Origin of the sequence: Brachyspira hyodysenteriae ATCC 27164, assembly GCF_001676785.2 — a bacterium.
Taxonomy (GTDB): Bacteria; Spirochaetota; Brachyspiria; order Brachyspirales; family Brachyspiraceae; genus Brachyspira; species Brachyspira hyodysenteriae.
The window spans coordinates 57672-980417 of the sequence record NZ_CP015910.2; the positions used below are offsets into that span (position 1 = coordinate 57672).

The following is a 922746-nucleotide window of genomic DNA, read 5'->3' on the forward strand; positions in this document are numbered from 1 at the left end:
AAGATGATGAATTATTAAAATATTTTATAGATGCTTGGAGAGAAAGTCCTGAACTTACAGCTAAATGTATAATGTATTTAAGAGATATAAGAAAAGGTATTGGCGAGAGAGAAGTTTTTAGAAAATATATTAATATTATGATTAAACAAAATCATACTCTCACTGCAATAGAAATTTTAAAAACTATACCAGAGCTTGGAAGATGGGACGATATCATTTATATATGGTATGAGAATAGAGAAAATAAAAATATTTCTAATTTTACAAAAAATATAATATTAGAGCAATTAGAAAAAGATAAAATTTCTAATAATGTTTCTCTTCTTGCTAAATGGCTTCCTAGTGAAAATACTTCATCAAAGAATACAAGAAATATTGCAAGAGAATTAATAAAACTTTTAAATATAAATACTAAAGAATATAGAAAAACTTTATCTGCTTTAAGAAAGAAAATAAAAATAATAGAAAATAATTTAAGAGAAAAAGATTATACATTTAATTATTCTTCAGTTCCTTCGCTTGCTATGAGAAAATATTCAAAAGCATTTATTAGAAATGATGAAGAAAGATACAATAAATTTTTTGAAGATGTAAAGTCAGGAAAAGTTAAATTAAATACAAGCGTCTTAACTCCTTTTGATGTTATAAGAGAGATTTTAGACTGTGCCGAGGAAGATATAGATTCAAGAAAAGAAGAATTCGATTTAACTTGGAAAAATCTTCCAAACATTTTTGGAGATAGTAATTTAAATGCAATAGTAGCATGCGATGTATCTGGAAGTATGGGAATGGCTTTGAATGGGGAACCATTGATATGTTCTGTAGCTTTGGGAATATATATAGCACAGTTAAATAAATCTGCATTTCATAATCATTTTATAGATTTCTGCGGGGATTCTAAAATGCATGATATATCAAATATAAATAATATTGTTGATATAGTTGATTATGTTTTAAGATCATCTGTTGATTACAGTACAAATATAGATTCTGTATTTAAAGCTTTGCTTGATACTGCTATAAAAAATCATGTACCGCATGAAGAACTTCCTAAATATATAATAATAATTTCTGATATGGAATTTAATCAATGCGAATTTCAAAATAAAACTAACTTTGAATATTGGAAAGAAATATTTAATAAAAATAATTATAAGCTTCCTAGAATAATTTTTTGGAATGTAAACTCATTAAGCAGAATAATGCCTGCTTTAAAAAATTATGATGTATTATTTATTTCTGGAAGAAGTCAGAATGCTATAAAAAATATAATCAATATAGACAAATACGATTTAACAAATCAAGATGAAATCTCAATGCTTTTAATACTTGATACTTTAAAAGATTATAATATTGATATAAAGGATTGATATATACTTAAAATTTTTAAGTTTGTCAACTGATAGACTTAATATAAATGTTATCTACTTTTTTGTCGCACACGCTCTGCGGACTTCGTCAAAGTAGCAAAAACACAATTGCTAAAACTTTATATTCTAATAATATGTATTAAATATGTTGTAATACCATAGTTTTAGCTCAAAAATGCAGTTGTTTAGGTATATACTATAAAATTAAATAACGCTTGGGTGGGTGCTAATGAATTCTAATTAAGTGGTAAAGAAATAAAAAATTATATTGCAAATTGAAATTATAAACTTATAGGGTGGGCAAATGTAATTTAAGATTTAAAACTTTTATTACATTCCCTTCCCTTTATTCTTTATTGCTTTATTATAAATTAAAGCATCGCCCAAGCGTTTATTAAATTTAAAATCTGTTTGAACTAAAATGCATTATCCCGAACGTACATTGTACTTTCTGTAAGAAAAAGCATTGCCGTTCGGCAAGCCCATACGGCTAGTAGCCCGCCCAAGTTTTTATAAGATTTTAAAATTCTTTAGCGCACGATTAATAGTTTTATTTTTTATAGCTTTAAAAGTATTGAAAAATAATTTTGTTTTTTTATTTTTCTTACCGTGCGTATTTTAAATTGAGTTTATTACCAATTAAATAAAAACTTATAATCACTTATATTTTTTATTATTAATATAAAGATTAATTTTTAAGGTTTTTATTTATGCAAAATATAGAAAATAAACAATCTAAAATAGAAAAAATTATTGAAGAATATGATAATAAATTGAAAGATAAAAACAGAGAGATAGAAAAATTAAATGATGAATTAAACAGAGTATCTACTAATAATTATAATTCAGGCATTCCAAATGTGATATCAAATAGGGGAGATGAAAGCGATGATTTTTCATTTCCTTATAAATGGGCATTAACTTGTAAGAGAATGGAGAACTCTATTTATCTTGAGCCTATACTTCAGTTTTATAGAGGAGTTTTTAATTCTTTTAATTATTTTGTAGAGAAGCCAAAAGAATGCGAAGATAATGAAAAAGTAAACAATGCATATAACTTTTTTATAAGCCAATTTGAAAGAGCAGGCGGACTTAAAAACTTAATAGTTAATGTTTCTTACAATGCATTAGTTTACGGATTTTGTTTTTTTACTCCTAAATTAGAAGTCTTGCCTGCTAAGGTTTACGGATTTAAAGGAAGACTTGACGGTTTAAAAGGATTTAAATATTATGATCCTTCTTCAATATATAGATTCAATTTTGATGAGTATGACAGCGATGAAATAAAAAGTATAAGCATTATAAAAAGACATAAAGAAATTTTTAATGCTTATTATAATTATGATGAAGCAAGTATTATAGATATAGATTTTGATTTAGCATTAGCAGGATATGCAAGTTACGGAAGTATTGAAGGCGATATTATAGGAAAGCCTTTTTTATACAGTGCATATTCACTTTGGCAGATTTTAGAATCTATGGATAATAGTTTCAACCGTAATTTAAAAAATATAGGTGAGCATAGTTTTAATTTTATAGCGAACACTGAACTTAATGATTCAAAGCGTAAGGAGGCAGAGCGTGAAATAAGAAATTTTATAAATAACGGCGGCGGAATTTTTATTTCCAAATACGGCAAAATAGAAAAAATAGAAAGTATTGATGCTAATGAATGGTATAATTTTAGAGACAGCATGCTTTCCACCTTGTTCAAAAATAAAGGTGTAGATATTAAAGCACTTGGTCTAAACAAAGGGGCTACTAAATCATTAGCGGAACTTACTCAGGATAATGCCCTTCTTATGGCAAGCGATATAGTTTCAGGTATAATCAATTATATAAATAATAGTTTTATTAAAAGATATTTTGATTTGAATTTCAAAAGTTTAAGACTGTCAGGACAATGCGACTATTTCAGGATTTCTCATTCTATAATTAATAAATCAGAATAAGACTGAATATTGAATAAAATTAAAATAAAAGTCTTGGTATTAATTTACTGAGACTTTTTTGTTTTGCCGTAACTTATAATCACTTATATTTTTTGCTATAGGTATAGAGATAATAAATAATCTCTGACTGCTTACAGCATTAAATAAAATAATGATTGGTATTAAACTGCACATATTTTTGGATTTGTATAATAATAAGTATTACCGTGCGGGATGCCAGTACGGCGAGTACTTTTTTGCTATAGATATAGAGATAATTAAAAATCATTTCAATATAATTAATTTTTAAGGAGATAAAATGATTAAAAAGAAATATAAAATTTTAGGTGATAGTTTCAAGCAGTATATACCGCTTTCAAAAAATACTTTTGCTGAAACTAAAACTAATAAAATCACAGAAAAAAATATTGATGAGCTAATCAAATCATTTGAAAAAAAGAGCATAGAAATATTTGTCTATAAAGGGCATAAAGAAGATGAAGAAAGAGATGCTATTGGAAAAGTTGTAAGTTTAGAAAAAGATAATGAGTTTGTCGGACTTTATGCTGTTATAGAATGGTTTGATGACAGCATAACGGAGAAAAAATCTTTTTATCCTTCTATTGAGATGGTTGGAAAAAAATCTTATGAAGATGAAAATTTTATTTACTGGGAAAATTGTGAAATAAAAGCTGTTGCTGCTGTAGAATATCCTGCAAGCCGTAATGTTGATTTGCTTTGTGCTAGTGCAATTATCAGTAATGAAGAAAATATTAATGGGGAGTATATGCAAAAATTAAAAAATGTATTAGAAAAATTAATTAGCGAAGAAAAAGAAATTCAAAAAGAAGCAATAGATGAGTTTGTTTATTTGTTTAGAAATGATGAAGAAATTCAAAATATTATCATTGATATGATAGTGAAGAAATTAAAAGAGGATAATTCAAATGATAAATCAAGTAATGCAGATAAACAAATTTCAAATAATTCAGATAACAGCAATAAAGAATTAAATCTATCAGCTATAACTTATGGAGATTGGTGCAATGAATACGCCGAGAGTCAGAATGCAGTTAGATGTTCTTCAAAATCAGAAAGCTCTACATTTATAAAAGCAAGAAAACTTTTCAAAGCAGGATTAAGCAAAGAAGAAATAATGTCAATAGTAAGAAATGATTTAGTACCTATCGGAGTAGGAGGCGGAGAGAAAATCAACTTATCAGCATTAAGCGAAGAGAACAAATACAGCGAGATAGCAAAACTATTTAAATGATAATTATAAAATTATATTCATTGAAAAACTATTGATATTAACTATACGAATTCATTTTTTGCTTCTTATTTGTAGGCTAGTTTTGTTTACCGTAAATGAAATTTAAAAGCTAATTATGAAGTAAATTTATTATAAATAGTATTTGTTCAACTTTTTTCCGCCGCACACTACAAGTGGGCTTCGCCAAAGTTGCAAAAAGTGAAAGTATAAAATTGATAGATTATAAATTTTTTCAAATATAAAAATTATAATAAATTTAACGGAGTTTGAATGGCACAAGGTTCTATAATAAAAGCTGGTATTCATAGCGATGAAGCTAATTTACCAAAAAGAGGATTTCCTGTATCAATAAAAGATGATAATGGGAAAGGAGTTTTTTCACTTTATAGTGAAGGTTCAGTATTTGTAGGAGTTGCTTTGGAAGATGCATTCTCTTATAAAGAATTCGGATTAAAGCCAAATACAATATCAGTATGCTATGAAGGAATAGTGAATGCAGTTGTAGCTGAAAGCGTTATAGCTGGCGATATTGTAACGGCATCAGATAAAGGATTCAAAAAATCATTAGACGGACATGGAGTAGGAATAGTTATAAGAGGCGGAAGTAATTATGCAGAGATACTTTTAAAAAGTTTATAATATTAATTTCTTATAACTTATTAAATATAGTTTTTTATTTTTTATATATCTAAACAACTATATTTTATTAATTTTTTAATGTTCTTTTTCCCGCCGCACGCCATAGGCGGACAGCGTCAAAGAACCAGACGAAGTCCGCCTGCGGCGAAAGTGCAAATATAAAATTAGAATTTATTATATTGAGTATTTTATATTCATAGCTAATTATTATTTTTAATATAAAAATAAGTCTTTTTGTTTCTTGCTGTATGTGGGATGTACCTGCGGCGTGTATAATCAAAATTTAATTTATAAAGGATTCAAATATGAGTATACCTAATTTACAAAATATACAAAATAAACTTTTTCCAATAATCAATAAAGAAATGCCTAGATATATGGGGCAGACTAATTTCGTAAGTAAATATATACCTGAAATTTTTGTTGGTGTTTCTCAAGGAGCTATTGGAGGCGATTTAGATAATACAGCTTTCAATTTAAAAAATATGTATGGAGGTACTTCATTAGGAGATTTAAATATTTTTAATGAGTATCCTAAACATGAGGCAAGAGTTTTTAAAATGGAGCCTGAAGAATATTATATTGGAATAGATATTAACAGAATAGAAGAAATCAATGAGCTTTATGCAAGAGATGAGAAAAAAGCAGGAGAAGAAATTTTAAATTATATTGCACAAAAACTTGTTTCAAGACTTGGGCTTTTAAGAGAAAGAAATTTAGCGGCAAAAGTTACAGATGCAGAACTTTATGGAAGCACAAACACTGTTGATTTAAGTGCCAAACCAATAAGCACTTGGACAGAGGCTGATATTGATAATTTCTTTTCTTCATTTATAGATTTGGCAAAATATTTGAATTATGCTGTAGGTGGAAATTTATTTAATGATAAAATGGAGCTTCAGGATAATGGACAGAAACTTTATATAGTTATTCCAATAGATGTTTATATAAAACTTCAAGGGTTATTTAGATTATTTTCTAATTATATATCAATGATAGGAAATGATGCTAATGGAAAATATAAAGCATTCAGACCAGATATTTTTAATGCAGTAACAAGCGGAATCACTGTTGTAGGAACTGCATTCAGAGTTGCTGATGATCATGAAGTTGATCAAAGGTATCAATTAGAAAATCTTACAGATATATGGACAGGCTCATCAATTTATATGTTTACAACCTCATCTAATATATTAGATATGGCTTCAATAAAAGAGGTAGTATATTTAAATCATGATATAAGAGAGGTTGATATATTAGGCAATAATTTATGGAGAACAAGAACAAAGAGATGCACAGTAGCTTCTAACCCTTACGGCTTCTGTAAAATAGATTTGAGCTTGTCTTAAATTAAGTATATATACCTAAACAACTATATTCTGTTAAAAATAAGTTTTTTTAATTTTTATTCTTGTGGGGACTAGCCCCCACACCCCCACTTCTTTTGCGACCGAAGGGAGTGCCTTTGGTGTGGCACAGGCGAAGCCCGCCTCACGAAGTGTGCCTAGGGCAGGCGAGAAGCAAAAAGACTGCAATAATAAGTCTATTGATTCTACTAATAAATTGATATTGGGGAAAAACTTAATATAAAAAGAGGCAGTATGTCAAAGAAATCTTTATTATTTTTTTTAGAGAATAGTATTACAAATAAAGAAATAAAAGCTAATGATTATGTTGTATCAAGAGTGGGTTATTTCTTTAGAGATGTGCATGAAAGAAGATGCAAAGTTATAGTGGAAAGCGAATTAAATATATCTTTAAGCGATTCGTTTTTGATTATAAGCAAAGAGGAAGCAGAGGAGCTTATAAGAGAGAAGATGAAGCCTAATGATGTAATAAATTATCTTAAAGAAGAAAACAAAAAATTAAAAGAGAAAATAAAAGAGCTTGAGGCTTGATTTATTTTTTATGTGCTGTCTTAAATTATATTTAATTATATTTTGAGGCAGTACATTAAAATTGAAAAGGAATTAATATGCAGGAATATATTTATGAGCCTGATATAGATTATTTTAAAAGCATATTTAAAATGTTCAACTATGATGATATTGATACAGAATTTTTAAAAGATCAGCTAAAAAATTATACTATTCAATTTAGAAGAATGATTTTAAATATGAATTATACAGAACCTACAGAAGAAAACGGACTTCCTTTTATATCTATAAAAAATTATATATGCTATGAGGCAGCGAGACTTTTAACTGTTAATTTTGTTTCAAACAGCGACTTAATAAATTTTATACGTACAGAAAGTTTGCGTTTAAAAGAGATTGCTATAAAAGATTTATCAAGCATTGTAGTTGGAGAAAATAGTTATGACAGTGTTCGTTTGGACGGCGATATAAAGAAGCCTTAATAAATATTGATACTATTTAAAACTTTTAAGCTTGTCAATTTTAATTTTTTTATTATTTGTGGGGACTAGCCCCCACACCCCCACTTCTTTTATTGGTATAAAAGAAGCAAAAGAACTGCATATTTATATTATGTAGTTTTTATATATCCATATTATATTAGTAATTATAAAAAAGGTTATGATATGATACATTTCAAAAATAGTGTTATATATGTTTTGGATAATTTCATGAATTTTATGGCTGATGAATATATAGATTTTTCAGGAAATAAAGTTCAGGGAGAAAATAATTTAAACAGTCTATTAGATGATAAATTGAAAATAGATTGTTTTAGTTTAGGTGCTGTTAAATCTATGAGTAAATCATTTCTTTGGGCTACAATATCCGAAGGCGAAAGCAGAGGGAGTAATTCATATATAGGAGATTCAGCAGGTTTTGCAGATGATATATCTTTAAAAGCTACAGTATATAAAGAGCTTAAAGCAGGTGAATCATTTCTAGCATATACTATGATTCCTTTAGCACTCAATCAGGCTTCGCGTTATTGGATATCAAAGTTAAATGATGAAGGTGAACGCATAGCTTTATCGCCTGTTATTAAATGGGAATCTCCTTCTTTTGACAGTGAAAATAATAAAAGACAATTTAATGATTTTTCATCTATTAGAGGCGTGAGTTTTTCTCTTGATATTAATTTTAGAATTATGACTGGGAGTTATTTAAATGAAGTTCTTTACTAATTTAATTAATAAAGCATTTAATAAAAAAGTTTATGATTATGTTCAAAACAGAGATAAACTTTATAAAATAAAAATTACTTCTTCACCAGAAAATGCTGTTATTACAATGAATGAAGAAGAAAAATATTTCGGTGCTTATAAAAATGGAGAAGTTATAAATTATCAAGTGAGTCTTGAGGGCTATCAAACAAAAAATGGAAGTATAACAGTTGATAATAGAGATGTTTTGGAGAATGTGTTTTTAGAAAGTGTTTGATTTAATATTAATATATTAATTTTTTAAGCACGCGGTGAGCAAAATTTGATATGTAGTTTAAATGTGTATTATAGTTTCATTTATATTTTTATATGAGTTTAACGCGTGTTTATTTAGTTAAATCTTGGGGCGGGTGGGCGGGGGATAATATTTTAAAAAGCGAGTTGGAGCAAGCAAATAAATAAATTTATTTGCACGTCGGCCCCTGTGGTTTGGTTTTGGTTCGATTTTATATATTAATATACATTGAAATAATTAGGCTTATAGCATTTGCGTTTTTTGCAACTTTTTTGTGCGTCAAAAAAGTTGATATAAATAAAAAAATATAATTTAAAAATTATATTTTTATTTGTGAGAGTATAACAATGAGCATTTTTGATTTGAAAGGTAATTTAATGAATGATGAGGACGGCTTAACTGTTGTAAGCGGTTCTAGTTATAAAGTTAGAATAGCAAAAACAAAAAATAGAAATGAAAAAGTAGATTTTACTTCTGATGATGTTAAAGGAAAATATTTAATATATCCTTCATCAGTGGGACTTACTCCTACTACAGAATCAATGAGCAAAGAATATGTAGGTGCTCCTTCTTCAGAAAGTTATGCAGGTGCTACTACTTATGCGGGCGATATTTCTTACGGAGCTTTCCCAAATACAAATGCATATTACGCTAGTTTAATATGGGCTAATGTTCATACAAAAGAAACTACTGGTAATTTACTTTGTATTAACTCTTTTAATAATTTTGCTGTAAGGTTTAATAAATCTTCAGAAGATGAAAGTATTAATATGCTTGAAATTATAATTGAAAATGAAGAAGGTTATAATACTAATTTTATTGATGTATATGATTCAATGAAGCAGAAAGATTTAATTGAATCTATAAATAAAATAAAAGATATGAAATCATTTTTAATAACAGGAAGCGAAGAAGATGAAGTTGATTTTACAAATTTAATAAATGAGTTAAAAGAGTATAACATCGAAAATAATCAAACAGAATATTTACTTAGCTTTAAAAGAGTTGGACTTATAGAAAGCGGTATATTTAATGATGAGGCTAAAAAGAAATATCCAAAATATCAGAGTATAATAGCTCCAAGATTCGGAGAGGCGCAATATTATAATATAGCATTGTATGACAGTTCAAAAAATATGGACGGCAATCAATATATAGGCTGTGAAAGTAAATCTATGAATTTTAATTTTGCTAATAAAGCTATGACAGAAATTAGTTCTTCCTTATGGGCTTTAGATGAAGTAACAATAGATAAAGATTCTATTTTGTATGAGGATAGAGCAGAAGAAAGAGATGTTGTTATGGCTCAGACTTCAAAGTATCCTACAAAACTTTTTATCAATGGCACTGAAGCTACTTCTGTAAGCGATGTTGCTTTATCTTTTGAATGGACTAAGGAAGAAAAGTTTAATATTTCAGCAAAAAGATATGGATTTCCAAATTCTAAATTTACATTGAGTTTTTCAGGCAATGCCGTTTTTAATATTCAGTCAAAAGAACTTTTTTATGATAGAGTTTTAAATGGTAACAGACAATCATTTATAATATCATCAAAAACAAGATTTAAAAATAAAGATTATCCTTTTATATTTGTAAGTACAGATGTTGGAGGAAGTCCTTCTTTTCCAGCAATAGAACCTAAAGAACTTTCAATATCTTTGAATAATTTTAAAGCTATTGAACAATCAAATGATATGAACAGTAATTATTTGATTGCATTTACAGACAGAGAAGATTTATTTTAATTTGTTTTTTTATTAATGAATTATATTTATCTTTTTCTAATGTTGTCATGTTTGATAGGAATGTACTGTTTGAATATTCAAAATTAATTTTATTATGTTTGTATTTATAATTGAAAGTTGGCATAGCCTACCAGCTAAAAAAAATTAAGGAGAATTTAAAAACTCTCTTTGTATTTTTGAACATATAATGATTGAAAATTGGTATATACCTAAACAACTACATTTTGTCAATTTTGAATTATTTATGAATGTAATTTTTATTTATTAATAGCATAAAATATTATTAAGTTTTCTTGAAAATATAAGATAAAAACTATATTTTGACTAAAAATGCAGTTGTTTTGGTTCTTTTATACCAATAAAAGAACTGGGTGGGGGCTAGTCCCCACAAATAACCTAAATTTAAAATTGTATTTTTAAGTTTGTAATTTTTTTACTCAACTTTTTCCCGCCGCATACGCTCTGCGGACTTCGTCAAAGTTGCTGCCGTAGGCACGCTTCGCGAAAGTGCAAGGTATAAAATTAGTACTAAATAATACTAATTTTGTCTTACATCTAATATAAACTATTAGTTTAAGTTAAAATATAGCTTATCAGCGAAAAAAATTAAGGAGAATTTAAATGGAAAAACTTGAATTTAAATGTGTTGATTTTTTTAATAGATATATTATAGAAGAAATTGTTTATAAAGATGATGGAGAGAATATTGTTCCTATTAAAGTATTTAGCCGCTCTACTTTGGGAAATAAATTTAAAAGTGATGATGTTATAAGTATTAATCGTCCTAGCTTCAATGAAAATATTAAATATGTGAGAGAGAAAGAAGAAAAGATTATTGATGATGATATTTTTAAATGGCTTGATGTGAGAATAAATAATAATCTTGCTACAAGTCTTCTTGATGAATGGAGCACAAAAGATATTAATGAATTTGCTCAGGTGATAAAAAGTTTTTTGCTGGAGAGACGAATTATGTAATAAATAATTTTTCTAAGTTTTCTGTAATAGAGCAGACTGAAATTGATAATCTTGTAAATTATGCTTTTAATAATAGAGAAGTTAAATATGATGACTTTTGTTATTTCAATAATGGACTTATAAGTTTGTATACAGCTTCTTTATTTTGGAATAAAATAATACTAGAGGCTTGGTATCAAATAATAAGCGGAAGATTTATTAATTGTGTTTATGATGAAGATGATTATTTGAGGCTTGGACTTAATTATGCAGTATTCAGATTTAAAATTTTAATAGATAAATCAATTCATAATAAATAATTTCTTTTTTTTAATTAATTTCTATTTAATAAAATCATTAATATATTTTGGAGATATCATGATTTCTAGTACTAAAGGAACAATATTAAATTATTTCGGGCTTTCAAATACATATAATCCTTTTAAAGATGAGAATGCTTTGCAGATAGCAGAGAATCTATATTTTGAAATACCGCTTGAGCCATTTGAAAATTCTAATTATGCTGCAGTATCTACAGGACTTTTAACTAATTCACTTTCATTTCTTAATGACTGTATATTTGAAATATATGATAATGATACTAAAATTGCAGATTTGCAAAATGTTATAGGAGAAATTGGAAATGATAAATATATGCCTAAAGAAAATCAAATATTTTGGTTTAATAAAGACGGACTTAGAGGAACTTATTTTTTAAATAGTATTTATGCTGGTAAAAAATTAAAATTAGTAAGTGGACGATATATAACTACTTCTATAACATCTGGTGTATTAAATGATATGTTTGAAAGAACTGTAGGAGTGCCTTCATATATAGAGGAGATTAATAATATGATTTATGATATAAAAAATAATTCTAGCTTTATAATATCAGAAACTATTACAAAATCAGGAATCGGCACTCAAAAATGGGAATTAAATTGGAGGGATGATTTAGAATATTTGCAGGTATCAGGTTATGTAAGCGGAAATATAAAGTCGTTACAATCTCTTTCATCTTTCGGAGTTTATCAAACTATAGATGATAAAGCCCCTTTTATAGGATACTTTGGAAGCTCTAGCAGTTATTATTATTATGGCGGAGAGTTTGAAAAAAAATCCATAAATTATCAGGCAGGGCTTCCTAATTTAAAATGGTTTCCAATACTCAATAATAAACCTATTTTAGGAATAAAAAATAATTCTGAAAATACTGTAACTGCTAAATTATATTTTTTAGTAAGATACAAATAACCCCATTCACTAATTTTCTATTTCTTTTTTCAACATTTATTCTTTTATCTATTATCTATAAGGAAGTATAAAAATGATTCTTAATGAAAATAATATACAAGCTCCGTTTCAATATAAAATAAGTGAAAATACTTTTGAATTATTAAAAAGAAATGGAGAATTAGAACTTAATACTGATAATGTTCAGGTGAAAGTTTTTGAAGGTCAAAGACTTTTTTGTGCTGATATTGGTTATACTGTTGACGGACCTTTAGAAGAAATGGAGTTTTTAATTGATGATATTAAAGTTTATCCTGTTCTTTTGGAAGAGTTAGAAGATTTAAAAAATGCAGAAGTTAAAGATAATGAAATATATTTAATAGAAGAAGATATTAATTTTAAAAGTATAATTTTCTTTCCGTTATCAGATTTTAATAAAAATTTTAAATTTAATATTACAACTTACAGCTCTACTTTTTCATCATTTATGTTTGATGAGATAGCTAAAAAGTTTAACTCATTTGATATAAACATTCCTGTAAAAAATTATTATGAGGATGTAGATTATAAAGTTAATGATATTATAAAATATAATGGTTATCTTTATAGAGTTTTCAAAGACTTTACAAGCGATGATACAGATTATTATTTAATAAATAATTGTAATTTAATAACACCATTCAAAAAATTAGAATTAAATACTGAATATAAAATAAATGATTTAATTGAATATAATAATAATTTCTTTACTGTACAGAGTGATTTTACTTATGAAGAAGCTACTAATTTAAATGATGTATTAAAACCTATTCATGAAATCATAGAATGGAATGATAATATAAAAAAAGTTTATAAAAATCAAATAATATTAAAAGATGATTTTTGTTATTTAGTTTTATCTGCTTCGGAAAATTACACTTTTGATGAATTATTAAAATTTAAAAAAATAGATTATTTAAATAAAGCTTCAAATACTTTTTATGATGATACTAATTCTAGTTTCGGAAATAATACAAATACGGTTCAAAAGGCAATAGAGAAATTAAAATATGATAAACAAGGTAGTCTAAGATCAGGAAATAATATTGATTTAAACGGAAACACTATAAGTGTAATAGGCGGTACTAATAAAGAATATGTAATCAATAATAATTATAATATATATGATTTAATAATATATGACAGTAAATTGTATAAAGTTAATGAAAATTTTGTCGCTGCAGATTGGACTAAAGATAGAAACAAACTTACTTTAATAAGTTCAGGAGGAAGCAGCATAGCAGCAGAGGCTTCTCAAGTAGAATATGATAATAGCAGAACTAATTTACAATATATTTCAGGGTACGATTTTCCAAAGTTTAAAGCTCAAATTCCTAATACTATTAATTTAGTCCTAACAGATATTAATAAAACAAAAGAATATGCAGCAATAATCAAAAAGCATGAAGACGGAAGTTATATTTTAAATTGTCAATTAGATAATATAGATATAGAAGATTCATTACTTTTATTAATTAAAAGTTTGGATAATGATATGAATATATATAGGATTTATTCTGAATTATCACAATTTTTTGAATTTTCTACTTCTTTGAATTTTGAGCATCCATATAATTTAACATCTGATGAAATAAATATATCAGGACTTGATAAAGAAGATTATATATTTGGCATATCTGTAATTGAAAATTTTGTAGGTTTAATTATAGGTTCAAAAAGTTTAATACCTAAATCAAATTATAATTTAACATTAAATATAAAAAATAAAGTACTTAGGAATCAAGATAATAATTTATTTGTTATGGAATATGGTACAGATGAATATGCCAAACCTAAAGTATTAACATTAGAAGAAAATAATGGAGATATTAAACTATCAGGAAGTATGATAGTAAATGTTTTAAAAAATAATTTGGGAGCTGTAGGATATTTATTTTATAGCCCTATAATAGAAAATTATTTTAATTTATCGTCTTCTAAAACAACAAAAGGCATAACTTCAAGTACAGGTAAAGCAGTAAAGTTTATTATAGAAAAAACAAATGAAGAATCAGAATTATATTATATGTTAGTTATCAGCTATGAAGATGACAGTTATATATACCAAGGCGAAGTATTTACATTGAATATAACTCCGGATGAAAATTTTAAGGCAGAGCCAATTTATTCGGCAGTAAATAATGTTCAGCACTTAGGTGAGGCATTAGCTAAAAGGCTTGATAAATTAGACCTCATCGCTGACGGTGAGGAGCATCCTACAGGTACCTATTATTACAATGCTGACGGAGGTAGAAAGCCTATTTATTATAGATATTTGGATTTACGTTCTTATTCAGCTTATACTCAAGATTTTAATACATCATCAAATGAATGGAACATTGATTTAATTTGCAATGATAATATGGGATATGATATCAGAGGAAATGGATCTTATTTTTATCAATTTAATTCTAGGGGGGACTTTGTAAATAATGTAATAAGAGATGCCCATATATATTTTGATTCAAAAACTAAAAGATTTGGATTATATATAGAACAATATTCAGGTACAACACATAGAGCAGGATTATTTAAGATAAAATATACAAGAACAATAGACAGCCTTGAGTATTAATTTCTGATGAATAAAAAATAATTAAAAGGAGGAAAGTGAGCCAACCTAGTAGATACCCTTTGGGTAAGCTGTCCGTTAAACTTGTTTGACGGATTTCTATTAAGCGCAGGTAAATATAGTATACGGCAGGCATAGCTAACAATGAATAAAAAAGAATATGTTTTAATAGATGAAAATAATATCATTGTGGAAATGATAAAAATTGATGATAAAGAAAATATAAAAAAATTAAGTATTTATAAAGAAACATATAGAATAGAAGAAAGAAAAGACTATATGTTTAAAGGACTTAATTTAAACCGTGTAGTTAATGATATTATATTATCAAATAAAGAATCTATTGAAAAAGGATTAATTAAACTAAAAGATAATGAAGTTTTAATTAATGATAACATAGTAACAATAGATAAAACTCAAAAAGTTGTAAATAATGAAATAGTAGAGAAAACAAATGAAGAAAAATTAAATGAAGGACTAATCACTTCTGAAGAATATAACAATATACAAAATGAAAAAAGAGAAAAAGAATATGAAAGTAAAACAGATAAACAAGTAATAGAATTAATGAGAAACTTTTTAAATAAAAATAAAGACAGCTTATCTAATGATGATAAAACAATTCTTGATAGTATAAATACAGAAATAGAAACAATAAAACAGGAATATCCAAAACAAAATCAAGGAGTTTAATAATATGATAAAAAAAGAAAAGCTAGAAAAAATAGGAATAGATGATAAATGGTTAGAGCATTTAAATAAAGCATTTCAAAAATATCATATAACAGATATTAATGAAAAAGCAATGTTCTTGGCACAGACCACACATGAAAGCAATGATTATAAAAGGCTTGAAGAAAGTTTTAGATACACTCCTCAAAGACTTTTTGAAGTATTTAGAAAAAGAGTTGGTACTTTAGAAAACGCTCAAAAATTATGTAATGAAGGAGCTAAGTATATAGCTGATTTTGTTTACGGCGGAAGATTAGGAAATGCCAAAGATGAAGGCTATAAATACAGAGGCAGAGGAATAATTCAGCTTACCGGAAAAAACAATTATAAATATTACGGAGAAAAATTAAATATTGATTTGGTGAATAATCCTCATTTAGCAAAAGAACCTGATACAGCAATAGAAATAGCTTTGCTTTTTTGGAAAGAAAAAGAATGCGGATTATACGCCAAGATTGGAGATGTAAAAACTGTAACTAAACTCATAAACGGCGGATATAACGGACTTGATGACAGGCAGAAAAGATTTGATATTATTCTTAAAATATTACAAGGTTAATAAAATTATTATATGGATTTATATACTTTTATTTCTATGATTCTTGGATTTTTGGCTTTTATTATATTTTTAAAATTTCTTTATTATATATTTGGAAATTTTAAAGATAAAATGAAAGATATTAATATAGAAGCTAAGCATAAAGACGGACATCAATTTAATATTAATTCTAATTTTGATAATAAAATAAAAGAAGTAAAAAAAGAAATTTTAAACAATGATGATATAAACGAAGAAAAACTTCTTAATAATTTAAATATTAAAGTACCTACAGAAAAAGAATTTAATTATCAGGAAGCTATAAGAAAATATCAGGCTGAAATATATAATCTAAAAAATAAATATATCAGTAAAACTATTTATATAGCTTTTTTGTATATAGTACTTAATTGGGAAGTTTATACACGTAAAGTTTTCAGAAAAGTAATTTATAAAAATGGAATAAGTAAATATGAAGGTCATAAATATTCAGAGTATAAGCAAAAATATATTGATAATATAATTTTAGCTTTTAATCAATTATTACAAAGAAGCGAAATAAAAAGTCTTAAAAATAAAGAAATAAAAATAATACTTAATACTAATATGCTTCTATTTAATATGGAGCTTAATAGAATATTTGATGATATTAAAAATAGACATATAGATGCAGAAAATAACAGAAAAGAAATTAATATTTTATCAATAAAAAATAATTATGATAATAGAGAAATTATTGAAAGTGAGCTTGAAAATATTAATGATTTTAATGAGGCTTTAAGAGAGATAGAAGACAGCATATTAAATAAAGATATAAAAGAATTAAAAGAATTTATTTTAGGCAACTTTCTTAATATGCTTAAAAATAATTATAAATAAGGATATTAAATTAATATGAGTATATTTAATTTTACAGATAATCATAATGCCAACAAAAAACTTTCTATATATACCAGCATAATAAGTTTTTTACTTGGATGTATTTGGGTATTTGTTAATTTAATTTGGAGAGGAAGAATAATTACAAAAGAAGAATCTATTGCGGTAGTTATAATTCTTCTTGGGCTTAATGCCGTCAGTTTTGGAAGCGACTTAAGAGGATTTATAAAGCTTTTAAAAAATAAGGATAGTAAAAAAAATGATAATGATTAGTATGTTTTTTGACTTATTTAAATCTAAATTTATTGATTTTTTAAAGTCAAAATATTTTTTATTTTTTATTATATCCGTTTGTATAGCTGTTTATATAATATTTTTAAATATTAAATTAGATAGTAAATATAAAGAAATAGATAAGTTAAATAATGATTTAATAAATTTAAAAGCCACTAATTTATTATTGTATAAGAATATTAATTTTAAACAGAAGCAATTAATGATATTAGATATTTTTACAAATAGTGATAATGCTATACAAAATATTAAAAATAAAAAATTAAGTGATGATAGTATAAATGCTTTAAATACTATTATTAATGATTATAGAGAAACATTAAAATAGGATAATAAAAAATATATGAAATATTTGATTTTTTTATGTTATTTTTTTGTGATAAGCTGTTGCTCAACTAAATATATTACAGTTCCGTTAACAACACCTCCAGATATATATAACCCGGGTATAGTATATACTGAAAAGGATATTATTAACGAATATAAACGCTCTTTAATGAAAATAAGTGAATGGCAAAATTGGTATAATGTTCAAACAAATATAAATTAATTTTACAATTAATTAATAAAATTTTATATTAAAATAATATTTTAGAACAAAATATTGACATATAATTGTTTTTTGTATAAAATATTTGCATCAAAACACATGAGGTAAAATTTTATTATGAAGAATGTAAAATTGCCAAAAGCAAGTACAGTTTTTAAAATGGGTAAATTCGATAGTATAATGTTTAAAATACCACTAATGGTTATAGTAATGATACTTATATTATCGGTAACGATTATAAGTGTTTCAATCAGTTTAGCAACTAAGGAATTAAATAATGTAACAGCATCTGGATTTGAGACTTCTGTTAATGGTTTTTCATCCCTAATAGATAGCATACTATCTTATCAGTCTACACTTATAGAATCTTATGCAAATATTCCTACAATAAAAGAATATGTTTCAAGTCATAGTGAAGAAGTTCAAAATAGAGCTATAAGAACTATGACAGTATTATTTGATAATAATGACTATATAATAGATTTACTTATGCTTGATTTGAATGGAAAAGTAATTGAAAGCTATGACGGAAGCAAAAATTTAACAGGTACAGATATATCTACAAAGTATAATAGATTATGGACATCTTTTATTGCTCAAAATTATAAAACAACATTATCATATAGCATATATAAAGAGGGAAATGATATAATACTTCCAGTTTTGCAAGGTGTTAAAGATGATAATAATACTGTAGTAGGAGCTTTTATAGCTTATGTGAATTGGGGAAAAATAATCGATGAAAGTTTAAAAGATTCAAAGGATCAATTTTCAACAGATAAAACACTTTTTATTATAAACGATTATTCAGAAATAGTTTATCATAATAATAAAGATAGATTATTTTCTAAAGCTACAGATTCTCTTGTAATACCAGAAAATGAAACTTCAGGACTTCTTAGTTATATAAGAGAAGGTGTAGGGATATCAGCATTTTTTAAGAAATTATCTACAACTAGATGGACAATGGTAGAAAGAACAACTGATGATTTATTATATGCACCAGGTAAAAAGATGGTATTAATTGGTATTATAATAGGAGTTATTGGAGTAATAGTATCTGCTTTTGTTACAGTTTTATATATAAATGGCACTATTAAACCTATAAAATTCATAGTAAAAGAAGCACATGATATGGCTGATGGTAATTTCGCATTAAGTGCTAGTATAGAAAATAGAACTGATGAAATAGGCGAATTATCACATTCATTTCAGGTTATGAGAGATAAAATAGTAAGTGTTATAACAGATGTATTAGATGCTTCTACGGAAATAGCAAATGCTGCTACTCAATTATATAAAGGCGGTGAGGATTTAGCCGAAAGAACAGAATATCAGGCATCTAGTTTGGAAGAAACAGCTTCATCTATGGAAGAGATGGCTTCTACAATAAAATCATCAGCTCAGCATTCAGTTGATGGAAATAATGTTATGATAGATTCAAGAAATGCTGTTGAAGAGGGTGCTGTTGTTATAGGAAACACTACTAAAATGATAGAAGATGTTTATGAATCAAGTGCTAAAATAAAAAATATTACAAAAGTTATAGAGGACATTGCTTTTCAAACAAATATATTAGCTTTGAATGCCTCAGTAGAGGCAGCAAGAGCAGGAGATCAAGGAAGAGGTTTTGCTGTAGTAGCAAGCGAGGTAAGAAACTTAGCACAAAACTCACAAGCTTCAGCTAAAGATATAACTTTACTTATAGATGATATATACGAGAAAATAAATAAATCAGCAGAAATGGCAAGACATTCTCAGGAAATATTTAACAATATAGAATCAAAAATAGAAGAAACTTCTAAAATAATGAGCGATATAAGTCATACAGCAGTAGAGCAGGAAGCAGGAGTGGATCAGGTAAATACAGCGGTATCTAAAATGGATAGTATAACTCAGCAGAATGCTGCTTTGGTAGAAGAAGCAACATCAGCATCTAAGTCATTATTAGATCAGGCTAAACATTTAGAGGAGCTTATGTCTTTCTTTAGAGTTAAATAAAATATTATTTTACTAATATTGGAAAGTTTACTGCTGATTATTTTTTCTATAAGTAATTATGGTATTAGCAGCATAAATTTTATTAAAATATTTCATTAAAGGAACTTTTTGTTTTTTTAAACGTCTAACTATGAAATATTTTTAATTTATGCCGTTAATTATCCAAAAATCATTTATATAACTAGAGGTGTTTTTTTATTTATGAAAAGATTTAATAGTATAGCAGTAAAACTTCCATTGATTGTAAATATTATAACTATTATTGTATGCGGTTTTATAATATTGGCATTATTAAATGTATCTGTTAAAGAGATTAATGGATATGTCAATACTAATATAAAAACTTCTGCAAATGGATATGGTAATTTTTTAGATAAAACTATGGAAGAACAAACATTGCTAATGCAAAGTTATTCAAGTATGCCTGTAATAATAGATTATTTAAAAAATTATGTTTGGATGGAAGGTACAGTTTTTATTACTTTACAGAAAGTATTAAATAATAATAAATTTGTAACAAATGCTTATATACTTGCAAATGATTCTACTTTAATATCGTCTTATGATGGAAAGTTAAAAGATTCCAGTATAAAAATATCTGAACAATATCCTGATTTATGGAATGATTTTGTATCAAAAAATTATAAAATTACTATAGCAAATAATATATATAAATCAAATATTAATAATGGATTTGTTCTGCCTATACTTTGTCCTATTTTTGACTATGATAATACTTTTTTAGGTGCTTTTATAGGCTTTATAGATTGGTCTTTAATTATAGAGGACAGCTTAAATAGATTTGGAAATATTTTTTCTAAAGATAATTCAATATTCATTATTAATGATAATAATAAATGTGTATTTCACAATCTTTCTTCAGAATTAGGAAAAAATTTGGATATGGGTATATCCAAAAATGAATCAAGCGGAATTGTTAAATATAATTATTTTAACGAATCTAAACTAGCATTTTATAAAAGAATGGAAATGATGCCTTGGATTCTAGCTAATGGAGTATCTGAAAAAATAATTTATTCAGCACCAAAAAAAATGCTCTTAATAGGAAGTATTATAGGTTTAATCGGAATAATTATATCTGTTTTATTCTCAGTATTTTATATAAGAAAAACTATAAATCCTATAAAATATATAGTTAAAGAAGCTAAAGAAATATCTTCAGGAAATTTTGCTTCATATTCTAATATAAAAGCAAGTAATGATGAAATTGGAGAATTACTTAATTCTTTTTCTGATATGAGATATAAATTTTCTAATATGATAAAAGAAATATTAATGGCATCTAAAGAAATAGCTAGTTCTGCTTCAGAATTATATGCCGGAAGTGAAGATTTGGCAAAAAGAACAGAATATCAGGCCTCTAGTTTGGAAGAAACAGCTTCATCTATGGAAGAGATGGCTTCTACAATAAAATCATCAGCACAGAATTCTGTAGACGGTAATGAGGTAATGATAGCTTCAAGAAATGCTGTAGTAGAAGGCGGAAGTGTTATAGCAGACACTACAAAAATGATAGAAGATGTTTACGATGCCAGTGCTAAAATAAAAAATATTACAAAAGTCATAGAAGATATTGCTTTTCAGACAAATATATTAGCTTTGAATGCTTCAGTAGAGGCAGCAAGAGCAGGGGAGCAGGGCAGAGGTTTTGCTGTAGTAGCAAGCGAGGTAAGAAACTTAGCACAAAACTCACAGACTTCAGCTAAAGATATCACTTTACTTATAGATGATATATACGAGAAAATAAATAAATCAGCAGAAATGGCAAGACATTCACAAGAGATATTCAGCGACATAGAAGCAAAAATAGAAGAAACTTCTAAAATAATGAGAGATATAAGCCACACAGCAGTAGAGCAGGAAGCAGGAGTAGATCAAGTTAATAGTGCAGTATCTAAAATGGATAGTATAACTCAGCAAAATGCTTCTTTGGTAGAGCAGTCTACAGCAGCATCTAAGTCTTTATTAGATCAGGCTAAACATTTAGAAGAATTAATGTCATTTTTTAGAGTTTAACAAAATTTATTAAAATTAATTAAATTTATTTTTTATTTTCTATGATAAAAAACTTTTTTGTACTTATTTATAATAATAAAAACTATATTTTTTTTATTATTGAATTTCAATTGACTTTTTTTATTAAGTAAATTATACTATTAAGATAGTGTTAGAGGTTTATTATTCTTTCAAATAATGTTTTTTATATCAATAATTTTTTATTTTAATAGAGGTCTTTATGAAAAGATTTAATAGTATAACTGTAAAAATTCCTTTAATTGTTAACATAGTTATAGTTGTATTATCTTTTACAATTATATTTTCTTCCATACAAATAGCTAGCAGAGCTATAAACAATGCAACATATTCAGGATTTGAAACTTCTGTTAACGGTTATTCAACTTTGTTGGATACTATACTTGAAGATCAGCTTATTATAATGGATGCATATTCAAGAGTACCTAGTGTAATTGAATATATGGAAACAAGAAATGACTATATAAAAGATAGAGCTATACAAACTATGATTAATTTGTTTGATAATAATGATTATATAGTTACATTAGATTTGATAGGTTTAGACGGAAAAGTTATAGAATCTTATAATGGAGATACAAAGAATTCCGGCTTAGATATGTCAGCAGCATATCCTCAATTATGGAAAGAGTTTGTTGATTCAGGATATGATCATGCTACTAGTGATACTATATATAAATCAGATATAAATAAAGGATTTGTACTTCCTATAGTGCATTCTGTTTATAATTTGGAAAATAAGCTTATAGGAAGTTTTATAGCTTTTGTAGATTGGAGCAGAATAATAGATTCTACTTTAAAAGATACAAGAAATGAATTGTCAGAAGATAAAACGATATTCGTTGTAAATGATTTTGATTTGCAATGTGTATATCATAATATTAATTCTACAATAGGTATTAATGCAAATGAATCGCTTATGCCTCCAGAAGGAAAAACTTCAGGTATATTTTCATATACATTTAATGATGTTACTAGAATAGCATTCTTTAAAAAATTGAACACTCAGCCTTGGTTTATGATGGCAGGTATTACAGAGACTTTGTTATATGCTGAAAGTAAAAAAATAACTATAATTGGAACATTATTAGGAGTAATAGGTATTATCATATCTTCTATAATATCAGGATTCTATATTGGTAAATCTATTAGACCTATAAAAAATATAGTTGATGAAGCTCATCAAATGGCTGATGGAAATTTTGTTTTTCACTCTACATTGACTAATAGGCAGGATGAAATAGGAGAATTATCACAGTCATTTGATACTATGAGAAATAGATTTGTAGAGGTAATTTCTGAGGTACTTAATGCTTCTAAGGAAATAGCAAGTGCTGCTTCAGAACTTCATAAAGGAAGTGAAGATTTAGCTAGCAGAACAGAATATCAGGCCTCTAGTTTGGAAGAGACAGCTTCATCTATGGAAGAGATGGCTTCTACAATAAAATCATCAGCACAGAATTCTGTAGACGGTAATGAGGTAATGATAGCTTCAAGAAATGCTGTAGTAGAAGGCGGAAGTGTTATAGCAGACACTACAAAAATGATAGAAGATGTTTATGATGCTAGTGCTAAAATAAAAAATATTACAAAAGTTATAGAAGATATTGCTTTTCAGACAAATATATTAGCTTTGAATGCTTCAGTAGAGGCAGCAAGAGCAGGGGAGCAGGGCAGAGGTTTTGCTGTAGTAGCAAGCGAGGTAAGAAACTTAGCACAAAACTCACAGACTTCAGCTAAAGATATCACTTTACTTATAGATGATATATACGAGAAAATAAATAAATCAGCAGAAATGGCAAGACATTCACAAGAGATATTCAGCGACATAGAAGCAAAAATAGAAGAAACTTCTAAAATAATGAGTGATATAAGCCATACAGCAGTAGAGCAGGAAGCAGGAGTTGATCAAGTTAATAGTGCAGTATCTAAAATGGATAGTATAACTCAGCAAAATGCTTCTTTGGTAGAGCAGTCTACAGCAGCATCTAAGTCTTTATTAGATCAGGCAAATCATTTGGAAGAACTTATGTCCTTCTTTAAAGTGCAGTAAATATTTATATTATGTGATTTTTAGCCTATAGATTAATTTCTATAGGCTTTTTTATTTTTAAGATTTGCATTCTTTTATAAAAAAATATATATTGTTGAATATAATAAAATTAAAAGAAATAATAAAAATGAAATATAAATTAATACTTCTAATAATACTCTTTATATCTTGTACAAATAATAAAAATGATGCATCTATTGAAAATATTTCAAAAAGGGATGAAATAGAGCCAAATAATTCCATTGAATATTCACAATATATAGACTGCAATACTTTAATCAGTGGAAATATTGATGATTATAATGATATTGATTTTTATCAAATAAATCCTACCAATGGTTTTGTTATGGATTTTTCTATGTCTTTTTATAATTTGGAAGCTAATATTTCTATGGATATTATATCTACTAATAATGATATAATGTTTAGTATTAATTCTGAGGATGTTTCTAATTATAAAGGATTTGTGGAATTAAATGATATTCTGCTCCATGATGAAGTTTATTTTTTGAAATTAAATGCTGACAAAGAATGTAAATATAATTTGAAATTCATATTTAGGGATGATTATATACCATCGAATGAGGCAGAACCTAATAATAATATTTATGAAGCTGATAATATTAATTATCCTAATGAAGTTATTTACGGATATTTTATAAAAAATTATTTTAATATAGATGAATATATTAAACCATATATAAAAGAATCAGGATTAATAGATATAGACTTTTATGAAATAAATAATGATACGGATATAAACACTTCTATAAATATTAAATTAGAATATACAAAAGATATAGATATTATATTATTTGATGGAAATTATAATTATTTAAAACAAGGCATAAATCAATTAAGTACTACTTTTGAATCAAATAAGAAATATTATATAGCATTGGTATGTTATGGGGATAAATATATTATAGATAGATATACTTTGCATTATGAGTTTAATTGATAAATACTATTGACAAAGTAATATTTTTAATATAAAATCATTCTTACTATAAAAAGTAAGAGTAATTTTGGACATCGTTTTTATGAATAATTCTTTTTTGTATAAAAAGTTAAAAAAAAGCTTCTGTTCTTGGGAGTGTTAAATTATCTATATAAAAAAATAGAATAATTTTTATATTTAGCCTCCCTAAATAAGGGGGCTTTTTTATATTTTTAACAATTTCATTTTATTAGATGATTCAAGATTATAAAAGTGTATATATTATTTAGGAGTAAACTTTATGGAACATTATGGTTTGTTAGGTATTATCCCCCCGCTTTTAGCTATTATACTTGCATTAGTTACCAAAGAAGTAATTATTTCTCTTACTCTTGGTATATTATCAGGAACTCTTATAATAGCGCATGGAAATGTATTTACTGCTATTACAATATTTACTGATAAGGTAGCAGAGATGAGCGGAGATGCTTGGAATATAAGAATACTTTTATTCTGCGCTTTACTTGGTGCTTTTGTTAGTATGCTTTCAAAAACTGGTGCTACTAAGGCTTTCGGTTTATGGGCTAGTAAATATTTAAAAACTAAGAAAAGCATACTTATATTTACTTGGTTTTTCGGACTTATCATATTTATAGACGATTATTTTAACAGCTTATCAGTTGGTACTGTTATGCGTCCTGTTTCAGATCAGAATAAAATTTCAAGGGCTAAACTCGCATATATATTAGACTCTACTGCAGCTCCTGTATGTATACTTGCTCCTATATCAACTTGGGTAGTAACTGTTATGAGTTATATAAGAGATTCTCAAGGTTTTGAATCTTTGAATATAAGTGAATTTGTATTTTTTATAAAGATGATACCTTATTCTGTTTACCCGCTTCTTGCTTTATCTTTTGTAGTTCTTATTTCTTTAGTATTTAAAGATTTCGGACCTATGAAAAGAAGTGAAGACAATGCTCAAAATGGAAAACTTTTTGATGAGGAATTATACGGAGCTTGTCCTGGAAATATGGAAACTTCTTCAAACAATAAGGCTAAATGGTATGACATGGTTATAGCTATACTTGTACTTATAATAGTTTGTATAGTGATGTTCCCTGTTACAACATATATGGGTTTAGTTGGAAGCGATGGAATAGAAACTTTCTCTCAAGCTATGTCAAGCATATCATTGAATCAGGCATTCTTAGATACAGATGCTTCTAAAGCTTTATTCTATGGTGCTGTTATTTCTATCATGATAATGTACATATATTACATAGCTAGAAGATTATTGAGTGTACGTTCTGCAGGAAACTCCATTATGGAAGGTGTTAAATCTATGGTTCCTGCATTAGTCGTTTTAGCATTAGCTTGGTCAATAGGAAGTGTTATAAAATCATCTCCTGCAGACGGCGGACTTGGACTTGCTGCTTTCTTATCTGAAGCTGTAAAAGGCGGCGGTTTCCCTCTTTGGATTCTTCCTGCTATAGGTTATTTACTTGGATGTGTTATAGCTTTCTCTACTGGTACAAGCTGGGGTACTTTTGCTATACTTATTCCTATAGTAATACCTATTGCTAATGGTCTTGCTGCTGCTAATGGTTATACTGATAATGCTCTTCTTAATGTTCTTCTTATAAATGTTGGTTCTGTTGTTTCTGGTGCCGTATTTGGAGATCACTGTTCTCCTATATCAGACACTACAATACTTTCTTCTACTGGAAGTAACTGTCCTTTACTTGAGCATGTTGCAACACAGATTCCTTATGCTGGTTTGGTTGCTATATCTGCTTTCATAGGTGTAATAATTGGAGGAATAACTTTAAATCCTATAGCTGCATTATTAACAGGTTTCATAGTAATGTGCGTACTTGCATTACTTGCTCCTAAGTTTTATGATAAAATTTCAAGTTTTAAAAAAGCTAATTAAATAAAAAGATAATTAAATATAAAAAAATCCTTTAATATTATTCATTTAATATTAAAGGATTTTTTATTTTTTTTATTTTATATAAATTCTATAAATTTAATATACGCTTGGGCGGGTGTTAACATTTCTAATTTGATAAAAAAGAAATTTTGTATTTTTATTACTTATTAATTTAAAAAGGAAAAAGGGCGGGCGAATGTAAGTAAAATTTAAAAAATAAATTATTTATTTTTCATTAAATCTAAATGCAATCAAATAAAAAACTATTTCTTATGGTCTTCACAATGTTCTTCTTTATGTTTGATATTATCTCTATATACAGGCTGAAATTCTTCCCTTAAAAGTTTTCTGTTCAAATCTTTGCCTATAAATACTACTTCAAGCTTATCATTTTCATTTGCTCCTGTAACAGCATATCTTTCTCCTACAACATCATATCTAAAATAATTACTACCGCATTTTATAAAACCTTTAGACCTTGCTATGAATCCAAAGCGTCCGTGAATAATATCTTCAAGTAAAGTCATAAATTTATTTTCACTTTCCACACAGCATCCTTTCATACTTATAGAGTCGGGCATTTTTTCATTTTTTGGTTTTTCCAATTCTTTTATAGCATATTTATCATCTAAAAATGAATTTAAAATGTTTTCCCACCATTTTTTATCTTTATTAGAATAATGTTCTTCAAGTATTTCTATATTATCTAATGGTAAATTGTTTCTCATAATCAATGACTTTATTTTTTTTATAAGATCTTCTTTTTCATATTCTTCTTTTGACTCTATTTTAGATATTATTATCTTTGATCCGTTTAAAATTTGATCAGTATAAATATCATCATAGGAATTAATAAAAGAGTCGAATGTATTTCCGTCTATTATAGTTATAGGTTTCAAAAGTACTATTCTTTCATATTCAATTTGTTTTATATTGTTGATAATATTGCTTAGTTTAGCAGCTCCTGTAGGTTCCACTATTAAGTATTCAGGATCAAGAGAATTAGCTATTGTGAGTATAGAAGAAGCAAAATCTTGTTTCATAGTGCAGCATACACATCCTTCTGTAAGTTCCCAGATATTCATGCCTTCATCTTTCAATATATTAGAATCTATATCGACATCGCCATATTCATTTTCCATTACAACAAAATCTCTTTTGGTTTTATTGCCCATTTCTTTTATGAGGGTAGTTTTTCCAGCACCTAAAAATCCTGAAACAATCAATATTTTCATATATTACATTTCTCCATTAATACTGTTATATAATCATTATATAATGCTTTGTATATAAAAGCTAGTAATAATAAATAGGGTACTAATATATAGATTTTTTATATGACGGTATTTTATTTTAAATAAAATGTATAGTTTTTTACTTTTAAAATCATATATATAAAATAAAAAAAGGAGTGTAAATATGAAAGGATATGCTATGTTAAAAATAGGTGAATCAGGTTGGATTGAGAAAGAAAGACCTGCTTGCGGTCCTGCTGATGCTATTGTGAAACCTCTTGCTGTTGCTATATGTACTTCTGATGTACATACATTATGGGAAGGTGCTATAGGTGAAAGACATAATATGATTTTAGGTCATGAAGCTTGTGGTGAGGTTGTAGAAGTTGGAAGTTTAGTAAAAGACTTTAAACCAGGAGATAAAGTTTTAGTTCCTGCCATTACTCCTGATTGGAATAGTGTAGAAGCTCAGGCTGGATATTCTATGCACTCAGGCGGTATGCTTGCCGGATGGAAATTCTCTAACTTTAAAGATGGTGTATTTGGAGAATTCTTCCATGTTAATGATGCTGATGGTAACTTGGCTCTTTTACCTAGCAATATTGATCCTGTAGATGCTTGTATGCTTTCTGATATGGTGCCTACTGGTTTCCATGGTGCTGAGTTAGCTGATGTACAATATGGAGATAGTGTACTTGTTATTGGTATTGGACCTGTCGGTCTTATGGGAGTTGCTGGCGCTGCTTTGAGAGGAGCTTCAAGAATTATTGCTGTTGGTACTAGACCTAATTGTGTTGAAGCTGCTAAAAAATATGGTGCTGAAGAGTTCATTAGCTATAAAAACGGAACTATTGATGAGCAAGTTTTGAAAATGACTAATGGTAAAGGTGTTGATAAAGTTATTATTGCTGGCGGCGGTGTTGAAACTTTTGCTGAAGCAGTTCGTTCTTTAAAACCAGGCGGTAAAATCGGAAATGTTAACTATTTAGGTAAAGGTGATTATATACAAATCCCTAGAGCTGAATGGGGTGTTGGTATGGGGCATAAAGCTATACTTGGCGGACTTATGCCTGGCGGAAGACTAAGAATGGAAAAACTTGGTGCATTAGTAGCTTCTGGAAAATTAAATGTTCATCATTTAGTTTCTCATGTATTTGAGGGTTGGGAAAATCTTGAAAAGGCTTTATTTATGATGAGAGATAAACCTGCTGATTTAATTAAACCTGTAGTAAGAATTGAGAAATAATCGTTCTATATAATAGAAAAACTGGTATGTATTAAAAATATCTGCCAGTTTTTATTTTTATTAATTATTAAGAAAAAAACAGCCATTCAATATTTATATTTTTAATCTATTCAGACGCACGGTGAATGTATTATTAGATATAATTTAAATTTTAATTAATATGCAATCTTATATTTATTATTCTCCTCAGCGTGCGGACGGATATTATAAATTTAAATAAATCTTGGGTGGGTGCTTTAATTTCTAATCAAGTAAAAAAAATAATTAAATCAAAATTTCAAGTTGTAACAATAAATATAAAGGGCGGGCGTATGTAATTAAAATTTTATAAATTAAATTTTACTTCATCTTCGCCTTCATAACAATATCTGCAAACGCATTTATATATATCATCTCCAATTACAACTCTGTCAACATCTTTAACAATTCTCTTTGAATATATACCTTTTCTTCCGCAGTCGCATTTCCCAAAAACTTTTGTATGTATATCAATCAAATCTTCTTCTATCAATGCAGATACACTTTCCCAATAATTTCTTTTATAGTCCATATCAAGAGAAGCTATACAAAAATTAGTTTTAGTGTTTCTTTGAGTGCAGGTTTTTATGAGCTTTATAAAAATAGAAGTATCATTCAAAAAACAAAATTCATCTATTCCTACAATATCATATCTTGCAATATAATTATAAATATTCTCAACATCTTTTCCAATATTATTTTCAATTTCTTCTTCGGTGATTATATCTATTCTTTTATCTAAATAAACATTTTTATCACGGCAGAAATATCCCCTAAAAGAAATTGCTGGATATATGAATAATATTTTTATATTTTTATTTTCAAGTAAAAGATAATCTAAAGTTTTAATTAAATATTTTGATTTTCCTGCGAACATAGGTCCGGTAATTAAATGATTCATAAAAGTCCAATATTTTTAAGTGAATCGTTATATTATATCATTTAAATGTGTATATATCAAACATAAATGCTGTAAAAATGTATATTATAATTGGTTTAATTTTTATGTAGATATGTTATAATACGACAATTAAGTTTAGGAGTTAATTATGACATATTATGATGCAGCTAAAAAAGTTTTAGAGCAAAGCGATGTTCCTATGAAAGTTAATGAAATATGGGAGAAAGCTTGTGAATTAGGTTATGATAAAATTATAGCTGAAACATTAAATGGAAAAATGAGTAAAACTCCTATTGCAAGTTTAGGATCTGTAATTTATGTAGATATTAAATATAATCCTGATACTACAATATTTGTTAAGGTTGGCAGAGGACAATTTTTATTAAAAAGCAAAATAAATAATACCAATCAAAGTTTGATAAATGAAATTAATAATTTAAGCGAAGAAGATGATACAGAAGAGATTACTGAAAATACAATTACAAATAAAAAAATATTAGAAGAAGATTTGCATATACCTCTTACAAAATATTTATACTCAATGAAAATATATTCTAAAACTATAAATGCAAATGCTACTGATGTTAACTTAAAAGGAAAAATGAAATGGGGTACTCCTGATATAGTAGCTGTTACATTCAAAGATTATATTAATAAATCAGTTTTGGAATTATTTAATCATATAAATTTACCAACTACAGAGCTTTATGCTTATGAATTGAAATTAAGACTTACACTTGGAAGTTTAACAGAATATTATTTTCAGGCATTATCAAATTCTGGTTGGGCTAATGAGGCTTGGCTTGTTGCTATGGAAATAGATGAAAACAATTACGATGAATTAATGGAAGAAATTAAAAGATTAAATCAATCTTTCGGAGTAGGTGTAATTAAATTAGATTATGACAATCCTGAAGATTCAGAAATATTGTTTTCAGCTAAAAAAAGAAATTATTTAGATATAGATACTATGCATAAACTTTGCTATAATAGACATTTTCAAGATTTTATTAATGATGTTAATGAAATATTAGAAGCTAAAGATAAATCAAAAAATCATATAATATCAAGTTTGATAAATAGCGGAAGATTTAATAATCCTCATTAACAAAAAATCAAAAGTATTTGCCTATATGAGCGGATTTGGTTTTAAGAACAATATTAAAGCTGAAGATTTTGATTTAACGCCTTATGTTGATTTTGATAATATTTATTTGAATGATTTAAAAGAGTTTCTAATTAATATATTAGAATGATTTATAAAATATTAATTACTTGCATTTTCGCGAAGCGTTCCGACAAAGTCCACCTGTGATGTAGGCAGTAACTTTGGCGAAGCCCGCAGAGCGTGTGTGTCAAAAAAGTTGAATAAATCTTAAAATTATATCTTAAAAAATATATTTTCAATATAAATTAATTTATACTAAAAATTTTAGAGTTTGTCATTTTTTTAGTCAACTTTTTCCCTCCGCAAAAAGTTGCAAAAAGTGCAAGGATAGAATTAGTACTAAATCATACTAAAATTATCTTACATGTAAAATAATTTATTAAATTAAAGCCAAATGTAGCCTTTCTCGAAGCGTATCCAAGCCTGTCGAGGATATAGCTTCTTTGTGGCAACAAAAGAAGTTGGGTGTTACATTACAGGCACGCTTCGCGGTGGGCAAAACCCCAGATATAAAAGCAAAAATGTAAATTTATTTTTGACAAAATATATTTGTTTAGGTATATATAAAAATTATTTAATACTTGAATTCATTTTCTTATATGCTATATTTTAAACATTAATTAAAATAAATGGAAAACAAATTGAATATAAAAACACAAAACAAAAAAATAGAACTGCTCGCACCTGTCGGAGATGAAAGAGGTTTGAAGGCCGCTGTTAATGCTGGAGCTGATGCTGTATATTTCGGTACTAAAAGTTTTAATGCTAGGGTAGGAGCAGCTGAAAACTTCGATGAAAAGGCACTTGAAGAAAATATAAAATTCGCAAAATTAAGAAATGTTAATGTTTATATAACTGTTAATACTTTAGTTTATAATGATGAAATTGATAAAGTGCTTCCATTAATAAAAAGCGTTTCTGATTTAGGAGCTGATGCCATTATAGTTCAGGACTTAGGAATAATTGATATTGTAAGAAATAATTTAAATATTGCTATGCATGCAAGCACACAGATGTCTTGTAATAATTTAGATAGTGTTAAACTACTTAAAAGTATTGGGATTGATAGAGTGGTTCTAGCACGTGAGATGAGTTTAGAGAATATAAAATATATCAGAGATAATACAGATATAGAACTTGAAACTTTTGTGCATGGAGCTTTATGCGTAAGTTTTTCAGGTCAATGTGCTTATTCTTATTTGCATGGAGGAAGAAGTGCAAACCGCGGAGCTTGTGCCCAGCCTTGCAGAATGGAATACGCTGGAGGAAAAACCGATTATCCTTTGAGTACTAAAGATTTAATGACTATTGATATAATTCCAAATTTACTTGAAAGCGGAATAACATCTTTTAAAATTGAAGGACGTGCAAAAAGAAGCGAATACGTTGCAGTTACTACTTCAATATATAGGCATGCTATTGATTTGGCTTTGGAAAATAAAGATATACCTACTGAAAAATACAAAGAAGATTTAATGAAAATTTTTAATAGAGGCGGATTTTCTCAAGGTTATTATTATAATTCAAAAGATATATTTGAAAATTATAAGCCTAGCCATGATGGTGAATATATAGGAGAAGTTACTGCATACAAGAAAAATAAAATATATATAAAAGCAGAAAAAGAATTAAATGTTTATGACGGACTCTCATTTGGAGATAGCGGAAAAGTTGGAATGCAGATTTCTGATTTATATAAAGATAATACGAGAGTAAAAAGAGCAAAAGGAAATTTAAGTTTTTCAGCTGTTTTAAAAAATGTAAATATTGGTGATGAAGTTTATAGAACTACTGATAAATTACAAATGGATGAAGCAGATAAAATAATTGAAAGCGATCATTTTAAACATCTGCTTGATTTAAATTGTATAATTGGATTTAATAATGAAAAAATAAAATTAACAGTCAATAGCAAATATGATGACAGACTAAACAACATAGAATATATAAGCGATTATACAATTCAAGAAGCTAAAACTAAATCAACAACTAAAGAAGATATTTTTAATTCTCTTTCAAAAACTGGAGGCACTATATTTGAATTTGAGAATATTAATATTGAAGAAAAATTTCAAAATCCTTTTATACCTGTTAAAATTTTAAATGAGGCTAGAAGATGCATAATTGAAAAACTTGAAAATATTTTAATGCAGTCCAAAAAAATTAATTATAATAAAGATTGTGAAAAAAATATTAATTATCCAAACACTGATATAAAAGTTTTGATTGCAAATAGCGAAGAAAAAATTAATTTATATTCTGATATTCATTATGACAAAAAAATATTATTTCCAAATGTTTATGATGAAAATATAATTAAGCTTTTTGAGGCTAAAAAAATAGACGGTATACTTTTACCGCATGTTACATTCGATAAAGATATTGAGGTTATAAAAAACATAGTAGAAAAAACAAATGGCATGATAGTAATATGCAATAATTTAGGACATATTGAAGCATTAAAAGGAAAAGCTATATTATGGGCAGGCATTGGGCTTAATGCGATTAATAATTACAGTGTGAATCTTTTATACAAATTAGGAATTGACACTGTTATATCGGCTATAGAAGCGGGTAAAAATTTAAAACATACTTTATCTGTAAAAGAAGGTTTTATACCTGCTATGAGCTTTGCTTTCTGTCCTAAAAGTATGTCAGTAGGATGCAGTAAATGTAAAGAAGAGGATATTATCGATCATAAAGGAAATACTGTAATATTTGATTGTGTGAGAATGCATAACAAAACAAGTTTTATATTAGAAAAAATAAAAAATAAAAATGGAAATATTTATTACAGCATATATTAAATATAATAGTACTAATTTTGATTAAAATTTTTAAAAATAAAAATAGAGATATAAAATTAATTACATCTCTATTTTTTATTTTAAGGTAGTTTTTTAATGAGTATTTATTTATTGTTTTTTATATCATTATATTTTGCTAAAAATTCATCTGCTAAATCTTGAAGTTCTTTTGAATACTGAATATTTAAATTCATAGAATTGCTTATAATATTAGGATCAGAATTCTTTTTAGACATTTCTAAATCCATTTTAGTTTTTTCTAAATAAATTTTTTCTTTTAAGTCATGGAATCTTGATTGATATTCTGTTTTTAATTTCATAACTTCTGCTAATTGTTCCTGTGTAAGTCCTGCTTCATTATAAATAAAATATTCATAATTGCATTTTCCGTTATAATCTTTCCAGTCATATTTTTTTTCTTTGGCATATACTGATATGGATAAAATAACTGTAAATAAAATAATACTAAAAATACGTTTCATAATAAACCTCTCTTTTAATTAAATGTTTTATTTGCTTTATTAGACGAATTATACAAATAAAAGTTCCTAATTATTTATATTTTTTAATAATTTTTATATAAAAATTTTATAATTGTATTTTTTAAATTTCATTTACATACCCACCCTTTAAAATTTATTGCTATATTTTAAATTTTAGTTTTCATTATATTTAAAGCCAAATTAGAAATTAAGGTACCCACCCAGGCTTTGTTTAATTTTAAAATTTTTATTAACGCACGGTAAACTAATTTTTATTTTTTGTTTAAATTATTATTTTTAATTAATCATAATTTTAAAACTTTTCTCTGCGTGCGTTGTGAAAGTAATAAATTTAATTAGATCTTGGGCGGGCAGCTAAAATGACAGATTAACATTAAGAAGAAAAATCATGCTGAAATTTCAAATAGAATTAAAAAGCCTAAAGGGTGGGATCAAAATAAAAGGCTTGATAAATATTTATCAAACCCTTTATTTATAATTTTTATTTGTATAAGAATCTTTTTATTTTTTTAGTAGGATTTTTTATAAACTCTTCTTTTTGAATAGTAAAGCCTGATATCCTTCCAAATTCAGGGAGTAATTTATTAACTTCTATTCTGTTATTTTCTATAAGTTTATTAACATCTTCTTCGCTTAATTTTTCATCTCTTATTCTTTCAGCATCTAAATATAATAAAGCATGAAGTTTATTATCCCTTTGTAAAACTAAAGACTCTAATATATAAGGCATAGCATTTAACTTGCTTTCAATTTCTTCAGGATAAATATTCTGTCCGCTGGCACCAAGCAGCATATTTTTGCTTCTTCCTCTTATAAATATTCTGTTATTTTCGCCAAGAACACCCAAATCCCCTGTTCTAAGCCATCCGTCTTTAGAAAGAACATCTGCAGTAGCTTTATAATTTTTATAATAACCAAGCATAACATTTTCACCCTTAACCATAATCTCACCCACATCACCTTCTTTTTCAGCATCTATTTTTATTTCTAAAGTATCTATTATGCATCCGCAGCTTCTAGGTACATGTTTATCCCAAGGTCCGTAACTAATTAAAGGTCCGCATTCTGTCATTCCATATCCTACCGTGAATTTAAAACCTATATCCATAAGGAATTTTTCTACATCGCTATTTAAAGCACTTCCTCCTATTATAACCTCATGGAAATTGCCTCCGAAAGATTGTGTAAGACTATTCCTTATTTTTGATTTCAATAAAGATGATATTATAGGAAGCTTTAATAAATTAGAAATTAAAGGCTTGCTTATAGTAGGAAGTATTTTTTTAAGATAAATTTTTTCTATGATAAGAGGAACCATCAATATAAGATTTGGTTTTACCTCATCGAATGCCTTAAGTAATATGTTAGGGCTAGGTATAGCATTAAGCATATATATGCATGCTCCTCTTGAAAATGGAAATAAAAAGTCGAATAAGCATCCAAATACATGGGCAAGAGGAAGAAAAGAAAGTATATGATCATTAGGTTTTATAGGCATATTATTAATGGCAAATCTAATATTGGCAGCTAATGAATTATGATTAAGCATAACCCCTTTACTGAATCCTGTAGTTCCTGAAGTGTATATAATAGTAGCTAATGTATCATTTTCAAATATAGTAAGATTGAAATCTTCTTTTTTTATATCTTCTATTTCTATATCGCTGAATATGTTTTCAGTTTTTTTATTACTATCTTTTTTTTCTTCTGTATTTTCTTCTATAATAAATGTATCAAAATTATTTAGATGAAAAGCTTTATTAAGCTGAGATAAAGTTTGAGTATCTATTCCTTTTAAAATATTTGAGTCAGCAAATAAAAATTTTACTCCTGAATCTTTTAATATAGAAGCTATATCTTCTTTTGAAAAATCCACAAGTATAGGAACAACAACAGCACCATAACTAACTATAGATATATACATTAAAGCCCAATTAACGGAATTAGCACCGCATATTGCAATTTTTTCACCTTTATGTATATCGAGCTTTTTAAAACCAATATGTATTTTTAAAATATTTTTAGCCACATCAGAATATTTTAATATATTATTAGTGCCGTAATCAGCAAATGCATTTATATCCCAATTTTCTTTTATTGTATTTTGAATATAGTCGCTTAGTCTTTCTTTAATCATATTTTATCTCCTCCCGTTCAATATGTATTTTTCATATATAAAATATAACAAAATTAGAAAATGTTAGCAACATATCTAAACATAAATACTGCATGGCATACATTAGATATTATTAAAAGCGAATAAAATAAAGGTAAAAATAAAGTATATCTTCTGTTTGCTTCATACATAGCAAGCCTATAAAATACCATTGCTATATTCAAAAGAAGAAAACCTGTTAAATATAATATCGCTCCATATTCACCTACAGCAGTAGATATTTTTGAAATTGCTATAAGCCAAACCCAATTTAATAGAAAATAATATATAGTTTCTGTAGCACCACGCCATCTGTATCCGAATACGCTTCTTAATGTGATGCCTAATGTACATAAACCTGTAATAATACCAAAGAAACTCCATCCCCATCCATTTTGTAATGATATTAGGCATGGAGGAATGTATATACCCCATATCATCATAATAAAAAATGCATGGGATAATATATAAAAAACTTTTTTTGCTTTATTGTTAAAAGGAAAAAAATGATATATCGAATTTATTATATAAAATATTGTTAAAAAACTTGAGTATAGAGAAAATGAAGTAATTTCCCTTGCAGTTTTAGAATTAATTATTAAAAGCACTAAGACAGCTATTGCCGAACTAGCACATATTATGCATATAACAGCACTTATCTTAGAAACAGAATTCTTTACTATATTATTATTCAAATCAGCATTCATAGTGTTTTATATAATAAACCTTATTTATAATAAAGTAAATGGTAATTTATAACTATTTTTCATATTAGAATAATTGTTCAATTTAAAAATTTCATTATAAAAATATAAAATTATACGATATAATAATATTAAGATTATTTTTTGATAAATACAATTAAATATAATAGGTATATAAAATGATATTAAACAGCGAATTAAAACAAAATATTTTAAATAGGTTTAAAAATAAAAAAATAGCAGTTTTACATGGCGGATTAAGCTCTGAGAGAGAAGTTTCACTCAGAAGCGGACAGAATGTCTATAAAGCATTAACAAGCTTCGATGAAATTAAAGATAATTGTATTTTAATAGATGTTAAAGATTCTTATGAACTAGTAAAAAAATTAAAAGAAAATAATATTGAATACTGCTATAATATTTTACATGGCACATCAGGTGAAGATGGAACTGTTCAGGGGCTTTTGGAGAGTCTTAATATTAAATATACAGGTGAAAATATTTTAGTTAGTGCTGTTTGTATGAATAAAGTTTATACAAAAAGAATATGGAAATCATCAAATGTTTCTACTGCAGATTTTATGCTTCTTAAAGATGTTAAAGAAATTAATGATAGCGGTATAAAAGGAAGTGCATTAACTTTTAATTTCCCTCTAATATTAAAGCCTATATCAGATGGTTCAAGCGTCGGAGTTCATTTAATAAAAACAAAGACTGAGTTTGAAAGTGTTGTAAGCTCTATAAAAGATAGTGAAAATTATTTTTTAGAGCCTTATATAAAAGGAAAAGAAATTACTGTTGGGTTAGTAAAACAAGATGATGAAAATATTTATGTCTTTCCAATACTAGGTATAAATTCCAAAAATGAAATATATGATTATGAAGCAAAATATACTCCTGGAAAAACAGAAATGGAAATGCCTGCTAAATTATCAAAAGAAATTGAAAATAAAGTAATAGAAACCTGCAAAAAAGCATATAAAGTTTTAGGATGCAGCGGACTTTCAAGAATAGATGCTATAGTAGGAAATGATAATGAGGTTTATCTTATGGAAGTAAATACTCAAGGCGGTATGACAAATACTTCTGATATACCTGCAATGGCTAAGCATATAAATCTTGATTTTAATGATCTTGTTTTATATATATTAGGGCTTTTAAAATAATTTTTGTAAATATTTATTATTAGTTAAATAAAAAACAGATATGCATGTATTTATTTGTATATCTGTTTTATTATATACCTAAACAACTATCTTTTTGTTTTGATATCTGGGGCTTTGCCCACCGCGAAGCGTACCCGCAGGGTAAGACCCCACTTCTTTTGCGACTGTAGGGAGTGCCTGTGGTATTGCCACAAAGAAGCTTATATCCTCGACAAGCTCGGATACGCTTCGCGAAAGGCTGTATTTTAGTTTAAATTTAATAATTTATATTACATATAAAATAAAATTAGTATGATTTAGTATTAATTTTACACTTGCACTTTCGCCGCAGGCGTACTTCGTATGGTTTTTTTTGCGGCAGTAAAAGAACAATAAAAAAATATACATAAAAACAAAAAATTATAAAATATATTTGTTTAGCTATATATTAATTTTTTATATTTATATTATAGTCATTAAATTTGAATAATCGTTTTTATATCCCATTTGATCTAGCATTACAGAAATTTCACCTCTATGATGAGTACTATGATTTAATGCATGCATTATCAAATGGTATCTAGGCTTTTTTATTACAGCGTTTGGAATAGCCACTTTGCCGGATATATTAAAATCTTCTATACTATTAACTATAGCTATTATAACATCATCTAATTTTTTTCTTATATCTATTAAACTGCTTAAATCTTTATCTATATCTGTATTGAAAGTAAAATCTTCATTTAAATAGTTTAGTATATCTTCATTTTCTATTTTCTTTTTACTTGAATATTTTCTGTATACATTAAAGAAATATATATCGCATTGAATAATATGTATGAATGTTCCGTATACAGATTTAAAATATGCATTTGTTTCTTTTTTTAAATCTTTATCTTTGACTGTTTCTAAAATCTCAGAAAGTTTTTTATTGGCGTTTTTATTGTATAAAGCCATCATATTCATAATTTTTTTTGCTACTTTATCTACAGGTTTTTTATTTATATTATTTTCTATGTCTTTCTTTTTTTTATCTATCTTTTTATTTACTTCTCTTTCAGTATTTTCTTTTTTAGCATTTAAAAGATTAGATTTCATTTCTTTAACTTTTTCTGTGATATTTTTCTTTTCTTCCTGAAGTTTTTTTAACTGATTTGTTTTCAATTCTTTAACATTCTTCTTTAAATCTTTTGTTATTGATGATTTAATTTTTTCTATATCTTTTATTTTTTTATCAAGCTTTTTTGATTCAGTTTCTATTTTTCTTGCAAGTTCTTTAACTTTATTATCTATCATGTAGGTAAATCCTAAGAAATATTTTTATATATTATATTATTTTATTTTGATAATTCAATATTGAATATAATTTTTATTTTATATATTTGCAATATGATTATAATAAGAATTAATCTTTATAATTTTCTTTTTTATCTATATATTTTCTTACTAAAGTTTTTATTCTATCGTATTTAAAACCCTTACGCATTAATGTTTTTATAATATAATCTTCTTTTCTTTCTTTATGCTCATATACTTTATAATATTTTCTTATGGCATCTTTTAATGCTTTATCATCTATTCTGTCGCTTATAGAATTTTGTGCTTTTTCTATCAAGCTTGGCTTTACTTTATTTTTCTTTAAATAATCTATTATATGTCTTTTGCTTTTACCTTTTAGTTTCAAACTATTTATTGCTATTTTTACGAATCTTTTATCATCTATCAAGTCATATTCTTTGCAGTAGTTTACAGCATGCTTAATGAATCTTTTTTTATGTCCTTTTTTTGTGAGCTTTTCTCTGAGCATACCCTCGCTTATAAATCCGCGTTTTAATATAGATACTGCAGATTTTCTTGCAGCAGACTCAAAAGCTCTAAATCTTATATGAGGTATTTCATCATATTCAAGCTCCATTCCCTCATATAAATCTAATTCATAGAGTCCGTTTTTTGGTATAGTGAATACATCTCCGCCCGATACTTTGATATGTATCTTATCGCCTTTTAATTTCATTTTTAAAATAACCATAATAGAAACAGTATAATAAATATAAATAGTTTTTCAAGTGTAATTTAAAATTTTATTTTTTATATGATAAAAGAAAATCTATATCTTCAGAACTCAATATCTGTTTAGGTATTATTATAGCAGACATTTCATCTATATAGAAAAATATGCATTTATTTGTAGAATCTATTTTTTTTATTTCATCTTTATTGAATCCACTTGTTCCTCTGTCTTCTTTAAAAATTACTTTATCATCATATATAGTTAATTCTTTATCTCCGAAAACCTTATCCAATTTACCGCTTCTTACATACTCTTTCACTTTTTTTACTATCTTCTTTTCAAGACGCTTTTTATATGTAACTATTTGAAGAACAGAAAATGCTGAAACTAATAATGCTATTATTATTATTAAAAAAGCATTATCTCTAAAATATATTGCCATAGATACAAATACTACAATATAAAGAGCTATAAGTATTATAATAGTTTTTTTTATTGATGAAGTCATATTTGAATTAATTCTCAAATAATGAAGCTGAAAATCTATAAAATCATCTTCTGTTAATTTGTATTTATATTCTTTTTTCATTATGTTTTGTCCTTTATTATTGCTAGCGATAAACTTATTATTATATATAAAAAATCTCGCTTTAAAATCTCTATCAGCTTTTAGCTGATAGACGCTCGATTTTTTTTATCGCTTTAAAAAACTTATAATAAACTAATATATTTATAATAAAATATTAAATGATAAAGAGTTATGTGTATAAAATAACTTTTTAAATTTAATTATATATAAGTCTTTTATATATGTGCTTTTGCAACTTTTACGAAGTCTACCTCGCTGTGCATGCCTTTGGCAGGTGTGCAACGGGAAAAGTTGATATATTTTATTACTAATATAAGCACTAATAAAAAATAATTTTTATTAGTATAGTATAATTGAATATTTTTTCAAGTATTAGTTTATTTTGTTATTTCCAATTTTTGTTTGCAAGTTTATCTAGATTTATTTTTTTATATTTTTCTCTCAAAGTAATTGAAGGTATCCACCAAGCTATATCAAAAACTTTCTTTTTAATTGATTCAATCTTTTCTAAATAAATATTATAATCATCATAAGTTTTCATTATATATACGCTGTAGGCATAGAATGCATGTTTTTCTCTGTCTATTTCAACATCTAATTTTTTTATTAACTCATGGCATTTTTTATAGAATTCATTTTTATTGGGAGCTTTATAATTATTGAATACAAATAAAAAAGAATTGAAATTATAAAAATTAGATTCTTTTAATAGATTAATATTTTTTTCTTTATAGAAGTTAAATATATTGCTGAATACCGATAAAGCATCTGATGCTGTTCTCTCGTCTTTTTCTATTGAATGAACTGCGGATGATTTTCTTTGAACATAATAATATTTAGCATTATTATTATAATGCATTTTGGGTTTATAAACTAAATATTTATAAAAAAATTCACTGTCTTCAGCTACTATATAATTTTGAAATTTTAAATTGTTATCTGTAATAAATGATTTTTTATATAATTTATTCCAAACAGCTACAAGAGGATATTCAGGAGTATTTTCTTTTTCCGTTGTGCTTACATTAAAATTGCTTTCTCCTTCAAAACATTTATCTTTAAAATCTTTTTTCCATTTTTCTAATCTATTATGATAGTATGGTTTTATATATCCTTTACTTTCATTTACTGTATATATATTGTTAGTAAAAACTATATCCGAATTATATTTTACTGCTGTGCCGTATAAATTCTCTATATAATTACTTTCTATAAAGTCATCAGAATCTATAAATGAAATATATTCTCCATTACTAGAATCAATACCTATATTTCTTGAAAGTCCAACCCCTATATTTTTTTCATTATTTATGAGTTTTATTCTATTATATTTTTTTATATATTCTTTTATTATATTTTCTGAGTTATCAGGAGAGCAGTCATTAATGCATATTATTTCTATATCTTTTAATGTTTGATTAATAATACTTTCCAAACATTTAGGTAAATATTTTTCTACATTGTATATTGGTAAAACTACTGATACTTTAATCATAAATTATAACCTTAAAATTATTAGAACATTATATGGTTTATATTATTCTATAATTATAATAAAAATAACTTTTTAAGTAAAGCAAAAGTAGTTTTATTATTAATTTTTTTAATCAATAGTAGGTTATCATAATATTTTAAAGTTTATGTATATAAATTTTTTACTATTTATGTTATAATTTACTTATATAAGGTATAAAATTTCAGAACATCAATATATTTTTTATACATATATTTTTAATATAAGGATTTTAGACATGATGAAAAACAAAGAAAGACTTTTATGGATATTTCTTTTAATTTTTGTAGTAGCAATTTCTTTTTTCAATTTTAAAAGTCCTTCGCTTGCAATGGCGCAGCAGGGAAATGCTCAGTCTGATAATGATTTTTACTATTACAGCAGATTATTTCAAAAGGTATTTGCAACATTACAGCAGAATTTTGTTGATACTAATAATGTAACAACAAAAAAACTTATGTATGGTGCAATAAAAGGAATGCTTGAGGCAACTGAAGATCCTTTTACTTTCCTTCTTGATGAGGAACTAAATACTGCATTAAATACAGAGATGTCTGGAAAATACGGCGGAGTAGGACTTTCTATTTCAAAGAATGCTGATAAAGGATTAATGGTAGTTTCTCCTATAGAAGATGGTCCTGGTGAGAAAGCTGGTATATTATCAGGCGATATTATAACAGAGATAGACGGTAAAAGTACAAAAGATATGTCTGTTGATAATGCTGCTAATATAATGAGAGGAAAAGAGGGCAGTAAAGTAACTTTAACTATAGTAAGAGAAGGTGTTGCAGAGCCTATTAAGTATCCTCTTACAAGAGCAATCATTGAAATAAAAAGCGTTAAATATAAAATGGTTGATAATAATATAGGTTATATAAGAATAACTACTTTCGGTGATGAAACTGCTAGAGATTTAGAAAATGCTTTGATAGATCTTAAAAAGCAAGGTATGAAAAAACTTATTCTTGATTTAAGAAATAATCCTGGCGGAAGACTTGATACTGCTATAAATATAGTAGAAGAATTCCTTACTGAAGGAAAAATAGTTTATACAAGAGGAAGAAGCAGAAATGAAAATCAGGATTATTATGCTTCTAAGAAAGGAGATGAATGGCTTGAAGGCGATACATTAGTTTTAGTTAATCAATACAGTGCTTCAGCTTCTGAAATACTTTCAGGTGCATTACAAGACAGCGGAAGAGCTAAACTTTTGGGTGAAACTACATTCGGAAAATTCAGTGTTCAGTATGTGCTTCCATTGGATGCTAGAGATAATACTTCTTTCAAATTCACTGTAGCACATTATTATACACCAAATGGAAGAAGACTTCATGGTAAAGGTTTAACTCCTGACTTCGTCGTAGTAGAGCCTAAACTTTCAAGCACAGATATAACAGCTTTAACAGAGCTTAGAAAAGGCGGACAGATTTCTGCTTATGCTAAAAAATACCCTAGTGAAAGTTCAGATGCTACAGCTTTACCTGCTTTCAAAGAAGAGCTTAGAAAACAAAATATAATGGCTAGCGATTATTTACTTGAGCGTTTAATATATAATGAAAGAAACTTAGATAATTATAAAGAGATATATGATCTTCGTTATGATAAACAGTTGAAGGCTGCTATTGAATATTTACAAACAGGTAAAGAGCCTCCTCAAGATAAAGAAGAGCCTAGAGAAAATTGGTCAAATGAAAAAGAAGAAAATTAATAAGTTTTAATTTCTTTAATATAAAAAGGTGATAGTATTATTAATATTATCACCTTTTTTAATTGCATAAATATGCTTTGGCATGTTTTCTAAAGTGTTTTAGTTTATTTATATAAAAAATTGTATATACAAAAAATTTTTAACTTTGTTAACTGATACACTTTATATAGAATTATCAACTTTTTTGACGCACACGCTCTGCGGACTTCGTCAAAGTTGCTGCCACAGGCACGCTTCGCGAAAACGCAAATGCTAGAACTTTATATTAAAAACATTCCTATTAAATATAGGGTATGGCCTATAAAAATGCAGTCTTTCGCGAAGCGTATCCGAGCCTGTCGAGGATATAGGTTCTCGCCGTAGGCGTACTTCGTATGTGCCAATACTTACAGTACTTCCTTCGGTCGCAAAAGAACTGGGGTGCTGCACTCTGTGTACTTCGTAGGTGCAAAGCCCTGCAAATATTTTAAATTAAAAAAATTAGTTTGACAAAATATATTAGTTTAGATATATACCATATATACCTATATTGACATTTTTATTTTGATAATATATATTATTAAACGAGGTTTTATTTTTATGAAAAGTTGTATTATGTCATTAATTGCATATTCAAACACAACATCATAAATAATATTAAAAAATAATAAAGCTAATTACCAAATTAGTAAGTAAGCTCGCATACTTATAAAAATATAAACAATAATGGAGGTGTATAATGAAAAAACTAATTTTAATTCTATCATTTTTATTGAGTATCTTTACTATATCTTGTTCAAATAATAATAATAATATATTAGATGCTATAGTAAATAATGATTTAGAAGGTCTCAAAAAATTAATAAACAAAGAAAATATTAATACTGGAATAACCATAAAGGATGAGGTTTCTATATTAGATAGATCTTATGAGATTAATAAAGAAACTCCCATCATATTAGCTGTACTTAGTAGAAATAAAGATATGATAAGATATCTGCTTGATAATGGTGCTGATCCTTCTATTTATGACGGCAGAGAGAGAAATGCTTTTCTTTGGGCTTGCGGTGCTGGTAATGTTGAAATTATACAGATGTTAGTTGAACATGATCCTAATTTAGTTAATTCAAGAACAGGAAATAATGCTAATGGAATTATTATAGCAGCGGATTTTCGTAATATAGATGTATTTGAATATTTAGTAAAAGATTTAGGTCTTGATGTAAATCACATGGATGATTTAGGAGTAACTGCTCTTCTTTTATCTAGGAAAAAAGAGGCTAAAGAAAAATTAATAGAGCTTGGTGCAGAAAGATAAGAATAATAACAAGCAGCCAGTAACTTTAGTTGCTGGCTTATATTGGTGATGCCGTATGCGATTTTGATGAGGCACCTTTGGTGAGGCATAGCAATATATGAAAGTAGATAATTTTATATATACTGAAAATTTTTAACTTTGTCATTTTTTTATTCAACTTTTTCCCGCCGCAAAAAGTTGCAAAAAATGCAAGTATAAAATTAATACTAAATCATACTAAAATTGTCTTATATGTAAAATAATTTATTACATTTAAGTTCAAATATAGCCTTTTTGCTTCTCGCCGTAGGCGTACTTCGTATGTGGCAACAAAAGAAGTGGGGTGCGGGGCAAAGCCCTGCAAATATTTAAAATTTAAAAAATTATTTTGACAAAAGATAGTTGTTTAGGTATATAGTAATAATAAAATATAATTTATAAAAATTGTGAGCCTCTAGCAAATTTATTTGCTAGAGTTTGATTAGCGAACAATTTTTATTAGTAATAATCTGGAGCGACAAGTACTTTGTGTGCTGTAGGTAATGTCAATTATGGTTTGCATAGTAATAATAAAAAATATAATTTATAAAAATTGTGAGCCTCTAGCAAATTTATTTGCTAGAGTTTGATTAGCGAACAATTTTTATTAGTAATAGTAGGATTCAAATGATAAAAAAATATATTGTGTTAATTATTGTTGGAGTAGTTTTTATGGTAAATGCTTCTTATGGTATATCTCAAGATGAAAAGAATTTTTTGCATGCATGCCGTTATGGTCAAATGTATGTAATTGAAGAATTAATTGATAAAGTTAATATTAATGTTCAAGATGAAGAAGAAGGATATACTCCTTTAATGAATGCTATAAGAGAGAGAGAAATAGAGGCTGTTAAAATTTTATTAGAGCATAATGCAGATGTTACTAAAATAAAAGATAATAGCGGAAGAAATGCATTTTTCTGGGCTGCTGTTTTAGATGAACTTGAAATGTTAAAACTATTTGAAAAATATAATCCTGATTATAATGAGTCAGATAATTATGGTTCTAATGCTTTGTTTTTTACTAGAAAAGTAGAAACAGTTAATTATTTACTTAAAAATGGTGCAGACATAAATAAAAAAAATAAATCTGGAAGAACTCCTTTAATACAGCATTCTTTAGCTTATGAAAATCAAGATCATGTTAAGTTCTTACTTGAAAAAGGTGCAGATATTAATGCTCAGGATAATGAAGGCGTAACAACATTGATGTTTGCCGTTCAAACTGATAAAACAAAAATAATAGATATATGTTTGTCAGAAAAGGCAGACATTAATATAAAAGATAATGAAGGAAAAACAGCTTTATTTCATACAATATCATCTTTTGGTATTTTAGAAAATGTTAAGTCAATGACAGAAAATATGTTTGGAGATTATGCCAGAACAGACTATGTAAAAAATTATATGAATCAAAAGAAAATGGAAGAGACAGATACAGCTATAAGACTTATAAAGTTATTAGTATCTAATGGGGCAGATATTAATGCCCAGGATAATAAAGGAAACACTTTATTAATGTATGCTATAGCACTTCGCAATGAGCCTCTTATAAATGAGATATTAAAATTAAATCCTGATGTGAATATAAAAAATAAAGAAGGTAAAACAGCTAATGATATAGCGAAGGAGTACGGTTATAAAATAGTAAAATAGTGAATGTTTTATAAAATTATAATATTTATGTTTTAATTTATATATAAGGATAAGAAAAAATTAAAACTATATAGAACTAATAAAAAACTTGTGAATGTAGTAAAAAATAAGTTTTTTATATATAATAAAAAATGTAGGCAAGACATACTTACGGGTGGCATAACAACAAAATAAAAAATTACTAGCTTTAGACTAACAAGTTTTTACATTTAATAAATAGGTTTTTAATATGCACTTTCGCGAAAGCGTGCCTGCGGCAGCAACTTTGGCGAAGCCCACCTCGCGAAGCGTGCCTTTGGCAGGTGTGCGGCGGGAAAAAGTTGAAAGAATATAAAATTTATTGATTCTTATAATTTTAATCAGTAGTAAGAATTTAATAATTGTTATTTATAAGCAAGGAGTTATCATGAAGAAAATTATTTTGTTTCTTTTAAGCATTAATTTTTTATGGGCATTTCCGCCTAGTGAAGCCTATTTTTCTGAACTTTTAAGCGATAATGGTAAAGTAACAAAAAATACACTTAAAGTAAAAAAAATTGACGGCGGCAATTATTCTGCTTATTTTGATGGTGAAATTACATTAACAGGAGTTTTGGAAAGAACTGATAATTCTGATGTTGATACTATTTATAGTGCTTTAAGATTTTATCCTGATAATAATATTGATTTGCCTTTTTTATTTAGTCTAGTTAGTGCAGATTCCTATAATATAGATGATTATAAAGAATTTGAAAGATTAGAATTTGGTGTTTTATTAAAAAATATTAAAGTAAAATTACCAGAACCTTTAAATAAAAGATTTTTAGGTGCTGCTGCTGTAAGGGCGGAGGTAACAATAAGAAATTATTCTATTTTTTGTGAAGGTGAAGCAGGAAGAGAGGCTTATGGCGATCTTGTAAATATTAAATTACTTGATGATGTACAAATAGAATATTTTTCTAAAGATAATTCTTCTGACGTTTATTATCATGCTGGAAATTCTTATTATATTAAACTTGAATATAATTCTAAAGATGATTATGTGAATATAAGAGATAAAGCAAATGGAAAAATAATAGGTAAGATTTTGAAAAACGATATGATTAATAATGGAGGGATTTTATTAGCTATTGATGATTATTATGGAAGTGGAGAGAAAGATTGGTGTGAAGTATATTATATGCCTCCAAATGCTAAAGACGGAAAAGATGCAATTTACGGCTTTGTGCATAGTTCACAGATAAAATAATAAAAAATTAAAACTATATAGAACTAATAAAAAACTTGTGAATGTAGTAAAAAATAAGTTTTTAATATATAATAAAAAATGTAGCAAGACACACTTACGGGGGGTATAAAAACAGAATAAAAAATTACAAGATTTTGAAAACTATATATAATAAAAAAGTGAGCCGAGCACAGACGTGATTATTCACTGCTTTAAGGCGACCAACGCTTTGCGTGATGGACGAAGTCCACCTCGCGAAGCGTGCCTTCGGCAAGTGTCGGCAGGTGTAGGCAAGGCACCCCTCAGGTGACATAACAACAGAATAAAAAATTACGAGATTTTGAAAATTATATTAATAAAAAAGTGAGCCGAAGCAGCCAGTAACTTTAGTTGCTGGCTTATATTAGCGACCAAGTAGGCACCTTTGGTGGGCGAGCATAGCAACAATAGGAGTTATTACAATGAAAAAAATTATTTTATTTCTTTTAAGCATTAATTTATTATGGGCATTTCCGCCTAGTGAAGCGTATTTTTCTGAACTTTTAAGCGATAATGGTAAAGTGACAAAAAATACACTTAAAGCCTATAATGTAGAAAGTTATGGTATAGTTTATTTTGATGGAGAGATTACATTAACAGGAGTTCTTGAAAGATCTGATAATTATGATATGGGAAATAATTATACTGCTTTAAGATTTTATCCTGATAATAATGTAGATCTTCCTTTTTTATATGCTTCATCTGAAATGAATTTGAAAAATCAAGGTGCTTCTAAATATGGTGATTCTTGGGATTTTAGCGGCGTTGAATTTGACAGATTGGAATTCGGTGTTTTATTAGAAAATATTGAAGTAAAATTACCAGAACCTTTGAATAAAAGATTTTTAGGTGCTGCTGCTGTAAGAGCTGAAGTTACAATTAGAAATTATCGTTTTTATGGAGAAGGTGAAGCATCTAGAGAGGCTTACGGTGATATTGTAGGTTTTAAGGCTTTAGGTGATGTAGAAACAAAGTATTTTAGTAAATATAATTATAATGTAGGGGAGGTTCATTACAACGAACTTCAATATAATTCTAAAGATGATTATGTGAATATAAGAGATAAAGCAAATGGAAAAATAATAGGTAAGATTTTGAAAAACGATATGCTTTATGATGGGGGAGTTTTATTATCTATCAATGGAGAAGGTATTGATTATATGAATTATGAAAATTTTGAAAAAAAATGGCATGAAGTGTTTTATCTTCCTCCAGAGGCTGAAGACGGAAAAGATGCAATTCATGGCTTTGTGCATGGTTCACAGATAAAAGTTGAAAACATAGGCTATTAAAAGAGCATAGCGATAATAAAAAAGTTAGCCTACCTGCCAAAGTCCACCTATGGTATTGGCAATGCGACATAACAACAAAATAAAAAATTACAAGATTTTGAAAACTATATATAACAAAAAAGTGATCCGAAGCAGCCAGTAACTTTAGTTGCTGGCTTATATTAGCGTAGGCGAACGGGGGATTAAATGAAAAAAATTATTTTATTTCTTTTAAGCATTAATTTTTTATGGGCATTTCCGCCTGATGCGGCATACTTCAATGAACTTTTAAGTGATAATGGTAAAATGACAAAAAATACACTTAAAGTAAAAAAACTTGACGGCACTTATTCTGCTGCTAAAATTTATTTTGATGGTGAGGTTACATTAACAGGGGTACTTGAAAGAGCCGATGATTTTGAGACTAATAATGCTTTAAGATTTTATCCTGATAATAATATTGACTTGCCTTTTTTATTTAGTACAGATGCCCATAATATAGATGATTATAAAGAATTTGAAAGATTAGACTTCGGTATTTTATTAGATGATAAAAATGTAAATTTACCATCTCCTTTGAATAAAGCATTTTTAGGAGTATCAGCTGTAAGGGCAGAGGTAACAATAAGAAACTATTCTTTTTATGGAGAAGGTGAAGCAGGAAGAGAGGCTTATGGAGAGCTTGTAAATTTCAAACTATTGGGAGATATTAAAACAGAGTATTTTGATAAGTATAATTATGAATTTAAAGGAGAAGCTATTTATAGTATTCTTGAATATAATTCTCAAGACAATTATGTGAATATAAGAGATAAAGCAAATGGAAAAATAATAGGAAAGATTTTGAAAAACGATATGATTAATAATGGTGGGCTTTTATTATTAGTTGATATTAACGGCGATTTAAGTGATTGGGAAAAAAACTGGATTGAAGTGTATTACTTACCTCCTGATGATAATGACGGCAAAGGTACGATTCATGGCTTTGTTCATGGTTCGCAGATAAAAACTAGATATAACTAAAAATAGAAAGGCTATACAGGCAATGCTTTGCGTGCTGATGAAGTATGCACAATTTACAGGTGGCATAGCAACAACCAAGTGAGCCGACGAAGTCCACCTCGCGAAGCGTGCCTTTGGCAGGTGTAGGCAAGCATAACAACAATAGGAAACAATATGAATATAGGTGCTGTAAGATCAATTCCTACAATGTTTATTCTAAACTTCTTTACTTTAGGAATATACCATTACTATTGGATTTATTATATTACTTTAGAAGTGAAGAATTTTACCAAAAGAAAAGATATATCTCCTTCATTAGAACTTTTACTTAGTATTATTACCTGCAATCTTTACAGCATATATTGGTATAATAAATACGGAAATATTATTCATAAAGAAATAGCTTTAAAAATTGATGAAAATGATAAAAATGATGTTACTCAAGCAATTATGCTTTCATTTATTATCGTATTATTTGTAGGTATGCCAATTATAGGGGGATTAATATTTGCTTTTGTTATGGGAGTATTGGTAAGCGGTATGGCAGTACTTTATGGAGGAGCTTATAATAGTTTTACTTTGAATCCTGAAGTATTATTAGTATTTTCTGGTACTATATTGGCACTCATTGTTATTGTTATAGTAATTACTGCTATGCTGCTTATTCCTGATATTATTATGCAAAAGAAATTAAACTCTATATGGAAGAAGCTAAAAGAATCTCATTGTAATAAAAATTAATTAAGATAAAGACTAGTATATTAAATAGCGGCAAAGATTGATTATATTTGTAACTATTCTTAATAAATTTTATGTGCTTTTGCAACTTTGACGAAGTCCGGGAAAAGTTGATAAAAAATAAGTTTAAAATTTATTAACATTCCCCACCCTCTATATTTATTGTTTTTATTTGTTATTTTTAATTTTATCTTTTTTATTGTTTAAAAAGAAATTTTAGCACCCGCCCAAGTTTTATTTAACTTTATAATTGCATTCACCGCACGATAAACAAAATTAAAAAATATTATTTTCACTTAAATATAGTTTTTATTATATTTGCTGATTTACTCACCGTGCGTTATCTAATCTCATAATCATCATCTACATTAAAACCTAAATTTATTTCAAAATTTTCTAACTTTTGATTTTTCTTTTCATAGTCAGCTTTAATCTGAGAATATATATTGTATCCTGCACTCATATTTATAAATCTTAAATATATATCATTTTCCTTGCCGTTAAATGCCCCTTCTCTAAAAAGTTCAAAGAGATAATTATTGATTAAATGATATGTATAAAGCTGAGTTTTGTATACGGAACAATTTTTTTGAGATGATTGAAAATTGAAATTAACAATCTCTCCGGAATGAAGCTCATTATAAAATTCATTATCAGCACATATTTCAGGTAAGAATAAAAATAAATCACTTGCGAGACTATAATCCTTTGTAAGCTCTTCTGCTAAATTTCCTAATTTATCATAAGCTTCTTCGGACTCTTTTAAATTTAAAACTATATTTGAATATTCTCTAATAAATTTTAAAATCTCATCATTACTGAATGGATAAGGAGTATATGTTTCATTGTCCTGTACTAAAAAGAAAAACTGCTTGTCTGATGAAAAATCTGTTTCATTCCAAGTTTTAACATATTCATTCATTTTGTCGGCAAGCACTGGTATATTAACATCATTGATTCTAAGCTCTCCTATAGAATAATCATTACCAGCCTTAGCTCCATATATTTTAATGTAGCATATTTTTTGATTTCCTATTCTTTTTAAAATATCATCTTTGAACATGTCCCAATAAATATTAACATTTTTAGGCTTTCCATTATCGCCGCCCATATTAACTAAATTACTTGTATAAACTTTCCATTTATGTTTTTTACCAGCAAATTCAGTTTCTACTTCATCAAGTATTCTGTTTTCATTCATAGCTTTTATGCCTGTCATTATTCCGAATATAAAACTTCCATTTGAAAGCCCTACAGAAGTATTGGCATCTTTTCCTGCACTGGCACAGCATTCAAATATATCTCTATCCCAATCAGGACTGGATATATAATAGTTTATAACGGCACTTTTATCTGTTATAGTATCAGAATAAGCATTTATAAATATATTCCATTTTTTTATTACAATGCTTCCTTCTATTATTTCATTATCTATATCATTTGATAAAATAGATGATACATCCTTTATGATAGAATCAGGATCATCAATATTAACGGAATTAGCTTCATAATGCATACTTCCGCCTTGTATATATTCTTTTAAATTATTATATAAATTGTTGAAGTACTCATATTCTTCATTGCTTATTAAAGATTTGTTCATTTCTAATGTATATAATGCTCTGTCTATATTTAAATTGGCATTGCTCATATCAGATTTTCCTGAATATGCATAAGCAATTTTATAAAACCAAGTATGATGGCTTTTAGTTTCTTCAGATAAGGAATTTAATGTTTCTATAGCTAAATCAAATTCTGCAGTATTATTATAGGCCACTGCAAGCTGACCTTTAATATCATCATTTAATCGTTCTTTAGGTAATGAAAGTATTAATTCAATAATACCTTTATGATTTCCTTCCTCATATAATTTATGAAATTGTAAATCTAATTCTTCATTATTCATGCATAAAATCCTTATTTATTATTTGTAAAATATAATATATTTATAATAATAAAACAATATATTTTTATTTAACTTTTTTATGATTTTAGTATATAATAGAACTTAATATCATTATAAGGAGTTATAAAGATGACAAAAGTTGTTTTAATTCGTCATGGTGAGAGTGTTTGGAACAAAGAAAATCTGTTTACAGGCTGGGCAGATGTTACATTATCAGAAAAAGGAATAGAAGAAGCTAAAGCAGGCGGAGCAGAATTAAAAAAAGCAGGATTTACTTTCGATAAAGCATACACTTCTACACTAACTCGTGCTATCAAAACTTTAAATTTAGTATTAGAAGAAATGGGACTTTTATGGATACCTGTAGACAAATGCTGGCAGTTAAATGAAAGACATTACGGAGCTTTACAGGGATTAAACAAATCACAAACAGCTGAAAAATACGGTGAAGATCAAGTAAAAATTTGGAGAAGAAGTTATGATACTCCTCCTCCAGCATTAGAAAAATCTGATGAGAGATATCCTGGACATGATCCACGCTATAAAAACTTATCAGAAAAAGAACTTCCTCTTACTGAATGTTTAAAAGATACAGTTGCAAGAGTAGTGCCTTTCTGGGAAAATGTTATACTTCCAGATATTAAAGCAGGTAAAAAAATAATCATTGCTGCTCATGGTAACAGCTTAAGAGCTTTAGTAAAATATTTAGATAATATTTCTGATGCTGATATTACTGAGCTTAATATACCTACAGGAATGCCTTTAGTTTATGAGCTTGATGATAATTTCAAAGCAGTTAATAAACAGTATTTAGGAGATCCTGAGGCTGTTAAAAAAGCTATGGAAGCAGTAGCAAATCAAGGTAAGAAAAAATAATAAAAATATATAGTTTTTTATTTAGTAAAAAATAAAAGGAAGTCTTTAAATAATAAAAGACTTCCTTTTTTATTAAATTGTATATTTAGTTTTAATTGTTCTTTTTATTTAGAAAACCAAATATATAAATTATAGGCTCAATAAAAATATCATATAAGAATCGGCTAATATTTGTTACTAAAAATCTTTTAATTAAAAATATAATAATGAATACACTCTTAATAAGTTCAAAGACTGTATCCAATATAACAATAAAAATTTTTTCAAAGTCTGTAAATAAAAATAAACTTACAGCTGATGCTATAAAAATAATTTTAAGCATATTAAATCCTTAAAGTAAGTAGTATTCAGGAATAATACATTTTAATGATGACATTTTTTGTAATTACTTATATAAATTTTCATTATTTAATTCACTTTGTGCAAAGTTTCTTAAATAATTTTGTACGAATTCTAAATCTTCTCTTGTATCTATACCATGAAGGAATTTTTTTGTCTCTAAAACTTTTATTTTCATGCCATTATACAACCATCTTAATTGTTCAAGTTTTTCTATTAGTTCATATCGGCATTCTTCTAATTTTTCTATTTTTAATAGAATATCTTTTCTAAAAGCATAAACACCTATATGTTTATAGTATTCAGCACTTATATTCTGATCGAATCTTTTATGAGGTATTGTAGCTCTTGAAAAATACATTGCATAATTATTTATATCAGTAACAACTTTAACAGCATTCTCATCTTTTATTAAAGGACTATCACCATCTATTTTTGTTTTTAGAGTGGCAATATCAACATTTTCATCATCGAAAGCATCTATTAACGGATTAAGTACAGATTCATCTATTAAAGGTTCATCACCTTGCACATTTATAATAATATCGCTTTCAATTTTTTTAGCAACTTCGATGATTCTTGAAGTTCCTGAAGTATGTTCTGATGAAGTCATTACTGCCTTAGCATTATTTTTTTCGCATATATCCATTATTTCTTTAGAGTCGGTTGCAACAATACAGTCATCTATTTTTTTAGTAGCTTTAACATTATCATAAACTGCTATTATTATAGGTTTTCCTAATAATTCATAAACTAATTTTTTTGGAAATCTAGTAGATTCATATCTGGCTGGTATTATTGCTGTTATTTTAGGCATTTTATTTACTCCAATAATATTTAAATTATTTTATTAATTTTTATTTTGTTCCTAGCATTTCTCTGGATATATCTATTAATTTTCCTTTAAATTCTTCTATTGTTTTTGATTCTAATAATACAACAGGATACATACTCATTCTTGAAATCTTTGTAAATAAAGAAAGAAGTCCTAAATATTTTTCATTACTATTTTTATTAGTTAAAAACATGGTAAGTAAATGAACGGGTTTCTTATCAAGAGCAGAATAGTTTAATCCTTTTTTTGATATAGCAAATATTATATCATTATCTTCAACTTGATTTGTTCTTACATGCGGAAAAGCTACTCCGTATCCCAATCCGCTGCTTATGATATCTTCTTTTTTGTACATAGATTCAATTATTTGAGTTATATTTATTCTAAGTCCATTAGCTTCTGAATATATTAACATTTCACTAATAGCTTCATCTTTATTGTCTGCTTTTAAATCTAAAATAACATAAGAATTATTTATATATTTTTCAACATCATTTAATGAAATCATATAGTTTAACCTTCATTATATATATAATATAATAATTTAATATAAAAAATTAATATTAAATTCCAAAATTATCTTTTAAATATTCTTTCATAGTATATTTTTTTTGTATTAGTTCTAATGTGATATTAAGCGGATATATAGTTTTATGATTTTTGAAACCAATTCCTATAGTTTCATCATCTAAATCTATATCTCTGGACAATTCCCAATGACCATTAAATTTTTTCCTTATAACTTCACCTATATAAGCACTTATAGAAAATATAAAATTTCTATTATCATCTCTTTCCAAGACTAAATTCATTTTTTCTTTAAAAAATTTATCTATTTCAGATAAACTTTCTATAGTGTAATCAGCATGATAGCCTTCACGCATCAAAAAATTGCTTATCCAATCAGATGCCCTTGAAAGTTCGTCTTGGGGTAAAAGATATTTTGGCATAATATAAATCCTCATTATAATATTACATTTTTTTTGTAATATGTCAACTTATAATTTAGTATAAAATTATTATAAATTTGTACTGTTATTTAATAGTTTATAAAACCAAGTATTTTCAGAATTATTTAATGGAAGTGTGTATTTTTCACCATCAATATCTGTGAATATTATTTTATCTTTACTATAATTAATATTCATTTTAGTATTATCAAATTTCAAATCTTTAACATCATTAGTATTTTTTATATCTTCTATATATTTAGCTTCTTCTATGGTTTTTATAATCTGATTTCCGCTTTTATTATTAATAGTACCTGAAATATATGTTAATTTATTGAAACTGTTAGTATCTTCTCTTTTAACCAAAATAAAATTTAAAGTTTCATTTGTTAGTCTGTTTCCTTTAGTATCTTCATCAAACATCAAAATACTTACTTTATCGCTGACATACATATTGCAGCCTGCTAAAAATATTAGTGTAAATAATAAAATCAAACCAATTCTTTTCATAATAGTACACTCCTAAAATATAAAACAGATAAAATTATAAAAAATAATATAAAGTGGTTTTATAATAGTTTCAATATGTATATTTTTTATATGTTCATTTTTTTCACTTGAAATTTATATTTTATGTTATATTATATATACAATTATAATTTATAAGGAGTTTTAATATGTCTTTAATAGATAATATAGTAGCTAGAGAAATATTAGATTCAAGAGGAAACCCTACAGTAGAAGTAGATGTATGGCTTGATAGCGGTGTTATGGGAAGAGCAGCTGTACCATCTGGAGCTTCTACAGGAGAACATGAGGCAGTAGAATTAAGAGACGGAGATAAATCAAGATATTTAGGAAAAGGCGTTCAAAAAGCTGTTGAAAACGTTAATGAAATTATTTGTAATGAACTTATTGATATGGATGCTTTAGATCAAGTTGAAATCGACAGAACTATGATAGAACTTGACGGAACTGAAAATAAAGGAAAATTAGGTGCTAATGCTATACTTGGTGTATCACTTGCTGTAGCAAAAGCAGCTGCTGAAGAATTAGGTATGCCATTATACAGATATATCGGCGGTACTAATGCTAAAACTTTACCAGTACCTATGGCTAATATATTAAACGGCGGTGCTCACTCATCAGCTCCAATAGACTTCCAAGAATATATGGTTATGCCAGTTGGTGCTCCTACTTTCAAAGAAGGTATACGTTATGTAGCTGAAGTATTCCATAACTTAAAAGCTATACTTCATGACAGAGGATTAAGCACTACTGTTGGTGATGAAGGTGGATTCGCTCCAACTCTTAAAGATAATGAAGAACCACTTCAAGTAATTATGCAAGCTATAGAAAAAGCTGGATACAAACCTGGTGATGATATAATGATCGCTATGGACCCTGCTTCAAGCGAATTCTATAACAAAGATAAGAAAAAATATGTATTCCATAAATCTGATAACAGAGAATTAACTCCTGCTGAAATGGTTGATTTCTATGCTGATTTATGCAGCAAATACCCTATTATATCAATAGAAGACGGTGTTGCTGAAGACGATTGGGAAGGTTGGGCTTTACTTACTCAAAAATTAGGTAAAAAAGTTCAATTAGTAGGTGATGACTTGTTCGTTACTAATGTAAAAAGACTTCAAATGGGATTAGACAAAAATGTTGCTAACTCTATTCTTATCAAAGTTAACCAAATCGGTTCTTTAACTGAAACTTTAGATTCTATTGAACTTGCTAAAACTCATAACTATACTGCTGTAGTTTCTCACAGATCTGGTGAAACTGAAGATGCTACTATTGCTGATATAGTTGTAGCTACTAATGCTGGTCAAATCAAAACAGGTTCTGCTTCAAGAAGTGATAGGATTGCAAAATACAATCAATTATTAAGAATCGAAGAAGAATTAGGTAACAGAGCTGTTTACTTAGGTAAAAAAGCATTCTATAATGTTATAAAATAATATAATTAAAATTAACTAATAACTTAGATTTAAATCTATAACTAGAGCTGATAACTGACACAAAGAAGTTATCAGCTTTTTTATGTAATTTATTGCCAAGAATAAAAAAGCGAGTCGGAGCCAGCTAGTAAGTTTGCTCACTAGCTTATTAATGGCGGCACCAAAGGTGGACTTCGTCATGAGCATAGCAATAATAATAATAAATTGATATGCACAAATATTAATTACTTATGAGATTTATATATAATTTATTTGTAAGTATAATAATAAAAAAATATATATATTAGTTTTAATTGTTTGATTCTTCTAACAAAAAGTGAAATTTTTAATAAATTTAATTTTTATCTTTAAAAATATCAAAATATTTATATAATTAAATAGTATATATATTACGATATTAAACATAATTGTCTTTTTTATATTTAAGGAATAATTATGAGCAATAAATACATAGTATGGGAAGATAAGTATAAGGTAGGATATAAAAGAATAGATGATCAGCATTTAGAATTAATAGAAATAATTAATGATTTACATGATTGTATGGATAATAAAGATTCAGAAGATGAATCTCTTAAAGCTGAGTTTAAAAAAGCTTTAAAAAAAACTGTAGATTATGTAGCATACCATTTTTCCTATGAAGAGAAAATAATGCATGCTATTAAATACAATAAAATAATAGAACATTCTTCATATCATAAAGAATTTACGAATACAATTTACAATTATGTTAAATCTTATGAAAATGGCTCTTTAGATGCTATCAATAATCTAGTCCAGTATCTAAAAGATTGGTTTTTAAATCATATTTTAGTTACAGATAAAAAATTTATAAAAGAAGTTAAGGAAGCATTAGAAAAGCTTTCTAAAGAAGAATAAGGAGCTTTATTATGGAAGAAATAGCAGAAGTTATTGTAAAAAAAGGTTGGATTAAATGGGAGGAGAGATTCAAAACTGGTTATAAAAGAATAGATAATCAGCATAAAGAATTGGTAAATATCATAAATGATCTATATGAAACAGGGGTCAAAGGTGATATATCCGATGAAGAGGTTCAAAAATCATTTAAAGAAATTATAAAAAGAACTATAGATTATGCTACTTATCACTTCTCTTATGAAGAAAAGATAATGAATGCTATAAATTATTCTTCGGCTAAAGATCATATTTCTAAACATAGAGCTTTTTCTCTAAAAATAGTAGATGAAGTTGATAGATATGAGAAAGGCGATGATTTAGTAATTAAAGATTTTATTACTTTTTTGAAAGACTGGCTATTAAATCATATAGTGCTTGAGGATAAAAAATTTATATCTGAAGTTAAATCTACATTGAGTAAAATGTATGAGGAAGAAATAAATTAATTATTAATAAATAAAGCCTTATAGTTTAATTATAAGGCTTTATTTGTTTTTTATTTATAAATATTTTTCTATTTCTGCGAAAGCTTTTCCAGCTTTTTCCTGAATATAAATATCAACTATATAATTTGTAAAATTAGAAGGTGCAGGATTAATTTCTATAATTTTAGCACCTGCTTTTTTGGCTATATGAGGAATTTGTGCTGCAGGCATTACTTCTCCTCCAGTGCCTACGATAATAAATAAATCACTTCTCTGTGCATCTTCTATAGAAGAATTGAAATCTATTGCAGGAAGCTGTTCTCCAAAAAATACAAAATCAGGTTTCAAAGTAGCTCCGCATTTCTCACATGAAGGCGGATCCATAGCAAGAATCTCTTTAGTTATTTTATATCTTGTTTTACATTTCATGCATACTGCATATTGAGCTGTTCCATGAAGTTCATATACTATTTTACTTCCGGCTTCCTGATGAAGATTATCAATGTTTTGTGTGATTACACTTCTCATAATCCCCATCTTTTCTAAATTTGCTAGTACTATATGAGCTTTGTTAGGTTTTACATCTGTTATAGGATCATAAAAAACTTTTTTCAAAGATTTCCAAGATTCTTTTTGATGCTTTACAAAATATGAAATTTCAGCGAACTGACTTCCATGTTTTTCCCAAAGCCCATTTTCACCTCTGAAAGGAGGTACACCGCTTTCTACGCTTATGCCCGCACCTGTAAAAGATACAGCATATCTTGATTCTTTTATTGTTTTTGCTATTAATTTGTAGTCTATCATAATGATTTATTATATAATAATAATGAATTTTTTTCCAGCAAAATAAAAAATAAATACTTAAAAATAAAATTATACATTATTAATTGTTTTTAAAAAATAAGAATAATATAAAAAATCTTATTAATGTTCTTTAATTCATATATAATTTCTCATAAAATAAACATTTTATGATAATATTTTTATTGACAGATAACTTTAATATGTTATAATATAACATATTACTGAATAGTAAACTAGAAGAAAAAATTTAAGGATATATATTATGATTAGCAGAACACAAATTATGCGTTTATTAAAATATAAGAATGCTTTAAGACGCATGAAGAGTTTCGGATTTATAAAAGCATATTCCAATAATTTGGGGGATGCAATAGGTATCACTTCAGTTCAGGTAAGAAAAGACTTTTCTTTGTTTAATATCTCTGGAAATAAGAAGGGCGGATACAATATAGATGATTTGTTAGAGCAAATAGATAGTATATTAGGAAAACAAATTTCACATAATATTATATTAGTTGGATACGGTAAAATAGGAAAAGCATTGATTAATTACAGAGGATTTGAAAGCGAATCTATAAAAATAGTTGCAGCATTCGATCATAATCCTGAAAAAATAGATAGAAATGCATCTACACCAATACTTCCTATAGAAGAATTAAAAGATTTTATAATTAATAATAAAATAGAAATAGCAATATTAACTGTTCCTGATTTAGAAGCTCAAAGAATGTTTGATGTTATATGTAATGCTGGCATAAAAGGAGTTTTGAATTTTGCTCCTATAAAACTTTTAGAAAGACCTGATTGTATAATAAATGATGTTAATATAGCTGATGAGATTGAATCTTTATTCTATTTTATAAATGATGTGAAAGATACAAGTTCTTCTTCAAGCAAGAAAAATAAAGAAAAATCTGATAAAAATAATATATAGTAGTTATAAAATAAAAAATAGGGACTGTTATAAAACAGCCCCTATTTTTTTATTACATATATATTATTAATGCATTATTTATTATAAGTTAGACTTGCTCTTGTAAGTAAATCAACAACTTCTGTATTGCCATTTTCCATAGCATACATTAAAGCAGTCTTTTTAAATTTATCTAAAGTATTTAGATGAGCACCTGCATTAATCAAATATTCTGCTGAAACATAATCTCCATTTTCAGCAGCAAACATCAAAGCAGTTCTTCCATCATTGTCAGCAATATTTAAATCAGCTTTATTCATAATAAGAGCATTAACAGCCTCGCTTTTTCCTGAAATAGCTGCCCATATTAAAGCTGTTCTTCCATCTCTCATTTTGAAGTTTATATTAGATTTTCCTATAAGCAATGATGATATTACATCTGTTAAGCCTAATGTAGAAGCTAAGGCAAGAGGTGTAATATTACCATAAGGACCATAAGATGCAACTATATTAGCATCGGCACCTCTTTCTAAAAGAAGTCTTGCTATATCATTATTTCCTCTGGCTATAGCATAGAATAAAGCATTAGCACCATATTCGTTTATATAATTAATATCACTTCCTTTATCTAATAATAATCTTACTATCAAGTCATGGTTATTATAAGAAGCAACCATTAAAGGAGTCATATTATAATTTATACCATCTTCATTTCCGCTTCTATAAGTTCCCATAATTCTTAAATCGGCATTGGCATTAACTATCATTTCTACTATGCTGTAATATCCTTTTCCTGCTGCTTGCAACAGAGCTGTTGTGCCTCCATTTATTTTTATATTAGGATTAGCATTTTTAGCAAGTAGGTAAGAAACTATATCAACATATCCAGCATCAGCAGCATAAGTTAAAGCTGTTTTTCCATGTATGCATGTAAGATTAACATTTGCATTTTGAGATAGAAGAAGAAGTACAATATCCTTATATCCTTTTGAAGCAGCTGTAATTAGAGCATTATGACCTTGATTATCTCCAAAGTCTATAAAAGTTGAAATGGGACCTTGAGATATTAATCTTTTTATGCCGTTTGTATCTCCAGCATTGGCGTATTCCAATAACTGATCTAATCTTCCTGTATTAGGCATTTGTGCAAATAATACAAAAAAAGTATTTAAAAATATTAAAATAAAACTTAAATAACGCATTTTTAATTCTTCCTTATAAGTATAGAATTTTTGCTATTATCAAATTTCGGAATAAGGTATATTAATTTTTAATGGGTTTATGATTTATTTTATATATTATTCATTTTTTAAATAATATTTATAAAGCTCTTTTTTTGTAGAGTATAAGCTTACTCCTTTTATCGGACTTATTTTTAGTGTTATAGTAGCCAATTTAATCTTTCTTGAAGCATTGGTATGTAAATATCTTTCTTTTAAAGCATTGATTATTTCAATACTTATAGATTTTTCATTTATTCCATTATTGTAATATTCATAAACTTCTTTGCTTTCTTCAATATTATATTTAATATCATTAATTATTTTAAAAAAGTTATTTTCTGTAAAACGGCTTGTAAATATTATAAGGTTTAAATATTTATAATTATTTTCATCTGTAATAAGATTCTTAAGTATATTATTATATTCAAGTATTATTAAATCAGTGTCTCTTGCACTATTTTCATTTTTTCTTTTGCATTTTGAAAACACATCTGCTATACCTATTTTATTTTCTTCAAAAAGTTTTTTCTTCTTAGTTTTATTAAAAAGAAAATCATTTGAGTTTTTATAATCTATATCAAAACTATCAGCAATTATTTTCCAAAACTCGCTTCTTTTACTTGAATAATACCAAGCATTATTTTGTTCTTCTTTACTTAATTTTTCAAACTTTTCTATATTAGAATATAATGGAACAGGGAAAGTACCTAATATCAAAATTTTCATTTTATTAGGAAAGAAATTTATATCATCAAATAAATGTTTTTCAATATTCATTTTCTTATTATCCAAATAATTATAGAGCTTATTATTATTACAGCTCCTAAAATGCCAGTAAGTATTCTAACTCCAATCTCACCGAACATTTCATATATGCTTATCATAAAATTTGAGCTATTATTGTTTAAAAGCCAATTCCATTTAAAAATTGCTGCTAGAATAAATAGAAGTCCTATTAATATTGCAAATAAATAGGGAAATCTTTTTATATAATTTATTAAACTCTCCATATATTATAATTATATTATATTTATTTATAAAAGCAAAATTATTTAAATTTTTAAATTTCCATAACGCACGGTAAGTAAAGTTTTATATATAATGATAATCGTAATTAATAAATATACTTAAATATATAATAACATTCTGCGTGCGGTGAATGCATTACAACTTGGGTGGGCAGCCAAAAAATTCTAATTAGATTATAAAGAAATAAAAAATTAAAATTTCAAGATAAATTAAAAAGCTTAGAGGGTGGGGGATGAAAATAAATTTTTAAAACTTAATTACACTTACCCGCCCTTTTAGATTCTGTACTTTTATAAAAATATAAACTTTATTTATTTTTTAAATTTGAATTATAACTTATAGCACCCGCCCAAGCGTTTATTAGATTTAAAAATTTTTTTTCAACGCACATATAGATAATTTTTTTAATATGATGAAATTTGAATGGTATATAAACTTATATTTTTGGTTTTACTCTGCGTGCGTAGTGTATTATTCTTGATTTACAAGCTTTTCTTCACTGCCATTAACTTTTCCGTCTTTATCTACTTTTACAGTGAATATTTTTGAAACACCTTTTTCTTCAGCAGTTATTCCATAATAAGCATCAGCTATAGTGGCAGACACTTCATCATGAGTAATGATTAAGAACTGAGTTTTGTCTGATAGGTTTTTAACCATGTTTTTGTATCTTATAATGTTCGCTCCGTCAAGTGCAGCATCTACCTCATCAAGTATACAGAAAGGACTAGGACGATAAAGGAATATCGCAAATACTAAAGCAAGCCCTGTCATAGTAAGCTCACCGCCTGAATATGATACAATGTTTTCCATTCTCTTTCCAGGAGGCTGAGCAAATATATCAATAGGACTATTCAATAAATCTTCTTCATTTTGTATTTTAAGTCCGGCATTTCCTCCACCGAATAATATTTTAAATGTTTCTGAGAATTTTTTATTTATTTCATTGAATGTTTTTAAGAAATCTTCACCGGCTTTTTTATTGGCATCGGCTATTATTTTTAATATCTCTTCTTTTGATTTTTCCAAATCTTCTTTTTGTTTTGTAAGGAATTCGAATCTGTTTTTAGCTTCCTGATATTCATCAAGCGCCATCTCATTTATATGTCCAAGATTCTTTATTCTTTCATTAATAGTATTGAGTTTATTTTTATAAGACTCTTCATCTATTAAGTTTTGAGTATTCTCTTCAAAGTCTTTTAAGTTAAGAGCATAATTTTCATAGAAATGACTATAAATATCTTTTATTTTATCATTGCTTTGATTTATTCTCTCTCCAACTCTTGTTATATTTTCATTTATCTCATTAAGTCTTTTTACTCTTTTTGCTAAACTAGTTTCGAAATTAGATAATGCCGATTCTGCTTTTTTTATTTCATTTGCTTTATGTCTTGATTCGCTTTCTGTTTTTGATTTTTTCTTTTCTAATTCTTTATAGTTTATAGAGTTTTCTTTATATTCTTCATTAAGTTTTTTATATTCTTCTTCCAATCTATTTATTTTATCATTAAGAGATGCAAATTCATCTTCTATCATCTTCATACTTTTTAATATCATTTCTTTTCTGTCTTCAGATGCTTTTTTATTGGTTTCGTATTTTGCTCTTTCTATTGTTAGGGTGGTGAGATTAGAATTCCCTCTATTAATATTATCAGTGGCTATTTTTATTTCATTATTTATTTCTTCAATTTTTTCTATATTAGTTTTTATAAAATTTTCTAAATCGGCTATTTCTTTGTCTATAGCTTCTTTTTGCATATAAGTACCTTCTTTGTCGAAAAGTAAATCAACAAAAGGGTCTTTTATTTTTGTATACTCTTTAAATATACCTTGCAAAAATAATGCATCTTTTTTTTCTGTATCTAAACTCTCTCCTAAATTCCTAATAAAACTGCATAATGAATTGTAGCTAAGTTCATTTAAATTAGATAATACACCATCTTCTTCGAATTCTTTTATGGTGTTCATCTTTATATTTATAGCATTTAGAAGATTATTAAATCCTATATCAATATCGCTTTCATGCTTTCCTATATTCTGATAAAAGCTGTTGCCCATTACATCTTTTTTCTTTTCATCTATTTCTGTGATTATTTTATTTATAACTTCTAATTGTCTTTCTCTGGCATCTGCAATTTTTAATGTGGCATTTTGATTTTCATTTGTTAAAGTGGATATTTGATCATTTAAGCTTGCTATTTTATTTTGTTCATTTGCAATATTAGTTTCTTCTGCTTCTTGTTCTTTTAAAGATTTTTCTATATTTTCTGCTATGGTTTTTACTTCTTCTTCAAGTTCAGCTATTTGCTTTTTATCTTCTTCTATTCTTTTTAACAGTGAATTTTTTCTATTGATAGTTTCTTCTTTATCTTTACCTGCATTATCAAGCTGATTCTTTAATTGATTAGACATCTTCTCTATATGAGTAAGCTCTGTCATTATAAGAGAAACCTGTTTATCAAGCTCTATAGATAATGTTCTTGTTTCCTCAAATTTTAAAAGTTCCTGCTGTTTTTGTTTATCTAAGTCCTGAAGTTCTTTTTCTAATTCTGATTTTTTATTTGTATGTTCTTCAAGGCTTTTGTTCTGTTCTTCTAAAGTGATTTTTAATTTTTTTACCTGATTAACATTTAAACTTATATTTATTTTTTTCTGTTCATCTTTAAGATTATAATATTTTTCAGTTCTTGCTGCCTGTTCTTTTAAAGATTTATAATGTTTTTCAGCGTTTTTTATTTCTATTTTTACATTATCAAGATTTCTTTCGGACTCTTCTAGTTTTTTAGCAGCTTCTCTTCTTCTTTCAAGATATTTACTGATTCCTGCAGCATTTTCAATAATGCTTCTTCTCTCTTCAGGTTTTTGTTTTGCTATTTCAGAAACAGTACCCTGCTTTATAACAGAATATGCATTTTTACCAAGTCCTGTATCCAAGAACATATCAACTATATCTTTTAATCTTACCTGTTCATCATTGATATAGTATTCTGATAATCCTTTTCTATAGTATTTACGTGTAACTATAACTTCATCAATATCGTATTTTTTTATCCATCTGGATTTATTATCTAAAGTGAGTGCTACCTGTGCCAATGATGATGGTTTTCTAGTATCTGTACCATGGAATATAACACTTTCAAGACCTTTAGCACTATCTATTCTTAATCTGCTTGCGGACTGCTCGCCCATAACCCATAGGAAAGCCTCTACTATATTACTTTTACCTATTCCATTAGGACCAAGCACTACAGTAACGCCTTCATTGAACTCTATATTTGTTTCTATGGCAAATGATTTGAATCCGTGCAAATTAAGATTCTTTATGTACATCTCTTTTCCTGTATTAAATATATATTTATTAATTATACAATTCTATTGAAAAATAATCAATTATTAAATAAATAATATATAAAAACACTGTAAATTTATTTGTTTTTAAATATTATTATCCCTGATAATTTTCGGTATAATTTATGGTAAATATGAAGATTATGATAATTTTGTTATAATAAAAAATTATTTTAAATATTGACATAATAATTAAATATTTTATCATTTTGTGTATAAGAAAAATTTATAAAATATATTTATATTTTGTGAATCTATAAAGGAACATAATATGAGCCAAAAACTATTTAATATTCTATTTACTATATTTTTAGTAGGTATTTTAGTTGTAAGCTGTTCTAATAAAGATAAAACAGGTGTAGATGGAAATTCAGCTGCTAAATATGCAGGTGATTGGTATGAGAAAGGTGATCAAGGCTATATTGATATGATTATGACTATATCTGCTGATGGAAACATTTCATTCCCAACTATAGAAAAACAAGGTCCTACTGATAAAAAAGTAGAAGGAAGCGGAAGTTCATATACTGTTACTTACACATTTCAAACTCATACTAATGCAGTAGTAAAAATAACATTTACAGATGCTGATAATGGCCAAGTTACAATTATAGCAGAAGGTGCTCCAGATTCTAAGACTATTGATATCGTGAAAAGAAAATAAATTATAAATTAATTAAAAATGGCTTGATTATAATTATTAGTCAGGTATTTTATTTTGACTTATTTTAAATCCCACACTTTAGTCTTTAAAAAATTATTTTGTAATTTTTGCTTTGTATTTTCTTTATTTATTTTAATTATATTTTTTAACTGCCCACCCAATAGTTTTTTTAAATTTATTACTTTTACACCGCCACAGAATAAATTTTAACTTTATGATTATTTTAAGCTGTAATTTAAATAATAAATGAAAATTCATTTATTAGATTGGATATTGGAAATTAAATTATTCAAATTTTCCATATTATCAGATACTAATAAAAAATTTCTTTTGTTAATATTGTTTGAAATAATATTTAATAGTTCTTTATTTTCAAAATATTCTATTATAATATTATGATTGTAATACTTCATAAATGTTTTTATTAAATCCAATTTATTATTTATATTTTGAATATTTTCTTTTTGTGATATTTCATTTAATTTAAATATAAAATCCATTTCAGGCATATCTTTTTTATTAGCATTTACTAAATCAATATTTTGAAAATCAGATATATATAAAGTATTTAATATATTATTATTAATCAATATTTTAAATATATTTTCTATAACCGTAAAGAAAATATCAATCTTTCTGCTGAAAAATATTTTTGAAGAAAAACTCTTTTGTTTATACATAAAAATAATATTTATTATATTATCCGATTCAAAGTATGAACTAATATTAATTTCAGCATCATAATTCAATTTTAAATAGATTTTTTCTATATCTGTATTGCTATGTTCTTTAAATATTTTAGAAACTATTTCTTTTTTTGAAAACTCTAATATGTTGTTTAGAAAATCAATGCATTCTAATATTGTATCATTATCAATACTTCCATTATATTTATAATTCTCCATTATAGCACTTATTATTTTGCTTATTGATAATAATTCATAATCATTTATTTTATAGAAATCAAAAAAACGGAAATTATTTATATACCAAATCAAATTTACTAAATTAAAATCTTTTTTTGAAAATATAGTTATAGGTGATATTTTTATTTCTTTTTCTTTTAAATAATAATTTTCTATTTTTAAATTTTCTATATATACGCTTATATTCATAATAATTATTTATTCAATACTGTCAAAATCAATTTTTTCCCTCATATTACGCAGCATTTTTAAAGGTTTTACATTTAAACTTTTAAAAATATTTTCTATATTTTTAAAATCTAATTGCGGCACGAATATTCTTATTTTGCTTATGATATTAGGAGTATTTTTATCATTATTTTCCTTACTTTCCTTCCAGCCAACTATCTCTAAATTAATAAATCTTATTCCATATTCGCCTAATTCAGTTTCAAAATCTATTTTAGAAGAATGTTCGATTAAGTATACTATAGATCTTTTCTTATTAGATATATAATATGGTATAAAAAATCTATAAATGGAAGTGCTTAAAAATATACATATACATCCTATAGTAGATAATACCCATTGTCCTGAACCTATAACTATTCCTATACATGCAGTAACCCATACTATAGCAGCAGTTGTTATACCATGCAGTTTACCTCTGTTTTGTATAATCATTCCTGCACCTAAAAAACCAATTCCGGAAACTATTTGAGCTGATATTCTATTATAATCAGGTACTTTACTTAAAGCGTCTGTTCCTAATTTAATAAGTTCTGCATTCTCCAATATTACAGCACGTGCAAATACATCTTCATAACAAGATAGAAGAGCAGCTCCCATACAAACAATGCTTGTAGTTCTGCTTCCTATAGGTTTTTTATGCTGTTCTCTTTCCCAGCCTATAAATATACCCATAATATATGCTACTAATATTCTTGTTGTTATTTCTAAAATACTAAAGTCCCCTAATGCATGATTAATGTATTCTATAAACATAAAATAATATCCAAATAATAAATATATAATATATATGAACATTAGTATTATCGAAAAAAAACACTAATAATTACAGTTTATATATCTATGTCAGCATATATTTCAGATTCATTTTTTGAATATAATGCTATAGAGTCTTTTGAAACACTTATGATTTCATCTATAAACTTTTTTGTATTATAATAAAGGTCTGAAGAAAAATATTCAATAACCATATCTAAATTCATTCCGCTTATTAAGCAGATATTATCATTTTTTCTATAAAATCTGCTTGCTATATTAAAAGGAGTTCCGCCATATATATCTGTCATTATTAAGATTTGATTATCTTCATATTTTTCTAGTAATGTTTTTAATTGATTTTCTATTTGTGCAAAAGTATTATCTGTATACAAATGTATTACATCATAATCATTATCTGGTAAATCGCCTAAGATCATTTTTGCCGATTCAATAAGTGTGGATGCTAAATTGCCATGACTCATTAATATTAAATTAGGTTTCATAATCAATCCCCCCATTCACATTTTATTGTCTTTATATATAATATAATAATTGTTTTCTATTATTCAATTAAATTTGAAAAAAAAATTTGCTTAATAGAGTAGTTTTGTATATTGATTTTACAATTTAGATAGGGTTGATATTTTGTTATATTTAATTACTGCCCAAATGCTTTTCTATTAATTTATTATATAAGCCATTAGTCATTATTTGTGATAAAGCCTTATTTACTTCATTTAAAAATATATTTTCTTCTTTTCTAAAAGCTATAGCATAATCTTCCTCAGGATATTTTATTTGATCAGCAAGTTTTATACTTTTATCATACATCACAAAATGATCGCAAGTTGCTTTGTCAAATATAGCAGCATCAACATTTCCTACTTTTAATGAAAGTATTATACTGCTTCCTGTATCAAATCTTTCTATATCTATTCCTTCTTTTGCAGAAATCATAGTATCAGCAACAGTACCTTTTATAACACCGACTTTTTTGCCTATCAAATCTTCTTCTGTTTGTATTGATTCATTATCAGTTTTTACCAAAACAGCCTGGCTTGATGTATAATATTTATCAGAGAAGTTAAGATATTGTTTTCTTTCATCTGTTACTGTCATTCCTGCTATAATAGCATCTATTTTTTTGGATTCTAAAGCCGGCATAAGTTCTTCAAAACGCATAGGAATGAAGTTAATATTTGATCCGGATATTTTTGATATTTCATTCATTAAATCATAATCAAATCCGCCTATATTTCCATTTGATAAATAACCGAATGGATAATCATAAACGTATATTCCAACATTTACATATTGATTTGTGGAAATTTCATTTTTAATGGGAGTATTTTCTGAAGTTTTTTTACATGATATTAATAATGATAAAATCATTAAAATAATTAATATGATTTTTTTCATTTTTGTTTCCTATTTGTTTTCTATAAATCAAATATTGTTTAGTTCAAGATTCTGTATAATAAATTAATATGTATACATAAAAAAGTCAAGAGTTTATTTTCATTAAAAACAATAATTATAAATGTTTATCAACTAATTTTTGATATACACCATTAGACATTATAGCATGAAGTCCTCTATTAATTGTTTGAAGCAAAATATCATCATCTTTTCTCACAGCTATTGCATAATCCATTAACTTAAATGATATATTTTCAGCCAATTTTATAGTATTATCAAATTTTACATAGTCTTCGCAAGTAATTGTATCGAGCATAACAGCATCTATTTTATTTACTTTTAATGAAAGTAAAGCACTGCTTGCAACATCAAATCTTTCTACATTAACTCCTTCTACTTCAGATATAATATTGTCTGATATAGTACCCTTTATAACTCCCACAGTTTTTCCTATTAAATCATCATTGACTTTTATTTCATCATTTTCTTTATTTAGTATAATACCTTGTCCGGAGCTGCAATACTTATCGGAGAAATTTACAAGCTGTTTCCTCTCTTCTGTTATGCTCATACCGGCAATAATCAGGTCTATATAATTTGTCTGTAATGCTGGTATTAATTCTGAAAATTGAATCGGTACAAATTCTAGTTTTAAATTTTCTTCATTGGCTATTGAATTTATTATATCATAATCAAAACCATTTATATTATCATTACTTACATAAAGCATTGGATAATCATAAAGATATATTCCTACTCTTAATGTTTTGTTGGAATAAATATTATTTGTGATGCTATCTGTTTCATTAGTATTTTCAGATATATTTGTATTTGAAGAATTATTACAGGCAGTAATAAAGATTAATAATATAAAAATAATAATGTTTTTCATTTGAAAAGTATATTTATTAAGTATTAAATGTTGTAGTTATAAAATAATATTTTATAGAAAAAAGTCAATATTTTTTATATAGAATTGTAAAAAAAATATACATAAAAAATATTTGCAAAAACATAATCACTATATTATAATGTATCATCAATAATAAGAATAATTTTATCAATTTTTAATATAAGGATATATTTTAATAAATGTCATACGCAGAAAAAATCAGGAATTTTTGTATCATAGCACATGTTGACCATGGAAAAAGTACATTAGCTGACAGAATTATAGAACATACGAAAGCAGTATCAAGCAGGGAGATGAAAGCACAAATATTGGATTCTATGGATATAGAAAGAGAGAGAGGAATAACTATAAAGAGTCAGGCCGTTAAATTATCATATCAGGCTAAAGACGGAGAAGTATATACTCTTAATTTAATAGATACACCAGGACACGTTGACTTTAATTATGAAGTTTCACGTTCTCTTGCTGCTTGCGAAGGTGCTATACTTGTAGTTGATGCTGCTCAAGGAGTTGAGGCTCAAACTATTTCTAATTTTTATCTTGCATTTGAAAATAATTTGGAGATTGTACCTGTTATAAATAAAATAGATTTGCCTGCCGCCAATATCGAGCTTTGTAAAGAGCAAATGGAAAAAGAGTTTGGAGTAAATAAAGATGATATAGTTTTGGCAAGTGCAAAAAATGATATAGGTATAGATGAGATACTTGAAGCTGTTGTAAAAATGATACCTGCTCCTAAAGATAATACTAATAAAAAAACAAGAGCTTTGATATTCGATTCTTATTATGATCCTTTCCGCGGTGCCGTTATGATAGTGAGAATATTTGACGGGTCTATAAAGAAAGATGATAAACTTCTTCTAATGGAAACTAAGGCTAAGTATGAAGTTGAAGAATGCGGAACTCTTTTGCTTGGGCTTAAATCTGCTAATGGATTAAAAAGCGGTGAAGTAGGATATATCATTGCCGGCATTAAAAACATATCTGATATAAAAATAGGGGACACTATCACACTTGAAGAAGACCCTTCAGATGAACCTTTGATAGGATATAAAGAAGTTTTACCTATGGTATTTGCGGGTATTTTCCCTGCAGAAGATGAGGATTATACAAACTTACAAAAGGCTTTGGAAAAATTAAAATTGAATGATGCTTCTTTAGTTTATGAGCCTGAGCGTTCTATTGCTTTAGGGTTTGGATACAGATGCGGATTTTTAGGACTTTTGCATTTAGAGATTGTTCAAGAGCGTCTTGAAAGAGAGTTTAATCTTAACCTTGTAATAACTAGTCCTTCTGTAGAAGTAAAATTAAAACTCACAAACGGTGAAGAAAAATTAATTGATAACCCTGCAGATTTTCCTTCTGGGCAGTATATAGAAAAATGTTATGAGCCTTTCATAAATGCTCTTATAATAGTACCAACCGATTATTTAGGAAACATCATTTCTCTTTGTATAGACAGAAGGGGAACACAAACATCATTAACTTATTTAGATGATAAAAGAGCAGAGATAAAATTCGACTTGCCTTTGATAGAAGTTGTTTACGACTTCTATGATAAATTAAAATCTATTTCTAGAGGATATGCTTCATTCGATTATGATTTTTCAGATTTCAGAGAAAGCCAAATAGAAAAAATTGATATACTTGTTCATGGCGAAGTAGTGGATGCATTATCATTTATGTCGCATAGAAGCAATGCTGAAACTAGAGGCAGACAAATCATAGAAAAATTAAAGCATCTTATTCCAAAGCATATGTTCCAGATTCCGTTACAGGCTGCAATAGGCGGACGTATTATAGCGCGTGAAAATATAAGTGCATTAAGAAAGAATGTTACAGCCAAATGTTATGGAGGTGACATCACAAGAAAGAGAAAGCTTCTTGAAAAGCAGAAAGAGGGTAAGAAGAGAATGAAGGCTATTGGTAATGTTGAGATACCTCAGGATGCATTCATAAGCGTACTTAAAACAGATGACAATACCAAATAATTTTATTAGATTTCTTTAACGCACGGTAGATACGCTTTTATTTATTGTTTAGATTATAATTTAAATATCTATTATATTTGAAATTTTACTTAGCGTGCGGTGTGTAGGCAATAAATTTAAAAAAATCTTGGGTGGGCGTTAACATTTGTAATTAAGCAACAAGAGAATAAAAAACAAAAATATCAAATATAAATTATAAAGTATAAAGGGTGGGGTATGTAAATAAGATTTAAAACTTAAATTATATACCCCGCCTTCTTAAATTTAATATCTTAATTTGCAAAAAAGACAAAATAAAAATGATATGATACATTTTTTATTTAAATAAAACTAGAATATTAAAATTATTTTATATGACTTCTGTATTAATTATGTGCTTTTGCAACTTTGACGAAGTCCGGTAAAAGTTGATAAAAATAAGTTCAAAATTTTATTAACATACACCGCCATTTATTTTTTTAAATTACTCTGTATATCTTACATATTAAATTTACCGCGTTATTTTAAATTTAATATATAAATTAACAATAATAAAAAAATTATCCGGTATACTCTTCTATATAGTTACGCATAAGCATTTTTATTGTTTCTTTGTCGGCATCAAGTGAGGCAATATCAAATGCATCAATCATTATTTTGCGTTCCTCAGGTGTTAAGCATTTTACAGGATCTTTTGCTATGAATAATTTTTTATACTGCGAAGGTATTAATGTTTCATCGTCCATTAAAATTTCTTCATAAAGTTTTTCACCTTCTCTGATCCCTGTAAATATTATAGGAATATCTTTCTCTGTTAGTCCGTACATTTTAAGCATGTTTTTAGCTAAGTCTAAAATCTTTACAGGCTTTCCCATATCCAAAGTAAATATTATTCCGTCATTTAAAGTACATGCCTTTATAACTAGTCTTGCAGCTTCTCTTATAGACATAAAGAATCTTACCATTTCAGGGTGAGTTACAGTTAATGGTTTACCTTCTCTAATCTGCTTTTCAAATACAGGTATAACGCTTCCGCTGCTTCCTAAAACATTACCGAATCTTGTTATTTTAAATGCAGTACTGTTTTGTTCATGAGATAAGGACATTATCATTCTTTCGCATATTCTTTTGCTTGCTCCCATTAATGAAGTAGGGCGAACTGCTTTGTCTGTTGATATAAATACAAAATTTTTAATATTATTTTTAATTGCAAGAGTAGCTATATTTTCAGTGGCTAGTATATTATTTTTTATTGCCTCTTCAGGATAAGCTTCCATAAAAGGCAAATGTTTATGAGCGGCTGCATGGAAAATTATATCCGGATTTTCTTCTTTTAATATTTTATCAACTTTAACGTAATCTCTTACATTTGAAATTATATAAGTAAATTTATGTTTGTTTTTTTCGTTTTTTCTGTCATTTATAGACATTATAAGGGAATGAATTGCACTTTCAGAATTATCTAAAGCCATAACTTTTTTTACAGGCAATGTAATCAATTGTCTTACAAGCTCGCTTCCTATAGAGCCTCCTCCTCCTGTAACTAGTATTGTTTTATCCTGATAGTATGCAGATATTTCTTTTTCATCAAATCCAATCTCTTCACGTCCTAGCAAATCTGATGGCTCTATATTTCTAATATCTTTTATAGAGGCATTTCCTTTTATTATTTCAAAGAAGCAAGGAAGTATTTTATATTTTATTCCTGTAGGATATATAATATCTAATATTTCAAGAAGTTCTTTTTGCTTTAATGTTGGTATTGCAATTATGATTTCTTCTATCTCAATATTTTGATTTTTATAAAAATCTATTGTTTTTTCTATATCTTTAACTTTGCCTTTTACATCGATAGAGTGATTTTCAATATTTACTTGTTTCTTATTTTCATCATCATCCAAAAAACAAAGTATATTATATTCGTTATTGTTATCAGAAGTTAATATTTCAGATGCAAGAGTTTCACCTGCATTCCCAGCACCTATTATAACTATATTCTTTTTATTCATTATATATGCAATCCCAAGTATATATATTCATATTAGGTTTATAGTATATATTTTTTTTTTTATTATACAAGTATACAAGATTTGATAATTACTTTTTAATTATATATTTATTTTATTTTTATAAAAAAGTTTGACAAATTAAATGTTTTTTGTAGAATTGTTTTATAATTAGTGCATCTAAAATTAGGATGATATATGCATAAAACAAATAATAATTATAACAGAAACAATAATAAAAATAATACAAATAAAGTGGATGTAAAAAAATTATTTTCTGATATAGGCACGGTAGCCAATGTCTTAGGTAAAATAATAACGACTTCTAAGGTTGTAGTAGATGAATTAAAAAATCAATCTGGTATATTATATGTATTTGATACTAATGCCTTAATGAATGATCCTAATTTAATTACTATACAAAAAAGAAATAGCAGTTATATTGTACCTATTGTTGTTTTAGAAGAATTGGATAAATTAAAATTGGATAAAAATAGATCGCAAAAAGCAAGTAATGCTATAAGAGCTATTAATAAATCAAATGTTCGTATAGAAAAATATAGCGAACATGTTTTACCAAAAGATTTTGATATGAGAAATAATGATAATAAAATACTTGCAACGGCAATGAAATTTTCAAATAAAAATGTTGTTATAGTAACAGAAGATAATAATTTAAAAAATAAAGCAAAGTCTCAAAATATTAGATGTATATCCTTATCAGAGTTTAGGAGATCATAAATATTATAATTAAGAATATATAATTACTCTTCAAACTTTATTATATTTTAATTTTATTAATCTGTAATTTTGTGCATGTCTATAGTAAAAGTTTATAAAAATATAATTTTATTTACATTCCCGCCCTTTATGTTTTCTAATTTCATTTTAAATTATAATTTTATTAATATTTAAAATTTTAATTTGATATTAAAACGCCCGCCCAAGTTTTTATTAGAGTTAACATCTGCTCAACGCACGGTTAATTTTATATTATTAGATAATAAAATTAGAATTATAAATTTATTATAATTATGAATCTGCTCTGCGTGCGGTAATTTATTTTTATTCAACTACTCCAATGTATGGAAGATTTCTGTATTTCTGAGCATAGTCAATTCCATATCCTACAACAAACTCATCTTCAATATCAAAACCATTATAGTCGATTTTAATGTCAACTTTTCTTCTTGAAGGTTTATTTAGAAGAGTGCATATTTTAAGAGAAGCAACATTTCTAGTTTTTAATACTTCGCATATTTTCTCTAAAGTGTATCCTGTATCTATTATATCTTCTACTATAATTACATCTCTTCCTGTAAGAGGGATGTCAACATCTTTAAGTATTTTAATTTCAGAACCTATTTTATTATTACCATAGCTAGATACTATCATAAAATCAATTTCCACAGGTACATTAATATATCTTGATAAATCAGCAATGAATATAAAAGAACCTTTTAAAAGTCCTATTATACATGGTATATTTTCTTTATTTTTAAGATCATTAGAAATTTGTTCTGCTAATTCTTTAACTTTCTTATTTATATCTTCCTCGGATATAAGTACTTTTGATATATGCTCATCTTTTTTCATAAATTATCCCTTAATTTTTTATAGTGATTTTTTTATATATTATCGTATATAAATAATAATTTAATTAAAAATAAAAATATATTTTAAATTATTTGTAATGAATGAATTGATTATATAAATAAGATAAAGTTTATATTATTAAAAAATCCGACAGATAAAATATTTTATCTGTCGGATTTGTACTTTATTAAAAGCTTAAATTATTCTAAATTAATTAGCTTTTTTAGCTTCTATAGCTTTTGCTAACTCTTCAGCTAATAGAGGAAGTACTTTATTAACATCTCCTACTATACCTAAATCAGCAATTCCAAACATTGGAGCATCTTTATCTTTGTTTATAGCAATGATATATTCAGATTCTTCCATACCAGCCATGTGCTGAATAGCACCAGAAATACCGCAAGCGAAGTATATATTAGGTCTTACTGTTTTACCTGTCTGACCAACTTGTCTAGACTGTTCTATGAATCCAGCATCAACAGCAGCTCTTGAACCAGAAACGATAGCACCGATTTTAGAAGCTACAGCCTCAAGATTCTTGAAGTTTTCTTTAGAACCTACACCTCTACCTCCAGATACCAATATCTTAGCTTCTGTAATATCAATTTTCTTAGTAGATTCTTTTACTACATCTAAGATTTTAACTTTCATTTTAGAAGTGTCTATAGTTAAAGGTAATACTTCAACTTTACCTTTTTTTCCTTCTTCTTTAGCTAGCTTTTGCATTACACCAGGTCTTACAGTAGCCATTTGAGGTCTGTGATCAGGACAAACAATAGTAGCCATCAAGTTTCCGCCGAATGCAGGTCTTGTCATTCCGAAAACTTTAGTTTCATCATCTATATCTAATTTTGTACAGTCAGCAGTAAGTCCTGTAGATATTCTTGAAGATACTCTAGGAGCTAAGTCTCTTCCTAAAGTAGTTGCACCTAATAAAACTATTTCAGGTTTTTTAGCATTTATTATTGCAGTTAATGCTTGAGCATAAGCTTCAGTATCGTATTGTTTTAAAAGTTCATTATCAACAACAACTACTTCATCAGCACCATACTCAACTAAAGTTTGAGCTAAACCTTCTATTTTATGTCCTACTAAAGCTGCTGTTACAGATACATTTAATTTAGCAGCAAGTTTTTTTGCTTCACCGATTAATTCTAAACCTACGTTTTGAATTACACCGTCTCTTTGTTCTGCGAATACTAATATTCCTTTGTAATCACTTAAATTCATTATCTATCTCCTTTTTCTAAGGTTCTTTGTTAATTTAATTAAATAACAAATTTTTCTTTTAATTTTTCAATTATGATATTAACAGCTTCTTTTGTATCAACTTCAAATACTTTACCGGCTTGTTTAGCTCCTTTAGTAAATGATTTTTTAACTTTTGTAGGAGAACCAGTAAGACCAATCAAAGAAGGGTCAATTTTTATAGTTTCAGAAGACCAAATTTCAATTTCTTTATCATAAGCTTCAACAATTCCTTTAACTCTCATGTATCTTGGGCTATTAGCTTCTGATAATACTGTTATTAATGCTGGTAATTGAACGTTTAGTAGGTAATATCCATCTTCTATTACTCTTTTTACTGTTAATGATTTATCAGCTTCGTTATATTGAATTTCTTTTGCATAAGAAATTTGAGGTATTTGTAAGTGTTCAGCTGTTTGAGGACCAACTTGAGCAGTATCACCGTCTATAGCTTGTCTTCCTGAAATAATAATATCATATTCTAAAGTTCTTAAAGCAGCTGCTAATGTATTAGAAGTAGCTAATGTATCAGCACCGCCGAATTTTCTATCTGTTATAAGAATAGCTCTGTCTGCTCCCATAGCATAAGCTTCTCTTAATATTGCTTCAGCTTGAGGAGGTCCCATAGTTATTACAGTTACATGAGCACCGTATTTATCTTTTAATTTTAAAGCTTCTTCTAAACCTGCTTTATCATCTGGGTTCATTATACTAGGAACACCATCTCTTATTAATGTACCTTTTACAGGGTCTAGTTTAATTTCTGTTGTATCTGGAACCTGTTTTATACAAACTACTATTTTCATTTCTATTCCTCCATAAATATTTTATTTACTAATTGGCTTATTTTAAAAGGCTGCCTGCTATTACCATTCTTTGAACTTCTGATGTACCTTCATAGATTTCAGTAATCTTAGCATCTCTCATCATTCTTTCAACAGGATATTCTCTTGTATATCCGTATCCACCATGAAGCTGAACGGCTTTAGTTGTTACTTCCATTGCAGTTTCAGAAGCGAATAATTTAGCTCTTGCAGCATCTACTGAATATGGAAGATGGTTGCTTTCTCTCCAAGCAGCTTTATAAACAAGAAGTCTTGCAGCTTCTACTTTTACTTCAAGGTTAGCTAATTGGAATTGAGTGTTTTGGAAATTAGCTATTGTTCTTCCAAATTGTTTTCTTTCTTTTACATAAGCAACAGTTTCATCAAGAGCACCTTGAGCGATACCTAATGCTTGAGAAGCAATTCCTATTCTTCCTCCGTCAAGAGTCATCATAGCAATTTTGAATCCTTTTCCTAATTCTCCTAATAGGTTATCTTTTGGTATTCTTGCATTTTCGAATATTAATTCGCAAGTTGCAGATCCTCTGATTCCCAATTTTTTCTCTTTTTTACCAACAGTAAATCCAGGAGTTGTTGATTCAACTATAAATGCAGAAATTCCTTTTAATCCTTTTGATTTGTCTGTCATAGCAAATATTACATATACATTTGCATATCCTGAATTTGTTATGAATATTTTAGAACCATTAATTACCCATTCATTAGTAGCTTCGTCTAATACAGCTACAGTTTGCTGACCTGCAGCATCTGTACCAGCATTTGGTTCAGTAAGACCGAATGCACCAAGCCATTCGCCGCTAGCCATTTTAGGAACATATTTTTGTTTTTGAGCCTCTGTACCGAATTGTAAAATAGGCCAAGTTCCAAGAGAAGTGTGAGCAGAAAGTATAACACCTGTAGTACCGCAAACTCTTGATAATTCTTCAACAGCCATAGCGTACATTAAGTTGTCTCCGCCAGCTCCGCCGTATTCTTTAGGAATTGGAATACCCATAAGTCCGATTTCAGCCATTTTTTTAACAGTTTCAACAGGAAATCTTTCTTCCTCGTCAAGTTCTGTCGCTAAAGGTTTTACCTCTTTTTCAGCAAATTCTCTAATCATTTGTCTGAAAAGTTGATGTGTTTTAGGCAAATTAAATTCCATTCTAACCCTCCTGATGATTATCTTTGAAAATAAAATTTTTGAATTTTAGTTAATTTATTTTTTTGTTTAAAATATAATATATTTTTTATTAAAAATCAAATCATATAATATGATAAAAATGGTTTTTTGTTTAATTTTAAAACAAAAAATGTATAAAATTAAGCAAATATTGTGTTTTATTATTACTTAATCTTCCTTAATTATAGCAATTTCTTCTATAGATTTGCTTAAAAATGTATTGAGAAAGTTATAATATTTAATTAGTTTTTTATTCTTTTTATATAAATTCAATTCTAAATATTATAAAATAATTAAGCTTTTTATTTCTAATTAGAAATAGTATTTTAATTAAACTTTGAATTGTTTTTGTAATACTTATTTTTTATTGTTGCTATGATAAATATATTTTCTTTTTTAATAAATTAAATAAGCGGCTTAAGTTTGATTTATTTTTAAGTAATAATAAATAGACTATAAATTGCTGATTAAGTTTTTAGAAAATTTATTTTTATGTTTTATATGATTGAATATTCTTATTGTTATACCTCAATTATTGATACTTTCTCAATTAATTAAAAATTTCAGTTACTTTATTTTTAAGCTATAAACAAACGGCCACAATAAATAGCTAATGAATTTTTTATAAAATTATTTTTATGTTTTATATGATTGAATATTGATTATTATCATACCTCAATTACTAATAATTTCTTAATTAATTAAAATTTTAGTTAATTTATTTTTTAGACTATAAACAAACATCCAAAATAAATAACTAATGAATTTTTAGAAAGTTCATCATTGGCAGTAATAATGAATTTTATATTTATTTGTTATTATTTATTCTTTTTGTACTTATTAAGTAAAATTATTACTACTATATTATTTATTATATTCAAAAATTACTTTTATTAAGATATGTTTTTATTAAATAAAATATTTTTCTATATTATAATTTTTTGATATAGGTTTTTTATTATTATAAAAGCATAATAAAAATAGTTCTATATCGGACTTTATAATTATAGTTTTAAAATTTAAAATATTTTTTTAAATTGTTATGTGCATGAATAGTTAGTATTATGTTAGTGCGGGATTTAAATATTTTTAAAAATAATAATAAATTGTGTTTAGTGAATTCTATATTGTTAAATTTTAAAATTATATAGCTATGTTATATAATTTAATAAAATAGTGGAAATAATATGTCAAATTATATTTTTTTATTTTGCTTGATTTTTTTAAAAATATTGATACACTATTAGAATAGTGTTTTTGGAGAAATTTTTTAAAATTCTATAAATCAATTTATAAAAAGTCAAGGAGTTATTATGGCTGAAGAGAAAAAATTAGACTCCCTTCTTGAGCGCATATATCAAGACGGTGTTGAAAAATCCAACAAAAAAGCTGATGAAATAATCTCAAATGCTAAAAGCGAAGCTGACAGAATTATAAAAGAAGCAGAAGCAAAATCAGAAGAAATTATTAAAGAGGCAGAAAGAAAGTCAGAAGAGCTAAAGAAGAATACAATAACAGATGTTCGTATGGCAGGCGAGCAGTCAATCAGTGCTTTAAAACAAAGAATAAAGGATTTAGTAACTGCTAAAGTTTTAGAAGAAGGTTTGAAAGGAGCTTTTGCAGATACTTCTTTCTTGAAAGATTTAATTCTTGAGGTAGTAAAAAAATGGGATATTACTTCAAGCGATGCAGATGTAACAGTATATTTCCCAGAATCAAAAAAAGCAGATATAGATTCATCTTTTGAGAAATCTATAAAAAGTGCTATAAAGAACGCTACTATTAATTTTGATAAAAAATTATCTAATGGTTTCAAAATTGTTCCTGAAGGCGGAAATTATCAGCTGCAGTTTACAGATGAGGATTTCGTAGAGTTTTTCAGTGATTATATTAAAGCAAAAACGGAAGAAGTGATTTTTAGTAAATAAGAGGGGTGAGTATGGGATCATATTATTATCTTATCTCAGGTCTTCCCGAAGTGAAACTTTCTGATGCTAAGGCTAAGTATGATATTAATGAAATTACTCAAAGCATATTATCTAGTTTAAGTGCTAAAGATGCTAAATTTTTTAAGTATCTTGTATATCAAAATGATAATAAAAATTTAGTAAGTGCTATAGCAAAACAAAAGGGATTATTTACTCCTTATATAGAACATATAGAACCATCAATATTCAGTAAAGAAGAAATGCAGAAATATTCAAGCATATCAAATTTGCCATTATATATGAGTAAATTTTTAGAAGACAGTAAGAATGTTGAATGGGAAAATGCAAGACATATAGAAAATACTCTTTTAAATTTGTATTATGAAGAGATGATACAAAGCGGTAATTCATTTATAAAAAATTATGCTTTATTTATGAGAGATATGAAGAATGTTCTTGCTGCTTTAAATGGAAGAGGTTTAGGTTTCAGCAGTGATGAGATAGCTAAAGAGCTTATAGGAGATTATTCTTTAATATCTGCATTGACAAAATCTACAGCTTCAGATTTCGGAGTAGGCAGAGAGATACCATATATTAATACTATTGTAGAGACATTCAATTCATCAGATAAAGCAGATCCATATAATATGGAAAACATAGAATGTTCTTTGGTAAGAGAATTTTTAGATAAATTAACATCTATAAAATCTTTCACAACAGATAATGTTTTTGCTTATTATATAAATCTCACTTATGCTGTTAGTATAAATGGAAGAAACGAAGAGGAAGGTAAAAAACATTTGGAGACGCTAATAGGTTCTTTGAAGGCAAAAGCGTCTGCTATGTAATGTATGTATAATTAATTAGGAGATAGAAATGACTAAAGGTAAAGTAACTGCTATTATATCAAACCTAATTTCAATAGAGGTAGACGGTCCTGTTTCACAAAACGAGATATGTTATGTATCTTGCGGTAATGCGAAACTTATGGCTGAGGTTATTAAAATATCAGGTACTAGTGCTAGTGCTCAGGTATTTGAATCTACTAGGGGTGTAAAATTAGGTGATGCCGTAGAGTTTACTGGTTCAATGTTAGAGATTGAATTAGGACCTGGACTTTTAGGTAAAAACTTTGACGGACTTCAAAATGACCTTGACAAATTACAAGGTGTATTCTTAGAAAGAGGTAAATATAATGATCTTTCTGAAGATAAAGAATCAACTTATGACTTTACTCCGATAGCTAAAGTAGGAGAGGAAGTACAAGCTGGAGATTGGATTGGTGCTGTTAAAGAAGGTTGGATTGACCATAAAATAATGGTTCCTTTCAAATTTGAAGGTAAAGGTGTTGTTGAAAGCGTAGCTTCAGCAGGCACTTATCATTTACAAGATACACTAGCTGTAATCAAATCAGCTAATGGTGAAAAAGTAAATGTAACTATGATACAAACTTGGCCTGTAAAACTTACTATTAAAGCATATAAAGAAAAGCCAAGACCTTTCAAACTATTAGAAACAGGTGTAAGAACTATAGATACATTCAACCCTATTACTGAAGGCGGTACAGGATTTATTCCGGGACCATTCGGAGCAGGTAAAACGGTATTACAGCACGCTTTAGCTACTAACGCAAATGCTGACTTGATTATAATGACAGCTTGCGGTGAGAGAGCTAATGAGGTAGTAGAAATATTTACAGAATTCCCAGAACTTATAGACCCTAGAACAGGAAGAAGTTTGATGGAAAGAACAACAATCATCTGTAACACTTCTAACATGCCTGTTGCTGCCCGTGAAGCTTCAGTTTATGTAGGTATGACTATAGCTGAATATTACAGATCAATGGGACTTAAAGTTCTTCTTCTTGCTGACTCTACTTCTCGTTGGGCACAGGCTTTAAGAGAGATGTCTAACAGACTTGAGGAGTTGCCAGGACCAGACGCATTCCCTATCGACTTGCCAGCTATTATTTCTAGTTTCTATGCTAGAGCAGGTTTCGTATACTTAAATAACGGAGAAACAGGTTCTATTACATTCATAGGTACAGTATCTCCTGCAGGCGGTAACTTGAAAGAGCCTGTAACAGAATCTACTCGTAAAGCTGCTAGATGTTTCTACGCTTTATCACAGAAACGTGCTGATAGTAAGAGATATCCTGCTGTTGATCCATTAGATTCTTATTCTAAATATATTGAATATCCAGAGTTCATAGAATTCTCAGATATTAATATAGAAAAAGGCTGGGCTGATAAAGTAACTAAAGCAAAAGATATTGCTAGAAGAGGACAAGAAGCTAATGACCAAATAAGCATTCTTGGTGATGACGCAGTACCTCTTGAATACCATCAGCGTTTATGGAAAGCAGAACTTATAGACTTCGTTATCTTACAGCAAGACGCTTTCGATAAAGTAGATAAGAACTGTCCTATAGAAAGACAAAAAGAATTATTAAATCAAGTTATGAAAGTTGTAGAAGCTGATTACAGATTTGATGATTACAGCGAAGTAGGTACTTATTTCAAAAGACTTATTAACGCATTCAAACAGATGAACTATTCTGTATATCAGTCTGATGATCACAAAAAATACACAGCTGAGATGGAATCAATATTTGCTGAAAGGAGTATAACACATGCCTAAAGCATTTCAAAAAGTATATACAAAATTAGTACAGATCACTAAAGCAACTGTATCTTTAAGAGCAGAAAATGTTGGTAACGATGAGATGGCTCTAGTAGCCGGCAGACCTGCTCAGGTTGTAAAAATGATTGGAGATATTGTTACACTTCAGGTTTTCCAAGGTACTGAAGGTATACCTACTAACGCTGAAGTTGTATTCTTAGGCAGACCTCCTAGACTTAAAGTAAGCGAACTTCTTGCCGGAAGATTCTTCAATGCTTATGGTGAGCCTATTGACGGAGGTGCAGAAATTGAAGGTAAGGAAGTAGAAATCGGAGGCCCTTCTGTAAACCCTGTTAGAAGAAAACAGCCTTCCGAACTTATCGCTACTGGTATTGCTGGAATCGACCTTAACAATACACTTGTTACAGGACAGAAAATACCATTCTTCGCAGACCCAGACCAGCCTTATAACGCAGTACTTGCACAGGTTGCTTTGAGAGCTGAAGCTGATAAGATCATTCTTGGAGGTATGGGACTTTCTAACGATGACTACTTATCATTCAAAAATACATTCACTGAAGCTGGAGCATTAGATAAAATTATATGTTTCATCAATACTACTGATGACCCTCCAGTAGAAAGACTTTTGATACCTGATATGGCTTGTACAGCTGCTGAATATTTCGCAGTTGAGCATAAGCAGAAAGTTCTTGTTCTTCTTACAGACATGACACTTTATGCAGATGCTTTAGCTATCGTATCTAACAAGATGGACCAAATTCCTTCTAAAGACTCTATGCCAGGTTCTTTATATTCAGACCTTGCTAAAATATATGAGAAAGCAGCTCAGTTCCCAGACGGCGGATCTATTACTATTATTGCTGTTACTACTCTTAACGAAGGTGATATTACTCACGCTGTACCAGACAACACTGGTTACATCACTGAAGGTCAGCTTTACTTAAGACGTGACTCTGATATAGGTAAAACAATCATTGACCCATTCAGAAGTCTTTCACGTTTGAAACAGTTGGTTATAGGTAAGAAAACTAGAGAAGATCACCCTGCTGTAATGAACACTTTAGTTCGTCTTTATTCAGATGCTGCTAATGCTAAAATGAAAAAAGAAAACGGTTTCGACTTAACAGAGTATGATGAAAGATGTTTGAAATATGCTGCTGAATATTCTGAAAGATTATTAGCAATAGACATTAACATCAAAATCGATGAGATGTTGGAAACAGGCTGGGAGTTAATGGGTAAATATTTCAGTAAAGCAGAGGTTGGTATTAAAGACTCTCTAGTAGAACAATTTGGAAAATGGAAAAACTAATTTAAAAAGTAGGTAAAAATATGGCATTAAAGTTTCAATACAATAAAACGGCTCTTCAAAACCTAAGACGCCAGCTTTCTATTCGTGAGAAAGCATTGCCTACTTTGAAAAGTAAAGAGGCAGCTCTTCGTCTTGAGGTAAGAAAGATTACCGCTGAGATTGAATTACTTAAAGAAGAATACCAAAAGTTAGTTAAAGAAAATCAAAACTACAATGGTTTTTGGACTGAGTTTCCTGAAATAGTAAAAATCAAGAAAATCAATTCCGACTTGAAAAATATTGCCGGTGTTAAAGTTAATATACTTTCTAATATAGATTTTGCTATTGAAAATGTCAGCCTCTTTAATATGCCTTCTTGGATAAGACTTGCTATAAGTATGTTTGAACGCCTTATGACTATTCAAGTAAAAATTGAAATGACTGAGGAAAGACTTAATGCTTTGGCTTATGCTAGGAAAAAAACTACTCAGAAAGTTAACCTTTATGAGAAAGTACAAATACCTGAGTATAAAACAGCCATAATCAAGATTAAAAGGTATATGGAAGATGAAGATAATTTAAGTAAATCTTCTCAAAAGATAGTTAAAGAAAGAAACAGAGCTAAGGAGGCATCTTTATGATTAGAAAAATGAAGAAACTCTCTCTCTTTGTCTTTCATGAGGATAGGGAAAAAACTTTAAGCGATTTGGCATCACTTGGACTTGTGCATATTGAAATTGCTAATGGTGTTTCATCTGAAAATATAGAGAATATTTCAAGTAAGAAAAATGATGCTTTAAGAGCTAAAAATATTATTAATAATGCTTTGGCTGATGCTAAAAAGGCTAAAAAAGATGTTTCTAATTTGAAAGCTGATAATTTATCAAAAAAAGCCAGCGAAATTGTAGAAAATGTTATAAGTACTTCTCAGGCTTCTGATAAATTAAAAGCTGAAAGAGATATGCTCAAAAAAGAGTTATCTGTTATAGCTCCTTTCGGAGATTTTAGCTTTGATAAAGTTAATGGCTTAAAAGAAAAAACAGGTTATAACCTTCTATTCTACACAGCAAATGCTAAAGAGTATAATGACTATAATTTCTCTGAAGTTAAGGATATATTTACTTATCCTATTAAAGAGGAAGCTGGAAAAGTTTATTTTGTTGCTTTCAAAAAAGACGGCAGCGAAGAGACTATTCCTTTCGATATAGTTAATATGCCTTCTCATTCTTATAATGAAATAAGTGAGAAAATAGCTAAGCTTGATAAAGAAATAGAAAATAATGATACTGAGATTATAAAAAATCAGGTATTTATAGATGCTATTAATAAAGAAATAGATAATCTTAATATTTCTAATCATTTTGAAGAAGCTAAAGAGAGCTTTGTAGCTAGCGAAGGCACTGAAGGAAAAATCCTTTATGTAGAGGCTTATGTTCCTAAAGATAAAGAAAGCGAAGTGAAGTCTGTACTCGACAGCAAGAAAATAGCTTATATAATGGAAGATCCTTCAAGAGATGATAGAGTTCCTGTTGAGCTTAAAAATAATAAGTATTCAGGTGCTTATGAGCTTATTACAAAATTATTCCAATTACCGAATTATTTCGAGATAGATTTAACTCCTATGATAGCAGTTTTCTATCCATTATTCTTCGCTTATTGTTTCGGTGATTCAGGATATGGTATAGTATTAACTATAGTAGCTTTAATAGGCTTATTTACAGTATTAAAAGGACAATTAAGAGGAGTAGGCATACTTGCTTTAACATTAGGTATATGTACTACTATTATGGGTGTTATAAACGGAGGTAGTTTCTTTGGTGTAAGCATACCTTCAAATACACAAATACCTATATTTGCTACTTTAAGTAAGTATTTAATAATTACAGACTTAAAAGAAAATTGGTTCTTAACTCCATTTAATACAGCATTGCTTATAGGCGTACTTCATATATGTTTTGCTTTATTGGTAGGTGTTATAGACAGAATTAAAACTAGCCCTATAGGCGATATACTTGGTGCTATAGGTAAACTTCTATTCATACCGGGACTTGTTTTATGGTTCTTGGGAGATATGCAGAAAATGGAAGTTATCAAACAATTCAGCACCGTATATTATGCTTTAATAGCTGTTGGTCTGGTATTCTTAGTAATACTTTCTAATGTTGGTAAGAAGCCTGATGTATTAAACTCTATACTTGGAGTTTATTTTGCGGCAACTGGTATAATGGGTGATACACTTTCTTATATACGTTTGTTTGCTTTAGGTGCATCTGGTTCTATATTGGCATTGGTAATAAATCAGATAGGTATGAGTTTCAAAGCTATTCCTGGTGTTGGCGTAGTGATAATGGTTGTATTCCTTGTAGTAGGACATATAGCTATATTCTTACTAAATATACTTGGTGCTTTGGTACACCCTTTGAGATTAACATTTGTAGAATTCTACAATAACGTTGGTTTTGAAGGCGGCGGAAAAGAGTATAAGCCTCTCAAAAAAGCGGCTTAATTAGTTTATATAAAAATAATTAAAAAAGAAAATAATCTAAAAAAGGAGATTTTATTATGGGTTTTACAATGAACACAGCACTTTTATTAGGATATTTAGGTGCAGGATTAATGGTAGGTATGTCTGGTATTGGTAGTGCAGTTGGTACTTCTATTTCTGCTATGACTACAGTTGGTGCTTTAAAGAAAAACAAAGATGCTTTCGGTAGCTGTCTTGTATTGAGCGCTTTACCTGGTACACAAGGTCTTTATGGTTTCGCAGCTTTCTTCATTATGCAGCCTTATCTAACAGCTGACATAAGCATATTCCAAGGTGCTGCTATATTAGGTGCTGGTATTGCTGTTGGTTTAGCTTGTATGGTTTCAGCTATATTCCAAGGTAAAGTTTGTGCTAACGGTGTTGAAGCTATAGGTAATGGTTATGACGTATTCGGTAACACTATCATCGTTGCTGTATTCCCAGAGCTTTACGCTATCGTTTCTTTCGCTACAGCATTCTTAATCAGCGGTGTTTTAGGTGCTTAATTAAGTAATTAATAAAAGTGAATAAATAAGAATCCGTAGGAGTGATAATAACTCTTACGGATTTTTTGTTTTTAATAAAAATAAAAAAAATCATATATAATTATGATATCAATTTTTTATTATCTATTATTTATATAGTTTTATTGTTATAAGGTATATTAATTTTATAAATTATTTATCTTTTTATTTAAAATAAGAGGAGTAAATTATATGAAAAAGTATATTGCAGAACCATTTAGAATTAAGATGGTAGAACCTATAAGAATGATATCTAGGGAAGAAAGAGAGCAAAAAATAAAAGAAGCGAATTATAATGTATTTGCTTTGAAAGCTGAAGATGTTTATATTGATTTATTAACTGATTCAGGTACCGGTGCTATGAGCGATAAGCAATGGTCTGGAATTATGATGGGTGATGAATCATATTCTGGAAGCAGAAGTTATTTTCATCTTATGGATGTTGCTAAATCTATATTCGGATACAAATATTTTCAGCCTGTTCACCAAGGAAGAGCAGCTGAAAAAGTATTGCTTCCTAATATAATTAAAAAAGGTCAGTATTCTATTTCAAATATGCACTTTGATACAACAAGAGGACATGTTGAATTAGCTGGAGGTATAGTTGTAGACTGTGTTTGTAAAGAGGCATTGGATACAGAGAACTATTTTGATTTCAAAGGTAATATGGATGTAGAAAGACTAGAGAAATTAATAAAAGAGTACAAGCCTGAGAATGTAGGTATTATTATAATGACAATTACAAATAATACAGCAGGAGGTCAGCCTGTATCTATACAAAATATAAAAGAAACTTCTGAAATAGCCAAGAAATATAATATTCCTCTTATTATAGATGCTGCCAGATATGCTGAAAACTCTTATTTTGTTAAGAAAAGAGAGAAAGGCTACGAAAATAAATCAATAAGAGAAATAGTAAAAGAGACTTTCCAATATGCTGACGGATTTACTATGAGTGCTAAAAAAGATGCTATAGTTAATATGGGCGGATTAATAGGTATAAAAGATGATGAAGCTTTATATGAAAAAATTAAAATATCTACTATTCCTAATGAGGGATTTGTTTCATACGGCGGATTATCCGGAAGAGATTTAGAAGGTCTTGCTATAGGTTTAGATGAAGGATTGGATGTTGATTATTTGCATTATAGAATAGGACAGATTGAATATTTAGGTGATATATTAAGAGAAGCTAAAGTACCTTTTCAATATCCTGTAGGAGGACATGCTTTATTTGTAGATGCTAAAAAACTTCTTCCTCATATTCCTTATTATGAGTTTCCTGGACAGGCTTTGGCTATAGAATTATACAGAGAAGCAGGAATAAGAGGCTGCGATATAGGTTCTTACATGATAGGAAATGATCCTAAAACAGGAAAGCAAATAGAATCTGAATTGGAATTAACAAGATTAGCTATACCTAGGAGAGTTTATACACAGGCACATATGGATGTTGTAGCTGAGGCTTTGATATCAATAAAGGATAGAGCTTCTTCTATAAGAGGATATAGAATAACTTGGGAGCCTCCTATATTAAGACATTTTACATCCAAATTAGAACCATTATCTTAATAATAGAATAAGTGTGTAGATATGAATAAAGAGAGAGGAAATTTTAGCAGTTCTATAGGTTTTATTATAGCTTGTGTTGGATCAGCTGTTGGTATAGGGAATGTTTGGATGTTTCCTTGGAGAGTAGGGCAATTCGGCGGGGCAATATTTCTTATATTATATTTTTTCTTCGTTATTGCTCTAGGTGTAATAGGTTTAATAGGCGAATTTACATTGGGCAGAATGAATAAAACAGGCCCTATAGGTTCTTTTGAAAATGCTTTAAAAACTAGAAATAAAAATTTCGGAGCTATTATAGGCATCATTCCTATGATTGGGGCTCTTGGTATAGCTATAGGATATTCTGTAGTTGTAGGGTGGATATTAAGATATACTGTAGGTGCTATAGACGGCAGTTTATTTTCATCTTCAGATATTGGTATATATTTTGTATCTATTATAACTGATTTTGGAAGTGTACCTTGGCATATTACAGGAATATTCATTTGCGTTATTATATTAATTGGCGGAGTAAGCAAGGGAATAGAACTAGCTAATATGTTATTAATACCTCTATTCTATATATTGTTTATTATATTATTAGTGAGAGTATTAACTTTACCCAATATAAAAGAAGGAATATATTATTTATTATTTCCTAATTGGAAGATTTTATATAATCCTAAGGCTTGGGCTATGGCGCTTGGTCAGGCATTTTTTTCTATATCTTTAGCCGGAAGCGGAATGGTAGTATACGGATCATATTTAAAAGATGATATAAACATACCAAAGTCTGCAATTCAAACTGCTGTTTTTAGTTCTTTAGGTGCTTTATTATGTGCTTTTGTGGTTATACCTGCTGTATTTGCATTTGGAATAAATCCTAATGCAGGGCCTCCTTTAATATTTATATCTATACCTTTAGTATTTCAAAAAATGCCTTTCGGTTATTTTTTCTCTATACTATTTAATATATCAATATTATTTGCGGCTATTTCATCTTTGATAAATTTGATGGAATGTCCTATTGAGGCATTAGAAAATAGATTGAAATTATCAAGAAAGGTTTCTGTTATTACTATTGGAATAATCATGATAGCTATAGGTATTTTTATAGAAAGAGCTGATAGAGTAGGATCATGGATGGATTTTGTTTCTATGTATATTGTTCCTACAGGAGCTATGCTTTCTGCTGTAATGATTTTCTGGGTTATAGGAATGAAAACTTTCAGAGAAAATGCTGAAAAGGGAATGAATAAACATTTGCCTAAATGGTTTGATTTTATGTCTAAATATGTATTTGTTGGAGTATCTATTTTGATTTTAATATTAAGTATTACATTGGGAGGATTCTAATAAATATATAATTTATTAATAAGAGGGTTAGGTTATTATGCCTAGCCTTTTTTATAATCAAAATTGACAAATAATAATAGTCTGTTAAAATAGCTTAATTAAAAATAATATAATGGAATATGCAATATGGCTGAAAACTATAAGGTAATAGCAAGAAAATACCGTCCTCAAACTTTTGAAGAAGTTATAGGACAGGAACATATCACTAAAACAATATCAAAAAGTATAGCTCAGAAAAAAATAGCTCATGCATATCTTTTTTCTGGTGCTCATGGTGTAGGTAAAACCTCTCTTGCTAGAATTATAGCTAAAGCATTAAACTGTGTTAATGGCCCTACTGATAAGCCTTGCGGAGTTTGTCCTTCTTGTACTCAAATAGAAAATGGTACTCCTCTTGATGTTATAGAAATTGACGGCGCCAGCAATAGAGGTATAGAGAATATAAGAACTATTATAGAAAATGTAAGAATATCTCCGGTTGCTGGAAAATATAAAGTATATATCATAGACGAGGTGCATCAGATAACTAATGAAGCTTTTAATGCACTTCTTAAAACTTTAGAAGAGCCTCCTGCTCATGTAGTTTTCATACTTGCTACTACAGAAGCTGAAAGGGTACTTCCTACTATAAGAAGCCGTTGTCAGCAATATACTTTTAAATCTCTTGGTATAGAAGACTTAGAAAAAATATTAAAAGGCATACTTGATAAAGAAAATATTAAATATGATGAAGAAGCAATTTTCTTAATAGCTAAGCAGGCCAGAGGTTCTGTACGCGACAGTGAAACTATACTTGAGAAAATGATAGCCTACACTACAGATAAAAAGTATATAACTAGTGCAGATGTTAATGCTGTTGTCGGAGGAAATAATTTTTCTTTTGTCAAAGGTTTTTTTGATATTATGATTGAAGGTGATAAAAGAAAATATTTTGAATTTGTAAAGAAATTATTTGAAGAGGCAGTTGATCCGAGAACTTTTATTAACAGCATAATAGAGTATATACGTGTTGTGCTTATGATAAAAAGCGGTATTGATGATATAAAATTATTAGAGATAACTGAAAATGAGAGAGATGATTTAAAGACTTTTGCTAATCATTATAATGATGATGAAATAGAGAGAATACTTGATTATATATTATCTGTTGAAGAGCGTATAAGAAGTGCTTCGAATACTAGAACTATATTTGAAATGCGTATGCTTTTACTTCTTAATACTGATAATTTGATTCGTCCTGTTGATATAATATCTTCAAATATGCAGTCTGTTTCTTCTGTTTCTGTTAATGAAGATTATGGATTTGAAAGTGTAAGCAGCAGCAATAATTCTGCTGTTAATAATTCTTCAGCAGTAAATCAGCCTAAACCTCAATATGATGTTCCTTTGAATCCAAACGATAAGAGAAGAATATTCTATAATAAAATACTTTCATTTATAGAGTCAGAAAGCCCTACTATATACTCTTTATTATCTCAAGGAAACCCTATAGAAAGTAAAGGTGCTGTTTTAATAGTGGCATTACCGGATCATATATATGATATGACTCAGACAGATAAACGCATAAATGATTTAGTGGCAAAAGCTATACCTCATTTCACTAAGAATAAAGATGTGGCTATACAATTTCAGAAGGCAGTTGAAGGAAACATGATAGATAAATTAAAGAGCAAATTGCAGGCTACAGAGGTAGATGAAAGTTCTTTATAATTTTTTATAGAATTATAGTTTTTGTATATAGCTAAATAATTATATGAACAATAGTACAATAAATACACATACTACGGTTTAATATTTTCAAAATATGTATTGAATATAGTGTACAACAAATAATAAAATTAAAAATCTAAATTTTAACTTTGTAATTGTTTATTCAACTTTTTCCCGCCACACTACTTCCTTCGGTCGCAAAAGAACTGTGGATTCGGGGGCTAGCCCCTGAAAATAATAGCAATATAAAAACTAACTTTGTCAAACGATGCACTTTATATAAAATTATCAACTTTTTTGCCGCACAAAAAAGTTGCTATATCCTCGACAAGCTCGGATACGCTTTGCGAAAACGCAATTGCTAGAACTTTATATTTTAAGAATATCTATCAAATATGGTGTAATACCCTAATTTTAGGTTAAAAATGCAGTTTTTTTGGTTCTTTTATACTAATAAAAGAACTTGGGTGCTGCGTAAGCACACAGAGTGGGGGGCAAAGCCCTGCAGATATTTAAAATTAAAAAAATTATTTCTGACAAAGTATATTTGTTTAGGTATATATTGTATAATAACAAGTAATCAGCCGCACTTATAGTTGGCTATCCATAATGATTTACGATACCGTGCGGAAATCCTCTGTGAAGCGTACCCAATGGGTATAGGCGAATAGTTGACAAACTTAGATTTTTTCAGTATAGTATAAAACTTATAAAATTCAAAAGGCTATTAATAAATATGAAAAAGCAACAAAATGAAGAAGCTGTTAGGCTTGTAAAGGTTATATTAGAATCCGGTTTTGCAAGCAGAAGAAACTGCGAGAAGGCTATAATGTCGGGAAGAGTTAGGGTAAATAATCAGGTTATACTCGATCCTGCTTATAGAGTTAAAGAAGATGATTCTGTTTCTATTGACAGAGAATTAATAAAAAGACAGACTAAAAGGTATATGGCATTATACAAACCTATAGGTGTTGTAAGCACTACAAAATATTTACCTGGAAGAAGAATCATCACAGAATTTTTCAAAGGTATTAAAGAAAGGCTTTTTTATGCTGGAAGGCTTGACTCCGAATCAAGAGGTATAATGATAATAACAAATGACGGAGAGTTTGCTAATATCATTACTCATCCTTCATACGAAATTTTAAAAGTTTATGATGTTACTGTTAATGGCAAAATAGATTCTGAAGCTCTTTTGAATGCAAGCAAAGGTATAACAATTAAAAATGTTTCATATTCGCCTTTTAAATTTAAAATTTTATCAAAGGGCAGAATACAAAGTAAAATACGCTTAACTATAAACGAAGGAAAAAACAGAGAGATAAGAAAGATATTCGATCACCTTGGATATAAAGTTATAGATTTGGAGAGAATTTCCGTAGGCTGTGTAAGCAAATACGATGAAGTTTCCGGAACTTTAGAGGCTGGTCATATAAGAGATTTAACTAAAAAAGAGATAGATTTCTTCTTCAAACAAAAAGATAAAAAATTAAAAGATATTGAAAGTATATTTGAAAATATTCCTGATGATATAGATGATATAGAAGATGAAAATTATGAAGATAGTATTTTAAATAGCAGTAACAACGATAAAGAAGAAAAGAAAAAAGTTCATGATAAATCGAAATGGGCTAAGGCTAAGCCAAAGAAAAAAAGATTAGTTACAAAAAAGTCTTCTACATTTAAAGGAAAAATGCAGAAGAAAAGTAGTAAATCTGAATTTTCTGAAAATAGAAAAGATAAAAAACTTACAAGCAAAAAAAATAATAAATCAATTAATAAAAAAAGTACTAGGAAAGCAGATTTTAAATCTAATAAACGCTAGGGTGGGTATGCTTTTTTCTAAATAAGCTTTTAACATAAATAAAATTTTTAATTCAGTGATAGCTTTAAATATAAAAGGGCGGGGTATGTAAATTAAGTTTTAAGATTTAATTACATTTGCCCACCCTTTATATTTTTTAAACTATTTGTGATTTTTGTATTATTTTTTCTTTTAGTTTTTGTCAGTTATTTTTGCTGCCCACCCAGGATTTTTTTAAATTCATGACGTATCCTCCCGCACGCTGAGTTAAGCATATAAGTATATGCTGATTAATAATAACATGGCAACTATATAAAAAATCTAATTCACCGTGCGTGAAGCAGATTAAAAGTCTAATTAAATTTTGGGCGGGTATGCTTTTTTCTAAATAAGCTTTTAACATAAATAAAATTTTTAGTTCAACGATAGCTTTAAACTTAAAAGGGCGGGATTTAAAAGATTGACAATATCTTTAATTTTTTTAAATCATTTATCTCTTTTGGTATTTTTTCTAACTTGTTTGAATCAAGAATAAGTTCTTCTAAATTTTCTAAATTTTTTATTTGCCTGTCTATCTTTTTTATTTTATTGTAGGATATATCAAGGAATTCAATATTATATAATTTGAATATGCCGTCAGGAAGATAAGATATATTACAGCTGCTTATGTCTAGTTCTTTTAAGTTTATAAGCTTTTCTATATATTCATCAATTTTATCAATATAATTATTAGATATATTCAAATATTCAAGCATTGTTAAATAAAATACTTCTTTAGGAAGAATCTTTATATTATTAGCAGATATATCAAGTACTTTAAGTTTTTTTAAGTTTTTTATTTGTTTTGGTATTTTTTCTATATAGTTTAAAGATAAATATAGCTTTTCTATATTTGTAAGTTTAAAAATTTCTATAGGTATTTTTTCAATGTCTAAATTGCTTAAATTTAATTCTTTTAATGAAGTTATTCTTTTTTTAGTCATACTTGAAATATGATATATTTTATTTTTTTTAGCCCATTTAATTAATTTATGAAAATCATTATCCGTCATTATCTTACCTCATAATAATATATTAACATAGAATTATGACAAAAAATGACATTTATATATATTTTTGTATATTTTTTGGCATATTTTTATATATTATCAGAGTATAAGAAATTTGTGAAATAATCAGGATAATCTATTTCAAAGTCTAATAATTCTTTAGTTATAGGATGCATAAACTCGATTTTTTTGGCAACTAGCATAAGCCCTGAATATTTAGAAAAACTTTTAGAATATATTTTATCTCCCGCTACAGGAAAGCCTTTATATGATGAATGCACTCTTATTTGATGGGTTCTGCCTGTTTTAAGATTAATTTCTATAAGAGTATGGGAATTAAATCTTTTTAAAACTTTTATATGAGTAAGAGCTTCTTTACCATCTTCTCTTACAGTCATTTTTTTTCTATATACATGATGCCTTCCTATAGGCAGATTAATCTCTAAATAATTATCTTTTAGTACGCCTACAACAATTGCATGATAAATCTTTTTTATAGTTCTGTTTTTAAATTGTTCCTGAATACTTGATACTATATTAGCATTTTTTCCTATAATCATAAGTCCTGAAGTATCTTTATCAAGTCTATGTATAATTCCAGCTCTCTCTTTATTTCCAACAAAATCAAAATCTTTTATTTTATAAAGAAGTGCATTAACTAAAGTTCCGCTCATTTCAGAAGGAGAACAATGAACACTCATACCTGCAGGCTTATTTATTACAAGTAAATATTTATCTTCGTAAAGTATATCTAAATCAATATTTTCAGGTATTGGATTTGCTGTATCTGTTTTTTCTTTAAAGATGTTTTCTGAATCAATTATTATATTATCATTTAATTTGAGAGAATATGATAATTTTTTTTCTATGCCATTAACAATTATAGAAGTTAAATAATTTTTTACTTGGCTTCTAGTAATATTTAATTTTTCGCTTATAAATGTATCTAATCTTTTTCCTATATCATCTTCTGTTATAATGAATGATTTTTTATTATCAGAATTATTTAAATCAATTTCATCATCTTCGATTTCTTCTGCATCAATTCCGTTTTTATTTTCTAAATTCATAATTAATTATTTTCTGTATTATTGTTAGATTCTATATTTTTCTTTTTATCAAAATCTTCTTTGAAAAAGAATACTCCTATTGCTATAATACATATACCTATTGTTATAGAGGCATCAGCAATATTATAATTATAAGGAAATCTTATAGTTTCATTAAAACCCATGCTTATAAAATCTGTAACATATCCTCTCATAATTCTATCAACTAAATTTCCCATAGCTCCTCCAAGAACCATAGTAAAACCTATCATAGATAATTTTTGTTTTTTTACATTGATAGAAATCATTATAAAGAAAATTATAATCATGGCTATAAATACTATAACTTTTAATAATTCAGGTATTATATGCTGAATTGTTTCAGGAACATTATTCAGAAATCCGAAAGATACTCCGTAATTTCTTGTATATATAAATATTAATATATCTCCTATTACTCTTTTAATTATAGTTTCCTGCAAATATTTATCTATAAAATATTTAGATATTGTATCAGCTATAAAAATTAGCATAGCTGTCAAAAAATATATTTTTTTCTGTTTTATTTCTTCTTTAATTGTATTTAATTTTATCATATTTTATTTCATCTCTAAGTTAATTTATTATATAAGCAGCAGCAAATAATTTAATATGCTTGTACATTTGAAGTTTTATGAAAAATAATAATAATTTATATTCGTAAAAATTACAAGTTTTTTTAATATGTAATAATATGTATTTATATACTTGTATTTACTTTTTTTTATAATTTATGTTATAATTAAAAAAATATAAATTTATAGGAATTAATAATTGTATGGACTTAAAAGATAAGGCCCAAAAAATATTAGATGCCAAAGTTCTTGTTATAGGCGATTTAATGCTTGACAGATTTACTTACGGAGATGTTATAAGAATATCACCTGAAGCACCAGTTCCAATACTTCATGTAAAGAATGAAGAGAGTTATTTAGGAGGTGCTGGAAATGTGGCTAGAAATATATCCGCTTTGATTGGAAATAGTAATAGTGATAATATATTTATGATAGGTGTAATTGGAAAAGATAAATCTGCAGATATCATAATGGAAAATATAAATTATGCTAATATATCATCAAAAGGAATTGTAATAGATGATACAAGATCTACTATAACAAAAACTAGAATAGTTGCTGGAACTCAGCAGATAGTTCGTATAGATGAAGAAGATACAAGTCCATTTTCTTCTAATATAGTAAAGAATATAGAAAAAGCATTTATGGATAATGTAGATAACTATAATGTTGTTATAATAAGTGATTATAATAAGGGAGTAATTACAAAACAATTATCAAAAAAGATAATAGATACCTGCAATAAAAAAAATAAGCCTGTATTAGTTGATCCTGCTATAAAACATTTTTCATTTTATAAGAAAGCTACTCTTATGACTCCTAATTTAAAAGAAGCTGTAGAAGGTGCAGAAAGTAAAGCCCCTTTTTATGAATTTGATGCAAAAGCTATAAAAGTTTTAGGAGAAAATATTATTAAAAAATTAAGTTTATCAAAATTAATGATAACTTTGGGAGCTAATGGAATGGCTCTATTTGATAAAGACATAAAACTTAAAGATAAAAATATTCCTTATATAATACCTACAAAGGCAAAGAGCGTATTTGATGTTTCAGGTGCTGGTGATACTGTTATATCTGTACTTGCTATGTGTTTATCAGTTGGTTTATCATTTAAAGAATCTTCTGAAATTGCTAATGCTGCAGCTGGAGTTGTGGTAGGTAAGAGGGGAACTTCTACTTTAAGTTTGAAAGAATTAATTGATGTACTATAGTGAATTATAAAATAGCTAAGTAATTTTATATATTAAGGTTGAAATATTATAAAGATTATTATGAAGAAAAAAATATTTATATTATTATTTATACTATTGTTTTTTATTTCTTGTTTACCTAGACCTTTAATAGTTCCTGCTAAGGTTGTTACAGAATTATCTCTTGGTGAAGATATAGGAATTTACAGCAATGAATTTGTAGATTTAGACAGCCCTAAAATATACAAAGTAGATAATGAATACTATTTCGGTGAATTTTATAGGGTAAAGAATGATACAGTTTATGCATTAGATTTATATAATTCAAGAATGGTAATAGCTTCAGGAAGTAATGTAAGATATTTTCCATTAGAGTATAAAAATCTTGAAACTTCAAAAATATCTCTTATAGATTCTAATTCTAATATATATATAACAGGATACAATTTAAGATATGTAGGCGATGTTGTAGTTAGTAATGTGATGATGTCTTTACCTTCTGAAAGTCCTTCTACAGAGGGAGATGATGCACCTCAAATAGAAACATATACAGTTAAAGTAACAAATACTAATTATACCAAAGTAGGTTTAGTTTCTTTAAATAAAATATCTCCGGAAGGAAATACACTTTACAGCATAGACACTGTTATAGATAATGAATATGAATCTTTAGTAAAATTATTAACATTGACTAATCATAAATTTGCTATATTAAAAAGAGATAAAGACAGAATACCTTTACTTGATATATATGATATGAACAGCGGTAAAATGGAAAACAGATATTCTCTTAAAGATGTTGAATATATGGATGCAGGTAAAATGTCATACAGAGAAATAGTTGATTGTGTTTATGTACCAGAAAAAGAGGTGCTGGCGATACTTACAATGAATATAGTTGAAGGAAAGCATCAGGAAGATATTATATATACTTCAAAATTAGATGATTTTAAATTAAAAGAATCTTATAAAATACCATGCCGGGATAATTCTTTGGCTGTTGGCATATCTAGTACAGGCAGAGTTACATATACAGGAATGGATAATGGAATGTATTTCTTTATAAAAACTAATCCTTTTCTATCTCAAAACCATTCTAAAGAATATTTAGGTACAGATGGATTTACTAAATTAAGAGGAATACATATGTTTGATGATTCTGTTTATGGATTTATGGTAGAAAATGGAGTTATTAAATTTCATAACTATTAAACAGTTTTTTGAAATGCTATTCTCTCTCCGCCGTTCAATTTTAAAATTATATTTCCGCATTGTTTGAAACCTTCTTTTTTAAGAAAGTTAAGCATAGGTATATTATCTTTGTGAGTATCTATTCTAATATTGCTGCATATATTTAAACAATAATTAAGACAAAATGAAGCAACTCCTTTTCTTCCTCCCATCACAGCTATTCTATGTATAGTACCGTATTCTTTATCATTAAGCCAATTACCATTATATATTTTATCATAATTCTCATCTTCTCCTATAGCAAAAGAAAATGTACCAATTATATCTCCATTGTCCTCTAAGCATACATAACTGCTGTCATTTTTTATATCTGATTCAACATCTTTCTTTCCTGGATATCCGTTAATCCATTGATTAGCATTATTATTTTCTGCCATGAACTTTCTTGCATAATCAAATATTTCCAAAATTTTATCAATATCATTAACTGTAGTTTTTCTTATCTGCATTCCTAAATACTCCGATTATTTATTATTATTTTCTTTTAAATATTCAAAAATAGTTTCTATATCTTTTTTACTAAGATTAATTTTTGAAAATAAATCCGCTCTATTTTCAAAAGTTTTTATAATGCTTCTTTTTCTTCTGTACTCATTAATATTTTTATGATTTCCTGAAAGAAGTATTTCAGGTACTTTCATATTATCTATTTCAGGCGGTCTTGTATACTGTTCATATTCTAAAAGTCCATTGCTATTTTCTTCAAATGTATCGCTTATTACAGACTCTTCATTATTCATAACGCCTTTATATCTTGCAATAGCGTCTAGTAATAAAAGGGCAGGTATCTCTCCTCCGCTTAATACATAATCGCCTATACTCAAAGCCTCATCTGCATATTTCTCTTCAACTCTGTAATCTATTCCCTCATAATGACCTAGTATCATTGTTATATGCTCTTTATCTGCTAACTCTTTTATTTTTTGCTGAGTGAGAGTTTTTCCTGATGGCGAAAAAATAACAGTATATCCTTTTTTATGATTGTCAAAATATTTTTTAAAAATATTATAAGTCATAATCATTCCAGGTCCGCCGCCATAAGGATAATCATCGCATTTTTTATAATTGCCTTCTCCGTATACTCTCATATCTTCAATATTTAAATCTATTTTTTTTTCATTGAGAGCCATTGATATAACACCAAAAGAAGTGGTGCTTTCATAAAATTTTGGAAAAAGTGTAAGAATGTCTATTATCATTTTAGCATTATACTTTATAAAAACTATATATCAAGTGCTTTAAATATAATAAAAACTTTGGATGTAAGTATACTGAAGATTATTATCAGTAAGTCATAAATTTTTTATTGATGATAAATGCCTTATTACTGTTATACTAATTCATACAAGAGTTTTAATCATGAAAATTTTAAAATACATAAATATAGCTATAGGTGAATACGAAAAATTAAAAAAATCAATTTGATTATATCAAGCACCTTTTGCAAATTTCCTAAAAGCCTGAACAGTCTGCACTGAGCCGTACCAGAATAAAATTTTACCTAAAAAATAAACTAAAACTCCAAATGTTTTAAAAAATAAATTCAGTTTAGATGCTGCATATTTTATTATAAGGCTGTAATCAGTAGGTATAAAATATTTTATTAACTCTGGAAATAGATTTTTATAATATAAACGTATTATATTAGCTTTAGTTAAATCAGGAATATAAAAAACAGTAAAACAAATAATGGTTATGAATATAGTCATAAATAAAGCCTTAATCCAATTCTGACCATTATCGCTGTATAGAGAACTTAAATATATTGAGGCTATATCTCCAACAATTTTATATAATTCTTTTATTTTTTTACTAAACGAATATTCTTTATTTTGTATAATGTCTTTTGCTGATTTTATTAAATCATCTTTATGGCATTCGATTTCTTTAGACTTATATTGTAAAGCATCAATTGTGTTATTTACTGCATAAGCCTGCTGTTTAAGAAATAAAGCGCTTTCACGATTAGCGAATTTATTCACTTTGAAGTTAACAGGATTGATTAAACCTCCATTAATAATAGAGCCTTTGAAGTCTGCTTCATTAACTTCTATATTTTGTAAATTAATTTTCCCATCAATATTAATATCAACAAAAGAAAGTTCTTTTATATCATTAGAATTAATTAAAGATAAATACGTACTACTGTTTTTCATTTTTATTTTATTAAAAATAATATAATCTATATTTAAGTTATATAATTCCATATTTTTACATATTGAAGTTTCAAAGAACTTTATACTATTTATAATATTAGTATTACTAATGTACATATCTTCATTTATATCTATATTCTCAAAAATTATTCCATTATTAAATTTACAGCAGTTTATTATAATAATATCATTAAAATTAGAATATGAGCTATAACTTTCATTAAAAAATACTTCGTTATTAAATATAGAATTAGAAAAATTAGTGAATCCGTTAAATACATTATTATCAAATCTAATTTTTTCATTAAAAATTGAATTTATAATTCTGAACATACTAAATTTAGAACTAATACATTTAAAAGAATTATAAAAATGGCAATCTTCAAAATATATATCATTATCAAAAGTAGAAGTTTTTATTATTACTTCATCAAAAAAATGTGAATATACACAATATACTTTTCCTATTTTTGTATCTAACAATTGTACAATGTTATTAAATATAATTTCATGTATTCTTATTGTATTTTTTAATTCTAAATTTGAAAAAGTAATTTTATAATTAATTTCTCTATTATTTAAAAAATCTTTTAATATATTTTCTAAATCAATGTAATCATTAATAATTATTTTTTTATTTATATTTCCTATTAATATTTCAAATTCTTTTTCTTCTTCATCTGTGATAGTTACAATATTATTTTCATTTGGTATTTTACCGTTTCTAATTGCCTGTTGATACAAATCCCATTTAAGCCAATCAATCAGTTCTTCTTCTGTATTATATTCGGTAGGCTGCTCATTAAATTCTTTTAAATCATTAACATTTAAAATAGTCATAAAAAACTCTTAAAAAATTTTCATTGTAAATTTATAAGTTTTAATATTATATAAATTTGCACTTTTGCAAAGCGTATCCGAGTTTATCGAGTATATAAGCAACTTTGACGAAGTCTTGATAAAAGTTGAATAAAAAACTTAAAAATTATAATTCAATTATAAACCAAATATATAAATCAGCAACAATATATAAGATGATTAAAAATTCTAAACAATGGCTAACAGCCCGCATGCTGATATTGGTTAGGCTATATTTTTGAGGCTTGCTAGAAATATAAGACTATCCTTTAATAATGTAATTGTTTTTTGGTTCTTTTTTACAAAAAAGAAATGCCGTTTTTTTGTTTCTTTTTTGGGCAAGCAAAAAAAGAACAATAATTTGCTTTACTTTAATAAAGTAATTGTTATTTGAAAGATTTAATCCCTAAAATATTTTGAATTAGTAAGTAGTAAAAATTTAAACTTGTATAATAGATTGACTTTTAATTAAAATTAATTTAAAATGCTTGAATCTTTAAGGGGGATATAGCTCAGTTTGGGAGAGCATCACAATGGCATTGTGAGGGTCGTGGGTTCGAGCCCCATTATCTCCAATTTTCTTTAATTGTTTGAGTTTATAAAAATCTTTAATTATTAAATATGCTTTTATTTTTAATAGAAAATATAATAATTGTTAAAATAAAAAAGTACAAACATATTAATTTATGCTTGTACTTTTATTTTTTAATTTAAAAAATTAACCTCTTCCTTTTTTAGTGATATTTCCTTCAAAATCTACAACTATTTTTTTTCTGCTTTTGAACTCTATACTATAATTTTTTCTATTTTTTTGTATATTTACAACTTTTTCATCAGGAAATTCTTTTTTAATAGCACTTTGAACTTTATCTTCTACGTATGCGATAGATATTTCTTCTCCGCCTCCGCTTACATTTCTCCATTCTCCATATGAATTAACATATATTTTAAGTCCGCCTTTAAATATTAAAGTATAAGAACCTCCCATTTCAGTGGCCCTAAATAAATAATAATCAGCAAAATATTTGTCGGCAAATGCTATAGCTTCATCTGGTACTTCACTTAAAGCTACAGAACCGCAGTAAGCATATATTGATAGTATAGATAAAGTTAATATTGTATATATTATTTTTTTCATTATAACCCTCCTGAAATTATTAGAGTAGATTATATATTATAAATAAAATACTACAAGTTATTAAAATTTAACGTTTCCAGCAATATAGTATCTTCCGTCTGTAGAGCCTTGGAAACCTATATTAAATTCAGAAGGACCTGCTTTGAATTTACCGAATATAGCATATTCTAAATATAATTTAGCATTTTTATCTTTTATATGCACCATTTCTCTTAAAGCAATGTTTAACATATACCATTCAAAACCCTGCTCCAAACGAACATAATGAGCATCATTTTCCCTCCAAGTATATTCAGCAATAGCATTAAGCCATATAGTTTCATTCATAAAAGGGAATCTTAATGTTGCAGAAGCCTGAACTAATGATTCAAATAAACTTATATGATAATTCTGAGGCTCCATTCTGTTTTCATGTTCGTATAAGAATCTAAATTCAATATTAGGTATATTAAATCTAAATAAAACTGCCTTAGGTATGCTGTGTCTGAAATCTCCCTGAGAATATGCTAACTCATAATGATTTCCGATGAATCCTACTCTTATTCCAGGACCATTTAATACTTGAGGTATATAATAATCCGGAGTATCAATATTTGCAGGATTTAATGTAGTATCATAATAGTGCGGCATAAGCATGAAAGTAGTAGTGTTAATATCGAATGTTGCTCTGCCTCTAGCTGATACTAATATTCTATCAACAAATATAGCCTGTACTCCTCCGTCATAAAGTCCTGCATTTCCTTTTATATACGGATATTCTATATCAGGGTTATGAGTATCAAAATATCCGTATGCTGTTATAAACCCTGTAAATTGTATATAGTTGTTATGAAAAGTTTGTCCTATAGTTGCAAATGTATCTCTCAAGTTAAAAGTATTAGTATGGGCAGCATAAGAAAAGGTAGTAGTTAAATGAAATTCAAGAGGATATTTTTGAAAGAAACTTAAATTTGTATCATTAGGATTTGGAAGTTCTCTTTTATAATCATCTCTGAAATAATCTGGTTTTATATATTGAGGAAGTTCATTGTTTCCTTCTCTTCCTATAAACATATCAAATGCATTTGGAAGCGGAGGCATTATTGCATTTGTGTATTTTTCTTGAGCATTTAATAAACTAGATAGCAGTAAGAATGTGATAGAGGTTATCACTATTTTAATATAGTTTTTCATAGATAATCCTAAAATAAAATTATCAGCTATGATAATTTAAAACATATAAAAAGTAAAGATTTTTTTGTTAATAAATTTCATAGCTGATAAAATTTCAATATTAATCCATTTTAAAGAAAGTCATAATACTTTTTAAGTTTTCAGATTGCTCTAATAATTCTCTAGCATAGTTTGTAGTCTCATCTACTAAAGCAGCATTTTGCTGAGTTATTCCATCTATTTTAGAAACTGCTATATTTACTTGATCAACACCTGTTTGCTGTTCTACTGCTGTAGTACTTATCTCCTGCATTATTTTTGCTGTGCCGTCTATCTTAGATTGTATATCATTAAATATAGCCTGTGATTCTCTTGCAGTTTCAGCAGATTTATTAATCTTTTCGTATATGTTTTCTATAAGTAAAGTTATGTCTTTAGCTGATGACTGTGAGTTTTGTGCTAAGTTTCTAACTTCAGAAGCTACTACAGCAAAACCTCTTCCCTGATCTCCAGCTCTTGCTGCCTCAACAGAAGCATTCAAAGCAAGTATATTAGTTTGGAATGCTATATCTTCTATTGTTTTTGTAATGCTTTTAATTTTCTCGCTTGATTCATAAACTTCTTCTATGTTTCTAGTGGTTTCAGTAATAACACTTGCTCCATTTTCAACAGCCTTTTTGGAAGCTATCATCATATCATTTCCCTCTACAGAGTGATCTGCTGATGATTTAATTGTAGAAGCCATCTCTTCTATGGCAGAAGCAGTTTCTTCAAGACTAGAAGCCTGAGCATCTGTTCTAGCAGATAAATCATCACTTCCCTGAGCTAAACTAGAAGCAGCATTATTAATTTTTTCTGAGGTCTGATTAACTTCATTAATAATTTTTACCATAGCATCTCTCATATTTTTAAATGAATATGCTATATCACCAATTTCATTTCTTTTGAATTTAAACTTTCTAAGTACAAATTGTCCTCTAGACATTTCCTCAGCTTCTTCTACAAGTACTTTCAAAGGACTGATAAGATTTTTGATATATAAGAATCCTATGATAGAACTTAATATTATACCAACAATTCCTATTATAATTCCTATCAATAATATTCTGCTGCTTTGCTGTTCAATGAAGCTTAAAGGCATAGAAAAACCAACTTTCCAAGGCTGATCTTTAAGAGAATTATATAAACATACTTTAGTCATACCATCATTTTGGAATTCTAATTTTCCTTCAGTGTTATTAACTATTGTTTTTATTTCTACAGGAGCTAATTTACCAACTTCGCTTGGTACATTATGCATTACAAGTAAAGTATCTTTGTTAAATACCCATAATCTTATCCAATGTGTAAGTACTTCACCAGCAGTTATTGATATTTCATCTATAACTTTCTGCCAGTCTACTACAATTAATAAACCTCCTAGATAACGATTATCTATTTTTGAATGTACAGGAGCAATTATAGCGGTAATCCATTTACCATCTTTATCTTTATATATAGCATCTGCTAAAGTAGGTTTTCTTACAGGATCATATCTTCTCCATAAATCCGGATATAAATCAGATACTTTTTTACCTACATCAGCATTATTGCCTTCTGAATTATTTATTATAGTTCCATTAATTTCTGTTAAAGATAGGCTTTTAGCATAAGGATTTTTTCCACCAACTAATTTCATAGAATCTATAAGAATAGCTTCATCTTCAGGATTTCTGTATTCCATATAATTTATTACAGAAGAAAAAGAAGCATAAGTGTCTGACAGGATTAACTGATTTTCAATTAATGAATCAAAGAAAGTAGAATATCCTTTTATTGTAGTTGCAAATCCGTCATATGAAGCTTTATCTATTGCTGTTTTAGACATATGTACTAAAGTTGCTATGGAAATAATTAAAAGCAATGCTATAAAAATATTAACTACAATAGGTATTTGTATACTTAAACTATTAATTTTTTTTCTCATGGCTATACATACCTCCTAATAAATATATATCTTACATAGTTTTTTAATCCATTTTAAAGAAAGTCATAATACTTTTTAAGTTTTCAGATTGCTCTAATAATTCTCTAGCATAGTTTGTAGTCTCATCTACTAAAGCAGCATTTTGCTGAGTTATTCCATCTATTTTAGAAACTGCTATATTTACTTGATCAACACCTGTTTGCTGTTCTACTGCTGTAGTACTTATCTCCTGCATTATTTTTGCTGTGCCGTCTATCTTAGATTGTATATCATTAAATATAGCCTGTGATTCTCTTGCAGTTTCAGCAGATTTATTAATCTTTTCGTATATGTTTTCTATAAGTAAAGTTATGTCTTTAGCTGATGACTGTGAGTTTTGTGCTAAGTTTCTAACTTCAGAAGCTACTACAGCAAAACCTCTTCCCTGATCTCCGGCTCTTGCTGCCTCAACAGAAGCATTCAAAGCAAGTATATTAGTTTGGAATGCTATATCTTCTATTGTTTTTGTAATGCTTTTAATTTTCTCGCTTGATTCATAAACTTCTTCTATGTTTCTAGTGGTTTCAGTAATAACACTTGCTCCATTTTCAACAGCCTTTTTGGAAGCTATCATCATATCATTTCCCTCTACAGAATGATCTGCTGATGATTTAATTGTAGAAGCCATCTCTTCTATGGCAGAAGCAGTTTCTTCAAGACTAGAAGCCTGAGCATCTGTTCTAGCAGATAAATCATCACTTCCCTGAGCTAAACTAGAAGCAGCATTATTAATTTTTTCTGAGGTCTGATTAACTTCATTAATAATTTTTACCATAGCATCTCTCATATTTTTAAATGAATATGCTATATCACCAATTTCATTTCTTTTGAATTTAAACTTTCTAAGTACAAATTGTCCTCTAGACATTTCCTCAGCTTCTTCTACAAGTACTTTCAAAGGACTGATAAGATTTTTGATATATAAGAATCCTATGATAGAACTTAATATTATACCAACAATTCCTATTATAATTCCTATCAATAATATTCTGCTGCTTTGCTGTTCAATGAAGCTTAAAGGCATAGAAAAACCAACTTTCCAAGGCTGATCTTTAAGAGAATTATATAAACATACTTTAGTCATACCATCATTTTGGAATTCTAATTTTCCTTCAGTGTTATTAACTATTGTTTTTATTTCTACAGGAGCTAATTTACCAACTTCGCTTGGTACATTATGCATTACAAGTAAAGTATCTTTGTTAAATACCCATAATCTTATCCAATGTGTAAGTACTTCACCAGCAGTTATTGATATTTCGTCTATAACTTTCTGCCAATCTAATATAATCATTATACCGCCAAGATAAGTATTATCAGTTCTAGATTTGACAGGAGCAATTATAGCTGTAATCCATTTACCGTTATTATCTTTGTATATAGAATCTGATAGAGTAGGTTTTTTCACAGCATCGTATCTTCTCCATAAGTCCGGATATAAATCAGATACTTTTTTACCCACATCAGCATTATTGCCTTCTGAATTATTTAATATAGTTCCATTAGCTTCTATCAAAGATAGGCTTTTTACATAAGGGTTTTTTGCTCCCATAATTTTTAATACGGTAAGCATATTGTTTTCAGCTTCAGCATTTCTGTTTCGCATATAATTTATAACGAAAGTAAAAGAAGAATATGTATCTGCTAAAATTAATTGGTTTTCTACTAAAGAATCAAAAAAAGTGGAATATCCTTTTATTGTAGTTGCAAATCCATCATATGAAGCTTTATCTATTGCTGTTTTGGACATATGTACCAAAGTGGATATAGAAACTATCAAAAGAACTGCTATGAAAATATTAACTACAATAGGTATTTGTATACTTAGACTATTAAAGCGCTTTTTCATAATATACCCCAATAATTATATATAAAAATGATTATTTTAAAATACTAGTGATTTATAATATAAAAAACTGTAGGAATACATCAAATATGTTTGATTATTCTTGGATAAACAATTTTTATTATTACTAATGAAAAACCTAGTAACTCTTAACACCACTATATAGTATAATAACTAAAGTATTATATGTCAAATTTTATATTCATAAATATATCGTATAAATGTTTTATATAAAAATATATACATACTACATTAAAATAATGATAATTAATTTGACTTTTATCTTATTTATAGTACAATATATAAACATTGACAGTATATTAATTTTATAAGTAGTATGCTTTTAATGTTTATTCCCAAAATCTCATTTTAATTAAATAAAGGAGAAAAAAATCGTGAAACTCCCAAAAGTCAATGATTTAGGCTTTTTCGAGATTCGTCTCGAAAGTATAGGCGGAATGGGTGCTAATAGTGCTGGTAAAATGCTTGCAGAAGTAGGTGTTTTGACTCAAGGTTTCTATGGTGCTGCATTCTCAAGTTATGGTTCAGAAAAGAAAGGTTCACCAGTTAAATCTTTCGTAAGATTTTCTGATACAGAAGTTAGAGTTAACTCTACAGTAGAAGAGCCTCATGTTGTGGCTGTATTCCATATGAATCTTCTTAAAAACCCTATGACATTAGCTGGTGTTAAAGAAGATGCTATCGTTATTTTTAACACTAATAAAACACCTGATGAAGCAAGAGACTTTGCTAAATTACATGGTGGTAAAGTAGTTTGTGTTGATGCTATTAAAATCGCTAATGATTTAAAACTTCCTTCACAAGCAGCTAACACTATCATTATGGGTGCTATGGTTAATCAGCTTGACTTTATAGATTCTGCTAAATTTGAAGAGCAAATTAGAAAGCAATTCTCTGGTAAAAAACCAGAATTAGTAGAACCTAACGTTGAAGCTTTCAGAAGAGGCGGAAGCGACTCTGTAGTAAAAGATTTCCCTGCAGATGGTAAATATCCATATATACCTTACAAAAAACCAGAACCTGTATATGGTAAAAACAACCAATTAACAGGCGGTTATATCAATGCTGCTGGTAACTCTACTTTGAAAGATTTGCAAGTTACTCGTACAGGTAATATACCAGTATTCAATCCTAAAAACTGTATAGACTGTGCTAACTGTGAAGTTGTTTGTCCAGACCTTTGTATCGTTTGGGAAAGAGGTACTGATAGAAAAGATGCTTCTAAAACAAATGTTATGAATATGATGGGTATTGATTATCAATATTGTAAAGGCTGCTTAAAATGCGTTAGAGCTTGCCCTAAAGGACCTTATGCTCCTAAACAGCTTCCTAAAGAAGAACAAGCTTTAAGAATAGAAGTAGAAGCAGAATGTAATGTTGATGAACTTACATACAGACGTTATAAAAAATAATAAGGAGCGAATAAATGGCTAACAAATATAATCTTGCTGAACAAGAAAACATACTTGAAAGTGGTAATGAATTAGCAGCCATTGCAGCCGCTCAAATCAATTATCACGTTATGGGTTATTACCCAATCACTCCATCTACTCAAATTGCTGAGTACTTGGATGAAATGAAAGCTAATGGAAGACACACTGTTTGCATGATCCCTGGTGACGGTGAACATGGTGCTGCTGGTATCTGTTATGGTGCTACTACTGCTGGCGGTAGAGTATTCAATGCTACTTCTGCTAACGGTCTTCTTTTTGCTATGGAACAATTACCTGTTCAAGCAGGTACTAGATTCCCTATGGTATTAAACGTTGTAAACAGAACTGTTTCTGGTCCATTAGATATTAAATGTGACCAATCTGATATTATGATGGCTCTTAACACTGGTTGGATCATCATTATGGCTCACACTACTCAGATGGTTTATGACTTCAATATCTTTGCTTTAAAAATCGCTGAAAGAGCTAAACTTCCTATCATAGTTTCTTCTGACGGATTCTTTACTTCTCACCAGAAGAAAAAAATACACTTATTCAAAAATGATAAGGATGTACAAGACTTCTTAGGTACTTATACTCCTGAAGTTACTTCAGTTGAACCAGGAAAAAATCCTGTTACAATTGGACCTTACATGAACGAAGATGAGTTAACTGGAAGTAAATTACAGCTTTCTCAAGCTTTAGAAGATTCTAGAGCTATTATCTTAGATGTATTTGAAGAGTTTGCTTCTCTTTCTGGAAGAAAATACTCTCCTATAGAAACTTACAACATGGAAGGTGCTGAAGTTGCTTTAATGCTTTGCGGTTCTGCTTATGAAACTGGCACTTTAGCTGTTGACGAAATGAAAAAAGCTAATCCTAACCTTAAAATAGGTGCATTTGCTATCACTCAAATTCGTCCTTTCCCTGAAAAAGAATTACAAAAATTATTAGCTAATGTTAAAGTTGTAGTAGTAGGTGACAGACAAGATTCATACTCTGGTATGGGCGGTAATATGTCTACTGAAATCAGAGCTGCTTTGAAAAACGATGTAAACAATAAATCTTCTATTGTGAGCAGAGTTTATGGTCTTGGCGGTACTGAATTTACTCTTGAAAAAGCTAAAGAATTATTTGAATTAGGTTTAAAAGAATTAGCTAACCCTGGTTCTGTTGAAAAACATTCTTACTTAGAACAATATATGGGTCATGCTGGTGTTGAAATGAAACCTATACATGAACCTCTTACTTTAGAGAGCCAAAAATCTGGTATTACTGTTACTATGAACGAACAAACTCATAAACTTGAAGTTAAAGTTCCACCTCTTAGAGAATTAACTGGTAAAGCTTATCGTTATGCTCAAGGTCATGGTGCTTGTAACGGTTGCGGTATCTTCTCTGGTATCAATACTTTCATGAAAGGTATCGAAGGTGAGGTTGTTCTTTTAGTACATACTGGTTGTTCTATGGTTGTTACTACTGGTTATCCTTACAGCTCTTATAGAACTACTTATGTTCACAACTTATTCCAAAACGGTGCTGCTACTCTTTCTGGTGTTGTTGAAATGTATCATGAAAGAAAAAGAAGAGGAGAAATTCAAGGACCTGAAGATCCTACTTTCATAATGGTTACTGGTGACGGTGGTCATGACATAGGTATGGGACCTTCTATCGGTGCTGCTATTAGAAATCACAAAATGATTATATTAGAATATGATAATGAAGGATACATGAACACTGGTAACCAATTATCATTCTCTACTCCTATAGGACATAGAACTTCTACTTCTAACGTTGGTAAAGCTGAAGTTGGTAAACAGTTTAACCACAAAGATGTTGCTCAAATCTTCGCTGGTTGTCATATACCTTATGTTGCTACTGGATGTGAATCTTATCCTTTAGATTTGATCAAGAAAGCTGCTAAAGCTCAGTGGTATGCTAATCATCATGGTACTGCTTTTGTTAAACTTCTTATCGCTTGTCCATTGAACTGGAAATCTCCTGATGATATGGGTAAAGATGTTATTAAAGCTGCTGTTGATTGCTGCTTCTTCCCATTATATGAAGTTGAACATGGTATCACTACTATTACTACTATGGTAGCTGATGATAAGAAAATACCTGTTACTGAATGGTTGAAAATGATGGGTAAAACTAAACACCTTCTTAAACATCAAGACTTACTTGACTCTTTCCAAAAAGAAGTTGACAGAAGATGGACTAGAATCAAAGCTATGCATGAAAGTCCTGTTCTATAATAAGTTAATAGCTTAGAAATAGAATATAAATAAAGATAACGGTTGTTAATTAAATATTAGCAGCCGTTATTTTTGTTTTTAAACTTTATTATGAATCCCACCCATTATGCTTATAAATTTAAATTAAAAATTTTAACTTCTTTTTTCTTTATTGCTTAATCTGAAAATATAGCTCCCACCATAGGCTTATTTAAATTTTTTATTTCCACACCGCACGAAGTGTGAAACTATAAATATAAACTAATTTATAAATACAATTTTTACTGTAAAAAATAAATAAGTTAAACGTGCGTTAAATATGTTTTTAAATTTAAATAACACTTGGGCGGGTGCTAACATTTCTAATAAAACAATAAAGTTAATTTAAGTTAAAATGTGTAGATTAAGCAGAAAATTTTAAAGGGTGGGGTTGTAAATAAATTCAAAAATCATGTATTGAATTATTAAATAATTTTGTTAACATATAGGTATTATTTTTAAGGACTATTATATGAAAACTTATGAGAGATTTATAAAATATACATCTTTTAATACTACTTCAAACAGCAGAAATGAGAATCAAACTCCAAGTACAGAAGGACAAAGAGTATTTGCTGAATATTTAGTAAATGAATTAAAAACAATGGGTATTGATAATGCTTATGTCGATGATAAATCTTTTGTATATGCATCAATACCTGCTTCTAAAGGAAAAGAGAATAAACCTAAATTGGGATTCATTGCACATCTAGATACAAATGAAGATGCACCGGGAGAAAATATAAAAACTAATATTATCAAAAATTATGACGGTAAAGATATTGTTTTAAATAAAGAAAAAAATATAGTTTTGAGCAGCAGAGAATTTAATAATTTAAATAAATATATAGGCAATGATTTAATAGTAACAGATGGAACTACTCTTTTAGGTGCTGATGATAAGGCCGGTATTGCAGAAATTATGACTATGGCTGAAATTCTAATGAATGATAAAAGTATAGAACATGGAGAAATAAAAATAGCTTTCACTCCAGATGAAGAAATAGGAGAGGGAATAGAATATTTTGATATTGATAAGTTTAATGCAGATTTTGCTTATACTATAGACGGAGGAGAGATTGGAGAAATAGAGTATGAGAATTTCAATGCTGCCTCTTGTAAGATAACAGTTAATGGTGTCAATGTACATCCAGGATATTCTAAAAATAAAATGAAGAATGCTATTTTATTTGCAATGGAATTTAATTCTATGCTTCCAGCAGAACAAAAACCTCAGTATACAGAAAAGTATGAAGGTTTTTATCATCTATCATATATAGAAGGTACTGAAGAGAAAGCAGAACTTGAATATATTATAAGAGATCATGATTTAGAGAAGTTTAATCAGAAAAAAGAATTAATAAAAGATATTTGTGATTTTCTAAATAAGAAATATGTGGATAATACATTCATTTATAATATTAAAGATAGCTATTTTAATATGAAAGAAAAAATACTTCCTCATATGCATTTGATAGATAATGCTAAAAAAGCTTTTAATGAATGCGGTATAAAAGAAAAAATTGTACCTATTAGAGGAGGTACTGATGGTGCTAGATTATCTTTTAGAGGATTGCCTTGTCCGAATCTATCAGCCGGAGGAGAAAATTTTCATAGCAGATTTGAATACATTCCTGTTCAGTCTTTAGAAAAAATGACAGAGGTTATATTAAAAATAGTAAGCATATATTCTAATTAAATTAAAAAATAATAAAGTGAGCGGGTATGTATTAAGTTTTAAAATTTACTTACATATGCCCGCCCTTTAGGATTTTTAATTTATTCTGTAATTTTTAAATTATTTTTCTTTTTTATTTCAAACAGTTATTTTAGCTGCCCACCCAAGATTTATTTAAATTTTTATGGTATACACCGCACGCAGAATAATGTTTAAAATTTATGCTAATTAAAAATCGAAATTTTATTTATATTAAAAAATAAGCTCACCGTACGTTAAAGAGTCCTGATTATAAGACTATCAATTTTTTCAAAACTATATTATATTAGAACGCATTAAAAATATTAAAAGGAAGTATTTATATGGGACTTTATATTGTAATTAATGTTATAATATTGTTGGCTCTAATTGGACTGCTATATTTTATGCAAAAGAAGCATATGAATTTCACAATTAGAGTATTGTCAGCTTTAGTTTTAGGCTTGGCTTTGGGATTTGTACTTAGAACTGTTTATGCATCAAATATGGAAATAGTAAATCAAAGTATTGTTTGGTATAATGTAGTAGGTAACGGTTATGTAAGACTTCTACAAATGTTAGTCATGCCTTTGATTTTTGTTTCTATTACTATGGCACTTATTAATATAAAAGGCAATAGTAACAATCTAGGTAAAATGACTATGATAATCATCGCTGTACTAATGATAACAACAGCAATATCTGCTTTAGTAGGATTTTTAGCAGCTAAAGGTTTTGGTTTAGATGCTTCAAAACTTCAGTCATTGGTAGGAGATATATCAAAAGGGGCTTCAAATTATGAGGGAAGATTGGAAGAGTTTTCATCAAGACCTGTCCCTCAGCAATTATTAGATATTATACCTACAAATCCATTTGCAGCATTAGCCGGTATGGGAGGATCGCCTACACTTTCAGTTGTATTTTTTGCAGCTTTAGTGGGTTCTTCTGCTTTGGGACTTAGAAAGAAAAAGCCTGAAGTATTTGAATTCTTTCAAAAGATTATGCAGTCTTTACATGATGTTGTTATGAAGATAGTAGCTTTCGTTATGAGATTAACTCCATTCGGTGTATTAGCTCTTATGGCTAAATTCATGGCTACTAGCGATTTGAATGCATTCGCTCAATTAGGTCAATTCCTTTTAGCTTCTTATATATCCATAATAATTATGCTTATAGTTCATAGTATAATACTTATGATATTTGGATATAATCCTATCAAATATTACACTAAAGCATTTACAGTTTTAACATTTGCTTTCTCATCAAGAACAAGTGCAGGTACTTTGCCTTTAACTGTTTCAGCTTTAAAAGATAAAATGGGGATATCTGAAGGAGTTTCAAATTTATCAGCTTCTCTTGCCGTAACTATAGGGCAGAATGGATGTGCTGGTATTTATCCTGCTATGGTAGTTGCTATGATTGCACCTACTTTAGGAATTAATCCTCTTGAACCTGCATTCTTAATAAAAGCTGTTATAATAATTGCTATTGGAAGTTTTGGTATTGCCGGAGTTGGAGGAGGTGCTACAAATGCTGCTTTGATTACACTTTCAGCTTTAGGTTTTCCTGTGGGATTGGTAGCTATACTTTTAGGAATAGAGCCTCTTATTGATATGGGAAGAACTATGCTTAATGTTAATGATGGTATGGTTACTGCTGCTGTTACAGGAAAAATCTGCAAGGAAGTGGATATGGACAAATTCAATTCTAGTGATAATACCGGTTCTAATGAAGCGGAAGCTATGTAATTAATTAAAATATTATAATAAAAGTTTTAGGTATTCCAAACAAATTGGGATACCTATTTTTATATTAAATATCAAAATTCTAATAAACGCATGATGAACAAAATTTAAAAACATAATAAAATTTGAATTATAATATAAATTTATATTTTTAGTTTTGTTATGGTTGCGGTATATTCTCTATAAATTTAAAAAAAACTTGGGTGGGTGGCTAAAATAACATGTTAAAACTAAAAAGAAAAATAATTTAAAAATGACAGAATAAATTAAAAAGTCTAAAGGGTGGGAAAATGTAATTAAGTTTTAAAGCTTTATTTACATACCCCACCCTTTATTCTTTATTGCTGTAATCTGCTATTTTCAATTTATTTATACTTAAAGCTAATGAAGAAATTATAGCACCCGCCCAAGTGCAGATTAGATTTTTAATTTAATACACCGCACGATTTATCTATTTTTATATATAGCAAAATTTGAATACTAAATTAATTTATATTTTTTATTTAGTTTACCGTGCGTAAATTAAAACTCTATATTGTTATTAGCACAAAAATCTACAGCAGTTTTTATATTGTCTTTGGCTAATGAGATGATACATTTCTCTATTAATTTTTTATCATCTTTTTTAGCAAAGCTGTATGCATCAGAAAAATATTTGTAAGCCTCTTCATTAAAAATATTTTTCTTATTGTTCATTTTGTCTAATTGTATATAAATGTACGCTATGCTGTTATGAGCCAGAGCATGTTTACTATTTAGTTTTAAAGCATATCTAAAACATAATAAAGCATTATTATAGTATTTGTAAGCATTGTCATTATCTTTCATTGATAAATAAATATTAGCTAATTTTGTAGTGGTATATCCCATACTATCATAAATTGAAGCATTATTTAAATTATCATTTATCTTTAAAGCTAATCCTTTTTCATAATATAATAAAGCATCATTGAGTAAATCTATAGCTCTTTGAGTACTGCCGTTTTTAAATTCATTGTTAGAATATTTTGTCTTTGAAAAACCTATGCCATTATAAGCATTAGCATATTTAGGATCAATTTCTAAAGCCCTTATATAATCTTCAAAAGCCTCATTATAAAGTTTTAATTCTACTTTGCTTAATCCTCTGTTATAATAAGCATCAATAGAAGATTTATCAGCTTCAATAACTTTAGTGTAGCAGTCTATAGCTTTTTGATGCTCTTTCAAAGAATCATAACATATTCCTATATTAAAATAAGCATCTATTATAGTATTATCAATATCAATTACTTTATAAAAATCTTCTATAGCTTCATTGTATAATTCCATTTCAATTTCTGCTAAAGCCCTGTTATAATATGAATCAGGAGTATTTGGATCAAGTTCAATAACTCTTGCATAATATTTTAAAGCAGTTTCATATTCTTCTAAAGCATCATAAGATAAAGCTAAATGATAATTAGCATATACGCTTTCATTATCCATCTCTATTACTTTCTTGAAATCTTTAATAGCTAAGTCGTAATTACTATTTCTATAATGTATAAGACCTCTTTCATTGTATGCATTAATATAGTTAGGATCTAGTTCTATGGCTTTATTTATATATTGTAAAGCTTCATCTAGCTCATTTAAATATGAATTAGTAAGCCCTCTATAATAATAAAATTCACAGTCTCTATCATACAATGAAATAGCCCTATCAAAATCTTCTATAGCTTCTTTATATAAATGCATCCTGCCTTTTAGTAACGCTCTATTATTATATAAATATGCATCATTTTGTTCTAATTCTATTGCTTTATTATAATCCTCTAATGCCTCATCATACATCTGCATTTCATTTTTTATAAGTCCTCTATTGTTGTATGAATAAGTATCTTCAGGATTTAATTCTATAGCCTTATTATAATCTTTTAAAGCATCTTCATATAGCTGTAAAGATTCTTCAGCTAATGCTCTGTTATAGTATGAATAATATATATCATCATTTATTTCTATTATTTTTGTATAATAATTAATAGATTCTTTATAATTTCCTAACTTGTATTCTAGAAGTCCCATATCATTATATATGCTGATAATATTATCCTCGTCTGCATATTCTAATGCTTTTTTATAATCGTCCATAGCATCTTTATATAATTCTAAACTATTTTTAGTAAGCCCTCTGAAATAATAGGCATTAGAATAATTACCGTCTAATTCAATAGCTTTATCAAAATCTTTAATGGCATCTTCATATAATCCTAAGAAAAATTCTGTTAAAGCTTTGGAATAATATGAATCACTGTCATAATCTCTTAATTCTACAATTTTATTAAAATCGGATAATGCTTCTTCATACATATTAAGATATCTTTTGGAATGTCCTCTGTAATAGTATGCATCATCGATTTCATCATCTAATAATAAAGCTATATCAAAGTTTTTTATGGCTTCCTGATATCTTCCCAAATAAAAATATCCTAATCCTATATAGTATATAGCTTCAGCATCATCTTCATTAAACTCTAATACCTTCTTAAAATCTTTAATACCTTCTTCATATTTTCCTAAATATGATTTAGAATGTCCTCTATTGTAGTATGCATTTGATTTTTCCGGTGATAATTCTATTACCTTATCAAAATCTTTAATAGCTTCCTCATAGTTTTTTAAATTGAAATATGATAGCCCTCTATTATAGTAAGTATCTACTAAAATATTATGAGTATTATTTATATCTTCATCATTTATATTTTTTCCTTCTTCCTCATCTTCATTATCATAAGAATCACTATATATTATAAATTCGCTGTCTGAATATGCGATAATATCTCTATTATATATATCTATCACCTCATCTAAATACTTTATTGCTTTTTCATAATCTTTACTGATAAAGGCATCATTTCCCAAATCAAATAGTCTTTCTATATTCTTTTTATCATCCATATTCATCAATCATTACTCCAATAATAGCTTATCCTTATAATTATATACAAAATTACAATAATTACTATATATAATAGTTAATATTATTCATAATAATAGTTAATACTATTCATTGATTTATTTTAATTTTTATCATAAATTTTGACAAATCAATATTTTTCAATATAATATAATATTGTTCCGGTATTGTACCGAAATGTTTTTTTATTATATTATATTAATAAAGTTTAATATCAATAAAAGGAGGGTATATGGCTAAAGGTAGAGTTACTATTGATAGAGAACAATGTAAAGGATGTTCTAACTGCATATCTGTTTGTCCAACTAAGATACTGTATTTAGATAAAGAAAATATGAATTCTTGGGGGTATTATCCAGCAGCTGTTACTGATATGGAGAAATGTATAGGCTGTGCTAATTGTGCTATGATGTGTCCGGATATATGTATAACAGTTGAAAGGTTAGATAAAGAGGAGGCTAAATAATGGCTAGAACATTAATGAAAGGAAATGAGGCTATGGCTAGTGCGGCTATTGCTGCAGGATGTAAATGTTTTTTTGGGTATCCTATTACACCGCAGAATGAGATACCTGAATTTATGTCTAAAGCTATGTATGAATCAGGCGGTGCATTTGTACAGGCAGAAAGCGAAGTTGCTGCTATTAATATGGTTTATGGGGCAGGCGGTGCTGGAGTTAGAGCTATGACTTCTTCTTCTTCACCTGGTATAGCTTTAAAACAAGAGGGTATATCATATCTTGCCGGTGCTGAAGTACCTGCTGTTATACTTAATGTTATGAGAGGAGGTCCTGGACTTGGAAGTATACAGCCTTCTCAAAGCGATTATAATATGATGACTAAAGGCGGAGGAGATGGGGATTATAATTGTCCTGTTTTAGCACCTGCCAATTTACAGGAAGCAGCAGATATGATAATGGAGGCTTTTGATATAGCTGATCATTACAGAACACCTGTTTATGTTGCTGCTGACGGATATATTGGACAGATGATGGAGCCTGTAGATATAGTGTATAAGCCAAAGTATGAGATAAAAGAAAAAACTTGGGCAGCATGCGGAAAAAGGGGAAAAAGAGAAAATAATAATATAATTAACTCTCTCTATTTAGAGCCTGAATTATTATATGAACATAATATTCATTTGCAGAAAAAATACGATGAAATAAAAGAGAAAGAGGCAAGAGCAGAAAAATATAATACTGATGATGCAGAATTAATATTTGTTTCTTATGGTACTATTTCAAGAGTTGTAAGAGGTGTTGTTGATAAATTTAGAGAGGAAGGTAAAAAAGTAGGTATGATTAGACCTCAAACTTTATGGCCTTTTCCTGTTAAAGCATTTGATAATCCTAATTGCAAAATGTATATAAGTATTGAACTTAGTATGGGGCAGATGGTTGATGATGTAAAACTTGCAGTAGAATGTAAAGTTCCAGTTAAATTCTATGGAAAGGCTGGAGGTTTAGTGCCTACTTCTCATGAGATAATAGATAATGTGAGAACTTTGGCAGGAGGTTTATTATGACAGTATTTGAAAAATCAAAAGGATTAACAGATGCCAGGACACATTATTGTCATGGATGTATGCATGGAACTGCTCAGAGAATAATAGCTGAATGTTTAGAAGAACTTAATGTACTTGACAGAGCTGTTGGAATAGCTTCAGTAGGCTGTTCTGTACTTGCTTATAAATATTTTAATTGCGATATGCAGCAGGCGGCACATGGAAGGGCTCCGGCTGTTGCTACAGGTATAAAAAGAGCTATTCATGACAGTGTAGTATTCACTCTTCAAGGAGACGGAGATTTAGCGGCAATAGGTACTGCTGAGATAGTACATGCAGCTGCAAGAGGTGAAAATATTACAGTAATATTTTTGAATAATGCTATTTACGGAATGACAGGCGGACAGATGGCTCCTACTACTTTGGAGGGACAAAGAACAACTACAACACAAGCTGGAAGAGATTTCCACAGAGCAGGCAAACCTATAAGAGTATGCGAAATGCTTGCCACTTTGGAAGGAGCTACTTTTGTTGAGAGAGTTGCTTTAGACAGTCCTGCAAATATTAGAAAGGCTAAAATGGCAACTAAAAAAGCTTTTGAAAATCAGGTGGCAGGAAAGGGATTCTCTATAGTAGAAATGCTTACAAGCTGTACTACTAACTGGGGAATAGCACCTACTGAATCGCATAAATGGATAAGAGAATATATGATTCCTCATTATCCTTTAGGAAATTTTAGAAATGACGCTTAATAAGGAGGCAGTAATGAGTACAGAAAGAATTATTTTTGCAGGATTCGGCGGACAGGGTGTTATGTCTATGGGACAGATGATAGCCTATGCCGGAATGATAGAAAATAAGCATGTTACTTGGTGTCCTTCTTATGGCCCTGAGATGAGGGGAGGTACTGCTAATTGTTCTGTAGTTGTAAGCGATGAACTTGTAGGTTCTCCTATGATTTCTCATGATGCCAATGCTGCTGTTATTATGAATCTTCCTTCTCTTACCAAATTTGAAAAAGATGTTCTTCCTAATGGAATACTTTTAATAAATTCATCTTTGATAGATAAAAAGGCTTCAAGAGATGATATAAAAGTGGCTTATGTTGAAGCAAATAAAATTGCAGGCGATATAGGCAATCCAAAATCTGCCAATATGGTTATGCTTGGTGCTTTGCTTACACTTCATAATATAGTATCATTTGACAGTGTACAGCAGGCATTTTTGAAGGTATTCGGAGAGCGTAAGAAAGATTTTCTTCCGTCTAATGAAAAGGCCTTAAATGCCGGACGTGATGCAGTTAAGGATTTGGTATCTTAATATAAGAAAATTTTTAATAAATAAAAAAGGCCTTAAATGCCGGACGCGATGCGGTTAAGGATTTAGTGTCTTAATAGAAGAAAGTATTTAATCAATAAAAAAGTTTGAGATAAAAAATTACGAGTGCCTGCTATTTGAAAAATGGCAGGCTCTTTTTACGATTAATTTTTTATTTATAAATAAAAAAGCAGAGATTAATTAATATCAATATTTTAATAATTTAACCAACTAAAAAAGAGTCTCGAGTATTATAAAATATTCAAGACTTTTAATGAAAATTAATTATTGATGTTCATGTAATTTATTATGATAATCAGTATTAAAAATAATTATTATTCTTATTATTCCATAAACAGCTATTACAGCATAATATACAATAAAAAGTATAAACATAGTTTTACTATTAGAAATGATATTATTTATAAAATATATATTAAATTTAGAAAATAAAGTTATAATAATATCTTTTTTAAAAAGAAGAAAAGCAAAATCAAAAGCTGTACCAAATATACAAGCAAATAAAACAATTAGTACAGTTCCAGATATTTTCTTAATTTTTACCATTTTAGGTTTATAATAAGAATTAAATACACCCAACTCTCTCTCATGGTGTTTTTTTTCACTTCTAAAAAAAGGTTTTTTATGATTATAACAATAGTTTAAAAAATCATTACGATAATTATAAAAATTACTGTTTATAAATAGAGCAATGCGTATTAATATAATAATTAATAATAATTTAGCAAATATTATTATCTCAATGCTAGCATAATAAAATTCGGGCATAAAACACTCCTATAAATATTATTTATTATATTAATATTACATCATATACCAATGACAAAAATTGCCATTATTATATTTTATTTAAAAAATTATACTGACTAATAGATATTATTCTTAATTTACTTTTATATATTTATTTGTTATAATTTTATTATGAGAAATATTAACAGAATGAACGATTATTTTGTGCGTTATCTTTTAGGCTCTATTGGTAATGAAGATATACTTGAAAATATAGTAAATTGTGTGCTTATAGATTCAGGTTTTGAAGAAGTACATAATTTAGAAATTATCAATCCTCATAATCTGCCTGAAAATATTAATCTTAAAGAATCAGTACTTGATGTTAAGGCAATTACTAAAGATAATAAAAAAATTATTATAGAAGTGCAATTATCAGGAAATATAGATTTTGTAAAAAGAATATTTTATTATATATCAAAAAATATTGTTAGTGAACTTAATGAAAATGAATCTTATGATATTATTAGTCAAGTTATAAGTATTAATTTTGTGAATTTTAATATGGACTTTAATGATGAAGGTAAAGCTCATAGATGTTTTAAATTAATAGACACTGAAAATCATAATGTATCATTAGATATGATGCAGATGCATATAATAGAAATACCAAGGTTTATAAAAATTTTAAATAATTCAAATATAGATGATATTAAGAAAAATAAAATATTATCTTGGATTGAGTTTTTTACAGTTAAAGATTTATACAAAGTTAAAGATAAATTAAAGGAGGTTAATTATATTATGCCTAAAGTAATAGATAAATATGAAAGATTTATATCTAGTGAGGAAGAAATGGAAGTTTATAATGCCAGAGATGCATTTTTATATGGACAAACCATAATGCTTAAAAGAGAAAGAGAAGAGGGTATAAAAGAGGGAATAAAAGAAGGTATAGAACAAGGTAAAAAGGAGCAGCAAATATCTATAGCTAAAAAATTAAAAAAATCTGGCATAGATATAAAAATAATAAGTGAAAATACAGATTTAAGTATAGAAGAAATAGAAAAACTATAATTATATATATTTTATCTCATTCTTATTTTTATAGTTGTTATTTATATTATGATGAAATAATATAAATATAATAGTTGAAAAAAGTTATAATATTATTATATTATAAGAAGCATTCAATTTTATATAAAAAGGATATATATTATGAAGAAAATTTTACTTATAACAGCAATGTTAATAATAACTATAAGTGCAAATCTTATGGCTAAAAGCGGATTCGGAGTTGATTTAACTGTACCTTTGGGAGCAGGTATTGGTTTTATTTATGAAGACGGTAAAGAAAGTAAAACTTATAAACCTGACGGAGGGTTTGAATTCGGTGTATATTTAAGGCCTAATTATTATTTTGATTTAAGTGTATTATCTTTGGGAATAGCATTAGATTTTGGATATCAAAGAGATGTATTTGCCTATAAATCAGATATTAGTAAAGGTAACTTAACATTTGATAGTTTGGGTGTTGGATTAATGCCTAAAATTGATATATTATTTTTGTCTATAGGTGTTGGAGCAGGTGTAAAATTCCCTCTCGGAGGAAGCAGTTATTCCAAAGAAAATAGCGGCGGAGAACAAAGGAATTCATACTCTTTAAAAGATTTACAAAATCAATATAATAATTTATATATACCATACCTTAAAGCAACTTTAGATTTTCTTTTATTATATAATTTCACTTTAGGTATTTATATGTCTTATGATTTCCCTGTTATGGAATATAAAGAAGTTTCTCCAAAAATAACATTTGGAGGATTTGATATAGGCGGTCAAATAGGTATAAGATTCTAATAATTTTAATTTAAATAATAAAAACCATGCAGAATTTCTGACATGGTTTTTTTATTATTAATCTATAATAGCATAAGCTCTTACAGGAGAACCTTCACTGCCTTTAATTTTTAAAGGTGCAGCACTGAAAAAGAATTTTTTATTGGATACTTTTTCTAAATTTGTAAGATTTTCTACAATACATATATCATGCGAAAATAAAATATTATGTATCAAGTTATTATTTGAGATTGAATCAACTGAAGGAGTATCTATTCCTATAGTTTTTATTTTTAAATTTATCAGCTTATATGCAAAACTTTTACTCAAATATGGAAAGTTTTTATAATAATTTTCTGAATTAATATTCTTATGCCAGAAAGTATTAATAAGAAGTATACTGCATTCTTTTATTATATTGAAATCAAAATTATCATCAAAATTTATTTGATTATCTTTATTAGGTATTATATCTATGCAATATGCATTTCCAATGAAATAATTCAAATCTATACTTGCTGCAGAATCTTTATCATTTATGCAATGAAGAGGCGTATCAATATGAGTTGCAGTATGCACGCACATAGATATATTTGTAATATTAAAGTATTCATAATTTTCAGCTGAAACTTTAACATCAATATCATCAGGATAATGAGGCATATTGTCGTATATTTCAGCTGAAAGATCTATTATCATATTTTTTTACTTTATTTATTATCATGTCTTTTTTTATTACTATTGCTTGTAGTTTTTGAGTTTGCAAGAGAGGCAAATATTACTCTTCCAGCCTCTTTAGGAAGCACATTATCTATTTCTATTTCAACATTTTTTCCTATTAAATGTTTGGCATTATCAACTACTATCATGGTGCCGTCTTCTAAATAACCTAAAGCCTGTTTATCTTTTCCTTCTCTTATCAAATCTATATTGATAGTTTCACCCGGTAAAACTACTACATGAAGAGAATTAGCTAAGTCATTAATATTTAATATATCTACTTCATGTATGGAAGCTACTTTCATTAAATTAAAATCATTTGTTATTACTTTAGCATCCATTTTTTTAGCAAGCTCAATAAGTTTTAAATCCACTTCTTTGATATTAGGAAAATCTATATCAGTTATTGAAAGAAGTATGTTTTTAGAAGATTTCATTTTATTTAATATTTCTAAAGCTCTTCTTCCTCTTATTCTTTTCTGAGGATCTCTTGCATCGCTTAAAAACTGCACTTCTTTTATAACAAATTCAGGAAGTATAAGAAGCCCATCAAAAAATTTCTTTTCAGCAATATCATATATTCTTCCGTCTACTATAACAGAAGTATCTAATATTTTTGCAGTTTTTGTTTTATCCTGCTTTGTAAGCTTAAACATATTTGATATACTTGGTATAAAAGCTATAATAATACCGAAAATTAAATATCCTTCTACGAATAGAATAATTAATTTTTCATTTAATGATAAACTTATTCCTACAGTATTAATTGTACTTATGGTTAAAAGTACAGTGATTAATGTCAAAAAAAATGCTATAAAAAAACCTAATATGATTTTAGAAGTTTTCTTTCTAATAAATAAAAACTCAAATAAAAATACCAATATTGCACTAATTATAAATACTGTTAATGTTTGATAATTAAAATGTTTCAGTATAAAATAATCCACAGCTAGTACTATACAAGATAGTACAAAATACACAACTCTCCACATAATTTCCCCTTAATTTTATATTATATGCATATTATTTTTTTAATGGAATAAACTAATATAAACTAGAGTAGGTGCTATTCTTTATCAGCCTCTTTTTTCTTTTTTTTGCCGTTTTTAGCAGTTTCTTTTTCTTTAACTACTTTTTCTTTTTCTAAAGGCTTAGTTTTGAATTTTTTAGCTGACTTCTCTAAAGCATTTGATACTATATCTTCAATTTCATCTCTGTCTTTTTTTAATGCTATACTAATTTCATTAACTATAAACATATAAGCTTTTTCATATAAACGCTTTTCGCTTGCAGAAAGTTCTTTTAATTTGTTTCTTGTGAATAAGCTTCTTGCAACTTCTATCGTATCTTTAATATCCCCGCTTCTTAGCTTTTCTTCATTTTCTTGGTATCTTATTTTCCAATTATTTTCTATATCATGAGGTTTTGTCTGTAATATATTTAAAAGATTATCAGCTTCTGCTTTAGATATAATCTTTCGTATACGATATTCTTTAACTCTATTTATAGGCACTTTTAATGTAATATTTTCACTTTCGCATTCTAAAACATAACATTCTACTAGATTAGAATTAACTTTATTATCTGATATTCCCACAACTTTGCATATACCGTACATAGGATATACAACATAAGTATTCAATTTGTACATATTAGCCTTTCTTGTTAATAGTTAATGGTTTATTCTAATAAAATATAATAATATACCTCAGTCTATTATATGTTAAATTTATAAAAAATCAAGTATTTTATTACAGTATTGATGTTGTATTTGTATTATTGGTTATAAAGTTAATTGATAATTTAATAAATAAATTTACAAAATTTACAACTACATAGCTTGCTATATTTAAATATATAGTATACTATATATATTGGCAATAATAAAAAGGAGGTACAAACGTATGACAGATAAAAAAATAGAATTATTTGAAAATTATCCAGTACATAAAGCTCTAATTACGCTAGCACTTCCAACAATATTAGGAATGTTAGTAAATGTTTTTTATAATATGGTAGATACTTTTTTCGTAGGACAGACAGGCGATCCTAATCAGGTTGCTGCGGTATCATTATGTATGCCTATATATTTGCTTCTTATGGCTTTCGGTAATATATTCGGTATAGGCGGCGGATCATATATATCAAGGAAATTAGGTGCTAGAGATTATGAATCTGTAAAAAAGATATCAGCATTTGCTTTTTATGCAAGCATTATAGTAGGTTTTATATCTATGGCTGTATATCTTATATTTATGAAAGATATATTAAAGATATCAGGTGCAAGCCAAAATACTTATCAATTTTCTAAAGATTATTTAATAATAGTAGCATTAGGAGCTCCTTTTGTAGTTAATCAGATGGCTATGGGGCAAATTATACGTGCTGAAGGTTCTTCAAAAGAGGCTATGATAGGTATGATGATAGGTACTGTAGTGAATATTGTATTAGATCCTATTATGATACTTTATATGAATATGGGTGTTGCCGGTGCTGCTCTTGCTACAATTATTGGTAATGCTTGTTCTACTGTTTACTACATATACCATATTCTAAGAAAAAAATCTTTCCTATCTATACATTTTAAAGAGTTTTCTTTACAATCAGATATACTTTCAAATGTATTTGCAATAGGAATACCTGTTTCAATTAATAATATACTTATGAGTGCTTCAAACATATTGATAAACAATTTGGCTGCAGGATACAGTGATAATGCAGTAGCAGGACTTGGAGTAGCTCAAAGAATATTTACTCTTGTAGTATTAGTATTTATAGGGCTTTCTCAAGGGCTTCAGCCTTTTGTGGGTTACAACTTCGCTTCTAAAAATTATAAGAGAATGAATGCAGCCATTAAAATATCTTGTGCTGTAAGTGTTGTAATAGGATTTTTACTTTTGGGCTTATCTTTAATATTTGGAAGATTAGCAGTAGCTGTATTTATCAACAATGAAGAAGTAATTGATTATGGTGTAAAATTCTTAGTTGCTAGTTATTCTATAGCTCCTATAATAGGCTTCCAATTTGTATTTATGTCTACATTCCAAGCATTAGGAAAGTCAATTCCTTCTTTGGTGCTTTCTATAAGCAGACAAGGTATAGCATTTGTTCCTACAATACTTATAGGTACAAAATTATTCGGCATAAAAGGCATTATATGGGCTCAGCCTATAGCTGATATAGTTACTGTTATAATGGCTAGTATTATGTACATATATATTTATAAGAAAATGAAAAAGAAATTAACTGAAGAAGAAAATAATAGTGAAAATAATTCTGAACCAGCTTATGCAAATGTATGACATTTCGTAAACTTTTCATAGACCTTAGCCTGCACTTTTATTCTTGGAAGTGCAGGCATTTTTTATTATATATAACATAAATAAATATTTTTGTTTTATAGTTTTTACACAAAATATATTTAATTCTCAATCGTTATTATGAAACTTAGTTTTTAATAATTCTGTATTTGGTGATATATCAAATCCTAAATTTCCTATTTTTATAACTTTATTAAAAAAGAATTCACTAATTTCACTTTGTGGCAAATCGTAGTTACGTCTATATCTTGTTAAATCCCATTTTTCAACAATAGCTCTATTGGCATATCTTTCGCATCCACCTATTATTGAATTAGCAGCATGTTGTTTAGAAACTTTTTTCTCCAAATAAAATTTTGAAGCATTTTTTACACTTTTATCTATGATATTATATATTTGAGAAACAGAAAAATTTTCTAACATTAGCTCAATAATATTATATGTTTTATCTGCTGGATTAAATTCAAAATTTATTTGCTTAATTTGATATATTAAATATTCTATACATTCATTAATTGCTATATCTTTCCATAAATTATATGCATCATTAATATTTTCTAAATTATAATAATCAGGATTTATTATTTTTTTAATAAGATTGTCTAAATTTAAATCATCATTTATATTTAATATATACATAACTTGATCAATATAATATATACTTGGAAATTCTTCACAATCTTTAAATGATGATACGTCAGAAAATGGACTAACAACTAAAGCTTGTATTTTTATTAATTCTCTATACATTCTAAAAGTTAATTTATCATATGGAGATAACTTTATATTAGAACTATTAAGATCTTTTATATATGATAAATCCTCTGATATTAATGCTCTTACAATAGAACCTAAATAAACTTTATTAAAAAAATTTAAATTATTAAAATTTATACTATCTATATTTTCTGTACTATATGTTTTTTTTATAATCTCTCTTTTATAATTTAATATTTTTATTTTTTCTTGTTGACAATAATAGCATTGACAATATTTATCTTCATATTTATGACCACAATTTTGACAAAATAAATCTTGAATATTATAATTATCCCCATACATTTTAGATTTTCTATTATAAATCATATTACTATTACAATGTCTACATTTATATTCAGGAACAACTTTTGCTGGGAAATAAGTATATAATTTGGAAGATTTTATATCTAAATTATATTCTTCTAAAATCTTTTTAACATTATAGCCGCTGTAATATTTTTCTATCAAAATGTCTAATTCTTCTTCATTTAAGTGTGATAAATCTTTATACATTTTATATCTTTATCCTATAATATTAATTCTTTAATTATATAAAATTATACATTTTATAAACTATATTACAATAAAATTTATTTATATACTGAAAATTTTTAAGTTTGTCAATTTTTTATTGTTCTTTTTCCCGCCGCAAAAAGAACCAAAAAGTGCAAGTATAAAATTAGCATTAAATCATACTAATTATGTTTTATAGGTAAGATAAATTACTAAATTTAAGTCAAAATGTAGCCTTTCGCCGAAGGCGAGCTTCGACTGTGGCACGCCAAAGGCGGACAGCGTCCAAAAGAAGTGGGGTGTTGCGTAAGCACGCAGAGCGGTGGGCAAAGCCCCAAATATCAAAATAAAAATACAACTTTATTTTTTCTTGTTACAAAATTAGATTTTCTAGCTGCCCACCCAAGCATTAATTAGATTTAAGATTATCCTCAACGCACGCAGAATGCATTCTTATAATAAATATAATTTGGATTAATAATTAAGCTTATATTTATAAAATCACTTTGCGTGCGATAATAATGCAGCAAATTTAAGCAAAACTTGGGTGGGTGCTGAAATTTCTCATTAAGTTATAAATGTAGTTAATATTTAAATTTAAAAAATCATTATAAATAATGAAGGGTGGGGAATTTAATATAAGTTTTAAAACTTAAATTACATTTGCCCGCCCTTTATATTTAAAGTTTCTATCTGTAATATAAACTTTATTTTCTCTTATTATCAAACTAGATTTTTTAGATGCCCGCCCAAGATTTTTTAAATTTTAAACCATATATACAAAAATTATTAATCATCATAATCTTCATCGTTTAAATCTATAAATATAGTGTATAAAGCACATATATTGTCATTTTCATCATAAGCAAAATATGAAGGATAATAACCATCACCATAACCGCTTGTAAATAATACTATATTAGAATCGCTTTCAGGGACATTCCAATTAAGCCAATCACCATATTCAGATTGATATTTAGGATTATTTTTGGCATTATCCTCTAATAAGTCGGAAAATAAATCATCGTATCTGTTATCGAAATCTCCGCCGCTTTCTTCTTCAAGTTTGTTTTCATATTCAAAATATTTTTTAGCTGCGTCATAATCGCAAAAACAACCCATACCAGCATCTACTGGATATCCGAAAAACTCACCTTCTTCTACTTCAGATAAATCTTCTTCTCCTGTAACGGCAAGTTCATATCTTTTAGGTTCTTTGTCAGAGAAAGAAATTTTAGCTATAGAAATTCTCTCCTCATCTTTTATTATAAGAAGAGAAACTTTATATTTATCAGGTTTTACAGTTTGAATAAATGGAGTTACTTGATCATCATACATATATGCTAAAGGATCACAGGCAATTATTTTACCTGATGATAAATTAACTTCTCCTATATCTAATATATCAAGCTCTGTATCATTAAATTTTTTATCTCTAAAAGGCTTATCCAAATCAAAACCAGGCAAAAGCAAATGTTTTACTTTATTGAATTGTTGTTTGAAATCTTTGTCCATATACTACTCCGAATAGTTATTATATAATAATATACTATAAAAGATAAATAAAGACAAATAAAAAGTTTATTCTAACTTAAAGTAAACAAGTTATTGCTGCAAATTATTAGTGCTATTGGCAATATCTCTTCCCAAATCAGAACTCTGACTGGCCAAGCTTGAGTTTTCCTGTGTGATATTGTTAAGCTCATTCATAGAACTTCCTATTTGTTTCACACTGTCTTCCTCTTCATTAACTGAAGATGCAATATTAACCAATATCTCAAGTACATCATTAGTTGATTTTTCTATTTCAGATAAAATATTCAAAGAGTTTTTAGCAGAATCATTTCCTATATCTATCTTTGATACAGTAGTATCTATAATATTAGTTATATTAACAGCAGCTTCATTAACGTTTTGTGCTAAAGATCTAATTTCAGAAGCAACAACAGCAAAACCTCTTCCTTGATCACCAGCACGTGCAGCTTCAACAGCAGCATTTAAAGCTAATATATTAGTTTGAAAAGCGATATTCTGTATTACTTTACTAATATTAGATATTTCTTTACTAGATTCATAAATTTCACCCATATTATTTGTAATTTCACTTACTGATTGAAAACCTTTATTAGCAGATTGTGTTACTTCATAGCTCATATCCCTAGCTAATTGACAATTTTTAGCAGTAGATGATATAGCAGAAAATAAACTTTCTACAGATGCTGATATTTCTTCTACAACAGCAGCTTCTGAAGAAGTTCTATTAGATAGATTATCTATTCCTGATGATATTTCATTTGAAGCATTATTTATTGCCTGTATATTAAGTTTTAACTGAGAAACTAAATTATTTATAGATGACTGCATATCATTAATTGAATTATTAAGTTGTCCTGCAACACCTGATTTATTTAATTCATTTTCTTCAAATTTATTATTGAAATTACCATCTTTCATTAAAAATATTGTATTGATGGCGTTATTTAGGTTTTTAGATAATGGTATTGCTATTTTAGAAACTAATAATAATTCTAATAATATTAATATAACTATAATTATTAAAAAAGATAACATTATCTTATTAAAATTGTTATAAAATTCTTTAGCACTATTTTTGAATACCAAAAAGAAAGGAGTATCCTGTATTCTTTTTATAAAAAACCATTCATCTTTTACTAAACCTATTTTGTAATCTATAGATGAAAAAGAATCTTTAAACTCTTCAAATATAGGATCATTAAATAAAGTAATATCTTTATTTAAAATATAATCTTTATTATTATGTGTTACATAAGTTCCATCTAAATAAACTAAATAAAAATTATAATCTGAATATTTTTTAGCCTTTAATATTAAATCTTCCATATTATCAAAGTCTATACCCAAAACACCCATAAGATTTGAATTAGTATATACAGCTTTACTAAAAGTAATTGCTATTTTTCCTGATGCAGCATCCACATAAGGTGCACTTATCACTATATCTTTAGTTTTTAATGCATCCTGATACCATCCTCTGCTTACATGATCATAAGTTCTAGGATGTACTACTAGAGTATTAATAAACATACCGCCTTTTGAATAAGAGATAGTTTCTCCGAAATAGATACTTAGATAATTTTTATAAGTATTTTGTACATTTGTTATAAATTTTCCGAAATAATAATAATCGGAAGATATTTCTAGACTTTTGGAAAGTAATAATATATCGTTTTTTATATCATTTAAATAATTTTCAGCTACAATATCAACATTCATAGCTTGAGACATACTGCTATTTAAAAATTGGTTTCTGTATATTGGTTTATAAATAAAATATACAGATATTAATACTATAGTTAAGAAAATTATAAATGGTGCTAGAAACTTAATAATTAAATCATTTTTCATACAATTACTACTCCTTTATTTAAAAGATAGCAATTTATAGTTAATAATTCAAGTAATAATTAAATTTTATTATGATTTAACTATAAAAAATATTGTATTTATTGATTAAATTGCATCCACATTTCTAGTAGCTATTATATCAGATCCTGTAACATTATGAAGTATGATATCTCCTATATGAATTGGTGCTTGAACTTCAATATTTTTTAAAGCCTCCAAACATTCAGGTATTTTTGATTTGTCTATAGGCTCTTTAGTTTTTACAGGAAGCATCTTTAATTTTCCGTTTTTTACTCTTACTATAGAAGTAACCATTCTTACAGGACGTACAACTTCATCTCTTGCATAAGTGTCGCCCCTTTTGCAAGTGTTACCGCTTACACTTAAAACATTACTGCCTTCTAACTCTACAGACAAAGCACATCCCATAGGGCAGCATATACAAGTTAATTCTTTTTTTTCCATAATTAATTACTTCCTTATATATTTTTTATTGTTTTTTATTTTTTACTTATTGAGCTCATTAAATAAACTCAAATCAGCCATCATATTTTTAAGCATTATTTCAATTCTTGGCATATGTTCTGCTATAGTAAAGCCAACAATTTCCTTTTCTTTTGCAATATCATTTATTATTCTTACTGCTTCATTTATCTTCATTCCATTAGGAGAAACTCCGACAGCAGCTATTATTTCATTAGGGTCAAGCACATCCAAATCAAAATGTATCAAAACCTTAGAAGCATTAGATTTTTTTAACCATTCTATTACAACTTCACTTGATGAGGAAGTAGTTTCAGGAGCGAAATGAGTTATGCCGTATTCCTCTTGACGTTTTTTTATTTCATCTCTTTCCCAATCTCTAAGCCCTACAAATAATATTTTATCAGCTGAAATTTTGCTTGGAAGTATAGAGCTTATATATTTATCAACATTACCCATACAGGCACTAACAGCCATAGCATGATATCCGGCATAAGTATTATCTTCAGGCAAAGTAATATCAGGATGAGCATCTATCCAAATTAAAGCAACATCATTATCATATTTCTTATTTAAATATGTGAAAGGCACTACACTAACAGAACATTCGCCTCCGAAAGTTATTATTTTATCAGGATTATTTTTGCTTAAAATATACAATGCATTTTTAGTCTGAGATACTATAAAATCATAATCAATAATACCGTTTTTTATTTCTCTATTTTTTATATCTAAAGAGACAGGAACTTCTAAAGTTTCATGATTATCATTTTTAGGGGCAAGTATGCTTAATAATTTTGCCCCAAGATAATAACCTCTTGAAGAATCTTCAGGCTTTAATTCCTTTATCCAATGAGATATAATTCCTCCCTGCCACTGCGGATAAATTAATCTTATAGTTTTACTCATTAATTAACCCCGATAATCAATTATCTTCTATTTTAAACTCAATATTTTTTAAGCCTTCTTTTGAAAGCATATCTTTATCAAGCTTTACTGTTTCCATTTCACCTGGAGCAAATATCAAATGCTTTTTATGTATTACTCTCTCACCATCAAAATAAACATTCAAAAATTTATTCTGAAATATATTGCCTACTCTAAATCTCACCATTACATGATCATCTACATTATCAACATTAATCATAGAAGGAACGGTATATCTTACTCCATTAGAGCCTTTTAGAGAAATAGAGTTGCTGTCATTTCTTCTTTTGTTTTTAAGAACATAAGAAGCAGCACTCTTTCCTGCAGTTTCAGCTTCCTCAGATACAAAGTCTACTAAATCATGAACATGAAGAACATTGCCGCAAGAGAATACTCCGTCAATATTAGTTTCTAAACTTTCATTAACGAAGGCTCCAGAAGTTATAGGGTTAATTTCAACACCAATCTCTTTTGAAAGCTCATTTTCAGGAATAAGTCCCACAGATAAAAGTAAAGTATCACAGGAATAATATTCTTCAGTACCTTTAATTGGCTTCATATTTTCATCAACTTTAGCTATTGTAACACCTTCAAGCCTGTCTTTTCCTTTAATATCTATTACTGTGTGTCTAAGTTTAAGAGGTATTCCAAAATCGTCCAAACATTGAACTATATTTCTTTTAAGCCCTCCGGAGAAAGGAAGTATTTCAGCTACTACCTTAACTTTAGCACCCTCAAAAGTCATTCTCCTAGCCATAATAAGACCTATATCCCCAGAACCAAGTATTACAACTTCTTTACCAGGCATATATCCTTCAATATTAACTAAATGCTGAGCAGCACCGGCAGAAAATATTCCGGCAGGTCTAAATCCTGGTATATTCAAAGCTCCTCTTGAACGCTCACGGCATCCCATAGCAAGTATTACAGCTTTTGCATTGATTTCAATTAAACCTTCTTCTTTATTTATATAAGTGATTTTTTTAGTTTTGTCATTATTAAGTACAATATCCAAAACCATAGTATTAAGCTTATAATTTATATTTAGATTTATAACTTTTTCTATGAATCTATAAGCATATTCAGGTCCTGTAAGCTCTTCACCAAATCTATGAAGTCCAAAACCATTATGTATGCATTGATTGAGTATGCCTCCAAGTACGGCATCTCTTTCCAACATAAGTAAATTATCTATTCCATTTTCTTTAGCAGAAATGGCAGCGGCAAGTCCGGCAGGTCCTCCGCCTATAACAACAACATCATAAGATTCCATTTTTTACCTCGTTTATTTTTTATCTATAAACTTTATTTTACTTTTATATACTAAAAATTTTATTTTTTGTTAAAAAGCAATTTTTTAAATTTTATATTTGTATGCTTTGCCATTACAAACTATACAGTGTGCAGCAGCCTAGTTATTTTACCTCTGCTATGCATACAGTATCAATGTAGCTTTAGATATTTTCCGTATACAGCGAGAACATTAATACATTCGCATACTCTTTCGATAATAACTGCATTTTTAACCTAAAATAAGCTATTAACTTATATTCAATAATATTATAAAGTTTCCTTGTCATAACCAATAACTATTTCAGAACCTTTACCGCATTTTGTAATAGTTAAAGGAGAAACATCAAGTTCTCTGGCTAAAATTTCTATTATTTTAGGGGAACAGAAACCTCCCTGACATCTTCCAAGCCCTGCTCTTATCCTTCTTTTTACTCCGTCAAGAGATTTAGCTCCTATTGGTCTTTGTATAGCTTCTATTATTTCACCTTCTGTAACCTTTTCACATCTGCAAATTATATGTCCGTATAAAGGATTTTCTTTTATAAGGTCGTTTTTCTCTTCATTAGAAAGGGCATTGAAATGAGTAATGCCTTTTCTTGTTTCTATAAAGTTTTCTTTTTTCTCGAAATTTCCTTTTTTGCTTACTATATCAGCAACCATAAGCCCTATAGCAGGAGAAGAAACAAGTCCAGGAGATTCTATACCGGCACAATCAAAAAATCCTTCGCAGTCTTCAAGTTCTTTAATAATAAATTCATGATTATCTTCATGAGGTCTAAGTCCGCAGAATGAAGTAATAACTTTATTATAAGGTATATTTTTTACTGTCATTTTAGATTTTTCTATAATCTGAGCAAGTCCGTCAGCAGTGGTGTTTAATCCCTCTTTATCTTCTATATCAATTGCAGTAGGCCCAAGCATTATATTGCCATGGGCTGTAGGAGTAACCAAAATACCTTTACCTAATTTTGTAGGAAGAGCAAATATCGTAGAAGTTACAAGATTATCAACTTCTTTGTCTAGTAAAATATAATCTCCTCTTCTAGGAGTGATATGTATTTTATTTTTACTCATCATATTATGGAATTTATCTGCATAAACACCAGCAGCATTTACAATATATTTAGCTTTTATAACTCCATTATTAGTTTCAGCCTCAAAAGTTCCGTCATCAAGTTTTCTTATATTGATAACTTCAGTATAAAATTTAAACTCTACTCCATTAGCATAAGCATTTTCAGCATAAGCAATATTTAATATAAAAGGATCAACTATACCGCCGGTAGGGGCATACAAGGCCGCACATACATTATCATTTAAATTAGGCTCTCTTTTATGAACCTCTTCTCTGTTTAATATTTGAAGTCCTTCAACTCCGTTTTTTATTCCTCTTTCATATATAGCCTGTAAATTAGGCATATCTTCCTCATTAGTGCATACCACCAAAGAACCATTCTGTTTGAAAGGAACATCAAGGTCTTCTGCTATTTTTGGCATCATCTTATTTCCTAAAACATTCAATTTAGCCATAAGAGAACCATTTGCAGCATCAAAACCTGCATGCACTATTCCGCTATTAGATTTGGAAGTACCAGAACAAACATCTTCTCCTCTTTCAACAACGCATATATTAGCTTTGTATCTTGATAATTCTCTAGCTGAGGAAGTACCTGAAACTCCAGCACCTATAATCAATATATCATACATAATATATATTTCCTTTGAATTTTATACAATTTATTTCAAAAATAAGAATATATATGCATATTAATATCTTATAAAAATAAAATATTAATATGCATAAATTTAATGACAAATTATAAAGCCCAGCCTCTTGATCTTTCAACGGCTTTTTTCCAACCCATATATTTTTTATTTCTTTCTTCTTCAGAAAGAGAAGGAGTAAACTCTCTCTCTAATTTCCATCTGTTAGTGATTTCATCTTTATCTTTCCAGAATCCAACAGCAAGCCCAGCTAAATAAGCAGCACCTAAAGCTGTAGTTTCAGTGATTTGAGGACGAAGAACTTTTGTATTAATAATATCAGATTGAAACTGCATTAAGAAATTGTCTCGGCAAGCTCCTCCGTCAACTTTTAATGAAGAAAGCTTAACTCCGCTGTCAGCAACCATAGCATCTATAACATCTTTACTTTGATAAGCAATAGCCTCTTCAGCAGCTCTTATTATATGGCTTCTATTAACTCCTCTAGTAATACCTACTAAACATCCTCTAGCATACATATCCCAATAAGGAGCACCAAGACCAACGAATGCCGGTACTAAATAAACACCATTGGTATCTTTTACCTTTGTAGCGAAATATTCAGTATCTTTAGCATCATGAAGAAGTCTTAGTTCATCTCTTACCCATTGTATAACGGCACCTGCTATAAATACAGAGCCTTCCAAAGCATATTCTATTTTTCCATTATATCCGATAGCTATAGTAGTGATTAGTCCGTTCTTACTTAATATAAAGTTTTCACCTATATTCATAAGAATGAAGCTTCCTGTACCATAAGTATTTTTAGTATCTCCCTTATTGAATCCAGCTTGTCCGAATAAAGCGGATTGCTGGTCTCCTGCTATGCCTGATATAGGAACTTCTTTTCCATTAATATGAGCATATCCGTAAATACAAGAAGAATCTTTTACTTCAGGAAGCATACTCATAGGTATGTCCAATTCTTTTAAAATGGTTTCATCCCATTTAAGTTCTTTAATATTATATATCATAGTCCTTGATGCATTAGTATAATCTGTAACATGCACTTTACCGCCTGTAAGCTTCCATACAAGCCAAGTATCTATTGTACCGAATAATAGTTCGCCTTTATTAGCTTTTTCTCTTGCACCTGGTACATTATCAAGTATCCATTTAATTTTAGTGCCGGAGAAATAAGCATCAACTACCAAACCTGTATTTTCTCTTATATATGTATCAAGACCTTTTTTCTTTAATTCATCGCAAATAGGAGCTGTTCTTCGGCATTGCCAAACTATAGCATTATAAATAGGCTCTCCTGTATTTTTATCCCATACTACAGTAGTTTCTCTTTGGTTAGTAATACCAATAGCAGCTATTTCTTCCGGCTTAACTCCGGCAATCTGTATAGCTTCCTGCAAAACCCCAAATTGAGTAGCCCAAATCTCAGCTGCATTATGTTCTACCCAGCCTTCATGGGGATAAATTTGAGTAAACTCTTTTTGAGCAACTGATACCATATTTTGATCATAATCAAATACTATAGCTCTGCTGCTTGTTGTACCCTGATCTATTGCCACTACATATTTAGCCATAATTAAAACTCCTTTATTAAATTTATTTTTTAATAATTCTATTAAAATTATTTTTTAGCAAATATTCTTCCTACTGTAATATCATAAATAATAGCTCCTAATACTCCGCCTACTATAGGTCCTACTACAGGTACTATCCATATATTGCTTCCATCTGTAAGTCCGTTATTTTTGAATCCTGCAGCAACAGCAAAAAGTCTAGGTCTTAAATCTCTTGCCGGATTTATAGCATAACCATGCATAAAACCGAATGATGTGCCTATGGCAACTATTATAAGACCAACTATTATAGGTCCTAAATTTGCACCTGCAGGAGTATTGTTAGCATCTCCTGTAGCTAATATTAAAAATACCAAAAGAAATGTACCTACTACTTGGTCTATAAATCCGTATAAAAATCCTGGAACTGCTGGGAATGTAGCGAATACTCCTGCTGTATTTTCAAAATTAGGATCAACTTCTATCCATTTTCCATAATAAACAGCAAATACTATAGCAGCCCCTATAAAAAAGCCTATCATTTGAGCTAATATATAATACCAAACTTTAGACCATGAAAATCTTCCTGTTGTAGCTAGGGCAAGTGTAACGGCAGGATTTAAATGAGCACCGCTTATTTTACCTGAAGCATATATACCGAAAGTAACAGCAAGTCCCCAAGCTATATGTATATTTATAGGAGCACCATTATTTCCTATATTAACTGATGCAACTACTCCGCATCCAAATAATGCTATAAACATAGATCCCATTAATTCTGCTAAGAATTCCGATCTTTTATTATACATATCGAACCTCCATAATAATAGTTTTTAATATATGTGTTTTGTATTTGTTAATTGACTCCGCCAACTCTATACTGTTCGCATACAGGGCATCTTTTTGGAGGAGTAGCTTCACTATGAACATAACCGCATTTTCCGCATTGCCATTTATTTATGCTTTCAACATTTCCTCCTAAATATTTTTCAAACATTTTTTTATGTTCTTCTTCTATTTTAGCTACATGCTCAAAAAGTATGGCTATATCATTAAAACCTTCCTCTTTGGCAGTTTTAGCAAAGTTTAAATACATTTCTGTAGCTTCATAATTTTCGCCTGTAATAGCATCTTTTAAATTTTCATCTTTTGAAAAAATTCCATGATATCTTTCAAACCATAATTTTCCATGTTCCTGCTCATTTCTTGATGCCTTTTCATAAGCCAATGCCAAATTTTCCATTCCATCTTCTCTAGCTTTCTCAGCATAGTACATATATTTGCACCTAGCTATAGCCTCTCCAATAAAAGCTGCTTTCAAATTCTCATTTGTTTTTGAATTTTTTAGATCCATGTACTCTCCTTAATAATTTTCTTTTCCTATTAACTAGTATAGATATTTTACTATTTAAAATATATAAAAACATAAAAAAAGAAATTTTTATATTTTATGTATCGGTTATTTAATATTTTAAAATGATAAAGTATCAATATCGTAAAAAATAAAACTTTATATAATTTATTATATATTATCGTTTTTATTATTTATTTTATAAAGGCAAACAATAGAAAGAAAAGCAAGTACAGAAAGTACGGCACCTCCAAATCCTACCCATCTTATACCAAAATTATCAAATATACTGCTTCCTACAAATGATCCTAAAGCTATACCAAAATTGAATGAAAAAGAATTATTTGATGAGGCTAATGTAAGGCATGAAGGATATTCTCTTTCTGTAAAATCTAAAATATTTAACTGAACAGGGGAGTTCATTAGGTACATTAAGAAACCTATGATTAATATTACAATAGAAGAGCTTACAGCATTAAGAAGTGCAAAAGGCAAAACTATCATACATAAAAACTGCATCATAAATACATATCTTAATCTGTATACTCCATTATGCTCTGCTAATTTACCTGAAAGAAGATTACTGAAAAGAACTGTTACTCCAAACACTAGTAATGCTGCACTTACATATTTATTAGGTATATGAATATAATTAAGGAAAATAGGCTTTAAATAAGTATAAAGTACATAGGAAGAGGCCGCTCCGAATAGTATTGTAAATGTACTTAATATAAATCTAGCATCTTTAAATAGTATAAATTGTCCTAATAATTTTACTTTATGAGTAGGCGTATTTTTAGGAAGAGTAATAAACATTAAAATAAGCATGACAGCACTGAAAATAGATATAAATATAAAAGAAGCACGCCATCCGAAATAATAGCTTATGCTTGTTCCTATAGGTACTCCGAATATTGAAGCTATGCTGAATCCTGAATATATCCAGGCTACAACCATAGGTCTTTTATCTTTTGTTGATATATAAGGGCTGAATGATATTGAAACAGATATTAATGCTCCTGAAATTATAGCTATAAACATTCTCACAATAAGTAGGAATGTATAATTTGAGGCTAATGAGCATAAGAAATTTCCTACTATAAATAATATGCCTGCAAATATTATAAAATGAAATCTATTGAATTTTCCGGCAATAGCTGCAGAAAAAGGTGTGCATACTGAATAGGCTAGGGCAAACATAGATACAAGCCCTCCGGCTTTAACTTCTGTAATGTTAAAACCTTCAGCTATCTCTGTTAAAACTCCTATAACTATAAACTCACTTGTACCTAAAGCAAAACTAAGAAGCACTAAAGAAATTATAGCTAATAATCTATTTTCTGAAGTGCTGCTTGAAATAACATTTTCATCATTGTTATTAGACATAAATAAACTCTCAAAAATAATTGCATTAGTTCTATACCTTTTTTGAAAAAAATTCAATTATAATATATGATTTATTCAGCAAATTTTTAACAAAAAATAGGTTATATTTGTTATGAAAAAATCAAACAATAATAATTCATTAAAATATTTAGAATTAGCAAAAGAAAAACAGGAACTTGGCGAATATAAAGAAGCATTGGAATATTATAAAAAATCTATAGAAGAAGATCCTGAAAATATAGAATCTTATTTCGGACTCAATTTAATTAATTCTTATATTGAAATGGAAAATGAATTAAAAAATGATGATAATGATTGTAAAACAAATAAGCATATAGAACTTTTTAATATATTTAATGGTTTTTTAGATAAAAGATAAAAATCATAAATATTTTTTTAATTCTTTATAAATCTCTGAAGCAAATACACTATGTCCATTCTCATTTAAATGAACTCCGTCAAAGAATATATCATAATAATTATTTTCTTTTAAAATCTTATTTACGAATATATTATAAACATCTATGCTTTTTATATTATTTTTAGCAGTGTAATCATTTATAAAATTGACATACTCTTTCAAAATACTTTCAAATTCTTCTATATTGTTAGATTCAAAAAAGGTGAAAACTTCTTTAACAAAAGCAATAGGTGTAAAAGCAATTATATCAATATTATTTTCTAAAGCCTTGTTTATAATATTTATAAAATTATTTTCTATTTCTTCTAAGTATTTGCATGTAAATATATCATTGACTCCGCCCATTAAAATTACAGTATCAGCATTTTCTTTTACGCAGTCCATATCAAAACGAACAAGCATTCCGGAAATCATATCTCCGTTAATACCTTTATTTATAAATTTTATATTTTTATTTTCTTCAGCAAATTTATCATTTAGAATTTTAGTCCAAACCTTATTCCTTCCAACCATATATCCGTAAGTAGTGCTGTCTCCTAAACAAACTATATTCATAAATACTCCTAAAAAATTTTTATTCAGGCTAAAATAACCTCTCCGCCTAATTCTTCTATTGCTTTTTTTACATTATCATCTATTTTATCAGTTATAAATATATCTATATCTTTAAAATCTGCAAATTTTGCTAATTTGTATTTCTCATATTTTGATATATCTGATATTAATATGGATTTTGCCGAGCATTTTATCATAACTTCTTTTACATACGATATAGGAAGAGAACCTATTGAAATACCTCTGTTTATAGAAAAACCTCCTGCAGATAAAAATACTTTATCTGCATTGAGTCCCTCAAGCATTTTTAAAGTGTATTCTCCGCTTACCCAATGAAAACCATTGCTTACAATACCGCCTAAAATAATTATATTAAATCCGTAAGGCTCTAATATATTAACGCAAGTTAAATCATTTGTTATTATTGTTAAATCTTTTTTGCTATGCATTAATTTTGCAAGTTCATGTATAGTAGTTCCTGAATCAAGTATTATAGTATCGCCGTCATCTATTAATTCTAACGCCTTTTTAGCTATTATTTTTTTAGCTTCTAAATTTTCAGTTCTTTTTTCTAAATCTAATTCCTGAGATGATTTTGATTTTGTTATAGCGCCTCCATGGGTTCTTGTTATTTTTCCCAATGTTTCTAAATCTTTTAAATCATTTCTTATAGTAGATATACAAACTTTAAAATATTCGCTTAATTCATTAACAGTTGCCTTTTTGTTATTGTTTATATATTCTATTATTTTTGCTCTTCTTTCTTCAGCAAATAATAAATCATCACCTAAATTAGACATATAATTCCTCTGATATTATTTATTAATTTATTATATATCAAATATTAACAGTTTCAATATCTTTTTTTATTTTTTATTATTGTTTTATACTTTTTATTGGTGATTATTGTTGACTTTTATAGGTTTTACACTATAATATCGCTATCATACAATAATAAATAATAATAATTAATAATAAAGGATAATATTATGAGTAATTTTAATAGTTTAAAAGATACTTTTACTTTAAATAATGGTTATAAAATTCCTTGTATAGGTTTCGGTACTTGGCAGACTCCTGATGGGGAAACTGCAATAAACTCTGTAATAGAAGCTATAAAATCAGGTTACAAACATATTGATACAGCTGCTGTTTATGGAAACGAAAAGAGTATAGGAAAGGCTATTAAAGAAAGCGGCATAAATAGAAATGAACTTTTTGTAACTAGTAAGGTTTGGAATAAAGACAGAGGATATAAAACAACATTAGCTGCTTTTGAAAAAACTCTTAATGATTTACAGCTTGATTATTTGGATTTATATCTTATTCATTGGCCTGCATCAGTAAATAAATTCAATGATTGGGATAATATAAATTTAGAAACTTGGAAAGCTATGACAGAACTTTATAAATCAGGTAAAATAAAATCAATAGGTGTTTCAAACTTTATGCCTCATCATTTGAAATCATTAATGGAAACAGAAATTAAGCCTATGGTTAATCAAATAGAGTTTCACCCTGGTTTTATGCAGGAAGAAACTTTTAAATACTGTAATGATAATAATATATTAGTTGAGGCTTGGAGTCCTCTTGGTACTGGTAAGATGCTTAATAATGAAACATTAAAAAGCATTGCTTCTAAATATAATAAATCTGCAGCTCAGCTTTGTATAAGATGGTGCTTACAAAATAATACTTTACCTTTGCCTAAGTCAGTAACAGCTTCACGTATAAAGGAAAATACAGAAATTTTTGATTTTGTTATAAGCGATGAAGATATGAAAACAATTAATGCTATGGAATATTTCGGAGGTTCAGGACATCATCCGGATAAAGTTAATTTTTAATAAAAAATAGTTTAACTGTATTTTTTATATGCTATTATTTATATTGATAAAATATGATTTAAGATATATAATAATTCAAAAAATTTATTAAGGGGATTTTTAAATGAAATTTTTTATAGATACAGCAAATGTTGATGAAATCAAAAAAGCTAATGATATGGGTGTTATTTGCGGAGTTACTACAAACCCATCTTTGATAGCTAAAGAAGGAAGAGATTTCAAAAAAACTATAGAAGAAATTACTACTATAGTAGATGGTCCTATATCAGGAGAGGTTAAAGCTACTACTGTTAAAGCTGAAGATATGATAGCAGAGGCAAGAGAAATAGCTAAAATACATAAAAATATGGTAGTAAAAATTCCTATGACAGTTGAAGGATTAAAAGCTGTAAAAGTATTATCTAAAGAAGGAATCAAAACTAATGTTACTTTAATATTTTCAGCTAATCAGGCATTACTTGCTGCAAGAGCCGGTGCTACTTATGTTTCTCCTTTCATAGGAAGACTTGATGATATATCAATGGACGGACTTGAGCTTATAAGAACTATATCAGAAATTTTTGCTACTCATGCTATAGAAACTGAAATTATTTCTGCAAGCGTAAGACACCCTATTCATGTTACTGAATGTGCATTAGCAGGTGCAGATATTGCTACAGTACCTTATAGTGTTATAGAACAGATGACTAAACATCCATTAACAGATCAAGGTATAGAAAAATTTAAAAAAGATTATGAGGCTGTTTTTGGTAAATAATTTAATCTAAATATCTTTTGAGTAATAATCTCAATAATCAGTAATTATTTTTATATTAGGCGAAGTATTTTTATTATACTTCGCTTTTATTATATTTTATTCTCCGAAAATGGCATCAACTAAATTCGTTTTATTATCATTTTCTTCATAAATAATATCATCTATACCAAACTGTATTAAACTTGATAAAGCATCAGGAAAATCTAAATAGCTGAATACATTTCCTTTGATATTGCTTCCTTCAAGAGAATCATCAAAATTTAATAATTGATTAAGTGCTATATATCCTCTTCCATTATTAGTTTTAAGCCATTTATCAGTATCAGATTCTTCAGGTACTTTCTGCCAGCTTTTTGGAAAATACACTTTATCATATATAATATAACTAGCATTTACTATTCTCTCTGCCTTATTTTTATGCACATAAAACGGAGTAACTTCAAAATGCTTTTCTAATCTTTTGACTAATTCTTTTTGAGCAAAATTACTTTCGCATAATATTTTTTTTATATTTTTATTAGATAGAAATTTTATTATGCTTTCATCTGTTGTGGAATTAGTATCATTTCTTATAAGTCCTGAATCTATTAAATAAATATCTTCTCCTATCTGCGCATATATTATTGCCGAAGTAAAACAATTATATTCACCGAATGCAGGATCCACTACAGCTTTATGTTCTGAAGAATTAATTTTTTCTTTTATATCGTTTAAATCATCATCATAGAATTTTAATTTTGAATATAAGAAAATTTTTCCTTGTTTATTTTTTATTTTTCCAAGCCAAATATGATCATACATTTTTGGCATAAGTTTTAAAGTAGAAAGTCTTGACTTATTTAATATATCACTAAAATAATAATTGCCGTCATAATTTATAGATGTAATTAAAATATTATTATCTTCATACTCTTTATAATTGTATTTATTATTATTTTTATCTGTATAGAATTGATTTTCTAAATTGAATTTGCTTACTGTTTTATATATGAAATCTGTTTCAAATCTAGGATTAAATGCTATCCATATTTCACTTTTTTCAGCTCTTATTGAAGGCTCTAATATTTCATAACTTCTCTGTGTGAGAGTTTGTGCTTCTTCTATAAAGCATATTCTTACATTATAAATAGATTTAATTTCTTCAATAGAGCATTCTCTTATTCCTAAAAATATAAATTTGCAGTTTGTGATTTTATTAATGATTTCATTTATTTTTATATTAAAAAACTTTTCTAAATTAAGTTCTTTTATAATGCTTATTAAAAGAGGGTAGGTTGAATAACTAATTGATTTTTGAATTTCTCTTGAGCATAATATTACACCGCTTTTTTCAAAACTTTTAGCTATTAATATTCTTGCTATTGATTCGCTTTTTCCTCCTCCGCGTCCTCCGAATGCTATTTTTAATCTCTTTTCAGTATTTGCCCATTTTTCAAAAGGTTTTAATATGTTAAATTTTATATTCATAATTTTTTCTCATAATTTATTTTTATATTTGATTGATATTCATTTGTATAGAAATAATATCCTCATATAAAAAGCAAAAATTATAAGTTTTTATTAATATAGTTATATATATTTTATATTTTGTTTGAAGTATTTAAAAAAATATATACTTCAAATGCATTTTTTATATTCTTTAGTATACTTAGCCATATTTTTCAAGTGAGTATTAAAATTTTATAAAAGGAGGAAAATAATATTGGTAATTTAATACTTGCTTTGATTTATTATTTTTTAATTAAGTAAAATGGAGATAAAAATGAAAAAAATTATTGGCTTTATTGTAATATCAGTATTTATGATGATAGGCTGTTCAACTGTAGCAACTGTTGATAGAATACCTCAAAGTTTGCAGCTTACAGGTGATGATATTGAAGTGGGTGAAGTTTTAACAGCTGAACTTCCTTATGATGCAAAAGATGAAACTTTAAAAGAGCAGTTAATAGCTGAGGCTTTAAAAGATACAAATTATGATTTTATTATCATGCCTAGATATGAAATAGTAAAAACAGGATTTTCTACAAAAATGAAAATAAGAGGAAAAGGTGCTAGGGTAAAATAATCCTTTTGAAGAAATAATTATAAAAAAACCTCATGCTTTTCTAGTATGAGGTTTTATATTGACTTATATATTATTAAAATTTTTTATTATGAAAAATAATGCAAATAATCATATTTAGAAATAATAATATTTATATATTTTTATTATATTTAAAAATATAAAATGAAAGATATAGGATAAAAAATGAATACTTTTTTAAAAACAATTTCTTTAATTTTGATGATGATATTTTTTGTATTTTCTTTATCATGTTCTAATGATGTTACAAAAACAGGAAACGGCATAGATGCAAAATATGCAGGAAAATATTCTGCAGAAGTAAATAGAAAACATAAAAATGGTAATATAGAAAATGGAAGAGCTACATTTACAATTAATAATGACGGCTCTGTAAAAGGTTCAGTAACTTATTATGGAGGCTCAAATCCTGAAGATGTAGAATTATCAAAAGAATATATTGTGAAAATTTCAGATAATAGTTATAGTGCTGAGATAAATTTTATTGGGTTAAAAAAATATAAATTTACATTTAATAATAATATTTTTCATCTTAATATAATTAATGAAGATAATTCTATTACATCTGGTAGATTGATTAAGTCTAATTGATTTTAAAATGTAAATTTATTTAAAATTTTTTGTAAAAAAAATTGACATGTAAAGATAAATGTATTATAATGTAAATACAGTAAATAATAAATTTACAATATATTTACAAAGGATATGTTTATGAGAAAAATGATTTTTAAAGCAATACCTGCCTTGATAATATCTTCAGGTATGTTATTTGCTCAGTATTATGATCCATATAATTACCAGAATAATTATAATTATCAAAATAATCAGAATAATTATAATGCATATCAAAATAACAATGTACCGGCAAATAACTACTACAATAATTACTATCAGGAGTTTATGAGAACTTTATCTCAGGAGGCGAATAATCCTAATAGTATTTATTATAATCCTGGATTTTATGAACAATATAATAATTATAATGCAATGCAAGGAAATCCATATCAAGATACTATGAATGCTATGAATTGGGCTTCTCAAAATTATAATACTCAGCCTTATAACGGCAATAATACAGCACAAAATCCATATCAAAATAATTATTATAATTACAATGGTTATGATAATACAGCGCAAAACTCATATCAAAGCAGTTATGATAATTATAATCAAGGTTATGATAATTATAATAATCAAGGATATAATAATAATGCAAATTATGTAAATCCTTATGAAGAATTAATGAAAATATTGGAAAGAGAATCTCAAAATCCTAATAGTCCTTATTACAGCCCTAATGCAAATCAGAATGGATATAATGGAAATTATGACAATAATACAGCACAGAATAATTATTCAAATCCTTATGATTATAATGCATATAATTATAATGCACAAGATCCATATCAAAATAACTACTACAGCGGATATGATTATAATGCTCAAAATTATACTCAAACAAACAATAACATGTCAGATGATCCTTATAAGATAGCTGCTGAGGCTTTGATAAAAGCTGCAGAAGAATTAACTAGAAAAGCAAATGAAAATAATGCTTATGCACCTGAAGAAAATCAAAATTTGAATAATAATAACAATGCGTCTGCAAATACTCAGAATGCTCCATTATACGTTCAGGATTTTTATACTCCTTTCAAAGTACCTCAAGTAGTTTTGGATACTGCAGCATCAAAATATCCTAATGTTCAGATATTAGATGTAGAAGTAAAAGAGATAGGAACATTCGAAGTGAGAATGGCAAATAATATGAGACTTTATATAGATAGAAACGGAAACTTCCTTAGAGAAATGGCAGATTATTAAACATATTTTTGTTCTTATTGATAAAGAGTCCTAATTATTTAGGGCTCTTTTTTTATTTAGTTTATATAAAAATTCTATAAAAATTAATTTACTTTAAAATAAAATTTTTATATACTATTCTAAAAATAGTAAATAAGGATTTTTTATGTCAGTAAAAATACCATATGATAAAATAGTAAATGAGGATTTTATTGGAAAAGAGGTTAATCCGATTAATCAGCAGGATATTTACAAAATAGCAGAAGAATGTACTAATGAGATTATTAAAGATTTTAAAGATGAAAGTATTAATCTGCTTATAGTAGATCCGCAGAGAGATTTTATAGATATGGATAAAGGAGCTTTGCCTGTAAAGGGAGCTGTTAATGATATAAAAAATATAATAAGATTTATATATGATAATATGGAAAGGCTTTCAAGCATTTATGTTACTTTGGATACTCATAGATATGATTCTATATTTCATTCTATTATGTGGACTGATTTTAATGATAAGCCTGTTGCTCCGTTTACAGAAATAACTTTAGAAAAAATTTTGAATGATGAAATAATACCTGTTTATGATGAGGAAATACAGATTAATTATGTAAAGGCTTTAAAAGAAAAGAATGCTCAGAATTTAATTATATGGACTTATCATTGTATATATGCTACGGACGGTTGGCTTATAGATAAACAGCTAGCTAATATGCTTTTATTTTTTGAAGCTTCAAGAAAAGTTTATATAAATAAAATACTAAAAGGGCAGGATGCTTTCAGTGAGATGTATGGTGTTATAAGACCTGAAGTGCCTACAGAGTATACAAAAAACTATGATACTTCTTGGGTTTATGATATAGCTAATGCTGATAAGATCTATATATGCGGAGAGGCTAAAGATTATTGTGTTTATGAAAGTGTAAAACAGTTTTGCGAAGTATATCATAATGATAAAAGCGTAACAGAAACTATTAATATAATGATGAATTGCAGCAGTGCTATAGGAGACAATAAATTATGCGAACAAAAATACGAAGAACTTTCTAGTAAATACGGTATAAAATTAATAAATATTTAATAATTAAAAAAAATTATATAGCTATTGATTTTTTATTTTATTATGTTATAATTTTAACACTTAAAAGTAAGTTCTTTTCAATTGCGGGCGTCGTATAATGGTTATTACCTTAGACTTCCAATCTAAAGATGACGGTTCGATTCCGTTCGCCCGCTCCATTTATTTAATTTCTATTTCATAACAATTTTCATTAACGCACGGTAAGCAAAATTTATAACATAATCGAATTTATATTTCAAATTAATTTTATATATTTATACCAATTCAGCGTGCGGTGAGAATACAATAAATTTAAAAAAATCTTGGGTGGGTAGCCATAATAACTAAACAAATTAATAAGACAAATGAAATTCAAATACCAGAAAAAACTATAAGCTTAAAGGGTGGGCAAATGTAATTAAATTTTAAAGCTTTGATTACATACCCCGCCCTTTATTCTTCATAACTATATTTTAAATTTTAACATTCATTATCTTTATAACTTATTTAGAAATTATAGCACCCGCCCAAGTGTTAATTAAGTTTAGAATGTATTTAACGCACGGTAAACAGAATTTATATAATACAATAAAATTTGAATTATAGATGAACTTATATTTTAAATTCGTTCTGCGTGCGGAAAGAAATATGCAAATTTAAAAAAACATTAGTTCAGTAATCGGTTTAAAATTAAAATCCCAATCACTATTTACTAGTATTGTAGGTACGTCAACATTATCAAAATAAAATGTTATGCAGTTTTCAGAGTATATACTTATAGATGTTAAACTTATTGATTTTATGAATTCTTCTCTTTCCATATTATGAGGCTTAAATATACTTTCTGCTGCACACTCTTTTAATCTTCTGTCAATATCTTTTTGGCAAGCAAATATTTTTTTGATTATATCAACGCTTTGTTTATTAAACTCTTCGTCAATATTATCAAAGAAGATTAAAATATTATTGTTAATCCAAGCCATCTCTTTCTTAAAAGAGTTTATATCCTTATTAAGTACAAAATCTCCTAATTCTTCATCTTTATAATAAATAATCTCTGAATATTTTTCTAATATAGTATTTAAATCATCATCTTTATAATTACTATCAACTATATCTTCAAGTAAAAAATTAATATAGAAATCATCAGGATCTTTTTCTTTTCTCACCTTTAATCTTACCATACTTTCATCTTTGAGTATTTTTAAATATTCTTCAGGTTCTTTAACTTTTTTATGAATGATAATATGAGTATTTTCTATAATTACATTAGCGGCAATATTTTTTAAAGCTATAGCTGAAACGAATAAAGTATAATATTTATCCCAAGGTATTTTATTATATTTGCAGCATGATCTTTTTAGTACAAATGCCATTTCAAAAATTTCATCATCAAAATCTTTATTAAAATCTTCAATTTCTTTGTCCATTTTTATATCCTGTTAATATTGTAATATGCTAGGATAAAATATCAATAATAAATTTTAAAACTTTTATTAATACCCCACCCTTTATTATTTATAACTATATTTTAAATTTTAATATTCATTATCTTTAAAACTTATTTAGAAATTTCAGTACCCGCCCAAGTGTTGATTAAATTTAGAATTTCTTTAACGCACGGTGAGTAAAATTTATATAATACAATAAAATTTGAATTATATATAAAATTATATTTTAAGCTTTATTTAGCGTGCGGTAAGTAAATAAAAAATTAATTATCCTATTATATAAGGCTCAGCAAAATTAAAATCATAGTCACTATCTATTACTATTACATGTCCAGAAAAAATATCTCCATCATCAAAATAAAATGTTATATTATTTTCGTATATAATAGTTATAGATGTTAAGCTTATTAATTTTATAAACTCTTCTTTATTTATATGAGGTTTGCCATCATCATCGTTCCAGCTGTTGGCATTTTCAAGCATATTTTCTGCTATATAGTCTTTTAGTTTTTTGTCAATATCTTTTTTATTAGCGAATATTTTCTTTATTATATCAACACTTTTTTTATTGACTTCTTCATCAATATTATTAAATGAAACTGATATATCATTATTATCAATCCAAGACATATTTTTTTCAAAACAGTTAATAGATTTATCAAGCTCAAAATCTCCTAATTCTTCATTTTTATAATAAACAGGCTTAGAATATTCTTCTAATATAATATTTAAATCATTATCTTTATAGTTAGTATCAATAATATCTTCAAGCAGGAATCTTATATATAAACCAGATGAATCTTTTTCTTTTCTTACTTTTAATCTTACTATTGTTTTATTTCTGAATATTTGAAAATAATGATTTGTATCTTCAATTTCTTTTACTATAAGCAAATTTTCATTTACTATAATTTCATTGGCAATAATATTTTTATATGCAATTGCAGATACCAATAAAGTATAATATTTTCCTTTTGACTTACCAGCTGATAAATTTTGCTTTTTTAAAACAAATGTTATGTCAAAAATTTCATCATTAAAATTGCTATTAAAGTTTTCAATTTCCTTGCTCATTTTTATATCCTCTATATTTATTATATTTGTGATTTTTGTATTTTTATATATAATTCATTAATTTCTGCTTTATTTATATTCTCATTATGAATTTCTGAATGTATAACTAATGGTATAGTTTTTATATATTTTAAAGTATATTTTAAATATTCTAGTAAATTACTTAAATAATTTTTATAATTTCCTTCATTTATTTCTGATAAATAGTCATATATTAATAATAACGAATTATAATATATATGATAACTTATATCTATTTCTGTTTTAAACATCTCAAAGGATTTGATAACATGTTCTATATTTTCATTGTATATTTCTTTAGCATCCAATAAAGTATTATGAATATGCATATATTTTTGATATTGTACTCCATATCTATAATTTTTTACTTTAAAATATTCATTTTCAATTTCGTTAATATGGTATTCAAAATAATTCTTTACTATATAAGCAATTCTATAGGATTGATTTTGTTTTTTTTATTTCTTCTGCCTGTTCTTCATTTTTTTTATTTAATTTGTTATTAAGCCATATACTATGAATAAATGCTATAAGTGGAATAATAATACTTCCAATTAAAGATAGCATATCAATTACTGATTTGCTTGTAATAATAGATATCGTATTATCATTTAATCCTACATTTGTTATTTCTATAATATTAGTTAAGTAGTTAGTAATGAAGTTTGTTGTATAATTAGTGATTATTATTTGGTTTGTAATCATTATATCCTCATAGCTTTTTATATACAAGTAAAATCTATTCTAAAAATATGTTATACTGAAAATTTTTAACTTTGTCAACTGATGGACTTTATGTAAATTTTATCTACTTTTTTGTCGCACACGCTCTGCGGGCTTCGCCAAAGTAGCAAAAAACGCAACTGCTATAACTTTATATTAAATATATACCTATTAAATATAGGATATAACCTAAATTTATATTAAAAATGCAGTTCTTTTGGTTCTTTTATACCAATAAAAGAACTGGGGTATGGGGCAAAGCCCCATATTAAAAATATAAATATAATTTTATTTTTTAGAAAATATATTTGTTTCAGTATATGCAGTTTATAAAAGTCTTTACTTCATAAAATAAGATTTTACTGTTCCGTATATTGATGAAGTAAATCTTTTGTTAATCTCTAAAGGATTTATATATTCTTCTTCATTGCAGTTTCCGTTTTCATCTAGTCTGTGGAAAGCAATATTTTTAAATGTTACTTTTTCGTTAGCCTCTATTCCAAACCACATATATTCAAAATCTATACGGCATGCAATATTTAATATAGAGTCTTTTAATTCATAATAAGTATAGCTTCCGCCGTCTTCAATATCTCTGCTTCTTTCAAATGACATTTTATTTGCCATTGACATTATTTCGCCTGCTGTTATTTCTTGATCTTCAAAGGAAATGATTTTGTTGTTTTTTATGTGTTCTTCTTTTACTTCTTCAAATAATAAATCAAGCTGATTTATAGGCTGTGATATTTCGTAGTCGCTTAATTGAGTTTTCCATTTTGATAATTTTTCATCGTCTAATTCTATTGGGTGAACTAAAGTAATATTCTTTTTGTTTTTAAGACTGTCTTCAAATATATATTCTTCTTCATCGAAAGTATTGAAAGAACCGTCTTCCATGTATCTGAAACTTTCTATCAAATTGTTTTTTTCATCATAAACACCCCATATAAGTTTTAAAGCAAATATATTCATTATTGGGTTGTCCACAAAAAGCTCAGTAAAAGTTTTATAAGACCATTTTCTTCCGTTTAATAAAACTTTATTTAATCTTGTTATTTGATTGGAAGTTATCATTTTTATATTTTTCTTTATCAAAGTTAATTCTTTTTTAGATGCATCAGCTGTTTCTTTGTCATCTTTGCTGTTTGGTGCAGGAAGTGATTTTAAAACTTTGTCATTTGAATCTGTTACTTCGATAGTGAAATCATTTTTTATTTGAAGTTTAAATACTCTGTCGGCTTCTCCTCCATAATGAAGTTCTCTCATTCCTTTTTTGTCAAAGTCTAAATCTGGAATTATTTTGTCTATTAACTCATCTTCTGAAATCTCTAATGCTTTGGCAGTCTTTTTTAATGCATCTTTAGCAGCATTTTTAACTTGATTATTTTTAATTTTGACGGACATTGTATCAACTAATACCAATGCAAATTTACTTGCATTCAATGCTATAGCATATACTGCATGTGCCGCTAATGCTCCTCTTGCATTCAATGACCATTCTTCAATTTGAGTTTTTAATTTCAATAGTTTATCTTCAGGCTGGAAAATACAATATGGAATAAGTATATTTTTTAATTTTGTATCAGCTTTGTTGTTAAGCCAATTTGTATATATATTATCAAGTGCATTTCTAAATGAATCAATATCGAAAAACTCTGCTATTTTGTTGCAGTCTTTTAATATAGAAGGTTCTTTTAATGCAACGTATTCCATAAACACATACTGAACTATTTTTAAAGGTGCTTTAGTTTTTTTATCTTTTAATAGAATATTAGAAAGTATATTTTCGTCTATATCTTTTATTAAACTTTCATGTCCTTCATTATAGTATTTATTTAAATGTGATTCTATTTCTTCAACGCTTGTAAATTGGAAATCATCATCAAACTTTTGTAAATCCCAATATTTAATTATTTCTTTATAAACTGTTCTTGACGCTTCTTTTCCTTCATTTGCTAATTTTTCTACTTCGCTTCTTACAATGCTTTCATTATTATTGATTACTGATACACAATACTTTTTTATTTCTTTGGATTTTGCTGTATCAAGAACTTTGAAAACAAAATCAAATTTATTATCAATAAGTTCTTTTAATTCATCACTGAAAATACAATTAATAAATGATATAGTACCGCTAATATTTGCTGTTATAGAAGTGATAAATGATTTTTCTTCCATAATAGATTTTGTTTCTTCTGAATTATTTTTTATAAGAGTGATAACATTATCTTTTGAATCTAATAATGATAAGTAAATATCTTTTAATGGTACTTTTTTATCATTAACTAATTTTTCTTTAGCTTCCAAAATATTTCTATTATAGAATATTTCCTGAATAGAAACATAAATTGAAATTTTGCCGTATATTCCATAATGCTTTAATAATTTAGTAGTGATTTCTGATGCTTCATCATTTATACCGTCAAAGGACATTATAGCTGACAAATAATGACTATGATTACTATAAGGTTCTTCTTTTACATATTTAAAGCTTTTAGAAGTTATTTCATCAAAACTTTTAATAGGCTGCATTATTTTTAATAGCTCAACGCACATTGTTTTTAGAGTTTCTACAATAGAATTAGTATCGATATTATATTTGTTATCATCGTTTGCAAGCATAATTGATGAAAGCATAGCATAATCAAGATATAAATTTTCTAATTTTGATTTTGCTATTATCTCATAAAGTCTATAAAATGTTTCTTTATCTTCATCATATAATTTTTTTGCTTCTACTGTTAAATATGAAATAAAAAGAGTGTTATTATTAACTATAGTGTTTAATAAAATATATTCTTTAGGGAAATTGCATAGTTCTAAATATTCAGGTATAAGTTTTTGGGTGTAGTAATAATAGCCTTTATCCTCTGAATATCCTTTGAATAATCTTTTATATAATTTTATAGTTCTTGTCATATCTTTGTATATATTCACAAGAAAATAAATCATATTATTATCTTTATTTAAAATATTCATTAATCTTTTATAAACTTCTTCATCTTTATCAACTATACTAAAAAGTAATGATATAGTTTCTTCATCATTGATTTTTAGAGAATCTATATAATTTAATAATTGTTTGATGAGGCTTTTATCATCATCTCTATTTATGAGGTATACCAAAATAGTTAATAATAAACGAGGTTCTTTATTCAATAATGCTTTATTATCATTTTTTACTTTTTCTAAGTATTTATTAAAGTCTTTAGACACATAGGCTTCTAATTCTGAAAACTTATAAAAATTATTTACTTGTATTTGTATATATTTAGATGCTTCATTGTTGGCTAAAGTTGCTTTAGAATATTTTTTATCATATATAGTTCTTTCAACTATATTATTATAACTTTCTATTAATGCTTTTTCTAAATCTTCACCAGTGGATAATCTTAAAATTAGATAAACATTTTTGCCTTTGTATATATCTTTTATCACAGCTTCAGCATATCTTGACAGAGCTTTTTTATCTTCTTCTTTAGTATTTTCATCAAAATAAAATCTTAGAATGTCTTCAGCATCATAACCATAATAATTTTTTAAAGTAGGGCAGCTTTTTGATCTTCCGTAAAAATAATCAAGGAATGCATTCTTATTGTTTTCATATTGGAATATTCTTTCAAACTTATTCCTTATTTGTTCTTCATTACTGATATTATTCTCCATATATCACCTCGTCAATAGTATTTTTATATAGTATAATTAATTTTCTTTGTTATGTCAACCACTAGCTGTTACCGTAGGTATGCTTCGCAGGCACCTTCCCGCACGGTATAGATTATTCTTATCAAATGTCTTTTATATGTGCGGCTGATTACTTATTATTATACAAAATAAATACTTTATTTACATTTGAAATATATTTTATTAATACAGAATAATATTTTATGTTATAAAAAATAGAATTGATAAAATATAGTTATTTAGGTATATACTAAGAATTTTTAACTTTGTCAAAAAACACAATTTTAAATTTAGGTTATTTGTGGGGACTAGCCCCCACACCCCCACTTCTTTTGGTGACCCAAAGAACCTATATCCTCGATAAACTCGGATACGCTACGCGAAAGACTGCATTTTTTATTAAGATTTAGGGTATTAAGCTACTTTTAATAGATATTTTTTTAATATAAAGCTGTAGCATATGCGTTTTTTGCTACTTTTTTGTGCGGCAAAAAAGTAGATAACATCTATATAAAGTCATCAGTTGACAAACTTAAAAATTTTAATTATATTTTAAATACTAAAAATTATTTCTCAATAAAATGCTTATATCCTAAATCTTTTGACTTTTGAAGATACTTATTACTTTTCTTTTCGCATTCTACTTTTGAATATCCGCTTATATTTTCTTCAAGTTCAGCGTATTCATCGTATACAAGATGTAAATAGTAGTAGGTTTCTCCTATGTTCTTTTTTATTCGGATGTCATTTAGAGCTTTTTCCAAATACTTTCTAGAATTATTTAAATCATTAATTGTTTTATTTTCTTTATATTTTAAATACGAAAATATACCATAATTATTTATCAATTCTAAATTATTAGGATACAATTTTAAACCTTCATTTAAATATTTTTCTGTTTGTACGATGCTTTTTTTAGTTATTTCGTATTTATTCACCAATAATATTGAAATATTAATATATTTATAATATAAATCATTATCATTTATAAAAGCATTATTATAATCTTCTAATGCTTTATTAAAATATTCTTCATCTTTAGTTTCTCTATATTTATATGCATATAAATCAGCCCTTTTATATAAAGCATTAATATGATTGTTATTATTATCAATTCTCAATATTTTATTACAATCCTCTAATGCTTTATTAAAATATTCTTCATCTTTAGTTTCTTTATATCTACTTAAATATAAAAAACTTCTACTATTTAAGGTATAGATATTATTTGGATCATAGTTTAATATTTTATTATAATCTTCTAATGCTTTATTAAAATATTCTTCATCTTTAGTTTCTCTATATTTATAAGAATATACATTACCTCTATTATTTAAAACAGTTATATTTTTTTGTTCTATTTCTAATGCTTCAGTATAAAATTTTATAGCTTCATCATAATTTTTATTAATTTCTTCATTTGATGCTCTTGCAAATAATTCGCTTACTTTAGATTTATCAGCATTTATTTTTGATTGTTTGGTTTGTTCTTCTATTTTCTTTAATGTTAATTCCATTTCTTGAGCTTTTTTATTTAATTCTTCTAGTGTTTTATTTGATTCTAATTTTGTTTCTTTTATAATAAGTTCCGACTGCTTTTGATTGCTTTCCATTATTTTATTATTGGCGTATACGCCTAAAATTGTGAATATTATCATTATTAATGATAAAAATGCAAGCCAGAAAGTTACTGTATTTATTGAAAAGTCTTTACTGTCTTTTAGCGTTTCTCTAAGTAAATCTATATTAGGTTTGAATGCTTCTTCTAATGTATTTTTTATAAACTCTTTATTTTCAAAACTTTCATTTGTAACAGTTTCTCTCAAGAACTCATAATAATTGCTTAATTGTATTTGTGAGTTTAATTCAAATTGTTTTATGCTGTTTTCTATCAATGTTTTACTTTCATCTGTGTATTTAGAATATTTGCATATCAAAACTAATAAAAATATTATACATATAAGAGAATACAATATAAAAGTAGAATGCCTTTTGAAAAAACATTCTTCTTGTTTATTTTCAATATTACTTTTATTATTTTTTGTGTTATTATCATTATTAGTATTTTCTATGGTGTTGTTATTATCAGACATATTTTATCCTATTATATTTTGAATTTATATTAAAAAAATTAAGTATTTCATTTTTTATTGTTCTTTTTCCCGCCGCAAAAAGAACCAAAAAGTGCAAGTAAAAAACACAATAGTAATTTATATTTTATATTGATAACGATTATAAAATATAAATTTAAAAACTATATAAATATTTTTTATTTAGTTTTTAAACAATGATATTATATAGCTAAATTCAAAAATATAAACAATATTTAGTTCATGATTTATTTTGATTCGATTAATTAAACTTTTTTATTTTAAACTTAAACAATAATATTTATAACTATATTGAATTTGATATTTTTTATATTATAATTGAACTATGGAAGTAAGAATATATTTAAATGGCAAAACAAAAAAAATACCTTACATCAGCGAAAAAGATATAAAAAAACTTGTAAAAGAAGAAAATGTTTATATCATTCAAAAAACTAGAAGCGGAAAAAAGAATGAAGATTTTTCTATATCAAAATTAATTTATAAAAATGGAAAGTTTGATAAAATAGAAGAAAAATATATTTCAGAAATTAAACTCAACAGTAATAATATTTATCTTTTTGAAATAGGCTTATTTATAGATATATACAATAATATTTTCAAAGAATTAGAAAACAAAGATTTAGAATATATTGAATTAGTAGAGCTAGTAAATGATAAACAAAAAGTACTGCATAATATAAATTCCGTTAAGGAAGAAGTGAGAAAATATAGAGAATATCATAAAAACGAACTTTTTGAAGGCTATAAACTTTTTAAAAATACAATCTATTATAAATTAGAAATGCTCATCATAGCAGACAATATAAATTATTATTATAAAAATAAATTAGATTTTAAAAAGATAAAAACTATATTATATGGTGCAGATGATGAAGCTGAAATACATTTAGATTATATAAAAGATATTGAAAAGAACAAAAAAACAATAAAAGAATTAGACAAAATCAAAAAAACATTAAAATTACCTCCTGATTCACTTCCAAAAATAAAAAGAGAATCAATTGACACTATAATAAAAATTCTGTTAAGGAAGAAACGAGATTAAATATATACTATCATAAAAATAATATTTTTGAATTCTTGTATTATACAAAAATAGTAAAAGAATCATCTTATTAAGTAGAATAAAATTCAAAAAAAATCATTTTTTTATTAGGTACATCGATGTATCTAATTAGAATATTTTTTATATTTTTCCTATAATTACCCTAGGTGATATTGATGTATATATATTATGATATATACCATATAAAAAATATTGCTATCCTACAGAGGGTATCAAATGATAATTTTTATTTATATGTTAATATGCACCTATAAATTACAGGGGGGAATATATGTGTATATTTATATTGTTAATTATTATGATTGTAAGCTTAACTCCTATATAGAAATCTATTATAAGTCAGCATATTAAATAATATCTTTAAACATTCAATTAACTTTAATTTGAAAAAACACTATAAAAAATATAGGGGGATACTTATGTCTAAAATAAAAAATTATCATTATAAAGGAAATGAAAACTATGATGACAGCAGTATAATATATAAAAAATTTTTTAGAGACGGATATTATGTTATAGATTTGCATTACCTTAAAAAAGAAAAAGCTATTAAGGCTTTGGAAGATACTATATTTAATGATTATTTTTTAAAAAAGATTTCATGCCCATTAGAAATAGTTTACGGCAGAGGGAATAATAGTATCGATGGTTATTGCAGATTAAAAAATTATATAATAGAAAAATTAGATGATTTGAAAAGAGAAAAATTTATAAAGCTTTGGGAGTTTAAAAGATATACAAAATACGGTGCCATTATAGCATATATAAACAATTAATTTTGGAGGTAAATGAATGTCTAAAAGAAATGAAAATAATGAAACTCTTAATAATAAAAGAGATGTTAATAAAAAAGATATTGTTTTCTACATAGCAAACAAAAAATATTTGCTTCCGTTTAGAAACAATATTAATAAAAATAAATTTATGCAGATAGGAGATTTTTATAAAGAATTAATTTCTAAAAAAATATTTAATATAGATTTAAAATTACTAAGAAAATGGGATGAAAAAGAAATATTACCGGCATATAGATTTGCTAAAGGTGCTGTGAGAGTTGATACAAGATACTATATAAAAGAGCATGTTTTAATAGTAAAAGAAATATTAAGATTAAAAGAAATAGGGCTTAATATATCTGATATAGAAAAGGTAATATTTTTTAATTATAATATTAATATGATTCTGCTAAATAAAAATATTAAAAATAAAGAATCTTTTAATAAAATGAAAAATACTATTAATAATATAGATAATATGGAAGCTAAATTGATAATACCTTCTATAAAATCAGTAGATAAAAAAGTTGTTAAGAATATTTTAAATGATAATTCACTATATACTGATGTTTTAAAAAAAGAGGATATTTCATTAATCACTTTTATTTCTATATTAAATAAGGCTTGTATTAATTATAAAAATAAAAAATTTGATAAACTAAATTTTAAATATGATATGATTAATACAATAGAGAATATCAATAAAAATTTATATAAAGGATAAGTTATGACAGATATAAATACTATTGAAAAAGAATTTATAATACCAATTATAAAAAAGTTGAAAGAAGATTTTTTTGAAAATAATAGCGAAGAAATAGATGAAGATTATATAAAGAAATTGATATTTAATTATAAAAATGCTGATTTGGATAAAGATGATATTCCTATATTATCTTTTATATTGATGATGCTTGCTTCTTTCTCTTCTTATGAAGATGATTATTTTGATAAGAAAAAGTTTCATGAGTTTATGGAAGATATAATGAGCAAATTTAATTAAAAAAATTAGGGCAGATATAATATTAATATTTGCCCTTTATAAATTTTTATATATAATAATTATATATGAAAGATAAAATTGATTTAATTAATGATGATGTATGCTATATAATTGAAAATACTCATAAATTTAATATAACTTCAAAATATTTATTTGATGATAATTATATACTGCCTTCATTAAAAACATTATTAAAAAAAATAAATGATAAAGAAAATATAATAATATATCTTATTTCAAAAAATTCAGGAACTATTACGCAAAGAAAAAAAGGAAATTATAAATATATACAAATAAAGTTTTCAGGATATAAATATGAAGAAGCAGATGAATATTTATTTGAAAATGATATATTAAGTTTTCTTACAAATGATAAATTATGCTTTTTTGAAATAGGAGCTTTTTTAGATTTATTCAATTTAATAAAAACATACAATAAAGATACAACATATTCTTTGATAAACAGTATTTTGAAATGCGAGGAAAAATCATATTTTACTAAACTAGATAAAAAATATATAGATGATATTTATAACAAAATAAATGAGGATTATATTAATAATAAAACAGAAGAGCCTTTAATAAAAAAAAGAGAAATGGAAAGGCTTAAAAAAATACTTCAGGAATATTATGACATCAGTAAATCTTCAATACTTCCTTCATACAGATTACAAAAAAATAAAGATGATAAAAATTATAGATATTATACTTTAGAGTCTTTGGTCGTTCTTGATGAGATACTTACTATATATAAAAGAATAAAAGAGGATAAATTTTATTTTATAAGAAATATAAGCTATTTAGATGATACTAATGATATTAAAGAAGAATTATTTAATAAAGATAAAGTTTTAATAAATCTTAAAGAACAACAATTAATAAAAAATCATTTATATATAAAAGATACTTTAGAAATATTTGAAGGTAATGATAAAAAGTTAAAAGACAGAGCAGATAGAGTAAAAAAAGAAAAATTAGATGTTTTTTTTGATATAGATACTGCTTCTAATATGGATAGAGATGAACTTAAAGAATATATAGAAGATTACATATTTATCTTATTTAATAATATAAATAAAATGCTTGAAGAATATAAATATAATGAGAATAATATAAATCTTATAGAAAAGATTATAAATTATGATTTACATTTTTTTTATTTTAAATTTATTCTTGATTATTTGTTTTTATCTGATGATTTTTTTCAAAATGGCAATATAGAATATTACAATAATTTACATGATTTATACAGCTATAAATATTTTTATTTGAAAAAGAATAATATAATTTTATTTGAAAATATATATATTAAATGCATTGAGAATAATATTTATTATTATAATAATAAATATTATCCATATAGATGTTATTTAACTAATGAAACTGAATCTTTATTTAAAAAAGATGTAGATACTGAAATGAAATTAAAATTGGAATCTATATTTAAAAATAATGTCATAAATATAGCAGATGATTTTGAATATTTATATTCTTATTATGATTTTTTAGTTTTTCATTTATATTATAAAATAATAATTTACAATGGTTCAATGTATCGTATAAAGAAAGGAGCCATAAAGGCAATTTATGAAGATCTTATAAAACTTCCAAATAATATGATTATGCCTGATACATTATTATCTGAATTAAGAGAAAATTTTGAAAAAATATTATTAATAACAAATATAATATATTTCTCAAATATAAAAAATGATAATATAAAAAAATTAAGATCTAATATTTTAGAGCTTGATAAAAAAATAGATTATATTGATAATATTATTAACGATTATGAAATAGATGATATAGTTGATTATTTAGAAAAAGATGAATATGCTAATGAAAATAATATTATAGATAAAATACCTTCATATAATGTTGATATGTTTGAGCATAGAAAATATTATGAAGAAAATATATCAGGTATGATGAAGATATATAGTTCATATAGTGAGGATTCCAGCAGACCTGAAAATATATTCACATTATTCTTTAATTATTCTTTATACTTATCAGATGATAATAATTTAATTTATAAAAATATAGAAAAAATATTAAATGATATAAAAAAAGTAAATGAATTATATCATTCTCATTATACAAGAGAGTATTGTACATTTGATATTGATTATTTAAGAGAATTATATTATTCAAATTCCAATTGGCAGTATTATGATGATCCTTCCATTAGATTAAAATATGAAATTAGAGATTTTATATCTTAAAACATTTTTATTATATTTACCCATATATATACCTTATAGTATATATTTAGTTTTTATTTTTGATTTATTCCAAAATAATTAAAAAATTATATTATAAAAACAAATTAATTTATATTGGAAAAATTATTATGCTTTCAGAATATTATATAAAGAATAAGAAATATAAATTAGAAAGTAAGATTAATAAAAAAGAGTTAATTGCTATAGGTGATTTTTTAAAAATTTTAAAATGTGAAAAGATAGAAAATGTAACATTAAAAAATTTAAGAGAATGGGATAATAAAAAATTACTTCAGGCATTTAGAGTAGCACATGGTCCTATAAGAGAAAAAGTAAGATATTATACTAAACAGCATATTAATATTGTAATAGAAATACTTAGATTAAAATCATTGGGTTTTGAGATACCTGATATTAAAAAAGTAATTCTTAATAATACTCCTGAGAATTTAATATTATTAAATAAAGATATAGACTGCAAAAAGAATATTAAAAATATTAAAGATATTATTAGAAATATTAATGATAAAGAATTGTATATTATAAAGCCAATGATAAAAAATGCCAAAAAATATTTTTTAGAGCAGATGAGTATAAAAGAATTAAATTATGATGATATAAAAAATATTTTAATTAAAAATAAATATTTAAATTATGATGTTGGTATTATTATATTTGCTTTGATTTTATTAAGCTCTTTTAACTGCTATGATATAGATAATGATATTTTTGATTCTTATAAATTTTCAAAGTATATTGATGATATAGCAGATAGTATTAATAATAATAAAAAAAGTTATTAATTACCCTAGGTACAATATTAATTATAGTTTGATTATTCATTGTTTAATCATTAAAAAAGTTTATCATTAAAATAATTTTTTATTTATAAATTAAGGAGTTACAAAATGAAAAATGTTATTGGTGTAATAATGATGTTTGTTTTTTCATTATTAATTATAGGATGTTCAACTATAGCAACAGCAGATAATATTCCTCAAAGTCTTCAGCTTAGCGGAAGCGATATTACTGTGGGAGAGGTTTTAACAGCTGAACTTCCTTATGATGCTAAAGATGATACTTTAAAAGAACAGCTTATAGCAGAGGCACTTAAAGATACTAATTATGATTTTTTGATTATGCCTAGATATGAGATTGTTAAGGCAGGATTATCTAAAAAGATGAAGATAAGGGGCAGAGGTGCTAGAGTAAAATAATAATTTAAAAATATTAAAAAGTTAGTTATAAAAATTGTGAATCTCGGGCAAGTTTATTTGAAATAGACTTTGCTGCAGGCATGAATAATTTTTATTATTTAAAAACTGTCTTATTATATTTAAGGCAGTTTTTTATATATGAAATTTTAATATCTCATTTATTAATTTTGAATATTGAATTCAATTCGTTTTATATTATAATATGAACATTAAATTAATGATGAGGTGAAAATGAACATAGAAGAAGCTAGAAAAAAAATAGAACAATTAACAGAAACTATTAATTACCATAATAAACTTTATTATACAGATGATAACCCTGAAATAGAAGACTATGAATATGATAAACTTTTCAGAGAGTTGGAAAATCTTGAAAGAGAGTTTCCAGAATTAAAAAAAGATGACAGCCCTACTAATAAAGTGGGAGGTACTGTATTAGAAAAGTTTGAGAAATTTGAACACCCTATTGCTATGTACTCGCTTTCTAATGTTATGAATGAAGAGGAGTTTTTGGAATTTGATAATAGAATGCAAAAAGAGCTTAATCAAAGTAAGATTAAATATACTGTTGAAAATAAATTTGACGGACTTGCTTTAGAGCTTATTTACGAAAAAGGAAAACTCACAGTAGCAAGCACAAGAGGCGACGGACAGGTTGGTGAGAATGTTACTAATAATGTTAAAATGATGAGCAATGTTCCTAAAAGCATAAAAGAGAAAAAGAAACTTATTGTAAGAGGCGAAGCATTAATAACAAAAAAAGATTTTGAGGCATTAAATAAAGAGAGAGAAGAGCTTGAAGAGATACCTTTTGCAAACGCTAGAAATGCAGCTTCCGGAGGATTAAGACAATTAGACAGTGCTGAAAGTAAAAAGAGAAGATTAAAATTCTTTGCTTATCAGATTGCCAATTATAAAGATTTTGATTTAACTAATGAATATAAATCAATGGAGTTATTGTCAGAATTAGGATTCACAGTTGAAGGCGTTCACCCAAACATTGATGCTAAAAAAGTATTAGAAACTTATTATGATATACAAGAAAAAAGAAGCAAAATGGATTATGAGATTGACGGACTTGTAATAAAAGTTGATGATGTTAAGCATCAGGAGAAATTAGGATTTTTATCAAGAGCTCCAAGATTTGCTGTAGCATTCAAATTCAAGCCTGAAGAAAAAGAAACAGTATTAAAAAATATTGAGGTTCAAGTAGGACGTACCGGAGCATTAACACCTGTTGCTAAATTAGAGCCTGTTCAAGTTGGAGGGGTTACTGTTTCAAATGTTACACTTCATAACCCTAATGAAATTAAATCAAAAGACATAAGAATCGGCGATACTGTTGTTGTTATTCGTTCAGGTGATGTTATACCAAAGATTACAAGAGTAGTATTAGAAAAACGTCCTGCCGACAGTAAGCCTTTCGAGTTCCCTAAAAAATGTCCTGTTTGCGGAGGTGATACTGCAGTAACTGACGGCGATGTAATTGTAAGATGTATTAATGAAGAATGCCCAAGCAAGATAACTAGATACATAGAATATTTTGTTTCAAAACCCGCTATGAATATGGAGAGAATAGGAAAAGAGTGGATTGCAGTATTTACAAAAAGCGGACTTGTTAAAACTCCGGCTGATCTTTACAAGATAACAAGAGATGATTTATTTAAATTTGAAAGAATGGGAGAAAAATTGGCAGGATACATGCTTGAATCTATTGAGAACAGTAAAAACACTACTTTAAAAAGATTTATATATGCATTAGGTATTCGTCAGGTTGGTGAAACTACTGCTGATTTACTAGCTAAATATTTCACGTCAATAGAGAATTTCAAAAAAGCTACTATCGATGATTTACAAAATATTGAAGGTATAGGTGAAATTAGTGCTAAAAGTATTTACGATTTCCTTCATAATGAAAAGACATTAAAATTAATCGATGATTTACTTGCATCAGGAGTTAATCCTGTATTTGAAAAAGTTGTAACAGTGGAATCTCCTCTTACTGGTAAGAATGTTGTAATAACAGGTTCAATAGAAGGTTTTACAAGGAATTCTGCAAAAGAGGCTGCTGAGAGATTAGGTGCAACTGTTCAATCTGCTGTATCCAAAAACACAAACATTTTGATTGTAGGTGAGAAAGCAGGAAGCAAACTTAAAAAAGCTCAGGATTTAGGAGTAGAGATAATGGAAGCTGACGAGTTTATAAAGCTTGCAAATTCATAAAATATATAAATATTAATATTTTTATAAAGTATACTATAAATTGTTTACTAATTTTATAATATATAAGTTTTATAGGGGTAAATATGAAAGAGTATTTTAGAGTAATAAATGAAGATGATTTAAAATGCAATTGTGATATTAGTACAGATGCATATAATTATCATAATTCATTAAATAAATATTATGGATATGATTCTTATTTACAAGAATTTGAACAAATATACAAATTGTATGATCCTAATTTAAAAATAAAATCTAACACTATGTTTGGTGAATTTATTTTAGAAAAAATAAGGAAAGAATATTTCAATGAAAAATTAAGTAGACTTGAATCATGTTTTGTATTTGAAAATAAAAATCAAGCTATGGATTATATTTTTAGTAAACAAAATAGAATTAATTTAATTATTGTGAAAGTTATTCCAAGTGATAATTGTATATTTGATGAATATGATATTTCTATATTGAATGAAAAAGGTCCTAAGTGTCATATTTTAAAAGATTATATAGATTTGGCTAATGATTATTGGAGTATATCAAAACAATATATAAAAGAAAAGGAAATATTTTTTAAAGGTACTTTTAGAATTGAAGAATTTTGATTTATTTTGTAATTAGTAATTTATTTAATTTGTAAATATATTAAAATTTTTGTTTATATAAAATGTTAATATTGTTTAATAAATTTTTATTATATTAATTTTTATTTGGTAATTTTCTTATATAAAAGGGAGAAATTTTTAAAAAATTCCTCCCGCACGGTGTTAATAAAACTCTACTGAATTAATAGAATTAGCTATATTTTCCATTGAGGTATATTCACTATGAGTAGGGAAAGTATAGCTAAGTACTAGATAATTTGAATCTTTTGGTTCGAATATGGTGTAAAATAAAATCGTATCATCTAATTGTATTTTATACTGTATATTCTTTTTTCCATTAACATAGAAATAGTTTTTTAATATATTGTTTTCTCTTTTCATTTTGTTTATATAGTTTATAAGTTTTTCTAAAGAATTATTATCTTCTTTCATATAACCTACTAAACAAGTTGTTTTCGTTTTTTCTTCCCAAAACATACTTTCTATATAATATAAATCTTCAACGTAGCCTGTATTTTTTATTATATAATTTTTATCTTCATCAGATAATTTTATAGAATTATTTAAAGGTATGAGTCTTACTTTTATATCTGGTATATCATATTTATTTTCATATGCTATATCATTGTTTAAATTTAGCTTTTTAAAATTTATATTTCTATCAGAAAATATATCTTTCTCTGAATTATTAACGCATGAAATTAAAAATAATGTTAGTATAAAATATAGTGTTTTCATATTTAAAAAATTATCTATTTTCTTACAGTTACAGTTCTGCTTGTAAATCCGATTATTCCTGTTAATAGATTAATAAAGAAATCACCGGCATTGCTTCTAGTATATATTTCATAATTTTCAGCTCCGCCTGCTAATTTTTCAACATCAACATCATTTATAGGTACAGCTCCCCAAAGTGCATACCATTGTTTTCTTGTCAATGTAACTCCGGTTTGAGGACCTTTTCCAATTAAATGCCTATGCTGAGCACATGATAGAGCAAATATTGAAACAGCTAATAATAAAATTATGAATTTAGTCATAAAAACTCCTTAAATTTGTTGAATTTTTCACATATAGTGAACATTGTTCAGTCTAACATAATAAAGGTATTTGTCAATGAAAAAAGCCAAAATAAAAACATGTATACTAAATTGTTCATTTTGCTTATAAGAAAATATTTTTAATAACAAAATAATATCTTTAAATAAATATAAAAACTTTACAAATGTAATAAAATATAGTGTATTTCTATTTTATTATTTAACTTAAATGAATAATTTTTGTTATAATATTGAAATTTAAATATAAAAAATACAATGAAAGAAAATAAAAAAATATTCTTATTATCATATTTAGTATTTATATCAGCAATAATTTTATTTATTGTTATTTTCTCTATTCTTGGCAATATAGAGAGGGTAGGATATTTATCAAATTTCAATCATATATTGGAAAATAAATATTATTTTACATTGAAATTTGAAAGCAGTATTTTTAAGAATAATAAAATATATAGAGTATATCCAAACACAAATGAAATGCCTGATAATGTTACAAATATAAGATGGAGCGGAAGCTATTATGGAAATTTGGTTTTAGGCGATTCAAACATACAATTAAAAGAAAATGATAAAATAGAAAATATTAAATATACAGTTAAAATACAAAAAAATGTATTTTTATTTTTATTGTTTATTATAATAGTTTTTCCAGCAATTTATTTTTATGTAATACCTAATATATATTATCATCATAAAGCATATATTTTCTTTTTTGTGCTTAATTCTTTTTTATATTTGATAACTTCAAATTTAATAATGCCTTTATTTTCTATGATGAAGCTTGATTTTAATATATATGATTTTTTATATACTTATCTTTTTGTGATGACAGCTTATAATTTGTTTTCATGCTATCCTTTTAATTTAGGAAATATAAAAAATATTAGGATAATATTAACGTCTTTATTTTGTGTAGTTTCAATATTCTCATTTTTTGCTATAGAGTCAATAAGCTTAACTGTACTTAATATGGTAATATTATTTTCTGATATGCCTAATCTTTATTTATCGCTTATTACAGTTCTTCCAATACATTTAAAAATTATTACTATTACAGTGAGCATAATATATTTTTCTTCATTACTAACTTTTGTAATATTATTTATTTTTAATATATATAAAATGTTTATAGAGAGAAGCAGAATATCATCTTTAGTGATGATAGCTTTTATAATATTTACCGCATTTTATTTATTTTTAAAGCCTAAGAATATAGATATATGGAGCATAGACTTTGTAAGAAATGCTAAGAGAAATGGTATAATAAATACACTCAATTATAGAATAAATTATGATAGATTGAACGAAATAAAACCAAGCAAAGAACTAGTATCCGATTCTATAAAATTATTAAAAGAATATGAATCAAAAAGAGATATATCAAAACTTTATTTAAAATCTACGAAAAATATTTTTGATAATATAAAAAAATTGGAAGATGATATGCATTCTATATTGATTGAGGCTTCATCTAAAAACAGTAATTTTGTTTATAATAATGAAAATATAGATTATGAATATATAGAACAATTAAAAAATAATAATTATGATATATATACTAATTTAGAAGCTTCAATTACAAATGATTTGTCAAAAATAAATGAGTTAAAAAAAGGTTTAAAAAGAGATGTATATTTAATATTCTTAGAATCTTTTTATGATTATTCACATTTTAGAAAATTATTTAATAAAGATCCTTTCCCAAAAGAGTATAGGAAATGGGCTGACTCATCAAGAAAAATAGCTCCTAATGTTAATAACGGAAGTTTTTATGCAAGGCTTTCAGGACTTACAGGGTCATCTCCTCTTTATCCAAAAACTCAGTCAGAAAAGATAGAAAATACTTTGCCGGATGTTCTTTCAAAAAATGGATATAATACAATAGCATTGGAAGAAGCATTGAATACTTATAATTTAAAAACTTTCTATCCTTCAATAGGTTTTAAATCTCAGGTGTTCGGATTAGGAACTACAAATATCAATACATATTTAGGCACAAATATTGATAATTTGGAAAGTCCTGTATTTGCTGCAGGTTTTACTATTTTAGGGCATACTGATTCGCATTTATCTAATGATTTAAACTTCGCAGAAAACAATAAAAAGTTTTTGGATAATTTTGAAGGCAATGATAAACTTCATATAATAGAAACCATTGATAATTCTGCAATGACTGCTATAAATATTATAGAGATAAGAGATACCATTTTAAAACATTCTCCTAATGCAATTATAATATTTAAACATGATCATCTTTATCCTTATTTGAAGGCTATAATAGAACGTTCTACTATAGATGAAAAAATAAAAACTAATTTTTTAAATGATTATAAACCTTCGCCTATACTTATTTGGGATGGTACTAATGGAGCATACAAAGTAAATGAAAATTTCACTCCTGAAAATATACCTTTATTTATAGCTGTTAATTTGAATATTGATTATACAAATAGTGTTATATCTCTTTTATACAAAGAAGAAATTGATAATACTATCAGCACTTATAATAGATTTTATTATACTACTAATGATTCTATTATAGATAATAGCGAAGTTTCAAATATGACTATATTTAAATATGAAAATGCTCAAAGAATTTTATCACAGGATATTTTTCAGGGTAAAAAGCATTATTATAATTTGATAAAAGAATTAACTAATAATTAGGATTATTTAATTATAAAACTACTCTTATATTAACTTTATTCTCTTTTATTATTGCTAAGCAATAAACTCGCTAAAATATAGCTGACAACTTCCTTCGTCAGTTATCAGCTGCTCGTTTATTGCTATGAATTAAAATACTATTTATTATTTCAATTATTAATTATCAAATCCAACTCTGATATTAATCTTATTATCTTTTATTATTGCTAAGCAATAAACTCGCTAATGATTAGCTGACAACTAAAGTTATCAGCTGCTCGTTTATTGCTATGAATTAATACTATTTATTATTTCAATTATTAATTATCAAATCCAACTCTGATATTAATCTTATTATCTTCTTCTTGAATATTTCTTTTTAACTCTACTTCCTCCAATTTTTTATTGTTTCTATTTTTTAAAATTTCAAAAAATACTATAATAGCTCTTTCACTTGGGGCATTATATTTATAAATTATTTTTTTATTTTTTGATTCTTTGCCTTCTTTATCAGTTTTTATTTCTCTTATTATTTCTTTGCTGTAATAACCTAATGCTTTTTTAATCAATGCATTTTCTATTTTTATTTTTGCATCTAAAAAATATTCATCTCTTGCTTTTCTTATTTTTTTTACCAAACTTTTTTTATACTTACGGCTTGATTTATTTATGTATTCTTTTAAATCATCATAACTTATATTTAACTTTCTGCTTATTTCTTCAAATGTGGTATTCTCTTTTTTTATAATTTCGTATATTTGTTTTTCTATTTCTTTATTATATTTTTGATTCATAAAATAATATCCTTATAAAAATATGTTATAAAATAATTAAAAAATATAAGAGATTATAAGTATTATGATATTTTGATAATTTAAAAAAAATATTGCTATAAATAATAATTATTATATAATAATAAATATTAATACATTAAAGGGCTATATTATGATTAAAAAAATTGCATTATTACATTTATTTTTATTACTTTTAATATCCTGTAATGCTAATAGTGACGGCACTACATCAGCTTCATCTGCAGCAGCAGAGCCTCCAAGAGAAAGTAAAGGATTAACTAATTTTATAGGTATTTGGCAGGCTAAATTTCCGAATAATGATTGCAATATCACAATAGAAAGTACAGGAAATGTATTATATAATGATTTTCTAGCTTCATCTATAGAAGATTTAGGAAATGACAGATATAAAATGAGTGTATCATCAGATAAAACTTTTTCAGTTACATTGAAGTTTAAGTCCGATACAGAAGGAACAGTTGAAGATGATAATTTAGGAATAGGTACTTTGACAAAATCAAAATAATAAAATATTTATATATGTCTCTTATAAAAGCCCATATATTTTATATATAGGGCTTTTATATTAAATAATTTTTATTCTTCGATTTTATTATTATTTTCATCATTATTATCTTTGCTGTATTCATCATCTTCGTCATCTTCTATCATATTGCTTGATACATAATCTCTATTTAAAAAGAATAATGTTATAATTATTTGAAAGTATGTATTAAATATATAAAGAACTATCATAGCAATAAAATATGATAATAAACCTTCTCTATTTTCTAAAGATACAGGAAAAAGAGTCATAGCGAATACTTTCTGAAATAAAAATATAAATCCTAATATAAATAGTGTTTTAAAAAATTTAGGTTTTACTAAATAATAAGAATATTTTAAAGCATTTATTCCCCAAGTATGTCTTAAAGCACAAATATTTTTAATGAATACAAAAAACACAATGAAGGCAATACCCGGAACTATAAAGAATGTAAGTCCTAAAAATACTAGTATAAAATATATAAAAGTTGTAAATAGTGTAGGAAGTAAAAATTTAAAACTTCTTATAATAGCCCAAGTAGCACTTTTTATATTTCCATAAATCAATCTTTCTACCAATAATGATACAGATATGATAGAAATAGTATCTAAAAATAAAGAAAGAGATATATTTATATAAAATCCTACAGTAACATCATTCTTAAACCAATTTGCTAAATCTTCAATAGTTTTTAATTTTTCAGGATCAAATACGCTTATTGGAAAGTAAATTCCTGTTAATATTAAAGGCAGACAGCATATTAAAGAGAGTATAATAAAATTAATAAAGTTCGCTTTAAATAAAGAAAAAGAAATAGTAAATAAGTCTAAAGTTTCAAAATCCTTTTTCTTCAATTCTTTTCTTAATGAAAACATATATTTCCTTATAAAAATTAAAAATGTACTTTTTATTATCGTATAATTATATATAAATTAAAATTTTAGAATAATTTTAACCTATAGTAATTTAAATTACAAATATATTTTTGAAATAAAGTAAAGTAATATATAAAATCAAATGCCTTTATAGTTCTTTAACTCCTAGTCTTAATCAATTATTATATTTTATTATCTTAAAGGAGCCTCTGATATAAGGACTTTTATATAATCTAATTTATTTTTATCAGTATTTTTTTCATGTAAAATTTTTCTTATATATTCAGCAAGCGATTCATTGTTTTCAACTTTAGAACCTATTATAATTTCTTTTATATAATTAGTGTTTTGATCAAAAAGTTTTAAATAATCTATATAAAGTTTATTATTGATTTTATCTGCTTTTATTTCTTTAGATTTATAATCAGAAGTTACAAGCATTCTTAGTTCCTGTTCTTCAAAAAATGCTTCATGCTTTATTATGTATTTTATATTTTCAAATAAATAATTATATAGTTTATGATTAATCTTTTTTTCTTTAATTTTTCTAGTATATTCAAATATTTTTGAAAATGCATATTTAATCTTATCTTCAATCGTATTATCTTCTTTTAATTTTTTTCTATAATTCTTTATTCCATTTAAATCTATAATATTACTTGAATATTTTAAATCTTCCTTATTGAAAACAAGTTTATTTAATTTTTCATCATAATAAAGCACCCAATATAAATTTCTTTTATTTACATCTTTTTCTTTTTTTATATTTGACTTATATTCAATATTTATGTTACTTACATTTGAATCATAAGATGAAGTATATGAATCAGTAAAATATTCATCATTTTTAATACTTATATTATTTACATTAAAGTCATAATAAGAAAAAGGAGAAGTATATGAATTAGTAAAATATTGATTATTTAAAACTAAACATATACCAGTAGCTTCTTTATTTTCTTTTTTGCCATATAATCTAAACATTGTAAGAGAATCTCTATTTCTTGAATATGATGTTTGCAATGTTACAATTTTTTCATCGCTTCCTATTTTTATATCTATATCATTTTTATTGAAAATACTTTCTAAAATATTTCCTTCCTTAGGATCATTAGCAGTTGATATATTATTTATTCTTATATTCCCTACTTCATCTAAATTTTCATTTTTACACCCTAATAATATTAATAAAATATCTAATGATGTATAATGAGATATTTCTATATTTTTATCATCAGTATCGAAAGATAATATTTTAAGTAAAAAATATTCATATAAAATTAAATATTTAATATTTTTTATAAGTTCATTATCAAATTTTTTGCTCTCTTTAAAATGAAAAATTAAATTACTAATGGGTTCATTTTGCCATAATTCTTTATTTTCATCTATAATTAACAGCTTAAAAAATTTATCAATATCATTATATTTATTAAACTCTTGAAGAATTTTTATTATAGTTATATCAGAAGCATCATTATTATTTTTTGCAAATATTTTAAAGTCATTAATGGCTTGCTTATATTTTTTTAATTTTATTTTTAATATGCCTCTATAATAGTATGCTTTTTCATTTTTAGGATTTAATTTTATAGTCTTATTAAAATCTACTATAGCTTCTTCATATATTTCTAAAATTATTTTTAATACACCTCTAACAAGATATGCATTTTCATCATTTGGATTTAATTCTATTACTTTATTAAAATCTACTATAGCTTTTTTATATCTTGCTAATTTTACTTTTGCAATCCCTCTATTAGAATATGCTTCTTCATTATCTGGATTTAATTCTATAGATTTATTAAAATCTACTATAGCTTTTTCATATCTTGCTAATTTTACTTTTGCAATCCCTCTATTAGAATATGCTTTTTCATAATTTTTATTTAATTTTATGGCTTTATTAAAATCTACTATAGCTTCTTCATATCTTGCCAATTTTATTTTTGCAATCCCTCTATTAAAATATGCTTTTTCATTTTTAGGATTTAATTCTATAGACTTATTAAAATCTACTATAGCTTCTTCGTATCTTGCTAATTTTACTTTTGCAATCCCTCTATTAAAATATGCTTCTTCATTATCTGGATTTAATTCTATAGCTTTATTAAAATCTTCTATATCTTTTCCATATTTTTTTGATTCTATTTTTGCAATTCCTCTATTAAAATATGCTTTTTCATTTTTAGGATTTAATTTTATAGTCTTATTAAAATCTACTATAGCTTCTTCATATCTTGCTAATTTTACTTTTGCAATCCCTCTATTAAAATATGCTTCTTCATTATCTGAATTTAATTCTATGGACTTATTAAAATCTTCTATGGCTTCTTCATATAATTTTAGACTTGATTTTGAAACTCCTCTTGCAAAATATGATTCCCAATTCTTTAGATTTAGTTTTATAGCCTCATTGAAATCTTCTATAGCTTCTTCATATAACTTTAACCCAGTTTTGGTAAGTCCTCTAAAAAAATATGCATCTCTATCCTTTGGGTTTAATTCTATGATCTTATTAAAATCTTCTATGGCTTCTTCATATAATTTTGACTCTATTTTTTCAAGTCCTCTATTAAAATATAAATATTCATCATCATTATATTTTTCTATAGAATCATATGCCAATTGTTCTATTTTATCTTTTAATTCTTCTGTCATAAAATAATCCAAATGTTTTTTATAATTATAAACATCAAACTTATTTTATCAAACAATATAAATATTACTTTTAAAAATTTTTAGTATATACCTAAACAACTATATTTTGTCAAAAATAAAATAATATTTTCTTTTTAATATATGTGTCTGTGCGTGCCGACGAAGTACATCTACGGTGTCGGCAGTCGAGAAGCAAAAAGGCTATATTTTTTACTCAAACTAATAGTTTATATTGCATATAAAACAAAAAATAGTATTATTTAGTACTAATTATATGCTTGCACTTTCGCGAAGCGTATCCGAGTTTATCGAAGATATAAGGTTCTTTGACGAAGTCGCATAGCGTATGAGGCGGGAAAAAGAACAATATAAAAATTGACAAAGTTAAAAATTTTAAGTATATATAATAATATCTTTGTTTATTGCAAATAAAAAGACTAGGCTTTACTGAGAAAACCTAGCCTTAATTAACTAATTATATTTTCAAAAATTATTTAGCATTGATAGCATCTATTATTTCAGCACATTTCATGTACATTCTAGGGATATGGAAAGGTCCTTTATACATATTACCTTTTAAGTCGGTAGAGATTCTTCCATCTCTGTGAAGATATCCGAACCATTCGCCGTATTCTGTATCAATGAATTTTTTAGTATATTCTTTAACCATGTCATGCTTTTCTAGATATTTATCATCTTTAGTGAAATAGTAGCAATATAAAGCAGCAATAGCAGCTTCAGTTTGAGGCCACCAGAATTTCATGTCATGATGATATTCGCTTTTAGGCTTTCCAAGTACATCCATATATTGAATGATTCCGCCGTACTCTTTGTCCCAGCCCCATTCCCACATCCAGTCAAATATTTTAACTCCTAGGGCTTTTAATTTTTCATCATGTCCTCTTTCTATAGCTTCTCTTAATATAAACCAAGATGATTCTATAGCATGACCTGGATTTAATAATCTTCCTTCAAAGTGATCTTGTAAAGTACCGTCAGGATTGCATTGTTCAAGTACTGCTTTTTTATCTTCGTATAGGAAGAGCTGTATGTTCTTAAGAAGATTATCAATATATTTGTTGTAATAATCTTTATTTTCAGGATCAGCCTTTCTTAATTCCTGAACAGTAGCAAGCATTATCATAGGAGGACCGAAAGCTATAGTAGGTCTGTTGCCTGCATCAAATTTTGGTATTAAAAGATTTTCTTTTTGATAGCGGTCTATATTATCAAGTATTTCTCTAGCCTTTTTAACATAGCTTTTATCTCCGCTCGCTCTTGAATATGCAGCCATAGCAACTAAGCAGAATGTTTCTGAAAAGTAATATCTCAATCTTTTTATGATAGGCTTTCCGTCTTCAGTAACTCTGAAATACATTCTTCCGTCGCCTGCTTTATCAAAACAGTATTTTTCTAAGAAGTCTATTCCAGATTTTGCTGCATCAAGATATTCCTGTTTTTTCTCGAAATCAGTATAAAGAGTTGATAATACCCAAGCAAATCTTCCCTGAAACCATACAGATTTATCAGTTTCTATAAGTCCGCCTTTTCTGTCTAAGGCAGTGTAGTATCCGCCATGCTTTTTATCAAGTCCGTTTTTTAGCCAAAATGGAATGATATTGTCTTTTAACATGTGTAGATACTCGTTTTTTACTTCGTTTAAATTACTCATATGAAAATTCCTTAGATTTTATTTAACATAATATAATAATATTAACAGATTGATATCATAAAAGCAATATATAAAAACAATAATAAAAAATATTTTTATTTTATAAAATTTGACTATTTTTTAGATATTATATATAATATGTTAGAATAATCTAACAATAATAAAATAGGAGTAAAATATATATGACAACTTTAGAATTTATAAATATTTCTGATAGTATATATGATCTATGCACTAAATATCCAAAAATTAAAGAAGCATTATTTGATTTGGGGTTTGATAAGATAAAAAATCCAATAATGTTTAATACTGTATCAAAGATTATGACTTTGGAAAAAGCAGCAAAAATGAAAAATATTGATAATAATGAATTAAGAAAAAAATTAAATGAATATGGTTTTGAATTGAATAGTATATCTAATAAAGATGATAGAAATGATATATTGAAATCGCTTATAGTAAAACTTCATTATGGAGAGAATATAGAAAATATAAAGAGAGAGTTTGAAGATAAATTGATTAAAGTATCAGCAGAAGAAGTTCATAATGCTATGCATGAGCTTATAGATAATGGTATGAGTATAGATGAAGCTAAAAGATTTTTCTATATAAGAACGCTTGTTTTAAAAGATGCTATGGATAATAATACAGAAACTAATCATAAGGCCATAGATATTTTTAAAGAAGAAAACAGATTTATAGAAAAATTATTCAATGAAATTAAAAGTTATGATAATATTAATATATTAAAAAAGCTTTATGATAATCTTAATAGGCATTACATCAAAAAGGAAAGTTTATTTATTACAGCTTTAAAAAAATATGGCAATGATGAGCCTTCAAAGGTTATGAGCAGAGTTGATAAAGATATATTAAATGAGTTAAAAGATATTATTGATGATAGTGAAAATAATAAAATTAATTCAGAAAATATAAAGTTATTAAAAGAGCATATTTCAGATATGATATTTAAAGAAGAAAATATATTAATTCCGCTTTGTGTTTCTGTGCTTTCAAAAGAAGATTTTGATAATATAGAAATTAAATATAATTAAAATAAAGAATAATTAATTCTAATTTTATAGATATAAAAAAGAGTAGCTATTATTTTAGCTATTCTTTTTTTATGCATAATAAATATTTAATTGACTATTAATGTATATACTATATAATTTGAAAAGTTGGAGTTTATTATTTATGGAAGAAAAAAGTATTTTATCATTTATAAAGATGGTATCCAATATGCCTCTTGTAAAAATAGATAAGCATAAATATTTAGTTGCAGCATTTGCATCAGAATATCCTTCACTTCTTCAGACTATACTAGAGAAAGGAGCTTATGATGCAGGAGTACCATTAAATATAATAGATACTAAATCAAGAGAAGCTATTAATTATGAAATAGCCAAATCATCAGCTATATCATTTGTTTCAGGACTTCCCGGAGGAATCGTTGGTATAGGGGCAGTTCCGGCAGATACGGCACAGTTTTTTGCTCATGCTTTAAGAATAGTACAGAAACTATGCTATATATACGGACTTCCTAGTTTTACTTTAGGTGATTCTATGACAGATGATGAGGCTTGTCTTGCTGCCGTATATATTGGAGTAATGTTTGAAGATAAGGAAGCTATATTCGCTTTAAATAGTATATGGAAAGCTATAGCTGAAAAGAGTGCAAGAATAGGTTTTAGAGTAAGTTCTGTGATAGGATACGGTATAGTTTCAAGCATATTAAAATCTATAGGTATAAAAATAGGTTCTAAAAGTTTTATGAAATCTGTGTCAAAGGCTGTTCCTCTAATAGGCGGAGCTGTATCTGCAGGTTTTACATATACTAGTTTGAATAAAATGTCTAACAGACTTTATAATAAAATTAAGGAAAGCAAGTATTCAATAAGCTGATATTTTACGGATAATTATATGGCAAATGATAAAAATAACAAAGAAGATTATGTAGAAATAAATGAAGATGATGTTGAAATATTAGGCGAAGACGGAATATATAGAAAGTACGAAGTATATAAAAGATATCAAAATAAAAATAAGATGAAATTAAGATATTGGCTGCCTTTTATTACTGCAGTTATTTATACTTTATCACCTATAGACTTGATTCCGGATAGAATACCAATAGGAAAATTAGATGATATACTTCTTTTGGTTATATCATTTATGTATGGCATAAAAAAGGCTAATTTTTCTTATAATCCAATAATAAATGTAATCATTAGAAATATTATATTATCAATCACTATTACAGGATTTGTTATGATGATTATAATATATATACTTGCTGTATTATTATAATATTACATAAGGAGGAATCTTTTATGAATAGAATATCATCAAGCAATATAACAAAATTAGAGGATAATGAAGTATTTGTATTTGGAAGCAATACTCAAGGAGCACATGGGGGAGGGGCGGCAAGATTTGCTATGAACTTCGGTGCTGTATATGGTCAGGCATTCGGGCTTCAGGGTAAGACATTTGCTATACCTACTGTTGATTATACAAAAAGCGGAAAGATGGCAGTATCAGAAATAAAAAAATATGTTGATAAGTTTTTAGCTTTTACTTTAGAGCATAAGGAGTTAAAATTTTTAGTAACAGAAATAGGATGCGGTATAGCAGGTTTTAAAGTTGAGGAAATGGCAGAGCTTTTCAGAGAGGCTTTAAAAGATGAATATGATAATGTTTATTTGCCTCAAAGATTTTTGGATTATTTAAAAAAGTGAATTTTTATAGAAAAAAAAGCACATTTTTATAATTAATTTGTTTTATTTAATATATAGATAAACATAAGGAATAAAAATGAAAACAAAAATATTTTTATTATTTACTTTTTTGATATTAGCAGTTTCATGTTCTAAAAATAACCCTCTAGACTCTTCAGGAATTACAATTGCCAATTATGAAGGAACATACACAGGAAATGGAAAATATAAACCAGTTGGTTCGGAAGCTAAACCTGAAGAAAATTTGACATTAGTAGTAAGTAAAGATTCAACAGTAGTATTAAAAGTTGCATCTACTTCTAAAAGTTATACTTTCAGAAATTTTACTATGACAGATGATAAAAGTTATAACTCTATGAAAACTGAAGATGGTTTTACATTGATATTCTCTTTGATATTTGATGGTAATGGTAATGTTAATGTTTCTCTTACTATACAAGATAATAAGAGTGGAACATCTGAAATATATTCATCTGATAAATTGACAAAGACGGCTTCTTAATATACAAGAAAAATTTTTTTATTGTAATAACTTCTAAAAAGCCCCTGTTTAAATACAGGAGCTTTTTTTATATTATTATACAATTTTTTAAATATACAAAAAAAATAAAGCCTACAGAATATATTAAATAAATTCCATAGGCTTTAATTTATCAACAATTTTATTTCTTTAAATATTTTATTTCTTAATAATTTTATTTCCGCCTTCTTTGCTATTCATCAATGCTTCTTCTGCTTTAAGCATTCCTTGAGTTTTCTCAATTTTATTAAGATTAGCATTATCAGTTTTTGAAACTTCGCTTTGAGTAGCAGTATTTATTTCAGCTTCAATAGCAGCTCTCATATCACCAAACTCATTATTGATTCCTTCGCCGTTATTCTCATCGCCTGAAGGTCTTATAATCTGAGCCTTATCAATCAAAGAAGATTCAAATACTTTAGCAGCCTCATCTTCGCTTTGGGCTTCTCTCACCTGAGAAACTGCAGCAGCCTCAGAAGCCATTAAATCACCGCTGGAATGTACTATCATAACATCTTCAGGACGAACAGTTATAAGTCCGTTATCAGTTCTAACAGCAAGTGCCACTCCTGTATCATTTTCCATAACCATTTCAACAGGTCCTAAGAATCTGTTTCCAGCCTCGTCCATAACCTCAACACTCTTACCAAGCATAGAATAACCTGTTTGGCTTGAATAGAAAGTTTTCATAGAGTCAAGGTTTTTATTAACCTCTGTCATTTGTTCAACAGATGAGAATTGTGCTAATTGTGCAATCATATCTCTGTTGTCCATTGGAGAAAGAGGGTCCTGATGGCTCATTTGTACTGTAAGGAGTTTCAAGAAAGCATCTTTACCCAAAGAATTTTGTGTAGGGTCTCTCTGGAAGTTATGCTGTAAGTTGAAAGCACCTACTTCCTGTTTTAATATTTTTATCTCTCTATCTGACATTCTTAAAGCATCTGCTGATATCATTTATACACTCCTTCAAAGTTATTTCTTCATAATTTATATTTATGAACCTATTAAATAAGTAAATTCAATTTTCTTTCTGGTACTATATATGCTTTTATATCGGCTTTTACTTCTTCTACATTATTATTATTTTCAGAAGCGAATCTGTTTCCTATAGCTTCTAATTCTTCGCCGAAGCCTCCGTCATTAGGCATATCCTGTCTAAGCATTACATCGAAACCTTCTATATTAATGCCTATTTCGCTTAATGAAGTTATAACAGTATCTAAATTCTTAGTGAAAATATCTTTAACATCTGCATTATCTACAAATATTTTACCTATTAAATTGTCTCCGTCCATGCTGATTTTTAATCTTACTTTACCAAGATATTCAGGATTAAGACTCATTAATACTTCGCTTTTTCCATTATTAACAGCAACTTGAGCTTTCTCTACCAATTTACCCATTAAGTCTTGGAATTTTATCATATTATCAGTAAGGTTTGTGCTGTTATGAGTTTTGGATACATTATTGTTATAATGATTATATCCTTTCAAATTAGCACCTTCTGCAGAATCTTTCATATTTATAATAGTAAGTTCTGCACCTTTATCATCTGATATAGTATTATTTACAGTGCTGTTATTATTTTTCATTTCAGCAGCATCTTTTTTATCTGCATATTTATTTTCTATATTCATATCAATATTAGCATCTGCCATAGCATTATTATCAATCTGCATAGCAGTATCTTCAATACCAATATCATTAATATCTTTTGTTTCTATATTTTTGTCATTATCTTTGATAGAAGCAGCTTTTATTTCTTTAGCTTCTGAATTATCAATATCTTTTACTTCGATATTTTCTTCAGTATTTTCAGCTAAAACTTCTTTTTTATCTTCGCTGCCGTCATTTTCTATCATAGCTTTTAAAGCTTCTAAAGATTCTATTAAATCCTCTAATTCTTTCTTATCTTCTTCGCTTAATTCTTCAGCATTTAAAGATTCTATTTGTTTTTTAATTTTTTCTATTTCTTCAGTATTTTTGGTATTTTCTTTTTTGTCAGCCTTAGCTAAAATATTTTCTTTAGTATCAGCTGTATTAACTTCTTTTGCATCAGTTTTTTTATCATTAGAAGTATTTTGTAAAAGGAGTTTTGCTTTTTCTTTAGTTAATGCCAATTTTTCTTTAGCAGATACATTTTCTTCTTTATTGCCTTCAGCCAATTTCTCTGCTTTTTCTTCTATATTATTATCTTTATTAGATGAAGCATTTAATTCTTCTGATTTGTTCTCAGTTTGTTCTTCGGTACTGCTAATAGATTTTGCCTCTTCAGCATTATCTGAAGTTTCTTCTGTTTTTTTAGCAGTATTTTCACTGGATGAAGAAACATTTTCTTCTATAGTAGTATTTTCTTCAGCATCATATTGATTATAATCATTATAGTAATCATCATAATTATTATAATTATTTTCTGTATAGTTTTCTTCAGTATTCAAATGTCTTTCTATTTTATTAGAAACACTTGAAGGAGTAGAATAATCTGTCTGAGTTTTATTTAACATATTAGCAAAAGAATCATCATAGCTATAATTATTCAAATTATAAGGGCTATTATTAGATGAAACATTAGTATCAACAAAAGATAATAAGTTGCCTAATCCATTTACCATAATTTACTTCCTAATTATTAGTTTTATTACTATATTAATATTCGGAAGTATTCAAATTTCCTTTATAAAAAATAACATAATATTTGAAAAATTATTTTTATGTTTTATAATGATAATATGCTTAATATAAATAGTAAATATTTTAATCTCATAACTAATAAAAATAATGCCCAAATCAAAGACGGCGATGTGGTAAGATATTCTATAATGAGAAAATTGGATAATGATAAGGCATTAATAAATGTTATGGGCAACAAATTAATAGCATTATTTAAAAACGGCATGACAGATAAAGGCTTTGCTTTAGTCTGTAAAAAAAATGGAGAAGTAACTTTAACTATACTTAAAAATGCTGAAAGTTTGAAAGAAGCAAGAGAAAACATACAGAGTAAAAACAATACGAATGTTTTACTTAACATAACTGAGAATAATTCTGAAGTTTCATCGATGCTGTCTCAGAAAGGTATAAAGCCAAGTTATGAAAATATAAGATATTTTGAAACCATACTTAAATACCTTCCGGATTTGGACAGCGATAAAAAAAAGTTCATATTAAATGCAATGTCTAACGGTGTATATTTAACGGTAGAAGAAATAAACTCTTTAGGAAATATTTTTAAACAGTTTAATGATATAATCAACGCCATAAAAAACTCTAACAAAAATACTGAAATAACCGAAATATTACTAATGCTTGCTAATAGTGTTATTCAGGGAGATAATAATGATCCTAATAATTCTATGGCAGAAAATTTAAATAACTATATAAATGCAAATGCTAGTTTTAATATATGGTTTATGCTCTTTGATATGCTTCAGGGTGAATTGTCATCGAATAATTCTAATATGATGATGCTTATGCTGAAAGTTTTATCTGCAAATAGAAAGAACAGGAATTTTCAAGAAACAGTATTTATGATTCCTATACCATTTATTATAGACGGTGAAGTTAAAGATGTATTATTATATATTAATAAAGATGAAAATAATAAGAATAGATTAACATTTGCAATTTATGAAGATGATAAGGATTTATGTAAAATAGATATAACTAAAGATGAATATGATAATAAATATTTGATTACAGTGAAATTGTTTGATAAGAAGTTGTTTAATAAATTAAATAGCATTAGAGAAGATATAGATAAAGAGCTGAGTATTTTTGAAAATATAAAAATAAATTATGAAGGCTAAGTAATGAATAGAAATAATAAGGATATAAAAAATGCTGCTGCTCTACTCTATAATAGAGAGATACATAATGCACCTATAGTGGTATCTAAAGGGAATAATTACTTAGCAAAAAGAATGGTTGATATTGCAAGAAAGCATAAAGTTCCTGTAATTTCTGATGAGGATACGGCTAAACATTTGATGCAGTTAGAAATAGGAGAGGAGATACCTTATTCACTTTATGAAGCTGTGAGTATAATATTAAAATATATATATAAATTAAAGGCAGAATAAATAATGGCAAAATTAACTAAAATAAATATTCAAGATATAAAAACAAAAGCTGAAAAGAAAGATATATACTTGTATAATGATTTTCTTGCATCTACAGGATATATAGATTTAAAAGAAGACGACATGCAGAGGCTTCAGAAATGGGATATTAATGAAGTATTTATTGAAGATAATACTTCTTTAGATATGGAAGTATCTGCTGATTTTGATAAATTTTTAAGGGAATATAAAGTATTTAAAAAAATATACTTGAATGTAATTAAAAAAGTTAGAAATAATTTAGGCGGATACAAAAATAATAATTTAGTTAATTTAAATGAATTAAATGAAATTTTAGATGAAGTATTGGATATAGTTAATAGAAATTTAAGCAGTGTGCTTCAGCTTTTTAATTTAACAGGTTTGCCTAGAGCTGATGAATATTATGTAAGATCTTTAAATGTTTCTTTAATATCTATGATTATCGGACGCGCTATGAAATTCTCCGAAAACAGAGTAAAGAAATTAGGTATAGGTGCTATACTTTATGATATAGGACTTGTAAAAGTTCCGGATAAGATATTGGATAAAATAGGAAAATTTACTCCAGAAGAATATGCTGAGATAAAAAAACATACAGTTTACGGATATAAAATTCTTAAAACTAGCTTCAGATTTGAAGAAGATTTGGCTATGATATCTCTTATGCATCATGAGTATTATAATGGTAAGGGATATCCTAGAGGACTAGCCGGAAATCAGATAAATTTATATTCAAAAATCATTGCTATAGCACATGCTGTTGAAAAGATGCTTAAGCCTATAAGAATGGCATCTTCTAATTCTAAATTAAAAGATAATAAATCTACATTCAGCTTAATGCTTGAAAAGAGTAATGAAAATAAAAAGAAAGATGTATCATTATATGATGCAGTTAAAGAGATTATACATGGTGCTAATACTAAATATGATCCTAATATATCAAAAACTTTCGTAAGTATATTTACTGTATATCCTATAGGTTCTATAGTGTTATTGAATGATAAAAGAAAGGGATTTGTTTTTGCTACTAATCCTAATTTCCCAATTAGACCTATAATAAAGATAGTTTCAAATGAGAATGGAGAATTTATAGATGATGGAGAGACTATCAATTTATTAGAAACTAATCAGCTGTTTATAGCAGGCGTTGATAAAGATAATAATTTCTTAGAGGAGGTAAGAACTAAAATATTAGACGTTGAAGAAGAAAAGTAATATTAAAAAATGGCTAACAAAAAAATTATAGGCAATCTAGGAGAGGATATTGCCTTAGAATATCTCGAAAAACTTGGATATACTTTAATAGAAAGAAATTTCAAAGGTAAAAAAACAAGAGGCGAGATAGATTTAGTAATGACAAAAGGAGTTGTTATTGTGTTTATAGAAGTTAAATATCGAAGACAGGGAAGTTTTGGATATGCAGCTTGCTCAATATCAGATCGCAAAAAGAAGAAGCTATATGAGACAGCTGAGGAATACTTAATTGAAAAAGGATTAAGTTTTAATCAAAAATGTTCCTTTGGGGCAGTTCTAATAGACGATACCCATTATAATCGTGAAATATCATTCATTGAAGATATATTTATTTAGGGGTATCGACATGAAAACAGCAGTAAAAATTAACCCTGAAAAAATAGATCTTTATAAGAAAAAATTAAAAGATGAGAAGTATATAGATAAAGCTATAGAAAGATTGGCTGGACACTTAATAAGTGCAGTAATAGATTGAACAATTAATAAGCGGATTTTGGTGTAATTGTATGAATATAATTGAACGAGGAAAAACTACTCTTTTACTTGAAAGTGAAAATCTTAAAATGTTATCGGATAAATTAGATAGCAATTTTGAAAATGCAGTAAAAGAGTTATTTAATATTAGAGGAAGAGTAATAACTTCCGGAGTAGGAAAGAGCGGACATATAGCAAGAAAGGCTGCTGCTACTTTTGCTTCCACTGGTACTCCGAGTTTTTTTGTAGATCCTAATGAATGTATGCATGGCGATTTTGGTATGATTACTAAAGAAGATTATTGTCTGCTATATTCTAAAGGCGGTGAATCTCGTGAGATTATAGAGCTTGTAAATTGGTTATGCAGACAAAATATACCATACATTGCCATTACAAACGATATTAATTCTACGCTTTCTAAGAATGCTAAGATTACATTACTTACGCATGTTAAAGAAGAAGCTTGTCCTTTAAGATTAGCTCCTACTGTAAGCACTACAGCTTCTTTAGCTTTATCTGATGCTTTAGCTACTGCATTAATGGAATTAAGAGGATTCAGAGCAGAAGATTTTGCAGTATTTCATCCTGGCGGAAGTTTAGGAAGACAGCTTGCAAAAGTAAAATCTATTATGCATACTGAAAATTTGCCTATTATTTTTCCTGATACTTCATTGCAGGATGCTTTATTCAAAATCATAGAATGCAAGCTTGGAATAGCCATTGTTGTTGATGATAAGAACATTTTAAAAGGAATAATAGTAGACGGAGATTTAAAAAGGCTTCTTGTCAAAGACGATGATATAAAAAATATACTTTCTAAAGAAGTTAAATATATTATGAACACTTCTCCTAAAGTCATTTATGAAGATACTCTCATTGGAGAGGCTTTGCATATCATGGAAGGAAAGATCACTAATTTAGTAGTGGTAAACAATAATAATAATCCTATTGGTATAGTACATATACATGATATTTTGAAGATAAAGGCTTTTTAAATTAAAACTTACAAGAAATAAAATTTTAAATATATAATTATTCTTTATTATTATTAAAAATGATAAATGAAAGTTTATTTATCATTTTTAATAAATTTCAAATCTAATTAATACCACTATATACTATCATTAAAAATCTATTATAAAAATATTTGCTTGACTTTTTTTATATATATATTATTGTTAAACGCATATCTAAAAATATTTTTTATACAAATGAAAAAGATTGTTATTTTTATACTATTTAGTTTAATAAGTTTTACTTCCTGTCGTAATTATTCAAATACAAATAACTCAGAAAATATTGTAACTAATGAAATACAAATGAATAATAATTATTCTAATGAAACATTAAGAGTTGGAATATATATTTATGATTATCCTATGCTTCATTTAAGTAATGATAATGTAGGCGGATTTGATTATGATTTAATGAAAAAAATAGCTGATATGTCAGGTTTTAAAATACAATTTATTCCAATGCAGTTTGATGACCTTATTACAGCACTTCGAATAAAGGATATAGATATTATTATAGCTGCTATGAGCATAACAGAAGAAAGAAAAAAACTTGTAAATTTTTCTGACAGCTATCTAACAGCTGGTCAAAGTATTGTAGTAAATAAAGAAAATACAAATATAATAACAACTAATGATTTAATAGGGAAAACTGTAGGAGCTATAAAAAATACTGTTTCTGATCTTACAGCATCAAAAATAGAAGGTATTCATAAAGTAGAGAGATTTGATATTGCAGGCAGTGCTTTTCTTTCTTTAAAAACAGGTAAAATAGATGCTATGGTAGTTGATAAACTTACCTGTATTAACTATCTTCAATATGATAAAGATTTAAAAATAGTCGAAACTATAGAATTCCCAGAAATTGGCTATGGTATAGCTGTAAGAAAAGAGGATAATATTTTACTAAATAAAATTAATAGCGGACTTAAAGAAATAAAGGATAATGGCACTTATCAAAAATTAGTAGATAAGTATTTATGAAATTTTGATTACATTTGCCCACTCTTTAGGCTTTTAGTTAATTCTGATGTTTTTGTATTATTATTGTTATGCTCGTCCACCTGTAAAGGTGCCTACTTGGTATGCCTAAAGGCTTAACTTAATAAATTAAGTTACACGCCTGTGTCCCTGTGGGAAGGGATTCGGCTCGCTTTTTATATTTTAATTATAGTATTTAAAACTATTATTCTTAAAAATTTTAACAGTTATTTTAGCTGACCGCCCAGAATTTTTTTAATTTAAATCTTACTTACCGCACGCATAACAAAACTAAAAATATAGAATTATTTGCAATTACAATTTTTGTTATATTTATAGATTAGCTCACCGTGCGTCAAAGAGATTTTCAATTTAATTAACGTTTGGGCGGGTATGCTTTTTTAATTTAAATGCCAAAATAAATAAATCTGAAATTTCTAATTAAGCTTTAAATTTATAGGGTGGGGTATGTAAATAAAATTTTTATATTAAAAAACTTGTATTTAATAAATCCCTATTTTATAATATGTTGAGGAGATATAAATATGATATTAGAATTGCCTTTAACACTTAAGAAAAATATAGAAAATATTGCCAAAGAAAAAAATATATCAGAAAATAAATTAATAGAAAATGCTATTATAGAATATTTAGAAGATTATTATGATTATAAAATTATTTTAGAAGCAGAAGAAAGATTAAAAAATGGCGAAGAAGTATATTCTATTGATGAAGTAAAAAAAGATTTAAATATAAAATGAAAGTAAGCATTACAAGAACAGCCAAAAAATCATTGGAAAAATTAGATAGAAATATTCAAAAAAGAATATTAGATTTTTTATCTTATTTAGAAACTTTAGAAAACCCTAGAGTAAAAGGCAAATCTTTAAAAGGTGAATTAAAAGAGTATTGGCGTTATAGAGTTGGAGATTATAGAATTTTGAGTAAAATTATTGATAATGAATTGATTATTTTAGTTATAGATATAGGACATAGAAAAGACATTTATGATATTTAAAATTTGATTTAAATTTTTCAATCCAAGATTTTGTTAATTTATAGCCTATCCACCGCACGCATAATAAAACTAAAAATACAGAATTATTTGCAATTTAAATTTTTATTATATTTGTAGATTAGCTCACCGTGCGTTAAAGAGATTTCAAATTTAATTAACACTTGTACAAGAATACTATCTGTATCACCAAGCTGAACGGTAAGATTTTTTCTTCCATAATGGTAAATTTAAAAAATATCTTAGTTTATATCTGGCAATAAAAATTAAATATTAGTTATGCTATAAGTTTTAAATTGATAAACGATCAGCTGATAACTTTAGTTGTCAGATATTTACAAATAAAAAATCGAGTGTCTATCAGCTTTAGCTGATAGAGATTGTAAAACGAGATTTTTTATTAATAATAAAAAGTTTATCGCTAGCAATAATAAGAAATTATTATTTCTTTTTAATTGAAAAAAAAACAATTTTATTATAAAGTATTACGAAATTAGTTTGAAATATATTTTGAAAATAAAAAATGATAGGAGAATAAACAATATGGTAGTAGAGCCAAAAATATTAAATAATATATGTATAACAGCTCATCCATTAGGCTGTGCTAAAGAAGTAGAAAATCAAATTAATTATGTGAAATCACAGCCAAAAGTAAAATCTAATGTTAAAAATGCTCTTATATTGGGAGCTTCAGGCGGATACGGACTTGCAAGCAGAATAGCTATAGCTTATGGACTAGGTGCTAAAACTATGAGCGTATCATTTGAAAAAGGAGCTACAGCAAGAAGAACAGCTACTCCAGGCTGGTATAATAATGAGGCTTTTTCTGCTTTCGCTAAAAAAGACGGAATAGAGGATAAGAATTTAATATTAGATGCTTTTTTAAACGCTTCAAAAGAAGAAGTTATTAAAGAAGCTAAAACATTCTTTAACGGTGAAAAAATAGATTTACTTATATATAGTTTGGCAGCTCCAGTAAGAATGGATGAATCAACAGGAACACTTTACCGTTCATCTTTAAAACCTATAGGAAAAAAATATAATGGTATAGGTGTAGATTTCCTTACAGAGGAGTTATTAGAGGTATCTATCGATCCTGCTAATGAAGACGATATAAAATCTACTGTAAAAGTTATGGGCGGAGAAGATTGGAAATTATGGACAGATGCTTTGCTTAATGCTGATTTATTAGCTGAAAATGCTATTAATGTGGCTTACTCTTATATAGGCCCTGAAATGACAAAAGCAGTGTATAGAGAAGGTACTATTGGAAAAGCTAAAGACCACTTAGAAGCAACAGCTCATGAGTTGGATAAAGAAATGCAGGAGAAAATCAAAGGACATGCCTATGTATCAGTAAACAAGGCGGTAGTAACTAGATCTTCAGCAGTTATCCCTACAGTTCCTCTTTATATAGGTATATTATTTAAAGTAATGAAAAATAAAGGCCTTCATGAGGGCTGTATAGAGCAAATGTACAGACTTTTAAATGAAAAACTTTATAATGGCGGAGAAGTACCAGTTGACAGCGAAAACAGAATAAGATTAGATGACTGGGAATTAAGAGAAGATGTTCAAAAAGAAGTTTTGGATTCTTGGAATAAATTAACAAAAGATAATCTAAAAGAAATAGCTGATTTGGAATTATTCAGAAAAGATTATATGAATATGCATGGCTTTGATGAGGAAGGTATAGATTATAGTCAAGATGTTCAGATATGATGATTGATTATTAAAATAAGAATTAAAGCGAAGTTTTAATATTTTATTAGAGCTTCGCTTTTTTATTTTAAATTAATTGATATTTTAAATTAGTCAATTAATATGGTTTGCATACTTTACATGCTGTATAACCTTTTTGTTTGGCTTCTGACAATGAAATTTTATAGGCTTCTCCTCTTATTGTTCTGCAATTTTGAAGATGGTATTTTTTGCCTGTTTTTGTTATATATACAACATTTTGTGCTATTAAATTAGCTGATATCATTAATATTATTATAAATGTTATTACTTTTTTCATATTTTGCCTCTTTGTATGGTATAATTATAGATAATATGTAAATTATTGCTTTTTATAAACAATTTATATGTGGTTTTTATTGAATTTTTTAAATTATTTTAATTTTTTTAAAATAAGTTCTTGACAAAAAAATAAATAGGTATATAATACAAACCATTCGTTGACTAATTTGGAGTTGTAGCTCAGTTTGGTTAGAGCGCCTGCCTGTCACGCAGGAGGCCGCGGGTTCGAGCCCCGTCAACTCCGCTTTTTATTTTAACATGGAGAGCGATAATGCCTAATATAGCTTCAGCATCTAAAAGATTAAGACAAAATGAAGTTAGAAATCTTTATAATAGAAAAATTAAAAGTTTCTTAAATACTCAAAAAAAGAAAGTAATCAAAGCAGTAGACAGCAATGATAAAAATCTTGCTTCAGAAGAATTCAAAAAATATGCTAGCGCTTTAGATAAAGCTGCTAGAAAATCTGTTATTCATGCTAATAGAGCAGCTGCTAAAAAATCTGATATGATGAAAAAAATTAATGCTATGAATTAATTTTTGTTTATTTATTGAAAGTTAATAAGGCCTATACGTTATAGTATAGGCCTTTTTTATTGTTTTTTCTATATTTTTTTAAAAAAATTTACATTTTTGTAAAAAAAATATAGATTTTTTTATTTCCTAATATAAATTTTTTGTTATTATTATAATATACAGTTCAAGGTTATTAAATAATATGTGCTGTTCTGATATTGTTGTTTATATGATTTTAACTGTATATAAAGGTAAATTATTCCGGATTTTTTGATAATATTATCACAAAAAAATATAATATATGGGGAGGATTTATTATGATGAAATATTTAAATTCTTTAAATAATAATTATAATGATTCTGTTATATTTAATGATGATGATTATAATTCTTTAATCGAAGAGTATAATGATATTATTAAAAATAATACATCTGAACAAGAAAATGATAATCTTTAAACTATTTTAATAATACCGGTTATAAATTATGTAGCCGGTATTTTCCTTTGGGAAAAAGGATATAAAAAATTCTAACTTTATAATTATAAAATACGAAAATAACTACTATGAAATATTTAAAATTAATTTTGATTATATTGATACTTAATATAAATATATATTCTCAAACTATGACAGAAAATTCTCTGCCTTTGAGAGCGAAAAATTTTTTAAATATTAATTTTCCTGGAAATAATATAGAATCAGTTTCATTATATCAAAATGGCGGCGGATATGAAGTTGATATAGACTTCGGATATAAATTCATTTTTTATAATACAGGGCTTTGGAAAAAGATATCTATAATCAATGATGAAACTAAAAACATTGGAATACCTAGAAGCTGCATACATAAATCTATGGTTAATGTTATAGATAATGAGTACCCTCATTCTAAAATAACTGATATAGAGAGAAAGGATAAAAACTTTATTATTAAATTAGACGATAAATATTTAATAGAAATCAGCGGATATGGTATTATAATAAGTCAGGAAAATTTGGATAATACCCAAACTGATGCAACTAATTAAGATATTATTTCCTTAGATTTATTAAATGCTATTATAGATCTTTCTCTATCTCCCATCGCATTATAAGTATTAGCGAGCAATATATAAACTTCTTTATTGTTGTTATCTAATTTAATACATTCTTCTAATATATTTACAGCATTATCATAGAGTCCTGCTGAATAATATGAAAGGCCTAAATAATAATAAGAAGATGAATGCCTATTGTTTATTTCTATAGATTTATTTAAATATGATATAGCATTTATATAATCTTTAGTTTCATATAAAGAAATACCAAGATAATAGTATAATAAATAATCTTTATCATCTATATTTAAAGCATTATTAAAGGCATATACCGCATTATCAAAATCGTTAAGCATAAAAAAACAAAGTCCCATATTAAAATATGCATGATAATTATCTTTTTCTACTTCTATTACTTTTTTTAATATATCTGCAGATTTTTTATATTCATATTTATCTTTATATGAAATAGCTAGCATATAAAGACTTGTATAATCATATTTATTAAGTTCTATAGCTCTTTCAAAAGATTCTATAGCTTCATCTGTTTTTTTCAAATTATATAAAGCTATTCCCAAAGTACGCCAATTAAGATATTCTTTAGGTGCTATCATAAAAGATTTATTCAATACATCCACTGCATCTTCATATCTTCCAACTTCTGCATAGCATTTTCCAAGCCAATTAAGACTTATATAATCATTATTTTCTATTTCATAAGCTTTTTCAAGATGTGTTATGGCATTATGATAATTTTTATCCTTTGTGTATGATATTCCTATAAGTCTCCATATAGAATAATCGCTGCTATTTATAGACAGTGCTTCTTTAAAAAGTTCTATGGCATTTTTATGATTTCCTAATTGTGTATAAAATACTCCGAAATCTACCCTTACTTTATGATTATTAGGTTCTCTATCACATAGTTCTTTATAGTGTGATATCATGTTATTTACTTTATTTTGAAGACTATCATCTGATGAATTTTCCATAATGATTTACTTTCCCAAACAATTATTACTTATATAGTATATCTGCAAGTTTATTTTTTTCAACTTTTAATTTTAATATTTATAAAATGTTGATATATACTTTTTAAAAAATAAAAATATTATTGTAATTTTATAAAAATTTTATTATATTACTTAAATAAACAATAAAAATTGACAAACCTATTATTTTTTAATATACTACATATAGGTATATACAAAAGGAGTTAAAAATGAAAAAAGTTATAATAATAGGAGGAGTTGCTGCTGGAATGAGTGCGGCAGCCAAAGCAAGAAGAATAGATAAAGAAGCTGTAATTACAGTTTATGAAAAGACAGATGTTGTATCTTGGGGAGCATGCGGTATGCCTTATTATGTGGGCGGTTTTTATGAAAGCCCTAATACTATGATAGCAAGAAGTGCTGAGGCTACTATAAAATCAGGAATAGATTTGAAAGTAAAACATGAAGTTTTGAAAATAGATGCTCAAAATAAAAAAGTATTAGTTAAAGATATAGTTAATAATAAAGAGTTTGAAGATAATTATGATTCTCTTCTTATAGCCACAGGAGCAAAATCTATAATTCCTAATATACCAAATATTAATATAGGAAATGTATCAACTTTAAAAGATTTTAGCGACTCTATTAATATGAGAGAGAAAATGAAAGATACTAATATAAAAAATGTTGTGATATTAGGAGCTGGATTTATAGCTATTGAGGCAGCTCATGCTTTGAATCATATAGGAAAGAATGTTACTATTATACAGCGTTCAGACAGAGTATTTGGAAATAAATTTGATAAAGAATTTTCTGATATGGTGATAGAGCATATAAAAGAAAATGTTGACTTACATCTTAATGAAAAAGTACAATCATTAGAAGCTGATAATAACAATAATGTAAAAGCAGTTATTACAGATAAAGGAAAGTATGATGCTGATTATGTTGTTGTTGCTATAGGCGTTACACCTAATAATGATTTGGCTAAGGAAGCTGGCATCAAATTAATGGATAATGGTGCTATATTAGTTGATAGGGAAGGAAAAACAAGCATTGATTCTATATATGCTGCAGGAGATTGTGCGAGCATATATGATAGAGTATTAGATGATCAGACTTATGCGGCACTTGCTACAGGCGCTAATAAATTAGGAAGAATGGTTGCAAGTAATTTGGTAGGAGGGCATGAAAAGTTTATAGGAAGTTTAACTAGTGCTTGTATACTTGCATTTGAACTTGAAGCTGCAAGGACTGGAATAACAGAGGAAGAAGCTAAAAAAAGAAATATCAATTACAAAACTGTTACTGTAAAAGATTTAGATCATACACATTATTATCCTGGTTATCAGGACTTACATATAAAGCTTATATATTTAGCTGACAGCAGAAAGATAATAGGAGGGCAGATATTAGGAAAAAGAGGTGCAGTATTGAGAGCTGATGTTATAGCTGCTTGTATACATGCAGGTCTTACTGTAGATGAATTAGGAATGCTTGATTTATGTTATGCTCCTCCTTTTGCAAGGACTTGGGATTCTTTGAATGTTGCTGGAAATGCAGCTAAATAAACAATATTAATTCTAAACCGTGCTGTTATTAATGCAGCATGGTTTTTTACTTTATTCTAATTCCCACCCTCCATATTTTTTGATTTATTTTATAATTGTTATATTTCTATTCTTTATTTATTTAATTAGAAAATATAATTCCCACCCAAGTTTTTTTATGCGATTATGATGCTATTAACCGCACGCAGAGTAAAGCTATAAATATTAACTAATTTATAATAACATGTTAATTATATAAAATATTTCGTTCACCGTGCGTTGATAGATTTTTTAAATTTAAATAACACTTGGGCGGGCATGCTTTTTCTTTATACGCATTGAATATATGTAAACTAGAAATCTTAGTGGAAACATTGAAACAAAAAGGGCGGGGTATGTAAATAAAATTTTTAATATCCTATTGCAAATAACTCTAATTGTTTATTATATATTATTAAAACTTACAATAGGATATTAAATACGATATTGATGATTATTTTTTTATTTTATGCTTACATACAGGACATATAGCAGGGTTTTTACTTTCAGAATCTGTATATCCGCATATATCACATTGCCAGCTTGGTATATCTGCTTTACTATCCCTAAGTAAACTTTGGAATTGTTTTTTATGTCCGTCTTCAATCCTTGCCACATTCATAAAAGCCATAGCTAATTCATCAAAGCCTTCTTCTTGGGCAGTTTTAGCATAAGAAAGATACATATCTATAGATTCATAATTTTCATTTATTATAGACTCTTTTAAATTTTCTTCTGTAGTAGGTATGCCATGAAAACTTTCAAACCATATTTTAGCATGCTCCTGTTCATTTCTAGCAAATCTTTCATAAGCAGCAGCAACATCTTCTTTTCCTTCCTCACGGGCCTTTTCAGCATAATACATATATCTGCATCTAGCCATAGCCTCACCTATAAAAGCATTTCTCAAATTCACCTCGGTTTTAGATCCTTTTAAATTCATAAGATAAGCTCCTTATTAGTAAAAAATTCTAATAAATAATATATTGAATTCGTAAAAAAATACATAGTTATTAAGCAAAAATGTTATTATTAAATATAACAAATAATAAAAATAAGGATAATAAAAAAAATAAGGAACTTAAAAAATAATTTAAGTTATTGTTTTTAATAGTTTTATTTATTAAAAATGATTTTTTATTATTACTATTAAATGTAAATTAATTTATATTTAATAGTAAGTTTATAATATAGAATTTATGTATTTGGTATAAATTATTTTGCTTTAATATTATTTCAATTGTTTCAGCCACTATTTTTATATTTTTTAATAAATATTAAAAAATATATAATACATAAATATTAATATTAAATAATTGAAATTTAAATATTTTGTGATAAAATATCTAATTATCTACTAAATAATCATAAGGAGCGTTCTATGTATGATAATAAAATATATGAGGATATGTGGAATAGTTTTGGTGGTGAAATATCGTATAACTCAGCAATGGAAATATTAAATATATTATTTAAATACTATAAACCTTCAAGTGTTATAGATATAGGATGTGGCATAGGATCATGGTTAAAAGCATTTTCTGATTTAGGTATAAGAAATTATAAAGGACTCGATGGTATTAATATAGATAAGAGGTTAGTCCCAAAAGAAAATATTCAAATTTGTAATTTTATAGAGCATAAAAATATAGATAATATAAAGTATGATTTGGTAACTTATTTAGAAGTTGCAGAACATATATCCAATGAATATTCTGAAGATTTTATAAATTTACTTATTAGTTATGGAGATATAATACTTTTTTCTGCTGCTATACCTGGTCAGCCTGGTGTAGATCATAATAATTGCCAGCCTTTATTATTTTGGGTTAATATTTTTAATAAAAAAGGATTTGATTGTTTTGATTTTATTAGAAATCAAATTTATTATAATGATAAAGTAGATTATTATTATTCTCAAAATATTTTACTTTTTGTAAAAAGAGAAAAAACTGATATATTTACAAAACAATCTTTAGAAGTAAATAATTCTCCAATATTTTATTATCATAGCAGACTTTTTAATCAAGTTGCAATGGAAAGAGATAAATTAAATTCTAAAATAAATAAAATATCTTGGTGGATACCTATAAGAAAATTGAGAGATAAATTTAGGAGTTTATAATAGTGCTATATATTATTTTTATAGCACTATTATATGATAATTTATAATACATTAGCAGCAAGTTCTGCAAGCTGTGAACGCTCTCCTTTTTCAAGTGTTACAGTACCACTTAAAACTTCTCCTTTTGTACGGTCTATTAAATAAGTAAGACCATTGTTTCTTTCATCCAAATAAGGCGTATCTATCTGATGTATATCTCCAGTGAAAACTATTTTTGTTCCTTCTCCTGCTCTTGTTATAATAGTTTTTATTTCATGAGGAGTAAGGTTCTGTGCCTCATCTACTATAAAATATATTTTGTTCAAACTTCTTCCTCTAATGTAAGCAAGAGGTGAAATTACTATTTTTTCATTTTCAAGCATTTTTTTGATATTCTTACTTTCATCGCTGTCATCAGAATGAATATGCTGTATAACTGAAAGGTTATCAAATAAAGGCTGCATGTAAGGATCTAATTTGCTATTAACATCGCCTGGTAAGAAACCTAAATCTTTATTAGAAAGAGCTACTACAGGACGGGCAAGTAATATTTGTCTGTACTCTCTTCTTTTTGCCAAAGCAGCAGCTAATGCTAAAAGAGTTTTACCTGTTCCTGCTTTACCCATTATAGTAACTAATGGTATGCTATTATCAAGCAGTACATCTAATGCCATAGCCTGTTCTTCATTTCTAGGTTTTATTCCATAAGCATCTATATTGCTATCAACATGAATTATACTATTAGTGTCTTCTTTATATTTTCCTATTACAGCCTCATCATCTTCTTTTACTCTGTAGCAGAAATATGTATTAGGATAAATAGAATGTTCACCTTTAACAGCTATTTCTTTATTTTCACTAAGTTCTTTTATATAGATTTTTGCATTATCTCCTGAAATGCTTTCTATTCCTGTAAATAATGAAGATAATTTTTCTATTTTATCAGTATTATAGTCCTGAGTGTCTATTCCTAAACTTCTAGCCTTCATTCTCATATTAATATCTTTAGTTATAAGAATGACTCTGTGATTTTCGCATTTTATATTATAGGCGCAAGATAGTATTTTATGATCAGGTATATTTCCTGCAAATATTTTTTTGAATTCTTCTCTCTCTTCATTATTAACATCTATAAATACTTTACTTTTATTATCAAGCAAAGCACCTTTTTTGAATATATCTTTAGTTTTTTGAAGTTCCTCATTTTTTTCTACAATAACATCAAGTTCACGTATAAACTCTCTGGCATTGAAATTGATAGTATCACTTCCTTTTTTAAATTTATCAACTTCTTCCAAAACTGTAATAGGTATAACTATATTAGTTTCTTCAAAAGAAAATATTGACTTAAAATCATGAAGTATAACATTTGTATCAAATACGAACACTTTCTTATTAGGTATAAAATTCTCTGTCATCGCAAATCCTTAAAATGATTTTTAGCAAAAATAAATGCTATATAATAAGTATTGTACAAAAGAAAGGAAAAATCAAATTCATTAAACTCGTTTCATATTATAAATATATAATTTTGTTATTAGAGTATATAATATTGTTACTGTACATAACATAATAAAATTATATAAACATTATTATATATAAATAACAATAAAGTCATCTATCAAACTTCAAATATAATAATCATACTTTTTAAGTATAAAACTATATAACACATAAATATTTGATATAATTTATTTTTTCTGTAAAATACAAATAAATTAAAACAAAGGAATAAATCAAATGAATATAGAAGAGTTTATAAAACACTGTAAGGAAGGCAATCCTATATCAAGCGAAGATAAAGAACTTTCACCGCTTTTATATGAATGCTCACAAAATGCGATAAAAGTTACAATGGAAATCAATAATTCTTATCATACTACAGATGAGGTAAGAAAATTATTTGAAAAATTGACAGGTGAAAAAATAGATGAAAGTTTCACATGTTTTCCTCCATTTTATACAGACTTTGGAAGAAATATAAAAATAGGAAAGAATGTATTTTTTAATACAGGCTGTTCATTTCAGGACAGAGGCGGAATCACTATAGGGGACAATGTATTTATTGGTATGAATGTAATTATTTCTACACTTAATCATGGAATAGAGATACAAAACAGAAGTACAACATATCCGTCAAAAGTAACAATAGGCAATAATGTTTGGATAGGTTCCGGTGCCAATATATTGCCAGGTGTTACAATAGGAGATAATTCAATAATAGCTGCTGGTACTTTAGTAAATAAAGATATACCTTCTAATGTTATAGTTGGAGGAGTACCTGCCAAAATAATAAGAAATTTATAATAAAAAAATTAACTACAAATATAATTAATGATAAGGAGATTTCTATGAAAAAAATAATATTATCAGCAACTTTAATACTAACTTTTTTAATATCTTGTAGCAATAGCCAATCACAAAATAATCAATCTAAAGGAGGAGATAATATGGATACAAGAGTTTTTAAGATTTACACAAATATAGAAATGAAAAAAGTAAGATTTAAAAACCGTTACGGCATAGAAATAGCAGGGGATTTATATTTACCAGAAAATTATACTAATCAAAAAAATCCTGCAATAGTTGTATCTGGTCCATTCGGAGCAGTTAAAGAACAAGCTTCAGGATTATATGCTCAGGAAATGGCTACTTATGGTTTTGTTGCTTTAGCATTTGATCCTTCTTTTACTGGTGAAAGCGGCGGAGATGTAAGAAACACTTCTTCACCTGATATATTCACAGAAGATTACAGTGCTGCTGTAGATTATTTGGGATTACTTGATTATGTAGACAGAAACCGCATCGGTGCAATAGGTATTTGCGGACTTTCCGGTATGGCTATCACTGCAGCTGGAACTGACACTAGAATAAAAGCTGTTGCAACTCTTTCAATGTATGATATGTCAAGGGATATGAGTAAAGGACATCAAGACTATTATACACCTGAACAAAGAAGAAAAATAAGAGAATATTTAAGCGAGCAGCGTTGGAAAGATGCTGAAAGCAAAACTTATGCTTTAGGTAATCATGAACCCTATTTTGATGAGAACAATAATTTAATGGCTTCTGCAATGGTTGTACCGGAAGAGCTTCCAGAAAATGCTGATCCTGTATTTGCTGCTTTCTACAACTATTATGCTAAAAGAGCTTATCATCCTAGAGCTATAAACTTTGTTACTTCTTGGACTGCCACAATGCCTGTATCATTTTGGAGCTTTCCTTTAATGGTTAATATTAAAGATGTTTCTCCTACTCCTATACTCTTAATAGCAGGCGACAGAGCACATTCAAGATATTATTCTGAAGATGTTTATAAAGAAGCTTTAGAACCAAAAGAATTAGTAATAGTAGAAGATGCTGATCATGTTGATTTATATGACAATATGGAAAAAATTCCTTTTGATAAATTATCTCAGTTCTTCAAAGATAATTTGAAATAATCTATTATATTTTTTTATTAATGTTTTCTTTAAATCCAAGTGTTATTTTTATAATGCTTGGATTTTTATTTATGGTGATCATCAAATAACGCACGGTAAGCAAAGCCTTAATTATAATATCAATTACAATTACTAATTAATCTAATTTTTATAATTTTACTCATCGTGCGGTATGTTAATAATAAATTTAAATAAAGCTTGGGCGGGCTTTATATTTTCAGTATAAACTATAAAGAAATAAAGATAAAAATAACTAATAAAATTAAAAAGTATAAAGGGCGGGCATATGTAATTAAATTTTAAAACTTATTTTAACTCCCCACCCTCAAGATTTTATAATTTTATTTTGCATTAAAACTTATTTTATATTTTTTATTTTAATTAGAATTTATTAGCACCCACCCAAGTTTTTTGTAAATTTGTTATGCACTTACCGCACGATTAAATATTTTTTTAATTTATAGAAGTTTTATAAAAAGAAAATATATTTATATTATATGATTTGTTTAGCGTGCGTTATGAATCAAATTTTATTATTAAATTCATTTGTGAGCCTATCTAAAAATATTTTGGAAGCCCTTGAAAACTCCTGATTCTTCTTCCAAACTATATTAAGCCCAGATTCTAATTTGGGCTTTAAAGGTATAAAACAAATATTTTCATTATGCATGTTGTCTATTAATTTGTCCAAACTTAAAGCATACCCCATTCCTTCCTTAACCATAATCAATGCATTGTAAAGTAAGTTATATGTAGCTGCTATATTAAGTTTATCAAAACTATCACCAAACCATCTTATAAAATCATTGTCGTTTAATTTATTTTCTATAGCCTGCCTAGACATAATTAAAGGTAAATCTAATAAATCAGTTTTGGTTATATACTTCTTTTTTGCAAGTTCTGAATCTTTTCTCATAATTACACCCCAAGTATCTTTAGCAGGTATTTTTAAATAATCATACTTTGACAAATCTGCCGGATCTATTAATACACCAAAATCTAATAATCCTTTATCAAGTTTTTCTGTGATATCATTAAAATTCCCGCTGTAAATATTGTATCTTATATGAGGATAAACACTTTGCATCTCTTTCATAACAGAAGCAAGCAAACTCATAGCCCAAGTTTCACCCGCACCAATAAAAATATCACCTGCTATAACTTCATCTGTAAAATTAAACTCCGCTCTGGTTTTTTCTATCATATCTATTATTTCTTCGGCTCTCTTTTTTAACAAAATACCTTCAGGAGTGAGAACTATATTATTATGCTTTCTTTCAAATAGTTTATGCCCTATATCTCTTTCAAGTATATTTATCTGTCTTGATAAATTTGGCTGAGTAAGATTAAGATATTTAGCCGCCTTTGTAATATTGCCTTCTCTTACAGTTGTTAAAAAATATTTTAAAGCCCTTATTTCCATATACTCTCCAAAATTGCATAAACTTTTTATATTCTATAATAATGCTATAATAATGTAAACAATTAGTTAATGAATATTAATTTTACTATTATTTGTTATATTTAATTTATATATAAAACTAAAATTGACAATTTGAATTATTTAATTATAATGTAGAAATTATTGGAGTTTTATTATGAAGCAAATATATAAGAATCTATATGTAGGTGATGATAGAGATTGTGCTGAGTTTAAAGGGGCTATAGTTCATGCTTGCCAAAGTTGTTTTGTCAGAGGTGTAAGAGGAAATATAGGAGATAGAAAAGTTTATCAAAGTAATAATGATTTGTATTTGAATTTACTTGATATAAGCAGTTTATCTTTTGAATATGCTTTTCCTATGATAAAGATATCTATGGAGTTTATAGATGAACATATAAATGATATGGGAGTATTGGTGCATTGTAATTTCGGTATGTCAAGATCTCCATCTATAGCACTTCTTTATATGGCAAGAAAAGGATATATAGATAATACTTCTTTTAAAGATGCTTTAAGGGATTTTCATGAAATATACACTTACTATTCGCCTGGAATGGGAATGTATAGATACTTCGATAATTATTGGTACGAAATAATGAGTTTTTAGCATTATAGCTAAATACTTGACAATATAAAATATTTGTATTATACTATTAAATATAAATCTTCGGGGCTAGGTGAAATTCCATACCGGCGGTAAAGTCCGCGAGCCTTTTTGATGTTCCTTATTCAAAAATGGCAGATTTGGTGCGATTCCAAAACCGACAGTTAAAGTCTGGATGGTAGAAGATGAAATTAATGTAAACTACTACATGAAATAATGGCTCTAATTGTTATTTTTAACATTTAGAGTTTTTTTGTTTACAAGTCAAAAAATCCGCCACTTAAAAACCCAAAGATTAATAAAAAATATTTTTTTAAGAGTATTAGCATTATGCACAACAACATGCATGAAAAGTACATGAAAATGGCTATAGAGGAAGCTAAAAAAGGAGAAGGTTTTACAAGTCCTAATCCTTTGGTTGGTGCTGTTATAGTGAAAGACGGAAAAGTTATAGGCATTGGATACCATAAAAAATGCGGTGAAAATCATGCAGAGATTAATGCTTTCTTAGATGCTAAAGAAAAAGGCGAAAATGTTGAAGATGCTGATATATATGTAACTTTAGAGCCTTGTTCTCATTATGGAAAAACTCCTCCTTGTGCTGATGCTATTATAAAAAATAAATTAAAAAGAGTGATTATAGGATGTGTTGATTCTAATCCTAAAGTTGCAGGAAATGGTATAAAAAAATTAAAAGATGCTGGTATTGAAGTTATAGTAAATGTGCTTGAAGAAGAATGCAGAAAATTAAATGAGGTTTTCTTCTATTATATAGCTAATAAAAGACCATTCATTGTTATGAAATACGCTATGACTATTGATGGTAAAATAGCTACTGTAAGCGGTAAATCAAAATGGATAACTTCAGAAAAAACTAGAGAGCATTCTCATAGATTTAGAAATAAATACTCTGCTATAATGGTTGGAATAAATACTGTAATAGAAGATAATCCTACACTTAATTGCAGACTTCCAAATACTAGAAATCCTATAAGAATAATTTTGGATAGTTCATTAAAAATAGATTTGGATTCTAATATTTGTAAAACTGCAAAAGAAATAAAAACGTTTATAGCTACTATTAGCAATGATGGAAAAAAAATAAAAGAACTTGAAAGTTTGGGTATAGAGATAATAAAAATAGAAAATGATAATGGCAAAGTAAGTTTAAAAGATTTGATGAGAATACTTGGAGAAGAAAAAAATATTGACAGTGTGTATGTTGAAGGCGGTGCTGCTTTACATGCTAGTTTATTAAAAGAAAAGCTAGTAAATAAGGCTTTGATTTATATAGCACCAAAAATATTTGGAGGTTTTGAAGCAAAAGGCCCTATAGGAGGCGAAGGGATAGATGATCCTAATGATGCTGTTAAACTTGTTGAAGGCAGCATAACAAAAATAGAAGACGATTTGTTTTTGGAGTATTATTTAAAATATTAATTTATATAATATTTAATTATTGGGGACTAGTCCCCAAACCCCTACTTCTTTTGGTGGCCCAAAGAAGCAAAAGGACTGCATTTATACCATTTTGCATTCAATGACATCAAAAAAAGATTATAATTATAGGATTATACAATAATGTTTACTGGTATAGTTGAAGAAATAGGAACTGTTAAATCTGTACAAAGCAAAGTTATTACAATAGAAGCTAGCAAAATATTTGATGATTTGCATTTGGGTGATAGTGTTGCTGTTAATGGTACTTGTTTAACTGTATCTAGTTTTGATAATAAAATATTTAATGCAGATGTTACTCAAGAAACTTTGAACCGTACTAATTTAGGAAGTTTAAAAAACGGAAGTAAAGTTAATCTTGAAAGAGCTATGACTTTAAGTGGAAGATTCGGCGGTCATATAGTAAGCGGACATATTGACGGCGTGGGAAGCATTAAGTCTATGAAGAAAGATGACAATGCTATAATACTCACTATTGAAGTGCCTAAACACTTAATGAAATATATAGTAGAAAAAGGTTCTGTTGCTGTTGACGGCATAAGTTTAACAGTGGCAAGTTTAACTGATAATACTTTTTCTATAGCAGTTATTCCTCATACATTAAAGAAAACTGTACTTTATTATAAAAAAGAAGGTGATAAGGTTAATATTGAAAATGATGTTATAGGCAAATATGTAGAAAGGCTTTTGACATTTAAAGAAGATAATAATGATAGTAAAAAATCCAATATAACAATGGAATTTTTACTTAAAAATGGTTTTTAATAATTATGCACTTTTTACAGCTTTTTACAGCTAATAAATATTAGGAAAAAGTTGAATAAAAAATAAAAATGGAGCATTAAAAATGGAAAATGTTTACAGCACTATCGATGAAGCTTTAGAGGATTTAAGAAACGGAAAAATTATAGTTGTTTCTGATGATGAAGATAGAGAAAATGAGGGCGATTTAATCTGTGCGGCAGAATTTGCTACTACAGAAAATATCAACTTTATGGCTACTTATGCTAAGGGTTTGATATGTATGCCTATGAGTAAAGAGATTACAAATAGATTAAATTTAAATCAAATGGTTACAAAAAATACTGATAATCATGAAACAGCTTTCACAGTATCTATTGACCATGTTGAAACTACAACAGGAATATCAGCTGTTGAAAGATCTATCACAGCTTTAAAAGTTATTGATGAGAATGCTAAACCTGAAGATTTTAGACGTCCTGGTCATATGTTCCCATTACTTGCAAAAGAAGGCGGAGTATTGGTTAGAATGGGACATACTGAAGCTACTGTTGATTTGATGAGATTAGCAGGTTTAAAAGAATGCGGTTTATGCTGTGAGATTATGAGAGATGACGGCGATATGATGAGAAGAGATGATTTGATTGATTTCGCTAAAAAACATAATCTTAAAATGATCACTGTTTCTGATTTGATTGATTATAGAAAAAAGAATGAAGATTTAATGGAGCTTTACGCTAAGGCTAAAATGCCTACTAAATACGGTGAGTTTGAAATACTTACTTTCGTAAATAAAATCACAAAAGAACATCATGTAGTTTTAACTATGGGAGATATTTCAAGCGGAGAAGATGTACTTTGCAGAGTTCATTCTGAATGTTTAACAGGTGATGCATTAGGCTCTAAAAGATGCGATTGCGGTGAGCAGTATGATTATGCTATGAGAAAAATTGCAGAGGAAGGCAGGGGCATAATGGTTTATATGCGTCAGGAAGGAAGAGGAATAGGACTTGTTAATAAATTAAGAGCCTATGAACTTCAGGACAGCGGACTTGATACAGTTGATGCTAATATAGCTTTGGGTTTCAGAGATGATATGCGTGAATATTATGAGGCTTATCAAATGCTTAAAAATTTGGGAGTAAAAAGCATAAAAATAATGACTAATAACCCAGATAAAATAAAGTATTTGAATAATTACGGCTTAGAGATAAAAGACAGAGTACCTATACAGATAGAAGCTTCAGAGTATGATGCATTTTATCTAAAAACTAAGAAGGAAAGAATGGGCCATATATTAGATTAAATTAAAAAATAAAAAACTTGTGAGTGCCTGACATTTGCAAAATGTCAGGGCTTATCAACGAACAAGTTTTTTATATATAATAAAGCGTATGGGCCATATATTAGATTAAATATAAAAATAAAAAATTACTAGCCTCCGGCAACTGACAAAGGAAGTTGCCAGAGCTTATTGCTATAGACAGAAAGCAAGCTAGTAATTTTTTATGATATAGACTAGCATTTTGACATTTATATTAATTTTATTATAATGTTTGTATTATGGATAATGTAAAATATTTTAATACATTGAATGATTATTTTGTGAGATATCTTTTATCTGATAGAGGAAGTGAAGCAATATTGTTGGATTTTATTAATTCAATAATGCTTGACTCCAATATGAAGACATTTAGAAGTGTTGAAATATTAACTCCATTTAATTATAAAGAAAATTATGAAGATAAAGAAACAATTACAGATGTAAAATGTATAACTCAAAATGGTTCAGTTGTTATAATAGAGATTCAGCTTCAAGGAAATTCAAGGTTTCCAGAGAGAATACTTTATTATTGGGCTTCTAATTACAGCAAACTTTTAAAGCAGGGTGAAAAATATGATGCTCTAACTCCTGTAATTAGTATTAATCTTCTTAATTTTAATTTAGATGATTCAGAAAATATTCATTCTTGTTATATGATTTATGATACAGGTAATCAAAGATTATTAACTGATCATTTACAAATACACATAATTGAAGTAAAAAAATTTAAATACAATTTATTAAAACCTGATTTAAATTGCTGGCTTAAATTTTTTACTATAAAGGAAAGTGATAATAAGGAGGTTATAATGTCAGAATTAGTAAAAGAAAAGCCTATAATGGAAGAAGTACAAAGAAGATATAATAACTTCATTAAAGATAGATTGATGATGAATGAATATGATAAAAGACAAGCATATTTATATGGTAATCAAATAATGCTTGAAGAAGAGCGAAGACTAGGAATTGAAGAAGGTAAAAAAGAACAGCAAATATCTATAGCTAGAAACTTTAAAAAAGCTGGCATAGATATAAAAATAATTAGTGAAAATACAGGTTTGAGTATAGAAGAAATAGAAAACTTGTGAGTATCTGATATTTATAAGAATGTTAGAACTTATGAATAAACAAGTTTTTTATATATATAAAAGAATGGGTCATATATTAGATTGAATTTAAAAATAAAAAATTACGAGCCTCTTGCAACTGACAAAGGAAGTTGCAAGAGCTTATTAGCGAGTAATTTTTTATATATAATAAAAAATATAATTAAGGAATTAATACGATCATGAAAACTTTTGAAGGAAAACTCGTTAGTGAAAAACCAATTAAAATCGGTATAGTGTGTGCTAGATTCAATGAATTCATTGTTTCTAAACTTTTGGGCGGTGCTTTAGATGCTTTATCTCGTCATAATATAAAAGACGATGATATTACTGTAGCTTGGGTACCTGGTGCTTTTGAGATACCTCTTATTGCTTCTAAAATGGCTAAATCTAAAAAGTATGATGCAGTTGTTTGTTTGGGTGCTGTTATAAGAGGCTCTACTACTCATTATGATTATGTTTGTGCTGAAGTATCAAAAGGTATTGCTAATGTTTCTCTTAATTCTGATATACCTGTAATGTTTGGTGTGCTTACTACTGAAAATATTGAACAGGCTATTGAAAGAGCTGGAACTAAAGCAGGAAACAAAGGTTTTGATTCTGCTATGGCTGCTATTGAAATGGTTAACTTAATCAGAGAAATAGAAAAATAAAATATCTATTAATAATATTATTTGTCATTTAGTTTTATTAAAGCATAAAGAGCATGGATATAAAATGTTCTTTATGCTTTTTTAGTTTAAGTAAAAAATATAGTTTTTGATTAAAATAGTTATTTTTATAGTAGTTTTATTTACTACTTATTATAATTAAAAACTTGATAAATATAGTCTAAATTATATAATTGCAATCAAAAATAATTTGTAAATATTATGTCAGAGAATATTCGCTGGAAACAGAGATTTAAGAATTTTGAAAAAGCATTTAATTTACTAAAAAGTGTATTTGAATAAAAAGAAATAAATGAATTATCATTATTAGAGCAGGAAGGTGTTGTTAAAAGATTTGAATATACTTATGAATTAGCTTGGAAAACTTTGAAAGATTATTTAAAATATAATGGAAGTTTAAACAATATAGATATATCCCCAAGAAATATTTTTAAAGAAGGATATTCAGCAAAGATTATTAATAGTCAAGATGATTTTATTGATATGATGCTTAGACGTAATTTACTTTCACATACTTATGATTTTGTGAAGTTTAAAGAGATTATTAAACGAATAGAAAATAATTATTTGAAAATACTTAATGAATTATATAGTTTCTTTTTGGAAAAAATAAATGATTAAAGGATAAATATTAATGCTTGATGAAAAGATAAAAGAAGGTATAAAAAATATATGCAGTTCTTATGAGAATATAGAACATGTTATACTGTTTGGTTCTAGGGCAATGGATAGAGAAAAATATAATTCGGATATAGATTTGGCTGTAATAGGAAAGTTTGATTTACTATTTTGCGAAAGACTAAAAGAAGAATTATCAGAGCTTCCTACTCTTTTAAAATTCGATGTTATTTCTTATAATGATATAGAAAATCAAGAATTAATAAATGATATAAAAAATCATGGAAAAATTATTTATAAAAAATAGTATTAATGATATTTGATGAATAATGTATCATTATAGCAGGAAAATATTTCCTCATTAATATATTCTATAATCAAGTTTATTTATATATACTAAAAATTTTTAAGTTTGTCAAAATTAGTTTTTATATTGCTATTATTTTTGGGGACTAGTCCCCGAACCCCTACTTCTTTTGGTGACCCAAAGAAGCAAAAGGACTGCATTTTTGACACAAATCTTGGTTTTACTTCACATTTAAAACAAAACTTAATAATATTTTATACTATTAATAAATAAAAATTACATTTACCAAAAGTAAAAATTGACAAAGTATAGTTGTTTAGGTATATACTAAGAATTTTTAAGTTTCTCAATTGATCCACTTTATATAAATTTTATCTACTTTTTTGCAGCAACACTCTGCGGACTTCGTCAAAGTTTTTATCCTTCTGATACGCTTCACGAAAGGCTATATTTTAGATTAAATTTAATGTTTTATCTTACATGTAAAACAAAATTAGTATTATTTAGTACTAATTTAATACTTTCAGTTTTTGCAACTTTTTGCTGGGGAAAAGTTGAATAAAAAAATGACAAACTTAAAAATTTTCAGTATATATTAAAAGTATTAATTATATTTTTCAAGAAGCTCAACTATATCTTCATAATTTTCTGATTTTGCCAAATCAAGTGCAGTATAACCATCTTCATCAGTTATAGAAGTATCAGCATTATTTTCTAAAAGTACTTTTGCAGCTTCAAATTGATTAAAACTTGCTGCATACATTAAAGCAGTCATTCCATAATCAGTGGTATAATTAATATCAGCACCATTTTCTAATAACATATTGATTATATTAGTGTTTCCTTTATAAGCGGCATTCATTAAAGGAGTAGGCGATATCTCAATATGTTCATTTTTTATTTCGCATACTGTATTGGCGTCAGCTCCCTTTTCAAGTAAAAATTTTACCATCTCTTCATTATTGAAAGAAGCAGCATAAACTAAAGCATTAATGCCGTCATCATCTTTTGCTTCAATGTCCGCACCTTTTTCAATTAAAAGCTCTGTTATAGCAATATTATGAAGGCTAGCCATAAGAGGAGTAAAGCCTGTAAGTTCAGCAGGTAAATTGACATCAGCTCCTAAATCTATAAGTTTACGAACAAGTTCTTCATCATACATAGCTTCTGTTAATGGAGTAGAATATCCTAAAGTTAAATTAACATCTGCATTATTTTCTAATAAATAATTTATGATATCAGTTTGCTTATATTTTATAGCTTGTATTAAAGGCGTTGACTTAGAATATTCATCTATCTCTAAGTTATAATTAATATCTAAACTTTTTGATTCAATTAATTTTTTGATTGTTTGAAAATCTCCTGATTCTATAAAAGATACAATTTCTTTATCTGTGTATGAATAATATGTTGTTTCTTCTGTTTGATTTGTATTTATTGATGAATTATTTGATTGTTCTGTTTTATTTATATTATTATCTGTACTGTCATCTAAATTTATAGTTACTTTATCTGCATTATTATTGTTTGATTCTTTGCTATCACAAGAAAATATAATTATAGAAAGTAAAAAAATTAATAAATATTTCATAAACAATATATCCTATAGTCAAGTTTTTTATTAGTATATAATAAAAATGTATTTTTTCAAGTTTTATATTAAATCCCTATAGGGTATATTTTTATTAAAATTCAATCATAAAAATTTATTTTAAAACCCCACCCTTTATGTTTATTGTTTTATACTTGAATATTAACTTTATTTGTTTTTCAGTTTATACTTAAAATTTTTAAGTTTGTCAATTTTTATGTTGTTCTTTTTCCAGCCGCACGCTACAGTGGCAATACCATACCTACACTTACAGTGGATTTCGTCAGGTACTCCTTTCAGTCGCAGTACTTCCTTCGGTCGCAAAAGAAGTGGGGTGTTACGAAGTACGCAGAGCGGCACGTCTGTGTGCCATCACAAATAATAAAATTTAAAAAACTAGAATTGACAAAATATATTTGTTTAGGTATATATTAAAAAGTATTAATTATATTTTTCAAGAAGCTTAACTATATCATTATTATATTTCTTATTATCTTTTGATTTTGCCATATCAAGTGCAGTCCTACCATCTTTATCAGTTATAGAAGTATCAGCATTATTTTCTAAAAGTATTTTTACTGCTTCAAATTGATTATAACTTGCTGCATACATTGAATTTGCTGCATACATTAAAGCAGTCATTCCATAATCATTGGTATAATTAATATCAGCACCATTTTCTAATAACACATTTATTATATTAGTGTTTCCGTTATTAGCAGCATGCATTAAAGCAGTATCACCATCTTCATCAGTTATAGAAATATCAGCATTATTTTCTAAAAGTATTTTTGCAGCTTCAAATTGATTAAAACTTGCTGCATACATTAAAGCAGTCATTCCATAATCATTGGTATAATTAATATCAACACCATTTTCTAATAACGTATTTATTATATTAGTGTTTCCTTTATAAGCAGCATAAATTAAAGGAGTCATTTCATCAGTGGTATAATTAATATCAGCACCATTTTCCAATAACATATTTATTATATTAGTGTTTCCGTTATAAACAGCATTCATTAAAGGAGTAGGCGATATATCAATATGTTCATTTTCTATTTCGCATACTGTATTGGCGTCAGCTCCCTTTTCAAGTAAAAATTTTACCATCTCTTCATTTTCATCACTTGAGGCATAAACTAAAGCATTAATGCCATAATCATCTTTAGCTTCAATGTCCGCACCTTTTTCAATTAAAAGCTCTGCTATAGCAATATTATTATGGCTAGCCATAAGAGGAGTAAATCCTGACTGAGCAGGTAAATTGACATCGGCTCCTAAATCTATAAGTTTACGAACAAGTTCTTCATCATACATAGCTTCTGTTAATGGAGTAGAATATCCTAAAGTTAAATTAACATCTGCATTATTTTCTAATAAATAATTTATAATATCAGTTTGCTTATATTCTATAGCTTTTATTAAAGGGGTTGACTTGGAATATTCATCTATCTCTAAGTTATAATTAACATCTAAACTTTTTGATTCAATTAATTTTTTGATTGTTTCCAAATCTCCTGATTCTATAAAAGATACAATTTCTTCATCTGTGTATGAATAATATGTTGTTTCTTCTGTTTCATTTGTATTTATTGATGAATTATTTGATTTATTATCTTTATCATCTGTATTTGATTGTTCTGTTTTATTTATGTTATCTGTACTATCATCTATGTTTATAGTCGATTTATCTGTATTATTATTTTGTTCCTTGGTATTGCAAGAAAATACTAGAATAGAAAGAAAAAAAATTAATAAATATTTCATAATAATATATCCTATAATTAAGTTTTCATTAGTATATTATAAAAATATTTTTTGCAAGTTTTTAATTAAATCCCTGTGGGGTATATTTTTATTAAAATTCAATCTTAAAAATTTATTTTAAATCCCCGCCCTTTATGTTTATTGTTTTATACTTGAATATTAACTTTATTTGTTTTTTAGTTTAAATCAGAAATTAGAGCACCCGCCCAAGTGTTTATTAAATTTAGAATCTCTTTAACGCACGGTAAATCAATTTTATAATATTGTATAATTTGAATTTTAAACAAATCTATATTTTTAGACTCATTCACCGTGCGGTTATGGGGCTATAAGTTTAAATAACACTTTGGGTGGGCAGCTAAAATAACTGTTTAAGTTTTTAAAGAAAAAAAATATAGAAATAGGAGAAAAATATAAAAAGGATAGAGGGTGGGATTTAGAATGAAACTTTATAATAATTTATGTATTTAGGTAATATTTGTAATTATTGCATTATGCTCTTTTTATAGTAAAATACTTTTCATTGTTAAGGATTTTTAATAATGAAAAAAGCGGATAAAATAAATAAAGATAGTATAAAAGATAATAATAATTTTGATGAGTGTTTTAAAGAAAGCATAAAAGATAATGTAATATTCTTTCCTATAAGACACCATTCGCCAGCATGCTCATATCATTTGAAGAAAATTTTTGAGAGTTTTAAGCCTGACGCTGTACTTATAGAAGGTCCAAGCGATTGTAATGATTTGATGAAGTATATGATTGAAGAGGATACTAAAGCACCTTTTTGTATTTATTCAAGCTATGTTGATGGTAATAATGAAAAATACAGATGTTATTATCCTTTTTTGGATTATTCTCCAGAGTTTACCGCTATAAGAGAATCATTAAAAAATAATATTCATTGCAGTTTTATTGATATGAATTATGCCTTTATGATAGAAAATTCCAAAAAAGATTCAGAACCTGAAAAAGAAAATAATAATAATAATAATAATGAAGAAAATTCAGAAGATATAGATAGTAATAAAGAAAATGATAGTGAAGATAAAAAAAAGAAATTAATATCTATTTATGATAATGATGATAATAAATTCAATGTTAATGCTTATACTGTAGAGCTTACAAAAAAGGCAGGACTTAGAACTTTTGCCGAGCTTTGGGAAAGAGATTTCGAGATAAATGGAATACTTAAAGAAAGTAAGGAGTTTATAAAAAGTGTTTATGCATTAGGCTATTATATGCGTTTGATAGAAGATGAGGATTTTGAAACTAGAAACAGAGAATATGTAATGGCTTTGAATGTTAAAGAGGCATTAGAAAAATATAATAGAGTTTTGGTAGTTACAGGAAGTTTTCATACTAAAGGTATAATAGATAAATTAAAAGAAGATGAAAAAGATAATAAAAAATTAAATAAAGAATATAAAAATTTAAAAGAATATATAATTTCAAATACAGCAAACTATTTGATACCATATTCATTTGAAGATGCTGATGCAAGAAAAGGATACAGAGCAGGAATAGAGTTTCCGGCATTTTATAATTTAGTTTATAAAGAGCTTGAAAATTACAGCAGTAAAAATGATACAGATAATATTGGAAATATGTATTTAGATGTTGTTATGTCATTTATAATAAAGGCTTCAAATATAGACAGACATAATCATAATGTAAGCATACCAGATTGTATTAATGCTTATTATATGGCAGTTAATCTTGCAAAATTAAGAGGCAAGCATTCTGCGGGAGTTTATGAACTTATAGATGCTGCTAAAAGTGCATTTGTTAAAGGTGATATATCTTTAGAGAATACAAGCAATCTTGATTTAATGATGAAGCTTCTTTCAGGTATGGCAAATGGTCAGGTATCATCAAAAAGTATAGTTCCTCCTGTTGTTATAGATTTTAGAAATAAATGCAAAGAATATAGAATAAAAACTGATAAAACAGAAGAAAAAGAATCTAAATTAGATATAGTAAAAGATAAAAGTCATTTTGAAAAAAGTAAATTTTTCCATAAGATGAAATTTTTAGATACAGGATTTTGCAAATTAGAAAAAGGTCCTGACTATGTTAATAAAGTAAATAAGAATTTAGCTAGAGAAATTTGGAAATATGAATATAAAACTGCTGTAGAGGCGGCTTTAATAGATAAATCTGTTTATGGTGTAACAATAGAAGAGTTAGCATCAAATTTAATAGTTGAAAGACTTAATGCTCATATAGATGCTAGTGAAGTTTCAAAACTTTTAATAGAAGCTAATGTTATGGGATTATACAGTTTTTTTTATGACAACTATAATAAAATAGAAGAAACTGTACTTAATGATAATAATTTTGTTAGTCTTTGCTATTGTCTTAATAATTTATCATATTTAGCCAATATGGAAGCTATTAATGATAATTTATCAAAAGAGAGAGAATCTTTATTTGATAATTATGATATAATATCTGTTATAGAGGCATTGGCTAAGCAGGTATTTATACTTGCTGTTATAAATATGGATTCTATGAAGAATTTAAATGAAGAGGAAGCATTAAAAAATTCACATTATATAAAAAATCTTTATTCTTTTACATTAGAAAATCCTAATTGGTGCGATATGGATATGTTTAATGATAAGATAGATTTAATGCTTGATAATACATTCGGAAGTTCTCATATATATGCAGTTTGCTTGGCTTTAAAATACAAATCTGGAAGACTGAGTGCTGATGAATTTTCTGCTATAGTATCTTCATTTATGGAATCTTCTGATATAGAAGCCGCATCATATTTTTTGAATGGAATACTTCTTGCTGCCAGAGATATATTATTTATTAATGAAAATATAATCAGCAGTATAGATTCAGCAATAAAAAAATTAGATGATGAAAAATTTATGGAGGTACTTCCTAATTTCAGATATGCCTTTTCAAATTTAAGTCCTATAGAAATAGAACGTTTATCAGCAATCATAGCTGAGAGATATAATATTAATAAAAATAAAATATTAATTGATGTTAATTTATCTATAGAAGAAATTCAATTGGCTTCGCAAATAGATAATGAAGTTTTTGAATTGATAAGAAAAACTTTATGAAAAAATCATAAAATGAACATATAATAATTAAATTTGTAGTATATGTAGAAAATCAATTTTTATTTTATTATTATTTATTTATATTTCTTATTTATTGAGAAAAAATATAAATAAAAGCATTGTAAATATAGTTTACAATATTATAATTTATTTGTTTATAAATTTATAAAGATATCAGGAACTATTTTTAAATTTATTCGTCTAATAAATAGAAAGTTTATATATATTATGCTATATAATAACTTGATATTTTTTATTCTAAGTTTATAATATACAAATTTATAATTATAAAACTTCATAATTATGATAAATTTATATTAGGAGCTGACGGTGAAATTTTATGTTACTCTGGTTTTAACTTTAATATTAAGTCTGTCTTTATACTCTCAAGATACAAATTTAACCGATGATATTACAAATGATGCAAATGTATCAAATGAATCCCCAGAGATAAATAAAATCTCTATAACTTTAGAAGATGCCTTGATGATGGCTTTTGATGCTAGTAAAACATTAAAACAGGCCGAATATGATGTACGTATAGCACAAGTTCAAAAAGATGCTACTTTTTCTGATTTATTTATGCCTTCTTTAAGTGTAAGCGGCGGATTGAATTTGGCAGAATCCAAAGAATATTCTATTAATGAGGTGAATACAGGTATTTATTCTAGTCCAGATACTTGGTCTGCTTCTGCTACTTTATCCAAAACATTATTTACAGGATTTAGAAATTGGAATTCAGATAGAGCAAAAGATGTTAATTTAAAAATGAAAAAAGATACATATTATGATGAAAGACTTAATGTAGATCTTAATACAAAATTAAATTTTTATAATACATTTGTGGCTCAAGAAAATTACAGAGTATATTTACAGCAGCAGCTCAATTACAGTAATAGAATGAGAGAGTCATACATAAAATATAGAAATGGACAAGTTTCAGAATATGAATATTTAAATGCCAAAGTACAATATGAAACTACAAAGCCTCAGGTTATAACTTTAAGCAATCAATATCAAAGTTTGAAACTTACATTTATAAGACAAATAGGACTTACAAATGTTGCTGATGAAGTAGATTTAGTTGGAAATATACTAGATGCCACTAATATAGCATTGCCGGATATGGCTTATGATGATTTGCTTACTATTATAATGAATAATAATATAGAATTAAAAAATATGGCTAGTAATTTAGAAATGTTAGAGTATAATAGAAAAGTAGCAAGAAGTTATTTATGGCCTACTTTATCAGCAAATGCTAATGTAGGAATTACTACAGTAGATAAAATAAAAATGGAGAATGGTACATTTAAGAAAAATAGGGAAGGAGAATTCAACTGGGGAGTTGGTTTTTCTCTCAACTATAGTCTTGATTCACTTTTGCCTTTTTCTTCTACAGCAAAGGGTGCTGAGGAAATTGAGCTTAGCATAAAGCAAATGGAAGTAACTTATGATGAATTAAGAGATACCATAGAAATAAATAGCAGAGATTTAATTTCTACTGCAAGGTCCCAAGCGGTGAATTTACAGTCGCAGGCAGAAAATGCCAGAACAGCAGCTTATGCTTTACAAATGGCACAAAGGCAGTACCGCGGAGGAACAATATCCACACTTGAACTTAATGATGCCGAAATTACATATTTGAATGCCCAGCTTGCATATTTACAGGCTATATATGATTATTTTTCAAGCACTTTACAAATATTAAAGCTTTTAGGTGCTTAAGGAGATTATGATGAGAAGAGTAAGTATTATAATATTATCATTTGTTTTAATTTTATCCGTTTTATCTATTTCATGTAAAAAAGCTGCAGTAGATCTAAAGAAAAAAGAAAATCCTATAAGTGTATTGGTGGCAGCACCTATAAAGCAGCCTTTAGAGGAGTATTTAGATTTATCAGCTGAGATTAAGGCTATAAAAGAGGTAGAGATATCCTCTGATGTACCTGGAAAAATTGCTAATATATTAAAATATGAAGGAAGTTTTGTTAATAAAGGCGATACAATAGCATTAATAGACAGATTCGTAATAGGTGCAAATTATGCCTATGCTCCTGCAAGAACTCCTATTTCTGGATATGTTACAACTACATATATGGCAGTAGGTGCTTCAATAGCTGCTTCTACTCCTATAGCAAATGTTGCTGATATTAGCCAATTGGAAGTGGAAATACAAGTTCCTGAACGTTCTATCGCAGGAATCGAATTAGGACAAAAAGTAATTATAAGAGTTCCTTCAGCACCTAATAAAGAAATAGAAGCTACTATCACTAAAAGAGATTATGCAGTTAATCCTTCAACTCGTACTTTAATGGTAAAAGCTTTGATAGATAATAAAGAAAGACTTCTTTTACCTGGAATGTTTTCTGATGTATCAATACTTTTAAACTCTGCTGATAATGTATTTGTTATACCAAACAGTGCTATGTTCAGCGATGATTTAGGTAAGAATTATATATATGTTGTTAAAGAAGATACTTCAAACAACCCTCCATCAGAAGTAAAAGCGGCAAATTCAACTAATGCTCAATATAGAGCATATACAAGAGAAGTTAATGTATTATTTACTTCTAAAGATAAAGTGGCTTTAAGCGGAGGACTTGAAGAGGGAGAAGAAGTTGTAATGTTCGGACGTGAATTCTTGAAAAACGGATCATTAGTTAATAGAATAGAAAATGACCCTACTATTTTGGAATATATTACGCCTCCTACTGCAGTTGCTTCAGCTGATACTAATATAATAAATAATACTGCTGCAGCAAAACCTGCTACTACAAAACCAGCAGCAAATACAAATACTACTGTAAAAAATAATACAACAACTCAAAAACCAGCTGCTGTAGCAAAACCTACTACTACAAAACCAGCAGCTACTGTAAGAAACAATACTCCTGCTGCTGAAAAACCTAATACAACAACTACAGTAGAAAAACCAAAAGAACCAGAAACAAATACTTCTAATAATGATACTATATACTCAGTTGGAGGTTGATTTTTTCTTATTATGATTATAGTTTAAATTAAATAAGGAGCAATTATGAGAAGTTTTATTGAATTAATAGTAAAAAGACCCGTAGCCGTTTTTATGGGTATAGTTGCTGTTGTTATACTTGGTGCTGTTAGTCTTTCAAGGCTTCCTGTCGACTTTTTGCCTGACATGGAATTGCCTTTTATTAGTATTAGGACAACTTATGATAATGCAGGTCCTGAGGAAGTAGAAAAATCTGTTTCTAGGATTATAGAATCCGCTGTTTCTTCAGTTAATAATATTAAAGAGGTAAGTTCATCTTCAGAAGAGGAAGAATCAAGAGTTTTTATAGAATTTAACTGGGGAAGTGATTTAGCTTCTGCAACAGCTGATATCAGAGAGGCAATAGATAGAATAAGAAAATCTTTGCCTGATGATGCTGAAAGCCCTGCCGTTTATAAGTTCTCTACTGATAATATTCCAGTTATGGAAATATCTTTCTATGGTACAGACAATTTATCCGCTTTATATAATTTAGTTGATAATCAGATATTAACTAGTATAGAGCAGGTCGGCGGTGTTGCTATGGCTGAGATTAGAGGAGGACTTAAAACTCAGATTAAAGTTGATGTTGATATGAACAGACTTCAGGCTTACGGACTTGATATTAACTCTATAGTAAGCACATTAGCTATGGAGAATCAGAATATATCAGGCGGTGAAACTTATGAAGGTGTTTATAAATATACTCTAAGAACTACAGGTGAGTTCAAAACAGTTAATGATATAGGAAATGTTGTTGTGGCATTGAAAACAAACAGCACTCCTATAAGACTTAGAGAATTAGCTACAATTTATGAAGGTTATGATGAAGACGGCGATGTAATGAAAGTAAATGGTACTCCTGCCGTTAACGTTTCTATAAATAAAGAATCCGGAGCAAATACTGTTGCTGTTTCTGATGCTATAAAGAAAAGATTAGATTCTCTTAATTTACCTGAGGGAATAAAATATGAAGTATTATTTAATAGTGCTGATAATGTTAATAATGCCATAAAAGGGGTTCTTGATACTGCTTGGCAGGGAGGTTTATTTGCTGTTATAATACTTATGCTTTATTTATGGAATGTAAGAACTGTACTTATAATAGCTATATCCATTCCTATGTCTATAATCGTTACATTTACTTTGATGTATTTCTTTGGTACTACTTTGAATATTATATCACTTTCAGGACTTGTACTTGGTATTGGTATGATGGTTGATAACTCCATTGTTGTACTTGAAAATATATTCTTCTATAGGAATAATGGTTATGGTAAATATTCATCTGCTATAGACGGTACTTCTACTGTAGCACTTGCTATATCTGCTTCTACTCTTACTACAATAGCAGTATTTTTACCTTTCCTTTTTGTTGAAGGTCAAACTGGACAGATGTTCAGAGACTTATGTATAACAGTTACTGTTTCTATGATAGCTTCTTTAGCTGTTGCTTTGACAGTTGTTCCTATGCTTGGTGCAAGACTTGTAACTACTAAGAAATCTAAATTCTTATCTAGATTTGAGAATTTCTTTGATAAATATTTCCATTCTAAAGTTAATTACATATATGAAAAAATATTAACTTTTTCTGTTCATCATAAAAACAGAGTATTAATTCCTGTTATAACTATAGTATTTGCTGTTATAGTAGTAGGATTAATGCTTATAGGTAAAGAAGGATTCCCTGAATCTGATGAAGGTCAGTTAATGGCAAGTATTACTATGCCTGTAGGTACTAGAAAAGAGCAGACAGGTGCTTTCATTGACAGAATGAGAAAAGATATGCAAGATGTTATAGGAAAGGATTTAAGCAGAATACAATCAAGAGCTAGATCCGGTTCTGATGCTAATAAAGGACAAATAAGAGCAAAACTTATAGATAAATCAGCAGGAAGAACTACTGAAACAGAAGAATATGTTGAGCTTGTAAGAAAAAGATTGGCAAGTTATCCTGCTACTATAAATGTTGACTCTGTAACTAGTATGAAAGGCGGCGGAAATAGCGATTCAAGCGGAATAGATATAGATATAGTTGGTGAAGATTTGGTAAGAGCTAGAGAATTAGCTAACAATGTAATAGCTGCATTACAAGATGTTCCTGGACTTAGAGATGTTCGTTTGAAAAAAAGTGATGCAAGCCCTGAGCTTAATGTTGTAATTAACAGAGATTTAGCTTCAAAAATGGGACTTAATATAAATACTGTTGCTAATTCTATTAAAACAAGTTTCGGCGGTACTACTGCTACAAGAATGACTCCTGATAATTCAGATGTAACTGATATTGATGTTATAGTTAGACTTAATGAAAGAGACAGAATAAATATAGAAGATGTAAAAAGAATGCTTATCCCAACTCCAAGCGGCATGGTTCCTATATCAGCCGTTGCAAGTGTAGATAAAAATTTTGCTCCTACAGAAATAACAAGAAAAAATGACAGCAGAATAACTTCTATCACTGCGGCAGGTTATGGAAGACCTATGAATCAGATAATGAATGATGTACAGGCTGCTATCAATCAAAAAGTTTTTGTACCTTCAGGATTTACTATAGTTTATTCCGGAGATTATGAAGACATGCAGGAAGCATTCGGACAGCTTATACAGGCTTTATTCTTGGCTTTGGTATTAGTTTATGCTATTATGGCAAGTCAGTTTGAATCTTATATAGCTCCTTTTGTTATTGCTCTTGCTATACCATTTGGATTTGCCGGATCTCTTTTCTTACTTCTTATTACAGGTCAGACTTTGAGTGTATATAGCGGTATAGGAGTAATAGTTCTTATAGGTATTGTAGTTAATAATGGTATTGTACTGATAGACTATATGAATCAGCTTATGCATGAGAAAAAAATTAATGGTGATAAAGCAGCTTTGATTGCAGGTCCTAGAAGATTAAGACCGGTTTTAATGACTTCTCTTACTACTATATTGGGTCTTCTTCCTATGGCTTTATCAAGCGGTGAAGGTAATGAGATGTATCAGCCTTTATCATTAGCAGTTCTTGGAGGATTGACAGTTTCTACTATGTTTACTCTTGTTATAGTACCTACTGTTTATGCTGCTATTAGAAATAGAATACCTCTTAAAGATTATGATGCTAAAGATTTGGCTAGTGTTGAAACTGGTACTGGTATAGATGATGCTTTGAGTACTCCTGGTAAATAATAGATAACATAAATAAAATAAGGGGCTTGAGTTAATACTTAAGCCCCTTATTTTTATAATAAAAAAGGATGCATTTCTTTATGCATCCTTTTATTTAAATAAAATTATTTTAAAATCTTATTCCAATCTGAGCACCTAAATCAACACTTGATAATTTAAAGTCATGAGTTTTACTTTCCATAAATGGAATATCATAAGCAACATAAATACCAGCAGTTAAATTAAGAGGTAAAATGAAATCGAGTGTAACTTTTACATAAGGTATAAAAGGCTTATTGAATTCTTTATATATTGTTTTTGTATCATACATGCTAGCTTGACCTATGCTGTCGCTGCTTTCTTTACTATACATAAGTCCTGCTATAGGGAATTTAAATCCTCCGCCTACACCTATTGATATGAAAGCCAAATCTATTCTAGGAAGCAAACCAAGATTAAAACTATCAAAAGAAGCTCCGTATCTTCCTTTTTCTCCTTTTAATCCGAAAGCAAATACATCTTTTTGATAACCTATATCAAGACCTATTCCTAAAGCTATATTACTTATTCCGAAATAATATCCAGGTATAACATGAATACCAAATTCAAAACCAGCATCAGCTTTAGTATATTTAGACGCATCCGTTCCAGTATATGTTCCTAAACTTAAACCGAAAGGAAATAATACATTAACCTCAAATCCTGTTTTTGCCATCAAATTTCCGCTTAATGCAATGATTAATAAGCATGAGATTGTTATTATTTTTTTCATTATTTTCTATCCTTATATTTAATTATATAATAGATAATCGACAATGAGAATAATATATTTATAAATAAAAATACTGTATTTATGTAGTTATCAAAAAAAATGGGAATGCTTTTATATACAAGCATTCCCAAAATATTATTTTATATTAATTAGAATCTTAAACCAATCTCTGCACCCAAATCAAAAGCTGAAAGTTTTGTATGGAAGCTAGGGTTTTTAGTTTCTATTAAAGGTATATCATAAGAGAAATAAGCTCCTACAACTATATTATAAGGTAATAAGAAATCAACAACAGCTTTAACATAAGGTATATAAGGATTTTTGAAATTTTCCCCTATTTTTTTGAAATCATATCCTTGAGAAGTATAACCACCGTCACTTTCTCTAAAATAGCTGCTTCCTGCTAAAGGTATTTTTACTCCTGCACCTACACCTATAGATACAAAAGCAATATCTATTCTAGGTAAAACACCTATCATTAAACTATCAAAAGCTATTCCTCCCTTTGATTTTTCATCAATAACTGCTTTGAAAGCAAATACATCTCTGTTATATCCTAAGTCTAAACCTAATCCAAATGATAAGTATTCAAATCCAAAATAATAAGCAGGCTGAACATGTATACCGAATTCAAATCCAGCATCAGATTTTATATGCTGAGCATCATTTCCGCTGAAACTGCTGAAACTTGCACCAATAGGAATAAGTAATCCTAAACTAAATCCTGTTTTTGCCATAAGTCCGCTGCTTAGACTCATTACCAATATACTTGTTATTATAATTAATTTTTTCATTTATTTTCTCCTAAAATCATTTTTTATATCTATAGTAAATTATAGTTATAAAAAAAATAAACTATATATAGTTTGTTTTTTGTTTATTTATTCTATATGCTATAATGTAATTTGAATTATTTATTATATAGGAATTGTAAGTATAATCTAACTTTTTTCAAGTGTTTTTTATGTATTTTTAATTTTCGACCAAATGGTTAAAATGTACAAAATTAGATATAAAATTAATATTATTTATTAAATAAAACGCTTTAATAATTGTTATTAATTAATTTTTTATTTAATTATTTTTCATCAAAAACAATATCTGTTAATATTTCTATATTGATTTACAGATTATAGATAAAATCAATATATTTTTCTTCTATAAATATATAAATAGCATACTATATAGTTCTTTATCAAATTCACTGCTTTTGGAATTATATTTACAATATAGTTTTATAATGTTATCAGATTATAACTTAAATACAATGTTTAATTTTATTATTTTTCTATACTAATGTAATATTATTTAAGGTATATAAAAATATCTTATCACTTTATTCTGTTTTTATATGTACAGAAAATTAAACTTTCGACTAAATTGTTAAAACATACAAAAGTTATAAAACACCATTGCAATAAATAAAAAATAGTTATATGTTTCTTTAACTAGTCATTTTAATTTTTGTTTAAAATCTAATAATTAGATAAAAAATCTAATAAGGACTTAAAGAAATATGCAAGAAAAAATCAATGAATTAAGAAAAAGAAAAGAAAAAATAGAAGAAGGTGGCGGTAAAGAAAAAAATGAAGAACGCCATAAAAAAGGTAAATTAACAGCAAGAGAGCGTATATTACAGCTTTTAGATGAAGGCACTTTCTGCGAGATAGATGCTTTTATAGAGCATAGATGCAGTGATTTCGGAATGGAAAAAAATAAAGTTGCCGGAGAGGGTGTAGTTACAGGATACGGTAAAATAAACGGCAGACAGGTATGTATATATGCTCAGGACTTTACTGTTATAGGCGGTTCTTTAGGACAGATGCATGCTGCTAAAATTTGTAAGGTACAGGATATGGCTATAAAATTAGGATGTCCTTGTATTGGTATTAATGATTCAGGCGGAGCTAGAATACAAGAGGGTATTGATTCATTAAGAGGTTATGGAGATATATTCTATAGAAATGTTCAGGCTTCAGGAGTTATACCTCAGATATGTGTTATAATGGGACCTTGTGCTGGAGGTGCAGTTTATTCTCCTGCATTGATGGACTTTATATTCATGACTGATAAAAGTTCAAATATGTTTATAACAGGACCTCAGGTAGTAAAAGCTGTAACAGGAGAACAGGTTTCTGCTGAAGAGCTTGGAGGAGCTTTCGTTCATAGTAAAACTTCAGGTGTTGCTTCTTTGATGTTCCCTGATGAAGTTTCAACTTTAGAGGGTGTTAAAAAATTATTATCTTATATACCTCAGAATAATTTGGAAGATGTGCCTTTTGATAACACAGATGATGATCCTAACAGATCTGATGAAGAATTATCATTTATACTTCCAGACAGCCCTAATAAACCTTATGATATAAAAGAGATTATAAAAAGAGTTGTAGATAACGGAGAGTTTTTTGAACTTCAGCCTTTATTTGCTACTAATATAGTTATATGTTTTGCACGCCTTGACGGAAAATCAGTTGGTATAATAGCTAATCAGCCTAATTCTATGGCAGGAGTATTAGATATCAATGCTGCAGATAAAGCTGCAAGATTTATTCGTTTCTGCGACAGCTTTAATATTCCATTGGTTACATTAGTTGATACTGCAGGATATTTACCTGGAGTAGGACAGGAGCATAATGGAGTTATAAGACATGGTGCTAAACTTTTATATGCTTATTCAGAGGCTACTGCACCAAAAATCACTCTTATTATAAGGAAGTCTTATGGAGGAGCTTATATAGCTATGTGTTCTAAGCATTTGGGTGCTGATATGGTTTATGCTTGGCCTTCTGCTGAGATTGCTGTTATGGGACCGGATGGAGCTGCTAATATCATATTCAAAAAAGAAATAGATAATGCTCAGGATCCTAAAAAAGTAAGAGCTGAAAAAATAGAAGAGTATAAAAAAGAATTTGCTAATCCTTACAGAGCTGCTGTCAGAGGTTATGTAGATGATGTAATAGAGCCTGAATATACTAGAAGCTATTTGATCAATGCATTGCATCTTTTAGCAAGCAAGAGAGAAACTAGACTTCCTAGAAAACATGGCAATATACCTCTATAAAATTTAATTTTTAATTAAAAGGAGAATTGAATGGAACATAATGCAGCTATTACCATATTTGGTATAATGTCTGTTTTTATAGTTGCTTTAGTTTTTTATATATTGTCTTTAGTTTTGGGAATGATTTTTAAAACTAGGAATATAAAGAAAGAAGAAGAAATTATAAAAGTAGTAGAGGAAAGTAAAACTAAAGAAGAGGATTTAATAGATGATACTGAACTTGTAGCAGTGATTACAGCTTCAATATCAGCTTATACAGGTATGTCAGGTAATAAATTTATTATTACATCTATTAAAGAATCTAAGACTCCTATATGGGGAATGGTAGACAGAGTAAATAAATTAAAATAATATTTTTTGTGAGAAATAATAAATTAAAAAATTAAGCATCTATTAAATTTATTTGCGGTATTTTTTAATATAAATAATGAAATAAAGAAATTTTTTTGGAGAATAATATTATGACTAAGCAATATAAAATCACAGTTAATGGAAAAACTTATGATGTATCAGTAGAGGAGATAAAATCTGTAGATTCACGTAAAGCGGTATCTACTATAGTTAATACCCCAGTAAATACACCAAAACCAGCAGCAACTGCAGCACCAAAACAAGCAGCAGCTCCTGCAGTTCCAATAGATGAGAATGCTATATCAGTAAAGGCAACTATGCCTGGTACTATATTATCATTTAGTGTAGCAGTAGGAGATAAAGTACAGGAAGGTCAGGTTGTAGCTATATTAGAAGCTATGAAGATGGAAAATGAAATTACTGCTCCTGCATCAGGTGAAGTAAAATCTATACATGTTGAAAAAGGTTCTTCAGTTGTAGAAGGTCAAGTTATATTACAAATTAAGTAATATAAAGGGGTGAATATGAATAAAGCTTTAGGTTTGGATTTTAACAATTTACTTACAGGTTTCTATCCGCCGACTGTAGCCCAAATCATAATGATGCTTTTAGGAGCATATCTTATATATATGTCTATATATTATAAGAAAAAGCCTTTGCTTCTTCTTCCTATGGGAGTTGCTATATTAGCTGCTAATATGCCTCTTCCTAAGATGACAGAAGATGTAGTAAATGGTTTTTTGGGTTTAATGCATAGCGGTGCAGATAGCGGTGTTTATCCTGTATTAGTATTTTTTGCAGTTGGTACTATGATAGATTTGGGACTTGTTCTTGCAGATCCTAAAAATTTCTTTATAGGTGCTAGTTCTCAGATTGGAATACTTATAGTATTTTATATTATGAGTTCTTTAAATTTGGGAGAAGGATTATCTGCTGCTACTGCAATTATAGGTGCTGCTGACGGAGCTTTGGCTATGTATATGACTTCTTTGATTACAGAGCCTAAATATTTTGCTGCTATTGTTATGGCTGCTTATCTTTATATGGAATTCCTTCCTTTGCTTCAGTCAGGGCTTACAAAAGTTTTAACTACTTCAAAAGAAAGAAAAATTCCTATGAATTATTTAAGACAGGTTTCAAGAGGAGAGAAGATTATATTTGCTGTTATTGCTATGGGGCTTTGCGGTATATTTTTAGCAAACTCTTTTCCTCTTATAGCTGCTCTTTTATTCGGAAGTATTTTGAGAGAATCAGATATCATAAAGAATTTCTCAGTTAATTTGCAGAAATCTTTAACAGGAATACTTACAATGCTTATAGGAATAGCAATAGGTTCTTCTGCTTCTGCTGATTATTTTATGACATTAAATACTGTTATAATATTTGCTTTCGGATTAGTATCTTTAATATTAAGTACTACTATAGGTATTATAGCTGCTAAAGTCATCAATATATTATCAGGCGGAAAAGTTAATCCTATAATAGGTTCTGCTGGTTTAAGTGCTTTTCCTATCCCTGCTTGGGGAGCGCATGTTTATGGTCAGGAAAATAGTTCTTCTAACTGTCTTTTACTTCATGCAATGGCAGTTAATATTTCAGGTATAATATCCGGTGCTATAATTATGGGTATACTTCTTACATTCTTCCATTAAGATAATAAATATATTAATGATAACCCTATTTATTAATTTAAATAGGGTTTTTTTATATAAAAATCATTAGTATTATATTTTATGTGTTACACTGTCGAAAATTATAAAATTAATATATAATAATTTTAGTATAAAAAATATTTATGGAAAAAATATGGTAAAAAGATTAACCTTAAAAAATGGAACAAGAGTTGTTTTAGAAAAGATGCCTATGCTGGATACTGTATCTATAGGTTTTATATTTTTAACAGGAAGTGCTAATGAGAAAAAAGAAGAAAATGGATATACTCATTTCATAGAGCATATGCTTTTTAAAGGCACTGACAAAATTAGTGCAAAAGAGCTTATTAGAAATATTGAAGGTGTAGGCGGTATATTTAATGCATTTACTTCAAGACATTTAACTTCTTTTTATATCAATATAATATCTAAATATTTTGACAGAGCTGTTAATGCTTTAGAAAATATCATGCTTCATTCTGCATTCAGAGAAGATGATATAAACAGAGAAAAAAAAGTTATTATCGAAGAGCTTAAAATGTCAAATGATACTCCTGAAGAAATATCAGCTAATCAATTTTTTGCTGCTGCTTATAAAGGTACTTCTATGAGCTTCCCTATAGGAGGAAATATTAACAATATAAAAAAAATAAGCAGAGATAAAATTTATTCTTATTTTAAAGAACATTTTAATTCTAATAATTTAATCATATCAATAGCTGGAAATTTTGATATTGATTATGCTGTTGAAAGATTAGAAAAAATAAAATTAGAAAAAAGAAATAAAACAGTTAATGATGATCTTCCTTTTTATTATAAAACTATAACTAAAGAAAAGCAGGAAATTAATCAGGTTTATTTTTCTCTTGTAACACCTTCATATAATGCATGCGATAATAAAAAAAGATACGCTATGAATATAGTTAATGATATATTCGGAGGAAGTTCCTATTCAAGATTATTTCAGTCAATAAGAGAAAATAAAGGACTTTGTTATAATATATATAGTTATAATTCTAGTTTTATAAACGGCGGTACATTTGAGATACATGGTTCTACTAGTTTGGATAGATATGCAGAAACAATAGAAAGCATATATTGTGAAATAGAAAAATTGGTTAATGAAAGAATATCTGAAGAAGAAATTGAAGAAGCTAAAGAGAGTTATAAAGGTTCTATGGCATTTAGTAAATTTAGTGCAGAATTTATAATGAATAAAAATGCAAGGCATGAATTATATTTATCTAAATATGTTTCATTTAAAGAGCTTTACAATATAATAGATAAAATAGATTTAAAACTTGTTAATGAAGTTATAGACGAAAAATTGATGAATAAAAAATTCTTTTTAACATCTGTAGGAGCAAGCGGTACTAAGGATATAAGCAAGTCTTTAAGCAGTAAACTTAAATTGAATTGATAATAATGTTTGAAATGTATTGAATAATTCTATTGTTATTATATATAATTTTTTGTAAATATTGACTTTTTAAATATATTATGTATAATATGACTTGGAAATAATATGTTTATAAGGTTGTTTTTTAGTGTTTGGTAATTTAACTAAATCTATATCTAATGTATTCTCTAAAATACAAGGAAAAAAAGTCCTAACAGATAAGGATATAACAGATAGTCTATTAACTATAAAAGAAGCACTCTTGTCTGCGGATGTATCTTTAGAAGCTGCTGATAAGTTTCTTGAAGAAGCTACTAACAGAGCTATAGGAAAAGAAAAATTAGAAGGTGTAGAGCCTGCTAATCAATTCGTAGCTGATGTTCATGATACTTTAGTTAATATGATAGGCGAGGGTGAAAGCGGTTTAAAATTAGAGCCTGTTGAAAAAACAACTATAACTTTGCTTTTCGGACTTCAGGGTTCTGGTAAAACTACTACTTCTGCTAAATTGGCTAAATATTATAAAGATAAAAGACGTGTTATGCTTGTTGGACTTGACGTTCACAGACCTGCAGCTATGGAGCAGCTTGCTGTTTTGGCAAGAGAAGTGGGCGTACCTTATCATATAGACACTAAAGAGAAAAAAGCTTATAAAATACTTAAAAAAGCACTTTCAATTGCTAAGAAAGAGCAGTATAATATGATATTAGTGGATACTGCAGGACGTTTAGAGATAGATGAAGAAATGATGCTTGAACTAAGACGTGTTGTAAACTCTGCTAATGTTACAGAAAAATTATTGGTTGTGGATTCTACAGCAGGTCAGAGTGTTTATGATGTTGCTAAAAGTTTCCAGAACAATATTGGAATAAATGGCGTAATACTTACAAAATTTGATTCCGGAGTTAGAGGCGGTGCTGCTTTATCATTAAAATATGCTACAGGTTCATCTGTTAAGTTTGTCGGAGTAGGTGAGCATTTAGATGATATAGATGTATTTGATGCTAAGAGAGTAGCAGGACAAATACTTGGTATGGGTGATATAGTAAAATTGGTAGAAAAAGCCCGTGCCGCTATAAGTGAAAAAGAAGCTCAGGAAATGCTTCAGAAAGTTATAGAAAATAATTTCGACTATAATGATTTCTTGAAGCAGATAGAAGCCACTGCTAAAATGGGCGGACTTAGTAAGATGACATCTATGATTCCTGGTATGGCTAATGTAGATACTGAACTTCTAAGCCGTGAAGAAGAAAAATTTAAAAAGTATAAAGCTATTATACAGTCAATGACTAAAAAAGAAAGATTAGCCCTATTTCCTTTGAATAACTCAAGAAAGATGAGAATATCTAAAGGAAGCGGTCAAAGTGTTTATGATGTAAATCAGCTTATAAAGCAATTTACTATGATGAAAAACATGATGGGCAGTACTAAAAAGATGGATAAGCTCGCAAAGTCCCTAGAGGGTATGGGTATGTCTATAGATGATTTAAACAAATTAATGTAAATAAACTTGGAGGAAAAGAAAGGTGGTAAAATTAAGATTAAAACGTATAGGTCGCAAACATGAGCCTCATTATCGTATTGTAGCTGCAGATGCTCGTTTCCCACGCGATGGTCGTTTTATTGAAGAGCTAGGTTGGTTTAATCCTAAAGCTAAAGATGTATTATATAAGTTGAATGTAGAAGGTTTGAAAAAATGGCTTTCTAACGGTGCACAACCAACTTATGTAGTAAAAAGTATTCTTGTTAAAGAAGGTTTGATGGAAAAAGATAAAGGTGCTCCTATTGAAAGAAAGAAAAAAAGAGCATTGAAAAATCCTGAAAAAAGGCGCAAACATCGTAAACAAGCTAAGCCTGAATCTGCTGAGGAGAAGAGCGAAGCTTAATTTACGTCTTATAATATATAAAGGAGTGTGCTATGACGGAAGAAAAAGAGCTTATTGAGTATTTGGCTAAAAAGTTAGTGGATGAGCCTGAGGGTGTTAGTGTTAAGGTTATTGAAGGTGAAAAGAGTACGATTCTGGAATTGAAAGTAAACCAAAGCGACATAGGTAAAATTATAGGTAAAAGAGGTCGTATTGCTCATGCATTACGTACTATTCTTTTTGCAGCTTCCATGAAAAGTGGTAAACGTGTAATGCTTGAGATTATTGACAATTGATGATTTTTTATGCCAAAATCACAGGGTTACATGGTTTAAAAGGAGAGGTAGAAATGGCTTTTACCGATAAAAGTTATTTCACCTCTCTTCCTGTTTTAAGTAAAAATACACCTGTTATCATTAACAATCAAACATTTACTTTATTAAATGTTAAAAAGAAAAATAAATCTTTTGTATTCCAGTTAAAAGATATCAATACTATAGATCAGGCTGAAAAATTGATAGGTCTGGATATATTTATTGATTCTTCACACTTACCTATATTAGATGATGATACTTTTTATGAGGCTGAATTAATCGGATATAAAATCATAGATACTGATAATAATATTTATGGTGAAATAACAGATGTATATAGCCTTCCTTCCAATTATGTATTTGAAATTAAATTAAAAGAAAACAATAATATAGTTTCAATACCATTCGTTAAGGCATATTTTGGGGATTCTGATAAAATAAATAAAACAATATGCATAATACAGAAACCTATATTTGATGAGGATTAATATTTCTTAATTATTAATTGTTTTAATTACATTTTCTAATAAATTAAATTTTTTACTTTTTTTATATTGTTATAGTTATTAGATTGAATAAAAATCAATGATAAAAAATAAATAAAAGGATGGAAAATGAATAAAATAAAAACAATTATAACAATATTTATTATTTCAGTTGCTTCTTTATTAATTATATCTTGCTCAGAGAAAAATGCTTCTGCATCTGCTGAAGAAGCTAACAATATGGATCATTCAGCTCATACAGCCCATAAAGCTGGTTCTGAGATTGTAGATTTAATGCATCAGCCTATGATGGAGCAGCCTTTTCAAAAAACTGCTAATATAGATGCTGATTTTTTATTTAATATGATTCCTCATCATAAAGGAGCTATATTATCTTCTCAAAAATTATTAGAAACTACTAAAAATGAAAAGTTAATAGAGCTAGCTAATAATATAATAGCTGAACAGGATAAAGAGGTTTTAGAGTTTGATGAATTGATTAAAGAATTGAATACTAAAAACACAGATTACAGCGATGTAGATACTGAAGCTATAGGAAATGATATGCAGCTTATTATGGATAATATGATGGCTGATATGTCTTCTATTGAAATTACAGGTGATAATGATATAGATTTTATTAGAGGTATGATACCTCATCATCAGGCAGCTATTGATGTTTCTAAAAAAATATTAGAATATACTAAAGATGAAAAAATAAAAGAAATAGCAAACAGAATAATAACAGCACAGGAAAAAGAAATAGAAGATATGAATAACATGATTAATTCTATGATCTAATATCTATAAAATATGAGCTGGATTGAAAAAATCCGGCTCTTCTTTTATTTATGAATAATTGACAAATTGATTTATTTTTGTATAATCTATATACTTAAATTATGGTAATGTATTATGGCTAGTAAAAAGGATAAAAAATCAGGCAGCAATACTATTTCTTCTGGTGAGATAGTAAAAAATAAAAAGGCTTTATTCAATTATGAGCTTGTAGAGAAGTTTGAGGCAGGTATTGTTTTGCTTGGTACAGAGGTAAAATCCCTAAGAGAAAGAAGCGTTAATATGTCTGATAGTTATGCCTCTTTTAAAAAGGGGGAGCTTTTTATAGTTAATATGCATATATCCCCTTATCATTTTGGAAATAGAAATAATCATGAACCATTAAGAGAAAGAAAACTTTTAATGAAAAAAAGGGAATTAAGAAGATTATACGGAAAAATCAAAGAACAAGGTCTTACTTTGATACCGGTTAAATTATATTTTTCTAGAGGAAAAGTTAAAGTAGAATTAGCATTGGCTAAAGGTAAGAAACTTCATGATAAAAGAGAAACTTTAAAAAGAAAGACTTTAGACAGAGAAATGGAAAGATATATTAAAAGATAATATATTTATTTCTCATAAGATAAAGCATTTCTTATATAAAATTCTAATTTACTAATATTGTCTGATACTTCTTTTATATTTCTTTTTTTATCTTCATCTGTTTTGTATTTTTTTAGTGAGTCTATAAATTCAATTAATAAATCTTTTATATTATTCATAGAAGTTTTTTCAAATTGTTTTGCCATAACTTCTATTTTTTCTATGGTACTGTAATCTATATTGTTTATGCCGCTGAAAATTATATCGGATAAAAGTATTTCCAAATCTCTTATTAAAGCGAAAATCATATATTACCTGTTATTGTCTTTTATTTTTAATAAATTAAGTCTGTATAAGAAAGGTATATCCTTTTTTACTTTAACAATATAAAGAGCAGAAGCTGCAAATATTCCGATTAAAGCAGTTACTAGAGATAAATTATTCATAACAAAAACAGTTTGATATAAAATTAATATACATATAGGTATATATATCCCGCCTGCTAATGCTGTAAGTATCAAAAATAAGAAGAATACAAATACTGGATTACCCATAACTGCATTATCGAATATATATTCTGTACCCATATGAGTAGAAAATGTTTCAAGATATAAATATATTGTAGAAATGCATGCCAGTATAAAAAATGCTATAGCATATATTTTTTCTCTTTTTACTAAGAATCCTGCTATGAAAAATGCTATAAGTATAACAGAAAAAATATAACTATCTAAAAGCAGAAAACAAGCCACTATTAATAACTCTGTCAATATTATAAATATCATAAGAGCAAAATTCTTTTTGATAGATGCAAAGCCGAAGAATGTATATATTATTATTTTAGATTTACTGTTTCTATATTCTTCATATATATGTTTGAAATAACTTATAAATATTAATGCAATAGATACCAAAAATAGAGATGGAAATAGGGTTGATGTTATTAATATAGAGCTTTTAATATTTACATTATCACCATCTCCTATTATTAATGAAGATATTTTATTTCCTTTTTCTTCTTTTATATTTACATAAGCATATTCTTCATAAGATATATTTGTATTTCCTGTTGAGCCTACATAAAGTATATGCATAAGTACAACGCCATTTCCAGGATTTTTTAAATTTATCTTAGCCTTTGCTATTCCATTTTCATCTGTAGGAACAACATATACATTACTATAGAGATTAACAGATTCATTAGTATTTAATGCTGTTTCTTCACTTTCATCTATTTCTTTTAAAAGTATTTCTTCTTTTTGGTTTTCATCTATTTCAAAGTCAAACATATCAGGATGTAATGATGTGAATCTTACCAATCTATTAACAAGAGGAAATCCTCTTCTTTCAAGCATTATAGATACTTCATTTTGTGTATTTGTCGAATCTGATTCATTAACTTCATTTGATTCATTATATATGATAAAATTATTTTCTTTTTCGTAAGTAAATTTATATTCAGGATCTTTATTTGTTGTATTATCTTGAGCATATACTATATTTAATATTGCAAGAAATATTATAAAATATTTTAGCATTTATAAAAATCTCCTGATTAAAGAAACGAAATTAATGATTGTTATTAATTATCGAACAAATTAATAAAATTAAATAATATAATTTTATATTATTTAACCTTATTAATTCTTTATGATACGAAAAAGTTTTATTAACAATTATATAAACTGCTAAAAAACCCAATTAGTAAAAAAGAACACCATCTTTTTTTAAGATTAGTGTTCTTTATTTTTTATTTGTATAGCTATTAATTATTTTATAAGAGCAACTATCTCTTCATTTTTTACTATTAAGTATTCAGTATCTCCTTCTTTAATTTGAATACCTGCATATTTATCATATATAACTATATCGCCTTTTTTCACTTTTATATCTTCGCTGTCTCCTACTTCTACAACTTCTGCTTTCTGAGTTTTTTCTTTAGCTGTATCTGGAAGAAGTATTCCGCTTGAAGTTTTTTCTTCTTGTTCTAATACTTTTAAAAGAACTCTATCTGCTAATGGTTTAATAGATGGCATATTTTATATCTCCTTAAAATGTATTTATTTCGATAATTTTTTTTAATAATTTTTGCTATATTCTATAATAAAAAAACTTAAAAGTCAATAACTGATTAAATACTAATATTTATTTAGTATTCTATAAGAACATTAACAGGATATTTTTCTATTTCTTTTCTTCCATTTAATTCTTTTAATTCTATTAAAAAAGAAGAACCTACAACTATGCCCTCTAATTTTTCAACCATTTTTATCATAGCTAGAGCTGTTCCGCCTGTAGCTATTAAATCATCTACTATTAAAACTCTTTCTCCTTTTTTAATAGCATCTTCATGCATATATAAAGTATCTGTACCGTACTCTAAAGCATATTCTTCTGAAATAGTTTTGTAAGGTAATTTACCTTTTTTTCTTACTGGTATAAATCCGCAGTTTAGTTTATAAGCTAATGCTGAACCTATTAAAAATCCTCTGCTTTCTGCTCCAACTATATAATCTATTTTTTCACTGCTTATTTGTTCAGCCATTTTATCTATTGCATATTTGAATGCATCTTTATTTTGTAGTAAAGTAGTGATGTCTCTAAAAAGTATGCCTTTTTTAGGATAATCTTGAATATTTCTTATATAGTCTTTTAACTCCATATAACACCTCGTTTTTATTTAAAAAATAGTTATGTAAACCATAACACAGTTTTTGATTATAATACTTTTGTAAAAAAAATCAATAAAAAATACTGCTTTTAATAAACTAATTTTAATATATTATAAAAGAGTAGGAGAATATTATGAATTATTATATTGGTATAGATTTAGGAACTTCATCGGTAAAGGCTTTAATAATGTCGGAAAATGGAAAAATAGCAGCATTATCTCAAAAAGATTATGATTTTGATAAGCCTTATTATGATTTTGCTGAGCAGGATGTTAATGTATGGTGGCAAAGCACTGTATTCACAATAAAAGATTCTTTAAATCAATTAAGGAAAATAGATTCAAATTATAAAATATCAGGATTAAGTTTTTCAGGACAAATGCATGGACTTGTGGCTTTAGATAAAAACGGAAATGTTTTAAGAAAAGCTATATTATGGTGCGATTCAAGAAGCGTTAAAGAGCTTGATTATATAAATAATATAGTAGGTTTAGAAAAAATAATGCAGATAAATCATAGTCCGGAAGCTGTTGGATTTTTACTTCCTTCTTTGCTTTGGATAAAAAATAATGAACCTAATATATATGAAAAGATTTATAAAGTAATTCTTCCTAAAGATTATATAAGATACAAATTAACTGATATAATTGCTTCTGACATAACTGATGCTGCTGCTACAGGAGTTTTTGACAGTGATAATTCTTCTTGGTCTGATTATATAATAGAAAAACTTAATTTAGAAAGAAATATTTTTCCAGATATTTTTTATCCTTATGAGATATCCGGATCTATTACAGAGAAAGCAAGCAAAGAAACAGGTTTAGAAATAGGGGTGAAGGTCTCTTATGGAGGAGCTGATCAAGTTATGCAGGCTATAGGCAACGGCATAATAAATACAAATACTGCCTCTATTACTATAGGAACAGGCGGACAGATTTTAATGCCTATAGATAAGCCTATTTATGATAAAAAGAATATGGCTTCTCATACCTTCAATTTTTTATTTCCTAATACTTGGTATTATTTAGGTGCTGCATTATCTTCCGGTTTAGCATTGAAATGGGCTAAGAATAATTTTGGAAATGAAAATGAAACTTTTAAGAATATAGATTTTAAAGTAAAAGATATAAATCCAGGAAGTAATGGTATAATATTTCTTCCTTATTTAGCTGGTGAGAGAACTCCTCATATGAACAGTGATGCTTCTGCTATGTTTTTGGGATTAACTTTAAATCATGATAGATATCATATTTTAAGAGCTGTTATGGAGGGAGTTGTATATTCTTTAAAATACTGCTTTATGATTTTAACTGATGATTTAAATATGAAATGCAATAGATTAATAGCTTCTGGCGGAGGTTCTTATAGTGATGTATGGCTTCAGATTCAGGCTGATATTTTAAATATAGAAATTTATGTTTCAAGAACTAAGGAGCAGGCTGCATTAGGAGCGGCCATAACTTCTGCTGTTGCTAATAAAGAGTATTCAGGTTATGAAGAGGCTGTAAAAAAAATTGTATCTTATGATGATAGACCTATAGTTCCGATAAATGAGAATGCTAAAGTTTATAATGAATACTATCAGATATTTAGAGAATGTTATAAAAGAAATTTTGAATTGATGAGTAAGTTAAAAAATATAACTTATTAAATTATATTACGCACGCATAGAAGATTATATAAATATAATAAGATTGTACTATAAAATTAATCTCAATTTATAATGAAGTTAATCGTGCGTTGATAAGCACAAAAAATTTAATTAACATTTAGGGCGGGTGTTAGAATAACAGTTAAAAGTAAAAAAGAAAAATAATACAAAAATTACTTATTATTGTAAAAAGCCTAGAGGGCGGGCAATTGTAAATAAAATTCAAAAACTTGATATAAATCTAAAATAATTTTATTAGATTTCAGAATTTATTTATACTTGTCAAAATATTTTACAATATATAAATGTATATGTTTATAATTTTATTATAATAGGAGATGATTTTAATATGAATTTTCAGAGAAAAATACTTTTTATATTAGCATTATTAATATTATTTTCTTTTAATCTTTTTGCTAATTTTAAGTTTGGAATAAGTCCAAGACTTGGAGCTGATATAAATATAGCTAAATCCGAAAATTATAGCAGTGCATTGTTAGATCCAAGATTAGATTTAAATTTTCAAATAGGATACGGATTTAAATTAAATAATATAAATTTATTAAGCGGTATAGATCTTTTATTTGATTTTGGAATTAATGAACATATGGTATCTGTAATTGACAGTGGTACTTCTTTAATTAATAGAGTAACAGCATTTGGAATATATACAGGAGTAGCTTTAAAATTCGATTTAACTAAAAATAATCAAAATCTTCTTGTAGGAATATCTGCCGGAGTGCAGTTTAATCCTTTATTAGGTGTGGATTATAAATCAGTTCCTATATCTCCTTATGTAAGATTATCATTAGAAAGAAAATTCTTTGATACTGAAAAAATAGATTTTATTGCAGGCGTTCATTTGTCTTATGAGAATATGATTTTTAATTCCGATGATATGAATAATATATTTGCCTATAATAGTGTTAATCAATATCATTCTGTAGGTTTGATGTTTAGCTTTGGATTTTTCTTCGAGAATAGATAAAAGTTTTAAACAAGCTTATAACTGATAATTTATTTTATATGTTATTAACTATTTTAATATAAATTTGGCTAAGAATAATGCGTGCTTTTGCAACTTTTACGAAGTCCTGGAAAAGTTGATATAAAAATAAATAATATAATTTTTTAACTATATTTAAAACCCCGCCCTTTATTCCTTTTTATCTAATTTAAAATTTTAACTTTCATTATCTTTATAGCTTATTTAGAAATTTTAGCACCCGCCCAAAATTTTATTAGATTTAAGGAATTATTTAACGCACGATAAACTGAATTTTAATTATGAAGCTGCTTTTAAATATAACTTTAATTATATATAAAAATTCACTTACCGTGCGTCTGGGAAATAAATAAAACTACTCTAAATATGCATTAAAAAATCTATATAAACCTTGAGAATCATATTCTACTCCTTTTAATTTAGGAGATACTAAAAGTGCTTCAGAATAAAAATATATAGGTATTATAGCATTATCTTTCATAAAAACATTCTCTGCCAAATGAAGTGCATGCATTCTTATCTGATTGTTTTTGTTTGTAGAGGCTATATCAATGTAATCATCAAATGCTTTATTTGAATATGAGCCGTAATTGTTTGGAGCATCACTTTTGAAAATATTTAAAAAGTTTATAGGATCATTATAATCGGCATACCATAAATAAACAGCTAAATCAAAATTTCTGTCATACATATTTTGTAAGTATGAAGCCCATTCATGCTTAACTATTCTTACATCGATGTTTAAATTCTCTTTAAGCATGCTCTGAACAGCATCGGCAATATTTATGTCAAACTCCCTTGTAGCTATAAGCAAATCAATTACAGGAAAATTTCTTCCATTTTTGTATCCTGCTTGTGATAATAATTTTTTAGCTTCTTCTATATTTTTCTGATAGTTTGAAGATATTATATATTCTCCAGCTTTAGTTCTGAAATCTCCGTTTATGTCATTAATGCCATAAGGAACTAAACTTCCAGCAGGACGCTCTCCGCATCTTGTGATTGATTTTACTATATAATCTCTGTCAATTGCTAAAGATATGGCTCTTCTTACCTTTTCATTTTTTAAAACTTCTTTGTTCAGATTGAATCTGTAATAATATGATGCAGCCACTGGTACAATATGAACTATTCCTTTTTGCTTTAGGTTTTCAATATCATTTCTAGGAAAAGGCTTTGCAAAATGAATTGAATTATTAAGTACACCAGCAAGCGAAGTATTAGGCTCTTCCATCAAAAGAAAAGTTAATTTGTTTGGCTTTATATTTTCATTGTTCCAATAGTTGGTATTTCTTTCTAGTATTATGCTTTTATCAAAATTCCTTTCAGTCATTTTTAAAGCACCGTTACCAATATATGTTGCAGGCTTTAGAGTCCAATCATCTCCGTATTCATTTATTATATCTTCGCGAACAGGATAAAAAGGAGGATAGGCAGCAAGCTCTAAAAAGTATGCAGTAGGGCTGTTTAATTCCACTTCAAATGTATAATCGTCTATTGCTCTTACTCCAAGCTCTTCTATAGTTTTTTCGCCGCTTATAACTTCTTTGGCATTTTTTATCACTTCAAAATAATAGCTGTACTTATTGGCAGTTTTTGGATCAACGGCTCTCCTCCAAGTATAAACAAAGTCTTGTGCTTTAACTTCTTTACCGTCGCTCCATTTAGCATTGGTTCTCAAATGAAAAGTGTAGATATTGCCTGCTTTATTAATATCCCAGCTTTCAGCAGCTCCGCCTATTATTTTATTGTTGGCATCTTTTTTTGTAAGCCCTTCAAAAGCATGAAGAATATATATCATAGTAAGATTGTCTGTGTTTAAAGTGGGATCCATAGTTAAAGGTTCCGGAGCAAGATTTATAATTATATCATTATTACTCATTTCTTTTTTTGAACAAGATACGAATACAATTAACAGCATTAATAAATTGAAAGTAATTATTTTTTTGAACATTTGTTTTTCCTTTGCATTAATTTTATATTTCTATATTTTTGGTATATTACTATACTAATAAAAAATAATAGGTTTGATAATCATAATTTTTTAATTAATGTATAGCTAACAACTATATTTTGTAAATTTTGATATTTTTGCAGATGTATTATCAACTTTTTGCCGCACACTCTGCTAGCTTTACCTATGTCATACCTGAAGTTATTTCTTTAGGTTGAAAAATAACTGGGGCTGACACTATGTTATAGTACCCACAAATAATATAAATTTAAAATTGTGTTTATTAATTTTTATATTGTTCTTTTTCCCGCCGCATACGCTCTGCAGACTTCGTCAAAGAACCTTATATCCTCGATAAACTCGGATACGCTTCGCGAAAGTGCAAGTATAAAATTAGTACTAAATCATACTAAAATACTCTTGCATGTAAGATAAATTATTAATTTAAGCACACCTTGCCAAATGCACGTAGAGCGAAGGTGGGATTCATCAAATATAGCCTTTCGCCGTAGGCGGGCTGTGCCTGCTTCTCGCCGTAGGCGTACTTCGTATGTGGCAATACCACAGGCACTTCCTTCGGTCGCAAAAGAAGTGGGGGTTGCCGAAGGCACGCACAGCGGGGGCAAAGCCCCATATATAAAAACAAAAATTAAATTTATTTTTGACAAAATATAGTTGTTTAGGTATATACTAAAAATTTTAAGTTTATAAAATAAAGTTTATACTGTAATGAATTTACTATATGCTTTTTTACTCATAAATAATACTTTATTATTATTTATAAAATTAATCATTTCAGTATATCATTTATAGAAGATACACATAAATCAACAGCCTTATCTATTTCATCTTCATTTATAATTAAAGGCGGATTAAAATAAATTACATTTCCCAAAGGTCTTAATAGAAGTCCTCTTTGAAGTGCCTTTTTATATATTTGATAACCCATTCTAAGTTTAGAGTCAAATCCTTCTTTTGTATTTTTATCAGTGACTAATTCCATAGCATTGATAAGCCCTATATTTCTAATCTCTCCTATATTTTTATGATCAAGTAATTTTTCTTTTAATTTATTATTTAAATATTTTGCTCTTACTTGTGCCTTATTTATAATATCATCCTCCCTTAAAACTTTTTGTACAGCCAAAGCAGCAGAACAGCCAAGAGGATTTCCGCTGTAAGTATGACTATGCATGAAAGCTTTTCCTTCATTATAGTCAGCATAAAATGCATCGTATATTTTGTCGGTGGTTATTGTTATTGCCATAGGCATGTATCCGCCTGTTAAGCCTTTTGAAATACACATTATATCTGGGCTTATATTAGCATGATCGCATGCAAACATTTTTCCTGTGCGTCCAAAATTTGTAGCTATCTCATCAACTATAAAAACTACATTGTATTTATCGCAAAGCTCTCTTAATTTTTTCAAGTATAGGGGAGGATATATTCTCATTCCAGCAGAAGCCTGAAGTAAAGGTTCTACTATAACGGCACAAGTTTCTTCTCCGTATTCTTCAAACTTTTTTTCAGCATCTTCAAAACATTCGCATTTGCAAGTTTCTCTGTTTTGGCAGTATTTGCATCTATAACAATCTGGTGCTTCTATATGTATAGTATCCATTAACATAGGCTTGTATATTTTTGCATATAAGTCCAAGCTTCCAACGGATAATGCACCGATAGTTTCACCATGATAACCGTCAGTAAAGCACATAAATTTTATTTTTTTAGTGTTGCCTGTTTGATGCTGATATTGAAAAGCCATTTTTAATGCAGCTTCTACAGATGAAGAACCATTATCAGAAAAATTGAATTTAGTAAGTCCATTAGGAATTATTTTTATAAGCTCTTCGCATAATTTAATAGCTCCTTCATGAGAGAAGTTTGCAAATATTACATGCTCTAATCTGTCAAGCTGTGCTTTGATATTTGCATTTATTTTTTCATTGCAATGCCCAAGTAAATTGCACCACCAAGAACTTACAATATCAATATACTCTTTTCCGTCTTTATCGTATAAATAAATTCCTTTTCCTCTGTCTATAATGATTGGAGGAAGTTCTTCATAATCTTTCATCTGCGAGCAAGGATGCCAAATATATTTTAAATCTTTTTCTTCTAATGTCATAATGAGTCCTTTATTAAGTGGATATATTGAAGTAAAAAATATTATTCTATTCAAATAGAGTTTCTATATTTTTTTCATCTAGTTTTAAAATACCGTCTATAACAATGCCTATAATTTTTACTCCCGTCATCTCCTCTATCATTTTTTTATTATCATCATGCATTTCATTTGCCATTTCAAATCTATTTAATATCACACCATTAACTTTTAGATTTTTACTTCTCATATATTCTATAGTTAGAACAGCAGAATTAATTGTTCCAAGTCCTGCATCTGCTATTATAAGAGAAGGTATATTTAATTCTTTTATGATATCTTCTAAAAATATTTTTTGATTATTATCATAACGAATAGGGCATATTATACCGCCGCTTCCTTCCACTATCATATAATCATGTTTTTTATTTATATTTTCATAAGCATTTTTTATAACCTTTATATCCGGAGGATTCCCCTCAATTTGTGCTGCCAAATGAGGGGAATAGGCATGCTTGTAAGTGTATGACACCATTTCATCATAAGAATCTAATAAATCGGCTTGCTGTTTTACATACCAAGCATCGCTGTCTGTTATGTCAAGACTTCCGCTTAATGCTGCTTTATAGTATCCGATATTCAATCCTTTATCTTTCATATGTTTTGCAATTAATCCTGATACATAAGTTTTACCTATATCAGTACCTGTTGCTGTTATAAAAATAGCCTTAGCCATAAATATTTCCTAATAAATTAATCTTTATTATAAATTAGTCTTCTTTTAACTCTATTTTATATCCTAATTCTTCAACCATTTTTTTATCTGTTTCTATTGAAATGCCTGCAGTTGTGAGCATATCGCCTGTTATAGCTGCATTAGCTCCGGATAAAAAGCATGATTTTCCTTTATCTTTCATAAGTCCTCTTCCGCCTGCAAGTCTTATGAATGCTCTAGGATTAATGAATCTGTATATTGCAACAATTCTTCTCATATCATCTTCAGTAAGAGGTTCAATATTTTCAAAAGGAGTGCTTGCTATAGGATTAAGCATATTAACAGGTATTGACATTATGCCAAGCTCTCTAAGCTCTATTGCCATATCAATCCTGTCTTCCCAAGTTTCGCCCATTCCCATAATACCGCCGCTGCATACCACCATTCCAGCTTTTTGTGCTGCTTTTATAGCATTGATTTTATCATCATAAGTATGAGTAGTGCATACTTTACTAAAGAAATTTCTTGAAGCTTCTAAATTGTTATGAACTCTTTTAAGTTCGGCATTCTTCATTTTGTTGAATCCTTCCTCATCAAGTAAGCCTAGAGATGCACATATATATCCGTCAGTCTCTTTATTAAGTGTTTCTATTGCATCATAAACTTCATCAATCTCTTTTCCATATAAAGCTCTTCCTGATGTTACTATAGAGTATCTTAAAACACCTTTATTAAAATCGCTTTTTCCTTGTTCTAATATTTTTTCTTTATCTAGAATATCATATTCATCGCATTTTGTATCATAATGAGATGACTGTGCACAGAATTTACAGTTTTCTGAGCATTTTCCGCTTTTAGCATTGATTATTGAACACATATCGAATGTATTAGAGCAGAAATATTTTCTTATTCCATTAGCCACAGAGCATAAATCTTCTAATGGTGCTTCTACCAATTTCATGGCTTCTTCTTTTGTTATATCATAACCTTTTATTATTTTCTCTCTTAATTCATCTAATGATATTTCTTTTTTTATAATTAAATCTATATTGCTCATATATTATAACCTCCTATTTATGATACTCTATGATTTACACTCCCTGAAACTATTCTATCAATTTTACCGTCCTGAAATTCCGCTACAAGAGCAAAGGTTTTATCTATATCCAATACTTTTACTATATGCTCTTCATTGTCTATATTAAGCGAAACTTTTCTTCCTATTAAAAAAGAACGTTTTCTGTATTCTTCATAGAATGCCACATTATTAAAATAGTATTCATACATTCTTTCTAATATCTTAGCTATTAAAATATTTCTTATATCTCTGTTATTTTGTATTTTATTTATTGAAACAGCTATATTATTAATTTCTTCAGGAAAACCATTTTTAGGGAAATTAACATTTATACCTATTCCTATAACAGCATAATCCAATTTACCGTCTTCAAAACTGAAAGCTCCTTCTGTAAGTATTCCGCATACTTTTTTATCATTTATAAATACATCATTAACCCATTTAATCTGTGTATTTTCATTTGAAATTTCTTCTATAGATTTTGACACAGCCATAGCGGCAGCAGTAGTGATGAATGAACTATTAAAAATCTTTTTCTCTTTTTTTAGATTGAGTATAATGCTCATATATATGCCTGTACCATAAGGCGAGAAAAAAGATTTTCCGTTTCTTCCGTATCCGCTTGTTTGTTCTTCTGCAATTACTACGGTTCCGCTGTCAGCTCCGTTCATTGCCATGCCTCTTGCTACAATATTTGTAGATTCTACAGTTTTATATATTACAAGGCTGAATTTATCTCTATATTTGGGCATATTATCTTTTATTATTTTTGATGATAACATGTCTGTTTCTTTTGATAGAGCATAGCCTTTATTTGATACAGAAAGAATATCATAACCTTCATTTTTCAAAGATTTTATAACTTTCCAAACGGCAGCCCTGCTTACATTCAAATCATTTGCTAGTTTTTCGCCTGATATGAATAAGCCCTTATTTGATTCTAGTATTGATATTATATTTTCTTTTAAATTTTTTCCCATAATTGAGAATAATAACATAACAATCATAATTGTCAACTTTAAAAATAATTTAAGTTTACAATTTTTATTTAAATTGTATATACTATGAACATTTATTTTTGATTAGGTATCATATCGTATAATTGATATACATACTAGAAAAATTTAATGTATTAATATTGTACATATTTTATAATTTACATAGTCTATATACTGACTTAATTATTAATAGTGTTTTATAAATATACAATACTTTAAAAATAATTGGTATATTTCTTGCATATATAATAGTGTAAGCGATGATGACTCGGTGAGAGTTAAAACAAATGATAGTTAATCGCTGATTAAATTTAGAAATATAAAAGTTTACATAAAAGGAGTTTAATTATGACTAAAAGATTATTTTTCCCAGCTTTACATACTATGTTAGATGATTTTAGAAGTTTTGACGAGGCATTCGGCAATTTATATAACAATGATGAGGTTAGAAAATTATCTCATTACAATATAGAAGAAGATGATAAAAGTTACATTATAGAAATGGATATGCCGGGTGTAAGAAAAGAAGATTTAGAAATAGGTATAAAAGAAAATGTACTTTCTATATATGCTGAAAGAAAGAGAGTTAATAAACAAAAACTTATTGAAGCTCCAGCAGAAAATAGCGAGAACAAAGAAAATGATAATGAAGTGGTTGTTTCTAAATATGAACAAAGCTTTAATATCAGCACAAAAGGAATAGATGTTGAGAACATTGAAGCTAATTTGACAGACGGGGTTTTAAAAATAGTTCTTCCTAAAAAAGAGGAAGTAAAATATGAGAAAAAAATTAATATAGGTTAATTGTTATTAATTAAATGAAGGCTATAAAATATAGAGGTTTATGGAAAATTAAAAATAAGAGATAAGTTAATATAAATTAAGGAGTTTTAATATGTCAAGAAGAATATTTGTACCAACTTTACATTCAATTTTTTCAAATGCTAATAGATGTAATTCAACAGGAAGCTGCGGTCATTATAATGGCTACAATGCTTATAATGATTATCATAATAGAGTATCAAATTACAGAATAGAGGAAGATGATAAAAATTACACTATAGAAATGGATATGCCGGGTGTAAAAAAAGAGGATTTAGAAATAGGAATAAAAGAGAATATACTTTCCATATCTGCTAAAAGGAAAAAAACTTTCAAATCAGAAAATGGAGAGTCAAAAGAGGAAGTTGTTTCAAGCTATGAGCAAAGCTTTAATATCAGCACAAAAGGAATTGATGTTGAAAATATAGCTGCCAATTTGAATAACGGCGTACTTATGGTAACACTTCCAAAGAAAGAAGAGCTTAAATACGAGAAAAAAATAGAAATAAAAGGAGAATAATTAAAGCCTATATGTAAATTCAATTCATAAGATATAATCCATAATAATAGGGACACAGGGTAGATAAAATATCCTGTGTCTTTTTTATTTTTTTTATTAAAAATTTTTATGTAAAACAGTTGGATTTATTTAGTTTTCATTATATCCTCGATAAACTTGGATACGCTTTGCGAAAGACTGCATTTTTAACTTGAATTTTAGGTATTATCACATATTTAATAGATATTGTAATAATATGAGGTTTCAGCATTTGCGTTTTTTGCAACTTTGGCGAAGCCCGCAGAGCGTGAGCGACAAAAAAGTTGATAATATATTTAGAAAATATAGAAATTGACAAAATATAGTTATTTAGGTATATACTATAGATAAAAACTATAAAAGGAATTAAACATGAATAAACCAAAAATAGTAGTGCTTGACGGATTTATATTGAACCCGGGTGATATATCTTGGGGAGAAATAGAAAGCATATCGGATTTAACTGTTTATGATAGAACCGATTATAATAAAGTGTATGAAGCAGCTAAAGATGCTTGGGGAATATTAAACAGTAAAGTTGTTATAGATAGAAAATTAATGCAGTCGCTTCCAAATTTAAAATATATAGGAATGCTTGCTACAGGATATAATGTTGTGGATATTGAAGCTGCCAAAGAATTAGGAATTACTGTTACTAATGTAAGAGGATACGGCCCTCAGTCTGTGGCTCAGCTTGTAATGGCTTTTGTATTATCTCTTTCTTTTAGGATAGTTGAACATAATAATCAGGTTCATAATGGCGATTGGATAAAATGCAAAGATTATTCTTTTAGTTCTTATCCTTTAATGGAGATAGAAAATAAAACTATGGGTATATTTGGATTTGGAGATATAGGAAAAGAAGTTGCAAAAATGTCTGAGGCAATGGGAATGAAAGTTTTAGTTTATTCAAGAAGTAAAAAAGAAAATGTTGAAAATGCTTCTAGTATAGATGAACTTTTTGAGAGATCCGATTTTTTATCTCTTAATGCTCCTTTAAATAAAGAAACAGAAAATATTGTTAATATAGATTTGCTTTCAAAGATGAAGAAAACAGCATTTTTAATTAATACTTCAAGGGGCGGAGTGATAGTTGAAAAAGATTTGGCTTATGCTTTGAATAATGATATTATAGCAGGTGCCGCTTTAGATGTGCTTTCAAAAGAGCCTCCTACAGAAGATAATCCTTTGCTTACTGCTAAGAATTGTTATATAACTCCGCATTTTGCAGGCAATACCTTAGAGGCTAGAACTAGACTTATGCATAAAGTTTATGAGAATATAAAAGCATTTTTGGAAGGAAACCCTATAAATGTTTTAACTAAATAATATTTATTATATATTAAAAATTTTTAAGTTTGTAAATTTTTTGTTGTTCTTTTTCCCGCCGCAAAAAGAACCAAAAAGTGCAAGGATAAAATTAGTACTAAATGATACTAAAATTTTCTAAATGTAAGGTAATTCATTAATTTAAGATAAAATATAGCCTTTAGCGAAGCGTATCCGAGCCTGTCGAGAGGATATAGCTTCTCGCCTGCCGTAGGTACACTTCGTGAGGCGGCAATACTATACCTAAAGGTACTCTTTTCAGTCGCAGTACTTCCTTCGGACGCAAAAGAAGTGTGGGTGTTACGAAGTACGCAGAGCGGTGTGGCTAGTCTCCACAAATAATAAAATAATTTTTTACAAAATATAGTTGTTTAGGTATATATTATGTCTTTTAACTCATTCAAAAACATGTTATTTATTTTATGAGTTGATACTGTAACCCTTAGAAAGTTAGCTAGTATGTTTTCTTTATCATATTTTTTTACGAATATATTTCTTTTTATAAGTTCTTCGTATATATAATCAGATGTTTTATTTACATGTTTTATTAAAAGGAAATTCGCTCTTGAAGGCACTACTATAAAACCTTCTTTGCTTAAGAGTGTATCCAATCTTTCTCTCTCTAAAACTATATCGAATATATTATTATACGAAGTTTTTTCATCTCTCAAAGCGGCAAGCGTTATAGTTTCGGATATTTTATTTATTCCATATTTCTGTCTTAATTTTGACATGTTTTCTATATTTTCTGAATTGGAGATTATAAAGTTAATATTAAGTCCTGATAAAGAATGAGAATGTGCAATGGATCTTATTATAATTAAATTTTTATATTCATTGATTAATTTTATAGCACTTTCTCCTGCAAAGTTTATATATGATTCATCTATGACATATATTCCTTCATAATGTTTTAGAAACTCTTCTATTTCTTTTATATTGATGAACATTCCTGTTTCAGCATTAGGATTGCTTGCTATTATTATAGAATTTTTATTTTTTATATGTTTTTTTAGACAAATATTATAATCTTCTCCAGCTTCAATCACATCATAATGCATTTTATAATAGAGAAAAATTTTAGTATATAAATCTCTGTAAGGCTCTTGAATAAATATTTTGTATTTATCATAAGAGTTGATAATGCAAGCAAAAGCTTCATACATACCATTAACAGAAATTATATTATTATTTTCTACATTAAGATATTTAGACATTTCTTCATCTAATTGCTGAGGGCTATACTCAGGAAAGAATATTAGAGAATCAATATCAAATTTTTCAAGCTCTTTAATAATATTTTTGGACGGCTTGTATGGATTTTCATTTTTGTCTAAAAAAATTTCTTTGTTCATTATTGTTATGCTCGCCTACGCCTAAAGGCTTTACTTAATAAATTAAGTTACACGCCTGTGTACCTTCGGTAATGTCTTCGGCTCGCTTATTTATTGCTATGCTCGCCTACATCTAAAGAATTGATTTAATAAATTAAACCAATTTCTTCAGCTTGCTTTATTACTGCTATGCTCACATACGTATAATAAATTAATTCACATATCCGTGCATTTGTTTTATTATTGCTAATAAAAATTGTGTTTATATAGTTAAACGTATTTTACAATTTTTATGTTTAGCATTCTAATATAAAAAATTATCATTTATAATTATCTTATTATTTTTAAATTAGTTTACACTTTTAAATTTTATATTTAGTTAATGTAATATTTTTATTAAGTAATGTATTATGTTTAAATAAATGGCAAATCTTGTCGATAATTATTTTAGGTTGATTATTCACAATCAACTCAATTTTGTATATTATATCTTAAATTAAGAGGCAGATTTCAATGTCAGTTAAACAGGTTTCCGATCAAGAAATATTATCAATGTATTTAAATTATGAAGCAGTAGAGAAGGGCTTATCTTCAAATACTTTAGAATCATATAAAAGAGATATTGTGATATATCTTGATTTTTTAAGCAGAAATAAAAAATCTATTTTAAAAGCTACAAGAAAAGATATTGAAAAATTTTTAAGCGAAAGAAAGGAGCAAGGTTCAAAATCAAGAACTGTGGCTAGAAACAAAGTAAGTATAGTTAATCTTTATAAGTTTTTAGTAATGGAGAATTATATTTCTAAAAATCCTACAGATAATTTAGAAGTTATAAGATTAAAAAGAGTATTGCCTGAATCTCTTACAGATACAGAGGTAGATGATTTGCTTGCAGTTCATAATGAAAAAACAGATAAGGGATTAAGAGATAAAGCTATATTTGAACTTATGTATTCTTCAGGACTTAGAGTTAGTGAAATTTGTTCTTTAAAAATTGATGATATATTTTTTGAAGGTAAGTATTTAAAGATATGCGGTAAGGGTAAGAGAGAGAGAATAGTACCTATAAATGACAGAGCTTTAGATATTCTGCAAAGATATATTCAGACAAGCAGAGTTATAATGGTGAAGGGTAAAAAGACTTCCGAATTATTTTTAAACTTCAGAGGCGATAAGATTTCAAGAGTAGGTATTTGGAAAATAGTTAAAGAAGCTATGAAGAAAAGTAAAATAGAAAAAAATATTTATCCTCATACTTTAAGGCATAGTTTTGCAACACATCTTATACAGCATGGTGCAGATTTAAGAGCAGTGCAAAGAATGCTCGGACATTCTGATATTACTACAACAGAGATTTATACTCATGTTGATTCTGCTCATCTTAAAAAACAAATAGCAAAACATCCTAAACATTCTAAACATGCTAGACAAAATACTAATATATAATAAAATAAATGAATTGGAACAATAAATGAAAAGAAGCATAATAGCAACAACAATATTATTACTTATATCTATATCATTGGTAGCATTAACTTTCGGTATAGGTGAAAGAATGACAATAGTCAGTTATAATGACAATGATCCTAGTTATCTCTTTGATGAAACAGAAAAGAATCATAGAATAGATATGTATAATCCTGATTCTCTTTCACTTGTTACATCAAAGCCTATATATGATTATGATTTATCAGTAGACTTGGAAGATATATATACGGAAGAAGAAATTAGTGCGGATTCGGATATAGAATATTTGAATCAAAATATGCTTCTTAGCGATGAAGAAATGAGCAGTGAAATGCCTAATCCTAATATACTTCCTGCTATGGTATTCAATGCTAATACTACCGATAAAGCGGCAGATAAACTTAGCGAAGCAGTAGAATTAGCTATAAAAAATTCAAGAAACAGAGAAGCTCCTAGGGTAGCAATAGATTTATCAAAAATATCAGTATTCAGATATGAACCTGTAGTTATTAATGCTTCTGTATATACTGAAGATGTTGTAAAAAATATAAGTATATATGTAAGATCCAAAAGAGATAAAATTGTTAGAATCAATGGAGATGAAAGATATTCTATAAATGTATTCAAAGTTAAAAATGCTGAATATAAAGGAACATATTTACATCCGTTTGGAGGAGATTTAGGAGAATATCAGGCAGTAGTTTTAGTTCAGACTAAAAGTGGTGTTTATGGCTATACTAAAGATTTCACTGTTAAAGGAAGACAATCTCCTGCTGCTAAAGAAACTAAAAAAATAGCTACTTTAGAATATGCAATAGATTTAACAACTAAAAAGATTCCTAGTGTAGAAACAGGCGAACTTACTACTTATGATGCTATATACGACTGGATAAGATATATGAAATGCGATATGTTCTGGGCTATAGGAGGACAGACTACAGGTTGGACTGCAGGAATTACTCCTGAAGAGCCTTGGGCTAAAGCTATGATTAAAAATATAGAAAACCTTGCAGCAAGCAAAGCTAAAGGAAATGTTGAGCTTGGTGCTTATGTTATGAGTTATTTTGCAGCAGGCGGCGGTGCTAGAAAAGGCGGTTATGATGTTTCTATAGGATATAACTCTGCTACTCAAAGTCTTGTAGAAAGCAGACATATATCTTTAGATGATCCTAAAAGAGTTCAGGATATTATAGATATATTAAAAAGATATGATTCTAATCCTAATATATCATATTTAGGTCTTGACTTCATAAGAACAGGTGAAGTTGATGGATATGAGATGGTTGATGAAATGGTAGAACTTACCGGAATTTATGTGCCTGCAAATTGGTCTACTATGAGTAAAGCTGCACGTATGCGCTGGCTTGCTATCAATAGGGGAAGAAAAGAAGTTGGCATGAAATGGAGATGGTTCAGAGCTCATAAAGAAGCTTTAATAATAAAAGCTATAAAAGATTCTGGTATAAGAAAAAAATTATGGGCATTTACTTTGGGTTGGAATCATGGTCAGGAACATGGACAGGATCCTTATATGTTCTTTGATGCTGGTATAGATTATGATGCAGTTATGATATATGAAGCTAGCCGTCCTCAGCATGTAAGTATGCTTGCAGCTTGGCCTCAGTATTTATCCGGCGAATATAATGTATTAGTTGGTAATATGATAGATAATAGACTTCAGGACGGAAGTTTGAGACCGGAACTTGAATATATGAGAAGGGTATATGAATCTGAAGCTAAATTTAATAGAAGCAGCAGAATAAGAGGAATATTCTTCCATGATATATCAAGAATGTTATGGTCTAAATTTAGAGGATCAGGAAACAGTATAAGAGAATGGGCTAATATAAATGCTTCTATCGTTTCAAGAATAGAGGAAAAATATTCTGAAAATCCATTTAATGTTACAGTTAAATTGGATGAGAGAAACAGAACAGGAGTTCTTACTATAGTTAATAGAACTTCTAAAAATCAAAACAATGTAACTATTAAAACTGATTTAGCTCAGGCTTTATCTACTATAGTGCTTGATACTGAAACTGTTGATATAGGTCCTGGTGAAACTATTGAAGTAGGATTTAGATATGCTTATGGAAGAAGCAGATATTCTTCACTTATGTCATTTAGAGTAGCTTCTTCTTCAGGTGAGGAGAATGTTGCAGTTGCTTATACTTTACTTAATTCTCTAAGAGCTAGACCTAAACAGGAAGAAAGTGCTGCTTTAGCTAAAAGTACAGATGATAATAAAAAAGAAGATGAAGAAGTAAAAGATAATTAATTGAAATATAATTATAGTACAATAAATAGGAAGTAATTTTTTTACTTCCTATTTTTTTTATAAAAAACATTATGATAGTTTCATACTAACCTAATAAAAACTTGGGCGGGTATGCTTTTTCTTATTGCAGTAAAAAAATATATGAAGTTATAATACAAATAAAAATAAAAAAACAAAAGGGCGGGGTATGTAAATAAAATTTTTAAATATAAATAATTTTTATTTGCTATTATATAAATTTCTTTTTTAATCTTTTATATAATATCTATATCCTGATTCTTTTATAACATTTTCAAATATTTTATTATCCAGTTGCTTTTTAGATAATATTACAGCTTCCTCATTATCAAAGCTTACTTTTGTATATACATCTTCAATTTTATTAAAATTATTTTCTATTATTTTTGCACAATGTGTACAATTCATTCCTCCAATTTTTATTATTTGTTTATATGGATAATTATTTTTGTTTTTATCCTTTACTTTAACTTTTTCTATAATTTGTGATGATGTGCCTGATGAACAGCAGTTTCCTGATTTAATCTTTTTTATATAGTTTATTACAGTGATTATAGCTATTATAATTATAATTGATACTATTATTATGCTTTCCATACGTATCTCCAAAGTTTGGTAATCGTTATAAAATGTTATGTTATTCTAACAAATATAATATACTTGTCAATAAAATTTTATAAAAAAATGATTCTTATATTTAATTTTAAGTTTTAAATTCCGTATTTATTAACAGTATATAATTTTTTTAAGGAAATTAAAATGAATAGATATATATTATTAATTTCATTTTTCATATTATCATTGAGTTCTTCTTTTTTGTATTCTCAGGATAATACCAATGATAATCCAACTAACGCTTTAAAGAGCAGATTATTTTTTACGGAAAGAGATAAATTAACTTCTAAAATTAATATATACACTTCTTGGAAAGAAACATATAAATATTTAAGAGATAATAGATTTAGATTTTATAAAAGAGCAGGAAGAACTTTGACATTAGAATTTAGATATAAATATCCTAGTCAATTACATGTAAATAGCGGTACTCCTATTATATTTACATTTGATGACGGAAGTACAATACAGTTAACAAATATACAGAAAGTTATATATAACCCTTACTTGATGGGAGATATTAATTATTATGATGTTGAAGTAAGATATAAATTCAATCAGGACAGTGAATTTGAAGGTTTTGCTAATAAGTCTATATCAAATATAAGATTCAATTTTATAAATCAATTTGGTGAAGAGGATTATGAAGATATAGGAATATCAATATTATCTACAAGTAATTGGCAGGAAATATTTAGTGCATTCAAAAATGGTATTGATGCTTTAGAAGAATTACAGGGTACAAATAATAATAATACTAACTATTAATTATAAAATAAAAAGCCAATCATATCAGAATATTTATTATCTCTGAGTGATTGGCTTATTAATATATAAAATTTCTTATATTAATTTGCATGACATTAAGTCTTGCTCTATAGAGTTGCTTAAGAATTCTACGAATACATCATATAATATAGGATCTAATTTTACATGTTTTTCAATGAAATCTTCTCTCATAATATTAAGAGCTTCTTCAGGAGTGAAAGTCTTTCCGCCTCTATACTTTCTTGCTGGGTCTATTAAAGCATCATATACATCTATAATTTCAAGCATTTTAGCAGGGAAATAAGCAAAAGCCTCGCATTCATCTATAGCTTTAGCATCATAAGTCATAATTCTTTGTATTTGGAAATTAGGATATTTTTTTAATTTTAAAGCATGTAAATGTTCATAAGGTCCGTATCCCAATCCGTAATATTCATGGTGTAAAGCCACTGTAAGTATAACTTCAAGCGGATATTCAGAAGTTTGACTTACTAAAGCATAGCTGTTAAATAAGTGTTTTTTTATTCTTTCATAATCTCTTCCGTTTGCTCCTTCAAAATAGTCCAAATCCTTAACTTTTCCTATATCATGAAGTAAAGCACCTACAGAATAAAGATTCATTTCTCTTTCTTCTATTATTTTAATACCTTTGTCAATACAATCTTCAACAGTTGCTAAATTTTTATGCACACCGTCTTTATTAAATATAGCTTCAACTTGTTCATAGAATTTTTTATATTTATTTGTATACGATGTTCTTATCTTATGTACTAAATGTCTTCTGTTTATTAAATTATTATAAAATACCATGAAATTCACATAAGATATAAATACTCTATTTGAATGCGACATTACACCGCCATCAGAATAATTTCTAAGTTCATCGAATACTTTTTGAGTTTCAGTATTTGAAGCGAGCATATCAACTATAGTAGTAACCAAATTAGTTGTAGTTTCTGTTATTTCCTGATTTTCTTCTTTAGCCTGTTCCTGAGTGATTTCTTCTCCTTTGATCTTTTGAATACTTTCAAACATAGTAACTTTAGCTATAAGTCCTACATCATTTCCTACATTTACTATTTGCTGAGCTGTATTTTTATTGATTCCTGTTTCTTTATCTACAGTAATTTCTTTTAATTTTTCATCATAACTTTTTATTGTATTAACTTTTTCCTTATATGTCATTTTAGAGATTTCAGATATTCTTTTACCCATCTCTTTTTCTGACTCTTTAGGTGTTCTAAATACATAAGGAGTAGATTCTTCAGAAGTATTATCAGAATTATTTGTTTGAGTAATTGATCTAAATTCTTCTATAAACATAGAAAAGTTTTTAGGTATATATATTTTTAGGTTGCTATATTTTTCATTATCGATTATTAAACCTAATTGTTCAGTAGGAAATGCTATAAGTTTTTTTTCTTTATCCAGTCTAAACAATGGTATGTTATGAGCAACTAACTGATCTTTTATTGATTTCAGTTCTTTTACAGTTAAAATTTCATATTTTTCTATTAAATCATTCATTATAAAAAATTACCTCAAACAAAAAATTACATAATACCTTCGCGATATATTATATAATATTTTGAAAAAAAAAGAAATATAAAAAATTATTTTTTTATTTTGACGCCTGGACAAGCTCTTTTAAATTTACCGGATATTAAATTTCCATTTTTATCCATATATTCTTTCCAATAAGGGAAAGTAGAGCATTGATTAGGTTTTGAACTATTAATAGTGCATCTGTTATTTTCATCAAGAAATGTACAAGGCATATCATCTGTTACTTTTATATAATAACCATAACCTTCTTCATATTCTAAATATTTATTAATAAAAACTAGAGGAGATATTTCTAAGAATTTAGAAGCTCTTTTTATATCATCATCATTAAAAAATACATATCCTTTTTCTTTGCAGCATATACCGCATCCGGTGCATGAAAATGTCAATATGGAATTTTTATTTGATTTATTAGGTTTTTTCATTTTAATTGGATTTTATTTTAATATAGAATTAGCTTGAGACTTTATTGAATTTGCCAGATTCTCTTTTCCCATTTTTAAATACATTTCAGATACTTTTATATAGTCATTGTATAAAGCTCTCTTTTCTGATTCATTCATATCTTCAATTTTTTTTTTTCCCCCATTAGGGATTTTGATATCTATATTAAATACTATACTATCAGGATTATTATTTATTATATTTTCATTAAGTACAGCTATTGAAGGCCATCTTCTGCTGTCCCCAAGTTCAGCTGTAGCTATTGATGATAATGTATCTGTCCATTTTGTTTTATAAATATCAGTATTATATGATAATGTATTGTTATTTGCCTGTGTATTATTATTAGCAGCAGCATTTGTATTTGCAGTAGGAGGATTAGGTGGAGGTGTTGGAGGAGTAGGGGGTGTTATTTCCGGTTCTTTTGGAGGAGTAGGAGGTGTAGTAACAGTGTTAGTTTGCGGTCTAGTAGTATTAGTTTGAGTATTTACTGCATTGTTAGTCTGCGGTCTAGTAACATTAGTTTGAGTATTTACTGTATTATTAGTTTGTGGTCTAGTAGTGTTAGTTTGAGTATTTACTGCATTGTTAGTTTGTGGTCTAGTAGTATTAGTTTGAGTATTTACTGTATTATTAGTTTGTGGTCTAGTAGTATTAGTTTGAGTATTTACTGCATTGTTAGTTTGTGGTCTAGTAGTGTTAGTTTGAGTATTTACTGCATTATTAGTCTGCGGTCTAGTAGCATTAGTTTGAGTATTTACTGCAGTATTAGTATTTTGTCTGTTAGTATTTATATTATTAGTAACAGATATAACATTGTTTGTTATTAAATTATTAGTATTTAATGTATTGTTGTTTGTTACTTCCTCATAGAAATTATCATCTACTTCATTGTTTTTACCTGAGAAGAATTGAACTCCTAAGAATGATAATCCTAATATTATAATTATAATTCCAACTATAGGTACAATTTTATTAGATTTTTTATTATTATCTATAGAATGATCAGGAGCAACATAAGGTTCAGCAGGTTTCTTTTCAATTTCAGGTAAAGAAGAAGTTTTCAATTCATCTTCTGTTTCTATTATTTTTATTTCTTTATCTTTTAATTCCTGAATTTTTTCATTAATAGTTTCTTTTAATTCCTCTATTTTTGATGAAGAAGAGTAATCTTTATAATTTTCTACTGAAGTATTTTCATCTACTGTAGGAGCATCTTTTATTGCTGTATCCATTTCTTCCTGATCGAATTTAGATCTTTGAATATGTTCATCATCAGTAGGTATAATAACAGGTCTTTTAAATATATCACTTTTACTGTATGTAGCTTTTTCTTCTACTTTTACAGTTTCTTCAATTTTTTCAACCTCTTCAATTTTTGCTTCTGTTTTCTCTTCTTCAATTTCATTAATCTCTTTAGTTTCTTCTGTTACTGTTTCTTTTTCTTCTTCTTTTATCACTTCTTCTGTAGTTTCTATTTCTTCAGTGATTTTATCTTCATTTTCAGATACTGATTCAATATTTTCATCCTGTTTAGTATCATTATTTTCTTCTATTTTTTCATTATTTACAGTTTCTTCAGTTTTTTCTTCTTTATGCTCGAATGTTTCAAAAGAATAAGGAGATGAATTATTATCATGAACTATTGCTGATGATATATTTTCATTATTTTGTTCAGCAGCAGTATCTTCTATTTTATCAATTACTTTTTCAGTTTCTTCAGTTTTTATGCTATGAGCAGCAAATACACTGCTTATAACAGGCTTAGAAGTATTTTTAGTATTATCTATATTCTCATCATCTACATCTACTATAGCTATACGTTTTTTTACACTTACAGGTCTTGATACATTCTTAGATTTTGCTTTTATAGCTTCTTTTAGAAGAGTTATTGACTCTCTTTCTGTTTTATTTTCAGTATTTTCTGTTTTTATTGATTCAAGTTTTCTAACAGGAGTTGAAGTTTTAAGAACAATTTTTCTATCTGCAGTTTTTATTTCAGATGTAGCTTCTTTGATTATATCTTTTAAATCTCTTTTTTCATCATCATTTTTTTTCAGAATTGAAGTTAATGGCTTTGTTTCAGTTTTAGTTTCTTTTATTTCTGCTGTTTTTTCTTCTGTTGTACTTATTTCAGCAACTTTTTTAATAGGCTCTTCTTTCTTTTCAGCTTTTTCAACAGTTTTTTTAGCTGTAGTTTTCTTTACAGGCTCTTCTTTCTTTTCAGCTTTTTTAGCTGTAGTTTTCTTTACAGGCTCTTCTTTCTTTTCAGCTTTTTCAGCAGTTTTTTTGGCTGCAGTTTTCTTTACAGGCTCTTCTTTCTTTTCAGCTTTTTCAGCAGTTTTTTTGGCTGCAGTTTTCTTTACAGGTTCCTCTTTCTTTTCAGCTTTTTCAGCAGTTTTTTTAGCTGCAGTTTTCTTTACAGTCTCTTCTTTTTTGTTAGTTGTTTTTTTTGTTTCTTTAGATTCTTCTTTTTTGTTTGTTGTAGTTTTTTTTGTTGCCATATTTTCACTCTGTTATATTTTGTTTTCTATTTATTAATATATTTTTTATAGTATTCATTGTCTTTTCATCGAATATGTTTTCAGTTATATTTCCTCTTTTTAGAGAATCTATAAGATATTTATTTAAATTTATATCTTTATTTAGATTCTTTTCTTTTGCTATATAAACATAATTACACATAGAAAGAATTATTCTAAGCTGATTTCCATCAGATGAATATTTATCTATTAATTTTTGAGGCTCATCAATACCTAAACAACTTAAATTATAACAAACTTTAAAGAAAAGTTTATTAGTAACTTGTTTAATTTGTGTATCTTTTTTAATTTTTTTATTTACAGTATAGAGTATAGAAAAATCTCTTGCTTCAAAATTACATATAGTAGCATAAAATTTTTCCTGATAAGGCATAAGATAATGATGACTTTTTGCCTTAGATTCTACTCTAGTAATAAATCCTTTTTCTTCTAAAGTATCTAATGATTTAACTATTGTTGCATTTCCTCCTATTCCAGCCTCATTTAATATTTGAGAATGGGTGGTTTTAGCTATTCCAAGTTCATAGTCATAATTAGCAACTAAAGTTCTATATACTTCTTTAGCAGATAAAGGTAATTTTTTCCAAGTATTATTTTCTGTTATAGATTTTGGAATAAAAGAACACATTGATGCTATTGATAAAAATGTATCTTTATCTATTGTCTTTAATTGTGCTTTATTTATTATATCTATAATGTTTTCCAAAATTCTACTCCAGTGTCTATATAATATATCTAAATTAATATAAAATCAAGTTTTAAAAAAATATTTTATTTGTGTATACTTAATAGTTTTTATATAAAATTAGGGCTTTTTTTATCGGCTTTGTTTTTATTAATTTTATTTTTGAGTTTTTTATAAGAAATTTTAAAAATATGAATCAAAAATCATATAATTTTTTAGTTTTTATTATAATTTTTTTTCAAAATAGTCTTAACAGCATCTAAATTTTGATTTTTTTGGATAAATTTTCCAAAAATAGCCATAAAATTCCTAGAATTCCAAGTTTTTTATGCTTTTTTAGCCCTTGTTTTTATTAAAAAAGTCAAAATATATTTTTAGCTAGTCGAAATATGTATTACATGTATTATATATGTTTTATTTTGAAAAAAATACCTAAAAAAACATCAAAAAGCGGTTTATTTAGTATTGTGTTTTTTTAGCTGTATGCTATAATAATAAAACAGTTGATGAGAAACGAAAAACAAAACGAAACATCAGCTAACAAAAATAAAAGTTCTTTGAAATATGGATAGCAGAAGCAATTTAAGAAAAACACAACTGGTGTAAAGAACTTAATAAGTTCTATGACCCAATAGTTACAATTTGTAACATTTCTTTAAGTAAGTAAATCACTATTCAGTAGAATAGTAAAATAAAGAATCATTTCAGATTCACAAAAGTGAGTATGGAGAGTTTGATTCTGGCTCAGAGCGAACGTTGGCGATGCGTCTTAAGCATGCAAGTCGAGCGGGCTTATTCGGGCAACTGGATAAGTTAGCGGCGAACTGGTGAGTAACACGTAGGTAATCTGCCGTAGAGTGGGGGATAACCCATGGAAACATGGACTAATACCGCATATACTCTTGCTACATAAGTAGAGTAGAGGAAAGGAGCAATCCGCTTTACGATGAGCCTGCGGCCTATTAGCCTGTTGGTGGGGTAACGGCCTACCAAAGCTACGATAGGTAGCCGACCTGAGAGGGTGACCGGCCACATTGGGACTGAGATACGGCCCAGACTCCTACGGGAGGCAGCAGCTGAGAATCTTCCACAATGGACGAAAGTCTGATGGAGCGACATCGCGTGAGGGATGAAGGCCTTCGGGTTGTAAACCTCGGAAATTATCGAAGAATGAGTGACAGTAGATAATGTAAGCCTCGGCTAACTATGTGCCAGCAGCCGCGGTAATACGTAGGAGGCAAACGTTGCTCGGATTTACTGGGCGTAAAGGGTGAGTAGGCGGACTTATAAGTCTAAGGTGAAAGACCGAAGCTCAACTTCGGAAACGCCTCGGATACTGTAAGTCTTGGATATTGTAGGGGATGATGGAATTCTCGGTGTAGCGGTGGAATGCGCAGATATCGAGAGGAACACCTATAGCGAAGGCAGTCATCTGGGCATTTATCGACGCTGAATCACGAAAGCTAGGGGAGCAAACAGGCTTAGATACCCTGGTAGTCCTAGCCGTAAACGTTGTACACTAGGTGCTTCTATTTAAATAGGAGTGCCGTAGCTAACGTCTTAAGTGTACCGCCTGAGGAGTATGCCCGCAAGGGTGAAACTCAAAGAAATTGACGGGTCCCCGCACAAGTGGTGGAGCATGTGGTTTAATTCGATGATACGCGAAAAACCTTACCTGGGTTTGAATTGTAAGATGAATGATTTAGAGATAAGTCAGACCGCAAGGACGTTTTACATAGGTGCTGCATGGCTGTCGTCAGCTCGTGTCGTGAGATGTTGGGTTAAGTCCCGCAACGAGCGCAACCCTCACCCTTTGTTGCTACCGAGTAATGTCGGGCACTCTTAGGGGACTGCCTACGTTCAAGTAGGAGGAAGGTGGGGATGATGTCAAGTCCTCATGGCCCTTATGTCCAGGGCTACACACGTGCTACAATGGCAAGTACAAAGAGAAGCAAGACCGCGAGGTGGAGCAAAACTCAAAAAAGTTGCCTCAGTTCGGATTGGAGTCTGAAACTCGACTCCATGAAGTTGGAATCACTAGTAATCGTAGATCAGAACGCTACGGTGAATACGTTCCCGGGGATTGTACACACCGCCCGTCACGCCATCGGAGTTGGTTTTACCTGAAGTCGTTAGCCTAACCGCAAGGGGGGCGGCGCCGAAGGTGGGACTGATGATGAGGGTGAAGTCGTAACAAGGCAGCCGTACCGGAAGGTGTGGCTGGATCACCTCCTTTATTCGGAGATTGTCCGACTTAAATCTTACTGCTATTCATATTTGAAAGAATTTTTCCATATTATATTTTTTATACCTCGTTAAATAAACTAGCCTTTGTGGCTGGTTTTTTTGTGTCTTTTTTGGAAAAATATTTATATTTTTGACTTTTTTGATAATATGTCTATAATAGTTATAGTTGATATTGGAGATTTTTTATGGCTGTGTTGCAAAAAGAAATTGATATGAATATGCAAGAACAAAAAATATACGAGTATAATAGAATATATGTATATAGAGTATTGAAAGAAAATATAATGAAATTGGTACTTAAACCAGGAGAAAAAATAAGCGAATTAAATATAAAAAAAACTTTTAATGTAAGCAGATCTCCAATCAGAGAAGCTATAGTTAGATTAGTAGATGAAGAATTAATTGATGTTTTTCCTCAAAAAGGTACTTATGTTTCTTTATTGGATCCTAGCTTAATAGAAGATTCATTATTTATGAGATCTGCTATAGAAAAAGAAATAATGATTTTATTATGCTCAGAAGATTTTAATTCTGAAAATTTATTAATTTCTTTGGAATATATATTTGAGAAACAGAAAAAAATAGCATCTACTAATTTGAATAGAGATTCTATTATGAAATTTTTAGATCTCAATGAGCAATTCCATAGCGAGATATTCAAAAATATCAATAAAATTAATGTATGGGAAAAAATTTTGAAATTTGGAACCCATTATGTAAGGTTTCATATATTAGAATCTCTATCTAAAACTAATGTTGATTTTGCTATAAAGCAGCATACTGATATTATAAATGCTATAAAAAATAAAGATTATAGTATAGCAATGCAATTAGAAAATAATTTATTATCCAATTATAGATGTAAATTAAAAAAAGTATATGATCTATATCCTCAATATTTTAAATATAAAGTATAATTATATTATTTTTTAATCATTAGTAGTTTCTTCTTTGAATCCTAAAGATAAATCTATTTCCTTACTATAATTGCTGTCATAATACCAATTGTATAGTTTCCAATTATTAGTATCAAATATGTTATTATTTACATGATAATATGTATTAAAATCATAAGTGTTTGATGATTGATTTTCTGGCTTCCAGCTTCTAATTCTTATTATATTAGCACCATTTGTTTTATAATCATTGGTTATTATTTTATTATTAAATATATTTTTTATATCTTTTATATGATTAACTGCCAAATAAGGCATATCGGCTACAGTCATAAAATTAGTATCAATATTTAATTTTCCTCTTTTATTAAAGTCTTTATACATTAATAAAGAATTATATAAAGCTATAAATTTTGTATTAGGCTTTTCAAAGTATTTTGAATTTACTCTGTATCCATGATCAGAAATTATTATTATTTTTGTATTATCATAAACATTATTTTTTTTAAGAAACTCTATTATTTTAACTATATTTTTCATTGAAGCTGCATTTGCATAAAAATGTCTTACGCTGTTGGTATCTTTATATATTTTTAAATCATTTGTATCTATATAATTCAAAGATACTGAAGGCAATAAATCAGGAAGAAAATAATGAGGTTCATGTGTGGTATTGTTATGCATTATATTATAATTATTGCCATTTTCATCTATATTTATTAAATCTTTAATAGAATTTAATAAAGCATAATTTTCTATACTTGTATTCATAATATTATTTTCATTTATAAGCCATTTTCCGCCGCTGTATAATGTTTTTCTTAGCCATACAGGTATTATCCTAAAAAATGAAAATCTTATCAATTTATCATTATCTAAATTAGATGTTATTATATTATTTTCATTTGTATATTTATTTATACTGTAATCGTAAATATAATCTTTATTATAGGCTTTAATATTGCTGTAGCTTTTAAATATGCTTAAATCTCCCTTAAAAGACATATTAGCATAAACAGGATCAAGCATATAAGATTTATAGCCGTATTTTTCTAATGATAAAGGCAATGTTAATAAAGCTTTATTATGAATGTTTGTAAGATTATTATTTTTATTAGTGCTTGTTTCGTATGGGAGATAATCATAACCTCCGTAAATAGATGCTATTGTTATGGTATTATAATTGTATGAAACAGTATTAGGATAGAATGTAAAGCCGTCAAACATATCTTTATATTCTTCATATCTATTAAAAGCATCAAACCAATATGAAGGTATGGCTCTATCCAATATTATAACGAATATATTTTCTCCATTTCTTGAGATATTAAATATCTTTTCTCCATTTTTTAATTTATATGATGTTTTTGTATATGTATCATCATAGCTTAATATCTTATATGTATAGAATATTGATGAGGCAATCAATACGAATATTATTATATAATCAATATTTACTAATATAGAGGATTTGGATTTTTTTATAATTAAATAAATAAAAAGGAAAGAAATTAATATCATTAAAGTATTGATTATTATATCTTTATTAATTATTTTAATTGCACTGTCAAACATAAAATCAGAATTCATATTAGGATAATTACCAGCAAAAATGAATGTGTCTATTATGAATATTATGGACAAAAATATAAATGCTAATGATATATAATTTTTGGTTTTATCTGAAAATATATTATATATAAATAATGGATAAAATAAAAATATTCCAATACTCATAGATATACTGTTTATTATTAAATCTAAATGATTATTGAATTCTGATACTGAATTATTTATTAATGATGTAGGTATAAAAAGCCCTGAAAGTACGGTTATAATCAAACATGATAATATAAGCAGTTTATATCTGTATTTAATGAAATTATTATTTTTAATCAATGATTTTTCTATATAATCAAAGTTTAATGTCAATATTATTACTGCCAAAATAGTTAAAATATTTTTTATATCTGTTTTATTTATAAAAGACATCACAATCAATACTATAAAAGCCAATATAAAGCATAAATTGCATATTTTTAATATTTTATCTTTATTTAATGCTCTATATAACTTATATTCCAAAACAATATTTTTAATTAAAGAAAATAGGCAGTTGATATTCCAATAAAATAATAATCCTGAAGGCGAATTATATAATATGATTAGAAATATTAATGAAGTTATATATAGAGGCATACTTTCTTTTATACTCAATTTTTTACTGTAAACCATTCCTGCAAGTATACTGAATATAGTCATAGTAAATGGAAGTAAATTAATGCCATTTATTAAATTATCAGGCTTTGAAAAATCTTTTATGAAAAATAAATTTCCCTGAGATAAATCGGATAGGCTGTATATGAAATTATATGCCGCAATAAAGAATGGTATTTGTATTAAAAGCCCTAAAACTCCTCTGAAAGCATAAATTATTTTGTATCCGTTAATTCTATGACAGGTTCTTATTAGTAAATATCTTTGATCACCTTTATAAACGGCTTTTATATTATCTATTATGGGCTTCATTTTATTTTGAATATTTCTCTCTTTTTCCTGCCATTTTTCTGCTATATTATAAAGCGGAAGAGATAAAAAATTAATTGATAAACTTAATAAGAATATACTTGTGCTATAAGATAAGTTAAATATATTCTTAAATAGAAAAAATAAAGTTTCTATAATAAATTCTATTGGAAATATAAAAACATCAAAAAATATATCTGCTAATATCATATATATTAATTTAAAATTTAAAAATTAGAGAATTATATAATAACATATATTTTATATTATGAAAGCATATTAACATAATATTAATAATTTTTATAAAACTCTTGTTTTTTTATTAATATTAGTTACTATATAAACAATAAATAAAATTATTTTAGGTTTTAATTTATGAAATTTATACTTTCCAGATTTATGATAGGAAGCATTGTAATATTGATAGGTGCTTATATTCTACTGCAATATGTTTTTCATATTTATATTCCGGCACTTGCATACACTCCGGTATTCACTATAATAGTTGCTATTTTGATAATGGCTTGGGGCTGTGCTATAGTTGTAGGCAGAGGTTTTTATGCATCTAAAATACTTTTGGGTATATTTGTCATAGGTACAGGAATATATGTACTTATAAGGTACTGCTTTAATGTTAATATGCCTTTTATATTATATACTCCTATATTTAGAATGGTTATAGGTATGATAATAATATTTTTGGGTGTTTATATACTATTCGGCATGCATTATGTAAGAGACAGCATACCAAAAAATAAAAAAACTAAATATAGTGTTTATTTTAAAACCGATAGTATAGATTTATCTGAATTGGAGATAGATAGAAACAGAACAATAGATATTAATACAATTTTTTCAGATACTGTAATTTTAATAAGCGATAAAGTACAAGTTCATATAAAAGCTTCAAGTGCTTTCGGATCTGTTTCTCTTCCTACAGGCGACAGTGTGAGTTTTGGAGAAACTAATTTTGTTATGGGTACATCTGACAAAATACTTTATTTAAATGTTAGTTCTGCATTTGCTCAGATTAGAGTACTTTATAAATAAATTTTTATAGGCAGCAAATAACTTATGCATATTATATCAGGAAATAAAAAGGGAAGAAAAATCATAACACCAAAAAGAGATTTCAGACCTACACAGGGTAAGGTTAAAGAGGCTTTTTTTAATATAATTGATATAGAAAATAAAACTTTTTTGGATCTATGTTCCGGAAGCGGTGCTATGGGGTTTGAGGCTTTAAGCAGAAATGCTAAGTTTGCTGCTTTTATTGAAATAGACAGAGAGGCTATAAAAACTATTTTTTCTAATGCTAAAGCTATATTCAATGACAATGAAAATATATATAAAATAAAAAGAGTATCTGCAGAAGATTATGTAAAAAAAACTAATGATAAATTCGATGTTATATATTTAGATCCGCCTTATCATTCAAAAATATATTTTGATGTTATAAATAATATAATAAAAAGAAATATACTTAATGATAATGGAGTTTTAGCCGCAGAGTTTGGGGCAGATTATTATAAGAAATTTTTAGAAAATGAAGAATTAAAAAATATAATATCTGGTATTATGGAATATGATATAAAAACTTACGGCGAAAGCGTTTTGATAATATTTAAGTATATATAAAAAAAGAGATGCTTATTAAAAAGCATCTCTTAATAGTTTTTCATAAACCATTTAGCCGTAAAATATTTTCATAAACCTTATTTATTTTTTCACAAACCTTAATCTATTAATCGTCCCATTGCTGACCCATTAACTGACCATTAGCAGCTACATATATTTCCATCATATTGTTAAGTTTTATTTTGTAATTACCCCATTCTTTTTCAACATCGATCATTCTAGCCTGAGGATAAGTTCTTCTAACAGTATTAGCTACAGCTTGAGGTAAAACGCTCATAGGTACTCCATTATATTCTCCGTCTATATTAAGCCAATTACCATTAGGCATAAAATCTATAGAAGCTCCATTAGACAATTTTACTTCAAATTTGCCGTCATCTCTTTCAACTTTCCATATCTTAGCATTAGGATAAACTCTTCTTATAAAAGTCCTAGCTTTTTGAGGCAATGCTGAAGCTGGTACTACCCAATCAGCAAAAAGACTTGATGTAGAAAGAATAGTCAAAGATATTAATAAAGCAAATAATTTTTTTGTCATAATAAACTCCTTAATTTAATTGTATTTTCTAATAATCTCCTGTAAATTATCTTTACAATTATAAGTATAGCAGAAAAACGTTTTATGTCAATAGAATTTACTATTATTTTACAATTTTTTTACAAAATATTATTAAATCAATATTTTTGTAAAACATATTGTACTTTAGAGTTGTTTGTATAAAATAAAATCTCATTATAGTAAATATTGTTTACTTTTACAATTATTTTTTATGAATGGTTTATAATTAAATACATTTAACTTGAATGATGAGAGATTAGAGCATGAAAAAGAAGATTTATTTTTCTATACCAATAATAGCGGTTGCATTAATAATAGCTATTTCATTTTACAGGAGCAGAGATAAATATATAACAGCTACAGTAGTAATAAGCGATACTATACTTAATATAACTGCAGAAACTTCTGATAAAAATATGGATAAGCTTATAACCAGCATTACAAATGAAATAAATAGAATGGATAATATAGTAAATCCTTATAATACTGCAAGTGAAATAGGAAGAATAAACAGTGAAAGTTTATCTGGAAAAACAGAAATAGAAATTTCAGATGAAATGGCGCATATATTTACTACAGGATTAAGATATTCACAATTAAATCCGTCTTTTGATATAAGCGTAAGACCTTTGATAGAGTTATGGGGATTTGGAGTTAAAGAAAATCAGACTGTACCTTTAAAACAAGATATAGATAATGCTTTGGCTAATATAGATTATTCTGCTGTAAGTATAATTACTAATGATGATAAAAAGATATTAAAATTATCAAAGCCTTTAACATTTGATTTTGGATCTTATGGTAAAGGTTATATAATAGAAAAATTAAAAAATGTATTTGCAGAGTACGGCATAAAAAATTATTTAATAGATTACGGCGGAGATACTTATGCTAATGGAGTCAATAGCAAGGGTAAGCCTTGGGTAATAGCCATAAGAAATCCAAGAAACGATGCTGACGGATATTTGGGACTTTTAGAATCCACAAACTATACTATAGTAACTAGCGGTGATTATGAAAGGTACTTTACTCAGGATGGTACTAATTATCACCATATAATAGATGCTAAAGTGGGATATCCTACTTATAATAGTATATCCGCTACTATTGTTCATACTAATGCAGAAGAGGCTGATGCTTTATCTACGACAGCATTTTTGATGGGTACCAATTTCTTTACAAATGAGGCATTTAAGTATAAAGAGGCTTATATTGTAACCCCTCAAGGTGAATTATTTATAGTAACCAATGATAATTTTTAAATATACACTTTAAATTGCAAAAAATATATATATACTATAGAGCATAATAAATGAATTATGTTTAATTTGATTTTTTATTATAGAGGTTTTATATGGCTTTTTTTGATTTAAGTTTAGAAGAACTTTATAAATATAAAGGAAGCGGTGAAGAGCCTAAGGATTTTGATGAATTTTGGCTTAATACTTTAAATGAAAATTATCATAAAACAGAGGCTGAATATACTTTAATAGATACTTATTTAAAATTATTTGATGTATGGAATGTATCATTTAAAGGATATTCAAAGCATATTATAAACGGCTGGTATATAGCACCTAAATATGCAAGGGAAAATAATGAAAAATTAACTTGTATAATGCATTATCCTGGATACGGCGGAGGAAGAGATTATCCTAATAGTCATTTACTTTTTCCTTCAGCAGGTTACAGTATATTTGTTATGGAGGTAAGAGGACAGGGAGCAGAGGGAGGAAACGGAGCAACAACTCCTGATCCTGTAGGTTCAACTCCTCATGCTGACGGTTTTCTTACTATGGGAATTTTGGATAAAAAAGACTATTTCTATAAAAGAGTTTTTGTAGATGCTGTTAAATCAATCGAAGCTGCAAAGGAGCATCCTCTTACAGGAAGAATTGCTGTAAACGGTACTAGTCAGGGCGGAGGCATAGCACTTGCACTTCTAGGACTTTCAGCACTTAAAAATGAAAAAATTGAGGCTGCTATGATAGATGTGCCTTTCTTATGCGATTATAAAAGGGCATGTACTATTACAGATACCTTGCCTTATAATGAAATAGCTAGATTCTGTAAAACAAATAGAATGCATGAAAATAGAGCATTTGAAACTTTATCATATTTTGATGGAAGCTTTTTTGCTAAGAGGGCTAAAGTTAAGGCTTTATTTTCTGTAGGGCTTATGGATATTTTATGTCCTCCTTCTACTGTTTTTGCTGCTTATAATAATTATTCCGGTGAGAAGTCTATTAATGTTTATACTTTTAATGGACATGAGGGCGGAGATAATGAGCAGAGTGAAAGAAAATTGGAATTTTTGAATTCTTTAAATTTATAGTTTTAAAATATATGGTGTTTTACATATTATACATATATTATCTTCTATTATTTATGTAAATAAAATAGGTTGATAATATTTGTATATATGTTATATTATTATACACAATAATAGGTATTAATGGATATGGTATGAAGATTATATCTGGCAGATTTTTTTCTAAATCTGAACTAAGAAATAGAATATTGAGAGATGTGGTTATTTCTATTTTGTTCTTATTTATAATCGTTTTGGTTTATATGCAAATTAGAAATCCTATACCTATAAAATTTATTTTTAAATCTCTTTTTCAAGATGTTAAAACTTCAATAGTAGAGGAATATTCTAAAATATTTTATCCCACCTACTATTTTTCTATGCAGATGACTCCTATATTTGATATAGTTAATCAGGCTCCGGAAGCTTATAAAATTTTAATAACTAATTTCTTCCCAAAGCATACTTTTATAGAAAAAGCAGCTATGCAGGTTGGTAATAACTATATGTCCATTACTAAAGAAGGCAATGGATATAAAGTCGTCGGGCATATTGTAACAAACAGCAGCAGCAATCTATATTCATCTGTACCATTTGAACAGCTTAGTATTGATTCTTTCTATATAAAAGATGGAAAACCTTATATACATTTAATATATATAGCTAATGAAAATGTGGCTTTTGAATATATTTCTCAATTTAATGTGAATTTCAGTGATGTAGAGCTTAGAGATATTGATAATATGCATGCATACCTTATAACAGGAAATAGTAAAATTACTTTTCCTATATCATATTCTGATACAAATGCTGTGAGAGATAATTTAGATTATAATGTTATAGCTGATATTATGACAGAAGAATTTGACGGAACTAATGAGGATATGATAAAAGTTGCATATAAGGATAATAATTATTGGGGATATAAAGGTACTTTTTCAGTTGCTAATAATAATATACAAATAGGAATAATTATTCCTGAAAAGGATTTAATCAATAAAATACAAATACCTATAATACTATTCTTAGTTGTATTTATAATTGTTACTATAGTGATAATAGTAATGCTTGCTATACATTATATTAGAATGATAGAAGAATTAAAAAGAAATCATATGAATATAACTAAAATAATAGAAGAAGGTGAAAATACTAATGTAGAGTTTAAATCCACATTAAGATATGACAGTAATACAGAAAAAATAAATAAAGCTTTAGAAGAAGTTATTATGAAATCTATTGCGGCATTCAGCAATACAGAAGGCGGAAGACTGTTTATAGGTATTACTAATAACGGAGAAATAATAGGGCTTGAGCATGATTATGGCACTTTAAAACAGCCAAATAGAGATTTTTTTGAACTTCATTTAAGAACACTTATAGAAACTTACTATGGTAATGCATTTTCTGCTGAGGGGATAAGAATTGATTTTGTAGATCATGAGGGTAAAGATATATGTATTGTTTATGTAAGTAAAGGAAGAGAGCCTGTATATACTAAAATAACAAATAAACAGGGTGCTAAAGAAGAAAAATTCTACATAAGAGTTGGAAATTCTTCTAGAGAAATTGCAAATGCTAGCGAAATAATAGCATATGTGAAAAAACATTTTAAATAATTAAAATATTTAAATGTTTGATCAATCTAACTTGACTATTAAACTATATATTATATAATAATTATTACTAATAATAAAAAAGGAGTGTTTATATGTCTGTATATGATAGTGTTATAATAGGCGGAGGTCCTGCCGGTCTTTCTGCTATGCTCTATTTAGGAAGAGCTTTGACAAATTCCATTTTGATAGAAAAAAAGGGTATAGGCGGTCAGATGATGAGTACTGATGCTGTTGAAAATTATTTAGGTTTTCCAGAAGAGATGAGTGCTTTTGAATTAGTAGCCAGAATGCAGCAGCATGCCGAAAAATTCTCTAAAAATGAAATAGTTTATGATGAAGTTATAAAAGTAGAAAATATTAAAGATGAAGTAAAAAAAGTTATCACTGCTGACGGTAATACTTATGAAACAAAAACAATAATACTTGCTATGGGCGGATTTGCTAAAAAATTAGGTACTAAAGGCGAAGAGGCTTTCGGAGGAAAAGGTGTTTCATATTGTGCTACTTGCGACGGAGCTTTCTACAGAAATAAAACTGTTGCTGTAGTTGGAGGCGGAAACAGTGCTTTTGATGAAGCTTACTTCCTTACAAGATTCGTTAATAAAATATATTTGGTTCATAGAAGAAAAGAATTCAGAGCTGAACCTATAAACGTAAAACATTTAACAGATACAGGAAAAGTAGAATATGTACTTGATTCTGTAATAGATGAGATTTGCGGAGACGGTAAGGTTAATAGCATAAAAATAAAAAATGTTGTAGACGGTTCTATACATGATCAGGCTGTAGATGGTGTGTTTGTATTCGTTGGTCAGGAGCCTGCAACTCATTTCTTAAAAGACACCGGCTTGGAATTAAAAGATACAGGACATATAGTTACAGACATGTCTACAATGGAAACTAATATTCCTGGTGTATTTGCCTGCGGAGATTCTATATTAAAGCCTGTTCGTCAGGTTGCTAATGCTGTTGGAGAAGGTGCTGTTGCTGCTATGAGCGTAACTCATTATTTGAATAAAGCTTAATTTTAATTTTGCAATTTTTAATAAAAAAGAGTTTAGCTTTTAATTAAGTTAAGCTCTTTTTTATTTTATTGCTCATTCTTATATCGGAAATTCCTACACATACTAAGAATCTAAGCACATTTTAGGTATCTAAGACATAAAAAAGAAAAAAATTAAAATTTAAAAAAAAAATCAGTAAATAATATTAATTTATTTTTTACTATTACTATATATTAGTTGAATAAAAATATTATTTTTTTGTTTTATAAAAAACTTTGTAAATTATATTAACTTTTTTATTAAAAATTTATATTATTGTGTATAAATATCATTAAAATGTTTACATTAATATTGAAAGAATATTGCAATTGTATTTTTTACTAATTAATTACTTTTTAACAAACATTATTTATTTTTGTTATCTTTTCTATAATAGAAAATTAATTGTATCTAGTGTAAATTTTTAAGGAATATATATGATAAACAAAAAACTATTTAAATTATTTTTATTAATATATCCATTGTCTTTATTTGTATTATCTTGCAATAATAAAAGCACAGCACCTGTTATTAACAATAATGGTGATAATAAAAGTGCTGTTTATAAAACAATAACTAAAGATCAAATTCTAAATGTTTTTAAATCTTTATCAGCATTTGAAGTTGGAGGAGAAACTTGGGATTTTTCTCAAATTACAAATCTGGATGATTTTTATAATATAGATGCTGAAAAATTGTATGATTATCAATATCTTGAAAATGTTGCTAAATTAACATCATCTAAAGCTGGAAGTGCTTCAGTAAATGCATTAATTAAAAAATTAGAAAAAGAAGTAGCTCCAAAGTTAGACGAAATAGGTATATATTTTCCAGAAGATGTTACTACAGTATGGGGGGATCCTAATAGTACACGTCCTTTACGTATAATATTTACTATAAAACCAAAAAGTGGTTATATTCCTGATAAGGAAATAGAGAAATTATTTGATAAAGAGTTATTGATTGTATTTATTACTAAAGCTAAATGGGTATCATAATAAATTAGTATGCTTAGTTAAATAGGTCTCATATAATTTTTATATGGGACCTTTTTATTTATTGTTTATTTAAATTATGATATTTTCTAAATAGATTTATTAATTATATACTTAATTTAAATTAAATCTGTATTGTAAAGCCTCTGTAACATGATCTACTCCTATAATATCTTTGTCATCTAAGTCGGCTATAGTTCTTGATACTTTCAATATTTTATTATAGCTTCTTGCACTCATTGAAAATCTTTCCATAGCCATATTGAGTAAATTTCTGGCTTTATCATCTAATATGCAGAACTTTTCAGTTTCTTTTATACCCATAGATGAATTTGAAAATATTTTAAGTCCATTATCCTTGAATCTTTTTTCCTGTTTTTTTCTAGCTTCAACAACTGTTTTACGCATAGAGGCAGAACTCTCTCCATCGGCTTTTGAAGTCATTTTAGCATATTCAACGGCACGAACTTCTATTGATATGTCTATTCTGTCTAGTATAGGTCCTGAAAGTTTGGCAATATATTTTTTTCTAGCTATATCAGAGCATCTGCATGTATGTTTTTCATCTCCATAATAACCGCAAGGGCAAGGATTCATAGCAGCAATCAAAGTGAAATTAGCAGGAAAAGAAATGCTTCCATTTGCTCTGCTTATAGTTATAGTCTTTTCTTCCATTGGTTCTCTTAATGTTTGAAGTGCTGAACTTTGAAACTCTACAAACTCATCAAGAAATAAAACTCCATTATGTGCTAATGTTATTTCTCCAGCCTTTATATTTCTTCCGCCTCCTACTAAACTTACATAAGAAGAAGTATGATGAGGTATTCTAAAAGGGCGTTTTTTTACTATAGGCATGTTCTTTGATAATAGCCCATAAGAAGAATATATTTTTGTAACTTCCAAAGCTTCTTCGAATGTTAATGGAGGTAGTATTGTAGGTATTCTTTTTGCTATTAAAGTTTTACCGCATCCTGGAGAACCTATCATTATAAAATTATGTCCTCCTGCTGCTGCTATCATTGCCGCACGTTTTGCATATTCCTGTCCTTTAACATCTGAAAAATCTATATTATCATTTTCTTCGCTATTAAAATTGAATTTACCTTCAGATACTATAGGGGCTTTTTTTCCTTCAATGGCATCTATTGCTTCTTTTAAAGTTTTTACAGGATATAGATTAATTCCGTCAATGATATTAGCTTCTTCCATATTATTAAATGGTATTATAGCATTTGTTATACCCAATTCCTTAGCATTCAAAAGCATTGAGAATATTCCTTTTACCTCTCTTACGCTTCCATCCAATGCCAATTCCCCAAGTATAATAGTTTTGTCCATAAAGTCAGAGAAAAATACTTGAGCACTTGATGAAAGTATGCCCAAAGCGAAAGGCAAATCGTACATGCTTCCTGTTTTCTTTAAATCTGCTGGTGCTAAGTTTATAGTTATTCTTTTTGGCGGAAAAAACCTGTCGCTATTATTTATGGCGGCAATTACTCTCTCTTTTGCCTCATTTACTGCCTGATCCGGTAAGCCTACAACATCGAATTTAGGCAGTCCTTCTGATATATTAACTTCTATTACAATAGGTATTCCTTCTATTCCATAAAGAGCTTCTGAATATATTTTTGTATGCATATAAAACTCCATTGTATTAATATTTATATGCATATAGTTAAACAAATTTTTTTTATGATTTAAGCCTGAATTTTATTTATTTTTTAGTAAAACAAATGAGTTTTATAGTAATATTTTTTTAATCTTGATATATTATAATAATTGAAAATTTTGATACAGTATAAAATTATATTATGATTTTATACTGTGTAAAGAAATAAAAATATATTTTTTTAATTTTCTTCTTATTTAATTAATCGAAAAAATTGACAATCCTATTTTTTTGAATATAATATATATTATACTAGTATGATTAGTCGACTAGTATAATTAGTTTTTAAGGATTTTTTTATGGCTACTAAAAAAATATCTGATGATGCTATCATAAATGCCACTATTACAAATAGCGGCGGTATAGTAATCAATATTAATTCTACAGTTAAACATATGTTTTTTAATCATATAAAGAAGGCCGTTGAAGAAGTAGTTAATGAAACAGATATAAAAAATATAGTTATAGATGTAGATGATTATGGTGCTTTGGACTTTTGTATAAGAGCAAGAACTAGAATGGCTATTAGAAGGGCTATAAAGAGTTTGGAGGCAGTAAAATGAATAATAAAAAAAATAATCCTTTTGTTAATTGCAGATCATGGTTATTTGCCCCTGCTAGCAACCCTAAATTATTATATAATGCTGTTGTTTATAAACCAGATGCAATTATATTTGATTTAGAAGATGCTGTTGCTTTAAAAGAGAAAGAAGATGCTAGAGAATTATTAATAGAAGCATTAAAAAGCATTAATTATGGAACAATACCTATTTTTGCCAGAGTAAATTCTATAAAAACTCCGTTTGGATTTGATGATATAAAATATTTAGTTCAGGCAGGACTTAAGCATATACGTCTTCCTATGTGTGATACTCCAGAAGAAATAAAACAAGTAGATGATTTTTTAACAAAAGTGGAATCTGAAAACGGAATACCAAAAGGAACAGTAGTAATAGCAGCAGCATTAGAAACACCTATAGGAGTATATAATGCTTATAATATAGCAACTGCTTCTGACAGAGTAATAGGAATTTCATTGGGTGCTGAAGATTTTACAAGATGTATGGGTATAGAAAGAACAAAAGAAGAAGAAGAATTGGCTTATGCTAGAGGAAAAATAGTAATGGAAGCTCATGCTGCCGGAGTAGCTTGTGTTGATGGTGTTTATACTAAAATAGATGATATGGAAGGTTTTCAAGTACAATGTGAAAGAGCAAGAAGTTTAGGTTTTACAGGAAAAGCATGTATACACCCAGCACAGATACCTTATTTGCATAAAGCATATCTTCCTAAAAAAGAGGATATAGCATATTCTTTAGAAGTTTTAGAAGTTGCTAGTAAAACTGATATTAGTAACGGCGGAGTAATATCATTAAATGGAAAAATGATAGATATTCCTATAATAGAAAAAGCTGAAAAAATTGTGGCATTAGCAAGATCAGCTGGAATGATTAAGTGATATTCTAATTAATAGGAGTTAAAAATGGGTAATAAAATAACTAATTCATTAGGAATAGAATTACCGGAATATATAGAGGGATATGGTAAAGTAAAACCATTTATGGGTGCTTTTTACTATTATAATAAAGAGAATCAGCAAACACAATCAAGAAGAATTAAAAATCATAAACCTAATAATAAGAAATTATGTTCTTCTATAAGAGAAGCCATAGAGAAAAGCGGTTTGAAAGATGGTATGACTATATCATTTCACCATCATTTGAGAAACGGCGACGGAGTAATAATGCTTGTTGTAGAAGAAATATCTAAGATGGGTATAAAAGATATTTCTATATGTACATCATCATTCACTAATGCTCATGAGGGACTAATTGAATATATAAAAAGCGGAGTAATAACTTCTATAGCAACATCAGGATTAAGAGGCGAGATAGGAAAAGCAGTTTCTACAGAAAATATATTAAAAAAACCTGTTGTATTTAGAACTCATGGCGGAAGAGCAAGAGCCATAGAAGCCGGAGAAGTAAAAATAGATGTAGCATTTATAGGAGCACCTGCATGTGATGAAGAAGGTAATATGAATGGAAGTGAAGGAAAAAGTGCTTTCGGTGCTATGGGATATCCTATGATAGATGCTTTATATGCTGATTATGTAGTTGCTATTACTGATAATTTAGTTCAATATCCTTTGCATAGAGTATCAATACCTGAAATATACGTAGATTCAGTTGTAGTTGTAGATTCTTTAGGAGATCCTAATTTGATAGCTACAGGTGCTACTAGAATAACTACAAATCCTACAGAACTTCTTATAGCTGAAAAGGCTGCTGAAATACTTATAGGATGCGAACTTATAAAAAATGGATATTCTTTCCAAGCTGGAGCAGGCGGAGCTTCTTTAGCTGTATGCAGATATTTAAGAGAGTATATGATAGAAAACAATATAAAAGGCTCTTTTGTATCCGGCGGAATAAATGCTTATCTTTTGAATTTATTTAAAGAAGGATTATTTGAAAGTTTATTAGATACTCAGACATTTGACGGATCTATCGCTAATGCTATAGGCGAAGAGAAAGGTTATATAGAAATGTCAGCTTCTATGTATGCTAATCCTAATAATGGAAGCTGTGTTGCTCATAAATTAGATATGATGATGCTTTCTGCTACAGAGATAGATTTGAATTTCAATGTTAACTCTTTGACAGGTTCTCATGGATTGATCATGGGTGCTTTGGGCGGTGCTCCTGATACAGCAGCAGGTGCTAAAGTAACATTAATGACAGTACCTTCTATTAGAAAAAGAATGCCTATTATTACTGATAAAGTAACAAATATAGTAACTCCTGGAGAAAGCGTAGATATATTAGTATCCGATAGAGGAGTATGTGTTAATCCTAATAGAAAAGATTTAATAGATGTTCTTAATAAAAATAATATAGAACATAGAGATATTAGAGATCTATACGAGGAAGTTATATCTATTACAGGAGTTCCTGATAAAATTCAATATACCGATAATATAGTTGGAGTAATTGAATATAGAGATGGAAGTGTAATAGATTTAATTTACCAAGTAAAAAAATAAAATTTTTTAATAAAATATTAAGGAGTTTAATATGAAAACTTTATTCAAAAGTTTACTTGTTATGTCCATTATATTGATAATGGCTTCATGTAAAGGCGGTGATTCAGCTGCTAATTATCCTAGTGGAAACTTGGATTTTGTAGCTCCAGCAGGTGCAGGCGGCGGTTGGGATTTAACTATTAGAACAATAGGAAAAGTTCTTCAAGACACTAAAATAGTAAAAGTTCCTATGCCTGTAAGAAATGCTCCAGGAGCAGGCGGTGCAGTTCATCTTGGTACTTTACAAACTAAAAAAGGTGATGCAAGAACTATAACTGTTTATTCTCCTCCTATCATTTTCTTAAATTTAAATGGTACTACAGAATATAGTTTTAGAGATCTTACACCTTTAGCAAATTTAATAGCTGATTATGCTGCATTTGTTGTTAAAGCTGATTCTCCATACAAAAACATTATGGATGTAATGAATGCTCTTAAAGCTGATCCTAAATCTGTAAAAATAGGCGGTACATCTTCTGCTGGATCTATGGACCATGTTCAGTTCTTAATCATGGCTAGAGCTGCTGGTGTTCCAAATTTAGATCAAATAGATTATATTGCTTTCGATGATGATGGTGCTACACAAGTTTTGGGCGGACATATAGATTTATTCTCTACAAGCTTAGCTGACGTTATGGGTTTGGTTGAAAGCGGTGATTTAAGAGTTTTAGCACAAACTGCTGATAGAAGAATCGGAACAGGAATAAAAGGCGAAATACCTACTTGTATTGAATCTGGAATAAATGAAACTTTCGTTAACTGGAGAGGATTATTCGGAGCTCCTGGAATGCCTGAATATGCAGTTACTTTCTGGAAAGATGCTTTAGCTAAAATGGTTGAAACTCAAGAATGGAAAGATGCTTGCGCTAATTATGACTGGGATCAATATTATCTTAATTCAGAAGATTTCGTAAAATTGTTAGAACAAGCAGAACAAGATTACAAAACAATATTAGAAGATATTGGTATGTTGAAAAAATAAACCTATAAATAATAATATTAAATAAAGCTCAATTAATTTATATTAATTGGGCTTTAAAAAACAAATGAGGAGGGGTTATGACAATAACAGCATTGTCATCAATAATTACTATAGCAGTTGGTATAGCTTATACAATTATGACTTTTCAATTGCCGGATGCCAGTATAGGAAGAGCAGCAGAACCAAAAATTTTTCCTGCAATACTAGGCATAGCTTTTATAATATTAGGTGTTCTTCTATTAATAGATGATACCATAAAAAATTCTAAAAAAGAAAAAAAAGAAACAGTACAGTTTTCTATAGGAAACAATGGTAAGAAAATAGCTATTACAGTAGTTAATGCTGTTCTTTATGCTGTATTATTCAATGTAATAGGATATGTATTCGCTACAATAATATTCCTTGAAATAGAGCTTTTAATATTCGGAGGCCTTAAAGCTTGGAAGGTTTCAACTATAGTTGCTGTATTATTTAGTGTTATAGCTTTTTTAATATTTAATGTATTTTTGGGTATCTACTTGCCTAGATCACCATTCGGTATAATATAATAAAAATGGAGAATGCTAGTTATGGAAAGTTTTAAATTATTAATGGAAGGCTTTGGCGTAGCTATACAGCCTATAAATATATTGTGGGTAACTATCGGAGGTGTTTTAGGTACTGTTATAGGAATGCTTCCAGGACTTGGACCTGCTACAGGAGTTGCTATATTGCTCCCTCTTACATTTACTATGGGACCTGTTGCAGCACTTATAACTATGGGCGGTGTTTATTATGGTGCTATGTATGGCGGATCAAGATCATCTATACTTATAAATACACCTGGAGATGGTGCAGCTGTTGCAGCTACTTTTGACGGTTATCCTATGGCACTTCAAGGAAGAGCTGAACAGGCATTGGCTATATCTGCTATCGCTTCTTTTATAGGCGGTACAATAGCTACTGTAATAATGGCTTTTGTTGCTGTGCCTGTATCTCGTTTCGCTTTGAAATTCGGACCTGCTGAATATTTCATGTTATTCTTATTCGCATTATCTGCTACTGCTTCTATGACTGAAGGTAATGCAATAAAAGGATTTATTTCTATGGTATTCGGACTTATGGTAGCTACTATAGGTACTGACCCTCAGTCAGGTGTTAATAGATTTACTTTTGGAATATTAGAGCTTCAATCCGGAATAGATTTTCTTATCATAATCATTGCTATGTATGCTTTGGGAGAGGTATTAAAGAGCTTCAAAAATATAGAAGAAGGTAAGAAAAAAATGCAGACTAAATTCGGCCGTATATGGATTAGTATGGAAGAATGGAAAAGATGTGTATGGCCTATTATAAGAAGTTCGCCTTTCGGATTTATTATTGGTGCTTTGCCTGGAGCAGGCGGTACTATGGCTGCTTTGATGAGTTATAACAATGAAAAACAATTATCTAAACATCCAGAAGAATTTGGTAATGGTGCTATAGAAGGAGTTGCAGCTCCTGAGGCAGCAAACAATGCGGCTTCTGTTGGTGCTATGATTCCTATGTTAGCATTAGGAGTTCCTGGTTCTGGTACTACTGCTGTTATGATGGGTGCTTTGCTTATGTTAGGATTACAGCCTGGTCCTACATTGTTTACTACTCAAACTACTGTTGTATGGGGACTTATTGCTAGTATGTTCATTGGTAACATAATACTTGCAGTAGTTAATATTCCATTAGCAGGACTTTTGGTAAGAGTCTTAGCTATACCTCCTAAAATATTGTATCCTATAGTATTGGGATTAACTTTTATAGGTACTTATGCTATAAGTTATACTACTCATGATTTCTATGTATTGATAATATTCGGACTTATAGGTTTCTTAATGTCTAAAGCTAAAATTCCTAGCAGTCCTATGGTATTAGCTGTTATAATAGGAAACAGTATGGAACAGTATTTTAGAAGAGCTTACAAAGTTGCTGACGGAGATATGTCTATATTTGTTAAATCTCCAATATGTCTAGTATTATTAATATTGACTATAGCTTCTATACTATACCCTATAATAAAAATCGTTATAGAGAAAAATAAAAAAGCTAAACAAAATTAAATTAATTAATGTCCTTTATATGTTGAGGCTAGGCTTTATATATGAGCCTAGCTTTTTTATTTATATATATTTTTTTAAATTATTATATAATATTATTATTAATATATAAAAAGGAATTATAATGTATCAAGATTTTAATAAAACTAATTTACAGAATTTAGGTAATGGATTAAAAAGAAGAATACTAGCTTATTCAGATAATCTTATGACTGTTTATATGGAATTTAATGAAGGAGCTGTAGCTGAAAGTCATTCTCATAATGAACATGAACAAATTACATATATTATAGATGGTGAGTTTGAATTTATGGTTAATGGAGAGAAATATTTATGTAAGGCTGGAGATAGTCTTCATTTTGCTAAGAATATGGCTCATGGATGTAAATGCATTAAGAAAGGCAAACTTTTAGATACATTCACACCTAAAAGAGAAGATTTTTTAAACAATTAATTTATATGAATATCAATAATGCTTTAATATATTATTCTAAACAATTAGAAAAAATTAATGATGATTATAAAGTGTCTTATATTGAGGCACAAACTATTATAATGCATGCTTTAAATATTAATAAAATAAAATTAATATCAGAAGGTTTGAGAGAGCTTATAGATAGTGATATAAATAAAATAGAGAGATTTATAAATAGACGTATTAATTATGAACCTTTATCTTATATCATAAATAAAAAAGAGTTTTATGGATTAGATTTTTATGTTGATAATAATGTGCTTATACCAAGACCAGAAACAGAAGAGCTTATTGATTTGGTATTAGATTATACAAATGATGAAGATAATATTTTAATATGCGATATTGGTTCTGGAAGCGGAAATATACCTATAACATTAAAAAGATTATTTTTAGATCAGAATAAAAATATTGATATTACAGCGATTGAAATTAGTAATGGAGCTTTTGAAGTTATAAAGAAAAATGCTTTAAATATATTAGGCGATGAAAAAATTATAAATATAATAAATGCTGATGCTTTAACTTTTACGCCTGAAAATAAATTTGATATAATAGTTTCAAATGCTCCTTATGTGCCTTTAAGAGATAAAGATTTACTTCAAAAAGATTTAGAGTTCGAACCTCAAAATGCATTGTATTCAGGTTATGATGGACTTGATTTTTATAAGAGCTTTTTAAGTATAATAGAAAAATATTTAAAAGATGATGGAGCTTTCTTTTTTGAAATAGGTTATGATCAGGGAGAGGCATTAATTAATATATGCAATTCTCTTGATATAAAAAATGTTTCAGTAAAAAAAGATTTAAGCGGCAAAGATAGATTTCTTGTTTGTGAGAATATTAAGAATTGTTAATTTAATTTTAAGGAGAATGATATGCAGTATGTTAAATTTGGAAGCAGAAGAGGGGAGCATGGAGATATTAAACTTTTGGATATATTCTATAAGCATAATATAGTATTTGCTGAAGTGAAGGCTGGGGCAGAGAAAGTAAAAGAAAAGAAATTTTTAAAAGGTACTAGAATAATGATAGCTGATGGTTTAACTGCTGTTGCTATTGCCGAGGCTTTAACTGATTCGGATTCTCTTGATAAGTTTAATATCAAATTTAATAAAAATGAAATTGATAGAGTAAATATTGCAGATTGGGTAATAGCAGCCAAAGTAAAAATATATAAATTAAAAGAAGAGGATTATTTTCCTACAACAATAGGTAAATTTTATCATATAAAAAATAAAGATAAAATAAAATTAATAGATGAATTATTAGAAAAATATTTAAATTAATAAATATATGTTTATTCTTTATTGCCTCTTAATTTATCGAATAAACTTACTATACCAGCTATAATCAGACCGATTATACAAAATATTCCTCACATAAATACTCCTTTATTTGCATGTTTGATTATACCCTAATATAGTATTTAAAGCAATAGTTATAATTCCTTATAAATAATATCAGAAATAAAATTAAAATATTTATTCGTTATAGATTTTATTTTTTCATTAGCATTAATCTGTGCATAACCATTATATTTTTTTATCATTTCTATATCATTATTTGAATCGCCTGCAACTAGTATTTTATCTATATTATTTTTATTATTCTTTTCAATAAACTTATGCACAAAATCCACTCCATTTGCTTTATTAACAGTATTCTTTACTATATCAACTGTTCTAATATTAGCATAAGCTGTTACTTCTTCTTTGAACTTTTCATTAATTGTATTTGCAACAATTTCTGTACTTTCAGCATTAGGAGTCATTTTATTTATTTGTATGATATTTTTTAAATTTTCTATTTCATTTATATTTATTTTTTTATCTACTTTGAAAGGAAGATTATCATTGCCTTCTTTTGATTTTACAGACACTACATAATTATCATTTGCTATTTCTACTGTGCCGCCGAACTTTTCATGCAGAAATCTTATAACCTTATATGATATTTCATCATCTATAGTATCTTTAAATATTATTTCTCTTTTATTATTAAATACCAAAGCTCCGTTATTTGCAATTAGATAATCAAATTCTAAACCATGTTTGTCAATATGTTCAAATATAGAAAATTTATTTCTTCCTGTTGCAATGGTAAATATATTTCCAGCTTCTCTCCATTTTTTTATAGCATCGAAAACACTATCATCAATTTTTTCATGAATATATATAGTCATATCATAATCGCTAAAAAACAATTTCATAATAACTCTCTTAATTTATATTTAATTTTTATTGTTTAAATTTTTTAAATCAACACATTTTCTAATGTTTCAAAACTTTTATTTTTTGCATCAATTTTTACCATAGTACCATGTGCCATAGTAAGTTTTATTTTTCCATGTCCGCATTTTACATTTGTAAGTACAGGTATATTTAAATTGCTTAATCTTTCTATTATAGTTTCTTTAGCAGTTTTAAATCCTGTTTCTTTTTCGCCTTCAACTAAATCGCAGTTTTCAAAATCTCCTACTACAATTCCTTTTATTGATTTTCCTATTTCTTTTGAATTAAATAAAGTGGATATAACTCTGTCAATTTTATAAGGTTTTTCGTCTATTTCTTCTATATATAAGATATAATTTTTATTCAATTTTGGAAAATATTCTGTGCCGAAACTAGACATCATTACAATAAAATTTCCGCCTATAAGTATGCCTTCTGCTTTTCCATTATCTCCACAAGATATACTCTCAAAGTCTGAACCGTCTGGATTTTTATAAATGATTTTTTCTCTGCTATCTAAAACATCGAACATATTATTTAATGATGCTTCATCAAATGATTTTCCTTTTACCATATCTATGCTTGCCATTGGCGCATGAAATGTTATAAGCCCTGTTTTTTCATAAAAAGCCAAATGAAAAGAAGTTATATCGCTGTATCCTGCAAATATTTTAGGGTTATTTTTTATAATATCATAATCTAATTTATCAAGTATCCTAACAGCTCCGTAACCGCCTCTTGAGCATATAATAGCATCAACTTCATCATCTTCAAAGAAATTATTTAAATCTTCCGCCCTTGCTTCATCAGTTCCGCCGTATCCATTATGATTATCAAGCACATGTTTTGATAATTTGACTTTGTATCCTCTATTTTCTAAATATGCTATTCCTTCATCAAGTTTGTCTTTTGGGCATGCACTTGAAGGAGTTATTATTCCTATAGTATTTCCTTTTTCTAATCTTTTTGGCTTTATCATAAAATTAATTATTCTCCTATAATTTTTATCAATACTCTTTTTACTCTTTTTCCGTCATATTCTCCGTAGAAAATCTGCTCCCAAGTTCCGAAATCAAGTTTTCCATCTGTAACAGCCACAACAACTTCTCTTCCCATTAATTGTCTTTTCATATGAGCATCGGCATTATCTTCATATCCGTTATGATGATATTGACTATGAGGTTTTTCAGGAGCTAATTTTTCAAGCCATACTTCAAAATCCTGATGTAGTCCGCTTTCATCATCATTGATAAATACGCTTGCTGTTATATTCATAGCATTGCATAAAACAAGTCCCTCTTTAATACCGCTTTCATTTAGGCATTTTTGAACTTCAGGAGTGATATTTATATAACCTCTCCTTTTAGGGTAATTTATTTCTAAAACTTTTCTATAAGATTTCATTTTATTCTCCTAAAAAATTTTATTATCATAATATAATAAAACTTCAAGCATTACAAGTTTTAATGCATAGTAATATTAATATTTTTTATAATAATATTTTAATTTATTAGTTGCGGGGGGTATTAGAGTTTTAAATTTTATAAAAACTTGGGCGGGAGTTAACAATTCTAATTAAGTTTTATAGACAATTAATATTAAAATTCAAAATAAAGTATTAAAATTAAAAGGCGGGGTATGTAATAAAAGTTTAAAAATTTAATTACATTTGCCCACCCTTTATTTTTAAATTTCTTTATAATATTTGAGTATTATTTTTCTTTTTAATAATATCTGTTATTTTAGCTACCCACCCAAGATTTTTTTAAATTTCTAGCATATTCATCGCCGTGTAACTGAGGTATTATACTTTTTATTGTAGAGTAAAGTATTAATAAAAAGTAATGCTAAATAAAACAATATTATACTAATTCCAACTTTCTAATATTTTTTATATTTATATCATTTTTTGAAAGATAGCTTTTTATATCGCGTACTCTTATAGCTTTTTCATTGCTTTCTAAAAGTGTTATTAGTAAATCTTCGCCTTTCTTTATAGCTAAATAATCGCCTTTTCTCTCCTCGCTTGTTTTTAATTCTTCCTTGTTTGATAATATTTTTAATGCTTCTTTATCATTATTAGTTTCGATTTTGTAAATAGTGTTTTTTGGAAGGGATTGAATATTTTTAGCATTTAAAGGAGTAGATACTGCACTAATTATTTCGATGCCTATATGAGAAAGTAAATTATTTATTTTGTTTTTTAATAATTCTATGTCTATGGTGTCAGTTAAACTTATTTCCATATACTCTGCTTCACTCTCGCATGCAAATGGAGTAGGGGGAGTAAATACTACTTTTTCTAATGGGTGAAAACCTTTGCTTAATGCTATGCTTGCACCTGCTATTTTTAAAGCACAAATCATAACTCTTGATAAATCATGCATTCCTAAAAGTGATGATATTCCTTCTTTTTTGAATTTCATTAATACTTTATAATTTACAGCGAATATATCTCTTTTCTTTAGAGTTTTTAATTCTTCAACCATTTGAGTAAAGTTTGTATTTAAAACTTCTTTTTTGTATTTATGGCAGTATTTTTTATAATCTATACCGCAGTTTTGACAATTTCCTGTAAAGCAGTAATCTGTAAATTTCCCATTTTGAAATCTTTCGTATTCTTTATCAAAAAATTTCTGACTTACAAGAGTATCAATGCATTTCCAAGGCGTATTTATTTTTTTACTTAATAATTCTTTTATAGTGTATCCGCTTTCTTCTACTACTTCTTTCCAAACATCATATTTGAAATATTCTACCCAAGCATCAAATTTTGCACCTTTCTTATATGCTTTATAAATAATGTCTCCTATTTTTTCATCGCCTCTTGATATTATGCCTTCAATTTCTGCCATTCTAGGAGGATGATATTTTATAGCAACTTTAGTGCCTCTGAAATGATCTCTTACCTTTCCTATATAAGTAATTGCCTCTTCATCTGTAAGCTGATTATTATTTTCTAAAGGTGTATGAGGCTTTGGGATAAATACATTTATAGCAGCATTTATTTTTACTTTATTCTTTGATACCTTTATCATTTTTTCAAGAGCTTCTATTATTTCATCAGCTTCTTTGTCTGGATTATCAGTGAATCCTATCATAAAATAAATTTTTACTATCTTCCAGCCCATTTTCTGAACATCGGCAAGTATATTGTATATGGCATCTTCATCCATTTCTTTATTGATTTTTTCTCTTAATTCATGGCTTCCCACTTCTAATGCAAATGTTAATCCTGTTTTTCTAAACTGTGCTATTCTATCTGCAGTGTCTTTATCGAATGAATCTATTCTTAATGAAGGCAGAGAAAGAGAAAATCCTTTATGCTCTCCTAATGTCTGTAAATATTCGATTAATTCTCCAATATGAGGATAGTCATCAGCAGAAAGAGAGAATAAATTTAAAGTATTAGCTCCAGTTGCTTCTAATGATTCCATTGCTATATCAACTATTTTTTCTATAGTGCGGTTTCTTACAGGTCTATAAGTAATACCAGCCAAACAGAATCTGCAGCTATGAGTACAGCCTCTAGCTATTTCAACGGATATTCTATTTTGAATGCCTTCCACAAGTGGTACTAAAGGCTTCTTCACATAAGGCATTTCATTAATATTTTCAACGAATATTCTTTTTACATGTTCTCTTGGATATTTTGGAACATAAGCGTATTCGAGTTTTGAAAGCTCTTTTAAAATATCATCTCTTTTAGCTCCGTTTTTTTTGAGATTATAAATTATATCTACAAAGTTTTTCATCTCAAAATCAAACTCACCAAATAAAAATACATCAATAAAATCAGCCAAAGGGAATGGATTAAATACGCTTGGTCCTCCTGCAGCTATTATAGGTACATCTTCTCCTCTTTCATCTCTATGTATAGGTATTTGGCTTAATTCCAAAACCTGAAGTATATTTGTATATATAAGCTCATACTGCAAAGTAAATCCCAAAACATCGGCGTCTTTTACTCTGCTGAAAGTTTCTAAAGTATAAAGAGGTATATTTTTTTCTCTTAAAAGTTTTTCAAAGTCTTCAGCTACTGCATACACTCTTTCACATGAAGCGTATTCAATAGAGTTAATAACCTCATAAAGTATAGAAAGCCCTAAATTGCTGATTGCTATTTCGTACATATCAGCAAAGCACATAACGAATTTAAAAGGCATATCAGGTTTTATTATAGCATTTATTTCACCGCCTAAATATCTAGTAGGCTTTATTATATCTTCACTTTTAACAAGTTCTAGTATTTCGTTTTTCAAATTTTCGCTCATTATTTTGTATAGTCCCAATTATTGTTTTGAATTATTATATAGCAAAGTTTAGTATAATACAAATTATATTATAAATATATTAGTTTTCTAGTTTTTATTGATTAAACTATATATATATTGTTTTTTTTAATATTAAAATATTTATAATATATAAATAATCTATTAAATGGAGTATATAATGGATTTTATTACTGAAATGGAAAACTTATTGGATAAAAAAGAGCTTGATAAAGTTATTAAAAGATGTAAAGAATTAATAGAATCTAGTTTGAAACATCAATCAGACAATAGTAAATTATTTGATTTAGCTTTAGCATATTATTATTTAGGAAGAGCCCAATCTGATTATGATCAAGCTATAGAATGTTATAATAATTCTGTAAAATATTGCGATGAATTAATAGAATCAGATCCTAATATGGGTAAAGTATATACTATAAGAGGATTAGATAATCATTATTTAGAAAAGTATCAAGAGGCTGTTAAAGATTATGATAAAGCTATAGAACTAAATAGAAATGATTATTATGTAATATATAATAAAACTTTATCTTTAGCTCAGTTAGAAGAGTATCAAAAAAGTATTAATATACTTAAACAAATTGTAGATAAAACAGATGATGAATTAAAAGTTGATATATATAATAATATTGGGCTTTATTTATATTATTTAGAAGATTACAAAGAATCTTTACATTATTTAAATAAATCTATAAACTTAAATAAAAAACATTATTTAGCCTATTTTAATAGAGGAATTACAAAAGCTGCTTTAAGAGAATATAATGAAGCTATAGATGATTTTAATATAGGAATATCAATAAATAGTGAGGATTTTAGAGCTTATTATTATAGGGGAATATTAAAATGTCAAATTAAGAATTATGAAGATGCAATATTAGACTTTGATAAAATGGCTAGTCTATATATAAATATTGGTATGCATAATATTGTAAATATCATTATGGATTTTGTATATAATTTAAATAGTATAGAAAATATTTTTAATAAATTAATATCTTGTGATAATATATGGAAAAATGATAAAATATTCTCTATTTTATATGATAATGATGCAATTAAAAAAAATCCTGAGATGATAAAATATATAAAAACTAATTTACTTTATCAATATTATTTACTTACTATTCTCTCTTTTAATAATACGCTTCTAGAAAAGTATTATGATGATAAAGTTAATATAAATCATTATTTAACATTAAATACATTAATGATATTATTGGATGAAAAGAAATCTGATGCGTTAAATTCAAATAATATGAGAATAACGAATATAATAACAGCAAATGATTCAAAAGAAGGAAAAATATTAGAGGAAATTTTACAAATAAATAATAGATATATAAATATAGAAAACATAGATAATTTAATAACATTTCAAACATCTTTTTCAAGAAATACTGATTCTTTAACTATGTTCAGACTATATGGTAAAGAAAATGATAAGGAATTTACAGGAGCATCAGTGATCATAAAAAAAGATTATTTTAATGATAATAAAATAATGTCAAAATTAATTCCTATGGATATTGTTAATCAAAATCCTGTAAGAAGAAATTTATATTGGATTTTATACTATAATGAAAAAGAAAATATATTAGTTTTTAATCCTACAGATTCTAAATATACAAATGTTGTTATAGATTTAAAAGAAATTGATACCATAGATAATAGTGATTATAAATATTCTAATATAGTCAATATTATAAAAAAAATTTTTAAAAATATTTTTGAAACAGTAGATTTCATAAATAGCAATATAACTGATTGGCAGCTAAAAAATTATATATTTAGTTATTTGTTTGAAAATATAAAATATGTTATTAAACATGAAGCATTTTTTGAAGAACAGGAACTAAGAATATTAATTATATCTGATATTGAATCAAAAAATATACAAATGGATACAAAGATAAGAAAATTATATGTTAACTATCTTAAATTATTTGATGATAAATCGAATTATATAAAAGAAATTATTGTGGGCTCTAAAGTTGAAAATGTAGAATCAATAATAGAATATATTAGAAAATTGTTATCAAGTAAACAAAATAAAGAATTGCATAATATACCTGTAACTTTTTCAAAAGCACCGCTAAGATAATTGAGATATGTTAAATAGTTTATAAATAAAAAAAGATTATACTAAAAATTTTTAAGTTTGTCAATTTTTATATTGTTCTTTTTCCAGCCGCAAAAATAACCAAAAAGTGCAAGGATAAGATTAGTACCAAATAATACTAAAATTGTTTTATATGTAAATAAATTATCACTTTAAGCTCAAATATAGCCCTTCTCCGAAGGCGTACTGTGCCTGCTTCTCGCTGCAGGCGTACTTCGTATGTGGCAACAAAAGAAGTGGGCTACGGGGTAAAGCCCTGCAAATATTTTTAATTAAAAAAATTATTTTTGACAAAATATAGTTGTTTAGGTATATTTTATATAAAAATAAAAGAGGCTCACTAAAAAAGCAAACCTCTTTATATTTTTATTATTTTTATAAATGTTTTATCTAAATAATTGTGTTATATCGTTAATAGTTATGAATATAGCCAAAGTTATTAAGAAAGCAGCACCAACAGCCTGTATCTTAGTTAAAACTTTTCTGTCTATAGGTCTTCTCATTATAAGCTCTATAAATGAAAATACTATCATACCACCGTCTACCACAGGTAAAGGAAGAAGATTCATTAAGAAAAGTATCAAACTTATAGTAGCAGTAAATGAAAGTATAGTTCTAAGTCTGTATTCTATATCAACAGAAATTACCTGAGAAGAAATCTGTATTATTCTTACAGGACCTCCCAAATTTTCACGAACAGATAATTTTCCTGTGAATAAAAGTTTTAATCCATTAAGATATGATATAATATAATTTCCTGTTTCCTTGAAAGCTTCTGGTATAGATTTAGGAAAAGGTATTCCAGCAACTCTTTCAACTCTCATAGGAGTGCTGTCAAATTCTACTCCCAAACTTCCGTAAGTTCCAACTGTTTTTGAAGTTACAGGTCTTGGTATAGCTTCTCTTGTTATCTCTTCTCCATTTCTAAGGACAGTTATATTGATTTTCTGAGAAGCATTATCCATTACTATAGGTCTGAAATCTGCTATATTATTAGCATTCATTCCATTAATAGATATTATTTTATCGCCTGCCATAAGTCCAGCTTCAGAAGCAGCAGAATCAGCTATTACATTTTTTATTATTAGGTCATTTCCAAAGTATAAACCCAATGCTCTCTCTCCGCTTAAAGCCTTTAACATTTCAACAGAAGGTATTATTATATCTAAAGTTTCACCGTTTCTGTTTAATGTGAAAGTAATATTTTCAGCAGCTTTCTGTATTGCTTCATCATTTATTGTTTTTAATATATCATTATCAGATTCTACTTTTCTTCCATTTATAGCAGTGATAGTATCTCCGCTTTGTATGCCGTATTCATAAGCTAATGTTATGCCTGATTTTGAATGCATATATTTTCCATCTTTGAATACTGATACAGTAGGTGAATATAAGTCTATTTTTGAAGGAAGAGAAACCAATACAGCCAAAAGTACAAAAGCGAATAAATAATTAAAGAAAGGACCAGCAAAATAAACTATTATTCTTTTTAGAGGAGACATATTCAAAAAATCTCCTTCTTCTACTTTGCCGTCTTCAGCAATTTCACCTTTAAACTTACAGTATCCTCCGAAAGGTATTGCCGAAAATCTGAAGTCTATTCCTTTAATTTCTTTTTTAAAAAGTATAGGACCGAAACCTATAGAGAAAGCCTCAGCCTTTATTCCAACTGCTAAGCCTGCAAGTAAATGTCCCATCTCATGAACGAATACAAGCACACTTAATAGTATAATAGCACCTATCCAACTCAAATTAAGCCTCCTTAAATTATTTTATAGTTCTTATTGAGAATAATTACTAATAAGTATATATTTAATATAAATTTATTTCAATATTTTTTTATAAATTATTAACATGATACATTATAATTGTAGAATTTACAATATGTTTACATTTAATCTTTTTAAAGATAACAAAACTATTGACAAAATATATTAAATTTGTTAGATTTTTTCTATGATAAGACTTTTTATATTATTTTTATCAATTTTTTGTATATTTATTCTAGGATGCAATCATAAAATATTAAATCCAAATATTGATAATTCAAATAACAAATCAAAAACTATGTATTTTAAGTTTAAAGTATCAGGTAAATTATCTTTGAATAAATTTAAATATGGAAATGAATTTTTTAGAAATAATTTCTCTTGTACCATACCTTTAAAAGATTATGATGAATCTAAAAACAATAATACTGCTTTAATTTCAATAGTTTTATATCCTGATAATAATACATATAAATTTACATTTGACGGTTTTGAAAGTAAATAGTTATAGAAATTGTATCTATTTTATATTTTATTAGTAAATTATATTTGTTAATTTTACAATATTTTTCATTTGATTATATGTAAAAATTACTATATAATACCCTAAACTAATTAATATAAATTTACTTGAATAATATTTTGATGATAGAATATAAATCGTATATTGCAACACAAAATAGAGATTACTTTTTATCTCATAATATGGAATGTATTACTTTAAAAAATTCCTCTATAAAAAAAATTTTGAAAAGCACAAAAAAAGATGATAATTTGATAAATATATTTCTATACGATGATGATAAGAATAAATTATACGGATATTATGAAATAGATGTTAATAACAGAAAACAAATAGATGATAATTATACTAGTATAAATATAAGTGATAACTATAAGAGAAGAAGAGGAATATATTATAAATTAGAGGATAAATATTCAGACTTTTCAATATATGAAATAGATATAAAAACATTTTCAAAATTAAAAGACAGATTAATACTTTTAAATGATAATATATCTCAGACATTTTTTTCATGCTCTATAGATAATAATATTTTTAAGTACCAAGCTATAGAGACATATCCCTCACTTTATGTAGCAGAATATGAAAAGCATTTTGATAATAAGGCATATGAAAGTATATATAAAGAATATCTTCGTTTATTAAAATATTCAAATAGCGAGAATAACAGCATAGACAGGTATATAGAACTTGGAAGCTATTTAATGAATATGCTTATTCCGGAAAAAGATTTCAGAGAACATTTGCTTGACGGATTTAGAATAGTTTATCTTCATCTTGATGATAATACATATACTATTCCTTGGGATATACTTTCTTTTGATGGAAAATTTTTATCAGAAAATATAATTTTTTCATATAGCAATGCTTCTAATATTTTGCATAATAAAAAGTCAGATAATAAAAAATTAAAAATGGCCATTATATCAATACCAAATGATGATATTGTAAATGATAAACAAGAGATTGATTCTATTTTATCATTGCAGAATAATATAAAAAATATAGAAATAGATTTATATAAAAAAGAACATAATTATTTTGAGTTTGTTAAAATATTAGAAAGCTATGATATAGTTCATATTATAACTCATGGATATAAAGACGGAATAAAATTAAGTGAGGATTATATATTAAATTCAGTAACTGCATTACAAAATCCTCCTTCTCTTATTTTTATTAATGCATGCAATATGGAAGAAGTTGACAATAAATTAACAAAATCACTTCTTTCTTCTGGGGTAAGTACTGTTATTTCCGGCATTGGTTCTTTAGCTGATGGTATGTATTTAGATTTTATTTATAGTTTTTATAGTAATTTGCTTCATAAACATGCAAGAATCAATACTGCGCAGGCATATTATTTTGCTTATGTTGAAGTTAAAGAGTTTTATAAAGGGTTTATACGATATAGATTCAATGGAGTTCCTGTATATGTTTAAATTAATTAGATTTATTTATTTATTAGCGGTAATATTAGTAATTACTTCATGTAATGATGAAAATATAACACCTATAAGAACTAGGAAAATAGCTCCTAAAGTTTCAAGTGCTTTTAAATCTCCTGCATATAATTTGAGAATAAAATATATTATACTTCATTATACTGCTTTAAATGATGATTTATCTTTTAAAGTATTAACTGATCCAGGAGTATCTGCTCATTATCTTATTACTACAAGAGAAGATGAACCTATATATAAACTTGTTGATGATAATGACAGAGCTTGGCATGCAGGTATCACTATGTTTGATAATAGACATAGTATGAATGATACTTCTATTGGTATAGAAATAGTAAATTTAGGATTTTTACAAAAAGTTACAAATACTTATGAAGATTTAAGAAGAATGACAAAAAAACAAAGAGAGGAGTTATTTTTTATTCCCTATGATGAATATATAGAATTTGAGGACAGTCAAATAGAGAAGGTAGCATATTTACTTAAAGAGTTAATAGAAAAGTATGGTATAAAACCTTATAATATATTAGGGCATTCGGATATAGCTCCTTACAGAAAAAAAGATCCAGGACCTAAATTTCCATGGAAAAGACTTTATGATGAATATAATTTAGGCATATGGTATGATGAATATGATTACAGCAATTTTTTAAATGATAATGAATATAGAAAAGCAAAGGTAATGGATATAAAAGAAGAGTTTATAAAATACGGATATACAAGCATGCCTACAAACAATGTGTGGGATTTTGATTCAAGAAAGGTTCTTTATGCTTTTCAATGCCACTTCAGACCTGAAAAAATAGATGGAAATATTGATAATGAAACTTATGCTGTTATTAGGGCTTTAAATCTTAAAGTAAAAAAGATTAATGAAATGGAAGAGCGTTCTAAAGCTAATAACTTCCTTACTAATACATTCTTTACTAATATATTTATAAGCAATAATATAATAAGCACAAATTGGAGCTACAATACAAATACTTCATTAAGGAAATAGGATTTTATATATGCTTACTGTTTACATTGCTGCAAGAGATATAGGTAATTATAAAGACAATACTGAAAGATTAAAAGAGGTTTTAATTGAAAGCGATATTGTCTTAGTTGAAAGTTTCAGAGAGGCTACTACACTTTTTAAAGCACTTAATATAAATAAAGATAAAGAATGTTTGATAGAGTTTAGCGAACATACAAAAAAATCAAAAGATATTGATGAAATAATTACAAAGATTATAAATTGCAAAACTGTTACTCTTATAAGCGATTGCGGCACTCCAATATTAGAGGATCCTGGAAGATTATTACTTGAATATTGTTATGCTCATAATATAAAGGTTCGTCCTGTAGCAGGTGTAAGCAGTGTTACGGCCGCTATAATGTGTTTGCCTTTTAATTTCAAAGAATTTTATTATGCTGGGCTTTTACCTCGTGATGACAGAGAACGTGAAAAAAAATTATCATATTTAAAAAGATTAAATGTACCTGTTATAATATTAGACACGCCATACAGATTAGGCAAAGTTCTTAATGCCATTAAAAAAGTTTATTCTAAAGATAAAGAAATAGCTTTATGTTTGGATATTACAACTGAAAGCGAAGAAATCATTATAGATAGAGTATCAGATATATGCAGTGAATATCAGGAAGGCAAAAAAAGAGAATTTGTAATTGTTATAAGCTGATTATAATTTTTAATCGCACGCTGAGTGATGCTAAAAATATAAAATTGATTATTAATTCAAACTAAATTTCTTATCAAGATGCATTCACCGTGCGTTTAGAAAATTTTTAAATTTAATTAACGCTTGGGTGGGCATTCCTTTTTATAATTTAAGCTTTTAATATAAATAAAATTTTTAATTGAAATTAATACTATAAATTTTAAAGGGCGGGGTATGTAAATAAAGCAAAAAAACAAAATTTTATTTTAGATTATTATAAATATTAAATTATAACATCATAAATATTTCTTGTTTCAAGTACTTTTACTCCCACTTCATATTCACGCATATATTTAGCAAGTCTGTATCCGTTAATCAAAATTATTTTTATATCTTTTAATTCTTCTACAACTTTTTTAGCCTGCGGAGTGTAATCTGAAGTTGTTATAAAAATTCCTCTGTTTATGCCATTGACATTTTTAAGCCCATGAGCAAATTTAGTTATTTCTGTATCATTAACTTTATTATTTTCTTTATAGCATTTGCATTGTATGCCTATCATATCAAAACCGAATTTATCCATAGTAAGAGTACCATCAATTCCTCTGTCTCCGCTTCCACCTGTTCTATACTTTTTACCATAACCCATTTTTTCAAGCAGTTCTAAACATATATTTTCAAATTTAGTACCCTTGTCAACATTGTTATCACCCATAGACTGCAAACGATCAAGTATATCTTTCTCTACACTTTCATAATATTCTTCAATGCTCTTTTCTATTTCATTTCTATTTTCATCTTCTTCTAATTCTTTATTATTATTTTCTTCTATATTGTTTTTATCTTTATGCTTAATATTTATTAAATATGGAGTTTTTTCTTTTAATGTTTTGAAATCAAAGTTAGGATTTTCTTCATAGAATTTTTTACCGAAATCAGTTATTTGATATACTCCTCTATCAACATTTTCAATTAATTCTGCTTGTTTTAAAAATGTTAAATTCCAATGTATTTTATCTTTAAATTTTGAATATCCATTCTTACTTGATTTTACATTTTGATAAACTATATTATAATCTTCATCACTTGTATTTGAATACTCTTTTATCTTTTCATATGTTTTACTTCTATGTACTGCTTCATTAACTTCATAAAAAAATTTTAGAACATATTTACAATAATCTTCAGTTACTAAAAGTGCCATTTATAAAACTCCTAAACTTATACAACAAAATAATACTTTAATAATCTCTTTTTTACAATGTTTTTTATTTTATTCTGAAACCCCACCCTTTATATTTTTTAGTTTTAATTAATTATTTTACTTTTATTATATTTATAGCCCTATCAGAATTTTTAGCACCCACCCAAGTTTTATTTAAAGTTACAATCTTTTCAGCGCACGCTGAGTGATTATAAAAATATAAAATTGATTATTAATTCAAATCAAATGTATTAATAAGATTGATTTACCGTGCGTTTAGAAATTTTTAAATTTAATTAACGCTTGGGTGGGGGTGCTTTTTCTAATTTAAGCTTTTAATATAAATAAAATTTTTAATTGAAATTAAAACTATAAATTTAAAAGGGCGGGATTTAAAATATATATGTTTTTTACCAGATTAGATTCAATAAAAAACTTTAATTAGAATTTGTATAACCGGGTATTTCAAATATAAAAGTATTTGTTGAAACAAAATTTAGAAAGCATAAAAAATTGCATTCTTGATATAAAGATGAAAAATAATTTTTAATTTTATTATTGTTTTAATTTGATAATATCAGTTTCGTTTTCTTTTTTGTATTCCTGCTCTTCATCTGAATTATTTATTATAACAAATTGGCATTTTCTGTCTTTATCATTATACTCAGATGAATGAGTAGAGCCATATCCTATATATCTAAGTCTATCTTTATCTATTCCTTTATCTACTAATTTATCAAATATCGCTTTTGCTCTGTTTTCAGATAAATATATATTATAATTTGAGTCCCCTATACTGTCGCTATGTCCTTCTATTATTAGATTAATATCTCGATTATTATTTAAATATTTGCAAATTTCATCTATCCCTTCATTATATTCATTTTTTAATTCATAAGAATCAAAATCAAAAGATATTATATTTGCAGTAAGAAGAATCTCATTATCATCTTTCTGTATAACCTCAGTTTGCTTTATAACTTGAGGTTTTTCTTCTTCTAAAGCATCGTTATTTGTAAGTTCTTCTTTTTTTTCTTCTGCTTTTTTACTTACTTGTGCTTGAGTATTTGTATATTCTTTTTTTTCTTTTATAGGATCTGCTACAGTTGTAATATCATCTTTTTGTATATATGTTTTTGATGCTGTTTTTGTAGACTGACTATTATCATTATAAAGTACAGCATGGAGCTGTTTACTAAAAGCTAATACTACAACATGTTTATCATTAGTAGAACATGAAGCTGCCAAAATTAATACAAAGATTAAAGTAAAAATTTTTTTTATCATAATAACCTTCTTAATAAATTATCTTATGGTAAACCTAGCTCCAAGAAGCACCTCATGAGCATCATGGAATCCAAATCCTAATAAGTATCTGTATCCCAAATCTACGGCAAACCAATCAAGTATATTATACGCTAAACCTGCATTAATTCCAAATGCAAAAGAGCTTCTAGTAATAAGGGCTTTCCCTATAGTATCTGTATAGTTATGATACATTTGATATAATCTATTTCCAAAAGATAGCCCGAAATATATACTCATATTAGGGATTCTATTGTAAAGTGCTCTAGTAGTAAGATTATCTAATTCATTGTTTCTTACAAAAAATATATTTATATCATAATATACGCTTGCCATTATACTTTGTATCCAAGTGTCTTTTTTATTAATTACTCCTTGGAACATATATTCTATGTCAAATCTTAAAGGCACTAATCTAGTTTTTCTGAATAAATCATATCCTACAGCAAAACCGCCGCCTATATAATTATTTTTTTCAAGAAAAGGAAGCTTTCCTAATTCCAATCTATTTGTTTTATTAAGAGCCTCATGTTTGAAATTAATTTTAGGGGCTATATAAACACCTGAGAAAATTGCTGCTGAGAGATTTTTATTTGAAAAGGCAACAATAAAAAATAATAATACAATCACTAATCGTTTCATATAACAACCCTTTTATTTTAAATAAACAAAATTTTTTCTAAGTAAATTATTAGTATTAAAAATACTGTTATTAAATAAACTGCTATTCATGCCTAAACTATTATTTAAATTATAATAGCTGTTAGAATTAATTATTCTTTTTTCTCCTAAATGACTTTGAGGAGGATAAGCAGGCATTTGAACATTCTGTACCGGCATTATAATCATAGTTGATGTTTGGCATGAAGCAAGTGCAATCAATATTAATAATAATAAAGCTATTTTTTTCATAATTATCATTTCCTAAGATCCGGTATTGGGAATCTTGCTGCTATAGCAAATTCATGTGATAAAACACTATCCAAACCATATAATATTCTGTATCCTATATCCAAGTTAAGGAAGCTAGTAACATATATATCTATTCCTACAGCACCTCCTATTGCAAATGTAGGTGCAGGTACAGTTACAGTAGCTTTAACTCTTCCATTTTCTTCAAACCATCTATCATAAGTATTTGCATTTATTTTTGTACCCATTAACAGCCCTAAATATAGAGACATTATTGGCGTTCTGCTATATATTTCTTCAGCTGTAATAGTTCTTAATTCGCTTTTTTTGATATGGTATATATGCATGCTGTAATAAGCTGCAGCTAATATAGAATGCTGAGATTGTTTTACTATATTTGCAGGGTGATAATTTCCAGTCATACCATCTTTAAAAGTATACTCTAATTCTACTCTCAAAGGTATATTTCTTTGGTATCTATAGAAGTCAAATCCTGCAGAAAATCCAGCTCCTAGATAATTATTCATAACTCTCTGATTTTTACTATTTCTGAAACCTGAGTCATTAAAATTATATATAACTTTAGGTGCTAAATAAAATGCATCTATTAGAGGAAACAAAGATGAACTCATAAAGCAAGTTATTATTAATACTAATAAAATTTTTTTCATACTCAAAACCTTACAAAACATTATCAATTATTAAAAAGATATACCTATAGCCAATCTAGGAAGAGGTATTAATCTGATACCTGGTGTGAAAGAATAACCTAGTTCAAGTAAAGATATATCTATAAATGGACGAACTTCCCAATTAGCACCTGTCTGAGAAAATAAATCTATTCTAAATCCCATTTCTCCAGAGATATAAAAGTCATAAACTGTAGTAGTTTTATATCTTGTACTTCCATCATCTCTTAGTTCTTTCCCATTTACTATGAAAGTAGTCATACCAACTTTAGGAAGAAGGAAGAATCCGCTAGGAGTATCATTTTTATTGAAATAAAATCTTACTCCTATAGAAGCAGGTATAGCTATTGTACTTCCATTATAGAATTTACTTATGGCACCAGAACCAATGATATTTCCTGAACCATCTCTTACAGGTTCTGAATAGTTTCCATAATGAGTATCGAAAGCATAAAAACCTAATGTGGCATCTATTGATTGTTTAGGAAGATAAGTATAATTATATGTTAGTCTTATTCCAAACTTACCATCATAGAACTTACCGCTAGCTCCTTCCGGAGTTTTAAATATTAATTCTGTAATAAGCGGCATAGTTCCCATAGAAAATAATGTAGTACCGAAATCTATTCCTAGAGAATGCTTTAAATAATTTTGAGCATTAACTATAGCGCCTGATGTAAAAATTAATACAGATATAAAAATTATAATTTTCTTTATATTCATAATTCAAATCCATTAAAATCTTAAACTAAATCCAATTCTAGGAAATAATGCAAATCTTATATTTGAAAGATATTTTGCCCAATCCGGAAAGCTGCTCCAAGCAGGTATATTAAATGCAGAGAAACCTGCAGTTAAAGAAGTAACACCGCCTGTTACAGTATTGTATACATTCCCAGTCCAAGGTCTCACATAATAACCTATTTCAAGAATTGCTATATCTATAGTAGGTTTAACTCTCCATTCTTTAGTAGGAAATAATTCTATATTCCAACCTAACTCATAAGAAATATATAAAGCAGCATCATGAACAGTATGTTCTGTTTTTATACCTGTAAGTCCATTTTCTGTAGATACAGTGTAGAAGAATGCATCTATTCCAAAACGGAAAGCATTATAAAATTGTCTTTTGGGTCCGTAGAATTTTACTCCAAAAGTAACCGGCATAAATATAAATGAAGCATTGAAAGTTGTATCTTTACCAACAACTCCGGCATAACTTCCCTGACCCAATGCTTCTAATAATTTTCCGGCATTTTCTTTTGTTATAGTCAAATTATAAGTGCTTGAATAAAGTCCGATTCCGCTTTCTAAAGCTATTTGATTATGAACAAATATTGAATATGATATAGCAGGTATATACCAAGCAGAACCTTTTGCATCAGCATAATCAAAATATTTGTTTATATCTCCAAGGTCAAATCCCAATAATCCGCTTAGATTTACACCATTATTTACAACTGTATTAAATAGTAATGGATGAAAAATAGCTCCGCCTGGATTGAGATTAACGCTTATCATTTGTCTTCCTTTTATCCAGCTGTAATCATCGCCTGTTACTTCTGTAGAAAGAGGGAGTCCTTTAGCAAATAAAGAAAAACTATTAAATAGAATAATTAATAATATTAAATATTTTTTCATAATAAAACTCGATTATTATTTTATAGCTTCACCATTAGTAAATTTACCATTTGATTTTTTTAATATGCTTTCAATTTCAGCTCTTTTGTCAGGAGGTAAATTAGTACCAGCCAATATTTTATCGGAATCACTTAAATCTATTTTGTCAGCACCAGAATCTAAAACAGCGCTTATTAAATTTCCAACAACAGCTTCTCCGCCTTCATCATCAAGTACATCAAGTATGGCATCCACTGCTTTTTTTGCATCTTCATCCATTTTTACGACATAAAGTTCATTTCCAGCAGGAGCAGCCATTATATATCCGCCTTTATCATCTTTATATATTCCTCCTATACCTAGTACAGGTTCTTCGAAAGTGTAATTTCCATCATTTTTACTATTAGAAAGAGTAAGATTATTTCCATTTACAGTTGCATTTTGCCAATTTCCGCTTTGCATTTTTGAAAGTATTAAATCTGCGCCTGGTTTAGTTATTTTTACGCCATAATCTTTTGTACATGAAATTATCATTAAAAATGATATAATCGAAATAATAGATAGTGTTTTCATAGCATATTTCCATAAAGTAAATTATTTTTTATAATATTTTTATATTATAAATTAGCAGGTAAAATATTACAATTTGAATTGTTGATTTTTTTTATATTTTTTTACTATTTTCAATATTTTTTAAAAAAATTGAATATTTTTTTTACATTTTCTATATTTTTTGATTGCATAACTATTATCTATTAAGGTGATGAAATTACGTTTTTTTATTATATGATTGGTTCTTTTTTTTAATTAAAATATTTATATTTTTTATTATTTCATGCTTTTTTGTTTTTCTTTTTTATCTATTATAGATCTGCTTGCTAATTCATTTTTTATATCATTAATAGTTATTCCTTTTTCTACCATCAAAACTAAGCTATGATAAAGTAAATCTGATAATTCATATATAGTTTCTTTGCTGCTGTCATTTTTAGCACCTATTATAACTTCTGTGCATTCTTCACCGACTTTTTTTAATATTTTATCTATTCCGCTGTTAAATAAATAAGTTGTATATGATCCTTCTGTTTGATTGATTTTTCTTCCCTCTATAAGCTTATAAAGTTTGTCAATAGAAAAGTCTTTATAATCTTCTTTTGAATACACTTCATTAAAAAAGCAAGATTCACTTCCTGTATGACAAGCAGGACCGTCTTTTATTACTTCTATAACTAAAGCATCATTATCGCAATCAGATTTTATTGATTGTATATGCTGATAATTTCCGGATGTTTCTCCTTTTCTCCATAACTCTTGTCTGCTTCTGCTGTAGAAACAAGTTTTTTCTTCCTTTATGCTTATTTCAAGACTTTCTTTATTCATATATGCTAGAGTTAAAACTTCTTTTGTGTAATAATCTATTACTATGGCAGGTATCAAACCTTTATCATCAAATTTTAATTTTTCTATTTCATTTTGATTTATATTATTCATAAATAATTCCTAAAATATTGTTAGCAGTAATTATGCTATAAATATAGTTTTTTTGCAATATGTTAATTAATAATATTTAATAAGGTTTTACTATTAATTTTGTTAAAAAAATTGTTATATTTAGATATATTCAGTAAGATTGGTATTGAAATATTTCGCTTTTTGTTTTAAAAAAATCATTTTTTATAAAATAAATGTTAAAGTTATAAAAAATATATGAAGTGAAAAACTGATAAAATTGAAGTATTTATTAGCGACTAATAATAAGAAAATATTAATTAAAATTATAAAAAATAGTAAAAAAACTATTAAATACTATTGATTTTTTTGTATAGTTGCTTTATAATGCTCTCACTTTCATAAAAGCGATTAAAGCGTATAGTATGTTTTTCTCACTATTAATTAGGTTTTAATACTATAATTGCTCAGTTGATATATACTGTTTCGTGTTTGAAGTTTTATAAGATAAAAATATTAATGTTGTCATTCATTGAAAAATGGATTGGCTTGTAAAAAAAATAAAGAATTAGAGGTTTTGTATTTTATGCCTACAATTAATCAATTAGTAAGAAAAGGTCGCAAGCGTATAATAAACAAGACAAAATCGCCTGCATTAATGAAATGTCCGCAAAGAGAAGGGGTTTGTACTCGTGTAACAACAACTACACCAAAAAAACCTAACTCAGCTATGCGTAAAATTGCTCGTGTAAGAGTAACTAACGGTATGGAAGTAACAGCTTATATTCCTGGTATAGACCATACACTTCAGGAACACAACCGTGTACTTATAAGAGGCGGTAGGGTTAAAGACTTACCTGGTTGTCGTTATCACATAGTTCGCGGAAGCCGTGAAGCTACAGGTGTAGAAAAGAGAATGAAAGCTAGAAGTAAATATGGTACTAAAAAACCAAAGGCTTAATGGAGTGAAGTAATATGGCTAGAAGAAGAAGAGCACAAACTAGAAAAATAGATGCTGATCCAGTTTATGGAAGCGTTGTTATTAGTAAATTTATAAATAAGCTAATGTATGACGGTAAAAAAAGTAAAGCTGAAAATATATTTTATAAAGCTATGGATTTAGTTAAAGAGAAAACAGGTAAAGACGGTTTAGAGGCTTTTAATGAAGCTATAGAAAATATCAAGCCTCGTGTAGAAGTAAAATCAAGAAGAGTTGGCGGATCTACATATCAGGTTCCTGTTGATGTAAGACCAGACAGACAAAATTCTTTAGCATTCACATGGCTTATAGATGCTTCAAGAAAAAGAGGCGGAAGAAGCATGATTGAACGTTTATCAAATGAAATAGTAGACGCTATAGATGGTAAAGGTCAGGCCGTTGCTAAGAGAGATACAGTTCATAGAATGGCTGAAGGTAACAAAGCATTCGCACACTTTAGGTGGTAGTTTTTAAGGAGAATATTTAAGTGGCACGTCAAATTTCATTAGAAAACACACGTAATATTGGTATTATGGCTCACATTGATGCTGGTAAGACTACTTTAAGTGAGCGTATATTATTCTTTACAGGTAAAACACATAGATTAGGCGAGGTTCATGAAGGTGCAGCTGAAATGGACTGGATGGAACAGGAAAGAGAAAGAGGTATTACAATTACTTCTGCTGCAACAACTTGTTTTTGGAATGGTCATAGAATTAACTTGATAGACACTCCGGGACACGTTGACTTCACTGCTGAGGTAGAAAGATCTTTGAGAGTATTAGACAGTGCAGTTGGTGTTTTCTGTTCAGTTGGAGGTGTACAGCCTCAGAGTGAAACAGTTTGGAGACAAGCAAGTAATTATAAAATTCCTAGAGCTATTTTTGTTAATAAAATGGACAGAATAGGTGCTAATTTCTATGCTGTTTTAGATCAAACTAGAGAAAGATTAAAAGCTAACAGTCACCCAGTAGTTATACCTATAGGTGCAGAAAGTAATTTCGAGGGTGTTGTTGACTTAGTAAATATGAAAGAAATAATTTGGGTTTCTGAAGATGGCATGAAAATGGAAGAGAGAGAAATCAGACCTGAATTAAAAGAAAAAGCAGAAGAATACAGAAATTCTTTATTAGAAGCAATCGTTGAATATGATGATGATGCTATGAATAAGTTCTTTGAAGGTGAGGAAATAGATGTTCCTACTATAAAAAGACTTATAAGAACAGCTACATTAACAGCTGACTTCTTCCCAATGTTCTGCGGTACAGCATTCAAAAACAAAGGTATTCAAGTATTAATAAATGGTGTTGTTGATTATTTACCATCTCCTATAGATAAGCCTGAAGTAGAAGGTACAGATTTAGATGGTAATGTTATAAAAAGAAAAATTGCTGATGATGAGAAATTCAGTGCATTAGCATTCAAAATAATGACAGACCCACACGTTGGAAAAATAGCATTCTTAAGAGTTTATTCTGGAATATTAGAATCTGGTTCTTATGTTCTTAATGCTACAAAAGGTAAAAGAGAGCGTATCGGAAGAATACTTCAGATGCATGCTAATAAAAGAGAAGAAATTGAACAGGTATATGCTGGTGATATAGCAGCAGCAGTAGGACTTAAAGATACTACAACAGGTGATACATTATGTCCTGAAAATGCTCCTATCATCTTAGAATCAATTAACTTCCCAGAGCCAGTAATTAACGTTGCTATAGAGCCTAAAACAAAAGGCGACAGAGATAAAATGTCAGTTGCTTTATCAAGACTTGCTGAAGAAGACCCAACATTCAGAGTTAGCTTTGATGAAGAAACAGGTCAGACAATCATCGCAGGTATGGGTGAGCTTCACTTAGAAATCATCTGTGATAGAATGAAAAGAGAATATAAAGTTGAGGCAAATGTTGGACGTCCTCAAGTATCTTATAGAGAAGGTATCAAGAAAACAGTTGAGGTACAAGGTAAATTCGTACGTCAGTCAGGCGGTAAAGGTCAGTACGGTGATGTATGGCTAAGAATAGGACCTAATGAACCTAATGGCGGATTCAAATTCAATAATGAAATCGTTGGAGGAGCAGTACCAAGAGAATATATACCAGCTGTAGAAAAAGGCTGTGTAGAATCTATGAATACAGGTGTTCTTGCTAACTATCCAATGCTTGATGTTGTAGTATCAGCATTTGACGGTTCATTCCACCCAGTAGACTCATCAGAAATGGCATTTAAGATTGCTGCTTCTATGGGATTCAAAGATGGATGTAAAAAAGCAGATCCTTATTTGTTAGAGCCTATGATGACAGTAGAAGTTGTAACTCCTGAAGATTATATGGGTGATATAATAGGTGACTTGGCTTCAAGAAGAGGACAGGTTCACGGATTTACAGATAAATCTGGTTATAAATCTATCAATGCTACAGTACCTCTTGCAGAGATGTTCGGTTATACAACAAGTATAAGAAACGTATCTCAAGGTAGAGCAAGCTATACAATGCAGTTCTCACATTATGAGGAAGTACCTAAAAACGTAGCAGAAGAGATAATCGGTGCTAGAATGGGTAATAATAAGTAAGTAAGTAACTAATAAAATATTAGTATTAAAATAAAAAATAAATTTCCTAAAGGATAAAATAATTGGAGGATTAAAATGGCTAAAGGAACTTACGAAGGTAATAAAACACACGTAAACGTTGGTACTATTGGACACGTTGACCATGGTAAAACAACATTAACATCAGCAATAACAGCAGTATCATCTGCTATGTTCCCAGCAACAGTACAGAAAGTTGCTTATGACTCAGTAGCAAAAGCTTCTGAAAGTCAAGGTAGAAGAGACCCAACAAAAATATTAACAATCGCAACATCACACGTAGAATACGAATCTGACAACAGACACTACGCACACGTAGACTGTCCAGGTCACGCTGACTACATTAAAAACATGATTACAGGTGCTGCTCAGATGGATGGTGCTATCTTAGTAGTATCAGCAGAAGACGGTGTAATGCCACAAACAAAAGAACACGTACTTCTTTCTAGACAAGTAGGTGTAAACTACATCGTTGTATTCTTAAACAAATGTGATAAATTAGATGACCCAGAAATGGCTGAAATAGTAGAAGCAGAAGTAATAGACGTATTAGACCACTATGGTTTCGATGGTTCTAAAACTCCTATCATCAGAGGTTCTGCAATTAAAGCTATTCAAGCAATTGAAGCAGGAAAAGATCCTAGAACTGATCCAGATTGTAAATGTATATTAGACTTATTAAATGCATTAGATACATATATTCCAGATCCAGTACGTGAAGTAGATAAAGACTTCTTAATGTCAATCGAAGACGTATACTCAATTCCTGGAAGAGGTACAGTTGTTACAGGAAGAATTGAAAGAGGTAAAATTGAGAAAGGTAATGAAGTTGAAATCGTTGGTATCAGACCTACTCAAAAAACAACTTGTACTGGTGTAGAAATGTTCAAGAAAGAAGTTGTTGGTATAGCTGGTTATAACGTTGGATGTCTTTTAAGAGGTATTGAACGTAAAGCAGTAGAAAGAGGACAGGTATTGGCTAAACCAGGTACAATCACACCTCATAAAAAATTCGAAGCTGAAGTTTATATCTTGAAAAAAGAAGAAGGTGGAAGACACAGCGGTTTCGTAAGCGGTTACAGACCACAAATGTACTTCAGAACAACAGACGTAACAGGAGTAATCAATTTACAAGGTGATGCACAAATGATTATGCCTGGTGACAATGCTAACTTAACTATCGAACTTATCACTCCAATCGCTATGGAAGAAAAACAAAGATTCGCTATACGTGAAGGTGGTAAAACAGTAGGTAACGGTGTTGTAACAAAAATATTAGAATAATTTAGAGCGAAAATAAAAGGGTATACCTTTTAATAAAAGATATACCCTTTAATAAATTAAGAGAAAGCGAGTAATTCAAGCTATGAAAGAACAGAAAATACGAGTTAAACTAAAAGCCTTTGATATTGAGCTTATTGATCAATCAGCTCAGTCTATAGTAGCTAGTGTAAAGAAAACAGGTGCTAGAGTATCAGGACCTATACCATTACCTACAAGCATTCGTAAGGTAACAGTAATAAGAAGTCCGCATGTAAACATTAAGTCAAGAGAACAATTTGAGATGCGCATATATAAAAGATTAATAGATATCTTTGATGTAACACCTCAGACAACAGAGTCTCTTAAGAAATTGGCGCTTCCAGCTGGGGTTGATGTTCAGCTTAAATAAGCGTTTAATTAAAAAATATTAAAGATAAAGCTTTACTACGTTTTATCTGTAATAGTTTGAAACATTAAAAAGTAGTAAGTAAAATCATTATAGAGGATTCGCCGATGGTAGGAATAATTGGCAAAAAATTGGGTATGACAACAGTTTTCGATGAGACTGGTAATGCTATAGCAGTAACAGTTGTAGAGGCTGGACCATGCACAGTTATGCAGATAAGAGATAATGAGAAAGATGGCTACAGTGCTATTCAATTAGGCTACGGTGCCGTAAAAGAAAAGCATTTAAAAAAGCCTCAGATAGGTCAATTTAAAAAAGCAAATTTAGAGCCTAAGAAATATTTAAAAGAGTTCAGAATGGACGATGCTAGTTCTTACACAGTAGGTCAAGAGCTTAAAGCAGATATATTTCAAGCAGGCGATTTTATAGATGTTAGTTCTTTGAGTAAAGGTAGAGGTTTTGCCGGCGTAATGAAAAGACATAATTATGACGGCGGTCCTATGAGCCATGGTTCTAACTTTAGAAGAAGAGCAGGTTCTATAGGTTGTAACAGCTACCCTGCAAGAGTATGGAAAGGTAAAGGTATGCCTGGACATATGGGTAATACTTTGACTACTATACAAAACTTAAAAGTAGTTGAAATAAGACCAGATGATAATTTGATTATGATAAAAGGTGCTATACCAGGTGCTATAAACAGCATAGTGAAATTAACATCAGCAGTAAAGAAACGTAATAAGAAGAAAAACTCAATGAATTAATAGAGTGAAATAATAACAGGATGATAAAATGGAAGTAGTAATACTAAATGAAAATGGAGATAGCGTAGGCAATTTAGAGATTGTTGACGAGATATTTAAATCAGAAGTTAACAATAATCTACTTTACGAAGCAATCAAAAATGAATTAGCTAACAGACGTCAGGGAACTCACTCTACAAAAACAAGAGCAGAAGTTTCAGGAGGCGGTAAAAAGCCTTGGAGACAAAAAGGTACAGGAAGAGCTAGAGCAGGTTCTACTAGATCCCCAATTTGGGTAGGCGGTGGTAAAACACATACTCCTAAGCCTAGAGATTATAGCTACAGATTGCCAAAGAAAATGAAACGTAAGGCTCTATTGTCTGTTTTATCTTTAAAATATGGAAGCAATGTTCTTAAAGTTTTTGAGGATTTTACATTTGACGCTCCAAAAACAAAAAGAATGGCTAGTTTTATAAGTAAGGTTAAAGAACCAAATACAAGAAAGGTGGCATTTGTAGTAGGTAAAGATGAATCTTTAGGAGATAATTATAATAAATTATTATTATCTTTAAGAAACATCAAAGATTTAAAGCTTGTAAATGCAGACAGTATGTCTATACATCCTTTATTTTATGCTGATGAGGTATATTTTACTAAAACAGCTTTATCTAAATTAAATGCTAGAATTAAGGGTTAAAAAATATGAGCATGTATTCACTTTTAATTGAGCCTATACTTACAGAAAAAAGTAATATGCTTAGAACTGAGCCTAGAGGAACAGAGAAGCGTTATTATGTATTTAAAGTAAGACAGGACGCTAATAAGACAGAATTAAAGAAAGCGGTTGAGAAAATATTTAATGTACATCCGCTAGATTGTAAGATAATAAATGTTAAGCCTAAGAAGAAAAATCGCAGAATGAGCAGACGCGGATATACACGCAGCTATAAAAAAGCGATAATAGTTCTTGACGGCAAAGAATCAATAGATATAGTAAAATAATGAGGGATACCGATGGCTATTAAGAAATTTAAACCGACAACACCAAGTTTGCGTTATCGTACAGTAGTAGATTTTTCGGATATTACAACAAATGAGCCTTGTAAATCATTAGTATGCGGAAAAAAACGTATAAGCGGACGCGGTTCAAATGGTCGTATAACTATGCGTCGTCGCGGAGGCGGACATAAAAAACTATTTAGATTTGTAGATTTTAGAAGAGATAAACATGATGTAGAAGCTAAAGTAGTTTCTATAGAGTATGATCCTAACAGAACAGCTCGTATAGCTTTACTACACTACACAGATGGCGAGAAAAGATACATAATATGGCCATTGGGACTTAATGTAGGCGATAGAGTAGTAAGCGGTGAAAATGCAAAAGTTAAAATTGGATGCAGTTTACCATTGAAAAAAATTCCATTAGGTACTATAATACATAACATTGAAATAACTCCTGGAAAAGGCGGTCAGCTTGTTAGAGCAGCAGGAGGTGGTGCTCAGATAACAGCTAAATCAGGCGGTTATTGTGTAATAAGACTTCGTTCAGGCGAAGAAAGAAGAATACTAGAAAACTGTTATGCTACTATAGGTCAGATTGGAAATTTAGATCATTTCAATACTACAGACGGTAAAGCTGGAACTACTAGACATAAAGGTAGAAGACCTAAAGTAAGAGGTGTTGTAATGAACCCAGTAGATCACCCACACGGTGGTGGTGAAGGTAAAAGCGGACAGGGTAACCCACATCCGGTTTCACCTACAGGTGTACCTACTAAGGGATACAAAACTAGAAAGAAACACAAGTATTCTGACAGATTAATAATCAAGAGAAGAGGGGGTAAGAAGTAATGTCTCGCTCTATTAAAAAAGGACCTTTTGTAGATAAGAATCTTTTTAAGAAGATACAAGCTGGAGATAATAAGCATCAAATAAAAACTTATAGCCGTGCTTCAACAATTATTCCAGAAATGATAGGTTTTACTATAAATGTTCATAACGGAAAAACATTTGTAGCAGTTTATATACAAGAAAATATGATAGGTCACAAATTAGGCGAATTTGCACCAACAAGAAAATTTATATCTCATGCCGGTGCCGCTAAAGTAGGTAAGAAATAAGGATTTAGACTATGGATTATAAAGTAAAGGTACGTTATTTACGCATTGGCCGCAGAAAAGTAGCAAGACTGCTTCCTTTTGTTAAAGGTGAGTATGTAAACCATGCTATATCTAATCTAGCAACAATGCCTCAGATGTCATCAGTAGTTCTAAGAAAGGCTATTAAGAGCGGAATAGCTAATGCTATATTCCAATCAAGAAATATTAACCCAGATACATTATGGGTAAAAACTGCTTTTGTTGATAAAGCACCTACTCTTAAAAGAATACGTGCAGCAAGCAGAGGCAGTGCTGATCCAATATTAAAAAGACTTTCACATATTACTATAATTTTAAGTGATGATAAAAAACCTGAAAAGAAAAAATTAAAAGCTAAGAGTGCTAAAACAGAAGAAGCACCTAAAGCAGCGGAGGTATAAACTATGGGTCAAAAGGTTAGTCCAATAGGCTTAAGACTCGGAATTAATAAAACTTGGTCTAGTAAATGGTTTGAAGATAGCAGAACTTATGCAGACAGTTTGCACGAAGACTTATCTATCAGACGCTATATAATGAATTATTATTATAAAACATTAAAAGAAGAACAAAAGAAAATAGGCGGAAAAAAAGAGTCTTTTGACCCTGCTATATCTGATATACAAATAGTACGTTTCCCAGATAGAATAAATATTTTCATCTCTACTGCAAGAGCAGGAGTTGTAATAGGTCCTAAAGGACAGAGAGTTGAAACTGTAAAAACAACTGTTCAAAAAATGGTTAAAAAACCAGTTCATTTCTCTATTACAGAAATAAGAGATGCAGAGTTAGATGCTAATTTAGCAGCACAAAGCGTAGCTCGTCAATTAGAAATGCGTGTTGCTTTCAGAAGAGCTATGAAAAGTGTTATAACTCAGGCTATGAAGAAAGGTGCTAAAGGTATAAAAGTTATGTGTTCTGGTCGTTTAGCAGGTGCTGATATTGCTAGAACAGAACAATATAAAAATGGTTCAGTACCATTACATACATTGAGAGCTAATATAGATTATGGCACTGCAGAAGCACTTACTACATTCGGTATTATCGGAATAAAAGTGTGGATCTATAAGGGTGAAATTCTTGATAAGAAAGAACATAAACAAGATGATGCAGGTAAAGTTATCAGTGCCAAAGGAGATAGATAATGTTACAACCATCAAGAATGAAATATCGTAAACATCATAGAGGCAGAATGAAAGGCAAATCTAAGAGAGGAAGTAATTTGACTTTCGGAGATTACGGTCTTATGGCATTAGAGCCTGTATGGCTTACAGATAGACAAATTGAGGCTGCACGTATTGCTATATCAAGACATGTTAAACGTGTAGGTAAAATGTGGATAAAAGTATTTCCTGATAAGCCTTATACTAAAAAACCTGCTGAAACTAGAATGGGTAAAGGTAAAGGTAACGTTGAATATTGGGTAGCTGTAGTTAAGCCTGGAAAAGTAATATTTGAAATAGCAGGTGTTCCAGAAGAATTAGCTCAATCAGCTTTCAGACTAGCTGGTTTCAAGCTCCCTATCAAAACTAAGTTCATTAAGAGGGAGGCTATATAATGGCTAAGAACACTAAAGATTATAAGTCATTAGGTTTAGAAGAGCTTAAAGGTGAACTTCTAAAATTAGAAAAAGAATATCAAGAGCATAGATTTGAAAAAGTAGTTGGTGATGCTAGACAAACTCATCAATTAAAGAAAGCTCGTAAAGATATAGCTAGAGTTAAGACATTTATTCGTCAGCATGAACTTGGCATAAAAAAATAGTGAGGTATTACTGTGGAAAGCAAAGCAAAAAAATATAAAAGAGTACTTGAGGGAATTGTAGTTTCTGATAAAATGGATAAAACTATAGTTGTTAAAGTAGAAAGCAAGCAGAAACACCCGCTTTATGGTAAAACTATTAGTAAAAATAAAAGATATAAAGCTCATGATGAAAAAAATGAATGTCATGAAGGCGATTTAGTAAGAGTGATAGAGTGCAGACCTCTTAGTAAAGATAAAAAATTCAGATTAACAAAAATAATCAAGAAAGCAGAGCGTATAGAAAAAGATTCTATGGACAGCGATGTAGAAAGCGTATTAAAACGTGAAAAACATGCTCCTGAAGCAGCTGTTTCTTCACAGGTTGAAGGAGAGTAATAACTATGATACAAGTACCAAGCACTCTTAATGTAGCTGATAATACAGGCGTTAAAAAGTTAAAATGTATTAAGGTATTAGGCGGAAGCAGACGCAGATATGCTACTTTAGGTGATGTAATTATCTGTTCTGTAACAGATATAATACCTACTTGCTCTATAGAAAAAGGTAAAGTAGTAAAAGCTGTAATAGTAAGAGTAAAAAAAGAAGTTAGACGCCCTGACGGTTCATATATTCGTTTCGACGAGAATGCTGCTGTTATAGTAGATGACAAGAAAGAGCCACGCGGTAAACGTATATTCGGACCTGTAGCTCGTGAACTTAGAGACAGAGGCTTTATGAAGATAGTATCACTTGCACCAGAGGTAATATAATTATGATAAAGAAACAAGATTTAAGTAAGACAAAATACAAAGTAAAAAAAGGCGATACTGTTGAGGTAATAGCTGGAGAGCAAAGCGGAGAACGCGGAGAGGTATTGTCTGTAGATAGAACAAGAGGCAGAGTTTTAGTAAAAAACATCAATATGGTTAAAAAAACTATGCCTAAAAGCCAAGAGAATCAAAAAGGCGGAATAGTTGAGAAAGAAGCTTCAATACATATATCCAATGTAATGGTAGTAAACAAAGCTGGTAAAGCTACTAGAGTTGGAAGAAAAGAAGTAGACGGTAAACTAAAAAGATATGCCAAAAAATCAGGCGAAGTTCTTGATAAGTAAGTAGGAGAAAATAAATTATGTCAGTATTGAAAGATAGGTATGAAAACGAGATTAAACAGTCTCTTCTAAAAGATATGAATTTAAGCTCTACTATGGCTATCCCTAAAATCGAGAAAATAATAATCAATATGGGAGTAACTCAGGCTGTAACAGACAAAAAATATGTTGATTCTGCTGTAGAAGAACTAAGCCAGATAGCAGGACAGAGAGCTGTTGTAACAAGAGCTAAAAAGTCTATAGCTAACTTCAAATTAAGACAAGGTATGCCTATAGGCTGCAGAGTAACTTTAAGAGGCGAAAGAATGTATGACTTCTTAGAGAGATTAATATTCATAGCATTACCAAGAGTAAGAGACTTCCAAGGTATTCCTAGAAGAGGTTTCGATGGTAATGGTAATTACAACTTAGGAATAAAAGAACATACTATATTCCCAGAAATAAGTTTTGATAAAACAGATGCCGTAAAAGGCTTAAATATAACAATAGTAACTACTGCAGATAATGACGATATGGCACGCACTTTATTAGAAAGAGTTGGTTTGCCATTCCGTGCAGCACCTAAAAGTCAGGAGAATAAATAATGGCTAGATTGGCACTTAAAGTTAAAGCTACAAAAAAACAAAAATATAAAACAAGACAATATAATCGTTGCCCAATATGCGGCAGACCTCGTGCTTATATAAGACAGTACAAGATGTGCAGAATATGTTTTAGAGATTTAGCAAATAAAGGTTTGATACCGGGCGTAACTAAGTCTAGTTGGTAATTTAAGGAGAATATGAATGAGTGTACATGATCCAATAGCAGATGCTTTAACTATAATAAGAAATGGTTGTAGAGCAAAAAAAGAGGCTGTTACTATACCTTTTTCTACAAAAATGGAAAATATACTTGCAATTTTAAAGAAAGAAGGGTATATTAATGACTTCAAAAAAGTAGAAGTAAAAGATAAAAATTTCTTCCGCATAGAAATAGATTTGAAATATTATGAGGGAAGTTCAGTAATAGAAGGAATTCAAAGAGTATCAACTCCAGGTTTAAGAGTTTATACATCAGTAGACACTATACCTCAAGTAAAAAATGGTTTCGGTATATCTGTAATATCTACAAGTAAAGGTGTAATGACAGATAAAGAGGCTAGAAAAGAAAAAGTTGGCGGCGAAGTTTTATGCTACGTTTGGTAATAAATTATTAAGAGGGTATTAATAATGAGTAGATTGGCAAATAAACCTATATCGATTCCTCAAGGCGTTGAAGTTAAGATAGACGGACATAAAGTAATCGTAAAAGGTAAAAGAGGGGAGTTGACAAGAGAGTTTTTTGATTATATAATATTCGAACTCGAAAATAATTCTCTTTGGGTTAAACCTCCTAAGATTGAAAGTACTGACGAGAAAGCTATTAAAGAAAATAAAGCTAAGTACTCTGCACAATTAGGTTTAGTATGGAAGCTTATTTCTAATATGATAGAAGGCGTTACTAACGGATATAAAAAAGTTCTTCAATTAGAAGGTACAGGTTATCGTTCTAATGTTCAAGGAGATACTATAACATTGCAATTAGGTTTTTCTAGTGATGTTAAAATGAAAATACCAGCAGGTATTAAAGTAACAGTAGAAAAAGATACTAAAATCATTATTGAAGGCAATGATAAAGAACAAGTAGGCGAGCTTGCTATGAATATCAAAAAGAAAAGACCTGTTGAGCCTTATAAAGGTAAAGGTGTTAGATTTGACGGCGAGCATGTAAAATATAAAGAAAGTAAAAAAGCTGCTAAGTAAGGGGTTTTTTATGGGTTTAAGAGAAAAGATTAAAGCTCAACGCGAAAGAAGAAAAAGAAGTATACGTATAAAGATAGAAGGAAGCTCAGAGCGTCCAAGACTTACAGTTCATAAAAGTCTTAAATATGTATCTGCTCAAATAATAGATGATAGCAAAGGTATCACTTTAGCATCAGCATCTTCTCAAGAAAAAGATTTAAAAAGCGGTAAGAATGTGGATATAGCTAAAGAAATAGGTAAAGTTTTAGCTACTAGAGCAAAAGAGAAAAATATAAGTGAAGTTGTATTTGACAGAAACGGATATATATATCATGGAAAAATAAAATCCCTAGCTGACGGTGCTCGTGAAGCAGGATTGAAATTTTAAGGAGTATTACCTTGGCACACGATATAAATAACAACGAAGAAAAAAGTATGTATGAAGAGCGTCTAATAACTTTAAACAGAGTAGCTAAAGTTATGAAAGGCGGAAGACGTTTTAGATTTGCCGCTTTGATGGTTTTAGGCGATAAAAATGGTCATGTTGGTTTAGGTTACGGTAAAGCAAACGAAGTACCAGATGCTATAAGAAAAGCTATAGAACAAGCTAAGAAAAACATGATAGAAGTAAACTTAAAAGGTGAAACTATACCTCATAATACAGTTGGTGTATTTAGAAGCAGCAGAATAATTATGAAACCAGCTTCTAAAGGTACAGGAGTTATTTCTGGAGGTCCTGCTCGTGCTGTATTAGAATTAGCAGGAGTTAAAAATATTCTTTCTAAATCTTTAGGAAATAACAACTCTATGAACCTAGCTAAAGCTACTTTTGAAGGTTTAAAATCTTTGAAAACAGTTGAGTTTATGGCTAATAAAAGAGGTGTAAGTATAGATCAGATTTATGGGAGGGCAGAATAATGGCTAAAGTTGTAATAACATTAGTAAAATCTCCTATAGGCTATGAGAAATCTCAAAGAGCTACAGTTGTGGCTTTAGGTTTCAAAAAGGGCAAAAGAGTTGTAGAAAAAGAAGCAACTCCTCAAATAAACGGAATGATAAATAAAATATCACATCTTCTTAAAGTAGAGTATAAGTGAGGTTCTTAAAAATGGCACAAGAAAATACAAAAATATTAAGAGCTCCTAAGGGATCTAGTAAAAAACGTCATAGAGTAGGACGCGGACAAGGTTCTGGTTGGGGCTGTACTGCAGGCAGAGGTGATAAAGGTGCTCAGTCTCGTGCCGGTTACAGCAGAAGAGCTGGTTTTGAAGGCGGACAAATGCCTTTACACAGAAGAATTCCAAAAAGCGGATTCACTAATGCAGCTTTCAAAAAATGTGTTAATATTATAAATGTTGGTGATTTAGATTCTATAGGCGGTAATGAAATCACAAGAGAAACTTTACTTCAAATGGGTTTCTTATCATCTAAGAGAGATTATATTAAACTTCTTTCTATGGGTGAAGTAAAAAATGCTGTTACTATAACAGTTGATATGGCTAGCAAAAAAGCTATAGAAAAAATAGAGAAATCTGGCGGTAAAGTTGTAATACATGAACGTAAAAAATATATTAGAAAAAAAGAAGATAAAAAGTCTTAAGGTAGATTATAATGTTTAAATCGTTTGCTAATATATTTAGAGTACAAGAATTAAGAAGCAGAATCTTATTTACTGTTATTGCTATATTAGTTTATAGAATAGGAAGCCATATTCCAACACCTGGTATAGATCCTACAGCTCTTTTAGGTTTCTTGTCCTCATCTCAAGGCGGAGGAGGACTTTTAACTATAATGGATTTATTCTCAGGCGGTGCTTTATTTAGATTTTCTATATTAGCACTTGGTATTATGCCTTATATTTCTGCTTCAATCATAATGCAGCTTCTTGGCGTAGTTATTCCTGCTTTGGAAAGAATGCAAAAAGAAGGTGAGAGCGGTCGTAAAAAGATAAATCAGTATGTTAGATATCTAACTCTTGTTCTTTGTATAGTACAATCTGCAGCTATGGCTAGCTGGATTCAGAGTATAAATGAAGGTGCTATGATATTTATGAATCCTGGTATAGGATTCATACTTCTAGTAGTTGTAACAGCTACTGCTGGTACCATGTTCTTGATGTGGCTAGGTGACCAGATTACAGAACGCGGCCTTGGTAACGGTATATCTGTTATAATTTTTGCCGGAATTGTTGCTCGTATTCCTGCTGGTGTGTATGATGTTATACAAAAGAGAGAAAGTGAATATTTGAATTCTTTAGTAATAGTTCTTTTCTTTATAATTTTCGCAATAGTAATATTCTGTGTAGTTTATGAAGAAAGCGGACAAAGAAGAATTCCTGTTCAGTATGCTAAAAGAGTTGTAGGCAGAAAAGTATTCGGAGCTCAATCAACTCATATACCTTTCAAAATCAACCCATCCGGTGTAATTCCTATAATATTTGCTTCAGCTTTAATGGCAATCCCTGCTCAAATAGCTAGCTTGACTAGAGGAGTTCAATGGAGATGGCTTGATGCATTGCTTAGATTCTTCTCTTATGGAAGTTGGGCATACATAATTCTTTATTGTTTATTAGTTATAATGTTTGCCTATGTTTATACATCAGTACAATTCAACCCTGATGATATAGCAGAGAATCTTAAGAAATCTGGCGGTTTTATACCTGGTTATAGACCTGGTACTCAAACTGCAGAATATTTGAAAACTGTATTAAGCAGAATCACTATAGGCGGTTCAATATTCTTAGCAGCAATAGCAGTATTTCCAGATTTAATGTCTAAGATTCCTATATTTGCTCCTTTCAGAGGTACAAATAATTCGCTTGTTTATTTGATGGGTGGAACATCAGTAATGATTAGTGTAAGTGTTGCTGTTGAGTTATTAAAACAAATAGAGTCTTATTTGCAAATGCATAACTATGACGGCATATTAAAGAAATCTAAGGTGAGAAGGTAATAATATGGCTGAGAGAGAAACTATAGAAGTAGAGGGTACTGTAGTAGAGCCTCTTCCAAATGCTACTTTTAGAGTAGAGTTAGAAAATGGTCATAAAATATTGGCTCATATATCAGGTAAAATGCGTATGAATTTTATCCGCATACTTCCTGGAGATAAAGTAACTATAGAAATGTCTCCCTATGATTTAACAAAGGGTAGAATAATTTATCGTTATAAGTAATAAATTAAATGGAGATTAGTTACAATGAAAGTAAAAAGTTCTATAAAAAAACGTTGTAATGACTGCCAAATAGTGAAGAGAAAAGGCGTCGTTAGAGTTATATGTAAGAAAAACCCAAGACATAAACAAAAACAGAAGTAATTAATTTAAGGAGATAATTAATATGGCACGCTTAATGGGTGTTGAAATAAGAAATAATAAAAGAATAGAAATAGCCCTTACTGATATATATGGTATAGGACGTACTCTTGCTCATGTTATTTGTGATAAAGCTAATATAGATTACTCTATTAAAGCTAAAGATTTAACAGATGCACAAATTACTGCTTTAAGAGATGCTATAGAAGCCACTACTAAAGTAGAAGGTGATTTACGTACAGAGCTTTATAATAATATAAAACGTTTGAAAGATATTCACTCATACCGCGGAATGCGTCATATTAAGAGGCTTCCTGTACATGGTCAGCGCACTCGCACAAACTCTCGTAATGCTAGAGGCGGCGGTGCAAGAAAAGCTATTGCTGGTAAGAAAAAAGCACCAGGTAAAAAATAATTAATGGGGGAGAATAGTGGCTACTCAAAAAGGTAAAAAAACTCTAAAAGATAAAAAAATTAAAAAAGATAGAAAAGTTGAAGCTTTTGGTATAGTACATATAAAGGCTAGCTTTAATAATACAATAGTTACTATAACTGATAGAAATGGCGACACTTTATCATGGGCTAGTGCAGGTTTAGACGGAGATTACAAAAGTAGTAAAAAATCTACACCTTTCGCAGCACAGGTTGCTAGTGAAAAAGCATCTAAAAAAGCTTATGAAATGGGTGTAAGAGAAGTGGAAGTTTATGTAAAAGGTCCTGGAATGGGAAGAGAAAGCTCTATAAGAGCAGTTGAAGCTTCAGGTCTTAAAGTTAAACTTATCAAGGACGTAACTCCAATGCCTCATAATGGCTGCCGTCCTAGAAAAAGAAGAAGAATATAATAGTTAATTAAGAATTGTATTGAAATAGGAGATAAATAATTATGGCAAGATATAGAGATGCTAGTTGCAGATTATGTCGCCGCGAAAAAATGAAACTTATGTTGAAAGGCGATAGATGTCTTACTGCTAAATGTGCTATAACAAAAAAGAGAGATGTACCAGGTCCTGCTAACAGAAAAATGAAACAGTTATCAGAATATGGTATTCAGATGAGAGAAAAACAGAAAGTTAAACGTATTTACGGCGTTTTAGAAAAACAGTTTAGAAATTATTATCATGAGGCTATTCGTGTAGCTGGTGTATCCGGTGAAAACTTACTTAGATTATTAGAGCTTCGTTTGGATAATGTTGTTTACAGACTTGGACTTGCTAAAAGCAGAAATCAAGCTAGACAATTTGTAGCTCATGGTTTTATATCAGTTAATGGTAAAAGAATGACAATTCCTTCTTATTGCGTTAAAGTAGGTGATAAAGTTTCTTTCACTGAAAGAGGTAATGCAGTAGCTGAAGTAAAAACTATAGTGGAAGGTTTAAAAAGTGAGTATGTTCCTGCATGGTTAAGTTTAGATCTTTCTAATAAGACAGGTGAAATTGTAACTTTACCTATAAGAGAGCATATAGAGTATCCTATTAATGAACAGCTCATCATTGAGTATTATTCTAAGTAATGGAACTCTTTTATAAGGGGTATTTTAAGAATGGCATTAAAAGAAATATTAGAATCTATTAGACATCCTCATAGAGTTACTTTTGAAAAGAAGGATTTGACTCCTACTTATGGTAAATTTATAGCTCAGCCTTTCGAGAGAGGATATGCGGTAACAGTTGGTAATGCTTTAAGAAGAGTACTATTATCTTCTATACCTGGTTATGCTATTACTACTATCAAAATAGATGGTGTTAGCAATGAATTTGAAAATGTTCCTGGAATGAAAGAGGACACAATTGTTATGATTATGCATCTTAAAAATGTTGTAGTTTCTCTTCCTAGTCATATGGATACTAAAACTATTCATATGAAAAAAGAAGGTCCATGTGTTATCACTGCTGGTGATTTGGTTGCTGATGATACTGAAGCTCAAGTGCATAATCCTGATTACTATATAGCTACAATCGCTGAGGGATATACTTTTGAGATGGATATTCAAATTGAAGGCGGATACAGTTATGTGCCTGCTGAAATGAATATTGAATTATTAGAAGATATTAATGCTATAGCTATAGATGCTATTTATTCTCCTATTGTAAGCGTAAAATATAATGTTGATCCTATAAGAGTTGGTCAGCGTATAGATTATGGTAAACTTACTCTTGAGATAGAAACTAAGGGTAATATAGCTCCTGATAAGGCTTTGTCCCAAGCTGCTAAAATTTTAAGAGATAATTTAAAGCATTTTATGGATCCTGAAGAGGCTAATGGAGATGATGAAAAAATAGAGGAAACTCCTAAAGATTCTGTGCTTGATTCTCTTAAAGGCAAACATATTGAAGAGGTAGAATTCTCTGTTAGAACTGCTAATTTCTTAATGGCTTCTGATTTGAAAACTTTAGATAAGGTTGCAGTAAAAACTGATGCTGATTTACTAAGATTAATCGGTGCTAATGAAATGATTATCGAAGAAATTAAAGAAAAGCTAGCTGAGTATAATGCTCATCTTGGTATGAGAGGATAAGAGAATAATATAAAAGTTAATAAACTTTCAAGGATAGTAAAATGAGACATAGAGTTACAGTAAAAAAATTTAATAGAACAAGTGCACATAAAAAAGCTATGCTTTCTAATATGCTTACTTCTCTTTTAAAATATGAGAAAATAGAAACTACTAAAGAAAAGGGTAGAGCTATTAAGCAATTAGCTGATAAAATAATATATAGAGCTAAAGTTGATAATGTTCATAATAGAAGAACTGTAGCAAAGTATGTTAAAGATAGAACAGTACTTGCTAAACTTTTTAAAGATATAGCTCCTAGATATGCTGGTAAAAACGGCGGTTATGTAAGAAAAATTTTATCATATAAGAGATTCGGTGACGCTGCTGATATGTGTGTTGTTATGCTTTGCGAATCTGATAGCAGTTCTGCTAAAACTGAAAATAAATAATAAAAAACTAAAAATAAATTAAATCAAGTTTATAAATCTAATATAAGCAAATTAAGATAAATATTATCGTGTAGTTATAGCGAGTATTCGCTATAACTTGTCATGATTATTATTTGTCGGAGGAATTATTATGCCTTTTCCAACTAAAAAACGTGTGAAAGTATCTAATGAAAATGAGGAAATTGAAGTATCACCTGCACAGCCAAAGAAAGTTGTTAGAAAAAAGGTTGTAAAACAGGTTATTGCAGAAACTAATGAAGAAAATACAAATAATTCAGAAATTGTACAGGAAAAAGATGAATTTGATAAAGAAGTAGAAAATAATGATGAAGTAAAAGAAATAAAAAGACCTCATGATATACTTTATATTAGCAAATTAAGTGTTTTAACTTTTGAGGAATTATTAGAATTTGCTGAGTCTTATGGTATAAAGAAAGACACTAGTAATAATATAAGACGTCAGGAACTTATGCATGCTATATTAAAGGCTCAGATTGCTTTAGAAGGAAAAATAGTTGCTGAAGGTACTTTAGAAACTTTGCAAGACGGTTTTGGTTTCTTGCGTTCAAAAAATAGTAATTATTTGGTTGGACCTGATGATATATATATTTCTCCAGCTCAAATAAGACTTTTTGGACTTAGAACCGGGGATCTTATAACAGGAGAGGTTAGACCTCCTAAAGATAATGCCGGAGAAAAATTCTTTGCACTTCTTAGAATAGAAACTGTTAATGGTGAAGAACCTAATAATCTTTATAAAAGACCTCATTTTGATAAATTAACTCCTATTTTCCCTAATGAGCGTATAGATTTGGAGTTCGCTCCTAATAAAATTTCTACTCGTATCATTAATTTAGTTTCTCCTATAGGTAAAGGTCAAAGAGGTTTAATAGTAGCGCCTCCTAAAGCTGGTAAAACTATGATGCTTCAGGAAATTGCTAATGCTATATGTAAAAATTATCCTGATATTAAACTTTTCATTCTTCTTATAGATGAGCGTCCTGAAGAAGTTACTGATATGAAAAGACAAGTACCTGAAGCGGAAGTTATAGCTTCTACTTTTGATGAAACTCCTGATAAACATTGTCAGGTTTCTGAAATGGTATTAGAAAAAGCTAAAAGATTAGTAGAAAATAAACATGATGTTGTTATCATATTAGACTCTATTACAAGACTTTCAAGAGCATACAACTTAGTAGTTCCTGCAAGCGGTAAAGTATTAACCGGTGGTGTTGATTCAAATGCTTTACATAAACCAAAAAGATTCTTCGGTGCTGCTCGTAATATAGAAGAGGGAGGTTCTCTTACTATAATTGCTTCTGCTTTGGTTGATACAGGCAGTAAAATGGATGACTACATTTATGAAGAATTCAAAGGTACTGGTAATATGGAGCTTCATTTAGACAGAAAACTTGCTAATAGAAGACTTTTCCCTGCTATTGATATTGATTCTTCTTCTACTAGAAGAGAGGATTTACTTCTTACTGAAGAAGAGAAAAATAAAATGTGGGCATTAAGAAAGTATATGCAGTCTCAAGGTATAGATGAAGATCAATTAATAGAGACTGTTGTTGATAAAATGAATTCTACTAAAGATAATGCTGAGTTCTTAAAATTATTAAATTCATAATATTTTTAGGATTTTATCAATATGTCAAAAAACTCTGAAGAAGAAGAAAGAAGACTATTTGAATTCTATTTAGAGCATGGATATCTTCCTGATGAGTTTAATAATAAAAAAGAAAATATAAAAAAAGAATTTAAAAAAGATAAAATTCAAAAAGAAAATAATTCTAATAAAGAGAATAAAACTGATTCAAAAGAAGAATTAGCTTATACTAAAGAAGATGAAGAAATGTTTTTAAGTGCAATTGAAAATCTCGATTGCACTAATCATTCTAAGAAGTCTATATATGATAGAAGAGTCAATACTAAATTCAAGCCTAATATAAAAAATGCTGTTCCAAAAGAGAGACTTGATTTACATGGACTTACAAGTGAAAGAGCATTAATAGAGATTAAACATTTTATTTATGAATGCAAAAAAAATAAAATAAGTCCTATATTAATAATACATGGTAAAGGTTTTGGAAGCGAAAATAGAATACCTGTATTAAAAAATCTAGTTGAATATTATTTAGCAACGGAAGGAAAAAATTATATAAAATTTTCTTCTGATGCTCCTATAAATCTTGGAGGAAGCGGCGCTAAAATAATTTATTTAGATATATAATATTTTTCCTTTTTGAATCATTTTGAATCCCACCCTATATGTTTTTTGTTTAATTTATAATATTTAATTAATTTTTCTTTTTAATTTATTTAAAAATTATAACTGCCCACCCAAAATTTAATTATATTTTTTATATTATCACCGCACGTAGAGCAAAGTTATGGATATAGATGTATTAATAATTACAAATTAATTATATATCAAAGTTTAGTTAATCGTGCGTTAAATATATTTTTAAATTAAAAAATAACTTGGGCGGGTTTTTTAATTTCTAATTAAGTAATAAAAAATAATTTAAGTTATAATTTTAAAATAAAATGCAAGAATAAAAAAAAAGGGCGGGGTATGTAAGTGAATTTTAAAACTTTAATATTTATTATATACAATGAGAGAGAATTGTTTTTTGATAGGAAGTATTAATTTTGAATGAGTTTTATGATTTTCATCATATATCTGTAAATGATTATGCGGTTCTAAAGTTTGATTAAATAATCTTAAATCGCATAAAGCAAGTCCGAATCCTGCACTTTCTGTATTGTCCAATTGCTCCATAAAAAATTTTTCTACTAAATTATTTTTATAATACTCTTTAAAAGTTAATCTCTTTGAATCTATTCTTGTTCTGCTAATCATTGTTAGAGGAGCATCATTTATTATTTCAAATTCTATATTGTTTTTATTAAGTCTTACTACTAATGTTATAGTAAGTTTATTATTGCATAATAATAATTTTGAATATTTATTTTCATCAATTTCAATATTATTATCAATATCTTTTATGAGTTTATTTTCTAATTTTATGAATTCTTTTAATTGTTTTATAGTTTCTTCATCTTTTAATATATTAGAATATTCACTCATTATATCATAATCATTAAAATATTCCTCATTTTTTATTTTTTCTATATAATCAGGAAATTTTTCTATCAAAGTATTAATTGTAATAGTATGAAGATATCTAGCCTTTATAGCATTAGAGATAAGTTCCATTATAATATAATGAGCATCATTATTATATTTACTTATATTATATTTTTTTAATATTTCTTCTAGAATAAAATTTATTCTTTGCTTAGAAGAATTATCAAGCCAGGTAATATGAAATTGAATAGGTTCTTTTTTATGATTTTTTATATATTTTTTTATTTCTTCTATATTAGTTTTGGAATCTATCATGAGTTTATAATCTCTTTTGCTATACGATCTAGCACATTTTTTTCACCTAGAGTTTCTCTTACTCTAAGCAAATTATTACTAACTTTCTTATAATATTCTTTATCAGTCAAATATTTTATAATATGACTTGTAATAGCATTTGGATTGCAGTCATTTTGTAAAAGTTCAGGTGCTGCTTCCTCATTAAGAAGTACATTAGGCATACCGACATATTTTATATTTGTGAATATTTTACCAAGGAAAAAAGTTATGAATGATATTTTATAGCATATAACCATAGGCTTACCATAACATGCAGCTAAAAGACTAGCAGTACCGCTAGACATTATTAAGGCATCAGAATAAGAATATACATAATCTTTATCATCACCGCATAATAGAGAATATGAAACATTTTCTAATAAATTTTTATGATCATTTAGAATTTTTTCTATAGGTTCTTTATATTCAGGATATGCTATAGGTATTACAAATCTTATATTTGAAGAAAGCATATCATTAAGTATTTTCATAGATTTTATAAAAACAGGAGCTAATTTTTTTATTTCCTGATTTCTGCTTCCAAATAAAACTCCTACAGTATATTCTTTTTTAGGCATATTCAATTCAGGTATATTTTTATTGTAATCTAAATCAGCGAATGGATGTCCGCTATACATTACATTGCATCCGTACTTTTTATATACTTCATAATCAAATAGAAAAGGAGTAATTATTTTTTTTGCTGAAAGCAGTCTTTTAGCATTCCAAGCTCCCCATATACCCACATGCGGAGGAAAATAATACATATATGGTATATTATTAGCCTTACAGTATTTAGCTAATAGAAGATTTACACCTTGATTATCTACAAGAAGCATAATATCAACTTTATTATTTTTTAAATACTCTTTTAATCTATTAAAAGCACCAAGGTTTTTAAAAGCAACTTTAGGATTAGCACCTTCAAATATTCCTATAGTTGATAAAGTTGACATATCAGATAATATATTTACATTAGCCTTTTGCATTTCAACGCCGCCGAAACCATCTAATATGATATCAGGATTCAGCTCTTTTATTTTTTTTGCTAATAAGGCACCTTGAATGTCGCCAGATACTTCGCCTGTAGCTATAAATATTCTCATAATTTATTTATTTTATACCGTTTTTCTAGGAGTTATTCCTCTTCTAGCTTTGGATATAAACTCTACAACATCTCTAGCTATAGGATTTAATGAATTATCATTTAAATATCTATCTAAAAATTCTTGTTTTGTTTTATTCCAATTATACCACATATCATAAGCTTCTTCAGCCTGAGATATTTGTTCAGATGTAAATCCTGCTCTTCTCATACCGACTAAATTTAGTTTATAAACTATAGCTTCTCCTGCATGAGCTGTTAGAGCAAATGGAAGTATATCTCTTCCTACAGCTGACATACCGCTTATCATAGCATATTGACCTATAGCACAAAATTGATGCACTACACAGTTTCCTGATATAAAAGCACCTTTTTCTACTCTTACATGTCCTGCTACTAAAGCACCATTACATATTATAACATTATCATGTATTTCGCAGTCATGAGCCACATGTCCTGTAGCCATTATATAACAGTTATTTTTTATAATAGTTTTAGCATTTTCTTTAGATGCTCTATGAAGATTAGCAAATTCTCTAATCTCATTTCCATCGCCTATTTCTAAAAAACTTACTGTTTTTCTATCGAAATGTATATCTTGAGGAAGATTTCCTAAAACAGCATGATCATGTATTATATTATTTTTACCTATTGTTGTATATTCCTTAATTACAGAATGTGCTCCTATAGTAGTGTTTTCACCTATACTAACTTCACCTTCTATAATAGCATAAGGACCAATTTCTGCATTATCTGCAATTTTAGCAGAATCAGAAATTATAGCAGTTGGATGTATATTACTTGGCATTTTATTTCCTATTTTTATTATTTTTCAATTTTCATTGCTTCTTTATCTACTAAAAATAAACCTAAATCACCTGAGCAAGCTAATTTATCATTAACTTTTACTTCTCCATGAGTTTTAAGTAAGTTATTGCTGAAAGCTTCAACAGTAACAAACATATCCATAACATCTCCTGGTATTACAGGATTTTTGAATTTAACATTATCTATTTTAGCAAAGAACATAAATTTTTTACCATATTCATCAGGCTTTAAAATTTTTGTATAGCAGTATATACCAGAAGTTTGAGCCAATGCTTCTATCATTAAAACACCAGGCATAATAGGACTTTGCGGGAAATGTCCTGTAAACTGAGGTTCATTAAAAGTTACATTTTTTACAGCATGTATTTTTCCTTCTTCGATACTTTCTACTTTATCTACAAGCAGAAAAGGGTATCTATGAGGCAATAATTCCATTATTTTATTTATATTAATTTTTTCCATTCTAATGAATCCTTAAAAAAGTATATTACATAATTTACAAGTATACCATATAATAGTAAAGTTACAAGCATAAAAATAAGTTTAAAATGTTCGAAATTGATAGCTTTTTACGTGATTAATAAAAAATATTACTAAAATATTGTATATTTTATAGTTTTTTATTGATATAGCTATGTAAATTATGAAAAATATTTATTGGTTTTATATGTAAAAAACAAAAGTAATATAATATTAAAAATAAAGCATGTAATTTTTTAGAAAATTATTTGACTTATTAAAAAATGTTTATATAATATAGATATATCATATCTGCGTATTTAGTCTCGCAGTTTGTTTATTATTTTTTTGATTATGTTTTTAGGCTTTTGCTTTAAAAACATGTTTTTGGAATTAAATATAATTATTTAATTCTGGTTATTTTTTAATTTTTTTAATAAAAAAATAATAATCTAAACTTTAAGGAGGCTAAGTATATCTAATAAAAAATCTTGATTATCTTTTTTAATACTTTTAAAATTTATTATTGTTTATATATATTTAAAATATATACATAGATATTTTACATTATTAGTATAATATTTTTATTAAAAATTAATTTTTTATAGTTTTTTTTAATAATTTATTAATATAATACTTGATATATTTTGTAAATATGCTATTATTATAATTGTAAGATAAAAATATTTAGCTGTTGCTAAAGTTTTTAAGAATATCATTTTTATATGATTGTGTTTCTATTTGAATCTAATAGAAACAGTGTTTGTAATTAAGTTCTCTTAATTATGGTTTTACAGATATTTTTAATAAACTTAAAGGAGCTAAATATGCCTATTAACTTTTTTTCTAACAAAAGTAATCTTAATACTGTTCACTATATAGTGAGTAATCTATTAACTTATGATGATAGTATTTCTCATATAATTAGAGTGAATAAGAATATCAAGAAGTATCATTTTAAAAAATCAAAAAAGAAAATTAATTACCGTTCTGAAAAATTTGGTAATCATATTAAGCTGATTTCTTAATCTATATAAATTATTAAGACACTGACTAAAAAATATAATTTATAAAAATCAATTAAGAATAGGAGTTTAATATGTTTGCAAATATCATTAGTATTTTGATACCTATTATTACAGTAAAAATAATTACTGAAATTATGAAAAAGCGTTAATGTAAAAATAGGAGGGTGCTATCAAATAAGCAGTTAATATCTTTTAGTTATTTAGGTACTGTATTTTAGAATTTTTTAAAATACATATTAGTTTAAGAAATATATTAAAGGAGTATATATGTACAATCAAGATAATAATCATCACGGAAAAAATAATCACCATATAGGTGGAAATCATAAAAATAGAAAAAATAATAAAAACAGGAAGAATAATATAAAAAATAATAATGCGTTTAAAAATGAATATATCAAAGTTGAAAATTTTGATCTAAACACTAATTTAAAAGATGGTATTATAGAAGATAGTGCTGTTCATAAAGATATTTCTAGTAATATGGCTGATTCCATTGGCTTAGGAAGAAGTGTTAAATATCATAATCATCGTAATAATTTAAGTAAAGATGTGAATGATTATCCTGAGGCTTTAAAGAAAGTTTCAGATTCAAGAAAAAATATGAATCCAAAACAACGTATAGGATATATAGATGAAGTTAATTTAACTGAATCATATAATATCAATGCAGCTGAACAATGCAGAGAATATGAAACACATGCAAGATTAACTAAACCAGGAGATCCTGAAGCAGATATTATAGTTAGGGATGGTAATACAGAGACAAAATATCAAGTAAAAGATAATGAAAATCCGGAAGTTGGGGTAGAAGAAATTTCTAAAATAAGATATTCAGGTAAAGACGGCTCAAATAAAAAGATAGTTCCTCAAGAAAATCTTGATAAAGTAAAAGAAATAGCTTCTAAAAAACAAAATACTGATACAAAAGATTATAAACATACAGCAGAAAATACATACGACAGGTTATCAAGTAAAGATGGTAAAGTTAATAGTGAAAGATTAAATAGAAATGAAAGTGAAGAGATTACAAGAAGATTAGAAAATGGAGAAAGGGTAGAAGTAAAAAATAAAGAAGCAAAATTTAGATCTCAGTATTTGAATCAGCTTCCTAAAGCTATGATATGCGGAGGATTATTGTCAGGTGCAAGCGAAGCCATAAGTAAATTTGCCCAATTCATATCAGATGGTGGCAATTGGACTGAAGAGGAGTTTATTGAGGCAGGATATAAAATTCTTACTTCTGGTATTGAAGGCGGAGCAAAAAGCGGATTAGCTGTAACTTTTACTTATCTAGGAAATGAAATAGGTTCATCTTTACTTAAAAGTCCTTATGTCGGCGGAACTTTGGCTATGATGACAATAGATACATTAAAAAGTATGTACAGATTTATTATAGGTGAAATAGACAGTGTTGAGTTAATGGGAGAAGTGTATCAGAATTTTATTTATACAACATCAGCTTCATTAGGTGGATGGGGAGGAAGTACATTAGCTGGAGTTATAGTTTCTAATATGTCTATAAGCGGAGCTTCTGCAGCTGCTGCAGGTGCTTGGGCAAGTATAGTTGGATCTGTTTTAGGAGGATTAGCAGTTGGAATTACAGTATCTTATATTGTATCAAAAGATAGTCAGGCAGGATTAGAAATAGCAAAAAGAGATATAGAGACTGCTTATCAGAATTTTGATAAAGACCGTAATTTATATTCTTTAGTAGATGGAGTAGGTACTCAAAGAGAGTGGGAGTTTAAATTTACAGATTTAATTCCTGGCATAGGCATTTTTGCTCAGATATCAGAATATTCAGCACGTAAATCTGAATTGGATAGAATATCAAATATGCTGGATGGAGAGTATAAAAACATAGATGAAAGAAAAAGAAAAGTATTGGAAAATATACATCAGAAGTATTATGAATTAAAAGAGAATATAGAAGAAACATTCTACAGCAGTATAACTACTATGACTGATGATGATAAAATAAATTTAACAAATCAGTTAATGGATTATTTAAATCAAAAGAGAACTATATATGCATTAAAAGAGAAAAAATATTTTTCTGAAATACAAAAAATAGATGATAGAAATAAAAAATTAGCAGCAGATATACAGAAAGATGAGTTGTTTTTCAATGAAATAGAAAATCTTACTAATATGATTAATGATTCTGATATAGAAAATAAAGAAATGATAATAGATGCTATAGCTTATTTAGTATCTGATGAGTGGCTTAAAAATTTTAAAAGCAATGATGATGATCTTTACAATTTATTGATGGAATACGGATTGTTATAAGGAGTATCATTTATGTTATTAAAGTTCTTTGTTAATAAACTTTGCAGTTATAGTTTAGATAGAAAAAAAGAAAAAGTTAAAAGAAAGATAGATGATCTGAATGCATATATACAACTTTCATCAAAAGAAATTGATAGTACCCAAACAAAATTGAATTCTAAATTATATGAAATAACAGATTTTCTTAATGGAATTGTATATGAGGCAAAAATTACTTTCAAACCAATAGTTCAAAGTGAATTACATGAGGTATCTGATATAATAAAGAAATCTTATGATTTGCTGTTTGTTATAATTGGTTATAATGCCAAAATGAAAATATTTTACTGTAAGAAAAATTATTATATGACAGAAATAAATTTTCTTAAAAAAAGAAAAGGAGAATGTTTTAAAATTATAAAAACATTATCTCTTTCAAAGAAAAAAGATGAAAGGTTAAAATGGTTTAATGAAGCTAATAATACTAATATTAAAACTATAGATGAACTTAGAAGTTTAAGAGAGAGTCATGATAATATTGATTTGTTAATTGATTTATGCGAAAGAGATTTGAAAAACTATAGAGTAATTAAAAAACTTAGAGAATATATAAAAACCGCAGATAAAAAGATTGATAATTTTTATAAAAGAATTGAAAATATTGATATTGAAATAAAGAAATTTAGAGAAAAAGTTTTTCAATATTTAGAAGATTATAATAAATTGTATAGCGATTTTTTAGATATTCTTAATAGAGAATATAATATAGAAGATATATTTCCTAGTTATCTAAATTTATTAGATAGAAAAAATGCAGCAGAAAACATTAAATCATTATTATTAACAGAGGCTAAAAATATTACATATGAAATAAAATCAATTAAAGGAAGTCCTCAATATTATAATAATAAGAATACACTTATTAGTCAGAGGAATAATGCTTGGGATAATTTCAATTCAAGTAATGAGCAATTTCTTAAGTTAAATGAAAAGGTAGAGTATTATAATAAAACTTTTGATAAGCTTTTAAAATCTAGAAGAAAAAGTATATTAGATTTATATCATACCTGCTCTAAAAAAATAGTGAGATGTAAAAAAGGAGGATATTTAATTATTCTCAATAAAGATAATAGAGATTCAAATATATTTATATCAGATTACAGCAATAATAAAGAAGCAATAAACTAAGATAATTAAAATATAAAGGAGATGTTATGGAATATAAAATAAAAGTAAAAAAGAAGTATTTAACAGGCATTAATAGGATAATAATATTTTCTATTATGAATGGTATTAATAATCCAAGAGATTTATTTTGTAATGCTCTTAATATATTCTATAAAGATACAGTTATTAAATATATATTGAAGCTTATGAATGTTCATTTAATTTGTATAAGAGAGGGTGAAAATGGAAAAGGCTTCTATTTAAACAAAGATTTTGACGGAGAATATTGCAATATTAAGTTGGAAAATAATATAGATTTGAACTGCACTGAAATAGAATACATCAAAAATATATTTAGAAATAATTTATCGGATAAAAATATATTGAGAGCACTAGATTTTAAAGATGCAGCAAATAAATTATTAGGAGTACAATAATGAAATTTTTTGAATATTTGAATGAATGGGAAAAATATTTATCTAAATTGTTAGAAAAATATGAGGATAAAAAAGAAGATGGAGATTATACTAAATATTTAAGACAGTTAAAATCAATAGAAAATGTTCGTTCTGGTATTTTTATGTCGGTGAATTTGTTTAATACAATAAAAAATAACTATGATAATACTTTAAATAATATACAGAATAATAAAAAAGTTAGGAATATTTATCCTATTCAGGAAATATATAAAAATAATAATCAAGTATTTAATATCATAGAAAAAGCTGTTAATAGCAGAGAATTATTCTGTTTAATGGGCCCTCCTGGTACAGGTAAAACAACAGCTATTGTGGAAATTATTTTGCAGACTATTAAGAAAAATCCAATAGCAAAAATAGCGATATGTTCTGAAACTCATGTCGCTGTAGATAATGCTATAGAAAGACTTAACTTTGAAATAGAGAATAGAAATATTCATTGTTCTATTATGAGATATGAAGAGTTTAAAAATGAATATGATAATGAAAATTTAAATATACGCTATAAAGATTATATAGATTCTTGGAAAAAAAAATTAGAAAGTGCATATGACGAAAGTTTTAGAAATAAATTATTTAATGAATTTGAAGAGCATATTATAAATAATAAGAAATATCATAAATATATATGTGAAAATTCTAATATTATAGGTATAACTTGTAATCAGATGGCTAGATTTAAATTAGATGAATTAGACGATCCTTATGATTTAATAATTATAGATGAGGTATCAAAAAATACATTGCCTGAGATTTTAATACCTGCTTTATTTGCTAAAAAATTAATATTGGTAGGCGATCCTAATCAGCTTCCTCCTGTATTTTGTAAAGATGAAATAGAGACTATGAGTGAAATAGATACAAATTTACAAAATGAGCTTATTGATAATTCATTAGTTGATAAATTATTTAGAAATGTTGACAAAGATACAATGTTTGGAATGCTTGATACTCAGTATAGAATGGAAGCTAAAATAGGCGATATTGTAAGTAAATGTTTCTATAATGGAGAATTAAAAAACGGCACAGAATATAGCGATGATAAAAGTATATATTGGCTTGATTATGATACAAATAAAAGATTTCCTTATAATTACGGCGGAGAACTATATAATCCTATAGAAGTTGAGTTAATAAATGATAGTATTGAAAATTTGAATATTGATTCAGATACATCTATTGCTATTATAACACCATATAAGAAACAAAAAAGGGAATTAAAAAATGTTATTAATAATAATGAAAAATTAAAATCTTTAAATATAGAAATAGATACAATAGATGCTTTTCAGGGTAAGGAAGCCGATATAGTTTATTTTAGTGTTGTTAGAAATACAGGTTCTACAAGATTTTTTTCTAATATAAAAAGGCTTAATGTGGCAATATCAAGAACAAAAAAAAGATTATATATGGTTGGAATGTCTAAGTATTGTAATAAAGTAGATATATTAAAAAATATTTATTCATCTTCAAAAGTGTTAATATAGATTATATAGTCAATCTAACTATTATATTTATTTTGATAGTTAGATTGACTATAATATAAAGTATTAAACATTAGCCATTTTAAAAATATTATAAACATCTTCCTTATTTAAAGCTCTGAAATGTTTAAACTCTAATTTTCCGTCTTTTATGCATCTTCTTGTTAAATCCTGTAAAACTTCTTCGCTTTGTATTCCAACTCCTAATTCTGTAAAGTTGGTAGGCATATTTATTTGTTTGAAATATTCTATAGTTTTTTCTATTCCTTTAAGTCCTGTATCATCATCTATATTCCAAACATTTTTTGAGTATTGAATGAATCTTTCTTTTTTATCTTTTAAACAATATTTAGCCCAAGGCCCCCACATTACAGAAAGACTTGCTCCATGTGCACAATCGAATTTCGCACTTAATTCATGTCCGAATTTATGAACTATAAAATCAAAAGTAAGTCCTAGTCCTGTTAAAGTATTATGAGATAAACTTCCGCACCACATTAGTTCGCTCATAGCATCATAATTATTTTTATCTTTCATAGCTATTAATCCGTTTTTAAAAATGGTTCTTAAAACAGCTTCAGCAATTGCATCTGTAGTTTGATTATTATCGCCGTTTATAGAATTTTCACTGTCGCCGAAATATCTGTCAAATGTATGCATAAGCATGTCAACTATTCCGCATGCTACTTGATAATAAGGCAATGTAAATGTTAGGCATGGATTCATTATAGCGAATTTAGGTCGGTTAAATTCGGTAGGAAGTCCTCTTTTATCAAGAGTTTCTTCATTAGTAAGTACGGCAGAATTGCTTGTTTCACTTCCTGCTGCCGATATTGTGAGTATGCATCCTATAGGAAGACTTTTTTCTAAGGTTTTTTCTCTTGTCCAAAAATCCCATATATCAGTATCCGGATTAGCTACCCCATGTGCTATAGCTTTTGCAGTGTCAATTGCACTTCCTCCGCCTATTCCAAGTATGAAATCTGATTTAAAATCTATAGCTTTTTTTACTCCTTCTCTAGCATAAGATAGGGTAGGGTTAGCTCTTACTCCTCCGAATAGTTCATATTCTATATTTTCATTTTTTATTATATTTTCTATCTTTTCTAATAATCCGCTTTCTTTTACGCTTTTTGTACCATAAACTATAAATACTCTTTTACCTCCGAAGTTTTTTATTTCTTTTGCTGTATTTTCTTCAGCATTTTTTCCAAATATTACTTTTGTTGGATTATTATATATAAAACTTTGCATATTCTTTTCCTTTATATTATAATATTTTTACTAAAACAGCATTATAATGATTTTATTATTATAATACAATATAAAAAAATATTTATAATTTTAAGTAAAATTTTTTAGATATAAATTTTTTATTGTACTTGATATTTATTTATTATCTAATATACTTATAAGTATTACTTATTTTGAGATTGGAGTATAAAGGTGAAACATATTAGATTTTTGATTATACTATTGACTTTTAGTTATTCTGTATTTGCATTAACTGCTAATGAAACCAATTTATTTAATGCAATTAATGAGCAAAATTCAGATAATGTATTAAATATATTAAATAATTCTACAGATATAGATATAAATGTATTAGATACTGAAGGATATACTCCTTTACATAGAGCAATTTATAATAAAGATTTGAATACAGTTAATGTCCTTTTGGAAAATGAAAATATAGATGTTAATTCTAAATTAGATATGAAAGTAAGTATAGACGGCTGGTATTTAGGCGGTGCAACACCATTAATATTAGCTTCTTATATTGGAGATACTAATATCGTTTCAGTTTTACTTGAGAATAATGCAGATATTAAAGCTAAAGATGATGTTGACGGCAGTATGGCTATACATATGGCTTCTGCTAACGGAAATAATGATGTTGTAATTATGCTTCTTGATAAAGATCCTACTACTATAAATGATGTAGATAATAGAGGAAATACTCCATTACATTGGGCTGCTATGAAAGATAAGCCTGAAACTGTTAAATTATTAATGGAAAATGGAGCAGATATAGAATCTAAAGATGCAGACGGATGGACACCTTTACATTATGCTGCTGCTTTCTCTTCTCTTCAAACAGTACAGACTCTCGTTGATTTAGGTGCTGATAAAATGAGCAAAACTAAAGACGGAAATGAGCCTATATATTATGCTAGAGGTGATGATGTTAAAAATTATTTATCAGGTAATGATAATATAGCAAGAGAAGGTACTCCTGAAGATACTTTGGAAGGAAATGAAACTGTTGTAGCTGATAATAATACAGCAGATGAAAATAATGATGCAGAAAAAACAGCCTCAGAAGAAACAACTGCAGAAAAGACAGTTACTATTACAGATGTTGAGGTGATTGATGATAATACTCAGGATATGTCTGATGAAGAAATTGTTAATACTGATTTAGATGTAAAACAGCTTGAGCTTTTAGTGGCAGTAAAAAATAATGATATAATAGCCTTAAATACTTTAATAAAAGAAGGCGTTAATCCTAATTTTGTAGATGAAAATGGATATACTCCTTTACATTTAGCAGTTATAAATAATAATTTAGATACAGTAGAGGCTTTGCTTAAATATAAAGATATAAATAAAGAAGCAAAACTTCCTTATAAAGCTACTTTAAATAATTGGTACTTAGGCGGTGCTACTCCTTTAATAGTTGCTGCTTATGTAGGTAATGCTGATATAGTTTATACTTTAATAGAGGCAGGCTGTGATATAAGATCTAGAGATGACATAGATGGTGCTATGCCTATACATGTAGCTGCAGCTAATGGAAATGATGATGCTGTTATATTACTTTTAGAAAAAGATAAAACATTAGTAAATGAAGCTGATAAAAATGGAAATGATACTCCATTACATTGGGCTGCTATGAAAGATAAGCCTTCTACAATTAATGTGCTTTTGAAGTATGGTGCTGATACAAAAATACAAAACTCTGACGGAAATACAGCTTTACATTATGCAGCAATGTATGCTTCTTCTGATGTTATAAAAAATATAGTTAATGCTGATAAATCAAGTGTTAATACAGCAAATAATGAAAATATGTATCCTATACATTATGCTGCTTTAGAAAATAATGTTGATGCTTTAGTGGCATTAGTTCAGGACGGAAAAGCTGATGTTAATATAAAAGATTCTAATAATGATACAGCTTTACATTATGCTGCTGCTTATGGTAATATGGACAGTGTTATGTCATTAGTAGAAAAATGCTCTGCTGATAAAACATTAAAAGACGATGATGGATATACAGCTGCTGATTTAGCTCTTGATAATGGTTATGATAATATAGCTAATTATTTAAGAGGTGCTGCTTATATACCTGATAATAATCAAGATAATAGAAGCGGACAGGAATTAATACTTCCTGAATACAATAAAAAACCAAATTTGGATAAAAAATGGTGGTAATTTAATTTTATTATAATTGTGATTAAAAGGCTTGGAATTTTTATTAATTTCAAGCCTTTGTTTTTTATTTATATTAATCTAAAAGTTTTTTATTAATTTAAATTTTCAAGTTCTTTTCTAGCTTCATAGAAATTGTTATTTATTTTTAATGAATTATTGAATGATTCTTTTGCTTTTTCTGTATTTTTTAATTCTTTATATGATTTTCCTATATATAGATATAAATACTCATTTTCATTTATTTTTAGAGCTTCATCTAATATTTCTATGGTTTTATTATAATCTTGAGTAAAATAATATGATATACCTAAAATGTTTGTAGAATTTTCTATATCTATTTGTTTTGACAGATTTTCATTTGCTTTTTTTATAGCCTGCTTGAAATAATCTTTAGACTTATTAAAATCTTTATTCTCTCTATATATTCTTCCAAGAAAATGATAATTTGAAGGATTATCAGCATTTAATTCAATAGATTTTTTAAATATTTTTTCAGCATTAATAAAATCTTTGTTTTCAAAATAAGCACATCCAAGCCAATTATAAATAGAATAATCATTATTGTTTGTTTTATAGCTTTCTTCAGCATTTCTACAGAATTACTATATTCTTTGTTTTCAAAATATACAATTCCTAATAAATAATAATTTGATACATTTTCGATAATATTATATCTTTTTTTATATTTTCAAAATAAGGAATATAAAGTTCTATTTTCAAAGCTCTTTCATCAGATATTTTATATTTAAGTTTTAATTCATTTAATATTTTTCTATCATTTGAATTAATTTTGCCGTTTATATTAGCATCTTTGCAAAAATTAAGATATTCTATCTCATTATTAGTTAAGTTAAGAAAATTATTATTGTTTTTATCATAATTCATACCATAAACCTTAAATAAAATATATAATTGATTATAATAAATTAAAAAATTATTTGCAATAGAAATAAATATATAATACAATATAAGATAATATATTAATTGAGAGGAATGAAGAATATGTTTAAAGGCACTACTATATGTGCAGTATGCAGAGACGGAGTTACAGCAATAGCTGGAGACGGACAGGTTACATTAGGTGAAACTGTAATGAAGCCTAATGCAGTTAAATTAAGAAAATTATACGGTGGTAAAGTGATATCTGGTTTTGCCGGATCAACTGCCGATGCTTTTACATTATTTGAAAAATTTGAAAAAAGACTTCAGGAATTCTCAGGCGATTTGACAAGAGCTGCTGTTGAGCTTGCACGCGAATGGAGAACTGATAAAATGCTTAGAAATTTACAGGCGCTTATTATAGTGGCAAGTAAAGAAAAAATGCTTTTACTTTCCGGTAATGGTGATGTTATAGAAAGTGAGAACAATATATTAGCTATTGGAAGCGGCGGTCAGTATGCCAAGGCAGCTGCAATGGCATTAAGTGAGAATACAGACCTTTCTGCTAAAGAAATAGCTAGAAAATCACTTGAAATAGCTTCTAAAATATGTATATACACTAACAGCAATATTTCTTTGGAGGTAATAGAGTAAATATGTCATTTGATGCGAAATTAGAAAGTGAACTTACGCCTAGAAAAATAGTAGAGGCATTGGATCAGTATATAATAGGACAAACAGAGGCTAAACGTTCTGTTGCTATAGCTTTGAGAAATAGATATAGAAGAAGACATTTACCAGACGAATTGAGAGATGAAGTTGCTCCTAAAAATATAATTCTTATAGGGCCTACAGGGGTTGGTAAAACTGAGATAGCTAGAAGACTTGCTAAATTGGTAAATGCTCCTTTTATCAAGGTTGAGGCTACTAAATATACAGAAGTAGGTTATGTAGGACGTGATGTTGAGAGTATGGTAAGAGATTTAGTTAATGTTGCCATATTTGATCTTAAAACTGCTATGATGAAAGAAGTAGAAAAAGAAGCTACAGAAATAGCTTTGGATAAATTAGCTAAATTACTTCTTCCTTCTGTAAAAAAAGAAAATGATGAAAATATATCTGAAGAAGAGGCAGAAAAGAAGAAAAATGCCAAAGAACAGATAAAAAAACGTATACAAAATGGTGATTTTGATGAAAGTTATGTAGAAATCAAAATATCATCAGGAAATAATAGAATGTTCGGTATAATTCCTGGTATGGGTTTTGAAGAAAGCGATATGATTCAATCCATGGTAGGAAGTATTATGCCTACAAATAAGAAGCATAAACGTTTGAGAGTAAAAGAGGCTAAAAAATATTTAATTAATGAGGCTTCTGAATCTCTTATAGATATGGATAAAATTACTTCTGATGCTTTAAGTCTTACAGAAAATATGGGTATAATATTTTTAGATGAGATAGATAAAATTGCAAGCGGAAATAAAACAGATAGTGCTGATGTTGCCCGTCATGGCGTACAAAGAGATTTACTTCCTATAGTTGAAGGTACTACTGTTAATACAAGATATGGTCCTGTAAAAACAGATCATATATTGTTTATTGCTGCAGGAGCTTTCCATATAAATAAACCTTCTGATTTGATTCCAGAGCTTCAGGGAAGATTTCCTATAAGAGTTGAGTTAAAGGCTTTATCAAAAGATGATTTCAAAGATATACTTGTTAATCCTAAGAATGCTATAACAAAACAGTATCAGGAATTATTAAAAACTGAGGGTGTAACAATAGAATTTGAAGAAGAAGCTTTATCAGCTATAGCAGATATAGCATACAATATAAATACCAATGTAGAAAATATAGGTGCTAGAAGACTTTATACTATTATGGAAAAAGTTTTTGAGGAAATTTCTTTTAGTGCTGATGAACATAAGGGTGAATTTATAAAAATTAATGCCGATAATATAAAAGAGTCTATGAAAGATATCGAAGATAACCGAGATATAAGTAGATATATATTATAGTAGTTTTTTATCTATATGTAGTAGATTTTTTTATTATTTTTTATAAAATAGTAATTATAATCAAATAAAAATGGAGTTTATGATGGATAATAACAATGAACAACAAGAAAGTACTGTATTTATTAAATGGGTGCCTCTATATGAAACAAGGCATAAACTTATAGACAGTCAGCATAAAGAGCTTGTTAATATTGTTAATGAGCTTTATTTAGCAACTGTTGATAATAATGCTAATACTAATGAGGCTTTTATTAAGGCTATAAAAAAATGTATAGATTATACTCAGTATCACTTCAAAACAGAAGAAAAAATAATGGATTTGATTAATTATTCAGATGCTGAAAATCATAAAGCTATGCATAAAAGTTTTTATTTGGAAATAGTTGATCAGATTAGAAAATATGAAGAAGGTCAGCCTTTCGTAGCCAATAAATTTATTAAGTTCTTAAAAGATTGGCTTTTAGAGCATATTGGTTTCCAAGATAAAAAATTCGTAAATGAAATTAAAGAAGCTTTAAAGAAAAAAGAAGGAAATTAATAAAGCATTATTAATATAGTTTGTAAACATCTATGTTTATTATATTTGTTATTATCAGTTTAAAATAGTATTGTATAAAAATAGTAGGATTGTGATAAGTGTCTAAAAGTAATTCATATGTTATTGGTGTAATTATATTAAGTATTATTAGTGCTATACTTCTTTTTTTGGCTTTTCCGCCGCTTAATTTATTCCCAATGTCTTTTGTTGCTTTAGTACCGCTTAATATTATAATATTTAAAGCAGATAAAATTAGATATTATGTCATATCCTCTTCTATATTTGTTTTTGTTTTTTTTGGTATGCTTTTAATGTGGATTGTAGCTTTTATGTTAAGAGAGCTGGGATCCTTAATTTCTTTTTTTACATTATTTACTATATTATTTCTATTAATATTTTTATTTTATTTCCCTGCAATGCTTTTAAGCGGATTTCTTTCTAAAAAAAATCCTGAATTTAGATTTATAATAGTACCTGTTGTATTTACATTTATGGAATATATGCGTAATGTAGGGTTTCTGGGTTTTCCTTGGGGCATTATTGGATATTCTCAGTGGAATTTTTCTATATTCATACAATCAGCAGATATATTTGGTGTATTAGGTATTAGTTTTTTTGTTTATTTTTCTAATTCAATTATTGCCCATTATTTACTATTATATGCTGAGAAAGATAAAATTAAATATAAAAAGCCTTATATTCCAGCAGTAGTTTTTGTATCATCATTTGTTTTAGTTATCATATATGGTGCTATTAAAATGAATCTTGAAGAATCAAGAAGATCTTTTCAGCCTAAAACTAATATAGCTCTCATACAGCATGCATTTGATCCCAATAATCTATGGAATAGTATATATACAGGAGAACCCTTTAGAAAAGGAACAGGAGGTATTCAAGGTTTTGCAGAAAGATTTCTTTTAAAATCAGATAAATTTCAAAATGAAGAGAAGCCTGATGGATCCACACAGAATGGTACTGTTGCTATAAAAAGAATATGTTCTCTTGCAAGGGATGCATCTCTATCAAAGCCGTCTTTAATAGTATATCCTGAAACAGCTGCTATTGAAGGGTATAGTTTTATTGTAAATGATTATAAAGATATTTTTGATACAGGTATACCTGATTATGCATACCCTGGAATATATAACATGTATATTTTTTATGATATGATTAAATATACTCAAACTTATCATTTGCTTGGTACTGTATCCATAAAAGAAAATACTAATGAGAATGCTTATAATCAATATTCATATTATAATAGTATTGAATTTGTTAATGACAGAGGCAATAAGATAGATGAATATTCTAAAATAAAACTTGTACCTGGAGGAGAATCTTATCCTTTTCAGGACAATGAGTTTTTACTTAATACTTTCCCTTTCAAAAATATAATTAATTATATGTATAAACAGTTTGATAGTGCCGGAGCTAATAGATGGGAAAGAGGAAAGAAAATAACAGTATTCAATCATCCTAATGGTTACCGCATTTCCGGAGCAATATGTTATGAAAGTGCTTTCGGTGATTTTATGAGAAAATTTGCTTATGATGGTGCTCAGGCTTTAGCTGTTATAACAGAGGATTCTTGGTCTTATAGTGATGAATCTTTACTTCAGCATTTTTATATGTCAGTATTCAGAGCTATAGAAAATAGAAGAGATCTTGTGCATAATGGAAATTCAGGAGTAACAGGTCATATATCAAGTACCGGAAAAATAATTTCTACTCTTCCTTTTTGGAAACCAGATTATTTGATTGCAAATGTTGCTCTTAATGAAAGAATTACTATATATACTAGATTTGGTGAATGGTTTGTATATCTTTGCCTTATTTCTATTATTGTGTTTTTATTATCAGCTACAACTAAAACATTAGTTGAATTAAAAGAAATTATAAAAAAACGTTTCTTTGCTAAAAAATTAGAAACTGCAGAAGTATCAGCAGCAGTGGTGCCTTCAGCAAAGAAAGTTGATGAATATATTAATAATGATAACAGTAATGATTTGCCTAGTTTAGATGATTTAGATGATCTTATAAATAAAAAAGAGGCTAATACTAATTCTGTTAAAGAAGTTAAAGATAATAGAGAAATTAAAGAAATCAAAGAAAATAGAGAACATTTTAATAAAAAATTAGATGAAAATAAAAAAATAAATATAAAAGATCATGATACTAAAAAGCTTGATGATAATAAAAAGATAGATTTATTTTCTGATAATACTATAAATTATTCTCAAGAGATGTCTGATATTATAAATAATTCAGAGAGTTATAGTATATTTGAAAAAGATAAATATACATCAGAGATATCTTCTTCTTTAAGTAAGATCATAGAAGAAAATGAGGAAAGCCTTAACAATAAAGATATCAAAAAAAATAATAATTTAATAAAAGGGGATTAAGGTATTTTATATGTTGGGAGCTATCAGAGTACTTATAGCTGAAGATTCTAAAGCGACTAGTGCATTATTAAATAATGTATTAGCCAATCATTATAGAATAGAAGTTGTGAGTATTGTGAATAATGGTATAGATGCATATAAATCTATAGTAGCAATAAAACCAGATTTTGTTGTTATGAATATAGATTTACCATTAATGGGCGGTATAGAATTATTAAAATTATTAAAAAAAGAAAATATACAAACTAATATTTTAGTTATGAGTTCTTTGGCACAAAATAAGGATTTATCATCTAGAGCTTTAGATTTAGGTGCTTTGGATATAATATATAAACCTAGAAATATAAATGCTGATTTTATTAGAGATAATATACTTAATATAATATTAGAGACTACAAAAAATAATCCTATAAAATGTGATTTAGCTTTTGATTATAATGCAAGTATTTTAAATAGCTGCAGTATAAAAGAAGAGATTGAAGATGATGAAAAAACATATATGGATAAATTTGATGATAATGTAAGAATAATGCCTTATGATCAAAAACAAGTTGCAACAGCTTTAAGCAAAACTTTTAGAAAAGATTTTAAAGCTCCTATTTTAGTTGCAATAGGTATATCTACAGGAGGACCTAGGGCACTTAGAATAATGCTTCCTAGTTTGCCTAAAGATTTTCCTTTGCCTATACTAATATCTCAGCATATACCAAAAGAATTTTCATCTTCTCTTATATCTAGTTTGCAAGATATTTCTAAAATTAAAATTAAAGAAGCTCAAGTAGATGAGGAAATATTGCCGTCTATTGTATATATCTCTCCAGGCGATAAGAATATGGGTATATATATGGATAGCAAAGGAAAATTAAGAATTAAATTTTATCCGGATCCTGATAAAAAATTTGTTTATACTCCATGCGTGGATTATTTATTTAATACTATTGATGATGTTTTAAAAGATAAGGCTATTGCTATTGTGATGACTGGTATGGGAAATGACGGCACTAGCGGTATGACTAGATTATATAATGATAATAATTTAACTATTGCTCAGGATAAAGCAAGCTGCACAGTATATGGTATGCCTAGAAGCGTTATAGAAAATAAAGTTGTGCATTTGGTATTATCGCTTTATGATATTGCCGAATTTTTGGTACAATATTTGAGAGGTAAACTTAAATGAAAAATATTTTTATTTTAACTATAGTATTGATTGTTTTTGCATCTTCTTGTAAAAAAGAATATGGTGCAGAATATAGTTTATATGAATATGAAAAATATATATCTAAACTTATATCAAATAAAGATACATTAGAGTTTACTTCTAATTTTATTTCAAATGTAGATGAAAATATAATTAATACTTTAAATGAAATGAGTTTGATATATGAACTTACTCCTGTAAATATTATAGAGTCTATAAAAAATAGGGGTGCTTTATATCAAAGAATATTTTCTGATAATGATGATTCTCTTTGTAATTATCTGCCTAAAGATGGGGGATATTATGATGTTAATGTAACATATAGAAAATATAAGGATGTTATGGTGGCTCAAATTGAATATCCTTCTTTTAATAAGATATCTGAGAATACTATTGAAATTGTAGCTATTTATTTAAATGATAAATGGAATTTAATTACTATTAACTTTTTGAATATTTGAAAATAGGATTTTTTAATGAAAAAAATTTTGATTACATTAATTGTGATATTATTTATATTAGTATCATGTTTGGAAGATTTGGATAGTGTAAGAAAGGAGTCTTTATTTGCTTTTTATGATGAGATGAAGACTCAGATATTAAATGATGATATAAATTGGATAGAAAAAAATTCTAATATAGAAAATGTAGAAAACATTAAAAATATTATATTAGATAATACAGATTCTTTAAAGAAATTAATATCTTCTTCAAATAAAGAATATTCAGTTACTATAAATTATACAATAGGGGATAGTGCAAATCCAAGCAAAGGGTATTATATTGTTAGAAATACTGAATTTTCACCTACATATTATTATATAAGACTTGTTAACAATTCAAATAAATGGAAAATAGAATCAATAGATAAACTTCCTTTAAAATAAAATATTTATTTTTTAGTTATTTGCAAAAAATATTAAATATACTAAAATAAAATAATTAAGTTTTATTTTAAGGAAAATATATATGCCTATAATAAAAGCTCCATGCAAAATAAATATTTCTCTTGATATAACATCAAAAAGAAAAGACGGATATCATTTAATAGAATCTTTATTTCATACAGTTAATTTATATGATATTATCACTATCGAAAAATCTGATAAATATAATATTACAACAAGCGGTAAATTCGCATTAGAAGATGATAAAGAAGAGAATATTGTAACAAAAATATTCAAACATTTTCAAAATACCCTGAATCTTAGTAATAATTACAATATACATATAGAAAAAAATATACCTACAGGGGCAGGACTTGGAGGCGGTTCATCTGATGCTGCTAATATTATTAAGTTTTTTTTATCAGAACTAAATATTGATATAAATGATGAATTAATAGAATCTTTTTCTTCATTTGGTGCTGATATTCCTTTTTTTATTAGAGGAGGCTGTGCTTGGGTTTCAGGAATTGGCGAGAAAATACAAAATTATGATTTTACCCTTCCATATAATGTTATTTTAATATATCCAAATATACGTGTTTCTACTAAATTAGCATATTCAAAGTTTACCCCTGATGATTTCAATAAATCTGATTTATTTTATATAAAGAATATGCTTGATAATAAAGATATTGATTTTGATAAAATAGTTTCAAAAACATATAATGTATTTGAGAAGAATGTTTTTAATTTAGAAAAAAGAATAGAAGAGATAAAAAATAAAGCAGAAAGTATAATTAAAAGACATATAACTATGAGCGGTTCTGGTTCTTCGCTTTTTGCCTTATATAATAATGATGATAAAAATATAGAAGATGATTTTAAAAAATTAAAAAATGAATTTAATATTGATATATATAAATTGAGTTTGATTTAATTGTATTTAATGTTTTTTATGTTATAATTTTGATTATTATAAAAATGAAATATTAAAAAATTAAAAGAGAACATTATAAAAAATGCTAAAAAAGATATTTATTATATTATTTATTTATTCTTCTGTATTTTTTGCAGCGGATTTATCATCTTTATCATCAAAACATTCATTATCAGTTTTAGAAACCAGCAGTACAAGATCAAAAGGTATGATGGGGGCAGATTTTTTAATAGGAAATGATTCATCTGCTATATTTAAAAACTCTTCATCTTTAATGGGCGTACTTAGGGATAGTGTTAATTTGAATTATACTGTTACATCCAATCCTCAGAATGATTATATATTCAATGCTTCATATGCTCATATAGGAGGTTCTTATGCTGTAGGAGTTGGTTTTGCGGGTGAAATAAATAAAGTTTATTCTTATGATAGTTTAGGTATTAAAAAAAATGATATATATAATGGACTTTATTTAATCAATGTAGGCGCTGCTTATGCTATTAATGACAGTTCTTTTATAGGCGGAAATATTAAAAGTGTTATAAATAATAGCGGTAAAGATAATAATTTTGGTATGTTTTTTGATATAACATATATGCAGTCTTTATTTACTCCTAATTTTAAACTTGGTGTTGGAGTTAGAAATTTCGGATTTTATGATAATGTATTTGCTAAAACAGATACTGATATAACAGCTTCTGTAGCATACGCTAAAAGTGATGGAAGTTTTGCTGTATCAGGCCAATATACAATATCAGTACCTTCTGTAAGCCATGAATTTTCTGTTGGGCTTGAAGCTATGATTGTAGATTTCAATAAATTAGGACTATTTAAAGAAAAAACAGCATGGTATGATGATTTGCCTGAAAGTATATTAGATGCTCCTGATTTTGTACAAAAAAGACTAGCTCAGAAACTTCCAAGCGGTATTTTAACTAGATTAGGAGTAGGTACTAAGGGTGTTTCTTTAGGTTTATCTGTTTATTTGAATTTATTCAGACTTGATTATGCTATTAGTTTTAATAATTTTAGTAAAGACAATATTTCTCATGATATAGGCATGAGTTTTGTGTTTTAATTTAGGTTTTTTATGGCTATTTGTAAACAAAAAATATCTAATACAGAAAATTGCGATAGAGAAGAATATAAAGATGGTTTATGCATTATACATCATAACAGCAATGATAAACCTGAAGGACTTTTCAGAAGAATAATAAGAGATGATATTTATAGAGGTTTCTATAACTTCTCTTATATGATTAGTTATGACGGATTTAATTTTGACGGATTAAAAATTGAAAAAAATTCTAACATGCTTTTTACCAACTCTTCATTTTATGGTCCTTTTCAAATGAAAAATTTTAATTTGTTTGGCTCTATGGACTTTACAGACAGTAATTTTGAAAGCGGTTTTTTTATTACAATGTCTAATGTATATAAAGAAATTATTATAAAAAACTCTAAAATAAATATAGATTTTGATATGTCATTATCCAATTTGCAGTCTCTTGATGTTGATAATATAACAGCGGACTGTAATTTTTCCATTGCTAATTCTGATATAATTGATAAATTGTCATTTAATCATATACATTTTAAAAATAATTTCAGTATGCTAAATGCAAGTTTGCAGGGAGAGTCTAGTTTTGAAAATATTATTATAGAGGGCGATGCTGATTTTAGGAATATGGTATTTTATAAATCATTAAAATTTGAAAATGTAGAAATAAAGGGTAGGACTATACCTTATGAAATTATTGATAATGAAAAAATAGAATTCGTAAATGTTTTAATAAATGGCAAAGTTATAGATGACAATCAAAAAGAGCGAAAAGAAAAAGAGAAAAAAGAATCTCAGTTAGAAAAAATAAAAGAGGCAAAGGATAAAATGTATAAAGAAACTTTGCTTAATGATAAATATTCTAGAAGAAAATAATTATCAAAGCAGATTTCTTTTATCTTTTAATTCATCTTTTTCCCTTATATCTTTTAATATATCTTTAATTTTTGAATCTTTATTATTCGGATAAATTAAAAGTACGCCGTTAGATTTTACTATAGTTAAATCATCAACTCCGTCTATTGCTATGAAAGTATCTTTATCATCGTTTATTATGATATTACTTTTTGCTTCTTTAGCATATACATTTCCAATTATTACATTATTATCAGCATCTTTATCATGTATTCTTCCAAGTGCAGAAAATGCGCCCAAATCGTCCCAAAAGAATCTGGATTTTATGCATTTAATATTATTCAATTTCTCCATTATACCAAAGTCGAAAGATATTTTATCTATAGTTTTGAATATTTCTTCTTTTTGAGTATCATCTTTTGCTTCTAATGTTTTTATAGTTTTATTGTATGTATCAGGCATTAATTCTTTTATTGAATTAAGAATATTATCTATAGACCATATAAACATTCCGCTGTTCCATAGATAATTACCATCTTCTAAGAATTTACATGCATTTTCATAATTAGGTTTTTCTACGAATCTATCAACATTATATACATCATCTTTAATATTATCTTTTATTTTTATATATCCGTATCCTGTTTCTGCTCTGCTAGGTTTAATTCCTACTACTACAACTTCATTAGTATTTTCACTTACTTCAATGGCGTTTTCAATAGATTTTATAAATAAATCTTCATTTTTTATAATAGGATCAGCTGGAAGTATTGCAATCATTGCATTTCCTATTTTTTCTTTTATATAAGTAGCTCCTAATGCAATAGCTGCTGCTGTATCTCTTCCAATTGGCTCATATATTATATTTTTGAAGGAAGGCATATACTTATTAAATACTTCTTTATATCTTTTTCCTGTTATTATAAAAATATTATCTTCACTAGTAATTTTTAATGCTCTGTCTATTGTTTGTTCTATAAGTGATTTATTTTCTATAATATTTAAAAATTGTTTTGGCTTACTTTCTCTGCTTAGAGGCCATAATCTTTCACCAATTCCTCCTGCCATTATAAGTATGGATTTTTTCATATTGATACCTCTAAATAAAAGTTGTTTTATAGTACCTTATTATATATATAATTAAATAAAAAACAATAATATTGTAAAAAAAGTATTTACATTTCATACATTAAAATAAAAAAAATATATATTTTGTAAAAAATGTAGTTCTTATATAGTATTAATAAATATAAACTCATTAATATTAAATATAATTTAAATATTTTTATTTGACAAAAATTTCATTATGTATTATCTTTATCGTGTAATGGGAGATTTTTTATTTTTCTTTAAATTTTTAAAATTTGAGAGGTTATATGAATAATACTGAAGAGCTAATATACGATGACGATGATATGCTGTCGCCTATAGATGCGGCGAAAATAGTTGGAGTCTCAAGAACTACTGTGAATTATTGGGTAAGACATTATGGATTAAAGGCTGATGTTACACCCGGTAAGAGATACAAAATCCGTTATGCTGATTTAAAAGCTTTTTTGGCTTTCAACAAAAAAGAAAAAAGAATCAAATTAAAAAGAAAACAGTCTAAGTATAAACTTGCCATAATTGAACCTATGGAAGTTACAAGAAAGAATTATCTTGAATGGCTAAAAGATGATTATGATGTTACATGCATATCTAATTTGGCTGCTCCTTTGAAAGAATTAAAAAAGATTTCACCTGATATTATTCTTATGGATATTAATTTATCAGATGATAAAGATTATTTTTATCTTATAGATGAAATCAAGAAGGAAATTTCTTTAAGAACATCATTAATTATTATCATAACAAAGAGATATAATGAAGATGACGTTGTAAATGGGCTTGAAAAAGGTGCTTGCGATTATGTAAAAAAGCCTGTAGGACAAAATGAACTTAAAGCAAGAATTAAAAATGCTATTAGATTTTATGTTGATGTGTAAATAATTTTATTATTAAAGCATATTTATTGGATCTATATCTATTTCTATATAATTTCCTTTGTCTGCTGCAAAACTAGTATTTAGTTTGTTAAAGAAGTTTTTTAGTAAAGAATGAGACGGCGTTTTTATAAGAATATTCCATCTGTAATATTTATTTAATTTACTCATAGCACATGCGGTTGCTCCTAGGATTATTATTTTGTCTGAATCATTATAAGTTTCCATTCGGAGCATATCTGCTATTTTATTTGCATCATTTTCCACTTTTTTTTCATCTATTCCCCTTATCACTAATCTAACAAGTCTTGAAAACGGAGGATAATTTAAAGGTGCTTTTCTATTTTCTATTTCTTTATTATAAAAAGATATGTAATCATGATTTTTAGCACATTCTATACTGTAATTATTAGGTGAATAGGTTTGAATATATACTATTCCTTTTTTATCTCCTCTTCCGCTTCTTCCTGCTACTTGAGTTATTAAATTGAAAGTTCTTTCAGCACTTCTGAAATCAGGTATATGAAGAGACATATCAGCAAATAATACTCCGACTAAAGTAACATTAGGAAAATCAAGTCCTTTAGCTATCATCTGCGTACCAACTAATATATCTATTTCTCCGTCAGAAAATCTTTTAAATATTTTTTCATAGTTTTTTGTTCCTCCAACGGTATCCTGATCCATTCTTTCTACTACAGCATTTGGAAAAAGTATATTTAAATGTTCTTCCACTTTTTCGGTACCGCTTCCTATTCTTTCAAAATGTCCTATTTTACATTCATCGCAAAGCTCATCTAAATATTGAGTATATCCGCAGTAATGACACATAACAACATTTTTCTTTTTATGATAAGTAAGTGATACAGAACAATTAGGGCATTCCAAAACTCTCTGACAATATGAACAGCTAACAACAGGGGCATACCCTTTACGATTAAGAAATAGTATAATTTGCTCTTTTTTTTCCAACTTTTTATTTATTTCTTCAACAAGTTTTTGAGTGATCATAGGAAAAGCATCAGCTCTTTTTTCTTTTTTCAAATCTAATATTTTAACCTCAGGCATATTAACAGAAGCTGCTCTTTTCTTTAGACTTAGAAGTTCTATTTTTCCAATTGAAGCATAGTAGAAACTTTCTATAGAAGGAGTGGCGCTTCCTAATAGTAATGTGGCATTTTCCTGAGATTTCCTATAAAAAGCAACCTGTCTTGCATGATATCTTGGGGTATCTCCTGCCTTATAGCTTGTTTCATGCTCTTCATCTATAACGATTATACCTAAATTGGGAGTAGGGGAGAATATAGCGCTTCTAGCTCCTATAACAATTTTTATCTCATCTTTTTTTATCATCTGCCAATATCTGTATTTAGAATTAGGAGATAATTTGCTATGAAGTACTGCTATTTTTCCTTCAAATCTTTCAGCAAATCTTTTTATAGTTTGAGGTGTTAAAGATATTTCAGGAAGTATGACTATTGCCTGCTTTCCCATATCAACGACTTTCTTTATAGCTTGAAGATATACTTCTGTTTTACCGCTTCCTGTTACGCCATGAAGTAGAAAAGTTTTTGGGTTATTTGAGTCTATACTTTCATTAATTTTTTTAAGTACGGCTTCTTGTTCTTCATTAAGTTTTAAATATGGTTTTTGTTTTGCAGGTATTGGTTTAGCTTTTTTTTCTTTTTTTGCTGGAGTACCTACAGGAAGTGCGGCAAATAATGCCTCTCCGAAAGATGAATGATAATAATTACTCATCCATTTTGCTAATTTGAATTCTTTATCTGAACAAATAGGTTCAAGATCAATTCTAGCTTTGATAGGATATACTTTATAGTTACCGTCTATAGTTTCAACTTCTTCTACAACAATACCCTTATTATTTTTTCCCTTAATAGGAGCTACAACTCTACATCCTACCAAGCTATCATTAATCTCATCTGGTTTTCTGTATGTAAGTATTCTATCTATAGGCAGATTGAAAACAACTTTAACATACATTATTACATTTTTTCGCGACGTTTTTTATCTTCATATTTAGACATGCAGTTTACACATCTTAAAGTATAAGGCAAAGCAGTTAATCTTTCTTCATTGATTTCTTCTTTACAATCAATACACTTACCATAAGTGCCTTCTTCTATTCTTTTAAGCGCATTATTAAGCATATCTAATTTGTCTTTTTCTTTTTGAGAGAAATTCATTAGATTTTGTTTTTCATAAGCTTGAAATGCTATATCAACCATATCACCATGAGAATCATCTTTAAGAGCTTCATAAGTTTCATTTCCGCTTAATAATTCATCTAAAGTCTTTCTCTTTTCTTCTAATAATAAATCTTTAAATTTCTTTAACTTCTTAGCAGTCATTATACAAACCTTTAAGCAATAGTAACCCAATAAAAAGATATCTTAACGTTTTGAGAATTGGAAACGTTTTCTAGCACCAGATCTTCCGTATTTTTTACGTTCAACTACACGAGAATCTCTAGTAAGGAATCCATTTCTTTTTAAAGTAGTTCTGAAATCCTGACTTTCACCCACTAAAGCCTTAGCGATACCATGTCTAACTGCATCAGCCTGAGCAGAAACACCGCCGCCATGAACATTAGCAAATACATCATATTTTCCAAAATTACCTGTTACTTTCAAAGCATCTTCTACTACTTTAAGAAGAGCTGCTCTATTGCAGAAGTATTCAGCATAATTTTTTCCATTTATTAAAATTTTGCCGCTGCCTAAAGTTATACGAACTCTTGCATTAGCTGTTTTTCTTTTACCAGTAAAAATAGTTAATTGTTTAGCTGCCATTTTTATCTCCTAATTATATATTTACTACAGTAGGTTTATTAGCTTCATGCGGATGCTCGCTTCCTGCATATACTTTTAACTTCTTAAGATGAAGTCTTCCTAATGGATTATGAGAAAGCATACCTTTTACAGCTATTTTTACCATTCTTTCAGGATTTTTTTCTAATAATTCGCCGTAGCTTATAGCTTTTATACCGCCTGGATAACCTGTATGTCTATAGTGAATTTTTCCTTTCTTTTTATTTCCTGTTAATACTATGTCTTTAGCATTGATGATGATAACATAATCACCATTGTCTAAGTTGTATGCATAGTCTACTTTATGTTTTCCTTTAAGCATATAAGCTGCTCTGCTTGCTACTCTTCCTAATGACTTACCTTTGGCATCGATTATTAGCCAATTTTGCTTTATATCTTTTTGTGATAAAACGTAAGTACTGTTTTTTGTTTTTAATGTTTTTTTATCCATAACATACACACCTTGATTTAACGTTTTAAAAAAATTTGGTAGTTTTAATCTTAAAAATGTAACGGTGCGTAATTATAACATGAATATATTGTAAAGTCAAATTTAATTTATAAAATTATTCTAGCTATTTGAAAGCTTGTTTTGATGCCTATTAACTTGATTATTCTAACAGATTTATTTATCCCTACTATTTTTACTACATCTATAATATTTTTAGATTTAATAACTTTAGGTATATTCTTTATTCCTATTATTTTTATAATGCCTTTTAATTTTTTTATACCAATTATTTTTACTATTTTTGATATTTTTTTCATAATATTATCTCAATATAATATTTCTATTTCAAAGGCATATTATCTAATAATCTTGTCGATCCGCAGTAGCATGATATAAGTATTATTGAATTTCTTGTTGCTGTTTCTACATTAGCTAAAGTTTCTTTATCTGCTATATAAATATATTCTAATTTCAGCATTTTATGAGATTTTAGATTATTCTTTATTATATCTATTAAATATGATGATTTAGTACCGCCTTTTTTAAACTCTTCTCTTGCCTCTTTTAGAAGTTTATATATTATAGTAGCTTCTTCTTTTTCTCTCTCACTTAATAAACTATTTAAACTGCTTAAAGCTATCATATTCTCATCTCTTACTATAGGAATAGTTTTTAATGCTATATTATAATTTAAATCTTTTATTATTTTTTTTATTATAAACATTTCCTGATAATCATATTCTGTTAAATATACATAAGTAGGTGATATTATATTGAATAGTTTTAATGTTATTGTTATTATTCCTCTATAATATATAGGTCTTGAAATTATATTGAATTTATTATTTTCTATATTTATATGCATAGCATAATCATCAGGTATCATCTCTTCAACAGATGGTAAAAATAGAACATCTGCCTGCAATTCTGACAAAAGTTTTTTATCCTTATCTAAATCCTCTGGATATTTTTCTATATCTTCCACTTTTGTGAATTGAAGAGGATTGAGAAATATACTTACAATTACAATATTACATTCTTTTTTTGCCTTTTTTATTAAAGCGGCATGTCCTTCATGTAAAGCTCCCATAGTAGGTATAAGAGCTATAGTCTTATCCTTATTATCACTAATAAATTTATATGCACTTTTTATATTTTTTAATATAGTTAAAGCCATATATTAATCCATTTTTTTATTCATTTTATCCTGATTTGTGGCAGGCTCATAAAAATATAATGCGAGTATTGTCTGAAGCGGAAACATTATAATAGCTTCAATAAACATACTGAATCGCCTAATAGTAAATATAATATCTTTTTTAAGTGCGAATACATTCACTATATAAAGTATCTTACTAGCAGCAAATGCCAAAAATAATAATATTATTAAAAAATAAGGCAATGTATTTGGTGCCGGTAATATAGTAATATATTTAGGTGTTTCATCATTATTGCAATTAACTATAAAAAGATATATTCCAAATAAGTATATAAAAGCAAATATTCCATCTAATATAATAGAAATAAGTTCAGCATTTTTATGTGAAATTTCAGGATAAAGCAAAGTTCCGCATGATCTGCATTGTTTAGCATATTTATCATTAACTGTTTTGCAAGATTTACATTTAATAGTTTTAGCCATAGTTCTAGAATAGCTCCTTCGTTATTGTCTACATTATCGTAACTATTGATTTAAAAATAATCATATTTATAAATGGTAAAATTGTCAACTATTATAATATTTAAAAATCATTTTGTATTATATTCAATTAAATAATAATAATAAAGCTAATAGAAGTTTTTTATTTTCTATTAGCTTTATTAATTATTTTAAGTACAAGTTATATATTAATGTCCTGCAGTAGTTATAGTAGTAGTAATTTCCTCTGAAGGATTTTTTGTAGGAGGTATTTTTATAAGTCTTAAGTCAAACATAATCATAAACATACAAGGTAAGAATATGAGTGTAAGCAAAGAAGCAAATAAAAGTCCATAAGCTAATGCCATAACTATAGGAATAATGATATCAGCTCTACCGCCTATACCATAAACAGTAGGTAAAAGTCCTACAACTGTAGTAACAGTAGTTAAGAATACCGGACGAAGTCTCTGCTTAGCTCCGTCAACAATAGCCTTAGCAACGCCTCTTTTACCTCCTTCAACACCTTCATCTATGATTTTGTTAATCAAGTCAACAAGTATAATACCATTGTTTACAACAACACCTGCCAAACCGATGATACCTACAACACCCATGAATGATAAAGGCATTTTGTGAATAGCGAATCCTAATAATACACCAATCAAACCGAATGGAATAATTATCATTATCATAATAGGCTGTATGAATCTGTTTAACTGAAGCAATAATACAATGTATACAAATATGAATGCCATAGCAAAACTGAATAATAATTGTTTTATAGCTTTCATAGTTTCTTTAGCTTCACCGCCGAACTCTAATTTTAAGCCTCTGTATTCTTTATTGAAATCTTTAAATCTTTCACTTACTGCTGCCATAACCTGCTGAGAAGTATTTTTTCCATATTCTATACCAGCTGTAATAGTTATTGTTCTTTCTCCATTATAGTGTTTTAATGTTGAAAGACCATTAGCTTTTTCTACTGATGCAATGTTTTTAAGATATATTAATCTTCCTTGAGAGTTAGGTATTAAAAGATCATTTAAATATTTAGCATCATAAGTAAACTGATCATCAAATACTACTCTGAAATCTAATTTATTTTCAAGTTCCTGTATATATGTAGCTTCAGTACCATAATATGCTGTTCTTACTTCATTAGCTACATTTGCTACGCTAACTCCAAGTTCTGCTATTTTATTATAATCAAGCATAACTCTTAATTCTTCTTTACCTATTTTATCATCATCATCAATATCTATAACTCCAGGAACAGTAGCTAAAAATGCCTTGATTTCATCTTTAGCTTTTTTAGCAAGTTCAGTGTCATTTCCTACTATTTTAATATCTACAGGATCACCAGGGTCAACAGAACCTTTAGTATTCATCATAAATATAGGAACTGTCTGTCTTATATCTGTTTTATCTATTTCCTGATTTATTAAAGCAACAAGCTCATCAGCTGTTCTAGTTCTTTCAGCAGCAGGAACTAAATAAACCATAATACCTGCCAAACTTCCTTTTTCTTCAGAAACTATTTCTTGGTCAACCTGCTTACCTACAAGAGAGTATAAAGCAATAAGTTCTTCAGGTTTTACTACTTTAGAAACAGCATCTTCTATTTTAGCAATCTGCTGAGTTGTAACTTCTTTTGTAGTACCTGTAGGCATTTCTATATTGATAACTATAGTATCAGCACTTGTATCGTATATAAGTACGAAGTTTTTGAAACTGTTTTGTGCTAAGAATATAGAAGCTATAAACATAAGTATGAAAAATCCTATAACTATATATCTTACATGTATTAATTTCTCTAATATTGCACCGAAAGGTATTTTCATTTTATCGAATAAAGCATCTTTATCGAAATCAAGAGGATTTTTAAATTTACTTTTCTTTTTAGGTTTATAAGATTTATATTTATCTTCTTTATCCTGCAATTGGTTAGGAAGTATTAATACTGCCTGAAGCATACTAACAACAAGTGTAAATATAACGATTCTTGGGAAAAGGTTTAATATTTTACCCATTATACCGCTGATTGTAAGCATAGGGAAGAATGCAGCAACAGTTGTAAGTGTTGAAGCAAGCATAGGCATTACAACATCGGAAACGGCGAGCCTTGTAGCTTCAAGTCCTTTATATCCTGCCTGTTTAAAGTTGAATATATTTTCAGATACTACGATAGAGTTGTCTACTATCATACCAAGTACCGTAATAATAGCAGCTAATGACATTGTATTGAATGTTATTCCTGCTACCTGCATATATATAAAACATGCAAACATAGTGAGTATCATACCCAAACTTGTGAACATAGCACTTTTGAAATCCAAGAATATAATCAAAGTTATAAAGATGATTATAAATCCTTGAATAAGGTTTGAAGTTACAATACTTAAAAGTGATTTAATAGTTCTTGATTTATCACCCATAACGGATACTTGAATATTATCAGGAACTATATCAGCATTTTCAGCTAAATATTGATTCACTACATCAATAGTTTTAAGAATGTCAGCATTTTCATTTTTTACAACTGACAAAGAATAACCAGCTGCTCTGTTTACTCTCATGTATACAGTTTTATCTTCAAAACCTGATTTAACATTTGCTATATCATTAATTCTTACTCTCTGTCCATTGAATGTAGAACGAATTATAACATTACTTGCTTCCATAGGATCTTGGAATTCACCGTAAGTTACAACAGTTTGTTCCTTTCCGCCTGTTTCTATGTCACCGCCTGTAGCTCTTATGTTTCTTATGCTAAGTGCATTAACAACATCGCTTAAAGCTATATAGTTTTGCTGCATTTTTATAGGATCAACATACACTTTAATTTCAGGGTCTGTTCTTCCATCAACTCTTATTTCAGATACGCCTTCAAGTCTTACAAGTTCATTTTCAAGTCTTTGGCTGAAATCAAATAATTCTCTTTCATCACCTTCCATACCTTCTTTGAAGTGTACAGCTAAAGTGTATATATCCATTTTATTAGGGTTTAAGTCATAAGTTGTAACTTCTTCAACATCTTCTGATAAATCCGGAACATTCTGCATTTGTCTGAATATTTCGTCTTTAACAGGCTGTCTATTTGGTATAGTTTCATCTAGTTTTACTAAAATAATTGCGGCATTTTCAATAATTGTTGTATTATATTCATCTATACCGGATATTCCCTGTAATTCTTCTTCTATAGGTATAACAGCATTTTGTTCTACGTCAAGCGGAGTAGCACCGGGATATACTACAGATATTAACATCATATCCAAATCTGTAGATGGAATTGATTCTTTTCTTAGGTTAAAGTAGTAGTAGCCTCCTACAAATAATATGGCCATTACTATTATATTTACAAGCATCGTTTTTTTGGCAAAAAATACTATAATTCTTTCCATATATTGCTTAATCTCCTCTTTTTTATATGTATTAATGTAAATAAAGATTTTGTTATTAGAGGGGTTAATTTTTTATTAATTAACCCCCTAATAAATATTTTTATCCCTCTAAAATCCTTATTGAAAGTTGCTAATTAAAAAATTATTTATTTTATTCATAATCTATGGCAAGCAAAGCTCTGTAATCAAATATAGTCGTTATAAATTCGTACTGAAGATTCAAAAGCTCTGTCTGAGTAGCTACAAGTTCCAACCTTGATGTAAGTAAATCATCGATTTCTAAACGTCCTTGATCAAGTTTTTGAAGCTGAGTAGCTATTCTTGAATTAATTGCTCTTATCTGCATTTGTTTGCTTGCTATTAAATTTTTGTAAGCATTAAATTTAGAAATATATGTCTGTAATTGAGTATTAAAATCTTTTTCTAATTGATCATATTGAGCTATTATTCCATATAATGAGTTTTCAGCCATTTGATATTGTGCTTTATTTGCTCTGTTTCCTAATGGATAAGAGAACTGCACTCCGGCAAAGAAATCAACATTTGTCATACTGCCGAAAGATTTAAAATATCCTTCAGTATTAGGACTAAGACCATTAAGACTTACACTTCCTACAAAGTCTAAATTAGGTAATGTACCGTTTTTCATAGCATCAAGAGTATATTCAGCTCTTATTTTAGATTGATATGCTATTTGTCCGTTTATACTATCAGCGAAAGGAACTGCCTCCATCTGCATATTGCTTCCTAAATCTAAATAAGCATCCCAAGTAGTATGATCCGGCTTTATATTAGTTACAGGCATAAAGAAACTTACAGTTGCTAAAAGACTATCTAAGTAAACCTGATTCTGTGCATAATAATCACTGTAAACCATAGTTTGTGTTCTTGCGTTCTGATAAGAGTCATTATCTATAAGTCCGTTATTGTATCTGTCTCTCATCTGATTTTCAAATCTTTTAGCAGTTATATACATGTTTCTGTAATAAGCAAGAAGTTTTTCGTACATTATCCATTGATAATAAATTTTCTGATATGAAACAATAACGCTGGCATCATCTAATTTTCTTTGAAGCTTAGCTATAGCAAGAGCATATTCAGCATCTTTTATAGGATATTTATCTAAAGTACCGAAAAAATTTCTTAAAAGAGGCTGAGTTACTTCTAATGTTAATGAAGGCTGATAATTATTAAAATCTACAGACTGACCTCCAGGCATATTTAATTTACCGCCTAAAAAAGAAGTATGAGTTAAATTAACAGACCATTTAGTTCCTGTATAAGGTATTAAAGAACCTAGTCCAATTCCAGCCTGTATTCCTGCGGCATTGACACTTGGGCTAGCTGTAGTACTAGTGTATCCGCTTGATAAACTTCCGTATTTACCTACTGCTCCAAACTGTGCAGATAAATTTACATCTCCTGAACTTTCAGCACTAAGTAAATTCATCTGAGCATTAGTTTCTGTTACAGCATTTATTTTTAGTTCTGGTATTTGATCTCTTATAGTTTCCATATAAGCAGCATAAGTCAAAGTATTTGTTTGACCATATAAAATATTTATAAATACAATAGAACATAAAATTATTTTAACACTTATTTTCATTTACTCTCCTTATCGCATCAAATCATAGAATATTAGCTCTTATTATTTAATTCATTTGATAAAAAATATTAATTTTTAAAGCTGTATTTGTGTATGTTTTTACTTCCAAGCAAAAGCAGCAATGTTTTATATAATGTGTCAATTAAATTATCCAAATTCACATCTAATGTTCTTCCTGCTTCTCCATGGTATATATTTTCTTCATCTCCTTTGTAATAGTATAGCTTTCTGTCTAGGTTATAATATTTATTTAATATTAATTCGTTTCCTATTCCTGATGCTGCCACTATCATCTGCATATAAATGTCTTGAGGATCTATTACCGGATTGAAATATTTTTCATCAATTTTCTTATCTATGAATATTAACAGTTCTGAAAACCAATAATTTAATACAAGGTCTTTATTTATATTATCTTTCAATTTCTGCATTCTTTCTTTACTGTTAAAAAACATAGCCTGCAATTCAAACATTATCTTTCCAAATTCCTTGGCTGTTATAAAGAAAAATTTTCTAAAAGCATCGAATAATTCAAATATAGCTTTTTCAGGTTCATCATAATAATTTTCTATAATATCTCTAGGATTTACTTCAGTTTTATTGCTGTTAATCAATGCTATTACAATTTCATCTATATTTGAATAATATTTGTAAACACCTCCTTGACTTAAACCTGACTCTTTAACAATATCTTTCATTCTTACACTATATGCAGGCTTCTTAAAAAATACACTCATAGCTGCATCTAGTATTATCTTCCTTTTGTTCTCAAAATATTCTTGATTTACTTTAGGCATTGTATTATTTTGGTGTTCACCTCGTACTTGAAAAATTAATATGAAAATAAAAACGATACTAGTGTCATTTTTATTTGTGAAATACATATTATTACAATTATTTTTTATTGTCAATATATTTTGTATAGGAAATTTACGATTTTTATACACAATTTGTTAAACTCAATCAAAAAAACAGCTATATACAACATTTGCTACATAAAATATTTGTAATTAACTATTGTAAATATTTATATTTAGTTTAAAATTAGAACATAAAATGACTTCAATATTTTTTTAATGGAGTTTTATTATCATGGAAGTAAATATCAAAGAGTTAGAGAATAACACTGTAATATTGAAATTGGATGGAGATATTGATGTTTATACCTCATCTGATTTAAAAGATTCTATTTTTTCACAAATAGAACTTGGAGCAAAAAAAATAATAATAGATATGGAAGATGTCTATTATATAGATAGTAGTGGAATAGGGGTATTTATTTCGGCACTTGGTACATTTAAGAAGGTAAATGGTAAAATATGCTTTGTAAAAGTTACAGATCCTGTTAAAAAGGTGTTTGAACTTACTAAAATTAATAGTTTTTTCCCTGTATTTACAACAGAAACTGAAGCTTTGGCTAATTTTTAATTTATTTTGAATTTTTAATATAAATTAAATTTAGATAAAATAAAAAAATAAGCTGCAATAATAGTTGATTTTTTATTTAATAGTTATAAAATTATTACAATTTATAATAAATATTTTTATCATTTTTATGAAATTTGTATACAAGGTAGTAATTGTTTATTATGATTAAAGAATTATTTTTGCTTAGGAAAGTTTTTATATTAACTTTAATATTAAGCTGTGTATTTTCTGTCAATGTTCTTTACGGTGCTGAAACTATTAATGATTATATAATGGAAGAGATAACTGATAATACTTCCCATCCATTCTATACAATTCCTATAAAATTTGGAAAATACATTGATTTTGATTTTAAAATAACAAAACATATAATATTGGTAACTTTAGCGGGTATTTTATCTGTATGCAGTATGAAATATTTAGCTCATAAACTTAAACGTCCTTTAAATAGACCTACATATTTACAAAGTATATTAGAAGGTTTGATAGATTATATGAATAAGGATGTTATCGGTGCTACTTTAGGAGAAGAGGGTAAGAAATATGTACCTTTTTGTCTTACAGTATTTTTATTCGTATTATTTTCAAATATATTAGGACTTATACCGGCATCCATTAAATTTCCTACAGAAGACGGAAATCATTCTTATATAGCAGGAGGACTTGGAGCTAATATAGGATTCACTGCTGCTATAGCTATAGTTGTATTTATAGTTTATATTGTTGCTGGAATAAGAAAAAAAGGCATAATAAAATATTGGACTTCTTTGGTGCCTAAAGGTTTGCCTATACCTTTAATACCTATAATATGGGTATTAGAGTTTATTACATTATTCAACAGAGCTTTTGCTCTTGCGATTCGTTTATTTGCAAACATAACAGGCGGGCATATAATGATGATAGTTATACCGTATTTGATAGTAATGTCTGGTACATTATTAGTTTCCCCATTTGCGGTATTATTCTTAGGATTCATATATGTTCTTGAAATGTTTGTAGCAGTTTTACAGGCTTATATATTCTCATTATTATCAGCAGTTTATATTGGAATTGCTATTAGTGATGAGCATTAATTATAAATAAAATTATCATAAAAGGAGAATAAAAAAATGGAACTTTCTATATTAGGTGCAGCAATTGGAGCAGGACTTGCAGCTATAGGGGTTGGTTTAGGAATAGGTTTTATAGGTTCTAGAGCAGTAGAAGGAATAGCTAGACAGCCTGAAGTATCAGGTAAAATACAAACAGCAATGCTTATAGCAGCAGCATTAATAGAAGGTGTTGGACTTTTTGCTTTGGTTATTTGTATTCTTGCACTGTTCACAAAATAATACAGATAGTAAATAATTGATTTGGAGGTATATGTATGGCACTTTTAAAAATAGATCCTGGTATTATAATCTGGACTTGGATCACATTTTTACTAGTTCTTGCTATATTAGGTGCTTCTACTTGGAAAATAATTTTGAAGGGTTTGAATGCTCGTGCTGACAAGATACAAGAAGATTTGGAAGAGGCTGAGAAAACTAGAGAAAATGCTAAAAAATCTTTGGCAGCATATAGAGAGCAAATTGATAATGCTAAGGTTGAAGCTAGTGCTATTATAGAAAATGCCAGAGTTGAGGCTAATAGGATTAGAGATAAAATTATTAATAATGCTAGAGAGGAAGCAGAACTTAATAAAAACAAAATTATGTCTGAAATAGACAGATCTAAAGAAGAGGCTATGAATAGTGTAAAAAAACAGGCACTTGATATTGCTGTTGTTATGGCAGAAACTATTCTTAAGAGAAACATTAATAAAGAAGATAATCAGGCTTTGATTAATGAATTTATTAATAATGCAAATAAAGAAAACAGTCAGAAATGATGATATTTAAGAATTTTTAGGAAGTAAATTAATCTTATGAAAGAAAGTGATAAGCTGCAAATATTAAAACCTACAGCTAGTGCTATATTTGATATAGCTAGAGAGCTTGGAATGATAAAAGAAATATATAATGAACTTTCAGAATGTTCAAAATTATTTCAGGATATTGATATAAAAAAATATTTTTTTGATAAATCAATTTCTAAAAAAGATAAAAAAGAATTAATAGATAAAAGATTAAAACCAATACTTTCTAAAGAAACTTATGCTTTTGTATCTATATTAACAGAACATGATAGTATAGATGTTCTGCCGGATATTGTTGCTTTGTATAAAGAGATAGCTGATGATTATAGTAATATAGTCAGAGTTCGTATTATTACAGCAAGTACTATTGATGATAAAACAGTAGAAGATATTATTCAAACAGTTAAATGTTTTTCCAGCAATGAAATATCCTATGAAACTATAGTTGATGAAAATATTATAGGCGGAATAATAGTATATATTGGCTCTGTAGTTTATGATTATAGTATAAAAAAACAAATAGATTTATTGCAAAGTAAATTTACCTATGGTAATTAATTAAACATTATAGGAGTTGTATAATATGGATCCTATTGCTGAAAACATTTTAAGTGATCTCAAGAAAGAAGTTCTTAGAGAGGTTACAAGAGAAAAGGCAAGTAGATTTAGCCGTATTGTAAAAAATGAATCTAGTGCCAAAAATTATGCAAAGGCTATGTTTGATATTGCTTCAGATATAGGTAAAATAGAGGTAATTAAAAGCGATTTGAATGTTGTTTATTCATCTTTGCTTGTTGATAATGATATATTTAATTTTTTTAAATCTAGTTTCATAGACGGACATTTAAGAATGCGTATATTAAAAAAAATATATGCAGATAAGATTTTAGAAGAAACATTTAATCTTATTGCTATCTTAGTAGAAAGAGATATGATTAATATTTTATTTGCAATAATAGTAGAGTATGAAAACTTATGCAATGAATATTATAATATAATTGTAGTGAAAATTACAACTGCATCAAATATGACAGATACAGAAGATATGAATAAACTTAAAGATCATATTACGAATATGATATCAGATAAAGACATACATTTTACATTTAATATAGATGAAAATATAATAGGCGGTGTGGTAATAGAGGTAGAAGATGTTGTATATGACTATAGTGTAAGAAGACTGCTTACCGAATTGAAATCTTCTATTTCTGAAAATAATTGATACATTTTATATTTGAGGAATTGCTTATGAATATAAAAGCTAGTGAAATTGCAGCGGTTCTTAAAGAGGAGATTAAGAATTATAAAGCTGATTTTACTCCTAATGAAGTTGGAGTGGTTGTAGAGGTTGGAGATGGTATAGCTAGAATCATTGGGCTTCCACATGTTATGGCTAATGAAATGATACTTTTTGAAAGCGGTGCTGTTGGTCTTGCTTTTAACTTGGAAGAAGAAACTATTGGTGCTATAGTTCTAGGTGATTATTACGGAATTAAAGAAGGAAGTAAAGTAAGCAGGCTTAAAAGAATATTAGAAGTACCTGTAGGAGATGCATTACTTGGAAGAGTTGTTAATCCTTTGGGTGTACCTATAGACGGACATGGTGAGATAACTACTGATAAAAGGAGAGTAATAGAATTTCCTGCACCAGGTATTGCTGACAGACAAGCAGTAAAACAGCCTCTTCAAACAGGTATTAAAGCTATTGACTCTATGACTCCTATAGGAAGAGGTCAAAGACAGCTTATCATCGGCGACAGAGGTACAGGTAAAACTTCCATTGCTCTTGATGCTATAATTAATCAAAAAGGTACAGGTGTTATATGTATTTATGTAGCAATAGGACAGAAGGCTTCTACTGTTGCTGGTGTTGTTGATACATTAAGACAGCATGGAGCATTAGAATACACTATAGTAGTTGCGGCAACTGCAGCTGATTCTGCTCCGCTTCAATACATAGCTCCTTATGCCGGATGTGCTATGGCAGAATATTTTATGTATGAACAGAAAAAAGATACATTGATTATATATGATGACTTAACTAAGCAGGCTAATGCTTACAGACAGATATCATTACTTTTAAGAAGACCTCCTGGAAGGGAAGCTTTTCCTGGTGATGTATTCTACTTGCATTCAAGACTTCTTGAAAGAGCTGCAAAACTTAGTGATGAATTGGGAGGCGGTTCTTTAACAGCTCTTCCTATAATAGAAACTCAGGATAATGAGGTATCTGCTTATATTCCTACTAACGTTATTTCTATTACTGACGGACAGATATATTTGCTTACTAGTTTATTTATGAGCGGTGTTCGTCCGGCAATTGATGTAGGTATATCAGTTTCCCGTGTAGGCGGTAATGCTCAGACTAAAGCTATGAAAAAGGTTGCTGGTACTTTAAGACTTGACCTTGCTTCTTACAGATCTTTAGAGGCATTCTCTCAGCTTGGTATTGGACTTGATAAAGCTACTTTGGCACAATTAGACAGAGGTGCTAAAATGGTTGAATTGTTAAAACAAAAACAATACAGTCCTATACCTTTTGAAGAACAGGTAGTTGTTATATTTGCTGCTACTAAAGGTTTCTTGGATAATATTGAAGTTGATAGAGTTCATGAATTTGAGTGGAGACTTCTTCAATATATGAGAGCTGATAAGCAGAATATACTTGATGATATTAGAGAGAAAAAAGATATAGAAGATATGGACGGACTTTATAAAATCATAGAAGAGTTCAAATCTAAGTTCTAATTTTTATATTATATGATTATATAAATTAGTCTTGGCAATTCTATTGATTTGGGGTTTTTATTATGGCAGAGAAACTTAATGTATTAAAAGCGAGAATTAAAGCTGTATCAAGTACGCATAAAATAACCAAAACTATGGATATGATAGCAAGATCTAGAACAGCTAAAATTCTAACAGTAGAACAAGGTATGCGTCCTTTCACTCAAAAGTTAAACAGGATAGTTGAAGATCTTTCGCATTCTGATATGGATCATGTGCATCCTTTGCTTGCTCCAAAAAAGAAAATAAAAAACATAATACTTTTTGTTGTAACTTCTTCAAGAGGATTATGCGGTTCTTATAATACAAAGATTTTTGATGAGGCTATGGAGAGAATCAGACACCATCATAGACATGGAAGAGAGGTTCAGCTTCATGTACTCGGAAAGAAAGGTGAAGTTTATTTTGAGAAGCAGGGCATACCTATAGCACGTAAATATCCTCGTATAGATGAAGAATCTACTTTTGATGATTGTGCTACTGTAGTTCAGCGTTTCATGCATGAATATGCAGTTGATAATGCTTCTAGGGTAGAGGTTATATATACAAGATATTATACAAGGGTGGTACATATACCTAAAATTAAAAGTTTGATCCCTATGATTCCTGATGAAGAGGATATCGAGGGACATAAAATAAAGAAAAAATTAGATTATGTTATTGAGCCTAATGTAGATGATGTATTAAAAGAGGTTGTACCTATGGCTATTAAAACATATTTCTATTTTATGCTTACAAGTTCTTTTTTGTCTGAGAATGCTGAAAGAGCTATTGCTATGAGAAATGCTACTGACAATGCTGAAAGATTATTAACTGATCTTAAAAATAAAGCTAACAGAGCAAGACAAGAACATATTACTAATGAGCTTCTTGATATTATAGGCGGTTCTGAGGCTATATAATTTATTTTGTATATAAAAAATTAAATACCATTCATTATTTATTTTATGGATGGTATTTTTTTATTTTAAATTTTTTAATTTTTGTACAATAATGAGTAATCAGCCGCACACTTTACAGTGCTTCCTTCGTTCGCGTATAAATGACTATTATAATATTATGATATTGCCACTACGGCTAGTATCTGACAAAGTTAAAAATTTTTAGTATATACTAAAAATTTTATAGTTTGTATTTTTTTAGTCAACTTTTTCCCGACACTTACGCTCTGCGGGCTTCGCCAAAGTTGATGCCAACACCACAGGTGGACTTCGTAGGCATGCTTTGAGAAAGTGCAAGTATAAAATTAGTACTAAATCATACTAAAATCGTCTTACATTTAAAATAATTTATTATATTTAAGTTTAAATATATACTTTCGCGAAGCGTATCCGAGCCTGTCGAGGATATATACCTAAAGATACTTCCTTCGGTCGCAAAAGAAGTGGGTGGCGGCACTCTGTGTACTTCGTAAGGGCAATGCCATGCAGATATTTAAAATTTAAAAAAATAATTTTTGACAAAGTATAGTTGTTTATGTATATATAAAATTATTTATTTTTATAGTATAATACTCGAAATTATTAATTACTATGAGACGGTATATGAAAAAAATGCTATTGATTTCTTTTGTTTTAATGATTACTTTTATTGTTTCCTGCGGTAAAAAAGAAGAGGCTAGTATAAGTAATAATTCTGTGTATGTAAGTAATTTAAATAATATATATCATAAAACCTACACTAATGTTGTAAAGATTCAAGGTAAATTTGTTAATATAAATCCTGCTTTTTATTACGGCAATAGAAAAGAAGGAGAATATAGCGAGGAGTATGATATATTTGAGGCTATAAAAAATCATAGTTTAAAGAGAGTAATGGAATTAATAGAAGATGGTGAAGATATTAATCAAAATGATAGAGACTTCATCATACATAGTGAGCTTATGGATGCTAATTACTTTATAGAAGGTAGTACTCCTTTAATATTTGCGGTATTTTATAGGGATTTGGGTGTAATGAAATATTTACTTGATAATGGTGCTGATCCTTATATTAAAGATGATAGCAGTAAGAATTCTTTTTTATGGGCTTGCGGTGTTGGAAATGTTGATGTAATAAAAATGCTTGTAGAGTTTGATTCTGATTTAGTTGATTCTCAAGATAGATTTGGTTTAAATGGACTTCATATGGCTGCTTGGAATGACAATGTAGAAGTATTTGAATATTTAATTAATGATTTGGGTATGGATATAAACAGCACTGATGAGCACGGAAACGGAGTTTTATATTATGCCACTGAATATGCAACATTAGAGAAGTTAAGAGAGCTAGGAGCTGAAGAGTAATTTTATAAAAATGATGCATTTAGTAGATAGAGTTATTTTCTAGACTTAATTAGCGAACAATTTTTATTAAAAATAAGATAAAAATTGTGAGTATTTCATAAATATATTGAAGATAAATATATAAAAAAATCGAGCGTCTAGCAAATTCATTTGCTAGAGCCTTGAAGCGAGATTTTTTAATTATTAATAAATCAATTTTTATTAGCAACAATATAAAAATTGTGAGCGTCTGGCAAGTTTACTTGACAGACCCGATTAGCGAACAATTTTTATTAGCAACAATAGAAAATAATTCGTTTTTATTGTATAATACTTCAGAAATTATTAATTACTATACGGTGGTGTTTATGAAAAGTATAAAAATCTCAAAAAGTGTATTATTGGTTTCTTTATTATCAATTATTTTAATTGTGTCATGCGGTAAAAAAGAAGAGCCTAGTGTAAGTATAAGTAATAATTCTGTGTATGTAAGTGATCCAAATAATATATATCATAAAACTTATACTAATGTTGTAAAGGTTCAGGGTAAATATGTTAGTATGAACGCTGCTTTTTCTTACGGCAATAGAAAAGAAGGAGAATACAGCGAAGATTATGATATATTTGAGGCTATACAAAATCATAGCTTAAAGAGAGTACAGGAATTAATAGAAGAAGAAGGCGAAGATATAGATCAAACTTATTTTGGAGATAGTTTATATAGTGAATTTATGGATGATAGTTATGCAATAGACGGGGGCACTCCTTTAATATTTGCTGTATTTTATAGAGATTTGGGTATAATGAAATATTTGCTTGATAAAGGTGCTGATCCTTATATTAAAGATGATGATAGTTGGAATGCATTTTTATGGGCTTGCGGCACAGGCAATGTTGATGTAATAAAAATGCTTGTACAGTCAGATTCTTATTTAGTTAATTCTAAAAATATGTATGATGCAAACGGACTTCATATGGCGGCTTTGAATGATAATGTAGAGGTGTTTGAGTATTTAGTTAATGATTTGGGTATTGATATAAACAGTACAGATGAGGACGGAGACGGAGTTTTATATTATGCCAATGAAGATGCAGCATTAGAAAAGTTAAGAGAGCTAGGGGCTGAAGAGTAATTTTATAAAAATAGTGGGTATCTAGTAAATGAATTTGCTAGACTCAATTAGCTCACAATTTTTATCAGTAATAATATAAAAAATTGTGAGCATTATATAAGTATAGTCAAAATAAATTATAAAATAATATAGCGTATATCAATGTACGAAGTGAATTGTTATAGCTTTATTAGCAACAATATAAAATATTTGTTTTTATAGTATAATACTCAAAATTATTAATTAGTATGAGGCGGTATATGAAAAAATTCTTATTTATTTCTTTTGTTTTAATGATTACTTTTATTATTTCTTGCGGTAAAAAAGAAGAGGCTAGTGTAAGTATAAGTAATAATTCTGTGTATGTAAGTGATCCTAATAATATATATCATAAAACCTATACTAATGTTGTAAAGGTTCAGGGTAAATATGTTAGTATGAACTCTGCTTTTTCTTACGGCAATAGAAAAGAAGGAGAATACAGCGAGGATTATGATATATTTGAGGCTATACAAAATCATAGTTTAAAAAGGGTACAGGAATTAGTAGAAGAAGAAGGCGAAGATATAGATCAAACTTATTTGGGAGATAGTTTATATAGTGAATTTATGGATGATAGTTATGCAATAAATGGAGCTACTCCTTTAATATTTGCTATATTTTATAGAGATTTGGGTATAATGAAATATTTGCTTGATAAAGGTGCTGATCCTTATATTAAAGATGATGATGGATGGAATTCTTTTTTATGGGCTTGTGGAACTGGAAATGTTAATGTAATAAAAATGCTTGTAGAGTTTGATTCTGATTTAGTTGATTCTAAAAATATATATCAGGGAAATGGGCTCCATGTAGCTGCTATGTATGATAATGTAGAAGTATTTGAATATTTAGTAAATGATTTAGGTATAGATATAAATAGTACAGATGAGGACGGTGATGGAGTTTTGTATTATGCTGAAAAAGATGAGGCAATAGAAAAGTTAAGAGAGCTAGGAGCTGAAGAATAATTTTATAAAAATAGTGGGGGTCTAGTAAATGAAATTTGCTAGACTCAATTAGCTCACAATTTTTATCAGTAATAATATAAAAAATTGTGAGCATTATATAAGTATAGTCAAAATAAATTATAAAATAATATAGCGTATATCAATGTACGAAGTGAATTGTTATACCTTTATTAGCAACAATATAAAATATTTGTTTTTATAGTATAATTTTAAATTATTATGATTGGGTATATATGAAAAAATTGTTATTAATTTCTTTTGTTTTAATGTTTACTTTACTAATTTCTTGCGGTAAAAAAGAAGAAGATATTATAAGTAATGCTAATAATTTAGATAATAAGATTGATACTAATGTTGTAAAGGTTAAGGGTAAATATGTTAATATGAACTCTGATTTTTCTTACGGCAACAGAGAAGAAGGAGAATACAGCAAAGATTATGATATATTTGAAGCTATAGAAAATCATAGTTTAAAAAGAGTGATTGAATTAATAGAAGAAGGTGAAGATATTAATCAAACTTATAGCGGCGGAAAAAAATATAGTGAGCTTCTTAATAATGATTATTATCTTGATGGAGCTACACCTTTAATGTTTGCTGTGTTTTATAGAGATTTAGGTATAATGAAATATTTGCTTGATAAAGGTGCCGATCCTAATATTATTCAAGATGAATATGGACGAAATGTATTTTTACTTGCTTGCGGTTTTGGAAATGTTGATGTAATAAAAATGATTGTAGATTTTGACTCTGATTTAGTTGATTCTGTATCTAGCCGTGATGAGAATGGACTTGATATGTCTTATTTGTATGGAAATATAGAAGTATTTGAATATTTAGTTAATACATTAGGTTTAACTACTGATATTTTGGATAATGTTGATGAAGAAGATCCATACGAAAATACTGAGGATATAAAAAAATTAAGAGAACTTCTGAATTAGATTATTTTTATATAATATTTTTTTAATTTTATTAATAAAAAATTATAAATAACGCACGGTGAATAGGATTTTATTTATAAATTCATTATATTTTTTATTTTGTATATTTTATAAATAAAATTCTTCGTGCGTTGTATAAGCAATAAATTTAAATAAATCTAGGGTGGGAATTAGAAATAACAGTGTAGAGCTAAAAATAAAAATAATATAAAAATTGCAGATTAAAGTTATGAGTCTAGAGGGTGGGGGAGTGAAAATAGGTTTTAAAACTTAATTACATACCCCACCCTTTATTCTTTATCGCTTCATTAAAAAATTTAACTTTAATTATATTTATAGCCTGCTTAGAAATTTCAGCCCACGCTCAAGATTTTATCAGTTTTATATAGATTATAAATCCTAAAAACTATTTTAAGATATAAATTAAAAAATATATTAATCATATTTTAGTATTTTGTTTATATCATCCATAATTTTTTTTCTTATTTTATCACGTAATTTTTTAAAAGGTAAAATCCAAACAATTTTATCGACTATTTTAGATAAGGCCATTCTAGTTCTGTTAATAGATAATATATCCATATATCTAAAATAATTTTCTTTAAAAAAAGGAGTTAAAGAAAAATATTCCCAAAATTTATAATAATATTCATTTATTTGTTGATTAAAACCATATTTTAATGGCTTACCTGCTCCAGCAAAATATGCAGAAATTATGATTTTATTATCACTAATTCCATAATCCGCTTTTAAATCTAAAAAAGCAGTGCTATCTTTAAATGGATATAAAAGTATATGTTCTTCAGTAAATATTATATTGATATATTTGTTTATACATTCATCAATGTTTTTTTGATAAGATTGTTCTGAAAACATATTTCTTATTTTTTTATATTAAATACTAATACAGCAGCCGCTATATAACTATATTCAGGATCTTTATAACCTATGTCTGATATGTATTTATATAAATTAGGAAATATTTTTTTTAGATTTTTGTAATATAATTGTTGGCAAATTAAGGAATAATTAGATATATCTATATCATATATATAATTAATATTATCCAAAACTATTGAGTCAGCATCTATAAATAATACATAATCTAAATCTTTTAATATAAATGGAATATCTAATTTAATAAAAACACTATAATGCCATAAAGGATGTCCGTTTTTTTTGAATATTTCCTGCCATTTTTTATATTTTTCTATATTATCATAATTTGGCTTATAAAATTTTATTTCAAAATCTTTAATTTCCTTAAGCATTAATAATTTATTTTTGTTTTCTTCTCTTATATTATCTTCAATAATATGAAAATAAAATTTATCATTTTCAGATGAATTTTTTAATATTGATACTATTAATGTAGCAATATATGTTACGAATTTATCATCTGAAATTAAGCATATATTCATTATTTTATTCATTATACTTCCAATTATTTTTTAGTTAAATAAAAAGATTAGACAGATATTTTATATAATTGTGTTGTCTAAATAATTTTATACTAAAAAACATAATAATCTAGAAATAATATTTTATTAATTATATCAACAATATATAAATAATGCAATAAATTCTAAAATAGAGTAGGAGCTTCTTCTACTACTTTGTTATTATATCTGTTGTAAACGCTGTCTTCAGTATTGAGTTCTTCTTTTGTTTTGTATGTGATATTATATTTTTCTTCTAATGATTTTATTTTTTTATATAGCTTTTCTCTGTACTCATCTTTAAGAATGCCGTCAGAATCATAAATATATAGATACTTTTTATAATGTTCAGGAAATACTTGCCTTACGAAGTTGAGATATATTTTTCTGCATTCGCCTCTTAGTTTTAATGCATCAGCAGCACAGTAATCTATTTCGTACTCTTTTACTTTTTTAAAAATATCTTCTATACTGTCTTCTGTTATAAAAGGCATTATAGGCATAGCATGAACGGCAACTATTGCTTTTGTCTTTTTAAACTCTCTAAGCATATTAAATCTTTTCTCTGGGCTTATTACATTAGGTTCTATTAAAGAAGATAACTTTTCATCTAATGTTGTTATAGTTGAAGCTATTCTTACAGGCACTATACTTGAAAGCTCATCTATCAAATCAAAATCTCTTAATATTAAATTGCTTTTTGTGGATATGCACATAGGAGTTTTATATCTTATAAGAAGTTTTAAAACATCTCTCATAAGTTTATAATCTTTTTCAGCCTCCTGATAATTATCAGTAACGCTTCCAAGATTAATAATATCTCTATTCCAATTCCTTGAAGAAAGTTCTTTTTCTAATACTTCGGCAATATTTTTCTTTACGAATATCTCTCCGAAAAAATCTTTTGAGTTAATATATTTATGAGAATAAACAGCAAAACAGTAATAACATTTATGCAAACATCCTCTGTAAATATTTAAATCATAACAGAATCCGTATTCATTATCTATTTTATTTAAAGCCGATTTGCAGTTAATTTCTCTATATTTAAGCATTGATTTTATCTCTTTATCAAATCTGTATTAAAATATTGTGTTTATAATAATACTGTATTTTAATATTTTGTCAACTTATTATTTATTAATAATATATAAATTAAAAATATGCTTATATTAAAATATAACTTTTTTGACAAATTCTGACATTTCAATGATTTATAATAAATGGTAGAATATAATTTAATGTAAATGAAGAGGTGTTTATGATAGAGCTTAAAGGAAAATACAATAAAGACTGCAAAATTTTTACTGATAATATTGATGAAGAATCTTATTCTGTATTGTATAAAATATTAAATGAAAAAGCCAGTGAAGATGTAAGGATAAGAATAATGCCAGATACCCATTTGGGCAAAGGAATAGTTGTTGGTTTTACAATGCCATTAACTGACAGAGTAAATCCTTTTCATATAGGTGTTGATATAGGCTGCGGAATGCTCACTTCAAAATTAAGCGATGAAATAAAAGATATACCATTAGAAAAGATTGATAAAACTATAAAACAAAATATTCCAATGGGACAAAGCACTCATAAAAAAAGTTTTAATACACTTTTTAATTTTAAAGAACTTAATGAATTAATAAGAAATTTTATACTTAATTATAATAAAAAATTTAATACCAAATTCGAAGTTTTTGAAATAGATAATGAGTATATAGAAAAATTATGTCAAAGAGTAGAAATAGATTTAGAAAAATTCCATAACTCTATAGGAACACTCGGCGGAGGAAATCATTTTATAGAAATAGGCAAATCATCAAACAACGATTATTATATAACCATACATTCAGGTTCTAGAAATTTCGGTAATCAGGTTTGCAGATATCATGCCAAAATAGCTAAAAATAGTGAAGACTGTTATTTGCATGATAAAGAAATGTTTGATTATTTAATTGATATGGTAATAGCACAATACTATGCAAAAATAAACAGAGATACTATTTTAAAAATTATAAAAGATTTATTAAACATAGAAATAGAAAATTCTTTTTCATCTGTGCATAATTTTATTGATTTTGAAGATTTTATCATAAGAAAAGGTGCTATAAGAAGTTATGAAAATGAAAAAATGATAATACCTTTTAACATGCGTGATGGTATATTAATATGCGAAGGAAAAAGCAATGAAGATTGGAACTGTTCTGCACCTCATGGAGCTGGAAGGGTTTTATCAAGAGCACAGGCAAAAAATCAGCTGAATATGAGTGAATTTATAGATTCCATGAAAGGAATATATTCAAGCAGTATATGCAAAAATACTTTAGATGAATCTCCTATGGCTTATAAAAATCCTAATGAAATAGAAAAATTAATAGAACCCACAGTTAATATTATAGATAAAATAAAACCTGTTCTTAATATAAAGTCAACTTCAAAATAAAATTATTATATAGTTTTCTAAAATTATTCTATGTTAAAAATACAAATATATTATGAATATTGAAAATTTTATGAGAAAAAGCTTTATAAATGATAAAAAAATCTATTATATAGTAATTAAATATAAAATTAATGTTAAAAAATGTATACAATTATGAAAAAATTTATTATACTTAATACATGATTTGATATTTTATATGTGATATAAGTATACATAATTCTTTATATTAATTTCATATTTATGATATCAAAAAAAAAAATTCTAATAATCTGGAGTTGTTTGTATGAAGGATAAAATTTTCGGTGTACTGCAAAGGGTAGGAAGATCATTCATGCTTCCTATAGCCGTACTTCCTGTAGCAGGTTTATTTTTGGGTATAGGTAGTTCATTAACCAATACTACAATGCTTGAAACCTATAATTTGATAGGTATTCTAGGCCCTGGAACTATTGCTTATGATATATTATCAGTATTAAGTGAGGCAGGAAATATAATATTTGGAAATTTGCCTATTATATTTGCTATGAGTGTAGCTATTGGTATGGCAAAGAAAGAGAAAGAAGTTGCAGCTTTATCAGGAGCTATAGCATTTTTTGTAATGCATGCTTCTATTGGTAAAATGATAACAGTTATGGGCGGAGCTGATAAACTTTTAGCTGGTTCTACTACTAATGTTGTGGGTATACTATCACTTCAAATGGGTGTATTTGGAGGTATTATAGTAGGACTTGGAGTAGCTGCTTTGCATAATAAATATTATACAATAGAGCTTCCTCAGGTATTATCATTCTTCGGCGGTACAAGATTCGTACCTATAATATCTTCTATAGTATTTTTAGTAGTAGGTATATTGATGTATTATGTATGGCCTCCTGTACAGGTTGTAATGAATAAATTAGGTGATTTAATAGCTGGTTCAGGTTATATTGGTACTTTATTCTATGGTATCATAGAAAGAGCATTAATACCTTTCGGACTTCACCACGTATTCTATACACCTCTATGGCAGACTTCTTTGGGCGGTACTATGATGATAGATGGTAATTTAGTAGAAGGTGCTCAGAATATATTCTTTGCTCAATTAGGATCTCCTACTACAACAGCATTCAGTGTTGAAGCTACTAGATTTATGACAGGTAAATTCCCATTCATGATATTCGGATTACCTGGCGCTGCTTTAGCTATGTATAGAACTTCTAGACCAGAGAAAAGACAGGTAGTAGGTGCATTACTTTTCTCAGCAGCATTAACAGCAATGCTTACAGGTATTACTGAGCCTATAGAGTTTACATTCATATTTGTAGCTCCTATATTCTATGCTATTCACTGTGTACTTGCCGGTATATCTTTCATGCTTATGCATATACTTCATGTTACAGTAGGTATGACTTTCTCAGGCGGTTTTATAGACTTGTTATTATTCGGAATAATACAAGGTAATGCTAAAACTAATTGGATATGGATTGTAGTTGTAGGTGCTGCTTATTTCTTCATTTATTATTTCTTATTCTCTACTTTGATTAAAAAATTTGATTGGAAAACTCCAGGAAGAGAACCAGATAGTGAAGAACCAAAATTATACAGAAGAGCAGATGTTGCTGCTGCTAAGGCTGCTGCAAGCGGAGAATCAGTTGATACAAATCCTTTATTCCAATATGAAGAGGCTCCTTTAATAACTGCAGGACTTGGAGGAAAGAAAAATATAAGCGATGTTGACTGCTGTGCTACAAGACTTCGTATAACAGTATTTGATCCTTCTAAAGTTGTTGATGCTACATTAAAAGCAAGCGGTGCTGCAGGTATAATCAAAAAAGGTAATGGTATACAGGTAATATATGGTCCTAAAGTTACTGTAATAAAATCAAGACTTGAAGATTATTTACATGATCCTATAAGTGATCAGGAAGTTCAGGCACCAGCAGATACTCCTAAAGCAGAAGAGAAAAAAGAAGAAAAGAAAGAAGCAGTAAAAACTTCTTCTTCATCTGCAGCATATAAAGTTTATGCTCCTATAAAAGGAAATATAATAAAATTAGAAAGTGTTAAAGATGAAGCATTCTCAAGCGGCGCTATGGGTAAAGGTATAGCTATTGAACCTAAAGAAGGAAAAGTATATGCTCCTTATGATGGTGTAATAGAAACTGCATTCCCTACAAAACATGCTATAGGATTAACTTCTGATGATGGTGTTGAATTACTTATACATGTTGGTATGGATACAGTAAAATTAGGCGGTGCTCATTTCATTTCACATATAGAAGAGGGACAGAAAGTTAAGAAAGGAGATTTATTGTTGGAATTTGATGTTGAAAAAATTAGAGAGGAAGGATATCCTACATTGACTCCTGTAATAGTAACAAATTCTGATGATTATACAGATGTTATTACTATTAATGCAGCTTCTGTTAATGTTGGTGATGATTTGATTGAAGTAAAAAAATAATAAAATAACATTATGAAAATTTCAGGGGGGCTTAATAATAAGCCCCCTTTTTTATGGAAAATTAAATAGTATTGATAAATTGTAAAAAAAAATCGCTTGACAATAAAAAAATAAAAAGTTATACTATTTCAAAGTTTTATTTATTTGGAGAAATTATTTATGGAAAAAAAGAAGTACGTCTTAATGCTCAAATTCTTAATTCCCTTTGCAATATTTATAATAATAGTTGTTATAGGTTTAATGTTATATTTTATTCCTAGATATAAAAAAGAATTTTTATTAGAAATAGAATCTAATATTTATAAGAAAGAATCTTCAGTTTCTTCTTGGCTTAGTTATTTTTATTCAGAAATAGATGTTTTATCTTCATATTGTAAGTATGAAACAGATTATAATCAAATGCTTGATTCTTTTAAAGAATTGGAAAAAATAAAAGATGAAATTAGTAATATACACTTTAGCGGTACAGTAGGATATAAATACGGAGGACTATTAGTTATAGTATATCGAGATAATATAGAAGGATTTGATCAAACTACAAGAGAATGGTATATAGAGGCTGTAAAAAATCCTTCTTCTATTTATTTAAGTGCTCCATATCAAGATGCTGAAACAAAGGAAACAGTTATAACCATATCTAAAGCTATTTTTGAAAATAATCAGCTTAAGGGAGTAGTTGGATTAGATATATCTTTTAGTAAAATATCTAAGGTATTAACTGCTGATAAAGACAATAAATTTTTTATAGCATTAGATGACGGAAGATTTATTACGCATACAGATTCAAATTTATTATTTAATGATCAAAGAAATATTTATACAGAATTGAATGCTCCTAAACTTAATGGTGAAATTTATAATGTTATATTAGGTAAAAAAGAGTGGACAGCTGTTTATACTATACCTAATACTCCTTGGCTTCTTGTTGGAAATGGAAGTTCTGTAAGCCTTGCAAATAAAACACTTACATTATCTATTATAATGGTAATAGTAGCAATAGGTTTTTTAGTGATTCAGTTTATGCTTGTTCTATTAAATGTTAATCCTTTATCTCAAACTTTAGACAGAGCCATAGAAGTTATTAAGAATATGACTAATAAACATTTTAATGCTGTATTTGATGAAAGATTATTAAATAAATCAGATCAGACAGGTGTTTTAGTTAATTCCATTAAGGATATGCAAAAATCTCTTGGAGATTCTATTCATTTCTTTCAAGAATCTCTTAATTTTATCAATCATGAAATAGATGCTGTATCAGATGGAACTGTAAATTTAGCAGATAGAAGTAATACTCAGGCTAGCTCTCTTGAAGAATTATCAAGCCTTATAGAATCATTGTCAACATCTCTTGATGAAACTAATGTGCATTCTGAAGATGCTAGAAATATGAGTGCTAAAGTTGCGGATGCTACAAAGGTAGGTGTTGAATCTTCTTCTGAAATTACCAGCAGTATGAATGAGATATTAGAATCTAGTAAGAAAATATCAGACATGACTAAACTTATACAATCTATTGCTTTTCAAACAAATATATTGGCTTTGAATGCAGCAGTTGAGGCAGCTCGTGCTGGAGAACAAGGTAAAGGTTTTGCTGTTGTAGCTAGTGAGATACGTTCTCTTGCTCAGAATGTAGATGAAACAGCTAAAAACATTACTACTACAATAAATGATGCTTTAACTAAAGTAGAGATAGGAAATAAAGCTGTGGAAAATTCTTCTAAAATACTTTCTGAAATTGAAACTTTGGCTCAAGATATGCTTAATAAATTAACTTCTATATCAGAACGTGCTGTAATAGAAGCAGATAGTATTAATCAGATAAATGTTTCTGTAAGACAGCTTAATTCTATAACAAGTGAAAATAGTACATTGGCTGAATCTAATGCAAACTCTACTAAAGAAGTAAGAGAAAAAATAGAGAATATGGTTGATCGTATTAGTAGTTTTAAATTTTAATTGAATATTATTTCATTTATAAAAAGAAATGGCTTTTAATAGTCATTTCTTTTTTTATATATTTTCAGCACAGAATATATAATGCGGCATATCAATATTATAATAATGTTTTACTATATTATCTATTATCTTCATACCGTTTCTTATTGCAACTTTTTGTGATGATTTATTATTGTCTCTTATTATAGAATATACTCTTTTTTCTTTTAGAACATTAAAAGCATAATTTTTACAGGCAATTGCAGCCTCTGTTGCAAATCCTTTATGCCAGTAATTTTTATTGAATAAGTATCCTATTTCAAGAAGCTCATAGGAATCATATATTTTTTTATCTACTTTTTGTATTGTAAGTCCGCATTGTCCTATAAACTCATTATTTTCTTTTAGTATACAAGCCCATAGGCCAAATCCATAAGTTTTATATCTATTTATTTGATTATTAAACCATTGATTTACTTCATCATCAGAAAAAGCATGCTCATAAGCGTACATAGTTTCTTTATCTTGAAGTATTGATGATAATCCTGCATAATCGAATTTATTATATTCTAATTCTCTTAAAATAAGTCTCTCTGTTTCTAGTATTCTTTTCATAAATTATAAAACTAAATAAAAGTATTTTAGAAAAAATGATATTAAAAATTTATTTTTAATCCCACCCTATATATTTATTGTTCATTTTAGAATTTTTAGCTATCGTTCTTTTATAGTATTTTCTGTAATTATAAATCCCACCCAAAATTTTATTAATGTTATTGTCTTTAAACCGCACGCAGAGCGGCACTATAAATATAAATTAATTAATAATAACATATAAACTATATAATAAATTTTATTCACCGTGCGTTGAATAGATAGAAAATTTAATTTAAGCTTGGGCGGATGTTTATATATTCTTATTTTGTATATAAGAAATAATGAATTAAAACTGCATATAATTTAATAAGGAAAAAGGGCGGGCATATGTAATAGTAATAAAAAAATATAGTTTTTTGTTTTTTAGGTATTGACAAAGTTTTAAAATATGTTAGAATATACTAACAAATGTTAGAAAGCATTGATAAAGTCAACAACTTTGTATCCCTAAATTGATACAATATATTTTATAACCTTCATTTAATTAAACTGTACGCCCCCTAATAATAAATAGGGGGCAATATTTTTTTATTAAATATAAAAAATAAATATAGCAAATTATTTTTTATAGATTATAATATTTTATCAATAAAAAAAATTTTATAGATAAACAAATGGAGGATTAAAATATCATTATGAAAGCTATAACAACTATAGTATTACTTATATTGTCAAATACATTTATGACAATAGCTTGGTATGGACATTTAAAATTCAGTGAAATGAAAGGTTTTGCTAAATTATCACTTCCTTTAATTATATTAATAAGTTGGGGTATTGCTTTATTTGAATATTGTTTTCAAGTTCCAGCAAATAGAATAGGATTCCAAGGAAATGGAGGACCTTTTTCATTAATGCAGCTTAAAGTCATGCAGGAAGTTATTACATTAACTATATTTACTATTTTTACTGTTGTATTTTTCAAAACAGAAACTTTAAGAATAAATCATTTTATAGGTTTTTTATGTTTGATATTAGCAGTATTCTTCATTTTCAAGAAATAGTAATTATCATTATATAAAAAAGATATAATAAAAGGCAATTATATAAAATATAATTGCCTTTATTTTATTGATGATTTTTTATTATCTTAGATCATGTTTTTTTACTCTAGCATCTGCTATATGCTGATTTTCCCATTCTATTTGAATTAGATTCATTCTTTGCATAGATAATTCTCTTTTAACAGCATTTTTAGTAGCAGCATCTAAAGTAGTTAAAGTAGCCATATTTGGTTTTTCTTCAGAAACTAATCTTATAACAGCCACACCATTATCCAATTTTATAACATCGCTTACTTGATTAGTCTGCATGGAGAAAACATGCATATAGAAAGATTCAGTAGTAGAATCAGGTATAATAGCTCCTTCAGCAGTATTTAGTCTTCCCTGATTATAAGAGAAAGGTTGAGCTGGTTTATAATATTTTATAAGTCCATTTCCATTTAATCTTGCTAAATTATTAACATTAGCAACAGCAGCTTTCAATACTTCAGCCTGTTTTGTTTTTTCAGCTTCTAAAAGAGTATTCATATTGGCATTCAAATATTCTCTTCTTAAAACTTCTTTGTTAACATCAGTATATTTTTCAGGTATTCTAATATCATTAACTAATACAATATAATAGTATCCATTTGCATATATAGGCTGTAAAAGGTTGCTTCCCTTAGTATTATTGTTGTTGGCAAAAATTTTATTAGCAAAATCTTCATTAGGCATCTGCATTCTTGTAAGATATCCTAATTTATAATTGTTAGTATCAAAACTTTTTTCCATAGCTGTTTTTTCAAATAAACTTATATCAGCTTTTAAACTTTTATATAAATTATCAGCTACTCCGCCGCTTTGAGTTATTATCCAAGAAATATCAGCCTGAGCAAAATTAGTTTTATTATCTGTAAAATACTTTTCTAAATCAGCATCAGCTACTTGATTAGACTGTACTATTTCAGAAGCATTTATATAAACCATTTCAATATCTCTTTTTGTAAGATTTTTTTTGTATTCTCTTTGCATTTCTAAATCATTTAATTTTACAGAAGTAAATAATTCAGCAGAAACAGTTTGTGCCAATATATCTTCTTTTAAATCTTTTTCTATTTTTACTTTCTCAGACTGAGAAGAATTTTTTATGAATGATTCATAAGCCATTTGATTATAAACACCATTAGTATCTATGAATTGGCTTTTCATAGCTTCTACTACAAAATTATCGCTTACATTTATATTTTTTCTTGCTACATCATTTAACAGCATAGTAGAAACGGCTCTTCTGAATGCCAAATCTTCTATGTAAGTATACATTTCATTATTTATTTGTATTCCTAATTGCTGATAATATCCTTCTATTTGTCTGAAAGCTCTACCATAAGGACTAGTGCTTGTATAATATATAGGTTTTCCATTAACAGAACCTATAGTAGGAGTTTTCTGACTTCCTCTAGTATCAACTACCAAGAAATAAATTATCAAAAGTATTGAAACTGCTGATACTCCTAGCCATTGTAAAGTTTTTATTACTGGGCTTTTCTTTTTAGGTACAAACTTTTTATTAGATGACATTATATATATCCTTAATTCTTTATTAAAAAATTATATTATAATTTAATAATTATATAAGAAGAGTTTAAAAAATTCAAGTTTTTATAAAATTAAATTTTACTATTGATAAGCTCTATATAAAAAGCTGATAACCTTATTATTAAAATAAAATTATCAGCCTATATTTTTATACAAAATTAATAGTTAGGTGCTTTAGAAGTTATTTTTACATCATGTACATGACTTTCAGCCAAACCTTGATTAGTTATTCTTATAAATTCAGCTTTCTCTTGAAGCATTTGTATATCTTTAGCTCCTATATATCCCATACCAGCACGAATACCGCCAACTATTTGATATACCACATCAGCAACATGTCCTTTATATTCAGTAACTCCTTCTATTCCTTCTGGTACGAATTTAGATTTATTAACAACCTCGCTTTGGAAATATCTGTCTTTGCTTCCATGTATCATAGCACCAACAGAACCCATTCCTCTATAAGGCTTGTATTTTTTACCGTCTATTATTATAACATCTCCAGGAGCCTCATAAGTAGATGAGAAAAGTCCTCCAGCCATAACAGCATCAGCTCCTATAGCAAATGCTTTAACTATATCTCCAGAGTACTTTATTCCTCCGTCAGCAATAGCTCCTATATTATATTTTTTAGCAATTTCAGAAGCATCATGTATAGCAGTAAGCTGAGGAACTCCAACACCAGCGATTATTCTAGTTGTACATATAGAACCTGCTCCTATTCCTATTTTTATAGCATCCACTCCAGCATCAATTAATGCCTTAGCACCGTCTGCTGTAGCAATATTGCCTGCTATTACCTCAACTTGTTTGTATTTATCTTTAATTTCTTTTATAGCAGTAAGAACATTTTTTGAATGTCCATGTGCTGTGTCTATTACTATTAAATCTACTTTAGCCTCTATAAGTTTTTCTATTCTTTCATATCTATCTTCAGATATACCTATAGCAGCTGCAGCTATTAAAGAACCATCTTCTGATAAAGTAGCTTTTTCTTTGTCTTCTATATCTTTAAAACTTTTTACTATTTCCACCTCTTTAGCTTGCTGTTCTAAAGGCATGTTTTTATGTATAACACCTAAAGCACCGCATAATGCCATAGCTATAGCCATTTTAGATTCTGTTACTGTGTCCATTGGAGAACTTATTAATGGCGTATTCAATGTTATTTTTTTTGTTAATTTTCTTCTTAAAGTTACATCTTTTGGAAGAATGTCTGACTCTTTTGGTACTAATAATACATCATCAAAGGTTAATGCTTCTTTAATATTAATAGGCATAATTATTTTCCTCTTTATAATTAGATATAGATTTGAGTAATATAGATATTTTGATAAACGATTCTATAGTAAAAATGCTTTAATTGCAATGATTTTTTATTTTTTTAATTAATATTTTCATTAAAAACATTAAAATGTATTAAATGTGTTTTACAATTATTATAGCAATGTAAAATTCATGCAATTTTTTTATTTTTTAAGTAAAATATATTTACAAAATAGAGATAATATATTATACTATAATTGTAAAGAAAGTTTACTAAGTGTGAAGGAGGTAAATTATGACTATGACAATAAAAGATAAGAATTTACTTGATGCATATAAGATTTATTTTAATCATGATAATTTGAATGATTTTTCTAATGTAAAAAGAAATTATATATTATCTTCACTAATCAAAGAAGTAAAAACTATAAATTCCAAAAAAGAGAGTATAACTGATAAAGAAATAGAAACTATTTATGATATATTAATAAAACTTTCCATTATGGCAAGAATAGATTTGATTATGTCTATGAAAAGCATAAAAAATAAGGATACATCATTCATAAGCGGTATAAAACGTTCTAGAGATGTTATAGATTATGCTTTGAAAGTGATTATAAAATTATTGTATAAACTTGATGAACAGCAGATTATTTCATGTTATTCAAATAAGTTCATTGATAATGACAGTATATCACATACTAGCAGAGTATTTATTATTGCTGTAAGATTTATGAAATATTACAATAGCAGTATAAATAATAATGTTGTATCTAATATAAAGAAAAAATTTAAAAATAGATATGCTAAATATTATAAAAATGTATTAAGAAAATTTAATATCAGTAAAAAAATAACAAGATTAGAGCATGTATACAAAAGCGGTTTAAGAGATATTTTATTTAATGAGCTTGTTAATATTGCTATAGCCGCATTTTGGCATGATATATCAAATTTATTTAATAATTATAATAAAGATTATAATACTTCAAAATGCTATTCATATTTAAAGCATTTTATAAGATATAATTATGATATATCATTAACAGTAGGGCTTCATAATGAATATTACGGATATGGAAGCGGAGTATTTTTGAATTATTATAATACTATCATCAATTCAAATACACTTTTTGCTCCTAATTATATTGTAAGTTTTGATTATAATGATACTTTGAGATTAAACAGCGTATCATATTTTCCTTCAAAAGTTCTTGAAATAATAGATTTATTTGATAGAATAACTTATTCCGATAATCCATTAAATGATGAAGATGCTTTGTCATTTATTAGTGATAATTATTTAGAGAAAGAAGTAAAAGTAGATCCTATAATTTTTGATATATTTTCTTCTTTTGTATCTGATAATATGAAATTAATAGCTTAATAATATACCTTGTAAAAGAAAAGAGAGGGAAATAATTTCCCCCTCTTTTTTTATTAAAAAAATATAAATTCTAAAAATTAGAAGTTTTCAACACGTACTTCAAAGAATTTTTTAGCATGTTTACAAACTGGGCAAAGTTCAGGAGCTTCTTCGCTTTCAACGATGAAACCGCAGTTTCTACATTTCCATTGAACTTTAGTAGCTTTTTTGAAAACGCTTCCGCTTTTTACAGCTTCTCTTAATTTAGCATATCTTTCTCTGTGTTCTTTTTCAACATCACCGATTAATTTCATAGAACGAGCTATTTCTTCAAAACCCTCTTCAGTAGCTTCTTTAGCCATTCTTGGGTACATATTTTCGTACTCTTCGTTTTCACCTTCCCAAGCAGCTTGTAAGTTTTGAAGAGTATCACCTATACCGTTAAGATATTTGAAGTGTATTTTAGCATGTTCTCTTTCATTTTCAGCTGTTTCAAGGAAAATAGCAGCGATTTGCTCATAACCTTCATTTCTTGCTACGCTAGCAAAATAAGTATATTTGTTTCTAGCCATAGATTCGCCAGCAAAAGCTTCATTTAAGTTTTTTTCTGTTTTTGTACCTTTTAAATCCTTCATTTTAATTCTCCTAAAAAAATATATAAATAATTAGTTTAAACTATATTATTTAGCAAGTTTAATTCTTTCAGCAACATAGTCCCAATTTACTAAATGATCAACAAAAGTAGTTAAGAAATCAGGTCTTCTGTTCTGATAATCTAAATAATATGCGTGTTCCCAAACATCGCAAGTTAAAACACCATGTACTTTATCAGCAACAGGGTTCATAGCATTAGCATATTTTCTAACTTCTAATTTACCATTGTTAATTACAAGCCAAACCCAGCCAGAACCGAATTGAGTTTTACCGCCAGTAGTGAAAGCTTCTTTGAAAGCATCAAAAGAACCGAAATCTGCTTCGATTTTTGATTTTACTTCAGCAGGTATGGCAACATCTTTTTTAAGCATTTTAAAGAATTCTTCATGGTTATAAACCTGACCTGCATTATTAAATACAGCTTGTTTATCAGCATTGTTATGAGATAAAGTGATTAATTCTTCAATGCTTTTTCCCTGTAATGATGAATCCTTAGATACTAAATCATTAAGAGTTGTTACATAAGTGTTTAAGTGTTTTCCATGATGGAAATCCAATGTGTTAGAAGACATATATGGTGCTAAATCTTCTTTTCCATAAGGTAATTTCATTAGATCAAACATACATTTTACTCCTTCATTTTATTTTAAATAAATAATAAACTATTTTAAATTAATGTCAAGCATTTATTAAATAATAAGAAAGTTTTATTAGTAAAAATTACTATTAATAAATAAAGGCACACCAAAAATGGTATGCCTTTAAATTAGTTTTCTTATTTTTTTAATTAGTTAGCAGCATCAGTAGTTTCTGTTTCTGTAGTAGCTGTTGTGTCAGTAGTAGTTCCTGGAGCTGCTGCTTCGTTTTCATAATCTCTGTAAACAGGCATTTTTTCTCTGCTTAATACTTCGCTTTCAGTTTGACCATAAACAAATCCTAATTCATCATAGTATTTAGCATAAGTAGTTCTAAATCTTTCAGAAGTAGTATATAAAACTTTATGGTATTTAGTTATTAACAATTTATATTTAGCAGTTTTAATATTTTCATCAGCTGTTTTTAAAGTAGTTAAATCCCAAAGATTATTGAACATTTCATTTAAGAAATAAACTTTACTTACATCGCTGTTCTGATTGATAGTAGCTAAATTGTAGTTAACACCTGCTAAATAAGTGTTTAACATAATCAATTTTTGAGCATCATTTTCACCTGATAATTCATTATTTAAAGCATTCATTAAATGGAATCTGCTTTTTGCATAATATCCAGCAGTACCTTTAAATAGATTCAAAATACCAGCATAAAGATTTAATTCATAATCAGCTTGTTTTAATTCATTAGTTTTTCCAAGTATTTCATAAATAGGCTTTATATCATCATAAAGTTTGAAAGATTTATCTAATTCATGAAGAGCTATATCTATATTATTATCATTAGCTAATGGGTTAGCTACTAAATCATAGTAATAAACAGCGTTATAGAACATTTCATTAGTATCAGTGAAATTAACATTAGTATAACGCTCTAATATTTTATTAGCTTTGTAAAGTACTCTAAATAAATAATCTTCTCTCATTTTTGTAAGATTAGTTTGAAGAAGATTGTATTCTTTATCAAGAGCAACATCATCAGTATTTCTTAAATCAGTGAAAGAAGGACCAAAAGATGTTATTTCACCTACAGTGTTAGTTCCTGTAGATTCTTGATTTTCAGTTGTAGTTCCAGCAGTAGTTTCTGTTGTTTCAGTAGCAGTAGTATCTGCTGTAGTTTCATCCTGAGCGTATACTGGGCTTAACGCTAGAATCATTACGCTTAATACAAGAAATAGTTTTTTCATGTATAACTCCTATATGTTTTTATTATAATTGTGTAACCAAGTATAAATGTTGCCTAAAGTTTTATAAAGCAGCATTTTAGGTTGAGTATTTGTATTAATTAGGGTATTGATTGTAGAATCTAATTCATCAATAGTCCATACAATACTTTCATCTGAAATAGAACTAGGAAATATATAATCTCTATTTTCTATTTCAAGATATTTATCTTCTAAAGACTTTTTTAAAATATTAATCATTTCTCTAAAAGCATCAATTATCTCATAGTCTCCGTCACTTAATAATGTGGTAAGTGAGGCTACTTGAGATGGATTGTTATTTAAAGCAGCGTCCATAAAAGATAATAATACTTTGTATATATTATCGCTTGTATTTGATTTTTTGTCAAGTACATATTTTACTGCTTTAGCTACACTTCCATAAGAATTTTCTAGTGCTAGGGCTGCTTTTTCCTCATTTAGTCTTAATCTCTTCATTAATATGGATCTTAAAGTATTTTCTGACAAAGGTGAAAATTTTAGCTCCATCATACGAGATCTTAAAGGTTTCATGCCGTCTTGCACTAATTTATTAGTATCAGAAGTAATTAGAATAAATATATTATTGTCGGAAGGCTCTTCTAAAGTACGTAAAAATATATTAGGAGCCCTCTTATCCATTAATTCTATGCCCTCTATAATAATAATTCTCTTATTTGATATTCTCGGCTTTCTATACGTTAATTCTATAATATTTCTTACCGTATCAAGAGGAATTACTGTATGTATTATGTTATAATATATTTTTTTTAAAGCACTAAAGAAATCTCCTTCTATTGAAATTTTCTTCTTTCCGCCTTTATTTTTGGCTATATTCAAAGCTTCTTTTGATTTATTTCTGAATATTGAATCTATAAACTCAACATTATCTGCATTTAATTCATTTAAAGTGTAGTTTACAGCTAAATAATATGGTTCTATTAGGGCATATCTTGAAGTTTCTTTCTTGCTTCCAAGCATATATTCTTTTGGTTCGCTTGTAGGATAATTATCATAACTATCAAAAAGCATAGATTCTACTTTATACAGTATAGAACGGCATGCAGAATAAAAATTATTAAATAAATGCGGAAGTTTATACTCTAAATATTGATTAAAATAAAGCTCTGCATTTCTAAACCTTTCATCTGTACCTGCTACTATAACATCAGGGTGTTTGTATTGATCTATCATTTTACAGGATTTACATTCATCGCAATAAGTTCCGTTTCCTCTCTCACAGCATATAGCTTTAGCATAATTCAAAGCACTTTCAAATTTTCCAATCCCTTCATCTCCGTAAAAGAGGTATGCATGATGAAGCCTGCCGCTTTTATATATTCCTGACATTATTTTAAGCGGAGTTGTTTGTCCCAATACTTTAGCCAATATTAAACCTCTTGTATATTTTTTTACAGATACATGTATAAAGCATAAATAAAATTATATCAACAATAATTTTTGAGTTTTAAATTATAAGTATAATTATGACGATATTTTAGTGTTAGGTTTTTATTTTATCTATTTATTAAACATAACAATATAATTATAAGGAATATTTAAATGGCTGCAAATGATGATATGACAAAAAAAGATTTAATTGAAAATGATGAGCAATCACTTGATAATAAAATTGTAAATATTTCTGAAAGACTAGATAAGTTGGAAAAAGATATAGAAAATATTTTTTCTGATGATAAGATAACAGATGAAGAAAAGGAAAATATTGTTAAAGAAATTTTACAAAATGAAGAGTTTTTAAAATCTGCAGCAGAAACTATAAATAAAGATAATTCAAAATATGATGAACTTATAAATGAATTAAAAGAACAATTGTCTAATAGTTTTGATGATAAAATAGACGACAAAATAGAAAAAAACAATGCTAATTATAACAGCATAATGTTAGAACAGAATCTTAAAAATTTTAAAGAAATTTCTAGTTTAAGAAAAAATCAGAAAGATTTAGAAAATTCTGTTAATGATAATAATGCAAAATATGATGATATTGTCAATAATGTTAATAGTATCAATGAAAAATTAGATACTTATTCAGAAGAATATAAAAAAGAGATAGATATATTAAATACTAAATTAGAAGAATCAAAAGAAGAGCAAACTAAATTTTTAGAAGAAGAAAAAGAAAATTTAACTAGTCTCAAAGAAGAGCTATCTAATAACATTGAAGAAAAGATTGATGAGAAGATAGAAAAAAATAATGCTAATTATAACAGCATAATGCTAGAACAGAATCTTAAGAATTTTAAAGAGATTTCTAGTTTAAGAAAAAGTCAGAAAGATTTGGAAGATGGCATAAAAGAAAATATTTCTAATATAGTTAATGCTTCTATAAGTGAAAATAATTTAAAATATGATGAAGTTATAAATAATATTAATAATAAATTAGATTCCAATTCAGAAGAATATAAAAAAGAGATAGATATATTAAATACCAAATTAGAAGAATCAAAAGAAGAGAATATTAAATTTTTAGAAGAAGAAAAAGAAAATTTAACTAAGCTTAAAGAAGAGCTATCTAATAACATTGAAGAAAAGATTGATGAGAAGATAGAAAAAAATAATGCTAATTATAACAGCATAATGTTAGAGCAGAATCTTAAAAATTTCAAAGAGATTTCTAATTTAAGAAAAAGTCAGAAAGATTTGGAAGATGGCATAAAAGAAAATATTTCTAATATAGTTAATGCTTCTATAAGTGAAAATAATTTGAAATATGATGAAGCTATAAATAATATCAATAATAAATTAAATACTTATTCAGAAGAATACAAAAAAGAAATATATGACTTAAATGCTAGATTAGAAGAATCAAAAGAAGATAATGTCAAATTTTTTGAAGAAGAAAAAAGCAATTTAAAGAAAAATTATGAAGATATACTAATTGATATAAAAGATATTAATGAACAAATGGAAAGATATAAATCTATATATGATGAAAAACTTTCCACAGCAGAAAATCAATTCAGTACATTAATGTTGGATCAGAATTTAAAAAATTATAATGAGATTGATGCTTTGAAGAAAGATCATTCAGATTTAAAAGATATTGTAGAGAGAATAGATAATACAGTAAGTATAAATAGTCTAAAATATGATGATTTAATAAATGATATTAATAATAAATTGTCAGATAATTCATTGAAATACAGAAGAGAGTTGGAGAAATTCAATACTATATTAGAAGAATCAAAAGAAGAAAATAAAAAAGATATAGATAGTTTAAATACTAAATTAGAAGAAGTAAGAGAAGAGCAGAATAAGTTTTTAGAAGAGGAGAGAGAATCTTTAACTAATCTTAAAGAAGAACTATCTAATAATGTTGATTCAAAAATTGATGAGAAAATAGAAAAAAACAATGCTAATTACAACAGCATAATGCTAGAGCAGAATCTTAAGAATTTTAAAGAGATATCAGATTTAAGAAAAAGTCAGAAAGATTTAGAAGATAGTATAAAAGAGAGTATCTCTAATACAGTTTATGCTTCAGTAAATGAGAATAATACAAAATACGATGAATTAATCAATCAGTTAGAAAGTAAAACAGAAGAAAATAAAAAAGATATAGATAGTCTAAATACTAAATTAGAAGAAGTAAGAGAAGAGCAGAATAAGTTTTTAGAAGAGGAGAGAGAATCTTTAAATAATCTCAAAGAAGAACTATCTAATAATGTTGATTCAAAAATCGATGAGAAAATAGAAAAGAACAATGCTAATTATAACAGCATAATGCTAGAGCAGAATCTCAAGAATTTCAAAGAGCTTTCAGATTTAAGAAAATGTCATAAAGATTTGGAAGAGAGTATAAAAGAAAATATCTCTAATACAGTTTATGCTTCAGTAAATGAGAATAATATAAAATACGATGAATTAATCAATCAGTTAGAAAATAAAACAGAAGAAAATAAAAAAGATATAGACAGCTTAAATTCTAGATTAGAAGGAGTAAGAGAAGAACAGAATAAATTCTTAGAAGAAGAAAAAGAAACTTTAAATAATCTCAAAGAAGAACTATCTAATAATGTTGATTCAAAAATCGATGAGAAAATAGAAAAGAACAATGCTAATTACAACAGCATAATGCTAGAGCAAAATCTTAAGAATTTTAAAGAGATATCAGATTTAAGAAAAAGTCAGAAAGATTTGGAAGAGAGTATAAAAGAAAATATCTCTAATACAGTTTATGCTTCAGTAAATGAGAATAATATAAAATACGATGAATTAATCAATCAGTTAGAAAATAAAACAGAAGAAAATAAAAAAGATATAGACAGCTTAAATTCTAGATTAGAAGGAGTAAGAGAAGAACAGAATAAATTCTTAGAAGAAGAAAAAGAAACTTTAAATAATCTGAAAGAAGAACTATCTAATAACATTGAAGAAAAGATTGATGAGAAAATAGAAAAAAATAATGCTAATTATAACAGCATAATGTTAGAGCAAAATCTCAAGAATTTCAAAGAGCTTTCAGATTTAAGAAAAGGTCAGAAAGATTTGGAAGAGAGTATAAAAGAAAATATCTCTAATACAGTTTATGCTTCAGTAAATGAGAATAATATAAAATACGATGAATTAATCAATCAGTTAGAAAATAAAACAGAAGAAAATAAAAAAGATATAGACAGCTTAAATTCTAGATTAGAAGGAGTAAGAGAGGAACAGAGTAAATTCTTAGAAGAAGAAAAAGAAACTTTAAATAATCTCAAAGAAGAACTATCTAATAATGTTGATTCTAAAATCGATGAGAAAATAGAAAAGAACAATGCTAATTATAACAGCATAATGCTAGAGCAGAATCTCAAGAATTTCAAAGAGCTTTCAGATTTAAGAAAAGGTCATAAAGATTTAGAAGATTCTATCTTATCAAATAATACAAAATATGAAGAAGTAATAAATAATATCAATGGCATCAATGATAAATTAGAAAGTTATTCAGAAGATCATAAAAAAGATATAGACAGCTTAAATACTAGATTAGAAGAAGTAAGAGAGGAACAGAATAAATTCTTAGAAGAAGAAAAAGAGAATTTAAATAATCTCAAAGAAGAGCTATCTAATAACATTGAAGAAAAAATTGATGATAAGATAGAAAAGAACAATGCTAATTATAACAGCATAATGCTAGAGCAAAATCTTAAGAATTTTAAAGAGCTTTCAGATTTAAGAAAAGGTCATAAAGATTTAGAAGATTCTATTTTATCAAATAATACAAAATATGAAGAAGTTCTAAATAATATTAATGGCATCAATGATAAATTAGAAGGTTATTCAGAAGATTATAAAAAAGATATAGACAGTTTAAATACTAGATTAGAAGAAGTAAGAGAGGAACAAAGTAAATTCTTAGAAGAAGAAAAAGAGAATTTAACTAATCTTAAAGAAGAGCTTTCTAATAACATTGAAGAAAAGATTGATGAGAAGATAGAAAAGAACAATGCTAATTACAACAGCATAATGCTAGAGCAGAATCTTAAGAATTTCAAAGAGCTTTCAGATTTAAGAAAAGGTCATAAAGATTTAGAAGATTCTATCTTATCAAACAATACAAAATATGAAGAATTAATCAATCAATTAGAAAATAAAGCAGAAGAAAATAAAAAAGATATAGACAGCTTAAATAACAAATTTGAAGATGCAAGAGTAGAGCAGAATAAATTCCTAGAAGAAGAGAAAGAAAATTTCAATAATCTTAGAGAAGAATTATCTAATATTGTAGATGAGAAAATAGAGAGAAGTAATGCTAGTTATGGCAGTTTAATGGTAGAGCAGAACTTAAAGAATTTTCAAGAGATTTCAGATGTTAAAAAGAGTTGTGAGGATTTAGGAAATTCTATAAATGAAAATAATGCCAAGTATGATGAGTTAATAAAAAATATAGATGATAAATTATCTTCTTATTTAGAAGAAAATAAAAAAGAAATAGACAGCTTAAACACTAGATTAGAAGAAATTAAAGATGAACAAAGTAAATTCTTGGAAGAAGAAAAAGAGAATTTAAATAATCTCAAAGAAGAACTATCTAATAACATTGAAGAAAAGATCGATGAAAAGATAGAAAAGAATAATGCTAATTACAATAGCATAATGCTAGAACAGAATCTCAAGAATTTCAAAGAGCTGTCAGGTTTGAAAAAAGTTCAGAAAGATTTAGAGGATTCTATTTTAAGCAATAATGCAAAATATGATGATTTAATAAGTCAGTTAGAAAGTAAAATAGAAAACTTTAATAATCTTAAAGAAGAGTTATTGCAAAATGATAACAATAATAATATCTTTGATTCAAAAATCGATGAGAAAATAGAAAAGAATAATGCTAATTACAACAGTATAATGTTAGAGCAGAATCTTAAAAATTTCAAAGAGTTGTCAGATTTAAGAAAAGGACATAAAGATTTAGAAAATTCTATTAATGAAAATATTTTGAAATATGATGAATTGATAAGTAAATTAGAAAGCAGAATAGAAAATTTCAATAATCAAGATGAGTCATTACCTCATAATAATAATGATATTGATTCAAAAATCGATGAGAAAATAGAAAAGAACAATGCTAATTACAACAGCATAATGTTAGAGCAGAACCTTAAAAATTTCAAAGAATTATCAGATTTAAGAAAGCATTATAAAGATTTGGAAGATGAAGTTAATAAACTTGCAAATAAAGATTATCAATATAATCCTAATAATTCTGATTTTGAAGAATTTGCTAATTTAATAAATAAAAGATTAGATAATCAGGAATCAAAAACTGATGAGTTTATAAAGGCTGTAAATAATATTTTGAATAAAAATAATATAAGGTACGAACAGTTATTTGATGCAGTAAATAGAAGACCTGAAATTAATAGTGTTACTAATAATTCTGAGCATGTTAGATATGTGAAAAATAAAGAGGAGATATGCAGAGATACTAATGATAGTAGAGTAGCTAAGGATATTAAGAGGTTAGATAAAAAAATAAGCGATGTTACTATATTATCTATTTCTATTTTTGCAATTATAGTTGTGATATTTTTAGCATATCAATTGCTGTAATTTTTTATGAAGATGAATTATATATGGATATGTTTTTAGATAATAAAGCAGATAAATTTGTTTATGAAAAAGAATATTTATCATTGGGATATAAATATATATGCGGCATTGATGAAGTAGGCAGAGGATGTTTATTCGGACCTGTTACAGTTGCTGCTGTTATAATGCCATTAGAACTTTATAATGAAAATGAATTAAAAAAAGAAAATATAGTTGAAGAGATTGATGATTCAAAAAAAATATCTGCTAAAAAAAGAGAAGAGCTTTATGATAAAATTATAGATAAAGCTTTATGCTATAGTATTTATTCTGTTGATTCAAAAACTATAGATGAAATAAATATTTATAATGCTGTAAAACTTGCTATGGTTAATGCTGTTAATAATTTGAATATTAAACCGGATATATTATTAATAGATGCTGTAAAGTTAGATATTAATATAAAGCAATGCTCCATAACTAAAGGCGATGCCAAATCATATAGTATAGGCTGTGCAAGTATAGTTGCTAAAGTATATAGAGATAGAATGATGAATGAACTTCCGGATTTTTATCAAAAATATAAAGTTTCAAAAAATAAAGGATATGGAACTAAAGAGCATATGAAAACTATAGAAATGTATGGACCAAGCGATATGCATAGATATTCTTTTGAGCCTATAAAATCAAATTATAAAAAAACAGAAGATGATTTATTATTATAAAATACTTGTTTTTGATCAATTTTATGATAATATATTCATATGATTAATAGTAATATAAAATTAATAGCAACAGATTTAGACGGTACATTTTTTAATAGCAGCAGTGCTATAAGCGATTATAATAAAGATGTTTTTCAATTTCTTATGAAAAACGGCATAGAAATAATACTTGCTACAGGAAGATCTTTAAGCGGTATGAAAAATTATAAAGATATCATAGCTAATAATAATGATTCTATAATATTCAATGGCGCTGCTATAATAGATAATGACGGAAATTTTATATATGATAAAGTTATAGATTCTGAAATATCAAAATCTATTATAGATATTTACGATAAATATGATGTCTATTTGCATCTTTATAGAAGAAATATGCATATAGCTTCAGAGCCTGATTTTTATTTAAAAAAATACATAGAAAAAGAAAAGGTTAATAATATAGCTATTGGTTTGGAAAACATTGAGAATTTTGAGTTCAATAAAATGGTATTTATAGGCGATAGAGAAGAACTTGAAAGACTTCAGAATGATATAAGAAGTAATTTTAATGTTCATACTTGTTTTTCCCATACAAATTTTTTGGAAGTATTGTCATCTGGTATTAATAAGGGCAGTGCTTTAAAATGGATATGCTCTCAAAAAGGTATAAAGAGAGATGAAGTTATAGCTTTCGGAGATAATTATAATGATATTGAAATGATAGAATATGCCGGTGTGGGAGTTGCTATGGAAAATGCGGAAGAAGAATTAAAAAGAAGGGCTGATTGTATATGTTTGACTAATGATGAGGATGGAGTTGGTAAATTTTTAAAAAGCTATATTGGATTTTAGAGTTAAGTGAATTTTATAATATATTTTTATTCTTGACTATTGACATTTTTTATATTTAATGTTATATTTCTTTTAATGTCTATGCGGGAATAACTCAGTTGGTAGAGTTTCTGCTTGCCATGCAGACTGTCGCGGGTTCGAGTCCCGTTTCCCGCTCATTAATAAACCCCAATAGATGTATTTTTTTCTATTGGGGTTATTTTTTTTATTTTTATTTAAAAAGGTATTGCTAAAATGGATATTAAAGATTTAAATTTTGAAACTTCAACAGATGAAAAAGATTTAGTTACATTAAAAATCACTATTTCCAAAGATGCTTATGATAAAGAATTAGAAAAGCAAATAGAGTATTATAAGCCTAGAGTTAATGTTAAAGGTTTTAGAGTAGGTCATGCTCCTAATAATATTATACTTTCAAGATACAGAGAGGCTTTAGAGGGTGCTACTAATGAAGTTTTGATAGAAGATGCTTGGAATACTTATCATGATGAAAAAAATGTTAAGGCTTTAGGTACTCCTAAACTTCTTAATTTAGATAAGAAAGATGACGGACTTCATCTTGATTATGAATATTATCCTATACCTGAATTTGACTTGCCTGATTTGGCTTCTATAAATGTTGAAAAAAATAAATATATAATTGATGATAATGTTGTAGAGGAAGCTTATAAACTTTCTCTTCAAAGATTTTCTCATTTTGAAGAAAGCGATTTGAAATCTGAACTTGGAGACAGAGTTTTTGTTAAAATAGAATTCGATGATGATGAAAATAAAAAATATGATAAAGAACTTACAGTAGTTGCAAGCGATGATGAAAATGAAAGTATTTTTGCTAAAAATGCTGTAGGCGTAAAAAAAGATGATAAAAAACTTCTTAAAACTTTTGTTGATGGAAGAGAAGCTACTCTAATAATGAATATAGTAAAAGTAGAAAAACCAGATATGAAAGATGATTCTAAAGAAGAAGACAGACAAAAAGTAAAAGAATCATTAAAAGAACATTTAGCAAAAAGAGCAGAAGACAGAGCTAACAGCGAACTTATTAATGATACATTATTCAATAAATTAATAGAATTAGTTAATATTACTCTTCCTAAAGGTTATTTTGAAGAACAACTTGAAATATCTTTAAATGAATTTGACAGATCTATGTCCAGCAGAGGAATGAGTAAAACTGATTTCTTAATTTCTGTTGCTAAAACAGATGATGATATCAAAAAAGAATATGAAGAAAATGTAAGAAAACAAATAACTTTTGATATGATTATGGCTAAGCTTTCAGAAACTTATAAAGATTCTATAACAGTGAATGAGGAAAAAGCCAAAGAATATGCTAATAGAATGTATCAATATCAAAGCTATATGGGACTTTCTAAACTTCCAAAAGAAGAACAGCAGAATATAGTTAATTATATAATGCGTGATGCTCATACTAGAGCAACTTCTGAAGCTATAATGGATTATGTTAAAGAGCATGTAAATGTTTCAGAAAAAGATGCAGGTGAATTTAAACCTGAAGAAAGCGATATATGGGGCGGATATTAATAATAATTAATCGCGGTTAATAGGTAATTAGAGAGGTAATGTATAAATGGAGAAGAATTATATGACTATACCTTATGTAATAGAACAAACAAGCAGAGGAGAACGTTCCTACGATATATATTCCAGACTTTTAAAAGATAGAATTATATTTTTGGGCGGTGAGATTAATGATGATGTTGCTAATGTAGTTATAGCACAGCTTTTATTTTTGGAATCAGCTGATCCTGAAAAAGATATATCTTTATACATAAATAGTCCTGGAGGAGTTGTTACAGCTGCTTTAGGTATGTATGATACTATGCAGTATGTTAAGCCTGATGTTGCTACTTTATGTGTTGGACAGGCTGCTTCAGCAGGCGCTTTACTTCTTGCAGGAGGAGCTAAAGGTAAAAGATTTGCAACTGCTAATTCAAGAATAATGATTCACCAACCTTCAGGCGGTTCTAGAGGTATGGTTACTGATATGGAAATACAATTAAAAGAAACTATTCGTTTGAAAAGCATACTTAATAACATTATGGCTAATCATACAGGTCAGGATATTAAAAAACTTGAAGCTGATATGGACAGAGATTATTTTATGAGTGCTGAAGAAGCTAAAGATTACGGCATCATAGATAAAGTTTTCTCAAGCAGAGAATAATTTTTTTAATCTTAAAATATATAAAAGCTAATAATCTTTTTATTAAGTTTATTAGCTTTTATTTTTAATTTTTTTATTGTAATTTTTTATTGCAATAGTTTTATTATAATATAGAATATGCTAATTAAATTTAAATTATTGTTATTTTTATAAAAAATAATACAGTTGATATTGGAGAGATATGTCTAAAAAGAATAATGATAAGAAAGAAGTTTGTTCTCTTTGCGGAAGAGAATTAAAAGAATTAAGCCGATATATTGAAGGCAATGAAGGATATTTGTGTTCGGATTGTTCTTCCATAGCAAATGACTATTTTAATATGAATATGCAGAAGAAAAAATCTAAAGAAAAAGATTATGATATAAAGATATTGCCTCCAAAACAAATAAAATCTTTACTTGATGAATATGTTGTAGGTCAGGATTATGCCAAAAAGGTATTATCTGTATCTGTTTATAATCATTATAAAAGAATCACTCAGAATGCTGAAGATAAAAATGATGTTGAAATAGAGAAGTCTAATGTACTTTTAATAGGACCTACAGGAAGCGGTAAAACATTATTGGCAAGAACTTTGGCTAAGGCTTTAAATGTACCTTTTGCTATTGCTGATGCTACTACTGTAACAGAGGCTGGTTATGTAGGCGATGATGTTGAGAATATACTTTTAAGACTTATACAGAATGCTGATGGAGATATAAAATTAGCTGAAAAAGGCATAATATATATTGATGAGATAGATAAAATTTCACGTAAAAGCGAATCTCGTTCTATAACAAGAGATGTATCAGGTGAAGGAGTTCAGCAGGCTTTATTAAAAATTGTTGAAGGTACTGTTGCTACTGTTCCTCCTCATGGCGGAAGAAAGCATCCTCATCAAGATAATCTTCATATAGACACTTCTAATATACTTTTTATATGCGGAGGTGCTTTCATTGATATAGAAAAATCTATTGCTGAAAGAACTTCTAAGAAAGGTTTAGGATTTGCTGCTGAAGTTAATTCTATGGATAATCTAAATTATGATGAGATAATGAAAAATATTGCTACTGAGGATTTAGTTAAATACGGGCTTATACCTGAACTTATAGGAAGGCTTCCTGTTATAGCTACTTTAGAAGAGCTTAAAGAAGAAGAGCTTTTGAAAATATTAAAAGAGCCTAAGAATGCTTTGACTAAGCAGTATCAGAAATTATTCTCTTATGATAATATAGAATTAAAAATAGATGATGATGCATTAAAATCAATAGTTAAAAAGACTATGGAAGAGCATACTGGAGCTAGAGGACTTAGAGCTTTATTTGAGAGAGTTATGCTTGATGCTATGTATGATATGCCTAATGAAAGTAAAGAAAAACAAGTGTTTGAGCTTGATAAAAAATATGTTAATGAAAAATTAGGTATTGATGATTAATTTTATCAATATTGAAATTTTATCTTTAATAAAATATAATTCACAAACTAAAAATTAATAAATTTTATTATAGGGGTTTTTAATGTTACCAGTAAATGATTTAAGAAAAGGCGATGCTATAATTTTAGACGGAGAAACTTATTTAGTAGTAGATGCACATTTTCACAGAGCACAGCAAAGAAAGGCAAATGTTAAGACAAAATTAAAAAATATGCTTAAAGGAAATATGATAGAAAAAACTTTTTCTTCTACTGAAAGCGTTGAAGAAGCAGATTTATCATATAAAAAAGCTCAGTACCTTTATGAAGAAGGCGACAGTTATGTATTTATGATATTAGATAACTATGAGCAGGTTCATGTAAGTGCTGATATTTTGGGTGATAGTAAATATTATTTATTAGATAGCTGTGAAGTTGATTTACAATATATCAATGATGAAGTTACAGCCGTTCGTTTCCCTATTCATGTAATATTAGAGGTTACTTATACAGAGCCAGGTTTTAAAGGCGATACTACAGGTTCTACATTAAAACCTGCAAAACTTGAAACAGGTATAGAAGTTAATGTACCTCTATTCATAAATATTGGTGATAAAATAAAAGTTGATACTAGAGATGACAGCTACGTTGAACGCGTAAATAAATAATGTTTTACTTACTATATATTATTTCAGCTTTATTATTATTAATAACTATATTTTTTATAAAAGTTAATTATTTGATATATATTGCAATAGCTTTTTTTATACTTCATATAATATTTACAAAATCTATTTTTATGACTATAAAAAAGCTATTGTATTTAATACCTTATTTTTTAGCTATATTCATAATTCAGGCTTTAAACTCCAGAGGGGAGTATTATAATTTATTTGGATTTTATATTGATAAAGTAGGTGCCGATTTTACAATTATATATTTTATCAGAATAGCTTCTGTACTTTATTTCCTATCAATTTTCTTTATTATCATAAAAAAATTAAAAGTTCCAAATGGGCATATTTTTGATGAGATGATAAGAATAAGTATTTTTATGAAAATAGTGAGAAAATCATTTTTTGCTGAGTTTGCTAAGATAAGAGATAAAAATAAGACTTTTAAAGAAAAACTCAATTTAATAAAAAATCTATTAGAAAATGTTTATAATGATTCTTTTAAACTTTATCCTTATGATATGCTAATCTCTCACTATAGAAATTTAAAAAAATAGATTTATTTTCATTCCCCGCCCTTTATATTTATTAATTTATTTTTTATATGTATTTTATTATTCCTCATTACTTTATTAGATATTTCTGTATCCCACCCAAGCGGAGGATAAATTTTTTGCCTATTCAACGCACGGTAAGCCAATCTAAAAATTTAAATCGATTTATAATACAATTTTTATTATATCATAAATTTTACTAACCGTGCGTTATACTGATAATAAATCTAATAGCATCTAGGGTGGGGCATGCTTTTTCTTATTCAGCCTTATATATGATTATAGATTGTGATTTAAAGTTGATCTTATATCTAATGGGCGGGGTATGTAATTGATTTTAACAAAAAAGGAAACCAGATTAACTGATTTCCTTTTTATTTAATTGAAATTTAAAAATTATTTTTCCAGATATGCATAATCGAATCTATATTTAGCTAAAGGATCAAGTTTATAATCTTTAAGCTGTTTTGAAATCATTAAAGCATTTGCTCTGTAATGTATAGGTATTATAGGCATATCATACATAAGTATTTTTTCAGCATCATGAAGAACTTTCATTCTTTCTTGAGGATTAACTATCTGCTTTGAGCCTTCTACAAGTTTATCATATTCAGGATTATTGTATCCAGGATTACTAGGAGCATAACTTAAATATAATTCAAGCATAGTCATAGGGTCATTATAATCACCTGTCCAACCGCTAAGCACCATTTGATAGCTTAAATCTCTGAAGCTCTGAAGTATAACAGCCCATTCTCTTGGTACTATAACAGCATCAACACCGATGTTCTTCCACATTTGCTGTATAGCTTCAACCATAACAACATTTCCGTCATTTGCTACTAAAACTTCTAAAACAGGATAATTTTCACCGTTAGGATATCCTGCTTCAGCCATCAATTTTTTAGCTTCCTCTATATTTTTTTGATAATCATTGCTTTGTACGCTTATATAGTTTCCTCCTTTAGCTCTGAACTCACCTTCATAATCGCTGATTAAAGGCGGAACAAAAGCACCAGCAGGTTTTTGACCTGATTTATTTATTGAGTCTACTATATAGTTTCTGTCAATAGCAAGAGCTAATGCCCTTCTAACTCTAGAATCTTTTAATGCTTCATTTGTTAAATTCATTTCAAAGAATACAGTACCATAAGCCTGATTCATAACTATTAAACCTTCTTTTTGAAGATTATCAACTTCCTGAGCAGGTACTAAATTAGAGAAATGTATTTGTCCGTTTCTCAAAGCAGCTAATGCAGTATTTTTATCGGCTATCATTGAAACAGTAATTTTTTTAGCAACTATTTTATCTTTATCATAATAGTTTGTGTTAATTTCCATAACTATTCTGTCATCTCTTACCCTTTCAGTCATTCTATAAGCACCATTACCTATATAACTTTCAGGACTAGAAACCCAAGTATCTCCATATTTTTCTATGATATCTTTTCTAACAGGTACAAACATATCAGAAAGTTCTAGGAAATATGCAGTAGGATTTTCTAATGTTATTTCTATGGTGTAATCATCTATCTTTTTTATTCCTAATTCTTCAACATTAACTTCGCCTTTTGATATCTTTAATGCATTTTTCACAGGGGCCATAAGTGAAGCGTAAGGAGCAGCTGTTTTAGGGTCTACAAATCTTCTATAGCTATATACAAAATCATCAGCAGTAACAGGCATACCATCAGACCATTTTGCATTAGTTCTTAGATAGAATGTATAAGTAATTCCATCTTCGCTCATTTTGTAGTTTTCGGCCATACCTCCTACTATTTTTCCATCCTTATCTTTTTTCATAAGACCTTCAAAGAAATGTCTAATATAAACTGTACCGGCACTTGCAGTATTGAGGTGAGGATCTATAGTAGCAACTTCTCCTCCTAAAGATACAACTATAGAATCATCTGTAGTTTTTTCACTACTTGAACATGAAAATATAAAAAATAATAATAGAGTTATTGAAAGTATAATTTTTTTCATTTTATTTACCCTTTTTATAAAGATACTATATTGTAGTATAAAATTATAAAAAGTACAAATTTATATTGATAAAATATGTAATTTATTTATTATTATTCTAAATAGCAATAATTAAATCTATGTCTTCCAAATGGATTTAAAACAAGATCTTTTAGATTAGGAGACACTATAAATGAATCAGATCTATAATATAAAGGTATAATAGGCATTTCATCTAATAGTATAGCTTCAGCCTTTTTCATATTTTCCATTCTTAATCCATTATTTGTGTATATTGTTTTAGCTTCTGTTATTAGATTATCATATTGAGCATTAGAAAATCCTGAATGATTGACTCCTCCGTAGCTAACCATAACATCAAGCATAGTCATAGGATCATGATAATCTCCAGTCCAACCCATTCTTGCAATTTGATATTTCTTTTTTGTAAGAGCAAGTAATGTAACAGGAAATTCTTCTTCAATTAATTCAACATCAATATTTAAATTATCTTTCCACATTGTTTGTATGGCTTTTCCTACTTCATAAAATAAACCAGGAGATACTTTAAGCTCTAAAATAGGATAATTATCCCCATTAGGGAATCCTGCTTCAGCCATTAATTCTTTGGCTTTTATTATATTTTCATTATGTTTATCGATATTTATAAAATTTGATGACTCTTCTCTAAAATAAAATCTTTCCCCTTTTACGGCAGGCGGTACAAATGCTCCTGCCGGTGTTTGAGCTCCTTTAACTACATGTTCTATTAAGTATTTTCTGTCTATAGCTAATGATAAAGCCTGTCTTACCTTTTTGTCATTTAATGCATTATTAGTTATATTCAATTCCAAATAAATTGTTCCTATAGCGTCATTTGCTCTGATATATCCTTGTTCAATAAGATATTCTATTTCACCAGGAGAAGGCTCTAAAGCCGAGAAATGCAATTCATTGTTTCGTATTTTTTCTACCATATCAAAAACATCTGCACTTGGTATAAAAGTAAGTCTTTTTGCTATTATTTCATTTTTATCATAATAGAAAGGGTTTTCTTCAAATACTATTTTTTCATCTTTTATTCTCTCTTTAAGTATATATTGTCCGTTACATACATAAGTCTTTGGTTTTAATGTCCATTTATCACCATATTTTTCTATTATATCTTTTCTTAAAGGCAGGAATACTCCAGAAGATGCCAGAAAATCTAAGAAATACAAAGAAGGTGTCTCTAATACCACTTTTAATGTAGTATCATTGATAGTTTCTACACCTAAATCACTAATATCCATAATACCAAGATTGATATTTTTGGCATTTTTTATTATATCAAGCATATATGAATATGAAGAGTTAAGTTTTTTATCTAAAGCCCTTTTCCAGCTATATTCGAAATCATTTGCTGTTACAGGCTTACCATCAGACCATTTTGCATTAGTTCTTAAATAGAATATATAAGTCATTCCATCTTCAGAAATATCCCATCTTTCAGCCATACCAGGGATAATATTATTATTTTTGTCTATTTTTGTAAGGCCTTCAAAAGCATGTAATATATAAGTACCTACTACCCCTATGGAGTTTAGTGTAGGATCTATAGTTACAGGCTCGCTTCCCATATTAATTATTATATCTCTTTTCGGATCTATTACAGTACTTTTTTTATTACAGGAAATTATTATAAGCAATGTAAAAATAAATAATATTTTTTTTATATTCACAGATGCCTCCTGATAAAATTGTTACAATATAATATTATATTCTATTTTGTATAAAGTCAATATATTGTAAATATTGAACATAATTCTATAATATATAATTATTATTTATTGCTATTTATTATTATAAATATATTTAAAGTTTGATATAGTATAAATTTATTTGTATAATGTCTTTAATAATGTCGTTAATATTTTTTTTAATAAGAATTAGTGATTTATATTTTGTATAATAGTTTAAAATAATGATATAATTTTTGTATATTATTAGTATTTATTACATATTAGTAATATTTATTAAATTGATTATTATTTTTTTATCAAATTTATAGCTAATTTATATTGTATACTAATACCCGGTATAATTATATTAATTAAATGACTTATATTAATATAAATTAGATAATAAATATGAAATTATTATAAAAATTGGAATTTTAATGTATATGAATACATTAAAATAGAGATGATAAACTAAACAAAACAGTATAATTTTAATATTAGTAACTTTATTTTTAATAAAAAGATTTTAATATTTTATATTTTACAATTTAAAACATATATTTTTCACAATAAATATTATTTATTAATGTATCTTTTAGAATAAAAAATTAAATAAAATAAATTTTTTTATAAATAAAATTAAAAAAAATGCTCGCAAATGAAAATTCAATTGACAATTGAATTTAATTTTACTATACTAGAGTTTATTAAAATAACTATTAAAAAATTAATCGGAGGTATTTCATGGATTTCAAAGCCTTATATAAACAAAAATTAACAACTGCAGATGAAGCAGTCAAAGTTATAAAATCTGGTGATTGGATTGACTATGGTTGGGTTACTGCTACAGTAATAGATTTGGATAAAGCTTTAGCAAAAAGATTGCCTGAATTAACAGATCTTAATTTCAGAGGCGGTATATTAATGTGGGAGCCTGAAATTTTTAAGATAGAGAATCCTGAAAAACATATAACTTGGAATTCATGGCATATGTCAGGATTAGAAAGAAAAGCAGTTGATAAAGGTTTTTGTTTCTATGATCCTATTCGTTATTCAGAAATGCCTAGATATTATAGAGAGTTGCCAAGAGGAATAGATGTAGCTATGTTCCAAGTATCAGAAATGGACGAAAACGGCTATTTCAACTTTGGTCCTAATGCTTCACATATGCAGGCTTTAATAGAAAGATCAAAATGCGTAATAGTAGAAGTAAATAAAAATATGCCAAGATGTTTAGGTGCTGCTAATATAGGCGGAGAAGCTGTACATATCAATCAAGTAGATATGATAGTAGAAGGAAGCAACACTCCTATAAAAGAAATGCCAGCAGGCGGTGCTACAGAAGTAGATAAAACAGTAGCTAGACTTATAGTGGAAGAAATACCTAACGGTGCTTGTTTACAATTAGGTATAGGCGGTATGCCTAATGCTGTTGGTTCATTAATAGCAGAATCAGACTTGAAAGATTTAGGTGTTCATACAGAAATGTATGTTGATGCTTTTGTTGATATATCTTTAGCAGGCAAAATTACAGGTTCTAAAAAGAATATAGATAAAGGCAGACAAACTTATGCATTCGGTGCTGGTACTAAGAAATTGTATGATTATATACATAATAACCCTGAATGTTTATCAGCTCCTGTAGATTATACTAATGATGTAAGAGTAATTTCTTCTATAGACAATTTTATGTCAATAAATAATGCTGTAGAAATAGATTTATTCGGACAAGTAAGTGCTGAATCAACAGGATTCAAACATATAAGCGGAGCAGGCGGACAATTAGACTTCGTATTAGGAGCTTATTTATCTAAAGGCGGAAAAAGCTTTATCTGCTTATCTTCAACAGTAACAGGAAAAGACGGACAATTAAAATCAAGAATAGTTCCAAGTTTTGCTAATGGTACTGTAATTACAGATACTAGAGCTAATACTCATTATGTAGTAACAGAATATGGTAAAGTTAACTTAAAAGGTTTAACTACTTGGCAAAGAGCTGAGGCTTTAATCTCTATAGCACACCCTGATTTGAGAGATGGCTTAATAAAAGAGGCAGAAAAAGCAAAAATTTGGAGAAAGAGTAACAAATAAATTTGAATATTGATGATCATTTTTATATACTATTAAATAAATAATATTGTTAAAGGAGAAGCAAATGTTTAAAACAACAGAAAAGCATGAAGAACTTCGTGCCAAAATTAGGGCATGGGCTGAAGAAGTTGTAACTCCAATAGCTCATGAGCACGATCAGACAGGTAAATTCCCAACAGAAGCTGTAAAACAATTAGGTAAAGGCGGATTAGATATAATGGGTTTGCCTTTTGAAACAAAATACGGCGGAGCAGGATTTGATAATATTGCTTATGCTATAGCTGTAGAAGAGCTTTCAAGAGTAGACGGAAGTATGGGTGTAATTTTATCAGCTCATTGTTCTTTAGGTAGTTATCCTATCTACGCTTTCGGTACTGAAGAACAAAAGAAAAAATATTTAGTTCCTCTTGCTGAAGGTAAAAGATTAGGTGCTTTCGGTTTAACAGAACCAGAAGCTGGATCTGATGCTGGCGGTACAGAAACTACTGCTGAATTAAAAGGTGATCACTATATATTGAATGGTGAGAAAATATTCATAACTAACTCTATAGAAGCTGAAAGTTATGTAGTATTCGCTGTTACTACTCCTGGTATCGGAACTAAAGGTATCAGTGCTTTCATAGTTGAAAAAGGTTGGGAAGGTTTTGAATTTGGTGAAAAATACGACAAATTAGGAATTCGTGCTTCTGCTACAGCTCAGTTACTTTTCGATAACGTTAAAGTTCCTAAAGAAAACTTGCTTGGTAAAGAAGGACAAGGATTTAAAATTGCTATGCAGACTCTTGACGGCGGTCGTATTGGTATTGCTGCTCAAGCATTAGGTATCGCTCAAGGTGCTTATGAAGCTGCTGTAGCTTATTCTAAAGAAAGAATACAGTTCGGACGTCCTATCGCTCAGCAACAAGCTATCGCTTTCAAACTTGCTGATATGGCTACTAAATTACGTGCTGCTAGACTTCTTATCTACAGTGCTGCTGCTATGAAAGACAGACATGAACCTTATGGTACTGAATCTGCTATGGCTAAATTATACGCTTCTGAAATAGGTTTGGAAGTTGTAAACCAAGCTCTTCAAATCCATGGCGGTAACGGATATATTAAAGGTGCTTATATAGTAGAAAGAGCTTATCGTGATGCTAAAATTTGTACTATTTATGAAGGTACAAGTGAAATACAAAAAGTTGTTATTTCTGCTGCTATACTTGGTAAAATGCCTAAATCTCCTGTTGCTGCTGCTGGTCCTATGGCTAAAAAAGGTCCTATCACTGGTGAAAGAAGAAATATCATCTTCAAAGAAGGTTCAGCTCAAGATAAAGTTGACGCTTTAGTAGCTGCTCTTAAGAAAGATGGAATTGACTTCTCTGTAGGTATTGACATTAATACACCTATCGTTAATGCTGAAAGAGTTGTTTCTGCTGGTAAAGGTATCGGTGCTAAAGAAAACATGAAACTTGTTGAGGACTTAGCTAAAGCTGCTGGTGCTGCTATAGGTTGTTCTCGCCCTGTTGCTGAAGAATTGAAATACTTACCTATCATCAGATATGTTGGTATGTCAGGTCAGAAATTCAATGGTAACTTATATATAGCTTGCGGTATTTCAGGTGCTAACCAACACTTGAAAGGTATCAAAAACGCTTCTATCATTGTAGCTATCAACGTTAAAGGTTCTGCTAAAATCTTCAAAAATGCTGACTATGGTATAGTTGGAGATGTTAAAGAAATCCTTCCATTACTTACTAAAGCTCTTGATACTGGTGCTAAGAAACCTGCAGAAGTACCATATAAGAAAATGAAAAAGATTACTCCTAAGAAAACAATCGAATTACCTAAAATCTATGTATGTAGCGGTTGTGGTTATGAGTATAATCCATTCATTGGTGATCCAGAATCTGAAATAGCTCCAGGTACAGACTTTACAGCTCTTCCAGAGGAATGGGTATGTCCTGAATGTAGTGAAGAAAAAGCTAACTTCATTAAGGCTTAAGTTATAAATAATTTTAATAATTTTTTTGAGGAGGAAAATAATGCATTGCGTTAGAAAAGTTACTGAAGATTTATATTGGGTTGGAGCGAATGAACATCGCTTGGCTCTATTTGAAAATGTACACCCTTTAACTAAAGGTGTTTCTTATAACTCTTATGTTCTTTTAGATGAAAAAACAGTTCTTTTTGATACAGTTGACTGGGCTGTTTGCAGACAATTCTTAGATAACTTAGAATATGTTTTAAACGGTAAAAAACTTGACTATATGGTTATTAACCACATGGAACCAGACCACGCTGCTTCTATAGATGAAGTTTTAATCAGACACCCTGAAACTAAAGTTATAGCTACTGAAAAAGCTTTCATGTTCATGGATCAGTTTGGATTCACTATTCCTGAAGATAAAAAAGAACAAGTAAAAGAAGGCGATAGCAAAAAATTCGGTAAACACGAAGTTGCTTTCGTAGCTGCTCAAATGGTACACTGGCCAGAAGCTATGGTTACTTTTGATACTACTAATGGAGTATTATTCTCTGCTGACGCTTTCGGTTCTTTCATCGCTTTAGACGGAAGATTATTCAATGACGAAGTTAACTTCGACAGAGATTGGTTAGATGAGGCTAGAAGATATTATACTAACATCGTTGGTAAATATGGCCCTCACGTACAAAACTTGCTCAAAAAAGCTGGCGGAATTATTGACAAAATTAAAATGTTCTGTCCTTTACATGGACCTATTTGGAGAAACAATCTAGGTTATATCCTTGATAAATACAACAAATGGAGTACTTATGAGCCTGAAGAAAAAGGTGTATTAATCGTATATGCTTCTATGTATGGTAATACTGAAAATATGGTTGGCGTTTTAGCTGCTAAATTGGCTGAAAAAGGTGTTACTAATATAGCTATGCATGATGTATCTAGCACTCACGTTTCTTACTTGATCGCTGATACTTTCAAATTAAGCCACGTTGTATTAGCTTCTGTTACTTACAACCTTAATATTTATCCTCCAATGCATAACTATTTAGATGATATGAGAGCTCTTAACGTTCAAAAACGTAAGTTCGCTATCATAGAAAATGGTTCTTGGGCTCCTAAATCTGGTGCTTTAATGCAAGAATTCATTGAAAATAACTTGAAACAATGTGAAATCTTAGATGCACAAGTTTCTGTTTCTTCTTCTATGAAAGCTGCTAACGTTGGTGAAATGGACGCTTTAGTAGACGCTATAGTTGAATCTATTAATAAATAATGATACCATAATTATTTATTAATCTATATAATAAAGACCGATTCAGGTGATAAACTTGAATCGGTTTTTTATTAAACCATTTTTAAATTTTGACGAAGATAAAAATAATATAGATAATATAAATAAGGAAATAATTTTTTATGGTAAGTATTAAAAGACAAAGACAGATTAAGTTATTTTTTATATTATCTATTATATTAATTGTAATAATTTCTTTATTTATTATATTTGGATACTTTCCTTATGGACTTCATAAAAAAGATATGTCCGAAGTGAAAATACCTAAAGATAATATTGCCTATGTAAGCGTTAAAAGTCTTGATAAAAGTATACTTAAATTTTCTGATTCCATATATGCTTATAGAATATCTCATGATGAATCTATGTATGATTTTTCTATTTTACTTAGAAAAGCAGGTGCATTTGCAGACAGATTAAGAACAAATGATAATTTTTTTATTAAAATGGCTTCTAAACCTATGTTGAGAAGAAATTCTGCTTTACTTTTTTGGGGATATAATGGAAATTTAGATAACTCAGAAATATTTTATTTATTTGATATAGGAAGATTAAATTCATTTATATTCAGTTCATTTTTTAATTCTGAAAGTTTGACTATAGATAATATTACTTATGAATTGAAAAAAGTTAACTATAATGGAAATAAAATATATGCTTTAGATAATGGAAGTCCTTATTTCTTTTTTACTTTCTATAAAGGACTTTTGATAATTACTAAAAATTACAATCATGTAAAAAAATTGATTGATTTTTTGAATTCTGATGCAAGCGGTATTGATGAAGTAGAATTACTTAATAATGTTGAAAATAAATATGAGTCAGATATTTCATTCTATATTAACAAACAACTATTTGATTATAATAAATGTGAAGGCTCTTTATTATTCACACCATTACAATATTTTAACAATGCATATACTATATATGGAAATGCAAAAATAAATAATGATAATGGATTAATGGATATTTTTGTTGATTATGAATATGGCGGATCTGAAAGATATTCTCTTTATGGTTTAGAGGGACAAATAGATATACAGAATTATTTACCTAAAGAAAGAACTGTTATGTATTTTGCTTTGAAATCATATTTGGCAGGACTTTATCCTATAATGTACAATGATTTAAAAATGGATCATAATAATAAATTATATTCTGAATTATACAATTTATTTACAAAGATGAATGATGTTTATTCATTTGGAAGTATTATAAATGATTTGTATGGGGAGATGGCTGTAGCATATATAGAATCAAAAAGATCTGAATTGATATATCCTGTGATGATTTTTAATATAGAAAATGATGCTGCTTTGCTTCCTAAATTGGAGGTGGCATTATTAGAAAAATATCCTAATCTTATCAAAAAAGAAAGAAATTATAATAACCGTTATATATATTCTTATGATTTAAATAATGGAAATATGTTCTATTATACTTTTGTAGATAAAGTATATTTTGTAAGTGAGAATGAAAAGGCTATAGAAACAATTATAGACAGCGTTTATGACGGAGAGTCTTTAGATAGTTATATAAAAACTCAAATATCTAAAAATATTAATCCTGATTATGTATTTACAATACAGCTTTCAAAATCTCAGGATATTTTAAGATATTTCAATATACCTTTAAGAACTTGGAGTTATCCTAACAGTATAATAATAGGTTCTACTATTAATTCTAATTATACCCATGTTAATATAGATTTTAAGGCTAATTTTAATAGTGTAAGTAAATAATTTTAATAGTTGTCAAAAATTATAATAGTTGATAAATATCATTATTTGTATATAATTATACTTATTTTTTGGAGTGAAATTTATTTTATGTCAATAATTGATAAACTGTCATTGGTAGAAAAAACTTATGAAGATATAGTGCAGAAACTTAATGATGCTAATATAAAGGATAATAGAGTTATACAGGATTTGATGAAAAAAAAATCAGAAATAGAAGATATTGTAGAAGAATATAAAAAATTAAAAGTAGTATTAAAAGAGATAGAAGAATCTAATGAAATGGTTAATAATCCTGAGACTGATAAAGAACTTAAAGACATGGCGCTATTAGAGATAGAGGATCTTAATCAAAAGAAAGAAGATATAGTAAACGGGCTTAGACTTCTTTTACTTCCTAAAGATAAAAATGACGGAAAGAATATTATAGTTGAGATTAGAGTAGGTACAGGAGGAGATGAATCTGCTTTATTTGTAGGCGATTTATTTAGAATGTATACTCGTTTTATAGAAAGAACTAATTTAAAAATGGAAATAATAGATACTAGTCCTACTGAGCTTGGAGGATATAAAGAGGTTATATTTTCAGTATCCGGTAAAGATGCTTATAGAACATTAAAATTTGAAAGCGGTACTCATCGCGTACAAAGAATACCTGCTACAGAGTCAGGAGGAAGAATACATACATCAGCTTCTACAGTTGCTGTTATGCCTGAAGCTATGGAAAGCGATGTTGTTATAAAAGATGAAGATATAAGAGTGGATATATTCCGTTCGAGCGGACCTGGAGGACAGTCTGTTAATACTACTGATAGTGCTGTTAGAATTACGCATTTGCCTACAGGATTGGTTGTGCAGTGTCAGGATGAAAAGAGTCAGCATAAGAATAAGGCAAAGGCATTAAAAGTTCTTCGTGCTAGGATATATGAGAAAGAAGAGGCTGAAAGAAAGGCTAAGGAAGCTAAGGAAAGAAGAGAACAGATTGGTTCAGGTGATAGAAGTGAGAGAATAAGAACTTATAATTTCCCTCAAAATAGGGTTACAGATCATAGAATAAATGTTACTCTTTATAAATTGGATAGATTTATGGATGGTGAAATTACAGAGATAACTGATGCTTTATTTAAAAAAGAGCAAGAGGATATGCTTGCTTCATATTCTGATTAATACTTTATGAGTTATTTATGAAAGATATAGAAAATATATTAGGCGAAGAAAAAATTATTCATAAATTATATGATGATGATCCTGTTATTAGATATATAAAAAGTTTTGATAATGTTTTATATGCTGATTATTCTTATAGAGGAAATGATAGTTATGAAACTGATGATTCCTTGATTGGGTTATTTGCTTATCATAAAGATGATAAATATTTATTTGGTGAATTTGGATATTTTAAAGAAAATAGAGAAGAATTAAAACTTATTGTAAGCGATTATCCTGAATATATAACTTTGGATAATTATGAACTTACTAATGAAAAATTTAATGATTTAATTAATTTACATAATATTTCTATGAATCAGTTCAGTGCTTTAATGATAGGTAAAAATGAAATAGATGATATAAAATCTAATTCTTTGAAAAAAATAACTTTAGATGAATATATAGAAATTTTTCCGCATAGATATATAAATAACAGAATAAGATTTTCATCAAAATATAAACGATTTGAAAGAATATATATAGATGATATATCAGAAGATTTAATTTATAGATGTTCTTATTGCGGGGCTTCTAATTTATCTAAGTTAATAAATAATGATATTAATAACTTGCATGATATAGATACTTTTTATTATGATGATAACAATATAGAAAAGAGTTTATATATATGTAAAGTATGCGGTTTGATATCAAGAAGTCCTGATAATATTATGGATTATATTTAATTAATTTTATAAGAGGTAAAAGATGAGTTTTTTAATATTAGCTGATAAAACTTTTTCTAATGAGTTTTCTAAAGAATTTGATAATATCTTCAATGATAAAATTAATATTTTGAAAGATAAATTAAACTGTGATGTTAAATATATAGAGAATAATGATCTTGAAATAATAGAAAATTATTTAAATAACATATATAAAGAAAGTGAAAATTATGACAATATAATTTATATACCTGGTAATATGCCTTTATTTAATGAAGATGAAACAGTTAAATTAACTAAGATACATGAGGAAAATATATCATATTTTAGTTATGGTGAAAATTATCCTGCAGGCATAGTACCTTTTATAATAAGAAGAACTGCTTTTGAAAAGTTATTTAATATTATAAAAACAAAAGATATTAAAGTATCTGAAAATGCTATAAATAATATTGTATTCGTTGATCCTAACTTTTTTGAAATAGAAATACTTATATCTGAACATGATATGAGATATTACAGACTTTCACTTTTTGCTGATAGTAAAAGAAATGCTATTTTAATAAAAAAACTTATTAATTATAAAGATTATAATGAAATGGTTAAGGCAATAGAAGAAAATCCAAACATTAGAAGAACATTGCCTTCATTTGTAGAAATAGATATTAATAACAGACAAAATGTATTAAATAAATATTTATTGAAAAATGAAACTATAAAAAATGAAATTTCAAAAGAAGAAAAAAATATTACTTTAGATGAGTTTAAGAGTATATATGATAAGATTTATGATTTTTGCGGTGATTTTCATATGTCTATAGGCAGTTATTATGAACCGCTTTTAAATAAAGATGTTTTTGAGATATTAGAATATGCTACTAGAAATAAAAATGTTAATGTATATTTAGAAACTAATGCATTGCTTCTTGATAGTGATAAGGCTAAAAGATTATTATCTATGCAGTCAGAAAGGAATAATCTTCATGTTATTATACATTTAGATACTGTGGAAGAAGAAGTTTATAATAAGATATATGATAATGGGGATATAAAAACTACTATATCTAATATAGATTATTATTTGCTTAGAGAGCCTAAAAATACTTATTTACAGATAACAAAGCAAAAAGATAATTTTGATTATTTAGCTTCATATTATAAATATTTTGATAAATATAAAATAGATATAATAATGCAGAAATATTATAATTATAGAGGTATTATAGATGATAATAGAGTAGGTGATATGGCTCCTTTAATTAATATAGGATGCTGGCATTTATCTAGGGATTTATTTATAGATAGTTATGGAGATGTTTATATTTGCCGATTCGATATAAACAAAGAAAAGAAAATAGCTTCCATATATGAAGAAAATTTAGAAAATATATGGAAAAGTCTTGAAAATTATTTTATTGATAATGTTTGCAAAAAATTAGATTTTTGTAATAATTGTGATGAATGGTATTTATATAATTTTTGATTATGGAAAATATAATAGTAAAATATTTGGAATTTGTTTTAGCTTGTTATGTAGTTAGATTTTTAGCTACTAGATTCATATCAGAATTTCAATCAGTTAAAAAATTTTATTATAGAAGAGAAATATTGCCAGGGGTTCGTAATTGGAATAATAGAATAAAAATGATGTATTACTTTGAATTTTTTTCTTTTCTTCAAAGTTTATTAATAGCATTGTTTTTTATGATATTTTTTAATTTTGTTCCTTTAAAAGCTCATATAAAATTGTTCATAGGATTTTTAACATACTCATCTTTTATAATAGCAGATAAAGTGAGATTCTCAATACTTCTTACTAATTATCCATATTCACTTTTGATGATGGATACAGGTATATTTTTATTTGTAAGTTTTCTGCAGTTTATTGTAATGGCTTTTATGAATGCTACTTTATAAAAATAAAGGAAGTCAATATGACTTCCTTTTTATCCTTTTATAATAAAGAAATTAATTTTGTTCTATAGTGATGGAAGCACCTATATCCATTGAATGAGTTTTTCCTTTATATGTAACCTTTTCAGATATTATAGAATTATCCATAAATGCATTAGATATATTTACTTCTTCAAATATAATGCTATTTTTTAATATGGAATTTTCTATTTTAGAATTCTTTCCAATATGTACATACGGTCCTATTACAGAATTTTCTATTTTTACATCTTTATCTATGAATACAGGAGGTATTATAGCAGTGTCTTTTATACCCTTGCTTAATATATCATGTTTTATAATAGATTTATTTGTTTCTATCATGGTAGATTTTTCGCCGCAGTCATACCAGCCGTCTAATTTGAATGTTTTGAATACTATTGATTTTTCTATCATATATTCTAAAGCATCTGTAAGCTGATATTCATTTTTAGTTTTTATATCATTTTTTATAATGTAATCTATAGCTTCAAATAATTCTTTAGTATTTACTATATTATACATACCTGTGAGAGCTAAATTACTTATAGGTTCTTTGGGTTTTTCAACTAATTTTGTTATAACACCTTGTTCATTCAATATTGCCACTCCGAATCTGCTTGGATTATCAACTTCACATACTCCAAGCGAATTTTCATTTTTACTTACTATATTTGAAAGATTTAATTTGAATATAGTATCTCCTAATATAATAAATATTTTATCATCATCTTTTATATGCTCTTTTGTAAGCGATATTGCATGAGCTAAACCTTTATACTCTTTTTGCTCTACAAATGTAAGTTTTATATTTGTATATTTATTAGTTAGATATTCAATCATTTGATCTTTTAAATAACCAACTATAAATATAACTTCATCCAAATCCTGTATAGAAGATATTTCAGTCATTATAAAATCTATAATGGTAGAACCTGCTATAGGAAGTATTGGTTTAGGTTTTGTTATAGTATGCGGTCTTAATCTAGTGCCTTCTCCGGCTGCTGGTATAATAACTTTCAATTTTTGATCCTTATAATTATTTAATTAATGGTATTAATAAAGCATTTGATAATTCTTCATTAGATCCATTTAAATATTTTACTATTTCTAAAGCAAAGAATACTGTAGTGGCAGGACCTTTAGAAGTAATAATATTATCATCACAAACAACTAAATCTTTTTCTACATATTCGCCGCCTTTTACATGCACTTCGCAGCTAGGGTAGCAAGTATATTTTCCTTTTATAACACCAGCCTCACCTAATACTATAGGAGAAGCACATATTGCAGATACTAGCTTTTTATTTTCATACATATTTCTAAGTATTTCTAAAACTCTCATATCTGCTTTTAAATTATTCATTCCTCCCATTCCGCCTGGAAGAGCTATAGCATCAAAATCATAATTCATTATTTTTTCTAAAGTTGTGTCTGCTTTCAAAAAAATATTATGAGAACCTTTTACTTCTAAATTATCAGTAAGAGAAGCAGTTACAACTTCTATATCTGCTCTTCTTAAAATATCAATGATAGTTACAGCTTCAATTTCCTCAGCTCCTTCTGCTAAGGGTACTAAAACTTTTTTAGACATATTATAATCTCCTTATTTACCATAATTTCCTATTATTATATAATAGTTTATATTTATAATATTGCAAGTAATTCTTTTTTTATAATTAAAATATTATAATTTTTATATATTATTAAGTTTTTCTATAGCTTTTTCATATCCTAAATCTGCTGACTTTTTTAAATATTTTTTAGATTTAAGAATATACTTTTCTTTTATTTCATTTTCTTTTTCATGTTTTGAAAGTATATTGTATAGTTTGTATAGATCATAATATGCTATATAATCTTCAGGATTGAATTCTAATGTTTCTTTTAAATATTTTATTGCTTTTTTATATTTTTTCTTTTTTCTGTATACCACAGACATTAAATAATAGGCATCAGAATAGGCTTTATTTTTTAAAATAACTTTTTCTAAATCTTCTATAGCCTTATCATAATCTTCCTTATCAATATAAACTTCTGCTCTGTAATAATATGCATCACTATCATGCGGATATATTTCTATAGATTTATTATAGGTATCTATTGCTTTATCATAATCTTTTATATCATAATAAATTCTTGCTAAATTATGATAAGCATCCAAATTATTACTATCTACTTCTATAACTTTAAGCAGATCATCAATAGCTTCATTATATCTTTTATTTTGAATATTATTTAATGCACTATAAAAATACTTGTTTTCCTCACTAATCATATTATATATTATCCTATTATATTAAAAATTATAATATATAAATTATACAAAAAATAATAAGTGAATGCAAATTTATTTTATATAAATTTATATTCACTTATATATAAAGTACATGGCAAAATATAAAAAGTTTTATTAATTTTCTAATTCTTTTATTAATTTACTAGCCTCTTCAAATCTTCTTTTTATTTCGCTCCAGTTTTTTTCTTCCATTAAGTTTCTAGGGCATAACCAAGAACCTCCGCATGCAAATACATTTTTATTTTGAAGATATTCTTTTACATTATCAATACTTACACCACCCAAAGGCATAAATTTTACTCCTGTATGCTGATAAACAGGTGCTATATTTTTTATCCAATTAATGCCGCCGTATAAACCAGCATGGAAGAATTTTATATATTTATGTCCGTAAGCTAAACATTGCTCAAGTTCCGCAGGAGTTGCAGCACCAGGTATATAATGATATTTTTTATTTTTAGCATATTCAAGCATAACAGGCTGAAATCCTGGGCTTATTATTATATTTGTTCCTAAATCAAGTATTCTATCAACTTGTTCAGTACTCAAAACTGTAGCAGCTGCTCTTGGAAGAGTAGGGTAGTCTTTAGCTAATATTTCTAAAGCTTTGTATCCGTATTCTGTTCTTAAAGTTAATTCTATAGAAGGAAGAAATTCTAAACAAAGTTCTGCTATGTTTCTTATTTCTTCTTCATTTTCAACAACTACTACAGGTATTATTTTATTTTGTATATATTTTTCCAACATAATAAACTCCATAAAATATAAAACTATAATTTATAATCTATCATACTTAATTATTAAAGTAAATATTAGAATTATTGAAACATATATTTTCTATTATACTTCCTAAATATTTAATATCATTAGGAACTTCACCTTTATCTGCCCATTCTCCTATAATATTGCATAATATTCTTCTAAAATATTCATGTCTTGAATATGATAAGAAACTTCTTGAATCAGTAAGCATTCCTACAAATAAAGCTAATGATCCAGTATTGGCAAGGATTTTTATCTGCTCTTCCATTCCGTCTCTATTATCACAGAACCACCAAGCAGAACCTAACTGCATTTTTCCTTTTATACTGCCTTCTTGAAAGCATCCCATAAGAGTTGAAAGAGGATAATAATCTTTATGATTAAGACTATAAAAAATAATTTTAGGTAAGCCTCCATCATTATTGGCCGTTTTTAATAAAAATGATAATTTTTCTATGATATTAGAATCTCCCACTGAATCATAACCTGTATCAGCACCTAATTTTTTAAACATTACTTCATTATTATTCCTCATAGCGGAAATATGTATTTGCATAACTAAATTTGATTCTTTATATTTTTTTATTAATTTTATAAGAATATATGTTTTATATTTTTCTATATCTTCAAAATTTAATGATTCTTTGTTCATAGCCTTTTTAAAAATAGCATCAATATTTTTTTCATCGTCTAAATTGAAAGGTACTATAGATAATGAACAATCACTTGAAACACATCCTAAACTTTTAAAATAATCTATTCTATTATATAAAGCTTCAGTTAATGAGTTTATATCTTTTATATTTATTTTGCTTGCATTTTCTAGCTTTTTTATATAATCGCTGAAATCAGGCATTTCTATATTTATAGCTTTATCAGGTCTAAAAGATGGAACTACTTTCGTATAAATTTTACCTATTTGAGCTTTTCCTTCATTTATTAATTTATGATATTCTAAATTGTCTGTAGGATCATCAGTAGTACCTATTGTATGAACTTTAAATTTTTTAAGAATATCTTTTACAGTCATATTTTGTAATTTTTGATTAGCTTTTTCCCATATTGTATCAGCATTATCTTCATTAATCACTTCATGAATATCAAAGTATCTTTGAAGCTCCAAGTGACTCCAATGATAAAGAGGATTTCCTATTAAATTAGGAACTGTTTTTACCCAAGCAATAAACTTATCATAATCGGATGCATCGCCTGTTATAAATTTTTCATCTATACCATTAGCCCTCATCATTCTCCATTTATAGTGATCTCCATAAAGCCAAATCTCTGTTATATTTTTAAATTTTTTATTTTCAGCAATTTCTTTTGGATTTAAATGACAATGATAATCAAATATAGGACATTTGCAAGCATAATTATAAAAAAGTGTTTTTGCTGTTTCATTATATAATAAAAAATCTTTATCCATAAAAGTTTTCATAATATTTCCTCCTATAAAATAAAAGCAATACTTTTATAAAATATTATTATAAAAGTATTGCAAGGAATATATATCTAATTATTTACCCATCTTTTCTATAGCTTCCCATAAGCCTTGTAAATAAACTGCTCCTAATGCTCTGTCATAAAGTCCGTATCCAGGCATAGATACTTCATCCCATATAGCTCTTCCATGATCCGGTCTGAATGGACCTTCAAAACCTATATCATAAAATGCTTTCATAATAGCAAACATATCCATAGATCCGTCGCTTGATAAGTGAGCTGCTTCTTGGAATTTACCTGGTGCTGTATGCTCTAAATTTCTTACATGAGCAAAGAAAATTTTGCCTTTTAAACTTCTTATTATATCAGGTATATCATTTTTAGGATTAGAGCCCAAAGAACCAGCACATAATGTTATGCCGTTACAAGGACTATTAACACTATTAACCATTCTTAATATATTTTCTTTATTGACTATTATTCTAGGAAGTCCGAATACAGGCCAAGCAGGATCATCAGGGTGTATAGCCATTTTTATATTGTATTTTTCACATGTAGGCATTATGGCAGTTAAGAAATATTTTAAATTTTCAAATAACTTTTCATCATCAATACCTTTATACATTTCAAAAAGTTCTTTTAATCTGCTTAATCTTTCAGGCTCCCAACCAGGAAGGACAAAACCATTAGAATTTGAATCAATTTGCTCAAACATTTTCTGAGGATCTATTTTATCTATTATATCCTGATCATAAGATAAAACAGTAGAGCCGTCAGGTCTTACTTTAGCTAAATCGCTTCTAGTCCAATCAAATACAGGCATGAAATTATAACATACTAAATTAATTCCCTCTTTACCTAAAACTTCTAATGTTTTTATGTAATTTTCTATATATTTATCTCTGCTTGGAAGTCCTATTTTTATATCATCATGTATATTTACGCTTTCTATACCATATATTTTTAATCCGGCATCTTCTACTTCTTTTTTTATAGCTTTTACATCTTCTTCTTTCCAAGCATCTCCCACTTTACTATCATATAGAGTTGTTATAACCCCTTTTACTCCTGGTATTTGTCTAATTTGTTTTAGAGTTACAGAATCAAAATTCTTTCCAAACCATCTTAAAGTCATTATCATAATAAAAATTCTCCTTCGTTTTTAATTAATTTATATATTTATTCAGACATTCTTTTACAGCATTTTCACTGCATATCATCTCACTGAAATACCTTTCTATTTTTTCTCCAAGATTTATTTCTTTATCATATAAATCAACAGCGAATATAACTTTATTAGAAAGTATAGGCTTTAAATTATTTCCAATACTCTCTTTATTTTTGAATTGAATATTTTTGATATGTTTTTGTAATTCTTCAAGCATAGGATCAGGGCTTATTTCCATTGTTTTTCCATTATCATCAATACCCATTAAATATCTTAGCCAAGCTGCTATAGTTAAAGGTATTGCTATTAATGAAGAAGTATCAAGTCCATTTTTAATGTATGATTTTAAAGTTTCTCCGTATCTTATAGGAATTTTTTGAGAGGTATCAGTAGCTATTCTTTTTGGTGAATCAGGTATATAAGGATTTACTAAACGCTCTTCAATTACCTCTTTTATAAAATCTCTTGGGTTTAAAATTTTCGGATCAGCAACTACTTTCATGCCCTCATCATATCCTATTTTCTCAACTAATTTTTTTAATATAGGATCCTTCATTTCTTCATAGATAAAATCATAATTGAGTAAGCATCCGAATACTGCTAAAGCTGTATGTAAAGGATTTAAACAGGTTGTAACTTTCATTTTCTCTGATGTTTGAACAGTTATTCTGTCAGTTACATATACTCCTGCTTTTTCAAATTCTGCTCTTCCATTAGGAAATAAATCTTCGATAACTAAATACTCGGGAACTTCAGCATTAACAAAAGCGGCCATATTATTATGTCCTACTTTAAATACTGACATTTCTTCAAGCCCTGTTTCTTCTAATTTTTTTGATATAATTTCAGAAGGTCTAGGAGTGATTTTATCAACCATACTTAAAGGAAAAGCAGTTTTTTTATCATCTTCAAGATATTTTATAAAACCTTCATCAGCAAATCCTTTTTTTATCCATTCTTTAGCTATTTCTATAATAGATGATTTTAATTTATCTCCATTATTTGAACAGTTATCTATACTAAGCATAGCTATAGGATAGGCACCGTTTTTGTATCTTTCTAAAAGCATAGCAGCAGAGATACTCATAATGTTTTTTGATTTTAGGGGTCCATTATTAATATCTTCTTTAACTGTAATGTTGTAATCGCCGTTTAAATCTTTTATAGAGTAACCCTTTTCTGTAATAGTAAAACTTGCTACTTGAAGAGAATTTGATATAAATATTTTTTTTAATTCTTCGTAGCTATTTATAAAATCGGCATGTACTACATCAGTTATACTTCCTATAACTTTTTTATCTATATCTCCGCTGCTTTTAATAGATGCTAGAAGAGTGAGATTATCGAAAGGCTTGTAAACTTTATTAATCATTTCATAATCATCATCTCTTCCGGCAGCATGCGTATCTATGGCTATTATACCAGTATCTATTATATTATCATTCAAGAGAGTATCTGCTATCCTTGCTATAAAACCTCTGAATATATTTCCTGCTCCGAAATGAACCCAAGTTGGTTTTTCAGAAGTATTGTTTCTAATCTGCTTTATATCATATTTAGGTATTTTTATATCAGCATTTTCAAAAAAAGTTTTATTATTTAGATTTTCTATATTTAGCTTCATAATATATCCTATATTGGTATACTAGTATTTTAATAAAATAATATAAATAGTCAAGTAAAATTCTTGTTTATGAATTTTTAGCTTTTATTTCAGCTATAGCTCCCTGTATTTCTTCCATTTTTTCTTTAGTAAGCGGATAGAATCTCATAGCTATAATATTAAGTACCCATCCAATCATAGGAGCAAAGAATACACAGAACATAGTTACCCAAAAAATAGCTGCAGAATATGGAGTGTCAGGAGTAGGCTGAGTTTCTTTAAATCCAATCATGGCTATTAATAAACCAACTATAGTAGTGGCAAAAGATGATATGATTTTATCAACACAGCTAAATAATGTACCCATTAAACCAGGAACATATTTTCCGGATCTGTAAGTTTCATAATCAGCACAGTCAGCAGTCATAGGTATAACTATATTTGTTGAAATTCCAGCAAATCCCTGCATAAGTATCCATAATACAATAAACGCTATAGTAAAGAAATTGAGATTTGTAAAGCTCATAGTTTTAGGATCTCCAAATATAAATAATAATGCTAATAATGCCGCAAAAATTATACATCCTATAGTACCGAATAGAAGTGCCTTTCTCTGTCCTAAACGGCTAGCTACAAATTTCATACCTAATATTATAATAATTATACTTGGTATACTATATATAGCAGATACTTCACCGCTAAGTGCATAGTTTCCGCATATTATACCATAAAGCATAACTAAAACTATAGAGTTAGTTTGTATAGTAACAAAAAGCTTACTTGTAGAAGCGGCAATTACAAGCATTTGTATTGCTCTGTTTTTTCTTATAACAGTCCAATAATCTTTAAATGTAATTAATTGCGGCTTTCCAAGTCCGAAATATTCTGTTCTGTCTTTAGTCCATAATCCTATTACAGCCAATGCTGATAAACAACCTGATACAATTATAGTAAATATTAAGAAAGTATTAAAAAAGTCAGCATTAAAACCGCCGTATTTTGGTATCCATATTTTAGAAACTACAATCTGCATACCGGCAAATAATACAACATTGTAACTTCCGTCAAATATAGTAAAATAAGGTCTTTGTTTAGGATCATTAGTAAGACAAGTTTGTGCTGATTTTGTAACAACGCATTGTAAAGTATATCCTATAATATAAACAGCATAAACTAAAATGAAAAATAATAGCCTCATATTTTGAGGTGCTTTATATACAAATTTGTACATTATTATACAAGATATTATCATTACAATATTTCCTGCTACTATAAAAGGTCTATTTTTTCCGAATCTTCCATTTGTTTTATCAAGTAAATACCCTACAAAAGGATCGGTTATGGCATCCCAAATACGCATAACTGTAAGTAGTGTAGATACTAAAACTACTCCTAATCCTAACATTCCTGTAGCATAGTATGATATAAAAAACATAAAGAACATATATAAATTTGTTGCAGTATTGTTAAATGCAAAGAATGCTATTTGCCATATTTTGGCTCTATGATAAGTATTTGTATTATCCATATTATTATATACCTCCGTTTTGTAAAAAGGGCAGAAAATATTGAAATTTTCTACCCTAATTTTAATAATGATTATTTTTTGGATTTATAATCTAATGGCAATTTAGTCCATCTGTTTCTTATGTAATGAGCAACTGCTTTAGGCTGACGATTTCTTGTGAATATACCTTTTTTATTTCCGTCTACTCTGAATATTCCTTCAGTAGTTTGGAAGTCAGCGAAGTTCCATAATTGTTCTCCAACTATAAAGTCATAGCTATCAAAAACTTTGAAATTCATTTCATAATATTCGCATTGATATTCTTCAGACCACATAACAGAAGGAAGTTTATGAACACCTGCATAAGTATCAGCTCCATATTCAGTGAACATAACTGGTTTATTCATGCTAGAATATAAATTCATTTCTTCTCTGAATTTTTCTTCTGACATATCTATTTCATAACCGCCTAAGAAATACCATCCATAATATCTATTTAATGTAATCACATCGCATAAATGCATACATTTACATTTTCCAGGTGAAGATGCCTGAATAGCAGCAAAAGTTTTAGGCAGATTTTGTTTATCCTGACTTTTAGCAAAATTGAATATATCCTCAAAATATGGAACAGCTTCATCTTTTGAAGTATCAGGCTCATTGAATAAACTCCACATAACAACAGAAGGGTGATTTTTATCTCTTTTGATAAGTTCTTCAACTGCTTTTTTATGTACCTCTTTAGTTTTGTTATGTACTTCATCTAAAGAGAAATAATCAGTTTTTGAAGCACCAGGGTTTAGTACTGAACCTACATCAAACATACCTACAGCAGCAACTTCATCTATTATTACTATCCCTTCCCTGTCAGCAGCCTGCATTATTTCTTCACTATAAGGATAATGAGATGTTCTAAATGAATTTGCTCCAATCCATTTAATGAGTTCAAAATCTCTTTTTATAACAGGAGGGTTGTATCCTCTTCCTGCTATTTCACTGTCTTCATGTTTTCCAAATCCTGTAAAGTAGAAAGGTTTTCCATTAATTAAAAACTTAGTTCCTTCAACTTTAACAGTTCTTATTCCAAAGTCTAAATAGTATTCATCTATAAGTTCATCACCGTTTTTTATGCAGGCTATGAATTTATATAAATAAGAAGCCTTTGGATTCCATAGTTTAGCATTTTTTATAACTATTTTTCCGCTTTTTCCTTCGGCACTTGCAGCTTCATTACCTTCTTCATCAAGTATTTTAATATATACTTTGTTTTCGCCTGTAGTATGTACTTCATAGTTTACAATTCCGTCACTGCCGTTTACATCTGATACTATATCTATATCATGTATATATTCTTTATTTGTAACAGTGATTTTTACAGGTCTGTTTAATCCGGCATAGTTAAAGAAGTCAAAAGAAGGCTTAATATATTTTTTGCCTGAAGGTTTAGTTTCAGTATGTCCGCAAGGTATAGTAGTATTGCTAAGTTCATTATTAACAACTACAACTAATTTATTTTTTTCTCCGAATATGCCTGCTTCATTTACAGGAGCATTGAAAGGCATAAATCCTCCCACATGAGTACATACTTCTTTTCCATTAATATATACAGTAGCTTCATGAGTTGCACAACCGAATCTTATATTAACATCTTTGTCTTTCCATTCTGAAGGCAGATAAAATGATGTTTCATACCATACATCTCCTGCATGCTCTCTTATGTTTTTATCTGTAAAAAGATCATTAAAACTAGATGGTACAGGTATAAATGTAGTGTCTTTAAGTCCGTTAGCATAACCATTTTTTCTGCCTTCATTGTTGGAGTCAATCTTAAATTCCCACATTCCGGATATATCAACAACTCTTCTTGTTTTGCTTTCTCTAGGATATAACATAGAATTAACCATAAAAATAATTTCCTCCGTAATTCTTAATTAAAATATTTATTTAGCATCATTAATCAAAGAATAATTTTGTTAAATCAATACCAACTTTAAGTTCAAATCCCCATCCATTTTTATTAAATTCAGAATGTCCTATTCCAGCAGCAGACATATCTTGCTTGAATATACCGCCGTAGAATAATCTAGGTTCGATAAAGAAAGTCCATTCTTCTAGGAAAAACTGTAAACGAGGATTGAATCTTATCCAATACCAGTCATTAAATGAAGTTTGAGCACCTGATAATATTTTAAATTGTATTTCAGGTCTTAAAGCGAACCAATCATTGAAGCGCATTTGATAAGCTACTCTGAATTCAGTACCGTCATACCAACCTTGATTTAATTTACCTGTATTAGGATCATATTGATTTCCTCTTAAATATATATTCTGCTGAGCCATAAATGTTATAGAATGAGATTTGAATGCTGCAACATCAGGAAGTTTTTTATTCAAATACATTACAAATACAAAATCTCCTGTTGAAGTAAAGCCTAAACTGAAAGTATTAAATAAATACATGTTACCTGTCAATTCGACAGAAGAAAAAGGATTAGAGCTGTTTTTTCCGCTTCTGCTTCCCTCTTTCCAAGTAGGATCATATACGCTTGGATTATCAAATTGTGCTTGAAATATAAATCCAAAACCTAACCATGGAGCACTTTTTAATGTCTGCATATAAGTTAATTTTGTGTCAAAATTTTCCATCATTCTTTTTGCTTTAGGATCTGTTCCCAAACTTGTCAAATCTCCTGAAGCATATTCAATGTAAAAACTTAACATTTTCATTGAACCTGGATACACATTAAAAAACTGATAAGCAGGATTTGTTTGAGTATTTGCTGCTTGCTGAGCAAATAATGCAGTGCTTGCTAATAATGAAATGGCTAAGATATTAGTTAATAATTTTCTCATATATAACTCCTTTACTAACATACTAGTATTTTAGTAAAAATAAAATCCAATGTCAATAAAAAAGATGATTTTTTTGTAAAAAAGTAATATTCGCTGTTTTTTTATTTATTTTTTATTGCTTGAAGTTTATTTATAAATGATGTATCTTTTATAAATATGAGAAGACAAACATATAAATTGTGAACAATTTTTAATAACAATGATAAAAAATAATAATTTGAAGGATCTATTTTTACATTATGCCTAAAGCCAAGAATAATAATGCAGATAATTTAATAATATTAGAAAGAGAAGTTAATGAACCTATAGGTGATTATGCTGTTAGATGTTTGGAATATAATATAATAAATATGACATTGCTTCCTGGCACTTTTATTAGTGAAAAGATAGTAAGTGAGGTATTATCTATAAGCAGAACTCCTATAAGAGAGGCTTTCTCCAGACTTGAGAAGATTAATTTGATGGAAATATACCCTCAGAAAGGTACTAGGGTTTCATTGATAGATACTAGTATAGTTGAAGAAACTAGTTTTATGAGAATGGTTCTTGAAAAAGAAATCATAAAAATGGTTTGCAAAAATCATACAGAAAAAGATTTAAAATTATTGAATAAAAATATAGAACAATATGAGAAAAATATAAATACTAATAAATTTTATGAACTTCTTAAATTAGATAATGATTTTCATGAGTTATTATTTTCAATAGCAGATAAAAAATTAACTTTTAGCTTAATAAGAGATTCTATAAAACATTTTAACAGAGCTAGAATATTTAATATAATGGAAATGGATAGAAATAGAACATTAATAGAACATCAGAATATACTTCTTTTTATAAAGGAAAAAAATATAAAAAAACTTATTCCTCTTATGGAAGTACATTTGACTCATGTAAAAGATGACATGGTGTTTTTGAAAAATAAATTCCCTGAATATTTTAATAAGTAGAGAATTTATCTTTTTACATCTAAACCATTTTCAGATTTCATTAAATTTATTACCTCATCTTTTGTGGTTAAATTCCAATCACCAGGTATACTATGCTTTATACAAAATGAAGCAGTGGCAAATTCTAATATATCCTGATAATTGTCAAATAGCTGTATACCTGAAAGTATTCCGGCAGCAAATGAATCTCCAGTTCCTATTCTGTCAATAATATTTTTTATATAGTATTTTTTTGATTTATATAAATTTTTATTAGTATATAACATACTATATATATTATTATGATTAGAACTTACAGTTTCTCTTTTTGTTGTTATTACCATTTCTAATGAATATTTATCGATTAATTGCTGCATAATATACTTATAATCTTCGTCGTTTATATTTCCGTCTACATCAGCATTACTTTTTATACCTAATATTTTTACAGCATCATATTCATTAGCAAATACTATATCAGAATATTGTACAATTTCAGGCATTACTTCCTCTATAGTTTTGCCGTATTTCCATAATTTTTTTCTATAATTTATATCGCATGACACTTTTACATTTCTTTTTTTTGCTTCTTTTACTGCAAATAGTGTAAGATCAGCAGCAGTCTGACTTATTGCAGGTGTTACTCCGCTTATATGAAAATATGAGGCATCTTTAAACACTTTATCCCAATCAAAATCTTCTATTAAAGCCATAGATATAGAAGAATACTCTCTGTCATAAATAACATTAGAAGTTCTATAGTTATTTCCAGTATCTACAAAGTATATACCTAGTCTTTTTCCTTCCCAAGATATCGCAGATGTATCAACTCTATGACTTAATAATAATTCTTCAACCTTTTTTCCTATGGCATTATTAGGAAGTGCTGTTACATATCTGCTTTTTAATCCGAATATAGAAGCCAAAACGCAAATATTAGCTTCCACACCTCCGAATGTTGCATTGAGTTTTGATGATTGAAATAATCTTTCATTATCTACCGATGAGAGTCTTAACATTATCTCTCCGAAACCTACTATGTATGACATTTTTTATTACCTCTATTATTTATATACTAGTATGTCAATATGATTATAATAATATGATAGTACACTAAATATCAATTGTCAAATAAATATTAAAAAAATTATTTATTATATAAACAAAAAAGGCTAAATATATAAATATTTAACCTTTTATAATTTTGAGAATAAGAAAAATACTATAGATTTTCTTTTAGGATTTTAATGATCTCTTCTTTACTTAGAACTTTACCATATGAAAGAACTTTATCATCTAATAATAGGGCAGGAGTTGACATTACTCCGTAAGAAGCAATTTCAGCCATATCTTCTACATATTTAATAGCTAAATCAAGTTTTGCTTCTTCTATAGCAGCTATTGTATTTTCCTCTAATTTTTTACAATTAGAGCATCCTGTACCTAATATTTTTACTCTTGCTTCTATAGGTGATTCTTTTATAGTTTCCTCTTCAACGAAGGGGGTAATAGAAGGACCTCAGCCGCATCCGCCTTTCCCAAATAATATATCTTTTAATGACATACTTACTCCTTTTTTATCATTTTATTATAATTTTTCTTTTAAAATATTAACTATTTTTTCTCTATCCAAGACCTCTCCATAAGATATAAGTTCATCATTTACAATAAGAGCAGGCAAAGTCATAACTCCGTAATATGACATACTTCCTTTGCTGTCAGTATATTTTATGGATAAATCTAAATTTAGATCTAATATAGCTCTTCTTAAATTATCAAGCATATCAAGAGAATTTTTATCATCATTCCCTAAAAGCAGTATTTTTTCTACTTCTCTTTCTATACCCTCATCCTCTAGAGGGTCAGGCAAACATCCTCAGCCAAATTGTATTTTTTCTATAGCCATAATATACCTCCAAAGTTAGTATATACATATTATAGGTATATATAGAATAATTGCAAATTTAAAAATTAAAAAAATCATACATTTTTTACAATTTATCTTTTAATAGTTCAATTATTTCATCTTTATTCAGTACTTTACCATAAGATAATACATTTTCATCTAATACTAAGCTAGGTGTGGATATAACTCCATAGGCAGCTATTTTTTCTATATCATAGACATGTCCTACTGTTAAATTAACTCCCATATCTTTTAAAGCTTTTAATGTGTTTTCTTCTAATTTTTTACAATTAAGACAGCCTGTACCTAATATTTTTATTCTTGCATTTTCTTCAGATGTATCTGAGCATAATCCGCCGCAGATGCATTTTGATTTTTTATTGTTATTAAAAAACATAATTTACTCCTTTTTATAGTTTTTTATTATTGATATCACCTAAACAACTATATTTTGTCAAAAATAAATTTATATTTTTGTTTTTATATCTGAGGCTTTGTCCACCGCGAAGCGTACCAGTAGGGTAAGCTCCCACTTCTTTTATTGCTACAGGTACAGCCCACCTCACGAAGTGTGCCTATGGAAGGCGAAAAGCTATGTTTTAGCGTAAATTTAATATTTTATATTACATGTAAAACATAATTAGTATTATTTAGTACTCATTTTATACTTGCACTTTTTGCAACTTTTTGCGGCGGGAAAAAGTTGAATAAAAAAATTGACAAACTTAAAAATTTTTAGTATCTACTAAAAATTAAATCATACAAAAAGAAAATAAAAATTATTGAATAAGTATCCAATAATAATTATTCCCAAAGTTACTATAAATACAAAAAACATTAAAAGAGGCATTTTTACTGCTTTTTTTAGCATAATAATAGATGGTAAAGATAAAGCAGTAACAGACATCATAAATGATAAGATAGTACCAAGTCCAGCACCTTTATAAAATAAACTTTCAGCTATAGGTAAAGTTCCGAATATATCAGCATACATTGGAATTCCTACTAAAGATGCTAAAGGCACAGAATACCAATTATTTTTTCCTAATATTGTATCTATCCACTGAGAAGGTATAACATTATGAATAAAAGCACCAATACCTACTCCTATAAAAATATATAAATAAACTTTTTTGATAGTTTGTATAACCTGTTCTTTTGAATATATTAATCTTTCTTTTTTTGTCATAGTTTGTATCGCTATTTCTGTATTATTCATTTTTATATTTTTTATAAAGTCTTCTAAATATTTTTCCATTTTTAGTTTACCTATCAAGGTACCTCCAAGAACTGCAAGTATAAGACCAACTATTACATAAGCAATTGCAATCTTCATACCGAATATACTTGATAAAAGTATCAAAGAAGCTAAATCTACTAATGGAGATGATATTAAAAATGAAAATGCCATTGAAATAGGTATTCCTGCTGAAGTAAAACCTATAAAAAGAGGAATCGATGAACATGAACAAAATGGCGTAACAGTTCCAAGTAAAGCTGCTAATATATTCGCTGATATTCCATTAAATCTGCCCAATATTTTTTTTGTTCTTTCAGGCGGAAAAAATGACTGAATATATGATATACAAAATATAAGAACTGATAACAGTACAAATATTTTGATAACATCATAAATAAAAAATTGTATTATTCCTTTAACTGTTTCTGATAAGGCAAAATTATTTAATATATTTCCTATTAAAGTATTAAGCCATTTCATTGATATTATTTGATCTTGTATAAAGATGAATATTGATTTTATAATTTCCATTTTTTATAACTCCTAATTTATTAAAAAAATTATATTGTTAATTTCTTATTATTAATTTTTGAATTTATTTTTTGTGGCATTTGCTATTTTTACAAGAGTAAGCATTACAGGTACTTCTACCAATACGCCTACAATTGTTGCAAGTGCCGCTCCGGAATTAACTCCGAATAATGATACAGCTACGGCAACAGCAAGCTCAAAGAAATTTGATGCCCCTATCATTCCTGCAGGTGCCGCTACATTATGAGGAAGTTTTAATAAATAGCTTGCAATATATGCTATAAAAAATATTAAAAAGGTTTGTAATATTAAAGGTATAGCTATCAAAATTATATGAATAGGGTTAGATAGTATTACATTTCCTTGAAAGCTGAATAATAATATTAATGTTAATAGCAGTCCTATTATTGTTATATTATCAAATTTATGTATAAAAGTATTATTGAAATATTCTATTCCTTTTTTACTGCATACATAAACTCTTGTAATAATTCCTGCTGTTAATGGTATAAGTACAAATAACACAACAGATAAAAATAATGTATCCCAAGGAACTGTAACATTCGATATTCCTAATAAAAATTTTACTATAGGAACGAATGCTATAAGTATTATTAAATCATTAGTTGCAACCTGCACTACAGTATATGATGGATTTCCATTTGTTAATGCACTCCAAACAAATACCATAGCAGTACATGGAGCAGCTCCTAAAAGTACAGCACCAACTAAATATTCTTTTGCTAAATCTTTTGGTATAAAATTATTGAGTATAGTATAAAAAAAGAAAGAAGCTATAAAAAACATAGTAAAAGGTTTTATAAGCCAATTTACAATCCAAGTAACAAATAAACCTTGAGGATTTTTTGTAATATTTTTTATACTTTGAAAATCAACACTCATCATCATAGGATATATCATAAGCCATATTAATATTGCTATGGGTATAGAAACATTTGCATATTCAAATTTATTTAATGTATTTGGGATTATAGGCAGGAATTTAGATATTAATACTCCTATAATCATGCATATAAATACCCATAAAGTTAAATATTTCTGAAAAAAACTTATAGACTCTTTCTTATTTTCCATTATAAAATACTCCTAAATATTATCTTTAATATTATTTTTTAATCGCATAGAGTTTTTATTTTTTTGTCTTTACTAATTTTTGATGAATAGTAATTCAAAACATTTTTTGCTCTTTCAAAACCTTCTTTGTTTATGCTGTAATAAGTCCATTTGCCTTCTTTTCTTGGTATCACTACTTCAGCATCGCATAATATTTTCATATGATTCGATAATGTAGACTGCACTATTTTTAATTCTTCTAAAAGTTTGCAGGCACATATTTCAGTATCTTTAATCATATCTAATATTTGAAGTCTGTTTTCATCGCAGAACGCTTTGAATATTACTGCTTCTTTTTTATAGTCTTTCATATTAATAGTATCCTTATTAAATTTATATATCGAAGTTTATCGATGCGTTAATATAGCATACATATCGAAAAATATCAATATATTTTTTATCTTTTTTTATATTATTGAAATAATGCTGTATAATGGTATAATATCTTATTACTATATAAAATATGGAGTTTGTTATTATGCAAGTTAAAAATTTTGGAAACGGATATCTTTTATATGAATTAAAAAATGAAAATGATATGATATTAAAACTTACAGATATAGGGGCATCAATAGCTGGTGTATTTTTCAAAGATAAAAACGGTAAAGAAATTCAGGTATCATTTGGAAGTGATGATTATTCATTTTATTTAAATCCTCATGATTATATAGGTGCTTCTGTAGGAAGAATAGCGAACAGAACAATAAATTCAGAATTTACACTTGACGGACAAACATATAAATTAACTAAAAATGATAATGGAAAACATCATTTACATGGCGGTGAAAAAGGAATATCATTTCAGCAGTTTGATTCTAAGTTTTTAGATAATCATTCTGTAGTATTTAGCTATAGTTCAAATGAAGGTGATGAAGGATATCCTGCCAATATGGATATAGATATAACATATTCTTTGACTGATGATAATGAAATAATCATAGAATATTTTGCAGCAGTTAATGCTCCTACACCAATAAATCTTACTAATCATGCTTATTGGAATCTTAATGGGGAAGATACTATATATGATCATGATTTATTTATAGATTCTTCATTTTATTTGCCAGTAACAGATGAATGCGTATCTACAGGAGAGATCTTAAAAACAGAAAACACTCCTTTTGATTTTACTAAAACAAAAAAAATAGGTGCTGATATAGAAAAAGCAAATGGTTATGATAATTGTTTTATATTTAATGAAAAAAATATATTATCCCATACCAATGAAGAAGAAAATAATTTAAATAAATTAAGAGCTTCATGCTATAGTGAAAAAACAGGCATTACTTTAGAGCTTTATACTACAAAACCAGCTATGCATTTCTATTCAGGCAATATGCTTAATAATAGAGAAGTTAGAAATACAGTTTTAAATAAGCATAATGCATTTTGTTTTGAAACAGAGTATTTACCGGGTGCTGTAAACTTCCCGCATTTTCCAAGCATAATATTTGATGCTGACAGAAATTACAGTCATAAAACAATATATAAATTATCACTAAAATAATTATAAAGAATTATAAAAAATATTTTTGGAAGGATATATGGAGAGTAACAATAAAAAATCAATAATAATAGAGCATTATATAGAAAGGGTAAAAGATTTTAATATACCAGAGTATAAAGTGTTAGATTGGGAATCACAGGAAGCTCAGGAGGCAAGATTTTCTGCTTTGCTTAATCATTTTGATATAAGAAAGTCTATTTTGCTAGATGTTGGCTGCGGGCTTGGACATTTAGCTGAGTATATAGATAAACAGAATATTAATACTTACTATATTGGTATCGATATAATGCCTGAGATGATTGAGAGGGCTAAGAGTAAAAACTTTAAAAATATCCATCCTCAATTTATGACTATAGATTTTTTTAAGAATTCTGATACAAAAGATGATTTTGATTATATATATTCTTCCGGTATATTTAATCTTAATCTTGGAAACAATGAAGAGTTTTTAAAAAATGCTGTAAAAGATTTTTTGATTGCTGCTAGAAAAGGTGTATGTTTTAATTTGCTTGATATTTCATGCAAAGAAAAATATGGTGATAAATATTATTACTATAAAAAAGATGAGGTATTTAATATGATTTGTGATATAGTTAAAGATTTGAATTTACAATGCAAAATAAAAATATCTGATGAGTATTTAAGTAATGATTTTTCTGTATTCGTAGATTTTTTGCAGTATTAATAAATATATTTTTCAAAAATATTGCTTATATAATAAAAGCTTGGGCGGGAATGCATTTTCTGATTAAGCATAAAAATAATTGATATTATAATTTTTAATTAAGTAATGAAGAATAAAGGGCGGGGCATGTAATTAAAGTTTTATGTCTTAAATAAAAATAGGAGCATTAAAATGAAAAAAATATTCATTACAATATTTTCATTTCTATTATTTTTTGCAAATACATTATTCTCACAATTTGATGCTAGCATATATGCACCATTATCTTTTACATTAACATTTCCTATGTTGGATACTAAAAATGTTAATGTAAATAATCTTAAAGGAAATGGAAGTTTTTCTGCAGGAGTTATAGGAAATTTCGGACATAAATTTTCAATAAATGATGGTAAATATTCTATAAGTGTTTTAACAGAGATTGGATATTACAGACAAACTTTTTCAGCATCATTTCATTATTCTTCCATAGAGTTTAAAGATACTTTAGCTTTTGATACCTTATTAGTTGGTCTAATGCCTAAATTCAATATAGATTTAAAGGATTTGCTTACATCTATAAGTCCGAATTATAATATTAAAACAGTATTAAGTATAGGTATTGGTTTTGGAATGAAAATACCTTTTGGAGGATATGCAGAGAGTTATATTGACGGTACAGGAGAAAATCAAAAACTTTCTTTCAATGATATAAATAAAAATTTTACTTATCCTATTATACCATATATAAAATTGCAATTAGATGATTATTTTTATTTTAATGAACATGTTGCATTTTTATTTGGATTTAATATAACTTATGACTTTGGTATATTTTATGATATTGATTATATTGACAGTCAGTTAGGAGCTCCGTTATTAAGCAGTTTTATAAATAAGTATGGATTTAGCAGTTTAGAAATTGCTTTAAATTTTGGAATAAAATTTGGAAATTAATTTTAATAAAATAAATTATACAAAGTTTTAATATTTAGTTGTTAATAAGTATGGAGGAAGTTTTATGTTAAAGAAATCATTACTTATTTATATTTTTTTAATTTTCAGTTTTGTTCTATATTCTCAAAATTCACAAGCGGTGAAAAATTCTTTAGAGGCTGTATCTAAGGCTTATGATATGGAGATTAATTCTTCTTTTGCTTATGCTAAATTTTCAGCAGCTTCAAAAAATAAGGCTATAGCTAATTTATTTTTATCTGTTTCTGACTCAAAATCTTGTCATGCTAATATTTTATATAATGCTGCTATTCAAGATAAGATAACAGATACTATTTTAAAAGCTCAGGTAGGAGATCCTAAGGTAGGAACTGACATTGAAAATTTAAAATCAGCTCAATCAATGACTTCTTATGAATATACTAAAATGTATCCTGAATTATTGAAAATAATAAATAAAGAAAATAAAAAAGAAATGGCAAATGAGATTAATAATATAATAAAAGTAGAAAAATCTCATAATGCTTTATTTACTAAATCTATGAATGATTTGCAAAATAATAAACATTTGGCAGATAAATATTATTTATGTGCAATTTGCGGTTATGTTGAGGCTGATTCAGCACCAGATAAATGTCCTATATGCGGCAGTTCTAAAAATATATTTGTAGAATATAAATAATTAATTTTATTATGTATAAAAAATAAAAGGCTGTAAGTATAAAACTTTCAGCCTTTATTTATTATTATACAAAATTATTTTTATTTGTTTATAGTACGAATATCTATTACATATCTGAATTTTACTTTTCCGTCTATAACTTTTCTATAAGCTTCTGATATAGTTTGAGCATCTGCTTTTATTATTTCTACAGTAGGGTAAATATTATTTTCTATAGAATAGTTAAGCATTTCCTGAGTTTCTTTTATGCCTCCTATAAGTGAGCCGAATAATTTTTTACTGCCATGCTGTCCCACCATTGCTATAAGAGTGGGCATTTTGGATGTTCTAGGAAGTCCTAATATACACATAGTACCGCCTCTTTTAAGCATACGCATATACATATTAACATCATAATAAGCTGGAATTGTACTTATTATATAATTAAGAGTGTTATTAACATTTTTTAAATCTTCTGCATTATTAACATTAACATACTTTACAGCTCCCATATTTAAAGCGTCCTGTCTTTTATCTTCTGTTATATCAAATACAGTAACCTCAGCACCTAATTTTACAGCATATTTTACAGCCATAGATCCAAGTCCTCCGAATCCTGCAATACCTATTTTATCGCCTTTTTTTACATTCATAACTTGTATAGGTGAATAAGTTGTAATACCTGCACAAAGAAGCGGAGCAACTTTATCTAGTTCCGCATTATCTGGTATAAGTATTGCAAAATCTTCAGATACTACTATATTATCAGAGTATCCTCCTTGAGTGATTTCATTATTATGGAATCTGTCTCTTGAACCGTAAGTATAAACTGCTCTATTTAAACAGTACTGTTCTAAATTATCTAAACAGCTTTCGCATTGTCCGCAAGAGTTTACCATACAGCCCACACCTGCAAAATCTCCCACTTTGAATTTTGTTACTGCATTTCCAACCTGTACGACTCTGCCTGCTATTTCATGTCCTACAACTAAAGGAGTATTGCTTGATTTTCCTTCAACAACATGTATATCGCTATGGCATATTCCAGCATAAAGTATTTCTATCAAAACATCATTGCTTCCTACAGCATGTCTTGTAAACTCATGATATTTAAAATCCATATTAGCTGAAACTGCTGCAAAGCCTCTAGTTTTTACTCTGCCGTTTGCATTAGTTTGTATATTGATAGGGGCTTTTTTCAATTCCTGATTATACATTGCGTTTGAAGAATTATTTTGATTATTAACTGTAGTATTATTTTGTGCAGTTGTCTGAGCATTAGAAGAGTCATTACATGATACAATATATAATATTGATATAATAGTTATTAATATAGCTTTTTTCATTTTATAATCTCCTTCATAAATTTATATAATTATATTATATCATTGAAGTAAACTCCAGAGTCAAGAAATTTTTTTAAATTTATTCATATATTGAATTTTCTTCTAAATCCCGCCCATTTTATTTTACTATTTTCTTTGTTATTATTATTCTATTATTATTTTTAGTTTTCACTATTAGTATTACGCCCTCTCTAGATTTTTTAGATTTGGAATTTCCCTACCGTATTTAGAATGGTATTATGAATAATCATTGAAATATTATATAAAAATTTTCTAATTATATACTACTAATAATAATGATGTTATAGAAAATATAAAAAAATTGAAGATAAATATATTTTATAATATATTGTTTTTTTTATTGATATTAAATATAATTATTACAGAGGTATCTATTATGGTTTTTAAAGTTATTGTACATCAAGATGAGGATGGTTTTTGGGCAGAAGTTCCATCTATAAAAGGGTGTTTTACTCAAGCTGATACTATGGAAGAATTAGAATTCAATATAAAAGAAGCTATTGAAGGATGTCTTTCAGTTGATATTGAAGAATATAATAAAGATAATATTGTAAAAACTATTGATGTAGTATTATGAAAACCATAAGTGGTAAAAAATTTTGTAAATTATTAGAGAATCATGGTTGGGTTCTTGCTAGAATAAATGGAAGTCATTATATTTATGTAAAATCAGGAAGTGATTTTAGAATATCGATACCAGTACATAAAAATGATGATTTAAAGATAGGGCTTTTGAAAAAATTATTAAAGATTACCAATATATCGGAAGATGAACTATAATAACTTTCTTCTAAATCCCGCCCATTTTGTTTTATTGTTTTCTTTGTAATCATTATTCTATTATTTTTTTAGATTTCACTGTTGCTATAACGCCCGCCCTAGATTTGTTTAGATTTTGAATTTTCACACCGCACGCAGAATGGCATTATAAATATAAATTAGTTTTGAATATTAATTTTTATTATATATAAAATCTGACTAACCGTGCGTTGAATGCATTTTTTATTTAATAATCGTTTGGGTGGGTGCTTTAATTTCTTATTTGACTGTAAAGATAATAAAAATTAGAATTTCAAAATAATGTTGTATAAACAAAAGGGCGGGGTGTGTAATAAAATTTAAAATAATATTATCACTTGAAAAATATATGAATTTGCAATATAATTTTTGACATTAAAAATATGTAAACTAAATTTTAATATTTTAATAAAAATTAATAGTATCTATCAAACAAACTACGGAGTGTTAATCATGGAATATAATTTTACTACCATTGAAAAGAAATGGCAGAAATTCTGGAAAGATAATCAGTCTTTCAAAACAGTATCTAAACCTACAGACAAAAAATACTATGTACTAGAAATGTTTCCATACCCATCTGGAAAAATGCATATGGGGCACGTTTCTAATTATACTATAGCTGACTCTATAGCTAGATACTATAAACTGTTAGGATATGATATTTTACACCCAATGGGTTGGGACGCTTTTGGTATGCCTGCAGAAAATGCTGCTATAGAACATAAAACTCACCCTGCTGAATGGACTTTAAAAAATATTGCTAATATGAAAGATCAGTTAAACTTACTTGGATATTCTTATGATTGGGATAGAGAAGTTACTACTTGTTTGCCTGATTATTATAAATGGGGACAATGGTTCATATTAAAAATGTATGAGAAAGGTCTTTTATATAGAAAAGGTGGAGATGTTAACTGGTGCGATCATTGTAATACAGTACTTGCAAATGAACAGGTTACTCCTGAAGGTACTTGCTGGAGATGCGACGGAGAAGTTACTAAAAAGAAACTTGAACAATGGTATATAAAAGTTACTGATTATGCAGAACAATTAGATGCAGATTTGAAATTATTAGAAGGTTATTGGCCTGATAATGTTATAGCTATGCAGAAAAACTGGATAGGAAGAAGTGTAGGTGCTTATATCAATTTCAATTTAGATGACGGTAAAGCTTTCCCTATATTTACAACTCGTCCAGACACTATTTATGGTGTTACTTATATGGCTATAGCTTGGAACTATGATGGACTTTTAGATATGTGTACCACTGAACAGAAGAGTGCTGTAGAGGAGTTCATTAAAAAGTCTGCTAAAATAGACCAAAAAACAGATTATGAGAAAGAAGGTGTATTCACTGGAAGATATGTAGTTAATCCATTTAATGGCGAGAAAGCTCCTTTATATGCTGCTAATTTCGTTTTAGCTGAGTATGGTAGCGGTGCTGTAATGGCTGTTCCTGCTCATGACCAAAGGGACTTTGAATTTGCTAAAAAATACAATATTCCTGTAAAAGTTGTTATACAAAATGCTGATAATTCTTTAAAAGCTGAAAACATGACAGAGGCTTATACTGAAGACGGTACAGTTGTTAATTCAGATATTTTAAATGGACTTTCTTCAAGAGATGCTATAAAAAGAGCAATAGAGTATGCTACAGAAAAAGGCTTTGGAAAAGAGAAAGTTCAGTATAAACTTAGAGACTGGCTTATATCAAGACAAAGATATTGGGGCAATCCTTTACCATTTGTACATTGTGAGAAATGCGGTGTTGTTCCTGTACCTGAAAGCGAACTTCCTATAACACTTCCTATGGATATAGAGTTTACAGTTGGTGATAACCCTCTTAAAAAATCAGAATCATTCGTTAATACGACTTGTCCTAAATGCGGCGGCAAGGCTAGAAGAGAAACTGATACTATGGATACATTCACATGCAGTTCCTGGTATTATGCTAGATATACAGATGCTCATAACAATCAGATGCCTTTCGATCCTTCAGCTGCAAATGCTTGGCTTGGAGTTGATCAGTATATAGGCGGTATTGAACATGCTTGTATGCATCTTTTATATTCAAGATTCTGGTACAAGTTTATGAGAGATATAGGACTCGTTAAAGGTGATGAGCCTTTCAATAGACTTCTTACTCAAGGTATGGTTTTAGCAAATAGCTATGAATCAAGAGAGTTAAAGAAATTCTATACTCAGGAACAAATGAACAATAAAGAGTATGAGAAAGATGGAATTAAAAAAGAAGACATTATAGTAAAAATGGAAAAGATGTCTAAATCAAAAGCTAATGGTATTGATCCTGCTGAGATTATAGAACTTTTTGGTGCTGATGCTGTTAGAATATTCGTTATGTTTGTTGCTCCTCCTGAAAAAGATAAAGAATGGTCTGATGAAGGTGTTAAAGGTTCTTCAAGATTCTTAAATAGAATTTGGAACTTATTCCTTAAATACAAAGATGAAGAAGCATTCAAAAACGGCAAATCATTTGATTATAATAACCTTTCAAAAGAAGGACAAAAATTATTCAGAAAATACAATAAAACTATTAAGAAAGTTACAATAGATATTAAAGACAGATTCCATTTCAATACTGCAATTGCTGCTTTGATGGAGCTTTTGAATGATATGTCTGTAATAAAATTAGCTAATAATGATGATTATGCTATGTTTAAAGAAGTTATAAGAGGATATTTAATACTTCTTAATCCTATAGCTCCTCATATGACAGAAGAACTTTATCAGATATTAAACTTCGGAAAAATGATACTCGAAGAAAGATGGGTTGAACATGATGAACAGTATTGCAAAGATGATACATTCGAGTTAGTATTCCAAGTTAATGGTAAGATAAGAGACAGAATAGAAGCTGATGTTAATATAAGCGAAGATGATGCAAAAGCTCAGGCATTAGCAAGCGAAAAAGTTAAAGCATTCACAGACGGTAAAAACATTGTTAAAGTTGTTTATGTTAAAGGAAAACTTGTAAATATAGTTGTAAAATAAAACATTATTACTTAAAAAATAAAAAGATTAAAGAGTATGGATTAAAAAAGTCCGTACTCTTTTTTATTTTAATTACATACCCCGCCCTTTATTTTTTATTGTTTAATTTAGGATTTTAATTTTTATTATCTTTATAGCTTTATCATAAATTATAGACCCCACCCAAGTTTTTATTAGATTTAGAATGCATTCAACGCACGGTGAACTAAATTTTTGTGTATAATGAAATTGAATTGATAATTAAGTTTATATTTTTATCTAAATTCTGCGTGCGGTAAGTTGATGAAAATATAAGAATTAATTTCCATTAACAAAATGTTTATCAAAAAAAATTTTCAATGGTATTAAATAATCACTATCTATATTCCAAATTTCATTATTGGTATAATCTCTTTTATCTTCCTTAATTTCTTTTTTATTATCTACTTTTATAGATTCTAAATATGCATATACTTTTGATTTATTTACTGGAATATTTGTGTCATTTAATGCTTCTATACATTTTGTATAATTATCAAAACAATTCATTATTTCTTTTCTTACAGCAATATTAATTAGTATGTTTTCTAAATTACCATTATCTTTATTATTTGGAAATAAAAATATATCTTCATCATGTAAATTATAATTTGTTAAATTGTTTTTTATATTATCAATAGAATTTTGTATATCGTTATCAGCATCAAATATTACAATTAATTTATGATTATCATCAATATATTTTTTTATATGAATTATTTTCTTTTCATTAAAACTGTTACCATTATTTATTTCTATCTTAATATTTTAATTAAAATTATTATAATTATGTTTTATATAATCTTCTAAAAATTTTTTATCAGCTTTACCTTTAACTAATATTAAATATTTTTGATTCATAATTAGTACCTTATATCAGAATCATTTTCGAGTAATTCTTTAATGTTATCCATATCATAATTATATGATTGAAATCCTTCATTTTCTGTATTGACTATATTGATAACATTTACAGTATCTTTTATATCATTAAACTCATCATTAACTATTTCAGATAAAAATTTTAATACTTCATAGCTATGAGTTGTGAAGAACATTTGAATGTCATTATTTTTACTTAGATTTAATATGCTTCTTAATAAATGTTTAATAGTTTTATGATGAAGCCCATTTTCTATTTCATCAACTAAAATAGTATTATATTTATTTGTTATTATAGGTAATATAATAGATAAATATTTTTTTAATCCATCACCCATTAAATTTAATAATACTAATTCATTTATACCATCAATATTTATATATATATCATTTTTTAGCATACTAATTGCTTTTATATCTTTATTGAAAAATGAAATCATTTTTAGTAATTCTTCTTCATTTTTATTTTTTAATATTTCTACTAAATAATTACTTAATGAATGATATTCTACTGTATTAGGTATATAAGCTTCTCTTTTACTATCTATATTTTCAGATTTTCTGCTCATCATAAATATAGTATTATTAATATTAGGTATGGTTATTTTTTTTTCTTCTATGGTATTAGTATCTTCATTAGAAATAATCATATTGTAATTTAACTCAATATTATCATCATTAATCATTTTTTCATCTTTAAATATTGGGCTTATATTTATATTATAGCTTATATTATTATCTTCATTGTAATTCAAATTTATATTGTTATTATAGTCAAAATTATGAAATAGGGTTCTTATTTCTGCTTTATTTTCTGTGAATCTGTTTATAGCTTTTATATTTTCAATTATCTTAATACGAGATTCTGATAAAATAAGCATTAAAGCTTCAAGTACGCTTGTTTTTCCGCAGTTATTTTTGCCAACTAGAAAATTTATTTTTTTTATATTATCTATCTTTAATTTATCAAAGCCTCTGAAATTTTCTATATATAAGTTTTTAATCATAATAAAATCCATTGAATTTAAATTAATCTGAAATTAAATATCGGAGTTTTAGAAAAAAAATAGAGTTTATTAATTTTTACATTTATAAATTATATGCTATAATAAATAATAATATTTTGAGGGGATTGAAGATGTATATACTGCCTGCAATAGATTTAAAAAACGGAGAAGTTGTACGACTTGTAGAAGGTAATTATGATAATAAAACAACTTATTTTAATGATCCTTTAGAAGTTTTGGATTTCTTTATTGAAAGCGGAAGCAGTTATTTGCATGTAGTTGATTTGGATGGTGCAAGCGACGGAGAAACTATTAATTTTAAAACTATAGAAAAAGTAATAAAGAAATGCGATTTATTTGTAGAAGTGGGCGGCGGTATAAGAAATGAAGACACTATAAAAAAGTATTTGGATATAGGTGTAAAAAGAACAATATTAGGAACTGCTGCTGTTGAAAATATTGATTTTACTAATGATATGATTAATAAATATAAAGAGCATATAGCAGTATCTATAGATTCAAGAGATAGAATGATAGCAGTTAAAGGCTGGAAAGAAATTAATAAACAAGATTCTGTAGAGTTTTGTATGAAATTAGATAGTATGGGGATAGATACTATTATATATACAGATATTTCAAAGGATGGTAAACTTTCCGGTACTAATTTAGATATTTATAAAGAGTTAAGAGAAAAAATTTCATGCAATATTATAGCTTCAGGCGGTGTAACTTTTGAAGATGAAATTATAAAATTGAGAGATATGAAAATTAATGGTGCTATAGTTGGAAAAGCTATATATGAAGGTAAAATAGATTTAAAAAAGATAATAGAAATAGCAAAGCAGTAATTTTATGTAGTAATAACAGTATTATATATAATTATTAATTTTTGTGGGGGTATCATAAAAATTGTGAGTGTATAGTAAATTAGCCAAAGTTGGCTTGACATAATTAGCGAACAATTTTTATTATCAATAATTATGGAAAAAATAAATAAAATATTTAATGAATGCAGAACTATAGTTAGTAAAAACTTATCTAAAGAAGAAATAGAAAAAATAGAAAATAATGATAATTTTATCAAAGCTATGAAAGAAGAAAATAATAATAGTTTTGATGTATTTTATAATATGCTTGAAGAGTCTTATTCAAAAGATTTATTTGAAAAAATAGTAAGATACAGGTATATGCTTGCTTTTAATAAAGATGCTTATACTAATTCTAAAGAAAAGATAAAATTGAGTATAAAGTATGGCTCTATTAATATATTTTCATGGGGATTAAAAAGATTTTTATTTGCTTTACAAAAGTACAAATATCCTAAAGAAATAGAAAATTTTTTGCTTTTCTATATATTCGGACTCGAGCAATATAATATAAAAAATATTTTTGAAGTTAATAATGATAGTGTAATATTTGATGTAGGTGCTTGGAAAGGTGATACAGCTTATTTCTTTTCTAAGAAATGTAATGATAATGCCAAAATCTATGCTTTTGAGCCGGATAAAAATGCCTATGAAACATTAAAATTTATGAAAGAAAAATACAAATTAAATAATGTAATATTAAAAAATGTTCTATTTTCTAATAAAAAAGAAACTATTGATTTTGTATCTATGACTCCTGATACTCCTACAGTAAAGATGGATGCTATTACTATAGATGAATTTGTAGAAAATGATAACATAGAAAGAATAGATTACTTGAAAATGGATGTTGAAGGGGCAGAGATGCATATATTTGAAGGTGCTGTAAACACTATTAAAAAATTCCGTCCTTCAATTGCAGTTGCTGTATATCATGGAGGTGAGCTTTTTATGGAAGATTTTTATAAAGTCCCAATATTTATAAAGAAAATAACAGAAAATTATGAATATTATCTAAGAACATTCTCTCCTTGGGGAGGAGAAACAATACTTTTTTGTATACCTAAAAAATAAAATTATGTTATAATTAGAATAGGCTAGTATATAATATTGACTTTTTATAACTATACTTATAAAATGCAACTTTAGGAGATTAAATTTATGGCAAGAAAAGACATGATAAATAGCGTTATAGGAGATGGTTCGTCTTTTAAAGGTACTTTTATTGTAAAAGGTTCTTTTCAAATAGATGGGAAATTTGAAGGAGAATTAAAGATAGACGGACATTTGATCATAGGTCCTAATGGTAAAGTAAAGACAAGTACTATAATAACAGAAAGTATTACAATAGCAGGTACTTTGATTGGTAATATTGATGCTCAGAAAGAAGTTATATTAATAGAAACAGGCAGAGTTTTAGGAAATATTGAAGCACCTAAAATAGATGTTGGAGAAGGTGCTGTTATACAAGGTGAAATGACTATTACAGGCGGACAGAAAAAAGATATTACAAAAGTAGTTCAGGAATCTTTCACTGGTATAAAAATAGAAGATGAGATATCAGATAATAATACTTCTGATAATAGTGCTTCAAGTGAGAATACTTATAATAGTTATAACGCAGATAATAACAATTCAAATAATAGTATTTTTTAATTAAGGTGAATTTATAAATGGCTATAAAAATAAAAACACAAGCTGAAATCAATTTAATGCGTGAAAGCGGACATATATTGGCTAATGTATTTAAAGAAGTTGAAAAAATAGTTCAGCCAGGAATCTCTACTAAAGAAATAGATAAATTTGTTTATGATTATATAAGAAAACATAATGCCAAACCTTCATTTAAAGGCTATGGTAATCCTCCTTTTCCTGGTTCTATATGTTCATCCATAAATAATGAAGTAATACATGGAATACCAAGCAAAAAGAAAATTTTGAAGGATGGTGATATAATAGGTTTAGATATAGGTGTATATTATAAAGGCTATCATTCAGACAGAGCATTCACTTTTAAAGTAGGAAATGTATCAGAAGAAGCTTCAAGATTGGTTGAAGTTACTATGCAGTCATTTTTTAATGGTGTAAAAAAAATAAAAGATGGTGTTCATTTGGGTGATGTTTCTCATGCCATTCAGAAAACTGCTGAAGATGCCGGATATTCTCTTGTAAGAGAGTTTCAAGGTCATGGAGTAGGGGCAAATTTGCATGAAGAACCTGCTGTACCTAATAGGGGAAAAGAGGGGGCAGGTCCTATACTGAAAACTAATATGGTTATAGCTATAGAACCTATGGTTAATATGGGACATCATGCCATTTTAATAGAAGATGATGATTGGACTATCATAACAAGAGACGGTTCATTATCAGCACATTATGAACATACTGTAGCTGTTAAAGAAGACGGCGTTGAGATATTAACTGCTTTAGAAGATGATGAGATAGTAAATAAATATCTTGGTAAATAAATAATTTAGAATAAATGAAACTCTATTTAATATTTGGTTAAATAGAGTTTTTTATTATTTTAATAAAAATAATGATATAAAGAAAGTTACTATATATTTTTATAATGATATATTAAATATGAATACGCTTAAAGATAGTAGATTATATAAAGAAATAAAAAAATAATATAATGTAAAAATTTATTATACCGATACTTTAGACAATAAAACTTTATTTTTGATTTAGCTTATGAAACGTATATTTTTTATATTTAGTATATTCGTATTGACTTGTTTATCAATATATGCTCAGGGACAATCCCTTAATACACCTAATAGAACTGCAGATACCGTTAGGACTATAGAGATTGATACAAATGCCTACAAATCCTTATTCGACGGTAAATTAGAGCCTGCTTGGGTATATATAGGAGAAGCCAAAAGAGCAATAAATAAAGGCGATATTCCTTATGCTCTGTACATAATGAATAAAACTTTAATGTATTATCCTGATAATGCTGATGCTCATTATTTTTTGGGTTTAATATATGAAAAAGAGGCTGGAAATCCTGCAGAACAGGGCGGAGCAGCATCTTATCGTTTAGCTATAGAAGAATATAAAAAAGCTATAAGTTTATCCACTAATCTTACTATACCGGCATATAAATTAGATGCATATTTCAGTCTTTTATATATATACGAGAAATTAATAGATGAAAATAATTATGCTGCTATGGAAAAAGAGATTATTAATATGGCTGAAAATACATATAAAAACTATGAGAAAGGAAGAATCTATTTTAAATTGGCAGAACATTATGGAAACAGAAATAGAGGTACTTCTGCTGTAGATTATTATAGACAAGCTTATATTAATGGATACAGACAAAAATTATCTCTTTTCAGAATGTCTTTAATATATAGAAGAATGCGTAATTATGTAAAAGAAAAAGAAACTTTGATGCTTGCTATTAAATATGATTTCGATAATATTGAACCTAGTAATTTTGATGTTCAAAAAGCTATAGTTAGAAGATTAGAAGCTTTAAAGAATGTTAGAATACCTAAGAAATTAAATTAATTTATATATATTTTTATGTTAAAATAAAGAGCAGTGATATGTTTTAATCACTGCTCTTTATTTTTTATTTAAATTTATTTCTATTTTTTAAATCTTTATTTATTAGAGTACGATATTTCATTGATATAGGTCTATTATTTTATATTAAAATATTTTTATTAGTAGTAATTATTTATAGATTAATTGTGCTTTTTAACAATATTTGTATTTTTTTATTTTTTATAAATAAAAAATAAAAAAAAACTATATTCAAAATTTATTTATTATGTTAAATTATAATTATAAAATGGAGGTAATTTTATGGCTGGATTATTTGATATAATAGGTCCTGTAATGATAGGTCCTTCAAGCTCCCATACAGCTGGTGCTTGCCGTATTGGAAAACTTGCTAAGAAGATTTTAGGTGAAGATGTAAAAGAAGCAAAAATATATCTTCATGGTTCTTTTGCTTTAACTTGGAAAGGTCATGGAACTGATAAAGCTATTTTAGCAGGACTTTTAGGATTTGAAACTGATGATCCTAGACTTAGAGATAGCTACAGTTTTGCTGAGAAGGCTAATCTTAAATATGAGTTCATTCCTACAAAATTGAGAGAAGCATTTCACCCTAATACTGTATATATTGAAGCTAAAGGTGAAACTAATGAGATTGATATACTAGCTTCTTCTATAGGGGGAGGATTAATAGTTTTGGATAAAGTTAATGGCATAGAAGTGCATTATAAAGGAGATTTCCCTACTATTGCTATAGTTAATAGAGATGTTCCAGGTATTATAGCTAAAGTTACTTCTATTATATTTGAAAATGGAATAAATATTGAGAATATGAATGTAACTCCTCAATTTGAAGGTCCAAATAGGGGATATGCTATTATTGTTATTGGTATGACTGATGTTATATCAAAAGATATAGAGGATAAAATAAGAAAAATAGAAAATATAAGAGACTTTGTATTTTTAGATAAGTTATATTAAATATTATATGGAGTATAAAAATATTATGGACATAAAATCTATAGAATCATTAGTGGCTTTAGCTGCTGAAAAAAAAGTGAAAATAAGTGATATAGTAATAGATATAGAAGCTCAATCTCAAAATATAGATAGGCAGACTGTTATTAATAATATGGCTTCTTATTATGATATAATGAAAGAAGCAGTTGAAAATGGGAAGAAAGATAAATTCAATTTTGTAACAGGTTTGCAAAATGAATGCGTTGATATAGTTGAGAAATTTTATAAATCCAAGAAAAGTATATTAGGTGAGACAATAGGCGAGGTTGTAACTGCAGCTATGGCTGTAAGCGGTTATAATGCATGTATGGGTAAAATAATAGCTGCTCCTACTGCCGGAAGCTGCGGAGTAATGCCTGCAGTACTTACTGTATGTGAGAGTAGGGGATATAAAAGAGAAGATATAGTAAAATCAATGTTTACAGCTGCCGGATTAGCTGATATTATAGCACAGATAGCAACATTTGCAGGTGCTGAAGGCGGATGTATGGCTGAATGCGGTTCTGCTGCGGGTATGGCTGCTAGTGCTTGTGCTGAAATTATGGGTGGTACTCCTCAGCAATGTGCTGATGCTTTTGCTCTTACTATATCTGCTATGCTTGGACTTATATGTGATCCTATTGCTGGATTCGTTGAAGTGCCTTGTATGGGTAAAAATGTTATGTCTGCTGTTCATGCTATGGTTTCTGCAGAGATGGCTTGTGCTGGTTTTAGAAGTGTTATACCAGCTGATGAGGTTGTATCTGCTATGAAAGAAGTTGGCGACGGAATGGATGAGAGATTCAAAGAAACTTCTTTAGGAGGACTTGCAAATACTCCTACAGGACGTGCTATAGCAGAGAAATTATTGGGTAAATTAAATAAATAATTAAATCTTATATTATAAAAAGCTTACAAATATTTTTGTAGGCTTTTTTATATATATAATATTAAAAATTTTATTTTCATTCCCAACCCTTTATTACTTATGACTTTATTTTTATTTTTTATTTTCATTATCTTTACAGTTTAATTAGAAATTTTAACGCCCGCCCAAGCTTTGTTTAAATTTAAAATATATATAACGCACGGTGAGCAAAATTTTTAATATAATGAAATTTGAATTAAAAATAAAGCTATATTTTTTAGCTTTATTCTGCGTGCGGTGAATATACTATAATTTTTTAAAAAATTGGGTGGGCAGCAAAAATTACTGTAAAATGCGAAGAAGAAAAATAATATAGAAATACCAGATATGATAGAAAGGCTATAGGGTGGGCATATGTAATTAAGTTATAAAACTAGTATATATAAAAAATAATTTATGATAAAATGAATTTACTATTTTTATGATTTGGTGAAAATATGTTAAATACACAAAGACTTATAATAAGAAAATTTAATATAGATGATGCCGAAGCTTTATTTAGTATATTATCTGATGAAGAAGTTAATAAATATCTTCCATGGTTTCCTTTTAAAAGTTTAGAAGAAACTAAAATATATTTACAAAAATTTTATTTAGATACAAATGATAATCATAATTTTTACAGATATGCAGTATGTTTAAAAGAAGATAATATACCTATAGGTTATGTGCATTTTTTAAATAATAATGATAATAATGATTTTGGGTATGGACTAAAAAAAGAATATTGGAATATTGGAATAATTACAGAGGCTTCAAAAAGAGTTATAGAAGAATTGAAAATAAATAATATAAAATATATAACAGCCACGCATGATATAAATAATATTGCAAGCGGTGAAGTTATGAAAAAAATTGGGATGCATTATCAATACAGTTATGAGGAATTATGGCAGCCTAAAAATATAAAAGTTGTATTTAAAATGTATCAATTAAATTTAGATGATGATAGTAAAAGAGTTTATAAAGGTTATTGGAATAAATATAAAAATCACTTAATATAAAATTATGATAATTGATATAATTAATAATATATGGTAATATATAAATAATAGTTCAATATGTAACTAATTATTGGGGGATATTATGAGATTTATTTTATGTACATTTTTATTATTGATACTATTGTCTTGCTCTCAAAAGTCTGATATTAATGTTGATGAAAATATTCAAAATGATGAAACATCTATGGAAGGCGGAAATATAGTTCAGGATTTATCTATAGAAGATGCTATAGCAGAATATGAAGAAAGCCCTTGTATAGATATAATAAAAAATCTCATTAGTTCAGGCAATATAAATAGCACTTTAACAGAAACTACAAATATAGTAAATACTGAAGATACAGAATATGATCTCAGTGTAACTTTTGACGAGGGTACTACGGCATTAATGATAGCTTCGTATTATGGATATGCTGATTTGGTAAATGCACTTATACAAAGTAATGCTGATGTTAATATGAAAAACAAAAGAAATTATACAGCCCTTTTATATGCTACAGATATATGGTCTAGACAGGGTATTGGAATATATGATAGTAATTTCAATGTTGTTGAGCTTTTAGTAATGGCTAAAGCAGATGTTAATGCTGTTAATAATTATGGATGGAGTCCTTTATTCTTTGCTGCTGATAATTCTAATTCTGATGTGGCTGCATTTTTAGTTGATAATGGCGCTAATATTAATGCTGTGTCTGATGAAGGAATAACACCTCTATTAGTGGCAAATGATGTTGAAACAGTAAAAATATTATCTAAGACAGTTAATATTAATAAACCTAATTTTGCTGGAGTAACACCTTTAATATCTTTTGCTGGAAGAGAAATATCTATAGAGGCTATCAGCATTTTACTTGAGAATGGAGCTGATGTAAATATGGTAGATAAAGATGGTGAAACAGCTCTTTCTTATGCTATTGAAAATGGTAATTTTGATGCAGCTTTAATATTGCTTGAAAACAATGCCAATCCTAATCTTGCTAAGAAGAAAGCTAAAGATTTGGCAAATATAGCAAGAGAATTGGGAGATGAGGAAGTAGCCTCTATATTGGATAAATATTAATAAAAATACTTTGACAAATTATTTTATTTTGATATATTTATTATATTGTAAAAATTTATATATTTATTGGAGTTTTATAATGTTTGATAACAATGTTCATTATATAAGAAAAGAGCTTGAATCTATTTACAAGATTATAGTTGAGAATTTAGGAAAAGAATTACTAAACACTGAAATTAAGCGTTTAGAGTATGAGCCTAAAATGGATAGGATTAATATTAACAATTTTATCTTTATAAGACTTACTTTTGAAAATGAATATGATCACAAAGAACTTTATTACGATATATATATTGAAGATGAAGATGGACATGATGTTGAGAGAGCTTTAATAAGTGTAGAAAAGCCTTTTACTAAAGTTGTTGATAAAATAGATTATTTGGTAAAATTAAATTATCAAGCTAATGAAGATGATGATTGATTTTTTTATTTAAGATTTAAAAATAAAAAGAGAGGCTTAAAAGCCCCTCTTTTTTGTATTTATTATCAGCATTAATTTAATGCTCTAGTTGATAATACAAATTTATCTTCCCTGTATTTTTGAGTATTTCCAGATATTAAATCATTTAATTTTGTTTTTACTCTTTCTATAGTATCTCCGTCAACTATATATAGAGTATCTCTATCAACTAAATAGTAGCCTTCATATTCTGTATCAAAATCATAATCATCTCTTTCAGTATTTTGAACTATACATGCATTTTTATCTTTATTAGCCTGAGCATTAGGAATAACAATATCTGAGATATGTTTTAATGAAGAATATTCATCTCTTCCATCAATTCTTCCATTTTCATATTCTCTTTTTACCATTTCAGAATTTTCATTGAAGAATACAAATTCTTCTTCTGTTTCTAATCTTCCATCATCATAATCTGACTCTGATTGATACCAAGTAGTAGAATATAATCTTTCTAATAAATTATAGTCTCCTCCAGAAGCTAGATTATTTACAGCATTATTAGCAGAAACAGAATAATTTGCTGTTGTAGATTTGCTTACTCCATTCCAGTTAGCCAATGGAGTACCTTCTCTTACTGTTTTGTCATCACTTGGTACATTAGTTGTCAATGGTTTATCTCCTGAGGCAGGACCTGTTGCCTTGTTACCGCATGCTACTGCAAATACGGATAAAATACTTATAATTAATATTATCTTTTTCATATTTTTTTAATCCTTTCAATTTTTGTTTTTAAATATAACAATAATGCAAAATTATTGTAAAAAAAATTTATAAAATTAGGTTATTTTAAAATTTTTTTTATTTTTGTTTATTTTGAGTAAAGAAATATTGTTTTGTTTGTATAAAATGTATAGAAATATCTATTAAATCTATTAAATATATTTAATAGATTTAATATATTTAATAGATTTAATATTATTCATAAATAAATACTATTATATTTTATTATAATTTAATTAATAATGTTTTTGACAAATTTTAATATTGTTCTATAATATAAAAATATTAAATAAAAGTAATTAGGGGATTGATATGCTTCAATATGCTGTTATAGGAGTAGGTACTTTAGGCAAGGCATTAATTAACAGACTTATGACAAAACCTTCTATAGAAGTGTTTGCTATAGATAATGATATAAACGAAATAGAAGCTATAAAAAATAATGTAACTCAAGCTATGCGTTTGGACTCTACTCAAAAAGAGGCATTGGAAGCTATTGAGATTAATAAATTCGATGCTGTTATACTTACAATAGGTGAAGATATGATGACAAGCATATTAACAGCATTACTTTTAAAAGAGCTTAATGTAAAAAATATTATAGCAAGATACTCTAATGAAAAGCATAGAGCCATATTAAGTATGATAGGAATAACACATTTGGTAAGCCCTGAAGAGTCTATGGGGGTGCATATTGCAGAACAGCTTGAAGTAGGTGATACGCTTCTGCTTTATGATCTTACTGAATATCACTCTATAGTAGAATTTCCTGTTCATGGCGGGCTTGCCGGTAAAAATTTAAAAGAACTTGATTTGAGAAAGAAATACAAAATAAATGTTGTTGCCATAAAGAAAGAAACTGTCGGAATATTGGGAGAGAAAAAAGTTATTGTGGATTGTACTCCTGATCCTGATGTGCCTATGGTTGAAGGCGATATACTTATCATTGCAGGTCATGATAAAGATATAGAAAAAATGTATAAGAAAATGGCTGAATAATAAATGAATATTCAAATTGCTAAACTTTTTATAGTTATTGGTATAATATCAATAATCATTGGCATACTATTTTTATTTAATATGAAAATTCCTTTTGGAAAACTTCCTGGCGATATAATGATAAAAAAAGAGAATTTTACTTTTTCATTTCCTTTGGTCAGCTGTATTATAATCAGTGTATTATTATCTTTTATAATGTGGCTGATATCTAGATTTAAATAACAATATATTGTTATGGTATTAAAAAAATATACATTGATTATATAATTATATTTTTTATTAGTAAATCAAAGTTAATTAACTTAATAAGTAATAAATTTTAATTTTCTAATTATTCTTATTGATTTGTACAGCAAACTTAGGTAAAGTAAGCATATAAATAAATGAAATCCCTATACTAATTAAATTAAAAAATGAATAAGGCATGTACTGTAAAGTATGCACTCCAAGTATAGAAGTCATATAAACTCCTGTAACAGTCCAAGGCAGTAAAACCTCTGTAAGAGTTCCACCTTCTTCCATAGTTCTTGAAAGTACGCCTCTATTAACATTGTATTTGTCATATACGGTTTTTAATACATCTCCTAAAGTTAAAAAAGTAAATTGTAAACTGCTTAATGCTGAATTTATAGTGAATGTTGTAAACCAAGTTACAAATATTAAACTTCTGGCACCTCTGACTATTTTTACCAATAATTCTATCAAAGTATTTAAAGTACCTATTAATTGAAGCATAGCTCCGTAAGTAAGAGCAAGTATCAAAAATAATACGCTAGGCATTGTACTTATCATTCCGCCTCTGTTTAATAAAGTATGAAGGTTTTGTGGTATGCTTTCAGGATTAACTGTAGGCGACATAGAAATATTAAAACCTGTTACAAATGATTTCATAGCATTAATAAATCCAAAGTTTTGAAATATTGCTCCTAATATTATTGCAATTAAACTTCCAATGAACATAGTTATTACAGGATTAACACCTTTTACACTTGCAATAAGTACGAATATTGGAGGAATAAGTAAAAATATATTGAAATTGTATATATTTTCTAATGAAGTTAATATCTCGCTTGCCTCTTTTAAATTTAGTATATCCGAATTAATAGGAGATGCATTGAAACCTAATACAGTAAAAACAATAGCTGCTAATATTGCAGATGGTATAGTGTTTACAAGCATAGTTTTTATATGATTTTGTAAAGTAGTTCCAGCACCAAGAGCGGCCAAAACAGTAGTATCCGATATAGGAGAGTTTTTATCGCCAAGATATGCACCGCTTATAACAGCACCGGCAACCAATGGAAGAGGTGTATTTGTAGCCTGTGCTATTCCTATAAAAGCCACACCAGCAGTAGAAGCAGAGCCCCAAGAAGTACCTGTAAATATAGATAGAAAAGATGTTATAACAAAAGCCATTAAAGGTATAAATGAAGGGTGAATTAATTTAATTCCATAGTATATAAGCATAGGTACAGTACCAGAATATACCCAGGAACCAACTACTATACCTATTAATATAAATATTAGAACTCCAAGCCAAGTATCTACTATCTTTTTTATGAAAGCCTCTTCCATATCTTTCCATTTATAACCTGCAAAATATGCTATTATACAGGCAATTAAGGTTCCTATTGTAAGTAAGAATTCTATAGGTACTCCATATTTTACAGTAAATATTAAAACAGTTATAAGTATAAATAATAGAGGAAAAAGCTTCCAAAATGTATTTATTTTTTTTATATTCATGAGTATACTCCATATATTCTAAAAACATTGTAACGATTAATATTACAACAATATATAACATATTTTTATTATGATGTCAATATTTATAAGTAATTTTTATTATTTATAATCAGGAAGAATGTATTTTTTTATAGTATTAATATATTAATAAAATTTATATATAGATTGACTTTTAACAAAAAATATCATAAAATTATAGCAGTTATAAAATCCGTTTTGCAATTTTTATTTGCAAATATTTTTGTATATATAAAAAATAAGAAATTATTTCCGATAATAGAACAACTGTAAATAATATGGAGGCATAATAAATGGCAGAGCAGACAGAGCAACAACCTATTGAAAGTACCGAAAATAGAGTTGACCTCGAAGATAGTACAAACCTTGTTACTTTTAGATTAGGCAGCGGTGAGTATGCTATAGACATCATGCAGGCTAAAGAGATAATCAAAATGGAAAAGATTACTCTCATTCCTAATGCCCCAGATTTCGTTGAAGGCGTAATAAATTTGCGCGGTAATATTATACCTATAATCGACTTAAAAAAGAGATTCAATTTAGAAGAAACAGAAGGCGATAAAAATACTGGTATTATCATAGTAAAAATAGAAGATGTTGATATGGGAATAATCATTGACTCTATTTCTAAGGTAGTATCAATTTCTAATTCTGATATTCAGCCTCCTCCTCCAATGCTTTCAGGTATAGGTCAGAAATATATTAAAGGTGTAGGTAAATTAGAAGATAAATTATTAGTTGTTTTAGACCTAGAAAAACTATTTACTACAGATGAAGAAGAGGAAGAAACTGCTTCTGCTGATAGTTAAAACTAAAAAATTAGATTTAATATTAAAAAGTAGCAGTTATTACTTTGCTTTCGCTTATTATAATATCTAATATTTCATCATTATTATCTTTTGGTATTGAAGGGAGTATTTGATAGTCATAAGCTAAGCCTATTCTCAAGGCATTTTTATTTCTTTTTAATATGTTGTCGTAATATCCTCTTCCAAATCCGAGCCTATTGCATTTCTCATCAAAAGCTAATGCCGGAATAATGAACATAGATATTTCATTTATATTACAGTCTTTACAATGCTCAAATGGTTCACCGCATCCGAATTTTGTGTTTCTGTTAATATCTTTATCATAATCATTAATATATTTTAATTTCATATTATGATTATCTATAAGAAAAGGTACAGATACTTTGATATTATTTTTTAAAGCATAATTTATTATTTCATAAGTAGGGACTTCATTATTAAAATCTACATATACAGATATAGAATGAAATTTATTAATATTTACTATATTTTTAAATTTTTTAAAAATTACAGCACTTTTATCCTTAATGAAGTCAGGATCTAAATTATTTCTAATGAGTTTAAAGGATTCTCTTATTAAATTTTTTGCTTCTTTAATATTATTTTCATTAGGAGAAGTTTTCATCTTTTAATTCTACTAATAATTCCTGTAATAGCTTATCTCTAATAATTTGGTCAATAATTTTTTGTGATGCCATACCTATATCAATAAATTGTACGGCAAAACCTTTAGGTAAATCAGGTTTCTGATTCTCATTATTTATCCAAACCACTTTAGCTTCAGTAAATAATTTGAAATCTTTGAATGATATTGTTAGACCTAACATATCTCCTTTATCAGGAATATTAGTATCAGATGATATATAAGCTCCATTTCCGCTTATAGAAAGGATATTTCTATCTATAGTACCTCTGATTTTATCTTTATATGCTATAATAACATTTAACGGCCAGTTTACTCTTGAATATTGTCTTCTTTTTTTATTTCCATCATCTAATATTTTTGAAACTTCATTTTGTATAGATTGTACTATTACACTTACATCTGTATTTCTATGGAATATTAAAGCATATGGATATGCAGTTTCATCAAAATCGTCTGGTACATCTGTCATAACTAATTTTATTTGCGGATTAATTTTTTTTACTTTTTCTACAAATAAATTAATACTATCTTTTTCATTTTCAGTATATCTTATTATATAAAAATATATATTTAAGTTATTTTCTATGATATAACCTAAAGAAGAACTGGTATCATTAAAAGTGCTTATATCAAATATGTTATTGAAAGCATTTTTGTATTTAGTTAAAATAGATGGATTATTTTCTATAATTACACCTTTTATTTGTTCTTTATCCATTATTCCTTCTCCTGATAAAACTTGCTTATTAAGTATAACATAATTTATTATTTATGCAATATTTTGAATAAAAAAATGGAAGTATCAAGTTATTCATATTTTCTGTTTATATGTTATAATAGTATTAAAAGTTTTAAAGAGAGTAGTTTATGGGAATAAAAGAAAAATCAAAAGAATTATGGGAAAAAATTTCATTAGAAACTACATTTGAAAAATTAACATCTATTATTGATAAATCAAAAGATATATTAAATTTATCTTCATCAAGGCATCTTTCTAGATTTTTAGATAAGATTCAGTTGATGGTTGATATGATAGGAGATTATATTAATGGCAATTATAAGGATATTCCATGGAAAAGTTTATCTGCAATAGCAGGAGCATTAATATATTTGATATTTCCTTTAGATGTTCTTCCTGATTTATTTCCTTTTATTGGATTATTAGATGATGCTTTTATTATAGGATTATGTATAAAATGTTTCTCTACTGATCTAAATCAGTATAAAATTTGGAAATATGGAGAATTAGATGAGGAAGCTGAAGAAGCTGAATATGAAATAGTAGATGATGAAGACGATTATGACGAAGAAACTGAAGAAGATTATAGGGAATAAATTTGCTTAATAACGATTATAGTAAAGATATATTTACTAAAAGTATAAAATATTCAAAAGGTGTAGGTCCTAAATACGCGGAAATACTTGCTAAAAAGGGTATAATTACTTTATATGATTTAATAGCTTTTTTTCCAAGAACTTATGATGACAGAAGAAAAACTTTAAAACTTCATGAAGCATTGGAAAATAAAGATAAAACTTCTGTTGTATATGTAGAAGTTATAGAGGTATCAAGTTTTACTTTTCAATATAAAAACAAGCCGTTAGTTATAGTTACAGATGGTATTGCTATATGCGAAGTGCCTATTTATGGCGGAAGATTGCCTGCTGGAGTATCTAAAGGAGCTAAATTATATTTAACAGGCAAATTTATAAGAAGCGGTAGGGGTAAACTTCAATGCAGAATGACTGAATTTGAAAAACCTTCTTCTAATGCCTTATCCTATGGAAAGATTGTACCTATATATCCGCTTACAGAAGGACTTTCACAAAAAAAGCTTAGAACTTTAATCGTAGATGAGCTTGTAGGCTTTGAAAAGAATATGAAATATGATATCCCAAGCGTCATTAAAAAGAAATATAGACTTAAAAGTTTTGTACCTTCTATTATGGAGATGCATTTTCCTACTTCTTTTGAAGCTTTAGCTGAGGCTAGAGAGAGTTTAATATTTGAAGAGTTTTTAACTTTTCAGTATATACATTTAAGTGAGAGAAGACCTAATATACTTATAAAAGAAGAGAGATATAATTCTGCAAATTTACTAGATAATGTAAAATCAAGTTTATCATTTGAGCTTACTTCGGATCAATTAAATGCTATTGAAGAGATAAAAAATGATTTATTTTCTAATAAGCAGATGTTCAGGTTACTGCAGGGAGATGTTGGGGCAGGAAAGACTATAGTGGCTTTTTTGACAGCGTTAATACCTACTGAATCAGGATTTCAAACTGCATTTTTAGCCCCTACTGAGATATTGGCTTTACAGCATTATAATACTTTCAAAAAACTTATTAAAGCAGCCGGTTTAGAAGATACTATAAAAATAGATATACTCACTTCTTCAGTTAATCAAAACGAAAGAGGATATTTATTAAAAAGATTAAGAGAAGGAAAAAGTCATATATTAGTTGGTACACATTCTATTATTTATGATGAAGTAGTATTTAAAAATCTTTCTTATGCTATAGTAGATGAACAGCAAAGATTTGGGGCAGCTCAAAGAAACAAACTTCTTTCTAAAGGCGAGAATGTTGATTTTTTACTTATGACAGCAACCCCGATTCCTCAGTCTTTAGCATTAACATTATTTGGGGAATTGGATTTATCTATTATAAAGAGTATGCCTAGCAGCAGAAAGGGTGTTCTTACAAAGTATAAAGAGCTTTATGAAAGGGATCATTGCTATAAATTTTTAAAAAGCAGAATAGCTAAAGGTGAGCAGGGTTATGTAGTTTTTCCTCTCATAGAAAATAATGATTCCAGCTTTATCACTCTTTCAAGTGAATTCCAAAGAGCAAAAGAAACTTACTTTTCAGACATTCAAATAGAAGTAATACATGGAAAAATGAAAGATGAAGAGAAAGAATATATAATGAATAGATTTTCTTCAGGTGAAATAAAAGTACTATTTTCTACAACTGTTATAGAAGTTGGTATTGACAATCCTAATGCTACAACAATACTTATAGAAGGTGCAGAACGTTTTGGTTTATCACAGCTTCATCAGCTTAGGGGTAGGGTAGGCAGAGGAGATAAATTAGGCTACTGCTATTTAATACTACATAGTGAGCTTAATGACATCATAAAAGAAAGAATTAACATAATATGCGAAACTACTGACGGATTTAAGATATCAGAAAAAGACTTGGAACTAAGAGGGGCTGGGGAGTTTTTAGGAGATAGGCAAAGCGGAATACCAGATTTCAAACTTGGTAACATCATAAAAGACAAAGAGATAATGCGTAAGGCAAAAGATGAAATGCGTTCTTTATTGAGAGATGAAAATTCAAGAGAGGCTTTTTATAAAGAAAATGAAGCGTTTATATTAAAAGCTAATTATCTAAAATCAAGAATCGTTAAAGATGAATGATTTTTTATATATTTTAGTATTTTTATACAAATAAAAAAATTATACTATAGTAATTTATTTTATAATAAAATGTTTTGTTTCAATGTTGACAAAAACATCATATAATATATGATTATATTAACAGGACCCCCAGCACGTCATTTTATGGCGTGGACCATGGGGGACATTTTTTATTTTTGGTTATTTTATGGATATAAAACGTCCTTATAAATATGAAGAACAGCTTCAAAAATTGAAAGATAGAGGCTGTATTATTAATGATGATAAAAAATGTATATCTATACTTGAATCAGTAAATTATTATCGTTTTAGTGCTTATTTTTTGCCATTCAAACAAAGTAATGATATTTATATTGATGGTACTTCATTTGAAAAAGTTTTTAATATTTATGAGTTTGATAGAAAATTACATACTATATTGTTCAATGTTTTAGAAGAGATAGAAATTTTTATTCGTGCTAAAATAGCATATTATCATGCTCATAAATACGGAGCATTAGGATATTTAGACGAAAAAAATTTTTATAATACAAATTCAAATCAAAAGCATATAAATAAAAAGATAAACTATCATAAAAAATTTATAAATAATTTTAAAAGAGAAATAAAAAATAATCAAAAGGTATTATTTGTTAAACATCATATATCTAAATATAATAGTAATTTTCCAATATGGGTAGCAACAGAAATATTTACTTTTGGTATGTTATCAACTTTTTTTGCCAATTTAAAATTAGAGGATCAGAAAATATTAGCAAAAGATATGTATAACATTACTGCTAAAAAATTAGAAAGTTGGCTTCGTTGTTGTACGGACTTAAGAAATATTTGTGCTCATTATGGGAGACTTTATTATAGAATTTTTTCATCTATTCCAAAAGAAATGAATCATTTAAATAATAATTCAGAAAGGAAATTATGGGGAGCTATTTTAGCAGTTAAGGAATTGTATCCTTTTAAAGATAAATGGGATTATGATATGCTTCCAAATTTTATTAATCTTGTTGATGAATATGAAAATTATATAGATTTTGTTCATATAGGATTTCCAAAAGAATGGAAAGATTATTTAAAAAAGTAGTTATTATATTATGTAATTTTATTTATACACCCCGCCCTTTATATTTTATTGTTTTATTTATAAATTTTTATTTTGATTATATTTATTGTGTCTTTAGAAATTATAGCCCCCCCCCAAGTGCTTATTAAATTTAAAAAAATTGCTCCACGCACGGTTAGCTGAATTTTATATATGATTAAAATTAGAATTATTAATTAAGCTATATTCATAATTTTACTCTGCGTGCGTTAAAGTAATTATAAATTTAAATAAATCTAGGGTGGGTGTTATAATAACAGTAAAATCTAATAAAGAAAATAATATAATAATAATAAATGAGAATTGTAAACTAAAATGGGAGGGGAGTTATAATAAATCTAAAAATATAAAAAAGCCCCATTAAAAAATAATGAGGCTTTTTTGTAATTGTTTTATTAATATAAATTATTCTTTAATAAACTTTTTGAAATTAGCTACTTTATCTTTAGCAACTGCAAGTCTCTTGTCTTTGCTTTCTTTTACGCAAACTTCAAAATAGAATTTGATTTTTGGCTCAGTACCAGAAGGTCTGATAGTAATCTTAGTTTTATCTTCAAGTATGTACTGAAGAACATTAGATTTAGGTAAAGTAATGTCTTTTATTTTTTTACCAGTATTATCATAAACTTCTTTTTTCTCATAATCGCTTATGCTTTCAACTTTTACACCAGAAATTTCTTTAGGTAAATTGTTTCTGTAATAAGTCATTAAATCAGCTATAGCTTTAGCACCATCAGCACCTTTTTTAGTTATGGAAATAGTTTCTTCATAGAAGTATCCATATTTTTCATAAATGCTTTCTAAATAATCAGCTAATGTCATGTTATTATCTTTACAATAAGCAAGTACTTCAGCAAGCATTAAACAAGAACTAACCCCGTCTTTATCGCGTACATTGGAGTTGATACAATATCCGAAACTTTCTTCAAATCCGAATAAATATGTTCCTTCTTTATCTCTTTCTATAACATCAGCAATCCATTTGAATCCTGTAAGAACATCATAAATCTTAACATTATTAGCATCAGCAATAGCTCTTGCAAGTTCAGTAGTAACTATAGTTTTTACTATAAATGGATTTTTAACATTCTTTTTATTTGTAATGAGATAATAAGCCATAATAGAACCGATTTGGTTTCCAGTAAGGTACATATAAGAACCATCTTTAGTAAGCAAAGCACATCCCATTCTGTCGCAGTCAGGGTCAGTACCCATAACAAGTTCAGCACCTATTTCTTTAGCTTTATCAACAGCAATTTTTAATGCCTCAGGGTTTTCTGGGTTAGGTGATTCAACAGTAGGGAAGTTTCCATTAGGCGGCTGAGCCCCTTCCATAGTTGTTAAATTAGTGAATCCTGCCTTTCTTAAAGCCATAGGAACCATTTTATATCCGGAACCATGAATAGGAGTATAAACTATTTTTATATCATGATGTTTTTTTATGATATCAGGATTAACTAAATATCCCATTAAATCATTCATATATTTATCTTCGATATCTTTTCCTATGATAGTAACTTTTGAAGAGTCTCCCATTTTTACTTCTTCAGGTTTTACTTTTAATACTTCATCAATTATATTTTTATCATGAGGAGGAATAACTTGAGCACCATCAGTCCAATAAACTTTATAACCATTATATTCTTTAGGGTTATGGCTTGCAGTAACAACTATACCAGCAATACATCCTAAACTTCTAACTGCATAAGAAAGAAGTGAAATAGGATGAATATCATCATATAAATAAACGCTTATTCCATTTGAAGACAGTATTTCAGCAGCAGCTTTTGAAAATACATCAGAATTATTTCTTGAATCATAACCTATAGCAACTTTGTAATTACTTCCGCCCTGTTTTAATATATAGTTAGCTAAACCTTGAGTAGCAACACCAACAGTATACTTATTCATTCTGTTAGTACCAACTCCCATTATACCTCTAAGTCCGCCAGTACCGAATTCTAAATCTCTGTAGAAGGCATCTATTAATTCTTTTTCATTACCAGCATCTAATAATGCCTTAATCTCTTTTTTGGTTTCTTCATCATAAGAACCATTAAGCCAAGAATCAATTCTAGCTTTTACTTCTTGTTCCATGTATACACCTCTCTCAATATTTATTTTTAATAAATTTTAACAAAAAATTAATAATTTCTTATTGTTGCTGGCAATAAACTCTATTAAAAATAGCTTACAGCTTTATTTATCTGTTATCAGCTTTTTGTTTATTGATTTTAAAAGTTAATAAAATCATCAACATATAATTTTTTATTAGTAAAAATAAGCAATAATAAAAAATAATAATTTTTATATATAAATTATAGTATACAAAAAGTATATAATCAAGTTAAAATATGTTAATTATTTTGGCATAGGGATACCATAATGTATATTGATCCAATCAGCCCCTAAAAATTTTTTCCAGCTGCCGTCTCCAGGGTCTTTTGCTACATTTGGAAGGTATAAATCAGAAGGTTTTACAGTTCCGGAAAATGGCGTGCCTGCTATTGCATTCGGAGAAGTTCCTAAATATTCTATATTTTTTAAAGAATTGCAGTTTTCAAAACTTGTATTATCAATAATTAATAAGAGAGAAGGTAATTGAACACTCACTAAAGATGTACAGCCTTTAAAAAAATTTGCTATTATTTTTTGAGATGATGCAAAATAAACTGTTGTTACAAATAAAGAATTTTCTAATGTGTAAATATAATTACTTTCCATAACAGCTTTAGATAAATCTAATACAATATTAGTTTCATTTTTAAGAGCATTTTTTATATTATCAAAAATTTTAGAATTTGTCCCAATATATCCTTCAACAGCAATAATATTTTTTCCTGTGATATCTCTATTTTTTTGTAAAGCATCTTTAATCTCTTCTTCTGTGGCATTAGCATCAATTATATAAAGATTTTTGTTTGAATTATTATCATAAATTCCATCACTAAATCCATCAAATGGAGATATTATTTTATATTTGCATGAGCACATTATTATCATTAATATTAATAATACAACTATATTTTTCATTTATATATTTTCCTTTTTTAATTAGGCATAGATTTGCCAAAAATGATGCTGCCTTTATTTTTCCAGTCATATCCCAAGAAATTATTCCAGCTTCCGTCATCTGATGCTACATTTGGTAGATATAAATTTTTTGCGGTTAATTGAGCATCAAATATATCTATTCCTACGGATGTTATATCTGAAGATTTATTTCCTGCATATTCTATATTTTTTAAAGCAACGCATCCTGAAAAAACTCTATCTCCCATTCCTGTTATACTAGCATTTAATCTTATAGATTCCAATGATTTACAGTTATAGAATACAGCATCTCCAATTATTTTTGTTTTTGATGGGATATTAATTGTTTTTAATGATGCACAGTCATAGAATGCCTTTGAATTTATACCGTCTATTATAGTTTCAGGAAGCATAATAGTAATTAAACTAGCACAGTCATTAAATATTCCATTATTTATTATTGTCATTTTTGTTTTTGAAATGTCTGCCAAATATAAAGATCTGCAGCTTTTGAATGCCTCTTGTGAAATTTCTGTTATAGAAGCAGGAAAATTAATTGTTTTTAAAACTAAACAACCTGAAAATGCACTTACACCTATAGTTGTTATAGTATTAGGTAATTTGACATGAATTAAATTTTTATTATCAGTAAATGAATTATCTGCTAATTTTGTCATATCTGTTCTGCTTAAATCAAGAGAAACACCTTTAAGATATTTATCTTTTTTAATGATTGTATTGATGGTGCTTATTATATTATTGTTATCTATATTGTCTTTAGTGTCTTTTAAAAAGATTATATAGCAATTATATTCGTTAAAATATTCCTGCATTATTGATTCTATTTTATCTTCTTTATAATCTGATTTTATAAAATATTTTGAGTCTACATTTTCCGGTATATTAGAAACAGGGATATTACTGCTGCCATATGATTCATCTAAAGAAAATGGATCTGTAACTTTATAATTATTGCATGATATTAATAGTATAAGTAATAATAATAATTTTAACTTTATGAACATCCTTATAATTTTTTCCTCATATTTTATCTTTTAATAAACTTCAAATTAATTTTAAGAAGTTTAAATAAGTTAGAGAATTATATATAAAAAAAAATATATAATCAAGTATAAATATGCATTAATTATTTAGGCATAGAAGCGTTGTAATGTATTTTGTTCCATTTAGAACCTAAGAAATTATCCCAGCTTTGATCACCAGGATCTGTTTTTACATTTGGAAGATATAAGTCAGCAGGCTGCAGACCCGTAAAAGGTGTACCATTTATTATGTTTGGAGAAGTCCCTAAATACTCTACATTTTTTAATGAAGTACATCCTGAAAAACTTGTTGGATCTATTGTATCTAAAGTTTTTTGCAATTGTATACTAGTTACAGAAGTACATCCCTTCAAAAAATTACCTACTAATGTTCTAGATGATGGAAGAAGAACTATTGTTAATTCTGTAGAGTTTTCTAAAGTTCCTTTAAAATTACTTTCTAATGTGGCCATTGATAGGTCTAACTCTATATCTGTTTTACCGCTTATTACTTTTTTTATATTATCAAATATTGAAGAAGTTTGATTTATATATCCTTCTACTATTATTAAATTTTTACCGGTTAATTGTTTATTTTTTTCAAGTGAATTTCTTACTTCCTCTTCACTAGAGTTTGCTCCTATAGTGTACAAATTCTGATTATTATTATTTCCGTTATTCCCATTATTATTATACATATTATTTCCATCATCAATATCAATAATAGGGGATACTATTTTATATTTACAAGATATAATTATTAAAGAAATAAGTATAAATAATGCAGTTATCTTTTTCATTGTCAATTTCCTTTATCTAGGCATAGATTTTCCATAATGAATAGTTGTCCAAGCAACACCTAAAAAATTATCCCAGCTTCCATTTTTAGGATCTTCTGCCACATTAGGAAGGTATAAATCGGTTACAGGTGAACCTCTGAATGTATCATTTTCTTTAAGTATTTTTACGGGATCTGTATCAAGATATTCAACATTTTTAAGCATTTTACAATCAGAAAAAACCTTACCTTCTGAAGGATTTAAAAGGCTTGTTATACTATTAGGTAAGCTTATAGCTGTTAATGATGAGCAAAGATTAAAAGCATTATCATTTATGGTAGTTAATCCTTGATTTAATTTTATACTTTTTAATGATTTACAGCTGTAAAATGCTGCTGTGCCTATAGTTTGTAAAGTTGATGGAAAATTAATTGATTCTAATGATGTACAGTAATTGAATGCTCCATCTGCTATTGAAGTTAATCCTTCAGGAAGTATTACTTCTCTTAAAGTAACACAATTTTTAAATGCATTATTAGCTATAGTTTTTACTTTTGATGTTATATTAATAATTTCTAAAGACATACAGTCTTGAAATGCAGCAGATTGTATATCGGTTATAGAGCTTACTAGATTTATATATTTTAATCTTTCGCATGATTGAAATGCTGATGAATTTATAGTTTTTAATGAGTTAGGAAGCTTAACTTCTATTAAATTTTTATTTGCATTAAATGCACTTTGTGCTATTTCTGTTATATCAGTTCTGCTTAAATCAACAGCAGCTCCGTTATGTAAATAAGCAGGTTTATTAACTACTTTATTTATTGTTTCTATTGTTTTATTTTTATCTATATTATCTTTAGTATCATTTAAAAATATTATATATTCTCCAAAATTCTGGAAATATTTATTCATTATTTCTTCTATTTGCTGTTCAGTGTAATCTGCTTTGATGAAATATTGAGCATCTACATATTCAGGTATAATGCTTATGTTATTATTACTATTATTTTGAATGGAGAATGGATCAGTAACTCTATAATTAGAGCAGGAAATAGCTAATAAATATATAATGAAAATATATTTAATATTTCTAATCATAAATAACCTCTATCTAAGTATTATATTCATTTTTTTACAGTATTCAATTTTTATCATAAAAAAATTAATACTTGTAAAATTATTTATAATTTTGGTACTTTGAATCTCAAACCAAATAATACTTCATGATATCCGTCCGCTTTAGTATCCAATAAATATCTGTATCCCAAATCTATAGACATATATGGTAATACATTATAAGCCATTCCTCCGCTGAATCCGAAAACTATCGTACTTTTTGATAGTCTCTTTTGTATTTTATTATTATCAGTATATGTACCTACTAAATAGTCATTTATTCTAGTTCCTATGGATATTCCTAAATATATCGTAAAAGGAGGGTATTTATCCAATAAGGTTTGTTTGTAGCTTTCATCTGTTAATTCTTCTTTGATTAAAAAGAAATTAATATCAAAATATATAGAACCTAATAGGGTATGCATTTTTATATCATTGGTCATACCTATTACACTTCTTCCCATATATTCAAATTCAAATCTTACAGGAGAAGATTTATTTATAGTTGGTATGCTGTATCCTAAAGAAAATCCTCCGCCTAGATAATTAAAATATCCTAGATCACTATCTGTTTTTTTATAGGCATAATTTCCATCATGTGAAAAAATAAATTTAGGAGTAATATATAAACCTTCAGGAATAAATGAAAATAGTTTTTGATTATTAAAAAATAAAAACATAATCATAAATATAATTAAATAATATCTTTTCATCTAATCCGCTCCTAAAAATTAAACCTTAAAGATGCCACTATATCATGATTAGACTGAAGTTCTGTAGTGAAAGTTACTCTATAGCTTAAATCTAAACTAATTAACGGAGTTATATGAAACGCAAAACCGCCTCCAAGTCCGTAAAGAAATTGCACCATATTATAGTAATAACTATAATTAAAAATACCATTCTGTTCAAAAATATTACTAGTTATATATGTATTTAGTCCTGCCCCCATCAAGAATCCGGCATAAACAGACATTAAAGGTCTTTTCCCATTATTAATTCTAGTTCTAATTGAATCAGGATTATCATAATTTACATACCAAAAATAGAAATCATAATAAGCACCAAATAAAAAACTATGTGAATACATTGTTTTTACTCTTGGTATATAAACATTTTCTGAAATAGGATTTCTATATAGATATTCAAATTCAAGTCTTACAGTGCTGTATTTATGAAATATGTCGAAATTGTATCCTATTGAAATACCTCCTCCTACATATAAGTTTTGTATATTTTTTTTATCATCATTTGGTTTTCTTATTCCTGAATCTTCTATCTCCAACAAAAATTTAGGCGATAAATAAACTCCTATATCATATGCTATAAGAGTATTAGTTAGGCAAACTATAAATAAACAGCCAATTGAAAACTTTTTTATTATAAACTTCATAAAATAATTTCCTTAAAATATCAAAAAAGTATTCCAATAGAAAATCTTGGAAGAGGTACTAGTCTTATCAAGCTTTTATATGAAATACCTATATCAATTATTGATATATCTAAAAAAGGACGAATACCGCTATTAACTCCTAATCCTCTCGATAAATCTATTCTAAATCCCATTTCTCCGGATATATAAAAATCCATTATATTGCTATTTCTATTTGTATATGATGATGAATCTTTTTGATATTCTCTGCCATGTGTTATAAACAATGTTGTTCCAACTTTAGGCATTAAGAAAAATCCTGATGCTCTGTCTTTCTTATTAAAATAAAATCTTAAACCTGCAGAAAGTCCGAGTCCATATACATTTCCATTGTATGTGGCTTTTGAATTATCATAATATGTTTTCATATTATAAAAGCCGGCATCTACATTAACATCCATTTTTTCAGTTAGTCTGTATGTATATGTAAGTCCCAATCCGAAAGTACCTTGCAGCTTTAGATTGCTTGGATCATTACTAGGTAAAGCAAGATTAAAAACTGACGGAGCTATAAGCATATAAAAAATTGTAGGTCCGAAATCAACTCCTATAGAATGTCTATGAGAGCTTAGAGCATCATTTATATTTGCTATACTATTATTATTTGCTGTACTGTTATTATAGTTATTATTATTTGCTGTACTGTTATTATAGTTATTATTATTTGCTGTACTGTCATTATAATTATTATTATTTGCATTTTTATTTATAATATTGTTTGAAGGTTCTTGTGCTAGAATATTATTAGCAAGTATAAATAAAAATAAAATTATTAATATATTCTTTTTCATTATTTATACCTCACTAAAACCTTAGACTGAACCCTATTCTAGGGAACAATGAAAATCTTATGGCTGATACATAATTAAGCCATACAGGGAATGAATTCCAACTAGGTATTACTGCCCCTACATCAACCAAACCACTTCCAAAGAAAGTAATGCCTTCTCTTATATCCCCGTAAACCCCAGACATTCCGGATCTTATATAATATCCGATTTCCAGTATTGAAATATCTATATATGGCTTAACAGGCCATTCTTTATGCGGGAATAATTCTATAGTCCATCCTAGTTCATAAGAAAGATACATAGTAGCATCAATCGTATGTCTTTTAGTTTTAAGTCCGCTTATTCCATTTTCTGTTTCTATATCAGACATTAAAGCTTCTATACCAAATCTGAATGTATTAACAACTTCTCTTTTTTTACCGCCATAGAATTTTACTCCTATTGTAACAGGAAAATATATTAATGATGCTTTAAGATATGTATCAGATCCAATCAGACTTCCTATATTATTTCCTATAATATTGCCTGTATTTCCGGAACTAGGAAGTAAAGAACCTGCTAAATCTCCTACTTTATCCTTGGGTATTCCAAGTTGGAATGACATAGCTTGTACGCCGAATCCTATTTCTACACCTATTCTAGGATGCAGCAATAATGTATATGATATGTTTGGAACATACCAGAAGCTTCCCTTTACATCCAAAGCGTTTATAAATTTTGCATTTTCTCCTAAATCAACACCTAATAATCCGCTGAATGTTTCATAATTATCAAATATTGTATTAAGCATAGGTGGAAATAATCCGGCATATCCAGGGCTTAAATTTACGCTTACTATTTGTCTGCCTTTAATCCAGCTATAAGTATTTGTATCCGACTGTGTGGACAGAGCTATTCCATTAGCATATAAATTAATAAATGATATATTAAATACTATAATAGCTGTAAGGATTTTTTTCATAAAATATACCTTAAAAAATTATTGTTATGATTTTGCCGGACCTATTGTGTTAGGATTTCCAAAGTTGCTGCCGTCTAATTTTCCAAACAAATCCTTTAATCTCTTTTTTTCTTCTTCTGATACTCCAGCAGTTGAAGCTATTTTATCTACATCTACTTTACTAGGATCTCCTCCGCTATTTATTATATCTTTCATAACACCAGTAACATTTTCTTCGCCTACTATATTCATAATTTCATCAATAGATTCTTTTGCTTTCTCATCCATTTCTACAGTGTATAAATTATCTCCGCCAGGAACTGCTACTATATATCCTTTATCTCCGCCTTTATATACACCGCCTACACCTAATATTTGATCTTCAAATGTATATTCTTTACCATCTATTGTTAATTTATTTCCATCAACTTTTACTTTGTCCCAATTACCGCTTTGCATTTTACCTAAAAAGAAATCGGGCCCTGGAGATGTTATAGTAAGAGTTGTTTTTTTACATGAGAATGCTGTTATTAAAATGAAAATTATTAATATATATCTATAAAATTTCATTATATGCTCTCCTGAAATAATAATTATATTTAAATTATATAATTTTTATTTATAAAAACAACTAAAAATAAAATGCACTTATATAAACTCGGATACATATACATTAAAATTTAATTTTATAATTGTTCAATATAATGTTAAAATATATAGTATTTATATGTTTGTTTGATTTATATAGAATATTAATTGTGAAAAATACGTATATAAATATTTTTATTATTTGTATTATTAATGCTTGACAGAAAATTTGAATTGAAGTAAAATTCTCAAATACGCATTAAAGAATTAAGGTAAATCTTTCGTCTTATGGATAAAAATACAGAACATATCACTTGTCTAATTAATCATGAAGAAAGTTTTAAAAGGATTATTATAAATAGGAATTACAAAACAAAAAGATACTATATAGATTTTTTTGTTGCAGGATATAAATATAATAATGGAAAAGATGTTATAGATTTATTACTTAAAAATGAGCCTATAAATTTACTTCGTGATATAACAAATCCTTATGACAGATTCGCTATAGCTATTTATGATAGAAGTTTTGATTTCAGATTAGGTTATGTTCCTAGTGTTATTTCACCTTTAATATCATATAAGTTAGAAGATAAAAGAAATAGAGTATATGCAAGAATAAAAAATGTAAAATTAGATGCTACAGATGAGTGTAAAATAGAAATAAGGGTATTTATAGATATAGCTAAGAAAAAGAAAAAAGCTATGTGAGCTATAATATTGCATATAAAAAAATATATGATATTATATATTCATTATGAATAAAGTTTCAGTAAAAACAGAGATTGAATTTCAAAAAGTCAAAGATAATTACATAAAAGAACCATTTAAACACTGTATTTATATACTAACAGGTAAGGAAAGGCTTTTTAAAAAGGCATTTATAGCAGCTATGCATTCAAATATGTTTCCAGATGAAGGAGACAGCGAGATGAATTATAGTGTATTTTATGATAAAAATGATGCTATAGGTTTTACTCCTTTGGAAGTAGCTGATACTCCTCCGTTTGGATCTAAATTAAGATTAATAGTAATTTATAAATATAATAATTTTCAGGAAGATTTTTTAGATTACTGCTCAAATCCTTCAAAAACTTCTATAGTTATACTTGAAACAGAAAATTCTTTGGAAGAAGATCCTATATACAAATATTTTTCCAAAAAGAAAGATATTAATAATATATATTTTATAGATTTTCCGCTTCCAGATGAAAAAGATTTCAGAGGATTAATAAATGCTTATATAATTAAACAAGGTAAAAAAATATCTTCTGAGGCAATAGAATACCTTATTAATAATATAAATTTGGATTATGATTCACTTTATTCTGAACTTGGAAAAATATGCAGCTATAATGATAAAGAATATTTGAATGTTGAAGATATTGCAGATTTTACTTATGTATCAAAAAACAGAAATATATTTGATTTTTTAGATGCTGTTTTTGAAAGAGATAGAAGAAAATCTTTCAGTATAATGCATAGATTAGATCAAGATGCTTCAAGTTCTTTAACTTTGATGATGAATAATTTTATGGCTATTTATTATATGAAAATATTTCCGCCTCAAACTACATTGAGTGAAATAAGCAAATTGACAAAAATACCAGAATTTATATTGAAAAAGAAAAAAACTTCACTTAAATTGTTTTCATTAGAAGAGGTAGTAAACATATTATCCAAAATATCATATTTAAATACTTTAAGTGTTACTACACCTGCAAATATATTCAAAGCACATTTTGAATTATTTTTATTTACAATAACAAGATAAAATTGTAAACATAATTAGGTATAATTCTATTATATAAGCATTTTTATAATATAATATTCTGAAATATTTAAACTAAAAATACATTTTGTATTTAATTTATCAGCATTTATTTTACATAATTATATATTCTAACATAAAAATTAGATAAATAGAACAACTTTTATACTACAATTCATAAATTTGTTCCATATTAATAGAATTTGCTTTGACAAATAACATTTTATTTTGTATAATATATATTAATTAGGAGGAGTTTTTTCTATGTATTTAGTAAACCTTATGGAACAGAAAGTTTCAAAACTAGCCGATTCATACCTAAAAGAAAAAAATATTCCCGTTAATACTAATATGCGTATGGATATAATAGCATATACTCTAAATAGAGTTCAGCCACAATATGTTACAAGTGCCAGAGGAGTTCTTCATAGCTATAATAGGGATCCTATACAGAGCAATACAGAAATATTAAGTATTATAGCAGATGCTTGCGAAATAGTTACTAGAAGAAAGGAAAATACATTGTTGGAGTCAGTTCCTTCTATTGATGAAAGCGGATATTATCTAACTTATCCTAGTATAATGGGTAATATTACTGCTTCTAATAATTTTGAAAAAATAGAAAATGCTTTAGTTTATATATTTTCAGATGGAAAAATATTACAAGGTTATGGAGTTAATTTCCCTAATCCTGCTATAGTATCAAGTAATGTTCCTGGTAAATTTATGTTCTGCTTTATGCCTAAAAGAGTGGATTCTAATTCTGAAGTTGAAGTTAAGCTTGATATAGTGGTAGAATCTGAGAAATTTATGCAGTATGAAAGTGTATTAACTTTTAAGTTGAAACCATCATATTATAATGCAGGAGATATGCCGCTATTTTCTATAGAAGAGGTTAATGATATACTTCTTATAGAGAATCATAATATACCTAGCTGACTATAATGTATTTACCTATGTCAAATATACACCGGTTGAAGATTTGAAGAGAATTTGATGAGAGTAATTAGATTTATAGTATTTGCATGTTTTTTAGTTATTTTTATAGTTATAGCGAACATAATTCATAAGAATATCAATTCTTATGAGGTTGTTAATATAAAAAATCCCTTTACATATTATAACTTGATAGCTTACAGTAATAATGATATTAAATCATTGGCTTCTTTATCGTTTAAAGATTCTTTTGAAAGTTTAGCAGATATGTTTGATGTAGAAAGAGCTTTTGTTGTAAATAATATATTAAAAAAAGATATAAAAATTAGGGAAGATGATGCTGAGTTAATCGTATTTACAGGAAGCAATTCAATATCGCAGATAACTGTAAATAGCTATGATAATGTTGAAAATTTATTTGAAAATGTTTTTGAAAGTTTAACTTCGAATAATATACAATTAGAAAAGCAGTCTTTAGATGATGAAGAAGGAAATATTCTAGCAGAAATTTATACTCATAAAACTGATACGTATAAGTTAATTATAACAAAGACTTATATGTCAAATGCTAGTAATTTATCTATAGATTATGTTAATTTGTCATCTTTATAATGATTTTTTTCTGTATAATTTGTATAAAACATTATTTTTTTCTTGACAAATAATTTACTTGATATAATATTACTAAATAAGATTAATTATTAATTGCTTTAGCAAGGAAATTAGGGTTATGAATAATACAAGAAATACAATACAGAAACAAGTGATTTTAAATGCTGTAAGAGAGCTTCAAAATCATCCTACTTCAGAAGAAGTTTATAATCATATAAAACCAAACTTCCCATCTATAAGTTTGGGCACAGTATATAGAAATCTTAATTTATTGTCAGAAACTAAAGAAATACAGAAATTATCTATAATAGATGATGCTGTACGTTTTGATCATATAACAAATGATCATTATCATTTTCAATGCAGTAAATGTAAAAAATTATTAGATATACCAATGGAATATCAGAAGAAACTAGATGAATTAGTTTCTAAAGAATATGATGTTGAGATATTCAAACATGATATTGTATTCACAGGTATCTGTAAAAATTGTAAAGATTTATAATTTATTTGTGCATATTCTTATCATAAATTTTATAATGATTTTTATTTTTTAATAATAAGTATATTGAAAGTCTTGATTTTAATATTTATATTTTATATACTATTTATATAACATTTTAAATTTAAGGAATAATTATGTCAAAAGGCTATTTAGCTTTAGTGCTGCATGCTCACTTGCCTTATGTGAGACACCCTGAACATGAAAATTTTTTGGAGGAAGAATGGTTATATGAAGCCATCACAGAAACTTATATACCTCTATTAGATGCTTATGATAGAATGGTAAATGATGGAGTAAATTTCAAGATAACTATGAGCGTAACTCCGCCTCTTATGAATATGTTGGCTAATGAATTGCTTCAAAATAGATATGTTAATTATATAGAGAAATTAATAAAATTGTCGGAATTAGAATGTGAAAGAACTTCATTAGATCCTAACTTTCACCATACAGCTGAATTTTACAGAGATAAGTTTAAAAAGATAAGAGATATTTTTGTTTATAAGTATAATAAAAACTTATTGAATGGATTTAGATATTTCTTAGAAAGAGGTAATTTAGAAATAATAACCTGCGGTGCTACTCATGGATTCTTCCCATTTATGCAGGAATATCCTAAGGCAATAGAAGCTCAATTAAAAATGGCTGTAAAAACCCATGAAAGACATTTGGGTAGAAAGCCTACAGGAATATGGCTTGGTGAATGCGGTTTCTTCCCAGGACTTGAAAAACATCTTGCCAATAATGGAATTAAATACTTCTTTGTTGATACTCATGGTATTATGTATGCTGACAAAGTACCTAAATATGGTGTTTATGCTCCTTTATACTGTTCAAGAGAGAGCAGGGTAGCAGCATTCGGAAGAGATATAGAGAGTTCAAGAAGTGTATGGAGTGCCGAAGTAGGTTATCCAGGAGACTTTAGATACAGAGAATTCTATAGAGATATAGGTTATGATTTGCCTTTCGAATATATTAAGGATTTCATACAAAGCAATGGACTTAGAAAGAATACAGGAATAAAATATTATAGAATCACAGGTAAAGACTGTGCTAAAGAACCTTATAATCCTGAATGGGCTATGGAAGCTGCTGGAGATCATGCTGGAAACTTTATGTTCAATAGAGAAAAACAAATTGAATATTTAGATTCTGTTATGGACAGACCTCCTATAGTTGTATCTCCTTATGACGCTGAATTATTCGGACACTGGTGGTATGAAGGTCCTATGTTCATAGAGTTCTTAATGAGAAAGATACACTATGATCAAAATACAATAGAGACTATTACACCTAAAGAATATTTGGAAAGACACCCTGTAAACCAAATATCAATGCCTTCAATGTCAAGCTGGGGTGCTAACGGATATGGAGAAGTATGGCTTAATGGTACTAATGGTTGGATATACAGACACTTACATAAAGCTGCTGAAAGAATGATAGAATTAGCTCATGATTACTATAATGAAACAGGACTTTATGAGAGAGCATTGAATCAGGCAGCCCGTGAATTATTGCTTGCTCAAAGCAGCGACTGGGCTTTCATAATGCATACAGGTACTATGGTTGAATATGCAGTTAATACTACAAAATTATATATAAAGAGATTTACTGATCTTTATTATGCTATTAAAAACAGAGATTTAAACGAAGAATGGCTAAGCAAAATAGAATGGCGCGATGATATATTCCCAGAAATGGATTTCAGAATATACAATTAAATAATTCTGTTTTAGCGGAAATAAGTAAAAATTAAGAGAGTATGTGTATTTTTAATATGCATACTCTTTTTTAATGTTAAAGTTTTATATTTTTTATAAAATATTTAATTAAATTATATTTCTATATTTTTTATGATAATTGATATTAGGTAAATTTTGTTATATAGAGTTGGTTATATTAAAATTATTTAATATGTATAATGATTTATAGGCTTTATTTATTTGAGTCATTTAATTCGTTTTCTAGTATTTTATTCTTGTAGTAAATATAGAATTGTATTGATAAACTGCTTATTATTATTTTATAAGAATAATTATTATATATAAACCCAAAAATATATTATTTATAATGATGCATGAAAAAATTGGAGATGGCGGGACTCGAACCCGCGTCCTACGAAGCGTACCACATTCGTCTACATAGCATATCTTATCTTTAAAGGTTTCGCCTTATAGGTAGAAGACAAGCAGAAAAACTATAAGACTAGCATGAGTGTACGTAATATTAGGCTCATACGGCACCTAATACAAGTTCTATGTGTTTTGGCACCGAAAAAGCAACCCATAGACAAATCACTTAATCAGCGGCAACTTCAATTAAGCTGCAAGTGCGTATTCGTCTGCACTTATTTTTTAGTATGATATTAACGTGCATACACCTAGCACGACTATGCAAAATATGTTCCAACCATCGCAGTCGAAGCCGGAGCATCCCCTTTCAAAGAACAAATATTGTTTTCATAATATCATTTATAATAAAATTGTCAATATTGAAATTTATATTAAATATTGAAACAGTATGTTTTTTATGCATTTCTATCTTGAATTTTTTCTATAAATTCTATATCATATTTTTAAAATGTATATTTGGAACAATTATGAAAAATAGAATTAGACTCATATTAAGTTTTACAATTCCATACATAATTTTTATATCAATAATATCTGTTATTTTACTTTCAATATTTATTCCACTAAACAGAGAGTTTTATTTTAATAAAATATCATTAAATATAGAATTGGCAAAAAGTGATATAGAAAGCCGAGTTGATGATATTGTAAATTCTCTTACCTTTTTGAGCTCTTATGCAGAAATTGGAATCACTACTCCAAATATAGCACAAACTATAACTAATGTGAAAAAATTTGGAAATTATTTTGATGTATTTTACTGCAATACTGTGCCTTATAATAGGGGAGGTATATTTATAAGTTCAAGAATAACATATCCTAGAAATTATGATCAAACTGCAAGGGAATGGTATCAGAATGCTTCAAAAGGTCAGAATGATTTGTATATAACAGCTCCTTATATTGATTTTAATTCTGGAAAATTAGTTATAACATTTATTAATAAAATAATGCGCAATAATAGATTGGCTGGATATTTTGGTATTGATTTTGATAATATGAATACTGTTGTAGGCAATGCTAATAATGATTTTATCGAATCTATAAATGTAGTTACAGAAGACGGACTATATATAACTCATGAAAATGCTGAATATCTTATGAATCCGAATATGCTTATTTTTAATGATAATTTATTTTCATCATATAAAAATAATATGCAAGACTCAGGAATTTATATAAAAGATAAATATTGGTATTCTATAAGAAAAATTGATAATGCTCCTTGGTATATAGCAGCTAAAGGAGATGCTTCATATTATTTTAGTGTAAATAGATATTTAATAATATTTTTAATAGCTTTTGGAATATTGTTTATAATTGGAGAACTTATAATTGTTTCTATATCTTTGATACCTTTATCTGACAGATTAGATGATGTTATAGTGAGTTTAGAGAATATGGCTAATGGAGATTTTACATCAAGAATCAAAGAGCATAAATTGATGGACAGCAGTGCTAGAAAACTTTCTAATGTTATGGAAAAGATGCAGAGAAATATTGGTAAGACTATGTATAAAATAAAGACAGGGGTTGAAGAAGTTAATAAAAATGGAGAGGCAATAGCGAATGTAAGTATTGAGTTATCTAATAAGGCTAATGAACAGAGCGTATCTTTAAATAATTTAATAGGCGCCATAAATGCTATATCTTCTTCTATAGAATATGCTTCTAAAAAAACAGACTCTGCTAAGATGATGAGTGATGAATCTTTTGAGAACACTAAAGTCGGTGTTAAAATGATTGGCGAAATAAAGAATAATATGAATGAGATAACAGAGGCTAGTAATCAAATTGCTAATATTATAGAAACTATACAGGCAATAGCTTCTCAAACAAATATACTTGCTCTTAATGCAGCAGTAGAGGCAGCACGTGCCGGAGATCAGGGAAGGGGATTTGCTGTTGTTGCAAGCGAGGTACGTTCTCTAGCTCAAACTGTAACCAACTCAGCTGATAATATTACTAATATAGTTGAAGGGGCTGTTTCAAAAATAGAACATGGAAGTGAGTTTGTAAGCAAATCATCTGAAGTTCTTAATAGTATAGAATCTTCATCTCTGGAATCTTCAAATTCTTTATCAGAAATATATAAAATGTCTAATGAGAAAAAATCAGGTATAGATAATATTAATAATATAGTAGCTAAAATTAATGATATCACAATAAGTAATGCAAAATTCGCTAATGAAAGTGCCGAGTCTAGTGTTAAGGCTTCTAAAATAGTAAATGAAATAGTAGATGAACTTTCTTTCTTCAAGTTTAAAAGTTCAAATAAGGATTAGAATAATATGAGAAATAATATTAAGCTTCTTTTAAAATTAATAATTCCATATTCTTTATTTATTATAATATCATCTGCTATTATATTTGTTTTATTTATAAGAATATATAAATCTGATTATATAGAACAGATATCAATAAATATCGATAAAATAGGGTATTACATAGAAAGAGATATTGATAATGTTAATTTGGTTTTGAATATACTTGATTCTTATGCGGTAGCTGAGTTAACTCCTTATGAAATCGGATTATCTATGAGTAATGTTTATAATAAAAGACAGGAATTTTTTGATATACTTTATGGAGATACAATACCATTTTCTGAAGGCGGATTATTTTTAAGTGTAACACATCAATATCCTACTAATTATGATCAAACTTCCAGAGTATGGTATAAAGGTGCTTTAACTACTAATGGAATATATATTACAGATCCTTATATAGATTTTAATACAAAAAAACTTCTAATTACTTTTTCAAAGGCTGTTTATACTAATGGTAGACTAAAAGGTGTTATAGGTATAGATTTTTCAAGTGTTAGTAATGTAAGAACAGAAGGAAATATAGATAAAAATAATATATTTTTGATTACATCTGATGGAACTTATATTAAGCATAGCAACCCTGACTATGTTTTGAAAGAAGGTGTTAATATATTTAATACTGATAAATTATTTGAAGGTACTGAAGAGTATGTTAATAATATAGCTTCTCCTATAAAAATAAAAAATAATAATTGGTATTCTATTCGTAAAATACCTAATACAAATTTGGCTTTGGCTGTAAAAGGAAGTTTAGACGATTATAAATCTGTTTTTAATAAAACAATTTTTATATTTTTTGGTATAGTTATATTTTTATTAGTTATGGGAATATTTTTAACAGCTATAGTTCTTCTTCCTCTTTCAAGATATTTGGATATGGCAATTACAGCTATTGATAATATGGCAGAGGGTAATTTTTCATATAGAATAGATAAAGGTATATTATCAAAACATAATAGGGCAGGTGATTTGGCACGTGCTATAGATAAAATGGAAGCTAATATTGGTAAGCTTATATTCAAAATAAAAAAAGCAATAGAGGATATTAATAGCGTAGGAGTAGAAATATCACAATCTAGTGAGAAGCTTCTTGAAAGGGCTTATATACAGGCAGTTAATTTGGAGAAACTTGATGAGGCTTTAAAAAATATAGGAACAGCAATTAATTTATCATCAATTAGTGTTGCTACTTCTAAAGATTCTATGGAAAAGATGGAGAATACAACTCAGACAGGTGTTCAGACTATAAATGAAATAGAAAGTAATATGAATGAAATACAGGCTTCAAGTAAAAAAATATTTGAGATAACAAAGTCCATAGAGTCAATAGCATTGCAGACAAATATATTAGCACTTAATGCCGCAGTAGAAGCAGCAAGAGCAGGAGAGCAGGGCAGAGGCTTTGCTGTTGTTGCAAGCGAAATAAGAAAATTAGCAACTACCGTTTCTCAGGCAACTAAAGATATAACAGTGATAGTTGAAAATGCTGTAACTAAAATAGATAATGGAAGTACTTCAGTTTCAAGAACTTCTATAACATTGGAGCATATAGCAAAAAGTTCAGTTGAAACTTCTTCTATACTTTTGGATATATCCTCTTCTTCAAATGAAGAGATAGAACGTATAAATAATATTAATAATGATATAGGCGTTATTAATGAAATAATGATTAAAAATGAAGAGCTTTCAAAAGATGCTTCTGATGCTAGTGCTAAAACTTCAAAGATGGCCGAAGATATAGTAAAAGAATTATCATTCTTTAAATTTGGTCATGGTAAATAAAATAGAATAAAATTAAGAATAAAAAAATAGTAAAACAATTTTATATATTGTTTTACTATTTTTTATTATGATATTAATATATATAGTTTTTTATTATAAGTGTAGATTTTTTTAACTTTTAGGAAGAAGTTTAACAGGATCTATTGATCTTCCCTGATAAGAAATCTTAAAATATAGTTCGCTTCTATCTATCATACCAGTATCGCCAATGTCTCCTATATAATCTCCTTTCTTTACTATATCTCCAAGTTTAACATTTATCTTAGAAAGATGAGCATAAGAAGTATTATATCCGTTTTTATGTTTAAGTATTATAACAGTACCGAATCCTCTTATATTATCAGCATATTCTACGATTCCGTCATCAGAAGCTACAACTTTGTCTCCTACATCTCCTAATATATTCACACCTCTGTTTGCAAGTTTATCAGAAGCTACTCCATATCCTGAAATTATTATTCCTTTATAAGGCCATATAAAAGAGCTGTCAGGTAATATAGAATCATCATTAAAAGAATAAGGCACCATTTTTGCTGTTTTTACTTTTAGATTGGCGCCGACATATAATTTATATTCATTAGCATTTTTTATATTATTAAGCTGCATTAAATCTCTTAAATCCATTTTATGTTTTTTTGCTATTGAGTATAAACTATCTCCGCTTTGAACTTTATAATTTGATATTACTAAAGTAGTTGTTTTTTTAGGGTTAGCATATACTTTAAGATTATCTCCAACTTTCAAAATATATTTGTCATTTATATTATTTATGGAGTATAATTCTACTAGATCCATTCCTCTTGCTAGAGCTATTCCGCTTAAAGTATCACCGCTTTTTACTTTATAATTTTCCAAAGTTCTGTATGTTGTTGATGTTGAAGAACTTGTTATATTAATATTATCATATATTTTTAAAGTATCTCCTACTTTAAGCACATAATTATTTTTTAGATTATTTAATTGAAGAAGATCTTTCAAAGACATAGAATTTCTTAATGCTATCTCTCCAAGAGTATCTCCGTTTTTTACTCTATATGTTTTTATAGTTTTGCTTTGTGTATTTGAGGCATTTTCTCTTGCATATATTTTTAATTTTTCGCCTGTTCTTAATTTGTATTTTAAAGGATCATCTATATTGTTAATTCTTAGAAAATCATTTACGCTAATATCATTTTGAAAAGCTATTCCGTATAAGGTATCGCCGCTTTTTACAGTATAGTATTCTATTTCTTTTCCTGTATCTTTTTCATTATTTGTGTTTAAATTATTTTCTTTTTTAGATGATTTAACATACATAGTTTTACCTACATATAGTTTATATTTATCAGGATCATCTATATTATTAATCTTTAAAAATTCGCTTGCTGTCATACCATGAGAGAAAGCTATTCCGTATAAAGTATCACCGCTTTGCACTTTATAAGTATCATAATTTTCTGTATTATCACTATTATTTATATTATTTGAAGAAGCATTATTTTCTTTTTGATTATTTGCTACTTTAAGAGTTTGTCCTACTCTAAGATTATATTTATTGGCATCTTTAATATTATTTATAGCTAGAAATTCATTAGCAGTCATTCCATGGGCAAATGCTATACCAAATAAAGTATCCCCGTTTTTTACTTTATAATCTTTGTATGAGTTTCCTTCTTCTCCTTTCAAGCCGAAAACTTTATTATCAGAGTCATATACAAGAGTATAACCTTTATCTTTTACTTTTAAAGTTTCTCCTACTCTAAGATTATATTTATCAGGATCTTTTATATTATTAACTTTTAAAAATTCATTTGCACTCATATCATGAGCGAAAGCTATTCCAAATAAAGTATCGCCGTTTTTTACTTTATAATCTATATAATCAGCCGCAAAATTAAGCGAGGCAAAAGTGCATCCTATAATGGAAGCATATTTAAAAATATTTTTCATAATTATTATTTTCTTAGTTCAATAAAGGCTTTAATTTGCTATTTCAAAAACTTCATCTACAAGAGGATCTGAAGGCGTAACCGTAACAGTTACCTCTTTAACACTTGACATCTGAGGTCCTATCTTGATTTTTTCTACAAACTCATCAATATCATTTTTAGTCTGTAAATATCCAATAACTTCTACAGAACCGTCATAATTATTCCATACCTTTCCGCCGACTTTCATTTCATCGGCCACCTGTTTAGCATAGTATCTGAAGCCTACGCCTTGAACTCTTCCTTTTAATATAATATCTACTTTAAACATACATAGATTATCGGAAATATATTTTATGGAATTTATATCAAGAAATAAAAATTGACAATTTATATAAAGGACTATAAAATATTTAAAATGTATAATATAGAAATTGCTATAAAAAATATTGATTTAAAATTTACTTCAAATGATAAATTATTTTCACCTAAAAATATAGATATAGGTACATTATCTATGATTAATGAAATAAATTTTGAAGATGAAAATAAAATTTTAGATTTAGGCTGCGGATATGGAGTTGTTGGAATATTAGCAGCAAAAATAATAGGTGAGGATAAAGTAGTTATGTGCGATATAGATGCTGAGGCAGTAGAAATATCAAAGCATAATGCTGTTTTAAATAATGTTTCAAATATTAATATTATTCAAAGCGATGGATTAAGAAATATAATTGATAATGATTTTTCTATGATACTTTCAAATCCTCCTTATCATACAGATTTCTCTGTTGCAAAACATTTTATAGAATCAGGATTTTATAAATTGGCATTGAATGGCAAATTTGTTATGGTAACTAAGAGGCTAGATTGGTATAAAAATAAACTATCTTCTGTTTTTGGAGGAGTAAAGGTAAAAGAAATAAATGGGTATTATATTTTTATATCTGAAAAGAGAAATATGATAGACTCAAATAAAATAAAAAAGAAATTAAAAAAAGAAAATAGAGAAATTCTTAAAAGTATGAAATCTAATAAATCTAAAAAAAATTATAAATGACCTATTATAGGAAGCCCTGTTATATAGAAAAATAATACATTTGATAAAAGTCCTATTATAGTACCAAATATTATTCCAAATATAACATCGAAAGGATAATGCAAACCTACATATACTCGGCTGAATGCTATAAGCGATGCTATAGGATAGAAAAGTAAAGCGGAATATAAACTATAACTTCCCATAGAAAATGATACTGAAAAAGCTACCATTGTATGTCCTGAAGGGAATGAATGTTTATCAGGAGGATACATTATAGGTATTTTTTGATGTTTTTTATAAGGTCTTGTTCTGCTGAAGAAGCTTTTTATATACAAGAATAAAAATATACATATGAAAATTCCTGTTACGGCTCTTGAAAAATATAAAGCAGCATAATCTATTCTAAACATATAGAATATTAAATAGATTGTCATCCATATATATCCATCACCCATTCTGCTCATAAATTTCATGAAAGTTTTTACAGGGCCTTTTCTATTGTCTTTAAATATTTTTAAAAATAATTTATTATCTATATTGGACATAAATCTTATCAATGGAAGATTATTTATATAATTTATTCTTTTTTGTTTTCTTCGTTTTTTTAGAATTTTTTTGATTTTTTTTCTAATTTTTTTGCGGTTTTTAGGGTTATTATCATTAATGTTATTTTGTTCGTTTTCCATATAAAGAAGTCCAATTTAATGATTTATAATAAAATACCATAAAATATAAATAAATCAACTGCTATATAGAGAATATTGAAAATATCTGTATATATTAACATTTTAAAATATTTAGTGATTTTTTTAAAGTTTCCGAAAATGGTACAAACATATAAGAAAAATTTAATTTTTAGGATATGAAAAGGTGCTTGTAGGAAATGATGCTTATGAAAAGTTTATAGATTATATAGAAAATATTATAAACTTTAATTTTTTATCACATATACCTGGCTCTGATTATACTATAGAAATGCAAAGGGAATCTATAATCAATATAGTAAAAAGATCAAATACTAATGAATCTTTTTTAGATTATATATCATATACATATACTATATTTGAAAATGATATAATAAAGCAGATATTATCTATATCTTGGGTTAAAGGAAATGGAGAAGAAGATAAAATAATCAATGATGATAAATTTGAACTTGATAATGAAGAATTAGTTAATTATATTTCAATACTTTTAGTTTTAAGAGATATAATGCATACAAGCTATATAGCATCTCTTCCAATATATTATGAATATAAATATGAACAAAAAGAATTTATTGATAAAGCCAGAGAAATGATAGATCATTCTATATCTAATATATCCACTTTGGAGCATATTAATCCTATGTTTATAGCAATAGCAGCTAAAAGCGTTATTCCTTATTCTATAACAAATGATGAGCTTTCTTCTTCATCTAAGCTTATAGCAATACTTTTTAATTTATCGAGAATAATGGCATCATATCCTTATACGGATAAAATTATAGAAAATACTCAGCCTATATTTTCAAGTGCTTTATACAATTTGGTTAATAATGCTTCTTTTTTAGGATTGGATTATAAGATGATTAGAGTCATATATGATAAAGCAAAAACAGGAGAAATAAAGTGGAAAAATTAAGTAAATATAATATTACCTTTATAGTATCTGCTGTATCATCTTTAACTATAATATCGATGTGTGCATATATGATTTTGGATATACCTACATATATTATGAGGGTATTAATGCTTATAGAATTTTTATGTTCTTTTTATTTTGTATGCGTATTTTTTTATAAGTTAAATAGATATTCTAGAACGGAAACTTTTTTTTATTTAATTATATATTTAGTTCCTTTTATATTATCAATATTTGGACTTTTTTATATAACTAACTTTTTTTCTTTGAACAGAGTTTTTTTAAGAGAGAATATTATATCATCTTTTCTTACAAGAGGGTATCATGTTTTATTTATATTCTATATATCTCATATAATATACTTTTTTTATTTATTTAGCATTGAAAATAAAAATACATTTTATTCTTTGATATCTTCGAATTTTGTTATAGTTGTTTCTGTTATAATGGCTGTTATATTTATAGTATTATATGGAATAATAAATTGGGTATTTGATAACAAGATAATAACTTCTTATGAAGATAAAAAAAATGAAATAATATATGAAGCAGGGCTTGCTTTTTCTCAGAATATAAATACTGATGATCTTGAATATGAGGGATTTGCTAAAAGTTATGAGATGGTGCTTTTATATTATGATAATGAATTAAAATACAGATCAGAAGATTGGGATGATTTTGAAAGAAGACATTTGCTTTTTGAAACAGCTATCATGCTTGGAAATGGATTTTTATTTATGGGCAGCGGAAAAGAATTTATTTATCCGTATTATATGTTTATATTGATATATGTTATAGTAAATTCCATTATACTTACATGTTCTATAATGTTTTTTAAATTATTCTTGGATAAAAAATTCAATAACTATGTTAATATTATGATAAAAGGCTTTAAAGAAGACAGCTATATATATGCAATAGATACTGAGAAAATGGATAATACAGAAATAAAAAAATTAGCAGAATTATATAATAAAAAATTACTTACTTATAAATATAGAGAAAGATTTATAAAAATGTTTACTAGATAAAATTGTAATTTTTTATTATAGAAAATCTGTTTTTCATATACATAAATTGTTATAGTTTTCAATTATAATCTATTTATTAATAATTTAAGAGTTATCTAATTTTATTTAAAATCATTTTAAAAATATTAATTTATATAAAAAATATTATGTTTATATATTATTTTTTATATAAATTACATATAATTCACTTTTACTTGAAACTTTTTTTACATTTTATCGTCTAATATGCTATAATATTAATCAGATATTATAAAATACATATTAAGAAAACAGTTTGATTATGAAGACAATAATAGAAACAGTTGTTAAAAGACCAGTAACTATACTTATGGTTATTGTTTCAGTTATTATATTGGGTGCAGTTAGTCTATCAAAACTTTCAATAGATTTTATGCCTAGTATTGAAGTTCCTTATGTAAGCATTTATACAAGATATAAAAATGCAGGTCCTGAAGAGATAGAAAAATCAGTTACAAAAATCATTGAAGGTGCTGTTGCCACAGTAAATAATATAAAAGAAATTACTTCTACATCAAGAGAAAATGCATCAGATGTAACTATAGAATTTAATTGGGGAACAGATTTGAATGATGCATCAGAAGATATAAGAGAGGCATTAGAACAGGTTATAGACTTACTTCCTGATAGTGCTGAAAAACCTATAATAAGAAAATTCAGTACTGATGATATTTCATTAATGGAAGTTGCTGTTTATGGAATAAATGATCAGGCAGCTTTATATAATATAGCAGATAATCAAATTGCTCCTCAAATAAAACAGGCTAAAGGAGTTGCTCAGGCTGAAGTTTTAGGCGGATTAAAAAATGAAATAAAAATAGATGTTAATTTAAATAGATTAAAAGCATATAATATCAATATCAATGAAATAGCTTCTGTGCTTGCAAGAGATAATAATAATTTGGTAGGAGGACAGGCAAATCAGGGCTTTTACAGATATACAATAAGAACAATGGGAGAGATAAAGAGTCTTGATGATATAAAAAATACAATTATCTCTTTAAAAAAAGATAGTGTTGGAAATTCTTCCGTAGTAAAAATACAGGATTTAGCAGAAGTTTATCAAGGTTATGATGATGATATTAATATAATAAAGATTAACGGAGAAAATTCTATATCAATAGCTGTAAGCAAAGAGTCAGGAGCTAATACTGCTGAAGTTTCAAAGAATGTAATAAAGCAATTAGAAGAATATAATTTTCCTCAAGGCGTAAAATATGAAATAATGTTTAATACAGCAGACAGTATAAATGAGTCTATAGCAGGAGTTCTTGATGCTGCTTGGCAGGGCGGACTTTTTGCCATTATAGTTCTTATGATTTATATGTGGAATATAAGAACTGTATCAATAATAGCGATATCAATACCTATTTCTATAATAGTAACTTTTACTCTTATGTATTTTATGAAGGTTACTTTAAATGTAATATCACTTTCAGGACTTGTACTTGGAATAGGTATGATGGTTGATAATTCTATTGTAGTTCTTGAAAATATATTCTATTACAGACATCATGGATATGGAAAATATTCATCAGCTATTAATGGTGCTTACAAAGTATCGCTTGCCATTTCAGCTTCTACTTTCACTACTATAGCTGTATTTCTTCCTTTTTTATATATTGAGGGTATGGTAAGTCAGATTTTCAGAGATTTATGTATTACAGTTACAGTATCAATGATAGCTTCTTTGTTAGTTGCTATTTTAATAGTACCTATGTTCGGAGCAAGACTCATAACAAATAAAAAATTAAAACTTTTTTCAAAATTTGAATCTTTAAGTAATAAATATATTCATGATAATATGAGTAATATTTATAATAAGATTTTAAATTTTTCTATTAGAAGAAAAAAAACTGTACTTATACCTTCTATTATACTAGTATTTTCTGTAATCTTTTTAGGAGCTATGTTTATTGGTAAGGAAGGATTTCCTAAAACTGATGAAGGGCAGTATATGGTGCGTGTAACTATGCCTATAGGTACTAAATATGAACAGACTCAGTCATTTATTGGTTTGATGGAAAATGATATAAGAGAAATAGTTAAAGACGATTTGATAAAGATTCAGTCGAGGATAAGAAAAGGCGATGAGGCAAATAATGCTAATATAAGAATAGAATTAAAATCCAAAAGTAATGGAAGAAAAGGCACTATTGAAGATTATGTTGAGCTTACAAGAGAAAAACTTCAGAGATATCCAGCTAAAATAAATGTTATGGCATTGGGAACAAGATCAGGAAGCGGAACAGGAGAAGCTATAAGAATAGAAATGCTTGGAGATGATGCTGTACAGGCAAAAGAACTTGGAGATAGAATAGTAAGTGTAATATCAAATATAGACGGTATTAGAGGTGCAATGGTTGATATTGATGAATCAAACAGAGAACTTCAAATATATGTTAATAGAGATATTGCTGCTAAAATGGGGCTTAAAGTTAATGATGTAGCAAGAATAATAAATACAAGTTTTGCAGGAAGAACTGCTACTACAATAACTCCTGACAATTCTGATTTTACAGATGTAGATGTTAATGTTCAGCTTGAAAATATTGATAAAGTTACAATAGATGATGTAAAAAAAGTAAGTATACCTGTAAAAGGAGTATTGATACCATTATCATCTATAGCCGATATAGTAAAAAGTTATGGACCAAATAGAATAGAAAGAAAAGACAGAAAGAGATTTACAGTTGTAATTGCTAGTGTTTATGGAAGACCTTTAAACGAAGTTATTGCTGATATAAAATACAATATAGATAATAATGTGTACATACCAAATGGCATATCTGTAAATTACGGCGGAGATTATGAGGATATGAATGAAGCTTTTTCTCAGTTAATACAGGCTTTGGTTTTGGCTTTAGTTTTAGTTTATGCAATAATGGCAAGTCAGTTTGAATCTTTAATAGCTCCTTTTGTAATAGCATTTGCAATACCTTTTGGTTTTGCCGGTTCTTTGATTGCCTTGTTTATAACTAAGACAACACTTAATGCCTATAGTGCCATAGGTTTCATAGTATTAATTGGAATAGTTGTTAATAATGGTATAGTATTGATAGATTATATGAATCAGCTTATGCATGAAAAACATATAAACGGAGATGAATCTGCCTTGCTTGCAGGAAAAAGAAGATTAAGACCTGTACTTATGACAACGCTTACAACTATATTGGGTATATTGCCTATGACTTTAGGTATAGGAAGCGGAAATGAAATGTATAAACCTTTGGCTATAGCATTATTGGGAGGGTTAGTTGTTTCTACTATGTTTACATTAATCATAGTACCTACAATTTATGCTGGTATTAGAAATAAAATACCTCTTAAAGATTATGATAAGAAAGATCAAGAAAGTGCTAATGATTTTGCTTTAAATAATACTGTAAATGCAAAATAATAAATATTTTCAGTAATTAGAGTTCTTTATATGAGTAAGAAAGTTTTAGTTATAGGAAGCATAAATAAAGATTTAGTTGTAACTGCTCCTCGTTTTCCTAAAGAAGGAGAAACAATATTAGGAAATAGTTTTTATACAGGAAATGGAGGAAAAGGAGCAAATCAGGCTTGTGCCATAGGTAAATTAGGCGGTGATGTAAGTATACTTGGTGCTGTAGGAGATGATAGTTTTGCAAAAGATTTATGCAATGCTTTAATATCTAATAATGTTAATACTGATAATTTAATAGTAAAAAATAATGTTTCTACAGGCATTGCGGTTATTACTGTTACTGAGTATGGTGCAAATAATATTATTGTGGCACAAGGAGCTAATGCTTTAATTACAAAAGATGATATAAAAGAAGAATTAATATCTTTATATGATATAATAGTTATACAGCTTGAAATTCCATTAGAAATAGCTGAATATGCTGCATATATTGCTAAAAAACTAGGAAAAACAGTTGTACTCAATCCTTCTCCGGCTGTAAAGCTAAGCAGAGATTTTTTAAGTTATGCTGATATACTTATTCCTAATGAAACAGAGATAGATATTATAGGCGGTATAGATTATGCATTTGAATGCGGAGTTAAAAATATAATACTTACTTTGGGTGCTAATGGATGCGATTTTATAAATAAAGAAGGAAGAAAACATTTTGATGCTTATAAAGTAAATGTTGTTGATACTACTGCAGCAGGAGATAGTTTTTTGGGCGGAGTTGTAAGAATGATAGCTGATAATAAATCTATAGAAGAAGCTATAATTTTTGCTACAAAAGTTTCTAATATAACAGTTACTAGAAAAGGGGCAATAGATTCTATACCAACTTACGATGAAGTTGTATCTAAAAAATGGTGCTAAATCTCTATGTAAACCATATGTAAATAAATTTTATTTAGTATTTTGTATAAGTATTGACATATTGACTTTTTTTAATATACTAAAAATTATATATAGTAAAACTAAAAGAGATTTTATTTATGAAAAAATACTTATTTATAATATCATTTATGCTGTTGGTTATGTTTTCTGAAAAAGAATGTAAGGGACCTGACGGAGACAGTAAGCCTACACCTTTTAGAAAAGAAACAGAAATGATTTATAGTAAAAAATATAATTTAGATACAGAGGGGATTTTTTATAGTATAATATTATTTGCGATAATTACTTTGCCTTCATTATATATTGTAAATAAGAAAATCAATTAAAAACTATTTATAAAAAACTATTCATTCTAAAATTACGGAGAAGATTATGATAAACATAGAAGACTTAGTAGATGTAGAAGATGCTAATATAAATGAAGATGATTGGAAATTATATAAAGTATTTAAACCTATGAAAATTTTCGGTAAAAAATTAGAAAGTTTGTTTGATATAGGTATTCATAAAGCTTGGAAAGTAGAAGATATAATAAATAATTTGAAAGAACATATCATATTATTATCAGATTCAAGAGAACAATTAAAAACTGCTTATGGCGATTTTATGTTCATAGATGTAGATGATAATTGGTATGATAATTTAGAAATATATAAAATACTAATAAAAATAAATGATGACGGCAGTATAGATTCTAAAGTGGACTGCGGTGATGATGAAAATATATTCAGTGTATATTTTAAGAATAATGATATAATAGATATAATGGAATCTAGAATAAGATAAATTATCTCCATATTATCAAAAGAAGCTTATACAGTATAGGTATAAGTACAACAGATAAAGCACCTGCAATACCTATGGCTAATCCTGACATAGCACCTTCGGTTTCACCTAATTCTATTGCCTTACTTGTTCCTACGGCATGTGAAGATGTTCCGATTGATAGCCCTATAGCCAAAGATGATTTTATTTTGCATATCTTACATACAGTAGGGGCAAGAATAGCTCCTGTAACACCGGATATAATAACTGATAAAATAGTTATAGATTTAATTCCGCCCATATTTGCAGTTATATCTACAGCAATAGCAGTTGTAACAGATTTTGTGAGTAGGGAAGGAAATAAAGCATCTGATATACCCATCAATTTGGCAGATATAAATATTCCTATTATTCCTATTGAGCTTCCTATTGCTATGCTTATAAATATTACAGCCAAATTTGCCTTTAATATAGGAAGATTTCTATATATTGGAAGGGCTAAAACAACAGTAGCAGGTCCTACCAAAGCATTTATAAATTTACCGCCGCTTTCATTATAAACACTATATGGAACTTGCATAAAATATAATGAAAAACCAACTAATATTACGCTTGTTACTAATGGAGTCAAAACAGGGAATTTAGTTTTTACATATATAGTATATGATATTATATATGCAATTAGAGTTATAACTATTGGTATAATAGGGTTTTGTATAAATAATTCTTTCATATATTAATCCTTATTGTTGTTATGCTCGACAAGCAAAATAGTTCCGAGTAATTTCATTACTTGGCAGCTTGTCTCGCTTATTATTGCCATCTTCAACATCTTCAAAATTGTTACTTTATCTTCTATTATAAAATACCTTAGATAAATGAGCTTATTAATTGAATATATTATTTTCTAAATTTTGAAAATAATTTTTCAAAAAACTGTGCTGATAATCCTGTAGCTATCATAATAATTACAGCCATAAATATGCATATTATCACAAATGGTATAATTTCAGCTTTTACATATTGATATTCATCTATTATAGCTAAAGTTCCCGGAATGAATAATAATGACATATTTGCTATTAATAATTCGCTTGCTTCATCTATATGACTTTCTTTTACTATTCCTGTTAATAGCAGAAAAAATAAAAGCATCATACCTATTACATTTCCAGGTATAGGAAGTTTTAATGTTTTGCTTAAAATATCTGATATTGAATATATAGAAAATATTACAGCAAATTGTTTAATGAGTTTCATTTTTATTCCATTTTTATAAATATTTTTAAATTTTTGGTATAGATTATATATATTAATTTATTGTTTTTCAATAGAAAAAGTTTACAAAATATAATATATTTATTTATATTTTATATTGACATAAAATATGTTTAGGTATATAATAGCATACCTTGTAAATTATAGGTTATCTGAAATTTGTTTAAGATAAATTTAAGGAGCAAAAAATGGCAGGTGCTAAAGTAAAAACAGAACAAATACATCTTCAATGCACAGAATGCAAAAGAAAGAATTATATAACAACAAAAAATAAACAAAATGTTCCAGAAAAATTGGAATTAAAAAAATATTGCCCTCATGATAAAAAACATACAATTCATAAGGAATTAAAAGTATCAAGATAAATAATTCTATAACAGAATGTTTATAAATTTGGGTCAGTAGTTCAATTGGTAGAGCACCGGTCTCCAAAACCGGGTGTTGCAGGTTCGACTCCTGTCTGACCTGATTGTTTTCTAAATTGTTGTAATATAATTTAAGGTAATATTTATGGCTGATAAAAAGAAAAATAATATAATTGATTCTATCAAAGAGATAAAAAAGGAACTCTTTGAAAGAAGTGTTTGGCCTACTCGTCAAGATGTAATAAATCAGACAGTTGTTGTTATAATATTGCTTATTTTAGCATCAGCTTTTTTGGGGGCTGCTGATTACGTTGTAACATTTTTGACAAGGGCTTTACTTGACGGTTCTATTTTGAGTAGCTTGATATCTTCTAAAATTACATTAGTTTTATTACTTGCTGTAGTTGTTTTGTTTGTAATATATTTTGCTATTCGCTATATGAGAAAAAATAGATATAATAGGTGAAAAACATGTCTGAAGAAATATCTGATATAAAAGATTATAAATGGTATATAGTTCATACTCAGCACGGCTATGAAAATAAAGTTCGTGAACGTATAGAAAAAAGAGCTAAAGAAAATGGTATGACAGATCTTATAGTTGACATATATATACCTTCAGAAACAGTAACTTCTACAAAAAATGGTAAAAAAGTATCAAAAGAGGAATTCTTTTATCCTGGTTATGTTTTAGTGAAAATGGTAATGAATGATGCTACACAATCTATGGTTAGAAGAACTCCAGGTGTTGCAGGCTTTATAGGAAGTCATGCTACAACTAAAGAAGAAGGTAATATTATTCCTACTCCTTTAAGTGAATCAGATGTTGCACGTATATTTGAAAATAGAGAAGATAAGTCTAAAACAGGTATCAATGAAATCATTGGAATGGAATTTGATATAGGTGAAAAGGTTCAGGTAATAGACGGACCTTTCAATGGACTTAATGGTATAATAGAAAATATTAATTCTGATAAAGGTAGAGTAACAGTAAAAATAGAAATATTCGGAAGAAGTACTCCTACAGAATTAGAATTTAGTAAAGTAAAAAAGTTATAATTTAATAAGATATTAAAAAATAAATAAATCAAGAGGTAGTAAAAATGGCTAAAAAAGTGGTTGGTATTGTAAAGGTTCGCATACCAGGCGGAGAGGCAACTCCTGCTCCTCCATTAGGACCTGCATTGGGTCAGAAGCAGATACAAATAGCCGCTTTCGTTAAGGATTTTAATGCTAAAACTTCTAAAATGAAAGGTCAGCTATTGAATACTTACATAACAGTGTATGAAGATAAAACTTATACATTCGTTACTAAAGGAACATCTACTTCTACATTAATTAAAAAGAAATTGGGCATAGAAAAAGGTTCTGGAGAGCCTAACAAAACTAAAGTTGCTACAATCAATCAAAAGCAGCTTGAAGAAATTGCTCAGGAAAAAATGGCTTATATGTCAGCTAATGATATAGAAGCAGCTAAAAAAATAGTTGCGGGTACAGCTCGTGCTATGGGTATTAAAGTAGAATAATAATTAAGAAGCATACCATTTATTAATTGATAATAAATGGGAGTAAACGTTTGAAAGAAAAGGAAGAAAACAATTATGGCTACAAAAGAGAAAAAAATAGGTGGCAAACGTTACGACGCTATAAGAAAGCAAGTAGAGAAATTAAGACTCTATTCCGTAGATGAAGCTATTGAATTAGCTAAGAAAAACGCTACCTGTAAATTTGATGAAACTATTGAGGTAACAATAAACCTTAATATCTTACCTAAACACTCAATAAGAGATACATTATCATTCCCAAATGCTTTCGGTAAAGAAAAAAGAGTAGTAGTATTTGCACAAGGTGAAAAAGCTGATGAGGCAAAAGCTGCTGGTGCTATGGAAGTTGGTTTTGAAGATTTAATTGACAAAGTTAAAGGCGGATATACAGACTTCGATGTTGCTATTGCTACTCCAGATTTGATGAAAGAAGTAGGTAAATTGGGACAAATTCTTGGAAGAAAAGGACTTATGCCTAACCCTAAAACAGGAACAGTTACTCTTGACATAGCTCAGGCAGTAAAAAGTTTCAAAGCTGGAAGAATGGAATACAGAGCTGATAAAAACGGTATTGTAAGAATGGGTATAGGAAAAGCATCAATGGATGTTAATAAGTTAAATGAAAATTTCAAAGTATTCTATGATGAAATTTTAAGAAAAAAACCTACAGATTTAAAAGGTGAATATATTAAAGCAGTAGGTGTAACATCTACAATGGGTGTAGGTATAAAAATAGATCATAAAAGAATCAAAATGTAATTAATTTAGCGATAAACTTATTTTGTTTAAGCGAAGTCATATTTTGTGATCCCATTATATGAATAGTATTATCAAAATAGTTTAATATAATAGAGGTGGTATTTATGCCTAATAAGAAAAACATTGAAACAGTATCATTGCTTAAAGAAACTATGGGAGGATGTGCTGGTTTAGTATTCTTCGATTACAGAGGAGTAACAGTAGCACAGCTTACAGAGTTAAGACGTGAATTAGCAAAGACTTCTTCTTCAATGAAAATATGTAAAAACTCTTTAGTTGATATTGCTTTAAAAGAGTTAGGCAGAGAAGTAAAAGATGAGATGTTCGTTAATCCTACAGCTGTAGTATTTGCTAAGGAAGATGTTCCTAGCGCAGCTAAAGTAATAAGCGAAGCATCTAAGAAAAATGATAAAATAAAAATCAAAGGCGGCTATATGGGTGAAGATTTGCTTAATCCGGCAGATGTTCAAGTAGTAGCTAATATTCCGCCAAGAGAAGTTTTACTTTCTCATCTTGTTACAGCACTCGAGTCTCCTATATCAAGCTTGGCAAACAGCTTGCAAAGCGTTATATCAGAACTTGCTTATGTGCTTGACAGTGTTGAAGAAGAAAAGAAAAAATCAGCTTAATATGCTGACAAATTATTAATTAAAAAACTATTTAACAATTTTAAGGAGATAAACAATGGCTTTAAGTAAAGAAGAAATATTACAAGCAATAGAAGAAATGAAAGTTATAGAGCTTCATGAATTAGTAGAAGCTATTAAAGAAAAATTCAATGTAACAGCAGCTATGCCAGTTGCAGCAGTAGCAGCAGCTCCTGCAGGCGGTGCAGCAGCTCCAGCTGAAGAAGAGAAAAATGAATTCGATATCATTCTTACAGGTTTTGATGCAGCTCAAAAAATTGCTCTTATTAAAGAAGTTAGAGCAGTTAGCGGCTTAGGATTAAAAGAAGCTAAAGATGCTGTTGAAAAAGGCGGAGAAACAATCAAATCAGGCGTTTCTAAAGAAGAAGCTGCAGCTATTAAGAAACAATTAGAAGCTGCTGGTGGTAAAGTTGAAGTTAAATAATTATTTTTGTAAACATATCATTAACATTTAATGATTCGTATATAGGAAGGGTATGAGTCTTTATACCCTTCTTATTAGTGTATTAAGTCAGTAAAACTAAAAGCGTAAAAGCGGAGATCTTTTAATATGGCCAATAATATTCAGATAGATAATAAAGTATATCCGGAAAGAGGGGTAGAGTTCGCAAAAAAATATAGGATGGAAAACGGACGTGTAAACTTTTCACGCACCGCTTCTGTAATAGAACCTCCCGATCTCCTCGCTATACAAAAAGAATCTTATGAAAGCTTCCTTCAAAAGGATGTTCCTGAAAATAAGAGAAAAAATGAGGGATTGCAGGAAGTTTTGACTTCTATATTCCCTATAGTAGCTTCTAATGAAAAGATGCAAATAGAATTTATTTCTTACTCTATAGGTGAGCCTAAAATTACAGAAAAAGAGGCTAGAAGAAGAGATAAAACTTATGCTTATCCTTTTAAAATAAAAGTACAATTAACAGTAAGAGACCCTGAAAGAATCATTGAACAGGAAATATTTGTGGGTGATATACCTGCTATGACAGACAGAGGTACATTCATTGTTAATGGTGCTGAACGTGTTATAGTTTCTCAGATTCATAGATCTCCAGGTGTAGTTTTCAACCGCAGCGACAGAGATGCTATGTTCGTAGCTAAGATAATTCCAGATAGAGGTACTTGGCTTGAATTTGAACTCGATACCAAAAAAGATATAATGTATGTTAGAATAGACAGAAAGAAAAAACTTCCTGTTACTGTATTTTTAAGAGCTATTGGTATCACAACTAATGAAGAAATTTTGAAATTATTTTATGAAGTAGATAATATATCATTAGAAAAACTTTCAGATGAAAATTCTAAAGAGGCTTTAATAGGTAGAAGATCTTATTCTACAGTATATGATACAGAAAACCCTGATGAAATTATATTGAATCCGGGCGAACTTATCAACCCTAACTTAGCTGAAAGACTTTTAATGAGCGGTATTAAAGAAATATCCGTATTAAATATGGAAGCAATAAAAGACAATGTTACCATAATTAATACTTTAGATAAAGATACAACTAAAAACCAAGAAGAGGCTTGTACTAAAATATATAATGTTATAAGACCTGGAGAGCCTGCTTTAATAGAAAACGTTGTAAGAACTTGTAATGATTTAGTATTTGACCCTAAATCCTATGCTTTAGGAGATGTGGGACGTTATAAATTAAACAAAAGATTGAATTTCCCAGAAAGCGAACAGGATAAAGTTTTAAGACATAAAGATATAATAGAAACTATTCGCTTTTTGATTAAAGTATTCATAAACGAAGAACAATTGGATGATATTGACCATTTAGGAAACAGACGCGTAAGAAGTGTAGGTGAATTATTATCTATACAAATAAAAGCCGGCTTCACTAGAATGGAGCGTATAGCTAAAGAAAGAATGCAGATGCAGGATATGGAGGCAGTAACTCCTCAATCTCTTGTAAGCATTAAACTTATACAGGCTGTAATAAAAGAGTTCTTCGGTACAAACCAATTATCTCAGTTCATGGATCAGAACAACCCATTATCAGAGATTACACATAAAAGAAGATTAAATGCCTTAGGTCAGGGAGGTCTTACAAGAGACAGAGCAGGTTTCGAAGTAAGAGACGTACACCATACACACTATGGTAAAATATGTCCTATTGAAACTCCTGAAGGTCCAAACATCGGACTTATAGTATCTCTTGCTACTTATGCTAAAATTAATAAGCATGGTTTCTTAGAGACTCCATATAGAAAGGTTGTTGATGGAAAAGTAACAGATGAAATAGAATATTTGACAGCTCATGATGAGGAAAAATATCATATAGCAGATGCTAATGCTCCTTTGAATGAAGACGGTACTTTCAAAGATAATCTTATTTCAACAAGATTCAGAAGTGAATTCCCATATTCTTCACCAGATCAGGTACAGTATATGGACGTTTCACCTCAGCAGATTGTATCACTTTCAAGCTCATTGATACCATTCTTAGAGCATGACGACGCTAACAGAGCATTGATGGGTTCAAACATGCAGCGTCAAAGTGTACCTCTTTTGTATCCTGAAGCTCCTATAGTTGGTACAGGTGTAGAAGCAAAAATATGTCAGCCTGGTACAGGTATAGCAGTTCATGCAAAAAGAGCAGGTAAAGTTATTAAAGTAGTTCATAATGAAATCGTTATAAAACCTACTAAACAAAACAGTGATGATGATTTAGATGTATATGAATTAGTAAAATATCAGAGAACTAACCAAGATACAAATTATCACCAAAGACCAGTTGTTAATGTTGGCGATGTAGTTAAGGCTGGAGGACTTTTAGCTGACGGACCTGCTACAGATCATGGTGAATTAGCATTAGGAAGAAATGTTCTTGCTGCTTTCATGATTTTTGAAGGATATAACTTCGAGGATGCTATTCTTTTAAGCAGAAGATTAGTTCAGGAAGATGTATTTACTTCCATACACATAGAAGAGTTTTCAGTTGAAGCTCGTGAAACAAAATTAGATAAAGAAAATATTACTAGAGATATACCTAATGTATCAGATGCAGCTTTCAAAAATTTGGATGAAAGAGGTATCGTAAGAATAGGTGCTAAAGTAAAAGCAGGAGATATATTAGTTGGTAAAGTAACTCCTAAAGGTGAAACAGAAATCACTCCTGAATACAGACTTCTTCACTCAATATTCGGTGAGAAGGCTAGAGATGTAAAAGATACTTCTTTAAGAGTTCCTCATGGTAAAGATGGTACTGTTATAGATGTAAGAGTTTACAGCAGAGAAAACGGTGATGAATTAAAGCCTGGCGTAGAAGAAGTTGTAAAAGTATTCCTTGCTAAAAAGCGTATAATACAGGAAGGTGACAAAATGGCAGGTCGTCACGGTAACAAAGGGGTTGTTGCTAGAATCATGCCTATAGAAGATATGCCATTCTTAGAAGATGGTACTCCTGTAGATATATGTCTTAACCCATTGGGTGTACCTTCTCGTATGAACATTGGTCAGGTTATTGAGATGTTGCTTAGTTGGTCTGGTCATAAAATGGGACTTAAATATGCTTGTCCTGTATTTGAAGGTCCTAAGGAAGAGGCTTTAAGAGAAGCATTCGTTGCAAGCGGTATGAATCCTAATGGTAAAGTTAGACTTTATGACGGAAGAACAGGAGAGCCTTTCAAAAATGATGTAGCTGTAGGATATATGTATATGCTTAAGCTTAATCACTTGGTTGAAGACAAAGTACATGCTAGAAGTACAGGTCCTTACTCACTTGTTACTCAGCAGCCTTTGGGAGGTAAATCTCAATTCGGAGGTCAGAGATTAGGAGAGATGGAAGTTTGGGCATTAGAGGCTTATGGAGCTGCTAATATGCTTCAAGAGTTCTTAACTGTTAAATCAGATGATATGACAGGACGTGCTAGAATATATGAATCCATTGTTAAAGGCGATGTTATATCCTCTCCGGGTATACCAGAAAGCTTTAACGTATTAGTTCAAGAGCTTAGAGGTTTGGGTCTTAATATTACTATTCATGATGAAGAAGGCAATCAGCTTCCTTCTACTGAAAAAGAACTTAGACAAAAAACTAAGAAACAAACCAAGATTTTTAAATAATTAGGAGAAGTTTAGGTATATGCAATTTTCAAACTTTGACCAAATAAAAATTAGTATAGCAAGTCCTCAGGTTATGAGAGAATGGAGTTATGGTGAAGTAAAAAAACCTGAAACTATCAACTACAGAACTTTAAGACCTGAAAGAGACGGACTTTTTTGTGAAAAGATATTCGGAACTACTAAAGAATATGAATGTTACTGCGGTAAATTCAAAAGTATTCGTTATAAAGGTGTAGTTTGTGATAAATGTGGTGTTGAAGTTACTCATTTCAAAGTTAGAAGAGAGAGAATGGGGCATATAGAATTAGCTGCTCCTGTTGCTCATATTTGGTATTATAGAAACACTCCTTCAAGAATAGGACTTCTTCTAAATATGAATATAGCTCATTTAAGAAGCGTACTTTATTTTGAAAGATATGTTGTTATTGATGCTGGAGATAGTTCTTATTCTAAAGGCGATCTTTTAACTGAAGATGAATATAATGAAGCTTTAGATAGATATGGTGATAATATAAGAATAGGTATAGGTGCTGAGGGCATAAGAGATATGCTTAAAGACCTTGATATGGACGAAGAAATCAGAAAACTCAGAGAGGAAATGATTAAAAAAGGTGAAAAGAGTGATAGGCGTTTAAGAAAACGTCTTGAAATCTTTGAAGACTTTAAAGCAAGCGGAAATGATCCTACTTGGATGATACTTGATGTAGTTCCTGTTATTCCTCCAGAGTTAAGACCTATGGTTCAGCTTGACGGCGGAAGATTCGCTACTTCAGATTTGAATGATTTATATAGAAGAGTTATAAACAGAAATATTCGTTTAAGAAGATTATTGGTTTTAAGAGCTCCTGATATTATCATAAGAAATGAAAAGAGAATGTTGCAAGAAGCAGTTGATGCTTTATTTGATAACAGCAGAAGAAAGAAAGTAGTTAAAGGACCAGGAAACAGACCTTTAAAATCTCTTTCTGATATGCTTAAAGGTAAGCAAGGTCGTTTCAGACAGAACCTTTTAGGTAAACGTGTTGACTATTCAGGCCGTTCTGTTATCGTTGCAGGTCCTAGACTTAAAATGCATCAATGCGGACTTCCTAAAAAAATGGCTGTAGAATTATTCAAGCCATTCATAATGAAAAAATTAGTTGAAATTAATTCAGCTCATAATATAAAATCTGCTAAAAGATTTGTAGAAGAGGGCAGAGAAGAAGTTTGGGGAGTATTGGAAGATATTGCTAAAGAACATCCAGTTCTATTAAACAGAGCACCGACTCTTCACAGACTTGGTATTCAGGCATTTGAACCTGTACTTGTTGAAGGAAAAGCAATTCAGCTTCACCCATTAGTATGTCACGCTTATAACGCTGACTTTGACGGTGACCAGATGGCTGTACATACTCCGCTTTCTGCTGAGGCTCAGATTGAGGCTTGGACTTTGATGCTTGCTCCTCATAATATATTAAACCCTGCCAACGGTGAACCTATTGTTAACCCTACACAGGATATAGTACTTGGTATCAGCTATCTTACTAAATTAAGAACAGGAAGTAAAGGTGAAGGAAAGATATTCTCATCTCCTAAAGATGCTTTACTTGCTTATGATAATAATTTGGTAGAGCTTGAATCAAGAATTAAAGTTTTAATGAAAAATAAAGACGGAGAGGAAGAATTCGTTGAAACTTCTGTAGGAAGATTAAAATTCAATGAAGTTATTCCTGAAGATTTCAGATATCAAAACAGAGATTTTAACAGTAAAGATTTAGCTAAATTCATTCATGAAGTATATTTAAAACATGGCACAGCTGTAACAGTTAATATGCTTGATGATATTAAAGAACTTGGTTATCAAAGTGCTACAGTATTTGGTTCTACTATTTCTATTGCTGATATACTTATACCTCCGATGAAAAAACAAGAAATCGAGGAAGCTACTAAACAGGTAGAGTTCATTGAAAATCAGTATATGAACGGTATTATCACTACTGAAGAGAAAAAGCAGAAGGTTATGGACCTTTGGACTACAGTTGAAGGTAGAATAACTGAAGCTATGATGGATAATTTAAGACAGGATCAAGACGGATTTAATCCTGTATATATAATGGCTGATTCCGGTGCGAGAGGTTCTAAACAGCAGATAAGACAGCTTGCTAGTATGAGAGGTTTGATGGCTAAGCCTTCAGGTGAGATTATCGAACTTCCTATTATTTCAAACTTTAAAGAAGGTCTTACTGTACAGGAATACTTTATTTCTACTCACGGTGCTAGAAAAGGTCTTGCAGATACAGCATTAAAGACTTCAAGTGCTGGTTATCTTACTAGAAAACTAGTTGATGTTGCTATTGGGGTTGTTGTTTCAGAGCATGACTGCGGTACTGTTAAAGGTATTGCTATAGAGGCTATAAAAAACGGAGATGAAATCAAAAAATCTCTTAAAGAACGTGTTGTTGGTTTCTTTACAAGCGAGCATATATATCATCCTGTTACTAAAGAGCTTATATGTTCTGCTAATACTGAAATTACAGAAGAAATAGGTGATTTAATAGAGAAAGCTGGTATAGAAAAAATCAGCATTAGACATCCTCTTACTTGTGAAAGCAGAATGGGTGTATGTCAGAAATGTTATGGTAGAAGTTTATCTACTAATAACCTTGCTTCTATTGGGGAGGCTGTTGGTGTAGTTGCTGCTCAAAGTATTGGTCAGCCTGGTACACAGCTTACAATGAGAACTTTCCACATCGGTGGTGTTGCTACTCAGATGGTAGAAGAAAATGAAATTAAGGTCAATTATCCTATATATATAGAACAATTCTCTAACTATGTTGTTCAGCCTAATGGTATTAAAATAACAGCTAGAAAAGGTGATTTGGTTATTAGAAGAGTTTTAGATAAATGGGAAAAATCTACTCTAAAAGATATTATAACTGAACATAATACTAAAGTACTTATAGGAGATGTTATAGCTACTCTTAAAGATGGTACAGAAATTAAAGCTACTTATAATGGTACTTTCAAAATCACTGATGATGATAAATATATAATGATTACAGGTGATAAGCATACAATTGTAATTAAAGTTGGAAGTGAATATAAAGTAGATGAACATGTATTCATAGAAGCTAATACAGTTATTGCTAGCTTCGATACTTATAACGAACCTATCATTTCTGAAAAATCCGGTATTGTAAGATATCAGGACATCATACCTGGCAGAACTTTGGTTGAAGAAATAGACGATCAAACAGGTAATAAAACTAATATTATTCAAGAGTTTAAAGATTCTAGCATGCAGCCTAAGATATTGATCGTAGGTGATAATGATACTTTTGAAACTGATATACCTAATGGTGCTCAGCTTATGGTAGAAAATAACCAAAAAGTTGAAGTAGGAGAGGTTATTGCTAAAACTACTCGTATACAGCAGAAAAGTAGGGATATTACAGGAGGTCTTCCAAGAGTACAGGAATTACTTGAGGCTCAGAAACCTAAAGATACTGCTATTATTGCTGGTATTGACGGTGAGGTTGAAATCGGAGGTTCTCATAAGGGTAAAAAAGTAGTTAAAATCAGAAATGAATTTGATGAAACTAAACACTTAGTACCTCATGGTAAAATGTTATTGGTAAGAAACGGAGACCAAGTAAAAACAGGTACTCAGTTATGTGCTGGTAAAATAAACCCTCATGATATATTGGAAACACAAGGGGATTTGGCTTTACAAACTTATTTGCTTGAAGAAATTCAAACAGTATACAATCAGCAGGGTGTAGGTATTAACGATAAGCACTTCGCTCTTATCATAAGACAGATGCTTAGAAGACTTGAGATAACTGATCCAGGCGATACTAAATATATTGTTGGTCAGTATGTTGATAAATATGAGTTTGAAGAAGAAAACAGACGTTATGAAGAGGCTGGCGGTTCTCCTGCAAGCGGTAAGCCTGTACTTTTAGGCTTAACTAAGGCTGCTCTTAATACTGAAAGCTTTATATCTTCTGCTTCATTCCAAGAAACTACTAAAGTATTGACTAATGCTGCTATTAAAGGAAAAGTTGATAAATTGCTTGGATTAAAAGAAAATGTTATTATAGGACACTTAATACCTGCTGGTACTGGTGTTAAATTATATAATAAACTTCATGTTTACAACAAGCAAAGCGGAGACTTGGATAAGAAAGATAATATAGATAATAGTGCTAAAGAAGAAGAAGTTATGCAGATAACTGTATAAATAAATCATTTCAATAAAGGAGGTTTTCATAAGTACTTATGGAAACCTCTTTAATTATATTGATTATCAATTTCTAATTTAAAAAGTCTTAATAATGAATAATTCAAAAATCTAAATAATAAAGTGTAACAAAAAATGATAAGTAAAATTAATAAAATGCCTTTGGCTCTCACTGGTTTAGCACTTGGTGTAGGAGGTATATTTAATGCTTGGACTATATTCACAGGTATTAAATATTTTGCATATATAGGTGCTTTAATCTCATCTATTTTAATATTAACCATTATAACTAAGATATTTTCATCATTCGGAGCTTTTCTTAATGATTTAGAGCATCCTGTTGCAGGAAGCACTATTCCTACTCTTGATATGGCTGTTATGGTAATATCATCTTCAGTAGTTCAATTTGTAAAACCCCTTGGTGTTGCTATGTGGTTTACAGCGATTGCAGTTCATGTGATATTTGCTTTTACTTTTTTAGCTCATAGAATCAATTTGAAAGATTTGCACCATATACTTCCTAGCTGGTTTGTTCCTCCTGTAGGTATAGTTGTAGCTGCCGTTACTGGTACTAATATGGGATTTCCTCAAGTATCTCAAGTGATAGTTTATATAGGCACAGTTCTATATATTATACTATTTCCATTTATATTTTATAGAATAATTTTTCATGATCCTTTGGCTGATGACAGATTTCCTGCATTTGCAGTAATGGGAGCACCTGCTAATCTTTGTTTATGCGGTTATTTAAGTGCATTTACTGATTATAATACTGCTTTACTTAATTTTCTTTTGGCATTGGGTTTATTTACTACATTCAAAGTATATTTATCTCTTATAAGGGCTTTTCAAATAAAATTTATACCTTTATTTGCAGCTTATACTTTCCCTTTGGCGGTTGGTGCTCAAGCATTACTTAAATATGCTAATTATTCAAAAAGTGTTAATGGACAGTATTATTATATATGGAATATTGTTTCTATATTCGAACTTGTAGTTGCAAGTGTGATGATAATTTATGTATTTGTTAATATGATGTTCTTCGTTCACAATAATGTTATAAAAGACAAGAAATAATCTTTTATAATAAATATATTTATATTACTAAAATAAAGTAATATAAATATATTTTTATTCTATGTTAAAACCTTACTTTTACAGAATTGGCATGTGCTTCTAAACTTTCATGCTCTGCAAAATTGATTATATTGTCTTTTACTTTTTCTAATGCATCTTTAGTGTAGTAAGTTATATAAGATTTCTTTATAAAGTCATCTACAGACAAAGGAGAAGCAAATTTAGCTGTTCCGCTTGTAGGTATTACATGGTTTGCTCCTGATAAATAATCGCCTAATGCTTCAGGTGTATAATCTCCTAAGAATATTGAACCTGCATTTTTTATTTTGCTTAATACCGAGAAAGGCTCTTTTATGCTAATCTCTAAATGCTCTGGTGCTATTTCATTATTTATATATATTGCTTCATCTATAGTTTCAGTTATTATTATTCTTCCGTTATTTTCTATAGATTCCATTGCTATGTCTTTACGGCTTAATTTTTCTAATTGTTTGTATAATTCTTCTTTTGTTTTTTCTGCTATTTCTTTGCTTGTTGTTACTAATATGCTTGAAGCTAATTTATCATGTTCAGCCTGTGCAAGCATATCAGAAGCTATATGTATATGATTTGCTGTTTCATCTGCTATTATTAATACTTCGCTAGGGCCTGCCACCATATCAATAGAAACTTCACCGTATACAAGTCTTTTAGCCATAGCAACATATATATTTCCAGGTCCTACTATTTTATATACTTTTGGAATAGACTCTGTACCGTAACTTAAAGCTGCTATTGCCTGAGCACCGCCTGTTTTAAATACTCTGTTTACTCCTGCTATTTTTGCTGCTGCTAATATATTAGCATTTATTTTTCCTTCTTTATTTGGAGGAGATACTAATATTATTTCATTTACTCCGGCTACTTTTGCAGGTATTACATTCATAAGCACTGTTGAAGGATAAACTGCTGTGCCACCAGGTATATAAACTCCAACTTTTTCTATTGGGTTTATAATCTGTCCCATTACTATACCGTCTTCTTCATTTGTTATATAGCTATTTCTTAATTGTTTTTTATGGAATTTTTCTATATTGTTATAGGCTAGCTTTAATGTTTCTTTAAACTTTTCATCAACTCTGTTATATGCTTCTTCAATTTCTTTTTCTGTTACTTCTAAATTGTCTATTTCAGCATTATCAAACATCTTAGCATATTTTTTTAATGCATTATCTCCATTTTGTTTTACATCTTCTAATATGGCCTTTACTTTTTCATTAACATCATCATGACTGAATTGGCTTCTTAATAATATATCATCTAATGATTTGCATTCTTTATAATTAATTACTTTTATCATAAAATTTCCCTTATAAAACTTCTTCTATATTTTTTATTATAGTTTTTATTAAATCATTTTTAAACTTATAGCTTACTTTATTGACTATTAGTCTTGCACTTATATAATCAATGATTTCTTTTATAACTGTGAGATTATTTTCCCTCAATGTGCTTCCTGTTTCTACTATATCAACTATCACATCAGAAAGATTAAGTATAGGAGCCAACTCAATAGAACCATTTAATTTTATTATTTCAACATCTCTGTTAATAGAATTAAAATAATTTTTTGATATATTAACATACTTTGTAGCAACTCTTAATCTTCTTTCAATATCTTCTTTATATCCATTTACAGATGCCATACAAACTCTGCATTTTCCAAATTTCAAATCAAGAAGTTCGTATACATCATGATTATTTTCAAGAAGTATATCTTTTCCTACAATACCTATATCAGCAACCCCTTTCTCAACATATATTCCAACATCAGAAGGTTTTACTATTAGGTATCTTACATTTTTATCTTTGTTTTCAAATACTAATTTTCTATTATCTTCTAATAGTTCTTTATTTTCATAACCTATCTTTTCAAATAGAGTATATACTTTATTTACTAATCTTCCTTTAGGTAATGCTATATTAATCATAATCTGTATTCTTTAATATGTTTTAAATTTTAAAAAACATTATAATATAATAAAAGATTTTTTCAAATAGTAATATTTAAAAAGTTTGAAATATTTGTTTTATATTATTAAAATAAATAATGTGAAACAAGGTATCAATATACTATTTATAAATTTAGATACTGTATAAAGAATTTTGCGTTTATAACTTTTATTAAAGCCTAATAAAGAATAATGTGTAAAAAATACCTAATAAAAATAATATTTGTTGATATTTTCTTGACAATAGGAACATGATTTATATACTTTAAATTAGGAGGGCATTATATGTCAAATAAAAAAATTAAAAAATTACAAAATTCACCGGTTATCTTGACCGAACATAAATTAGACGACGGTACAGTTGTAAAACTTAATCCTACAGTTACAAGAATAGTATTATTTGATAGTGATAAACGCTAATTAATAATTATATATTATTAATTAAATTATTGTTTTCAAATATATATTTTTCTTTGTAGCTATAATCTGTATTGTAGTTATCGCTGTATATATCTGTTCTTACTTTCTTGTGCTCTTTTATAAAACTTTGTACTTTGCTTAATAAAATTTTTTATATTATTGCTAATAAAAATTGCTCATTTATAATCCCTGCCATTTTTACAAATGTCAGGCATTCGCAATTTTTATGAATTAATTAAAACATCATTCTCAAATATATATTTTTCTTTGTAGCTATAATCTGTATTGTAGTTATCACTGTATATATCAGTTCTTACTTTCTTATTCTCTTTTATAAAACTTTGTACTTTGCTTAATAAAATTTTTTCATCGCCGCTTTTGTATAATATTAAGATGTCAAAGTCGTATTCGTTTTTGTCTGTATCGTTTACGTATAATTTATCCATATAAACTGCAAAGCCTATAGCATTCTTTTTGTTTTTTTCATTTTGTGTATGGGCATTAAATTTTGCAAGAAGTTTATCATATCTTCCGCCTGATAATACAGCATCATTATTGCCTTTGATATATCCTTTAAAAATTATTCCGTTATAATAACCAAGTTTGCTTTCTATTGAGAAATCAAGTAAAATTTTATCGAAGTTATTATAATTTTCAAATACAGCTGAGAGGCTTTTTAATTCATCGTATGCTTTTTGCATTTTGTCATTTATTATTATGTTTTCTATTTTTTTCAATATATCTCTATAGTTTCCGCATAGATCTATCAATGATATTATATTGTTTTTATATTTGTCATCTATATTATTAGAGATTAATGTCTTTTCTAAATCATGCTTATTTTTGCTATATATAAAATTAAGTATTTCTAGTTTTTTATCTTCTTCTAGATTAAGTTCATCTATTAAGGCAAACATAAAATCTATACTTGATATTTCTAATATATATTCATCATTTATAGATTTTAAACTATCTACTGCCATACTTATTATTTCTAAATTTGAATATGTGCTTAGAGTACCTATTATTTCTACTCCTACCTGCTGTATTTCTTCATATTCATTTGAAACACTATCTATTTTATAAATATCTTCTATATAATAAATTTTATTAGTGTATTTATTATTATCTTTCAAAACTTTTTTTACTATTGATAATGTAACATCGGGTCTTAATGACTGTAAATTTCCATTTAAATTCATGAATGTTAATATATGTTCTGTTTGAAGGAAATCTTTATAATTGTTATATAAATTATAATCTTCAAATTTACTTAATTTGATTTTTTTATATCCGTATTGTTCATATATTTTTGTTAATTTAGATGCTATATTATTTTCGCTCATAATTTTATTCTTCTTTTTTTAAGTATTTGAATTTTGAATACACATTATAATCTAAAAAATAAAAATTACCATATAAAGTAATTAAAAATAATATTATTTAATCATTAATTTGAAATAACTATAAAAAAAGTATATTATTATTTAGAAATTTAATTGAAGGAGTGTTAATGAAAACTGCAGAAGAATTAATAAAAAAATTAATGAAAAATCAAATGGATTATAATATATTCATAAAATTTAATTCAAAAACAGCTTTGGAAAAAACATCCCTTACTAATTTAATAAGGAAAGCTATAAGCAGCGGATATATAGAAAAAACAGCAGGTAATTTACTTCGCGTAACAAAAGAAGGCAGACAATACATTAATAAGTTGGAAGGTAAAGAGGAAGCTCCAAAGACTGTAAAATCTGTAAGAATAAATGTTGATCCTAAAGATGCTAAATCAGATTCTAAAATTATAGCTAAATCTTATAATATAAAATTAGATTTCAGTGAAGAGCTTTTAAAATTAGCAGAAGAAATCAATAATAAAGCTGATTTTACAAATATAGAAGCTGACAGAGTTGATTTAAGAAATTTAAAAACAATCACTATAGACAGTGAAAGTTCAAAAGATTTGGATGATGCTTTTAGTATAGAAAAGACAGATAATAATTATAAAGTTTATGTTCATATTTCTGATGTAAGTCATTTTATAGAGATTGATTCTCCTTTAGATTTAGAGGCTAGAGCTAGAGGGAATTCCACTTATTTGATTGATAAAGTTTATAATATGTTTCCTGAAGTTCTTTCTAATAATATAATTTCTTTAAATGAAAATGAGGATAGATTTGCTCTTACTTTTATCACTGATATAAATAATGATGGTGAAATATTATCTTCATCTGTTTGTAAAAGTGTTATAAGATCAGACAGAAAATTATCTTATGATTATGCTGAAAAACTTATAAAAAAAGAAGAGTCTGATGAGGATTGGCTTTTAGAATTAATTGATAATGCTTTAAATATAAAAAATGTTTTGTATAAAAAAAGAAAAGAGGGCAGGGGAGTAGAATTTGAGAATCAAGATATTAAAATAGTTCTTAATGATGAAGGCATGCCTATAGAGTTTTATGCTGAAGAGAAAAAAGAATCTATGGCAATAATTGAGGAGTTAATGCTTCTTGCTAATAGTAAAGTAGCTGAAAAATTATCAAGTTATGACGGCGTTATATTCCTTTATCATGGACTTCCTGATGAATATAGATTCAATAATTTCAAAATACTTGCTCATACTAAAGGTTATGAACTTAAAGAAAATCCAGATAAAACTTATGATATAAAAGGATTCATTGATAATGTGAAAGGAAAACAGGAGGAAAATTTGCTTATACCTGTACTTCTTCGTTCAATGACTCCATCATCTTACAGCATAGTAAATAAAAGTCATTTTGGATTAGGACTTGATTATTATACTTATTTTACTTCTCCTATAAGAAGATATGCAGATTTACTTATTCATAGAATAGTTAAAGATACCATTTTATCAAATAATAATTCTATAAATGAAAAATTAAAAAATATATGTAAGGATTCTATTGAAAGTTTATCTCTTCTTGATAAAACTTCAAAAAAGGCTGAAAAATATCTTATTCAGATAAAAGCAGCAAGATACATGAAAGACAGACTTGGAGATGAATATTATGGGGCTGTTAGTTCTATAACTCCAAAGGGTATATATGTTGAGATAGAAGGTTTAGAGATAGAAGGCTTTATTGAGGCTACTTATGTTGGTTCTAATTATAGATTTTATCAGGATATGCAAAGTGTTTATGTTGATAAGGTTAAGGCTTATGAGTTGGGTGATAGAGTAAAAGTTTTGGTTGCAAGTTCTAATGTTGAAAATGGAAAGATATTTTTCTCTTTATAAGAAATAAAATATTTATTAAGATTAATAAAATGATAACTAATTTTTATATAGAGTTAGTTATCATTTTTTATTGAGTTCATTATATCATTCAAACATATTTCTAATTTTTTATCATCTATGAATTTTGAATCTGTTTTTATATCATTTTCTTTTATAATGAAATACCTCATTCCTGCTTTATCTATTAGTATTTCTTTTATCATATCATTATTTTTTATTCTCTCTTTCATATCTTCTGTATGCCCAAAATGTCCTGCTCCGTCATATTCTATCACAGCTATAGGTTCATTTATTTTATTTCCTTTTTTATATGTTATTAGAAAATCGCAGTAAAAATCTCTGAAACTTTTCCATATTTCAGTATCTTCTTCAGCATCTAAGAATGCTTTGAATGATACTTGCTTATAAATATTATAATCTTTAAATATATTTAATATAGAATAAAAAATTTTTGTTTCTTCAATATTCATAATTTTTTTTATTGCTATATTTCCTGTTTCCATATTTGATAATCTTTGCTCTGTTATATCCTGTATTCTTTCTTCTTCTGTTTTTTTATGTCTTTTATAATATTTATTTCTTCTATAGTACCCTTGTTTATAATTGGATTTAGATAATAAAAATAATATTGAAAATAATATCAGTACTAATACAATAATAGTCATATACTTTCCTTTAATTTTGTTTTATTTGATTAGATAAAATGTTATTAATATTATTGAGAAAAGAATTTAGTTTCTCTTCGTCTATTAATCCGGACTTCATTTTTATGTCATAGTCTTTTATTACAAAATATTTAAGTCCTATTTTATTAAAAAGTTTTTCTCTTACATAATCATTATTTTCAACTCTCTTTTTTTGATTTTCAGTATCTCCAAAATGCCCGCCTCCATGATATTCTATAACAGCAACAGGTTCATTTATTTTGCTTCCTCTTTTGTATGTTACTAAAAAATCACAATAAAAATCTCTAAATGTTTTCCAAGTTTCAGTATCTTCTTCTCCTTTTAAAAATGCCCTGAATGATACTTGAGGATTTACATTATAATCATTGAATATTTTTACCATAGAATAAAAGATTTTATTTTCTTCTATATTCATAACTTTTTTTGTTTTTATATTTCCGCTTTCTATATATTTTAATCTTTGATCTGTTATTTTATTAAATATATATTTACTATCATTATTTTCTTTACAGCTAGAATTATTTTGTTTTTTGGATAAAAATATCAAAAATAAAATTATAATTGATAGAAAAGAAACTGCTATTGCTATTTCAACCATATTAAACTCCTATAATTAATTATATGCATATAATAGAGTTATTCAATGATATATAGTTGTTATAATTTGATTAAAATATAATTATAGTTCGTTTTTTAGTATAGATTCGATTTCTTCTTTAGTTAAACTCTTAAATGTACCTTCTTTAAGGTCTTCTAATAAAATTCCGGATATTCTAAGCCTTTTAAGTATTATAACTTCAAAACCTACCTTTTGGCACATTCTTCTGATTTGTCTGTTTTTACCTTCAGTTAATGTTATGTGAAAAGAATTTTTATTAACTCTTTTTACCTTAGCAGGCTTAAGTTTTTGTCCGTCTAAAGAAATTCCGTACTCTAATTTTTGTAAAGCTCCGTCAGGTATATTATCATCAACTTTTACATAATATTCTTTTTCACAGTTTGTATTTTCTCCTATTATTTGTTTTGCAAATACTCCGTCATTAGTAAAAAGTATAAGTCCGCTGCTATCTTTATCTAATCTTCCAACGGGATATATATTATTAAAATCATTTTTTATAAGGTTGTATATAGGTTTTCCTTCATTTTTATTAGATGAAACAACATAACCTCTTGGCTTATTAAGTTTTATATATATTTTATTTTCTTTGTATTGTTCGATACTGCATTCTATTTTATCATTTTCATCTACTTGAGTTGCAGGATTTGTATTTATTATCCCATTAACTTTGACATTCCCATTTTGAATAAGCCTGTCAGCTTCCCTTCTGCTAGCCAAATTTAAAGATGCTATATACTTATTTAATCTCATTTATCAATCTTTTTATATAAAATTTTGCTTACATATTAACATAATATAATTTTTAATCAAATTTTAATAATAATTTCTAAAATTATATAGTTATGATATCGATATAATATATGAGAATTTTATATTTTATAGTTGACAATTTTTGTTGATTATAATATAATTGTGCTAAGTTATTGGATATAATTGCTTAGCTATAAATATTAAGGAGAGTGCGCTATGAAATTCTATAGAAGTACGAGAGATTTTTCTCGCTACCTCATAATCATTTGTCTATTCATAAGCATATGTTCATTTGCTGTTTATGGACAAACTTCTAGTGTTTACATGGAAACTAGATTGCTTTACAACTTTGAAACATTAGACGAATGGCAACCAATATCAAATGCCAGCCGCTTTATGTTTAGAGGTGATAGAACAAATGAAAATGGTGTTGTAATGAAATATCCTAATATGAGATTGTTCGCTACAAAACCATATGGTATGGGTAACCAAAGTTATAATTCAACTAATTCATTATCAGTAAGTGTTTCTTTTTTCAGAAAATCTTATAACTTCTTTGATTTAGTTCCAACAGTACAAAAAATCATACCAGGTAAAGCTCAAACTTTTGATGTTTGGGTATGGGGTGGTAATTATGACTATACTATGGAAATGATATTTGAAGATTATCGTGGTTATACTTATACATTACCTTTAGGATCTATAAGATATATAGGTTGGAGAAATATGAGTACAGCAGTACCATCTTTCATTCCTCAAGAAGAGCCTTATGTTCCTAGAGCTAAAGGTTTAAGATTTATGAATTTCCGTTTCTGGTCATCACCAGAGGAAAGAGCAGATAACTTTGTAGTTTTATTGGACTATTTCCAAACAGTAACAGATACATTCAGAGAAGCTTATGACGGATCTGATATTGAAACTACATTAGGTCAGGAAGTTGGCGGAAGATCTTCTGAACAATATACAGAAGGCGGAGCTAAAGTAGTAGGTGAAGACGGCGGTAACGCTGGAGCTGCTACTACAGAACAGCCACAAGAAGCGCAACAATAATGTATAAGTAAGGAGAAGAATGAATATGAAAAGATTAAGTATCTTGATAACAATGTTAATTCTAACTGTTGCATTCTTGTTGTTTGCCCAAGATGCGGCTCAAACAGGTGAGCAAACTACTCAAAATCAGGGTGAAAATGGTAATAACTTCGTAACTGAAGCTATCACTAACTACTTAATAGATGATTTTGAATTTGCTAATACTTGGCAAGCTTCTATGCCTAGAGATTACGGTGTAGTTAGCATCATTCGTCGTGAAGGCGGTCCAGCTGATGTTGTAGCTGAAGGTGCTGAAAATAATAAATATATTTTAGGTGCTAAAGTAGAGTACTTCAGAACAGGTTATCCTTGGTTCTCTGTTACTCCTCCTAGACCTGTTAAAATACCTGGTTATACTAAAGAACTTAGTGTTTGGGTAGCTGGTCGTAACCATAATAATAGAATGAGTTTCTATGTTTATGATGTAAACGGTAAGCCTCAAGCAGTTGGTAATGAAGCTCTTAACTTTATGGGTTGGAAAAACATTACTGTACAAATTCCTGCTAATATAAGACAAGAAGAATTCAGAGGACAAGTTGAACAAGGTATTAGCTTTATGGGTATACATGTTAAAGTTGATCCTAGAGATTCTTATGGTAAATATTATATATACTTCGATCAATTAATGGCTAAGACTGATATGTACTTAGAAACTTATAGAGAAGAAGATGACCCATTAGATACTTGGTAATAAATAACAAGTTGAAATGAATATTAAAGGTGAGGTATTATTAATAGTACTTCACCTTTTTTTATTATATAATTTATATAAATAACTTGAAATTAATATTAATTTATATTAAACTACTAAAATATACAATTTGAAGAGAGTTATTATGTCTAATATCAATATAAATTTATTGCTTCTTATTGGATTCATATTATTAGCTATATATTCTATAACTACTAGAATAGTAAACAATAGAGCAAATAAAGATAAAAAAGAAAATGATACTAATTATGAAGATAATGATTCAAAAGAATAAAAATTAATAAAGGTACTAATTATAATGACTGAATTAGTTATATACATTATAATAGCTATTATATGGGCTATAGTGAGTTTGATACAAAAAGCAACTAAACAAAATCAAAAATATAAAACTAAACAAAAACAAAAAACTTATTCTAATAGAAAATTTAATAATAATAAAAATGAAGAAGAAATATTTAAAGAATTACAAAAAAATATTAGAAATTTAAAAAATTATAATGAAGAAGTTCTTAGAGAAAATACTAGAGATGAAGATGTATATACTAATTATTATGAAACTTCAAATAATGATAGAGAAATATTAGAGCTTCAAGAAAAATATAATTCTAAAATAGCCGAAATTAATAGTATAAGAGAAGAAAATTATAATAATGCTTTTAATGATACTAAAACATTAAAATCTAGAAATCATGTTAATCATATGCTTTCTTCATTGGATATAAAAAATGCTATAATATACAATGCTATACTTGAGCCTAGAAGAATAAAATATATGAAAATAAAAAACTCAAAATTTAATTAATAAAAAGAGTTGGAATAATGAAATCATTTGAAGAACTTATATCTGTAATACAAACTTTAAGAGGTGAAAATGGATGTGCTTGGGATAAGGTGCAGACTTTTGATAGTTTGATTCCTTGTTTTTTGGAAGAGGCATATGAAGTTGTAGAAGCAATAAATAATAGGGATTATGAAAATATTAAAGAAGAACTTGGGGATGTGCTTTTGCATGTTGTGTTCTTTTCTGAACTTGCCAAAGATGAAAATAAATTTAATATAGATGATGTTTGTAAAAATATTAGTGAAAAACTTATAAGAAGGCATCCTCATGTGTTTGGTAATAGTGATGTAAAAGATGTGCAGGGAATACTTAAGCAATGGGATAAAATAAAAAAAGAAGAAAAGGCTAGTAATAATACAGATGAATTTAAAAGTGTACTTGATGGAATACCTAAATCACTTCCAATTATGGAAAAGTCATATAAATTAATGAAAAAAGCAGCTAGTGTTGGTTTCGAATATGAACATATTGATGATTCTTTATCAAAGATAGAGGAAGAACTTTTAGAAGTTAAAGATGCATATAAAGAGCAGGATAAGGAACATTTGGAAGAAGAGATAGGGGATTTAATTATGACTGTTCTTGATTTTGCCCGTATGAATAAGATTAATCCTGTAAATTCTCTTATTAAAGTTAATGAAAAATTTAGAAAAAGATTTAATTATGTAGAAAAATCGGCATATGAAATGAATAAAAAATTAGAAGATATGTCTTTAGCCGAAATGGATAATCTTTGGAATGAATATAAGAAAAAAGAAAGAGAAAATAAATGAATATATATGATTATACTGTAAAAGATATTAATGGCAGTGATATTTCTCTATCAAAATATAAAAATAAGGTTCTTTTTATAGTTAATACTGCTACAAGATGCGGTTTTACTAAACAATACAAAGATCTGGAAAATATATATAAGATGTATAATAGTAGAGGATTTGAAATATTAGATTTTCCTTGTAATCAATTTTTTAACCAGGCGCCTGAATCAGATGATGAAATAAATAATTTCTGTAAATTAAAATACAATACTACTTTTGATAGATTTAAGAAAATAGATGTTAAAGGTAAAAATATAGAACCTTTATATTCATATCTTATTAATAATAGTAATTACTTATTTAATAAAGATATAAAATGGAATTTTACAAAGTTTTTAATAGATAGAAATGGAAATATAGTAAGGAGATTTTCTAGTTTTTCATCTGGTAATACTATAACTAAATATATAGATAAACTTATATAGTATTTGTTATTTATAATATACTAAATGGGCTTTTTATAAAGTTATTTTAGTAATTTTTTATATATATCTCATTGTCTTTTTATTGCAAGAATTTCAAGTTTATATTATAATATCTGCATATTAAAATTCAGAGGTTTTGATTAATGCCTATTAATGCTAATTTATATAAAAGATCCAAATTATATGATTTACTCTCAAAAATCATTAAAAAGAAAGATGATGAGAATTTTGACTTAGATGATCATATTAATAAATTATTGGAGCTTATATCAAAAAGCACAGAGGAAGAAGTAAATTATGCAGATAATAAAATAAGCTGTCTTCATCTTGCTGTGCAAATAAATAATGCTGATGTAGTTGAGGCTTTAATAGAGAGAGGTGCTAATGTCAATGCTATAAATGAGAGAGGAGTTAGCCCATTGCATACTGCTATTATAAAAAATCAGCCTGAAGAAGTTATAAAAATATTATTAGATAATGGAGCAGATTATAATATAGAAGAAGCCAATTTTTCAGCTGTTGCTCTAGCAGAAATAATGAATGTTCCATATTTGCATTTATTCAAAAAATAAATTTATTCTTAGTTATATTTAAGTATATCCTTATACTATTTTAATTTTTTTGCTATATATTAATTTAAGTATATTGCTGAAGTTGCTATTAATAGTTAAATAAAATATTAATATTTTTGAATAAATATATTATTATTATATGTCAAATATTTTATAGTTATTTCTAACTATATAATTAAAATTATGTGTATAAGCATTTTTAGATTATATATAACTTGATACGATTATATTTTTGATTTCTTTATAATAGTATGTATTATTTTTTATTGATTATTTAGATGTTTGCTGCATTTAGAATTTTTAAATTTTATTAAAGATGGATATAATAAAAATCTATAATATACTGATTTTCATTATATCCCTATTTTTCTTAATTTTTTAACTTACTCTGTCAGTTTTCATCTTATAAACTTTATCTGCTATATTGAGAGTAGAAAGTCTATGAGAAACTAAAACAACAGTTCTGTTTTCACTATTGTCTTTTATTGACTTCAATATAACAGCCTCATTCAAACTATCAAGATTACTTGTAGGCTCATCAAGAAGTATGAAAGGAGCTTTATGAAGAAAACTTCTTGCTATTCCTATTCTTTGTTTTTCTCCGCCTGATAAAGTATCCCCAAGTTCTCCTACATTTGTATTATAACCATCAGGCAAGCTCATAATGAAATCATGTAATGAAGCTTTTTTGCATGCTTCAACAACTTCTTCATGAGTAGCATCTTTATTAGCTATTTTTATATTATTCTCTATAGTATCTTTAAATATAGAAGTTTCCTGAGTTACATAGCTTTCCATATCTCTTAATGTGTCTGTATTAATATCTTTTATATCTGTATTTGATATTTTAATATTTCCTTTTTTAATATCCCAGAAACGCATAAAGAGTTTTAAAAGTGTTGATTTTCCGCTTCCGCTTTTTCCGCTTATACCTATTATTTTATTAGGTTCTATATCTAAATTATAATCGTTTAATATATTCTCGCCTTCATAATCGAAATATACATCTTCACATTCAACACCATTGAAAGAAACATCTTTTTTTCCATCATAAACTTCTTCTACAATAGGTTTTTCAGCAAGTAAATTTAATACTCTCTCTCCGCTTGCCAATGTCATAAATAAATTATTTGATAAATTACTTAATGCTATAACAGGTCCGAAAGAACTTGCCATTGCTATAGTAGGTATTATGATAGAAGCAAAATTTAATTCTTTTGATATCATTATGCTTACAACAAGAATAGCTAATGTAAATAATGATACAACAGAAGTTGTAAGTCCTGATATTATACCTTCATATTTTTTTAATTTTTTATTCAAATCCATTAAATCATCAGTTTTACTTTCTATATTTTTTGTTCTTTTATCACCATATCCAAATTGAAGTATCTCTTTTATACCCCATAAACTATCAAGAAAGTAACTATTTAATTTTCCAAAATTATTTCTATAAGTCATTCCATCATTTTTGCCAAATTTTGATGAAAAATATGGAATTATGAAACCTATAGTGAAATATCCTAAAAAGGCAATAGCACCTAATATGATATTGAAACTGCCTATGAATATTGTCATTATAAGAGAAGTTAATATGCCAATAGCTATAGGGGAAATAGTATGAGCATAAAATACTTCTAATAATTCTATATCGCTTGTAATAAGTGCTATTAAATTACCTTTATCTCTTCCTTCAAGTTTAGCAGGGGATAATTTTCTTAATGCTTTAAAAACTTTATCTCTTATCAAAGCAAGTAATTTAAATGCTATATAGTGATTGCTCAACTGTTCAATATAGTGAAGTATACCTCTTGAAGCTGCAAGCACTAAAACAGTGATAAATATTGTTTTTATTGTAAATAGAGAATCTAAACCTAGATATGTCAATATAGCATATCCTCCTAATATTGTTATTGATATAGCACATAAAAAGCCTAAAACTCCTGATGTAATAGCTAATATCATAACATGCATAAGCGGAGCAATTAACCCAATTAGTTCCGCCATAATTCTTATACCGCTTCTACGCATTGTAAACTCCTATTATTATTTATTTTATCTATAATGAATATTAAATTTAATTAAATGGCTATGCTTAAACTTTCACATTTAGTTATGCTTTCTAAATTGCTTTGTTCATTATAAATTTTTGCATACTCTCCATTTAAGTTCATCAATTTATCATGAGTTCCCTCTTCCATTATGATGCCGTCTTTCAAGAAATATATGTGATCTGAAGGTATACAGTTATAAAGTCTATGAGATATTAATATAACAGTTTTTTCTTTAGCAATATCTCTTATAACCTGCATAATACTTTCCTCACTTTCAACATCAACATTAGAAGTAGCTTCATCAAATATGTATATATCAGCATTAAAAAGTATAGCTCTAGCCAAAGCTAATCTCTGTCTCTGTCCTCCGGATAAATTAGCAGCCTTTTCCATTATTACAGTATTAAGACCGTTTTCAGTTTGAAGAAAATCATAAAGCTCAACTTTCTTTAATGCTTCATTCATTTTATTTTCTGTTATAGTATTTCCAGCCATTTTCAAATTATCATATACAGTTCCTTCAAATAAATAACTGTTATGATCAACAACAACTATCTTTTTGTATAAATCATCTTTATCTATTGTATCAAGCTCTATGTCTCCGATTTTTATAGAACCTTTATAATTTTCATTTTTCAAAGATATGTGTCCTGCTATAGTGCTTTTTCCTGAACCTGAAACACCTACTATAGAAACAAATGATTTTTCTTTTATAGTCATATTAATATTTTTTAATATAGTTTTTTCTTTATTATAAGCAAAACTTACATCTTTAAAAGTAATCTCTTCATTTTCTCTATTTATATTATTTACTCTTTTATCATCTTCTTCCATATCAAGTATTTCAAACATTTTATCGCTTGCTGATATTCCATTCATAGCAATATGGAAGAAAGAACCTAAAAGTCTTAAAGGTATAAAAAACTCTGCAGAAAGCATTATTATAGTAAATGTGCCTGCTAAATTTATATTTCCTTTCATATATTCAAGTACAGATATTATTACTCCCAAAGCAGCTCCGCCGTAAGCTATTATGTCCATTATAGTTGTAGAGTTAAGCTGCATAAAAAGAAGATTCATAGTAGCAACTCTAAATTTTTCTGCTTCTATATTCATCTCTTCATTTTTCTTTTCATCAGCTTTATATATCTTTAAAGTTGTAAGTCCCTGCACATCTTCTAAAAATATTTCTCCTAAATCGCTGTAGCTTCCCCAATATTTTTTTAATATTCTCTTAGCAATTTGTACTATAGCTATGATTGATATAGGTATAAGAGGAACACATATTAAAAGTATAACAGCTGATTTAACGCTTATAGTAGAAAGCACGCAAAAAAGCACTATAGGAGCTATCATACTATAGAAAAACTGTGGAAGATAACGTCCGAAATAAGTTTCTAATTGATCAACTCCTTCCATAGATATCTGTACAATTTCACTTGTAGAGAATTTTTCTTTATATCTGCTTCCAAGTGTGAGAAGTTTTGAGTACATTTTTTCTCTTAAAGTTTGTTTTACTCTTCCTGAAGCATGATATGACATATCAGCCATTAAAATATTAAATCTGAATCTCAATATTACTATAACAAAAATAGCGATAGAAACTTTCAATATATCTTCTTTTACAATATTACCTTGGGAAGCTTTTTGTATAATATCCGCCATAAAAATTACAGCTGTTATATTAAGAACTAAATTTACAAGCTGTATTATTACATGCCAGGCTATATATTTTTTAGCATTCCCCATTAATGATATAAGTCTTTTATTAATCATAAACTTTCCTTTATTTTTTATTTTAATATATTAATAAATGGTTCTTTTTATGATTTCTTTTATCATAGAACCATCATAATCTGCATTAATCATAGAACTGATAATAAATGAGAATACTGTATCTATAAATTTATCAGCAGTAAAATTATCATTAAATGCATCAACTCTTACTTTTTTATCATTCATAAGAGTTTTATATAATCCTTCTTTAATATGCTTTTTTACCATATTCATCATATTGATACCTTTGCTTTTATTTTTCCCAAACATCATAGTAGAATGCATAGAGAAAAAACTAGGATATTTTTTACTTCCTTTCTCCAAGCTTTTATAAATAGTATCAACGATATCTAAAAAGCTGTCTGATTCCAAGCAAACATTTAAAGGGTGGAATATATCCATCCATACACTTCCTATAACTTCTATAGTAAGTTCCTCTTTAGATTTAAAATAATTGTATATTGATCCTACGGCAATATTAGATGCTTCAGCAAGAGAACGCATATTTATTGAGTTAAGCCCTCTTTTTTTTATTAGTTCTCTGCTTACTCTCAATATTTCTTCTTTTGAAGTTACAATATTATTCATGTAATATTTCCCCTTTTATAATATTAAAGATAGTATCTTACCCCCATACTCATTCTTCCGAAACCTGCTGTATTTAATTTTGTGGGGTATCCTAGTTTTGATCCGTCAAATATATCATGAAGTCCTCCACCAAATTCTAGGACTATAGCAACATGTCTGCTTACATTAATATTAAATCCAGCACCGCCTCCTACTTCCCAATATAAAGGCGTTGTAAATAAAAACTTTCCGCTTTTATCTGCTTCAAACGATAAAAATCCGAAACTTACAAAAGCAAAAGCATATCTTGATATACTAATTTCTCCTGTATATACATCGCTTCCTCCGAAAGTTATTTTCTGCATCATACCTAATTGATACATATCCGGATTATCATCATATATTTTAGAACCTATTATTGAGGTATAGCTTTTCATTTCAAAATTATTATATTTAAATAATTTAAATCCAAATTCTATATTAACACTAGTTTTTATAGTATCAGCACTGCTGTAAAGTCCTATAGAAAAAAATCTGTTATCAAGTCCTGATGATAATTTATTCTTTTTATCTTCTTCTGAATAAGCAATATCAAATAAACTTAATGAAATAATATTTATTACAATAATATATTTACATATTTTCATAATTACACCCAAATAATTAATTTTCTTTATCTAATTCAATACTAGTTTCCATATCGTTGTTATTGTATTCTTTTGTAGTTTTTATATATACAAAGAAATATATATATTTTATTAATAGAACCACAACTAATGCTATTCTGGCATGCAAATGATTTATAAATATGAATGCTATTGAAAGCATAATAGTAACAGGTATAAGTATGCTGAGTTTAGATTTTAAAGTCATAGTTTTTGATTTAACAAAACTTTCTAAATGCTTTTTATAAAGATTAGTTGATATAAACCAATCATGGAATTTTTTAGAACCTTTAGCAAAAAAGAAACCGGATAGTAGTAAAAAAGGTGCTGTTGGGAGTATTGGAACTACTACACCAACAATACCTATACCCATAAATAAAAAACCTAAAGATATAAATAATATTCTCATAATTCTACCTTTATACTGAACAATGTTCAGTATTTGAATAAAATAAAAGTCCAATATGTGTTGCCTAAAGCAGTTATATTGAACAATGTTCATTGTAAACTATATTTAAATTTTGTCAATTAAAAAATCATTATTTTTTTATTATTATTATGATTGTTCAGATGAAATAGGGTAGTGAGTAAGATCATTAGTTGGATTTTACTCACTTTTTATTTTTTATGATTATAAAGTTTTTTTCTTAGTATCATTTCTATTTAAAGCTTCTTTTAATAATTCTCCATTAGGGTATATTTCTTTACACATATTAATATATTTCTGATAATTTGCTTGGTCTTTTTGTTTAAAATAATACTGAGATATCCAAACATAAGACAAATATTTTTGATATTTTTCTTTTGCATTTAGTAAGGCATCGTTAAAATATTGAAATGCTTTTTTATCGCTTCCGCCGGCTATTGCAGGAGCATGCATATATCCTACTCCTGTTCCAAGAAGTGCAAAAAAGTTTTTATTATCTTTTTCTAGTATTTTTTTATATATATCTTTGCTTTTAGATCCGAAAGAAATTTTTTCAGAAAGTCCTGAATAATAAACAATATAATTCATAAGTTCAGATACGCTTATCAAATAATCTATATCATTAGATTTTTCATAATCTTTATTTTGATTTATAGCATCTTTTAAGTAGTTATATTTTTCTTTTTCATCAGTCATGGTTTTTGCTTTGATAAGAGAATATATATTTTTATAAGTTTGTGAATTATTATTTTCTATACTTTTAATATTGTAGCTTGATGAATAATAATCATTATAAAAATTATTAATGTCTTTTGAATTATAAGAATATAAAAGGCTTGCTAATATAAGCATAATTATCATAGTTTTCATAGCGGTATCCTAATTTATTTTTAATTGAGCCGTCATTCTAATATCAAAAATAATAAAAAGCAAGAAAATAATAATTTTTGCATAAAAAGTTCATTTTGAAATATTATAATTTTTTAATGCATTAAAATTGAATATAAAATTTATTTCGTATTGTAGTCTGATTATAGTATAGCAATAATAATAAGCTTATTTAAAAGTCTATTATTATTGCTATTTATTAAAAAATTATCTTCTTATATATCTTGAATGCATTTATCCTATAAACTCTATTCTTTCATAGCTAATTTATCAGAGGCTTCATTTTTAGAAATATTTTCTCTGTCAGATATTTCAAATATTTCAAGTATTCTATTGTATATTTTTCTGTTGCACTTTTAGCTGCTTCATAGTTATAAGAAGGGTTTTCCATAGCAACATTTATAACTCCTCCTGTATTTGCAACATAATAAGGAGCATAAACAATGCCTTTTTATTTCAATATTCTTCTATGATTGGATTCTTTAGGAACGTTATTAGCAGATCCTACTATAACTTTACATTTTAATTTTGGTATAGTATCATCATTTATTATAGCACGCAAATATATCTACATCTTGTTAGTATATTGAATTAATATCAACTTATTTTGCTTCATAAAGTTCAATAGCTTTTTTTACTTTATCATTATCAATATCAAATACAAATAAATGACATTATCCTTAGCTAAATAATCGCATAATATCAAACCTACATGTCCGAGTCCTTAAATAGATATTTTTTCCATCATAAATTATCGCTTCTAAAACCTTTTAAGGCACTTTCTTTTATAGCTATATAAACTCCGTAAGCAGTCATAGGAGAAGGATATCCTGATTTGATTCTAAAATTAGTTTCTTTAGCAACATATTCCATTTTTTATGTACTTATGTTTAAATCTTCAGCAGTGATATATTTTCCATTTAAAGATTCTATAAATCTTCCGTAAGATATCCAAAAAAGTTAATTTCATTTAACTTTTTTATTATAAGCAATTATTACAGTTTTTCCTCCTTTTAAATCAATCCCATCACAAGCTGATTTTTAATACATTTCTTTTGCAAGTATTAAAACATCTTATATAGCTTACCTTTCACTATTATAATTACAATTTTTTCAAATATGTATATTTTTTAGGTATTAATTTAGGTAATATTTTTAATATATTTTTTATAAAAAAATATTAATTTAATAAAAAATATGTTAAATATTTTTACTAATTTAATTGATTTTTGTTATATAAATATAGTTTAGTTAGGTTATTTTGTATGAAAAAACAAGATGTAAAAAATAATAAAATAAAAGTATCAAAAGAAGAATTAGAAGCAAAAGAAATTCCTTTACTGTTTAGTGTTGTAAATTTTTCTTCAAATTTACATATTTCTATGTATGTTGATAGTATAGGTATTAAAACATCAGAATCTTCGTATAGGGCTATGATGTATTCTGAAGTAAACAGGAATATTAGTGAAGAGTATCTACTGAATTCTAAAAAATCATCAATAGATTTGACATCGTTGCTAAACGTTGGAAATTATTCGTTATTTCCTATAGGGGCTTCTCTTAGTAATAGGAAACTATTAGAAGATGATGTTCATAAAAAAGGAAATGCTATTAAGCTGCCAAATTATAAAAATCTTAATGCTCCTATAGGTGCTGTAATAAGATCTAGAAGAAGTAGAAGAGATTTTAAAGGTGAAGCATTAACATTAGTAGATTTGTCTACTTTGTTATATTATGGAGACGGTATCTCTGGAGATTTTAGTTTTAATTTTCCTAAAGAAGATTATGGTACTATAACTTTGGGCGATGAGTATATATCTAAAGTCCGTACAGCTCCTTCAGGCGGAGGTCTTTATCCTATATATCTTTATATTGTGGCATTAAATATAAAAGGTATTGAAAAGGGTGTATATAAATATATGCCTTATACTCATTCTCTTGAAAAGATAAAAATATTTAGTGATGAAGATGTAGAAAATTATTGTAAAGATAATGTATTCGGTGGGGGAATAGATTTAAGAAAAACAGCTTTATCTGTTTATTATGTTTATAGCTTGTTTGAGAATACAAGAAAGTATGGGGATATGGCATTGTCTTTTGCTTTGATAGAAACAGGTGAAATAGCACAAAATATACAGCTTGCTGCTGCTGCAAGCGGTATTTCAGCATGCGATATCGGAGGATTTAATAAGTCTCTATCTGAACAATTATTAAATATAGATGGTCAAACTAATCATGTTGTTCACTTGACTTTATTGTCAAAATGATATATATTTAATTTAGGTGAATAAAATGGATAATAAAAATATTAAACTTTATGATAATGTAAGTGTTTTTTTTAATTCTAATGATGAGATTAGATTTAGAAAGGGGATATGGAATTTTGAAGAAGCTACTTTAGGGCTAAATGATTTAAGTGATAATATAAAAGAAGCTTTAATCTTCTTTGCTAAAGAACTTTTTGATGATAAATTAATTTGTTTTGATGATATAGTAAAGAAATTTTCTCTTAATGAGAAAGACAGTAATTTTTTGGATGAAATTATATCTTCTCTTATAGGTAATAGATTTTTAGAGTATGATGATAAAAAAAATAACATGCTTAATACAGTTTATGAGTTTATAGGTGAATACTTTTATGATATACCAGATGAAAGTAAAGTACAGAAAAATAAAATAATGTTTATCACTGATAATGACAGATTAAAAGAGTATGCCAAATTAACTTCAGAAGATTTGTATATGAATGTTGCTATGATGGATTCTGATAATATAAAAGATCTTGAAAAAGCAAATCTTACAGATACAAGTGATGCTATTGAAAATATTGAAAATTATAAAGAACTAAGCAAATTATTTGATGGTATAGCATGTGTTGTTGTAAGTGTAGAGAAACCTAGATTAAATTTGCTTAGAAATATAAATAGACTTCTTCTTGATAAATCAATACCAATAGTTATATCGATATTAGATGGACCGTTTTTAAATATTACTACTATAAAAGGTAAAGAGACTGGTTGTTATGAATGCTTTGAAAATAGGGTGGTAGCTAGAAATGAAAGTTTGTCGGTTTATAATAAATTTGTAAAACAAACTATGGATTTTAAATTAAACAGTAAAAAAACTTATATAACACCTATTTTGCAGACATTTACTTCTCTTGCGTTATACGAGGCATTTTTATTTGCAACTATAGGTAGATGCAAACTTGCAGGACGAGTTATAAATGTTTATATGCCTCTAATAGAAATTCAGATTCAGGATTTACTTAGAGTACCTTTTTGTCCAGCATGCGGTCATATAAGTAAAGCTAAATATGATGAGATGTATACTTCGTCAAGAAAAATAATAGAAAATCTTTCTAGTAAAGTTATAATAAATGGATGATATATGATTAATTACTATCCAAATCATAAAAATATATTAAACAAATTTAATTCTATTTGTGGACACCAAACAGGAATTATGAATTCTCTTATTATAATGCAATCTAATTCTATTATATCTGAGAATATGAATACATGTACTGCAATGCTTCCTGATTATCATAAAATATTATTAGGAGATAATGTTGAGGTTAATTATCACCTTTCAGGTTATGGTATTTATAGAGATGAGGCTATTATAAGGTTATTAGGTGAAGGTGTAGAGAGATATGCATTATTTACTTCAAATTTGTATTTTGAAGAAAAACTAAAATACGCTTCTTATAATCAGTTAAAAAAAGAATACCCTAATAATGTAATACCATTTGAATACATTAAAATATATAGTGATGATGAATGTCAAAAATTAAATAGTATTGGTATTTTAGAAAATATAACAGAGGATGATATATTATCTTGGATACTTCTTCCTTCTTTATTTGACAAAGAGAAAGAATATTATATGCCAGCACAGAATTTCTTTTTATCTCATCCTATTAGAAGAGATAAGGGGGAAAAGGTATTTATAAGCGGATTTTCAAAAGGAAGTGCAAGTCATAAGAATATACCTCTTGCTTTAAAATCAGCTATAACTGAAATAATAGAATGCGATGCATGTATGATAAAATGGTATACAGAAAGTAATGTTAAAGAAGTTATAATTGATGATGATATTCTTAATGACGCTATAAATAGTATTTTGAAAGATATTGATTATAATGTTAGAGTTTTTGATTATACAGTTGATGAAAAGTTAGGATATGTTTTTACCGTTATGCTTGTTAATAAAAGTGAAGAATCTCCTTACATTGTAGTTGGAGCTTCTTCAGGGCTTAATCCTAGAAAAGTAATATATAGAGCTTTTATGGAGGCTTTAGCTATACTTATCTTAAATATTAATGGTCCTTTATCAATGCCATTAGATTATTTGGAGACTGTGTCTCAAAAAAGCTATATTAACCTTGATAGTAATGTTAATTATTGGGGTGATCTTATAGATAAAGAAAAAAAATTGAAATTTATTGATAGTAAAATTAAAGATAAAATTGAATTAAGTAAATATAAAAACCTAGAAGTAGATACCAACTCCGATTTGGAATATTTAATAAAAGGACTTCATAGTATATCAAAGTATGCTGTTTATTTAGATATTACCCCTGTTGAAATATATGATAAGGGTTTACATGTTATTAGGGTGTATGTTCCTGAGCTTATTCAGATGTCTATGCCGGCTTTTCCTTATAATAAGCATCCTAGAATTATTGCAAATGGAGGCGTTTCAAACAATGAATTTCCACACCCTCTACCTTGATAAAATTCTTGTGTTACTTTCTGTTTCTTTTCCAACTTCTTTAACAGGAATATTTATTAAATTACATTTTGATAGAATAAATAGAATTTTTCCAAATACTTTAAGTCATCTAATATTTGTTTTAATAGTATTTTTTACAGGATATGTGGGTTATATAAATTATAATGTTAATGTTTATTTTATTATTTTAGCTTTTATTATGTCTTTTGTATGTATAGGTATAGAAATTTTTGAGGCAATGCTCGTTCATTTTTTTAAATATAAATTTTGGATAAAAAATATAGAAATTCATGAAGTAATTGAAAAAAATAACATACTGTCTGATACGATAATTATATTTCTTGGAGTTTTGTGTGAGGAGATAATTTTTAGGCAGGTATTTTTTAATATTACATATAATTTACTAGGTATTAATATCTATGTTGTGGTTATGCTTTCAGCATTTATATATTCTATTAATCATATATATTTTGGAACTAATGTTGTATTACAAAAATTTATTATAGGAATTATATATTCTTTATTATATGTATATTCATCTTTTTGTATAGTGATACCCACAATTACTCATTTTGCACAGAATTTTATTTTATATATATTGTCATTCAAAAGAAATAAAAGAGAGGCATTAAATTGATATTTTTGAATCTTTTACCATATATAGCCATATCTTTTCTATTAGGAATTATAATTAAATTTTTAAAACACACTAATATAATTAATAATATTTGTTTCAATGTAATGAATTATAGTAAACTTGAATATGATGAAATATATGTTTATGTAAGTACTTATATATATTGGCTGTTCATGATTATTTTTGCTGTTATAATAAGTATTAGGAAAGAACAAAATATTTTATCATATTTAATTATAGATAAAAAATATATAATTTATATTTTTATAAATATTTTTGCTATTATTTCTTCATTTGAATTAATCATTAGTATATTAAGTCTAATTAGTATAGATATAAAAAATAATATATTTAAAAATGTATTATTAATACCTTATATTTCTTCACTTTACTACTTAAAGGGAAATAATAAGTGGACATTAATTATGTTGGAAAGTATAATAAAATCTATATTTTTTAATGGAGTATTATATTTTGCTATAAAAAAAGAATTTAATGAGTATAATATTTTTACAATTATATTTATAATATGTTTATTATCTATATTAGAGGAAATTTTGAGATTAAATAGTATAAAACAATTTTTGATATTGACAATAATTTGTTTTTTTATTATATTTATTAATAGTATAATAATTGAATATACTAAAAGCTTGATACCGTCTGTATTGGCAACTACGTTTTTTAGTATTTATTATATTGGGCATATTGATAATATGCTAGCTAGTTATAATAAACTTAGATATTAATTTTTTATAAAATTAATATAAATTAAATAAAAGGAGTTTCTTATGAAATATTCTTCTAAATTAAGTACAACTTGTTCTTTAAAAAGTCAATCTGTTGTATTGGCTCCAGGCGGTTGCTGCTGTTCTTGTTGTTGTTCTTGCTGTATAAGTGTAACAGTATCTAAATAATTTATTGTTATATCTTAAGTAAGAATAAGTCTGCTATATTATTTTTTTAATATAGCAGGCGATTTTAAAATAAAGTTGGATATTATGGAAATTTTAATTAGTGCTAATAACATAAAAAAAAGTTTTAATAAAAGATTAATATTAAAAAATGTTGATTTTAATATTAATAAGGGTGAAGTTGTAGCAATTGTTGGCCCTAATGGATCTGGTAAAACTACTCTTATAAATATACTACTAGGTATATTAAAACCTGATTGCGGAGAAACAAAAATAAATATAGATAATTATAAAAAACATATAGGTATTCAGCTTCAATCTACTCCATTTTTTGAAGGTTATAGTGTAAGAGATAATATATTAATGTTTTCAGCTCTATATGATATGAAAATTAGTGATGAAGAAATAGAAAACATTACAAAAAAATATGGATTAGATCAAAAAACTCTTGCTATAAAACTTTCAGGTGGAGAGCAGAAGAAACTTGCTATAATGATAGCTACTATGCAAAATCCAAGTTTGCTTATATTTGATGAACCTACAGCAAGTTTAGATCCAAGAGAAAGATATAATGTAAAAAATATGATATTGGAACTTGTGAAAGAGGATAAAACTATACTTTTTACTTCTCATGATTTAGAAGAGGTTGAGGATATAGCCAGTAGAATAGTATTTTTATATAAAGGAGAAATATTAGAAAGCGGAACTAAAGATGAACTTTTAAAGAAATATAATTTTGATAGTTTAGAGAAGGTCTATTTACATATTACTAATTCTTAATTTTGAATTATAATAAAATTATTAAATTTCTTAATTTTTATTTCATTATATAATTTTGATTTTTAATATTATAAATATTAATATATTTATTTAAAATAAGTATGAAATTTAAATTTATAAAATTTCAGTTTTTATTATTACTATAATCTGTGTTTGTTTTATTATAAATAAATTATTAGGTATATAGTCTGTATGTTTAGTATGATAAATCAATATCAATAATAAAGTATGATAATCAAATTAATAATAAGATATATATTTATATAAAAGAGAGAATAATTATGAAAACTATATTTAAACTTACAATGAAAAAAGCTATAAGAGACCCTTTCCTTATATTTTGGTCTATATTCTTTCCTTTAGTTATAGTTATATCAATGGGAATCTTTTTCAAAATGGAAAGTTATACTATTCATATACTTACTGCTATGAGTTGTGTTAGTGTACTTGCTTATTCATTTATGACTACAAGTTTTAATGTTCTTAGTCAGAGAAGAAGAGGGGTTTATAATCTACTTAAAGTAACACCTCTTCCTTTATATAAATATATAATAAGTTTGTCATGTGCTTGGGTGATAATATCTATTATAAGTTGTTTATTTGTATTTTGTGTATGTGCTTTATTTTTTAAATTAGAGTTTTCTTTTGTTTCTATACTTTTATTTTTGCCTGTAATTATATTTGCATCTTTGCTTTATATATTTATAAGTTTCTTTGTTTCTAGTTTGGTAAAAACTAATGAAGTAGCAAGCATATTGTATAATATTATATTAATGGGATCTATGTTTTTGAGTGATGGATATTATTCTTTATACAATGCTCCAAATATAATAAAATTTTTAAGTAAATTAAATATTTTTCAGCATTTTTTGAATGCTTTTAGAGGTGCTTTTTATTTTGATTTTTATGCATATTTTACAGGAATAGCTGTAATTTTAGTATGCTTAGTAGTTGCTTTGATACTTGCTGTTAATACTTTCAGATATGCTGATAAATAATAATGGACTTGTTTTGAAATTACTTTATAAAATTATATCTATAATTTTATTTATATAATAATATTTTATATATTGTATAATCAATGATTTTAATCTAGAAATATAGAGTTTTGTGCTAAGCATCAGATAATTGAGTACATAATATGTTTTATCTTAATACTGAAGTATCTACTAGATAAAAGAACTGAGGTTTATGAGGTACACATAGTACTTGTGTAAATCCACTACAAATTAAAAAACTAATTTTTGATAAATTTAAAATTTTTTTTTTAGTATACTTTATGTAATATATTAATAGTTAAAAAATTACAATAATTTCATATATAACTTTCTCAACTAGTTTTGAAGAGGTATAAATTATTTTTTGGTTATTGAAAAAATCGTATATTTTTTTAGTTATAAAAAATAATTATAATTAGTATAAGCTTAATATTAATGTATAATATATAAAGTTATATAATAAGATATCAGATATACGCTATTGTTTGAATTTTTTAAAAGATAATGATTCTTATAGTTATGAACTTTATAAATTAATTACTGGTAAGAGTTATAGAGAATATGAGATTACTAGCATACTTTATACAGTGCTATAAGAAGATTTGAAGCCAGAACTTAATAGAAAGTTATTATGGTGCTGAAAGTTACTTAGGGATAATAAAATATTATAAGATTACAGAAGAAAAAAATATTTTTGCAGGATAGAAATACGGCTATTCAGTAAAAAATAATAGATAAACTTTTTCATATTCAATATATATTGTATATATAGAATGTTATGAAAAAATATTATGATAGATTATTTTTGTAATGAATAAAAAATAAATACTATAATACTCAAAAATTATATATCATATGAGAGAGGTTATAAATTATTTATATATGAAAAGCAAGAATATATAAATAATTCTAAAGAAGAAGCTTTTGAAAAGGCTCTAGATCTTTCGGAGATGTAGATTCTCTTCTTGAGGAATTATCAAAGGATACAAAAATAATTAATAAATATAGATTATATTTATTTGTTGGTATTATTGATATTGTTATTGTGGTATTTTTTAGTTTATTATTATGCTTTATATCTAAAATAATAAAAATATAGGATTTTTTATTATATAATAATCAATTGATTGTTAGTATATTTTTTATTATTTATTGAATAATTAGTATTTTTTTAGTCATAGTGATACAGTTTATTAATATTTGTAATATATACAGAATAGTAGAATATAGTTATAATGATTATAAAATAAATTTGAAATATTTTATAATAAGTTTTATTATTATATATATCTGTATTTATATTTAATATGTTTTTTTATTCTTCATCATATTCGGTTTGCATTTTTTATTATGAACTTTTTATCTTTGACTGTGTTTTTATTTCATCAATTTTTTAAAAATTATTACAAAAATATTAAAAAGAAATATACTAATACCAAAGAAGTTATTCAGCAATTATATGAAATGAAAGATATTCTAAATTCTAAAGTTCGCATTATGTTAAAAATAGAATAAAATATAAAAAATAATCAGCAAATTTATAGATTGACTTGTAAATATTGATGAAGTTTTTGAGGATATCAGTAAAGATGCAAAAATTGTTCATAATTTATATATAAAAATATTAACATCTTTAATATAATATTTTTCTACAGCTATTTTAGCATTTATTTTTATTTAGTATTATTTATATAGTTATTTACTCTTTTTGGAATTTCTCTGATAATATAAAACCGAAAATAATAAAATATAGTTATGATATATATAAAATTAATTTAAAAAACTCTATTATTGCTGTTATCATTTATTCTGTAATAATGATTATTATGAATATAATCACTGCTAAGTATAATAATTATTTGTGGTTTATTTTGGCTTTCAATGGAATATTAAATTGGACTATTTCTATAATTGCAGATTATAATTTATTTAGAAGTAGAATATCTGAATATAAGCAATAAAAACATTAATATTTTACACAAAGTATATTGACAGACATAATACTTTTGTTATAATATTAAGATAAGATAAATAGCAGGCGTATTGTATTTTATGAAAAAATTGTTATTTGTATTTTTGATATTATCAAGCTTTCTTTTTGCTCAGAATGATTTTGTAAACTCAGGTTTCCATTATAGTTATAATTATTTTGGATTTCCATTTTCTGTAGATTTTGGATATGCATATAAGAAAAATTCACATTTTGTATACATTCCTCGTATTGGTATAAGTTTTGATTATGGTGCGGAATCATCATTTGGAATATTTGCTAATGCTGGAATGGAATATAGATACAGAAGATTTTTTATAGATTTGAATTATAAACAAGGAATAACACCTCCATTTGCTACATTTAATTATAAAGATTTGGAATATTACGGACAATTAAAATTAGGATACTCTTTTGATAATGTTATGATTTTCTATGGTATGAATATAGGTAAAATGGTAGCTTCAGAAAGAGAGGTTTATAGATTAAGTTCTATATTTAAAATTAATCAAAGTATTGGTTTAAGTTCTACATTTGTTGATGATGGAGTTAATAAATTAAAATTCAATGCTGGTGTAGGTGCTAGTATTATACCTAATGAAAAACAGTATTCTTATAATGTTTCAGCCAGTATTCCTTATTCATTCTTTCATTATTGGGGAGAACTTGGAATTATGCCTTATATAGGATACAGTGCTTATTTTGATAAAAGTGAGAAAAAATATTCTATTGGTTTTAAATATTTATACTCTCTTATGATGATGCCTTTATCAAATTTAGAGGCACATGTTAAAAATATGGACTTTCTTACATTTGCTCATTTTGAATATAAATTTTTTATGAGATTTCTTCCTTCTGGTTTTAATGATATATACTTAGTAGCTTTTGGAAATGTAGGTTATGGAAAATATTTTGAGGAGAGTATTGACAAAGGTAATTTGTTATATGTAGTAGGAGGCGGAATAGGATATAATCTTTACGGCACAACACCTTTACAATTAACTTTCGGTGTTGATAATAATAATAGTTTGGTTATGAATTTGATAATTAGCACTATAGTATTTTAATATTTTGGAGTTTATTGTTAATGGTAAGTATTAAAAATAAAATAATATTTTCTTTTATATGCTGTGTACTTTATATTGTATGTTCTTTAGTGCCTTTTTTTATGAATAATTTAAATATTAATGAAAACAATAAGAATTATGTTAGTAATTCTTATTAGAATCGTGCAGTATTTAAGGAGGATTTAATATGATGAGAAAGATTTTGACAGTTTTATTTTTATCTTTTATTTTTAGTTTTTCAGCTTTTTCATACAGCAGAGATTTTAACGAGCTTTATAATCTTTATTATATGGCTAATGCCAATAAAGAAGCTGAGTTAAATCTTGCTATAGAAAAAATGAAGAATGCAAATGTTGGAAAAATAGAAAAGCAAACTTATGATAATCTTATTTTACTAATGGATATATATATGAATCCTAAAAGTAAAAGAGAGGCTTATAAATTATTGAATAATAACATAAAAAAGAATACCCCTCTTTTATCAGAGAAAGATGCAGATTATATGGCTTCTGTTGCTGATGTGATGAGCGGAGCTATTAATTATTCTTCATTTAATGAAGTTATAAAATTTTCAGGAAAAGCAGGGGAGATATATGATAATGCTTTAAAAATTAATGCCAATCATTTTCCATCACTTTTGGGTAAGGCTATACTTACAGCATACAGTCCTGAATTTGTAGGAGGCGGAATAGATAAAGCAATTCCAATATTTAAAAAGGCTGAAATCAATGCCAAAGAGAAATGGGAAAAACATACAGTTTATTTATGGACTTCTCAGGCTTATTTTAAAAATAATGATAAAACCAATTATGATAAGTATATAAAAATGGCAAAAGATATTTTTCCAGAAGGAGTTTTTATAAAGAATGTTATTGATATGAACGCTAAAGGAAAAGGAATGTTTAATTAAATAATAAAATAATAATTAAGATATATTGTACATGTTTATGAAATTAAAAGTTATATATTTTATATAAAAAGCTTTGCTTTTTGCCGCAGGTGTGGTTTTGTATGTATATACTTTGCTAAAAGAAGTGGTGATGGTCAGTTACCATAAATAATAAAAATATAAGAACCACTTTTTTATAAACTTAAGATATATATATTGTTTGAGGATAAGAAAATAAGGATATTAAAATGTTTAGAGTGATTGTTTTGATTTTTATTAACGCTTTCTTTTTATGCGGATTATATGGAGAGATTTCAAGCGAGGCCAATGCTGTATTAAAAGAAATAGATAATAAAAATAATGAATACCATTCAGGAACAAGACTTGTAAGAACTAGCGAAGCTAAAGATATCTTAAATAGAGTTAATAATAGTAATTTAAGCGAAGAAGAGAAAATGCATTTAAGTATAGAATGCTACACTCTTTGGGCTAATGTGTCTATTGCAAGCGGAACTTTTGAAGAAGATTATAAGACTTTGGGTGATATATATAATAACCTAAAAAAAGATAAAGTTTTCAAAAAAGGTTCTTCAGATATTTATGCTGCATTCGCTAATTTTGCAAACTCATTTACTTCACTTGCATTTTTTAATAAAAAATATCCTTATAGTGTAATAGTTGATATGTATACTTATTCACGTTTGGCTTTATTAAAAGATAAAAATAATATAAAGGCAAAACAAGTATACGGAATGTGGCAGATAGCTACTTTGGGTTTTTATAATAATGCTGCTTTTTATTCTGTAATAAGTTCTTTAAATGATACAAGTAATTTGCCAGATTATATGGTTTATAGGGCTTATATTTACAGGTCTATGGCATATATGAAAGTAAATGAAACTGGTAAAGCTTTTAAAGAATTAGATGAAGCTTTAAAAATGTATCCTAAAGGCTTTTACGGATATTTATTAAAAGGTTCTTATGATAAAGGTAAGGACGGATTTTTAAGTGCGGAGGGTGCTGATTTTTAATTATGATAAAATGCAAAAATATTTCAAAAATATATAAAACTAAAGATTATAATATAACAGCAAATAAAAATATAAGTTTGGAAATAAAAGACGGCGAAATTGTATGGGTAGCTGGAGTTTCAGGAGCTGGTAAAAGTACGCTTCTTCATATATTATCAAGTATAGATATTCCTACAGAAGGTTCTGTTTATTGGAATGATAATGAGGTTTCAAAACTAAGTGATAGAGAAAGAAGCAATTTTAGGCTTTCAAATATAGGTCTCATTTTGCAGTCGCTTGAGCTTTTAAAAACTCAGAGTGTATTTGATAATGTTGCATTGCCTCTTAAGTTTTTAAATGAAAGTTATTCTAATATAAATAAAAAAGTTAATGAAATATTAGAAAACTTAAAAATAGATAATTTAAAAAATAAAAAGCCGGAACAGCTTTCAGGAGGACAGAAACAGAGAGTTGCAATTGCAAGAGCATTGGTAAGCGAAGCCCCTTATATATTCGGTGATGAGATTAGTGCTAATTTGGATACTGAAACAAGTAAATTTATTTATGAATATATAAGAAACACTATAAAGAAAAGAAACGGTATAGGATTTTTTATTTCGCATGATGAATTGATAGAAGATTATGCGGACAAAAAATATATTATGAGAGATGGGGGGGTAACATAAAATATGAAATAAAATTTTATTAATAATTATAATTGGGTAGATAAATGAATATAATAAAATTAGCATTCGACAATCTCTGGTATAATAAAACCAGAACTATTTTGAATATGATACTTATTATAGTGTCTTTTGTATCTCTTATGATGATAAGTGGATATAATAACTTCACAAAAGAAGGTATTATTACCAGTATCAATACAAGCGGAGGTTCTGTTGTAATAGCTGATAAATCTTATTGGGATAATAAAAGCGAAAAAATTAATATGCTTAATAACAATGATTTTGAAGCAATTTATAAAAAGCTTGATACTATAAATGAAGTTAATGATTATCAGAAAAAGCTTGACATAAGCGGGCTTATAGGTAATGAAAATAAAAGCAAATTCTTTTCAGGTTATGCCTATGAAAAGCCTTCAAAAATAATGTCATCAGTTTCTTTAAAAGTGGGAACTCCTATATTTGACGATGACATTAGTACAATGGTTTTAGGTAAAGATTTAGGAGAGTTTTTTAATCTTAATTATGATGAAGAGCCTTATTTAAATTTGATGACTGATTTTGGAGACGGTATAAATTTAGGTTCTTTAATGGCTGTTGGTTTAATATCTTTAAATAATAGTGCAGCTGATGAAATTACAATATATAGTCCTCTTAATGCAGTATATGAAGTATTTGGGCTTGAATATGGTAATGCACATAATTTATTAGTATATTTAAAAGATTATAAAAAAGCAGAAGAAATAAAAAATGATCTTAATAAATATTTTAATGAAAACAATTTAAATTATGAGGCTAAAGATTGGAAGGATTTGAATGCATTCTTACTTTCTGTTATTGATATGAATACTAATAATTATTTAATAGCATTATTTATATTAAGTATATTAGTATTTGTTTCAGTTATGCAAATGCTTACAACAAATTTTTTAGAGCGTTTAAATGAATTTGGTACTATGAGAGCTTTGGGTATAAATATAAAAAATGTAACTTTGCTTTTATTTTTGGAAATTATTATAATGGCAGTATTGAGTTCTGTTATTTCAATAATAATTTCTTATGGAGCTTCAGGTATATTGAATGCTTCAAATTTTATAATGAAATTTCCAGGTGCTACAGACGGTTATCCTTTAAGTTTATTACTAACATTTAAAGATACTGTTTTAATATTTGCATGGGTATTATCTGTATCAATATTAGCAGGTATTTATCCAATAATAAAGGTTATAAAAATGCCTATAATAGAGGTGATAAAGTATGTGTAAAAAAACAATAAAAATTTTATTAATAATAAGTGTTTTATCTTTTAATTTGTATAGTCAGGATATATTTAATGATTTTGTAAAAATTTACAATAGAGACGGAAAAAGTTATAAGATGTCCGGAACTTTTACTGATATAAAAGACGGTAAAAAGAAGGTTAATGATTTTGATATGATAGTAGGAAAAGATTATAAATTAATGTATTTAAAAAATAATAATACTCTTTTTCTTGCTAATAATCAGGGATTTTTTGTTCAGTCAAAAGGTCAGATTTCTCCTTTAAAAATTTCTGGAAGTTATATTGTAACGGGTGCTGCAAATATGAATGATTTGATGTCTATTAATTTTATTGATGACTATGAAGTAGAAAAAATTGTCAGTACTGAAGAAATAAATTTAGTAAAGAAAAATAAGAGTGTACCTTATTCCAAAGCTATTTTAAAAAAAATGTCTGGAGGATATACTATAGACTTTTTTGATAATAGCGGAAAGGCTTTGAAAAGAGGAATATATAAGATAAGTAATAATTATTTTAATGACATGGAGTTTTATAATTTGATTATCAATAAAAATATAAGTACTGTATGTCATGTAGAAAAAATAGAATCTTCAAGTTATTCAAGCTCATATTTTAGAAGTGATAATATGAAAATGCTTTTTGGTTTGTTTAAATAATAATAAAAAATAATGAAAGATACTTTGATTAATAGATTAATAGTATATTTAACTTTTTTTATATTTGTTGTATCATCCATAGCATTTGCTGATATATCTCCTAGATTTGGCATAAAGAATAGTTTTAATTATATAGATTTAAAAGAAAATGAATATCTAGGAGATTCAATATTTAGTAATGATACATATATATATTTAGGTTTTGAATATCTTGACAATAATTTTTATTTTTCATTTAAACCTGCAATTAAAATATATACTAAAGATAATACAGAATTTATTTATGATAATGGAAGTATTATAAAACAAAATGATAATAAAGCTTATGCTTCTTTTACATTCGATGAAATACAATTTAATTATATAAATGAGATTTTAGGATTTTATATAGGAAAGAGGAAATTTCATTTCGGAGAAGGTTTTAACAGGCAATATATGTTTGTTGGTGAAAGTGTACTTTATAATGATTATGAGTCTTTATATAATACGGAGCTTAATTTTTATCAAGGAAATATTACTCATTCAATAGGATTCATTACAGACACTAAATCAATAGATTTATTAAAAGAGCCGAACTATTATACTTCTTGGTATTATTTAAAATATTCTTCATCTCATTTGGGATTAATGGGTATAACAAAATACACTTATGATTTACAAAAGAAAAATAATTTAATGCTTGGTTTTGAGACTTCATATATATTCGATATAGGTTTTAAACTTTATGGAAATGTTACTTATAATATTTTAAGCAGTAATGATATAGGAAAGAGTCTTAATGATATAAAAAGTTTATTAGGTATTAATTATACTTTTATTTATAATTATAATTTGATACTTAGTCCTTATGTAGAATATTTTTATGAGGATAGTCATTCATTTTATTCTGTAGGGCTTTATTTATCTTTCCTTAACAATTTATTTAATATAATAACTTATTTCTCTCATTCTCCTGGTTATAAAATGGATTTAGATACCAAACTTCTTATTAATTATAATAATTTTAATTTTACTTTTAATTATTATACTCCTTTCAATAATGATGAAATTTTAGAGCATACATTTGAAATATCATTGGAATATAACTATTAACGCTATATTATTATTAATTATTAATAATATTTTAATTATGAAAAAATTATATTGACATAGTAAAATATATATGTATAATCCTATACCTTAGGAGGGTTATATGAATAATAGTTTTTTAAAATTTTATTTATTTTAATTGCACTAAATTTATTATCTATAAGCTACGGCAATGAATACACATATGCTACGCCTGTAGATTCTAAATGGTATGGTACTTATATTGTGTCAGCAGATGATCAAGAAATAAAATCTGATATGAAAATATTAGTAGATGAACAAGGTATAACTCTAAGTATCATTGTAAATGGAAAGCAAATAGATAGTACAACTATGACAAATGATGTGATAATAAAAGTATCAGATAATATTTATAAAAATAAAACAGTTATTAAAAATGGTCAAGCGGTATATATTGAATTTATATTTACAGATACAGCAGTTACAATGAATAATTATACAGAAGGAGAATTGATAAATTCATTGATTTTAGAAAAACAATAATTGCTATAATAAATGAAAGTTTGATAAAAATAATGATAATATAAAAGTCTAATTTTTAAAGTTTAATAAATGTGAAAACTTTATATTGACATAGTAAAAAATACATTTATAATCCTATACTTTAGGAGGTATGTATGAAAAGTAATATTTTTAAACTTTTATTTATTTTACTGACACTAAGTTTAATATCTTTAAGCTGCAGTATGTTGGATGTAACAGGTTCAGATAATGGTATAGAAAAAGAGTACAGAGGCAATAGATATTCAGGTAATCTTACCGATGATGAAGGGCAATCTTCAAAAGCTGAAATTGTTATAAACAGTGATGGTTCTTTTGATTTGAATTTGAACGGTACAGTAACAATCGAAGCAAAAAATATAATAAATCAAGGTAATGGCAAATATAGTGCTTCACAGGGAACAAGCGGTTTTGAATTGCAGTTCAGCAATACATCATTAGGTGTAATAATAGTATATTATGATAACGGGAAAAAATTATCAGGTACTCTTACAAAAGAATAATAAATAAATTGAATTATAATTAAATTAAAGGGGCTTTAAAAAGCTCCTTTTTATTTGCATTGGAAATTATTTGTGTAAAAAATAATAAAAATATTTTATATCCTATTGACATTATTTTTATTTGTATTATATTGAAATCCATTAAAAAACAATTATGCAATAGCTCGAGTAATGGATATTCTTTGCAGGTGTATCTGTTGACTAAGAAAGGCTTATTATTAATTATAATTAGCTAGAACGAAAAAAACCCTATGCGGGTAAGCGACGAGTAAACTGCGTTTTATACGTTAAGATGTATATACGTAATTTTACGGAGGCTATTGCAAATATACGCATAGGGGGCTTCATTATGAGCGATAATATTATCGTGTCTTTAAAAAATATCAATGTTTCTTATGATGAAAATTCTATACTAGAAAATCTTAATCTTGACATCAAAGATAAAGAATTTTTAACTCTTTTAGGGCCATCAGGCTGTGGTAAAACAACCATACTTAGAACTATAGCAGGTTTCATAAAGCCGGATTCGGGAGAAGTGCTTTTTGACGGAAAAGTTATTAATGATACTCCGGCTTATAAAAGAGAAGTTAATACAGTTTTTCAAAGATATGCATTGTTTCCGCATTTAAATGTTTTTGAAAATATTGCATTCGGACTTAATCTTAAAAAAGTTCCTAAATCAGAAATTAAAGATAGAGTTCATCAAATGCTAAAAATGGTGAACTTAGAAAATTACGGAAACAGAAATATTGCCAGACTTTCAGGCGGTCAGCAGCAGAGAGTAGCAATTGCAAGGGCATTAATTAATAAGCCTAGAGTTTTGCTTCTTGATGAGCCTTTGGGAGCATTGGATTTGAAGCTTAGAAAAGAAATGCAAATAGAGCTTAAAAAAATTCAGCAGTCATTAGAAATTACTTTCGTATATGTTACTCATGATCAGGAAGAAGCATTAACTATGAGTGACACTGTAGCAGTAATGAAAGACGGAGAAATACTTCAGTTAGGCACTCCTGAGGATATATACAATGAACCTAAGAATGCATTTATAGCAGACTTTATAGGTGAGAGTAATATTATAGACGGCATTATGCATGATGATTACGTTGTTGAGTTTGCAGGATATATATTTGACTGTGTGGATAAAGGATTTGAAAAGTTAGAAAAAGTTGATGTTGTAATTCGTCCTGAAGATATAATCGTTGTTCCTCCTGAAAATGCTAATATATCAGGATTGGTGGAATCTGCTATATTTAAAGGCGTACATTTTGAGATGGTACTTGATGCCCATGGTTATAAATGGATAATACATTCTACAGAAAAATGGGAAGCTGGTACTGAAATAGGAATAGATGTTGCCAAAGAAAACATACATATTATGAAAAAAACTGTAGAAGAGGTAATGATATGAAGACAAAAATTCCTGCAATACCTTATTTAATTTGGACATTAGTTTTTGTATTAGTACCGCTTTTTTTAGTTATATATTTTGCTTTTACCAATCAAAGAGGAGATTTCACTCTAAATAACTTTGCAAATGTTACAGCATTTACTCCTGTTATAATTCGTTCTGTAATACTTGCTTTTATTGCTACAGTGATATGTTTGATACTTGCTTATCCTTTGTCATATTATATATCAAGACAGGAAAAAACTGTTCAGAATGCTTTAATAATGCTTGTAATGCTTCCTATGTGGATGAACTTTCTTCTTAGAACTTATGCTTGGATGACTATATTAGAAAATAATGGGCTTATAAATAAGATGTTTCTATTTATGGGGCTTTCACCTGTTAAACTTATAAATACTCAGGCTGCTGTATTAATAGGAATGGTTTATAATTATCTTCCTTTTATGATACTTCCTCTTTATTCTGTTATGACTAAAATACATCAGAGTTTAATAGAAGCCTCTCAGGATTTAGGTGCTAATTCTTTTAATGTATTCAGTAAAATAATATTTCCATTAAGTTTACCTGGAATGGCTGCTGGAGTTACAATGGTATTTGTTGCAGCAGTAAGTACATTCGTAATTTCGCGTATGCTTGGCGGAGGATCTAATATACTTATAGGCGATTTGATAGAGATGCAGTTCTTAGGTATGTCTTATAATCCTAATTTAGGTTCGGCTATAAGTTTGGTTTTAATTGTAATATCTTTATGCGCTATTATGCTTATGCAGCAGATAGATGAAGAAGATGAAGATGTTAAGGGTATGTTTCTATAATTAAAAGAGTATTTTAAGGAATGCCGTTATGATAAAGAAAATACTATCAAGAACCTATATTGCTTTTATATTTCTATTTTTATATGCTCCTATAGCAATACTGATTTTTTTCTCTTTCAATAAAGCGAGAGGAAGAGGAGTATTTACAGGTTTTACATTGCATTGGTATAAAGAATTATTTTCAAATGATTTGATACTCAATTCATTTTTTAATACTATAATAGTGGCAGCAGTTTCCTCTGTATTTGCTACTATACTTGGTACAATGGCAGCTATTGGAATAAATAGTTTCAATAAAAAAATGAAGAATGCTGTTATGGGTATTACCTATGTATCTATAATCAATCCTGAAATAGTAACAGGTATATCTTTAATGCTTTTATTCGTTATAATGAAACTTAAATTTGGATTTACTACTTTGATTTTAGCACATATAACTTTTAATGTACCTTATGTTATATTGAATGTGCTTCCTAAATTAAGACAGCAGGATAATAGTTTATATGAAGCTGCTTTAGATTTGGGATGTACTCCATCAATGGCTTTTTGGAAAGTTGTTATACCAGATATACTTCCAGGAATACTTGCAGGATTTTTAATGGCATTAACATATTCATTAGATGATTTTGTTGTAAGCTATTTTACTACAGGTATTACTTCTCAGACTTTGCCTATTACAATATATTCTATGACTAGAAAAAGAGTAAGTCCTGAAATTAATGCTATATCTACTGTTATATTTATAGTTGTGCTTGTAAGTCTTGTTGTTATGAATTTAAAAGAGATTAAAAAAGAAAAATATTTGATGCAATTAAAAAGAAAAATGAATAAACATTAATTAAAAAAATTATTTGTAAGGAGAAAAATAAAAAATGAAAAAGAAAATTTTTGCGATTTTTATATTAATTGCTATAGCAGCAAATGCACAAACTTTTAATCTTAGCGTATTTGATACTAATTATTATCATAAGTACAAAGGACAAAACTTATCTGTTAATGTTTATAACTGGGGAGAGTATATATCAGATGGTTCAGACGGATCATTAGATGTAAACAAATTATTTGAAGAGCTTACTGGGGTAAAAGTTAATTATTCTACTTTTGCTTCTAATGAAGAGATGTATGTAAAGTTGAAAGTAGGCGGTATTCAGTATGATGTTATTATTCCTTCTGATTATATGATAGAAAGACTTATAAGAGAAAATTTAGTAAGAAAATTAAATTACAATAATATTCCTGCTCATACTAATATAGCTAATAGATTTAAAAATCTTCCATTCGATCCTACAGGAGAATATTCTTTAGCTTATACTTGGGGTGTAACAGGAATAATTTATAATAAAACTTTAGTAAGTGAAAATGCAGATGAAATAGATTGGAAAATACTTTTTGATAAAAAATATCAAGGTCAAATACTTATGTATTATAATCCTAGAGATGCTTTTGGTATAGCTCAGGCATATTTAGGATATTCACTTAATACTACTAATGAATCAGAACTTAGAGAATGCGCTAAACTTTTAAAAACTCAAAAGCCTTTAGTACAGTCTTATGTAATGGATGAAATGTATGATAAGATGGAAGCTGGAGAGGCTGCTATAGGCGTTTATTATGCTGGAGATTCTTTAACTATGATTGATAACAATCCTGATTTAAATTTCGTTATTCCTAAGAAAGGCGCTAATTTATTTGTAGATTCTATATGTATACCTGCTTCTTCAGGTGCTCCTGAGTTAGGAGAGATGTATATAAATTTCTTATCTGAACCGGAAATAGCTTTGGCTAATATAGAGTTCATAAATTATGCTTCTCCAAATGACGGTGCTATTGCTATAATGAGTACTGAAACTAAAAACAACAAAATAATATATCCTGATCAGGAAACTTTGGATAATTGCGAGGTTTATATAACATTACCTGATGAAACTAATATATTAATGGAAGATTTATGGAATGAAATACTTTCTAATGATACTACATATAAAGGTTGGGTAATACCTGTTGCTTTAGGTGTTATAGTTCTTCTTTGTGTTGTTATTATAGTATTAAAAAAGATGAAAAGAAGAGAAAATTAATAATTTATTTTTATATAACCGTTAAAAGCCTAGTATGTTTTTTAGTATACTAGGCTTTTATAGTATATTTATTATAGGAAATTATCTTGAAAAAGAGAATAATATATATATAATTTAAATATAATATTTTTAAGGAGAATACAAATGTTTAAAAGATTATATGCTATTTTGTTATTATCTTTGATTCTTTTATTTTCATATTCCTGTTCTAATTCAGTTTCAAAGAAAACAGGAAATACTGGTAATTTAACTATAATACATATGAATGATACTCATGGAAAAGACGAAGAAGAGAGAGTTATTAATAGTGATGTAAATCCTCCTGAAACTAACTATATGTATGGTGCTGCTAGAAGAGCTTCATATATAAAGCAGGTTAAGGGAGATAACAACAATGTATTAGTTCTTCATGCAGGTGATACTATTACAGGAAGTGTGTATTCTACAGTATTTCAAGGAAGAGATGAAGTTGATATTATGAATATGATTGGTGTTGATGCTGCTGCTGTTGGAAATCACTTTGTAGATTACGGACTTAGTAATTTTACAGAAATAATGAAAGATAGAAAATTTCCTACACTCTCTTTGAATATAAAAAATAAATCAGACAATAGTTATTATGCAACTCCATATATAGTTACAAATGTTAATGGTCTTAATGTAGCAATTATTGGTATAACAACAACAGATTCTGTTTATAGTCCTAAGAACATAGAAGGTTTAATATTTGAAGAAGAAATTAAATCATTAAAAGATTTTATAAAACAAATTCCTCTTAATACTACTAATGATGTTACAATATTATTAAGTCATGTTGGGTATGAAGGAGATAAAAAAATTGCTGAGGCTATTCCTAATACTTTTGATATAATAATAGGAGGACATAGTCATACTGAATTAGAAAAAGCTGAACTTGTTAATGGCACTCCTATAGTACAGGCTGGATCTTACGGACATTATTTAGGACATATTAATTTAAATGTTAATAATGGAGTAGTGGATAAAAATAATTTAGATTATAAATTGGTAGCAATGGATCAGACAATAGAGCAGGATAAAGATATGCTTGCATTTATTGATGAGATGAAAGGTACTGTTGACAGAGAATTTAATGTAAGAATAGGAACTTTGCCTGTAGAATTAGCTCATGATGGAATAAGATCTAATTCTATGGCTATAGGAAATTTTGCTTGTGATTTAGTAAAAGATTCTTATGAAAATGTTGATATTGTAATGATTAATTCTGGAAATTTAAGATCTGTATTAAAAGCTGGTGATATTACTTTAGGAAATATACAGAATGAATTTGCGCCTTTTAACAATGAAGTTATTATAGTTTCATTGAATGGAAAAGATGTACTTGATATGATAAAGCTTTCCGGTGAGAAAAGAGGAAAGGGAGGATTCTTGCAGTATTCTAAAGGTATGGAAGTAAAATATACTGCAAATGGTGAATTAGTATCTGCAAAATTAAATGGAGAGGATATAACTGAAGCTAAAGATTACACTGTAATTTTATCAGATTTTGTATTTGATGGCGGAGATGGATATGTTGATGCAGAAAATAATCCTATAGGAAGAAAAGGAAAAAATGCTGTTTATACAGGAAATGATATAAGAGATGCTTTAATATCAAAGATTAAAGAACTTAATAATATATCCGCTGATTATATTGATGAGAATCCTAGAGTAGTATTTGAATAATAGATTCTCTATTAAAAAATAAATAAGAGTCTGGTTTAATTAAACTAGGCTCTTATTTTTTATATACAATAAAAATATTTACACGCGTAATTAGATTTTAAAATATAAAAAAATACTGTTATTGATTTATAATAAAATAATTTTCATTTTAAACGCGTGCTGAGATAGATAATAAATTTAAAAAAGCTAGGGTGGGGCCTGTTATTTCTGTGTTTGTAAAATAGAAATAAGAAGTGATAATAACTGATTATGATAATAAGGAAAAAGGGTGGGGATTTTTAATAAGATTAAAAATTTATTTTACATCCCCGCCCTTTATATTTTTTATTTTATTATGCGTGCGTAAAATAAAGGCTGACAATGTCAGCCTAAAAATTATTTATGAGTATTATTATTGAAAAACATCATTATAAGCATATATATAAATTTGTTTTAATTCATTTATAATATATAAATTTTATTATAAAAAACAACCTTCCAATTCAGTATTACCAATTAAATGCTTTTCTATTGATGCAGCTATAGAAACAAAAGAATCTCTTATTCCTATATTAACATTTTTTCTCAAATTTTTTCCATAAGCAAGTATAGGTATATATTCTCTTGTATGATCGCTTCCTTTGTATGTAGGATCGCATCCATGATCTGCAGTTATAATAAATAAATCATCATCATTTAAATTTTCTATCATTTCCGGTATATATTTATCAAATTCTTCCAAAGCATTTTTATATCCTTTTGGATCTCTTCTATGTCCATAAAGCATATCAAAATCAACTAAATTCGTAAATATTAATCCTTCATCAATTTCCTTAATAGCCTTAATAGTTTTTTCTATACCATCAAGATTGTTTTTATTAGTTTGTCTATTTTCTGTAATTCCAACTCCTGCGAATATATCGCTTGTTTTTCCTATGCCTACAACCGGAATATTATTATTTTTTAACCTGTCAAGCATAGTTTCACCGCTTGGAGGCACAGAGTAATCATGTCTTCTTTCAGTTCTTTTATAATTACCTTTGCTTCCTATATAAGGACGTGCTATAACTCTTGCTACAGGTGAATATTCATTACATATTTCAAGAGATTTTTTGCATATATTATAAAGTTCATCTATTGGTATTATTTCTTCATGTGCTGCTATTTGAAGTACAGAATCAGCAGAAGTATAAACTATTAAAGAACCATTTTTTAATTGTTCATCTGCATAATCATCTATAACTTCTGTGCCTGAGTAAGGTTTATTGCATACAACTTTTCTTCCTGAAAATTCTTCTATTTTTTTGATAGTAATTTCAGGAAATCCATTAGGGTAAGTGTTAAATGGTTTTTTGGATACAAGTCCAGCTATTTCCCAATGTCCTGTAGATGTATCTTTTGCTTTTGATAATTCCATAGCCTTACCATAATATCCTATAGCATCATTATTCTTAGCAACTCCTTCTATATCTATTATATTTCCAAGTCCTATTTTTTCCATATTAGGAAGACTTATTCCACCATTAGCTTCAGCCAAATGAGCAAGAGTGTTTACGCCTTCATCACCAAAGTCAGAAGCATCGGGTAAAGCACCTACACCGCAGCTATCGACTACTATTAAAACGGCTTTCTTTTTATTCATATTTTTATTATCCTATATTTTGTTTTTATATATAATATAAATATAACCATTTTTTTGGAATTATATAAAATATTATATCTAATAAAAAAAATTATATTTATGTTTTATTAGATAATAGTGAATTATAAAGTATTAAATGTAGTAAAATAATAAAAAATACAAATATTTAAGCATAAAAAAGGGGATAGTATAAAACTATCCCCTTTTTTCTTATTTATAAAATTTATTTATTATTTTTTGCATCCTTTTTTCTTTGCAAGTTCTGGTATAGCATCAGCTAATTCCTGATCAATAACAACTACAACATCATTATGAAGTTTAAGGAAAGTAACAGGACATTTAGTTGTAATTTTATCATTAGTAAGAAGCTCTTTCATAGCAGCAGCTTTTCCTTTTCCTATAGCAGCTATAACTATTTTTTTAGCCTTTAATATTCCGCCCATACCCATACTGAATGCTTCTTTAGGAACATCTTTTTCTGAAGCAAAGAATCTAGCATTAGCTTTAATAGTTTTTTCATCTAGTTTAACGCATAATGCATCAGAATGTAAAGCTTCATCAGGTTCATTAAATGCTATATGTCCGTTCGGTCCTACTCCTAATAATTGTATATCTCTAGGAAGTTTATTTATTTTATCATTAAATTCTTTCAATATTTTTTCTTTTTCTCCTATGCCTTTAGGAACAAAAGTATTCTTTTTATCAATATTAACATGATCAAATAAATTTTTATTCATGAAATATCTGTAGCTTTGCTCATTTTTAGGATCTAATCCCTTATATTCATCTAAATTTACAGATTTAACATTTTTAAAATCTATTTCTTTCTTTTCATAAGCCTTTATCAAATGAGGGTATACAGCCTCAGCAGTACCTCCTGTAGCAAGTCCCAAAACTGCATCCTTTTTTACTTTTAATAAGTTAATAATTTCTGCTGCTGTTTTTTTTCCTACTGCATTGGCATCTTTAGCAATAATTAATTTTAATCCCATAATAATATACTCCTTTTATTTGGATTATCATATTTTTCATAAATCAGCTCTTTATACAAATTATAACATATATGTAATTTATTATCAAATATTATGATGCTATTGATTTTGATAGAAAAAAATATAAAATATTTGCATCAATAAATATTTTAAACATTAAGGAAAAAAATGATGGATAAAAATATAAAGGTAAAAGCTGCAATATTTGATTTTGATGGAACTTTAGTTGACAGTGAAAGTTTATATACTAAGGCATTGATTCATGTATCAAATGAAATGAATATACTTAAAGAGGTTGATTTTAAATCTTTAGCAGGGTATCAGACTAAAGATATAGATAATATTTTGAAAAAAGAAGGATACCATATACCTGATAATTTCTTTAAAGAAGCTGAAGTTTATTTTCATAAAATAATAGAAACAGATTTAGAAACTTTTGACGGTGTTATTGAAACTTTAGAAAGATTGAAAAATATTAATATTGTTATAGCTTCAAACAGCAATATAAATTATGTTACGAGAATGTCTGATAAAAAAGGCATATCAAAATATATAAAAGATTATTCATGTTATAATGGCAAGTTGAAAGCTAAACCTGAACCAGATTTATTTTTAAATGCTTTTGAACTTTTGAAAAAATTGGATAACGATATAAAAAAAGAAGATGTTATAATATTTGAGGATAGTCTTGCCGGTATTATAGGAGCAAAGAAAACAGGAATAACTACAGCAGCAATTACAAATAGTTACAGCAAAGAAATATTATTGGAGAATGGTGCTGATATAGTTTTAAATAGAATAGATGAAATATTTAATTATATAGAAATTATTTGATTATCATAAATAAAAAAGTTAAAATAAAAAAGGGAAGCTGTTATAAATATCAGCCTCCCTTTTATGTTATTATATAATTTACATATCAGCTATAAATTTATACATAGGGAATTTTTTGCATAAAGCAGCTACTTTTTTAGCAACAGCATTAATAACTTTTTCATCAGAGCTATTGCTTAAGACTTCATCTATGTATTGAGTTAATTCCATAACATCTTTTTCTTTTAATCCTCTTGTAGTTATAGCAGGAGTACCTAATCTGATTCCGCTTGTAACCATTGGAGATTCAGTATCATAAGGTATACCATTTTTGTTTATAGTTATATGTGCTTTATCTAAAATAGTTTCAGCAAGCTGACCTGTTATGCCTTTAGATTTTTTTACATCAACTAATATTAAATGTGTATCAGTACCGCCTGAAATTAATTCGTATCCTTTAGCAAGGAACATATTAGCCATAGCTTCAGCATTTTTTACAACTTGTTCCTGATATTTAACGAATTTAGGATCTAAAGCTTCTTTAAAACATACCGCCTTAGCAGCTATAACATGCATTAAAGGACCGCCTTGTATGCCAGGGAATATAGTTTTATCTATTTTTTTAGCTAAATCTTCTTCAGTAGAAATGATATATCCGCCTCTAGGACCTCTCAAAGTTTTATGAGTAGTACCTGTAACGAAATGAGCATGAGGAACAGGGCTAGGGTGAACACCAGCAGCAACAAGTCCTGCAATATGAGCCATATCTACCATTAATAAAGCACCAACTTCATCAGCTATTTCTCTGAATTTTTTGAAGTCAATGAATCTAGGATAAGCACTTCCGCCTGCAACAATCAATTTAGGATTAAGTTTTTTTGCAGTATCTCTAAGCTCATCATAATCAATTTGCATAGTTTCTCTGCTAACATTGTAATGTTGGAAATTATAAATTTTTCCTGAGAAATTAACATTTTTACCATGAGTTAAATGTCCGCCTGAATCAAGAGATAATCCTAAACATGTATCTCCTGGATTAAGAACTGCCATATAAACACCCATATTAGCTTGAGAACCGGAATGCGGCTGTACATTTATAAAAGGAGCTTTGAATAATTTTTTAGCTCTTTCTCTTGCTAAATCTTCTACAACATCAACTTCACTGCATCCGCCGTAGTATCTTTTTGAAGGATAACCTTCAGCATATTTATTTGTAAATATAGAGCCCTGTGCTTCCATAACAGCACGTGAAACTATATTTTCACTAGCTATAAGTTCAAAGCCATTAACTTCTCTCTTATACTCATTTTTCATTGCAGCAAATATTTCTTTATCAGCACTCTTTAATGGAGTTTCTGATACATAATATTTAGGAGCAATTACTTTTTTCTCTGCAGTTTTTGAAGCTTTTTTTACATTAGCAGCTTTCTTAGATGCAGCCTTTTTGTCAACAACTGTTTTCTTAGCAGCTTTAGAAACCTTTTTTGATGAAGATTTTACTGCTGCTTTTTTATTAGATACAGCCATATTTCCTCCAATGAAATTTATTATTTAATCAAATTTTTATTTGAAGTAATGATATATCAATATAGTTTTTTTTTCAATTATTAAAGCAGCATTAATTTGTTTTTTTATTATTTTGAGTTTAAAAAATGAAAAAATTGAATATTTATTTTATTTTAATATATTGATTTTTTTTATTTAAATGTTAGAATATACTAACAAATTTGATAAATCTGCTAACTTATTATAGAGGCATAAATGAAATACATAATTATTTTATTTATAACAGTAACAAATATAATATATTCTTATGAATCTAAAGAAATAAATAGTTTTTATAATGAATATTATTCTTCATCATATAATATCAAATTAGTAGAAAATAATTCTTCCAAGACTTATAAAAATATATATGCATTTATTATATCAAAAAGCATAACTAATGAAAGAGAAAAATATAATTATTTGAAAGAAGCTATAAATGATAATGCTGATTATATAAAATCGGAAGATATTGATTATTTGATAAGCGTATCTGAATTAATGAATTATATAGTTTATTACAGCGGACTTTCTGAAAAAATTTCTTTTGGTTCTAAGATCAAAGAAATATATAAAAAGATTTTAGAGAAAGATGAATCTAATTTTTTCGCTCTTCTTGGCATTGCTGTTGGATATATGCATGCTCCGGCTATAGCAGGCGGAAGCAATGAAAAGCCTTTTGAGTATTTTAATAAAGCATTAAATAATAGTAAAGAAAAATATCAGAAATATTTATCTTATGTTTGGTTATCACAATATTATTTCAAGATTAAAGATAATCAAAATTATAAATATTTCATTGAAATGAGTAAAAAAATATATCCTAATGGAAAATTATTAGAGGAGGCTATAGAGAGAAACAATACTAAAAATAAGCTGTTATAAAAATAGTTTAATAATAGTGATAGGATAAAAAATATATTTGAATTAATAAAAGTACAAAGTTGTTAAAAAAATTATAAACAAAATAAAGGATTATATATGAAACGTTTATATTTTATTTTATCAGCTTTATTAATAACTGCTTATAGTGCATTTAGTTATACTGTTGTAGAAGATTTCAATGATTTTTTAGTTGATGAAAATCAATTAAGAATAAGGCTTGACAGATTCGGAGTATTGGCAGGAACAGAGAATTTAAGATTTATGGTTGGAGTATCAGGAGAAACTGCAGGAGTATTGCTTGATAATTTAGACAGAGGTACTAAAGGAGGAATAAATACATTCAGACCGGCAGCAATAGCAGGATTTGGATATAAAACAGAAAGTTTTGGTATAGGTGTAGGTTATCAGTTTAAATATATATCAGGAAGCTGGCAGTCGCATACTCCTATAATAACAGCAACAGCTTTGAATGATAACTTGAGAATCAATGTACCTGTTACAATAGGAGTAGGAAGCGGAAATGTTAATGACGGAGATATAGCAGTTTCAACAGATACTAGAATAGAATATTATACAGGAAACAATATATTCAGCAGAATAAGAGTTAATCTTAAATATGGTATGTATAGATTAAAAGCTAATGAAAGCAGAAGCGGAGATTTGACAGGAAGCGGAAATATAAATATGGGTACTGTAAGTGGAACTGTAGGCGAGAATGGTAAATATGGATTTCTTAAAGATACTACAGCACATTCTATAGGAATAGATGTAAGAGGTTATTTTATAGCGGCAACAGATCCTGTATTAGTAGAGCCTCAGATAAGAGTATTATATCAAGGTTCTATAGCGGATTTTACAGGTACTTCATATAAAGTAACAACACCCACTGGAACTAAAGAAGGAGGAGCAGGATTCGGACTCTATAATATAGATGCTTCAAATCCTATAGGTGCTTTTTCAATAGGTGATACAGGTTCAATACAATCAGTGCCTTATTATGATTTTACTGCTCATAATATAATGTTTACAGGTGAAGGAGCTTCAATAGAGATAGGAGGTACAGAATATTATCTTACAAAGCCGCAGTTTTTAGGAATATCCGTTCCTGTGGGGTTTACTGCTGAAAGTGAGTTTATTACATTGTATTTGGAGCCTGCTTTATCATTCTCTATGATTACAGGAGGAATTAATTCTTATGCAAGCAGTGCTAAGCCTGTAAGAATACCGCCTTTATTTTATTCGGTTGGATATTTGGTATATGGAGAATTATATATAACTCCTAAACCTAATTTAGAATGGTATTTTGAGGCTCAGATTGGAAGTGCTACAACTATTGATAGTATAGGAGATAGTAAACAGGGAGGTTTAGCTTTCAATGGAAGTACCGGTATCACTTGGAAGTTTTAATTTGCTAAATTATTGATTTATTGATCTTTGGGAAAATAGATTTATTGGGTGTCTTAAAATATAAGATGCCCAATATAAAATTAAAGTTACGGATATGAAAGTTATTGGAAAATTTGAACAAAATAATAGCTTGATGAAAATAAATAGAAAAATATATTATGAAAAAAATATGCTACTTTATATGATTAAATTGTATTGTAAACATAATCATAAAGAGTATCATAAAAATTATAATAAAACATTTGGAAGTAAAAATATTTGCAAAGAATGTGAAGAAGTTTATAATTATGCTTGCGAAAGGACTTCAAAATGCAGATTTATATCTACAAAAACATTTTGCAGCGCATGCTCTTCTCATTGCTATAAAAAAGATATGAGAGAGAAAATAAAAAATATAATGATTTTTTCAGGTAAGAGAATGATTTTTTATAGCCCTGTAATTGCTTTGAAGCATGTTTTTGTAATGTTGGTATGCAATATGAAGAAAAATATTTAAAACTATTAAAGGTGTTATATGAGAATATTATTTATATGTTTAGGTTTTATTTTTGTTGGTATAGGTGCTGTGGGAATAGTTGTGCCTATACTTCCAACAACACCTTTTCTTTTGCTTGCATCTTTCTTTTTTGCTAAAGGCTCTAAAAAATTTCATGATTGGTTTATGTCTACAAAACTATATAAAAAATATCTAGAAAGTTTTGTGAAATCAAGAGCTATGACTTTGAAATCAAAACTTACTATACTGTTGCCTGTAAGTGCTATGCTTATAATTACATTTATTTTTGTGAATAATCTGCATGCTAGAATTGCTCTTGTAATACTTTTTATTGCTAAGTATGTATATTTCTTTACTCAAATAAGAACTATAAAAGAAGGCGAAGAAATAACAGAATTAGAAGAGAGTAATGAATAATAAGTTTTAATTTATATATCAGTAACATTTTTGCATTATTAATATTTCCCTTTGTTTAGTATTGGGAGATACAATGAAAATATTAAGATATATTTTTATCGTAAATATTTTATTTTTTAATTTATTTACTATAGTATATTCAGAGGATAATAAAGAAAATAAAGAAAGTAATGAAAAAAAAGGTTTTAGGTCTGTATTAGATAATAGATTTTTTTCTATAGGATTATTTAGCAGTGCAGATTCTATAAAGACAACTGTCAATATAGAGTTTGGTTTTAAGATAATGAAATATAATAATTTTCAAATAAAAAGCTATACTGCTGTAACAGGTTCAAAAATATATGATGACAGTCCGCAGATGTATCAATTGGGACTTATGCAAAAATTTACTTTCGGCGGAGATGATGAATATAAAGGTGAAATAAGTATATCAAGATATGGATTTGCTTTTTTTAGTTTTGGATTTTTATCTTTTGATCCTGATAAAAGCGGAAAATTTTTATTTGCTTCTCCGTATTATTGGGAGGTTGGGGGAGGAGCAGGTTTTAATATTAATGTGAGTAAACATGTTGGCATAGTATTAGAGTTTGGAGGCGGACTTCATCTTGTTCCTGACGGCAAAGAACTTGGATATCCTGCAAAAATTAATAAAGCCGGATTTGGCAGAATGAGTATAGGCGGAAGGTATTATTTTTAAATTGCTTCTCCTAATTATTATAATTGCCTAGTATAATTATATAATTAAATTTTTTATATAATATATACTAGGCAATTATTTTTTATATGCGATAAAATTATTACCAAGTTTTTTTAATTTCTTTTAGAATAGATTCTGTTAATTTTATAGTATTTACATCATCTTCAATAGATACAAATCTTTTATCTTTTCCCAATATGCAGTTAGCGAAATGTTCATCTTCTAATTTAAGAGGATTATCTCTATGTATAAATACTCTTTCTATTATAGATTCCTGCTTATAATTAATACCAACTGAAGTTTTTATATTACTTTGACTTGCTGCTTGTCTATGTATAGTGATATCCTGAGTAGCATAATCTAATATAAAATATGCTTCTTCTGTACTGATAGCTAAAGTTCTTATTTTTTCCTGAGTTACTCTGCTTGCACTTATTGTTGCTATAGTTGAATCTTCAAATTCTAATAATGCACTTGCTATATCTTCATTTTTTGTTCTGATTCTTTTTCCGCTTGCTGAGAATCTCACTATTGGTTTTTTCACCAAAGAAGTAACTATATCCAAATCATGTATCATTATATCGAATACAACTCCTACATCAGTAATACGAGGAGTAAAAGGAGCTAATCTTCTAGCTTCTATTAAATAAGGTTTTTCTATTATATGATGAAGTTCTTGTACAGCACCGTTAAATCTTTCAACGTGACCAACTTGAAGTATAACATTCTTTTGTTTTACTATTTCTTCTAATTCTAAAGCCTGAGCATAAGTTTCTGTCATTGGTTTTTCTACTAGTACATGCTTTCCTTTTTCTACAGCTTTTTTGGCTATTTCAAAGTGATATATTGTAGGGCTTGCTATTATAACAGCATCGGCATTATCTATAGCTTCATCTACACTATTAAATTTTCTTATATTATATTTTTGAGATATTTCATTAAGATGATTTTCATCAGCATCGTATATACCTGCTAAATTTATATGATTTATTTGACTTACAACATTTAAATGGAATTGACCCATTCTTCCCACACCTATAAGACTTATATTTACTTTATCCATTAATAAAATCCTTTTCTATAAATTAAAAATTAAATGCTTAAATAAATTTTATTTATAATAAATATTTAAAACTTTCTAAAGATTATAATAATAATTTTACAAAATTCAATAATATTTTTTTATTTTATAAAATTTTATATAGTATCAAATATTTTAAAAGTATAGTATATTTGAATTGTATATAAAAATTATTTGATTGGAGTATATATGAAAACAGATATAGAAATAGCTCAAGAGTGCAAATTGGAAAGAATAGAAAAAATAGCAGAGAAATTGAATCTGACTGATGATGATTATGAGGTATACGGAAAATATAAGGCTAAGATAGAATTATCATTATTAAATAAATTAAAAGATAAAAAAGATGGAAAATTAGTTTTAGTAACTGCTATAACTCCTACACCAGCCGGAGAAGGAAAATCTACTGTTACAATAGGACTTACTCAAGGATTAAATAAAATAGGAAAGAATGCTGTTGCTGCTTTAAGAGAACCATCTCTTGGACCTGTATTCGGTATAAAAGGAGGTGCATGCGGAGGAGGTTATTCTCAAATTGTACCTATGGAAGATATTAACCTTCATTTTAATGGAGATTTCCATGCTATAAGCAGTGCCCATAATTTAATATCTGCTTGTATTGATAATCATATTAAACAGGGAAATGAATTAAAAATAGATATTAATAAAATAGTATTCAAAAGAGTTTTGGATATGAATGACAGAGCCTTAAGAGATATAGTTATAGGGCTTGGAGGAAGTGAGAATGGTGTTGTAAGGCAGTCATCATTTCAAATAACTGTATCATCTGAAATTATGGCTATACTTTGTTTATCAAATTCATTAATGGATTTGAAAGAGAAAATAGGAAATGTTACATTTGCCTATGATATTAATGATAATCCTTTAAGAGTAAAAGATTTGAAGATTGAAGGTGCTGCATGTACACTCCTTAAAGATGCTATAAAACCTAATTTAGTTCAAACACTTGAAAATACTCCTGTTATAGTTCATGGAGGTCCTTTTGCTAATATTGCTCATGGATGTAATTCTATACTTGCTACAAAAATGGCTTTGAAATTATCTGACTATACTATTACAGAGGCAGGTTTCGCTGCTGATTTAGGAGCTGAAAAATTCTTAGATATCAAATGCCGTCTTGCTGGTTTAAAGCCTAATTGTATTGTATTGGTTGCTACTATAAGGGCATTAAAACATCATGGAGGAGCCTCTGATATCAATAAAGAAGATTTAGAAGCTTTAACTAAAGGTTTTGAAAATCTAGATAAACATATAGAGAATATGCAGAAATATAATGTACCTGTAGTAGTGGCAATTAATAAATTCGTTTCAGATACTGATAAAGAAATAGAATGCATAACAAAACATTGCGAGAGTAAAGGTATAGATATTTCATTATGCGAAGTTTGGGCTAAAGGCGGAGAAGGGGCAATAGAATTATCTCATAAAGTTTTGAAAGCAGCTTCTGAAGAATCAAATTATAAGCCTTTATATGAGTTGGAAAAAAGTATAAAAGAAAAAATAGAAACTATATGTAAAGAAATATATTCAGCAGGGGAAGTTAAATTTTCTAATAAAGCATTAAAAATGATGAAGAAAATAGAAAATATGGGATTCGGTAATCTTCCTATATGTATATCAAAAACTCAAAAATCAATATCTGATAATCCTGCTTTACTAAATGCTCCTAAAGGCTATACATTAAATATTGATGAAATAAAACTTGCATCAGGAGCCGGATTTATTATTGCTATGGCAGGCGGTATTATAGATATGCCGGGACTTCCTAAAATTCCTGTGGCTTGCAATATTGATATAGATGAAAACGGTAAGATAAAAGGTTTATTTTAAAATAAAATAATTAGAGTATAAAAAAGAGCCATGATTTTCATGGCTCTTTTATTTTTATATTAATTTAATTGTTATTCTGTTGTTGCATCTGGTAAGGCAGTGCCATCTGTAGTTGTATTTCCAGCAGCTGTATTATCTGTAACGGTGTCTCCTGTTGTATCGGCAGCTGTATCATCTGTAACAGTATCACCTGCAGTTGTATCATCAGTTACTGCGGTATCATCAGCGGCAGTAGTATCTTCTGTAACTGTAGTATCATCTGTAGTAGTGTCATCAGTGATAGTAGTATCTTCTACAGGTTCTGGTTCTGGAGGAGGCGGAGGTAATTTAAGATTATCAATATCCTCAACTCTTATATTTAAATCCATTCTTCTAATAACTGTTTTGGCAATCTCTGCTTCAACAGGCTCTCCTAAAGAATCAACTAAAGTTATTTCAGGATCTTCATTTCTGTATTGCTTCATTTCAAGTACATATCCTTCAGCATCTCTTGCCACAGTAGTTTTATTTCTTCCGTCATTTTCTATATCTATAGAAACCCCGTCAGCTCTTACTTCATTAACAGTTGATCTTCCATCAGTGTAAGTTTTCGTAGTGGAAGTACTTCCATCTGCTTCTGTTGTTGTAGTTTCTGTGTTTCCTTGTATATCTTTTACTACTACTATACTTGATCCGTTAGGCTTTATAGTTGTTGTTATACTGCTGGAATCTGCTGCAACTACTTCTGTTACAGTACTTGAATCTCTGTTAAGAGTAGTAGTTTCTTTTGAGCCGTCCTGTCTTATTACTCTTTTTATAGTAGTACCATCAGGCATTTTTATTTCGCTTATAGTATCTTCAGCAACTGTATCAGTTATTACTGTACCGTCTACCTTTTTAGTTACTACTGTAAATGATCCGTCTTCATTATAAGTTTTTGTTATAATGCTTCCGTCATCGGATTTAACATTGTATGAGAATGTACCAGCACCTGCTCCTGTTGAATTTCTTTCCTCAACTCTTCCGTCAGGATAAACTATTTTTAAATTGCTTATTCCATTTGTATCTACTGTTGTAGTTCCTATACTTCCGTCTATGTAATTTGCTACTACTACATAACTTCCGTCAGGATTTTCTGTTTTTACTATAACCGCTCCGTCAACTCTTCTTGTCTCAGTTGTAATATTTCCAGAATTATCCTCAGTTCTTTTTACTTCTGTACCGTCTAAGCTTCTTGTATAGAAGAATGCTCCATTATCATCCTTATAGTTTGTTGTAATAGAACCATCGGATCTTTCTACTACAAATGCTTTGTTGCTGTCTAAAGTTTTTCTATTTATAAAAGAACCATCAGGATATAAAGTGTATTCAAAACTATCCCCAGAAGATGTTTTTGTATTGATAGTTTTTGAATTATCTATCATATATGTTTCTACTCTTTTATCTCCGTTTTCAAATAAAGTTTCTATTTCTCTTTTTCCATAAGGATATATAGTATCTGAAACTTCATAATTGTTTGAATACATCTTTGTCTTTTCTATTTTTCCATTTTCATAAACTATTCTTACTCCGTTAGGATATATAGTTTCTCTTTCATAATCGAAATTAGGGAATATATTTTCTGTTGTTATGCTTCCGTCATTATTTGTATTTATCCTATAATTATTTGTAAAAGGCATAAATCTTATTGATGTATCATTACTTCTTATAAGAGATATAACTCTTTCCAAAGATTCTTTCTGATAGTACTCTCCGCCTACATTAGTTAAAAATATTTCATAAGATATAGCGGCATTAGTTATTTCACCAAGTGCCAAGAAAGTATGTCCCATATTAAGATATGCACTGTAGTATAAAGCCCAAGTATTATATGCATCTACTGAAGCTATATTTGTTTTTATTTCTACCATGTTTCCATTGGTATCCATAACATTAGTCATTATAACTATATTTGTTACAATGAATGGATTTTCCTCTGTTATTACATAAGTAGAACCTGTAACTGTAGAATTTGTATTCATAGTTACAGTATTTGAGTCTCCTACTGCTGCTTCATTAGTTACATTGTCTGGAGGGAGTGAGGTTTCTGAAACAGAAGGATCTACTACCTCTAAATTAAAATTAGGATTTGATTCAAATATTACTGTTGTATTTGTAAATTCATAATTATTTGTATATGTATTTGTTATAACTACATTTGTAAATAGTGGAAGTTTTGTAAATGTGTTATCTAATGTATTTTTTATATTTTCATTTGCAATATTAAGATTATTTATTGCATCAGATATTGCATTAGTATCAGATGATAAATTTGTTGATACGGTATTTGTAGTTATGGCTGGAGTTGATATATTAGTTGATATAAATTCATTTGTTAATGTTTCATTTGATCCTATAGACATATTAGTCATAGATTCATTAGAAGCAGTATTGTCAACTTCAAATATAAATATTGTATTTGTTACTACATTTTGTGAAACCGTATAATTAGTTAATACTTCATGATTTAATTTAGTTGTATATGGTGAATGAAGTCTTTCTATGGATCTGTTATACCAAAGCAAAGCATCTTCATAATTTTTTAATTGATAGTATGAGTTTGCTATATTATTACAATATGAATATGAATCATTGATATCAAATGCTAATTTATAATAATTTATAGCATTTTCATATTGTTTATCTTGGAAATAGCATGCTCCTATATAATAATAAAGCATATCATTTGTTGATAATGGTCTTCTTTTCAAATATAAAAGAAATGCTTCTCTTGCAAAATTATATTTTTTTTGGAAGAAAAGTTTTTCTGCATTATAAAATTCTCTGTCAATATTTCTTTCATCATTTGGAGCAGCATTCTGTGCCAATAACATAGATGATAATGATATGAAAATAGATATTATAATTATTGAAAGAATTTTTTTCATAATGATATGATCCTCTTTATCTTTTAAGGATAATATTTAAAACTATCAATTTTTTATATAGTCAAAATAATGATTAAATAGTGAATAAAGTATATATTCACTGTATCCTCTTACCTTTTTATCTTTATCTAAAACATCATTTAAAAATTCAAAAGTTTGTTCATTTGGATTTTCTACGTAATAAATCCTCTCTTTAGATATGGAATTACTTTCATTTTTTATCATTTTTATGATTGAAAGTTCTTTTAATCTATCTTTTTTATCTTCTCTGCTTGCCTGATATGAGAATAGACGTTTTACTAAGTTTTCAAATACTATTTTATTATACATAACGGCTCTTCTTACATCTGTATCAACACTTCCGTCATAATTATTGATTTCACTATCAAATATTGCTATAGATATTGCAGATTTAATATCAGCAAATACTGCTTTTTCTTCTTTTAATTTAAATTTTTTACTAGACATAATATTAGAAAATATTCACCTTTGTTTAAAATATGAGTCATATTGAATATCGACAAAGTTAAAAATTTAATTAGATTAAAAATTTAATTTAGATAATAGTTATAGTATCAAAATATAGTAAAATAAAAAACCCCTTCCATAAAATAATTATGGAAGGGGGAAATTCTATATTAAATAAAATTATTTGTTTTTAATAGGATCATTAGGGTTGGAAGCAGTTTCTTTAGACAATCCGCGAGCCCATTGACCAGTGATGAATAATTCAACAACAGCCAATATGATCATAACAGCAGCTATAGCAGCTAATACATAACCATCAAAAGTAGCTTTCATAATGTTAGTATAAACAACTAAAGCTAAAGCTGAAAGAGTAACTGCGAACATGAAAGTCAAAGGAATGATATTTTCCCAAGAAGTTCTTTTCTGACGATTTTTTATCCAAGCAGCAACTGCTAATAATGATAAACCAGCTAATAATTGGTTAGCACTTCCGAATATAGGCCAAATTCTAGCATAACCGTAAAGAGTAAATCCTAAAGAGAATAGAACTGTAATACCAGTAGCTATATAAGGATTAGTTAAGAAAGTTTTATGTACTCTTCCGTCAGCACCAGTATATTCACCTAATTCCTGTATTAAGTATCTTCCTATACGAGTAGCACTGTCTAAAGAAGTTAAAGCAAAAGAAGCAAATGCTAAAGTAACGAAAGTTTTACCCATACTTAGAGGAACTCCGAAAGAAGTCATGAAAGTAGCAACACCAGTAGCGAATCTAGCAGCAGGAGTACCTTCACCGTTACCAGCAACAGCTGAAACACTCATTAAAGCTACTATAGCAACTATACCTTCAATAAGCATAGCGCCGTATCCTACTAATTTTGCATCTTTTTCACTGTTAAGCTGTTTAGCACTAGTACCAGAGCTAACAAGAGCATGGAAACCAGATATAGCACCGCAAGCAACAGTAATGAAAAGTATTGGGAATAAATAGTTACCTTCACTAGGCATAAAGCTAGTAAATGCAGGAGTTTGTACAGCAGGTCTCATTATAACCAAACCTACAACACCGCCTACAACCATAGCATAAAGCAAGAATGAAGACAAATAGTCTCTAGGCTGTAACAATATCCAAACAGGCATTAAAGAAGCTAATATTTGTAAATAACTAATATTATTTGCCAATGTACTTTTTCCAAAGTTAAGAATGGGAATTTATCAGAAATGAAAATAATAGCAGCTAATAATACTACTCCCACAATTGTAGAAACAGCAACGCTAGCACCTCTTCTATATACTAAAAATCCAAATAATAAAGCTAAAACGATAAATAACATACTAGCAGTACCTGCAGCAGCAGATTCTCTGTAGTTGTCAACGTTTACTGCAAAAGTACCAGCAGTAATATCTAGGAATGCAGCTACTACTAAACAAATAGTAATAAATGCATAAAGAGTAAACATTATTTTACCTTTTTGGCTAACATTATGTCTTATAACTTCACCAATAGATTTACCTTCATGTCTTAAAGAAGCAACTAATGAACCGTAATCATGTACTCCTCCAAAGAATACACATCCGAATATTATCCATAGATATACTGGGAGCCATCCGAACATAGTAGCAATAATCGGACCAGTGATAGGACCGGCACCGGCTATTGAAGAGAAGTGGTGTCCCAATAGAACTTTGGCATCAGTAGGTACATAGTCTTTACCGTCATTAAGAGTATGAGCAGGTGTTTTTTTGCCAGGGTCGATACCCCATTTCTTTGCTAAATATGAACCATAAGTAATATAGGCTACAAAAAATATGATCATACCTAACAATAGAAGAATGAAAGCATTCATTTTTTATCTCCTTTTTTTTTATTTTTTATAACTTCCTAAAAATCCGAAAGAAGAAGTTTTAATTCTTTCTTACGCATTTTAGGTAGATATACATTTTTATCTGTCATAGACACTATAGCATATTGTGTTTCTGACCATCCATGAAATAATAACTTGTAATTAACCTTATAAAAGAATTTTTTTGTTATTTTTTCCCATTCTTTATCTAAAGGGCTTTCTGTTACTAATATACCTGTTATTAAACTTCTTTTATGAAATTTATTAGGATTTGATAGTATAGGTGTTAATCTAATAAGCATATCTTGGAAATTTTCTATATCTTCTTTCTTTAATTCTTTAATAAATCTCAAAAGCATATGCTCAAATACAGAATAACCTTCATAAACTGTAGATTTAGTTATAAACGACTTGAAAAAATCGTTTCTGTGAAAGGCATAAAGATCAAAATATTCATCTTCTTTTGTAATTTCATACTCTAAATCAAAATGTCTCATGAGCTTTTCTGAAACATTGAATATGTATTTTTTTACATTCTCATTATCGATGTGAAGTTTAGCCATTTTTCCTCTCCATGCTATATATTATATAAAGTTTTTTTTCATTGTCAAGTTACTATACATACTAAATAGTAATTGTTATTATTTAAAAATATTTTTATTGTTTATATAAAACATATTAATCATATAATTATTATATATTGTTTGTCTTTATAATTTTAGTTATATAAGTATTATATTTACTAATATATATATAAAATTATATAATATATTTCTCATTAATTAATAATTTGAAATGCATGATAAAATATCTTTCATTTTATTCATAGCTAATGCTCTATGACTCATAGAATTTTTTTCTTCTAAACTCATTTCAGCATATGTAACATTATATCCGTCAGGCTGAAATATAGGGTCATACCCGAAACCATCAAAACCTCTTGGATTTTCTATTATTTTACCATTAACTCTTCCTTCAACTGCTATATAATAATTATCATCCAATACGCAAACAGCAGAAGTTATAAAATATGCAGTTCTATCTTTTTTATCCTTTAATTCATCTAAAAGCATCTGCATTTTTTCTTTATATCCCAAATTTTCTCCGCCGTATCTAGCTGAATATATTCCTGGTTTTCCTCCAAGAGCATTAACGCATAGTCCTGAATCATCTGCCAAAGATGGTAATTTAGTATGATTATATACTGTTTTTGCTTTTATAAGAGAATTTTCTATGAATGTGCTGCCGTCTTCTATTATTTCACCTATATCTGAAGGCATTGATAATATTTCTTTTATAACAGTTCCTTTAAATAGCGATTCTATTTCTTTTAATTTATGTTTATTTGCTGTTGCTATTACTAATTTTTCAAGCATATTAATTTCCTTTTATATTAAAAAATAGATAAAAATCTTTGCTGTTAGGTATATAATATTCCATAACATTTCCTATTATTGTATAGCCATTTTTAGGAGCATAATTTTCAACTACATTTGTAAATACTTTGCTGTAATTTTCTATATTACATTTAACTTTTATAAATTTACCTCCTTTTATATTCCATTTTGTCCAACCTTCAGGGGCAGAAGAGTTTTCTTTCACTTCTACACCTGCCATATATTTACCTCTTTCTCCCCAAGGAGCAAATGTTTCATTTATATCATTCATAATTCCCCATATACCTGACAAATTATTATTTTCATCAACCTTTACCAAATTTATAATTTCTTTAACATTTTTATTAAATTCCTGCCATAAAGGTAATACCCATTTAGAATGTTTTTCGCTTTCTCCTTCAGCTACTTTTCCTATAACTTCAAAATCTTCTTTTTCTACTATTTCTATATCCATAAAGTTATGTCTCCTAATTAATTGAAAAATATAATAACATATTTTTACATAGTAGTAAATATTATATATATGAATAAGTTTATTAAATCAATATACAAAAATGAGGAAGCCTTTATAATATTAAAAGCTTCCTCATCATTATTTTTTTAATTATTTTAAGCAGCTGCAGTATTCATTTTATTTTTATTTCTTGTTGCTATTTGTACAATAACTAATATTGCTATAATAGCTATTCCTATAATATCAGAATAAAATTCAGGATATATAGATAATAAACCTGCTACAATGAATAATATTCTTTCATAAGGTTTGCATTTTCTAAATACATATCCTTCTAGTCCTGCGGATACTCCAAACATACCTATAAGAGAAGTTATAAGTATAGGTATAACATCGGCAATGGTAGTATTTATCATCAATATATCCGGATTGAATATAAACATATAAGGAATGATAAAAGCACCAATAGAAAGTTTTGTTGCCTCAATACCTGTTTTAAGAGGATCTGATTTAGCAATAGCAGCACCAGCCATAGCAGCCAAAGCAACAGGAGGAGTAACGTCAGCTATAATTCCAAAGTAGAATACAAACATATGAGCAGCTAAAGGTTCATAACCTAAACCTATTATTGCACTTGCAGCTATTGTAGAAGTTATAAGATAATTTGCTGTAGTAGGAACTCCCATACCAAGTATGATAGAACTTATCATTGTTAAGAACAATAATAATAGAGGTATTCCTCCTGATATAGATATTAAACCAGCACCTATTTTTAAACCTAAACCTGTTAAAGTTATAACACCTATAATAACTCCAGCCATAGCACAAGCAACAGCAACACTAATTATATTTCTAGCAGCATTAACGAATACATCTATTAAATCATTAAATCCGAAGCTTACTTTTCTTTTCATTATTATGTCAACTATTGAGTTTACAATAGCAACTAAACCAGCAGCAATTATACCCATTAAACCGGCATAAATAGCAGTTTTTCCAAGTACAAAGAAATATATTATTGTAGCAAGAGGTATAACTAAGTAACCTTTTTTCATCAAAAGTTCTCCTATTTTAGGAAGAGAATCTCTTGATAAACCTTTAAGACCTGTTTTTTTAGCTTCCAAATGCACCATTATGAATATACCTGTAAAGTAAAGTATAGCTGGAATAATAGCAGCTTTAGCAACTTCCATATAAGGAATTCCCAAACTTTCAGCCATTAAGAATGAAGCAGCACCCATTATAGGAGGCATTAACTGTCCTCCTGTAGAAGCTGAAGCCTCAACAGCACCAGCAAATTCAGGTCTGTAACCTAAAGATTTCATCATAGGTATTGTGAAGCTTCCTGTACCTACAGTATTTGAAACTGAACTTCCTGATACTGTACCAAACATAGCACTTGTAAGTACTGCTACTTTAGCAGGACCTCCGTCAAATCCTCCTGCTATAGCATTACATATATCTATAAAAAACTGACCTATTCCTGTTTTATCGAGCAATGCTCCAAAAAATATGAATAAAAATATAAATGTAGCTGAAGCACCTATAGGAGTACCCATTATTCCTTCAGTATTATAAAATAAATGTGATACTAATCTTTGAAGTGAATAACCTCTATGATTCAAAAAACCAGGTGCATAAGCTCCAAATAATGCATATATAATAAAAATTATTGATATTACAAGTATTGGAAGTCCTACTATTCTTCTGCAAGCTTCAAATACAAGGAGTATTCCTATTATTCCTATAATAATATCAGTTGTTGTATATATACCAGCTCTTCTTACTATTGTTTCAAAATTAATTGTAATATAACTCCAAGAACCAGCACCAATTATAGCAAATATTACATCATACCAAGGTAGTTTATCTTTAGGCATGTCTTTTTTCATAGGGAAAAGCAAGTAAGCAAGAAGTATAACAAATGCTAAATGTGTAGCCCTTACAACCTGGGCTGTAATTTTTCCTGAAAGTATTGAATATAATTGAAATAAACAAAATACAACAGATATAACAATTATTAAATATTTTTTCCAATCAGAATATTTTCTATATCTTGATTCACTATCATATTTGCTCATATAACTATCAATTTCTTCAACTGTTGGAATGTGAATATCATTTCTATGTTTCATTGTTCCCCCTTAATATTTTATTATTTATTATATTTATTATAATTGTAAATAATGACACCCTTTTATATTGTATTTTTATATTTACTTGAGGTTCGAATAGAGTATTTAATTTTATTTCTTTTCCGTTTCCGCCAAGTTCTATTCTATGGTCAGCTACAATTCCGACAAATAAATATAAATCTTTTATTTGTTTTTTAATATTATTTATTTCTATATAATCATCTGTAATAATTATGTTTTCATCATTTTGAGGATCCGACATACCTGCTCCATAAGATACAAATCTTGTCTTATCCAATACAATATCATTATTAGTATTTATAATATAATAATCTCTAATTCTTCCCTTATTTACAGAATGGGTATATGAAATTAAAAATTCTTTTTTATTAATATTAAATATGAAATTAACTTTATTATTTTTAACACTATTTAATACAAGTCTTGGAAATAGAGGTATAAATAATAAAGCAATAATTACTACAATGACAGATATACATATAATAACTTTTTTTAACATATATATTTTTTAGAATAATCAATTATTGACGTATTCATTATTATCTTTATACATCGATAATAACGAATACATCTTAAAGTGTATATTTGTAATTATTGTATATTATATCCTAATTCTTTATAATATTTTAAAGCACCTGGATGGAAAGGTACTGATATGCCTTTATAAGCATCATCAATATTTAATTCTTCACCTTTAGCATGAGCAGTTGCTAAATCAGTTTTTTTATCAAATAAAGTTTTTATTAGATTGTAAACAACATCTTCAGGTATATTGTTATTAACTGCGATAGTTGCTTTTACTGCTATTGCTGTAGTATCTGTAGTAACATTATTATATGTATTAGCAGGTATTGTAACTTCTGTATAATATTTATATTTATTTAAGATATCATCTACCTGAACTTTGTCTAAAGATACTAAAACGATATCGCTTGATAAAGATAATTCTTGTAAAGCTGCATTAGGTATTCCTGCAACTATGAAACAAGCATCTAAAGTACCGTTTTGAAGTCCGTCGCTTGATTCTTTAAATGAAAGATTTGATTTGTTTATATCATTAAAAGTCAATCCATAAGCTTCTAATATTTGTTTAGCATTGAATTCTGTACCGCTTCCAGCATCTCCAACTGATACTCTTTTTCCTTTCATATCAGCAATTGTTGTGATGCCGCTTGCTTTTGTAGCTGCTATTTGCACTATTTCTGGATATAATGTAAGAATAGCAGAGAAGTTTGATAATACTTCACCGTCAAATATATCAGTACCGTTATAGGCATAGTCCATAACATCGTTTTGTACGAATGCTAAATCAGCTTCATGTCTGTTAAGAAGTCTTAAGTTTTCAGCAGAAGCTCCTGTTGATTGAGCAGTAACATTCATTCCTTCTATATTAGCATTCCATATACTAGCTATACTTCCGCCGAATGAATAGTATGTACCGCTTGTTCCGCCTGTAGCAAAAATGTAGTTGAGATTGTTGCTTTTTTGGCATCCAATCATTAATATTAATGATAGAATGGCACTAATAGTGATAAAAACATTTCTCATAATAATAATACTCCTTGTAAAATTTACTAATATAATACACTTTATGATATTAAAAGTCAATATTTATTATTCATATCTTTTTCATATATTTGTTAATTATTATATTATAATATATTCAATATTGAATTATCATTTATAACATATTTATAATATGTGTATCATTTTATTTTTTATATTAGTTAAAACTTTTTAGAATATTGTGAAGATTACATATATATGAAATATAATATTAAATCATATTTTATAATCAAAACTCTAATATCAAAACATCATATATAATTATGATTGTATGTTTATTTAAATATGCTTAGTAATTACAAGAATATATTTTTTAATAAATGCAGCAAAAGAATAAAATATAACATGCTATATATTAATAAAAATACAAATCGTAAATCTAAACAATATTATGTTTATTTAATATTTATAAATATAATTTTTTTAATATTTAATTAATAATATTAGTTATTATAACTAAAAGCTTGACAAACAATACTTTTTTTATAGATTTATTAACGAGGTTTTATTTATGATTAATACTATTTTTTCTCGTAGGAATATTATACTAGTTGCAGTATTGTTGTATCTCTGTTTATATAAAAATTTATATTCTCAAAATAATCCTGCTAAACCGACATTTCAAGAATTTATGCAAAAATATTCTCAGTTTGATGAATATATAGAAAATGATATTGATTTTTTATCAAAACTTCCATCAATACAAAGACTTTGGAATAATACATACAAGTATATAGAAAGTCTTGGTTCTAGTAATTGGCTTGCTATAATGAAGGATCCTTCTAAAATATACAGATATACAGATAATAATGATGTTGCTTTTCTTTTGGGAGCTTCAAGTGGTTTGGCATATCTTTATGAAGGCAGTTTTGATAAGATGGATTCCATAATGTCTAAATTAAAAAGAAAAATAAATATAAATGTTACATCTGGAGACAATTATGGTATTATAATCCCTCTGCATTATCCTCTTGGAACTATAGGACTTAGTACATATGTTAATTTTCAATTGCCTGATGAAAAAAATGATGGAATTGGGTATTGGCATGATATGCTTAATGCTATTGATCATATACCAATACCATACATACAATTATCAACACAAATAAATTGCTGGACAGCTCCAATGTCAATAGGTCTTAGATTTGCATTTGCTCCTGGATTTAGAGAATTATACAGACCATTTATAGAGGATATTGAAGTAGATTCAATTGCATACCATGCTGGGTTAGATTTGAAATTTTTTGTTTATAGGGATAAATACTTTTTTGTAGATACTCGTGCGGATTTTAATTTTGACATAGGTGAAATTAATTTAAATATAAAAAATAAAAAATTCTTTTTTGAAGTTCCTATAGAGAATGCAGTTAATAGTGGTGTTTTGTTTAATTCGAGTACATACATGGGTGGTAAATGGACGTCTTTTTCATTAACTCCAAAAATAGTAGGCGGATTTAAATTTAAAGAAAAAGTACCTTATATAGATTATTTTGCTATATATGGTATATTAGGTGTTGATTTAATATATGGTTTTTATCAGGGAGGATATAATATAAACGTAGGAGATATGTATTTAATATCACCAAATAATAAAAATGATCCGAATTATGTTATTAAAACTTCTCATCAAGATCAGGATTCAAGCAGCGGACAATATTTTGCATATGATATAAGGTTGGGATTAAATATTGATATTTTTTATCAGTCATTATCTATTGAATATGCTTTTTTATCAAAAAGTTTTTCGATAATGTTTATGCCTTTTGTGTATAGATTTGCATCTGAGCCGAAAATATAGGAGTATGATTATATGAATAGATATTTAGTAATATTATTGATTATTACATTAACTACCTCATGCAAGATTAAATTTTTGAAACCTGATTTAATAACTAGTGATCCAAATTCACACTATATTACAGGAGATTATATTAATTTATCTAAAGTGCAATTAACTGATCAAATGATGGATGAATATTTAAATAATGGAAATGGATATATGTTATGTTTCAGTGGTACTTTAACAACTCAAAGTATGGATATTATAAAAGATTATATAAGAAAATCTAATAAATACATTTATCTAGATTTAAAAAACTGTACAGGAATTACTTCAATGAGAGATGGTAATTTTGCTAATTTAGAGTATTTAGCAGGAATAAAGCTTCCTCATGATGTAAATAATATGGGAAAGAGAATTTTTGAAAATTGCAGAAATCTTACAAATGTAATGCTTCCTCTTTCTTTGGTTGGAATAGGAGACTATTCTTTTCAAAATACTGATAAATTGAAAGAAATGCATATACCTGATACTATAGCATATATGTATCAATATGCATTTAAAAATTGCAGTTTAGAAATTTTTGTAATGCCTGATAATCTTAAGAGATTAGGAGTTGAAGGTTTGATGGGAGCTAAAGACTTAAAAATAATAGTTGTAAATCAAGTTTTTGAATGGTTTAGAGCTAGATCATTAGTAGATACTCCTAATTTAGAAACTATTATATATTATGGTACTAAACTTAGTACAGTTCAATTTGAGGGTAATTCTGTTTTTTCAGGAAAGCCACAAAAGGAAATAACATTATATTTGCCTAATGTAGAAAGAGGAGAGGAAGATTTTAGCAGATGGGGCGGATATGGTTGGAAAGATGTAAAGTATCAAGGTGAATTTAATATTAATGAATTATTAGGAGATTATAATTTATCTGCTTATAAGTCATTATAAAATACATATAATATAAATGAATTTTAAACAAACAGTATATTTTTTATAAGTAAAATACCGTTTGTTTAAAATTTTATTAATTATATGATTATGATAAAGTAAATATATAAATTATTCTAGAACTTCTATTATATCTTCAATACTGAATTGTCCTTTATAATAAACTTTTTTCCAAGTATATCTAGCCCAATTTGTAGTAGTATATTTTTTTCCTCCTGATATAATTTCTTTATATCCGTCAAAATTTCCCAAATATAATGTCATTTGTTTTTGATCTATTCCTTTCCAAGCATCTCCATTATTAGCACCTGTAAAATCTAATCTTGTACCATAATACACAACATGCTTAAGATTTTTTACACCAGCAAGCATACTAGGATACATAGTTTTAAAATTAGTACCTAAAACTATAGCTTCAAGAGATGTGCAATTATCAAAAGCATTATCTCCTATAGCCTCCATATCAGCTGGAAAATAAACACCTGTAAGATTTTTTACATTCATAAAACTTTCATTAGGCCATTTCTTTCCATTTCCTTCAAAAATAACATTTTCTGCATACAAAAATACATGCTTATCAGGCTGCTTTCTTAGGCATTCTGCTATACTCAATATTGTAGTTTTATCTATAATTCCTCTAATTCCTAATCTGCTTCCTCCGCTTCTATCTATAGCATCGTATATTACAGGGCATTGAAAAGTTCCTCCTCCGCTAGTATATGGTAAATGAATTTGGTATACAAAAAAATTGATTTTATTTGCTTCTTCTAATGCATTATCAGGACTTAAATATTGAATATTACAAGATATAATAAAAATTAAAATAATAGTTATAAGAATAATAAAACTTTTTATTTTCATAAATTAGACTCCTTTATAATTTTGGTTCTCCAGCAAATCTATACACAAATGGTACAAACATAACTGAAAAACTTTTTGAAAATATAGCATATTCAAATGATAAAGATTGGTAAAATATATCAATAGTTGCACCAACTCTTATATCATAACTGAAATAATTATCTTTTATTGATATTTTAGGCATACTTGTATTAAATTCATAAGTTTGATTATTAATATTTTCTGTAACAGTATTTATACCAAATTCAGAATCAGAATCTACAAAACTATATACTAAATCAACTCCAATAAATCCGTATATTGCAAAATAATCTATATATGGAACTTTATCTCTTAATTTTAATCCTCCAACTAATTTTGGAGTTAAAGCAAAACTTATCCATTTACTTTTTATGTCGGCTGATGTTCCAAAGTATGCTCCTGTATATGTGCTGTTTGCGGAATTATGCATCTGAAATACATACCTATCATTCATAAAAGCCATATTGAATTTTCCATAATCAAAATTGAAATCTGCTCTGGCATCAACAAAAAAATATTTATCTCTATAAATATAGAATTTTAAGTCCATACCGCCATGTAATCCGAATGTTTCTATTTTTGTATCTTTAACAAAAAGATTATAAAATTCGCTGTAACCTGGCATAAATGCAAATCTTAATCCTATGGACATAGGAGCTGTCCAGCAATTAATAGAACCAAAAACTTCAATATATGGAAATGGCACTTTATCTATAGAATTTATTAGTCTTGCAAAATCATTATCATAACTTAATGAAGATTTTGTATCTTCAAGCTGAAAATTTAAGTATGCTCCAATACCTACAGTACCTAATGGAAAATGTAAAGGAATTATTAATCCATAATTATCTCCTGAAGCAGCATTAAACTGTATTTTTCTTTTAATTTTCTGTTCTATTGCATATCCAACTGACATATTAAAATTATAAATATCATATAAAAATTCGATACTTGACATCAAAAGTATTGTATTAGGAGATTCAGGATATTTTTCTATTAATTTTGGATTGTTAAGTACATCTTTCCAAAATTGCGGATTTATATCTTCTATAAAGTTTTTGGCATTATTAAAAAAATTTATTATATATTCGTTATTAGAAATATAATCGATATAGCCTTGATTATATTTATTATTCATTTGAAAATATTTGGTTATAAATTGATTATATTCACTATTTATATTTTGTGAAAATACATAAGCACAATGTAAACCAAACAATATACAGATACGTAAAAAATATTTCATAAATAATCCTAATTGCTTTTATTATAGTAAAATTATTTTCTAAAATCAACATTAAAATAATAAAATGAGAATTTTATATAAAAGTATTCATTTTTATTAAAAATAAAAAATATTTTAACGATAAAAATAATAGTATATTAAAAAAAATTAATATTATTATATATATGAAAAAAATTATAATTTTTATATTTATTTTTTGCAGTATAGTAATGTCCTCTCCATTATTTATAGAAGAAACTCCTATAAAAAACTATATAAAAAAGAAAATTTTAGATGAGGCAGAAAAAAAAGGCGATATCAAAACTATAAGAGAATTAACAAATGAAAATACATTAATCATAACAAATGATAAATCAATGACTACTAATAATAGTGTATTAATAATAACTAATGATATAGATTTCTCAAAGTATAGAGATAGAGGATATGATATAACAATGGATGTACTTCCTAGATATTATACTGTGCGGGCAGGGGATACATTATTAAAAATATCATCATATCCGTTTATATATGGCGAAAGAAATTTCTGGCGTATTATATATATTCATAACAAAAATATAATAAATGATACTACTTCTCTTCCAATAGGGTTAAAGCTTTTTATACCAAGCATAAGAGGATAAACAAGATATTGGAATTATGAACCTAAGCTTGAATATGTACCGTTTAAAATAAAGATGGATTTGACTACCAATATGTATAATGACTATCCTTTTATTATTAGAACAAAAGATAATTAATTTATAATAAAAAATAAATAATAAAGGCTTTCATATTTTTATGAAAGCCTTTTAATTTTTATATGTTATTTAGATATTAGCTCCATATAATGAGTTTCATATCGAATTTATAACTTAAATCTTTATGATATGGATACATTCTTATAGCATAACCGCTTTGTCCGCTGTCAGTACATTCTAAAGTTCCTGAGAAAGAATGTCTTCCATTTCCTAAATCAGCTGAATGTTTCATTTCAACTGTAATAGGATCTATGATTTCTTCTTTCATGCTTAACTTACCATGGTAAAGTTCTACTCTTACAGAATCAGGTGCTATATCTCCAAGATTAACTATAGTTTTAACTTCAAATTTACTTCCAACTTTTAAATTTCTTGAAGGCATTTCAGAAATTGTGTTTTCAATAAGAACTTTTGACCATTTAGAAGCTATATCTTGTTTCCAAGCTTTTAATTCTTTAGCTTTAGCAAATTCATTTTCAGTCATATTGAAATATCTTTTGCTTGCATTGTTATAGAATTTGTGGAAATAATCAGCAACCATTCTATTAGTTGAGAATACAGGACAAACAGTCTGCATACTCCATTTCATAGCAGCAACCCATTGTCTAGGTATATTGTCTCTTCCTCTGTCATAGAATAGAGGTATTATTTCATTTTCTAATACATTATAAAGAGCTTTACTTTCAACTTCATCTTGATATTCTAAATCAGTATACTCTTCTCTGTTACCGATAGGCCATCCATTCTGACCATCATAAGCTTCATCCCACCATCCGTCTAATACACTGAAGTTTAAACCTCCGTTTGGTGGAACTTTCATGCCGCTTGTACCGCTTGCTTCTAAAGGTCTTCTAGGGTTATTAAGCCATACATCAACACCTTGAACCATATATCTAGCAACATTGATATCATAGTCTTCTATAAATACTATATGATCTCTAAAATCTTCTCTTCTGCAGATTTCAGCAATATTTCTAATTAATTCTTTACCACCATTATCATGTGGGTGAGCTTTACCAGCAAATATTATTTGTACAGGTCTTTCAGAATTAGTAACGATTTTCTTTAATCTCTCTAAATCTCTGAAAAGCAATGTACCTCTTTTATAAGTAGCAAATCTTCTAGCAAAACCTATTGTTAAAGCTTCAGGAGAAAGTATTTGATCAGCATGTTCTATTTCATTTTTTGTGAATCCTCTGTTTGTTATTTGAGTTTTTAATCTTTCTCTACAGAAGTCAATAAGTCTTTCTTTTCTTCTTTCATGAGTTCTCCAAAGTTCTGCATCAGGTATTTTTTGAACTCTTTCCCAAATATTATATTCTAAAGGCTTAGTTCTCCAACGAGGTCCTAAATATCTGTCTAATAAGTTCTGCATATCAAAAGATATCCAGCTTAAAGTGTGTATACCATTAGTAATAGAATCAATAGGAAGTTCATTAACAGGAACGCCTTTCCAAATATCCTTCCACATAGATCTTGATACATGTCCATGAAGTTCACTAACACCATTATTTTCAGCAGATAAGTTCAAAGCAAGTACTGTCATACAGAAACTTTCTTTTTGATCATCCGGATTAATTCTTCCAAGTCTTATGAATTCATCCATGGTCATATCTATATGTTTAACATAATCAGTGAAATATTTTTGAACCATATCTATAGGGAATATATCATTACCAGCAGGTACAGGAGTGTGAGTTGTAAATATATTAGAGCTAAATACAACTTCTCTTGCAGTATTTTTATCTAAATGATTATTTTCCATTAATTGTCTTATTCTTTCTAGAGAAAGGAAAGCACTGTGTCCTTCATTCATATGATAAATAGTAGGTTTAATTCCTAATTTATCTAATGCTTTAACACCGCCTATACCAAGAAGTATTTCCTGCTGTATTCTAGTTTCTAAGTTACCGCCGTAAAGCTGAGCAGTAATGTCTCTGTCTGCCACACTATTTTCTTCTATATTAGCATCTAAGTAATAAAGTTCTATTCTTCCTACATTAGCTTTCCAGATTTGAGCATAAACTTTTCTTCCAGGCAAATCAACATCAACTTTCATTGTTTCACCGTTTTTATCTAAAACTTTTTCTAAAGCTAAGTTAAAGAAATCATTTTCTATATCATATTCCTGCTGCCAACCATCAGCATTTAAATACTGTCTGAAATAACCTTTTCTATATAAAAGTCCTACAGCTACTAAAGGCAAACCCAAATCGCTTGCAGATTTTAAATGGTCTCCAGATAATATACCAAGACCTCCAGAATAGTTAGGTAAAGATTCATGAAGTCCGTATTCAAAAGAGAAATAAGCTATTTTTTCATTATTAGTTTTTTGATTTTCATTTAAGCTATTATACCAAGTTTCTTGATTCATATAAGTTTTAAACTCATCATAAACCTCAGCCAAATTCATCATAGCTGCATCATCTTGAAGCATAGCATCAAAACGTTCCTGAAGAGATTCTCCTAATACCCTTATAGGGTTATGATCTCTCTTATCCCAATTATCAATATCTATTGTTCTTAATAAAGTTACTGCTTTCTGATTCCAACACCACCAAAAGTTTTTAGTAATTTCTATAAGTGGTTCTAATTCTTTTGGAACCGATGGTGAAACCATATACTTATTTAATTTCATAAAATTACCGCCTTAAAAATTATTTTAGATATACCTCTGCTTATTCTATAATATTTTATAATAAAATCAATGAATTTATTTAATAATTCTTATTATATAGTTAATTATATATATTTTTTATTGACATTTATTGTTTTTTGTGTATAATGTATTACTATGAAAGGTAAGATTATTATTAATTCTATCAGCAATAATTCTTTTTGCTTCTTCTTTAGCTTTTTTGGCGTTTAAGGCGCCAGTATATTCTATTTTTTTCACAACAATAAAAACAAATACATAATAAATTAATTTTTTAATTATTAAGAAAACATAAAAAAGAAAACAACTTAATTAACATAATATTTTAAATTTTAAGGAGATAATTACTATGATTATTGTAATGAAACCAAATGCTAAAGAAGAATATATAAATAATATAACTGAAAGACTTATTAATGCAGGACTCGGTACTAATAAAATAGTAGGTGTTGACTGTACTGTTATAGGTATAGTAGGGGATACTTCAAAAGTTGATAGAGAATTAATGGCTACTTTACCTGGTGTTGCTAGAGTTTTAAAAGTTCAGGAACCTTTCAAAAGAGCAAACAGAGCTTTCAAAAAAGAAGATACTGTTGTTGATGTAAGCGGTGTAAAAATAGGAGCTGGAAAGCCTGTAATAATAGCCGGTCCTTGTTCGGTTGAAAGTGAGGAGCAGGTTATTAATATTGCTAAAAGTGTAAAAGCAGCAGGAGCCTCAATACTTAGAGGAGGAGCTTTCAAGCCTAGAACTTCTCCCTATGCTTTCCAAGGACTTGCTCTTGACGGACTTAAAATATTAAAACTTGCAAAAGAAGAAGTTGGAATTCCTATAGTAAGTGAGATTGTTTCTATAAGACATTTAGAAGATTTTGAAAATACTGTTGATATGATTCAGATTGGTGCAAGAAACATGCAGAACTTCGAGCTTTTAAAAGAAGTAGGAAAATTAAAAAAACCTATACTTTTAAAAAGAGGTTTAGCAAATACTATTGAAGAATGGCTAATGAGTGCTGAATATATTTTGGATAAAGGAAACAGCAATGTAGTATTATGCGAAAGAGGTATAAGAACTTTCGAAACTTATACTAGAAATACTTTCGATGTTTCAGCTATACCTATGATAAAAAGAATGAGTCACTTACCTGTAATAGGAGACCCTTCACATGCAAGCGGTAAATCTTGGATGGCTCTTCCTCTTACTTTAGCTGCTCTTGCTGCTGGTGCTGATGGTATGATTATAGAAGTACATAATGATCCTGAACATGCATTATGCGATGGTGCTCAGTCTATAAAACCAGACACATTTGAAGAGATTATGGGTTCTGTTAATATGATGGCTGAAACTGTAAGCAAAATAAAAGAAAGACATGGCGGTAAGATTTATACCAAAAATTAATTTCATTTAAAATGAATTTTTTAAACTATGTATTTGTTTATAATATTTTTATATAACAAACAAATACATAGTTTTTATTTTTTAAATATTAGATAAATCAATTATAGTGAAATTCATAGATTCTATAACTTTAAGTAAAGCATAAGCTGTATCTAATGAAGTAATACAAGATATATTATTTTCAGCAGAAGCCCTTCTCAATTCTAAACTATCTGAATGGGTTTGGCTATTGCTTTCTATTGTATTTATCACATAATCAACTTTACCTAATCTTATTGTATCTATTATATTCTCTAAGCCTTCTTCATAAATTTTTGATACTTCTTTAACATAAAGTCCTTTTGCTTTTAAAAAATTAGCAGTTCCTTTTGTAGCATATATTCCATATCCTATATTAGAGAATCTTTTTGCCAAATCAAGTATTTCATTTTTATGATTATCCGAAATAGTGAGAAGTATATTTCCTTGTAAAGGTATTCTTAATCCGCTCGCTATTAATGCTTTGTATAATGCCTTTTCAAAATTAATATCAAAACCTAATGCCTCGCCTGTACTTTTCATTTCAGGACCAAGTATTGTATCAACTTTTCTTAATTTAGAGAAAGAAAATACAGGAGCTTTAACAAATACTTTATCAGATTCTTCTTTATATAAATTATTGTATCCCTGTTCTTTTAATGATTTTCCAAGTATGCACATAGTGGCCACATTAGCCATAGGTACATTAGTTATTTTACTTAAAAAAGGTACTGTTCTGCTGCTTCTAGGATTAACCTCAAGTACATAAACGTTATTCTCTTTATCAACTATAAATTGTATATTGTAAAGCCCTATGAAATTAAATCCTATTCCTATTCTTTTAGCATAATCAATTATAGTTTCTTTTACTTTATTTGATATTGTTTGAGTAGGGTAGACACTTATAGAATCTCCTGAGTGAATTCCTGCTCTTTCTATATGCTCCATAATACCCGGAATAAATACATTATTTTCACTGTCGGCAATAGCATCAATTTCTATTTCCTTACCTATAACATATTTATCAATTAATATAGGAGCTTTATTGCTTACTTCTTTTACAGCAGTTTCCATATAAACTTTCAAAGATGCATCATTATCTACTATCTCCATAGCTCTTCCTCCAAGTACATAACTAGGACGAACTAATACAGGATAACCAATATCATTTGCTATTATTAAAGCCTCATCAACAGTTATAGCAGTTTCACCTTTAGGCTGAGGTATATTAAGAGTTTTTAACATCTCTTCAAATTCATGTCTGTCTTCTGCCTTATTAATATTTTCTAAAGAAGTGCCAAGTATATTTACTCCATGCATAACAAGTTTGTCAGCCAAATTTATAGCAGTTTGTCCTCCGAATTGTACTATAACTCCTTTAGGCTTTTCAAGTTCTATTATATGCATAACATCTTCTATAGTTAATGGTTCAAAATAAAGTTTATCTGATATAGAAAAATCTGTTGATACAGTTTCAGGATTATTATTTATTACTATAGCTTCATATCCGGCTTCTCTTATAGTCATTACTGAATGAACTGTGGAATAATCAAACTCTACTCCTTGTCCTATTCTTATAGGGCCTGAGCCTAATACTATTATGCTTTCTTTTCCGCTTTTAAAAGATTCATTTTCTTCTTCATAAGTAGAGTAGAAATAAGGAGTTTCACTTTCAAACTCTCCTGCACAAGTATCAACCATTTTATATACAGGAATTATATTGTTTTCATGTCTTAATTTATATATGTCAATCTCTTCAGTTTCCCAAACTTTAGATATATAACTATCTGAAAATCCTTTTTCTTTGCATTCTCTTAAAATATCTATATCCATTTTATTTTTGGATAATTTTTCTTCTAATGAAATTATATTTTTTATTTTATCTAAGAAGAATTTATCTATATGAGTAATATCTATTATATCATTTATATCTTCTTTACGTCTTATAAGTTCTGCTATAATAAATATTCTCAAATCATCTCTTAATTCTATACGCTCCCATAATTTTTTAGTGGTATACTCTGAAACATCATTATGAATTATATGATCGCATTTTATTTCAAGAGAACGAACAGCTTTTAAAAATGATTCTTCAAAATTTCTTCCTATACTCATAACTTCGCCTGTGGCTTTCATCTGTGTTCCTAATTGTCTATCGGCATTAGGGAATTTATCGAATGGAAGTCTTGGGAATTTTGTAACTATATAATCTATAGAAGGCTCAAAACATGCAAAACTTTTTTTAGTTATAGGATTAAGTATTTCATCTAAAGTCATACCAACTGCTATTTTAGCACTAATTTTTGCAATAGGGTATCCTGTAGCCTTACTTGCCAAAGCACTGGAACGAGATACTCTAGGATTAACTTCTATTATGTAATACTTAAAACTTTTGGGATCCAATGCTAACTGCACATTACAGCCGCCGCATATTTTTAAAGCTCTTATTATTTTAAGACTCACATTTCTAAGCATTTGATTTTCTCTGTCGCTTAAAGTTTGACAAGGAGCAACTACTATACTGTCTCCTGTATGTATTCCAACAGGATCAACATTTTCCATATTACATACAACTATAGCATTGTCATTATTATCACGCATTACTTCATATTCTATTTCTTTATAACCTGCAATACTTTTTTCAACTAAGCATTCATGTACGGGACTTATTTTTAAACCTGTTTCGCATATTTCAATCAATTCTTTTTCATTGCGTGCAAATCCTCCGCCGGTACCTCCAAGAGTATATGCAGGACGAACAACCAAGTGATAACCTATTTTGTTTGCAAACTCAATTGCCTCTTCAACACTATGTACAATAACGCTTTCAGGTACAGGTTCATTTATATCATTCATTAACTTTTTAAAAAGCTCTCTGTCTTCAGCACAATTAATGGCATTCAAATCTGTTCCCAATACTTCAACATTATATTCATCTAGTATTCCGCTTTCAGCAAGCTCAACAACAAGATTTAATCCTGTCTGTCCTCCAAGAGAACCTAATATTGCATCAGGTCTTTCTTTATATATTATTCTTTTAGCAAAATTTAAATTTATAGGTTCTATATATACTTTATCAGCAACAGCAGCATCAGTCATTATTGTGGCAGGATTAGAATTTATAAGTATAACTTCGTATCCTTCTTCTTTTAAAGACTGACAAGCTTGAGTACCTGCATAATCAAATTCAGCAGCTTGTCCTATAATTATAGGCCCTGAACCTATTACTAATATTTTTTTTATATCTGTTCTTTTAGGCATTTTTCTCTCCATAATTGTTATTCATCATATCAGTAAACTTATCAAATAAATACTTGCTGTCCTCTGGTCCAGGATTAGATTCTGGGTGATACTGAACAGAGAATACAGGATATTTTTTATGCTTCACTCCCTCACAGCTTCCATCATTCAAAGATATATGAGTTAAAATTAAATCTGTATTTGCTAAACTTTCTTTTTCAACTGCATAACTGTGATTTTGACTTGTGATGCTTACTTTATTAGTTTCCAAATCTTTAACAGGATGATTTCCGCCTCTATGTCCGAATTTTAATTTAATTGTATCAGCACCGCATGCTAAACTTATAAGCTGATGTCCTAAACATATACCGAACATTGGAACCTTTCCTATTAGCTCTTTTATTGTGTTAATAGATTCTTTAACGTCTTTTGGATTACCAGGACCATTAGAAAGCATTATGCCATCCGGATTCAAACTCATTATAGTTTTAAAATCTGTATCATAAGGAACAACTATTAAATCACAGTTTCTTTTACTTAATTCTCTTATTATTCCTAGTTTCGCCCCAAAGTCTATTAATACAACTTTTTTACCTCTATTTGGTATAGGAAAAGCATTTTTTGTAGAAACTCTTTTAACATGATCATTCATATATGGAGTTTCTTTAAGCATTTTTACTATATCATCTTTATTTTCTATTGTGTCGCTCATTACAGCTTTTAAAGTTCCTACTTCTCTGATTTTTTTGGTTATTGCTCTGGTATCAATATTTTCTATAGCTGGAATATTTTTTAATTTTAAAAATTCATCTATTGTTTCTGCATTCCTAAAGTTATTAGGCTGTTTACATGCCTCTTTTACTATAAGTCCGAATATTGCAGGATCTAAACTTTCAAAATCATCTCTATTTATCCCATAATTTCCTATAAGCGGATAAGTCATAACAGTAATTTGTCCGCAGTAAGATAAATCAGATAAAACTTCTTGATAACCTGTCATAGATGTATTAAATACTAATTCACCTATTTTAAAATTATCTGCACCAAAACCTATGCCTTCATAATGACTGCCGTCTTCAAGTATTAAGTATCGTTTCAAATTTTACCTTCCTATTGCTCTAAATTTTTTTTAGATTTTTATTTAAAATAAAAAAAAGATTGGAAATCAACCGAAAGTCAATTTCCAATCTTTTTAAGATTATCAAAAACTGCATTTTTAGCAGCGTTTTCTTTAATTTAAACTTTTTCCAAATCATAATACTATTTCTTCATTTTTGTTTTTAATAATAACATATAATGATTTATTTTACAATTATTTTTTATAAAGTATATCAATTATTTATAAATTTGCACAGATACTCTTTTAGTTTCCTCATCAAGCCATTTTATAAATGATTCTCTCATTTTTGCTTCACTCAAATAATTTTTTACTCTTGTTCTTATGCTTTCCATATCTTTTTCTATTTCCATTATTTTTACTATATAGAATCCTTTTCCTACCAATTCTCTTACACTGCTTACAGTACCTACTTTATATCCTCTTTTTGCCAAATTAAGTCCTGCATTTATCTGAGCCGGTAAAGATCTTTTTCCAGCATCATAAAGTAAATTGTATCCTAAATCTCCTCCGTTTTTTCTTGTAGCTTCATCTTCACTGTACTGTTTAGCTAATTCTGCAAAATCCTGTCCTCTTGCTGCCATACCTCTTACTTTACTTGCTAATTCCTGTTTTTCTCCTTTTTCTGTAAATGTAGCAGCTTTGAAAAATATCCAAGAAAGTTTTACTAGAGTATCAGCTTCAAATGCGGATTTATCTTTGGTATTATTGTAAAATTCATCTGCTTCTTTATCACTAATCTCTGTATTATTGACTACAAGTCCGTATAAATTTTCCATAGCTATCTGCTTTTTTATAGAATTCTTATATTCTTCATAAGATATACCTTCAGCCATCAATTGTTTAGCAAACTGATCAGCATTCATATTATATTGTTTGGCAATGCTTTCTAATCTTCTCTTTACATCATTTTCTTCTATAACAAAATTATTTTCTTTAAGTTTTAAATACATTACTCTTTCTTCAACTAAATCTTTATAAACCATGTCATCAGTAACTTTCTGTCCTATAGATCTAGCTTGTAATGTTAAAAAAGTTTTTCTGCTTAAAAAATCTTCATAAGTTATAGGCATAGAACCTACTATACCTACTATGCTGTTTACAACATCATTAAATAAAAGATTACTTTGTATAAAAATAAAAGATAATATAAAAACTATTATTTTTTTCATATAAATTCTAATCCTTAATAATTATTGCATGTATATAAACCGTTTAAAAAGGATATCATTAAAATACCTTATATGCAAGTATATTTTTTAATCATTTAAATAGAATGAAAGTATATTTTTAAATGATTTTATATTGTATTTTATATCGTAAATATCTCTTATACTTTTTATTTTTTGTAAAACGTATCTTGGAGTAAATGATAGATTATAAAAGTATTCAATGTATTTAAATATTTGCTCATCATCCATATCTAATTGCATGACACTTTTTCTCATATCATAATCAAACCAATTTTTAGTTTTAATAAGATTATTTTCGTCACAATATTTGAATAATCTAGTTCCTGGATATGGTATAAATAGAGAGATATTCATAGAATTAATATATCCGTTAAGCATTAAATCTTTTACAATATTGAATGTATTTATTATATCTTCTTCTGTTTCCCAAGGATATCCTATTTTTACCATTATATCTATGAATAATCCAGCTTTTTTAGCCAATTTTATAGATTCTATGACATTTTCTATTGTATTGTTAGTAATTCCTAATTTTTCTATTGTTTTAGTATTTCCTGAAGGTAAATTGAAAATAACTGTTTTAAATCCGGATTTTTTCATCATATTATAATCTTGATATTCCAATATTCCAAGATAAATATAACAATCTATATAAACTTTTTTATTAAGTTTTCTCTCTTTCATAGTTTCACAGAATAATGCAAGCCATTCTCCCGTAGGAAAATAAACACTTGTATCTATTATTTCTTTTATACCATATCTTTTATTAAGGTATTCTATTTCATCTATGACATTAATGGGATTTCTAACTCTTATATTATCAAAAAGAACATTAGAAGAATTACTGTTATAATTATTGTATGAAGATCCCCTTGCTGACATTATAAATGTACCAGGTGTTTTTTTGAAATATTCATTTGTTTTGGAATATAGCTTCCAATTAGTGAGATTTCTATCTATAAACGGAAGTCTGTCTAAAGATTCTTCAAGTTCAAATTTTCCTGTATTTTTTATATTTCCATTTGATGTTCTGTAGTATATTCCTTTACTTAATTTATCTCCGTTATTTATGTGATTAACCAAATTTAAAAGCAGAAAGTCATAATCTCCGCCTGTTAATATAAAATCAGTTTTTGATTTTTGCATACTCTCTTCAGGCAAGGCAGTAACATGATCTCCTGCTAAAACTATATATATATTTTCATTTTTTTCTTTTATTGATTCTATAGTATCCCAAATATAATTAATTATAGGAGTTTTTACTTCAAAGAATATTAAATCAGGAGCTATATTATCTATGTCATTAAACCAATCTATAGTTGTAATATTAGATGCTATAGTGTCCAAAAATATAACATTAATACCGTTGTTTTTTAATAAAGTAGCAGCATAAGCAGGCAGTATAGGGTATGAATAAGATGGATTTTTTAACCATTGAAATTGTCTATTTAAAGATATTAATGGATATCCATTATTATATTCAAACGGAGGATATGTTATACAAACTTTTTTTATTTCTTTTTTTTTCATCTTTTCATTATTAAAATATATTATTTAGTTTTTTTAGCTGCTTTTTTCTTTGTAGCTGAAGATTTTTTCTTAATTATTTTATTTTCATATACATATTTTTCTAATTCATACTGATCATCAAATATTACATCATACCATTCTTCATATCTTTCACATTTAGGAGGACTATGTTTTGAACAGATTTCATTTCTATTTTCATAATTTTTACAAAGATAAGTTTTTTTATCCAAATATCTGCATTCGCTTCTTATCATATGATACCAAGTATTTTCATATATAAATATAAATGAATGTCTGAAATGCAAATACCATTTTAATGTATTTAGTTCGCTTTCATTTTTAGGCGGAGCTATCTCCATAACCAAGTCATGACAGCATAATGAATTACAGTCAGCACATAATTTTTCACTTACTTTTTCTTTTCTATTTTTTAATAAACTATCTGAAGGTATAACTTTCAAAATAAAACCGCCTTTTTAGAATATATTTAATTATAATAATAATTAAATTAAATTCAATATTTTAATTATTAAAATAATTTTCCATAAATGTCATAAGTTTTTTCTGAGGCTCCACATAATTTTTTATTTCATCTTCTGTGAGGCATTTAAGCATTTCCATATCTAATTTTTCTAATTCTTTTAATATAGGCTCTGCAAATGTAATACCTTTTTTTGTTAAACTTATTAATCTGTTTCTTTTATCTTTTGGATTAATCTTTTTTTTGATATAACCTTTCTTTTCAAAATTTTCTAATATAGAACATACTGTTTGTTTAGGAACAGATAATTTTTCAGTTATTGTATTTTGAACGCATTCTTTACTATTGTATATTATAAATAAACTGAATAAAGCCAAATCTGTAATGCCGTACTGTTTAGCCCACAAATAATAAAATCTATTAGAAGTATACCAAAAATCATATATGACTTCCATATATTTTTTTATATCTTCATTTTTCATAATTTTATCCCATTCTTTAATATTTCTATTAATATTAAACATAAATTAAAAATAAAACAAGATAGATTTTTATAAAAAAAGAGTTTGAAATTTACATCTCAAACTCTTTCATTATTAATAAAAATTGTTCGCTGATAGTGTCTGCCAAGTAAACTTAGCAGACGCTCACAATTTTTATTTTATTATTAATAAAAATTGTTCGCTGATGGTGTCTGCCAGACGCTATCAATTTTTATTTTTTTATTATCAATAAAAATTGTTTACTGATAGTGTCTGCCAATTTTATATTGATTTTATTTCTATTGTTGCTTCTTTTACTCTTTTATTTTTTACTGTAACTTTTATACTTCCTTTGGATTTATTTGATTTAACCCAGAAAGAATAATAACCGCCTTCAAGTACAGGATTATCATTTCCTATCAATTCTCCAGCTCCCTTTACCTCTATAGTTATAGCCTCATTAATATATGGCAGTCTGTTTCCTATAGCATCTACCGCTTTTACTGTTATTCTTGTTGAATCCCAAGCAGAACCGCCGCTTACAGCATTGATTTCATCATCATCTGCTTTAACTTCCAAACCTTTGAAAGTAGGGTTGTTCAAATAATTTTTTTCTATAGCAGGCTTACCATCTATATATCCTATTAATTTCATATCACCCCAGCCCATATCGCTTACTCCTGGAATATTTACTTCCATTTTTATTATAACAGGAGCATGCTTTAATCCCTGATATTTACCTGTTGCTGGGTATTCTTTTGCCATTAATTCATCTCTATAATAAAGTTCTACATAATCACAATTTGTAGCAACCATTAAAGGAGATATTCCTCCTATAGCTCTTTCTCCTCTGGCATATATAGTTATAGGCTCTAATATTATTTCATTTCTTGTGCTCATTTGAGATGAATATGCAGAAGCTGCTAATTTAGGATTTCTAAACATATCATAGACACCATGATAGCATATTCTGTCACCTGAACCAAAATTATAATGAGTATGATAATCGAAAGCACACCAGCCTGTAGAACCGGAAATATGTTTATCTATAGCAACAGCATTAATTATTTCAAAATGTCTTTTTGTATGTTCCATTAATCTTTCTTCACAGTCCTGCATTTTTGTAGGGAACATATGTCCATTGTATTCTGTTATCATATATGGAACATTTTTATCTAATTTAGTTACGAATTTCTGTGCTCTTAAAGGATCAGCAACACCATCATAATTAAAATCATTCATAGTATATACATCTTCTAAAAGCTCACTTCCCACTAAATATCTTACTCCGCCTGTTTGTCTTGTTTTATCAAGTTCATGGGCTTTTTTATTAGTTTCTTTATAGAAGCTATGATTATCCTGACTTTCATTGATTCTTACACCCCATATTATAATGGAAGCATGATGAAAATCTCTTTCTATCATATCTTTTACATTTTCTATAGAAACACTCTGCCATTTTTTATCGCCTATATGCTGCCATCCTGGAATTTCTTCAAATACCATTAATCCTATTTCATCGCATCTGTCTAAAAAATGTCTTGAAGCAGGGTAGTGTGAAGAACGAACTATATTAAGCCCTAAATCAAATTTTAATATATCAGCATCTTTCTTTTGTATTCTTTCAGGCATAGCATAGCCTACATAAGGGAAGCTTTGATGTCTGTTTAATCCTCTTAATTTTACTCTTTTGTCATTTAAGAAAAATCCGTTTTCTGTGAATTTAGCATCTCTAAATCCTATTTTTATAGAAACACTATCTTCATTAGGTAAAGATACCTCTAGTCTATAAAGTCTTGGATTATCTATATCCCATAATTCTATTCTATCAGAATCTATATGTTCATCTATTTTTATATCAGTAAATAATTCGCCTTTTTTTAATGTTATTTCTTTTTTTATTTCGCATATATGATATTCTCTATTGTACAAGTTAATAGCAATTGTTTCTTTAACACTTTCTTTTTTAGTATTTCTTATTCTTATTTTTCCTGTTATATTTTGATTAGCAAGTCCTGTAAGCATAACATTTTCTATTGATACATCATTAACTATTATAATTTGAACTTCTCTGTATATTCCGCCATAGCATAAATAATCTATTTCATTTCCGAAAGGCGGTATATCTTCTCTTTCAGTGCTATCTAGTTTTACAGCTATAATATTTTCTCCGTCTTTTAATTCATCTGTTATATCATATACAAAAGGTAAATATCCGCCTTTATGCTCTCCAAAACTTTTTTCATTAACAAATACCTCACAAGCGGCCATAGCAGCTTCAAAATTGATTAATACTCTTTTACCTTGTAATTTTGATTTATCATATTTAAAAGTGTTTTGATATCCTGAAACTAGCCAAGTGTCTGATTCACTAAAATAATGAAGAGGTATTTCAGCAACTGTATGAGGCAATGTGATATTTTCCCCATTTAGTTTTTCAATTTTTATATTATCATTCCATTCTTTTGTAAATTTCCAATTTGTATTAAAATTGATTATTTCTCTCATTTTGGTATATACTCCAATGTTTTTTGATATGCAATTTTATATTTAAAAAAATAAAAATCAATGAAAGTTTTTACAAAAATTATTATTTATTGTTTTATATTACTTAATCAAATATTACTATATGAAGTCTTAAATATATTGAAAAAATGAACTCTTATAATGTATTTTTACATATAATTCTTAAAAAAATATATAATATTATTTTAAATAAATAGAGTATTAGTAGAAAAAGAATTCTATATTAGAGATACAATAATATTATAGTATTAGTGTATTTAATAATTGAATATAATTTTGCTATTTATGCATAAGTATCTACATTATTGCCCTTACTTGAAGGACTGGCTATTGCAGCTTTTGTAACACCGCCTGAAACATAAACTCTTTTACATTCAGGGCATATATTAGTAGTTAATGTTACATTTTGGAAAATTACTTCTCCGCCGCTTTTTTCTGCAGATCTCTGATTATTGGCAACATGTTCTTGTTCATGTGATGCCACCATAGAAGGAGCACTTGAAGGATCTATTTTAGTAGGAGTTTTGAAAGATACGCCTATATCATTAGAGCCGTCTTGATATGTTCTTGATGCACAAGTTTTGCATACTCCAACTTCGCTTATAGGAGTTTTCTGGCTTGCTTCCTGAACAATATTATTGATATTATTGTTGTTATTTCTTATATTATTGCTGTTTCTTATATAAGGAGCATTATTACGAATACTTATTTCCATAAATTACACCTCTTAAATATTTAATTCTACCCCTATATGTAAATTATAAACCTATAAAAATAAATATCAATATGTATTATATTTATAATTATTGTTATGTTTACTATTTATGCAAATTTATTTATAATTTAAGTAAATTTTTTATTTTATAAGTATAGTTTTATTATTTCCGATAATAGAAACGGTATTTTATAACTTGGATTTTTATAATGAAAAAAATAATTGCATTATTATTTATAATATTTAATACATCTTTAGTATTTGCACAGAATGATGAATTAATGGAATCTATAAAAAATAATGATATAGATAAAGTTAAAGTATTATTAAGAGACGGCATTAACTTAGATTTATACAATATTAATTATGGTATGAGTCCTTTAATGTATGCGGCTCAGCTTGGCAATGAAGAAATAGTTCAGGAATTATTAGATTTCGGTGCTAAAGATTTTGATTTTGCTTTTTATGTAGCATGTGCTGAAGGTTATTGGAATATAGCAGAAGATATAATGAAGTCCGGAGCTAGTAATTATAATATTGCATTATCTTATGCTGCTATAGGCGGAAAATTAGATATAGTAGAGAAACTTATTGATTTAGGTGCTAAAGATCTTAATCCTGCATTAGTATCTGCATGCGAGGGCAATCATTTAGAGGTTGTAAAATATTTAATAGAGAAAGGTGCTAATGTTAATACTAGAGCATATATAGAAGTATATAGAAATTATAAAGGTGCTGAAAGAAAATCACCATTAACAGCATCAACTAATATTGATATAATAAAAGAATTAGTAAATGCAGGCGCAACAAACTTAAATGAAGCTATACTATATAATGCTGAAACTATATCTACAAATTTTGACGGTTCATATTCTACAGATATATTAAATGAGTATATCAATTTAGGTGCTGATATAAATTCTGTAAGTACAAATGACGGAAAAACACTTCTTATGTATTTGATAGAAAAAAGGCAATTAGATTTTGAATTAATAAAAAAAGTTATAGAGCTTGGTGCTGATGTTAATGCCCGCGACAGAAATGGAAATACTGTTTTAATAAGGGCTGTAATGTATGAATATGAAGCTCCTATTGAAGATAATAATTTAAATAAAAAAGTATACAGAACTATTGGTACTCCTATAAATGTAATAGAAGAACTTTTGAAAGCAGGGGCAAATCCTACAGACAGAAACAGTTATGGAAATACCGCATACAGATTGGCTGCAAGAAAGAAAAGAGATGATATAATAAAACTTTTTGATGAGTATTTAAAAAGATAATTATTTATATAATCTGAAATCCAATATTATAAGAGTTAATAAAGTATAAATAAATTTTTATAATAAGTATTTGATTTATATACTTTAAAAATCTTTTATTTATATTTAATTGAAATAGTACTTAATATCTGTTATTAAATTTGTATCAATATCACCTAAGTAAATATTTTCATCTTTTACTAATTTATGCGATTCTTATTTTATATGAGGTTTATGTTTATATTTATGTATATTGTATTCCTAATTATTAGTCTTATTTTTTATAATATATAAACCTACAATTTTCAATATAGACAATTTTTTACATTTTAAGTATAATATTTTTTATATGATTAATGGAGATAATATGCAGAAAATAACTATTAAAAATTTACATGTTGTGAAAGATTTTGAAATGGAAATTAACAAATTCAATTTGATTATAGGAGAACAATCTTCAGGTAAAAGCACAATAAGTAAAGCCATATTTTTCTTCAAAGAAATAAATACTCATATTAAATTTTACATATTCGCTTATAAAAATAATATACAATCTACTATGAAAGAAATATATAATTATATAATAAAAGATGTTTTTATAACTATCTTTGGAAAATTAGAGAATATAGATGATAATTTATATTTGAAATATATATACAAATCTAATAATTATATAGAAATAACAAAAAAAAATAATAATTTAGATATTAATTACAGTGAAAATATAATAACATTTTTTAATAAATTAGAAATTGATATAAAAAAACTTTTTGAAGAATATTTAAATTTTAATAGTCCGATAAGATTTGAAGATATTTTTGAAAGAGGAATAGGTAGAGAAATAGACTATTTTTTTGAAAATGAGTCAATGACCTATTACATACCTGCTTCAAGAAGTTCTATAGCATTATTAAACAACCAAAGAACCAGACTTGATTATGATACAATAGATTTTATATTTTATCCTTTTATTACACTCGTTGAAAAAATTGAGTTTTTATTTAAAGATGGAGTTCAAAATTTTATAAAGAATATCAATGATGATTATAAAAAAACAATTCTCAATAAAATGAATAAAAAAATAGAAAAATATATTGGCGGAGAATATTTTTACGATGATAAATTTGGGTATATAAAATTAGAAAATAATAAAAAAATACCTGTAGATAAAATATCATCTGGACAGCAAGAAATATTATGGCTTTTAAATGTTTTGCTAGGTATAACATGGCTAAATAAAAAAAATCAATTTGTTATAATAGAAGAACCTGAAGCTCATTTATATCCAAAAATGCAAAAAGAAATTATAGACTTCATTGTTAATTTTATGAATATGACTAATAGCAGTATTTTAATAACAACTCATAGTCCTTATATATTAACAAGTACAAATAATTTGCTTTATGCTGGAAAATTAAAAGAAAACTATAAAAACAATAAAGAGAAAATAGAAAAAATTAATAATATTGTAGGTGAATATGGTGCTATCAATCCTAGTGAAATAAATGCTTTTAAATTATACTTAAATGATTTTAGATATACAAATCTTATTAATGAGGAAAATGAAATTAACTGTGAAGAAATAGACGATGTATCTAATACTATTAATGAAACATATACAAAACTGTTTGATATGGAATTAAATAATGAACAATAATTATGAACTATTAAAAAGAGATGATAGAAAAACTTTATCAGATGCACAAACAAAACTTTATATAAAAGCAGAAAATGATATTTTTATTATAAAAGTTGATAATGGTATATTTAATGACGATGTAAAAAAATGTGATTACTTAGCATATAGAGAAAAAGAAGTTTCTAATTTTATAGAATTAAAAGGTTCAAAAATAGATAAAGCATATATTCAAATTATAGAAACAATCAAAAATATTTCAAACAACGATAAATTAAAACATTTAATAGATATAAAAGAATTAAAAGCTTATATAGTTAGTAAAGAAAAAAATAAAATTCCTAATGGTATAGAAAATAAATCAAAAGAATTGGCAAAAATTTTATATGCTAAATCTAAAATAAGACCAAATAATATGATTGATTTAGTAAAATATGTTCTTGTGGTTTCTGATAATGATAAAAGAAAATCTAGCGGAAATAGAATAATATGTTCATCTAAACATCCTCTAATATTATAATATAACTATTATTTATATAATTTTTATACTCTTATATTTGGTATATCAAATACTTTTCCATTTTCAAAGTTTTTTACTTTTTCTTTTTCTGTAACAGTAATAAAAACTTGTCCTAATGTTTTTATGTATTCAAGTATATTATCTCTTCTTGTATTATCAAGTTCAAGCATAGCATCGTCAATTAATAGAATAGGGGACTTTTTTCTGTATTCTGATAATATTTTTTCGCTTGCCAATTTCATTATAAGCGTAAACATTCTCTTTTCGCCTTGAGATGAGAATTTTTTCGACAATGAATTTTTATAAAAGAATTGATATTCCGCTCTATGTATTCCGAAATATGTTGTATGCATTCTGATTTGTTCCTGCAATGTAGTTTCAAGTTTTTTAATGTATTCATTTTCATTTAAAATATCTTCTATAGTGGACTGATATTTTATAGCATAAGGGTTTTCATCATTAAAAATATTTTTATAAATTTCATTCATCTTTTCTTCTAAAAAAGCAGAATATTTTTTATTTTCATTAGCTATATAAAGAGAAAGTTTTGCTATGTCGCTATTATAAATATATGCTTCATTAGGTTTTGTATTAAGACAAATATTTCTCATTTTAAGAAGCTTATTGTATTTTATCAATGCAATCAAATATTCTGATGATATTGTTGATATTAGCATGTTAAAATAATCGCGTCTTAATTTAGGCTCTGCTATAACCAAATCAGTATCATTAGGAAGAAATATAACATAAAGTATTCTTCCTATTAAATCTTTTCTTGAAGATACTTCTTTTTTATCAATGAATACTTTTTTTATTTTTTTTTGATAGGCTATTTCTATATTAGTATCATAATTAAGTTCATCTTCCCTGAAAACACCTCTCAAAAAATAATTATCATTTCCATTTTTTACAAGCTCTCTGTCTAGTCTAGTTCTAAATGATACGCCGTTTCCAAGCATATATATTGCTTCTAGTATATTAGTTTTACCGCATCCGTTATGTCCGTAGAGAACATTTATTTTATCAGAGAATTCAAATATATTTTCATTATAATTTCTAAAAGAACGTAATGTAAGTTCTTTAAGTATCATTTTATAAGCCTTTAATATTATAGTGAAAAGTATTATATATTAAAATATTAAAAATAGTAGTGCTTTATATTGTTAGTTTTTTAAAAATAAGGCTTGCTAATAATAAATATTAACAAGCCTTGAATGTTTAAAACTTTTTTATTGAAATCAATTATTTAGCATTAGCAAACAAATCTTTTATATCTGTTTTTTCCCAAGTAAACTCTGGAAGCTCTCTTCCGAAGTGACCATAAGCTGTAGTCTTTTCGTAAATAGGTCTTCTTAAATCTAATCTTTTGATTATACCTGCAGGAGTTAAATCAAGCTCTTTAGAAACTATATTAGCTAATACTTCATCATGTACTTTTGCTGTACCGAAAGTATTAACATATACAGATAAAGGCTCAGGAACACCAATTGCATAAGCAAACTGTACTAATGCTCTGTCAGCTATACCAGAAGCAACAATGTTTTTAGCAACGTATCTAGCCATATAACAAGCACTTCTGTCTACTTTTGTAGGATCTTTACCAGAGAAAGCTCCGCCGCCATGTGCACCATGTCCGCCGTAACTGTCTACAATGATTTTTCTTCCTGTTAATCCGCAGTCTCCCATAGGTCCGCCAACTACGAATGAACCTGTTGGGTTAATATAATATTTTGTGTTTGAATCAAGCATATTAGCCGGGCATATTTCGTTAATAACATATTTTTTAATGTCAGCTTCTATCTGCTTATGATCAACACCTGCAGCATGCTGAGTAGAAATAACAACAGCTTCTATTCTTGCAGCTTTACCGTCTTTATATTCAACAGTAACCTGACTTTTTCCGTCTGGTCTTAAATAGTCAACTACTTTGTCTTTTCTTACTTTAGTTAAACGTTCTGCTAATCTATGAGCTAAATGTATAGTTAAAGGCATAAATGTTTCAGTTTCATTTATAGCATAACCGAACATTATACCCTGGTCGCCTGCACCTTCAGAAACATTTGATGATTCAGAATTAAATAATCCTTTTCCCGCACTAACTCCCATATCTATATCTGGAGACTGTTCTGCAATAGACTCCATAACTGCACAAGTATCAGCGTCAAAACCCATATCGCTGCTTGTGTATCCTATTCGCCTTACGGTATCTCTAGCGATTTTTTGATAATCCAATTTAGCTTTTGTAGTGATTTCTCCGGCAATCATGATCATTCCAGTTTTTGCCAAAGTTTCACATGCAACTCTAGAATTAGGATCTTGTTTTAAACATTCGTCTAAGACTGCATCGCTTACAGCATCGCAGATCTTATCAGGATGGCCTTCTGTTACCGACTCAGAAGAGAAATAATAATTCTTTATCTCTGCCATAGTTTTACCTCTTTTTTAAATATAATCGTGTTATTGTATATCTGTTAACATAAATAGTCAAGGAAATATTTGATAATTATTATAATTTAGTATAAATAACTATTAAGATTGCAGTAAATTATTATTGTATATAGAATTATTTTTCGTATTATAATACATATCAAACTATAGTATAGACTATGGTATTATTAAAAACCTTGTTGTAGAAAGTATAATACTCAGACATAAACAAAGAAAAGCTACTATAATAAACGGCTTGTATAATTCATCATATTGTATAAGATCATCATCTAGTATAGGCTTTTTTTCTAATCTGTCTATTGTATTATAAACATTATCCAAAGCAGATGCGTTTTTGGCATTAAAATATTTACCGCCTGTAGTTGCTGCTATATCAATTAAAGATTCTTCATTTAAGGTAAAATCTGCTCTTATTCTTCTCTTACCATAGTTGGGATCATCATAAGTAACCCAAGCATGACTTCCATTAGCATCGCCTATACCTATTGTATATATTTTTATATTGAAATTTGATGCTATTTCGGAAGCTAATTTAGGATCTATTTCTCCTGAATTATTTTCTCCGTCTGTGAGAAGTATTATGATTTTTTCATTATCCTCTTTTACACTTCTAAGCATATCAACAGCTGTTGCAATTCCAAGTCCTATTGATGTAGAGCCTTCTTCATCTATTTCTATTTTTTTTATTTCTTCTTCTAATGAAGTATAGTCAAAAGTGGCAGGAGATAGTACAGAAGCCCTTAATGCAAATGATACTAAACTTATTTTATCAAAATTTCTTTTTTTGATAAAGTCAATCATAGTTTTTTTTGAAGCTTCAAGTCTTGTAGGTATCATGTCTTCAGCCATCATAGAAGGAGAAACATCAACAACAAGAGAAATATAAACACCTTCTCCATTAATATCTGATAAATGTGAAACTTTTGCAGGACGCGATAAGCCTATTATAGAAAAAGCAAGAGCAAAGATAATAAGCATAAATGGTATATCTTTAACATAGTATCTTGATTTCAATACTTTAGACATACTTACCCTTGGGTGCTTTACAGAATAAGAATGATTTTTTCTTGTTTGTATATATAAAAATATTATAATAGGTAAAGTTAACAGCAAGAATAAAAATTTTGGCGATACAAAAGTCATTTACACATTTTCCTAATCATAATTTTAATATTAAAACATAATAAATAAAGCAAAGTAATATTTGCTAAATTATTATACTAAAATACGGATAAAAGTAAAGTAGTATATAACCCCATATAAGTATATTCAATAATAAAAAACTGATAAATACATAATGAGTCAAAATTTACTATAAATATTATTTGTTTTCTAATAATTTATCTATTATAGAAACAGCCTTTTTGAATCTTGACTGATAATCTCCATTTATGGAATGATATTTGATATTTAGATTATGAAGTATATCTTTTATTTTGTTACTGTATTTTATTCTATCATTTTTTATAACTTCGCTTCTGTCACCGTCCTGAACAAAATCAACATCAGGCTCTAAAAATAGTATGGCATCATATTTGTTTATATTTATAATAGCCTTTGCTAATCTTTCATTATCTATAATATTTTCATCTTCTAAGAAATGCATATAAAAGTTTGTAATTATAGCATCAGTATCAATAAATAATATCTTGTTGCTTCTTTCTATTGCTTTTATTTCATTTAATTTATGGGTAAGAAGTATTTCTGTAAAATCTTCTGAAAGCATAAGCAAATCAGTTCCAGACTTTTCGGATAATTCTCTGCCTGCTTCTTCTATATAGTTTGTATTATAATAATTTGCTAAATTAATTGTGAGAGTAGATTTTCCTGTGCTTTCGCTTCCTAATAATAAAACTTTTTTTGTATAATAAGGCTTTACTATATTAGGCAGATAATCCCAATATTTATAAACATTTTCTCTTATTTTTGAAGAGCTTATTTCATTTCTTTCTATAAATATTAATTCTGATTCTTTATAATATCTTGTGTAAAAAGAATCTTTATCTTTATAATCATCTCCGCAAAATACTGCATCGATTTTCTCGCCTATAGCATTTTTTATTTTTATAGAATCTTCTTCCCATAAATCTTCTGTATATTCTTCTTTTGTTTTCGCATTATCTTCTATAAATATAATTTTTACATTTCCAATATGCTTTGTTAATTGATAAAGCCATCGGTATCTTATTTTTTTATCAATTTCATTTCTATTATTACCTATAGCTAAGACAATATAAAGTTTTTTGCATTGATTGGCTGCTTCTATTATGCATCTTACATGCCCAAGATGAAGAGGATTAAAAGAACCTCCGTACATTCCTACATTATACATAAAAACTCCGAATTATTTTTTTATTAGATTCTCTATACCATTTTATAAACATAAACAAGGCATTAACCAAATAAACGCTCCACATAAGAAGAGTTGCTATATTATCTCCTCCGCTTGAGAAATTAATATACCATATAGAAATATTTAGAATGTTTACAAGTATCCACATTATCCATTGTTCAGTACATCTTTTTACACATAGAATCTGAGCAGTTACAGCAAATACTGTACTTGCACTATCAACAAAAGGAAGAGATCCTCCTAATTTTTTTAATATTAGTCCGTAAATAAATATTGATACAAAAGACAAAGCAAATATTATAATTTTATATTTATTATCCAATTTTGTTTTTATAACTTCTTTGCTTTCATTATTTATATTTCTGCTCCATAATACAAAGCCAACTATATTCATAGGTATATAATAGAAGATATTAAGCATAAACTCGCCGTAATATTTAGCATTAAAAGCAATATATGAATAAAGAATAGTATTAATCATTCCAAATATATATGAAGATAATTTTCCTTTACCTGTGAGAATTACACATAATATACCGCTTATTGAAGATATTATACCGATAATATTTTCTTTCCAATATATAGAAAGTGATAATATTATACTGCTTGCAATTATAATCCATACAATTTCTATAGCTTTCCAATTTTGAAGTTCATTTTTTATAAAGTTTTTTATCATAATTATTTTTTATTTAAATAAATTTTTTTATTTATTTTATACTTATAGTATATAAAGTCAATTATTTACACACATATTTAGTAGTAAGCATGAAATTTTAAATGGTTATGTATGTGAATTTTCTTTTTAATTTTCTCTAATTCCCCGCCCATTATATTTGTTAATCTATTTTGTAATTATAACTTTTATTTTCTTTTTTATTTTATATAGATATTACAGCACCCGCCCTAGCTTTTATTAAATTTACGGCTTTACAATTTTATATCTATTTAGTAGATACTAAAAATTTTGAGTTTGACAACAGAGGCACTTTATATATATGTTATCTACTTTTTTGTCGTATACCTCACAGCTGGACTTTGTCAAATGCAGTTCTTTTGGTTCTTTTATACCAATAAAATAACTGGGGGTGTGGCACGTCTGTGTGCTTCGCAGGGCAAAGCCACATATATAAAAATATAACTTTATTTTTTGACAAAGTATATTTGTTTAGGTATAATCTTAAATATTAAAAACTATAAAAGGACATGACTATGCTTAATGATGAATTACAGGAATTAAGAAAAGATATTGATAGAATAGATAAGCAGATAGTAAATTTGATAGATGAAAGAATGAAAGTAAGTTTGAAAGTAGGGGAGACAAAAAAGAAATATAATGCTCCTATATTCGATCCAAAAAGGGAAAAAGAAGTTATAGCAAAAAAAATAGAATTGCTTGAAAATAAAGAATTATCAGGATTAATTACTACTATTTATAATGATATAATGTATACATCAAAACAGCTTCAGAAACATTTGATTGATGAATATAATATTAAAGAAGATAAAAAAGATGATAATGATAATATAAAATATGATGAAAAGATAGTGTATCAGGGCAGAGAGGGCGGAAACGGACATGAAGCTGCTTTAAAATTCTTCGGTGAGAATGCTAAACTTGTAAAGAAAGAACATTTTGATGATGTGCTTGAGAGTATAAGAAGCAGAGAATGTTATTACGGAGTTTTGCCTTTGGAAAATTCTTCTACAGGAATGGTTAATGAAGTTTTGGATATACTTGCAGATTATAACTGTAAAATAGTAGGAGAGGTTTATCTTCCTATAGAATACGGACTTATGTTAAAAAAAGGTACTAGTATAAAAGATATTAAAAAAGTTATATCTCATCATCAGGCTTTGAAGCAATGTTCTAATTTTATAAAAGAAAATAATTTTGAAGAGATAACAGCATCAAATACAGCAGAAGCAGCATTCATAGTTTCTAATGGAAATGATAAAGAATTAGCTTCAATTTCTAATAAGCATGCTTGTAAAATTTATGATTTGGAGATGCTTGAAGAAAATATTGAGAATATTAAAGGAAATACAACTCGTTTTATTATAGTTGCTAATTATGACAATGCTTTAAAAAGCGGTAATAAGATGACTATAAGATTTTTGCTTCCTCATGAAAATGGAAGTTTGGCAGATTCTTTGAATAAATTAAAAAGTTTTAATTTAACTTCTATAGTAAGCCGTCCGCATGTTGAGAGAAAATGGCAGTATTATTTTTATATTGATATGACAGGTGATTTTGAAAAAAGTAAAGAAGAATTTGAAGAGTTCAAAAACAGTGTTGAAAATTTAATTGTTTTAGGTGTGTATAATGAATAATATAAAAAATAATAAGATTATATTTATTGTAGGTTTACCAGGATGCGGAAAAAGTGCATTATCAAAAATGCTTGCCAAAAAATTAAATTATGATTTGTACGATATGGATTCTTTTATAGAAAAAAAAGAGGGTAGGACTATAACAAATATTTTTGCTGATAATGGAGAGGCTTATTTTAGAAATATTGAAAGCGAAGTGCTTGAAGAATTAAGCAATTTAAATAATGCCGTTATATCTACAGGAGGCGGTATAGTTCTTGCTGAAAAAAACAGAAATATTATGAAAGATAAAGGATTAACTATTTTTATAGATAGAAGTCCTGATATTATACTTCAAAATATAGACCCTACAGAAAGACCGCTTCTTGCTAAGGATAAAAATAAATTATTAGAATTATCTAAACAGAGAGATAGTTTATACAGGGAATCAGCACATATTATATTCACTCATAATACTTGGGAAGATAATATTGATAATACTTTTCAAAAATTTTATGAAAGTATTAAGAATTATATTTAAAAATTACTATTGATAAAAACAAAAAGAAGTATTATATTATTTTATTTATATAGCAAATTATATATTATAATAATGTTAGGATTAAAATATGATAGCTGTTTTCGTTAATATGATAGCTGTACTTGTGGGTTCTATTATAGGTTTTGCATTCAAAAATAAATTATCAAAAAGGTATGAAGAGCCTGTTTTTATTGCTGCCGGTATAATATCCCTTACTATTGGTATTACTATGGCTATAACTACAAAGCATATATTAATATTTGCAGTGTCTATTATGCTTGGCGGTGTTACTGGAACATTCTTTAGAGTAGAGGAAAAAATAGAATTATTCGGTGAGTTTTTAAAAAGTAAATTTGCTTTCAAAGAGAATTCTGGTAATTTTGCATTAGGTTTTCTCACTTCTTCAATACTTTTCTGTTCAGGATCAATGTCCATAGTTGGTTCATTTCAGGCAGGTACTCAGGGAATATATGATTTAATATTTACAAAAAGCGTAATAGACGGATTTGTTGCCGTATTTATGTCTACAGTTTATGGTATAGGGGTAGCTTTTTCTATAATAAGTATATTTGTTTATCAAGGAGCTTTGACTATACTTTCATCTTTTTTAGAGCCTTATGTTTCTGAAACTATGCTTAATGAGGTTTCTGCTGTTGGCGGAGCTACTGTTATGATGATAGGGATAAATTTATTGAAATTGGCCAAAATAAAGACAGGAGATTTTCTTCCAGCTTTAATTTATTCTATTTTACTTGTTTTGCTTATACCTTATATTCAATTTTTATGATATAATATATCAATATAATATATAAATGTTAGGAGATATTATCAATGGAAGACATAGTAAAAGAGTATATTGATTATGCTAAGCAAAAATCAAATATTGAAGAGGTAGCAAATAAAAAACTTGTATCTCAAAATGAGAAATTTTTAAAATTAAAAGAGTATGTAAAAGAAAATCATGATAAAGAATTGGATATATGCAGACAAATAGCATCAGAATTTGAAAATATGGATATATTAAAATCATATTATGCTGCAAATTTTGTAGGACATTCACTTCATCATGAGGATATAATAGATGATGAAATAGGCAAAAATATTATTAATTTATTTTTTAGAAATATAGATAATGCCTGCCGTTTCATAGAAAATGCTGCTCAGCTTTATAATGTAGATGAAGATGATCTTACCGATGATGATATAGCCCGCATTAATATAGATATTATGTACAGATTGGATTATAAACCTTTAGAGGCATTTATTGGAATTGATATGATGATACCTCCTGTTATGACAGTTATATGTTCTAATCAGGATTTGAGGAAGTATTTTATTAATTTAGGACTTGAAGATCATATAGAATATTTAGAAACTTATGTTCATGCATTATCTTATGTGCATATTGGTATAGAGGCATGCTATAAAACAAAAATTCTCGTTCTTTCTCCTAAAGTACAGAGAGGTTTTTATATAGAGGCTTCAGATATGAGTAATGGATACTATCTCATAACTTTATTAGAAGCAGAATTATATAAAAAAGGATTATTAAAAAGATACGGCATAGATAATTATGAGTTTAATGAAACTATTTATAATATAGCCGCTGGAAATGAGCATCCTCAGGAATTGATGGAAGCGGAGGCACATCAGCAATACTACACTATGTACGCTCTTCAAAAAGACGGTACTTATAATGTTGAAGATGAGAACGGAGAATTGGATTGCTACAAAATATTATACAGCGATATGTCTCCAGAAGAAATTCCTGACTTGGACGGTACTCATATATTGATTATGGATAGTGAAGGGATGTGGGCAAAACCTGTAAAATGGGATATAAGCTACTTTACAAAGCCTCATCAGAAATTGAAACCTTATGTAAAAATATTAGATGAAATATCAGATGAAGAATATAATACTTGGATAGAAAAAATAAAGAATTCTAATTCATAAAAAATATAGTTATATTATAACTTTTAAAGCTATAAACGATCAGCTGATAATTTAGTTGTCAGCTGATTTTTTATTGTATAAATAAAAATTTATCGTTAGTAATTTTTATTAGCAATAATAAAAAATAAGTATTTTTATTATTGTTGTTTAATGTTTTTATATTTTATCTTATAGAAGTTTTAAATTCAGCTATAAATGTGGAATCTTGATCATCTTTAACTGTTGCTTTAGCATCATAAACACCAGATGGAAGATATTTCCCATTCTTATCAAGTCCTGACCATATACAAGTAGCTGTTTTCTTTGAAGCATCAATAGTTAAATCTTTTGAATCCATTAAATCTCCATTTTGAGAGTATATTTCAACTTTGGCACTTATAATTTCTCCGCTTGCAATAGAAACTTTATAAGTAGTATTCTCCTTAGAAGGACTAAATGGATTTGGAAAATTATAAAACTCAGAAATGTTTGAGCTAGGTTTATTTGGTGAGCATGAAATATAAAGGAAAGCTAAAAGAAGTATTATTAAAACATTTCTTTTAGCTGTCCATATTTTTAATAAATTATTTATCATTAATGTTATCAGTCAGTAGTGAATAATATTCTTCCGCAATGGAAACACATAATAATTTGATTTTGTCTTCTAACTTCATTAACAGTCATTTTAGGTATAGCTACATTACAAGCACTGCATTTGTAATTTTCTATTTTAGCTAGAGCTTCACCTTTATTTTCTTTAATTCTTTTGTAATTTTCTAACACTGCAACATCAATTTTGCTTAGTATAGTATCTTTATATTTTTTGTACTCTTCTAAAACAACATCAGATTTTTGCTGAGAGTGAGTAGAACTATAAAGTTCATAAGCTTTAATTTGTATTTCAGCTCTTTCAAGTTCGATTAAGAATTTGATTTGTTTTTCAGCTTCAAATTTTTCATCTAATTTTTTGAATGATTCTAAAACAGAAGCAAGTTCATCATAGCTTTTAGTAGCCATTACTTTATCAAGTATTTCTTTTTGATTCACTAAGAAGAAAATTTGAGAAAGATTTAAAAGATAATCCTGAGGGTTATCAAGATCGGAAAGTATAGCAAATATTAATTTAACAGGACTTTTTTCATCAGAGTCTGAGTCATAGTTAATTTCATTTTTCAAGAAACCAACAAATATATCTGTTTTTCCATAACCTTGTATTCTTCCATGTGGAACAGCAACTCCGTTTCCAATATTAGTAGTGTATTCATCTTCACGTTTTTTGAATGCATCGAATATAGCATCTGCAGATGCTGAAGCAACCGGTGCAATTTTTTCACTTAAAACTTTGAAAAGCGATTCTTTGTCTTTTGATTCCAAATCTTCAAATACATGTTCTTTTGTGATTTTGTCAATTATTTTGAGCATACAATCTCCTAGTTTTATACATATTCTAATATTATATGATAGTATATAAAAAATATCAACTTTATTTTTATATACTAAGCCCTAATTTTATTCTACGCTGCCAAGCAATGCTTTTCTTTCCTCTATAACCTTATCGGCTAAAGGACCTGTAAGCTCTTGATAGTGAGAATGTTCCATTTCAAAAGTACCTCTTCCTGAAGTTGAAGCTTTCATCTCTATAGAGTATGTAAGCATTTCAGATAGCGGCACTTCAGCTTTAATCATTTGTATTGTATTAGATGCTGCCTCCATACCTAAAATTTTTCCTCTTTTACCTGTGAGTTCATTCATTATAGAACCAGTAAACTCTTCAGGTACATAAACTGTAACTTTCATAACAGGCTCTAATAATACAGGACTTGCATTTTTGAAAGCTTCTTTTGCAGCCATAGAACCTGCTATTCTAAATGATAATTCATTGGAGTCTACATCATGGTATTTACCGTCAAAGAGTCTAACTTTAATATCAACCATAGGATATTTGCCCAAAGGGCCTTGTGCTAAAGCATCTTGTATACCTTTTTCTACTCCCGGTATATACTGTTTAGGTATAGCACCTCCAAATATATCGTTTATAAATTCAAAACCGCCGTCACGCGGAAGAGGTGAAACTTCTAAATGAACTTCTCCAAACTGTCCGCTTCCTCCTGATTGTTTTTTATGTCTATATTGAGCCTGAGCCTGTTTTCTTATTGTTTCTCTATAAGCTACTCTAGGAACACTTTGTTCTATTTCTGCTTTAGTGAGAGATACTACTCTTTCTAATGCTAATTTTACCTGTAAAGCACCCATAGCTTTTATAATAGTTTCTTTAGTTTCAGTATCATACTCTATATTGAATGTTAAATCTTCCTGAGCTATAGTATCAAGCACTTCAAGAGCTTTTATATCATTTTTCAATATTTTAATAGCTGTAAAGTATATAGGCTGAGGTACTTTAAGAGGTAAGAATTGGAATGGAGCAGACGGAACACTTATAGTATCGCCTGTTCTACAATCTGAAAGTTTTGCTAATACTCCTATATCTCCTGCTGTAATAGTATCGCTTTCTATTTGTTTTTTTCCTCTAGCCATATATATATGAGAAACTTTTTCTTTTTTTCCTGTTCTGGAATTGTATATTTCATCTCCGCTTTTTATGCTTCCTGAACGAACTTTAAAGAATGATATTCTTCCAGCATATTGGTCTATAGTAGTTTTAAATACAAATGCTGCAAAAGGATTATTATCACCTAATATAGTTCTTGTTGCAGGTTCATTAGTTAAAAGATCAGTACCGTCTGTAACAGGTACATAAGAAGGAGAAGGCATATATCTGATAATAGTATCAAGTAAAGCTCCCATACCTATATCTCTTATAGATGTACCGAAAAGTATAGGTACTACTTTATATTGAAGTATAGATTTTGTTAAAGCTTCAATATATTCTTCATCTGTAAATTTACCGCCGTCTAAATACCTTTCCATAAGACTATCATCAACTTCGCATACTAATTCTTTTAATCTGTCGCGTGTTGCTCTGTACTCTTCATAATATTCTTCAGGTATTTCTGCCTCTACAATTTTTCCATGCTCATCTCTAAAAAATGCTTTATGATAAATAACATCTATTATACCTTTAAAATCTTTACCATTACCCATAGGTATTTGTATAGGAACTACAGGAGGCTCTTTAAAGTTATTTTCGATTTTCTCTAATAAAGCTTTATGATCAACCATTTCTTTATCTATTTTATTGATAAATACTATTCTAGGTCTTCTAAAATTATTAGCCATCTGCCAATGTTTTTCAGTTTCTATTTGTATACCGAATTCTGCATCTATAACAACGATACAAGATTCAGCTACTCTTAGTGCAGGGTTAATTTCACCGCTGAAATCACCAGACCCAGGAATGTCCAGCAAATTAATTTTATGATCATTCCATTCTATAAAACTTAAAGAAGTTCTTATGGACATTTTTTGCTTGATTTCTTCGTCTGTATAATCACTGACTGTAGTTCCTCTTTCGATTTCACCTTTTTTATCTATAGATTTAGCTCTATAGAGTAAGGCTTCATTCAAACTAGTTTTACCGCTTCCTACATGCCCTAGAAGTGCAACATTACGAATACTTTCTGGGTTATAAATTTTTCCCATAAACATTCCTCCTTTGGTAACAGAAATTGTTTTGATATAATAGATTATTTATTATATTATTTGATTTGTTTCTAAAGAAGCTTAAAGAATAAGCTGATTCATAGAAAACTAAGTAATGCATGATAATTCAAGTATAGTAAAAAAAATATCAAAAATCAAATTTTATATACTATTTTTACTATTAACAATAATGAATAAAATTATTATAAATATTAGTTTATTATGATTTATATATTGAAGATCTATTTATAAAATATTGATATAAATATATTGTTAATATATTATAGCTTGAAATTTATAAATCAAATAAATTTATCAGGAATTAAATTATGGGTACAAATTTGTTAAAGCAAATTAATTTCAGACTTTTTATTGTTCTTATGATACAAGCTTTGATGCCTTCTATCTATTCTACATTTAGAATATATTTACTTGACAGCTATCCGAGTGCAAGCGGTATAAATATTGCATCTCAGCAAATGTGGCTTGGAATTATATACGAAGTATTTGAAGAAGCTATAATAGCACCGCTTTTTTTCTTTTTTGGAAAAATAAAAGATAAAAATTCGGATGAAGAAAAATATATTTTTATTAATAAAGTAAGAAGTTCTATATTAATAATAACTTTTATATATATAGTAATGGCTTTTATTATAAATGTATTTGCCGGTAATTTAGTTACTGTAATGAAGCAGCAGACGGAACTATATTTGCAAACTACTACATATATAAGATTAGAGTCTTTAGCTAATATTGCTGTAGTATTGTTTCATTTGGTGATAATAGTTCATACGGCTTTAGAAAATTATAAATCTATTTTTGTAATAACTACAATAAAAATGTTTTTAACTATTATTTTAGATATACTTTTTGTTTCTCAGTATTCTATATCTTTGAATTTGGGAGTTAATGGTATAGCTTATAATAATATAATATCGAATTTGATTTCTGTAATAATAGCTTTAATACTATTAAATAAAAGCGGATATAATATTTTTGATAAAATAAAACTTCAATTTTTATGGAATAAAAAAGTAAGTTCATTAAATGTAATATCAGGTCTTGAATCATTTTATAGAAATTTGATTTACAGCATAGTACTTGTAAGAATGATTAATATTGTAGGAGAGCAGGGTAATTATTGGGTGGCAAATTCATTCTATTGGGCTTGGCTTTTGATACCTATAAATCAAATAGGAACATTAGTAAGAACAGATTTATCTAAGGATCATAACAGAAGTTTAAAGCCTTATGTGCTTCTTACAACTATATGCGTTCTTATATGGATAGCATTAATACCTACATATAAATATTTTATGAAGTATATAATGAATGCACAGAATCTTGAATCTGTTATGTCATTGATTATGATACTATTTCCTTTTTATATATTCTATGCATATTATAATATCATATCAAATTTATTGTACGCTATAGGACAGATTAAATATATGCTTCTTCAGTCTTTTATAGTTAATACATTTTTCAATATACCATATTTTATTTTGTATTTAAAAGGTGCTTATGAGATTACTCTTTTGAATATAACTTTAAGATTCGGACTTGCTATTTTAATATCTACAGTGATTATATATATAATTTATTTTGCTAAAATAAGAAAGATTCTAAAATTAGAAAAACATAATATTTGAATATAAAAAAATTATTGCATTTACTATTATAAAAATAATAAATGCAGTAATTTGTTATTTTTATTTAGTTTAATTAATTATAAAACTTTTGTATATACCTAAACAATTATATTTTGTCAAAAATTATTTTCTTATTTTTATTATTAGTGGGGACTAGCCCTGCAAAGCACACAGTCGTGCCGCTCTGCGTACTTCGTACCCCCCAAGTTCTTTTGCGACTGAAGGAAGTGCCTGTGGTATTGCCGCATACGAAGTACGCCTGCGGCGAGAAGCAAAAGGGCTATATTTGAGCTTAAATTTAATAAATTATTTTACATGTAATACGATTTTAGTATGATTTAATATTAATTTTATACTTGCTCTTTTTGCAACTTTTTGCGGCGGGAAAAAGTTGAATAAAAAAATTAACAAACTTAAAAAAATTCAGTATATAAAAAATTACTGCATTTATATAGCTTTATAATATGCAGTAATTTATTATTTAATTAATAAATAAAATTAAATAGATGAGTCTTGATTTTTATTGTATAATGTTTTTCCTTCTTTAATAGTTTCAAGTACTTCTATATCTTTTATCTTCATAGGTTCGCAGTTAAGAGGATTATCGCTTAATATTACTAAATCAGCCAATTTACCTTCTTCTATAGTTCCTTTTAAATCTTCTTCTTTATTTTGATAGGCTGCATTAATAGTGATAGCTTTTAATGCCTCATAAGGAGTGACTTTCTGATTATCTCCTAACAATATACCATTTTTTGTTATTCTATTAACGGCACACCAAATAGTTTCAAGCATATCCGGTTTTATTACGGGTGTGTCCTGATGATAAGTAAAAGCTAGATTATTATTCAATGCTGTTTTTGATGCACTTATCTGTGAAGCTCTTTCCATACCTAAATTTTCTATATGTACATCTCCCCAATGATAAACATGTGCTACAAATATTGAAGGTATGATATTTAGATTTGACATTGATGTATATTGTTCATCTCTTATTATTTGGCTATGAACTAAAACTGCTCTGTAATTATTAGTGGTATTTCTTTTATTCATAACATTACTGAAAGCATTTATATACTGATCTGCTGCTGCATCTCCATTACAATGAGCCTGAAGCTGCATTTCATCATCTAATGCTTTTTCTACATATTTTTCTACATCTGCATTACTATATATTCCGTATCCTCTATATCTGGCTGGTCCGCTTACATAAGGCTGTTCCAACCATGCAGTTTTTGCCTGAGGAGATCCGTCTAAAAATATTTTATAGCCGCCTATTTTAAATCTATTGCTGTATTTGCCAACCATGTCTTTATTAGTTTCTACTATAGAATCAGAATTTTTTAAATCTATAAATCCTATAATATCTATTCTGAATCTATTATTCTTTATCATATTATTTACAAGAGGAAATTCTGCAGTTGATAGTAAAGCATCCTGTGCTGTTGTAATGCCGTATCCTAAATAAACATCTTCAGCTTGATTTACGAATCTCATTAAATCTTCATCTGTTAATTCAAAATTAATAGTATTGGCATAATGTAAAAAAGCAGTTTCTTCCATATATCCTGTAGGCTTTCTGCTGTCTGGATATCTCTCTATTACTCCGCCTTCTATATCTGGAGTATTCTCATCGACTCCGAACTCTTCCAATGCTTTTGAATTCATAGCTCCCACATGTCCTGAAGCATGTGTTATAAATATTGGATGAGTGGTAGAAATTTTATCTAAATCATCTCTGTTAGGATTTTTTTTATCGGGAAGTAAGTTATTATCATATCCGAATCCTACAACCCAAGCATCTGGTTTTAATTGATTTACTTCTATATAATTAGTAATTCTTTGAGCCATCTCAAGCAAATTAGTAGAGCCTGTTAAATCTACTGTTGTAAGAGCCTGAGCAAATCTAACCAAATGGCTATGAGAATCTATAAATCCAGGCATTAAAGTTTTTCCTTCTAAATCTACAACTTCAGCATATACATTGTTTAAAATACTTTTTTCATCTTCTTCAGTATAGGCTACTTTCATTATTGTGTTATCTCTTATTTCTATAGCCCTTGCATAAACAGGCTCATCTCCTTTCATAGTAAGTATATTTCCATTATGATAAACTTTTATTTTATGAGTTATTTTGTCATAGCATGAAATTGATAATATAGATAAAATCATTAATAGTATAAAATATAATTTTTTCATTTTAAAGCCTTAAATAAGTTGTGATTAATATTATAACATTAATATAAAAATTAAAAACACTTAATTACCTTATATAATGGAAATTAATTAAAAAATTATGAACTATTTATTATTTAAGTTTTTATTTTTATATTAAAATATTATATTATTAAGAGGAGTTTATAATATGAAAGCATTAATAACAGGTTTTGAGCCTTTTGATAAAGAAGAAATTAATCCTTCTTGGGAGGCAGTTAGTAGTTTACATAACAATATAGATGATATAGAAATAATTAAATTAAAACTTCCTACGGTATTTAAAAAATCTTATGAAAAACTTTTTGATAGTTTAGAAAATATTAAACCTGATATAGTTATATGTGTAGGGCAGGCTGGCGGAAGATACGAAATATCATTGGAAAGAGTGGCTGTCAATATAGATGATGCTGGAATAAAAGATAATGAAGGAAATCAGCCCATTGATGAAATTATATTTAATGACGGAGAGAATGCTTATTTTTCTAGGCTTCCTATAAAAAGAATAAAAGAAGAATTAAATAAAATTTCTATACCTTCAGCTGTTTCAAATACTGCAGGAACTTTTGTATGCAATCATATAATGTATTCTTTGCTATACTACATAAAAAAGAATAATTTAAATATTAAAGGCGGATTTATACATGTGCCTTATATAACAGAACAAATACTTGATAAGCCAAACACTCCATATATGACTAAAGATATGATAGTAAAAGCTCTTGAGGTAATTATTAAAACTAGTTTATATAATTAATATAATAATATTTTCTATATATTTTATAATATTAAAACTATTGATATAATAATCATTATATATATAATCATTATATTAAAAATTTAAATTAGGAAATAATATCAATGAACTATCGTATCTTTATAGAAAAAAAAGAAGGTTTTAATTTAGAGGCTAAAAGATTAGAAAATCAATTAAAAGAAAATTTCAAAATAAAATGTTCTGTAAGACTTTTGAATGTTTATGACATATTTAATATAGAAGAAAGTCAGTTAAATAATTCTATTAAAGTAATATTTTCAGAACCTCCAACTGATAAAATAGTTGAAAAAAAAGATTTTGAAAGTTTAAAACATTTTGCAGTAGAATATTTACCAGGACAATTCGATCAAAGAGCAGATTCAGCATTACAATGTTTGAAGCTTATTTATAATGATATAAAAGATGTAACTATAGTAAGCGGAAAAGTTGTAGTTTTTGACGGTAATATAGATGATGATACTATAGAAAAAATAAAAAAATTCTATATTAACCCTGTAGAAAGCAGAGAAAAAGATTTAAAAAAGCTAGAAATAGAACCTTATCAAAAAGCTGATGATATTAAAGATGTAGATAATTTTATTAACTTAAATATAGATGAACTTCATAAATATAGAGATGCTCTTGATTTGGCAATGACTTATAAAGATATAGAGTTCGTACAAAATTATTTTAAAAATGAAGAGAAAAGAAACCCAACAGAAACAGAAATAAAAGTACTTGATACATATTGGTCAGACCACTGCCGTCATACAACATTCATGACAAAAATCAATGATGTAAAATTAGAAAATGATAAAAGTAATTTTTCAGAAGTGATACTCAATGCTATTAATAGATATTATAGTATGAGAAAAGAGCTTTACGGTGAAGATGTTGATAGTAAAAGAGATATTAATTTAATGGATATGGCAACAGTATCCGCTAAATACATAAAGAAAAAAGGAAAACTTGAAGATTTAGAAATTTCAGATGAGATAAATGCATGTTCTATTTATATAGATGTTGATGCTGTTGATGAAAATGGAAAAAATAAAACAGAAAAATATTTATTGATGTTTAAAAATGAAACTCATAATCACCCTACAGAGATTGAACCTTTCGGAGGTGCTTCTACTTGTTTGGGCGGAGCTATAAGAGACCCTCTTTCTGGAAGAAGCTATGTATATCAGGCAATAAGAGTTACAGGAAGTGCTAATCCATTAGAAAAGCTAGAGGATACTTTGCCAGGTAAACTTCCTCAAAAGAAAATTACTACTACTGCAGCAGCAGGATATTCTTCTTACGGTAACCAAATAGGGCTTACAACTTGTTTAGTTAATGAAGTATATGATGAAGGATATAAGGCAAAAAGACTTGAAGTAGGTGCAGTTGTTGGAGCTGTTCCTGTAAATTATGTACGCAGAGAAAAGCCTAAAGCAGGCGATATAGTTATAGTGCTTGGAGGAAGAACAGGAAGAGACGGATGCGGCGGTGCTACTGGTTCATCAAAAAGCCATACTGATACATCTTTAAGACTTTGCGGTGCTGAAGTACAGAAAGGTAATGCCCCAGAAGAGAGAAAAATTCAAAGATTATTCAGAAATAAAGAAGTTACTAAATTAATAAAAAAATGTAATGACTTCGGTGCAGGCGGTGTTTCTGTTGCTATAGGTGAATTATCTGATGGAATTGACATTAATCTTGATGTGTTGCCTGTTAAATATTTAGGTTTGAATGGTACCGAATTAGCAATATCAGAATCTCAGGAAAGAATGGCTGTTGTTGTTGAAAGTAAGGATGCAGATAATTTTATAAAACTTGCTAATGAAGAGAATATTGAAGCTACAAAAGTTGCAACTATAACAGATACTAACAGACTTGTAATGTATTTGAAAGGCAAAAAGATTGTAGATATAAGCCGTAAGTTTTTAGATACTAACGGAGCTAAACAAGAAACTAATGCCGTTCTTAAAGATATTAATTTTGAAAATAATCCTTTCAGCACAAAAAATGCATGTTCTCTAACTTCTCATTGGTTTAATATGATAGAAGATTTGAATGTAGCTTCTCAAAAGGGACTTATTGAAATGTTCGACTCATCAATAGGAGCAACAACTATATTAATGCCTTTCGGCGGAAAATACCAAATGACTCCAAGCGATGTAAGCATTCAAAAGATACCTATATTCGATAATAATGCCAAAGAAATAAATACTGCTTCTGCTATATCTTGGGGTTATAATCCTTCTATAATGAAATGGTCAGAGTTCCATGGCGGTATATATTCCGTAATAGAATCAATGTCAAAACTTGTTTCTATAGGTGTTGATTACAAAAATATAAGATTATCATTCCAAGAATATTTCGAGAAATTAGGAAATGATGCTAAAAAATGGGGTAAAGTTTATTCTGCATTGCTTGGTACAATATATGCACAAACTGAATTTGATATACCAGCTATAGGCGGTAAAGACTCTATGAGCGGTACTTTCAATAATATATCAGTTCCTTCAACTTTAATATCATTTGCTGTATCAACTGTAAACTCTAAAGATGTAATTTCTCCGGAGTTCAAATCAGCTAATAATTATGTTTACTTAATAAAACATAATATGCTAGAAAATTATATGCCTAATGTTTCTGAAATAAAAGAGAATTTTGACTTTATATATAAAAACATAAAAGACAAAAAAATATTATCAGCATACACTATCAAATTCGGAGGTATTGCTGAAGCTTTAACTAAAATGTCTTTCGGTAACAGAATAGGTGTTGATATAAAAGATGAGCTTTATTTCTTTAATTTGATGCCTGCTTCATTTATAGTAGAAACTAAAGAAGAATTAAATTATAAAAATGCTGTACTCATAGGAAAAACTATTAATGAATACAAAATAAAAGTATGCGGAGAAACTGTAGATTTAGAAGAAGCAGAAAAATCATGGCTTGAAAAATTATCTCCGGTATTCCCTTATAAAACTTATGAGGATATTGAAACTTACCAGCTAGCTGAATATAAAAGAGAGGCACTATTTATATGCAAAAATAAAACAGCTAAACCTAATGTTTTAATAGCTGCATTTTTAGGTACTAACTGTGAATATGATACTCAAAAAGCATTCTCTGATGCAGGAGCTGATACTGATATTTTTGTATTTAGAAATATTAAACCAGAATACATAAAAGAATCTATTGAAGAGATGTCTAAAAAAATAGATAATTCTCAAATATTTATGATTCCAGGAGGATTCAGTGCGGCAGATGAGCCTGACGGTTCTGGAAAGTTTATTTCTGCAATACTTACAAATGAAAAAATAAAAAATTCTATACATAAATTATTAGAACGAGACGGACTTGTTTTGGGTATATGTAATGGATTCCAAGCATTAATAAAATCAGGTTTACTTCCTTATGGAAAAATAGGAAATATTACAGAAAAATCTCCTACTCTTACATTCAATAAAATAGGAAGACATATTTCCCAAATGGTAACAACAAAGGTAGTATCAAATAATTCTCCTTGGCTTTATAATATACCTGTAGGAAGCGAATTAGTTGTACCTGTTTCTCATGGTGAGGGAAGATTCTTTGCTGATGAAGATATAATAAAAGAATTAATCAAAAAAGGACAGATTGCTACTCAGTATGTTAACTTTGAATCAAAACCTACTAATGAGTTCAGATTCAATCCTAATGGTTCTGCTTATGCTATTGAAGGTATAATTTCAGAGGACGGAAAAGTATTAGGTAAGATGGGACATAGCGAAAGATACTCAAATAATTTATACAAAAATATTATAACAAAAGATATTTACAACATTTTTGAAAATGGAGTAAATTATTTCAAATAAAAATATATAAATTTATAAAAAATAAAGCCATAGTCTTAAATAAAAGATTATGGCTTTTATTATTAGTAGTTAAAAGCTGCATGATTTATGGTATTCAATATAAATCAATAAAAAATCAATATATTGAGAATATTAATATTTTTTATTATAATATATAAAGAGAGTAAAAGTTATAAACAATATTCAAGGATAATATAATGAATATTTCAGACATTTCAAAAGATAAAATAAAATTAATAGCTACAGATTTAGACGGTACTTTACTTAATGATAAAAAAGAAATAGGAAGTTATACTATAGAAATACTAAATAAACTTATGAATGATTATAAAATAGAACTTGTATTATCTAGCGGACGGCCTTATGAAGGAGTAAAAAATTATAATAAACTTCTTAAAAATAATAATTATTCAATCATTTTTAATGGAGCTTGTATTGCTGATAGAGAAGGAAAAATTATATATAGAAAAACTATAGAGGAAAATATATCAGAATCTATAATAAAATTATCAGAAAAATATGATGTATGCATACATATTTATGATAATGGTAAATATATAGTATCAAAAGAAGATTTTCCTATAAAATCTTATGTACAAAAAGAGCAGTCTCTTCCTGCTGTTTACGGATTAAATAATATAAAGACTTATATAATTGATAAAATGCTTATTTTAGGACAAAGAGATATTTTAAATAAACTTCAAGCGGAAATAGATTCACAGTTTAATGTTCATTCTTGTTTTTCCGGACCTCTTTCTTTAGAGATAACTGCTAATGGTGCTAATAAGGGAAATGCATTAAAATGGATTTGCAATAATAAGGGGGGAGATATAAAAGATGTTATTGCATTTGGCGATAATTTTAATGATATTGAAATGATTGAATATGCTGGTATTGGCGTTGCCATGGCAAATGCTGAAGAAGAATTAAAGCAAAAAGCTGATTATACTGCTCTTTCAAATGAAGAAGACGGAGTAGGTAAGTTTTTAAGTAATATTTTTTCAATATAATAATATGGTTATTTATATATTATGGAAGAATTAGATTTTATAAAAAAGAAAATAAAAAGTATAAAAGAAGAATTAATAAATATAAGGAGAGATATACATTCTCATCCTGAATTATCAAATGAAGAGTTTAGAACTATGGATATAGTATCTAAATATTTAACATTTCATAATATAAAGCATAGAACAAAAGTTGCAGGTACAGGTATTATAGCAGATATTGAAGGCATTGATAAAAGTTTTACAGTTGCTTTTAGGGCAGATATTGATGCACTTCCTATAGAGGATTTAAAATATTGTGACTATGCTTCTAAAAATAAAGGCATTTGTCATGCATGCGGACATGATGTGCATACTGCTGTTAATATGGGGATAGCAAATATATTTTCAAATAATAATGACAATAAAGAAAAAATTATTCCTCCATGCAATGTACGATTGATATTTCAGCCTGCAGAAGAAACTACAGGCGGTGCTTTGCGTATGATAAAAGATAATGCCTTGGAAAATGTTAATGTTATATACGGTCTTCATGTTGCATCTAATGCTGATATCGGATATATACAGATAAATGATAATATAGTTAATGCAAGCTGCTTAGATTTTATAATAAAAGTTTATGGAAAAAGCAGTCATGGAGCTAATCCTTCAGGCGGAGTGGACGCTATAGTTATTGCTTCAAAAATAATAAATGATTTACAAACTGTAATAAGCAGAAATATAGCTGCAGAGGATAGTGCGGTTATTACTATAGGTACTATTAACGGAGGAACTGCTACAAATATAATATGTGATTATGTTGAAATTACAGGAACCATAAGGGCTTTAAAAGAAAGTATTATGGAGAAAGTAAAATCAAGAATAAAAAAGATTATAAAGTTTGTATCTAATTCTTTTGACGGAGATGCTGAGTTTATAGAAACTGTTTATTTTGCATCTCTTGTAAATTGGAAAGATGCATCAAATATTGTAAGAGAGAATGCTTTAGATTTATTGGGAGAAAATAAAGTATTAGAATTAAATCCTTCTTTGGGTGCTGAAGATTTTTCTTTTTTTATTCAGAATAAACCAGGAGCATTTTTTTATATAGGTGCCAAAAATGAAAAGAAAGGAATAACACATAAAGCACATAATGGATTATTTGATGTAGATGAAAACTGTATAGAAATAGCATTGACTCTTCAGATAATGAATCTATATAAAAGTTATTCAAAAAAAGATTCATTCTATATTGGAAAAGAAAGAAATTAATTAGTATACGTTTTTATAACTGATAGTATTCATATTATATCTTTTATTAAATAAAAAATAATTGTATAAAAAAATATATATTATATAATAATTAGTTAATATTTTAGTTTTTATGGAATTATATATGAAAAATATAAAATTAAAAAATAATAGTTTTTATTTGATTTCTTTATTATTAATAACTTTATTGTATTGTATTATAACTCAATTTTTATTTCCGATGTTTTCAGTAATGAAAATGAATTTCAGCATTATTGATATATTGTATATTTATTTATTTTCAATAATATCGTATATACTATCTGACAAAAATAAATATATTTCTTACTTTTTTATAATAGTTGCTGTATTCTCTTTTTTTGCTATAGAGCCGTTGGGAATTACTATAGAAGCCAAGCCATTATTTTTTACTGATATGCCGGATTTATATCCTTCTCTTATAGAAGTACTTCCGCTATATATGAAAATCATAACAATATCTGCTACGACTTTGTATTTTGGGCTTTTATTTGCTTATGCTTTGTACTTTATATATAGATTGATAAAAATGTATAAAATAAATATTAAAAAAGCTGTTATAATGACTTTGATAGTAGCTGCAGTAACTTATATATCTTTTTTTAGAAATATAAAAATGGATTCTATATATGTTGATTATATTAGTATAGCTAATAAATATGGTATTATTAATACTATAAGCTACAGAATATCTTATGATAAGTTTATGAAGGTAAATGCTGATATAGAAAGTGTTAAAGAGGCTATTAATATACTAAAAGAGGCAGAAAGTAAAAGAGATATATCACATTTAATACTTTCTTATGATACTGATAAAAAAAGAGATGTGTTTTTAATATTTTTAGAATCTTTTTATGATTATGAACATTTTCTGCCTTTATTGGATAAAGATCCTTTTCCTAAAGAATATAGAGAATGGGCAAGTAATTCTTCTAAAGTAGGTCCTAATGACGGATATGGAAGTTTATTTGCTAGAACTTCAGGACTTACAGGAACTTCGCCTATATTTCCTAAAAAGCAAAAAACACCTATATATACAACTTTACCTTATTTGATGAAAGAAAATGGTTATCATACTATAGCTTTAGAGGAATCAGATGTAACATATTACCTTGATGCTTTATTTCCTAATATAGGTATAGATGAAGTTATATTTAATTTGGGACTTACAAATATAAAGAATTATATAAAGACTAATGATTTTGATGAGCCTGTATTTGTAACGGGATTTACATTTATGGGACATGCTGGAAGTCATGTGGAAAATGATTTGGAGGTTTATGAAAATAATAAAAGGTTTATGGAAAAAATAGATAAAAGAGATATACCTGTATTAGTTGAAACTATGGAAAATTCAGCATTATCTGCAAAAGATATAATAGATACAAAAAATGTTATTTTGGAAAAATATCCTGATGCACTTATAATATTTAAACATGATCACTTGTATCCTTATTTAAAAACAATAATACATAATTCAAATATAGATGATTCAATAAAAGAAGATTTCTTTTATTCTTATGATATTTCACCTATATTGATATGGAATGGCACTAATGGATATTATAAATTTGAAGAGAATGGATTTCCTCCTGAAAATATACCTATGTTTATTGCTGCAAATACAAAAGCTAATTATACAAATTCTGTAATATCTTTAATGTATAAGGATAATACAGATGGCATTATAAGATTTTATAATTCTTTTTATACAAATGATAATGGTAAAATAGTTAGAGTAGAAATAGATAGAAATAGTTTATCATATAAGCTTAATAATGCTCAAAGAATATTATCTGAAGATTTATTCAGAGGAAAGAAATATTTTTATAAATGTATAGATAATTAAATTTATTATAAAATAAGGGCTGACAAATAATTGCCATCCCTTATTTTTTATTTTACTTTGTTATTAGTCTAATTTATCTCCTACGATTTTACCATTGTTATCAACATAAACTTCTCTATTATTTCCTAATTTTAATTTATAGCTTAAATACTCTTTACTTATTTCTAGTACAGGAACTTGAGGATATTTACCTTCTACAGTTTTCATTATTGCAGCAGGAATAAAATTTGTAGGTAATGGTTTGTTGTTTCCAGATACATCAGTCCAATCTCCTGCTTTATCAAAATCAATTTCTACACCGCTTGCTAATTCCACTTTGTATGATTGTCTGTCTTGTTCAGCATATACTATTTGATCATTTGCAAAATTAGCTTTTACAAAATCCTGTGCTTTTTTTGGAAGCTGATTAGCCTGTATTGCCATGTCAGCAGCAAAAATACTAGCCGCAGATAACATCATTATAGATGCGATTAAAATAACTTGTTTTAAATGTTTTCTCATAAGATAACTCCTTTTTGTTTTTTGTTATACTTATATGATAATAAATAAAATAGTAATTGTCAAGTTATTTTACAATATTTTTCAAAAAAATTTACTTAAATAGTAAAAAAGTAAATAAAAAGTAAATAATTTTTGCATTTTTTTAGAATTTTTTACAAATAAAAAAGCCGGCATATGAAAATATACCGGCTTTTTAATATATTTTATTATTATCAGTCTAATTTATCACCTGTTATTTGTCCGTTATTAGATACATAAACTTCTCTATTATTTGCTAATTTTAATTTATAGCTATTATATTCTTTGCTTATATCTAGAACTTCAATCTGAGGATATTTAGCTTTTACAGCATTTAATATATTACTAGGTATAAATTGAGTAGGTATAGGTCTGTCATTTCCGGATACATCAGTCCAATTTCCTGTTCTGTCAAAATCAATTTCTATACCGCTTGCTAATTCTACTTTGTATGATTGTCTGTCCTGTTCAGCATAAACTATTTGATCGTTTGGAAAGTTAGTTTTAACAAAATTTTGTGCATTTTGAGGTAATTGATTAGCTTGTATAGGCATATCCTCTGCTGTTAAAATTAAGTTTGAAAGCATCACCAAAGATACTATAGAGATAAATAGTTTTAAATTTTTTTTCATACGTTTCTCCTTTTTATTGGAATACTTTAGTATTAATTAAAACTTATATATTTTTTTTATGTAAAATATTATTATATAAACTATGTTGTTTTTTTTACAATTTTGTTATTAATATTATATTTTAGTAATTTTATATTACTTTTAATTATAAATTTTTATATAAAAAACTATTTATTAAAAATAATTTACAAAAAAAATATTGACTTTTTGTAAAAAAATATTAAATTTTTTTCAGATACAGTAAATAGGAGGAAATATGGCTCATAACATTATAGATGGATATAGAAAAATAGAAGGTAATTATCCAACCTATAGAGAATATTTAATACATTTCTACTGCAAAGATTGTTCTAATTTTTGGGCAGTAGACGATAAAGAAATTAATATATCAGAAGATGATGATATTTCTCAAATCGATGATATAATTGAAGATTCAGTATCACATTGCCCAATATGCGGATCTACAAACATAACAAGGAGCAATAATAATAATTAATAAATAAAAAATTAATATTAGAGAAGATATTTATTATATATCTTCTCTTTTATTTTCTATAAATTCAGCAATTTCTTTACATCCAAGATCTTTGGCTATATTGAGTGCATCTTTATAATCTTCGTTTTTTATTCTTAAATCGGCACCATTTTCTATAAGCATTTGAGTAGCTTTTATATTATTGTTTTTTACAGCTATTATTAAAGCAGTATCTCCTCTCACGTCGATATCATTTATATTGGCGCCATTTTTTATTAGATAATCAATAGTTTCTATAGCTCCGTCTTCAGCTGCATACATTAAAGGAGTCTTATTACTAAAATCTTTCGAATTAATATTGACTCCGGAAGCTATTAATCTCTTAATTTTTGAAAGATCCCCATATAAGCAAGCTATATGTATATTTTCTGAGCTTTCTATTTTGATATTTTTAGTTATTTTTTTCATAATAGGCCATAATATTACTACGGCTACTATTACAACTATGATGATGGTGTTGAAATTCATTTTCTTTTCCAAATTTTATATAAATTTATATACCCATGATATGTTTATAAAACAATATAAAATTATTATAGTAAAAGCTATCATTTTTTTAAATGAATAATTTTTCCTTCTTTATTTTTTGTATCTATAACTATATCCTTTCCTTTTAGCTGCATAGCAGAATCAAATATCACATAAGGTATATTTAATGATTTCAAAAGTATAGCAGCATGGGATACGGCACTTCCATTAATAGAAATTACACCTTTTATGTTCTGGCCTATTTCTGTTACAATAGAAGCATATATATTATCTACCATTAATATTATATTATCTTCATCAGGCATATTTATTTTTATATCTAATAAATATTTTAATACTTGATGTAATATATCTTCTATATCATATTTTCTTTCTTTTATATATCCGTCATCTAAAGAATCAAAGCTTTTAAATATATTTCTCATTACTTTATTGTATGAATAAGCAGCAGAATATTTTTTATTATCTATCAAATCATATACTTCTTTTAAAACATAATCATCAAATAACATTGATATATAAGTTTCAAATATTAGATATTCATTATTCTGGAGATTTTTTTCCTCTATGATACTTTTTTGTTCTAAAAGATCTTTTTTTACATTTTCAATTGCTTCATTAAATTTATCTTTTTCAGCTTTAGTATCTTTTATATATTCTTTTTTTACATTGATACCAAAATACATATAAGTTGCTCTTCCGCTTACACATCCGTCAGAAACTACAACAACATTATCATCTATATTTTTTTGCTGAAGAATTTTCTTTTTAGTTTCAAATTTTCCATTTACTAAATATTCAAATCTTTCCAATACTTGATCAGCATCAGGTCCTTTAGCGTATATTTCCATTACATCTCCATATTCTATATTCAATAATGTTACTTTAGTGATACTATCAGCAGATACAGGAGGCTTATGTTTAGTTTTATTAGAAATATATACTTCACTTTTAGAATTAGCTATTAAATTGATGAACATAAAAACAGGTCTTGCATGAAAACCATTTTCTAATAATATCTTATATTCCCCTTTTACATAATCTTTAAACTCTATATCATCTAATGCTTCATTAGTTATAGTATAATCAACTTTATCCTTAACATAAGATATTTTAGGTGTAAGACTTTCAAGAGATTCATTAATAACTTCATCTATATTTTTACCTAATGAAGATTGTATAGCGGCATTTATACCTCCTTCTATAAAAGGTGCTGAAGTAATTCTAACATTTAAAGCCTTATCTTCATCAAGCATAGATATTGCAAGTTCAGAACTTATTAAAGCACTTCCTAAATCACAAAATATTATAACTCCATCATCTGAATATACTCTTTCTATTGCATTAAAAACATCAACTGCATCTGTACCGATTTCTTTATGATCATCTCCAGATCCTCCGGAGAATGATATTTCTACATTAGTATTAGTTACTTCTTTTATATATTCTGCTGTAATTTTAGCAAGTTTATAACTATGAGAAACAAATATTAAACTAACCACATTAATTCCTTTTAATCTAATTTTTTATAAAATATTTATTAATTCTTTTATCATCATAAATGAAGAAGTAGCCCCAGGATCCTGATGTCCTACACTTCTTTCTCCCAAATAACTAGCTCTTCCTTTCTTAGCAATCATATCTATAGTAGATTTCATTCCATTTTCTGCTGATATTAATACTTTACTTTTAAAATCTTCTATGCTTTCATTATTTTCTTTCATAGCATTTAAAGCTGGAAAGAGAGTATCAAGCATAGTTTTTTCGCCTTCTTTAGATTTTCCTAATGCAGATATAGCATTTATTCCTTTATTAAATATTTCTGTTATATCTTTTAATGTTAATTCTTCTTTATTTGCAGAAACTATACTTGCATTTAGAAAGAAAGTACCATATAAAGGTCCTGAAGCCCCGCCTACATTCTTTATGAGAAGTGTTGCTGTTTGTTTAAATATGGCTGATATTTGAGAATCATTATTTTTTAAATCATCTCTAACAAAACCAAAACCTCTGCTTATATTTATTCCATGATCAGCATCTCCTATATCTGCATCCAATTTAGTAAGATAATCTTTATTTTCATCGTACACGAGAGATAGATTAATAAGCCATTCTTTTATTTTTGCATTATTATACATAAATATCTCCTTTATAAATGATATTATATGCCCCACCTTAGAGCTGCAGTGTATACAGGATAATCCCAAAGTTTTAATATATCATCATTAACTTTCATTAAACTAATAGAAGCACCTGACATATCTATAGAAGTAACATAATTACCTATTAAGTTTCTTACTATTTTTATTCCTTTTTTTTCTGTTATTTTAACAACATCATTATATAATATGTAAAGTTCCATCAAAGGAGTAGCACCCATACCATTAACCATACAAATAAGCTCATCTCCGTTTTTATAAGGTATATCTGAACATATAGCTTCCATCATCATTTCAGCTATTTCAGAAGATGTTTTTATATTTATTCTTTCTCTTCCAGGTTCTCCATGTATTCCTATGCCCATTTCTATTTCATTATCAGATATATCAAATGTAGGTTTTCCAACTGCAGGTACTGTGCATGAAGTTAGAGCCATACCCATAGAGCGTGCATTTTCCTTACAATAGTTAGCATACTCTAAAACTTTATTTATATCATCGCCTCTTTCAGCAGAAGCACCGCATATCTTTTCAAAAAATACAGTTGCTCCTACACCTCTTCTTCCTGTAGTATATAAACTGTCTTTTACAGATACATCATCATCTATTATAATACTTCTTACGTCTATACCTTCAGCTTTACATAAATCTTCTGCCATTTGAAAATTCATAACATCGCCAGTATAGTTTTTTACTAGAAATATAATACCTTTGTCATTATTTATTGATTTTGCTGCTTCTTCCATTTGATCAGGAGTAGGCGAAGTAAATATCTCACCAGGACAAGCAGCATCAAGCATTCCATATCCTACGAATCCAGCATGTAAAGGTTCATGTCCTGAACCTCCTCCAGATATTAATGATACTTTACTATTTTTATTAACTCTTGTTACATATATGGGATCATAATTTATTTTTAAAATATTAGAATATGCTTTTTGCATACCTTGTAATTCTTCTAATATTATGTTATTTACATCATTAATTATTTTTTTCATAGGAATATCCATATTTTTATTTTTTTATATATTATGTTACTTATATATTATAAAACACATACATCTTTTTGCAATAGATAAAATAATTTATTTATAATTAATTTAAAAATTAATGCTTGGCTATTATTTTTTGTATTATATGAAAAATACAGTATTTTTATATATGATTATTTTTTTATAAATTTCTTAAATTTGCTTGCAATTATTGAATAATAATAGTATTATTAGTGGAAGTTAATATATTAAGGGGTTGTATAATGCTCAAGAAAATATTTATCGTAACATTAATGTTTGCATTTTCTTTATCATCTGTTTTTGCTCAAGATACTACTACCACAACTACTACTGATACAGGAACTACAGGCAATAAGCCAAGAGAACAATTAGCTCAAAATTTTGTGGATGCATTGGCTGCTCAAGATGAAAAACTTTTAATATCTGCTATAGAAAGCGGCAGTCCTCAAGTTAAAGCTATGTGTTTCAAAGCTTTAAGTGAAAAAGGTGCTAGTTCTGAAAATTTGTTAGCAGCAATTAACAGATATGTAAGCTATGGTTTGAATGCACCTTCTAGTCAGAATTCTGATTCTATGGTTCGTTATCAGGCTTTACAGGCTGCTAAAGCTGCTAAATCTGAGACTTCTGTAGAATATATATCTCAAATGTTATATTCTGAACAGGAAACTTCTAATATTATAGCTGCTGCTCAGGCATTAGGTGAAATAGGAAGCGTTAAAGGCGTAGCTGCTTTACTTTTCCAATTAAGATTAGCTAAAACTCAAGCTATAGTTTATGAAGTTGCTGTTGCTTTAGGTAAAATAGGCGATCAGGCTGCTTTAAGCGATTTAATAGATTTAGCTCAAAATGATCAGTATTTTATCGTTGTTAGACAAGCTGCTGTTGATGCTATCAAAAACATCAAACCTTCAACAGGCGGTGGAAATAATACTACTACAACTACTACTGACACTGCAGCTCAGTAATATTAGTAAATAAAAACATTAATTTAATTTTGAATAAAAAAAGTCTGTCTAATTTAGGCAGGCTTTTTTATTTATTTAAAATAAATTAAAAAATAATTTATTCCTAGAAATAGTATCTATATTGTTATTTTTTTTATTACTGAAAAAATATTATTTTGCGATAATATAATAATTAACAAATATATTGATAAATTAGAGTTTTGCTGTATAATACAGCATTCTTTTATTGTAATAAATATTAAAGGATTTTTAATGATAAAAGTTGATAATATAGTTAAGTATTATGGAGAACATATAGCATTAAAAGGCGTATCCTACACTATAAATAAAGGTGAAATAGTGGGATTTTTAGGACCGAATGGAGCAGGTAAAAGCACTATGATGCGTATAATTACAGGTTATTTGCCAGCTACAAGCGGATATGTTTATTTAGATGATTATGAGGTTTATGATAATCCTATAGAGATTAAAAAAAGAATAGGATATATGCCTGAAAATGTTTCATTATATACTGAGATGACAGTTATAGATTATCTTAGATTCTGTGCAAAACTTAAAGGCATACCAAGAAAACATATAAAAACTGCATTAGAAAATACTATAGAAATAACAGGACTTACAAAATATAGAAATAGAATAATAGGACATTTATCAAAAGGTTATAAACAGCGTACAGGAATAGCTCAGGCAATAATACATGATCCTGAAGTTTTAATATTAGATGAACCTACAAGCGGTTTGGACCCTAATCAATTAATAGAAGTAAGATCATTGATAAAAAGTTTAGGCGGAACTAGAACTGTTATACTTTCTACGCATATATTAAGCGAGGTTGAAGATACTTGTGAAAGGGCTTTGATTATAGACAGCGGAGAATTAATTGCTGAAGATACTATTGAAGGCTTAAAAATGGCTATGGATAGAGAAATATTAGGCGGTAATATAGAACTTAAAGTGGCTGGAAGATATAATGATGCTCTTTTATGCGTTAGGGAAGTTAATGGTGTTATACAGGCAGAAGCTAATTCTTATGGTGATATTCTTATAGAGTGTGAAAGAGGAAATGATTCAAGGGCGGCAATAGTTAAGCATTTAGTTAATAATAATTTTGATGTTTTAGAGATAAGAGCTAAAGAAAGATCATTGGAAGAAGTATTCATTTACTTTACTGATAAAAAGAAAAATGAAGATTTTGATAAATCTAAATATATCAGAGATGCTGGTGTTTTGAATACTGAAGAAAATAAATAAGAATAACAAAAATAAATAAACAATTAATAAGAGGTTAATATAAATGAGAAATATATATGTTGTATTTTCAAGAGAAATTCAATCTTTTTATGTATCGCCATTATATTATATATTGGGATTTATATATCTGGCTTTGACAGGATACTTTTTTACTATAGAAATTTATTATAGCAGATTGGCTGTTATGGAAAACACTATGTATAATATTGGATTTTTTACAATATTATTCCTTTCTATTCTTTGTATGAAGCTCATAGCAGAGGAAAGAGCTTCAGGAACTTTTGAACTTATAATGACAGCACCAATCACTTCATTACAGTATGTTTTAGGTAAATATTTATCTGTATTGGTTGTATATGCTTCACTTCTAGTTATGACTTTTGTTTATCCTATACTTCTTATGGTATTTGGTAAGCCTGATATAGGAGTAATATTTAGCGGATATTTAGGATTATTCCTTTTAGGTACAGCAATACTTGGATTAGGACTCATTGCAACAAGCATATCTAAGAGTCAGTTAGTAGCTGCTATTTTGGGTGTATCTATGGGAATATTCGCTTATATAATAAATTGGCTTAGTGAAATGTTTACAGGGGCAAGCAAGATATTGAATGCTATTTCTATAACTACATACTTTTCTGATTTTACTAAAGGTATGATAGATATACAGAATGTTATATTCTTTTTAATTTGGGCTGTTGCATGCATATCAATATCTACTATGTTTGTAGAATCTTATAAATGGCAATAATTTTATTAAAAGGGCTTTATCAAAATGTCTGATATAGTTGAGTATGTAAAAAATAACGATTTAGATAATGTGAAAAAATGTTTGGAGTCTGATAACACTTTAGCAGATGCCAGAGACGAAGAGTCTAAATTCACATTGCTTATGATTTGTGCTAAAAAAGGGTATTTTGATATAGCCAAACTTTTAGTAGAGGAAGGGGCAAATTTAAATGCAAGGAGCAGAACAGGAATAACTGCTTTAATGTTTGCCTGTGCTGAAAAGCAAGTAAAAATAGCTGAGTATTTAATAGACAGCGGTGCTGATGTTAATCTGAGGGATAGACCATTATTTTCTGCATTGCTTTATGCAGTACTTACGAAAGAGCATAATATAATAAAAGCATTAGTTGAAGCTGGTGCCGATGTTAATGTTAAAAATTTTAAACTAGTAACTCCTTTAATGTTTGCTGCTGGAATAAACGATATAGAAACAGTGAAATTATTAATAGAGAATGGGGCAGATATAGAGCATAAAAATAAAGATGGAGAGAGAGCCTTAGAATTTGCTATTCGTAAAGAGCAGAAAGAAGCAGCAGATTATTTAAAAACCGTTTCTAAATAATTTAAAAGATATATTTATATTTTTATAAAAAATACAAATAATAGAAATAATTATATTTTCTAATACTAAAGAAAAAGTAAATATTATATTTCCGAGATATACTTGATTATCTTTATCTATAAATGTATTCAAATCTGTTCCATAAGTATTTATATTATATAAAAGAGTAATGAGAAAATAAGTACTAATTAATGTATTAATAGATACAAATGAAATTATATGAATTTTATCCATTAGTTTTTTGTCTATATGAAATAATTTAATCAAAAAAACATTTATTATTTTTATAAAATAATATAAAAGAATAAAGAATAATAAAATTATTAAACTTATGGCGATTAGTATTGGGCTAAACATTATTATTTCAAATATAGCTGTATTCATATTTTTATTATACCATGTATGTGTATTTTGTCAATTATAAAACATTTAACATAATTCTATATAATCCGTTATATATATTTGTAAATTTGTGATGGATTTTATTATGCAAAAGTATTTAATTTTAATATTTATTATATTGAATAGTATTTTATATTCACAATATATAACAGCTAATAAATATGATATTAATAAAGACGAAGATAAAATTTTAATATATTCAGAGAATGGAAATTATGAAGGTGTAAAAAAACTATTAGATAATGGTATTGATGCTAATATATTAGACAGCAATAAAATATCTCCTTTAATGCTTGCTTCATTTAATGGACATTATGATATAGTTTATTTGCTTATAGAAAATAATGCTGATGTAAATATAGTGAATAATTTTGGATATAGTGCTCTAATGGCTGCTGCTGCTGCTGGACATTATGATATTTTTAATATTTTATTAGAAAATGGAGCTAATATAAATCAAGTAAATAATGACGGTAATAATGTATTGATAGAAGCCTGTTTTTCCAAAAGTACAGATATAGTGAAAAAAATATTAAATCTTAATATTAATGTTAATCATAAAAATAATATGGGTTATACAGCATTGATACAGGCTGTTATAAATGGTTATGAAGATGTAGTTAGTATTTTATTAGATAATGATGCTGACATAAATATCATAAGTAATGATGGTAAAAATGCTTTGATGTTTGCGATTATCAGAGAAAATATTGATATGATTGACATTCTGCTTAAATATAATCCTAATATTGATAATGAAGATAGTAATTCAAATACTGCTTTAGATTATGCTTATGATACTGGTAATGAAAAAATTATTAATATGATTAAGGAATATTACGAGAATAATAAGATTTAAAAAAATACGATTAAGTTATCATATTTATTTTTTTTTATGAAATGCAATCCGATAAATAAGCTACTTAATATCGGGATTTTTGCATGGAAGAAGAGCATAATTTTATAAAAAATGAAGTAAATTATGAACCTGAAATAGAAAAATCCTCTTCAAATGGTGTTATGTTAACAATTATATTCCTAATTTTACTTATTGCCGGAATATGTTATTGGATATATAACTCTAATACATATACAAAAAATTATTCATACAAAAATAATATACAGACTAATACACAATTAAGCAATAAAAACGATATTTTAAATAGAAATAATATAAAGAAGAATTTGGATTATCTATTAGAAATAAAATATAAAGAATATATTGCCCCTCATGTTAATAGTTTTAATTCAATTATAGATAGCAGCGGATTATTAAATATAGATACTAGAACTATATCTATTATATTTGCAGGAACTATACTTACTATTATTGCTTCTATGTTTTTATTTAGGGGAAATAATTCTGATGCATTAGAAAGTACAGATTCAGGAATTAATTTTTCCGAAGACAGTAAAAATGATAATGAAGATAAAAAAGAAGAAAATATTAATAAATTAGATACTTCAGGAATTATTAATTCTTTAGATGATGATAAAAAAATTATTGATACTAATAATGACGGAGATAGGCTTGTTTTAAAAAATAACTATTATAAATATAATAAGAATGGGGATAATGTATATTGGAATGTTATAAAGAAAAATAAGAATGATGAAAATTTAAATATAAATGAATTATCTCTTATGGCTTTAAGAGAGGTTGAAAATGGAAATGATGATAATGCCATCAATATATATACAAAAATATTGAGTTTTGATGATGATAATATAGCAGTATTAAAAAGCAGGGCATTACTGTTCAATAAAAAATATGAAGAAACTTCAGAAGATAAATACTTTGATGCTGCTTTAAAAGACTATAATAAAATTATAGATATTAATAGCTTTAATGAATATAGTAATACAGATACTTTTAAAGACAGGGCTGTTCTATATACCAAAAAATATCATTACACTTCCAATGAAAATTATTTTAATTTGGCTTTAAATGATTATAATAGAGTTGTTGATGATAATAATAAAGAAGATTTAAGTACATTGCTTATATATTCAGACCTTTATAATGAAAAATATAAAAATACTAGAGATAAAAAATATTTTAATATGTCTTTAGATAATTATAATAAGGCTCTTAATATAGATGAAAATAATACTTCTATATATATAAACAGAGGATGGCTGTATTTAACAGACTATAAAATTTGTAATGATATAGAAAGTTTAGATAATGCTGAAAAAGATATAAAGCATGGACTTAATTTAGAAAAGGATAATTTTTATCTTTTAAATAACAGCGGTATAACATCTCTTTATAAATATAAATTAGAAAAACAAGTAAAAGATTTGAAAGAATCTGAATATAGTTTTTTGAAGTCTATTAAGAATAATAAATCCAATTCTGTTTTGGCTGAAAGTTATTATTATTTGTCATTGGTTTATGATGAATATTCTAAACTTACAACTATTACGGCAGAAAAGATGAAAGAATATACAGATAAAAGCAAGCATTATTTTGAAGAATCAAGAAAATTAGGATATTCTCCTGAAGTAGTATCTAAATAAAATTTTATTATATTAATTTTTTAATTATAAAATTACAATCCGCTGACTCGGCTGCATATACCTTCCACTATAAGATTATAATCTTTTGTATTTTCTATATTAAGAAGATGTCCGGCATTTTCTGCTATAAATATATCTTTATCAGGTGCATTTATAGTTTTATAGTATTCTTTTACAATTACAGTAGGTACCTGCCAATCATTAGCACCGCATATAAAAAATATAGGTATGCTGAAATTTGTGAATTTACTTGTATCATAGTTTATTAGATAATATATAATATTTTTATTCAGCATTAATGGATTGGAATTAAACATATCTTTAAATGAATATATAGGACTTTGTTTTATTATCTTATTTAATTTATCATTTCCTTCATAATATCCTGCTAATTTATATTTTACTTGTATTTCTCTGAAATTTTTGAATATTTCAAATACATTATTTTTATTTATAATAAAAGGATAATTTTTTAATTTTTCTATCTTTTTTATATATTTTTGATTATTACTTTTTTGCACAATATCATAGCAATAATCGAATCCTGTTTTTTCTCCAATTTTAAAATTTACAACCTGTCCCATACCAATATATGCAGAAACTAAATTAGGAAATTTTTTTATGAATTCAATACCTAAAACACTTCCCCAAGAATGCCCAAGTAAAATAATATATTTTGAATTGTATCTTAATTTAACATAATTAATTGTTTCTTTTAAATCTATAAGCAATTTTTCTATAGTTATATCTATATCTTTGGATTTATTTTTTAACTGAGTTTTTCCTGTTCCTCTCTGATCATAGTATACTAAATTGTAATTTTGAGTTTTTGAATGCATTTTATATAAAAAATACGCTTCGCTTTCTCCAGGACCTCCATGCAGAAATAATAAAGTTGTATTTGATTTTTTAGGATAATGTACAAAATATTGTTCTATACCATTTATATTTATGTATTCTTCAAAAAATATATCCATATTTATTATCTTTATTATACTAAATGTTAATTGATTTTATTATATAAAATAATGGTTATTATTACAATGATAAAAATTACTAATTAATTTACTAATAATACCGTTTGATTAATATTATAATATGTGTTATTATGAAAAATACAATTTAAAAAATTAAGGGTTACAATGAAATTATGTAAAATATTGGCAGTATTGTTTATTTTTTCTTGTGCTGCATTTGGGAAGAGCGGATTAGAGTTGGGTATTTTTGTTCCTTTAGGTTTCAATATAGGAATTCACTATTATGACAAAAAACCTTCAAATTTAAATAATAATCAATCAGCTCAATACAATGAATATGTTACAAATAATACAAGAACTTCACATATAGGGTTTGAAGCAGGTGCTTTATTTCAGGCAGGCTATAGATTAGAATTAAATAAAGAAATTAGTTTTAGTTTTATGGGGGAGCTTGGATACAGCAGAGATACTTTTAATTACAGATTAAAAGATAGTAATATAGATTCTCAGGCACTTAAATTGCAGAATTATCGTTATTACAGTTTTGACAGTATTGTTATTGGTGTTCTGCCTAAAATTAATTATAAAAGATTTTCCTTCGGCATTGGGGCAGGAATGAAAATATTTTTATCTGGTACTATTAATGATTCACATTATAATCAGACATTAGGCTATACAACCGAATCTATAAAAATGATTGATACTAAGAATTATAAAGATTATTTTTCTTCAAATATAATACCATATTTAAAATTAACTCTGGATTATTCAATATATACATCTAATAAATTTGATATAGTTTTGAGTGCATATTTTGATTATGATTTTGCTTTAAAATATAAAGTAAAAGGAGAAAAATATAAAAACATTGATACTCCTATAGAAAATATATCAAGTGTAGATTTAGGTATACAGATAGGTGCTAAGATAAGACCTATGAATTAAATTAAGAATGTTGAAAATTAATAAGTTGAAAATTGATAAAGAGAAAATTATGAAAAAATTATTGAATATATTTATAATAATGTTTTTAAGCTGTGTTACTGTTTTTGCAAAAAGCGGTATTGAGATAGGTATATTTGTTCCATTAGGATTAAGTATTGGAATAAATCAATATAGTTTAACTAATAAAAATCCTACACCTCAGCAAGAAAAAGATTTTGAATCGGCTGTAAAGCAGGCAGATAGAAGATCAGGTGCTGGATTTGATGCGGGTGTTTTGTTTCATATAGGATACAGATTCGATATAAATAGAGATTTTAGCTTCAGTCTTCTTGGAGAATTAGGATATAATCATGATGAATTTTCATTCTATAGAGTGAGCGGAGATAAAAACTATAAAAATAGTTATGTTTACATGTTTGAAAGTATGTCATTTGGAATATATCCCAAACTTAATTGGAAGAAATTTTCATTCGGATTGAATTTTGGAATTAAAGTGCCTTTATACGCCAGAGCTATGTCATCTTATATAAATTATGCTGCTAAGAATATAAGCAGGAATATAGAAAATTATAATGCATTTCAGATAAAAGATATATTTAATGTACCTATTATACCATATCTTAGATTTTCTGTAGATTATGAAGTTTACAGTGATAAAAAATTCGGATTAGTATTGGGAGGTTATATAGGCGGAGATTTCGGTATGTCTTTTAAAAATACTATATTAAATAATCAAAGCATCGCTAAAATAACAAAACAGAGTATATCTAGTTTTGATATAGGTTTCCAAATAGGTGTTAGAATACTTCCTAATAATTAATTATTGATGAGGAGCAGAATATGAAAAAATTATTTTTATTTGGTTTGTTTTTATTGTCTTTATTTGCATTAAGCTGCAGCAATAATGTATTAAAGCCAAGTGACTATAGTAAAGAAGAAATAAATAAAAAATATCCATATTGGCAGGTAGGTGTTGCTAATTTTCAAATAGCTAATAATTTATCATCTTATGCTACAATAACAGTAGAAGAAAAACGTTTTATATTAAGATGTATGGCACTTATTAGAACAGCTTTAAATTCTGATGAATTTCTTCAAGCAGTAAGAGATAAAGGAGCTTTAACAGCGGCTTCAGACTACTCTTATGGAAATTTTAGTATCAAAGCTGGTGCTGCTTATGATCCAGATAAATTAACAGAAGTAGTTCGTACAGTAAAACATAATTTTACTTATGAAAAACTTTCAACAGGCGGAGCAGGTTTGGGTACTGTAGGTGTTTCAAGATATGTAAGATATTGCGGAGGTCAGCCTGCAGATCAAATACCAACAGCAGATTGGGTAGGATTTGAAAATGATAATTGGATAAAATGGTCTGGGTCTGGTAATAGTTTATATGGATATTCAAGTTTTGCAAGCTTAATGTTCCATGAACATATGCATAATATTGGATTTACTCATAACGATGTTAATAAAGATAGTAATGTACCTTACGGACTTCAAGATGTTGTACAAAAATTAATTTATAGAATATTAAATGAAGATTTGAAAGATAAATATGCTAAACAGTTAGATGAGCTTACCGCTTATTATTTTACTGAGTATAAAGATTTATTATTAGAAGATAGCGTTTTTGATCCTAGTAAACAATAATAAAGTTAATAAATTATAATAAAAAAATAAAAGGCTTTGATGATAATATTAATCATTAAAGCCTTTTTTATGTATTATATAAATTATTTCATTGATAGAGTAGCCCAAAAAGTAGGTATATTATATTCATGAAGTATACCGTATCCGTTTGTATCTTCATATATGTCAATTAGTTTGAATCCGGCTTTTAATTGTCCTCTTATCTGTTCTTCTATTGTATGTGAAAATTGAATGCCGTCATTGTTTTTTATAGCATTCTCTAATAGTTTATTATCTTTCAAAGGATTAAAAGGAAGTTTGTATTTTATTTCTTTTTCATTTTCTGAATTTTCATCAAATATAAAATTTATTCCATTATCCAATCCGGACATAAGTATTCCGCCTTTTTTTAAAACTCTAAAGCATTCTTTCCATACATGCATAACATCTTCTATATAGCAATTAGATACAGGATGAAAAATTATATCGAAACTTTCATCGTCAAATGGAAATGTTTTAGACATATCAGATTTTACCAAATTTATATTATAATTTTCTCTTTTAGATACTAATAAATCGCTGTCTATTTGTTTTTGAGAATAATCCATTAAAGTGCATATTGATCCATTAGCAGCAAAAATAGGCATCTGCTGTCCTCCTCCTGAAGCAAGTCCTAAAACTTTTTTATCTTTCAAATCAGGATACCATTCTTTAGGAACAGGTTTTGTTGGGGTGAGTAGCATATTCCATTTACCATTCTTAGCTTCTAAAAAAGTTTCATGCTTTATAGGTTTTCCCCATTCCCAACCTTCATCTATCCATTTATCTATGGTTTTGGAATTGATATCAGTATATTCCATTTATTATCCGTATTTTTATTAACTATTTGAAGGGATAGTTTGTTTATCTTTTTTAGTTGTAAGTTTTTCAAATAAAACTAATATCCAGAATCTTAGATAATCAATATATAAAAATATTCTAAATATATTCTTTTTAGTGTAGAATGATTCATATTTATTTTTATTTAATATTTCCATACTAGGAGCTTTTATTTTTCCGGCAAAACTATCTAATGGTCTTTTGAAAGGAATGAAAAATTTCATGTCTAAATTTTGTTTATTATTATTGAACCAATACAAAGATTTTTTGAATTCCATATACATTAAAAATACATCCGGTTCTATCTTTTTGAATCCTATAAATGCTTTATCTAATTCTTCTTTATCTTTGGTATTTTGATAATTACCAAGCATATAAATACCAGGATATATCTTTTTAATTTTTTCAGATATTGTAAAGAAATACTTTTCTTCATCTCCAAATAAAAACATAGACATCTTTTTCTGCTCTATATAATCGAGTACTTTTGAAAATAAAATAAATTCATTAATATAATTTATTTCTTCTTTATGAATAAATTTATAAGCTTTGGCTATAGATGGATGTGCTGCAATTACTAAAGATGCATTTTTTATTATTTCTTTTAATTTTTTATTGTATCTTATTTTCAGTAATTGATGCACATCCAAAGATATTATGAGTATGTTTTTTCCATATTTGAGGTAGTCAAGTATTTCTTCAAGACTAACTTGGAAACTATCTATTCTTATTCCTAAAATGGATTTATTTTGTATCATAATAAATTATAGCCTTTATTTTTTATTATTATATAGCAAGTGTTCTGCATAATGCCAAGTCTATAGGATCTACTTTAGGCACTTTTTTTACAGCATCAGTTAAAGGAGTATAAGTATATTCGCCTTTCCATATTCCTACAGCAACATTTTTCTTTCCTTCCAATAAAGCTTTAACAGCGATATAACCAAATCTTGCAGCCATCAAACGTTCTCTTGAAGTAGGAGAACCTCCTCTTTGCATGTGTCCTAATATAGTAACACGAGTATCAAAACCTGTTTTACCTTCTATTTGTTTAGCAACTTCCATAGCTCCACCGGATTCATCTCCTTCGGCTACTACTATTATAGAAGATTTTTTACCTCTTTTTTTAGCAATTTGTAATTCTTCTACTATTTTATCCATATCAGTAGTAGTTTCAGGTATTAATATATCCTCAGCACCTGAAGCTATACCTACTTCTAAAGCAATATAACCAGCATGTCTTCCCATAACTTCTACAACAAAACATCTTCCATGGCTTGTAGCTGTATCTCTTAATTTATCTATAGCATCCATTGCCACATTAACAGCAGTATCATAACCTATAGTATAATCTGTACCAAATATATCATTATCTATTGTTCCTGGTATTGCTACTATAGGATATTCAGGGTGATGATTATAGAAATCTAATGCTCCTTTATAAGTTCCGTCTCCGCCTATAACAATTAAAGCATCAATACCATGATATTTCATATTGTCTGCAGCTTTTTTCATACCTTCTTCTGTTTGGAATTCAGGAGATCTTGCTGAGAATAGTATAGTACCGCCATGATTAATGATGCCTCCTACGCTTCCTGCATTCATCTGATATACATCATTATACATAAGACCTTGGTATCCTTCTTTTATGCCCATTACTTCTAAACCATTGGCTATTGCAGTTCTAACAACGCTTCTTATAGCAGGGTTCATTCCAGAAGCATCTCCTCCGCTTGTTAATACCCCAATTCTTTTTATATCAGCCATATTAAAATAACTCCTTTATATTTTGATAATATTATAAAATTATATTATTGGTTTTTTTTTATTATTAATATATAATGTCTATATTATATAATAATAATAAAAGAATTGATATACATAAATATAAAAAAAATATAGCAGAAGTATGGTAGAAAATAAAGAATATACTGAAATTATTAATATAATAGAGAATCAAAGATGGGATAAACTCAAATATTTACTTGCTAGTATGCATGCTGCTGAAATAGTAGATATTATAAGAATATTAGATAGTGATAAAAATAGAAGTATAGTATTCAGGCTTTTATCAAGAGAAATGTCAGCTTATGTGTTCTCTGAATTAGAGCCGGAAGAACAGGAAAAAATTATAATCTCTATAAATGAGAATGAATTAAAAGAGCTTATTCATGAGATGAGCCCTGACGACAGAACATCGCTTTTTGAAGAACTTCCCTCTGACATTACAAAAAAGATTTTTTCTTTGATGGGAGAAAAAGATCTAAATATTACAAGGCAGTTATTAGGATATCCTGAAGATAGTATAGGTCGTATAATGACTCCTGAATATATAGATGTTCTTCCTGATTATACTGTTAAGCAAACTTTAGAATATATTAGAAAATATGGTAAAGATTCTGAAACTTTTGAAGTTATATATGTAGTTCAAAAAGATGATACTTTAATTGGTTATATTTTGTTAAAAGATTTATTATTTGCAAGTCAAGATGATAAAATAGAAGATCTTATGCATACAGATATTATATATTTGTCAGTATATTCAGATCAGGAAGAAGCGGTTAGGGTAGGAAGGAAATACGATTTACTATATATACCTGTAGTTGATTCTAAAAATGCACTTATAGGTATTGTTACAATAGACGATATATTCGATATAGCTGAAGAAGAGGATACAGAGGATTTCCATAAATTGGGTGCTATTAGTATTGATGATGATTTCGACAGCAATATAAAACAGGCTAATCCTATAGTACTTTATAAGAGAAGGATATTTTGGCTTTTTGTTTTGGTATTTGTTAATATTGTATCAGGATATGTTATAGGAATGTTTGAAGAGACTATAAGTAAATATGTTTCTTTGATATTTTTCTTACCATTGCTTATAGACAGTGCAGGAAATGCAGGGGCTCAGTCATCTACTCTCATAATAAGAAGTTTATCTGTGGGCGATGTTAAAAAAAGCGATTGGCTTTTTATGCTTGGGAAAGAAATACTTGTTTCTACCACGCTTGGACTTACTATGAGCCTTGCTGTATCTTTGATTGCTGTTTTTAGGGGAGGATTAATTATAGCATTAGTTGTATCTCTTTCTATGATATTGGTTGTTGTTATAGGTAGTTTGATAGGTTTATGTCTGCCGTTTTTATTTGTTAAGTTTAAAAAAGACCCTACAACAAGCAGTGTGCCTCTTGTTACTTCTATATGTGATATCAGCGGTACTGCTATATATTTACTGCTTGCAACTACAATACTTTCTAACTTTTCTAAATAGTTTTTATAATTAAAATAGTACAATGTTTTAATAATTAATAAAAAAGCATATAGTTATTAATATTTTTTCATTATCAATTAATAAACTATATGCATATTAATCTAAAAAATCATTTCAAGAAAAATCTGTTAATATATTCATATAAAAATATTGCTAATACTATAAAAGGAAGTATATAACTAATATAGAATCTTAATTGACGAGGGAATTTGATGCCTTCTCCTGTATTAGCTTCTTTTAAAAAGTTATCGAATCCCCATCCAAAATCTCTTGTGCAGAAGAATAGAGTTACCAAAGCACCTAAAGGAAGTATATTATTTGATACTATAAAATCTAGTAAATCCATTATAACAGTACCTTCCCCGAGAGGATTTATATTAGATAGTATATTAAATCCTAAAGTTGTTGGCAGACTAAGTATGAATAACATTACAAATAATATAATAGAAGTTTTTTGTCTTGTAATTTTGAATTTATCCATAATAAATGAATATATATTTTCTAATACACCTATTATAGTAGTAAGGGCTGCCATTGCTAGGAATAGGAAGAATAATGCTCCCCATAATCTTCCAAGAGGCATAGAATTAAATATATTAGGTAAAGTAACAAAAGCAAGTCCAGCACCTTCACCAGGATTTACACCAAAAGCAAAACATGCTGGGAAAACTACTAGTCCTGCAAATAAAGCCACCATAGTATCCAATGCTATAATTATTAATGCTTCTCCTGTAAGAGATTGTTTTTTATCTATATAGCTTCCGAATATAGCCATTCCGCCCTGACCTACACTTAAAGAGAAAAATGCCTGTCCAATAGCAGCATAAAATATTCCTATGAATCCTGTAAGTCCGTTTCCAAATAATTTATTTAAATCTGGCACCAAATAGAATTTTAATCCTTCTATAGCTCCTTTTAAAGTTAATGCTCTGATTATAAGAAGCATTAAAAGTGCAAACAATGATATCATCATAAATTTACTTGCTCTTTCTACGCCTTTCTCAAGTCCGAAAGAACATATTATTATACCTATCAATAAACTTATTCCCATCCATAATGTTAATGTAGAAGCACTTCCCAAAACTCCGTTAAAGAAATTACCAACTTCATTTGCATTAAGTCCTTCAAATCTTCCTGAAAGCATAAAGTAAAAGTATGATAAACACCATCCGCATATAGTTGTATAAAACAGCATAAGAAGAACATTACCAAGTATTTGAACATATCCTATTTTATGCCAATTATGTCCTCTCTTTTCGAGTTTTTGAAAAGATGTTGCTATATCATGTCCGCCTGCTCTTCCAACAGCGAATTCCATTACCATAGGAGCTACACCTAATATGATTATTGATATGATATATAATATTACAAAAGCACCTCCGCCGTATTGTCCTGTTATATATGGAAATCTCCAAACATTACCCATACCGACCGCACAGCCGGCAGATACCAGTATAAATCCGAATCTGCTTCCTAGTTTTTCTCTTTTTTTCACGGTATACACTCCAAATGATTATGACAATTTTTATTTAGATTATACTATATATTATAAATTATTAAAACTTATAATCATAAAATTTTATTCACATACCCCGCCCTTTATTTTTTAAGTATAATTTACAATTTATAATTTAAATTATATTTGCTGCTATATTAGAAATTTCAGCGCCCGCCCAAATTGGAATTAGGTTTAAAAAAAATTATTTAACGCACGGTGAGCTTAGCTACAAATATAATTTAAATTGCATTGTTAATTTGTCTATATTTTTTATTTCGTTTAGCGTGCGTTGAGTAGATATTAATTTTAATAAAAACTAGGGTGGGGCACTATATTTTCTTTATAGGCTATAAGGAATAGAAAGTAAAAATTTTATATTAAATCGATAAAGAAAAAGGGTGGGGAGTTAGAGTAAAGTTAATTTTTATTAATTTATTTTGATGAGTATATCTCTTTTATTTTAATTTCATCATAAAAAGAAATTCTGTATGAATAATGCTTCATAACATTTTCTAAAGTATCCAAATCAGGCTTTATATATAATGATACACTTGCAAGCTCCGAAGACCACCAAATTATATACTCTTCAAAAGGTTTTTTATAAAATGAATAATGCTTTACATCTGTTTTTGTTATTTGACCATATTGAAAAGTAAGCTCTTCTTTTATATTGTTAATGTCGGCCATAGTTACAGGATTGTAGAATGAAGGATTATTATATATATCACCTATATGATTGCATATCTCTATTCTATAAAGTTCATTATTGTAGAAATATAAATAATATGCTAATTTTTGAGTATCATTTTTATATATATTAAGAACAGTATTATTTTTTAATTCAAATGATTCAAAAAAATCAGCATATACATTTAGATTATAATTAGTAATTTTATTATCAGCTTCTTCAATGCTCATTCCAAATTTCAAATCTTTATAACCATTTAGGTCAAAAAGCTCAGGCAATTGAGCAAATACTATATTTATGTTGATTAATAAAATTACTATTATATATTTTATATATTTCATTTTTGTTTATTGCTATGAAAAGAATTAATTATATCTAAAGCAGCCTGAGGAGTTTCTGCATATTTTATTAAATTTAAATCTTCAGGATCTATATAATTTTCTTTAATCATATCTTTTTTTATCCATTCTATTAAGTCAGTGTAATAACTAGAATTCATAACTATAAGAGGCATTCTGTCAAGAACTTTTGTCTGTATTAAAGTGAGAGTTTCAAACATTTCATCCATAGTACCGAATCCGCCTGGGAATATTATTACAGCTTTTGCGTATTTTAAGAACATCACTTTTCTAGCAAAGAAATATCTGAATTTTAATTCTTCTTTAACATAAGGATTAGTTTTCTGCTCAAAAGGCAGTTCTATACATAAACCTATAGAACCTGCATTAGCATCGAAAGCACCTCTGTTTCCTGCTTCCATTATACCAGGACCGCCTCCTGTAATTATATCATATTTATTTTCTCCTAATAATTTAGCTGTTTCATAAGCTAATTTATAGTGAGGATGATCTTGGGATGTTCTTGCACTTCCAAATATAGAAACAGCATTTTTGTAGTAGGACATGGTTTCAAATCCTTCTACAAATTCTCCCATTATTCTGAATATACGCCAAGATTCATTAGGCATATCAGAATTCTGTAATTCATAAACTTCTCTTCTCATTAATAAATTTTCCTTATATTTATTTTATTATTACAGCAGTACCATAAGCAATAACTTCTGTAGTACCTTCCATTACAGATGAAGATGAATAATGTATTCCTATTATAGCATTAGCACCTAGTTTTTTAGCTTCTTCTATCATTCTTTTAGTTGCTATTTCTCTAGCTTCATTAATCATCTCTGTATATCCCTCAACTTCACCGCCTACTATATTTTTAAGACCTGCAAGCAAATCTTTTCCTATATGTTTTGCCTGAGCTATATTTCCTTTAACCAAACCCAATAATTCATAATTATATCCATTAGGTAAATAATCAGCTGTAAATAATTTTATATCGTTATCCATTTTTACTCCTCATAAATTATTTCAATACAATAGCAGTACCATAAGCAACAACTTCTACAGTTCCAGGAAGTACAGAAGATGAAGAAAAATTAATTCCTATTATAGCATTAGCATTTAATTTTTTAGCTTCTTCCAACATTCTTTTTGTAGCTATTTCTCTAGCTTCATTAAGCATTTCAGTGTAACTTTCAACTTCACCACCTACTATATTTTTAAGACCTGCAAGTAAATCTTTTCCAACATGCTTAGCTAAAGATACATTTCCTTTAACTAATCCTAACATTTCATAATTATAATTGCTTGGTAAGTAATTAACAGTAAACATTTTAATATCAGCACTCATTTGTGAATCTCCTATATGTATTATAGTATATTATAAAATATTATGTTAATTTCTCGGAAAAGTATAAATATACTTAATGATTTTTTATAATAATGATTATGATTAAAAATTTTTATAATGAAGACTATAAAAAAGGGTTACTGCAGTATAAACTACAATAACCCTTTCTATGTTTTATTATTCATTAATTAATATTTTTATTTCATTATACCCCATTCTTTCCATAATCCAACAGTGTAATTTTCTTCTTTCTGAGAAACATCAGTATTTATGAATTGACTATTAGAAGTAGAATTAAACAAAGATTCTTTACTATAGCCTGAATTGAACAAGAATTCAGTTTGAGAAGGTGCATTGATGAATAGTTCTAATTTTTGATCATCTAATAATATATTAATAAATAATTCTGGATTTTGATTAATAATATTAAATAGCTCAGGGTTATTTTCAAGAACTGTGAACAATTGAGGGTTTTTTTCCATATTATTAAATAATATATTTGCCTCTTTTTCAGATTTAAACAATTGACTATTATTTTCTAAAAAAGAAAATAAATATTCATTTTCATTAACTGTATTAAATGTAATAGGATATCCCTTTTCCTTCAACCAGTCTATCACTGAGTCAGGTATATTATTTTTAGCAACACCGCTTTGAGCATAACAGAATAATGAGAATAATAAAACAAATAAAAATAAGAAAATTATAAACTTTTTCATTGTGATTCCTCCTATATGATAAAAGTTTTAATTATATTTTATAAATATTAAATAAAAAAATCAATATCAAAATATTTTTATATTTATAATATTTTGATAAAAATCCCTTTATTTAAAAAACAAAAATATAATACATTTGTCAAAAAAATAATAAATTATTATATAAATTTTTGTTATTTTTTATGATGATAAACTAATAATTCTATACGATTTACTTTATTTTAAAAAAATAGGATTGCAATTTTGATATTGCAATCCTTACAACCATTTCTAATTTACAAAAAATTGATGTTAATTAGAATAGGAATAGGAATAAAAAAAATAATTTTTTCATAGCAGTTACCTCCTAAATGAAAAATATTTTTTGTTATTTACTAATAAAACATAAATGTTTAAATAATGTTAAAATTTAAAAAATAATAAAATAAAGTTGATAATATAAATTATATTTGCTATTTCATAATCCCCCATTCTTTCCATAATTTAACCATTTCAGGATCATTTGATGAATATATATTTAGATTAGTATATGATATTCCTTTATATCTATATTTTATGAATATTTTATCTGAATTTTTATCTATAAAAGGAAAGAAAAATCCTAATAATTTTGTATTATTTTCTGAAGAATAAGTAGTAGTGCTTATAAATTTATTGCTTTCTTTTTGGGGATAAGAAAATAATGAAAATACTGTAATGAATAAAAATAAGAAAATTATAATTTTTTTCATAATTGCATCTCCTTATTATATAATTCACCTTTTTAAAATAAACAAAAAATATAAATTATAGTAAAACATTAATGTGATATATTATTATTTTTTTTATATATTATATACTATTTATGTTACAAAAAGTAATATATGATAGTTTAAAAGATAATAAAAAACATCCCCCATATTTTTTATAATTTTATATAGGAGATGTATAGAAGAAGTAATTAATTTTATAGTTGTACTTTTTTTATTAGGCTAGTAGAAAGTTCTGGAATATAAATAACATTATTAACTAAATCTATATCAGCAACTCCGCTTAAAGAACCTTCGATTTTTTCTAATTGCTCTTTAGTATTTAAATCAAATACATATATGCATGCATTGTTATTAGCACCATTTTCACCCCAATCAGAAACATATAATTTACCATTAGCTATAGCAATACCATCTAAAGCACCTGCACCTAATCTTGAAGCGGTCCATTTAGTTAATCCTGTACCGTCTGTTTTTAAAGTATAAATATCGCCTCCATTAGCATCGCCTCCGAATGTACTTCCAGCTATATATAATACTCCATTATCTAGTAATATACCATTAGCACCAACTACTTCTGGTACAGATGAAGTTATAGATAATGCTGAATTATTATCAACTTTAACAAAATGAACTGTAGAAGCTCCTGTATCAGTTAGGGCTACAGTTGTTGGATCTATTACTACTGTATCATTTAAGAATTTAGAACCTTCTATAGGGAGTTTAGTTATTATTTTATTTTCTTTTACATTAGCTAAAACTAAATTTCCTGTCATAGAGCTGTCATTTACTTGATCAGGAATAATAATAATATCATCAGTTAAAAAAGAAAAACCTTTAGGACTGTCTAATTGTCCTTCAAAAAGTTTTTGAGGATTAGAACCATCTTCATTAGCAACAATTATGAATCCGTCTGCTGGAGCATTAGGATCTCCCAAATTAGCTATATATAATTTTCCGTTTTTAAATTTAACACTTTCAGGTGCAGCTAATCCTTCAACATTAATACCTACTGCTTCTTTTTTGGTTGGTTCAGCTGCTGCTGTATTATTAGATGCTGGTGCTTTTTCTGCATTATTTGAGCATGATACAGCGAATAAAAAAGCTGATAAAAGTATAGCATTACAAAATTTATTCATTTGTAAGTTCTCCTTATTAGTAAAAATTTTTATTAAGTTTATAGTATTTCAATAATAATATCAATAAAAAATATAAAACAATTGTTACCAAAATGATTACAATTATTTTATGTTATTCTATATATATTTATTGACTATTATAATTTTTTGATTATATTTATAATATTATGAAAATTAATACTAAATTATCAGTTGCTGCTCATATAGTTTTATGTATAGCATTTTTTGAAAATGAAGGCACTACATCTAATTTGCTTGCCAAAAGTGTAAGAACTAATCCTTCTATAATAAGAAAGATTTTATTGAAACTTCAGGATGCAGGAATAGTTGAAACTAATAAAAAGGGAAGTAAACTTATAAAAGATGAAAAAGATATAACGCTTCTTTCTATATATGAAGCTGTTTTCACAGAAGAGGAGAGGGGGCTTTTTAATTTTCATGAACCTAATCATATATGTCCTGTAGGATGTGCAATGTTTGATGTTCTGGGTGAAGAGTTTAATAATGTAAGGCTTGATTTTGAAAAGTCTATGTCTAAAATAACAATTAAACAAATAGCTGATGAAGTGAGAAAAAGAAAAAAGCATCTGGATTTTATGAATAAATAGTTTTTTAGATTATATTAATTTTTTATATTTATAATGCTTATTCTGTTTCCGTCTAATTCTATAATATTTTCTTTTGATAATCTGTTTAATTCTCTTGACAGTGCGCTTCTGTCTGCTGATATAAACTCTGCTAATTTATCTCTATTGAATGGTATAATTATATTTTGAGATTTCTGAATATTTGACATATATTTAAGGTATATTATTATTTTGCTTCTTAAACTTTTCTGGCTGAGTATATCATTTTTAAAAGCTAGGAATTTATTTTTATCAGATATTACTCTTAATAAATTATGCAGAAATATATTTTTGATATTATTATCATTAGCTTTAAATATATTTTCTATATTTATTTTTATTAATTCAGTATTTTCTAATGCAAGAGCCTGAATAGATGATATTTTATTTGTAGAAAAAGCAAATGCTTCTGCAAATATATCACCTTGATTTAATATATTTACAATATTTTTTCTTGTATCATCATATTCTTTTGAAATTTCTACTTTTCCTTTCAATATAATATATATACTTTCTACTATATCTCCGGTATCTATTATTATATTTGATTTTTTAAAAGATTTTTTTTGTATTTTAAAATCATCTAAAATATTAATGATTTCATCTTTACTTATATTGTTAAATACTTCTGATTTTATTAAAATATCTATATAGTCATTCATCATATGTTCAATTAAAATATTAATATTATTGTTAGTTAATGCTAACATTTTTTTATAAAAAATCAATATATTTATTATTTAATTATGATTTTTTATATTATTATAATAATTTTTGCAACTTTAAGTAATAATAAGTAATAAATAAATGATTTTTAGTACGTTTTTTGTATAATTCTAATTTTTTTATTATAAAATTTAATTTATTTTAATATTTTATTGACAACGCAAATTTATTTGACTATACTATAATTGTTCACGTGAACAATATTATTTATAGGAGAACTAAATATGGCTTGGCATTGGTTTGACTGGGTAGTCATCGGACTATATTTCATCGTAATGTTTTTAATTGGTATGTTCTTTGCTAGAAGAACAAAATCTACAGATGATTATTTCAAAGCTGGCGGAAGGGTGCCTGCTTTGGTAACAGCTATGAGTATTTACGCTACAGCTTTATCATCTATTTCATTTATAGCTATACCTGCTTCTGTTTATAATAACAGCTGGCTGCTTGGTATGGCTCCTCTAGGAATTATTTTAATGGTATTATGGGCTGCTTATACTTTTGTACCATTCTTTAGAAGAGTTAATGTTACTACTGCTTATGAATATTTAGGAAGAAGATTTGATAATTCTTTCAGACTTGTCGGCAGTTTGACATTCATACTTTTCCACGTTGTAAGAATGGCAATAGTTATTTATCTTCCTACATTGGCAATACAGCAGGTACTTCCTACTCTTAACCCTGTTTTAATAACAGTTATAGTATCAATATTCTGTGTTGCTTATACATCTATGGGAGGTATAGAAGCAGTATTATGGTCTGATGCTATACAAACAGTTGTACTTCTTTTAGGTGCTTTCTTAGTAATTATAGTAGGTTTCTCATCTGCTCCTGAAGGAATAGGTCAAGGATTCAAACTTTTAGCTGATGACGGAAAAATCATAAGCCCTGATTTCTTCTCATTAGACTTAGCTAAATCTAGTATTTGGGTTATGATAGTTGGAGGATTTGTTAACTCTATTTATTCTTATGTTGGCAGCCAGGATATAGTTCAAAGATATGCTACAAACAAAGATGAAAACGAATCTAAAAAAAGTTTGTTTATGAATGTTCCTTTACTTTGTACTAGTGTAATAATATTCATAGGTATGGGTTCTGCTTTATATATTTACTTCCATTTCAAAACTACATTACCTGAAAATGTTAATGGTAATGCTATACTTCCTTATTTCGTTGTAAATGCTTTACCTGTTGGTATATCTGGACTTGTAATAGCTGCTATATTTGCTGCTGCTCAATCTACAGTATCATCTAGTTTGAACTCTGTTTCTACTTGTATGACTGCTGATATATTAGAATATCTTAAACCTGGAATGGAAGATGCTTCTAAATTAAAATTTGCTAGATTATCAAGCTGGATAGTAGGTATATTCAGTACTTTACTTGCCATTTACTTCATATTTAATGGTCAAGGTGATATGTTCTTATATTTCCAAGCTATAACAGGTCTTTTAGGCGGTCCTATAGCTGCTGTATTCTTGGTAGGTATATTCTTTGATAAAGTTGAAAGTAAAGCTGTATGGGTTGGATTTGCTCTTTCTGTTATAGTAGCATTCTATGTAAGTGATCCTGCTGGTATGCTTACTAAATTTATACCTGGATATGCTAAACCAAAAATCTTTGAGTTTATGATTTCATTCATAATCATAGGTATTGGTGTAGTTGGTTCTTTATTAGCTTCTTTTGCTTTTGGAAAACCATCTGCAGAAAAAATAAAAGGTTTAACTTATTCTACTACTATTAAAAATCAAAAATAATATAAAGTAGAATTATTATAAGGAAATAAAAAATGAAAAAAATTGGTTTAATATTATTATTTATATTTACTATATTTGCTTTAAGCTGTTCAACTAATACTGCATCTTCATCATCAAATGCTAATGTATTAGATTCAAAAGTTGATAAAAAAATAGTTTGGGAAATGGGCGGACATTTACCTGCTCAAACAGGAATGGAAAAAAACATTGGTACTGCCGGAGTTTTATATGGTTCTTTAGGCGGTAAATATATAGTTGTTGGCGGCGGTGCTAATTTCCCTGAAGAGTCTGTACTTAATGGCGGAGCTAAAAAAACTTATTCTGATATTTACATGCTTGAAGATAAAAACGGCGTATTAGAAGTTGTTGAGCATATTAATTGGGAAAATGAGTTGGGATATGGTGCTTCTGTAACTGTTACAAATGGAATATACTATATAGGCGGTTCTTCTAATCCTGAAGCTGATGATGATATATTATTTATTACATTAAAAGATAATAAATTAAATGTTGAAAAAATAGGCGACTTACCTTTCACATTACAAAATGGTGTAGCTGTTTATAAAGATAATAAATTATATGTTATCACTGGTAAACAAGCAGGTAAAGGAAGCAACAAAGTTTGTGAGTATGATTTGACTACTAAAGAAGCTAAAGAATTAGCTCCTGTACCTGGTGAGGCAAGCAGAACTCAGGCTGTTGCTCAGTTATTAAACGGAAACATATATGTATTCAGCGGCGGTGATGCTACTGCTTATACTGATGGTTATAAATATGATTTCGCTAATGATACTTGGGAAAAAGTTGCTGATGTAGCTTTGAATGGTGAAGGAATATCTTTGCTTGGTGCTGTATCTGTTAAACTTAATGAAACAGAAATGCTTGCTATAGGCGGATTTAACAAAGCTGTTTATGATGATGCTGTTTATAATTTAGGAAATCTTAAAGATGCGGCATTAGCTGATTTCAGAGCAAAATATTTTGGTGCTGATCCTTATGAATTTAATTGGAACAGTAACATATTAATTTATAATTGTGAATCTAATACTTGGAAAACAATAGGGGAAGTTCCTTTTGATGCTCCTTGCGGAGAAGGTTTAATATTGATAGGAAACAAAATATATTCTATCAATGGTGAAATCAAACCTGGTATTAGAACTGATAAAATGTATGTTGGTACAATTATGGCTAAATAAAGACACTATCTATTATTAAAAGTTTTCCATAAATAAGGGCTTACTTAATAAAAAGTAAGCTCTTATTTTTTATTATTAATAATCAAAATTTATATTTTAAATCTCGCCCTTTATGCTTTTTATGTTATATGCATATAAAGTTTTTCTATATTTTTTGCTTAATTCATAAAAGCATGCCCGCCCAATTTTTATTATATTTTTTATTTTATTTAACGCACGCTGAACTTCGCTATGAATATAATTAAATTTGAATTATTAATTTATCTTTATTTTTTATTTCTTTTAACGTGCGTTGAGTAGATATCAATTCTAATCAAAACTAGGGTGGGGATAAAAATAACAGATGAAGTTTAAAATAAATATTAGATAAAAACGACATAGTTGATAGAAAACCTAAAGGGTGGGATTATAAGAATAGCCCAATAATTTAATTATGATTCAAAATTATTCCATATCTTTAATAGTTACAACTAATCCAGCAGCTTCAAGTAATGATATAATATATAATTTATCTTTATCTTCTATATCTATAGCCATATTGCATACGCCAAATACAGGTTCAGGAGCAGGGCGAACAACAACTTCTATACCAGCGTCTAGTAAAATTTTTTCAGCCTTAATCAAATCTCTTGGAGTTTGTAAATAACAAAAACTTTTTACCATAATTACTTTCCTAATACATTTATTAAATATTCTAAATCTTCTTTCGTTGTATAAGGTGAAAAAGAAAATCGTAAAGCACCGTTATCATTTTTATAAAAGTTATGGGCTAAAAATGAACAGTGAAAACCATATCGGCATTCTATATTATAATCTTCATATAGCTTATGAGCAAGATTAGACATATTTATACTGCTGTCAATATCTGCTATAGAAAATAAAAATCCTTGAGTATCTTTATTTTTAGACCATATAACTTTATATTTATTCATATCTTCTATTTTTTTTATTGTGTAAATTATATCATCTATATTAATATTCCAATTAGGTCTGTTCTTCAATGCTGCTAAAAGTCCTATTATTCCAACAGTGTTTGGAGTACCAGATTCATATATTTCAGGTATACTATACGGAGTTTCATAGCCATCACCAAAACCGCCTCCAAAATATGCCGGATTTAACTTTTCAGGATTTTTAACATAGAAACCTCCTGTACCTGTAGGGCCAAGAAGTCCCTTATGTCCTGTAAAAGCTATAAAATCTATATTCCATTCATCTGCTTTTATATCATGTATGCCTACAGATTGGGTAGCATCCACAAGTAATGGTATATCTCCTATAGTTTCTTTTATTTTTTTTATAGGCTGTATAACTCCGCTTATATTACTTTCCATATTAATAATAACTAATGATATCTTTTCTTTTTTTATTATTTCAGAAAGCGCTTCTATGTTTACTATTCCTCCATCTAAAGATGGTATTATTTTATACTCTACATTTTTATTTTTACTTAATTTATGTATTGGTCTTACTACGGCATTATGTTCCAAAGCCGATATTAAGATTTTGCAGTTATTTAAATCCAGTCCTATAAGTATATCATTTATTGATCTTGTAGCCCCTGGTGTAAATACTATATTTGAGGCATCTTTTACCCCCAAAAAGTTTTCAGCTAATAAATCTCTGCATTCTTCTATTTTTTGAGTGGTTTCTTTACCTCTTTTAGTATTAACTCTTCCATAAGTTCCGCCTATATTCATTAAAAAATTATACATTTCTTCTGCAACTTCTTTCGGCTTTGGAAAACTAGTAGTGGAGTTATCAAAATAATAATTTTTCATAATACAGTTTTAATTTTTTATGCTCTTATAACGGCAGAAGCATTAGCCATAGCTTCTATAATACCAAGCATATTAGTTTGTTCTTCAACTTTTATTTCATTTAATTCATAAAATTTAACACAAGTACCGCAGAAAAATATTTTTATTCCTGCATCTCTTAATTCTTGTAATAAAGTTTTATAAGGCTCTTCAACACCTAAATAAACTCCTCCATTATAGCAATATAATGCTTCTGGTTTTGGGTTAGCATCTTTTAATGCTCCTAAAAATGCTTTTAATAATAATTCGCCAAGTTCATCATTTCCCTGTCCCATAACCTTTTTATCTATAACAGCTATAACAGGACCTGAAGATTTTTCTTTATTAGTATCATTAGAAGATAAATCTTTATTTTTAATAATCTTGAAATTTTTACCTTCGTTTGTATATGTTATGCCGTTATTTTTTAAAAAGTCTGTAATATTGTGAAATGCCACTTCATCATCTATCAATACTTCTATTTCTTCATTAAGAGCAGCATTTGTTATTGCAGTTTTTGTTAAAATTAATGGTTTTGGGCAAGGTATGCCTCTAGCATCTACTGTTTTCATAATTTTACTTCCTTATAAAAAATTTGTAATAATAGCATATATGATATATTAAAAAAAATTTATTGTCAATTATATGTAATAAAATAAGATTTAATAAAATATGTTAAATGGTTTTTATGCAATAGAGTTATATATAAAATGCACCATGTAATTATCTTGTTCAAATGATAAAAATACATTATGAAATAAAGCAAATATATAATTTATTATAATTGATTTTGAAAATATCTGAGTGTTTTCAGGAGATAAAGTTATAATTATTCCTACTATCAAATAAATTATAGCTGTTGATATAAATAATAATGCTGCTGCTCCAATTATTCTATCCACCCAAGATAGATATATAATTTTTAGTATATCTTTTATACTTTTTTCAACTTTTGAAAGTATTATTCTAATGATAGAGTAGGTGGCTATTAAAGATATCACTTTTAATATAAATGAATGATCAAAATATTTGGACATATGATTATATATTAATGGTGCTATTACAAATGTTATTATTATGGCTATAACAGGGATTATAGTTGATATTAATCCCTTATATAATCCATATATTAAAGCAAAAGCTAATATTGTAATTAATAGTATATCAATATTACTAAACATTTGATGATTTCTTTAATAAAGCTATTATAGGGGCAAATGTAAAGCTGCTTTTCTTTCTATGCGTATTAATAATATTTGATAATGCTTCTATATCGGTATGAGAGAATGAAGAATAGTTTCCTATTTTTTTAGTTATTTCATTAAGATCATCTTTAGATTTTATTACATTATTAAAATTATTAAATATTTTGTATACATCTTGATTCTGATATTCTATTTTAGAATTTAAGTTATTTTGAACCTCAAGCATAGCAGATATATTTTCTTTTATTGATAAAACTATTAAATTTTGATTTACCAATATATTTGACATTACTTCATTATACTGCTCTAAAGATTTAAAGTGGCTCAATTTTTTAGAATCATTATTTATATTATTTTCCATTTCTTCAATAAATTTATCTATAGTATCAGATATTCTATTTATTTCTTTTGCTATTATATTACATCTGTCTTTTATATAAAATGAAGAATTTTCTATCATAACCAATCCTGCAAATATATCAGTAAGCATTTTTTCTATTGATTCTGTTCCTTTAGATATTTCAAAGGATAAAGTACCTATTTCTTTTGCTACTACTGAGAAACTTTTACCATAAAATCCTGCTTTAGATGCTTGAATTCCTGCATTAATGGATAGAAGATTAGTTTTATTAGTTATTGATTTAATATATTCTATTGTATTATATATAGATTCTGTAATGCTGTTTACATCTTTAAATTGATTTGCAGAATCCATTATGGCGTTTAAAAATTTATTAGAAGTTTCTTTAAAACTTTCTTTTATAAGTCTTAATTCATTTTTCAATGACATTATTTGTTCATTAGAGAAATCTGACTCTTTCATATTAGAAATAGTTTGATTTAATACTCTGAAATGTTCCTGCATCTGCGATTTATATTTATCAAAGAATGTAAATATAGTATTGGTATATTTTAATCCGTCTTTTATTATATTTTTTTTGCTATTTTTAGCTTCTATCAATCTGTCATTTGCTTCCAAAATAGAATCTATTTTAGAGCTTATTATATTATATGCATCTTTTGCTTCTTTATCTATTTCAAAAACGAACATAGATGTGTCCATTAAATTTTTGTCTATTATATTTAATTGTTCAGATATCTTATCTATGTTATTTAATGTTTTTAAATTTAGATGCAATTTATTATTTAATACACTTTCTTTCTTTATTGACTCTAAAGCATTTTTAGCGAAAGATGAGAATATAGATATGGATCTGAATGATGATGATATTACTATAGCAAATCCTATTCTATCAAAACCAATATTATCCAAAGTTTTTTCTAAATATAAATATCTTACTATTAATACTAATGCTATAACTATTGATATAATCATAAGTACATTAGTTTTATAATCATAATTCATTATCATATCTGTTAAAGTAGATATAAACATAATTAAAAATACTAATAAAATGATATAATTTTTAAATAGATAAAATAGTCCAACAGCTTTTATATAGTATGAATCTGTATTAGTCTCTGATTCATAATAATTAATTGTAACTGTAATGAATCTTCTAGGATACATTATACTAGCTACTATCAAAGCAATAGATAATATAAGTATTATTACAAATACAGTATTATTTAAATTCATCAAATTTTTATTTTTTGATATAAAACTTTTTGAGTTTATAGGCATTAATACTATTGCTACAAGCAGTATTATATTATTCGCTAAATACAGCACCATAGATAAATTTGGATTAACTTGCTTTGATCCGTAAGTAGATAAAAATATTATAATAAGAGATATAATATTATATATGAATATAAATGATAAAGTAACTGAAATAGTAATATATGTAACTTTTTTTGTTTTTATAGATAATAACAAATATATCATAATAAAAACTGACATTAAAGAAATACCAATTATAGGTGCTAATAATTGTATTACTGTTATATTATATCCATATATTAAATTTGAAAATATATTCATAGCTATTCCTTTTACATAACTTTAGAATATTCATCTACTTTAGTTTCTAAATCATCTGTATATTCTAAGAATTTTTTCATTTCCTCATTAAGTTTATTAGTTATAGATTCCAAATCATCAGATGTAGCTAAAAGCTTATTCATATCCCTCATAAGGTTTTTCACCTCAGAATTTTCTATATATGCTTTTTCTGATATATCAATTACATAATCATTAATTTCCTCTATTCTAGTTTTGATATTTAAAAAATCATTTTCTTCATTAATGATTATATTTGTCATGTTTGATATAGAATTATGCATTTTATCAGTATTTTTTATAATATTCATATTGTAATCATTTTGTTTTTCCATGTTAATATTAAATTTATTGATTCTTTCATAGTGCATAGAAATTTCTGATGATAATTGAGACATATTATTATTAATATTATTACTTGAATATGTATATTTTTTAAATATATCTTCTATTTGAAATAATAAATCCTGCATTCTATTAGTGGCCTGAGATGTTTCACTAACCAATTCAGTAACCTCTTTAGATACTACAGAGAAGTTAGTATACCATTCTCCAGCTTTTGAAGCTTGTATACTAGAATTGATTGCAAGAGTTTTAGTTTTATCAGACATATTTGTCATAAATGATATAATTCTATTTATCTGGAAATTTAATTGTCCGAAAGTTTCAGATTTAGCAAATTCCTTAATAAAATTGCTTTTTTCTATTTCCAATTTATTTTGTAAATCTTCAAACATAGTTACTATATATCTGCTTTGAGCCTGTAAAGCATAAATTTTTTCTACAGAGTCATGTAATTTTAAGTTGGATTCTTCAAGTGTTTTTTTCTGTAATTCTACTGAAGCCTGTAAATTAGGATATGTTTCTATTAATTCATTTATTTTTGTTATATTAATTTTTCCGTCATTTATTTGAAAATTTTCTATAGTGATAAATTCATTAGTATATTCAATTACTTTATTTATATCATTTTTTAAATTATTAATAGTAGAATATGTATTTTCCACTTTACTAACTAAATTATTAACAGATTCAGAGAAATTTTCTTTTAATTCAGATAATTTTTCAGCTGTATTTATAGCTGTATTAATTATTATAGAGTCCTGAGCTTTTATACTCTCTAAATCATAATACTGAGTTGTTTTCTTATATACTGCTGAAATAAATCTGCTTACTGATAAATATATCATTATAATATTAAATATAGCATATACTAAAGTAATTCTACTAAATGTAGAATTATTAAAGATTAAGAAATTACTTGAATATTTTGTATATATTGATATTCCATTAAAATCATCAAAAAATGCTAATGATATTAATCCAATTAATATCAATAAAAGAATATTTTCCTTAAATTTTTTATTTACAGTCATTTCATATATAAATGAACATATAATTACAAAATAGTATATTGTAAATACAAAATCCCTTAATATATATACAGTTCCCAATTCTCCTCTGCTTTTTATACTGTATTTCATAGTTTCATTTAATGAACTTATAGGTTGCTCTGTTGATATGAAAAGCTGAGGGTATAAAAGGGCAATAGCAAATAAAAGTATTAATATAAATATAATAGCTATATATAGTTTATTTAAAATAGAATGGAAATATTCGCTTAAAGTCAGTTTATTTCGTATATACATCATCCATGGTATTATAGTTAAAGATAAAGCTAACTGTTCAAATTTATACATATTAAGTGCTAAATTATTATGAGGACTGTGTAAAGATGTTATTATATTTGCTGCTTCTAATCCTGAAAATAAAAAAGATAAAAAACCTACAAGTAATATAATAGCCTGTGATTCTTCGTATAGCTGAAAATATATGTAAGCATATAATATTATACCAACTATTGATATAATAGTTGCTATAACAGGAATTCCTAATTCTAATGTTATAAGAGAAAAATCGTAATTCATAAATCCTCTGCAATTAATCAAATATAATACTATTATAAGTTAATTTTAATATATTAAAAGTAGAAAAATAAAATTAACAAAAAATAAAATACCGTTTATATAATCGGAATTAGTTTATTAAGTATTTACTTACTTATAAGATTTTTTACTTGTTATTTATTGTCTTACATATAAAACATAATGGTGTTATTCTGTAAGTTTTCTAACCCATCTTTCTTTTTTTAGCATTATAACACCTACTGTAATTTTTGCAAAGTCTGTTAATTTAGCTATGCCAAACATAGCCACAGGTCCTACAGCAGTAAATTTTGCTAATATCAAAGCTAAAGGGGCAAACATAAGTAATGATACAGGCACATCAACAGCAAAACCAAATACAGTATCTCCTCCAGCTCTTGAAACCGCAAACTGAGCATTAATATACGTCCATACAGGCATGTAACATGCTATAAGTATTACTAAATTTCTTGTTATTGCCTGGGCGTCTATAGTAAGTTTTGAAAATATAAAAGGTATTAATAGAGTAGATGACATTTGTACTAGCCCAACTACTAAACCTGCTATAACAGAACCGTTTAATATCCATCTTGCCTTATTTCTAGCATCTTCCAATTCACCTCGTCCAAGAGTACCTCCTACAACTACCATAGTAGATACAAATATTCCCTGAAAAACTAAATAGAATATATTAGCTATAGTGAATCCTGAAGCCATTCCTGCCACAGTTTCAGCTCCGCCTCTGCTATTATATAAAGCTGTCATAAACATTTCGCTTAATCCCCAGCTTATTTCACTCAAAAATATTAAACTTGATTTTTTAAGCATTGAATAAAATACATTTAATTTTACTTTAAGTATTTCTCTAGTTCTTACATAAAATTTTTCTTTATGAAGTTTTATATACACTATAAATAAAATCATTTCTATTATTCTAGCTATTAATGTGGCAATGGCAGCACCTTTTTCTTCAAGTCTAGGGGCTCCGAAATTTCCATATATAAGTATATAATTTCCAAGAGTATTACAGAATGTAGCTATAACAGATATTATAAGAGGAATATGAGGTTTTCCTATCTCTCTGTATGATGTTCCTATAGCACCGGATATTGATATAGGTATAAAAGTAAATGCTATTATACTCATATATTTTGTACTTGATAATAGTATTTCTTCTTGAGATGCATTTCCTCTAGTCATTAATCTCATAAATATTTCAGGATTAACAAGCATTAATATCATATAGGAAATAGAAATTACAAGCGGAAGTATCACTTTAAATCTAAATGCCTGCTGCATGCCTTCTTTATTATCAGCCCCATTATTTTGAGCCATATATATCCCGCCTGCACCATAACATGTATTAAGTATTACCAAATATATAAAGTTTAATTGATTAGATACATTTACAGCAGCCATTTTTATATCTCCTAATTCTGCTACCATAAAGTTATCAATTAAAGATACCATACCCATTATAAGCTGCTGAAGCATTACAGGCACTGCAATTGATATGCATAATTTATAAAAATCAAAATTTCCGAAAAGAGTTTTTTTACCGTTGTTAAATTTCATTGAATTGGTATTCATAGTATAATCTCTTTTAATAAAAGTTGTTATAAAATAAAATTAAAGTATAAATTCGGTCTAATTAATAAAACGAGATGTAATATATAGCTATTTTTATATTTGTCAATATGATTTATATAATTTTTTAATCTTTTTATCAAAATAATTATATGAAATATATTTTACATTATTATTGATTTTTTGCTAATAAATCCTGCATTTCATTATAAAGTCTTATTAAATCATTTGCGGCATCTTTTTTTACTTTCAAATTTTTGAATCCATCAGCAGTTTCTACTCTTATATCAGTTAAAACTTTCATTTCTTTTATAGTGTTTTCAGCATTGATACTGTAGCTTCTATCAACATAGGAAGTATCCATAAAATATATAGAAGTACCATATATTATTTCACTTTCTGTTTTAGGCATAAGAGATGTATAATGAAGAATTAAATATGTTCCATCTTCAAATTTCAATACTATTTTATTTGTGTCTGTTATATTAAATGAGCTGTCTGCTATGTACTGCACTTCTAATATTATATTATTATAACCGCTTACACTTTTTAATCTGAATTTGATAGTTTCTGACCAATAGCTCATGGAAATATAATCTGTTTGATAGAATCTTTCTCCGTAAAAAGAATCTTCTATTAAATGCACTTTGGCGGCACATGATGATAATGTTATAATAAGTGTAAATAACAATAATATTTTTTTCAATATTATCTCCATAAGATAAACATTTTGTTCATATATTATATAACCTATTTATTTTTTGTAAATAAAAGATGAATGTTTATTAATTAGATAATTTATATAATATAGTTGTAAATTATAATTGCTATTTTATATGTTTTATTATATACTTTTACATCAATATTTATTATTGGAAGGGGTTAAATTAATGGAGAATCCTATAAAAAATATTACAGAAACTATAATAGGCGAATGCCGTAATTTTAAACATACTTTAAAAGAAATATTATACGCTATAGTAATAGTGCTTCTTATAAATACATTTTTAATACAGAATTATCAAATTCCTACAGGTTCTATGATACCTGTAATTATGCCTGGAGATAGGCTTTTTGCTAATAGATTTGTATATGGAGTAAAACTTCCATTTACAGACGGACTTTTAGGCTATAGACTTCCAAAGATTAAATCTCCTCAAAGGGGTGATTTAGTTGTATTCAGAGCTCCCCCTTCAGCTTCTTGGCAATGCGAATCTGCTATGCCTTATTATGAGCCTTCACCTTTAGTGCAGATGCTCAAACTTCCTGTTATGATATTTTCTCTTACTCCTTTTACTTGGGATCCTAGATTTTTACTTGCTGATTATATAGGAGAGAAACTTACTGGAGGAACTCATATGGCTCCAGTTCCTTTATTTTTAGGGCTTAAAACTGTGGATTTAGATCCTAGAAAAGAATTTGTAAAACGTGTTATAGCTACTGCCGGAGAAACTGTTGAAATTAGAAATAAAAAAATAATTATAAATGGTAATGAAATAGAAGATAAATGGGGTTATTTCTTTTATGGAAATGATAGGGAGTTTGTTCCTCGTATAGATATATATGGACCTATTTATGTTCCTAAAAAGGGTGATGTTATAATATTTAAAAAGTTAGTTGACAGAGATGACTATTATAATGATTTTAGTTCTTTTGAAGTGTATATTAATGATAAAGTGGTAAGCGATGATATTAAATTATCGTATTGGATGAATATATATGTTCCTAATGCTAAAGACAGACCTGATGAATATATATACAATGTTCCTGAGGATTATTTCTTTGTTATGGGAGATAATAGAGATCAAAGCTGCGATAGTAGAATGTGGGGATTGGTTCCTTACAGACATATAAAAGGTCAGCCTATGATTGCTTGGATACAATCAAAAAGACCTGATGATGTAGAACAGGGCTTCTTCAAATATTTTATAATTAAATAAAAGTAAAGATAAAAATATGTATGATCAAATTTCTAAAGATACTTTAAAAGACTTATTCAAAATTTGGAAGGCTAAAAATATAGAGGATTTAGAAATTAAATCTTCAAATGTTTCAATAGTTTCTTTTAAATTTTATGCTTTATCTAAAGAAGCCAAAGACATAGTTCTTTATGTACTTAAAAATGAAAGTAAAGAATTAAATTCTATAGATATAGCATATTCACTTAAGTATAGTCAAAAGCAAGTACCGGCTTTTTTTGATTATATAAATGAAATAAAAAAATCAGGACTTTTATATTTAAAAATAAAAAGAAGAAGATTAAATTCTCATGATGATACTTTGTATTTTCTGCCTAATGTAAAATCAATAATAGAAAGTATAATCTTAAAAGATGATATTAAAATTCCTTATTATGTAGATGCTTCATATACTGCTAATGCTTATAAAAAATATCTTCATAAAATTATTCATATATATGAAAATGGAAATATTGTAGAATATAATAAAGCAAAAATAGATGATGATGAATTATTCACTTTGTGCAAATCCAATATTCTTTCTGTTTATTTTCACCAAAATGATCTTAGAGTTTATGTAGCTGTAAATAATAAAAATGTTATAGAGAATTTAGAGAAAAGTTTGAAAGATAATATTGAAAGTTCTGTCTTTATATACAATCATTTTAATATATTAAATGATATTGATACTTTTATATATGAATGCGATGTTCAGAGATTATCTACTGATGATATTAATATAAATTTTTTAACTAATAATTTAGATTCTTCTACAATATTGAATATATGCTTAAAATTAGATTTAATTAAATTGGATAATAAAAATTCTATATTATTAGAATATGATAATATAAAAAAATATCTTTCATCTTCTATAGAAGAGAGAATTGAATCTATAACAAAAATTGTTTATAAAAATTATTCTGATTATTATAAGCATATTTTTTCAATTATAGAAAAAGAAAGCATATCAAAATCTGTACTATTTATGAAATTGAAAGAAAAATATAATCTTTCTATAACAGCTGAAACATATAATAATATTATTTATTCTATGTTTATTCTTGGTATTGCTGAAGTATCTTTTTATGAGAATGCTATACTTGCAATTAAAAATATAAATACTTATACAGAAGAAAATAATTTCAGAAGATCATTCATTAATGGAAATTTTGAACTTACATTGATAAATCATTATTTGTTTTCTAATAATTTTATTTATATGTGCAATTTATATTTTGAACTTGATAAGCAGGAAACAGTATATACTTATACTATGACTGAAGAAAGCGTATTAAAAGGAAAAACTATTATAAGCGATGAAGAGTCAGAATATTCTTTTAATAAATTTTTGGTAGTATTAAAAAATATATTATTAGATAATAATGTAGAGATTCCAAAACATATAGAAACTAGTATAAAGCGATGGTATGAAAGAGGAATTATTTCTTATGTATATGATAATGTTACTCTTGTTATAATAAAAGATGCAAATAAATTAGAAGAAATAATTTATGAGGCTAAAAGAAAAGGCATTATTATAACAAAGATTAATGATGAATACGCTATAGTAAAATCTAGTTCTTCAACTAAAAAAAGTCTTACCAAATTTTTAAGACAAAGAAAGATAATAGTAACATTCTAATTTTTTAAAAAAGTGATAAAAAGTTATGATAGATTATTTAAATAAAGAAACCTATAATTTTTATTTACCTGAAAATTTAATAGCTACAACTCCAAATTATGAGAGAGATCATTGTAAGTTAATGATATTAAATAAATCTACAGGAGAAATTGAGCATAAAATTTTTTCTGATATAATTAATTATCTTAATAAAGATGATATTTTGGTATTAAATGACAGTAAGGTAATACCAGCTAGAATATATGCAAAGAAGAATACCGGCGGTAATGTTGAAATATTGCTTCTTAATAAATTCAATGATGATGACAGTACTTGGGAATGTTTAATAAAAGGGAAGAATATAAAAGAAAAAGATATATTGTATTTAGATTATAGCAATTTAGAGAATGTTGGAAATATTGAGGCAGTATTGGAGAAAGATAATATATCAACTAAATTAATAAAATTTTCTAAACCATTAACAAGTGAAATTTTAGATGCTATAGGTAAAGTTCCGCTTCCTCCGTATATTATTCAAAGCAGAAAAAAGAAAGGCGAAGAAGAGTACAATGATAAAGACAAAGAATTTTATCAGAATGTATATGCCAAAAATGAGGGAAGTATTGCATCTCCTACATCTGGACTTCATTTTACTAAAGAGCTTTTAGAGAAAATAAAGTCTATGGGAATTACTGTCTGCTATGTTACATTGCATGTAGGTTTTTCTACTTTTAATCCTTTAAAAGAAGATGATTTACGCAATCATGTTATGCATGAAGAAAAATTTATAATACCTAAAGAAAGTTATGATATTATTATAAATGCCAAAAAAGAGGGTAGGAGAGTTGTATCATGCGGAACTACTGTTGCAAGAGTTTTAGAAAGCGAATACGATAATTATGATTTTAAAAGAATGGAAGGTTCTACTGATATATTTATTTATCCGCCTTATAAGTTTAAATGCGTTGATGCTTTGATTACTAATTTTCACACTCCGCATTCTACATTGCTTGCTATGGTTAGTGCTTTTGCTGGTTATGATAATATAATGAATTCTTATAAGCTAGCTATAGAAAATAATTATAGATTTTTTTCTTACGGCGACGCTATGTTTATGTATTAATAATATTAATTTTTTATTCTTTGATAATAATAAAAATAATAATTAAAAAGCAAAAAATATAATTGTTTATATATACCTAAACAACTATATTTTGTCAAAAATAAATTTTTTTAAATTTAAAATATTTGCAGGGCCTTAGCCCACCGCTCTGAGTGCTTACGCAGCACCCCACTTTTTTTGCAACCGAAGGGAGTGCCTGTGGTATTGCCACAGGCGAAGCCCGCCTTCGGAGAAAGGCTATATTTTAACTTAAATTAATAGTTTATATTATATGTAAAACAAAATTAGTATTATTTAGCACTAATTTTACATTTGCACTTTTTGGTTCTTTTGCGGCGGGAAAAAGAACAATAAAAAAAATTACAAATTAAAAATTTTCATCATAATATTAATTTTTTATAATAATTACGGCAGGCATTTTATATACCCGCCGCATTCATTTGAAAAAGAATTATTAAGGTGTAACTATGTTAAACCAATATTGGAAAGTGTCAAAGTAGGATAAAAACTCATTAAATGCATCTTTGTTGTTAATATTTAAATCATCAGCCTTTTTAGTAAATAATGCTTTCTTAAAATCTGACATATTAATATCTATTGTATAGTCAGTATTTTCATTATTATATTTTTTGTATTTTAATACAGAGTTTTCTATTTTTACAAGATATTTATTATCATCTGTGATATTAAAAAGTACTGATATATTTTTATCTTTTACTTTATCAGGATTTAAAGCAACTGATATATATTCAAACATGTTTTCAGCAGATAATGCATTTATCATATCTAATGATGTAGTTTGAGGAGCTTTCATATTTTGATCTATTTCATTTCTAAGTTCATAAGCACCAGTAAGCAAATAAGCTCTCCAAACTGCAGATTCACTTTGATATCCAAGCTGTTCCATAGCATCAGCACTGAGTTTTCTTGCATTTTCATTATTAGGATTAGCAAATATTACATTATTGAGAACTTCAACAACCCATCTGTAATCGCCTTCATCATAAGATTTTTTAGCCATTTTTATGATATTATCCTCTCCTCCCATAAACTCAACATATCTTTTTGCTGATTCTTCAGGAGGAAGCTTATATAAATTAGCAGGATTTCCGTCCCACCAAGCACCAAAATAAAAATCATAAACAGCTTTTACATCATGATTTACAGAACCATAATAACCTCTATTATAAAATTCTTTTGTCAAACTATCTGGTATTTGTATTTTTTCTGCTATTTCTATTGGCGTGTATCCCATATTAGCATATCTTAAAGTTTGGTCATGAATATATTTATATAAATCTCCATGTTTATTTAGAAAATCATCTATATTGCTTTGTTCCCATATAGGCCAGTGATGAGAACCAAATAATACATCAGTTCTGTCTTTTAAAAACTCTTTTGATTTTTCTATAGCCTTAGTCCATATAAGAGAATCTCTTGTTTTTGCCCCTCTTAATGTTGATAAATTATGAAGTGTATGATTCATTACTTCAGCACTTGATGCTGCTCTGTATTTTGGTATATAAATCATAAACTCTGCTGGAGCTTCAGTATTTTGAGCCATTAAAAATTGAAATTCTATTCCGTCTATTGTGTATGATTCATAGTCTTTAGATATTATTTTATTTGGTCTTATTATTCCTGGAGTTCCAGTTGCTACCAATTTACCAAGTCCTGCATCAACTGTACCTTTTTCATCTTTTGGCAAAAGTCCTCCGTACATATAAGAAGAACGTCTGCTCATAGCATTGCCTGCTAAAAGATTTTCTGATACAGCTTCCTCAAAAAATCCTTCAGGCGCTACAATAGGTATATTATTGTTTTCTATAACTCCTCTTATTCCTCCGAAATGATCAACATGAGAATGTGTAAATATTACTCCTGTTATTGGATCATTTCCTTTATACTTTCTAAATAATTCTATTGCTTTAGATGCTGATTCTTTTGTTGTCAGTACATCTATTACAATCCAGCCTGTATCTCCTCTTACAAAAGTTATATTAGCTAAATCAAAACCTCTTACTTGATATATATCTGGAGTTACTTCAAATAAACCTGATATATTATTTAATTGAGCCTGCCTCCATAGGGAAGGATTAACAGTATCTGGGGCAGGCTGATTCGATATGAAGGGAAAAGATATATTATCATCTGAAGTTTCTATGAAGCCTCTTTTAGCATTTTCAAAATCTGTATTATCATCAAATGGCAAATAGTTTTTTAATTTTTCATTTTCTTTTTTTGTATGTTCTGTTGCTTCTTTTCTTTCGGAATTAAAATTATTAGAAGAACAGGATATTAAAAAAATACAAAGTATTGAAGTTAATATTTTATTCATTAGATGCCTCCTTATCTTTATAGAATTAATTCGACGAATAAATTCAATGAATTAATTCTATAATATAATTGCAATTTGTCAAGTTATTTGTTATAATTCTTTTATGAAAAATATTGAAAAAGTAACAAGAAAAGAACAGGCAGAACAAACAAAGAAAAAAATAGTAGATACCACTATAAATTTATTGAAAGAACATTCATTAAATGAGCTTCAAATTAAAGATATTTGTACTAATGCTGATATATCTATAGGGAATTTTTATCATTATTTTACTAATAAGCAGGAAATAATATTTTATATTTTCAATACTAATGCTGAACTATATAAAGAAAAAATATTATCAAAAGATAAAACTAATTCTTATAAAGATATATTATATGCTTTTAAAGAATTTTCTAAATTGGTTGCAGAGTTAGGCGGAGATTTAATACTTGAAATATTTAATTATAGCATTATGAATAGAAATAATGCTTTATTATCAAAAGATGCTTTTTTTTATAATCATATTTTATCTTTGGTTGATTCATTAAAAAAATTAAATTTGGTTATATATGATGATAGTTCAGAGGCTATAACTAAAAGGCTTATAGTGTTTTTTAGAGGATTTTTTTATGAATGGGCTTTATCGAATAGTAATTTTAATCTTGTGAAAGAAACTGAAAAAGAGATGAAATTATATTTATCTTTATTTATAAAAATAGATGATTAATTTATTATTATTGCTAATAAAAATGGTTTGCTCTAAGGATCTGACAAGCAAACTTGTAAGAGGCTAACAATTTTTATAAATTAGCTTTATATATACCTAAACAATTATATTTTGGCTAAAAATGCAGTCTTTTTGGTTCTCGCCGCAGGCGGGCTTCGCCTGTTCCAATACCACAGGCACTTCCTTCGGTCGCAAAAGAACTGTGTGGGTGGGGGCTAGTCCCCACAAATAACCTCAATTTAAAATTGGCTTTTTGACAAAGTTAAAAATTTTTAGTATACACAGAAATTAAAAATTCCCGCCATGGTTTTTTATTAGTTTTATTATGCTTTTACCGCACGCTATGCGCATTTATATTATAATACGATTCGTTAATTTTAATTTTTTTATATTAATAAAATCTACTTACCGTGCGTTGTGGAAATTATGTATAGAAAAAGAATTTTATTTATCTGTTTTAAATCTCATAAGTAATTTTTGGAAAATCTCTTTCACTTATTAAACCGTCTCTTATTAAAATGGCTCTTAGTACATCTATATCACTGTAAATATCAATCAAAGAATCAGTATTAAATTCATTGATCATTTTTTGAAATCCTAAATTTATAATGCATATAGAATTCTTTATATCTCTTTTTATTTTTTGCTTTTTGCTATTTTCCATATATGCTTCATCTAATTCTATATATCTATTAATAAATTTTTCTATGGTTGGTATGTAATAGTCAATTATAGAGTTATATGTTCTTTTATATGATTTGTTACCGGATGTTTTTTCTAAAATAAAATTAAGTTTAAATACTACATCATTTATAATCAATACTAGATCGGAATCATCTATTTGTGATATTTTAGTTTGAATATTGTTATCAAGGCTATTAGTTTGATTTTTATTATTGTTAGATTCTCTTTTATTATCTGTTTTATTATTTATAGGTTCTTTTTGTTCATTTACTTCTTTTTTATTAGCTTTATTAATTTTCATGTTTTTAATATAACTTTCAAATTTATCTTGCAAAGTATAAAATAAAATTAATAATAAAAATATAAATATAATAATAGAAATAAATTTAAGAGATATCATCCAAAATACAAAGCTGGAAAATGCTAAAAGTGATATAGATATAATAAAATTATTTGAAAATAAATTTTGATATTTTTTCATAATATCTCCATATAAATGTAAAAAATATTTACTTTTATATGATACAATAAAAATGAAAAATATCAATTATTAAATAATTATTTTACTATTTCTTTTATTATTCTATGGAAATTTTTATATTCTATCTTTTCTATTTCATCATCATTGAAACCGGCTTCTTTTAACTTTATTATAATATCATAAGATTTAGATGCATTTTCTAGTCCTTTTATATAAGGAGCATCTTCATCTTCAAAATATTCATTATAGTCAAAACCTATCCCTATATGATCTATTCCTATTTTATCAGCTATATATTTTATATGGTCTATGGCTCTATCTATGTTTTGTTTTTCTTTATTTTCATCAATGAAGCCTTTATAAGAATTAAATCCTATAACTCCATTAACATCTCTTATAGCTTTTAACTGTTCATCTGTAAGATTTCTCATACTTTTGCATAAAGTTCTGGAATTGGAATGAGATGCTATAATAGGTGAGGATGTAATATCTATAACATCAAAGAAAGATTTATCATTTAAGTGAGATACATCAACTATCATGCCTTTATCCTGCATTTTCTTTACAGCTTTTTTTCCTAATTGAGTTAATCCTCTTGAAGAATCTCCTCTCACTCCTGTAGCTAATTTATTTTCTTCATTCCAAGTAAGACTAGCATGTCTTGCTCCATAATCATAATATTCATCTATCAAATCAATATTATCATCTATAGATATAAGCCCTTCAAATCCTATGAATATATATAATTTATTTTCTTTTTGTGCCTTTAGAATATCATCATAGTTTTTTGCTATTAATATGATATCATTAATATATTCAAGTTCTTTATTTATAGAGTTTTGAATTTCTCTTACTCTTTCCAATGCTCTGTCATAATTTTTCGGTTCAGTCCATATAACAAATATAGAACCGCCTATTTTACCTTTTATCATATTATTATAATGATATTTTTTTATAATATTATTTTCGCCTTTAAATGTTTTTACAGTAACATCAGTCCATATATCTGAATGAGCATCAAAAATCATGTTTATTTGCCTCTTAATTATATCGATTAATTTTCGTCATCATTGGTATTTAAATCAGTTATACGCTCATTTTTTTGAAATAGAATAATTTTTTTTATTGCTATATATACAATAAGGCAGGATAATACTTTATCAAGTATATTTGTTAATAATCTCATCATAAAAGATGCCTGGAAGAATCCAAAGCCATTTTCATTTAATAGTTTTATGAAACTATCTATTGTTGTACCTGTAAATCCGTCAGATAAAATTATTGATATAGGAGTTCCTATTAAAGGTGATATTATTCCGATGATAGTTCCGGATATTATAGCTGTTATAATACCAAATTTAAATTTTTTTGCTGCAATACCAATTATTATTCCTATCAATGCATTTACTATTGCAAAATTTAAATGTGAATAGCTTATAAATATTGATATTATGAGATTAGTCAATATACCTACAATAGCACCGTAAATAGGTCCTAGCAGAACAGCCGATAAAATAGTGCCTACAGAATCCAAAAATAGAAATGGTATTTTTAGCATCAATACTATAAATGTTAAAGCAAAATTTATTACTATTCCTATAAAGGCTATTAATATATTGTATTTTAAATCATTATTCATAATATAAACCAAAGTATAATTGACTTGTTTTTAATATACAATGATAAACTTTATTTTTCAATAGTTTTATTTAATATAATTATTTATTTTTATCAATATGGTATGTATTTATGATATTTTTATTAAAGAGTAAATTAAAGTTATTTATAATGATGATTATTTTCTTTGCTTAAAAATGGTATTGATTTTATAGCCATTGTTACTATTATAGAAGATAATATCTTATCTATCATAGAACTTAATACTGTACTCATAGTTATAGATATAATAAGACTTTTTCCGCTATTATAAATAAGCTGAACAAAATTATCTATTGGTTTATTAGTTACTCCTTTGGCGGCAATTATTGCTATAGGAGCTGCTACAATGGCAGAAATTATACCTATTATTATTCCTGATATTATTGAAACTTTCATTTTTGAAAAGTCATGTTTTCTTGCTATTACTCCTGCTGTCAATCCTATAAAAACATTTACCACTGCAAAATGCAAATTAACATAATCTATAGTCATAGAAATAATAAAATTTGTAGCAATACCTACAACCGCACTATATATAGGTCCTAGCAGAACAGCAGTTAATATTGTACCGGCAGAATCCATAAATAAAAATGGTATTTTTAATATTATAACTAAATGTCCCATTATAATATTTGCTAAAATACTAATTATTATTATAGCAATATCATATGTAATTTTTCTTTTCATAAATAATTCCAATATACTCTATTATATTTATTATGATTTTCGTTTTTTAATTTATATATGTGAGTAAAATATTTATTGATTATAAAAACCCCCTAATAAAATAAATTTATTAGGGGGTAAATATTCTTAAACTAATTATATTTTCTATAATTATTTAGCAGTATAAGCAACCATAGTCATCCAAGATAATGGTTTGTTGTAGTGAGGTAGGAAGAAGAAATCTGACAATGCAAATTGATCAACAGTCATACCATTTTGTATAGCAAGAGAGAATGCATGAATAGCTTCAGCATGATTGTGTTTAGAAGCTATTTGAGCACCTAATAAACGTCTGCTGCCTTCTTCATAAATGATTTTTACTAAAACATCTTCATTAGTAGGCATAAATTCTGGTCTTTCAGAATCTTTGAAGAAGTTAGATTTTACTTTTAATCCTTTTTTCTTAGCAGTTTCTTCAGACCAACCAGTAGAAGCCATATTGTATCCAAATACACAAATAGCATTAGAACCTTGAGTACCGCAATATTCAACATGTTTTCCTAAAGCATTATTAGCAGCAACAATACCCATTCTTACAGCATTAGTAGCTAAAGCAATATATTCTTGTTTTTCAGAAGCTCTTGAATATACAGTAGCACAGTCACCTATAGCAAATACATCAGGATCTTTAGTAGTTTTCATAGTAGTATCTACTACAATAGCACCATTAGGTAAAGTTTCTAAATAATCTTTATAAAGTTCATTATTAGGTCTGAAACCAACAGACATAACTACCATATCTACATCATAAGAACCTTTGTCAGTAACAACTTTTTTAACTCTGTCATCACCTTCAAATTTCTTAACAGTTTCACCTAAATGCATTTCTATGCCAGCTTCTTTGATTCTTTTTTCAGCTTCATCAGTGATTTCTTTATCAAAGTAGTTAGCCATAACTCTAGGCATAGCTTCCATTAAGATAACTTCTTTACCATGGTTTTTGAATGCTTCTATAAGTTCAACACCTATGTATCCAGCACCAACTACCATAACTTTTTTAACATCTGGTTTAGCTATTTCATCAATAATTTCTTGTCCTTGCTGATAAAGCTTAGAGAAGAAAATACCTTTTTTAAGTCCGTAAGTAGTTCCTTCTTGTTTTAAGCCTTCGATAGGAGGAGTTACAGGCCAAGAACCAGTAGCAAGAATAAGTTTATCGTAAGTGTCTTCAAACTCTTTTCCTGTTTTTAGTTCTTTTACACATAATTTTTTGTTAGCCCAGTCTATTTTAGTAACATCATGTCCCATATAAACATCGATGCCTTCACCTCTCAAACTTTCAGGACTAGCATAGAATAATCCTTTAGGATCTTTAACTACGCCACCAACCCAAAGTGCGATACCGCAGGCTAAGAAAGATATATTATCATTTCTATCGTAAGTAACTACTTGACAATTAGGATCTGTAGCTTTCAAAGTTTTTGCTGCCCATGTACCAGCATGGTTACAACCTATTACAATAACTTTCATAATAATTTAACCCCTTATTAAAAATAATCTAATATAAAATTGGTGTTTATTATAGTACAAAAAAAATACTTAGTCAAGTTATATTATATGTAACTTAGTAAATTTTAATAGTTTTAGTATGTTTTTTATATAATGATTTCACTAATTATCATGAATTATGATAATTAAAAGCATTAAATGTATATAAATTTTACAAAAAATGTTTATATTATAAAATATTGGCATTTATGTTTATAAAATATAGTTTTAATATTCTTTTATTGCTATATGAATAGCAACATTTATAATAAATATAATGTATTGATATTTATGCTTTTTATGCTATATTATAAAAAAGTTGAAATTTATTATGGATTTAATATTATGACAAATTTTAATGAATATTTTTTAATGGAAGAGAAAGATGTATTACTTTATGTAAAAAATAAATTAAAATATTTTTCTCAGAATGATAATATTACTTGTAAAGAAATAGGCGATGGAAATATTAACTATGTATATAGAATAAGTAATGGTAAAGATTCCATAATACTTAAGCAGGCAGGAGTTCATACTAGAAGCAATTCGTCAGGAAGAATACTTGATATTAACAGAAATGCAAGAGAGGCTGAGGTTTTATCTTTTTACGGCAGCATACTTCCAGATTTGGCTCCTAAAATCATTTCTATAGATAGAGTTATGAATTTATTCGTAATGGAGGATTTGAAATCTTTTCTTGTACTTAGAGATGCTTTGATGAAAGGTCAAATATATCATCATTTACAGGAGCAGATAACAGATTTTTTAGTTGAAACTACATTATCAACAGCCGATTTCTTTATGGATCCATTCACTAAAAAAGAAAATGTTGCAAAGTATACTAATAAAGAACTTTGTAAAATAAGTGAGGAATTAGTATTTAGAGAACCATTTTTTAATGTTCTTAAAGAAAATGTTTTTTCTGAATCATTAAATAAATTTGTTGAAGATAATCTATATAATAATAAACAGCTTCAATTAGAGGCGGCTAAATTAAAGTATGAATTTATGAACAATCCTCAGGCTTTAATACATGGAGATTTGCATACAGGATCTATATTTGTTGATGAAAATTATATTAAAGTTATGGATTGTGAATTTGCCTTTTACGGACCTATAGGCTATGATTTAGGTACTATTATGGCTAATTTCATATTCTCTTATGTTTACCATTTTTATGTTACTAAGGATAGAAATTATACTTCATTCCTTTTCAAGGTAATTGATGATATTTTAAGGCTTTTTAAAAATAAATTTATTACCAAATTTTTGCATGAAAGTAATGATATATCAGTACAAAATGATTATTTCATAGAATATTATTTACTTGAGGTATTAAAAACAGGATTTGGTATATGCGGACTTGAATTGTTAAGAAGAACTACAGGGTGTGCTAGGGTAAAAGAAATAGAGTCTGTTGCTGATGATGATATGAGAAGTAAAATAGAATATACGCTTTTAAATATAGGTATTGAATGTTTATCTTATAGAGACAGGCTTTCTGAAGAAGAAAAGTTTATGAAATTTATAGACAATATAATTGAAAATATTGATTTATAATCATTTAATATATTAATTTTTAAATAATTTAAATTATTATTTGATAAACTATAAAATAAAGTTTTATTATATATTTTTTGGTGAGTTTATATATAACAATAATAAGCAATAATAAATAAATTATTATTTTGGAGTTTTTTATGATTAATAGGGTAGACAAAGAATTGGCTTTTATGCTTCAATTTGAAAATGTAGCTTGGTATGATGATGGATGCGTAAAGATATTAGATAGAAGAGTATACCCTAATAAAGTTCATTTTGTTGAATGTAAAACTCATAAAGAAGTTTCAAAAGCTATATCAGATATGGTAACTCAAAGTGCCGGACCTTATTTAGCAGTCGCTATGGGTATGGCATTGGCTGGATATGAATCAAAGCATTTAGATGGAAATGACAGAATAGATTATTTAACTCATGCTTGTAATACTTTGGCTAATTCAAGACCTACTACAAGCGGTAGAATGATGCTTATAACTAAATCATGCTTGGAAGCTGGTACTGAAGCAATAAAATCCGGTAAAGACCCTATAGAAGCTATGTTTAACAGAGGAATAGATCTGTCTACTAAAAGATATTCAAAAATAAAGAAAATAGCAGAAAATTTAGTATCAATGTATCCTGATAAAGGAACTATACTTACTCAATGTTTTGGCGAATCCATAGTTGGGTTTATGATACAGGAATTCCAAAAAAAGAATAAAGATATAAAAGTTGTATGTGCTGAAACAAGACCTTATTTTCAAGGAGCAAGACTTACAGCAACAGTTGCCTATGATCAAGGAGCTGATGTTACAGTTATTACAGATAATATGGTGGCATATACTATGCAGGAGAAAAAAATAGATGTATTTACTTCTGCTGCTGATTTAATATGCTTAAATGGGGCAGTAGTTAATAAAATTGGAACTTTCCAAATAGCAATAGTAGCAAAATATTTAGGAATACCTTATTTTGTAACAGGAGCACCAGATAAAGGATATCATGGACTTGAAGATGTACATTTTGAATTTAGAGATGAAAAACTTGTTACTGAAGCTATGGGAGTGAAAACTTCTAAGGAAGGTGTAAAAGGCTTTTATCCTGCATTTGATTATACTCCTCCGCATTTAGTTAGTGCAGTTGTAACAGATTTAGGTGTTTATTCACCTTATAATGTATTTAAATATTATGTAGGAAATGATGAAGGAGAATATTAATAATCTTTTAACGGATTTTGTATATTTTCTTTTTTTATATCTATTAAGAAATCCACGAATAATTCGAATAGTATAGGATCTAATTGAGTTTCTTTAACTATATAATTATCATATATTAATTTTATAGCATCTTTTGTGTTCATATCTTTTCTGCTGTAGCTTTTTTGAGGCATTACAGTTGTATCGAATAAATCTATTATTTCTAATACTTTAGCAGGGAAGAATGCTAAACTTTGAAGTGTTTGAATATCATCTGGGACATCTGATATAAGAGATGAAGGATTTAAATTTTTATTTTCATTGAATTGTTTATTTACTATTTCTATTACACCATTTCCATAACCATAATATTCATGATGCATTCCTACAATCAATGATATATTATCATTATAATTTCTGAAAAGTTTTAAAAATTGATATCCTTTAATAGCATGTGAAGTTGATCTTCTAGCATATTCTTTTGATTTATTAATATTTAGATAATCCAATTCTTTTACTTTGACAACATCATGCCAAAATGCTCCTGCGGCAAATGATGCTATATTTTCTAATGATATTTTTTTTAGTCCGTTTTTGAATATATCATTAAATTTAATATTCGTTTTTTCTATTCTATATTTTTCAAATACATTTTCATAGAAGTTTTTGAATTTTTTATTGAAATTGATAATAGTTTTTAAATTTAAATGATTATCTATCTGATCATTATAATAAAGCATGAATTCTATAAATGTTATAAATACTCGGTTTCCATGTCCTATAACATTTCTGCATTCAAAATTATCGAATCCATAAAATAAACTTATATTAGGATATATTTTCTCTACAAGTTTTGTAATTGATAATATTAAATCATTTGCTACTATTTGTGTATCATAATATTCTAAATTGTCAAAATATACCTGATTCATTTTATCTTTTGAGGCATTTACTAAATGGATCAAATTTATTCTTTCTATGAAAGCCAACTGTGTTATTATATCTAATATATATTTTATAGCATCAGCATATAATTGTTCATTATAGTATTGATTTAGTATATCAATATAATTTTTTATAGATATAAATCTTTCTTTAGGCGATTCTTCCAATATGATTTCAAGTATTTTATATTCAAATATTTTAGTATTTTCAGAATCCGGCATGCAGTCTTTGTATACTTTGAGGAATTGATTTATACTATCAATTTGCTTATATTCATTTTTATCATTTTTTTCAATTACTAAATCTATGATAGATTTTGAATTTTTAGTGATATAAAAATTATTGAATATATCACTATTTATACAATCTCTATTAAAAAGAATATCTAATTTATAGTTAGGAATTGACAAATATAAATTATCGTTACTGGTACATATAATTTCCGGAGAATTAAATTTGATAGTATCTAAATTCTCTTTTATAAAATTTAAATCTATTGCAGTATATTTATCTAAATCAATATCCATATTTACCTTTAATATTATACTATGATATATAATGATATACTTTTTTTATTTTTTATCAATAATTTTATATTATTAAATTAAATTTTTTGTTTTTTTAATAGAAAATTTAAAAAATCATATAAAGGTATTGACAAATTTTTTTTATATAGTAGAATATGAAACTCATAGAACTAAAAGTTCATTTGTTAATACTGGGGTGTCGTCAAGCGGTAAGACAATTGGTTTTGGTCCAATTATTCGAGGGTTCGAATCCTTCCACCCCAACTTTTCTCTTATATGGTACTTACATGGGAATAACAGACGAAATATTAATATTAAGCGGTACAGCAAATCCTCAGTTGTCAGAAGATGTTGTTAAGAATCTTGGACTCAAATTGGGTAATATGGAGATACGTAAATTTGCTGATGGCGAGACTTTTGTTCAGATAGAAGAAACAGTTAGAAATAAGGATACTTATGTAATACAGCCTACAGGACGTCCTTCTAGCAGTGAGAGTTGGATGGAACTTTACTGTATTATAGATGCTCTAAAAAGAGCTAGTGCTAAAAGAATTACCGCTGTTATTCCATATTATGGTTATTCTAGACAGGATAGAAAGAATGAACCTAGAGTGCCTATAACTGCTAAATTAGTTGCTAATCTTTTATCAGAAGCCGGAGCACATAGAGTTTTGGCTTTAGATTTGCATGCAGCACAAATACAAGGTTTTTTTGATATTCCTGTAGATCACATGCTTTCAAAAAATGTTTTCTTGGATAAAATAAGAAAAGATCTTGATATGTCTAACTCTATTATAGTTTCTCCAGATATAGGAGGGGTAGGAAGAGCTAGAGCTGTAGCTAAACAATTGAATCTTGATATAGCTATCATAGATAAAAGAAGAGACAGAGCTAATGAATGTGAAGTAATGAATATTATAGGCGATGTTAATGGCAAAGATGCTATTATTATAGACGATATAATAGATACAGGCGGTACTCTTATAAAAAGTATGCAGGCTTTGAAAAAGGCTGGTATGAGAAAAATATATGTATTTATAACTCATGCTGTATGTTCTGGCGATGTTTATGAGAGAATTAATGCCAGTGATATAGAAAAGCTTTATATAACAGATAGTTTGAAAGTTATGAAAGATAGATTAGGCAGTAAAATAGAAGTGCTTTCAGTTGCTCCTGTTATTGCTGATGCTATAAGACATATACATATGGAGCTTTCTATAAGTGTTCTATTTGATAAGTAAAATTAAAGGAAAGAAAAATGAGTGAGAATTATACTATTAAAGCTTTGCAAAGAGATACTAAATTTAAAAGTGTTGGTCGTAAATTGAGAAATGAAGGTTACGCTTTGGCTACTCTTTATGGTAGAGAAAATCAATACTCTATTGCTGTAGAATTAAAAGAATTTGTTAAAGTTTTTTCTTTAGCAGGTCAGCATGATATAATCACTTTAGATATACAAAATGATAAGACAAGAGAAGTGTTGGTTAAAGATTATCAAATAGACGGTATCAAAAGAATTATAAGACATATAGATTTTTATGAAATAGATAGAAATAAAAAAATCAAAACTTATGTTCCTATTCACATTGAAGGTACTCCTGAAGGTGTTCGCTTAGGCGGAGGTACTTTAGAGCAAGTTGAATACGGTTTGAATATCAAAGCTTTCCCAGGTTCTATACCTAGAGAATTGGTTGTTGATGTTAGCGAATTAAAAGTAGGAGATAGTTTACATATTAGCGATATAAAATTCCCAGAAGGTGTTGACCCTGTTGGTGATGCTTCTAAAGCTATTGTTACTGTTGTTACTACTCAAGATGATGATGCTAACAAAGGTGCAGCAGAAGCATAAAATATAGTTCTAGGATTACTACTATATGATGAAATTAGTAATGGGACTAGGCAACCCAGGTGAACAATATAAAAATCATAGACATAATGTCGGATATATGATTTTAGATAGAGTTGCTAAAAAACTTAATGTAGAACTTGACATCAAAAAGAAAAAGACAGTTTTTGGAAAAGGTAAGTCTGGTAAAATGGAGTATTTGCTCCTTAAACCTCAGACTTTCATGAATCTTTCTGGTGAAGCTGCTCTTTATATGGCAAGTTTTATGAAAATCACTGTTGAAAATATTATCGTTATATATGATGATATGGATATACCTATAGGTGAATTTAGAGTTATACCTTCTAAAAATGATGATTCTGAATCTGAAGTTAATGATATAGAAATAGATCATAATGGTATAAAAAGTATAAGAGATTCTTTAAAAAGCTATAACTTTACTAAAATAGGTGTCGGAATAGGGGCATGTCCTGAAGATGAAGAAAAAGCTGATTTTCTTTTGGCTCCTTTTACTAAAGATGAAAGAAAAAAAATAAGAGATATATCTGATAATGTTGTGGATGCTGCATGCATTGCTTTGTTTGAATCCCCTCAGGCTGCTAAAAAGAAATATCCATGATGACTAAATTAATTATTGGACTTGGAAATCCAGGAGATGAGTATAAAAATAATAGACATAATGTAGGTTTTATACTCATAGATAAAATAGCTCAAAATTTTAATATCAATTTTGATAATAATAAAAAGAAATCATTATATGCTAGATCAAAAGAAAAGGATATAGAATATATACTCCTAAAACCTCAAACTTTTATGAATCTTTCAGGAGAATCTGCAATTTTTATATCAAAATTCTTTAATATAAAACCTGAAGATATAATAGTTATATACGATGATATGGATATACCTTTTGGAACTTTTAAAATTAAAAAAGGAGGAAGTTCCGGAGGGCATAATGGAATAAAAAGTCTTATTTCGCATCTTCAAAGCGATGATTTTACAAGAATTAGAATAGGTATAGGCAGACCTAGTGCTGGTAAGAAAGTTAATGACTATGTTCTTTCAAATTTTAGTAAGAAAGAAAGAGAAGAATTGGATACTATAATTGCAAATGATATAATAGATGCTGTGAAGATAGCTTTATTTGAATCTCCTGTAATAGCACAGAATAAATACAATAAAAAAATAAATGATAAAAATTCAAATAAAACTAAAGGTAATAAAAATATGATTAAAATAGTTGCAAAAAATACTGTGAGCAGTGAAAATAAATCTAAATTCATTGAAATAGCTAATGAACTTATAATTAAAAGCAGAAAAGAAAATGGATGCATTTCATATAATTTATATGAAAGTGTAGACGGTAAATATCTTACTTTTATAGAAGAATGGAAAGACGAAAAAGCTATAGAAAACCACAATAATTCAGAACATTTCAAAGCAATAGTTCCTAAATTGGGAGAATTAACTTCTGCTGATATGGATGTAACTTTATACAAAGAAGTAAAATAATATTTTAATTTTTTATTTTATCTTAAATGCTGCAATAGTAAAATCATCATCAGGCGACATATATGAAAGGTAATCATAAAAATCTTTTTCTATGTTGCTTATTATATTTTCTGCCTTACTATTTTTATTATTGAATATAACTTTTTTTAATCTATCTATGCCATAAAAATCATATTTGTTTTTGGATCTTGATGCTTCTGTTACTCCGTCGGTATAAAATATTAATACATCATCTTTTTTTATATTTACTATTTCTTCTTCATAATATGCCTGAGGGAAAAGACCTATTATAGTTCCGCCTTTATTGTATTCTTTTATTTGAGAATTTTCTAATATAAGCATAGGAGTATGGGAAGCATTAGAATATTTTACTACTTTATTTTTTAAATCTATTTCGGCCACTGTCATAGTGAGATAATAGTTTATAGGCAGTATTTTAATTATGTAATTATTAATATCATATATAAAAGAGCTAGGCGATTTGAATGATGCTGCCAAATTTCTAAAAACAGTTTTAAACATAGCAGTTATAATTGCCGCTTCAACTCCATGTCCGCTAATATCTGAAATTATAAAAAGTATTCTGTCATCATCAAGATATATATAATCAAAAAAATCTCCTCCTATTGTTTCAAGAGGTTTATATAATGAGGCAGAATTTATTTTGTTATTATTAGGCATTTTTTTAGGCATCATATTTTCCTGCAGTTTTCTAGCCTTTTTCATATCTTTTTTATATTGTTTTTTTATATTGTCTAAAACATCGTATCTGCCTAATATATAACTATTTTTTTCTTTTAAGTCTTTTATTGCTATTTGATAATCATTTATTATAGTGCTGTTTATTTTTGAAAATCTATATATTTTTCCTTCTGATGATTTTTCTTCTACTTGCTTATAATCTTTGATTAAATATATATTGATTAAATTTTTATATAAAGCAAGTCCTGGAATAAAAAACAGCATAAATAAAATGAGCATAAGTACAAAAGTAAATTTATTTTCATAATATGAAATGCATGCTATATTTAAAAGTAAAAATAGTATGAGAAATACCATAGAAATAAATTTAAAAAATATTAAAACACGTTCATTTTTCATATTAATTGTTTGTTTTGTACGATATAGATTATAACAAAAACATTATAGTTTGCAAATATTTTTTATAAAATAATAAGTATAGATATTGCAAAAATTATACATACTTTATACAATATAGATATATTAGAAATGATTAAAATGTTTTTTAAATACTTTAATTTTACTTTTGTTCTCGAGTGCATAACAGCGCTTAATTATATATTAAAAACGGAGGGGTTATTATGATATTAAAACCAATAAAAAGCGAATTTAATCAGGATTTTCATGATTCTATTTGGAAGGCAAAAAATTATATAAGAGATCATTATGATGAATTGAAAAAACTTCCTAATGGTAAGCATTTGCTAGACAAAGAAATTTGCGAAGGTGCTTTTATCAATGTTACAGAATATGATAATAAAGATAATCCGCCTTGGGAATCACATTTAAAATATGTGGATGTTCAAATAATATTTGAAGGAGCTGAAGATTTTATAATAGCAAATACTTCTACATTGAAGCCTAAAAGTTATGATGAAGCTTCAGACTATCATGATTGGGAAGGAGAGGGAACTGTTCGTTTAACTTTATCACAAGGAGAGATTTTGATACTTCTTCCTTATGATGCTCATAGAGTAGGACTTCCTCCAAAATCAGGAAAAAATCATGTTAAAAAAGCTATAGTTAAAGTTCCTTATAAAGGTTAATCTTTTAATCAATAATCATAAATAAAGACTGATGCTTATTAATAAGTGTCAGTCTTTTTTATATCGTAAATTGATATTGACAATAATTAAAATATATTGTATGCTATATATTAACAATAAGGTAGGGCTTATGTTAGTTCCTTAATATAAGATTTCCGATAAACTTCGATAAAACATTTTTTATAATAAAATACGAAGACTGGCAGCCTATCCAGTAATTTTAATTTCAATAAAAAGGAGAATTATATTCTATGAAAGTTATGGGAATAGTTGCCGGAAGACATAACGGAAACAGTGAAATTTTAGTTAAGCAGGCTTTAACAGCTGTAAAAGATGCAGGAGGAGAGGCAGTATTAATCAATTTGTTTGACTATAATATAAAGCCTTGTTCAGGATGCGAGTCATGTACAATAGGTATGGAAAAAGCTTTTAAAGAAGGAAAAGAATATAAAGGATGCATTTACAAAGAAAAAGATGATATGGATAAAATAGTAAATGTTATGAATCAATGTCAGGGTATAATAGTGGGATGTCCTACTTATGATTTGCTTCCTTCTTCATTATATTTAGCATTTGCTCAGAGGTTTTTAGCTTATGAATTATCGTTTAGAATAAAAATAGGACAAGTTAAAAAAGATCCGCATACAGTTGCAGGACTTATAGGGGTAGGCGGTTCTAAACATGATTGGCAGACTATGAGTTTGGAAGGACTTTCTGCTACTATGTTTACTCAGTCTATTACTGTAGTAGATATGTATTTGGCTGAAAGTGTTGGAAGACCTGGAAATGTTTTGATACATAAGGATTATTTAGATAGAGCATACAAAATGGGTAAAAATATAGTTGAAGCGATTAATACTCCTGTAGAAGATAGAAAATGGCTTGGTGATCCTGATTTAGGTTTATGTCCTAGATGTCATTCTTCTTTAATATATCCAGGCGAAGAACATTGGGACGGAGTAAAATTTAATTTTGAATGTGCTGTATGCGGTGCAGGAGGCGATTTAGTTAAAAATGAAAGCGGAGAATATAAATTCGTACTTGCAGAAAACGGACTTATAAGGGACAGAAATATTAATGAAGCAAGAGCAGTGCATTTACAAGAAATAATGGAGACAAGAGATAATTTTATGTCTAAAAAGTCTGAAATAGAAGAAGAATATAAGAGATTTAGAGAAATGAAATTTGAGACTATAAAATAGCCGTTAATAAAACTTTTTCTATAAATAAAACAGCACTATGATAATAATAATTATTATCATAGTGCTTTGTTTTTTTCTTTATAAATTATTTAGTATATTTTTCATTAGCTTCGTATTTAGTATGTAAGAAGTGATGAGCTCTTTCTCCTAGAGGTTTTCCTAAGAATTCATCATAAAGCTTTTTAAGATTTTCATTTTCATGAGAGCATCTATGTTTTACAGTATTTTTATCTTCATTGTATAAACCATCTGCTCTTTTTGTTCTTATTTCATTAGTAGGTCCATAAGGCTGACCGCCTCCTCCTACACATCCTCCAGGACAAGCCATAACTTCTATAAAGTTATAAGGAGGATTTTCTCCTTTTTCTTTAGCTGCTCTGATTTCCTGCATTACAGGATCAACATTATTAAGTCCGTTTACAACAGCAACTTTTACTTCTTTATCTAATATTTTTATTGTAGCTTTTTTTACTCCTTCAAGCCCTCTTACTTCTTCAAAATCAACATTGTTAAGATTATTTCCTGCTATAATATTATAAGCAGTTCTTAAAGCAGCTTCCATAACACCGCCTGTTGCTCCGAATATAGTACCAGCTCCGGAATATTCTCCTAATATACTGTCTGATTCTTCAGGTTCAATTCCCGCAATATCTATACCATAGTGCTTTATCATTCTAGCAAATTCTCTTGTAGTAAGTACAACATCAACATCTTTGTATCCGCTTGAATACATAGTTTCATTTTTTCTAATTTCATTTTTCTTAGCTGTACAAGGCATAATAGATACATTAAATATATTGAAAGGATCAACATGAGCTTTGTCAGAATAATAAGTTTTAGTCATAGGAGCAAGCATCATATGAGGAGATTTGGAAGTTGATATATTATCTAGTAAATCAGGATAATATTCTTCTGCATATTTTACCCAAGCAGGGCAGCATGATGTAGTCATACAAACTGTACCATTACTCTCTGTAAATCTTTTAACGAATTCATTTGCCTCTTCCATAATAGTTAAATCTGCACCGAAATTAGTGTCGAATATAGCATTGAATCCCATCAAACGCATAGCAGCATAAATCTTACCAGTGATATTCTCTCCAGCTTTAAGTCCGAAATATTCTCCTAAAGCAACTCTCACAGCAGGAGCCATTTGAACTGTAACATAAGTATCAGCATCATCTATAGCATCTTCAACTTCTTTAGTTTGGTCTTTTTCATATATAGCTGCAACTGGGCAGTGAGAAGCACATTGTCCGCAGTCTACACAAGGAGAATCTTTCAATGAAACCGCTCCAGGAGCAAAATAAGTATCAAATCCTCTATTAACAAATCCTAAAGCATGTACTTTCTGCATTTCCTGACAAACAACTACACATCTTCCGCATTTAATACATTTTTCAGGATTAAGTACTATACTTCCAGTAGAGTCATCTCTAGGGTGATTTTGTTTTATATTATCATATTTTGAATTCCTAACACCGAAATCAGCAGCAGCAGTCTGAAGTTCGCATTCTCCATTTCTTATACAGTTTAAACAATCATTAGGGTGTGCTGATAATACTAATTCCAATACCCCTTTTCTTACTGTGTTAATTTCAGAATCATGTGTTATTATATCCATTCCTTCTTCTACAAGCATAGAACATGATCTTACATATTTATTTCCTTGATTAGCCAATTTTACAACGCATATTCCGCATGCTGAAGTAGGCGGTATATCAGGGTGATAGCATAAAGAAGGAATTTTTATACCTAATTTTTTAGCAGCTTTTAAAATTGTAAGTCCTTCTTCAACTTCAATTTGTTTGCCATTTATTTTTATCTTTACCATAATTTTATACTCCTTTTTACTCTATAATCCGTAGCCAATTTTTAATTTTTCTTTGGAACAGGAGGAGTAAATATTCCAGCTTTATACTCTTCCTCAAAATGTTTTAATGTGGACATTACAGGGTTAGCAGCTGTAGAGCCTAAAGCACATAATGAAGCTTTTCTCATAGTTAAAGCAATATCTCTTAGTTTTTGTATATCATCTTCTTTAGCTCTTTTCTTAGTAAATTTTTCTAATATTTTTAGCATCTGCATTCCGCCGACTCTGCAAGGTACGCATTTACCGCAGCTTTCATCAACACAGAATCCAAGATAGAATTTAGCAAAATCAACCATATTGCTGTCTTCATCAATAACTATCATACCTCCCGATCCCATCATAGAACCCAATTTAACTAGATTATCAAAATCTATACGAGTACCAAATAGAGATTCAGGTAATATACCTCCTGAAGGTCCGCCTGTCTGAACTCCTTTTACAAATTTATCATTAGGTATTCCACCTCCAATGTCGAATACTATTTCCCTAATAGTTGTTCCCATAGGTACTTCAACGAGTCCTGATACATTGACATTACCAGTTAAAGCGAATACTTTAGTACCTGTTGAATTTTCTGTACCAATAGAAGCAAACCAATCTCCTCCATTGTTTATGATAGCAGTTACATTTGCAAATGTTTCAACATTATTAATAACTGTAGGTTTTTCAAATAACCCTTTTATTGCTGGGAAAGGAGGTCTAGGTCTAGGAGTTCCTCTATTACCTTCTATAGAAGCTAAAAGTGCAGTTTCTTCACCGCATACAAAAGCCCCAGCTCCCAATCTTATATCTAAATCAAATGAGAAATCACTTCCTAAAATTTTTTCTCCTAATAAACCATAATCATAAGCCTGCTTTAAAGCTATTCTTACCCTTTCAACAGCAAGTCCGTATTCAGCTCTAATATATAAATAACCTTTATTTGCTCCTATGGTATATCCTGCTATAGTCATAGCTTCTATTACAGAATGCGGATCTCCCTCAAGTATACTTCTATCCATATAAGCACCAGGGTCTCCCTCATCAGCATTACATACTATGTATTTTTGATCTGATTTAACTTCTTTTGTGAAGCTCCATTTTTTCCAAGTAGGGAATCCGGCACCTCCGCGTCCTCTAAGTCCGGAAGTATGCATTTCATTAATTACATCATCAGGAGTCATTTCAAATAATACTTTAGATAAAGCTTTATATCCATCGTTTCCTATATATTCATCTATATTTTCAGGATCTATCATACCGCAGTTCTTTAATACTATTCTTCTTTGCTTTTGATAGAAGTTAATTTCTTTAGAGAAGTCTCTATGTTCTCTTTGCTCTTTATATAATATTCTTAGCAATAATTCACCTTTCATTATATGTTTTTCTATTATATCCTGAGCATGTTCAGGTCCTACATGAGTATAAAAAACTCTTCCTGGCATAATTTTTACAACAGGTCCCTGACTGCAGAAACCGAAACAGCCTGTTTTTACAACTAATACTTCATCTGCAATGCCGTTTTTCTCTGCATATTCTCTTAATAATCTTACAATTTCATCACTTTTATTTGACTCGCATGCCGTACCTCCGCATACAAGTATATGATATTTATGAGTTGTAGAGGATTCGGTACCTTTTCTTAGGCCTATCTCTTTGGCTTTATTAATTCTATATTCTTCTAGTTTTTTTCTATCTAATTTTTCTGCCATTTTTATACTCCATTAAGATTTTTTCTCTTCTTCATTATTATTTTTTATAAATTTAGCTATATCATCAATAACTACTCTTCCTGAAACTTCTTCATTAAATGTAATTACAGGAGCCAAACCGCAGCAGCCTATACATCTAACCTCTTCTAACTTATATTTTCTATCAGCTGAATATTTCTGATCACCTTTTAGATTTAATTTTCTTTTAATTTCTTCCACTAACTGTCCGCCGCCTTTTAAATAGCATGCTGTACCCATACAAACTGCTATATTATTTTCAGCAGGCGGTTCTAGTGTGAAATAATTATAAAATGTAAGAATTTCATAAATTCTAGCTAGCGGTATATTTGTTTCTTCTGATACATATTTTGCAACATTTCTAGGAACATAACCGTAATGCTTTTGAATTCCATGACAAATCATAATAAGATTCCCCTCAGCATCTTTCCATTTCGAAACCAACGATTTTATCTCATCAGCAATATCCTCTTGTGTTAATAGAGAAACATCTTCACTCATTATATACCTCCATTTGTACAATAAAATTAAAACCATATGATTTCTAGTATAGGAAAAAATGTGTTTAAATTCAACAATATTATTACATATATATGATTTTTTAATACATATTTATAAAAAATATGTTATATAATACTACTATCGGGTATTTTATTTGTTTATCGTTTTTTTTATTATGTATTTAATATACTTGTTTATTTGTATAAGTATGATAATATATTATTGCTTTGGAACAATAAAAATATGTTTTTTATTACAGTATTTTATTAATTTTGCCTTTTGCCTGAAGCATATTCAAGCATATTAATATCCAAAATTTCTCTATGTGGCTTGAGAAGAGATTTTTCATACTGACATTTCCATTGTACATTTTCAAATATACTTTGTATAGTATCGCCGCTTTTTATAATATCGCCTTTATCAAATATATAAGCTGCTATATTTAAAGCATGTGATATAACATCATTGGCATTCAAGTCATGGAAATGATATTGTATATCTGGTAAACCTATAGCATACATTCCTAAAGTGTCTACTATAATATCATTTGAATCCTGAACATTAAATAGTCTTATATTAACGCCTGAAAGCATAAATCTGAAATCTTTAGGGTAGGTATTATTTAGTATTTGATCAGGCAAAAGAAGTTTACCGCTTTGTTCATTATATACGGCAACACAATTATCAAAAAGCTGTAATGCTGTATAAAGCCAATTATTAAGTAGGGTTGTTCTATCTTTATAATCTAGTCCTGCAGCCAAAAAATCACTAAGCATTATTTCATAATTACAGTTTTTTATAAGTTCTTTAGGTTCTTTTATATCCCACATCTGACTATAATAATAGTCGTTTATAGTGGTATAATCGAATTCCATAGCACTAGGCATCAAAATTTGTGCTGGTACTTCCTTTTCATCTTTATATTTTACTTTTAAATCATTTATTGCTATACTGTAAATGCCATTATCTGATGATATTACTTCTATATCTTCATAATATTTTCTTATTTTCTGTTTAATTAATTCTATATTAGGCAATTCTGGTTTTTCTTCAAATAAAAGTTTATAGAAATATACATGTGAAAAATTGGCTTCATCATGATTTACGCTTTTATGATTAGTATTCGGATTTACTTCTTTTTTATCTTTCATATTTAAAAAACTCCTATAGCTATAAATATTACTATATTTTTTAATAAAAGCAATTTATATTATATAAGTTTTTATTATTTATATTGTTAAATACTAAAAATAAAAAATGATAAAATAATAGCGATAATTTAGAATATATTCTAGTTTATCGCTATAAATAATAAAAAATTATTAATTATTGTTTTATAGGTACTAAATATGTAAAATCAAACTGCAAAGACTGATCATATCTCACTCCTATTTCATTTTTTTCATTTAGGAATAATCCATTAACTAAGGCAATTCCTAATACTATACCATTGTCGAATACAAAGTCTTTCTTTAAGTTAAGTCCGAAATAGAAAGGAACTCTATAAAAAGGATCTCCTTCAACGCTTATAAATTTATGATTTTTATTTATATACCAGCCTGATACAAATATTATAGGCTCTATTTCAAACCAAGTCATAACAGGTATTGTACCTCTTAAGAAAATTCCATGTCCGAATACTCCAGGTTCATTATCTCTGTCAGCGAGATTATATGAAGCCATATAAAGTATTGATAAGTAGTAACTATTAATACCTATAGCTCCTACATAGTTTTCTGTAATTGCCGGAGAACCTTCAACGAATGGATATTCATGTCCTCCATTATGCCAATAGTGTATACCTACATAAGGAGTTGCTATATCATGTGCAAAATCCATAGCATAAGTAACACCTACATCAAATCTTTCTCTATGTTTAGCATTATGCTGTATTTGCCAATTCATATATACTTCTCCCTTTCCTCCTTTAAACCATTCAAAAGAAGCACCGTATTCATAATAACCATGTGTGAAAGGTTCATTATATTTATATTCTTCAGGTCCTTTTGCTATTAATGTATTATCTGGAGTAGATCTTACAACAGGTGTCATATCCATTAAAGGATCTCTTATAGGTGAAGGAAGATTATGCCCGCCTGTCATAGTACCTATTCTTAGAGAAATATATTCATTTGATAATTGTGTTGTAACTACAGGAAATACTCTTATGCCTTGAGGAAATTCAAATGTAAATGGAAAAAATATTGAAGCTCCTACTCTCAAAGTGATAAGATCATTGAATTTTATATCAAAAGCTCCTTCTGTAAAATTTTCAAAGTATGTTAATGTTGTTCTTGTATCCTGCCATAATAAATTTTCACCGTTATATGCATAAGAACTTGAAAATAATCTGAAATCTACTTTTACATCAGCATATACATTTGATATGAATATCATCAAGATAAAACAAAAAGAAAAGAAATGTTTCATAAACTAACCCTTATTTTTAATGAAATATTATATTTAAATGAATTATATAATATGAAAGTTCATTATAACATAGTTAACATAAAATTACAATTATGATAACTATCTTATTGCTTACGCAGAGAAAAATTTGGGGTGGGCGGGCGGCGTTCAGTGTTAATGCTTACGATTAAATATTTTAGTTATTTAGAAAATAAATTACTCTTTACAATAACAAGTTTTATATTATAATTGATTCATTATTTTGATTAATGGGAGCTTTATAATGATTAAAAGAGCATTAATATCTGTATTCTATAAAGACGGAATATTAGACTTTGCCAAGTTTTTAACTTCAAAGAATGTGGAAATAGTTTCTACAGGCGGAACTTATAAATATTTGAAAGAAAATAATATACCGGTTATAGAAGTTTCTGAGGTTACAGGAGCTAAAGAAATGCTTGACGGAAGAGTAAAAACTTTAGATCCAAAAATACATGGAGCAATACTTGCTATAAGAGATAATCCTACTCATATGGAAACTATTAAAGAAAGAGGCATAACTCCTATAGATATGGTGATAGTTAATCTTTATCCTTTCTTTGAAAAAGTACAAGATGATAATTTGAAATTTGAAGAGAAGATAGAGTTTATTGATATAGGCGGACCTACTATGCTTCGTTCTGCTGCCAAGTCTTTCAAAGATGTTGTGGTTATAAGCGATGTTAAAGATTATGATTTAGTAAAAAGCGAAATGGAAAAAGGCGAAGTAAGTTTTGAAACAAAAAAATATTTAGCTTCTAAAGTATTTAATTTAACTTCTGCTTATGATGCCGCAGTTTCAGAGTTTATGTTTAATTCATTAGAAAGTAAAGAAGATAAAAAACTTAATTATTTGAATATGTCTTATGCATTACAGGAAGAATTAAGATACGGAGAAAATCCTCATCAGGGAGCAAGCTATTATGTTTCTACTACAGATAAAGGCTCTATGAAAGATTTTGAACAATTAAATGGAAAAGAACTTTCATTTAATAATATCAGAGATATGGATATAGCTTTAAAAATAGTATTAGAATTTGATGAGTCTAAAAAAGAATATGCTTGTTCTGCTATAAAACACTCTACTCCTTGCGGTGCTGCATTAGGAAGCAGTGTATTAGAGGCTTATAATAGAACTTATGAATGCGATCCTACTTCTATATTCGGAGGAATAGTAGCATTTAACAGTACAGTAGATGAAGCAACTGCAAAAGAACTTATTAAAATATTCTTAGAAATTGTTATTGCTAAAGACTTTACTCCTGAAGCTTTGGAAGTATTAAAAACTAAAAAGAATTTAAGAGTTATAAAATATAAAACTAATACTAATGATAAAATCAATCTTGTTAAAGTTGACGGCGGATTACTTGTTCAAGATGAAGATACTACTTTAATAGAAGATTATAAAGTTGTAACAGAGAAAAAACCTACAGAAGAAGAAATGAAGAATTTAATATTCGGAATTAAGGTTGTAAAATATGCTAAATCAAATGCTATAGTAGTAATAAAAGACTTCATGGCTAAAGGTATAGGAAGCGGACAAACTAACAGAATATGGGCTTGCGAAGATGCTTTAGAGAGAGCAGGTGACGGAGTAGTTATGGCATCCGATGCTTTCTTCCCATTTAGAGATGTAGTGGATGCTTGTGCTAAATACAATATTAAAGCTATAATTCAGCCAGGAGGATCTATGAGAGATCAGGAATCAATAGATGCTTGTAATGAACATGGTATTGCTATGATATTTACTGGAATAAGACATTTTAAACATTAATAAGTAGTTGATTATAATATTCAAAGCGAAGTTAATTAAAATTAACTTCGCTTTTTTATATATAAAATTTTTAATAAAGGGAAAAAGATATTTTACTTAATTATATTTTTAGTAATTTGAATTTATTTTAAATATGATGAAAGCTGAAAATATCCCGCATGAGTAAGATTATTAATATTGGTAAATCCTAATTTATACATACGCATACAAGCCATACCAGAACGGCTTCCGCTTGCACAATAAACTATATACTCTTTGTTTTTATCTAATTTTGACATTTTTTCATCGAATTTAGAATCGTCTAAAGGAATATTTACGCTGCTTTTTATGTATCCGCTTTGCTGAACTTCCATATAGCTTCTTACATCTATTAGACCTACATCTTTATTATTTTTATAAATTGAAACAGCATCATTGATATTTATATTTTTGAATTTACCTTTACTTCTTATATTGAATATAATTTTTCTTACAGCACTTAATATTATAAAAGTTAATATAAGTCCTATTATCAAAGTTAAAGTATTATTCATTTAATGTATACCCCCTGTATGTATAATAATGTTATTTTAACATACAGAGAAGTAAATTTCAATTAATTTATATTAATTTATTTAAAAGTTTTATACATTATGGAAATCGTCTAAATTATAGGCATCATTCCAAAATCTATATTCCCAAACGAATCCTATATCAAAAACGGCTATCATTTTTTCTTTTACAGCATCAGATGCATTATCATATAAATTATCAACTATTTTAATCATATATTCAGTTGCCTTAGAGAATTCTTCATCAGCATAAGTATCAATCCATTTTCTGTATGGATTATTTTCAATTTCTGCATTTGCCTTTATATATTTACCTAATTCATTATATATCCAAAAACAAGGCAATATAGAGGAAGCAGCAGTTTCAAAGGCTTCAGTATGAGCAGTATTAATAAGAAAACTTATATAACCTAAATTTGCAGTTGTAATTTTATTTGTATTTTCAAATTGAAAAGTATCTCTGAAATATTTATGCACAATTTCTTCTTCAACTATATATGAGTTTATAGATGATTTCAAAAATACTAATGCATAATCTACATTGTGTATTTTTGAAGAAATTATAGCTAAAGCTTTAGAATAATATTTTAAATATAAACTGTCTTGTTCTATATAGTATGCAAATTTATTTTTATCTAAACTTCCATCCATAAGCTCTTTATTAAATTTTGTATTAATTATTTTATTGTATAGATCTTCATTTTTTTTCCACACTATTTCTGAAAATTTCATTTTTTTCCTCACATCAATTATAAAGTATTTGTTATAAAATTATAGTATTTTATCATTTAAATATTATTTTTCAAATATCATTCTTCTAAATAAGCATAATTAAATTTATATCTTCCCAAAGGCTCATCAATATAATTTTTTAATTTAGGATTAACTATTAAGAAATCGGTTCTATATATGAAAGGTATAATAGGAACTTCATCAAAAAGTATTGATTCCGCTTCTCTTAAAGCTTCCATTCTTTTTTGAGCATTTGTGGAAGTTGTTGCAAACTCTATCAAAGAATCATATCTGGCATTAGAAAATCCTCCATAATTTATATCGCTGTAGCTAGTCATAATTTGAAGCATTGTAAGAGGATCATTATAATCACCTGTCCAGCTTGTTCTAGCCATTTGGTAATTTCCTGATTCTCTGAAAGGCAAAGTAATTTTTGATTCTTCTGTTCTAACTATTACATCTATATTAAGAGCATTTTTCCACATTTGCTGAATAGCTTCCAAAACTGTAGTATAAAAACCAGATGAAACTTTTACTTCAAGCATAGGGAAATTTTCTCCATTGGGATATCCTGCCTCAGCTAATAATTTTTTTGCTTCTTCTACATTATTACTATAATTGTTTGCTATTATATAATTACTGCTTTCTTCTCTGAATGATTTTTCAAGTCCTTTTACTACAGGCGGAACAAAAGCCTCTGCTGGTATTAATTTACCGTATCCTATATTTGATACTATATAGTTTCTATCTATTGCAAGCGATAATGCTTTTCTTACTCTTTTGTCTGATAATGCTTTATCTCTATTGTTTAAATCCAAATAATAAACTCCTATGATATCGCTTACAGCCATTAAATTTTCTTTTATTAAATTTTCTATCTCTCCAATAGGAGGAGCATTTATAGAAAAATCTACATCTCCTGTTCTAACAGCATTAAGTGATATATATTCATCAGCAATTAAAACAAAATTAATTTTTTTAGCCACTTGATTGGTATAATTCCAATAATTAGTATTTATTTCAAAAGCAAGAAGTTCATCAGGTTTTCTTTCTACCATTTTGTATGCACCATTTCCTATATAAGTTTCAGGCTTCCAAGTCCAATCATCGCCGTATTTTTCTATTATATCTTTTCTTACCGGCATATAAACTCCGCCTGAAGATAATATATCAGTAAAATATAGTGTAGGGGCTTCAAGTTCTATTATTAGTGTATTTTCATCTATAGCATTTACTCCGAGATTTTCTACACTCTGTTTGCCTCTTATTATATCTTTGGCATTTTTTATATATTCCATTAAATAAGAAATAGGGGAGGCTGTTTTCGGATCAACTGCTCTTCTATAGGAATATACAAAATCATCTGCTGTAACTTTTTTACCGTCGCTCCATTTGGCATCATCTCTTAAATGAAATGTGTATGTAAGACTATCATCGCTTATTTCCCATGTATCAGCAACACCTCCTATAATATTTCCGTTTATGTCTTTATTTAGAAGTCCTTCAAATGCATGATTGATATAAATAAATCCATAAGTTTCATCATTCAAAGCAGGATCTATGGTATTAAGTTCATAGCCTAGATTTACAGTGATTTCATCTTTGATGTTTTTTGTTTGTTTTTTACAGGATATAAATAATGCCAATAAAATTATTAGAATAATAAATTTTAGTTTTGAAGTCATAAAAAGCTCCTTATATTAAAATGTTAAAGTGAGATTTTTATAACACCGTTTGTCCTGTTTTATTGAATTGTATTTAAGTCTTGTTTGTTTACTTTATATAAGATAATTTAATAAAACAAGACCAACTTTAGAAAAGGTCTCATTTTATTAAAAGTATTAAAGAAAATAATAAAAGAGATAATTCCCTACGCTGGCATTACCCAAACAGGTTATAAGGGTCGAAGTTTTTATAAAATAAATTATGTAAACTTCCTCTCAGCCTTTTCAAGCTCCCCGATTGTGAGAAATGATATAATATTTTTATTTTTATATCAAGAAGTCAATTATGTAATTTTTAAAAAAATTATATTATTTCAATTATATTGGTATGAAAATTTGAATACTTTTTAATTACAGAATATGTGATGATAAAAATAAGAAAATGGGTATTATTTATTTAATACCCATTTTAATTAATTTGAGAATAAAAATTTATTCATGGTTCATTTTCAATATATCAATAAGCTCATTTATTAAATTTTTTTCACTTATTGCAGTCATTAAATGATCCTGTGCATGTATAAAAAGTAAGTTTATTACAAAACTTTCACCATTAGCTTCTTTTGATATTAAATCAGTTTGGTATTGATGAGACTCTAGTAATAATTTATCAGCTTCCTTCATTTTTTTATCGGATTCTTCAAATTTATTTTCTTTAGCAAGTCTTAAAGCCTCATAAGCTAAACTCTTACTTTCTCCAGCTAATGCTATAATAGGAAATACATTTTCCTCCATAAATGTTTCATAATCTTTTGTCATAAGTAATAAACTCCGTAAAAATTATTCTCTTATAATAAATCTTTTAGCCGGACTTATATAATCTAGCAGAAATAAATATTCATCTTTAATTCTGCCTACTACATTAGTTCTTCCGGTATTTTTTAAATCTTTCAAAGCTATCTGCATTTCTCCGGTATAACTGCCGTATTCTGATGAATCTATTAATATATCTCCTCTTTTTATATCGGAAACAGCATTAAATATTTTGAAATTATGTCCCTTATATTTTGCTCTTGTATCTGAAGATCTTATAACATCAGCAGAAGCATCTAATCTGTTTTGATGAAGCATATCTAATACTATACTCTTTTCTTCTTTAGGAATAGAATCAACTAATTCTACTTTAAAAGTTATTAATCTTTTATCCATATTATATAATGTTTTAAAAGTATTTTCATCTGCATAACAGTTAGCAATGAAAACACAGTCAACACCAAGAGCAAATAATTCCATAGCCTGTGCATCTATAGGCATATCTCTATGTTCTTCCAATGTGCAAATACCATCGCTTACAGGCCAAGGTCCAAAAGTAGCTTCTTTGGCATTAACAAATGCAGATGAACTTATAGAATATTTTTTAAAACGTTTCATGCTGCTTTTAAAAAGTGTTCTGTCTAGTCCTGTATATGCATGAGGATAGAAATTATAACAGCCTATCAAATTATCAGTATTAGGATAATATTTCATTATATTATCAAGATAATCTGTATCATTGCTCATATTTAATTCTATTTTCAAATCATATTCGTTATATGTCATTAAACTTTCTTCATTACCTGTAAACCCTAAATCTAATCTTACGCCCCAAGCTCCCAATTTATGAAAAAAGTCAAGATTTTTATAATCTATATCCAAATGTTTGAATACAGCCGGAGATATATCTAAAGTAGTTTTTATACCTTTTTCTTTAGCATAATTTATTATAGTTGAAAATTCATTTATTATTTCATCTTTAGATCTATCAACTGAAAGCAGACACATAAAACATCTTGTGAATCCGTATTTAGAAGCCAAATCTATATAATATTTATTATCTTCCATTTTTGAGTGAAAGGGGTAAATGGATATTCCTAACTCTTTCATTTATAATATTTCTCCTGTTTTTATGTTATTATTATTTTGCAATCATTTATTCATTTTATTCGTTATCTGGTAAAGTTTTAGCATAAGCATTAATGAAAGGAGTATATATTAAGTATGATAAGAATACCAAACATAAACTCAAAATCATAGCAGGAACACTTAAATTAGTAGATAAGAAAGCTCCTAATGGACCAGGAGTTGTCCAAGGTACTAAAGAAACAATTTTTCCTACGATGCCTATTTTTAAAACTGTATAGGCTATTATAGCATTAATTATTGGCACACCTATGAAAGGTATAAATAGTATAGGGTTCATAACAACAGGAGTACCGAACATAATAGGTTCATTTATATTGAATAATCCAGGTATAACTGAAAGTCTTCCTATAGATTTAAGATGTGCATTTTTACTTAATGCCATAGCTATTGCTAGGCCTAATGTAGCACCTGCTCCTCCTATATATACATAAACATTGAAGAATTCTCCTGCTACTACTTTAGGTAAAGACTCCCCAGCCTGTAAAGCAGCCTGATTCAAAGCTAAATTTGATAATGTTATTGTAGTAATTACAGCATTAACAACATTGGCACCATGTATACCTACAAACCATAATATATGTATAACTAAAAGAAGTATTATAACTGATGGCAAACTATCTGATATTGATAATAAAGGAGAAATTATTTTCATTATCAAGTTAGGTATAAGTATCATCATTTTTTTCTGTATTATTATATTTAATATTTGGAATAATACGCCTACAACAGCTATAGGTATAATTATTTCAAATGATTTTGCTATTGCAGGAGGTACAGAATCAGGAAGTTTTATAGTCATATTTTTGCTTACTAATAATCTGTAAATTTCTATTGATATTATACCGCCTATTATAGCAGAGAATATTCCTTTAGCATCTAAAAATCTAGCATCTAATACATTTATATTGCTTCCAGCTTCTACTAAAAATATACTTGCAAAATCTTCAGCAACAGACAAAGCATTTACTTTAGCAGCTATAAGGAAAAAAGCAAATAGAGATAAGAAACCGCCTGTAACACTGCTTAAATTATAAGAACCAGCCAAAGAATATCCTATACCATAAGCAACGAATACTGATAATATCCCCATACTTACATTGAATATTTGAATAAAATCGCCTGTGAAAGTTTTTGTAAAATTGTCATACCAACCCATATATAAGAAATTGCTTTTATCTGTGAAAGGCAAATTAAATATTAAAAGTACAAAAGAACCTACTATTAAAAAAGGCATAGTATATATAAATGCATCTTTAATAGCATTCAAATATCTGTTATTAGCTAATTTAGCTGCTACTGGTGTTATTTTATTTTCTATGAAATTAATAATTTTATCGTTCATATTTTTTATCCTTAAAATTTTTAATTATTTTGTAAAGTTTTGGCATAAGCATTTATGAAATGTAGTATATATTAAGTATATAAGAATACTAAAAATAAACTCTAAATATTGAATAACTTTCATTCTTCTCTTTTAAACAAAGCTTCTAGATCATGTAAAGCTTATTAAATTATAAGAGCCTGCCAATACCATAAGCGACAAATAATGATAATAATACTATACTTACATTAAGTATATAAGTATAATAGATATATTAATAGATTATAATGTTAAATTCAAAGCAAAGTCTAATATTTTAGCTCCGTCCATTTTTCCATAGTCTTTAAAATCTATAACATCTAAAGGTTTTCCTTTAGCATTAGCTTTTTTAGCTAGTTCATCTTTAAGATATTTAACCTGAGGACCTAATAGAAAAATATCGTAACTATCTGCTAATTCTTCAAATCTGGAAACGCTTGCAGCTTCTATTTCAGCATCTATATTATCCGCTTTAGCTTTATCCTGCATCTTTTTTACTATCATACTGGTAGACATTCCAGCAGAACATAAAAGCAAAATCTTTTTCATTCTTTACTCCTTTTTTCATTTTTTTATTTAAGGATAATATTTTTATAAAATAACTCAAACAATAAAATTGCAGTATTAATATGGTAATTTATTAGCTTTTTCTTTTTATTAAAAAGTATATAATAAAAATAAAAATGATACTACAAAGTTATATTTATGAATGTTAAGTATATAAAAGAAATATTATCATCATTGTCAGCCGATTCATATATAACTGCTGAAGCCTTATCAAAACAATTAAATGTCAGTGAAAAAACAATTAGAACAAAAGTTAGAGAAATCAATTATGAATTGCAGAAACTTAATATAAAAATAGAATCTAAACCAAGATACGGATATAAATTAATATGCGATAATTATGATAATTTTAAATCTATGGATTTTTTATCAAATATTAATAATGATATGGATTATAGAATTAGAATAATTTTTAAATATTTAATAGAAATAAACAGCGAATATATAAAGGCTGATGATATATGTGATTCTTTGGATATATCTAAAACTACATTGACAAATATATTAAAGATTATGGAGTATAATTTAAAATATCATAATCTTAAACTTGAAAGAAGACCTAATTATGGTATTAGATTGATAGGAAATGAATTTGATATAAGAAATTTTATAATATGCAATTATTTAAATGATTTCTTATATGAAAACAATATGAATGAAAAATTAATAGGAATAATTATAAATTTTCTTAATAAATATGAAATAAAATTTTCAGAAATTAATTTAGAAAATTTTATTCAATATATAAATGTATCAATAAGTAGAATAAAAAATAATAACTTTATATGCAGTTATGAAAAAGATATTATTAAAGACATATCTGAAGAGATAAGATTATCAGAAGAATTAATAAAGCAGATACAAAATGAAATTGATATAGAGTTTAATGATACAGAAATTATATTTATAGCCATACATATAGCTTCTAAGAATTTATTTTCTATAAATGAAAATTATAATTCTGTTATACAGGATAAATTTTCAGATATAATTGATAAGATGCTTGATATGGTATATAAAAATTTGAAAATAGATTTGAGAAATAATTTTAATTTGATACTCCTTCTGAATCAGCATATGATACCTTTGGATATAAGAATAAAATATAATATATTTCAAAAAAATCCTATGCTTAATGATATAAAAAATAATTACAGTCTTTCATTTTTATTAGCCTCTGAAAGTGTAGCAATATTAAAGGACTATTATAATAAAGATATATCAGAAGATGAGATAGGGTATTTAGCATTGTTATTTCAAATAGGCTTGGAAGAAACAGTAGAAAGTATAAATAAAATGAATATATTGATAGTATGCGGAAGCGGAAAAACAACTTCAAATCTATTGGTTACAAAGTATAGAAAAGAATTTAATAATTATATAGAAAATATTTATGCAGAAGATTTAATGGGATTAAAGGATTTTGATTTTTCTAAAGTAGATTATGTCTTTTCTACTGTTCCTATCAATGTAAAACTTCCTATTCCAATAGTTTATATAAGTAATTTTTTAAAAAGCGATGATATTATCAATGTTAAAAATACATTTGAATCTTTAAATAGAAATATTATTTTAGAGTACTATAAAGAAGAAATGTTTACAACTTATATAAAGGGCGATACAAAGGAAGAAATCATAAAAAATATATGTTCTGAAATAAAAAAATATAAAAATATACCTGATAATTTTTATGAATTGGTTATGAAAAGGGAACAGTTAGCAGAAACTGATATAGGTAATTTAGTAGCAATACCTCATCCTATAGAGGTTGTTACAAAAGATACATTTGTTTATGTTGCTGTATTGGACAAGCCTATATTATGGCAGAAGAATAATGTTCAGGTGGTATTTTTGATTTCTGTATCAAATAAAAATGATGATTTGAAAAACTTTTATCAATATACTACTAATTTTCTTCTTAATGAAAGCAGCGTTAAAAAATTAATAGAGAATAAAACTTTTGAAAATTTGATTTTTCTTCTTAAAACTAATTCTGAATAAAATGAGGTTCTTATGAGGGAGTTTAAATATATTATTAATAATATAAGTAATATACATGCAAGACCTTTAAGTGAACTTGCAAAAATAGCTAAAGATAGCAATTGCGAAGTATCTGTAAAAAAAGGTGAAAATTTGAAGGATTTAAAAAAGATTATAGGACTTATTCAATTAAAATTGAAGGTTGGAGATGAGGTGAATGTAATTATAAATGGTAATAATGATGACTTAGAGAATACTGCAAAAGATAATATATATAATTTTTTTAAGCTTAATTTCTGATTAAAGCTTCTTTTTATATTATATCAAATTTTAATACTAGCTTTTTTATATAATTCATATTACAATTAACCGTTTCATAAGTTATAAATGTATATTTTATTATGAGTTATGTTAAATGTTATTTAATTCTAGAGATTTTTTGATATTTTTTCCTATAACATTAATTTTATATTGGATATTTCCAAAAAAATTAAGATATATTTGTCTATTTATAGCAAGTTATATATTTTATATGTTTTGGAATCCTAAATATGCATTATTAATGGGTACTTCTACCATTGTAACTTTTTTAAGCGGTATATTAATAGAAAAATTAAAATACAAAAGAATAGTAGTGGCATTTAGTTTTATAATAAATATTGCTATACTTGTATTTTTTAAATATTTTGATTTTCTTCTATTAAATATAAATATGATTTTATCATCATTAAATATACAATTAATAGATAAACCTTTTGATATTATTTTGCCAGTAGGAATATCATTTTATACATTTCAGGCATTAAGCTATACTATAGATGTTTACAGAGGTGAAATAAAGTCAGAAAAGAATATCATTAAATATGCTTTATTTGTATCATTCTTTCCGCAGCTAGTTGCAGGCCCAATAGAACGTTCAAAACATTTGCTAGGTCAAATACAGAATATGGATAAAATAAAAAGATTCGATTATCATAGAATAACAGAAGGACTTATTTTTATGCTTTTCGGTTATTTTCAGAAAATGGTGATAGCAGATAGGGCTTCTATATTAGTAGATACAGTATTTAATAGATATTATATTTATAATTCAACTGAATTAGTGCTTTCAGCAATGCTTTTTGCAGTGCAGATATACTGTGATTTTGCTAGCTACTCGCTTATAGCAATAGGAACGGCAAAAGTTATGGGTATAGATTTAATGGAAAACTTCAATACTCCATATTTTTCAAGAAGCATAAAAGAGTTTTGGGGAAGATGGCATATATCATTGTCTACATGGTTTAGGGATTATCTTTATATACCTTTGGGCGGAAACAGATGCTCAAAGATTAGAAGAAGTTTTAATATACTAGTAACATTTTTAGTAAGCGGACTTTGGCATGGAGCTAATTTTACTTTTATAGCTTGGGGTGCTATTCATGGTGTATGCTATTTAATAGAAGATATTACATCAAAATTTAGAAATAATGTTTTAAATAAATTGGGTGTAAAAGTACAAAGTTTTAGTTTTAAATTTCTTGAAGTTATTATTACATTTATAATAGTAGATTTAGCTTGGATATTTTTCAGAGCAGAAACTATACATGATGCTTTTTATTATATACAAAGAATGTTCACCAAAATAGATTTATGGCGTTTATTTGACGGTTCATTATACAAATTAGGATTAGATAATTTTGAAATGAATATACTTATAATATCTTTGATAGTGCTTTTTTTAGTTGATTTGATAAAATATATAAAGAAAGAAACTATTTATGAATTTTTAAAAAATCAATGTTTGTATTTCAGATGGGCTGTAATATTTTTCTTATTATTCTTCATTATAATATATGGAAAATACGGTGCTGGTTTTGACCCTAAGCAATTTATATATTTCCAATTTTAGGAGTTATAAAAATGATGAATGAAGTTAGAAAAAATTATTACGGCAGTCTTTGTACTGAAATGTATGAGATACTGCATGAAAGAGCATCTGAAGATGAATTAAACTTTTATCTATCTTATGCTGAAAAAGGTAAAAAGATTTTAGAACCTTTATGCGGAAGCGGAAGATTTCTAATTCCATTTATAGAAAGAGGGTTTGACATAACAGGAATAGATATGTCTAATGAAATGCTTAAAAAACTAAAATTAAAATTTCCTGATGCAAAAACAGTTCATACTGATATTATGAAATATGATCCGAAAGAAAAATTTGATTATATATTTATTAGTTCAGGTTCAGTATCATTGTTTACAGATATTAATATTTGCAAACAAATTCTAATAAGAATAAAGAAATGGCTTTTTGAAACGGGTAAATTTGTTTTTGCAGTTGATACAATAAAAAATAGATGTATAGACGATAATGATTATAATATTGCTGTATCTGTTAAAACAAAAGAAAATTTTGAAATAGTACTTAAATCAAAAAATTATTATGAAGAAAAAACTCAAAATCAGTTCTCGCCATCAATTTATGAAATGTATAATAATACAGAATTGATTCAAAGTGAGTTTATGGATTTTCAGACACACCTTTATAAATATGGTGAAATGGAGCAGTATTTAAAAGAAGTTGGATTTACTCAAGTTAAAACTTATTCTTCTTTTGAAAAGGAAATTGCAGTTAATGATGAATGTGATATGTTTTTATTTGAATGCAGTTTTTTATGATGTATAATATGGTTGATTATTTTATAAATAAATATTTTTTGTTTTGTGAAGAAAATTATGAAGCATAAAGGAACGATACAATTAGAAAGCGAAAGATTATTATTAAGAAGATTTAAAATAGAAGATGCAAAAGACATGTATAATAATTGGGCTAGTGATGATGAAGTTACAAAATATTTAATATGGCAGACTCATGACAGTATTGATAAAACAAAACTTATTTTAACTGAATGGACTAATCAATATTGTTACAAGGATTTTTATCAGTGGGCTATTGTATTAAAAGAAAATAATTTTTTAATAGGAAGCATAGCCGTTGTTGATATGAATGATAGTATAGATATGATTAGTATTGGTTACTGCATATCTAAAAAATATTGGCATAAAGGCATTACATCGGAGGCTTTATCGATATTAATAAAATTCTTTTTTGAAGAAGTAGAAGTTAATAGAATAGAAGCCAAACATAATATTAATAATCCAAATTCCGGAAAAGTAATGCTTAAATGCGGATTAAAAAAAGAAGGAGTATTAAGAGGTATTTATAAAGATAATACAGGACTTGCTGATGCGGCAATTTACTCTATATTAAAAAATGAGTATTTTAATTAAAAAAGAGTTAATAAAAAGTTAAATTTTTAGTTTACATAATTTATATAAAAATAATTAGGCTTTTAGAATATGATAAAAAACACAATAAAAATTATTTGCTTTATAGCTATATTTATTACATTGCTCTGGTTTTCAAGCAGAGTTTTAAGATTCAAAAATGATAACGGAATATATCAAGGCGACAGTTTTTATGAACAAAGAACTAACGGCATAGATGTTATGTTTATGGGAAGCAGCCATGTTCATTATAATATTAATCCTGCTATACTTTACAATGAATATGGTATTGCAGCATATAATTTCACTTCAGGAAGCCAGCCTATTTGGAGTACTTATCATTATTTAGTGGAAGTGTTAAAATATCAAAAACCTAAATTAATTGCATTAGAGTCTTATATTGTTGCAGCAAGCAGAACTAATGTTGTAGATTATCAGATTGTTGCAGCTACTTATGCATTGAAATGGTCAAAAAATAGGGTTGAATCTTTAAAAGTTACTGCTGCAGAGAGATTTGATGAGTTTATAAATCCTATGTACAGATATCATAACAGATATAAAGATTTAAAAGATGAAGATTTTCTGCCTTATGCTAATAACTATAATCATTATAAATATTTTAAAGGCTATTCTTTTCATAATAAAACATTCCCAGTACAAAGACCGGATATAGAAAATATTAAAGATACTTTACCTTTGCTTGAAGAGCAGGAAACTTATTATAGAAAAATATTGGAATTAGCAAAGACAAATAATATACCTATTGTTGTAATAGCTTCGCCTTTTCCTATGACTGATGATGAAGCAAGACATTTTAATAGAGTAGGTGAGATTGCAAAAGAATATGATGTTCCTTTTATGAATTTCAATCATTATTATGATGATTATGATTTGGATTTTTGGACAGACTATAATGATGCAGGACATTTAAATTATAAAGGAGTTCAGAAATATACTTCTTTTTTGGGTAAATATTTAAAAGATAATTTTGATTTGCCTGACAGAAGAGGCGATACAAATTATGACACTTGGGAGAAGAATGCTTTATATGAGTATAATAAAGTTTATGATATGAACTTAAGAGATATAGAAAATATTCATGATTATATGACAAAAATAACTAATCTTAATGACTATACTATAGTGATTAATATGCTCGGAGAATACAAAACAAATGATAATGTTGTAAAAGGATTATACTCTAATTTTAATATAACTAATGAAATGTATACTAATAATATTTCTTATGTTATAGATAAAAATAAATTAGTATTTTCTTCAATGGGGGCGACTAATTATCTTTATCATAAAGAGCTTAATAAATATAATGATCTAGTTATTGACAGCGGAAACAGAATAATGATAAGCAGGAGCAATTTAAGAAAAACTACAAATGGAGTTAACATAATAGTATATGACAATATAACTTCCGAAGTTGTTGATTTCTTTGATTTACCTTATACTAATGATTCAATAAGCGAAGTAATAGAAAGAGATTATTGATATTTGAAAAAACTTTAATTTGTGAAATAACAATGATAAAAAATGTATAACATAATAATTATCATTAATATAAAATTTAATTAGTTTTTCTTAATCTTAACTAAGAATTAAAAAAATAATTATCAGGTTGTTTACTTTTTGATAACAATTATTATATTATAAATAATGTTTATATTTTAGTGAGAAAATAATATGAAGAAAAAATATATATTAATATTTATGTCTGTATTGGTATTTATATCATGTTCAGCTGTAACAATGTCGCCTAATAATTCAGAAGTTACTAATGATCCTTCAGAGCCAAATTATCCTGCTTGGAGTGAAATAGAACCGCCTTTGCCTGTTTTAAATGATGAAGCAATTAAATATGGAATAGATATTTCACAAGAAGATAATGTAATAAAAGAGCAAATAAAAATAAAATTAAAAGAATATAAAAAAGAAAAAGGTAAATATAAAGTAATATTTAAAGGAAAACCAAAAGATGATTATTTAGTTTCAGCATCTCTTGCCAAATTAACATTAGAAGTTGCAAAAGAGCTATCAATTAGTGAGGCGACAATAGATATCAGTAATGTTTATTTTAATGAGAGAAAAATAAAATCTAGAATGTTTCGGGGAGGAGTTTATTTAGGTTATTTTAATGTGAATTTTATATTACCTGAAAATATTATAAGGGTTATAGAAGGAAATTCCTTTTCATTTTTAAATAATTATTTGAAAGAGATAACAATACCAGATTCTGTCATTGGTATTGATGCTGCAGCTTTTCAAGTAGATGAGTCAATTGAAAAAATCACATTTAGAGAAACAAGTAAACTTGAATATATAGGAGATTTAGCTTTTTCTTATGCAAAAGTAAAAGAAATATTAATACCTGCATCTGTTACTTATTTAGGAGAAAGCGTATTCGGAGATTATGTAACTACTGTTACTTATTTAGGAACGAAGCCTAATGCTATAAAAAATAATGGAAACGTATTTGATGGTTGCGCTAATCTTAAAACTTTAATAGTACCTAATGCTGAAAATATAGATGACCCTGCTTGGAAAAAATTTTTAGGCGGAAAATTTATTGAAGTAAGAAAATAATAATATTTCATAATAATTGAAATAATTAAAAAAATATATTATTCGTTTTGTCAGTATTATTATTTATATCATGCAGCAATTCTTTTATAAAGATAGTTTATTTTATGCTTTAATTGTTTCTTCAAAAAAGGAGATAACAAGATAGTAAATATTCTATTAAGATTAAATGCTGATATAGATATGAAAGAAAATGAATACGGTTATACTGCTTTAATCGAAGCCTCATCAAAGGTATACATAAAAATAGTTAATATTTTATTATAATATAATGCTGATACAAGTATAGAAGATATATATGGTTTTACTGCATTGTATTATGCTTTAGAATCAGTAAATTCTAATATAATAAATATGCTTGAAAACCGCTAATAAAAAATAAACTCAATATAAAGAGCAATACCCTCTTGTATATTGAGTTTGAAAAGTAAAATAATCAAAAATTAAAGTCTTACTACATCTCTAGTTATTTCTTTTAAGCTGTGAACACCGCACATAGTCATAGCATCTTCAAGTTCAGCACCTAATTGATCAGCATAAGATTTAACTCCTTCTTCTCCGCCGCCATAAGCAGCTATTACAAATGTTCTAGCAATAACAACACCGTCAGCACCCAAAGCAATAGCTTTTAATATATCAGTACCATTTCTAATACCGCCGTCTACTAATATTTTAATTTTGCCTTTAACAGCATCAGCAATTTCAGGCAAAACTTCAGCAGTAGCAGGACATTGATCAAGTACACGTCCTCCATGATTTGATACTATTATTGCATCAGCTCCAGCCTCAACAGCTTTTTTAGCTCCTTTAGCAGTCATTATTCCTTTTATTATGAATGGTCTTTTTGCAATTTCTTTTATTTGTTTTAATTCATCTACAGTTTTGCTTCCTGCTTTTGGAGTAAGATTTTTTAAGAAAGGAAGTCCTGCAGCATCAACGTCCATAGCAACAGCAAAAGCATTTGAATCTGCAACTAATTTCATTTTTTCTTTTATAACATCTATATTCCAAGGCTTAACTGTTGGTACTCCTATGCCGTTTTGTTTTTTTATCATAGTAGTTGCTGCAATCATTACATTAGCATTAACCCCGTCACCTGTGAAAGCTGCAATTCCTGCTTCTGCGCAAGATTTTACTAATATATCATTGTATTCTTCTTCTGTATATTTATTGCCGTAGTGAAGCTGAACTGCACCTACAGGACCAGCAAATATAGGATATTTAAATTTTTTTCCGAATAACTCAAAAGAAGTATCAATATCTTCATTAGAACATATTGTATCCATATTGAGTCTTATTTCTCTCCATTTATCATAATTTCTAATAGCAACATCTCCTATTCCTTTAGCACCAGGTCCAGGCATACAATTTTTACATACTTTTCCATTACATATTGGGCATGCCTTACAGAATCCCATACAGTCTTTTGCAACTTCTATAATTTCTTTATAAGTCATAAAATTCCTCCGATAATAATTAAACTGATAATAATTCAACGCAATAATAATACTAAATATTAAAAATAAAACAAGCAGATTATTAATATACTTTGTTTTTATAAAAATATATTGTTTATGTAATAATTTTTTATATACCTAAACAAATATTTTTTGTCAAAAATAAATTTATATTTTCTTTTTTATATCTGGGCTTTGCCCCATACCCCACTTCTTTTGCGATCGAAGGAAGTGCCTGTGGTATTGCCACAGGCGAAGCCCGCCTGCGGCAGCAACTTTGACGAAGTCCGCAGAGCGTGTGCGGCGGGAAAAAGTTGAATAAAAAAATTGACAAACTTAAAAATTTTCATTATATACCTAAACAACTATAGTTTGTCAAAAATAATTTTTTAAATTTTAAATATATGCAGGGTTTTGCCCCGCACCCCACTTCTTTTGCGACTGAAGGAAGTGCCTGTGGTATTGCCACAAAGAACCTATATCCTCGACAGCCTCGGATACGCTTCGCGAAAGACTGCATTTTGGCTTTAATTTTATGAATTACCTTACATTTAAGATAATTTTAGTATGATTTAGTACTAATTTTATACTTGCACTTTTTGGTTCTTTGACGCTGTCCGCCTGTGGCGTGCGGCGGGAAAAAGAACAACAAAAAAATGACAAAGTTAAAAATTTTTAGTATATACTAGAATTATTATATTACATTTTAAACAAGTATTTGTAAAAAATAACAATAATTAAATTAGTATTCATTATTAATAATTATTTTATATGGTGTTAAATTATTTTTGTATTATAATTATAATTTATGTAAAATTAATAAACTATGATAGGATTTAAAAATGGCAAAAATATCTAATTATCTTCTTAGTAAACATATAGAAAAATGCAAAATATCATTAAAGGCTTTTGAAGAAAGAGAAATTCCAGATTTAAAAGATGATTTTAAAGAAGAAGCAGAAAAAATTCTATACGAGGCGAATAATTTTTTAAATAGCATTGATCCATTCAATTATTCTGATTTTGATGATTTTAACAGCAAGGCAGAAAATTTTAATGATGAATTAAACAGAATACTCGAAACATTTTATATAAAAGAGCCTGATGAACTTTATACTTATAACAGGTTTATTGAGTATTTTCATTATGATGAAACTATGTTTAATGATGAAAATGATGAAATTGATATTAATGATTTAGATACTTTAGATGAATATTTCGATTGCAATACCAATGGAGTTGCTTTAAACAATATGGGATCATATCGATATGCTATAGATAAATATAGTGAAGCTATAGACTTGATTGATTATTATGCATTAGCTTATTATAACAGAGGACTTGCTAGAAATAATTTAGGATTTTTTAAGAAAGCTATAAAGGATTATGACAAAGCTATAGAATTAAGTAAAAATTATAAAGATGCTTATTATAATAGAGGAGTCGCTAAAAATCATGCTGGTTTACATAAAGAGGCTATTGAAGATTATAATAAGGTTATAGAGTTAGACAATAAAAATATAGATGCATATAATAATAGGGGAGTTTCCAAAAATTATTTACAGCTTTTTGATGAGGCTATGAAAGATTTTAATAAGATTTTAGAATTAGAGCCTAATAATTATTGTGCTTATAGCAACAGAGGCAATTCTAAAAATGATTTGGGACTTTATAAAGAGGCTATTGAAGATTATAACAAAGCTATAGAAATTAATCCAAATTATTCAGATGCTTATTATAATAGAGGAAATTCAAAAAAAGAGTTAGGTTTATTTAAAGAAGCTATAGAAGATTATGATAATGCTATAAAATGGAAACCTAATGATATAAATGCTTATATGAGTAGAGGAAATGCTAAATATGATTTAGAATTATATGAAGAAGCTATGAAAGATTATGATAAAATTATAAAATTGGATCATAATTATGTAGATGCTTATTATAACAGGGCAAATGCAAAAAGAGAGTTAGGTTTATATAAGGAATCTATAAAAGATTATGATAAAGCTATATATTTGAATCCTAATTATAGTGATGCATATAATAATAGAGGGCTTTCTAAAAGTGAGTTAGGAATGTATGAAGAAGCCATAAAAGATTATGAAGAATCTATAGATTTATGTGCGGATAATCCAGAAGCCTATTATAATATAGGAAGTGCTAAATATGATTTGGATCTTTTAAAAGACTCAATTAAATATTATGATAAGGCTATAGAATTAAGACCAACTTACAGTGAAGCATATAATAACCGAGGACTTTCTAAAAATGATTTGGGACTTTATAAAGAAGCTATAAAAGATTATGATAAATCTATAGAGTTAAACCCTAATGACAGCAATACTTATAATAATAGAGGGCTTACTAAATATAGTTTAGGCTTGTATAAAGAAGCTATAAAAGACTATACTAAGGCTATAGAATTGACTCCTAATTATACAAATGCTTATGGAAACAGGGGAAGTGCTAAAGATGAATTAGGACAGTATAAAGAAGCTATAAAGGATTATGATAAAGCTATAGAATTAGCACCAAATACGGCTTATTTATATAATGATAGAGGATGGGTTAAGAAAAATGCAGGACTATATAAAGAAGCTTTAAAAGATTATAAAAAAGCTTTAGAATTAGATCCTAATAATGAATATGCAAAGAGCAATATTGAAAGTCTTAAAAAAGAACATGGCTTGAAATAAACTTTATTTTTATTATAAATTAGTTTTATAGGAAATTGTATTATGAATAACAGTATCGAAGAATTATTGAATAAAGCCAAAGACGCATTTGAAAATAAAGAGTATGAAAAGTCTATTGAATATATTGATAAGGTTATATTTTATAATGGTGATTCTTATGATCTTTATCATAATAGAGGATTATCAAAATTAAATTTGCGGCTATATGAAGAAGCTATAAAAGATTTTGAGAGAGCCATTGAATTGGGTGATGATAGCGAAACTGTATATTATGACAGAGGTTTAGCAAAATTATATTTAGGTAATTATGAAGAAGCTATAGAAGATTTTAAAAGAGTTTTAAAAATAAATAATAATGATACTGATTCCCGCGTTAATATAGGGTTATGTTATCTTTATATGAAAAAATATAAAGAAGCTATAAATATTTATGATGAAGTAATAGCAAATTTTCCTGATAATATTAGTTCTTATAATAATAGGGGATTATGTAAGTTTTATTTATCTCAATTTGAAGAAGCTATAAATGATTTTAATAAAGTTATAGAATTAGATAAAAATGATACTTCAAGTTCGGCATATAATACTATTGGTTTATGTAAATACAATTTGAATGAATTTGATGAAGCTTTGAAATGTTATGAGAAGGCCATAGAGATAAATCCTAATTTAATTAGTGCATATAATAATATTGCTTTGATAAAACATTCTGTAGGATTAGATTATGAGGCTTTATCATATTTGAATAAGGCTTTAGAAATAGATCCTAATAATATTGAAACATATTTAAAAATTTATTCTATAAAATTAGAATTAGGTTTAGAGAATGAAGCTAATGAATATTTAAATAAAATTATAGAAATGCACCCTGATGATATTTATGTTTATGATAGAATAGGGAATATAAAAATTGATGCCGGATATATGGAGGAATCTTTAGAATATTTAAAAAAAGCATTAGAAATAAATCCTAATTTTATTGATGCATATTATGATATTGCTTTTGCTTTGCATAAATTAGATTTAAATAATGAGGCTTTGGAATATTTAGAAAAAGCACTTCAAATTTATCCTAATAGTGCAGATACTTATTTTAAAATGTTTTTAGTAAAAAGAGCTTTAAGAGATTATGAAGGAGCTTTATCTTGTTTAAATAAAATACTAGAAATAGATAATACTGATGTTAGTATTTATAATGAAATAGCTTTGATAAAAATAGAATTAGAATTATATGATGAAGCTTTATCATATTTGAATAAGGCTTTAGAAATTGATAATCATAATTCTGAAATATATAATAGTATTGGCTTAGTATATTATTATAAAAAAGATTATGAAGAAGCTATTAGAAATTTTAATAAGGCTATAGAGTTAAATACTTCTATGGCTAGTGCTTATTATAATATTGGTTTGGCATATTATGAAATGCATGATTATGAAAACTCAATTCAATATTATAATAAGGCATTGGAGATAAATCCTCAGTATGCATCTGCCTATATTAATTTAGGACTTATTAAACATAATTTAGGAAACTATAAAGAAGCTATTGACTATTATAAAAAAGCATTAGAAATAAATCCTGATTATAGTTTGGCTTATTATAATATAGCTCTTGCTGAAATGAGTTTAGAAGATTATAAAAATTCTTTGGAAGATTTTAATAAAGCATTAGAATTAGGCTATGATGAAGCAGAGATTTATATTAACATAGGACTTATATATTCAAGACAGGCTGTATATGATAAAGCTATAGAGTATTATAATAAAGTATTAGAAATAAATCCTGATAAACTTAGTGCTTATTATAATATTGCTTTTTGTTTATCTAATATGGATAAATATGAAGAAGCTTTAGAAATATATGATAAAGTTATAAGAATGTATCCCGGTAATTTTGATGTTTATTATGAGAGAGGATACACTAAATACAGAGCCTCGAAGTATGAAGAGGCTGTAAGAGATTTTGATATTATTATAAATGTGAACTCCAAACATTATAATGCTTATTATTATAGAGGCTGTTCAAAAAAATATTTAAAGAATTATGATGAGGCTATAAAGGATTTTGATAAAGCCATAGAATATAATGCGAATAATTCTGATTTTTACAGTGAAAGAGCTTCTTGTTATGATTATTTAAATAAATATAGAGAAAGTATTGAAAATTATGATAAAGCTATTGAATTAAAAGATGATGATTGGTTTTTATATATTTTAAGAGCTAAAGAGAAATTTCTTTTATCAAAGGAAATTAATTCAGAAAATAAAACAAATGCTAAGAAATCGTTTTTTAATAAAATTATATCAAAAATTGCTTCATCAAAAAATTATACGGATTTAGAAAAGTCAGCATTGAATGATTTAGAAAAATCTTATAAGTTAGCTTTAGAAGATGAATTTTATCTTATGGTATTTAAAGATATTATAAAAGATGAATTTACCAATATAGATTTAGCAGCTGAATTTTGTAAGGATAATAATATTACTTTATAAATTATAATATTAGCAGCTGTTTTATTTTTTGTTCTAATTTTGTCAACTACTAGCCGTAGTGGCAACCCGCACGGTATCGTTTATTCTTAATGAATGTCCTTTATACGTGCGGCTGATAACTTATTATTATACAAAATCAATAAATCTATATTACATGTAAAACATATTTTTTAAATATTAGATAATCTTTTATTTTATAAAAAGGTGAAAATTGACAAAATATAGTTGTTTAGGTATATACTATGATATAATTGTATCATATACAAAATTGTAACTTGTATGTTAATAATAAATAGTTATAGGAGTTAAAAATGGCAACAATGACTAATTTTCTATTCAGTCAACATTTAAAAGAATCTAAAAATAAATTAGAAAATTTTCAAAAAGAATTAAATAAATGTGTAGATGAATTTAATGATTTTTTAAATAATATTGATTCAGAAAACTATTCTGATTTTGATGATTTCAATGACAGAGCAAAAACTTTTAATGAAGAATTAAATAAAATAATATCAGATAAACAACATTTTATAGGCAGTTTTACAAATATAGTTGACAATAAGAAAGAAGTTGATATTGATCGTTTAAACAATCTTACTGATTATCATGATTATAATTCTAAAGGTATTTATAAAAGTGCTAATGGAGAATATGCAGAAGCTATAAAATATTATGATGAGGCTATAAAGTTAAACCCTAACATTTCAGATGCTTATTATAACAAAGCTATTGCCAAAACTAAACTTGGACTTTCAAAAGAAGCTATAGAAGAATATGATAAAGCTATAGAGTTAAGAGCTGATTATACATATGCTTATTATAACAGAGGGCTTCTTAAAAGTGATTTAGGACTTTTAGAAGAAGCTATAAAAGATTTTGATAAAGCTTTATCAATAGATCCTAATTTATTTGATGCTTATAATAATAAAGGATTATTAGAAGATGAGTTGGGATTCTCTAAAGAAGCTATAAAAGATTTTAACAAAGCTATAAAATTAAATCCTAATTATGCTCTTGCATATAATAATAGGGGAATTGCCAAAGATAATTTAGGACTTTATGAAGAAGCTATTAAAGATTATGATAAAGCTATAAAATTAAATCCTAATTATGCTCTTGCATATAATAATAGGGGAAATGCTAAAGATAATTTAGGACTTTATGAAGAAGCTATAGAAGATTTTGATAAGGCTATAAAATTACAACCTTATAATACAGATGCTTATAATAACAGAGGTAATACCAAATATAATTTAGAGCTTTATGAAGAAGCTATTAAAGATTATGATAAAGCTATAAAATTAAATTCTAATTATGCTTTTGCATATAATAATAGGGGAAATGCCAAAGATAATTTAGGGCTTTATGAAGAAGCTGTAGAAGATTTTGATAAGGCTATAAAATTAAATCCTGATTATGTAGATGCTTATAATAACAGAGGCGGTACCAAGGAAAATTTAGGATTTTATGAAGAGGCATTAAAAGATTATAAAAAGGCTTTATTAATAGACCCTAATAATGAAACTGCAATAGAAAATATAGAAAATCTTAAAAAGGAACATGGTTTATAATATATTTATTTTTTAATTGCACTTTCGCGAAGCGTGCCTACGGCAGGTGTGCTGTGGGAAAATTTGATAAAAATAAATAAAGACATTAGTTACATGCCCGCCCTCTAAAATTTAAAGTTCTATTTTGAATTTTAAAAATTAATTATATTTATAGCTTAATTAGAATTTTTAACGCCCACCCAAGTTTTAATTAAATTTAGAATTTATTTAACGCACGGTAAATCAAATTTATTATATAAATAAAATTTGAATTATAAATAAATTAATATTTTTAGTTTCATTCTGCGTGCGATGGATAGATCAGAAATTAAAAAAATTAAACTAATTCTATTTTTGTGTTGACAATTTTTTTATATTATGCTATATTCGCAAAAATTAAAAATCCATATCATTATAAGGAGGCGGTGCTATGTTAAACAAAAACTTCTATTCTCGCTCACTACTCAGCTTCAAAAGAATCGTCTACCTGATATGTCACTTCAATTAATATATTTTCTATAATTAAATTCGTACATTAAAAATTATAACCCATTTTTGGTTTTTTGATTTGTTATTTTAACTTTTGTAAATAACAGTATTAGAATAAATTTATTATAAAAAATAATAATTTTTAAATATTAGAATTGAAATATAAAAGCGAGTTGTAGCCAGCTAGTGAGTTTACTCACTAGCTTATTATAGGCGTAGACGAGCATAACAATAATAAAAAATAATAGTTTTTTATTATCGCTTCAAAATTACTAACATAATTTATATATAAACTTATATTAGTAATATTAAAGATAATAAAAAATCGTTTTGAAAAATATTATTTATTGGAGTCGATATCATGAAAAAAATACTAGAAAACAAAAACAAATTAATTTTTTCAGCAGTAAATAATACTGATAAAGTACTAGAAGTATTTAATTCATCATTAGAAGGCATATCAGAAAAAGAAGCAGATAAAAGATTAAAAGAATACGGATTAAATAAAATACCTCATAAAAATAAAAAAACTATTTTTAAAAGAATAGCTGAAGGCTTTATAAATCCATTCACTTTAATATTATTTGCTTTGGCTGTTATTTCCATTTTCACAGATATATTAATACCTTTTTTCAAGAATGAAGAAATTTCTTTTTTGACAGTAATAATCATTTCTACAATGATAACAGTATCAGGGTTAATAAGATTCATTCAGGAATATAAATCAGATAATGCATCAGAAAAACTTCTTAACATGATAAAATCTTCAAGCATAGTTTTGAGAGAAAATATCAAAAAAGAAATAAATAGTGAAAATCTAACAGTAGGCGATATAGTTTTTATCAATGCCGGTAATATAATACCTGCTGATATAAGAATAATAGAATCAAATAATTTGACAGTTTCTCAATCTGTATTAACAGGAGAAAGCGAGCCTTTAGAAAAAAATAATTCTGTATGTAATGAAGAATTAGAATCAGTGACAGATTATTCAAATATTGTTTTTATGGGTTCTAATGTAATAAGCGGAGATGCTAAAGGTATAGTAATAAGTATTGGAAAAGATGCATTTTTAGGCGATATAGCAAATGAACTTTCAAATATAAATGAAATAGATACAAGCTTCACTAAAGGCATAAATTCTGTATCTTGGCTATTAATAAGATTTATGTCCATAATGACTCCTGTTGTATTTTTTATTAATGGATTTACAAAAGGAAATTGGATAGAAGCATTGTTATTTGCTATATCAATTGCAGTTGGTTTGACACCAGAAATGCTACCTATGATTGTAAGTGCATGCTTGGCAAAAGGTGCGGTATCTATGTCAAAACAAAAAACTATAATAAAGAATCTTAACTCCATACAAAGTTTCGGTGCTATGAATATATTATGTACTGACAAAACAGGAACTTTAACTATGGATAAAATTTCATTGAAACATTATTTTGATGTTAATGGAAATGAAAATAAAAATGTTTTAGATTTGGCATATTTAAATAGCTATTTTCAAAACGGTTATAGAAATGTTTTGGACAATGCTATTATTGAATATATAGAACATAATGAAAAAAACTTTAACAATAAAGAATTAGAAAATTACAAAAAAATCAATGAAATTCCTTTTGATTTTATAAGAAGAAGATTAAGCATATTATTAAAAGAAGATAATAATATAAAGATGATAACTAAAGGAGCCTTTGAAGAAATGATTTCAATTTGCTCTTATGTTTATAATGATGAAAAAATATCAAAAATAACAGAATTACAAAAAGAAGAATTAAATAAAAAAATTAATTCTTTAAATGATAAAGGAATGAGAGCTATAGCATTAGCTGTAAAGGATATAAAAATAAATGATGAAAATCAATTAAACGATTTAGAAGAAATTAAAAAATTAGAAAATGAAATGGTATTAGTAGGATATTTAGCATTCTTGGATCCTCCAAAAGAATCATCTTACGAAGCTATAAAAAAATTAAATGAATACGGTGTTGATGTAAAAATACTTACAGGAGATAATGAAAAAACAACTATTAATGTATGTAATAAATTAGGAATAAATATAAACGGCATTTTACTTGGAAATGAAATTGATAAATTAAATGATGATGAATTAAAAATAAAAGCGAAAAAAGCTAATATATTTGCTAAACTTTACCCTCATCAAAAATCAAGAATAGTATCCGTATTAAAAGATGATGATAATACTGTTGGCTTTATGGGAGATGGTATTAATGATGTACTTGCTATGAAAATGGCTGATATATCTATTTCAGTTGACAGTGCTTTTGATATAGCTAAAGAAGCTGCTGATATAATACTATTAGAAAAGGATTTAACTGTATTAGAAAGAGGCATAATAGAAGGAAGAAAAACTTATGCCAACATGATAAAGTATATAAAAATAACTGCTTCATCAAATTTTGGAAATATGTTTTCTGTATTAATGGCTTCTATACTTTTGCCATTCATACCAATGCAAAGCGTGCATTTGATTATATTAAATTTAATATACGATTTAAGCTGCACTTCAATACCTTGGGATAATGTTGATAAAGAATTTTTGAAACTTCCAAGAAAATGGGATGCTTCAAGTATAGGAAATTTTATGTGCTGGATGGGACCTGTAAGTTCTATATTTGATTGGAGTACTTATTTAATAATGTATTTTATTTTCTGTCCATTATTCGTTTCTAATGGAATATTATATAATAAATTAGGCAATTATTACAATGGTGCCGATTTATCTAATATAAAAACAATGTATACTTCTATGTTCCAATCAGGCTGGTTTATAGAATCTATATGCACACAAGTTTTGGTTATATATATGATAAGAACTGCTAAAATTCCTTTTATAGAAAGCAGACCATCAAAACAAGTATTTTTATTAACTTTTTCAAGCATTATAATTTTGTCTATAGTGCCGTTTACAAATTTAGGACATCATTTAGGATTTGTATCATTGCCTAAAACTTATTTTATATTTTTAGTTCCTTGTATATTTGCTTATATACTATTAGTTACATTATTAAAGAAAGTATATATTAGAAAATTCGGTGAATTATTATAATATATTAATAATGAAGCATATACAGATTTATTTTTTATTTCTGTATATGCTCTTACTATTAATATGTAATTTTTCATTATAAATAGTTTAGTTTATAATTTTGATATTAAATTTGGTTTATTTAAAGTTTGACAAAAGTTAATTTTTATTAGATAATATGATGTCAATAAAAATTTGTCAAAAAATTAATTAAAGGTATTGTTTATGTTTTCTTATGTTGTTAAAAGATTATTAGTCTCACTTTTAACCCTTTTTGTTATAGTAACAATAACATTCTTTTTAATGCATACAGTACCGGGCGGGCCTTTTGTAGGTGAAAAACCGCTTAGTAAAGTAGCATTGGAAAACTTAAATAGAAAATACGGACTTGATAAGCCCTTAATAGTTCAGTACGGTAATTATTTAAATAATGCTATTAAAGGAGATTTGGGCACTTCTCTTACTAAAATAGGACAATCAGTTTCCGGTACAATAGTAAGGGCATTCCCTGTATCTTTCAGACTTGGAATATTCAGTATGTTTATTTCAACTACTATAGGAGTTTTATTCGGAATAGTTGCGGCATTAAGGCATGGTAAATTTGTGGATAGAGCTGTAATGGTTGCTGCAACTTTAGGTATAGCAGTGCCTAGTTTTGTTGTTGCTACAGTTTCTATTATTATATTTTCTGTAAAATTAAAACTGCTTCCTGCTTATGGATTTGATTCATTTGCTCAGTATATAATGCCGGGATTTGCTTTATCTTTTAGTTCTCTTAGCTTTATGGCTAGACTTATGAGAAGTTCAATGCTTGATGTTATTCATCAAGATTATATAAAGACAGCCAGAGCAAAAGGTATATCAAGAAGTATAATCATATTTAAGCATGCTTTAAGAAATGCTATTATACCGATAGTTACATATATGGGGCCTTTAGCTGCTGCTATACTTACAGGTTCATTTGTTGTAGAGAAGATATTTAATATACCTGGACTTGGAAGATATTTTGTTGAAAGCATAACACAAAGAGATTATCCTACAATATTAGGTGTTACAATATTCTACGGAGCCTTTTTGATAGCAATGAATTTCTTGGTTGACTTATCTTATGGTATTATAGACCCTAGAATAAAAATACAGGAATAATTTGTATAATTTTTTATAAAGGTGGAAATTAACTAATGGAAAATAGTTTAGATAAATCATTATTTGTAAAGGCAACGGATGAAGAAAAAGCTTCAGCCGAAGTAAAAAGAGAGAGTGTAACATATTGGCAGGATGCATATAGAAGATTTAAAAAAAATAGAGTTGCCTTGATATCTATTATAGTTATTGGTGTTATAGCAATTCTTTCTATTATTATACCTATGGTTTCAGAATATGGATATGCTCAAATAAACAGAGGGGTTGAAAACAGCCTTCCTACATTAGAGCATCCATTCGGTACAGATACTTTGGGCAGAGATTTGCTTGTAAGATGTATGATTGGTGCTAGAATATCTCTTTTAATTGGTATAGTATCAGCTACTTTAGTTGTAATAATAGGTATAGTTTACGGCTCTATATCAGGATACTTCGGAGGACTTGCTGATAGTATTATGATGCGTATAGTTGATATAATAAGTGCTGTACCTACACTTTTAGTAGTTGTATTATTATCAGTTGTTCTTAAAGCTCCTATGGATAAGTTATTTTTACAGAATGAATCATTAAGAGGAATAGGACTTTTAGGGCCTGGACTTTTCAGTATATTTATAGTTATATCTTTGCTTTATTGGACTAATATGGCTAGAATGACTAGAGGGCAGATTTTAGCATTAAAAGGACAGGAATTTGTAACTGCAGCTAGGGCTTTGGGTACTCCTCATAGCAGGATAATTTTTAAACATTTAATACCTAATGCTATGGGAGCAATAATAGTATCAGCTATGGTTCAGATACCTAATGCTATATTCGTTGAGGCATTTTTGAGTTTCTTAGGATTAGGAGTTAGCGCTCCTATGGTTTCTCTTGGATCATTAACTTCAAATGCTGTAAGCGGAGTTTATTCTTATCCTTATCAGCTTCTTTTTCCTGCTGCTTTGATAAGTGTTATAATACTTTGCTTTAATTTGGTTGGTGATGGTTTGAGGGATGCATTAGACCCTAGAATGAAGAATAGATAATATAAATTGTGATATTGATGTATTATTGATATACAATTTTTATTAGCAATAACATTATAAAAATTGAGAGCGTCCGATAAGTTTACTTGTCGGACACTATTGCCGAAGGCATGCATAGCAGGCGAACAATTTTTATTAGCAATAAAGGAAAATTGAGTAATGGAAAATAATCATTTATTAGAAGTTAAAAATTTAAGCGTATCTTTCTTTACACCTCTTGGTGAAGTTAAAGCTGTTAATAATATTTCATATAAATTGGATAAATCAAAAGTATTGGGTATAGTAGGAGAATCAGGAAGCGGTAAAAGTGTATCTGCTTATTCTATTATGGGGCTTATTGAAGAACCTGGAAAGATTATAAATGGAGAGATACTTTTTGAAGGCACTGATTTAATTAAACTTTCAGAACATGAAAGAAAAAAAATAAGAGGTGACTTAATATCAATGATTTTCCAGGACCCTATGACTTGTCTTAATCCTGTATACACTATAGGCGATCAATTAATGGAAGCATTAACTACACATAGAAAAATAAGCAAAACAGATGCTATAGAGAGAATAGTTGAGCTTTTAACTTTGGTTGGTATAAATGAACCTAGAAGAAGAATAAAACAGTATCCTCATGAGCTTTCAGGAGGTATGCGTCAGCGTATAATGATAGCTATGGCATTAGCAGGAGATCCTAAAATACTTATAGCTGATGAGCCTACAACTGCATTAGATGTTACTATACAGGCACAGATACTTGAGCTTATAAAAGATATACAAAAAAAAATACAGATGGCTGTTATACTTATTACACATGACTTTGGTATTGTTGCAGATATGGCAGATGATATTATAGTTATGTACGGAGGAGGTATAGTTGAAAGAGGAACAGTATTTGATATATTTGAACGTCCTAAACATCCTTATACTTTGGGACTTTTGAAATCCCTTCCTCGTATTGATATAAAACAAGATAGGCTTATTCCTATAGAAGGTACTCCTATTGATTTACTTAATATGAAGGCAGGATGTCCTTTCAGTACAAGATGTGAAGAATGTATGAAAGTATGTATTGATAATAAGCCTCCTATAACTGAATTTGAGAAGGGACATTTTTCAGCTTGCTGGCTTCATCAAATACCTAATTAATTAAATAAAAATAGCATTGTATAAAGAGAGTTATTATGACACCTTTAATAGAAATACAAGATTTGAAACAACATTTTAAGATAAAAGGCGGATTCTTCGGAAGAAATATACAAACTGTAAAGGCAGTTGACGGAGTAAGTTTTACTATAAATAAAGGAGAAACTTTTGGGCTTGTAGGAGAGTCTGGAAGCGGTAAAACTACATTAGGAAGAACTTTACTACATTTGTATAAACCTACCAGCGGAAAAATATTCTTTAATGGTGAAGAAGTTAATAAAGAAAATTATAGAAATTATGCTAAAAAAATGCAGATAATTTTCCAAGACCCTTATGCTTCATTAAATCCTCGTATGACAGTTGAAGATATAATAGGCGAGGCATTAGATGTGCATAAACTCTATTCTACTAAAGAAGAAAGAAGAGAAAAAGTAATAAATCTTCTTAAACTTGTAGGGCTTAATGCTGAGCAGGCACAGAGATATCCTCATGAATTTTCAGGCGGACAAAGACAGCGTATAGGTATAGCCAGAGCTTTAGCAGTTAATCCAGAGTTTATAGTATGCGATGAGCCTGTATCTGCATTAGATGTATCCATTCAGGCACAGATTATAAATATGCTTTATGATATGCAGCAAGATATGGGGCTTACATATCTTTTTATTGCTCATGATTTGGCTGTAGTTCGTCAGATATCAAAAAGAATAGCAGTTATGTATTTAGGTAATATTGTTGAGCTTACGGACAGCGAATCATTATATACAAAATCTTTGCATCCTTATACTCAGTCTTTGATTTCAGCAATACCTATATCAGAGCCTTCAGTTGCAAAGACAAAAAAACGTATAATACTTTCAGGTGAAATCCCTTCTCCAATAAATCCTCCTTCAGGATGTAAATTTAGAACTAGATGTCCTAAGGCAGAAGCTATTTGTGCAGAGAAAGCTCCAGAGTTTAGAGAGGTAGAAAGCGGACATTTTTGTGCTTGTCATTTAGTATGATTTTAGGTTGGGGATTATTTTGAAAAAATTAGATAAATATTTTATAATACCAATTATCTTGATATTGTCTTCTATATTTGCTAATTTATTTCTCGATTATTATACTATTCCTAAAAGATTTATAGGTACAGTACAAATAGATCAGCCTACACATTTTTATGACATGAAAAAATGGTATGAAAGCGGTAAAATTCCAACTACTAGTACTAGATTTATAGCTAGTAGAATTATAGATGATGAATTTAATACTCCAAGAGTACCTGGCGGGGCTTATTATATATTTTATACCTTATTCTATAAATTAGCTTCTGAAAGTTTATTAGGAGCTAAAATAATTAATCTTATATTTAATTTGATTATAATATCTATATTTCTATTTTGGTTTTATAAAAGATTTGGATTAACAATTGTATCTTTTATTGCACCATTGATTTTATGTAATGGTTATTTTATTATTTCTATAACAGATTTTTGGAATCCAACTTTATCTTTAATATTTAGTTTTTTATTATTTATATTTTTATTTGAATATATTAACGATGCACAAGAGGATAGTGAAAGAAAGAATATAGTGAAGATTTCAGCAATATTAATTTTTCCAATAATTGCTGTAATGGCTCAGGGACATTTTTTTGTTTTCTTTTCTTTAGTACCTACTATTATTATTTATTTAATTATTAAATATAAACGTACTCTTAAGTATATTAAATTCTTTTCTATAGGTGTATTTTTATCTTTTTTACAATATTTGCCTTATATTATATCTGAATTTCAAAGTAATTTTTCTAATTTGAATATGATTTTTGGAACACGTTCTGGATTTACTAAATTTCCTTTTCCTCAGCTTCAGGCATTATTAATATTTCCTACTAATGAAATGTCTTTTTTTTATGGTTCAAAATTTATTTCTATTGTAAAATTTTGGAATATGTATCCTATTAAATTTATTGGCATATTATTTTTATTTATTAGTATTATTTTTGCTTTAATATGTTTTTTCAGAGCTGTATATTTCTCTTTATCTAAAAAATATATAACTTATTCAAATAATGAAAAAACTATTATTGATATGATGAAAATATTTTTACTTTTTATACCTGTTTCAATAGTAGGTAATATATTTGCAGGACAATTTGCTAAAATACATTATTTATATCAAATGTTTTCTTTATCTTTTATTCCTATAATATTATTTTTTCTGCAAAAAGAAAATAAAATTAAGAATTTTTTATATATACCATTTATTTTAATTTTTATTAATATAATAGTTATGACTTTACAAATAACAACTTATATAAAAAATTATGAATTACATTTTGATTATAATAATGTAAAAACTATAATATCTGCCTTATATAATGATTCTAAAAATAAGGATATCAAAGTAGATTTAATTTATAATCCTAATTATAATTATTTATATAGAGATATTGCTAAAATATATTTTCCAGATATGATTTTCAATCAAGTTGATAATTCTACTAATTTCTATATAATTGTTGATATGGTATCATCATCACAAAAAACAGAAGATAGTATATCAAATTATATGAATTATATTAATACTAATTCTATTTTAATAACTAATAGTTCAAAATTATATCTATATAAATATATTGGTAATGAATCTTTTAGAAAACCTTAGTGTTGTTTTTGGTGTGTAGTTTATGAAAAAAATTTTCATTGTTTTTATTTTTATTTCTATTGTATCAGCAGTATTTATACATATTTATGCATTTAATAAAACGGCTATATATATAGATCCGATATATCATTTATATGACATGAAACAATATTATGAAACAAAGACTATACCCGTTGTGGGAAATAGGCTTATGAATCCTGATTATGTTACAGATAACACTAGTTATGCAAGGATACCTGGAGGCTTTTATTATATACTTTATTTATTTTGCTATACTTTGGGAGGAACATCTATTATAGGAGCAAGAATTATCTATATTATATTTTGTATGATTATACTTGCTTTATTTTTATTTTGGATATATAAGAGATTTTCTTTATATTTATGTGCTGTTTTGTCTGGATTGATACTAACTAATGGGTATGTTATATTTTCTTCAAATGATTTTTGGAATCCGAATATACCTTTAATGCTTTCTTTCATATTGTTTATAATGTTTTCTGAGTATGTATCAAATAATGATGAGAAGATAGTTTTTACATCTGCAATGTTTATTTTTCCTATAGAAGCTTTAATGGCTCAAGGGCATATTGCTGTATTTTTTTCTATTGTTCCTACTACTATTTTTTATCTTATTTTTAGATATAAAAGAACATTAAAATATCTTAAATCACATTTGCTTGGAGTTTTTATAGCTTTTTTAACATATTTACCTTATCTAGTTTCAGAAATTAAAAATGGATTTTTAAATACTAATTTAATGCTTAATATGCAAAGTAGTTCAAGTTTTAAAGGTTTGCCTCAAGTTTATTCAATATTAATTTTTCCTACTAATGAAATGTCAGTTTTATACGGCAGTAATTCTACACCTGTTAATTATTTTTGGTTCAATGAAAATACTTTTTTTATAGGTATGATATTTTTGGCTTTTACTGCTGTTATTTCTTTGGCAGCATTTGTATATGCTATAATATTTTTAATTAAATCAAGAAAAATTAAATTAGAAAATAATACTGCTGTTATCGAAAAAGAAGTATTTATATTTTATTTATTATTTATACCGGCTACATGTTTTACATTTTTTATATCTAAATCACTACCTGGTACATTTAGGTATTTATATGGAGTGTTTGCTTTTTCTTTTATACCAATAATAATATTGTTTAATGAATTATTGAAAGATAAAAAGAAAATATTATTAACTTCTATAATACTTCTTACATTAAATAGCATTAATATGGGATTTCTTCATATGACAAGATATTATAATTTATTTGAAGCTCCATATACAGAGAAAAAATTTAGAAATATATTGACGGCTATATCAAAAGATGCTGAAGGAAATTCTTTTAAGCTAATACTATATGATGATCATTATTTTGATAATATGCAAGTATCTTATTTTCCGAATTTAGAGTGGAATAGAGATGATAATTCAAAATTAACTTATTTTATATATTATGAAATAGATAATATAAGATTAAAAACAACTGGTAAAAATAAACATTATGATGATATATTAAATAATTTGCCTAATGATGCTGAGCTTATTGCTGGTGATGATAAATTAAGAGTTTACAGATATATTGAACAATAATATAGTAATTATTATTTTAATAAATTAAATACTTTTTATTTTAAAATTGCATATATAATTAATTTTTTGTTGACAATACTTTATTATGAAATATAATTCCATAAATAAATAACATACTAAGGTTAGGTACAATGAAAAAGTATATTTTTATAGTTTTTATTATTTCTGTTTTTATATTCTCATGTTCAAACAAGTCTAATATTGAAGATAATGCGGTATATGTGAATTTAGGTGCTGAGCCTAAAACTATAGATCCTGCTTTGAATATAACATTGCAGGGTTCTACATATGTAACTCATTTATTTGAATGTTTAACTACGAAGTATAAAGATATTGCCATTCAGCCTGGAGCAGCAGAGAGCTGGGATATATCTGAAGACGGACTTACATATATTTTTCATTTAAGAACTAATGGTAAATGGTCTGACGGAAAACCTTTAACTGCGCATGATTTTGAATATTCATGGAAGAGAGTAGTTGACCCTGATACTGCAAGTGAACCTAGTTATTTATTTGAACCTATACTTAACTTTTCTAATGTTAATGGCGGATATATGCCTGTTGATGAATTTGGAATAAAGGCTATAGATGATTATACTTTAGAGGTAAAATTAGAATATCCTACAGCTTATTTTTTGGAGCTTGTGAACTTGCCTGTATTTTCACCGGTAAGAAAGGATATGGTAGAAAAAGATCCTGATAATTGGACTAGAAATCCTAAAACTTGTATAGGTAACGGAGCTTTTGCTTTATATGAAAGAAAACCTGATCAAAGTATTACAGTTATAAAAAATACTAATTATTGGGCAGCTGATACTATAGTTGCTGAAAAAATTAAATTTGTTCTTATGGATAATCCTAATTCTGCAGTGGCTGGAGTGAAAGAAGGCTCTTTACATTTTTCAGATCAATTCCCTTATCAGGATATAGATACTTTGAGAGAAGAAGGCTATATTGATACTGCTACTAGAATAGGTACTCAGTATTATGCTTTAAATACTACTAATGAAACTTTAAAAGATAAAAGAGTAAGAAAGGCATTATCTCTTGCAATAGATAGAAACTATATAGTAGAAAATGTTTTGAAATCAGGAAAACCTGCTGGGGCATTAGTTCCTTGGGGGGTTACAGATGTTGAAGGATATTTCAGAGATAATGCTGGTGAATATATAAGCACAAATAAAGAAGATTATAAAAAGAATGTAGAAGAAGCTCAGAGATTAATGGCTGAGGCAGGCTATCCTAATGGAGAAGGTTTCCCTGTATTAGAGTTCTTCCTTACTTTCAGTAATGATATACCTATGTTTGAAGCTGTGCAGAATATGTGGAAAGTTAATCTTGGAATAGATGTTAAACTTACTCAGATGGAATTCGCTCCATTTATTCATGCATTTAGAACAGAAAGAAATTATACTATGGCCGCAGCAAGCTGGACAGGAAGTTATAATGATCCTACTACTTTTTTAGGTATGTTTGTAAGCTATTCATATAAAAATCACTCTCTATTTACTAATAAAGCATTTGATGATGCAATAATTGCAGCTTCAAGAACTATAGATCAGAATATTAGAATGAGAGAATTACATAAGGCTGAAAAAATATTGATAGAAGATGAGGCTGTTATAATACCTATAGCATATTTCGAACCTGCTGTATTAAAAAGTCCGAATTTGAAAGATGTATTTTATATACCTTTTGCTCAGTATAAATTTTCATATTCCTATTTAGAAAAATAAATATTGATTTATGATAAAAATTGTATATCATGTAGTATATGTGGAAATTATATTACTTAGGAATCATTTATTATGGAAGACATTTTTATAGGAAAATTAATTAAAGAATTGCATACTACTTTGGATAATAGATTCAATAGGTTTTTAGATAGACATAAATTAACTTCTTCTCAAATGGATATATTAATGTTTCTTTATCATAATGAAGAGAAAATAATTAATCAAAGAGATATAGAAAATTTTTTGGGTTTAAGTAATCCTACAATAGCAGGTACTTTATATCGTCTTGAAAAAAAGGGATTTATAAAAAGAAAGATAAGCTCTGAAGATAAGAGGTATAAAGAAATATATCTTACTCAAAAAAGCAAGAAATTAAAAGAGATTGTATTTGAAGATATTAGGAGAAATAATGAAACTATGTTTTCTAATATGACAGATGAGGAAAAAGAAACTTTAGTATTCATAATAAAAAAACTTCTTAGCAATATACAAGATAAGGATAATCCTTTTAACTAGTTTTATAGAATTATAAAAAATAAGTTATGATTGGAATAGAAGTTGATAAAAAAGCTAAAAGAATATTATTCAATTATTTCTGGAAAAATGGCTGGATAGATGATAGCAAAATGCATATAAATGAAGAAGATTTTTTATATGCAAAAGAAAAAGGCTTGATGTTTGACTTTTCAAAAGAAATTATTAAATATGATGAGCTTATAAAAAATATATCTAATCTTATAAAAGAAATAGATTTTAATGATACAGTAAAAGCTTTTTTATGCAGTTTATCATCTAGGGCAATTCATTTAAGAAGTTTTGTATCTAGTTATTATTTAGGTCAAAAAATAATTTCTTATGATTTTTCAAAAAATGAAAATATAGAAAATGAATTTTATAAAAAATATAATATCATTGTAGATGATTTTAAGTTAGAACATCAAAATGTTTATAATTTTGAGAAATATAAATGGGGCGGAGTGAGACTTGAACAATTATCTTATATTTATTTTGATTTAAGAGAGTTCAGTAAAATTGATTTTGAGTTTAATCCTACAAAAGAAGATATAAATATTTTTAATGCTATATTAGAAAAGATATATTCTTATAATATAAAAAATGATTCTGCAAACAAAATGCAAAAAGTATTAAAAGATATATTAAAATCCTCAAAATATGAAAGAATTATTCTTTTAGAAATACTTGCATATTTAGATATTTTAGAAGCAAAAGAAGAAAGGGACTACAGAGATACTGAATTATCAGAAAAGTTAATGAATTGGAGAGGCGGAGACTCCTATAGTAAAATTAATGCTCAAAATATATTCGGCAATTATTTACCTATTTAATTTATATACATTATTGGCATTACAAAGCATACAAATACAGAAAATACTAAATATACATATACAAACATTATAGGCTTATTATCTATTACTATATTTAATGTATTATTATCCTCTCTATTTTGAAATGAACTTATAAAAGATTTAATAGTATTTAAAGAAATCAATATTAAATGTATAAAGAATATTATATTCAAAATTATTAATGTTAATTTATTAGGAGTAAGTCCGTAATTTACTATTCTATATATAGTTGCTGTGATAGTGAGTATATCAAAAAGCAATGCAAATATTGGCACTATCAGATACATTGCTTTTATAAATATATTTGATTTATTCTCCATTCTTGTAAACATTAAATTAATTATAGTTAATGATAGAATTATATTATATAATATATATACTAATCTATTATTGTATGGTCTTGATTCATAAGGAAGTATAAGAAACATCATTATAAATATAGTAAATAGGTTAATCACTAAAATGAATCTTGAAATATACATTGATATTATAGATTTAGTATTATTATATATTTTGTATGCTATAAATGGTACGAATCCATACAAAAATATTATAAGACATATAACAATCTTTGCTATTGTAAATCCAATATCTGTTGATGATGAAAATAATGCTGCTATAGAAAATCCAACTATAAAAAGTGCATAAAATAATATAGCCAAAATTGTACTGCTTCCCGTATTAAGTATTAAAAACCATGTAAAAGTATCTCCGAATGAAGTAAAAAAGTCAGATATAGAATCAGTATCTGTTACATTAAATGAATTGTATGAAAGCATCATTATTACAAAAAATATAATATTAAAAAATATAATTCTATTCATTAATATTTGAAAATCTGGAGTATCGGTGGGAGGCATATAAACATAATTAAAAAATATATTAGAAAAACTTGCAATCAAAGATATAAATAAAAATGATAAAAATGTAATTAAAATAAGTTTTTTATTTAAATTATTTAAATGAAAAACTATAGTAAAACAAAATAGATAAAAACTAATAAAGAAATGCATATTTAAAAATATTGGGAGTATATAGTTTTCGTCTATATTTTTTAATGTAATTATATAAATACATGCAGGAATAGTTGATATTGCTGATATTAATATATATTGTAATGTTTTTAAATAATTTTTCTTTTTTATATTATTTTGAGTAGTTAAATTATTATTATTATTCATTTCATAAACTCCGTAATTTGACTAATAATATATATCATAAACAAAAAAAATCAATGTAAATAATACAATGCTTTTTATTGAAAAAACTCTTTTTTTATATTAAACTTAATTAATTATAAAATATTGGGATTTGCAATTATGTATAATGATATAGAAAATTATTTTTATGAGTTTTATAAAAAGTTTGAGAAAGATTCTGTATTAATGGCATTAGATTTTAATATTGATAATATGTTATCAAAAAATTCTAAATTATATACTATAGATAAAAGTTATAAAGTAATAAAAAATGATATAACAAATATTTTGTCAGGGTATTCATTCAATGATAATTTATTAGTTCATAATGGAAAATTGTATAATAAATCGGAAATAAATGATAATAAGGAATATATAAATAAATTGATAGATGAAGCATTCAATAAAAATATATTGTACGGCATACCTTCATATTTTGTAGATAATACTAAAAAAATTAATAAGGCATTATTTTTGGATAGAGATGGAGTATTAATTGAGGATGTTGGATATATAGGAACTACCGACAGAGTAAAAATAAATTCAGATTTTATTGATATAGTTAAATATGCAAAAGATAATGGATATATCACAATAGTAACAACAAATCAGGCAGGAGTATCATATAATTATTATACCAATGAAGATGTAGATAATGTTCATAAATACATATATGATGAATATAAAAATAAAGGTGCAATTGTAGATGATTTTTATTATTGTCCTTATCATATTAAAGGGCATGTTGAGCCTTATAACATAGTTTCTATGCTGAGAAAACCTGAATGCGGGATGCATTTGCTTGCTTCAAAGAAATATAATATAGATTTACTTAATTCTTTTATGATAGGCGATAGAGATACTGATATTGTAAAAATACCTTATCTTCGTACATTATTAGTTGCAACAGATGTTTATGATATAGAGAACAAAGAAAATATAGTAAAAATAGATGATATATACAATATTCTTAGATAAAAATTATTTGTATGAATAAAGTTCGATTGTAGTAAATTTAAATTGTATTAAGCAAATTATAGAACAATTTTATCTTTATTAAATTAATAGTAAATTATCCTCTATTTGAACTAATAATGGCTTACTGCTGTATTTCAGGTATTTCATTATTTTTTAATCTTTCAATAAAGCTTCTTAAATCGTTTTTGCTGCCTTGATTATTATTAACTTTTCCTCTTTCAATGATTCTCTTAGTACCAAGACTTACTATTGTTTGTATATCCAAAATGAAGCTTACAGTACCATCACCCAAAACAGTAGCACCAGCTAAACCTTCAGATTTTGTTATATTATCTTTAAGAGTCTTAATAACTATATCCTGTTCACCTATTAGGTTATTAACAAGAAGTGCCACTTTTTTACCTTCAGAAGAAAGTATAACAGCATAATAAGATTTTATATTGTTGTATCTTGAAGGAAGTCTGAATAATTCTTTTATGCTAAGTACATTGATAACATCATCCCTAACTTTAATAACTTCTATTCCTTCCAATTCCTGAATATCTTTAACATCTATTTTTACAGTTTCCAATATACTGTTAATAGGAACTGCATAATATTCTTTTTCAGCATCAACTATAAGTGCTTGAATAATAGCAACAGTAAGAGGAATTCTTAGGAAGAAAGTAGAACCTTTTCCCCATTCTGTTTCTATACCTACAGTACCATTGATTTTTTCTAAACTTTTCTTAACAACGTCCATACCAACACCCCTTCCGGATACATTGGTAATTTTAGCAGCTGTAGAGAAACCAGGAGCAAATATATATTCAAGCATTTGTCTTTCAGAAAGTTTTGCATCAGCAGATACAAGTCCTTTTTTGACAGCACTTTCAAATATTTTCTGAGGTATCATTCCTTTACCATCATCAGATATTTTAATAATAATCAAGTTACCTTCATGCGAAGCACTTAAAACAACTGTACCTGTTCTAGGTTTTCCTGCTTTTTCTCTTTCATCAGGATGTTCTATACCATGGTCCATAGCATTTCTTATGATGTGAACTAATGGGTCAACTAATACTTCAATAACGGATTTATCTAATTCAGTTTCCTCTCCGTACATTTCCAATTTAACTTCTTTACCCAAATCTCTTGATAAGTCCCTTATAAGACGAGGGAATCTATTGAATGTCTGAGCTATAGGAAGCATCCTAATTTTCATTACAGTTTCCTGTAATTCATTTGTTACCCTTGTAAGAAGCTGATAAGAGTTTCTGAATCTGTCCAATGTATTTTTAAACTCTTCTTCCATTTTTACAAATTCATTTAATTTATTATTGAATCCGTCAATATATGTATTTCTAATTTCTTTAGCTTCTTTTTTCTGCAAATGCTCTTCAAATTTTCTAAGTATCTGAACAATGCTGTCTCTGTAATATCTTTTAACTTCATTGATGCCGGTACCTATAATTTTTTGATATGAAGTAAGGTCATCATCATACTGTATATATGAACTTTTATTTGTTACAAGCTCTCCAACCTGGTTCATCATAGCATCAATTCTATCACTTTCAACCCTTAAGAAAGAGCTTTGTCTTTCTACTTTATGATCTTTACCGCCTTTACCAGCATCAGGTTTTTTAGCAGCACCTGAAGAAGCAGGAGTTGCCTTTTGAGCTTCTTTTTGTTTTTTCTCTTGAAGGAATTTCTCATATTCTTCAAGTATTATTTCTTCTATTGATATTTCTTTAGTAACATCAGGTAAAGTAATAGCATCTATTATAGTTTGATCTTCTTTAATAGCAGCGAGTATATAAGTTACATGTTCATAAAATTCATCACCTTCCAAAGCTTCAAGAGGAGGTATACTTCCCATTATTTCGCCTACATCTTTCAATGCAACGAATACTTGAACCCCGCCTACAGTTCTCATAGGACTCTCAGGATCAAAACTAACATGAACTAACTTAGTTTTTACATTTTCTTCTACATTATCCCTTATTATTCCAAGTAAATCGCTGTCATTTGGAAGAAGTTCATATTTATTAACTTTCTTTTCTGCTTCAGAGGCAGCAGGAGCATTTCCTGATGGAGCAGCTGCAGCAGGAGCATCTCCGGAAGATGGAGCAGGACCTTGTCCTAATTTCATATTTTTGAAATCTTCTAATTTTTTTATTTCTGCTTCTATATCTCCGGAATATTCGCTTTCTTCACTTGCAGTATTAATAAGGTCTTTTAATATATCTATACCTTTTAAAAGCACATCTATGGTAGCATCATCTACTTCAATTTTATTATTTCTTATTAAATCTAATAAGTCCTCAAATCTATGGGCATATTTTTGTGTTTCAACGAGTTCTACAGCACCGGCACTTCCTTTTAAAGTATGAACGGCCCTAAATATTTCCTGTATTGCATCAACATTGTTTCTTTCATTATCCAAAATAAGAATATTTTGTTCAAGTCTATCCAGCATTTCAAATGCTTCTTCAAAGAAATCTTTAAGCAGACTTTTTATATAATCATCCATTTATACGCCCCATAAAATTGAAAATCTTATTATATATTATCGTAAAAACCTAAAAATATCTATAGCAAATAATATTTTGCTTGAAAATATAATAATTTATTATATGATAAAAACAGTTAAATGTCTACTTTTTTATTTTAAAGGAGTGTAAAAATGAAAATATGTATAGTAGGTACAGGTTATGTTGGACTTATTACAGGTGCTTGTTTGGCAGAAATGGGTAATTATGTTATATGTGTTGATAATGATCAAGAAAAATTAAAAAAATTAAAAAATGGTATTACTCCTTTATATGAACCTGGATTGGAAGAACTTATAGTGGCAAATGTTTCTGAGGGAAGATTGGAATTTACAGATGATTTGGATTATGCTGTAAAAAAATCCATAGCATGTTTTATTGCTGTTGGTACTCCTTCAGGCGATGATGGAAGCTGTGATTTGAGCTTCGTACTTTCTGTAGCTAATGATATTGGAAAATCAATGAATGGATATAAGGTTATAGTAGATAAATCAACTGTACCTGTTGGAACTCATAAATTAGTAGAAGATGAAATAAAAAAACATTACAGCGGTGAATTTGATGTGGTTTCTAATCCTGAATTTTTAAAGCAAGGTGCTGCTGTAGATGACTTTTTAAAGCCTGACAGAGTAGTTATAGGTTCAAACTCAGAAAAAGCAATAGATATAATGAGAGATATTTATAATCCTTTTACTAGAACAGGAAATCCTATAATAATAATGGATGTTCGCTCTGCTGAAATGACTAAATATGCTGCTAATGCTTTTCTTGCTACTAAAATATCCTTTGCCAATGAAATAGCTAATATATGTGAAAAAGTTGGTGCTAATGCTGATTTGGTTAGAATTGGTATGTCAAGCGATAAGAGAATAGGAAATCAGTTTTTATTTCATGGTTTAGGATATGGCGGAAGCTGTTTCCCAAAAGATGTGCAGGCTTTAATAAAAACTGCTTCTGATTATGGTATAGATTCTGATTTGCTTAAAGCTACTCATCAAGTTAATGTTAATCAAAGAAAAATTTTTGTTAATAAGATTTTAAAATACTATAATAATGATATTAAAGGTAAAACTTTTGGTTTATGGGGATTAGCATTTAAACCTAGAACTAATGATATGAGAGAAGCTCCTGCCATCACTATAATAAATATGCTTTTAGATTCTGGTGCTAAAATAAGAGCTTATGACCCTAAGGCTTTTGATAATGCCAAGTCTATATTCGGTGATAAAATATATTATGCTGAAAATTCTTATGATGCTTTAAAAGATGCTGATGCTTTGATTTTAGTTACAGAATGGAATGAGTTTAGAAGACCTAGCTTTGATAAAATAAAAGAGTTATTAAAAGAACCTGTTATATTTGACGGCAGAAATCAATATGATAAGAAAAGAATGGCAGAAAGAGGTATTAAATACTTTTCATTAGGTGTTGCTGATAATTAATATATGATATATTTTACATCAGATACTCATTTTTTTTATATGTCTGCAAGCAGGAAAAAATTATTTAATGATTATAATGCTATGCATAACTGTTTGATAAATAAATGGAATGAAAAAATAGGTAAAGAAGATGATGTATATATAGTTGGTGATTTTTCTAATGAGATAGGATATTTAAAAACTACTGAGTTATTAAAATCATTAAATGGAAATAAATATCTTATAAAAGGAAATAATGATAATTTTTTAGATAATAATAAATTTGATAGAAAATTATTTAAGTTTATAAAAGATTATTATATTTTGGATATAAAAAGATATAGTACAATTATAAAAAAAATAGTATTATTTCATTATCCTATATTAGAATGGGAAGGATATTATAATAATACTATGTTAATACATGGACACTGGCATAAAGATAAAAAATATCATAGATTGGCATTTAATGTAGCATGCGATATTCATGATTTTAGCCCATTGTCTATTAATGAAATATTAGAAATGGTGCTTAATGAATAATTACAAAGATATACTATTAAACAGACTTCATACTACTATAAATCATAAAAATGAAATAGAGAATGACTGTATTAAATTTTTAAGTTATGATATTACTATTGAGCCTAAAATAGTGCAGATTGAAAAGAAGAAAAGTATATTATGTACTGTTTATTTTTATGTTAAAGCTCCTCTTTTTGATAATGTTTTTTTTGAATCTTCATCAAGTATAGCTTCAGATGAATATAAGGCTATAGAGCTTTCCTCTGATAACTTTGTATATTGTGCTTTACAAGGCATATTAGATTTTCTTTCAGGTATGCATCATCATGATATAGAAACTTCTATGCTTGGCAATAAAAAGATTTTTACAGTATGCGAAAGTCCTATATTAGGTTTAGGAAATATAGATAATAATATAAGCGATAAAGAAGATTTTTATAATGATTATATTGGATTTGATGAAAAAAACGGATATGCTAGTTTTTTATGGAATTGTATATATAAAGAAGTTCCTTTTATACTTCCAAATAATAGGGTGAGTTTTATAAAGACTTATGCTGCCAAAATGCCTAATGATGATATTATAGTTGAATGTACTATAAATAATATTCAAAATAAAATATTAGAAAACTGTGTTCAAAATGAGATTATTAAATGGGATAATAATGGAGAGTTCTTTTCTATAAAGCAGTTTTTCTTTATACTTCAATCGGATACTACTTATATTAAATATCATTATACAAAAGAAGAGATTGAATATTTTGTTATGGAGTATGTGCTTGAGTTTGAGAAATGTGATTTTGATTATGATGAATTTATAAAAAATATCAAAAACGTAATATCTGATAATAATATAAGAGAGGAGATAATAAATTTCATTCCAGAAATATGTGCTGAATATGCTTTTAAAGATGTTGTTTTTAATGATAGGGTAGATGTTAATATAGGAAATAATCATTATAATATATTGAAAACTCAATTTACAAGTTATAAATATGTTGAAGATTCATTGATAGACGGATTTTCAAATAAAATTTTTAAAAAAGAAACTTTTAACGAATTAGTTCATATAAGCAACTCTTATAATATAATATACGAGTCTATGCAAAATGATAATAATATAAAAATGAATGATATATTTGTTTCTGTAGCTTTTAATTTTACAGATGAATATAAATTTATATAAAAATTATAATATATTATCTATATTGTCTTTTATTGAGTTATTAATAGAGTTTATACTGTCAAAGCAATTTTCTAATCTATAAAATATATATGAATCTGTTTTTATAACATTTCTTTTATTTTCTTCGCTGTTAAAATCATTAATTTCATTTTTGAATAATTTGGCAGTGTTTTCTAAAGTGCTTGAAATATTTTCAACAAATATTAATATATTATGTCTATCTTCCGGTCTATTATATTTTTTCATAAGATTTATTAATTGTTCTGCTTCCACTATAAATTTTCTATTACTTTCTATTAATGAGTCAGTTATAGGAGTACCTTTGTATCTTGTTTGATTTTTTTCATGTATTATAATATTGTTTTTTATCATATAAGCTTTTAATAATATTTCGTATAGATATTGAGATGTAGTTTCATTATTTATAGCTTTTCTCATTTGATTTATTATTATAGTATCTATTTCTATCAGTTCGCTTATTTTATCAACCATTCCCTTATGGCTTTCAGTTCTTATTATAAAATGATCGAATACCCATACAATAGAAAGTGCTATTATTATAAATCCTACTCTTGATGAAGCTGACATCAATTTAGGCATATACGGAAATGATGATATTAATGCTGAGATTGTACCATATATTTTTTTTAAAAAGTCATTAATAGAGGCAAGAGATAATATGAAGCATACTCCTATAGCAGGAATAATCATGTCATAAGGTATATATTTAAAGAAAACTGAAAAAATAAATACACCTATAAAATTTCCTAAAACATTTATTTTTAAATTATGTTTTTGTTCTTCATAAAATGGATATAGCATTATATATGACAATATAGGAAGCCAATAACCTCTTATTGCTATTCCTTCAGGAAGGAAATATCTAACAGTAAATGATATACACATTATGATGCCCATTTTTAGCGAGAATCTGAAATGGCATTTATTTATATTAAATTCTTTTCTTAATCTTATAAATTTTAAATTGAATAATCTTGTTATTTCAAATTCATCTTTCTTATTTTCAAACATATTGGATAATATATTTTTTAATTTCATAATGGTATATACCCATTCATAATTACTTTTTTCATTGCTTAAAGAATAATTGTCATTAAAGTAGTCTATATCATTTATTACATTATTATATTCTTTTTCATGCTTTGATATATCTTTTTTTAATAGATTGGATATTTTTTCTAGTATTTTTGAAAGCTCTATAAAATATTCTGAATCTTGATCTGTAAAATTAGCGATATTCTGATGTTCTTTATCTATTAAAATATTTATTTCTTCCAAAAATAAAACAAGCTGGAAATGATTAATATTTCTATTATTCATAGTATTATGTCTTTTTAATGTGTCTACATATATTGCTGAAGTATATCCGTTAATAATAGGAAATAGATCATCTTTTTTATTTAATGAGCAGGTTTTATTATATAGTGATGATATTTTCTTATTTATAGCCTCTATTCCCTTGCAGGCTAAATTATTAGAAACTTTATGTTTTGTAAGTAATCTATTTAATACTAAAAATATAAATATTATGAGTAAAGCCGTTAATATAGCTTCCATTCTTAAATGTATATCTGATATTGGTATATTATAGGCTTGTAGAAGAACATAAGCAAAACCATATATGAAATAATTTCTAGGTACAAAATCATCTGAAAGCAAGTATACTATAGAGAATGGAACTATAAAATTGAGTGTTATAGTAAAAAATAGATTTTGTTCTGCTATGGTAGCTAAAAATCCTAATAAAAGTATTCTAAAAGCTACAGTAGGAAAATTTTCTATTGTGAAGCTTTGACGCATTAAAGCACATATAAATATAGAAATTACACCTATAGTGGCATTTTCTCTTCCAAATAGGTTAGTAGATAATACCATTATGAAAAGTCCTACTAATACGCTTGGCAGAAAATCTAAGGCTCTTTTTATAAATGCAATCAATATTTCTTTTTGCTTTTGATAAAAATTTTTATTTTTAAAAAACATTGGAATTAATTTGTATTTTTTTATTATATTTATAATACAAGACTATATTACAAATAAAAAATAGTCAATAAAAAATTATATAATTTTTCATTATTGCCGATATTAAAAATGAGATATCATATCTTAATTTTAGGGGGATTAGATTATGCCGCCAGTAATCATAGAACATGAAGAATATCCTTCTGTGGTTGTTATAGAATATAACAGCATATACAGAAATGAATTACAAAATTTTATACATAATATCAAAATCAAAGATAATAAGGAAGAGGTTTTTGTTGAGCCATATTTCAATAAAATTCTTCACACAAATAATACTAATATAGGGCTTTTAACTATAGATGGAAGAATTAACGGATATTATTATATAAATAAAGATTGTGTATTAAAATATATATATATGAATTATCCATATAGAAGAAATGGCTTTGCTAAACTGCTTTTAACTCATGCAATAAAAGCTAATCCAAATATACAGTTTGAGAAGAATGCTAATCAGGCCTATACTAGACTTATAAGTTCTCCTATATTTGAAGATGTACTTAAAGGTAACTCTTCAGGAGCATTCGATAATGGCGGAGGATCAATGGATACATTTGAAGATCTCAGCGGCGGCGGAAGTAAAGAAGGGGAGCTTACTCTATTTTAATTTTGAAAAGATTTTTATATGTAAATATAATATTGATCATATTCTTGATTGTATCCTGTGCTCATAATGCAGTTTCTATATCTGAAGAGCCTATAATAGAAGAAAAGATTAAAGTTTATCATCTTATAAGTATGCATCCTGCTATGAATATAACCATTAGTATAGATGATAATAAAATATACGGTAAATCAGCTATAAATGATTATTGGGCTAATTGCAAAATTGAAGGTGAAGGAATATCAATAGATATGATAAAAACTACTAGAAAAACAGATAATGCTGAAAAAAGAAGAGTAGAAGGCGATTATCTTTCAATACTTCAAACAGCATATTCAATTAAAATAGATGGAAATAAACTTATAATATATACAAGGTTTATAGATGAACCTCTTATCTATGAAGAAATAGAATATTAAAGAAATGAAAATTAAAAAGGCTGTACTTAATAATAATAAGTACAGCCTTTCTTTTTATATATTAGCTGTATATTAAACCAGCAATATATCTTACAAACTCAGCTATTAAAAAGATCATTACTATGAAACCCAAGAATATCCAAGATTTCAAAGTTCTTTTTCTAGTTTCCTTTTTATTAAATTCTCTCCTAAAAGGATCGTTATTATCATATTCCATAATAAAACCCTATCACACTTTTTTCAAATACTTTTGTGTATCAACTGCAACAGCAGCAATTATGATAGCACCCTTAATTATGTATTGCATATATGGTGAAATACCAACGAATGTCATACCATAGTTAATAACTTGGAATATTAATACACCAGATACAATACCTATAATAGAACCGATACCGCCAGAGAAAGAAACTCCTCCTACAACGCAGGCAGCAATAGCATCAAGCTCATAACCATTACCTAAGTTGTTAGTAGCAGAACCAACACGAGCAACTTCTAATGAACCAGCTATACCATATAAAGCACCAGCCATAGTATAAACTATCATAAGAGTAAGAGGAATATTTACACCAGAAACAGCAGCAGCTTCAGGGTTGCCTCCAACAGCAAATATATTTTTACCTAATTTAGTTTTATTCCAAATAACCCACATTATAGCAGTTATTATGATAGCAAATATAATTAGGTATGAAATAGTATAGTTTCCTATTTTTATACCTCCCAAAGCAAGATTACTAAATCTAGGATCAAGTCCTCCAATAGGCTGAGCACCATAAGGAGGTCTATCAAAATAAGTACTAGTTACACCATAAAGTATAAGCTGCATACCTAAAGTGGCAATAAATGGAGTTACATAAAGTTTAGAAATAATGAATCCATTTATAAATCCGAATACCATAAGTATAAGCATAACTAAAAGTATAGGGAGTATAACCGGAAGCATAGGTAAATCAGGATACATTCTAGTAGGGTTAGAAGGAGATTGTAAAAGTGAAGCACTTACAACAGCAGCAAGTCCTACAGCTCTACCAGCACCTAAGTCGTTACCTTGAGTTACAAGAAGTGTTCCAATACCTACAGCTATTATCATACGAGTAGAAGCCTGAGCAAATATATTTAAGAAGTTACTTAATTTGAAGAAACTAGGGTCTTTAATGATAATACCTATAAGTATTACGAGTAATGCTGCAAATATAGCATTGTTTAATATAAATGATTTAATAGTTTTAATGTTTATTTTATTTTTATCCATGATCCTTCCTTTTGATTAAAATTATAAATATTTAGCAGACAATGCCATGATTTCTTCTTGATTAGTATTTTTAGTTTCAACAATACCAGCCACTCTTCCATTACTCATAACCATGATTCTGTCAGTGATACCGAGTAATTCAGGCATTTCAGAACTAACCACTATTACAGCTTTTCCAACAGTAGCTAAATCTATAATAAGTCTGTATATATCATATTTAGCACCAACATCAATACCTCTTGTAGGCTCATCAAGCATCAATATATCAGGTTTACTTAAAAGCCATCTTCCTAATATAACTTTCTGCTGGTTTCCTCCAGATAATGTTTGTATAGCTGTTTTTTCAGAAGGAGTTTTTACCTGCATGCTGTCTATAACCCATTTTGTATCTTCCTGCATCTTTTTATTATCCAAGAATCCAAATTTATTTTTGTAATGGTCTATATTAGCTATAGTAGAATTAAAATTGATAGATAGCATACCGAATATGCCTGTTTGTCTTCTTTCTTCGGTAACCAAAGCGAATCCATTTTTTATAGCTTTTCTTGTAGAAGAATTGTTAACCTCTTGAGCCATTTTAAATACATGACCTGAAGATAAAGTTCTCATACCGAATATACTTTCTAGTACTTCAGTTCTTTTTGCTCCAACAAGTCCTGCAATACCAAATACTTCTCCTTTTCTTACACTAAAGTTAACTTCTTTAAGAGAAGGCTGATAAAATGCAGTAAAATCTTTTATTTCTAAAATATCCTCTCCAGGAACATTTGTTTTTTCAGGGAAACGATTAGTTAAATCTCTTCCTACCATCTGTTTAATAATCATATCAGTAGTTAATTCTTTAGATGGGGTAGTAGCAACATATTTACCGTCTCTCATTATAGTAACTTCATCAGATATTTGAAGTATTTCTTCCATCTTGTGAGATATATAGATCATACCTACGCCTCTGCTTTGAAGTTTTCTAATGATTTTAAATAATTTAGCAACTTCTTTCTCTGTAAGCGAACTTGTAGGCTCATCTAATACCAATATTTTAGAATTATATGAAACTGCTTTTGCTATCTCTACCATTTGCATTTCAGATACAGATAATGTAGATACTTTTGTTCTAGGATCCAGAGGTATTTCTAAATCATCAAAAATTGCCTTAGTATCATCATACATCTTTTTTTCATCAATAATAACGCCGTATTTGGTAGGATATTTTCCAAGCCATATATTATCTTGTATATTTCTTTGTCTAACTTGGTTAAGTTCTTGGTGCACCATAGCTACACCATTATTCAAAGCTTGTTTGGGTGATATAAAGTTTACTTCTTTACCATCTAAGAATATATGTCCTTCATCTTTACGGTATATACCGAACAAACATTTCATCAAAGTAGATTTTCCAGCACCATTTTCACCCATAAGAGCAACTACTTCGCCCTCTCTTACGGTTAGCTGTACATCATCTAATGCTTTAACACCCGGAAAAGACTTTGAAATACCTTTCATTTCAAGAACAATTTTTTTATTATCCATATATTAAAACCTTTATTTTTCAAACTCTGCTAATATAAAATAAATTTAGATATTAGATAATTAACAAATAAGGGATATTAAAAGATTAATATCCCTTTTTCATTAAAAATTAATTATTATTTATAAGCTTCTTCAGCAACGTTTATATTGTCTTTAGTTATAGGTACATAAGGAACGCGAACTGCTTTAACTTCGTCTAAAGTCCAAGTAGTACCATCTAATGGATCTTTTCCAGCAGCAACGTTTAAAGTAATATCAACTAGAGCTTGAGATTGTCCAACTGGGTCATTAAGAACAGAACCTACTACAGTTCCTTTTTTGATTTCATTGATCATATCAGGAATAGCATCAACACCTACTATAGGTATGAATTTAGTAGTATCGCCTTCTTTGTTATATCCTAAAGCTTGTACTGCCTGTAAAGCACCTAAAGCCATAGCGTCATTGTTACAGAAGATATATTCAAGTTTGTCGCCATATTTCTGTATCCAAGCATCAACTATATCTTTAGCTTTTGCAGTGTCCCACATAGCTGTTTGTTCTTCTAATTTTTCTACTTTAAGACCGTTGTTAGTAACGTATAAAGTAACATGGCTAGTTCTAGCTTCAGCATCTGGGTGTCATGGTTCGCCTTTTAATAAAGCGTATTGTATAATTCCGTCACCGTTTTTGTCCCAAGCTGGATTAGCTTTCCAAGTATCTACAACGATTTTACCTTGCATGTCGCCTGATTCTTCAGGAGTAGTTCCTACATACCAAGTTTTGTCATAGCTAGCCATAGCTTCAGCACTAGGCTGTTTATTGAAGAATACTACAGGTATATTTTTAGTTTTAGCTTTATCTATGATAGTTTGAGCAGCTTGAGGGTCTACCAAGTTAATAGCTAATGCTTTTGAATCTTTTTGTATCATAACATCAACTTGGTCATTTTGCTGAGCTTGGTTGTTTTGAGAGTCATTGATTATCAAATTTGCTTTTCCGCTAATTCTAGTTTCAATGTTTCTTCTGTAGAAAGACATAAAGTTATCATCGTAACGGTAAATTGTTACTCCGATAGTTGGACCATCAGTAGTTGTTGTGGATGATGAAGAAGATCCGCCTCCGCAAGATACTACGAAAAGTGAAGACATTATGAATAATGCCGCCATAACAATAAATGACTTTTTCATATTAGAAAACTCCTTAAATTAATTAATATTCTCTTAGTTAATTAGTATATAAATTTATTTTCTTAAATCAAGTAAAATCACTTTTTTTGATTTTTGGATATTTATATAAGACTATTATTTTAATATTTATATGATTTTATGTAAACTTTTTGACTTTTATCTAGAAATTCATCAATTTAATGATTAAAAATTTATTATTTTTTTATTTTTATAATAAAATTATTTTTATTTTTTATCATAAAAAAGGTAAGATATTAAAATTATCAATATCTTACCTTCGTATAAATATTTGTGATTTAAAATTTAAATTATCAATATTTATTTATATGCTTCAGCGGACTCATCTATGTTTTCTAAAGTAATTGCTCTATAAGGAACTCTTACAGCTTTTACATCATCTAATTTGTATTCTGTGCCGTTTAATACATCTTTTCCGCTTGCTACATTAAGAACCATATCAACTATAGCTTTTGCCTGATCTTTAGGGCTTTGTAAAACTGTACCTACTACAGTTCCTTTTTTTATTTCTTCGATAACTTCAGGAATAGCATCAACTCCTACTATAGGTATAAATTTATTGCTGTCTCCTATGTTATATCCCTGTTTTTGTATAGATTTTAATGCTCCTAAGGCCATAGCATCGTTATTAGAGAATATGAACTCTATATCATTTCCGTATTTTTCTATCCAAGAATCAGTAGCTGTTTGAGCTTGAAGTATATCCCAATTTGCTGTCTGTTCATCTAATTGTTCTATATTGATGCCGTTATCTGTTAAAACAGCCTTTATTCTTTCAGTTCTAGCTTCAGCATCTGGGTGTCCTGCTTCTCCTTTTAATAAAACATACTGAATTTTTCCATCTCCATTTTTATCCCAAGCAGGGTTTGATGTCCAAGCCTTAACTACTATATCACCTTGTATATTTCCGGATTCTTCACTCAATGTACCTACATACCATGCTTTATCATAAAGCATCATATCTTCTTTACTAGGTTCTTTATTGAAAAATATTACAGGTATTCCTGTAGGCTTTATTTTATTGATCATAAAGCTAGCTGATGCAGGATCTACCAAATTAATTGCTAATGCATCAACTTCTCTTTGAATAGCTGCATCTACCTGATCATTTTGCTTAACCTGATCATTTTCTGAGTCATTCATTACAAATTTTGCTTTTCCATTTAACATAGTTTCAATATTTCTTCTCATAAATGAAATAAAGTTGTCATCATATCTGTAAATAGTGATTCCAACTTCTATCTCATCATTAGATTTTGAAGAATTGCCGCAGCTAATTAATGATATAAACAATAAAACTGATGAAATAATAACTATTGCTTTATTCATAAAAAACTCCAATTTTTTATATAATAATATCCTAGTTTATTAAAAAAAAATATATAAGTCAAATTAAATTATGAAAAAATATAATTTATTTGTATATTTTTATTGCTGTATCCAAATTATATTTAGTTATAGGTATATATGGTATAACAATATATTTTTCATTATAATAACTAATATGTAAACCATCTAAAGGAGATTTTCCACCTATTATATTACTAGAAACAGAGCATAAAGTTTCAGCCTGTATTTTAGGGTTTTGCATAACAGTAGCAAATATTCCATAATTATTTATTGCTTCTAAGCATTCAGGTATACCATCTATTCCAACTATAGGTACATAATTGAGCATTCTGCTGCTGTTATTATATCCGATTTCTTTTAAAGCATCCAATGCTCCTAATGCAATATAATCGTTATTGCATATAATATATTCTATTTTTTTACCATATTTTAATATTAAACTTTTCATTATCCTTGTTGATTCATCTCTTTTACCCATAGTAGAAATTTCAGCTAATATATCTAATTTGATATTATTAGAAGATATGTATTTTTTCATATACTCAGTTCTTTTTACGGTATCATTATCATTCAAATCGCCTTTTAATATAATACATTGTATTTTACCGTCTTCATTTTTATCCCAATTCATTCTATCTTTCCAGCTTTCTGCTATTATTCTGCCCTGAGCATATCCTGCTTCTTCACTTATTCCCCCAATATACCAAACTTTATCATAAGTTTTCATAACTTCTAAGCCAGGTTCTCTATTAAAAAATATTACAGGTTTATTATTTATGCTTATTTTGTCTAATACTTTTTGAGCTTGAGTTTTATCTACCAAATTTATTGCTAATAGATTAACATTCTTTTGTAAGAACATATCTATCTGTCCGTTTTGAGTTGATTGACTATTATAAGAGTCTACCATAAGCAGGGAAGTATTTCTATTTATATTTTTTTCTATATATTGCTTTAAAAATTTCATGTAGCTGTCATCATATCTGTAAAGTGCCACACCTATAGAATTTGTTTTTCTTTGTGTATACAATAATACAGAAGATGATAATAATATTAATAATAAAATAATAAATCTTTTCATTTATATATACTCCTAATAATGACTTTTAAATTATAGTAAAATAGTTTTTATTGTCAAGTTTATAAATATTCAAATATGATTTTTATATTATGAAAGTTTGTTTTTTATACTAGTTTTATATAAAAAATATAAAACTTTTTTAGTTATTATAAAATATAATTTTATATTTTTTTATTTTTGAAAATGATTTATAATGAACAAAACAATAAAATATAATGGATTTTAATGATATGAATAAAGTAGAAGTAAGAATACAAAATGATTCAATTATCAGTTATGATATTTTAGTTCAAAAGGGATTAATAAAAGATACTGGTAAATTAGTAAAAAATATACTAAGAGGAAAAAGAGCTTTAATAGTTACAGATGACATAGTAGATAAACTTTATACTAATATAGTAAAAGAAAGTTTAGAAAAAGAAGATATTATCACTTCTGTATGCGTTCTTCCAAACGGAGAGCCTAATAAAAATATAGAAAGCATTAATAATATATTTTCATCATTGGCAAAAAATGAATTAAGCCGCAAAGATATAGTAATAGCATTAGGAGGCGGAGTAATAGGAGATATGGCAGGATATGCTGCTGCTGTTTGGATGAGGGGTATAGATTTTGTACAGATTCCTACCACATTACTTGCATGCGTAGATTCTTCTGTTGGAGGAAAGACAGGTATTAATATAAAAGAAGGAAAAAATTTAGTAGGTGCTTTTCATAGTCCTAAACTAGTTATAATAGACAGTGATACTTTATTAAGCCTTCCTAAAAGAGAGTTTAATGAAGGAATGGCTGAAGTTATAAAGCATGCATTTTTATTTGATGAAGCACTTTTAGAATTGATAGAGGCACATATTCATAATAATAAGAATTTGGATATGGATTTTATATTAAAGAGAAACTGCGAATTAAAAGCTCATATTGTACAAATAGATTATAAAGAAAAGAAAGAAAGAATGTTTTTAAACTTCGGACATACTATAGGGCATAGTGTTGAGAATGCTGCTGGTTATGGGGTATTGCTTCATGGAGAGGCTGTTGCTATAGGTATGATTTTTGCTATAGAGTATGGTATTCGAAAAGGTATAACTAAAGACAAAAATATATTAGAAAGAGCTAAAAATGTATTAAGCAAATTTTCTCTTCCAATATCAATACCTGATAACATTAATTTAAAAGACTCAATTAAACTCGATAAAAAAAGAAGCGATGATAAAATCAATTTTGTATTTTTAGAATCTATTGGAAAACCTTATGTTGAAAAAGTGAGTATTGATGATATTTTAAATGAATAAATTTGCTGTGGTACTTATGCTTTTTATTGTTATGCTGATATTATGTGAGTCTAATACAAAATAAAAGCAGCAGATTCCGCTTCAGTTGATATAAAAGATAATAGTTACAGTCTAACTTTTCAGATAGATCCTAACACAGGAAAATTGTCATCACCTGAATATTTCTTTGATCATGACAATGTTATGATGAATGATATTGGTAATATTATGAGTATTATAATTAATAAATAATTAAGAGGCATTAACTTTTTTATAAGCTAATGCCTCTTTTTTGTTTTAGGATTTATTTAAACTCATGCTTTCAATAATGTTTCACCCAAAGACTTACATTCATCAACTGCATTATCATCTGGAGCAAGATTAGCAATTAGTCCGTCTTTTACTAAAGAAGCACCTGAACTGCTTACATCATCTTGCCAGTTTCTCATCCATTCTCCGTCGCCCCAATCGTAAGAGCCGAATAATGCAACTTTTTTACCTGATAAACTTCCTCTTATAGAATCATAGAAAGGCTGAAATTCTGATTCTTCTAAAACTTCAGCTCCCATAGCAGGACATCCTAAAGCTAATTTTGAATAGTTATTTATATTTGCTGCATCAAAACTAGATACATCAAAAATATCAGCTTCTCCTCCTGCATTTTCTACTCCTTTTTTTACATTCTGAGCCATAGTTTCTGTATTACCAGTACCGCTCCAATATATTACTGCTATTTTATTACTCATATTATTACCTCCAATCTATATAATAATTATTAATTTTGAATATACATTTTGTAATCGTCCATTATTTCTAATATGCCCTTGCCGTTTAAAAATGTATTTATATAAAAACTTCTGCATTCATTATATCTATTGAATGTTTTTATAGCTTCATTTTTATTATGATACACTTTCCAATATCCTGTATGCAGGCTGTTTTTGCCGTAATTATTTATAAAGCCGTATATGTCCATAAGAGGATACCCCAAAAATATTCCTATCTCATGAGGAAAATCTTTATTGTTTTGCATTCTATATCTCAATAGTTCTATACACTTATACACATTTTTAGCTTCATATCCGTAATTCTCTAAAAAATCGAAAACATCATCATTCAAAATATATTCTTCAAGCCTTTTTTTATTATAAACATAAACTATAACTTTATTATCATAGTCTTTTATTATAGATACATTTATATTACGGCTGTTTAATATTTTATTGTATGATGCAGCTTTTTTGTAAACCTCCCTTTTAGAGCTGTATTGATATGTAAATATATTGGCTATCTTTATGCCTGACAGAGCAGGTGCACAGTGATTTATAATTAACTCATCAAAACTATATTCTTTCATTGTTAGAGTATTCTAACATATATTTTAGAATTGTCAATACTTTTGTTGGTATATTCTAACTTTTTTATTAATAAATTCTATTTGATTATTTTTATATGATATTTAGAATTATTTAAATAGATAAAAAAATTATATTAAATATTTTACATTATTATCATTTATGCAATTATAATAGTTAATATATTTAATAAAAAATAGACATTATTTATTTTTTAATAATTGATTTTTTTAATTTTTTGTTATAATATATATACATTCAATTTTTAGACTTTATATATTCTCTTTAATACTTTTATATATTTAATCTTTAACCTGTAAAGAATTTTATTTAAAAATAAAGGAGTTTATTATGGCAGAAAAACAAATACTCAATTTTGAAGCCGAAACTAAACAGATATTAAATTTGATGGTGCATTCTATATACACCCATAAAGAAATATTTTTAAGAGAACTTATATCAAATGCAAGCGATGCTTTGGATAAAGCAAGATTTGAATCTATAACAAACACAGATAAATATACAGATATAGATAATTTAAGAATAAAAATAGAAGTAGATGAGCAAAATAGAACATTAACTATAAAAGATAACGGAATCGGTATGACTAGAGAAGATGTTATCAATAATATAGGTTCTATTGCAAGAAGCGGTACTAAAGCATTTTTAGAAAAAATACAAAAGGATAAAGAAGCATCAAAAGAAAGCGGAATAGATTTAATAGGGCAATTCGGAGTAGGTTTTTATTCAGCATTTATGGTTGCTGATGATATTATATTGGAAACAAAGCATGTTGATAGTGAAAAAGGTGTTCGTTGGGAGAGTAATGGAGACGGTTCTTATTCTATAGAAGATATTGATAAACAAGACAGAGGAACTACTATTACATTAAAATTAAAAGGAAAAGATGAGAAATTAGAAGAAGACGGTTTTGTTGATGATGATTACTGCAACAGATACACTTTAGAGAGTTTAATACACAAATATTCAAACTATGTTCATTATCCTATAGTAATGGATATGCCTATACCTAAGAAGGACGAAAAAGAAGTTCAGCAATATGAAGAAAAAACTATTAACTCTATGATTAGTATATGGCAGAAGTCAAAAAGCGATGTTAAGCCCGAAGAGTATAATGAGTTTTATAAAGAGCATTTCCATGATTATGCAGCACCTTTTGAAGTTATACATACAAAGGCTGAAGGTACTATAGAATATACAGCACTTTTATTCATACCTTCAAGGGCTCCTTTCAATTTCTTACATCCGGATTTTGAAAGAGGATTAGAGCTTTATTCTAGAAATGTATTTATAATGAGCAAGTGTAAAGATTTGCTTCCTGAATATTTAAAATTCGTAAGAGGTTTGGTTGATTCTCCTGACTTCTCTTTAAATATTTCAAGGGAGATTTTACAGCATAGTACTCAATTAAAAAGAATAGCTTCTAATGTTGAGAAGAAAATTTTAGATGCTTTAGAAAATATACTTAAAAATGACAGAAAGAGATATGAGAAATTCTTTAAAGAGTTCGGTGAGTCTATAAAAATAGGCATATATTCAGATTTTGATAAAAAAGATAAATTAGCTAATCTTTTATTATTCCAATCTTCAAATACAGCTGATGATGAGTATACAACATTAGCAGAATATAAGTCAAGAATGAAAGAGGGACAGGAGTTTATATATTATGCTGCTGCTAAGGATAAATCTGCTATAGAAAAACTTCCTCATATGGAAGGTATGAAGGATAAAGGATATGAAGTTCTTTATTTCACTGACAGAGTAGATGAATTTATGATTACTATGATGAAAGAGTTTGATGGTACTAAACTTCATTCTATACTTCAGGCTGATAATAGTGATTCTGAAAACAAAGATGAAAATAAAGAGTCAGCTAATAAAGATATACTCAATGCCATAAAAGATGTATTAGGTGCGGACAGAGTTGCTGAGGTAAGAGAAACTAACAGACTTAAAGAAAGTGTTGTATGTTTATCTAATAAAGAAGATTCTATCAGCTTTAATATGGCTAAAGTTCTTGCTGAAACAGGTAATAATATGTTTGGAATGAAGCCTGAAAGAGTATTAGAGATTAATACTTCTCATGATGTTTTCAAAGCTATGGAAAAAGAATATCAGGCTAATAAAGTTTCAGATATGTTTAAAGAGTATAGCGAGCTTTTATATGATGAGGCATGCATACTTGAAGGACTTCCTCTTGAAGATCCTAAACTATTTGCTAGCAGAATGAGTAAATTAATGCTTAAATAATAATTAATTAAAATACTAATAATTATAAAAAGGGCTGTATTAAAAATGCAGTCCTTTTTATTTAAATTTTTAAACCTAAATAAAACTTGGGCGGGTATACTTTTATTTGTAAATGAAGTTTAAAATATGTATGCAAATCAAAAAAACTATGGTGCGTGGTATATAGATAGATTTTTAAAGAAATGGGATATATGAAGTTATTTTTTAATAAATTTATGTTTTAATACTTTATTTAACTATTTTTAAAATTCAAAGCCATATATAATATATCAAAATTGTTTATTCATATATTTGCGGTAAGGTATATATTGAAATCAGGTTTATATTTTAATTTAAAATTTGAATTTTAAGATATTATAAATGATTTTTTAATCATCAAATTTCTGTCCTAGAAGCTGACCGCTGCTTGAATCTATATAAAGCTCCATCATATTATTTAATTTTACTTCGTATAGATTCCATTTCTTTTTTATTTTTGTTATTACTGTATTAGGGTAAGTTTTTGAAACAGTATTTGCTACAAGCTGAGGCAGTATATTAGAAGGCAGGGCAGTATAATTTCCATCTATTTCTTTTAATTCTCCGTTTCTAAAGAATTCTATTTCAACCCCATTATCCAATGCAATTTCATATTTTTTTCTATCCATTTCAGCATACATTATAGAAGAATTTGGAAAAAATGTGTTTATAAATTGCAGTATATTATTTGGAAGCTGATTAGGTGCTATATATACGTCAGCATATACACTAATTACTAAAATTAAAAATAAAAGTATTGTTTTTTTTATCATATATCCCCTTAAAATTAATCTGGTACTTTTTGACCTATTAACATTCCTGCAAAATCTATGAATATATTTATGTAATTATCTAAGCTTATTACATACATATTCCATCTTTTCTTTATTTTTATAATTGCGGCATCAGGATTTGTCTTTTTAACAGTGTTTAATACTTTCTTATCTATAAAATTTATAGGTATAGGAGATGAATTTCCGCTTACCTCCTGCCAATATCCGTCTAAATCAAAATGTATTACTATATCATCATTAAATGTAACTTCATAAAATTCGCTTGTTTTATATACATTTATTATATCATCATAATTAAAATAGTCATTGATAAAATTTACTGACTTTTCAGGAAGCAGATTATTGTATGGAAATAAAGTCATACAAATAAGAATAAATAATAATACGTTTTCTAATTTTCTGTTCATTTTTCTTTAATTTAAGATTATATTACAAATATAACAAAAATTGCATAAATATCAATAAAAAATAATTAATTAAAAAATAAAAATAAAACTAGTAATTAATGCAAAATAATATAAAATATCATAGAGTATAATTTGTTAATGGAATAGTATATGATAGTAGATTTAAAAAAATATTCTTTAATAGATTGGCAGCAAATAAAGGATAATATTGATAGCATAAAAGATATGCAGTTAGATATTATTGTTATTAATGAAGATGGTATACTGAGTGTTATACCTTATGAAAAGATAGAAGATGTTTTATTTCCATTAGATGGCTCAGAATATATTAAAAGATCTTCTATATATATAGATAAATCTTTGATTTCTATAATAGGTAAGCAATTGACCATAGATTTAAATAAACAGCATGCTGATATACATGATGTTAATATTTTTTATTCACTATATAAAAACTGCAGATTTGAAACGGATAAGGATTATTATAATAATCATTTCAATGAATTAATATCTATAAGAAATATAGAAAGAATAGATTATTTAAAAGAATTATTTAACAAATTAAAATTATTTACCACTCAAAATAAAGTGGATTTAGAATTAGCAAAATTAATAGGAAATATTTTAACTGATATAGGTATAATAGAAAGATTAAATTTAATATATCATTTAAATTATATAAAACAAAATAATATATCAGATTTAAAAAACTATCAAAATGTTAAGAAAGATGATCTTCTTTTTGCAGATATTATAGGTACTATAGTTAATATATTAGAAAAAGAATATAGTGATGCATATATATTTAGTAATATTTCATCGTTTAAAGATGATAATGTAATATGTCATAGCAATAGGGTATTTGTTATGATGGTAGAGTTTTTATATTATTATAATGAAGAAATATCAAGAGGTGTAGCATCAAAATTAAGAGTAGATTATAAAAAGAAATATTATTCATACTATAATGAAATAGGAAAAAAATATAATTTACTTACTAAGGCTGACAGAATAGAGGATATATCGAAGGTAGGATTTAGAAAAATAGAACAGAATGAAATAAAATATTATGCAAGAGCTGCTTTTTGGCATGATATAGCACTTGTTGATGTACTTCATAATATTCCTATAGCTGCAAACAATGAAGGAGACAGTCATTCTATATTAGGATTTAATTTGCTTAAATACTGTATGGCTCAGAATGAATATACATATACTACAGTTGGACTTCATCATGAGTATTATGGAAATGGATACGGTACATTTACAAACATGTATAATAAGCAGTTTGCAAATAAGACTTATAATAATATAGAAAATATATTAACTTATGATGCTAATGATATTGAGAATTTAACAGCATTATCATATTTCCCTGCTAAGGCTTTAGAAATAATAGATTCTTATGATAGTTTATATACAAATGCTTATAAGAATAGCACAGGAAATATAGTTAATGAAGTTATAGCTTATATGTATGAAAATTTTTTGGGATATGATATAAAGATTGATCCTATAATTTTCTATATATTTATTAAATATTTAGAAAATGTAAAAAATGCAAGTATATTTGATTGTCCTTTATAATTAAATATTTATTATATACTTGACAATTTGTAAAAATCTTATATCCTAATAGTAATATTTTTTTGTTTTAGGGAAAGTAATTGTTAAAAAAAGATATTAATCAAGAGTATAAAGGACCTGTTAGCGTATATTTAAAGCAAATAGGTGAAATAAGAAGACTCACTAAAGAAGAGGAACTTGATTTATGGCAGCGTCTTGAAGTTTGCCGAAATGATAGAGCATTGTTAGAAAATAATGATGATGAAGAGTCTTTAAAGAAAATAGAAGAGATAGATAAAGAAATAGATTCCATACAGCATAAGCTTGTAAAATCAAATTTAAGGCTTGTTATAAGTATAGCTAAAAGATATTATAATAGCGGAGTACCTTTTATTGATATTATAGATGAGGGAAATATAGGGCTTATAGAGGCTGTAAAAAGATTTGAATATAAAAAAGGATTTAAATTTTCTACTTATGGTGTTTGGTGGATAAAGCAGAGTATAGTAAAAGAAATATCAAGCAAAAGACATATTATAAGATTTCCTATGCATATAGCAAGACTTATTAAAAAGAGTATACAAACATCAAAAACACTCACTCAGAAATTAGGAAGAGATCCTACAATAGATGAAATATCTAAAGAAATGAAAATAGATAGAAAGACTTTATCTTATATTATGATATTTACTCAGGATACTGCCAGTGTTGACTCTTTTTTCAGAAATTCAGATAATAATGATATGACTTCTATAATAGAAGATAAAAATTTCCCATCACCTCATCAAAAAGCATTTATGGATAGTTTGAGAGATACTTTAACAGAGGCGCTTAAATGCTTGGATGAAAAAGAGAGAACTGTTATTATATCAAGATATGGTTTATATGGAAAAGAGGCAAAAACTCTTGAAGATACAGGAAAAGAATTAAATATCACTAGAGAAAGAGTAAGACAGATTCAAATAAAAGCCATAAAGAAACTTGCAGGACTTAATTTATCTAAAGAATTAAAAAGCTTCTTATGGGATTAAATAATTTTCATTTCATAATTATATTTTTTTATTAAACAATTTATATTTTTACCGAAAAGTTAATATATAATAAAATATAATCATGGATGGGAATTTATGTCTAACGAAATGAAAGCAAAATTAAAACCTATAATTATAATAGTAATATTACTTGTAATTTTAGTTGCAGGTTTCTTTATTACTAAAAGCATATTGAGCAGTAATAATATACCTATTTTAGATTTCGGTGCTGCTGATACTAATGATATGCCGGCAGATACTTTAACAACAGATGATATATTCGGTGAGGATATAACTCCTGAAGAAAAAGATTTCTTAGCTACAAATAACACCATATTGTCAGATAATAATACGAATACAAAATCAACAAATAAAGATTCTTCTATAAATCTTACAGACAGCGGATTATATGAAGCTGGAAACAATCTTGATATACCAGATATACAGCCTCCTGCTACTAAACCAAATAATAGCAGTTCAGCTTATACTTATAATACTGAAAATACAGTTTTAGTAACAAGTTCTAATACTCTTAGACCTAATGATAATATGATGATGGATACAGCTTCTACTGGAACAAATGTAAGAATAAGCTCATTTATCATCAATTATAATGATAGATTTGTTGCTACTAGGACTAATCCTGTTTTAATAACTTTAGCTGTAAAATCTCCTGCTGAAGGAAAATATGCTAAAATTAGAGTATATGCTAGAAGAGTAGATAACAATTACAATATATTAAGCAGAGACTTAGTATTCTATTTGCCTAAAATATATGTATTGGACGGACAGGCTCAGACACAATTCTACTTTGCAGGAAGAACTTCTGCAAGCGGAAAGTATTTGCCTAAAGGAAGATACTTATTATATGCCGAAGCAGAAATTACAGATGCTAACGGCAGATCAATTGGAAAAACAGGAAGATATCCTGTTCCTCAATGGAATTATGTTGTAACATTACAATAAAAATATTTTGTTGTAATGCATTAAACTCCCCATTATTATAAAAAATATTGGGGAGTTTTTTATATAATTCTCATATGGATAATAGGAAAATTATTTCCTAGATCATCGTATTCATCTCTTTTATAATCTTTAAAACCCATATGTTTATAAAAGTTATATGCATTTGTATTTTGTTCATTTACAGATACTTCTTTAATATCATAATTTTCAATTGCATATTTTATTAATTCTTTTCCTATACCATTTCCTATTGCTTCAGGATCTAAAAAAAGCATTTCTAATTTTTTATTTTCTGTGCCCATAAAGCCTACAATATTATCTTCTATTTCAGCAATTATTAAATGCTTTATATCTATTAAATATTTTTTAACGTATTTGGATATATTTATAATATCATCTTCTTTTAAAAATAAATGAGTTGCTCTTACAGATTTTTCCCATAGTATATAGAGTTTATCTATTATTTCATAATCTCTATTTTTTGTTTCATATATTGTCATAATATAAAAGTCCTAATAAAAAAATATCTATGCAAATTAATTAAATTAACTTACATAGATAAAACATTTATTAATTATATATATTATTTCTAATTATTGGAAATTCTTTTCTATTAATTTTTCATAAGTACCATTTGTCATTACTTGAGAAAGTCCTGCATTAATTTTTTCTAAAAGAGCTGTATCTTCTTTTCTTAATGCAATTGCATAATTTTCTACTATAGCATCACTTTCTATTAATTTTATATCATCATTATATTTAGCAAAATTTTTGCAAGGTTCTTTATCAAATACAATAGCAGCGATTTTCTTTTCTTTTAATGCAAGTACAGCAGCAGCACCTGTATCAAATTTTTCATTATTTACTTCTTTGTTTTCTGTCATTATAGTATCACCTGTTGTACCTATAACCACACCTATATTTTTACCTGCTAAATCATCAAATGTTTTTATAGTATCATCATCTTTATGAACTAACATAACTTGGCTTGAAACATAATAAGGTTCTGAGAAATTAACAAACTGTTTTCTTTCTTCAGTAACAGTCATACCTGCTATTATAGCATCTATTTTTTTAGCCTGAAGTGCTGGTAAAAGTCCTTTAAACTGCATATGTGTGAACTCTACATTCAAACCAGATAATTTTGCCACTTCACTCATTATATCATAATCAAAGCCGCCTATTTTTCCATTACTGTCTAAATATCCAAAAGGCGGAAAGTCAACATCTATTCCAACATATATTTTTTTATTTTCAGTTTCTGTTGTTTTTGCTGAATTACCGCATGATACAATGAGCATTGAAGAAATAATCATTATTAATGTTAGTATTTTTTTCATTTTTACCCTCTTTATAAAATAATTTATAACTATTAATAGTATTACTATGTAATATAATATCATTAATAGTTATAAAAGTCAAGAATAAAATTAATAAAAATATAGTTATCATAATATTGATATAATGATTATTTAATTATATAATCATTATATGAAAGTTAACATATTTACAGAAAATTTAAATACTAAAATATACGGAAAAAATACTTTATTATTTGAATCATTAGAAAGTACAAATAAAAAAATGATAGAAGATTTAAATAATAAAGTGAAGCTGGAAGAGGGAAGTGTATATATAGCATTAGTGCAGACATCAGGAAAGGGAAGCTATGGTAATAAATGGGAATCTAATAATAATTTAGGTTTATGGTTTAGTGTTTTAGTTTACTCGCCATATAAAAAAGAGGCTTTAAGTTTTTTGCCTGGTATAGCTTTAAGTAAATGTTTGAGAGAGAAATATAATGTTGATGCTCATGTTAAATGGCCTAATGATGTTTTAGTAGGCAGTAAAAAGATATCAGGTACTCTTATACAAGTTACTCCTATTGAAAATATAAATGCATGTGTTATAGGAACGGGTGTTAATTTATATCAAAGAAAAGAAGATTTTGATTTGAGTATAAGAAATAAAGCTACTTCATTATATATTGAAACAGGAAAAAAAGTAGAATTGAGTGATTTTTATAAAAATTTGATTTATTATTTTGAAGATGTTTATACAGGAACTAAAAATCTATCAGAATATTTCAAAGAGTATAGCAAAATGATAGGCAGAACTATAAAAGCTATAAAAGATGATGCTGAAATATATGCTAAAGTAAAAGGAATAACAGAAGAAGGATATTTACAGGTTGAAGTTAATGGACAAGATGAAACTTGGATATCAAGAGCTTCTTTGGATATAGATACAAACTATTAAAAATAAATAAACGGAAGGTAATTATGAGAAAACCAATACCATATAAAAAACCAGAAGAGAAGAAACATATAAATAAAAAAAGTATATTTTTGCTTATCATATTTGAAATAATTATTATAGTGCTTTCAATAGTTACTACGGCTATAATATCATTATTATTCGGAATCAATCCTTATATAAGTGCGGGAATAAGTGCTGCTATACTTGTGGTATTTAGTGTATTTGTTGCTAAGGAGTTTTTATTTAGTATTAATAAGCGATAAGATAAAATCTATAAAAATACCTACCATATAATAAATGGGGTTTATTATGGTAGGCTTTTTAAGAAAACATATGATAAAAAATAAAAACAATCTATAATGTATAGTATACTATATATAGTTTTTGTCAATATTATTTTTTAAAATATTAAAAAAATAAATGATATAATTTTAAAAAAAGCATGTATTTATTTTACATATAATACAAATAAATAGCATGTTATATACTTATAATAGCATGTTATATAATTCTTACAAAGTTATTTCCTTCTTATTGCTTATCTTAAAGAATATAACAAGCGATATAATAGTTGTTAATGTAAGTATTGTAGAAAGTGCTGCTGCTGTTCCATAACTTGCTCTTATAACTTCCTGATAAATAGCCACAGACATAGTTCTTGATTTTGTTGTGTAAAGTATAACAGATGAGCTTAATTCGTTAATAACTGTTATCCAGCTTAATATAGCTCCAGATAATACACCTGAAAGCATTAATTTTGCCGTTATATAAAAGAAGGTTTTTATTTCCGAAGCTCCAAGACTTATAGAAGCCTCATCTACATTTTTATCTATTTGATAAAGTATTGCTGAGCTTGATCTCAAAGTATAAGGAAGCCTTCTTATTACCAATGATATAATAATTATTATAGAACTTCCAGTCAGTATTATAGGAGGTTTATTAAAGGCAGTTAAAAATGTTATTCCTAGTACGGAACCCGGTATTATATATGGAAACATTGATACTATATCTATTATATTGGTTAATATATTTTTTCTTCTGATTGTTATATATGCTGTTAGCATTCCTACAATTATTATTACTGATATTGTGATTATTCCATATATATATGTGTTTTTTATAGAAGAGGCTAGAGAACGAAATATTGTTTCATAGCTTTCAAAAGAAAATTGACTAGTAAAAACGGATCTGTTTGTCTTTAGAAATGAAGTATATATAACTGTAATTTGAGGAAGTATAGAAATCAAAACTAAAATATATATTATGCTATGAATCAATATAGATTTTATACCTTTTATATCTTTTGATTTTATACTGTTCATAGCGTTCATGGCATATGATCTTTTATTTACAATATATTTTTGAGATATAAACATTATAGTTGTAATTATTACCATTATAACGGACATTGAAGCGGAAAAGTTTGCATTGCTTCCTACTTCGCTTATGAACTCTGAATATATCATAGTAGGCATAGTTCTGTATCCTTCGCCTATAAGCATAGGAGTACCGAAATCAGCCAATGCATTCATAAATACAATGAGTCCTGCTGAAACTATAGTTGGTTTTATTAGTGGTATAGTTACAGTCATATTTCTCATAAAACTAGAAGCACCTAGATTTTCAGAAGCCTCTAAAAATATATTATCAATTTTTCCTAAAGCTCCGTAAACATACATAAATATAAATGGATACAGTTTTAAAGAAAAAACTAAAAGTATGCCATCAAAACCATATATAGTTGGTATATTTATACCTATATATGAAAAAAATCTGGTAATAACTCCATTTCTTCCAAGAAGCAGTATCCAAGAATATGCACCTATAAATGCCGGCGACATCATAGATATTATTATTAGAATTTCTATGATTCTTTTGCCTTTTAAATTATACATTTTCATACAGTAGGCTAAAGGAGTTCCTATTAATACAGCAAGTATAGTTACAGAAGTTGTTACTACAAAACTATTTATTAAAGTGCTGTAATAATATTTTTTGGTAAAGAATCTTATAAAATTATTTAATGTCCAAGCATCTGTTTTTATATCTTTAAAACTACTTAAAAATAATGAAAATAATGGATAAACTAAAAATAATGCAAAGACAAATGTCATTATTATAGTAATATATGTCCAAAAGTCCATTTTTTTTAATATAGTTTTTATTTTGTTTCTCATAATTATTTTCTCTTTTCACTGCTGATAATGATATTTACTTTATCATCAGGATTTTAGTAAGAAAATATATAGATATTTTTAAATACCTGCTGTAACTATATTTTTAAATTTCTCAAGCCAAGCTTCTTTATTTTTATCAACCATTTCTTCATCTTCTTTTATATCATTTATATTTTCAAGAGGCATAAGTATTTGAGAACCTTCTAAATTTTTTATTATTGCTCTTGTGAATAATTCATCATTGATAATTTTTTGGGCATCATAGCTTGTTACAAAATCTACAAACTTTTTGGCATTTTCTAAGTTTTTAGCATTTTTTATTATAGCCATAGAATGTGCTTTAGTTAGTACGCCTTCTTTCATATATATAACGTCTATAGGTGATCCTGTATGTATATAGTTTGCAGCTGCACTTTCAAATGTAAGCCCTACAGCATATTCATTATCAGCAACACCTTTATATACTGCTGAAGAACTGCTTAAAAGTTTTCCGTCTAAATTAGCATACAATTTTTCTACATAATCCCATCCGTTTTCTGGATTACCGTTGCCCATAGCATAAAGCATATTAACTAACTGTTCAAAAGATGATGATGAAGTAGTAGGATCATTAAATGCTATTTGTCCTTTTAAAGCAGGGTTAAGCAAATCAGCATATCCTTCTACTTTTATATCTTTTATTAAATTTGTATTTATTATTAATACGCTTGGACTTAGCATAAAGCCTGTTATGTATTTTTCTTTACTTCTGTAATCTTCGTATATGTTGTCATAATTTGTTGTAACATATTCTTGAAAAAGCTCTGAATTGTATTTTAGTATATTTTCATTAGCAGCAAAAAATATATCTCCTAGAGGATCATTTTTTTCAGCTTCTATTCTTTTTATTATTTCAGCAGTACCTGCTATGATAATTTCTACATTTATATCAGGATTTTTTTTACCAAATTCTTCTACAAGTCTGTCAATAAAAAATCTAGTTGCAGGAGTGTATATTACCAGACTATTTATATTTTCTTCTTTTTTGTTGTTAGAGCATGAAAGAATTGATATTATTAATAATAAAGATACTAGAAATATTTTAATTGTATTTTTCATATTTTTATCCTCGTTTTTATTTTTTATAATTTATCTGTAATTATATTTTTAAATTTTTCAAGCCAAGCTTCTTGATTTTCTTTCACAAAATTATCTATATATTCTAATTCTTCATTTGAAGTGATGGCATTTATATTTTTTATATCAACTAATATAGGAGATGCTCCTAAATCTTTTCTTACGGCTCTTGCATTAAGCTCATCATTCATTTTCTTTTGAGTATCAAAGCTAGTCATATAATCCAAAAACTTTTTAGCATTTTCCATATTTTTAGCATTTTTGATTATATATATTCCGGCAGGCTCCATTATAACGCCTTCTTTCATATATACTAATTTCACAGGAGATCCAGAAACAGCATAATTGGCAGCTGCATTCTCAAATGTAAGTCCTACAGTATATTCATTATCAGCAACACCTTTATATACAGCAGAAGAACCTGTGAGTAATTTTCCGTCTAAATTGTCGCATAATTTATCAATATATTCCCAGCCTTTATTGATATCATCTTTTCCCATTGTATACAATATAGTAACTAAATGTTTGAAAGATGATGAAGATGTAGATGGATCATTGAATGCTATTTTTCCTTTTAGTTTTTCATTAGTTAAATCAGAATAGCCTTCTATATTTATGTTGCCTACAAGATTAGTATTTACTATTAATACGCTTGGGCTAATCATAAATCTAGTCATTGTACCTTCTACGTTTTTATAGCTGTCTAGTATTTCATTTTCATTTGTTGTTGTGTAATTTTCAAATAAATCCTGATTGTTCTTTACCAAATTAATATTGGCTGCCATTAAAACATCGCATAAAGGATCATTTTTTTCTGTTTCTATTCTTTTTATTAATTCACCTGTTCCTGCGATTATTACTTCTACCTCTATATTTGGATTTTTGCTTTTGAAATCCTCTATTAAAGGATCTATAAAATCTCTTGAAGAAGGTGAATATATTACCAATGATGAAGTTTCAGATGTATTTTCATTTTTGCTGCATGAAAATAGCATTATAGAAATTATTAAAATTATAATTATTCTTGTAAAAGTACCAAAAAATCTCATAATTTTATCCCGCAATTAATTTTGCAATAAAATATATTATATTGTGTTTTTGTCAACAAAAAAATAAGCTTTTTAGTGCTATAAAGTGTAAATTAGTGCAAAAAGAGTTTACATAATAAAAAAATGCTAATAAAAGTTATCATAATATCGATAATTATGTTAACACTTTAACATTAGGATTATAATACATAATATGAAAAGCAAAATAGCTGAAAAAGCGTATACTCTCATAAAAAAGAAGAAATATAAAAAAGCAAAAGAGATGCTTCTTAATAATAAAGTGAGAATGTCTCATGATGCGGAAGCTCTTGCTATGCTTTCATTTGCTGATATATTTTTAAAAGATTTCTACGGTGCCGAAGAACTTTCAAGAAAGGCTCTTAGAGAGGATAATTTTTGCTTTAATGCTATGCTTGCAAAAGCTTATATTAGTTTGCATAATGGACATAGAGAAAATGCTTTAAGAGAGTATTTCAGAATATTAGATTTAGATCCTGAAAATAAAGTCGCTAAAGACAATATAGAAAGAATAAGATTTTTAACTAATAATGCTAGAGGCGATGAGATTAATCCAAGAGCATATTTACTTGGCAAGAAAAAATTATCAATGTCTAGATTTTTGGTGCTTATACCTATAGCATTCATACTCACATTTTTATCATACATAACAATAGACAGAGTTTATCCTAAAATAAGATATGTACTTCTTGATAAAGAGCAAAAAGAATTAAGAGAAAAACTTGAGAATGTATACTTATTTGAAGGATTGGAAGACGGCAAGATTCCAGAGAGTGCCAAGAGTCCCACATACTCACCACGTGAAGTAGCAGAGATGTTTGATAAGGCTAAAAACAATATGAGAAGTGCATCTGTTAATGAAGCTGTTATGATAATAAATGGTGCATTAAAGAGCGACATAAACGAATATTTAAAAGAGAGATTCAGAGTGCTTAAACAATTTGTAATAGCACCAGATTATAATATTTTTAGAGAGAGTCCTGACTATCTTACAGTAGTTGCAAATTACGACTTATACAATGGCGGATATGTGAAATGGAAAGCCGATGTAAACACTGTAGGTCAAACCAATATAGACGGCATACCAAAGAAAAGAGCAAGACTTTTGATTTATGACACAGCCGACAAGAACATTGCAGGCGTTGCTGATTTAATAGTAAATGTTACTGTAACATTAGAGCCTAAAAACTATATAGAAGTGTACGGTAAGATTTTGGGCTATGATGCCAAGCAGAAATCAATACAGCTCGAAGGTCAGATTATAAAGCATTTGCCTAAGAAGAAGTAAAAAACTATAATTGCATAATCATCAAAAAACTATATAATAAAAAAATCTTATAAATAGGATTTTATATGTCTAAATATGATTTTAATATTATTATAGAGCAAGATGAAGATGGAATGTATATAGCAACGGTTCCTGCATTAAAAAGCTGTTATACTCAGGCAAAATCGATAGATGAGCTATACATAAGAATAAAAGAAGTTATAGAGCTTTGTCTTGAAGTTGAAGAAGAACATAACTATTTGAAAGATAATTATAAATATAATAAACTCATAAAAGCTGACAAGGTAGAAGTTAGTATATGAGCAAATTGTCCATATGTGATTCAAAAACTATGATAAAAATTCTTATGTTATTAGGTTTCAAAGAATTAAGGCAAAAAGGAAGTCATAAATTTTTTATTAATGATAAAGGGCTTACTACTGTTATACCTGTTCATAATGAAGATTTAACAAGAGGTTTAATCAGAAAAATTTTAAAAGATATCAATATAACTATAGATGAATATGAGAAATTAAAAAAATCAATTTAATTATAAGAATCTCAAGCCCCTTTAGCAAATTTCCTAAACGCCTGAACAGTCTGCACCGAGCCGTACCAAAAAGCAATTTTACCTATAAAATAACTTATTGCTCTAATAATAGTATTGTCTTTGTATATATAACTTTCATTAGTTTTATCTAATATTATTTGATTAAAATTTGTAGGTGTTATATATGAAAGAAGTTCTTTTATAAAACTTTTATTATCAATATCTATAAGTATACTAAAAATATAGTTCTGAATAGGAATGAATAATATTAAATATGTAAACATTGAAATAAATATATATTTTGTAATCTTTGTATTATCACATAATGGTATAAAAAGAAATGAAATAAGTACAAATATAAAAATTGGTATATTATAAATATTATACGAAAGAGTAAAAAACACACTTGGAAAAAGAATAGTACAAATAAAAGCCTTAATCCAATTCTGCCCATTGTCGCTATATAAAGAACTTAATTCAATAGAAAGTATATCGCCGAAAGTTTTTAGATTTTTATTTTCTTTAAATTGCTCTTTTAATTCCTCTTTATGTAGTCTAGTTTCTTCTGCTTGATATTCTAATGCTTTTATATAATTAGATTTTTTTAATTCTTCATTTTTTAGTATTCTTGCAGTTTCAGAATTTAATATATTATAAAAATTACTATCTAAGTAATAAAGATTATCCATAATATATGTATTTTTAAGATTTATATTTTTTATATCTATATTTTTTAATATGATTTTTCCATTTATTCTTGTATTAAGAATAGATAATTTTTTGATACATATTTTATTTTTTTGTGAGTTATTAATTAGTGAAATTGAATATTTATCATCTGTAAATATAATACTATTAAAAATTAATTCTGTATTTTCATTAACATTAAAATTATATAATTCAAAATTATTTTCTAATTTTAAATAATGAAATATTACTTGAGAATAAAAAATAGTTCCATTAAAACTAAAGTATTTGAAATGATTATAATAATCTGGAAATTCTATATTTTTATTGAAATTAGCGTGATCAAAAAAAACTTTATTATTAAAATATGAACATAGAAGATTAACATCTCCATTAAATATGGTACATTTAAAAGAAGTTTTTTCATAAAATGAAGTTTGAAACAATTCTAAATCACAATTAAATACAGAATTATCAAAATAAACATAGTTATAGAAATTTGTATCTGAAAAATCTACATCTGAAAAAATACAATTATTAAATTTAGTAATATCATCAAATTTACAATGCCAAAAATTAACACCTGAATTAAATATTGTATTTGAAAAATTAACTGTTTTTTTAAAATTTGAACAAGAAAAATCTATAAATATGCTAAATTTAAATTTAGATAAATCAAAATATTTTTCAAAAATTAGAGTTGATAAATTTATGTAATCAAGATTTAAATATTCAATTTTTTCTATAGATAATAAATTTATAATTTTTCCTATATCAAAACTAAAGTTAACCTTAATAAATTTATCTAAAGTTACATTTATAGGATTTTTATAACCTATGTTCAAAACTAAATCTTTGTTTTCTACTTCATTAATATCAATATTTTTTTCTTTAGATATTTCTTTTTTTTGTTCATTTAAATCATAGATTAACCATTTTATTAATTCTTGTTCATTATTATATTCTTTAGGTTGTTCCATAAAAAACTCTTAAAAAATTTATGATTCAATTATAAACTAAATAATTAAATCATCAACAATATATAAGATAATTAAAAAATTCTAAACAAGGGCTAACAGCCCGCATGCTAATATAGATTAGTTTATATTTTTGAGGCTTGCTAGAAATATAAGGCTGTCCCTTAATGATGTAATTGTTTTTTGTTTCTTTTTTACAAAAAAGAAATGCCATTTTTTTGGTTCTTTTTTTGGGCAAGCAAAAAAAGAACGATAACAATTTGATTTACTTTAATAAAGTAAGTCATTCTTTCAAAAATCCATGCTCATACACCTTAACAGCAATCTTTTTAGCAAGAATATCGAGATTGAATTTAAGGTCGGCAAGTAAAGAGTTGTAAGTCTCATCTTTGGAAGTAGGATTCATACGCCCCTTATCGTTAAATTTTTGGAAAAACGCACGTATATCATAATATGACGCATTAACATTTATGAGATCGAAAGAATGATAATACTTCCATAGTGATAAACCAGCCTTAAAAACCGCCTTAGCCTCTTTAGAAAATTTCAAAGGCTTTGAAGATTTTGTATTGCTAGTAAATAAATCGCCTGAACTATTACTGCTCTTAATTTTGCCTGATAGGAAATCAGTCATGAAATGTGAAGAGAAAGAGTCTTTTGCATCAACTTCAGCTTCAGTGAACGGTATCCAGTGGTTTACAGTATCTTTACCAGATATATGATTTCTTGAATGGAACAAAGCGAAAGCAACACAGTCATTCTGAAACTCGGTGTCATCTTCCCAAGAGCTATTAGGATAAAAAAATTGGTCATTATGATTAATCCAAGTATGATCTATACAATGGCGAACAGATAATGCAATCATAACTTCTATTAGATTATTAGGAGATATATGTATTTTTTGATTATGCTGTGAATCGGATACATAATTAGCAATAAATACTAAATTTTGTTGTTGAAAATCAGCCCCACCTATATTTAACATTCCTAAATCTTGATAATCTCCTTGTGGTCTCAATTCTGAAATCCATTGAGAAAACATTTTTAAATTATCATATGCATAAAAATTTTTTTTGCTATAAATATTTGAATTTTCATTAATGATATCCAATTTTACATTTGTTATTTTTTGTTTTTTAGAGGTATCCCAAATTAAAAATCCTATAGGAAATTCTCCTTTTACATTATCAAATGTATTAGCTAATACAATAAATCCTTTTAAAAAGTTAGGCTGAAATATTTCTCTAAATTTTTTAAAATTAATAGAATTAATATATTTTAAAGTTGAAAAAGAAGCCAATATACAATTATTTATTTCTTTATAAGCTCTTATAAAAAAATGAGCAAAAAGTTCATTACTTGCCTTACTTAAAATTTCTTTGTATTTAAAATATGTATTATTTTCTGTTGTAACTTTATCTTTATGTTCTCCGCTTGATGACATTTTCTTTCTATTTCCAGATTCAGCGTAAGGAGGGTTGATATATATTACTAATTTCTTTCTTTTCTCTTCATCATCTATTATAGCTTTCAAGTCTTTAGGGAGTTTATCAAATTCATCATTCAAAAAATCGAATTGAAATATATGATTTTCAAGCAGGTTAGCTCCGTTCTTTACTCTCTCTTTCATTATTTCTACATCTGCCTTGTCTAAAGTAGAAGCCCAGATATTATATTTATTCGTAAGTCCTGCAAGCAAATTACCTGTACCTGCAGCACAGTCCCATATATAATATTCGTCCTGCCAATTCTCGCCCAATGCTTCTGCAATATATTCCTGACTCTTTTCAACCCATATCTGAGGTGTGAAAAATGAGCCTTTTCTCTCCCTTATATCCTGCGGTACTAATAAATCGCGTCTTTCTATTATATAATCCCAATATTCCTCTTTCGGCGGTCTTTGATATCTTTTCCAAAACTCATTATGTGCCTTCTGCTTATCATAAAAATGTGCTTCCTTACTTGAGGCTAATCCCATATCGTCTATTTTTCTGTCAAGCTCATAATGATCTTCTTTAAGTATTACATATAGTTTTTCTTTTAATGTTAAATTATTTTCGCTTAATAAATCCGCTAAATAAAAATCGGCATCTATTATACCGTATGTTTTAGCCTTGTCCCAATCTACAGATATAGATGTTTTTACAGCATTAAGCCATTTTGAATATATATTAACAAAATTATTCTTATCAATCTGCACTTTCGATAAAGAGTTTTTACCGGCTATAAAATTAACCCTTATAAACTCTTTTAATTCCGTATCATCATCATCAAATTTATAAATATAGCTTTCATTTTTCAAAGTATCTTCTACTAGATTATAAAGCTGTTTAAACTCTTTAGACTCATGATCTGAAGGCGTTACATTCCAATTAAAATCATTTTGATTAAATACATCAAGAACTTTATAATATTGAATAAAAGCTATTTTTTCTGCATCAAAAGCTCCCAAAAATGGGGGAGGCAAATGCTTATCAAAAACTCTTTTCTTTCCTATAGTAAGTATCAGCTGCACAAAAGATTCATAAATATCGTTTTTATTTCCTTTTTTAGCTTCCGCCCACAAAAAATATTCTGTTTCTTTTTTGTCTGCTTCTTTTTTAGGTGCAATACTGAAATCAATCTCTTCTATGATTTGAGTATTATCGAAAGAGTGAAAATAATCTCTTGCTACTTTATTTTTTAATTCTTCTTCTCTGATAGTTTTACTGTAAGACATAAGATTATAATAGTATAATTTATGTCGAAAGTCAATATTTTTGCACTGTTAAAATTACTCAAAAAAAGATAATTTTCTATTTGTGAATTTTTTATTATATAGTATAATATCTAAAGGACAAAGCTATATTTTAAAAGGAGTTTACAAATATGGTTACAGCTATTACTACTACTGACACAACTAATACTTATGTTACGTCAATAGGCGGGGTAAATATCACTGTCAGAAGCAATTTCTCTGACAAAACAGCTACTGTTGAAGTAGAGCCGAAAATTACGGGGGGTGCTTTAAATGTGCAAGGGTGATTTCCCCCTTATCGCATTTATATTATCGGTTCTTTAATTTAATACTTTAGTAAAGTTTTTGTTCAATTATTAAAAGTAATGGAGTTGTTCGTGGGAGACAGCTCCATTTTTTATGCTTGAATTATTGATATTTTTGTTTATACTTTTATATTATCTTATATATTTTCTATAGTTATATAAGATAAATTATAAAGGCGGAATTTATGAATAATAAATATAATGAAAATAAAAAATATGAAACTATAGTGCATTATATAATAAATAGCTGCGATGATATTAGAAAGCTTGGAAGTATTAAATTAAACAAAATACTTTTTTATTCTGATTGTGATATGTTTATCAGAAAAAATAAAACTATCACTAATGATAAATATATAAAAAGACAATATGGACCTGTTCCTAAAAAAATATTGACAATATTGTCAAATCTAGAAAAAAAGAAAAAAATTTCTATAAGAAAGCCTTCTCAAAATAGATTATATGATACAACATTATATTTTAGTTTGACTGATGATATGGATTTGGATATTTTAACAGCAGAAGAGGTTTCTATATTAGAACATTATTTAAAAATTATATCAAATAACTATACAGCTAAAGAAATAAGTGAAATATCTCATGATAGAATATGGGAGTTAGCAGATTTAGGCGAAGAAATACCAATATATACTATACATGCTTCAGAAACTGAAGAAATAAATGCAGATGATATAGAGGCTTTAAGTGCAGCATTATAATATTGAAGTTAATCAAAAAGTATATGATTTTATAGAAAAATATAAACCTATATATTCTGATTTATCTATTCTTTATGATGCGGCTTATTGGAGATTGCAAAGAGATGAAGAAGATTATTTCAATGATAAATTGCAATTGTATATATTAAAAGTAGGTTCAAAAAGCAGTCAAATATCATTATGTTTAGCTTTTGAGAAAGGTATTCAAAAATTAAGCAAAAATACATTTGAAGAAACAAAATTAATTGTTTCAGCTTCTATAACAGATAAAAAAACAAATAAAATTATACAAATTAAAAAATAATAATTATTGATTGACATTTTTTATTTTTTTCTGCATTGATATAGTGTTGCGCTCCCAAAATACACTATCTGTATAGCCCTGTATTTCTTTATTGTTTTCAGCATTTTCGATTCTTTTTTCAGCCCAAGCACAATAGGTTTTATGCTGTTCTATCCCTGAATAATTTCTACCTAATTTCTTAGCTACCACCGAAGTAGTACCGCTTCCCAAAAAAGGATCAAATATAAAATCATTGGCATTAGAGCTTGCTAATATCAATTTCGCTATTAACTTTTCAGGCTTCTGAGTAGGGTGAGCAGTGTTTTCTGACATAGACCAATAAGGTACTGATATGTCATCCCAAAAATTAGAAGGGCATGTGTCTCTAAAATTTCCATCTTCCGTTTCTACCCAATCTTTAGGCTTTCCTTCTATTCTGTATGGAGCTATTACTTTTCTTCTTGTTTTAACATCATCTACATTGAATGTGTATTTATTGGATACGGTAGCAAACCATATATCTTCCATTCCATTCTTCCAATTATTTTTAGCCCCTCTGCCTTTCTCTCTCTGCCAAGTAATTCTGTTTTGTATGTTAAAATATTTTTCTAAAACATTTCCTATTACAAGACTAGACTTCCAATCACAGCATACATATATAGAAGCCTCTTTTTTTAATATTGGAATAATGCTTTCTACCCATAGATGAGTATATTTTTCATAGCTTAAATTATCTATGTCTTTGAATTTATACCCATGATAATTTTTTGATATATTATAAGGCGGATCAACTATCATTAAATCAGCTATATTTTTTTCTATTTTTTTTAATACATCAAAAGTATTGCCGTTTATAGTTTTATTTATAATATCTTCTTTTTTGTATTCTATTATATTTTCATTGTCTATAATACATTTGTCTAGATATGATTTACCTTCTTCTGTATTTATATCAAAATCAATAGTTTTATTTTTGACTGATTTAACTTTAGTATTCATGTATTTTCCGCGATTATAAAAATTATTCCCATTCTATAGTAGCAGGCGGTTTTGAAGATATATCATAAACAACGCGGTTAATACCTTTAACTTCATTTATTATTCTGTTTGATATTATACCCAAAACATTATAATCAATTTTAGCCCAATCAGCAGTCATAGCATCAACACTTTCAACAGCTCTTATAGCACAAACCTGCTCATAAGTTCTTCCGTCGCCCATAACGCCAACACTTTTTACAGGAAGAAGTATAGCAAAAGACTGCCATAATTTTCTATAAAGTCCTGCTTTCTTTATCTCGCTTACAACTATATCATCAGCTTCTTGAAGTATTTTAACTCTCTCTTCTGTGATATCGCCTAATATTCTAACTGCCAAACCAGGACCAGGGAAAGCCTGTCTGTATACAATATCTTCAGGTAATTTTAATTCTAAACCTATCTCTCTAACTTCATCTTTAAATAATTCTCTGAAAGGCTCTAAAAGTTCAAATTTCATGTCCTTTGGAAGTCCGCCAACATTATGATGGCTTTTTATAACAGCAGAGCTTCCTCTTAAAGATACACTCTCTATAACATCAGGATAAAGCGTACCTTGTGCTAAAAATCCAACATTCTCAATCTTTTTAGCCTCATCATTAAACACGCTTACAAATTCATGACCTATTATCTTTCTCTTTTGTTCAGGGTCTGTAACTCCAGCTAATTTATCTAAAAATCTCTTTGAAGCATCAACATAAATTAAATCAATATTGAAATTATCTCTAAATACTTCAACAACTTTTTTATCTTCATCTTTTCTAAGAAGTCCATTATTAACGAATATACATTTTAATTGCTTTCCTATAGCTTTTTCTATTAATACAGCAGCTACAGAAGAATCAACTCCTCCAGAAAGTCCTAATATTACATTTTTATCGCCTACAGTTTCTCTTATTCTTTTTATTTCATATTCTATAAAAGAGCCCATATTCCAATTTCTTTCGCATTTACAAATATTAAATAAGAAATTTTCTATGATTTTTATACCATTTTCAGTATGAACTACTTCAGGGTGAAACTGTATAGCATAAATATTTTTTTGTTTATTTTCTATAGCAGCGAGTTCAGTATTCGGAGTTTTTGCTATAAGTTCAAAACCTTCAGGTATAGATTTAATACTATCTCCATGACTCATCCATACTATATTGCTTTTACCAAATGATTTAAATATGCTTTCATGATTAGTAATTTCAATTTCAGCTTTTCCATATTCACGTTTTTCTGCACCTTCAACTTTTCCGCCCATAGAATAAACTATTATCTGCATACCATAACATATTCCTAGTATAGGCACTCCAAGTTCAAATAACTCTTTATCTACTTTTGGAGCATCTTCTTCATATACGCTTGAAGGTCCTCCTGAAAGTATTATTGCCTTAGGATTAAAATTCTTTATAAAATCTATTGAAACATGAAATGGGTGAATTTCTGAATATACATTTAATTCTCTTATTCTTCTTGTAATAAGCTGTGTAAATTGTGAGCCGAAATCTAGTATTAAAACCTTATCAATATTGTTTTGCATATATTTCCTCTTTTATAAAACTATGAATTTCATTATATTATATTAAAATAATAAAATTTCAATTAATAGTTATCATAATATTTTGATAATTACGCACGGTAAGCTGATTTTTATATAATGAGAATTGCTTTACTCATAACAATTATTATGTATAAAATATTAATCGTGCCTTAATTAGAGCACTAAATTTAAATAATACTAGGGTGGGTGTTCTTATTCATATTAAAGCAATAAAGATAAAGAAAATTATAAATTCAAAATTAAGTATTAAATATAAAAGGGCGGGGAGTGAGAATAAAATTTAAAATCTAATTACATAATAGTTTATAATATTAGTTTAAAAATATTATGTTAAGTAAAATATATTGATTGTTTTTTATTACTTTTTGATTTATATTTTTTATAGTATGTTTGATGTACTGTTATAATTAATTATATTTAAAAATAAAAACTATTAGCAGTTTATTTATAATAGAGGCAATATGTCAGAGAATAAAACAGTAAGTAAAGAAAAGATAGCTAAATCATCATTAAAAATGTCATTGGTAACTACTGTAAGCAGAGTATTCGGACTTGTAAGAGATCAAATACAGGCGGCTTTGCTTGGTACTACATTCATAGCAGATGCTTTTGCAATAGGATTTATACTTCCAAATTTATTGAGGCGATTATTTGCTGAAGGCAATATGGTTGCAAGCTTTATACCTGTATTTACAGAGCTTGAAAAAGAAAAAGGTATTGAAGAATCAAAGAAATTTTTTAGGGCAGTTTTTACATTATTGGGATTAATACTTATAGTAGTTGTAGGCATCGGAATAATAATATCTCCTTTGCTTGTAAAAATACTTTATAAATCTGCACATAATAATATAGAAGCACTTAATTTGGCATCGGATCTATCAAGAATAATGTTTCCTTATCTTCTATTTATATCTTTGGCAGCTTTGATGCAGGGCGTACTTAATATAAGAGGCTATTATTCAATATCAGCTGCAAGTCCTATACTTTTAAATACTGTAATTATATCTATGGCTTTGTTCTTTAAATTCTTTTTACCTAATTTTTTTAATAATATGGCTTATGTATTTGCATTTGCTGTGCTGCTTGGTGGATTCGTACAATTTGCCTATCAAATGCCTTTTGTACATAAACAAGGTTTTAGTTTCAAGCCTTATTTTCATTTTAAAGAACCCTATGTCATAAAGATGATAAAATTATTTGCTCCTGGTATTTTCGGAGCTAGTATATATCAGATAAATTTGCTTGTTTCTACTGCATTTGCTGGAGCTATTGGAGAGGGCAGGGTTTCAGCTGTTACTTTTGCTACTAGAATACATGAATTTGTTTTGGGCGTTTTTGCTGTGAGTGTGGCAACTGTTATGCTTCCTACTTTAAGTAAATTAATAGCTGATAATAAAAAAGATGAAGCTGTTGAAAATTTAGGATATTCTTTAAGGCTTGTTGCTTTAGTTACTATTCCTTCTACTTTCGGATTTGTGGTACTTGGCAGAGAAATTGTAAGAATGATATTTGAATATGGAGCTTTTTCTTCAAAATCTACATATTTAGTATCGAGTGCTTTAAGATATTTATCCATATCCTTATTCTTTGTGGCAAGCTATAGAATACTTGTACAGTCATTTTATGCTATGAAAGATATGAAAACTCCTGTATATGTGGCATTTTTTACCTTTATTATTAATGCTGTTAGTAATTATTTATGTGTTTATATATTTAAATTCGATATTATAGGAATATCTATATCAAGTGTTGTTGCAAATATTGTATCTTTTTGTATACTATATATATTGCTTATAAAGAGAATGGCAGTGAAATCGATAATAAATAAAAAAATTGAGGTTGTAAAGACATTGGCTGCTAGTTTATTTATGGCTGCTTCTGTCTATGGAATGAAATATTATTTATTATACAGCAATGCCGATTCTAGGATAATTTTTATAATTAAAGTATTTATAGTGATATTATTAGGAGTTGTTGTTTATTCTATAATGAACATTATATTAAGAAATGATGATTTTGTTTCCTTTATTAGTATGTTTAAAGGCAGATTATCAAGAAAGTTTCTGAAAAAATAATATATATCATTCTTAATAATAAGAAAAAAGTATCCGATAATTTAAGCAGTAATTTTTTTATTTAATATAAGGTTTTTTCTATGAGTCTAAAAAATAAGGTACTTTTATTAGTTATTATAGTTGTAATTTTAGCATTATCACCAACAATTTTTATAAATACTAGAACCAATAGAGAAGCATTATATAATTCTGCTATGAATATATCGCAGAACTATTTTTATGATGTATCTTCTACTTTTGATAATATATTTACTTCAACTACTGTAGGCACTGTTTCTTTATCGGATATAGCTACTGTATCTTATGATTTATATTCTACAGGAAGTGTTACAGATGTTGCTACTAATTTAAGAAAAATAATATATAGATTCCATAAATCCCAATTAGGTTTGCATCATGTTATAGCAAATGGTATATATTTTGAACCGGATATTATAGAAAATAACCCTTATATGAGAGGACTTTATTCTCTATACTTGTATGATATAGGAAATACAGGTAATATGCAGCCAAAAATAGAAAGTGCTAGTGATAATTATAATCAGGAAGAATTTTATTATTTGGCTCTTCCTGAAAATTGGAATAGAGAAGCTAAAAGACCTAGAACTGTTTATTATTCTTCTCCATATTTAAAAAACATTGATAAGCCTCAAAAAGTTATTTCTTTTTCTTCTCCTATATATTCAAGTATTAATGATAATCTTATAGGAGTATCTTTATCAGATGTTTCTTTGGAAATAGTTCATGAAATGTTTACAAATATAGTAAAAACAGGACCTTTTAATACTGTTATATTTGATTCTAGAAATAAAAAAATAGTTTATCATGATAATCCTAACTATATATTAAGCGATTTGAAGGATATAGAATGGATTAATAATGCAATAGATAATACAACATTTTACACTAATACTAGAATAAGAGAAAATTACCGTGTAGGCGATAATACATATACTTTATTTTTTAAGCAGTTTGATAATGGTTTTTATAATATATTTATGTATGTTCCTACTAGCTTCTTCTATAATGTATTGGTTACAACTAATAATACTATATTTATAATATTAATATTTGCAATTATAGTCATAATAGTAGTTTTGAATATCACTATACCGATATCGTTAAAACCTTTAGATAAGATATCTCAGGAATTAGAATCAGGGGTATTTGATAATAATATATTTGTTAATGTGAGTAAGATTAATTCTAAAGACTCTCTAGGCGATTTAAGTACATGGATAAGAATATTCTTCGATATGGTTCAGCATGTATTTTCAAGCGTATCAAAAACTCTTAAAGTATCAAAAGAGCAAAGTAATGCTTTAAAAGTTAAGATGGTTGATATATCAGAAGCTGCAGGATCTATGACTGAGTCTGTAAGTATGATAATAGATAATATATCATCTCAGCAAACAGAATTTAAACACGTAGAAACAAGTAATTTGGAAATATATAAAATTATAGCTTCCAGCTTGGCTGAATTAATTTCTATTGATGATATGACTAATAATCTTCAAAGTAAAATTGATGATCAGTCTGTAAGTATAAATCAAATTAATTCATTAACTATGACTATGCAGAAAGATATGCAGGAAGTATCTCTTTCTGTAGGTAAGGCTAAAGAGGAATCAGAACATGTAGTATCTTTAGCAGAAGACAGTAAAGAAAAAATAGTAAAAACAGAAAATATTACAAAATCGCTTATAACTTCTATAAGAGGTATTACAGACTTCGTAAACTCTACTATAGATATATCTCAGCAGACAAATATGTTAGCGATGAATGCTGCTATTGAGGCGGCACATGCTGGCGAACAAGGTAAAGGATTCGCAGTTGTTGCTGAAGAAATTAGAAAATTAGCAACTACAACAAATTTGCAGTCTGAAAAAGCTTGGAAAATATTAAGAGATATAGAAAAAGAAATGAATCAGATTATGTCAAGTATGACAGAAAGAATAATAACTACAGAAGATATGTTAGTTAAGCTTCAGAATTTTGTTAATACTATGACTAAAGTTAAAAAAGTTGCAGATGAAAAATATGATTCTACAAAAGAAATAAGTGTTTCAATAGAAAGTTTATATAATGCAGTTAAAGAAATTAAAGAACAATATACTAATTTACATGGCCGAATATCTGTAGCTAAAGATGATTTAGTTAATCTTTCAGATTTCTCTAAGAAAAATGATGAGGCTATGAAGCTTGTATCTGAAAATAGTGATGATATAGTTAGTAAAACACAGGATATGGGAAATCAAATAGGAAATGTATTTGGTCTTATCAAAGAAATAGAACAGCTTTCTAATGTGGCAAGCGATTCTGTGGATATGTTAGAAAAAGAAATGTCTAATTATGTTATCAAAGATTTTGAGGATGTTATTAAAGAGAAAATCAAAATCATTAATGAAGGCGATAGAGCATACAGCAGACATGCATTTGTTCAAAGTATTTATAAATTTGTTGTTGCTACTTTTGGAAAAGAGAAATTCCAAGCACTTTTGGATCAAATGCCTGAAGAATGCAAAAAAATATTTAGAGATGTTAAAAAGACTAAATTTAGAAAGAAATATCCTTTATCTACATCCTGCTTTATACCTATGACATCAATAATGGATGAGTTTTATGACGGAGCTAGAGAAGGAATTAGAGAAAAAGCTAGATATGACTTTAAAAAGTTTCATTTTACTACAAAATTATTTATAAAAGTTGCTAAGAAGAATGCTTTAGCTGATGTATTCGTTAATTTCACTAAGAAAATGTTTAAAAATATACATGTAGAAGTTGTTAAAGCAGAAAAGAAACGTATTATTTATCATCTTCATTATTTCCCTAATTATGATTCTATGATAGAAACTTATTATGATGAGATGATAAAAAATATATTCAGATTCAAATATCCTAATGGATCTAAAGTAAAAATGACTAAGTCAATAAGTAAAGGATATATTTATACCGAGTATATAGTAACTTGGTAATTAAATAATATATATAAAGCCTGAATCTTAATGGTTCAGGCTTTTTTATTGCTAATATAATTTTGATCATTTCCGATATAATTAACGATATAATTTTATTATAGGAAATATTATGAATATAACTGATAAATATAATTTAAGCATGGGCAGTGCCAATTTGACTAAATTAGAAAATGCTAAAAAACAATATGGAAATGCTAAATTCTCTATAGATGAAACTACAACTGAAAATGTAAATAAAGCAATATCTAAATATGATAAGGATTTTGAAAAAAAACGTTTGAGACAAGTATCTGAAGATTTTGAAGCTTTGATGATTAATCAAATGCTTAAAGAAATGAGAAAAACTGTTAATAAGACTGGTTTGATAGATGGCGGTATGGCAGAGCAGATATTCGAAGATATGCTTTATGATGAATATGCAAAAGAATTCTCAAAAACAAAAACTTTCGGACTTGCTGATATCATATATAATCAAATGGAAAAATATGTATAATATAGTTTTAATTTATAAGCATAATAATTTAATATTATGATAAAAATTTTAAAACTTTTATTAATATCTTTTGCAGCATTTTTTATAATCTATGACAGCAATAAACATTTTGATAAATATCATATAGCAATAGATAGATTATGTATGATAAGAAATGTTACCGGATTTCCATGTCCAGGATGCGGAATGACAAGAGCACATATAGAGGTTTTAAAGTTAAATTTTAAAAGAGCTTTTTATTATCATCCATTATTCATATTTCCAAGTATTATTTTCTTTATAATCATATTCAAAAAAAAATTCAAAATAGCAAATTATATTTATAATAATAATTATATTATAATGGCTATGTTATTGATATTTATAATAGTATATATTGTCAGATTTGTATTATTATTTCCAAATGAAGAACCTTTCACATATAATTATGATAGTGAATTTTACAAAACATTCAAAATTATAAAATATATACTTAAATAGCTATAATATGTAAATTTGTTTTACAATATTGATTTTTCAAATTTCTATTTTATTGGTTTAATTTTATGCATTGTTTAACGATATAAGTGAGATAGGAATTTAAAATATGACAGCTTTATTAATGATATTGTTATATATATTTTTGTCTTTTCCTATTTATGCTGAAGATGAAATTCCATTTGACTATGAAGCTATACAAGAAGAAACAAATGAAATTCAGGCATCTCATAAAGAAAAACAATTTCTTTTAGATAGATCCATTTATATAAGAAAAAGTCAAATTAAATCATCTAAGTCAAGAAATATGGCTGAACTGATAAAAGAATATTCTAATATAGATATAAAAAATAAAACAGTATATTCTCAGTCTACATTTATATTGAACGGAAAAGTACTTAATAATGATGAAAAAAAAGTATACTTATTTTTGTATGATAAAAATAATATAGATTCAATAAATATTAATTATTATGCATCAAGAGGAAGAATAGTATATGATATCTTAAGTAAAAAGTATTCTAAATCTGAAGAACTTTTATACACGAAATTATCAAGAGATATTAAGCTTGAGGCAGATCAGACAATAAAATATGTAAAAACTCAAACCAATGAAAGTAAATCTTCTGGTAAAATGAATTTGCTTGAGTATAATTTAAAAAATCAGAATAACAGCTCATTAAACTTTAATTTAGACACTTCTGGTGAAGAGAGAGGATTCAGCAGCAGAAAAAGTAAAACAGCAGATTTTAGATCATATGTTAATGGAAATGTTAATTTTAAATTAAATCCTGTAAAACAAGTAAGTTTAACAGGTAAATATTTTGTTAATATGCAGACAGATATTGCTATGCTCAATAAGGGATATACTAATAATATAAAAAATCAAAATCTTTATCAGGGAGGAAATATAGGTATATCATTAAAACCGCATGATATAGTTACTTTAGAAGCATTATATTTCATAAGTTCAAAAAAAGATTTAATTACAAATAATAATCAGTATCTTACAACTCAGGGAAGTAAAACAAGTATAATATTTAATATACCAATAAAAGATATTAGTTCAACTATAAGAATAAAAGGGAATTATTCATATTTGGTAGGTAAAAATTTATATAATGTAAGTGTTAATAATAATGATTTGCCAGGACTTCCTAAACATCAGTTTAATACCTCATTAGAATATATATATAGCAGAAATTCTGATTTTGAATCTAGTATACTTTTGAATGTTCAGTATATAGGTAATCAATATAATAATACAACTAAAACAGATCTGGATAAAGCTTATACTACTTTTGATATAATAAGTTCATTTGTATTTAAAAAATATACATCATTAAAGTTTGGTGTAAAAAATATATTAGATGTTAAATATGAAACTATTAAAGGTTATCCTATATCCAGCAGAGAATATTTTGTAAATGTTACATCAAAATTTAAATAGTTAATTATAATTCTATATTTACTTATTTCCAATAAAATAGTATAATGACAATATTATGAAAAAGACATTTCTTATTATTGATGCTTTTGGTATACTTTATAGATACCATTTTATATTTTTGAAAAGACCTCTTTTAAACTCTAAGGGTCAGAATGTTTCATCTATTAACGGTTTTATGAGAACTTATTTTTCGCTTATTAATACATATCCGGCAGAATATGTTGCTATAGCTTTGGATAGTTCAAGAAAAACTTTTAGAAATGAAATATATAAAGAGTATAAAGAGAATAGAGAAAGTATGCCTGATGATTTAAGAAGCCAAATACCTATACTATATAATCTTATAGATGCTTTGGGTATATCAAGAATAGTTTTGGATAATTATGAGGCTGATGATATAGTAGGTACTATTGCTGAGAGAAATAAAAAAGAGAATATAAAGACTATAATTTATTCTCCTGATAAAGATATACTTCAGCTTGTGGATGATGATGTAAAGGTTGTTGCAAGTAATAAAGATAATGAACTTATGGAATATGATGCTCAGGCTGTTAAAGAAAAAAGAGGAGTTTATCCTAATCAAATAATAGATTTACTTTCTCTTATGGGAGATGCTTCTGATAATATACCAGGAGTTAAAGGAGTAGGAGAGAAAACTGCTTTAAAACTTCTTGATGAATATAAAAGCTTAGATGGTATATATGAGAATATTGATTCTATCAAGGGTAAGATTCAGGAAAAATTACTTGAATCAAAAGATATGGCATATATGAGCTATAAACTTGCTACCATTGAAAGAAATATAGAAGGTTTTAATTTAGATTATAATGAGATAGCAAGCAGTAAAATAAATATCGATGAAGTTAATAAAATATTAGATGAATTAGAATTAAAACAAATTAGAGATAAAATCAATTCTTATATATACGGTTCTTCTAAAAAAGAAGATAAAGTAAAAATATCTAATGATAAAATAAACAAAGATAATGATTCAAAAACTGAAGAGGCTCCTATATTAAGCGCCAAAGATAATAAATCAAGCTATTATTTGATAGAAAATGAAACAGAATTAGAAAATCTTTTAAAAGATATTAATAGCAAAAAACTTGTATGCATAGACTTTGAAACTACAGGACTTGATACTTTTAAAGATACTATTATAGGAATTTCATTTGCCATAAAATCTAATGAAGCATTTTATTTAGATTTAAGCGGCAGAACAAAGATAGATAAAGATAAATGTATGAATCTTGTATTTGATACATTGGAAAAAGAAGATATAAAGGTTATAGGACATAATCTTAAATATGAATACAAGATGATGAGAGCAATAGGCAAAAGTATAGGCAATATGTATTTTGATACTATGGTTGCTGCATATTTGATTAATCCTACAAGAGGAAGATATAATATGGACGATTTAGCTATTGCTTATCTTTCATACAATACTATCAAATATAGCGATTTAACTGATAATGCTAAAAAGACATTATTAGATGCACCTTTAAAAGATGTTGTAGAGTATGCTTGTGAAGATGCTGATGTAACATTTAGATTCTATGAATGTTTTGCTCCATTACTTAAAACACATAATCTTGAAGAATTATTTTTTAATATAGAAATGCCTTTAGTTAGCGTACTTGCTGACATGGAATTTGACGGTGTTTATATAAGCAGTGAAAGAATGAAGGCTTTATCTGATGAATATTCTTCACTTTTAGAAAAAACAAAAGAGAAAATATATGCAGAGGCTGGAGAAGAGTTTAATTTGCAGTCTCCTAAACAGCTTGAATACATACTATTCGATAAAATGGGAATACCTCCTACTAAAAAAACTAAAACAGGTTTCTCAACTGATGAAGAAGTATTAACAGAGCTTTCTCAAAAATACAAAATAGCAGAATACATGCTGACATATAGGAAATATGCAAAATTAAAAAATACTTATCTTGATGTATTCCCTACTTTGATAAATGAAAAAACAGGAAGAATACATGCTTCATTCAATCAAACTGTAACAGCTACAGGACGTTTATCATCATCAGAGCCTAACTTGCAGAATATTCCAGTGAGAGGTGAAGAGGGCAGAGAGATAAGAAATACATTCATACCAGAAAAAGGTAATTTGCTTATAGCTGCCGACTATTCTCAAATAGAATTAAGATTATTGGCACATTTCAGTAATGATCCTGCATTGGTTGAGGCGTTCAAAAATAATGATGATATTCACAGAAAAACAGCAATGAAAATATATTCTGTAAGTAAAGAGCATGTAACTGCTTCAATGAGAAATATTGCTAAGATAATAAACTTCTCTATTATTTACGGTAAAACAGCATTCGGACTTTCAAAAGAGCTTGGAATAAAAAGAAAAGAAGCTGAAGATTTTATAAAAGGATATTTTTCAACATATTCAAGAGTAAAACCTTTCTGTGAGGAAGTTGTTGAGGAAGTGAGAAATAAAGGTTTTGTAAGAACTATGTGCGGAAGGATTAGGGATCTATCAAAGACTATAAATTCTTCAAATGCTATGGCTAGAAATGAGGCTGAAAGAATGGCTTTAAATACTCTTATTCAGGGAAGTGCTGCTGACATGATAAAGGTTGCTATGGTAGCTATACATAAAGAGTTTAAAAATCATTTGAAAACAGCAAAAATAGTTATGCAAGTTCATGACGAATTAGTAGTTGAAGTTTCAGAGGCAGAAGCAGATAAGGCTATGACTATAATGAAAGAGATAATGGAGCATTCTGTCAAAGCTAATGTACCTATAACTGTTGATATACATAAAGGAAACAGCTGGGGAGAAGTTCATTAATAATATTAAAAATATTTTAATATAAAGTCTTTTTCAAAACTTTCAAAAGATGATATTTTGACATCTTTGAAATAACGGCTTTTATAATCTGTTGTCAATCTTGCACAATCTTCGTTCATGTTAATTCTATTTCTATTTTCTTTATTTTCTGAAGTATTGTTTTCTGAATTTTCATTTGCTATTAGATAATAATATATATTTAAATCCAAAATAGAATTAAATTTAATATTTGCATCTATCATTTTATTAATTATTTTATGTATTGTTATTAAACTTTCTATGCCTTTTAATTTTATTTCATTTTTTAATTTTTGCTTAAAATCTTTACTGTTTTCTGAATTTATTAATAAAGATGTATTTTTAAATTCTATTAAATATATTATATTATTCTGTATATGTATCATATCAGCTGATTTTGGTCTGTTATTCTTTTTTATATTAAGAGTTATTTTATCAAAATCAAAAACTTCTGTATCAGAATTTATTTTGCTTATATCTTTATCAAAATCTTTGCATACTTCTGATATTTTATCTTTACAATTATTAAAATCTGTATTTAATATATTATTTAATTGATTTGTAATATAGTTTATTTGTTCTGATGTCATTTTTCTGATTCATTCCATAATGTATCTTCATCTAATTTTCTGTAGGCATCAGCTAAAGTTTTGTATATACTTTCTATATCATCATTAACATTTTTTATTACAGCATAGCCATCATCTTGTTTTTCACTTAAATAAAAATTAGTTTTATCGGCAATTTTTTCTGACTTTTCAGAATATTTTTGTATAGCTTCTATAAAGTATGGGCTATGAGAATTAATTAAAATTTGTATATCCAATTCTTCAGCCATTTTTACCATAAGTTTAGCATATTCAATTTGCCATTTAGGATGTAAATGCACTTCAGGCTCATCAAGTATTAAAATATGTTTATCATTGAAAATTCCTGCTTTAAGAAGTAAATCTATTATAGCAAAAGATTTTATTCCTACAGCAGTATTTGAAAGTTCTATATAATTATTATTTTTCTTGAAGAACATTGTATCTTTTATGTTATCATATTCTATAGACCCATTTATATTGTTTTGTATTTTATCCGATATTCTTTTTATTTTATTAAATTCTTCAAAAAGAGAATAATCAGTATCTATAATAGATTTATTCCTATTTTCAATTATTTTTTTACTTAAATCTATTAAATGATTATCAACTGTATATTTTTTTAATTTATAAGGAGTTATATAATTTTCTATTATATTAAATATAAATGGAGTTTCTATATATGTTATATTAGATGCATATACATTGCCTATTAATTCATCATCATTAAATTGATTATTTATAATATCTATGTTTATAATTTTATTATTATCTTCTAATATAGATATATTTGATTTTTCACAATTAAAAGATTGTATATTATTTTTTAATTCATTTAATATATGCTGCTTGATACTATAATGTTTTATTTCATTAATGTTTGGTTTATTTGCCAATATATTAAAATATTCTTTTATATCATTTTCTATACAGTTATATAAATCATATTCCTGAAGATTTTTTTTATATTCGTTAAAAAAATTATTATTTAAATTATTTGTATCAAAAATAAAATGTTCTAATGTTTCACCTATATATTGCTGAAATCCTACAAAATCTAAGTCTCTTATTCTAATTAAAGAATGTTCATCTTTCCATTTTTTTAAAAATTCATTTTCTAATTTTCTTACTATATTTCTTAATATTGGATATATTTTTATTTCTTCAACATATTCTTTGTAGTTTTTTTCAGCATTGTTTAAACCAGCAACAACAGAATATAAAGCTTTTCCAACTGTACTTTTTCCTGTATCATTTTCACCAGCTATTAAAGTAAGCCCATCTAATGTGATATCAGCTTCTTTGATCATTCCTATATTTCTTAATTGAAGTTCCATATTGATTCCAAGTTATTATTAAATGATTTAGTATATTATTATATATTCAAAAAATTATTTTGTAAAACCTTTAGTTTTCTCAAAAAGTTCTATGTATTGCTTTATACCTTCGGCAGTTGCTTTTACCATTTTTAGTCTTGTTTCTTTAGTGTTCATAAACTTAGCATCATCAGGATTTGTTATGAATCCTAATTCTATTAATGTTGAAGGCATAACAGCACCTTTAAGAACATAAAATAAAGCATTCTGTACAGGTTTAGTTCTTCTTGCCACCCCTGAAACTTTAAGAACTTCTTCTGTGATTGATTCAGCTAATAATTTACTTTCCTTTTGATACTGTTCTATAAGCATAGAGTTATGAGTTATCTGTGAGGAATCTTTTTCATATTTTGAAGTGTCTATATTATCAAACTTTACCAAAGCCTCATTTTCAAACATAGAAACTGCTCTTGCATATTCGCTTGACTCCTGAGCACTAACAAAATAAGCCTCAAAACCTCTAGCACTCGGACTGAATGAAGCATTGGCATGTACACTTACAAATAATGCATTTTTTGCTTTATCAGTATTTATTTTTGCAGCATCATTAGCTATTTCAAAACGCTTTTCAAGAGTAGGGTAGGTGTCTCCTGTTCTTGTAAGTACTATTTTTACATCTGGGAGTATTTCTTCCAATTCTTCTTTTAATTCTAATGAAAAGGCTAAAACTATATCTTTTTCAAATAATTTATTTACTCCAACAGCTCCTGGGTCTTTTCCTCCATGGCCTGGATCTATAATTATTGTAGATATAGTTTTCTCGCTGAATTTACTTACAGCAGGATTAAAAGCCTCTTTCAAATCTTCTACTTTTATATTTAAATTATTTAATTTTATCTTGTCATTATTTTGCGGATAAAGTAAATAACAAGTATTAAGCAGAGTTAATACGATAATTAATATTAATGTTATTCTTCGTCCTCTTTGATTTCCTCCGAATAACCGCAATCTTCCTTGATACAAACCTTAAACAATCCTTTGTTTTTAATATTCTTCTCAACCATGAGTCCGCCGCATTTAGGACAAGGTTCTTGAAGAGGTTTATCCCAACTTACGAAATCGCATTTAGGATAATTAGAACAACCATAGAATTCTCTTCCTCTTTTTGAACGTTTTAATGTTATGTCGCCTCCGCATTTAGGACAAACACCAAAAGATATTCCTTTAGTATTTTTACATTCAGGGAATCCGGAACAAGCTATAAAATATCCGTATCTTCCCAAACGTTTAATCATCTTCTTACCGCATTTTTCACATACGAAATCAGTTTCTTCATTGAAAAAGTCTTTCATATTGTTAATATTTTCAGTAGCTGTTTTCAATGTATCCAAAAAATGAGGATAGAATTCTTTTAATATATTATTCCATTCTATATTATCGTCTTCTATTTTATCAAGTTTACTTTCCATGTCGGCAGTAAAGTTAATATTTACAAGTTCAGGGAAATTTTCGCTTATGAGCTCATTAACAAGCTTTCCTAATTCTGTAGGTACTAATTGTTTTCCTTTTCTCTGTACATAATGCCTTGATATTATTGTTTTAATAGTTGGGGCATAAGTAGAAGGTCTTCCTATTCCTGATTCTTCTAATATTTTTACTAATGAAGCATCTGTATATCTTGGAGGAGGTGTTGTGAAATGCTGCTGAGGATTATTTTCAACAAATTCACATACATCATCTTTTGATAAATTAGGCATTTTTGAAGCTTTTTCTTTATCTTCTTTGTCTATTGTAAGAACTTTCATAAATCCGTCAAATTCTATTTTTGAAGAAGAAAGAGAAAACTCACAATCGCCTGCAACTATTATAGCTCTTGTATTTTTCATTTTTGCTGGAAGCATTTGAGATGATACAAATCTCTCCCATATAAGTTTATACAGTTTATATTGATCTGTTTTTAAATATTCTTTAATGCTGTCTGGAGTTAAAAATACATTAGTAGGTCTTATAGCTTCGTGAGCGTCCTGAGCATTCTTTTTTACTGAATATGTAGGAGGTTCTGGAGGTAAATAATTGCTTCCGTATTCTTTTTCTATAAACTCTTTAGCCTGTTCCTGAGCAACAGGAGATATCCTTACACTGTCAGTACGCATATAAGTTATTAAACCAGTTGCCTCTCCTGCAATGTCAACACCTTCATAAAGTGACTGAGCTACCTGCATAGTTTTTGAAGCACTGTATCCTAATGCACTGCTTGCCGCCTGCTGAAGTTTACTTGTAGTATATGGAGCTGTAGGGTTTCTTAATCTGTCTTTTACTTCTATACTTGCAACAGTATAAGTTTTGTCTTTAAGATGCTCCATTATATCTTCAACATCTTGTTTAGTTTTTAAATCTGGCTTTTCGCCTTTATATTTTTGAAGTTCTGCTAAAAACTCTTTATTTTTATGCTTTAAAAATACTCCGAAAGTCCAATATTCTACAGGTACAAAAGTTTCAATTTCATCTTCTCTATTACAAATAATAAGCAAAGCTACATTCTGTACTCTTCCTGCAGAAAGTCCTCTTTTTATTTTATCCCAAAGTAAAGGGCTTAAATTATAACCGATAAGTCTGTCTAATACTCTTCTTGCCTTTTGAGCATTAACTTTTGAAATATCTATATCTCTAGGCTGATCAATAGCTTCCTTTAATGCATCTTTTGTTATTTCATGGAAAACTATTCTTTTTATAGGAACAGCTGAGTTTACACCTCTTATTTTATTTCCTATATGCCAAGCTATACTTTCTCCCTCTCTATCATCGTCGGCAGCTAGCAAAACTTCTTCCGCTTTTTTTGCCTCTTTTTTCAAATCATTTAATATTTTAGCTCTTCCTCTTATAGTGATGTATTCAGGTTCAAATCCATGATCTACATCTATAGCCAGTCTGCTTCTAGGCAAATCTATTAAATGCCCCATTGATGACATTACAAGATAATCAGAGCCTAAATATCTATTAATTGTTTTAGCTTTCGCCGGAGACTCCACTATAACAAGTTTTTTCTTTTTAGACTCTTTTTTATCTTTTGTCTTTTTACTTGTTGTTTTTTTTACTTTTTCCTCTGTTGTTGTAGCCATAGTTAAATCTCCTTTTATAAATCCTAAAGTTATATATATTTTTTATTTTTCTATAGTATAATATTTTCCTGAAAGCTGCTTTATAATTCCTTTTATTTCTAACTGCATTAACATAGAAGTTACAGCCTGCACTTTCATTTTGCTTTCCTCTATAACTTCATCAATATGTATTTTGTCATTTTGTTTTATTATATTATAAAGCAATGCCTCATCTTCCTGTAAAGCACTTATAATAGATTCATCATTTTGTTTTGATATTTTATTTTTTTTCTTTTCCTTTTTATCTTTTACTTCTTCTTTTTTTGTTTCTTTCTTTTCTTTACTATTATTATTTTCACTTTTTATAGAATCATTTTTTAAGGATTTCGATTTTATGTCTCCGCCTTCAAAATATTTTAATTTCATTTTCACATAATCATCATCATTTGAGAATATTGAATCAAAATCTTCAAGTATATCCATATAATTATATGCTATTTTAGCACCGTCTTTGTATAGTTTATGATTTCCAAAATAACAGCTTTTCTTTTCATCATAAGGTGCAATATAAACATCTCTTCCTTGATTAAGAGCATAATCAACAGTAATCAAAGCTCCTGATTTGCTTGCAGCTTCCACCATAACAACAGCATAAGAAAGTCCTGATATTATTCTGTTTCTTCTAGGGAAATTCATTCTGTCAGGCTTTCTTCCTATTTCGAATTCGCTTACTATTAAACCTTTTTCTGATAATTTATTATATATCTGCAAATTTTCAGAAGGATAAACATTATCAATTCCATTTCCTAAAACAGCTACAGTATTAATATGAGATGATATTGCCCCAAGATGTGCCTCTCTATCAACTCCTTTAGCCATTCCTGATACAACAGATATATTCAAAGATGATAATTTACTAGCAAGCTCGAAAGAATATTTACGGCTTTCATTTGTAGGCTCTCTAGTACCTACTATTGCTATAGCATTTCTTCTTAGCTTTTTTAAATCTCCCTTATAATAGAGTATATATGGCGGATTATCTATTTGTTTTAAATTAAATGGATAATCTTCATCAAATAAACTTAATATTCCTATACCATAGTTATTTGATTTTTCTACTATCGTATTTGCTTTATCTAATATCTCATTTTTATCAAAATTACCTATTTGAGATTTAAATTTTTTTTCTAATAATTCCTTTATATTTTCTTCTTTATCATCAAAAATATTTTCTACAGATTCATAATGATTAATAAGCTCGGATATTCTTTTATCTCCTACTTTATCAATTTGATTTAGGGCAATCAAATAAGTTTTAATATCATAAGTCCTACTCAATTTCTCTGTCCTATAATTTGTTCGATATTTTTTAAAACCGTCTCTTTCACATTATTTTCAACAGGAAGATTGAGTATTTTTCTGTATGATGCAACAGCTTCATTATAATTTCCTCTGCTGTATTGTATTCTTGCAAGCAGCATTAGATAGTCTGCATTATCAGGACTCATTTCTACAGCTTTTTTTATATTTTCAAATGCTTCTTCATAATTTTCTTTTTGTATTCCTTGTAATGAAGCTAAGGCTGCATAATAGTTGGCATTATTAGGATCTTTACTTATAGCAAATGTTATATTGCTTTCGGCTCTTTGTATGAAATTACTTTTTTTCTCTTGTGTATCAGCACTTTCTGCTAAATTGGCATAAGATAAACCTAATCCGTATCTTAAATATGGACTGTTGGGAAGTATTTTTAAAGCCTCAGTAAAATATTTTGCTGAATATCCATACTGCTGTTTTACTAAGCTTCTTTCTCCTAATGTTCTATATACTGATGCTAATCTATCCTGAGCATATATTTTTTGATTTATAATGTCATTATAAGTGGAGGTTATTTCAAGCAGAGCTTTATCATCATCTGCATTTTTGCCTTTTTCATATAGATTATAAGCTCTGTTTAAATTAAATCTATTGAAAATTACCTGCTTATCACATGATATGATAGATAAAAAACAAATTATTAATGTAAAATATTTTAAAATTACTTTCATTTATTTTCCTCACAATTATAATATATACAATATAATAGAAAAAAGTAAAGAAAATTATTAATATAATAGAAATAATTAATAAAAATATATCATTATAATATATAAATATACTATATTTTATAACAAAAAAGATTAAAAGTTAATAAAAATATATCATTTTAAGAATATAATATCAGTTTTTATTTTATTTTTATCTATATCAGCATTATTTGTTTTCATAACTTCTTCAAACATAAATTTATAACTATTTAATTGATATTGATATTTATTTATATTATACTCGCTTTCTTCTGCTACTTTATAGTCTAGAATATAATATTCATCATTTTTATTTTTGGTTATAATATCAATTTTTCCTGTTATTAAATCTTTTCCGTCATAATGTTGGAAGGTATGCTCTCTTGATACTATTTCCTCATTTCCATTGAGTATATTTTTTATATGATTATTTTCAAATAGCTTTTTGAATGCTGTGTTCAAACTTTCTGTTAATTGCTCTTTGCTATAATGATTATTGCTTTTTAGAGTATATGATTTTACTTTTTCAAGGTATGCTTCTTTTTCTTTTATGTATTTATCAAAGTTAAAATATTCAAGCATTTTATGTATTATTGTTCCTATATCTTTGTACGATATAAGTTCTATGTCTTCATTGTATTCGTTATCTGTATTATTTATATCATTTTCAAGTTTTGATATTTGTCTATTTAGAAGATCAGATATGTTAACATAATTTTTACTAAGTTTGTTATTTTTATTTAATGACGGATTAATATTTTTTATATATTCGCTGTAATTTACTTTTTTATTTTCTTTTGAAATATTTTTAATCTTTTCTTTAATTGTCTGAGAATCAATGATATTTATTTCTTCTTCAGGCTTTATTGCAAGACCATATAAATATGAATCAATGAATTTATTTTCTATATCATCAATTTTTATTAATCCTTCAGTATCTTCGCTTATAATATTATATTCATACTTTTTTATCTCATCATTAAAATATTTATTTAAATATGATCTATAGCTTTCTCCTTTAGAATGTTCTCCTGAAAGTATTAAATTATTTGATGCTCTAGTTAATGCCACATATAATAATCTTCTTTTTTCAGATGTTTCACTTTTTTTATTATCATCTGTATTTGATGCAGAGAAATCTATATTATAATGTTTATTTCTTACAGGAAGTCTTATAAAAGGAGAATCCTCTATAAAATCAAAATCAGATAAATAAGATCTTATATAATTTCCCATTCCTGCAACAAATACATTATTAAATTCAAGTCCTTTAGATTTATGTATAGTCATTATTTTCACAGATTCAACTGATAATTTTGGTATGGCAGAATAAGGTTCATTATCATTAGTATTTTTTAGATTAAGTACAAAATCATATATATTATTGCCTGTTTGATTTTCAAAATCATTTGCTATTTTTTTTAATTTTTCTATATTAGCATAAGAGATTTCTGCATCATTCATAGTCATTAAATAATTATAGAAATTAGTATCAATGCATATAGTTTCTATTATTTCATTAGCATTCATCATAGGTATTTTACTTTCTATATTATTTAATATTTCTTTTGCTGTTTTTAATTGATTATAATAACTTTTTGATTTGGCTATATCTTCTATTTCTTTATATTTATTTTCATCATAAACCATTTTTGGGAAATAATCTTTTATATCTAAATTCTTTACATACAAGCTGAATAAAAAATCTGATAAATTTCCTATATCAATATCGAATAACTCGCTTCTAAGTATTTCAGGAAGTTTTGCATGATCTCTCAATATTAAGTATTCTAAAAATGTTTTTATTAATACTATTTCTTCTCTTGAATAGAATTTATTTCCGCCGTCTATATAATATGGTATTTTATAATCAGATAATGCCTGTAAATACTTATCCAATCTTTTAAATGTTTGAAGAAGTATAACAGTGTTTTTATAATCATTGCTGTAATTATTTTTTATATATTCAGCTATTGCATAGGCCTCTAATTCTGTTTTATCATCTGCATATAGATGAATATTCTCATCTTCTATATTATTATTGAATATTAGTAAAGATACAGCTTTATTCTCTGTTTTTTTATTGTAATCCAAATCATCTTCATCTTTATAATTAATATCATCATTTACAAATACAGTGCTTTTGAATAAATCATTAAAGAAATCTATCAGCATAGAATTGCTTCTGTAATTATCTTTTAAATATCTTACATAATTACTGAAATTTTCTTGTACATTAGTGAATGCATTTACATCAGCATTTCTGAATCTATATATTGATTGCTTTCTGTCTCCTACTATCATCAATTTTTTATCTGTTTTTGATTTGCTTGTTATTTCTCTTTGTCCGAATACTATTAAATTTATGAAATCAAATTGTAAAATGCTTGTGTCCTGTGCCTCATCTAGTATTAATGATGATATATTATCTCTTATTTCTTTTGATATGGCATCGTTTTCTAATGCTTCTATAGCTTTGTACATCATATCTTCATGAGAGTATATGCCTATATTAGATTTTACTTTTTCTATATGATTGTATGTTTCTTTTATAAAATCTATTACTGCTTTATAATTTTCTTTATTGTATAGTATGTTAACATAATTAAGCATAGATATAGTGCATTGTTTTAAATCTTCTAATACAGCTCTAAACTCATCATGTTTTGTATTCCCCAATTTTGCATTAGATACATCAGACAATGCAATTCTCATATATTCATAATCTTCTGATGATAATTCTTTTACTTTTTCTATATTTTTTATTAAATCTATTTTTTGCAAAAGCAAAGATATTCTATTTTTACATTCTATTATAAATTTTCCGCTTTTTAAATTATCATTTATAAGTTCTATGCTGTAATTATATATATTATTGTATAATTTATCATATTCTTTATCATCTATTTTTATTATTTCCAATGCTTTTTCTTCAAATCTGTTTATATTTTCTAGTCTAGGCTTTATTTTTAATAGGAAATGCAGTATTCTTTGAGCAAATTGATTTTTACTATCTTCTGTGGATATTCTATATAGAGATCTTATAATTTCAGCATGTTTTGATTGTCTTAAAATATTTAAAATTTCACTTTTTAATGTTTCCTGAATATCAATGCTGTCTTCCAATATTGACATATTAGGTGGTATAGAAAGATACATTGCATTTTCCATAGCTATAGAATTTGCAAATGCATTTATTGTTGAAATTTTTGCACTTGTAAGTATATCTTTATAAACATTCTGCCAATATTTCTTTTCTTTTATAGATTTTTCATCATTTGTATTTTTTATTTCATCTATTTTATTTCTTACTTTTGACCTTATTCTGAAAAGCATTTCATTAGCTGCTGCTTTTGTGAAAGTGATTACTACTATATTTGATACTTTTTCTTTATTTTCTAATAATTTTAAATATATTTCTGTTATAGTGCTTGTTTTTCCTGTACCTGCCGATGCATTAACAAAACATAAGCCATTATCTTCAAAGCATTTTATTATATCTTTTTGCTTATCATTTAAATTGAATACCATTTTTATATGATAACATAAATATATAATAATTCAAATTAAAATGCTTGAAAAATATATTATATATATTATTATTAAAATCCTAATTAATCTTATTAATTAGATTTTTTATTTTGGAGATTTTATGAATAAAAACAATATAGGCTACATTTTCTTTATAGCTTTTATATTCCTGTCTATATTTATAATGTACAAATTATTAAGACCTTTCGGCATGATAATATTTTTTGCCGTTGTTTTTTATGTCATATTAAATCCTCTTTTTATAAGGGCTATGGGGAAGAGCTACAAAAAAACAGATAAACTTTCTATAATTAAAAAGAATACTTTAGCTTTGCTCTTTTCTCTTATATCTTTAATTATATTTTTAGTTCCTACAAGTATACTAGCCTATACTATAATAGTTCAGCTTATAGATATTTCAAATATTGGTATTAAATATTTTATGAATTTAGATGTTAATGAGGTTATTAATAATTCTAATATAAATAATTTTCTTAAATCTCTGCCTATAGATGTATCTATGGAAACTATATTAAAAAGAATACAGGATTCTTCGCTTTCAAATTTAACATTCATAAGTTCATATCTTACTCAGAATGTAGCCGGTTTATTAAAAAGTACAGGCGGATTTGTAAGCTCGTTTATATTTATGATGTTTTCATTGTTTTTCTTTTTTGTAGACGGAGAATATTTGATAGGACAGGTAAGGACATTAGTTCCTATAGATGCAAAATATCTTGACAGACTTATAAAGCAGGTTTCTGAAGGTATAAAAGGAATAGTATTTGGAAATTTATTTACAGGTATATTTCAGGGTTTTTGTGCTTTTATAGTATATACTGTATTTGGGGTTACAAATTCATTTACATTTGCATTTCTTACTATAATAGCATCTTTTATGCCTATAATAGGAACTACTATAATATGGATACCTTTGGGAATATTATTTTTAATAAATGGAGAAATTATTAGGGCTATTATATTTATAGTATGTTCATGGTTCTTTATTACAATACCTGATAATTTTGTGCGTCCTTTGCTTCTTGGAAACAGAATAGAACTTCATCCATTATTTATTTTCTTTGCTATACTTGGCGGAGTATTATTTTTTGGACTTTCAGGAATAATATTAGGACCTTTGAGCTTTATACTATTCTTTGAGATAATGAAAATATATAATGAAGAAAGATTATTAGAGGCAAAAAAAGAAAGAATTGCCAAAAAAAGAAGATTATCATAATTAAATAATAATTATCAAGAGTTTTATCTATGACAAAGATATTGATTATAGGAATGAATTATATAGGAGATACTATATTTATAACTCCTCTAATAAGAGCCGTAAAAAAACATTATAATGACTCTACTATTGATGTTGTAAATGGTGCTAGAGGAATAGATATTTTAAAAGAGAATCCATATATAAATAATATTATAGTTAGAGATGATAAAGTATCAGAATATATAAAAAATCAGAATTATGATATAGGTATTACTGCTACAACAGCATTTTACGGAGCTTCACTTTTATATAAAGCAAAAATACCAATAAGAGCAGGGGTAAACAGTGAATGCCGAGGATTTCTGCTTAATAAAAAAACTTCTTGGAAAAAGCATAAAAGGCATATAGTAGATACAATACTTTCTATATTAAAACCTATGAATATAGAAACTGACGGCATTAATACAGAAATATTTTTATCTGAAGAAGAAAATAATTTTGGTATTGATAAAATGAAAAATTATAAAAATGCTTTGCTTGTTCATGGCGGTGCAACTAGAATAAGTAAAAGGTATGGTATAGATAATTTTTCAAAACTTATAGATATGTTTTATAAAGAAAAACAAGTCCCTATAATACTTATAGGATCTAAAGATGATTTAGATTTTTCTGAAGAGATGAAAAAAAGATTAGGAAATATAATAGCTGATGATTTTACTAATAAATTGAGTATAAGAGAACTTATATCAGTAATAAAACATTCTTATGCATTGATTGGAGGAGATAGTGCCCCTCTTCATATAGCCAATGCCAGCAATATATATTCTATAGGTATATTCGGAGATACTTTGCCTTTGATTTATGGAGCCAGAGGCGATAAAGCTATAAATATAGAAGCTAGAAAAAAATACTGCACAGCATTAAAAAGTTTTCATTGCGAGTATATGAAAAGAGGATGCAAAACTATTGACTGCTTAAAAAAACTTGATCCTGAAGAAATTATGCCTTCGCTTTTATCTGTTTATAAAGATATTTAAGATATATTTTATATAAAATTTATTTTTAATTATATAATAAAAAATCTGTAATTGTAAGGATATATATGTTTAATAAAATAGATTTAAATAATTATAACAGAAAAGAGCATTATGAAATGTATATGAATAATATTCCATGTACATATAGCATAACAGTGCCTTTAAATATTACAAAATTTAAAAAAACTGTCAAAGATAAAAATATTAAATTTTATGCCTCTGTTATTTACTTAATATCAAAAGTTGTAAATAAATATAAAGAGTTCAAAATGGCATTGAATGATAATAAAGAACTTGGTTATTATGATATTATTAATCCAAGCTATACCATATTTCATAATGATACAAAAACTTTCTCATCCATTTATACAGAATATAATGAAAAATTTGATTTGTTTTATAAAAATTATATTTCAGATATAGAAACTTATGGAGAAAATAAAACTTTTTTAGCTAAGCCATGTAGTATAAATAATATATTTAATATTTCATCACTTCCATTATCAGCTTTTACTAGTTTTAATCTTAATTTACCAAATAGCTTTGAGTATTTAGCACCAATATTCACTATAGGAAAATACTATACAGATGATAAAAATAATATAATGATGCCTTTATGTTTACAAATACATCATAGTGTATGCGATGGATATCATGTGGGTATTTTCTTTGAAGATTTACAAATGGAATTTAATGAATTCAATTTATTATATTGAATTCTTTCTTGAAAAAATATAACTTTATTATAAAATATATGTTAATAACATTATATTTAATTAAAAATTTTATTTTTTATTGATAATAAGAGTTTTATAGTTAATATTAATTGAGGTTTATGATAATATGAAATTTATATTGAATAAGTTATATCTATTTATATTTTTATCTTTATTTTTTATATCATGTGCTACAACTTCTAAAAGTACATCAAGCGGTGGAGTATATGTAGGAGAAGATACCGGAGAAATAGGAATAGTTAATAATTGGAAGAATCCTGATTTCAAAGGTGGAAAAACTACAAAAATAATCGCTGAAGGTTATGCATCTGCTGATGGAAGAGGTGAGGCTGATGCTATAGAAAGATCCATTGAAAGTGCTAAAAGAAATGCAGTAGAGCAGGCAGTTGGTTCTATAGTTAATGGAAGTACTTTAGTTGAAAATAATAGACTTATAAGTTCTAAAATATATGACAATACAACAGGTTATATATCTTCATATAAAGTGATTAATATATCCAAATCCGGTTCTGTTTGGTATTCTAAGATAGAGGCTACAGTTGGCGTTGATATGCTTCAGGATAATCTTCAGGCTATGGGCATACTGATGGACAGAAAAAATCTTCCTCTTATAGTTGTGCTTGTTACAGATGAAACAGGAAATTTAAGCGAATCTTTTAACGTGGAATTAGAAAAAAATATGAGTGAGAAAGGATTTAAATTTGTTAGTCCTTCATCACTTCAAAATGTTATGAGAAAAGAAAATATAAGTTATGAAGATACAAGAGGTTCTCGTTCGTCAGCTTCAATAAAAAAGATAGCTGATGCTACAGGGGCACAAATAGCTATAATAGGTAAAGCGGATGCGGCTTTCTTCACAACTATACAAGGCACTGCTATGAAAAGTTATAGAAGCGATGTTGCAATAACTGCTATTAATATATCTGATTATACTACCATAGCAAGAGCTACACATCAGGCAGGCGGTGTAGGAGGAAGCGATAAGGATGCACATTCCATAGCTTTGGTTAAATCAGCAGATTATGTATCAGATGATTTTGTTAATCAGATAGTTAATAAATGGCAGAGTGAAGTTCAAAACGGTACAGAGTATACTATATATGTAAGCGGACTTGATTTTAATGAATCTATAGGTTTTGAAGAGGCTTTAAAAAAGAATATAGGCGGATTAAAAAATATTTATAATAGAGGAGTATCTGGAGAGTCTTCTAGGTATGTTGTTACTTATGTAGGAAGCAGCAGAGATTTAGCAGTTGATATTAATTCTAAAGCTAAAAGTATGGGATATCAAGTAATAATAAGTAGTTTTGATGATAAAACTATTACTTTAAAGGCAAGTAAGAGGTAATTTTCTTATTATGGAAATTAAAGAAAAATTAGTTGTTCATACTTGCTGTGCTGTTTGTATGAGTTATCCTCGTACTATTTTAGAGGATTATGATACAGTATTTTATTTCTATAATCCTAATATATATCCTATTGAAGAATATAAAAGAAGAAAAGATGAGTTTATAAATTATACTAATAATTTAGGCATAAAAACTTATATATCTGAAGAAGATGATGATGTTGCCAAATGGTATAATGATATAAAAGGTTTTGAAAATGAACCTGAAAAAGGGGCAAGATGCAGTATTTGTTTTAAGCATAGAATGAAAAAGGCTTTTGAATATGCTAAAAGTATAAATGCAAAATATGTTGCTACTGTAATGACTGTAAGCCCTCATAAAAACAGCAAAGTTATTGAAATGATAGGCAAAAGTTTAGCAGAGAATTATGAAGGAATAGAGTATTTGCATTTTGACTTTAAGAAAAAAGACGGATTTAAAAAGACTAATATAATAGCTAATGAAGCGGGACTCTACAGACAGAATTATTGCGGATGTGAATTTAGTATAAGATAATTTAATATATTATTCGTTCTTTTCTTCATTTTTTATTATGTTGTTTAAATGATCTATCATATTTCCTATAAAATCTAATTTATTTTCTTCAAATTTTTTAAGTTTTTCTGATATGGCAAATATTTTTTCTTCTGAAGATTTTAAATTGTATGGCTTCATATTTAATAATGTATCTGGAGAAGTTTCTAATGCTTTGCAAATTTTATTTAGATTTTTAATTGATATATTTCTATTTCCAACCTCAACACCTTGTAGATATTTTCCGGAAAGTGAAGATTTTTCAGCTAATTCATCTATAGTCATTTTTTTGTTTTTTCTTAATTCTCTTATATTTTGACCTAAATTTTTTAATACTACTTCTGTATCCATCATAAAAAACTCCATTCATACTTATGTCTATTTGTTCATTTATGATATATAAAATTTTAATTAAAAAAACAATTTATAATTTGACTATTAGTGAAAAAAGTATATTTTTGGTGTTTTATAGTGGGTATATTAAAGCTATTTACTATATAAATAAAAAAGCTGCCAATAATAAATATCAGCAGCCTTAAAAAATTACTTTACTTTAATTAAGCATAAGTGCTTAATCTTTCACCTACACCAGGTCTCATAGGTGCAGAAACAGCTTGAGGCTGAATGCTAGTCATAATTTTATCAACAGCTTGAGCCTGCATATCTGAAGTTTTTCTTATCATGCTTAAAGAAATATCTTGTTTAAGCATTCCAGTAGAATAAGAACTATAAGCTGAAAGATCCATGATTATACCTCCATTTAATTTATAAATTTAAAACTAATTTACTATATAATTGTAAATCAATGTAATATTAAATCAAGAAAAATATTTAAAAATATTAAAAAATAAAAGCTATAGAATGTGTTATGATAACAATATGGTTTACATAATGTATTTTTTGCTTAAAAATTATGACCAATTATGTTTTCATTATTTTTATTTTTTATCAACTTACAGAGCAGAACTTTCACATAATTGGTCAAAACTAATAATTAAGCATATACATCCAAAGTCTTTCCAATATTGTTATTTATAGGAGCAGATGATCCCTGAGGAGTTACTATGCTTGCAACTTTATCAGCAGACTGAGCTGAGCCGTATGCAGAAGAGTTGTAAACATTTAATCCTGCAGAAGTCATATGTCTAGTCAATGGAAACATATCGGATGAATAAATAGAGTTAAGTGAAACACCCATTTAAAACCTCCAAAGACTTATTATACATATAATATCGGAATATTTATTATTAAAATGAACATAATTATAGAATTTGAATAAAATGTATAAAATTTATCGTATATTCGTAATTTCAATTTTAAGTGAAAATAGAATGCGTTATTATTGCATCAATATTATTTAATATATTTTTTATTAAATAATATTGACTTATTTTTTAATAATACATATACTAGGTATATTATAAAATAAAATATTATCTGGGAGTTTGTACTATGAAAAAAATATTAATAGTAGGAGGTGTTGCAGGCGGTGCTTCTGCTGCAGCAAGACTTAGAAGATTAAATGAGGAAGATAAAATAATAATGTTTGAAAAGGGGCCTCATGTGTCTTTTTCTAATTGTTCTCTTCCTTATCATATAGGCGGGCTTATTCCTAATGAAGAAACTTTACTTTTAATGAATCCTGAGAAATTTTTAAAGCAGTTTAATGTAGATGCAAGAGTTAATAGTGAAGTTGTTGCTATAGATAGAAAAAATAAAGAAGTTACAGTTGTATCTGAAGGCAGAGAGTATAAAGAAAGTTATGATAAGCTTATACTTTCAATGGGTGCTAAACCTATAGTACCTCCTATAAAGGGAATTGAAAAAGTTAATGTATTTACTGTAAGAAATGTTGTTGATATAAGCAAAATACATAACTTTCTTAAAGGAAAGTCAAATGCTAAGGTATCTGTTATAGGCGGCGGATTTATAGGTATTGAAATGGCTGAAAATTTGAAGAAGGTTGGATATGATGTAACTATAGTAGAAGCATTACCTCAAATAATGAAGCCTTTCGATTATGATATGGTTCAAATTTTGCATAGAGAAATTATGGACAATGGAGTTAATTTGATAGTTAATGACAAAGTTGATAGTTTCGATACAAATACAGTAATTTTAGGTTCAGGCAAAAAAATAGAAGCTGATGCTGTTATACTTGCTATAGGCGTTTCTCCTGAAACTGATATTGCTGCTAAAGCTGGAATAGAATTAGGAAAAACTAAAGGCATAAAAGTAGATTCAACATACAGAACTAATGATAAAGATATTTATGCAGTTGGAGATGCTATAGAGGTTTATAGTCCTTTATTCAATGATTATTACAGACTTCCTCTAGCAGGACCTGCTCAGAAACAGGCTAGGGCAGTTGCTGATCATATCAATGGAAGAACAGTTGATAATAGAGGATTCATAAGTTCATCAGTTATTAAGGTGTTTGGATATAACGGAGCTTCTACAGGACTTTCTGAAGGCTTCATTAAAGCTATGAATTTGAATATAGATTATGATACTGTTGAAATTATTCCTTTTGATGGCGTATCAATTATGCCTACAGCAAGATTAATGCATTTCAAACTCATATATGAAGTACCTACAGGAAAAGTATTGGGTGCTCAGGCTATAGGTAAAGGAAATGTTGATAAGAGAATAGATGTAATAGCAACTATTATAAAATTCGGAGGAACTATAGATGATCTTAAAGATTTAGAATTATGCTATGCTCCTTCATTCGGAACTGCTAAAGATGTTGTTAATTTTGCAGGTTATGTTGCTTCTAATTTAAGAAATGGAGATTATAAACAGGTTCATTATAGTCAAGTTAGAGAATTGGTTGAAAAAGATGCTTATTTCTTAGATGTAAGAATGCCTGAAGATTTTGCAGTAGGACATTTAGAAAAAGCTGTTAATATACCTCTTGGAGCTTTAAGAAGCAGATATAATGAGATACCTAAAGATAGAACAGTATATATAACTTGTAAAACTGGTCTTACTAGTTATACAGCATGCAAAATACTTCAAAATATCGGATTTAATAATGTTGTAAATGTTTCAGGCGGATTTATCGGTTTATCTCAGTATGAATATTTTAATGATAAAACTACTGGAAGAAAACCTATATTGACAGGATATTTCGGATAAATTTATATTTGTATACCTTTATAATAAAAAGAGCCGTTTTTTATGAAATGGCTCTTTTTATTGTTAATAATATATAGAATTCAAATTTTTTCTTAAAAAAAGATTTTATAATTTTATTTTTTTTATATTATATTATATAATATTATATAATATAATATAAAAAAAGAGATATACTTTTAACAAGGATGAAATATGTTAATAGAAAATGATTTAAAGATATTATCTCCTTCGGAGGCTGGTGAAATTATCAGTAATACAGACAATATAGTAATATTGGATGTTAGAACGGAGATGGAACATAATTATGAAGGTATGATTGAAGATTCTATTTCTATGGATTTCCTTAAACCAAGAGTCTTTAAAAGAGAAATATCTAAATTAGACAAAGAAACTCCGTATTTATTGTATTGTTCTATTGGTAAGTTAAGTATAAAAGCAGCAGAATATATGAAAGAAGAGGGATTTAAAAATCTATATATATTAGAAGGCGGATTAAAGGCTTGGAATAAACATTTTGGAGATAATAATAAAGTTTCTAAATTTGATAGAGAAGAGGCTGTAGAAAGAAGAAAAAGACTTATTATTAGATTAAATAGAATTGAAGGACAAATTAAAGGTATGAAAAAAATGCTTGCTAAAGGTGAATATTGCGGAGATATACTCAATCAATCTTTGGCTGTTAAAGCTGCTATGGGAAGTGTCAATCAAGAAATTATGGAAGTGTTTTTGAATACCTGTATGATTTCACCTAAAGAAAAAGAAGATTTCTTTAGATATATGAGAAAACTAATAAAATAATTATTTTTTAAGCAAGGGATAATCCCTTGCTTTTTATTTTTTTTAAATTTTATTTATTTTCCCCAAGCATCAGGATTTTTATTCCATTCTAAAGCTTTGGATAATTCTTCTTCTGTTATGTACTTTTCATCTTTAGCTATTTCCATAAGAGATGAGAAATTAGAAAGAGATGAGAATTTAATTCCAGCTTCTTCAAAGTTTTTATATGCTTTTTCAAATTCATAAGTAAATATTGATATAATTTCAAGTCCTATAGCTCCTTCAGCTTTAGCTGCTTCAAATGCCTTTATAGAACTTCCTCCTGTAGATATCAAATCTTCTATCAATATTAATTTCTTACCATCACACTCAGCACCTTCTATCTGTTTTCCTCTTCCATGTTCTTTTTTCTCTGCTCTTATATAGCATAAAGGTTTATTAAGTTCATAAGCTATGAAAGAAGCCCAAGGTATTCCTGCTGTTGCAGTACCAGCTATAACATCAAAATCTTTATCTTTTAAAATACTTACAAAAGCATCAACTATAACCTTTCTTGCTTCAGGGAATCCTATTACATATCTGTTATCGCAGTATATAGGGCTTTTTATTCCTGATACAAATGTGAAAGGCTCTTTAACATTAAGTTTAACCGCTTTAGTTTCTAATAAAGCACCTGCTATCAATCTTGATTTTGCCTTTTTATTATTCTCCATACCTTCAGCAATTTCTTCAACAATCATTTTGCAGGCTTTTACTCTGTCTTCATTTCTTGTAATAGGTCTTCCAACAACAAGATAATCACATCCATTTTCAATAGCTTCTTTAGGAGTCATTACTCTTTCCTGATCATCAGTGCTTGCCCATTTAGGTCTTACACCTGGACAAATTGTTCTGAAATTCTCTCCGCATTCTCTTTTTATAACAGCTGCTTCTTTAGGAGAGCATACAACACCATCAAGTCCGGATTCTTTTCCTAATTTAGCCCAATTAACTGCCAAATCTGTAAGAGGCAAATTAGAGCTGAACATATTTTTTACATCATTTTCAGAAAGGCTTGTTAATATTGTTACGCCTATTATTAAATTATCTTTATTAAGTTTTTTTATCTCTTGTACAGTTTTTTCCATCATCTTTTTACCGCCGCTTGTATGTACATTGAACATAAATACATTCTGTTTAGCAGCGAATAATGAAGCCATAGCTGTAGTATTAGGTATATCATGGAATTTTAAGTCTAAAAATACTTTTTTATTTTTACTAGCTAAATATTCTATTATTTCACCTTTAGTGTATAAAAAGAGTTCTAGTCCTACTTTATAAAATACAGCCTCATCTCCAAGCTCATCTATAAGTTTTGTAGCTTCTCCCATAGAATTAAAATCTAATGCTATGATTAATCTTTCTTTTGGGTTTTCAGTTAATTTTGTCATAATTTATCCTTTTATATTTTTTATAATCAAATTATTTATTATATTTTAAAACTTAAATATTTTGATAAAGTTATAAATGTGCTGCTCCTATTATATCTTTTATATTGCTGATATTATTTTCTTTAAGATAATTATCTATTCCATTTATAACCTCTATAGGAAGAATAGGGTTTGAAAATATTCCGGCACCTATAGAAACTAAAGATGCACCAGCAAGTATAAACTCTAAAGCATCATTATAATTAGTGATACCGCCCATACCAACAATAGGTATTTTTACTGCCTTATATACTTGATAAACCATTCTTACAGCTATAGGACGTATGCATGCACCTGATAATCCACCAAATATATTTCCAAGTAATGGTTTTCTAGTTTTAGTATCTATTTTCATAGATAAGAATGTATTTACAAGTGATACACTGTCAGCCCCAGCATCTTCAACTGCTTTTGCTATACTTGCTATATCTGTAACATTCGGAGATAATTTTACTATTAAAGTCTTTTTGCTAAGAACTTTTTTTACAGCCTTTGTAGTAGATTCGGCACTTTCACAGCTTGCTCCAAATGCCATTCCTCCATTTTTTACATTAGGACATGATATATTAAGCTCTATAAAATCAACTCTTTCTATTTCATTTGCTATTTCAGCTACTTTTACATATTCATCTATAGTAGCACCATTTATATTGAGTATTATAGGGGCAGAATATTTTATATTTTTTATTATATTATCTTTAAAATACTCTATTCCAGGATTTTCAAGTCCTATGCAGTTTATCATACCTGAAGGAGTTTCCGCTATACGAGTACCTTTATTGCCGTCTTTTTTATTTAATGTTATGCCTTTTAAGTTAACTGCTCCAAGTTCATTAACATCAAAATAATTGCTGTATTCTTCACCGAATCCGAAACAGCCTGAAGATGTTATAACATTATTTTTTAATTCTTTTCCTAAAAAATTTATATTTAATCTGCTCATAAATTTATCCATATATTGTAATAATTTAAAAGTTTAATAATTCAGCATTGAATACAGGGCCGTCATGACAAACTTTTTTAAGTATATATCCAGACTTTTCATCTTTTATTTCTATATTGCAGCCTAAGCATGCATTAACTCCGCAAGCCATTCTCTCTTCAAGTGAGGCATAGCAAAGTATATTATTTTCTTTAGCCGTTTTAATCAATGCTTTCATCATAACCGTAGGGCCGCAAGTGTATATAATATCAAAAGTTTTTTCTTTTAATAATTCTTTAGTTTTATCAACTGTATTGCATTTATCACCGACAGAACCGTCATCAGTTGTAATGTGTAAATCAATATTATTGGTATTGAATCTGTCCATTATTTTTATTGCACTTGAATCGGCGCCGCCCATTATCAATGTTATAGAGTTATTGGAATTGTTTAATTTTTCTATTAAAAGTTTAATAGGGGCTATTCCCATTCCTCCTGCTACTATTAATATTTTTTTATTATTGATATTTGTATCAAATCCGTTTCCTAATGGCCCTTGAATATTAATAGTATCATTTTCTTTTAATTTTGATAAATACTCTGTGCCTTCGCCTTTTACTTGATAATAAAATTCAAGTATATCATTATCGATATAATGCAGACTTATTGGACGTCTTAAAAAAGTATTACTTTTAAGCATGAAGAATTGTCCTGCTTTGGCATGTTTATAGCTTTCTTTTGATTTTACTCTAATCAGATATTTATCATTTGATATTTTTATATTATTTATTATTATGCAATCTTCTAAAAACATTTTATGAACCTTTCTTATTATAATAAATATTTTTATTTTTATATAAAAAAAGAATACTCCTTCTTATTTAAGAGAAGATAGTATTCTTTGAATTTTTTATTATAATTTTAATATAAATATATGCTTCATATAAAATTACTATATCATATATTTATAAAAATTCAAGATGTGAAAAAAATCATTAAATTATATGGCCATCTATTGAAATTATATATTCCTTAATTATTATGTTCTTATTAGCAATTTCAAGTGCTTTCTGAACTATCATTTCAACTCCTCCGCAGCAAGGAACTTCCATTCTTACTATGGATATAGATTTAATATTTTTGTTTGTAAATATGTTAACTAGTTTTTCTATATAACTGTCTATATCAGTATCTAATTTTGGGCAGAACATCAAAAGAGTTTTATTTTTCAAAAATCTAGAATGAAAATTCGGATAAGAAAAAGGCACACAGTCAGCAGCTATAAGTAAGTCGGCATTATCTAAATAATTAGCATTAGGATTCATTAATTTTAATTGTATAGGCCAATTTCTTAATTCTGAATTCATTTGTATATTGTTATTATTATTTTCTCCTCTGAATTGATTTCTCATATCTTTTTGCATGCTTCCTGGACATCCGCATTGTTTATTTTCTTCCATATTAGGAACCTCCATATTATGATCTTTTAAATATTTTACAGCTTCATTAAAGAGCTTATCTTCTCCATGATCTCTTAAATGTTCAAGATGTGCTTTTATAACATTTGCACCGCCTTTTACAATATTTTCCATTACTTTACTTTCATCATATTCTTCAGCTTCTCTTTCTTCTATCTCCATAGCATTTTCAGGACAAGCCTTTATACAAGCACCAAGCCCATCGCAGAATAAATCGCTTATAAGTCTTGCCTTTCCGTCTATTACCTGCAAAGCTCCTTCTGGGCAATCTGGTATGCATATTCCGCAGCCTGTGCATTTATCTTCATCAATTTTTATTATTCTTCTTTTCATTTATAAAATCCTTTATTATCTTCTAGTATCTTATGAAAAGAATGATAGAATATTTATATATAAAATTCTATTGCTAAAGCAACATTAATTGAAAATTGAAATATTGTTTTTAATATATTTTAAATATAATGGTTATTATTATGAAAGATTAGCGTATTGATATTATACCAAATATAGGTATAATATTAATAATATTTTATTTTAAATGGAAATGATATGTTTTTTGGAGATTTTAAATTTATTGTTTTATATATATTTCTTCCTGTACTGATAATTTTATTTATTATGTCTAGAAGAAAAGTGCATAAAGTTTTATCAATATTTACTAAAAACTTGAATTTTCAAAATGATAAAAATTATAAAAGAATATCAAATTTGAGAATATTTTCTATTATATTTATGATACTTGCATCTGCAAGCTTGGTATTTGCTTTGATGCAGCCTAAATGGGGAATAATAGAGCAGAAAATTAAAACAGATAATTATATGGTAACGATCGCATTAGACTTATCAAGATCAATGGATGCTGACGATGTATGGCCTTCAAGACTTGAAAGGGCAAAATTAGAAATAGAAAAATTTGTTAAAAAAACCGATAATTTATCTGTAGCATTGGTAGGTTTTGCAGGAACTAGTTTTATAGCTTCTCCTTTTACTCAGGATATGGAAACATTTACTTATATACTTGATAATTTGACAACTAAATCAGTTACTTTACAAGGTACTAGAATAGCAGATGCTTTAGTTACAGCTAAGAATACTTTTAATGTTGATGCTGTAAGTAAAAAATCTATTATATTAATAACTGACGGTGAAGATCATGGCGGTTATTTTGATGATATATTAAAGCAATTAAATGAAATGAATGTCAGTGTATATACTGTTGGAGTTGGAACTGAGGTAGGGGCTACTATAAGTACAGATTTAGGAGTTAGAGAAAAATCAGTTGTTTCAAAAAGAGATGATAATACATTAAAATTAATAGCTGATTCTACTCATGGAAAAAGCTATATTGCAGAAAATGTTTCACTTGAAAGTATATTTGATGATATGAAGCAGAGTATGGATAGTGTTTCAGCTGTTAGAAATAATAGAAGCTATAAAGAAAGATTTCAAATATTTTTGGCTATTTCTGCAGGTTTGATATTTTTGGCAAGTATATTTAATATTTTAACTCAAATAAAGGTGAGAGAAACAATTAAAGAAAAAATAATAAGAGAGAAAATACTTAATAGAAAGTCTGAAGTTAGGAATTATTAAGAGGTATTATGAAAATGAAAAAAATCAGTTTATTGATTATAATATTTTTATTGAGCTTTATTTCAAATATATATGCTTTTTCATTCAATGAGTTTACAGCAAAACTAGATGTTGACAGAGCAAACAGACTTATGAAGAAAGGCGATTATGACGGAGCTGTAAGTTTATATGAAAAGGCTTTAAGTAAAGTACCTAATTCCCCTGAAATATTTTATAATATGGGTACTACTATGTCATCTATAGGCGATATGAACAGTGCTGTACAATTATTTGATATGGCTAAAAAAAGCTTTACAGATAATACAAGTAAAGAAATGAAAAGCTCAGTACATTATAATGCAGGACTTAGTAGAATTGAAATGGAAGATTATCAGGGTGCTATAAATGAATTAGTTGAATCTCTTGTTAATACTCCAGATGACAGCAATTCAAAAATGGCATTAGAATATGCACAGAAAAAATTAGAAGAACAAAAACAGAATAATAATGCAGGTCCTAGTATGCAGCAGAATCAAGATCAAAATCAGCAAGGACAAAGCGATAATAATAACAGCGGTTCTGGAAATAATGATCAAAATAATCAAGATAATCAGAATAATGATAATCAGGATAATCAAAATAATCAAAACGATCAAAATCAAGATAATCAAAATAATCAGAACAATCAAAACGATCAGAATAATAATAATCAAGATAATCAAAATAATGATGGAAATAATGATAATCAGAATAACAATGGCGGAGACAATAATCAGGATAACCAAAATAATAATGGCGGAGATAATAATCAAAATGACAATCAAGACAGTAAATCAGATATAGATAGATTATTAGAGTCTTTAAGACAGTATAGAAAAGATAAAGATAATGGAGATCAATATTACGGCGGAGGCAGAATTGATAAGGATTGGTAATACAGCTTTAAAATATATATTGGCAGTATTTTTTATTGCTTGTTCATCTTTATTTTCTCAAACCAGCATCAATACAAAAATATCAGATACTAAAGTTGGTGTAGGTGAGGTGTTCACTGTTTCTGTAACTATAGATAATAGTTCAGGAAGAGTTTTAATAGATGATATTCCAGGTCTTACATTAAGAGGCACATCTCAGTCAATTAATATGATGTATTCTTCAGGAACTTTCAAATCTATAAAAACATATAATTTTACTTATGTTGCAAATAGCGAAGGTAAATATAAATTTGATCATATAACTGTTAAAATTAATAATAGAACATATGTATCAAATCCTGTAGAGATAGAAGTTGTAAGTGCTCCTACTAGAAATGATGATTCTTATACTCCAAGCGGAAACAGATTCAATGACTTTATGAATTATGCTGATGATATATATGTGGACAATAGTATTAACAAAAAAGAAGTATATATGTATGAGCCTATATATATAACACAAAAGGCTTATACTCATATTCCTGTTACAGTTCTTGGATTTTCTAAGATACCAGACAGAACGGATTTTATTTCATATTCGGATTCTTCAAAGTATAATACTTTCACTGAAATAATAGAAGGAAAAAGAGTAAGCAGTATACCATTAAAAAGAGAAGTTCTTTATCCGGTAAAAACGGGTACTAAGGATATATTAACTACTCCTTTTGTATTTGAAAAAGACGGTATGTTTTATGACAGAGTACAATATGGAGAAGAGACTTTCTCTATAAAAGTGCTTCCTCTTCCTGATAAAAAAGGTTTTGAAAATTTTTCAGGAGGAGTTGGAAATTTTATTTTTACTACAAGAGTAAATAAAACTAATGTTGCTGTGGGAGAAGAGCTTCTAATTACAATGGAAGTTTCCGGCGAAGGTAATACTTCTATAATAACAATGCCTAATATTAATGATAATATTACGAATTATTTTTCTGTTTATCAGCCTAAAATATATGAGACTAATTGGTTTGATGATAATAAAATGCTTGGAAGAAAAGTAAAAGAATATATTTTAGTAGCTAAAAATGAAGGTGCTTCTTCTATTGCTAGTATTAATTTCTGTTATTTTTCTCCTAATGATAAAACTTATACTAATATACATTCTAATCCTATAAGCTTAACAATATCAGGAAGTAAAATTAATAATAATTCTTTTGTTAATAATGACGGTGAAGAAATAAATACTATAGCTATAAGAAATACATATCTTAAAGAAGATAAAAATTTCAAAGTATTAAGTATTAATATAATTTATATTTATATATTAATATTGATAATTGCTTCTTTGATTATTTATAATGCTAAAAGATTTAGTAATATAAAATTTTCATTTGCTAAAAAAGATAATAAAGATAATAGTATGGATGATATTTTAAATTATTATAATTCTAATAACAGAAAAGAGTATTGTAAATCTGTAGAAAATCTTTTACTTACTGCTGTAAAAAATAAATTTAATATACAAGATGATAATGTTTTGTATGATAAATTAAGAGATTATATTGATTATGAAAAAGCTAATGAGATAAAAAATATAATTGATAAATGTAATTTTGAATTGTATTCAGGTAAATCATCAGGAAATGAAGATTATCATACAAAATCTATAGAATTAGTAAAATATATAAAAGAATTAAAAATTAAAAAGTAATTTTATATGATAGGTTATATATTTATATGAAAAAATTAATTATAGTATTACTTTTGTTTCAATCATATTATTTATGCAGTGCAGCTGATTTGGATAAATTAAATAATTTATTTGAATCTGCTAATAAACTTTATAATGACGGCAAATATTTAGAGGCTAATTATTTGTATAAAGATATTGCAGCATCTAATTTTGTTTCAAAAGATTTGTATTATAATTTAGCTTCATCTTATGCGGCTATTGGAAGCAATGGATATGCAGTTCTTTATTATGAAAAGGCTTTGAATATATCTCCTTTTGATAAGGAAACAAAAGTGATGATAAATTCATTAACAGGCAATAATGATTATGATTCACAGCTTATAATTATAATGTATGGATTTTTAATGCTGTTTTTAATCTCTTTTACTTTAATGATAATAATGTTTATAAAGAGTAAAAAAATAAATAAATTTTTATTAATGCTTTCGATAGTTCTTTTAATACCTACTGCAATATTAAATAATAATATAAATTCTGATTATGTAATAACAATAGATAATGCCAATCTATACAGCGGAAGCAGTACAAAGTCATCTATAGTTTCACAAATATCTGAAGGCGAGAAATTGAAAGTACTTGAAGAATATACTAATTGGTATTATGTTAAAGGTAATTTCAAAGGCTGGATAAGTAAAAGTTCTGCTGAAAAAATATAATATATTAAAAATATTTAAGTTTTTTTATTTTATTCAAGTTTTTCCCGCCGCACACCTACCTAAAGGTACTCCCTTCGGTCGCAGGTGGGCTTCCCAAAGTTGATGCCATCACCCCGCAGGTGGACTTCGTCGGCACGCTTCGCGAAAGTGTAAGTATAAAATTAGTACTAAATCATACTAAAATAGTCTTATATGTAAAATAATTTATTACATTTAAGTTCAAATATAGCCTTTCTCCTGCCGACACCATAGGTGGACAGCGAGGCGGGCTGTGCCTGCTTCTCGCCGAAGGCGGGCTGTGCCTTATACCAATACCGAAAGGTACCTACTCTGTAAAAGAACTGGGGTATGGTACGACTGTGTGCTTCGCAGCAAAGCCCCAGATATAAAAACAAAAATATAAATTTATTTTTGACAAAATATAGTTGTTTAAGTCATATAAAAAATTTAAAATGTTTTCTTATTTGTAATTTTTATTAAATTAAATATTATAATATTATATAAAGAATAAAAGGAGAGTAGTATGGCAAAAATAGCGGTTGGAATGAGTGCAGGAGTTGATTCTACTACTACAGCAAAACTTTTAAAAGAGCAAGGTAATGATGTATTCGGTGTTACTATGCTTTTATGGAATGGAGATGAAAGAGCACCTTTAAGCGGTTCATGTTATAGCCCTTATCAGAAAAATATTGTAGAGGAATGCGAAAAATATGCAAAGGCAATAGGTATAGATTATTATGCATTCGATATAAGCGAGATGTTTCAGAAAAAAGTTATAGATTATGTTACTGAATCTTATAAAAAAGGATTCACTCCAAACCCTTGTATAATGTGTAATAGTCAGATTAAATTTATGGCTTTATTTGAGGCTATAGAGAAACAAGGTTTAGAATTTGATAAATTTGCTACAGGACATTATGCTGGTGTAAAATACGATGAAAAAACTAAAAGATATCTTCTCTTAAGAGGGAAAAATTTAATAAAAGATCAGTCATATTTTTTGTATAGACTCACTCAAGATCAATTATCTAAAATAATGTTTCCAATGCATGAAAATACAAAAGAAGATACAAGAAACATTGCAAGAGAATATAATTTAGATGTTGCAGAAAAGAGTGAGAGTCAGGATTTTTTTGCAGGCGAGTATCATAGATTATTTGATGAAGATAAAGAAGGCAGCATAATAAATATAGATACTAATGAAATATTAGGGCATCATAAAGGAATATGGCATTATACAGTAGGGCAGAGAAAAGGTTTGGGTATAGCTTATAAAGAACCTTTATTTATAGTAGCATTAGACAGTGAGACTAATACTGTTTATGTTGGAAATAAAAATCATACATTTGTTAATGAAGTAAAAATATATGATGTTAATTGGATAGCAGAACCTAAGCAAAAAGAATTTGAAGCATTAGTAAAAACTAGAAGTGCACATAAAGGTACTATGGCTGCTGTTATTCCTATAGATGAAAATACTATTAATATAAAATTTCATGAACCTACAGGTATTATAGCTAAAGGACAATCATGTGTATGTTATGATAATGATATAACTTTATGCGGAGGCATTGTTTATTGATTTACATTTATATAAATTGATTGTTTTTATATATAAAAATATAAATATAATATATAATTAAGGAAAATAAAATATGAATAAATTATATATAATTATTTTTAGCTTTGTATTGCTAGTATCATGTTCTAATGCTGGTAAAATAAATTGGGAAAGTGATTTTGATGTATCAGTTGAAAAATCAAAATCTGAAAATAAAATAATAATGATGGATATATATACGGATTGGTGCGGTGCATGCAAAGAGATGGACAAAACTACTTTTAAAAATAAAACTGTAATTGATAGCAGCACAAATTTTATAGCATTAAAATTCAATCCTGAAAAAATGTCTAATGGTAAAGATATACTTAAAAAATATAATATATTAGGTTTTCCTACTATGCTTTTTATCAATAGTGATGGATTTATTTTAAAAAGAATAGTTGGATATATTGAAAGCGATGAATTAATAAATGAAATGAATGGTATGAAGGAAAGAAATGATAGAGTAAAGGTTATATTCAAAGATGATTCTGCTTCATTGGATAAATTAGATATTTATCTTGAGTCAGGTTATGATAATGAGGCTTTGGATATGTATAATAAATTAACATCAGAAAGTAAAATACCTGAAGATAAAATGGCTAAATATATGTCAAGCATTGCTCTTTTGCTTTTAGATAACAATAAACTTGAAGAAGGAATGAAATATTTCGATGAGATAATAAGCAAATATAGTAATTATAATGAAGTTTATATAGCTCATTATTATAAAGCTTTGGATATGATAGTTAATAATGCTCAGACAAATGAGGGTATAAAATATATAGAGAATCTTACAAATCAAGTACCAGACGGAATAAAAAATGAATATTTAGATTTTATAGATTATTTTAGTTCTAATTAAAGATATTGTTTTATTATATAAATACTTTATAATAGTATAATTAAAAAAGGAGAAAACTATGAATAAAAATATATTAATGATACTTTTTATAATGTTTACATCGATTATTTCATGCAATAAAGCAAGTGCCGAAATAAAATGGGAAAAAGATTTGGCTACTGCTATGAAGAAAGCTAAAGAAAAGAATTTGCCAATAATGATAGATGTTTATACTGATTGGTGTACTTGGTGTAAAGAATTAGATAAAAATACTTATTCACATAAAGATGTTATAGATGTTGCTAAGAAGATGGTTTCTGTTAAATTAAATCCTGAGACTTCAGAAGAAGGTGCAGAAATAGCTCAAAGATATGGAGTAAACGGATTTCCTACAATACTTTTTATAAGTGCTGACGGTTTTATATTAGAGAATGTAGGAGGATATGTTGAGGGTGAAAAATTTGTACCTTATATGAAAAACGCTATAGAGAAATTGGATCGAGTAAATTCTGTATTGGCAAATAAAGAACCTACTTTAGAGAAATTAGATTTATATATGGAATCAGGTAATGAAGTAGAATCTCAAAAGATATATGATGCTTTAATGCAGAAAAAAGCTATATCTAAAGAAAAAATGCCTAAATATTTACTTGGTTTTGGCTTGATAAAAGCTCAGAAAAAAGATTATGATAATGCTAATAAATATTTTGATGATATAATAAAAAATTATCCTAATTCTGAAGAGGTTTATATAGCTCATTATTATAAGGCTGTTATTATGGCATTAGCTGGTGAAAAAGATGAGCCTAAAAAATATTTAGAGAAACTTATTAATGATCCTAAAGTTCCTGAGGATATGAAAAATCAATACGAAAATCTATTATCATACATAAATGAAACTAATTAATTAATGTTAAATAATTTTTTTAAGAGAGGTATTTATTAGCCTCTCTTTTTTTATGTGATGTACTTTAAAAAATAATTTGTTATAATATAATAAATCAATATATGTAAATTGTAGTTTATACGGATATAAAGATTATGATTAGTATAATAATACCTGTTTATAATGTTTCAAAATATTTAAGGGCTTGTCTAGATAGTGTAATTAATCAGACATACAAAGATTTAGAAATAATATGTATTAATGACGGTTCTACTGATGATTCTCTTGAAATATTAAAAGAATATGCTGATAAAGATAATAGAATAATTATAATAGATAAAAAAAATGCCGGAGTATCTTCAGCAAGAAATGACGGAATAGATAGTGCGAAAGGCGAGTATTTATTTTGTATAGATAGTGATGATTATATTGATAGTAATTTTATTGAAGTTTTTTATAATAATGCTAAAAATAATAGTAGTGATTTAGTGGTATTAAGCAGTTTCTGGAATTTAGATAAAAGAGTAAATAAAGATTATCATTCTGCACTTCCAACTTGGTCAATGTTTATAAAAAGAAGCATATTAGATAATTATAAATATTTAAGATATCCTTTGAATGTTCAGCCTGGAGAAGATGGTATATTTTCACATGAACTTTTAATGTATACTAAGAATGTGAGTTTTGAACATACTGTAAATTATCATTATGTAAAAAGGGCTGGACAGGATTCACAAAGAGCTGTTAAAGAACCTAAAATATTATTAGAAGCTATACCAAAATGGTTTGAGTTATTAGAGGAGTTTTATACTAAATATAATTTTTGGGAGAGTAAGTCTTTATCATTTGCTAAATATATCGAGGGAGAAGCATTTCTTGCATTTAGAACAAAAAATTTCACTTCTGATGATGAGAGAAAGATTTTTGATATAATAAAAAATACTTTGAATAAAGTTGTAGAAAATATTAAAAAAGAAGATTATGATAAATATTTTTCTAAAGATTTTCTTATTTTTATAGATTCTAACACAATAAAAGAGTATTATAGCAAAATAAAATATAAATATAATTATATAAGATTTACATTATTTGGCAAGGATATATCTATACGATATAGGGAAAACAGGTATAAATATTATAAGAATGATAAATGATTTTGATTATAAAAATATTCTATAATTTAGTATTATTTAACGCACGGTAAACCAATTTTAATTTTTTATTTATATTATAATTTTAATTCATTTTATATTTTAAATTTTACTCTGCGTGCGGTGAGGATATTATAAATTTAATAAAAATTTTGCTGGGTGTTATAAATTCTAATTAGTCAATAGGAAAAATAAAAATTAAAAATTCAAAATAAATTACAAAATATAAAGGGTGGGAATCAAAAATATATTTTAAAACTTTATTTACATGCCTGCCCTATAGTTTTTATTATTTTTATTTTTTTACAAAGTTTTAATTGTTATTTTAGCTACCCACCCAAGTTTAAATAAATATTATAGCATTTATTTCCGCATCTTGAATAAAATTTAATATGTGAATTAAGTAATAATTGCAATTTTAATCTTGAATATAAATTTACTTACCATGTGTTAAATAAAAAATTTAATAATATTAATAATTTTAGCTATTTACAATTACACTAATTTTTATATAATTTATATAAAGATTAATTTTTTGATACTGAAAATTTAAAATAGAAATTGTTAACGTATGATTATTTTACTTGTCAGAACAATTTTTATTAGCAATAATAAAAGTATTAAATTTAGATTATTAGAAGCTAACTATAAAAATTGTGAGCGTCCGGCAAGTTTACTTGTCGGAGTGTCTATGTGAACAATTTTTATTAGCAATAATAAAAGTATTAAATTTAGATTATTAGAAGCTAACTATAAAAATTGTGAGCGTCCGGCAAGTTTACTTGTCGGAGTATCTATGCGAACAATTTTTATTAGCAATAATAAAAGTATTAAATTTAAAGCATTAGAAGCTAATTATAAAAATTGTGAGCGTCCGGCAAGTTTACTTGTCGGAGTATCTATGCGAACAATTTTTATTAGCAATAATAGGATAGTTTTATGAGTAAAGTTGCTGTAATAAAATGTGAAAATTATGATTTAGAAGAAGTTAAATCGTCTATTAAAAAAGCTATAGATTTGATTGGAGGAATAGATTTATTTGTTAAAGAAAATGATAAGGTATTGCTTAAACCTAATTTTTTAGCTGCAGAAACTGCCGAGAAATCTGTAACAACTCATCCTGTGGTATTTGAGGCTATTGTATCTATACTTCAGGAAAAAACTAAAAACATTTCCTATGGTGATTCTCCTGGAATAGGTAAGGGAAGCAGTGTGGCACTGAAATCTGGTATAGATGAAATAGCAAATAAATTGAATGTTAAATATGCAGATTTTGAAGAACCTGTAGGGGTTACATATGAAGATGGGGTTCAGGAGAAAAGTTTTACTATAGCAAAGCCTATACAGGAAGCCGATGTAATAATAAGTTTGCCGAAATTGAAGTCTCATGCACTTACAACTATGACAGGGGCTGTAAAAAATCAATTCGGATGCATACCAGGATTTAGAAAAGCTGAATATCATTTGAAGCTTCCGGATTTTGAAGATTTTTCTACTATGCTTCTTGATTTGAATAAGCTTGTTAATCCTAAGCTTTATATAATGGATGGAATTTTAGCTATGGAAGGAAATGGTCCTAGAAATGGAAACCCTAGAAAAGTTAATGCTTTAATAGTGTCATCGGATGCAGTTGCTTTGGATTATGTTGCTTCTCAAATAATATCATTCGATTATAACACTATACCAACTTTGAAAATGGGATTTAAACATGGTTTCTCAGATAAAGAAAAAATAGAAGTTGTAGGAGATGGTATAGAAAGTGTGAAAGTAACAGATTTCAAAAAGCCTCATAAAGGAATAGGTGTAGGAAGAAGTTTAATGAAGTTAAGCAGATTTCCTATCATTAAAAGACTTTTTGCAACTATAATACCGAAACCTGTGATAGAAAAAAATAAATGTGTAAAATGCGGTGTCTGCGTAAAGGTTTGTCCTGTAACACCACTTGCGCTTAATTTTGATAAAAAAGGTAAAGACTATCCGCCGGAATATTATTATAAAAATTGTATTTCTTGTTACTGCTGTCAGGAATTATGTCCTCATAAAGCTATAGTATTAAAAAGAAAGTTTTAAAATAAAAAATATCATACTTAAATCAAATAATTAAGTATGATATTTATTTTATTTATTGTACATTAATTCTTACAGTATTATCTATATAGCTACTATTTATATTTCCAAGTGATTTTATTTTTGATATCATATCATCTCTGCAGTCTTTACCTGTCATATTGATATTTTGTCCTTTTTGAGCAATAGGTTTTCCAGAAGCATCAACATAATCACCTCCATTGTATATGTATGTAGATAATGCTACTCTGTATGATCTAGATTCACTAATAGCAGAACCATTTAGTTTAGCAGATATTAAATCTCCGCTGCTATTATATAAAACTTCCATTCCTCTTGATGTTTGAAAAAAACCTCCTCCGGAATTTCCTTGTATTACTGCACTTTTTTTGCATGCTATCTTTAATAAATCAAGTATATCTTTTCCTGTTAATGTAACTAATATTACTTCATTATCATATGGTGAAACAGAAATTATATTAGCTAATGTTATATTTCCTTTTGTTAATCCTGCTCGTATTCCTCCGGCATTAATGAAAACCATTTCTGCTTTATCTGTATCCTGATTGGAATCTAATATTAAATCGCATACTATATTTCCTAAAGATGTAGATTTAGATCTTATTGTTGTAACATTATAATTTAAATCTTCAGATAAAGTACCTATTTTTTCACTTGATAACTGTACAGCCTCATCTTTTATTTCATTAACTAAAGCAAGCATATCAGGATCTTGTTTTATTTTTTGATCCATTGGTACTAATTTATAATCAAAGTTTAATATATTTCCATTATCAGTATATAAATTGATATTTCCTAAATATTGTCCGTAAGATCCCGCCTGCACTATAGGAGTACCATTTACTATGTTGGCATTATAAAGTACCGTATGAGTATGACCGCCTATTATAACATCAAAAGTATTAGGCATAGCATTAGCAATTTCTATATCAACATTATATCCTGCATGACTTAGAAGTATTGTAACGTCATTAGTGGTATTTAAAGGAATTTCAGATATAAATTTTTTCAATGATTGTATTTCATCTTCAAATACTAAATTTTGACTGTATTGAGGATTATATCCTGCATTTTTTACTGTTACTCCTACTATGGCAACTTTTATCCTGTTTATGTTTGTAACCATATAAGGTTTTGCATAATAACTATTATAGTATTTATTCTTTAAATTTACTGAAAGAGTAGGGAAATTTCTTTTTTCCATTATTTTATTAAAATTATCAAGTCCATAATCTATAAAGTGATTTCCTACAGCAGCAGCAGCTACTCCAAGTTTATTCATAATTCTCACTTCATCATCACCTTTAAGCACAGCAGATAGAATACTTCCTGTAATAGTATCTCCTGCATGTAGAATCAAAACATTATCATTAGTGGATTTTACTTGTTTAATGTAAGCGGCTCTTCTAGCAGCTCCATATTTTCCGTTTTCTTCTTCATCTTTTCCATGTGTATCATTCATATGAATTATTATAAGATTTCCGCTTTCTTTAGGACTTAAAATATTATTTCTTTGACATGATAAGATTATAATTAATACAAAAATTAAAACGGTATAATTATTTTTTATCATAAAAATTATTATTCTCCTTTTTTATATACTATATCATATTATATATTTGTCAATTATATAGAAAATTGATTATACAAAAATAAAAAACACGGCTCTATTAATAAAGCCGTGCTTATATTTTGTATATTACAAGGAGTTAATTACTTATTTTATTATTATTTGGATTTACTGAGATATTTATTTTCTGTATCATCAGCAAGTTTATATATTTTTTCTTCATCTATAGTAATAATTTTTCCTTTTTCCACAACAACTTTTCCATTAACAACAGTATAATCAACAGTATTTTTCCAGCCTATAGTGCCGAATAAAGATTTAGGATCGAAATTAGCACCTACCATTTCTAATTTTCTCATATCTATCATGAATAAGTCTCCTGCTTTTCCAACTTCCAAACTTCCTATATCATCTCTGCCTAAAACTTTTGCACCTCCATTTGTTGCAATTTTCAATATATCGTAGGCACTAGGAGCTTTATCGCTGGAATTGAGTCTATGAAGTAAATAGCATACTCTCATCTCTTCAAGTAGACTAGAACCGTCATTGCTTGCACTTCCATCAACTGCCAAACCTACAGGCACTCCTAATTCAAGCATTTCAGGTATTCTGCAAACTCCTGAACTTAATTTCATGTTTGATATAGGACAATGAGCTACACCTGTTTTTGTATCAGCCAAATATTTTAACTCTTTTTCATTAAAATGTATTCCATGAGCATACCATACATCTTCACCAACCCAGCCAAGAGATTCCATATATTCCAAAGGACGCATATTGAATTTTTCTCTTACAAAAACTTCTTCATCTTTAGTTTCGCATAAATGTGTATGAAGCCTTACTTTCAAATCTCTAGCCAAAACAGCTGACTGCTTTAATAATTCTCCTGTAACATTGAAAGGAGCACAAGGAGCTAATGCCACCATGTTCATAGAATATTTTGATGGATCATGATATTTTTCAACTACTCTCTGACAGTCTTTTAGAATATCATCTATTGACTGAACCACAGAATCAGGAGGAAGTCCTCCGTCTTTTTTACTCAAATCCATACTTCCTCTTGAAGCATACATTCTTATTCCCAAATCTTTAGCAGCAGCAAATTGAGAATCCAATATTCCTTCTGCATTGTTATTAGGAAATAAATAATGATGATCAAAACATGTTGTGCAGCCTGTTTTTAGTAATTCGCCCATCGCTGTCATAGAACTATAATACACAACATCGTTATTTAAATTTTTCCATATTTCGTATAGATTAGTAAGCCATTCAAATAATTCCATATTCTGAACCTGCGGAAGATTTCTAGTGAATATTTGAAATAAATGATGATGAGTATTTATAAGTCCCGGATATACAAAACAGCCTTCAGCGTCAATTACTTTATCTGCATTTTTTTCTTCTTTTGTTTCTTTACCTATATAAGTTATAACTCCGTTTTCTATAAATAAATTACTAGAGCTATGAACCGTATCATTATTATCGCATGTAACTATAGAAGAAGCATTTTTGATAAATAGACTAGACATATATTGATACCTCCGTTAATTAAAATAAGGCACAAAAACTTATAGTCAATTATTGAGGTAATTGGTAGAAACGTTCAGCCATATTATGAACTTATATAAGCTGTATAGTTATTGCCTAATTGCATTATAAAATATTTTATTTTTATGTCAATTCATAATTAATTTTTATTTAAATAATGAAAATAATACAGGTATTATAAAACATGCTATAAAAGCCCATATACCATAGAGATATATATAAAATACTGATTTAGTATCTCCAATAGTGATTTCTTTTATATTTGGAATATCATCAGATTTTTTGAATATTATTAGTATAGACTTTATATTAAAAAATGTTATAAAAATCAAATTACCTAGCATAACTAAATTTGTACCTATCAATGTTATTTTATTTGGGCTTATACCGTATTCTATTAATCTGTACAAAGAAGAAGTTAATACTAATATATCAAAAATAATAGCTATTATAGGAAGAATTAAATATACTGCTTTAGTAAATATACTTGATTTATAATCTATTCTTATAAAGAACATATTTAATACAATTATAGCAAGCATAATATTATAAAGTATAAAACTAGCTCTGTTATCATAAGGTCTTATATCAGGCATTAATAAAAGAATCAAAAGTATAAATATAAATAATAAACTAAAAGGCATTAATATTCTTGATAAATATATAGAAATATTAGTTTTCATGTTTTTATAAACTATATATACCAAAAATGGAAATATTGAACTTAAGAATGATATTGATAATAATATTAATTTAAATATAATTTTTTCATCTAAACTACTGATAATATCTTGTATTAAAAATATAACTATCGCTGCAAATATCCCAAATACTGTTGATACTATGCCTGCTATTAAGACTGCAAATATTGATATATCTGCCGAGAATGTAAAGAACTCTGAAATAGTTTTGGAATTTAATACTTGAAATCCATTATATGATAAAGCTATTATTATAAAAAATATTATAACAGAAAATATATATTTTATAATAGAGATTTGTAGAAAAAAATCATTATTATCTATGGCAACACTTCTTATAAAAAAACTAGTACTTAAATCTACAATTAATATAAAAATAACTGATAGAAATGTTATCAATATATTTTTTAAATTGAAATTTTTATTTATATAAAATATTAAACTAAAACATAAAAAATAAAATATATAAAAATAAAATATGTCTATAGAAAAAATATTAGAATTACTAGTGGAATAAATACCATCAATTAATTTAGCAATATTTACAATCTTTAAATAAAAATATATAGTCATTGCCAATGATGCGATAAAACCTATAGCAATAATAATTAAATTTGATATTAAATTATTTTCTAATATTTTGCCTATTTTATTGTTTATATCATTTATTGAATTTGTTTTTTCAGTTATAATATTATCTTGAATATTGTTTTCTTTCATAATTCAACCCCCAAAAATTATCATACCCTATAGTAGTAAATGAAAATCAAGAAAGATTATATAATAATAAATATAAAAGTCAATGAGAAAAACGGATTAATCCCACCAGAAATACCAAACATCGGATTTTAATAATGTACCAGCCAATTTACCATGATCATAATTTTCACTATATTGATCAACTCTGTCCAAGCAGAAATAATAATGTTCTATAGCAAGTTCTCTGGCTTCTTCTTCAGTTTGAGGATGTTTTTCTATCCAAAGCTCCCAAATATCATAACCTACTACAGCAGGATAGGCATTATATTTTTCATACCAATACTTGAAAATTGCAGCCTGTGTTTCAGGATTAGGACAATCATTGAATCCGCCCATAGGGATATAGCATGCCAATTCATAAGGATTATTAGTAGTAATTTTCGCTAATATTAAATCAACTGTAACAGGATCATCTAAAGTATAATCATAATAAGAACCAAAACTATCAATTACTTCAAAACCTTCTACTATAGGTGCATTGAATGATTTTTTTATTTCTTCAATATATTCTTTATCATCATAAATATCTTCAATATTCTGATGCAAATAATCTTTATAGTTTACTTCTTTAGATTTTTCTATATATTCATTTATTAATTTTTTTGAATCTTCAATTTCTGCATCATTATCTTCCAAAAATATTTCAATCGCTTCAGTAAGTGTATCTGTAGGAATTATTATTAAAGGAGTATATCCTTCTTTCTTGCCTTTTTCTAAATGTTCCTTGTAGCATTCCATTATTTTAGTATCATCTTCAAGTCCACCTTCAAGTATTTCATAATCACATTTTAGAAAATCTGTTATAAATTTTATATCCTCGTTCATATATACTCCTTAAGATTAACTTTTTTATAATTAATCTACGCTGTATTCTGCTTCACTGTCTCCGCTTATAACAAATCTGTAAGGATTAGTAGGAAGTATTTTAACTAAATAATTATACAATAAAGTAGAGCTTTGAAGTACATTATTATTTGTATTATAATAAAAATATTTAGGATAGTCTAATACATATTTATAATAAGGATTATTTTTTGAACTTACCAATTCTCCTATTTTGTTATTAACTTTCCATAAGAAATATACTGATTTATCTGTGAAATAGTTTGTCTGAGGATCATTAAGTATATAAGAGAAGAAGTCTGACGATTTTAAGTAGTCATAATTCTTATATGAATTCATAGCTGCTTTATAATTTTCAAATATATCTTCCATATTCTGAATATTATTTGTTATATATCTTGAATAACTCCAACCAACTATAGGTCCGTAATATGTATCATATTTTACTAAAGCCCAATCTTCTCTTGCTCTCTCCTTAGGATTATATACATTTGTCTTATTAAGAACTGTTACAAAATCGTAATTATATAATGTATAAAGTTCTTTTTCTGTACCTGGGGTAATTGCTGGTATTCTGTCTCTTATTATTATTCCGTTTCCTATAACATAATATTCTTCTTCAAATGCAGCACTTATGGCATCGATTCTATTTTGTACAGTTTCTACAGTATCTTTATAATTTCTATTTTCTGCAGCAGTTAAAGTAAAAGGAAGAGTATCTGGGAAATATGATTGATTATGTAATATGCTGTCTTGTAATACGCTTGTTCTGTATCTGTCTGAGAATCTTTTTAAATAAGTTATATTTGTAATAAATTTTGCTTTATCGTTTTCATTTTTTATATTGCTGAATCTATGTCTTATGCTGAAATAGTATGCAAAATCTTTTAAAGGAAAAACACTTTCTTCATCTTGAAGTATTCTGTCAAATACATATCCATTAAAAGAATATTGTCCGTCTTTTACTATGATTCCCATTTGGCTGTATATATTTTTTAATGAAGATTGTAAATTGGTAACAGCATCATCATTATTTTCTTCACCTTCAACTATACCTTCTGATAATAATTGAGTATAAAATTCTTCTATATAAGCAGGATCATTTTCAACCATGTATATTAATGCCTGTCCCAAAAGATATGAAGCCTCGCTTTCATAATAACTAGAAGGGTAGGTGAATAAGAATCTTGCTAAAGTTTCAAAACCTTCCTTATAGCTTGATGATAATATTTGATTTCTTCCTGTAATAAATGTTGTAAGTTCATTGTATGGAGATTGTGTATTTTCTTCTTCTGTTTTAGGCAATGTTTTTAAAAAGTCACCCAAAGGTCCGTAATCTTCAGTATTTTCTATATCTTTTAATTTTCTGTATTCGTTTATAGAGTCTGCCGCTTTGCATGAACTAAGCAGTATAATAGATATTAATATAACAACATTTAATAATTTCTTATTCATATTTACATTTACCTTCATTGATTAATTTTATATATTTTTCTTAAAAAACTTCTTAAAATTGACTTTGAAAAATTATTATCGCATTTCTCAAGCATTTTATTTACCAAATCTTCGCATTCTTCTATGCTGATATTTCTAATGATATTTTTTACTTTAGCTACAGATGTTACGGACATAGAAAGCTCTCTTATTCCAAGTCCTAATAATACAGGAGTATATTCCGGAACTCCAGCCATTTCACCGCATAATGTTACAGGCTTATTATTTTCATTTGCTATTTTTATTACTCTTTTTAATGTTCTTAAAACAGATATGTCTATAGGATTATATAAATACATTAGCTTTTCATTTGTTCTGTCGCATGCCATCATGTATTGAACTAAATCATTAGAGCCTATAGATAAGAAATCAGCTTCTTTTACTATTAAGTCTATAATTGCAGCAGCTGAAGGAGTTTCTATCAAAGCACCTATTTTTATTGATTCATTGAAATTTTTATTTTCATGTTTTAATTCATCTTTAATATATTCTATGAAATTTTTAGTTTCAATAAATTCTTCTATAGTGCTTATCATAGGAATCATTATCTCTATATTTCCATAATGAGAAGCTCTAAGCAATGCTTTTATCTGATCTTTAAATAGTTGTTTATTAGATAAACAGAATCTTATGGCACGCCATCCTAAAAAAGGATTATCCTCTTTAAAATCTAATCCCAAAGCAGGGGATATTTTATCTCCTCCTATATCTAAAGTTCTTATTATTACTTTTCCTTTTATTTTAGATGCTATTTTTTTATATACTTGGAATTGTATTTCTTCGCTAGGAAGTTCAGTAGCTATTCCTTCATCTGAAAATATATATAAAAATTCTGTTCTGTATAGGCCTATGGAATCAATACCGAATTTTAATAAACTTTCTGTTTCTTCCGGTATATCTATATTTGCATGTACTTTTATTTCAACATTATCTTTTGTTAATGCTGCTTCTTTAGCATCTAATATGGATTTTTCTTTTAATTTTTTTATATTTTCTGACAATGCAGTATAATTATCTACATCCCTTTTACTAGGATTCATTATAACTATATTGCTTTTACAGTCTATTATTATTTTTTTCCCGTTTTTTATTTTGCTTGATATATCAGCTATATTGAATATAGTTGTAATTCCGAAAGATTTTGCAAGTATTGCAGCATGTGAAGTATATCCGCCGCTTTCTACGATAAATCCTGAAACACCTATATTATTGAATTTTAAAACATCACTCGGTGTAAGATTTTTTGCTATTACAATACTATCTTTTGGAACTTGTGAATAATCTCCAGAATCCGGCTGTATCAAATTTCTTATTAACCTTGATTTTATATCAATAATATCTCCACTTCTTTCTGATAGCATTTTATTATTTATAGATGATAATTTATCAAGATATCCTGATATAATTGTATCATATATATGTTCTATATTAAATAATTTTTCTTTTACTTCTTCTTTTACCTGCTTAGTTATTACTCTGTCTTGCAGCATTAATATATGAGTATGCAAAATATTTTTTATATTATTGTCTACGTAATTTTGTAATAATTCTATTTCATTTATAGATTTTTTAACAGCTTCATCAAATCTTTTATATTCTTCTTCTATGTCAGATTCTTCTATTTTATATATAGGAGTACTTAAAGATGGAGTATAAAAAAAAGAATTTCCTATAGCTACATCATCTCCAACACCATTTCCATTTAATATCGTTCTTTTATCAGGCATGTATTCTCCGATATTATGTTAATTAATAATAAAGATTATATTATAAATGTAAAATATTTTCAATAGTAAATTAATTGTAAATAGTATTATTTTTCAATATGAAAATCTTATTTTATTTATATACATGAAGTTTATAAAAAAATATCTGACAACTTAAAGTTATCAGCTTTTTTATTTTTTATTATTACTATGCTCGTCGACGAAGTCTGCCTTGAGGTAAGGTGTAGCCTACAATAACCTTTGATGGCTACGACTTTTTATTATTGCTAGCGATAAACTCTCTAAAAAAACAGGTGATAACTTCCTTATGTCAGTTATCACCTGCTAGTTTATCGCTTTAAAACTATTTTTATATTTTATTTACTTCATATTCTCTAACATTTTTATTATTGCTATGCTCGTCTACGCCTATGATAAGCTAGTGAGTAAACTCACTAGCTGGCTACAACTCGCTTTTTATATTTTATTTACTTCATATTCTCTAACATTTCTATTATTGCTATGCTCGTCTACGCCTATGATAAGCTAGTGAGTAAACTCACTAGCTGGCTACGACTCGCTTTTTATATTTTATTTACTTCATATTCTCTAACATTTCAACAACGATTTTCATTGAGTTTTGGGCAGATTTCACAACAAATTTAGGAAAATCTACTACAGCATCACTGTCTGCTTTATCAGATAATGAACGTATAACTACAAAAGGTACTTTATACATTAAAGCAGCATGAGCAACAGCAGCACCTTCCATTTCTATAGCACCGGCTTTGAATTTATTATGTATTTGTTTAACCTTATTATTATCACCTACAAACTGATCGCCTGTAGCTATTGTATCAACATATACTTTATTTTCAGTTATTACTTTTTGAGCAGATTCTTTTGCTAATTGTATCAAAGAAGCATCTGCAGGATAATAATTTTTATCATAACCTTTAACTAGTACAGTAAGTTCATCTCCGTCTAAAGCACTTGTATCAAAGTCATGTTCTATTAAATCTTTAGAAATAACTATATCAGATATATCATAATCAGGATTTCCAGATCCGGCAACACCTGTAAATATTATTTTTTCTACATTAAATCTTTCTATGGCTATAGTTGTAGCAATAGCAGCATTAACTTTACCGATTCCTGATTTTAACAATACTATATTTTTACCGCATAATGTACCTTTATAGTAAGTAATATTTGCTATTTCAATTTCTTCTATATTTTCAATCATACCTTTAAAATTAGTAATTTCTGAATCCATAGCACCTATTATGGCAATTCTTTTTATATCAGACATATATCAGCCTCCAAAATAATTTAAAATAATAATCTAGAAAATTATACATTAAAAAGTTATTTTTATAAACTTTTTTAATGTAATTTTATTATATAAAAATTAATATATTTATTTATATTAAAAAATATTTTAGAAATCAAAAGTTAAAGGATCCGGACCTACTCTGAATCCATTTTCTAATGAATTTATTTTTTCAATATCATTTTTATCTAATTGAAAATCAAATACATTTATATTTTCTTCTATTCTTTCTTTATTAGAAGATTTTGGTATTACTGATATATTATTTTCTATATTCCATCTTAATATTATTTGAGATGGGGTTTTATTATATTTTTGTGCTATATCAATAATCGTTTTATTATCAAATAATTTTCCTCTTGCTAGAGGAGACCATGCTTCTACAACTATATTATGGCTCTTACAAAATTCTATTAATTCATTTCTTTGTAAATTAGGATGTCTTTCTATTTGATTTATTACTGGAGCTATATTGCAATGTGCAAATATATCTTTTAAATTTTTTATTTCAAAGTTGCTAAGTCCTATAGATTTTGCTTTTTTACTTTGGCATATATTTTCTAATGCTCTGTATGTATCTAAATATCTTTCTTTATTCTGACCAGGCCAGTGAATAAGAACTAAATCTACATAATCCATATTAAGCTTTTCCAAACTTTCTTCAAATGATTTTCTTGTAGAATTATAACCTTGCTTTGTATTCCATATTTTAGTAGTGATGAATATTTCTTCTCTTTTTATACCAATTTGTTTTATAGCTTCTCCTAATTCTTTTTCATTATTATAAAACTGAGCGGTATCAAATTTTCTATATCCTGCTTCTATTGCCCATCTTATTGTATTTTCTAATTCTTTTTTATCTGTTATTTTATATAGTCCGAGTCCTAATATAGGCATTTTTATACCGTTATTAAAATTTATATTGAGCATAATTTATTCCTTTATTATGGTATTAATTTTATTATATGATATAATAAATATAATTACAGCTATATATTTGTTTTATCTTAAAAAATGTTTTATGCTTTTTATGATTTTCCGATAATATTTAGTAATTAACATAATAATACAAATGGGGGGATTCAATTGTCAAGCAATAACGGTTACGAAAAATATAAAAAAGTAGATGTGAGTACCGCTTCTCAAAACAGACTTATAGTTATGCTCTATGACGGGGCTATTAAGTTTTTAGAAACTGCTTGTGCTGCTATGGATAAAAAACATGGTACTGAAGAAGCACATAATAATATAGTAAAAGCACAGGAGATCATATATGAGCTATTATCTTCTCTTAATTATGAAGCCGGAGATATAGCACATAGACTTGCTTCTATATATACATATATGAATCAAAAACTTACAGAAGGAAATATATCCAAAACTAAGCCTCCTCTATTAGAAGTTATAAGGTATCTTAAAGAACTTAAAACAGCTTGGGAAGGTGTTGAAGAGCAAATGTCTAGGGCTAATACTGAAAATAAAACATCAGCTAATAATAATAATAGCAAAGATAATTCTTCATCTTCATCAAACACTGATAGTAAATTAAATATAACAGGTTGAATAAGCAATGAAAAAAGTATATAAATTAATAGCATTATTTATAATTTCTAGTGTAGTTCTATTGTCATGCGGAGAAAAAGATACTGAAACTATAGAACAGTATGAAGCTAGAATGAATAGGTTGGAAATTTTAAAATATTATAATATACAAGATGTTATGCCTCCAAGAATTGTAAATGACGGCGTATTATTTACATTTGCTGAAAACTATGATTCTGTAGAAATATCAGGTGATTTTAATAATTGGGAGGATAGCATACCGCTTATAAAAAGCTCTTATGGAGTTTATTATTATCTTTGGCAGTATCCTCTTAAATCTGGTAAATATTCATATAGATATAGAGTGAATGGAGTTTGGATCAATGATCCTGTTAATCCTAATATTGAATACGATAATAATAATCAGGTTGTAAGCTATTTCGTTTTAACTAATGATATAGGATTCTATGAGAAAAATCCTATTTATAACTCTGATGGAACAGTTACATTTTTCTACAGTAATGATACTGCAAAAGAAGTTATGTTTACTTCAGATAAATTGGGTTTTGACAGCTTGAGATATCCTATGACTTATTCTAATAATTTATGGGTTATAACTTTAAGAGCTGAAGTTGGCAATTACTATTATAATTTTGTTGTAGATAGAATATGGGAAGTTGATCCTTTAAATATGAATGTTTATAAGGGAAGTGACGGAAGACTTCATTCATATACATTGATAAATTATAATCAAACTAATAAAAGAATGGTATATTAATAAGTTCTAATATGGAATTTATGTAAATATAATAAAAAAGGATGACTATTAAATAGTGCATCCTTTTTTTATTGCATTTTATTAATTACTTATTATTTTGATCATCTTCATTATTATTTATTGTAGGATTTTCAGCATTTAAATCATGAAGTCTTTCTCTTATTTCAGAAGTTGTTTTTAATGGATCTTTTTCTTTCATTTTTGGTTGTTTAAATACAGATAATGTTTGATTGAAAATATTTTTAAAACTATCATCTACAGTATTATTTTTAGAATTAATATACATCATTTTTATTTGATCTTTAGTTTCTTTATCTTCAATCTTTGATAATAAATTGATATTATGATCTGAAATAGAAACCAAATACATATCTTCAACAATCTCTATTATAGATATATATCTGTTTGTAGCTACCGGAGTAGTGGCAAGCACTTTAATAATGTCGCTTGATCCTGATACTTTTTTAGACTTATTTTTCAAATATATAAATACAAGATATATACCAACCAAAGTAACTATAAAACCAATAATAGCTCTTATAAACATCCATCCATTACTTACTTCGGCTCTATCTTGAATATTTCTAATATCCTGTAATATAGCAGGTTCATTTGCATTGTTAGTATTATCTATAGTGGCATTAAAAAAATTAGTTTCTGCTGCTGTATTATTTGTATTTTCTTCTGTTGCTGCTGCATTGTTTGTATCATTATAATTTGTATTTTCTTGAGTAAGTGCTATGCTGAAAATAATTAAGAATATGACAGAAATTTTTTTAATCATATATAAACCGATGCGGAGAGAGCGGGATTCGAACCCGCGGTAGGGGATACCTACGACAGTTTAGCAAACTGCTCCCTTCGGCCTCTCGGGCATCTCTCCATAACTATATATTTTTCTAAATAGTTGTATTATGATAACATATATAGGATTTTTAGTCAAGTTTATATTTGATTAAAGTTTATTTTTATTAATTAAAATTGAGAACATTTTATTAAACAATAAAAGGCTTTAACTAAAATAAATTTAATTAAAGCCTTTATAATATTATTTTACATTAATATGTTATTTATGCATGAGTTACCCATTCATGGTCATAATTATATTCTTTGTAATTTCCTTTGAAAACTACTCCTTTTACTATTAAGTTTTCATCTAATACTACTAAATCAGCAATATATCCTTCTTTTATTCTGCCGTATTTATCATCTATACCCATAACTTTAGCAGGGTAGAGTGAAGCCATTTTCAAAGCCTCCTCTACTGTAGCACCAACTTCATTAACTACATTTCTTACAGACTGACTCATAGTTATAGATGAACCTCCTAAAGTTCCATTATCATCTATAAGTCTGTTTCCGTCTCTATGTATTTTTTTACCAGCCCAAATATATTCTTTTATATCCGGAGCGGCAGCTGGAGCTATAGCATCAGTTACTATACATATATGACCTGTTTTAAGTTTATATGCAAGCTCTACAGATGCAAAATCACAATGCACACCATCACATATTAAACCCGCATACATATCTTTAGTTTCAAGTACAGCACCAACAGCACCTGGCTCTCTTGAACCCCAAGGACGCATAGCATTGAATAAATGAGTTGCAAAAGTGATTCCGTAAGGTATTTTATCTTTTATTTCTGCATAAGTACCGTTAGTATGTCCTACAGATACTACTTTACCTGCCATAGCAAATTCTTCTATTACTTCGCCGTTAACCATTTCAGGTGCTACTGTTACCATTACACATTTTGAGGCATTGATTTTAGATATCATATCCATATTAGGCTCTCTTATGAACTTGTCATTATGAATACCTCTCTTTTCATGCGATATATAAGGTCCTTCAAAATGTATTCCTAATACGCCGATTACTGATAAATCTTCTATACTGTTAAACAAATCTATGATTTTTATCATATATTCATCGCCGTTTGTAATAACAGTTGGTAAATATGAAGTACATCCGTATCTTTGACAAACTTCATTCATATTTTTTAATGTTTCTACAGAAGGATCGGCATTAATATCATATCCTCCTATACCATTAACCTGTAAGTCTATATATCCAGGAGCAACTATCTTTCCTCCCAAATCTATTCTTGTAATAACAGCATCAACATCAATTTCTTTTTCTACACTTTTTATAACATTATTTTCTATAACAATACAATGTCCTTCTATGAACTTTTCACCGTCAAATATTTTAATGTTTGTAAGTGCATAATAAGATTTATAAAGTCCTTTAATAAGTTCTTTAGGATGCAAACTTTTGCTTTCCAAACTCTTAGCATATTTATAAGTTTTTACTTTTAAATCGCTGCTTGATTCTTCATCAGCAACAATTATAAGTTTTTTATGTTCCTGTAGTACAGAAGTAGGGTAGAATTGACTTATAGCCCCTTCAACACAATGAGCTAAAGCATCAGATACATCATATCCGTTTGCCATAACAAGTATATATTTTGCATTAAATGCTTCTTCAAAACCTAATGTAAAACCTTCTCTAGGGAATGTTTCTATAGGCATATTAAATTTTTTAGATTCATAGCTTCTTATTATTTCGCTTATCTTTTTATCTCTTACGCTTCCTTCTAATGATGAACTTGGAGTATTTAGTAGGAAACTTCCGTCTTCAGCTAAATTATCTATTAATAAAGTAATATTGCCTAATTCTTTTATTAAATTAGCCATTCTCCTTGCTTCTTCTTTTCTGTTTGCTACATTACTGTCAAATAAGTGAACATTTTCTTTAGGTATATCTATAAATTTTAAGAAATTATCTTCTAAATATTTCTGTGATATATTTGAATCTATATATTCACCAGATGAAACTATATGAATATTTTTGAAAGATACTATATTATCATTGTAGAAAGATAGTAATTTTTGATAATATGATTTATTGACATATCTTAAAGGAAAAGATAACACAAAAGGCTTGTCTTTATCTGAATAGTCCAATATACATTTTACAGTATAATAAGCAGCCCATTCATAAACGCTTTCATTTGTAATAATGATTCTCATGTATATTCTCCTTTTATTTTATATTTTTTTCTATTTTCATAAATACGGTTTGACTTGATAATCTTAAAGATGATTCATAATCAGCTATAACAGTAACATCGCTATGTTTTTGTAATTTGCTTAAAGGTGAAGAATTACTTATGCCATATTCCAAACAATCTCTTAATGAGCATGAATTATTTATTCCAGATGATGTTAATAAAACAGTATCAACCATATCTATAAATCCCATACCCATACTAAATACAGTTGTTGGTACTTTGCTTTCATCTTCAAATTTATTTTTAATTTCACTTATAGAGTGTTCGCTTAAAGTTTTTATTCTGAATAATGAAGATAATGATGACATTCTTTCATTTCCAGCAGAAGTGGAATCAGCAGTAAGCGAATACCATATAACATCGAATCTTCCTATTTTTTTGATGATATCAAGCTGTTTATCCATTTGAGATTCATCACCGCTGCCGTCAAATAAAAATACATTTTCTTCCGGTATATCTATTTTTGAAAGCAAATTTTCTTTTAAGAAATATGCTTTGCTATTTTTATCTGTCGGAGGAAGTCCTATGTACTCAGATTGCTGAAATATAAATATATTTTTGAAATTAATTTTATAGTTTTTAACATTTTCTATTATTTCTTTGTATATATCTTTAGTATCATCCTGACTCGAAACAGAAATATAAAGCTTTTCTTTTTTTTCCTGCTTTTTCTCTAAGAAATTTAGAATATGTTTTGCTGTGAATACAGTATAATCTTGATATGAATCAGCTATATATATATTCATTAATAAGTCCTTTATAATTAATTAAAATTAATCTGAACTTATTATAACACTTTCCCTATTTTCTGTATATAGTATATTGTTTATTTTATTTGTATTATCTGAAGTATTTATATAACTATTATCTATACTTATTCTATATTCTTTATTTCCAGCAATGAAATTTAAATTTGTGCTATCAAAATTTACAATAGCTGTATTAGGATTTAAAATATTTCTTCTCATAGCTATTGGAACATTATTTTTAGGCATTGTACTTACTATTATCCAAGGTTCAAATTTCTTTACATTTTCTCTAGTTGCTGCTTGTGCTGTATATAATTTATTCTGTCCTATATTAGTTTGAACTACATTATATTCTAACTCATTTGAAGATAGTATTTGTATATATGTGTAAGAATAAGCTCCATCTATTATAAATCTATTTGATTCATTATCAAAAGTTATAGGAAGTTTTGAGTTTACATTCCATTTATATTTATATCCGTAAACATGATATTCTCTTGTTATATCAGGCAATGCTTCTATATCTTCTTTTATTACCAAAATATTAGGTTTTAGATAGTAGAATCTTCTATCATAATTTTTAAGATTTATTGGGTATGTATATCTTTGATTTGCTTTAGCATGAGCATAAAACATTTTATAATAATTTGTTATATTTTCTATATATGAGTAACTTCCCATATTTTCTTCTATTTTATTTCCATCTATTGATATGCCGTTATGAAAATCAGCATCTTTGAAAATAGTATAATTATTAGAATCAAAATTATAACCTAATTCATCTATTATAGAATCACCATAATTATAGTATACAAAACTCATTCTATCATTATGATTAAGTCCTAAAGAATTGTCTGTATTTCTTCCCTTAGCATAAACAGCCAAATAAGGTGCATTTAAAGTTTTTATATTTTCATTGTAAATGGCAGTTTGTATTTTTTTTAAAAGCAAAGTTTCGTATTGGAAATCAACATTAGAATTTACATTGTCTCTGAGATAGTAATTATTCCACATTAAAGCATAAGGAAGATATCTTATGTCTGCAGCTTCACTCTGTGCAAATACAGCATAATTTTTATATAATGGATCAGCACACATTTTGCTTAAAAGTTCCATAACCGCATTTCTAGCACCTGTATCAAATCTTAATTTGCTTCTATTGTATACTGCTGTATATCCTATAGGCAATGTGTAGCCTGAAGGATATCCTACTATTGATAAATATTTTCCTATATTTCTGAATGATTCTAAAGAGAAAGCATCAAATATACCTACATTTTTTAACGATAATGCATAAGTTAGTATAGGCATAATAGTATCAAATGCTTCGCTTATTGAAGATTTAAAACTTCCGTCACTTTCAAACATAGAAAATACCATACTGTTTATATAATTCATAGAAAAATAATGCCAATTTCTAATTTGATCCTGATTAACATTTTCATTAAGCATGTTAATTGCTATTAAGCCTAATGTTGTAACATATTTGATTGTATTTTTATTTCTGTATTCTGATGGATTTTCTATTATATAATTATAAAGTGTTTCTCCGTATTTTATAAATTCCTGCTTCATTAATACTATTTCTTCAGGAGAGAATTCATCATACATCAAATCAAAAGGCATAAGTAAAGAATTAGCTAATATATTTACTGCATCTATAATATTATAATTTTCTATTTTTGTTTCATCTAAATTTACTATATCCCTTATCATCTGCTTGATTTCATATTTCAATAAATTATTATTAGGTTCAAAAGCTGCCTTCAATGACATAACCATAGTATGAGAAGGAAGATTCTCAAAATATAATTTATTAGTATCATCAGTTAATGAATATGATATATTATTTACAGACCATTTTCCCATATTTTCTGCAGTGTATGATCTGAATGCATTTATATTTCTTAGAAGTACAGAAGGCTGAAGTCTGTTTGCTTTATATAGTAAATTATATAAAACTTCAAATGTCTGTTTATCTATAAATACAAAAGGTCTTGGTATATTGAAAGTTTTATTTGTTATAGGTATTATTTTTGTACTGCTGTCATCTATAAAGAAATGATAAATTTTTCTTAAATTTGTATCTCCGTTTTCATCGAAAGCTATATACCATTTTCCGTTTTCTAATGTATTAGTTACAGAGAAGAAACTATTATTTCTCAATGTATATTCATAACGAGTTGTAAATGAAAGCTCTTTAGATATTGATATTCTTGTAAGTGTTGTTCTTTTATTTATCATAACGAAAGGCGGATTACTTTTTGCTATATGTCCGCTTTCAGGAAGTATCAATGCTATATTTTCTCTAGGCTTTCTTTTATCATCATATTCATTTATTGCAATTTTTACTGTATCTTTTGTATCAATATTTCCTATAGTTTCTATACTTATAGATAATTTATCCAATTTATCTTTTTCTAATGGAGGATTAAAATTTGTAGCATATAATGTAAGATTTATATTTCTATTAACTAATGGATTTTCTATAGTAAGTTTTTTTATTGTATTATTTTCTTCTACTTCTATATTTAATTGTATAGGTATATTATCAGAGTCTATATTATAAGTTAATGATATTCCTTCATTTATTTTTACGCTTTTTCCGTATTTTAAATTTATAAATTTAGGATACTGCTTATTATATTCAGGATATGTAATAGTATAAGAATTATCTTTTTTATCATAAACTGCTTCTATTTCCATATTGATTATTTTTTTCTGCGAACATGATAATATAGGTATTATCAATAATGTTAATATAATTCTTATAAGTTTTTTCATTATTATTTTTTATCCTGTTATTTATTCCATTCTAACTCTATGTAATCCTCTTAAATAGTAAGTGATATCTTGTATATTTTTATCTATCATCTGCTTATATTCATCAGGTATATTCTGATCTCTTATAAGTTTGAACATTTCAAGTCCTTCCTGTAAATTACCAAATAAACTTATTCTTGCAGCATTTCTTAATATTCTTTTGTATTTAGAATAATAAGTATTTTCAGGCATATTATCAAAACCATAAGTGATTACAAGTTTCTTTTCATAATCATCTATATCATCTAAGAGCTTCATTCTCATAGTAGGTGTTTCACTGGCTGGTCTTAATTGTGATTCAGGCTTAGCCAATTTAGCACTTTCTTTAGGAGCTTCAACTTTAACAGTGATATTAGGCTGCTGAGCTTGAGGAGCTTGTCCTATTTGCTGAGTAGAGTCAGGAGATCCTACTATAGATTGTCCTCCTGGAGGAGGGGTATATCCTTCATTAATTTCTACACGGCTGTTTTCTATTTTATCGATGATAGTGAAAGGTCTTTTACTTAAATTCTCATCTTTTGTGCTTTCTGAATCTTCCAATCTGTTTTCAACAAGAGTTTCTAATTCTTCAGAAGCTTTATTTAATCTGTCTTCTCCTTCAGATAAAACGGATACAACTTCTGATTTTTCTTCAAGTTCAGCTTCTTCTCTTTCTTTTTCTTTCTGCTCTCTATAATCATCCATAGCAGCACATAATAAAGTAGCTAATTTAGTAATACCTTCTTCTGTTTTGGCATCCATATTTGATAATAAATTGCCGCTACCGCCTTCTTCATCTTCATCTTCAGCAGATATATAACTTTTTCTCATTGTAGAAGCTATATCTTTAGCAGAACTTTTTATGTCGCCTCTTATCTCTTTGAGTTTTTCTTCTTCTTTTTTTAGAAGTTCTCTTTTTCTATCTAATGCTTTTGATTCTTTTTCTATCTGTTTTAATATTTTTAGATTTTCTTTATACTGTTCTTTATCTTCTTTTGATAGTTTATTTGTATTTTTCTTAGCATTTTTTAAATCTGCTACAGCTTCTTTTAATTTTGCTCTTAATTCTTTCTTTTCCTGTTCTGATTCTAATAATTGTTCTTTTAATGCTTTTATTTCTTTTAGAGCTTCTCTGTCTGTTTTAGCAGTTTTTGAAGAAATTTCGCTTTTTGATTTTAATGCTTCTCTTGCTTTTTGTTTTAATTCTTCATTTTTTAATTCTATTTTTCTTTTTTCTTCTTCCAATTTCTGATTGGTTTTTTCTAATTTTTCCAATCTTTTTTGAAGTTTATTTATTTCAGCATTATTACTTTGTGTTCTAGCAGGTATGGATTTTTTTGATTCTAAATCTTCTATTATTTTTTTATATTTGTCTTCTATTTTCTTTTTTTGTATATCTACTACTTTTTTATATTTTTTATTAAGTTCAGCTATTTTCTCTTCGGATTGCTGTAATTTTAATTTCAATTCTTCAGACAATTCTTTATATGAAATTCTGCCTGTTGTTTTTTCCTCTTCTGCTTTTTTTGATGCAGTTTTTTTAGTGTCTAAAGTTTTTTTAGTAGTCTGTTTTTTAATATCTGTCTTTTTTACAGCCATTATAAAGTACCTGCCATTATATGTATTATAATCCTTATTAGTATTAACGGAAAAAATTTAAATTTACTAATAAAAATATTTTTTTTATTTACATAATATCATGTTTCTCAAATAAAATTAAGAGTTTTATGCTTGAAAAATATTTTGTATAATGATATAATTTTTAGCAACAAAATCGTATTTATGATATAAGAAATTAATTTTAAGGAAAATATATATGAACGCTTTACTAACTTTAGGAATCATAGTTTATTCTATAATATGTGTATTATTAATATTGATAATCATTATACAAGGCGGTAAAGCAGAAGGTTTATTTTCAAGTGCTCAGGCTAATGTTTTGGGCAGTCAAAGAGGAAATGCTTTAAGCAAGGCTACTACTTTTCTTTCTACTATATTTGTAGTAGGAGCATTGCTTATATCTGTTGCTATAAGTACTCAGAAAACTGCTTTTGAAAATGTTACAAATACTCCAGCAAATACTACTACTACTCAGCAACAGCAGCCTGCAGCTCCATTAACAGCTCCTACTAATACTGCTGCTCCTATAGAAAATACAAATACTGTTTCTAATCAATAAATAGAATTTTATTAGATTAAATAGAATATTAGAATGTCTCAGCTCATTTGCAGAATATTATTTTTTTAATTATTTGTTAATTATATTACTGTTTTACTTTAATTTTTCTGGTATTTATACTATTTGTTTTGACTAGATTATTGTCAAATTGCAGTATTATTTCTAGTTTATTAGCTTCTTTCCAATAATTTTTATCAAAGCTTAAATTGAATCCTATTCTTTGACCTACTGGGAATCTTATATTATTAAAAGAACGATTACCTGTAAATATTAATTTTCTATTTTTGTACAATGAAAAATAACTTCTTAGTGTTTCTATACTTTCAGAATTAGTATAATTTGAATTTTCGAGTTCTATAGTTGTAATTACTGCATCATTAACGAATTCAGCATTATTAATTTTTACTATAACATCTGTTTTAGGCTTTAAAGCTTCAAATAATGGTATATTATTAAAGAATCCTTTTTTATATAAAAGCATACCAATTACAACTAATGTGAGGAAAGTTCCGTATAAAAACATAAACCATCTTCTAGCAAATATGCTTACCTCTCTTTTAGGAGCAGGGGGCTTTACCTCTCTTTTAGCGTAGAATTCTAATTCTTTTTGTTTAGGGTCGTAAACTTCTCTAGGCAAATTTATATCCTTTTTAGTATTTTATATGAAATATTTGCCAAATCTTTAGGCTGAATATAATCATTTCCGAATTTTTTTGATAATATATTAAAAGATTTAGCCTGTATTATCAATGCTAGTTTTGAAGCATCTAATATATTTAGTTTTCTAGCGAGCAAAGCACCTATAAATCCAGCAAAAACATCACCCATACCTGCTTTTCCCATAGATTCTCTAGGGTTATAATTTATATATATATCATTTTCATACATTAGGAAACTTACAGCATCTTTTAATACTATTGAGGCATTAGTTTTTTCTCTGTATATTAATAATGCCTGATAAGGATTTTCTAAAACCTCTATATGATTTATCTGTGTAAGTTTTTCAAATTCATATATATGAGGAGTGATTATAAAATTATTATTAAGTTCATTAAGAGTGCTTTCAAACATTAAATATAAAGCATCAGCATCAATAACAGTAGGTATATTTATTTGCTTTAATATAGTATTTACAAAAATTTCTGTAGACATATCTCTGCCTATACCAGAACCTATTATACAAGCATCGCTTTTATTAATATCATTTACTATTTCAATGTCATTTTCTGTGAAGAATTTTTGATTTTCTTCTCCAACTCCTATAATAACAATTTCAGGCATAGAAGGCATTATGGCGTCTCTTATATTTTTTATTATGCCTTTAGGTACATATAATCTTATGTATCCTACACCCAATCTATAAGCAGCATTTACAGCTAGAACAGCAGCCCCTATGTAATTATCACTTCCTGCTACTATAGCAAGCATTCCTTGTTCTCTTTTGCTGTATAGAGAGTTTCTATTTATATTTATTTTTTCATTATAATCTATAAGTTTAGCTTTATATCCCCAATTATCTAATATTTCATCTGGGAATATTGATTTTATTATGAATAATTTTCCTATATATTCTCTTGTTCTGTATAAAAAGAATATATCTTTAGCGAAGCATATAGTATATGTTTCATGTGCTTTAAAACAAGTATATACATTGTCATTATCATTTATTTTTGAAACTAATCCTGAAGGTATATCTATTGCTATTCTAAGAACATCTAATTTATTCAAACTATCTATAAGAGCTTTTTGTATTCCTTCTAAAGGTCTGTTTCCGCCTGTACCAAATAATGAATCTAATACTATTGATTTTCTTTCTATATTTTCTGCAGCTGATACGGCATCTTCTTCGCTTCCTAAATAATTAATATCTATATTCATAGATTTTAATATATTAAAGTTAGAGTATGTATCTTTATTAACTCTGTCAAGATTTCCTGTGATATATATTTTTACATCATAGCCATTTTTTATTAAATATCTAGCTATAGCAAGTCCGTCTCCTCCATTTCCTCCGACAGATGAGAAAATATAAACAGTTTTTGTATATAATAATTTTCTATGTCTTTTAACAAGCAGATAGAAAATTTCACTAGCAACATGCTCCATAAGAAGTATGGAAGGAATTTTTTCTATTGTTTTTTTATCTATATTAATTATATCCTCTGTAGTTACAACTTTCATTTTTTTATTCCTAATGTTTCCTTTATTATATCAAATAATGATAAAACCATATTTTCATTTAATTGACCGTATTTTATAAGCTCATTATATGTAGTAGTTATTGTATTATTATTATTTAATATTTCTGTATATGTTTCTTCTGGTATTATATTTGAATTGTTTTTAAATACATTCAAATCATAATATGCAGACAATTTTAAAGCCCATAAAGCATGATTATATTTATTATCATTTGTTAATATAGGATAAACATATATATAAGATTTTGACAATGTATTATTTAAGTATCTTATCTCTCTTATAGAGTAAAAATCTGGAATATTTCTATATGATATAGTACTTCCTTTTCTTATAACATTGCTTATTTTGAATTTATCATTATTATAAGCATATATTAAAGGCCAATATGTAGCATCTCCGTATAAAGTTTTTGCTATATCCCAATAATACATATCTTTTGAAGTAACATATGATAAGTTGGCAGAATCTATTTCATTGAAATATTCATTAACTATATCATAAAGCTTTCTATTTTCTATACGATTACTTGATATTATTTTATTGCTGTTATAGTATATTGATGATGCTATTCCAATTATAAATATTACTATTATTATTATAATTACTCTTATAATACCTACAAGTAATACATTTTTTCTTTTTACATTGTTTTTATCCATAGTGTTCTTTCCTGATTTTTTAATATTAGTGTTTAGTGTTTCTTTATTATTTAATAATTCTTTCTGTATATTTGCTTCTAATAATATATTTTCTGTTTCTTTTTTATCCTCCTCATTATTAACGGAAATGTTAGATTCTAAATCTTCCTTATCAAAATGATTAATATCTAATAATTCTTCTTTAGAATATTCCTTCATTTCAGGATAACCGTTATTTTTATTATCGGATATATTATCTTTTTCTTCTTTCTCTTCTTTTTTTTCTACTACTGTTTCTTCTGAGTCGTTTTTCTTATCTTCTTTTTCATTTAAATTTTTTATCATACTATTTAAATCTATTGAATTATAATTTTTCCATATGTTTCCTACAACATTGTTATCTATAGATTTATTTTCTTCTTCTTTATTTTCTTCATCAGTAACTTCAACTATTTCTTCAATTTCTTCTTTTTCATCTTGATAATTAATTTTTTTATTTTTTATTTGAGAATCCAATTCATCCAATATATCTTCTGTTATTTCATTATTATCTAATTCTTTTATTTTATTTTTTAGATAACTATCTGCTTCAAAATTATTCTTTGAAAAAGTTCCGAAATTTTTTATATATATATCTTCTTCTTTTAATATATCTGCTATATTTTTACATATGCTTTTATATATTGATTTTTCCAAAAAAATATTTTTTATATTATTATTTGTAACATTAAGAGATTCTAATGATTCATCAAAATTTTCATCTTCAGTATTCAATGTAATATTGTTGTTTTGATCTAAGCTTAAAATACCAACTTTATAAATATAGAATCTGTTTTTATCTAGAATAGATGATGTTATTTTTGAGAATAATTTTTGAATGATGTTTTCAGCTTCATCATTTTCTATATTGAATTCACTTGATATATTTTCTAGCAATTTATTATTAGTTCCTAACATATATTATACCTTGAAATTTTTATAATATAATTGCGAATTATATATCAATTTAGAATAAATAAAAGCCTAATTTTTAATAAAATTAGGCTAAAAACGAAATATTTTATTTATAGATATTCTTTTAACCATTCTTTTAATTGAGCTTCATTTTTCATACCTTCAGCTCTTTTAACAAGTTCTCCGCCTTTGAATACCATTAAAGTAGGTATAGACTGAACACCGTATTTAGCAGCAACTTCCTCTGCTTCATCAACGTTAACAGCACCAAAATTCATTTTATCAGCATATTGATCTGCTACTTTATGTAATACAGGAGTCTGCATTTTACAAGGTCCGCACCATTCAGCGAAAAAATCAACTAATATGGCTTTATCTCCGCCTATAGCTGCTTCAAAATTATCTGTTTTTAATTCTTGTACTGACATATTTGTTTTACCTCGCTTATTTTATGATTTGTTTATATGATTAGTATACTCTAACTTTATTAAAAGTCAATAACTTTTTTAATTTTTTTAAATATACTTATATAGGGTATATTTAGTTTGACTTTTTTGTATATTGATATATAATGAGTATTATTATAATAAGTTTACTCATTATAAGGATACTTACTATTGGAAGATTTACATTATTTATTAATGAAAACTAATTCTATATTTGCACGTAGAGTAATGCATGAGGCAAATAAAATAGGACTTACATCGGGACAGCCTAAAGTCTTGTATTTTTTATCTAAATTTAAAGAAGCAGATCAAAAAACTATAGCAAATTATCTTGAAATAGAGCAGACTACAGTTGGAAGTATATTATTAGGTATGGAAAAATCAGGACTTATAGAAAGAAAACAGCATGAAGGAAATAGAAGATCCCTTTATGTTTCTTTGACCGAGAAAGGTAAAGAGTATTCAAAGTGTATGTTAGAAATTTTTGATAGAATAGAAAATAAAGCAATAAAAAATATACCAAAAGATAAACAGGAAGAACTTAAAAGTTTATTAATAGAAATATCTAAATCACTTACAGATAACGGAGTCGAATAATGAAAAAAGAAATTTTTAAAAATCATTTTATTGAGAGATGTATTATATTTTTGATAGGGCTTTATATGATGTCTTTGGGAATAGCATTTTCAATTAAAGCATCATTAGGTACTTCTCCAATTTCAAGCGTACCTTATGTTACAAGCTATATATCAGGACTTTCTGTTGGAGAAACTACAATTATTATTAATATTTTATTTATAATATTGCAAATAGTTATTTTAAGAAAGGAATATGATTTATTTCAGCTTTTTCAAATACCTGCTCTTATTTTATTTGGTATAATGATAGATTTTTCTCAATATTTAATAAAAGACATAGCATATACAAATTATTTTCAGCAATGGATTTTATGTATTATAGGTATATTATTGGTTGGTTTGGGAGTAAGTATAGAGGTTATGGCAAAATTGGTTACTACTCCAGGTGAAGGTTTGGTGCTTGCTATATCTAAAATATTTAATCTTAAATTTGGAAATACAAAAATAGCTTTTGATGTTACATTAGTATTAATTTCTTTAACTACTATTTTAATATATTTAGGACATTTAGAAGGGGTTAGGGAAGGTACTATAATAGCAGCAATCTTTGTAGGTTTTATAGCGAAATTAGCCAGCAAGCCTTTGAAAGTTTTGGAAGATAAATATTTAATTGAAAAAAGTGTTTAAATATAAAATTTATTAGTTTTTAAACGAGTATAATACATTTCTACTATTAAAAAAATGTTAAAATAAAAAGCCCCATTTATAATTAAATAGGGCTTTTCTTTTATTATTAAAATATTAATTATATTCTTTTGAATACTATAGAAGCATTATGACCGCCGAATCCAAAAGAATTGCTTATAGCATATTCTATTTTATAATCCTGAGCAGTGTTAGCAACAACATCTAAATCACATTGAGGATCTTGTTCTTCTACATTGATAGTAGGGTGAACTTTACCTTCAATCATACTCATAATAGTGGCAATAGCTTCTATACCGCCTGCAGCTCCTAAAGCATGTCCTGTCATAGATTTTGTTGAATTAATTTTTATTTTTTTAGCATGATCTTCGCCTAAAGCCTTTTTAATAGCTTTGATTTCAGCAATATCTCCAACAGGAGTAGAAGTACCATGAGTATTAACATAGCTGATTTTATCAGGTGAAATCTTAGCACTTTCAATAGCTAAAGACATAGCTCTTGCTCCCATAGCACCATCCTCTAAAGGTGCAGTGATATGATTAGCATCTGCAGTAAATCCATAACCGCAAACTTCAGCAAGTATATTAGCATTTCTTTTCTTAGCATGTTCATACTCTTCAAGTATTAATATACCAGCACCTTCAGCTATAACAAATCCGTCTCTTCCTTTATCAAAAGGTCTTGATGCTTTAGCAGGATCATCATTTCTAGTAGATAAAGCTCTAGCATTATTGAAACCAGCTATAGTAAGAGGATTTATAGTAGCTTCAGAACCTCCAACTACCATAATATCAGCTTCATTATCTTTAATATGTTTATAACCTAAACCTATAGAGTGGTTTGAAGAAGCACATGCAGTAACTGTACTGTAGTTAGGTCCGTTCATACCATATTCCATAGATATTAAACCAGGTGTCATATTGATTATTTGCATAGGTACAAAGAAAGGTGATACTCTGCCAGGTCCGTCATTAAGTAAAACTTGATGGTTAGATAAAAGAGTAGTCATACCGCCAATACCGCTACCAAGAACACAACCGGCTCTTAAAGGATCAAAGCCTGTTTTCGGTTCTATACCAGCCTGCTTAAATGCATGATGAGCGGCATATATTCCAAAATTAATAAAAGGGTCTAATCTTCTTAACATTTTTTTATCAGAATAATAGTCGCCCTCAACTGGTAAAGCTTCAGCACCGATTTTGGTAATAAGCTGCTCTTTTTCAGGATCGAAATATTTACTTAATGTTTTGATACCTGAAACACCATTAAGCAAATTATCCCAAAATGTTTTTACATCATTTCCTAGCGAACTTACTATTCCAAGCCCCGTAATTACAACTCTACGTTCACTCATATATAAAACTCCTATGATTTTGAACTATATCGAAAAATTTCCCGTAAAAGACATAATTCTATTTACGGGAAATTTAAATAGTATAATTATTTTTTATGTTCTTCAATGTATTTAGCAGCATCAGCTACATTTTTGATTTTTTCTTGATCTTCTTGAGGAATTTTGATTTCATAACGTTTTTCTAATTCCATGATTAATTCTACTAAATCAAGTGAATCAGCGTTTAAATCATCTACGAAAGAAGCTGTATCAGTGATTTTACTTTTGTCTGAGATGTTTAATTGATTAGCAACAACATCTTTAATTTCATCGATTAATGCCATTTTTAATTCTCCTTAAATTGTATATTGTTTATTAATAAAGTGTTTTTAAACACATTATATACTTTTTTATAATTACATTGACATTCCGCCGTCAACAGCTATTACTTCTCCTGTGATATAACTGCTCATATCTGAGGCTAAAAATAATACTAAGTTAGATACATCTTCAGGAGTACCTAATCTTTTTAATGGTGTAATGCTCATAATTCCTTTTACTGTATCTTCAGGTAAAACTCCTGTCATATCAGTTTGTATGAATCCTGGAGCAATTGCATTTACACATATATTTCTAGGTGCAAATTCTTTAGCCATAGATTTTGTCATTCCTATAATACCAGCCTTAGCAGCAGAATAATTAACCTGTCCGGCATTTCCCATTTTTCCAATAACGCTTGATATATTTATTATTTTGCCTTTTCTTGCTCTAAGCATAGATTTAGCTGCTTCTCTAGACATATAGAAAGTACCTGAAAGATTTGTTGATATTACATCATTCCAAGCATTATCTTCCATTTGTAGAACTAACATATCTTTAGTAATACCTGCATTATTTACAAGTATATCTATAGAACCAAATTTTTCTATTGTTTTAGCAATTACTTCTTTGCATGATTCGCTTGATTTTGCATCATGCTGTAATGCTAAGGTTTCTACATTGAAAGATGATTTTATTTCTTCAGCAACTTGAGAGGCTTTTTCAAAGTTTGTAGCAGTGATTACAACATTAACTCCTTCTTTAGCAAGAGTTTCTGCTATTTTCTTTCCTATTCCTCTGCTTGAACCTGTTACTATAGCTGTTTTATTTTTAAGATTTAAGTCCATATTTACCCTTTTTGAAGTATATAAAGATATAAAATATAACAAAAAAAAATTTTATCAGTTAAATATATGATATATTAAAACAAAATATATTGAATTTGTCAAGCTAAAAATATCATTTTAAAATTTTCGACTTTTTTGGTTTAAAAGTCGAAGTATGTAATTTTTATTTTATAAGGTAAAAATTATTTAAATAATGTTATCGTTTATATTAGCTTTATAAAAAAACTCTGGAATGATAATTTTCCAGAGTTCTTTATTTTATTAAATTAATAGTATTTATTTTTTAGTTTTTTTGCTTACTTCTTTTTTAGGTTTGACTTCTTTAGATTTTGTTTCTTTTGCAGGCTTAACAGCAGTTTTTACTCCCTTTATCATATTCATAGCAGAAGTAATTAATTCCTTAGCTTCTTTTTTACTTTTAGCTTCAGCAATAATTCTTACTATAGGCTCTGTATTTGATGAGCGTACATGAAGCCACCCCTCTTCCAAATCTATTTTTATACCGTCAATAGTTGTGATTTTAGCTTTAGGATACTCTTCTTTAACTTGTTTTAAGAATTTATCTTCATCTATCTTAGATACTTCCAATTTTTCTTTAACTATTTCATATTTTGGTATTTCATTTACAAGTTCAGTAATAGTTTTTCCTGTTTTAGCCATTAATTCTAATATTAATGCTATACCCAAAAGAGAATCTCTTCCAGGAGTTACAGCAGGAACTATTATTCCTCCATTTCCTTCTCCGCCGAAGTATAATTTATTTTTTACAACATGAGAAGAAACATTTATTTCTCCTATTTTTGTACGATCAACAGAATATCCTTTTTCCTTAGCTAAATCATCTATCATTCTTGAAGTAGATAAGTTTACAGCAGCATTTCCTTTGCCAACAAGCCATAAATATTTAGCACATAAAGCCAAAGTATATTCCTCGCTTACAATAGTACCGTCATCAAGAACTAATGCAAGTCTGTCAGCATCTGGGTCCTGAGTGAATCCTATATTAACTTTATTTTTTTTAACTAAATCAGATAAATTTTTCATACTTGCTGCAGAAGGCTCAGCAATATGAGCGAATTTTCCTGTATGTTCTTTGTTTATAGAAACTTCTTTTACTCCTAATGCTTTAAGTAGGGGAGGAGTAGCAAATAATCCTGTACCATTAACATAATCGCATGCAACTTTGAAATTAGCCTTTTTTATTTTATCAGCATCTATCCATCTTAATATTCTTTTAATATGTTCTTCTATAGCATTATCTATCTTTTCATAAGTACCTGTTTCTAATGCTTTAACGAATCTTGATGCTTTTTTATCATAAAGTTTAATAACTTCATTAACTGATTTTTCATCTAAGAAATGTCCGCCTTTTCCTATAAGTTTTAATGCATTCCATTCTATAGGATTATGACTTGCAGATATCATTATACCGCCATGTATTTTTAATTTTTCTACCATATATAGAGCTGTAGGTGTAGGAGTTATACCTATATCTATTACATTTATACCGGATGCAGTTAATGTTGATACAACTGCATTTAATATAGATTCTCCTGTTATTCTTGTGTCTCTTGCTACTAAAATTTTTGCTTTTTTTGGAAAAAGACATGCAAATGCTGAAGTATAATCAACTACAGCTTTTATATCTAAACCATCTCCTATTATTCCTCTGATTCCTGATATGCTTGTTTTTAAAGTAGGCATTTAAAACTCCTAAAATGTATTCTATTCTTTAATTATAAAAATTATAAATATATAAAAAGTAAAATATTATTTTAATTATTTTAACAATACTGAAATAATTTTTCAATTATTTTTATGTATGATGATACATGTTTGTTACTCTGTTAATAGCATTTTTATATTCTATCATAAAGCTTTTTATATCTGTTACATTTATATGGTCATCATCTGATATTGATATTGCTTTTATTTTATTTAATTCTTTCTTTATAATTTCATCATTCTTCAGATTCAGTATAGTTTTTATATCATTTATTTTATACGGCAGGTTCATATAATCAATATTTTTAGGTAATTTCTCTGTTTTAACAATATAATATAATGTTATTAATAATTTGGCAGATATATCATCTGTATTAATTGCTATTATTTTTAATATTGTATTTCTAATCTTCATGCTTAACATTTTTATATAATAAAGTTTTATAGAATTATCATTTTCTATTATACTTAATAATTCTTCCTTTTTTAAAACTTTTATTACAGAGTCTTCAAGTACAATTGCAGAAGTGGATAAAGGCTGATATTCCAAAACAGGATTATATCCATCTATTATATTATTTTTAGAGTATATACTTCTTGTGATTTGATGTAGATTGACAACATTATATATACCTATTTTTCCGGATTTTATTATATATAATTTATCGCTTCCTTCTAATTCTGTATATAAACAATATCCTTTTTTATAATGAAATACATTGTCTTTTTTTTCTAAAGGTTCATCAATAGGTTCTATATTGGATAATTCTTCTTTTATATCATTAATATTTTCATCATCATCATCTGGAAATCTTTTTAGGTATTCATTATATAGTTTATATGCCGCATGATCAAATCCGTTTTTTCTGTAAACATGTGCCATATTAAGTATTTCTTCTTTTGTTTTTCCTTTAATAATCTCTTTACTTTCTGATATTAGTAAATAATATCTTCCAAGCCAAGTTTCTAATGATGCATTTAAATATTTATATATTTTTACTGTTAAATCTTTATTTTTTGTATTAATTATTTCATTTAAATTTAATTCCATAACTTCCATATCTTCCAATGCTTTAATATTATAGAAGTAAGGTTCATTGAGTACAGTATTTATTAAACCTAATATATCACCTTTTTTGAACTCTACACTATAATTTAAAGCTCCATAAGATATAGCTTTACCTTTTGTTATTATATAAAAAGTATTTTTGGGACTTTGGTCTTTTATAAAAATTATAGATGATTTTTTAAAATTTAAATTACTATATTTGTTCATAATTTTACTCAAATAATACTTTTATTCTAGCTTTTTTTACATTATTAGTCAATATTTTAATTAATTTTTATTATTTGTTACGGTAGCTGCAATTAATTGAATGATCATTTACAATTCCTATAGCCTGCATATAACTGTAAATTATTATACTTCCTGTAAATTTAAATCCTCTTTTTATCATATCTTTACTTATAGTATCTGATAATTCATTTCTTGCCGGAAGCGGGCTTTCATCATCTAATTTATTATCTATTTGTTTTCCTTCAGTAAAAGACCAAATATATTTATCAAAACTTCCAAACTCTTTTTGTACTTCTATAAATTTATTTGCATTTACTATAAGAGCATTGATTTTTCTTTTATTTCTTATAATACATTTATCATTTAAAAGTTCTTCTATTTTTTTATTATCGTATTTAGATATTTTTTTATAATCGAAATTATCAAATGCCTTTCTCATATTTTCTCTTTTATCTAATATACATTTCCAACTTAATCCTGCCTGCATATTTTCAAGTATCAGCATTTCAAATAATTTTCTTTCATCATGGCAAATTTTACACCATTCTTCATTATGATATTTAATTTCTATTTCGCTTTTAGCCCATTTGCATATTTCTGACATAATTAAAATATTTCCTATTTTTATATGATATATTTAGTATTATTTAATTTACTCTATATTTATTGACACTTCATTATTATCAACTTTTATATTATAATTTCCGTTTTTTAATTCTGAAGAGTAGTTATCTTTTTGTCCGAATATATTTATTATTTTCTCACCATTATATTCTATTACACACCAATTTTTTATATTACTTATATTAATATAGTATCCGTCATTATTTTTATATATCTCTATATTTTTATAAACATAAATATCTTTGACTTTACTATCATCTTCTCCTCTAGAAGCTAATGGAGTTAATTTACTGAAATAAATCATATAATCAATTATACTGTCTTTTATATTGATAATTGGTTTTATTTTGGATTCTTTAAACATATCTGAATCTTCTATATTTTCCATAAGAAATAAATCATTTTTAAGGGAAGTTACTTCTCTTTGCAAATCGGCATTCGATTCCAACTCTTGTAAAAAGTCATCAGATACTTTAATACCATTAACATAGTTTATAATTTCTTCTTCTGTATAATTATATTTGCCCATATTATAAATCCGATAAATTATTAAAATGTTCTTTTAAGCTAGCTTTTATTTTATTTATAATTTTTGTAACTGCATTGTTTGTAATATTTAAAAGTTTTGCTATAAACTCATAAGGAACATTTATTTTTATAGAATGCAGTTTCTTAATATAATTTTGTTTTTTACTTGCTAAATGCACGGTGAAAAGTCCTCTTTTATTATTGATTTCTATTTGTGCATTTATTTTTGCTATTTTATCCTGCTGTTTTATTATTTCATTATATTTTTTTATATATGTTGCTCTTGCTTTTTCTATTATTGAATATGCTTCTTCATAATTTATATTAAAATATTTCATTAATGGCTGTATTATAAGATTTATAAATAATTCTAGATTATGTATAAAAAATGCTATTGAATCTCTGTCGCTGAATTCTTTTTCTATATAGTTAAACATATTGAGTGAAAGTTTTTCAATATTACTTTCATTATAATTATTTGAATATTCATTCATAACATAAGATTTACTGTCATAAAGTACATCATGTAAGGTTAATGCATCTTTACCGCATAATGGGGCATCTATTGATATTTCCTGTTTTTTATATTTATCTTTTCTTTTTTTATGATCTATGAAATTTAAATAATTACTTCTTAATGTATATGTGAACCAAGTGATAAATTTAGCATCTGTTTCATTATATTTTATTATTATATTATCTATTCTTTCTATATAATATGAGTAAAATTCTAAAGCATCATCATGAAATACTCCGAAAACTTTTCTAGGATAATTATAAATATAATTAGATAAATGTTCATTAATCTCTTTTAAAGCCTCAATACTTCTTGTAGCTTTATATTCAAGAACAAGCTTCTTTATAAATACATCATCTATCATCATTATCCTCGTATTTCAATATATTAGCAAATATTTCTTTCATTCTTTCATCTTTTATTCCGGATTCTTTTATTGTATTATCTATCCATTCCTTATGTTCTTTAGTTAATTCTTTTTCTTCTTTTTTAATTTCTTTATTATTTGTATTTTCTACTGTTCTATTGTTAACTTCGCCTATTCTAGTTTTTAATTCTACTACTTCTATATTAGTTTCTTTTTTAATATTTTTGAATATATTATTCCTATTCATAAATATTTCATTAGCCCATACACTATCTGTTATTGTTACTGTAAGAACGGCATTTCTATAAAATGAAGGGTAGCATATTTTTGAGAGAACTTCTCCCATGATATCATCCCATTTTTGAGATATTTTTATGTAATTGGCTAAATTAATATTTTGATATAGTTTCCTGTCAGAATATTCTTCTAATGTATTTTTTATAGTATGCATTATCAATCCTCATAATATAATCATACAATAATTTGTTATATAATCAATATCATCAATTATAATATTAATTATTATTTTGCTGTGCATTGGTTTGGGCAGCTGTATTGTTTGTTTCTATTATAGCTGAGGTATTTGTTATTATATTATTTGTATTGATTATGTTATTAGTATTTATGATATCATTTGTTATAACGGAGTTTGTGTTTATTATATCATTTGTAATTGAAGTATTTGTTGCTGCTAATTCCATTATATCTATTTCTATTGGTTTAGCTTCTACATCTTCATCATAAGTTATATTAGTCTGATTTGTATTTATTTGAAGTTTGTCTTCAATAGCTATATTTGTATTTCCTGATATTCTTGCTAATATATTTTTATTTCTGGTTATTGAATCTTTTAATCCTCTGTAATTAGGATTTATTTTATATGCCTCTTCATAGGTATTAAGTGCTGAACTGAAATTTTTATCTCTTTCATAGGTAGCTGCAAGATTTACCATATAAACTACATTATTCGGACTGTACACTGTAGCTTTTAAAAATGATGATTCAGCCTGTTTATAATCTTCAACATATAAATATAAAAGCCCTAGAAAATTATTCATATAAGCATCATTTGGTTTTAAACTTAAAGAATATCTTATAGAATCTATAGCCTTATTGGTATCTCCTAATTTGTAAAGAGCATATCCCTTTTGAAAATGCAGTTTAGGAGAAAAATTGTTTACTATTATACCATTTCTTGCTGCTCTAAGCATATTGGTATAATCTTTAAGATTCATATAAGAATTAGCTAAATTCTCAAAATATTCTATTTTAAGAATAGGGGAGTTTGCAATTTCATATTCAAATAATTCAGCAGCTTTTTTGTAGTTTTTAGCATTATAATACCTATAGGCATTAGATAAATTTTTTCTATCATATTTGAAAGTATCATTTGTTTGAGAATACAATGATAATGCAAATAATGAAAAAAGTATAAGAATTATCTTATTAACGTGCATCTTTTTTGAAACTTTGCAGCCTGAAATCATTTATCATAGCATTAGCATAAGCTATAGTAGCATCATACATTTCTTCTTTAGTTTTTCCTTTAAAGAATTTATATACTCTAGGTGATTGTACATTTAAATAATCAGGAAGTACTATTTCTCCATCACTGCTTGCTTTAAGAGCTAATTGTTTTATATTAGTCAATTTTTCAATGAATGCATGCAAGAAGAAACCTGATTCTTTAAGTATGAATTGTTCAGCTCTGCTTGAATTGTCTCCGTTATTTAATGCGAAAACGTAATCAGAAAATATTTGAGGTACTTTATTTTCTCCTACAGGAATTATGAATTTTTGGAATTGATTATCATAATCTTTTATTGCAGTTTCTACTACATAATCACTAGCAGGTCCGCATGAAAAGAACCTTATAACAGAAAAACAATTATATAATTCTTTGAAAGCTCCGTATAAATGACAAATTTCCTGGTCTGCTTTAGGATGCATATCTTCCAAAGGATACTTTTCTGTGGCACTTTTGAATTTTTCTATCATATTATCTACTTTATTCATGAAAGAATTTTCTTTAGCTTTTTCTTCTTCAGCTTTTTTTCTTTGTCTTTCTAATTCTCTGTCTCTTAAAGTAGTTTTTATATCTTCTAAAATTTTTATTTCAACAATTAAAAAATTTGATAAATCTTGTCTATTTTGTAATGCTTCTCTATATCTATCATTAAAACTGCTTACATTATATATTTTACTTCCATATTTTTCAGCACCTTTTTCATACTCTGTTCTTATTTTTGTTAAAGTTGCATTAATTTCTTTGTCACTTAAACTAGCCATCAAAGACCCCCCTTATGAAAAATATTTCTTTATATGTAAAAAACTATTACAAATTATCTATTATCATAATATATCGAAAACTAATGATAATAGATTATACAATTTTTTAAAAATAAATCTAGTATTAAAAAATATTGCTGTTTTATTATTATATATATTATTATTATATATATATTAAAGAAAATCAATATTTAATACATATATTTCTATTAGTTGTTTGTTAAAACTATGTATTTTAAAGAAATTAATTTGGAAATATATAAAAGGTATAATAATTAATATTATACCTTTTATATAAAATAAAATTCTTATGCAAAATATATGTTAAAGTTGTATTTTTTAACATATATAAAATATTGTAAAAATGATATAAATGTTTTGATGATTATTTTTATCATTTATCTATCATTATATTAAGTATTTCTACATCTGTACTTTTCATACCTTCTTTAGCCATTCTTCCTATACTGTCAATGGTAGCTTCTATATCATCCTTAACAAGTCCGTCTCCAGCTTTAAATACTTTTCCATCTCTAGCTAAATTGAAAGCTAATATTCCGCAATCAACAGCCTCGGCAATCTTTGAAGCACAAGAAGACTTAGCTCCGTCACAAACCATACCGCCTATTGTACATAAAGCATTTGTAATAGTATCGCATATAACTTGATAGTCGCAGTCATGTAAATATGCTATGCCTGAAGCAGAACCTGTAGCAGCACATACAACTCCGCAAAATGCTGATAATTTACCTATATGTTTTTTTTGTAGTATAGCTATTAAATTTGAAAGTACCAAAGCTCTGTATAATTTTTCTTCAGATACTTTCATATTTTCTGCATATTTTATTACAGGGATTGATACTGTTATTCCTTGATTTCCGCTTCCGGAGTTAGTTACCACAGGCATAGAACAACCGCCCATTCTAGCATCGGAACCAGCAGAAGCATAAGCTCTAGCTTTGTTTCTTATATCATCGCCATAATATTTTATTAATGTTTTACCAACACTAGACCCATAATCATTTTTTAAGCCTTCTTCAGCAATATTACAGTTAAGTTCTATTTGTCTTTTTATAATATCTTTAATATCATCTATATTAACTTCATTAGCAAAATTTAGTATATCTTTTATATTTAATGTTTCTCTTAAATCTTCTTCTTTTTTACTAGAAGAATTATCAGAATTTAATAATTCTTCATTATTCTTGGTAATTCTTGTAATATTAGTATGTGCATTTTTTATTTCTACTAAAGCATTTGTATCTTTATATTTTGCTTCTATTATGATATGTAAATTTTCATCTCCTTCTATTAATTCGCAAGTACAAAATTTGCTATTTAAAAGTTCTTTAGTTTTTTCTATATCTTCTTGTTTTACGGTTGATAATACTTCAAGATTTTTGTTGGCATCTCCGCCCACCAATCCTAAAATTGCAGCAGTATCTATTCCTTTTAATCCTCCTGAATTTGGTACAGTTACACCTTTTACATTTTTTATTATATTCCCGCTGCATTTTACAGTGATATGTTCAGGCATATTTCCTATTACTTCCCTGATTTTAGCTCCTGCAAAAGCTATTGCTATAGGTTCTGTGCATCCTAATGCTGGTATTAATTCTTCTTTTAATATATTTATATAATTACTGTATAAAGTTTTATCCATGAGATTAACTCCTGCTGTATTTATATTTTGTACATTATATTATTGTTTTTTATCAAAATCAATGATTTTAACAATTATTTATTTCAGTTTTAAAAAAAATTTACGATTTATAGTCTGTATGGTTTAATTAAAATATTATTTTTTTACAATAACTGTATTTATACTATTGATTTTTTTTTATTTTATGATATTTATAACAGATAATTTTTGAGAGATTTAGTATGATACCTAGATTACATTTAAAAATAGTAGCGAGATTTAGAGAAGTTTTCGGACATAAAGGTGATACAAAACTTTATTTTGCTCCGGGAAGAGTTACAGTTATAGGAGAACTTATAGATTATTCAGACTGAGATACTATAACTTCAGCTGTAGATAGAGGAACATATATAGTAGCTAGAAAAAGACCTGATAATAAAGTTAATATATATGCACATTCTTTTAAAGCTAGAAAATCATTTACATTAGATGATTTAGAAAAGAATAAAGAAGATGAATGGGCTATTTACTTTAAGGGTGTTTATTCTGTGATTTTAGAAAAAGGCTATAAAATACATGGTATGGATATATTTGTATATACCGATTTGCCTTTTAATACATCTTTGGCTTCATCTAGTTCATTATGTGCTTGTTTGACTTTTGCCACTTTGGATATAAACAATATTAAAGATGTTGATAGTATAGAAATGGCAAAATTGTCATATGAAGGTGAAATAAAATATGCATCACATAGAACATCTTTAAGCGATCATGTTACAATATTCTTAGCTAAAGAAAATACATTATTTTTCTTTAATATGAAAACACTTAAATATGAATATTTTGATTTTAATTTAGGTGATTATTGTATGGCTGTTGTTAACAGTAATAAGAAGAGAACTTCTAGTGATGGTGAATATAATGCAAGAAAAAGAGAATGTGAAAATGCATTAAAAAAACTCAAAGAGAAGAAAAGCAGTTTAAAATCATTATCCGATTTAAAAGTTAAAGATGCTGATTTTATTAAAGAGACTTTACAAAACAAAGAGCAGAGACGTGCTTTATATGTTTCTGGCGAACAGGATAGAGTTAATCAGGCAGTTAAAGCTATTAAAAAAGGTTCTGTTAAGGATTTGGCTAATTTGATACTTAAAACTCATGATGGTTTGAGCAAATTATATGAAGTTTCTACTGCAGAATTGGATATTTTAGTTGAAGAAGCTATGAATATGGATGGCGTTTTGGGTGCTAGAATGATAGGTACAGGTTTTGGCGGAGGAGTTTTGTTATTTCTTAAGAAAACTGAAGTTGAAAATGTTATAGAAAATTTATACACCCATTATAAGGAAAGAACTAGAAGAGATGCTGATGTTTATATATTGAAATTATCTAGCGGTACTAGAATTTTACCTACAGAAGAATAATTTTTAATAAAAAATTTTATTATATATAAAAAATAATTGTATTTTGGTACAATTCATTAATAAAAATTAGATTATAACTTATTAAAACTATTGTAAGTTATAATCTAATTAATTTATATTGTAATAATAACCCAAGATATAAACAAGCAGATTATAACTTTAGTTATAATCTATTTTCTGCGAGTTTATATCGTAATAACAATAGGACGTTTTATGACATTATCAGAAATTAAAGGTATAGTATCTAATATTAAAGAACAATCAGAAATATTAAGGGGGTATCTTTGACCCGGATTCTATTTACAAAAGGGTTAAAGAGATAGACGAAATATCAGCTAAAGATGATTTTTGGAATGATAATATAGCAGCTCAGAAACTTATGAAGGAGAGAATGCTTCTTCTTGATAAAATAGAGCCTGTAGAAAATCTAATAAAAAATTCTAATAATATTTATGAACTTGTGGAAATGGCTATAGAGTCAAATGATTCTGAAATGGAAAAAGAATTGGAAACAGAATGCTTAGAATTGCAGAAAGTTTTTGATGAATTGGAAACAAAGAATTTGTTTTCAGGAGAATTTGATAGTAAGAATGCATATTTAACTTTGAATGCAGGAGCAGGCGGTACAGAGAGCTGCGATTGGGCTTCTATGCTTTCAAGAATGTATGTAAGATTCTGTGAAAGACATGGTTTTACAGTTGAAACTACAGATGAATTACCAGGTGATGAAGCAGGAATAAAACAGATAAGTTTTTATGTTCAGGGTCTTTATGCTTATGGGTATCTACGTTCAGAAATAGGTGTTCATAGACTAGTTAGAATATCTCCTTTTGATGCTAATGCTAAAAGACATACTTCATTTGTTGCAGTTAGTGTTATGCCTGATATAGATGAAGATATAGAAATAGAAATAAATCCAGCTGATTTGAGAATAGATACTTACAGAGCTTCAGGAGCAGGCGGACAGCACGTTAATAAAACTTCATCAGCTATTAGAATAACACATATACCTACTAATATAGTTGTTCAATGTCAGGCAGAAAGAAGTCAGCATAACAATAAAGATATGGCTATGAAAATGCTTAAAGCTAAACTTTATCAATTAGAGAAAGAGAAATTGGATAAAGAGAAGCAGAAAATAGCAGGTGAGAAAACTGATATAGCTTGGGGCAATCAGATTAGAAGTTATGTATTCCAACCTTATCAGATGGTAAAAGATTTAAGAACCGGATGTGAGAGCGGAAATATGAACTCTGTAATGGACGGAAATATTGATGAATTTATATCAGCGTATCTTAAACAGCAAATAAAAAAATAAAATATTTAATGTAATTTTTCTTATTATCTATATATAAAAGTTTTAATAATATTATGTTACTTATTGACATTTTTAGACATAAATAGTATAGTCTAGATATATTAAAGATGGAGAATATTATGTTAAAAAAGTTTACACTTATATCTCTCATGATAGCTGTTTTAGTGGTTGCTATGCCGAAAAAAGCTCAAGCTGCTTATTCTGATGGAGCTGCAATAGGAGCTTCTTTATTTTTTGGATATCCAAACCAAGGTTTAACATTAGTAGGTCAATTTGACGGAGTACCTTTGATGTTTGGAGTTCAGGCAGTAGCTAATATTTTTGATACTCGCTATTTATATTTTGGTGTAGGACTCACTATGGATTGGTGGGGATTAAAAATACCTTTGGGACAAGCTGGAGAGTCTGATGTACATTTCTATTTAGGACCTGGACTTGCTGCTGATTTTGCAATAGGTTCTCATGGTTTATGGTCTCTTAATGCTGGTTTAAGAATGCCTATAGGTTTTTCATTCTTAATTAAGAATCAGTGGGAAATCTTCTTAGAACCTGCTCCTGTAGTTAATGTTATACATGCTGATGGTAATGGTTTTTCTATATTAGGACTTCATTTCGGTGATGAGAAACATTGGTATATTGAGCATTTCTTACACTTAACATTCCAAGTAGGATTCAGATATTGGTTCTAATGATATTTGTTTAGAATATTTATAGCTCCGTTATTATATTAGCGGGGCTTTTATTTTTTATAATAATTTTTTCACTTTTTTATATTATTTTTTATATTTATATAAAGTAAAATTAGGTTTTGTTTATATGTTTAAAAGAGTAATCATTTACAGTTTATTTTGTACTATTTTAATTTCTTTTTTCTCTATTGAATCTAAATTGTATGCTGATTATCCTAATGGTGCTGCTGCAGGACTTTTTTTGAGATTTAGTTTTCCAAGTCAAGCTTCTTTGGGAGTAACAGGAAAAATTGATAATTTTCCATTGATGTTCAGCGGTATATTGAATATAGGTATATCAACTAAAGGCTGGGCTTGGTTTGGGCTTAGTGCTAATGCTGATTGGTGGGCATTAAAATATAGAATAGGTAAGGCAGGTGAGTCTGATGCTTGGCTTTATTTTGGTCCGGGAGCTGAGGCAGTTGCAGAATTTGGTAATAATTATTGGAATTTAGGTTTGGGTTTCAGACTTCCTTTAGGAGTTTCTTTTATAGTTGATAGAGATTGGGAAATATTTTTACAAATTTCTCCAGGACTTAATGTAATCGCTATAGGCAGTGATGGTTTTGGAACTTTCGGTTGGTATCCTAGTCATACAGGATGGACTTTTGCTAAATTCTTTAGATTCTCAGGAGATTTTGGATTTAGGTATTGGTTCTAATTATTTTTTATATGATTATAGTTTTCTATTATAATAAAAATGGGTATTCAAATATTTATGAATACCCATTATTTTTTAATGAAGTCTATTATTATCAATAATACAAATTATTTTTTGTTTGCTTTTCCTGTTATTAAAGGCATATAATCAAAGAATGAGTATATTGTTATTATAGTAACCACTAATAAACTGTAATATGTTATTTGCTCATAAGGAAGAACTATATCTGTATATTTTAATATTTTTAGAAGGAATATTATAACTACAGCAGCTGCTCTTGATGCGGTTTTTAATTTACCGCTGAATTTAGCGGCAACAGCAAAACCTCTTAATCCTCCTAATATTCTTATAAACATTGAAAACATATCTCTATAAAGTGAGATTATATACATCCATATAGGCATAGAGCCTTCATATAGAAATATTGTAAACATAGTTATATGAAATACAGTATCAGCAAAAGGATCAAGTACTTTTCCTAAATCACTTACAAGATTAAATTTTCTAGCCATAGCACCGTCTAAGGCATCTGTTATTTCTAGTATTATCAGAAATATTAATGCCAATACTGCACTTATCATAGAATTATAAAAGTACAGAAATATAACAAGAGGTGATAAAACTATTCTGCTTATACTTAGTAAATTAGGTATTTGCTGTTTCATAAATTACTTCCTTAAAAATATATTAAATTTTATTAATTTATTGCTGCAAATTTTCATCTAATCTCATACCATCTTCAGTCATATCCATATAAGGATCATTTTCATTATTTGTTTCTTTTTCATCATCTTCGGTTTTTATATAATAGCTTCTGTCACGCATAGCAGCAGAATATATATTATAATCAACTTCATATATTATACCGCTTTGAGGTTTTACATATACTCTGTTATCATTATTATCATATACTATTTCATACTGTGTTTTGGTATTATCTTCCATATATATTGTAATAACAGCATCAGGTATTCTGAATAATCTATTTAAATATTTTATCATATTCTCATCGTATACGAATCCTGTAGCTTTAACTAATGATAATGCTTCAAAATCTCTGTAAGCTTTATCTAAACTAATTTCTTCATCTACACCATCAACAACCCAATTAGTTCTATTTTCTTTTCTTATAGTATTTGTATAATCTCTTATATTACTTTCAGTTTTTACTACAGAATCTATATATATAGTTTTATCAAATATTTGCTTATCTCTAAGCATATCAATAGTTTTCTTTAATGCTTCTATATAAATAAGCTCTACACTGAAATATTCATCATTATATTTTACATAATATTTTTCTTCATCAGCTGTTTTATTTCCAACGAATACTTTATATTCTTTATCGCCTTCCCAAACTGTAAATTCATTGCTTGGGTTTTCTAAACCAAATGAATCTAATTCAGCAAGATTTGTTATTGTGCTGTCAATATTCAAAGTATTAAAGTTTTTAACATTTGCAAATGCCTCTAACTGATCTATTTTATAATCGTTAGAAGGAGCTATTACTTTCCAAGTTTCATCTATTTTTTCTACAATTATTGGTTCTTCAGCATATCTTAATTCATATTTTGTAACATTTGTTTCATTAAGTTCAAAAAGCTGAGTTCTAGGTTTGTTTGCCTCTATTTTTTTACGGCTTTGTTTAGTTGTTAGAAATGCTGCAACACTTATTACTGCTAATGCTATAAGCAAAACTATTATTTTTGTAACATTTTTATTCATTTTATTTATCCTATAAGTTTATAATTTATTTTGGTTTTTAATATCGTAAATTATTTTCTGTTTTCAAGCATAATATTTGCTAAATAAAGGAATATTACTGTAACTGATAAGAAGTATATAATGTCCCTTAAATCCAATACTCCTCTTGCTATATTAGCAAAATGATAATCGCCGCTTATAACTTCTATAAAATTAACAGAAGCAGGGAAAAGTAATGTTAAATATCTTAAAAACATGTTTAATGATATCATGATAGCAAGCCCTACAATTAAAGCTACTATCTGATTTTTTGTAGTAGATGAAGCAAATATACCTATAGCACATAATGCCATAATAAGAAATACGCTTCCTATATATCCGGTAATAACAGGTCCTATATCTAATCTTCCTAAAAAAGTTAATGTCATAGGGTAGAGTATAGTAGGTATTAATGCAAAAAGCATAAATATTACAGCGGAAAAGAATTTACCCAATATAATTTCTAAAGTAGAAACTGACTGTGTACTTATAAGCTCATAAGAACCGCTTGAAAACTCACTTGATAATAGCCCCATAGTGATAGGCGGAATTATAAGCGATAGTATTAAAGGCAGAATACTGAAAAAATCCTGCATATCATTCTGCTGAAGTATAAAAAATCTTGAAAAGAAATATACTCCGCTGACAATTAAAAATATTGCTGAAAATATATATGCTATAGGCGAGAAAAAAATATGCCTCAATTCTTTTTTTAATATAACATTCGATTTATTTATAGTATAACTTATAGACTGCACTTACTTATCTCCTTTTGTTAATGTATGGAATACTTCTTCTAGATTTTCTCTTTCTCTAAACATTTCATATATTATCCAATCTGTACTCTTGATAAATGAATAAATCTTTTCTCTAGGCTCTTCTTCATTAGAGTATATTGTAATATCTTTTAAATCTCCGTTATCTTCCGATTTAACATCATAAATATTTTCTATCTTCTTTAGTTTTTCTATTATTTTATTTTTATCATCATTAGTTTTGATAGATAATTTTATTCTTACAGATACTTTATTTTCTTTGCTGTTATTATTCAAACTTAAATGTTTAGGGTCAGCATCTGCAATAACATTACCTTGATTGATAATTATAGCCCTTGAACAAGTAGCCTCAACTTCGCTTAATATATGTGTAGATATGAGAACTGTTTTTTCTTTTCCTAATTCTTTTATAAGCTCTCTAATTTCTACTATTTGGTTAGGGTCAAGTCCGTTAGTAGGTTCATCTAATATAAGTATTTTAGGATCATGTATAATGGCTCCTGCAATTCCTACTCTCTGTTTATAACCTTTTGAAAGCTCACCGATTGATTTTGATATAACATCTTTAAGACTGCAGGCATTTACAACATAATGAAGTCTTTCGCTTAATCTGCTTCTTTCAAGTTCCTGAATTTCAGCCATATAAATAAGATAATCAAATACGCTCATATCATCATAAAGAGGTGCTGATTCAGGCAAATATCCTATAACCTTTTTTACTTCTCTTTCATTATTTAATATGCTTTTTCCGTCAATAATAGCATTTCCGCTAGTAGGCGAAAGGTAGCAAGTGAGTATTCTTAAAGTAGTTGATTTTCCTGCTCCGTTTGGTCCTAATATTCCTACAATTTCTCCGGCATTTATTTCAAAACTTACGCCTTTTAAAGCATGAAAATCACCGTAATATTTGTTTAAATTTTCTACTGATATCATTTTGTTCCTTTTTTGTTTTGTGTATTGCTAAAAATTAAATCATTATTAAAAAATTAAAATCTAAAAATATATAAGTAGAAAAACATTATAATATATATAAGGTAAAAAAACAATTATAAAAATCACAAAAGATGTATGTTTGAAATGTGTTATATAAATTTTACTTCCCTATGGGGATATATTAAATATTGTATTATTTAATGTATATATTATGTTGTAAATTAGCGTCTAGTAATTATAATATTTATTATAACTAAATATATTAGAGGTATTAAATATGGAATTAAATAAGGAAAAAATAAATTATATTATTAAAAAACTTTCAGAAGGTTTATATGAAAAAGAAGAAGTAATAGGATTAACACTGTTATGTGCTTTGGCTGGAAAGTCAGTATTTTTGTATGGGCTTCCTGGCACTGCTAAAAGTTTAATCGTAAGAAGAATAGCCTCAGTTTTTAATGATTCTAAATATTTCGGTCAGCTTATGAGCAGGTTTACAACTCCTGAAGATGTTTTTGGTCCTGTAAGCTTATCTAAATTAAAAGAAGATAAATTTGAAAGACAGATTGAAGGCTATTTACCAAAAGCAGATTTCGTATTTTTAGATGAAATTTGGAAAAGCAGTCCTGCAATATTAAATACATTATTAACTATAATAAATGAAAAAGTATACAGAAACGGAAGTCAGGAAGAGAAAGTACCATTAAAGGCATTAATTGCAGCAAGCAATGAAACTCCTCCAAAAGGTCAGGGACTTGAGGCAATGTATGACAGATTTATAATGCGTTTATTGGTTGATCCTGCTAAAGATGTAAATAATTTTAAATCTTTAATAGTTGATAAAGATGTTTCTTTTAATGCTAGCTTTAATAACGATGAAAAAATATCTACACAATATTGGGAAGATTTAAAAAGTATTATAGAAGAGATAAAAGTGCCTGAAAATGTACTTAATATAATATGCTCTATAAAATCTGAAATAGATGAATACAATAAAGGCAATAATGAGAAAATATATATTTCAGACAGAAGATGGAAAAACATTGTTTATATATTAAAAACAGCAGCATATTTTTGCGATAGGGAAGAAATACTTCCTGTAGATTGTTTTTTAATATCTCATTGTATATGGACGCTTGAAGAAAATATTGATGATGTAAAGAAGATAGTTCAAAAATCTATTGAAAGTTTTTCTCAAATAAGCAGAAAAGATTTTGAAAGCTTATCAAGTGAAGTTAATGAGTTAAAAAAGGATATAGAATCTGAATGTATAAATGATAAAAATGTTTATAATACTGAAGATATAAATGGCAAAGAATGTATAAAAATACCATTAAATTATTACTATAATGGAAATAAAAAAATAGATTTATATGTGCCTCTTAATAAACTTAATACAAGTTCTGATTTTTATGCTTTGGATATAAATGGCAATCCATATGAATATTTTAATTTTTCTTTCAATGGCGGATCCAGCTTAAAAATTACTAAGAATTCATCTTATTATCTTCTTAACAGTAATAATGAAACTGTTACTGAAATTGCAAAAAGATTACCTATAAAGTCAGAAAAAGGTACATATAAAACAATTACTTCAAGAACAAAAGATAATTATATTAAAAGCTGCAACGAATTGATAGAAAAGATAGATGAGGCAGTAAAAAAATCTGAAGAAGATTTAAAAAAGCAAAAAGAAAAGATAAATTCTCCTTTTATTGCTGAATGCTATAGTGATATAATATTAAAAAGTCATAATGATTATATAGCTGATTTTAAATCTAAAAGATTTGAAGTAGAGCAGGAAAAAAATAAAGTAGAGCAGTGTCAGACTATAAATAATTAATTTATTAAAAAATGGAAGTTTTTTATTATGTTTGAAAATATTTTTAACAGTATAAAAGCCACTAAAGATGAATTTATAAAAAGGTTTTCTAATACCTTTAATTTTCTTAATGATTCTAATGTTAGTAAAGAAATAGACGGAAGAATAGAAGAGTTTGAAAATAAAATAAAATCTCATATAGAAGATAACAGTCCTTTTGAAAAGGATTATAGGGATTTTAGAAAGTCTTATAATGATTTTAAGTATAATGGTGCTGATGAAAAGTCTATTTTAGAAGATCTTAATCATTATAATAAAATAAATCCAAATGCTGATATTAAATTTTTTAAAAGCAAATTGGAAGATTTTAAAAATAAATATTATAAAAAGCCCAAAATTGAAAAAACTCAAATTAATCAAACAGAGATAAAAACAAAAATAGAAAAAGAAGAGTCATATATTAATAAAGATTCTGATAATAAATCTGTTAATGATAATATTGATAATATTAATAATATTGAAGAGTCAGAAGATATAAAAAATCAAAAGGATACTGATATAAAAGCTATAAGAAAATCTGTTTTGGATAATTGGAAAAAGTCTTTAGATGATAAATATATTGACTGGTCTTTAAAAGAGATAGATAAATTTAGAGAAGAGTTTTTTAAAAAAACAAAGGAGTTTCTTGATTATTTAAAAGATATAATGGAGCTTGAGAATGCTTTAGGTGAGGAAACAGGAAGTTTATTTGATTTAAGTTTAGGCAATTTATTAAAAAGGGATATTGAATATATAAAACAGCTTGCTCAGCTCATAAAAAGCAATGAAAATATAAAAAAATTATGCGATATGCTAGGAAGATTTGTAAAGGAAGAAGAAAGTTATAGGATAGAAAAAGTTTTAAGAAAGGAGACTTTTCATACAACTGTAAGAGATATTAATTCAGAAGAAGAGATTGTAGGCATAACTTATTCTAGGGATATACATAATATACTTCCTCAGGAGAAGCTGCTTTTAGCTGAAGGAGTGCTTGAAACATTATTTGGTATTAAATATTTTGAGAATAGACTTTTAACTTTTAAGAAAGAGGGTTATACTGATTATTCTTATGATGAAATGGTTGAAGATGAGATGCAGGTTATAGAAGATGATAAAAAAGGTCCTATTATAATATGCGTTGATACAAGCGGTTCTATGAGTGGAGTTCCTGAAACTGTAGCAAAGGCTGTTACATTATATTTAGCAGCTAGGGCAATGAAGCAGAAAAGAAATTGCTATCTTATAAATTTCAGTACTCAAATAGAAACTATGGATTTAACATATCCTAATACTATGGATAATTTAATAGAATTTTTGAGATTAAGTTTTAATGGAGGAACTGATGCTGTACCTGCATTAAGGCATGCTATAAAAACTATGAATACTGAGAATTATAAAAAATCTGATTTGCTTTTTGTTTCTGACTTTGTATTCAATGAATTTACAGAAGAAGATTATAAATTGGCTGAAGTACAAAAGAAAAATGAAAATAGATTTTATTCTCTTATAATAGGAAGTACTCCTATGTTTAATGTTGAAAACAGTATATTTGATTATAATTGGTGTTATGATTCTTCAAAAGGTTCAGTTAAGGAGATTACAGGAAATATGTATTCAAGTATATTCGGACATTAATAATATATTAATATATAATAAAATCACAAAAAATATCAAAAAATTATATTTATTTCTTGACTGTTATTTTATTCATTGTATTATAAATACAATACTGTTAGGCAGATATGGTTATGAATATAGATAAAATCTTAAATAATTGTCAGACGGCTTTAAAATATGAGTTTAGAAATAAAGATCATCTACTAGAGGCTATAACTCATAGAACTTATGCTAATGAATCAAAAAAGAAGATGAAATATAATCAGAGATTGGAATTTTTAGGTGACTCTGTACTATCTCTTATTATTTCAGATTATCTATTCAAAAAATACAGTAGCAGTAAAGAAGGTTTATTATCTAAAGTAAAATCGTCTTTGGTATCACAGAAGAGTTTGGCAGATATTTCTAAAGAGCTTAAGCTTGGAGATTTTTTACTTCTTGGGCATGGAGAAGAAGCTTCAGGCGGAAGATATAGAGATAATATGCTTGAAGATTTATTTGAGGCAATAGTCGGTGCTATATATTTAGATTCTGGCATTACAAGTGCATCTAAATTTGTTATGAGGGCTTATAAAGAAAGACTTAAGAATTTGGATATTGAAAACTTTGATAAAGACTATAAAACTATATTTCAAGAGCTTATACAGAAAAAACATAAAACAAGTCCTATTTATAAATCTTATGAATATTATGACAATAATCATGAGATGTTTAAATCAGAAGTTTATGTAAATGATAAAAATTTTGCTTTGGGTGTTGGTAAAAGTAAGAAAGAAGCCGAAACTAATGCAGCAAAAAAGGCGTTAGATAAAATAGAAATGGCTAGTATAGCAATAAAGAAAAATAAAAAAGCTAATAAATAATAATTTAAATGCAAAGATATCAAATAAAAAATATAAATTTGATTATTTTTGTTAAGCGTACATAGTAATAAATAAGTATGTTCATTTGGTTGTAATCTATTAATAGCGTAGGCGAGCATAACAATAAACAAGTAAGCCGAAATAGTTGATAACTTCAGTCGGCATCTATTAATAGCGTAGGTGAGCATAACAATAAACAAGTAAGCCGAAATAGTTGATAACTTCAGTCGGCATCTATTAATAGTGTAGGCTAGCATAACAATAAATAAGCGAGCCGAAGCAGATGACAACTTTAGTTGGCATCTATTAATAGTGTAGGCGAGCATAACAATAAATAAGCGAGCCGAAGCAGATGACAACTTTAGTTGGCATCTATTAATAGCGTAGGCGAGCATAACAATAAATAAGCGAGCCGAAGCAGATGACAACTTTAGTTGGCATCTATTAATAGTGTAGGCGAGCATAACAATAAATAAGCGAGCCGAAGCAGATGACAACTTTAGTTGGCATCTATTTATAGTGTAGGCGAGCATAACAATAAAGGAAAGATTATGAGTAAAATTAATATAGCTCCTTCAATATTAACAGCATCATTTTCAAATTTGGATGCTACTATAAAAGAACTTGAAGAAGCAGGAAGCGATTATTTGCATTTAGATGTAATGGACGGAGTATTCGTTCCGCAGATTACATTCGGTGCTAAAGTAATTTCAGATATAAAAAAGATAAGCAGTATTCCTCTTGATGCTCATCTTATGATAGTTAATCCTGAAAAGCATATTGATGATTTTGCTAAGGCAGGATGCGATATTATAAGTGTACATTTTGAGGGTAATATTCATATACATAGATTGATTTATCTGATAAAGGCACATAATATCAAAGCTGGTATTGTACTTAATCCGCATACTAGGGTAGATGTAATAGAACCTATTATTGATGATATTGATTATTTACTTTTAATGAGTGTTAATCCTGGATTCGGCGGACAGAAGTTTATAGAATCATCTGTAAGCAAAATAAAAGAGGCAAAAAAATTAATAGGAAATAGAGATATAATTCTTGCTGTTGACGGCGGAGTTAATCTTAATACTTGTAATAGAGTAGTTGAGGCTGGTGCTAATTTTCTTGTAGCTGGAAGTGCTATAATTGACAGCGATAATAAAAAAGATACTATTAATAAATTAAGATGCGGTAAATTATAAATTTATTTTTAAATTATTAAATCTCATATTGAAAATATTTTTATTAAATTTTATTATTATGTCCAAAAAAAATTGTATTGGATATATTTATGTCAGATAATAATAATAATAAATCTATTTTGCTAGCTTCGGCTGCATATATAATTTGGGGGCTTTTGCCTCTTTATTGGAAATCTGTTCAGAATTTTGATTCGGCTTTTGTTTTGGGTTTAAGGGTTATAACTACTTTTATATTTACTTTAATAATCATAATATACAAAAAAGCAAATTTATATAGAGGTATTAAGCCTTTAATATCTATAATAATAGCTGGAATTTTTTTAGGACTTAATTGGTATTTATATATTTACACCGTTAATTCAGGACATGTTCTCGAGGCAGGACTTGCTTATTATATAGCACCTATTTTAAGTATATTAGTAGGTATTATAGTTTTTAGAGAGAAAAAAACTCCATTGGAATATGCAGCAATTATTTTAATGTTTATAGGAATGATTTATCAAACTATCACATTAGGCAAGCCTCCTATAATGGCATTTTTTATAGGGCTTACTTTTTCAATATACGGCTTATTCAAAAAACTTACAATATATTCAAGCTGGGAAAGTTTATTTTTAGAAACTACTGCTATATTAATTCCATCAATAATTTTAAGTACAATATATTTTCCTAAAACTCCTCAGCCTATTCATACTTGGGTATCATTGATGTTTGCAGGAGTTGCTACAGGAATACCATTGTATTTATATGCCAAAGCAGCTAAAGGACTTCAAGTTTCTACTCTTGGATTTCTTCAATTTTTACTTCCATTTTTTGCTACTTTACTTGCTATTTTTGTATATAAGGAAGAAGTTAATTTGAATAGGGCTATTACATTAGCTATAATAATATTATCTGCAATTCTTTATGCCATATCTATATTTAAAAATTCTGCTAATAAAAATAATTAATTATTGATATAAAAATATTAAAAAGCCTTAAGTAATTATTGTTACCTAAGGCTTTTAATTTTTTATTATAACTTATTTATTTTATATTAATTATTTTTCTATTCTCTTTCTGAAATATCTTGATAAATCTACAGGAGTTTCTTCAAGCCAAGATGACATAATGCATTCATATTTACCTTTACTTTTGCTTAATTTATAAATTTGATATTCAACTCTGTCATTTCCTCCGCCAATAGTTTCTCTTGATTCAACCAGCATTTCATATATTCCGTCTCCATCAATATCTTCAAATATATTATCCATTTGAGTAATAACAGAAGTTTTCATAGAATTAATTTCTTTATAAAAAACTACATCGGCAATGAATTTTATGCTGGATCCATCTATTCTAAACATATACATATAAATATCTCTGTCTTGTCCGTCTTCATTTATGATATAGTATTTGATTATTCCTATTTCATTTTTTATATCATAAAAATTTTCTAAATCTACGGCAGCATTTTTTCCTATTCTGTCTGTTTTATAAGAAAATTCTTCATTGTCTTTATTATATATTGATATTTTATCTCCCTGAGCAGAAGATATTAAAGCTATAAATTCATTACCTTCTTTAGGAAGAACATCAGCAATAACTATAGAATATACTTTATATCCTTTGCTTTGTAAATCTGATTTTAATTTTTCAGCCTGACTATATTCTGCATTATTTATATTTTCGCTTTTGTAATAAACAATTTCTCCATTGTTTGGAAGGTTAAATAAACTTTGAACATCAATAGAGTAAAGAGGCATAGTCAATATTAGTGAAATTACAATTGATAATATTTTTTTCATAATTTTTATATCCGTTTATTTATAAGTTTTTATATCAACAAATTCTATTTCAGAATTTACTTTTCCGTCAGAACTTTTATATTTTATTGTTTTAGGCAGAGTATAATCTTCTACTTCTTCATATAATATGTTTACATCATACATTTTTGATTTTTTATTATAATATTCTGCTCTTTCTATTATGTAAGTATCTTTATTTACTATGTAAGTTACACTATAGTTCTCATTTTCACCTTTTGCTCTTAAAGTTATTTTGTATTCGTCTTTTTTATCTTCTATACTTTCAAAAGTGAATTTTTTTGATATAGAATCATATGTATTGTTATTTCCTACCAAAGTATAAAAACCAACAGTTTCTAAAGCACCTTCAAATACAGAAAACATGTTTCTATAAAAACTATCAACGTTTTCAAGTATCATAGTAGGTTTATATCCTTTCTCAAATGTGAATCTTAATTTTATATCTTCTTTAGTTTTAGTGTAGCTTTTTGCTGGTATAGTATCTATTTGTCTTTGTACTATTTTACCATCTATATATGCTTCAAATTTTCTTGGATACATTGAAGAATATTTTTCTTTCATCTTTTCGTATATATCTTGAAAATTTGCATCTTGAGAATATGCATAAATATATGCGCTACATATTGCAATTATTATTAATATTATTTTTCTCATACTTTTAGTATTCTCGTAATATTTTTAATTAGCAATAATAAAAAATAATTCCGTATTTTTTGTAAATTTTATATGGAAAAATAAAATTTAAATGTTATCATAAATAATTTAATGCTATTTTATGAATTAACTATTCATACATTAGAATCTTGACTTTAATCTTAAAGTTTGTTATACTTTTAATATAAAAAAATAAATATAATTTATGGTAAGTATTTATGAGCGAAGAACAAAATGAACAATTGTCCGAAACAGGTATATATTGTGCCAATTGCAGATATTGCGTCTTATTTAGAAAAGCTAGCGGTATAGACGGTAATCAGTATTTGCTAAGAGTAAAATGTGCACAAGAGCAATGGCGTAAAAAACTTGGCGAAGAAAAAATGTACAAGTATTTTACAGTAGCTAGAAGAACAGTAGAAAAATGTGATGACTATAAGGAAATGGGAGATTTGAGAAGTTTCCTTAAGACTTTACGTAAAAGTTTGCCTGTACGTGATGAAGTATATACTATAAAGAAATAATGGATTTTTAGTGAAAAAAGGTTTTATTTTTTTAGCTGCGGTTGTTTTTTTATTAATTTCATGTGCTTCAGCGGTTAAAATTTCCGTAGAGGAAGGACAGTATCCTAAAATAATAGCTGAAAAAGGATATACTGAATTTGGTAATAAAAACTATAAAACTGCTATAGCCTATTATCAGTACATAATAGATAATTTTGATAGAGAAAATTATGCTAAAGATGTTGCTTGGGCTTATTATGAAATAGGTTTTTGTTATTATTATCAAAAAAAGTATGAAGAAGCTTTAAAATATTTTGATATAGTTTTAAATAATTTCACAGTCTTACCTCCTAAAATTTTAGCTCAAAAAGTTATGCAAGATATTTATGAAGAAAAACCTAAATTAAAACCTGTTGAAATTATAGAAGAAGAAATAGAAGTTATTGAAGAAAATATAGACTCATGAAAAAAGAAGGCAGTATTACTAAGAGTATTATATTAAGTTTCCTATTACTTAGTATTTTAAGTATCTTTATTATCCTTTTTGTATATATATTATATAGCAGAGGAGAGGGTGAAGATTATTCTCTTGCTACATATGTATTATATAGTTTGATATTTTATAAAAGTTATATACCATATGTAATAGCATTATCAGTTTATCTGTCATTTTTTAAAGCTAAATATTTATATCAGGAAAGTATTTCTAAGGTTATAGCTTATCCTATAGCTGTTATAGTTTTGCTAGTAGGATTTTATGCTATATATGATTATTCTTTCACAAATTTATTTATTTCTAAACTTAAAGAACATAATAGTATCAGAGATGCAAAAGTATATTATGAATATGAATTGAAATTAAAAAATAATGCCTATGAAGCAGCTAAAGAGGAATTGATGGCAGGTAATTTGGATAAGGCATCTACTTTAGCTGAAGAAGCTTTATTCTATGATAAAGATGACGGAAATACACTTTTACTTATAAAATCTATACAAAAAGAAAAAATGAAAAATGAAGAAAAACTTCATGAGGAAAAGTTTAATAATATAAATAATTTAATGAGCCTTGGTACGCGTGAATTTAGTTCATCTAATTATAATTCAGCAAGTGATTATTTTCGTCAGGTATTAGAATTGGATAATAATAATCCTATGGCATTATACTATATGAATAGAATTAGTATAGCTTTGAATAAAAAGCCTTTATATTATGGCAATGCTACTCCTCAAGAGGCATCTATATATTCAAAATTATCAGAAACAATAGATATGTATGAAAATGGATATTTATGGAAGGCTTATGATAATATTTCTGATTTATATTTAAATTATCCTAATATTCCTGAAGTAAATAATTATTATTCTATTATAAAAGATGCCATAAGCAGATATGATTTCTTCATTAAGGAAGCTAAAGAAGTTAGAGAGGCTTATATAAATAACCCTGATTTATTGCAGTACTCTTCTGCTTTTAGTCATAATGGTATTAATTTGATGCTAAGTAAAAATATTTTACTATCTTCTTCTACAAGTGCAATGTTCAAAAATAGTTTATATATATTTGATATTTCACTTATGGAATTAGATGAAGAGTTAAAAGTTGTAAGATGTGAAAATTTCTTATTTGGAAAAATAGCTGATTCATTCAATTCTACGAATAATACTAAAAATATTATATTAAAAGCATATTTTGATACTAATAAAAATGAATATATTTATAATGATGCTATCAGTAAAGTTATTCCTATTAATATATCATATACTACATTGGATATTATTAAGAATTATACTTCTCTAAATTTAAAATATGTAAATTTGTTGGAATTATTTACTTTAAGAGGTGAAATACAAAAATTTGGATATTCAAATAAAGATATTAACTTTGAACTTTTAGTAAAAAATATAGAACCTATAGCATATTTACTATTATTTATGATAATAGCATATTATTCATTCAGATTCAGACTTGCCGCATCTAATGATAAATTTCATTTTTACAATAGAATTACAGGTGTTTTAGGTACACTATTATTTGTTATAGTTTATAAAGTTTTAATAGATTATCTTGGAATGTTAATGTTAATGGCATCGCATATTACAATCAGTGTTATTATTGCTGTTGTTATATTTGCATTTCTAATATTATATGTTATATTCCAAATGGCTAGAATTCCTAGAGATGTTAGATAATTTATATTCAAAAAGAGAAGTTACAGAATATCTTAAAAGCAAGTCTATATTCCCAAATAAAAATAGAGGACAAAATTTCCTATGCGATAAAAATATAGCATACAATATTGCAAATACAATTCCATCTCATTTATCTAGAGGTGAATATGCTTTAGAGATAGGAGGCGGACTTGGATCTTTAAGCAATATGCTTCATGCTGTATATAAAGATAATCTCACTATAGTAGAATATGATAATGCTTTATATAATCATTTAATAGAGAAATTTAATGATATCAAGATAGTGCATCAGGATATACTTACATTTGATATATCTAATTCAGAAAACAAATATGATGTATATGGAAATATACCATATAATATAGCAAGTCCTATAATGGAATGGCTTTTACATGAATCTTATGATAAATGGAATTATGCTGTATTTATGGTTCAAAGCGATTTTGCTCAAAGACTTATAGCCAAAGAAAATACTGAGAATTATTCATCTCTTACTTTATTTGCTAATTTTATGTCAAATATTAAATTGGAATTCAATGTATCAAAAGATGTTTTTTATCCTATTCCAAAGGTTACTTCATCAGTTATAAGTATTATACCAAAAAAAGTTGATACAGATATAATTGAAGTATTTAAATCCGTTTCAAAAACTTTATTTCATAATAGAAGAAAAACTATAAGAAATAATTTTATTGCTTCCCCATATTTGAATATAGATAAAGAATATATAGATGAAATATTAAATAAGTCAAATATTGATGGAAATATAAGAGGCGAAACCTTACATATAAATAAAGTTATAGAGCTTTCTAATATAGTAAAAGAATATATTTAATTATTTGTATTAGATTCATCTACAATTCTTACAGAGCTAATAATATTTTCTATTTCTTTATCATCTTTCTTACTATTAGCATTATACATACACATTATTTGCAGTATCCCATTATCATGAAGCATAATGAAAGATTTATGGTATGTTTTATTAGGTCCGTAATAGAAACTGCTTAAAACTTTATATGAATTAGGCATATTTTCAGGGATTTGTTCTGATACTAGTTCAAATTCTTTTATAGCTGGATGATTTCTTAGCCCATCTATTACTCTATTTTTAGCTTTCTCTAAATTTATTATTCCATTGTAAGCTGGTTTATATTTTGTATATACTATTGTGTATATACCAGTATTTCTTTCTACTCCATAAGATTCATTGAATGCTACGGTATTATCAATAGCTACTGTTCCATCTAAGAATCCTGGTTTGAAATCTCCAGGTACATCTATTGCTATATTTGTAAGCATTATAGTTTTATTTCTTTGAGTACAAGAAGAAAACAATAATACAATTGAAATTATTATTAAAATATTGGTTAATTTTTTTAATGTTTTACTCATATAAATATTATATATCATATTATATATTTTTAAAGTAAAAATTATTATATATCCATTTTTTTTTATAAAAATAAAAAATTATTTTTAATTATTAAATTATTTTTTTATATTTAATATATATTTGAGCTTAATTTTGAAAAATTGAAAGGATATTTAATAATGAGAAAAACAAAAATAATAGCAACTTTAGGCCCAAGATGGTCTAATGAAGATATGGTAAGAAAAATTATAGAAAATGGAGCTGATGTATGCCGACTAAATTTTTCTTTCGGAACTTATGATGAACATTTAGAGAGAATAAATATAATAAGAAAGGTTTCAAATGATTTAAAAAAACCTGTGGCAATATTGGCAGATTTACAGGGTCCTAAAATAAGAATAGGTAAATTAAAAGAGTCTATTACTGTAAAAGAAGGTGATATAGTAAAACTTAGCGGATATAAAGAAACTAATGATGATAGTATTATACCAACAACACATTCTAATATTGCTCATGATGTTAAATCAGGTTCTATGCTTTTGATAGCTGACGGTACAATACAGCTTATAGTTGAATCCAGTGATGAGGCATCAAAACTTGTAGTGTGTAAAGTTATAACAGGAGGTACTATATTAAGCAGTAAAGGAATTAATCTTCCTGGAGCACATGTTACAACAGAAGTTCTAACTGAAAAAGATGTAAGCGATGCTTTATTTGCTGCTAAGAATGGTGTTAATTATTTAGGAATGAGTTTTGTAAGAAAGGCTGAAGATGTTATAAGACTTAGAAAGATATTAGATGATAATAATCTTCAAGATGTAGGTATTGTTTCAAAGATAGAAAATACTGAATCTCTTGAGAATTTAGAGGAAATTATAAAACATTCTGATGGTGTAATGGTGGCTAGAGGAGATTTAGGTGTTGAGATACCATTTGGAGAAGTACCTGTTTGGCAGAAAAAGATATTAAGAATGGCAAATGATATAGGAAAAATAACTATTATAGCTACTCAAATGCTTGAAAGTATGACTAAAAGCCCTGTGCCTTCAAGAGCTGAGGCTAGTGATGTTGCTAATGCTGTTTTAGATGGTACAGATGTTGTAATGATGTCTGCAGAAACTGCTTCCGGTGATTATCCTATAGAATCAGTTAAGGCTATGGTTTCAATAGTTGAGGCGGCTGAGAAATCTGTTATGAGAGCTTCACATGAAAATATGTCTTATTTGGATAGAGGTATAAATGATGCTCTTACTGATAGTGCTTCTTATTTATCATATTGTTTAGACAATAAAGTAATAATAGCTCTTTCAAGATCAGGATATACTGTTAAAAACTTATCTAAAAAAAGACCTAAAACACCTATTGTTTTTATGTCTGCTGATCCTGATTTATGTAACAGACTCGCTATATGTCATAATGTTTATACTATACTCATGCCTGAAGATTTGAATTTTAGTGCCGGTATAAGTCATGGAGGTCAGATTGATGTACTTGAAGATACATTAATCAAACATAATTTAGCTAATCATGGCGATAAAGCTATACTTGTCAGCGGAAGCAAATGGCAGGGTAGATGGCAGGAAAATAGTGTACGTGTAGTTGTTATACACTAATTTATATATTATATGTTTTATGAGGATTACTATTAACTCATAGTAATCCTTTTATTTTTTAATAATAAATTTTTTGCTTAATTAGATTATTTTATGATATATTTTTGTTTTATAAAATAAAAAAAGTTTAATATTTTTGCTTGTTACTACTTGAAGTAATTTATAAATTTTGTATAATATTATGATTAATAAACTTTATGGAGTGTTTTTTTATATGAATAATGAAAAAAGAGAAAGATTATCTAGCAGGATTGGTTTTATTCTTGTATCAGCCGGATGTGCTATAGGTCTCGGAAATATATGGCGTTTTCCTTATATAACCGGAAAATACGGCGGAGCTCTTTTTGTTATTATATATTTAATATGTTTGGCTCTTGTGGGGCTTCCAATACTTATAATGGAATTTAGTATAGGAAGAGCCGGACAAAAAGATATAGCAGGTTCATATAAGGTAATAGAGAAAGAAGGTACTAAATGGCATTTAATTGGTTATGTACAAATGTTTGGCTGTTTAATATTAATGATGTTTTATACAAGTGTTACAGGATGGACTATAACCTATGCATATTATATGGCAACAGGCGCTACTTTAGGACTTACCCCTGATGGAATAGCTGATTTTTTTGGAAAAATGCTTTCTAATCCTGCTATAATGCTTTTGAGTTTATTTATAGCTGTATTTTTTGGAACATTAATATGTTTTAAAGGTCTTCAGAAAGGTGTTGAAAGAGCATCTAAAATTATGATGTCTTCATTGTTTGTTATAGTTATAATATTAATAATGAGATCTATTACTTTAGACGGTGCTGTAGAAGGAATAAAATTCTATTTGCTTCCAGATTTATCTAAGATGTTTGATGGGGGAATAGATAATGTTTTTGAAGTAATATATGCAGCTTTAGGACAGGCGTTTTTTACATTGGGAATTGGTGTAGGAAGTATGACTATATTTGGAAGCTATATAGGAAAGGAGAGATCTTTGACTAATGAGTCTATAATAATAGTAATATTAGATACTTCGATAGCATTTCTTGCTGGGCTTGTTATATTTCCTGCCTGTTTTGCTTTCGGAGTAAATCCAGGGGAAGGAGCTGGTTTAGCATTTGTAACATTGCCTAATATATTTAATTCTATGCCTATGCCTAGAGTATGGGGAACATTATTCTTTTTATTTTTATCTATGGCGGCATTAACTACAGTTGTTACTGTATTTGAAAATTTAATAGCTTTTACTATGTCTGAATTTAAGATGCCTAGAAATAAAGCTGCTATATTAGTGGGAATAGTTGTATTTATATGTTCTCTTCCTACTGCTTTGGGTTTTAATGTATTATCATTCATACAGCCTATGGGAAAAAATACTAGTTTCTTAGATTTATTTGATTTTATAATAAGCTATAATTTAGTTGAGCTTGGAGGAATATATATAATAATATTTTGCGTATCTAAATATGGTTGGGGATGGGATAATTTTATTAAGGAAGTAGATTCTGGGTCTGGAATAAAATTTCCTAAATTCTCAAGAATATATGTAACTTATTTTCTTCCTCTAATATTATTTGCTATATTTATTATTAATTATATATATAAATTTTTCCTTTAAAATATTAAATTAGATTTTATAGCCAAGTATTTTTATACTTGGCTTTATTTATAAAAATATTGTTATAATTAGATATAAATTATTTTTTATGAGAGGTATTTATTTTATAAGCAAATAAAATAGAAGCTATAAATGATTGTTTGAAACTATTATGAAATTTATATATAGGAGTTATTAATATGTTGGAAAAAGAAGTTTATGAAAGAATAAGAAAAAGATTTGATTCTCAGGATTTTTTATCTTTTGTGGGAATGAAACTTGAATATGTAGATAAAGGTAAAGCTGTAATATCATGTGAAAACAAAAAGGAGTTTTCTCAATATTTAGGATATATGCATGGAGGTATGGTTACAGCTATTGCAGATACTGCGGGTGGACATGCTGCTGGTACTATGCTTAAGGAGGGATATAAAACTGTAACTTCTGAATTGAAGATACATTTTTTAAAGCCGGTTGTTTCTAAAAAGGTAATAGCAACAGGCGAGGTTTTAAGTGCTGGTAAGAGATTAATTATAGTAGAAACTGTTGTAAGAGATGAAGAGGATAATATGCTTGCCAAAATGATAGCTACTATGTTTGTAATAGAGCCTTCAGAATAATTGGATAAATAGGGTAGGAATGGTTAATAATATTTTAAAATTTATTTTCATTCCCGCCAATTATTCTTTATTAATTTTATTTATAATTTTAATTTTCTCTTTCTTATTTGCTTAAACAGAATTTAAAAGCGCCAGCCCTAGTTTTAATTAGATTTAAAATCTCCATACCGCACGGTGAGCAGATTTTTAAATATAATAAAAATTGTATTATTAATTGATTTATATATTTAGTTTTATTTAGCGTGCGTTGTATAGTTCTAAATTTAAAAAAATTTTGGGTGGGCAGCTAAAATAACAGTAGAAACAAAAAAGAAAAATAATATAGAAATGTGAGAAAAGATTAAAAGTCTAAAGGGTGGGCAAGTATAATTAAATTTTAAAACTTAATTACATACCCCGCCCATTATTCTTTATTAATTTTATTTATAATTTTAATTTGCTCTCTCTTATTTGTTTAAATAGAATTTAAAAGCACCCACCCTAATGTTATTTAAATTTTTAACGAATAAATAAAAAACTAGTTAATAACAGTAACTGCATTATTAACTAGTTTATATTTTAAATCTATTTACAGTGCGTATTTGCTTTTAATAAATAAAAATTAATCTCCAAAAACGCTTTTCACTATACTGTAAATTGAAGAAGCAAATCTCTTATTAACTTTTAGAGGATTAATCAAAGTTTCAATACCGTCAGTTATTTCACAGAACTCAATATCACCGAAATTAATATCTTCATTAGCATCCATTCCGAAGTACATATAGTCGAATGAGATATGAACTGATATGTTTAGGTAAGTGTCTTTTAATATGTACTCGCAGAAAGTTCCTCCGTCCATAGCTTCGCCTCTAGCCATATCATACTTAGTAGCTAATGACATTAATACACCAGCCTTTATTGTTTTAGAGTCAAGAGAATGAATCTTATCTTCTTTTATGTCTTCTTCTTTAATCTCTTCATATTTGAAATCGAGCTGTTCTATAGGCTGTGATATCTCATAATCTGATAATTGAGTTTTCCATTTGGTTATAGTGTCAGAATCTAATTCTGAAGGGTGAACCAAAGTTATTAAACTGTTCTCTGGTAAACTGTACTCTTCTTCATCAACTGTATTGAAAGTGCCGTCTTCCATGTATCTGAAACTCTGTATTAAATTGTTGTTCTCATCATAAGCACCCCAAATAAGTTTCAAAGCAAATATGTTCATTATTGGGTTTTCTACGAATACAGTTTTGAAATTATTGTAAGTCCATTTTCTTCCGTTTAATAAAACTTTTTGAAGTCTTATTTTTTGGTTTTGTATCAAAGTTTTTATCTCTTTTTTAAGAGTAGTAAATTCTTTTTTGGCACTGTCTGCTTCTGCTTTGTCGTCTCTGCTGTTTGGTGCTGGAAGTGATTTTATTACTTTTTGTTTTTCATTATCTGTAATTGTAAGTTCAAGATTATTGTCTATTGATAATGTGAATGTTCTTCTTGCTTCTCCTCCGTAGTTTAAAACTTTTTCACCTTTTTGACTAAATCCGAAATTAGGTATTATTCTGTCTGAAAGTTCATCGGCTGTCATATCAAGCATATAAGCAGCATTCTCCATAGTTTCTATTGCCACTTCTTTTATTTTTGCTGTAGGTGATTTTCTTGTGAGACCATCTACCAATAATAAAGCATAGTTCTTTCCGTTTAATGCCATACATTTTACAATGAATGCTGCCATAACAGTACGCGATCCCTTAGCAAATTCTTTTATAAGAGGATAAACTTTATATATTTTCAAATCATCAGAATATATTAAATAAGGTATTAAAATATTTTTCTTTGCAGCTTCATAATTAGAATCTTTCCAATGAATATATAGCATTTCCAAAGCATTAGTAAATGAAGCAGTATCAAGAATTTCAGCAAGCATGTCGCAGTCTTTTAATCTTGCCGGTTCTACTAAATTCATATATTCCATAATGATATATTTAAATATTCTCTCATCAGCTAATTTTCCATTATTGTATAAAACTTTTGTCAAATGAACATCATCTAAGAACTTTATATTTTTTTCATAGTTTGTATTGTAGTAAGTGTCAATAAACTCCAAAGCCTCATCAATACTTTTGAAATAGTCGCCGTATTTTTTAAGATTCCAATTCTTAATAATATTTTTTAATGCTCCTTTAAGTTCTGATGATCTTGCTTTCTCTGACATCTTTTCAACATAAGGTCTTGTAATGGTTTCATTATCAGAAATAACTTTAATACAATGCCTTTTTACTTCGGCTCTCTTTGTATTTTCAAGAATTGTATAAACTAAATGATAATCATTATAATGACATTTATTATACAATGTTCTTAATATATCTAAGGCTGTATTTTTATTGCTTGCTATATTATCTTTTATAAACTTATCATCATTTAATATATTCATAACTTCATCAAAATAGCTTTTTAATAACTCATCTTTTACGCTATTTATAATAACATTATTATTTTCATCTACGCATCTAAGTTCTTTATATAATGTAGGAAGAGATTTTCCGCCATAGTCATAATAATAATTTGAAAGATCTCCTGCATAATCAAAATAGTATGATAATAAAATTTCTTTTAATGTAATATTCAATTCTTTATTATTTAATAAACTATCAATAACTTCTTTTAAAGTTTTACTTCCTATAGATGCTTGCACTTCTATATATTTTCTTATTCCAATCTGAATTGGTAAATATTTAAAAATATCGAGAGCAAACTTTTTATAGTTTTTCATTTCAGGTATGTCATAATTAAATAAAGAGAATAAATAATAAAGTTCTGTATTAAGACAATATTCAGGGAGAGTATTTCCCCATCTGTATGTGCTGTATAGATTGTATGTATTTTTTTTGTCTGTATAATAATCTATAAGCGTATCAAAGAGTTTATTTTTATCTTTATCAAATATTTCTTCTATTTTTTCTGTAGTAGTAAAAGTAGGTCTTGGATTATATCTATTAGAGTTGTCTTTTGTAAATTTATTAACTATAGTTTCTAATACAGTTACAGATTTTTTTAAATTATTTGTGTCTATTTTATTATCATTATGTTCAAGTAAAATACCGCTAAGCACTATAAATATTCTTTTATTTCTATCATTATTTCTATTATTATACCTATCACTATTTAAACTATTTTCTACAAAATTATAAATTTTATAAAAATCTTCTTTATGATTCAAATATAAATCTCTTGCCCCATAAATGAAGGCATAATGAAAATAATCTTCAAAATGCTGTGCTATAAATGCGAAATCATTTGGATAATTTATTGCATTAAAGAATTTCTCTCTAGCTTTATAAGGATTGTTATAATCTAATGATTTTAAATAGTATCCAAGTATAATATTAATATCAATGATATATTCTTCATTTTTATTAAGCACTTCTATAAATTTATTTTTTATAGCCTCATTTTTATCTAAGATAGCAGCAATTACATTTAAAGTGTCATAAATATTAGGAAGAACATCGAATGATTTTATAGCTGCATTTATATATTTCTCATCACATTCTTTATTACTTTTTATAACAGAACATATTGCAATCAATGGTATTACAGCATCTCTTCCCATTTTATGCAGTATTTTTTTATTATCATTATTATTAATAATATCAATATATTTCTCTGTGTATTCTTGAAACTCTTTACTGAAGTATTTATTAAAATCTTCAAAAACTGTATATATTAAAGTTTCACCATTTAAAGTTCTTGCCTGTTCTTTATATCTTTTCTCATATCCGTATGCAAGATATCTAAGTGACTTTTCAAAATCTCTATTGACTATATAATCAAAAATAACATATCTAGTTCCGCCTTCTCCTTGCTTATCATTTCCGTAAAGAAGTATCTTCATAAAATGTTCATATCTTTTCTTTAATTTCTCATCTTCTATAGAAAAATAATCTTTCAAAAATTCCTCTTTATAATGGAAATAATCATAAGGATTTCTTCTTATTTTGCTGAAATCATTTGTAGCTTCACATTTTTCCATATCTTCTTCTATAGAAGAGCCTCTATAATATAATTCAAGTTTTTCTTCTAAATCCATAAATTCACCTCTTATCTTTAATCTATATTAATGTATAGTATATATATTTTTTATTATATTGTCAATATATCTAATATACCAAAAAATAAATAAGCAAATATTGATTAAATTATAAGCTGTAGTTTATCTAAATATTAAATAATAAAAAAGCCTATGCATTAAGTGCATAGGCTCAATAGGAAAAAATAAAGCTCATTCTTCTATATTTTCTATTATGTCATTATATTCACTCATTAATAGATTATATTCTTCATCATCTATAAAAATACAATCATTATTCAAAGCGTTTAATAATTTGGTCATGTAAATCTCCTTTTTTCATTCATAAATAAACCTTAATTTTTATGTGATGTATATTTTTTATATTGTAGTTTATTATCACTATTTGTACTAATAATATAATAAATTAGTATATAAAGGCAAGAACTTTTTTATATGCTTTTTAATAAATGATTTGATATAGATAAATAAGAATAATAAAAAAGCCTATGCTATAAATGCATAGGCTTTAAAGAGAAACAAATGTTATTCGTCTATATATTTCATCATTATTTCATAATATTCACTTATTAATAGCCTATAGTCTTCATCATTTAAAAAAGTACATTCATTATTTAATATGTTGAATAATTTAGTCATAATAGACCTCCTTTTTCATCATAAATAAATTTATTTTTTTATGTGATGAATAAGTTGTATCTTGTAATTAATTATCACAAGCATATATTAATAATATAATAAATTATCCAATAAATTCAAGAAATTTTTTGTTTATATTAAAATAAAATTGTAAAATATAAAGTTGATAAGATATTTGTAATTAAGCTAGTTTTATATTTATAAAATTAAAAAGAATAATTTATAAGAAGTGCGTATAATTTTTATGGTATATTAAAAAAGCAATGCATTTTATTTTTGCATTGCTTTATTTAATTAATTATTTAATTTTTATAATATTAGTATCTCCAAATTCCCCAAATATCTAATCCTCCGCCGAATGCATTATTTATTTCAAAGTTAGCACTTTTTCTCATTATTCCCTGACCTTCAGCATATCCCGTCAAACCAAATGTTAGATTTTCTATTAAAGTAATTTGAAGTTCTCCTTCTACACCATAATGTAAATTATATTCTCCATCTACTTTGTATATCTGTCCTTCAAACATAAGTCTAGGCATTATATATGTATAAATTGCTCCCAATTTAGCCTCAAATTTGGCTGGTAATAATACATAGAAATACATACTATCAGTAGATCTTCCGCCTTCATCATCATATAAATAATTAATCAAAGCATCTTCAGCATATCCTGCATCTATAGTAGCAAATCTTGCTCCTATACCATAATAGAAAGCCAATTTTACAGGAAGACTTATTTGTATTGGATAATTATCAAATCTTGTAAGCATCACACTTCCATATAAAGAACCTCCTATTACCATAGGTGCTATAGAAGTTCCGCCCACATTATTTGTAACGGTTGAAAGCTGTATTCCATAATGAAGCGACATAGTAAATTCATCTAATAATCCACCTCTAAACATAAAAGAAAATTTAGGTGTGGTACTAAATGCTAATTTTCCGCCATAGTAGCTTTGATCTCCAAGATAAAACGAGAAAGGTAAAGAAAGTCTGTATTTTTCTGTGGCTAAACCAAAAGAAAATGAATGGCTATGAGCAACAGGCATATTTTTACCACTAAGATCATTATATAAACTGAATTGATATCCGAATCCAAATATTCCGTAGCTTAATCCTACAAAGCCTTTAGGCAAAAAAGCTAATTTTCTTTTACCATCATTATTTGTATGAGTATTATCAACTATATGTGATAAGTCTAATATTGATACCCCTAATTTAAAAGGTGTATTATGGTTCATAAGCGGAGCAAAATCATATATAGTACTAATTCTATCAGATCCGAATCTTGTTGATGTTACACCTTCTATTAAATTATGCATATTATCTTTATCTACTATATCATCTATAGCAAAAGCAAAAGAATTTAATATTAAGAGCATCAGGAATATTATTTTTTTCATTTTTTCTCCACTTATTATTAATAATTATATTACAAAACAGATATTATTTAATAATGTAATAGTATTTTGTATAATTTAATTGCTCTAATAGTTTATAGCAGAAACACTATTATTTCAAGTGCATATTTTGTACATATTTTCTATTGTCTTAAAAGTAAATTAAAAGGTATTTTCTTCCGATAAATTTACATACGGAATTAAAAATGATAAAAGATTTTTTTTATTTTATAGTTATAATACTATCTAAAACTATAATAGATTTATTTAGATCATTCGGAAGTATTATAATATTTGGATTTATTTTGTATGTTCTTTCATCTATTACTAGAAGAATATTTGCTAAAACATTAGGTTCTAAGACTGAGGTTTATATTACAGGGTGGATTGGTACTCCTATACATGAACTTTCACATGCTTTATTCTGCTTATTATTCAGACATAAAATTAATGATATAAAGTTATTTAATACGAAATCAGATACTATAGGTTATGTGCTTCATAGTTATGATTCAAGAAGCTGGTATCAACAAATGGGTAATTTTTTTATAGGGGTAGGGCCGATTATTATTGGAACTTTGATAGTTTATTTACTATTTATATTATTAGCTCCTGAATTAAAAAATAATGTATTTGAAATACCTGTCATTAAATATAAACAAGTATTTAACTCAGATATACTTTCAATATTTTACTATACAATATCAAATATATTTGTATATACTTATAATATTTTTATAAATATAATAAAAAATGTTATAGAGTATTCTTCTTTTAAAAATATTACTTTTTGGATATTTTTGTATTTCTCTATAGCAATAGCTTCTCATATGGAGTTAAGTCCTGCTGATATTTCACATGCTTCAAAAGGAATAATAGTTATATTTGCTTTGTCATTAATATTAAATACATTGTTTATCATAATGAAAATATTTTTCAAATTGGATATTCCTATTTTTATCAATCATTTCTTTAATAGAATTTTGGATATGTACAATATGTTATTAATATTTTCAGCCATAATATCATTATTCAATTTTTTAATATCATATATAATTTTAACTCCTATTAATTTAATAAAAAATAGAAGTTTGATTAATCCATTTACAAGCTGATTAGTAAACTGATATTATTTATTCTGATTTCAAAAATATAATTAATTGATTTTAGAATAGTTTTAAGAAAAAATAAGATTATTTAATTATTGTTTTTTACCAAATTTATTTTTAACAAAATTACTTAAAATATTCAATTTATCAGCAGTAGCTTCTTTTGAGGCCTCTAAGTTTTGGCTTTCTATTTCTTCATAAACTTCTTTTCTGAATATTTTCACATTTTTAGGAGCATTAATTCCAAGTTTTATTTGATCGCCTCGTATATCTACGAGCATTATTTCTATATTATCTCCTATTACTATGCTTTGATTGATTTTCCTAGAAAGTACAAGCATTGTTATGAACTCCTTTCTTCTGTATTACTATTTTCTGAAGAATCATTATCTTCTAAAAGAATTGAATGTCTGGTTGTGTATTTATCACCTGAAACAGTACATTGTTTTGCCTTATGATTTTTGATATTAAAAACTACAGGTGCCACTAAATTAGCACTCATAGATTTGAAATCACTATTAGGAATGCTGACAATAGTAAGCAGGTATAAATCTTCATTATTTTCTATACCTAAATATTTTATATCATCATCATGTACATCAGGTTCATAATTTTTAAATATCAAAAATGGATCTATAAGTATGAAGCATACATTTTTATCATCTTTAGATTGAAGTATTTTAAAAGTTCCTTCCTCATCCATATTGAGAAGATAAAATTCATCATAGGCCTCAAATGCTAATATAGTACCATTTAAGTGGTATAATGAATCATCTGAAACTTCTATTTTTCCTAGTATCCTAGATTCTATTTCTGGCATATAATTATTTCCTTTTATACAATTAATAATATTTTATATTGTCAGCATTTTTATTTTCTATCTTTTATATTATCTTAAATAATCCATAAGAGTTCTGCCTAATAATCTTCCGGCTGTTTGTAATGAAGCATTATGAGCATATTGCCACATATTGAAATTAACAATTTCTTCAGCATAGTCAATATTTTCATTTTTAGCCAAAGCTTCTTCAATAGCTAATTTCTGATCTTCAAAGCTAGCATAACCCATATCAAGTCTTGTTACTTTAGAAGATGCATTAGCCTGAACAGTAGCAACATTATCCAAAGAACTATCTATATAACCTAAAGCTTCGCTTCCTATAGCTCTTACATCATCATTAAGCATAGCATCTCTTAAATAAATAAGAGTTTCAAATACGCTTTTTCCTGTAACTAAAGCACTAGGTTCATAGTTATTTTCAGGGTTATTAGCAGAACCAGCTCTTACTAAACCTATATCCTGTAAAACTGTACCGCCGGCTAAATCTTGTAAAAGTATTTTATGAGGAGAGCCTGTTTTTAATTGTATAACTTTTTCTCCGCCTCTCAAATCACCTATACTTGCACTTACATTTCCATTAGCATCATTTATTCTCTGAACTATAGCTTCAATATTATCGCCTTGCTTAATATTTACAACCATATCATCTATCATAATATCCTGATCTTCAGCAGCAATATAAGTTGAAGCATCAGTTGTAGATATTATTTCCATATCAGTTCCCCAAAAAGCATAGTTTCCAGGAGTAGCCACATTGATAACTTGTCCGTTTTCTATTTCTCTGTTCTGAGCATTTCCATCGCCTTCATATATAACAGATTTTACTATAGAACGTCCTGCTTTTTCATCATGTCCGTAAAGTGCTCTGAAAGGTGCTGTTTTAATACTTGTTCCTGAGAATATATACTCTCCTTTACTTTGAGTTTTGGATATATCGTATATTCTCTCTATCATTTCTTCTACTTCCATAGCCATTTTTGCTCTGTCATCTGCTCCGTAAGTACTGTTTGCACCTTGAATTGCTAAATCTCTAGCTCTATTCAAAGCTTCAGTTATTGCAGACATAGAATCATGTGCTACGCTTAATTTTTCTTTTCCATCAACTATATTGCTTTGATATCTGTCTACTGAAGACATTCTAGTTTTATAATATATAGAATTAATAGTTGAAGTAACATTCTGGTGAGGGTACTGTACCCTTTGACCAGTAGATAATCTAGTTTGAGAAGCTTCCATCTCATTATAGTTTCTTTTTATTGTACTAACTGTTCTATTAAATTGGGCTTGTTCAGTAACTCTCATTTTTTATCTCCTGTTTTAATATAGAAATGATTATTATATCGTTTCCATTTTCGTAATAATCTAAAATTCTTTTATTATTTTTTTCTTACTATTATTAATAAAAATTGTTCGCCAAAAAAGTATAGCAAATAAATTTGCCATACGCTCACAATTTTTATATTTAGCTTTTATTATTAATAAAAATTGTTCGCCAAAAAAGTATAGCAAATAAATTTGCCATACGCTCACAATTTTTATATTTTTATTATTGCTATGTTCGCCTACGCCTATAATGAGCAAATAAATAAATTTATTTGCTGGCTTCGGCTCACTTTTTATTATTTTTACAACAATAATAAAAACTATTACTTATTATCGGAATATAAATTATAAAAAATATTCATACATATATGTGATAATTAAAATTCCTTTGTAAAAAAATTACATTTCCGTTAATATTATGTTAATTAAATATGTTTATGGAGTATTAATATTTTATGATAATTATAAAAGAAGGTATTGAAGTTTCAGAAATTAAGAATATGCTTGGAAATTTTTTTACTGATATGGTTAAAGGTGTTGTTGATATAGAAAAAAATGAATTAGCTTTAGATGCTGAGCTTCATAGTGATTTGGAGTCTTTGCTAATAGAAAATGGTTCTTTACAGAAGGATTTATGGGGAATTAATATTTATCCTGAATTAGATGATGAAGATTTTATAGAGTTTGATTCTTGGATTAATATAAAACCTACTGATAATAATAGAAGCAGATATGTTGAAGATGAAAATATTAGAAATAAAATAATAGAAATATTAAATAATTTAATAATTAAGTAATAGGTGTATTTATGAGTTATATGCATAAAGATTTAGCAAATGGAAAATGGAAGACTTTGAGTCTTGCCGAACAGATGTCTAATATAGGAAGTGAAGTTTACAGAGCAATAAAATTTAAAAAGAAAAATAATTTTGAATATTCTAAAAATGCTGCGTATAGAGCTTTAGAGCTCATTGATTTGACTATATTAGCCCAATATAAAAAACATAGTATAAAAGAGTTTACAAGACTTAGAGAAGTTTTATGTGATTATTTGCTTGGAGATAATGAATATAATACAGATGAAAGTATTATGAAATATTTTGACAGCTTTGCTTATATATTGGCAAAAAGAAAAGGTAAGTGATTATTGTATATTATTCTTTAGTTTTACCTATGATAGCTTGCTGACATATATCATTATATCTAGTATCTCTTTTTCTTTTTTCTATTATTACTATACCGTCATAATAATGAATAGAGTATGTGCTGTCTGTAAAAGCATTCGGATATAAATCATCTTCTTCGGTAGCCCAATAAGCATTAAGTGAGTCTATTAAATTTTTTGTATATTCTATGTATGAATTAGGATTTTTATAACCGCCTCCGAAATTAGGCCAATATGAAGTATAAACATCTTCGCATAAATAGATACCATCATCTTTTACATGTTCATACATCTCTTCAAAAGTAGTTATTTGCTGATTCATTCTATGTCCGCCGTCATCTATTAAAATATCTAGTTTTGGAATTTGGCTTTTTACTTCTTTTAAAAATTCTCTGTCATCTTGAGAGCCTATGAATATTTTTATATTATCCTGTTCAAATTGTTTGCATTTAGGGTTTCTATCTATTGCATATATATTGATATTGGCTTCAGGGTTATTGTTTCTAAAATATTCCCTCCACATTTTTACAGCACCGCCGCTTCCAACTCCGATTTCCATCATATTAATATCTTTGCCTCTATATTTAGAAAAATGTCTTTCGTATATATCAAAAAAAGGCAGATGTTTGAATATAGCTTCTCCTTTATTATTCAAAAAGTAATTATGCAAATCATATTTAGATTGATCTTCATCTTTATTTATGAGTATATCTCTAATAATTTCTAATTTTTTTTTATCTTCTTCGCTGTCGCTTTTTACAAGTAAAAGGTTTTTATGCTTTTTCACTCTTAATTTTTTTATTTCAGATTTTTTACCTTTTTTCATCTGTATTCCTTAAATTAATGAATATAATTAATATTATGTTAATTCTTTATACTATAAAATTTCAAATTGTCAAGGATTACAACATAAATATATTGTATATATAATAAGTAGTAAATATAATTGAATAATATAATTTTTATAATATATTTTATTGACATTTATGTAAAAATATTGTATACTTCAATACCTAGTATGGTATATGAGAAAATTGCAAGGACGTAATATGCCTCATTCAATTAAATTTTTTCATTAAAATCAATTAATTTAGAATCATATCTTTTAATTAAAATATATTTTTCTTTTTGTGCTGCGAATATTATTTTAAAATATTTGCAGCATTTGTTTATTTTCATTTCAAACTTTCATGATAACTTATTGAATATTAATATTCATTTGTTATAAATAAAAAATTATTATTAGGAGTTTCTTTATGAGAAGCGTTAAAAAAATTATTTTAACATTGATGATGACATCAGTATTAAGCGTATCAGCGTTTGCTGCAAGCAGTTTTGAGGCTATACTTAATGTACCTATAGGATTAAGTGTAGGTTTTCACAATTTTAAACTCAAAGATGTACCTTTTAAAAATGAAATTGAAAAACAAGCAAAACAAAATAGCGGTGTAGGTTTTGATATTGGTGTAACAGCTCAGTTAGGTTATATGTTCCAAGTAAAAGAAGGTTTCGGAATTAGTGTTTTAGGTGAAATAGGGTACAGTCATGATTCTTATGCTTTTGTAAATGCAAGCGATAAAAAACTTACTCAATCTTTTACATTTGAAAGCATACAGGTTGGACTTCTTCCTAAATTTAATATAGGTGCTTTTGCTATAGGTGTAGGTGGAGGAGTTAAAATACCTTTATCTGGAAAATTGTATTCAAAATATGATGGTAAAGATGTAACAGGATCTCCAGTAAAAGCAAATTCATCAGATATAAAAGATAATTTTAAGACTCCTGTTATAGGATATATTAAAGCTACTTTTGATTATTCAATATTCTTCACTGATAATATAGCTATGAATGTAGGACTTTATGCAGGATATGATTTTGGTATGAGTATGTCTGAACAATTAGCGCCTAAATACGTATTTGAATACATGAATTTCTCAAGTTTTGATATAGGCTTACAGTTAGGATTAAAATTCGGACCTAAAGCTTAATTAAGTTTTACAAAAAATAATTATATAGGGAATAGTTTATTAATTAATAAGCTATTCCTTTTTTGCATCTTATTTAAATTAGTGAATATAATTAATATTATGTTAATTTTTTACATTATAAATTTAAAATTGTAAAATAACTATATAAATCAAATTGAACAAAAACATATTTTATTTTTTTTATTGTTTTTAATATGAATTATTATTATTTTATCTGTAAAATTAAGATAAATTATTATTTTTATATTGTAAAAAATATTTAAAATGTTAAAGTTTATAACATAGAGAATAAATTAAGGAGTATGAAAACTTATGAGAAAAATATTACTTTCTATTATAATGTTTACTGCTATGGTATCTACATCATTTGCTATTGATGGAGGATTTGAGTTTATATTAAATGTACCTGTTGGAATGAGTGTTGGTATTTATGATTATGATTTAACTGATAGAGCTGAAAATGCTGATGTTTGGCTCAATGGTGAAATAAGAAATACAGTTGGAAGAAATAGCGGAATTGGTTTTGATATAGGTGTAACTGCACAGCTTGGTTATATGTTTAAGTTTACTGATAATTTAGGATTAAGTGTTCTTGGTGAAGTAGGATATAGTCATGATACTTATTCTTATGTTAGTAAACTTGATAAAAATATTTCAGAGACATATACTTTTGAAAGTATACAACTTGGTATACTTCCTAAATTTAATTTCTTTAATTTTGCTGTAGGAATAGGAGGAGGTATTAAATTTCCTATGGCTGGAAACTACCATGCAAAAGTTGGTTCACTTACTTATGATACTAAAATAGATTCAGATTATATGAAAAGAAATTTTAAAACAGGTGTTATTCCTTATATAAAATTTACTTTTGATTATTCTATTTTCTTTACAGAAAAACTTGCATTTAATATAGGCTTATATCTTGGATATGATTTCGGAGTAGAGCCTAATTTATATTCAATAAATACAGGTCTTCCTAATTGGAACTTGGGTAATAATGTTTTAGTAGTTGATGAAGTTAGTTATTCTAGTTTTGATATAGGATTACAATTAGGATTTAAATTCGGACCAAGAACAAAATAAAACAAAATTAAAATATTATAATTATAGAATTAAAAAAGAAATAGTTTATCTTTTATTTTAGATGACTATTTCTTTTTTATTTTTATTATTTAGTTGTAGGTTTATACTATGAATAATGATATTAATAAAATTATGGAAATTGCTAATAATAATCAGAAAAAAGCATTTAGTATTATAAAAGAGCTTGATATTGAGAAAACTTTTAAAAATATTGGAGCAAGAATTAATTTAGTTGGTTCTTTAAAAATGGGATTATTGATGAAAAATATGGATATTGATTTTCATGTATATAGTTCAACTCTTAATATAGAAAAAAGTTTTTCAGCGATATCAAAAATAGCATCTAATAATAAAATACAAAAAGTAACATATAGTAATCTAATAGAAACGGATGAGCATTGTATAGAATGGCATTTATTTTATCAAGGCAATGATATAGATAATAATGAAATTTGGCAGATTGATATTATTCATATATTAGAAGGTTCTTATTATGACGGATATTTTGAAAAAGTTTCTGATGATATTATGAGTATGCTTACTGAAGAAAAAAGAAATATAATATTAAAATTAAAATATGAAACTCCTGACAATATAAAAATAATGGGAATAGAATATTATAAGGCTGTTTTAAAATATGATATTAAAACTTTTGATGAGTTTATAAAATGGAGAGATAAACAATTATTTAATGGCATAATAGAATTTTAAATTTATTTTTTATTATCTTTATAAACATTTTCTTTTTTTGATATATTAAATTTTGAAAGTATATAAACTACACCTATTAAAAATCTTAAAAAGTACATTGATATTGAATAGATAGGGTGTAGTAATAATTTTTTCCATTTTCCTTTTTCTATATATACTCCAAAGTAGCGGTAGAACATACCAAATTGTTTTTTAGTTGTTTCATCATGTCCCCATTTTTTGAAATAGTTATCAAAATTAGATGCATAATAACTTTTTTTAACTATATATTGTTTTAGAGTATGATTTTCATGATGAAATAATGGAGATTTTATTATGTCAACTTGTCCTATTTCTTTTATTCTTCTGTCTATATCCCAATCTTCTGTGCCATTTAAGTTTAAATCAAATCCGCCTATTTTTATGAATGCCTCTCTTCTAAAGAATCTTACAGCATCTATTACTGTGGCATCATAAAAAGAACGTTCAAAACTTCTTACTCTGTTAAAAAAACTGTTTCCATAAATTTTTTCTGGTATATAAATAGCCTGAACATCTTTATTATTTTCAAAAATTTCTAAGCATTCTGTTATAACATTTTCTGATAAAGTCATATCAACATCTAAAAATCCTATTATTTCGCCGCTTGACATTTCAGCTCCATAATTTCTTTGTGCAGAACGTTCAGGGCCTTTAATAAAAGTTTTTGCTCCCAATTCTTTGGCTATTTCAACAGTTCTATCAGTTGAGCTATTATCTACCAATATTACTTCTGTGTCTTTATAGTTAGAGTTTTTTACTGCATTGATACAATCAGCAATGAAATTTTCTGAGTTTTTAGTCGTTATAATTATGCTTACCATTTATTTACCAATTTTTATTTATAATGCATAAATAATATATTCATAATAAAAAAATAACAATATAATTTAATTATTTTTAATTTTATAGATGTGTAAATTATAATAAAAAGCGGAGCTATAAGCCGTATTCTGTCATTTAAGGTAAACATTTATCTACGCATTATATCACTACAATGCTTTAGCGAGCCACCTGAAACATAGGAAAAGGGCAATCCGTTTCTGTTTGCTCTTGCCTCTCATGGGGTTTACACTGCCATTCATGTCGCCATAAATGCGGTATGCTCTTACCATGCCTTTTCACCCTTACCAAATTGGCGGTATATTTTCTGCTGCACTTTCCATAGGCTTTCGCCTTCAAGCCGTTAGCTTGCATGAAGCCCTTTAGAGGTACGGACTTTCCTCAGTATTAGTTACTTAAATACCGCGTTTACCCACTCCGCATAGTCAATTACTTTATTATGAAAACTACAAAATGTCAATCATTATTTTTATTATTATACTAGTACATACCTAGTGGCTTTGTATTGCTTAAATACAAAATATAATGAAAAAATCATCTACATTATTATTAATAAATAATATATTTAGTAGATAAAAAGAACATAATAATATAATTGCTTTATATATAGATAGAAAAATATACTCCTTAAAAAAATTTTGAGGTTATGATTAAGCTTTATAATCTTTTGAAAGAGAATTTATAATTATTAAATGTATGCTTATTACATACTAAAAATTTTTAAGTTTGTCATTTTTTATTCAACTTTTTCCCGCCGTACACGCTCTGCGGACTTCGTCAAAGTTGCTGCCGCAGGCACGCTTCGCGAAAGTGCAAGGTATAAGATTAGTACTAAATAATACTAAAATTGTCTTATATGTAAGATAACCTATTAAATTAAAGTCCTATATGTAGTCTTTCGCGAAGCGTATCCGAGCCTGTCGAGGATATAAGCTTCTTTGTGGCAATACCATACCTAAAGGTACTCCTTTTAGTCGCAAAAGAACTGGGGTGCTGCACGCTGTGTACTTCGTAAGGGCAAAGCCCTGCAAATATTTAAAAAAATAATAAAATAATTTTTAACAAAATATAGTTGTTTATGTATATACTAAAAATTTTTAAGTTTGTCAACTGATGAACTTTATGTAAATTTTATCAACTTTTTTGTCGCACAAAAAAGTTGCAAAAAACGCAATTGCTAGAACTTTATATTAAAAACATGCCTATTAAATATATGGTATATCCTATAAAAATGCAGTTCTTCGCGAAGCGTATCCGAGCCTGTCGAGGATATAAGGTTCTTTTATACCAATACCGAAAGGTACCTACTCGGTAAAAGAACTGGGGTGCTTGCGTAAGCACGCAGAGCGGTGGGCAAAGCCCTGCAGATATTTAAAATTTAAAAAAATTATTTCTGACAAAATATAGTTGTTTAGGTATATACTATATTTTCTATCTAATTATATCTATTAATATTTTCAATGTAGTTAGTAAGGAAATAGTTACGAATATTGGTTTTATAACTTTTATTCCTTTCTTTATAGCGAATTTAGCACCGAAGTAAGTTGATGTCATTATAAAAGGTATAACGAATATACCAGCCATATAGTTAACTTTTCCCTCTATAGCAAATATTATTAATGAACATAAATTGCTTGTAAAATTCAAAGCCTTAGCATTACCAGATGCAAGAAGAAAATCCATTTTGAAATAAAGTACAAAAAACATTATTAAAAAACTTCCTGTACCTGGTCCGAATACAGCATCATAAAAACCTAAAAGAAAAGCAAAAAACATTCCTATTATATAGTTTTTAGTTTTAAGATTATTTTCATCGAATTTATTTTCCGTACCGAAAGTTTTTGAAAATAAAGTATATATACCGACTGCCAAAATAAGTATCATTATCAATGGCTGTAATATTTTTGCATCTATAAGTACAATAACTTGAACACCTACAATAGAACCTAATATTGTCATAGGTATTAAAAATTTTATTAATTTAGAAGTAAGTTTTCCATTTTTGAAGAATGTAAATGCAGAAACTATAGCTCCTGAAGTAGATGTAAATTTATTTGTAGCCAAAGCAGTATGAGGAGGAATACCGGCTATTAAATATGCTGGCAAACTTATAAGTCCGCCGCCACCCGCAGCAGCATCAACGAAACCGGCTATAGAACAGCCTATTATTATAATTATTAAATTTTCTATACTCAGCATAATATCAGTACCACTACTTTTTTATATTATAAGGCAATTATAAAAATTGGAGCATCTGTAGGTTTATTTTACAGAGCTTTTAAAAAATAATTTTTATTAGCAATAGATATTATATCTTTGATGATTTTTTGTCAAATAATTTATTATGAATTCTTATTGATTTATTTTTTATATGTTATATATTTAGTAAACATAAGTTTTAATTATGTAAACTAAACATAATATTTTAAATATAAAGGATTAAGCATGAATAAGAAAATACCTTTTTCACCTCCGGATATAACAGATAGTGAAATAGAGGCTGTAGTTAATGTATTAAAATCAGGCTGGATTACAACAGGACCGGTAAATAAAGAATTTGAAGAAGAGCTCTGTAAATATATAGATGTAAAAAGAGTAAAGTTATTGTCCAGCGCTACATCAGCTATGGAATTGGCATTGAAAATATTCGGAATAGGTGAGGGTGATGAAGTAATAGTACCTGCTTATACTTATGCTTCTACTGCAAATGTTGTAGTTCATTTGGGTGCTAAAGTGGTATTTATAGATGCTAAAGAAGATGATTTTAATATAGATTTAGAAAGACTTGAAAAAGCGATTACTAATAAAACCAAAGCTGTTATTGCAGTGGACATTGGTGGGATGCCTTGCGATTATGATGCTATTATAAAAATTTTAGAAAGCAAAAAAGAATTATTTAATGCATCAGAAAATAAATATCAAAAAGAATTAAAAAGACCATTATTTTTACTCGATGCTGCTCATTCAATAGGTACTATTTATAAAGGAAAAAGAACAGGTTCACAGGCTGATATGTCTTCTTTCTCTTTTCATGCTGTAAAAAATATAACAACTTCAGAAGGCGGAGCATTATCTTTTAATGATATAGGCAATATAAATGCTGATGATATATATAAAGAAATTTCTGTATTATCTTTACATGGACAAAATAAAAGTGCTTTCGATAAAAACAAAGGCGGTAAAGGAGCTTGGAGATATAATATAGAATTAGCTGGTTATAAATGTAATATGAGCGATTTGCATGCTGCTATTGGATTATCTCAGCTTAGAAGATATGATTCAATGCTTAATCATAGAAAAAAAATTGTAAGTATTTATAATGATATTTTAAGTAAAAACAGCAGAATAATACTCCCTAATTTTAAAAATAATGAAACAGAATCTTCTTATCATCTTTATTTGATGAGAGTAAAAGATTTTGAGGAAGATGACAGAGATTTGCTTATAGATAAAATGTCAGAATTTGGCATAACATTGAATGTTCATTATTTACCTTTGCCTGCACATAAGGCTTATATAGATTTAGGATATAATATTGATGATTATAAAAATGCATTTAATTTATATAAAAATCAGATAACATTGCCTTTATACAGCACATTAAAGGAAGAAGATGCTGAATATATAGCTCTTAATATAATAAAGTATTTGGATTAATTTTTACATATTATATTTTTTATAATATGATTGATTTTAATATTAAAATTTTTATAAAATCATAAATATTTACTTTTATTTTCTTTTTGTTATAATTTTTTTTATGAGAAATATTAACAGAATGAATGATTACTTTGTGCGTTATCTTTTAGGCTCTATTGGTAATGAAGATATACTTGAAAATATAGTTAATTGTGTTCTCAGAGATTCTGGTTTTGAGGAAGTTTATAATTTAGAAATAATTAATCCGCATAATCTGCCTGAAAACATTAATTTAAAAGAGTCGGTTCTTGATGTTAAAGCAATTACTAAAGATAATAAAAAAATTATTATAGAAATACAATTATCAGGAAATATAGATTTTGTTAAAAGGATATACTATTATATTTCAAAAAATATTGTTAGTGAATTAAATGAAAATGAATCCTATGATATTATTAGTCAGGTTATAAGTATTAATTTTGTAAATTTTAATATGGACTTTGGAGATGAAGGCAAAGCTCATAGATGTTTTAAGCTTATAGATATTCAAAATCATGATGTATCATTGGATATTATTCAAATGCATATAATAGAAATACCAAGATTTATAAAAATATTGAATAATTCAAATTTAGATGATATTAAAAGAAATAAAATATTATCTTGGATTGAATTTTTTACAGTAAAGGATTTAGATAAAGTTAAATAAAAATTAAAGGAGATTAATGAGATTATGACTAAAGTAATAGATAAATATGAAAGATTTATATCAAGTGAAGAAGAGATGGAAGTTTATAATGCTAGAGATGTATTTTTATATGGACAAACTTTAATGCTTAAAAGGGAAAGAGAAGAAGGTATAAAAGAAAATCAAATATTAATAGCTAAAAATATGAAAAATGATAAAGTAGATGTTAATACTATTTCTAAATATACAGGATTGAGTATAGAAGAAATAAAAAATTTGTGAGTTCATTACATTTGCTATAATGTCATGGGTTATTAAGGGATAAGTTTTTTCATAAGTGAAATAATAAATATAAAAACTATAATATAAATAAAAAATTGCTAGAGTATAGTAAGTTTTCAGAATGTTTGCAAAGTCATTTGCTAGATATAAACAGCTAACAAATTTTTTATGTATAAATAAAGAAAACTATAATAAATATTCTTAAAATAATTATTAATAATAATGTTGTATATTATAATCATAACTATAATACTATTTTCTGTATTAATTTTTTTATTTATTACACATATTAATATTGATAATAAAAAAAATGATTTAAATAATATTAATAATCCAAAAGAAGTATTAAGTATTATTTCTGTAAAGAATTATGATACTAAATTAATTAACATAATAAATACAACTAAAATATCAGGAATTATAATAAATATTGATGATTTGGATATTGATGATCTTGCTAATATTATCAAAAATATTAAAAGGAGTATTAATAGAAAAATATTTATAGCATTAGATCAGGATTATAAATCTACTTATAATATAGCCTATAATCAGAAGTTTAAAGTATATCCTAGTTATATAGGAGAGAGAAAGAGCGAAGAATATGCATACAAAATAGCATATGATAGAGCATTAAAATTAAAGTCATTAGGTATTAATATGATTTTATCACCTATATGTAATACCTATTGTAATGAAAAATCACATTTAAAAGAAAATATATTTACAAATGATAAAATACTTGCTTCAAGGCTTATATATCAAACTGTAAAGGCACAAAAAGATGCAGGACTTATAACAGCATTAAAATATTTTCCAAAATACTATGATGATGAGTTATATATAGATAAAGAAATAGATAATGTAGAAAATATATTGGATAATAGAGAAACATTTTTGGCAGGAATAAAAGCTAATGCTGATATTATAGTAATATCGCATATTAAAGATACTGATAAATATAAAGATTTTCTTATTAACAATATGAAATTTAAAGGCATTATAATGACTGATTATATTAATGATAATAAAAATATAATTAGTTATGGAATAAATGTTTTTGCCTATAATTATTATAGAAACAAAAATATTAAAAATATGATAGAAAATAATTTAAAAGATACGGATCTGGAAGTATGTTCAAAAGTATTAAATTTAATAAAAAAATTGTAAAAACTATATTGTATTTGTTTTTTATATTATTATTTATTTATGCATGTAAAACAGCTTCAAATGTTATTGAAGAACGTGTATATATAACAGAATTAAAAAAAGATTATCCTGATTTATCTGATTATATAGATAAAGTTGCTGAAATGGACAAAAAAGAGAGAAGAGGACTTCTTTTAATGGTAGGTATAAAGGATAAAGTACTTTCAGAGGAAACAATTAAAACTCTTAAAGATAATCATATAATGGGAGTCATACTTTTTGATTATAATATAAAAGATGAAAAACAGTTAAAAAAATTAACATCAGATTTAAGAAAATATGTTAACCCAAATATGTTAATTTCTATAGATCAGGAAGGAGGAGAAGTTAATAGAATAAAATTTGATAAATTAAAGGATATATCTCCAAAAAATATAGGCGATTCAAATAGTAATGAATATGCATATAATATAGCTTATCAAAAATCTAAGTTTTTATTGGATCTAGGTATTAATATGATATTAGGGCCTTTATGCGATATACCTAATGACAGCAATTCATATATATATAATAGAAGTTTTTCTACAAATATTAATATAGTATCTGAAATGGTTTCAAATACTGTGAAAGCTCAGAGAGATGCGGGTATAATAAGTGTATTAAAACATTTTCCAGGTCATGGAGATACTGCTGTCAATTCTCATAATGATTTCCCTCATATTGATAAGACTACAAATGAATTGTTATCAAATGAATTTATTCCTTTTAAAAGCGGTATAGATGCAGGGGCAGAAATGGTTTTAGTAGCACATATAAAAAATAAATATATAGATAATAAAAATACGGCTAGTATGTCTAGAAAATATACTGATATCTTAGAAGAAGATTTAGGATTTGACGGCATTGTTATTACAGATGATTTAGCTATGACAGGAAGTATTGATAAAGGTATTAATTTTGGTATTAATTTGATAAGTAACGTATATGAGAATGTAGAATATATGTTTAAAGATATAGATGCTGACATACTCTCATGTGCGAGATTATTAAAAATAATTTCAGAAAATGATTTATCCCGCACATAGAAATATCATCAATTTCAATTGGCCTGCTTCTTTTTTCTATTGCTGTTAGGATTTCTCTTGTATGTTAGAGTTTCATCTAATCCTGATTTAACATATTCATTAATAATGTTTACAACAGTATGGTAAGTAACATTATATTGTTTAGCTATATCAGTGTGAGTAAGTCCTGTATTTTTCTTTTCATCTAATGCCAAAATGATATTTGCTATAGAAATAAGTCTTTTTGATTTTCCTTCCTTTTTAATAAATTCTTTGATTTTTTCCTTTTCCTCTTCACTTAAGGATATCATATGCTTAGTTGTTATGCTCATTCGAACCTCCTATTAAAAGAATACATATAACTAACAATTAAGGATAAAGAGATTTTTAAGAATAAAATTATAAAAATATAGTCAAAGAATAAAATATATTTGCTAAAATATAAAAAATAATTTAGATACATTATATCGAAATATAAAATAATCTAATATATTTTTATTCCAATATATATTTTATAAACCCTTGTTGTATTAGAAAGATTATCATAATATGAATAAAATATCAATATGAAAAAATAAAATTAGAATTTCGTATAAAAAATCTTACATTTATAACATAATTTCAGACAAAAAGAACATAATAAATATTATTATTTTATTATATTCTAAATAATAATATTTCTTTTTCTATGTTATAAAAATTATTTTCTATAGTATTTAAATATTCTTTTGTATTTATTTTTATATTATTTAAAAATGAATCATCATTTATAAGAGGGATATTTATGTTAATATTAAGTACGGATCCTTTAGCGCATGCAAACACTAAAACATAAGCTGAAGCAATATCTGTAACAACATTACTGTTTCCATATTTAATTACTGTTTTAAAGAATGGCATTAATTCATAACAAGATTTTAAAGCACTGAAAGGAATATCTATAGCTTTTTTAGCAGCTTCAGATATAGCAGTTTTTCTTTTTTCTTTTTCTTCATCTGTATTTTTAGGCAGCTTCATAGCTTCCATAAAAGCATTAAAACTTTCAGCATCTTTATCTACTATTTCCATTAATTTATTTTTGATAATTCTTATATTTTCTATAGCATTATTAAAATTATCTTGTTCCTCTTGACTTAATTCCAAAAACTTTTTTTTATTAACTGTAAGATGTCCAACCATACCAGCCAATGCACAAGCTAAACTTCCTACTGCCCCCATAACACTTCCGCCTCCTGGAGCAGGAAGAGAACTATCAACATCATTGATATAATCTATTAATTTTTTATCTATTAATTTTGACATATATAATAACTCCGAAATTATTTGTAATATACTATTGAACTTGATTCTAATATATCATAAAATAAATATCAATAGTAAAAAATATAATATTGTCATTTATTATTTTTATGATATTATATCTAAAGTAAAATTAAGGATTTTTTATGAAAAAACTAATATTTTCTTTGATTATTTCTTTATTTTTTATAAGCTGTTTAGATTGTACTCAGTATGTAACTGTAGATGAAAATGAAAATATCACAGTTGTGGCAATAGTTACAGTGTCTAAATCTTTAATAGAATTAGCAGCATATTCAGAAGGATATGAAAATGGAGTTCCGGATTATTATTATGAAGAAATATTGAGAGATATGGAAAATGAAGCTAAAACTTCTTATCCTAGAAATTTTAAATTCAAGTATATAAATAATGATAATGAAATAGGTCTTTATATAAATGGTATTGTAAAAGAAAGTTATTTAACTGAAGATGATAATTCATTATTACCTGTAAGAGATGGAAATAGATTTACATTTACTCCTTTTACATATTCTGAAAATACTTCTGAATATAAAGAATATGAATCTATGTATAGTTCTATGAAAATGAAACTAATAGTTTCAAAATCTTATATACCAACTGTAAGCTCATGCTATCTTTCTTCTTATGATGGAGTAAAAGATGTTAATGTATATGATTTAAAAGATGCATTTTTAATAGAAATTCCTATATTTTCAGGTATAGACAGTCCTGTTTTATATATTGAACTATAATATGTATCTTTAATTGAACAACATAATTGACAATTATTTTTTATTTATTATAATATAAATGTTATGAGATTAGTGTTAATATTACTTGTTTTTATTCTATCTGTATATGTTTTTCCTGCATTTTATGTACTTCATCACTCACATCATCATGTGCATCATTTAAATGAGCATTGTGAAACTTGTATGGAAATATTTTCTATAGTAAAAGCAGTAAGTAAGATAATAAGATTTTATAATATATATAATTCTGTAATAATATATTTATCTATTTCATGTATATTTTTTGTTGTAATAAGAAAATATATATTTTATTTAAATAATAATCCCACAAAGTTAAAGGTCAAGCTGATAAATTGATTTTAAATTTTTTATATTTTAAGAATTTGATAAGTTTTATAGTTTTTAAATATAAAGGATTTTAAATGCAAAAAAAGATATTGATTTTTTTAACTATATTATTATTTTCTATAACTTCATGCAATGATGCTAATAAAAATAATAATAAAACTAGTAATGGTAAAATAAATGTTGTAGCAACAATATTTCCAATATATGACTTTACCAAAAATATAGCTTTAGATAATATTAATCTTCAAATGATAATAAAACCTGGTATAGAGATTCATTCATTCAATACCACACCTGCTGATGTAATAGATATACAAAATGCTGATGTATTTATTTATATAGGCGGTGAAAGTGAGGCTTGGGCTGAAAAGATCGTGTCTTCTATGGATACTAATGGTAAAAAGATAATAAGACTTATAGATTATGTAAAAGCATTAGATGAAGAGATTGTAGAAGGTATGGAACATGACGAAGATCATAATCATGAAGAAGAGGCTAATCATAATGAGCATGAAAATGATATTGGAGAAAGCCATACTCATGAAGGTATTTATGATGAACATATATGGACTTCTCCAAAAAATGCTCAATTAATGGTTACAGCAATATGTAATGCATTATCAGAAATTGATGCTGATAATGCAGATATATACAAGTCAAATGCTGATAAATATAATCAGGAATTAACAGCATTAGATGAAGAAATAAGAAATGCTGTAGGCTCATCTAAAAGAAAAAATATAGTATTCGGAGATAGATTTCCATTTAGATATTTAGCAGAGGAATACGGATTGGAATATAGAGCACCTTTTACAGGATGCAGCAGTCAGGTGGATGCAAGCCCTAAAACTATTGCATATTTAATTAACTATATAAAAGATAATAAAATACCTTATCTCTATTATATAGAATTGAGTAATGAAAAAATAGCAAATACTTTGATTGAACAAACAGGGGCTTCAAAATTGAAACTTCATTCAGGACAAAATGTAAGCAAAGAAGAATTTAATTCAGGCATTACATATTTATCTATTATGAGAGATAATTTGGAGAGTTTGAAAAAGGGTTTGAATTGATGTTGAATATAAAAGATTTATCGGTATTTTATGACAGTAATGAGGTATTATCTAATATCAATTTTTCTTTGAATAAAGGAGATTATCTTTCTATAATAGGTGAGAATGGCTCAGGTAAAACCACTTTAATAAAAACAATACTTGGACTAATAAAACCTAAAAAAGGAAGCATATCTTTTAACAGCATAAAGAAAAATGAAATAGGATATTTACCACAGCAGGGAATAGTACAAAAATCATTTCCTGCAAGCGTGTTTGAAGTTGTTATTTCAGGCAGATTGAATAAGAAAAAGTTTCTTCCATTTTACACTTCTAAAGATAAAAAAATAACTTTGGATAATTTGAAAAAACTTAATATAGAAAATTTAAAAAACAAGTCATATAAAGATTTATCCGGAGGACAGCAGCAGAGAGTGGCATTAGCTAGGGCATTATGTTCTACAAAGGAATTATTGATACTTGATGAGCCTTCTACAGGACTTGACCCTATAGCTACGGTTGATTTATATAATTTAATAAAAAAACTAAATGATGAAGTAACTATTATAATGGTTTCGCATGATATATCGAATGCAGTTAAATATTCTAATAAAATACTTCATCTAAATAAAAATATGCTTTTCTTTGGAGGTACAGAGAATTATATAAAAACGGATATATATAAAAGAATATCAGGGGAGGATATGAAATGATTGCTTTGATTCAGGAACTTTTTTCATATACCTTCATTGTAAGGGCAGTTATAGTTGGAATATTAGTTTCATTATGTGCTGCACTTTTGGGTGTTAATTTGGTTTTAAAAAGATATTCTATGATTGGTATTGGGCTTTCTAATGTAGGATTTGGAGCTTTATCTCTTTCTTTGATGTTTGGATTTTCTACGCTTCAGCTTTCAATACCTATAGTTGCAATTGCTTCAATACTGCTTTTAAGATTAAGTGAAAACAGCAAAATAAAAGGAGATGCTGCCATTGCTTTAATATCCAGTGTATCTTTAGCTGTTGGTATAATAGCCATTACAGTAAAGACAGGAATAAATACAGATGTATGTAATTATATGTTTGGCAGTATACTTGCTATGAGCAAAAGCGATGTTTATATAAGTATTGCTGTAAGTATTGTAGTTATAGTACTTTATGTTCTTTTCTATAATAAAATATTTTTAGTAACATTCGATGAGAATTTTGCCCGTGCTGTTGGAATAAATGCTGAATTTTATAATATGCTTATATCTATACTAACATCTTTGATTATAGTACTAGGTATGAGAATGATGGGAGCTATGCTTATATCAAGTTTGATAATATTTCCGGCACTCACTTCTATGCGTATATTTAATACTTTTAAAAGTGTTGTAATTTCATCGGCTATATTATCTGTGTTCTGCTTTTTTATAGGTATAATAGTATCTTTTCAGCTTGAATATCCTACAGGAGCATGCATTGTTATGGTGAATTTAGCCATGCTTTTAATCTTTTCTATTGTAGGTAAGTTTATAAAATTAGGGGCAAAATAAAAGGAGTAATATAGTATGAAAAAAGTATTGTTTTTATTTTTTATATTATTGGCATTTTCTTATTGTTCAAAAAAAGAATACAATGACGGTTGGTTTAATATAGAAAAAAATTACGCGGATATACCTCAGAAAAAATATGATTACAGCGGTATAGATAGTAATTCTGAAAATGATAATGAGCTTAAACAGGATAAAATAGATACATCAAAAATTGATATGAATAATGTAATAGAGATAAAAGAGAGAATGTTTATTAATCAATGCAATGATGTTTATTTAAATCCTGAAGATTACAGAGGAAAGCTTATAAAATTGCAGGGAATATATGACGGATTTACTGATAAAGAAACAGGCGAGAAACTTAATTTTGTATTCAGATATGGTCCTGGCTGCTGCGGATATGACGGGGTTGCTGGTTTTGAATTCGATTATAAAGGTAATATACCTAATCCTCAGGATTGGATAGAAGTTATTGGTGTTGTAGAAATATTAGAGATAGATAATTATGAAACAGTAAAACTCAATGCTATAAGTTTGAATGTTTTAGATAAAAGGGGTAAAGAGTTTGTAGCTAATTAATTTTGACAATTTCGTATATTTATATTTTATAAACCATGTTGCGGGCAGGATAATAAAAGGATATATTATCCTGTCCATTTTTTATTCATTTATAATTATTTCCAAAAAGCTCCGACTCTTTTTCTTACATTTTCTTTTAAATCATAATAGTAAAGAGCAATATCATAAACATGGTAAACACCTTTTTCAAAAACTCCTACGCCTCTCACATAAAAATCATCAGGATTTATAGTGCTGCATTTTATAACTCCTCTTGCTTTATCAACTTTAGCATCGGCTATCTTTGAAGGGTTGCCTGAATTTGTAACTATATTAGCATCAGGATTTCCATAATTATGAGATATATTAGCTCCTAAACTCTGTTCTTTAGTTGCTAAAGTTTCGTCCAATGTCCAAGATATAGGATTTATTGAAATAGCTCCTTCAAGAAGACATGGATTATATCCATTAAAATCTGGAGCTTCTGTATTATAAGAAATTATTACTCCTGTATCATATTCACTGTTTGCAAATCTCAAATGAGGATTTTCATCTAAATCTTTTTGAGTAACAGAATATCCGAATATATAAGCTGCTACCATTCTATTTTTTAAATTTTCATTTGTTTTGAAATAGTCAATTAATATTTCTTTTATCATCATAGCACCTTGAGAATGCCCTGCTAATATGAATGGCTTTCCATTGTTATAATTTTTAATATAATAATCGAATGCTGCTATTGCATCTTCTTTAGGTGAAGAATAGAAATATTTATCCTGTTCTTCTTTAGTTATATTATTATTTGTATTCATTAAATATAAAGCATCAGCCTGTCTGTAAAAAGGAGCATACACATTTCCAACTTCTTCAAATATTCCTGTTTGTTCGAGCATTGAATTTGTAACTGTGCTTCTAATTGGTTTATAATCTATTGGGCATACTATGCTGTCATTTGTATTTGCTCTTACCCAAGTTGTAGGGTATAGATAAAATACATCTACTTCATTTGATGTTGAAGGTATATTAAGCCAATTATTTTTGTCTGAATAATCTGTGATTGTTGTTGTTTCTGCTGTATTATTATTTGCAGAACAGCTTAGAATTATAATACTTGATAAAATAGCAATAAAGATTTTAATTTTTATCATTTGAATTCCTCTCATTATTTTTTAATAGAATAAATATTATAATGTATAAAAATTAAAATCAATAACAAATTATTATTATTGTTATACTCGCTTTCGTCTATAATAAACTAGTGAGTAAAGTTAATAGCTGGCTTCGGCTTGCTTTAATTACTATAAGTTATTTCTTTTCCTATAAAATTATCAGTGAATTTGCCATTATTGTATACTATATTTCCGCGTACTATAGTAGTTAAAAGTTTTCCGCCTCTTTTGAAACCTATATAAGGAGACCAACCTGCTTTAGTGATTATATCTTTTTCTTCTATTTCTGAATTATCATTTAAATCTATTATTACTAAATCGGCATCATAATTTTCTTTTAATAAGCCTTTATCTTTCATAGAGAAAATTTCAGCAGATTTTTCACTCATAATTTTTGTAAGTAATTTTAAATTTATAGTATTATCATTAACTTTTTTGAGCATTAACTCAAGCGAATGTTCAGCAGAAGGAATTCCGAAAGTAAGTTTTTCTAATTTCTCACTTATCAAATGAGGGGCATGATCCGTTCCTATTGTGTCTATAGTACCGTCTAATATAGCATCCCATAATGCTTTATTGTCTGACTTTTCTCTTAATTCAGGCTTCATTCTAAGGAGCATTTTATTTCTATCATTTTTATTAACATCTTCAGTATTCAAAAATAAATGATGAGGAGTAGCTTCTCCGTAAATTATCATTCCAGAGTCTTTTGCTTTTCTTAATGAATCAATTTCGCTTTCAAGTGATAAATGGCATAAATATAATGGAGTATTAGTATTTTTTGCTATTTTTATTGCCTTATCAACCATTTTATCTTCAGCATGAACGGTAACTATTTTTGATGCTTCAAATAATTTTTCTAATATTTTATCATCTTCTACAAGCATATTTCCTGTAGAAGCATTAAAGAAAATTTTTGTTGATGCAGCTTCATTAATAATATTTTTTATATCATTACTATTATCTGCTTTGCTTCCTCCAAAATGAAAGCCGTAATCTACATAAGATTTTCCAATCATCATAGATTTTTTAGCAATTAGATTTTCTTTTGAAATAGTATTAGGTATAGTGTTAGGCATATCCAAAAATACTGTAATACCGCCTCTGGCACAAGCTTTACTTCCAGAATTAAAATCTTCTTTATGAGTAAGTCCTGGATCTCTCATATGCGTATGAGGATCTATTATGCCTGAAAGCACATAATTGTAATTTGCATCTATTATATCATCTGTTTTATTGTCAGATAAATATTTTTCAAAATTATTATCATAATCTATATTTTTTATTTTTTCATTTTCTATTATTATAGATACTATTTTGTCATTATTTGCAATTTTAGCATTTTTTATTATCATAATTTACCTAATAATTTATTTTCCTATTTCTCTGTTACAGTAATAGCAGAAATCTCCATAACCTTTTTTTACAACTCTATTTTTTGTCTCTTCAAAATGTGTAACGCATTTATTATTAGGACAAACTACTTCTTTATTTTCAACAACTTCGTAATTCATTTCTTTTCTTTTTACCTTAGATTTTATAGCATCTGTAGCCAAAGCCATCATAGCCATTCTTGTAGGAACGCCGTTTCTAGCTTGAATAAAATATTTAGCATATTTTGTATCATCTAAGTCTATATTAATTTCATCAACTCTTGGGAGAGGGTGAAGTATTATCATATCATCTTTACATTTTCCAACAATATTGTCTTTTGATATTCTGAATGCATGTTTTACTTCTTCATATTCATTGATATCATCAAATCTTTCTCTTTGTACTCTAGTCATATATAGACAGTCTATTTCTTTTAATACTTCTTCATAATTACTAAGTTTTTTATATTTTATATTGGCATTATCTAATTCTTTTAATATATAATCAGGTATTTGTATAACATCAGGAGATATAAAATAGAACTGACCATTAAACATCATTAAACCATCAACTAAAGAGTGAACTGTTCTTCCGTATCTTGTATCGCCTACAAAAGCAACTTTTTGATTCTCTATAGTTCCTAATTCTTCTCTTAATGTGTATAAATCCAATAAAGTTTGACTAGGGTGTTCGTTAGCACCGTCTCCGGCATTTATAATAGGACAGTTTGTAACCTCTTCAGCAAATTTAGCAGCTCCGTCAATACTATGCCTCATAACTATAATATCTGAATATGCAGAAACCATAATTATAGTATCTCTCAAAGATTCTCCTTTTTTTACAGAGCTTTGTTCAGGGTTGTCGAATCCTAATTCTTTACATCCCAACCTATAAGCAGCGGATGTGAATGATAATCTTGTCCTTGTAGAAGGTTCGAAGAATATACTTGTCATTATCATTCCGTCCATAATCTTTCTTCTTTCTTTACTATCAGCGTTATCCAACTCCTTAGCAACATCTAATACTTCAATAACTTCCTCTTTTGATAACTCTTTGATAGATATAAAGTTTCTCATTATTTCTCCCTTAAAAAATAGTTGATTGTTTTATTGTAATTCAGGATAAAAAAAAGGAATAAAATTGTTAAAGATAACAACTTTATTCCTTTTTAAAAAATTCCAAATACATAAATTTAAATAAATAGAATAGGTGTGCAAATAAAAAATTATCTTGTATTTAAGAAATATGTTTTTCATTTTTTATCCTATTCTTTATAAATTGAAAGGATTGTATCATGTATATTAAAAAAATCAAGTATAAATTTGTCATTTATATATTTTTGATATATTGAAATAAAATGTTTTATATTATAATATGAGGCTATAAGTTTAATTATAGGGTTATGTATGTACTTAGAATCTATTAATACTCCTTCTGATATAAAAAATTTGGATATAGAGCAATTAAAATCATTATCTTCAGAAATAAGGGAATTTCTAATAAATAATGTGTCTAATACAGGCGGGCATTTAGGAAGCAATTTAGGAGTAGTAGATTTAACTATAGTACTGCATTATTTATTTGATTCGCCTAAAGATGCTTTTATATTCGATGTAGGGCATCAGTCATATACTCATAAAATTCTCACAGGAAGAAAAGATAAATTCAACACTTTAAGAACTTATGGAGGTATATCCGGTTTTCCTAAAAGAATAGAATCTGAGCATGATATTGAAGAAACAGGACATTCATCTACTTCATTATCATTTGCATACGGACTTGCATGTTCTAAAGAGCTTCTTGGACTTAGAGGAGATGTTATAGCTATTATCGGAGATGGTGCTATGACTGGGGGAATGGCATTGGAAGCTATGAATAATATTGCCCATACCAATACAGATATAATAATAGTATTGAATAATAATGAAATGTCTATCGGTAAAAATATAGGGGCTGTATCTAAATTTTTAAATACTACATTAAATGATAGTTTAGTTCAGGAAGCATCAGAAAAGGTTAGGGGACTTGTATCTACTTTGCCTTTTGGAGATATTGCTAATGAATTTATAGATAGAGGAAAAGGAGCTATTAGAACTTTCGTTGCTCCTGGAATAGCTTTCAGGGAAATGGGTTTTAAATATTTTGGCCCTGTAGATGGTCATAATTTTGAAGATTTAATAAGTACTTTTCAGAAAGTGAAATCTATAAGAGGTCCAAGATTGGTTCAGGTTAATACTATCAAAGGTAAAGGATACAAGATAGCCGAAGAAAATCCTGCTAAATTTCATGGAATAGGTCCTTTTGATATTGAAACAGGTGAATTAAAAAATAAATCTTCATCAAAAACTTTCTCTAATCTTGCTGGTGAATGCATAATTAAAGCAGCTGAAGAAAATAAAAATGTTGTTGCTATAACAGCTGCCATGGAATCCGGTACAGGTTTAACTGAATATGCGAAAATTTTTAAAGACAGATTTTTTGATGTTGGTATAGCAGAACAACATGCAATTACTTTTGCGGTTGGGCTTTCTGAAAATGGTATAATACCTTTTGTATGTTTATATTCTACATTTCTTCAAAGAGGATATGATCAGGTTATACATGATATTGGTATAATGAATGCTAATGTTAAACTTATGATAGATAGGGCAGGGCTTGTTCCTGAAGACGGAGATACTCATCAGGGTGTATTTGATGTATCTTTTTTAAGGATCATACCTAATATAGCAATTATGGCCCCTGTAGGAGAAAAAGATTTTAAAGATATGGTAAAAAAGTCTTTAGAATATAAAGGTCCTACAGTTATGAGATATAATAAATCAGCCGTAAGAGAATTAAAAGCAAATATTGTATCTGATAATTTTGAGATAGGACATGCTCATATTGTAAGAGAATCTAATAAACAAAATAATCTTATAATAAGTTATGGTCCTACACTTATTGATATAGTTGATGCTGTAGATGAACTTAATTCTGATTGTTCCATATTAAATCTTTCTACTTTAAAACCTCTTGATGAAGAGACTATTTTAAGTATGATTAGAAAATCTGATAAAATTTTAATTATTGAAGAAAGTATTAAAAAAGGCGGAATTGGAAGTTCTATATTAGAATTAATGTCTGATAATGATATATATAAGAGTGTAAAAATTCATGCTTTGCCTGATAAATTTTTTGAAGTTGCTACAAGAAATCAGCTTTTGAAAATTTATAAATTAGATAAAGAAGGTATAAAAGAAATTATTAAAAGCTATTTTTAATAATTATATTTTTATTCTCTTTATATCTCTTAAATATTCTATAAATATATCTGTAATTATAGGATCAAGCATTATTTCTTTTTCCAAGAAATTTTCTGTCATAAATGATATAGCTTCTTTTGGGGATTTATTCATACTTTTTGTGAGAGTATCATAAACATCAATTACTTCAAGCATTTTTGCAGGAAGATATGTAAGGCTTTGCAATGTTAATACATCTTTGTAGTCATATGATACTATATATTCTATTTTATGATTAGGATTTCTTCTCAATACTGCTTTATATAATTCTGTGAAAAGTCCATAGCCATGACTATAATATTCATGATGTAAAGATACAGTCAATGCAACACCTTCATTTCCTCTCATAAAGTATTTAGCAAAACCATAGTCTTTTATAGAATGATTATCTTTTTCTTCATTTTGTATAGGTACATAATCTTTTTCTTTATCTAAAGAAATATCATGCATTAATACTCCTATAGCAGTTTCTACAATAGTATTGTTTTCTATTTTCCTTACGCCTAATTTTACATTTGAATCTAGTGTATTTACGCTATTAATTAAATTATATCTTTGATATATTCTTTCTGAGTATTTATAATATGTCTTTTTGAAGTCAATTCTCATTTTATTTGCAGCACCTTGATTAAGTTTCTTATTAAAGAAATTTGTTGCTTCAATTATCATAATAAATACTCTGATGCTATGTCCTATTGTAGTATCAGATTTTAAAGCATCTGAATCATTAAACATATTATTTGTTTCATATTCTTTTGTAGATATTATCACAGCTATTTCTGATATTAGAAGCTGAAGTATTTTAGATAAATTGTTGACATCATAATCATCATTTTTTAATGTATTATTTTCTTTATCTTTTAAATAGTCAAGATACTGTATTCTTAATACAAAGTTTATTTCTAGTAGAATTTTACATATAATATTTGCAGTTTCTACATCTAAAAAGTTTTTACGATAATAAGTTAATTTTATAATATACTGCCTCATATAGGCTGTAATATCTTTAGTAGACATATTTATTATATTTTCTAATATTTCTTCTTCTTTTTTTGCTATTTCTTTATTAGAAGGAATACAATATTTGAATATTTTATAAAATTCTATCGTTTTACTGCTCAATGTTCAATCTCTTTAAATTTTTCATTATCCTAAATAGTATATCGGAATTTTTCGATATAAAATGATTTTATAAATTACCTTTTTATCTCATTAGTAATAATAAATGTAGTTCTATTTTCATTAGTATTACCAACATAATCTATATATGTAATTTCTGCCACAGTATTAGTTTCGGCACTTACCTGATTTTTAATATTATTAATATCTATTTTATCTGGAATAACTGTTTCAACATAAGGCATTGAAGTTATTTCATTTATAGTATTAGTTAAATCCTGATTAAATTCTATATTTTTTATAGATAGTTTATTTGAATTATCTATATTAGCTTCCATAAATTGATTAACCTTAGTGCCGTTTATTTCTCCGTCTCCATATAAAAATTGTGCTTTTGTATTTCCGTCATTATATGTTACAGCTGCTATGCCTGATACTTTAATATTGGCATTTGAAGTTGAAACTATAATGGAATCAGGTTTAGCATTAGATGAAGATGCAATTAAAAAATCTCCTTTATTTAAATGCAATTTTGTATTTCCTGTTCTGTCATAAGACTCATCAATATTTAATGATGAATTTTCTTTTACTTTAAAAATGTTATTACTTTCCAAATATGAAGTAAGAGAAGAATTTTGTTCTGTAGAAATATTATCTTTGCTGAATAATAAATCACCATTTTGTGCAGGTTTAACTATAGCTTTTTGAGATGATATTTTTACTCTTCCTTTTACATCTACAACTTTCATATATTGATTTGTTTTATAAGCTGACTGCAAGGTAAAAGCTATAGAAAGCATTAATGATATAGAGATAATTTTTTTATTCAACATAGATAACTCCATTGATAAATCATATTATACTATTAATATTAACGGTATTATTAAAATTATCAATACTATTTTTTTTTACTGTACATATATTTTTACAGTTGAACTTTTAATGATTTTACCTTCATCTGTTTTTGCTTCTATATAGAAAGAATAATCACCATGTTTTAAATTCCATCTTATATACTCTTTTTTCAAATCATCAAGATCTGCTATTATTTCTTTATTGCAGTATAAATTAGCACTTACAACATTTTTTGGTATATATGAAGATATAAATATATTTTGATATTCTATAGGAAGTGTAGAATCTATTTTATATACTGAGTTATCAGTAGGTTCTTTTATTGAAAGCCTTTCTTTTATATTATTATTTTGATTATTGTTAATATTTCTATCATATGATGCCAAAGGTGTATTTACTGCATTTAAATTCATTTGAGGTATTTCTCTTGAATTGTATGCAAAATTATTTTCTATATTATCAATATTTTCTGTAATATTATCAGCACGATTTTCTAAATTACTGTTTTGATTATTGATAGTGTTTTTCATTCTATTATATGCATATATATTATTAACTTTTGTCCATTCTGCAGTAGGGCGTTCTATTTGCTGTTCTCTAATCCAGCCATTATATTCACTTGGAAGATTTACAAAAACTTTTTCACTAATAGAACCATCATAATTGGTTTTTATATATAGATTATGCACATCGCATTCTTCTTTTGGTACGTTTATATGAGAAAACTCTTCCATTCTAGTTTCTTTGCAGAACTCTCCTCTAAGTTTTCCGCTTATAAGACAAATTTCTCTTTTTATTATAGTATCTGGTTTATCCCATTTAGTTTCTTTCTGACTTTTATTTAGCATAGTAAATAAATCATAAAGTATAGGAACAGCTCCGTTTCCTCCTGTTATATTAATCATCTCGCTTCCTGCAAAATCACCTAACCAAATACCAACTATATAATCTTTTGTATAACCTATAGCCCAAGCATCTCTTGAACCTTTTGAAGTACCTGTCTTTATTGCAATAGAGAAAGGATAAACTATTCCTTTATAACTTCTAAATGAACCCATTCTTGCATTTCTATCAGATAATATACTTGTTATTAAATATGCACTTTCTTCAGATATTACTTTTCTTGTAGTTTTTTTAGGTAATCTTATAACTTCTCCGTTAGCTTTTTTTAATGAGGTTATAGAATAATTGTTTATAAAAGTTCCTGAATTTGGAAATATAGTATATGCTGAAGCTAAATCTATTAAACGCACTTCAGCACTTCCTAAAACTAAAGAATAACCATAATAATCAGGATTTTTATCTATAGAACTTAATCCGGATTTCAAAAGTATATTTTGGAAATCTTTGATACTATATCTAGCAAGCCATTTAACTGCTGGTATATTAAGAGAATTTGCTAATGCATCTCTTATGGTAACAGGACCTCTGTATTTATGATCGAAATTTTCTGGTATATAATCTCCGCCGGGTGAATTTATATGAGTTTTTATATCGGCTATAACAGAAGCAGGGGATTCTCCTTTATCAAATAAATATGCATACATAAAAGGTTTTAAAGTACTTCCAGCTTGTCTTAATGCAGTAGCTCCATTAACAGCTCCATGAGTTTCAGCATCAAAGTAATCCATAGATCCTATCATTGAAAGTACTTCTCCTGTTTTGGCATTGAGTATTACACAGGATATATTTCTTACATTAAATGTATGAAGCGACTGACTTGAATTGCTTATAACTAATACGGCTTCCTTTTGCATATTATAATCTAATGTTGTTCTTAATTCTGTTACTCCGGTATATTTTAATTGTTCTAATGATTCTTTTGCATACATTGTAAAATGCGGAGCTTTGAAAGTGTATTTTTCTTTATCATCAAAAATTTTAATTTTTTCATTTGTGTATTTATTATAATTTTCTTCTGTTATAAAGTTATTATTTTTCATTTCTCCAAGTACATATATTCTTCTTGATTTTAATCTTTCTTCATATTTATATGGATTGAATTTTGTACCTGATTTTATTATAGAAGCAAGCATTGCAGATTCATTATTATTCAAATCTTTTGCTTTTTTATGAAAGTATAAATCGCTTGCTGCACCTACACCATAACAGTTATTTCCAAAAAATACTCTATTTAAATATTCTGTAATTATTTGCTCTTTTGTGAGATTTCTTTCTAATCTTATCGCATCTAATGCTTCATAAAATTTATTTATATATGTTCTTTCACGTGGAATAATATTTTTGGCAAGCTGCTGAGTTATTGTACTTCCTCCTGATACTACTTTACCGCTTATAAGATTTGATAAAAATGCTCTTATTATTGCTTTATAATCTATGCCTTTATGATTAAAGAAATTTTTGTCCTCAGCACTTACAACAGCATTTATTAAATTCGTAGATAAATCATTATATTTTACTTCCTCAAAAAAACCGCCATGCTCTGGAAATATTGTTGATATTAGTATTGAGTTTCTATCGTATATTTTTAAAGCTCTTTCTTCATTAGTACGAAGTTCAGTTTCTGAAAAAGGTTTATTGATATACTCTTTGCAGTATTTATAAAAATTATATCCTTTTGGTATGAATATAATTGACAGCACTATTAAAGAAGATAATAATATATATATTATAGTTAATGCAGTTCTTCTGATAATTTTTTCCATGTATCATATTCTACAGTAAACTTATAAATAGTCAAATTGAACAATGTATATAGTTATTTTGTTTATATATATTTATTTTTGTTGAAAATAGTAATTATAAGGTATAATTTGACAATGTTAATAAATTTTACTATATTATAGAATATATTGTATAAAAAATATATTCTATAATTATTAAGGGGATTTTTATTATGAAGAAGTTAAATAGCTTAGCATTTAAATTGCCTTTATCTATAAGTTTTATAAGCGGTTTAATAATAATTGTACTCTTAGTAATTTCATTATTTTTTTCAAGCAGAGGCATTACAGAATCTATAAATGTTGGATTTAGAAATACAGTTGAGGGGTATGCTTATTTATTAGATGCTTTAACAGAGGCACAAATGCTTCTTGCTAATTCTTATGCAAGTGATGCTAATATCAGAAACTATATGATTTTTAGAGATGATATTTATAGCGGATATAGCGGAAGAGATATGACTAATTTTATAGGAAAAAATAGCTATGTAGAAAGTATTTATTTAACAGATATAAATGGAAAT

At 27.2% G+C, this 922746-nt stretch carries 837 protein-coding genes, 7 tRNA genes, 1 rRNA gene, 2 other RNA genes, 3 pseudogenes and 3 riboswitches (2 of these 853 running past the window's edge); of the genes and pseudogenes, 482 read left to right on the top strand and 368 right to left on the bottom strand.

The features are described 5' to 3' along the window. The 24 genes from BHYOB78_RS00235 to BHYOB78_RS00350 all read left to right on the top strand — a co-directional run. On the top strand, window positions 1-1370 hold the 3' portion of the coding sequence (locus tag BHYOB78_RS00235; RefSeq protein ID WP_020064856.1) for a DUF2828 family protein. 130 nt of this gene lie to the left of the window's left edge; the window shows 1370 of its 1500 coding nt (coding positions 131-1500); its start codon lies off the left edge, out of view; its stop codon occupies window positions 1368-1370. A gap of 710 nt (window positions 1371-2080) precedes the next feature. Then, entirely contained in the window at window positions 2081-3322 is a 1242-nt protein-coding gene (locus BHYOB78_RS00240) for a hypothetical protein (protein WP_020064855.1), read from the top strand. Between the two features lie 298 nt (window positions 3323-3620). Beyond that, complete coding sequence (locus BHYOB78_RS00245) at window positions 3621-4574, top strand: hypothetical protein (RefSeq protein WP_020064854.1); 954 nt, start codon at window positions 3621-3623, stop codon at window positions 4572-4574. Window positions 4575-4844: 270 nt separating this feature from the next. Further along, entirely contained in the window at window positions 4845-5213 is a 369-nt protein-coding gene (locus BHYOB78_RS00250) for a hypothetical protein (RefSeq protein ID WP_020064853.1), read from the top strand. A 305-nt stretch (window positions 5214-5518) separates the two neighbouring features. Next, entirely contained in the window at window positions 5519-6562 is a 1044-nt protein-coding gene (locus tag BHYOB78_RS00255; protein ID WP_020064852.1) for a hypothetical protein, read from the top strand. Between the two features lie 252 nt (window positions 6563-6814). Beyond that, window positions 6815-7111, top strand: coding sequence for a hypothetical protein (locus tag BHYOB78_RS00260; RefSeq protein ID WP_012671345.1), 297 nt, complete (start codon window positions 6815-6817; stop codon window positions 7109-7111). A 77-nt stretch (window positions 7112-7188) separates the two neighbouring features. Beyond that, window positions 7189-7572: a hypothetical protein gene (locus BHYOB78_RS00265; RefSeq protein ID WP_012671346.1), complete on the top strand. Its 384-nt coding sequence runs from the start codon at window positions 7189-7191 to the stop codon at window positions 7570-7572. A gap of 183 nt (window positions 7573-7755) precedes the next feature. Further along, window positions 7756-8313 carry a hypothetical protein gene (locus BHYOB78_RS00270; RefSeq protein WP_012671347.1) on the top strand — a complete coding sequence of 186 codons (558 nt, stop codon included), beginning with the start codon at window positions 7756-7758 and terminating at the stop codon, window positions 8311-8313. Next, the gene (locus BHYOB78_RS00275; RefSeq protein ID WP_020064851.1) at window positions 8297-8569 is read left to right on the top strand and encodes a hypothetical protein; all 273 of its coding nucleotides are present in this window, start codon (window positions 8297-8299) and stop codon (window positions 8567-8569) included. The genes BHYOB78_RS00270 and BHYOB78_RS00275 overlap by 17 nt, the downstream gene beginning before the upstream one ends. 365 nt (window positions 8570-8934) lie before the next feature. Then, complete coding sequence (locus tag BHYOB78_RS00280; RefSeq protein ID WP_020064850.1) at window positions 8935-10332, top strand: hypothetical protein; 1398 nt, start codon at window positions 8935-8937, stop codon at window positions 10330-10332. A gap of 621 nt (window positions 10333-10953) precedes the next feature. Further along, entirely contained in the window at window positions 10954-11310 is a 357-nt protein-coding gene (locus BHYOB78_RS00285; RefSeq protein ID WP_012671351.1) for a hypothetical protein, read from the top strand. Between the two features lie 125 nt (window positions 11311-11435). Then, a complete protein-coding gene (locus tag BHYOB78_RS13665) occupies window positions 11436-11609 on the top strand; it encodes a hypothetical protein (protein ID WP_012671352.1) in 174 nt (57 codons plus the stop codon). Between the two features lie 58 nt (window positions 11610-11667). Beyond that, on the top strand, window positions 11668-12543 hold the full coding sequence (locus tag BHYOB78_RS00290) for a hypothetical protein (RefSeq protein ID WP_012671353.1): 876 nt from the start codon (window positions 11668-11670) through the stop codon (window positions 12541-12543). Window positions 12544-12616: 73 nt separating this feature from the next. After that, window positions 12617-15136: a hypothetical protein gene (locus tag BHYOB78_RS00295; protein ID WP_020064849.1), complete on the top strand. Its 2520-nt coding sequence runs from the start codon at window positions 12617-12619 to the stop codon at window positions 15134-15136. 141 nt (window positions 15137-15277) lie between these two features. Then, window positions 15278-15826 (top strand): hypothetical protein, encoded by a 549-nt coding sequence (locus tag BHYOB78_RS00300; protein ID WP_012671355.1) that lies wholly within the window; start codon window positions 15278-15280, stop codon window positions 15824-15826. Window positions 15827-15830: 4 nt separating this feature from the next. After that, window positions 15831-16424: a glycoside hydrolase family 19 protein gene (locus BHYOB78_RS00305; RefSeq protein ID WP_012671356.1), complete on the top strand. Its 594-nt coding sequence runs from the start codon at window positions 15831-15833 to the stop codon at window positions 16422-16424. Between the two features lie 111 nt (window positions 16425-16535). Then, the gene (locus BHYOB78_RS00310) at window positions 16536-17282 is read left to right on the top strand and encodes a hypothetical protein (protein ID WP_239650831.1); all 747 of its coding nucleotides are present in this window, start codon (window positions 16536-16538) and stop codon (window positions 17280-17282) included. A 15-nt stretch (window positions 17283-17297) separates the two neighbouring features. Continuing rightward, entirely contained in the window at window positions 17298-17555 is a 258-nt protein-coding gene (locus BHYOB78_RS00315; protein WP_012671358.1) for a hypothetical protein, read from the top strand. Beyond that, complete coding sequence (locus tag BHYOB78_RS00320) at window positions 17542-17904, top strand: hypothetical protein (protein ID WP_020064848.1); 363 nt, start codon at window positions 17542-17544, stop codon at window positions 17902-17904. The genes BHYOB78_RS00315 and BHYOB78_RS00320 overlap by 14 nt, the downstream gene beginning before the upstream one ends. 381 nt (window positions 17905-18285) lie before the next feature. Next, a complete protein-coding gene (locus tag BHYOB78_RS00330; RefSeq protein WP_028331360.1) occupies window positions 18286-20127 on the top strand; it encodes a methyl-accepting chemotaxis protein in 1842 nt (613 codons plus the stop codon). 201 nt (window positions 20128-20328) lie between these two features. Continuing rightward, entirely contained in the window at window positions 20329-22164 is a 1836-nt protein-coding gene (locus BHYOB78_RS00335) for a methyl-accepting chemotaxis protein (RefSeq protein WP_065203224.1), read from the top strand. A 220-nt stretch (window positions 22165-22384) separates the two neighbouring features. Further along, window positions 22385-24235: a methyl-accepting chemotaxis protein gene (locus BHYOB78_RS00340; RefSeq protein WP_012671361.1), complete on the top strand. Its 1851-nt coding sequence runs from the start codon at window positions 22385-22387 to the stop codon at window positions 24233-24235. A gap of 127 nt (window positions 24236-24362) precedes the next feature. Then, a complete protein-coding gene (locus tag BHYOB78_RS00345) occupies window positions 24363-25196 on the top strand; it encodes a hypothetical protein (RefSeq protein ID WP_028331368.1) in 834 nt (277 codons plus the stop codon). 280 nt (window positions 25197-25476) lie between these two features. Then, window positions 25477-27111 (top strand): Na+/H+ antiporter NhaC family protein, encoded by a 1635-nt coding sequence (locus BHYOB78_RS00350; protein WP_012671363.1) that lies wholly within the window; start codon window positions 25477-25479, stop codon window positions 27109-27111. A 263-nt stretch (window positions 27112-27374) separates the two neighbouring features. Here BHYOB78_RS00350 and BHYOB78_RS00355 read toward each other — a convergent pair whose 3' ends face one another. Then, window positions 27375-28346, bottom strand: coding sequence for a CobW family GTP-binding protein (locus BHYOB78_RS00355; RefSeq protein WP_020064930.1), 972 nt, complete (start codon window positions 28344-28346; stop codon window positions 27375-27377). A 184-nt stretch (window positions 28347-28530) separates the two neighbouring features. Between BHYOB78_RS00355 and BHYOB78_RS00360 the strand changes: the two genes are divergently transcribed. Further along, window positions 28531-29592: an NAD(P)-dependent alcohol dehydrogenase gene (locus tag BHYOB78_RS00360; RefSeq protein ID WP_012671365.1), complete on the top strand. Its 1062-nt coding sequence runs from the start codon at window positions 28531-28533 to the stop codon at window positions 29590-29592. Between the two features lie 325 nt (window positions 29593-29917). Here the strand turns inward: BHYOB78_RS00360 and BHYOB78_RS00365 are convergent, their stop codons facing one another. Next, entirely contained in the window at window positions 29918-30511 is a 594-nt protein-coding gene (locus tag BHYOB78_RS00365) for a thymidine kinase (RefSeq protein ID WP_020064929.1), read from the bottom strand. Between the two features lie 148 nt (window positions 30512-30659). Here BHYOB78_RS00365 and BHYOB78_RS00370 point away from each other — a divergent pair, with 148 nt between their 5' ends. The 3 genes from BHYOB78_RS00370 to BHYOB78_RS00375 all read left to right on the top strand — a co-directional run bounded on the left by BHYOB78_RS00370 (window position 30660) and on the right by BHYOB78_RS00375 (window position 34486). Continuing rightward, window positions 30660-31619: an HTH domain-containing protein gene (locus tag BHYOB78_RS00370; RefSeq protein WP_020064928.1), complete on the top strand. Its 960-nt coding sequence runs from the start codon at window positions 30660-30662 to the stop codon at window positions 31617-31619. Window positions 31620-31644: 25 nt separating this feature from the next. Next, window positions 31645-31767, top strand: coding sequence for a hypothetical protein (locus BHYOB78_RS13810; RefSeq protein ID WP_020064927.1), 123 nt, complete (start codon window positions 31645-31647; stop codon window positions 31765-31767). 541 nt (window positions 31768-32308) lie between these two features. Then, complete coding sequence (locus tag BHYOB78_RS00375) at window positions 32309-34486, top strand: peptidase U32 family protein (RefSeq protein WP_038369886.1); 2178 nt, start codon at window positions 32309-32311, stop codon at window positions 34484-34486. A 104-nt stretch (window positions 34487-34590) separates the two neighbouring features. On the opposite strand, the gene BHYOB78_RS00380 is transcribed toward BHYOB78_RS00375, so the two are convergent. The 3 genes from BHYOB78_RS00380 to BHYOB78_RS00390 form a co-directional block, all read right to left on the bottom strand. Then, window positions 34591-34968: a hypothetical protein gene (locus BHYOB78_RS00380; RefSeq protein ID WP_020064925.1), complete on the bottom strand. Its 378-nt coding sequence runs from the start codon at window positions 34966-34968 to the stop codon at window positions 34591-34593. A 502-nt stretch (window positions 34969-35470) separates the two neighbouring features. Next, complete coding sequence (locus BHYOB78_RS00385; protein WP_020064924.1) at window positions 35471-37126, bottom strand: AMP-binding protein; 1656 nt, start codon at window positions 37124-37126, stop codon at window positions 35471-35473. Between the two features lie 53 nt (window positions 37127-37179). Further along, window positions 37180-37851, bottom strand: a complete 672-nt coding sequence (locus BHYOB78_RS00390) for a PAQR family membrane homeostasis protein (protein ID WP_020064923.1) — start codon at window positions 37849-37851, stop codon at window positions 37180-37182. Window positions 37852-38027: 176 nt separating this feature from the next. On the opposite strand from BHYOB78_RS00390, the gene BHYOB78_RS00395 reads away from it, so the two are divergent. Further along, window positions 38028-39014, top strand: coding sequence for a D-alanine--D-alanine ligase family protein (locus BHYOB78_RS00395; protein ID WP_012671374.1), 987 nt, complete (start codon window positions 38028-38030; stop codon window positions 39012-39014). A gap of 441 nt (window positions 39015-39455) precedes the next feature. On the opposite strand, the gene BHYOB78_RS00400 is transcribed toward BHYOB78_RS00395, so the two are convergent. The 4 genes from BHYOB78_RS00400 to BHYOB78_RS00415 all read right to left on the bottom strand — a co-directional run bounded on the left by BHYOB78_RS00400 (window position 39456) and on the right by BHYOB78_RS00415 (window position 43088). Continuing rightward, window positions 39456-40289 carry a DinB family protein gene (locus BHYOB78_RS00400; protein WP_020064921.1) on the bottom strand — a complete coding sequence of 278 codons (834 nt, stop codon included), beginning with the start codon at window positions 40287-40289 and terminating at the stop codon, window positions 39456-39458. A gap of 109 nt (window positions 40290-40398) precedes the next feature. Next, window positions 40399-41007 (bottom strand): regulatory protein RecX, encoded by a 609-nt coding sequence (locus BHYOB78_RS00405; protein WP_020064920.1) that lies wholly within the window; start codon window positions 41005-41007, stop codon window positions 40399-40401. 67 nt (window positions 41008-41074) lie between these two features. Continuing rightward, complete coding sequence (locus BHYOB78_RS00410; RefSeq protein WP_012671377.1) at window positions 41075-41593, bottom strand: YcxB family protein; 519 nt, start codon at window positions 41591-41593, stop codon at window positions 41075-41077. A gap of 385 nt (window positions 41594-41978) precedes the next feature. Then, window positions 41979-43088, bottom strand: coding sequence for a glycosyltransferase family 2 protein (locus tag BHYOB78_RS00415; RefSeq protein WP_020064919.1), 1110 nt, complete (start codon window positions 43086-43088; stop codon window positions 41979-41981). A gap of 256 nt (window positions 43089-43344) precedes the next feature. On the opposite strand from BHYOB78_RS00415, the gene BHYOB78_RS00420 reads away from it, so the two are divergent. From BHYOB78_RS00420 to BHYOB78_RS00450, 7 genes are all read left to right on the top strand, one after another. After that, window positions 43345-44814, top strand: a complete 1470-nt coding sequence (locus BHYOB78_RS00420) for a S41 family peptidase (protein WP_020064918.1) — start codon at window positions 43345-43347, stop codon at window positions 44812-44814. A gap of 718 nt (window positions 44815-45532) precedes the next feature. Beyond that, window positions 45533-46111, top strand: coding sequence for an ankyrin repeat domain-containing protein (locus BHYOB78_RS00425; RefSeq protein WP_020064917.1), 579 nt, complete (start codon window positions 45533-45535; stop codon window positions 46109-46111). A gap of 645 nt (window positions 46112-46756) precedes the next feature. Next, on the top strand, window positions 46757-47785 hold the full coding sequence (locus tag BHYOB78_RS00430; protein ID WP_020064781.1) for an ankyrin repeat domain-containing protein: 1029 nt from the start codon (window positions 46757-46759) through the stop codon (window positions 47783-47785). 406 nt (window positions 47786-48191) lie between these two features. Next, a complete protein-coding gene (locus BHYOB78_RS00435) occupies window positions 48192-49013 on the top strand; it encodes a hypothetical protein (RefSeq protein WP_020064780.1) in 822 nt (273 codons plus the stop codon). 440 nt (window positions 49014-49453) lie between these two features. After that, window positions 49454-50323, top strand: a complete 870-nt coding sequence (locus BHYOB78_RS00440; protein ID WP_020064779.1) for a hypothetical protein — start codon at window positions 49454-49456, stop codon at window positions 50321-50323. Window positions 50324-50509: 186 nt separating this feature from the next. Continuing rightward, complete coding sequence (locus tag BHYOB78_RS00445) at window positions 50510-51325, top strand: hypothetical protein (protein ID WP_020064778.1); 816 nt, start codon at window positions 50510-50512, stop codon at window positions 51323-51325. Window positions 51326-51478: 153 nt separating this feature from the next. After that, window positions 51479-52045: a DUF4234 domain-containing protein gene (locus BHYOB78_RS00450; RefSeq protein WP_020064777.1), complete on the top strand. Its 567-nt coding sequence runs from the start codon at window positions 51479-51481 to the stop codon at window positions 52043-52045. Between the two features lie 337 nt (window positions 52046-52382). Here the strand turns inward: BHYOB78_RS00450 and BHYOB78_RS00455 are convergent, their stop codons facing one another. Beyond that, window positions 52383-53948, bottom strand: coding sequence for a DUF6348 family protein (locus BHYOB78_RS00455; RefSeq protein ID WP_020064776.1), 1566 nt, complete (start codon window positions 53946-53948; stop codon window positions 52383-52385). A 129-nt stretch (window positions 53949-54077) separates the two neighbouring features. On the opposite strand from BHYOB78_RS00455, the gene gpmA reads away from it, so the two are divergent. Then, entirely contained in the window at window positions 54078-54824 is a 747-nt protein-coding gene (gene gpmA, locus BHYOB78_RS00460; RefSeq protein WP_012671388.1) for a 2,3-diphosphoglycerate-dependent phosphoglycerate mutase, read from the top strand. A 385-nt stretch (window positions 54825-55209) separates the two neighbouring features. Here gpmA and kdsB read toward each other — a convergent pair whose 3' ends face one another. The 4 genes from kdsB to BHYOB78_RS00485 form a co-directional block, all read right to left on the bottom strand. Beyond that, complete coding sequence (kdsB, locus tag BHYOB78_RS00470) at window positions 55210-55980, bottom strand: 3-deoxy-manno-octulosonate cytidylyltransferase (protein WP_020064774.1); 771 nt, start codon at window positions 55978-55980, stop codon at window positions 55210-55212. A 40-nt stretch (window positions 55981-56020) separates the two neighbouring features. Then, entirely contained in the window at window positions 56021-56506 is a 486-nt protein-coding gene (locus BHYOB78_RS00475) for a PTS sugar transporter subunit IIA (protein WP_020064773.1), read from the bottom strand. Between the two features lie 55 nt (window positions 56507-56561). Continuing rightward, window positions 56562-56948 carry a hypothetical protein gene (locus BHYOB78_RS00480; protein WP_020064772.1) on the bottom strand — a complete coding sequence of 129 codons (387 nt, stop codon included), beginning with the start codon at window positions 56946-56948 and terminating at the stop codon, window positions 56562-56564. Between the two features lie 69 nt (window positions 56949-57017). Beyond that, on the bottom strand, window positions 57018-57458 hold the full coding sequence (locus BHYOB78_RS00485; protein ID WP_020064771.1) for a hypothetical protein: 441 nt from the start codon (window positions 57456-57458) through the stop codon (window positions 57018-57020). A gap of 167 nt (window positions 57459-57625) precedes the next feature. Between BHYOB78_RS00485 and eno the strand changes: the two genes are divergently transcribed. From eno to BHYOB78_RS00500, 3 genes are all read left to right on the top strand, one after another. Beyond that, entirely contained in the window at window positions 57626-58921 is a 1296-nt protein-coding gene (gene eno / locus BHYOB78_RS00490; RefSeq protein ID WP_012671393.1) for a phosphopyruvate hydratase, read from the top strand. 435 nt (window positions 58922-59356) lie between these two features. Continuing rightward, on the top strand, window positions 59357-59800 hold the full coding sequence (locus tag BHYOB78_RS00495; protein WP_012671394.1) for a bacteriohemerythrin: 444 nt from the start codon (window positions 59357-59359) through the stop codon (window positions 59798-59800). 11 nt (window positions 59801-59811) lie between these two features. Then, window positions 59812-60285, top strand: a complete 474-nt coding sequence (locus BHYOB78_RS00500; RefSeq protein WP_012671395.1) for a bacteriohemerythrin — start codon at window positions 59812-59814, stop codon at window positions 60283-60285. 54 nt (window positions 60286-60339) lie between these two features. On the opposite strand, the gene BHYOB78_RS00505 is transcribed toward BHYOB78_RS00500, so the two are convergent. Continuing rightward, window positions 60340-61071, bottom strand: a complete 732-nt coding sequence (locus tag BHYOB78_RS00505) for an NAD-dependent deacylase (protein ID WP_012671396.1) — start codon at window positions 61069-61071, stop codon at window positions 60340-60342. Window positions 61072-61333: 262 nt separating this feature from the next. Between BHYOB78_RS00505 and BHYOB78_RS00510 the strand changes: the two genes are divergently transcribed. After that, a complete protein-coding gene (locus tag BHYOB78_RS00510; RefSeq protein ID WP_020064770.1) occupies window positions 61334-62005 on the top strand; it encodes a redox-sensing transcriptional repressor Rex in 672 nt (223 codons plus the stop codon). 74 nt (window positions 62006-62079) lie between these two features. On the opposite strand, the gene BHYOB78_RS00515 is transcribed toward BHYOB78_RS00510, so the two are convergent. The 4 genes from BHYOB78_RS00515 to BHYOB78_RS00530 form a co-directional block, all read right to left on the bottom strand. After that, a complete protein-coding gene (locus tag BHYOB78_RS00515) occupies window positions 62080-63186 on the bottom strand; it encodes an ankyrin repeat domain-containing protein (RefSeq protein WP_020064769.1) in 1107 nt (368 codons plus the stop codon). Window positions 63187-63282: 96 nt separating this feature from the next. Beyond that, window positions 63283-63984, bottom strand: coding sequence for a uracil-DNA glycosylase family protein (locus BHYOB78_RS00520; protein ID WP_012671399.1), 702 nt, complete (start codon window positions 63982-63984; stop codon window positions 63283-63285). Beyond that, window positions 63981-64217, bottom strand: coding sequence for an Imm17 family immunity protein (locus tag BHYOB78_RS00525; RefSeq protein WP_020064768.1), 237 nt, complete (start codon window positions 64215-64217; stop codon window positions 63981-63983). Before BHYOB78_RS00525 ends, BHYOB78_RS00520 begins: the two co-directional genes overlap by 4 nt. 490 nt (window positions 64218-64707) lie before the next feature. Further along, entirely contained in the window at window positions 64708-67566 is a 2859-nt protein-coding gene (locus tag BHYOB78_RS00530) for a chromosome segregation SMC family protein (protein ID WP_012671401.1), read from the bottom strand. Window positions 67567-67855: 289 nt separating this feature from the next. Between BHYOB78_RS00530 and BHYOB78_RS00535 the strand changes: the two genes are divergently transcribed. Next, complete coding sequence (locus BHYOB78_RS00535; RefSeq protein WP_012671402.1) at window positions 67856-68248, top strand: hypothetical protein; 393 nt, start codon at window positions 67856-67858, stop codon at window positions 68246-68248. Between the two features lie 254 nt (window positions 68249-68502). Here BHYOB78_RS00535 and BHYOB78_RS00540 read toward each other — a convergent pair whose 3' ends face one another. The 5 genes from BHYOB78_RS00540 to BHYOB78_RS00560 all read right to left on the bottom strand — a co-directional run bounded on the left by BHYOB78_RS00540 (window position 68503) and on the right by BHYOB78_RS00560 (window position 72472). Continuing rightward, window positions 68503-69363, bottom strand: a complete 861-nt coding sequence (locus tag BHYOB78_RS00540) for a hypothetical protein (protein ID WP_020064767.1) — start codon at window positions 69361-69363, stop codon at window positions 68503-68505. Window positions 69364-69372: 9 nt separating this feature from the next. Further along, on the bottom strand, window positions 69373-70158 hold the full coding sequence (locus tag BHYOB78_RS00545; RefSeq protein WP_012671404.1) for an MgtC/SapB family protein: 786 nt from the start codon (window positions 70156-70158) through the stop codon (window positions 69373-69375). A gap of 77 nt (window positions 70159-70235) precedes the next feature. Next, window positions 70236-70664 carry a PTS sugar transporter subunit IIA gene (locus tag BHYOB78_RS00550; RefSeq protein ID WP_028331353.1) on the bottom strand — a complete coding sequence of 143 codons (429 nt, stop codon included), beginning with the start codon at window positions 70662-70664 and terminating at the stop codon, window positions 70236-70238. A 151-nt stretch (window positions 70665-70815) separates the two neighbouring features. Beyond that, a complete protein-coding gene (locus tag BHYOB78_RS00555; protein ID WP_012671406.1) occupies window positions 70816-71580 on the bottom strand; it encodes a transporter substrate-binding domain-containing protein in 765 nt (254 codons plus the stop codon). A 115-nt stretch (window positions 71581-71695) separates the two neighbouring features. Next, window positions 71696-72472, bottom strand: coding sequence for a basic amino acid ABC transporter substrate-binding protein (locus BHYOB78_RS00560; protein ID WP_020064765.1), 777 nt, complete (start codon window positions 72470-72472; stop codon window positions 71696-71698). Window positions 72473-72672: 200 nt separating this feature from the next. On the opposite strand from BHYOB78_RS00560, the gene lepA reads away from it, so the two are divergent. Beyond that, window positions 72673-74484, top strand: a complete 1812-nt coding sequence (gene lepA / locus BHYOB78_RS00565) for a translation elongation factor 4 (RefSeq protein ID WP_012671408.1) — start codon at window positions 72673-72675, stop codon at window positions 74482-74484. Window positions 74485-75023: 539 nt separating this feature from the next. Here the strand turns inward: lepA and BHYOB78_RS00570 are convergent. Beyond that, a complete protein-coding gene (locus BHYOB78_RS00570) occupies window positions 75024-76484 on the bottom strand; it encodes a polysaccharide biosynthesis protein (protein WP_390891802.1) in 1461 nt (486 codons plus the stop codon). Window positions 76485-76667: 183 nt separating this feature from the next. On the opposite strand from BHYOB78_RS00570, the gene BHYOB78_RS00575 reads away from it, so the two are divergent. Beyond that, window positions 76668-77210: a PIN domain-containing protein gene (locus BHYOB78_RS00575; RefSeq protein WP_020064763.1), complete on the top strand. Its 543-nt coding sequence runs from the start codon at window positions 76668-76670 to the stop codon at window positions 77208-77210. Window positions 77211-77534: 324 nt separating this feature from the next. On the opposite strand, the gene hpt is transcribed toward BHYOB78_RS00575, so the two are convergent. From hpt to BHYOB78_RS00595, 4 genes are all read right to left on the bottom strand, one after another. Beyond that, the gene (hpt, locus tag BHYOB78_RS00580; RefSeq protein ID WP_012671411.1) at window positions 77535-78065 is read right to left on the bottom strand and encodes a hypoxanthine phosphoribosyltransferase; all 531 of its coding nucleotides are present in this window, start codon (window positions 78063-78065) and stop codon (window positions 77535-77537) included. 210 nt (window positions 78066-78275) lie between these two features. Continuing rightward, window positions 78276-79295 carry an electron transfer flavoprotein subunit alpha/FixB family protein gene (locus BHYOB78_RS00585; protein WP_012671412.1) on the bottom strand — a complete coding sequence of 340 codons (1020 nt, stop codon included), beginning with the start codon at window positions 79293-79295 and terminating at the stop codon, window positions 78276-78278. Window positions 79296-79333: 38 nt separating this feature from the next. Beyond that, window positions 79334-80119, bottom strand: coding sequence for an electron transfer flavoprotein subunit beta/FixA family protein (locus BHYOB78_RS00590; protein WP_012671413.1), 786 nt, complete (start codon window positions 80117-80119; stop codon window positions 79334-79336). 37 nt (window positions 80120-80156) lie between these two features. Then, on the bottom strand, window positions 80157-81302 hold the full coding sequence (locus tag BHYOB78_RS00595; protein WP_020064762.1) for an acyl-CoA dehydrogenase: 1146 nt from the start codon (window positions 81300-81302) through the stop codon (window positions 80157-80159). Between the two features lie 1331 nt (window positions 81303-82633). On the opposite strand from BHYOB78_RS00595, the gene BHYOB78_RS00600 reads away from it, so the two are divergent. The 11 genes from BHYOB78_RS00600 to BHYOB78_RS00650 all read left to right on the top strand — a co-directional run bounded on the left by BHYOB78_RS00600 (window position 82634) and on the right by BHYOB78_RS00650 (window position 96672). Next, window positions 82634-83248: an ATP synthase subunit E gene (locus tag BHYOB78_RS00600; RefSeq protein ID WP_012671415.1), complete on the top strand. Its 615-nt coding sequence runs from the start codon at window positions 82634-82636 to the stop codon at window positions 83246-83248. An 11-nt stretch (window positions 83249-83259) separates the two neighbouring features. Then, window positions 83260-84096: a DUF2764 family protein gene (locus BHYOB78_RS00605; protein WP_020064761.1), complete on the top strand. Its 837-nt coding sequence runs from the start codon at window positions 83260-83262 to the stop codon at window positions 84094-84096. 28 nt (window positions 84097-84124) lie between these two features. Continuing rightward, a complete protein-coding gene (locus tag BHYOB78_RS00610) occupies window positions 84125-85888 on the top strand; it encodes a V-type ATP synthase subunit A (protein WP_012671417.1) in 1764 nt (587 codons plus the stop codon). Next, on the top strand, window positions 85881-87203 hold the full coding sequence (locus BHYOB78_RS00615; RefSeq protein ID WP_012671418.1) for a V-type ATP synthase subunit B: 1323 nt from the start codon (window positions 85881-85883) through the stop codon (window positions 87201-87203). The genes BHYOB78_RS00610 and BHYOB78_RS00615 overlap by 8 nt, the downstream gene beginning before the upstream one ends. Before the next feature lie 20 nt (window positions 87204-87223). Next, on the top strand, window positions 87224-87823 hold the full coding sequence (locus tag BHYOB78_RS00620; protein WP_012671419.1) for a V-type ATP synthase subunit D: 600 nt from the start codon (window positions 87224-87226) through the stop codon (window positions 87821-87823). Continuing rightward, window positions 87820-89688 (top strand): V-type ATP synthase subunit I, encoded by a 1869-nt coding sequence (locus tag BHYOB78_RS00625; protein WP_020064760.1) that lies wholly within the window; start codon window positions 87820-87822, stop codon window positions 89686-89688. The genes BHYOB78_RS00620 and BHYOB78_RS00625 overlap by 4 nt, the downstream gene beginning before the upstream one ends. Before the next feature lie 56 nt (window positions 89689-89744). Further along, complete coding sequence (locus tag BHYOB78_RS00630) at window positions 89745-90212, top strand: ATP synthase subunit C-like protein (protein ID WP_008721414.1); 468 nt, start codon at window positions 89745-89747, stop codon at window positions 90210-90212. Between the two features lie 210 nt (window positions 90213-90422). After that, complete coding sequence (locus tag BHYOB78_RS00635) at window positions 90423-91802, top strand: tryptophanase (RefSeq protein WP_020064759.1); 1380 nt, start codon at window positions 90423-90425, stop codon at window positions 91800-91802. Between the two features lie 21 nt (window positions 91803-91823). Further along, window positions 91824-93137, top strand: coding sequence for a sodium-dependent transporter (locus BHYOB78_RS00640; protein ID WP_020064758.1), 1314 nt, complete (start codon window positions 91824-91826; stop codon window positions 93135-93137). A gap of 126 nt (window positions 93138-93263) precedes the next feature. Continuing rightward, a complete protein-coding gene (gene dnaX, locus BHYOB78_RS00645; protein WP_020064757.1) occupies window positions 93264-94847 on the top strand; it encodes a DNA polymerase III subunit gamma/tau in 1584 nt (527 codons plus the stop codon). 736 nt (window positions 94848-95583) lie between these two features. Continuing rightward, a complete protein-coding gene (locus BHYOB78_RS00650) occupies window positions 95584-96672 on the top strand; it encodes a pseudouridine synthase (RefSeq protein WP_028331352.1) in 1089 nt (362 codons plus the stop codon). Between the two features lie 431 nt (window positions 96673-97103). Here BHYOB78_RS00650 and BHYOB78_RS00655 read toward each other — a convergent pair whose 3' ends face one another. From BHYOB78_RS00655 to lspA, 3 genes are all read right to left on the bottom strand, one after another. Beyond that, window positions 97104-97703, bottom strand: coding sequence for a leucine-rich repeat domain-containing protein (locus BHYOB78_RS00655; protein ID WP_020064756.1), 600 nt, complete (start codon window positions 97701-97703; stop codon window positions 97104-97106). 86 nt (window positions 97704-97789) lie between these two features. Next, window positions 97790-98770: an RluA family pseudouridine synthase gene (locus tag BHYOB78_RS00660; protein ID WP_020064755.1), complete on the bottom strand. Its 981-nt coding sequence runs from the start codon at window positions 98768-98770 to the stop codon at window positions 97790-97792. 2 nt (window positions 98771-98772) lie between these two features. Then, window positions 98773-99345, bottom strand: coding sequence for a signal peptidase II (lspA, locus tag BHYOB78_RS00665; protein WP_020064754.1), 573 nt, complete (start codon window positions 99343-99345; stop codon window positions 98773-98775). A 221-nt stretch (window positions 99346-99566) separates the two neighbouring features. Between lspA and rfaE1 the strand changes: the two genes are divergently transcribed. Continuing rightward, window positions 99567-100574 carry a D-glycero-beta-D-manno-heptose-7-phosphate kinase gene (rfaE1, locus tag BHYOB78_RS00670; protein WP_020064753.1) on the top strand — a complete coding sequence of 336 codons (1008 nt, stop codon included), beginning with the start codon at window positions 99567-99569 and terminating at the stop codon, window positions 100572-100574. Between the two features lie 60 nt (window positions 100575-100634). Next, complete coding sequence (locus tag BHYOB78_RS00675) at window positions 100635-101765, top strand: hypothetical protein (protein ID WP_012671429.1); 1131 nt, start codon at window positions 100635-100637, stop codon at window positions 101763-101765. On the opposite strand, the gene BHYOB78_RS00680 is transcribed toward BHYOB78_RS00675, so the two are convergent. From BHYOB78_RS00680 to BHYOB78_RS00690, 3 genes are all read right to left on the bottom strand, one after another. Next, a complete protein-coding gene (locus tag BHYOB78_RS00680) occupies window positions 101762-102253 on the bottom strand; it encodes a GNAT family N-acetyltransferase (protein WP_020064752.1) in 492 nt (163 codons plus the stop codon). The genes BHYOB78_RS00675 and BHYOB78_RS00680 overlap by 4 nt on opposite strands. Before the next feature lie 15 nt (window positions 102254-102268). Then, window positions 102269-103003 (bottom strand): tRNA (guanosine(37)-N1)-methyltransferase TrmD, encoded by a 735-nt coding sequence (gene trmD, locus BHYOB78_RS00685; protein ID WP_020064751.1) that lies wholly within the window; start codon window positions 103001-103003, stop codon window positions 102269-102271. A 231-nt stretch (window positions 103004-103234) separates the two neighbouring features. Then, complete coding sequence (locus BHYOB78_RS00690) at window positions 103235-104800, bottom strand: hypothetical protein (protein WP_020064750.1); 1566 nt, start codon at window positions 104798-104800, stop codon at window positions 103235-103237. Between the two features lie 519 nt (window positions 104801-105319). Here BHYOB78_RS00690 and BHYOB78_RS00695 point away from each other — a divergent pair. Then, a tRNA-Ala gene (locus BHYOB78_RS00695) sits at window positions 105320-105393 on the top strand. Window positions 105394-105536: 143 nt separating this feature from the next. Here the strand turns inward: BHYOB78_RS00695 and BHYOB78_RS00700 are convergent. The 4 genes from BHYOB78_RS00700 to BHYOB78_RS00715 form a co-directional block, all read right to left on the bottom strand. Then, the gene (locus BHYOB78_RS00700) at window positions 105537-105956 is read right to left on the bottom strand and encodes a PepSY-like domain-containing protein (RefSeq protein ID WP_012671433.1); all 420 of its coding nucleotides are present in this window, start codon (window positions 105954-105956) and stop codon (window positions 105537-105539) included. 60 nt (window positions 105957-106016) lie between these two features. Further along, complete coding sequence (locus tag BHYOB78_RS00705) at window positions 106017-107129, bottom strand: hypothetical protein (RefSeq protein WP_020064749.1); 1113 nt, start codon at window positions 107127-107129, stop codon at window positions 106017-106019. Between the two features lie 100 nt (window positions 107130-107229). Beyond that, complete coding sequence (locus BHYOB78_RS00710) at window positions 107230-109074, bottom strand: methyl-accepting chemotaxis protein (RefSeq protein ID WP_065203223.1); 1845 nt, start codon at window positions 109072-109074, stop codon at window positions 107230-107232. A 43-nt stretch (window positions 109075-109117) separates the two neighbouring features. Continuing rightward, window positions 109118-110962, bottom strand: coding sequence for a methyl-accepting chemotaxis protein (locus BHYOB78_RS00715; RefSeq protein WP_047109380.1), 1845 nt, complete (start codon window positions 110960-110962; stop codon window positions 109118-109120). Between the two features lie 392 nt (window positions 110963-111354). Between BHYOB78_RS00715 and BHYOB78_RS00720 the strand changes: the two genes are divergently transcribed. The 4 genes from BHYOB78_RS00720 to BHYOB78_RS00735 all read left to right on the top strand — a co-directional run bounded on the left by BHYOB78_RS00720 (window position 111355) and on the right by BHYOB78_RS00735 (window position 118133). Continuing rightward, window positions 111355-112392, top strand: a complete 1038-nt coding sequence (locus BHYOB78_RS00720) for a 2-oxoacid:ferredoxin oxidoreductase subunit gamma family protein (RefSeq protein WP_012671437.1) — start codon at window positions 111355-111357, stop codon at window positions 112390-112392. A gap of 14 nt (window positions 112393-112406) precedes the next feature. Then, window positions 112407-114671, top strand: coding sequence for a thiamine pyrophosphate-dependent enzyme (locus BHYOB78_RS00725; protein WP_012671438.1), 2265 nt, complete (start codon window positions 112407-112409; stop codon window positions 114669-114671). Window positions 114672-115161: 490 nt separating this feature from the next. Further along, window positions 115162-116388 carry a peptidase T gene (pepT, locus tag BHYOB78_RS00730; protein WP_020064598.1) on the top strand — a complete coding sequence of 409 codons (1227 nt, stop codon included), beginning with the start codon at window positions 115162-115164 and terminating at the stop codon, window positions 116386-116388. 341 nt (window positions 116389-116729) lie between these two features. Continuing rightward, window positions 116730-118133, top strand: coding sequence for an L-cystine transporter (locus BHYOB78_RS00735; RefSeq protein WP_020064597.1), 1404 nt, complete (start codon window positions 116730-116732; stop codon window positions 118131-118133). Window positions 118134-118652: 519 nt separating this feature from the next. On the opposite strand, the gene BHYOB78_RS00740 is transcribed toward BHYOB78_RS00735, so the two are convergent. Beyond that, window positions 118653-121055 carry a tetratricopeptide repeat protein gene (locus tag BHYOB78_RS00740; protein WP_065203222.1) on the bottom strand — a complete coding sequence of 801 codons (2403 nt, stop codon included), beginning with the start codon at window positions 121053-121055 and terminating at the stop codon, window positions 118653-118655. A gap of 245 nt (window positions 121056-121300) precedes the next feature. Between BHYOB78_RS00740 and BHYOB78_RS00745 the strand changes: the two genes are divergently transcribed. From BHYOB78_RS00745 to BHYOB78_RS00760, 4 genes are read left to right on the top strand one after another with little or no spacing between them, the layout of a single operon-like run. Next, entirely contained in the window at window positions 121301-121534 is a 234-nt protein-coding gene (locus tag BHYOB78_RS00745; RefSeq protein ID WP_012671442.1) for a 4Fe-4S dicluster domain-containing protein, read from the top strand. Then, window positions 121534-122592 carry a 3-methyl-2-oxobutanoate dehydrogenase subunit VorB gene (locus BHYOB78_RS00750; protein WP_020064595.1) on the top strand — a complete coding sequence of 353 codons (1059 nt, stop codon included), beginning with the start codon at window positions 121534-121536 and terminating at the stop codon, window positions 122590-122592. The genes BHYOB78_RS00745 and BHYOB78_RS00750 overlap by 1 nt, the downstream gene beginning before the upstream one ends. Next, window positions 122589-123323, top strand: a complete 735-nt coding sequence (locus BHYOB78_RS00755) for a thiamine pyrophosphate-dependent enzyme (RefSeq protein WP_020064594.1) — start codon at window positions 122589-122591, stop codon at window positions 123321-123323. The genes BHYOB78_RS00750 and BHYOB78_RS00755 overlap by 4 nt, the downstream gene beginning before the upstream one ends. Before the next feature lie 13 nt (window positions 123324-123336). Then, window positions 123337-123891, top strand: a complete 555-nt coding sequence (locus BHYOB78_RS00760; protein WP_012671445.1) for a 2-oxoacid:ferredoxin oxidoreductase subunit gamma family protein — start codon at window positions 123337-123339, stop codon at window positions 123889-123891. 282 nt (window positions 123892-124173) lie between these two features. Here BHYOB78_RS00760 and BHYOB78_RS00765 read toward each other — a convergent pair whose 3' ends face one another. Then, window positions 124174-124677, bottom strand: a complete 504-nt coding sequence (locus BHYOB78_RS00765) for a hypothetical protein (protein ID WP_020064593.1) — start codon at window positions 124675-124677, stop codon at window positions 124174-124176. 153 nt (window positions 124678-124830) lie between these two features. Between BHYOB78_RS00765 and BHYOB78_RS00770 the strand changes: the two genes are divergently transcribed. Both BHYOB78_RS00770 and BHYOB78_RS00775 read left to right on the top strand, forming a co-directional pair. After that, a complete protein-coding gene (locus BHYOB78_RS00770; RefSeq protein ID WP_020064592.1) occupies window positions 124831-125715 on the top strand; it encodes an Rpn family recombination-promoting nuclease/putative transposase in 885 nt (294 codons plus the stop codon). Between the two features lie 141 nt (window positions 125716-125856). Further along, a complete protein-coding gene (locus BHYOB78_RS00775; protein ID WP_012671448.1) occupies window positions 125857-126498 on the top strand; it encodes a hypothetical protein in 642 nt (213 codons plus the stop codon). Between the two features lie 57 nt (window positions 126499-126555). Here BHYOB78_RS00775 and BHYOB78_RS00780 read toward each other — a convergent pair whose 3' ends face one another. From BHYOB78_RS00780 to BHYOB78_RS00790, 3 genes are all read right to left on the bottom strand, one after another. Next, window positions 126556-127176: a cyclase family protein gene (locus BHYOB78_RS00780; RefSeq protein WP_020064591.1), complete on the bottom strand. Its 621-nt coding sequence runs from the start codon at window positions 127174-127176 to the stop codon at window positions 126556-126558. An 11-nt stretch (window positions 127177-127187) separates the two neighbouring features. Further along, the gene (locus BHYOB78_RS00785) at window positions 127188-128189 is read right to left on the bottom strand and encodes a PIN/TRAM domain-containing protein (protein ID WP_020064590.1); all 1002 of its coding nucleotides are present in this window, start codon (window positions 128187-128189) and stop codon (window positions 127188-127190) included. 74 nt (window positions 128190-128263) lie between these two features. Further along, window positions 128264-128848 carry a CarD family transcriptional regulator gene (locus tag BHYOB78_RS00790; protein ID WP_012671451.1) on the bottom strand — a complete coding sequence of 195 codons (585 nt, stop codon included), beginning with the start codon at window positions 128846-128848 and terminating at the stop codon, window positions 128264-128266. Between the two features lie 253 nt (window positions 128849-129101). On the opposite strand from BHYOB78_RS00790, the gene BHYOB78_RS00795 reads away from it, so the two are divergent. Further along, window positions 129102-130499, top strand: a complete 1398-nt coding sequence (locus BHYOB78_RS00795; RefSeq protein WP_012671452.1) for an MATE family efflux transporter — start codon at window positions 129102-129104, stop codon at window positions 130497-130499. Between the two features lie 126 nt (window positions 130500-130625). Here BHYOB78_RS00795 and BHYOB78_RS00800 read toward each other — a convergent pair whose 3' ends face one another. The 11 genes from BHYOB78_RS00800 to BHYOB78_RS00850 all read right to left on the bottom strand — a co-directional run bounded on the left by BHYOB78_RS00800 (window position 130626) and on the right by BHYOB78_RS00850 (window position 143897). Then, window positions 130626-131789, bottom strand: a complete 1164-nt coding sequence (locus BHYOB78_RS00800) for a hypothetical protein (RefSeq protein ID WP_020064589.1) — start codon at window positions 131787-131789, stop codon at window positions 130626-130628. A 789-nt stretch (window positions 131790-132578) separates the two neighbouring features. Next, window positions 132579-133304, bottom strand: a complete 726-nt coding sequence (locus BHYOB78_RS00805; protein WP_012671454.1) for a DUF4241 domain-containing protein — start codon at window positions 133302-133304, stop codon at window positions 132579-132581. A gap of 90 nt (window positions 133305-133394) precedes the next feature. Then, a complete protein-coding gene (locus tag BHYOB78_RS00810) occupies window positions 133395-135176 on the bottom strand; it encodes a methyl-accepting chemotaxis protein (RefSeq protein ID WP_028331338.1) in 1782 nt (593 codons plus the stop codon). A 105-nt stretch (window positions 135177-135281) separates the two neighbouring features. Further along, window positions 135282-135641: a DUF1667 domain-containing protein gene (locus BHYOB78_RS00815; protein ID WP_012671456.1), complete on the bottom strand. Its 360-nt coding sequence runs from the start codon at window positions 135639-135641 to the stop codon at window positions 135282-135284. Between the two features lie 42 nt (window positions 135642-135683). Further along, the gene (locus BHYOB78_RS00820) at window positions 135684-136568 is read right to left on the bottom strand and encodes an arginase family protein (protein WP_012671457.1); all 885 of its coding nucleotides are present in this window, start codon (window positions 136566-136568) and stop codon (window positions 135684-135686) included. A 16-nt stretch (window positions 136569-136584) separates the two neighbouring features. Further along, window positions 136585-137859 carry an NAD(P)/FAD-dependent oxidoreductase gene (locus tag BHYOB78_RS00825; protein WP_020064588.1) on the bottom strand — a complete coding sequence of 425 codons (1275 nt, stop codon included), beginning with the start codon at window positions 137857-137859 and terminating at the stop codon, window positions 136585-136587. A 287-nt stretch (window positions 137860-138146) separates the two neighbouring features. Beyond that, window positions 138147-139586, bottom strand: a complete 1440-nt coding sequence (locus BHYOB78_RS00830) for an NAD(P)/FAD-dependent oxidoreductase (protein ID WP_020064587.1) — start codon at window positions 139584-139586, stop codon at window positions 138147-138149. 110 nt (window positions 139587-139696) lie between these two features. Further along, the gene (glpK, locus tag BHYOB78_RS00835) at window positions 139697-141181 is read right to left on the bottom strand and encodes a glycerol kinase GlpK (RefSeq protein WP_012671460.1); all 1485 of its coding nucleotides are present in this window, start codon (window positions 141179-141181) and stop codon (window positions 139697-139699) included. Between the two features lie 47 nt (window positions 141182-141228). Further along, on the bottom strand, window positions 141229-141969 hold the full coding sequence (locus tag BHYOB78_RS00840; protein ID WP_020064585.1) for an MIP/aquaporin family protein: 741 nt from the start codon (window positions 141967-141969) through the stop codon (window positions 141229-141231). 47 nt (window positions 141970-142016) lie between these two features. Further along, a complete protein-coding gene (locus BHYOB78_RS00845) occupies window positions 142017-142514 on the bottom strand; it encodes a rubrerythrin family protein (protein WP_012671462.1) in 498 nt (165 codons plus the stop codon). 168 nt (window positions 142515-142682) lie between these two features. Continuing rightward, entirely contained in the window at window positions 142683-143897 is a 1215-nt protein-coding gene (locus tag BHYOB78_RS00850) for an MFS transporter (RefSeq protein WP_020064584.1), read from the bottom strand. Window positions 143898-144009: 112 nt separating this feature from the next. Here BHYOB78_RS00850 and BHYOB78_RS00855 point away from each other — a divergent pair, with 112 nt between their 5' ends. Next, window positions 144010-144276, top strand: a complete 267-nt coding sequence (locus BHYOB78_RS00855; RefSeq protein ID WP_020064583.1) for a tetratricopeptide repeat protein — start codon at window positions 144010-144012, stop codon at window positions 144274-144276. A 3-nt stretch (window positions 144277-144279) separates the two neighbouring features. On the opposite strand, the gene BHYOB78_RS00860 is transcribed toward BHYOB78_RS00855, so the two are convergent. Together BHYOB78_RS00860 and BHYOB78_RS00865 are read right to left on the bottom strand one after the other, a co-directional pair. Then, entirely contained in the window at window positions 144280-144873 is a 594-nt protein-coding gene (locus tag BHYOB78_RS00860) for a GDSL-type esterase/lipase family protein (RefSeq protein WP_020064582.1), read from the bottom strand. A 23-nt stretch (window positions 144874-144896) separates the two neighbouring features. Then, window positions 144897-145673, bottom strand: a complete 777-nt coding sequence (locus BHYOB78_RS00865) for a DeoR/GlpR family DNA-binding transcription regulator (RefSeq protein ID WP_012671466.1) — start codon at window positions 145671-145673, stop codon at window positions 144897-144899. 189 nt (window positions 145674-145862) lie between these two features. Between BHYOB78_RS00865 and BHYOB78_RS00870 the strand changes: the two genes are divergently transcribed. Next, window positions 145863-146720 carry an aldo/keto reductase gene (locus tag BHYOB78_RS00870; RefSeq protein ID WP_012671467.1) on the top strand — a complete coding sequence of 286 codons (858 nt, stop codon included), beginning with the start codon at window positions 145863-145865 and terminating at the stop codon, window positions 146718-146720. A 103-nt stretch (window positions 146721-146823) separates the two neighbouring features. Continuing rightward, complete coding sequence (gene fsa, locus BHYOB78_RS00875) at window positions 146824-147477, top strand: fructose-6-phosphate aldolase (protein ID WP_012671468.1); 654 nt, start codon at window positions 146824-146826, stop codon at window positions 147475-147477. Between the two features lie 96 nt (window positions 147478-147573). Here the strand turns inward: fsa and BHYOB78_RS00880 are convergent, their stop codons facing one another. Continuing rightward, window positions 147574-148944 (bottom strand): phage terminase large subunit, encoded by a 1371-nt coding sequence (locus BHYOB78_RS00880; RefSeq protein ID WP_020064581.1) that lies wholly within the window; start codon window positions 148942-148944, stop codon window positions 147574-147576. 295 nt (window positions 148945-149239) lie between these two features. On the opposite strand from BHYOB78_RS00880, the gene BHYOB78_RS00885 reads away from it, so the two are divergent. The 5 genes from BHYOB78_RS00885 (at window position 149240) to BHYOB78_RS00905 (ending at window position 152599) form a co-directional block, all read left to right on the top strand. Then, window positions 149240-149542, top strand: coding sequence for a hypothetical protein (locus BHYOB78_RS00885; protein ID WP_020064580.1), 303 nt, complete (start codon window positions 149240-149242; stop codon window positions 149540-149542). A gap of 183 nt (window positions 149543-149725) precedes the next feature. Then, window positions 149726-150151 (top strand): hypothetical protein, encoded by a 426-nt coding sequence (locus BHYOB78_RS00890; protein WP_012671471.1) that lies wholly within the window; start codon window positions 149726-149728, stop codon window positions 150149-150151. Between the two features lie 120 nt (window positions 150152-150271). Then, window positions 150272-151384 carry a hypothetical protein gene (locus BHYOB78_RS00895; RefSeq protein WP_020064579.1) on the top strand — a complete coding sequence of 371 codons (1113 nt, stop codon included), beginning with the start codon at window positions 150272-150274 and terminating at the stop codon, window positions 151382-151384. A 145-nt stretch (window positions 151385-151529) separates the two neighbouring features. Beyond that, entirely contained in the window at window positions 151530-152441 is a 912-nt protein-coding gene (locus BHYOB78_RS00900) for a cysteine hydrolase family protein (protein WP_065203221.1), read from the top strand. An 83-nt stretch (window positions 152442-152524) separates the two neighbouring features. Next, window positions 152525-152599, top strand: a tRNA-Gly gene (locus tag BHYOB78_RS00905). A 477-nt stretch (window positions 152600-153076) separates the two neighbouring features. On the opposite strand, the gene BHYOB78_RS00910 is transcribed toward BHYOB78_RS00905, so the two are convergent. The 6 genes from BHYOB78_RS00910 to BHYOB78_RS00935 all read right to left on the bottom strand — a co-directional run bounded on the left by BHYOB78_RS00910 (window position 153077) and on the right by BHYOB78_RS00935 (window position 161466). Next, a complete protein-coding gene (locus BHYOB78_RS00910) occupies window positions 153077-153850 on the bottom strand; it encodes a DUF7021 domain-containing protein (RefSeq protein WP_020064577.1) in 774 nt (257 codons plus the stop codon). A gap of 288 nt (window positions 153851-154138) precedes the next feature. Further along, complete coding sequence (locus BHYOB78_RS00915) at window positions 154139-154945, bottom strand: DUF2262 domain-containing protein (RefSeq protein ID WP_020064576.1); 807 nt, start codon at window positions 154943-154945, stop codon at window positions 154139-154141. A 20-nt stretch (window positions 154946-154965) separates the two neighbouring features. After that, window positions 154966-155295 (bottom strand): hypothetical protein, encoded by a 330-nt coding sequence (locus BHYOB78_RS00920; RefSeq protein ID WP_020064575.1) that lies wholly within the window; start codon window positions 155293-155295, stop codon window positions 154966-154968. A 106-nt stretch (window positions 155296-155401) separates the two neighbouring features. After that, a complete protein-coding gene (locus tag BHYOB78_RS00925; RefSeq protein ID WP_020064574.1) occupies window positions 155402-155671 on the bottom strand; it encodes a hypothetical protein in 270 nt (89 codons plus the stop codon). Between the two features lie 357 nt (window positions 155672-156028). After that, a complete protein-coding gene (locus tag BHYOB78_RS00930; protein ID WP_020064573.1) occupies window positions 156029-159355 on the bottom strand; it encodes a DUF4132 domain-containing protein in 3327 nt (1108 codons plus the stop codon). 584 nt (window positions 159356-159939) lie between these two features. Further along, the gene (locus tag BHYOB78_RS00935; RefSeq protein ID WP_020064572.1) at window positions 159940-161466 is read right to left on the bottom strand and encodes a tetratricopeptide repeat protein; all 1527 of its coding nucleotides are present in this window, start codon (window positions 161464-161466) and stop codon (window positions 159940-159942) included. A gap of 343 nt (window positions 161467-161809) precedes the next feature. Here BHYOB78_RS00935 and BHYOB78_RS00940 point away from each other — a divergent pair, with 343 nt between their 5' ends. The 9 genes from BHYOB78_RS00940 to BHYOB78_RS00980 all read left to right on the top strand — a co-directional run bounded on the left by BHYOB78_RS00940 (window position 161810) and on the right by BHYOB78_RS00980 (window position 170599). After that, a complete protein-coding gene (locus tag BHYOB78_RS00940) occupies window positions 161810-162532 on the top strand; it encodes a hypothetical protein (RefSeq protein WP_012671478.1) in 723 nt (240 codons plus the stop codon). Between the two features lie 440 nt (window positions 162533-162972). Next, window positions 162973-163329, top strand: coding sequence for an SMR, Small MutS-related domain-containing protein (locus BHYOB78_RS00945; RefSeq protein WP_012671479.1), 357 nt, complete (start codon window positions 162973-162975; stop codon window positions 163327-163329). 16 nt (window positions 163330-163345) lie between these two features. Next, entirely contained in the window at window positions 163346-164053 is a 708-nt protein-coding gene (locus BHYOB78_RS00950) for a helix-turn-helix domain-containing protein (protein ID WP_020064571.1), read from the top strand. Between the two features lie 3 nt (window positions 164054-164056). Further along, window positions 164057-164332, top strand: coding sequence for a hypothetical protein (locus tag BHYOB78_RS00955; protein ID WP_012671481.1), 276 nt, complete (start codon window positions 164057-164059; stop codon window positions 164330-164332). A gap of 65 nt (window positions 164333-164397) precedes the next feature. Next, window positions 164398-166557 carry a hypothetical protein gene (locus BHYOB78_RS00960; RefSeq protein WP_020064570.1) on the top strand — a complete coding sequence of 720 codons (2160 nt, stop codon included), beginning with the start codon at window positions 164398-164400 and terminating at the stop codon, window positions 166555-166557. Window positions 166558-166685: 128 nt separating this feature from the next. Further along, a complete protein-coding gene (locus tag BHYOB78_RS00965) occupies window positions 166686-167360 on the top strand; it encodes a MerR family transcriptional regulator (protein ID WP_020064569.1) in 675 nt (224 codons plus the stop codon). A 105-nt stretch (window positions 167361-167465) separates the two neighbouring features. Beyond that, on the top strand, window positions 167466-167774 hold the full coding sequence (locus BHYOB78_RS00970; RefSeq protein WP_020064568.1) for a hypothetical protein: 309 nt from the start codon (window positions 167466-167468) through the stop codon (window positions 167772-167774). 231 nt (window positions 167775-168005) lie between these two features. Further along, window positions 168006-169997: an NAD-dependent DNA ligase LigA gene (gene ligA, locus BHYOB78_RS00975; protein WP_020064567.1), complete on the top strand. Its 1992-nt coding sequence runs from the start codon at window positions 168006-168008 to the stop codon at window positions 169995-169997. An 83-nt stretch (window positions 169998-170080) separates the two neighbouring features. Beyond that, window positions 170081-170599 (top strand): DUF2441 domain-containing protein, encoded by a 519-nt coding sequence (locus tag BHYOB78_RS00980; RefSeq protein WP_020064566.1) that lies wholly within the window; start codon window positions 170081-170083, stop codon window positions 170597-170599. Between the two features lie 162 nt (window positions 170600-170761). Here the strand turns inward: BHYOB78_RS00980 and BHYOB78_RS00985 are convergent, their stop codons facing one another. Further along, a complete protein-coding gene (locus BHYOB78_RS00985; protein ID WP_020064565.1) occupies window positions 170762-171337 on the bottom strand; it encodes a hypothetical protein in 576 nt (191 codons plus the stop codon). 14 nt (window positions 171338-171351) lie between these two features. Further along, entirely contained in the window at window positions 171352-171639 is a 288-nt protein-coding gene (locus BHYOB78_RS00990; protein WP_012671487.1) for a Bor/Iss family lipoprotein, read from the bottom strand. Window positions 171640-171915: 276 nt separating this feature from the next. On the opposite strand from BHYOB78_RS00990, the gene BHYOB78_RS00995 reads away from it, so the two are divergent. Further along, on the top strand, window positions 171916-174327 hold the full coding sequence (locus BHYOB78_RS00995; RefSeq protein ID WP_020064564.1) for an alkaline phosphatase family protein: 2412 nt from the start codon (window positions 171916-171918) through the stop codon (window positions 174325-174327). Window positions 174328-174626: 299 nt separating this feature from the next. Here BHYOB78_RS00995 and BHYOB78_RS01000 read toward each other — a convergent pair whose 3' ends face one another. Further along, window positions 174627-175100 carry a hypothetical protein gene (locus BHYOB78_RS01000; RefSeq protein WP_012671489.1) on the bottom strand — a complete coding sequence of 158 codons (474 nt, stop codon included), beginning with the start codon at window positions 175098-175100 and terminating at the stop codon, window positions 174627-174629. Window positions 175101-175251: 151 nt separating this feature from the next. Here BHYOB78_RS01000 and BHYOB78_RS01005 point away from each other — a divergent pair, with 151 nt between their 5' ends. After that, the gene (locus BHYOB78_RS01005) at window positions 175252-175626 is read left to right on the top strand and encodes a hypothetical protein (RefSeq protein WP_012671490.1); all 375 of its coding nucleotides are present in this window, start codon (window positions 175252-175254) and stop codon (window positions 175624-175626) included. Between the two features lie 71 nt (window positions 175627-175697). Here the strand turns inward: BHYOB78_RS01005 and BHYOB78_RS01010 are convergent, their stop codons facing one another. From BHYOB78_RS01010 to BHYOB78_RS01020, 3 genes are all read right to left on the bottom strand, one after another. Further along, a complete protein-coding gene (locus BHYOB78_RS01010; protein WP_020064563.1) occupies window positions 175698-176522 on the bottom strand; it encodes a hypothetical protein in 825 nt (274 codons plus the stop codon). A gap of 192 nt (window positions 176523-176714) precedes the next feature. Continuing rightward, complete coding sequence (locus BHYOB78_RS01015) at window positions 176715-179183, bottom strand: tetratricopeptide repeat protein (RefSeq protein ID WP_020064562.1); 2469 nt, start codon at window positions 179181-179183, stop codon at window positions 176715-176717. A gap of 490 nt (window positions 179184-179673) precedes the next feature. Next, the gene (locus tag BHYOB78_RS01020) at window positions 179674-180855 is read right to left on the bottom strand and encodes an AGE family epimerase/isomerase (protein WP_028331336.1); all 1182 of its coding nucleotides are present in this window, start codon (window positions 180853-180855) and stop codon (window positions 179674-179676) included. A gap of 182 nt (window positions 180856-181037) precedes the next feature. Between BHYOB78_RS01020 and BHYOB78_RS01025 the strand changes: the two genes are divergently transcribed. From BHYOB78_RS01025 to BHYOB78_RS01045, 5 genes are all read left to right on the top strand, one after another. Then, window positions 181038-181910 carry a DUF438 domain-containing protein gene (locus BHYOB78_RS01025; RefSeq protein WP_020064560.1) on the top strand — a complete coding sequence of 291 codons (873 nt, stop codon included), beginning with the start codon at window positions 181038-181040 and terminating at the stop codon, window positions 181908-181910. Between the two features lie 142 nt (window positions 181911-182052). Next, the gene (locus BHYOB78_RS01030) at window positions 182053-182760 is read left to right on the top strand and encodes an EcsC family protein (protein WP_020064559.1); all 708 of its coding nucleotides are present in this window, start codon (window positions 182053-182055) and stop codon (window positions 182758-182760) included. An 18-nt stretch (window positions 182761-182778) separates the two neighbouring features. Then, the gene (locus BHYOB78_RS01035) at window positions 182779-183165 is read left to right on the top strand and encodes a DUF1232 domain-containing protein (RefSeq protein WP_020064558.1); all 387 of its coding nucleotides are present in this window, start codon (window positions 182779-182781) and stop codon (window positions 183163-183165) included. Between the two features lie 23 nt (window positions 183166-183188). Next, a complete protein-coding gene (locus tag BHYOB78_RS01040) occupies window positions 183189-183596 on the top strand; it encodes an A1S_2505 family phage non-structural protein (RefSeq protein WP_012671497.1) in 408 nt (135 codons plus the stop codon). 76 nt (window positions 183597-183672) lie between these two features. Beyond that, the gene (locus BHYOB78_RS01045; RefSeq protein WP_020064557.1) at window positions 183673-184098 is read left to right on the top strand and encodes a hypothetical protein; all 426 of its coding nucleotides are present in this window, start codon (window positions 183673-183675) and stop codon (window positions 184096-184098) included. A gap of 177 nt (window positions 184099-184275) precedes the next feature. On the opposite strand, the gene BHYOB78_RS01050 is transcribed toward BHYOB78_RS01045, so the two are convergent. Next, the gene (locus BHYOB78_RS01050; protein ID WP_012671499.1) at window positions 184276-185070 is read right to left on the bottom strand and encodes a flagellar hook assembly protein FlgD; all 795 of its coding nucleotides are present in this window, start codon (window positions 185068-185070) and stop codon (window positions 184276-184278) included. 50 nt (window positions 185071-185120) lie between these two features. Beyond that, window positions 185121-186728: a flagellar hook-length control protein FliK gene (locus BHYOB78_RS01055; RefSeq protein ID WP_020064556.1), complete on the bottom strand. Its 1608-nt coding sequence runs from the start codon at window positions 186726-186728 to the stop codon at window positions 185121-185123. 99 nt (window positions 186729-186827) lie between these two features. On the opposite strand from BHYOB78_RS01055, the gene BHYOB78_RS01060 reads away from it, so the two are divergent. The 10 genes from BHYOB78_RS01060 to fabV all read left to right on the top strand — a co-directional run bounded on the left by BHYOB78_RS01060 (window position 186828) and on the right by fabV (window position 194675). After that, the gene (locus BHYOB78_RS01060) at window positions 186828-187922 is read left to right on the top strand and encodes a hypothetical protein (RefSeq protein ID WP_020064555.1); all 1095 of its coding nucleotides are present in this window, start codon (window positions 186828-186830) and stop codon (window positions 187920-187922) included. 3 nt (window positions 187923-187925) lie between these two features. After that, window positions 187926-188195, top strand: coding sequence for an EscU/YscU/HrcU family type III secretion system export apparatus switch protein (locus BHYOB78_RS01065; protein ID WP_012671502.1), 270 nt, complete (start codon window positions 187926-187928; stop codon window positions 188193-188195). A 3-nt stretch (window positions 188196-188198) separates the two neighbouring features. Next, window positions 188199-189431 (top strand): HD-GYP domain-containing protein, encoded by a 1233-nt coding sequence (locus BHYOB78_RS01070; RefSeq protein WP_012671503.1) that lies wholly within the window; start codon window positions 188199-188201, stop codon window positions 189429-189431. A gap of 9 nt (window positions 189432-189440) precedes the next feature. Beyond that, the gene (locus BHYOB78_RS01075; RefSeq protein ID WP_012671504.1) at window positions 189441-189806 is read left to right on the top strand and encodes a YraN family protein; all 366 of its coding nucleotides are present in this window, start codon (window positions 189441-189443) and stop codon (window positions 189804-189806) included. Window positions 189807-189816: 10 nt separating this feature from the next. Further along, window positions 189817-189945, top strand: a complete 129-nt coding sequence (locus tag BHYOB78_RS13815; protein WP_012671505.1) for a hypothetical protein — start codon at window positions 189817-189819, stop codon at window positions 189943-189945. A gap of 31 nt (window positions 189946-189976) precedes the next feature. Continuing rightward, entirely contained in the window at window positions 189977-190939 is a 963-nt protein-coding gene (locus tag BHYOB78_RS01080; protein WP_020064554.1) for a KpsF/GutQ family sugar-phosphate isomerase, read from the top strand. 216 nt (window positions 190940-191155) lie between these two features. Continuing rightward, window positions 191156-191941 (top strand): transporter substrate-binding domain-containing protein, encoded by a 786-nt coding sequence (locus BHYOB78_RS01085; RefSeq protein WP_028331335.1) that lies wholly within the window; start codon window positions 191156-191158, stop codon window positions 191939-191941. A gap of 542 nt (window positions 191942-192483) precedes the next feature. Then, entirely contained in the window at window positions 192484-192699 is a 216-nt protein-coding gene (locus BHYOB78_RS01090) for a DUF6290 family protein (RefSeq protein ID WP_012671508.1), read from the top strand. Further along, window positions 192696-192956: a type II toxin-antitoxin system RelE family toxin gene (locus BHYOB78_RS01095; protein ID WP_020064552.1), complete on the top strand. Its 261-nt coding sequence runs from the start codon at window positions 192696-192698 to the stop codon at window positions 192954-192956. Before BHYOB78_RS01090 ends, BHYOB78_RS01095 begins: the two co-directional genes overlap by 4 nt. A 540-nt stretch (window positions 192957-193496) precedes the next feature. Beyond that, the gene (fabV, locus tag BHYOB78_RS01100; protein ID WP_020064551.1) at window positions 193497-194675 is read left to right on the top strand and encodes an enoyl-ACP reductase FabV; all 1179 of its coding nucleotides are present in this window, start codon (window positions 193497-193499) and stop codon (window positions 194673-194675) included. A 97-nt stretch (window positions 194676-194772) separates the two neighbouring features. Here fabV and BHYOB78_RS01105 read toward each other — a convergent pair whose 3' ends face one another. After that, a complete protein-coding gene (locus BHYOB78_RS01105; protein WP_012671511.1) occupies window positions 194773-194973 on the bottom strand; it encodes a hypothetical protein in 201 nt (66 codons plus the stop codon). A gap of 171 nt (window positions 194974-195144) precedes the next feature. Here BHYOB78_RS01105 and BHYOB78_RS01110 point away from each other — a divergent pair. The 4 genes from BHYOB78_RS01110 (at window position 195145) to BHYOB78_RS01120 (ending at window position 196519) form a co-directional block, all read left to right on the top strand. Beyond that, window positions 195145-195219: transfer RNA gene (locus tag BHYOB78_RS01110), tRNA-Asp, on the top strand. 27 nt (window positions 195220-195246) lie between these two features. Next, window positions 195247-195510 (top strand): 30S ribosomal protein S20, encoded by a 264-nt coding sequence (gene rpsT, locus BHYOB78_RS01115; protein ID WP_012671512.1) that lies wholly within the window; start codon window positions 195247-195249, stop codon window positions 195508-195510. Between the two features lie 296 nt (window positions 195511-195806). Then, window positions 195807-195947, top strand: coding sequence for a hypothetical protein (locus BHYOB78_RS13565; protein WP_012671513.1), 141 nt, complete (start codon window positions 195807-195809; stop codon window positions 195945-195947). A 107-nt stretch (window positions 195948-196054) separates the two neighbouring features. Beyond that, window positions 196055-196519: a PepSY-like domain-containing protein gene (locus BHYOB78_RS01120; RefSeq protein WP_012671514.1), complete on the top strand. Its 465-nt coding sequence runs from the start codon at window positions 196055-196057 to the stop codon at window positions 196517-196519. Here BHYOB78_RS01120 and BHYOB78_RS01125 read toward each other — a convergent pair. Next, window positions 196516-197520 (bottom strand): tetratricopeptide repeat protein, encoded by a 1005-nt coding sequence (locus tag BHYOB78_RS01125; protein WP_020064550.1) that lies wholly within the window; start codon window positions 197518-197520, stop codon window positions 196516-196518. The two genes, BHYOB78_RS01120 and BHYOB78_RS01125, sit on opposite strands and share 4 nt — an antisense overlap. A 230-nt stretch (window positions 197521-197750) precedes the next feature. Here BHYOB78_RS01125 and BHYOB78_RS01130 point away from each other — a divergent pair, with 230 nt between their 5' ends. Beyond that, window positions 197751-199091: a CoA-disulfide reductase gene (locus tag BHYOB78_RS01130; protein WP_020064549.1), complete on the top strand. Its 1341-nt coding sequence runs from the start codon at window positions 197751-197753 to the stop codon at window positions 199089-199091. Between the two features lie 472 nt (window positions 199092-199563). Here BHYOB78_RS01130 and BHYOB78_RS01135 read toward each other — a convergent pair whose 3' ends face one another. Next, window positions 199564-200052, bottom strand: a complete 489-nt coding sequence (locus BHYOB78_RS01135; RefSeq protein ID WP_020064548.1) for a rubrerythrin family protein — start codon at window positions 200050-200052, stop codon at window positions 199564-199566. Between the two features lie 438 nt (window positions 200053-200490). Here BHYOB78_RS01135 and BHYOB78_RS01140 point away from each other — a divergent pair, with 438 nt between their 5' ends. Continuing rightward, window positions 200491-201234 carry a methyltransferase domain-containing protein gene (locus tag BHYOB78_RS01140; protein WP_020064547.1) on the top strand — a complete coding sequence of 248 codons (744 nt, stop codon included), beginning with the start codon at window positions 200491-200493 and terminating at the stop codon, window positions 201232-201234. Between the two features lie 41 nt (window positions 201235-201275). Here BHYOB78_RS01140 and BHYOB78_RS01145 read toward each other — a convergent pair whose 3' ends face one another. Further along, window positions 201276-202631, bottom strand: coding sequence for a PhoH family protein (locus BHYOB78_RS01145; RefSeq protein WP_020064546.1), 1356 nt, complete (start codon window positions 202629-202631; stop codon window positions 201276-201278). 322 nt (window positions 202632-202953) lie between these two features. Here BHYOB78_RS01145 and BHYOB78_RS01150 point away from each other — a divergent pair, with 322 nt between their 5' ends. Together BHYOB78_RS01150 and BHYOB78_RS01155 are read left to right on the top strand one after the other, a co-directional pair. Then, entirely contained in the window at window positions 202954-203520 is a 567-nt protein-coding gene (locus BHYOB78_RS01150; RefSeq protein WP_020064545.1) for a DapH/DapD/GlmU-related protein, read from the top strand. 44 nt (window positions 203521-203564) lie between these two features. Then, a complete protein-coding gene (locus BHYOB78_RS01155) occupies window positions 203565-204656 on the top strand; it encodes an alpha/beta hydrolase (protein WP_020064544.1) in 1092 nt (363 codons plus the stop codon). A 523-nt stretch (window positions 204657-205179) separates the two neighbouring features. On the opposite strand, the gene BHYOB78_RS01160 is transcribed toward BHYOB78_RS01155, so the two are convergent. Beyond that, the gene (locus BHYOB78_RS01160) at window positions 205180-206079 is read right to left on the bottom strand and encodes a LysR family transcriptional regulator (RefSeq protein WP_012671522.1); all 900 of its coding nucleotides are present in this window, start codon (window positions 206077-206079) and stop codon (window positions 205180-205182) included. A 175-nt stretch (window positions 206080-206254) separates the two neighbouring features. Here BHYOB78_RS01160 and BHYOB78_RS01165 point away from each other — a divergent pair, with 175 nt between their 5' ends. The 8 genes from BHYOB78_RS01165 to BHYOB78_RS01200 all read left to right on the top strand — a co-directional run bounded on the left by BHYOB78_RS01165 (window position 206255) and on the right by BHYOB78_RS01200 (window position 212929). Further along, window positions 206255-206707: a protein-tyrosine phosphatase family protein gene (locus BHYOB78_RS01165; RefSeq protein WP_020064543.1), complete on the top strand. Its 453-nt coding sequence runs from the start codon at window positions 206255-206257 to the stop codon at window positions 206705-206707. Window positions 206708-206759: 52 nt separating this feature from the next. Then, window positions 206760-206895, top strand: a riboswitch (FMN riboswitch). 139 nt (window positions 206896-207034) lie between these two features. Then, entirely contained in the window at window positions 207035-208144 is a 1110-nt protein-coding gene (gene ribD, locus BHYOB78_RS01170) for a bifunctional diaminohydroxyphosphoribosylaminopyrimidine deaminase/5-amino-6-(5-phosphoribosylamino)uracil reductase RibD (protein WP_020064542.1), read from the top strand. Between the two features lie 141 nt (window positions 208145-208285). Next, the gene (locus BHYOB78_RS01175) at window positions 208286-208927 is read left to right on the top strand and encodes a riboflavin synthase (protein ID WP_020064541.1); all 642 of its coding nucleotides are present in this window, start codon (window positions 208286-208288) and stop codon (window positions 208925-208927) included. 82 nt (window positions 208928-209009) lie between these two features. After that, window positions 209010-210209 carry a bifunctional 3,4-dihydroxy-2-butanone-4-phosphate synthase/GTP cyclohydrolase II gene (locus BHYOB78_RS01180; protein ID WP_012671526.1) on the top strand — a complete coding sequence of 400 codons (1200 nt, stop codon included), beginning with the start codon at window positions 209010-209012 and terminating at the stop codon, window positions 210207-210209. A 257-nt stretch (window positions 210210-210466) separates the two neighbouring features. After that, window positions 210467-211315, top strand: a complete 849-nt coding sequence (locus tag BHYOB78_RS01185) for an Rpn family recombination-promoting nuclease/putative transposase (protein ID WP_012671527.1) — start codon at window positions 210467-210469, stop codon at window positions 211313-211315. Window positions 211316-211515: 200 nt separating this feature from the next. After that, entirely contained in the window at window positions 211516-211986 is a 471-nt protein-coding gene (ribH, locus tag BHYOB78_RS01190; RefSeq protein ID WP_012671528.1) for a 6,7-dimethyl-8-ribityllumazine synthase, read from the top strand. 306 nt (window positions 211987-212292) lie between these two features. Continuing rightward, a complete protein-coding gene (locus BHYOB78_RS01195; protein ID WP_239650888.1) occupies window positions 212293-212625 on the top strand; it encodes an HI0074 family nucleotidyltransferase substrate-binding subunit in 333 nt (110 codons plus the stop codon). Window positions 212626-212638: 13 nt separating this feature from the next. After that, on the top strand, window positions 212639-212929 hold the full coding sequence (locus tag BHYOB78_RS01200; protein WP_020064539.1) for a nucleotidyltransferase domain-containing protein: 291 nt from the start codon (window positions 212639-212641) through the stop codon (window positions 212927-212929). Window positions 212930-213533: 604 nt separating this feature from the next. Here BHYOB78_RS01200 and BHYOB78_RS01205 read toward each other — a convergent pair. Together BHYOB78_RS01205 and BHYOB78_RS01210 are read right to left on the bottom strand one after the other, a co-directional pair. Then, window positions 213534-214520 carry an ankyrin repeat domain-containing protein gene (locus tag BHYOB78_RS01205; protein WP_047108822.1) on the bottom strand — a complete coding sequence of 329 codons (987 nt, stop codon included), beginning with the start codon at window positions 214518-214520 and terminating at the stop codon, window positions 213534-213536. A gap of 441 nt (window positions 214521-214961) precedes the next feature. Continuing rightward, window positions 214962-216290 carry an ankyrin repeat domain-containing protein gene (locus BHYOB78_RS01210; RefSeq protein ID WP_065203220.1) on the bottom strand — a complete coding sequence of 443 codons (1329 nt, stop codon included), beginning with the start codon at window positions 216288-216290 and terminating at the stop codon, window positions 214962-214964. A gap of 542 nt (window positions 216291-216832) precedes the next feature. On the opposite strand from BHYOB78_RS01210, the gene BHYOB78_RS01215 reads away from it, so the two are divergent. The 4 genes from BHYOB78_RS01215 (at window position 216833) to BHYOB78_RS01230 (ending at window position 225557) form a co-directional block, all read left to right on the top strand. Then, the gene (locus BHYOB78_RS01215) at window positions 216833-219376 is read left to right on the top strand and encodes a DUF5682 family protein (RefSeq protein ID WP_028331355.1); all 2544 of its coding nucleotides are present in this window, start codon (window positions 216833-216835) and stop codon (window positions 219374-219376) included. Between the two features lie 330 nt (window positions 219377-219706). Next, the gene (locus BHYOB78_RS01220; RefSeq protein ID WP_012671535.1) at window positions 219707-221104 is read left to right on the top strand and encodes a TolC family protein; all 1398 of its coding nucleotides are present in this window, start codon (window positions 219707-219709) and stop codon (window positions 221102-221104) included. Window positions 221105-221111: 7 nt separating this feature from the next. Continuing rightward, entirely contained in the window at window positions 221112-222371 is a 1260-nt protein-coding gene (locus tag BHYOB78_RS01225; protein WP_012671536.1) for an efflux RND transporter periplasmic adaptor subunit, read from the top strand. Window positions 222372-222416: 45 nt separating this feature from the next. Further along, entirely contained in the window at window positions 222417-225557 is a 3141-nt protein-coding gene (locus BHYOB78_RS01230) for an efflux RND transporter permease subunit (RefSeq protein ID WP_020064805.1), read from the top strand. A gap of 109 nt (window positions 225558-225666) precedes the next feature. Here the strand turns inward: BHYOB78_RS01230 and BHYOB78_RS01235 are convergent, their stop codons facing one another. Beyond that, window positions 225667-226308, bottom strand: a complete 642-nt coding sequence (locus BHYOB78_RS01235) for a hypothetical protein (protein ID WP_012671538.1) — start codon at window positions 226306-226308, stop codon at window positions 225667-225669. Window positions 226309-226457: 149 nt separating this feature from the next. Beyond that, window positions 226458-227102, bottom strand: a complete 645-nt coding sequence (locus BHYOB78_RS01240; RefSeq protein ID WP_020064806.1) for a hypothetical protein — start codon at window positions 227100-227102, stop codon at window positions 226458-226460. Between the two features lie 722 nt (window positions 227103-227824). On the opposite strand from BHYOB78_RS01240, the gene BHYOB78_RS01245 reads away from it, so the two are divergent. The 11 genes from BHYOB78_RS01245 (at window position 227825) to smpB (ending at window position 236836) form a co-directional block, all read left to right on the top strand. Next, a complete protein-coding gene (locus BHYOB78_RS01245) occupies window positions 227825-229369 on the top strand; it encodes an acyl-CoA carboxylase subunit beta (RefSeq protein ID WP_012671540.1) in 1545 nt (514 codons plus the stop codon). A 30-nt stretch (window positions 229370-229399) separates the two neighbouring features. Then, the gene (locus BHYOB78_RS01250; protein ID WP_012671541.1) at window positions 229400-229720 is read left to right on the top strand and encodes an OadG family protein; all 321 of its coding nucleotides are present in this window, start codon (window positions 229400-229402) and stop codon (window positions 229718-229720) included. A gap of 110 nt (window positions 229721-229830) precedes the next feature. Continuing rightward, complete coding sequence (locus BHYOB78_RS01255; protein ID WP_012671542.1) at window positions 229831-230229, top strand: biotin/lipoyl-containing protein; 399 nt, start codon at window positions 229831-229833, stop codon at window positions 230227-230229. Between the two features lie 15 nt (window positions 230230-230244). Then, window positions 230245-231372, top strand: a complete 1128-nt coding sequence (locus BHYOB78_RS01260; RefSeq protein ID WP_020064807.1) for a sodium ion-translocating decarboxylase subunit beta — start codon at window positions 230245-230247, stop codon at window positions 231370-231372. A 154-nt stretch (window positions 231373-231526) separates the two neighbouring features. Then, window positions 231527-232792, top strand: a complete 1266-nt coding sequence (locus tag BHYOB78_RS01265; RefSeq protein ID WP_020064808.1) for a M16 family metallopeptidase — start codon at window positions 231527-231529, stop codon at window positions 232790-232792. Between the two features lie 127 nt (window positions 232793-232919). Next, window positions 232920-234275, top strand: a complete 1356-nt coding sequence (locus tag BHYOB78_RS01270; RefSeq protein ID WP_012671545.1) for a signal recognition particle protein — start codon at window positions 232920-232922, stop codon at window positions 234273-234275. Between the two features lie 22 nt (window positions 234276-234297). Beyond that, window positions 234298-234657 carry a 30S ribosomal protein S16 gene (rpsP, locus tag BHYOB78_RS01275; RefSeq protein ID WP_020064809.1) on the top strand — a complete coding sequence of 120 codons (360 nt, stop codon included), beginning with the start codon at window positions 234298-234300 and terminating at the stop codon, window positions 234655-234657. A 32-nt stretch (window positions 234658-234689) separates the two neighbouring features. Continuing rightward, a complete protein-coding gene (locus tag BHYOB78_RS01280; RefSeq protein ID WP_008726607.1) occupies window positions 234690-234932 on the top strand; it encodes a KH domain-containing protein in 243 nt (80 codons plus the stop codon). Further along, window positions 234929-235438 carry a ribosome maturation factor RimM gene (gene rimM / locus BHYOB78_RS01285; RefSeq protein ID WP_028331356.1) on the top strand — a complete coding sequence of 170 codons (510 nt, stop codon included), beginning with the start codon at window positions 234929-234931 and terminating at the stop codon, window positions 235436-235438. The genes BHYOB78_RS01280 and rimM overlap by 4 nt, the downstream gene beginning before the upstream one ends. Window positions 235439-235564: 126 nt before the next feature. Then, window positions 235565-236236 carry a DUF305 domain-containing protein gene (locus BHYOB78_RS01290; RefSeq protein ID WP_020064811.1) on the top strand — a complete coding sequence of 224 codons (672 nt, stop codon included), beginning with the start codon at window positions 235565-235567 and terminating at the stop codon, window positions 236234-236236. Between the two features lie 114 nt (window positions 236237-236350). Then, the gene (gene smpB / locus BHYOB78_RS01295; protein ID WP_012671549.1) at window positions 236351-236836 is read left to right on the top strand and encodes an SsrA-binding protein SmpB; all 486 of its coding nucleotides are present in this window, start codon (window positions 236351-236353) and stop codon (window positions 236834-236836) included. A 5-nt stretch (window positions 236837-236841) separates the two neighbouring features. Here the strand turns inward: smpB and BHYOB78_RS01300 are convergent, their stop codons facing one another. The 4 genes from BHYOB78_RS01300 to BHYOB78_RS01315 all read right to left on the bottom strand — a co-directional run bounded on the left by BHYOB78_RS01300 (window position 236842) and on the right by BHYOB78_RS01315 (window position 239477). Continuing rightward, on the bottom strand, window positions 236842-237123 hold the full coding sequence (locus BHYOB78_RS01300; protein WP_012671550.1) for a hypothetical protein: 282 nt from the start codon (window positions 237121-237123) through the stop codon (window positions 236842-236844). Window positions 237124-237126: 3 nt separating this feature from the next. Beyond that, on the bottom strand, window positions 237127-238353 hold the full coding sequence (locus BHYOB78_RS01305) for a hypothetical protein (RefSeq protein WP_012671551.1): 1227 nt from the start codon (window positions 238351-238353) through the stop codon (window positions 237127-237129). A gap of 231 nt (window positions 238354-238584) precedes the next feature. After that, window positions 238585-238851 carry a co-chaperone GroES gene (locus BHYOB78_RS01310; protein WP_012671552.1) on the bottom strand — a complete coding sequence of 89 codons (267 nt, stop codon included), beginning with the start codon at window positions 238849-238851 and terminating at the stop codon, window positions 238585-238587. 113 nt (window positions 238852-238964) lie between these two features. Then, window positions 238965-239477, bottom strand: coding sequence for an adenine phosphoribosyltransferase (locus BHYOB78_RS01315; protein WP_012671553.1), 513 nt, complete (start codon window positions 239475-239477; stop codon window positions 238965-238967). A 143-nt stretch (window positions 239478-239620) separates the two neighbouring features. On the opposite strand from BHYOB78_RS01315, the gene xylB reads away from it, so the two are divergent. Next, complete coding sequence (gene xylB / locus BHYOB78_RS01320; protein ID WP_020064812.1) at window positions 239621-241138, top strand: xylulokinase; 1518 nt, start codon at window positions 239621-239623, stop codon at window positions 241136-241138. A 349-nt stretch (window positions 241139-241487) separates the two neighbouring features. After that, window positions 241488-242126, top strand: coding sequence for a hypothetical protein (locus tag BHYOB78_RS01325; protein ID WP_020064813.1), 639 nt, complete (start codon window positions 241488-241490; stop codon window positions 242124-242126). A gap of 373 nt (window positions 242127-242499) precedes the next feature. Here BHYOB78_RS01325 and BHYOB78_RS01330 read toward each other — a convergent pair whose 3' ends face one another. The 5 genes from BHYOB78_RS01330 to BHYOB78_RS01350 form a co-directional block, all read right to left on the bottom strand. After that, window positions 242500-244098: a peptide ABC transporter substrate-binding protein gene (locus BHYOB78_RS01330; protein ID WP_020064814.1), complete on the bottom strand. Its 1599-nt coding sequence runs from the start codon at window positions 244096-244098 to the stop codon at window positions 242500-242502. A gap of 790 nt (window positions 244099-244888) precedes the next feature. After that, window positions 244889-246229, bottom strand: coding sequence for an adenosylmethionine--8-amino-7-oxononanoate transaminase (gene bioA / locus BHYOB78_RS01335; RefSeq protein WP_020064816.1), 1341 nt, complete (start codon window positions 246227-246229; stop codon window positions 244889-244891). Between the two features lie 46 nt (window positions 246230-246275). Next, window positions 246276-246941, bottom strand: coding sequence for a dethiobiotin synthase (gene bioD / locus BHYOB78_RS01340; RefSeq protein ID WP_012671558.1), 666 nt, complete (start codon window positions 246939-246941; stop codon window positions 246276-246278). Between the two features lie 34 nt (window positions 246942-246975). Beyond that, window positions 246976-247977: a biotin synthase BioB gene (bioB, locus tag BHYOB78_RS01345; RefSeq protein WP_020064817.1), complete on the bottom strand. Its 1002-nt coding sequence runs from the start codon at window positions 247975-247977 to the stop codon at window positions 246976-246978. Window positions 247978-247994: 17 nt separating this feature from the next. Beyond that, window positions 247995-248978 (bottom strand): biotin--[acetyl-CoA-carboxylase] ligase, encoded by a 984-nt coding sequence (locus BHYOB78_RS01350; RefSeq protein WP_012671560.1) that lies wholly within the window; start codon window positions 248976-248978, stop codon window positions 247995-247997. Between the two features lie 366 nt (window positions 248979-249344). Here BHYOB78_RS01350 and BHYOB78_RS01355 point away from each other — a divergent pair, with 366 nt between their 5' ends. The 3 genes from BHYOB78_RS01355 (at window position 249345) to BHYOB78_RS01365 (ending at window position 251685) form a co-directional block, all read left to right on the top strand. Further along, on the top strand, window positions 249345-249800 hold the full coding sequence (locus tag BHYOB78_RS01355) for an Hsp20/alpha crystallin family protein (protein WP_020064819.1): 456 nt from the start codon (window positions 249345-249347) through the stop codon (window positions 249798-249800). 91 nt (window positions 249801-249891) lie between these two features. Then, entirely contained in the window at window positions 249892-250338 is a 447-nt protein-coding gene (locus BHYOB78_RS01360; protein ID WP_020064820.1) for an Hsp20/alpha crystallin family protein, read from the top strand. 390 nt (window positions 250339-250728) lie between these two features. Then, on the top strand, window positions 250729-251685 hold the full coding sequence (locus tag BHYOB78_RS01365; RefSeq protein WP_020064821.1) for a D-2-hydroxyacid dehydrogenase: 957 nt from the start codon (window positions 250729-250731) through the stop codon (window positions 251683-251685). A 371-nt stretch (window positions 251686-252056) separates the two neighbouring features. Here the strand turns inward: BHYOB78_RS01365 and BHYOB78_RS01370 are convergent, their stop codons facing one another. Next, the gene (locus BHYOB78_RS01370; RefSeq protein ID WP_020064822.1) at window positions 252057-253040 is read right to left on the bottom strand and encodes an aminotransferase class I/II-fold pyridoxal phosphate-dependent enzyme; all 984 of its coding nucleotides are present in this window, start codon (window positions 253038-253040) and stop codon (window positions 252057-252059) included. Between the two features lie 492 nt (window positions 253041-253532). Here BHYOB78_RS01370 and xerD point away from each other — a divergent pair, with 492 nt between their 5' ends. Continuing rightward, complete coding sequence (gene xerD / locus BHYOB78_RS01375) at window positions 253533-254465, top strand: site-specific tyrosine recombinase XerD (RefSeq protein ID WP_020064823.1); 933 nt, start codon at window positions 253533-253535, stop codon at window positions 254463-254465. A 25-nt stretch (window positions 254466-254490) separates the two neighbouring features. Then, window positions 254491-256764, top strand: a complete 2274-nt coding sequence (locus BHYOB78_RS01380) for a hypothetical protein (protein ID WP_020064824.1) — start codon at window positions 254491-254493, stop codon at window positions 256762-256764. 246 nt (window positions 256765-257010) lie between these two features. Here the strand turns inward: BHYOB78_RS01380 and BHYOB78_RS01385 are convergent, their stop codons facing one another. Then, a complete protein-coding gene (locus BHYOB78_RS01385; protein WP_012671569.1) occupies window positions 257011-257379 on the bottom strand; it encodes a heavy-metal-associated domain-containing protein in 369 nt (122 codons plus the stop codon). Window positions 257380-257541: 162 nt separating this feature from the next. Between BHYOB78_RS01385 and BHYOB78_RS01390 the strand changes: the two genes are divergently transcribed. Beyond that, entirely contained in the window at window positions 257542-258165 is a 624-nt protein-coding gene (locus BHYOB78_RS01390; protein WP_012671570.1) for a hypothetical protein, read from the top strand. 75 nt (window positions 258166-258240) lie between these two features. Here the strand turns inward: BHYOB78_RS01390 and BHYOB78_RS01395 are convergent, their stop codons facing one another. From BHYOB78_RS01395 to BHYOB78_RS01410, 4 genes are all read right to left on the bottom strand, one after another. Then, window positions 258241-259692: an HD-GYP domain-containing protein gene (locus tag BHYOB78_RS01395; protein WP_012671571.1), complete on the bottom strand. Its 1452-nt coding sequence runs from the start codon at window positions 259690-259692 to the stop codon at window positions 258241-258243. Window positions 259693-259778: 86 nt separating this feature from the next. After that, the gene (locus tag BHYOB78_RS01400) at window positions 259779-260156 is read right to left on the bottom strand and encodes a YkgJ family cysteine cluster protein (RefSeq protein WP_020064825.1); all 378 of its coding nucleotides are present in this window, start codon (window positions 260154-260156) and stop codon (window positions 259779-259781) included. A 12-nt stretch (window positions 260157-260168) separates the two neighbouring features. Continuing rightward, the gene (locus BHYOB78_RS13895) at window positions 260169-262679 is read right to left on the bottom strand and encodes a LysM peptidoglycan-binding domain-containing protein (RefSeq protein WP_065203219.1); all 2511 of its coding nucleotides are present in this window, start codon (window positions 262677-262679) and stop codon (window positions 260169-260171) included. 4 nt (window positions 262680-262683) lie between these two features. Beyond that, the gene (locus BHYOB78_RS01410) at window positions 262684-263424 is read right to left on the bottom strand and encodes a hypothetical protein (protein WP_012671574.1); all 741 of its coding nucleotides are present in this window, start codon (window positions 263422-263424) and stop codon (window positions 262684-262686) included. A 700-nt stretch (window positions 263425-264124) separates the two neighbouring features. Here BHYOB78_RS01410 and BHYOB78_RS01415 point away from each other — a divergent pair. Together BHYOB78_RS01415 and BHYOB78_RS01420 are read left to right on the top strand one after the other, a co-directional pair. After that, window positions 264125-265639 (top strand): 16S ribosomal RNA (locus BHYOB78_RS01415). Between the two features lie 196 nt (window positions 265640-265835). Further along, on the top strand, window positions 265836-266567 hold the full coding sequence (locus BHYOB78_RS01420) for a GntR family transcriptional regulator (protein ID WP_012671575.1): 732 nt from the start codon (window positions 265836-265838) through the stop codon (window positions 266565-266567). Window positions 266568-266579: 12 nt separating this feature from the next. On the opposite strand, the gene BHYOB78_RS01425 is transcribed toward BHYOB78_RS01420, so the two are convergent. Further along, the gene (locus tag BHYOB78_RS01425) at window positions 266580-269282 is read right to left on the bottom strand and encodes a YidC/Oxa1 family membrane protein insertase (RefSeq protein WP_012671576.1); all 2703 of its coding nucleotides are present in this window, start codon (window positions 269280-269282) and stop codon (window positions 266580-266582) included. Window positions 269283-269447: 165 nt separating this feature from the next. Between BHYOB78_RS01425 and BHYOB78_RS01430 the strand changes: the two genes are divergently transcribed. Both BHYOB78_RS01430 and rsmD read left to right on the top strand, forming a co-directional pair. Then, on the top strand, window positions 269448-270122 hold the full coding sequence (locus BHYOB78_RS01430; RefSeq protein ID WP_020064435.1) for a hypothetical protein: 675 nt from the start codon (window positions 269448-269450) through the stop codon (window positions 270120-270122). Window positions 270123-270146: 24 nt separating this feature from the next. Further along, window positions 270147-270710, top strand: a complete 564-nt coding sequence (rsmD, locus tag BHYOB78_RS01435) for a 16S rRNA (guanine(966)-N(2))-methyltransferase RsmD (protein WP_012671578.1) — start codon at window positions 270147-270149, stop codon at window positions 270708-270710. 106 nt (window positions 270711-270816) lie between these two features. Here the strand turns inward: rsmD and BHYOB78_RS01440 are convergent, their stop codons facing one another. After that, on the bottom strand, window positions 270817-271248 hold the full coding sequence (locus BHYOB78_RS01440) for a PepSY-like domain-containing protein (protein ID WP_012671579.1): 432 nt from the start codon (window positions 271246-271248) through the stop codon (window positions 270817-270819). A gap of 284 nt (window positions 271249-271532) precedes the next feature. Here BHYOB78_RS01440 and BHYOB78_RS01445 point away from each other — a divergent pair, with 284 nt between their 5' ends. The 5 genes from BHYOB78_RS01445 (at window position 271533) to BHYOB78_RS01465 (ending at window position 277240) form a co-directional block, all read left to right on the top strand. Then, on the top strand, window positions 271533-272531 hold the full coding sequence (locus BHYOB78_RS01445; protein WP_012671580.1) for an FAD:protein FMN transferase: 999 nt from the start codon (window positions 271533-271535) through the stop codon (window positions 272529-272531). Window positions 272532-272623: 92 nt separating this feature from the next. Then, entirely contained in the window at window positions 272624-273604 is a 981-nt protein-coding gene (locus BHYOB78_RS01450; RefSeq protein ID WP_012671581.1) for an acetylxylan esterase, read from the top strand. A 131-nt stretch (window positions 273605-273735) separates the two neighbouring features. After that, window positions 273736-275199, top strand: a complete 1464-nt coding sequence (locus BHYOB78_RS01455) for an AlbA family DNA-binding domain-containing protein (RefSeq protein ID WP_020064436.1) — start codon at window positions 273736-273738, stop codon at window positions 275197-275199. A gap of 92 nt (window positions 275200-275291) precedes the next feature. Beyond that, window positions 275292-276224: a thioredoxin-disulfide reductase gene (gene trxB / locus BHYOB78_RS01460; protein ID WP_020064437.1), complete on the top strand. Its 933-nt coding sequence runs from the start codon at window positions 275292-275294 to the stop codon at window positions 276222-276224. Window positions 276225-276679: 455 nt separating this feature from the next. Further along, window positions 276680-277240: a hypothetical protein gene (locus BHYOB78_RS01465; RefSeq protein ID WP_020064438.1), complete on the top strand. Its 561-nt coding sequence runs from the start codon at window positions 276680-276682 to the stop codon at window positions 277238-277240. Window positions 277241-277351: 111 nt separating this feature from the next. Here BHYOB78_RS01465 and BHYOB78_RS01470 read toward each other — a convergent pair whose 3' ends face one another. Continuing rightward, window positions 277352-278875: a YifB family Mg chelatase-like AAA ATPase gene (locus BHYOB78_RS01470; RefSeq protein ID WP_020064439.1), complete on the bottom strand. Its 1524-nt coding sequence runs from the start codon at window positions 278873-278875 to the stop codon at window positions 277352-277354. 330 nt (window positions 278876-279205) lie between these two features. Between BHYOB78_RS01470 and citD the strand changes: the two genes are divergently transcribed. From citD to BHYOB78_RS01515, 9 genes are all read left to right on the top strand, one after another. Beyond that, on the top strand, window positions 279206-279469 hold the full coding sequence (citD, locus tag BHYOB78_RS01475; RefSeq protein ID WP_020064440.1) for a citrate lyase acyl carrier protein: 264 nt from the start codon (window positions 279206-279208) through the stop codon (window positions 279467-279469). Next, complete coding sequence (locus BHYOB78_RS01480; RefSeq protein WP_012671587.1) at window positions 279466-280365, top strand: HpcH/HpaI aldolase/citrate lyase family protein; 900 nt, start codon at window positions 279466-279468, stop codon at window positions 280363-280365. Before citD ends, BHYOB78_RS01480 begins: the two co-directional genes overlap by 4 nt. Window positions 280366-280389: 24 nt before the next feature. Beyond that, window positions 280390-281952, top strand: a complete 1563-nt coding sequence (gene citF / locus BHYOB78_RS01485; protein WP_012671588.1) for a citrate lyase subunit alpha — start codon at window positions 280390-280392, stop codon at window positions 281950-281952. 31 nt (window positions 281953-281983) lie between these two features. Next, window positions 281984-282973, top strand: coding sequence for a Bug family tripartite tricarboxylate transporter substrate binding protein (locus BHYOB78_RS01490; RefSeq protein ID WP_012671589.1), 990 nt, complete (start codon window positions 281984-281986; stop codon window positions 282971-282973). Between the two features lie 77 nt (window positions 282974-283050). Next, window positions 283051-283521, top strand: coding sequence for a tripartite tricarboxylate transporter TctB family protein (locus BHYOB78_RS01495; RefSeq protein ID WP_012671590.1), 471 nt, complete (start codon window positions 283051-283053; stop codon window positions 283519-283521). 21 nt (window positions 283522-283542) lie between these two features. Continuing rightward, window positions 283543-285045, top strand: a complete 1503-nt coding sequence (locus BHYOB78_RS01500; protein WP_012671591.1) for a tripartite tricarboxylate transporter permease — start codon at window positions 283543-283545, stop codon at window positions 285043-285045. Between the two features lie 121 nt (window positions 285046-285166). After that, window positions 285167-285496, top strand: a complete 330-nt coding sequence (locus BHYOB78_RS01505; RefSeq protein ID WP_012671592.1) for a cupin domain-containing protein — start codon at window positions 285167-285169, stop codon at window positions 285494-285496. 5 nt (window positions 285497-285501) lie between these two features. After that, window positions 285502-286374 carry a peptide chain release factor N(5)-glutamine methyltransferase gene (prmC, locus tag BHYOB78_RS01510; RefSeq protein ID WP_020064441.1) on the top strand — a complete coding sequence of 291 codons (873 nt, stop codon included), beginning with the start codon at window positions 285502-285504 and terminating at the stop codon, window positions 286372-286374. Between the two features lie 21 nt (window positions 286375-286395). Next, window positions 286396-286806, top strand: a complete 411-nt coding sequence (locus BHYOB78_RS01515; protein ID WP_012671594.1) for a hypothetical protein — start codon at window positions 286396-286398, stop codon at window positions 286804-286806. A gap of 152 nt (window positions 286807-286958) precedes the next feature. Here the strand turns inward: BHYOB78_RS01515 and BHYOB78_RS01520 are convergent, their stop codons facing one another. The 4 genes from BHYOB78_RS01520 to BHYOB78_RS01535 all read right to left on the bottom strand — a co-directional run bounded on the left by BHYOB78_RS01520 (window position 286959) and on the right by BHYOB78_RS01535 (window position 292025). Next, on the bottom strand, window positions 286959-287729 hold the full coding sequence (locus tag BHYOB78_RS01520) for an HAD family hydrolase (protein ID WP_020064442.1): 771 nt from the start codon (window positions 287727-287729) through the stop codon (window positions 286959-286961). A gap of 44 nt (window positions 287730-287773) precedes the next feature. Beyond that, complete coding sequence (locus BHYOB78_RS01525) at window positions 287774-288730, bottom strand: S66 peptidase family protein (protein WP_020064443.1); 957 nt, start codon at window positions 288728-288730, stop codon at window positions 287774-287776. Between the two features lie 8 nt (window positions 288731-288738). After that, window positions 288739-289155, bottom strand: coding sequence for a secondary thiamine-phosphate synthase enzyme YjbQ (locus BHYOB78_RS01530; protein WP_012671597.1), 417 nt, complete (start codon window positions 289153-289155; stop codon window positions 288739-288741). Window positions 289156-289613: 458 nt separating this feature from the next. Beyond that, window positions 289614-292025, bottom strand: a complete 2412-nt coding sequence (locus BHYOB78_RS01535) for a TIGR03960 family B12-binding radical SAM protein (RefSeq protein ID WP_020064444.1) — start codon at window positions 292023-292025, stop codon at window positions 289614-289616. A gap of 178 nt (window positions 292026-292203) precedes the next feature. On the opposite strand from BHYOB78_RS01535, the gene BHYOB78_RS01540 reads away from it, so the two are divergent. Continuing rightward, window positions 292204-294150 carry a tetratricopeptide repeat protein gene (locus tag BHYOB78_RS01540; protein WP_020064445.1) on the top strand — a complete coding sequence of 649 codons (1947 nt, stop codon included), beginning with the start codon at window positions 292204-292206 and terminating at the stop codon, window positions 294148-294150. Window positions 294151-294554: 404 nt separating this feature from the next. Here the strand turns inward: BHYOB78_RS01540 and rseP are convergent, their stop codons facing one another. Continuing rightward, complete coding sequence (gene rseP / locus BHYOB78_RS01545) at window positions 294555-295919, bottom strand: RIP metalloprotease RseP (RefSeq protein ID WP_020064446.1); 1365 nt, start codon at window positions 295917-295919, stop codon at window positions 294555-294557. Window positions 295920-296124: 205 nt separating this feature from the next. Between rseP and BHYOB78_RS01550 the strand changes: the two genes are divergently transcribed. The 4 genes from BHYOB78_RS01550 (at window position 296125) to BHYOB78_RS01565 (ending at window position 299611) form a co-directional block, all read left to right on the top strand. After that, entirely contained in the window at window positions 296125-296442 is a 318-nt protein-coding gene (locus BHYOB78_RS01550; protein WP_012671602.1) for a hypothetical protein, read from the top strand. A gap of 140 nt (window positions 296443-296582) precedes the next feature. Then, on the top strand, window positions 296583-297905 hold the full coding sequence (locus BHYOB78_RS01555) for a CHAT domain-containing protein (RefSeq protein WP_020064447.1): 1323 nt from the start codon (window positions 296583-296585) through the stop codon (window positions 297903-297905). Further along, on the top strand, window positions 297898-298926 hold the full coding sequence (locus BHYOB78_RS01560; RefSeq protein WP_020064448.1) for an N-acetylmuramoyl-L-alanine amidase: 1029 nt from the start codon (window positions 297898-297900) through the stop codon (window positions 298924-298926). Before BHYOB78_RS01555 ends, BHYOB78_RS01560 begins: the two co-directional genes overlap by 8 nt. Window positions 298927-298936: 10 nt before the next feature. Continuing rightward, complete coding sequence (locus BHYOB78_RS01565) at window positions 298937-299611, top strand: SAM-dependent methyltransferase (RefSeq protein WP_020064449.1); 675 nt, start codon at window positions 298937-298939, stop codon at window positions 299609-299611. Between the two features lie 262 nt (window positions 299612-299873). On the opposite strand, the gene BHYOB78_RS01570 is transcribed toward BHYOB78_RS01565, so the two are convergent. The 9 genes from BHYOB78_RS01570 to hisIE form a co-directional block, all read right to left on the bottom strand. After that, window positions 299874-300794, bottom strand: a complete 921-nt coding sequence (locus tag BHYOB78_RS01570) for a restriction endonuclease (RefSeq protein WP_020064450.1) — start codon at window positions 300792-300794, stop codon at window positions 299874-299876. Between the two features lie 555 nt (window positions 300795-301349). Further along, a complete protein-coding gene (locus tag BHYOB78_RS01575; protein WP_020064451.1) occupies window positions 301350-302081 on the bottom strand; it encodes an OmpA family protein in 732 nt (243 codons plus the stop codon). A gap of 18 nt (window positions 302082-302099) precedes the next feature. After that, window positions 302100-302741: an outer membrane beta-barrel protein gene (locus BHYOB78_RS01580; RefSeq protein ID WP_020064452.1), complete on the bottom strand. Its 642-nt coding sequence runs from the start codon at window positions 302739-302741 to the stop codon at window positions 302100-302102. 12 nt (window positions 302742-302753) lie between these two features. Beyond that, window positions 302754-303011: a hypothetical protein gene (locus tag BHYOB78_RS01585; protein ID WP_020064453.1), complete on the bottom strand. Its 258-nt coding sequence runs from the start codon at window positions 303009-303011 to the stop codon at window positions 302754-302756. A gap of 5 nt (window positions 303012-303016) precedes the next feature. Continuing rightward, entirely contained in the window at window positions 303017-303682 is a 666-nt protein-coding gene (locus BHYOB78_RS01590) for a hypothetical protein (RefSeq protein WP_020064454.1), read from the bottom strand. A gap of 30 nt (window positions 303683-303712) precedes the next feature. Then, the gene (locus BHYOB78_RS01595) at window positions 303713-304423 is read right to left on the bottom strand and encodes an autotransporter outer membrane beta-barrel domain-containing protein (RefSeq protein WP_020064455.1); all 711 of its coding nucleotides are present in this window, start codon (window positions 304421-304423) and stop codon (window positions 303713-303715) included. A 12-nt stretch (window positions 304424-304435) separates the two neighbouring features. Next, a complete protein-coding gene (locus tag BHYOB78_RS01600; protein ID WP_020064456.1) occupies window positions 304436-305341 on the bottom strand; it encodes a hypothetical protein in 906 nt (301 codons plus the stop codon). A gap of 15 nt (window positions 305342-305356) precedes the next feature. Further along, window positions 305357-305893 (bottom strand): hypothetical protein, encoded by a 537-nt coding sequence (locus BHYOB78_RS01605; RefSeq protein WP_020064457.1) that lies wholly within the window; start codon window positions 305891-305893, stop codon window positions 305357-305359. 255 nt (window positions 305894-306148) lie between these two features. Continuing rightward, on the bottom strand, window positions 306149-306811 hold the full coding sequence (hisIE, locus tag BHYOB78_RS01610; RefSeq protein WP_012671614.1) for a bifunctional phosphoribosyl-AMP cyclohydrolase/phosphoribosyl-ATP diphosphatase HisIE: 663 nt from the start codon (window positions 306809-306811) through the stop codon (window positions 306149-306151). Between the two features lie 544 nt (window positions 306812-307355). Here hisIE and rpsL point away from each other — a divergent pair. From rpsL to BHYOB78_RS01785, 35 genes are all read left to right on the top strand, one after another. Beyond that, complete coding sequence (gene rpsL, locus BHYOB78_RS01615) at window positions 307356-307730, top strand: 30S ribosomal protein S12 (protein ID WP_020064458.1); 375 nt, start codon at window positions 307356-307358, stop codon at window positions 307728-307730. Window positions 307731-307744: 14 nt separating this feature from the next. Beyond that, complete coding sequence (gene rpsG / locus BHYOB78_RS01620; protein WP_012671616.1) at window positions 307745-308215, top strand: 30S ribosomal protein S7; 471 nt, start codon at window positions 307745-307747, stop codon at window positions 308213-308215. A gap of 20 nt (window positions 308216-308235) precedes the next feature. Then, window positions 308236-310317, top strand: a complete 2082-nt coding sequence (gene fusA / locus BHYOB78_RS01625) for an elongation factor G (protein ID WP_020064459.1) — start codon at window positions 308236-308238, stop codon at window positions 310315-310317. A gap of 75 nt (window positions 310318-310392) precedes the next feature. Continuing rightward, a complete protein-coding gene (tuf, locus tag BHYOB78_RS01630) occupies window positions 310393-311619 on the top strand; it encodes an elongation factor Tu (protein WP_012671618.1) in 1227 nt (408 codons plus the stop codon). A gap of 82 nt (window positions 311620-311701) precedes the next feature. Then, a complete protein-coding gene (rpsJ, locus tag BHYOB78_RS01635; protein WP_008723370.1) occupies window positions 311702-312007 on the top strand; it encodes a 30S ribosomal protein S10 in 306 nt (101 codons plus the stop codon). A gap of 104 nt (window positions 312008-312111) precedes the next feature. After that, window positions 312112-312765, top strand: coding sequence for a 50S ribosomal protein L3 (gene rplC / locus BHYOB78_RS01640; RefSeq protein ID WP_012671619.1), 654 nt, complete (start codon window positions 312112-312114; stop codon window positions 312763-312765). A 28-nt stretch (window positions 312766-312793) separates the two neighbouring features. Next, on the top strand, window positions 312794-313441 hold the full coding sequence (gene rplD / locus BHYOB78_RS01645) for a 50S ribosomal protein L4 (RefSeq protein ID WP_012671620.1): 648 nt from the start codon (window positions 312794-312796) through the stop codon (window positions 313439-313441). Between the two features lie 11 nt (window positions 313442-313452). Beyond that, window positions 313453-313746, top strand: a complete 294-nt coding sequence (gene rplW / locus BHYOB78_RS01650; RefSeq protein WP_012671621.1) for a 50S ribosomal protein L23 — start codon at window positions 313453-313455, stop codon at window positions 313744-313746. Between the two features lie 12 nt (window positions 313747-313758). Further along, the gene (gene rplB / locus BHYOB78_RS01655; RefSeq protein WP_014488946.1) at window positions 313759-314595 is read left to right on the top strand and encodes a 50S ribosomal protein L2; all 837 of its coding nucleotides are present in this window, start codon (window positions 313759-313761) and stop codon (window positions 314593-314595) included. Next, a complete protein-coding gene (gene rpsS / locus BHYOB78_RS01660; protein ID WP_008723378.1) occupies window positions 314595-314864 on the top strand; it encodes a 30S ribosomal protein S19 in 270 nt (89 codons plus the stop codon). The genes rplB and rpsS overlap by 1 nt, the downstream gene beginning before the upstream one ends. An 11-nt stretch (window positions 314865-314875) precedes the next feature. Beyond that, the gene (gene rplV, locus BHYOB78_RS01665) at window positions 314876-315283 is read left to right on the top strand and encodes a 50S ribosomal protein L22 (RefSeq protein WP_012671623.1); all 408 of its coding nucleotides are present in this window, start codon (window positions 314876-314878) and stop codon (window positions 315281-315283) included. Between the two features lie 3 nt (window positions 315284-315286). Continuing rightward, complete coding sequence (rpsC, locus tag BHYOB78_RS01670) at window positions 315287-316024, top strand: 30S ribosomal protein S3 (RefSeq protein WP_014488943.1); 738 nt, start codon at window positions 315287-315289, stop codon at window positions 316022-316024. Next, window positions 316024-316437, top strand: coding sequence for a 50S ribosomal protein L16 (gene rplP, locus BHYOB78_RS01675; RefSeq protein WP_008727113.1), 414 nt, complete (start codon window positions 316024-316026; stop codon window positions 316435-316437). Before rpsC ends, rplP begins: the two co-directional genes overlap by 1 nt. Next, window positions 316437-316643: a 50S ribosomal protein L29 gene (gene rpmC, locus BHYOB78_RS01680; protein WP_012671626.1), complete on the top strand. Its 207-nt coding sequence runs from the start codon at window positions 316437-316439 to the stop codon at window positions 316641-316643. The genes rplP and rpmC overlap by 1 nt, the downstream gene beginning before the upstream one ends. Before the next feature lie 12 nt (window positions 316644-316655). Continuing rightward, window positions 316656-317018 carry a 30S ribosomal protein S17 gene (rpsQ, locus tag BHYOB78_RS13675; RefSeq protein WP_012671627.1) on the top strand — a complete coding sequence of 121 codons (363 nt, stop codon included), beginning with the start codon at window positions 316656-316658 and terminating at the stop codon, window positions 317016-317018. Between the two features lie 5 nt (window positions 317019-317023). Then, complete coding sequence (gene rplN, locus BHYOB78_RS01690) at window positions 317024-317392, top strand: 50S ribosomal protein L14 (RefSeq protein WP_008723391.1); 369 nt, start codon at window positions 317024-317026, stop codon at window positions 317390-317392. A gap of 2 nt (window positions 317393-317394) precedes the next feature. Then, entirely contained in the window at window positions 317395-317736 is a 342-nt protein-coding gene (gene rplX, locus BHYOB78_RS01695) for a 50S ribosomal protein L24 (protein ID WP_008723393.1), read from the top strand. 17 nt (window positions 317737-317753) lie between these two features. After that, complete coding sequence (gene rplE, locus BHYOB78_RS01700; protein ID WP_012671628.1) at window positions 317754-318317, top strand: 50S ribosomal protein L5; 564 nt, start codon at window positions 317754-317756, stop codon at window positions 318315-318317. Next, entirely contained in the window at window positions 318317-318502 is a 186-nt protein-coding gene (locus tag BHYOB78_RS01705; protein WP_008723403.1) for a type Z 30S ribosomal protein S14, read from the top strand. The genes rplE and BHYOB78_RS01705 overlap by 1 nt, the downstream gene beginning before the upstream one ends. 16 nt (window positions 318503-318518) lie before the next feature. Continuing rightward, the gene (gene rpsH, locus BHYOB78_RS01710) at window positions 318519-318920 is read left to right on the top strand and encodes a 30S ribosomal protein S8 (RefSeq protein WP_012671629.1); all 402 of its coding nucleotides are present in this window, start codon (window positions 318519-318521) and stop codon (window positions 318918-318920) included. Between the two features lie 24 nt (window positions 318921-318944). After that, a complete protein-coding gene (rplF, locus tag BHYOB78_RS01715) occupies window positions 318945-319517 on the top strand; it encodes a 50S ribosomal protein L6 (RefSeq protein ID WP_020064461.1) in 573 nt (190 codons plus the stop codon). A 10-nt stretch (window positions 319518-319527) separates the two neighbouring features. After that, window positions 319528-319884 (top strand): 50S ribosomal protein L18, encoded by a 357-nt coding sequence (gene rplR / locus BHYOB78_RS01720; RefSeq protein ID WP_012671631.1) that lies wholly within the window; start codon window positions 319528-319530, stop codon window positions 319882-319884. An 11-nt stretch (window positions 319885-319895) separates the two neighbouring features. Then, window positions 319896-320414, top strand: coding sequence for a 30S ribosomal protein S5 (rpsE, locus tag BHYOB78_RS01725; protein ID WP_020064462.1), 519 nt, complete (start codon window positions 319896-319898; stop codon window positions 320412-320414). After that, complete coding sequence (gene rpmD, locus BHYOB78_RS01730; protein ID WP_012671633.1) at window positions 320414-320593, top strand: 50S ribosomal protein L30; 180 nt, start codon at window positions 320414-320416, stop codon at window positions 320591-320593. Before rpsE ends, rpmD begins: the two co-directional genes overlap by 1 nt. 11 nt (window positions 320594-320604) lie before the next feature. After that, entirely contained in the window at window positions 320605-321096 is a 492-nt protein-coding gene (gene rplO, locus BHYOB78_RS01735) for a 50S ribosomal protein L15 (RefSeq protein WP_012671634.1), read from the top strand. 11 nt (window positions 321097-321107) lie between these two features. Further along, window positions 321108-322448, top strand: coding sequence for a preprotein translocase subunit SecY (gene secY, locus BHYOB78_RS01740; RefSeq protein ID WP_012671635.1), 1341 nt, complete (start codon window positions 321108-321110; stop codon window positions 322446-322448). 4 nt (window positions 322449-322452) lie between these two features. Then, on the top strand, window positions 322453-322671 hold the full coding sequence (infA, locus tag BHYOB78_RS01745; protein ID WP_012671636.1) for a translation initiation factor IF-1: 219 nt from the start codon (window positions 322453-322455) through the stop codon (window positions 322669-322671). A gap of 24 nt (window positions 322672-322695) precedes the next feature. Further along, window positions 322696-322812 (top strand): 50S ribosomal protein L36, encoded by a 117-nt coding sequence (gene rpmJ / locus BHYOB78_RS01750; protein ID WP_008723415.1) that lies wholly within the window; start codon window positions 322696-322698, stop codon window positions 322810-322812. Between the two features lie 22 nt (window positions 322813-322834). Next, on the top strand, window positions 322835-323224 hold the full coding sequence (gene rpsM, locus BHYOB78_RS01755; protein ID WP_008723417.1) for a 30S ribosomal protein S13: 390 nt from the start codon (window positions 322835-322837) through the stop codon (window positions 323222-323224). A 16-nt stretch (window positions 323225-323240) separates the two neighbouring features. Beyond that, the gene (gene rpsK / locus BHYOB78_RS01760; protein ID WP_008723418.1) at window positions 323241-323651 is read left to right on the top strand and encodes a 30S ribosomal protein S11; all 411 of its coding nucleotides are present in this window, start codon (window positions 323241-323243) and stop codon (window positions 323649-323651) included. 41 nt (window positions 323652-323692) lie between these two features. Continuing rightward, a complete protein-coding gene (gene rpsD / locus BHYOB78_RS01765; RefSeq protein WP_020064463.1) occupies window positions 323693-324319 on the top strand; it encodes a 30S ribosomal protein S4 in 627 nt (208 codons plus the stop codon). Between the two features lie 30 nt (window positions 324320-324349). Continuing rightward, window positions 324350-325324 carry a DNA-directed RNA polymerase subunit alpha gene (locus tag BHYOB78_RS01770; protein WP_012671639.1) on the top strand — a complete coding sequence of 325 codons (975 nt, stop codon included), beginning with the start codon at window positions 324350-324352 and terminating at the stop codon, window positions 325322-325324. 41 nt (window positions 325325-325365) lie between these two features. Continuing rightward, window positions 325366-325752: a 50S ribosomal protein L17 gene (rplQ, locus tag BHYOB78_RS01775; protein WP_012671640.1), complete on the top strand. Its 387-nt coding sequence runs from the start codon at window positions 325366-325368 to the stop codon at window positions 325750-325752. A 130-nt stretch (window positions 325753-325882) separates the two neighbouring features. Continuing rightward, window positions 325883-327382, top strand: coding sequence for a transcription termination factor Rho (gene rho, locus BHYOB78_RS01780; RefSeq protein WP_012671641.1), 1500 nt, complete (start codon window positions 325883-325885; stop codon window positions 327380-327382). A gap of 21 nt (window positions 327383-327403) precedes the next feature. Beyond that, window positions 327404-327985 (top strand): Smr/MutS family protein, encoded by a 582-nt coding sequence (locus BHYOB78_RS01785; protein WP_020064464.1) that lies wholly within the window; start codon window positions 327404-327406, stop codon window positions 327983-327985. A gap of 366 nt (window positions 327986-328351) precedes the next feature. Here the strand turns inward: BHYOB78_RS01785 and BHYOB78_RS01790 are convergent, their stop codons facing one another. From BHYOB78_RS01790 to fabZ, 4 genes are read right to left on the bottom strand one after another with little or no spacing between them, the layout of a single operon-like run. Then, complete coding sequence (locus BHYOB78_RS01790; RefSeq protein ID WP_020064465.1) at window positions 328352-329161, bottom strand: hypothetical protein; 810 nt, start codon at window positions 329159-329161, stop codon at window positions 328352-328354. After that, a complete protein-coding gene (gene lpxB / locus BHYOB78_RS01795) occupies window positions 329158-330288 on the bottom strand; it encodes a lipid-A-disaccharide synthase (protein ID WP_020064466.1) in 1131 nt (376 codons plus the stop codon). The genes BHYOB78_RS01790 and lpxB overlap by 4 nt, the downstream gene beginning before the upstream one ends. A 12-nt stretch (window positions 330289-330300) precedes the next feature. Further along, on the bottom strand, window positions 330301-331095 hold the full coding sequence (gene lpxA, locus BHYOB78_RS01800; protein WP_012671645.1) for an acyl-ACP--UDP-N-acetylglucosamine O-acyltransferase: 795 nt from the start codon (window positions 331093-331095) through the stop codon (window positions 330301-330303). A gap of 17 nt (window positions 331096-331112) precedes the next feature. Further along, complete coding sequence (fabZ, locus tag BHYOB78_RS01805; protein WP_012671646.1) at window positions 331113-331577, bottom strand: 3-hydroxyacyl-ACP dehydratase FabZ; 465 nt, start codon at window positions 331575-331577, stop codon at window positions 331113-331115. 824 nt (window positions 331578-332401) lie between these two features. Here fabZ and BHYOB78_RS01810 point away from each other — a divergent pair. From BHYOB78_RS01810 to BHYOB78_RS01830, 5 genes are all read left to right on the top strand, one after another. After that, complete coding sequence (locus tag BHYOB78_RS01810; RefSeq protein WP_020064467.1) at window positions 332402-332602, top strand: hypothetical protein; 201 nt, start codon at window positions 332402-332404, stop codon at window positions 332600-332602. 267 nt (window positions 332603-332869) lie between these two features. Further along, a complete protein-coding gene (locus tag BHYOB78_RS01815; protein ID WP_020064468.1) occupies window positions 332870-334897 on the top strand; it encodes a hypothetical protein in 2028 nt (675 codons plus the stop codon). Window positions 334898-334909: 12 nt separating this feature from the next. Next, complete coding sequence (locus BHYOB78_RS01820) at window positions 334910-336064, top strand: hypothetical protein (RefSeq protein ID WP_020064469.1); 1155 nt, start codon at window positions 334910-334912, stop codon at window positions 336062-336064. A gap of 26 nt (window positions 336065-336090) precedes the next feature. Then, entirely contained in the window at window positions 336091-336480 is a 390-nt protein-coding gene (locus BHYOB78_RS01825; protein ID WP_012671650.1) for a hypothetical protein, read from the top strand. Next, complete coding sequence (locus BHYOB78_RS01830) at window positions 336480-338009, top strand: AAA domain-containing protein (protein ID WP_020064470.1); 1530 nt, start codon at window positions 336480-336482, stop codon at window positions 338007-338009. The genes BHYOB78_RS01825 and BHYOB78_RS01830 overlap by 1 nt, the downstream gene beginning before the upstream one ends. A gap of 63 nt (window positions 338010-338072) precedes the next feature. Here BHYOB78_RS01830 and BHYOB78_RS01835 read toward each other — a convergent pair whose 3' ends face one another. Continuing rightward, a complete protein-coding gene (locus BHYOB78_RS01835; protein ID WP_012671652.1) occupies window positions 338073-339260 on the bottom strand; it encodes an iron-containing alcohol dehydrogenase in 1188 nt (395 codons plus the stop codon). A 192-nt stretch (window positions 339261-339452) separates the two neighbouring features. Between BHYOB78_RS01835 and BHYOB78_RS01840 the strand changes: the two genes are divergently transcribed. Beyond that, the gene (locus BHYOB78_RS01840) at window positions 339453-341447 is read left to right on the top strand and encodes an ankyrin repeat domain-containing protein (RefSeq protein ID WP_020064471.1); all 1995 of its coding nucleotides are present in this window, start codon (window positions 339453-339455) and stop codon (window positions 341445-341447) included. A gap of 92 nt (window positions 341448-341539) precedes the next feature. On the opposite strand, the gene BHYOB78_RS13890 is transcribed toward BHYOB78_RS01840, so the two are convergent. After that, on the bottom strand, window positions 341540-341995 hold the full coding sequence (locus BHYOB78_RS13890; protein WP_367401669.1) for a tetratricopeptide repeat protein: 456 nt from the start codon (window positions 341993-341995) through the stop codon (window positions 341540-341542). An 85-nt stretch (window positions 341996-342080) separates the two neighbouring features. Next, window positions 342081-342332, bottom strand: coding sequence for a hypothetical protein (locus BHYOB78_RS01845; RefSeq protein ID WP_012671655.1), 252 nt, complete (start codon window positions 342330-342332; stop codon window positions 342081-342083). Window positions 342333-342449: 117 nt separating this feature from the next. On the opposite strand from BHYOB78_RS01845, the gene hslV reads away from it, so the two are divergent. The 10 genes from hslV to BHYOB78_RS01895 all read left to right on the top strand — a co-directional run bounded on the left by hslV (window position 342450) and on the right by BHYOB78_RS01895 (window position 352248). Next, entirely contained in the window at window positions 342450-342980 is a 531-nt protein-coding gene (gene hslV / locus BHYOB78_RS01850; protein WP_020064472.1) for an ATP-dependent protease subunit HslV, read from the top strand. Between the two features lie 2 nt (window positions 342981-342982). Then, entirely contained in the window at window positions 342983-344344 is a 1362-nt protein-coding gene (gene hslU / locus BHYOB78_RS01855; protein ID WP_012671657.1) for an ATP-dependent protease ATPase subunit HslU, read from the top strand. 82 nt (window positions 344345-344426) lie between these two features. Next, on the top strand, window positions 344427-344882 hold the full coding sequence (locus tag BHYOB78_RS01860) for a bacteriohemerythrin (RefSeq protein WP_028331328.1): 456 nt from the start codon (window positions 344427-344429) through the stop codon (window positions 344880-344882). A 98-nt stretch (window positions 344883-344980) separates the two neighbouring features. Continuing rightward, window positions 344981-347287, top strand: coding sequence for an apolipoprotein N-acyltransferase (gene lnt / locus BHYOB78_RS01865; RefSeq protein WP_012671659.1), 2307 nt, complete (start codon window positions 344981-344983; stop codon window positions 347285-347287). A gap of 10 nt (window positions 347288-347297) precedes the next feature. Next, window positions 347298-348467, top strand: a complete 1170-nt coding sequence (locus tag BHYOB78_RS01870; protein WP_012671660.1) for a chemotaxis protein CheB — start codon at window positions 347298-347300, stop codon at window positions 348465-348467. Beyond that, a complete protein-coding gene (locus BHYOB78_RS01875) occupies window positions 348464-348949 on the top strand; it encodes a hypothetical protein (RefSeq protein WP_012671661.1) in 486 nt (161 codons plus the stop codon). Before BHYOB78_RS01870 ends, BHYOB78_RS01875 begins: the two co-directional genes overlap by 4 nt. A gap of 15 nt (window positions 348950-348964) precedes the next feature. Next, the gene (locus BHYOB78_RS01880) at window positions 348965-349375 is read left to right on the top strand and encodes a hypothetical protein (protein ID WP_020064473.1); all 411 of its coding nucleotides are present in this window, start codon (window positions 348965-348967) and stop codon (window positions 349373-349375) included. Between the two features lie 82 nt (window positions 349376-349457). Next, window positions 349458-350312, top strand: a complete 855-nt coding sequence (gene ispE / locus BHYOB78_RS01885) for a 4-(cytidine 5'-diphospho)-2-C-methyl-D-erythritol kinase (protein WP_020064474.1) — start codon at window positions 349458-349460, stop codon at window positions 350310-350312. 82 nt (window positions 350313-350394) lie between these two features. After that, on the top strand, window positions 350395-351390 hold the full coding sequence (locus BHYOB78_RS01890; protein WP_020064475.1) for a hypothetical protein: 996 nt from the start codon (window positions 350395-350397) through the stop codon (window positions 351388-351390). A 12-nt stretch (window positions 351391-351402) separates the two neighbouring features. Beyond that, window positions 351403-352248: a hypothetical protein gene (locus BHYOB78_RS01895; protein ID WP_020064476.1), complete on the top strand. Its 846-nt coding sequence runs from the start codon at window positions 351403-351405 to the stop codon at window positions 352246-352248. 3 nt (window positions 352249-352251) lie between these two features. Here BHYOB78_RS01895 and BHYOB78_RS01900 read toward each other — a convergent pair whose 3' ends face one another. Next, window positions 352252-353316 (bottom strand): mannose-1-phosphate guanylyltransferase, encoded by a 1065-nt coding sequence (locus BHYOB78_RS01900; protein WP_020064477.1) that lies wholly within the window; start codon window positions 353314-353316, stop codon window positions 352252-352254. Window positions 353317-353603: 287 nt separating this feature from the next. On the opposite strand from BHYOB78_RS01900, the gene BHYOB78_RS01905 reads away from it, so the two are divergent. Further along, window positions 353604-354212: a response regulator gene (locus tag BHYOB78_RS01905; protein WP_012671667.1), complete on the top strand. Its 609-nt coding sequence runs from the start codon at window positions 353604-353606 to the stop codon at window positions 354210-354212. A gap of 12 nt (window positions 354213-354224) precedes the next feature. On the opposite strand, the gene priA is transcribed toward BHYOB78_RS01905, so the two are convergent. The 10 genes from priA to BHYOB78_RS01955 form a co-directional block, all read right to left on the bottom strand. Then, on the bottom strand, window positions 354225-356210 hold the full coding sequence (gene priA, locus BHYOB78_RS01910; protein ID WP_020064478.1) for a replication restart helicase PriA: 1986 nt from the start codon (window positions 356208-356210) through the stop codon (window positions 354225-354227). A 2-nt stretch (window positions 356211-356212) separates the two neighbouring features. After that, complete coding sequence (locus tag BHYOB78_RS01915; protein WP_012671669.1) at window positions 356213-356578, bottom strand: TraR/DksA family transcriptional regulator; 366 nt, start codon at window positions 356576-356578, stop codon at window positions 356213-356215. 42 nt (window positions 356579-356620) lie between these two features. Next, window positions 356621-357019, bottom strand: coding sequence for a 30S ribosomal protein S9 (gene rpsI, locus BHYOB78_RS01920; protein ID WP_008723492.1), 399 nt, complete (start codon window positions 357017-357019; stop codon window positions 356621-356623). Window positions 357020-357032: 13 nt separating this feature from the next. After that, window positions 357033-357488: a 50S ribosomal protein L13 gene (gene rplM / locus BHYOB78_RS01925; RefSeq protein WP_020064479.1), complete on the bottom strand. Its 456-nt coding sequence runs from the start codon at window positions 357486-357488 to the stop codon at window positions 357033-357035. 107 nt (window positions 357489-357595) lie between these two features. Continuing rightward, window positions 357596-357805, bottom strand: coding sequence for a hypothetical protein (locus BHYOB78_RS01930; RefSeq protein ID WP_012671672.1), 210 nt, complete (start codon window positions 357803-357805; stop codon window positions 357596-357598). Between the two features lie 23 nt (window positions 357806-357828). Further along, entirely contained in the window at window positions 357829-358665 is an 837-nt protein-coding gene (panC, locus tag BHYOB78_RS01935) for a pantoate--beta-alanine ligase (protein WP_020064480.1), read from the bottom strand. A 3-nt stretch (window positions 358666-358668) separates the two neighbouring features. Then, on the bottom strand, window positions 358669-359130 hold the full coding sequence (locus BHYOB78_RS01940) for a hypothetical protein (protein WP_020064481.1): 462 nt from the start codon (window positions 359128-359130) through the stop codon (window positions 358669-358671). Window positions 359131-359336: 206 nt separating this feature from the next. Further along, window positions 359337-362531, bottom strand: a complete 3195-nt coding sequence (locus tag BHYOB78_RS01945) for an efflux RND transporter permease subunit (RefSeq protein ID WP_020064482.1) — start codon at window positions 362529-362531, stop codon at window positions 359337-359339. A gap of 151 nt (window positions 362532-362682) precedes the next feature. Beyond that, window positions 362683-364137, bottom strand: a complete 1455-nt coding sequence (locus BHYOB78_RS01950; RefSeq protein ID WP_012671676.1) for a TolC family protein — start codon at window positions 364135-364137, stop codon at window positions 362683-362685. Between the two features lie 68 nt (window positions 364138-364205). Next, the gene (locus BHYOB78_RS01955) at window positions 364206-364934 is read right to left on the bottom strand and encodes a TetR/AcrR family transcriptional regulator (protein ID WP_012671677.1); all 729 of its coding nucleotides are present in this window, start codon (window positions 364932-364934) and stop codon (window positions 364206-364208) included. Window positions 364935-365229: 295 nt separating this feature from the next. Here BHYOB78_RS01955 and BHYOB78_RS01960 point away from each other — a divergent pair, with 295 nt between their 5' ends. The 12 genes from BHYOB78_RS01960 (at window position 365230) to BHYOB78_RS02015 (ending at window position 375582) form a co-directional block, all read left to right on the top strand. After that, window positions 365230-365565: an STAS domain-containing protein gene (locus BHYOB78_RS01960; RefSeq protein ID WP_012671678.1), complete on the top strand. Its 336-nt coding sequence runs from the start codon at window positions 365230-365232 to the stop codon at window positions 365563-365565. 161 nt (window positions 365566-365726) lie between these two features. After that, entirely contained in the window at window positions 365727-366638 is a 912-nt protein-coding gene (gene atpB / locus BHYOB78_RS01965; protein ID WP_012671679.1) for a F0F1 ATP synthase subunit A, read from the top strand. Between the two features lie 36 nt (window positions 366639-366674). Further along, window positions 366675-366896, top strand: a complete 222-nt coding sequence (gene atpE / locus BHYOB78_RS01970; protein ID WP_008723511.1) for an ATP synthase F0 subunit C — start codon at window positions 366675-366677, stop codon at window positions 366894-366896. Window positions 366897-366931: 35 nt separating this feature from the next. After that, window positions 366932-367435 (top strand): F0F1 ATP synthase subunit B, encoded by a 504-nt coding sequence (gene atpF / locus BHYOB78_RS01975; RefSeq protein ID WP_012671680.1) that lies wholly within the window; start codon window positions 366932-366934, stop codon window positions 367433-367435. A gap of 36 nt (window positions 367436-367471) precedes the next feature. Continuing rightward, complete coding sequence (atpH, locus tag BHYOB78_RS01980; protein ID WP_012671681.1) at window positions 367472-368020, top strand: ATP synthase F1 subunit delta; 549 nt, start codon at window positions 367472-367474, stop codon at window positions 368018-368020. Window positions 368021-368045: 25 nt separating this feature from the next. Beyond that, window positions 368046-368687, top strand: a complete 642-nt coding sequence (gene atpH / locus BHYOB78_RS01985) for an ATP synthase F1 subunit delta (protein WP_012671682.1) — start codon at window positions 368046-368048, stop codon at window positions 368685-368687. Window positions 368688-368713: 26 nt separating this feature from the next. Continuing rightward, entirely contained in the window at window positions 368714-370213 is a 1500-nt protein-coding gene (atpA, locus tag BHYOB78_RS01990) for a F0F1 ATP synthase subunit alpha (RefSeq protein ID WP_020064483.1), read from the top strand. 62 nt (window positions 370214-370275) lie between these two features. Continuing rightward, window positions 370276-371154 (top strand): ATP synthase F1 subunit gamma, encoded by an 879-nt coding sequence (atpG, locus tag BHYOB78_RS01995; protein WP_012671684.1) that lies wholly within the window; start codon window positions 370276-370278, stop codon window positions 371152-371154. 642 nt (window positions 371155-371796) lie between these two features. Next, window positions 371797-372537 (top strand): ankyrin repeat domain-containing protein, encoded by a 741-nt coding sequence (locus BHYOB78_RS02000; RefSeq protein ID WP_020064484.1) that lies wholly within the window; start codon window positions 371797-371799, stop codon window positions 372535-372537. A 347-nt stretch (window positions 372538-372884) separates the two neighbouring features. Continuing rightward, window positions 372885-373649: an ankyrin repeat domain-containing protein gene (locus tag BHYOB78_RS02005; RefSeq protein WP_047108809.1), complete on the top strand. Its 765-nt coding sequence runs from the start codon at window positions 372885-372887 to the stop codon at window positions 373647-373649. 239 nt (window positions 373650-373888) lie between these two features. After that, on the top strand, window positions 373889-374638 hold the full coding sequence (locus tag BHYOB78_RS02010; protein WP_239650280.1) for an ankyrin repeat domain-containing protein: 750 nt from the start codon (window positions 373889-373891) through the stop codon (window positions 374636-374638). 233 nt (window positions 374639-374871) lie between these two features. Further along, window positions 374872-375582, top strand: coding sequence for an ankyrin repeat domain-containing protein (locus BHYOB78_RS02015; RefSeq protein WP_020064951.1), 711 nt, complete (start codon window positions 374872-374874; stop codon window positions 375580-375582). A 435-nt stretch (window positions 375583-376017) separates the two neighbouring features. On the opposite strand, the gene BHYOB78_RS02020 is transcribed toward BHYOB78_RS02015, so the two are convergent. The 3 genes from BHYOB78_RS02020 to BHYOB78_RS02030 form a co-directional block, all read right to left on the bottom strand. Beyond that, window positions 376018-376458, bottom strand: coding sequence for a hypothetical protein (locus tag BHYOB78_RS02020; protein WP_020064950.1), 441 nt, complete (start codon window positions 376456-376458; stop codon window positions 376018-376020). A 5-nt stretch (window positions 376459-376463) separates the two neighbouring features. Then, entirely contained in the window at window positions 376464-377015 is a 552-nt protein-coding gene (locus BHYOB78_RS02025) for a glycosyltransferase (protein ID WP_012671690.1), read from the bottom strand. 152 nt (window positions 377016-377167) lie between these two features. Continuing rightward, complete coding sequence (locus tag BHYOB78_RS02030) at window positions 377168-378076, bottom strand: SPL family radical SAM protein (protein WP_020064949.1); 909 nt, start codon at window positions 378074-378076, stop codon at window positions 377168-377170. A 206-nt stretch (window positions 378077-378282) separates the two neighbouring features. Here BHYOB78_RS02030 and BHYOB78_RS02035 point away from each other — a divergent pair, with 206 nt between their 5' ends. From BHYOB78_RS02035 to BHYOB78_RS02045, 3 genes are all read left to right on the top strand, one after another. Then, on the top strand, window positions 378283-379461 hold the full coding sequence (locus BHYOB78_RS02035; RefSeq protein ID WP_020064948.1) for an RtcB family protein: 1179 nt from the start codon (window positions 378283-378285) through the stop codon (window positions 379459-379461). A 283-nt stretch (window positions 379462-379744) separates the two neighbouring features. Further along, window positions 379745-381904: a PTS sugar transporter subunit IIABC gene (locus BHYOB78_RS02040; protein WP_012671693.1), complete on the top strand. Its 2160-nt coding sequence runs from the start codon at window positions 379745-379747 to the stop codon at window positions 381902-381904. A 159-nt stretch (window positions 381905-382063) separates the two neighbouring features. Next, window positions 382064-383863 (top strand): methyl-accepting chemotaxis protein, encoded by a 1800-nt coding sequence (locus BHYOB78_RS02045; RefSeq protein ID WP_020064947.1) that lies wholly within the window; start codon window positions 382064-382066, stop codon window positions 383861-383863. Between the two features lie 54 nt (window positions 383864-383917). Here the strand turns inward: BHYOB78_RS02045 and BHYOB78_RS02050 are convergent, their stop codons facing one another. Further along, a complete protein-coding gene (locus BHYOB78_RS02050) occupies window positions 383918-384457 on the bottom strand; it encodes a GNAT family N-acetyltransferase (protein ID WP_012671695.1) in 540 nt (179 codons plus the stop codon). Between the two features lie 677 nt (window positions 384458-385134). On the opposite strand from BHYOB78_RS02050, the gene BHYOB78_RS02055 reads away from it, so the two are divergent. Then, entirely contained in the window at window positions 385135-385503 is a 369-nt protein-coding gene (locus BHYOB78_RS02055; protein ID WP_012671696.1) for a DMT family protein, read from the top strand. 81 nt (window positions 385504-385584) lie between these two features. Here the strand turns inward: BHYOB78_RS02055 and BHYOB78_RS02060 are convergent, their stop codons facing one another. Both BHYOB78_RS02060 and guaB read right to left on the bottom strand, forming a co-directional pair. Next, a complete protein-coding gene (locus BHYOB78_RS02060; RefSeq protein ID WP_020064946.1) occupies window positions 385585-387060 on the bottom strand; it encodes a SurA N-terminal domain-containing protein in 1476 nt (491 codons plus the stop codon). A 176-nt stretch (window positions 387061-387236) separates the two neighbouring features. Further along, on the bottom strand, window positions 387237-388358 hold the full coding sequence (guaB, locus tag BHYOB78_RS02065; protein WP_012671698.1) for an IMP dehydrogenase: 1122 nt from the start codon (window positions 388356-388358) through the stop codon (window positions 387237-387239). 281 nt (window positions 388359-388639) lie between these two features. Between guaB and BHYOB78_RS02070 the strand changes: the two genes are divergently transcribed. Continuing rightward, entirely contained in the window at window positions 388640-389731 is a 1092-nt protein-coding gene (locus tag BHYOB78_RS02070) for a hypothetical protein (protein ID WP_012671699.1), read from the top strand. A 77-nt stretch (window positions 389732-389808) separates the two neighbouring features. On the opposite strand, the gene rbr is transcribed toward BHYOB78_RS02070, so the two are convergent. The 4 genes from rbr to BHYOB78_RS02090 all read right to left on the bottom strand — a co-directional run bounded on the left by rbr (window position 389809) and on the right by BHYOB78_RS02090 (window position 393605). Further along, window positions 389809-390345 carry a rubrerythrin gene (rbr, locus tag BHYOB78_RS02075; protein WP_012671700.1) on the bottom strand — a complete coding sequence of 179 codons (537 nt, stop codon included), beginning with the start codon at window positions 390343-390345 and terminating at the stop codon, window positions 389809-389811. 45 nt (window positions 390346-390390) lie between these two features. Continuing rightward, a complete protein-coding gene (locus BHYOB78_RS02080) occupies window positions 390391-390987 on the bottom strand; it encodes a superoxide dismutase (protein ID WP_020064945.1) in 597 nt (198 codons plus the stop codon). Between the two features lie 164 nt (window positions 390988-391151). After that, window positions 391152-392201 (bottom strand): hypothetical protein, encoded by a 1050-nt coding sequence (locus BHYOB78_RS02085; RefSeq protein ID WP_020064944.1) that lies wholly within the window; start codon window positions 392199-392201, stop codon window positions 391152-391154. 9 nt (window positions 392202-392210) lie between these two features. Then, the gene (locus BHYOB78_RS02090; RefSeq protein ID WP_012671703.1) at window positions 392211-393605 is read right to left on the bottom strand and encodes a DNA polymerase III delta subunit-related protein; all 1395 of its coding nucleotides are present in this window, start codon (window positions 393603-393605) and stop codon (window positions 392211-392213) included. A 174-nt stretch (window positions 393606-393779) separates the two neighbouring features. On the opposite strand from BHYOB78_RS02090, the gene BHYOB78_RS02095 reads away from it, so the two are divergent. The 9 genes from BHYOB78_RS02095 to BHYOB78_RS02135 all read left to right on the top strand — a co-directional run bounded on the left by BHYOB78_RS02095 (window position 393780) and on the right by BHYOB78_RS02135 (window position 405618). After that, window positions 393780-399269 carry a hypothetical protein gene (locus tag BHYOB78_RS02095; RefSeq protein ID WP_244269316.1) on the top strand — a complete coding sequence of 1830 codons (5490 nt, stop codon included), beginning with the start codon at window positions 393780-393782 and terminating at the stop codon, window positions 399267-399269. A 23-nt stretch (window positions 399270-399292) separates the two neighbouring features. Next, a complete protein-coding gene (rnhB, locus tag BHYOB78_RS02100) occupies window positions 399293-399973 on the top strand; it encodes a ribonuclease HII (RefSeq protein ID WP_012671706.1) in 681 nt (226 codons plus the stop codon). A gap of 39 nt (window positions 399974-400012) precedes the next feature. Next, window positions 400013-400807 carry a Cof-type HAD-IIB family hydrolase gene (locus BHYOB78_RS02105; RefSeq protein WP_020064338.1) on the top strand — a complete coding sequence of 265 codons (795 nt, stop codon included), beginning with the start codon at window positions 400013-400015 and terminating at the stop codon, window positions 400805-400807. Window positions 400808-400890: 83 nt separating this feature from the next. Further along, window positions 400891-400963 (top strand) — tRNA-Gly (locus BHYOB78_RS02110). A gap of 78 nt (window positions 400964-401041) precedes the next feature. Further along, complete coding sequence (locus tag BHYOB78_RS02115; RefSeq protein WP_012671708.1) at window positions 401042-402352, top strand: trigger factor; 1311 nt, start codon at window positions 401042-401044, stop codon at window positions 402350-402352. Between the two features lie 61 nt (window positions 402353-402413). Continuing rightward, the gene (gene clpP, locus BHYOB78_RS02120; protein ID WP_020064337.1) at window positions 402414-402995 is read left to right on the top strand and encodes an ATP-dependent Clp endopeptidase proteolytic subunit ClpP; all 582 of its coding nucleotides are present in this window, start codon (window positions 402414-402416) and stop codon (window positions 402993-402995) included. A gap of 181 nt (window positions 402996-403176) precedes the next feature. Further along, window positions 403177-404409 (top strand): ATP-dependent Clp protease ATP-binding subunit ClpX, encoded by a 1233-nt coding sequence (gene clpX / locus BHYOB78_RS02125; RefSeq protein ID WP_012671710.1) that lies wholly within the window; start codon window positions 403177-403179, stop codon window positions 404407-404409. Between the two features lie 82 nt (window positions 404410-404491). Next, window positions 404492-405055, top strand: a complete 564-nt coding sequence (efp, locus tag BHYOB78_RS02130; protein ID WP_012671711.1) for an elongation factor P — start codon at window positions 404492-404494, stop codon at window positions 405053-405055. Next, on the top strand, window positions 405055-405618 hold the full coding sequence (locus BHYOB78_RS02135) for an energy-coupling factor transporter transmembrane component T family protein (RefSeq protein ID WP_020064336.1): 564 nt from the start codon (window positions 405055-405057) through the stop codon (window positions 405616-405618). The genes efp and BHYOB78_RS02135 overlap by 1 nt, the downstream gene beginning before the upstream one ends. Window positions 405619-406011: 393 nt before the next feature. Here BHYOB78_RS02135 and BHYOB78_RS02140 read toward each other — a convergent pair whose 3' ends face one another. Next, window positions 406012-407601: a peptide ABC transporter substrate-binding protein gene (locus BHYOB78_RS02140; protein ID WP_020064335.1), complete on the bottom strand. Its 1590-nt coding sequence runs from the start codon at window positions 407599-407601 to the stop codon at window positions 406012-406014. Window positions 407602-407693: 92 nt separating this feature from the next. Next, the gene (locus BHYOB78_RS02145; protein WP_020064334.1) at window positions 407694-409301 is read right to left on the bottom strand and encodes a peptide ABC transporter substrate-binding protein; all 1608 of its coding nucleotides are present in this window, start codon (window positions 409299-409301) and stop codon (window positions 407694-407696) included. Between the two features lie 744 nt (window positions 409302-410045). On the opposite strand from BHYOB78_RS02145, the gene BHYOB78_RS02150 reads away from it, so the two are divergent. The 8 genes from BHYOB78_RS02150 to BHYOB78_RS02185 all read left to right on the top strand — a co-directional run bounded on the left by BHYOB78_RS02150 (window position 410046) and on the right by BHYOB78_RS02185 (window position 420179). Beyond that, window positions 410046-411392 (top strand): butyryl-CoA:acetate CoA-transferase, encoded by a 1347-nt coding sequence (locus tag BHYOB78_RS02150; RefSeq protein WP_012671715.1) that lies wholly within the window; start codon window positions 410046-410048, stop codon window positions 411390-411392. A gap of 64 nt (window positions 411393-411456) precedes the next feature. Next, the gene (locus BHYOB78_RS13680; protein WP_012671716.1) at window positions 411457-413376 is read left to right on the top strand and encodes an acyl-CoA dehydrogenase family protein; all 1920 of its coding nucleotides are present in this window, start codon (window positions 411457-411459) and stop codon (window positions 413374-413376) included. A gap of 40 nt (window positions 413377-413416) precedes the next feature. Continuing rightward, window positions 413417-414631, top strand: coding sequence for an FprA family A-type flavoprotein (locus tag BHYOB78_RS02160; protein WP_012671717.1), 1215 nt, complete (start codon window positions 413417-413419; stop codon window positions 414629-414631). 140 nt (window positions 414632-414771) lie between these two features. Continuing rightward, window positions 414772-416391 carry a hypothetical protein gene (locus BHYOB78_RS02165; RefSeq protein ID WP_012671718.1) on the top strand — a complete coding sequence of 540 codons (1620 nt, stop codon included), beginning with the start codon at window positions 414772-414774 and terminating at the stop codon, window positions 416389-416391. Window positions 416392-416478: 87 nt separating this feature from the next. Next, window positions 416479-417555 (top strand): peptide chain release factor 1, encoded by a 1077-nt coding sequence (gene prfA / locus BHYOB78_RS02170; protein WP_020064333.1) that lies wholly within the window; start codon window positions 416479-416481, stop codon window positions 417553-417555. A 17-nt stretch (window positions 417556-417572) separates the two neighbouring features. Further along, window positions 417573-418283, top strand: a complete 711-nt coding sequence (locus BHYOB78_RS02175; protein WP_012671720.1) for a hypothetical protein — start codon at window positions 417573-417575, stop codon at window positions 418281-418283. Between the two features lie 22 nt (window positions 418284-418305). Next, complete coding sequence (locus BHYOB78_RS02180; RefSeq protein WP_012671721.1) at window positions 418306-419745, top strand: spiro-SPASM protein; 1440 nt, start codon at window positions 418306-418308, stop codon at window positions 419743-419745. A gap of 2 nt (window positions 419746-419747) precedes the next feature. After that, the gene (locus tag BHYOB78_RS02185) at window positions 419748-420179 is read left to right on the top strand and encodes a hypothetical protein (RefSeq protein WP_020064332.1); all 432 of its coding nucleotides are present in this window, start codon (window positions 419748-419750) and stop codon (window positions 420177-420179) included. Window positions 420180-420230: 51 nt separating this feature from the next. On the opposite strand, the gene BHYOB78_RS02190 is transcribed toward BHYOB78_RS02185, so the two are convergent. From BHYOB78_RS02190 to BHYOB78_RS02235, 10 genes are all read right to left on the bottom strand, one after another. Beyond that, window positions 420231-421217 carry a sugar phosphate nucleotidyltransferase gene (locus BHYOB78_RS02190; RefSeq protein WP_012671723.1) on the bottom strand — a complete coding sequence of 329 codons (987 nt, stop codon included), beginning with the start codon at window positions 421215-421217 and terminating at the stop codon, window positions 420231-420233. A 16-nt stretch (window positions 421218-421233) separates the two neighbouring features. Next, on the bottom strand, window positions 421234-421788 hold the full coding sequence (locus BHYOB78_RS02195; protein ID WP_028331317.1) for a DJ-1 family glyoxalase III: 555 nt from the start codon (window positions 421786-421788) through the stop codon (window positions 421234-421236). A gap of 102 nt (window positions 421789-421890) precedes the next feature. Then, window positions 421891-422472 carry a tetratricopeptide repeat protein gene (locus tag BHYOB78_RS02200; protein ID WP_012671725.1) on the bottom strand — a complete coding sequence of 194 codons (582 nt, stop codon included), beginning with the start codon at window positions 422470-422472 and terminating at the stop codon, window positions 421891-421893. A 135-nt stretch (window positions 422473-422607) separates the two neighbouring features. Beyond that, window positions 422608-423240: a bifunctional 4-hydroxy-2-oxoglutarate aldolase/2-dehydro-3-deoxy-phosphogluconate aldolase gene (locus BHYOB78_RS02205; protein ID WP_012671726.1), complete on the bottom strand. Its 633-nt coding sequence runs from the start codon at window positions 423238-423240 to the stop codon at window positions 422608-422610. A 46-nt stretch (window positions 423241-423286) separates the two neighbouring features. After that, window positions 423287-424693, bottom strand: coding sequence for a glucuronate isomerase (gene uxaC / locus BHYOB78_RS02210; RefSeq protein WP_012671727.1), 1407 nt, complete (start codon window positions 424691-424693; stop codon window positions 423287-423289). Between the two features lie 78 nt (window positions 424694-424771). Next, window positions 424772-425839 carry a mannonate dehydratase gene (gene uxuA / locus BHYOB78_RS02215; protein ID WP_020064331.1) on the bottom strand — a complete coding sequence of 356 codons (1068 nt, stop codon included), beginning with the start codon at window positions 425837-425839 and terminating at the stop codon, window positions 424772-424774. Window positions 425840-425864: 25 nt separating this feature from the next. After that, complete coding sequence (locus BHYOB78_RS02220) at window positions 425865-427490, bottom strand: mannitol dehydrogenase family protein (protein ID WP_020064330.1); 1626 nt, start codon at window positions 427488-427490, stop codon at window positions 425865-425867. Window positions 427491-427557: 67 nt separating this feature from the next. After that, window positions 427558-428997, bottom strand: a complete 1440-nt coding sequence (locus BHYOB78_RS02225) for an MFS transporter (protein WP_020064329.1) — start codon at window positions 428995-428997, stop codon at window positions 427558-427560. Window positions 428998-429068: 71 nt separating this feature from the next. Then, window positions 429069-430880, bottom strand: a complete 1812-nt coding sequence (gene uidA, locus BHYOB78_RS02230) for a beta-glucuronidase (RefSeq protein WP_020064328.1) — start codon at window positions 430878-430880, stop codon at window positions 429069-429071. Window positions 430881-430929: 49 nt separating this feature from the next. Next, window positions 430930-431829, bottom strand: coding sequence for a hypothetical protein (locus tag BHYOB78_RS02235; protein WP_020064327.1), 900 nt, complete (start codon window positions 431827-431829; stop codon window positions 430930-430932). A 239-nt stretch (window positions 431830-432068) separates the two neighbouring features. Here BHYOB78_RS02235 and BHYOB78_RS02240 point away from each other — a divergent pair, with 239 nt between their 5' ends. Further along, complete coding sequence (locus tag BHYOB78_RS02240; RefSeq protein WP_020064326.1) at window positions 432069-432779, top strand: GntR family transcriptional regulator; 711 nt, start codon at window positions 432069-432071, stop codon at window positions 432777-432779. A 5-nt stretch (window positions 432780-432784) separates the two neighbouring features. On the opposite strand, the gene BHYOB78_RS02245 is transcribed toward BHYOB78_RS02240, so the two are convergent. The 7 genes from BHYOB78_RS02245 to BHYOB78_RS02275 form a co-directional block, all read right to left on the bottom strand. Further along, window positions 432785-433807: a sugar kinase gene (locus tag BHYOB78_RS02245; RefSeq protein WP_020064325.1), complete on the bottom strand. Its 1023-nt coding sequence runs from the start codon at window positions 433805-433807 to the stop codon at window positions 432785-432787. Window positions 433808-433980: 173 nt separating this feature from the next. After that, window positions 433981-434322, bottom strand: a complete 342-nt coding sequence (gene sec2 / locus BHYOB78_RS13385; protein WP_204368332.1) for a thioredoxin-like selenoprotein Sec.2 — start codon at window positions 434320-434322, stop codon at window positions 433981-433983. A gap of 24 nt (window positions 434323-434346) precedes the next feature. Next, on the bottom strand, window positions 434347-434664 hold the full coding sequence (sec1, locus tag BHYOB78_RS02255) for a thioredoxin-like selenoprotein Sec.1 (RefSeq protein ID WP_204368333.1): 318 nt from the start codon (window positions 434662-434664) through the stop codon (window positions 434347-434349). An 85-nt stretch (window positions 434665-434749) separates the two neighbouring features. Next, entirely contained in the window at window positions 434750-435061 is a 312-nt protein-coding gene (locus BHYOB78_RS02260; protein ID WP_020064323.1) for a thioredoxin family protein, read from the bottom strand. 360 nt (window positions 435062-435421) lie between these two features. Beyond that, window positions 435422-436435, bottom strand: coding sequence for a permease (locus BHYOB78_RS02265; protein ID WP_020064321.1), 1014 nt, complete (start codon window positions 436433-436435; stop codon window positions 435422-435424). A gap of 51 nt (window positions 436436-436486) precedes the next feature. Further along, window positions 436487-437530 carry an ACR3 family arsenite efflux transporter gene (gene arsB, locus BHYOB78_RS02270; RefSeq protein WP_020064320.1) on the bottom strand — a complete coding sequence of 348 codons (1044 nt, stop codon included), beginning with the start codon at window positions 437528-437530 and terminating at the stop codon, window positions 436487-436489. A 38-nt stretch (window positions 437531-437568) separates the two neighbouring features. Then, the gene (locus BHYOB78_RS02275; RefSeq protein WP_020064319.1) at window positions 437569-437880 is read right to left on the bottom strand and encodes an ArsR/SmtB family transcription factor; all 312 of its coding nucleotides are present in this window, start codon (window positions 437878-437880) and stop codon (window positions 437569-437571) included. 167 nt (window positions 437881-438047) lie between these two features. On the opposite strand from BHYOB78_RS02275, the gene BHYOB78_RS02280 reads away from it, so the two are divergent. The 4 genes from BHYOB78_RS02280 to BHYOB78_RS02295 all read left to right on the top strand — a co-directional run bounded on the left by BHYOB78_RS02280 (window position 438048) and on the right by BHYOB78_RS02295 (window position 441373). Further along, a complete protein-coding gene (locus tag BHYOB78_RS02280) occupies window positions 438048-439076 on the top strand; it encodes an aldose epimerase family protein (RefSeq protein WP_028331316.1) in 1029 nt (342 codons plus the stop codon). 37 nt (window positions 439077-439113) lie between these two features. Next, window positions 439114-439761: a class I SAM-dependent methyltransferase gene (locus BHYOB78_RS02285; RefSeq protein WP_028331315.1), complete on the top strand. Its 648-nt coding sequence runs from the start codon at window positions 439114-439116 to the stop codon at window positions 439759-439761. Window positions 439762-439932: 171 nt separating this feature from the next. Further along, window positions 439933-440694: a hypothetical protein gene (locus BHYOB78_RS02290; protein WP_020064316.1), complete on the top strand. Its 762-nt coding sequence runs from the start codon at window positions 439933-439935 to the stop codon at window positions 440692-440694. Between the two features lie 64 nt (window positions 440695-440758). Further along, window positions 440759-441373 (top strand): rubrerythrin family protein, encoded by a 615-nt coding sequence (locus tag BHYOB78_RS02295; RefSeq protein WP_020064315.1) that lies wholly within the window; start codon window positions 440759-440761, stop codon window positions 441371-441373. An 80-nt stretch (window positions 441374-441453) separates the two neighbouring features. On the opposite strand, the gene BHYOB78_RS02300 is transcribed toward BHYOB78_RS02295, so the two are convergent. Beyond that, window positions 441454-442698 carry an NAD(P)-dependent alcohol dehydrogenase gene (locus tag BHYOB78_RS02300; protein WP_020064314.1) on the bottom strand — a complete coding sequence of 415 codons (1245 nt, stop codon included), beginning with the start codon at window positions 442696-442698 and terminating at the stop codon, window positions 441454-441456. A gap of 397 nt (window positions 442699-443095) precedes the next feature. On the opposite strand from BHYOB78_RS02300, the gene BHYOB78_RS02305 reads away from it, so the two are divergent. From BHYOB78_RS02305 to leuS, 3 genes are all read left to right on the top strand, one after another. Further along, a complete protein-coding gene (locus tag BHYOB78_RS02305) occupies window positions 443096-443296 on the top strand; it encodes a type II toxin-antitoxin system HicB family antitoxin (protein ID WP_020064313.1) in 201 nt (66 codons plus the stop codon). Next, on the top strand, window positions 443293-443499 hold the full coding sequence (locus BHYOB78_RS02310) for a type II toxin-antitoxin system HicA family toxin (protein WP_020064312.1): 207 nt from the start codon (window positions 443293-443295) through the stop codon (window positions 443497-443499). Before BHYOB78_RS02305 ends, BHYOB78_RS02310 begins: the two co-directional genes overlap by 4 nt. Before the next feature lie 471 nt (window positions 443500-443970). Then, window positions 443971-446532, top strand: a complete 2562-nt coding sequence (leuS, locus tag BHYOB78_RS02315) for a leucine--tRNA ligase (protein WP_020064311.1) — start codon at window positions 443971-443973, stop codon at window positions 446530-446532. Window positions 446533-446829: 297 nt separating this feature from the next. Here leuS and BHYOB78_RS13865 read toward each other — a convergent pair whose 3' ends face one another. Both BHYOB78_RS13865 and BHYOB78_RS02325 read right to left on the bottom strand, forming a co-directional pair. Next, window positions 446830-447315 carry a DUF3226 domain-containing protein gene (locus tag BHYOB78_RS13865; RefSeq protein WP_313955017.1) on the bottom strand — a complete coding sequence of 162 codons (486 nt, stop codon included), beginning with the start codon at window positions 447313-447315 and terminating at the stop codon, window positions 446830-446832. Between the two features lie 98 nt (window positions 447316-447413). Continuing rightward, window positions 447414-448439, bottom strand: coding sequence for an AAA family ATPase (locus tag BHYOB78_RS02325; RefSeq protein WP_020064310.1), 1026 nt, complete (start codon window positions 448437-448439; stop codon window positions 447414-447416). 131 nt (window positions 448440-448570) lie between these two features. On the opposite strand from BHYOB78_RS02325, the gene hisA reads away from it, so the two are divergent. The 10 genes from hisA (at window position 448571) to BHYOB78_RS02375 (ending at window position 457239) form a co-directional block, all read left to right on the top strand. Beyond that, window positions 448571-449287 carry a 1-(5-phosphoribosyl)-5-[(5-phosphoribosylamino)methylideneamino]imidazole-4-carboxamide isomerase gene (gene hisA / locus BHYOB78_RS02330; RefSeq protein WP_020064309.1) on the top strand — a complete coding sequence of 239 codons (717 nt, stop codon included), beginning with the start codon at window positions 448571-448573 and terminating at the stop codon, window positions 449285-449287. Between the two features lie 132 nt (window positions 449288-449419). Further along, complete coding sequence (locus BHYOB78_RS02335; protein WP_020064308.1) at window positions 449420-450379, top strand: FkbM family methyltransferase; 960 nt, start codon at window positions 449420-449422, stop codon at window positions 450377-450379. Window positions 450380-450466: 87 nt separating this feature from the next. Beyond that, window positions 450467-450961, top strand: a complete 495-nt coding sequence (locus BHYOB78_RS02340; protein ID WP_012671753.1) for a bactofilin family protein — start codon at window positions 450467-450469, stop codon at window positions 450959-450961. Between the two features lie 17 nt (window positions 450962-450978). Further along, window positions 450979-451773, top strand: coding sequence for a type I methionyl aminopeptidase (gene map / locus BHYOB78_RS02345; protein ID WP_012671754.1), 795 nt, complete (start codon window positions 450979-450981; stop codon window positions 451771-451773). A gap of 229 nt (window positions 451774-452002) precedes the next feature. Next, window positions 452003-452833, top strand: a complete 831-nt coding sequence (locus tag BHYOB78_RS02350; RefSeq protein WP_012671755.1) for a tetratricopeptide repeat protein — start codon at window positions 452003-452005, stop codon at window positions 452831-452833. Window positions 452834-453133: 300 nt separating this feature from the next. Beyond that, a complete protein-coding gene (sdaAB, locus tag BHYOB78_RS02355; RefSeq protein WP_012671756.1) occupies window positions 453134-453808 on the top strand; it encodes an L-serine ammonia-lyase, iron-sulfur-dependent subunit beta in 675 nt (224 codons plus the stop codon). 25 nt (window positions 453809-453833) lie between these two features. Then, entirely contained in the window at window positions 453834-454715 is an 882-nt protein-coding gene (sdaAA, locus tag BHYOB78_RS02360; protein WP_020064307.1) for an L-serine ammonia-lyase, iron-sulfur-dependent, subunit alpha, read from the top strand. A gap of 476 nt (window positions 454716-455191) precedes the next feature. After that, the gene (locus BHYOB78_RS02365) at window positions 455192-455758 is read left to right on the top strand and encodes a GNAT family N-acetyltransferase (RefSeq protein ID WP_020064306.1); all 567 of its coding nucleotides are present in this window, start codon (window positions 455192-455194) and stop codon (window positions 455756-455758) included. A gap of 82 nt (window positions 455759-455840) precedes the next feature. Continuing rightward, window positions 455841-456818: an ankyrin repeat domain-containing protein gene (locus BHYOB78_RS02370; RefSeq protein ID WP_020064305.1), complete on the top strand. Its 978-nt coding sequence runs from the start codon at window positions 455841-455843 to the stop codon at window positions 456816-456818. Window positions 456819-456897: 79 nt separating this feature from the next. After that, window positions 456898-457239, top strand: coding sequence for a hypothetical protein (locus BHYOB78_RS02375; protein WP_012671760.1), 342 nt, complete (start codon window positions 456898-456900; stop codon window positions 457237-457239). 71 nt (window positions 457240-457310) lie between these two features. Here BHYOB78_RS02375 and BHYOB78_RS02380 read toward each other — a convergent pair whose 3' ends face one another. Then, on the bottom strand, window positions 457311-457982 hold the full coding sequence (locus BHYOB78_RS02380) for a hypothetical protein (RefSeq protein WP_020064304.1): 672 nt from the start codon (window positions 457980-457982) through the stop codon (window positions 457311-457313). 331 nt (window positions 457983-458313) lie between these two features. Between BHYOB78_RS02380 and BHYOB78_RS02385 the strand changes: the two genes are divergently transcribed. Then, window positions 458314-459000, top strand: coding sequence for a potassium channel family protein (locus BHYOB78_RS02385; protein WP_012671762.1), 687 nt, complete (start codon window positions 458314-458316; stop codon window positions 458998-459000). A 3-nt stretch (window positions 459001-459003) separates the two neighbouring features. Then, complete coding sequence (locus tag BHYOB78_RS02390) at window positions 459004-459222, top strand: DUF2905 domain-containing protein (protein WP_020064303.1); 219 nt, start codon at window positions 459004-459006, stop codon at window positions 459220-459222. Between the two features lie 105 nt (window positions 459223-459327). Here BHYOB78_RS02390 and nhaC read toward each other — a convergent pair whose 3' ends face one another. Next, window positions 459328-460746 carry a Na+/H+ antiporter NhaC gene (gene nhaC / locus BHYOB78_RS02395; RefSeq protein ID WP_020064302.1) on the bottom strand — a complete coding sequence of 473 codons (1419 nt, stop codon included), beginning with the start codon at window positions 460744-460746 and terminating at the stop codon, window positions 459328-459330. A 311-nt stretch (window positions 460747-461057) separates the two neighbouring features. Between nhaC and BHYOB78_RS02400 the strand changes: the two genes are divergently transcribed. Further along, on the top strand, window positions 461058-461573 hold the full coding sequence (locus BHYOB78_RS02400; RefSeq protein WP_020064301.1) for a chemotaxis protein CheW: 516 nt from the start codon (window positions 461058-461060) through the stop codon (window positions 461571-461573). Window positions 461574-461595: 22 nt separating this feature from the next. Here the strand turns inward: BHYOB78_RS02400 and BHYOB78_RS02405 are convergent, their stop codons facing one another. Next, window positions 461596-462198 carry a 5-formyltetrahydrofolate cyclo-ligase gene (locus BHYOB78_RS02405; protein WP_020064300.1) on the bottom strand — a complete coding sequence of 201 codons (603 nt, stop codon included), beginning with the start codon at window positions 462196-462198 and terminating at the stop codon, window positions 461596-461598. Then, window positions 462182-462937: a PilZ domain-containing protein gene (locus BHYOB78_RS02410; protein WP_012671769.1), complete on the bottom strand. Its 756-nt coding sequence runs from the start codon at window positions 462935-462937 to the stop codon at window positions 462182-462184. Before BHYOB78_RS02410 ends, BHYOB78_RS02405 begins: the two co-directional genes overlap by 17 nt. A 149-nt stretch (window positions 462938-463086) precedes the next feature. On the opposite strand from BHYOB78_RS02410, the gene BHYOB78_RS02415 reads away from it, so the two are divergent. The 3 genes from BHYOB78_RS02415 (at window position 463087) to BHYOB78_RS02425 (ending at window position 466728) form a co-directional block, all read left to right on the top strand. Next, window positions 463087-463554: a YkvA family protein gene (locus BHYOB78_RS02415; protein ID WP_012671770.1), complete on the top strand. Its 468-nt coding sequence runs from the start codon at window positions 463087-463089 to the stop codon at window positions 463552-463554. 2 nt (window positions 463555-463556) lie between these two features. Beyond that, complete coding sequence (locus BHYOB78_RS02420) at window positions 463557-465647, top strand: ATP-dependent DNA helicase RecG (RefSeq protein ID WP_020064299.1); 2091 nt, start codon at window positions 463557-463559, stop codon at window positions 465645-465647. A 187-nt stretch (window positions 465648-465834) separates the two neighbouring features. Then, complete coding sequence (locus BHYOB78_RS02425; protein WP_020064298.1) at window positions 465835-466728, top strand: Abi family protein; 894 nt, start codon at window positions 465835-465837, stop codon at window positions 466726-466728. 423 nt (window positions 466729-467151) lie between these two features. Here the strand turns inward: BHYOB78_RS02425 and BHYOB78_RS02430 are convergent, their stop codons facing one another. The 10 genes from BHYOB78_RS02430 to BHYOB78_RS02475 form a co-directional block, all read right to left on the bottom strand. Continuing rightward, window positions 467152-468843, bottom strand: a complete 1692-nt coding sequence (locus BHYOB78_RS02430) for a phospho-sugar mutase (RefSeq protein WP_012671773.1) — start codon at window positions 468841-468843, stop codon at window positions 467152-467154. Window positions 468844-469107: 264 nt separating this feature from the next. After that, the gene (locus BHYOB78_RS02435) at window positions 469108-469779 is read right to left on the bottom strand and encodes a leucine-rich repeat protein (protein WP_012671774.1); all 672 of its coding nucleotides are present in this window, start codon (window positions 469777-469779) and stop codon (window positions 469108-469110) included. 17 nt (window positions 469780-469796) lie between these two features. Next, window positions 469797-470804 carry a leucine-rich repeat domain-containing protein gene (locus BHYOB78_RS02440; protein ID WP_020064297.1) on the bottom strand — a complete coding sequence of 336 codons (1008 nt, stop codon included), beginning with the start codon at window positions 470802-470804 and terminating at the stop codon, window positions 469797-469799. A 122-nt stretch (window positions 470805-470926) separates the two neighbouring features. Continuing rightward, window positions 470927-471622 carry a leucine-rich repeat protein gene (locus tag BHYOB78_RS02445; protein ID WP_020064296.1) on the bottom strand — a complete coding sequence of 232 codons (696 nt, stop codon included), beginning with the start codon at window positions 471620-471622 and terminating at the stop codon, window positions 470927-470929. Between the two features lie 12 nt (window positions 471623-471634). Then, window positions 471635-472705 carry a leucine-rich repeat domain-containing protein gene (locus BHYOB78_RS02450; protein WP_012671777.1) on the bottom strand — a complete coding sequence of 357 codons (1071 nt, stop codon included), beginning with the start codon at window positions 472703-472705 and terminating at the stop codon, window positions 471635-471637. Window positions 472706-472788: 83 nt separating this feature from the next. Next, window positions 472789-473436: an outer membrane protein gene (locus tag BHYOB78_RS02455; protein WP_012671778.1), complete on the bottom strand. Its 648-nt coding sequence runs from the start codon at window positions 473434-473436 to the stop codon at window positions 472789-472791. 11 nt (window positions 473437-473447) lie between these two features. Beyond that, entirely contained in the window at window positions 473448-474116 is a 669-nt protein-coding gene (locus BHYOB78_RS02460; protein ID WP_020064295.1) for a tia invasion determinant, read from the bottom strand. Window positions 474117-474136: 20 nt separating this feature from the next. Continuing rightward, a complete protein-coding gene (locus tag BHYOB78_RS02465; protein WP_020064294.1) occupies window positions 474137-474946 on the bottom strand; it encodes an autotransporter outer membrane beta-barrel domain-containing protein in 810 nt (269 codons plus the stop codon). A 13-nt stretch (window positions 474947-474959) separates the two neighbouring features. Beyond that, a complete protein-coding gene (locus BHYOB78_RS02470; protein ID WP_012671781.1) occupies window positions 474960-475907 on the bottom strand; it encodes a hypothetical protein in 948 nt (315 codons plus the stop codon). A 24-nt stretch (window positions 475908-475931) separates the two neighbouring features. Further along, window positions 475932-476456 carry a hypothetical protein gene (locus BHYOB78_RS02475; protein ID WP_020064293.1) on the bottom strand — a complete coding sequence of 175 codons (525 nt, stop codon included), beginning with the start codon at window positions 476454-476456 and terminating at the stop codon, window positions 475932-475934. Window positions 476457-476762: 306 nt separating this feature from the next. On the opposite strand from BHYOB78_RS02475, the gene BHYOB78_RS02480 reads away from it, so the two are divergent. The 6 genes from BHYOB78_RS02480 (at window position 476763) to BHYOB78_RS02505 (ending at window position 482019) form a co-directional block, all read left to right on the top strand. Then, window positions 476763-477185 (top strand): HIRAN domain-containing protein, encoded by a 423-nt coding sequence (locus tag BHYOB78_RS02480; protein WP_012671783.1) that lies wholly within the window; start codon window positions 476763-476765, stop codon window positions 477183-477185. A gap of 46 nt (window positions 477186-477231) precedes the next feature. Beyond that, window positions 477232-478248: a DNA polymerase III subunit delta gene (gene holA / locus BHYOB78_RS02485; protein WP_020064292.1), complete on the top strand. Its 1017-nt coding sequence runs from the start codon at window positions 477232-477234 to the stop codon at window positions 478246-478248. A gap of 261 nt (window positions 478249-478509) precedes the next feature. Then, the gene (locus tag BHYOB78_RS02490) at window positions 478510-479184 is read left to right on the top strand and encodes a late competence development ComFB family protein (protein ID WP_020064291.1); all 675 of its coding nucleotides are present in this window, start codon (window positions 478510-478512) and stop codon (window positions 479182-479184) included. Window positions 479185-479241: 57 nt separating this feature from the next. Further along, the gene (locus BHYOB78_RS02495; protein ID WP_020064290.1) at window positions 479242-479793 is read left to right on the top strand and encodes a hypothetical protein; all 552 of its coding nucleotides are present in this window, start codon (window positions 479242-479244) and stop codon (window positions 479791-479793) included. A gap of 118 nt (window positions 479794-479911) precedes the next feature. Beyond that, entirely contained in the window at window positions 479912-480298 is a 387-nt protein-coding gene (locus tag BHYOB78_RS02500; protein ID WP_020064289.1) for a Fur family transcriptional regulator, read from the top strand. Between the two features lie 134 nt (window positions 480299-480432). After that, window positions 480433-482019 carry a glycoside hydrolase family 57 protein gene (locus tag BHYOB78_RS02505; RefSeq protein ID WP_012671788.1) on the top strand — a complete coding sequence of 529 codons (1587 nt, stop codon included), beginning with the start codon at window positions 480433-480435 and terminating at the stop codon, window positions 482017-482019. Window positions 482020-482382: 363 nt separating this feature from the next. On the opposite strand, the gene ssrA is transcribed toward BHYOB78_RS02505, so the two are convergent. After that, window positions 482383-482735, bottom strand: a transfer-messenger RNA (tmRNA) gene (ssrA, locus tag BHYOB78_RS02510). A gap of 162 nt (window positions 482736-482897) precedes the next feature. Here ssrA and BHYOB78_RS02515 point away from each other — a divergent pair. Together BHYOB78_RS02515 and BHYOB78_RS02520 are read left to right on the top strand one after the other, a co-directional pair. Further along, a complete protein-coding gene (locus BHYOB78_RS02515) occupies window positions 482898-484715 on the top strand; it encodes a methyl-accepting chemotaxis protein (protein ID WP_020064288.1) in 1818 nt (605 codons plus the stop codon). 6 nt (window positions 484716-484721) lie between these two features. Continuing rightward, window positions 484722-486542 carry a methyl-accepting chemotaxis protein gene (locus BHYOB78_RS02520; RefSeq protein ID WP_020064287.1) on the top strand — a complete coding sequence of 607 codons (1821 nt, stop codon included), beginning with the start codon at window positions 484722-484724 and terminating at the stop codon, window positions 486540-486542. A 111-nt stretch (window positions 486543-486653) separates the two neighbouring features. Here the strand turns inward: BHYOB78_RS02520 and BHYOB78_RS02525 are convergent, their stop codons facing one another. Both BHYOB78_RS02525 and BHYOB78_RS02530 read right to left on the bottom strand, forming a co-directional pair. Next, window positions 486654-488471: a LysM peptidoglycan-binding domain-containing protein gene (locus BHYOB78_RS02525; protein ID WP_012671791.1), complete on the bottom strand. Its 1818-nt coding sequence runs from the start codon at window positions 488469-488471 to the stop codon at window positions 486654-486656. 30 nt (window positions 488472-488501) lie between these two features. Then, a complete protein-coding gene (locus tag BHYOB78_RS02530; RefSeq protein ID WP_012671792.1) occupies window positions 488502-488780 on the bottom strand; it encodes an acylphosphatase in 279 nt (92 codons plus the stop codon). Window positions 488781-488867: 87 nt separating this feature from the next. Here BHYOB78_RS02530 and BHYOB78_RS02535 point away from each other — a divergent pair, with 87 nt between their 5' ends. Further along, on the top strand, window positions 488868-489509 hold the full coding sequence (locus tag BHYOB78_RS02535) for a class I SAM-dependent methyltransferase (protein WP_012671793.1): 642 nt from the start codon (window positions 488868-488870) through the stop codon (window positions 489507-489509). On the opposite strand, the gene BHYOB78_RS02540 is transcribed toward BHYOB78_RS02535, so the two are convergent. Next, a complete protein-coding gene (locus BHYOB78_RS02540; protein ID WP_012671794.1) occupies window positions 489500-490177 on the bottom strand; it encodes a phosphatase PAP2 family protein in 678 nt (225 codons plus the stop codon). The two genes, BHYOB78_RS02535 and BHYOB78_RS02540, sit on opposite strands and share 10 nt — an antisense overlap. Before the next feature lie 184 nt (window positions 490178-490361). Between BHYOB78_RS02540 and BHYOB78_RS02545 the strand changes: the two genes are divergently transcribed. The 6 genes from BHYOB78_RS02545 to BHYOB78_RS02570 all read left to right on the top strand — a co-directional run bounded on the left by BHYOB78_RS02545 (window position 490362) and on the right by BHYOB78_RS02570 (window position 497276). After that, window positions 490362-491114 (top strand): hypothetical protein, encoded by a 753-nt coding sequence (locus BHYOB78_RS02545; RefSeq protein WP_020064286.1) that lies wholly within the window; start codon window positions 490362-490364, stop codon window positions 491112-491114. Then, window positions 491102-492145 carry a hypothetical protein gene (locus tag BHYOB78_RS02550; RefSeq protein ID WP_012671796.1) on the top strand — a complete coding sequence of 348 codons (1044 nt, stop codon included), beginning with the start codon at window positions 491102-491104 and terminating at the stop codon, window positions 492143-492145. Before BHYOB78_RS02545 ends, BHYOB78_RS02550 begins: the two co-directional genes overlap by 13 nt. A gap of 280 nt (window positions 492146-492425) precedes the next feature. Then, window positions 492426-495563, top strand: a complete 3138-nt coding sequence (locus tag BHYOB78_RS02555) for an efflux RND transporter permease subunit (protein ID WP_020064285.1) — start codon at window positions 492426-492428, stop codon at window positions 495561-495563. Window positions 495564-495593: 30 nt separating this feature from the next. Continuing rightward, entirely contained in the window at window positions 495594-496469 is an 876-nt protein-coding gene (rbsK, locus tag BHYOB78_RS02560) for a ribokinase (protein WP_020064284.1), read from the top strand. A gap of 119 nt (window positions 496470-496588) precedes the next feature. Then, window positions 496589-496816, top strand: a complete 228-nt coding sequence (locus BHYOB78_RS02565) for a hypothetical protein (RefSeq protein WP_020064283.1) — start codon at window positions 496589-496591, stop codon at window positions 496814-496816. Between the two features lie 46 nt (window positions 496817-496862). Further along, complete coding sequence (locus tag BHYOB78_RS02570) at window positions 496863-497276, top strand: hypothetical protein (RefSeq protein WP_020064282.1); 414 nt, start codon at window positions 496863-496865, stop codon at window positions 497274-497276. A 1-nt stretch (window position 497277) separates the two neighbouring features. On the opposite strand, the gene BHYOB78_RS02575 is transcribed toward BHYOB78_RS02570, so the two are convergent. After that, window positions 497278-497988, bottom strand: a complete 711-nt coding sequence (locus BHYOB78_RS02575) for an LrgB family protein (RefSeq protein ID WP_012671802.1) — start codon at window positions 497986-497988, stop codon at window positions 497278-497280. A 167-nt stretch (window positions 497989-498155) separates the two neighbouring features. Next, window positions 498156-498515, bottom strand: a complete 360-nt coding sequence (locus tag BHYOB78_RS02580) for a CidA/LrgA family protein (protein WP_012671803.1) — start codon at window positions 498513-498515, stop codon at window positions 498156-498158. A gap of 206 nt (window positions 498516-498721) precedes the next feature. Here BHYOB78_RS02580 and rpmG point away from each other — a divergent pair, with 206 nt between their 5' ends. The 11 genes from rpmG to BHYOB78_RS02635 all read left to right on the top strand — a co-directional run bounded on the left by rpmG (window position 498722) and on the right by BHYOB78_RS02635 (window position 511219). Beyond that, the gene (rpmG, locus tag BHYOB78_RS02585) at window positions 498722-498898 is read left to right on the top strand and encodes a 50S ribosomal protein L33 (protein ID WP_008723772.1); all 177 of its coding nucleotides are present in this window, start codon (window positions 498722-498724) and stop codon (window positions 498896-498898) included. Between the two features lie 30 nt (window positions 498899-498928). Beyond that, a tRNA-Trp gene (locus tag BHYOB78_RS02590) sits at window positions 498929-499001 on the top strand. 42 nt (window positions 499002-499043) lie between these two features. Beyond that, the gene (gene secE, locus BHYOB78_RS02595) at window positions 499044-499364 is read left to right on the top strand and encodes a preprotein translocase subunit SecE (RefSeq protein WP_012671804.1); all 321 of its coding nucleotides are present in this window, start codon (window positions 499044-499046) and stop codon (window positions 499362-499364) included. 5 nt (window positions 499365-499369) lie between these two features. Further along, window positions 499370-499957, top strand: a complete 588-nt coding sequence (gene nusG / locus BHYOB78_RS02600) for a transcription termination/antitermination protein NusG (protein ID WP_012671805.1) — start codon at window positions 499370-499372, stop codon at window positions 499955-499957. A gap of 44 nt (window positions 499958-500001) precedes the next feature. Next, window positions 500002-500424: a 50S ribosomal protein L11 gene (rplK, locus tag BHYOB78_RS02605; protein ID WP_012671806.1), complete on the top strand. Its 423-nt coding sequence runs from the start codon at window positions 500002-500004 to the stop codon at window positions 500422-500424. A gap of 75 nt (window positions 500425-500499) precedes the next feature. Beyond that, window positions 500500-501201: a 50S ribosomal protein L1 gene (gene rplA, locus BHYOB78_RS02610; protein WP_012671807.1), complete on the top strand. Its 702-nt coding sequence runs from the start codon at window positions 500500-500502 to the stop codon at window positions 501199-501201. Between the two features lie 104 nt (window positions 501202-501305). Next, window positions 501306-501830, top strand: coding sequence for a 50S ribosomal protein L10 (gene rplJ, locus BHYOB78_RS02615; RefSeq protein ID WP_028331313.1), 525 nt, complete (start codon window positions 501306-501308; stop codon window positions 501828-501830). Between the two features lie 55 nt (window positions 501831-501885). Further along, window positions 501886-502272, top strand: coding sequence for a 50S ribosomal protein L7/L12 (gene rplL, locus BHYOB78_RS02620; RefSeq protein WP_008728857.1), 387 nt, complete (start codon window positions 501886-501888; stop codon window positions 502270-502272). A 126-nt stretch (window positions 502273-502398) separates the two neighbouring features. After that, a complete protein-coding gene (gene rpoB / locus BHYOB78_RS02625) occupies window positions 502399-505920 on the top strand; it encodes a DNA-directed RNA polymerase subunit beta (protein WP_020064281.1) in 3522 nt (1173 codons plus the stop codon). A gap of 19 nt (window positions 505921-505939) precedes the next feature. Beyond that, complete coding sequence (gene rpoC, locus BHYOB78_RS02630; RefSeq protein ID WP_012671810.1) at window positions 505940-510142, top strand: DNA-directed RNA polymerase subunit beta'; 4203 nt, start codon at window positions 505940-505942, stop codon at window positions 510140-510142. A gap of 135 nt (window positions 510143-510277) precedes the next feature. Further along, window positions 510278-511219 carry a TDT family transporter gene (locus tag BHYOB78_RS02635; RefSeq protein WP_020064280.1) on the top strand — a complete coding sequence of 314 codons (942 nt, stop codon included), beginning with the start codon at window positions 510278-510280 and terminating at the stop codon, window positions 511217-511219. 64 nt (window positions 511220-511283) lie between these two features. On the opposite strand, the gene hisD is transcribed toward BHYOB78_RS02635, so the two are convergent. After that, window positions 511284-512558, bottom strand: coding sequence for a histidinol dehydrogenase (gene hisD, locus BHYOB78_RS02640; RefSeq protein WP_012671812.1), 1275 nt, complete (start codon window positions 512556-512558; stop codon window positions 511284-511286). A gap of 10 nt (window positions 512559-512568) precedes the next feature. Next, window positions 512569-513189, bottom strand: coding sequence for an ATP phosphoribosyltransferase (gene hisG, locus BHYOB78_RS02645; protein WP_012671813.1), 621 nt, complete (start codon window positions 513187-513189; stop codon window positions 512569-512571). A gap of 306 nt (window positions 513190-513495) precedes the next feature. Here hisG and BHYOB78_RS13825 point away from each other — a divergent pair, with 306 nt between their 5' ends. Further along, window positions 513496-513630 carry a hypothetical protein gene (locus BHYOB78_RS13825; protein ID WP_012671814.1) on the top strand — a complete coding sequence of 45 codons (135 nt, stop codon included), beginning with the start codon at window positions 513496-513498 and terminating at the stop codon, window positions 513628-513630. Between the two features lie 224 nt (window positions 513631-513854). Here BHYOB78_RS13825 and BHYOB78_RS02650 read toward each other — a convergent pair whose 3' ends face one another. Continuing rightward, window positions 513855-514976 (bottom strand): ATP phosphoribosyltransferase regulatory subunit, encoded by a 1122-nt coding sequence (locus tag BHYOB78_RS02650; protein ID WP_020064279.1) that lies wholly within the window; start codon window positions 514974-514976, stop codon window positions 513855-513857. 167 nt (window positions 514977-515143) lie between these two features. Between BHYOB78_RS02650 and BHYOB78_RS02655 the strand changes: the two genes are divergently transcribed. Further along, window positions 515144-516886, top strand: coding sequence for an RNB domain-containing ribonuclease (locus BHYOB78_RS02655; protein WP_020064278.1), 1743 nt, complete (start codon window positions 515144-515146; stop codon window positions 516884-516886). Between the two features lie 53 nt (window positions 516887-516939). On the opposite strand, the gene BHYOB78_RS02660 is transcribed toward BHYOB78_RS02655, so the two are convergent. From BHYOB78_RS02660 to BHYOB78_RS02670, 3 genes are all read right to left on the bottom strand, one after another. Continuing rightward, window positions 516940-517551, bottom strand: a complete 612-nt coding sequence (locus BHYOB78_RS02660; RefSeq protein WP_012671817.1) for a DUF2726 domain-containing protein — start codon at window positions 517549-517551, stop codon at window positions 516940-516942. Between the two features lie 10 nt (window positions 517552-517561). Then, window positions 517562-518170, bottom strand: coding sequence for a DUF2726 domain-containing protein (locus BHYOB78_RS02665; protein ID WP_020064277.1), 609 nt, complete (start codon window positions 518168-518170; stop codon window positions 517562-517564). Between the two features lie 81 nt (window positions 518171-518251). Then, entirely contained in the window at window positions 518252-518941 is a 690-nt protein-coding gene (locus tag BHYOB78_RS02670; protein ID WP_020064276.1) for a pseudouridine synthase, read from the bottom strand. Window positions 518942-519265: 324 nt separating this feature from the next. Here BHYOB78_RS02670 and BHYOB78_RS02675 point away from each other — a divergent pair, with 324 nt between their 5' ends. From BHYOB78_RS02675 to BHYOB78_RS02700, 7 genes are all read left to right on the top strand, one after another. Further along, on the top strand, window positions 519266-519991 hold the full coding sequence (locus BHYOB78_RS02675; protein ID WP_012671821.1) for a flagellar filament outer layer protein FlaA: 726 nt from the start codon (window positions 519266-519268) through the stop codon (window positions 519989-519991). Window positions 519992-520016: 25 nt separating this feature from the next. Next, the gene (locus tag BHYOB78_RS02680) at window positions 520017-520721 is read left to right on the top strand and encodes a flagellar filament outer layer protein FlaA (protein ID WP_028331312.1); all 705 of its coding nucleotides are present in this window, start codon (window positions 520017-520019) and stop codon (window positions 520719-520721) included. Window positions 520722-520866: 145 nt separating this feature from the next. Then, window positions 520867-521016 carry a hypothetical protein gene (locus BHYOB78_RS13570; RefSeq protein WP_012671823.1) on the top strand — a complete coding sequence of 50 codons (150 nt, stop codon included), beginning with the start codon at window positions 520867-520869 and terminating at the stop codon, window positions 521014-521016. A 24-nt stretch (window positions 521017-521040) separates the two neighbouring features. Continuing rightward, window positions 521041-521547: a hypothetical protein gene (locus tag BHYOB78_RS02685; protein ID WP_020064274.1), complete on the top strand. Its 507-nt coding sequence runs from the start codon at window positions 521041-521043 to the stop codon at window positions 521545-521547. 17 nt (window positions 521548-521564) lie between these two features. Continuing rightward, on the top strand, window positions 521565-522359 hold the full coding sequence (mazG, locus tag BHYOB78_RS02690; protein ID WP_012671825.1) for a nucleoside triphosphate pyrophosphohydrolase: 795 nt from the start codon (window positions 521565-521567) through the stop codon (window positions 522357-522359). Further along, the gene (locus tag BHYOB78_RS02695) at window positions 522356-522829 is read left to right on the top strand and encodes a glutathione peroxidase (RefSeq protein ID WP_020064273.1); all 474 of its coding nucleotides are present in this window, start codon (window positions 522356-522358) and stop codon (window positions 522827-522829) included. Before mazG ends, BHYOB78_RS02695 begins: the two co-directional genes overlap by 4 nt. Before the next feature lie 143 nt (window positions 522830-522972). Beyond that, window positions 522973-523401: an ankyrin repeat domain-containing protein gene (locus BHYOB78_RS02700; protein ID WP_012671827.1), complete on the top strand. Its 429-nt coding sequence runs from the start codon at window positions 522973-522975 to the stop codon at window positions 523399-523401. A 378-nt stretch (window positions 523402-523779) separates the two neighbouring features. Here the strand turns inward: BHYOB78_RS02700 and BHYOB78_RS02705 are convergent, their stop codons facing one another. The 8 genes from BHYOB78_RS02705 to BHYOB78_RS13835 form a co-directional block, all read right to left on the bottom strand. Further along, a complete protein-coding gene (locus BHYOB78_RS02705) occupies window positions 523780-525432 on the bottom strand; it encodes an amino acid ABC transporter ATP-binding/permease protein (RefSeq protein ID WP_020064272.1) in 1653 nt (550 codons plus the stop codon). Window positions 525433-525482: 50 nt separating this feature from the next. Continuing rightward, window positions 525483-527231 (bottom strand): ABC transporter ATP-binding protein/permease, encoded by a 1749-nt coding sequence (locus BHYOB78_RS02710; RefSeq protein WP_020064271.1) that lies wholly within the window; start codon window positions 527229-527231, stop codon window positions 525483-525485. 30 nt (window positions 527232-527261) lie between these two features. Then, window positions 527262-527819 (bottom strand): TetR/AcrR family transcriptional regulator, encoded by a 558-nt coding sequence (locus BHYOB78_RS02715; RefSeq protein WP_020064270.1) that lies wholly within the window; start codon window positions 527817-527819, stop codon window positions 527262-527264. A gap of 23 nt (window positions 527820-527842) precedes the next feature. Then, window positions 527843-528445, bottom strand: coding sequence for a hypothetical protein (locus BHYOB78_RS02720; RefSeq protein WP_012671831.1), 603 nt, complete (start codon window positions 528443-528445; stop codon window positions 527843-527845). A gap of 16 nt (window positions 528446-528461) precedes the next feature. Next, window positions 528462-528872: a YbaN family protein gene (locus BHYOB78_RS02725; protein ID WP_012671832.1), complete on the bottom strand. Its 411-nt coding sequence runs from the start codon at window positions 528870-528872 to the stop codon at window positions 528462-528464. A gap of 222 nt (window positions 528873-529094) precedes the next feature. Then, window positions 529095-529760, bottom strand: a complete 666-nt coding sequence (locus BHYOB78_RS02730) for a hypothetical protein (protein ID WP_012671833.1) — start codon at window positions 529758-529760, stop codon at window positions 529095-529097. A gap of 280 nt (window positions 529761-530040) precedes the next feature. After that, on the bottom strand, window positions 530041-530169 hold the full coding sequence (locus tag BHYOB78_RS13830; RefSeq protein ID WP_260849102.1) for a hypothetical protein: 129 nt from the start codon (window positions 530167-530169) through the stop codon (window positions 530041-530043). A 353-nt stretch (window positions 530170-530522) separates the two neighbouring features. Next, the gene (locus BHYOB78_RS13835) at window positions 530523-530651 is read right to left on the bottom strand and encodes a hypothetical protein (protein WP_012671836.1); all 129 of its coding nucleotides are present in this window, start codon (window positions 530649-530651) and stop codon (window positions 530523-530525) included. A 392-nt stretch (window positions 530652-531043) separates the two neighbouring features. On the opposite strand from BHYOB78_RS13835, the gene BHYOB78_RS02740 reads away from it, so the two are divergent. The 21 genes from BHYOB78_RS02740 (at window position 531044) to BHYOB78_RS02845 (ending at window position 553537) form a co-directional block, all read left to right on the top strand. After that, the gene (locus BHYOB78_RS02740) at window positions 531044-532045 is read left to right on the top strand and encodes a SagB/ThcOx family dehydrogenase (RefSeq protein ID WP_012671837.1); all 1002 of its coding nucleotides are present in this window, start codon (window positions 531044-531046) and stop codon (window positions 532043-532045) included. A 25-nt stretch (window positions 532046-532070) separates the two neighbouring features. Continuing rightward, on the top strand, window positions 532071-533165 hold the full coding sequence (locus tag BHYOB78_RS02745) for a streptolysin associated protein SagC (protein ID WP_020064269.1): 1095 nt from the start codon (window positions 532071-532073) through the stop codon (window positions 533163-533165). Between the two features lie 3 nt (window positions 533166-533168). Continuing rightward, complete coding sequence (locus BHYOB78_RS02750; protein WP_020064268.1) at window positions 533169-534515, top strand: YcaO-like family protein; 1347 nt, start codon at window positions 533169-533171, stop codon at window positions 534513-534515. After that, complete coding sequence (locus BHYOB78_RS02755) at window positions 534490-535152, top strand: CPBP family intramembrane glutamic endopeptidase (protein WP_028331311.1); 663 nt, start codon at window positions 534490-534492, stop codon at window positions 535150-535152. Before BHYOB78_RS02750 ends, BHYOB78_RS02755 begins: the two co-directional genes overlap by 26 nt. Before the next feature lie 791 nt (window positions 535153-535943). Continuing rightward, window positions 535944-536069 (top strand): streptolysin S family TOMM toxin, encoded by a 126-nt coding sequence (locus BHYOB78_RS13900; RefSeq protein WP_020064266.1) that lies wholly within the window; start codon window positions 535944-535946, stop codon window positions 536067-536069. Window positions 536070-536153: 84 nt separating this feature from the next. After that, window positions 536154-536846, top strand: a complete 693-nt coding sequence (locus tag BHYOB78_RS02765; RefSeq protein ID WP_012671842.1) for an ABC transporter ATP-binding protein — start codon at window positions 536154-536156, stop codon at window positions 536844-536846. A gap of 281 nt (window positions 536847-537127) precedes the next feature. Then, window positions 537128-537844, top strand: a complete 717-nt coding sequence (locus tag BHYOB78_RS02770; RefSeq protein ID WP_012671843.1) for an ABC transporter permease — start codon at window positions 537128-537130, stop codon at window positions 537842-537844. A 2052-nt stretch (window positions 537845-539896) separates the two neighbouring features. After that, entirely contained in the window at window positions 539897-540901 is a 1005-nt protein-coding gene (locus BHYOB78_RS02780) for a hypothetical protein (protein ID WP_012671845.1), read from the top strand. A 187-nt stretch (window positions 540902-541088) separates the two neighbouring features. Continuing rightward, window positions 541089-541811 (top strand): hypothetical protein, encoded by a 723-nt coding sequence (locus tag BHYOB78_RS02785; protein ID WP_012671847.1) that lies wholly within the window; start codon window positions 541089-541091, stop codon window positions 541809-541811. A 227-nt stretch (window positions 541812-542038) separates the two neighbouring features. Next, window positions 542039-542821 carry a hypothetical protein gene (locus tag BHYOB78_RS02790; RefSeq protein WP_012671848.1) on the top strand — a complete coding sequence of 261 codons (783 nt, stop codon included), beginning with the start codon at window positions 542039-542041 and terminating at the stop codon, window positions 542819-542821. Window positions 542822-542823: 2 nt separating this feature from the next. Beyond that, window positions 542824-543486 carry an ABC transporter ATP-binding protein gene (locus tag BHYOB78_RS02795; protein WP_012671849.1) on the top strand — a complete coding sequence of 221 codons (663 nt, stop codon included), beginning with the start codon at window positions 542824-542826 and terminating at the stop codon, window positions 543484-543486. 44 nt (window positions 543487-543530) lie between these two features. Continuing rightward, on the top strand, window positions 543531-544748 hold the full coding sequence (locus tag BHYOB78_RS02800; protein ID WP_020064265.1) for an ABC transporter permease: 1218 nt from the start codon (window positions 543531-543533) through the stop codon (window positions 544746-544748). Continuing rightward, window positions 544741-545421, top strand: a complete 681-nt coding sequence (locus tag BHYOB78_RS02805) for a LolA-like protein (protein WP_020064264.1) — start codon at window positions 544741-544743, stop codon at window positions 545419-545421. Before BHYOB78_RS02800 ends, BHYOB78_RS02805 begins: the two co-directional genes overlap by 8 nt. Window positions 545422-545433: 12 nt before the next feature. After that, complete coding sequence (locus BHYOB78_RS02810; protein ID WP_012671852.1) at window positions 545434-546513, top strand: hypothetical protein; 1080 nt, start codon at window positions 545434-545436, stop codon at window positions 546511-546513. Between the two features lie 222 nt (window positions 546514-546735). After that, window positions 546736-547014, top strand: coding sequence for a hypothetical protein (locus BHYOB78_RS02815; protein WP_020064263.1), 279 nt, complete (start codon window positions 546736-546738; stop codon window positions 547012-547014). A 134-nt stretch (window positions 547015-547148) separates the two neighbouring features. Continuing rightward, on the top strand, window positions 547149-547535 hold the full coding sequence (locus BHYOB78_RS02820) for a hypothetical protein (RefSeq protein WP_020064262.1): 387 nt from the start codon (window positions 547149-547151) through the stop codon (window positions 547533-547535). Between the two features lie 349 nt (window positions 547536-547884). Further along, window positions 547885-548943, top strand: a complete 1059-nt coding sequence (locus BHYOB78_RS02825) for an ABC transporter ATP-binding protein (RefSeq protein WP_020064261.1) — start codon at window positions 547885-547887, stop codon at window positions 548941-548943. Continuing rightward, window positions 548940-549758 carry an ABC transporter permease gene (locus tag BHYOB78_RS02830; RefSeq protein WP_012671857.1) on the top strand — a complete coding sequence of 273 codons (819 nt, stop codon included), beginning with the start codon at window positions 548940-548942 and terminating at the stop codon, window positions 549756-549758. The genes BHYOB78_RS02825 and BHYOB78_RS02830 overlap by 4 nt, the downstream gene beginning before the upstream one ends. A 28-nt stretch (window positions 549759-549786) precedes the next feature. Continuing rightward, the gene (locus tag BHYOB78_RS02835) at window positions 549787-550596 is read left to right on the top strand and encodes an ABC transporter permease (RefSeq protein WP_020064260.1); all 810 of its coding nucleotides are present in this window, start codon (window positions 549787-549789) and stop codon (window positions 550594-550596) included. A gap of 34 nt (window positions 550597-550630) precedes the next feature. Continuing rightward, window positions 550631-551833, top strand: a complete 1203-nt coding sequence (locus BHYOB78_RS02840; protein ID WP_020064259.1) for an ABC transporter substrate-binding protein — start codon at window positions 550631-550633, stop codon at window positions 551831-551833. Window positions 551834-551977: 144 nt separating this feature from the next. Then, window positions 551978-553537 (top strand): bifunctional metallophosphatase/5'-nucleotidase, encoded by a 1560-nt coding sequence (locus BHYOB78_RS02845; RefSeq protein WP_020064258.1) that lies wholly within the window; start codon window positions 551978-551980, stop codon window positions 553535-553537. Between the two features lie 460 nt (window positions 553538-553997). Here the strand turns inward: BHYOB78_RS02845 and BHYOB78_RS02850 are convergent, their stop codons facing one another. Both BHYOB78_RS02850 and BHYOB78_RS02855 read right to left on the bottom strand, forming a co-directional pair. After that, window positions 553998-555158 (bottom strand): phosphopentomutase, encoded by a 1161-nt coding sequence (locus tag BHYOB78_RS02850; RefSeq protein WP_020064257.1) that lies wholly within the window; start codon window positions 555156-555158, stop codon window positions 553998-554000. Between the two features lie 230 nt (window positions 555159-555388). After that, window positions 555389-556150 (bottom strand): glucosamine-6-phosphate deaminase, encoded by a 762-nt coding sequence (locus BHYOB78_RS02855; RefSeq protein ID WP_012671862.1) that lies wholly within the window; start codon window positions 556148-556150, stop codon window positions 555389-555391. A 168-nt stretch (window positions 556151-556318) separates the two neighbouring features. On the opposite strand from BHYOB78_RS02855, the gene BHYOB78_RS02860 reads away from it, so the two are divergent. Continuing rightward, window positions 556319-556984, top strand: a complete 666-nt coding sequence (locus tag BHYOB78_RS02860) for an HAD family hydrolase (protein ID WP_020064256.1) — start codon at window positions 556319-556321, stop codon at window positions 556982-556984. 78 nt (window positions 556985-557062) lie between these two features. Here the strand turns inward: BHYOB78_RS02860 and glyA are convergent, their stop codons facing one another. Continuing rightward, complete coding sequence (glyA, locus tag BHYOB78_RS02865) at window positions 557063-558490, bottom strand: serine hydroxymethyltransferase (RefSeq protein WP_020064255.1); 1428 nt, start codon at window positions 558488-558490, stop codon at window positions 557063-557065. 234 nt (window positions 558491-558724) lie between these two features. Here glyA and BHYOB78_RS02870 point away from each other — a divergent pair, with 234 nt between their 5' ends. From BHYOB78_RS02870 to BHYOB78_RS02890, 5 genes are all read left to right on the top strand, one after another. Further along, window positions 558725-559393, top strand: coding sequence for a hypothetical protein (locus BHYOB78_RS02870; protein WP_020064254.1), 669 nt, complete (start codon window positions 558725-558727; stop codon window positions 559391-559393). 96 nt (window positions 559394-559489) lie between these two features. Beyond that, window positions 559490-560800: a variable surface family protein gene (locus BHYOB78_RS02875; protein ID WP_012671866.1), complete on the top strand. Its 1311-nt coding sequence runs from the start codon at window positions 559490-559492 to the stop codon at window positions 560798-560800. A 94-nt stretch (window positions 560801-560894) separates the two neighbouring features. Then, window positions 560895-561296, top strand: a complete 402-nt coding sequence (locus BHYOB78_RS02880) for a nitrous oxide-stimulated promoter family protein (protein WP_012671867.1) — start codon at window positions 560895-560897, stop codon at window positions 561294-561296. 18 nt (window positions 561297-561314) lie between these two features. Then, a complete protein-coding gene (locus tag BHYOB78_RS02885) occupies window positions 561315-561713 on the top strand; it encodes a YbaN family protein (RefSeq protein ID WP_020064253.1) in 399 nt (132 codons plus the stop codon). Window positions 561714-561786: 73 nt separating this feature from the next. Beyond that, entirely contained in the window at window positions 561787-562410 is a 624-nt protein-coding gene (locus BHYOB78_RS02890; RefSeq protein ID WP_028331308.1) for a hypothetical protein, read from the top strand. Between the two features lie 100 nt (window positions 562411-562510). Here BHYOB78_RS02890 and BHYOB78_RS02895 read toward each other — a convergent pair whose 3' ends face one another. Beyond that, a complete protein-coding gene (locus BHYOB78_RS02895; protein ID WP_020064252.1) occupies window positions 562511-563473 on the bottom strand; it encodes a Gfo/Idh/MocA family protein in 963 nt (320 codons plus the stop codon). A gap of 207 nt (window positions 563474-563680) precedes the next feature. On the opposite strand from BHYOB78_RS02895, the gene BHYOB78_RS02900 reads away from it, so the two are divergent. Then, window positions 563681-565342, top strand: a complete 1662-nt coding sequence (locus BHYOB78_RS02900) for a formate--tetrahydrofolate ligase (RefSeq protein WP_020064251.1) — start codon at window positions 563681-563683, stop codon at window positions 565340-565342. Between the two features lie 71 nt (window positions 565343-565413). On the opposite strand, the gene BHYOB78_RS02905 is transcribed toward BHYOB78_RS02900, so the two are convergent. The 9 genes and pseudogenes from BHYOB78_RS02905 to BHYOB78_RS02945 all read right to left on the bottom strand — a co-directional run bounded on the left by BHYOB78_RS02905 (window position 565414) and on the right by BHYOB78_RS02945 (window position 576115). Then, window positions 565414-568248 carry a hypothetical protein gene (locus BHYOB78_RS02905; protein ID WP_020064250.1) on the bottom strand — a complete coding sequence of 945 codons (2835 nt, stop codon included), beginning with the start codon at window positions 568246-568248 and terminating at the stop codon, window positions 565414-565416. A 45-nt stretch (window positions 568249-568293) separates the two neighbouring features. Beyond that, entirely contained in the window at window positions 568294-568716 is a 423-nt protein-coding gene (locus BHYOB78_RS02910; RefSeq protein ID WP_012671873.1) for a hypothetical protein, read from the bottom strand. Between the two features lie 180 nt (window positions 568717-568896). Beyond that, window positions 568897-570563 (bottom strand): annotated as a pseudogene (locus BHYOB78_RS13870) (carbon starvation CstA family protein). A gap of 35 nt (window positions 570564-570598) precedes the next feature. Continuing rightward, complete coding sequence (locus BHYOB78_RS02920; protein WP_020064249.1) at window positions 570599-571123, bottom strand: DUF8052 family protein; 525 nt, start codon at window positions 571121-571123, stop codon at window positions 570599-570601. 219 nt (window positions 571124-571342) lie between these two features. Next, a complete protein-coding gene (rdgB, locus tag BHYOB78_RS02925) occupies window positions 571343-571936 on the bottom strand; it encodes an RdgB/HAM1 family non-canonical purine NTP pyrophosphatase (RefSeq protein WP_012671876.1) in 594 nt (197 codons plus the stop codon). Between the two features lies 1 nt (window position 571937). Continuing rightward, complete coding sequence (locus BHYOB78_RS02930; RefSeq protein ID WP_012671877.1) at window positions 571938-572411, bottom strand: GyrI-like domain-containing protein; 474 nt, start codon at window positions 572409-572411, stop codon at window positions 571938-571940. A 155-nt stretch (window positions 572412-572566) separates the two neighbouring features. Next, window positions 572567-574546, bottom strand: coding sequence for a TRAP transporter permease (locus BHYOB78_RS02935; RefSeq protein WP_012671878.1), 1980 nt, complete (start codon window positions 574544-574546; stop codon window positions 572567-572569). Next, window positions 574536-575066 carry a DUF1850 domain-containing protein gene (locus BHYOB78_RS02940; RefSeq protein WP_012671879.1) on the bottom strand — a complete coding sequence of 177 codons (531 nt, stop codon included), beginning with the start codon at window positions 575064-575066 and terminating at the stop codon, window positions 574536-574538. Before BHYOB78_RS02940 ends, BHYOB78_RS02935 begins: the two co-directional genes overlap by 11 nt. 92 nt (window positions 575067-575158) lie before the next feature. Continuing rightward, window positions 575159-576115, bottom strand: a complete 957-nt coding sequence (locus BHYOB78_RS02945) for a TAXI family TRAP transporter solute-binding subunit (protein WP_012671880.1) — start codon at window positions 576113-576115, stop codon at window positions 575159-575161. A gap of 529 nt (window positions 576116-576644) precedes the next feature. Here BHYOB78_RS02945 and BHYOB78_RS02950 point away from each other — a divergent pair. Beyond that, window positions 576645-577931 (top strand): hypothetical protein, encoded by a 1287-nt coding sequence (locus BHYOB78_RS02950; RefSeq protein ID WP_020064248.1) that lies wholly within the window; start codon window positions 576645-576647, stop codon window positions 577929-577931. 12 nt (window positions 577932-577943) lie between these two features. Continuing rightward, window positions 577944-578861: a leucine-rich repeat domain-containing protein gene (locus tag BHYOB78_RS02955; protein WP_020064247.1), complete on the top strand. Its 918-nt coding sequence runs from the start codon at window positions 577944-577946 to the stop codon at window positions 578859-578861. A 111-nt stretch (window positions 578862-578972) separates the two neighbouring features. Here BHYOB78_RS02955 and BHYOB78_RS02960 read toward each other — a convergent pair whose 3' ends face one another. Together BHYOB78_RS02960 and BHYOB78_RS02965 are read right to left on the bottom strand one after the other, a co-directional pair. Continuing rightward, a complete protein-coding gene (locus BHYOB78_RS02960; protein WP_020064246.1) occupies window positions 578973-579722 on the bottom strand; it encodes a leucine-rich repeat protein in 750 nt (249 codons plus the stop codon). 13 nt (window positions 579723-579735) lie between these two features. Further along, window positions 579736-580989, bottom strand: coding sequence for a hypothetical protein (locus BHYOB78_RS02965; protein WP_020064245.1), 1254 nt, complete (start codon window positions 580987-580989; stop codon window positions 579736-579738). Window positions 580990-581198: 209 nt separating this feature from the next. Here BHYOB78_RS02965 and BHYOB78_RS02970 point away from each other — a divergent pair, with 209 nt between their 5' ends. Beyond that, a complete protein-coding gene (locus BHYOB78_RS02970) occupies window positions 581199-581615 on the top strand; it encodes a LysM peptidoglycan-binding domain-containing protein (protein ID WP_020064244.1) in 417 nt (138 codons plus the stop codon). A gap of 193 nt (window positions 581616-581808) precedes the next feature. On the opposite strand, the gene glgP is transcribed toward BHYOB78_RS02970, so the two are convergent. Beyond that, window positions 581809-584370, bottom strand: a complete 2562-nt coding sequence (gene glgP / locus BHYOB78_RS02975; RefSeq protein WP_012671886.1) for an alpha-glucan family phosphorylase — start codon at window positions 584368-584370, stop codon at window positions 581809-581811. Between the two features lie 367 nt (window positions 584371-584737). Between glgP and aroF the strand changes: the two genes are divergently transcribed. Then, window positions 584738-585784: a 3-deoxy-7-phosphoheptulonate synthase gene (gene aroF, locus BHYOB78_RS02980; protein WP_020064243.1), complete on the top strand. Its 1047-nt coding sequence runs from the start codon at window positions 584738-584740 to the stop codon at window positions 585782-585784. Between the two features lie 81 nt (window positions 585785-585865). Here the strand turns inward: aroF and carB are convergent, their stop codons facing one another. From carB to BHYOB78_RS03020, 8 genes are all read right to left on the bottom strand, one after another. Beyond that, complete coding sequence (gene carB, locus BHYOB78_RS02985) at window positions 585866-589063, bottom strand: carbamoyl-phosphate synthase large subunit (protein ID WP_020064242.1); 3198 nt, start codon at window positions 589061-589063, stop codon at window positions 585866-585868. Next, window positions 589056-590141, bottom strand: a complete 1086-nt coding sequence (gene carA / locus BHYOB78_RS02990; RefSeq protein ID WP_020064241.1) for a glutamine-hydrolyzing carbamoyl-phosphate synthase small subunit — start codon at window positions 590139-590141, stop codon at window positions 589056-589058. The genes carB and carA overlap by 8 nt, the downstream gene beginning before the upstream one ends. A gap of 236 nt (window positions 590142-590377) precedes the next feature. Next, window positions 590378-591331 carry a peptidylprolyl isomerase gene (locus BHYOB78_RS02995; RefSeq protein WP_012671892.1) on the bottom strand — a complete coding sequence of 318 codons (954 nt, stop codon included), beginning with the start codon at window positions 591329-591331 and terminating at the stop codon, window positions 590378-590380. A gap of 87 nt (window positions 591332-591418) precedes the next feature. Beyond that, window positions 591419-592882 carry a B12-binding domain-containing radical SAM protein gene (locus tag BHYOB78_RS03000; RefSeq protein WP_012671893.1) on the bottom strand — a complete coding sequence of 488 codons (1464 nt, stop codon included), beginning with the start codon at window positions 592880-592882 and terminating at the stop codon, window positions 591419-591421. Between the two features lie 20 nt (window positions 592883-592902). After that, complete coding sequence (locus tag BHYOB78_RS03005) at window positions 592903-593343, bottom strand: YkgJ family cysteine cluster protein (RefSeq protein WP_012671894.1); 441 nt, start codon at window positions 593341-593343, stop codon at window positions 592903-592905. A gap of 61 nt (window positions 593344-593404) precedes the next feature. Beyond that, a complete protein-coding gene (locus tag BHYOB78_RS03010) occupies window positions 593405-593845 on the bottom strand; it encodes a MarR family winged helix-turn-helix transcriptional regulator (protein WP_020064240.1) in 441 nt (146 codons plus the stop codon). A 282-nt stretch (window positions 593846-594127) separates the two neighbouring features. Next, the gene (locus BHYOB78_RS03015) at window positions 594128-596353 is read right to left on the bottom strand and encodes a glycoside hydrolase family 2 protein (protein WP_020064239.1); all 2226 of its coding nucleotides are present in this window, start codon (window positions 596351-596353) and stop codon (window positions 594128-594130) included. Between the two features lie 301 nt (window positions 596354-596654). Beyond that, window positions 596655-597086 carry a hypothetical protein gene (locus tag BHYOB78_RS03020; RefSeq protein WP_012671897.1) on the bottom strand — a complete coding sequence of 144 codons (432 nt, stop codon included), beginning with the start codon at window positions 597084-597086 and terminating at the stop codon, window positions 596655-596657. A gap of 209 nt (window positions 597087-597295) precedes the next feature. Between BHYOB78_RS03020 and BHYOB78_RS03025 the strand changes: the two genes are divergently transcribed. From BHYOB78_RS03025 to BHYOB78_RS03035, 3 genes are all read left to right on the top strand, one after another. Beyond that, window positions 597296-598369, top strand: a complete 1074-nt coding sequence (locus tag BHYOB78_RS03025) for an ankyrin repeat domain-containing protein (protein WP_020064238.1) — start codon at window positions 597296-597298, stop codon at window positions 598367-598369. Window positions 598370-598715: 346 nt separating this feature from the next. Further along, on the top strand, window positions 598716-600005 hold the full coding sequence (locus tag BHYOB78_RS03030) for an AAA family ATPase (RefSeq protein WP_020064237.1): 1290 nt from the start codon (window positions 598716-598718) through the stop codon (window positions 600003-600005). Further along, a complete protein-coding gene (locus tag BHYOB78_RS03035) occupies window positions 599995-600504 on the top strand; it encodes a hypothetical protein (RefSeq protein WP_020064236.1) in 510 nt (169 codons plus the stop codon). Before BHYOB78_RS03030 ends, BHYOB78_RS03035 begins: the two co-directional genes overlap by 11 nt. A gap of 23 nt (window positions 600505-600527) precedes the next feature. Here the strand turns inward: BHYOB78_RS03035 and recF are convergent, their stop codons facing one another. The 5 genes from recF to pnuC form a co-directional block, all read right to left on the bottom strand. Beyond that, window positions 600528-601595 (bottom strand): DNA replication/repair protein RecF, encoded by a 1068-nt coding sequence (gene recF, locus BHYOB78_RS03040; RefSeq protein ID WP_020064235.1) that lies wholly within the window; start codon window positions 601593-601595, stop codon window positions 600528-600530. A 151-nt stretch (window positions 601596-601746) separates the two neighbouring features. Continuing rightward, entirely contained in the window at window positions 601747-602931 is a 1185-nt protein-coding gene (gene metK / locus BHYOB78_RS03045; protein WP_012671903.1) for a methionine adenosyltransferase, read from the bottom strand. Between the two features lie 177 nt (window positions 602932-603108). Next, a complete protein-coding gene (locus BHYOB78_RS03050; RefSeq protein ID WP_020064234.1) occupies window positions 603109-604095 on the bottom strand; it encodes a vWA domain-containing protein in 987 nt (328 codons plus the stop codon). Between the two features lie 178 nt (window positions 604096-604273). Beyond that, entirely contained in the window at window positions 604274-605284 is a 1011-nt protein-coding gene (locus tag BHYOB78_RS03055; protein WP_012671905.1) for an AAA family ATPase, read from the bottom strand. After that, window positions 605277-605981, bottom strand: a complete 705-nt coding sequence (gene pnuC, locus BHYOB78_RS03060; RefSeq protein WP_028331306.1) for a nicotinamide riboside transporter PnuC — start codon at window positions 605979-605981, stop codon at window positions 605277-605279. The genes BHYOB78_RS03055 and pnuC overlap by 8 nt, the downstream gene beginning before the upstream one ends. A gap of 536 nt (window positions 605982-606517) precedes the next feature. On the opposite strand from pnuC, the gene BHYOB78_RS03065 reads away from it, so the two are divergent. From BHYOB78_RS03065 to BHYOB78_RS03080, 4 genes are all read left to right on the top strand, one after another. Further along, window positions 606518-607639 carry a chorismate mutase gene (locus BHYOB78_RS03065; protein WP_020064232.1) on the top strand — a complete coding sequence of 374 codons (1122 nt, stop codon included), beginning with the start codon at window positions 606518-606520 and terminating at the stop codon, window positions 607637-607639. Further along, window positions 607632-608159, top strand: a complete 528-nt coding sequence (locus BHYOB78_RS03070) for a shikimate kinase (protein ID WP_020064231.1) — start codon at window positions 607632-607634, stop codon at window positions 608157-608159. The genes BHYOB78_RS03065 and BHYOB78_RS03070 overlap by 8 nt, the downstream gene beginning before the upstream one ends. Window positions 608160-608247: 88 nt before the next feature. Beyond that, window positions 608248-608946: a DUF554 domain-containing protein gene (locus tag BHYOB78_RS03075; RefSeq protein ID WP_020064230.1), complete on the top strand. Its 699-nt coding sequence runs from the start codon at window positions 608248-608250 to the stop codon at window positions 608944-608946. Between the two features lie 44 nt (window positions 608947-608990). Then, entirely contained in the window at window positions 608991-610115 is a 1125-nt protein-coding gene (locus BHYOB78_RS03080) for a hypothetical protein (RefSeq protein ID WP_020064229.1), read from the top strand. 163 nt (window positions 610116-610278) lie between these two features. Here the strand turns inward: BHYOB78_RS03080 and BHYOB78_RS03085 are convergent, their stop codons facing one another. From BHYOB78_RS03085 to fusA (BHYOB78_RS03095), 3 genes are all read right to left on the bottom strand, one after another. Next, complete coding sequence (locus BHYOB78_RS03085; RefSeq protein WP_012671911.1) at window positions 610279-610689, bottom strand: FlgD immunoglobulin-like domain containing protein; 411 nt, start codon at window positions 610687-610689, stop codon at window positions 610279-610281. 8 nt (window positions 610690-610697) lie between these two features. Next, a complete protein-coding gene (locus BHYOB78_RS03090; protein ID WP_012671912.1) occupies window positions 610698-611516 on the bottom strand; it encodes a PTS sugar transporter subunit IIA in 819 nt (272 codons plus the stop codon). Between the two features lie 87 nt (window positions 611517-611603). Then, window positions 611604-613694 (bottom strand): elongation factor G, encoded by a 2091-nt coding sequence (gene fusA / locus BHYOB78_RS03095; protein WP_012671913.1) that lies wholly within the window; start codon window positions 613692-613694, stop codon window positions 611604-611606. Between the two features lie 329 nt (window positions 613695-614023). On the opposite strand from fusA (BHYOB78_RS03095), the gene BHYOB78_RS03100 reads away from it, so the two are divergent. Next, the gene (locus tag BHYOB78_RS03100; protein ID WP_020064228.1) at window positions 614024-615346 is read left to right on the top strand and encodes an MATE family Na+-driven efflux transporter; all 1323 of its coding nucleotides are present in this window, start codon (window positions 614024-614026) and stop codon (window positions 615344-615346) included. 498 nt (window positions 615347-615844) lie between these two features. On the opposite strand, the gene BHYOB78_RS03105 is transcribed toward BHYOB78_RS03100, so the two are convergent. Continuing rightward, complete coding sequence (locus BHYOB78_RS03105) at window positions 615845-617545, bottom strand: amidohydrolase (protein ID WP_020064227.1); 1701 nt, start codon at window positions 617543-617545, stop codon at window positions 615845-615847. A 166-nt stretch (window positions 617546-617711) separates the two neighbouring features. On the opposite strand from BHYOB78_RS03105, the gene pcp reads away from it, so the two are divergent. The 5 genes from pcp to BHYOB78_RS03130 all read left to right on the top strand — a co-directional run bounded on the left by pcp (window position 617712) and on the right by BHYOB78_RS03130 (window position 626293). Next, a complete protein-coding gene (gene pcp / locus BHYOB78_RS03110; protein WP_012671916.1) occupies window positions 617712-618317 on the top strand; it encodes a pyroglutamyl-peptidase I in 606 nt (201 codons plus the stop codon). Window positions 618318-618421: 104 nt separating this feature from the next. After that, complete coding sequence (locus tag BHYOB78_RS03115) at window positions 618422-622168, top strand: phosphoribosylformylglycinamidine synthase (protein WP_020064226.1); 3747 nt, start codon at window positions 618422-618424, stop codon at window positions 622166-622168. A gap of 197 nt (window positions 622169-622365) precedes the next feature. Continuing rightward, window positions 622366-623178 (top strand): Cof-type HAD-IIB family hydrolase, encoded by an 813-nt coding sequence (locus BHYOB78_RS03120; RefSeq protein WP_020064225.1) that lies wholly within the window; start codon window positions 622366-622368, stop codon window positions 623176-623178. A 21-nt stretch (window positions 623179-623199) separates the two neighbouring features. Next, window positions 623200-624426: a M20 metallopeptidase family protein gene (locus tag BHYOB78_RS03125; protein WP_020064224.1), complete on the top strand. Its 1227-nt coding sequence runs from the start codon at window positions 623200-623202 to the stop codon at window positions 624424-624426. A gap of 112 nt (window positions 624427-624538) precedes the next feature. After that, window positions 624539-626293 (top strand): LTA synthase family protein, encoded by a 1755-nt coding sequence (locus BHYOB78_RS03130; protein WP_020064223.1) that lies wholly within the window; start codon window positions 624539-624541, stop codon window positions 626291-626293. Window positions 626294-626356: 63 nt separating this feature from the next. On the opposite strand, the gene BHYOB78_RS03135 is transcribed toward BHYOB78_RS03130, so the two are convergent. Together BHYOB78_RS03135 and BHYOB78_RS03140 are read right to left on the bottom strand one after the other, a co-directional pair. Further along, the gene (locus BHYOB78_RS03135) at window positions 626357-626794 is read right to left on the bottom strand and encodes a PepSY-like domain-containing protein (RefSeq protein ID WP_020064222.1); all 438 of its coding nucleotides are present in this window, start codon (window positions 626792-626794) and stop codon (window positions 626357-626359) included. A 212-nt stretch (window positions 626795-627006) separates the two neighbouring features. Next, window positions 627007-627444 (bottom strand): PepSY-like domain-containing protein, encoded by a 438-nt coding sequence (locus BHYOB78_RS03140; RefSeq protein WP_020064221.1) that lies wholly within the window; start codon window positions 627442-627444, stop codon window positions 627007-627009. Window positions 627445-627700: 256 nt separating this feature from the next. On the opposite strand from BHYOB78_RS03140, the gene BHYOB78_RS03145 reads away from it, so the two are divergent. After that, entirely contained in the window at window positions 627701-627940 is a 240-nt protein-coding gene (locus BHYOB78_RS03145; protein ID WP_012671924.1) for a hypothetical protein, read from the top strand. A 33-nt stretch (window positions 627941-627973) separates the two neighbouring features. Here BHYOB78_RS03145 and BHYOB78_RS03150 read toward each other — a convergent pair whose 3' ends face one another. From BHYOB78_RS03150 to dhaK, 4 genes are all read right to left on the bottom strand, one after another. Then, on the bottom strand, window positions 627974-628447 hold the full coding sequence (locus BHYOB78_RS03150) for an ankyrin repeat domain-containing protein (protein WP_020064220.1): 474 nt from the start codon (window positions 628445-628447) through the stop codon (window positions 627974-627976). 80 nt (window positions 628448-628527) lie between these two features. Further along, window positions 628528-629970 carry a dihydroxyacetone kinase phosphoryl donor subunit DhaM gene (gene dhaM / locus BHYOB78_RS03155; RefSeq protein ID WP_020064219.1) on the bottom strand — a complete coding sequence of 481 codons (1443 nt, stop codon included), beginning with the start codon at window positions 629968-629970 and terminating at the stop codon, window positions 628528-628530. Window positions 629971-629994: 24 nt separating this feature from the next. Then, window positions 629995-630606, bottom strand: coding sequence for a dihydroxyacetone kinase subunit DhaL (dhaL, locus tag BHYOB78_RS03160; RefSeq protein ID WP_020064218.1), 612 nt, complete (start codon window positions 630604-630606; stop codon window positions 629995-629997). A 23-nt stretch (window positions 630607-630629) separates the two neighbouring features. After that, complete coding sequence (gene dhaK, locus BHYOB78_RS03165) at window positions 630630-631625, bottom strand: dihydroxyacetone kinase subunit DhaK (RefSeq protein WP_020064217.1); 996 nt, start codon at window positions 631623-631625, stop codon at window positions 630630-630632. Between the two features lie 257 nt (window positions 631626-631882). Here dhaK and BHYOB78_RS03170 point away from each other — a divergent pair, with 257 nt between their 5' ends. The 6 genes from BHYOB78_RS03170 (at window position 631883) to BHYOB78_RS03200 (ending at window position 638132) form a co-directional block, all read left to right on the top strand. After that, complete coding sequence (locus BHYOB78_RS03170; protein WP_020064216.1) at window positions 631883-632605, top strand: HEAT repeat domain-containing protein; 723 nt, start codon at window positions 631883-631885, stop codon at window positions 632603-632605. Between the two features lie 252 nt (window positions 632606-632857). Then, the gene (locus BHYOB78_RS03175) at window positions 632858-633856 is read left to right on the top strand and encodes an ABC transporter ATP-binding protein (protein ID WP_020064215.1); all 999 of its coding nucleotides are present in this window, start codon (window positions 632858-632860) and stop codon (window positions 633854-633856) included. Between the two features lie 43 nt (window positions 633857-633899). Then, a complete protein-coding gene (locus tag BHYOB78_RS03180; protein ID WP_008732202.1) occupies window positions 633900-634607 on the top strand; it encodes an ABC transporter permease in 708 nt (235 codons plus the stop codon). Between the two features lie 24 nt (window positions 634608-634631). Further along, window positions 634632-635207, top strand: coding sequence for an ankyrin repeat domain-containing protein (locus BHYOB78_RS03185; protein ID WP_012671931.1), 576 nt, complete (start codon window positions 634632-634634; stop codon window positions 635205-635207). Window positions 635208-635694: 487 nt separating this feature from the next. After that, a complete protein-coding gene (locus BHYOB78_RS03195) occupies window positions 635695-636468 on the top strand; it encodes an ankyrin repeat domain-containing protein (RefSeq protein ID WP_020064213.1) in 774 nt (257 codons plus the stop codon). An 83-nt stretch (window positions 636469-636551) separates the two neighbouring features. Beyond that, complete coding sequence (locus tag BHYOB78_RS03200) at window positions 636552-638132, top strand: tetratricopeptide repeat protein (RefSeq protein WP_020064212.1); 1581 nt, start codon at window positions 636552-636554, stop codon at window positions 638130-638132. A 32-nt stretch (window positions 638133-638164) separates the two neighbouring features. Here the strand turns inward: BHYOB78_RS03200 and BHYOB78_RS03205 are convergent, their stop codons facing one another. Then, complete coding sequence (locus BHYOB78_RS03205) at window positions 638165-639109, bottom strand: alpha/beta fold hydrolase (protein ID WP_012671935.1); 945 nt, start codon at window positions 639107-639109, stop codon at window positions 638165-638167. A gap of 165 nt (window positions 639110-639274) precedes the next feature. Here BHYOB78_RS03205 and BHYOB78_RS03210 point away from each other — a divergent pair, with 165 nt between their 5' ends. Genes BHYOB78_RS03210 through BHYOB78_RS03220 form a run of 3 tightly spaced genes read left to right on the top strand, consistent with a single transcriptional unit; the run spans window position 639275 to window position 641704 of the window. After that, window positions 639275-640054, top strand: coding sequence for a hypothetical protein (locus BHYOB78_RS03210; protein ID WP_012671936.1), 780 nt, complete (start codon window positions 639275-639277; stop codon window positions 640052-640054). A gap of 49 nt (window positions 640055-640103) precedes the next feature. After that, window positions 640104-640874, top strand: a complete 771-nt coding sequence (locus BHYOB78_RS03215) for a hypothetical protein (RefSeq protein WP_028331304.1) — start codon at window positions 640104-640106, stop codon at window positions 640872-640874. Between the two features lie 20 nt (window positions 640875-640894). Continuing rightward, window positions 640895-641704, top strand: a complete 810-nt coding sequence (locus tag BHYOB78_RS03220; protein ID WP_020064210.1) for a hypothetical protein — start codon at window positions 640895-640897, stop codon at window positions 641702-641704. Between the two features lie 83 nt (window positions 641705-641787). On the opposite strand, the gene BHYOB78_RS03225 is transcribed toward BHYOB78_RS03220, so the two are convergent. The 3 genes from BHYOB78_RS03225 to pfkA are packed head-to-tail and all read right to left on the bottom strand — an operon-like array spanning window position 641788 to window position 644329. After that, window positions 641788-642543 carry a class I SAM-dependent methyltransferase gene (locus BHYOB78_RS03225; protein ID WP_020064209.1) on the bottom strand — a complete coding sequence of 252 codons (756 nt, stop codon included), beginning with the start codon at window positions 642541-642543 and terminating at the stop codon, window positions 641788-641790. An 18-nt stretch (window positions 642544-642561) separates the two neighbouring features. After that, entirely contained in the window at window positions 642562-643320 is a 759-nt protein-coding gene (locus BHYOB78_RS03230; RefSeq protein WP_012671941.1) for a WecB/TagA/CpsF family glycosyltransferase, read from the bottom strand. A gap of 28 nt (window positions 643321-643348) precedes the next feature. After that, a complete protein-coding gene (gene pfkA / locus BHYOB78_RS03235) occupies window positions 643349-644329 on the bottom strand; it encodes a 6-phosphofructokinase (RefSeq protein WP_012671942.1) in 981 nt (326 codons plus the stop codon). Window positions 644330-644471: 142 nt separating this feature from the next. Here pfkA and mgtE point away from each other — a divergent pair, with 142 nt between their 5' ends. Further along, entirely contained in the window at window positions 644472-645836 is a 1365-nt protein-coding gene (gene mgtE, locus BHYOB78_RS03240; RefSeq protein WP_020064208.1) for a magnesium transporter, read from the top strand. 109 nt (window positions 645837-645945) lie between these two features. On the opposite strand, the gene BHYOB78_RS03245 is transcribed toward mgtE, so the two are convergent. The 8 genes from BHYOB78_RS03245 to BHYOB78_RS03280 all read right to left on the bottom strand — a co-directional run bounded on the left by BHYOB78_RS03245 (window position 645946) and on the right by BHYOB78_RS03280 (window position 652321). Further along, window positions 645946-647331, bottom strand: a complete 1386-nt coding sequence (locus BHYOB78_RS03245; RefSeq protein WP_012671944.1) for a sodium-dependent transporter — start codon at window positions 647329-647331, stop codon at window positions 645946-645948. 435 nt (window positions 647332-647766) lie between these two features. Beyond that, a complete protein-coding gene (locus BHYOB78_RS03250; protein WP_012671945.1) occupies window positions 647767-648363 on the bottom strand; it encodes a hypothetical protein in 597 nt (198 codons plus the stop codon). Next, window positions 648360-649025 carry an LOG family protein gene (locus tag BHYOB78_RS03255; RefSeq protein ID WP_012671946.1) on the bottom strand — a complete coding sequence of 222 codons (666 nt, stop codon included), beginning with the start codon at window positions 649023-649025 and terminating at the stop codon, window positions 648360-648362. Before BHYOB78_RS03255 ends, BHYOB78_RS03250 begins: the two co-directional genes overlap by 4 nt. Before the next feature lie 19 nt (window positions 649026-649044). Continuing rightward, complete coding sequence (locus BHYOB78_RS03260) at window positions 649045-649371, bottom strand: YbjQ family protein (protein WP_012671947.1); 327 nt, start codon at window positions 649369-649371, stop codon at window positions 649045-649047. A 16-nt stretch (window positions 649372-649387) separates the two neighbouring features. After that, window positions 649388-649714, bottom strand: coding sequence for a YbjQ family protein (locus BHYOB78_RS03265; protein WP_012671948.1), 327 nt, complete (start codon window positions 649712-649714; stop codon window positions 649388-649390). Between the two features lie 197 nt (window positions 649715-649911). After that, complete coding sequence (locus tag BHYOB78_RS03270; RefSeq protein ID WP_020064207.1) at window positions 649912-650433, bottom strand: hypothetical protein; 522 nt, start codon at window positions 650431-650433, stop codon at window positions 649912-649914. Between the two features lie 452 nt (window positions 650434-650885). Continuing rightward, window positions 650886-651164 (bottom strand): hypothetical protein, encoded by a 279-nt coding sequence (locus BHYOB78_RS03275; protein WP_012671950.1) that lies wholly within the window; start codon window positions 651162-651164, stop codon window positions 650886-650888. Window positions 651165-651379: 215 nt separating this feature from the next. After that, window positions 651380-652321, bottom strand: coding sequence for an SMP-30/gluconolactonase/LRE family protein (locus tag BHYOB78_RS03280; RefSeq protein ID WP_012671951.1), 942 nt, complete (start codon window positions 652319-652321; stop codon window positions 651380-651382). Between the two features lie 167 nt (window positions 652322-652488). Between BHYOB78_RS03280 and BHYOB78_RS03285 the strand changes: the two genes are divergently transcribed. Continuing rightward, on the top strand, window positions 652489-652929 hold the full coding sequence (locus BHYOB78_RS03285) for an RrF2 family transcriptional regulator (RefSeq protein WP_012671952.1): 441 nt from the start codon (window positions 652489-652491) through the stop codon (window positions 652927-652929). A 14-nt stretch (window positions 652930-652943) separates the two neighbouring features. Here the strand turns inward: BHYOB78_RS03285 and BHYOB78_RS03290 are convergent, their stop codons facing one another. Next, window positions 652944-653657, bottom strand: a complete 714-nt coding sequence (locus BHYOB78_RS03290) for a Crp/Fnr family transcriptional regulator (RefSeq protein ID WP_012671953.1) — start codon at window positions 653655-653657, stop codon at window positions 652944-652946. 240 nt (window positions 653658-653897) lie between these two features. On the opposite strand from BHYOB78_RS03290, the gene BHYOB78_RS03295 reads away from it, so the two are divergent. Further along, window positions 653898-655430 (top strand): sodium:solute symporter family protein, encoded by a 1533-nt coding sequence (locus BHYOB78_RS03295; protein ID WP_020064206.1) that lies wholly within the window; start codon window positions 653898-653900, stop codon window positions 655428-655430. Between the two features lie 32 nt (window positions 655431-655462). Beyond that, window positions 655463-656626 (top strand): cyclically-permuted mutarotase family protein, encoded by a 1164-nt coding sequence (locus BHYOB78_RS03300; protein WP_020064205.1) that lies wholly within the window; start codon window positions 655463-655465, stop codon window positions 656624-656626. A gap of 444 nt (window positions 656627-657070) precedes the next feature. Here the strand turns inward: BHYOB78_RS03300 and BHYOB78_RS03305 are convergent, their stop codons facing one another. From BHYOB78_RS03305 to BHYOB78_RS03340, 8 genes are all read right to left on the bottom strand, one after another. Next, entirely contained in the window at window positions 657071-657289 is a 219-nt protein-coding gene (locus BHYOB78_RS03305; protein WP_008728110.1) for a putative Se/S carrier-like protein, read from the bottom strand. Window positions 657290-657291: 2 nt separating this feature from the next. Beyond that, window positions 657292-658407, bottom strand: coding sequence for an aminotransferase class V-fold PLP-dependent enzyme (locus BHYOB78_RS03310; protein ID WP_020064204.1), 1116 nt, complete (start codon window positions 658405-658407; stop codon window positions 657292-657294). A gap of 17 nt (window positions 658408-658424) precedes the next feature. Next, complete coding sequence (gene yedF / locus BHYOB78_RS03315) at window positions 658425-658997, bottom strand: sulfurtransferase-like selenium metabolism protein YedF (protein WP_020064203.1); 573 nt, start codon at window positions 658995-658997, stop codon at window positions 658425-658427. A 114-nt stretch (window positions 658998-659111) separates the two neighbouring features. Further along, complete coding sequence (locus tag BHYOB78_RS03320) at window positions 659112-659606, bottom strand: CvpA family protein (RefSeq protein ID WP_020064202.1); 495 nt, start codon at window positions 659604-659606, stop codon at window positions 659112-659114. Continuing rightward, window positions 659599-661575, bottom strand: coding sequence for a methyl-accepting chemotaxis protein (locus BHYOB78_RS03325; protein ID WP_012671959.1), 1977 nt, complete (start codon window positions 661573-661575; stop codon window positions 659599-659601). Before BHYOB78_RS03325 ends, BHYOB78_RS03320 begins: the two co-directional genes overlap by 8 nt. An 11-nt stretch (window positions 661576-661586) precedes the next feature. Beyond that, entirely contained in the window at window positions 661587-663521 is a 1935-nt protein-coding gene (locus tag BHYOB78_RS03330) for a methyl-accepting chemotaxis protein (protein WP_012671960.1), read from the bottom strand. A gap of 186 nt (window positions 663522-663707) precedes the next feature. Continuing rightward, window positions 663708-665108, bottom strand: a complete 1401-nt coding sequence (locus tag BHYOB78_RS03335) for an MATE family efflux transporter (protein ID WP_020064201.1) — start codon at window positions 665106-665108, stop codon at window positions 663708-663710. 169 nt (window positions 665109-665277) lie between these two features. After that, on the bottom strand, window positions 665278-665811 hold the full coding sequence (locus BHYOB78_RS03340) for a hypothetical protein (RefSeq protein WP_226989556.1): 534 nt from the start codon (window positions 665809-665811) through the stop codon (window positions 665278-665280). A gap of 184 nt (window positions 665812-665995) precedes the next feature. Here BHYOB78_RS03340 and lepB point away from each other — a divergent pair, with 184 nt between their 5' ends. From lepB to queA, 3 genes are read left to right on the top strand one after another with little or no spacing between them, the layout of a single operon-like run. Further along, entirely contained in the window at window positions 665996-667045 is a 1050-nt protein-coding gene (gene lepB, locus BHYOB78_RS03345; protein WP_012671963.1) for a signal peptidase I, read from the top strand. A gap of 16 nt (window positions 667046-667061) precedes the next feature. Continuing rightward, complete coding sequence (locus BHYOB78_RS03350) at window positions 667062-668708, top strand: hypothetical protein (RefSeq protein ID WP_020064200.1); 1647 nt, start codon at window positions 667062-667064, stop codon at window positions 668706-668708. Between the two features lie 25 nt (window positions 668709-668733). Further along, a complete protein-coding gene (gene queA, locus BHYOB78_RS03355) occupies window positions 668734-669810 on the top strand; it encodes a tRNA preQ1(34) S-adenosylmethionine ribosyltransferase-isomerase QueA (RefSeq protein WP_020064199.1) in 1077 nt (358 codons plus the stop codon). Between the two features lie 454 nt (window positions 669811-670264). On the opposite strand, the gene BHYOB78_RS03360 is transcribed toward queA, so the two are convergent. Then, window positions 670265-672148 carry an alkyl/aryl-sulfatase gene (locus BHYOB78_RS03360; protein WP_020064198.1) on the bottom strand — a complete coding sequence of 628 codons (1884 nt, stop codon included), beginning with the start codon at window positions 672146-672148 and terminating at the stop codon, window positions 670265-670267. A gap of 103 nt (window positions 672149-672251) precedes the next feature. Between BHYOB78_RS03360 and BHYOB78_RS03365 the strand changes: the two genes are divergently transcribed. Beyond that, on the top strand, window positions 672252-672857 hold the full coding sequence (locus BHYOB78_RS03365; RefSeq protein ID WP_020064197.1) for a TetR/AcrR family transcriptional regulator: 606 nt from the start codon (window positions 672252-672254) through the stop codon (window positions 672855-672857). 457 nt (window positions 672858-673314) lie between these two features. Here the strand turns inward: BHYOB78_RS03365 and BHYOB78_RS03370 are convergent, their stop codons facing one another. The 5 genes from BHYOB78_RS03370 to BHYOB78_RS03390 all read right to left on the bottom strand — a co-directional run bounded on the left by BHYOB78_RS03370 (window position 673315) and on the right by BHYOB78_RS03390 (window position 677877). After that, window positions 673315-674022, bottom strand: coding sequence for a hypothetical protein (locus BHYOB78_RS03370; protein ID WP_020064196.1), 708 nt, complete (start codon window positions 674020-674022; stop codon window positions 673315-673317). A 77-nt stretch (window positions 674023-674099) separates the two neighbouring features. Continuing rightward, entirely contained in the window at window positions 674100-675050 is a 951-nt protein-coding gene (locus BHYOB78_RS03375; protein WP_012671969.1) for a dipeptidase, read from the bottom strand. Between the two features lie 26 nt (window positions 675051-675076). Continuing rightward, window positions 675077-675661, bottom strand: a complete 585-nt coding sequence (locus tag BHYOB78_RS03380; RefSeq protein ID WP_012671970.1) for a hypothetical protein — start codon at window positions 675659-675661, stop codon at window positions 675077-675079. A gap of 140 nt (window positions 675662-675801) precedes the next feature. After that, window positions 675802-676368: a hypothetical protein gene (locus BHYOB78_RS03385; RefSeq protein ID WP_012671971.1), complete on the bottom strand. Its 567-nt coding sequence runs from the start codon at window positions 676366-676368 to the stop codon at window positions 675802-675804. A 150-nt stretch (window positions 676369-676518) separates the two neighbouring features. Beyond that, window positions 676519-677877: an FAD-dependent oxidoreductase gene (locus BHYOB78_RS03390; protein ID WP_020064195.1), complete on the bottom strand. Its 1359-nt coding sequence runs from the start codon at window positions 677875-677877 to the stop codon at window positions 676519-676521. Between the two features lie 363 nt (window positions 677878-678240). Here BHYOB78_RS03390 and mtnK point away from each other — a divergent pair, with 363 nt between their 5' ends. Together mtnK and BHYOB78_RS03400 are read left to right on the top strand one after the other, a co-directional pair. Further along, window positions 678241-679455 (top strand): S-methyl-5-thioribose kinase, encoded by a 1215-nt coding sequence (mtnK, locus tag BHYOB78_RS03395; RefSeq protein ID WP_020064194.1) that lies wholly within the window; start codon window positions 678241-678243, stop codon window positions 679453-679455. Between the two features lie 140 nt (window positions 679456-679595). Then, window positions 679596-680651: an S-methyl-5-thioribose-1-phosphate isomerase gene (locus BHYOB78_RS03400; protein WP_020064193.1), complete on the top strand. Its 1056-nt coding sequence runs from the start codon at window positions 679596-679598 to the stop codon at window positions 680649-680651. Here BHYOB78_RS03400 and BHYOB78_RS03405 read toward each other — a convergent pair. Beyond that, window positions 680648-682102, bottom strand: coding sequence for a hypothetical protein (locus tag BHYOB78_RS03405; RefSeq protein WP_012671975.1), 1455 nt, complete (start codon window positions 682100-682102; stop codon window positions 680648-680650). The genes BHYOB78_RS03400 and BHYOB78_RS03405 overlap by 4 nt on opposite strands. A 192-nt stretch (window positions 682103-682294) precedes the next feature. Between BHYOB78_RS03405 and BHYOB78_RS03410 the strand changes: the two genes are divergently transcribed. The 5 genes from BHYOB78_RS03410 to pth (BHYOB78_RS03430) all read left to right on the top strand — a co-directional run bounded on the left by BHYOB78_RS03410 (window position 682295) and on the right by pth (BHYOB78_RS03430) (window position 685460). Further along, window positions 682295-682366: transfer RNA gene (locus tag BHYOB78_RS03410), tRNA-Gln, on the top strand. 23 nt (window positions 682367-682389) lie between these two features. Beyond that, window positions 682390-683343, top strand: a complete 954-nt coding sequence (locus BHYOB78_RS03415; RefSeq protein WP_020064192.1) for a ribose-phosphate diphosphokinase — start codon at window positions 682390-682392, stop codon at window positions 683341-683343. Window positions 683344-683360: 17 nt separating this feature from the next. After that, on the top strand, window positions 683361-683951 hold the full coding sequence (locus BHYOB78_RS03420; RefSeq protein WP_012671976.1) for a 50S ribosomal protein L25: 591 nt from the start codon (window positions 683361-683363) through the stop codon (window positions 683949-683951). Between the two features lie 25 nt (window positions 683952-683976). Beyond that, window positions 683977-684567 carry an aminoacyl-tRNA hydrolase gene (pth, locus tag BHYOB78_RS03425; RefSeq protein ID WP_020064191.1) on the top strand — a complete coding sequence of 197 codons (591 nt, stop codon included), beginning with the start codon at window positions 683977-683979 and terminating at the stop codon, window positions 684565-684567. Further along, entirely contained in the window at window positions 684564-685460 is an 897-nt protein-coding gene (gene pth, locus BHYOB78_RS03430; protein ID WP_020064190.1) for an aminoacyl-tRNA hydrolase, read from the top strand. The genes pth (BHYOB78_RS03425) and pth (BHYOB78_RS03430) overlap by 4 nt, the downstream gene beginning before the upstream one ends. Window positions 685461-685472: 12 nt before the next feature. Here the strand turns inward: pth (BHYOB78_RS03430) and BHYOB78_RS03435 are convergent, their stop codons facing one another. After that, a complete protein-coding gene (locus BHYOB78_RS03435) occupies window positions 685473-686561 on the bottom strand; it encodes a PP2C family protein-serine/threonine phosphatase (RefSeq protein WP_012671979.1) in 1089 nt (362 codons plus the stop codon). A gap of 221 nt (window positions 686562-686782) precedes the next feature. Between BHYOB78_RS03435 and BHYOB78_RS03440 the strand changes: the two genes are divergently transcribed. Both BHYOB78_RS03440 and BHYOB78_RS03445 read left to right on the top strand, forming a co-directional pair. After that, window positions 686783-687247, top strand: a complete 465-nt coding sequence (locus BHYOB78_RS03440; protein WP_012671980.1) for a NanQ anomerase/TabA/YiaL family protein — start codon at window positions 686783-686785, stop codon at window positions 687245-687247. 251 nt (window positions 687248-687498) lie between these two features. Then, window positions 687499-688449 (top strand): flavodoxin family protein, encoded by a 951-nt coding sequence (locus BHYOB78_RS03445; protein ID WP_020064189.1) that lies wholly within the window; start codon window positions 687499-687501, stop codon window positions 688447-688449. An 85-nt stretch (window positions 688450-688534) separates the two neighbouring features. Here BHYOB78_RS03445 and BHYOB78_RS03450 read toward each other — a convergent pair whose 3' ends face one another. From BHYOB78_RS03450 to BHYOB78_RS03470, 5 genes are all read right to left on the bottom strand, one after another. Then, window positions 688535-690283 (bottom strand): NADH-dependent [FeFe] hydrogenase, group A6, encoded by a 1749-nt coding sequence (locus BHYOB78_RS03450; protein WP_012671982.1) that lies wholly within the window; start codon window positions 690281-690283, stop codon window positions 688535-688537. A gap of 41 nt (window positions 690284-690324) precedes the next feature. Then, window positions 690325-692013 carry a NuoF family protein gene (locus BHYOB78_RS03455; RefSeq protein WP_012671983.1) on the bottom strand — a complete coding sequence of 563 codons (1689 nt, stop codon included), beginning with the start codon at window positions 692011-692013 and terminating at the stop codon, window positions 690325-690327. Between the two features lie 12 nt (window positions 692014-692025). Continuing rightward, window positions 692026-692532 (bottom strand): NADH-quinone oxidoreductase subunit NuoE family protein, encoded by a 507-nt coding sequence (locus BHYOB78_RS03460; protein WP_012671984.1) that lies wholly within the window; start codon window positions 692530-692532, stop codon window positions 692026-692028. Between the two features lie 266 nt (window positions 692533-692798). Continuing rightward, on the bottom strand, window positions 692799-693683 hold the full coding sequence (locus BHYOB78_RS03465) for a DUF4261 domain-containing protein (RefSeq protein WP_012671985.1): 885 nt from the start codon (window positions 693681-693683) through the stop codon (window positions 692799-692801). Window positions 693684-693858: 175 nt separating this feature from the next. Beyond that, window positions 693859-694962, bottom strand: coding sequence for a hypothetical protein (locus BHYOB78_RS03470; RefSeq protein ID WP_020064188.1), 1104 nt, complete (start codon window positions 694960-694962; stop codon window positions 693859-693861). A 262-nt stretch (window positions 694963-695224) separates the two neighbouring features. Between BHYOB78_RS03470 and purH the strand changes: the two genes are divergently transcribed. Continuing rightward, window positions 695225-696754, top strand: a complete 1530-nt coding sequence (gene purH / locus BHYOB78_RS03475) for a bifunctional phosphoribosylaminoimidazolecarboxamide formyltransferase/IMP cyclohydrolase (protein ID WP_012671989.1) — start codon at window positions 695225-695227, stop codon at window positions 696752-696754. A 122-nt stretch (window positions 696755-696876) separates the two neighbouring features. On the opposite strand, the gene BHYOB78_RS03480 is transcribed toward purH, so the two are convergent. The 7 genes from BHYOB78_RS03480 to BHYOB78_RS03510 all read right to left on the bottom strand — a co-directional run bounded on the left by BHYOB78_RS03480 (window position 696877) and on the right by BHYOB78_RS03510 (window position 703572). Continuing rightward, a complete protein-coding gene (locus BHYOB78_RS03480) occupies window positions 696877-697287 on the bottom strand; it encodes a rhodanese-like domain-containing protein (protein WP_012671990.1) in 411 nt (136 codons plus the stop codon). A gap of 90 nt (window positions 697288-697377) precedes the next feature. Beyond that, window positions 697378-698037: a TenA family protein gene (locus tag BHYOB78_RS03485; RefSeq protein ID WP_012671991.1), complete on the bottom strand. Its 660-nt coding sequence runs from the start codon at window positions 698035-698037 to the stop codon at window positions 697378-697380. A gap of 77 nt (window positions 698038-698114) precedes the next feature. Then, window positions 698115-699722 (bottom strand): peptide ABC transporter substrate-binding protein, encoded by a 1608-nt coding sequence (locus BHYOB78_RS03490; protein ID WP_020064187.1) that lies wholly within the window; start codon window positions 699720-699722, stop codon window positions 698115-698117. Window positions 699723-699887: 165 nt separating this feature from the next. After that, window positions 699888-700008, bottom strand: a riboswitch (TPP riboswitch). A 185-nt stretch (window positions 700009-700193) separates the two neighbouring features. After that, the gene (locus tag BHYOB78_RS03495) at window positions 700194-700520 is read right to left on the bottom strand and encodes a PTS lactose/cellobiose transporter subunit IIA (RefSeq protein WP_012671993.1); all 327 of its coding nucleotides are present in this window, start codon (window positions 700518-700520) and stop codon (window positions 700194-700196) included. A 21-nt stretch (window positions 700521-700541) separates the two neighbouring features. Then, window positions 700542-701624 carry a DUF871 domain-containing protein gene (locus BHYOB78_RS03500; RefSeq protein ID WP_020064186.1) on the bottom strand — a complete coding sequence of 361 codons (1083 nt, stop codon included), beginning with the start codon at window positions 701622-701624 and terminating at the stop codon, window positions 700542-700544. A 55-nt stretch (window positions 701625-701679) separates the two neighbouring features. Then, window positions 701680-703005 carry a PTS cellobiose transporter subunit IIC gene (gene celB, locus BHYOB78_RS03505; RefSeq protein ID WP_020064185.1) on the bottom strand — a complete coding sequence of 442 codons (1326 nt, stop codon included), beginning with the start codon at window positions 703003-703005 and terminating at the stop codon, window positions 701680-701682. A gap of 261 nt (window positions 703006-703266) precedes the next feature. Then, complete coding sequence (locus tag BHYOB78_RS03510; protein WP_020064184.1) at window positions 703267-703572, bottom strand: PTS sugar transporter subunit IIB; 306 nt, start codon at window positions 703570-703572, stop codon at window positions 703267-703269. A 156-nt stretch (window positions 703573-703728) separates the two neighbouring features. Between BHYOB78_RS03510 and BHYOB78_RS03515 the strand changes: the two genes are divergently transcribed. The 7 genes from BHYOB78_RS03515 to BHYOB78_RS03545 all read left to right on the top strand — a co-directional run bounded on the left by BHYOB78_RS03515 (window position 703729) and on the right by BHYOB78_RS03545 (window position 711435). Beyond that, entirely contained in the window at window positions 703729-705591 is a 1863-nt protein-coding gene (locus tag BHYOB78_RS03515; protein WP_012671997.1) for a BglG family transcription antiterminator, read from the top strand. Between the two features lie 12 nt (window positions 705592-705603). Next, a complete protein-coding gene (locus BHYOB78_RS03520; RefSeq protein ID WP_012671998.1) occupies window positions 705604-705870 on the top strand; it encodes an HPr family phosphocarrier protein in 267 nt (88 codons plus the stop codon). A 115-nt stretch (window positions 705871-705985) separates the two neighbouring features. Continuing rightward, the gene (locus tag BHYOB78_RS03525) at window positions 705986-707461 is read left to right on the top strand and encodes an MBOAT family O-acyltransferase (RefSeq protein ID WP_020064183.1); all 1476 of its coding nucleotides are present in this window, start codon (window positions 705986-705988) and stop codon (window positions 707459-707461) included. 11 nt (window positions 707462-707472) lie between these two features. Continuing rightward, the gene (locus BHYOB78_RS03530) at window positions 707473-708231 is read left to right on the top strand and encodes a class I SAM-dependent methyltransferase (RefSeq protein ID WP_020064182.1); all 759 of its coding nucleotides are present in this window, start codon (window positions 707473-707475) and stop codon (window positions 708229-708231) included. Between the two features lie 57 nt (window positions 708232-708288). Beyond that, complete coding sequence (locus BHYOB78_RS03535) at window positions 708289-708843, top strand: GNAT family N-acetyltransferase (RefSeq protein WP_020064181.1); 555 nt, start codon at window positions 708289-708291, stop codon at window positions 708841-708843. Window positions 708844-708912: 69 nt separating this feature from the next. Continuing rightward, window positions 708913-710343: an SGNH/GDSL hydrolase family protein gene (locus BHYOB78_RS03540; RefSeq protein WP_020064180.1), complete on the top strand. Its 1431-nt coding sequence runs from the start codon at window positions 708913-708915 to the stop codon at window positions 710341-710343. A gap of 192 nt (window positions 710344-710535) precedes the next feature. After that, entirely contained in the window at window positions 710536-711435 is a 900-nt protein-coding gene (locus tag BHYOB78_RS03545; RefSeq protein WP_020064179.1) for a leucine-rich repeat domain-containing protein, read from the top strand. A gap of 440 nt (window positions 711436-711875) precedes the next feature. On the opposite strand, the gene BHYOB78_RS03550 is transcribed toward BHYOB78_RS03545, so the two are convergent. After that, entirely contained in the window at window positions 711876-712889 is a 1014-nt protein-coding gene (locus tag BHYOB78_RS03550; protein ID WP_012672005.1) for an alpha-hydroxy-acid oxidizing protein, read from the bottom strand. 842 nt (window positions 712890-713731) lie between these two features. Here BHYOB78_RS03550 and BHYOB78_RS03555 point away from each other — a divergent pair. The 13 genes from BHYOB78_RS03555 to BHYOB78_RS03615 all read left to right on the top strand — a co-directional run bounded on the left by BHYOB78_RS03555 (window position 713732) and on the right by BHYOB78_RS03615 (window position 733799). Next, the gene (locus BHYOB78_RS03555; RefSeq protein WP_012672007.1) at window positions 713732-715585 is read left to right on the top strand and encodes a tetratricopeptide repeat protein; all 1854 of its coding nucleotides are present in this window, start codon (window positions 713732-713734) and stop codon (window positions 715583-715585) included. A 42-nt stretch (window positions 715586-715627) separates the two neighbouring features. Beyond that, complete coding sequence (locus BHYOB78_RS03560) at window positions 715628-718081, top strand: tetratricopeptide repeat protein (RefSeq protein ID WP_020064178.1); 2454 nt, start codon at window positions 715628-715630, stop codon at window positions 718079-718081. 311 nt (window positions 718082-718392) lie between these two features. Beyond that, the gene (locus BHYOB78_RS03565; RefSeq protein ID WP_047108801.1) at window positions 718393-719652 is read left to right on the top strand and encodes a tetratricopeptide repeat protein; all 1260 of its coding nucleotides are present in this window, start codon (window positions 718393-718395) and stop codon (window positions 719650-719652) included. Window positions 719653-720481: 829 nt separating this feature from the next. Continuing rightward, window positions 720482-723196 (top strand): magnesium-translocating P-type ATPase, encoded by a 2715-nt coding sequence (gene mgtA, locus BHYOB78_RS03570; RefSeq protein WP_020064177.1) that lies wholly within the window; start codon window positions 720482-720484, stop codon window positions 723194-723196. Between the two features lie 204 nt (window positions 723197-723400). Further along, window positions 723401-724321 carry an ABC transporter permease gene (locus BHYOB78_RS03575; protein WP_020064176.1) on the top strand — a complete coding sequence of 307 codons (921 nt, stop codon included), beginning with the start codon at window positions 723401-723403 and terminating at the stop codon, window positions 724319-724321. Between the two features lie 35 nt (window positions 724322-724356). Beyond that, window positions 724357-725340, top strand: a complete 984-nt coding sequence (locus BHYOB78_RS03580) for an ABC transporter permease (protein ID WP_012672012.1) — start codon at window positions 724357-724359, stop codon at window positions 725338-725340. Window positions 725341-725499: 159 nt separating this feature from the next. Further along, window positions 725500-726477, top strand: coding sequence for an ABC transporter ATP-binding protein (locus BHYOB78_RS03585; RefSeq protein WP_020064175.1), 978 nt, complete (start codon window positions 725500-725502; stop codon window positions 726475-726477). A gap of 35 nt (window positions 726478-726512) precedes the next feature. Continuing rightward, a complete protein-coding gene (locus BHYOB78_RS03590; RefSeq protein ID WP_012672014.1) occupies window positions 726513-727475 on the top strand; it encodes an ABC transporter ATP-binding protein in 963 nt (320 codons plus the stop codon). A 19-nt stretch (window positions 727476-727494) separates the two neighbouring features. Further along, complete coding sequence (locus tag BHYOB78_RS03595) at window positions 727495-729120, top strand: hypothetical protein (protein ID WP_020064174.1); 1626 nt, start codon at window positions 727495-727497, stop codon at window positions 729118-729120. 22 nt (window positions 729121-729142) lie between these two features. Then, window positions 729143-730717, top strand: coding sequence for a hypothetical protein (locus BHYOB78_RS03600; protein WP_020064173.1), 1575 nt, complete (start codon window positions 729143-729145; stop codon window positions 730715-730717). Window positions 730718-730848: 131 nt separating this feature from the next. Beyond that, window positions 730849-732453, top strand: coding sequence for a peptide ABC transporter substrate-binding protein (locus BHYOB78_RS03605; protein WP_020064172.1), 1605 nt, complete (start codon window positions 730849-730851; stop codon window positions 732451-732453). Window positions 732454-732525: 72 nt separating this feature from the next. Continuing rightward, window positions 732526-732969 carry a MarR family winged helix-turn-helix transcriptional regulator gene (locus BHYOB78_RS03610; protein ID WP_020064171.1) on the top strand — a complete coding sequence of 148 codons (444 nt, stop codon included), beginning with the start codon at window positions 732526-732528 and terminating at the stop codon, window positions 732967-732969. Window positions 732970-732995: 26 nt separating this feature from the next. Further along, window positions 732996-733799, top strand: a complete 804-nt coding sequence (locus BHYOB78_RS03615) for a hypothetical protein (protein ID WP_020064170.1) — start codon at window positions 732996-732998, stop codon at window positions 733797-733799. Here BHYOB78_RS03615 and BHYOB78_RS03620 read toward each other — a convergent pair. Next, a complete protein-coding gene (locus BHYOB78_RS03620) occupies window positions 733796-735001 on the bottom strand; it encodes a hypothetical protein (RefSeq protein ID WP_020064169.1) in 1206 nt (401 codons plus the stop codon). The two genes, BHYOB78_RS03615 and BHYOB78_RS03620, sit on opposite strands and share 4 nt — an antisense overlap. Window positions 735002-735139: 138 nt before the next feature. Between BHYOB78_RS03620 and BHYOB78_RS03625 the strand changes: the two genes are divergently transcribed. Next, on the top strand, window positions 735140-735997 hold the full coding sequence (locus tag BHYOB78_RS03625) for a D-glycero-alpha-D-manno-heptose-1,7-bisphosphate 7-phosphatase (RefSeq protein ID WP_020064168.1): 858 nt from the start codon (window positions 735140-735142) through the stop codon (window positions 735995-735997). 121 nt (window positions 735998-736118) lie between these two features. Here the strand turns inward: BHYOB78_RS03625 and BHYOB78_RS03630 are convergent, their stop codons facing one another. Continuing rightward, window positions 736119-738509, bottom strand: coding sequence for a chemotaxis protein CheA (locus BHYOB78_RS03630; protein WP_020064167.1), 2391 nt, complete (start codon window positions 738507-738509; stop codon window positions 736119-736121). Window positions 738510-738662: 153 nt separating this feature from the next. Here BHYOB78_RS03630 and BHYOB78_RS03635 point away from each other — a divergent pair, with 153 nt between their 5' ends. From BHYOB78_RS03635 to BHYOB78_RS03645, 3 genes are read left to right on the top strand one after another with little or no spacing between them, the layout of a single operon-like run. Further along, entirely contained in the window at window positions 738663-739970 is a 1308-nt protein-coding gene (locus BHYOB78_RS03635) for a UDP-glucose dehydrogenase family protein (protein ID WP_020064166.1), read from the top strand. A gap of 3 nt (window positions 739971-739973) precedes the next feature. Then, a complete protein-coding gene (locus BHYOB78_RS03640; protein WP_012672024.1) occupies window positions 739974-740492 on the top strand; it encodes a metallophosphoesterase in 519 nt (172 codons plus the stop codon). Further along, window positions 740485-741660, top strand: coding sequence for a DUF6348 family protein (locus BHYOB78_RS03645; RefSeq protein WP_020064165.1), 1176 nt, complete (start codon window positions 740485-740487; stop codon window positions 741658-741660). Before BHYOB78_RS03640 ends, BHYOB78_RS03645 begins: the two co-directional genes overlap by 8 nt. A gap of 3 nt (window positions 741661-741663) precedes the next feature. Here the strand turns inward: BHYOB78_RS03645 and BHYOB78_RS03650 are convergent, their stop codons facing one another. Continuing rightward, complete coding sequence (locus tag BHYOB78_RS03650; RefSeq protein WP_020064164.1) at window positions 741664-743664, bottom strand: FUSC family protein; 2001 nt, start codon at window positions 743662-743664, stop codon at window positions 741664-741666. Window positions 743665-743809: 145 nt separating this feature from the next. Between BHYOB78_RS03650 and BHYOB78_RS03655 the strand changes: the two genes are divergently transcribed. Together BHYOB78_RS03655 and BHYOB78_RS03660 are read left to right on the top strand one after the other, a co-directional pair. Continuing rightward, window positions 743810-744313 (top strand): hypothetical protein, encoded by a 504-nt coding sequence (locus BHYOB78_RS03655; RefSeq protein ID WP_012672027.1) that lies wholly within the window; start codon window positions 743810-743812, stop codon window positions 744311-744313. Between the two features lie 2 nt (window positions 744314-744315). Beyond that, on the top strand, window positions 744316-744729 hold the full coding sequence (locus tag BHYOB78_RS03660) for an META domain-containing protein (RefSeq protein WP_020064163.1): 414 nt from the start codon (window positions 744316-744318) through the stop codon (window positions 744727-744729). A 61-nt stretch (window positions 744730-744790) separates the two neighbouring features. On the opposite strand, the gene BHYOB78_RS13575 is transcribed toward BHYOB78_RS03660, so the two are convergent. The 6 genes and pseudogenes from BHYOB78_RS13575 to BHYOB78_RS03685 form a co-directional block, all read right to left on the bottom strand. Beyond that, the gene (locus BHYOB78_RS13575) at window positions 744791-744946 is read right to left on the bottom strand and encodes a hypothetical protein (protein WP_012672029.1); all 156 of its coding nucleotides are present in this window, start codon (window positions 744944-744946) and stop codon (window positions 744791-744793) included. Between the two features lie 12 nt (window positions 744947-744958). Then, window positions 744959-745981, bottom strand: a complete 1023-nt coding sequence (gene mglC, locus BHYOB78_RS03665; protein WP_012672030.1) for a galactose/methyl galactoside ABC transporter permease MglC — start codon at window positions 745979-745981, stop codon at window positions 744959-744961. A 21-nt stretch (window positions 745982-746002) separates the two neighbouring features. After that, window positions 746003-747508, bottom strand: coding sequence for a galactose/methyl galactoside ABC transporter ATP-binding protein MglA (gene mglA, locus BHYOB78_RS03670; protein ID WP_012672031.1), 1506 nt, complete (start codon window positions 747506-747508; stop codon window positions 746003-746005). A gap of 116 nt (window positions 747509-747624) precedes the next feature. After that, window positions 747625-748677, bottom strand: a pseudogene (locus BHYOB78_RS03675) (galactose ABC transporter substrate-binding protein). Between the two features lie 318 nt (window positions 748678-748995). Beyond that, window positions 748996-750024 carry a galactose ABC transporter substrate-binding protein gene (locus BHYOB78_RS03680; protein WP_012672033.1) on the bottom strand — a complete coding sequence of 343 codons (1029 nt, stop codon included), beginning with the start codon at window positions 750022-750024 and terminating at the stop codon, window positions 748996-748998. A gap of 85 nt (window positions 750025-750109) precedes the next feature. Continuing rightward, window positions 750110-751126, bottom strand: a complete 1017-nt coding sequence (locus tag BHYOB78_RS03685) for a galactose ABC transporter substrate-binding protein (RefSeq protein WP_012672034.1) — start codon at window positions 751124-751126, stop codon at window positions 750110-750112. Between the two features lie 230 nt (window positions 751127-751356). Here BHYOB78_RS03685 and aroB point away from each other — a divergent pair, with 230 nt between their 5' ends. Continuing rightward, window positions 751357-752418, top strand: a complete 1062-nt coding sequence (gene aroB, locus BHYOB78_RS03690; RefSeq protein WP_028331302.1) for a 3-dehydroquinate synthase — start codon at window positions 751357-751359, stop codon at window positions 752416-752418. Window positions 752419-752711: 293 nt separating this feature from the next. Here the strand turns inward: aroB and BHYOB78_RS03695 are convergent, their stop codons facing one another. Continuing rightward, window positions 752712-753143 carry a flavodoxin gene (locus BHYOB78_RS03695; RefSeq protein WP_012672036.1) on the bottom strand — a complete coding sequence of 144 codons (432 nt, stop codon included), beginning with the start codon at window positions 753141-753143 and terminating at the stop codon, window positions 752712-752714. 29 nt (window positions 753144-753172) lie between these two features. Next, window positions 753173-753754, bottom strand: a complete 582-nt coding sequence (locus BHYOB78_RS03700) for a DUF3793 family protein (protein WP_020064161.1) — start codon at window positions 753752-753754, stop codon at window positions 753173-753175. A gap of 349 nt (window positions 753755-754103) precedes the next feature. On the opposite strand from BHYOB78_RS03700, the gene htpG reads away from it, so the two are divergent. Next, window positions 754104-756023 carry a molecular chaperone HtpG gene (htpG, locus tag BHYOB78_RS03705; protein ID WP_020064160.1) on the top strand — a complete coding sequence of 640 codons (1920 nt, stop codon included), beginning with the start codon at window positions 754104-754106 and terminating at the stop codon, window positions 756021-756023. A gap of 368 nt (window positions 756024-756391) precedes the next feature. On the opposite strand, the gene BHYOB78_RS03710 is transcribed toward htpG, so the two are convergent. After that, a complete protein-coding gene (locus BHYOB78_RS03710; RefSeq protein WP_020064159.1) occupies window positions 756392-756814 on the bottom strand; it encodes a PepSY-like domain-containing protein in 423 nt (140 codons plus the stop codon). Between the two features lie 14 nt (window positions 756815-756828). After that, window positions 756829-757242: a PepSY-like domain-containing protein gene (locus BHYOB78_RS03715; protein ID WP_020064158.1), complete on the bottom strand. Its 414-nt coding sequence runs from the start codon at window positions 757240-757242 to the stop codon at window positions 756829-756831. 150 nt (window positions 757243-757392) lie between these two features. Between BHYOB78_RS03715 and BHYOB78_RS03720 the strand changes: the two genes are divergently transcribed. The 3 genes from BHYOB78_RS03720 to BHYOB78_RS03730 all read left to right on the top strand — a co-directional run bounded on the left by BHYOB78_RS03720 (window position 757393) and on the right by BHYOB78_RS03730 (window position 760805). Further along, a complete protein-coding gene (locus tag BHYOB78_RS03720; RefSeq protein ID WP_012672041.1) occupies window positions 757393-758829 on the top strand; it encodes a hypothetical protein in 1437 nt (478 codons plus the stop codon). An 80-nt stretch (window positions 758830-758909) separates the two neighbouring features. After that, window positions 758910-759839 carry a sigma-70 family RNA polymerase sigma factor gene (locus tag BHYOB78_RS03725; protein ID WP_012672042.1) on the top strand — a complete coding sequence of 310 codons (930 nt, stop codon included), beginning with the start codon at window positions 758910-758912 and terminating at the stop codon, window positions 759837-759839. A 96-nt stretch (window positions 759840-759935) separates the two neighbouring features. Then, window positions 759936-760805, top strand: coding sequence for a hypothetical protein (locus BHYOB78_RS03730; protein WP_020064157.1), 870 nt, complete (start codon window positions 759936-759938; stop codon window positions 760803-760805). Window positions 760806-760864: 59 nt separating this feature from the next. Here BHYOB78_RS03730 and BHYOB78_RS03735 read toward each other — a convergent pair whose 3' ends face one another. Together BHYOB78_RS03735 and BHYOB78_RS03740 are read right to left on the bottom strand one after the other, a co-directional pair. Next, complete coding sequence (locus BHYOB78_RS03735) at window positions 760865-761305, bottom strand: GNAT family N-acetyltransferase (protein ID WP_020064156.1); 441 nt, start codon at window positions 761303-761305, stop codon at window positions 760865-760867. A gap of 93 nt (window positions 761306-761398) precedes the next feature. Further along, window positions 761399-762145 (bottom strand): basic amino acid ABC transporter substrate-binding protein, encoded by a 747-nt coding sequence (locus BHYOB78_RS03740; RefSeq protein WP_020064155.1) that lies wholly within the window; start codon window positions 762143-762145, stop codon window positions 761399-761401. A 151-nt stretch (window positions 762146-762296) separates the two neighbouring features. On the opposite strand from BHYOB78_RS03740, the gene BHYOB78_RS03745 reads away from it, so the two are divergent. Continuing rightward, window positions 762297-763064: a biotin--[acetyl-CoA-carboxylase] ligase gene (locus BHYOB78_RS03745; protein WP_012672047.1), complete on the top strand. Its 768-nt coding sequence runs from the start codon at window positions 762297-762299 to the stop codon at window positions 763062-763064. Between the two features lie 23 nt (window positions 763065-763087). Beyond that, complete coding sequence (locus BHYOB78_RS03750; protein ID WP_012672048.1) at window positions 763088-763327, top strand: hypothetical protein; 240 nt, start codon at window positions 763088-763090, stop codon at window positions 763325-763327. A 249-nt stretch (window positions 763328-763576) separates the two neighbouring features. Here the strand turns inward: BHYOB78_RS03750 and BHYOB78_RS03755 are convergent, their stop codons facing one another. The 3 genes from BHYOB78_RS03755 to BHYOB78_RS03765 form a co-directional block, all read right to left on the bottom strand. After that, complete coding sequence (locus tag BHYOB78_RS03755; RefSeq protein ID WP_020064154.1) at window positions 763577-765241, bottom strand: ABC transporter permease; 1665 nt, start codon at window positions 765239-765241, stop codon at window positions 763577-763579. A gap of 78 nt (window positions 765242-765319) precedes the next feature. After that, on the bottom strand, window positions 765320-766339 hold the full coding sequence (locus BHYOB78_RS03760; RefSeq protein WP_012672050.1) for an extracellular solute-binding protein: 1020 nt from the start codon (window positions 766337-766339) through the stop codon (window positions 765320-765322). Between the two features lie 23 nt (window positions 766340-766362). Next, a complete protein-coding gene (locus tag BHYOB78_RS03765) occupies window positions 766363-767406 on the bottom strand; it encodes an ABC transporter substrate-binding protein (protein WP_020064153.1) in 1044 nt (347 codons plus the stop codon). Between the two features lie 193 nt (window positions 767407-767599). Between BHYOB78_RS03765 and BHYOB78_RS03770 the strand changes: the two genes are divergently transcribed. The 3 genes from BHYOB78_RS03770 to BHYOB78_RS03780 all read left to right on the top strand — a co-directional run bounded on the left by BHYOB78_RS03770 (window position 767600) and on the right by BHYOB78_RS03780 (window position 769241). Further along, on the top strand, window positions 767600-768712 hold the full coding sequence (locus tag BHYOB78_RS03770) for a tetratricopeptide repeat protein (protein ID WP_020064152.1): 1113 nt from the start codon (window positions 767600-767602) through the stop codon (window positions 768710-768712). 65 nt (window positions 768713-768777) lie between these two features. Next, on the top strand, window positions 768778-769014 hold the full coding sequence (locus BHYOB78_RS03775; protein WP_012672053.1) for a type II toxin-antitoxin system HicB family antitoxin: 237 nt from the start codon (window positions 768778-768780) through the stop codon (window positions 769012-769014). Further along, on the top strand, window positions 769011-769241 hold the full coding sequence (locus BHYOB78_RS03780) for a type II toxin-antitoxin system HicA family toxin (RefSeq protein ID WP_020064151.1): 231 nt from the start codon (window positions 769011-769013) through the stop codon (window positions 769239-769241). The genes BHYOB78_RS03775 and BHYOB78_RS03780 overlap by 4 nt, the downstream gene beginning before the upstream one ends. Window positions 769242-769252: 11 nt before the next feature. On the opposite strand, the gene BHYOB78_RS03785 is transcribed toward BHYOB78_RS03780, so the two are convergent. Both BHYOB78_RS03785 and BHYOB78_RS03790 read right to left on the bottom strand, forming a co-directional pair. Next, on the bottom strand, window positions 769253-770908 hold the full coding sequence (locus BHYOB78_RS03785) for a pentapeptide repeat-containing protein (RefSeq protein WP_012672055.1): 1656 nt from the start codon (window positions 770906-770908) through the stop codon (window positions 769253-769255). 280 nt (window positions 770909-771188) lie between these two features. Further along, window positions 771189-773624 (bottom strand): hypothetical protein, encoded by a 2436-nt coding sequence (locus BHYOB78_RS03790; RefSeq protein WP_020064150.1) that lies wholly within the window; start codon window positions 773622-773624, stop codon window positions 771189-771191. 508 nt (window positions 773625-774132) lie between these two features. Between BHYOB78_RS03790 and BHYOB78_RS03795 the strand changes: the two genes are divergently transcribed. Then, window positions 774133-774666 (top strand): Panacea domain-containing protein, encoded by a 534-nt coding sequence (locus BHYOB78_RS03795; RefSeq protein WP_012672058.1) that lies wholly within the window; start codon window positions 774133-774135, stop codon window positions 774664-774666. Continuing rightward, a complete protein-coding gene (locus BHYOB78_RS03800; RefSeq protein WP_012672059.1) occupies window positions 774653-774970 on the top strand; it encodes a hypothetical protein in 318 nt (105 codons plus the stop codon). Before BHYOB78_RS03795 ends, BHYOB78_RS03800 begins: the two co-directional genes overlap by 14 nt. Before the next feature lie 3 nt (window positions 774971-774973). Here the strand turns inward: BHYOB78_RS03800 and BHYOB78_RS03805 are convergent, their stop codons facing one another. Next, window positions 774974-775948, bottom strand: coding sequence for a DNA-methyltransferase (locus tag BHYOB78_RS03805; RefSeq protein ID WP_020064149.1), 975 nt, complete (start codon window positions 775946-775948; stop codon window positions 774974-774976). A 22-nt stretch (window positions 775949-775970) separates the two neighbouring features. Beyond that, window positions 775971-777515 carry a glutamine-hydrolyzing GMP synthase gene (gene guaA / locus BHYOB78_RS03810; RefSeq protein ID WP_020064148.1) on the bottom strand — a complete coding sequence of 515 codons (1545 nt, stop codon included), beginning with the start codon at window positions 777513-777515 and terminating at the stop codon, window positions 775971-775973. Between the two features lie 482 nt (window positions 777516-777997). On the opposite strand from guaA, the gene murJ reads away from it, so the two are divergent. The 6 genes from murJ (at window position 777998) to polA (ending at window position 787827) form a co-directional block, all read left to right on the top strand. Beyond that, window positions 777998-779611 (top strand): murein biosynthesis integral membrane protein MurJ, encoded by a 1614-nt coding sequence (gene murJ / locus BHYOB78_RS03815; protein WP_020064147.1) that lies wholly within the window; start codon window positions 777998-778000, stop codon window positions 779609-779611. An 80-nt stretch (window positions 779612-779691) separates the two neighbouring features. Then, a complete protein-coding gene (locus BHYOB78_RS03820) occupies window positions 779692-782586 on the top strand; it encodes a methyl-accepting chemotaxis protein (RefSeq protein ID WP_012672063.1) in 2895 nt (964 codons plus the stop codon). A gap of 112 nt (window positions 782587-782698) precedes the next feature. Next, window positions 782699-783082 (top strand): rod-binding protein, encoded by a 384-nt coding sequence (locus BHYOB78_RS03825; protein ID WP_012672064.1) that lies wholly within the window; start codon window positions 782699-782701, stop codon window positions 783080-783082. A 36-nt stretch (window positions 783083-783118) separates the two neighbouring features. Continuing rightward, window positions 783119-783562, top strand: a complete 444-nt coding sequence (locus BHYOB78_RS03830; RefSeq protein WP_020064146.1) for a DUF2752 domain-containing protein — start codon at window positions 783119-783121, stop codon at window positions 783560-783562. Between the two features lie 106 nt (window positions 783563-783668). After that, window positions 783669-785009 (top strand): TonB-dependent receptor domain-containing protein, encoded by a 1341-nt coding sequence (locus tag BHYOB78_RS03835; protein WP_012672066.1) that lies wholly within the window; start codon window positions 783669-783671, stop codon window positions 785007-785009. A gap of 55 nt (window positions 785010-785064) precedes the next feature. Further along, window positions 785065-787827, top strand: a complete 2763-nt coding sequence (polA, locus tag BHYOB78_RS03840; protein WP_020064145.1) for a DNA polymerase I — start codon at window positions 785065-785067, stop codon at window positions 787825-787827. Window positions 787828-787832: 5 nt separating this feature from the next. Here the strand turns inward: polA and BHYOB78_RS03845 are convergent, their stop codons facing one another. From BHYOB78_RS03845 to BHYOB78_RS03875, 7 genes are all read right to left on the bottom strand, one after another. After that, window positions 787833-788435, bottom strand: a complete 603-nt coding sequence (locus tag BHYOB78_RS03845; protein WP_020064144.1) for a hypothetical protein — start codon at window positions 788433-788435, stop codon at window positions 787833-787835. Beyond that, window positions 788432-789769 (bottom strand): AAA family ATPase, encoded by a 1338-nt coding sequence (locus BHYOB78_RS03850; protein ID WP_020064143.1) that lies wholly within the window; start codon window positions 789767-789769, stop codon window positions 788432-788434. Before BHYOB78_RS03850 ends, BHYOB78_RS03845 begins: the two co-directional genes overlap by 4 nt. 54 nt (window positions 789770-789823) lie before the next feature. Continuing rightward, entirely contained in the window at window positions 789824-790771 is a 948-nt protein-coding gene (locus tag BHYOB78_RS03855) for an N-acetylmuramoyl-L-alanine amidase family protein (protein WP_020064142.1), read from the bottom strand. Then, window positions 790717-792867, bottom strand: a complete 2151-nt coding sequence (topA, locus tag BHYOB78_RS03860; protein WP_020064141.1) for a type I DNA topoisomerase — start codon at window positions 792865-792867, stop codon at window positions 790717-790719. Before topA ends, BHYOB78_RS03855 begins: the two co-directional genes overlap by 55 nt. A gap of 42 nt (window positions 792868-792909) precedes the next feature. Continuing rightward, a complete protein-coding gene (gene dprA / locus BHYOB78_RS03865; RefSeq protein ID WP_020064140.1) occupies window positions 792910-794184 on the bottom strand; it encodes a DNA-processing protein DprA in 1275 nt (424 codons plus the stop codon). Then, the gene (locus tag BHYOB78_RS03870; RefSeq protein WP_012672072.1) at window positions 794181-794894 is read right to left on the bottom strand and encodes a tetratricopeptide repeat protein; all 714 of its coding nucleotides are present in this window, start codon (window positions 794892-794894) and stop codon (window positions 794181-794183) included. Before BHYOB78_RS03870 ends, dprA begins: the two co-directional genes overlap by 4 nt. A gap of 153 nt (window positions 794895-795047) precedes the next feature. Continuing rightward, the gene (locus BHYOB78_RS03875) at window positions 795048-798443 is read right to left on the bottom strand and encodes a UvrD-helicase domain-containing protein (protein WP_020064139.1); all 3396 of its coding nucleotides are present in this window, start codon (window positions 798441-798443) and stop codon (window positions 795048-795050) included. 121 nt (window positions 798444-798564) lie between these two features. On the opposite strand from BHYOB78_RS03875, the gene BHYOB78_RS03880 reads away from it, so the two are divergent. The 5 genes from BHYOB78_RS03880 (at window position 798565) to BHYOB78_RS03900 (ending at window position 803343) form a co-directional block, all read left to right on the top strand. Next, the gene (locus tag BHYOB78_RS03880) at window positions 798565-799683 is read left to right on the top strand and encodes an AI-2E family transporter (protein WP_020064138.1); all 1119 of its coding nucleotides are present in this window, start codon (window positions 798565-798567) and stop codon (window positions 799681-799683) included. A 29-nt stretch (window positions 799684-799712) separates the two neighbouring features. Further along, a complete protein-coding gene (locus BHYOB78_RS03885; RefSeq protein WP_020064137.1) occupies window positions 799713-800702 on the top strand; it encodes a glycosyltransferase family 9 protein in 990 nt (329 codons plus the stop codon). Window positions 800703-800767: 65 nt separating this feature from the next. After that, the gene (gene catA / locus BHYOB78_RS03890; RefSeq protein WP_012672076.1) at window positions 800768-801418 is read left to right on the top strand and encodes a type A chloramphenicol O-acetyltransferase; all 651 of its coding nucleotides are present in this window, start codon (window positions 800768-800770) and stop codon (window positions 801416-801418) included. 127 nt (window positions 801419-801545) lie between these two features. Next, window positions 801546-802787, top strand: a complete 1242-nt coding sequence (locus BHYOB78_RS03895; RefSeq protein WP_012672077.1) for a hypothetical protein — start codon at window positions 801546-801548, stop codon at window positions 802785-802787. 10 nt (window positions 802788-802797) lie between these two features. Further along, window positions 802798-803343: an epoxyqueuosine reductase QueH gene (locus tag BHYOB78_RS03900; protein WP_020064136.1), complete on the top strand. Its 546-nt coding sequence runs from the start codon at window positions 802798-802800 to the stop codon at window positions 803341-803343. A gap of 9 nt (window positions 803344-803352) precedes the next feature. On the opposite strand, the gene BHYOB78_RS03905 is transcribed toward BHYOB78_RS03900, so the two are convergent. The 3 genes from BHYOB78_RS03905 to BHYOB78_RS03915 form a co-directional block, all read right to left on the bottom strand. Beyond that, entirely contained in the window at window positions 803353-803715 is a 363-nt protein-coding gene (locus tag BHYOB78_RS03905) for a helix-turn-helix domain-containing protein (RefSeq protein ID WP_173425795.1), read from the bottom strand. A 203-nt stretch (window positions 803716-803918) separates the two neighbouring features. Then, a complete protein-coding gene (locus BHYOB78_RS03910) occupies window positions 803919-804107 on the bottom strand; it encodes a putative motility protein (protein ID WP_008724208.1) in 189 nt (62 codons plus the stop codon). Window positions 804108-804355: 248 nt separating this feature from the next. Then, window positions 804356-804559 (bottom strand): hypothetical protein, encoded by a 204-nt coding sequence (locus BHYOB78_RS03915; protein ID WP_020064135.1) that lies wholly within the window; start codon window positions 804557-804559, stop codon window positions 804356-804358. 254 nt (window positions 804560-804813) lie between these two features. Between BHYOB78_RS03915 and BHYOB78_RS03920 the strand changes: the two genes are divergently transcribed. After that, the gene (locus tag BHYOB78_RS03920; protein ID WP_012672083.1) at window positions 804814-806502 is read left to right on the top strand and encodes an FAD-dependent oxidoreductase; all 1689 of its coding nucleotides are present in this window, start codon (window positions 804814-804816) and stop codon (window positions 806500-806502) included. Between the two features lie 192 nt (window positions 806503-806694). Further along, window positions 806695-807300: a metal-sensing transcriptional repressor gene (locus BHYOB78_RS03925; RefSeq protein WP_012672084.1), complete on the top strand. Its 606-nt coding sequence runs from the start codon at window positions 806695-806697 to the stop codon at window positions 807298-807300. Window positions 807301-807353: 53 nt separating this feature from the next. Here the strand turns inward: BHYOB78_RS03925 and pyrF are convergent, their stop codons facing one another. The 4 genes from pyrF to BHYOB78_RS03945 all read right to left on the bottom strand — a co-directional run bounded on the left by pyrF (window position 807354) and on the right by BHYOB78_RS03945 (window position 811481). After that, entirely contained in the window at window positions 807354-808709 is a 1356-nt protein-coding gene (pyrF, locus tag BHYOB78_RS03930; protein WP_020064134.1) for an orotidine-5'-phosphate decarboxylase, read from the bottom strand. A 70-nt stretch (window positions 808710-808779) separates the two neighbouring features. Further along, entirely contained in the window at window positions 808780-809691 is a 912-nt protein-coding gene (locus tag BHYOB78_RS03935; protein WP_028331300.1) for a dihydroorotate dehydrogenase, read from the bottom strand. A gap of 25 nt (window positions 809692-809716) precedes the next feature. Next, on the bottom strand, window positions 809717-810484 hold the full coding sequence (locus tag BHYOB78_RS03940) for a dihydroorotate dehydrogenase electron transfer subunit (protein WP_020064132.1): 768 nt from the start codon (window positions 810482-810484) through the stop codon (window positions 809717-809719). 181 nt (window positions 810485-810665) lie between these two features. Continuing rightward, the gene (locus BHYOB78_RS03945; protein WP_012672088.1) at window positions 810666-811481 is read right to left on the bottom strand and encodes an ATP-binding protein; all 816 of its coding nucleotides are present in this window, start codon (window positions 811479-811481) and stop codon (window positions 810666-810668) included. Window positions 811482-811697: 216 nt separating this feature from the next. On the opposite strand from BHYOB78_RS03945, the gene BHYOB78_RS03950 reads away from it, so the two are divergent. The 9 genes from BHYOB78_RS03950 to BHYOB78_RS03990 all read left to right on the top strand — a co-directional run bounded on the left by BHYOB78_RS03950 (window position 811698) and on the right by BHYOB78_RS03990 (window position 822594). Then, the gene (locus BHYOB78_RS03950; RefSeq protein WP_020064131.1) at window positions 811698-812741 is read left to right on the top strand and encodes a vWA domain-containing protein; all 1044 of its coding nucleotides are present in this window, start codon (window positions 811698-811700) and stop codon (window positions 812739-812741) included. Between the two features lie 8 nt (window positions 812742-812749). Next, complete coding sequence (locus BHYOB78_RS03955; RefSeq protein WP_020064130.1) at window positions 812750-813655, top strand: tetratricopeptide repeat protein; 906 nt, start codon at window positions 812750-812752, stop codon at window positions 813653-813655. Then, the gene (locus tag BHYOB78_RS03960) at window positions 813609-815342 is read left to right on the top strand and encodes a BatD family protein (protein ID WP_038369829.1); all 1734 of its coding nucleotides are present in this window, start codon (window positions 813609-813611) and stop codon (window positions 815340-815342) included. The genes BHYOB78_RS03955 and BHYOB78_RS03960 overlap by 47 nt, the downstream gene beginning before the upstream one ends. A gap of 26 nt (window positions 815343-815368) precedes the next feature. Further along, window positions 815369-816040, top strand: coding sequence for an SH3 domain-containing protein (locus tag BHYOB78_RS03965; RefSeq protein WP_012672092.1), 672 nt, complete (start codon window positions 815369-815371; stop codon window positions 816038-816040). A 523-nt stretch (window positions 816041-816563) separates the two neighbouring features. Beyond that, a complete protein-coding gene (mnmA, locus tag BHYOB78_RS03970; RefSeq protein ID WP_012672093.1) occupies window positions 816564-817622 on the top strand; it encodes a tRNA 2-thiouridine(34) synthase MnmA in 1059 nt (352 codons plus the stop codon). A 73-nt stretch (window positions 817623-817695) separates the two neighbouring features. Beyond that, the gene (locus BHYOB78_RS03975) at window positions 817696-818508 is read left to right on the top strand and encodes a thioredoxin fold domain-containing protein (RefSeq protein WP_012672094.1); all 813 of its coding nucleotides are present in this window, start codon (window positions 817696-817698) and stop codon (window positions 818506-818508) included. Between the two features lie 58 nt (window positions 818509-818566). Next, on the top strand, window positions 818567-819394 hold the full coding sequence (locus tag BHYOB78_RS03980; protein ID WP_012672095.1) for a thioredoxin fold domain-containing protein: 828 nt from the start codon (window positions 818567-818569) through the stop codon (window positions 819392-819394). Between the two features lie 134 nt (window positions 819395-819528). After that, window positions 819529-820527, top strand: a complete 999-nt coding sequence (locus BHYOB78_RS03985) for a glycosyltransferase family 2 protein (RefSeq protein WP_020064128.1) — start codon at window positions 819529-819531, stop codon at window positions 820525-820527. Between the two features lie 936 nt (window positions 820528-821463). Continuing rightward, window positions 821464-822594 carry a DUF362 domain-containing protein gene (locus BHYOB78_RS03990; protein ID WP_020064127.1) on the top strand — a complete coding sequence of 377 codons (1131 nt, stop codon included), beginning with the start codon at window positions 821464-821466 and terminating at the stop codon, window positions 822592-822594. A 52-nt stretch (window positions 822595-822646) separates the two neighbouring features. Here BHYOB78_RS03990 and BHYOB78_RS03995 read toward each other — a convergent pair whose 3' ends face one another. From BHYOB78_RS03995 to BHYOB78_RS04030, 8 genes are all read right to left on the bottom strand, one after another. After that, the gene (locus tag BHYOB78_RS03995; protein ID WP_012672098.1) at window positions 822647-824185 is read right to left on the bottom strand and encodes a bifunctional metallophosphatase/5'-nucleotidase; all 1539 of its coding nucleotides are present in this window, start codon (window positions 824183-824185) and stop codon (window positions 822647-822649) included. Between the two features lie 155 nt (window positions 824186-824340). Further along, window positions 824341-825711: an 8-oxoguanine deaminase gene (locus tag BHYOB78_RS04000; RefSeq protein WP_020064126.1), complete on the bottom strand. Its 1371-nt coding sequence runs from the start codon at window positions 825709-825711 to the stop codon at window positions 824341-824343. Window positions 825712-825733: 22 nt separating this feature from the next. Further along, window positions 825734-825830, bottom strand: a riboswitch (purine riboswitch). A gap of 46 nt (window positions 825831-825876) precedes the next feature. Further along, a complete protein-coding gene (locus BHYOB78_RS04005) occupies window positions 825877-827151 on the bottom strand; it encodes a hypothetical protein (RefSeq protein ID WP_020064125.1) in 1275 nt (424 codons plus the stop codon). Between the two features lie 96 nt (window positions 827152-827247). Next, on the bottom strand, window positions 827248-828015 hold the full coding sequence (locus BHYOB78_RS04010) for a DUF4253 domain-containing protein (protein WP_020064124.1): 768 nt from the start codon (window positions 828013-828015) through the stop codon (window positions 827248-827250). Window positions 828016-828045: 30 nt separating this feature from the next. Then, the gene (locus tag BHYOB78_RS04015; protein WP_020064123.1) at window positions 828046-829488 is read right to left on the bottom strand and encodes a hypothetical protein; all 1443 of its coding nucleotides are present in this window, start codon (window positions 829486-829488) and stop codon (window positions 828046-828048) included. Between the two features lie 14 nt (window positions 829489-829502). Continuing rightward, window positions 829503-831254 (bottom strand): phosphoenolpyruvate--protein phosphotransferase, encoded by a 1752-nt coding sequence (gene ptsP, locus BHYOB78_RS04020; protein WP_012672103.1) that lies wholly within the window; start codon window positions 831252-831254, stop codon window positions 829503-829505. Between the two features lie 574 nt (window positions 831255-831828). Beyond that, window positions 831829-832545 carry a 5'-methylthioadenosine/adenosylhomocysteine nucleosidase gene (locus tag BHYOB78_RS04025; RefSeq protein ID WP_012672104.1) on the bottom strand — a complete coding sequence of 239 codons (717 nt, stop codon included), beginning with the start codon at window positions 832543-832545 and terminating at the stop codon, window positions 831829-831831. A 129-nt stretch (window positions 832546-832674) separates the two neighbouring features. Continuing rightward, window positions 832675-833496, bottom strand: a complete 822-nt coding sequence (locus tag BHYOB78_RS04030) for an aldo/keto reductase (protein ID WP_012672105.1) — start codon at window positions 833494-833496, stop codon at window positions 832675-832677. Between the two features lie 156 nt (window positions 833497-833652). On the opposite strand from BHYOB78_RS04030, the gene fliS reads away from it, so the two are divergent. Both fliS and BHYOB78_RS04040 read left to right on the top strand, forming a co-directional pair. Beyond that, window positions 833653-834129, top strand: a complete 477-nt coding sequence (gene fliS / locus BHYOB78_RS04035; RefSeq protein ID WP_020064122.1) for a flagellar export chaperone FliS — start codon at window positions 833653-833655, stop codon at window positions 834127-834129. 7 nt (window positions 834130-834136) lie between these two features. Next, entirely contained in the window at window positions 834137-834886 is a 750-nt protein-coding gene (locus BHYOB78_RS04040) for an early set domain-containing protein (RefSeq protein ID WP_012672107.1), read from the top strand. A gap of 85 nt (window positions 834887-834971) precedes the next feature. Here the strand turns inward: BHYOB78_RS04040 and BHYOB78_RS04045 are convergent, their stop codons facing one another. The 6 genes from BHYOB78_RS04045 to BHYOB78_RS04070 form a co-directional block, all read right to left on the bottom strand. Further along, complete coding sequence (locus BHYOB78_RS04045) at window positions 834972-835670, bottom strand: flagellar biosynthetic protein FliO (RefSeq protein ID WP_012672108.1); 699 nt, start codon at window positions 835668-835670, stop codon at window positions 834972-834974. Between the two features lie 13 nt (window positions 835671-835683). Further along, window positions 835684-835769 (bottom strand) — tRNA-Ser (locus BHYOB78_RS04050). A gap of 187 nt (window positions 835770-835956) precedes the next feature. Continuing rightward, on the bottom strand, window positions 835957-837921 hold the full coding sequence (gene nagA / locus BHYOB78_RS04055; protein ID WP_012672109.1) for an N-acetylglucosamine-6-phosphate deacetylase: 1965 nt from the start codon (window positions 837919-837921) through the stop codon (window positions 835957-835959). 13 nt (window positions 837922-837934) lie between these two features. Further along, the gene (locus BHYOB78_RS04060) at window positions 837935-838708 is read right to left on the bottom strand and encodes a 6-phosphogluconolactonase (RefSeq protein WP_020064121.1); all 774 of its coding nucleotides are present in this window, start codon (window positions 838706-838708) and stop codon (window positions 837935-837937) included. Window positions 838709-838735: 27 nt separating this feature from the next. Continuing rightward, complete coding sequence (locus BHYOB78_RS04065; protein ID WP_020064120.1) at window positions 838736-841495, bottom strand: hypothetical protein; 2760 nt, start codon at window positions 841493-841495, stop codon at window positions 838736-838738. Between the two features lie 21 nt (window positions 841496-841516). After that, a complete protein-coding gene (locus BHYOB78_RS04070; protein ID WP_012672112.1) occupies window positions 841517-843112 on the bottom strand; it encodes a coiled-coil domain-containing protein in 1596 nt (531 codons plus the stop codon). Window positions 843113-843329: 217 nt separating this feature from the next. Between BHYOB78_RS04070 and BHYOB78_RS04075 the strand changes: the two genes are divergently transcribed. Then, complete coding sequence (locus BHYOB78_RS04075; RefSeq protein ID WP_020064119.1) at window positions 843330-843692, top strand: preprotein translocase subunit SecG; 363 nt, start codon at window positions 843330-843332, stop codon at window positions 843690-843692. Between the two features lie 85 nt (window positions 843693-843777). On the opposite strand, the gene BHYOB78_RS04080 is transcribed toward BHYOB78_RS04075, so the two are convergent. The 4 genes from BHYOB78_RS04080 to trxA form a co-directional block, all read right to left on the bottom strand. Then, window positions 843778-844329: a hypothetical protein gene (locus BHYOB78_RS04080; protein WP_020064118.1), complete on the bottom strand. Its 552-nt coding sequence runs from the start codon at window positions 844327-844329 to the stop codon at window positions 843778-843780. A 2-nt stretch (window positions 844330-844331) separates the two neighbouring features. Beyond that, on the bottom strand, window positions 844332-845873 hold the full coding sequence (locus tag BHYOB78_RS04085) for an NAD(P)H-hydrate dehydratase (protein WP_020064117.1): 1542 nt from the start codon (window positions 845871-845873) through the stop codon (window positions 844332-844334). Then, window positions 845870-847489 (bottom strand): LysM peptidoglycan-binding domain-containing protein, encoded by a 1620-nt coding sequence (locus BHYOB78_RS04090; protein WP_020064116.1) that lies wholly within the window; start codon window positions 847487-847489, stop codon window positions 845870-845872. Before BHYOB78_RS04090 ends, BHYOB78_RS04085 begins: the two co-directional genes overlap by 4 nt. A 107-nt stretch (window positions 847490-847596) precedes the next feature. Then, window positions 847597-847914, bottom strand: coding sequence for a thioredoxin (gene trxA, locus BHYOB78_RS04095; protein WP_012672117.1), 318 nt, complete (start codon window positions 847912-847914; stop codon window positions 847597-847599). Window positions 847915-848127: 213 nt separating this feature from the next. On the opposite strand from trxA, the gene BHYOB78_RS04100 reads away from it, so the two are divergent. Next, a complete protein-coding gene (locus tag BHYOB78_RS04100; protein ID WP_012672118.1) occupies window positions 848128-848529 on the top strand; it encodes a MarR family winged helix-turn-helix transcriptional regulator in 402 nt (133 codons plus the stop codon). Next, window positions 848529-849197, top strand: a complete 669-nt coding sequence (locus tag BHYOB78_RS04105; protein WP_012672119.1) for a YczE/YyaS/YitT family protein — start codon at window positions 848529-848531, stop codon at window positions 849195-849197. The genes BHYOB78_RS04100 and BHYOB78_RS04105 overlap by 1 nt, the downstream gene beginning before the upstream one ends. Before the next feature lie 118 nt (window positions 849198-849315). Here the strand turns inward: BHYOB78_RS04105 and fabF are convergent, their stop codons facing one another. From fabF to BHYOB78_RS04165, 12 genes are all read right to left on the bottom strand, one after another. Next, window positions 849316-850569 (bottom strand): beta-ketoacyl-ACP synthase II, encoded by a 1254-nt coding sequence (gene fabF, locus BHYOB78_RS04110; protein WP_020064114.1) that lies wholly within the window; start codon window positions 850567-850569, stop codon window positions 849316-849318. Window positions 850570-850655: 86 nt separating this feature from the next. Further along, entirely contained in the window at window positions 850656-850892 is a 237-nt protein-coding gene (acpP, locus tag BHYOB78_RS04115) for an acyl carrier protein (protein ID WP_008724300.1), read from the bottom strand. A gap of 72 nt (window positions 850893-850964) precedes the next feature. Beyond that, window positions 850965-851714, bottom strand: coding sequence for a 3-oxoacyl-[acyl-carrier-protein] reductase (gene fabG, locus BHYOB78_RS04120; protein ID WP_012672121.1), 750 nt, complete (start codon window positions 851712-851714; stop codon window positions 850965-850967). Window positions 851715-851990: 276 nt separating this feature from the next. Beyond that, complete coding sequence (gene glmM, locus BHYOB78_RS04125; protein ID WP_020064113.1) at window positions 851991-853418, bottom strand: phosphoglucosamine mutase; 1428 nt, start codon at window positions 853416-853418, stop codon at window positions 851991-851993. A gap of 112 nt (window positions 853419-853530) precedes the next feature. Further along, window positions 853531-854715: a cyclic nucleotide-binding domain-containing protein gene (locus BHYOB78_RS04130; protein WP_020064112.1), complete on the bottom strand. Its 1185-nt coding sequence runs from the start codon at window positions 854713-854715 to the stop codon at window positions 853531-853533. A 70-nt stretch (window positions 854716-854785) separates the two neighbouring features. Next, window positions 854786-855340, bottom strand: coding sequence for a DNA-3-methyladenine glycosylase I (locus BHYOB78_RS04135; protein WP_020064111.1), 555 nt, complete (start codon window positions 855338-855340; stop codon window positions 854786-854788). A 48-nt stretch (window positions 855341-855388) separates the two neighbouring features. Beyond that, a complete protein-coding gene (locus BHYOB78_RS04140; protein ID WP_020064110.1) occupies window positions 855389-855889 on the bottom strand; it encodes a hypothetical protein in 501 nt (166 codons plus the stop codon). A gap of 1 nt (window position 855890) precedes the next feature. Continuing rightward, window positions 855891-856769 (bottom strand): sigma-70 family RNA polymerase sigma factor, encoded by an 879-nt coding sequence (locus BHYOB78_RS04145; protein WP_012672126.1) that lies wholly within the window; start codon window positions 856767-856769, stop codon window positions 855891-855893. After that, a complete protein-coding gene (locus tag BHYOB78_RS04150; protein ID WP_012672127.1) occupies window positions 856759-857223 on the bottom strand; it encodes a DciA family protein in 465 nt (154 codons plus the stop codon). Before BHYOB78_RS04150 ends, BHYOB78_RS04145 begins: the two co-directional genes overlap by 11 nt. Window positions 857224-857287: 64 nt before the next feature. Further along, window positions 857288-858259, bottom strand: coding sequence for a tetratricopeptide repeat protein (locus BHYOB78_RS04155; protein ID WP_020064109.1), 972 nt, complete (start codon window positions 858257-858259; stop codon window positions 857288-857290). Next, entirely contained in the window at window positions 858219-859061 is an 843-nt protein-coding gene (locus BHYOB78_RS04160; RefSeq protein ID WP_012672130.1) for a hypothetical protein, read from the bottom strand. Before BHYOB78_RS04160 ends, BHYOB78_RS04155 begins: the two co-directional genes overlap by 41 nt. Before the next feature lie 394 nt (window positions 859062-859455). Beyond that, complete coding sequence (locus BHYOB78_RS04165; protein ID WP_012672131.1) at window positions 859456-860724, bottom strand: L-cysteine desulfidase family protein; 1269 nt, start codon at window positions 860722-860724, stop codon at window positions 859456-859458. Between the two features lie 221 nt (window positions 860725-860945). On the opposite strand from BHYOB78_RS04165, the gene BHYOB78_RS13715 reads away from it, so the two are divergent. The 5 genes from BHYOB78_RS13715 to BHYOB78_RS04185 all read left to right on the top strand — a co-directional run bounded on the left by BHYOB78_RS13715 (window position 860946) and on the right by BHYOB78_RS04185 (window position 864834). Then, a complete protein-coding gene (locus tag BHYOB78_RS13715) occupies window positions 860946-861077 on the top strand; it encodes a galactokinase family protein (protein WP_244269317.1) in 132 nt (43 codons plus the stop codon). A 150-nt stretch (window positions 861078-861227) separates the two neighbouring features. After that, the gene (locus BHYOB78_RS04170) at window positions 861228-862127 is read left to right on the top strand and encodes a galactokinase (protein WP_437123968.1); all 900 of its coding nucleotides are present in this window, start codon (window positions 861228-861230) and stop codon (window positions 862125-862127) included. 213 nt (window positions 862128-862340) lie between these two features. Beyond that, window positions 862341-863445, top strand: a protein-coding gene (gene prfB, locus BHYOB78_RS04175; protein WP_101638620.1) for a peptide chain release factor 2 whose coding sequence is annotated in 2 segments (ribosomal slippage) — window positions 862341-862412 and window positions 862414-863445 — 1104 coding nt in all. Because the reading frame shifts where the segments join, the coding sequence is not laid out codon by codon here. Window positions 863446-863564: 119 nt separating this feature from the next. Then, window positions 863565-864134, top strand: a complete 570-nt coding sequence (locus tag BHYOB78_RS04180; RefSeq protein WP_020064108.1) for a hypothetical protein — start codon at window positions 863565-863567, stop codon at window positions 864132-864134. 127 nt (window positions 864135-864261) lie between these two features. Beyond that, window positions 864262-864834, top strand: coding sequence for a hypothetical protein (locus BHYOB78_RS04185; protein WP_020064107.1), 573 nt, complete (start codon window positions 864262-864264; stop codon window positions 864832-864834). 107 nt (window positions 864835-864941) lie between these two features. Here the strand turns inward: BHYOB78_RS04185 and pgsA are convergent, their stop codons facing one another. The 4 genes from pgsA to BHYOB78_RS04205 are packed head-to-tail and all read right to left on the bottom strand — an operon-like array spanning window position 864942 to window position 868286. After that, window positions 864942-865499: a CDP-diacylglycerol--glycerol-3-phosphate 3-phosphatidyltransferase gene (gene pgsA / locus BHYOB78_RS04190; RefSeq protein WP_020064106.1), complete on the bottom strand. Its 558-nt coding sequence runs from the start codon at window positions 865497-865499 to the stop codon at window positions 864942-864944. Between the two features lie 37 nt (window positions 865500-865536). Next, the gene (locus BHYOB78_RS04195; protein ID WP_020064105.1) at window positions 865537-866559 is read right to left on the bottom strand and encodes a DUF4340 domain-containing protein; all 1023 of its coding nucleotides are present in this window, start codon (window positions 866557-866559) and stop codon (window positions 865537-865539) included. A gap of 50 nt (window positions 866560-866609) precedes the next feature. After that, entirely contained in the window at window positions 866610-867335 is a 726-nt protein-coding gene (locus BHYOB78_RS04200) for an ABC-2 transporter permease (protein ID WP_012672138.1), read from the bottom strand. After that, a complete protein-coding gene (locus tag BHYOB78_RS04205; RefSeq protein ID WP_020064104.1) occupies window positions 867336-868286 on the bottom strand; it encodes an ATP-binding cassette domain-containing protein in 951 nt (316 codons plus the stop codon). 277 nt (window positions 868287-868563) lie between these two features. Here BHYOB78_RS04205 and BHYOB78_RS04210 point away from each other — a divergent pair, with 277 nt between their 5' ends. From BHYOB78_RS04210 to rarD, 5 genes are all read left to right on the top strand, one after another. Next, on the top strand, window positions 868564-870129 hold the full coding sequence (locus BHYOB78_RS04210; protein WP_020064103.1) for an AAA family ATPase: 1566 nt from the start codon (window positions 868564-868566) through the stop codon (window positions 870127-870129). Between the two features lie 27 nt (window positions 870130-870156). Further along, window positions 870157-871782, top strand: a complete 1626-nt coding sequence (locus BHYOB78_RS04215) for a VWA domain-containing protein (RefSeq protein WP_020064102.1) — start codon at window positions 870157-870159, stop codon at window positions 871780-871782. Between the two features lie 113 nt (window positions 871783-871895). Further along, entirely contained in the window at window positions 871896-872627 is a 732-nt protein-coding gene (rnc, locus tag BHYOB78_RS04220; RefSeq protein ID WP_012672142.1) for a ribonuclease III, read from the top strand. A 551-nt stretch (window positions 872628-873178) separates the two neighbouring features. Next, on the top strand, window positions 873179-873832 hold the full coding sequence (rpe, locus tag BHYOB78_RS04225; protein WP_028331298.1) for a ribulose-phosphate 3-epimerase: 654 nt from the start codon (window positions 873179-873181) through the stop codon (window positions 873830-873832). A gap of 89 nt (window positions 873833-873921) precedes the next feature. Next, the gene (rarD, locus tag BHYOB78_RS04230) at window positions 873922-874782 is read left to right on the top strand and encodes an EamA family transporter RarD (protein ID WP_038369828.1); all 861 of its coding nucleotides are present in this window, start codon (window positions 873922-873924) and stop codon (window positions 874780-874782) included. A 90-nt stretch (window positions 874783-874872) separates the two neighbouring features. On the opposite strand, the gene BHYOB78_RS04235 is transcribed toward rarD, so the two are convergent. Together BHYOB78_RS04235 and BHYOB78_RS04240 are read right to left on the bottom strand one after the other, a co-directional pair. Then, entirely contained in the window at window positions 874873-875619 is a 747-nt protein-coding gene (locus BHYOB78_RS04235; protein WP_020064099.1) for a hypothetical protein, read from the bottom strand. 15 nt (window positions 875620-875634) lie between these two features. Further along, window positions 875635-876294, bottom strand: a complete 660-nt coding sequence (locus tag BHYOB78_RS04240; RefSeq protein ID WP_020064098.1) for a hypothetical protein — start codon at window positions 876292-876294, stop codon at window positions 875635-875637. 218 nt (window positions 876295-876512) lie between these two features. On the opposite strand from BHYOB78_RS04240, the gene BHYOB78_RS04245 reads away from it, so the two are divergent. Genes BHYOB78_RS04245 through rsmA form a run of 4 tightly spaced genes read left to right on the top strand, consistent with a single transcriptional unit; the run spans window position 876513 to window position 879822 of the window. Next, the gene (locus BHYOB78_RS04245) at window positions 876513-876818 is read left to right on the top strand and encodes a hypothetical protein (protein ID WP_012669563.1); all 306 of its coding nucleotides are present in this window, start codon (window positions 876513-876515) and stop codon (window positions 876816-876818) included. Window positions 876819-876828: 10 nt separating this feature from the next. After that, entirely contained in the window at window positions 876829-877263 is a 435-nt protein-coding gene (locus tag BHYOB78_RS04250; RefSeq protein WP_012669564.1) for a tetratricopeptide repeat protein, read from the top strand. Further along, window positions 877260-878987, top strand: coding sequence for a tetratricopeptide repeat protein (locus BHYOB78_RS04255; RefSeq protein WP_020064097.1), 1728 nt, complete (start codon window positions 877260-877262; stop codon window positions 878985-878987). Before BHYOB78_RS04250 ends, BHYOB78_RS04255 begins: the two co-directional genes overlap by 4 nt. Continuing rightward, window positions 878977-879822, top strand: coding sequence for a 16S rRNA (adenine(1518)-N(6)/adenine(1519)-N(6))-dimethyltransferase RsmA (rsmA, locus tag BHYOB78_RS04260; protein WP_020064096.1), 846 nt, complete (start codon window positions 878977-878979; stop codon window positions 879820-879822). Before BHYOB78_RS04255 ends, rsmA begins: the two co-directional genes overlap by 11 nt. Here rsmA and BHYOB78_RS04265 read toward each other — a convergent pair. Beyond that, entirely contained in the window at window positions 879819-880382 is a 564-nt protein-coding gene (locus BHYOB78_RS04265) for a hypothetical protein (RefSeq protein WP_226989560.1), read from the bottom strand. The genes rsmA and BHYOB78_RS04265 overlap by 4 nt on opposite strands. A gap of 159 nt (window positions 880383-880541) precedes the next feature. On the opposite strand from BHYOB78_RS04265, the gene pyk reads away from it, so the two are divergent. The 3 genes from pyk (at window position 880542) to BHYOB78_RS04280 (ending at window position 884177) form a co-directional block, all read left to right on the top strand. Then, window positions 880542-881975: a pyruvate kinase gene (gene pyk, locus BHYOB78_RS04270; RefSeq protein WP_020064095.1), complete on the top strand. Its 1434-nt coding sequence runs from the start codon at window positions 880542-880544 to the stop codon at window positions 881973-881975. Window positions 881976-882189: 214 nt separating this feature from the next. Further along, on the top strand, window positions 882190-883578 hold the full coding sequence (locus BHYOB78_RS04275) for a sodium-dependent transporter (RefSeq protein ID WP_020064094.1): 1389 nt from the start codon (window positions 882190-882192) through the stop codon (window positions 883576-883578). 179 nt (window positions 883579-883757) lie between these two features. Further along, a complete protein-coding gene (locus BHYOB78_RS04280) occupies window positions 883758-884177 on the top strand; it encodes a PaaI family thioesterase (RefSeq protein WP_020064093.1) in 420 nt (139 codons plus the stop codon). A gap of 601 nt (window positions 884178-884778) precedes the next feature. On the opposite strand, the gene BHYOB78_RS04285 is transcribed toward BHYOB78_RS04280, so the two are convergent. Further along, complete coding sequence (locus BHYOB78_RS04285; RefSeq protein WP_020064092.1) at window positions 884779-888243, bottom strand: DUF4132 domain-containing protein; 3465 nt, start codon at window positions 888241-888243, stop codon at window positions 884779-884781. Window positions 888244-889199: 956 nt separating this feature from the next. Further along, window positions 889200-890285 carry a hypothetical protein gene (locus tag BHYOB78_RS04290; protein ID WP_012669574.1) on the bottom strand — a complete coding sequence of 362 codons (1086 nt, stop codon included), beginning with the start codon at window positions 890283-890285 and terminating at the stop codon, window positions 889200-889202. 203 nt (window positions 890286-890488) lie between these two features. Here BHYOB78_RS04290 and BHYOB78_RS04295 point away from each other — a divergent pair, with 203 nt between their 5' ends. Then, complete coding sequence (locus BHYOB78_RS04295; protein ID WP_020064091.1) at window positions 890489-891397, top strand: hypothetical protein; 909 nt, start codon at window positions 890489-890491, stop codon at window positions 891395-891397. 86 nt (window positions 891398-891483) lie between these two features. Here the strand turns inward: BHYOB78_RS04295 and csrA are convergent, their stop codons facing one another. The 3 genes from csrA to BHYOB78_RS04310 form a co-directional block, all read right to left on the bottom strand. After that, window positions 891484-891732 (bottom strand): carbon storage regulator CsrA, encoded by a 249-nt coding sequence (gene csrA / locus BHYOB78_RS04300; protein WP_008727916.1) that lies wholly within the window; start codon window positions 891730-891732, stop codon window positions 891484-891486. Window positions 891733-891734: 2 nt separating this feature from the next. Beyond that, the gene (gene fliW, locus BHYOB78_RS04305; protein WP_012669576.1) at window positions 891735-892211 is read right to left on the bottom strand and encodes a flagellar assembly protein FliW; all 477 of its coding nucleotides are present in this window, start codon (window positions 892209-892211) and stop codon (window positions 891735-891737) included. A 69-nt stretch (window positions 892212-892280) separates the two neighbouring features. Next, window positions 892281-893534 (bottom strand): flagellar hook-associated protein 3, encoded by a 1254-nt coding sequence (locus BHYOB78_RS04310; RefSeq protein WP_012669577.1) that lies wholly within the window; start codon window positions 893532-893534, stop codon window positions 892281-892283. 476 nt (window positions 893535-894010) lie between these two features. Here BHYOB78_RS04310 and BHYOB78_RS04315 point away from each other — a divergent pair, with 476 nt between their 5' ends. Together BHYOB78_RS04315 and BHYOB78_RS04320 are read left to right on the top strand one after the other, a co-directional pair. Further along, window positions 894011-894352, top strand: coding sequence for a DUF5674 family protein (locus BHYOB78_RS04315; protein ID WP_012669579.1), 342 nt, complete (start codon window positions 894011-894013; stop codon window positions 894350-894352). 11 nt (window positions 894353-894363) lie between these two features. Then, window positions 894364-894699 (top strand): hypothetical protein, encoded by a 336-nt coding sequence (locus BHYOB78_RS04320; protein ID WP_020064090.1) that lies wholly within the window; start codon window positions 894364-894366, stop codon window positions 894697-894699. Window positions 894700-894709: 10 nt separating this feature from the next. Here BHYOB78_RS04320 and BHYOB78_RS04325 read toward each other — a convergent pair whose 3' ends face one another. Further along, window positions 894710-895546 carry a class I SAM-dependent methyltransferase gene (locus BHYOB78_RS04325; protein WP_012669581.1) on the bottom strand — a complete coding sequence of 279 codons (837 nt, stop codon included), beginning with the start codon at window positions 895544-895546 and terminating at the stop codon, window positions 894710-894712. Window positions 895547-895976: 430 nt separating this feature from the next. Here BHYOB78_RS04325 and BHYOB78_RS04330 point away from each other — a divergent pair, with 430 nt between their 5' ends. From BHYOB78_RS04330 to BHYOB78_RS04340, 3 genes are all read left to right on the top strand, one after another. Next, entirely contained in the window at window positions 895977-896708 is a 732-nt protein-coding gene (locus BHYOB78_RS04330; RefSeq protein ID WP_020064089.1) for a DUF2715 domain-containing protein, read from the top strand. 312 nt (window positions 896709-897020) lie between these two features. Continuing rightward, the gene (locus BHYOB78_RS04335; RefSeq protein ID WP_020064088.1) at window positions 897021-897791 is read left to right on the top strand and encodes a DUF5723 family protein; all 771 of its coding nucleotides are present in this window, start codon (window positions 897021-897023) and stop codon (window positions 897789-897791) included. 108 nt (window positions 897792-897899) lie between these two features. Further along, a complete protein-coding gene (locus BHYOB78_RS04340; RefSeq protein ID WP_020064087.1) occupies window positions 897900-898502 on the top strand; it encodes a hypothetical protein in 603 nt (200 codons plus the stop codon). A gap of 2 nt (window positions 898503-898504) precedes the next feature. Here BHYOB78_RS04340 and BHYOB78_RS04345 read toward each other — a convergent pair whose 3' ends face one another. The 3 genes from BHYOB78_RS04345 to BHYOB78_RS04355 form a co-directional block, all read right to left on the bottom strand. Continuing rightward, complete coding sequence (locus BHYOB78_RS04345; protein ID WP_012669587.1) at window positions 898505-899344, bottom strand: glycosyltransferase family 2 protein; 840 nt, start codon at window positions 899342-899344, stop codon at window positions 898505-898507. A 102-nt stretch (window positions 899345-899446) separates the two neighbouring features. Then, window positions 899447-899787, bottom strand: an RNA gene (gene rnpB, locus BHYOB78_RS04350) — RNase P RNA component class A. A gap of 1007 nt (window positions 899788-900794) precedes the next feature. Then, window positions 900795-901562 (bottom strand): sulfite exporter TauE/SafE family protein, encoded by a 768-nt coding sequence (locus tag BHYOB78_RS04355; RefSeq protein WP_020064085.1) that lies wholly within the window; start codon window positions 901560-901562, stop codon window positions 900795-900797. A gap of 246 nt (window positions 901563-901808) precedes the next feature. Between BHYOB78_RS04355 and BHYOB78_RS04360 the strand changes: the two genes are divergently transcribed. From BHYOB78_RS04360 to BHYOB78_RS04375, 4 genes and pseudogenes are all read left to right on the top strand, one after another. Then, on the top strand, window positions 901809-903020 hold the full coding sequence (locus tag BHYOB78_RS04360) for a DegT/DnrJ/EryC1/StrS family aminotransferase (RefSeq protein WP_020064084.1): 1212 nt from the start codon (window positions 901809-901811) through the stop codon (window positions 903018-903020). Window positions 903021-903123: 103 nt separating this feature from the next. Beyond that, a pseudogene (locus BHYOB78_RS04365) lies at window positions 903124-903972 on the top strand (Rpn family recombination-promoting nuclease/putative transposase). Window positions 903973-904194: 222 nt separating this feature from the next. After that, window positions 904195-905145 (top strand): glycoside hydrolase family 3 N-terminal domain-containing protein, encoded by a 951-nt coding sequence (locus BHYOB78_RS04370; RefSeq protein ID WP_020064083.1) that lies wholly within the window; start codon window positions 904195-904197, stop codon window positions 905143-905145. After that, the gene (locus tag BHYOB78_RS04375; protein ID WP_020064082.1) at window positions 905109-906209 is read left to right on the top strand and encodes a glycoside hydrolase family 3 N-terminal domain-containing protein; all 1101 of its coding nucleotides are present in this window, start codon (window positions 905109-905111) and stop codon (window positions 906207-906209) included. Before BHYOB78_RS04370 ends, BHYOB78_RS04375 begins: the two co-directional genes overlap by 37 nt. Window positions 906210-906223: 14 nt before the next feature. Here BHYOB78_RS04375 and BHYOB78_RS04380 read toward each other — a convergent pair whose 3' ends face one another. Together BHYOB78_RS04380 and BHYOB78_RS04385 are read right to left on the bottom strand one after the other, a co-directional pair. Then, a complete protein-coding gene (locus tag BHYOB78_RS04380; protein WP_020064081.1) occupies window positions 906224-906520 on the bottom strand; it encodes a helix-turn-helix domain-containing protein in 297 nt (98 codons plus the stop codon). Between the two features lie 325 nt (window positions 906521-906845). Continuing rightward, entirely contained in the window at window positions 906846-907490 is a 645-nt protein-coding gene (locus BHYOB78_RS04385; RefSeq protein ID WP_020064080.1) for a cyclodeaminase/cyclohydrolase family protein, read from the bottom strand. Between the two features lie 143 nt (window positions 907491-907633). On the opposite strand from BHYOB78_RS04385, the gene BHYOB78_RS04390 reads away from it, so the two are divergent. From BHYOB78_RS04390 to BHYOB78_RS04410, 5 genes are all read left to right on the top strand, one after another. Beyond that, the gene (locus BHYOB78_RS04390) at window positions 907634-908242 is read left to right on the top strand and encodes a hypothetical protein (protein ID WP_020064079.1); all 609 of its coding nucleotides are present in this window, start codon (window positions 907634-907636) and stop codon (window positions 908240-908242) included. Between the two features lie 422 nt (window positions 908243-908664). Beyond that, the gene (locus BHYOB78_RS04395; protein ID WP_020064077.1) at window positions 908665-909666 is read left to right on the top strand and encodes a metal ABC transporter substrate-binding protein; all 1002 of its coding nucleotides are present in this window, start codon (window positions 908665-908667) and stop codon (window positions 909664-909666) included. Then, window positions 909666-910358 (top strand): metal ABC transporter ATP-binding protein, encoded by a 693-nt coding sequence (locus BHYOB78_RS04400; RefSeq protein ID WP_020064076.1) that lies wholly within the window; start codon window positions 909666-909668, stop codon window positions 910356-910358. Before BHYOB78_RS04395 ends, BHYOB78_RS04400 begins: the two co-directional genes overlap by 1 nt. Continuing rightward, window positions 910355-911182, top strand: a complete 828-nt coding sequence (locus BHYOB78_RS04405; protein ID WP_012669598.1) for a metal ABC transporter permease — start codon at window positions 910355-910357, stop codon at window positions 911180-911182. Before BHYOB78_RS04400 ends, BHYOB78_RS04405 begins: the two co-directional genes overlap by 4 nt. 15 nt (window positions 911183-911197) lie before the next feature. Beyond that, a complete protein-coding gene (locus BHYOB78_RS04410) occupies window positions 911198-911761 on the top strand; it encodes a TIGR03943 family putative permease subunit (protein ID WP_020064075.1) in 564 nt (187 codons plus the stop codon). Window positions 911762-911856: 95 nt separating this feature from the next. Here BHYOB78_RS04410 and BHYOB78_RS04415 read toward each other — a convergent pair whose 3' ends face one another. The 3 genes from BHYOB78_RS04415 to pyrB all read right to left on the bottom strand — a co-directional run bounded on the left by BHYOB78_RS04415 (window position 911857) and on the right by pyrB (window position 915359). Then, window positions 911857-912903 (bottom strand): DUF3089 domain-containing protein, encoded by a 1047-nt coding sequence (locus BHYOB78_RS04415; RefSeq protein ID WP_020064074.1) that lies wholly within the window; start codon window positions 912901-912903, stop codon window positions 911857-911859. 128 nt (window positions 912904-913031) lie between these two features. Continuing rightward, entirely contained in the window at window positions 913032-914264 is a 1233-nt protein-coding gene (locus BHYOB78_RS04420) for a dihydroorotase (protein ID WP_020064073.1), read from the bottom strand. A 15-nt stretch (window positions 914265-914279) separates the two neighbouring features. Next, window positions 914280-915359 carry an aspartate carbamoyltransferase gene (gene pyrB, locus BHYOB78_RS04425; RefSeq protein WP_012669602.1) on the bottom strand — a complete coding sequence of 360 codons (1080 nt, stop codon included), beginning with the start codon at window positions 915357-915359 and terminating at the stop codon, window positions 914280-914282. 330 nt (window positions 915360-915689) lie between these two features. Between pyrB and dxs the strand changes: the two genes are divergently transcribed. Continuing rightward, the gene (gene dxs, locus BHYOB78_RS04430) at window positions 915690-917543 is read left to right on the top strand and encodes a 1-deoxy-D-xylulose-5-phosphate synthase (protein ID WP_012669603.1); all 1854 of its coding nucleotides are present in this window, start codon (window positions 915690-915692) and stop codon (window positions 917541-917543) included. A gap of 3 nt (window positions 917544-917546) precedes the next feature. Here dxs and BHYOB78_RS04435 read toward each other — a convergent pair whose 3' ends face one another. The 3 genes from BHYOB78_RS04435 to pbpC all read right to left on the bottom strand — a co-directional run bounded on the left by BHYOB78_RS04435 (window position 917547) and on the right by pbpC (window position 922204). Beyond that, window positions 917547-918686, bottom strand: a complete 1140-nt coding sequence (locus BHYOB78_RS04435) for a hypothetical protein (RefSeq protein WP_012669604.1) — start codon at window positions 918684-918686, stop codon at window positions 917547-917549. Window positions 918687-918760: 74 nt separating this feature from the next. Beyond that, window positions 918761-919516, bottom strand: a complete 756-nt coding sequence (locus BHYOB78_RS04440; RefSeq protein WP_012669605.1) for a FecR domain-containing protein — start codon at window positions 919514-919516, stop codon at window positions 918761-918763. Window positions 919517-919591: 75 nt separating this feature from the next. Beyond that, entirely contained in the window at window positions 919592-922204 is a 2613-nt protein-coding gene (pbpC, locus tag BHYOB78_RS04445) for a penicillin-binding protein 1C (protein ID WP_020064072.1), read from the bottom strand. Window positions 922205-922395: 191 nt separating this feature from the next. Here pbpC and BHYOB78_RS04450 point away from each other — a divergent pair, with 191 nt between their 5' ends. After that, window positions 922396-922746: the 5' portion of a methyl-accepting chemotaxis protein gene (locus BHYOB78_RS04450; RefSeq protein WP_020064071.1), read on the top strand. The gene runs 1488 nt beyond the window's last position; 351 of the gene's 1839 nt are visible here — the first part of the coding sequence; the start codon lies at window positions 922396-922398; its stop codon lies beyond the right edge, outside the window.

Excerpts from the sequence above, each read along its gene's own strand:
- BHYOB78_RS00240 (WP_020064855.1), top strand. The coding sequence starts at position 2,081 with ATGCAAAATATAGAAAATAAACAATCTAAAATAGAAAAAATTATTGAA.
- BHYOB78_RS00245 (WP_020064854.1), top strand. The coding sequence starts at position 3,621 with ATGATTAAAAAGAAATATAAAATTTTAGGTGATAGTTTCAAGCAGTAT.
- BHYOB78_RS00250 (WP_020064853.1), top strand. The coding sequence starts at position 4,845 with ATGGCACAAGGTTCTATAATAAAAGCTGGTATTCATAGCGATGAAGCT.
- BHYOB78_RS00255 (WP_020064852.1), top strand. The coding sequence starts at position 5,519 with ATGAGTATACCTAATTTACAAAATATACAAAATAAACTTTTTCCAATA.
- BHYOB78_RS00260 (WP_012671345.1), top strand. The coding sequence starts at position 6,815 with ATGTCAAAGAAATCTTTATTATTTTTTTTAGAGAATAGTATTACAAAT.
- BHYOB78_RS00265 (WP_012671346.1), top strand. The coding sequence starts at position 7,189 with ATGCAGGAATATATTTATGAGCCTGATATAGATTATTTTAAAAGCATA.
- BHYOB78_RS00270 (WP_012671347.1), top strand. The coding sequence starts at position 7,756 with ATGATACATTTCAAAAATAGTGTTATATATGTTTTGGATAATTTCATG.
- BHYOB78_RS00275 (WP_020064851.1), top strand. The coding sequence starts at position 8,297 with ATGAAGTTCTTTACTAATTTAATTAATAAAGCATTTAATAAAAAAGTT.
- BHYOB78_RS00280 (WP_020064850.1), top strand. The coding sequence starts at position 8,935 with ATGAGCATTTTTGATTTGAAAGGTAATTTAATGAATGATGAGGACGGC.
- BHYOB78_RS00285 (WP_012671351.1), top strand. The coding sequence starts at position 10,954 with ATGGAAAAACTTGAATTTAAATGTGTTGATTTTTTTAATAGATATATT.
- BHYOB78_RS00290 (WP_012671353.1), top strand. The coding sequence starts at position 11,668 with ATGATTTCTAGTACTAAAGGAACAATATTAAATTATTTCGGGCTTTCA.
- BHYOB78_RS00295 (WP_020064849.1), top strand. The coding sequence starts at position 12,617 with ATGATTCTTAATGAAAATAATATACAAGCTCCGTTTCAATATAAAATA.
- BHYOB78_RS00300 (WP_012671355.1), top strand. The coding sequence starts at position 15,278 with ATGAATAAAAAAGAATATGTTTTAATAGATGAAAATAATATCATTGTG.
- BHYOB78_RS00305 (WP_012671356.1), top strand. The coding sequence starts at position 15,831 with ATGATAAAAAAAGAAAAGCTAGAAAAAATAGGAATAGATGATAAATGG.
- BHYOB78_RS00310 (WP_239650831.1), top strand. The coding sequence starts at position 16,536 with ATGAAAGATATTAATATAGAAGCTAAGCATAAAGACGGACATCAATTT.
- BHYOB78_RS00315 (WP_012671358.1), top strand. The coding sequence starts at position 17,298 with ATGAGTATATTTAATTTTACAGATAATCATAATGCCAACAAAAAACTT.
- BHYOB78_RS00320 (WP_020064848.1), top strand. The coding sequence starts at position 17,542 with ATGATAATGATTAGTATGTTTTTTGACTTATTTAAATCTAAATTTATT.
- BHYOB78_RS00330 (WP_028331360.1), top strand. The coding sequence starts at position 18,286 with ATGGGTAAATTCGATAGTATAATGTTTAAAATACCACTAATGGTTATA.
- BHYOB78_RS00335 (WP_065203224.1), top strand. The coding sequence starts at position 20,329 with ATGAAAAGATTTAATAGTATAGCAGTAAAACTTCCATTGATTGTAAAT.
- BHYOB78_RS00340 (WP_012671361.1), top strand. The coding sequence starts at position 22,385 with ATGAAAAGATTTAATAGTATAACTGTAAAAATTCCTTTAATTGTTAAC.
- BHYOB78_RS00345 (WP_028331368.1), top strand. The coding sequence starts at position 24,363 with ATGAAATATAAATTAATACTTCTAATAATACTCTTTATATCTTGTACA.
- BHYOB78_RS00350 (WP_012671363.1), top strand. The coding sequence starts at position 25,477 with ATGGAACATTATGGTTTGTTAGGTATTATCCCCCCGCTTTTAGCTATT.
- BHYOB78_RS00355 (WP_020064930.1), bottom strand. The coding sequence starts at position 28,346 with ATGAAAATATTGATTGTTTCAGGATTTTTAGGTGCTGGAAAAACTACC.
- BHYOB78_RS00360 (WP_012671365.1), top strand. The coding sequence starts at position 28,531 with ATGAAAGGATATGCTATGTTAAAAATAGGTGAATCAGGTTGGATTGAG.
- BHYOB78_RS00365 (WP_020064929.1), bottom strand. The coding sequence starts at position 30,511 with ATGAATCATTTAATTACCGGACCTATGTTCGCAGGAAAATCAAAATAT.
- BHYOB78_RS00370 (WP_020064928.1), top strand. The coding sequence starts at position 30,660 with ATGACATATTATGATGCAGCTAAAAAAGTTTTAGAGCAAAGCGATGTT.
- BHYOB78_RS13810 (WP_020064927.1), top strand. The coding sequence starts at position 31,645 with ATGAGCGGATTTGGTTTTAAGAACAATATTAAAGCTGAAGATTTTGAT.
- BHYOB78_RS00375 (WP_038369886.1), top strand. The coding sequence starts at position 32,309 with ATGGAAAACAAATTGAATATAAAAACACAAAACAAAAAAATAGAACTG.
- BHYOB78_RS00380 (WP_020064925.1), bottom strand. The coding sequence starts at position 34,968 with ATGAAACGTATTTTTAGTATTATTTTATTTACAGTTATTTTATCCATA.
- BHYOB78_RS00385 (WP_020064924.1), bottom strand. The coding sequence starts at position 37,126 with ATGATTAAAGAAAGACTAAGCGACTATATTCAAAATACAATAAAAGAA.
- BHYOB78_RS00390 (WP_020064923.1), bottom strand. The coding sequence starts at position 37,851 with ATGAATGCTGATTTGAATAATAATATAGTAAAGAATTCTGTTTCTAAG.
- BHYOB78_RS00395 (WP_012671374.1), top strand. The coding sequence starts at position 38,028 with ATGATATTAAACAGCGAATTAAAACAAAATATTTTAAATAGGTTTAAA.
- BHYOB78_RS00400 (WP_020064921.1), bottom strand. The coding sequence starts at position 40,289 with ATGATAGATAATAAAGTTAAAGAACTTGCAAGAAAAATAGAAACTGAA.
- BHYOB78_RS00405 (WP_020064920.1), bottom strand. The coding sequence starts at position 41,007 with ATGAAATTAAAAGGCGATAAGATACATATCAAAGTATCGGGCGGAGAT.
- BHYOB78_RS00410 (WP_012671377.1), bottom strand. The coding sequence starts at position 41,593 with ATGAAAAAAGAATATAAATACAAATTAACAGAAGATGATTTTATAGAT.
- BHYOB78_RS00415 (WP_020064919.1), bottom strand. The coding sequence starts at position 43,088 with ATGATTAAAGTATCAGTAGTTTTACCAATATACAATGTAGAAAAATAT.
- BHYOB78_RS00420 (WP_020064918.1), top strand. The coding sequence starts at position 43,345 with ATGATGAAAAACAAAGAAAGACTTTTATGGATATTTCTTTTAATTTTT.
- BHYOB78_RS00425 (WP_020064917.1), top strand. The coding sequence starts at position 45,533 with ATGAAAAAACTAATTTTAATTCTATCATTTTTATTGAGTATCTTTACT.
- BHYOB78_RS00430 (WP_020064781.1), top strand. The coding sequence starts at position 46,757 with ATGATAAAAAAATATATTGTGTTAATTATTGTTGGAGTAGTTTTTATG.
- BHYOB78_RS00435 (WP_020064780.1), top strand. The coding sequence starts at position 48,192 with ATGAAGAAAATTATTTTGTTTCTTTTAAGCATTAATTTTTTATGGGCA.
- BHYOB78_RS00440 (WP_020064779.1), top strand. The coding sequence starts at position 49,454 with ATGAAAAAAATTATTTTATTTCTTTTAAGCATTAATTTATTATGGGCA.
- BHYOB78_RS00445 (WP_020064778.1), top strand. The coding sequence starts at position 50,510 with ATGAAAAAAATTATTTTATTTCTTTTAAGCATTAATTTTTTATGGGCA.
- BHYOB78_RS00450 (WP_020064777.1), top strand. The coding sequence starts at position 51,479 with ATGAATATAGGTGCTGTAAGATCAATTCCTACAATGTTTATTCTAAAC.
- BHYOB78_RS00455 (WP_020064776.1), bottom strand. The coding sequence starts at position 53,948 with ATGAATAATGAAGAATTAGATTTACAATTTCATAAATTATATGAGGAA.
- gpmA (WP_012671388.1), top strand. The coding sequence starts at position 54,078 with ATGACAAAAGTTGTTTTAATTCGTCATGGTGAGAGTGTTTGGAACAAA.
- kdsB (WP_020064774.1), bottom strand. The coding sequence starts at position 55,980 with ATGCCTAAAATAACAGCAATAATACCAGCCAGATATGAATCTACTAGA.
- BHYOB78_RS00475 (WP_020064773.1), bottom strand. The coding sequence starts at position 56,506 with ATGATTTCATTAAATGATGTTGAAAAATATATAAATAATTCTTATGTT.
- BHYOB78_RS00480 (WP_020064772.1), bottom strand. The coding sequence starts at position 56,948 with ATGCCAAAATATCTTTTACCCCAAGACGAACTTTCAAGGGCATCTGAT.
- BHYOB78_RS00485 (WP_020064771.1), bottom strand. The coding sequence starts at position 57,458 with ATGAAAAGAATTGGTTTGATTTTATTATTTACACTAATATTTTTAGCA.
- eno (WP_012671393.1), top strand. The coding sequence starts at position 57,626 with ATGTCTTTAATAGATAATATAGTAGCTAGAGAAATATTAGATTCAAGA.
- BHYOB78_RS00495 (WP_012671394.1), top strand. The coding sequence starts at position 59,357 with ATGAGCAATAAATACATAGTATGGGAAGATAAGTATAAGGTAGGATAT.
- BHYOB78_RS00500 (WP_012671395.1), top strand. The coding sequence starts at position 59,812 with ATGGAAGAAATAGCAGAAGTTATTGTAAAAAAAGGTTGGATTAAATGG.
- BHYOB78_RS00505 (WP_012671396.1), bottom strand. The coding sequence starts at position 61,071 with ATGATAGACTACAAATTAATAGCAAAAACAATAAAAGAATCAAGATAT.
- BHYOB78_RS00510 (WP_020064770.1), top strand. The coding sequence starts at position 61,334 with ATGATTAGCAGAACACAAATTATGCGTTTATTAAAATATAAGAATGCT.
- BHYOB78_RS00515 (WP_020064769.1), bottom strand. The coding sequence starts at position 63,186 with ATGCGTTATTTAAGTTTTATTTTAATATTTTTAAATACTTTTTTTGTA.
- BHYOB78_RS00520 (WP_012671399.1), bottom strand. The coding sequence starts at position 63,984 with ATGAATATTGAAAAACATTTATTTGATGATATAAATTTCTTTCCTAAT.
- BHYOB78_RS00525 (WP_020064768.1), bottom strand. The coding sequence starts at position 64,217 with ATGGAGAGTTTAATAAATTATATAAAAAGATTTCCCTATTTATTTGCA.
- BHYOB78_RS00530 (WP_012671401.1), bottom strand. The coding sequence starts at position 67,566 with ATGTACATAAAGAATCTTAATTTGCACGGATTCAAATCATTTGCCATA.
- BHYOB78_RS00535 (WP_012671402.1), top strand. The coding sequence starts at position 67,856 with ATGAGCCAAAAACTATTTAATATTCTATTTACTATATTTTTAGTAGGT.
- BHYOB78_RS00540 (WP_020064767.1), bottom strand. The coding sequence starts at position 69,363 with ATGAATATAAGCGTATATATAGAAAATTTAAAAATAGAAAATTATTAT.
- BHYOB78_RS00545 (WP_012671404.1), bottom strand. The coding sequence starts at position 70,158 with ATGTTTATAGAATACATTAATCATGCATTAGGGGACTTTAGTATTTTA.
- BHYOB78_RS00550 (WP_028331353.1), bottom strand. The coding sequence starts at position 70,664 with ATGAAACCTAATTTAATATTAATGAGTCATGGCAATTTAGCATCCACA.
- BHYOB78_RS00555 (WP_012671406.1), bottom strand. The coding sequence starts at position 71,580 with ATGAAAAAAATCATATTAATTATTTTAATGATTTTATCATTATTAATA.
- BHYOB78_RS00560 (WP_020064765.1), bottom strand. The coding sequence starts at position 72,472 with ATGAAAAACATTATTATTTTTATATTATTAATCTTTATTACTGCCTGT.
- lepA (WP_012671408.1), top strand. The coding sequence starts at position 72,673 with ATGTCATACGCAGAAAAAATCAGGAATTTTTGTATCATAGCACATGTT.
- BHYOB78_RS00575 (WP_020064763.1), top strand. The coding sequence starts at position 76,668 with ATGCATAAAACAAATAATAATTATAACAGAAACAATAATAAAAATAAT.
- hpt (WP_012671411.1), bottom strand. The coding sequence starts at position 78,065 with ATGAAAAAAGATGAGCATATATCAAAAGTACTTATATCCGAGGAAGAT.
- BHYOB78_RS00585 (WP_012671412.1), bottom strand. The coding sequence starts at position 79,295 with ATGAATTTAAGTGATTACAAAGGAATATTAGTATTCGCAGAACAAAGA.
- BHYOB78_RS00590 (WP_012671413.1), bottom strand. The coding sequence starts at position 80,119 with ATGAAAATAGTAGTTTGTATAAAACAGGTTCCAGATACAACAGAAATT.
- BHYOB78_RS00595 (WP_020064762.1), bottom strand. The coding sequence starts at position 81,302 with ATGGAATTTAATTTGCCTAAAACACATCAACTTTTCAGACAAATGATT.
- BHYOB78_RS00600 (WP_012671415.1), top strand. The coding sequence starts at position 82,634 with ATGGCTGAAGAGAAAAAATTAGACTCCCTTCTTGAGCGCATATATCAA.
- BHYOB78_RS00605 (WP_020064761.1), top strand. The coding sequence starts at position 83,260 with ATGGGATCATATTATTATCTTATCTCAGGTCTTCCCGAAGTGAAACTT.
- BHYOB78_RS00610 (WP_012671417.1), top strand. The coding sequence starts at position 84,125 with ATGACTAAAGGTAAAGTAACTGCTATTATATCAAACCTAATTTCAATA.
- BHYOB78_RS00615 (WP_012671418.1), top strand. The coding sequence starts at position 85,881 with ATGCCTAAAGCATTTCAAAAAGTATATACAAAATTAGTACAGATCACT.
- BHYOB78_RS00620 (WP_012671419.1), top strand. The coding sequence starts at position 87,224 with ATGGCATTAAAGTTTCAATACAATAAAACGGCTCTTCAAAACCTAAGA.
- BHYOB78_RS00625 (WP_020064760.1), top strand. The coding sequence starts at position 87,820 with ATGATTAGAAAAATGAAGAAACTCTCTCTCTTTGTCTTTCATGAGGAT.
- BHYOB78_RS00630 (WP_008721414.1), top strand. The coding sequence starts at position 89,745 with ATGGGTTTTACAATGAACACAGCACTTTTATTAGGATATTTAGGTGCA.
- BHYOB78_RS00635 (WP_020064759.1), top strand. The coding sequence starts at position 90,423 with ATGAAAAAGTATATTGCAGAACCATTTAGAATTAAGATGGTAGAACCT.
- BHYOB78_RS00640 (WP_020064758.1), top strand. The coding sequence starts at position 91,824 with ATGAATAAAGAGAGAGGAAATTTTAGCAGTTCTATAGGTTTTATTATA.
- dnaX (WP_020064757.1), top strand. The coding sequence starts at position 93,264 with ATGGCTGAAAACTATAAGGTAATAGCAAGAAAATACCGTCCTCAAACT.
- BHYOB78_RS00650 (WP_028331352.1), top strand. The coding sequence starts at position 95,584 with ATGAAAAAGCAACAAAATGAAGAAGCTGTTAGGCTTGTAAAGGTTATA.
- BHYOB78_RS00655 (WP_020064756.1), bottom strand. The coding sequence starts at position 97,703 with ATGACGGATAATGATTTTCATAAATTAATTAAATGGGCTAAAAAAAAT.
- BHYOB78_RS00660 (WP_020064755.1), bottom strand. The coding sequence starts at position 98,770 with ATGAATTTAGAAAATAAAAACGGAATTGATGCAGAAGAAATCGAAGAT.
- lspA (WP_020064754.1), bottom strand. The coding sequence starts at position 99,345 with ATGATAAAATTAAATACAATTAAAGAAGAAATAAAACAGAAAAAAATA.
- rfaE1 (WP_020064753.1), top strand. The coding sequence starts at position 99,567 with ATGGACTTAAAAGATAAGGCCCAAAAAATATTAGATGCCAAAGTTCTT.
- BHYOB78_RS00675 (WP_012671429.1), top strand. The coding sequence starts at position 100,635 with ATGAAGAAAAAAATATTTATATTATTATTTATACTATTGTTTTTTATT.
- BHYOB78_RS00680 (WP_020064752.1), bottom strand. The coding sequence starts at position 102,253 with ATGCAGATAAGAAAAACTACAGTTAATGATATTGATAAAATTTTGGAA.
- trmD (WP_020064751.1), bottom strand. The coding sequence starts at position 103,003 with ATGATAATAGACATTCTTACACTTTTTCCAAAATTTTATGAAAGCACC.
- BHYOB78_RS00690 (WP_020064750.1), bottom strand. The coding sequence starts at position 104,800 with ATGACTATTTTAAATGTTAATGATTTAAAAGAATTTAATGAGCAGCCT.
- BHYOB78_RS00700 (WP_012671433.1), bottom strand. The coding sequence starts at position 105,956 with ATGAAAAAAATAATATATACAATATTAACTTTATCTATACTATCAATA.
- BHYOB78_RS00705 (WP_020064749.1), bottom strand. The coding sequence starts at position 107,129 with ATGAAAAACTATATTAAAATAGTGATAACCTCTATCACATTCTTACTG.
- BHYOB78_RS00710 (WP_065203223.1), bottom strand. The coding sequence starts at position 109,074 with ATGAGAAAAAAAATTAATAGTTTAAGTATACAAATACCTATTGTAGTT.
- BHYOB78_RS00715 (WP_047109380.1), bottom strand. The coding sequence starts at position 110,962 with ATGAAAAAGCGCTTTAATAGTCTAAGTATACAAATACCTATTGTAGTT.
- BHYOB78_RS00725 (WP_012671438.1), top strand. The coding sequence starts at position 112,407 with ATGGCTAACAAATATAATCTTGCTGAACAAGAAAACATACTTGAAAGT.
- pepT (WP_020064598.1), top strand. The coding sequence starts at position 115,162 with ATGAAAACTTATGAGAGATTTATAAAATATACATCTTTTAATACTACT.
- BHYOB78_RS00735 (WP_020064597.1), top strand. The coding sequence starts at position 116,730 with ATGGGACTTTATATTGTAATTAATGTTATAATATTGTTGGCTCTAATT.
- BHYOB78_RS00740 (WP_065203222.1), bottom strand. The coding sequence starts at position 121,055 with ATGAATATGGATGATAAAAAGAATATAGAAAGACTATTTGATTTGGGA.
- BHYOB78_RS00745 (WP_012671442.1), top strand. The coding sequence starts at position 121,301 with ATGGCTAAAGGTAGAGTTACTATTGATAGAGAACAATGTAAAGGATGT.
- BHYOB78_RS00750 (WP_020064595.1), top strand. The coding sequence starts at position 121,534 with ATGGCTAGAACATTAATGAAAGGAAATGAGGCTATGGCTAGTGCGGCT.
- BHYOB78_RS00755 (WP_020064594.1), top strand. The coding sequence starts at position 122,589 with ATGACAGTATTTGAAAAATCAAAAGGATTAACAGATGCCAGGACACAT.
- BHYOB78_RS00760 (WP_012671445.1), top strand. The coding sequence starts at position 123,337 with ATGAGTACAGAAAGAATTATTTTTGCAGGATTCGGCGGACAGGGTGTT.
- BHYOB78_RS00765 (WP_020064593.1), bottom strand. The coding sequence starts at position 124,677 with ATGCCCGAATTTTATTATGCTAGCATTGAGATAATAATATTTGCTAAA.
- BHYOB78_RS00770 (WP_020064592.1), top strand. The coding sequence starts at position 124,831 with ATGAGAAATATTAACAGAATGAACGATTATTTTGTGCGTTATCTTTTA.
- BHYOB78_RS00775 (WP_012671448.1), top strand. The coding sequence starts at position 125,857 with ATGAAGAAAATTTTACTTATAACAGCAATGTTAATAATAACTATAAGT.
- BHYOB78_RS00780 (WP_020064591.1), bottom strand. The coding sequence starts at position 127,176 with ATGATAATAGATCTTTCAGCTGAAATATACGACAATATGCCTCATTAT.
- BHYOB78_RS00785 (WP_020064590.1), bottom strand. The coding sequence starts at position 128,189 with ATGTGGAGAGTTGTGTATTTTGTACTATCTTGTATAGTACTAGCTGTG.
- BHYOB78_RS00790 (WP_012671451.1), bottom strand. The coding sequence starts at position 128,848 with ATGTACAAATTGAATACTTATGTTGTATATCCTATGTACGGTATATGC.
- BHYOB78_RS00795 (WP_012671452.1), top strand. The coding sequence starts at position 129,102 with ATGACAGATAAAAAAATAGAATTATTTGAAAATTATCCAGTACATAAA.
- BHYOB78_RS00800 (WP_020064589.1), bottom strand. The coding sequence starts at position 131,789 with ATGTATAAAGATTTATCACACTTAAATGAAGAAGAATTAGACATTTTG.
- BHYOB78_RS00805 (WP_012671454.1), bottom strand. The coding sequence starts at position 133,304 with ATGGACAAAGATTTCAAACAACAATTCAATAAAGTAAAACATTTGCTT.
- BHYOB78_RS00810 (WP_028331338.1), bottom strand. The coding sequence starts at position 135,176 with ATGAAAAATGATTTAATTATTAAGTTTCTAGCACCATTTATAATTTTC.
- BHYOB78_RS00815 (WP_012671456.1), bottom strand. The coding sequence starts at position 135,641 with ATGGAAAAAAAAGAATTAACTTGTATATGCTGCCCTATGGGATGTGCT.
- BHYOB78_RS00820 (WP_012671457.1), bottom strand. The coding sequence starts at position 136,568 with ATGAGTAAAACTATAAGATTAATTTATCCGCAGTGGCAGGGAGGAATT.
- BHYOB78_RS00825 (WP_020064588.1), bottom strand. The coding sequence starts at position 137,859 with ATGGAATCTTATGATGTTGTTGTTATAGGCGGAGGACCTGCCGGACTT.
- BHYOB78_RS00830 (WP_020064587.1), bottom strand. The coding sequence starts at position 139,586 with ATGTATGATATATTGATTATAGGTGCTGGAGTTTCAGGTACTTCCTCA.
- glpK (WP_012671460.1), bottom strand. The coding sequence starts at position 141,181 with ATGGCTAAATATGTAGTGGCAATAGATCAGGGTACAACAAGCAGCAGA.
- BHYOB78_RS00840 (WP_020064585.1), bottom strand. The coding sequence starts at position 141,969 with ATGTATAATAAAAGATCGGAATTCTTAGCAGAATTAATGGGATCTATG.
- BHYOB78_RS00845 (WP_012671462.1), bottom strand. The coding sequence starts at position 142,514 with ATGGATCTAAAAAATTCAAAAACAAATGAGAATTTGAAAGCAGCTTTT.
- BHYOB78_RS00850 (WP_020064584.1), bottom strand. The coding sequence starts at position 143,897 with ATGTCTAATAACAATGATGAAAATGTTATTTCAAGCAGCACTTCAGAA.
- BHYOB78_RS00855 (WP_020064583.1), top strand. The coding sequence starts at position 144,010 with ATGAAAAAATCAAACAATAATAATTCATTAAAATATTTAGAATTAGCA.
- BHYOB78_RS00860 (WP_020064582.1), bottom strand. The coding sequence starts at position 144,873 with ATGAATATAGTTTGTTTAGGAGACAGCACTACTTACGGATATATGGTT.
- BHYOB78_RS00865 (WP_012671466.1), bottom strand. The coding sequence starts at position 145,673 with ATGTCTAATTTAGGTGATGATTTATTATTTGCTGAAGAAAGAAGAGCA.
- BHYOB78_RS00870 (WP_012671467.1), top strand. The coding sequence starts at position 145,863 with ATGAGTAATTTTAATAGTTTAAAAGATACTTTTACTTTAAATAATGGT.
- fsa (WP_012671468.1), top strand. The coding sequence starts at position 146,824 with ATGAAATTTTTTATAGATACAGCAAATGTTGATGAAATCAAAAAAGCT.
- BHYOB78_RS00880 (WP_020064581.1), bottom strand. The coding sequence starts at position 148,944 with ATGAATATAAAATTTAACATATTAAAACCTTTTGAAAAATGGGCAAAT.
- BHYOB78_RS00885 (WP_020064580.1), top strand. The coding sequence starts at position 149,240 with ATGAAAAAAATTATTGGCTTTATTGTAATATCAGTATTTATGATGATA.
- BHYOB78_RS00890 (WP_012671471.1), top strand. The coding sequence starts at position 149,726 with ATGAATACTTTTTTAAAAACAATTTCTTTAATTTTGATGATGATATTT.
- BHYOB78_RS00895 (WP_020064579.1), top strand. The coding sequence starts at position 150,272 with ATGAGAAAAATGATTTTTAAAGCAATACCTGCCTTGATAATATCTTCA.
- BHYOB78_RS00900 (WP_065203221.1), top strand. The coding sequence starts at position 151,530 with ATGTCAGTAAAAATACCATATGATAAAATAGTAAATGAGGATTTTATT.
- BHYOB78_RS00910 (WP_020064577.1), bottom strand. The coding sequence starts at position 153,850 with ATGGACAAAGAAATTGAAGATTTTAATAAAGATTTTGATGATGAAATT.
- BHYOB78_RS00915 (WP_020064576.1), bottom strand. The coding sequence starts at position 154,945 with ATGAGCAAGGAAATTGAAAACTTTAATAGCAATTTTAATGATGAAATT.
- BHYOB78_RS00920 (WP_020064575.1), bottom strand. The coding sequence starts at position 155,295 with ATGCATATTCATAATACTTTATTGGATGCTAAAGAAATATACAATGAA.
- BHYOB78_RS00925 (WP_020064574.1), bottom strand. The coding sequence starts at position 155,671 with ATGATTACAAACCAAATAATAATCACTAATTATACAACAAACTTCATT.
- BHYOB78_RS00930 (WP_020064573.1), bottom strand. The coding sequence starts at position 159,355 with ATGGAGAATAATATCAGTAATGAAGAACAAATAAGGAATAAGTTTGAA.
- BHYOB78_RS00935 (WP_020064572.1), bottom strand. The coding sequence starts at position 161,466 with ATGTCTGATAATAACAACACCATAGAAAATACTAATAATGATAATAAC.
- BHYOB78_RS00940 (WP_012671478.1), top strand. The coding sequence starts at position 161,810 with ATGGAAGTAAGAATATATTTAAATGGCAAAACAAAAAAAATACCTTAC.
- BHYOB78_RS00945 (WP_012671479.1), top strand. The coding sequence starts at position 162,973 with ATGTCTAAAATAAAAAATTATCATTATAAAGGAAATGAAAACTATGAT.
- BHYOB78_RS00950 (WP_020064571.1), top strand. The coding sequence starts at position 163,346 with ATGTCTAAAAGAAATGAAAATAATGAAACTCTTAATAATAAAAGAGAT.
- BHYOB78_RS00955 (WP_012671481.1), top strand. The coding sequence starts at position 164,057 with ATGACAGATATAAATACTATTGAAAAAGAATTTATAATACCAATTATA.
- BHYOB78_RS00960 (WP_020064570.1), top strand. The coding sequence starts at position 164,398 with ATGAAAGATAAAATTGATTTAATTAATGATGATGTATGCTATATAATT.
- BHYOB78_RS00965 (WP_020064569.1), top strand. The coding sequence starts at position 166,686 with ATGCTTTCAGAATATTATATAAAGAATAAGAAATATAAATTAGAAAGT.
- BHYOB78_RS00970 (WP_020064568.1), top strand. The coding sequence starts at position 167,466 with ATGAAAAATGTTATTGGTGTAATAATGATGTTTGTTTTTTCATTATTA.
- ligA (WP_020064567.1), top strand. The coding sequence starts at position 168,006 with ATGAACATAGAAGAAGCTAGAAAAAAAATAGAACAATTAACAGAAACT.
- BHYOB78_RS00980 (WP_020064566.1), top strand. The coding sequence starts at position 170,081 with ATGAAAGAGTATTTTAGAGTAATAAATGAAGATGATTTAAAATGCAAT.
- BHYOB78_RS00985 (WP_020064565.1), bottom strand. The coding sequence starts at position 171,337 with ATGAAAACACTATATTTTATACTAACATTATTTTTAATTTCATGCGTT.
- BHYOB78_RS00990 (WP_012671487.1), bottom strand. The coding sequence starts at position 171,639 with ATGACTAAATTCATAATTTTATTATTAGCTGTTTCAATATTTGCTCTA.
- BHYOB78_RS00995 (WP_020064564.1), top strand. The coding sequence starts at position 171,916 with ATGAAAGAAAATAAAAAAATATTCTTATTATCATATTTAGTATTTATA.
- BHYOB78_RS01000 (WP_012671489.1), bottom strand. The coding sequence starts at position 175,100 with ATGAATCAAAAATATAATAAAGAAATAGAAAAACAAATATACGAAATT.
- BHYOB78_RS01005 (WP_012671490.1), top strand. The coding sequence starts at position 175,252 with ATGATTAAAAAAATTGCATTATTACATTTATTTTTATTACTTTTAATA.
- BHYOB78_RS01010 (WP_020064563.1), bottom strand. The coding sequence starts at position 176,522 with ATGTTTTCATTAAGAAAAGAATTGAAGAAAAAGGATTTTGAAACTTTA.
- BHYOB78_RS01015 (WP_020064562.1), bottom strand. The coding sequence starts at position 179,183 with ATGACAGAAGAATTAAAAGATAAAATAGAACAATTGGCATATGATTCT.
- BHYOB78_RS01020 (WP_028331336.1), bottom strand. The coding sequence starts at position 180,855 with ATGAGTAATTTAAACGAAGTAAAAAACGAGTATCTACACATGTTAAAA.
- BHYOB78_RS01025 (WP_020064560.1), top strand. The coding sequence starts at position 181,038 with ATGACAACTTTAGAATTTATAAATATTTCTGATAGTATATATGATCTA.
- BHYOB78_RS01030 (WP_020064559.1), top strand. The coding sequence starts at position 182,053 with ATGGAAGAAAAAAGTATTTTATCATTTATAAAGATGGTATCCAATATG.
- BHYOB78_RS01035 (WP_020064558.1), top strand. The coding sequence starts at position 182,779 with ATGGCAAATGATAAAAATAACAAAGAAGATTATGTAGAAATAAATGAA.
- BHYOB78_RS01040 (WP_012671497.1), top strand. The coding sequence starts at position 183,189 with ATGAATAGAATATCATCAAGCAATATAACAAAATTAGAGGATAATGAA.
- BHYOB78_RS01045 (WP_020064557.1), top strand. The coding sequence starts at position 183,673 with ATGAAAACAAAAATATTTTTATTATTTACTTTTTTGATATTAGCAGTT.
- BHYOB78_RS01050 (WP_012671499.1), bottom strand. The coding sequence starts at position 185,070 with ATGATATCAGCAGATGCTTTAAGAATGTCAGATAGAGAGATAAAAATA.
- BHYOB78_RS01055 (WP_020064556.1), bottom strand. The coding sequence starts at position 186,728 with ATGGTAAATGGATTAGGCAACTTATTATCTTTTGTTGATACTAATGTT.
- BHYOB78_RS01060 (WP_020064555.1), top strand. The coding sequence starts at position 186,828 with ATGTTTTATAATGATAATATGCTTAATATAAATAGTAAATATTTTAAT.
- BHYOB78_RS01065 (WP_012671502.1), top strand. The coding sequence starts at position 187,926 with ATGAATAGAAATAATAAGGATATAAAAAATGCTGCTGCTCTACTCTAT.
- BHYOB78_RS01070 (WP_012671503.1), top strand. The coding sequence starts at position 188,199 with ATGGCAAAATTAACTAAAATAAATATTCAAGATATAAAAACAAAAGCT.
- BHYOB78_RS01075 (WP_012671504.1), top strand. The coding sequence starts at position 189,441 with ATGGCTAACAAAAAAATTATAGGCAATCTAGGAGAGGATATTGCCTTA.
- BHYOB78_RS13815 (WP_012671505.1), top strand. The coding sequence starts at position 189,817 with ATGAAAACAGCAGTAAAAATTAACCCTGAAAAAATAGATCTTTATAAG.
- BHYOB78_RS01080 (WP_020064554.1), top strand. The coding sequence starts at position 189,977 with ATGAATATAATTGAACGAGGAAAAACTACTCTTTTACTTGAAAGTGAA.
- BHYOB78_RS01085 (WP_028331335.1), top strand. The coding sequence starts at position 191,156 with ATGAAAAAGATTGTTATTTTTATACTATTTAGTTTAATAAGTTTTACT.
- BHYOB78_RS01090 (WP_012671508.1), top strand. The coding sequence starts at position 192,484 with ATGATATTAGAATTGCCTTTAACACTTAAGAAAAATATAGAAAATATT.
- BHYOB78_RS01095 (WP_020064552.1), top strand. The coding sequence starts at position 192,696 with ATGAAAGTAAGCATTACAAGAACAGCCAAAAAATCATTGGAAAAATTA.
- fabV (WP_020064551.1), top strand. The coding sequence starts at position 193,497 with ATGGTAGTAGAGCCAAAAATATTAAATAATATATGTATAACAGCTCAT.
- BHYOB78_RS01105 (WP_012671511.1), bottom strand. The coding sequence starts at position 194,973 with ATGAAAAAAGTAATAACATTTATAATAATATTAATGATATCAGCTAAT.
- rpsT (WP_012671512.1), top strand. The coding sequence starts at position 195,247 with ATGCCTAATATAGCTTCAGCATCTAAAAGATTAAGACAAAATGAAGTT.
- BHYOB78_RS13565 (WP_012671513.1), top strand. The coding sequence starts at position 195,807 with ATGATGAAATATTTAAATTCTTTAAATAATAATTATAATGATTCTGTT.
- BHYOB78_RS01120 (WP_012671514.1), top strand. The coding sequence starts at position 196,055 with ATGAAATATTTAAAATTAATTTTGATTATATTGATACTTAATATAAAT.
- BHYOB78_RS01125 (WP_020064550.1), bottom strand. The coding sequence starts at position 197,520 with ATGGAAAATTCATCAGATGATAGTCTTCAAAATAAAGTAAATAACATG.
- BHYOB78_RS01130 (WP_020064549.1), top strand. The coding sequence starts at position 197,751 with ATGAAAAAAGTTATAATAATAGGAGGAGTTGCTGCTGGAATGAGTGCG.
- BHYOB78_RS01135 (WP_020064548.1), bottom strand. The coding sequence starts at position 200,052 with ATGAATTTAAAAGGATCTAAAACCGAGGTGAATTTGAGAAATGCTTTT.
- BHYOB78_RS01140 (WP_020064547.1), top strand. The coding sequence starts at position 200,491 with ATGTATGATAATAAAATATATGAGGATATGTGGAATAGTTTTGGTGGT.
- BHYOB78_RS01145 (WP_020064546.1), bottom strand. The coding sequence starts at position 202,631 with ATGACAGAGAATTTTATACCTAATAAGAAAGTGTTCGTATTTGATACA.
- BHYOB78_RS01150 (WP_020064545.1), top strand. The coding sequence starts at position 202,954 with ATGAATATAGAAGAGTTTATAAAACACTGTAAGGAAGGCAATCCTATA.
- BHYOB78_RS01155 (WP_020064544.1), top strand. The coding sequence starts at position 203,565 with ATGAAAAAAATAATATTATCAGCAACTTTAATACTAACTTTTTTAATA.
- BHYOB78_RS01160 (WP_012671522.1), bottom strand. The coding sequence starts at position 206,079 with ATGGAAATAAGGGCTTTAAAATATTTTTTAACAACTGTAAGAGAAGGC.
- BHYOB78_RS01165 (WP_020064543.1), top strand. The coding sequence starts at position 206,255 with ATGAAGCAAATATATAAGAATCTATATGTAGGTGATGATAGAGATTGT.
- ribD (WP_020064542.1), top strand. The coding sequence starts at position 207,035 with ATGCACAACAACATGCATGAAAAGTACATGAAAATGGCTATAGAGGAA.
- BHYOB78_RS01175 (WP_020064541.1), top strand. The coding sequence starts at position 208,286 with ATGTTTACTGGTATAGTTGAAGAAATAGGAACTGTTAAATCTGTACAA.
- BHYOB78_RS01180 (WP_012671526.1), top strand. The coding sequence starts at position 209,010 with ATGGAAAATGTTTACAGCACTATCGATGAAGCTTTAGAGGATTTAAGA.
- BHYOB78_RS01185 (WP_012671527.1), top strand. The coding sequence starts at position 210,467 with ATGGATAATGTAAAATATTTTAATACATTGAATGATTATTTTGTGAGA.
- ribH (WP_012671528.1), top strand. The coding sequence starts at position 211,516 with ATGAAAACTTTTGAAGGAAAACTCGTTAGTGAAAAACCAATTAAAATC.
- BHYOB78_RS01200 (WP_020064539.1), top strand. The coding sequence starts at position 212,639 with ATGCTTGATGAAAAGATAAAAGAAGGTATAAAAAATATATGCAGTTCT.
- BHYOB78_RS01205 (WP_047108822.1), bottom strand. The coding sequence starts at position 214,520 with ATGAAATATTTATTAATTTTTTTACTTTCTATAATTATATTTTCTTGT.
- BHYOB78_RS01210 (WP_065203220.1), bottom strand. The coding sequence starts at position 216,290 with ATGAAATATTTATTAATTTTTTTTCTTTCTATTCTAGTATTTTCTTGC.
- BHYOB78_RS01215 (WP_028331355.1), top strand. The coding sequence starts at position 216,833 with ATGAAAAAAGCGGATAAAATAAATAAAGATAGTATAAAAGATAATAAT.
- BHYOB78_RS01225 (WP_012671536.1), top strand. The coding sequence starts at position 221,112 with ATGATGAGAAGAGTAAGTATTATAATATTATCATTTGTTTTAATTTTA.
- BHYOB78_RS01230 (WP_020064805.1), top strand. The coding sequence starts at position 222,417 with ATGAGAAGTTTTATTGAATTAATAGTAAAAAGACCCGTAGCCGTTTTT.
- BHYOB78_RS01235 (WP_012671538.1), bottom strand. The coding sequence starts at position 226,308 with ATGAAAAAAATAATAACAATCTCATGCTTATTAATCATTGCATTAAGC.
- BHYOB78_RS01240 (WP_020064806.1), bottom strand. The coding sequence starts at position 227,102 with ATGAAAAAATTAATTATAATAACAAGTATATTGGTAATGAGTCTAAGC.
- BHYOB78_RS01245 (WP_012671540.1), top strand. The coding sequence starts at position 227,825 with ATGCAAGAAAAAATCAATGAATTAAGAAAAAGAAAAGAAAAAATAGAA.
- BHYOB78_RS01250 (WP_012671541.1), top strand. The coding sequence starts at position 229,400 with ATGGAACATAATGCAGCTATTACCATATTTGGTATAATGTCTGTTTTT.
- BHYOB78_RS01255 (WP_012671542.1), top strand. The coding sequence starts at position 229,831 with ATGACTAAGCAATATAAAATCACAGTTAATGGAAAAACTTATGATGTA.
- BHYOB78_RS01260 (WP_020064807.1), top strand. The coding sequence starts at position 230,245 with ATGAATAAAGCTTTAGGTTTGGATTTTAACAATTTACTTACAGGTTTC.
- BHYOB78_RS01265 (WP_020064808.1), top strand. The coding sequence starts at position 231,527 with ATGGTAAAAAGATTAACCTTAAAAAATGGAACAAGAGTTGTTTTAGAA.
- BHYOB78_RS01280 (WP_008726607.1), top strand. The coding sequence starts at position 234,690 with ATGACGGAAGAAAAAGAGCTTATTGAGTATTTGGCTAAAAAGTTAGTG.
- BHYOB78_RS01290 (WP_020064811.1), top strand. The coding sequence starts at position 235,565 with ATGAATAAAATAAAAACAATTATAACAATATTTATTATTTCAGTTGCT.
- smpB (WP_012671549.1), top strand. The coding sequence starts at position 236,351 with ATGGCTAGTAAAAAGGATAAAAAATCAGGCAGCAATACTATTTCTTCT.
- BHYOB78_RS01300 (WP_012671550.1), bottom strand. The coding sequence starts at position 237,123 with ATGATTTTCGCTTTAATAAGAGATTTGGAAATACTTTTATCCGATATA.
- BHYOB78_RS01305 (WP_012671551.1), bottom strand. The coding sequence starts at position 238,353 with ATGCTAAAATATTTTATAATATTTCTTGCAATATTAAATATAGTATAT.
- BHYOB78_RS01310 (WP_012671552.1), bottom strand. The coding sequence starts at position 238,851 with ATGCCATCTATTAAACCATTAGCAGATAGAGTTCTTTTAAAAGTATTA.
- BHYOB78_RS01315 (WP_012671553.1), bottom strand. The coding sequence starts at position 239,477 with ATGGAGTTAAAAGACTATATAAGAAATATTCAAGATTATCCTAAAAAA.
- xylB (WP_020064812.1), top strand. The coding sequence starts at position 239,621 with ATGAATTATTATATTGGTATAGATTTAGGAACTTCATCGGTAAAGGCT.
- BHYOB78_RS01325 (WP_020064813.1), top strand. The coding sequence starts at position 241,488 with ATGAATTTTCAGAGAAAAATACTTTTTATATTAGCATTATTAATATTA.
- BHYOB78_RS01330 (WP_020064814.1), bottom strand. The coding sequence starts at position 244,098 with ATGTTCAAAAAAATAATTACTTTCAATTTATTAATGCTGTTAATTGTA.
- bioA (WP_020064816.1), bottom strand. The coding sequence starts at position 246,229 with ATGACATTAGAAGAAAAAGATTTAAAATATATTTGGCATCCTTGCTCG.
- bioD (WP_012671558.1), bottom strand. The coding sequence starts at position 246,941 with ATGGCTAAGGCTATTTTTATAACAGCAACAGGTACTGATATAGGTAAA.
- bioB (WP_020064817.1), bottom strand. The coding sequence starts at position 247,977 with ATGAGCAATATAGATTTAATTATAAAAAAAGAAATATCATTAGATGAA.
- BHYOB78_RS01350 (WP_012671560.1), bottom strand. The coding sequence starts at position 248,978 with ATGGGAAAAAATTTAAAAGAAAATATAATATCAATACTAGAATCAAAT.
- BHYOB78_RS01355 (WP_020064819.1), top strand. The coding sequence starts at position 249,345 with ATGACTAAAAGATTATTTTTCCCAGCTTTACATACTATGTTAGATGAT.
- BHYOB78_RS01360 (WP_020064820.1), top strand. The coding sequence starts at position 249,892 with ATGTCAAGAAGAATATTTGTACCAACTTTACATTCAATTTTTTCAAAT.
- BHYOB78_RS01365 (WP_020064821.1), top strand. The coding sequence starts at position 250,729 with ATGAATAAACCAAAAATAGTAGTGCTTGACGGATTTATATTGAACCCG.
- BHYOB78_RS01370 (WP_020064822.1), bottom strand. The coding sequence starts at position 253,040 with ATGAACAAAGAAATTTTTTTAGACAAAAATGAAAATCCATACAAGCCG.
- xerD (WP_020064823.1), top strand. The coding sequence starts at position 253,533 with ATGTCAGTTAAACAGGTTTCCGATCAAGAAATATTATCAATGTATTTA.
- BHYOB78_RS01380 (WP_020064824.1), top strand. The coding sequence starts at position 254,491 with ATGAAAAGAAGCATAATAGCAACAACAATATTATTACTTATATCTATA.
- BHYOB78_RS01385 (WP_012671569.1), bottom strand. The coding sequence starts at position 257,379 with ATGGAAAGCATAATAATAGTATCAATTATAATTATAATAGCTATAATC.
- BHYOB78_RS01390 (WP_012671570.1), top strand. The coding sequence starts at position 257,542 with ATGAATAGATATATATTATTAATTTCATTTTTCATATTATCATTGAGT.
- BHYOB78_RS01395 (WP_012671571.1), bottom strand. The coding sequence starts at position 259,692 with ATGAATGATTTAATAGAAAAATATGAAATTTTAACTGTAAAAGAACTG.
- BHYOB78_RS01400 (WP_020064825.1), bottom strand. The coding sequence starts at position 260,156 with ATGAAAAAACCTAATAAATCAAATAAAAATTCCATATTGACATTTTCA.
- BHYOB78_RS13895 (WP_065203219.1), bottom strand. The coding sequence starts at position 262,679 with ATGGCAACAAAAAAAACTACAACAAACAAAAAAGAAGAATCTAAAGAA.
- BHYOB78_RS01420 (WP_012671575.1), top strand. The coding sequence starts at position 265,836 with ATGGCTGTGTTGCAAAAAGAAATTGATATGAATATGCAAGAACAAAAA.
- BHYOB78_RS01425 (WP_012671576.1), bottom strand. The coding sequence starts at position 269,282 with ATGATATTAGCAGATATATTTTTTGATGTTTTTATATTTCCAATAGAA.
- BHYOB78_RS01430 (WP_020064435.1), top strand. The coding sequence starts at position 269,448 with ATGAAATTTATACTTTCCAGATTTATGATAGGAAGCATTGTAATATTG.
- rsmD (WP_012671578.1), top strand. The coding sequence starts at position 270,147 with ATGCATATTATATCAGGAAATAAAAAGGGAAGAAAAATCATAACACCA.
- BHYOB78_RS01440 (WP_012671579.1), bottom strand. The coding sequence starts at position 271,248 with ATGACAAAAAAATTATTTGCTTTATTAATATCTTTGACTATTCTTTCT.
- BHYOB78_RS01445 (WP_012671580.1), top strand. The coding sequence starts at position 271,533 with ATGAAAAAGAAGATTTATTTTTCTATACCAATAATAGCGGTTGCATTA.
- BHYOB78_RS01450 (WP_012671581.1), top strand. The coding sequence starts at position 272,624 with ATGGCTTTTTTTGATTTAAGTTTAGAAGAACTTTATAAATATAAAGGA.
- BHYOB78_RS01455 (WP_020064436.1), top strand. The coding sequence starts at position 273,736 with ATGAAGATTATATCTGGCAGATTTTTTTCTAAATCTGAACTAAGAAAT.
- trxB (WP_020064437.1), top strand. The coding sequence starts at position 275,292 with ATGTCTGTATATGATAGTGTTATAATAGGCGGAGGTCCTGCCGGTCTT.
- BHYOB78_RS01465 (WP_020064438.1), top strand. The coding sequence starts at position 276,680 with ATGATAAACAAAAAACTATTTAAATTATTTTTATTAATATATCCATTG.
- BHYOB78_RS01470 (WP_020064439.1), bottom strand. The coding sequence starts at position 278,875 with ATGCATACAAAAATATATTCAGAAGCTCTTTATGGAATAGAAGGAATA.
- citD (WP_020064440.1), top strand. The coding sequence starts at position 279,206 with ATGGCTACTAAAAAAATATCTGATGATGCTATCATAAATGCCACTATT.
- BHYOB78_RS01480 (WP_012671587.1), top strand. The coding sequence starts at position 279,466 with ATGAATAATAAAAAAAATAATCCTTTTGTTAATTGCAGATCATGGTTA.
- citF (WP_012671588.1), top strand. The coding sequence starts at position 280,390 with ATGGGTAATAAAATAACTAATTCATTAGGAATAGAATTACCGGAATAT.
- BHYOB78_RS01490 (WP_012671589.1), top strand. The coding sequence starts at position 281,984 with ATGAAAACTTTATTCAAAAGTTTACTTGTTATGTCCATTATATTGATA.
- BHYOB78_RS01495 (WP_012671590.1), top strand. The coding sequence starts at position 283,051 with ATGACAATAACAGCATTGTCATCAATAATTACTATAGCAGTTGGTATA.
- BHYOB78_RS01500 (WP_012671591.1), top strand. The coding sequence starts at position 283,543 with ATGGAAAGTTTTAAATTATTAATGGAAGGCTTTGGCGTAGCTATACAG.
- BHYOB78_RS01505 (WP_012671592.1), top strand. The coding sequence starts at position 285,167 with ATGTATCAAGATTTTAATAAAACTAATTTACAGAATTTAGGTAATGGA.
- prmC (WP_020064441.1), top strand. The coding sequence starts at position 285,502 with ATGAATATCAATAATGCTTTAATATATTATTCTAAACAATTAGAAAAA.
- BHYOB78_RS01515 (WP_012671594.1), top strand. The coding sequence starts at position 286,396 with ATGCAGTATGTTAAATTTGGAAGCAGAAGAGGGGAGCATGGAGATATT.
- BHYOB78_RS01520 (WP_020064442.1), bottom strand. The coding sequence starts at position 287,729 with ATGAAATTGTTTTTTAGCGATTATGATATGACTATATATATTCATGAA.
- BHYOB78_RS01525 (WP_020064443.1), bottom strand. The coding sequence starts at position 288,730 with ATGATAAAGCCAAAAAGATTAGAAAAAGGAAATACTATAGGAATAATA.
- BHYOB78_RS01530 (WP_012671597.1), bottom strand. The coding sequence starts at position 289,155 with ATGAAATCTTATAGAAAAGTTTTAGAAATAAATTACCCTAAAAGGAGA.
- BHYOB78_RS01535 (WP_020064444.1), bottom strand. The coding sequence starts at position 292,025 with ATGAGCGAAAATTTGAAAAACGAAATACTAGAACTTGTTAAAAGTGAA.
- BHYOB78_RS01540 (WP_020064445.1), top strand. The coding sequence starts at position 292,204 with ATGGATTTTATTACTGAAATGGAAAACTTATTGGATAAAAAAGAGCTT.
- BHYOB78_RS01550 (WP_012671602.1), top strand. The coding sequence starts at position 296,125 with ATGATAAGACTTTTTATATTATTTTTATCAATTTTTTGTATATTTATT.
- BHYOB78_RS01555 (WP_020064447.1), top strand. The coding sequence starts at position 296,583 with ATGATAGAATATAAATCGTATATTGCAACACAAAATAGAGATTACTTT.
- BHYOB78_RS01560 (WP_020064448.1), top strand. The coding sequence starts at position 297,898 with ATGTTTAAATTAATTAGATTTATTTATTTATTAGCGGTAATATTAGTA.
- BHYOB78_RS01565 (WP_020064449.1), top strand. The coding sequence starts at position 298,937 with ATGCTTACTGTTTACATTGCTGCAAGAGATATAGGTAATTATAAAGAC.
- BHYOB78_RS01570 (WP_020064450.1), bottom strand. The coding sequence starts at position 300,794 with ATGGCACTTTTAGTAACTGAAGATTATTGTAAATATGTTCTAAAATTT.
- BHYOB78_RS01575 (WP_020064451.1), bottom strand. The coding sequence starts at position 302,081 with ATGATAAAAAAAATTTTTACTTTAATCTTTGTATTAATTTTGGCAGCT.
- BHYOB78_RS01580 (WP_020064452.1), bottom strand. The coding sequence starts at position 302,741 with ATGAAACGATTAGTGATTGTATTATTATTTTTTATTGTTGCCTTTTCA.
- BHYOB78_RS01585 (WP_020064453.1), bottom strand. The coding sequence starts at position 303,011 with ATGAAAAAAATAGCTTTATTATTATTAATATTGATTGCACTTGCTTCA.
- BHYOB78_RS01590 (WP_020064454.1), bottom strand. The coding sequence starts at position 303,682 with ATGAAAAAAATTTTATTAGTATTAATAATAACTTGCTTTATGAGTTCA.
- BHYOB78_RS01595 (WP_020064455.1), bottom strand. The coding sequence starts at position 304,423 with ATGAATATAAAGAAAATTATAATTTTTATATCTGTATTAATTTTTACA.
- BHYOB78_RS01600 (WP_020064456.1), bottom strand. The coding sequence starts at position 305,341 with ATGAAAAAATATTTAATATTATTAATTATTCTATTTAATAGTTTTTCT.
- BHYOB78_RS01605 (WP_020064457.1), bottom strand. The coding sequence starts at position 305,893 with ATGAAAACACTATCTATTATTTCGATTATATCATTTTTAATGATAATT.
- hisIE (WP_012671614.1), bottom strand. The coding sequence starts at position 306,811 with ATGAATAATATAAATCAAAATGAAATAGAAAAATTAAAATTTGATGAT.
- rpsL (WP_020064458.1), top strand. The coding sequence starts at position 307,356 with ATGCCTACAATTAATCAATTAGTAAGAAAAGGTCGCAAGCGTATAATA.
- rpsG (WP_012671616.1), top strand. The coding sequence starts at position 307,745 with ATGGCTAGAAGAAGAAGAGCACAAACTAGAAAAATAGATGCTGATCCA.
- tuf (WP_012671618.1), top strand. The coding sequence starts at position 310,393 with ATGGCTAAAGGAACTTACGAAGGTAATAAAACACACGTAAACGTTGGT.
- rpsJ (WP_008723370.1), top strand. The coding sequence starts at position 311,702 with ATGAAAGAACAGAAAATACGAGTTAAACTAAAAGCCTTTGATATTGAG.
- rplC (WP_012671619.1), top strand. The coding sequence starts at position 312,112 with ATGGTAGGAATAATTGGCAAAAAATTGGGTATGACAACAGTTTTCGAT.
- rplD (WP_012671620.1), top strand. The coding sequence starts at position 312,794 with ATGGAAGTAGTAATACTAAATGAAAATGGAGATAGCGTAGGCAATTTA.
- rplW (WP_012671621.1), top strand. The coding sequence starts at position 313,453 with ATGTATTCACTTTTAATTGAGCCTATACTTACAGAAAAAAGTAATATG.
- rplB (WP_014488946.1), top strand. The coding sequence starts at position 313,759 with ATGGCTATTAAGAAATTTAAACCGACAACACCAAGTTTGCGTTATCGT.
- rpsS (WP_008723378.1), top strand. The coding sequence starts at position 314,595 with ATGTCTCGCTCTATTAAAAAAGGACCTTTTGTAGATAAGAATCTTTTT.
- rplV (WP_012671623.1), top strand. The coding sequence starts at position 314,876 with ATGGATTATAAAGTAAAGGTACGTTATTTACGCATTGGCCGCAGAAAA.
- rpsC (WP_014488943.1), top strand. The coding sequence starts at position 315,287 with ATGGGTCAAAAGGTTAGTCCAATAGGCTTAAGACTCGGAATTAATAAA.
- rplP (WP_008727113.1), top strand. The coding sequence starts at position 316,024 with ATGTTACAACCATCAAGAATGAAATATCGTAAACATCATAGAGGCAGA.
- rpmC (WP_012671626.1), top strand. The coding sequence starts at position 316,437 with ATGGCTAAGAACACTAAAGATTATAAGTCATTAGGTTTAGAAGAGCTT.
- rplN (WP_008723391.1), top strand. The coding sequence starts at position 317,024 with ATGATACAAGTACCAAGCACTCTTAATGTAGCTGATAATACAGGCGTT.
- rplX (WP_008723393.1), top strand. The coding sequence starts at position 317,395 with ATGATAAAGAAACAAGATTTAAGTAAGACAAAATACAAAGTAAAAAAA.
- rplE (WP_012671628.1), top strand. The coding sequence starts at position 317,754 with ATGTCAGTATTGAAAGATAGGTATGAAAACGAGATTAAACAGTCTCTT.
- BHYOB78_RS01705 (WP_008723403.1), top strand. The coding sequence starts at position 318,317 with ATGGCTAGATTGGCACTTAAAGTTAAAGCTACAAAAAAACAAAAATAT.
- rpsH (WP_012671629.1), top strand. The coding sequence starts at position 318,519 with ATGAGTGTACATGATCCAATAGCAGATGCTTTAACTATAATAAGAAAT.
- rplF (WP_020064461.1), top strand. The coding sequence starts at position 318,945 with ATGAGTAGATTGGCAAATAAACCTATATCGATTCCTCAAGGCGTTGAA.
- rplR (WP_012671631.1), top strand. The coding sequence starts at position 319,528 with ATGGGTTTAAGAGAAAAGATTAAAGCTCAACGCGAAAGAAGAAAAAGA.
- rpmD (WP_012671633.1), top strand. The coding sequence starts at position 320,414 with ATGGCTAAAGTTGTAATAACATTAGTAAAATCTCCTATAGGCTATGAG.
- rplO (WP_012671634.1), top strand. The coding sequence starts at position 320,605 with ATGGCACAAGAAAATACAAAAATATTAAGAGCTCCTAAGGGATCTAGT.
- secY (WP_012671635.1), top strand. The coding sequence starts at position 321,108 with ATGTTTAAATCGTTTGCTAATATATTTAGAGTACAAGAATTAAGAAGC.
- infA (WP_012671636.1), top strand. The coding sequence starts at position 322,453 with ATGGCTGAGAGAGAAACTATAGAAGTAGAGGGTACTGTAGTAGAGCCT.
- rpmJ (WP_008723415.1), top strand. The coding sequence starts at position 322,696 with ATGAAAGTAAAAAGTTCTATAAAAAAACGTTGTAATGACTGCCAAATA.
- rpsM (WP_008723417.1), top strand. The coding sequence starts at position 322,835 with ATGGCACGCTTAATGGGTGTTGAAATAAGAAATAATAAAAGAATAGAA.
- rpsD (WP_020064463.1), top strand. The coding sequence starts at position 323,693 with ATGGCAAGATATAGAGATGCTAGTTGCAGATTATGTCGCCGCGAAAAA.
- BHYOB78_RS01770 (WP_012671639.1), top strand. The coding sequence starts at position 324,350 with ATGGCATTAAAAGAAATATTAGAATCTATTAGACATCCTCATAGAGTT.
- rplQ (WP_012671640.1), top strand. The coding sequence starts at position 325,366 with ATGAGACATAGAGTTACAGTAAAAAAATTTAATAGAACAAGTGCACAT.
- rho (WP_012671641.1), top strand. The coding sequence starts at position 325,883 with ATGCCTTTTCCAACTAAAAAACGTGTGAAAGTATCTAATGAAAATGAG.
- BHYOB78_RS01785 (WP_020064464.1), top strand. The coding sequence starts at position 327,404 with ATGTCAAAAAACTCTGAAGAAGAAGAAAGAAGACTATTTGAATTCTAT.
- BHYOB78_RS01790 (WP_020064465.1), bottom strand. The coding sequence starts at position 329,161 with ATGATAGATTCCAAAACTAATATAGAAGAAATAAAAAAATATATAAAA.
- lpxB (WP_020064466.1), bottom strand. The coding sequence starts at position 330,288 with ATGAGAATATTTATAGCTACAGGCGAAGTATCTGGCGACATTCAAGGT.
- lpxA (WP_012671645.1), bottom strand. The coding sequence starts at position 331,095 with ATGCCAAGTAATATACATCCAACTGCTATAATTTCTGATTCTGCTAAA.
- fabZ (WP_012671646.1), bottom strand. The coding sequence starts at position 331,577 with ATGGAAAAAATTAATATAAATAAAATAATGGAATTATTGCCTCATAGA.
- BHYOB78_RS01810 (WP_020064467.1), top strand. The coding sequence starts at position 332,402 with ATGCCTATTAACTTTTTTTCTAACAAAAGTAATCTTAATACTGTTCAC.
- BHYOB78_RS01815 (WP_020064468.1), top strand. The coding sequence starts at position 332,870 with ATGTACAATCAAGATAATAATCATCACGGAAAAAATAATCACCATATA.
- BHYOB78_RS01820 (WP_020064469.1), top strand. The coding sequence starts at position 334,910 with ATGTTATTAAAGTTCTTTGTTAATAAACTTTGCAGTTATAGTTTAGAT.
- BHYOB78_RS01825 (WP_012671650.1), top strand. The coding sequence starts at position 336,091 with ATGGAATATAAAATAAAAGTAAAAAAGAAGTATTTAACAGGCATTAAT.
- BHYOB78_RS01830 (WP_020064470.1), top strand. The coding sequence starts at position 336,480 with ATGAAATTTTTTGAATATTTGAATGAATGGGAAAAATATTTATCTAAA.
- BHYOB78_RS01835 (WP_012671652.1), bottom strand. The coding sequence starts at position 339,260 with ATGCAAAGTTTTATATATAATAATCCAACAAAAGTAATATTTGGAAAA.
- BHYOB78_RS01845 (WP_012671655.1), bottom strand. The coding sequence starts at position 342,332 with ATGAATTATGATAAAAACAATAATAATTTTCTTAACTTAACTAATAAT.
- hslV (WP_020064472.1), top strand. The coding sequence starts at position 342,450 with ATGTTTAAAGGCACTACTATATGTGCAGTATGCAGAGACGGAGTTACA.
- hslU (WP_012671657.1), top strand. The coding sequence starts at position 342,983 with ATGTCATTTGATGCGAAATTAGAAAGTGAACTTACGCCTAGAAAAATA.
- BHYOB78_RS01860 (WP_028331328.1), top strand. The coding sequence starts at position 344,427 with ATGGATAATAACAATGAACAACAAGAAAGTACTGTATTTATTAAATGG.
- BHYOB78_RS01870 (WP_012671660.1), top strand. The coding sequence starts at position 347,298 with ATGTTGGGAGCTATCAGAGTACTTATAGCTGAAGATTCTAAAGCGACT.
- BHYOB78_RS01875 (WP_012671661.1), top strand. The coding sequence starts at position 348,464 with ATGAAAAATATTTTTATTTTAACTATAGTATTGATTGTTTTTGCATCT.
- BHYOB78_RS01880 (WP_020064473.1), top strand. The coding sequence starts at position 348,965 with ATGAAAAAAATTTTGATTACATTAATTGTGATATTATTTATATTAGTA.
- ispE (WP_020064474.1), top strand. The coding sequence starts at position 349,458 with ATGCCTATAATAAAAGCTCCATGCAAAATAAATATTTCTCTTGATATA.
- BHYOB78_RS01890 (WP_020064475.1), top strand. The coding sequence starts at position 350,395 with ATGCTAAAAAAGATATTTATTATATTATTTATTTATTCTTCTGTATTT.
- BHYOB78_RS01895 (WP_020064476.1), top strand. The coding sequence starts at position 351,403 with ATGGCTATTTGTAAACAAAAAATATCTAATACAGAAAATTGCGATAGA.
- BHYOB78_RS01900 (WP_020064477.1), bottom strand. The coding sequence starts at position 353,316 with ATGAAAAAATCCATACTTATAATGGCAGGAGGAATTGGTGAAAGATTA.
- BHYOB78_RS01905 (WP_012671667.1), top strand. The coding sequence starts at position 353,604 with ATGAATAATACTGAAGAGCTAATATACGATGACGATGATATGCTGTCG.
- priA (WP_020064478.1), bottom strand. The coding sequence starts at position 356,210 with ATGTATGTTAAAGTTGTTTTCAATCTGCCTATAGATAGAATACTTACA.
- BHYOB78_RS01915 (WP_012671669.1), bottom strand. The coding sequence starts at position 356,578 with ATGACTGCTAAGAAGTTAAAGAAATTTAAAGATTTATTATTAGAAGAA.
- rpsI (WP_008723492.1), bottom strand. The coding sequence starts at position 357,019 with ATGGCAGCTAAACAATTAACTATTTTTACTGGTAAAAGAAAAACAGCT.
- rplM (WP_020064479.1), bottom strand. The coding sequence starts at position 357,488 with ATGGATAAAAAAACATTAAAAACAAAAAACAGTACTTACGTTTTATCA.
- BHYOB78_RS01930 (WP_012671672.1), bottom strand. The coding sequence starts at position 357,805 with ATGAAAAAAATATCAAAAATAGTAAAAATAATTGGTATAAAAAAATTA.
- panC (WP_020064480.1), bottom strand. The coding sequence starts at position 358,665 with ATGGCTTTAACTATATTAAAAAATATAAAAAGTGCATATAAATTTATT.
- BHYOB78_RS01940 (WP_020064481.1), bottom strand. The coding sequence starts at position 359,130 with ATGGCTAAAACTATTAAATGTAAATCTTGCAAAACAGTTAATGATAAA.
- BHYOB78_RS01945 (WP_020064482.1), bottom strand. The coding sequence starts at position 362,531 with ATGGAAAGAATTATAGTATTTTTTGCCAAAAAAACGATGCTTGTAAAT.
- BHYOB78_RS01950 (WP_012671676.1), bottom strand. The coding sequence starts at position 364,137 with ATGAAAATAAGTGTTAAAATAATTTTATGTTCTATTGTATTTATAAAT.
- BHYOB78_RS01955 (WP_012671677.1), bottom strand. The coding sequence starts at position 364,934 with ATGCCTAAAGTAAATCAAGAATATTTTGAGAACAAAAGGAAGATAATA.
- BHYOB78_RS01960 (WP_012671678.1), top strand. The coding sequence starts at position 365,230 with ATGGAAGTAAATATCAAAGAGTTAGAGAATAACACTGTAATATTGAAA.
- atpB (WP_012671679.1), top strand. The coding sequence starts at position 365,727 with ATGATTAAAGAATTATTTTTGCTTAGGAAAGTTTTTATATTAACTTTA.
- atpE (WP_008723511.1), top strand. The coding sequence starts at position 366,675 with ATGGAACTTTCTATATTAGGTGCAGCAATTGGAGCAGGACTTGCAGCT.
- atpF (WP_012671680.1), top strand. The coding sequence starts at position 366,932 with ATGGCACTTTTAAAAATAGATCCTGGTATTATAATCTGGACTTGGATC.
- atpH (WP_012671681.1), top strand. The coding sequence starts at position 367,472 with ATGAAAGAAAGTGATAAGCTGCAAATATTAAAACCTACAGCTAGTGCT.
- atpH (WP_012671682.1), top strand. The coding sequence starts at position 368,046 with ATGGATCCTATTGCTGAAAACATTTTAAGTGATCTCAAGAAAGAAGTT.
- atpA (WP_020064483.1), top strand. The coding sequence starts at position 368,714 with ATGAATATAAAAGCTAGTGAAATTGCAGCGGTTCTTAAAGAGGAGATT.
- atpG (WP_012671684.1), top strand. The coding sequence starts at position 370,276 with ATGGCAGAGAAACTTAATGTATTAAAAGCGAGAATTAAAGCTGTATCA.
- BHYOB78_RS02000 (WP_020064484.1), top strand. The coding sequence starts at position 371,797 with ATGAAAAAAATGCTATTGATTTCTTTTGTTTTAATGATTACTTTTATT.
- BHYOB78_RS02005 (WP_047108809.1), top strand. The coding sequence starts at position 372,885 with ATGAAAAGTATAAAAATCTCAAAAAGTGTATTATTGGTTTCTTTATTA.
- BHYOB78_RS02010 (WP_239650280.1), top strand. The coding sequence starts at position 373,889 with ATGAAAAAATTCTTATTTATTTCTTTTGTTTTAATGATTACTTTTATT.
- BHYOB78_RS02015 (WP_020064951.1), top strand. The coding sequence starts at position 374,872 with ATGAAAAAATTGTTATTAATTTCTTTTGTTTTAATGTTTACTTTACTA.
- BHYOB78_RS02020 (WP_020064950.1), bottom strand. The coding sequence starts at position 376,458 with ATGTTTTCAGAACAATCTTATCAAAAAAACATTGATGAATGTATAAAC.
- BHYOB78_RS02025 (WP_012671690.1), bottom strand. The coding sequence starts at position 377,015 with ATGAATAAAATAATGAATATATGCTTAATTTCAGATGATAAATTCGTA.
- BHYOB78_RS02030 (WP_020064949.1), bottom strand. The coding sequence starts at position 378,076 with ATGCTTAAATATAGAGAAATTAACTGCAAATCGGCTTTAAATAAAATA.
- BHYOB78_RS02035 (WP_020064948.1), top strand. The coding sequence starts at position 378,283 with ATGATAGAGCTTAAAGGAAAATACAATAAAGACTGCAAAATTTTTACT.
- BHYOB78_RS02040 (WP_012671693.1), top strand. The coding sequence starts at position 379,745 with ATGAAGGATAAAATTTTCGGTGTACTGCAAAGGGTAGGAAGATCATTC.
- BHYOB78_RS02045 (WP_020064947.1), top strand. The coding sequence starts at position 382,064 with ATGGAAAAAAAGAAGTACGTCTTAATGCTCAAATTCTTAATTCCCTTT.
- BHYOB78_RS02050 (WP_012671695.1), bottom strand. The coding sequence starts at position 384,457 with ATGAAAAGAATACTAGAAACAGAGAGACTTATTTTAAGAGAATTAGAA.
- BHYOB78_RS02055 (WP_012671696.1), top strand. The coding sequence starts at position 385,135 with ATGAAAGCTATAACAACTATAGTATTACTTATATTGTCAAATACATTT.
- BHYOB78_RS02060 (WP_020064946.1), bottom strand. The coding sequence starts at position 387,060 with ATGTCATCTAATAAAAAGTTTGTACCTAAAAAGAAAAGCCCAGTAATA.
- guaB (WP_012671698.1), bottom strand. The coding sequence starts at position 388,358 with ATGCCTATTAATATTAAAGAAGCATTAACCTTTGATGATGTATTATTA.
- BHYOB78_RS02070 (WP_012671699.1), top strand. The coding sequence starts at position 388,640 with ATGACTATGACAATAAAAGATAAGAATTTACTTGATGCATATAAGATT.
- rbr (WP_012671700.1), bottom strand. The coding sequence starts at position 390,345 with ATGAAGGATTTAAAAGGTACAAAAACAGAAAAAAACTTAAATGAAGCT.
- BHYOB78_RS02080 (WP_020064945.1), bottom strand. The coding sequence starts at position 390,987 with ATGTTTGATCTAATGAAATTACCTTATGGAAAAGAAGATTTAGCACCA.
- BHYOB78_RS02085 (WP_020064944.1), bottom strand. The coding sequence starts at position 392,201 with ATGAAAAAACTATTTCTTGTATTAAGCGTAATGATTCTAGCGTTAAGC.
- BHYOB78_RS02095 (WP_244269316.1), top strand. The coding sequence starts at position 393,780 with ATGGCTGCAAATGATGATATGACAAAAAAAGATTTAATTGAAAATGAT.
- rnhB (WP_012671706.1), top strand. The coding sequence starts at position 399,293 with ATGGATATGTTTTTAGATAATAAAGCAGATAAATTTGTTTATGAAAAA.
- BHYOB78_RS02105 (WP_020064338.1), top strand. The coding sequence starts at position 400,013 with ATGATTAATAGTAATATAAAATTAATAGCAACAGATTTAGACGGTACA.
- BHYOB78_RS02115 (WP_012671708.1), top strand. The coding sequence starts at position 401,042 with ATGGATATTAAAGATTTAAATTTTGAAACTTCAACAGATGAAAAAGAT.
- clpP (WP_020064337.1), top strand. The coding sequence starts at position 402,414 with ATGACTATACCTTATGTAATAGAACAAACAAGCAGAGGAGAACGTTCC.
- clpX (WP_012671710.1), top strand. The coding sequence starts at position 403,177 with ATGTCTAAAAAGAATAATGATAAGAAAGAAGTTTGTTCTCTTTGCGGA.
- efp (WP_012671711.1), top strand. The coding sequence starts at position 404,492 with ATGTTACCAGTAAATGATTTAAGAAAAGGCGATGCTATAATTTTAGAC.
- BHYOB78_RS02135 (WP_020064336.1), top strand. The coding sequence starts at position 405,055 with ATGTTTTACTTACTATATATTATTTCAGCTTTATTATTATTAATAACT.
- BHYOB78_RS02140 (WP_020064335.1), bottom strand. The coding sequence starts at position 407,601 with ATGAAAAAAATTATACTTTCAATAACTCTATTATTATTTTTTATATTT.
- BHYOB78_RS02150 (WP_012671715.1), top strand. The coding sequence starts at position 410,046 with ATGGATTTCAAAGCCTTATATAAACAAAAATTAACAACTGCAGATGAA.
- BHYOB78_RS13680 (WP_012671716.1), top strand. The coding sequence starts at position 411,457 with ATGTTTAAAACAACAGAAAAGCATGAAGAACTTCGTGCCAAAATTAGG.
- BHYOB78_RS02160 (WP_012671717.1), top strand. The coding sequence starts at position 413,417 with ATGCATTGCGTTAGAAAAGTTACTGAAGATTTATATTGGGTTGGAGCG.
- BHYOB78_RS02165 (WP_012671718.1), top strand. The coding sequence starts at position 414,772 with ATGGTAAGTATTAAAAGACAAAGACAGATTAAGTTATTTTTTATATTA.
- prfA (WP_020064333.1), top strand. The coding sequence starts at position 416,479 with ATGTCAATAATTGATAAACTGTCATTGGTAGAAAAAACTTATGAAGAT.
- BHYOB78_RS02175 (WP_012671720.1), top strand. The coding sequence starts at position 417,573 with ATGAAAGATATAGAAAATATATTAGGCGAAGAAAAAATTATTCATAAA.
- BHYOB78_RS02180 (WP_012671721.1), top strand. The coding sequence starts at position 418,306 with ATGAGTTTTTTAATATTAGCTGATAAAACTTTTTCTAATGAGTTTTCT.
- BHYOB78_RS02185 (WP_020064332.1), top strand. The coding sequence starts at position 419,748 with ATGGAAAATATAATAGTAAAATATTTGGAATTTGTTTTAGCTTGTTAT.
- BHYOB78_RS02195 (WP_028331317.1), bottom strand. The coding sequence starts at position 421,788 with ATGTCTAAAAAAGTTTTAGTACCCTTAGCAGAAGGAGCTGAGGAAATT.
- BHYOB78_RS02200 (WP_012671725.1), bottom strand. The coding sequence starts at position 422,472 with ATGATTAGTGAGGAAAACAAGTATTTTTATAGTGCATTAAATAATATT.
- BHYOB78_RS02205 (WP_012671726.1), bottom strand. The coding sequence starts at position 423,240 with ATGTTGGAAAAATATATACAAAATAAAATAATACCTGTAGTAGTTGTT.
- uxaC (WP_012671727.1), bottom strand. The coding sequence starts at position 424,693 with ATGAAAACTTTTATGGATAAAGATTTTTTATTATATAATGAAACAGCA.
- uxuA (WP_020064331.1), bottom strand. The coding sequence starts at position 425,839 with ATGATAATGACTTTAAGATGGTTTGGAAAGAATTTTGATTCTGTAACT.
- BHYOB78_RS02220 (WP_020064330.1), bottom strand. The coding sequence starts at position 427,490 with ATGAAGCTAAATATAGAAAATCTAAATAATAAAACTTTTTTTGAAAAT.
- BHYOB78_RS02225 (WP_020064329.1), bottom strand. The coding sequence starts at position 428,997 with ATGGATAATACAAATACTTATCATAGAGCCAAAATATGGCAAATAGCA.
- uidA (WP_020064328.1), bottom strand. The coding sequence starts at position 430,880 with ATGGTTAATTCTATGTTATATCCTAGAGAAAGCAAAACAAGAAGAGTT.
- BHYOB78_RS02235 (WP_020064327.1), bottom strand. The coding sequence starts at position 431,829 with ATGAGAAAATTATTAACTAATATCTTAGCCATTTCATTATTAGCAAGC.
- BHYOB78_RS02240 (WP_020064326.1), top strand. The coding sequence starts at position 432,069 with ATGCCTAAAGCCAAGAATAATAATGCAGATAATTTAATAATATTAGAA.
- BHYOB78_RS02245 (WP_020064325.1), bottom strand. The coding sequence starts at position 433,807 with ATGTCATACATAGTAGGTTTCGGAGAGATAATGTTAAGACTCTCATCG.
- BHYOB78_RS02260 (WP_020064323.1), bottom strand. The coding sequence starts at position 435,061 with ATGTTTTTTAATAACAATAAAAAATCAAAATGCATCTGCGGCGGATTA.
- BHYOB78_RS02265 (WP_020064321.1), bottom strand. The coding sequence starts at position 436,435 with ATGGAAATTATAAAATCAATATTCATCTTTATACAAGATCAAATAATA.
- arsB (WP_020064320.1), bottom strand. The coding sequence starts at position 437,530 with ATGGAAAATAAGAAAGAGTCTATAAGTTTTTTTCAGAAATATTTAACT.
- BHYOB78_RS02275 (WP_020064319.1), bottom strand. The coding sequence starts at position 437,880 with ATGAAAGACTATAAAAAAGAAGCAGTAATATTCAAAGCGTTCTGCGAT.
- BHYOB78_RS02280 (WP_028331316.1), top strand. The coding sequence starts at position 438,048 with ATGCAAGTTAAAAATTTTGGAAACGGATATCTTTTATATGAATTAAAA.
- BHYOB78_RS02285 (WP_028331315.1), top strand. The coding sequence starts at position 439,114 with ATGGAGAGTAACAATAAAAAATCAATAATAATAGAGCATTATATAGAA.
- BHYOB78_RS02290 (WP_020064316.1), top strand. The coding sequence starts at position 439,933 with ATGAAAAAAATATTCATTACAATATTTTCATTTCTATTATTTTTTGCA.
- BHYOB78_RS02295 (WP_020064315.1), top strand. The coding sequence starts at position 440,759 with ATGTTAAAGAAATCATTACTTATTTATATTTTTTTAATTTTCAGTTTT.
- BHYOB78_RS02300 (WP_020064314.1), bottom strand. The coding sequence starts at position 442,698 with ATGAAAAAAGCTATATTAATAACTATTATATCAATATTATATATTGTA.
- BHYOB78_RS02305 (WP_020064313.1), top strand. The coding sequence starts at position 443,096 with ATGGTTTTTAAAGTTATTGTACATCAAGATGAGGATGGTTTTTGGGCA.
- BHYOB78_RS02310 (WP_020064312.1), top strand. The coding sequence starts at position 443,293 with ATGAAAACCATAAGTGGTAAAAAATTTTGTAAATTATTAGAGAATCAT.
- leuS (WP_020064311.1), top strand. The coding sequence starts at position 443,971 with ATGGAATATAATTTTACTACCATTGAAAAGAAATGGCAGAAATTCTGG.
- BHYOB78_RS02325 (WP_020064310.1), bottom strand. The coding sequence starts at position 448,439 with ATGATTAAAAACTTATATATAGAAAATTTCAGAGGCTTTGATAAATTA.
- hisA (WP_020064309.1), top strand. The coding sequence starts at position 448,571 with ATGTATATACTGCCTGCAATAGATTTAAAAAACGGAGAAGTTGTACGA.
- BHYOB78_RS02335 (WP_020064308.1), top strand. The coding sequence starts at position 449,420 with ATGGAAAAAATAAATAAAATATTTAATGAATGCAGAACTATAGTTAGT.
- BHYOB78_RS02340 (WP_012671753.1), top strand. The coding sequence starts at position 450,467 with ATGGCAAGAAAAGACATGATAAATAGCGTTATAGGAGATGGTTCGTCT.
- map (WP_012671754.1), top strand. The coding sequence starts at position 450,979 with ATGGCTATAAAAATAAAAACACAAGCTGAAATCAATTTAATGCGTGAA.
- BHYOB78_RS02350 (WP_012671755.1), top strand. The coding sequence starts at position 452,003 with ATGAAACGTATATTTTTTATATTTAGTATATTCGTATTGACTTGTTTA.
- sdaAB (WP_012671756.1), top strand. The coding sequence starts at position 453,134 with ATGGCTGGATTATTTGATATAATAGGTCCTGTAATGATAGGTCCTTCA.
- sdaAA (WP_020064307.1), top strand. The coding sequence starts at position 453,834 with ATGGACATAAAATCTATAGAATCATTAGTGGCTTTAGCTGCTGAAAAA.
- BHYOB78_RS02365 (WP_020064306.1), top strand. The coding sequence starts at position 455,192 with ATGTTAAATACACAAAGACTTATAATAAGAAAATTTAATATAGATGAT.
- BHYOB78_RS02370 (WP_020064305.1), top strand. The coding sequence starts at position 455,841 with ATGAGATTTATTTTATGTACATTTTTATTATTGATACTATTGTCTTGC.
- BHYOB78_RS02375 (WP_012671760.1), top strand. The coding sequence starts at position 456,898 with ATGTTTGATAACAATGTTCATTATATAAGAAAAGAGCTTGAATCTATT.
- BHYOB78_RS02380 (WP_020064304.1), bottom strand. The coding sequence starts at position 457,982 with ATGAAAAAGATAATATTAATTATAAGTATTTTATCCGTATTTGCAGTA.
- BHYOB78_RS02385 (WP_012671762.1), top strand. The coding sequence starts at position 458,314 with ATGCTTCAATATGCTGTTATAGGAGTAGGTACTTTAGGCAAGGCATTA.
- BHYOB78_RS02390 (WP_020064303.1), top strand. The coding sequence starts at position 459,004 with ATGAATATTCAAATTGCTAAACTTTTTATAGTTATTGGTATAATATCA.
- nhaC (WP_020064302.1), bottom strand. The coding sequence starts at position 460,746 with ATGAATATAAAAAAAATAAATACATTTTGGAAGCTTTTTCCTCTATTA.
- BHYOB78_RS02400 (WP_020064301.1), top strand. The coding sequence starts at position 461,058 with ATGGCAGAGCAGACAGAGCAACAACCTATTGAAAGTACCGAAAATAGA.
- BHYOB78_RS02405 (WP_020064300.1), bottom strand. The coding sequence starts at position 462,198 with ATGAAAACTTCTCCTAATGAAAATAATATTAAAGAAGCAAAAAATTTA.
- BHYOB78_RS02410 (WP_012671769.1), bottom strand. The coding sequence starts at position 462,937 with ATGGATAAAGAACAAATAAAAGGTGTAATTATAGAAAATAATCCATCT.
- BHYOB78_RS02415 (WP_012671770.1), top strand. The coding sequence starts at position 463,087 with ATGGGAATAAAAGAAAAATCAAAAGAATTATGGGAAAAAATTTCATTA.
- BHYOB78_RS02425 (WP_020064298.1), top strand. The coding sequence starts at position 465,835 with ATGGATATAAAACGTCCTTATAAATATGAAGAACAGCTTCAAAAATTG.
- BHYOB78_RS02430 (WP_012671773.1), bottom strand. The coding sequence starts at position 468,843 with ATGGAACAAGAAGTAAAAGCTAGAATTGATTCTTGGCTTAATGGTTCT.
- BHYOB78_RS02435 (WP_012671774.1), bottom strand. The coding sequence starts at position 469,779 with ATGAAAAATATAGTTGTATTATTAATATTAATGATAATAATGTGCTCA.
- BHYOB78_RS02440 (WP_020064297.1), bottom strand. The coding sequence starts at position 470,804 with ATGTTCATAAAGTTAAAATTATTATTATTACTTATACTATTAATATCA.
- BHYOB78_RS02445 (WP_020064296.1), bottom strand. The coding sequence starts at position 471,622 with ATGAAAAAGATAACTGCATTATTTATACTTATTTCTTTAATAATTATA.
- BHYOB78_RS02450 (WP_012671777.1), bottom strand. The coding sequence starts at position 472,705 with ATGATTAGAAATATTAAATATATTTTCATTATATATTTATTAGCTATT.
- BHYOB78_RS02455 (WP_012671778.1), bottom strand. The coding sequence starts at position 473,436 with ATGAAAAGATATTATTTAATTATATTTATGATTATGTTTTTATTTTTT.
- BHYOB78_RS02460 (WP_020064295.1), bottom strand. The coding sequence starts at position 474,116 with ATGAAGTTTATAATAAAAAAGTTTTCAATTGGCTGTTTATTTATAGTT.
- BHYOB78_RS02465 (WP_020064294.1), bottom strand. The coding sequence starts at position 474,946 with ATGAAAAAGAATATATTAATAATTTTATTTTTATTTATACTTGCTAAT.
- BHYOB78_RS02470 (WP_012671781.1), bottom strand. The coding sequence starts at position 475,907 with ATGAAAAAAATCCTTACAGCTATTATAGTATTTAATATATCATTTATT.
- BHYOB78_RS02475 (WP_020064293.1), bottom strand. The coding sequence starts at position 476,456 with ATGAAATTTTATAGATATATATTAATAATTTTCATTTTAATAACAGCA.
- BHYOB78_RS02480 (WP_012671783.1), top strand. The coding sequence starts at position 476,763 with ATGGATAAAAATACAGAACATATCACTTGTCTAATTAATCATGAAGAA.
- holA (WP_020064292.1), top strand. The coding sequence starts at position 477,232 with ATGAATAAAGTTTCAGTAAAAACAGAGATTGAATTTCAAAAAGTCAAA.
- BHYOB78_RS02490 (WP_020064291.1), top strand. The coding sequence starts at position 478,510 with ATGTATTTAGTAAACCTTATGGAACAGAAAGTTTCAAAACTAGCCGAT.
- BHYOB78_RS02495 (WP_020064290.1), top strand. The coding sequence starts at position 479,242 with ATGAGAGTAATTAGATTTATAGTATTTGCATGTTTTTTAGTTATTTTT.
- BHYOB78_RS02500 (WP_020064289.1), top strand. The coding sequence starts at position 479,912 with ATGAATAATACAAGAAATACAATACAGAAACAAGTGATTTTAAATGCT.
- BHYOB78_RS02505 (WP_012671788.1), top strand. The coding sequence starts at position 480,433 with ATGTCAAAAGGCTATTTAGCTTTAGTGCTGCATGCTCACTTGCCTTAT.
- BHYOB78_RS02515 (WP_020064288.1), top strand. The coding sequence starts at position 482,898 with ATGAAAAATAGAATTAGACTCATATTAAGTTTTACAATTCCATACATA.
- BHYOB78_RS02520 (WP_020064287.1), top strand. The coding sequence starts at position 484,722 with ATGAGAAATAATATTAAGCTTCTTTTAAAATTAATAATTCCATATTCT.
- BHYOB78_RS02525 (WP_012671791.1), bottom strand. The coding sequence starts at position 488,471 with ATGAAAAATATTTTTAAATATGCTTCCATTATAGGATGCACTTTTGCC.
- BHYOB78_RS02530 (WP_012671792.1), bottom strand. The coding sequence starts at position 488,780 with ATGTTTAAAGTAGATATTATATTAAAAGGAAGAGTTCAAGGCGTAGGC.
- BHYOB78_RS02535 (WP_012671793.1), top strand. The coding sequence starts at position 488,868 with ATGTATAATATAGAAATTGCTATAAAAAATATTGATTTAAAATTTACT.
- BHYOB78_RS02540 (WP_012671794.1), bottom strand. The coding sequence starts at position 490,177 with ATGGAAAACGAACAAAATAACATTAATGATAATAACCCTAAAAACCGC.
- BHYOB78_RS02555 (WP_020064285.1), top strand. The coding sequence starts at position 492,426 with ATGAAGACAATAATAGAAACAGTTGTTAAAAGACCAGTAACTATACTT.
- rbsK (WP_020064284.1), top strand. The coding sequence starts at position 495,594 with ATGAGTAAGAAAGTTTTAGTTATAGGAAGCATAAATAAAGATTTAGTT.
- BHYOB78_RS02565 (WP_020064283.1), top strand. The coding sequence starts at position 496,589 with ATGAAAAAATACTTATTTATAATATCATTTATGCTGTTGGTTATGTTT.
- BHYOB78_RS02570 (WP_020064282.1), top strand. The coding sequence starts at position 496,863 with ATGATAAACATAGAAGACTTAGTAGATGTAGAAGATGCTAATATAAAT.
- BHYOB78_RS02575 (WP_012671802.1), bottom strand. The coding sequence starts at position 497,988 with ATGAAAGAATTATTTATACAAAACCCTATTATACCAATAGTTATAACT.
- BHYOB78_RS02580 (WP_012671803.1), bottom strand. The coding sequence starts at position 498,515 with ATGAAACTCATTAAACAATTTGCTGTAATATTTTCTATATATTCAATA.
- rpmG (WP_008723772.1), top strand. The coding sequence starts at position 498,722 with ATGGCAGGTGCTAAAGTAAAAACAGAACAAATACATCTTCAATGCACA.
- secE (WP_012671804.1), top strand. The coding sequence starts at position 499,044 with ATGGCTGATAAAAAGAAAAATAATATAATTGATTCTATCAAAGAGATA.
- nusG (WP_012671805.1), top strand. The coding sequence starts at position 499,370 with ATGTCTGAAGAAATATCTGATATAAAAGATTATAAATGGTATATAGTT.
- rplK (WP_012671806.1), top strand. The coding sequence starts at position 500,002 with ATGGCTAAAAAAGTGGTTGGTATTGTAAAGGTTCGCATACCAGGCGGA.
- rplA (WP_012671807.1), top strand. The coding sequence starts at position 500,500 with ATGGCTACAAAAGAGAAAAAAATAGGTGGCAAACGTTACGACGCTATA.
- rplJ (WP_028331313.1), top strand. The coding sequence starts at position 501,306 with ATGCCTAATAAGAAAAACATTGAAACAGTATCATTGCTTAAAGAAACT.
- rplL (WP_008728857.1), top strand. The coding sequence starts at position 501,886 with ATGGCTTTAAGTAAAGAAGAAATATTACAAGCAATAGAAGAAATGAAA.
- rpoB (WP_020064281.1), top strand. The coding sequence starts at position 502,399 with ATGGCCAATAATATTCAGATAGATAATAAAGTATATCCGGAAAGAGGG.
- rpoC (WP_012671810.1), top strand. The coding sequence starts at position 505,940 with ATGCAATTTTCAAACTTTGACCAAATAAAAATTAGTATAGCAAGTCCT.
- BHYOB78_RS02635 (WP_020064280.1), top strand. The coding sequence starts at position 510,278 with ATGATAAGTAAAATTAATAAAATGCCTTTGGCTCTCACTGGTTTAGCA.
- hisD (WP_012671812.1), bottom strand. The coding sequence starts at position 512,558 with ATGATAAAAGTAATTAATTATAAAGAATGCAAATCATTAGATGATATA.
- hisG (WP_012671813.1), bottom strand. The coding sequence starts at position 513,189 with ATGATTAATATAGCATTACCTAAAGGAAGATTAGTAAATAAAGTATAT.
- BHYOB78_RS13825 (WP_012671814.1), top strand. The coding sequence starts at position 513,496 with ATGTCAAATAAAAAAATTAAAAAATTACAAAATTCACCGGTTATCTTG.
- BHYOB78_RS02650 (WP_020064279.1), bottom strand. The coding sequence starts at position 514,976 with ATGAGCGAAAATAATATAGCATCTAAATTAACAAAAATATATGAACAA.
- BHYOB78_RS02655 (WP_020064278.1), top strand. The coding sequence starts at position 515,144 with ATGAAAACTGCAGAAGAATTAATAAAAAAATTAATGAAAAATCAAATG.
- BHYOB78_RS02660 (WP_012671817.1), bottom strand. The coding sequence starts at position 517,551 with ATGACTATTATTGTATTAGTACTGATATTATTTTCAATATTATTTTTA.
- BHYOB78_RS02665 (WP_020064277.1), bottom strand. The coding sequence starts at position 518,170 with ATGGTTGAAATAGCAATAGCAGTTTCTTTTCTATCAATTATAATTTTA.
- BHYOB78_RS02670 (WP_020064276.1), bottom strand. The coding sequence starts at position 518,941 with ATGAGATTAAATAAGTATATAGCATCTTTAAATTTGGCTAGCAGAAGG.
- BHYOB78_RS02675 (WP_012671821.1), top strand. The coding sequence starts at position 519,266 with ATGGAAACTAGATTGCTTTACAACTTTGAAACATTAGACGAATGGCAA.
- BHYOB78_RS02680 (WP_028331312.1), top strand. The coding sequence starts at position 520,017 with ATGAAAAGATTAAGTATCTTGATAACAATGTTAATTCTAACTGTTGCA.
- BHYOB78_RS13570 (WP_012671823.1), top strand. The coding sequence starts at position 520,867 with ATGTCTAATATCAATATAAATTTATTGCTTCTTATTGGATTCATATTA.
- BHYOB78_RS02685 (WP_020064274.1), top strand. The coding sequence starts at position 521,041 with ATGACTGAATTAGTTATATACATTATAATAGCTATTATATGGGCTATA.
- mazG (WP_012671825.1), top strand. The coding sequence starts at position 521,565 with ATGAAATCATTTGAAGAACTTATATCTGTAATACAAACTTTAAGAGGT.
- BHYOB78_RS02695 (WP_020064273.1), top strand. The coding sequence starts at position 522,356 with ATGAATATATATGATTATACTGTAAAAGATATTAATGGCAGTGATATT.
- BHYOB78_RS02700 (WP_012671827.1), top strand. The coding sequence starts at position 522,973 with ATGCCTATTAATGCTAATTTATATAAAAGATCCAAATTATATGATTTA.
- BHYOB78_RS02705 (WP_020064272.1), bottom strand. The coding sequence starts at position 525,432 with ATGCGTAGAAGCGGTATAAGAATTATGGCGGAACTAATTGGGTTAATT.
- BHYOB78_RS02710 (WP_020064271.1), bottom strand. The coding sequence starts at position 527,231 with ATGATTAATAAAAGACTTATATCATTAATGGGGAATGCTAAAAAATAT.
- BHYOB78_RS02715 (WP_020064270.1), bottom strand. The coding sequence starts at position 527,819 with ATGAATAATATTGTAACTTCAAAAGAAGAAATATTGAGAGTAAGCAGA.
- BHYOB78_RS02720 (WP_012671831.1), bottom strand. The coding sequence starts at position 528,445 with ATGAAAATATGTAAATATATTATTGTAATAAATATTATTTCATTAAGT.
- BHYOB78_RS02725 (WP_012671832.1), bottom strand. The coding sequence starts at position 528,872 with ATGAGAATATTATTTATATCTTTAGGTTTTTTATTTATGGGTATAGGT.
- BHYOB78_RS02730 (WP_012671833.1), bottom strand. The coding sequence starts at position 529,760 with ATGAAAACTATGATAATTATGCTTATATTAGCAAGCCTTTTATATTCT.
- BHYOB78_RS13830 (WP_260849102.1), bottom strand. The coding sequence starts at position 530,169 with ATGGAAAACCCTTCTTATAACTATGAAGCAGCTAAAAGTGCAACAGAA.
- BHYOB78_RS13835 (WP_012671836.1), bottom strand. The coding sequence starts at position 530,651 with ATGGAATATGTTGCTAAAGAAACTAATTTTAGAATCAAATCAGGATAT.
- BHYOB78_RS02740 (WP_012671837.1), top strand. The coding sequence starts at position 531,044 with ATGAAAAAACAAGATGTAAAAAATAATAAAATAAAAGTATCAAAAGAA.
- BHYOB78_RS02745 (WP_020064269.1), top strand. The coding sequence starts at position 532,071 with ATGGATAATAAAAATATTAAACTTTATGATAATGTAAGTGTTTTTTTT.
- BHYOB78_RS02750 (WP_020064268.1), top strand. The coding sequence starts at position 533,169 with ATGATTAATTACTATCCAAATCATAAAAATATATTAAACAAATTTAAT.
- BHYOB78_RS02755 (WP_028331311.1), top strand. The coding sequence starts at position 534,490 with ATGAATTTCCACACCCTCTACCTTGATAAAATTCTTGTGTTACTTTCT.
- BHYOB78_RS13900 (WP_020064266.1), top strand. The coding sequence starts at position 535,944 with ATGAAATATTCTTCTAAATTAAGTACAACTTGTTCTTTAAAAAGTCAA.
- BHYOB78_RS02765 (WP_012671842.1), top strand. The coding sequence starts at position 536,154 with ATGGAAATTTTAATTAGTGCTAATAACATAAAAAAAAGTTTTAATAAA.
- BHYOB78_RS02770 (WP_012671843.1), top strand. The coding sequence starts at position 537,128 with ATGAAAACTATATTTAAACTTACAATGAAAAAAGCTATAAGAGACCCT.
- BHYOB78_RS02780 (WP_012671845.1), top strand. The coding sequence starts at position 539,897 with ATGAAAAAATTGTTATTTGTATTTTTGATATTATCAAGCTTTCTTTTT.
- BHYOB78_RS02785 (WP_012671847.1), top strand. The coding sequence starts at position 541,089 with ATGATGAGAAAGATTTTGACAGTTTTATTTTTATCTTTTATTTTTAGT.
- BHYOB78_RS02790 (WP_012671848.1), top strand. The coding sequence starts at position 542,039 with ATGTTTAGAGTGATTGTTTTGATTTTTATTAACGCTTTCTTTTTATGC.
- BHYOB78_RS02795 (WP_012671849.1), top strand. The coding sequence starts at position 542,824 with ATGATAAAATGCAAAAATATTTCAAAAATATATAAAACTAAAGATTAT.
- BHYOB78_RS02800 (WP_020064265.1), top strand. The coding sequence starts at position 543,531 with ATGAATATAATAAAATTAGCATTCGACAATCTCTGGTATAATAAAACC.
- BHYOB78_RS02805 (WP_020064264.1), top strand. The coding sequence starts at position 544,741 with ATGTGTAAAAAAACAATAAAAATTTTATTAATAATAAGTGTTTTATCT.
- BHYOB78_RS02810 (WP_012671852.1), top strand. The coding sequence starts at position 545,434 with ATGAAAGATACTTTGATTAATAGATTAATAGTATATTTAACTTTTTTT.
- BHYOB78_RS02820 (WP_020064262.1), top strand. The coding sequence starts at position 547,149 with ATGAAAAGTAATATTTTTAAACTTTTATTTATTTTACTGACACTAAGT.
- BHYOB78_RS02825 (WP_020064261.1), top strand. The coding sequence starts at position 547,885 with ATGAGCGATAATATTATCGTGTCTTTAAAAAATATCAATGTTTCTTAT.
- BHYOB78_RS02830 (WP_012671857.1), top strand. The coding sequence starts at position 548,940 with ATGAAGACAAAAATTCCTGCAATACCTTATTTAATTTGGACATTAGTT.
- BHYOB78_RS02835 (WP_020064260.1), top strand. The coding sequence starts at position 549,787 with ATGATAAAGAAAATACTATCAAGAACCTATATTGCTTTTATATTTCTA.
- BHYOB78_RS02840 (WP_020064259.1), top strand. The coding sequence starts at position 550,631 with ATGAAAAAGAAAATTTTTGCGATTTTTATATTAATTGCTATAGCAGCA.
- BHYOB78_RS02845 (WP_020064258.1), top strand. The coding sequence starts at position 551,978 with ATGTTTAAAAGATTATATGCTATTTTGTTATTATCTTTGATTCTTTTA.
- BHYOB78_RS02850 (WP_020064257.1), bottom strand. The coding sequence starts at position 555,158 with ATGAATAAAAAGAAAGCCGTTTTAATAGTAGTCGATAGCTGCGGTGTA.
- BHYOB78_RS02855 (WP_012671862.1), bottom strand. The coding sequence starts at position 556,150 with ATGGGATTAAAATTAATTATTGCTAAAGATGCCAATGCAGTAGGAAAA.
- BHYOB78_RS02860 (WP_020064256.1), top strand. The coding sequence starts at position 556,319 with ATGATGGATAAAAATATAAAGGTAAAAGCTGCAATATTTGATTTTGAT.
- glyA (WP_020064255.1), bottom strand. The coding sequence starts at position 558,490 with ATGGCTGTATCTAATAAAAAAGCAGCAGTAAAATCTTCATCAAAAAAG.
- BHYOB78_RS02870 (WP_020064254.1), top strand. The coding sequence starts at position 558,725 with ATGAAATACATAATTATTTTATTTATAACAGTAACAAATATAATATAT.
- BHYOB78_RS02875 (WP_012671866.1), top strand. The coding sequence starts at position 559,490 with ATGAAACGTTTATATTTTATTTTATCAGCTTTATTAATAACTGCTTAT.
- BHYOB78_RS02880 (WP_012671867.1), top strand. The coding sequence starts at position 560,895 with ATGAAAGTTATTGGAAAATTTGAACAAAATAATAGCTTGATGAAAATA.
- BHYOB78_RS02885 (WP_020064253.1), top strand. The coding sequence starts at position 561,315 with ATGAGAATATTATTTATATGTTTAGGTTTTATTTTTGTTGGTATAGGT.
- BHYOB78_RS02890 (WP_028331308.1), top strand. The coding sequence starts at position 561,787 with ATGAAAATATTAAGATATATTTTTATCGTAAATATTTTATTTTTTAAT.
- BHYOB78_RS02895 (WP_020064252.1), bottom strand. The coding sequence starts at position 563,473 with ATGGATAAAGTAAATATAAGTCTTATAGGTGTGGGAAGAATGGGTCAA.
- BHYOB78_RS02900 (WP_020064251.1), top strand. The coding sequence starts at position 563,681 with ATGAAAACAGATATAGAAATAGCTCAAGAGTGCAAATTGGAAAGAATA.
- BHYOB78_RS02905 (WP_020064250.1), bottom strand. The coding sequence starts at position 568,248 with ATGAAAAAAATTCTTTCAATAATTATAATATCTATTTTCATATCATTA.
- BHYOB78_RS02910 (WP_012671873.1), bottom strand. The coding sequence starts at position 568,716 with ATGTCTAGTAAAAAATTTAAATTAAAAGAAGAAAAAGCAGTATTTGCT.
- BHYOB78_RS02920 (WP_020064249.1), bottom strand. The coding sequence starts at position 571,123 with ATGGCTAAACTTCACATCGATAATGAGAATGTAAAAAAATACATATTC.
- rdgB (WP_012671876.1), bottom strand. The coding sequence starts at position 571,936 with ATGCTTGAAAAATTAGTAATAGCAACAGCAAATAAACATAAATTAAAA.
- BHYOB78_RS02930 (WP_012671877.1), bottom strand. The coding sequence starts at position 572,411 with ATGGATATAGAAATAGTAGAAAAAGAAGATTTTGAAGTTATAGGAAAA.
- BHYOB78_RS02935 (WP_012671878.1), bottom strand. The coding sequence starts at position 574,546 with ATGAAACATAGAAATGATATTCACATTCCAACAGTTGAAGAAATTGAT.
- BHYOB78_RS02940 (WP_012671879.1), bottom strand. The coding sequence starts at position 575,066 with ATGTTAAAAAAAGTTATTATATGTATATCTGTCATTGTAGTAATTATT.
- BHYOB78_RS02945 (WP_012671880.1), bottom strand. The coding sequence starts at position 576,115 with ATGAGAAATGTTTTTATCACTATTAGTGCCATTCTATCATTAATATTA.
- BHYOB78_RS02950 (WP_020064248.1), top strand. The coding sequence starts at position 576,645 with ATGATTAATACTATTTTTTCTCGTAGGAATATTATACTAGTTGCAGTA.
- BHYOB78_RS02955 (WP_020064247.1), top strand. The coding sequence starts at position 577,944 with ATGAATAGATATTTAGTAATATTATTGATTATTACATTAACTACCTCA.
- BHYOB78_RS02960 (WP_020064246.1), bottom strand. The coding sequence starts at position 579,722 with ATGAAAATAAAAAGTTTTATTATTCTTATAACTATTATTTTAATTTTT.
- BHYOB78_RS02965 (WP_020064245.1), bottom strand. The coding sequence starts at position 580,989 with ATGAAATATTTTTTACGTATCTGTATATTGTTTGGTTTACATTGTGCT.
- BHYOB78_RS02970 (WP_020064244.1), top strand. The coding sequence starts at position 581,199 with ATGTCCTCTCCATTATTTATAGAAGAAACTCCTATAAAAAACTATATA.
- glgP (WP_012671886.1), bottom strand. The coding sequence starts at position 584,370 with ATGAAATTAAATAAGTATATGGTTTCACCATCGGTTCCAAAAGAATTA.
- aroF (WP_020064243.1), top strand. The coding sequence starts at position 584,738 with ATGATTATTGTAATGAAACCAAATGCTAAAGAAGAATATATAAATAAT.
- carB (WP_020064242.1), bottom strand. The coding sequence starts at position 589,063 with ATGCCTAAAAGAACAGATATAAAAAAAATATTAGTAATAGGTTCAGGG.
- BHYOB78_RS02995 (WP_012671892.1), bottom strand. The coding sequence starts at position 591,331 with ATGAAAAAAATAATAGTTTTTATATTATCTTTTATTTTTATACAAAGT.
- BHYOB78_RS03000 (WP_012671893.1), bottom strand. The coding sequence starts at position 592,882 with ATGAAAAAAAAAGAAATAAAAAAAGTTTGTATAACATATCCTCCGTTT.
- BHYOB78_RS03010 (WP_020064240.1), bottom strand. The coding sequence starts at position 593,845 with ATGAAAAATGAAGATATAAAAAAATATATGGAAGTCATATATGATTTT.
- BHYOB78_RS03015 (WP_020064239.1), bottom strand. The coding sequence starts at position 596,353 with ATGAGAGAAATAATCAATTTTAATACAAATTGGAAATTTACAAAAGAA.
- BHYOB78_RS03020 (WP_012671897.1), bottom strand. The coding sequence starts at position 597,086 with ATGGAAATAAGTATTCGTAATAATGCTCCTTATATAAGAAACAGCAAT.
- BHYOB78_RS03025 (WP_020064238.1), top strand. The coding sequence starts at position 597,296 with ATGAAAAAAATAATTGCATTATTATTTATAATATTTAATACATCTTTA.
- BHYOB78_RS03030 (WP_020064237.1), top strand. The coding sequence starts at position 598,716 with ATGCAGAAAATAACTATTAAAAATTTACATGTTGTGAAAGATTTTGAA.
- BHYOB78_RS03035 (WP_020064236.1), top strand. The coding sequence starts at position 599,995 with ATGAACAATAATTATGAACTATTAAAAAGAGATGATAGAAAAACTTTA.
- recF (WP_020064235.1), bottom strand. The coding sequence starts at position 601,595 with ATGATACTTAAAGAACTTACATTACGTTCTTTTAGAAATTATAATGAA.
- metK (WP_012671903.1), bottom strand. The coding sequence starts at position 602,931 with ATGGCAGAGATAAAGAATTATTATTTCTCTTCTGAGTCGGTAACAGAA.
- BHYOB78_RS03050 (WP_020064234.1), bottom strand. The coding sequence starts at position 604,095 with ATGACTTTTGTATCGCCAAAATTTTTATTCTTGCTGTTAACTTTACCT.
- BHYOB78_RS03055 (WP_012671905.1), bottom strand. The coding sequence starts at position 605,284 with ATGTATAATGTAGGAATGTACGGAGGTTCTTTTAATCCTCTTCATCTT.
- BHYOB78_RS03065 (WP_020064232.1), top strand. The coding sequence starts at position 606,518 with ATGCTTAATGATGAATTACAGGAATTAAGAAAAGATATTGATAGAATA.
- BHYOB78_RS03070 (WP_020064231.1), top strand. The coding sequence starts at position 607,632 with ATGAATAATATAAAAAATAATAAGATTATATTTATTGTAGGTTTACCA.
- BHYOB78_RS03075 (WP_020064230.1), top strand. The coding sequence starts at position 608,248 with ATGATAGCTGTTTTCGTTAATATGATAGCTGTACTTGTGGGTTCTATT.
- BHYOB78_RS03080 (WP_020064229.1), top strand. The coding sequence starts at position 608,991 with ATGGAAGACATAGTAAAAGAGTATATTGATTATGCTAAGCAAAAATCA.
- BHYOB78_RS03085 (WP_012671911.1), bottom strand. The coding sequence starts at position 610,689 with ATGATAAATAATTTATTAAAAATATGGACAGCTAAAAGAAATGTTTTA.
- BHYOB78_RS03090 (WP_012671912.1), bottom strand. The coding sequence starts at position 611,516 with ATGCTCAAAATAATTGACAAAATCACAAAAGAACATGTATTTGAAGAT.
- fusA (WP_012671913.1), bottom strand. The coding sequence starts at position 613,694 with ATGGGAAAAATTTATAACCCAGAAAGTATTCGTAATGTTGCACTTCTA.
- BHYOB78_RS03100 (WP_020064228.1), top strand. The coding sequence starts at position 614,024 with ATGGGTACAAATTTGTTAAAGCAAATTAATTTCAGACTTTTTATTGTT.
- BHYOB78_RS03105 (WP_020064227.1), bottom strand. The coding sequence starts at position 617,545 with ATGAAAAAATTATATTTTATACTATTAATGATTTTATCTATATTATCA.
- pcp (WP_012671916.1), top strand. The coding sequence starts at position 617,712 with ATGAAAGCATTAATAACAGGTTTTGAGCCTTTTGATAAAGAAGAAATT.
- BHYOB78_RS03115 (WP_020064226.1), top strand. The coding sequence starts at position 618,422 with ATGAACTATCGTATCTTTATAGAAAAAAAAGAAGGTTTTAATTTAGAG.
- BHYOB78_RS03120 (WP_020064225.1), top strand. The coding sequence starts at position 622,366 with ATGAATATTTCAGACATTTCAAAAGATAAAATAAAATTAATAGCTACA.
- BHYOB78_RS03125 (WP_020064224.1), top strand. The coding sequence starts at position 623,200 with ATGGAAGAATTAGATTTTATAAAAAAGAAAATAAAAAGTATAAAAGAA.
- BHYOB78_RS03130 (WP_020064223.1), top strand. The coding sequence starts at position 624,539 with ATGGAATTATATATGAAAAATATAAAATTAAAAAATAATAGTTTTTAT.
- BHYOB78_RS03135 (WP_020064222.1), bottom strand. The coding sequence starts at position 626,794 with ATGAGAAAACATTTAAAACAAGTTATTTTAATCGCATCTATAATGATG.
- BHYOB78_RS03140 (WP_020064221.1), bottom strand. The coding sequence starts at position 627,444 with ATGAAAAAAAATTTAAAACTATTTATCTCTATAGTATCTTTGGTGATG.
- BHYOB78_RS03145 (WP_012671924.1), top strand. The coding sequence starts at position 627,701 with ATGGCTCATAACATTATAGATGGATATAGAAAAATAGAAGGTAATTAT.
- BHYOB78_RS03150 (WP_020064220.1), bottom strand. The coding sequence starts at position 628,447 with ATGAATTTCAACACCATCATCATAGTTGTAATAGTAGCCGTAGTAATA.
- dhaL (WP_020064218.1), bottom strand. The coding sequence starts at position 630,606 with ATGTATAATAATGCAAAAATAAAAGAATGGCTTATTAATCTATCTCTC.
- dhaK (WP_020064217.1), bottom strand. The coding sequence starts at position 631,625 with ATGAAAAAAATAATTAATGATGTAAATAACATAATATTAGAAGAATTA.
- BHYOB78_RS03170 (WP_020064216.1), top strand. The coding sequence starts at position 631,883 with ATGCTCAAGAAAATATTTATCGTAACATTAATGTTTGCATTTTCTTTA.
- BHYOB78_RS03175 (WP_020064215.1), top strand. The coding sequence starts at position 632,858 with ATGATAAAAGTTGATAATATAGTTAAGTATTATGGAGAACATATAGCA.
- BHYOB78_RS03180 (WP_008732202.1), top strand. The coding sequence starts at position 633,900 with ATGAGAAATATATATGTTGTATTTTCAAGAGAAATTCAATCTTTTTAT.
- BHYOB78_RS03185 (WP_012671931.1), top strand. The coding sequence starts at position 634,632 with ATGTCTGATATAGTTGAGTATGTAAAAAATAACGATTTAGATAATGTG.
- BHYOB78_RS03195 (WP_020064213.1), top strand. The coding sequence starts at position 635,695 with ATGCAAAAGTATTTAATTTTAATATTTATTATATTGAATAGTATTTTA.
- BHYOB78_RS03200 (WP_020064212.1), top strand. The coding sequence starts at position 636,552 with ATGGAAGAAGAGCATAATTTTATAAAAAATGAAGTAAATTATGAACCT.
- BHYOB78_RS03205 (WP_012671935.1), bottom strand. The coding sequence starts at position 639,109 with ATGGATATATTTTTTGAAGAATACATAAATATAAATGGTATAGAACAA.
- BHYOB78_RS03210 (WP_012671936.1), top strand. The coding sequence starts at position 639,275 with ATGAAATTATGTAAAATATTGGCAGTATTGTTTATTTTTTCTTGTGCT.
- BHYOB78_RS03215 (WP_028331304.1), top strand. The coding sequence starts at position 640,104 with ATGAAAAAATTATTGAATATATTTATAATAATGTTTTTAAGCTGTGTT.
- BHYOB78_RS03220 (WP_020064210.1), top strand. The coding sequence starts at position 640,895 with ATGAAAAAATTATTTTTATTTGGTTTGTTTTTATTGTCTTTATTTGCA.
- BHYOB78_RS03225 (WP_020064209.1), bottom strand. The coding sequence starts at position 642,543 with ATGGAATATACTGATATCAATTCCAAAACCATAGATAAATGGATAGAT.
- BHYOB78_RS03230 (WP_012671941.1), bottom strand. The coding sequence starts at position 643,320 with ATGATACAAAATAAATCCATTTTAGGAATAAGAATAGATAGTTTCCAA.
- pfkA (WP_012671942.1), bottom strand. The coding sequence starts at position 644,329 with ATGGCTGATATAAAAAGAATTGGGGTATTAACAAGCGGAGGAGATGCT.
- mgtE (WP_020064208.1), top strand. The coding sequence starts at position 644,472 with ATGGTAGAAAATAAAGAATATACTGAAATTATTAATATAATAGAGAAT.
- BHYOB78_RS03250 (WP_012671945.1), bottom strand. The coding sequence starts at position 648,363 with ATGAAATATATAAAATATATAATAGTAATTTTATTAATCAACATAAAT.
- BHYOB78_RS03255 (WP_012671946.1), bottom strand. The coding sequence starts at position 649,025 with ATGAGAAGAGAAGTTTATGAATTACAGAATTCTGATATGCCTAATGAA.
- BHYOB78_RS03260 (WP_012671947.1), bottom strand. The coding sequence starts at position 649,371 with ATGGATAACGATATAAAATTATTTACAGCTGATTATTTACCTAATGGA.
- BHYOB78_RS03265 (WP_012671948.1), bottom strand. The coding sequence starts at position 649,714 with ATGAGTGCTGATATTAAAATGTTTACTGTTAATTACTTACCAAGCAAT.
- BHYOB78_RS03270 (WP_020064207.1), bottom strand. The coding sequence starts at position 650,433 with ATGAAAAAGTTTATAATTTTCTTATTTTTATTTGTTTTATTATTCTCA.
- BHYOB78_RS03275 (WP_012671950.1), bottom strand. The coding sequence starts at position 651,164 with ATGAAAAAAATTATAATTTTCTTATTTTTATTCATTACAGTATTTTCA.
- BHYOB78_RS03280 (WP_012671951.1), bottom strand. The coding sequence starts at position 652,321 with ATGAATAAATTTTGTAATGCTATACTTTTATCAGCTTTTTTATTCGCT.
- BHYOB78_RS03285 (WP_012671952.1), top strand. The coding sequence starts at position 652,489 with ATGAAAATTAATACTAAATTATCAGTTGCTGCTCATATAGTTTTATGT.
- BHYOB78_RS03290 (WP_012671953.1), bottom strand. The coding sequence starts at position 653,657 with ATGTTAGCATTAACTAACAATAATATTAATATTTTAATTGAACATATG.
- BHYOB78_RS03295 (WP_020064206.1), top strand. The coding sequence starts at position 653,898 with ATGGCTTGGCATTGGTTTGACTGGGTAGTCATCGGACTATATTTCATC.
- BHYOB78_RS03300 (WP_020064205.1), top strand. The coding sequence starts at position 655,463 with ATGAAAAAAATTGGTTTAATATTATTATTTATATTTACTATATTTGCT.
- BHYOB78_RS03305 (WP_008728110.1), bottom strand. The coding sequence starts at position 657,289 with ATGGTAAAAAGTTTTTGTTATTTACAAACTCCAAGAGATTTGATTAAG.
- BHYOB78_RS03310 (WP_020064204.1), bottom strand. The coding sequence starts at position 658,407 with ATGAAAAATTATTATTTTGATAACTCCACTACTAGTTTTCCAAAGCCG.
- yedF (WP_020064203.1), bottom strand. The coding sequence starts at position 658,997 with ATGAAAACAGTAGATGCTAGAGGCATACCTTGCCCAAAACCATTAATT.
- BHYOB78_RS03320 (WP_020064202.1), bottom strand. The coding sequence starts at position 659,606 with ATGTTTAGTAATATTGATATACTATTAATTACAATATTAGCTTTTGCT.
- BHYOB78_RS03325 (WP_012671959.1), bottom strand. The coding sequence starts at position 661,575 with ATGAATATATTTTCAAATTTAATATATGGATATAATATAACAGTAATA.
- BHYOB78_RS03330 (WP_012671960.1), bottom strand. The coding sequence starts at position 663,521 with ATGAATTACGATTTTTCTCTTATAACATTAGAATTAGGAATTCCTGTT.
- BHYOB78_RS03335 (WP_020064201.1), bottom strand. The coding sequence starts at position 665,108 with ATGAATACCAATTCAATGAAATTTAACAACGGTAAAAAAACTCTTTTC.
- lepB (WP_012671963.1), top strand. The coding sequence starts at position 665,996 with ATGGAGAATCCTATAAAAAATATTACAGAAACTATAATAGGCGAATGC.
- BHYOB78_RS03350 (WP_020064200.1), top strand. The coding sequence starts at position 667,062 with ATGTATGATCAAATTTCTAAAGATACTTTAAAAGACTTATTCAAAATT.
- queA (WP_020064199.1), top strand. The coding sequence starts at position 668,734 with ATGATAGATTATTTAAATAAAGAAACCTATAATTTTTATTTACCTGAA.
- BHYOB78_RS03360 (WP_020064198.1), bottom strand. The coding sequence starts at position 672,148 with ATGAATAAAATATTAACTTCAATACTTTGTATTTTTTTAATATCCTGT.
- BHYOB78_RS03365 (WP_020064197.1), top strand. The coding sequence starts at position 672,252 with ATGAAAAATATTGAAAAAGTAACAAGAAAAGAACAGGCAGAACAAACA.
- BHYOB78_RS03370 (WP_020064196.1), bottom strand. The coding sequence starts at position 674,022 with ATGAAAAAATATCAAAATTTATTTTCAAATAATTTTATTATATCTATA.
- BHYOB78_RS03375 (WP_012671969.1), bottom strand. The coding sequence starts at position 675,050 with ATGATTTTTGATGCTCATTCAGATATATGGACTGATGTTACTGTAAAA.
- BHYOB78_RS03380 (WP_012671970.1), bottom strand. The coding sequence starts at position 675,661 with ATGAATAATGATTTAAAATACAATATATTAATAGCCTTTATAGGAATA.
- BHYOB78_RS03385 (WP_012671971.1), bottom strand. The coding sequence starts at position 676,368 with ATGAAAAGAAAAATTACATATGATATTGCTATAATAATAATTAGTATT.
- BHYOB78_RS03390 (WP_020064195.1), bottom strand. The coding sequence starts at position 677,877 with ATGAAAGTTATTGTAATAGGTTGTAACCATGCTGGTACATGGGCAGCA.
- mtnK (WP_020064194.1), top strand. The coding sequence starts at position 678,241 with ATGACAAATTTTAATGAATATTTTTTAATGGAAGAGAAAGATGTATTA.
- BHYOB78_RS03400 (WP_020064193.1), top strand. The coding sequence starts at position 679,596 with ATGATTAATAGGGTAGACAAAGAATTGGCTTTTATGCTTCAATTTGAA.
- BHYOB78_RS03405 (WP_012671975.1), bottom strand. The coding sequence starts at position 682,102 with ATGGATATTGATTTAGATAAATATACTGCAATAGATTTAAATTTTATA.
- BHYOB78_RS03415 (WP_020064192.1), top strand. The coding sequence starts at position 682,390 with ATGGGAATAACAGACGAAATATTAATATTAAGCGGTACAGCAAATCCT.
- BHYOB78_RS03420 (WP_012671976.1), top strand. The coding sequence starts at position 683,361 with ATGAGTGAGAATTATACTATTAAAGCTTTGCAAAGAGATACTAAATTT.
- pth (WP_020064191.1), top strand. The coding sequence starts at position 683,977 with ATGATGAAATTAGTAATGGGACTAGGCAACCCAGGTGAACAATATAAA.
- pth (WP_020064190.1), top strand. The coding sequence starts at position 684,564 with ATGATGACTAAATTAATTATTGGACTTGGAAATCCAGGAGATGAGTAT.
- BHYOB78_RS03435 (WP_012671979.1), bottom strand. The coding sequence starts at position 686,561 with ATGAAAAATGAACGTGTTTTAATATTTTTTAAATTTATTTCTATGGTA.
- BHYOB78_RS03440 (WP_012671980.1), top strand. The coding sequence starts at position 686,783 with ATGATATTAAAACCAATAAAAAGCGAATTTAATCAGGATTTTCATGAT.
- BHYOB78_RS03445 (WP_020064189.1), top strand. The coding sequence starts at position 687,499 with ATGAAAGTTATGGGAATAGTTGCCGGAAGACATAACGGAAACAGTGAA.
- BHYOB78_RS03450 (WP_012671982.1), bottom strand. The coding sequence starts at position 690,283 with ATGGTAAAGATAAAAATAAATGGCAAACAAATTGAAGTTGAAGAAGGA.
- BHYOB78_RS03455 (WP_012671983.1), bottom strand. The coding sequence starts at position 692,013 with ATGGCAGAAAAATTAGATAGAAAAAAACTAGAAGAATATAGAATTAAT.
- BHYOB78_RS03460 (WP_012671984.1), bottom strand. The coding sequence starts at position 692,532 with ATGAGTGAAGATGTTTCTCTATTAACACAAGAGGATATTGCTGATGAG.
- BHYOB78_RS03465 (WP_012671985.1), bottom strand. The coding sequence starts at position 693,683 with ATGAAAGATAAAAAAGAAGTAAATCCGAATACTAATCATAAAAGCGTA.
- BHYOB78_RS03470 (WP_020064188.1), bottom strand. The coding sequence starts at position 694,962 with ATGAAACATTTCTTTTCTTTTTGTTTTATCTTGATGATATTCATATCA.
- purH (WP_012671989.1), top strand. The coding sequence starts at position 695,225 with ATGATTAAAAGAGCATTAATATCTGTATTCTATAAAGACGGAATATTA.
- BHYOB78_RS03480 (WP_012671990.1), bottom strand. The coding sequence starts at position 697,287 with ATGAATAATACTTTAACTTTGATAATAGGACTTATATTAACTTTTATA.
- BHYOB78_RS03485 (WP_012671991.1), bottom strand. The coding sequence starts at position 698,037 with ATGAAATTTTCAGAAATAGTGTGGAAAAAAAATGAAGATCTATACAAT.
- BHYOB78_RS03490 (WP_020064187.1), bottom strand. The coding sequence starts at position 699,722 with ATGACTTCAAAACTAAAATTTATTATTCTAATAATTTTATTGGCATTA.
- BHYOB78_RS03495 (WP_012671993.1), bottom strand. The coding sequence starts at position 700,520 with ATGACAAAAGATTATGAAACATTTATGGAGGAAAATGTATTTCCTATT.
- BHYOB78_RS03500 (WP_020064186.1), bottom strand. The coding sequence starts at position 701,624 with ATGAAAGAGTTAGGAATATCCATTTACCCCTTTCACTCAAAAATGGAA.
- celB (WP_020064185.1), bottom strand. The coding sequence starts at position 703,005 with ATGAACGATAAAATTATTAATTTCATAGAAAATAAAATAACACCAGTA.
- BHYOB78_RS03510 (WP_020064184.1), bottom strand. The coding sequence starts at position 703,572 with ATGAAAAAGATTTTGCTTTTATGTTCTGCTGGAATGTCTACCAGTATG.
- BHYOB78_RS03515 (WP_012671997.1), top strand. The coding sequence starts at position 703,729 with ATGAATGTTAAGTATATAAAAGAAATATTATCATCATTGTCAGCCGAT.
- BHYOB78_RS03520 (WP_012671998.1), top strand. The coding sequence starts at position 705,604 with ATGAGGGAGTTTAAATATATTATTAATAATATAAGTAATATACATGCA.
- BHYOB78_RS03525 (WP_020064183.1), top strand. The coding sequence starts at position 705,986 with ATGTTATTTAATTCTAGAGATTTTTTGATATTTTTTCCTATAACATTA.
- BHYOB78_RS03530 (WP_020064182.1), top strand. The coding sequence starts at position 707,473 with ATGATGAATGAAGTTAGAAAAAATTATTACGGCAGTCTTTGTACTGAA.
- BHYOB78_RS03535 (WP_020064181.1), top strand. The coding sequence starts at position 708,289 with ATGAAGCATAAAGGAACGATACAATTAGAAAGCGAAAGATTATTATTA.
- BHYOB78_RS03540 (WP_020064180.1), top strand. The coding sequence starts at position 708,913 with ATGATAAAAAACACAATAAAAATTATTTGCTTTATAGCTATATTTATT.
- BHYOB78_RS03545 (WP_020064179.1), top strand. The coding sequence starts at position 710,536 with ATGAAGAAAAAATATATATTAATATTTATGTCTGTATTGGTATTTATA.
- BHYOB78_RS03550 (WP_012672005.1), bottom strand. The coding sequence starts at position 712,889 with ATGACTTATAAAGAAATTATAGAAGTTGCAAAAGACTGTATGGGATTC.
- BHYOB78_RS03555 (WP_012672007.1), top strand. The coding sequence starts at position 713,732 with ATGGCAAAAATATCTAATTATCTTCTTAGTAAACATATAGAAAAATGC.
- BHYOB78_RS03560 (WP_020064178.1), top strand. The coding sequence starts at position 715,628 with ATGAATAACAGTATCGAAGAATTATTGAATAAAGCCAAAGACGCATTT.
- BHYOB78_RS03565 (WP_047108801.1), top strand. The coding sequence starts at position 718,393 with ATGGCAACAATGACTAATTTTCTATTCAGTCAACATTTAAAAGAATCT.
- mgtA (WP_020064177.1), top strand. The coding sequence starts at position 720,482 with ATGAAAAAAATACTAGAAAACAAAAACAAATTAATTTTTTCAGCAGTA.
- BHYOB78_RS03575 (WP_020064176.1), top strand. The coding sequence starts at position 723,401 with ATGTTTTCTTATGTTGTTAAAAGATTATTAGTCTCACTTTTAACCCTT.
- BHYOB78_RS03580 (WP_012672012.1), top strand. The coding sequence starts at position 724,357 with ATGGAAAATAGTTTAGATAAATCATTATTTGTAAAGGCAACGGATGAA.
- BHYOB78_RS03585 (WP_020064175.1), top strand. The coding sequence starts at position 725,500 with ATGGAAAATAATCATTTATTAGAAGTTAAAAATTTAAGCGTATCTTTC.
- BHYOB78_RS03590 (WP_012672014.1), top strand. The coding sequence starts at position 726,513 with ATGACACCTTTAATAGAAATACAAGATTTGAAACAACATTTTAAGATA.
- BHYOB78_RS03600 (WP_020064173.1), top strand. The coding sequence starts at position 729,143 with ATGAAAAAAATTTTCATTGTTTTTATTTTTATTTCTATTGTATCAGCA.
- BHYOB78_RS03605 (WP_020064172.1), top strand. The coding sequence starts at position 730,849 with ATGAAAAAGTATATTTTTATAGTTTTTATTATTTCTGTTTTTATATTC.
- BHYOB78_RS03610 (WP_020064171.1), top strand. The coding sequence starts at position 732,526 with ATGGAAGACATTTTTATAGGAAAATTAATTAAAGAATTGCATACTACT.
- BHYOB78_RS03615 (WP_020064170.1), top strand. The coding sequence starts at position 732,996 with ATGATTGGAATAGAAGTTGATAAAAAAGCTAAAAGAATATTATTCAAT.
- BHYOB78_RS03620 (WP_020064169.1), bottom strand. The coding sequence starts at position 735,001 with ATGAATAATAATAATAATTTAACTACTCAAAATAATATAAAAAAGAAA.
- BHYOB78_RS03625 (WP_020064168.1), top strand. The coding sequence starts at position 735,140 with ATGTATAATGATATAGAAAATTATTTTTATGAGTTTTATAAAAAGTTT.
- BHYOB78_RS03630 (WP_020064167.1), bottom strand. The coding sequence starts at position 738,509 with ATGGATGATTATATAAAAAGTCTGCTTAAAGATTTCTTTGAAGAAGCA.
- BHYOB78_RS03635 (WP_020064166.1), top strand. The coding sequence starts at position 738,663 with ATGAAAATATGTATAGTAGGTACAGGTTATGTTGGACTTATTACAGGT.
- BHYOB78_RS03640 (WP_012672024.1), top strand. The coding sequence starts at position 739,974 with ATGATATATTTTACATCAGATACTCATTTTTTTTATATGTCTGCAAGC.
- BHYOB78_RS03645 (WP_020064165.1), top strand. The coding sequence starts at position 740,485 with ATGAATAATTACAAAGATATACTATTAAACAGACTTCATACTACTATA.
- BHYOB78_RS03650 (WP_020064164.1), bottom strand. The coding sequence starts at position 743,664 with ATGTTTTTTAAAAATAAAAATTTTTATCAAAAGCAAAAAGAAATATTG.
- BHYOB78_RS03655 (WP_012672027.1), top strand. The coding sequence starts at position 743,810 with ATGCCGCCAGTAATCATAGAACATGAAGAATATCCTTCTGTGGTTGTT.
- BHYOB78_RS13575 (WP_012672029.1), bottom strand. The coding sequence starts at position 744,946 with ATGGAATATGATAATAACGATCCTTTTAGGAGAGAATTTAATAAAAAG.
- mglC (WP_012672030.1), bottom strand. The coding sequence starts at position 745,981 with ATGGATAAAAATAAAATAAACATTAAAACTATTAAATCATTTATATTA.
- mglA (WP_012672031.1), bottom strand. The coding sequence starts at position 747,508 with ATGGATAATAAAAAAATTGTTCTTGAAATGAAAGGTATTTCAAAGTCT.
- BHYOB78_RS03680 (WP_012672033.1), bottom strand. The coding sequence starts at position 750,024 with ATGAATAAAGCAATAGTTATTATTTCATCAGTTTTATTGTTTATATCA.
- BHYOB78_RS03685 (WP_012672034.1), bottom strand. The coding sequence starts at position 751,126 with ATGAAAAGATTTATTATTTTATTATTAATATTATTATCATCTTCTGTA.
- aroB (WP_028331302.1), top strand. The coding sequence starts at position 751,357 with ATGAATAAAGTAGAAGTAAGAATACAAAATGATTCAATTATCAGTTAT.
- BHYOB78_RS03695 (WP_012672036.1), bottom strand. The coding sequence starts at position 753,143 with ATGAGTAATAAAATAGCAGTAATATATTGGAGCGGTACTGGTAATACA.
- BHYOB78_RS03700 (WP_020064161.1), bottom strand. The coding sequence starts at position 753,754 with ATGAAAGAATATAGTTTTGATGAGTTAATTATAAATCACTGTGCACCT.
- htpG (WP_020064160.1), top strand. The coding sequence starts at position 754,104 with ATGGCAGAAAAACAAATACTCAATTTTGAAGCCGAAACTAAACAGATA.
- BHYOB78_RS03710 (WP_020064159.1), bottom strand. The coding sequence starts at position 756,814 with ATGATAAAAAAAACAATACTTTTATTTTTAATTTTAGTAATTAGTGTA.
- BHYOB78_RS03715 (WP_020064158.1), bottom strand. The coding sequence starts at position 757,242 with ATGAACAGAAAATTAGAAAACGTATTATTATTTATTCTTATTTGTATG.
- BHYOB78_RS03720 (WP_012672041.1), top strand. The coding sequence starts at position 757,393 with ATGATAGTAGATTTAAAAAAATATTCTTTAATAGATTGGCAGCAAATA.
- BHYOB78_RS03730 (WP_020064157.1), top strand. The coding sequence starts at position 759,936 with ATGTCTAACGAAATGAAAGCAAAATTAAAACCTATAATTATAATAGTA.
- BHYOB78_RS03735 (WP_020064156.1), bottom strand. The coding sequence starts at position 761,305 with ATGACAATATATGAAACAAAAAATAGAGATTATGAAATAATAGATAAA.
- BHYOB78_RS03740 (WP_020064155.1), bottom strand. The coding sequence starts at position 762,145 with ATGAAAAAAATACTAACATTAATAATGATTATTTCTTCAATGCTCATT.
- BHYOB78_RS03745 (WP_012672047.1), top strand. The coding sequence starts at position 762,297 with ATGAAAGTTAACATATTTACAGAAAATTTAAATACTAAAATATACGGA.
- BHYOB78_RS03750 (WP_012672048.1), top strand. The coding sequence starts at position 763,088 with ATGAGAAAACCAATACCATATAAAAAACCAGAAGAGAAGAAACATATA.
- BHYOB78_RS03755 (WP_020064154.1), bottom strand. The coding sequence starts at position 765,241 with ATGAGAAACAAAATAAAAACTATATTAAAAAAAATGGACTTTTGGACA.
- BHYOB78_RS03760 (WP_012672050.1), bottom strand. The coding sequence starts at position 766,339 with ATGAAAAATACAATTAAAATATTTCTAGTATCTTTATTATTAATAATA.
- BHYOB78_RS03765 (WP_020064153.1), bottom strand. The coding sequence starts at position 767,406 with ATGAGATTTTTTGGTACTTTTACAAGAATAATTATAATTTTAATAATT.
- BHYOB78_RS03770 (WP_020064152.1), top strand. The coding sequence starts at position 767,600 with ATGAAAAGCAAAATAGCTGAAAAAGCGTATACTCTCATAAAAAAGAAG.
- BHYOB78_RS03775 (WP_012672053.1), top strand. The coding sequence starts at position 768,778 with ATGTCTAAATATGATTTTAATATTATTATAGAGCAAGATGAAGATGGA.
- BHYOB78_RS03780 (WP_020064151.1), top strand. The coding sequence starts at position 769,011 with ATGAGCAAATTGTCCATATGTGATTCAAAAACTATGATAAAAATTCTT.
- BHYOB78_RS03785 (WP_012672055.1), bottom strand. The coding sequence starts at position 770,908 with ATGGAACAACCTAAAGAATATAATAATGAACAAGAATTAATAAAATGG.
- BHYOB78_RS03790 (WP_020064150.1), bottom strand. The coding sequence starts at position 773,624 with ATGTCTTACAGTAAAACTATCAGAGAAGAAGAATTAAAAAATAAAGTA.
- BHYOB78_RS03795 (WP_012672058.1), top strand. The coding sequence starts at position 774,133 with ATGAATAATAAATATAATGAAAATAAAAAATATGAAACTATAGTGCAT.
- BHYOB78_RS03805 (WP_020064149.1), bottom strand. The coding sequence starts at position 775,948 with ATGAATACTAAAGTTAAATCAGTCAAAAATAAAACTATTGATTTTGAT.
- guaA (WP_020064148.1), bottom strand. The coding sequence starts at position 777,515 with ATGCAAAACAATATTGATAAGGTTTTAATACTAGATTTCGGCTCACAA.
- murJ (WP_020064147.1), top strand. The coding sequence starts at position 777,998 with ATGTCAGAGAATAAAACAGTAAGTAAAGAAAAGATAGCTAAATCATCA.
- BHYOB78_RS03820 (WP_012672063.1), top strand. The coding sequence starts at position 779,692 with ATGAGTCTAAAAAATAAGGTACTTTTATTAGTTATTATAGTTGTAATT.
- BHYOB78_RS03825 (WP_012672064.1), top strand. The coding sequence starts at position 782,699 with ATGAATATAACTGATAAATATAATTTAAGCATGGGCAGTGCCAATTTG.
- BHYOB78_RS03830 (WP_020064146.1), top strand. The coding sequence starts at position 783,119 with ATGATAAAAATTTTAAAACTTTTATTAATATCTTTTGCAGCATTTTTT.
- BHYOB78_RS03835 (WP_012672066.1), top strand. The coding sequence starts at position 783,669 with ATGACAGCTTTATTAATGATATTGTTATATATATTTTTGTCTTTTCCT.
- polA (WP_020064145.1), top strand. The coding sequence starts at position 785,065 with ATGAAAAAGACATTTCTTATTATTGATGCTTTTGGTATACTTTATAGA.
- BHYOB78_RS03845 (WP_020064144.1), bottom strand. The coding sequence starts at position 788,435 with ATGACATCAGAACAAATAAACTATATTACAAATCAATTAAATAATATA.
- BHYOB78_RS03850 (WP_020064143.1), bottom strand. The coding sequence starts at position 789,769 with ATGGAACTTCAATTAAGAAATATAGGAATGATCAAAGAAGCTGATATC.
- topA (WP_020064141.1), bottom strand. The coding sequence starts at position 792,867 with ATGGCTACAACAACAGAGGAAAAAGTAAAAAAAACAACAAGTAAAAAG.
- BHYOB78_RS03870 (WP_012672072.1), bottom strand. The coding sequence starts at position 794,894 with ATGAAAGTAATTTTAAAATATTTTACATTAATAATTTGTTTTTTATCT.
- BHYOB78_RS03875 (WP_020064139.1), bottom strand. The coding sequence starts at position 798,443 with ATGGTATTCAATTTAAATGATAAGCAAAAAGATATAATAAAATGCTTT.
- BHYOB78_RS03880 (WP_020064138.1), top strand. The coding sequence starts at position 798,565 with ATGAATAAAAACAATATAGGCTACATTTTCTTTATAGCTTTTATATTC.
- BHYOB78_RS03885 (WP_020064137.1), top strand. The coding sequence starts at position 799,713 with ATGACAAAGATATTGATTATAGGAATGAATTATATAGGAGATACTATA.
- catA (WP_012672076.1), top strand. The coding sequence starts at position 800,768 with ATGTTTAATAAAATAGATTTAAATAATTATAACAGAAAAGAGCATTAT.
- BHYOB78_RS03895 (WP_012672077.1), top strand. The coding sequence starts at position 801,546 with ATGAAATTTATATTGAATAAGTTATATCTATTTATATTTTTATCTTTA.
- BHYOB78_RS03900 (WP_020064136.1), top strand. The coding sequence starts at position 802,798 with ATGGAAATTAAAGAAAAATTAGTTGTTCATACTTGCTGTGCTGTTTGT.
- BHYOB78_RS03905 (WP_173425795.1), bottom strand. The coding sequence starts at position 803,715 with ATGATGGATACAGAAGTAGTATTAAAAAATTTAGGTCAAAATATAAGA.
- BHYOB78_RS03910 (WP_008724208.1), bottom strand. The coding sequence starts at position 804,107 with ATGGATCTTTCAGCTTATAGTTCTTATTCTACTGGAATGCTTAAACAA.
- BHYOB78_RS03915 (WP_020064135.1), bottom strand. The coding sequence starts at position 804,559 with ATGGGTGTTTCACTTAACTCTATTTATTCATCCGATATGTTTCCATTG.
- BHYOB78_RS03920 (WP_012672083.1), top strand. The coding sequence starts at position 804,814 with ATGAAAAAAATATTAATAGTAGGAGGTGTTGCAGGCGGTGCTTCTGCT.
- BHYOB78_RS03925 (WP_012672084.1), top strand. The coding sequence starts at position 806,695 with ATGTTAATAGAAAATGATTTAAAGATATTATCTCCTTCGGAGGCTGGT.
- pyrF (WP_020064134.1), bottom strand. The coding sequence starts at position 808,709 with ATGACAAAATTAACTGAAAACCCAAAAGAAAGATTAATCATAGCATTA.
- BHYOB78_RS03935 (WP_028331300.1), bottom strand. The coding sequence starts at position 809,691 with ATGAGCAGATTAAATATAAATTTTTTAGGAAAAGAATTAAAAAATAAT.
- BHYOB78_RS03940 (WP_020064132.1), bottom strand. The coding sequence starts at position 810,484 with ATGTTTTTAGAAGATTGCATAATAATAAATAATATAAAAATATCAAAT.
- BHYOB78_RS03945 (WP_012672088.1), bottom strand. The coding sequence starts at position 811,481 with ATGAAAAGAAGAATAATAAAAATTGATGAAGATAAATGCACAGGCTGC.
- BHYOB78_RS03950 (WP_020064131.1), top strand. The coding sequence starts at position 811,698 with ATGTTTTTTGGAGATTTTAAATTTATTGTTTTATATATATTTCTTCCT.
- BHYOB78_RS03955 (WP_020064130.1), top strand. The coding sequence starts at position 812,750 with ATGAAAATGAAAAAAATCAGTTTATTGATTATAATATTTTTATTGAGC.
- BHYOB78_RS03960 (WP_038369829.1), top strand. The coding sequence starts at position 813,609 with ATGGAGATCAATATTACGGCGGAGGCAGAATTGATAAGGATTGGTAAT.
- BHYOB78_RS03965 (WP_012672092.1), top strand. The coding sequence starts at position 815,369 with ATGAAAAAATTAATTATAGTATTACTTTTGTTTCAATCATATTATTTA.
- mnmA (WP_012672093.1), top strand. The coding sequence starts at position 816,564 with ATGGCAAAAATAGCGGTTGGAATGAGTGCAGGAGTTGATTCTACTACT.
- BHYOB78_RS03975 (WP_012672094.1), top strand. The coding sequence starts at position 817,696 with ATGAATAAATTATATATAATTATTTTTAGCTTTGTATTGCTAGTATCA.
- BHYOB78_RS03980 (WP_012672095.1), top strand. The coding sequence starts at position 818,567 with ATGAATAAAAATATATTAATGATACTTTTTATAATGTTTACATCGATT.
- BHYOB78_RS03985 (WP_020064128.1), top strand. The coding sequence starts at position 819,529 with ATGATTAGTATAATAATACCTGTTTATAATGTTTCAAAATATTTAAGG.
- BHYOB78_RS03990 (WP_020064127.1), top strand. The coding sequence starts at position 821,464 with ATGAGTAAAGTTGCTGTAATAAAATGTGAAAATTATGATTTAGAAGAA.
- BHYOB78_RS03995 (WP_012672098.1), bottom strand. The coding sequence starts at position 824,185 with ATGATAAAAAATAATTATACCGTTTTAATTTTTGTATTAATTATAATC.
- BHYOB78_RS04000 (WP_020064126.1), bottom strand. The coding sequence starts at position 825,711 with ATGTCTAGTCTATTTATCAAAAATGCTTCTTCTATAGTTACATGCGAT.
- BHYOB78_RS04005 (WP_020064125.1), bottom strand. The coding sequence starts at position 827,151 with ATGAAAGAAAACAATATTCAAGATAATATTATAACTGAAAAAACAAAT.
- BHYOB78_RS04010 (WP_020064124.1), bottom strand. The coding sequence starts at position 828,015 with ATGAACGAGGATATAAAATTTATAACAGATTTTCTAAAATGTGATTAT.
- BHYOB78_RS04015 (WP_020064123.1), bottom strand. The coding sequence starts at position 829,488 with ATGAATAAGAAATTATTAAATGTTGTTATATTAATATCTATTATACTG.
- ptsP (WP_012672103.1), bottom strand. The coding sequence starts at position 831,254 with ATGCCTGATAAAAGAACGATATTAAATGGAAATGGTGTTGGAGATGAT.
- BHYOB78_RS04025 (WP_012672104.1), bottom strand. The coding sequence starts at position 832,545 with ATGTCTGATATAAAAAGAATTGCCATAATAGGTGCTATGGATTCAGAA.
- BHYOB78_RS04030 (WP_012672105.1), bottom strand. The coding sequence starts at position 833,496 with ATGCTCAATATAAATTTTAATAACGGTATAAAAATGCCTATATTAGGA.
- BHYOB78_RS04040 (WP_012672107.1), top strand. The coding sequence starts at position 834,137 with ATGAAAAAAGTATATAAATTAATAGCATTATTTATAATTTCTAGTGTA.
- BHYOB78_RS04045 (WP_012672108.1), bottom strand. The coding sequence starts at position 835,670 with ATGATTAAAAAAATTTCTGTCATATTCTTAATTATTTTCAGCATAGCA.
- nagA (WP_012672109.1), bottom strand. The coding sequence starts at position 837,921 with ATGAGAATCATTATTACAAATGAAAGCGTTTATGAATGGGCTGCTTAT.
- BHYOB78_RS04060 (WP_020064121.1), bottom strand. The coding sequence starts at position 838,708 with ATGAATATATATATAGCTGATTCATATCAAGATTATACTGTATTCACA.
- BHYOB78_RS04065 (WP_020064120.1), bottom strand. The coding sequence starts at position 841,495 with ATGAAAAAACTTATAAGAATTATATTAACATTATTGATAATACCTATA.
- BHYOB78_RS04070 (WP_012672112.1), bottom strand. The coding sequence starts at position 843,112 with ATGGCTGTAAAAAAGACAGATATTAAAAAACAGACTACTAAAAAAACT.
- BHYOB78_RS04075 (WP_020064119.1), top strand. The coding sequence starts at position 843,330 with ATGAACGCTTTACTAACTTTAGGAATCATAGTTTATTCTATAATATGT.
- BHYOB78_RS04085 (WP_020064117.1), bottom strand. The coding sequence starts at position 845,873 with ATGAAAGTTGTAACTACAGAGGATATAATTAATATAGATAAAAAAACA.
- BHYOB78_RS04090 (WP_020064116.1), bottom strand. The coding sequence starts at position 847,489 with ATGTTAGGAACTAATAATAAATTGCTAGAAAATATATCAAGTGAATTC.
- trxA (WP_012672117.1), bottom strand. The coding sequence starts at position 847,914 with ATGTCAGTACAAGAATTAAAAACAGATAATTTTGAAGCAGCTATAGGC.
- BHYOB78_RS04100 (WP_012672118.1), top strand. The coding sequence starts at position 848,128 with ATGAAAACTAATTCTATATTTGCACGTAGAGTAATGCATGAGGCAAAT.
- BHYOB78_RS04105 (WP_012672119.1), top strand. The coding sequence starts at position 848,529 with ATGAAAAAAGAAATTTTTAAAAATCATTTTATTGAGAGATGTATTATA.
- fabF (WP_020064114.1), bottom strand. The coding sequence starts at position 850,569 with ATGAGTGAACGTAGAGTTGTAATTACGGGGCTTGGAATAGTAAGTTCG.
- acpP (WP_008724300.1), bottom strand. The coding sequence starts at position 850,892 with ATGGCATTAATCGATGAAATTAAAGATGTTGTTGCTAATCAATTAAAC.
- fabG (WP_012672121.1), bottom strand. The coding sequence starts at position 851,714 with ATGGACTTAAATCTTAAAAATAAAACAGCTATAGTAACAGGTTCAAGC.
- glmM (WP_020064113.1), bottom strand. The coding sequence starts at position 853,418 with ATGCCTACTTTAAAAACAAGCATATCAGGAATCAGAGGAATAATAGGA.
- BHYOB78_RS04130 (WP_020064112.1), bottom strand. The coding sequence starts at position 854,715 with ATGAACAAATATAGTAATTTAAATTTTAAAAAATCATCTATAATTTTT.
- BHYOB78_RS04135 (WP_020064111.1), bottom strand. The coding sequence starts at position 855,340 with ATGTCAGAAATATGCAAATGGGCTAAAAGCGAAATAGAAATTAAATAT.
- BHYOB78_RS04140 (WP_020064110.1), bottom strand. The coding sequence starts at position 855,889 with ATGGGCAAATATAATTATACAGAAGAAGAAATTATAAACTATGTTAAT.
- BHYOB78_RS04145 (WP_012672126.1), bottom strand. The coding sequence starts at position 856,769 with ATGATAGATGATGTATTTATAAAGAAGCTTGTTCTTGAATATAAAGCT.
- BHYOB78_RS04150 (WP_012672127.1), bottom strand. The coding sequence starts at position 857,223 with ATGCATACTATAAAAAATACATTAGAAGAATATTCTGACAGGAAACTA.
- BHYOB78_RS04155 (WP_020064109.1), bottom strand. The coding sequence starts at position 858,259 with ATGATTTCAGGCTGCAAAGTTTCAAAAAAGATGCACGTTAATAAGATA.
- BHYOB78_RS04160 (WP_012672130.1), bottom strand. The coding sequence starts at position 859,061 with ATGGCTAGTTTAAGTGACAAAGAAATTAATGCAACTTTAACAAAAATA.
- BHYOB78_RS04165 (WP_012672131.1), bottom strand. The coding sequence starts at position 860,724 with ATGGATAAAACTTTATACAGTAATTATATAAATATATTAAAAGAAGAA.
- BHYOB78_RS13715 (WP_244269317.1), top strand. The coding sequence starts at position 860,946 with ATGATACCTAGATTACATTTAAAAATAGTAGCGAGATTTAGAGAAGTT.
- BHYOB78_RS04180 (WP_020064108.1), top strand. The coding sequence starts at position 863,565 with ATGTTAAAAAAGTTTACACTTATATCTCTCATGATAGCTGTTTTAGTG.
- BHYOB78_RS04185 (WP_020064107.1), top strand. The coding sequence starts at position 864,262 with ATGTTTAAAAGAGTAATCATTTACAGTTTATTTTGTACTATTTTAATT.
- pgsA (WP_020064106.1), bottom strand. The coding sequence starts at position 865,499 with ATGAAACAGCAAATACCTAATTTACTAAGTATAAGCAGAATAGTTTTA.
- BHYOB78_RS04195 (WP_020064105.1), bottom strand. The coding sequence starts at position 866,559 with ATGAATAAAAATGTTACAAAAATAATAGTTTTGCTTATAGCATTAGCA.
- BHYOB78_RS04205 (WP_020064104.1), bottom strand. The coding sequence starts at position 868,286 with ATGATATCAGTAGAAAATTTAAACAAATATTACGGTGATTTTCATGCT.
- BHYOB78_RS04210 (WP_020064103.1), top strand. The coding sequence starts at position 868,564 with ATGGAATTAAATAAGGAAAAAATAAATTATATTATTAAAAAACTTTCA.
- BHYOB78_RS04215 (WP_020064102.1), top strand. The coding sequence starts at position 870,157 with ATGTTTGAAAATATTTTTAACAGTATAAAAGCCACTAAAGATGAATTT.
- rnc (WP_012672142.1), top strand. The coding sequence starts at position 871,896 with ATGAATATAGATAAAATCTTAAATAATTGTCAGACGGCTTTAAAATAT.
- rpe (WP_028331298.1), top strand. The coding sequence starts at position 873,179 with ATGAGTAAAATTAATATAGCTCCTTCAATATTAACAGCATCATTTTCA.
- rarD (WP_038369828.1), top strand. The coding sequence starts at position 873,922 with ATGTCAGATAATAATAATAATAAATCTATTTTGCTAGCTTCGGCTGCA.
- BHYOB78_RS04235 (WP_020064099.1), bottom strand. The coding sequence starts at position 875,619 with ATGAAAAAAATATTATCAATTGTAATTTCACTAATATTGACTATGCCT.
- BHYOB78_RS04240 (WP_020064098.1), bottom strand. The coding sequence starts at position 876,294 with ATGAGAAAAATAATATTAATAATAATTGCAATATGTAGCGCATATATT.
- BHYOB78_RS04245 (WP_012669563.1), top strand. The coding sequence starts at position 876,513 with ATGAGCGAAGAACAAAATGAACAATTGTCCGAAACAGGTATATATTGT.
- BHYOB78_RS04255 (WP_020064097.1), top strand. The coding sequence starts at position 877,260 with ATGAAAAAAGAAGGCAGTATTACTAAGAGTATTATATTAAGTTTCCTA.
- rsmA (WP_020064096.1), top strand. The coding sequence starts at position 878,977 with ATGTTAGATAATTTATATTCAAAAAGAGAAGTTACAGAATATCTTAAA.
- BHYOB78_RS04265 (WP_226989560.1), bottom strand. The coding sequence starts at position 880,382 with ATGAGTAAAACATTAAAAAAATTAACCAATATTTTAATAATAATTTCA.
- pyk (WP_020064095.1), top strand. The coding sequence starts at position 880,542 with ATGAGAAAAACAAAAATAATAGCAACTTTAGGCCCAAGATGGTCTAAT.
- BHYOB78_RS04275 (WP_020064094.1), top strand. The coding sequence starts at position 882,190 with ATGAATAATGAAAAAAGAGAAAGATTATCTAGCAGGATTGGTTTTATT.
- BHYOB78_RS04280 (WP_020064093.1), top strand. The coding sequence starts at position 883,758 with ATGTTGGAAAAAGAAGTTTATGAAAGAATAAGAAAAAGATTTGATTCT.
- BHYOB78_RS04285 (WP_020064092.1), bottom strand. The coding sequence starts at position 888,243 with ATGGATTTAGAAGAAAAACTTGAATTATATTATAGAGGCTCTTCTATA.
- BHYOB78_RS04290 (WP_012669574.1), bottom strand. The coding sequence starts at position 890,285 with ATGAAAAAAATAATATTCCTGATGCTCTTAATATTAAATTCTTTTGCT.
- BHYOB78_RS04295 (WP_020064091.1), top strand. The coding sequence starts at position 890,489 with ATGATAAAAGATTTTTTTTATTTTATAGTTATAATACTATCTAAAACT.
- csrA (WP_008727916.1), bottom strand. The coding sequence starts at position 891,732 with ATGCTTGTACTTTCTAGGAAAATCAATCAAAGCATAGTAATAGGAGAT.
- fliW (WP_012669576.1), bottom strand. The coding sequence starts at position 892,211 with ATGCCAGAAATAGAATCTAGGATACTAGGAAAAATAGAAGTTTCAGAT.
- BHYOB78_RS04310 (WP_012669577.1), bottom strand. The coding sequence starts at position 893,534 with ATGAGAGTTACTGAACAAGCCCAATTTAATAGAACAGTTAGTACAATA.
- BHYOB78_RS04315 (WP_012669579.1), top strand. The coding sequence starts at position 894,011 with ATGATAATTATAAAAGAAGGTATTGAAGTTTCAGAAATTAAGAATATG.
- BHYOB78_RS04320 (WP_020064090.1), top strand. The coding sequence starts at position 894,364 with ATGAGTTATATGCATAAAGATTTAGCAAATGGAAAATGGAAGACTTTG.
- BHYOB78_RS04325 (WP_012669581.1), bottom strand. The coding sequence starts at position 895,546 with ATGAAAAAAGGTAAAAAATCTGAAATAAAAAAATTAAGAGTGAAAAAG.
- BHYOB78_RS04330 (WP_020064089.1), top strand. The coding sequence starts at position 895,977 with ATGAGAAGCGTTAAAAAAATTATTTTAACATTGATGATGACATCAGTA.
- BHYOB78_RS04335 (WP_020064088.1), top strand. The coding sequence starts at position 897,021 with ATGAGAAAAATATTACTTTCTATTATAATGTTTACTGCTATGGTATCT.
- BHYOB78_RS04340 (WP_020064087.1), top strand. The coding sequence starts at position 897,900 with ATGAATAATGATATTAATAAAATTATGGAAATTGCTAATAATAATCAG.
- BHYOB78_RS04345 (WP_012669587.1), bottom strand. The coding sequence starts at position 899,344 with ATGGTAAGCATAATTATAACGACTAAAAACTCAGAAAATTTCATTGCT.
- BHYOB78_RS04355 (WP_020064085.1), bottom strand. The coding sequence starts at position 901,562 with ATGCTGAGTATAGAAAATTTAATAATTATAATAATAGGCTGTTCTATA.
- BHYOB78_RS04360 (WP_020064084.1), top strand. The coding sequence starts at position 901,809 with ATGAATAAGAAAATACCTTTTTCACCTCCGGATATAACAGATAGTGAA.
- BHYOB78_RS04370 (WP_020064083.1), top strand. The coding sequence starts at position 904,195 with ATGTTGTATATTATAATCATAACTATAATACTATTTTCTGTATTAATT.
- BHYOB78_RS04375 (WP_020064082.1), top strand. The coding sequence starts at position 905,109 with ATGTTCAAAAGTATTAAATTTAATAAAAAAATTGTAAAAACTATATTG.
- BHYOB78_RS04380 (WP_020064081.1), bottom strand. The coding sequence starts at position 906,520 with ATGAGCATAACAACTAAGCATATGATATCCTTAAGTGAAGAGGAAAAG.
- BHYOB78_RS04385 (WP_020064080.1), bottom strand. The coding sequence starts at position 907,490 with ATGTCAAAATTAATAGATAAAAAATTAATAGATTATATCAATGATGTT.
- BHYOB78_RS04390 (WP_020064079.1), top strand. The coding sequence starts at position 907,634 with ATGAAAAAACTAATATTTTCTTTGATTATTTCTTTATTTTTTATAAGC.
- BHYOB78_RS04395 (WP_020064077.1), top strand. The coding sequence starts at position 908,665 with ATGCAAAAAAAGATATTGATTTTTTTAACTATATTATTATTTTCTATA.
- BHYOB78_RS04400 (WP_020064076.1), top strand. The coding sequence starts at position 909,666 with ATGTTGAATATAAAAGATTTATCGGTATTTTATGACAGTAATGAGGTA.
- BHYOB78_RS04405 (WP_012669598.1), top strand. The coding sequence starts at position 910,355 with ATGATTGCTTTGATTCAGGAACTTTTTTCATATACCTTCATTGTAAGG.
- BHYOB78_RS04410 (WP_020064075.1), top strand. The coding sequence starts at position 911,198 with ATGAAAAAAGTATTGTTTTTATTTTTTATATTATTGGCATTTTCTTAT.
- BHYOB78_RS04415 (WP_020064074.1), bottom strand. The coding sequence starts at position 912,903 with ATGAGAGGAATTCAAATGATAAAAATTAAAATCTTTATTGCTATTTTA.
- BHYOB78_RS04420 (WP_020064073.1), bottom strand. The coding sequence starts at position 914,264 with ATGATAATAAAAAATGCTAAAATTGCAAATAATGACAAAATAGTATCT.
- pyrB (WP_012669602.1), bottom strand. The coding sequence starts at position 915,359 with ATGAGAAACTTTATATCTATCAAAGAGTTATCAAAAGAGGAAGTTATT.
- dxs (WP_012669603.1), top strand. The coding sequence starts at position 915,690 with ATGTACTTAGAATCTATTAATACTCCTTCTGATATAAAAAATTTGGAT.
- BHYOB78_RS04440 (WP_012669605.1), bottom strand. The coding sequence starts at position 919,516 with ATGTTGAATAAAAAAATTATCTCTATATCATTAATGCTTTCTATAGCT.
- pbpC (WP_020064072.1), bottom strand. The coding sequence starts at position 922,204 with ATGGAAAAAATTATCAGAAGAACTGCATTAACTATAATATATATATTA.